Origin of the sequence: Xanthobacter flavus (genome assembly GCF_017875275.1) — a bacterium.
Lineage (GTDB): Bacteria > Pseudomonadota > Alphaproteobacteria > Rhizobiales > Xanthobacteraceae > Xanthobacter > Xanthobacter flavus_A.
This window is the reverse complement of record NZ_JAGGML010000001.1, coordinates 112,868-1,019,816: the sequence shown is the minus strand read 5'-3', so window position 1 is coordinate 1,019,816 and position 906,949 is coordinate 112,868. Positions and strand designations below refer to the sequence as shown.

873 protein-coding genes, 5 tRNA genes, 20 pseudogenes and 3 riboswitches (2 of these 901 cut by a window edge) are annotated in these 906,949 nt (G+C 67.3%); of the genes and pseudogenes, 503 read left to right on the top strand and 395 right to left on the bottom strand.

All coding sequences use genetic code 11. From position 1 onward, the window contains the following. Positions 1–672, top strand: partial view of an ArnT family glycosyltransferase gene (locus tag J2126_RS04965; protein ID WP_209484519.1) — the 3' portion only. The gene continues 957 nt to the left of window position 1, outside the view; 672 of the gene's 1,629 nt are visible here — the last part of the coding sequence; the start codon falls outside the window, past its left edge; the stop codon is at positions 670–672. Positions 673–758: 86 nt separating this feature from the next. Here the strand turns inward: J2126_RS04965 and J2126_RS04960 are convergent, their stop codons facing one another. The 5 genes from J2126_RS04960 to J2126_RS04940 form a co-directional block, all read right to left on the bottom strand. Continuing rightward, positions 759–2,168 carry an esterase-like activity of phytase family protein gene (locus J2126_RS04960; RefSeq protein ID WP_209484517.1) on the bottom strand — a complete coding sequence of 470 codons (1,410 nt, stop codon included), beginning with the start codon at positions 2,166–2,168 and terminating at the stop codon, positions 759–761. Between the two features lie 127 nt (positions 2,169–2,295). Continuing rightward, entirely contained in the window at positions 2,296–3,291 is a 996-nt protein-coding gene (locus J2126_RS04955; protein WP_209484515.1) for a zinc transporter ZntB, read from the bottom strand. A gap of 104 nt (positions 3,292–3,395) precedes the next feature. Continuing rightward, on the bottom strand, positions 3,396–4,811 hold the full coding sequence (locus J2126_RS04950; RefSeq protein WP_209484513.1) for a M20/M25/M40 family metallo-hydrolase: 1,416 nt from the start codon (positions 4,809–4,811) through the stop codon (positions 3,396–3,398). Positions 4,812–4,922: 111 nt separating this feature from the next. Further along, entirely contained in the window at positions 4,923–5,354 is a 432-nt protein-coding gene (locus J2126_RS04945) for a hypothetical protein (protein ID WP_209484511.1), read from the bottom strand. Positions 5,355–5,633: 279 nt separating this feature from the next. After that, positions 5,634–7,457, bottom strand: coding sequence for a helicase HerA-like domain-containing protein (locus tag J2126_RS04940; RefSeq protein ID WP_245327208.1), 1,824 nt, complete (start codon positions 7,455–7,457; stop codon positions 5,634–5,636). A 190-nt stretch (positions 7,458–7,647) separates the two neighbouring features. Between J2126_RS04940 and J2126_RS04935 the strand changes: the two genes are divergently transcribed. The 3 genes from J2126_RS04935 (at position 7,648) to J2126_RS04925 (ending at position 8,754) form a co-directional block, all read left to right on the top strand. Then, positions 7,648–8,028: a hypothetical protein gene (locus J2126_RS04935; protein ID WP_209484509.1), complete on the top strand. Its 381-nt coding sequence runs from the start codon at positions 7,648–7,650 to the stop codon at positions 8,026–8,028. A gap of 89 nt (positions 8,029–8,117) precedes the next feature. Beyond that, positions 8,118–8,525 carry a DUF4332 domain-containing protein gene (locus J2126_RS04930; RefSeq protein WP_209484507.1) on the top strand — a complete coding sequence of 136 codons (408 nt, stop codon included), beginning with the start codon at positions 8,118–8,120 and terminating at the stop codon, positions 8,523–8,525. 153 nt (positions 8,526–8,678) lie between these two features. After that, positions 8,679–8,754 (top strand) — tRNA-Thr (locus J2126_RS04925). Positions 8,755–8,848: 94 nt separating this feature from the next. Here the strand turns inward: J2126_RS04925 and J2126_RS04920 are convergent. Then, positions 8,849–9,604 (bottom strand): SDR family oxidoreductase, encoded by a 756-nt coding sequence (locus J2126_RS04920; protein WP_209484505.1) that lies wholly within the window; start codon positions 9,602–9,604, stop codon positions 8,849–8,851. Between the two features lie 132 nt (positions 9,605–9,736). Here J2126_RS04920 and J2126_RS04915 point away from each other — a divergent pair, with 132 nt between their 5' ends. Next, positions 9,737–10,627 carry an AraC family transcriptional regulator gene (locus J2126_RS04915; RefSeq protein WP_209484503.1) on the top strand — a complete coding sequence of 297 codons (891 nt, stop codon included), beginning with the start codon at positions 9,737–9,739 and terminating at the stop codon, positions 10,625–10,627. A gap of 182 nt (positions 10,628–10,809) precedes the next feature. Here J2126_RS04915 and J2126_RS04910 read toward each other — a convergent pair whose 3' ends face one another. The 3 genes from J2126_RS04910 to mmsB all read right to left on the bottom strand — a co-directional run bounded on the left by J2126_RS04910 (position 10,810) and on the right by mmsB (position 13,564). Continuing rightward, positions 10,810–11,358 (bottom strand): amino acid synthesis family protein, encoded by a 549-nt coding sequence (locus J2126_RS04910; protein WP_209484501.1) that lies wholly within the window; start codon positions 11,356–11,358, stop codon positions 10,810–10,812. A 39-nt stretch (positions 11,359–11,397) separates the two neighbouring features. Continuing rightward, a complete protein-coding gene (locus J2126_RS04905) occupies positions 11,398–12,606 on the bottom strand; it encodes an ABC transporter substrate-binding protein (protein WP_209484499.1) in 1,209 nt (402 codons plus the stop codon). A 79-nt stretch (positions 12,607–12,685) separates the two neighbouring features. Next, positions 12,686–13,564 carry a 3-hydroxyisobutyrate dehydrogenase gene (gene mmsB, locus J2126_RS04900; RefSeq protein ID WP_209484497.1) on the bottom strand — a complete coding sequence of 293 codons (879 nt, stop codon included), beginning with the start codon at positions 13,562–13,564 and terminating at the stop codon, positions 12,686–12,688. 143 nt (positions 13,565–13,707) lie between these two features. Between mmsB and J2126_RS04895 the strand changes: the two genes are divergently transcribed. From J2126_RS04895 to J2126_RS04870, 6 genes are all read left to right on the top strand, one after another. Next, positions 13,708–14,613, top strand: a complete 906-nt coding sequence (locus J2126_RS04895) for a LysR family transcriptional regulator (RefSeq protein WP_209484495.1) — start codon at positions 13,708–13,710, stop codon at positions 14,611–14,613. A 207-nt stretch (positions 14,614–14,820) separates the two neighbouring features. Beyond that, complete coding sequence (locus J2126_RS04890) at positions 14,821–15,039, top strand: hypothetical protein (RefSeq protein WP_209484493.1); 219 nt, start codon at positions 14,821–14,823, stop codon at positions 15,037–15,039. Between the two features lie 373 nt (positions 15,040–15,412). Next, positions 15,413–16,582, top strand: a complete 1,170-nt coding sequence (locus J2126_RS04885; protein ID WP_209484491.1) for a zinc-dependent alcohol dehydrogenase — start codon at positions 15,413–15,415, stop codon at positions 16,580–16,582. 11 nt (positions 16,583–16,593) lie between these two features. Further along, entirely contained in the window at positions 16,594–17,412 is an 819-nt protein-coding gene (locus tag J2126_RS04880) for an SDR family NAD(P)-dependent oxidoreductase (RefSeq protein ID WP_209484489.1), read from the top strand. Positions 17,413–17,575: 163 nt separating this feature from the next. Beyond that, a complete protein-coding gene (locus J2126_RS04875) occupies positions 17,576–18,088 on the top strand; it encodes a ferritin-like domain-containing protein (protein ID WP_209484487.1) in 513 nt (170 codons plus the stop codon). A 28-nt stretch (positions 18,089–18,116) separates the two neighbouring features. Then, a complete protein-coding gene (locus J2126_RS04870; RefSeq protein ID WP_209484485.1) occupies positions 18,117–18,995 on the top strand; it encodes a manganese catalase family protein in 879 nt (292 codons plus the stop codon). A 95-nt stretch (positions 18,996–19,090) separates the two neighbouring features. Here the strand turns inward: J2126_RS04870 and J2126_RS25260 are convergent, their stop codons facing one another. Beyond that, complete coding sequence (locus J2126_RS25260; RefSeq protein ID WP_245327207.1) at positions 19,091–19,261, bottom strand: hypothetical protein; 171 nt, start codon at positions 19,259–19,261, stop codon at positions 19,091–19,093. Between J2126_RS25260 and J2126_RS04865 the strand changes: the two genes are divergently transcribed. From J2126_RS04865 to J2126_RS04830, 8 genes are all read left to right on the top strand, one after another. After that, positions 19,251–19,751 carry an iron-containing alcohol dehydrogenase gene (locus J2126_RS04865; protein ID WP_245327206.1) on the top strand — a complete coding sequence of 167 codons (501 nt, stop codon included), beginning with the start codon at positions 19,251–19,253 and terminating at the stop codon, positions 19,749–19,751. The two genes, J2126_RS25260 and J2126_RS04865, sit on opposite strands and share 11 nt — an antisense overlap. Before the next feature lie 284 nt (positions 19,752–20,035). Further along, positions 20,036–21,130, top strand: a complete 1,095-nt coding sequence (locus tag J2126_RS04860; protein ID WP_209484481.1) for an extracellular solute-binding protein — start codon at positions 20,036–20,038, stop codon at positions 21,128–21,130. 66 nt (positions 21,131–21,196) lie between these two features. Beyond that, the gene (locus J2126_RS04855; RefSeq protein WP_209484479.1) at positions 21,197–22,039 is read left to right on the top strand and encodes an ABC transporter permease; all 843 of its coding nucleotides are present in this window, start codon (positions 21,197–21,199) and stop codon (positions 22,037–22,039) included. Next, entirely contained in the window at positions 22,036–22,890 is an 855-nt protein-coding gene (locus J2126_RS04850; RefSeq protein WP_209484477.1) for an ABC transporter permease, read from the top strand. Before J2126_RS04855 ends, J2126_RS04850 begins: the two co-directional genes overlap by 4 nt. Before the next feature lie 2 nt (positions 22,891–22,892). Beyond that, a complete protein-coding gene (locus J2126_RS04845) occupies positions 22,893–23,969 on the top strand; it encodes an ABC transporter ATP-binding protein (protein ID WP_209484474.1) in 1,077 nt (358 codons plus the stop codon). Continuing rightward, positions 23,966–25,462 carry an amidohydrolase family protein gene (locus tag J2126_RS04840; RefSeq protein WP_209484472.1) on the top strand — a complete coding sequence of 499 codons (1,497 nt, stop codon included), beginning with the start codon at positions 23,966–23,968 and terminating at the stop codon, positions 25,460–25,462. The genes J2126_RS04845 and J2126_RS04840 overlap by 4 nt, the downstream gene beginning before the upstream one ends. After that, a complete protein-coding gene (locus tag J2126_RS04835) occupies positions 25,459–25,941 on the top strand; it encodes a GAF domain-containing protein (protein WP_209484470.1) in 483 nt (160 codons plus the stop codon). The genes J2126_RS04840 and J2126_RS04835 overlap by 4 nt, the downstream gene beginning before the upstream one ends. Positions 25,942–26,103: 162 nt before the next feature. Then, positions 26,104–26,856, top strand: coding sequence for a TetR/AcrR family transcriptional regulator (locus J2126_RS04830; protein ID WP_209484468.1), 753 nt, complete (start codon positions 26,104–26,106; stop codon positions 26,854–26,856). 143 nt (positions 26,857–26,999) lie between these two features. On the opposite strand, the gene J2126_RS04825 is transcribed toward J2126_RS04830, so the two are convergent. The 7 genes and pseudogenes from J2126_RS04825 to J2126_RS04795 all read right to left on the bottom strand — a co-directional run bounded on the left by J2126_RS04825 (position 27,000) and on the right by J2126_RS04795 (position 34,296). Continuing rightward, on the bottom strand, positions 27,000–28,073 hold the full coding sequence (locus tag J2126_RS04825) for a tartrate dehydrogenase (RefSeq protein ID WP_209484466.1): 1,074 nt from the start codon (positions 28,071–28,073) through the stop codon (positions 27,000–27,002). Between the two features lie 34 nt (positions 28,074–28,107). Then, entirely contained in the window at positions 28,108–29,601 is a 1,494-nt protein-coding gene (locus J2126_RS04820) for an NAD-dependent succinate-semialdehyde dehydrogenase (protein ID WP_209484464.1), read from the bottom strand. 11 nt (positions 29,602–29,612) lie between these two features. Then, positions 29,613–30,539, bottom strand: a complete 927-nt coding sequence (locus J2126_RS04815; protein WP_209484462.1) for a 2-hydroxyacid dehydrogenase — start codon at positions 30,537–30,539, stop codon at positions 29,613–29,615. 28 nt (positions 30,540–30,567) lie between these two features. Further along, a pseudogene (locus J2126_RS04810) lies at positions 30,568–30,789 on the bottom strand (cupin domain-containing protein); the annotation flags it as partial. Positions 30,790–30,791: 2 nt separating this feature from the next. Further along, a pseudogene (locus tag J2126_RS25255) lies at positions 30,792–31,466 on the bottom strand (extracellular solute-binding protein); the annotation flags it as partial. A 332-nt stretch (positions 31,467–31,798) separates the two neighbouring features. Next, entirely contained in the window at positions 31,799–33,121 is a 1,323-nt protein-coding gene (locus J2126_RS04800) for an MFS transporter (RefSeq protein WP_245327205.1), read from the bottom strand. 206 nt (positions 33,122–33,327) lie between these two features. Then, on the bottom strand, positions 33,328–34,296 hold the full coding sequence (locus tag J2126_RS04795; protein ID WP_209484460.1) for an ABC transporter substrate-binding protein: 969 nt from the start codon (positions 34,294–34,296) through the stop codon (positions 33,328–33,330). A gap of 358 nt (positions 34,297–34,654) precedes the next feature. On the opposite strand from J2126_RS04795, the gene J2126_RS04790 reads away from it, so the two are divergent. Together J2126_RS04790 and J2126_RS04785 are read left to right on the top strand one after the other, a co-directional pair. Beyond that, entirely contained in the window at positions 34,655–35,320 is a 666-nt protein-coding gene (locus J2126_RS04790) for a response regulator (RefSeq protein WP_209484458.1), read from the top strand. Continuing rightward, positions 35,320–36,732: a sensor histidine kinase gene (locus tag J2126_RS04785; protein WP_209484455.1), complete on the top strand. Its 1,413-nt coding sequence runs from the start codon at positions 35,320–35,322 to the stop codon at positions 36,730–36,732. The genes J2126_RS04790 and J2126_RS04785 overlap by 1 nt, the downstream gene beginning before the upstream one ends. A gap of 2 nt (positions 36,733–36,734) precedes the next feature. Here the strand turns inward: J2126_RS04785 and J2126_RS04780 are convergent, their stop codons facing one another. The 6 genes from J2126_RS04780 to alr form a co-directional block, all read right to left on the bottom strand. After that, positions 36,735–38,273 carry a cryptochrome/photolyase family protein gene (locus tag J2126_RS04780; RefSeq protein ID WP_209484452.1) on the bottom strand — a complete coding sequence of 513 codons (1,539 nt, stop codon included), beginning with the start codon at positions 38,271–38,273 and terminating at the stop codon, positions 36,735–36,737. Beyond that, a complete protein-coding gene (locus J2126_RS04775) occupies positions 38,270–38,437 on the bottom strand; it encodes a DUF2256 domain-containing protein (RefSeq protein ID WP_209484450.1) in 168 nt (55 codons plus the stop codon). The genes J2126_RS04780 and J2126_RS04775 overlap by 4 nt, the downstream gene beginning before the upstream one ends. Positions 38,438–38,465: 28 nt before the next feature. Then, entirely contained in the window at positions 38,466–39,149 is a 684-nt protein-coding gene (locus J2126_RS04770; RefSeq protein WP_348634233.1) for an SDR family NAD(P)-dependent oxidoreductase, read from the bottom strand. Continuing rightward, positions 39,146–39,508: a thiol-disulfide oxidoreductase DCC family protein gene (locus tag J2126_RS04765; RefSeq protein ID WP_209484448.1), complete on the bottom strand. Its 363-nt coding sequence runs from the start codon at positions 39,506–39,508 to the stop codon at positions 39,146–39,148. The genes J2126_RS04770 and J2126_RS04765 overlap by 4 nt, the downstream gene beginning before the upstream one ends. Before the next feature lie 209 nt (positions 39,509–39,717). Beyond that, positions 39,718–41,097 (bottom strand): D-amino acid dehydrogenase, encoded by a 1,380-nt coding sequence (locus J2126_RS04760; protein WP_348634232.1) that lies wholly within the window; start codon positions 41,095–41,097, stop codon positions 39,718–39,720. Next, positions 41,015–42,154 (bottom strand): alanine racemase, encoded by a 1,140-nt coding sequence (gene alr / locus J2126_RS04755; protein WP_209484444.1) that lies wholly within the window; start codon positions 42,152–42,154, stop codon positions 41,015–41,017. Before alr ends, J2126_RS04760 begins: the two co-directional genes overlap by 83 nt. A 128-nt stretch (positions 42,155–42,282) precedes the next feature. Here alr and J2126_RS04750 point away from each other — a divergent pair, with 128 nt between their 5' ends. Next, the gene (locus J2126_RS04750; protein WP_209484442.1) at positions 42,283–42,759 is read left to right on the top strand and encodes an Lrp/AsnC family transcriptional regulator; all 477 of its coding nucleotides are present in this window, start codon (positions 42,283–42,285) and stop codon (positions 42,757–42,759) included. Between the two features lie 192 nt (positions 42,760–42,951). Here the strand turns inward: J2126_RS04750 and J2126_RS04745 are convergent, their stop codons facing one another. Beyond that, complete coding sequence (locus tag J2126_RS04745) at positions 42,952–43,743, bottom strand: N-acyl homoserine lactonase family protein (RefSeq protein ID WP_209484440.1); 792 nt, start codon at positions 43,741–43,743, stop codon at positions 42,952–42,954. A 183-nt stretch (positions 43,744–43,926) separates the two neighbouring features. Here J2126_RS04745 and J2126_RS04740 point away from each other — a divergent pair, with 183 nt between their 5' ends. From J2126_RS04740 to J2126_RS04715, 6 genes are all read left to right on the top strand, one after another. Further along, positions 43,927–44,316 carry a hypothetical protein gene (locus J2126_RS04740; RefSeq protein WP_348634231.1) on the top strand — a complete coding sequence of 130 codons (390 nt, stop codon included), beginning with the start codon at positions 43,927–43,929 and terminating at the stop codon, positions 44,314–44,316. Beyond that, positions 44,313–45,197 (top strand): alpha/beta fold hydrolase, encoded by an 885-nt coding sequence (locus tag J2126_RS04735; RefSeq protein WP_245327204.1) that lies wholly within the window; start codon positions 44,313–44,315, stop codon positions 45,195–45,197. The genes J2126_RS04740 and J2126_RS04735 overlap by 4 nt, the downstream gene beginning before the upstream one ends. A gap of 29 nt (positions 45,198–45,226) precedes the next feature. Beyond that, positions 45,227–46,444, top strand: a complete 1,218-nt coding sequence (locus tag J2126_RS04730) for an ABC transporter substrate-binding protein (protein WP_209484438.1) — start codon at positions 45,227–45,229, stop codon at positions 46,442–46,444. 53 nt (positions 46,445–46,497) lie between these two features. After that, positions 46,498–47,970, top strand: coding sequence for an aldehyde dehydrogenase (locus J2126_RS04725; protein WP_209484437.1), 1,473 nt, complete (start codon positions 46,498–46,500; stop codon positions 47,968–47,970). Beyond that, a complete protein-coding gene (locus J2126_RS04720; protein ID WP_209484435.1) occupies positions 47,967–48,848 on the top strand; it encodes an NAD(P)-dependent oxidoreductase in 882 nt (293 codons plus the stop codon). Before J2126_RS04725 ends, J2126_RS04720 begins: the two co-directional genes overlap by 4 nt. Positions 48,849–48,985: 137 nt before the next feature. Beyond that, positions 48,986–49,744 (top strand): IclR family transcriptional regulator, encoded by a 759-nt coding sequence (locus J2126_RS04715; RefSeq protein WP_348634230.1) that lies wholly within the window; start codon positions 48,986–48,988, stop codon positions 49,742–49,744. A gap of 82 nt (positions 49,745–49,826) precedes the next feature. Here the strand turns inward: J2126_RS04715 and J2126_RS04710 are convergent, their stop codons facing one another. After that, positions 49,827–50,804 (bottom strand): tripartite tricarboxylate transporter substrate binding protein, encoded by a 978-nt coding sequence (locus tag J2126_RS04710; protein WP_209484431.1) that lies wholly within the window; start codon positions 50,802–50,804, stop codon positions 49,827–49,829. A gap of 253 nt (positions 50,805–51,057) precedes the next feature. Here J2126_RS04710 and tcuA point away from each other — a divergent pair, with 253 nt between their 5' ends. Continuing rightward, a complete protein-coding gene (gene tcuA, locus J2126_RS04705) occupies positions 51,058–52,449 on the top strand; it encodes an FAD-dependent tricarballylate dehydrogenase TcuA (RefSeq protein ID WP_245327690.1) in 1,392 nt (463 codons plus the stop codon). Positions 52,450–52,459: 10 nt separating this feature from the next. Here tcuA and J2126_RS04700 read toward each other — a convergent pair whose 3' ends face one another. Next, the gene (locus J2126_RS04700; protein WP_209484427.1) at positions 52,460–53,119 is read right to left on the bottom strand and encodes a GntR family transcriptional regulator; all 660 of its coding nucleotides are present in this window, start codon (positions 53,117–53,119) and stop codon (positions 52,460–52,462) included. A 107-nt stretch (positions 53,120–53,226) separates the two neighbouring features. On the opposite strand from J2126_RS04700, the gene tcuB reads away from it, so the two are divergent. Next, positions 53,227–54,345: a tricarballylate utilization 4Fe-4S protein TcuB gene (gene tcuB, locus J2126_RS04695; protein ID WP_209484425.1), complete on the top strand. Its 1,119-nt coding sequence runs from the start codon at positions 53,227–53,229 to the stop codon at positions 54,343–54,345. A gap of 30 nt (positions 54,346–54,375) precedes the next feature. On the opposite strand, the gene J2126_RS04690 is transcribed toward tcuB, so the two are convergent. Further along, the gene (locus tag J2126_RS04690) at positions 54,376–56,523 is read right to left on the bottom strand and encodes a TonB-dependent siderophore receptor (RefSeq protein WP_245327203.1); all 2,148 of its coding nucleotides are present in this window, start codon (positions 56,521–56,523) and stop codon (positions 54,376–54,378) included. Between the two features lie 463 nt (positions 56,524–56,986). Here J2126_RS04690 and J2126_RS04685 point away from each other — a divergent pair, with 463 nt between their 5' ends. The 6 genes from J2126_RS04685 to J2126_RS04665 all read left to right on the top strand — a co-directional run bounded on the left by J2126_RS04685 (position 56,987) and on the right by J2126_RS04665 (position 61,901). Continuing rightward, entirely contained in the window at positions 56,987–57,826 is an 840-nt protein-coding gene (locus J2126_RS04685) for an ABC transporter ATP-binding protein (protein WP_348634229.1), read from the top strand. Then, positions 57,823–58,881 carry a FecCD family ABC transporter permease gene (locus tag J2126_RS04680; protein ID WP_209484419.1) on the top strand — a complete coding sequence of 353 codons (1,059 nt, stop codon included), beginning with the start codon at positions 57,823–57,825 and terminating at the stop codon, positions 58,879–58,881. The genes J2126_RS04685 and J2126_RS04680 overlap by 4 nt, the downstream gene beginning before the upstream one ends. Then, positions 58,878–59,927, top strand: a complete 1,050-nt coding sequence (locus tag J2126_RS04675) for a FecCD family ABC transporter permease (RefSeq protein WP_348634228.1) — start codon at positions 58,878–58,880, stop codon at positions 59,925–59,927. Before J2126_RS04680 ends, J2126_RS04675 begins: the two co-directional genes overlap by 4 nt. Positions 59,928–59,940: 13 nt before the next feature. Further along, a complete protein-coding gene (locus J2126_RS04670; RefSeq protein ID WP_245327202.1) occupies positions 59,941–60,741 on the top strand; it encodes an ABC transporter substrate-binding protein in 801 nt (266 codons plus the stop codon). After that, entirely contained in the window at positions 60,729–60,896 is a 168-nt protein-coding gene (locus J2126_RS25250) for a hypothetical protein (protein ID WP_245327201.1), read from the top strand. Before J2126_RS04670 ends, J2126_RS25250 begins: the two co-directional genes overlap by 13 nt. A 117-nt stretch (positions 60,897–61,013) precedes the next feature. After that, positions 61,014–61,901 (top strand): MurR/RpiR family transcriptional regulator, encoded by an 888-nt coding sequence (locus J2126_RS04665; protein ID WP_209484417.1) that lies wholly within the window; start codon positions 61,014–61,016, stop codon positions 61,899–61,901. Positions 61,902–61,922: 21 nt separating this feature from the next. Here J2126_RS04665 and J2126_RS04660 read toward each other — a convergent pair whose 3' ends face one another. Beyond that, the gene (locus J2126_RS04660) at positions 61,923–62,810 is read right to left on the bottom strand and encodes a LysR substrate-binding domain-containing protein (RefSeq protein WP_209484416.1); all 888 of its coding nucleotides are present in this window, start codon (positions 62,808–62,810) and stop codon (positions 61,923–61,925) included. 157 nt (positions 62,811–62,967) lie between these two features. Between J2126_RS04660 and J2126_RS04655 the strand changes: the two genes are divergently transcribed. The 7 genes from J2126_RS04655 to J2126_RS04625 all read left to right on the top strand — a co-directional run bounded on the left by J2126_RS04655 (position 62,968) and on the right by J2126_RS04625 (position 69,485). Next, positions 62,968–63,717, top strand: a complete 750-nt coding sequence (locus tag J2126_RS04655; RefSeq protein WP_209484413.1) for an SDR family NAD(P)-dependent oxidoreductase — start codon at positions 62,968–62,970, stop codon at positions 63,715–63,717. 90 nt (positions 63,718–63,807) lie between these two features. Further along, positions 63,808–64,647 carry a transketolase gene (locus J2126_RS04650; protein WP_209484411.1) on the top strand — a complete coding sequence of 280 codons (840 nt, stop codon included), beginning with the start codon at positions 63,808–63,810 and terminating at the stop codon, positions 64,645–64,647. Then, positions 64,644–65,663, top strand: coding sequence for a transketolase family protein (locus J2126_RS04645; protein ID WP_209484409.1), 1,020 nt, complete (start codon positions 64,644–64,646; stop codon positions 65,661–65,663). Before J2126_RS04650 ends, J2126_RS04645 begins: the two co-directional genes overlap by 4 nt. Next, positions 65,660–66,595 (top strand): NAD(P)-dependent oxidoreductase, encoded by a 936-nt coding sequence (locus J2126_RS04640; protein ID WP_348634390.1) that lies wholly within the window; start codon positions 65,660–65,662, stop codon positions 66,593–66,595. The genes J2126_RS04645 and J2126_RS04640 overlap by 4 nt, the downstream gene beginning before the upstream one ends. Positions 66,596–66,638: 43 nt before the next feature. Further along, entirely contained in the window at positions 66,639–67,658 is a 1,020-nt protein-coding gene (locus tag J2126_RS04635; RefSeq protein ID WP_209484405.1) for a TRAP transporter substrate-binding protein, read from the top strand. Positions 67,659–67,662: 4 nt separating this feature from the next. Further along, positions 67,663–68,229, top strand: a complete 567-nt coding sequence (locus tag J2126_RS04630; protein ID WP_209484402.1) for a TRAP transporter small permease — start codon at positions 67,663–67,665, stop codon at positions 68,227–68,229. Next, positions 68,226–69,485: a TRAP transporter large permease gene (locus tag J2126_RS04625; RefSeq protein WP_209484400.1), complete on the top strand. Its 1,260-nt coding sequence runs from the start codon at positions 68,226–68,228 to the stop codon at positions 69,483–69,485. Before J2126_RS04630 ends, J2126_RS04625 begins: the two co-directional genes overlap by 4 nt. A 99-nt stretch (positions 69,486–69,584) precedes the next feature. On the opposite strand, the gene J2126_RS04620 is transcribed toward J2126_RS04625, so the two are convergent. The 3 genes from J2126_RS04620 to J2126_RS04610 form a co-directional block, all read right to left on the bottom strand. Further along, positions 69,585–70,544, bottom strand: coding sequence for a D-2-hydroxyacid dehydrogenase (locus J2126_RS04620; RefSeq protein ID WP_209484398.1), 960 nt, complete (start codon positions 70,542–70,544; stop codon positions 69,585–69,587). A 31-nt stretch (positions 70,545–70,575) separates the two neighbouring features. Further along, entirely contained in the window at positions 70,576–72,531 is a 1,956-nt protein-coding gene (tkt, locus tag J2126_RS04615; RefSeq protein WP_209489847.1) for a transketolase, read from the bottom strand. 237 nt (positions 72,532–72,768) lie between these two features. Further along, positions 72,769–73,686, bottom strand: coding sequence for an SMP-30/gluconolactonase/LRE family protein (locus tag J2126_RS04610; RefSeq protein ID WP_209484396.1), 918 nt, complete (start codon positions 73,684–73,686; stop codon positions 72,769–72,771). 295 nt (positions 73,687–73,981) lie between these two features. On the opposite strand from J2126_RS04610, the gene J2126_RS04605 reads away from it, so the two are divergent. Further along, on the top strand, positions 73,982–74,311 hold the full coding sequence (locus J2126_RS04605; protein ID WP_209484394.1) for a hypothetical protein: 330 nt from the start codon (positions 73,982–73,984) through the stop codon (positions 74,309–74,311). A 121-nt stretch (positions 74,312–74,432) separates the two neighbouring features. Here J2126_RS04605 and J2126_RS04600 read toward each other — a convergent pair whose 3' ends face one another. The 3 genes from J2126_RS04600 to J2126_RS04590 form a co-directional block, all read right to left on the bottom strand. Then, positions 74,433–75,107 carry a L,D-transpeptidase family protein gene (locus tag J2126_RS04600; protein ID WP_209484392.1) on the bottom strand — a complete coding sequence of 225 codons (675 nt, stop codon included), beginning with the start codon at positions 75,105–75,107 and terminating at the stop codon, positions 74,433–74,435. Between the two features lie 297 nt (positions 75,108–75,404). Beyond that, on the bottom strand, positions 75,405–75,635 hold the full coding sequence (locus J2126_RS04595) for a hypothetical protein (protein ID WP_209484390.1): 231 nt from the start codon (positions 75,633–75,635) through the stop codon (positions 75,405–75,407). Between the two features lie 154 nt (positions 75,636–75,789). Further along, positions 75,790–75,999 (bottom strand): cold-shock protein, encoded by a 210-nt coding sequence (locus tag J2126_RS04590; protein ID WP_209484388.1) that lies wholly within the window; start codon positions 75,997–75,999, stop codon positions 75,790–75,792. A 534-nt stretch (positions 76,000–76,533) separates the two neighbouring features. On the opposite strand from J2126_RS04590, the gene J2126_RS04585 reads away from it, so the two are divergent. Next, positions 76,534–76,905 carry a hypothetical protein gene (locus tag J2126_RS04585; protein ID WP_209484386.1) on the top strand — a complete coding sequence of 124 codons (372 nt, stop codon included), beginning with the start codon at positions 76,534–76,536 and terminating at the stop codon, positions 76,903–76,905. Positions 76,906–76,960: 55 nt separating this feature from the next. On the opposite strand, the gene rpsU is transcribed toward J2126_RS04585, so the two are convergent. Next, positions 76,961–77,245, bottom strand: a complete 285-nt coding sequence (gene rpsU / locus J2126_RS04580) for a 30S ribosomal protein S21 (RefSeq protein ID WP_209484384.1) — start codon at positions 77,243–77,245, stop codon at positions 76,961–76,963. A gap of 135 nt (positions 77,246–77,380) precedes the next feature. Beyond that, positions 77,381–78,196: a transglutaminase-like domain-containing protein gene (locus J2126_RS04575; protein WP_209484382.1), complete on the bottom strand. Its 816-nt coding sequence runs from the start codon at positions 78,194–78,196 to the stop codon at positions 77,381–77,383. Positions 78,197–78,270: 74 nt separating this feature from the next. Here J2126_RS04575 and J2126_RS04570 point away from each other — a divergent pair, with 74 nt between their 5' ends. After that, positions 78,271–79,116, top strand: a complete 846-nt coding sequence (locus tag J2126_RS04570) for an N-formylglutamate amidohydrolase (RefSeq protein WP_209489845.1) — start codon at positions 78,271–78,273, stop codon at positions 79,114–79,116. A gap of 32 nt (positions 79,117–79,148) precedes the next feature. Here J2126_RS04570 and J2126_RS04565 read toward each other — a convergent pair whose 3' ends face one another. The 10 genes from J2126_RS04565 to J2126_RS04520 all read right to left on the bottom strand — a co-directional run bounded on the left by J2126_RS04565 (position 79,149) and on the right by J2126_RS04520 (position 90,443). Continuing rightward, positions 79,149–79,853, bottom strand: coding sequence for an ABC transporter ATP-binding protein (locus J2126_RS04565; RefSeq protein ID WP_169123013.1), 705 nt, complete (start codon positions 79,851–79,853; stop codon positions 79,149–79,151). Continuing rightward, positions 79,846–80,670, bottom strand: coding sequence for an ABC transporter ATP-binding protein (locus tag J2126_RS04560; RefSeq protein ID WP_209484380.1), 825 nt, complete (start codon positions 80,668–80,670; stop codon positions 79,846–79,848). Before J2126_RS04560 ends, J2126_RS04565 begins: the two co-directional genes overlap by 8 nt. Further along, positions 80,667–81,716 (bottom strand): branched-chain amino acid ABC transporter permease, encoded by a 1,050-nt coding sequence (locus tag J2126_RS04555; RefSeq protein WP_209484378.1) that lies wholly within the window; start codon positions 81,714–81,716, stop codon positions 80,667–80,669. The genes J2126_RS04560 and J2126_RS04555 overlap by 4 nt, the downstream gene beginning before the upstream one ends. Then, positions 81,713–82,585, bottom strand: coding sequence for a branched-chain amino acid ABC transporter permease (locus J2126_RS04550; protein ID WP_209484376.1), 873 nt, complete (start codon positions 82,583–82,585; stop codon positions 81,713–81,715). The genes J2126_RS04555 and J2126_RS04550 overlap by 4 nt, the downstream gene beginning before the upstream one ends. A gap of 102 nt (positions 82,586–82,687) precedes the next feature. After that, on the bottom strand, positions 82,688–83,842 hold the full coding sequence (locus J2126_RS04545; protein WP_394028248.1) for an ABC transporter substrate-binding protein: 1,155 nt from the start codon (positions 83,840–83,842) through the stop codon (positions 82,688–82,690). Positions 83,843–83,880: 38 nt separating this feature from the next. Beyond that, positions 83,881–85,095, bottom strand: coding sequence for a xanthine dehydrogenase family Fe-S subunit (locus tag J2126_RS04540; RefSeq protein ID WP_209484374.1), 1,215 nt, complete (start codon positions 85,093–85,095; stop codon positions 83,881–83,883). Further along, entirely contained in the window at positions 85,092–85,955 is an 864-nt protein-coding gene (locus J2126_RS04535; protein ID WP_209484372.1) for an FAD binding domain-containing protein, read from the bottom strand. The genes J2126_RS04540 and J2126_RS04535 overlap by 4 nt, the downstream gene beginning before the upstream one ends. Continuing rightward, positions 85,952–88,309 carry a xanthine dehydrogenase family protein molybdopterin-binding subunit gene (locus J2126_RS04530; protein ID WP_209484370.1) on the bottom strand — a complete coding sequence of 786 codons (2,358 nt, stop codon included), beginning with the start codon at positions 88,307–88,309 and terminating at the stop codon, positions 85,952–85,954. Before J2126_RS04530 ends, J2126_RS04535 begins: the two co-directional genes overlap by 4 nt. Further along, positions 88,306–89,169 carry an alpha/beta hydrolase gene (locus tag J2126_RS04525; protein WP_209484368.1) on the bottom strand — a complete coding sequence of 288 codons (864 nt, stop codon included), beginning with the start codon at positions 89,167–89,169 and terminating at the stop codon, positions 88,306–88,308. The genes J2126_RS04530 and J2126_RS04525 overlap by 4 nt, the downstream gene beginning before the upstream one ends. After that, positions 89,166–90,443 carry an amidohydrolase/deacetylase family metallohydrolase gene (locus J2126_RS04520; protein ID WP_209484366.1) on the bottom strand — a complete coding sequence of 426 codons (1,278 nt, stop codon included), beginning with the start codon at positions 90,441–90,443 and terminating at the stop codon, positions 89,166–89,168. The genes J2126_RS04525 and J2126_RS04520 overlap by 4 nt, the downstream gene beginning before the upstream one ends. 206 nt (positions 90,444–90,649) lie before the next feature. Here J2126_RS04520 and J2126_RS04515 point away from each other — a divergent pair, with 206 nt between their 5' ends. Then, entirely contained in the window at positions 90,650–91,102 is a 453-nt protein-coding gene (locus J2126_RS04515) for a MarR family winged helix-turn-helix transcriptional regulator (protein WP_209489841.1), read from the top strand. A gap of 49 nt (positions 91,103–91,151) precedes the next feature. Here J2126_RS04515 and cls read toward each other — a convergent pair whose 3' ends face one another. From cls to J2126_RS04475, 8 genes are all read right to left on the bottom strand, one after another. Further along, entirely contained in the window at positions 91,152–92,597 is a 1,446-nt protein-coding gene (gene cls, locus J2126_RS04510) for a cardiolipin synthase (protein ID WP_209484364.1), read from the bottom strand. Positions 92,598–92,724: 127 nt separating this feature from the next. Next, positions 92,725–93,576 (bottom strand): 3-keto-5-aminohexanoate cleavage protein, encoded by an 852-nt coding sequence (locus tag J2126_RS04505; RefSeq protein WP_209484362.1) that lies wholly within the window; start codon positions 93,574–93,576, stop codon positions 92,725–92,727. A gap of 16 nt (positions 93,577–93,592) precedes the next feature. Continuing rightward, on the bottom strand, positions 93,593–94,966 hold the full coding sequence (locus J2126_RS04500) for a sigma-54-dependent transcriptional regulator (protein WP_209484360.1): 1,374 nt from the start codon (positions 94,964–94,966) through the stop codon (positions 93,593–93,595). Further along, positions 94,956–96,833: a sensor histidine kinase gene (locus tag J2126_RS04495; protein WP_209484358.1), complete on the bottom strand. Its 1,878-nt coding sequence runs from the start codon at positions 96,831–96,833 to the stop codon at positions 94,956–94,958. The genes J2126_RS04500 and J2126_RS04495 overlap by 11 nt, the downstream gene beginning before the upstream one ends. Positions 96,834–96,909: 76 nt before the next feature. Next, positions 96,910–97,749 carry an ABC transporter ATP-binding protein gene (locus J2126_RS04490; protein ID WP_209489839.1) on the bottom strand — a complete coding sequence of 280 codons (840 nt, stop codon included), beginning with the start codon at positions 97,747–97,749 and terminating at the stop codon, positions 96,910–96,912. A gap of 26 nt (positions 97,750–97,775) precedes the next feature. Next, a complete protein-coding gene (locus J2126_RS04485) occupies positions 97,776–98,597 on the bottom strand; it encodes an ABC transporter permease (protein WP_209484356.1) in 822 nt (273 codons plus the stop codon). 10 nt (positions 98,598–98,607) lie between these two features. Then, on the bottom strand, positions 98,608–99,579 hold the full coding sequence (locus tag J2126_RS04480; protein ID WP_209484354.1) for an ABC transporter substrate-binding protein: 972 nt from the start codon (positions 99,577–99,579) through the stop codon (positions 98,608–98,610). 236 nt (positions 99,580–99,815) lie between these two features. Next, positions 99,816–100,988, bottom strand: coding sequence for an MFS transporter (locus tag J2126_RS04475; protein WP_209484352.1), 1,173 nt, complete (start codon positions 100,986–100,988; stop codon positions 99,816–99,818). A 102-nt stretch (positions 100,989–101,090) separates the two neighbouring features. Between J2126_RS04475 and J2126_RS04470 the strand changes: the two genes are divergently transcribed. Both J2126_RS04470 and J2126_RS04465 read left to right on the top strand, forming a co-directional pair. Further along, entirely contained in the window at positions 101,091–102,014 is a 924-nt protein-coding gene (locus tag J2126_RS04470; RefSeq protein ID WP_209484351.1) for a LysR family transcriptional regulator, read from the top strand. A 72-nt stretch (positions 102,015–102,086) separates the two neighbouring features. After that, positions 102,087–103,016, top strand: a complete 930-nt coding sequence (locus J2126_RS04465; RefSeq protein ID WP_209484349.1) for an HpcH/HpaI aldolase/citrate lyase family protein — start codon at positions 102,087–102,089, stop codon at positions 103,014–103,016. On the opposite strand, the gene J2126_RS04460 is transcribed toward J2126_RS04465, so the two are convergent. Beyond that, positions 102,950–104,149, bottom strand: a complete 1,200-nt coding sequence (locus J2126_RS04460) for a GGDEF domain-containing protein (protein WP_209484347.1) — start codon at positions 104,147–104,149, stop codon at positions 102,950–102,952. The genes J2126_RS04465 and J2126_RS04460 overlap by 67 nt on opposite strands. A gap of 400 nt (positions 104,150–104,549) precedes the next feature. On the opposite strand from J2126_RS04460, the gene J2126_RS04455 reads away from it, so the two are divergent. Continuing rightward, positions 104,550–106,034, top strand: coding sequence for a carbohydrate porin (locus J2126_RS04455; protein WP_209484345.1), 1,485 nt, complete (start codon positions 104,550–104,552; stop codon positions 106,032–106,034). Between the two features lie 66 nt (positions 106,035–106,100). Here the strand turns inward: J2126_RS04455 and J2126_RS04450 are convergent, their stop codons facing one another. The 7 genes from J2126_RS04450 to J2126_RS04420 form a co-directional block, all read right to left on the bottom strand. Beyond that, the gene (locus J2126_RS04450) at positions 106,101–106,628 is read right to left on the bottom strand and encodes a 4-vinyl reductase (RefSeq protein ID WP_209484343.1); all 528 of its coding nucleotides are present in this window, start codon (positions 106,626–106,628) and stop codon (positions 106,101–106,103) included. A 182-nt stretch (positions 106,629–106,810) separates the two neighbouring features. Further along, on the bottom strand, positions 106,811–107,785 hold the full coding sequence (locus J2126_RS04445; RefSeq protein WP_209484341.1) for a dipeptidase: 975 nt from the start codon (positions 107,783–107,785) through the stop codon (positions 106,811–106,813). Positions 107,786–107,824: 39 nt separating this feature from the next. After that, complete coding sequence (locus tag J2126_RS04440; protein ID WP_209484339.1) at positions 107,825–108,880, bottom strand: ABC transporter ATP-binding protein; 1,056 nt, start codon at positions 108,878–108,880, stop codon at positions 107,825–107,827. A gap of 12 nt (positions 108,881–108,892) precedes the next feature. Continuing rightward, positions 108,893–109,699: an ABC transporter permease gene (locus J2126_RS04435; protein WP_209484337.1), complete on the bottom strand. Its 807-nt coding sequence runs from the start codon at positions 109,697–109,699 to the stop codon at positions 108,893–108,895. 7 nt (positions 109,700–109,706) lie between these two features. Continuing rightward, on the bottom strand, positions 109,707–110,633 hold the full coding sequence (locus J2126_RS04430) for an ABC transporter permease (RefSeq protein WP_245327200.1): 927 nt from the start codon (positions 110,631–110,633) through the stop codon (positions 109,707–109,709). Positions 110,634–110,644: 11 nt separating this feature from the next. Further along, on the bottom strand, positions 110,645–111,712 hold the full coding sequence (locus J2126_RS04425; protein WP_209484335.1) for an ABC transporter substrate-binding protein: 1,068 nt from the start codon (positions 111,710–111,712) through the stop codon (positions 110,645–110,647). A gap of 91 nt (positions 111,713–111,803) precedes the next feature. Continuing rightward, positions 111,804–112,514 (bottom strand): isochorismatase family protein, encoded by a 711-nt coding sequence (locus J2126_RS04420; protein WP_209484333.1) that lies wholly within the window; start codon positions 112,512–112,514, stop codon positions 111,804–111,806. Positions 112,515–112,640: 126 nt separating this feature from the next. On the opposite strand from J2126_RS04420, the gene J2126_RS04415 reads away from it, so the two are divergent. Next, on the top strand, positions 112,641–113,534 hold the full coding sequence (locus J2126_RS04415; protein ID WP_209484331.1) for a LysR substrate-binding domain-containing protein: 894 nt from the start codon (positions 112,641–112,643) through the stop codon (positions 113,532–113,534). Positions 113,535–113,765: 231 nt separating this feature from the next. Here J2126_RS04415 and J2126_RS04410 read toward each other — a convergent pair whose 3' ends face one another. Genes J2126_RS04410 through J2126_RS04385 form a run of 6 tightly spaced genes read right to left on the bottom strand, consistent with a single transcriptional unit; the run spans position 113,766 to position 121,277 of the window. Beyond that, on the bottom strand, positions 113,766–115,592 hold the full coding sequence (locus J2126_RS04410; protein ID WP_209484329.1) for a BatD family protein: 1,827 nt from the start codon (positions 115,590–115,592) through the stop codon (positions 113,766–113,768). Then, positions 115,589–117,655 (bottom strand): VWA domain-containing protein, encoded by a 2,067-nt coding sequence (locus J2126_RS04405; RefSeq protein WP_209484327.1) that lies wholly within the window; start codon positions 117,653–117,655, stop codon positions 115,589–115,591. The genes J2126_RS04410 and J2126_RS04405 overlap by 4 nt, the downstream gene beginning before the upstream one ends. Then, complete coding sequence (locus J2126_RS04400) at positions 117,655–118,707, bottom strand: vWA domain-containing protein (protein ID WP_209484325.1); 1,053 nt, start codon at positions 118,705–118,707, stop codon at positions 117,655–117,657. Before J2126_RS04400 ends, J2126_RS04405 begins: the two co-directional genes overlap by 1 nt. Further along, a complete protein-coding gene (locus J2126_RS04395; protein WP_209484323.1) occupies positions 118,704–119,327 on the bottom strand; it encodes a DUF4381 domain-containing protein in 624 nt (207 codons plus the stop codon). The genes J2126_RS04400 and J2126_RS04395 overlap by 4 nt, the downstream gene beginning before the upstream one ends. Then, complete coding sequence (locus tag J2126_RS04390) at positions 119,324–120,295, bottom strand: DUF58 domain-containing protein (RefSeq protein ID WP_209484320.1); 972 nt, start codon at positions 120,293–120,295, stop codon at positions 119,324–119,326. The genes J2126_RS04395 and J2126_RS04390 overlap by 4 nt, the downstream gene beginning before the upstream one ends. Positions 120,296–120,308: 13 nt before the next feature. Continuing rightward, positions 120,309–121,277: an AAA family ATPase gene (locus J2126_RS04385; RefSeq protein WP_209489835.1), complete on the bottom strand. Its 969-nt coding sequence runs from the start codon at positions 121,275–121,277 to the stop codon at positions 120,309–120,311. Positions 121,278–121,712: 435 nt separating this feature from the next. Between J2126_RS04385 and J2126_RS04380 the strand changes: the two genes are divergently transcribed. The 4 genes from J2126_RS04380 to J2126_RS04365 are packed head-to-tail and all read left to right on the top strand — an operon-like array spanning position 121,713 to position 126,801. Continuing rightward, entirely contained in the window at positions 121,713–122,966 is a 1,254-nt protein-coding gene (locus J2126_RS04380; protein WP_209484318.1) for a sarcosine oxidase subunit beta family protein, read from the top strand. A gap of 10 nt (positions 122,967–122,976) precedes the next feature. Further along, on the top strand, positions 122,977–123,264 hold the full coding sequence (locus J2126_RS04375; protein WP_209484316.1) for a sarcosine oxidase subunit delta: 288 nt from the start codon (positions 122,977–122,979) through the stop codon (positions 123,262–123,264). Further along, positions 123,264–126,269: a sarcosine oxidase subunit alpha family protein gene (locus tag J2126_RS04370; RefSeq protein WP_209484314.1), complete on the top strand. Its 3,006-nt coding sequence runs from the start codon at positions 123,264–123,266 to the stop codon at positions 126,267–126,269. Before J2126_RS04375 ends, J2126_RS04370 begins: the two co-directional genes overlap by 1 nt. Continuing rightward, entirely contained in the window at positions 126,262–126,801 is a 540-nt protein-coding gene (locus tag J2126_RS04365) for a sarcosine oxidase subunit gamma (RefSeq protein WP_209484312.1), read from the top strand. The genes J2126_RS04370 and J2126_RS04365 overlap by 8 nt, the downstream gene beginning before the upstream one ends. 4 nt (positions 126,802–126,805) lie before the next feature. Here J2126_RS04365 and J2126_RS04360 read toward each other — a convergent pair whose 3' ends face one another. The 4 genes from J2126_RS04360 to J2126_RS04345 form a co-directional block, all read right to left on the bottom strand. Next, positions 126,806–127,513 carry a hypothetical protein gene (locus tag J2126_RS04360; RefSeq protein WP_209484310.1) on the bottom strand — a complete coding sequence of 236 codons (708 nt, stop codon included), beginning with the start codon at positions 127,511–127,513 and terminating at the stop codon, positions 126,806–126,808. Between the two features lie 107 nt (positions 127,514–127,620). Then, positions 127,621–129,327 carry a uracil-xanthine permease family protein gene (locus J2126_RS04355; RefSeq protein WP_348634226.1) on the bottom strand — a complete coding sequence of 569 codons (1,707 nt, stop codon included), beginning with the start codon at positions 129,325–129,327 and terminating at the stop codon, positions 127,621–127,623. 227 nt (positions 129,328–129,554) lie between these two features. Beyond that, the gene (locus tag J2126_RS04350) at positions 129,555–129,869 is read right to left on the bottom strand and encodes a hypothetical protein (RefSeq protein WP_209484308.1); all 315 of its coding nucleotides are present in this window, start codon (positions 129,867–129,869) and stop codon (positions 129,555–129,557) included. 97 nt (positions 129,870–129,966) lie between these two features. After that, entirely contained in the window at positions 129,967–130,164 is a 198-nt protein-coding gene (locus J2126_RS04345) for a DUF2735 domain-containing protein (RefSeq protein ID WP_209484306.1), read from the bottom strand. A 539-nt stretch (positions 130,165–130,703) separates the two neighbouring features. On the opposite strand from J2126_RS04345, the gene J2126_RS04340 reads away from it, so the two are divergent. Then, positions 130,704–131,738: a glutamine synthetase beta-grasp domain-containing protein gene (locus J2126_RS04340; RefSeq protein WP_209484304.1), complete on the top strand. Its 1,035-nt coding sequence runs from the start codon at positions 130,704–130,706 to the stop codon at positions 131,736–131,738. Between the two features lie 334 nt (positions 131,739–132,072). Continuing rightward, positions 132,073–132,846, top strand: coding sequence for a trans-aconitate 2-methyltransferase (tam, locus tag J2126_RS04335; RefSeq protein ID WP_209484302.1), 774 nt, complete (start codon positions 132,073–132,075; stop codon positions 132,844–132,846). Positions 132,847–133,019: 173 nt separating this feature from the next. Here tam and J2126_RS04330 read toward each other — a convergent pair whose 3' ends face one another. The 8 genes from J2126_RS04330 to J2126_RS04295 form a co-directional block, all read right to left on the bottom strand. After that, the gene (locus J2126_RS04330; protein WP_432445303.1) at positions 133,020–133,811 is read right to left on the bottom strand and encodes a MetQ/NlpA family ABC transporter substrate-binding protein; all 792 of its coding nucleotides are present in this window, start codon (positions 133,809–133,811) and stop codon (positions 133,020–133,022) included. A 32-nt stretch (positions 133,812–133,843) separates the two neighbouring features. Further along, positions 133,844–134,530 (bottom strand): methionine ABC transporter permease, encoded by a 687-nt coding sequence (locus J2126_RS04325; protein WP_371744954.1) that lies wholly within the window; start codon positions 134,528–134,530, stop codon positions 133,844–133,846. Next, a complete protein-coding gene (locus J2126_RS04320) occupies positions 134,523–135,665 on the bottom strand; it encodes a methionine ABC transporter ATP-binding protein (RefSeq protein WP_209484298.1) in 1,143 nt (380 codons plus the stop codon). The genes J2126_RS04325 and J2126_RS04320 overlap by 8 nt, the downstream gene beginning before the upstream one ends. Before the next feature lie 290 nt (positions 135,666–135,955). Continuing rightward, on the bottom strand, positions 135,956–136,519 hold the full coding sequence (locus J2126_RS04315; protein ID WP_209484296.1) for a TetR/AcrR family transcriptional regulator: 564 nt from the start codon (positions 136,517–136,519) through the stop codon (positions 135,956–135,958). Next, on the bottom strand, positions 136,519–136,983 hold the full coding sequence (locus J2126_RS04310; RefSeq protein ID WP_209484294.1) for a DUF1348 family protein: 465 nt from the start codon (positions 136,981–136,983) through the stop codon (positions 136,519–136,521). The genes J2126_RS04315 and J2126_RS04310 overlap by 1 nt, the downstream gene beginning before the upstream one ends. Before the next feature lie 120 nt (positions 136,984–137,103). Further along, positions 137,104–140,235 carry an efflux RND transporter permease subunit gene (locus tag J2126_RS04305; protein WP_209484292.1) on the bottom strand — a complete coding sequence of 1,044 codons (3,132 nt, stop codon included), beginning with the start codon at positions 140,233–140,235 and terminating at the stop codon, positions 137,104–137,106. Continuing rightward, on the bottom strand, positions 140,235–141,485 hold the full coding sequence (locus tag J2126_RS04300) for an efflux RND transporter periplasmic adaptor subunit (RefSeq protein WP_245327199.1): 1,251 nt from the start codon (positions 141,483–141,485) through the stop codon (positions 140,235–140,237). Before J2126_RS04300 ends, J2126_RS04305 begins: the two co-directional genes overlap by 1 nt. A 101-nt stretch (positions 141,486–141,586) precedes the next feature. Beyond that, entirely contained in the window at positions 141,587–142,210 is a 624-nt protein-coding gene (locus J2126_RS04295; protein ID WP_209484288.1) for a TetR/AcrR family transcriptional regulator, read from the bottom strand. Between the two features lie 342 nt (positions 142,211–142,552). On the opposite strand from J2126_RS04295, the gene J2126_RS04290 reads away from it, so the two are divergent. Then, positions 142,553–142,876 carry a DUF3574 domain-containing protein gene (locus J2126_RS04290; protein WP_209484285.1) on the top strand — a complete coding sequence of 108 codons (324 nt, stop codon included), beginning with the start codon at positions 142,553–142,555 and terminating at the stop codon, positions 142,874–142,876. A 132-nt stretch (positions 142,877–143,008) separates the two neighbouring features. Beyond that, positions 143,009–143,722 (top strand): sulfate transporter family protein, encoded by a 714-nt coding sequence (locus J2126_RS04285; protein ID WP_209484283.1) that lies wholly within the window; start codon positions 143,009–143,011, stop codon positions 143,720–143,722. A gap of 5 nt (positions 143,723–143,727) precedes the next feature. Here the strand turns inward: J2126_RS04285 and J2126_RS04280 are convergent, their stop codons facing one another. Then, the gene (locus J2126_RS04280) at positions 143,728–145,224 is read right to left on the bottom strand and encodes an alpha/beta hydrolase (RefSeq protein ID WP_209484281.1); all 1,497 of its coding nucleotides are present in this window, start codon (positions 145,222–145,224) and stop codon (positions 143,728–143,730) included. Positions 145,225–145,484: 260 nt separating this feature from the next. Between J2126_RS04280 and J2126_RS04275 the strand changes: the two genes are divergently transcribed. The 12 genes from J2126_RS04275 (at position 145,485) to J2126_RS04220 (ending at position 158,733) form a co-directional block, all read left to right on the top strand. Then, entirely contained in the window at positions 145,485–145,952 is a 468-nt protein-coding gene (locus tag J2126_RS04275) for a DUF2948 family protein (RefSeq protein WP_209484279.1), read from the top strand. 439 nt (positions 145,953–146,391) lie between these two features. Continuing rightward, complete coding sequence (locus J2126_RS04270) at positions 146,392–147,699, top strand: putative bifunctional diguanylate cyclase/phosphodiesterase (protein WP_209484277.1); 1,308 nt, start codon at positions 146,392–146,394, stop codon at positions 147,697–147,699. 98 nt (positions 147,700–147,797) lie between these two features. Beyond that, on the top strand, positions 147,798–149,090 hold the full coding sequence (gene hisD / locus J2126_RS04265; protein WP_209484275.1) for a histidinol dehydrogenase: 1,293 nt from the start codon (positions 147,798–147,800) through the stop codon (positions 149,088–149,090). Positions 149,091–149,103: 13 nt separating this feature from the next. Next, positions 149,104–149,601 (top strand): UPF0262 family protein, encoded by a 498-nt coding sequence (locus J2126_RS04260; RefSeq protein ID WP_209484273.1) that lies wholly within the window; start codon positions 149,104–149,106, stop codon positions 149,599–149,601. 6 nt (positions 149,602–149,607) lie between these two features. Then, on the top strand, positions 149,608–150,069 hold the full coding sequence (locus tag J2126_RS04255; RefSeq protein ID WP_209484272.1) for a low molecular weight phosphatase family protein: 462 nt from the start codon (positions 149,608–149,610) through the stop codon (positions 150,067–150,069). A gap of 126 nt (positions 150,070–150,195) precedes the next feature. Continuing rightward, a riboswitch (cobalamin riboswitch) is annotated at positions 150,196–150,396 on the top strand. Between the two features lie 71 nt (positions 150,397–150,467). Beyond that, on the top strand, positions 150,468–150,938 hold the full coding sequence (locus J2126_RS04250) for a DUF1636 family protein (protein ID WP_348634225.1): 471 nt from the start codon (positions 150,468–150,470) through the stop codon (positions 150,936–150,938). Continuing rightward, positions 150,935–151,969, top strand: coding sequence for a cobalamin biosynthesis protein CobW (gene cobW, locus J2126_RS04245; protein WP_209484269.1), 1,035 nt, complete (start codon positions 150,935–150,937; stop codon positions 151,967–151,969). The genes J2126_RS04250 and cobW overlap by 4 nt, the downstream gene beginning before the upstream one ends. A gap of 3 nt (positions 151,970–151,972) precedes the next feature. Next, the gene (gene cobN / locus J2126_RS04240; protein WP_209484267.1) at positions 151,973–155,308 is read left to right on the top strand and encodes a cobaltochelatase subunit CobN; all 3,336 of its coding nucleotides are present in this window, start codon (positions 151,973–151,975) and stop codon (positions 155,306–155,308) included. Beyond that, positions 155,305–156,606 carry a precorrin-3B synthase gene (gene cobG, locus J2126_RS04235; protein ID WP_209484265.1) on the top strand — a complete coding sequence of 434 codons (1,302 nt, stop codon included), beginning with the start codon at positions 155,305–155,307 and terminating at the stop codon, positions 156,604–156,606. The genes cobN and cobG overlap by 4 nt, the downstream gene beginning before the upstream one ends. After that, positions 156,603–157,238, top strand: coding sequence for a precorrin-8X methylmutase (locus J2126_RS04230; RefSeq protein WP_209484263.1), 636 nt, complete (start codon positions 156,603–156,605; stop codon positions 157,236–157,238). The genes cobG and J2126_RS04230 overlap by 4 nt, the downstream gene beginning before the upstream one ends. Beyond that, on the top strand, positions 157,235–157,960 hold the full coding sequence (locus tag J2126_RS04225) for a precorrin-2 C(20)-methyltransferase (RefSeq protein WP_209484261.1): 726 nt from the start codon (positions 157,235–157,237) through the stop codon (positions 157,958–157,960). The genes J2126_RS04230 and J2126_RS04225 overlap by 4 nt, the downstream gene beginning before the upstream one ends. A 14-nt stretch (positions 157,961–157,974) precedes the next feature. Then, positions 157,975–158,733, top strand: a complete 759-nt coding sequence (locus J2126_RS04220) for a precorrin-3B C(17)-methyltransferase (protein ID WP_209489827.1) — start codon at positions 157,975–157,977, stop codon at positions 158,731–158,733. Here J2126_RS04220 and J2126_RS04215 read toward each other — a convergent pair. Next, positions 158,703–159,476, bottom strand: a complete 774-nt coding sequence (locus J2126_RS04215; RefSeq protein WP_209484259.1) for a cobalt-precorrin-6A reductase — start codon at positions 159,474–159,476, stop codon at positions 158,703–158,705. The two genes, J2126_RS04220 and J2126_RS04215, sit on opposite strands and share 31 nt — an antisense overlap. On the opposite strand from J2126_RS04215, the gene cbiE reads away from it, so the two are divergent. The 3 genes from cbiE to cobM are packed head-to-tail and all read left to right on the top strand — an operon-like array spanning position 159,475 to position 161,881. After that, entirely contained in the window at positions 159,475–160,740 is a 1,266-nt protein-coding gene (cbiE, locus tag J2126_RS04210; protein ID WP_245327198.1) for a precorrin-6y C5,15-methyltransferase (decarboxylating) subunit CbiE, read from the top strand. The genes J2126_RS04215 and cbiE overlap by 2 nt on opposite strands. Then, positions 160,737–161,123 carry a cobalamin biosynthesis protein gene (locus J2126_RS04205; protein ID WP_209484255.1) on the top strand — a complete coding sequence of 129 codons (387 nt, stop codon included), beginning with the start codon at positions 160,737–160,739 and terminating at the stop codon, positions 161,121–161,123. Before cbiE ends, J2126_RS04205 begins: the two co-directional genes overlap by 4 nt. Further along, positions 161,120–161,881, top strand: a complete 762-nt coding sequence (cobM, locus tag J2126_RS04200) for a precorrin-4 C(11)-methyltransferase (protein WP_209484253.1) — start codon at positions 161,120–161,122, stop codon at positions 161,879–161,881. Before J2126_RS04205 ends, cobM begins: the two co-directional genes overlap by 4 nt. An 8-nt stretch (positions 161,882–161,889) precedes the next feature. On the opposite strand, the gene J2126_RS04195 is transcribed toward cobM, so the two are convergent. Next, positions 161,890–163,011, bottom strand: coding sequence for a cobalt-precorrin-5B (C(1))-methyltransferase (locus tag J2126_RS04195; protein WP_209484251.1), 1,122 nt, complete (start codon positions 163,009–163,011; stop codon positions 161,890–161,892). A 47-nt stretch (positions 163,012–163,058) separates the two neighbouring features. On the opposite strand from J2126_RS04195, the gene J2126_RS04190 reads away from it, so the two are divergent. Beyond that, positions 163,059–164,393: a cobyrinate a,c-diamide synthase gene (locus J2126_RS04190; protein WP_209484249.1), complete on the top strand. Its 1,335-nt coding sequence runs from the start codon at positions 163,059–163,061 to the stop codon at positions 164,391–164,393. A 3-nt stretch (positions 164,394–164,396) separates the two neighbouring features. Here the strand turns inward: J2126_RS04190 and J2126_RS04185 are convergent, their stop codons facing one another. Both J2126_RS04185 and J2126_RS04180 read right to left on the bottom strand, forming a co-directional pair. Continuing rightward, positions 164,397–165,023 (bottom strand): LysE family translocator, encoded by a 627-nt coding sequence (locus J2126_RS04185; protein ID WP_209489825.1) that lies wholly within the window; start codon positions 165,021–165,023, stop codon positions 164,397–164,399. Between the two features lie 97 nt (positions 165,024–165,120). Next, positions 165,121–165,327 carry a hypothetical protein gene (locus J2126_RS04180; RefSeq protein WP_209484247.1) on the bottom strand — a complete coding sequence of 69 codons (207 nt, stop codon included), beginning with the start codon at positions 165,325–165,327 and terminating at the stop codon, positions 165,121–165,123. A 200-nt stretch (positions 165,328–165,527) separates the two neighbouring features. Here J2126_RS04180 and J2126_RS04175 point away from each other — a divergent pair, with 200 nt between their 5' ends. Together J2126_RS04175 and J2126_RS04170 are read left to right on the top strand one after the other, a co-directional pair. Continuing rightward, entirely contained in the window at positions 165,528–165,749 is a 222-nt protein-coding gene (locus J2126_RS04175; protein ID WP_209484245.1) for a hypothetical protein, read from the top strand. 121 nt (positions 165,750–165,870) lie between these two features. Beyond that, a complete protein-coding gene (locus J2126_RS04170; protein WP_432445302.1) occupies positions 165,871–167,349 on the top strand; it encodes an NAD-dependent succinate-semialdehyde dehydrogenase in 1,479 nt (492 codons plus the stop codon). Between the two features lie 149 nt (positions 167,350–167,498). On the opposite strand, the gene J2126_RS04165 is transcribed toward J2126_RS04170, so the two are convergent. The 4 genes from J2126_RS04165 to J2126_RS04150 all read right to left on the bottom strand — a co-directional run bounded on the left by J2126_RS04165 (position 167,499) and on the right by J2126_RS04150 (position 170,853). Further along, positions 167,499–167,951, bottom strand: coding sequence for a carboxymuconolactone decarboxylase family protein (locus tag J2126_RS04165; protein WP_209484243.1), 453 nt, complete (start codon positions 167,949–167,951; stop codon positions 167,499–167,501). 20 nt (positions 167,952–167,971) lie between these two features. Next, positions 167,972–168,733 (bottom strand): ABC transporter permease, encoded by a 762-nt coding sequence (locus tag J2126_RS04160; RefSeq protein ID WP_209484241.1) that lies wholly within the window; start codon positions 168,731–168,733, stop codon positions 167,972–167,974. Further along, a complete protein-coding gene (locus J2126_RS04155) occupies positions 168,730–169,686 on the bottom strand; it encodes an ABC transporter ATP-binding protein (protein WP_209484239.1) in 957 nt (318 codons plus the stop codon). Before J2126_RS04155 ends, J2126_RS04160 begins: the two co-directional genes overlap by 4 nt. Positions 169,687–169,770: 84 nt before the next feature. Continuing rightward, complete coding sequence (locus J2126_RS04150; protein WP_209484237.1) at positions 169,771–170,853, bottom strand: Tim44 domain-containing protein; 1,083 nt, start codon at positions 170,851–170,853, stop codon at positions 169,771–169,773. Between the two features lie 276 nt (positions 170,854–171,129). Here J2126_RS04150 and J2126_RS04145 point away from each other — a divergent pair, with 276 nt between their 5' ends. Together J2126_RS04145 and J2126_RS25735 are read left to right on the top strand one after the other, a co-directional pair. Continuing rightward, complete coding sequence (locus J2126_RS04145) at positions 171,130–172,182, top strand: hypothetical protein (RefSeq protein ID WP_209484235.1); 1,053 nt, start codon at positions 171,130–171,132, stop codon at positions 172,180–172,182. 400 nt (positions 172,183–172,582) lie between these two features. Then, positions 172,583–174,517 (top strand): diguanylate cyclase domain-containing protein, encoded by a 1,935-nt coding sequence (locus tag J2126_RS25735; protein WP_209484233.1) that lies wholly within the window; start codon positions 172,583–172,585, stop codon positions 174,515–174,517. A 24-nt stretch (positions 174,518–174,541) separates the two neighbouring features. On the opposite strand, the gene J2126_RS04135 is transcribed toward J2126_RS25735, so the two are convergent. Next, positions 174,542–176,332, bottom strand: a complete 1,791-nt coding sequence (locus J2126_RS04135; protein WP_209484231.1) for an acyl-CoA dehydrogenase — start codon at positions 176,330–176,332, stop codon at positions 174,542–174,544. 152 nt (positions 176,333–176,484) lie between these two features. Here J2126_RS04135 and J2126_RS04130 point away from each other — a divergent pair, with 152 nt between their 5' ends. The 3 genes from J2126_RS04130 (at position 176,485) to J2126_RS04120 (ending at position 179,059) form a co-directional block, all read left to right on the top strand. Further along, positions 176,485–177,504, top strand: coding sequence for an L-threonylcarbamoyladenylate synthase (locus J2126_RS04130; RefSeq protein WP_209484229.1), 1,020 nt, complete (start codon positions 176,485–176,487; stop codon positions 177,502–177,504). After that, positions 177,501–177,968, top strand: a complete 468-nt coding sequence (locus J2126_RS04125) for a GNAT family acetyltransferase (RefSeq protein WP_209484227.1) — start codon at positions 177,501–177,503, stop codon at positions 177,966–177,968. Before J2126_RS04130 ends, J2126_RS04125 begins: the two co-directional genes overlap by 4 nt. Before the next feature lie 161 nt (positions 177,969–178,129). Next, positions 178,130–179,059, top strand: a complete 930-nt coding sequence (locus J2126_RS04120) for a histone deacetylase family protein (protein ID WP_209484225.1) — start codon at positions 178,130–178,132, stop codon at positions 179,057–179,059. A gap of 138 nt (positions 179,060–179,197) precedes the next feature. On the opposite strand, the gene J2126_RS04115 is transcribed toward J2126_RS04120, so the two are convergent. The 8 genes and pseudogenes from J2126_RS04115 to J2126_RS04080 form a co-directional block, all read right to left on the bottom strand. Next, entirely contained in the window at positions 179,198–179,473 is a 276-nt protein-coding gene (locus J2126_RS04115) for a DUF1153 domain-containing protein (RefSeq protein WP_012113328.1), read from the bottom strand. Positions 179,474–180,035: 562 nt separating this feature from the next. Continuing rightward, a pseudogene (locus J2126_RS04110) lies at positions 180,036–180,437 on the bottom strand (allophanate hydrolase-related protein); the annotation flags it as partial. Between the two features lie 62 nt (positions 180,438–180,499). Then, the gene (uca, locus tag J2126_RS04105; protein WP_209484220.1) at positions 180,500–184,042 is read right to left on the bottom strand and encodes an urea carboxylase; all 3,543 of its coding nucleotides are present in this window, start codon (positions 184,040–184,042) and stop codon (positions 180,500–180,502) included. A gap of 5 nt (positions 184,043–184,047) precedes the next feature. Continuing rightward, the gene (locus J2126_RS04100) at positions 184,048–184,695 is read right to left on the bottom strand and encodes an urea amidolyase associated protein UAAP2 (RefSeq protein WP_209484218.1); all 648 of its coding nucleotides are present in this window, start codon (positions 184,693–184,695) and stop codon (positions 184,048–184,050) included. 11 nt (positions 184,696–184,706) lie between these two features. Beyond that, complete coding sequence (locus tag J2126_RS04095; protein WP_209484216.1) at positions 184,707–185,519, bottom strand: urea amidolyase associated protein UAAP1; 813 nt, start codon at positions 185,517–185,519, stop codon at positions 184,707–184,709. Positions 185,520–185,529: 10 nt separating this feature from the next. Beyond that, positions 185,530–186,368, bottom strand: a pseudogene (locus J2126_RS04090) (ABC transporter ATP-binding protein). After that, a complete protein-coding gene (locus J2126_RS04085) occupies positions 186,365–187,177 on the bottom strand; it encodes an ABC transporter permease (RefSeq protein ID WP_209484211.1) in 813 nt (270 codons plus the stop codon). Before J2126_RS04085 ends, J2126_RS04090 begins: the two are co-directional and overlap by 4 nt. Before the next feature lie 247 nt (positions 187,178–187,424). Further along, positions 187,425–188,528, bottom strand: coding sequence for a putative urea ABC transporter substrate-binding protein (locus J2126_RS04080; RefSeq protein WP_209484209.1), 1,104 nt, complete (start codon positions 188,526–188,528; stop codon positions 187,425–187,427). 70 nt (positions 188,529–188,598) lie between these two features. After that, positions 188,599–188,707, bottom strand: a riboswitch (guanidine-I (ykkC/yxkD leader). Positions 188,708–188,983: 276 nt separating this feature from the next. Here J2126_RS04080 and J2126_RS04075 point away from each other — a divergent pair. After that, positions 188,984–190,012 (top strand): AI-2E family transporter, encoded by a 1,029-nt coding sequence (locus tag J2126_RS04075; protein WP_348634224.1) that lies wholly within the window; start codon positions 188,984–188,986, stop codon positions 190,010–190,012. Positions 190,013–190,147: 135 nt separating this feature from the next. On the opposite strand, the gene J2126_RS04070 is transcribed toward J2126_RS04075, so the two are convergent. From J2126_RS04070 to J2126_RS04055, 4 genes are all read right to left on the bottom strand, one after another. Further along, positions 190,148–191,497: an ABC1 kinase family protein gene (locus J2126_RS04070; protein WP_209484207.1), complete on the bottom strand. Its 1,350-nt coding sequence runs from the start codon at positions 191,495–191,497 to the stop codon at positions 190,148–190,150. A 31-nt stretch (positions 191,498–191,528) separates the two neighbouring features. Further along, positions 191,529–192,026, bottom strand: coding sequence for a DUF6790 family protein (locus tag J2126_RS04065; protein ID WP_209484205.1), 498 nt, complete (start codon positions 192,024–192,026; stop codon positions 191,529–191,531). Positions 192,027–192,079: 53 nt separating this feature from the next. After that, a complete protein-coding gene (locus J2126_RS04060) occupies positions 192,080–193,678 on the bottom strand; it encodes a serine hydrolase (protein WP_209484203.1) in 1,599 nt (532 codons plus the stop codon). 262 nt (positions 193,679–193,940) lie between these two features. Continuing rightward, a complete protein-coding gene (locus J2126_RS04055; RefSeq protein ID WP_209484201.1) occupies positions 193,941–196,262 on the bottom strand; it encodes a sensor histidine kinase in 2,322 nt (773 codons plus the stop codon). A gap of 564 nt (positions 196,263–196,826) precedes the next feature. Between J2126_RS04055 and aroB the strand changes: the two genes are divergently transcribed. Then, positions 196,827–198,629: a 3-dehydroquinate synthase gene (gene aroB, locus J2126_RS04050; protein ID WP_348634223.1), complete on the top strand. Its 1,803-nt coding sequence runs from the start codon at positions 196,827–196,829 to the stop codon at positions 198,627–198,629. Positions 198,630–198,988: 359 nt separating this feature from the next. Here aroB and J2126_RS04045 read toward each other — a convergent pair whose 3' ends face one another. The 3 genes from J2126_RS04045 to trxA all read right to left on the bottom strand — a co-directional run bounded on the left by J2126_RS04045 (position 198,989) and on the right by trxA (position 201,182). Further along, the gene (locus J2126_RS04045; protein WP_209484199.1) at positions 198,989–200,212 is read right to left on the bottom strand and encodes an NAD(P)/FAD-dependent oxidoreductase; all 1,224 of its coding nucleotides are present in this window, start codon (positions 200,210–200,212) and stop codon (positions 198,989–198,991) included. 55 nt (positions 200,213–200,267) lie between these two features. Next, a complete protein-coding gene (locus J2126_RS04040) occupies positions 200,268–200,606 on the bottom strand; it encodes a Rieske 2Fe-2S domain-containing protein (protein WP_209484197.1) in 339 nt (112 codons plus the stop codon). Between the two features lie 93 nt (positions 200,607–200,699). After that, a complete protein-coding gene (gene trxA, locus J2126_RS04035; RefSeq protein WP_209484195.1) occupies positions 200,700–201,182 on the bottom strand; it encodes a thioredoxin in 483 nt (160 codons plus the stop codon). 129 nt (positions 201,183–201,311) lie between these two features. On the opposite strand from trxA, the gene J2126_RS04030 reads away from it, so the two are divergent. Beyond that, entirely contained in the window at positions 201,312–201,611 is a 300-nt protein-coding gene (locus tag J2126_RS04030; RefSeq protein ID WP_209484193.1) for a putative quinol monooxygenase, read from the top strand. 166 nt (positions 201,612–201,777) lie between these two features. On the opposite strand, the gene J2126_RS04025 is transcribed toward J2126_RS04030, so the two are convergent. The 6 genes from J2126_RS04025 to J2126_RS04000 form a co-directional block, all read right to left on the bottom strand. Further along, on the bottom strand, positions 201,778–202,608 hold the full coding sequence (locus tag J2126_RS04025; RefSeq protein WP_394028076.1) for an ABC transporter ATP-binding protein: 831 nt from the start codon (positions 202,606–202,608) through the stop codon (positions 201,778–201,780). Beyond that, the gene (locus tag J2126_RS04020) at positions 202,605–203,621 is read right to left on the bottom strand and encodes an ABC transporter substrate-binding protein (protein ID WP_209484191.1); all 1,017 of its coding nucleotides are present in this window, start codon (positions 203,619–203,621) and stop codon (positions 202,605–202,607) included. The genes J2126_RS04025 and J2126_RS04020 overlap by 4 nt, the downstream gene beginning before the upstream one ends. A 152-nt stretch (positions 203,622–203,773) precedes the next feature. Continuing rightward, complete coding sequence (locus tag J2126_RS04015) at positions 203,774–204,598, bottom strand: ABC transporter permease (RefSeq protein WP_209484189.1); 825 nt, start codon at positions 204,596–204,598, stop codon at positions 203,774–203,776. 11 nt (positions 204,599–204,609) lie between these two features. Then, on the bottom strand, positions 204,610–205,449 hold the full coding sequence (locus J2126_RS04010; protein ID WP_209484187.1) for a fumarylacetoacetate hydrolase family protein: 840 nt from the start codon (positions 205,447–205,449) through the stop codon (positions 204,610–204,612). Then, a complete protein-coding gene (locus tag J2126_RS04005; protein ID WP_209484185.1) occupies positions 205,446–206,222 on the bottom strand; it encodes a DUF4286 family protein in 777 nt (258 codons plus the stop codon). The genes J2126_RS04010 and J2126_RS04005 overlap by 4 nt, the downstream gene beginning before the upstream one ends. An 11-nt stretch (positions 206,223–206,233) precedes the next feature. Further along, positions 206,234–207,277, bottom strand: a complete 1,044-nt coding sequence (locus J2126_RS04000) for an NAD-dependent epimerase/dehydratase family protein (protein ID WP_348634222.1) — start codon at positions 207,275–207,277, stop codon at positions 206,234–206,236. Between the two features lie 292 nt (positions 207,278–207,569). Between J2126_RS04000 and J2126_RS03995 the strand changes: the two genes are divergently transcribed. Both J2126_RS03995 and J2126_RS03990 read left to right on the top strand, forming a co-directional pair. Beyond that, positions 207,570–208,424, top strand: coding sequence for an IclR family transcriptional regulator (locus J2126_RS03995; protein ID WP_209484180.1), 855 nt, complete (start codon positions 207,570–207,572; stop codon positions 208,422–208,424). 25 nt (positions 208,425–208,449) lie between these two features. Then, on the top strand, positions 208,450–209,859 hold the full coding sequence (locus tag J2126_RS03990; RefSeq protein ID WP_209484178.1) for a mandelate racemase: 1,410 nt from the start codon (positions 208,450–208,452) through the stop codon (positions 209,857–209,859). On the opposite strand, the gene J2126_RS03985 is transcribed toward J2126_RS03990, so the two are convergent. The 13 genes from J2126_RS03985 to J2126_RS03925 form a co-directional block, all read right to left on the bottom strand. After that, positions 209,849–210,754: an AEC family transporter gene (locus J2126_RS03985; protein ID WP_209484176.1), complete on the bottom strand. Its 906-nt coding sequence runs from the start codon at positions 210,752–210,754 to the stop codon at positions 209,849–209,851. The genes J2126_RS03990 and J2126_RS03985 overlap by 11 nt on opposite strands. Positions 210,755–210,815: 61 nt before the next feature. Beyond that, a complete protein-coding gene (locus J2126_RS03980) occupies positions 210,816–211,748 on the bottom strand; it encodes a YncE family protein (protein ID WP_209484174.1) in 933 nt (310 codons plus the stop codon). Continuing rightward, positions 211,745–212,293, bottom strand: coding sequence for an SRPBCC family protein (locus J2126_RS03975; RefSeq protein WP_209484172.1), 549 nt, complete (start codon positions 212,291–212,293; stop codon positions 211,745–211,747). The genes J2126_RS03980 and J2126_RS03975 overlap by 4 nt, the downstream gene beginning before the upstream one ends. Beyond that, positions 212,290–213,261, bottom strand: a complete 972-nt coding sequence (locus J2126_RS03970; protein ID WP_209484170.1) for a vWA domain-containing protein — start codon at positions 213,259–213,261, stop codon at positions 212,290–212,292. Before J2126_RS03970 ends, J2126_RS03975 begins: the two co-directional genes overlap by 4 nt. Beyond that, positions 213,261–213,839: a hypothetical protein gene (locus tag J2126_RS03965; RefSeq protein ID WP_245327197.1), complete on the bottom strand. Its 579-nt coding sequence runs from the start codon at positions 213,837–213,839 to the stop codon at positions 213,261–213,263. Before J2126_RS03965 ends, J2126_RS03970 begins: the two co-directional genes overlap by 1 nt. Continuing rightward, the gene (locus tag J2126_RS03960) at positions 213,836–214,879 is read right to left on the bottom strand and encodes a vWA domain-containing protein (RefSeq protein ID WP_209484168.1); all 1,044 of its coding nucleotides are present in this window, start codon (positions 214,877–214,879) and stop codon (positions 213,836–213,838) included. The genes J2126_RS03965 and J2126_RS03960 overlap by 4 nt, the downstream gene beginning before the upstream one ends. Next, on the bottom strand, positions 214,879–215,763 hold the full coding sequence (locus tag J2126_RS03955) for a nonribosomal peptide synthetase MxaA (protein WP_209484166.1): 885 nt from the start codon (positions 215,761–215,763) through the stop codon (positions 214,879–214,881). The genes J2126_RS03960 and J2126_RS03955 overlap by 1 nt, the downstream gene beginning before the upstream one ends. A gap of 70 nt (positions 215,764–215,833) precedes the next feature. Further along, a complete protein-coding gene (locus J2126_RS03950) occupies positions 215,834–216,694 on the bottom strand; it encodes a hypothetical protein (protein WP_245327196.1) in 861 nt (286 codons plus the stop codon). Next, entirely contained in the window at positions 216,691–217,722 is a 1,032-nt protein-coding gene (locus J2126_RS03945) for an AAA family ATPase (RefSeq protein ID WP_209484164.1), read from the bottom strand. The genes J2126_RS03950 and J2126_RS03945 overlap by 4 nt, the downstream gene beginning before the upstream one ends. Before the next feature lie 180 nt (positions 217,723–217,902). Further along, complete coding sequence (locus J2126_RS03940) at positions 217,903–218,193, bottom strand: methanol dehydrogenase [cytochrome c] subunit (RefSeq protein WP_245327663.1); 291 nt, start codon at positions 218,191–218,193, stop codon at positions 217,903–217,905. Positions 218,194–218,240: 47 nt separating this feature from the next. Beyond that, positions 218,241–218,843, bottom strand: coding sequence for a cytochrome c(L), periplasmic (gene moxG / locus J2126_RS03935; RefSeq protein ID WP_209484160.1), 603 nt, complete (start codon positions 218,841–218,843; stop codon positions 218,241–218,243). Between the two features lie 45 nt (positions 218,844–218,888). Next, entirely contained in the window at positions 218,889–219,848 is a 960-nt protein-coding gene (gene moxJ, locus J2126_RS03930; RefSeq protein ID WP_245327195.1) for a methanol oxidation system protein MoxJ, read from the bottom strand. Between the two features lie 140 nt (positions 219,849–219,988). Then, positions 219,989–221,875, bottom strand: coding sequence for a methanol/ethanol family PQQ-dependent dehydrogenase (locus tag J2126_RS03925; protein ID WP_209484158.1), 1,887 nt, complete (start codon positions 221,873–221,875; stop codon positions 219,989–219,991). A gap of 652 nt (positions 221,876–222,527) precedes the next feature. Here J2126_RS03925 and J2126_RS03920 point away from each other — a divergent pair. Genes J2126_RS03920 through J2126_RS03910 form a run of 3 tightly spaced genes read left to right on the top strand, consistent with a single transcriptional unit; the run spans position 222,528 to position 225,279 of the window. Beyond that, positions 222,528–223,115 (top strand): hypothetical protein, encoded by a 588-nt coding sequence (locus J2126_RS03920; protein WP_209484156.1) that lies wholly within the window; start codon positions 222,528–222,530, stop codon positions 223,113–223,115. Continuing rightward, a complete protein-coding gene (locus J2126_RS03915) occupies positions 223,112–224,632 on the top strand; it encodes a histidine kinase (protein ID WP_209484154.1) in 1,521 nt (506 codons plus the stop codon). The genes J2126_RS03920 and J2126_RS03915 overlap by 4 nt, the downstream gene beginning before the upstream one ends. After that, positions 224,629–225,279 (top strand): response regulator, encoded by a 651-nt coding sequence (locus tag J2126_RS03910; RefSeq protein ID WP_209484152.1) that lies wholly within the window; start codon positions 224,629–224,631, stop codon positions 225,277–225,279. The genes J2126_RS03915 and J2126_RS03910 overlap by 4 nt, the downstream gene beginning before the upstream one ends. A 7-nt stretch (positions 225,280–225,286) precedes the next feature. On the opposite strand, the gene J2126_RS03905 is transcribed toward J2126_RS03910, so the two are convergent. Further along, positions 225,287–226,456: an amidase gene (locus J2126_RS03905; protein WP_209484150.1), complete on the bottom strand. Its 1,170-nt coding sequence runs from the start codon at positions 226,454–226,456 to the stop codon at positions 225,287–225,289. A gap of 155 nt (positions 226,457–226,611) precedes the next feature. Here J2126_RS03905 and J2126_RS03900 point away from each other — a divergent pair, with 155 nt between their 5' ends. Beyond that, positions 226,612–227,505, top strand: a complete 894-nt coding sequence (locus J2126_RS03900) for a LysR family transcriptional regulator (protein ID WP_209484148.1) — start codon at positions 226,612–226,614, stop codon at positions 227,503–227,505. Between the two features lie 189 nt (positions 227,506–227,694). Here the strand turns inward: J2126_RS03900 and J2126_RS03895 are convergent, their stop codons facing one another. The 7 genes from J2126_RS03895 to J2126_RS03865 form a co-directional block, all read right to left on the bottom strand. Then, a complete protein-coding gene (locus J2126_RS03895; RefSeq protein ID WP_209484146.1) occupies positions 227,695–228,744 on the bottom strand; it encodes a phenylacetaldoxime dehydratase family protein in 1,050 nt (349 codons plus the stop codon). 92 nt (positions 228,745–228,836) lie between these two features. Next, positions 228,837–229,583, bottom strand: a complete 747-nt coding sequence (locus J2126_RS03890) for an ABC transporter ATP-binding protein (protein WP_209484144.1) — start codon at positions 229,581–229,583, stop codon at positions 228,837–228,839. Beyond that, on the bottom strand, positions 229,580–230,356 hold the full coding sequence (locus tag J2126_RS03885) for an ABC transporter ATP-binding protein (protein WP_209484142.1): 777 nt from the start codon (positions 230,354–230,356) through the stop codon (positions 229,580–229,582). The genes J2126_RS03890 and J2126_RS03885 overlap by 4 nt, the downstream gene beginning before the upstream one ends. Beyond that, the gene (locus tag J2126_RS03880) at positions 230,353–231,546 is read right to left on the bottom strand and encodes a branched-chain amino acid ABC transporter permease (RefSeq protein WP_209484140.1); all 1,194 of its coding nucleotides are present in this window, start codon (positions 231,544–231,546) and stop codon (positions 230,353–230,355) included. Before J2126_RS03880 ends, J2126_RS03885 begins: the two co-directional genes overlap by 4 nt. 7 nt (positions 231,547–231,553) lie before the next feature. Further along, positions 231,554–232,474, bottom strand: coding sequence for a branched-chain amino acid ABC transporter permease (locus J2126_RS03875; RefSeq protein ID WP_209484138.1), 921 nt, complete (start codon positions 232,472–232,474; stop codon positions 231,554–231,556). 244 nt (positions 232,475–232,718) lie between these two features. Then, positions 232,719–233,912 (bottom strand): branched-chain amino acid ABC transporter substrate-binding protein, encoded by a 1,194-nt coding sequence (locus J2126_RS03870; protein ID WP_209484135.1) that lies wholly within the window; start codon positions 233,910–233,912, stop codon positions 232,719–232,721. 74 nt (positions 233,913–233,986) lie between these two features. After that, complete coding sequence (locus tag J2126_RS03865; protein ID WP_209484133.1) at positions 233,987–235,045, bottom strand: carbon-nitrogen hydrolase family protein; 1,059 nt, start codon at positions 235,043–235,045, stop codon at positions 233,987–233,989. Positions 235,046–235,483: 438 nt separating this feature from the next. Between J2126_RS03865 and J2126_RS03860 the strand changes: the two genes are divergently transcribed. From J2126_RS03860 to J2126_RS03845, 4 genes are all read left to right on the top strand, one after another. Continuing rightward, a complete protein-coding gene (locus tag J2126_RS03860; protein ID WP_209484131.1) occupies positions 235,484–236,029 on the top strand; it encodes a sigma-70 family RNA polymerase sigma factor in 546 nt (181 codons plus the stop codon). 9 nt (positions 236,030–236,038) lie between these two features. Beyond that, positions 236,039–236,674 (top strand): NrsF family protein, encoded by a 636-nt coding sequence (locus tag J2126_RS03855; RefSeq protein WP_209484129.1) that lies wholly within the window; start codon positions 236,039–236,041, stop codon positions 236,672–236,674. A 178-nt stretch (positions 236,675–236,852) separates the two neighbouring features. Next, positions 236,853–239,741 (top strand): VCBS domain-containing protein, encoded by a 2,889-nt coding sequence (locus tag J2126_RS03850; protein WP_209484127.1) that lies wholly within the window; start codon positions 236,853–236,855, stop codon positions 239,739–239,741. Positions 239,742–239,847: 106 nt separating this feature from the next. Then, positions 239,848–240,792: an amidohydrolase family protein gene (locus tag J2126_RS03845; RefSeq protein ID WP_209484125.1), complete on the top strand. Its 945-nt coding sequence runs from the start codon at positions 239,848–239,850 to the stop codon at positions 240,790–240,792. A 47-nt stretch (positions 240,793–240,839) separates the two neighbouring features. On the opposite strand, the gene J2126_RS03840 is transcribed toward J2126_RS03845, so the two are convergent. From J2126_RS03840 to J2126_RS03795, 11 genes are all read right to left on the bottom strand, one after another. Continuing rightward, the gene (locus tag J2126_RS03840) at positions 240,840–241,529 is read right to left on the bottom strand and encodes a response regulator transcription factor (RefSeq protein ID WP_209484123.1); all 690 of its coding nucleotides are present in this window, start codon (positions 241,527–241,529) and stop codon (positions 240,840–240,842) included. Then, the gene (locus J2126_RS03835; protein WP_209484121.1) at positions 241,526–244,243 is read right to left on the bottom strand and encodes a sensor histidine kinase; all 2,718 of its coding nucleotides are present in this window, start codon (positions 244,241–244,243) and stop codon (positions 241,526–241,528) included. The genes J2126_RS03840 and J2126_RS03835 overlap by 4 nt, the downstream gene beginning before the upstream one ends. Positions 244,244–244,281: 38 nt before the next feature. Then, the gene (locus J2126_RS03830; protein WP_209484119.1) at positions 244,282–244,890 is read right to left on the bottom strand and encodes a K(+)-transporting ATPase subunit C; all 609 of its coding nucleotides are present in this window, start codon (positions 244,888–244,890) and stop codon (positions 244,282–244,284) included. A gap of 11 nt (positions 244,891–244,901) precedes the next feature. Beyond that, positions 244,902–246,965, bottom strand: a complete 2,064-nt coding sequence (gene kdpB / locus J2126_RS03825) for a potassium-transporting ATPase subunit KdpB (protein WP_209484117.1) — start codon at positions 246,963–246,965, stop codon at positions 244,902–244,904. 16 nt (positions 246,966–246,981) lie between these two features. Further along, a complete protein-coding gene (locus J2126_RS25580) occupies positions 246,982–247,113 on the bottom strand; it encodes a hypothetical protein (protein ID WP_281066332.1) in 132 nt (43 codons plus the stop codon). Between the two features lies 1 nt (position 247,114). Next, positions 247,115–248,824 (bottom strand): potassium-transporting ATPase subunit KdpA, encoded by a 1,710-nt coding sequence (kdpA, locus tag J2126_RS03820; RefSeq protein WP_209484115.1) that lies wholly within the window; start codon positions 248,822–248,824, stop codon positions 247,115–247,117. Positions 248,825–248,834: 10 nt separating this feature from the next. Then, complete coding sequence (locus tag J2126_RS03815; RefSeq protein WP_209484113.1) at positions 248,835–248,924, bottom strand: K(+)-transporting ATPase subunit F; 90 nt, start codon at positions 248,922–248,924, stop codon at positions 248,835–248,837. A gap of 539 nt (positions 248,925–249,463) precedes the next feature. Beyond that, positions 249,464–250,186, bottom strand: coding sequence for an ABC transporter ATP-binding protein (locus J2126_RS03810; RefSeq protein WP_209484111.1), 723 nt, complete (start codon positions 250,184–250,186; stop codon positions 249,464–249,466). 10 nt (positions 250,187–250,196) lie between these two features. Continuing rightward, entirely contained in the window at positions 250,197–252,188 is a 1,992-nt protein-coding gene (locus J2126_RS03805; protein ID WP_209484109.1) for a branched-chain amino acid ABC transporter ATP-binding protein/permease, read from the bottom strand. Between the two features lie 5 nt (positions 252,189–252,193). Beyond that, entirely contained in the window at positions 252,194–253,093 is a 900-nt protein-coding gene (locus tag J2126_RS03800) for a branched-chain amino acid ABC transporter permease (RefSeq protein WP_029554861.1), read from the bottom strand. Between the two features lie 306 nt (positions 253,094–253,399). Beyond that, positions 253,400–254,620, bottom strand: coding sequence for an ABC transporter substrate-binding protein (locus tag J2126_RS03795; RefSeq protein ID WP_209484107.1), 1,221 nt, complete (start codon positions 254,618–254,620; stop codon positions 253,400–253,402). A 329-nt stretch (positions 254,621–254,949) separates the two neighbouring features. Next, positions 254,950–255,147: riboswitch (cobalamin riboswitch) on the top strand. Between the two features lie 106 nt (positions 255,148–255,253). Between J2126_RS03795 and J2126_RS03790 the strand changes: the two genes are divergently transcribed. From J2126_RS03790 to J2126_RS25240, 6 genes and pseudogenes are all read left to right on the top strand, one after another. Then, on the top strand, positions 255,254–257,239 hold the full coding sequence (locus J2126_RS03790; RefSeq protein ID WP_209484105.1) for a TonB-dependent receptor plug domain-containing protein: 1,986 nt from the start codon (positions 255,254–255,256) through the stop codon (positions 257,237–257,239). A 16-nt stretch (positions 257,240–257,255) separates the two neighbouring features. After that, the gene (locus tag J2126_RS03785) at positions 257,256–258,173 is read left to right on the top strand and encodes an ABC transporter substrate-binding protein (RefSeq protein ID WP_209484103.1); all 918 of its coding nucleotides are present in this window, start codon (positions 257,256–257,258) and stop codon (positions 258,171–258,173) included. After that, entirely contained in the window at positions 258,173–259,159 is a 987-nt protein-coding gene (locus J2126_RS03780) for a FecCD family ABC transporter permease (RefSeq protein ID WP_209484101.1), read from the top strand. Before J2126_RS03785 ends, J2126_RS03780 begins: the two co-directional genes overlap by 1 nt. Next, positions 259,156–259,911 (top strand): ABC transporter ATP-binding protein, encoded by a 756-nt coding sequence (locus tag J2126_RS03775; protein ID WP_209484099.1) that lies wholly within the window; start codon positions 259,156–259,158, stop codon positions 259,909–259,911. The genes J2126_RS03780 and J2126_RS03775 overlap by 4 nt, the downstream gene beginning before the upstream one ends. 154 nt (positions 259,912–260,065) lie before the next feature. Then, positions 260,066–260,938: an undecaprenyl-diphosphatase UppP gene (uppP, locus tag J2126_RS03770; protein WP_209484096.1), complete on the top strand. Its 873-nt coding sequence runs from the start codon at positions 260,066–260,068 to the stop codon at positions 260,936–260,938. 28 nt (positions 260,939–260,966) lie between these two features. After that, positions 260,967–261,104 (top strand): annotated as a pseudogene (locus J2126_RS25240) (cation transporter); the annotation flags it as partial. An 8-nt stretch (positions 261,105–261,112) separates the two neighbouring features. Here J2126_RS25240 and J2126_RS03765 read toward each other — a convergent pair. Together J2126_RS03765 and J2126_RS03760 are read right to left on the bottom strand one after the other, a co-directional pair. Further along, complete coding sequence (locus tag J2126_RS03765; protein WP_209484094.1) at positions 261,113–262,267, bottom strand: glutathionylspermidine synthase family protein; 1,155 nt, start codon at positions 262,265–262,267, stop codon at positions 261,113–261,115. Continuing rightward, positions 262,267–262,857 (bottom strand): DUF1190 domain-containing protein, encoded by a 591-nt coding sequence (locus tag J2126_RS03760; protein WP_209484092.1) that lies wholly within the window; start codon positions 262,855–262,857, stop codon positions 262,267–262,269. The genes J2126_RS03765 and J2126_RS03760 overlap by 1 nt, the downstream gene beginning before the upstream one ends. 269 nt (positions 262,858–263,126) lie before the next feature. Here J2126_RS03760 and J2126_RS03755 point away from each other — a divergent pair, with 269 nt between their 5' ends. After that, complete coding sequence (locus J2126_RS03755; RefSeq protein ID WP_209484090.1) at positions 263,127–264,446, top strand: MFS transporter; 1,320 nt, start codon at positions 263,127–263,129, stop codon at positions 264,444–264,446. Here the strand turns inward: J2126_RS03755 and J2126_RS03750 are convergent. The 4 genes from J2126_RS03750 to J2126_RS03735 are packed head-to-tail and all read right to left on the bottom strand — an operon-like array spanning position 264,359 to position 266,575. Then, entirely contained in the window at positions 264,359–264,826 is a 468-nt protein-coding gene (locus J2126_RS03750; protein WP_209484088.1) for a nuclear transport factor 2 family protein, read from the bottom strand. The genes J2126_RS03755 and J2126_RS03750 overlap by 88 nt on opposite strands. Next, positions 264,823–265,221, bottom strand: a complete 399-nt coding sequence (locus J2126_RS03745; protein WP_209484086.1) for a VOC family protein — start codon at positions 265,219–265,221, stop codon at positions 264,823–264,825. The genes J2126_RS03750 and J2126_RS03745 overlap by 4 nt, the downstream gene beginning before the upstream one ends. Positions 265,222–265,228: 7 nt before the next feature. Further along, positions 265,229–265,702 (bottom strand): cupin domain-containing protein, encoded by a 474-nt coding sequence (locus tag J2126_RS03740; protein WP_209484084.1) that lies wholly within the window; start codon positions 265,700–265,702, stop codon positions 265,229–265,231. Positions 265,703–265,753: 51 nt separating this feature from the next. Further along, a complete protein-coding gene (locus J2126_RS03735; protein WP_209484082.1) occupies positions 265,754–266,575 on the bottom strand; it encodes a crotonase/enoyl-CoA hydratase family protein in 822 nt (273 codons plus the stop codon). 83 nt (positions 266,576–266,658) lie between these two features. Here J2126_RS03735 and J2126_RS03730 point away from each other — a divergent pair, with 83 nt between their 5' ends. The 3 genes from J2126_RS03730 to J2126_RS03720 all read left to right on the top strand — a co-directional run bounded on the left by J2126_RS03730 (position 266,659) and on the right by J2126_RS03720 (position 268,738). Continuing rightward, positions 266,659–267,369, top strand: coding sequence for a TetR/AcrR family transcriptional regulator (locus J2126_RS03730; RefSeq protein WP_209484080.1), 711 nt, complete (start codon positions 266,659–266,661; stop codon positions 267,367–267,369). A 67-nt stretch (positions 267,370–267,436) separates the two neighbouring features. Further along, a complete protein-coding gene (locus J2126_RS03725) occupies positions 267,437–268,411 on the top strand; it encodes an aldo/keto reductase (RefSeq protein WP_209484078.1) in 975 nt (324 codons plus the stop codon). Positions 268,412–268,579: 168 nt separating this feature from the next. After that, positions 268,580–268,738 (top strand): hypothetical protein, encoded by a 159-nt coding sequence (locus J2126_RS03720; protein WP_209484076.1) that lies wholly within the window; start codon positions 268,580–268,582, stop codon positions 268,736–268,738. Between the two features lie 31 nt (positions 268,739–268,769). On the opposite strand, the gene J2126_RS03715 is transcribed toward J2126_RS03720, so the two are convergent. From J2126_RS03715 to J2126_RS03690, 6 genes and pseudogenes are all read right to left on the bottom strand, one after another. Beyond that, positions 268,770–269,591 (bottom strand): alpha/beta fold hydrolase, encoded by an 822-nt coding sequence (locus J2126_RS03715; RefSeq protein ID WP_209484074.1) that lies wholly within the window; start codon positions 269,589–269,591, stop codon positions 268,770–268,772. Then, the gene (locus J2126_RS03710; protein WP_348634221.1) at positions 269,591–270,307 is read right to left on the bottom strand and encodes an ABC transporter ATP-binding protein; all 717 of its coding nucleotides are present in this window, start codon (positions 270,305–270,307) and stop codon (positions 269,591–269,593) included. The genes J2126_RS03715 and J2126_RS03710 overlap by 1 nt, the downstream gene beginning before the upstream one ends. After that, positions 270,300–270,971, bottom strand: a pseudogene (locus J2126_RS03705) (ABC transporter ATP-binding protein); the annotation flags it as partial. The gene J2126_RS03710 and the pseudogene J2126_RS03705, both read right to left, overlap by 8 nt. 64 nt (positions 270,972–271,035) lie before the next feature. Further along, positions 271,036–272,025, bottom strand: a complete 990-nt coding sequence (locus J2126_RS03700) for a branched-chain amino acid ABC transporter permease (protein ID WP_209484070.1) — start codon at positions 272,023–272,025, stop codon at positions 271,036–271,038. Further along, positions 272,022–272,882 (bottom strand): branched-chain amino acid ABC transporter permease, encoded by an 861-nt coding sequence (locus J2126_RS03695; protein ID WP_209484068.1) that lies wholly within the window; start codon positions 272,880–272,882, stop codon positions 272,022–272,024. Before J2126_RS03695 ends, J2126_RS03700 begins: the two co-directional genes overlap by 4 nt. 271 nt (positions 272,883–273,153) lie before the next feature. Beyond that, positions 273,154–274,401, bottom strand: coding sequence for an ABC transporter substrate-binding protein (locus J2126_RS03690; protein WP_209484065.1), 1,248 nt, complete (start codon positions 274,399–274,401; stop codon positions 273,154–273,156). 147 nt (positions 274,402–274,548) lie between these two features. On the opposite strand from J2126_RS03690, the gene J2126_RS03685 reads away from it, so the two are divergent. Both J2126_RS03685 and J2126_RS03680 read left to right on the top strand, forming a co-directional pair. Continuing rightward, complete coding sequence (locus J2126_RS03685) at positions 274,549–275,232, top strand: GntR family transcriptional regulator (protein ID WP_209484063.1); 684 nt, start codon at positions 274,549–274,551, stop codon at positions 275,230–275,232. Positions 275,233–275,251: 19 nt separating this feature from the next. Further along, complete coding sequence (locus tag J2126_RS03680) at positions 275,252–276,772, top strand: aldehyde dehydrogenase (protein WP_209484061.1); 1,521 nt, start codon at positions 275,252–275,254, stop codon at positions 276,770–276,772. A 59-nt stretch (positions 276,773–276,831) separates the two neighbouring features. Here the strand turns inward: J2126_RS03680 and J2126_RS03675 are convergent, their stop codons facing one another. The 8 genes and pseudogenes from J2126_RS03675 to J2126_RS03645 all read right to left on the bottom strand — a co-directional run bounded on the left by J2126_RS03675 (position 276,832) and on the right by J2126_RS03645 (position 284,946). Next, complete coding sequence (locus tag J2126_RS03675; RefSeq protein WP_209484059.1) at positions 276,832–277,623, bottom strand: DUF4239 domain-containing protein; 792 nt, start codon at positions 277,621–277,623, stop codon at positions 276,832–276,834. A gap of 148 nt (positions 277,624–277,771) precedes the next feature. Continuing rightward, positions 277,772–279,112 (bottom strand): carbohydrate porin, encoded by a 1,341-nt coding sequence (locus J2126_RS03670; RefSeq protein ID WP_348634220.1) that lies wholly within the window; start codon positions 279,110–279,112, stop codon positions 277,772–277,774. Positions 279,113–279,420: 308 nt separating this feature from the next. Continuing rightward, a complete protein-coding gene (locus J2126_RS03665; protein WP_209484055.1) occupies positions 279,421–280,122 on the bottom strand; it encodes an ABC transporter ATP-binding protein in 702 nt (233 codons plus the stop codon). Beyond that, complete coding sequence (locus tag J2126_RS03660; RefSeq protein ID WP_209484053.1) at positions 280,122–280,880, bottom strand: ABC transporter ATP-binding protein; 759 nt, start codon at positions 280,878–280,880, stop codon at positions 280,122–280,124. Before J2126_RS03660 ends, J2126_RS03665 begins: the two co-directional genes overlap by 1 nt. Next, on the bottom strand, positions 280,847–281,749 hold the full coding sequence (locus tag J2126_RS03655; RefSeq protein ID WP_245327653.1) for a branched-chain amino acid ABC transporter permease: 903 nt from the start codon (positions 281,747–281,749) through the stop codon (positions 280,847–280,849). The genes J2126_RS03660 and J2126_RS03655 overlap by 34 nt, the downstream gene beginning before the upstream one ends. Positions 281,750–281,914: 165 nt before the next feature. Then, positions 281,915–282,823, bottom strand: a pseudogene (locus J2126_RS25235) (branched-chain amino acid ABC transporter permease); the annotation flags it as partial. Positions 282,824–282,870: 47 nt separating this feature from the next. Next, a complete protein-coding gene (locus tag J2126_RS03650; RefSeq protein WP_209484051.1) occupies positions 282,871–284,034 on the bottom strand; it encodes an ABC transporter substrate-binding protein in 1,164 nt (387 codons plus the stop codon). Positions 284,035–284,124: 90 nt separating this feature from the next. Next, positions 284,125–284,946, bottom strand: a complete 822-nt coding sequence (locus J2126_RS03645; RefSeq protein WP_209484049.1) for a phytanoyl-CoA dioxygenase family protein — start codon at positions 284,944–284,946, stop codon at positions 284,125–284,127. Between the two features lie 264 nt (positions 284,947–285,210). Here J2126_RS03645 and J2126_RS03640 point away from each other — a divergent pair, with 264 nt between their 5' ends. Then, complete coding sequence (locus J2126_RS03640; protein ID WP_209484047.1) at positions 285,211–285,777, top strand: TetR/AcrR family transcriptional regulator; 567 nt, start codon at positions 285,211–285,213, stop codon at positions 285,775–285,777. A gap of 27 nt (positions 285,778–285,804) precedes the next feature. Here the strand turns inward: J2126_RS03640 and J2126_RS03635 are convergent, their stop codons facing one another. Beyond that, entirely contained in the window at positions 285,805–286,677 is an 873-nt protein-coding gene (locus tag J2126_RS03635) for a LysR substrate-binding domain-containing protein (protein ID WP_209484045.1), read from the bottom strand. Between the two features lie 224 nt (positions 286,678–286,901). Between J2126_RS03635 and J2126_RS03630 the strand changes: the two genes are divergently transcribed. From J2126_RS03630 to J2126_RS25910, 12 genes and pseudogenes are all read left to right on the top strand, one after another. After that, entirely contained in the window at positions 286,902–287,636 is a 735-nt protein-coding gene (locus tag J2126_RS03630; protein ID WP_209484043.1) for an ABC transporter ATP-binding protein, read from the top strand. Beyond that, positions 287,633–288,391, top strand: coding sequence for an ABC transporter ATP-binding protein (locus J2126_RS03625; RefSeq protein ID WP_209484041.1), 759 nt, complete (start codon positions 287,633–287,635; stop codon positions 288,389–288,391). Before J2126_RS03630 ends, J2126_RS03625 begins: the two co-directional genes overlap by 4 nt. Positions 288,392–288,394: 3 nt before the next feature. Continuing rightward, positions 288,395–289,258, top strand: coding sequence for a branched-chain amino acid ABC transporter permease (locus J2126_RS03620; RefSeq protein ID WP_209484038.1), 864 nt, complete (start codon positions 288,395–288,397; stop codon positions 289,256–289,258). Positions 289,259–289,268: 10 nt separating this feature from the next. Then, the gene (locus J2126_RS03615; protein ID WP_209484036.1) at positions 289,269–290,189 is read left to right on the top strand and encodes a branched-chain amino acid ABC transporter permease; all 921 of its coding nucleotides are present in this window, start codon (positions 289,269–289,271) and stop codon (positions 290,187–290,189) included. Continuing rightward, positions 290,189–290,770, top strand: coding sequence for a carboxymuconolactone decarboxylase family protein (locus J2126_RS03610; protein ID WP_209484034.1), 582 nt, complete (start codon positions 290,189–290,191; stop codon positions 290,768–290,770). Before J2126_RS03615 ends, J2126_RS03610 begins: the two co-directional genes overlap by 1 nt. Beyond that, positions 290,767–291,993: an ABC transporter substrate-binding protein gene (locus tag J2126_RS03605; protein WP_209484033.1), complete on the top strand. Its 1,227-nt coding sequence runs from the start codon at positions 290,767–290,769 to the stop codon at positions 291,991–291,993. The genes J2126_RS03610 and J2126_RS03605 overlap by 4 nt, the downstream gene beginning before the upstream one ends. Positions 291,994–292,131: 138 nt before the next feature. Then, entirely contained in the window at positions 292,132–293,451 is a 1,320-nt protein-coding gene (locus J2126_RS03600) for an LLM class flavin-dependent oxidoreductase (protein WP_209484031.1), read from the top strand. Beyond that, complete coding sequence (locus J2126_RS03595) at positions 293,451–293,948, top strand: flavin reductase family protein (RefSeq protein ID WP_209484029.1); 498 nt, start codon at positions 293,451–293,453, stop codon at positions 293,946–293,948. The genes J2126_RS03600 and J2126_RS03595 overlap by 1 nt, the downstream gene beginning before the upstream one ends. Positions 293,949–294,461: 513 nt before the next feature. Next, a pseudogene (locus tag J2126_RS25920) lies at positions 294,462–294,782 on the top strand (GTP-binding protein); the annotation flags it as partial. Further along, positions 294,782–295,243 (top strand): annotated as a pseudogene (gene nthA, locus J2126_RS25915) (nitrile hydratase subunit alpha); the annotation flags it as partial. The pseudogenes J2126_RS25920 and nthA, both read left to right, overlap by 1 nt. Positions 295,244–295,254: 11 nt before the next feature. After that, on the top strand, positions 295,255–295,605 hold the full coding sequence (locus tag J2126_RS03580) for a nitrile hydratase accessory protein (RefSeq protein ID WP_209484027.1): 351 nt from the start codon (positions 295,255–295,257) through the stop codon (positions 295,603–295,605). Positions 295,606–295,633: 28 nt separating this feature from the next. After that, positions 295,634–295,867 (top strand): annotated as a pseudogene (locus tag J2126_RS25910) (helix-turn-helix domain-containing protein); the annotation flags it as partial. A 20-nt stretch (positions 295,868–295,887) separates the two neighbouring features. Here J2126_RS25910 and J2126_RS03570 read toward each other — a convergent pair. Continuing rightward, positions 295,888–296,547, bottom strand: a complete 660-nt coding sequence (locus tag J2126_RS03570) for a DUF1345 domain-containing protein (protein ID WP_209484025.1) — start codon at positions 296,545–296,547, stop codon at positions 295,888–295,890. Positions 296,548–296,792: 245 nt separating this feature from the next. Further along, positions 296,793–296,868, bottom strand: a tRNA-Ile gene (locus J2126_RS03565). Between the two features lie 190 nt (positions 296,869–297,058). Between J2126_RS03565 and J2126_RS03560 the strand changes: the two genes are divergently transcribed. Together J2126_RS03560 and J2126_RS03555 are read left to right on the top strand one after the other, a co-directional pair. Further along, positions 297,059–297,811, top strand: coding sequence for an SIMPL domain-containing protein (locus J2126_RS03560; RefSeq protein WP_209484023.1), 753 nt, complete (start codon positions 297,059–297,061; stop codon positions 297,809–297,811). A 211-nt stretch (positions 297,812–298,022) separates the two neighbouring features. After that, entirely contained in the window at positions 298,023–299,261 is a 1,239-nt protein-coding gene (locus tag J2126_RS03555) for an NUDIX hydrolase (protein ID WP_348634219.1), read from the top strand. 40 nt (positions 299,262–299,301) lie between these two features. On the opposite strand, the gene J2126_RS03550 is transcribed toward J2126_RS03555, so the two are convergent. The 3 genes from J2126_RS03550 to J2126_RS03540 form a co-directional block, all read right to left on the bottom strand. Continuing rightward, a complete protein-coding gene (locus tag J2126_RS03550) occupies positions 299,302–300,099 on the bottom strand; it encodes a DUF2189 domain-containing protein (protein ID WP_245327192.1) in 798 nt (265 codons plus the stop codon). Between the two features lie 154 nt (positions 300,100–300,253). Next, complete coding sequence (gene glsA, locus J2126_RS03545; RefSeq protein WP_209484019.1) at positions 300,254–302,083, bottom strand: glutaminase A; 1,830 nt, start codon at positions 302,081–302,083, stop codon at positions 300,254–300,256. Positions 302,084–302,170: 87 nt separating this feature from the next. Then, positions 302,171–302,641, bottom strand: coding sequence for an Lrp/AsnC family transcriptional regulator (locus tag J2126_RS03540; RefSeq protein ID WP_209489801.1), 471 nt, complete (start codon positions 302,639–302,641; stop codon positions 302,171–302,173). Between the two features lie 141 nt (positions 302,642–302,782). Here J2126_RS03540 and putA point away from each other — a divergent pair, with 141 nt between their 5' ends. Further along, positions 302,783–306,442, top strand: a complete 3,660-nt coding sequence (gene putA, locus J2126_RS03535; protein ID WP_209484016.1) for a bifunctional proline dehydrogenase/L-glutamate gamma-semialdehyde dehydrogenase PutA — start codon at positions 302,783–302,785, stop codon at positions 306,440–306,442. A gap of 13 nt (positions 306,443–306,455) precedes the next feature. Here the strand turns inward: putA and J2126_RS03530 are convergent, their stop codons facing one another. Both J2126_RS03530 and ltnD read right to left on the bottom strand, forming a co-directional pair. After that, complete coding sequence (locus J2126_RS03530) at positions 306,456–306,713, bottom strand: cysteine rich repeat-containing protein (protein WP_209483996.1); 258 nt, start codon at positions 306,711–306,713, stop codon at positions 306,456–306,458. A 137-nt stretch (positions 306,714–306,850) separates the two neighbouring features. Further along, positions 306,851–307,789: an L-threonate dehydrogenase gene (ltnD, locus tag J2126_RS03525; protein WP_432445301.1), complete on the bottom strand. Its 939-nt coding sequence runs from the start codon at positions 307,787–307,789 to the stop codon at positions 306,851–306,853. Positions 307,790–307,965: 176 nt separating this feature from the next. Here ltnD and J2126_RS03520 point away from each other — a divergent pair, with 176 nt between their 5' ends. Continuing rightward, entirely contained in the window at positions 307,966–308,667 is a 702-nt protein-coding gene (locus J2126_RS03520; RefSeq protein ID WP_209483994.1) for an aldolase, read from the top strand. A gap of 66 nt (positions 308,668–308,733) precedes the next feature. Here the strand turns inward: J2126_RS03520 and J2126_RS25575 are convergent, their stop codons facing one another. The 4 genes from J2126_RS25575 to J2126_RS03500 all read right to left on the bottom strand — a co-directional run bounded on the left by J2126_RS25575 (position 308,734) and on the right by J2126_RS03500 (position 315,531). Further along, positions 308,734–309,768, bottom strand: a complete 1,035-nt coding sequence (locus J2126_RS25575) for a polysaccharide deacetylase family protein (protein ID WP_209483992.1) — start codon at positions 309,766–309,768, stop codon at positions 308,734–308,736. A gap of 174 nt (positions 309,769–309,942) precedes the next feature. Further along, positions 309,943–313,242, bottom strand: coding sequence for an error-prone DNA polymerase (locus tag J2126_RS03510; protein WP_209483990.1), 3,300 nt, complete (start codon positions 313,240–313,242; stop codon positions 309,943–309,945). Next, entirely contained in the window at positions 313,239–314,831 is a 1,593-nt protein-coding gene (locus J2126_RS03505; RefSeq protein WP_209483988.1) for a DNA polymerase Y family protein, read from the bottom strand. Before J2126_RS03505 ends, J2126_RS03510 begins: the two co-directional genes overlap by 4 nt. Next, positions 314,713–315,531 (bottom strand): ImuA family protein, encoded by an 819-nt coding sequence (locus tag J2126_RS03500; protein WP_209483986.1) that lies wholly within the window; start codon positions 315,529–315,531, stop codon positions 314,713–314,715. Before J2126_RS03500 ends, J2126_RS03505 begins: the two co-directional genes overlap by 119 nt. 335 nt (positions 315,532–315,866) lie before the next feature. On the opposite strand from J2126_RS03500, the gene J2126_RS25215 reads away from it, so the two are divergent. From J2126_RS25215 to J2126_RS03475, 5 genes are all read left to right on the top strand, one after another. Further along, positions 315,867–318,803, top strand: coding sequence for a DNA translocase FtsK (locus J2126_RS25215; protein ID WP_348634218.1), 2,937 nt, complete (start codon positions 315,867–315,869; stop codon positions 318,801–318,803). 144 nt (positions 318,804–318,947) lie between these two features. Next, positions 318,948–319,760, top strand: a complete 813-nt coding sequence (locus J2126_RS03490) for an ABC transporter ATP-binding protein (protein ID WP_209483984.1) — start codon at positions 318,948–318,950, stop codon at positions 319,758–319,760. 3 nt (positions 319,761–319,763) lie between these two features. Continuing rightward, positions 319,764–320,573: an ABC transporter permease gene (locus tag J2126_RS03485; protein WP_209483982.1), complete on the top strand. Its 810-nt coding sequence runs from the start codon at positions 319,764–319,766 to the stop codon at positions 320,571–320,573. Between the two features lie 20 nt (positions 320,574–320,593). Continuing rightward, positions 320,594–321,610 (top strand): ABC transporter substrate-binding protein, encoded by a 1,017-nt coding sequence (locus tag J2126_RS03480; RefSeq protein ID WP_209483980.1) that lies wholly within the window; start codon positions 320,594–320,596, stop codon positions 321,608–321,610. Positions 321,611–322,104: 494 nt separating this feature from the next. Further along, positions 322,105–322,311, top strand: a complete 207-nt coding sequence (locus J2126_RS03475) for a cold-shock protein (protein WP_209483978.1) — start codon at positions 322,105–322,107, stop codon at positions 322,309–322,311. A 211-nt stretch (positions 322,312–322,522) separates the two neighbouring features. Here J2126_RS03475 and J2126_RS03470 read toward each other — a convergent pair whose 3' ends face one another. Continuing rightward, positions 322,523–323,107: a L,D-transpeptidase gene (locus J2126_RS03470; RefSeq protein WP_209483975.1), complete on the bottom strand. Its 585-nt coding sequence runs from the start codon at positions 323,105–323,107 to the stop codon at positions 322,523–322,525. Between the two features lie 180 nt (positions 323,108–323,287). Next, positions 323,288–324,121, bottom strand: a complete 834-nt coding sequence (locus J2126_RS03465; RefSeq protein ID WP_209483973.1) for an alpha/beta fold hydrolase — start codon at positions 324,119–324,121, stop codon at positions 323,288–323,290. Between the two features lie 375 nt (positions 324,122–324,496). Between J2126_RS03465 and J2126_RS03460 the strand changes: the two genes are divergently transcribed. The 4 genes from J2126_RS03460 (at position 324,497) to J2126_RS03445 (ending at position 327,480) form a co-directional block, all read left to right on the top strand. Further along, complete coding sequence (locus J2126_RS03460; protein WP_209483971.1) at positions 324,497–325,804, top strand: hypothetical protein; 1,308 nt, start codon at positions 324,497–324,499, stop codon at positions 325,802–325,804. A 295-nt stretch (positions 325,805–326,099) separates the two neighbouring features. Beyond that, the gene (locus tag J2126_RS03455; RefSeq protein WP_209483969.1) at positions 326,100–326,420 is read left to right on the top strand and encodes a general stress protein; all 321 of its coding nucleotides are present in this window, start codon (positions 326,100–326,102) and stop codon (positions 326,418–326,420) included. 78 nt (positions 326,421–326,498) lie between these two features. After that, on the top strand, positions 326,499–327,005 hold the full coding sequence (locus J2126_RS03450) for a ferritin-like domain-containing protein (RefSeq protein WP_209483967.1): 507 nt from the start codon (positions 326,499–326,501) through the stop codon (positions 327,003–327,005). Between the two features lie 148 nt (positions 327,006–327,153). Then, the gene (locus tag J2126_RS03445; RefSeq protein WP_209483965.1) at positions 327,154–327,480 is read left to right on the top strand and encodes a hypothetical protein; all 327 of its coding nucleotides are present in this window, start codon (positions 327,154–327,156) and stop codon (positions 327,478–327,480) included. A gap of 143 nt (positions 327,481–327,623) precedes the next feature. Here the strand turns inward: J2126_RS03445 and J2126_RS03440 are convergent, their stop codons facing one another. The 3 genes from J2126_RS03440 to J2126_RS03435 are packed head-to-tail and all read right to left on the bottom strand — an operon-like array spanning position 327,624 to position 329,376. Continuing rightward, entirely contained in the window at positions 327,624–328,541 is a 918-nt protein-coding gene (locus J2126_RS03440) for a tyrosine-type recombinase/integrase (RefSeq protein WP_348634216.1), read from the bottom strand. Continuing rightward, positions 328,538–328,882 carry a helix-turn-helix domain-containing protein gene (locus tag J2126_RS25730; RefSeq protein WP_348634215.1) on the bottom strand — a complete coding sequence of 115 codons (345 nt, stop codon included), beginning with the start codon at positions 328,880–328,882 and terminating at the stop codon, positions 328,538–328,540. The genes J2126_RS03440 and J2126_RS25730 overlap by 4 nt, the downstream gene beginning before the upstream one ends. Further along, a complete protein-coding gene (locus tag J2126_RS03435; protein ID WP_245327191.1) occupies positions 328,882–329,376 on the bottom strand; it encodes a thermonuclease family protein in 495 nt (164 codons plus the stop codon). The genes J2126_RS25730 and J2126_RS03435 overlap by 1 nt, the downstream gene beginning before the upstream one ends. Before the next feature lie 146 nt (positions 329,377–329,522). On the opposite strand from J2126_RS03435, the gene J2126_RS03430 reads away from it, so the two are divergent. Continuing rightward, positions 329,523–330,755, top strand: a complete 1,233-nt coding sequence (locus tag J2126_RS03430; RefSeq protein WP_209483961.1) for a hypothetical protein — start codon at positions 329,523–329,525, stop codon at positions 330,753–330,755. Between the two features lie 198 nt (positions 330,756–330,953). Here J2126_RS03430 and dnaN read toward each other — a convergent pair whose 3' ends face one another. From dnaN to J2126_RS03365, 13 genes are read right to left on the bottom strand one after another with little or no spacing between them, the layout of a single operon-like run. After that, a complete protein-coding gene (gene dnaN, locus J2126_RS03425) occupies positions 330,954–332,078 on the bottom strand; it encodes a DNA polymerase III subunit beta (protein ID WP_209483959.1) in 1,125 nt (374 codons plus the stop codon). Beyond that, complete coding sequence (locus J2126_RS03420) at positions 332,075–332,398, bottom strand: hypothetical protein (protein ID WP_209483957.1); 324 nt, start codon at positions 332,396–332,398, stop codon at positions 332,075–332,077. The genes dnaN and J2126_RS03420 overlap by 4 nt, the downstream gene beginning before the upstream one ends. Further along, a complete protein-coding gene (locus J2126_RS03415; protein ID WP_209483955.1) occupies positions 332,395–332,658 on the bottom strand; it encodes a hypothetical protein in 264 nt (87 codons plus the stop codon). Before J2126_RS03415 ends, J2126_RS03420 begins: the two co-directional genes overlap by 4 nt. Before the next feature lie 29 nt (positions 332,659–332,687). Next, the gene (locus tag J2126_RS03410; protein WP_209483953.1) at positions 332,688–333,641 is read right to left on the bottom strand and encodes a DUF2303 family protein; all 954 of its coding nucleotides are present in this window, start codon (positions 333,639–333,641) and stop codon (positions 332,688–332,690) included. A gap of 45 nt (positions 333,642–333,686) precedes the next feature. After that, positions 333,687–334,034: a hypothetical protein gene (locus tag J2126_RS03405; protein WP_209483951.1), complete on the bottom strand. Its 348-nt coding sequence runs from the start codon at positions 334,032–334,034 to the stop codon at positions 333,687–333,689. Between the two features lie 14 nt (positions 334,035–334,048). Continuing rightward, on the bottom strand, positions 334,049–334,729 hold the full coding sequence (locus J2126_RS03400) for a hypothetical protein (protein ID WP_209483949.1): 681 nt from the start codon (positions 334,727–334,729) through the stop codon (positions 334,049–334,051). Beyond that, a complete protein-coding gene (locus J2126_RS03395; protein WP_209483948.1) occupies positions 334,726–335,070 on the bottom strand; it encodes a hypothetical protein in 345 nt (114 codons plus the stop codon). Before J2126_RS03395 ends, J2126_RS03400 begins: the two co-directional genes overlap by 4 nt. Continuing rightward, a complete protein-coding gene (locus tag J2126_RS03390; protein WP_209483946.1) occupies positions 335,067–335,696 on the bottom strand; it encodes an Nmad5 family putative nucleotide modification protein in 630 nt (209 codons plus the stop codon). The genes J2126_RS03395 and J2126_RS03390 overlap by 4 nt, the downstream gene beginning before the upstream one ends. Then, positions 335,693–336,019, bottom strand: coding sequence for a hypothetical protein (locus tag J2126_RS03385; protein ID WP_209483944.1), 327 nt, complete (start codon positions 336,017–336,019; stop codon positions 335,693–335,695). Before J2126_RS03385 ends, J2126_RS03390 begins: the two co-directional genes overlap by 4 nt. 2 nt (positions 336,020–336,021) lie before the next feature. Then, positions 336,022–336,351: a hypothetical protein gene (locus J2126_RS03380; protein WP_209483942.1), complete on the bottom strand. Its 330-nt coding sequence runs from the start codon at positions 336,349–336,351 to the stop codon at positions 336,022–336,024. After that, positions 336,351–336,695, bottom strand: a complete 345-nt coding sequence (locus tag J2126_RS03375; RefSeq protein WP_209483940.1) for a hypothetical protein — start codon at positions 336,693–336,695, stop codon at positions 336,351–336,353. Before J2126_RS03375 ends, J2126_RS03380 begins: the two co-directional genes overlap by 1 nt. Beyond that, entirely contained in the window at positions 336,695–337,162 is a 468-nt protein-coding gene (locus tag J2126_RS03370) for a hypothetical protein (protein WP_209483938.1), read from the bottom strand. Before J2126_RS03370 ends, J2126_RS03375 begins: the two co-directional genes overlap by 1 nt. Before the next feature lie 10 nt (positions 337,163–337,172). Next, positions 337,173–337,544, bottom strand: a complete 372-nt coding sequence (locus J2126_RS03365) for a hypothetical protein (RefSeq protein ID WP_209483936.1) — start codon at positions 337,542–337,544, stop codon at positions 337,173–337,175. 138 nt (positions 337,545–337,682) lie between these two features. On the opposite strand from J2126_RS03365, the gene J2126_RS03360 reads away from it, so the two are divergent. Next, positions 337,683–338,222, top strand: coding sequence for a hypothetical protein (locus J2126_RS03360; RefSeq protein WP_209483934.1), 540 nt, complete (start codon positions 337,683–337,685; stop codon positions 338,220–338,222). Between the two features lie 7 nt (positions 338,223–338,229). On the opposite strand, the gene J2126_RS03355 is transcribed toward J2126_RS03360, so the two are convergent. Both J2126_RS03355 and J2126_RS03350 read right to left on the bottom strand, forming a co-directional pair. Then, the gene (locus J2126_RS03355; RefSeq protein WP_209483932.1) at positions 338,230–338,577 is read right to left on the bottom strand and encodes a hypothetical protein; all 348 of its coding nucleotides are present in this window, start codon (positions 338,575–338,577) and stop codon (positions 338,230–338,232) included. 8 nt (positions 338,578–338,585) lie between these two features. Then, complete coding sequence (locus J2126_RS03350) at positions 338,586–339,266, bottom strand: LexA family transcriptional regulator (RefSeq protein WP_209483930.1); 681 nt, start codon at positions 339,264–339,266, stop codon at positions 338,586–338,588. A gap of 17 nt (positions 339,267–339,283) precedes the next feature. Here J2126_RS03350 and J2126_RS03345 point away from each other — a divergent pair, with 17 nt between their 5' ends. From J2126_RS03345 to J2126_RS03315, 7 genes are all read left to right on the top strand, one after another. Beyond that, positions 339,284–339,544, top strand: coding sequence for a carph-isopro domain-containing protein (locus J2126_RS03345; RefSeq protein WP_209483928.1), 261 nt, complete (start codon positions 339,284–339,286; stop codon positions 339,542–339,544). Continuing rightward, positions 339,541–340,098, top strand: a complete 558-nt coding sequence (locus J2126_RS03340; RefSeq protein ID WP_209483926.1) for a hypothetical protein — start codon at positions 339,541–339,543, stop codon at positions 340,096–340,098. Before J2126_RS03345 ends, J2126_RS03340 begins: the two co-directional genes overlap by 4 nt. 65 nt (positions 340,099–340,163) lie before the next feature. Next, positions 340,164–340,661: a phage regulatory CII family protein gene (locus J2126_RS03335; RefSeq protein ID WP_209483924.1), complete on the top strand. Its 498-nt coding sequence runs from the start codon at positions 340,164–340,166 to the stop codon at positions 340,659–340,661. A gap of 523 nt (positions 340,662–341,184) precedes the next feature. Beyond that, entirely contained in the window at positions 341,185–341,625 is a 441-nt protein-coding gene (locus J2126_RS03330) for a hypothetical protein (RefSeq protein WP_209483922.1), read from the top strand. A gap of 3 nt (positions 341,626–341,628) precedes the next feature. Beyond that, positions 341,629–342,957, top strand: coding sequence for a DUF7146 domain-containing protein (locus tag J2126_RS03325; protein WP_209483920.1), 1,329 nt, complete (start codon positions 341,629–341,631; stop codon positions 342,955–342,957). Continuing rightward, the gene (locus tag J2126_RS03320) at positions 342,954–343,622 is read left to right on the top strand and encodes a GcrA family cell cycle regulator (RefSeq protein ID WP_209483918.1); all 669 of its coding nucleotides are present in this window, start codon (positions 342,954–342,956) and stop codon (positions 343,620–343,622) included. The genes J2126_RS03325 and J2126_RS03320 overlap by 4 nt, the downstream gene beginning before the upstream one ends. A 59-nt stretch (positions 343,623–343,681) precedes the next feature. Further along, positions 343,682–345,088 carry a DNA methyltransferase gene (locus tag J2126_RS03315; protein ID WP_209483916.1) on the top strand — a complete coding sequence of 469 codons (1,407 nt, stop codon included), beginning with the start codon at positions 343,682–343,684 and terminating at the stop codon, positions 345,086–345,088. On the opposite strand, the gene J2126_RS03310 is transcribed toward J2126_RS03315, so the two are convergent. Together J2126_RS03310 and J2126_RS03305 are read right to left on the bottom strand one after the other, a co-directional pair. After that, the gene (locus J2126_RS03310; RefSeq protein WP_209483914.1) at positions 345,043–345,807 is read right to left on the bottom strand and encodes a hypothetical protein; all 765 of its coding nucleotides are present in this window, start codon (positions 345,805–345,807) and stop codon (positions 345,043–345,045) included. The two genes, J2126_RS03315 and J2126_RS03310, sit on opposite strands and share 46 nt — an antisense overlap. A gap of 86 nt (positions 345,808–345,893) precedes the next feature. Next, positions 345,894–346,151 carry a hypothetical protein gene (locus J2126_RS03305; protein ID WP_209483912.1) on the bottom strand — a complete coding sequence of 86 codons (258 nt, stop codon included), beginning with the start codon at positions 346,149–346,151 and terminating at the stop codon, positions 345,894–345,896. 47 nt (positions 346,152–346,198) lie between these two features. On the opposite strand from J2126_RS03305, the gene J2126_RS03300 reads away from it, so the two are divergent. The 39 genes from J2126_RS03300 (at position 346,199) to J2126_RS03110 (ending at position 381,770) form a co-directional block, all read left to right on the top strand. Beyond that, positions 346,199–348,151 carry a DNA primase family protein gene (locus J2126_RS03300; RefSeq protein WP_209483910.1) on the top strand — a complete coding sequence of 651 codons (1,953 nt, stop codon included), beginning with the start codon at positions 346,199–346,201 and terminating at the stop codon, positions 348,149–348,151. Positions 348,152–348,512: 361 nt separating this feature from the next. Then, complete coding sequence (locus J2126_RS03295) at positions 348,513–349,457, top strand: hypothetical protein (protein WP_209483908.1); 945 nt, start codon at positions 348,513–348,515, stop codon at positions 349,455–349,457. A 127-nt stretch (positions 349,458–349,584) separates the two neighbouring features. Further along, positions 349,585–349,776: a hypothetical protein gene (locus tag J2126_RS03290; protein WP_209483906.1), complete on the top strand. Its 192-nt coding sequence runs from the start codon at positions 349,585–349,587 to the stop codon at positions 349,774–349,776. Next, the gene (locus J2126_RS03285; RefSeq protein WP_209483904.1) at positions 349,776–350,528 is read left to right on the top strand and encodes a phage tail protein; all 753 of its coding nucleotides are present in this window, start codon (positions 349,776–349,778) and stop codon (positions 350,526–350,528) included. Before J2126_RS03290 ends, J2126_RS03285 begins: the two co-directional genes overlap by 1 nt. A gap of 186 nt (positions 350,529–350,714) precedes the next feature. Beyond that, a complete protein-coding gene (locus J2126_RS03280) occupies positions 350,715–351,311 on the top strand; it encodes a hypothetical protein (protein WP_209483902.1) in 597 nt (198 codons plus the stop codon). A 13-nt stretch (positions 351,312–351,324) separates the two neighbouring features. Beyond that, complete coding sequence (locus J2126_RS03275) at positions 351,325–353,427, top strand: phage terminase large subunit family protein (protein WP_209483900.1); 2,103 nt, start codon at positions 351,325–351,327, stop codon at positions 353,425–353,427. Continuing rightward, the gene (locus tag J2126_RS03270; RefSeq protein WP_209483898.1) at positions 353,424–355,046 is read left to right on the top strand and encodes a phage portal protein; all 1,623 of its coding nucleotides are present in this window, start codon (positions 353,424–353,426) and stop codon (positions 355,044–355,046) included. Before J2126_RS03275 ends, J2126_RS03270 begins: the two co-directional genes overlap by 4 nt. Further along, positions 355,043–355,273 (top strand): hypothetical protein, encoded by a 231-nt coding sequence (locus J2126_RS03265; protein ID WP_209483896.1) that lies wholly within the window; start codon positions 355,043–355,045, stop codon positions 355,271–355,273. The genes J2126_RS03270 and J2126_RS03265 overlap by 4 nt, the downstream gene beginning before the upstream one ends. A gap of 457 nt (positions 355,274–355,730) precedes the next feature. Continuing rightward, positions 355,731–356,825 carry a head maturation protease, ClpP-related gene (locus J2126_RS03260; RefSeq protein WP_209483894.1) on the top strand — a complete coding sequence of 365 codons (1,095 nt, stop codon included), beginning with the start codon at positions 355,731–355,733 and terminating at the stop codon, positions 356,823–356,825. A 125-nt stretch (positions 356,826–356,950) separates the two neighbouring features. Beyond that, positions 356,951–357,625: a head decoration protein gene (locus J2126_RS03255; RefSeq protein WP_209483892.1), complete on the top strand. Its 675-nt coding sequence runs from the start codon at positions 356,951–356,953 to the stop codon at positions 357,623–357,625. A gap of 80 nt (positions 357,626–357,705) precedes the next feature. Further along, a complete protein-coding gene (locus tag J2126_RS03250; RefSeq protein WP_209483890.1) occupies positions 357,706–358,734 on the top strand; it encodes a major capsid protein in 1,029 nt (342 codons plus the stop codon). A 93-nt stretch (positions 358,735–358,827) separates the two neighbouring features. Next, positions 358,828–359,142 carry a hypothetical protein gene (locus J2126_RS03245; RefSeq protein WP_209483888.1) on the top strand — a complete coding sequence of 105 codons (315 nt, stop codon included), beginning with the start codon at positions 358,828–358,830 and terminating at the stop codon, positions 359,140–359,142. Positions 359,143–359,161: 19 nt separating this feature from the next. Beyond that, complete coding sequence (locus J2126_RS03240; RefSeq protein WP_209483886.1) at positions 359,162–359,920, top strand: hypothetical protein; 759 nt, start codon at positions 359,162–359,164, stop codon at positions 359,918–359,920. Positions 359,921–359,935: 15 nt separating this feature from the next. Beyond that, on the top strand, positions 359,936–360,163 hold the full coding sequence (locus J2126_RS25905; RefSeq protein WP_209483884.1) for a DUF2635 domain-containing protein: 228 nt from the start codon (positions 359,936–359,938) through the stop codon (positions 360,161–360,163). Positions 360,164–360,193: 30 nt separating this feature from the next. Further along, the gene (locus tag J2126_RS03230) at positions 360,194–361,666 is read left to right on the top strand and encodes a phage tail sheath subtilisin-like domain-containing protein (protein WP_209483882.1); all 1,473 of its coding nucleotides are present in this window, start codon (positions 360,194–360,196) and stop codon (positions 361,664–361,666) included. A gap of 83 nt (positions 361,667–361,749) precedes the next feature. Continuing rightward, the gene (locus tag J2126_RS03225) at positions 361,750–361,950 is read left to right on the top strand and encodes a hypothetical protein (RefSeq protein WP_209483880.1); all 201 of its coding nucleotides are present in this window, start codon (positions 361,750–361,752) and stop codon (positions 361,948–361,950) included. A gap of 92 nt (positions 361,951–362,042) precedes the next feature. Then, positions 362,043–362,426: a phage tail tube protein gene (locus J2126_RS03220; RefSeq protein ID WP_209483879.1), complete on the top strand. Its 384-nt coding sequence runs from the start codon at positions 362,043–362,045 to the stop codon at positions 362,424–362,426. Positions 362,427–362,430: 4 nt separating this feature from the next. Then, positions 362,431–362,817: a phage tail assembly protein gene (locus tag J2126_RS03215; RefSeq protein ID WP_209483877.1), complete on the top strand. Its 387-nt coding sequence runs from the start codon at positions 362,431–362,433 to the stop codon at positions 362,815–362,817. A 72-nt stretch (positions 362,818–362,889) separates the two neighbouring features. Further along, entirely contained in the window at positions 362,890–364,812 is a 1,923-nt protein-coding gene (locus tag J2126_RS03210; protein WP_209483875.1) for a phage tail tape measure protein, read from the top strand. 12 nt (positions 364,813–364,824) lie between these two features. Further along, positions 364,825–366,033, top strand: coding sequence for a DNA circularization N-terminal domain-containing protein (locus J2126_RS03205; protein WP_209483873.1), 1,209 nt, complete (start codon positions 364,825–364,827; stop codon positions 366,031–366,033). Continuing rightward, complete coding sequence (locus J2126_RS03200) at positions 366,033–367,079, top strand: phage baseplate assembly protein (protein WP_209483871.1); 1,047 nt, start codon at positions 366,033–366,035, stop codon at positions 367,077–367,079. The genes J2126_RS03205 and J2126_RS03200 overlap by 1 nt, the downstream gene beginning before the upstream one ends. A gap of 111 nt (positions 367,080–367,190) precedes the next feature. Beyond that, a complete protein-coding gene (locus J2126_RS03195; RefSeq protein ID WP_209483869.1) occupies positions 367,191–367,667 on the top strand; it encodes a phage baseplate assembly protein V in 477 nt (158 codons plus the stop codon). An 81-nt stretch (positions 367,668–367,748) separates the two neighbouring features. Next, on the top strand, positions 367,749–368,321 hold the full coding sequence (locus J2126_RS03190; protein WP_209483867.1) for a phage GP46 family protein: 573 nt from the start codon (positions 367,749–367,751) through the stop codon (positions 368,319–368,321). After that, the gene (locus tag J2126_RS03185) at positions 368,321–369,424 is read left to right on the top strand and encodes a baseplate J/gp47 family protein (RefSeq protein ID WP_209483865.1); all 1,104 of its coding nucleotides are present in this window, start codon (positions 368,321–368,323) and stop codon (positions 369,422–369,424) included. The genes J2126_RS03190 and J2126_RS03185 overlap by 1 nt, the downstream gene beginning before the upstream one ends. Then, a complete protein-coding gene (locus J2126_RS03180; RefSeq protein WP_209483863.1) occupies positions 369,417–370,070 on the top strand; it encodes a hypothetical protein in 654 nt (217 codons plus the stop codon). The genes J2126_RS03185 and J2126_RS03180 overlap by 8 nt, the downstream gene beginning before the upstream one ends. Then, positions 370,071–371,189 (top strand): hypothetical protein, encoded by a 1,119-nt coding sequence (locus J2126_RS03175; RefSeq protein WP_209483861.1) that lies wholly within the window; start codon positions 370,071–370,073, stop codon positions 371,187–371,189. Positions 371,190–371,200: 11 nt separating this feature from the next. Further along, positions 371,201–371,716: a DUF4376 domain-containing protein gene (locus J2126_RS03170; protein ID WP_209483859.1), complete on the top strand. Its 516-nt coding sequence runs from the start codon at positions 371,201–371,203 to the stop codon at positions 371,714–371,716. Between the two features lie 10 nt (positions 371,717–371,726). Beyond that, positions 371,727–372,164: a hypothetical protein gene (locus J2126_RS03165; RefSeq protein ID WP_209483858.1), complete on the top strand. Its 438-nt coding sequence runs from the start codon at positions 371,727–371,729 to the stop codon at positions 372,162–372,164. Beyond that, positions 372,164–374,701, top strand: a complete 2,538-nt coding sequence (locus tag J2126_RS03160) for a hypothetical protein (protein ID WP_209483855.1) — start codon at positions 372,164–372,166, stop codon at positions 374,699–374,701. Before J2126_RS03165 ends, J2126_RS03160 begins: the two co-directional genes overlap by 1 nt. A 130-nt stretch (positions 374,702–374,831) precedes the next feature. Then, positions 374,832–376,103 carry an HNH endonuclease gene (locus J2126_RS03155; protein WP_209483853.1) on the top strand — a complete coding sequence of 424 codons (1,272 nt, stop codon included), beginning with the start codon at positions 374,832–374,834 and terminating at the stop codon, positions 376,101–376,103. A gap of 680 nt (positions 376,104–376,783) precedes the next feature. Then, a complete protein-coding gene (locus J2126_RS03150) occupies positions 376,784–377,275 on the top strand; it encodes a TIGR02594 family protein (protein WP_209483851.1) in 492 nt (163 codons plus the stop codon). Continuing rightward, positions 377,265–377,576 (top strand): hypothetical protein, encoded by a 312-nt coding sequence (locus J2126_RS03145; protein ID WP_209483849.1) that lies wholly within the window; start codon positions 377,265–377,267, stop codon positions 377,574–377,576. The genes J2126_RS03150 and J2126_RS03145 overlap by 11 nt, the downstream gene beginning before the upstream one ends. A gap of 9 nt (positions 377,577–377,585) precedes the next feature. After that, the gene (locus J2126_RS03140; protein WP_209483847.1) at positions 377,586–378,029 is read left to right on the top strand and encodes a hypothetical protein; all 444 of its coding nucleotides are present in this window, start codon (positions 377,586–377,588) and stop codon (positions 378,027–378,029) included. Continuing rightward, the gene (locus tag J2126_RS03135; RefSeq protein ID WP_209483845.1) at positions 378,029–378,331 is read left to right on the top strand and encodes a hypothetical protein; all 303 of its coding nucleotides are present in this window, start codon (positions 378,029–378,031) and stop codon (positions 378,329–378,331) included. The genes J2126_RS03140 and J2126_RS03135 overlap by 1 nt, the downstream gene beginning before the upstream one ends. Next, positions 378,328–378,483, top strand: coding sequence for a hypothetical protein (locus J2126_RS03130; protein WP_209483843.1), 156 nt, complete (start codon positions 378,328–378,330; stop codon positions 378,481–378,483). The genes J2126_RS03135 and J2126_RS03130 overlap by 4 nt, the downstream gene beginning before the upstream one ends. Positions 378,484–378,493: 10 nt before the next feature. After that, positions 378,494–378,880: a hypothetical protein gene (locus J2126_RS03125; protein ID WP_209483841.1), complete on the top strand. Its 387-nt coding sequence runs from the start codon at positions 378,494–378,496 to the stop codon at positions 378,878–378,880. A gap of 153 nt (positions 378,881–379,033) precedes the next feature. Then, positions 379,034–379,885 (top strand): DNA adenine methylase, encoded by an 852-nt coding sequence (locus J2126_RS03120; protein ID WP_209483839.1) that lies wholly within the window; start codon positions 379,034–379,036, stop codon positions 379,883–379,885. Positions 379,886–379,908: 23 nt separating this feature from the next. Then, a complete protein-coding gene (locus J2126_RS03115; protein WP_209483837.1) occupies positions 379,909–381,192 on the top strand; it encodes a helix-turn-helix domain-containing protein in 1,284 nt (427 codons plus the stop codon). After that, entirely contained in the window at positions 381,192–381,770 is a 579-nt protein-coding gene (locus tag J2126_RS03110; protein WP_209483836.1) for a deoxynucleotide monophosphate kinase, read from the top strand. Before J2126_RS03115 ends, J2126_RS03110 begins: the two co-directional genes overlap by 1 nt. Here the strand turns inward: J2126_RS03110 and J2126_RS03105 are convergent. Further along, the gene (locus J2126_RS03105) at positions 381,741–383,312 is read right to left on the bottom strand and encodes an anti-phage dCTP deaminase (protein ID WP_209483834.1); all 1,572 of its coding nucleotides are present in this window, start codon (positions 383,310–383,312) and stop codon (positions 381,741–381,743) included. The genes J2126_RS03110 and J2126_RS03105 overlap by 30 nt on opposite strands. A 263-nt stretch (positions 383,313–383,575) precedes the next feature. After that, the gene (locus tag J2126_RS03100) at positions 383,576–384,337 is read right to left on the bottom strand and encodes an SOS response-associated peptidase (RefSeq protein WP_209483832.1); all 762 of its coding nucleotides are present in this window, start codon (positions 384,335–384,337) and stop codon (positions 383,576–383,578) included. Positions 384,338–384,446: 109 nt separating this feature from the next. On the opposite strand from J2126_RS03100, the gene J2126_RS03095 reads away from it, so the two are divergent. Further along, complete coding sequence (locus J2126_RS03095; RefSeq protein ID WP_209483830.1) at positions 384,447–384,656, top strand: hypothetical protein; 210 nt, start codon at positions 384,447–384,449, stop codon at positions 384,654–384,656. 1 nt (position 384,657) lies between these two features. Then, complete coding sequence (locus J2126_RS03090; RefSeq protein WP_209483828.1) at positions 384,658–384,897, top strand: hypothetical protein; 240 nt, start codon at positions 384,658–384,660, stop codon at positions 384,895–384,897. Positions 384,898–385,050: 153 nt separating this feature from the next. Here J2126_RS03090 and J2126_RS03085 read toward each other — a convergent pair. Continuing rightward, positions 385,051–385,125 (bottom strand) — tRNA-Val (locus tag J2126_RS03085). Between the two features lie 123 nt (positions 385,126–385,248). Beyond that, the gene (gene gph / locus J2126_RS03080) at positions 385,249–385,938 is read right to left on the bottom strand and encodes a phosphoglycolate phosphatase (protein WP_394028250.1); all 690 of its coding nucleotides are present in this window, start codon (positions 385,936–385,938) and stop codon (positions 385,249–385,251) included. Between the two features lie 248 nt (positions 385,939–386,186). On the opposite strand from gph, the gene J2126_RS03075 reads away from it, so the two are divergent. The 3 genes from J2126_RS03075 (at position 386,187) to J2126_RS03065 (ending at position 388,100) form a co-directional block, all read left to right on the top strand. Continuing rightward, complete coding sequence (locus J2126_RS03075) at positions 386,187–386,645, top strand: hypothetical protein (RefSeq protein ID WP_245327189.1); 459 nt, start codon at positions 386,187–386,189, stop codon at positions 386,643–386,645. A 163-nt stretch (positions 386,646–386,808) separates the two neighbouring features. Continuing rightward, a complete protein-coding gene (rpiA, locus tag J2126_RS03070; RefSeq protein WP_209483823.1) occupies positions 386,809–387,516 on the top strand; it encodes a ribose-5-phosphate isomerase RpiA in 708 nt (235 codons plus the stop codon). 23 nt (positions 387,517–387,539) lie between these two features. After that, positions 387,540–388,100: a DUF2059 domain-containing protein gene (locus J2126_RS03065; protein WP_209483821.1), complete on the top strand. Its 561-nt coding sequence runs from the start codon at positions 387,540–387,542 to the stop codon at positions 388,098–388,100. Between the two features lie 237 nt (positions 388,101–388,337). On the opposite strand, the gene J2126_RS03060 is transcribed toward J2126_RS03065, so the two are convergent. Then, a complete protein-coding gene (locus J2126_RS03060; protein WP_209483819.1) occupies positions 388,338–390,434 on the bottom strand; it encodes a glycosyltransferase family 2 protein in 2,097 nt (698 codons plus the stop codon). Positions 390,435–390,575: 141 nt separating this feature from the next. On the opposite strand from J2126_RS03060, the gene gor reads away from it, so the two are divergent. Then, positions 390,576–391,937, top strand: a complete 1,362-nt coding sequence (gene gor, locus J2126_RS03055) for a glutathione-disulfide reductase (RefSeq protein ID WP_209483817.1) — start codon at positions 390,576–390,578, stop codon at positions 391,935–391,937. 111 nt (positions 391,938–392,048) lie between these two features. Here the strand turns inward: gor and J2126_RS03050 are convergent, their stop codons facing one another. The 4 genes from J2126_RS03050 to J2126_RS03035 all read right to left on the bottom strand — a co-directional run bounded on the left by J2126_RS03050 (position 392,049) and on the right by J2126_RS03035 (position 395,362). Next, positions 392,049–392,945: an SHOCT domain-containing protein gene (locus J2126_RS03050; RefSeq protein ID WP_209483815.1), complete on the bottom strand. Its 897-nt coding sequence runs from the start codon at positions 392,943–392,945 to the stop codon at positions 392,049–392,051. 166 nt (positions 392,946–393,111) lie between these two features. Continuing rightward, on the bottom strand, positions 393,112–394,401 hold the full coding sequence (locus tag J2126_RS03045; protein WP_209483813.1) for a multidrug effflux MFS transporter: 1,290 nt from the start codon (positions 394,399–394,401) through the stop codon (positions 393,112–393,114). Positions 394,402–394,472: 71 nt separating this feature from the next. Beyond that, on the bottom strand, positions 394,473–394,940 hold the full coding sequence (locus J2126_RS03040) for a hypothetical protein (RefSeq protein ID WP_209483811.1): 468 nt from the start codon (positions 394,938–394,940) through the stop codon (positions 394,473–394,475). 2 nt (positions 394,941–394,942) lie between these two features. Beyond that, positions 394,943–395,362, bottom strand: coding sequence for a DUF6152 family protein (locus tag J2126_RS03035; protein WP_245327188.1), 420 nt, complete (start codon positions 395,360–395,362; stop codon positions 394,943–394,945). A 278-nt stretch (positions 395,363–395,640) separates the two neighbouring features. Between J2126_RS03035 and J2126_RS03030 the strand changes: the two genes are divergently transcribed. Both J2126_RS03030 and J2126_RS03025 read left to right on the top strand, forming a co-directional pair. Then, the gene (locus tag J2126_RS03030) at positions 395,641–397,077 is read left to right on the top strand and encodes a class II 3-deoxy-7-phosphoheptulonate synthase (RefSeq protein WP_209483809.1); all 1,437 of its coding nucleotides are present in this window, start codon (positions 395,641–395,643) and stop codon (positions 397,075–397,077) included. Between the two features lie 311 nt (positions 397,078–397,388). Further along, positions 397,389–397,835 (top strand): DUF6790 family protein, encoded by a 447-nt coding sequence (locus J2126_RS03025; protein ID WP_209483807.1) that lies wholly within the window; start codon positions 397,389–397,391, stop codon positions 397,833–397,835. A gap of 61 nt (positions 397,836–397,896) precedes the next feature. On the opposite strand, the gene J2126_RS03020 is transcribed toward J2126_RS03025, so the two are convergent. From J2126_RS03020 to J2126_RS03000, 5 genes are all read right to left on the bottom strand, one after another. Further along, positions 397,897–398,982, bottom strand: a complete 1,086-nt coding sequence (locus J2126_RS03020) for a DUF3616 domain-containing protein (RefSeq protein WP_209483805.1) — start codon at positions 398,980–398,982, stop codon at positions 397,897–397,899. Between the two features lie 123 nt (positions 398,983–399,105). Continuing rightward, positions 399,106–400,326, bottom strand: a complete 1,221-nt coding sequence (locus J2126_RS03015) for an ABC transporter substrate-binding protein (RefSeq protein ID WP_245327187.1) — start codon at positions 400,324–400,326, stop codon at positions 399,106–399,108. A gap of 185 nt (positions 400,327–400,511) precedes the next feature. After that, a complete protein-coding gene (locus tag J2126_RS03010) occupies positions 400,512–401,012 on the bottom strand; it encodes a GNAT family N-acetyltransferase (protein WP_209483803.1) in 501 nt (166 codons plus the stop codon). Between the two features lie 817 nt (positions 401,013–401,829). After that, positions 401,830–403,017: an FAD-dependent monooxygenase gene (locus J2126_RS03005; RefSeq protein WP_209483801.1), complete on the bottom strand. Its 1,188-nt coding sequence runs from the start codon at positions 403,015–403,017 to the stop codon at positions 401,830–401,832. A 169-nt stretch (positions 403,018–403,186) separates the two neighbouring features. Continuing rightward, positions 403,187–403,447 (bottom strand): zinc-finger domain-containing protein, encoded by a 261-nt coding sequence (locus tag J2126_RS03000; RefSeq protein ID WP_209489790.1) that lies wholly within the window; start codon positions 403,445–403,447, stop codon positions 403,187–403,189. Between the two features lie 433 nt (positions 403,448–403,880). On the opposite strand from J2126_RS03000, the gene J2126_RS02995 reads away from it, so the two are divergent. Further along, the gene (locus J2126_RS02995; protein WP_209483799.1) at positions 403,881–405,680 is read left to right on the top strand and encodes an ABC transporter ATP-binding protein; all 1,800 of its coding nucleotides are present in this window, start codon (positions 403,881–403,883) and stop codon (positions 405,678–405,680) included. 243 nt (positions 405,681–405,923) lie between these two features. Here J2126_RS02995 and nth read toward each other — a convergent pair whose 3' ends face one another. Continuing rightward, positions 405,924–406,652: an endonuclease III gene (nth, locus tag J2126_RS25210; RefSeq protein WP_432445300.1), complete on the bottom strand. Its 729-nt coding sequence runs from the start codon at positions 406,650–406,652 to the stop codon at positions 405,924–405,926. 316 nt (positions 406,653–406,968) lie between these two features. Between nth and J2126_RS02985 the strand changes: the two genes are divergently transcribed. After that, positions 406,969–407,508, top strand: coding sequence for a DUF2244 domain-containing protein (locus J2126_RS02985; protein WP_209483794.1), 540 nt, complete (start codon positions 406,969–406,971; stop codon positions 407,506–407,508). Positions 407,509–407,912: 404 nt separating this feature from the next. Here the strand turns inward: J2126_RS02985 and J2126_RS02980 are convergent, their stop codons facing one another. From J2126_RS02980 to J2126_RS02960, 5 genes are all read right to left on the bottom strand, one after another. Next, positions 407,913–408,608, bottom strand: a complete 696-nt coding sequence (locus J2126_RS02980) for a ChrR family anti-sigma-E factor (protein WP_209483793.1) — start codon at positions 408,606–408,608, stop codon at positions 407,913–407,915. Next, entirely contained in the window at positions 408,605–409,186 is a 582-nt protein-coding gene (locus J2126_RS02975; RefSeq protein WP_245327186.1) for a sigma-70 family RNA polymerase sigma factor, read from the bottom strand. The genes J2126_RS02980 and J2126_RS02975 overlap by 4 nt, the downstream gene beginning before the upstream one ends. Positions 409,187–409,452: 266 nt before the next feature. Beyond that, positions 409,453–410,550, bottom strand: coding sequence for an alginate O-acetyltransferase AlgX-related protein (locus J2126_RS02970; protein WP_209483789.1), 1,098 nt, complete (start codon positions 410,548–410,550; stop codon positions 409,453–409,455). A gap of 15 nt (positions 410,551–410,565) precedes the next feature. After that, positions 410,566–411,984, bottom strand: a complete 1,419-nt coding sequence (locus J2126_RS02965; RefSeq protein ID WP_209483787.1) for an MBOAT family O-acyltransferase — start codon at positions 411,982–411,984, stop codon at positions 410,566–410,568. A gap of 21 nt (positions 411,985–412,005) precedes the next feature. Then, positions 412,006–412,782: an NAD kinase gene (locus J2126_RS02960; RefSeq protein ID WP_209483785.1), complete on the bottom strand. Its 777-nt coding sequence runs from the start codon at positions 412,780–412,782 to the stop codon at positions 412,006–412,008. A gap of 143 nt (positions 412,783–412,925) precedes the next feature. Here J2126_RS02960 and cutA point away from each other — a divergent pair, with 143 nt between their 5' ends. Then, entirely contained in the window at positions 412,926–413,246 is a 321-nt protein-coding gene (cutA, locus tag J2126_RS02955; RefSeq protein WP_209483783.1) for a divalent-cation tolerance protein CutA, read from the top strand. A gap of 24 nt (positions 413,247–413,270) precedes the next feature. Here the strand turns inward: cutA and J2126_RS02950 are convergent, their stop codons facing one another. The 3 genes from J2126_RS02950 to J2126_RS02940 all read right to left on the bottom strand — a co-directional run bounded on the left by J2126_RS02950 (position 413,271) and on the right by J2126_RS02940 (position 416,176). Beyond that, positions 413,271–414,317, bottom strand: coding sequence for an MBL fold metallo-hydrolase (locus tag J2126_RS02950; protein ID WP_209483781.1), 1,047 nt, complete (start codon positions 414,315–414,317; stop codon positions 413,271–413,273). Positions 414,318–414,489: 172 nt separating this feature from the next. Next, a complete protein-coding gene (locus tag J2126_RS02945; RefSeq protein WP_209483779.1) occupies positions 414,490–415,503 on the bottom strand; it encodes an amino acid ABC transporter substrate-binding protein in 1,014 nt (337 codons plus the stop codon). A gap of 40 nt (positions 415,504–415,543) precedes the next feature. Further along, positions 415,544–416,176, bottom strand: coding sequence for a L,D-transpeptidase (locus J2126_RS02940; protein WP_169122840.1), 633 nt, complete (start codon positions 416,174–416,176; stop codon positions 415,544–415,546). A gap of 455 nt (positions 416,177–416,631) precedes the next feature. Between J2126_RS02940 and thrS the strand changes: the two genes are divergently transcribed. Next, positions 416,632–418,608 (top strand): threonine--tRNA ligase, encoded by a 1,977-nt coding sequence (gene thrS, locus J2126_RS02935; protein ID WP_209483777.1) that lies wholly within the window; start codon positions 416,632–416,634, stop codon positions 418,606–418,608. Between the two features lie 62 nt (positions 418,609–418,670). Here thrS and J2126_RS02930 read toward each other — a convergent pair whose 3' ends face one another. Both J2126_RS02930 and J2126_RS02925 read right to left on the bottom strand, forming a co-directional pair. After that, complete coding sequence (locus tag J2126_RS02930; protein WP_209483775.1) at positions 418,671–419,021, bottom strand: c-type cytochrome; 351 nt, start codon at positions 419,019–419,021, stop codon at positions 418,671–418,673. Positions 419,022–419,053: 32 nt separating this feature from the next. After that, positions 419,054–420,037, bottom strand: a complete 984-nt coding sequence (locus J2126_RS02925) for a hypothetical protein (protein WP_209483773.1) — start codon at positions 420,035–420,037, stop codon at positions 419,054–419,056. 266 nt (positions 420,038–420,303) lie between these two features. On the opposite strand from J2126_RS02925, the gene J2126_RS02920 reads away from it, so the two are divergent. Then, positions 420,304–420,894 carry a nitroreductase family protein gene (locus J2126_RS02920; protein ID WP_209483771.1) on the top strand — a complete coding sequence of 197 codons (591 nt, stop codon included), beginning with the start codon at positions 420,304–420,306 and terminating at the stop codon, positions 420,892–420,894. Between the two features lie 200 nt (positions 420,895–421,094). Here J2126_RS02920 and J2126_RS02915 read toward each other — a convergent pair whose 3' ends face one another. After that, a complete protein-coding gene (locus tag J2126_RS02915) occupies positions 421,095–422,054 on the bottom strand; it encodes a site-specific tyrosine recombinase XerD (protein WP_209483769.1) in 960 nt (319 codons plus the stop codon). After that, on the bottom strand, positions 422,051–422,194 hold the full coding sequence (locus J2126_RS02910; RefSeq protein WP_209483767.1) for a hypothetical protein: 144 nt from the start codon (positions 422,192–422,194) through the stop codon (positions 422,051–422,053). Before J2126_RS02910 ends, J2126_RS02915 begins: the two co-directional genes overlap by 4 nt. A 186-nt stretch (positions 422,195–422,380) precedes the next feature. On the opposite strand from J2126_RS02910, the gene fae reads away from it, so the two are divergent. Next, complete coding sequence (gene fae, locus J2126_RS02905) at positions 422,381–422,920, top strand: formaldehyde-activating enzyme (protein WP_209483765.1); 540 nt, start codon at positions 422,381–422,383, stop codon at positions 422,918–422,920. Between the two features lie 48 nt (positions 422,921–422,968). Here fae and J2126_RS02900 read toward each other — a convergent pair whose 3' ends face one another. The 5 genes from J2126_RS02900 to folE all read right to left on the bottom strand — a co-directional run bounded on the left by J2126_RS02900 (position 422,969) and on the right by folE (position 427,744). Next, on the bottom strand, positions 422,969–423,604 hold the full coding sequence (locus J2126_RS02900; RefSeq protein WP_209483763.1) for a flavin reductase family protein: 636 nt from the start codon (positions 423,602–423,604) through the stop codon (positions 422,969–422,971). Between the two features lie 124 nt (positions 423,605–423,728). Further along, the gene (locus J2126_RS02895) at positions 423,729–424,811 is read right to left on the bottom strand and encodes a patatin-like phospholipase family protein (protein WP_209483761.1); all 1,083 of its coding nucleotides are present in this window, start codon (positions 424,809–424,811) and stop codon (positions 423,729–423,731) included. 155 nt (positions 424,812–424,966) lie between these two features. Next, positions 424,967–426,007 (bottom strand): helix-turn-helix transcriptional regulator, encoded by a 1,041-nt coding sequence (locus J2126_RS02890; RefSeq protein ID WP_209483759.1) that lies wholly within the window; start codon positions 426,005–426,007, stop codon positions 424,967–424,969. A 440-nt stretch (positions 426,008–426,447) separates the two neighbouring features. Next, positions 426,448–426,945, bottom strand: coding sequence for a phosphoribosyl-AMP cyclohydrolase (gene hisI, locus J2126_RS02885; RefSeq protein ID WP_209483757.1), 498 nt, complete (start codon positions 426,943–426,945; stop codon positions 426,448–426,450). A 73-nt stretch (positions 426,946–427,018) separates the two neighbouring features. Next, positions 427,019–427,744 (bottom strand): GTP cyclohydrolase I FolE, encoded by a 726-nt coding sequence (gene folE, locus J2126_RS02880; RefSeq protein WP_209483755.1) that lies wholly within the window; start codon positions 427,742–427,744, stop codon positions 427,019–427,021. A 367-nt stretch (positions 427,745–428,111) separates the two neighbouring features. On the opposite strand from folE, the gene J2126_RS02875 reads away from it, so the two are divergent. Next, positions 428,112–428,555 carry an iron-sulfur cluster assembly scaffold protein gene (locus tag J2126_RS02875; protein ID WP_209483753.1) on the top strand — a complete coding sequence of 148 codons (444 nt, stop codon included), beginning with the start codon at positions 428,112–428,114 and terminating at the stop codon, positions 428,553–428,555. A 68-nt stretch (positions 428,556–428,623) separates the two neighbouring features. Here the strand turns inward: J2126_RS02875 and J2126_RS02870 are convergent, their stop codons facing one another. Further along, positions 428,624–429,223 (bottom strand): HD domain-containing protein, encoded by a 600-nt coding sequence (locus tag J2126_RS02870; protein WP_209483750.1) that lies wholly within the window; start codon positions 429,221–429,223, stop codon positions 428,624–428,626. Between the two features lie 103 nt (positions 429,224–429,326). Between J2126_RS02870 and yidD the strand changes: the two genes are divergently transcribed. Continuing rightward, positions 429,327–429,755: a membrane protein insertion efficiency factor YidD gene (gene yidD, locus J2126_RS25725; RefSeq protein ID WP_348634214.1), complete on the top strand. Its 429-nt coding sequence runs from the start codon at positions 429,327–429,329 to the stop codon at positions 429,753–429,755. A 2-nt stretch (positions 429,756–429,757) separates the two neighbouring features. Here the strand turns inward: yidD and J2126_RS02860 are convergent, their stop codons facing one another. The 5 genes from J2126_RS02860 to gspD form a co-directional block, all read right to left on the bottom strand. Next, entirely contained in the window at positions 429,758–431,950 is a 2,193-nt protein-coding gene (locus tag J2126_RS02860; protein ID WP_209489788.1) for a transglycosylase domain-containing protein, read from the bottom strand. 167 nt (positions 431,951–432,117) lie between these two features. Continuing rightward, a complete protein-coding gene (locus J2126_RS02855) occupies positions 432,118–432,546 on the bottom strand; it encodes a YidB family protein (protein WP_209483748.1) in 429 nt (142 codons plus the stop codon). A gap of 49 nt (positions 432,547–432,595) precedes the next feature. Beyond that, a complete protein-coding gene (locus J2126_RS02850; RefSeq protein ID WP_245327185.1) occupies positions 432,596–433,132 on the bottom strand; it encodes a tetratricopeptide repeat protein in 537 nt (178 codons plus the stop codon). A 53-nt stretch (positions 433,133–433,185) separates the two neighbouring features. Then, positions 433,186–433,830, bottom strand: coding sequence for a prepilin peptidase (locus J2126_RS02845; RefSeq protein WP_209483744.1), 645 nt, complete (start codon positions 433,828–433,830; stop codon positions 433,186–433,188). A gap of 8 nt (positions 433,831–433,838) precedes the next feature. After that, a complete protein-coding gene (gene gspD / locus J2126_RS02840; RefSeq protein WP_432445299.1) occupies positions 433,839–436,070 on the bottom strand; it encodes a type II secretion system secretin GspD in 2,232 nt (743 codons plus the stop codon). Between the two features lie 516 nt (positions 436,071–436,586). Between gspD and J2126_RS02835 the strand changes: the two genes are divergently transcribed. The 12 genes from J2126_RS02835 (at position 436,587) to J2126_RS02780 (ending at position 446,118) form a co-directional block, all read left to right on the top strand. Then, positions 436,587–438,251, top strand: a complete 1,665-nt coding sequence (locus J2126_RS02835) for a GspE/PulE family protein (protein ID WP_209483742.1) — start codon at positions 436,587–436,589, stop codon at positions 438,249–438,251. Between the two features lie 4 nt (positions 438,252–438,255). Then, positions 438,256–439,464 carry a type II secretion system F family protein gene (locus J2126_RS02830; protein ID WP_209483741.1) on the top strand — a complete coding sequence of 403 codons (1,209 nt, stop codon included), beginning with the start codon at positions 438,256–438,258 and terminating at the stop codon, positions 439,462–439,464. A 27-nt stretch (positions 439,465–439,491) separates the two neighbouring features. After that, the gene (gene gspG, locus J2126_RS02825; protein ID WP_209489782.1) at positions 439,492–439,941 is read left to right on the top strand and encodes a type II secretion system major pseudopilin GspG; all 450 of its coding nucleotides are present in this window, start codon (positions 439,492–439,494) and stop codon (positions 439,939–439,941) included. A 14-nt stretch (positions 439,942–439,955) separates the two neighbouring features. Then, positions 439,956–440,432, top strand: coding sequence for a prepilin-type N-terminal cleavage/methylation domain-containing protein (locus J2126_RS02820; protein ID WP_209483739.1), 477 nt, complete (start codon positions 439,956–439,958; stop codon positions 440,430–440,432). Continuing rightward, a complete protein-coding gene (locus J2126_RS02815) occupies positions 440,419–440,820 on the top strand; it encodes a prepilin-type N-terminal cleavage/methylation domain-containing protein (RefSeq protein ID WP_209483737.1) in 402 nt (133 codons plus the stop codon). Before J2126_RS02820 ends, J2126_RS02815 begins: the two co-directional genes overlap by 14 nt. Continuing rightward, positions 440,817–441,542, top strand: coding sequence for a prepilin-type N-terminal cleavage/methylation domain-containing protein (locus J2126_RS02810; RefSeq protein ID WP_209483735.1), 726 nt, complete (start codon positions 440,817–440,819; stop codon positions 441,540–441,542). Before J2126_RS02815 ends, J2126_RS02810 begins: the two co-directional genes overlap by 4 nt. Beyond that, positions 441,539–442,480, top strand: coding sequence for a general secretion pathway protein GspK (locus tag J2126_RS02805; protein ID WP_209483733.1), 942 nt, complete (start codon positions 441,539–441,541; stop codon positions 442,478–442,480). The genes J2126_RS02810 and J2126_RS02805 overlap by 4 nt, the downstream gene beginning before the upstream one ends. Next, positions 442,477–443,556 (top strand): PilN domain-containing protein, encoded by a 1,080-nt coding sequence (locus J2126_RS02800; protein ID WP_209483731.1) that lies wholly within the window; start codon positions 442,477–442,479, stop codon positions 443,554–443,556. Before J2126_RS02805 ends, J2126_RS02800 begins: the two co-directional genes overlap by 4 nt. Next, positions 443,553–444,164: a type II secretion system protein GspM gene (gene gspM / locus J2126_RS02795; RefSeq protein WP_209483729.1), complete on the top strand. Its 612-nt coding sequence runs from the start codon at positions 443,553–443,555 to the stop codon at positions 444,162–444,164. Before J2126_RS02800 ends, gspM begins: the two co-directional genes overlap by 4 nt. Beyond that, a complete protein-coding gene (locus J2126_RS02790; protein ID WP_209483727.1) occupies positions 444,161–444,850 on the top strand; it encodes a general secretion pathway protein GspN in 690 nt (229 codons plus the stop codon). Before gspM ends, J2126_RS02790 begins: the two co-directional genes overlap by 4 nt. A 114-nt stretch (positions 444,851–444,964) precedes the next feature. Continuing rightward, the gene (locus tag J2126_RS02785; RefSeq protein ID WP_348634213.1) at positions 444,965–445,585 is read left to right on the top strand and encodes a TIGR02466 family protein; all 621 of its coding nucleotides are present in this window, start codon (positions 444,965–444,967) and stop codon (positions 445,583–445,585) included. Positions 445,586–445,635: 50 nt separating this feature from the next. Then, on the top strand, positions 445,636–446,118 hold the full coding sequence (locus J2126_RS02780) for a copper resistance CopC family protein (protein ID WP_209483723.1): 483 nt from the start codon (positions 445,636–445,638) through the stop codon (positions 446,116–446,118). On the opposite strand, the gene J2126_RS02775 is transcribed toward J2126_RS02780, so the two are convergent. Both J2126_RS02775 and J2126_RS02770 read right to left on the bottom strand, forming a co-directional pair. Further along, positions 446,015–448,660 carry a fused MFS/spermidine synthase gene (locus tag J2126_RS02775; protein ID WP_209483721.1) on the bottom strand — a complete coding sequence of 882 codons (2,646 nt, stop codon included), beginning with the start codon at positions 448,658–448,660 and terminating at the stop codon, positions 446,015–446,017. The two genes, J2126_RS02780 and J2126_RS02775, sit on opposite strands and share 104 nt — an antisense overlap. A 124-nt stretch (positions 448,661–448,784) precedes the next feature. Further along, positions 448,785–450,719, bottom strand: a complete 1,935-nt coding sequence (locus J2126_RS02770; protein ID WP_209483719.1) for a hypothetical protein — start codon at positions 450,717–450,719, stop codon at positions 448,785–448,787. A gap of 955 nt (positions 450,720–451,674) precedes the next feature. On the opposite strand from J2126_RS02770, the gene J2126_RS02765 reads away from it, so the two are divergent. The 8 genes from J2126_RS02765 (at position 451,675) to J2126_RS02730 (ending at position 462,077) form a co-directional block, all read left to right on the top strand. Beyond that, a complete protein-coding gene (locus tag J2126_RS02765) occupies positions 451,675–452,538 on the top strand; it encodes a peptidyl-prolyl cis-trans isomerase (RefSeq protein WP_209483717.1) in 864 nt (287 codons plus the stop codon). Then, entirely contained in the window at positions 452,535–453,542 is a 1,008-nt protein-coding gene (locus tag J2126_RS02760) for a HupE/UreJ family protein (protein ID WP_209483714.1), read from the top strand. Before J2126_RS02765 ends, J2126_RS02760 begins: the two co-directional genes overlap by 4 nt. 37 nt (positions 453,543–453,579) lie before the next feature. After that, complete coding sequence (locus tag J2126_RS02755) at positions 453,580–454,191, top strand: HupE/UreJ family protein (protein WP_209483712.1); 612 nt, start codon at positions 453,580–453,582, stop codon at positions 454,189–454,191. Continuing rightward, positions 454,188–454,853: a HupE/UreJ family protein gene (locus J2126_RS02750; protein ID WP_209483710.1), complete on the top strand. Its 666-nt coding sequence runs from the start codon at positions 454,188–454,190 to the stop codon at positions 454,851–454,853. The genes J2126_RS02755 and J2126_RS02750 overlap by 4 nt, the downstream gene beginning before the upstream one ends. 141 nt (positions 454,854–454,994) lie before the next feature. After that, a complete protein-coding gene (locus J2126_RS02745; RefSeq protein WP_209483708.1) occupies positions 454,995–456,572 on the top strand; it encodes a Do family serine endopeptidase in 1,578 nt (525 codons plus the stop codon). A gap of 223 nt (positions 456,573–456,795) precedes the next feature. Next, a complete protein-coding gene (locus J2126_RS02740) occupies positions 456,796–457,512 on the top strand; it encodes a winged helix-turn-helix domain-containing protein (protein ID WP_281066330.1) in 717 nt (238 codons plus the stop codon). An 86-nt stretch (positions 457,513–457,598) separates the two neighbouring features. Next, a complete protein-coding gene (locus J2126_RS02735; RefSeq protein WP_348634212.1) occupies positions 457,599–458,957 on the top strand; it encodes an ATP-binding protein in 1,359 nt (452 codons plus the stop codon). 156 nt (positions 458,958–459,113) lie between these two features. Further along, a complete protein-coding gene (locus J2126_RS02730; RefSeq protein WP_209483706.1) occupies positions 459,114–462,077 on the top strand; it encodes a bifunctional [glutamine synthetase] adenylyltransferase/[glutamine synthetase]-adenylyl-L-tyrosine phosphorylase in 2,964 nt (987 codons plus the stop codon). Positions 462,078–462,122: 45 nt separating this feature from the next. On the opposite strand, the gene J2126_RS02725 is transcribed toward J2126_RS02730, so the two are convergent. The 3 genes from J2126_RS02725 to J2126_RS02715 all read right to left on the bottom strand — a co-directional run bounded on the left by J2126_RS02725 (position 462,123) and on the right by J2126_RS02715 (position 469,629). Next, positions 462,123–465,890: a PIG-L family deacetylase gene (locus J2126_RS02725; protein WP_209483704.1), complete on the bottom strand. Its 3,768-nt coding sequence runs from the start codon at positions 465,888–465,890 to the stop codon at positions 462,123–462,125. A 189-nt stretch (positions 465,891–466,079) separates the two neighbouring features. Then, complete coding sequence (gene pepN / locus J2126_RS02720; protein ID WP_209483702.1) at positions 466,080–468,710, bottom strand: aminopeptidase N; 2,631 nt, start codon at positions 468,708–468,710, stop codon at positions 466,080–466,082. A gap of 97 nt (positions 468,711–468,807) precedes the next feature. Then, on the bottom strand, positions 468,808–469,629 hold the full coding sequence (locus tag J2126_RS02715; RefSeq protein WP_209483700.1) for a sulfite exporter TauE/SafE family protein: 822 nt from the start codon (positions 469,627–469,629) through the stop codon (positions 468,808–468,810). A 207-nt stretch (positions 469,630–469,836) separates the two neighbouring features. Here J2126_RS02715 and J2126_RS02710 point away from each other — a divergent pair, with 207 nt between their 5' ends. Then, complete coding sequence (locus J2126_RS02710; protein WP_209483698.1) at positions 469,837–470,109, top strand: hypothetical protein; 273 nt, start codon at positions 469,837–469,839, stop codon at positions 470,107–470,109. A gap of 47 nt (positions 470,110–470,156) precedes the next feature. On the opposite strand, the gene hisG is transcribed toward J2126_RS02710, so the two are convergent. Both hisG and J2126_RS02700 read right to left on the bottom strand, forming a co-directional pair. Continuing rightward, positions 470,157–471,134 carry an ATP phosphoribosyltransferase gene (gene hisG, locus J2126_RS02705; RefSeq protein ID WP_209483696.1) on the bottom strand — a complete coding sequence of 326 codons (978 nt, stop codon included), beginning with the start codon at positions 471,132–471,134 and terminating at the stop codon, positions 470,157–470,159. Next, on the bottom strand, positions 471,131–472,294 hold the full coding sequence (locus J2126_RS02700) for an ATP phosphoribosyltransferase regulatory subunit (RefSeq protein ID WP_209483694.1): 1,164 nt from the start codon (positions 472,292–472,294) through the stop codon (positions 471,131–471,133). The genes hisG and J2126_RS02700 overlap by 4 nt, the downstream gene beginning before the upstream one ends. 156 nt (positions 472,295–472,450) lie before the next feature. Here J2126_RS02700 and J2126_RS02695 point away from each other — a divergent pair, with 156 nt between their 5' ends. Together J2126_RS02695 and J2126_RS02690 are read left to right on the top strand one after the other, a co-directional pair. Further along, complete coding sequence (locus J2126_RS02695) at positions 472,451–472,840, top strand: hypothetical protein (RefSeq protein WP_245327184.1); 390 nt, start codon at positions 472,451–472,453, stop codon at positions 472,838–472,840. A 63-nt stretch (positions 472,841–472,903) separates the two neighbouring features. Next, positions 472,904–473,179: an exodeoxyribonuclease VII small subunit gene (locus J2126_RS02690; RefSeq protein ID WP_209483692.1), complete on the top strand. Its 276-nt coding sequence runs from the start codon at positions 472,904–472,906 to the stop codon at positions 473,177–473,179. 96 nt (positions 473,180–473,275) lie between these two features. Here the strand turns inward: J2126_RS02690 and J2126_RS02685 are convergent, their stop codons facing one another. Both J2126_RS02685 and J2126_RS02680 read right to left on the bottom strand, forming a co-directional pair. Continuing rightward, entirely contained in the window at positions 473,276–473,866 is a 591-nt protein-coding gene (locus J2126_RS02685) for a protein-S-isoprenylcysteine O-methyltransferase (RefSeq protein ID WP_209483690.1), read from the bottom strand. Next, entirely contained in the window at positions 473,863–475,239 is a 1,377-nt protein-coding gene (locus J2126_RS02680; protein ID WP_209483688.1) for a hypothetical protein, read from the bottom strand. Before J2126_RS02680 ends, J2126_RS02685 begins: the two co-directional genes overlap by 4 nt. Positions 475,240–475,389: 150 nt before the next feature. Between J2126_RS02680 and J2126_RS02675 the strand changes: the two genes are divergently transcribed. From J2126_RS02675 to dxs, 3 genes are all read left to right on the top strand, one after another. Further along, positions 475,390–476,658 carry a glycosyltransferase family 9 protein gene (locus tag J2126_RS02675; protein WP_209483686.1) on the top strand — a complete coding sequence of 423 codons (1,269 nt, stop codon included), beginning with the start codon at positions 475,390–475,392 and terminating at the stop codon, positions 476,656–476,658. 7 nt (positions 476,659–476,665) lie between these two features. Continuing rightward, positions 476,666–477,583, top strand: a complete 918-nt coding sequence (locus tag J2126_RS02670) for a glycosyltransferase family 2 protein (protein WP_209483684.1) — start codon at positions 476,666–476,668, stop codon at positions 477,581–477,583. Positions 477,584–477,703: 120 nt separating this feature from the next. Further along, complete coding sequence (gene dxs, locus J2126_RS02665; protein ID WP_209483682.1) at positions 477,704–479,635, top strand: 1-deoxy-D-xylulose-5-phosphate synthase; 1,932 nt, start codon at positions 477,704–477,706, stop codon at positions 479,633–479,635. A gap of 72 nt (positions 479,636–479,707) precedes the next feature. Here the strand turns inward: dxs and J2126_RS02660 are convergent, their stop codons facing one another. From J2126_RS02660 to J2126_RS02615, 10 genes are read right to left on the bottom strand one after another with little or no spacing between them, the layout of a single operon-like run. After that, positions 479,708–481,333 carry a gamma-glutamyltransferase family protein gene (locus J2126_RS02660; protein WP_209483680.1) on the bottom strand — a complete coding sequence of 542 codons (1,626 nt, stop codon included), beginning with the start codon at positions 481,331–481,333 and terminating at the stop codon, positions 479,708–479,710. A 25-nt stretch (positions 481,334–481,358) separates the two neighbouring features. Continuing rightward, a complete protein-coding gene (locus J2126_RS02655) occupies positions 481,359–482,459 on the bottom strand; it encodes a PLP-dependent cysteine synthase family protein (protein WP_209483678.1) in 1,101 nt (366 codons plus the stop codon). Beyond that, complete coding sequence (locus tag J2126_RS02650; RefSeq protein WP_209483676.1) at positions 482,456–483,979, bottom strand: class I adenylate-forming enzyme family protein; 1,524 nt, start codon at positions 483,977–483,979, stop codon at positions 482,456–482,458. The genes J2126_RS02655 and J2126_RS02650 overlap by 4 nt, the downstream gene beginning before the upstream one ends. Then, positions 483,979–484,758 carry a VOC family protein gene (locus tag J2126_RS02645; protein ID WP_348634211.1) on the bottom strand — a complete coding sequence of 260 codons (780 nt, stop codon included), beginning with the start codon at positions 484,756–484,758 and terminating at the stop codon, positions 483,979–483,981. Before J2126_RS02645 ends, J2126_RS02650 begins: the two co-directional genes overlap by 1 nt. A gap of 10 nt (positions 484,759–484,768) precedes the next feature. Then, positions 484,769–485,188 (bottom strand): PaaI family thioesterase, encoded by a 420-nt coding sequence (locus J2126_RS02640; RefSeq protein WP_169122793.1) that lies wholly within the window; start codon positions 485,186–485,188, stop codon positions 484,769–484,771. 9 nt (positions 485,189–485,197) lie between these two features. After that, positions 485,198–486,214, bottom strand: a complete 1,017-nt coding sequence (locus J2126_RS02635) for a zinc-binding dehydrogenase (protein ID WP_245327183.1) — start codon at positions 486,212–486,214, stop codon at positions 485,198–485,200. A 49-nt stretch (positions 486,215–486,263) separates the two neighbouring features. Continuing rightward, positions 486,264–487,241, bottom strand: a complete 978-nt coding sequence (locus J2126_RS02630; protein WP_209483674.1) for an ABC transporter substrate-binding protein — start codon at positions 487,239–487,241, stop codon at positions 486,264–486,266. 49 nt (positions 487,242–487,290) lie between these two features. Continuing rightward, a complete protein-coding gene (locus J2126_RS02625) occupies positions 487,291–488,082 on the bottom strand; it encodes an ABC transporter permease (RefSeq protein ID WP_209483672.1) in 792 nt (263 codons plus the stop codon). Positions 488,083–488,132: 50 nt separating this feature from the next. Next, positions 488,133–488,879 carry an ABC transporter ATP-binding protein gene (locus tag J2126_RS02620; RefSeq protein ID WP_209483671.1) on the bottom strand — a complete coding sequence of 249 codons (747 nt, stop codon included), beginning with the start codon at positions 488,877–488,879 and terminating at the stop codon, positions 488,133–488,135. Continuing rightward, a complete protein-coding gene (locus J2126_RS02615) occupies positions 488,876–489,646 on the bottom strand; it encodes a GntR family transcriptional regulator (protein ID WP_209483669.1) in 771 nt (256 codons plus the stop codon). The genes J2126_RS02620 and J2126_RS02615 overlap by 4 nt, the downstream gene beginning before the upstream one ends. A 350-nt stretch (positions 489,647–489,996) precedes the next feature. Between J2126_RS02615 and J2126_RS02610 the strand changes: the two genes are divergently transcribed. From J2126_RS02610 to J2126_RS02580, 7 genes are all read left to right on the top strand, one after another. Next, a complete protein-coding gene (locus J2126_RS02610) occupies positions 489,997–490,503 on the top strand; it encodes a MarR family winged helix-turn-helix transcriptional regulator (protein ID WP_209483667.1) in 507 nt (168 codons plus the stop codon). A gap of 643 nt (positions 490,504–491,146) precedes the next feature. Beyond that, positions 491,147–492,751, top strand: coding sequence for a UbiD family decarboxylase (locus J2126_RS02605; protein WP_209483665.1), 1,605 nt, complete (start codon positions 491,147–491,149; stop codon positions 492,749–492,751). Between the two features lie 193 nt (positions 492,752–492,944). After that, entirely contained in the window at positions 492,945–493,685 is a 741-nt protein-coding gene (locus tag J2126_RS02600) for an ABC transporter substrate-binding protein (protein ID WP_209483664.1), read from the top strand. A gap of 12 nt (positions 493,686–493,697) precedes the next feature. Next, entirely contained in the window at positions 493,698–493,916 is a 219-nt protein-coding gene (locus tag J2126_RS02595; RefSeq protein ID WP_209483662.1) for a hypothetical protein, read from the top strand. Between the two features lie 8 nt (positions 493,917–493,924). Next, entirely contained in the window at positions 493,925–494,731 is an 807-nt protein-coding gene (locus J2126_RS02590) for an ABC transporter permease (RefSeq protein ID WP_209483660.1), read from the top strand. Continuing rightward, positions 494,722–495,525, top strand: a complete 804-nt coding sequence (locus J2126_RS02585; RefSeq protein ID WP_209483657.1) for an ABC transporter ATP-binding protein — start codon at positions 494,722–494,724, stop codon at positions 495,523–495,525. Before J2126_RS02590 ends, J2126_RS02585 begins: the two co-directional genes overlap by 10 nt. A gap of 4 nt (positions 495,526–495,529) precedes the next feature. After that, positions 495,530–496,102 carry a UbiX family flavin prenyltransferase gene (locus J2126_RS02580; protein WP_209483655.1) on the top strand — a complete coding sequence of 191 codons (573 nt, stop codon included), beginning with the start codon at positions 495,530–495,532 and terminating at the stop codon, positions 496,100–496,102. Positions 496,103–496,111: 9 nt separating this feature from the next. Here J2126_RS02580 and J2126_RS02575 read toward each other — a convergent pair whose 3' ends face one another. The 7 genes from J2126_RS02575 to J2126_RS02545 form a co-directional block, all read right to left on the bottom strand. Continuing rightward, on the bottom strand, positions 496,112–497,017 hold the full coding sequence (locus tag J2126_RS02575) for an MBL fold metallo-hydrolase (RefSeq protein ID WP_348634210.1): 906 nt from the start codon (positions 497,015–497,017) through the stop codon (positions 496,112–496,114). Beyond that, entirely contained in the window at positions 497,014–499,170 is a 2,157-nt protein-coding gene (scpA, locus tag J2126_RS02570) for a methylmalonyl-CoA mutase (protein WP_209483654.1), read from the bottom strand. Before scpA ends, J2126_RS02575 begins: the two co-directional genes overlap by 4 nt. Positions 499,171–499,185: 15 nt before the next feature. Then, positions 499,186–499,569, bottom strand: coding sequence for a hypothetical protein (locus J2126_RS02565; protein WP_209483652.1), 384 nt, complete (start codon positions 499,567–499,569; stop codon positions 499,186–499,188). Positions 499,570–499,605: 36 nt separating this feature from the next. Next, positions 499,606–501,447: a methylmalonyl-CoA mutase subunit beta gene (locus tag J2126_RS02560; protein WP_209483650.1), complete on the bottom strand. Its 1,842-nt coding sequence runs from the start codon at positions 501,445–501,447 to the stop codon at positions 499,606–499,608. A 171-nt stretch (positions 501,448–501,618) separates the two neighbouring features. Continuing rightward, positions 501,619–502,848 carry an SAM-dependent methyltransferase gene (locus J2126_RS02555; RefSeq protein WP_209483648.1) on the bottom strand — a complete coding sequence of 410 codons (1,230 nt, stop codon included), beginning with the start codon at positions 502,846–502,848 and terminating at the stop codon, positions 501,619–501,621. A gap of 344 nt (positions 502,849–503,192) precedes the next feature. Next, a complete protein-coding gene (locus J2126_RS02550) occupies positions 503,193–505,220 on the bottom strand; it encodes an acetyl-CoA carboxylase biotin carboxylase subunit (protein ID WP_209483646.1) in 2,028 nt (675 codons plus the stop codon). A gap of 258 nt (positions 505,221–505,478) precedes the next feature. After that, entirely contained in the window at positions 505,479–507,011 is a 1,533-nt protein-coding gene (locus J2126_RS02545; protein WP_209483644.1) for an acyl-CoA carboxylase subunit beta, read from the bottom strand. A 249-nt stretch (positions 507,012–507,260) separates the two neighbouring features. On the opposite strand from J2126_RS02545, the gene J2126_RS02540 reads away from it, so the two are divergent. The 3 genes from J2126_RS02540 (at position 507,261) to J2126_RS02530 (ending at position 512,050) form a co-directional block, all read left to right on the top strand. Then, a complete protein-coding gene (locus J2126_RS02540) occupies positions 507,261–508,685 on the top strand; it encodes a helix-turn-helix domain-containing protein (protein ID WP_209483642.1) in 1,425 nt (474 codons plus the stop codon). 114 nt (positions 508,686–508,799) lie between these two features. Next, positions 508,800–510,593 carry an SH3 domain-containing protein gene (locus J2126_RS02535; RefSeq protein WP_209483640.1) on the top strand — a complete coding sequence of 598 codons (1,794 nt, stop codon included), beginning with the start codon at positions 508,800–508,802 and terminating at the stop codon, positions 510,591–510,593. 92 nt (positions 510,594–510,685) lie between these two features. Further along, positions 510,686–512,050 carry a glutamate--tRNA ligase gene (locus tag J2126_RS02530; RefSeq protein WP_209483638.1) on the top strand — a complete coding sequence of 455 codons (1,365 nt, stop codon included), beginning with the start codon at positions 510,686–510,688 and terminating at the stop codon, positions 512,048–512,050. A gap of 208 nt (positions 512,051–512,258) precedes the next feature. On the opposite strand, the gene J2126_RS02525 is transcribed toward J2126_RS02530, so the two are convergent. The 6 genes from J2126_RS02525 to J2126_RS02500 all read right to left on the bottom strand — a co-directional run bounded on the left by J2126_RS02525 (position 512,259) and on the right by J2126_RS02500 (position 517,047). Further along, the gene (locus tag J2126_RS02525) at positions 512,259–513,749 is read right to left on the bottom strand and encodes a DegQ family serine endoprotease (protein ID WP_209483637.1); all 1,491 of its coding nucleotides are present in this window, start codon (positions 513,747–513,749) and stop codon (positions 512,259–512,261) included. Positions 513,750–514,049: 300 nt separating this feature from the next. Next, a complete protein-coding gene (locus J2126_RS02520) occupies positions 514,050–514,238 on the bottom strand; it encodes a DUF2065 domain-containing protein (protein ID WP_209483635.1) in 189 nt (62 codons plus the stop codon). Between the two features lie 17 nt (positions 514,239–514,255). Continuing rightward, positions 514,256–515,170, bottom strand: coding sequence for a protease modulator HflC (hflC, locus tag J2126_RS02515; protein ID WP_209483633.1), 915 nt, complete (start codon positions 515,168–515,170; stop codon positions 514,256–514,258). Next, on the bottom strand, positions 515,167–516,303 hold the full coding sequence (gene hflK, locus J2126_RS02510) for an FtsH protease activity modulator HflK (RefSeq protein WP_209483630.1): 1,137 nt from the start codon (positions 516,301–516,303) through the stop codon (positions 515,167–515,169). Before hflK ends, hflC begins: the two co-directional genes overlap by 4 nt. Positions 516,304–516,593: 290 nt before the next feature. Further along, positions 516,594–516,872 (bottom strand): ribbon-helix-helix domain-containing protein, encoded by a 279-nt coding sequence (locus tag J2126_RS02505; RefSeq protein WP_209483628.1) that lies wholly within the window; start codon positions 516,870–516,872, stop codon positions 516,594–516,596. Beyond that, positions 516,853–517,047 carry a DUF4169 family protein gene (locus J2126_RS02500; protein WP_348634387.1) on the bottom strand — a complete coding sequence of 65 codons (195 nt, stop codon included), beginning with the start codon at positions 517,045–517,047 and terminating at the stop codon, positions 516,853–516,855. The genes J2126_RS02505 and J2126_RS02500 overlap by 20 nt, the downstream gene beginning before the upstream one ends. Before the next feature lie 267 nt (positions 517,048–517,314). On the opposite strand from J2126_RS02500, the gene fumC reads away from it, so the two are divergent. From fumC to J2126_RS02250, 50 genes are all read left to right on the top strand, one after another. Further along, a complete protein-coding gene (fumC, locus tag J2126_RS02495; RefSeq protein WP_209483624.1) occupies positions 517,315–518,703 on the top strand; it encodes a class II fumarate hydratase in 1,389 nt (462 codons plus the stop codon). Between the two features lie 120 nt (positions 518,704–518,823). Then, on the top strand, positions 518,824–519,423 hold the full coding sequence (locus tag J2126_RS02490) for a ParB-like protein (protein WP_209483622.1): 600 nt from the start codon (positions 518,824–518,826) through the stop codon (positions 519,421–519,423). A 94-nt stretch (positions 519,424–519,517) separates the two neighbouring features. After that, the gene (locus tag J2126_RS02485) at positions 519,518–520,129 is read left to right on the top strand and encodes a LemA family protein (RefSeq protein WP_209483621.1); all 612 of its coding nucleotides are present in this window, start codon (positions 519,518–519,520) and stop codon (positions 520,127–520,129) included. Between the two features lie 16 nt (positions 520,130–520,145). Further along, positions 520,146–521,009, top strand: coding sequence for a TPM domain-containing protein (locus J2126_RS02480; RefSeq protein WP_209483619.1), 864 nt, complete (start codon positions 520,146–520,148; stop codon positions 521,007–521,009). 79 nt (positions 521,010–521,088) lie between these two features. Further along, entirely contained in the window at positions 521,089–521,751 is a 663-nt protein-coding gene (locus J2126_RS02475; RefSeq protein WP_209483617.1) for a TPM domain-containing protein, read from the top strand. Between the two features lie 116 nt (positions 521,752–521,867). Then, positions 521,868–522,224 carry a hypothetical protein gene (locus J2126_RS02470; RefSeq protein ID WP_209483615.1) on the top strand — a complete coding sequence of 119 codons (357 nt, stop codon included), beginning with the start codon at positions 521,868–521,870 and terminating at the stop codon, positions 522,222–522,224. Positions 522,225–522,388: 164 nt separating this feature from the next. Then, positions 522,389–523,372: a malate dehydrogenase gene (locus J2126_RS02465; RefSeq protein WP_209483613.1), complete on the top strand. Its 984-nt coding sequence runs from the start codon at positions 522,389–522,391 to the stop codon at positions 523,370–523,372. Between the two features lie 538 nt (positions 523,373–523,910). After that, on the top strand, positions 523,911–524,282 hold the full coding sequence (gene rpsL, locus J2126_RS02460) for a 30S ribosomal protein S12 (protein ID WP_012171083.1): 372 nt from the start codon (positions 523,911–523,913) through the stop codon (positions 524,280–524,282). Between the two features lie 17 nt (positions 524,283–524,299). Beyond that, positions 524,300–524,770, top strand: coding sequence for a 30S ribosomal protein S7 (gene rpsG / locus J2126_RS02455; RefSeq protein WP_024278437.1), 471 nt, complete (start codon positions 524,300–524,302; stop codon positions 524,768–524,770). A 17-nt stretch (positions 524,771–524,787) separates the two neighbouring features. After that, positions 524,788–526,863, top strand: a complete 2,076-nt coding sequence (gene fusA, locus J2126_RS02450; protein WP_209483611.1) for an elongation factor G — start codon at positions 524,788–524,790, stop codon at positions 526,861–526,863. 65 nt (positions 526,864–526,928) lie between these two features. After that, complete coding sequence (gene tuf / locus J2126_RS02445) at positions 526,929–528,119, top strand: elongation factor Tu (protein ID WP_029557786.1); 1,191 nt, start codon at positions 526,929–526,931, stop codon at positions 528,117–528,119. 65 nt (positions 528,120–528,184) lie between these two features. Next, the gene (gene rpsJ, locus J2126_RS02440) at positions 528,185–528,493 is read left to right on the top strand and encodes a 30S ribosomal protein S10 (RefSeq protein ID WP_012113701.1); all 309 of its coding nucleotides are present in this window, start codon (positions 528,185–528,187) and stop codon (positions 528,491–528,493) included. A gap of 22 nt (positions 528,494–528,515) precedes the next feature. Next, complete coding sequence (gene rplC / locus J2126_RS02435; RefSeq protein WP_209483609.1) at positions 528,516–529,244, top strand: 50S ribosomal protein L3; 729 nt, start codon at positions 528,516–528,518, stop codon at positions 529,242–529,244. Further along, positions 529,244–529,864: a 50S ribosomal protein L4 gene (gene rplD, locus J2126_RS02430; protein WP_209483608.1), complete on the top strand. Its 621-nt coding sequence runs from the start codon at positions 529,244–529,246 to the stop codon at positions 529,862–529,864. Before rplC ends, rplD begins: the two co-directional genes overlap by 1 nt. Next, a complete protein-coding gene (locus tag J2126_RS02425; protein ID WP_168458253.1) occupies positions 529,861–530,166 on the top strand; it encodes a 50S ribosomal protein L23 in 306 nt (101 codons plus the stop codon). Before rplD ends, J2126_RS02425 begins: the two co-directional genes overlap by 4 nt. Before the next feature lie 25 nt (positions 530,167–530,191). After that, positions 530,192–531,025 carry a 50S ribosomal protein L2 gene (gene rplB, locus J2126_RS02420; protein ID WP_209483606.1) on the top strand — a complete coding sequence of 278 codons (834 nt, stop codon included), beginning with the start codon at positions 530,192–530,194 and terminating at the stop codon, positions 531,023–531,025. Between the two features lie 11 nt (positions 531,026–531,036). Further along, positions 531,037–531,315 (top strand): 30S ribosomal protein S19, encoded by a 279-nt coding sequence (rpsS, locus tag J2126_RS02415; protein WP_024278444.1) that lies wholly within the window; start codon positions 531,037–531,039, stop codon positions 531,313–531,315. Between the two features lie 6 nt (positions 531,316–531,321). After that, positions 531,322–531,702 (top strand): 50S ribosomal protein L22, encoded by a 381-nt coding sequence (rplV, locus tag J2126_RS02410; protein ID WP_038193664.1) that lies wholly within the window; start codon positions 531,322–531,324, stop codon positions 531,700–531,702. Continuing rightward, the gene (gene rpsC / locus J2126_RS02405; protein ID WP_024278446.1) at positions 531,702–532,454 is read left to right on the top strand and encodes a 30S ribosomal protein S3; all 753 of its coding nucleotides are present in this window, start codon (positions 531,702–531,704) and stop codon (positions 532,452–532,454) included. Before rplV ends, rpsC begins: the two co-directional genes overlap by 1 nt. A 29-nt stretch (positions 532,455–532,483) precedes the next feature. After that, entirely contained in the window at positions 532,484–532,897 is a 414-nt protein-coding gene (rplP, locus tag J2126_RS02400) for a 50S ribosomal protein L16 (RefSeq protein WP_169124360.1), read from the top strand. A gap of 10 nt (positions 532,898–532,907) precedes the next feature. Beyond that, on the top strand, positions 532,908–533,120 hold the full coding sequence (gene rpmC, locus J2126_RS02395) for a 50S ribosomal protein L29 (protein ID WP_024278448.1): 213 nt from the start codon (positions 532,908–532,910) through the stop codon (positions 533,118–533,120). A gap of 7 nt (positions 533,121–533,127) precedes the next feature. Then, positions 533,128–533,376, top strand: coding sequence for a 30S ribosomal protein S17 (gene rpsQ, locus J2126_RS02390; protein ID WP_209483604.1), 249 nt, complete (start codon positions 533,128–533,130; stop codon positions 533,374–533,376). 192 nt (positions 533,377–533,568) lie between these two features. After that, positions 533,569–533,937 carry a 50S ribosomal protein L14 gene (gene rplN, locus J2126_RS02385; RefSeq protein ID WP_024278450.1) on the top strand — a complete coding sequence of 123 codons (369 nt, stop codon included), beginning with the start codon at positions 533,569–533,571 and terminating at the stop codon, positions 533,935–533,937. Further along, complete coding sequence (gene rplX / locus J2126_RS02380; protein WP_029558958.1) at positions 533,937–534,254, top strand: 50S ribosomal protein L24; 318 nt, start codon at positions 533,937–533,939, stop codon at positions 534,252–534,254. The genes rplN and rplX overlap by 1 nt, the downstream gene beginning before the upstream one ends. Then, positions 534,247–534,804 (top strand): 50S ribosomal protein L5, encoded by a 558-nt coding sequence (gene rplE / locus J2126_RS02375; protein ID WP_209483602.1) that lies wholly within the window; start codon positions 534,247–534,249, stop codon positions 534,802–534,804. The genes rplX and rplE overlap by 8 nt, the downstream gene beginning before the upstream one ends. A gap of 145 nt (positions 534,805–534,949) precedes the next feature. Continuing rightward, positions 534,950–535,255: a 30S ribosomal protein S14 gene (gene rpsN, locus J2126_RS02370; RefSeq protein WP_024278453.1), complete on the top strand. Its 306-nt coding sequence runs from the start codon at positions 534,950–534,952 to the stop codon at positions 535,253–535,255. 10 nt (positions 535,256–535,265) lie between these two features. Beyond that, positions 535,266–535,664 carry a 30S ribosomal protein S8 gene (gene rpsH, locus J2126_RS02365; RefSeq protein ID WP_024278454.1) on the top strand — a complete coding sequence of 133 codons (399 nt, stop codon included), beginning with the start codon at positions 535,266–535,268 and terminating at the stop codon, positions 535,662–535,664. Between the two features lie 14 nt (positions 535,665–535,678). Further along, complete coding sequence (gene rplF, locus J2126_RS02360) at positions 535,679–536,212, top strand: 50S ribosomal protein L6 (RefSeq protein ID WP_209483600.1); 534 nt, start codon at positions 535,679–535,681, stop codon at positions 536,210–536,212. Positions 536,213–536,224: 12 nt separating this feature from the next. Continuing rightward, entirely contained in the window at positions 536,225–536,587 is a 363-nt protein-coding gene (gene rplR / locus J2126_RS02355; protein WP_209483598.1) for a 50S ribosomal protein L18, read from the top strand. 17 nt (positions 536,588–536,604) lie between these two features. After that, a complete protein-coding gene (gene rpsE / locus J2126_RS02350) occupies positions 536,605–537,162 on the top strand; it encodes a 30S ribosomal protein S5 (RefSeq protein WP_012116752.1) in 558 nt (185 codons plus the stop codon). Positions 537,163–537,191: 29 nt separating this feature from the next. Continuing rightward, complete coding sequence (gene rpmD, locus J2126_RS02345; protein ID WP_209483596.1) at positions 537,192–537,374, top strand: 50S ribosomal protein L30; 183 nt, start codon at positions 537,192–537,194, stop codon at positions 537,372–537,374. 10 nt (positions 537,375–537,384) lie between these two features. Next, positions 537,385–537,861 carry a 50S ribosomal protein L15 gene (rplO, locus tag J2126_RS02340; RefSeq protein ID WP_209483594.1) on the top strand — a complete coding sequence of 159 codons (477 nt, stop codon included), beginning with the start codon at positions 537,385–537,387 and terminating at the stop codon, positions 537,859–537,861. 507 nt (positions 537,862–538,368) lie between these two features. Continuing rightward, positions 538,369–539,703 (top strand): preprotein translocase subunit SecY, encoded by a 1,335-nt coding sequence (gene secY / locus J2126_RS02335; protein ID WP_209483592.1) that lies wholly within the window; start codon positions 538,369–538,371, stop codon positions 539,701–539,703. 1 nt (position 539,704) lies between these two features. Continuing rightward, positions 539,705–540,292 (top strand): adenylate kinase, encoded by a 588-nt coding sequence (locus J2126_RS02330; protein ID WP_209483590.1) that lies wholly within the window; start codon positions 539,705–539,707, stop codon positions 540,290–540,292. A 319-nt stretch (positions 540,293–540,611) separates the two neighbouring features. Beyond that, positions 540,612–540,980, top strand: a complete 369-nt coding sequence (rpsM, locus tag J2126_RS02325) for a 30S ribosomal protein S13 (RefSeq protein WP_024278462.1) — start codon at positions 540,612–540,614, stop codon at positions 540,978–540,980. Between the two features lie 123 nt (positions 540,981–541,103). Beyond that, positions 541,104–541,493, top strand: a complete 390-nt coding sequence (gene rpsK / locus J2126_RS02320) for a 30S ribosomal protein S11 (RefSeq protein ID WP_024278463.1) — start codon at positions 541,104–541,106, stop codon at positions 541,491–541,493. 142 nt (positions 541,494–541,635) lie between these two features. Beyond that, entirely contained in the window at positions 541,636–542,652 is a 1,017-nt protein-coding gene (locus J2126_RS02315) for a DNA-directed RNA polymerase subunit alpha (RefSeq protein ID WP_209489768.1), read from the top strand. Between the two features lie 103 nt (positions 542,653–542,755). Further along, the gene (gene rplQ / locus J2126_RS02310) at positions 542,756–543,175 is read left to right on the top strand and encodes a 50S ribosomal protein L17 (protein ID WP_169124348.1); all 420 of its coding nucleotides are present in this window, start codon (positions 542,756–542,758) and stop codon (positions 543,173–543,175) included. 207 nt (positions 543,176–543,382) lie between these two features. Then, positions 543,383–544,840 (top strand): DegQ family serine endoprotease, encoded by a 1,458-nt coding sequence (locus tag J2126_RS02305; RefSeq protein ID WP_209483587.1) that lies wholly within the window; start codon positions 543,383–543,385, stop codon positions 544,838–544,840. Between the two features lie 17 nt (positions 544,841–544,857). Further along, on the top strand, positions 544,858–546,168 hold the full coding sequence (locus J2126_RS02300; RefSeq protein ID WP_209483586.1) for a replication-associated recombination protein A: 1,311 nt from the start codon (positions 544,858–544,860) through the stop codon (positions 546,166–546,168). Positions 546,169–546,236: 68 nt separating this feature from the next. Next, positions 546,237–546,467: a hypothetical protein gene (locus J2126_RS02295; RefSeq protein ID WP_209483584.1), complete on the top strand. Its 231-nt coding sequence runs from the start codon at positions 546,237–546,239 to the stop codon at positions 546,465–546,467. Further along, the gene (locus J2126_RS02290; RefSeq protein ID WP_209483582.1) at positions 546,464–546,742 is read left to right on the top strand and encodes a type II toxin-antitoxin system RelE/ParE family toxin; all 279 of its coding nucleotides are present in this window, start codon (positions 546,464–546,466) and stop codon (positions 546,740–546,742) included. Before J2126_RS02295 ends, J2126_RS02290 begins: the two co-directional genes overlap by 4 nt. An 18-nt stretch (positions 546,743–546,760) precedes the next feature. Next, the gene (gene crcB, locus J2126_RS02285; RefSeq protein ID WP_209483579.1) at positions 546,761–547,150 is read left to right on the top strand and encodes a fluoride efflux transporter CrcB; all 390 of its coding nucleotides are present in this window, start codon (positions 546,761–546,763) and stop codon (positions 547,148–547,150) included. Positions 547,151–547,319: 169 nt separating this feature from the next. Further along, the gene (locus tag J2126_RS02280; RefSeq protein WP_209483577.1) at positions 547,320–548,414 is read left to right on the top strand and encodes an RluA family pseudouridine synthase; all 1,095 of its coding nucleotides are present in this window, start codon (positions 547,320–547,322) and stop codon (positions 548,412–548,414) included. Between the two features lie 206 nt (positions 548,415–548,620). Beyond that, positions 548,621–549,247, top strand: a complete 627-nt coding sequence (locus tag J2126_RS02275; protein ID WP_209483575.1) for a TRAP transporter small permease subunit — start codon at positions 548,621–548,623, stop codon at positions 549,245–549,247. Positions 549,248–549,354: 107 nt separating this feature from the next. Continuing rightward, positions 549,355–551,211 carry a TRAP transporter large permease gene (locus J2126_RS02270; protein WP_209489766.1) on the top strand — a complete coding sequence of 619 codons (1,857 nt, stop codon included), beginning with the start codon at positions 549,355–549,357 and terminating at the stop codon, positions 551,209–551,211. Positions 551,212–551,459: 248 nt separating this feature from the next. Further along, complete coding sequence (locus tag J2126_RS02265) at positions 551,460–552,116, top strand: zinc ribbon domain-containing protein (RefSeq protein WP_209483573.1); 657 nt, start codon at positions 551,460–551,462, stop codon at positions 552,114–552,116. After that, positions 552,113–552,832 (top strand): HAD-IA family hydrolase, encoded by a 720-nt coding sequence (locus tag J2126_RS02260; protein WP_209483571.1) that lies wholly within the window; start codon positions 552,113–552,115, stop codon positions 552,830–552,832. Before J2126_RS02265 ends, J2126_RS02260 begins: the two co-directional genes overlap by 4 nt. Before the next feature lie 10 nt (positions 552,833–552,842). Next, entirely contained in the window at positions 552,843–553,616 is a 774-nt protein-coding gene (locus J2126_RS02255) for an ATP12 family chaperone protein (RefSeq protein WP_209483569.1), read from the top strand. Between the two features lie 102 nt (positions 553,617–553,718). Then, a complete protein-coding gene (locus J2126_RS02250; RefSeq protein WP_209483567.1) occupies positions 553,719–554,147 on the top strand; it encodes a TfoX/Sxy family protein in 429 nt (142 codons plus the stop codon). 77 nt (positions 554,148–554,224) lie between these two features. Here J2126_RS02250 and J2126_RS02245 read toward each other — a convergent pair whose 3' ends face one another. After that, on the bottom strand, positions 554,225–555,799 hold the full coding sequence (locus J2126_RS02245; protein WP_209483565.1) for a DEAD/DEAH box helicase: 1,575 nt from the start codon (positions 555,797–555,799) through the stop codon (positions 554,225–554,227). A gap of 339 nt (positions 555,800–556,138) precedes the next feature. On the opposite strand from J2126_RS02245, the gene J2126_RS02240 reads away from it, so the two are divergent. Further along, entirely contained in the window at positions 556,139–557,308 is a 1,170-nt protein-coding gene (locus J2126_RS02240; RefSeq protein WP_209483563.1) for an MFS transporter, read from the top strand. A 43-nt stretch (positions 557,309–557,351) separates the two neighbouring features. Here J2126_RS02240 and parE read toward each other — a convergent pair whose 3' ends face one another. Further along, positions 557,352–559,406 carry a DNA topoisomerase IV subunit B gene (gene parE, locus J2126_RS02235; RefSeq protein ID WP_209483561.1) on the bottom strand — a complete coding sequence of 685 codons (2,055 nt, stop codon included), beginning with the start codon at positions 559,404–559,406 and terminating at the stop codon, positions 557,352–557,354. Positions 559,407–559,606: 200 nt separating this feature from the next. On the opposite strand from parE, the gene recJ reads away from it, so the two are divergent. After that, the gene (gene recJ / locus J2126_RS02230; protein ID WP_348634209.1) at positions 559,607–561,394 is read left to right on the top strand and encodes a single-stranded-DNA-specific exonuclease RecJ; all 1,788 of its coding nucleotides are present in this window, start codon (positions 559,607–559,609) and stop codon (positions 561,392–561,394) included. A 10-nt stretch (positions 561,395–561,404) separates the two neighbouring features. Further along, entirely contained in the window at positions 561,405–562,094 is a 690-nt protein-coding gene (locus J2126_RS02225; protein WP_348634208.1) for a YoaK family protein, read from the top strand. A gap of 15 nt (positions 562,095–562,109) precedes the next feature. On the opposite strand, the gene J2126_RS02220 is transcribed toward J2126_RS02225, so the two are convergent. From J2126_RS02220 to J2126_RS02185, 8 genes are all read right to left on the bottom strand, one after another. Continuing rightward, entirely contained in the window at positions 562,110–562,616 is a 507-nt protein-coding gene (locus J2126_RS02220) for a hypothetical protein (RefSeq protein ID WP_209483555.1), read from the bottom strand. Continuing rightward, a complete protein-coding gene (locus J2126_RS02215) occupies positions 562,609–563,532 on the bottom strand; it encodes a ParA family protein (protein ID WP_209483553.1) in 924 nt (307 codons plus the stop codon). Before J2126_RS02215 ends, J2126_RS02220 begins: the two co-directional genes overlap by 8 nt. Before the next feature lie 60 nt (positions 563,533–563,592). Then, a complete protein-coding gene (locus J2126_RS02210) occupies positions 563,593–564,984 on the bottom strand; it encodes a GntP family permease (protein WP_209483551.1) in 1,392 nt (463 codons plus the stop codon). 307 nt (positions 564,985–565,291) lie between these two features. Further along, positions 565,292–566,344, bottom strand: a complete 1,053-nt coding sequence (argC, locus tag J2126_RS02205; RefSeq protein ID WP_209483549.1) for an N-acetyl-gamma-glutamyl-phosphate reductase — start codon at positions 566,342–566,344, stop codon at positions 565,292–565,294. 325 nt (positions 566,345–566,669) lie between these two features. Next, positions 566,670–567,689: a class II fructose-bisphosphatase gene (glpX, locus tag J2126_RS02200; RefSeq protein ID WP_209483548.1), complete on the bottom strand. Its 1,020-nt coding sequence runs from the start codon at positions 567,687–567,689 to the stop codon at positions 566,670–566,672. 35 nt (positions 567,690–567,724) lie between these two features. Continuing rightward, positions 567,725–569,020 carry a homoserine dehydrogenase gene (locus J2126_RS02195; protein WP_209483546.1) on the bottom strand — a complete coding sequence of 432 codons (1,296 nt, stop codon included), beginning with the start codon at positions 569,018–569,020 and terminating at the stop codon, positions 567,725–567,727. A 106-nt stretch (positions 569,021–569,126) separates the two neighbouring features. Next, on the bottom strand, positions 569,127–570,347 hold the full coding sequence (locus J2126_RS02190; protein ID WP_209483544.1) for an LL-diaminopimelate aminotransferase: 1,221 nt from the start codon (positions 570,345–570,347) through the stop codon (positions 569,127–569,129). 159 nt (positions 570,348–570,506) lie between these two features. Then, a complete protein-coding gene (locus tag J2126_RS02185) occupies positions 570,507–570,797 on the bottom strand; it encodes a hypothetical protein (RefSeq protein WP_209483542.1) in 291 nt (96 codons plus the stop codon). A 250-nt stretch (positions 570,798–571,047) separates the two neighbouring features. Here J2126_RS02185 and phaC point away from each other — a divergent pair, with 250 nt between their 5' ends. The 4 genes from phaC (at position 571,048) to J2126_RS02165 (ending at position 576,663) form a co-directional block, all read left to right on the top strand. Beyond that, on the top strand, positions 571,048–573,027 hold the full coding sequence (gene phaC / locus J2126_RS02180) for a class I poly(R)-hydroxyalkanoic acid synthase (RefSeq protein ID WP_245327182.1): 1,980 nt from the start codon (positions 571,048–571,050) through the stop codon (positions 573,025–573,027). 250 nt (positions 573,028–573,277) lie between these two features. Beyond that, the gene (gene thrC, locus J2126_RS02175; RefSeq protein ID WP_209483540.1) at positions 573,278–574,690 is read left to right on the top strand and encodes a threonine synthase; all 1,413 of its coding nucleotides are present in this window, start codon (positions 573,278–573,280) and stop codon (positions 574,688–574,690) included. Beyond that, positions 574,687–575,952: a M16 family metallopeptidase gene (locus J2126_RS02170; protein ID WP_209483537.1), complete on the top strand. Its 1,266-nt coding sequence runs from the start codon at positions 574,687–574,689 to the stop codon at positions 575,950–575,952. Before thrC ends, J2126_RS02170 begins: the two co-directional genes overlap by 4 nt. A gap of 57 nt (positions 575,953–576,009) precedes the next feature. Beyond that, positions 576,010–576,663, top strand: a complete 654-nt coding sequence (locus J2126_RS02165) for a GNAT family N-acetyltransferase (protein WP_209483535.1) — start codon at positions 576,010–576,012, stop codon at positions 576,661–576,663. 265 nt (positions 576,664–576,928) lie between these two features. Here J2126_RS02165 and J2126_RS02160 read toward each other — a convergent pair whose 3' ends face one another. The 4 genes from J2126_RS02160 to J2126_RS02145 form a co-directional block, all read right to left on the bottom strand. Then, positions 576,929–578,731, bottom strand: a complete 1,803-nt coding sequence (locus tag J2126_RS02160; protein WP_209483533.1) for a methanol/ethanol family PQQ-dependent dehydrogenase — start codon at positions 578,729–578,731, stop codon at positions 576,929–576,931. A 127-nt stretch (positions 578,732–578,858) separates the two neighbouring features. After that, positions 578,859–579,842 (bottom strand): Bug family tripartite tricarboxylate transporter substrate binding protein, encoded by a 984-nt coding sequence (locus tag J2126_RS02155; protein ID WP_209483532.1) that lies wholly within the window; start codon positions 579,840–579,842, stop codon positions 578,859–578,861. Between the two features lie 98 nt (positions 579,843–579,940). Continuing rightward, the gene (locus tag J2126_RS02150; RefSeq protein WP_245327181.1) at positions 579,941–581,113 is read right to left on the bottom strand and encodes a DUF2778 domain-containing protein; all 1,173 of its coding nucleotides are present in this window, start codon (positions 581,111–581,113) and stop codon (positions 579,941–579,943) included. A 423-nt stretch (positions 581,114–581,536) separates the two neighbouring features. After that, positions 581,537–582,163 carry a TetR/AcrR family transcriptional regulator gene (locus tag J2126_RS02145; protein WP_209489762.1) on the bottom strand — a complete coding sequence of 209 codons (627 nt, stop codon included), beginning with the start codon at positions 582,161–582,163 and terminating at the stop codon, positions 581,537–581,539. A gap of 398 nt (positions 582,164–582,561) precedes the next feature. On the opposite strand from J2126_RS02145, the gene J2126_RS02140 reads away from it, so the two are divergent. The 9 genes from J2126_RS02140 (at position 582,562) to J2126_RS02100 (ending at position 591,724) form a co-directional block, all read left to right on the top strand. Continuing rightward, the gene (locus tag J2126_RS02140) at positions 582,562–583,419 is read left to right on the top strand and encodes an FAD binding domain-containing protein (RefSeq protein ID WP_209483528.1); all 858 of its coding nucleotides are present in this window, start codon (positions 582,562–582,564) and stop codon (positions 583,417–583,419) included. An 8-nt stretch (positions 583,420–583,427) separates the two neighbouring features. Continuing rightward, positions 583,428–583,916, top strand: a complete 489-nt coding sequence (locus J2126_RS02135; RefSeq protein ID WP_209489760.1) for a (2Fe-2S)-binding protein — start codon at positions 583,428–583,430, stop codon at positions 583,914–583,916. Then, positions 583,913–586,306, top strand: a complete 2,394-nt coding sequence (locus J2126_RS02130) for a xanthine dehydrogenase family protein molybdopterin-binding subunit (RefSeq protein ID WP_209483527.1) — start codon at positions 583,913–583,915, stop codon at positions 586,304–586,306. The genes J2126_RS02135 and J2126_RS02130 overlap by 4 nt, the downstream gene beginning before the upstream one ends. A gap of 43 nt (positions 586,307–586,349) precedes the next feature. Then, positions 586,350–587,597, top strand: coding sequence for an ABC transporter substrate-binding protein (locus tag J2126_RS02125; RefSeq protein ID WP_209483525.1), 1,248 nt, complete (start codon positions 586,350–586,352; stop codon positions 587,595–587,597). Between the two features lie 246 nt (positions 587,598–587,843). After that, complete coding sequence (locus J2126_RS02120) at positions 587,844–588,716, top strand: branched-chain amino acid ABC transporter permease (protein WP_209483523.1); 873 nt, start codon at positions 587,844–587,846, stop codon at positions 588,714–588,716. 30 nt (positions 588,717–588,746) lie between these two features. Then, positions 588,747–589,721 carry a branched-chain amino acid ABC transporter permease gene (locus J2126_RS02115; RefSeq protein ID WP_209483521.1) on the top strand — a complete coding sequence of 325 codons (975 nt, stop codon included), beginning with the start codon at positions 588,747–588,749 and terminating at the stop codon, positions 589,719–589,721. A gap of 28 nt (positions 589,722–589,749) precedes the next feature. Continuing rightward, positions 589,750–590,502: an ABC transporter ATP-binding protein gene (locus tag J2126_RS02110; RefSeq protein ID WP_209483519.1), complete on the top strand. Its 753-nt coding sequence runs from the start codon at positions 589,750–589,752 to the stop codon at positions 590,500–590,502. Then, positions 590,495–591,196, top strand: coding sequence for an ABC transporter ATP-binding protein (locus tag J2126_RS02105; RefSeq protein WP_209489759.1), 702 nt, complete (start codon positions 590,495–590,497; stop codon positions 591,194–591,196). Before J2126_RS02110 ends, J2126_RS02105 begins: the two co-directional genes overlap by 8 nt. Positions 591,197–591,250: 54 nt before the next feature. Continuing rightward, on the top strand, positions 591,251–591,724 hold the full coding sequence (locus J2126_RS02100; RefSeq protein WP_209483517.1) for a CoxG family protein: 474 nt from the start codon (positions 591,251–591,253) through the stop codon (positions 591,722–591,724). Positions 591,725–591,775: 51 nt separating this feature from the next. Here J2126_RS02100 and J2126_RS02095 read toward each other — a convergent pair whose 3' ends face one another. Beyond that, complete coding sequence (locus tag J2126_RS02095; protein ID WP_209483515.1) at positions 591,776–592,123, bottom strand: ArsC family reductase; 348 nt, start codon at positions 592,121–592,123, stop codon at positions 591,776–591,778. Positions 592,124–592,277: 154 nt separating this feature from the next. Here J2126_RS02095 and J2126_RS02090 point away from each other — a divergent pair, with 154 nt between their 5' ends. After that, entirely contained in the window at positions 592,278–592,574 is a 297-nt protein-coding gene (locus tag J2126_RS02090) for a DUF6166 domain-containing protein (RefSeq protein ID WP_209483513.1), read from the top strand. Between the two features lie 79 nt (positions 592,575–592,653). Further along, entirely contained in the window at positions 592,654–593,466 is an 813-nt protein-coding gene (locus J2126_RS02085; protein ID WP_209483511.1) for a GntR family transcriptional regulator, read from the top strand. A 153-nt stretch (positions 593,467–593,619) separates the two neighbouring features. On the opposite strand, the gene J2126_RS02080 is transcribed toward J2126_RS02085, so the two are convergent. Genes J2126_RS02080 through J2126_RS02055 form a run of 6 tightly spaced genes read right to left on the bottom strand, consistent with a single transcriptional unit; the run spans position 593,620 to position 599,453 of the window. Beyond that, complete coding sequence (locus tag J2126_RS02080) at positions 593,620–594,729, bottom strand: zinc-binding dehydrogenase (RefSeq protein WP_209483510.1); 1,110 nt, start codon at positions 594,727–594,729, stop codon at positions 593,620–593,622. Positions 594,730–594,732: 3 nt separating this feature from the next. Continuing rightward, positions 594,733–595,455, bottom strand: a complete 723-nt coding sequence (locus J2126_RS02075) for an ABC transporter ATP-binding protein (RefSeq protein ID WP_209483508.1) — start codon at positions 595,453–595,455, stop codon at positions 594,733–594,735. Further along, positions 595,449–596,255, bottom strand: coding sequence for an ABC transporter ATP-binding protein (locus tag J2126_RS02070; protein ID WP_209483506.1), 807 nt, complete (start codon positions 596,253–596,255; stop codon positions 595,449–595,451). The genes J2126_RS02075 and J2126_RS02070 overlap by 7 nt, the downstream gene beginning before the upstream one ends. A gap of 3 nt (positions 596,256–596,258) precedes the next feature. After that, on the bottom strand, positions 596,259–597,290 hold the full coding sequence (locus J2126_RS02065) for a branched-chain amino acid ABC transporter permease (RefSeq protein WP_245327180.1): 1,032 nt from the start codon (positions 597,288–597,290) through the stop codon (positions 596,259–596,261). Beyond that, the gene (locus tag J2126_RS02060) at positions 597,287–598,168 is read right to left on the bottom strand and encodes a branched-chain amino acid ABC transporter permease (RefSeq protein ID WP_209483504.1); all 882 of its coding nucleotides are present in this window, start codon (positions 598,166–598,168) and stop codon (positions 597,287–597,289) included. Before J2126_RS02060 ends, J2126_RS02065 begins: the two co-directional genes overlap by 4 nt. Positions 598,169–598,178: 10 nt before the next feature. Further along, positions 598,179–599,453: an ABC transporter substrate-binding protein gene (locus tag J2126_RS02055; protein ID WP_209483502.1), complete on the bottom strand. Its 1,275-nt coding sequence runs from the start codon at positions 599,451–599,453 to the stop codon at positions 598,179–598,181. Between the two features lie 383 nt (positions 599,454–599,836). Between J2126_RS02055 and J2126_RS02050 the strand changes: the two genes are divergently transcribed. Genes J2126_RS02050 through J2126_RS02035 form a run of 4 tightly spaced genes read left to right on the top strand, consistent with a single transcriptional unit; the run spans position 599,837 to position 601,669 of the window. Further along, positions 599,837–600,634: a sterol desaturase family protein gene (locus J2126_RS02050; protein WP_209483500.1), complete on the top strand. Its 798-nt coding sequence runs from the start codon at positions 599,837–599,839 to the stop codon at positions 600,632–600,634. 4 nt (positions 600,635–600,638) lie between these two features. Then, a complete protein-coding gene (locus tag J2126_RS02045) occupies positions 600,639–601,034 on the top strand; it encodes a hypothetical protein (RefSeq protein WP_209483498.1) in 396 nt (131 codons plus the stop codon). Between the two features lie 43 nt (positions 601,035–601,077). Further along, entirely contained in the window at positions 601,078–601,263 is a 186-nt protein-coding gene (locus tag J2126_RS02040) for a hypothetical protein (protein WP_209483496.1), read from the top strand. Positions 601,264–601,294: 31 nt separating this feature from the next. Continuing rightward, complete coding sequence (locus J2126_RS02035) at positions 601,295–601,669, top strand: antibiotic biosynthesis monooxygenase family protein (RefSeq protein ID WP_209483494.1); 375 nt, start codon at positions 601,295–601,297, stop codon at positions 601,667–601,669. A 3-nt stretch (positions 601,670–601,672) separates the two neighbouring features. Here J2126_RS02035 and J2126_RS02030 read toward each other — a convergent pair whose 3' ends face one another. Genes J2126_RS02030 through J2126_RS02015 form a run of 4 tightly spaced genes read right to left on the bottom strand, consistent with a single transcriptional unit; the run spans position 601,673 to position 606,004 of the window. Beyond that, complete coding sequence (locus J2126_RS02030; protein WP_209483493.1) at positions 601,673–602,833, bottom strand: CaiB/BaiF CoA transferase family protein; 1,161 nt, start codon at positions 602,831–602,833, stop codon at positions 601,673–601,675. Beyond that, positions 602,833–603,960 carry an acyl-CoA dehydrogenase family protein gene (locus J2126_RS02025; protein ID WP_209483491.1) on the bottom strand — a complete coding sequence of 376 codons (1,128 nt, stop codon included), beginning with the start codon at positions 603,958–603,960 and terminating at the stop codon, positions 602,833–602,835. Before J2126_RS02025 ends, J2126_RS02030 begins: the two co-directional genes overlap by 1 nt. A 48-nt stretch (positions 603,961–604,008) precedes the next feature. Beyond that, positions 604,009–605,199 carry an acetyl-CoA C-acyltransferase gene (locus tag J2126_RS02020; RefSeq protein ID WP_209483489.1) on the bottom strand — a complete coding sequence of 397 codons (1,191 nt, stop codon included), beginning with the start codon at positions 605,197–605,199 and terminating at the stop codon, positions 604,009–604,011. Positions 605,200–605,236: 37 nt separating this feature from the next. Beyond that, entirely contained in the window at positions 605,237–606,004 is a 768-nt protein-coding gene (locus tag J2126_RS02015) for a 3-hydroxyacyl-CoA dehydrogenase (RefSeq protein ID WP_209483487.1), read from the bottom strand. A gap of 130 nt (positions 606,005–606,134) precedes the next feature. On the opposite strand from J2126_RS02015, the gene J2126_RS02010 reads away from it, so the two are divergent. The 11 genes from J2126_RS02010 (at position 606,135) to J2126_RS01960 (ending at position 617,371) form a co-directional block, all read left to right on the top strand. Next, entirely contained in the window at positions 606,135–607,121 is a 987-nt protein-coding gene (locus tag J2126_RS02010; RefSeq protein WP_209483485.1) for an AraC family transcriptional regulator, read from the top strand. A 143-nt stretch (positions 607,122–607,264) separates the two neighbouring features. After that, positions 607,265–607,966, top strand: a complete 702-nt coding sequence (locus J2126_RS02005) for a phosphatidylserine decarboxylase (protein WP_209483483.1) — start codon at positions 607,265–607,267, stop codon at positions 607,964–607,966. Next, positions 607,966–608,814, top strand: coding sequence for a CDP-diacylglycerol--serine O-phosphatidyltransferase (gene pssA / locus J2126_RS02000; protein ID WP_209483481.1), 849 nt, complete (start codon positions 607,966–607,968; stop codon positions 608,812–608,814). The genes J2126_RS02005 and pssA overlap by 1 nt, the downstream gene beginning before the upstream one ends. A 239-nt stretch (positions 608,815–609,053) precedes the next feature. After that, positions 609,054–610,676 carry an ABC transporter substrate-binding protein gene (locus J2126_RS01995; protein WP_209483479.1) on the top strand — a complete coding sequence of 541 codons (1,623 nt, stop codon included), beginning with the start codon at positions 609,054–609,056 and terminating at the stop codon, positions 610,674–610,676. A gap of 192 nt (positions 610,677–610,868) precedes the next feature. Continuing rightward, positions 610,869–611,882 carry an ABC transporter permease gene (locus J2126_RS01990; protein ID WP_209483478.1) on the top strand — a complete coding sequence of 338 codons (1,014 nt, stop codon included), beginning with the start codon at positions 610,869–610,871 and terminating at the stop codon, positions 611,880–611,882. Continuing rightward, complete coding sequence (locus J2126_RS01985) at positions 611,879–612,766, top strand: ABC transporter permease (protein ID WP_209483475.1); 888 nt, start codon at positions 611,879–611,881, stop codon at positions 612,764–612,766. Before J2126_RS01990 ends, J2126_RS01985 begins: the two co-directional genes overlap by 4 nt. 10 nt (positions 612,767–612,776) lie before the next feature. After that, positions 612,777–614,528 carry a dipeptide ABC transporter ATP-binding protein gene (locus J2126_RS01980; protein WP_209483473.1) on the top strand — a complete coding sequence of 584 codons (1,752 nt, stop codon included), beginning with the start codon at positions 612,777–612,779 and terminating at the stop codon, positions 614,526–614,528. Positions 614,529–614,536: 8 nt separating this feature from the next. Further along, positions 614,537–614,746 (top strand): AtzG-like protein, encoded by a 210-nt coding sequence (locus J2126_RS01975; protein WP_209483471.1) that lies wholly within the window; start codon positions 614,537–614,539, stop codon positions 614,744–614,746. A 7-nt stretch (positions 614,747–614,753) separates the two neighbouring features. Continuing rightward, a complete protein-coding gene (locus tag J2126_RS01970) occupies positions 614,754–616,187 on the top strand; it encodes an AtzE family amidohydrolase (protein ID WP_209483469.1) in 1,434 nt (477 codons plus the stop codon). 11 nt (positions 616,188–616,198) lie between these two features. After that, positions 616,199–616,588 carry an oxalurate catabolism protein HpxZ gene (hpxZ, locus tag J2126_RS01965; protein ID WP_209483467.1) on the top strand — a complete coding sequence of 130 codons (390 nt, stop codon included), beginning with the start codon at positions 616,199–616,201 and terminating at the stop codon, positions 616,586–616,588. Positions 616,589–616,654: 66 nt separating this feature from the next. Further along, entirely contained in the window at positions 616,655–617,371 is a 717-nt protein-coding gene (locus J2126_RS01960) for a GntR family transcriptional regulator (protein ID WP_245327179.1), read from the top strand. Between the two features lie 9 nt (positions 617,372–617,380). Here J2126_RS01960 and J2126_RS01955 read toward each other — a convergent pair whose 3' ends face one another. Further along, positions 617,381–618,262: a LysR substrate-binding domain-containing protein gene (locus J2126_RS01955; protein ID WP_209483466.1), complete on the bottom strand. Its 882-nt coding sequence runs from the start codon at positions 618,260–618,262 to the stop codon at positions 617,381–617,383. 283 nt (positions 618,263–618,545) lie between these two features. On the opposite strand from J2126_RS01955, the gene J2126_RS01950 reads away from it, so the two are divergent. Next, complete coding sequence (locus J2126_RS01950; RefSeq protein ID WP_209483464.1) at positions 618,546–618,875, top strand: DUF1127 domain-containing protein; 330 nt, start codon at positions 618,546–618,548, stop codon at positions 618,873–618,875. A 106-nt stretch (positions 618,876–618,981) separates the two neighbouring features. Here J2126_RS01950 and J2126_RS01945 read toward each other — a convergent pair whose 3' ends face one another. The 3 genes from J2126_RS01945 to J2126_RS01935 all read right to left on the bottom strand — a co-directional run bounded on the left by J2126_RS01945 (position 618,982) and on the right by J2126_RS01935 (position 623,040). After that, positions 618,982–620,025, bottom strand: coding sequence for a DUF937 domain-containing protein (locus J2126_RS01945; protein ID WP_209483462.1), 1,044 nt, complete (start codon positions 620,023–620,025; stop codon positions 618,982–618,984). A gap of 397 nt (positions 620,026–620,422) precedes the next feature. Further along, entirely contained in the window at positions 620,423–622,264 is a 1,842-nt protein-coding gene (locus tag J2126_RS01940) for a monovalent cation:proton antiporter-2 (CPA2) family protein (RefSeq protein ID WP_209483460.1), read from the bottom strand. Between the two features lie 194 nt (positions 622,265–622,458). After that, positions 622,459–623,040 carry an invasion associated locus B family protein gene (locus J2126_RS01935; protein WP_209483458.1) on the bottom strand — a complete coding sequence of 194 codons (582 nt, stop codon included), beginning with the start codon at positions 623,038–623,040 and terminating at the stop codon, positions 622,459–622,461. Positions 623,041–623,665: 625 nt separating this feature from the next. On the opposite strand from J2126_RS01935, the gene coxB reads away from it, so the two are divergent. The 9 genes from coxB (at position 623,666) to J2126_RS01890 (ending at position 631,658) form a co-directional block, all read left to right on the top strand. Further along, positions 623,666–624,496 carry a cytochrome c oxidase subunit II gene (gene coxB, locus J2126_RS01930; RefSeq protein ID WP_394030782.1) on the top strand — a complete coding sequence of 277 codons (831 nt, stop codon included), beginning with the start codon at positions 623,666–623,668 and terminating at the stop codon, positions 624,494–624,496. A 124-nt stretch (positions 624,497–624,620) separates the two neighbouring features. Beyond that, positions 624,621–626,267 (top strand): cytochrome c oxidase subunit I, encoded by a 1,647-nt coding sequence (ctaD, locus tag J2126_RS01925; RefSeq protein ID WP_209483455.1) that lies wholly within the window; start codon positions 624,621–624,623, stop codon positions 626,265–626,267. A 112-nt stretch (positions 626,268–626,379) separates the two neighbouring features. Then, positions 626,380–627,342, top strand: a complete 963-nt coding sequence (locus tag J2126_RS01920; protein WP_209483453.1) for a heme o synthase — start codon at positions 626,380–626,382, stop codon at positions 627,340–627,342. Further along, on the top strand, positions 627,339–627,527 hold the full coding sequence (locus tag J2126_RS01915) for a hypothetical protein (RefSeq protein ID WP_209483451.1): 189 nt from the start codon (positions 627,339–627,341) through the stop codon (positions 627,525–627,527). The genes J2126_RS01920 and J2126_RS01915 overlap by 4 nt, the downstream gene beginning before the upstream one ends. Positions 627,528–627,609: 82 nt before the next feature. Then, entirely contained in the window at positions 627,610–628,275 is a 666-nt protein-coding gene (locus tag J2126_RS01910) for a cytochrome c oxidase assembly protein (protein ID WP_209483449.1), read from the top strand. A 128-nt stretch (positions 628,276–628,403) separates the two neighbouring features. After that, complete coding sequence (locus J2126_RS01905; protein WP_209483446.1) at positions 628,404–629,231, top strand: cytochrome c oxidase subunit 3; 828 nt, start codon at positions 628,404–628,406, stop codon at positions 629,229–629,231. A gap of 84 nt (positions 629,232–629,315) precedes the next feature. Continuing rightward, entirely contained in the window at positions 629,316–629,702 is a 387-nt protein-coding gene (locus J2126_RS01900; RefSeq protein ID WP_209483444.1) for a DUF983 domain-containing protein, read from the top strand. A gap of 20 nt (positions 629,703–629,722) precedes the next feature. After that, on the top strand, positions 629,723–630,484 hold the full coding sequence (locus J2126_RS01895; RefSeq protein ID WP_209483442.1) for an SURF1 family protein: 762 nt from the start codon (positions 629,723–629,725) through the stop codon (positions 630,482–630,484). A 319-nt stretch (positions 630,485–630,803) separates the two neighbouring features. Next, positions 630,804–631,658: a MipA/OmpV family protein gene (locus J2126_RS01890; protein ID WP_209483439.1), complete on the top strand. Its 855-nt coding sequence runs from the start codon at positions 630,804–630,806 to the stop codon at positions 631,656–631,658. 32 nt (positions 631,659–631,690) lie between these two features. Here J2126_RS01890 and J2126_RS01885 read toward each other — a convergent pair whose 3' ends face one another. From J2126_RS01885 to J2126_RS01870, 4 genes are all read right to left on the bottom strand, one after another. After that, positions 631,691–632,581, bottom strand: coding sequence for an SRPBCC family protein (locus J2126_RS01885; RefSeq protein WP_209483438.1), 891 nt, complete (start codon positions 632,579–632,581; stop codon positions 631,691–631,693). Continuing rightward, complete coding sequence (locus J2126_RS01880; RefSeq protein ID WP_209483435.1) at positions 632,578–632,919, bottom strand: ArsR/SmtB family transcription factor; 342 nt, start codon at positions 632,917–632,919, stop codon at positions 632,578–632,580. The genes J2126_RS01885 and J2126_RS01880 overlap by 4 nt, the downstream gene beginning before the upstream one ends. 88 nt (positions 632,920–633,007) lie before the next feature. Then, positions 633,008–633,436, bottom strand: a complete 429-nt coding sequence (locus J2126_RS01875; RefSeq protein WP_209483433.1) for a hypothetical protein — start codon at positions 633,434–633,436, stop codon at positions 633,008–633,010. 3 nt (positions 633,437–633,439) lie between these two features. Further along, positions 633,440–634,285, bottom strand: coding sequence for an AAA family ATPase (locus tag J2126_RS01870; RefSeq protein ID WP_209483431.1), 846 nt, complete (start codon positions 634,283–634,285; stop codon positions 633,440–633,442). A 376-nt stretch (positions 634,286–634,661) separates the two neighbouring features. Here J2126_RS01870 and dksA point away from each other — a divergent pair, with 376 nt between their 5' ends. Further along, positions 634,662–635,078, top strand: coding sequence for an RNA polymerase-binding protein DksA (gene dksA, locus J2126_RS01865; RefSeq protein ID WP_209483428.1), 417 nt, complete (start codon positions 634,662–634,664; stop codon positions 635,076–635,078). 106 nt (positions 635,079–635,184) lie between these two features. On the opposite strand, the gene J2126_RS01860 is transcribed toward dksA, so the two are convergent. After that, positions 635,185–636,723 (bottom strand): flagellar biosynthetic protein FliO, encoded by a 1,539-nt coding sequence (locus J2126_RS01860; protein WP_209483426.1) that lies wholly within the window; start codon positions 636,721–636,723, stop codon positions 635,185–635,187. 309 nt (positions 636,724–637,032) lie between these two features. Here J2126_RS01860 and J2126_RS01855 point away from each other — a divergent pair, with 309 nt between their 5' ends. The 20 genes from J2126_RS01855 to J2126_RS01760 all read left to right on the top strand — a co-directional run bounded on the left by J2126_RS01855 (position 637,033) and on the right by J2126_RS01760 (position 660,487). Continuing rightward, on the top strand, positions 637,033–639,732 hold the full coding sequence (locus J2126_RS01855) for a hybrid sensor histidine kinase/response regulator (protein ID WP_245327178.1): 2,700 nt from the start codon (positions 637,033–637,035) through the stop codon (positions 639,730–639,732). Between the two features lie 209 nt (positions 639,733–639,941). Further along, complete coding sequence (locus J2126_RS25570) at positions 639,942–641,504, top strand: DUF3300 domain-containing protein (RefSeq protein WP_281066328.1); 1,563 nt, start codon at positions 639,942–639,944, stop codon at positions 641,502–641,504. A 512-nt stretch (positions 641,505–642,016) separates the two neighbouring features. Beyond that, a complete protein-coding gene (locus J2126_RS01845; protein WP_209483424.1) occupies positions 642,017–642,382 on the top strand; it encodes an NADH-quinone oxidoreductase subunit A in 366 nt (121 codons plus the stop codon). After that, positions 642,373–642,957 carry a NuoB/complex I 20 kDa subunit family protein gene (locus J2126_RS01840; RefSeq protein WP_209483421.1) on the top strand — a complete coding sequence of 195 codons (585 nt, stop codon included), beginning with the start codon at positions 642,373–642,375 and terminating at the stop codon, positions 642,955–642,957. Before J2126_RS01845 ends, J2126_RS01840 begins: the two co-directional genes overlap by 10 nt. Positions 642,958–642,972: 15 nt before the next feature. Then, entirely contained in the window at positions 642,973–643,602 is a 630-nt protein-coding gene (locus J2126_RS01835) for an NADH-quinone oxidoreductase subunit C (RefSeq protein WP_209483420.1), read from the top strand. A 32-nt stretch (positions 643,603–643,634) separates the two neighbouring features. Beyond that, complete coding sequence (locus J2126_RS01830) at positions 643,635–644,822, top strand: NADH-quinone oxidoreductase subunit D (RefSeq protein WP_209489746.1); 1,188 nt, start codon at positions 643,635–643,637, stop codon at positions 644,820–644,822. A 74-nt stretch (positions 644,823–644,896) separates the two neighbouring features. Next, a complete protein-coding gene (gene nuoE, locus J2126_RS01825) occupies positions 644,897–645,799 on the top strand; it encodes an NADH-quinone oxidoreductase subunit NuoE (protein WP_245327177.1) in 903 nt (300 codons plus the stop codon). Positions 645,800–645,804: 5 nt separating this feature from the next. Beyond that, positions 645,805–647,109: an NADH-quinone oxidoreductase subunit NuoF gene (gene nuoF / locus J2126_RS01820; protein ID WP_029558860.1), complete on the top strand. Its 1,305-nt coding sequence runs from the start codon at positions 645,805–645,807 to the stop codon at positions 647,107–647,109. Between the two features lie 117 nt (positions 647,110–647,226). Continuing rightward, positions 647,227–649,305: an NADH-quinone oxidoreductase subunit NuoG gene (gene nuoG / locus J2126_RS01815; protein ID WP_209489744.1), complete on the top strand. Its 2,079-nt coding sequence runs from the start codon at positions 647,227–647,229 to the stop codon at positions 649,303–649,305. Between the two features lie 50 nt (positions 649,306–649,355). After that, complete coding sequence (gene nuoH / locus J2126_RS01810) at positions 649,356–650,375, top strand: NADH-quinone oxidoreductase subunit NuoH (RefSeq protein ID WP_209483418.1); 1,020 nt, start codon at positions 649,356–649,358, stop codon at positions 650,373–650,375. A 43-nt stretch (positions 650,376–650,418) separates the two neighbouring features. After that, positions 650,419–650,907, top strand: coding sequence for an NADH-quinone oxidoreductase subunit NuoI (gene nuoI / locus J2126_RS01805; protein ID WP_024278573.1), 489 nt, complete (start codon positions 650,419–650,421; stop codon positions 650,905–650,907). 198 nt (positions 650,908–651,105) lie between these two features. Beyond that, a complete protein-coding gene (locus J2126_RS01800; protein ID WP_209483416.1) occupies positions 651,106–651,714 on the top strand; it encodes an NADH-quinone oxidoreductase subunit J in 609 nt (202 codons plus the stop codon). Positions 651,715–651,725: 11 nt separating this feature from the next. After that, complete coding sequence (gene nuoK, locus J2126_RS01795; RefSeq protein ID WP_024278575.1) at positions 651,726–652,034, top strand: NADH-quinone oxidoreductase subunit NuoK; 309 nt, start codon at positions 651,726–651,728, stop codon at positions 652,032–652,034. A gap of 4 nt (positions 652,035–652,038) precedes the next feature. Continuing rightward, positions 652,039–653,964, top strand: a complete 1,926-nt coding sequence (gene nuoL / locus J2126_RS01790; RefSeq protein ID WP_209483414.1) for an NADH-quinone oxidoreductase subunit L — start codon at positions 652,039–652,041, stop codon at positions 653,962–653,964. Positions 653,965–653,966: 2 nt separating this feature from the next. Next, complete coding sequence (locus tag J2126_RS01785) at positions 653,967–655,478, top strand: NADH-quinone oxidoreductase subunit M (RefSeq protein WP_209483412.1); 1,512 nt, start codon at positions 653,967–653,969, stop codon at positions 655,476–655,478. A 16-nt stretch (positions 655,479–655,494) separates the two neighbouring features. Further along, on the top strand, positions 655,495–656,925 hold the full coding sequence (gene nuoN / locus J2126_RS01780; RefSeq protein ID WP_209483410.1) for an NADH-quinone oxidoreductase subunit NuoN: 1,431 nt from the start codon (positions 655,495–655,497) through the stop codon (positions 656,923–656,925). 4 nt (positions 656,926–656,929) lie between these two features. Next, a complete protein-coding gene (locus tag J2126_RS01775) occupies positions 656,930–657,697 on the top strand; it encodes a biotin--[acetyl-CoA-carboxylase] ligase (RefSeq protein WP_209483407.1) in 768 nt (255 codons plus the stop codon). Positions 657,698–657,870: 173 nt separating this feature from the next. Next, entirely contained in the window at positions 657,871–659,541 is a 1,671-nt protein-coding gene (locus tag J2126_RS01770) for a ribonuclease J (RefSeq protein WP_209483405.1), read from the top strand. Positions 659,542–659,714: 173 nt separating this feature from the next. After that, the gene (gene mce, locus J2126_RS01765; protein WP_209483403.1) at positions 659,715–660,119 is read left to right on the top strand and encodes a methylmalonyl-CoA epimerase; all 405 of its coding nucleotides are present in this window, start codon (positions 659,715–659,717) and stop codon (positions 660,117–660,119) included. 98 nt (positions 660,120–660,217) lie between these two features. Beyond that, a complete protein-coding gene (locus J2126_RS01760; RefSeq protein ID WP_209483401.1) occupies positions 660,218–660,487 on the top strand; it encodes a DUF1467 family protein in 270 nt (89 codons plus the stop codon). Positions 660,488–660,497: 10 nt separating this feature from the next. Here J2126_RS01760 and J2126_RS01755 read toward each other — a convergent pair whose 3' ends face one another. Then, on the bottom strand, positions 660,498–664,223 hold the full coding sequence (locus tag J2126_RS01755) for a sensor domain-containing protein (RefSeq protein WP_209483399.1): 3,726 nt from the start codon (positions 664,221–664,223) through the stop codon (positions 660,498–660,500). Between the two features lie 315 nt (positions 664,224–664,538). On the opposite strand from J2126_RS01755, the gene J2126_RS01750 reads away from it, so the two are divergent. The 3 genes from J2126_RS01750 (at position 664,539) to J2126_RS01740 (ending at position 665,668) form a co-directional block, all read left to right on the top strand. Next, positions 664,539–664,937 (top strand): HesB/IscA family protein, encoded by a 399-nt coding sequence (locus tag J2126_RS01750; protein WP_209483398.1) that lies wholly within the window; start codon positions 664,539–664,541, stop codon positions 664,935–664,937. 133 nt (positions 664,938–665,070) lie between these two features. Further along, positions 665,071–665,496: a DoxX family protein gene (locus J2126_RS01745; protein ID WP_209483396.1), complete on the top strand. Its 426-nt coding sequence runs from the start codon at positions 665,071–665,073 to the stop codon at positions 665,494–665,496. A gap of 87 nt (positions 665,497–665,583) precedes the next feature. Next, positions 665,584–665,668 (top strand) — tRNA-Leu (locus J2126_RS01740). A 1,184-nt stretch (positions 665,669–666,852) separates the two neighbouring features. On the opposite strand, the gene J2126_RS01735 is transcribed toward J2126_RS01740, so the two are convergent. The 4 genes from J2126_RS01735 to J2126_RS01720 form a co-directional block, all read right to left on the bottom strand. Further along, positions 666,853–667,083 (bottom strand): hypothetical protein, encoded by a 231-nt coding sequence (locus J2126_RS01735; RefSeq protein ID WP_209483394.1) that lies wholly within the window; start codon positions 667,081–667,083, stop codon positions 666,853–666,855. 784 nt (positions 667,084–667,867) lie between these two features. Continuing rightward, the gene (locus J2126_RS01730; RefSeq protein WP_209483392.1) at positions 667,868–668,311 is read right to left on the bottom strand and encodes a hypothetical protein; all 444 of its coding nucleotides are present in this window, start codon (positions 668,309–668,311) and stop codon (positions 667,868–667,870) included. Positions 668,312–668,508: 197 nt separating this feature from the next. Further along, positions 668,509–668,757: a hypothetical protein gene (locus J2126_RS01725; protein WP_209483390.1), complete on the bottom strand. Its 249-nt coding sequence runs from the start codon at positions 668,755–668,757 to the stop codon at positions 668,509–668,511. A gap of 323 nt (positions 668,758–669,080) precedes the next feature. Then, positions 669,081–669,431, bottom strand: a complete 351-nt coding sequence (locus tag J2126_RS01720; RefSeq protein WP_209483387.1) for a hypothetical protein — start codon at positions 669,429–669,431, stop codon at positions 669,081–669,083. Between the two features lie 5 nt (positions 669,432–669,436). Between J2126_RS01720 and J2126_RS01715 the strand changes: the two genes are divergently transcribed. From J2126_RS01715 to J2126_RS01705, 3 genes are all read left to right on the top strand, one after another. Then, complete coding sequence (locus J2126_RS01715; protein WP_209483385.1) at positions 669,437–669,670, top strand: hypothetical protein; 234 nt, start codon at positions 669,437–669,439, stop codon at positions 669,668–669,670. Further along, positions 669,667–670,014 carry an AzlD domain-containing protein gene (locus J2126_RS01710; RefSeq protein WP_209483384.1) on the top strand — a complete coding sequence of 116 codons (348 nt, stop codon included), beginning with the start codon at positions 669,667–669,669 and terminating at the stop codon, positions 670,012–670,014. The genes J2126_RS01715 and J2126_RS01710 overlap by 4 nt, the downstream gene beginning before the upstream one ends. A gap of 192 nt (positions 670,015–670,206) precedes the next feature. Beyond that, positions 670,207–670,283, top strand: a tRNA-Met gene (locus tag J2126_RS01705). On the opposite strand, the gene J2126_RS01700 is transcribed toward J2126_RS01705, so the two are convergent. Beyond that, the gene (locus J2126_RS01700; RefSeq protein WP_348634386.1) at positions 670,240–671,364 is read right to left on the bottom strand and encodes a recombinase family protein; all 1,125 of its coding nucleotides are present in this window, start codon (positions 671,362–671,364) and stop codon (positions 670,240–670,242) included. The genes J2126_RS01705 and J2126_RS01700 overlap by 44 nt on opposite strands. Between J2126_RS01700 and J2126_RS25720 the strand changes: the two genes are divergently transcribed. Next, the gene (locus tag J2126_RS25720; RefSeq protein ID WP_348634207.1) at positions 671,272–671,502 is read left to right on the top strand and encodes a hypothetical protein; all 231 of its coding nucleotides are present in this window, start codon (positions 671,272–671,274) and stop codon (positions 671,500–671,502) included. The genes J2126_RS01700 and J2126_RS25720 overlap by 93 nt on opposite strands. Before the next feature lie 12 nt (positions 671,503–671,514). Here the strand turns inward: J2126_RS25720 and J2126_RS25715 are convergent. From J2126_RS25715 to J2126_RS01690, 3 genes and pseudogenes are all read right to left on the bottom strand, one after another. Then, a pseudogene (locus J2126_RS25715) lies at positions 671,515–671,937 on the bottom strand (recombinase family protein); the annotation flags it as partial. 39 nt (positions 671,938–671,976) lie between these two features. Then, on the bottom strand, positions 671,977–672,177 hold the full coding sequence (locus J2126_RS01695) for a type II toxin-antitoxin system prevent-host-death family antitoxin (RefSeq protein ID WP_209483382.1): 201 nt from the start codon (positions 672,175–672,177) through the stop codon (positions 671,977–671,979). 71 nt (positions 672,178–672,248) lie between these two features. Continuing rightward, complete coding sequence (locus J2126_RS01690; protein WP_209483380.1) at positions 672,249–672,443, bottom strand: hypothetical protein; 195 nt, start codon at positions 672,441–672,443, stop codon at positions 672,249–672,251. A gap of 257 nt (positions 672,444–672,700) precedes the next feature. On the opposite strand from J2126_RS01690, the gene J2126_RS01685 reads away from it, so the two are divergent. Genes J2126_RS01685 through J2126_RS01675 form a run of 3 tightly spaced genes read left to right on the top strand, consistent with a single transcriptional unit; the run spans position 672,701 to position 677,711 of the window. Beyond that, positions 672,701–672,892: a ribbon-helix-helix domain-containing protein gene (locus J2126_RS01685; protein WP_209483378.1), complete on the top strand. Its 192-nt coding sequence runs from the start codon at positions 672,701–672,703 to the stop codon at positions 672,890–672,892. Next, on the top strand, positions 672,889–674,643 hold the full coding sequence (locus J2126_RS01680) for an Eco57I restriction-modification methylase domain-containing protein (protein WP_209483376.1): 1,755 nt from the start codon (positions 672,889–672,891) through the stop codon (positions 674,641–674,643). The genes J2126_RS01685 and J2126_RS01680 overlap by 4 nt, the downstream gene beginning before the upstream one ends. Beyond that, positions 674,640–677,711 carry an Eco57I restriction-modification methylase domain-containing protein gene (locus tag J2126_RS01675; protein WP_209483374.1) on the top strand — a complete coding sequence of 1,024 codons (3,072 nt, stop codon included), beginning with the start codon at positions 674,640–674,642 and terminating at the stop codon, positions 677,709–677,711. The genes J2126_RS01680 and J2126_RS01675 overlap by 4 nt, the downstream gene beginning before the upstream one ends. Before the next feature lie 83 nt (positions 677,712–677,794). Here J2126_RS01675 and J2126_RS01670 read toward each other — a convergent pair whose 3' ends face one another. The 5 genes from J2126_RS01670 to J2126_RS01650 form a co-directional block, all read right to left on the bottom strand. Then, positions 677,795–679,573, bottom strand: coding sequence for a UvrD-helicase domain-containing protein (locus J2126_RS01670; RefSeq protein ID WP_209483372.1), 1,779 nt, complete (start codon positions 679,571–679,573; stop codon positions 677,795–677,797). Beyond that, complete coding sequence (locus tag J2126_RS01665; protein ID WP_209483370.1) at positions 679,566–681,320, bottom strand: ATP-dependent nuclease; 1,755 nt, start codon at positions 681,318–681,320, stop codon at positions 679,566–679,568. Before J2126_RS01665 ends, J2126_RS01670 begins: the two co-directional genes overlap by 8 nt. Positions 681,321–681,323: 3 nt before the next feature. Next, entirely contained in the window at positions 681,324–681,626 is a 303-nt protein-coding gene (locus tag J2126_RS01660) for an AAA family ATPase (RefSeq protein WP_209483368.1), read from the bottom strand. Positions 681,627–681,818: 192 nt separating this feature from the next. Continuing rightward, on the bottom strand, positions 681,819–683,108 hold the full coding sequence (locus tag J2126_RS01655) for an McrC family protein (protein WP_209483366.1): 1,290 nt from the start codon (positions 683,106–683,108) through the stop codon (positions 681,819–681,821). Beyond that, positions 683,108–684,922 (bottom strand): McrB family protein, encoded by a 1,815-nt coding sequence (locus J2126_RS01650; RefSeq protein WP_209483363.1) that lies wholly within the window; start codon positions 684,920–684,922, stop codon positions 683,108–683,110. The genes J2126_RS01655 and J2126_RS01650 overlap by 1 nt, the downstream gene beginning before the upstream one ends. Before the next feature lie 291 nt (positions 684,923–685,213). Here J2126_RS01650 and J2126_RS01645 point away from each other — a divergent pair, with 291 nt between their 5' ends. From J2126_RS01645 to J2126_RS01635, 3 genes and pseudogenes are all read left to right on the top strand, one after another. Continuing rightward, on the top strand, positions 685,214–686,176 hold the full coding sequence (locus tag J2126_RS01645; RefSeq protein WP_209483361.1) for an ArdC family protein: 963 nt from the start codon (positions 685,214–685,216) through the stop codon (positions 686,174–686,176). Next, a pseudogene (locus tag J2126_RS01640) lies at positions 686,173–686,567 on the top strand (DUF2958 domain-containing protein). Before J2126_RS01645 ends, J2126_RS01640 begins: the two are co-directional and overlap by 4 nt. A gap of 123 nt (positions 686,568–686,690) precedes the next feature. Then, positions 686,691–688,829 (top strand): Spo0J and enkurin domain-containing protein, encoded by a 2,139-nt coding sequence (locus J2126_RS01635; RefSeq protein ID WP_209483359.1) that lies wholly within the window; start codon positions 686,691–686,693, stop codon positions 688,827–688,829. Positions 688,830–689,126: 297 nt separating this feature from the next. On the opposite strand, the gene J2126_RS01630 is transcribed toward J2126_RS01635, so the two are convergent. Then, positions 689,127–689,645, bottom strand: coding sequence for a GIY-YIG nuclease family protein (locus J2126_RS01630; protein ID WP_209483358.1), 519 nt, complete (start codon positions 689,643–689,645; stop codon positions 689,127–689,129). Between the two features lie 535 nt (positions 689,646–690,180). Here J2126_RS01630 and J2126_RS01625 point away from each other — a divergent pair. The 9 genes from J2126_RS01625 to J2126_RS01585 all read left to right on the top strand — a co-directional run bounded on the left by J2126_RS01625 (position 690,181) and on the right by J2126_RS01585 (position 700,451). Then, positions 690,181–690,345: a hypothetical protein gene (locus J2126_RS01625; RefSeq protein WP_010335706.1), complete on the top strand. Its 165-nt coding sequence runs from the start codon at positions 690,181–690,183 to the stop codon at positions 690,343–690,345. Between the two features lie 198 nt (positions 690,346–690,543). Then, on the top strand, positions 690,544–691,092 hold the full coding sequence (locus J2126_RS01620; protein WP_209483356.1) for a hypothetical protein: 549 nt from the start codon (positions 690,544–690,546) through the stop codon (positions 691,090–691,092). Positions 691,093–691,156: 64 nt separating this feature from the next. Beyond that, on the top strand, positions 691,157–691,573 hold the full coding sequence (locus J2126_RS01615) for a hypothetical protein (protein ID WP_209483355.1): 417 nt from the start codon (positions 691,157–691,159) through the stop codon (positions 691,571–691,573). Further along, positions 691,566–692,210, top strand: a complete 645-nt coding sequence (locus tag J2126_RS01610; RefSeq protein ID WP_209489741.1) for an antitoxin of toxin-antitoxin stability system — start codon at positions 691,566–691,568, stop codon at positions 692,208–692,210. The genes J2126_RS01615 and J2126_RS01610 overlap by 8 nt, the downstream gene beginning before the upstream one ends. Positions 692,211–692,369: 159 nt before the next feature. Further along, a complete protein-coding gene (locus tag J2126_RS01605; RefSeq protein ID WP_209483353.1) occupies positions 692,370–696,692 on the top strand; it encodes a strawberry notch family protein in 4,323 nt (1,440 codons plus the stop codon). Further along, positions 696,692–697,729, top strand: coding sequence for a DUF7146 domain-containing protein (locus tag J2126_RS01600; protein WP_209483351.1), 1,038 nt, complete (start codon positions 696,692–696,694; stop codon positions 697,727–697,729). Before J2126_RS01605 ends, J2126_RS01600 begins: the two co-directional genes overlap by 1 nt. Before the next feature lie 307 nt (positions 697,730–698,036). Then, positions 698,037–698,963, top strand: coding sequence for a DUF2493 domain-containing protein (locus J2126_RS01595; protein ID WP_209483349.1), 927 nt, complete (start codon positions 698,037–698,039; stop codon positions 698,961–698,963). Positions 698,964–699,114: 151 nt separating this feature from the next. After that, positions 699,115–699,555 (top strand): hypothetical protein, encoded by a 441-nt coding sequence (locus tag J2126_RS01590; RefSeq protein WP_209483347.1) that lies wholly within the window; start codon positions 699,115–699,117, stop codon positions 699,553–699,555. Positions 699,556–700,124: 569 nt separating this feature from the next. After that, on the top strand, positions 700,125–700,451 hold the full coding sequence (locus tag J2126_RS01585; protein WP_209483344.1) for a DUF736 domain-containing protein: 327 nt from the start codon (positions 700,125–700,127) through the stop codon (positions 700,449–700,451). A gap of 79 nt (positions 700,452–700,530) precedes the next feature. Here the strand turns inward: J2126_RS01585 and J2126_RS01580 are convergent. Then, positions 700,531–700,702 (bottom strand): annotated as a pseudogene (locus J2126_RS01580) (type II toxin-antitoxin system VapC family toxin); the annotation flags it as partial. Positions 700,703–700,960: 258 nt separating this feature from the next. On the opposite strand from J2126_RS01580, the gene J2126_RS25185 reads away from it, so the two are divergent. Together J2126_RS25185 and J2126_RS01575 are read left to right on the top strand one after the other, a co-directional pair. Beyond that, positions 700,961–701,176 carry a transcriptional regulator domain-containing protein gene (locus J2126_RS25185; protein WP_122066901.1) on the top strand — a complete coding sequence of 72 codons (216 nt, stop codon included), beginning with the start codon at positions 700,961–700,963 and terminating at the stop codon, positions 701,174–701,176. Beyond that, complete coding sequence (locus tag J2126_RS01575; RefSeq protein ID WP_264665756.1) at positions 701,124–701,756, top strand: DUF2285 domain-containing protein; 633 nt, start codon at positions 701,124–701,126, stop codon at positions 701,754–701,756. Before J2126_RS25185 ends, J2126_RS01575 begins: the two co-directional genes overlap by 53 nt. Before the next feature lie 7 nt (positions 701,757–701,763). Here the strand turns inward: J2126_RS01575 and J2126_RS01570 are convergent, their stop codons facing one another. Further along, a complete protein-coding gene (locus tag J2126_RS01570; RefSeq protein ID WP_122066921.1) occupies positions 701,764–702,054 on the bottom strand; it encodes a DNA -binding domain-containing protein in 291 nt (96 codons plus the stop codon). A 467-nt stretch (positions 702,055–702,521) separates the two neighbouring features. On the opposite strand from J2126_RS01570, the gene J2126_RS01565 reads away from it, so the two are divergent. The 33 genes from J2126_RS01565 (at position 702,522) to J2126_RS01405 (ending at position 733,600) form a co-directional block, all read left to right on the top strand. Beyond that, positions 702,522–702,794 (top strand): helix-turn-helix transcriptional regulator, encoded by a 273-nt coding sequence (locus tag J2126_RS01565; RefSeq protein WP_165457007.1) that lies wholly within the window; start codon positions 702,522–702,524, stop codon positions 702,792–702,794. Beyond that, entirely contained in the window at positions 702,795–703,886 is a 1,092-nt protein-coding gene (locus J2126_RS01560; protein WP_112520471.1) for a replication initiator protein A, read from the top strand. After that, positions 703,883–704,536 (top strand): ParA family partition ATPase, encoded by a 654-nt coding sequence (parA, locus tag J2126_RS01555; protein ID WP_209483342.1) that lies wholly within the window; start codon positions 703,883–703,885, stop codon positions 704,534–704,536. Before J2126_RS01560 ends, parA (J2126_RS01555) begins: the two co-directional genes overlap by 4 nt. Continuing rightward, the gene (locus J2126_RS01550) at positions 704,533–704,787 is read left to right on the top strand and encodes a hypothetical protein (RefSeq protein WP_112520469.1); all 255 of its coding nucleotides are present in this window, start codon (positions 704,533–704,535) and stop codon (positions 704,785–704,787) included. The genes parA (J2126_RS01555) and J2126_RS01550 overlap by 4 nt, the downstream gene beginning before the upstream one ends. Further along, the gene (locus tag J2126_RS01545) at positions 704,784–705,302 is read left to right on the top strand and encodes a DUF2840 domain-containing protein (protein WP_166015880.1); all 519 of its coding nucleotides are present in this window, start codon (positions 704,784–704,786) and stop codon (positions 705,300–705,302) included. The genes J2126_RS01550 and J2126_RS01545 overlap by 4 nt, the downstream gene beginning before the upstream one ends. Continuing rightward, positions 705,299–705,844 (top strand): S26 family signal peptidase, encoded by a 546-nt coding sequence (locus J2126_RS01540; RefSeq protein WP_209483340.1) that lies wholly within the window; start codon positions 705,299–705,301, stop codon positions 705,842–705,844. The genes J2126_RS01545 and J2126_RS01540 overlap by 4 nt, the downstream gene beginning before the upstream one ends. Before the next feature lie 35 nt (positions 705,845–705,879). Beyond that, positions 705,880–706,215, top strand: a complete 336-nt coding sequence (locus tag J2126_RS01535) for a DUF736 domain-containing protein (protein ID WP_112520466.1) — start codon at positions 705,880–705,882, stop codon at positions 706,213–706,215. Positions 706,216–706,219: 4 nt separating this feature from the next. Continuing rightward, positions 706,220–706,930, top strand: a complete 711-nt coding sequence (locus J2126_RS01530; protein WP_209483338.1) for a lytic transglycosylase domain-containing protein — start codon at positions 706,220–706,222, stop codon at positions 706,928–706,930. 313 nt (positions 706,931–707,243) lie between these two features. Continuing rightward, the gene (locus J2126_RS25710) at positions 707,244–709,316 is read left to right on the top strand and encodes a DUF3363 domain-containing protein (RefSeq protein ID WP_209483336.1); all 2,073 of its coding nucleotides are present in this window, start codon (positions 707,244–707,246) and stop codon (positions 709,314–709,316) included. Positions 709,317–709,662: 346 nt separating this feature from the next. Further along, a complete protein-coding gene (locus J2126_RS01520) occupies positions 709,663–711,171 on the top strand; it encodes an MFS transporter (RefSeq protein WP_209483334.1) in 1,509 nt (502 codons plus the stop codon). A 13-nt stretch (positions 711,172–711,184) separates the two neighbouring features. Further along, entirely contained in the window at positions 711,185–711,742 is a 558-nt protein-coding gene (locus tag J2126_RS01515; RefSeq protein ID WP_209483333.1) for a TetR/AcrR family transcriptional regulator, read from the top strand. 4 nt (positions 711,743–711,746) lie between these two features. Next, entirely contained in the window at positions 711,747–712,811 is a 1,065-nt protein-coding gene (locus tag J2126_RS01510; RefSeq protein WP_209483331.1) for a hypothetical protein, read from the top strand. Between the two features lie 29 nt (positions 712,812–712,840). Further along, the gene (locus tag J2126_RS01505) at positions 712,841–713,059 is read left to right on the top strand and encodes a hypothetical protein (protein WP_166015867.1); all 219 of its coding nucleotides are present in this window, start codon (positions 712,841–712,843) and stop codon (positions 713,057–713,059) included. Between the two features lie 43 nt (positions 713,060–713,102). Continuing rightward, entirely contained in the window at positions 713,103–714,014 is a 912-nt protein-coding gene (locus tag J2126_RS01500) for a cation transporter (RefSeq protein WP_209483329.1), read from the top strand. A gap of 55 nt (positions 714,015–714,069) precedes the next feature. Then, positions 714,070–714,366, top strand: coding sequence for a DUF3817 domain-containing protein (locus tag J2126_RS01495; RefSeq protein WP_209483327.1), 297 nt, complete (start codon positions 714,070–714,072; stop codon positions 714,364–714,366). 368 nt (positions 714,367–714,734) lie between these two features. Continuing rightward, the gene (locus J2126_RS01490) at positions 714,735–715,634 is read left to right on the top strand and encodes a LysR family transcriptional regulator (RefSeq protein ID WP_209483325.1); all 900 of its coding nucleotides are present in this window, start codon (positions 714,735–714,737) and stop codon (positions 715,632–715,634) included. A gap of 154 nt (positions 715,635–715,788) precedes the next feature. Further along, the gene (locus tag J2126_RS01485) at positions 715,789–717,777 is read left to right on the top strand and encodes a conjugal transfer protein TraG (protein WP_209483324.1); all 1,989 of its coding nucleotides are present in this window, start codon (positions 715,789–715,791) and stop codon (positions 717,775–717,777) included. A gap of 14 nt (positions 717,778–717,791) precedes the next feature. Next, positions 717,792–718,253 carry a CopG family transcriptional regulator gene (locus tag J2126_RS01480; RefSeq protein ID WP_209483321.1) on the top strand — a complete coding sequence of 154 codons (462 nt, stop codon included), beginning with the start codon at positions 717,792–717,794 and terminating at the stop codon, positions 718,251–718,253. Positions 718,254–718,399: 146 nt separating this feature from the next. After that, on the top strand, positions 718,400–719,392 hold the full coding sequence (gene trbB, locus J2126_RS01475; protein ID WP_166015858.1) for a P-type conjugative transfer ATPase TrbB: 993 nt from the start codon (positions 718,400–718,402) through the stop codon (positions 719,390–719,392). Further along, a complete protein-coding gene (locus tag J2126_RS01470) occupies positions 719,389–719,721 on the top strand; it encodes a TrbC/VirB2 family protein (RefSeq protein WP_166015856.1) in 333 nt (110 codons plus the stop codon). The genes trbB (J2126_RS01475) and J2126_RS01470 overlap by 4 nt, the downstream gene beginning before the upstream one ends. After that, positions 719,721–720,002, top strand: a complete 282-nt coding sequence (locus J2126_RS01465; RefSeq protein WP_209483318.1) for a VirB3 family type IV secretion system protein — start codon at positions 719,721–719,723, stop codon at positions 720,000–720,002. Before J2126_RS01470 ends, J2126_RS01465 begins: the two co-directional genes overlap by 1 nt. A 10-nt stretch (positions 720,003–720,012) precedes the next feature. Beyond that, a complete protein-coding gene (gene trbE / locus J2126_RS01460) occupies positions 720,013–722,463 on the top strand; it encodes a conjugal transfer protein TrbE (RefSeq protein WP_209483316.1) in 2,451 nt (816 codons plus the stop codon). Positions 722,464–722,465: 2 nt separating this feature from the next. Continuing rightward, positions 722,466–723,248 (top strand): P-type conjugative transfer protein TrbJ, encoded by a 783-nt coding sequence (trbJ, locus tag J2126_RS01455; protein WP_209483314.1) that lies wholly within the window; start codon positions 722,466–722,468, stop codon positions 723,246–723,248. A gap of 20 nt (positions 723,249–723,268) precedes the next feature. After that, a complete protein-coding gene (trbK-alt, locus tag J2126_RS01450) occupies positions 723,269–723,556 on the top strand; it encodes a putative entry exclusion protein TrbK-alt (RefSeq protein ID WP_209483311.1) in 288 nt (95 codons plus the stop codon). Positions 723,557–723,559: 3 nt separating this feature from the next. Then, positions 723,560–724,927, top strand: coding sequence for a P-type conjugative transfer protein TrbL (gene trbL / locus J2126_RS01445; RefSeq protein WP_209483309.1), 1,368 nt, complete (start codon positions 723,560–723,562; stop codon positions 724,925–724,927). After that, positions 724,924–725,613 (top strand): conjugal transfer protein TrbF, encoded by a 690-nt coding sequence (trbF, locus tag J2126_RS01440; protein WP_209483307.1) that lies wholly within the window; start codon positions 724,924–724,926, stop codon positions 725,611–725,613. The genes trbL (J2126_RS01445) and trbF (J2126_RS01440) overlap by 4 nt, the downstream gene beginning before the upstream one ends. Next, on the top strand, positions 725,610–726,623 hold the full coding sequence (gene trbG / locus J2126_RS01435; RefSeq protein ID WP_209483305.1) for a P-type conjugative transfer protein TrbG: 1,014 nt from the start codon (positions 725,610–725,612) through the stop codon (positions 726,621–726,623). The genes trbF (J2126_RS01440) and trbG (J2126_RS01435) overlap by 4 nt, the downstream gene beginning before the upstream one ends. Beyond that, positions 726,620–727,753, top strand: coding sequence for a TrbI/VirB10 family protein (locus J2126_RS01430; RefSeq protein ID WP_209483303.1), 1,134 nt, complete (start codon positions 726,620–726,622; stop codon positions 727,751–727,753). The genes trbG (J2126_RS01435) and J2126_RS01430 overlap by 4 nt, the downstream gene beginning before the upstream one ends. A 2-nt stretch (positions 727,754–727,755) precedes the next feature. Next, entirely contained in the window at positions 727,756–727,977 is a 222-nt protein-coding gene (locus tag J2126_RS01425) for a DUF2274 domain-containing protein (RefSeq protein ID WP_209483301.1), read from the top strand. Positions 727,978–728,035: 58 nt separating this feature from the next. Continuing rightward, positions 728,036–729,043 carry a hypothetical protein gene (locus tag J2126_RS01420; RefSeq protein WP_209483299.1) on the top strand — a complete coding sequence of 336 codons (1,008 nt, stop codon included), beginning with the start codon at positions 728,036–728,038 and terminating at the stop codon, positions 729,041–729,043. Beyond that, positions 729,037–729,801, top strand: coding sequence for a hypothetical protein (locus J2126_RS01415; RefSeq protein WP_209483297.1), 765 nt, complete (start codon positions 729,037–729,039; stop codon positions 729,799–729,801). Before J2126_RS01420 ends, J2126_RS01415 begins: the two co-directional genes overlap by 7 nt. Next, a complete protein-coding gene (locus tag J2126_RS01410) occupies positions 729,798–730,922 on the top strand; it encodes a hypothetical protein (RefSeq protein WP_209483295.1) in 1,125 nt (374 codons plus the stop codon). Before J2126_RS01415 ends, J2126_RS01410 begins: the two co-directional genes overlap by 4 nt. A gap of 53 nt (positions 730,923–730,975) precedes the next feature. After that, positions 730,976–733,600, top strand: coding sequence for an AAA family ATPase (locus J2126_RS01405; protein ID WP_209483293.1), 2,625 nt, complete (start codon positions 730,976–730,978; stop codon positions 733,598–733,600). 6 nt (positions 733,601–733,606) lie between these two features. Here the strand turns inward: J2126_RS01405 and J2126_RS01400 are convergent, their stop codons facing one another. Next, entirely contained in the window at positions 733,607–735,373 is a 1,767-nt protein-coding gene (locus J2126_RS01400; protein ID WP_209483292.1) for a recombinase family protein, read from the bottom strand. 19 nt (positions 735,374–735,392) lie between these two features. Then, the gene (locus J2126_RS01395; RefSeq protein WP_245327176.1) at positions 735,393–735,620 is read right to left on the bottom strand and encodes a hypothetical protein; all 228 of its coding nucleotides are present in this window, start codon (positions 735,618–735,620) and stop codon (positions 735,393–735,395) included. 252 nt (positions 735,621–735,872) lie between these two features. Between J2126_RS01395 and J2126_RS01390 the strand changes: the two genes are divergently transcribed. The 11 genes from J2126_RS01390 (at position 735,873) to J2126_RS01340 (ending at position 747,673) form a co-directional block, all read left to right on the top strand. Beyond that, positions 735,873–736,175, top strand: coding sequence for a hypothetical protein (locus tag J2126_RS01390; protein WP_012116544.1), 303 nt, complete (start codon positions 735,873–735,875; stop codon positions 736,173–736,175). Further along, the gene (locus J2126_RS01385; RefSeq protein ID WP_012116545.1) at positions 736,172–736,615 is read left to right on the top strand and encodes a type II toxin-antitoxin system VapC family toxin; all 444 of its coding nucleotides are present in this window, start codon (positions 736,172–736,174) and stop codon (positions 736,613–736,615) included. Before J2126_RS01390 ends, J2126_RS01385 begins: the two co-directional genes overlap by 4 nt. Then, positions 736,612–738,003, top strand: a complete 1,392-nt coding sequence (locus J2126_RS01380) for an SIR2 family protein (RefSeq protein ID WP_188079547.1) — start codon at positions 736,612–736,614, stop codon at positions 738,001–738,003. Before J2126_RS01385 ends, J2126_RS01380 begins: the two co-directional genes overlap by 4 nt. A gap of 2 nt (positions 738,004–738,005) precedes the next feature. Then, positions 738,006–740,000, top strand: coding sequence for an ATP-binding protein (locus J2126_RS01375; RefSeq protein ID WP_012116547.1), 1,995 nt, complete (start codon positions 738,006–738,008; stop codon positions 739,998–740,000). Positions 740,001–740,021: 21 nt separating this feature from the next. After that, positions 740,022–740,543 carry a hypothetical protein gene (locus J2126_RS01370; RefSeq protein WP_012116548.1) on the top strand — a complete coding sequence of 174 codons (522 nt, stop codon included), beginning with the start codon at positions 740,022–740,024 and terminating at the stop codon, positions 740,541–740,543. A gap of 187 nt (positions 740,544–740,730) precedes the next feature. Further along, positions 740,731–741,924, top strand: a complete 1,194-nt coding sequence (locus tag J2126_RS01365; RefSeq protein ID WP_012116549.1) for a hypothetical protein — start codon at positions 740,731–740,733, stop codon at positions 741,922–741,924. Positions 741,925–742,097: 173 nt separating this feature from the next. After that, positions 742,098–744,161 carry a ParB/RepB/Spo0J family partition protein gene (locus J2126_RS01360; RefSeq protein WP_012116550.1) on the top strand — a complete coding sequence of 688 codons (2,064 nt, stop codon included), beginning with the start codon at positions 742,098–742,100 and terminating at the stop codon, positions 744,159–744,161. Positions 744,162–744,253: 92 nt separating this feature from the next. Continuing rightward, entirely contained in the window at positions 744,254–745,291 is a 1,038-nt protein-coding gene (locus J2126_RS01355) for a DUF7146 domain-containing protein (RefSeq protein ID WP_149577259.1), read from the top strand. 339 nt (positions 745,292–745,630) lie between these two features. Then, positions 745,631–746,554, top strand: a complete 924-nt coding sequence (locus J2126_RS01350) for a DUF2493 domain-containing protein (protein ID WP_012116552.1) — start codon at positions 745,631–745,633, stop codon at positions 746,552–746,554. A gap of 385 nt (positions 746,555–746,939) precedes the next feature. Next, positions 746,940–747,107, top strand: a complete 168-nt coding sequence (locus J2126_RS01345; RefSeq protein ID WP_188079546.1) for a hypothetical protein — start codon at positions 746,940–746,942, stop codon at positions 747,105–747,107. 137 nt (positions 747,108–747,244) lie between these two features. Continuing rightward, positions 747,245–747,673, top strand: a complete 429-nt coding sequence (locus J2126_RS01340) for a hypothetical protein (RefSeq protein WP_012116554.1) — start codon at positions 747,245–747,247, stop codon at positions 747,671–747,673. 354 nt (positions 747,674–748,027) lie between these two features. Here the strand turns inward: J2126_RS01340 and J2126_RS01335 are convergent, their stop codons facing one another. Continuing rightward, positions 748,028–748,237 (bottom strand): hypothetical protein, encoded by a 210-nt coding sequence (locus J2126_RS01335; protein ID WP_012116555.1) that lies wholly within the window; start codon positions 748,235–748,237, stop codon positions 748,028–748,030. 128 nt (positions 748,238–748,365) lie between these two features. Between J2126_RS01335 and J2126_RS01330 the strand changes: the two genes are divergently transcribed. The 6 genes and pseudogenes from J2126_RS01330 to J2126_RS01310 all read left to right on the top strand — a co-directional run bounded on the left by J2126_RS01330 (position 748,366) and on the right by J2126_RS01310 (position 754,769). Beyond that, entirely contained in the window at positions 748,366–748,719 is a 354-nt protein-coding gene (locus tag J2126_RS01330; protein WP_232847539.1) for a hypothetical protein, read from the top strand. Between the two features lie 138 nt (positions 748,720–748,857). Further along, positions 748,858–750,756 carry a DUF3141 domain-containing protein gene (locus J2126_RS01325; RefSeq protein WP_149577258.1) on the top strand — a complete coding sequence of 633 codons (1,899 nt, stop codon included), beginning with the start codon at positions 748,858–748,860 and terminating at the stop codon, positions 750,754–750,756. A gap of 2 nt (positions 750,757–750,758) precedes the next feature. Next, positions 750,759–751,358 carry a Spy/CpxP family protein refolding chaperone gene (locus J2126_RS01320; protein ID WP_149577257.1) on the top strand — a complete coding sequence of 200 codons (600 nt, stop codon included), beginning with the start codon at positions 750,759–750,761 and terminating at the stop codon, positions 751,356–751,358. 67 nt (positions 751,359–751,425) lie between these two features. Continuing rightward, positions 751,426–751,719 carry a DUF2933 domain-containing protein gene (locus J2126_RS01315; protein ID WP_188079545.1) on the top strand — a complete coding sequence of 98 codons (294 nt, stop codon included), beginning with the start codon at positions 751,426–751,428 and terminating at the stop codon, positions 751,717–751,719. After that, positions 751,716–752,228 (top strand): annotated as a pseudogene (locus tag J2126_RS25175) (methyltransferase family protein); the annotation flags it as partial. The gene J2126_RS01315 and the pseudogene J2126_RS25175, both read left to right, overlap by 4 nt. Before the next feature lie 153 nt (positions 752,229–752,381). Then, a complete protein-coding gene (locus J2126_RS01310) occupies positions 752,382–754,769 on the top strand; it encodes a heavy metal translocating P-type ATPase (protein WP_232847551.1) in 2,388 nt (795 codons plus the stop codon). Positions 754,770–755,045: 276 nt separating this feature from the next. On the opposite strand, the pseudogene J2126_RS01305 reads toward J2126_RS01310, so the two are convergent. The 9 genes and pseudogenes from J2126_RS01305 to J2126_RS01265 all read right to left on the bottom strand — a co-directional run bounded on the left by J2126_RS01305 (position 755,046) and on the right by J2126_RS01265 (position 766,670). Further along, a pseudogene (locus J2126_RS01305) lies at positions 755,046–756,173 on the bottom strand (MFS transporter). A gap of 98 nt (positions 756,174–756,271) precedes the next feature. Then, positions 756,272–757,792 carry a multicopper oxidase family protein gene (locus J2126_RS01300; RefSeq protein WP_149577255.1) on the bottom strand — a complete coding sequence of 507 codons (1,521 nt, stop codon included), beginning with the start codon at positions 757,790–757,792 and terminating at the stop codon, positions 756,272–756,274. 62 nt (positions 757,793–757,854) lie between these two features. Next, positions 757,855–758,229, bottom strand: coding sequence for a hypothetical protein (locus tag J2126_RS01295; RefSeq protein WP_149577254.1), 375 nt, complete (start codon positions 758,227–758,229; stop codon positions 757,855–757,857). Positions 758,230–758,241: 12 nt separating this feature from the next. Further along, positions 758,242–761,373 (bottom strand): efflux RND transporter permease subunit, encoded by a 3,132-nt coding sequence (locus tag J2126_RS01290; RefSeq protein WP_209483290.1) that lies wholly within the window; start codon positions 761,371–761,373, stop codon positions 758,242–758,244. A 9-nt stretch (positions 761,374–761,382) separates the two neighbouring features. Next, entirely contained in the window at positions 761,383–763,008 is a 1,626-nt protein-coding gene (locus J2126_RS01285; protein ID WP_238513388.1) for an efflux RND transporter periplasmic adaptor subunit, read from the bottom strand. Between the two features lie 93 nt (positions 763,009–763,101). Beyond that, entirely contained in the window at positions 763,102–764,436 is a 1,335-nt protein-coding gene (locus tag J2126_RS25705) for an ATP-binding protein (protein WP_209483288.1), read from the bottom strand. Continuing rightward, on the bottom strand, positions 764,433–765,146 hold the full coding sequence (locus tag J2126_RS01275; RefSeq protein WP_149578547.1) for a response regulator: 714 nt from the start codon (positions 765,144–765,146) through the stop codon (positions 764,433–764,435). The genes J2126_RS25705 and J2126_RS01275 overlap by 4 nt, the downstream gene beginning before the upstream one ends. Before the next feature lie 63 nt (positions 765,147–765,209). Next, positions 765,210–766,379: a nickel/cobalt efflux transporter gene (locus tag J2126_RS01270; RefSeq protein ID WP_149578543.1), complete on the bottom strand. Its 1,170-nt coding sequence runs from the start codon at positions 766,377–766,379 to the stop codon at positions 765,210–765,212. A 12-nt stretch (positions 766,380–766,391) separates the two neighbouring features. Continuing rightward, positions 766,392–766,670, bottom strand: coding sequence for a metal/formaldehyde-sensitive transcriptional repressor (locus J2126_RS01265; protein ID WP_138399103.1), 279 nt, complete (start codon positions 766,668–766,670; stop codon positions 766,392–766,394). 178 nt (positions 766,671–766,848) lie between these two features. Between J2126_RS01265 and J2126_RS01260 the strand changes: the two genes are divergently transcribed. From J2126_RS01260 to J2126_RS01250, 3 genes are read left to right on the top strand one after another with little or no spacing between them, the layout of a single operon-like run. Then, complete coding sequence (locus tag J2126_RS01260; protein ID WP_149578544.1) at positions 766,849–767,058, top strand: SHOCT domain-containing protein; 210 nt, start codon at positions 766,849–766,851, stop codon at positions 767,056–767,058. 32 nt (positions 767,059–767,090) lie between these two features. Further along, positions 767,091–767,780 carry a c-type cytochrome gene (locus J2126_RS01255; RefSeq protein WP_245327175.1) on the top strand — a complete coding sequence of 230 codons (690 nt, stop codon included), beginning with the start codon at positions 767,091–767,093 and terminating at the stop codon, positions 767,778–767,780. A gap of 45 nt (positions 767,781–767,825) precedes the next feature. Next, a complete protein-coding gene (locus tag J2126_RS01250) occupies positions 767,826–768,212 on the top strand; it encodes a DUF302 domain-containing protein (RefSeq protein WP_149578546.1) in 387 nt (128 codons plus the stop codon). Positions 768,213–768,568: 356 nt separating this feature from the next. On the opposite strand, the gene J2126_RS01245 is transcribed toward J2126_RS01250, so the two are convergent. The 3 genes and pseudogenes from J2126_RS01245 to J2126_RS25895 form a co-directional block, all read right to left on the bottom strand. Then, positions 768,569–768,868 carry a DUF736 domain-containing protein gene (locus tag J2126_RS01245; RefSeq protein ID WP_149578558.1) on the bottom strand — a complete coding sequence of 100 codons (300 nt, stop codon included), beginning with the start codon at positions 768,866–768,868 and terminating at the stop codon, positions 768,569–768,571. 436 nt (positions 768,869–769,304) lie between these two features. Beyond that, complete coding sequence (locus tag J2126_RS25900; protein WP_408068511.1) at positions 769,305–769,667, bottom strand: tyrosine-type recombinase/integrase; 363 nt, start codon at positions 769,665–769,667, stop codon at positions 769,305–769,307. 55 nt (positions 769,668–769,722) lie between these two features. Continuing rightward, positions 769,723–770,220 (bottom strand): annotated as a pseudogene (locus J2126_RS25895) (tyrosine-type recombinase/integrase); the annotation flags it as partial. A gap of 143 nt (positions 770,221–770,363) precedes the next feature. Here J2126_RS25895 and J2126_RS01230 point away from each other — a divergent pair. Beyond that, positions 770,364–770,663: a DUF736 domain-containing protein gene (locus J2126_RS01230; RefSeq protein WP_149578558.1), complete on the top strand. Its 300-nt coding sequence runs from the start codon at positions 770,364–770,366 to the stop codon at positions 770,661–770,663. Between the two features lie 161 nt (positions 770,664–770,824). Beyond that, positions 770,825–771,001 (top strand): annotated as a pseudogene (locus J2126_RS01225) (DUF736 domain-containing protein); the annotation flags it as partial. A 71-nt stretch (positions 771,002–771,072) separates the two neighbouring features. Here J2126_RS01225 and J2126_RS01220 read toward each other — a convergent pair. Beyond that, positions 771,073–771,321 carry a helix-turn-helix domain-containing protein gene (locus J2126_RS01220; protein ID WP_209483283.1) on the bottom strand — a complete coding sequence of 83 codons (249 nt, stop codon included), beginning with the start codon at positions 771,319–771,321 and terminating at the stop codon, positions 771,073–771,075. A gap of 134 nt (positions 771,322–771,455) precedes the next feature. Between J2126_RS01220 and J2126_RS01215 the strand changes: the two genes are divergently transcribed. The 14 genes from J2126_RS01215 (at position 771,456) to J2126_RS01155 (ending at position 783,020) form a co-directional block, all read left to right on the top strand. Then, positions 771,456–771,716: a DNA -binding domain-containing protein gene (locus J2126_RS01215; protein WP_209483281.1), complete on the top strand. Its 261-nt coding sequence runs from the start codon at positions 771,456–771,458 to the stop codon at positions 771,714–771,716. 112 nt (positions 771,717–771,828) lie between these two features. Then, positions 771,829–772,188, top strand: a complete 360-nt coding sequence (locus J2126_RS25160; protein ID WP_348634206.1) for a transcriptional regulator domain-containing protein — start codon at positions 771,829–771,831, stop codon at positions 772,186–772,188. Further along, positions 772,154–772,612 (top strand): DUF2285 domain-containing protein, encoded by a 459-nt coding sequence (locus J2126_RS01210; protein WP_245327173.1) that lies wholly within the window; start codon positions 772,154–772,156, stop codon positions 772,610–772,612. Before J2126_RS25160 ends, J2126_RS01210 begins: the two co-directional genes overlap by 35 nt. Positions 772,613–772,752: 140 nt before the next feature. Further along, entirely contained in the window at positions 772,753–773,034 is a 282-nt protein-coding gene (locus J2126_RS01205) for a helix-turn-helix transcriptional regulator (protein WP_149578527.1), read from the top strand. Between the two features lie 15 nt (positions 773,035–773,049). Continuing rightward, positions 773,050–774,204 (top strand): replication initiator protein A, encoded by a 1,155-nt coding sequence (locus J2126_RS01200; protein WP_149578526.1) that lies wholly within the window; start codon positions 773,050–773,052, stop codon positions 774,202–774,204. After that, on the top strand, positions 774,201–774,854 hold the full coding sequence (parA, locus tag J2126_RS01195) for a ParA family partition ATPase (RefSeq protein WP_149578525.1): 654 nt from the start codon (positions 774,201–774,203) through the stop codon (positions 774,852–774,854). The genes J2126_RS01200 and parA (J2126_RS01195) overlap by 4 nt, the downstream gene beginning before the upstream one ends. Further along, positions 774,851–775,102, top strand: coding sequence for a hypothetical protein (locus tag J2126_RS01190; protein ID WP_149578524.1), 252 nt, complete (start codon positions 774,851–774,853; stop codon positions 775,100–775,102). The genes parA (J2126_RS01195) and J2126_RS01190 overlap by 4 nt, the downstream gene beginning before the upstream one ends. Beyond that, on the top strand, positions 775,099–775,629 hold the full coding sequence (locus tag J2126_RS01185) for a DUF2840 domain-containing protein (protein WP_373878253.1): 531 nt from the start codon (positions 775,099–775,101) through the stop codon (positions 775,627–775,629). Before J2126_RS01190 ends, J2126_RS01185 begins: the two co-directional genes overlap by 4 nt. Continuing rightward, positions 775,626–776,171, top strand: coding sequence for a S26 family signal peptidase (locus J2126_RS01180; protein WP_149578523.1), 546 nt, complete (start codon positions 775,626–775,628; stop codon positions 776,169–776,171). Before J2126_RS01185 ends, J2126_RS01180 begins: the two co-directional genes overlap by 4 nt. Before the next feature lie 96 nt (positions 776,172–776,267). Next, positions 776,268–777,002 carry a lytic transglycosylase domain-containing protein gene (locus J2126_RS01175; protein WP_149578529.1) on the top strand — a complete coding sequence of 245 codons (735 nt, stop codon included), beginning with the start codon at positions 776,268–776,270 and terminating at the stop codon, positions 777,000–777,002. Positions 777,003–777,192: 190 nt separating this feature from the next. Beyond that, positions 777,193–778,281: an IS110 family transposase gene (locus J2126_RS01170; RefSeq protein ID WP_012112611.1), complete on the top strand. Its 1,089-nt coding sequence runs from the start codon at positions 777,193–777,195 to the stop codon at positions 778,279–778,281. A 555-nt stretch (positions 778,282–778,836) separates the two neighbouring features. Continuing rightward, positions 778,837–780,576, top strand: a complete 1,740-nt coding sequence (locus J2126_RS01165) for a relaxase/mobilization nuclease domain-containing protein (RefSeq protein WP_149578522.1) — start codon at positions 778,837–778,839, stop codon at positions 780,574–780,576. A 24-nt stretch (positions 780,577–780,600) separates the two neighbouring features. Further along, positions 780,601–782,580 carry a conjugal transfer protein TraG gene (locus tag J2126_RS01160; protein WP_149578521.1) on the top strand — a complete coding sequence of 660 codons (1,980 nt, stop codon included), beginning with the start codon at positions 780,601–780,603 and terminating at the stop codon, positions 782,578–782,580. A 5-nt stretch (positions 782,581–782,585) separates the two neighbouring features. Continuing rightward, on the top strand, positions 782,586–783,020 hold the full coding sequence (locus tag J2126_RS01155; protein ID WP_149578520.1) for a CopG family transcriptional regulator: 435 nt from the start codon (positions 782,586–782,588) through the stop codon (positions 783,018–783,020). Between the two features lie 167 nt (positions 783,021–783,187). On the opposite strand, the pseudogene J2126_RS01150 reads toward J2126_RS01155, so the two are convergent. From J2126_RS01150 to J2126_RS01135, 4 genes and pseudogenes are all read right to left on the bottom strand, one after another. Next, a pseudogene (locus J2126_RS01150) lies at positions 783,188–784,247 on the bottom strand (IS3 family transposase). Between the two features lie 232 nt (positions 784,248–784,479). Then, positions 784,480–785,502 carry an IS110 family transposase gene (locus J2126_RS01145; RefSeq protein ID WP_209483277.1) on the bottom strand — a complete coding sequence of 341 codons (1,023 nt, stop codon included), beginning with the start codon at positions 785,500–785,502 and terminating at the stop codon, positions 784,480–784,482. A 203-nt stretch (positions 785,503–785,705) separates the two neighbouring features. After that, positions 785,706–786,389, bottom strand: coding sequence for an HNH endonuclease signature motif containing protein (locus J2126_RS01140; protein WP_232847564.1), 684 nt, complete (start codon positions 786,387–786,389; stop codon positions 785,706–785,708). A gap of 129 nt (positions 786,390–786,518) precedes the next feature. Then, the gene (locus tag J2126_RS01135) at positions 786,519–787,799 is read right to left on the bottom strand and encodes a DUF6035 family protein (RefSeq protein ID WP_245327172.1); all 1,281 of its coding nucleotides are present in this window, start codon (positions 787,797–787,799) and stop codon (positions 786,519–786,521) included. A 498-nt stretch (positions 787,800–788,297) separates the two neighbouring features. Here J2126_RS01135 and trbB (J2126_RS01130) point away from each other — a divergent pair, with 498 nt between their 5' ends. The 11 genes from trbB (J2126_RS01130) to J2126_RS01080 are packed head-to-tail and all read left to right on the top strand — an operon-like array spanning position 788,298 to position 797,886. Then, positions 788,298–789,284, top strand: a complete 987-nt coding sequence (gene trbB / locus J2126_RS01130; protein ID WP_149577673.1) for a P-type conjugative transfer ATPase TrbB — start codon at positions 788,298–788,300, stop codon at positions 789,282–789,284. Between the two features lie 29 nt (positions 789,285–789,313). Further along, on the top strand, positions 789,314–789,613 hold the full coding sequence (locus J2126_RS01125) for a TrbC/VirB2 family protein (RefSeq protein WP_041577517.1): 300 nt from the start codon (positions 789,314–789,316) through the stop codon (positions 789,611–789,613). Then, complete coding sequence (locus J2126_RS01120; protein WP_012115969.1) at positions 789,613–789,885, top strand: VirB3 family type IV secretion system protein; 273 nt, start codon at positions 789,613–789,615, stop codon at positions 789,883–789,885. The genes J2126_RS01125 and J2126_RS01120 overlap by 1 nt, the downstream gene beginning before the upstream one ends. 10 nt (positions 789,886–789,895) lie before the next feature. Next, entirely contained in the window at positions 789,896–792,334 is a 2,439-nt protein-coding gene (trbE, locus tag J2126_RS01115; protein ID WP_012115968.1) for a conjugal transfer protein TrbE, read from the top strand. Beyond that, positions 792,331–793,065: a P-type conjugative transfer protein TrbJ gene (gene trbJ, locus J2126_RS01110; protein ID WP_149577672.1), complete on the top strand. Its 735-nt coding sequence runs from the start codon at positions 792,331–792,333 to the stop codon at positions 793,063–793,065. The genes trbE (J2126_RS01115) and trbJ (J2126_RS01110) overlap by 4 nt, the downstream gene beginning before the upstream one ends. Before the next feature lie 9 nt (positions 793,066–793,074). Beyond that, entirely contained in the window at positions 793,075–793,338 is a 264-nt protein-coding gene (gene trbK-alt / locus J2126_RS01105) for a putative entry exclusion protein TrbK-alt (RefSeq protein ID WP_012115966.1), read from the top strand. Further along, the gene (trbL, locus tag J2126_RS01100; RefSeq protein WP_012115965.1) at positions 793,335–794,624 is read left to right on the top strand and encodes a P-type conjugative transfer protein TrbL; all 1,290 of its coding nucleotides are present in this window, start codon (positions 793,335–793,337) and stop codon (positions 794,622–794,624) included. The genes trbK-alt (J2126_RS01105) and trbL (J2126_RS01100) overlap by 4 nt, the downstream gene beginning before the upstream one ends. Then, positions 794,621–795,310: a conjugal transfer protein TrbF gene (gene trbF, locus J2126_RS01095; RefSeq protein WP_012115964.1), complete on the top strand. Its 690-nt coding sequence runs from the start codon at positions 794,621–794,623 to the stop codon at positions 795,308–795,310. The genes trbL (J2126_RS01100) and trbF (J2126_RS01095) overlap by 4 nt, the downstream gene beginning before the upstream one ends. Beyond that, positions 795,307–796,359: a P-type conjugative transfer protein TrbG gene (gene trbG, locus J2126_RS01090; RefSeq protein WP_012115963.1), complete on the top strand. Its 1,053-nt coding sequence runs from the start codon at positions 795,307–795,309 to the stop codon at positions 796,357–796,359. Before trbF (J2126_RS01095) ends, trbG (J2126_RS01090) begins: the two co-directional genes overlap by 4 nt. Further along, positions 796,356–797,600 (top strand): TrbI/VirB10 family protein, encoded by a 1,245-nt coding sequence (locus tag J2126_RS01085; RefSeq protein ID WP_209483273.1) that lies wholly within the window; start codon positions 796,356–796,358, stop codon positions 797,598–797,600. Before trbG (J2126_RS01090) ends, J2126_RS01085 begins: the two co-directional genes overlap by 4 nt. Before the next feature lies 1 nt (position 797,601). Then, positions 797,602–797,886 (top strand): DUF2274 domain-containing protein, encoded by a 285-nt coding sequence (locus J2126_RS01080; protein ID WP_138397510.1) that lies wholly within the window; start codon positions 797,602–797,604, stop codon positions 797,884–797,886. On the opposite strand, the gene J2126_RS01075 is transcribed toward J2126_RS01080, so the two are convergent. From J2126_RS01075 to J2126_RS01025, 11 genes and pseudogenes are all read right to left on the bottom strand, one after another. Next, positions 797,774–798,754 (bottom strand): LysR family transcriptional regulator, encoded by a 981-nt coding sequence (locus tag J2126_RS01075; protein ID WP_149577671.1) that lies wholly within the window; start codon positions 798,752–798,754, stop codon positions 797,774–797,776. The two genes, J2126_RS01080 and J2126_RS01075, sit on opposite strands and share 113 nt — an antisense overlap. 582 nt (positions 798,755–799,336) lie before the next feature. Beyond that, positions 799,337–799,813 (bottom strand): hypothetical protein, encoded by a 477-nt coding sequence (locus J2126_RS01070; protein ID WP_188079577.1) that lies wholly within the window; start codon positions 799,811–799,813, stop codon positions 799,337–799,339. A 58-nt stretch (positions 799,814–799,871) separates the two neighbouring features. Then, positions 799,872–802,376: pseudogene (locus tag J2126_RS01065) on the bottom strand (heavy metal translocating P-type ATPase). A 61-nt stretch (positions 802,377–802,437) separates the two neighbouring features. Beyond that, positions 802,438–803,082 (bottom strand): hypothetical protein, encoded by a 645-nt coding sequence (locus tag J2126_RS01060; protein ID WP_149577670.1) that lies wholly within the window; start codon positions 803,080–803,082, stop codon positions 802,438–802,440. Positions 803,083–804,243: 1,161 nt separating this feature from the next. Continuing rightward, positions 804,244–804,621, bottom strand: a complete 378-nt coding sequence (locus J2126_RS01055) for a hypothetical protein (protein ID WP_149577669.1) — start codon at positions 804,619–804,621, stop codon at positions 804,244–804,246. A gap of 22 nt (positions 804,622–804,643) precedes the next feature. Then, positions 804,644–807,853, bottom strand: coding sequence for an efflux RND transporter permease subunit (locus tag J2126_RS01050; protein WP_149577668.1), 3,210 nt, complete (start codon positions 807,851–807,853; stop codon positions 804,644–804,646). After that, complete coding sequence (locus tag J2126_RS01045; RefSeq protein ID WP_149577667.1) at positions 807,850–808,239, bottom strand: P-II family nitrogen regulator; 390 nt, start codon at positions 808,237–808,239, stop codon at positions 807,850–807,852. The genes J2126_RS01050 and J2126_RS01045 overlap by 4 nt, the downstream gene beginning before the upstream one ends. Beyond that, a complete protein-coding gene (gene ihpB, locus J2126_RS01040) occupies positions 808,229–809,218 on the bottom strand; it encodes a divalent metal ion exporter adaptor subunit IhpB (protein ID WP_149577666.1) in 990 nt (329 codons plus the stop codon). Before ihpB ends, J2126_RS01045 begins: the two co-directional genes overlap by 11 nt. After that, on the bottom strand, positions 809,215–810,486 hold the full coding sequence (locus J2126_RS01035; RefSeq protein ID WP_149577665.1) for a TolC family protein: 1,272 nt from the start codon (positions 810,484–810,486) through the stop codon (positions 809,215–809,217). Before J2126_RS01035 ends, ihpB begins: the two co-directional genes overlap by 4 nt. Positions 810,487–810,551: 65 nt before the next feature. Continuing rightward, positions 810,552–810,983 carry a hypothetical protein gene (locus J2126_RS01030; protein ID WP_149577664.1) on the bottom strand — a complete coding sequence of 144 codons (432 nt, stop codon included), beginning with the start codon at positions 810,981–810,983 and terminating at the stop codon, positions 810,552–810,554. 158 nt (positions 810,984–811,141) lie between these two features. Beyond that, positions 811,142–811,576, bottom strand: a pseudogene (locus J2126_RS01025) (MerR family transcriptional regulator); the annotation flags it as partial. 67 nt (positions 811,577–811,643) lie between these two features. Between J2126_RS01025 and J2126_RS01020 the strand changes: the two are divergent. The 9 genes from J2126_RS01020 (at position 811,644) to J2126_RS00980 (ending at position 824,606) form a co-directional block, all read left to right on the top strand. After that, positions 811,644–813,893 carry a heavy metal translocating P-type ATPase gene (locus J2126_RS01020; protein WP_149577662.1) on the top strand — a complete coding sequence of 750 codons (2,250 nt, stop codon included), beginning with the start codon at positions 811,644–811,646 and terminating at the stop codon, positions 813,891–813,893. A 291-nt stretch (positions 813,894–814,184) separates the two neighbouring features. Further along, entirely contained in the window at positions 814,185–814,826 is a 642-nt protein-coding gene (locus J2126_RS01015; protein ID WP_209483271.1) for a hypothetical protein, read from the top strand. Between the two features lie 3 nt (positions 814,827–814,829). After that, on the top strand, positions 814,830–815,897 hold the full coding sequence (locus J2126_RS01010) for a helix-turn-helix domain-containing protein (RefSeq protein WP_209483269.1): 1,068 nt from the start codon (positions 814,830–814,832) through the stop codon (positions 815,895–815,897). 181 nt (positions 815,898–816,078) lie between these two features. Then, on the top strand, positions 816,079–816,555 hold the full coding sequence (locus J2126_RS01005) for a hypothetical protein (protein WP_232847562.1): 477 nt from the start codon (positions 816,079–816,081) through the stop codon (positions 816,553–816,555). 131 nt (positions 816,556–816,686) lie between these two features. Next, complete coding sequence (locus J2126_RS01000) at positions 816,687–817,094, top strand: FixH family protein (RefSeq protein ID WP_149577659.1); 408 nt, start codon at positions 816,687–816,689, stop codon at positions 817,092–817,094. Next, positions 817,091–818,512, top strand: a complete 1,422-nt coding sequence (locus tag J2126_RS00995; protein ID WP_149577658.1) for an efflux RND transporter periplasmic adaptor subunit — start codon at positions 817,091–817,093, stop codon at positions 818,510–818,512. The genes J2126_RS01000 and J2126_RS00995 overlap by 4 nt, the downstream gene beginning before the upstream one ends. Then, entirely contained in the window at positions 818,509–821,685 is a 3,177-nt protein-coding gene (locus tag J2126_RS00990) for an efflux RND transporter permease subunit (protein ID WP_149577657.1), read from the top strand. Before J2126_RS00995 ends, J2126_RS00990 begins: the two co-directional genes overlap by 4 nt. A 582-nt stretch (positions 821,686–822,267) precedes the next feature. Beyond that, positions 822,268–823,398 carry a multicopper oxidase domain-containing protein gene (locus J2126_RS00985; RefSeq protein WP_149577656.1) on the top strand — a complete coding sequence of 377 codons (1,131 nt, stop codon included), beginning with the start codon at positions 822,268–822,270 and terminating at the stop codon, positions 823,396–823,398. Further along, positions 823,395–824,606 carry a ZIP family metal transporter gene (locus J2126_RS00980; RefSeq protein ID WP_149577655.1) on the top strand — a complete coding sequence of 404 codons (1,212 nt, stop codon included), beginning with the start codon at positions 823,395–823,397 and terminating at the stop codon, positions 824,604–824,606. Before J2126_RS00985 ends, J2126_RS00980 begins: the two co-directional genes overlap by 4 nt. 306 nt (positions 824,607–824,912) lie before the next feature. On the opposite strand, the gene J2126_RS00975 is transcribed toward J2126_RS00980, so the two are convergent. The 13 genes from J2126_RS00975 to pstS all read right to left on the bottom strand — a co-directional run bounded on the left by J2126_RS00975 (position 824,913) and on the right by pstS (position 837,692). Continuing rightward, positions 824,913–826,211, bottom strand: coding sequence for an MFS transporter (locus tag J2126_RS00975; protein WP_149577654.1), 1,299 nt, complete (start codon positions 826,209–826,211; stop codon positions 824,913–824,915). Further along, positions 826,208–827,623, bottom strand: a complete 1,416-nt coding sequence (locus J2126_RS00970; RefSeq protein WP_209483264.1) for an FAD-dependent oxidoreductase — start codon at positions 827,621–827,623, stop codon at positions 826,208–826,210. Before J2126_RS00970 ends, J2126_RS00975 begins: the two co-directional genes overlap by 4 nt. A 61-nt stretch (positions 827,624–827,684) precedes the next feature. Then, a complete protein-coding gene (locus J2126_RS00965; protein ID WP_041575984.1) occupies positions 827,685–828,089 on the bottom strand; it encodes a PadR family transcriptional regulator in 405 nt (134 codons plus the stop codon). A 121-nt stretch (positions 828,090–828,210) separates the two neighbouring features. Next, a complete protein-coding gene (arsC, locus tag J2126_RS00960) occupies positions 828,211–828,645 on the bottom strand; it encodes an arsenate reductase (glutaredoxin) (protein WP_012115938.1) in 435 nt (144 codons plus the stop codon). A gap of 17 nt (positions 828,646–828,662) precedes the next feature. Beyond that, positions 828,663–829,481 carry a phosphonate ABC transporter, permease protein PhnE gene (gene phnE / locus J2126_RS00955; protein WP_012115937.1) on the bottom strand — a complete coding sequence of 273 codons (819 nt, stop codon included), beginning with the start codon at positions 829,479–829,481 and terminating at the stop codon, positions 828,663–828,665. Continuing rightward, positions 829,481–830,287 carry a phosphonate ABC transporter, permease protein PhnE gene (gene phnE / locus J2126_RS00950; RefSeq protein ID WP_149577652.1) on the bottom strand — a complete coding sequence of 269 codons (807 nt, stop codon included), beginning with the start codon at positions 830,285–830,287 and terminating at the stop codon, positions 829,481–829,483. Before phnE (J2126_RS00950) ends, phnE (J2126_RS00955) begins: the two co-directional genes overlap by 1 nt. Further along, positions 830,284–831,138 (bottom strand): phosphonate ABC transporter ATP-binding protein, encoded by an 855-nt coding sequence (gene phnC / locus J2126_RS00945; RefSeq protein ID WP_209483263.1) that lies wholly within the window; start codon positions 831,136–831,138, stop codon positions 830,284–830,286. The genes phnE (J2126_RS00950) and phnC overlap by 4 nt, the downstream gene beginning before the upstream one ends. 37 nt (positions 831,139–831,175) lie before the next feature. After that, positions 831,176–832,111, bottom strand: coding sequence for a phosphate/phosphite/phosphonate ABC transporter substrate-binding protein (phnD, locus tag J2126_RS00940; protein ID WP_209489735.1), 936 nt, complete (start codon positions 832,109–832,111; stop codon positions 831,176–831,178). A 104-nt stretch (positions 832,112–832,215) separates the two neighbouring features. Beyond that, on the bottom strand, positions 832,216–833,490 hold the full coding sequence (gene arsJ, locus J2126_RS00935) for an organoarsenical effux MFS transporter ArsJ (RefSeq protein ID WP_209483261.1): 1,275 nt from the start codon (positions 833,488–833,490) through the stop codon (positions 832,216–832,218). A 1-nt stretch (position 833,491) separates the two neighbouring features. Next, complete coding sequence (locus J2126_RS00930; protein ID WP_149577648.1) at positions 833,492–834,535, bottom strand: ArsJ-associated glyceraldehyde-3-phosphate dehydrogenase; 1,044 nt, start codon at positions 834,533–834,535, stop codon at positions 833,492–833,494. A gap of 52 nt (positions 834,536–834,587) precedes the next feature. Further along, positions 834,588–835,649, bottom strand: a complete 1,062-nt coding sequence (gene arsB, locus J2126_RS00925; protein ID WP_149577647.1) for an ACR3 family arsenite efflux transporter — start codon at positions 835,647–835,649, stop codon at positions 834,588–834,590. Positions 835,650–835,730: 81 nt separating this feature from the next. Continuing rightward, complete coding sequence (locus J2126_RS00920) at positions 835,731–836,618, bottom strand: helix-turn-helix domain-containing protein (RefSeq protein WP_149577646.1); 888 nt, start codon at positions 836,616–836,618, stop codon at positions 835,731–835,733. 45 nt (positions 836,619–836,663) lie between these two features. Next, positions 836,664–837,692 (bottom strand): phosphate ABC transporter substrate-binding protein PstS, encoded by a 1,029-nt coding sequence (gene pstS / locus J2126_RS00915; RefSeq protein WP_012115929.1) that lies wholly within the window; start codon positions 837,690–837,692, stop codon positions 836,664–836,666. Between the two features lie 545 nt (positions 837,693–838,237). Here pstS and J2126_RS00910 point away from each other — a divergent pair. The 4 genes from J2126_RS00910 (at position 838,238) to pstB (ending at position 842,038) form a co-directional block, all read left to right on the top strand. After that, complete coding sequence (locus J2126_RS00910; RefSeq protein ID WP_012115928.1) at positions 838,238–839,239, top strand: PstS family phosphate ABC transporter substrate-binding protein; 1,002 nt, start codon at positions 838,238–838,240, stop codon at positions 839,237–839,239. A 162-nt stretch (positions 839,240–839,401) separates the two neighbouring features. Continuing rightward, complete coding sequence (gene pstC / locus J2126_RS00905; protein ID WP_081437185.1) at positions 839,402–840,253, top strand: phosphate ABC transporter permease subunit PstC; 852 nt, start codon at positions 839,402–839,404, stop codon at positions 840,251–840,253. Between the two features lie 10 nt (positions 840,254–840,263). After that, complete coding sequence (pstA, locus tag J2126_RS00900) at positions 840,264–841,199, top strand: phosphate ABC transporter permease PstA (RefSeq protein WP_012115926.1); 936 nt, start codon at positions 840,264–840,266, stop codon at positions 841,197–841,199. 29 nt (positions 841,200–841,228) lie between these two features. Continuing rightward, entirely contained in the window at positions 841,229–842,038 is an 810-nt protein-coding gene (pstB, locus tag J2126_RS00895) for a phosphate ABC transporter ATP-binding protein PstB (protein WP_049776177.1), read from the top strand. Positions 842,039–842,122: 84 nt separating this feature from the next. Here the strand turns inward: pstB and J2126_RS00890 are convergent, their stop codons facing one another. Next, the gene (locus J2126_RS00890; RefSeq protein ID WP_149577645.1) at positions 842,123–843,076 is read right to left on the bottom strand and encodes a substrate-binding domain-containing protein; all 954 of its coding nucleotides are present in this window, start codon (positions 843,074–843,076) and stop codon (positions 842,123–842,125) included. Between the two features lie 227 nt (positions 843,077–843,303). On the opposite strand from J2126_RS00890, the gene J2126_RS00885 reads away from it, so the two are divergent. Further along, positions 843,304–844,152 carry a sulfite exporter TauE/SafE family protein gene (locus J2126_RS00885; protein WP_149577644.1) on the top strand — a complete coding sequence of 283 codons (849 nt, stop codon included), beginning with the start codon at positions 843,304–843,306 and terminating at the stop codon, positions 844,150–844,152. A gap of 48 nt (positions 844,153–844,200) precedes the next feature. Here J2126_RS00885 and J2126_RS00880 read toward each other — a convergent pair whose 3' ends face one another. From J2126_RS00880 to J2126_RS00750, 27 genes are all read right to left on the bottom strand, one after another. Next, positions 844,201–846,663, bottom strand: coding sequence for an arsenate reductase (azurin) large subunit (locus J2126_RS00880; protein ID WP_149577643.1), 2,463 nt, complete (start codon positions 846,661–846,663; stop codon positions 844,201–844,203). 11 nt (positions 846,664–846,674) lie between these two features. Next, positions 846,675–847,196, bottom strand: coding sequence for an arsenate reductase (azurin) small subunit (locus J2126_RS00875; RefSeq protein WP_012115921.1), 522 nt, complete (start codon positions 847,194–847,196; stop codon positions 846,675–846,677). A 171-nt stretch (positions 847,197–847,367) separates the two neighbouring features. After that, positions 847,368–848,690 (bottom strand): sigma-54-dependent transcriptional regulator, encoded by a 1,323-nt coding sequence (locus J2126_RS00870; protein WP_149577642.1) that lies wholly within the window; start codon positions 848,688–848,690, stop codon positions 847,368–847,370. Continuing rightward, complete coding sequence (locus J2126_RS00865) at positions 848,680–850,062, bottom strand: sensor histidine kinase (RefSeq protein WP_245327171.1); 1,383 nt, start codon at positions 850,060–850,062, stop codon at positions 848,680–848,682. Before J2126_RS00865 ends, J2126_RS00870 begins: the two co-directional genes overlap by 11 nt. Before the next feature lie 74 nt (positions 850,063–850,136). Beyond that, entirely contained in the window at positions 850,137–851,012 is an 876-nt protein-coding gene (locus tag J2126_RS00860; RefSeq protein ID WP_149577640.1) for a PhnD/SsuA/transferrin family substrate-binding protein, read from the bottom strand. Positions 851,013–851,244: 232 nt separating this feature from the next. Next, positions 851,245–852,432, bottom strand: a complete 1,188-nt coding sequence (locus tag J2126_RS00855) for a thiolase family protein (RefSeq protein WP_149577639.1) — start codon at positions 852,430–852,432, stop codon at positions 851,245–851,247. A 67-nt stretch (positions 852,433–852,499) separates the two neighbouring features. Further along, on the bottom strand, positions 852,500–852,916 hold the full coding sequence (locus J2126_RS00850) for an OsmC family protein (protein ID WP_432445298.1): 417 nt from the start codon (positions 852,914–852,916) through the stop codon (positions 852,500–852,502). Then, positions 852,913–853,149, bottom strand: a complete 237-nt coding sequence (locus J2126_RS00845; RefSeq protein ID WP_149577637.1) for a thioredoxin family protein — start codon at positions 853,147–853,149, stop codon at positions 852,913–852,915. Before J2126_RS00845 ends, J2126_RS00850 begins: the two co-directional genes overlap by 4 nt. A 19-nt stretch (positions 853,150–853,168) precedes the next feature. Further along, entirely contained in the window at positions 853,169–854,233 is a 1,065-nt protein-coding gene (locus J2126_RS00840) for a permease (RefSeq protein WP_149577636.1), read from the bottom strand. Then, positions 854,230–854,529: an ArsR/SmtB family transcription factor gene (locus tag J2126_RS00835; RefSeq protein ID WP_149577635.1), complete on the bottom strand. Its 300-nt coding sequence runs from the start codon at positions 854,527–854,529 to the stop codon at positions 854,230–854,232. The genes J2126_RS00840 and J2126_RS00835 overlap by 4 nt, the downstream gene beginning before the upstream one ends. Positions 854,530–854,655: 126 nt before the next feature. After that, a complete protein-coding gene (locus tag J2126_RS25700; protein ID WP_209483259.1) occupies positions 854,656–856,263 on the bottom strand; it encodes a recombinase family protein in 1,608 nt (535 codons plus the stop codon). Next, entirely contained in the window at positions 856,260–856,406 is a 147-nt protein-coding gene (locus J2126_RS00825; protein ID WP_209483257.1) for a hypothetical protein, read from the bottom strand. The genes J2126_RS25700 and J2126_RS00825 overlap by 4 nt, the downstream gene beginning before the upstream one ends. Then, positions 856,406–856,615 (bottom strand): hypothetical protein, encoded by a 210-nt coding sequence (locus J2126_RS00820; RefSeq protein ID WP_209483255.1) that lies wholly within the window; start codon positions 856,613–856,615, stop codon positions 856,406–856,408. Before J2126_RS00820 ends, J2126_RS00825 begins: the two co-directional genes overlap by 1 nt. After that, on the bottom strand, positions 856,612–857,193 hold the full coding sequence (locus J2126_RS00815; RefSeq protein WP_209483252.1) for a J domain-containing protein: 582 nt from the start codon (positions 857,191–857,193) through the stop codon (positions 856,612–856,614). Before J2126_RS00815 ends, J2126_RS00820 begins: the two co-directional genes overlap by 4 nt. After that, a complete protein-coding gene (locus J2126_RS00810) occupies positions 857,190–857,609 on the bottom strand; it encodes a DUF968 domain-containing protein (RefSeq protein WP_209483250.1) in 420 nt (139 codons plus the stop codon). The genes J2126_RS00815 and J2126_RS00810 overlap by 4 nt, the downstream gene beginning before the upstream one ends. Continuing rightward, positions 857,606–858,205, bottom strand: a complete 600-nt coding sequence (locus tag J2126_RS00805) for a 3'-5' exonuclease (RefSeq protein WP_209483248.1) — start codon at positions 858,203–858,205, stop codon at positions 857,606–857,608. Before J2126_RS00805 ends, J2126_RS00810 begins: the two co-directional genes overlap by 4 nt. Beyond that, a complete protein-coding gene (locus J2126_RS00800) occupies positions 858,202–859,380 on the bottom strand; it encodes a recombinase RecT (protein ID WP_209483246.1) in 1,179 nt (392 codons plus the stop codon). Before J2126_RS00800 ends, J2126_RS00805 begins: the two co-directional genes overlap by 4 nt. Continuing rightward, entirely contained in the window at positions 859,377–860,303 is a 927-nt protein-coding gene (locus tag J2126_RS00795) for a PD-(D/E)XK nuclease-like domain-containing protein (protein WP_209483244.1), read from the bottom strand. Before J2126_RS00795 ends, J2126_RS00800 begins: the two co-directional genes overlap by 4 nt. Position 860,304: 1 nt before the next feature. Then, entirely contained in the window at positions 860,305–861,069 is a 765-nt protein-coding gene (locus J2126_RS00790; protein ID WP_245327169.1) for an exonuclease domain-containing protein, read from the bottom strand. After that, positions 861,069–861,266 carry a hypothetical protein gene (locus tag J2126_RS00785; RefSeq protein ID WP_209483240.1) on the bottom strand — a complete coding sequence of 66 codons (198 nt, stop codon included), beginning with the start codon at positions 861,264–861,266 and terminating at the stop codon, positions 861,069–861,071. Before J2126_RS00785 ends, J2126_RS00790 begins: the two co-directional genes overlap by 1 nt. Before the next feature lie 10 nt (positions 861,267–861,276). Then, the gene (locus J2126_RS00780) at positions 861,277–862,371 is read right to left on the bottom strand and encodes a hypothetical protein (protein ID WP_209483238.1); all 1,095 of its coding nucleotides are present in this window, start codon (positions 862,369–862,371) and stop codon (positions 861,277–861,279) included. A 12-nt stretch (positions 862,372–862,383) separates the two neighbouring features. Next, positions 862,384–862,803 carry a hypothetical protein gene (locus J2126_RS00775; protein WP_209483237.1) on the bottom strand — a complete coding sequence of 140 codons (420 nt, stop codon included), beginning with the start codon at positions 862,801–862,803 and terminating at the stop codon, positions 862,384–862,386. Between the two features lie 174 nt (positions 862,804–862,977). Beyond that, entirely contained in the window at positions 862,978–863,229 is a 252-nt protein-coding gene (locus tag J2126_RS00770; RefSeq protein ID WP_209483235.1) for a hypothetical protein, read from the bottom strand. A 3-nt stretch (positions 863,230–863,232) separates the two neighbouring features. Next, positions 863,233–863,454 carry a hypothetical protein gene (locus J2126_RS00765; RefSeq protein WP_209483233.1) on the bottom strand — a complete coding sequence of 74 codons (222 nt, stop codon included), beginning with the start codon at positions 863,452–863,454 and terminating at the stop codon, positions 863,233–863,235. Next, positions 863,451–863,843 carry a hypothetical protein gene (locus tag J2126_RS00760; RefSeq protein WP_209483232.1) on the bottom strand — a complete coding sequence of 131 codons (393 nt, stop codon included), beginning with the start codon at positions 863,841–863,843 and terminating at the stop codon, positions 863,451–863,453. The genes J2126_RS00765 and J2126_RS00760 overlap by 4 nt, the downstream gene beginning before the upstream one ends. Before the next feature lies 1 nt (position 863,844). Beyond that, the gene (locus J2126_RS00755) at positions 863,845–864,201 is read right to left on the bottom strand and encodes a hypothetical protein (RefSeq protein WP_209483230.1); all 357 of its coding nucleotides are present in this window, start codon (positions 864,199–864,201) and stop codon (positions 863,845–863,847) included. 625 nt (positions 864,202–864,826) lie between these two features. Next, a complete protein-coding gene (locus tag J2126_RS00750; protein WP_209483228.1) occupies positions 864,827–865,204 on the bottom strand; it encodes a hypothetical protein in 378 nt (125 codons plus the stop codon). A gap of 54 nt (positions 865,205–865,258) precedes the next feature. On the opposite strand from J2126_RS00750, the gene J2126_RS00745 reads away from it, so the two are divergent. Then, a complete protein-coding gene (locus J2126_RS00745) occupies positions 865,259–865,894 on the top strand; it encodes a hypothetical protein (RefSeq protein ID WP_209483226.1) in 636 nt (211 codons plus the stop codon). 19 nt (positions 865,895–865,913) lie between these two features. Here the strand turns inward: J2126_RS00745 and J2126_RS00740 are convergent, their stop codons facing one another. Then, positions 865,914–866,174: a hypothetical protein gene (locus tag J2126_RS00740; protein WP_209483224.1), complete on the bottom strand. Its 261-nt coding sequence runs from the start codon at positions 866,172–866,174 to the stop codon at positions 865,914–865,916. A 333-nt stretch (positions 866,175–866,507) separates the two neighbouring features. Further along, a complete protein-coding gene (locus J2126_RS00735; protein ID WP_209483222.1) occupies positions 866,508–867,227 on the bottom strand; it encodes a LexA family transcriptional regulator in 720 nt (239 codons plus the stop codon). Between the two features lie 75 nt (positions 867,228–867,302). On the opposite strand from J2126_RS00735, the gene J2126_RS00730 reads away from it, so the two are divergent. From J2126_RS00730 to J2126_RS00685, 10 genes are read left to right on the top strand one after another with little or no spacing between them, the layout of a single operon-like run. Beyond that, positions 867,303–867,545 carry a hypothetical protein gene (locus J2126_RS00730; RefSeq protein WP_209483220.1) on the top strand — a complete coding sequence of 81 codons (243 nt, stop codon included), beginning with the start codon at positions 867,303–867,305 and terminating at the stop codon, positions 867,543–867,545. Then, positions 867,545–867,964, top strand: coding sequence for a hypothetical protein (locus J2126_RS00725; protein ID WP_209483218.1), 420 nt, complete (start codon positions 867,545–867,547; stop codon positions 867,962–867,964). Before J2126_RS00730 ends, J2126_RS00725 begins: the two co-directional genes overlap by 1 nt. Beyond that, positions 867,961–868,347 carry a hypothetical protein gene (locus J2126_RS00720; RefSeq protein WP_209483216.1) on the top strand — a complete coding sequence of 129 codons (387 nt, stop codon included), beginning with the start codon at positions 867,961–867,963 and terminating at the stop codon, positions 868,345–868,347. Before J2126_RS00725 ends, J2126_RS00720 begins: the two co-directional genes overlap by 4 nt. Positions 868,348–868,373: 26 nt before the next feature. Further along, positions 868,374–868,541, top strand: coding sequence for a hypothetical protein (locus J2126_RS00715; protein WP_209483214.1), 168 nt, complete (start codon positions 868,374–868,376; stop codon positions 868,539–868,541). After that, positions 868,519–868,767 carry a hypothetical protein gene (locus J2126_RS00710; protein WP_209483212.1) on the top strand — a complete coding sequence of 83 codons (249 nt, stop codon included), beginning with the start codon at positions 868,519–868,521 and terminating at the stop codon, positions 868,765–868,767. Before J2126_RS00715 ends, J2126_RS00710 begins: the two co-directional genes overlap by 23 nt. Beyond that, positions 868,764–869,381: a hypothetical protein gene (locus J2126_RS00705; RefSeq protein WP_209483210.1), complete on the top strand. Its 618-nt coding sequence runs from the start codon at positions 868,764–868,766 to the stop codon at positions 869,379–869,381. Before J2126_RS00710 ends, J2126_RS00705 begins: the two co-directional genes overlap by 4 nt. A gap of 10 nt (positions 869,382–869,391) precedes the next feature. After that, entirely contained in the window at positions 869,392–870,039 is a 648-nt protein-coding gene (locus J2126_RS00700; RefSeq protein ID WP_209483208.1) for a hypothetical protein, read from the top strand. A 1-nt stretch (position 870,040) separates the two neighbouring features. After that, the gene (locus J2126_RS00695; RefSeq protein WP_209483206.1) at positions 870,041–870,664 is read left to right on the top strand and encodes a hypothetical protein; all 624 of its coding nucleotides are present in this window, start codon (positions 870,041–870,043) and stop codon (positions 870,662–870,664) included. 7 nt (positions 870,665–870,671) lie between these two features. Further along, the gene (locus J2126_RS00690; RefSeq protein WP_209483204.1) at positions 870,672–871,034 is read left to right on the top strand and encodes a winged helix-turn-helix domain-containing protein; all 363 of its coding nucleotides are present in this window, start codon (positions 870,672–870,674) and stop codon (positions 871,032–871,034) included. Further along, the gene (locus tag J2126_RS00685; protein ID WP_209483202.1) at positions 871,031–872,125 is read left to right on the top strand and encodes a DUF7146 domain-containing protein; all 1,095 of its coding nucleotides are present in this window, start codon (positions 871,031–871,033) and stop codon (positions 872,123–872,125) included. The genes J2126_RS00690 and J2126_RS00685 overlap by 4 nt, the downstream gene beginning before the upstream one ends. A 26-nt stretch (positions 872,126–872,151) precedes the next feature. On the opposite strand, the gene J2126_RS25145 is transcribed toward J2126_RS00685, so the two are convergent. After that, positions 872,152–873,420, bottom strand: coding sequence for an HNH endonuclease (locus J2126_RS25145; protein ID WP_245327168.1), 1,269 nt, complete (start codon positions 873,418–873,420; stop codon positions 872,152–872,154). 145 nt (positions 873,421–873,565) lie between these two features. Here J2126_RS25145 and J2126_RS00675 point away from each other — a divergent pair, with 145 nt between their 5' ends. Beyond that, positions 873,566–874,921, top strand: a complete 1,356-nt coding sequence (locus tag J2126_RS00675; protein WP_209483200.1) for a replicative DNA helicase — start codon at positions 873,566–873,568, stop codon at positions 874,919–874,921. Further along, positions 874,918–875,688: a hypothetical protein gene (locus tag J2126_RS00670; RefSeq protein WP_209483198.1), complete on the top strand. Its 771-nt coding sequence runs from the start codon at positions 874,918–874,920 to the stop codon at positions 875,686–875,688. The genes J2126_RS00675 and J2126_RS00670 overlap by 4 nt, the downstream gene beginning before the upstream one ends. Before the next feature lie 175 nt (positions 875,689–875,863). Here the strand turns inward: J2126_RS00670 and J2126_RS00665 are convergent, their stop codons facing one another. Then, positions 875,864–876,058 carry a YodC family protein gene (locus J2126_RS00665; RefSeq protein ID WP_209483196.1) on the bottom strand — a complete coding sequence of 65 codons (195 nt, stop codon included), beginning with the start codon at positions 876,056–876,058 and terminating at the stop codon, positions 875,864–875,866. An 81-nt stretch (positions 876,059–876,139) separates the two neighbouring features. On the opposite strand from J2126_RS00665, the gene J2126_RS00660 reads away from it, so the two are divergent. The 25 genes from J2126_RS00660 (at position 876,140) to J2126_RS00540 (ending at position 906,263) form a co-directional block, all read left to right on the top strand. Then, complete coding sequence (locus tag J2126_RS00660; protein WP_209483194.1) at positions 876,140–876,463, top strand: hypothetical protein; 324 nt, start codon at positions 876,140–876,142, stop codon at positions 876,461–876,463. Positions 876,464–876,578: 115 nt separating this feature from the next. Continuing rightward, positions 876,579–877,109: a hypothetical protein gene (locus J2126_RS00655; protein ID WP_209483192.1), complete on the top strand. Its 531-nt coding sequence runs from the start codon at positions 876,579–876,581 to the stop codon at positions 877,107–877,109. Beyond that, positions 877,109–877,558 carry a hypothetical protein gene (locus tag J2126_RS00650; protein ID WP_209483190.1) on the top strand — a complete coding sequence of 150 codons (450 nt, stop codon included), beginning with the start codon at positions 877,109–877,111 and terminating at the stop codon, positions 877,556–877,558. Before J2126_RS00655 ends, J2126_RS00650 begins: the two co-directional genes overlap by 1 nt. Further along, entirely contained in the window at positions 877,551–879,170 is a 1,620-nt protein-coding gene (locus J2126_RS00645) for a terminase (RefSeq protein ID WP_209483189.1), read from the top strand. The genes J2126_RS00650 and J2126_RS00645 overlap by 8 nt, the downstream gene beginning before the upstream one ends. Then, positions 879,170–879,388, top strand: a complete 219-nt coding sequence (locus tag J2126_RS00640) for a hypothetical protein (protein ID WP_209483186.1) — start codon at positions 879,170–879,172, stop codon at positions 879,386–879,388. Before J2126_RS00645 ends, J2126_RS00640 begins: the two co-directional genes overlap by 1 nt. Next, positions 879,388–882,600, top strand: coding sequence for a non-contractile tail sheath protein (locus J2126_RS00635; protein WP_209483180.1), 3,213 nt, complete (start codon positions 879,388–879,390; stop codon positions 882,598–882,600). Before J2126_RS00640 ends, J2126_RS00635 begins: the two co-directional genes overlap by 1 nt. After that, positions 882,597–884,333, top strand: a complete 1,737-nt coding sequence (locus J2126_RS00630; RefSeq protein ID WP_209483178.1) for a portal protein — start codon at positions 882,597–882,599, stop codon at positions 884,331–884,333. Before J2126_RS00635 ends, J2126_RS00630 begins: the two co-directional genes overlap by 4 nt. Then, positions 884,330–884,686 carry a hypothetical protein gene (locus J2126_RS00625; RefSeq protein ID WP_209483176.1) on the top strand — a complete coding sequence of 119 codons (357 nt, stop codon included), beginning with the start codon at positions 884,330–884,332 and terminating at the stop codon, positions 884,684–884,686. The genes J2126_RS00630 and J2126_RS00625 overlap by 4 nt, the downstream gene beginning before the upstream one ends. Beyond that, complete coding sequence (locus J2126_RS00620; RefSeq protein ID WP_209483174.1) at positions 884,683–885,645, top strand: hypothetical protein; 963 nt, start codon at positions 884,683–884,685, stop codon at positions 885,643–885,645. Before J2126_RS00625 ends, J2126_RS00620 begins: the two co-directional genes overlap by 4 nt. Before the next feature lie 194 nt (positions 885,646–885,839). Then, positions 885,840–886,688 (top strand): phage capsid protein, encoded by an 849-nt coding sequence (locus J2126_RS00615; RefSeq protein ID WP_209483172.1) that lies wholly within the window; start codon positions 885,840–885,842, stop codon positions 886,686–886,688. A gap of 4 nt (positions 886,689–886,692) precedes the next feature. After that, positions 886,693–886,953: a hypothetical protein gene (locus J2126_RS00610; protein WP_209483171.1), complete on the top strand. Its 261-nt coding sequence runs from the start codon at positions 886,693–886,695 to the stop codon at positions 886,951–886,953. 69 nt (positions 886,954–887,022) lie between these two features. Further along, positions 887,023–887,496, top strand: coding sequence for a hypothetical protein (locus tag J2126_RS00605; RefSeq protein WP_209483169.1), 474 nt, complete (start codon positions 887,023–887,025; stop codon positions 887,494–887,496). 1 nt (position 887,497) lies between these two features. Beyond that, positions 887,498–888,130, top strand: a complete 633-nt coding sequence (locus J2126_RS00600; protein ID WP_209483167.1) for a hypothetical protein — start codon at positions 887,498–887,500, stop codon at positions 888,128–888,130. Further along, positions 888,130–891,117 (top strand): hypothetical protein, encoded by a 2,988-nt coding sequence (locus tag J2126_RS00595; protein ID WP_209483165.1) that lies wholly within the window; start codon positions 888,130–888,132, stop codon positions 891,115–891,117. Before J2126_RS00600 ends, J2126_RS00595 begins: the two co-directional genes overlap by 1 nt. Then, the gene (locus J2126_RS00590; protein ID WP_209483163.1) at positions 891,107–891,475 is read left to right on the top strand and encodes a hypothetical protein; all 369 of its coding nucleotides are present in this window, start codon (positions 891,107–891,109) and stop codon (positions 891,473–891,475) included. The genes J2126_RS00595 and J2126_RS00590 overlap by 11 nt, the downstream gene beginning before the upstream one ends. A 2-nt stretch (positions 891,476–891,477) precedes the next feature. After that, on the top strand, positions 891,478–891,924 hold the full coding sequence (locus tag J2126_RS00585) for a hypothetical protein (RefSeq protein WP_209483161.1): 447 nt from the start codon (positions 891,478–891,480) through the stop codon (positions 891,922–891,924). After that, positions 891,924–894,812, top strand: a complete 2,889-nt coding sequence (locus tag J2126_RS00580) for a transglycosylase SLT domain-containing protein (RefSeq protein ID WP_209483159.1) — start codon at positions 891,924–891,926, stop codon at positions 894,810–894,812. The genes J2126_RS00585 and J2126_RS00580 overlap by 1 nt, the downstream gene beginning before the upstream one ends. 6 nt (positions 894,813–894,818) lie before the next feature. Next, positions 894,819–901,190: a hypothetical protein gene (locus J2126_RS00575; protein WP_209483157.1), complete on the top strand. Its 6,372-nt coding sequence runs from the start codon at positions 894,819–894,821 to the stop codon at positions 901,188–901,190. Between the two features lie 12 nt (positions 901,191–901,202). After that, positions 901,203–902,384, top strand: a complete 1,182-nt coding sequence (locus J2126_RS00570; RefSeq protein ID WP_209483155.1) for a hypothetical protein — start codon at positions 901,203–901,205, stop codon at positions 902,382–902,384. 8 nt (positions 902,385–902,392) lie between these two features. Then, positions 902,393–902,758, top strand: coding sequence for a hypothetical protein (locus J2126_RS00565; protein ID WP_209483153.1), 366 nt, complete (start codon positions 902,393–902,395; stop codon positions 902,756–902,758). Then, on the top strand, positions 902,758–903,834 hold the full coding sequence (locus tag J2126_RS00560) for an SGNH/GDSL hydrolase family protein (RefSeq protein ID WP_209483151.1): 1,077 nt from the start codon (positions 902,758–902,760) through the stop codon (positions 903,832–903,834). The genes J2126_RS00565 and J2126_RS00560 overlap by 1 nt, the downstream gene beginning before the upstream one ends. Positions 903,835–904,601: 767 nt before the next feature. Beyond that, on the top strand, positions 904,602–905,468 hold the full coding sequence (locus J2126_RS00555) for a lysozyme (protein ID WP_209483149.1): 867 nt from the start codon (positions 904,602–904,604) through the stop codon (positions 905,466–905,468). After that, on the top strand, positions 905,468–905,848 hold the full coding sequence (locus J2126_RS00550) for a hypothetical protein (RefSeq protein WP_209483147.1): 381 nt from the start codon (positions 905,468–905,470) through the stop codon (positions 905,846–905,848). Before J2126_RS00555 ends, J2126_RS00550 begins: the two co-directional genes overlap by 1 nt. Next, positions 905,835–906,029, top strand: coding sequence for a hypothetical protein (locus J2126_RS00545; RefSeq protein WP_209483145.1), 195 nt, complete (start codon positions 905,835–905,837; stop codon positions 906,027–906,029). Before J2126_RS00550 ends, J2126_RS00545 begins: the two co-directional genes overlap by 14 nt. Before the next feature lie 3 nt (positions 906,030–906,032). After that, entirely contained in the window at positions 906,033–906,263 is a 231-nt protein-coding gene (locus J2126_RS00540; RefSeq protein ID WP_209483143.1) for a hypothetical protein, read from the top strand. Between the two features lie 91 nt (positions 906,264–906,354). On the opposite strand, the gene J2126_RS00535 is transcribed toward J2126_RS00540, so the two are convergent. Continuing rightward, positions 906,355–906,949: the 3' portion of a tetratricopeptide repeat protein gene (locus J2126_RS00535; RefSeq protein ID WP_281066354.1), read on the bottom strand. Its footprint extends 2,069 nt past the window's final position; the window shows 595 of its 2,664 coding nt (coding positions 2,070–2,664); its start codon lies beyond the right edge, outside the window; its stop codon occupies positions 906,355–906,357.

The window sequence follows — 906,949 nt, the reverse complement described above, 5'->3', positions numbered from 1 at the left end:
CTCGTGGGCAAGGACACCCCGGCGAAGCGCGCCCGGCTGGTGCTCATCTTCACCGCCGCCGCCTTCCCGGTGCTGCTCACGGTCGTCACCCGGCCCGTGATGTACAACGGCATCCGCCACTTCGTGTTCGTGACGCCGGCGCTGGCGCTGCTGGGCGGCTACGCCGCGTCCTGGCTCTGGCAGAAGGCGCAGGGCCTGCCGCGCCTGGCCCAAGCGGCCGTCGCCGCGACCTTCGCGGTGGGCGTCGCGGTGCCGGCGGTGGATTTCCACAACCTGCACCCTTATGAATACACCTACTACAACCACTTCGTCGGCGGCATCAAGGGTGCGGATGATCAGTTCATGCTCGATTACTGGGGCCTCGCCTTCAAGCAGGCCACGGAGGAGCTGGACGAATACGTGGAGCAGCATCGCCGGACCCTGCCGCAGGGCCGCAAGCTGCGCGTCGCCGTCTGCGGTCCGCACTTCGCCGCCGCCGCCGAACTCGGCCCGCGCTACGAGACGACCTATGACAGCAAGAATGCCGACTTCTACATGCGCCTCGGCGAGTTCTACTGCGCCGACGTGAAGGCGCCGCTGCTGGTGAAGGTGGAGCGGGAGGGCGTCACCTACGCCACCGTGTACGACGTGCGCGGCCGCCCGTTCCCGAGCGTGTTCGCCGCCGGGCAGTAGGGCGATCCGGCATCGGAGCAGCGAAAAGGCCGGGCTCGCGCCCGGCCTTCTGCTTTTCTGCGGCAGGAGAGTGTGCGCCCTTACCCTCACTTGGCGACGAGCAGCTCCGGCACGCTGAGCAGGACGAACTCGTTGTCGTCGTTCTTCTGCGGGGTCCGGCCGGCGGAGTAGGGCAGGTTGTTGTCGTTGCCCACCACGATCTCGGTGGGGCTCACCATCACCACGTCCTCGATGGTGAAGAAGGGCATGTCCAGCACGCCCTCGGTGCCGCCCTGCTTGGCCTTGCCGTTGGGGTCCTTTATGGCAAGCAGGTCGATGTAGCCGACCTTGCGCACCACCTGGCCGGCGGTCTCGGGCGAGAAGGCGATCTTGTAGACGCGCTTGAACTGGGCCGGCTTGTCGAAGCAGGTGGGCTCCGCCTTTCCGGCGGCGCAGGCCTTGAAACGGGAGCCTTCCAGGCTGTCGCGCTCGATGATCAGGCCGTGGGTGTCGTCGATCATGTTGAAGTCGCCGATGGCGTTGCCCGCCACCGCCAGCGGATACTTCCACGAGCGGCCGGTCCACTCGCGCTTGCCGAGATCGAACTCGACGATGCGCAGCACTTCGTTCTCGCCCGCCTTCTCCTTGCCGCCGGTCGCGGCGTCGAAGATCGGGCCTTCCAGCAGAGCGTAGAGCTTGGTCTTGTCCGGGGAAAGCGCCATGCCCTCGAAGCCCTTGGAGCGGTAGACGCTGAACGCGACCTTGCCGTCCGGCGCGCCGGGGGTGGTGACCACCGGATGGTCAGGCGAGCGCACGACCTTGCCGTCCACCTTGGTCTCGAACACCGCCTTCACCTTGCCGTCGAGGTCGGTCTCGATGAGGAAGGGACCGAACTCCTCGCCGAACCACAGGCTGTCGCCGACGCGCTGTATCGATTCGAGATCGAAGTCCGAGCCGGTGAGATAGCGGGTGGCGGTGCCTTCCATTGTGATGGGGTAGGGCACCTTCCGGTCCGGATCGTTGAGGAAGATGGTCTTGACACGCTCGATGGTGCCGGCCTTGAAGTCCATCTTCAGCCGGTGGGCCATCAGCATGGCGTCCGGGGAGTTGGCCTTGGAGCCGAAGCCGTTGTCGGTGAGCACCAGGAAATTGCCGTCGCCCTCCGAGACGATGCCGGAGAAGCCCTGTACCGGCTGGCCCTCGAACGGCAGGGAAAGGCCGGTCTCGCGCGGGGCAGCGGGATTGGACAGGACGCTGACGCCCTTGACGCTGCCGATAACGTCGATGCGCGCGCGGTCGGCGGTGGTGAACTTGCCCGACGTCTTCAGCGCATCCGGCGCGTCAGAGGGGGCGGGGACGAAGGTCGCGGCCGGCAGGACCACATGGCCGGCGAGGACGGCCGGGAAGGCGGTGCCTTCGGCGGGCTTGTCCGGATTGGCGGCGGTCTGGGACAGGGCCGGAGAAACGAAGGCGGCGCCGGCGAGCAGCGCGAGGGCGATGCATTTCAGGGTGCGCATGGGAAACCTCCAAAGGTCCGTGCGCACCGCATCTGCGGCATGGTCGTTGACGCAGCGGCGACAGGGCCGCGAACTTTGCGTGACCTGAGACGGGGCCGTGGCAGCGACCCGGCTGCCCCGGTTCCCGTCAGATCCACTTCATCCGGCGGAAGCTCCACAACAGGATGAAGCCGAGCAGCAGCAGGAACACGCTGAGCGCCCAGAAGGCGGCGGGATCGCCGCTGCCGGGGATGCCGCCCACGTTCATGCCGAACATGCCAGAGATGAGCGTCATGGGGGCGAACACCACCGTCACCACCGCCAGCACCAGCATGGACTTGTTCATCTGCTCCGCGCGGGCGTCCACCATCTGGTCGCGGATGACCGCCGCGCGCTCGCGCACGCTGTCCAGTTCCTCGGAGAAGCGGGCCACCCGGTCGGCCGCGTCGCGCAGGCGGTTCCGGTCCTTCGGCCCCATCCAGGGGTCATCCTCCAGCGCGAAATGGTTGAGCGCCTCGCGCTGGGGCGCGATGTGGCGGCGCAGCTTGATGGCCACCCGGCGCAGCACGGCGAGCTTCGGCAGAAGCTCGGATGTCTCCGTGACGAGGACGGCATCCTCAAGCTCGTCCGCCTCCTCGATCAGCGTCGTCACCACCGCGTCCACCCGCTCGACGAGGCGCATGGAGAGATCGGCCACGAACTCGCCCTGGGTGCGCGGGCAGCGGCCGCGCCCGAGCGCATCCTCGAAGTCGGCGATGGCCGAGAGGAACTCGTGCTGAACCGAGACGATGCGGCGGGCATCCACCCACAGGTGAACGGTGATCAGCTCCTCGGGCAGGGCGTTGCGCTGCAGGTTGATGCCGCGCAGGGAAAGCAGGGCACCGTCCGCGAACATCACGCAGCGCGGCCGGCACTGGTCCTCGGCCATCGTTTCCACCGCGGGTGCATCGAGGCCGATGTCCTGCCGGAGCCAGGTTTGCGGCGCCCGGGGCAGGTGCTTGAAATGCAGCCAGATGAAGCCGCCCTCCGGCGCTGTCGCGGCCACTGCCTCTTCCGGGCGGATGCGGCCGGCCGCGCCTTTGCCGTCGAACCACCACGCCGAGAGGAGACCCTGCGTGTCGATGGTGGGGGCGGGAGCGGCCATGGCAGGTTCCGTCACTGACGTTAAGCGCCTTCCCTCGCACGATTGCACGACGCGAAAAAGTCTGGCGTTACGTGAACGCACCGCAGCGCGTTAGCTGGCGCAACTCACCGCTGCGCCAGTGCATCGAGAATCCGCACCCAGCTGCGCGTGCCCTTGTGGAAGGACGTGAGGTCGTACTTCTCGTTGGGCGAATGAACGCGGTCGTCGTCGAGGGCGAAGCCGATCAGCAGCGTATCCACCCCCAGCCGGTCCTTGAACTGGCCGACCACCGGGATGGAGCCGCCCGAGCCGATGGTGACGGGGGCAACGCCCCATTCCGCCGCGAGCGCGCCGGCGGCGTGGCCGAGGTCCGGGCTTTCCGGCGGCACGAGGAAGGCGCGCGCGCCCTCGCCCCAGTGGAAGACGGCCCGGCAATCCGCCGGCACGCGCGCCGCCACGAAGGTTTCGAAGCCGGCGCGCAGCTTGGCCGGGTCCTGGTCCGCCACGAGGCGGAAGGAGATCTTGGCGGTCGCCCGCGCGGGGATGATGGTCTTGGTGCCGGCACCGGTATAGCCGCCGAAGATGCCGTTGACCTCGAAGGTCGGCCGCGACTGGATCTGCTCGATCACCAGCCTATCGCGCTCGCCGGCGGAGACGGACAGGCCCACGGGCTTCAGGAAGGCTTCGGCGGTGAGGCCCAGCGCCTGCCACCGGGCGCGCACCTCGGCGGGCGGCTCGCGCACATCGTCATAGAAGCCGGGGAGGGTGACGCGGCCCTCGCCGTCATGGGCATCGGCGAGGATGGTCGCCAGCACATGGATGGGATTGCGCGCCGCGCCGCCGAAGAGGCCGGAATGCAGATCGCGGTCGGCGCCCTCGATGGTCAGCTCGGTGTGCAGGATGCCGCGGAGCGAACTGGTGATGGAGGGCGTGCGCTGGTCCCACATGCCGGTGTCGCAGACGAGCGCGAGATCGGCTGAAAGCGCGCTTGCGTGCGCCGCGAGGAAGCCGGGGAGGTTGGGCGAGCCGCACTCCTCCTCGCCTTCGAGCAGCACGGTGACGTCCACGGGCAAGGCACCGCGCGTCGCCCGGAACGCCCGGAGCGCTTCGAGAAAGGTCAGCACCTGCCCCTTGTCGTCGCAGGCCCCGCGCCCGACGATGGTGCGTCGCCCGTCCGGGGTCGTGCCGAGACGCGGCTCGAACGGCGGCGTCTCCCACAGGTCGAGCGGGTCCACCGGCTGGACATCGTAATGGCCGTAGAACAGCACGCGGCGCGGCGCGCCGGTGTCGGTGCGGGCCACCACGACCGGGTGGCCGGCGGTGGGATGCACGGTGGCGGAAAAGCCCAGCGCCTCCAGTTCTCCCGCCACCCATTGCGCGGCGTCTTGGCAGGCACCCGCGTGGGCCGGATCGGTCGAGATGGAGGGGATGCGCAGGAAATCGAAGAGGCGCGCCAGAGCCGCGTCGAGACCGGCGTCCACGGCCTTGAGAACAGGCTCCAGTTCCACCGGCCGCGTTCCCGCGCGATCACCGTCCGCCATGTCGTCCTCCACCAGCGCACCTTGTGTTCCGGGCCACGATGGACCCGGAATCAGGGGAATGCTGGAGGGACGCGGACCGTCTGGCAAGGTGCCAGACGGTTCGGTGCCAGGTCAGCCGGCGGTGACGAGATCGGCGGGCGTGGAGATCACTGCGGAGGCAGGACGCCCTAGACGGCGCGCGCGCTGGAGGACCGAGCCGATGCGGCGATAGAGCAGCCGTGGCGCGATGGGCGTGCCGAGGGCGGCGTCATAGCCGGACCGGCCGGCGGCCCGCACCAGTTGCTGCGCGGGCACTTCAGCCACGAGCACGGCGGGAATGCCGGCACCGAAGCGGAAGGGATTGGCAGGGGCATCCTCCGGATCGTCCACCTGCACCACGAGCACGTCGGCCGTGCCCTGGGCGGCAGGATCGGTTACTTCGTCGATGGAGGCGACTTCGCGCACCGCACCCACCCCGAGGGCGGACAGGGCAAGGCGCGTCGCCTGGCGACGTTCCATATTGGCATCGAGGAGAACGATGCGGGCAGTGGGCAACACCTTCATGAGGCGCTCCAGGTCATGGCGCGCCTCGGTTCCAATCCGCAAGGAATGAAGGCTCGGGCACGCGCGTTGAGCATCTCTGCCGACGCGACCCCGCAATCTCGCCGACACGCTATGACACTACCGCTGCGAGCCTTCTGAAGCAACACTTTCCACCGCTTAGAAGCCGAAGCGTCGCCAGGTTAAAGCCAAGCTGCAGTTAGGTACCTTTGCGCGGTGCGACAACACCTTGAGCCATGCCATGACGAGAGCGGTCCGCCGAGGGCAACCTGGGCGGCTCCGTCAGCGCTTGCTGATGCTTCCTAGGATACCTCTCAAAATGGCTTTTCCCAGTTGGGAGCCCACCTGAGTCGCCACGGATCGGGCCACCTGCCGCACCACCACCTCTGTGGTGGACATGCGCGTGCTCGGCCGGGGCGCGGGCGCGCCGGTGCCGGTGGATCGTCCCGTCGTGGTCGGGACGCGCGGCGTCGTGGACCCCTGCCGGGGCGCGCCACCGCGCGGCGCGGGCTCCACCTTCGGCGCGCCGGTGGCGGTGCCCAGCACCCCGCCGAGAATGCTGTCGAGAATGCTGCTGCCGCCCGAGGACGGCGCGGCCTCCTCCGCCGGCTGGGCCTTCTCCTCGGCCCGGGCCTGGAGCATCTCGAACGCCGATTCGCGATCCACCGCCGTGTCGTAGAGATGCCCGACCGGGCTTTTCGCCATGATGGCCGCCCGCTCGGCCGGCGTGAGCGGCCCGATGCGGCCGGAGGGCGGCCGGATCAGCGTGCGCTCCACCATGGAAGGGATGCCATTGCCCTCCAGCATGGAAACCAGTGCCTCGCCCTTGCCCAGCTCCATGATGGCCTTGGCGGTGTCGAGATCCGGATTGGGCCGGAAGGTCTCCGCGGCGGCCTTCACCGCCTTCTGGTCGCGCGGGGTGAAGGCGCGCAGCGCGTGCTGCACTCGGTTACCGAGCTGGGCCAGCACGGTCTCCGGCACGTCGAGTGGGTTCTGGGTGACGAAATAGACGCCCACGCCCTTGGAGCGGATGAGCCGCACCACCTGCTCCACCTTCTCCAAAAGCGCCTTGGGCGCCTCGTTGAACAGGAGGTGGGCCTCATCGAAGAAGAAGACGAGCTTGGGTTTCTCCGGATCGCCCACCTCCGGCAGCCGCTCGAAGAGTTCGGAGAGCAGCCAGAGCAGGAAGCAGGAGTAAAGCCGGGGCGAGCCCATGAGCTTGTCGGCGGCGAGGATGTTGATGGTGCCGTAGCCCGCGCGGTCCACCCGCATGATGTCGGCGATGTCGAGGGCGGGCTCGCCGAAGAACTTGTCCGCGCCCTGGTTCTCCAGCACGAGCAGCTGGCGCTGGATGGCGCCGACGCTCTGGGCCGAGACGTTGCCATAGGTGGCGGTGAGGGTCGCCGCATTGGCCGAGACGTTGGCCAGCATGGCCCTGAGATCCTTCAGGTCGAGCAGCAGCAGGCCCTGCTCGTCGGCGATGCGGAAGACGATGTTGAGCACGCCCTCCTGCGTCTCGTTCAGCCCCATCAGGCGGGCGAGCAGCAGGGGCCCCATCTCGGAGATGGTGGCGCGCACGGGGTGGCCCTGCTCGCCGAACATGTCCCAGAAGATCACCGGGAAGCTGTCCGGCGTGTAGGCGATGCCCACCTCCTCGGCCCGCTTCAGCAGGAAGTCCTTGGCCTCGCCCTCGGCCGCGACGCCGGAGAGGTCGCCCTTGATGTCGGCCGCGAACACTGGAACGCCGGCCCGCGAGAAGCCTTCCGCCAGCACCTGCAGCGTCACTGTCTTGCCGGTACCGGTCGCGCCGGTGACGAGGCCGTGGCGGTTGGCGAGGCGCAGGGTGAGATATTCGTCCTTGGATTTGGCGTGCGTCGCCGTCGCCTCGACCCGGCCGAGGAAGCTGCGCCCCACGAGGACGCGGCCGTCGCTCTCGGGCGCCGGCGCCCGCCCGCCGGAAGACGCTGCGGAAGACGCTGCGGAGGAGGTGCGCGGCACGGACGTGCGGCTCCACGGGCCGGCCGGCGGCGCGGCCCCGGCCGGGTCGCTCGTCTCAGGGGGTAACCCGGAACCGGTCCCGAAATTCGTCCCTCGGCTCTTGGCCATGGCGGTGTCCTCGCTCGGGGCAGGCGGTCCAGCCGAATCGCGCGTCGGGTCCGGCCGCGTCATCGGGCAGTTTTCGCCCGCCTTCGGGACAGGGGCAAGCCCGTTCCGGCACCGCTCTCGCTTGCGAAAGCGCGCCATGCCCGGCAATGTTCAGGCCAGTCTCGCCTGCGATGCGGCGCAAGGAGATGGCATGGACGAGTTGATTGCGCGTTTGACCGAGCGGGTCGAGGTGGATGCCCCGACCGCCGCGGCCCTGGTGGCCATCGTCATCCAGTTTCTCGCCCGCGAGGCGCCGGCCGAGGCCATGGCGCCCCTCTATCAAACTCACCCCTGGGCCAAGTCTCTCGCCGATGCGGCGCCGCGCGAGGACGCCACCGCCCAGTCCGAGCGGCATTTCGGCGGCATGGCGCGGCTCATGCAGGTCGCGGACCGCATGATGGCCCACGGGCTCACCATGCCGCAGGTCCAGCTCGCCGTGCGAGAAACGGTGGCCTATGCCCGCGAGACTGTCGGCGCGGAACCGGTGAACCTCCTGGTGCGCTCGGTGCCCGGCCTCACCCACGTGGTCTGAGGCGCCGGGAAGCCGGGCAGTTGACTCGGCCCACGGTTGTGGCCTGATCTTGCTGCCGGCATGCACAAGCCGGGTTTGAGGGGGGTCTCATGTCCTATCCCATCATCGAGATCGAAGGCGTCGGCGCGGTCTATGCCGAGAAGCTCAAGGCCGCCGGAATTACCACCACTGAGGGGCTGCTGGAGCGGGCCAAGTCGCCCAAGCTGCGCAAGGAGCTGGCAGCGGCCACCGGCATCGACGAGACGCGCATCCTCAAATGGGCCAACATGGCCGACCTCATGCGCATCAAGGGCGTGGGCGAGGAATATTCCGAGCTGCTCGAGGCGGCGGGCGTCGATACGGTGAAGGAACTCAAGGCCCGCGTGCCCGCCAACCTCACCAAGGCCATGGCCGAGGCGAACGCCAAGCGCAAGCTGGTCCGCGCCCTGCCCACCGAGAGCATGGTGGAGAAGTGGGTGGCGCAGGCCAAGGAACTGCCGCCCGTTCTCACCTACTGAACCCCTCCCGCCCCATTGCCGCCCGCGCCCGCAAGACCTGCCGGAGCGGGCCGCCGCCCAGCCCTCCCGGCTGGCTCGCCGCAACACCTTGCGGGGATGCTTTGCGCCGACCCTTGAAAAGGGCGCGGCCTCCCCGTAATAGAGGGCGCGCGTGCCGCGGTAGCTCAGCTGGTAGAGCAACGCATTCGTAATGCGTGGGTCGGGGGTTCGAATCCCTTCCGCGGCACCATTGCCTCGAAACCGCCGTTCGCTGACGTAACTAAATCCTGCGAACATAAGGCTCGCATGATCGTCACCGGTCCAGAGGTCCCTTGCGCCGGCCGTCAGATGCCCTGGCCGCCAGACACCTCGATGCGCTGCGCGTTGACCCAACGATTGTCCTCGGAGAGGAGGCTGGCGATCATCGGCCCGATGTCGTCAGGCAGGCCGACCCGGCCGAGGGCCGTCATCTCGGCGAAGCTCTTGTTCAGCTCGGGATTGTCCCGCACCGCGCCGCCGCCGAAGTCGGTCTCGATCGCACCGGGCGCGACCGTGTTGACGGCGATCCCGCGGGCCCCGAGTTCTTTCGCCATGTAGCGGGTCAGCACCTCGACCGCGCCCTTCACCGCCGCATAGGCGGCATAGCCCGGATAGGACAGGCGGGTGAGGCCGGAGGAGAGGTTCACGATCCGCCCGCCATCCGCGAGCATCGGCAGCAGAGTCTGGGTGAGGAAATAGACCCCCTTGAAGTGGACATTGACCAGCCGGTCAAATTGCGCCTCGCTGGTCTCGCCGATCAGCGCATAGTCGCCGTGGCCGGCATTGTTCACGAGGTGGTCGAAGATTTGGCGCTGCCACGTCTCGGCGAGGGCGGCGCGCAGGTGCTCGGCGAAGTCCGGGAAGGTCGTCACGTCGCCCGTGTCGAGCTTCAGCGCAACAGCCTTGCGGCCCAGCGCCTCGATCTCGCTGACCACCGCCTGCGCATCTTCGGCGCGGCTCTGATAGGTCACGATCACGTCCCCGCCATGGCGGGCGATGCTGAGCGCGGTGTTGCGGCCCAGGCCGCGGCTGGCTCCAGTGACAAGGGCAATCTTGGTCATGGTCCGTCTCCATCTGTTGGACGAGACGGTTATCGCTCCGACGATGCGGCGGCAGTTGCCGGATGCTCGGCGATCCTTGCCTAATCCTCCGAAAGGGGTGCGTTGGCGGGAAGTCCGGGTTACATTCGATCCATGACCGGCTTGCTCGATGCTGTTCGCCGCTTCTCGGAAGCGCATGCCAATGCCCAAGGAATCGCGGCAACGCCCATTCTAGGGCTTGCCACCGTGCGGGCCACCGCGCCGAGCGACCTTATCGCGGACATCTCGCGCCCCCTGGTCTGCCTCGTGCTGCAGGGAAGCAAGCACGTGGCCCAGGGCAATCAGGGCTTCGCCTTCTCCGCCGGCGAGTCCCTCCTCATCACGGCTGATGTGCCGACGGTGAGCCAGATCACCCGAGCAACGCCGGCTGCGCCCTATCTCTCCCTGGTGCTGGAACTCGACCCCGCCGTGATCTCGGGGCTCGTGGCGGAGATGTCAGCGGCGGAGGAAGTGGACCATGCGCCGGTCCGGATCGATCCCACGGACGCGGAGGTGGCGGATGCGGCGCTTCGGCTGATGCGCCTGCTCGAGCGCCCGGCGTCATTGCCGGTGTTGGGCGCGCAACTGGTGCGGGAGATGCACTATTGGCTCCTGGCAGGGCGCCACGGCTCGGCGATCCGCCGCCTGGGCTGGCCCGAAAGCCATGTGCATCGCGTGGCCCGCGCGGTGGCCGTGTTGCGAACTGAATTCCGGCAGCGGCTCCCGGTAGAGCGTCTGGCCGCTGCGGCAGGGATGAGCACCTCCTCCTTCCACGAGCATTTTCGGGCGGTGACCTCGCTCTCGCCGCTCCAGTTCCAGAAGCAGCTGAGGCTGATCGAGGCGCGGCGCCTCATGCTGTGGGAGGGCATGAGCGCGAGCTCCGCAGCTTTCGACGTCGGCTACGAGAGCGTGCCGCAGTTCACGCGGGAGTATGGTCGCATGTTCGGCGCGCCGCCGGTGCGCGACATCGAGGCCGCGCGGCGCAGGGGCTCGGTGGCGGCCTGAGGGCAAAAGCCTCGGCGGAGCGAGTACGGTCCGCCGCCCACGCTACTGGGCCCCAAAGCAAAAACACGGGCCTGCGCGCGAGCAATTGCGCGCGCAGGCCCGGTTAAGCGGGGGCGCCAGGGACGTCTGGAAGGGTGGGGAACCGCCTCCCCATCGCCGACGCCGCCGCAACCAACGAAGAGCTATTTGCCGATGCGGTGGAGCGGGCGCCCGCCGACGCCGAGGCACAAGGCGATAAGAATTTCGTCCGGCCGCGGCGCGTCGGGGATTGCGATCTCCGCCGAGTCCATGTCGTCAAAGCTCCAGATGTTGTTCTTGTTGGTGAGCGGCATCAGGAGCGGCGACCCCGGCCCGCCAATCTTCTTGGTGCCGGGGATGATGTCCTTGCCCGTGCCGACCGCGGCCCGGACCGGTGCGCCGAACCGCGGATGCAGCAGGGCGGCGGAGTGCTCCAGCTCCCCGTTGACCCCGACCACGGCGCCTTTGCCGTAGCTCACCACCTCGTCCGGCGCGATCCCCAACGCCGCGACGCCGCGGGTCGCCATCAGGCCGCCGACCTCCGCGCCCAGATCGTAGAGCGGGGTCAGATCCTCCACATACGTTCCCGCGTATGGGTTGGCGATGACGGCCGCCACCGTGACCTTGCGGCTGGGCGGGGAAACCTCGCGGCCCATTTCCTCGTGGGTCTCTTCCACCTGCACCACGAGCTTGCGGACTTTCAGCAATGACATGATGTTTCCTTCGGACTTGGATGACGGGCGAAACCGCGGTCAGCTCTTCAGCAGGGCGCACTCGCTCTGGGAGAGCGGGCGGAAGGCCTCTTCGGCTGGAATGGTGGCGCGCAGCTTGTAGTAGTCCCACGGCGCCTTGGATTCGGCGGGCTTTTTCACCTCGAACAGGTACATGTCGTGGATCTTGCGCCCGTCCGCGCGGATGCGGCCCTCGCCGAACAGAGGATCCTTGATGGGCTTGGCCTTCATGGCGTCCACGACCTTGCGGCCATCCTTGGCATCGCCCAGATCCGCCACCGTCTTCAGATAGTTGAGGGTCGCGGAATAGACGCCGGCCTGCACCATGGTGGGCTTGGCGCCCCGCATCTTCTCGGCGAAGCGCTGGGAGAAGGCGCGGGTCTTGTCGTTCATGTCCCAATAGAAGGGCGAGGTGAGGATCAGTCCCTGCGCGACCGGCAGGCCCATCGAGTTCACGTCGGAAATGTAGATGAGCAGCCCGGCGAGGTTCTGGCCGCCGGCCACGATGCCGAATTCAGCTGCCTGCTTGATGGAGTTCGTGGTGTCCGCCCCTGAATTGGCGAGGCCGACGATCTTTGCTTTTGAGCCCTGCGCCTGCACGAGGAAGGACGAGAAGTCGGATGTGCCGAGCGGAACGCGCACGCGGCCGACCACCTTGCCGCCGTTCTTCTCCACCACGTCGGCCGTGTCGCGCTCCAGTGCTTGGCCGAAGGCATAGTCGGCGGTGAGGAAGAACCAGGTGTCGCCGCCCGTCTTCACGATCGCCTGTCCGGTGCCGTGGGCGAAGGCCCAGGTGTCGGAGGTCCAGTGCACGGTGTTGGGCGAGCAGGCCTTGCCGGTGAGATCGGAGGTGGCCGGGCCGGAGGCCAGCATCACCTTGTTCTTGTCCCGCGTGATCTGGTTCACCGCGAGGGCCGCCGCCGAATTCGTCACGTCGGTGATCATGTCGACGCCGTCCACGTCGAACCAGCCGCGGGCGACGTTGGCGGCAATGTCGGCCTTGTTCTGGTGGTCGGCGGAAAGCACGTCGATGGTCCAGCCCTTCTGCTTCAGGCCGGAATCCTCGATGGCGAGCTGCGCGGCGATGACGGAACCGACACCGCCCATGTCGGCATAGGCGCCGGACTGGTCGTTGAGGACGCCGATCTTCACCGTCTTCGGGGCTTGCGCGCTGGCCGCGGTGGTTGCGGCAAGTAGAATGGCAAGTCCAATCAGGATGCGTGATTTCATCTTGTTTCCTCCCATATTTTTTGTTCGTTCTGCTTGCGGGTTCCCCGTTATGTCCCTGAGCGTCGTTTGGCGCCGAAGTTCAGAGGGTTTTCAGGTAGGAGATGACCGCGGAATAGTCCCGGCCGCGCCCGCCATTGGCCGCGTAGCGCCCGAAGATGTCCTCCGCCGCCGCGCCGAGCGGAGTGCGGGAGCCGCTGGCGTCGGCGGCTTCCTGCGAGAGGCGAAGGTCCTTCGCCATCAGCTCGGTGGCGAACCCCGGCGTGTAGCCGCGATTGGCGGAGGCGGTGGGCACCGGGCCAGGCACCGGGCAATGGGTGGTGAGGGCGTAGCACTGGCCCGAGGAGGTGGAAGCCACCTCGAACAGCGCTTGATGGGAGAGGCCGAGGGATTCGGCGAGGTTGAACGCCTCGCTGACGGCGATCATCGAGACGCCGAGGATCATGTTGTTGCAGATCTTCGCGACCTCGCCATTGCCCGGCCCGCCGCAATGCACGATGCGCCGCCCCATGGCCGCGAGCAGCGGCTGGCCGACGGCGAAGGCCTCGTCCGTGCCGCCCGCCATGAAGGTCAGCGTGCCGGCGGTCGCGCCCTCCGTGCCGCCGGAGACCGGCGCGTCGAGGGACAGCAGTCCCGCCGCCGCGGCCAGATCATGGGCGGCGCGGGAGCTGGTGACGTCGATGGTGGAGGAATCGATCATCAGCGCGCCTGGCGCCATCTGCGGCACCGCTCGCGACCACACCGCGCGCACCGCGGCACCGCTCGGCAGCATTGTGATGACCACGTCAGCGCCGTCGAACAGTCCGTCCTCCGACGCAGCGACCTTCAGCCCCGCCGCGGCGGCTGCCGCGCGCGCCTCGGCCGACAGGTCGAAGCCGGTGACCGAATGATTGGCCTTCTGGAGGTTGGCCGCCATGGGGCGGCCCATGTTGCCGAGGCCGATGAAGACGATATGTGCCACGCCGAAAATCCCCTTCTCACGCGACCGACGCCTCTGAAGAGCCGCGCGCGAATGTGCCGCAACGACGATTAGCTGTTCCTCTGCGGTCAGGCGCTGCTTATGTTTCCGCCATAGTTGTGCAGAAATGGGCAGCGGAGCGCGGCATGAACTGGGACTATCTGCGGGCGCTCATTGCGGTGGCGCGCGGCGGCACGCTGTCGGCGGCGGCGAAGATGCTCGGTGTGAAGCATTCCACGGTGAGCCGGCACCTGGCCGGCCTGGAGGCCGAGATCCGGACCCGCCTCGTGGTGCGCGCGCCGGGCGGGCTGACGCTCACCGACGCTGGACTGCGCCTGCTGGAGGCCGCGGAAGCCATGGAGCTTCAGGCCCAGACCGCGCAGGACGAGATATCGGGACGCGACGTATCCATCTCCGGAACGGTGCGCATCGGCGCGCCGGATGCCTTCGGCGCCTATTTCCTGTCGCCGCGCCTCACCCGCCTCCTGGACCAGAACCCGGCGTTGAAGGTGCAGCTCGTGGCCACGCCGCGCTCCTTCAACCTCACCAAGCGCGAGGCCGACATCGCCATTGCCCTGACCATGCCGGAGCGCGGTCGTCTCGTGACCCGCAAGATGGCGACCTATGGGCTCGGCGTGTTCGCCAGCGCCGCCTATCTCGCGGAGAAGCCAGCGATCCGCAGCGTGGACGACCTGCGCCGCCATCGCTTCATCAGCTACATCGACGATCTCATCTTCACCCGCGAGCTCGATTATCTCGGCGAGGTCGCCACCGGCATCGATGCCGCCTTCCAGAGCTCGAACCTCTTTGCCCAGATGCACGCGGCGCGGGCGGGGCTCGGTGTCTGCATCCTGCCCTACTTCCTGGCGTCTGGTTGTCCGGACCTGAGGCTGGTGCTGCCGGATGCCGTGCGCCTCGTGCGGTCATGGTGGATCATCGTCCATGAGGAGCAGAAGAACATCGCGCGGGTGCGCATCACCGCGGATTTCATCACGCAGGAACTTGCCAACGAAGCCACCCTGCTGATGCAGCCGGCCGCGCAGAACCTTTAAGGCGGCGAGGCGCTGCAGATCAGTGTTGACCTTGGCTGATTGCGCGTTTGACCGATGGGATCGGAGCGTCCTGCCTTGCGCATGAGCATTTCATCGGCCGCCTGCGCAGGACGGCGTCCAGCGCGAGAACCCCGAGTTTGACCATGAGCCGCACACTGCAATGGCAGCCCCGATGGCCGCAGGGGTGTCTGCCACTGATCCCCACGAATGGATCCCGCCAACCTCGTATTGTCGGATGGATTGATGGTCTCGATTGCATCCGAGCCCAGCCATTCGCCTCAGATGCGTCCGTGTTTGGTGATGACGACCTGGGAAAAGCCCCGAGGTTTGTTCGTCGAGCGGCTGGCCTGCGATCCTGTCGCTGTCGAGCAGCTCTTGGAGGAGGCCGTCAAGCGCGGCTACGCCCTCTCGGATCGGAAATCCTGAAGACCAACCGGGGTGCCGCAGTTGCCGTGATGCGCGGCGACAACGGCGAACGCGAAGGCTCAGCTTTTCTTGAGCACGCGCCGATTTGATTGCTCTGCGCGCGCTTCTTCGACGTGCGTCTCGCGCAGGTCACTCGGCCGCCGTCTGCCGCAAAGATCTGTTCAAGAAGCTTTGCTTTTTCATCGCAAATTCTATGGCGCCGGTTCAGTTTATTATGTGACACATGGGTCGGCCGCTTGTACAGACAAGCCTTGCCGGAGGAACAAGTGCTTCCTCTCGCCGTTGGCCTCCAGGAGCCGGCCTGAGCGAGCGGCGAGCCGCGACCTCTTTCCGCCATTCATCAAGCTCCGGCCCACGCATCAGGAGATAATTGATGAAGGCACTGACCTTCCACGGCAAAGGCGACATCCGCTGCGAGCAGGTTCCGGACCCGCAGATTCAGCATGCGCGGGACGCAATCATCAAGGTCACGGCCTGCGCCATCTGCGGCTCGGACGTGCACATCTACGATGGTGTCATCCCCTCGATGGAGCATGGCGACGTGCTGGGGCACGAGACCATGGGTGAGGTGGTGGAGGTCGGCAGCGGCGCGTCCAACCTGAAGGTGGGCGACCGCGTGGTGGTCCCCTTCACCATTTCCTGCGGCGAATGCTTCTTCTGCCGGCGCGGCTTCTATTCGGGCTGTGAGCGTTCCAATCCCAACCACAAGATGGCCGAAGAGATGTGGGGATACTCGCCTGCCGGCCTCTTCGGATACTCTCATATGCTGGGCGGATACTCGGGCGGGCAGGCGGAATATCTGCGCGTGCCCTATGCCGATGTCGGCCCCATCAAGGTGCCGGACGGGCTCACCGACGAGCAGGTGCTTTTCCTCTCCGATATTTTCCCGACTGGCTACATGGCCGCCGAATTCTGCGAGCTGAAGGGTGGTGAGACGGTTGCGGTGTGGGGCTGCGGCCCGGTGGGTCAGATGGCCATCCGCAGCGCCTTCCTGCTGGGCGCGGAGCGTGTGATCGCCATCGACACAGTGCCCGAGCGCCTTGCCCTGGCGCGGGCCGGCGGCGCGGAAACGCTGGATTTCCTCGGCGAGGACATCTACGAGCGCATCCGCGACATGACGAACGGCCGTGGCGCCGACGCCTGCATCGATGCCGTGGGCACGGAGGCGGATGCCTCATCGTCCCTCTACGCCCGCATCGACCGCATCAAGGTGGCGGCCTTCATGGGCACCGATCGGCCCCATGTGCTGCGGCAGGCCATCCAATGCTGCCGCAACTTCGGTGTCGTCTCCATCGTCGGCGTCTATGGCGGCTTTCTGGACAAGATCCCGATGGGTTCTGCCATAAATCGCGGCCTCACCTTCCGGATGGCCCAGACCCCGGTCCAGCGTTACCTGCCAATCCTGCTGGAGCGCATCCAGAACGGCGACATCGACCCGTCCTTCGTCATCACCCACCGTGCCGGGCTCGAGGACGGTCCGGATCTTTACGCCCAATTCCGCGACAAGAAGGACGGCTGCATCAAGGTCGTCCTCAAGCCCTGAAAGGACATGCCATGGCCCAGGCCATTCCCCATACCCGAGCTTCTGGGACGCGGCCTCTTGCGGTCGTAACCGGCGCATCGTCGGGCATCGGCTACGAACTGGCGCTGCTGCTGGCGCAGGACGGGTTCGATCTCGTCATCGCCGCCGACCAGCCAGACATCGTGACGGCATCGGAGGCCCTCAGCGCGGCGGGCGCGAAGGTGCATTCCCTCCAGACCGATCTCGCTACCACCGAGGGTGTGGACAAGCTCTGCGCCGAGGTCGGGCGCCTCGGACGGCCTGTGGAGGTGCTCTGTGCCAACGCCGGCCACGGACTCGGGAAGGGCTTTCTCGATCAGGATTTCAATGCCGCGCGGCATGTTGTGGACACCAACGTCACCGGCACGATCTATCTCATCCATCGCATCGGCAACGCCATGCGGCGGGAGGGGACGGGCCGCATCCTCATCACGGGCTCCATCGCGGGCTTCATGCCGGGCAGCTTCCAGGCGGTCTACAACGGCACCAAGGCCTTCATCGATTCCTTCGCCTGGGCCCTGCGCAACGAACTGAAGGACACCGGCATCACTATCACCTGCCTGATGCCGGGCCCGACTGAGACCGAATTCTTCCAGCGTGCGGACCTGATGGACACGCAGGTCGGGCAGGCCGAGAAGGACGACCCCGCCGATGTGGCGCGCGCCGGATACAAGGCGATGATGTCGGGCGAGGGCGATGTGGTCGCCGGCTGGAAGAACCGCATCGAGAGCGCGATCGCCAATGTCACGCCGGCAGCGGTACTGGCCGAGCAGCACCGCAAGATGGCCGAGCCGGGATCAGGTGAGGGCTGAAGCGGAACAATACTTCATAACTGCCGAATAATTCGCAGCATTAGCTGTATTTTCTCACTTCAAACTTGACGTTAGGAACAATAACGGGTCCCAAGCCTTCCCGATGTGGTGGCTGCGGCACGATTAGTCGGCCCCGAAAACCTGAACACAAGTGGAGACGGAAATGGCGACGAGCCCGACCCGAGATCTCTTCGTCGTGGGGCTAAGGAATGCCCACGCCGTGGAGAACGAAGCGCTTTCCATCATGAACCGGCAGATCGACCGGCTGGAAAACTACCCCGAACTTTCCGCGCGGCTGCGGACGCACGTGGAGGAGACCAACGGCCAGCTCAAGCGGCTGGACGATATCCTTGGGAGCCTTGGCGAGGACAACTCCACTTTCAAAGATGTCGCGGCGTCGTTCATGGGAAACATGGCCGCCCTCGGCCATTCGATGGCGGGCGACGAGATCTTAAAGAACTCCTTCGCGGACTACGCCTTCGAGAATTACGAGATCGCGGCTTACCGCTCCCTCATCACCATGGCCGAAACCTGCGGCGCGCTTGCGGCGGTGCCGCTGCTGAAGGCCTCGCTGGAAGAAGAGCAGGCCATGGCCGAATGGCTGGAAATGCACCTGCCGCAGGTCACGCAGCGCTACATCGCGCTGGAGTCCGCCGGCGAGAAGGCGAACCGCTGACGCAGCGATTTCCTAAGGAGACACCGTCATGTTCATCCATCGCAAGCAACTGCAGTATCACGCGAAGCCCGACGCGCCGGATCCTCTGTTCGCCAAGCTTCTTCAGGAGCCGCTCGGCGGGCAGTGGGGCGAGATCAGCGTCATGATGAGCTACCTCTGGCAGGGCTGGTCCTGCCGGGGGCCCCAGAAGTATCGCGACATGATCCTTGACATCGGGACCGAAGAGATCGGCCATGTGGAGATGCTCGCCACCATGATCGCGCGCCTGCTCGAAAGTTCACCGGTGGAGGCACAGGAGAACGCGGCAAAGGATTCCGCCGTGGGCGCCATCCTCGGCGGTGCGCGTATCGAGGACGCGATCATGGCGGGCATGAACCCGCAGCATGCCATAGTCGCCGGCTCCGGCCCGCGTCCGGTGGACAGTGCCGGCAATCCCTGGACCGCGGGCTACATGACCGCGAGCGGCAATCTCCTCGCCGACTTTCGCTTCAATCTCACGGCGGAAAGCCAAGGCCGGCTTCAGGTGGCGCGGCTCTACAATCTCACCAGCGACACCGGCGTGCGCGACATGCTGTCCTTCCTCATCGCGCGGGACACCATGCACCAGAACCAATGGCTCGCCGCCATCAAGGAGCTGGAGGAGGAAGGCTTCGACCGCACGCCGGTGCCGGCCAACTTCCCGCGCGAGATGGAGATGCAGGATGTCTCCTACCTCTACATCGACGCCTCCGAAGGCACCGCGAGCAAGGCCGGGCGCTGGGCCAAGGGGCCTTCGCCGGACGGTCAGGGCGAACTGAGCTATGAGCAGATTCGCCCTCTTGCCGAAGACGATGGAATCCTGGGCGAGGCCGACCCCCGCATGTACGGCACTGCGGCCGTGCCGATGCCGCCGGCCGCCGCCGAGTAACACCTTCTAGAATGAAGCCGGGGTGCCGAACGGCCCCCCGGCCGTGCGGCGCCGCCTTCGGGCGGCGCATGCGGTTTTGCGCCTCGAGTATTGAACTATCCGCCGGCCCGCTCCTGCAGCAGGCGTTGCGCAATGACGGAGGCACTCGCCACGTGCTGGAGGGCGGCAGCATGCGCGTCCTCGGCCTTGCCCGCGCGGATCGCTTCCACGATCCGCTGCATCTGCTTGGGGCCTTCCACCTCACGGCCCGGCGTCTTGATCGTCATCGAGCGCGCCGCCCGCCAGGCCATGATGCTGGGCGCGACCCATGCGGGGCTCGCGGTGTCGAACACGTCCACCGCACTCATCCACGGGCTGAGCCGGCCCATCGGCGCCTTCTTCCATGTGCCGCACGGCCTCTCGAACGCCATGCTCCTGCCGCTGGTGACGGAATACTCACTCTCCGCCGCGCCTGCGGGCTACGCGGCGGCCGCCCGTGCACTCGGCTGGGCGACGGGCGCCACGGGAGACGAAGAGGCCGGGCGAGCCTTGGTGCGGGGATTTCGCGATCTCAATGACCGCTTGAAGGTGCCCACACCCAAGGCCTATGGCCTGGACGAGGACACTTATTTCCGCCTCCGCCCGGAAATGGCCAGCCAGGCCCTCGCCTCTGGCACGCCGGGGAACAACCCGCGCATTCCCACCGAAGACGAGATCATCCGTCTCTACGAGATCGCCTGGGATGGGGGGCAATTGGCGCGTGACAACGTTGCCTGACGGCTCGGACCCCCACGCTCCACCACCTCGTGAGGGATGTTTGCGCGGCAGCCGGCCGCCCGAATGCCCCGCAGACGACGAACGATCGAAATTTGGGCACGGGTCGGAAAGTGACCGCCCAGCACAGCGGCATACCCCATATTTAGTGATTTAAAACAATCATTTAATGGAGTAACGACTGGCCAATCAATCAGCTTTACCGGGCGTGGCGGCCTGCACAAACTAAGTAAGCACTTAATTTGTTTACACGCCCCGCCGCCGCCGTACAGCCGGAGATTTCGGACATGTCGCTGACCCGTCGCGCCTTCGGCCGTAACCTGTTGACCGGCGCCGGCCTCGCAGCCGCCGGCGCCTTTCCCGGCGGGCTGATCACCCCCGCGCGCGCCGCCGACCGGCTGCTCGTGGTGCAGTGGGGCGCGCAGTGGATCGAGGTCTCAAAGCAGATCGCAGCCGATTTCAACAAGACGAACCCCACGCAGATCGCCTGGGAGCTTCACTCCGGCGGCGCGGCGGCTGTCGTCGCCAAGATCAAGGCGGTTTGGCCGAACACCCAATACAATGTACTCTCGGTGTGGGATCCGGTCTTCCGAGCGATGATCAAGGAAGACTGGCTCCTTCCGATCGACGAGAGCATCGTCACCAACCTCGCCACCATCCCCGACCAGTTCATCCAGAAGAACGACAAGGGCCAGAAGATGAGCGTGCCGCTCTCCACGGCCGGCGCGTTCTGGGGCTATCGGGAGGACCTGCTGCCGGGCGGCTTCAATTCGGTTGAAGACCTGCTGCGTCCGGAGTTCAAGGGCAAGCTGTGCGTGCCCTATCCCATCGGGCTGACCGGGCTCTTCATCGTGAGCTGCGCGCTCCAGCGCGGCGGCAATGAGCGGAACGCCGAGCCGGGCTGGGAGCTGGTCAAGGAACTGGCGTCGAAGGGCCAGATCGGCATGATCGCCACCAACAATTCCGAGTATATCAACGCGATGGCAAGCGGCCAGTACTCGGTCGGCTTCTGGAACAACGGCGGCTGGTTCGCCACCGCCAAGAATTTTCCGGTCAAGTTGAAGAACCGAATGCCGGGCAACAAGGTGTTCCTCTACAATGAAGGCTTCTGCGTGCTGAAGGGTTCGCCCGCGAAGGCCGCCTTCGAGTTCGCCAATTTCTTTGCCGAGCCGAAGATGAACGAGCTCTACAACATGAATCTCGGCTCCGGGCCGACCCAGCCCTCCGCCAAGCCCAATCCGATGCTGGCGGACTGGTATTTCGCGCCGAGCGATCTGGAGAAATACGCTTACTTCGCAGACTTCGCCTATCTCGGCTCGGTGGTGAACGAGTGGAACGCCCGATGGGAGCGCGAGATCGTGCCGCTGGTGCGGCGCGGCTGATCGGGAGGCGAGGGGAACGGGGCGAACGGCGACATGGCACGAGCGGGCGGCAAACGGCGCGACGGCTTGACGGCGCTTCTCCTGTGGCCGGCGCTCATCATCGTGGCGCCGCTGCTGCTCGGCCCCCTTCTGGTGCTCGGTCACGAGAGCCTGAAGCCGTTCGTGGGCGGGCGCATCGGCGGCGACGATGCCGGTGCGCTCACCCTCGACAACTACGCCCAGATCGCCGCGCCGGAATACGCGCGCTATTTCCTCGACACGTTCCGCATAAGCTTCATCAGCGCCGGCCTTGCCATGGTGCTGGGCTTCCCCATGGCGCATTTCATCGCCCGGCGGGCTGGGCCGCTCATGCGCCGGGTGCTGATGGGCGGCCTGGTCGGAACGCTCTTCCTCAGCATCATCGTGCGGGTTTACGCCATCGCCGTGAGCTTTGGCCCGCTCGGCCCGCTCTCGGGGTTCGGACGCCTGTTCGGCATCGCCCCTGCCAGCCCGGACGGTGCGGAGCTGATGGTGGTGCTCAGCCTGATGAACACGACGCTGCCGCTGGTCGCCCTCACGCTGGTTGGAACGCTGCAGAACATCAATCCGCGGCTCGAGGAGGCGGCGATGTCGCTCGGGGCGCCGCGCTGGAAAACCTTCTTCCAGGTCACGGTGGCGATGAGCCTGCCCGGCATTCTATCGGCGGGCATCATCGCCTATGCCTTCTGCCTCAGCAATCTGGTGGTGCCGATGCTGGTGGGGCGCGGCTTTATCCTGTTCGTGTCGAACCTCATCTACTCGCGCTTCTCGGAAGTGGCCAATTTCCCCGGCGGCGCCGCGCTGTCGATCGTGATGATGGTGGTCTCCGTCGCCCTGTTCTACGGGCTGCTGCACCTCGTACGCGCCAATTGGCAGGAGGCGGGCAAATGAGCGATTCCCATGTGAACGGACGGTTGCTCAGCAAGCGCATGGCGGATGCCCTGTTCGAGGCCGCCTACCTTTCGCTCGTCACCTTGTTCATCGCCTTCTCGCTGATCCCGGTCCTTGTCGCGATCGTGCTGTCATTCGATGCGCGCAGCTTCATCGGCCCGTTCCCGCCCACCGCATTCTCCCTGCGCTGGTATGAGCGCTTCCTGGCCGACAATTACTATCAGGACGGCCTCGTCAACAGCCTGATCATCGCCACCGTGGCGACGCTGGTGGCGACCGTTGTCGGCACGCTGGCGGCCATCGCGCTCAGCCGTGCCACCTTCCGCGGTCGCGCCTTGCTGCAGGCGGCGCTGCTCTCGCCGCTGGTGGTGCCCAATGTCGTCCTTGGCTTCGGCATGCTGATCTTCGCCAGCCGGCTGGGCATCATCGATGGCATGACACGGCTGATCATGGGGCACATCCTGATCACCTTTCCCTATGTCATGCGCACCACCGCCGCTTCGTTGGTCGGCATCAAGGCGAGCTACTACGAGGCGGCGCTCAGCCTGGGCTCGCCGCCCTGGAAGGCGCTGTGGCAGATCACCTTGCCGCTGGCCCGCACCGGCATCATCGCCGGCGCCGTGTTCGGCTTCGTCACCTCCTTCGACAATGTGGGCATCAGCATCTTCCTGACCGACGCCTTCACCTTCACCCTGCCTGTCGCGCTTCTCGCGCAGATGCGGGCGAACCTCGACCTGACCATCGCGGCACTGTCGGTCATCTTCATCGTCGCCACCGTGTTGCTCATCGTCGTGCTCGACCGCGTCGCGGGGCTCGATGTGGTGGTCGGGCGCGGCGTATACGGGCGCTGAGCATGTCTGTTCTCGACATCCAGAACATCACCAAGCGTTTTGGCACCACTGCGGCCGTCGACAATGTGAGCTTCTCCGTCGATCGCGGCGAAATCGTTGCGCTGCTCGGTCCATCGGGCTGCGGGAAAACGACGACGCTGCGCATGATCGCCGGCTTCGAGTGGCCGGACGAGGGACGCATCGTCATCGGCGGCGCCGACATGGCGACACGCCAGCCCTACGAGCGCAATGTCGGCCTTGTGTTTCAGGACTACGCGCTGTTCCCGCATATGAGCGTCGCGCAGAACATTGCCTATGGCATGAAGAACCGGGGCGTGAAGCGGGCCGAGATCAGCCAACGCATCCGCGAGGTGCTGGAGCAGGTGCAACTGCCCGGCATCGAGGAGCGCCGGCCAAGCGCGCTCAGCGGCGGCCAGCAGCAGCGCGTCGCGCTGGCCCGGGCGCTCGTCACCAGGCCGGATATCATGCTGCTCGACGAGCCATTGTCCAATCTCGACGCCAAGCTGCGGCTCCAGCTCCGCCGGGAGATCCGCACCATCCTCGGCAGGTTCGGCTGTACGTCGATCATCGTGACCCACGATCAGGAAGAGGCGATGGGCCTCGCCGATCGCATCGTGCTGATGAACAAGGGGCGGATCGAGCAGATCGACACGCCGCACGCGCTCTATCAAAGCCCGCGCACGCTGTTTGCCGCCGACTTCATCGGCCATTCCAACTGGATCGGCGGCACGCTTTCCCGCCGCGGCGGCGGTGCGGCGACTGTCGAGACGGCTCTTGGGCTTCTGCCGGTCATTCCGCGTGACGTCGCGGACGGCCCGGTGACACTCTGCATCCGTCCCGAGCGCCTTGCCCTCCTCAACTCCTCCGACCAGGCCGAAATCATGCTCGACGCGCTGGTCGAGCGGCACGATCCCATCGGTGCGGATCTGCGCATCTGGTCGCGGCTCGCCGATGGCACGTCGGTCCAGTCGCTGGAGAAGAATGTCGGACGCGAGCTTCCCGCACCGGGCGCGCGCGTCAGGCTCGGCCTGCGCATCGTCGACGGCATCGTGCTTGCGGGGCGGAGGCAGGAGCCATGATACAGCGCCCGCTCGCCATACGCGGCGGCCTTATGGCGTTTCCCTCGGAGGGGGAGGTACGCGCGGCCGATCTTCTGATCCAGGATGGGCGGATCGCCGCCATCGTCGCGCCCGGTGCCGCGCTGCCCGAGGAGGCTGAGCTGGTCGGCGCGAACGACCGGCTGATCATGCCCGGCCTCGTCAACGCGCACACCCACAGCCATCTCGCCATCGCCAAGGGCGTCTCGCGTGCCTGGACGCTTGAGCTGCATCTCCACAACGGCCCATGGACCGGCGGCGGCCAGAACCTCGCGGATCGCCATCTGCTGGCCCAGGCCTCAGCCGCCGAGATGCTGCTCAAGGGCTGCACCGCCTGTTACGATCTGGTGCTGGAGCTTCCGCACCCCTCGCCGGACGGCATGTTCGCCACCGCCGCCGGCTATATCGACGCCGGCATGCGCGCCGTCGTCGCCCCGATGCTAGCCGATCGCACCTTCTGGCAGGCGATCCCCGGCCTGCGCGATGCGCTGCCGGACCATGCGCGGGCCGAGATCGACACCATCCGCATGGCCGGCGTCGACGCCAACCTTGAAGCCTGCGAGCGCATGTTGAGGGAATGGCCGCACGATCGGTCATGGGTGCGCCTGGGCCTCGCCCCCACCATCCCGCTGCACTGCTCGGACGCGTTCTGGACGGGAGCACGCGCGCTGGCCAATGCCCACGGCGCGCCGATGCATGCTCATCTTGCGGAATCGAAGATCCAGGCCATCGCCGGACGCGCCCGCTATGGCATGAGCCTCACTGCTCACCTCGATGCACTCGGTATCCTCGGCCCCGATTTCACCGCCGCCCACGGCATCTGGCTCGATGACGCCGATCTCGAACTGCTGGCACGGCGCGGCTGCTCGGTCGCGCATAATCCGTCGAGCAATTTCCGGCTCGGCAGCGGCATCGCGAACGTGCCGGCCATGGTGGCGGCCGGCGTGCGCGTCGGCCTCGGCTCGGACGCCTGCAGCTGCTCGGACCACCAGAACCTGTTCGAGGTCATGCGCCTCGCCTGCTATCTCTCCCGCACCGCCTCGTTCGATCCCGACGACTGGCTCTCGCCGCGCGATGTGTTCGAAATGGCGACTTGCGGCAGCGCGCGGGCGCTCGGCCTGCATGAGATCACCGGCGACATCCGGCCGGGTCTCGCGGCGGATCTTGTCTTTCTCGACCTCGGCAGCGTCAACTTCACGCCGCTCAATGATCCGCTCTACCAGCTCGTCTTCGCCGAAGAGGGGCGCAGCATCACCCGCGTCATGGTCGGCGGCCGCACGGTGGTGGAGGACGGACGTTTGACCACCATCGACTATCCGGCGCTGCGCGCACGGCTGAACGACCGCGCGCGCGAGATCTTTGCCGCCAACGCTCCGCGCAAGGAGATGCTGGCCGCCATCGAGCCGTTCGTGAAGCATTTCTGCGTCGGCCTTGCGCAGGGGCGTATTGAACTCGCGGAGAGTGTCGCGCCATGATCGCCACCACCGACGCTGCCGCACTGCGTGCAGCCTTCTCCCCCATCCTCGCCACGCTGATGGAACAGACGGGCGCGATACGCTGCACCGTGCGCCTCGACTATCCCGCGCTCGGCCTCAGCGTGAACGTACCTTGCGCCGAGGTGCTGGCGCCGGGCGCCGCCTCAATGATGGATAATAGCGCCGTCGATCATCGTCGGGCGCGGAGTGTCCGCTGGATCGAGAAGAACCGGCGCGCCCTGATCCAGGGGGACGTCTTCGCCGATCCCGATCTTGCCCCGCCGCCGGCGCTGATCCGCATCTTCGGAACCCGCTCGCAGATGGTGGCGCCGCTGGTCGGGCGCGACGACTATCTGTTCGGCTGGGTATCCGCCCATTTCGCCGAAGGACCCCGCGTGTTCGAGCCCGCCATCATCGCCGCGCTGGAGGCGGCGCGCGATGCCGTGCGCGATACGCCGGGGGTGCCGTTGGACATCTGAACGGAGCGCGCGGCAGGGCTCGCAGGGGGCCGTTCCTCCCATCCGCATCGCCAGTGATGCGCCGAAAGGACTTTCGATCATGGGACAGCGCCGCAAGGATATGGACGTGAGGGATTTCGCCGCGCGGAACGTCTCGGACGGAGCCATTCGGCTGGAGAACCGATGACGACCGCCTCATCCAAGCCAGCCGGAGAACGCCGGAAGAATTCGGCACACGAAGAGCCAGCGGACACGGCCAAGGCGGCGAAAAATGCGCGGCAGCGTTCGCCGGGAAAGCGCAACGCCGCCGCCACGCGCCAGCGCATTCTCGAAGCGGCGATGGCTGAGTTCGCCCAGCACGGCTACAGCGGCAGCCGGATCGAACGCATTACGGCGTCCGCCGATGTCAATGTCGGCATGATCTATCATTACTTCGGCAACAAGGACGATCTCTACCTCGCGGCGCTTGAAGCGTCTTACAAGATCATCCGCGACCGCGAGCAGACGCTCGATGTCACCGGCACCGATCCACGATCGGCGCTGGCGGCCCTGATCGAGCTGACGTTCGATTTCCTCAGTACCGATCCGCATTTCGTGCGTCTGATCATGAATGAGAATCTCATGATGGGCCGAACTGCCCAGCGCTCAGCCACGATCCCTCACATGACGCGGCCCCTGCTCGACTCGCTCAGCAATATTCTCACGCTTGGGCAGGAGCAGGACATATTCAAACAGAATGTCGACGCGGAAAGCCTATACATTTCCATTTTAGGGCTGTGCTTCATCCATGTGTCAAACCGGCATACCCTGAGCAGCATGTTCCAGCATGATTTTTCAGAGCCTCAGTGGCTCGACCAGAGAAAATCGATCGTTGTGCAGACGATACTGTCGTTCGTTTCGGCTATCGAAGGGCAGTCAGGATCGATTTCGCCGTAGCACGAGAAGCCCGCGAAACTCTCGTGGGATCGACGCTTGCCGGCTGCCAGATGAGGCTCCGCGACCTCATTGCCGCGGAGCCTTATGATGAGCTGATAAAGGCACGTCTCTCGCGGCCGGCAGGCGCGGGAGGCGACCAGCGGTCAATCGAGAGCGTCGGCGATGGCCTTGCCGCAGGTCTGCGTGTCGGCTGAACCGCCGATGTCGGCCGTGCGCCCCGCGGGATCGGCCAGCACCCGCTCGATGGCGCGCTCGATGGCAGCGGCGGCGTCCACTTCCCCGAGATGCTCCAGCATCATGGCCGTGGACCAGATCTGGCCCACCGGGTTCGCAATGCCACGGCCGGCGATGTCCGGCGCCGAGCCGTGCACCGGCTCGAACAGGGACGGGAAGGTGCGGTCCGGGTTGATGTTGCCGGAGGGCGCGATGCCGATGGTGCCCGTGCAGGCCGGGCCAAGATCGGAGAGGATGTCGCCGAACAGGTTGGAAGCGACCACCACGTCGAACCGGTCCGGGTGCAGCACGAACTGCGCGGTGAGGATGTCGATGTGGTACTTGTCCGTGCGCACCTCGGGGTAGGTCGCCGCCATCGCCTCCACCCGCTCGTCCCAATAGGGCATGGTGATCGCGATGCCGTTGGACTTGGTGGCGGAGGTGAGGTGCCGGTTCGGCCGCCGCATGGCCAGCTCGAAGGCGAATTTCAAGACGCGGTCGACGCCGTGGCGCGACATCACCGTTTCCTGGATCACCAGTTCGCGGGATGTGCCGGGATACATGCGCCCGCCGATGGAGGTGTATTCGCCCTCCGTGTTCTCGCGCACCACCCAGAAGTCGATGTCGCCCGGCTTGCGGCCGACGAGGGGGCAGGGGACACCGGGCATCAGCCGCACGGGCCGTAGGTTCACATATTGGTCGAACTCCCGCCGGAACTGGAGCAGCGAGCCCCAGAGCGAGATATGGTCCGGCACCGTGTCGGGCCAGCCCACCGCGCCGAACAGGATGGCGTCCGAGGTGCCGACCCGCTCTTTCCAGTCGGCCGGCATCATCTCGCCATGGCGGGCGTAATAGTCGCAGCACGCGAAATCGTGCCAGGTGAGATCGAGGCTGAAACCATAGAGCGCCGCCGCCTTCTCCAGCACGCGCACGCCCTCGGGCATCACTTCCTTGCCGATGCCGTCCCCGGGGATGACGGCGATGCGATGGTGTCTTGCGGCCATGGTCACGTTTCCTGCGATTTGTGTGTGGTTGGGGTCAGACGGGCGCTGTAAGGCGCAGGCCGCCCAGGTGGAAAGCCTTGGGCTCCAGATATTCGGCGATGCCGAGATAGCCGCCCTCGCGGCCGAGCCCGGACTGCTTCACGCCGCCGAAGGGCGCGACTTCCATGGATATGGCGCCGGTGTTCAGCCCGACCATGCCGAATTCCAGCGCCTCTCCCACCCGCCAGGCGCGGTGCATGTCCTCGGTGAAGAAATAGGCGGCGAGGCCATAGGGGGTGCCGTTGGCGATGGCGATCGCCTCCGCCTCGGTCTCGAAGCGGAACACCGGGGCCACCGGGCCGAAGGTCTCCTCATTGGCGAGCCGCATGTCGGTGGTGGCGCCGGTGAGGAGGAGGGGTGCCACGAAGTTTCCGTCTTCGTTGGAGGTCACGCTCTGCTGCACCACGCGCGCGCCCTTCGCCAGCGCGTCGGCGACGTGCGCGTGCACCTTCTCCGCCGCGGCGCGGTTGATGAGCGGACCGATGGCGACGCCGGGCTCTGTGCCGGGGCCGACCTTCTGTGCCGCGATGCGCGCGCCGAGGCGGGCGACGAAGGCGTCATGGATGCCGGCCTGCACCAGAATGCGGTTGGCGCACACGCAGGTCTGTCCGGCATTGCGAAACTTGGAGGCCATGGCCCCCTCCACCGCAAGGTCAAGGTCGGCATCGTCGAAGACGATGAAGGGCGCGTTGCCGCCGAGTTCCAGGCTCAGCTTCTTCAGCGTTCCCGCCGCCGCGCGCATGAGATGGGCGCCGACCCGGGTCGAGCCGGTGAAGGAGATCTTGCGCACCGCGGGGTTGGAGGTGAGTTCATCCCCGATGGCGGCAGGCTGCCCCGTCACCACGGAGATGACGCCCGAGGGGATGCCGGCCCGCTCCGCGAGCTTCACCACCGCCAGAGCGGAAAACGGCGTCAGCTCGGAGGGCTTGATGACCATGGTGCAGCCGGCGGCGAGGGCCGGGGCGCATTTGCGCGCGATCATCGCGATGGGAAAATTCCACGGTGTGACGGCGGCGGTGACGCCGATGGGCTCTTCCAGCATCAGGATGCGCCGGTCGGCGCCCGGCGCCGGGATGGTGCGGCCGTAGATGCGCCGGGCCTCTTCCGCGAACCACTTCACGAAGGACGCGCCATAGCGCACTTCCCCCTCCGCCTCGGCGAGGGGCTTGCCCTGCTCGGCCGTCATGATCCGCGCGAGATCGGCGGCGTTGGCGAGGATCAGATCGTTCCATCGCTCCAGAAGGCGTGCCCGTTCGGCGGCCGGCACCGTGCGCCAGGCGCGATAGACGGCCTCCGCCGCCGCGATGGCGCGCCGGGTCTCGGCCGCACCGCAGGCCGGCACTGTGCCTACGGGCCGGCCGGTTGCCGGGTCCTCGACGACGAGCGTCGCGCCTTCATCGGCGGCGCACCACTGCCCGCCGATGAAGGCCGCCTCGACGAGGAGGCTCGGATCGGCAAGTGCGAGCGGGTTTTCAGCGGCGGGGGACATGGCGAGGTCTTTCAATAGCCGCGGCTGCGATCCACGAGGCCGATCATCGGCTCGCCCGCGGCATGGCGGCGGAGATTTTCGAGGAGGCTGATGACGGCGGTTTCCGGCCGGGTGAGGCTCGCGACGTGGGGCGTCAGCAGGATGCGCGGATGGCTCCAGAACGGATGCTCCGGCGGCAGAGGCTCCGGCTCCGTGACATCGAGCACCGCGCCCGAGAGGGTGCCGGCATCGAGGGCGGCGACCAGATCGTCCGCCACCACATGGCCGCCGCGCCCCGCGTTGACGATGCGCGCGCCCGTCGGCATCCGGGCGAACAGGCGGGCATCGAGAATGCCCCGCGTTTCGGCGGTGAGCGGCAGGAGGCAGACGAGAATGTCCGTGCGGGTGAGGAACGGTCCGAGCCCGGCCTCGCCGGCGAAGGTCTCCACGTTCGGGATGGCCCGCGGCGACCGGCTCCAGCCCGCAAGCGGAAAGCCGAACGGCGCGAGGCCCGCGAGCGACGCCTGCCCCAGCGAGCCGAGCCCCATGATGCCGACGCGCCGTTGCGCCGCCGGCGTTTCATAGTGCTGCGCCCAGACGTGCTTTTTCTGCTGGTCGATGTAGGTCGGCAGGTCGCGGTGGAGGGCGAGCACGGCCATGGTCACATACTCGACCATGCCCTCGACGATCCCCGGCTCCACCATGCGCACCACGGGAATCCGCGCCGGGATGCGCGAGAAATCCAGGTGATCCACGCCGGCGCCGGTGGAGAAGATCACTTCGAGGTTCGGGAACGTGGCGGTGAGGTCCACATGCACGTCCCACACCGCGACCCAGCGGATGTCGGCGGGGTTGCCGATGTTCGGCCAGATGCGCACGTCGATGTCGGGCGCCATTTCGCCGATCAGCCGGCGCCAGACTTCGCCGCGGGCGGGATCGGCCATGTAGAGGAGTGCCATGGGACGGACCTTGCTGGATGGTGAGAGATCAGGAAACGGCGACCCATAGCTTGCGGACGGTTTCGATCGTTTCCCAGGTGCCGACGAAGCCCGGCCGCAGCACGAAGGTGTCGCCCGCGCGGAAGCGGCGCGGGGTGCCGCCATCCTCGGTCAGAACCACGACGCCGGACAGGATCGTGCAATATTCCCAGGTCGCGCCCTTGATGGAGCGCGTGACGCCGGGCGTCGCCTCCCAGATGCCGGTGCGGATGTCCTTGTGGCCGGCCCCCAGAAGTCCGCCCAGGTCTGCGGCGCTTTGGCGGCGAATTTCTTCTTGTTGTAGGCGAGCACCGAGGAATAGAACTCGTAGGCCACCGAATAGTGGGTCTTGTACTGCGCCGGCATGGATGCGGCGTTGGGGATCTTCGAGAAGTCGAGCTTCTCGACCATGCCCTGCTCGCCGCCGCGGATGCAGATGGTGGTTGGTGAATCGATGACGTCCCAGATGGCCTTGCCGGTGGCGGCCTGGGTTTTCAGAACCGGCCACGCATCGGGCGCGCTGTCCTGGTTGATGGTGATGCCGAGCAGCTTGGCCGCCGGATTGAGGATGGCCTTGGTCTGGGCCTCGATGCCAAGGCGCTTGAATAGCTCATTCTCCACATAGACGCCGCTCGCGCTGTCCGAGTAGGCGACGGATTTCGCGTTGAGCAAGGCGGTGCGGAGCGCATCTACGATGGAGATGTCGGGCTTCTGCGTGCCGGCGCGCAAGGCAACGCCGATGGGCGAGCGGACGAGATCGACGCGCGACACCTTGTCCAACTTGCCCTGCTCGGTCAGGCCGGTGAGCGCTTCGCCCACCATGATGAGCACGTCCACCGGCTCCCCCCGGTTGAGACGCACCGGAATCGCGTTCTCGGTGGTGCCGATGGACGGCCCATAAGCGGTCAAAACTTGAGCTCGGTCTCGCGCTCGAACTGCGGCACCAACTGCTTGTAGGCGGCGGAGAGGCCGCCCGAGATCATCACCCGCACCTCATCGGCCTGCGCCGAAGCAGGCAGGGCCAGTGCAAGGCCGACCAGAAGCGTGCAAACCCCGCGTGTCGCGATGTTCTTTCCTCCGATGTGATTTTATCGATTTGATCCGGCCCGTCGACCGGGCCCGAGCCATGTTCAAGGCGCTTGGCGTAACGCAGCCTGAATCGGCATTCGGGGGGCGGGCGGATTGCGGGCGCCTTGAACCGATAGGTGGGCGCGACGCTCGGGAGCGTCGCGTCCTTCCGCTTAATGTCGCACGAGCGGCGTGCTGCGACCGCGATAGATGAGGATGGTGGCGATGAGGCCCGAGGCGGCCGCCGCCATAAGCCAGAAGCCGGGCGCCGCACGGTTGCCGGTCATGTCGATCAGCCAGGTGGAGACCAGGGGCGTGAACGTGCCGAAGAGAGCGGCGGCGAGGGCGAAGGCGAGCGAGAAGCAGGTGGTGCGCACATGCGCTGGCACCTCTTCGGACAATGCCGCCACCATGGCGCCGTTGTACACGCCGAAGCACAGGGAGAACCACAGCTCCACCATCAGCATCTTGTTGAAGGTCGGCTCCACCACCAGCCACGCGAGGGCGGGATAGGCCGTCACCAGCGCCAGGATGGCAATGGCCAGCAGCACCGGACGACGGCCCACGCGGTCCGAGATGGCGCCGCCGATGGGCAGCCAGATGAAGTTGGTGGTGGCCACCAGCAGCGTGACGAGAAGGCTGTCGGTGATGGACAGCTTCAGCACGTTCCTGCCGAAGGTGGGAGTGTAGACGGTGATGAAATAGAAGGTCACCGTGGTCATGGCCGTCAGCATCATGCCCAGCAGCACGATCCGCCAGTTGGCCAGTATCGCGGCGAAGACTTCGCGCTGGGTCGGGTGCTTCTTCTGCTTGAGGAACTCGGGGGTTTCCTCCAGCGTGCGGCGGATGAAGAAGATGAAGGGGATGATCGCGCAGCCGATGAAGAAGGGAATGCGCCAGCCCCAGGCGGAGATGGTCTCGGGCGGCATCAGCTGGCTCAGCGAGAAGCCGATGATGGCGGCGAAGAAGATGGCGACCTGCTGGCTGGCCGACTGAAACGAGGTGTAGAAGCCCTTGTTTCCCGGCGTCGCGATCTCGAACAGGTAGATCGAGACGCCGCCCAGTTCCACGCCCGCCGAGAAGCCCTGCAGCAGGCGGCCGAACAGCACGATGAGCGGCGCCGCGATGCCAATCTGCGCATAAGTGGGGCAAACCGCGATCAGCACCGTGCCGGCGGCCATGATGCCGAGGGTCACGATCAGGCCCTTGCGGCGGCCGATGTGATCGAGATAGGCGCCGAGGACGATGGCGCCGACGGGCCGCATCAGCGCGCCGAGCCAGAAGGTGGTGAAGGTGAGCAGCAGTTCGGTGACTTCATTTCCGGTGGGGAAGAACGCCTTGGAAATGGACGTCGCGTAGAAGCCGAACAGGAAGAAATCGAACTGCTCGAGGAAATTGCCGCTCGTCGAGCGCAGGATGGCTGCGGTCCTCGACTTGATCGCAGGCACGCCTGCGGTCGCGGTGGGTGGAACGGCGGCTGCCGAAGGCCCGACCATGCGTTGTCTCCCATGCCGGCGCAGCCGCTCGCGGCGTTTCTGCGCTGCTTGTTGTTGCTTCGTCCGGCCGCCTGCAGCCCGCCAGTCTCTGGCGGAGACCTAGCGCAGCCCATCGCATGGCGGCATCGGCGGGAGCCTAGGGGGGAGAACCTGTCAAGAACCTGTCACGTCCCGCGCGACGATCGTCCGGCGCGCGCGGCGGTCGATCATTGCCCTTCCAGGGCCTTGCGCCATTCGCGGAAGAAGATGCGGCGCCTCGACTGGTCCTGGTAGGCCAGAAGCTCCGGCCCCACGTGGATGGGACGCAGCCGGGCGGGATCGGCGCCCCCTTCGGCGGGCGGTGGCATGTCGAGCCGCACCGTGCCGAAGGCCCGGCGCGCGAGATCCTCCTGGCCTTCGCGGGACAACAGGAAGTCCAGGAAAAGATGGGCCTGTTCGGGGTGCGGCGCCTGCTTGGGAATGAGCGCGATGCGCGTCATCACCAGCGTGTAGTCCTCGAAGGCCACGACGCCGATGGCGGGCTCCTCCCGTGCCCGTGCCCGCGCATAGGAGGAGATGGTGTTGTAGGCGAACAACTGGTCGCCGTCCGACACGCGATCGAGCATGGTGTGGGCGAAGGAATAGAGTTTCGGCGCGGTCCGGCCCAGCGCCCGCACCAGTTGCCAGGTGTCGGCGGTGATGCGCACGTCGCTGTTCCAGAACAGATAGCCGGTTCCGCTGCGCTCGGGGTCGTAAGCCGCGATCTTCCCCCGGTAGGCGGCGCCCTTCTCGCGCAGGAGGCGGATGAAATCGGCATGGGTGCGCGGCACGTCTTCCGGTGGAACACGCATCTTGTTGTAGACGAGGACGATCGGCTCCGCCGTGACCCCAAAGGCCTCGTTGCGCCATACCGCCCATGGGGGCAGGACGGCCGCGGCGGCGGGTTCGTGGCGGGCGGCGTAGCCGTCGTTGACGAGCTTGATCTGGAGATCCATGGCGGAACTCCAGGCGAGATCGGGACAGGGCCGCGCCTCGTTGCACTCGACCACGTCGGAATAGATGTCCAGCGAGTTCTTGTGCCGGTAGGTCAGCTTGATGTCCGGATAGCGTGCCCGCCAGTGTTCCAGCAGTTCACCCATCTCCACCGGATCGATGGAGGACAGGACGGTGAGCGCGCCGGCGGTTCCGGTACCCACCGAAACCTCGTCCGAGCGCAGGGGTTGTGCTCGGGCCGGGCCGGCCGCCGCTGCAACGAGGGTTGCGGCCAGCAACGCCGCACGGAAAAGTCCCGCCGCGAAGGTCCGGGCCTTACGCCGCCGCGCTGCGGGACTGCGCCGCGCGACAGACATGGCGCTCCGCTCCCCATCGCCGCTCACCGGGGCCATCCACCCGCCTCCCGCACGCACGTCCGCCCCGTCTCTTGAACTTGCTTCCGTTCGCCGGTCTACATTATGCGATGCGACCGGTGTGGTCACGTATGGGGCATCCTTCCCGCTCCGAGACGGGGGCGTTCACGCCTTGCGGCCAGCTGCAATCCGGCCGGGAGACGTCCTGATGCGTATCCTCATCGTAGAAGACGACCGGGCGCTGGCGAGCGGACTGAAGCGCTCCCTCGCATCCCTCGGCTATGCGGTCGATCACGAGGCCGATGCGGCCGATGCGGTCGGGTTGGCGACGCGCGAGGCCTACAATCTGGTGGTGCTCGATCTCGGCCTGCCCAACGGCAGCGGATATGACGTGCTGCGAGCGATTCGCCGCGCGGGCCTCAAGACGCCGGTAATGATCCTCACCGCCCGCGACCATGTGAGCGAGAAGGTGAAGGCGCTGGACCTCGGCGCAGACGATTACGTGAATAAGCCGTTCGCCCTCGCCGAGTTCGAGGCGCGAGTGCGGGCGCTGGTGCGCCGGGGCTTCGGTGTCAGCGACGCCGTTCTGGAATTCGGGCCGCTGCAGTTCGACACCGCGCAGCATGTCGCGCGGCTCGAGGGAAACCCGCTCGATCTGCGCCGCCGCGAGCTTGCGGTGCTGCACCTTCTGCTGTTGCAGGCTGGCAAGCTCGTGCCCAAGGCCAGGCTCATCTCGGAGGTGTTCGGGCTCGACGATGCGGTGGGCCCGAACGCACTGGAGCTGTATATCGCCCGCCTGCGCAAGAAGCTTGGGGAAAGCGGGCTGCGAATCCGCACCGTGCGCGGCCTCGGCTACATGCTGGAGAAGGACTGATGCGCGCCACCCGCCGCTCGCTGAAGCGCGCGGTTCTCCTCAACCTGCTGGCGCCGGTGCTCCTGCTGGCGGTGGCCATCGGGGCTGGCGGCTACCTCACCATCACTTCGGTGGTGGAAAGCTCCCACGATCGCCTGCTCGACGGCTCCTTGATGGCCATCGCCGAGCGGCTCGCGGTGGAGAGCGGCGAGGTGGTGGTGGACATGCCGCAGGTCGCGCTGGGCATGCTCGAAACCAAGACGCAGGACAATGTCTATTACCTCGTCGCGACCGACGCCGGGCCGGTGACGGGCTATCCCGATCTGCCCCTCGGGCGGATGCCGGCGGTGGAGCCCGGCCAGCCCGCCCATTGGGACGAAACCTATCGCGGCAATGCCGTGCGGGTCGCGGCGGTGTCCCGTCACGTCTATGGCGTCGAGGCGCCGGTCATCGTCGCCGTCGCCGAGACCCGGCTTGCCCGCAACCAGCTGCGCAACGAAATGCTGCGGAACCTCGGCCTCGCGGAAGCCGCGCTCATCCTGGCCATCGCGGTGCTGGCGTGGGTATCCGTCGAGCGCGGACTAATGCCGCTCGTCGATCTCAGCCGGCAGATCGACAACCGCGCCGTCAGCGACTGGCGCGACCTGCGGCCGCTCGATCTGTCCGATGTGCCGCAGGAGGCCGTGGCGCCCGCCACCGCCATCAACGCCATGTTCGAGCGCCTGCGCTCGGCGACGGAGCTTCTCCGCCGCTTCACCGCAGATGCCTCTCACCAGATGCGCACGCCGCTTGCGATCGTGCGCGTGCATGTGGATCTCCTGCGCCGGGAGAGTTCCGATCCCGAGCTGCGCGACACGGCCTTGGCCGAGCTGGATCAGGGGGCGGAACGGTTGGAGCGGCTCATCACCCAGTTGCTCACCCTCGCCCGTGCCGACGAAAGCGCCGTGGCGGCGGCGGGCGGCACGCCCTGTGACATGGGCGAGGTGATCGAGCACGTCATCGCCGACCGCATTGCGGGCATTCCGGCCGACACGCAGATTTCCTGCCTCATCCGGCATCGGCCCCTGCCGCTGGTGTCGGACACCGTGCTGCTATCCGAATTGCTGGGCAACCTTCTGGACAATGCGGTGAAGTATTCCGGCGCCGGTGGTCAGGTGGTCCTCTCCGCCCGGCGCGAGGACGACATGGCGCTCGTGACCATCGAGGACAGCGGGCCGGGCATTCCGGAGGCCGAGCGGGAGCGCGTGTTCCAGCGCTTCTATCGCGTGCCCGACCGGCCGGACGTGCCCGGCAGCGGCCTCGGCATGTCCATCGTGAAGGTCATCGCCGAACTGCTTCATATCTCGATCGCCCTCGACCGCAGCCCCGATCTCGGTGGTCTGCGCGTGACCCTGCGCGCGCCGCTGGCACCGCTCTCCCCCATCCCGGTCTGACCTCACCCCCAGTCTGTCGGAAGGCCGTCCAGGAAGACGCGGGCCGCTTGGACGATCTCGGCCCGCTGCGCCGCCGGCATGCGGGCGAGGGTGCGGTAGGGCATCGCCATGCGCGGATTGGGCGAAAGCACGTCCGTGTTCTCGATCAGGAAGTTCCAGTAGAGATAATTGAACGGGCAGGCGCCCGGCCCGAGCTTCACCTTCGGATCGTAGCTGCACCCGGTGCAATAGTCCGACATGCGGTGGATGTAGGCGCCGGAGGCCGCATAGGGCTTGGAGCCGAGGCGCCCGCCGTCCGCGTGCATCACCATGCCGTGGACGTTGGGCAGCTCGACCCATTCATAGGCATCGGCGTAGACGGCGAGGTACCACGCCTCGATCTGTGCGGGCTCGACCCCCGCCAGCAAGGCGAAATTGCCGGTCACCATCAGCCGCTGGATGTGGTGGGCATAGGCATGGCGGCGGGTCGTGCCGATGCATTCCGCCATGCAGCGCATCGGCGTGTCGCCGGTCCAGTAGAGCGCGGGCAGGGGGCGGGTGGCGTTGAGGTGATTGCCGCCGGCATAGCCGGGCATCTCGGCCCAGTAGATGCCGCGCACGAATTCCCGCCAGCCGAGGATCTGGCGGATGAAGCCCTCGACCGCATTGATCGGCGCCGCGCCATCGCCCAAGGCCTCCACCGCCCGGTCGCAGGCCTCGCGGGCGGTGAGGAGGCCGCAGTTCAGATAGGGCGAGATCAGGCTGTGGAAGAGGAAATCCTCGCCCGCCTTCATGGCATCCTGATAGTCGCCGAAGCGGGGCAGGCCGACGGCGATGAAATCGTCCAGCGCCAGCAGGGCATCCGCGCGGGTCACGGCCCATCCGAACGGTTCAAGGTCGCCGAAATGGGTGCCGAAGCGCGATGCGGTGAGCGCCAGCACCTCCCGCGTGATCGCATCCGGCGGGAAGCGCCGGCGCTCCGGCACGCGCGTGCCACGGGGCAGGGCCTTGCGGTTGTCGGGATCGAAGTTCCATTGGCCACCCACCGGCGTGTCGCCGTCCATGAGGTAGCCGGTGCGGCGGCGCATCTCGCGGTAGAAGAACTCCATGCGCCCGGTCTTGCGGGCCCGGACCAGCGCGGTGAAATCGGCGCGGGAGCAGAAGAAGCGGTCGTCAGCGCGGATCTCGACCGGGACGGGCAGGGACTGCGCCCACCCCCGCATCATCTCCTCCACCCGCCATTCCCCGGGCTCAGTGACGATGACGCGCTTCGGCACGTGGCGGGCGACGGCGCGGGCGAGTTCACCGGTAAAGTCCTGCGTGTTGTCCGGATCGTCGAGGCGCACGTAATCCACGCGGATACCCTCGGCGCGCAGGGCCTCGGCGAAATGGCGCATGGCGGACAGGAGGAAGGCGATCTTCTGCCGGTGGTGCGGCACGGCGCGCCCCTCGGCCTCCACCTCCACCATCAGCACCGTGTCGCGGGCGGGGTCGATGTCGACGAGGGCCGAGAGGTCGCGGGTGAGCTGATCGCCCAGCACGAAGCGCAGGTTTCCGCTCATGTTCGCCCCTCAGTCTGCGGCCCGCTCTTGGCAACGCGGCAGCGGTCCGAGCAATAGAGCACCCGGTCCCAGTCGCGCGCCCATTTGCGCCGCCAGGCGAAGGGCCGGCCGCAGGCGCGGCAGGTGCGGGTGGGCAGCTCGGCTTTCTTGCGCATGCGCGGCATGGCGGACCTGTTCGGCGGCGCGGGTGGATCAGAACGGAAGCGGCTGGCCGTGGCGGTCGAAGAAGCCGCCGCTGTCGTCCGGCCGCAGCCGCGCGAGACCCGCGAGGATGTCGCGCGCTGCCGTCTCGGCTGTGAGCGTGTCGAGCCCGGTCTTGGCGAAGGGGCGCGACAGGCGCGTGTCCACGGTTCCAGGATGGAGGGCGACGCAGATGGCCCGGGGATGGGTCCGCGCCAGCTCAATGGCGGCGGTGCGCACCAGCTGGTTCAGCGCCGCCTTTGAGGCGCGGTAGCTGTACCAACCCCCGAGCCGGTTGTCGCCGATGCTGCCGACCTTGGCGGACAGCGTGGCAAACACAGCGGGCGCATCGCGTGGCAGGCGGGGCAGGAAATGTTTCATCAGCAGCGCCGGGCCGATCGCATTGATGGCGAAGGCGCGGGCCATGGCGGCCGGATCGATGGCACGCAGCGATTTTTCCGGCTTGAGGTCGGCATCGGAGAGAAGTCCGGTGGCGTCCAGCACGAGATGGGGTGTGCCAAGCTCGGCCACCTGCGCGGCGGCCGCGGCGATGGACTCTTCCGCGCACAGGTCGAGCGATGGCGACGAGTGCCGCGACAACCCCACCACGGCATCGAACGCGCCGGTCGCGTCTAGCGCCCGCGCCAGCGCGGTGCCGATGCCGCCGCGCGCCCCGATCACCACGGCGAGCCTCACGCGCGGTCTCCCTCAAGGCGCCGGGCAAGGCCCTGGAGGCGCGGGCGGATGCGCAGGAAGGCGATGTAGGTCCGTTCCAGCAGCGCCAGAACGCGCGGGTTGCGCGCCGCCCGGCCAAGCCAGCGCAGCCGGGGGATCTGGCGCCACATGGCGGCGAAGGCCGCCGCGCCGGAGAGAAGCTGGCCATCCTCGCTGGCATGGAAACGCGCCAGCATGGCGCCTTGATCGAGTGGGCAGCCCGTTCCCGAATGCAGATCGACGAAGGTGATCCGCGCGTCCCGGTCCAGTCGCCGCATGAGGGCGATCTCGCGCCGACAGAGCGGACAGGCGGAATCGTACCAGACCGTCACCGCGGACATGGCGTGGCTCCCTCGCGACAGGCAGCGTTCGCCGGGAAGGCGCGGATCATGCGGTCAACTCGATCGGGACGCAGCGTGGACATCGCAAATGGTACGACCGGCTGCGGCGGGCGGATCGTCCGGGCGACGATTTTCGTGCCGCCGTAAGCGACCGAGCCGGCGACAAGCCGGGCATGGCGGCCGTGGTCCCGATGGGACGCTCCCGGCCCTCAGCCGTAGCGCGAGAGGGCGAGGTCGGCGGCCTCAATGGCGGGCCGGCGGCCGTTGACCAGATCCGCCAGCACCGCGCCCGATCCGCAGGCCATGGTCCAGCCGAGCGTGCCGTGGCCGGCATTGATGTAGAGGTTCGGGCAGGAGGTGGCGCCGATGATGGGCGTGCCATCCGGCGTCATCGGCCGAAGGCCGGTCCAGAAATTGACCTCCCGGGTGTCCGCTGCTCCGGCGAACAAGTCGCCCACCGAGTGCAGGAGGGTGCTGCGGCGGGCGTCGTTGAGATCCCGGTTGAAGCCGGCGATTTCCGCCATGCCGCCCACGCGGATGCGCGAGCCGAGGCGGGTGATGGCGACCTTGAAGGTTTCGTCCATCACGGTAGAGACCGGCGCGCGGGCCTCGTCCATCACCGCCATGGTGATGGAATAGCCCTTCACCGGATAGATGGGCAGCCGCAGCCCGAGCGGCGCCAGCAGCGCCGGCGTGTAGCTGCCGAGCGCGGCGATGAAGAGATCGCCGACAATGTCGCCCGTGGCGGTCTCCACCGCCGTGACCCGGCCGGTCCTCTGGCCGCCCGCCTGCTTCAGCCCCCGAATGTCCACGCCGAAGCGGAAGGTGACGCCCATCCCGCGGCACAGCTCCGTCAGCGCCTCGGTGAACTTGAAGCAGTCGCCGGTCTCGTCACCGGGCAGGCGCAGGCCGCCGACGATGCGCTCCGCCGCCTGCGCCAGCCCCGGCTCGGCGGCGACGCAGCCGGCGCGGTCCAGCACTTCGAACGGCACGCCATCGGCGCGCAGCACCTCGATGTCCTTGGCGATGGCGTCGAGCTGCTTCTGCGTGCGGAACACCTGCAAAGTGCCCTGCATCCGCTCGTCATAGGCAATGCCGGTTTCGGCGCGCAGGTCGGCGAGGCGGTCGCGGCTGTATTCCGCAAGGCGCACCATGCGGCCCTTGTTCACCTTGTAGCGCTCGGACGTGCAGTTGCGCAGCAGGGCCAGCATCCAGCGCCAGGTGGCGGGATCCGCCGTGGGATGCAGGATCAGCGGCGCGTGCTTCATGAACAGCCACTTCAGCGCCTTCATCGGAACACCGGGCGCGGCCCAGGGCGAGGAATAGCCGGGCGAGACCTCGCCGGCGTTCGCGAAGCTGGTCTCCAGCGCCGGCCCGGGCTGGCGGTCGATGACGGTGACGGTGTGGCCGGCTTTCGCCAGATAATATGCGGAGGTGACGCCGATGACGCCGGCTCCGAGCACGACGATGTTCATGGGGCTTCTCTTTGCAATGCGGTGGCGCGCCTCAACGGTAGCGGCGGCGGTAGCGGCGGCCGAGCTGGGTGAGCAGTTCGTAGGAAATGGTCCCGGCGGCGGTCGCGAGTTCATCGAGGCTCTGATGGGGCCCGATCAGTTCCACGAGCGCGCCTTCGACGAGCGCGCCTTCGGGCAAAGCGCTGGCATCGACGATGAGGCTGTCCATGGAGACGCGGCCGACCATGGGCAGGCGCACCCCCTCGAACCACGCCGCGCCCCGGTTGCCCAGGCAGCGCGGCAGGCCATCCGCATATCCGACGGCGAGGGTGGCGAGGCGCATCGGGGAGGTCGCCACGAAAGCGCCCCCGTAGCCGATGCGGGCGCCGACCGGCACGCTCCGCGTCTGGATCACCCGCACATCGAGCCGCACCACGGGACGCATGGGGTTCTCGCGGGCCGCCGTCGGTGCGCCGCCATAAAGCGCAATTCCCGGCCGCGCCAGCGCGCCGTGATAGTCCGCGCCGAGGAAAGCACCGCCGGAATTGGCGAAGGATACCAGGGCATCGGGAAACGCCGCCGCGATGGCGCGCAGGACGCGCAGCTGATCGTCGTTCTGGGGATTGTCCGGCTCGTCCGCGCTGGCGAGATGGCTCATGATGGCGCGGATGTCGAGGGTGTCGGCGAGGCCGTCGCGGATGATGGCCTCCGCATCGGTGGGCGCCATGCCGAGCCGGGACATGCCACTGTCGAACTGCAGCACGGCAGGTAGCTTCTCGCCCCGCGCAGCCGCCGTGCCCGCCCAGCGCGCCAACTGGCTAAGGCTGTTGATCACGGGGATGATGCCCGCCGCCGCGCATGTCCCCTCCGAACCGGGCATGAGGCCGTTCAGCACGTAGAGGTGGGGCTCGGCTTCGCCCGGCGAACCATGCGCTTCGCGCAGCGTCGGCAGCAGCTCCAGCGCTTCGCCGAGATGGGCGACGAAGAAATCCCGACAGCCGGCGGCGATCAGCTCGGGCACCACATCCAGCGCACCAAGGCCGTAGGCATTCGCCTTCACCACCGCCGCGGCGCGGGCGGGCGCGACTTGCGCGCGCAGCAGGCGGTAATTATCGGTCAGCGCGCCGCAATCGATGGTGAGCACGCCACCCGCCGCCTCGCCGGTGTCGATATGTGAGATCGTTCCGTGCATCGTCCGCCCTCTCGCGACCGACAGCAAAGCTAGCGCAAAGACCGCGCACAATCCGGGCTTTGTGCGCGCGATAACTTGGTTATGATCGCCCGGATGAAAAAATCAGGCAGAGTTTGAAAGAATCGCGCATGCGCAGCCTGGACGCCATCGACCAAGCCATCCTTCGCCAGCTGCTGCTGAACGCGCGCATCAGCACCACCGATCTCGCGGCCGAGGTCGGCCTGTCCCCATCCTCCTGCCTGCGACGCATACGCATTCTGGAAACCAGTGGGGCCATCAAGGGCTACACGGCCATCGTCGATCGCGGCGCTGCGGAAGCCGGCATGTCGGTGATGGTGGACATCACCCTCGAACGGCAGACCGAGGACTTCCTCCGCCGGTTCGAGAACGCTGTGCGCAAGTATCCGGAAGTCCGCGAGTGCTACCTGATGACGGGCGGCGCGGACTATCGCCTGCGGGTCGAAGTGGAGACCGCCGGCGATTTCGAGCGCGTGCACACGGATATTCTCTCCACCCTGCCGGGGGTGCGGCGCATCCATTCCAGCTTCGCCATCCGCAACGTGCTCGCCACCCGCGCCCGTCCACGGCGCGGCGGAGCCGCCTGAGGAGCCGGCAGGACGCCAGAGGGTCAATGCGGGGCGGCGAAGTCGGCGTCCACGTGCACGCATCTGGTCGGGCATGTTGCCCTGGGCCGTCGGCAAGTTTTCGAAGGCGTGCCGCCTTTTGCGGTCAAGCTTGGGCGCAGATGAATGCCCCGCACGGGCGCCGGCCGTCCGGTGCGCTCTCGAAGCCTGTTTTCAGCCAATCCTCGGCAAGTGGAGCGCGACGGTCTCGCCCGCGCTGCCTTCCACGGCCGGATAGAGCGCGCGGACCCTCGGGTCGTGGCCCGGCACGATCATCTCCTCGTGCCCGTTCGCCAGCACCCGCGCGCGCCCCCAGCCGGCGGCCATGTCGCCGACATTGAAGACGATGGGGAAGGGCAGGCCGTCCTGCATGTTGGCGTAGAAGTGGCTGGCGTCACTGGCGAGCACCAGCGGGCCGCGCGCGGTCTCGACCCGCACCATCTGCAGGCCGTCTGTGTGGCCGCCGACATGGTGGACGCTGACGCCGGGCGCGACCTCCCCGTCACCGGTGTGGAAGTGTACCCGGCCGGCGTAAAGCGCGCGCACCATCTTCACCACATCCTCCACATCGAATGCGTGGCGCATGCAGGCGACGCACATGTGCCGTCCGGTGGCGAAGCCCATCTCGCGTTCCTGAAGGTGGAAGGTGGCCTTCGGAAACAGGTCGAGGTTGCCGGCGTGGTCGTAATGGAGGTGGGTGATGATCACGTCCTCCACCTCGGCAGGATCGCAGCCGAGATCGCCATAGGCCGTCGCCACATCCCGAAGGATTCGGCGTCCCCGTGCGGGCGTGCCGACCTTCGCGAAGCCGGTGTCCACCGCGATCAGCCGGCTGCCGCTGCGCAGGAGCCAGACGTAGAAATCGAGTGGCATCGGCGTATCGTGCGGATCGCCCGCGCCGATGAAATTCATGCCGCGCGTGCGCTGCTGATCGCCATAGCGCAGGGCATAGACCTCCCACTGCATCTCGTTCCCTCCCGATCCCCGGTTCTGTGCCGGGCGGTTTCGTCGTGAGCCTCGGTCACACGGGCGTCTGAGACTTGCTTATCGGACCCGGCGAAGCCGCTTGCCAGCGGATCGTCTCTCTGTATATTCAACTTACAAAAAAGAACAGATGTTCTGTCTAACAGAACAATAGGGAGGGTTCTGGTGGATCCCGATGACCATGTGGCGGCGCGGCTCGCCCGCCTGCCGGCGCTGTTGGAAGGCATGCCCGCCCTTCAGCAGCGCGGCCGCTTTCTGTCCACGGAATGCCTCGTGGGGCTTCCCGGCCGGGCCTTCCGCTTGCGGATCGCGCAGGGCCGCATCGTGCAGATGGACGAGGCGCCGCGCGTGATGGCGAACTGGCGCTTCGCCTACCGCGCCACCCCCGAGGCGTGGAGCGCGTTCTGGCAGCCCATGCCAAAGGCGGGCTGGCACGACCTTCTGGCGCTGACCAAGCGCGGGGCGGCGACGCTGGAGGGAGACCTTCACCCCTTCATCGCCAACCTCCAGTACTTCAAGGACCTTCTGGCGCTGCCGCGGGAGGCACGGGCATGAGCATGACCGTTCCCGCGACCATCGAGCCCCAGATCGAACCCATGGTCGGGCGCTATGTAACCTTCCCCATCGAAGGCCGCCCGCACCGCGTCTATTTCGAGGAGGCCGGTGCCGGCATCCCGCTCGTCTGCCTGCACACGGCGGGTTCGGATGGACGCCAGTGGCGCCACCTTCTGGCCGACGCCGAGATCACGCGGCACTTCCGCGTCATCGCCTTCGATCTGCCGTTCCACGGCAAGTCCAACCCGCCCGAGGACTGGGACGGCACGGAATATCGCCTCACCACGGCGGCCTACACCTCCACCATCCGCGCCTTCTGCGGTGCGCTCGGACTTGAGAAGCCGGTGGTGATGGGCTGCTCCATCGGCGGGCGCATCGTGCTCAACCTCGCCATCGATCACGCGGCGGAGTTTTCCGCGCTGATCGGCCTCGAGGCCGCGGATTTCCAGCAGCCCTGGTACGACACGGAATGGCTCAACCGACCCGACGTGCACGGCGGTGAAGCCTGCGCGGCGCTGGTTTCCGGCCTGATGTCGCCTGATGTGCCCCCGGCGCGGCGCATGGAAACGCTGTGGCATTACAAGCAGAGCGGGCCGGGCGTCTTCAAGGGTGACCTCTATTTCTACCGCGTCGATGGCGATCTGCGTGGCCGCACCGCCGCCATCGACACCAATGTCTGCCCGCTCTACCTGCTCACGGGCGAATACGACTATTCCTGCTCCCCAGACGACACGCTCCGCGCCGCCCGCACTATCGCCGGCGCGCAGGTGACGGTGATGGAGCGCCTCGGCCACTTCCCGATGAGCGAGAACCCCGAGCAGTTCCGCCGCTACATCGCTCCCGTCCTCGACGAGGTGCGGGCGCGTGCCGGTCAATCATGACCAACGATAATTCGCGAGGAGACGCCAGAATGAACACAACGAAAAAGAGGTTCGCCGCCGCCGCGCTCGGTATGGCGCTCGCCGCAGCTCCGGTCGCTGCCCGTGCGGCAGACGACGTGATCCGCATCGGCATCCTGAACGACCAGTCCGGCGTGTTCGCCGACAATGGCGGGCGCGGTTCGGTGGTCGCCGCCAGGCTCGCGGCGGAAGACTTCGCCAACGAGGTCATCGGCCAGCGCATCGAGATCATCGACGCCGACCACCAGAACAAGGCGGACATCGCCTCCGCCACTGCCCGCAAGTGGTTCGATACCCAGGGCGTGGACCTGATCGCGGACGGTGCGGCCTCCTCGGCCGGCTTCGCGATCCTGGAGGCGGCCAAGGAACGCAAGAAGATCTTCATCGTGAACGGCCCGGCCTCGTCGGACTTCACGGGCAAGGCCTGCTCGCCCTATTCCTTCCACTTCACCTACGACACCTACGCCCTCGCCAAGATCACCAGCCAGGCCATCACCAAGGCCGGCGGCAAGAGCTGGTACTTCATCACGGCGGACTACGCCTTCGGCCACGCGCTCCAGCGCGACGCCACCAAGTTCATCGAGGCGGCGGGCGGCAAGGTTGTGGGGCAGGCGGCCCATCCGCTCGGCACCAACGATTTCTCCTCCTTCCTCCTTCAGGCGCAGGCATCGAAGGCCAACGTGGTCGGCCTCGCCACCTCGGGCCGCGACGTGCAGACCGCCATCAAGCAGGCGGGTGAGTTCGGCATCGTCGAGGGCGGGCAGAAGCTCGCCGGCCTCCTCGTCTTCATCACCGACGTGAAGGCGCTGGGCGTGAAGGCGGCGCAGGGCCTTCAGGTGACCACCTCCTTCTACTGGGATCTAACCGACGAGACCCGCGCCTGGACCAAGCGCTTCCAGGCCCAGATGGGCGGGCGCGTCCCCTCCATGATCCATGCCGGCGTCTACAGCGGCGTGAAGCACTATCTCGCGGCGGTGAAGGCGCTCGGCAACAAGGATGGCGAGAAGGTCGCCGCCAAGATGCACGAGATGAAGGTCAACGACATGTACAACAAGGATGTCGTGATCCGTCCGGACGGCCGCGTGCTCCACGACATGTACCTGATGCAGGTGAAGACGCCGGCTGAGTCGAAGTACGAGTTCGACTATTACAAGACGGTCGAGCGCTTCCCCGGCTCCGAATCCTACCGCCCGCTGAGCGAAAGCGAGTGCCCGCTCGTCAAGCGCTGATCCGTATCGCCGGGCCCGCGCACCGCGCGGGCCGGCTCCCCTGCGAGAACCCCATGTCCCCATTGCCCTTCTTCGTGTCCGGAAAGTCCGTCACGGGCACCGGCCCCACCTTCGTCTCGCGCAATCCCGCGACGGGCGAGGTGAATTACGAGCTCTCCGCCGCCTCCGCCGCTGATGTGGACGCGGCCGTCGCATCGGCCCAGCAGGCCGTGCGGTCGGCGGCCTGGCGGAACATGCGGCCCCACGAGCGCGCCCGCATCATCGCCCGCATCGCCGACGGCATGGCCGCCAATGCTGATGAGCTGGCTGCCATCCAGATGCGCGAGAACGGCAAGGTCATCGCCGAGTGCCGCACCCAGGTGGCGAGCGCCATCGCGACCTTCCGCTACTTCGCGGCGGTGTGCGAGACGCTCGGCTCCGAGGTCACGCCGGCGCGCGGCGACTACATGTCCATGACGGTCTATGAGCCCATGGGCGTCATCGCCGCCATCACCCCCTGGAATTCGCCGCTCACCATGGAGGCGCAGAAGGTGGCCCCGGCGCTCGCCGCCGGCAACGCCATCATCGTGAAGCCCTCCGAGGTGACGCCCACCGCTGCCATCCTCGTCGCCCGCATCGCCGCGGAAGCGGGCCTGCCCCCGGGTATCCTGAATGTGGTGACCGGCCTCGGCGGCGACACCGGCGTCGCGCTGGTGCAGCATCCGGGCGTGCGCATGGTGTCCTTCACCGGCGGCACCGGCACCGGGCGCGCAATCGGCCGTATCTGCGCCGACCGGCTCATTCCTGCCGCGCTGGAACTCGGCGGCAAATCGCCGAACATCGTCTTCGAGGATGCCGATCTCGAAGCGGCGGTGGCCGGCGTCATGGGCGGCATCTTCGAGGGCTCCGGCCAGTCCTGCGTCGCCGGCTCGCGCCTGTTCGTGCAGAGGTCGGTCTACAATGCCTTCGTGGATCGCCTGAAGGCGAAAACCGAGGCGCTGGCGGTGGGCATGCCCACGGAGCCGGCCTCGAAGATGGGACCGCTCGCCTCCTTCCCCCACCGTGACCGGGTGGAAAGCATGGTGGACGTGGCCCGCAAGGAGGGCGGCGACATCATCGTCGGCGGTCGCCGTCCCGATGCGGATGCGCTCGCCAACGGCGCCTTCTATCTACCCACCCTCATCGGCGGGCTGACCAATGCGGCGCGGGTGGCTCAGGAGGAAATCTTCGGCCCCGTGCTGGTGATCCTGCCCTTCTCCGACGAAGCGGACCTCGTCGCCCAGGCCAACGACAGCGTCTACGGCCTCGCCTGCGGCATCTGGACGGCCGACTACCGGCGCGCCTGGCGCGTGGCGCGGGCCATCGAGGCCGGCACCATCTGGATCAACACCTACAAGCAGCTTTCCGTGGCGACGCCGTTCGGCGGCTTCAAGGAAAGCGGCATCGGCCGCGAGAAGGGCATTTCCGGCGTCCGCCTCTATCAGCAGGCGAAGGGCATCTATTGGGACATGGGCAAGCTGGTGCCCGAGGAAGGCATGGGACAATGAGCGGCAGCGTCGGTTTCATCGGGCTCGGCGTCATGGGCGAGCCCATGTGCCGCAACCTCGCGCAGAAGAGTGGACGGCCCGTGGTCGGCTTCGACCGGGCGGACGCGCCGCTGGAGCGGCTCGCCGCCTTCGGGGTGACCCGCGCGCAGAGCCTCGCCGATCTGGCAGCGGCGTGCGACGTCATCTTCATGGCCCTGCCCAGCGGCGCCCATGTGGAAGCCGTGACCCTCGGCGCTGATGGCCTCCTCGCCCATGTCCGTCCGGGACAGGTGATCGTCGATCTCGGCACCTCGCCGGTGGAGTTGACGCGGGACATTGCGTCGAAGGTCGTCGCGGCCGGCGCCCGCTATGCCGACGCGCCCATCGCGCGCACCCGGCAGGCGGCCGAGGCGGGCACGCTCTCCATCATGGTGGGCGCGGACGAGCCGACCTTCGACCTCGTGCGACCGCTGCTCGCGACCTTCGCCAGCGACATCACCCATTGCGGGCCGATCGGGGCGGGACAGATCGTCAAGATCCTCAACAACATGGTTCTGGTTGAGACGGTCGTGGCGCTGAGCGAGGCGATGGCCACGGCCACGCGCGCGGGCGTCGATGGCAAGCTCCTGTTCGAGACCCTGATGAAGGGCTCGGCCGACAGCTTCGCCCTGCGCAACCACGGCATGAAGGCCGTGGTGCCGGACACCTTCCCGGAGCGCGCCTTCTCCACCACCTACGCCCGCAAGGACATCAGCTACGCGCTGTCCCTCGCGCAATCGGTGGGGCTCAAGCTGCAAGGGGCGGAACTCGCCGACCGACTGCTGGAGAAGACGCAGGCCGAAGGCTTCGGCGATCTCTACTGGCCCGTGGTGAGCCGCATCGTCGCCAAATCAAGCTGACGGCGGAGGCGGGCGCGTCGGCGCGCCTCTTGCCCGGTGGGGATGGTCCGGCGCGGCGGGAGCGTTCCAATTGCCGGCCGCTTCTGCAATCATCCATCGCCCGCCCGGCGCAGTCGGCGGGCGTACTGGAGATGCGTGTGTCCGAGTCCAAGACCCCCGGTCAGCCCGATGGCGGCGGCGTCGCCGCCGTCGAACGGGCGCTCAGCATCGTCAGCGCGCTGGAGCGCGCGAACGGTCCCGTCAGCCTCGCGGACCTCTCCCGCCTGACGGGGTTCTACAAGAGCACCATCCTCCGCCTCATGGCGTCGCTGGAAGGCAACGGCTATGTCACGCGCCTGCGCGATGGCGGCTATGATCTGGGGCCGGCTGCCTTCCGGCTCGGCATTGCCTATGAGCGGCGCAACGGGCTGCGCGGCCATGTGCTGCCGGTTCTGCAGGAACTGGTGGATCGCGGGACCGAAAGCTCGTCGTTCCATGTCCGGCAGGATGCCGGCCACCGCCTGTGCCTGTTCCGCGTGGATTCGCGCCATGCGACGCTGGACCGGGTGGCGGCGGGCGATGTTTATCCCATTCGGGTGGGAGCGGGCGGACATGTCCTCCTTGCCTTCGACGGCGAGGCCGGTCCGCGTTACGACGCCATCCGCTCCGAAGGCTGGGCGCTCTCGCAGGGCGAGCGCGATCCCGCCTGCGCGGCGGTTGCTGCCCCGGTGTTCGGCCCCACCGGCCTGTTCGGCACCCTCTCCCTGTCCGGCCCGCGCGAGCGCTTCTCGCCCGAGCGGATCGCGGCCATGCGCGCAGAGCTACTGCCGCAGGCGGAGAGACTGACCCGCACCCTCGGCGGCACCTGGCCGGCCTTTCAGCATCCCGCCGGAACGGCCGAGCGCGGCGCCGCCTGAGGGAAAGCGACACCGCGCCCGGTTCACGGCCCGACAATCGCATCCCGGTCCGCGCAGAACGCGGACCGGGAGCGGGAAGACCTCACTTCAGGGACGCGCCGGAAGCCTTCACCGCGGCGGCCCACTTGCCGCTCTCTTCCTGCATGAAGCGCGCAAACTCGGCCGGCGTGCTGTTGACCACATCGCCACCGAGCTGCTCGATGCGGCGGCGCATGTCCGGCTCCGCGACGATCTTCGACACGTCGGTGTAGATTTTCTCGACCAGCTCCGGCTTGATCTTCGCGGGCGCCAGCAGGCCGAACCAGGTGGCGGCCTCGAAATCCTTTACGCCGGCCTCGGCGAAGGTGGGCACCTGCGGCAGCGCGCTGATGCGGCGGTTATGGGCGACGGCGATCGCCTTAACCTTGCCGCTCTCGATGAGCGGAATGACCGCCGTCGCGGTCGCGAGCATCATCTGCACCTGGCCGCCCATGAGATCGGTGAGGGCCGGCGCGTCGCCCTTGTACGGCACGTGGGTGATGCCGCTCTTGGTGGCGATCTTGAACAACTCGGCCGACAGGTGCTGCGCGGTGCCGATGCCGGGGGAGGCGTAGTTCACCTTGTCCCCCTCCTTGGCGAGCCAGGCGAGGAATTCCGACATGTTGGAGGCAGGCACCTGCGGGCTCACCACCAGAACCAGCGGCACCTTGGTGACGAGGGTGATCGGCGCGAAGTCCTTCACCGCGTCGAAGGTCAGGCCGGGATAGAGGTGCCCCGAGATCGTGTGGGCCGAGGTGGTCATGTAGAGGAGGTAGCCGTCCGCCGGCGCCTGCGCGACCGTCCGGGCCGCGATGGTGGTGCCGGCTCCGGCGCGGTTGTCCACGACCACCGCCTGTCCCCAGGCGCCCGTGAGCTTTTCGGCGACCGCCCGGGCCACCACGTCGGTAGCGCCCCCGGCGGCATACGGGACGATCATCGTCACCGGCCGCGCCGGATAGGTCTCGGCCGACGCAGGGCCGGAGAGGGCAATGCAACTCGCGAGGCAACCGGCGAGGGCGGCCATCGTGCTTCGGAACGACATGTTTCCTCCTGAGCCGCACCGCGCGGCAAATCGTTCTGTTAGACAGAACTATTATTCTCTTTTATAACCGTCGCGAATTTGCATCCCCCCGTCAAGGGGGGCGCTTGACGCGAACAATAAACGCGCGCAGATATCTGCGCACGACTGTATACAATAGAATGCAATGCATGGCGCGAAGGCGTCGGGACGGGTGGAGGGGCGGATGACGGGAGTGCGAGCCGAAGCGCAGACGGCGGCTGAAGCCTCCGCTTTGCTGGGCCGCCGCTGGGACGTGCTCGTGGTGGGCGGCGGCAACGCGGCCCTGTGCGCGGCCATCGCGGCGCGGCGGGACGGCGCGTCGGTTCTCGTCCTGGAGATGGCGCCGCGCTTCTATCGCGGCGGCAACACCCGCCACACCCGCAACATGCGCTGCGCCCACGACACCGCCACCGATACGCTCACCGGCCCCTACACCGAGGACGAGTTCTGGGACGACCTGAAGCGCGTCACCCAGGGCCATACGGACGAGGAACTGGCCCGCTTCATGATTGCCCAGTCCAAGGACATGCTGGGCTGGATCACCGAGCAGGGCGTGCGGTTCCAGCCCTCCCTCGGCGGCACGTTGAGCCTCGGGCGCACCAATTCCTTCTTCCTCGGCGGCGGCCGCTCGATGCTGAACGCGCTGTACCAGACCGCCGAGCGGCTCGGCGTGGAGGTGCTGTACGACGCCGAGGTGGTGGACCTCGACATCGACAACGGCTTCTTCCTCGGTGCCCATGTCAAGCATGGTGGCGCGCGCCACACGGTGCGCGCGGGCGCCCTCGTCGCGGCGGCCGGCGGGTTCGAGGCCAATATCGACTGGCTGAAGGAGTATTGGGGGCCGCCGGCGGAGAATTTCCTCATTCGCGGTACGCCCTACAACCGGGGCACCATGCTGCGGATGCTGCTGGACAAGGGCGTGAAGGCGGTGGGCGATCCCACCCAGTGCCACGCGGTGGCCATCGATGCGCGCGCCCCCAAGTTCGATGGCGGCATCATCACCCGGCTCGACTGCGTGGTGTTCGGCATCGTGATGAACAACAAGGCCGAGCGCTTCTATGACGAGGGCGAGGATTTCTGGCCCAAGCGCTACGCCATCTGGGGCCGCCTCGTCGCCCAGCAGCCGGATCAGATCGCCTACATCGTGTTTGACGCCAAGTCGCTCACCTCCTTCATGCCCTCGCTCTATCCGCCCATCAGCGCGGCGACGCCGGAGGAGCTGGCGGGGAAGCTCGGGCTCGACCCGGAGGCTTTCGCCGCCACCATCTCGCGATTCAACGGGTCCATTGTGCCCGGCGGCAGCTTCGACCACACGGTCCTCGACGACTGCCGCACGGAGGGCCTCACCCCGCCCAAGACCCATTGGGCGCGGCCCATCGATACCGCGCCGTTCTATGCCTATCCGGTGCGGCCGGGCATCACCTTTACCTATCTCGGCGTGCGCGTGGACCGCGAGGCGCGGATGCAGATGGCCGACGGCTCCAAGGCGGCCAACATGTTCGCCGCGGGCGAGATCATGGCGGGCAACGTGCTCGGCCGCGGCTATGCCGCGGGCATCGGCATGACCATCGGCAGCGTGTTCGGCCGCTGCGCCGGCACCGGGGCGGCCCGCAGTGTGCGCAATTAGCCGGAGCGGCTCAGTCGAGCTGCATCAGCGCCAGCCGCGCCTCCTGCGCATGCTGGATGTGCAGCCGCGCCGCCCGCTCGGCGGCGTCCGGATCGCGGGCGGCGATGGCGGCCACGATGGCGGCATGCTCACGCACTGCCAGCGGTCCGCGCTCGGCCAGCTGGAAGGTGGTGCCCGGCAGCAGGGCGAGGGCGTCGCTCAGCTCGTCCAGCATGCGGACCAGGTAGCGGTTGTGGGCGGCGTCCACGATGGCGGAATGAAAACGGCGGTTCAGCTCGGCCAGCCGGTCCGCATCGCCGAACGCCGTCTCGAAGGCGGACGAGAGGCGGTCGAGCATGGCGATCTCGCTGGGCGCGGCGTGCTGGGCGGCGAAGCGGGCGGCCGAGCCTTCCAGCACCTCGCGCATGGCGTAGAGCTCAAGGGTCTGGGGGCGGGAGATGGTGGCCACCACCAGTCCGGCCGGCGTCGCCTCGATCAGCCCGCGCGCGGTGAGCCGCGTCAGCGCCTCGCGCACCGGCGTTCGGCTGACGCCCAGCGCCCGCGCCACCTGCTCCTCGCGCACGCGCTCGCCGCGCCGGAGGGCCCCGGCCCGGATATCCTCCTTCAGCCGCTCGTAGACGCGCTGCGCGCGGGAGAGGCCGTCGTCTCCTTGAGCCGTCGCATCCGCCATTGCGCTCCTCCCCGCTGTCCGGTGCGCGCCGCGCGCCGGTCCTTGAAGGGAGTACGGCTGTGCGCAGCTGTATGCAAGACAACTCACACAACAAGGAAGAATTCCAGATGAACGCGCACAGCTCGCCGCTGGAGGAAGCGGCCCGGCTCATGACGGTCTGCAATTCGTGCCGCTATTGCGAGGGCCTGTGCGCCGTGTTTCCGGCCATGGAGATGCGTCGGGCATTCTCGGCTGGCGATCTCAACTATTTGTCGAACCTCTGCCATTCCTGCGGCGCGTGCTATTTTGACTGCCAGTTCTCGCCGCCGCACGAATTCAATGTGAACGTGCCGCGCACGCTCGCCGAGGTGCGCAACGATTCCTATGCCCATTATGCGTGGCCGCGTCCGCTCGCCGGCCTGTTCCGGCGCAACGGCCTCGTCGTGGCCCTCATAACCGCCGCGTCGGTCGCCGCCTTCCTCGGCGGGTTCATGGCCTTCAATGATCCGGCTGTGATGTTCGGCGCGCATGTGGGGCCGGGCGCCTTCTTCCGCCTCATGCCGCACAATGCCATGGTGGCGCTGTTCGGCGGGGTGTTCCTCTACGCCTTGCTGGCCCTGTTCATGGGCCTGCGCGCCTTCTGGCGGGACATGGAAAACGGCAAGCCCCTGCCGCCCGATGCGCCCTCCCTCTGGCAGGCCATGAAGGATGCGGGCCAGCTGCGCTATCTGGATGGCGGCGGCGTGGGCTGCATGAACGAGGACGAGAAGCCCACCGACAATCGTCGGCTGTTCCACCATTTCACCTTCTACGGCTTCGCCTTGTGCTTCGCCGCGACCTCGGTGGCGACCCTCTACCATTATCTGCTGGGCCGCATGTCGCCCTATCCGTGGTGGGACCTGCCGGTGGTGCTCGGCACCCTCGGCGGCATCGGCCTGGTGATCGGGCCGGCCGGGCTGTTTCTGGCGAAGAAGGCGCGTGATCCCATGATGATGGACGACACGCGCCGGGGCATGGACGCGGCCTTTCTCGCCATGCTGTTCGGCACCGCGCTCACCGGCCTCGCGCTTTTGGTGCTGCGCGCGACGCCGGCCATGGGGACGATGCTCGCCATTCACCTCGGCTTCGTCTTTGGCTTCTTCCTGACCATGCCCTACGGCAAGTTCGTCCACGGCCTCTACCGTTTCGCCGCGCTGGTGCGCTACGCCAAGGAGCGGCGGCTGGAGGCACATGCGGCTGGCGAATAATCAGAGGCTCGCTGCCGTCCGGCCGGGGGGTCAGAACTTCAGCCGGGCGGAGAGGGTTGCCTCGAACGGGGCACCGATGGCGACGCCGAGATTGTTGGTGCCGATGGACGAGACGTAATAGGTCGTGTCGAACAGGTTTTTCACATTGAGCTGCACGGTCAGCGGCGTCACCGCCCAGGGCGTGGGCTGGGGGATGGTGTAGGCGACCATGGCGTCGAACACCACATAGCCCGGCAGCCAGAAAGTGTTGGCGGCCGATCCGGGCGCCTCGCTCTGGCCATGGAAGCCGCCGCCCACCTTCAGGGAATTTTCGCCCCAGACCTTGCCGAAATCATAGGTCGCGAACAGCGAGAAGGTGTGTGACGCGACGTTGGCCGGGACGTTGCCCGCATATTGCGGATCCTCGACGATCTTCGCATCCGTGTAGCCGTAGCTGGCGATGACGTTGATCTGCTCGGTCACGGCGCCGGAAATGTCGAACTCGAAGCCCCGCGAGCGCACCTTTCCGGCGGTGCGGGCGAAGGTCTCGCCATTGATGACCTCGTTATAGAGCACGTTCTCCTTCTCGATGTTGAAGACGGCGACGGTGCCCGTCAGCCCCTTAAGCACCTCGAATTTCATGCCCGCCTCGTAGGACACGCCGGTCTCCGGCGGCAGCGAGCCGATCTCGCTGGCGATGGAGATCTGCGGCACGAATGAGGTGGCGTAATTGGCGTAGAAGGAGAGCTTGTCGGTGGCCTTGTAGACCACGCCCGCCCGGGGCATGAACTCGCCGCCTTCGGCATCTGTGTTGAGGTTGAAGGGGCGGCCCTTGCCGGCGGTCTGGGTGTACCAGGCATAGCTGCCGCCGGCGACGACGATCCACTGGTCGGTCAGGTAGACCGCATCCTGCGCATAACCACTGTAGAGGGTCTGGTTGGCCCGCTGGTCGCTGTCGGCGGCGGAGACGGTGGTGCAGGCGGGCAAGGTGCCGTACACCGGGTGGTAGATGTTGAAACCCTTGACGTTCTTGCAGCGGATCATGTCCGTGCGCAGCACGTCGTAGTCGTTCACATTGGCGCCGAACAGCAGCTCGTTCTTCATGCCCGCGATCATGACCGTGCCGGTGAGGTCGGCGCGCAGGTTGTTGTCGTGCTGGGTGGAATCCTGGGTCGCGTCGGCCCGCCGCGTGAGGATGCCGGTGGCTGGATCGTAGGCGATCACGCGGGCCTGGTTGTCCTCATAGACGTCCTGGCTCCAGGCGTAGTTGACCTTCAGCTTCCAGGCGTCGTTGAAGGCATGCTCGACGCCCGCGAGCACGAGGTCGGACGTGCCGTTGGTGACGTTATAGGGCTCGTCGAAGCGGATGCGCCGGTCCACGGGCACGGCCTTGCCGGTGTTGAGATCGAAGATGGTGCCGCGGTCGAACGGCACGGAATATTCGCGGTGGGTGTAGGCGAGGGTCGCCGTGGTGTTCTCGCCGTACCAGGCCAGCGACGGGGCAAGGATGTTCTGCTCGATGTCGCCGAAGTTGCGCCAGTAGTTCTGGTCCTGCCACTCGCCGATGAAGCGGAAGGCGAGGCCCGTGCCGTTGATCGGACCCGTGACGTCGAAATCGCCGGTACCGCCGCCGAAGCTGGAGATCGAGCCGTTGAGATAGGCGTTGAAGGTCTCCTGCGGCTTCTTGGTGATGACGTTGATGATGCCGCCCGGCTCCTGGATGCCGTAGAGGGTGGAGGCCGGCCCCTTCAACACCTCCACCCGGTCGGTGGTGGCGTTGAAGCTGCGGGGCAGCACGGTGCGCAGTCCGTTCGTCAGCACGCCGCCGTCGCGATTGTCGCCGAAGCCGCGGCGGATGAAGGCATCCTGCGTGCCGCCGAGGGTGTTGGCGACGGTCACGTTCGAGATGTTCTGCAGCACCTGTTCGAGGGTGGTGGCGTTCTGGTCCTGGATGACGTCCTGCGTCACCGTGTTGATGGCCGCCGGAATATCCAGCACGGGCATCTGGGTGAGGGTGGCGGTTGAGGTGGTGATGGTCTGGTAGCCCACCACGACGCCGTCGCCGCGCTCGGCATTCACCACGATGGTCGGAAGGTCCGTGTCGGTGGCCGGAAGGTCCCAGGCGGGCGGCGGGGCCGTTTGCGCGGAAGCGCCGTCCGCCGCGAACGGGGCGAGCGCCAGCAGGGAGGCGGAGAGCATCAGGCGTGCGCGCGACGGCAATGAAGAAATCATCTGTCCCAAAATCCCGGTCCGACGCGCGGCCGCATGAACTTCGCCGCGCGGTGTCGGACCGAGTTCCTCAAAATGTGCTGTAGTAGTAAAATCTGGAAAGCGTCCAATGCCTCAGGGTGAAGGGGATGCTTCATCGAAGCCGAATGGCGCAGTGATTGCAAACGGGGTCAATTTCACGACCAAAGCGCATGGAAGTGGCGTGTTGTCAGGCGTTGTCCCCGCTGGGCAGATCACATTCAAATTATTCCAATATTAAAATGACGCTCCGGACGTGATGTGTATTGGCCACATGATTTGCGTCTGTTCAAATATGCGCTGGCTTTTGGCGCCGTCACGGTTTGACTACTACAGGGCCGCGCGGGAGAGGGAAGGGGCCTGAGAGGCACGCGCTTTCCGAATGTGGAGGCTGCGACGGCGTGGGAGCGGAGCGGTGCAGAATTGGGTGCGGGCGGATGCGGTCACGGACCCGGATGCCGTCCGCCTGCGCGTCGCCGACCTGAAGGCCGGCTATGGCCAGCGCCTCGTCGTGGACGGGGTGAGCTTCACTGTCGCCGCCGGCCGCATGACGGCGCTCATCGGCCCCAACGGCTCCGGCAAGTCTACGCTCCTCGCCACCATGGCCCGGCTGCTCCAGCCCATGGGCGGAACGGTTCTGCTCGACGGCCGGGCCGTGCACGGGCAGCCGACGCGGGTGCTGGCGCGGGAGCTGGGCATCCTGCCGCAGAGCCCGCTGGTGCCGGAGGGGCTCACCGCCTACGAACTCGTCTCGCGCGGGCGCCATCCGCATCAGGGCTTCCTCAGCCAGTGGAGCGATAAGGACGCCGCCGCCGTGGATGCCGCCATGGGCCTCACCGGCACCAGCGATTTCGCCGGGACGCCGGTCGCCGCGCTCTCCGGTGGCCAGCGCCAGCGCTGCTGGATCGCCATGGCCATGGCGCAGGAAACCTCGGTGATCCTGCTGGATGAACCCACCACCTTCCTGGACCTGCGCTATCAGGTGGAGGTGCTCGACCTGCTCGCCCGCCTCGCCCATGCGCACGGCCGCACCGTGGTGGTGGTGCTGCACGATCTCAACATGGCCGTCGCTTATGCCGATACGGTGCTCTGCCTGAAGGACGGCCGCATTCGCGCCGTGGCGGGAGAGGGGCGGAGCCTTTCGGCGGCGGATGTGGCCGACATTTTCGGCCTTGAGGTGGAGGCGGTGCCGCATCCGCGCACCGGCAAGCCGGTGTTCGTCCCGCTCGGGCCTTCCGGGGGAGGGCAGCGTTGAGCATTGCCGCCACACCCTCCGCCGTCGCCGGCGTCCGCCTTCGCGCGGCGCGCCCCCTGCTCGTCGCCTGCGGGCTCGGGCTGCTGGTCGCCGGGCTGTCCGTCTCGCATCTCGGCTTCGGGGCGCGGGCGATTCCGGCTTCGACGGTGGTGCGGGCGCTGGTCGCCTTCGATGCGGACAGCTTCGACCATAACGTCATCGTGGAATTGCGGCTGCTGCGCCTGCTGGCTGCGCTCGCGGTGGGCGCGGGCCTCGGCCTTACCGGTGCGCTGATCCAGTCGGTCACGCGCAACCCGCTGGGCGAGCCCCATGTGCTTGGGCTGAACGCCGGTGCGGCCCTGGCGGTGGTCTCGACGCTGACCCTGTCGCCGCTGCTCGGAGGGGGGCTGCCTGCGTCCGCGCTCGCTGCCATCCGCCCGCTGGTGGCGGGGCTCGGCGCAACACTGCTGTGCGCGCTTGTCCTTGCCGCGGCCTCCCTCGGCCGCACAGGGCTGACGCCGTTGAAGGTGACACTCTGCGGCGTCGCGTTCTCCGCCTTCGCCGCCGCGCTCACCTCCGCCCAGCTGCTGCTGGACGACCAGACGCTCGCCACCGTGCGCCTGTGGCTCGCCGGCGACCTCTCCGGCCTCAGCTACGGCGGGCTGTGGGCCGCGCTGCCTCCGGCCGCCGTTGGCCTCGGGCTGGCCCTTGTGCTGGCGCGGCGGCTCGATGCGCTGGCCATGGGCGATCAGGTGGCGGCCGGGCTCGGCATAGATGTGGCGCGCACCCGCCTCGCCGCGCTCGTCTCCGCCGGCCTGCTCTGCGGCGCGGCGGTGTCGCTGGCCGGCCCCATCGGCTTCGTCGGGCTGGTGGTGCCCCATGCGGTCAAGGCGCTGGGCGTGCGCGACATGCGGCTCGTGCTGCCGCTGAGCGCGCTTGCCGGCGCGGCGCTGCTGGTGGCGGCGGACCTTGCCGCGCGCAGCCTGTTCGCGCCCCGCGAACTGGCGACCGGCATCGTCACCGCGCTGGTGGGCGTGCCGGTCTTCATCGCCCTCGCATCGCGGCGGCGGCCGTGAGCGCCCTGGCCCGCGCGGCGGGCTACCGGCAAGTGCGGGTGGGGCCGCTGAGCCTGCGTGTGCGGCCGCGCGCGGCTGCGGCGGCGATGGTTGTTCTCATCCTGATCGCGGGCGGGGCGGCCTTCGCCCTCGCGACCGGCAGCCTGCCCATCCCCCTCGACCGGGTGCTGGCCGCCATTCTTGCTCGCGACGTACCGCCCGACGTGGCCCATGTGGTGACCGGCGTGCGCCTGCCGCGGGTGGTGCTCGCGCTGCTGGCCGGCGCCATGCTGGGCCTGTCCGGCGCCGCCTTGCAGGCGCTGACGCGCAATGGCCTCGCCGATCCCGGCCTCGTGGGCATCAAGGAAGGTGCGAGCCTCGCGGTGCTGGCGCTGATCCTCGCCGCGCCGGCGCTTGGCCCCGGCTGGCGCCTGCCGGCGGGAATGGCGGGTGGGCTCGCCGTCGCGCTGGTGGTGGTGCTCGTCGCCCGCGACTTGTCCGGGGTGCGCTTCGTTCTGGTGGGCATCGGCGTGTCGTGGCTGCTCGCCTCGGCGCTGCTCGTGTTCATCACAACCGCCGACATCAACGATGTCGAGACGGCCCTCGTCTGGCTCGCGGGCAGCCTCCATGCCGCCGAATGGACGCTGATCCCCGCCCTTGCGCTGTGGGGTGTGCTGGGCGCGGTCCTCCTCTTCGCCACCGCCCGCGCCGCCGACGCGATGCTGCTGGGCGATGCGGCCGCAAAAGGTCTCGGGGTGCGTCTGCGGCTCGCGGGTGCGCTTGGGCTCGCGGCGCCGGTGCTGATGACGGCGGCGGCGGTCTCCTGCGTCGGCAGCCTTGGCTTCGTGGGGCTCATCGCGCCGCATATGGCGCGGCTGGTCATCGGAGGCGGACAGGCCGCCGTGCTCGCCGCCAGCGGGCTGATCGGCGCGGCGCTGGTGCTGCTCGCGGATACGGCGGGCCGGCTCGCCTTCGCCCCGCTGCAGATCCCCGCCGGCATCGTGATGACCCTTGCCGGCGTTCCGCTCTTCCTCTTCCTGCTGTGGCGGCGACGGGACCAGATATGACCGGACCGAACCGATGACTGCTCTGCTCCGCTTCGCCGTTCTGGCGCTTGTCATCGCCTGCGTCTCCGCACCGGCCCATGCCCAGACGCGGGCCTTCACAGACGATCTCGGCCGGACGGTGCAGGTGCCGGTCCGCCCCCAGCGCATCGTGTCCCTGCACGATCTCGACATCACCCTGCCGCTGATCGAACTCGGCGTGACGCCGGTGGCGAGCCATGGCCGGGTGCGGCCGGATGGCACGCGCTTTCTCAGGGCGGGCAAGCTGCTCACCGGCGTCGATTTCGACACCGCGCCCATCGCCTTCGTCGGTGCCAATGCAATCGACATCGAGGCAGTGGCGGCGGCGAAGCCCGATCTCATCATCACCTCGCCCACACGCGACACGCCGGTGTCGCAGCTGGAGCGCATCGCACCCACCGTGAGCATCGAGCATCTGAAGGGAGGACCGGCGGCGATCTACGGCAAGCTCGCGGACCTCACCGGCACCGGCGCGCGGCTGGCCGCCCTTCAGGCGCGCTACGCGGCGCAAATCGCCCAGCTGCGCAGCCTCGTGGACACCGGCAGCCTCAGCGTGGTGAGCTTCCAGGCGAACCAGGGCAAGATCACGCTCTTCCACACCGACCGCGCCCTTGGCCGGGTGCTCCGCGATGCCGGATTCCGCTTCCCGAAGATCGTCGAGGCCATGTCGGAGGGCGACCGCATGGATGTCAGCGCGGAGCGCCTGCCGGATCTGGAGGCCGACCTCGCCTTCGGCACCTTCCGCTCCGATCTCGGCCACGGGCCGCGACGGAGATGGCCGACATGGAGAAGGTGATGCCCGGCTGGTGCCGCCTGATGAAGGCCTGTCGCGACGGCCGCTACGTGCTGCTGCCACGGGACGAGACCATCTCCAACACCTATGCCGCCCTCAATCTCGTGGCGGCGGTGGTGGAAGCCGAGGTCATCCGGCTCAAGGTCGCCCGACGCTAGCGGGAAGACGCACTTCGGAGCCGTTCCAAACATCTGCCGCCACATGGAAAACGGGCTGTGGCTGTGCCAGCATGCTCCTCGTTTTCGAGGCATGGGCGGGGCAGGACCGGCAGGGGGATGACGGCACAGGGACGCAAGGCCAGGGTGGATCGCTTCGGCGAGCGCCTGCGCAGCCGGGGCGCCAGCCTCTCCCCGCAGCTGAAGGTGGTGGCCGACTATATCAACGAGAACCGCCGCACGGCGCTTGGCCAGTCGGCGCTGGAGATCGCGGCGGAAACCGGAACGTCCGACGCCACCGTCATCCGCGCCGTGCAGGCACTCGGCTTCGACGGACTGAAGGATCTCAAGCGCACCCTTGCCGGCTTCCTCGGTGGCGTCGTCTCCTCGGCCGACAAGATGACCTCCACCACGGAGCAGCTCGCTCGCGACGTGGATGCTTCCATCGATTTCGTCCGGGCCGGTCATATCGCCGGCATCGAGCAGGTCACGAGCGCGGAAAACCGCCGCGCCATCGCCAATGCCATCGCGCTGATGCGGGAGCGCGCCGGCATCGGCATCTTCGGCATCGGCGCGTCCGCCATCCTCGCCGACTACGCAGCGCGGCTGCTGATGCGCAACGGGCGGCACGCCTATGCGCTCAACCGCACGGGCATCGCGCTTGGCGAGCAGTTGCTCGCCATGCGCCGGGGAGACGTGCTCATCATGATGGGGCAGGCGAGCGCCCACCGCGAGGGCGTCGCCGCGCTGGAGGAGGCGCGCCGGCTGGAGGTGCCGATGATCCTGCTCACCGGCGCCGCCTCGCCCGCCTTCGGCAAGCAGGCGCAGGTGGTGGTGAAGGTTCCGCGGGGCAAGTCGGAGACCGTTCCCCTGCACGGCGTGGTCCTGGCCTGCCTGGAGATGATCGTGTTCGGCCTCGCGGCGGCGGAGCCGGAGCGCTCGCTGCAGTCGCTGGAGCGGCTGCATGTGCTTTACGAGGACATCCGCCGCCCCCCGCGGGGAACCTAGGCCGCTGACCGGCGACGCGCCTCAGATGCGGGGTGTCGGCAGGTCCAGCTCCTGCGTGATCCAGGTGGCGAACATGCGCACCGCGCGGCGGGCCTTGGCTGCGCGGGGAAAGACCAGATAGTGCCCCACATAGGTCACGTCGTTGGCCTTGCCGGCCAGCGGCGCCACCAGTTGGCCGCGCGCGATCTCGCGCTCGGCGAGACGGGTGGATTCAAGCGCGATCCCGAGCCCGTCCACCGCCGCCGCGATGGCCATGAAGGAGCGGTCGAAACGCGAGCCGCGCGGGCCGGGCGGGGTGACGCCGTTGGACTCGAACCAGTGATTCCAGCGCACCCGCTTGTTGTCGCTCTCGATGAGGTCGTGTTCGAGCAGGTCCAGCGGTCCCGCGATGCGCGCGGCCATCTCCGGCGCGCACAGGGGCGTCACCGTCTCCTCGCCGAGGGGCACGACGATCAGCCCCTCCTGCCGTGGCGGGCCGTAGCAGATATCCGCATCGAACGCGTCATGCTCGAAGCGCGGGTAGTCGACGCCGGCCGCCAGCCGCACCTCCAGCCCCGGCTGCTTGGCCAGCAGCGTGCGCAATCGCGGCAGCAGCCATTGGGCGGCGAGGGAGGGCGCGCAGTGCAGCCGCAGCAGGTTCACCGAGCGCGCGCCCACCATCTCGATGCCCTGCCGCATCTCGTCGAAGCCCGCCGAGACGTGGCGCATCAGCGCCTCCCCCGCCGGATTGAGCCGCACCGCGCGGCCTTCCCGCTCGAACAGGGCCGCGCCCATCAGATCCTCCAGCTTGCGCACGGCATGGCTGATGGCGCTGGGCGAGATGCCCAGTTCCTCCCCGGCGACGCGGAAGGAGCCGCGACGCGCGGCTGACTCGAACGCCTGCAAGGCGGACAGCGGAAGGCGCTTCATGGTTGAGCCCTCAAGACGGCGGTCGCTACGGAAGCCCGGCTGCGCCGAGGGGCTAGATGAACATGACTCATCTATTCGCGCAATTTTTGCGTTTTTCAGCCGGGAAAAGGCGAGCCAGTATCACTCTTACAAAAAGAAGCCCCTCGTGGAGGAAACCATGTTGCTTCAGAACAAGACCGCCGCCATTTCCGGCGCGGCCAGCGCCCGCGGTATCGGTCTTGCCACGGCGAAGCTGTTCGCTGCCCACGGCGCGCGTATCGCCATTCTCGACATCGACGAGGCCGCCGCCAAGGCCGCCGCCACCGAACTCGGCCCCGAGCACATGGGCGTCGGCTGCGACGTCGCCAACAAGGCCTCCTGCCAGGCCGCCGCCGATGCGGTGATCGCCGCGTTCGGCCATGTGGACATCCTCGTCAACAATGCCGGAGTGACCCAGCCGGTGAAGACCCTCGACATCGACGAGGCGAGCTGGGACCGCATCCAGGACATCAACTGCAAGGGCGTCCTGTTCCTCAGCCAGGTGTTCATCCCGCACATGCGCGAGCGCAAGTCCGGCTCCATCGCCTGCATGTCGTCGGTGTCCGCGCAGCGCGGCGGCGGCATCTTCGGCGGCCCGCACTATTCCTCCGCCAAGGCCGGCGTGCTCGGCCTCGCCAAGGCGATGGCCCGCGAGTTCGGCGTGGATGGCATCCGCGTGAACTGCGTCACCCCCGGCCTGATCCAGACCGACATCACCGGCGGCAAGCTGACCGACGAGATGCGCAAGGACATCCTGAAGGGCATCCCGCTCAACCGCCTCGGCGACGCGAGCGACGTGGCCGGCATCTATCTGTTCCTCGCCAGCGACCTCTCCGCCTACGTCACCGGCGCGGTGATCGACGTCAACGGCGGCATGCTGATCCACTAATCCCGGTCCGCCACGGCGCGATGAGGACGGCTGGTCGCAGGGCGACCGGGGCCGTTCCGGCGCGGGCGCTCCCCGACAGGAAGAGGGACAATGACCACTTCAACTTCCAACGTCTCGCTGGAGCGGCGCGCCTGGAACATCCGGCGTCATGCCATCCGCATGGGCGAGGTGCAGGGGCAGGGCTATATCGCCCAGGCCCTCGACATCGCGGACGTGCTGGCCACCGCCTATTTCCATGCCATGCGCTACGAGCCTCAGAACCCCGAATGGGAGGGGCGCGACCGCTTCCTGCTCTCCAACGGCCATTATGCGATCGCGCTCTATGCGGCGCTGATCGAGGCCGGCATTGTCCCCGAGGACGAGCTGGAGACCTACGGCTTTGACGACAGCCGCCTGCCCATGTCGGGCATGGCGGCCTACACCCCGGGCATGGAAATGTCCGGCGGCTCGCTGGGCCTCGGCCTGTCCATCGCGGTGGGCAAGTGCCTCGGCCTGAAGCGCAAGGGCTCGGACAGCCGGGTCTACACCCTGTTCTCCGACGGCGAGCTGGACGAAGGCTCGGTGTGGGAGGCCATCCTGTCGGCCGCCCATTACAAGCTCGACAACCTCATCGCCATCGTCGACGTGAACAACCAGCAGGCGGACGGCCCGTCCACCTCCATGCTCGGCTTCGAGCCGCTGGCGGAGAAGCTCGCGGCATTCAACTGGTTCGTACAGCGGGTGGACGGCAACGACCTTAACGCCGTGCGCAACGCCTTCGACGCGGCCAAGGACGCCAACGGCGGCCGGCCCAGCATGATCATCGCCGACACGCTCATGGGCAAGGGCATCCCCTTCCTCGAGGCGCGCGACAAGAACCACTTCATCCGTGTGGATGCCCATGAGTGGCAGCTGGCCCTGGCCGCCCTCGACGAGAGGAAGCCCGCATGAAACCCGCAGCTACCGCCAAGGCTGACGCCCCGGCCAAGCCGCGCCTGACCACCTCCGCCATGATCGCGTCCATCGCGGGCGAGGGGCAGCGCACCAAGCCGGCCCCGTTCGGCCACGCGCTGGTGGAATGCGCGAAGACCGACCCCTCCATCGTCGGCATGACGGCGGACCTCGGCAAGTATACGGACCTGCACATCTTCCAGCAGGCCTTCCCGGACCGCTACTACCAGATGGGAATGGCCGAGCAGCTTCTGTTCGGCGCCGCCTCGGGCCTCGCGGCGGAAGGCTTCACGCCCTTCGCCACCACCTATGCGGTGTTCGCCTCGCGCCGGGCCTACGACTTCATCCACCAGACGATCGCGGAAGAAGACCGCAACGTGAAGATCGTCTGCGCCCTGCCGGGCCTCACCTCCGGTTACGGCCCGTCCCATCAGGCGGCCGAGGATCTGGCGCTGATGCGCGCCATTCCGAACATGACGGTGATCGATCCCTGCGATGCGCACGAGATCGAACAGGCGGTACCGGCCGTCGTCGCCCACAAGGGCCCGGTCTACATGCGCCTGCTGCGCGGGCAGGTTCCGCTGGTGCTCGACGAGTATGGCTACACCTTCGAGCTGGGCAAGGCGAAGCTGCTGCGCGACGGCTACGAGGTGCTGTTCATCTCGTCCGGCATCATGACCATGCGCGCGCTCGAGGCCGCCAAGGCCCTGGAAGCTGACCGCGTGGACGTGGGCGTGCTGCATGTGCCCACCATCAAGCCGCTCGACACGGCGACCATTCTGGAAGCCTGCGCCAAGCCCGGTCGCCTCGTGGTCGTGGTGGAGAACCACACCGTCATCGGTGGCCTCGGCGAGGCGGTGGCAGGGCTGCTGATGCGCGAGGGCGTCCACCCCGCCTTCCGCATGATCGGCCTGCCGGACGAATTCCTGGCCGCCGGCGCGCTGCCCACCCTGCACGATCGCTACGGCATCTCCACCGACGCGCTCTGCGCGCAGGTGAAGGGCTGGCTGAAATAGATCCATACGGCCCCAGCCTCCGGCAAGAGAGGCGGGCCGAACGGGAGGACAAGATGAAGAAGATCGGCTTTGTGGGGCTCGGCTCCATGGGCCTGCCGATGGCCGCCAACCTCGCCCGTGCCGGCTTCGCCGTGACGGGCTTCGATATCCGGCCCGAGGCCGGGACGAAGCTCGCCGAGGCCGGGGGCGCGGCCGCGGCCAGTGTGGCAGACGCTTTCGCCGGCCAGGATGCCGTGGTGCTGATGGTGGTGAATGCCGCCCAGGCCGAGGATATCCTGTTCGGCGCGGGCGCATTGGCGCATATGCCAGAGGGCGGCGCGGTCATCCTCATGGCTACCTGCCCGCCGGCCGCCGTGGCGGCCCTCGCGAAGCGTGTGGAAGCCGAAGGCCGCCGCCTCGTGGACGCCCCCGTCTCGGGTGGCGTGGTCGGGGCGGAAGCCGGCAGCCTCACCATCATGGTCGCGGCGGCGTCCGATCTCTTCGCTCAGGTGAAGCCGGTGCTGGACGCCATGGGCTCCAAGGTGGTTCTGCTAGGCGACAAGGCCGGGCAGGGCGCCACCGCCAAGGCGGTGAACCAGCTCCTGTGCGGCGTGCATCTGGCGGTCGCCGGCGAGGCCCTGTCGCTCGCCGAGACGCTCGGCCTAGACATGAACGCCATGCTCGACATCGTCTCCGGCTCCGCGGCCTCCAGCTGGATGCTGCGGGATCGCGGCCCGCGCATGCTGGAGAGCGCGCCGCGCGTGACCAGCGCGGTGGACATCTTCGTGAAGGATCTCGGCATCGTGCTGGAAGCCGGTGCCGGCGCGAAGACCGCGCTGCCGCTCGCCGCAACCGCCCACCAGATGTTCCTCTCCGTCTCCGGCCGTGGCCGTGGCGCCGAGGACGACAGCCAGGTCATCGCCGCCTACCGCGCCCTGCAGGGCCGGGACTGACCAATCAAAAGCAGCCGAACACGGCATGATGGAGGAAACGAAAATGAACGATACGCCGACCATCCTGAGGCCGAACCGCCGTACCCTGCTGGCGGCCGGTCTGGCCATGCCCGCCATCCTGACCCTGACGCGCGGAGCCTTCGCCCAGGCGCAGATCAACCTCACCCTCGGGCACAATGCCGCTGCCGGCAACCCGCGGTGGGTCGCCGCGGACAAGTTCGGCGAACTCGTCAAGGAGCGCACCAACGGCCGCATCTCGGTGCGCGTCGCCGGCGCCGAGCAGCTCGGCAACGAGCAGTCGCTGCTCACCAGCCTGCGCACCGGCGCCGTGGACATGACGGTGAATTCCCAGGGCTCCACGTCGGCCCTTTTGCCGGAGCTGGCAGCGCTCGGGCTTCCCTTCCTGTTCGCGAATTCCGCAGCCGCCTTCAAGGTGCTGGAAGGCCCCATCGGCACCGAGCTTGACCAGCGTTTCGGCAAGATCGGCATGGTGCCGCTCGGCTGGTGGGACAACGGCATCCGCAACGTCACCAACAGCAAGCGGCCCATTGTGAAGCCGGCGGACCTCAAGGGTCTCAAGATCCGCACCCCGCCGGATCCGATGACCATCGACATTTTCCAGACCCTCGGCGCATCCACCGAGCAGATCTCGTTCGGCGAGTTGTATGTGGCGCTCCAGCAGGGCGTGGTGGACGGTCAGGAGAACCCGCTGGTCAATATCTATTCTTCGAAGCTCTACGAGGTGAACAAGTTCATCTCCCTCACCGGGCACAAGTGGGAATGCTCGCCTTTCCTCATGTCGCAGATCACCTGGATGCGCCTCACCCCGGCCGACCGCGACGTGATCAAGGGAGCGGCCAAGGAGGCGGGCGACCTGCAGCGCAAGCTGTTCGCCGACGCCAATGCCAAGGCGGAGGCGGACTTCCGCGCCAATCCGAAGCTCGAGGTCAACGAGGCGGACAAGCCGGCCTTCCGCGAAGCCTCCGCCAAGGTCTACGAGATCTGGAAGGCGAAGCCCTTCGGCGATTTCGTCACCCGTCTCGTCGCTGCCGCCCGGACCTGATCCCGTGAACAGCGATACCACGACCGCCCCGTCCGGATGGCGCTCAGGCGCCATCCGCGGTGCCGATCGCGTGGATCTCGCCATCGCCTGGTTCTGCCAGGCGGTGGTGATCCTCGTTGGCACGCTGCTACTCGCCCTGCTCGCCGCCAATGTGGCGGCGCGCTATGTCCTCGAATCCGGCGGCTTCCGCTTCGCGCAAGAACTGCCGGAGCGGCTGTTCCCGGTGTTCATCATGGCCGGTGTGGTGCTCGCCGTTCAGAGGGGCGGCCACATGGCGGTGGAGACGGTGCTCTCGAAGCTTGGCCGCACCGGCGCGCGCAACATGCTGGTGTTCGGCCATATCATCGTGATCGCCAGCTACATCGTCCTGTCGCGCGACATCTTCGAGCTGGCCGACATGCTCTGGATCGACAAGTCGCCCGTGATGGGCATTCCCTCGAGCTACGGCTACCTCACCCTCGGCGGCGGGCTTGTGCTCGTCATCCTCGCCACAGCAACCCAGGCCACGCGGGTCGCCCTTCTCGGGCCGGAGGCCATGCCGGTGCCAAGCCCCGAGGAGCTTGTCTCGTGAGCCTTGTTCTCATCTTCGCATTCACCCTCCTGATGCTGCTGGCCATTCCCGTCGGGCACGCCCTCGTCATCTCGGCCGGCGTGGCGCTGCTCGTGCAGGGCCAGATCCCGCTGACCATCATCGGTCAGCAGATGTACCAGCAGACACAGTCCTTCCCCATGCTGGCGCTGCCCTTCTTCATGCTCGCCGGCTCTCTGATGCTGGGCGGGAAGCTCGGCAGCGAACTGCTCGCCTTCGCCTCGAAGGCCATGCAGCGCTGGCGCGGCGGGCCGCTTTCCACCACGGTGGTGGCGTCCGTCGTGTTCGGCGGAGTCTCCGGGAGCGCAGTGGCGAACGCCAGCGCCCTCGGCTCGGTGCTGATCCCCTGGCAGAAGAAGCAGGGCTATCCCGCGCCGTTGTGCGCGGCGAACAACGCGACCTCGGCGATCATCGACATCCTGATCCCACCGTCGATCCCCCTGATCCTGTATTCGCTGGTCTCGAACGTCTCGATCGCCGACCTGTTCACGGCCGGAATCCTGCCGGGTCTCCTCATGGCGGGCGGCTTCATCGTGCTGTGCAGCTACATTGCGCGGCGGCGCGGCTACGTCTCGGCAGAGACGCCGGTGTCGAAGGTGGAGCTGATGCGCCTGGCCTGGCGCAGCATGCCGGCGCTGTTGATGCCCGTTCTCATCCTGCTGGGCCTGCGATTCGGCATCGCGACACCCACCGAGATCGCGGTCCTCGCGGTGCTCTATTCGCTGATCCTGAGCCTTGTGCTTTACCGCGACATGACGTGGGCGCGCTTCCGCGTCTCGATGATCGAGGCCGGCTTGGCCACAGGCGTGGTCATGCTGGTCATCATGGGCTCGGCCATCGTCGGCTGGATCCTGACGTTCGACCAGGTGCCGCAGCGGTTCGCGGAGTGGGTGTCCGCCACCATCTCCAACCCCATGCTCGTCATCCTGGCCATGAACGTGCTGCTGCTGCTCGTGGGCATGCCCATCGACCTGCCGCCGGCGATCCTGCTGCTGGGGCCGATCTTCGTGCCGCTGGCCGCGTCCATCGGGCTCGATCCCGTGCAGCTCGGCATCATCATGGTGCTGAACCTGGGCATCGGTCTCTACACGCCGCCCATAGGAACGACGCTATTCATCTCCACTTCCATCGCGCGAACGACGCTGGGAGAGACGACGCGGGAACTGTGGCCCTTCTTCGGCGTGGCCATGGTTGTGCTGCTACTGATGAGCTATGTCCCGGCCCTGACCATCTACTGACGGGATCGAAGCCCACGCGCAAACAGGGGAAAGGCGGCCGGAACGGCCGCCTTTTCTGTATCGGTCGACGGGAAAGCCGGCGCGGAGGCGCCGGCCGCCTCAGTCCGGCGAAACCACGTTGGTGGGGCGGCCGGCGACGAAGTTCTCGATGTTGTCGATGAGCTGGTCGGCCAGCGCCTGCTGGGCCTCCAGCGAGGCCCATGCGATGTGCGGCGTGCAGATGACGTTGCGCCGCCGCGCGAGGCGCATGAAGGCGCTGTCGGGGGCCGGGGGCTCGGGCAGGGTCACGTCGAGGCCGGCGGCGCTCACCAGTCCCTCGTCGAGGGCGATCTCCAGGTCCTCCTCCACGATCAGCCCGCCGCGGGCGGTGTTAATGAGGATCGGCCGGTTCTTCATGCGCCGGAAGGCGGCCATGTCGAACATGCCGCGCGTCTCGTCGGTGAGCGGGCAGTGCAGGGTGATGGCATGGGAGGTCTCGATCAGCTCGTCGAGGCTCACGACGCCCGCCGTGCCCGGCTTCGCCATGGGATCGTAGAACACCACGTCCATCCCAAACGCCCGCGCGATGCCGGCCACCTGCAAGCCCAGCACGCCCGCGCCGACGATGCCGAGCCTGCGGCCGGCGAGATCCACGATGGGGTTGGTGAAGAAGCAGAATTGCTGCGCCGCCTGCCACGCGCCCTCCAGCACCTCGGCCCGGTAGGGCACGATGGAGCGGGCGAGGGAGAGCAGCAGCGCGAAGGTGTGCTCCGGCACGGTCGCCTTGGCATAGCCACGGATGTTCACCGTGGGGACGCCCTGCTCGGCCGCCGCGGCCTTGTCCACGCAATCGGTGCCGGTGGCGGCGATGGCGATGAGCTTCAGGTGGGGCAGTTGGGCGAGCGTGTCGGCCCGCAGGTCCACCTTGTTGTTGATGATGATGGTGGCGTCCTTCGCCCGTTCGATCACCTCGCTTGCGCTGGTGCGATCATATTCCACCCATTCATGGGGGAAGGACGGGCGGCGGACATTTACCTCAGGCGCGATGGTGTCGCGGTCGAGAACGACGATCCTATGCATGTTCTTGTTCTTTCCGATTGTCGCGACAGGCTCAGAGCCGCACGCGCGCGGCCTCGGCCACGGCCTCGGCGGTGATGCCGAAGTGCCGGTACAACGCATCAGCCGGGCCGGAGGCTCCGAAGCCCGTCATGCCGACGAAGCCGCCCTCCTCGCCGATCCAGCGTTCCCAGCCGAACTTCACCGCCGCCTCGACGGCGACCCGCACGGCGCCCGCGCCAAGCACCGCCTTGCGGTAAGCGGCATCCTGAGCCTCAAAGAGGCTCCAGCAAGGCATGGAGACCACCGCTGTGGGAATGCCCTCGGCCTGCAACTGCGCGCGGGCTTCCACGGCGATCTGAACTTCCGAGCCAGTGGAGATGAGGGTGACGCGGCGCGGGCCGCCCTCGGCCTCCTGAAGGACATAGGCGCCGCGGGCCGAGCGGTTCTCCGCGCCGCCATCGTGACGCAGGGCCGGCAGCGACTGGCGCGCGAACACGAGCGCCACCGGGCCGGTGCGATGCTCCAGCGCGATCTCCCACGCCTCGGCCGCCTCGATGGCGTCGCACGGGCGCAGCACCATCATGTTCGGCATGGCGCGCAGCGAGGCGATGATCTCCACCGGCTGGTGGGTCGGCCCGTTCTTGCCGATGCCGATGGAATCGTGGCTGAACACGAACTTCACCGGCAGACCCATGAGCGCCGCCATGCGCAGGGCCGGGCGCTCGTAATCCGAGAACGGCAGGTAGGTGACCGCCAGCGGGATGACGCCGCCGTGCGCGGCCATGCCGTTGGCGAGGGAGCCCATGGCATGCTCGCGCACGCCGCAATGGATGTAGCGGCCGGCGCGGTCCTTCGCGGTGAAGGCGGCGAGCTGGCGCTTGTGGTTGGTGGGGGCTTCCAGGTCCGCGCAGGCGGTCATGATGTCGGGCAGCACCTCGTAGAGCGAGCCTGCGATGTCGCCGGAGGTGGCGATGGAAAAGTCCGCCTTCGCCTCGGCCGCCGCCTTCGCCTTGTAGGCGTGGATGGCCTCGCGCGCGCCGGCAGGAAGGGTGCCGGCGATGGTGCGGTGGAACTCATCCTGCACCGCATTGCCGGTGGCGGCGAGCCGCTGACGCCAGGCGGCCCGCGCGTCCGCGCCGGGCCTGCTCGTGGCGCGCCAGGCCGCGCCAATGTCGGCGGGAATGTCGAAGCTGCCGCCGGTCCAGCCGAAGCGGGCGGCCATGGCGGCGCGATCCTCGGGGAAGAGCTTGCCGGAATGGCCGCCGCGCTGGCCTTCAAGGCGCGGGATGCCACGGGCGATGGTGGTCTTGCAGGCGATCATGGAGGGCCGGGGATCGGCCTTGGCGGCGCTTATGGCGGCGTCCACCGCCGCGATGTCGTGGCCGTCGATCTCCACCACATGCCAGCCGGCGACGCGGAAGCGTTCAGCCACGTTCTCGGAGATGGAGAGCTCGGTGGAGCCGTCGTCGGTGATGGAATTGTCGTCCCAGAAGAAGGTGAGCTTGCCGAGCTTCAGGTGGCCGGCGAGCTGGATCACCTCCTGCCCCACGCCCTCCTGCAGGCAGCCGTCGCCGACGAAGGCCCAGGTGCGATGGTCGATCAGATCATCGCCGAAGCGGGCGTTGAGATGGGCTTCGGCGATGGCCATGCCCAGCGCATTTGCGATGCCCTGCCCGAGCGGGCCGGTGGTGGTCTCGATACCGGCGGCCGGCTCGTATTCGGGATGGCCGGCGCAGGTTGAACCGAGTTCACGGAAGCTCTTCACTGCATCCAGCGAGATGTGGTGATAGCCAGTGAGGTGCAGCAGCGCATAGAGCAAAGTGGAGCCGTGCCCGTTGGAGAGCACCACGCGGTCCCGGTCCGGCCAGGTGGGGTCGGCGGGATCGAATTTCAGGTGTCGGCTGTAGAGCACCGTCGCGATCTCGGCCATGCCGAGGGGAACGCCCTGATGGCCTTCGCCCGCCGCGAGAATGGCATCCACCGCCAGAAAGCGGATGGCATGCGCCATGAGCGGGAGTGCCGTGGAAAGGGACACGCCATCGGGTCCGGAAAGGACGATATCGCCAGGGATGGCAGGGGCTTGGCCGCTCAACGTTCGTCTCCTCATCGTGCTTTGATCTTTTAAGCGCGCGATGATGCCGAAAGCGGCGCGAGGCCGGTAACGCGAAAAACACAACGATTACTGAATCTGGCTCACCAATGCAGTGGCTTTTAGCAGGGTTGCCGGCGTTTCAGTTCATCCCGTTCACGTGTGGGAATACATCGTCTTGCCGGCCGCCGGCATGTCCACCTTCAGGATCGTGCCCGTGTCGGATTCTGTGATGAACAGGGTTTTGTTGTCCTTGCCGCCAAAGGCGATGTTGGTAAGGGTCCGCCCGACGCGGCCGGTGATGAGGTGCGTGGGCATGCCGAGGGAATCGAAACGCCACACGCCGACGCCGAGCTGGCAGACGATGAGCCCGTCTTCCTCGTCCAGCGCCATGCCGTCCGGGCCGCCATGGCCGCCGGAGAGCTGGATATAGGTGCCGACCTTGGAGAGGGTGCCGTCCGTCATGATGGGGCAGCGCCAGACGGCGTTCTGGCGCGTCACGGCGAGGTAGAGGCGGCTCTCGGTTATGTCGAGCACGAGGCCGTTCGGGCTCGGCACGTTGCCCAGCAGCATGTCGAGCTTCCCGCCGACATCGAGCCGGTAGACGCGGCCGGTGGGGTCGTGCATGCCGGTCTGGCCCTGATCGGTGAAGTAGAGCGTGCCGTCGGCGGCAAAGACGAGGTCGTTCAGGCCCTTCCAGGCCTCGCTGTTGCGCGAGGCGAGGAGCGGCGCGATGGTCCCCGTCCGGGGATCGAGCAGCATCAGGCCCGCTTTGTGGTCGCAGATGAAGATGCGGCCGTCCCTGTGGATCTTCAGCCCATTCGGCCAGCCGTCGTATTCGCAGACCAGATCGCAATCGCCGCCGGGCGTTAACCGGAACACGCGGCCGAAGGGGATGTCGACGAAGAAGAGGTTGCCGTCGCGGTCGAACGAGGGGCCTTCCAGGAAGCTGTCCACCTCGGCATTGGCGCGGTTGGGGTCCGACCAGGCGGTGCGGCCCTTCTTCCGCCACTTCTCGTCGAGCCGGTAGTGAACCTCGGCGACCAGACGCTCGACAGGATTGAGGAACAGCATCGAAACCCCCGATCGACGGACCGACAGCGCCGCGGCCCCGGCCAAGACCTAGAGCGCGATCCGATCAAATTGAACCAATTTGATCGGTTAATCGCCTTCTAACTTAATGATAGAGAACGCGTTATCCGATCTGATTGCGGTGCAATCAGATCGGCGCGTGCTCTCGTCCTGACGGGACGCGCTGTTCAATGCAATTGCGGCTTTGTCCATCGCGCGCATGGGAGGCGGGCTGGAACGTCTGCCGGGGCAGGGCACTTTCCTTTGCGAGACAGGCAAGAGCGAAAGGAGCGCAGCCATGGCACAAGAGGGATCCGACGCCGAGAGAACCCGCCACGCCACCGACACCGGCCAGAACCGCGACAAGGTGCGCGGCCCCGATTTCGCCGCCGCTCCGCTGGGGACGGACGACGAGGCCGGCGGCCACGCGCCGCAGCAGGACTGGCGGCCGCCGGAGACGGGCGACCGGATCGCCGACGGTGACCCCAGCCTCGGCGAGCTGTATCGGCCCCAAAGCGAGGAGGACAACCGCGCCCACGCCAACGCGCCGCCGAACTGGGGCACCTGGGCGCTCGTCGCGGCAGGCCTGCTGGTACTTGGGCTCGCGGCGGCCAGCTTCGCCAGCTGATCGCCGCGCGGGCGGAAAGACGACGGACGGCTGCATCGAGGTCGTCTTCAGGCCTCGAAAAGCCACCTTCACGCGCCGCGGCCGATCCGCACGAACAACGCGAACGGCAACGCCAGCTGGCTCAGGCCGGCAGGACGACGACCTTGGTCTTCACCGGCGTCTTGTCATAAAGATCGATCATGTCCTGGCTGAGCAGGCCGACGCAGCCGCTGGTGATGCCGGAGCCGATCGACTCTGGGTCGCTGCTCGCATAGATGGTGTAGAGCGTGTACTGACCGTTCTGGTAGAGATACAGCGTGCGGGCTCCCAGGGGGTTATCGAGGCCGCCGGGCATGCCGTTGGCCCATTTGCCCGCCTCGGGCTGGCGCTTGATCATCTCCTTGGGGGGCGTCCACACCGCCCACTCGCCCTTGCGCCCGACATAGGCATCGCCGCTCCACAGGAAGCCGGCGCGGCCCACATTCGCGCCGTAGCGGGTGGCCTTGCCCTCGCCCTCGATGCGGTAGACGTAATAATTGCTCGGGTCGACGATGATTGTGCCGGGCGCCTCATTGCTCTCGTAGGCGACGGTGCGGCGGTAGTACTTGGGGTTGACCTTGCTGATGTCCGGCGCGGGGATCGGGAACTTCTCGTTCGGCATTGCCGGGTAGATCTTCTGTGCTTCGGCGAGGCTCATCACGTCGGACGAGCAGCCGGCGAGACCCAGTGCGCCGACGCCGAGGGCCGAGCCGAAGAGGAAGGAGCGGCGGCTAAGGGCGCCGGACCGGGCCCCGGACATGGCAACGTCATCGGTCATGGTAATCTCTAAGTGTCCCTTCTGCCCGTCGCGCGACGCGGATGCCGCGACTGTCGCAACGCTTGAGCACATTTCGGCGGGGACTTTGCCGCCAAGCGGCGTCTCTGGCAAGCGCCAGCCTCAATCCCGCAGGGCAGCCATCCGCCGAAGACGCAGCATTTGCGCCGTTTCGCCTGTGTCTAAGGGGCGGAAACCGGCTATCGCGGCGTGAGGTGTGGCAATTGTGCCATCGCCATGCGGGCGGGCCGCCGGCCGACGCGAACGGCCTTCATCGGGGCACTCATCGCGGCTTCCGGGTCAGGCTTTGATACGGCGCTTTGCAGTCGTCTTTTTGCCGGTCTTGGTGGCGGGAATGGCCGCGGCCTCCCGATCGCGCGCCTCACGCACGGCGCGCAGACGCGCGCTGTTCTCGCGCATCGCCTCGAAGTCGGTCCTGTAGCGATCCATGGCCCGCTCGATGGATTCATCCAGCTGGCGGCGGCTCTCGGCGCTGGAAAGCGTATTCTGATGTGGTGTGATCGGAGTCATGAATCACAATACCACATCCGAGATCAAAGCCGCAGAGATAAGATAAGCGAACTGAAAAATGAAATAAAAAACCCCGCCGGTAAGGGCGGGGCTTTTCAGAGCTGTATGTGCATCAGTCCAGCGGCCAGTACATCCGTGGTCCGCTAGAGTAATGTCACGCGGCCTGGAGGTTTCCGGCCGAGTTCTTTCCGGACTTGTTGTCACGGACGACGTCGAACTGGAGCTTCTGGCCTTCGGCGAGGCCCTGCATTCCGGCGCGCTCGACGGCCGAGATATGCACGAACACATCCGCGCCGCCGTTGTCGGGCTGGATGAAGCCGAAGCCCTTGGTGGCGTTGAACCACTTCACAGTACCGATATTCATGACGATTTCCTTTCAATCGCGCGTGGGTGCACAGCCCGAGTGATCGAGCTGAACAAAAGTTAGAAATTGAAGGGAGGTATCGTCAGGCACTCTGTGGCGCCAGAAAATCAGCCGTCAAATTCAGACAAACACAACATAGGAGGCTATTGTGTTGATAGCAAGGCCCGGTTTTTTTATCCGTGCCGCTCCATATACCGCCTATATTTCGCCGGGTCGGCGCAGTTCGGATTCGCGCGCGATCCGCTCGAACGCCTCGTGCTCGCCTTTTACGCGATAGCTCGGCTCGCCTTTGTCATCGGGCATGATGCGAACGATCCTGAACCGCCCTTGCGGGGATCGGAAGCCTGCGACGAACTCAACGAGGCCGTCAGCGTCAAATTTAGTGTTCATGGGCCCTCTGTAGCACGGTTTTACGCGCGGGCGCGATCAATTCTCGTCGAGACGAAAGAATCAGCCCCGTAGTTTTCGGGCGGTCCCCTCGCCCATCTATGCTAGGATCATTGCGGCTTCGAAGCGGAAGCTGATGGAGCTGTCATGAAAAAGACGTATGCCCTCGCTTGCCTCATCTCAGCAGGCATCTCCTCCGCCGCGGCGAGCGCTCCGGACATGACGCTCGATTTCACCTGGCTCGGAACCACCATGTGCGTGCCGCGGCCGAACAGCCCGGAGTTCCAGTTGGGCAACGTGCCGGCGGGCACCGCCAGACTGCGTTTCGCGCTGCTGGGGCCGAGCGGCCGGGAACTGGGCGGAGCGGATGTGCAACTCCCCAAGCAGGGCGCTGTCCCGCGGGGCGCCGTGTCCTACAGGTCGCCCTGTGTCGGCGGTATCTACACATGGACCGTCGAGGCCCTCGACGCGGATGGCAAACGCCTCGCCTCGGCCAGCCTCGCCCGGCCGTTCTACTGAGCAGCGGTAACTGGTGGCGGGTGGCCGGGGCCCGGGCCCCGACCCACCGCGGGAATCACCGGGCGGTAAAAGAGGGCGCGGCGCCGGTTGCCGGGCCTCGGCCGGCCGTGGGCCTGGCGCGGCGCTTGGGGGCGGCGATCAGGCCTTCATACTGCGCCTTCTTGCGCGCCGCCTTGCGGTGCCGACGCACCGCCTCGTCATGCTCGCGCGCCTTGCGTTCCGAGGGCTTTTCATAGGCCTTGCGCTGCTTCATCTCGCGGAAAATGCCCTCCCGCTGCATGCGCTTCTTGAGAACCTTGAGGGCCTGCTCAACGTTGTTGTCTCTGACGAGAACCTGCAAAAGATATCCAATCTGAAGATCATCCCGGTTCCCCGGCCAGCTGTCTGGCCGTTTGCCCGGAGGCCGGCCTTGGCCGGTGTGGGGTGAGTGTAGAGGGGACGGGCCACCAAAGCGATGGGCTTCGTCCGCCATCACCTATGCGGCCGCCGCAGCCTCGTGCGTAACCACCTTGAACGACGTGAGCGTCGCGGGGCCGAAGGATGTCACGAGCGCGACATCGGTCGCGTCCCGTCCCCGGGCCATCAGGATGCGGCCAATGCGCGGGGTGTTGTGCCGGGCGTCGAACGTATACCACCGTCCGCCGAGATAGACCTCGAACCACGCGCTGAAATCCATCGGCGCCGGATCGGCCGGGACGCCGATGTCGCCGAGATAGCCGGTGCAGTAGCGGGCCGGAATGTTCATGCAGCGGCACAGGGTGATGGCGAGATGGGCAAAGTCGCGGCAGACGCCTTCCTTGCTCGTGAAGGCGTCGAAGGCGGTCTTCAGCGGGCTCGCGTGGGCATAGTCGAACGCGATGTGGTTGTGGACGAAATCGCAGATGGCCTGCACCAGCGGCCAGCCCTTGGGCAAGTGCCCGAACTTCGACCAGGCGAACGCGCTCAGGCGATCCGTCTCGCAATAGCGGCTGCCCAGAAGGAAGAGGAGCACGCCCACGGGCAGTTCGCCGAGGGGATGCTGTGGGGCGGAGGGAGCCACGTCGTCCGGCAGGCCGCTGTCGCGAATCGTGAAGTTCGTGCGCATGGTGAGGCCGCCGGCGGGCGCCTGGATGACATGGCAGAAATTGCCGAAGCTGTCGTGATAGGTGTTGGCGAGAATCGGCGGGTCGAACATCACCCGGTCCGGGTTCACGAGATCGTCGAACCGCGAGGGGTGGACGCTCAGGGTGAGAATCATGGGCGTCGGCTGCGGGCAGCCGTAAGTAATTTCGTAGCCGGCGTGGATCAGCATATGGGCCTCAGCTCTGTGCGGACATGGCCCGCGGATCGGTTATGGTGCGCGCAGCCCCGGGGCTGTCGCGTCAGATGCATGGCCCGTGCCGGAAAGGTTCTGACGTGAGCGCGCCTGTTTCCCTGTTGACGGCCGGCGACATGCCGCCAGTCACGGTATTAAATCCCGAAGGCCGTTCCGCGTTCCTTCTCGTTGCGGATCACGCGGGAAACAGGCTTCCCCGCTCTGTCGGAACGCTTGGCCTCTCGGCGGTGGACCGCGAGCGTCACATCGCCTGGGACATCGGCATCGCCAGCGTCTGCCACGCGCTTTCAGAATTACTCGATGCCACGCTCATTCAACAGAACTATTCTCGCCTGTTGATCGATTGCAACAGGCCGCTGGGCGCCGCGCAGTCCATCCCGGTGGAAAGCGACGCGACGCCCGTTCCCGGCAACCAGGGGGTCGGCGCGGCGGATCGCCTGGTGCGCGAGAGTGAAATCTTCCTGCCGTATCACGCGCGCATCGCCGCTGAACTCGATCGGCGGCAGGCCGCGGGCGCGCCGGTCCTCCTGATCGCCATGCACAGTTTCACGCCGGTCTTCGCCGGCTTCGTGCGGCCGTGGCACGCGGGCCTGCTTCACCACCGCGACAGCCGCCTCGCGCAGGCACTGCTTCCGCTGCTGCGCGCCGATGCCACGCTCACCGTGGGAGACAACGAGCCCTACGCGGTGAGCGAGGAGACGGACTGGACCATTCCGGAGCACGGCGAGCGGCGCGGCATTCCCCATGTGGGCATCGAGATCCGGCAGGATCTGGTCGCCCGCCCGGACGGTCAGCGGCAATGGGCGGAGCGGCTGGCGCCCCTTTTCAGGGCCGCCGCCGCGCGGCTCGAGGACGCCGGCCAGCTGGCTGCGCGAAGCCCGCTGCTCCAGGATTGATCTGCCCGGCCGGCGGGGCCGGGGAAGACGCCTCAGCTGCCGAGGTAGGCCGCCCGCACGTGGGGATCGTCGATGAGGTCCGCGCCCTTGCCGGACATCACGATGCGTCCGGCCTCCAGCAGATAGGCGTAGTCGCACAGTTCCAGCGCGGCGAACGCGTTCTGCTCCACGAGGAGCACGGTGGTGCCGGCATCGCGGATGGAGCCGATGATGGCGAACATCTGCTCCACGATGTTCGGCGCGAGCCCGAGCGAAGGCTCGTCGAACAGGACGAGACGGGGCCTCGACATGAGCGCGCGGCCGATGGCCAGCATCTGCTGCTCGCCGCCGGAAAGGGTGCCGGCCATCTGGTGGCGCCGCTCGGCGAGGCGGGGAAAGCTCGTGTAGATGCGCTCGTAGTCGGCCTTCAGGCCGGCATCGCTGGCGCGCAGATAGGCGCCCATGGCGAGGTTTTCGGAAACGCTCATGTGCGGGAACACCCGCCGGCCTTCCGGGCAGTGGGCGACACCGAGCTTCAGCATCTTCTGCGGCCCGGCCCGGGTCACGTCGTCACCCTGAAGGCGGATGGAGCCGGCGCGGGCCGGGACGAGGCCGGAGATGGTGCGCAGCGTGGTGGACTTGCCCGCGCCGTTGGCGCCGACCAGCGCCACCAACTGTCCTTCGCCCACGGTCAGCGAAATGCCCCGCAGCGCGGCGACCTGCCCATAGCCGCAAACGAGATCGGAAATCTCAAGCATGGGCCACCTCCCGCTGCTCCAGCTTCGCGGCGCTCTTGCCGAGATAGGCTTCGATGACCTTCGGGTCCGTTCGGATGGCCTCGGGTGGGCCTTCCGCGATCAGCCGCCCGTAATTGAGGCAGACGATGCGGTCAGACACCTCCATCACCATGGGCATGTCGTGCTCCACGAGAAGGATGGTGACGCCTTCGTCCCGCACCTTGCGGATGAGGCGCACGAAGCCCTGCGTTTCAGAGGCATTCATCCCGGACACCGGCTCGTCCAGCAGCAGCATCTTCGGCTCCACGGCGAGCGCGAGCGCGAAGCCGACGAGGCGCTGCTCGCCATAGGAGAGGGAGCCCGCCTTGTCGCCGGCGCGGGCGGTGAGGCCCACCATGTCGATGATGGCGTCTGCCCGCTCGCGCACCGTATTCTCTGCCCGCCGCGCGGCGGGGGTGGGGAAGAGACGGTCGAGGAGGATTCCCGAGCGCGTGTCCTCGCCGTGGCGGTGCAGGCCGATGAGCACGTTGTCGCGCACGCTGTCGTCGGCGAACACGCTGGTGCGCTGGAAGGTGCGGGCAAGGCCCAGGCGGGCGATCTCGTTCGGCCGGGTCTGCGAGAGGTCGCGGCCACGGAACAGCACCCGGCCCTGCGTCGGCTTCAGAAAGCCGGTCATGATGTTGAAGGCGGTGGTCTTGCCGGCGCCGTTGGGGCCGATGAGGCTCAGGATCTCGCCTTCATGGACGTCGAAATGCAGGTCGGCGATGGCCGTGAGGCCGCCGAACTTCATGCCCACGTGCTCGACATTCAGGATGGCGTTGCCATGGGTGGTGCTCATGGGTTCGCTCCCATCTTGGCAGGCATCGCGTCGGATGGCTTGTCACTGGCCTTCCTGCGGGCCGCGATGCGCTCGGCAAGGCCTTCCAGCGCCGGCACGATGCCGCGCGGCATCAGGAACAGGATGGCGATGAGGATGGCGCCGTAGACGATCCACTGCGCTTCCGGCGCCATCACCGGGCGCAGCGCCACCGGCAGCAGCCCGAAGATGATGCCGCCCACCAGCGGCCCCGCCAGCGTGCCCTTGCCGCCGGACACCACCATGATGACCATGGTGACGGTGTAGGAGAACAGGAACACGTCCGGATCGATGATGCGGATGTAGTGGGCATAAAGGCTGCCCGCCGCCCCCGCCATGGCGGCCGAGACGGTGGCGGCGATGGTGAGCGTCCGCGTGGCGTTGATGCCGAGGGAGAGCGCGAGGGACTCATTCTCCTTCAGCCCCCGCATGGCCCGGCCGAAGCGCGAGGCCACGAGGCGCGCGATGAGGAGATAGCTCGCCACCCCAACCGCCAGCACCAGATAATAGTTCTGCATCTTGGAGCGCAGCGCCACGTCGCCGAGGCTGGGTACCGGCAGCACCATGTTGGGAATGGCAGTGAGGGCGAGGGGGCCCTGCGTCAGCTCCACCCAGTTCAGCGCCACCAGCCGCACCACCTCGGCGAACGAGATGGTGACGATGACGAAGTAGGCACCGCGCACCCGGAACGACAGCCGCCCGATGAGGTAGCCGCACAGCCCGGTGAGCACGATGGCGAGTACGAAGCCGAGGAGCGGCGAGCCACCCTCGTGGGTGACGCGCATGCCGAAGGGCAGGCTCACGTCGAAGCCAAGCGCCGTGAGCGCGCTGACATAGGCGCCGATGCCGAAGAAGGCCACATGCCCGAGGCTGAGCTGTCCGGTGAAGCCCAGCAGCAGGTTGAGGCTCATGGCGCAGATGGTGAGGATGCCCGTGATGATGAGGGCATTGAGCAGATAGGGGTCGGTGAGGCCCAGCGGCAGCAGGGCGAAGACGACCAGGAACAGGGGGGCGATGAGGCGCGTCATCCGATCCGCTCCGCACGCGCGAACAGGCCGGTGGGCTTCACCAGCAGAACCGCGATGATGATGAGGAAGCCCATGGCGTCGCGATATCCCGAGGAGATGTAGCCGGCGCCCAGCTCCTCCGCGAAGGCGAGGATGAAGCCGCCGATGGTGGCGCCCGAGATGGAGCCGAGGCCGCCGAGGATGACGATGGCGAAGGCCTTCACCGCCGCGAGGTCGCCCATCTGCGGCGTCACCACATAGACCGGCCCGAGCAGCGCGCCCGCCGCCGATGCCAGCGCCGAGCCGATGGCGAAGGTGGCTGTGTAGATGAGCGAGACATTGACGCCCATCAGCGACGCCGTGTCATGGTCCTGGAAGGTGCAGCGCATGGCGCGGCCGAGCTTGGTGCCGTTGATGGTGAAGTAGGTGATGGCGATGAGCGCCACCGCCGCGCACAGCACGAACAAATTCACGTAGGAGAGCGACACCGGGCCGAAGGTGAGCGGCTGCGCCGGGAAGGGCGTGGGCACGGCCTTGGCGACGCCGCCGAAGATCCAGAGCGTGCCGGACTGCATGATGATGCCCGCGCCGATCATCACCAGCATGGTGGTGTCGATGTCCGAGCGGCGCAGTGGCCGCAGCAGGGTGAACTCGATGAGCGCGCCGAGCACGAGACCGGCCACGAGGGCCACCGGCAGCGCCACGAAGAAGTTCAGTCCCAGCGCCACGGCGGCCAGATACATGGCGTAGCCGCCGAAGGTGTAGAGCGCGCCGTGGGTGAAGTTCACCACGTTCATGATGCCGAAGATCAAGGTGAGGCCGATGCCCAGGAGCGCATAGGTGCCGCCGAGCACCAGCGCGTTGAAGATGTGTTGCAGCAATTGGTCCATCTGGCCTGTCCGGTCTGGCGTTCGGGGCAGGGTGGGGGGCGGCCCGAGCCGTCCCCCACCTGAAGCGCCGCCCAAGGGCGGAGGAATTTGAGTAGAACCGGATCAGCCGCCGAGCTGAACCTGGTTCACCTTCCCGCCGGAAATCTCGATGATGTAGACGTTGGGCTTGGACTGGCCGCTTTCCTTGCCCGCCGGGCCGCTCTTCTGGAACTTGATGGGGCCGTTGAGGCCCATGAAGTCCACCTTCCAGAAGCCCTTCTGGATGGAGGCGGGATCGGTGCCGCCGCCGGCAGCGATGGCCGCCGCCACCGTGCGGATGCCGTCATAGCCACGGAAGCTCTCGGTGGCACCGGCGAAGTCGAAGCCGCGCTTCTTCCACTCGTTGAGGAAATAGGCGGTGGCCTCGGGGTTCGGGGTCTTTTCCGGCCACCAGGGCAGGAAGGTCGTGAGGTGCATGGTGCCGTCTGCCGCCGCGCCGGCCTGGGCGATGATCTGGTCCGGATTCTGCGAGCCGCCGGTGGTGATGACGCGCTTCTTCAGGCCCAGCGCCGCCATCTGCTTGAACAGGAGGGTGAGCTGGTCCACCGCGCTCGTCACCATGATGGTGTCGGCGTCGGAGGCCTTCAGCTTGGCGAGCTGGGCGCTCATGTCCTGTGCCGACTGGTCCATGGTCTCCACGAGGCCGACCTCGACGCCGTTGGCCTTCAGCATCTTGGAGAAGTCGACGGCGGCGCCACGGCCCCAGTCGTTGTTGATGACGAGGAAGTCCACCTTCTTCAGGCCGAGCTTCTTGACGCTGGGCTCGAACGCTTCCGCCTCGACCGCCGACGGGGGCGAGATGCGGAAGATGAAGGGGTTGCCGGAGGTGGTGATCTTGCCGGAGGAGGAGGTCTCCACCAGCATCGGCACGGAATATTCCTCCAGCTTCGGCATGGTGGCGAGGGTGAGCGAGGAGCCCCAGGCGCCCATCAGCACCGGCACCTTGTCGGAGGTGATGAGCTTTTCCGCCACCGAGGCGGCTTCGGTCGGGTTGCTCTTGTTGTCTTCGATGACCAGCTCGACCTTCTTGCCGAGGATGCCGCCCTTGGCGTTGATCTCGTCGGCGGCGATCTTGGCGCCGTTCACCACATAGGTGCCGGAGGCCGCGAAGGCGCCGGTGAGGGGCTCGTTGACGCCGATCTTGATGGTGTCGGCGGCGAAGGCCGTGCCGGCCATGAGGCTGAAGGCGAGGGCGGCGAGGGTAGTCCGGCGTGACATCATCATGGATGGTCTCCAGTCTCGAAGGGCAGTCAGGGTCAAGAGGAGGGGCCGCCACGGCGCCACAGGCGGCCGAGGCGATCGGAAACGAGCGAGAAGAGAAGCTTGAGCGGGTCGAGGCCGCGCGCCTCTACGGGCGGCGGCGCGGTGCCGGAAAGGCGGGCTTCGAGGTTCGCCGCGAATTCGGCGATGAGCCGCCCCGCCACCTCGCGCACGAGTCCCGGCCGGCCGAACTGGGCAAGCGGCCCCTTCAGCGTGTAGCCCACATCCAGCGCGACGCGGGAGGAGCCGGGCGCCGCCCCGTCCGTGACGCGATAGCGGATGATGCCTTCCGTGCGCGAACGCCCGTCGGCGCCCGCGCCATGGATGGTGCCGCTCTTCATCGCCTCGTCGCGGCCGATGCGGGCGCCGCCGCGGAAGGTGGTGGCGATGGGGCCGAGCTTCACCCGCATGCCGCCCTGCACGTTGTCCGGCGAGGGCATGGCATCGATGACCGCGCCGGGCAGGCAGGCCGCCACTTCCTCGATGTGGCCGAAGAAAGCGAACACCTCGGCCGGCGGGAAGGGCACCTCGAAGCTCTGCTCGAAGCTGTGGGCGGGGGTGAAATCCTCGGCGAGGGAGGTGGTGACGGAGGACGGCCCCGCCGTGATGGCAACGCTCGCTGGCAGCGCGGCGGAAACCGCGCCGCCCGTCCGCGCGCCCACCGGGCCGAGGCGGCGCTCGGTGGTCATGGGGCCGATGCCCTGCGCCCGCCGGGCGGCGATGACGGAGGCCACCGCCTTCACGATGCCCGCATAGCCGGTGCAGCGGCAGAGATTGCCGGCGAGGCCGAGCCGGATGCGCGTCTCGTCCGCCTCGGGCAGGCGCAGCACGAGGTCGCGCGCGGACACCAGCATGCCCGGCGTGCAGAAGCCGCACTGGAGCGCGTGCTCGCGATTGAAGGCGGCGCGCAGCTCGGCGGTGACGGGATCATCATCCAACCCCTCGATGGTGACGACATCCGCCCCCTGGCAGGCACCGGCGAAGGAAAGGCAGGCGCGGGCCGGCTCGCCATCCACGAGGATGGTGCAGGCGCCGCACACGCCGTGCTCGCAGCCGAGATGGGTGCCGGTGAGGTTCAGCGTGTCGCGCACGAAATCGGCGAGGTTGGTGCGCCCCTCGGCCTCGGCCGTCACGGGGCGGCCGTTGAGGGTCAGCGAGATCATGCGGGACGCGCCCATGGCGAGGGTCTCGGGCCTTGGCGAAGCGGTCATGCGGCGCTCCGCGTGTCGGTGAAGAGGCTGGCGGCCTGGGCGACGGCGCGGCGCAGCACTTCGACGTGGACATGGCGGTCCACCGCGTCCGTCATGCCGGCTGCGGTAAGGGCCGCGTCGGCGGTGGAGGCGTCGAAGCGCGTGGAGAAGCCGGCATCGATGCGGCCGCCAAACAGCGGCGCGGCATCAGCGAAGACGAGAGGCGGCGCGTCGATGGCGCCCATCAGCGCGCGGCCGGTGCCGGCGGCGGAATCGATCAGCACGGCACCGATGGCGTGGGCGAATTCGCCCACCTTGCGGCAGTGCTTCACATAGCCGAAGCGCGCGGTGGCGGGCACCTTGGGCACCCGCACGGAAACGAGGATTTCGCCTGGCGCCAGCGCGGTGGCGAGCGCCCCGGCGAGGAAGGCGCCCATGGCGAGGCGGCGCGTGCCCGCCGGCCCGGCGATCTCCACCTCGGCACCGAGCACGGACAAGGCATTCACCCAGTCGGCGGCGGGATCGGCGTGGGATAGGCTGCCGCCGATGGTGCCGCGATTTCGCACCGCGCGATAGGCGATGCCACCGGCCACGCGGCGCAAGATATTTGGGCCCACGTCCGGGGCGCGGCTGTCCTCCACATCGGCGTGGGTGACGAGGGCGCCATAGACCCTGTGCCCGGCCTCTTCGCGCACGGTGCGAAGGGCGTCGATGCCGGAGAGATCGACGATCAGGTCGGGCGTGGCGAGGCGCAGATTGAGCATGGGGCCGAGGGACTGGCCGCCGGCCATCACCTTCGCGCCGTCCCCGCCGGAGACGAGCAGCGCGACGGCGTCGGCGATGGTGTGCGGGCGCTCGATGCGGAAGGGGGCGGGCTTCATGCCGCGCTCCTTTCGCCGGCGCGCACCGCCAGCACCTGCTCCACGATGCGCCGGGGCGTCACGGGGGAGCGCAGCATTTCGGCGCCGAGGGGCCGGAGCGCGTCGTTGATGGCGTTGGCGATGGCGGCGGGCGGCGCGATGGCCCCGCCCTCGCCGATGCCCTTCACGCCGAACTTGGTATAGGGCGAGGGCGTTTCCATGTGGCCGATGAAGGGCATGGGCACTTCCGGCGCGCCGGGCAGGAGATAATCCGCCAGCGTCGAGGCCAGCGGCTGGCCGGAGGCGTCGAACGCCATCTCCTCATAGAGCGCGGTGCCGATGCCCTGGGCGAGGCCGCCGATGATCTGGCCGTCCACCACCATGGGGTTCACCAGCGTGCCGCCGTCTTCCACGATGGCGTAATCGAGGATCTCCACCTCGCCGAGGTCCGGGTCCACCGCGACGACCACCGCATGGGCCGCGTAGCTGAAGGTGCCGCTGTCGCGCACCGGCTTGTAGCCGGCGGTGACTTCGAGGCCGTGCGGGTCCACGTCCGCCGGCAGGTCCTGCGGGCGGCGATACCAGGTGTGCGCCACCTGCTGGATGGTCACGTCGCCGGACGGACCGACCACGCGGCCGCCTTCGAGCCGCACATCCTCGGGCCGCGCCTGGAGCATGTGCGCGCCGATGCGGCGGATGCGCTCGGCAAGCTCGGTGCAGGCGGTCGCCACGGCGCCGCCGGCCATCACCATCACCCGCGAGCCCCAGCTGCCGGTGGAATAGGGCGTCATGGCCGTGTCGCCATGAACAAGGCGGGTGCGGGCGACGGGCATTCCGAGGATTTCGTGGGCGACCTGCGCCAGCGTCGTCTCCAGCCCCTGGCCGTGGGAATGGGCGCCGATGCGCAGTTCCAGCCCGCCGTCCGGGGTCAGGCGCGCGCCGGCCTGCTCGTGGCCGGGCACCATGGGAATGCCCCAGCCCGAATAAACCGAGGTGCCGTGCGCTGCCTGCTCGCAATAGATGGAGAGGCCAAGGCCGATGCGGCGGCCGTCCGGCTCCCCCGCCTGCTGGCGCGTGCGCACCGCATCGGCCTTGATGGCGTCCAGCGCCTGCCGCAGCGCCTCGGGATAATCGCCGCTGTCGAAATGCTTGTTGGTGATGTTGTCGAACGGCATCTGCTCCGGCCGCACGAGGTTCTTCAGCCGAACCACTTCCGGGGCGAGGCCGAGTTCGGCCGCCAGCGCATCCAGCGCCACTTCCAGCGCGAAGCACACGCCGGTGCGTGCCACGCCGCGATAGGGCAGGATCGGGCACTTGTTGGTGGCCACCGACCAGGTGCGGCAGCGATAGGCGGGGAAGTCGTAGGGGCCGGGCAGGATGCTCGCCACCTGCGCGGCTTCGAGGCACGCAGAGAAGGGATAGGCGGAATAGGCGCCGCTATCCACGCTCGCCTCACAATCGATGCCGCGCAGCGTGCCGTCGCGCTCGGCATAGAGCGTGATCTCGTAATGGTGCTCGCGGCAATTGGCGCTGGCGGTCAAATGCTCGCGGCGATCCTCCAGCCAGCGCACGGGCCGGCCGATCTTGCGTGCGAGCCAGCCAAGGCAGACGTCCTCGCTGAGCAGAATGGCCTTGTAGCCGAAGCCGCCGCCCACGTCCGGGGAGATGATGCGGACCTGCCCCTCTTCCAGCCCGAGGCATTCGGAGAGGCCCGAGCGCACGATGTGCGGCATCTGGCTGGCGGTGTGCACCACCAGCTGGTCGGAGCGGTGATCGAAATGCACCACCGTGCCGCGCCCCTCGATGGGCGCCATGCACTGGCGGGCGGTGGAGATGGTGCGCGAGATCTTGACCGGCGCGTCGAAGGCGGCCTCGATGTTGATGTTCACGAGGCTTTCGAGAAAGACGTTGTCGCCCCAATGCTCGTGCACCAGCGCCGCCCCGGGCTTGCGGGCTTCCAGCATGTCGTGGAGGGCGGGCAGCTCTTCCAGGTCGAGTTCTACCCGCGCGGCCATGTCCTCGGCCTCGGCGCGGGTGTCGGCGACGCACATGGCGATGAGCTCGCCCACCTGCCGCACCTTGCCGGTGGCGAGCACGGGCTGCTCCGACACCTTGAAGCCGGGCAGGCCGGAGACGGCGCGGATGGGCTTCACCCCGTCGAGATCGGCGGCGGTGAAGACGCGGCCCTTCAGATCATCAGGCACATGGATGGCGTGGATGCGCGCATGGGCCAGCGGGCTGCGCACGAAGGCGACATCCTGCATCCCGGCGAGGCGGATATCGGCGATGAACTGGCCGCGCCCGCGCATCAGCCGCTCGTCTTCCTTGCGGGGAAGCCGGGCGCCGACGCCCTCTTTAGTGCCAGGCTCGCTCATGCGTGCGCTCCCGCCATCAGGTCGAGCGCGGCGCGCACCAGAAGGCCGTCGGGGCGGCGCAATTCGTCGAGGATGGAGAAATGGTCGGCGCCGAGGATGGGCAGAAGGGCGCCGGGCGCGTGGGCGGCCACCCGCTTTGCCGCCAGCGCGCGGGAATCATGCACCAGCGCGGGCACTTCCGCCGTGCCGTAGGCGATGGCCAGCGGCTTCGGCGACGGCGCATGGCGCAGCGGCGAGCAGGCCGCGATTTCCGCGTCCGAGAGATCCAGCGCGGCATTCAGGAAGGTGTCGCGCAGCGGCGCCAGCTCATAGACGCCGGAGATGGCGAGGCCGGCGGCGACGGCGGGATGGTCCAGCTGCATCACCGCCAGCTGCGCGCCAGCGGACCAGCCGGAGACAACCACCGGGCCGGTGAGGCCATACAGCGCGCCGTCCTTCGCGATGAGGTCGAGCGCCGCGCCCATCTCGGCGACGATCGCGCCGAGGCGCGCCTCAGGTGCCAGCGTGTAGCTCGGCATCGCCACGGACCAGCCGTGGGCGAGGAGGCCCTCCGCATAATGGGCGAAGACCTCGCGCGTGTTGCGCTGCCAATAGCCGCCATGGATGAAGACGAGGCAGGGCGCGCCCGGCTTTCCGGGATAGATGTCCAGCTTCTGCCGCGCGCCGGAGCCGTAGGGAATGTCCAGATGGGCGGGCGTGGCGGCGCGGAAGAGCGGGGCCGCCTTGTCGCGCGCCTCGACCCATGCCGCGCTGTCCTTCACCGCGGCATTGTTGTTGTAGGCGGCATCCCGCTCGGCCTGGGACAGGGTGTCCCAGACCTCTTGCGGGGCCTGCCGAACGGCTGCGGATGCCGGGCTCACGCCGCCACCGCCCGGGGCAGGATGACGGCGTCGGCGTCGAACTTCTTGCCGGCGCGCAGGCAGAAGGCGGGGGTGAGCAGCCGCTCGGCCACCACCTTGGTGTCCTCGTTGTCGCGCAGCAGGAAGCGGCCGCGATTGTCGTCCAGCACCGAGATGTCGGCGGCGTAGCCCACCGTGAGCGAGCCCACCCGGTCGGTGAGGCCGATCATCTTCGCCGGGTTGATGGTGACCATGGGCACCACGTCCTGCAGCGACAGGCCGAGCGCCATCATGGAGCTCATGGCCTGGGTGAGGCTGAAGCGGGCCTGGCCCTTGAAGGGGTGGTTCTCGTCGTCATAGTGCTCCTCCGGCGTGCCGGCGGGGGCGGGGACATGGGTGTTGTAGCCGTGCATGTCGGCGCCCAGCGTGTGCGGCACGACGCCGGCGGCGATGGCCTTCTTCGCGAGGCGATAGGAGAAGTGGCTGCCATGGCCCACGTCCACCTTCAGGCCACGATCGAGCGCCGCCTGGATGACATGGTGGACTTCGCCCTGCTGGTTCACAAAGCCGCCGGGATGACGGGTGAAGGGATGGGCGAGCACGTCGCCTTCCTTCAGCAGGGGGATGACGCGCTCCAGGATGGTGTCGGCGTCCTCGCCGTTGGCGCCGCTCTCCGGCAGGCCCCAGAGGGTGCCGAAGTGGACGTAAAGCGGCACTTCCGCACGGCGGGCGATCTCCGCCGCCATCTCCATCACCTTGATGCCCCAGCGGGCGAAGCCGCCGATCTCCGCATGCCCCTTGATGCCGCGCACGAGGTCGCGATTGGCGATGGCGGAGCGCACGGTGGCTTCGATGTCCACGCAGTCCGGGCTGTAGAGGTTGGGATAGTAATGGCCTTCGAGGCCGCCCACGAGATAGGCGGAGAGGAACGCGTAGATGCGCGTCTCGGAGGGCTCGGCGATGAACTTGCGGAAGCCCGGCAGCGTCATGCAGGAGGGGCCGCCCTGGTCGATCACGGTGGTGACGCCGGAATGCACGCCCACCATGTCCGGGTTCAGGCCGAAGCGGCCGGTGACATATTGATAGACGTGGCCGTGCGTGTCGATCATGCCCGGCAGCACCAGCTTGCCGGAGACATCGATGGTCTCGGTGGCGCTGGAGGGGAGGATTGTCTCCTCGACGGCCGCGATGCGCCCATCGCGCACCGCCACGTCGCGGATGCCGTCGATGCCGTTGGCGGGGCAGATGACATGTCCGCCCTTGAGGAGGATATCGTAGCCGGCGGGTTCAGCCATCAGGGTCTCCGTCCATGCATGCGCGGCCGTTTGGGCCGGATTGGAAAAGCGAAGCATGCTTCGTATTCCCATTATGCAGGGCGCGTGCCAGAATTTGATCTGGATCAATTTCGACGGGCCGGATTGGCGGTCGGAGGGGCAGGGACGTGACGGGATCGCGTGAAAATTCAAAGGGCTCCAATGTGGAACCCGAAAACGTCGTGGACATGGACTGGCCGCTATCCGACCGCCCCGGCTTCCTCGCGCGGCGGGTGCATCAGATCCATGTCAGCCTGTTTTCTGAGCTGTGTGCCCCGTTCGGCGTAACGCCGGTGCAGTACAGCCTCCTGTCGGCCCTCGCGGATCGGGCGGAGGCGGATCAGACCACGCTCTCGCGCATCGTCGCGCTGGACCGCACCACCACCACCGGAGCCTTGAAGCGCCTTGAGGCGCGGGGACTGGTGCGGCGCGGCACCTCGGCCACCGACCGGCGCTCGCAGAGCTGCTCGCTGACCGATGAGGGCCGCCGCATGCTGGAGGAGATGGAGGCCGCCGCGCGCCGCGCCCACGCGCTGACGGTGGAGATGCTGGCGCCCGAGGAGCAGCGCCAATTCATTGAGGCCATGAAGAAAATCGTCGCGGCTCACGCCGGACGGCAGGCCTCGTCCGATCTGCTTTGAATGCGGTCGTTATGCCCAATAATTGGGCGTCTGCGCCGGCGGCAGCCGTCTACAGCACCGGTCCCAGCATGGCGATGGTGTTGTTCCACAGGCGGCGCGGGGCGCTGAAGGCGTCGGCGTCGTCCCGCGTCACCGGCGTCGCCGCGTCGAGGAAAACCTGCTGGCGCGCCCGCATGGCGCGGGTGAAGGCGGCATCGCACAGGAGGATGTTGTTTTCCGCATTCAGCTCGAAGCTGCGGCGATCGATGTTGGCCGAGCCGATCAGGGTCACTTCGCCGTCGAGGGTCAGGGTCTTGGCGTGCAGCAGGCCGCCGACGTACTCGCGGATATTCACGCCAGCCTCGAGCAGGTCGCTGTAATAGCTGCGGCTGGCGGCGGCGACGATCCAGCTGTCGTTGCGCTTCGGGAACACGATGGTGGTCGAAACCCCGCGCCGGGCCGCGGCGCACAGGGCCGCCTGGAGGGGCTCGTCCGGCACGTAATAGGGCGTGGTGATGACGAGTTCGCCCCGCGCCGCATTCATCAGCGCCACGAACGTCTCCGGCATGGCCGAATAGCGCACCCCGGCACCCGAGCCGATGACCTGCGCCACAAAGCCGGGCTGCGGCGCCGGCAGGGGCTCGGCGAAGAGCGGGGCGAGGTCTTCCTCCACCTGCGCCATCCAGTTGCTGGCGAACAGATGCTGGTTCTGCCGCACCACCGGGCCTTCGAAGCGGGCCATCACATCCACCCAGGGCGCGAACTTCGCCTTCACCGCGAAGGCGGCGTCGGCGCAGTTCTGGCTGCCGCAGTAGGTGATGGCATTGTCGATCACCACGATCTTGCGGTGGTTGCGCATGTCGATGCGCCCCTTGAACGGGCGCAGCAGCGGGTTGCCGATGGGCAGGGCCCTGGCGAGCCGCACGCCCGCCGCTGCCATGTCGCGCCACAGGGGCGAGTGGATGAGCGCGCGGGAGCCGAGATCGTCCGCCATGGCCCGGCAGACGACGCCGCGTCCCGCCGCGCGCTTCAGCGCCTCCATCACGGAGCGCCCGCTGGCGTCGTCGAGCCAGATGTAGAAGAGCACATGGACGCTCGAGCGGGCGGCATCGATGTCCTTGACCATGGAGGCGATGGCGGAGGCGGAATCCGGCAGCAGCTCGGCCCGGTTTCCCCCCACCGGCAGGAAATGGTTCACCGACTGGCCGACGCGGAACAGCGGGACGTGGCGCTCCGCGATATCCGCTTCCGCAGAAGGACCGGCGACGCCCTCGGCCGGCGGCAGCTCCGCCACCGCGGCGCGCAATTGCTCCACCGCCTTTCGCCCGAGGTTCACCTCGCCGAACAGGATGTAGGCGACGACGCCCACCACCGGCGCCAGCGCGATCACCAGCACCCAGGCCATGCGCGAGGAGGGCTCGCGGTGCGGCCGGAGCAGGGCGCGGACGATGAAGATGATCTGAAGGCTCAAATGGGCGGCGAACAGCGCCCAGGTGATCACGGTGGACTCATCCATGTCTGCGGCACGCCCGGCGAGAGAAGCACCGCCGTTCTAAAGCATTTTCCAGCAAAGTGGATTCCGGCTCGCCTGAAGAACATGCGTATCGGGCAAAGCCGGCACCGTCGTCGCCGGCGCGAACGCCTCACGCGCCGGCGTAGAGCCCGCGCAGGGTGTCGGCCGTGGCGAGCGGTCGGTTGAGGAGCCGCGCGCCATCCGCCGCGCGCCGCACTTGCGCGGCATTGTGTTCGGCGCGGGTGCCGTCCGGCGCGAAGAGATTGTTCTCGAAGCCCACGCGCACATGCCCGCCGAGGCCGGCGGCGACGGTGGCGCAAGCATTCTCCTTCGGCCCGAACGCGCACATGGCCCACAGCCGCGGCGGCGTGCCGGCGGCGAGGAAGGGCACAAGGTCGGCCGGCGTGGAGACCTGTCCGCTGGTGTAGCGGCCGAGGACGAAGAGCGGGAAATCCTCGCCCTCGCCCAGCAGGCCGCGCCCCTTCAGCGCCTGATAGCGATGCACCTCCTCCGCCGAATAGAGGATGATCTGCACCAAGATGCGCTCGCGCCGCAGCCAGGCGAAGAACTCGGCGGCGGCGGCTTCGTGCGCGTCGTCCGGGATGATCTCCCGCAAGGCGAGGGAGACCGCCTCCGGCCGCAGGGCGCGCACCACGGCGATCTGCTCCGACGCGGTGTAGCGCCCCGCCCCCTCCGAGGTGGCCTGCACCACCAGCCTGTCGCCCACCTCCCGGCGGATGGCTGCGGTGGCGTCGCGGTAGGCCTCCACATCGAGAAGGTGCCGCCCCTCGCCGTCGCGCACATGGATGTGGATGAGCGCGGCGCCCGCCTCGACGATCTCGGCCGCGTTGCGCGCCAGCTCCGCCGCGGTCATGGGCAAGGCCGGGTGGTCCGCCTTGGTGCGGGTGGCGCCGTTGGGGGCGTTGGCGATGACGAGGGGCGGCCAGAGGAGGGCCTCGGCGGGGGCGGCGGTCAGGGGCATGGAGGGTCCGGAAAGGTCAGTCGGTGGAGGCGAGGCCGAGCCGCTTCATACGGTCGTGCAGGGTCTTACGGGGGATGTTGAGGGCGAGGGCGGCGGCGGAGACGCGGTGGCCGGAGGCTTTCAGCGCGTCTTCGATGACGAGGCGCTCCACCCGGTCCAGCAGTTCGTTGAGGCTCGGCGCGGCGGCCGCGCCGCCGGTGAAATCGGGCGCGAGGAAGCCCAGCATATGGCGCTCGGCGGCATTCTTCAGCTCGCGCACATTGCCCGGCCAGTCGGCCAGCATCAGCGCGCGCCGCAGCGAGGGCGGAACCTCCACCACCGGCCGCTGATACTTCACTGCCGCCTGCACCAGGAATAGCTCGAAGAGAAGCGGGATGTCCTCCCGCCGCTCGCGCAGGGGCGGGAGGGAGAGCTTCACCACGTCGAGGCGGAAGAACAGGTCTTTCCGGAATCGGCCGGCATCGGCGAGCGCGCCGAGGTCTTCCTTGGTGGCGGCGATGACGCGCAGATCCACCGGCACCGGCGTGTTGGAACCGAGGCGCTCGATGCGGCGGTCCTGCAGCACCCGCAGCAGCTTCACCTGCATGGCGAGGGGCATGCTCTCCACCTCGTCGAGGAAGAGCGTGCCGCCGGAGGCGTGCTCGATCTTGCCGATGCGCCGCTTGCCGGCCCCGGTGAAGGCGCCGGCCTCGTGGCCGAACATCTCGCTCTCGAACATGCTCTCGGGAATGGCGCCGCAATTGACCGCCACGAACGGCCTGTCGCGCCGCGCACCGCCCTCGTGCAGGGCGCGGGCGACCTGCTCCTTGCCGGCGCCGGTTTCGCCCAGCACCAGCACGTCGGCGCTGGTGGAGGCGAGCTGTGCGATGTCGTCGCGCAGGCGTCGCATGGCCGCGGACTGCCCCACGAGATGCCGCTCGATGGCATCGCCCCGGTCGAGCGCGGTGCGCAGGCGGCGGTTTTCCAGCACGAGGGCGCGCTTCTCCAGCGCCCGCTTTATGACCTCAACGAAGGCGTCGCTCACGAACGGCTTCTCGATGAAGTCGTAGGCGCCTTCGCGCATGGCGCTGACCGCCATGGCCACGTCGCCATGGCCGGTGATGAGCACCACCGGCAGCTCCGGATCGCGGCGGCGGATATCCGCCAGAAGCTCCAGCCCATCGCGCGCGGGCAGGCGCACGTCGGTGACCACGATGCCGGGATAATCCCGGCCGATGGCGGGCAAGGCGGCCTCCGCGCTGGCGAAGGCGGTCACGTCGATGCCGGCGAGGTCCAGCGTCTGCTCGATGGAGAGGCGGATCATCTCCTCGTCGTCCACCAGCAGCACGCGCGGGCGGCTGGCGTGGCGAGGCGCTTCGGCCTCGGCGGAGATGGCGCGTTCAGGAAACATGGCGCAGCGGCTCCGCAGATACGGTAAGGGGCGCTTCGGCCTCGGCCGCGTCCATCACGAGATCGAACGCGGTGCCGCCTTCCGGACGGGCGCGGGCGGCGAGGGTGGCGCCGAAATCGCGGGCGATGGCGAGCGAGATGGGCAGGCCGAGCCCCAGCCCCTCGCCCGCCGGCTTGGTGGTGAAGAAGGGATCGAAGATGCGCTCCGCCGCGCCGTCCGAAAGCCCCGGCCCGTTGTCCTCCACCGTGAGGACGATGCGGCCGCCTTCGCGATGGGACGAGATGCGGACCAGAGCGCCCGGCCGCCCCTTCACCGCGTCGAGCGCATTGCCCACGAGGTTCACCAGCACCTGGCTGAGGCGGATGGGCTCGAACATCACCTGCGTGGCGTCGGGGTCCAGTGCGCTGACGACGCGCGCGCCCGATGCCCGAAGGCGTGGGGCGAGGATGGCGAGGCTTTCCGCCAGCACGGTGGCGGCATCCACCGGCCCCTTCTCGCTGGAGGTGCGGCGGGCGAAGGCGCGCAACTGGCCGGTGATCTTGCCGAGGCGGTCCACCAGCGCCGCGATGCGGGCGAGGTTCGCCTCCGCATCCTCCTCGCGGCCGTGCTGGAGCAGCTTGGCGGTGTTGTCGGCCAGCGCCCGGAGCGCGGTGAGGGGCTGGTTCAGCTCGTGGGTCACGCCGGCCGCCATCTGGCCGAGGGTCGCCATCTTGGCGGCCTGTACCAGTTCGTCCTGCGCCGCGCGCAGCTCAGTCTCGGCGCGGCGGCGCTCCTCGATCTCGGCGGCAAGGCGGGTGTTGGCGGCGGAAAGGTCCGCAGTGCGTTCCACCACCTTGCCCTCCAGCTCGCGATGGGCGGCGGCCAGCGCCGCCTGGGCGGCGAGACTTTCCCGCGCGCGCTTGAGGTGCTGGCGCCAATAGAGGCCGACAAGGCCGAGGATGACCAAGGCCAGCGTCATGCCGATGCGCGCGGAGCGACCGGCCAGCACCACCGGAGCGGCATCCGTAAACAGCAGCAGCCGCCAGTCGTAGATGGGCAGATCCTTCTCGTCGCGGATGACGCGGCCGGAGGGGCTGATGTCCGAGCCCGACAGCACCCTGAGGCCGCCTTCGTCCTCCCCTTTTCCCATGCGCAGCAGGGGATAAGACTTGTGGCCATACTGGCGGGTGCGGGCCATCTCGGCGGCGGCGGTGGCCTCGATGGGCCGAAGCGCGCGAAACTTGAACTTCGGGTCCGAGGCGAGGAAGACGATGCCGTGCTCGTCCGCCACCAGCACGGTATCGGCCGCCTCGTGCCAGACGGCTTCCAGTGGGTCGAGATTGACCTTGGTGGCCACCACGCCCGCGACCTTGCCGTCCACAATCACCGGAGCGCTGATGAAATAGCCCGGCACGCCGGTGAGCGTGCCCACCGCATAGAAGCGGCCGGTGCGGCCTTCCATGGCCTCGGTGAAATAGGGGCGATAGCTGAAATCGGTTCCCACATAGGTTTCCGGCGTGTTCCAGTTGGAGGCCGCGATGGTCATGCCGCCGGGGGCCAGCAGATAGAGCACCGTGCCGCCGGCAGCGCGGTTCAGCGTTTCGAGATAGGCATTCACCCGCGCTACCTGCTCGGCATCGGCAGGGGCGGCAAGAAGGCGCTTCACGTTGTCATCAAGGGCAGCGGCGGCGGGCAGGTAGCCGAACCGCTCGATGGCGCCTTCGAGGCTCTGGGCATAAATCTCCGCCCGGTGCCGCGCATCCGAGGCGAGGCGCTCGCCCACCCGCGCCTCCGCCATCTCGCCGGCCTCGAAAACGGCGAACACCGCAGCCGCAGCCAGCACAACGGCCAGCACGGCGCCAAGGACCGTGGTGCGGTTGGGGCGCATGGAAATCGCCTGTCCTCAAGGTGGTGTGGCCGGGCCACGCGAGGCCCGGCCACAAGGGCCGGATGCTGGTCCGCCCTCAGTCGGTGGTCAAGCCTTTGACCTCGACCTCCTCGAACCGGTGCTGCTCGGCGGTCACGAGGGCGGAAAGCTCCCGCTTCAGCTCGTTGAACGCGGTGGAGGCGGAATCCCGCGGGCGTGGCAGGTCCACCTTGATGTCCCGCTTGATGGTGCCCGGCCGGTAGGTGAGCACGACGATGCGGTCCGCCAGATAGATGGACTCCTCGATGGAGTGGGTCACGAAGACAATGGTCTTGCCCGTCGCCGACCAGATGCGGATGAGTTCGTCCTGCAGCGAGCGGCGGGTGAGGGCGTCGAGCGCGCCGAACGGCTCGTCCATCAGCATCACCGGGCTGTCGAGCGCCAGAACGCGGGCGATGGCCACGCGCTGGCGCATGCCGCCGGAAAGGTCCTTCGGGAAGCGGTCGCGGAACTCAGTGAGCTTCAGCATGGCGAGCAGCTCGCTCACCTTCGGCTCGATCTCGGCGCGGCTCATGCCCTTGATCTCGAGGCCGAAGGCGATGTTCTGCGCCACCGTCATCCACGGGAACAGGGCGTATTCCTGAAACACCATGCCCCGATCCGGCCCCGGATCCTTCACCGCGCGGCCGTCCACCGTGATCGTGCCGCGGGTCGGGGCCGAGAAGCCGGCGATGGCATTGAGCAAGGTGGACTTGCCGCAGCCCGAGGGGCCGAGCAGGCAGACGAACTCGCCCTCATTGATGGTGAGGTCGATGTCCTTCAGGGCGACGATCTCGCCGCCGGGAACGACGAAGCGCTTGTCGACCCCGGAGACGACAATGTGGGGGGAGGCCGCATGCGCGACGGCAGCGGCAGAGGCGGAAGGCATGACAGCCATTGGCGTTGCGAGGGGCATGGCGTTCCTCAGGATTCCAGGCCGCGATGCCAGCGCAGCAGATGATTGTTCAGGCGGCTGACGAGGAGATCGATGGCGAGGCCGATGAGGCCGATCGTCAGCATTCCCGCGATGATCTTGTCCGACCAGAAGTATTCGCGCGCTTCCAGAATGCGGAAGCCGAGGCCGTTGTTGACCGCGATCATCTCGGCCACGATCACCACGATGAAGGCGGTGCCGATGCCGATGCGCGCGCCGGACAGGATGTAGGGCGTCGCCGCCGGCAGGATCACCCGCCGGAAGATGGTGAGGCGGCTCGCCCCGAGGCTGCGGGCGGCGCGGATGTAGATGCTGTCCACGTGCCGCACGCCGGCGATGGTGTTCATCAGCACCGGGAAGAAGGCACCGATGGCGATGAGGAACACCGCCGGGGCGTTGCCGAGGCCGAACCACAGGATGGAGAGCGGGATGTAGGCGATGGGCGGGATGGGCCGCAGCACCTGCATCAGCGGATTGACGAAGCGATAGACGGAATCGCTCGTGCCCATGAACAGCCCGAGCGGCAGCGCGAGGCCTGCGCCGACCGCAAAGCCCATCACCACCCGCGAGAGGCTGGCGATGGAATCATGCAGCAATTCGCCGGAGAAGATCCAGGCGATCCGGCTTTCGGTCGCCGGGTTGAACGGTTCGAGCGGGGCGAGGTAGCTCCACCAGCGCGCCGCGACGGCGGCGGGGGAGGGGAGCACCATGGGGTTTACCCAGCCCGCCGAGCAGGCAATCTGCCAGATGAGGAGCACACCGACGGGTACGAGCAGCCCCTCGCCGAGCGCCTTGAAGCGCGAGATGTTCATTTTGCCGCCCTCACTTGATGCCGTTGGACGCCTTGGCGGCATTGAGCAGGTCGAGCTTCACCCAGTCCTCGGCCTTGGCGGGCGCGGACATCTTGCCGACGCCGTACTTCGCCATCACGTCCGTGGTCTTCTGGATGTGGTCGGCGCTCATTTCGAGGGAGTAGGGCGAGTTGGCGAGGGCTTCCTGGAATTCCTCGCCGGTGAGCTGGCCCTTGAACACGTCCTGCGTCACGAACTTCTCGGCGGCCTTGGGATCGTTCATGAAGATCTTCTGCGCCTTCACGAAGCAATCCATCAGCTTCTTCGCCGTCTCGGGACGCTCCTTGTAGAACTTCTCGCTCATCACCAGCGTGCGGATGGGCGAGCCGATGGGCGTGTCGTAAGGCTTCAGCACCTCCACGCCGAAGCCGCGGGCGATGGCCTGCGCCGACTGCGGCTCGGTCTGCATGATGGCGTCCACCTGCTTCTGCAAGAGCGCCTGGTTGAGGTCGGGATAGCCGAGATAGACGATGGTGATGTCCTTGGCGGACATGCCGTTCTTGCCGAGTTCGGCAGCCAGCAGCACTTCCTGGATGGAGCCGCGTGTAACGCCGACGCGCTTGCCCTTCATGTCGGGCACGGCCTTGATGCCGCTGTCGGGCGTCGCCAGAAGCCGCGCGCCGCCGCTGGCGAAGCCGCCGACGATATAGATGGGCGCGCCATTGCCACGGCCGGAGATCGCCGCCTCGGAGGCGGTGGCGCCCACGTCCAGCTCGCCGGCGAGGATCGCCTGCATCACGTCCGGCCCCTTGGGAAAGAGCTTGAGATCGATGGCGATGCCGCAGCTCGGCGCGATCTCCTTCATGTAGGAGACGCCGGCGAAATGGGCGAGCTTGAGGTTGCCCACCCGCACGGTTTCCTGCGCCGTGGCCGCGCCCGCCGCAACGGCGGACATCAGAACGGCGGACACAAGGGTGGCGGTGATGCGAAGTCGTTTAAGCATGGCGCTTCTCCCAGGAGCCCGGCATTGGTGCCGGTTCGAATGCGCCATCCATTGCACCGCGCATGCCAGCCATGCGGCCTGCGCCAGACTTCCTTAATGCGTTGTGATGATGCTGGTTTCTTAGGGCATCGAGAAGAGAGGCGGGCGAAAATCCGCCGGTTCACAGGAAGGGGCGGCGGAAATCCGCCACCCCTCGCGCCTTCCAAGTCGACGCCGTGCAGCCGGATCGCGGGCCGTCAGCCGCAGGCCGTCGCGGCCTTCAGGCGCTGGCGGCTGCGCCGCAGCAGGAGCGTGAAGGCGAGGCCGGCGAGGGCGGTGGCCGCTCCGGCGAGGGAGACGGCGGGATAGCCGAGGCCCGCGTCGATCACCGCGCCGCCCAGCGCCGCGCCCAGCGCGTTGCCGAGGTTGAAGGCGCCGATATTCATGGCCGAGGCGAGGTGCGGCGCCTCCGCCGCCTCGTGCACCACCCGCATCTGGAGCGGCGGCACGAGGGCGAAGCTGGCGATGCCCCACAGGAAGACCAGCGGCACCGTGGCGATGTGCGAGCGCATGCCCGGCACGAACAGCACCAGCAGCACCGCCACCGCCGCCAGCGAGCCGATGAGCGTGCCGTCCAGCGAGCGGTCGGCGAAGCGCCCGCCCAGCCAGTTGCCGAGCGCGAGGCCCAGCCCGTAGACCACCAGCATGGCGGTGACGAAGCCGGATGCGGCGCCGGTCTCCACCTGAAGGATCGGCGCGATATAGGTGAAGACGGTGAACATGGCGCTGGAGCTGACCACCGTCAGCAGCAGCGCGGCGAGCACCGGGCCGCGCATCAGCACCTTGAGTTCCGAGCGCATGTCGCTCTCGCCTTGCACCTCCAGCGGCGGCAGGGAGAGGCGCACCGCCAGCATGGCGACGGCGCCGATGACGGCGATGCCGAAGAAGGCCGCGCGCCAGCCGATGGTCTCGCCCACGAAGGCGGCCAGCGGCACGCCGCCGATGGTGGCGATGGTGAGTCCCGAGAACATGGCGGCGACGGCCCCGGCGCGCTTGTCCGCCGGCACCACGCTCGCCGCCACCACCGCGCCGACGCCGAAGAAGGCGCCGTGGTTGAAGGAGGTGACAATGCGGCCGGCGAGCAGCATCCAGTAGCCGTCCGCAAAGGCGGAGATGAGGTTGCCCACGGTGAAGATGCCCATGGAGAGCACCAGCAGCCGGCGGCGTGGCATGCTGGAGAAGGCCAGCGTCATGATGGGCGCCGTCACCAGCACGCCGAAGGCATAGGCGCTCACCAGCAGGCCGGCGGCGGGAATGGAAACGCCGAGATCGGTGGCGATGATCGGCAGCATCCCCATGGGCGAGAATTCTGTGACGCCGATGCCGAAGGCGCCGATGGCCAGCGCCAGCAGCGGCAGGTTAATCTTCATGGGAGGAACTCCGGGGCAAATCGTGTTGCGCCGAATATGGTTGACATTGCAGTGCAGCAATAGAGAGCATCCGAGACCAGCATCTGTGCGCCGGAGTCACGAATGGACCGCCCCGACCGGACCGGAGAGATGGCCGCCTTCCTCAAGGTCGCGTGCGCGGGGAGCCTCTCCGGCGCGGCCCGCGAGCTGGGGCTGACCCCCTCGGCGGTGAGCCGCATCCTCGCCCGCATCGAGGCGCGCCTGGGCGTGCGCCTGATGGTGCGGACGACCCGCCAGCTGCGTCTCACCGAGGAGGGCGAGGCCTATGCCCGCGCCGCCCGGCGCATCCTCGCCGACATCGACGAGACGGAAGCCGCGCTCGCCGACCGGGCCAATCCGCGCGGGCGCATCCGCGTCAGCGCCGCCATGGCCCACGGGCGCCTCGTCATCGTGCCCCTGCTCGGCGAATTCGTCGCACGCTATCCGGACATCGAGGTGGAGATGGAGCTGAGCGACGAGGTGGCCGACGTGCTCGGCGGGCGGGTGGACGTGGCCATCCGCTTCGGCCCCCTCGCCGACAGCCCGCTGACCGCCCGCCGGCTCGGCGAAACGGGGCGCACCGTCCTCGCCGCGCCGTCCTATCTCGCCCGTCACGGCACGCCCCGCGTGCCGGCCGACCTCGCCCACCACAATTGCCTCGATTTCAGCTTCCGCCGCATCGAGCCCGGCTGGCCGTTCCGGGAGGAGGGGCGCGACTACATGCTGGAGGTGAAGGGCAACATCACCGCCAACAACGGCGAGACGCTGGTGCAGCTCGCCGCCCAGGGCGTCGGCATCACCCGCGTCGGCAATTTCCACATCGACGAGGCCCATGCGCGCGGCGAATTTCCGAGCGGCACGCTGGTGCCGCTGCTGGAGGCGTTCAACCCGCAGGACCGGGAGAGCATCCACGCGGTGTTCGTGGGCGGCGCGAACACGCCGGCCCGCGTGCGCGTCTTCGTCGATTTTCTCGCCGCGAAGCTGAAGGGTCCGCATCCCGGGGCGTGACCGCGTGCTCCCCTGCCTCTTGTGCGCCCCCCGCGTTCCGGCTCATCTCGCCGCTTCGGGAGAGGACGAGCGATGTCGGCGACAAAAGAGAAGACCCCCGCCCAGACGGGCGCGCGCCGGCCGCCGGCGCTCCGGCGCAGCTGGCTGTTCGCGCCGGGTGGCGACAAGGGCGCGCTGATGGCGGCGACCACTTGCGGTGCGGATGCGCTGATTCAGGAACTGGAGGATTTCACGCCGCCGGAATTGCGGGCCGAGGCGCGGTCGCTGTCGGCCGGAGTCATGGCGGCGTGGCGCGCGGCCGGCATCGTCGCCTGCGTCCGCATCAACCCCTTGGAGGGCGACGGCCTCGCCGACCTCGCGGGCGTCATCGAGGGAAGGCCGGACGCCGTCCACCTGCCGAAGATCGCCGAGCCCGCTCAGGTCGTGGCGCTGGACGCGGAAATCACCCGCCACGAGGCGAGGCTCGGCCTGCCGCCGGGCGCCATCGAGATCGTGCCCAACATCGAGACCGCGCGCGGCATCATGCAGACCTATGCCATCGCCACCGCCAGCCCACGCGTGACGGCCGTGCTCTGCTCGACGGAGGATCTGGCGGAAGACCTCGACGCGCCGCGCAGCCGGGCAGCCGTGGAACTCGCCTATGCGCGTCAGCGGCTGCATCTGGAGGCGCGGGCGGCGAAGGTGCTCTCTATCGATTGCCCCTACACCTTCGCGGATCCGGAAGGCTGCGAAGCCGATGCCCGCGCCGGCCGGGCGCTCGGCTACAGCGCCAAGAGCGCCGTGGAGCCGGGCCATATCGCGCTCATCAACGCGGTGATGACCCCTTCCGCAACCGACATCACCGAGGCGGACGCGATCGTCGCCGCCTTCGAGGCGGCCCGCGCCGCCGGGCAAGACCGGGCGCGGCTCGGCGACCTGCTCATCGAGGTGCCGTTCTATCTCTCGGCCAAACGGCTCCTCGCCCGCGCGGCGTCGCTGGAGGCGGGGCGCTCCGCCTTGTGATAGCGGTTCCGGCCGCCCGCCTTGGCCTGGTAGAGGGCGACGTCCGCGCGGCGGATGGCGGAGGCGAGGGGCTCGCGGGCCGCGACCAGCGTGCCGCCGAGGCTGGCCGTGATGCGCTGCCCGTCGGGCAGCCAGGGGAAGCGCATCTCCTCCGCTCCGGTCCGCAGCCGCGCGGCGACGCGGGCGAGGGCATCGGCATCGGCGGCGGGCATCAGCAGGCAGAACTCCTCGCCGCCGATGCGGCCGCACAGATCCCGCGGACCCGCGCAGGCGGCGAGCAGCGCGCCGAACCGCCGGATCACCTCATCACCCGCCGGATGGCCGAAGCGATCATTGATCGACTTGAAATGATCGAGGTCGCACATGAGCAGGCCCACGTGCGTTCCGGGTGGTGCGGCATCGACCAGACGCTCCGCGCGCTCGAGGAAAGCGCTGCGGGTGAGGACGCCCGAGAGGCCGTCCCGCTCCAGCCGGCCGGTCGCCTCGGCGATGACCTCCCTCACCACGAGGGCCAGCAGCGCCACCCCGAGCATGAGCGACAGGATGCTGCCGGCGGTCTGCGAATATCGGGCATAGGAGCTGACAAGATAATCGCGGACGCCGTTATCCGCCCCGTGGAGGGGGATGAGCACGGCCTTCGCCGCGAACTGCAGCGCGCAGAGCCCCAGCACGGTGGCCAGCACGAGATCCACCGCGCGTCGCGACCCGTGTCGCAGGACGGTGCCGGCGGCGAGCGCCGTCAGGGCCGCGAACGGCAATTGGTAGGTCAGCGCCTGCGCCCAGCCCCCGCGTGGAAGGTCGACGCCGAAGAGCGCCGTGAACGCCACCGCGGCGAGCGTTGCCAGACTCAGCCAGCGGATCGACGAACCGGGCCGGTAGTGGCGCGCGAGCCCCGCCGCGATGAGGAACAGCGCGGTTAGAAGAGAGCCGAACGACAGGGTCGATGCGAGCCGGACGGAGGGAAGCTCCCGCGCCAGCGCCTCGATGGTTACGGTGGCGGCGGCGCAGACAAAGGCGGCAGCGCACCAGCGGCCGAGCCTGGTGGAGGAGCGCCAGCTCGTGCCCAGAAACGCCGCCGCGAAGGTGAGGCCGATGGCGCAATTGATGATCAGCAGGAATGTGGCGTCGGTCATGGCGCCCCTCTTTCTTGCCCTATCGGCACCGGGCCATCGCGCGTTGCAAACTTACCACATCTTGCGCCGATCCATCGCTGGCAGGTAGCCAGTGACGATGCGCGCGGGCGTGGTCGGCAGCACGATCCGGCGATCTAAGCACAGATTCCGTCGATGTTTTTCTGCCGGGCAGAGGCGCGGGAGGCGTCATTTCCATACCGCTAGTTTAGAGATATTCTATATCAATAAGGGTCCCGGCAGATTGACAAAGCGGGGCCGCATGCCCCCAATCCGGCCTTGTTCGCGGCGATTTGCAGGCTTTTTCAGCCTCAGGCGTCGCGCTGTAAAATGGTAGTCGCACAGTCGCGGTCGGGCCGCTGTTGTGCGTCTGCGCACCACCTGCCTGCTGGGGGATTTCGAGATGTTGGATACCGTGCTTCGGACCGCCGCCCTCCGTAGCCGCGGGAGCCTTCCGGGCACCCGGTCCCTTCTCGCCCGCTATCTTCTCGCCGGTGTCGCGGCTGGTGCGCTGCTCGGCGCCCCCTTGCTGAATGTGGCGCACGCCGCCGACGTCGCCACCAAGGCTCCCGCCGAACCGGCGGCCGAGGAAGAGGAGGCGGAGCCCTCCATCGCCCCGCAACTCGGCTGGCTCGGAGATTGGGGCGGCTACCGTCCCAAGCTGGAGGCGGCCGGCATCAAGGTGGGCGTGAACTATATCGGCGAGCTCTGGCGCAACGTGGACGGCGGCCTCGGCACCGGCACCGCCTACAACGGCCGCTTCCAGTTCTCGCTCGATGCCGATCTCGAAAAGCTGTTCAACTGGAAAGGCGCGACCTTCCACGTCAGCGCGCTGCAGATCCAGGGCTCGGGCTTCTCCGGCCAGTATCTCGGCAACATCATGGGCGTCAGCAATGTGGACGCCCTCTCGAGCACCCGCCTGTTCGAACTCTACATCGAGCAGACCTTCGCCGACGGCAAGTCGAGCGTTCGCTTCGGCCAGCTCTCCGCCGATTCGGAGTTCGCCATCAGCGAGAACGGCGGCCTGTTCCTGAACTCCACCTTCGGCTGGCCGGCCCTGTTCGCCGCCGATCTGCCCAGCAGCGGCCCGGCCTATCCGCTGGCGACCCCCGGCGTGCGGCTGAAGTGGGTGGCGAATGACGAATGGACCGTCATGCTCGGCCTCTTCAACGGCAATCCCGCGCCTTGCTGCGGCGACCCCCAGGAAGAGAACAAGTATGGCCTGAACTTCATCGTCGATGAGGGCGTTTTCCTGATCGGCGAAGTGGCCTACAGCTACAACAGCGCGGACAATGCCCCGTGGCTGCCCGGCACCATCAAGGTCGGCGGCTGGTACAATTCCAACTCGTTCGACGATCAGGTCTACGACATCTTCGGCGTGCCGCTCGTGAACCCGGCGTCCATCGGCCTGCCGAACCAGATCCAGGGTGACTACGCCTTCTACGCCATCATCGACCAGATGATCTGGCGGATGCCCGGCACGAAGGACAAGGGCATCAGCGTGTTCGGCCGCGTCACCGCGGCGCCCAGCGCGCAGAACCAGATCGGCTTCTACTGGGACGGTGGCGTCACCTTCAAGGGCGTGATCCCCGGTCGCGAGGACGATGCCTTCGGCGTCGCCTTCGGCAATGCGCGGGTGACGAATGCCGCCCAGCAGGCCGATTTCTACACCGGCATCTACAACGGCAGCTACTACCCCATCCGCAGCAGCGAGACCGTTCTGGAAGTGACCTATTCGGCGCAGGTGATGCCGGGATGGACCATCCAGCCCGACTTCCAGTACATCTGGAACCCGGGCGGCGGCGTGCTGAACCCGAACGATCCGTTCGGCCTGACCACCGTGAAGAATGCCGCTGTGTTCGGCGTGCGCACCACCATCAACTACTGATCGAGCCAAAGAAAAGCCGGGCGGCCGCAAGATGCGCGCCGCCCGGCTTTTTTGTGCGCGTCCGGCTCAGGGGGCCGGCGTCACCTCGAACAGGCAGTGGTCGAAGCCCTCGGCGGCGCACTGCACCTCGCGCGCCTCAAGCCGGCGCGGCGCGCCCGCCTGTTCGCACACGAATTCCAGCGCCCCGGCCAGCCACGGCGCGAACATGTAGCAGAGCTTGCGGCCCGCGCCCTTCGTCGCATCGGTGACGAAGGAGGAATGATCGAGCCGGATCGTCCCCGTCCCCGCCGCCGGATCGAGGGCGAGGATGGTGAAGCGGCCCCATCCGCGCTGAGACAGCCGCTTCATGTAATGCGCGAACACGTCGGGGCCGGTCAGGCCATAGACCTCCGCCTGCCGCTCGCACCACACGAAGGCCGAGAGCCGCCCGGCAGGCGCCAGCGCCGCGTCGAACGCCTCCGCGCCCAGCGCCGCCTCGATGGCGAAGTGGTTGTTGTTGTAGAAGTGCTGGGGCACCAGAATCATGGGCATCTTGTCCGCGAACCAGCGGCCGGTCGCCTCGTCCACGTCGATCTCGATTTCAGGCTTCGCCATCTGGGGCCTTCCCGGTGAAGTATGAGCCGTCATGCCCCGGCTTGTCCGGGGCATCCACCGTGCCGAGAGGGCGGCGCTTCGTTGCCTGCATCAGGCGGCGGCGAAGTGGATCCCCCGGACGAGTCGGGGGATGACAGCCTTTCAAGGCATTGCTGCGAGCAAAGTCAAAGGGCGACTTCCTCTCACTTCCCCCACACATCCTTGAGCAACTGCAGCCAGTTTCCACCCATCACCTTCTCGATGCGCGCGGTGGACCAGCCGCGCTTTTCCATCGCCGCGGTGAGGTTGGGGAAGTCGCCGATCACACGGAAGCCTTCCGGATTGATGACCTCCCCGAAGTCGGTGAGCTTGCGGCCGGTGCCCTTGTCGTGAGTGATCCAGTCGAAGAAGGGCTTGCCGTAGCCCTGGGTGAAGTCGGTGCCGACGCCCACCATGTCCTCGCCGGCAATGTCGATCACGTATTCCATCGCCTCCACATAATCGGCGACGGTGGAGGCCGGCCCCTTCTTCAGGAAGGGCGGGAACATGGTCACGCCGATGAAGCCGCCCTTGTCGGCGATGAAGCGCAGCTGCTCGTCGGTCTTGTTGCGCGGATGGGCCTTGAGGCCGGCCGGCAGGCAGTGGGAATAGGCGACGCGCTGCTTCGAGGCGAGGATGGTGTCTTCCGACGTCTTCGGGCCAACGTGGGAGAGATCGCACAGGATGCCGAGGCGGTTCATCTCCGCCACCACGTCGCGGCCGAAATCGGAGAGGCCGCTGTCGCGGCTCTCGTAGCAGCCGGAGCCCACCCAGTTCTGGGTATTGTAGGTCATCTGGATGATGCGCACGCCGAGCTCGTGAAACAGCTCGAGATATTCGAGGTGATCTTCGATGGCGGTGGTGTTCTGCCAGCCGAGGATGATACCGGTCTTGCCCTCTTCCTTCGCCTTCAGGATGTCTTGGGTGGTGTAGACCTGAGAGATCAGGTCCGCATTGGCCGCGAAATCCTTCTTCCACTTGGCGATGTTGCGCATCGTCTCGGTGAAGTTGTCCCAGATGGAGCAGGTGCAGTTGGCGGCGGTGAGGCCGCCCTTGCGCATGTCCTCGAACACCGGGCGGGAGAAGTCGGAGATGATGAGCCCGTCGATGACGATGAGCTTGTCGTGAAGGTCGGACACCGGGTTTACCCCTTTATTGGAAACGGATTTCGGGAAGGCTCAGGCTGCCACGAGCGTGCCGGCGTCGGGATGCCAGGAGACGCGGACTGGCTGGCCGGGCTGGAGCGGGGCGGGGCCGCCCACGGCGGGCGAGGGGCGGCGGGCGATGAGGACGATGCCGGAGGCGGTGGCGACGCGATAGTCGATGACGAGGCCGCGATAGGTGGCAAGCTCCACCACGGCTGGAAGGGCGTTATGGTTGTCCTCCGTGCCGTCGAGAATCAGCCGCTCCGGCCGCACCGCGAGGGAAAGATCGCCGGAGACGCCCACCGGATCGACGCGTACCTCCTCCCCGCTCGCCAGCCGGAAGCGGCCGACGCCGACAAGCTCGCCGGGCAGAAGGTTCGTCACGCCCATGAACTCGGCGGCGAAGCGTGAGGCGGGGCGGCCGAAGAGATCGTCCGGCGCGCCCTGCTGCTCGATCCTGCCGTTGCGCATGAGCACCACGCGGTCGGCCACCGACAGCGCCTCGTCCTGGTCGTGGGTGACGAAGATGGTGGTGATGCCGAGCTGCTGCTGCAGGGTGCGGATCTCGGTCTTCATCTCGTGGCGCAACTGGGCGTCGAGGTTGGAGAGCGGCTCGTCCAGCAGCAGCACGTCCGGCTCGATGACGAGCGCGCGGGCCAACGCCACGCGCTGCTGCTGGCCGCCGGAGAGCTGCTTGGGCAGGCGCTCGGCGAGGTGGGAGAGCTTCACCCGGTCCAGCGCCGTCTTCACCTTCGCCGCGATTTCGGCCTTGGGAAGCTTGCGCATCTCCAGACCGAAGGCGACGTTCTCGGCGACGCTCATGTGCGGGAACAGCGCATAGTTCTGGAAGCCGAAGCCCATGTTGCGCTTGTTCGGCGGCAGGTGGGTGAGGTCGCGGCCCCCCACGAGAATTCGCCCCTCGGTGACGGGGATGAAGCCGCCCACCATGCGCAGCGTCGTGGTCTTGCCGCAGCCCGAGGGGCCGAGCAGCGCCACCAGCTCGCCCTCGCCGATGGTGAGGGATACGTGGTCCACGGCGGTCATGGCGTCGTAGCGCTTGACGATGGATTGCAGCACGACATCGGACATGTGGCTCGCTCCTCAGAAGGCGCGGGAGAGGCGGGCGTAGCGGTCCGATACGAGGAGCAGCACGCCGATGATGAGGATCTGCACGGTGGCCACCGCCGCCACCGTCGAATCCAGATTCCATTCGAGATAGGAAACGAGCGCGATCTGCAGCGTGGAGCGCCCCGGCCCCACGAGGAAGATCGACTTCTCCAGATCGATGAAGGAGATGACGAAGGAGAACAATGCCGCCGCCACGATGCCCGGCTTGATGATGGGCAGCGTCACGCGGAAGAAGGTGGTGAGGCGCCCCGCCCCCAAAGACTGCGCCGCTTCTTCGTAGGACGGGCTCATCCCCACCAGCGAGGCGGTGACGAGGCGCACCGTCCACGGCAGCGCGATGAGGCCGTGGGCGACGAACAGGCCCGGCAGGGTACCGGAGATGTCCACGTCCAGCAGGATTTCCAGCTCGATGAAGGCCATGAACAGCGCGGCACCGCCGACGATGCCCGGCACCACCATGGGCGAGAGGAGCAGGGTCTGGATGGCGTCGCGGCCGGGGAAGCGGTAGCGCACCAGCGCGAGGCTGGCCGGCACGCCGAGCACCAGCGAGAGGGCGACCGCCACCAGTGCCGTCTCCACGCTGGTGATGAAGCCGTTGCGGAAGGCGTCGAGCTCCCACGCCCGGGCGTACCAGTCGAGCGTGTAGCCGGTGGCCGGGAAGGAGAGGATGCGGTTGGCGAAGAAGCTGACCCAGATCACCGCGCCCAGCGGCAGCACCACGAAGGCGAGCACGAGGGCGGTGATGGCGGCATAGATGCGGTTGACGGCGAGAAGTCCCATCGGTGCCTCACTCGCTCCAGCGCCGGTAGCGGCGCTGCACCAGGACGTTGGCGGTGGTGGTGAGCACGAGCGTCACCGCCATCAGCACGAAGGCGAGCGCCGCGCCGAACGGCCAGTTCATGGCCTTGGCCACCTGCTGGTAGACGGTGGGCGCCATCATGTGAAACGTCGGGCCGCCGATGAGCACCGGCGTCGCATAGGCATTCATGGAGAGGATGAAGCAGAGCATCGTCCCCGCCAGGATGCCGGGCAGAGCGAGCGGCAGGACCACGCGCCACAGTACGGTGAGATGCGAGGCGCCGAGCGACTGGGCGGCGGATTCAAGATTGGCGTCGATGCCCTCGATGACGCTCTGGAGCGTCACGATCATGAAGGGCAGCAGCACCGAGACGAGGCCGATGACGACGGCGGTTGGCGTGTACATCAGCTTCACCGGCGACAGGCCGACGGTCTCGATCACCGCGTTGAACAGCCCCTTGTCGCCGAGGATGACCATCCACGCCGCCGTGCGCACCGCATTGCCCATGAGCAGCGGCAGCACGATGAGCAGGAGGAGCCGGCCCTTCCACTTGTCGCTCGCCTGCCGCACGAGAAAGTAGGCGACCGGGAAGCCCGCCACCAGGCAGAGGAGGGTGGAGAGGGCGGAGATCCACAGGGTGGTGCCGAGCACCTCCTGATAGAAGCTGTCGGCGAAGAAGCGGGCGTAATTGTCCAGCGTCAGCGCCTCCACCATCATCTGACCCGGCACGAACCGGTTCAGTGAATAGCGGAACATCAGCGCCAAAGGCCCCATCAGCGCCAGCAGCACGAAGATCGTGGCTGGTGCCGTGAGGCCATAGGCGGGGGCGAGGCGCCGCCCCTCCCGCCCGCGTGGGGCGGGCGGGGATGCCGTCGCCGCCGGCGCGGTGGCGCCGGAGCTTGCGGAGGAGGTCATGGGAGCCTCGCTCAGCGGGCGATGTTCTTGTTCCACCACTCCAGCCATTCCGCCGTATTCTTGGCCACGTGCGCGTAATCGGGGAACTTCAGCGCGGCGGCCTCGGCGGCGGTGAAGTCCACCTTCGCCTTGAGTTCGGGGGACAGCTCCGCCTTGCCGTTGGCCGGTGCGTAGAAGCTCGCGCCGGCAAGGCCGGCCATGGCCTTCGGGTCCAGCATGGCGTTGAAATAGATCAAGGACAACTCGGGGCTCGGCGCCTTCTTCGGCAGCGCCGCGCCGAACATCACCGCGATGGCGCCTTCGGACGGGTAGCCGATGGCGAGGGGCGCGCCGTCATTGGCCCATTGCAGGCCGCGCGCCTTGTAGTTCACCGCAATGTCCACTTCGCCATTGACGAGGCCCGCGCCGAGCTGCTGGTGGGCGGCGTAGATGCGCGGCTGGGTCAGTTCCTTCAACTCGATGAGGCGCGCCTTGCCCTCCTCGGTATTGGTGACGCTGCCGCCCTTAATCAGGCCGGCCATCATGATGTAGTTGAAATAAAGCTGGTTGGTGAGGCCGATCTTCCCGGCCCATTTCTTGTCCCACAGCTCGGCATAGGACTTGGGCGGGTTCGGCACCTTGTCCTTGTTGTAGATGATGGTCACGCCGCTGTAGAGCCACGGCACGAAGAAGGGCTTGGACTTCAGCGCCGGCACCACGTTCGCGTAATTGGGGACCTTGGAGAAGTCGATGTTCTCGATCACCTCCTGCCCGTAAAGCTCGACGCTGTCGCCCTCGTTGATGTGGATGACGTCGATGGTGCCGCGACGCAGGCGCTTCTCGGCGATCAGCTTCGCCTTGCGCTCGGGCTCCATGCCGAGGTCGCGGACGATCTTGATGCCCTGGCTCTCCACGAGCGGGGCTTCCACGAACTTGATGGTGCGTTCGTTCCAGTCGCCGCCCCAGTTGGAGACGACGAGGGTCTTGTCCTGCGCGCGGGCAAGGCCGGGCAAAGAGAGAGCGGCGGCGCCCGCGCCGAGGCCGGCGAGGATCGCACGGCGGGAGGGCGCGCCGGTGAGCTGGTCGATGAGCTTGGTCATGTTCGCCTCTGGATTATGATTTGAAGTCGAACGCGTAAAACCGGCGGCGCTGGGGGCGCCACCGGCAGGTGTCTTCAGATGTGTTCCGGCCTCACGCCGCCGCCTTGGACTTGCCGCCCACCTCGTCGAGATAGGCGATGCAGCGCTCCAGCGGCTCCACGTCGGCGAACTTGGCGTCGATGTCGAACAGGTTCCACGCCACCGCGCCGGGCACGCGATCACCGATGCATTCCTTCACCGCGATGGTGCGGAAGCCCTCGGCGAGGCCATCGCACAGCGTGGTGCGCACGCAGGCCGAGGCGGTGACGCCCGTGACGAGGATGGTGTCCACATTGTTGGCGCGCAGGAAGCCGGCGAGATAGGTGCCATGGAAGGCGGAGGCCCGCTTCTTGACGAGCACCTGCTCGCCCGTCACCGGCTCGATACGGCTGTCGATGGCCCACAGCTCGGGCTTGGCCTGGTCCACCACCTCGATCGGGATCTTGTGGTGCCACAGGCCCATGTCGGTGGCGGCCTTGGTCTCGTCCGTCACCTGATAGCAGGTGGTGACATGGACGACTGGATGGCCGTTGCGCCGGCAGGCGGCGAGCAGCGCCTGCACGCCGGGGATGATCTGGTCGTCGATCTTCTCGCAGGTGAAGGGATTGCCCGGGCGGGTCCACGCATTGGCGAGGTCCACATTGATAAGCGCCGGCCGCCGGCCGAAGCCGACCCGCCGCTGGAAGCCGTTGCGCTTGTAAAGCTCGGTTGCCTGCTCGAAGGCGCGCGTCAGCGCTGCGTCGAGGTCTTCCTCGAAGGCCATGTCCTTGATCCCTGATGGTTTTGTGCCCGTTGCCACCGAGCTCGCAGGGACAAGATTGGGGGAGGTCAGCCGGCTTGGGAAATTCTAATTTCGTCGCTATTGATATCCTGTGTGGTATCAATAGCGATGCGCTTCGATCTCCGCCACATCCGCTGCTTCGTCATCCTCGCCGAGGAACTGCATTTCGGCCGTGCCGCTCAGCGTGCCCACATGACCCAGCCGGGCATGAGCCGTCTCATCCGAGATCTGGAGCAGGACGTCGGCGTGCCCCTGTTCGCCCGCACCACGCGCACCGTGGTGCTCACCGAAGCCGGCAAGGCCTTCCTCGCGGAAAGCCGCGAGGCGCTGGCGCGTCTGGAGCGCGCTGTCACCAGCGCACGGCGCACGGCCGGCGGTGAGGTCGGCGTGCTGCGCATCGGCTACATGGATTTCGCCATCAACGGCCGGCTGCCGGAATTTCTCAACGCCTTCAGTCGCTACCGGCCGGAAATCCGGCTGGAGCTGTTGTTCACGCCGACGCTCAAGCAGCAGGAGGCCCTTTATGCCGACCGCATCGACATCGGCTTCATGATCGGTCCGTTCGAGGAGGCGGGCATGGAGAGCTACGCCTTCGACGATCATCGCTATGTGGCGCTGCTCCCCATCACCCATCCACTCTCCAATGTGCGGGTGCTGCGCCTCGCCGACCTTGCCGACCAGCCATTCGTGCTCGGGTCGGGCGAGAACTGGGGCGCCTTCCGCACCGCCTTCTTCGCCGTCTGTCACCGCGCCGGCTTCAGCCCCCGCATCGTGCAGGAGGCGTCGTCCTCCGAAGGCATCTTCGGGCTGGTGGCGGCGGGGGCGGGGGTGTCGGTCTATGCGAGCTGCGTGCGGAATGTACAGCGGCGCGGCATCGTCATCCGCGATCTCGACGACGTGGCCGACAAGCTCATCACCTGCGCCGCCTGGGCCACCCCGGTGCGCGCACCGGCCGTGACCGTCTTCACCGACTACATGCGGCGGGTGTGGGGTGGAAGTTGAGCGGTGCTTCGCTCGGGCGCCGCAGTGGTTTTGGCGCTGCCTTCGCTCAGGCGCCGCGCGGGCTTTATGGGTGGGTGCTTCGCTCAAACGCCGCGCGTGGTTTTGGCGTTGCCTTCGCTCAGGCGCCGCGCGGGCTTTATGGGTGGGTGCTTCGCTCAAACGCCGCGCGTGGCTTTGGCGCTGCCTTCGCTCAAACGCCGCGCGGGCTTAAGGGGGGCGCAGACCGCGCCCTCAGCGCGCCTTGGGATAGAGCGGGGCGAGGGTGCGGGCGGCGCGGGTTTTGGGTGGGGTGTGCGCGGCCTTGCGCTCCGCGGCGAAGGCGGTCCGGAAGCCGGCACCGTCCCACGTATCCCGCTCGCCAGCATAGAGGTGACGGCTGATTTCGTGCAGCGCCGCCGCCATGGCCGGTGTTCGGGCCGAGGCGGTGCCCGCATGGCCCGGCCCTGACGCGCGGTTCCAGTCGAGATAGGCGCGATAGGCGGCGGCGGCCTTGCCGGCCTTGCAGGCGGCCTCCACCGCGACGGCAGCGGTCTTCTCGTCGGGGAGGGATAGACGCGGCCGGCGCACGGCGGGGCGCGTGGGCGCGGGGCGGCCGGGGCGCGCGGGAAGGCCGGCGACGGGCCGTTCCGGCGGCGGGGAGGCGATGCGCGCCTTCCGGGCGGCGCGCCGGCCGGAGAACAGCAGGAAGCCGGCGATCATCACCACCACGAGCGCGATGGCGGCCATGTCGCGCAGGGGCAGCGGCGCGGCCTCGGCGGCCGGGTCCGCCTGCGGCCGGGGGGCGTCCTTCGCTGTCGCCGGAGGCGGAGCGAGGCCGGCGGGATCGGCCGCTCCGGTCACCTGCAGCGTCACCGCCGGCAACTGGGCCATCTCGGCGCGGTTGGTCACGACGTTCCACCACGGGATGGTCACCGCCGGCAGGGTGATCGTTCCGGCGCGGGTGGGCACGACGCTGACGCGGACCTCCGCCACGGCGCCGGGGGCGCCGCCCACGGGTGCGGCCTCGGGGCGCTCCTCGTCGGCATACTGACGCACGCCGTCCGTCTCCACCGGCTTCAGCGGCGGCAATTGGGCGGGGCTGGCGCCCTGAACCTCCAGCCGCAGCGTGCGGGTGAGGGCGACCCCCACCTTCGCCTTGGCCGGCGGACTGCTCCAGGTCTCCTTGAGGCGCACCGCGCGGGCCGGCAGGAACCAGCCGGTGACGCCCGCCGGCCGTGGCTGGACTGTCACCTCCACGGGATTGGAGAACACCGTGACCTTGCGCCCCGCATCGAAATTGCCGCCGAGCCACGGCATGGCAGGCCGCCCCATCGCCCGGGCCTGCTCCTGCGCGCCGGGCGGCGAGGTGGGGATGGTGGCGCGCAGGGCGACGGACGGGATCTGGATGGTGCCGGTGCGCTGCGGCCGCATGATGTAGCGCAGCTCCACCACGCGGAAGCGCCGCCGATCGAATACGCGCGCGTAGCTCTTCGGCTCACCCTCCTGCGAGAAGGTGGCGCCGTCCGCCGTGGGCGGATCGCCGGTCGCCCCGAGGGTCCCGACCCGGTCGTACATGCGCACGACGATGGGAATCTCGCTCTGGAGGAAGAAGGGCGGCGTTCCCAGCACGTCGACGGAGAGGGAGATCGGCCCGTCGTCCGGCGGCTCGGGGATGGCGGCGGCCGAGACGTTCATCTCGATGGGCGCGCTCGTCTCCGCGCCGAGGGTGAGGGGCGGGATGACGAGCCGGCCGGCGCGCTTGGGCGCCAGCAGCAGCACCCACTCGTTCACCTCCGCCATGCGGCCGCCGATAAGCTCCATGCGGCTGCGCTTGCCGCGGTCGAGGATCTCGAAATCCTTGTTGAGGGGCGCGACGTTGGGCGGTTCGAGGCTGTCCCGGCCGATGACGCTGAGCACCAGCTCGAAGGTGTCGCCCTGGTCGGCCGGCGGCTTCTCCACCGTGGCCTTGAAGCCGGCGGCGCCCGCGGCCGTCGCCCACAGCGCGAGGGCGAGGACCGCGATGGACGCGCGGGCGCGCGCCGGCGGGAGCAACAACGAGCGGAAGGCGGCGCCGGTCATCGCGCATCCTCCTCGGACAGAGTCACCGGGCGGCCGGTGTACTGGGCGCGGATGCGCGCGCGCAGCAGCCCGCCGGGGTCGTCCGGCACCTGCCGCAGCGCCTGCTCGCGGCTCTGGTCGTCGTCGCTGATGGACACCTGCGGCGGCGCGCCGGGCGGCGGCTTGGGCGGCGTCGGCTGGGCCACCTGCGACGGCGCGGTGGGTGGTGCCGCGAATTCCGCGTTGGGATCGGGCTTGGCGTCCGTCTCGCCGTCCTTGTCGTCCGGCATGGGCGGGGGCGGCGCCTTGGGCGTCACCGGAGCGGCGGGCACGTCGCCGGCCATCATCTCCGGCGACTGCGGAGGCTGTTGCGCGGGCTGCTGCGGTGGTTCCTGAAGCGGCGGCTGGGCGGGCGGCGGGGCGTCGGGCGGCGCCTGCCGGGCCTGCTCCTTCGAAGGAGGCGATTGCGAGGGCGGCGATTGCGGGGGCTGCTGCTGCGCCAGCTCGGGTGGGCGGCGCGGCGGCAGGGGCGCGGGCGGCGGCGGGGAACCGCCGGGCTGGGGCGTGTTCTGCGCGTCCTGCGGCTTGTCCCCGCCGGGCTTCTGGTCCTGCTTCTGGTCCGATTTGGGGTCGGGCTTGGCGTCCTTGTTCGGGTCCTTCTTCTGATCCTGCCCGCCGCCACCGCCACCGGCCTGGTTCTGCTTCTCGTCCTGCTTCTTCTTGTCTTCCTCTTGCTTCTTTCTGGCGTCGATCAGCTTCTGCACGAGGTCGCGGTTGAACTTGGCGTCGGCATCGTCGGGGGTGGCGGCCAGCGCCTTGTCGTAGGCGGCCACAGCCTCCTCCAGCTGTCCGGCGCGGGCGAGCGCGTTGCCGCGATTGTAGTCGCTGCCCGGCAGGCGGGAGAGGGCGGCCGCGGCGCCGGAATAATCGCCGGCCTTGTAGAGGGCATTGGCCTTCCAGGCGGGATCGTCGAACTTCTGCGCGGCGGCGGCGTAGTCGCCCCGCGCGAAGTCGGCCGCGCCCTGCTGGTCCGGGCGCCACCACAGGTCGGCCCAGCTCTGCGGCAGGGATTGCGGGATCGTCTGCGCCTGCGCGCCATCGGGCGTCGCGAGGCCGCCGAGGGCGGCGACGGCGAGAACGGCGATCCAGCCCCGGCGGAAGGCGAGGGGGGCGAGCAGCACAGCGAGCAGCAGCACGAACGGCCCCATGTCCGCCCACACGTCGGCGGTGAAGCCCTCGCTGTCGGTGACGGCGCCGTTCGATGCGGCGACGGGGGGCAAAGCGGCGGCGATGTCGCGGTCATCGGCGGTGAGCGGCGTGAAGGTCCCCTGACCGGCCGTGGCGATGGCGGTCAGCGCCGCCGTGTCCACCGCCGGCGCGCCGTTGGCGCCCTCCGCGCCGACGCCGATGACATTGACCTTGTAGCCCTCCGCCGCCGCCGTCCTGGCGGCGACCTGCGTCTTGCCTGGCTCCTCGCCCGGCCCGTCGGTCACGAGCAGGATGCGGCCGCTCGCGGCGCCCGCGCCCCTGAGCAGATCGACGGCCATGGCGATGGCGTCCTGCGGGCGGTTCGCATTGCCGCGCATGAGGCGGGTGGAGAGGTCCGGCAGCATCTGCGCCACCACCTGCGCATCCTGCGTCAGCGGCGCGGCGGCGAACGGGATGTCGGAATAGAGCACCAGCGCCACCTCGCTACCGCGCATGCGCTGGAGCACGTCGGCGATCTTGTAGCGGGCGGCGATGAGGCGGGAGGGGCTGGCATCGGGCGCGTTCATGCTCGGCGACAGGCTGAGCGCGATCACCAGCGGGTCGAGCCGCCCCGTCACCGGCTGCGGCAGCTTCTGCCAGGTGGGGCCGGCCATGGCGAACACGGCGGCGACCCAGCCGGCGAACAGCAGCACGGCCGGCCATTGCCCGCTTGCGCGCCGGCCGGGAAGGGCGAGATGGGCGAGAAGATGGGGATCGACCTCGCGCGCCCAGTCATTGCTGCCCGCGCGCAGCCGCCGATGCAGCAGGGCCGCGAGGAGCGCCGCCGGCAGCAGCGCCAGGAGCCATTCGGGGCGTAGGAAATGGAAGCTCGCCATCAGCGCGCCTCCGCGACGGGCAGGGCCTGGGCATCGGCGTCCGGAGCCGCCTGCGGCGCAGGCACGGCGCCTCGGGCCGGCAGGCGCAGCATGAGAGCGGCGGCGAACAGGAAGCTCGCGATCAACGCCGCGCCGAGGGGCCAGAAGAACAGGGTGAGCGCCGGCCGCACATATTGCGGATCGCCGGCCACCGGCTCCAGCTTGTCGATCTCGGCATAGATGCCGGCGAGGCCCTGCTGGTCGCGGGCACGGAAATACTTGCCGCCGGTTAGGCCTGAGATGGCCCTGAGCGTGCCCTCGTCGAGATCGGAGGAGGGGTTGAGAGCGCCGAAGGGCACGAACTCACCCGTGTCGGAGCCGACGCCGATGGTGTGGATGCGCAGATTTTCCTTGGCGGCGATGGCCGCCGCCTGGAGCGGATCGAGCACGCCTGAGGTGTTGGCGCCATCGGTGAGCAGCACCACCACCCGTTCCTTCTCCGGCCCGTCGCGCAGGGTCTTCACCGCAAGGCCGATGGCGTCGCCGATGGAGGTGTTGTTGCCGGTCATGCCGATGGTGGCCTCGGCCAGCAGCGCGCGCACCGCACGGCGGTCGAGGGTGAGGGGTGCCTGCACATAGGCGCGGGTGCTGAAGAGAATGAGGCCCACCCGGTCGCCGGCCCGGCGGGCGATGAAGTCGTCGGCCACCTGCTTCACCACCTGGAGGCGGTCCATGGGCCGGGCGAGGGAGAGGTCGCGCTGCGCCATGGAGGCGGACAGATCGATGACCAGCATGATCTCGCGCCCCTCCACCGGCACCTCCACCGGTCGGCCCACATAGACGGGCTGGGCGGCGGCGATGACGAGGAGCGTCCAGATGAAGGCGAGAACCGCGAGCCGCGTCAGGCGCCACGCCGGGCGGCCGGGCGTCACCAGTCCGGCGCGGGCGAGCTCGGCGAAGAAGGGCAGGCGTAGCGCGCCGGCCTTCTGCTCGCGGGCGCGCGGCACCAGCATGCGGGCGAGGAGGGGGGCCGGCAGCAGCGCCAGCATCCAGGGCCAGGCGAGCGTGATCATCGGCGCGCCCGGATGTGGCGCCGCACGGCGTCGGCGAGGGTGGCCGGGGTGATGCTGCCGGCCGCCACCTGCTCCGCAGTCTCAGGCGGCATGTAGGGCGCGCGGGCGAGGAAGGCCGCCTCGCGTGGGGCGAACGGCGCGCGGCCGGTGACCAGAAGGCGCGCCCAGGCTTCGCCGGTGAGCGTCGCCTTCGCCTCCCCGGACTCCGCACGCACCAGCCGGCGCAGCACATCGGAGGCGGCGACGGCGACGGCGTGGGTGTTGTCGGGCTCGGCCCGGCCGACCTCGGCATCGAACATCTTCAGGGCCTTGTAGGCGAGCGTCTGCCGCCAGCGCCATTCGCGCACGGCGAGAATGGCGAGCACCAGCACCACCAGCCCGGCCAGCATGTACCAGCCCGGTGCCAGCGGGAAGATCGGAACATCCGGTGGCAGATGGATGTCGCGCAGCGCCGCCAGCGGGTCTTCCGCCGAGCCCGGCGCGGGCGGAGGCGGGGGCGTGTTCAGGAAGTCCGGCGTCTGGAAATTCGGCGGTGTCGCCGTGCCGGGCGGGGGAATGAGTGTGGGGCCGGTGGCGGCGGGCGGCACCGTTGTCGCGGGCGCGGGGGCGGGGCTGGTCATCGCGCCCCCGCCCGTGCGGTTCCGGTCGCCCCCGCCCGCGCGGTGATCGCGGCCTGCCGCATCCGCTCGGGATTGAGGACCTCCGCCGGATCGCAGCCGGTCTCAAGGTCCATCAAGGTGAGGCCGCGCTCGCGGCAGAGCCGCTCCAGCGCGCCGCGCCGCTCGGCGAACCGGCGGGCATAGCCCTCGCGCAGCGATGTGCGGGTGCCGTCCAGCCGGGCGACCGCCGCACCGTCGGTGACGGGGAAGACGCCGCCCGACGGCATCTGCGTCTCCAGCCGGTCATAGACGAAGAGGCAGGTGACGTGCCCGTCCAGCGCGATGCGGCCGAGCTCGCGGGCGGCGTGCTCGTCGAGGTCGGCGAAGTCGGAAACGAGGAAGATCAGCGTGCCGGGCTTCACCAGCGGCCGCAGGCGGGCCAGCGCCTCGCCCAATGTCGGCTCGGCGCCGGGCGGGCCGAGGCGTTCGGCGGTGGCGTCGGCGATGGCGCGCACGAACGCGAGGATACGCCGGCGAGTGCGCTCGGCGCGCAGCGCGATGATGCCGGAGGGCGCCAGCACCAGCCCGCCCACCCGGTCGCCGCCGCCGATGCCGATCCAGGCCAGCACCGCCGCCGCCTTGGCCGCCAGCACGGACTTGAAGCAGTCGCGCGTGCCGAAGCGCATGGAGGCGCGCGCATCCACCAGCACCAGCACCGGGCGCTCGCGCTCCTCCTGGAACAGCTTGGTGTGCGGCTTCCCGGTGCGGGCCGTCACCCGCCAGTCGATGGTGCGCACATCATCGCCGGGGTGGTAGACGCGCACCTCGTCGAACTCCATGCCGCGGCCGCGGAAGGAGGAGCTGTGGCCCCCATAGAGCTGGCTGCTGACGCGCTTGCCGCCCGAAAAGCCGCCCTGGACGCGCGGACGCGCCGCTACGAGATCGGCGAGGCGGGCAACGACGCCCCGGAGCGGATCGCGCTCGGCCATGGAGTGTGTCGCCTCAGCCCACCGGTACCCGGGCCAGCAGCAGGTCGATGAAGTCGTCGCTGGTCACGCCGTCGGCCTCGGCCTCGAAGGTCATGAGCACGCGGTGGCGCAAGACCGCCTTGGCGATGGCCTGCACGTCCTCGGGGATCACGTAGTCGCGCTTGCGCCGCCACGCATGGGCGCGGGCGCAGCGGTCGAGGGCGATGGTGCCGCGCGGGCTGGCGCCGAAGCCGACGAGGCCCTGGAGATCCGCGCCGTAAAGCTCGGGACGGCGCGTCGCCTGCACCAACTGGAGCAGATACTCCTCCACCTGCTCCGCCATGTGGACGGCCAGCACCTCGCGCCGGGCGGCGAAGACCACCTCCTGCGGCAGCGGCTGGCCGAAGTCGGGCGCCTCGCCCCGCGCCTCGCCGCGCACGAGGCGCAGGATCTCGCGCTCGGCGTCGATGTCCGGGAAATCGATGCGCACATGCAGCAGGAAGCGGTCGAGCTGCGCCTCGGGCAGGGGATAGGTGCCTTCCTGCTCGATGGGGTTCTGGGTCGCCATCACCATGAACAGCGGCGGCAGGCGGCGGGTGGTGCGCCCCACCGTCACCTGACGCTCGGCCATGGCCTCCAGCAGCGCCGACTGCACCTTGGCGGGGGCGCGGTTGATCTCGTCGGCGAGGATGAAGTTGTGGAACACCGGCCCTTCCTGGAACTGGAAGCTGCCGTCTTCAGGGCGGTAGATGTCGGTGCCGGTAAGGTCGGAGGGCAGAAGGTCCGGCGTGAACTGGATGCGCTGGTCGGTGAGGTCGATGGCATGGGCCAGCGCCTTGATGGCCTTGGTCTTGGCAAGGCCGGGCGCGCCTTCCACCAGCAGGTGGCCGTCCGCCAGAACGGCGATCAGCAGCAGCTCGACGAAGGCCGGCTGCCCGAGGATGCAGGCATTCATGTAGACGGAGAGGTCGTCGAAGGCGCGGGCGAGCCCGGCGCGGTCCATCACCGGCTGGCGCGCGCGGGCGGCGGAGACAGACGCGGGCGGCTCCCGGCGGGCGGCATCGAGGAAGGACGCATCTCGGCTCGTGCTCATCTCTTGCTCGCGCTCGACTCTCAGGTTCGGCCACGGGCAGGGCCGTGACAGGTGCTCGCGCTCCATCCGGCATCGGTGCAGGGGATCGCCTCGTCGGCTCCTTATAGCGCCGCGGCTTCCGCGTCACACCTTATCTTGCGTTCATTTTTCAGGCATGGCGCCACCTTATGGCCGGCCGCGCCGGAGCCGGAGGAGCAGACGTCGCCGTGGCAAACAGTGCGGAAGAGCGAGCGGCGTGTCGTCTTTGTTCCAGATCACTGTCGCATTCCCACGAGAGCGTGACCCCGGCCGGGCGCATTGTCGCGGGCGAACAGGGATCACCCCGGATACCCACCAGGGACACCGATGCGCCGCTTCTCGCTACCCACCCTCCTCGCCGAGGCGCTGAACGCCCATCAGGGCTGGAGCCGCCAGTGGCGCAACCCGGCGCCCAAGCCGGCCTATGATGCCCTCATCATCGGCGGGGGCAGCCACGGGCTCGGCGCCGCCTATTACCTCGCCAAGGAGCATGGCCTCCGCAACATCGCGGTGCTGGAGAAGGGCTGGATCGGCGGCGGCAATTCCGGCCGCAATACCACCATCATCCGCTCCAACTACCTGTTCGACGAGAGCGCCGCTCTCTACGAGCACGCGGTGAAGCTCTGGGAAGGGCTGTCGCAGGAGCTGAACTACAACGTCATGTTCTCCCAGCGCGGCGTTCTGATGCTGGCCCATAACCAGCACGACGTGCAGAGCTTCAAGCGCCACGTCTATGCCAACCGCCTCAACGGCATCGACAATGAGTGGCTGACGCGGGAGGAGGCGAAGGACTTCTGCCCGCCGCTCAATATCTCTCCTGACATCCGCTATCCGGTGCTCGGCGCGGCCCTTCAGCGGCGCGGCGGCACGGCGCGGCATGATGCGGTGGTGTGGGGCTATGCCCGTGGCGCGGACGCGCTCGGTGTCGACATCATCCAGAATTGCGAGGTCACAGCCATCAATCGCGGGCCGGACGGGGCGGTGACCGGGGTGGAGACCACGCGCGGGCCGATCGGGGCGAAGAAGATCGGCGTCTCGGCGGCGGGGCATACCTCCATGGTCATGGCCATGGCCGGGGTGCGGATGCCGCTGGAGAGCTTCCCGCTGCAGGCGCTGGTCTCCGAGCCGGTGAAGCCGTGCTTTCCCTGCGTGCTGATGTCCAACGCGGTGCACGCCTACATCTCCCAGTCCGACAAGGGCGAACTCGTCATCGGCGCGGGCACGGACCAGTACGTTTCCTACAGCCAGCAGGGCGGTCTCCACATCACCACCCACACGCTGGATGCCATCTGCGAGCTGTTCCCCGAGTTCACGCGCATGAAGATGCTGCGCAACTGGGGCGGCATCGTCGACGTGACGCCGGACCGCTCGCCCATCATCGGCAAGACGCCGGTGAAGGGCCTCTATGTGAATTGCGGCTGGGGCACGGGCGGGTTCAAGGCGACGCCGGGCTCGGCCCATGTGTTCGCTTATACCATCGCCCGCGACGAGCCCCACCCCATCAACGCCCCCTTCACCCTCGACCGCTTCCGCACCGGCCGCCTCATCGACGAGGCGGCGGCGGCGGCGGTGGCGCATTGAGGCTGCTCACATGCTCCTAGTACCCTGTCCCTATTGCGGGCCGCGCCCCGAGGTGGAATTCCGCTGCGGCGGCGAGGCGCACATCGCCCGTCCCGCCGATCCCGCCGCCCTCGATGACGCCGCCTGGGCCGAATACCTCTTCGCCCGCACCAGCCCCAAGGGCGTCCACGCCGAGCGCTGGCTGCACGCCCACGGCTGCGGCCGCTGGTTCAATGCCTTGCGCAACACGGTGAGCGACGCCTTCATCACCACCTACGAGATGGGCCAGCCGCGTCCCGACATCGGGGGAGGCCGCTGATGGCGCAGGAATACCGCCTTCCCGGCCGCGGCCGCATCGACCGCGCAAAGCCCGTCGCCTTCACCTTCAACGGTCGCACCGTCGAAGGCTATCGGGGCGACACGCTCGCCTCGGCGCTGCTGGCCAACGGCATCAGGCTGGTGGGCCGCTCGTTCAAATATCACCGCCCGCGCGGGGTGCTGACCCATGGCGCGGACGAGCCCAACGCCCTCTTCCGCGTGGATCGCGGCCCCGGCCGAGCCGATCCCAACAACCGGGCGACGGTGGTGGAGGCGGTCGCGGGGCTCAAGGTGTCCTCGCAGAACCATTGGCCGTCGCTGGAGCACGACATCGGGCAGGTGAACGATCTCGTCGCGCCGGTGCTGACGGCCGGCTTCTACTACAAGACCTTCATGTGGCCGCGCTCCTTCTGGGACAAGCTCTATGAGCCCGCCATCCGCGCCGCCGCCGGCCTCGGCGTCGCGCCGGACGTGCCGGACGCCGACCGCTACGTCCATCGCAATGCCCATTGCGACGTGCTGGTCGTCGGTGCCGGCCCGGCCGGCCTCGCCGCGGCGCTGGCGGCGTCGGAGACGGGAAAGCGCGTGATCCTCGCCGACGAGCAGGCGGAGATGGGCGGCGGCCTGCTGGCCGATGCCACCTCCACCATCGATGGCAAGAGCCCGTCGGCCTTCGTGGCGGATGCGCTGGCGACGCTGGTGGGACGGGAGAACGTCACGCTTCTCAACCGCACCACGGCCTTCGGCTATTACAATCACAACCACGTGGTCCTCACCGAGCGCGTGACCGACCATCTCGCCGCGCCGGATCCCAAGCTGCCGCGCGAGCGGCTGTGGCAGGTGCGGGCGAAGGAGGTGGTGCTCGCCACCGGCGCCCACGAGCGCCCGCTTGCCTTCGCCGACAACGACCGGCCGGGCATCCTGCTGGCCGAGAGCGTGCGCACCTATGTGAACCGCTACGCCGTCGCGCCGGGCCGCCGCATCGTCTTCGCAACCAACGGCGCCTCCGCCTATCGCGCCGCGGCCGATGCCAAGGCGGTGGGGCTGGACGTGACGATCGTGGACCTGCGCCCCGAGGCGGAGATCGGCCCCGAGCGGGGGCTCGCCTCCGGCATCGAGATCCTTGCCGGGCATACGGTGGTCGGCTCCACCGGCGGCAAGGCGGTGACGGGGCTCATCGTGGCACCGCTGTCGGGCGGGCGCGTCGGCGCGCGTCGGACGCTGCCGTGTGATTGCGTGGGCATGTCCGGCGGCTGGACGCCGGCCGTGCATCTCTTCTCCCAGTCGCGCGGCAAGCTCACCTTCCGCACCGAGATCGACGCCTTCGTGCCGAGCACATCCGTGCAGGCGGAGCGCTCGGCCGGCGCGTCCAAGGGCACCTATGACCTTGCCGCCATCCTCGCCGAGGGGTGGGCGGCCGGCGCGGACGCGGCCGGCGTGCCTTCCGCCCGCGCCTTCGCGGCGGCGCCCGCCACGCCCACCGGCTTCAGGCCCGCGCGGGTGCTGCCCACCGATGCGAACCCCAAGAAGGTGCGCGCCTTCCTCGACTTCCAGAACGACGTGACCGCCAAGGACATCGGCCTTGCGGTGCGCGAGGGGTTCGAGAGCGTCGAGCATGTGAAGCGCTACACCACCAACGGCATGGCCACCGACCAGGGCAAGACCTCCAACATGGCCGCCCTCGGCCTTGTTTCGGAGATCCTGGCGAAGGACATCCCGCAGGTGGGCACCACCACCTTCCGCCCGCCCTACACGCCCGTCACCTTCGGCGCCATCGTCGGCACGGCGCGGGGCGAGACCTTCGACCCCATCCGCATCGCGCCGCTGCACGACTGGGCGGTGGAGCAGGGCGCGAAGTTCGAGAACGTCGCCTTGTGGCGCCGCGCCTGGTACTTCCCCAAGGCGGGGGAAGACATGCACGCGGCGGTAGCGCGCGAATGCCGCGCGGTGCGCAATGGCGTCGGCCTGCTCGATGCCTCGACGCTCGGCAAGATCGAGGTGGTGGGGCCGGATGCGGCCGAATTCATGAACCGCATCTATCCCAACGCCTGGACGAAGCTCGAACCCGGCAAGTGCCGCTACGGCCTGATGCTGAAGGAAGACGGCTTCATCCTCGACGACGGCATCGTCGCCCGCATGGCCCCCGACCGCTTCCACGTCACCACCTCCACCGGCGGCGCGCCCCGCGTGCTGGCGCACATGGAGGATTATCTTCAGACGGAATGGCCGGACCTCGACGTCTTCCTCACCTCCATCACCGAGGAGTGGGGCGTCATCGCCGTGCAGGGGCCGCGGGCGCGGGACGTGCTGGCGCCCTTCGTGACCGGCATCGATCTCTCAGGGGAGGCCTTCCCCCACATGGCGGTGCGCGAGGGGGAGATCCTCGGCGTGCCGACACGGCTCATGCGCGTGTCCTTCACCGGCGAGCTCGGCTTCGAGATCAATGTGCCGGCGGACTATACGCGGGCCGTGTGGGAGGCGCTGTTCGCCTACGGCGAGCGCTTCGGAATCACCGCCTATGGCACCGAGACGATGCATGTGCTGCGCGCCGAGCGCGGCTTCATCATCGTCGGGCAGGAGACGGACGGCACCGTGACGGCGGACGACCTCGGCCTCGGCGGCATGGTCTCCAAGGTGAAGAAGGATTTCGTCGGCAAGCGCTCGCTGGCCCGGCCGGACATGGCGCGGGCGGATCGCAAGCAACTGGTCGGCCTTCTCTCCGTGGACGGCCGCACGGTCTTGGATGAAGGGGCGCAGATCGTCGCCGACACCGCCCAGCCCGTTCCGATGAAGATGCTGGGGCACGTCACGTCGTCCTATTTCAGCCCGACCGTCGGGAACCCGATCGCCCTCGCGCTCGTTTCTGCGGGCAGAACACGACTGGGCGAAACGCTTCACGCGACAACCCCCGGCGGCTTCACGCCGGTGAAAGTGGTGGCGCCCGTCTTCTTCGATGCAGAAGGCATTCGCGTGAACGGCAGCATCGAAGGTTCGACCCATGCGTGAGTCCCCCGTTACGGCCTTTCGCGCCCCCGTCCTTCCCCCTGTCTCCACCGGCTTCGTGCGCGCGCTCCCGTCCGCCGACCGCTTCGCATTGCGCCTCAAGGGCGAGCGGGTGGTCGCCGGCGGCTTCGACCTTACCGGGCCGCTCAACAGCGTGCGCGGCACGCCCGAGCGCTTCGCTGCCCGGATCGGGCCGGACGAATGGCTGCTCGCCTGTCCGGCGGGCGAGGGGAGGGCGGCGGAAGCGGCCCTCGACGCCGATCTCGCCGGGCGCTTCTTCTCGCTGGTGGCGGTGGGGCACCGGAATGCGGCGATCGCCGTTTGCGGCCCGCATGCGGCGGAGATCCTGAACGCCGGCATCGCGCTCGACCTCTCCGCCACCGCTTTCCCACCCGGTTCGGCCACCCGCACGCTGTTGGGAAAGGCCGAGGTGGTGGTGGTGCGCACCGGCGACGACTTGCGGGTGGAGTGCTGGCGCTCCTTCGCGCCCTATGTCCACGCCTTCCTTCAGGAGGCGGCGCGGGAATTCGGCTGAGGTCTCACTTCTTCAGCTCGCGCACCTCGGCAGGCCTCTGGTTGATGGTGGTGCCCGTGGCGTCCGGGATGAATTCCAGCGGAACCGCCAGCATCCGGCCGCAGGCGGCGACCGTCCATGTCTCGCGCCATGGCCCGGTCTCCGGCGCCTTCTTGTCGCCGGAGGAAAGGCCGAACCCGTCGAAGGCGGTATCCGCCACCTCCATGTCCTTGCAGTCGCGCACCTTGGTGCCGGCGCCGATGAAGGCATAGGTGAGCCCGTCGCGCTGGAGCACCACATTGGCGCGGGTGCGGCCCGGCAGCGTGACGAGGAAGCGCACGCCCGACGGCTCGGCCCGGAACAGGATGTTGATGATCCGCTCCGCGCCGCAGCCGGAGACGGGATAATGCCCCCACCATGCGCCGGATTTCGGCAGGCCCTTGGCATCGAAGGCCACATCCTGTTGCAGCGTCACCGACACGTTGCCGTCGGTCAGCGAGCCGCAGGCGGGCAGCGAGACGGGGGGCACCTTCTTCCAGGCTGCGGCCAGTGCGGCCCGGTAGGCGTCCGAATAGAGATAGCTCTGGAATTTCTTCGGATCGGTTGCCTCCGGAGCTGTCGCCGCCCATCCGGTTCCCACCTGGAGGAGGAGCAGGCCGAGCATGAGGCCGGCGGGGCCCGGCCCAGTGCGGCGCGCGGCCCGGGTCCGGCCGTTGGTGTGGAAGATCGGCATGGTCCTGCCCCCAACGGTCTTGCCCCCAATGGTCCTGCCCCTGGGTCGCGCGATCGGAATTCAGCAGGCATACCACCGGTGTCAGGCCCCCGCCATGCAGGGCTGCGCTACTGGTCCACTTCGCAGCGCAATTCCTGCCGCCCGTCCGGCAGCGTGCGGCGGTGGGTGCGGTCGGACAGACGGGTGATGAGGAGGAAGGTGACGCCATTGAGCATCGCCTCCTCATCCACCTCGACATCGAATGTCGGCTTCGGCCCCGGCTGAAGTGCGCGTCCGGCCCAGGTGAAGGACACGTCCAGCACGAACTCGTCGAACCGCGTCGTCACCTCCACCGGTCCCTCCACCAGAGACGGGGCGGCGGTGGCGAATTCCTCCGCGATCTGGGCGATGCGCCCCACCTCGTCGGTGCGCGCGCCATCGGCGGCGGCGCTGTCCATGAGGAACTGGCGCAGCACCGCATGCCCCTCCGCGGTAGACCAGACGAGGCGGCGGCTCTTCACCGCGCCGATGCGGAACAGGGCATTGAGCGCAAGCGCCGTGAATAGCCCCAGCACCAGCGACGAGGTGACGATCTCGTGCACCGTCTCGGAAAGCGCCCGCGCGTAGAAATCCGGAATCTCGTCGAAGGAAATGCCGATGAGGAAGCCGAGGCCCACCACGATGGTGCGGCGCGCATCCAGCAGCCGCTGGCCGAGGATGGAGATGCCAGACAGCACGATGAAGGCGGAGGCGAACAGCAGCGCCGCCCCCAGCACCGGGCGGGGGATCGCCATCACCGCCACCGAGGAGCCGGGGATGAAGGCGAGCGCGATCCAGCCGATGCCGACGCCGAGCCCCACACGGCGCGCCTTCACCTCGGTGGCGACGGAGAGGCCCACACTGGCCGAATAGGTATTGAGGCCCATGGTGCCGATGAGCCCAGCGCACAGGGTGCCCAGGCCGTCGGCCATCACGCCGGCCTCGATGTTGGTATAATCCGGCCGGCGCCAATTGGGATCATTGGCGCGCTGGCTCGCCACCATGTCGCCGAAGCTGCGCAGGATGCAGGCGAGCGCCCCGGCGAGGAAGCCGGGCAGCAGCCCGATGCTGAAGCTCGGCACCACGATCGGCCAGCGGATGAGCTCCAGCATGGGCTTCACGCTAACCTGCGGCAGCGGTGCGCCGATGCCGAGGGCGAAATGCACCGCCGTGCCCACGGCGAGCCCCACCAGCACCGCCATGGCGCGCCACGGCGGACTGCCCCAGGCGGCGAGGGCGATCATCACCACGAGGCCGGCTGCCGCGCCGCCGCTGCCGGTGAGGGTGACGCTGGCCATGGACTGGCTGTAGCCCACCATCAGCTTGATGGCGACGATGCCGAGGATGATGCCGATGAGCATCACCACCAGCCCGACGATCTCGACGGGCAGGAAGGGGCGCACGCGGTGCATGATCCGGCTGAACAGCACCTCGGCGAGCCCGGCCGCAATCGTCATGCCCGCCACCGCCTCCAGCCCGCCCGCGCGGGCGGTAAAGAGGGCGGCGGGCAGATAGGCGGCGGTGAACACGGCGGGCAGGAGATAGCCGCAGCCGACTCGGGGCAGGAACAGGAGTGGCCGGCCCCAGCATTGGAACAGGGTCGCCACCCCCATGGCCAGCATGGCGAGGTCCAGATAGCGCCGCTGCATCTCGGCATCGGCGCCGGCCGCCTGCGCCACCAGCAGCGGGAACACCAGCGTCACCGCCATCAGGCCCATGTGCTGGGCCACGGAGCCCAAAAGCACCGCGAGCGGCGGGTGAGAATCGTGATCGTAACGCAGCCTGCCGCTTCCCACGCGCCTCTCCCCCAAACCGGCCGCTTGGCGGCTCTTCGTCTGCTCTGCCGAGACCCCGCTCAGGGCGGCCCGCGCGACTCATCTCGAATGGCGCGTGACCGCATGAGGCGATCCGGCGGAAACCGGCCGGGCCAGCCTAAAGGGTTTGGGAAAAAGGGGAAAGCGCTCTGGAGGCCCTGTCCCGCGCGCCGTGCGCGGGACCCTTGCCAGCAGGGCAGGCCGCGCGGCTACAGCGCCACGTAGATGAACTTGTCGGCCTTGAGGGCGGGGTAGTTGGCGCGCAGCGCGGTGGCGATCTTGCCCACCAGATCCTTGTCGCCAGCTGCGGAGGGGCCGACGAAATCGGTGCCGGCCATCCAGGTCTCGAAGAAGCCGTGGAGGCCCTCGTCATAATCCGCGCCGGTGGGATTGGCGGTCTTGTCGGCGAGGGTGGCGATGCCGTCCTTGCTCACTTCCAGTCGCCAGTCGCGGTCATCGACCACGGAGCCGATGAGGGCAGCAAGCTCCGCGTTCGTCCAGTCTGTCTTGAGGTCGAGGGCCATTGTCGCAAGTCCTACCCGAAAAGGTCTCGGGCAGGGCTCACGCAAGAAGCGGTCCAGCGCGGGCGAGGCGGCGAGGCGCCCCGCTCCCCGACGCGGATCAGCGACGGTTGGGGAGGTCGGCGGCCTTTACCGCCTCTTCGTGATACCAGCTGCTTCCGATCACGGCCTGCGCGGCTCCCATGGCGGCGATCTCGGCGGCCCATTTCGCCTCTTTGGCGGGCATGCCGTTCTTCGCGCCATTCTTCACTGGGAAGACATAGATTTTCGCCGTCTCGCGCTCGTGGTTCGCAGTCATCACTCCGGTCTCCTGTCCGATGAGCCTCCTAGGCGCCATCACTTGCAGACTTCATAACATGATTTGCCCCGTACATATACATCAATACGGGCAAATTTTAGTTTAATGCCTAAATTTTAGGCACAACTAAATTGACATCAGTCCGCCGATTTATTTGGGCGTTTGCTGCATGGCCCGCGCGCGTCTTTCGCAGTGCAGCGTGGTGCCTCTTCCTAAGCGTGGGTGCCGCGGTTTTGTTCCCGCGCTTCTGCCGATTGTACCCCGGCGCAAGGTCAGTGATCGGCAGATGCACAGGTCTTGGGCTGTGCGCCTAACGCTTCGGCCGATTCATGATGCATCGATGAGCGGCTTACGCAGCGGACGCGTGCAGAAAGCCCTTGTCCGGCTACGGGATCCCGGCTGGCACGCGGATTGCTAGATAAGCGCCGGCCCCCGCGGCCGGTGGATCCTTCACGGCCGGACGCTTCAAAGAGTTCCTGAAACAAAGAGTTCGAGAAGCAAAGTTCCGAATTTCACGTCATCGGCTCAGAGAGACTGCAATGCCAAAGTTTAAGCTCGAGTATATCTGGCTCGACGGCTACACCCCGGTTCCCAATCTCCGGGGCAAGACCCAGATCAAGGAATATGACGTGTTCCCGAGCCTCGAAGAGCTGCCGCTCTGGGGCTTCGACGGTTCGTCCACCCAGCAGGCCGAGGGCCGCAGCTCGGACTGCGTGCTGAAGCCGGTCGCCATCTATCCCGACCCGGCCCGCACCAACGGTGCCCTGGTGATGTGCGAAGTGATGATGCCGGATGGCGTCACCCCGCACCCCACCAACAAGCGCGCCACCATCCTCGATGATGCCGGCGCCTGGTTCGGCTTCGAGCAGGAATACTTCTTCTACAAGAACGGCCGTCCGCTCGGCTTCCCCGAGGCCGGCTACCCCGCGCCGCAGGGCCCCTATTACACGGGCGTCGGCTTCAAGAACGTGGGCGACGTCGCCCGCACCATCGTCGAGGAGCATCTCGACCTCTGCCTCGCCGCCGGGATCAACCACGAGGGCATCAACGCGGAAGTCGCGAAGGGCCAGTGGGAATTCCAGGTGTTCGGCAAGGGCTCCAAGAAGGCCGCCGACGAAGTGTGGATGGCCCGCTACCTGCTCCTGCGTCTCACCGAGAAGTATGGCGTGGACATCGAGTTCCACTGCAAGCCGCTCGGCGACACCGACTGGAACGGCTCGGGCATGCACGCCAACTTCTCCACGTCCTACATGCGTGAAGTGGGCGGCAAGGCGTATTTCGAGAACCTGATGGCGGCTTTCGAGGCCAACCTCGACGACCACATCGCCGTCTATGGCCCGGACAACCACATGCGCCTCACCGGCAAGCATGAGACCGCGCCGTGGAACAAGTTCTCCTACGGCGTCGCGGACCGTGGCGCGTCCATCCGCGTCCCCCACTCCTTCGTGAAGAACGACTACAAGGGCTATCTCGAGGATCGCCGCCCGAACTCCATGGGCGACCCCTACCAGATCGCCTCCCAGATCCTGAAGACCATTGCGTCGGTTCCCACCGACGTTTCGGCTGCGGCCTGACCACTTCGCCACGGCGCCCTCCGCGCGCCGTGGCGTTTTTTTGGGGGCCGAGACGGCCATTGCGTTCCGCTGCGGCCCGACCTTTCCGGCGCATGCTCTGCGGGCATTCCATCCAGAGCGCCTTGGGCGCCTTTCCTCCGGCCTTCGCCGTCGAGATCTCGCCGTCCGCACCCGATATTTTTCACGCCCCCACTGGCCCGCTCCCGCGGCGCGCGCCGCCGCCCGCAGAGAACTGCGCCATGCCCGTCGCCCCAGCGGCGAAGCTGGTATAAGCAGGGATATTCCTTGCGGCGCCGCGCCGTGGCGCCTCAGTCCCTCGCGCCGGGAGTCGCTGATGTCCGCCGACTGGAACGCCAGCCAGTATCTGAAGTTCGAGGACCAGCGCACCCGCCCGGCGCGCGATCTCCTCGCGGCGGTGCCGCTTGATGATGCGGCGTTCGTGGTGGATCTGGGGTGCGGACCCGGCAACTCCACCGAAATCCTCGCGCAGCGCTTCCCCCGCGCGGAACTCCTCGGCCTCGACACCTCGCCGGCCATGCTGGAGGCCGCCCGCGCCCGCCTGCCCGGCGTCGCCTTCGATCTCGCCGACGCCTCCACCTTCACCCTGCCGAAGCCGGCGGACCTGATCTACGCCAATGCCGTACTGCAATGGGTGCCGGACCACGCGGCGCTGCTGCCGCGGCTCATGTCCCTGCTGGCACCCGGCGGCGTGCTGGCGGTGCAGATGCCGGACAATCTGGAGGAGCCGTCCCATGTGGCCATGCGCGAGACCGCCATGTCCGGCCCTTGGGCGGACACGCTCCACGCTGCCACCCGCGCCCGCGCCGTTCTGCCCGAACCAGGCGCCTATTACGACATGCTGAAGCCCCACGCGGGGGCGGTGGACGTGTGGCACACCATCTACAACCACCCGCTCGATGGCATCCCGGCCATCGTGGAATGGGTGAAGGGCACGGGCCTGCGGCCCTTCATCGATCCGCTGGAGGGCGACGAACGCACGCAATTCCTGGAGGAATACGCCGCCCGCCTCGCGGATTCCTATCTGCCGCGGGTGGACGGCAAGGTGCTCCTCGCCTTCCCCCGCTTCTTCATCGTGGCGGTGAAGTAAGGGCCCGCGCGGCGCCTAAGTGAAGCTCCCGCCCGCTGTTCTGTCATCGCCCGCCTTGTACGGGCGATCCACGGTGCCGTTGGAGGGATCTAGGACCGGCGAGCGCAGGACGCGCGGCGAGGTGGATCCCCCGGACAAACCGGGGGATGACCGGGTGGTGGGGGCGCGCACCCTCACCAGCTCGGCAGCACCGCGCCCTTGAAGGTCTCAAGGATGAACGTGCGCGTCTCCGGCGAGTGGTAGGTCTCGACGAAGGTCTTCACCCACGGCTTGTCCTTGTCCTGCGCGCGCACGGCGATGACGTTGACGTAAGGCCCCTTGGGATCCTCGCGCAGGATGGGGTCCTTCACCGGGTCGAGCCCGGCCTCCTTCGCATAATTGGTGTTGATGCCCGCCGCCGCGAGGTCGGGGAGGGAGCGCGGCAATTGCGCCGCGTCGATCTCCACGAACTTCAGCTTCTTCGGGTTCTCCACCACGTCGATCACGGACGCCTTCACGCCAACGCCGTCCTTGAGCTTGATGATGCCCTTGTCGGCGAGCAGCAGCAGCACGCGCCCTCCGTTGGTGGGATCGTTGGGAATGCCGATGGAGGAGCCCGCCGGGATGTCCGCGAAGGTCTTGTACTTGGTGGAATAGATTCCGATGGGAAAGTTCACCGTGGTACCCACGGAGACGATCTTGTAGCCGCGATCGGCGATCTGGTTGTCGAGATAGGGCTGGTGCTGGAAGGAATTGGCCTCGATGTCGCCGGACGACAAAGCGGCATTGGGCACCACATAGTCGGAGAACTCGATTACCTTGATGTCGAGCCCCTTCTTGGCCGCCTCTTCCTTCACCTTCTCCAGGATCTGGGCGTGCGGGCCGGGGGTGACGCCGACCTTGATGGTCTCGGCGGCGGCGGAAAACGCGACGAGGGAAATGCCGGCGGCAAGCGCCAGCGCCAGGGCCTTCATGGAAACCTCCATCTGAATCTGAACGGGTCTGTGCGCGCCGGGGCTCAGCCGCGGCTGCGCTTGTCGAGGCGGCGGGCGAGGAGATCGCCGAGCGTCTGCACCGCCTGCACGAGGAGAATGAGCACGATCACCACCGCCGCCATCACCTCGGGCATGAAGCGCTGGTAGCCGAAGCGGATGCCGAGATCGCCGAGGCCGCCGCCGCCCACCGCGCCCACCATGGCCGAGTAGCCGAGCAGCGACACGGCGGCGAGGGTGAGGGCCAGCGTGATGGCGGGCAGCGCCTCGGGCAGCAGCACCTTGGCGACGATCTGGATGGGGCTCGCGCCCATGGCCCGCGCGGCTTCCACCAGCCCCTGGTCCACCTCGCGGATGGCCGCCTCGATGAGGCGCGCGATGAAGGGCGCCGCCGCCACGGTCAGCGGCACGATGGCCGCGCTGGTGCCGATGGAAGTGCCCGCCACGAGGCGGGTGAAGGGGATGATGGCGACCACGAGGATGATGAAGGGCGTGGAGCGCGCCGCATTCACCACGAGGCCGAGGGTCTGGTTGAGCCACGGCGCGGCGAACAACTCGCCCGCCCGGCTGGTGGCGAGGAACACGCCCAGCGGCAGGCCGATGAGCGTGCCGAGCGCGCCGGAGACGGCCACCATGTAGAGCGTCTGCTGGGTGGCGTCGATGATGAGGTCGACGATGGTCGGCGGCAGCAGGCCGAAGGTGATGTCAAACATAGCCGAGGACCTCCGCCGTCAGGTTGAGCCGCTCCACGGCATTGATGACGGCGCTCAGGGTGGGGGCGTCGCCGGGCACCGAGACCACGATGACGCCGAAGGGCGTGCCGGCGATTTCGTCCACCTGGGCCTGGATGATGTTCACGTCCACCGAGAGCAGGCGCGACACCCGCGACAGCACCGGGTCCTGTGCGTGCTCGCCAGTGAAGACGATGCGCAGCACGGCCTGGTCGCGTCCCTCGCGCGGCTCGGCGGACAGGCGCTCGGCGACGCGGCGCGGCAGGCTCTTGGCAGTGAGCGCGGCGAGGAAGGAGCGGGTGGTGGAATGGCGCGGGCGGGCGAACACCTCGTAGGTGGCGCCGTCCTCCACGATGCGGCCACCGTCGATCACCGCCACCTTGTCGGCCACCGCCTTGATGACCGCCATCTCGTGGGTGATGAGCAGCACGGTGAGATTCAGCTCCGCATTCACCCGGCGCAGCAGCGCGAGGATCTGCTCGGTGGTTTCGGGATCGAGCGCCGAGGTGGCCTCGTCTGAGAGCAGCACGCGGGGGCGGGTGGCGAGCGCGCGGGCGATGCCGACGCGCTGCTTCTGGCCGCCGGAAAGTTCTGCGGGGTAGCGGTCGCGCTTGTCGGAGAGGCCGACGAGATCGAGCAGCGGCTCCACCCGCGCCTTGATTTCAGCGCGCGGGACGCCGGCGATCTCCAGCGGCAGGGCCACATTGTCGAAGGCGGTGCGGCGCGCCAGCAGGTTGAAGTGCTGGAAGATCATGCCGATGGAGCGGCGCTCCTTGCGCAGCGCGGCCTCATCGAGGGCGCCGATGTCCACGTCGTCCACCAGCACGCGCCCGCCGGTGGGCTTCTCCAGCCCGTTGACGAGGCGGATGAGGGTGGACTTGCCCGCCCCCGACCGGCCGATGACGCCGAGGATCGCGCCCTCCGGCACGTCCAGCGTGATGTCGGAGAGGGCATGCACCGCCGCATGGCCGCGGCGCGCCGGAAAGGTCTTCGCCACCCGCTCGAAGCGGATGATGGAGCGCGCGGGAGCCGGGATGGCGGCGGGAGAAACGACAGGCGAAACGGACGGTTCGGGGAGGGTAGGCACGGCGGCCGCCAAAGTCAGGGGGGCGTTCATGAAAGGCTCCGGCATCACCGGCTGTTCGTCAATCCGGTCCTTCGCCCGGCGCAGTTAAGCGGCGGCAGGGGGGCGGAGGCGGGAACAGGCGGCTTGGGAAAGGATGGGTGTCGGCGCAACCGGGACTGGGCCGCGCCTGGCGCGGCATTCGGCGGTTTCACGCCGCTCCAGCGGCTGTCAGCGACACATCATCATGGCAGGGCCCATCCGTTCCGGGGCGAACATGGCGGCAATATCGTTCGGTTTATCGAACGCGTCAAGTCTGAATAAAGTTGATTATATTGGTCGGATTATAGCCCGTCCAGCAGCCGCCGGCCCAGCCGCTCCAGCGCCCGGCCGAACACGGCGGGATCATTCAGCGCGCGGGCCAGCACCAGCGCGCCCTGGATGGCGAGCACCGCCTCCTCCGCCCGGTCGTCCGCTTCAGCGGAAGGCAGGCCGGCGCGGGCGAGGGCGGCGGCGAGGGCATCGCGCCAGCGGGCGAAGTAGGATGCGACCGCTTCACCGAACCGGTCCCGCACCTCGCCGAGGGCGAACACGCCCACGAGGCACACCCGCCGGCCGGAGCGGAAATAGGCATCGGTGCGCGCCAGCATGTCCCGCACCGCGGCGGCCGGGTCGTCGTCCGCGCGCAGGGGGGCGTAGACGTTGGCCTCGAACCAGCCATCGATCTCCCGGAGCACGGCGGCCGCCATCTCCTCCTTCCCGCCGGGGAAGAAGTGATAGAGGCTGCCCTTGCCGAGCCCGGTGCGGGCGGTGATGTGGGCGAGGCTCGCCCCCTCGTATCCGTGCTCGCGGAACACCTCGCCCAGGAGGGGCAGGATGTCCGCGCGCTCGGCCACCGTTCGTGCCATCACATCCCCAGTTCGGTGAGGCCCGGATGGTCCGCCGGACGCGGGCCGAGGGGCCACAGGAAGCGGCGGTCGCTTTCGGCGATCGCCACGTCGTTGATGGAGGCTTCGCGCCGGCGCATCAGGCCCTCGGCGTCGAACTCCCACTGCTCGTTGCCATAGGAGCGGTACCACGCGCCATCGGCATCGTGCCACTCATACTGGAAGCGCACCGCGATGCGGTTGTCGTTCAGCCCCCACAGCTCCTTGATGAGGCGATAGTCCAGCTCCCGCCGCCACTTGGCGGTGAGGAAGGTGACGATCTCGGTGCGGCCGGCGAGGAAGTCGGAGCGGTTCCGCCAGCGGCTGTCCGGCGTGTAGGCGAGGGAGACGCGCTCCGGGTCGCGGGTGTTCCAAGCATCCTCCGCCATGCGCACCTTCTGCGCGGCGGTCTCGACGGTGAAGGGCGGCAGCGGCGGGCGGGCCATGGGTCTCTCCTGTACCGATCAGTCAATAATGTACTGAATGGTACACATGGCGACACGAGTCAAGCGGCCCTCCCGTCCGGAGGGAGGGGAGGGCCGCTGGATGGGCAGATGAAGGGCGGGCTACTCGCCGGCCGGATGGTTCAGGGCCGGAGGCAGGTCGCGGCCGTCCGGCTCGTCCTTGCCGCCGATGAAGCGGCCGAAGATGCGGCCGAGGAAGTGGCTCAGATCGTCCATCACCGTGAACACCGCCGGCACGAACACCAGCGACAGCACGGTGGAGGTGATGAGGCCGCCGATGACCGCGATGGCCATGGGTGCGCGGAAGGCGCCGCCTTCGCCCAGCGCCAGCGCCGAGGGCACCATGCCGGCCACCATGGCGATGGTGGTCATTACGATGGGCTGCGCCCGCTTGCGGCCGGCCTCGATGAGGGAGGTGAAGCGGTCGACGCCCTGGTGCATGGACTCGATGGCGAAATCCACAAGCAGGATGGCGTTCTTGGTCACGATGCCCATCAGCATCAGGAAGCCGATGACCACGGGCATGGACACCGAGTTGCCGGTGATGAGCAGCGCGATGAAGGCGCCGCCCACGCTCAGCGGCAGCGAGACGAGGATGGTGATGGGCTGCAGGATGTCGTGGAACAGCAGCACCAGCACCGCCAGCACCAGCATCAGCCCCGCCGCCATGGCCATGGCGAAGCCGGAGAACACCTCGGCCATGATCTCCGCGTCGCCGGCCTCCTTCAGCGTCACGCCGGCGGGCAGGTTCTGCGCCGCGGGCAGGGCCTTCACCTTGGCGAGGGCGTCGCCCAAAGGCGTATCGCCCACGAGGTCCGCCTCCACCGCCACGCGGCGGGCGCGGTCGTAGCGGTCGAGGGCGGTCGGTCCCTTGCCGAACTGGACGTCCGCCACGGCGGAAAGCGGCACCGCGCCGCCGGAGGCGGTGGGCACCTTCAGCGCATCGAAGGTGGACAGCCGGGTTCGCGCGTTCTCGGCGAGCTGCACGCGGATGTCGATCTGCCGGTCCTTGGCGGAGAACTTGGCGAGGTTGGCGGAGATGTCGCCGATGGTGGCGATGCGCACCGTCTCGGCGATGGTGTCCACCGAGACGCCCAGTTCGGCCGCCTCGTCGAGCTTGGGCACGATGCGGATCTCCGGCCGGTCGAGGGCGGCGGAGGAAACCACGTTGGCGAGCTCCGGCACGTCGGCGCGCACCGCCTTCTCCACCGCCACCGCGGCCTCGGCCACCGCCGCGCCGTCGCTGCCGGAGAGGATGACCTCGAAGCCGCGCTGGGTGTTCTGTCCGTTCTGGCTCCAGGAGACGCGCAGGTCGGGCATGGTGGCCAGCGTCTTCGAGAATTGGGTCTCGAAGGTCTTCTGGTCGATCTTGCGCGCGCTGCGGGGCTTCAGGTTGATGACGATCTGCGCCTTGCGCACCTCGCCGGAGGACAGCGCGAGGCCGCCGGAGCCGCCGGAGCCGGCGGTGGCGTAGACACTCTTCACCTCGGGCAGGCTGAGCGCCGCGCGGGCGATCTCGTCCGACACCTTCTGCGTCTCCGCCAGCGTGCTGCCGGGCGGCAACTCCACCGAGAGGAGGGCGCGCGAGATGTCGTTGGTGGGCAGGAAGCCCGAGGGCAGCAGGGTCGAGAGCCAGATGGAGCCGGCGAAGATGGCGATGCCCATGCCGATGGTGGCGAAGCGGTGCCGCACCGACCAGCCGAGCAGGCGCACATAGCCGCGCATGACGGCGCCGTCCCGGCCCTCGCGGTGGCCGGTGTCCTTCATGAAATAGGCCGCCACCAGTGGCGTGATGAGCCGGGCCACGGCCAGCGAGAACAGCACGGCGATGGCGACCGTCAGGCCGAACTGCTTGAAATACTGGCCCGCGATGCCGCCCATGAAGGACACGGGCGCGAACACCGCGGCGATGGTGAGGGTGGTCGCCACCACCGCGAGGCCGATCTCGTCCGCCGCCTCGATGGCCGCGCGATAGGGCGATTTGCCCATGCGCATGTGGCGGACGATGTTTTCGATCTCCACGATGGCGTCGTCCACCAGGATGCCGGTGACGAGGGTGATTGCGAGCAGGCTCACCGCGTTCAGCGAGAAGCCCAGCATGTCCATGACCCAGAAGGTGGGCAGGATGGACAAGGGGATGGCGAGGGCGGTGATGAGGGTCGCGCGGATGTCGCGCAGGAACAGGAACACCACGATGACCGCGAGGATCGCGCCCTCGATCAGCGTGTGCATGGCGCTTTCATAGTCCGACTTGGTGAAGCGGACCGTGGTGTCGATCTCGGTGACGGTGACGTCGGGATGGGCAGCGCGCAGCTTGTCAAGCTCTTCGGTCACGCGGTCATAGACCGTCACGTCCGAGAAGCCCTTGGCGCGGTAGACGCCAAAGGCCACCACGCTCTTGCCGTCGAGGCGGGCGAACACGCGTTGCTCGGCCGCGCCATCCACCACGGTGCCAAGTTCGCCGAGGCGCACCGAGCGGCCATTGGAGAGCACGATGCGGGTGTCGGCGAGCGCTTCCACGGAGGAGGCGCCGGCGAGTGTGCGGATGGGCTGCTCCTGCGTGCCCACCTCGCCCCGGCCGCCGGAAACGTCGAGATTGGTGGCACGCAACTGGCGGCTCACCTCGGCGGCGGTGATGCCGAGCGACATGAGCCGGTCGGGATCGAGCGCGATGCGGATCTCGCGGTCGACGCCGCCCTGCCGCTTCACCTGCGCCACGCCGCGCACGCCCTGCAGGGCGCGGGCGAGGGTATCGTCGATGAACCAGCTCACCTGCTCCGTCGTCATGTTGGGCGCGGAGACCGCGTAGGTGACGATGGGCAGGCCTTCGATGTCGATGCGCTGGATCTGCGGCTCGTCGATGGAGCGGGGCAGGTCCATGCGGATCTTGGTGATGGCGTCGCGCGTGTCGTTCACGGCGCGGTCCACCAGCGTTTCCAGATGGAATTCCACCAGCGTGACGCTCGCCCCCTCGCTGATTGAGGAGGTGATGTGCTTGACGCCGGAGATGCCGGCGATGGCGTTCTCCACCTTCTTCGTCACCTGCGTCTCCAGCTCGCTCGGCGCGGCGCCGGACTGGGTGACGGTGACCATGACGATGGGCAGGTCGATGTTCGGCATCTGCGTCACCGGGAGTTCCCGGAAATGCACGATGCCGAGCGCCGTCAGGATGAAGAAGAAGACGAGGGCGGGGACGGGCTTGCGGATCGCCCAGGCGGAGACGTTGAGAGCCATCAGCGCGCCTCGCCAAGGGAGAGCGGCGCGCGCGCCGGTGTCACCCGGTCGCCGTCCCGCAGGAAGCTGCCGGCCCGCGCCACCACGTCCGCGTCGGCGGAGAGCCCCTCGGTGACGAGGATGCGCCCATCCTTCTTGAGGCCGGGGGTGACGCGCTGGATGCCGACGATGCCGTCGGTGACGGTGAGCACATAGGCGCCCTCCGCATCGAACATGACGGCGGACTGGGGCAGGCTGAGACCCTTCACCTCGCCGAGCGCGATCACCGCGCGGCCATAGGCGCCGGACTTCAGGCGCGGGTCGTCGGGCAAGGCGATCTTCACCTTGCCGAGGCGCGAGGCGCGGTCCACCTCGGCGGAAACGAGGCGCACCTTGCCGCCGATGGGCTCGTCGAAGCCGGCCGGCACGACCTGGACGGAAAGCCCGTCCTTCATGCGCGGCATGGCGCCTTCGGGCACGTCGGCGTCGAGGTCCATGGCGCCGTCCTCGGCGATGCGGAACAACGGCGCGGCGCGGGTGGACAAGGCGATGGCGCCAAGCTTCGCCTCGCGCGAAAGCACGAGGCCGGAGGCGGGGGCGCGCACGTCGGTGCGCTTCAGCTTCACGTCCAGCTCGTCGCGCTGCGCCTTCACGAACACTGCTTCCGCCTGGGCGGCGATCAGCGTCTCGCGGGCGGCGGCGACCTGGGCGGTGGCGACCTTGGCCGCGCGCTCGCGCTGCTCCAGCTGCTCCTGAGAGGAGGTGCCGGTCTTGCTGAGCTGGCGGGTGCGCTCCACCGCCGAATTGGCCTCGGTCTCCTGCGCGATGGCCTGGTCAAGGGCGGCCTGCTGCTGGGCGATGGCGGCGCGGGCCTTGGCGGCGGAGGCGGTGTTCTGGGCGAGCTGGGTCTCCAGCACGTCGCGCGACAGGCGGGCGAGCACCTGGCCCTTCTGGACCCGGTCTCCGGCCTCCACCAGAATCTCCATGAGGCGATAGCCCTCGATCTCCGGCCCCACCTCGATCTCCTCGCGCGGCTTGATGGAGCCGGTGACGAGCAGCGTGTCGGTCAGGGTATCGGGCCGGGGCTTCACCACCGTCACCGAGAGCGCGGCCGCGCGGGCCGCCTCGGCCGCCTTGGCCGGATCGGCTGCGACGGCGGGAGGCGCGGCAAGGGCTCCGGCGGCAAGGGCTCCGGCGGCGAAAGCCGAGACGGCAAGGCGGGAAGCCGCAGAGCGGGCGGGACGGAGCGCCGGACGGACGGACGCAGACATGGTGGACAGAACCTCGTTCCGGATGGGCGCGGGACCGTGCGGCTGAACCGCGGCATTCCCGTGACGCAAGACAAGGGCGATGCAGTTCTTGAGTGTGCGTGTCATTCCGGCACCGCTTTCGGTTGGGCCGGGGATAGCATCCGGCGCACCATCGCCTCGATCTCGGGCAGCCGGTCCTCCAGCTGCCATTCGGGATGCAACTGGTGATGCAGGAGCAGGCCGTCGCCGACGACCTGCAGCATCATGGCGACCAGGTCCGGGTCGAGCGCGGGGTCGATCTCACCCTGCCTTTCGGCGGCAGCGAGGGCGTCGGCCAGAAGGATGCTGGTTTCCGCCTCGCAAGGTTCGATCGCCTTGCGCAGGTCAGCGTTGCGGATCGCCTCTGCCTGAATCTCCGGTCCGAGCCGTGCTGTGGCGATATTGCGCTCTGTGAACAGGATGCGCAGGCACGCGACCATCCCGCCCAGCACCGACGGCGCCTTGGTGATCATGTCGAACATGCCGAGCCGTTCGGCCCGCTCGCCCTCGACGATGGCGGCGATGAGCGATTCCTTGGAGGGGAAATAGCGGTAGAGCGCCCCCGGGCTCATGCCCGCCTCGGCGCAGATCTTCTGCATGGACGCGCCATGGAAGCCGTCGCGGCCGAAGCAGACCACGGCGGCATCGAGGATGCGCTTGCGCTGTTCCTGCTTGTGGTCCGGACGCGAGGCGGCAGCGTCGCGCATCGCGGTCTCTGGGAAGGAACGTGACATCTGGGCGGGTCGACACCTTGCAGGATGGCTGAGAGCGAATGTTCGTTCGCAATAATCCAACCAAGTCCCCGACGCAAGAGTGAACGTTCGTTCGCAGCGCTTGAGCCGCCGCCGCTTGCGGCATTGCGCCGGGCCGCCAATGCTCGCATTTCCAGCGGAGCCCCGATTCCCGATGCCGCTTCCAATGCCCGTTTCCGTCAGAACCCGCCAAGCGCGGCTTTGTGCCGCGGTCCTTTTGGCCGGCCTGCTTCTTTCCACCACCGCACACGCCGAGGAGGCCGCCCCGCGACGCTCCAGCCGGGCATGAGCGTGGTGATGATCGAGACCAAGCTCCTCTTCGGCCTCGCTAGCGCCGACGGCAGCGGGGTGAGCGAGCAGGAATGGGAGGGCTTCCTCGCCCGCGAGGTGACGCCCCGCTTCCCGGACGGACTCACCGTGATCGCCGCCTACGGCCAGGTGAAGGGCGAGGCGCATGGTTCGGCGCAGGTGGTGCGCGAGGGCATGCGCCTCGTACTGATCTACCACCCCGACACGCCCGAGGCGGCGGCGAAGCTGGCGGAGATCCGCAGGCTCTTTTCCGAGCGGTTTCATCAGTGGGGCGTGCTGCAGGTGACCAATGCGGTCCGCGTCACGCTGTGAGGCTCCTGCATCGCTCGGCCGCCGCGCGGGTTCATCTTGCTTGGCGCACTTGAGCCGTGAGGCCCCACACCCTACCTCTCGCCCACACCTCCGGCCTTTGCGCCTGAGGGGCCGCGCTCACCGGGAGAGACCATGCTCGCCGCCGCCATCCTCGCCCTGCGCCAGACCTTCTCGCCGCTGCTGCGCGGCGTGCTCCTGAAATCCATGGGGCTGGCGCTGGCGCTGCTCATCGGCCTCGCGGTGGGGCTGGAGGCGGCGCTGACGCACTTCGTCGAGATCTCGTCCTATCCGTGGATCGAGACCACGCTGGCCGTGATCGCGGGGCTGGGGCTGGTGTTCGGCGTGGTCTATCTGATGCCGGCGGTGTCCTCGCTGGTGGCCGGCCTCTTCCTCGACGAGGTGGCCGAGCGGGTGGAGGCCGCGACCTATCCCAACGATCCGCCCGGCCAGCCGCAGCCCTTCCTGCGCGCGCTGCTCTATTCCCTGCGCTTCTTCGGGCTGGTGCTGCTCGTCAACCTCGCGGCCCTGTTGCTGCTGCTGGTGCCGGGGGTGAACGTCATCATCTTCTACGTGGCCAACGCCTATCTCATCAGCCGGGAATATTTCGAGCTGGCGGCCATGCGCTACCGCTCGCCCGAGGAGGCGCGGGCGCTCCGGCGGGCGAACGGGGTGAAGGTGTTCGTCGCCGGCCTTTTGATCGCGCCCATCCTGTTCGTGCCGATCCTCAACCTCATCCTGCCGGTGTTCGGCACCGCCTTCATGGTGCATTTCCACCGCCGCCTCGCCCCGCTGCCGGCAGCACGCGGCGCCGATGGCACGCTGGTAATTGAAGGCCGCCGGGTCTGACGCTATCAGGGCGCCCGCGCCGGCGGCAGTCCCGCGGCGACGCGTTCTTCCAGATAGGGAAAGAAGGGATTCGACGACATGCGGACCAGCATGTCCACGCCCACGACCAGCGCGCCATATTCCCCCCGCGCCGCGATATCGCCGAGGCGGATGCCGAACTTTTCCGCCGGGTCCGGATCGAGCCCGTAGAGCCCGTCCGACAGCGGGAAGGGCACCGCGACATGGGAGAGCGAATAGACATCGTCCGGATAGGGGGCGCTGAGCGGCCGCACGGTTTCCTCGCGCGCGCCGGCCGGCGTCTCGCGCACCACGGTTGTGGCGGCGCCGGGCGCCGCATTGCCGATGACGGCGGTGCGGAAGCGGCGCGGCGCCGGGGGCAGCAGGGTTGCGATGGCGGTATCGGAGCGCCGTGTCAGCAGGTCCTCGAACTGGCCAGAGCGGTTGATGTCGAACAGCACCAGCTCGCTGCCATTGTCCTCCAGCCGCGCGTGCAACTGTTCGATCACCGCCCGCGCGCTCACCGTGTGGTCGAGCACCGACTGGAAGGTGAGCACCGGCGCGAGGCCCGTAAGGCGGCCGGAGCGGGCGTGGCGCTCGATATTGGCTTGCAGGAGCTGGGTCAGCGCGAAGGATTCGCGCGCGGCATGCACCGGGAAGGAATTGTACTTGAAGGGGTTGAATTCCGGCACGATGTTCAGCCACGCCGCCTTGGCGAAGGCCGGGAAGATGGCCGGAAGCCCCGCGAGGCCGGCGAAGCGGGCGAATTCCGTCACCCCCACCATGGGCGACATCAGCACGATGCGGGCCGGCCGCACCAGCGCGGGATCGTCCAGCGCGTCGAGCGCATGCATCAGCGCCAGCGCGCCGCCGTTGGAATAGCCGACGATATGCACCGGCCGGTCCGGCCCCACGCGCCTGCGGGCCTCGCGCATGGCGAGGCGTGTGGCGGCGATCCACTCCTCGTGGCCGATTTCCGTCAGCGATCCGGGCACGGTGCCGTGTCCGGGCAGGCGCAGCACGATGGCGATGAAGCCATGGTCCGCATAAAGCTGCGCCAGATGCCGGTGGCTGTAGGGGGAATCGGTCAGGCCGTGCAGGAATACCGCCGCCCCCGCCGGCTCGCCCCCATCTTCCCGCGCCTTGGGCTGAAGCACGTAGGTGCGGTTGAAGTCCTGCGCGAAGCCGGGCGGGTAGATGGGGCTGGAGGCGAAGTAGCGGTTGAAGCGGACGCGATCCTCCGGGTCCACCTTGTCGGTCACATTGGCCTTCACGCCAGCGAAGGCCTTGTCCTCGGCGGCCATGTAGGCGGCGAGGTCGGCGCGCGCGAGTTCGCTGCGGCTCAGCTCCGGCGGGTGGTAGGTGTGCCAGCGGTCAAGGGGCGGGCCGCGCTGGGAATCCACCGCCCGCACCACGAAGACCGTGGCGATGACCGCGAAGATCAGCAGCGCCGCGATTTTCACCGTGCGCTTCGTTCCCCGCCACATGAACCCGACCGCCCCCATCCGTGCCTCCCCCGTCGCGGGGCGAACCTACAGGGCGCAGCCTTGCCGGCAAAGCACGCCGACGCGACCGCCCGTGCGCCCTGATCGAGCGTGGCCGGATGCGCGCCGGCGCCCGGTGAAGGCACCGGCCGCGCCCCCTCTCCCCTTGCGGGAGAGGGGAGAACAGCCGGCAGCGGGACCACCTTCCCCCCCCCCAGCCCCTTGCGGGCGGCGGGTGGCGTCGCTATCTGCGGTTCACGCCCCCAAGAGGCTGCATCGCAATGGAAAACCTGAAGCTCATCGCCCTCGACGAGGAAGACCTCGCCATTTTTTCCGCCCATCTGCAGGATGCGGTGGTGAAGAAGGTGGACATGGGCTTCCTGCCCCGGCTGCAGCGTTTTGCCCTGGTGCTGAACCGCTTCGACTGGGACCAGAAGGTCGCCGCCAACGAGACGGTGCGCCGCCGCACCGGCCTGCATTTCGAGCGGGTGCGGGACGTGAAGTGCCGCGGCATGGAGGAGGCGCAGCGGACCGGCGTGCTCAATCTTCTCGCCGTCACCTTCATGCCGGGCGATCAGCCCTCGGGCTTCGTCTATCTCACCTTCTCCGGCGGTGCCGAGGTGCGGCTCGAGGTGGAGTGCATCGAGGCCGGCCTCAGGGATCTCGGCCCGGCTTGGGGCTGCACCCATGCGCCCAGGCATCCGGAAGTTGCCGATCCCGCCGCCAGTCCAGGCGGTAGCGCAGGATAGGGTCCTCGCCCAAAACCCAAGAATTCGAACCGCGTATGATCCGTGCGTATCGCAGGGTCGTAACGTTCTGGCGATGATTGATGATGACGCTGACACAGGCGGTCAGCGTCACTCTGGAATCGTCGCTATGAAATGTGTCATGAATGCACGTAGTTAATGGTGGCCAGGGGCTGCCAAGGACAAAACACCTATACTTATGTCGCGCGGCACTTCAAATAATGCGACCAGTCGTCGTTCGATCCTGACTTATGGCAGCATAATTCTCGTATCCATCGCCTCTTATTTTGCTCTCCTCCATTTGGACATTTTTCATCCTTTGTTTTCGCTGGGGTCTAGGCATGAAGTCTGGTATCTCGATGAAGTATTCGCCGGATGGGCTGTCGCGACACTCGCTCTCATCACGATCCTGATCGTCCGCGAACGCCGGCTGCGCAGGCTCGTGGTCCGGCAGCGGGCGACGCAGAAGGAGGCGGACGATGCCTCCGCATTCGACAGTCTCACCGGCATCGCCAACCGCATGCAGTTCGAGCAGGAATTCAGCCGGGAGCTGAAGGCGGCCTGGGGCAAGGGCACGCGTCTCGCGCTCCTTGTGGTGGACGTGGACATGATGCGCGGGGTGAACGAGCAGCACGGACACGTCGCCGGTGACGATCTCCTGCGCCAGGTGGCGGCGCGCCTCGTTTCCACCCCGCGTCGCGATGGCATGGTCGCCCGGCTGGGAAGCGCCGAGTTCGCCATCCTGTTCCCGATGGGGGCTGATGAGACCGATGCGCTCTTTCGAATGGCGAGCCGTCTGCTGTCGCGCCTGCGCGAGCCGTTCGATTGCCATGGCGCCGAGGTTGAGATCACCGCCAGCATCGGCATCAGCAAATACCCCCGCGACGGGTCGTCGCCGTCCGTGCTCCTGCAATCCGCCGAAAAGGCCCTTCGCCAGGCCAAGGCCGCGGGCAAGGACCGCTATGCGCTCTATGATTCCGACCTCGACGCCCGCGGACGGGCGCGACGCGAAATCGAGGCCGAGCTCAGGGCCGGCCTGGAATCCGGCGAGATCGTCGCTCAGTACCAGCCGGTGGTCAGGCTCGCGACGGGCGAGACGGCGGGATTCGAGGCGCTGGCGCGCTGGCGGCATCCCGAGCGTGGCCTCCTTGGTCCGGTGGACTTCATCCCCATCGCGGAGGATGAGGGCCTGATCGATGCGCTGTTCACCGCCATGCTGCGCCGGGTGGGGAATGACCTCGCCACCTGGCCGACACAGCTGCCGGTGGCCGTGAACCTCTCCCCGGTCCAACTGGCGGATCCACGCCTTCCGTTTCGCACCCTTGCGCTCTTCGCGCAGATGAACATTCCGCCCCACCAGATCGAGCTGGAAATCACCGAGACTGGCCTTCTGGCCGATTTCGAAACCGCGCGCAGCACCCTTGCGGCCTTCAAGCAGGCCGGAGTGCGCATCTCCCTCGACGATTTCGGCACCGGCTTTTCCAGCCTGCGCCATCTCAACGAGCTGCCCATCGACAAGATCAAGATCGACCGATCCTTCACGCGGCGCATCGCCACAGAGGCGCAGAGCAGCAAGATCATCACCTCCATGCTCAGCCTCGGCCGGGCGCTGGATCTGACCACCGTGGCGGAGGGTGTCGAGACCCGCGACGAGGCCGACTTTCTCCTGAGCCAGGGCTGCGAGCTCGCGCAGGGCTACCTGTTCGCCCGGCCGCTCTGGCCCCAGGAGGCCTTCCGCGCCGCCCGTTGACCCTCCGCACCGCGCCCGGTTGCGCGGCGAGGGCCGATGCACGGCGGCTGCACCGCTTGGGGCTTCCCTCGCGCGCGAACCTGCTCTAGCAAGGCGGCATGCCGATCCGCCTCACTCTTTCCCAGCCCGACTTTCCCGAGCGCTTCATCGACTTCCTCGGCTCCAAGCGCGAGGCGTCCGTGGACGTGCAGGACAAGGTGTCCGCCATCATCGCCGATGTCCGCGCCCGCGGCGACCGGGCGCTGGTGGACCTGTCGCGCACCTTCGACCGGGTGGACCTCGACGCCCTCGGCATCAAGGTGAGCGACGCCGAGCTGGACGCGGCCCTCGCCTCCATCCCCGAAGAGACCCGCGCGGCGCTGGACTTCGCCAAGGCCCGCATCGAGGCGCACCACGCCCGCCAGAAGCCGACGGACGAGACCTATGTGGACGCCGCCGGCGTCACCCTCGGCCATCGCTGGACCAGCGTGGATGCCGTGGGCCTCTACGTGCCCGGCGGTACCGCCGCCTATCCGTCATCCGTGCTGATGAATGCGGTGCCGGCGCAGGTGGCTGGCGTGCCGCGCATCGTCATGGTGGTGCCGGCGCCGGACGGCGTGATCGCGCCGCTGGTGCTCGCGGCCGCCCGGCTCGCCGGGGTGCACGAGGTCTATCGCGTGGGCGGGGCGCAGGCGGTGGCGGCGCTCGCCTACGGGACGGAGACCATCCGCCCGGTGGACAAGATCGTCGGCCCCGGCAACGCCTTCGTGGCGGCGGCCAAGCGGCAGGTGTTCGGCAAGGTCGGCATCGACATGGTGGCCGGCCCCTCCGAGGTGCTGATCCTCGCCGACGGCGACGCGAGCGCGGATTTCATCGCCGCCGACCTCCTTGCCCAGGCGGAGCATGACACCGCCGCCCAGTCCATCCTCATCACCAATTCGCCGGAGCTGGCGGACCGGGTGGAACAGGCGGTGGAGGGCATGCTCGCCACCCTGCCGCGCGCCGCGATCGCCTCCGCCTCCTGGCGCGACCATGGCGCCATCTTCCTGGTGGACAGCCTCGCCGACGCCATCCCGCTGGTGGACCGCATCGCGCCGGAGCATCTGGAGATCCACGCGGTGGACGCCGACGCGCTGGCCGCCAGGGTGCGGCACGCCGGCGCCATCTTCATCGGCGCCTGGACCCCGGAGGCCATCGGCGACTATGTGGGCGGCACCAACCACGTGCTCCCCACCGCCCGCTCGGCCCGCTTTTCCTCCGGGCTCGGCGTGCTGGACTTCATGAAGCGAACGTCCATCCTCAAGCTCGATGCCGACGCGCTGGAAAAGCTCGGCCCGGCCGCCGTGCGCCTCGCCGCCGTGGAGCGGTTGGACGCGCACGGGCGGTCCGTCTCCATCCGCAGCAACAGATGACGGGGGAATAGCGATGAGCGACAAGCCGGAGAGGAGCCCCACGGCCCGCCTCTGCGCCGTGACCCTCGACGACGCCTCCATCGGCCACGCCGGCAGCCCGGACATCGAGCACGAGCGCGCGACCGCCATCTGGGACCTCATCGAGGACAACAGCTTCATGCCCTGCGGCGATCCGGGGGAGGGGCCTTACCGCCTCGTCATCTCGCTCGCCGACAACCGCCTCGTGCTGGACGTCAAGCGCGAGAGCGGCGATCAGGTGGTGCAGCACCACCTCTCTCTCACCCCCTTCCGCAAGGTGGTGAAGGACTATTTCCTGGTCTGCGAGAGCTATTACAACGCCATCCGCACCGCCTCGCCGAGCCAGATCGAGGCCATCGACATGGGCCGGCGGGGCCTGCACAACGAGGGATCTACGCTGTTGCAGGAGCGCCTGGACGGCAAGGTGGTGGTGGATTTCGACACCGCCCGCCGCCTGTTCACGCTCATCTGCGCCCTGCACTGGAAAGGCTGAGCGACGATGGAGCCCCCTGCGGCGCCCCAGCGCTCAGCGCGGCCGCAATCGGTTCTCTTCATGTGCGGACAGAACGTGGTGCGCTCGGTGATGGCGTCCGCGCTCGCCCGGCATCTGTTCGGCAAATCCGTCTATGTGGGCTCGGCCGGGGTGATCGCCGGCGATGCCGATCCCTTCGTCACAGCGGTGATGGAGGAGATCGGCCTCGATGTGAAGAAGCACCGGCCGCAGAGCGTCGAGGATCTGGAGGAGTATGAGGGGCTGAATTTCGACCTCGCCATCTCCCTCTCCCCCGACGCCCACCACCGCGCGCTGGAGCTGACCCGCACCAACGCCCTCAAGGTGGAATACTGGCCCACCCCCGACCCCACCGGCGAAGGCGGCAACCGCGAGCAGCGCCTCGACGCCTACCGGCAGGTGCGCGACGAGCTGGAACGGCGAATCCGGGCGCGGTTCCGGCAGATCTAGAGGCGCGGAACCCGGCCGATGAACCGCCGCGTGCCCGGTGCACGGCTGCCGCTCCGGCTGCGCCGTTGCTGTCCGACGTGCGAACGTGGTTCCCGTCCCTCATTTGACAATCCCGCCCGCCCTGCCTTTAGTGGCGGCGTCGAAGGTCCCGTGTTCCCACACGGGCGAAAAAGGGAATGCGGTGCGGAGGTGAATACCCTCCAATGCCGCGGCTGCCCCCGCAACTGTCGGCGGTGAGCCCCTGCCAGACGCCACTGGATTCATCCGGGAAGGCGGCAGGGGCGGTGATCCGCGAGCCAGGAGACCTGCCTTCGACGAGGTCCGCGCCGGGCGGGGTGCTCCGGTTCTGCGTCCCTTCGAGCCCGCACGCGTGGGCGCTCGCACCCGTGGACCGGCCGGTGGAGCGCAGCGCGATTCCCGACAGCACGTCACCCGAGCCGGGCGCTGAAAGCCTGGAATCCGGCTGCGCGCCTGAAGCCGCGCGCGATACCGCTCCCGCCGTCACCCTCCTCATCTGCACGACCTGCCGCGCCCCCGGCAACGACGCCCCGCCCGACGCCGAGCGCGACGGCGCGCGCCTCCTCGCCTCCGCCTGTGCGGCCACCGTCTCCGACGGCGTCGCGGTCGTGGGCGTCTCTTGCCTCGCCAATTGCAAGCGCGCGCTGTCCGCCGCCATGGTCCGCCGCGACGGCTGGACCTATGTGTTCGGCGACCTTTCCCCCGACAGCGCCGCCGACCTTCTCGCCGGCGCCGCGCTTCTCGCCGGCTCGCAGGACGGCCTGATGCCATGGCGCGGCCGGCCGGACGCGCTCAAGCGCGGCATGGTCGCGCGCATTCCCCCGCTTTCCCTTCCCAAGGAGACCCGATGACCTCGCTCGCCCGCGTGCCCTGCACCATCGTCACCGGCTTCCTCGGCGCCGGGAAGACGACGCTGATCCGCCATGTGCTCGAGAATGCCGGCGGCAAGCGCCTCGCGGTCATCGTCAACGAGTTCGGCGACGTGGGCATCGACGGCGAAATCCTGAAGGGCTGCGGCATCGAGAGCTGCGACGAGACCAGCATCGTGGAACTCGCCAACGGCTGCCTGTGCTGCACCGTGGCGGATGATTTCGTGCCGGCGCTGGACCAGATCCTCGCCCGCGCGCCGAGAGTGGACCACATCCTCATCGAGACCTCCGGCCTCGCGCTGCCCAAGCCCCTGGTCCAGGCCTTCCAGTGGCCGGCCATCAAGGGCCGGGTGACGGTGGATGGCGTGATCGCCGTGGTGGATGGCCCGGCGCTGGCCGAAGGCCGCGTCGCGCCCGATCTCGCCGCGCTCGATGCGCAAAGGGCCGGGGATGAGAGCCTCGACCATGACGACCCGGTGGAAGAGGTGTTCGAGGACCAGATCGCCTGCGCCGATCTCGTCGTGCTCTCCAAGTCCGACCTCTTGGACGCGGCCGGTTTCGCCGCCGCCGAGAAGGCCGTGGCCGGCGCCCTGCCGCGCGCGGTGAAGCTGGTGCGCGCTTCCGGTGGCAAGGTGGATCTGGCGGTGCTGCTCGGCCTCGGCGTCGGCGCGGAGGATGTTATCGATGCCCGCCGCACCCACCACGACGACGAGGAAGACCACGATCACGACGAGTTCGAGAGCATCGTGCTGGCGCTGCCCGAAATCGCCGATCCCGCCGCTTTGGCCGCCCGCGTGGTGAAGGCGGCGGAGACGCCGGACGTGCTGCGTGTGAAGGGCTTCGCCGCCGTGGAAGGCAAGCCGCTGCGCCTGCTGGTGCAGGGCGTCGGCCCGCGCGTGTCGCACCATTTCGATCGCGCATGGAATGCGGGCGAGGCACGGCGCGGGGCGCTGGTGGTGATCGGCCTCAAGGGCTTCGATCGCGCGGCCGTGGAACAGGCCATCCTCGGCTAGGCCATGCACATCCTCGCCACCACATCGACGAGCCTGGAGGAGTTGGCCGAGCCGGTCGACCTCGCCCAGCCGCCCGGCGACATGGTGGCCCTCTCCTTCACCGACAGCGATCTCATCGGCCTGTCCGCCGCCTGGCGGGCGCGCGGCGCTGCGGTTCCGAGCCTGCGCCTCGCGCGGCTGAAGGATCTGCGCCACCCCATGTCCGTGGATTTGTGGGTTCAGAAGGTCGCGGCCAAGGCGAAGGTGGTGCTGGTGCGCCAGCTCGGCGGGCTGGACTGGTGGCGCTATGGCGCCGAGCAATTGGCCGCCATGGCCCGCGCGCGCGGCATCGCCCTCGCGCTCCTGCCGGGGGAGGACCAGGACGATCCGCGCCTCGCCGCGCTCTCCACGCTGCCGCAGGACACGCTCGCCCTTTGGCTTGGTTATTTCCGCGCCGGCGGGCCGGACAATATGGCGGCCCTGCTCGCCGCCATGGGTGAGGCGGCGGGCTTCGCCGCGCCCGGCCCCATCCCCGCGCCGCGCCCGGTTCCGGGCACCGCCTTCCATCGCCCCGGCGCGGGTCTCGCGACGCTGGAGGACGTGCGCGGAGCCCGCGAAGGGCGGCCGAACGCGCTCATCCTCTTCTATCGGTCGCAATGGCTCGCCGCCGACACCGCCGCCGTGGATGCGCTGGCGGAGGCGCTGGAGGCGCGGGGCATCGCGGCGCACTGCCTGTTCGTGCCCAGCCTGAAGGCGCCGGAGGCCCGCGCCGCCGTGCGGGAAGCTTGCGCGGCGCTCGATCCGGCGGTCATCCTCACCACCACCGCCTTCGCGGCAGGAGACGCGGCTGAGCTGTTCCCGGAAGGTGGCCCCCCGGTGCTTCAGGCCGCGCCCGCGACCACGGCGCGGGAGGCGTGGGCGGGGAGCCCGCGCGGCTTCTCGGCGGCGGACCTCGCCATGCACGTGGTGCTGCCGGAGCTGGACGGGCGTGTGCTGGCCGGCGCCCTCTCCTTCAAGGATTTCGCCCCGCCCGACGCCGACCTCGCCTTCACCGCCGCCATCAACCGGCCGGAGCCGCAGGCGGTGGCCCATGTGGCGGACCGCGCGGCGGCGCTGGTCCGCCTCGCCGCCACGCCGCACGCAGAGCGGCGCCTCGCGCTGATCCTGCCGGATTATCCCGGCGCCGAGGGCCGCTCGGGCTATGCGGTGGGCCTCGACGTGCCCGAGAGCGCGCGGCGGATGCTTGGGACACTCGCGGCGGCTGGATATGGCGCGGGCCCCGTGCCCGACGATGCAAAGGCGCTCCTCGCCGCCATCCGGCCGGAACCGGCACTGGCGCTGGACGACTATCGCCGCCTGTTCGCCGTTTTGCCCGAGCCCGTGCAGGCCGCCGTGACCGCCGCCTGGGGCGCGCCTGAGGACGATGCAGACGTTGCCGGCGGTGCCTTCCGCTTTCGCCTCGCCCGCTCTGGAAACATCACGCTCGCCTTCGCCCCCGATCGCGGCGCGAGCCTCGACCGGCGGGCGGATTATCACGACGCGAGCCTGCCGCCGCGCCACGGGCTCCTCGCCTTCGGCCTGTGGCTGCGCGCGGGGCTCGATGCCCATGCGGTGGTCCATCTCGGCGCCCATGGCACGCTGGAGTGGCTGCCGGGCAAGGCGGTGGCGCTCACGCCGGCCTGTTTCCCGCAGGTGGTGATGGGCGCGCTGCCGGTGGTCTATCCCTTCATCGTCTCCAATCCCGGCGAGGCGGCACAGGCCAAGCGCCGGCTCGCCGCCGTCACCATCGGCCATCTGCCGCCGCCCCTCACGAGTGCGGGCCTCAGCGAGGCCGAGCAGCGGCTGGAGCGGCTGGTGGACGAATATGCGCAGGCGGACGGCCTCGACCGCCGCCGCCGCGAACGTCTGGCCACGCTCATCGTCGAGACCGCCGCCGAGACCGGCCTTGCCGCCACCGCTGGCGTTTCCGCCGCCACCGATCCCGACGAGGCGCTGCGCCGCATCGATGCCTGGCTGTGTGACCTGAAGGATCTGGCGGTGAAGGACGGCCTCCACATCTTCGGCGCCATGGCCGAGGGCGAGGCCGACCCGCTGCGCGCCGCCTCGGCGGGCGCGGAAACCTGCGCGCTGCTCACGGCCCTCGACGGCCGCTTCGTGCCGGCCGGCCCGGCCGGCGCCCCGGCGCGGGGGCGGCGGGATGTGCTGCCCACCGGGCGCAATCTCTTCACCGCCGATCCGCGCACGCTGCCCACCCCCACCGCCTGCGACCTCGCCCGCAAGGCGGCGGACGAGGCGCTGCGCCTCATCCTGCAAGAGCAGGGCGACTGGCCCCGCGCGCTGGTGCTGGACCTGTGGGGCAGCGCCAGCCTGCGCACGGGGGGCGAGGAGATCGCCCAGGGGCTCGCCTTCCTCGGTTGCCGGCCGGTGTGGGAGGCGGCGACCGGCCGCGTGACGGGCGTGGAGGTGCTGCCGCCCGCCGTGCTCGGCCGCCCGCGCATCGACGTGACCTTCCGCATCTCCGGCCTGTTCCGCGACATCTTCCCCACCCAGATCGCTTTGCTCGATGCCGCCGTCCGCGCGGTGGCCGCGCGCGACGAGGAGGAGAGCGAAAACCCCCTCGCCGCGGCCCGGCGCAAGGGCGAGGACCTCGCCCGCCTGTTCGGCTCCGCCCCCGGCGCCTATGGCGCGGGCATCGAGGCGCAATTGCAGCGCGGCGCGTTCGAGACGCGGGAGGAATTGGGCGCCGCCTATCTCGCCGCCGCCTCCCATGCCTATGGCGGGGCGGATGGAACGGCGCGCCCGGCGCCCGGCCTGTTCGCGGCGCGCCTCGCGGAGGCGGATGCGCTCGTGCATGGCGCGGACGATGCGGCCCGCGACCTGCTCGACGGCAGCGAGGACGCTGCCTTCATGGGCGGCTTCGCGGCGGCGGGTGCGGCGCTCGGGCGCTCGGCCCATCTGGTCGTGCTCGACACCACGGACCCCGACCGTCCCCGCGCCCGGCCGCTGAAGGAGGCGCTGACGCGGCTGGTGCACGGGCGCGTCTCAGTCCGTTTCATCGCCGGCCAGATGCGCCATGGCCCGCGCGGCGCGGCGGAACTGGCGGAGACGGTGGACCGCCTCGTCGCCTTCGCCGAGACGACGGAGCAGGTGCCCTCAGCGCTGCTGGATCGGCTGCATTCCGCCTATGTGATGGACCCGGCAGTGCGGGCTTTCCTCCTCGCGCAGAACCCCGATGCCGCCCGCGCCATCGCCCGCCGCTTCGCCGATGCCCGCCGCCGCGGCCTGTGGCATGCCCGGCGCAACGATCTCGACGCCGATCTCGAAGCGCTCCGCGACGCGGGCCGGGAGGCTGCGGAATGACGCCCATCCCACCTACCCGCCGCGGCGCCTGCCCTGCCTTTCTCGCGCCCATGGAGACTGGCGACGGCCTCATCCTGCGGCTCGTGCCTGCCGATGGCCGGCTCGCCCCGGCGCAATTGCGCGGGCTGGCGGACGCCGCCCGCCGCTTCGGCAATGGCATGATGGAGGTGACGGCGCGCGGCAGCCTTCAGGTGCGTGGGCTCGCACCGGAGACGGTCGGACCCTTGCAGGTGGCAGTGGCCGCCCTCGGCATCACCCCGCGCATCGGGCTGGCGGTGGATGTCTCGCCATTGGGGGGGCTCGACCCCAGCGAGGTGTCGGATGGCCATCCGCTGGCCGCCGCCATCCTCGCCGGGGCGGAGCATTTGGCGGGGCAACTGGGGCCGAAGGTGTCCGTGGTGGTGGAGGGGGGCGGCGCCGTCAGCCTCGCGGGCCAGAAGGCCGATGTGCGGCTGGTGGCCACCGGGCCGGGGCAATGGGCACTCACCATCGGCAATGGACCGGCCCGCGTGCTCCCCGAGGCGGAAGCGGCGGCCGAGGCGCTGGCCGCGCTCTCCGCCATCGCCGCCTTGGGCCGCGCCGCGCGCGCCACTGATCTGCCCGGCTGCGACGGCCGGGCGCGCCTTGCCGAGGTCGCGCCGCCGCTGGGGCTCATGCCTCTTGCGGACGGGACGCTGGCGTTCGGCTTCGGCCTGCCGTTCGGGGCCGGCGATGCCGGGCAGTTCGCGGCCATCGCCGATGCGGCGGAAGCGGCCGGCGTGCGGGATCTTCGCCCCGCGCCCGAACGCACGCTCATCGCCACCGGGCTGTCGGAAGGCGCCGCCGACACCTTCGCCGCGCGCCTCGCCGCGCTCGGCTGCGTCACCGCCCCGGGCGATCCGCGTGCCTCCATCGCCGCCTGCGCCGGGGCGCCGGCCTGCGCCTCCGCGCATGTCTCCGCCCGCGCGCTGGGCCCGGTTCTGGCGGAGGCCTTCGCGCCGCTGCTGGATGGAACGGTTTCCCTGCACCTCTCGGCCTGCACCAAGGGCTGCGCCCATCCGGCGCCCGCCACCCTCGCCTTCGTGGGCATGGACGGCGGCGTCGCGCTGGTGCATGACGGCCCGGCCTCCGGCGCGGCGCGCCCGGTGCGGCCTGAGGCAGACTTTCCCGCCGCCGTCGCATCCCTCGCCGCGACGCTGGCGGCCCGGCGCGCGCCGGGCGAAACCACCCGCGCGCTCCTCGCCCGCCTCGATCCGGTGGGCCTGTGGGCGGGCGCGGCGACGAAAAGAAATGATGACGTGACGAGCCGCGCAGAATGACCCTTCCCCTTGATTACGTGCGCGACGGCACGGCCATCTACGAACGCTCCTTCGCCATCATCCGCGCGGAAGCCGACCTCTCCCGCTTCGCGCCGGAGGAGGAGGACGTGGCGGTGCGCATGATCCACGCCTGCGGCCTCGTGGAGGCGGCGCGGGACTTCGTGTTCGGCCCCGGCTCAGTTGCCGCCGCGCGCGCCGCGCTTCAAGCCGGCGCGCCGATCCTGTGCGACGCGCAGATGGTGGCCCACGGTATCACCCGCGCGCGCCTGCCCGCCGGCAATGAGGTGATCTGCACCCTGCGCGATCCGGCGGTGCCGGCGCTGGCGGAAAAGCTGGGCACCACCCGCTCCGCCGCCGCGCTGGAATTGTGGGGCGATCGCCTCGCCGGCGCGGTGGTGGCCATCGGCAATGCGCCGACCGCGCTCTTTCACCTGCTGGAAATGCTGGATCGCGGCGCGCCCAAGCCGGCGGCCATCCTCGGCATGCCGGTGGGCTTCGTGGGCGCGGCGGAATCGAAGGATGCGCTGGCGGACGATCCGCGCGGCGTGCCCTTCGCCATCGTGCGCGGGCGGCTCGGCGGCAGCGCCATCACCTCCGCCGCTGTCAACGCGCTTGCGAGGGCCGGGCTGTGAAGGGGCATCTCATCGGCGTGGGCGTCGGCCCGGGCGATCCCGACCTTCTCACCCTCAAGGCGGTGAAGGCGCTGCAAAGCGCGGACGTGGTGGGCTATTTCGCCAAGGCCGGCAACGTGAGCCACGCGCGCACGGTGGCCGCCGCCCACTTCCCGCCGGGTGCGGTGGAGCTGCCGCTGCTCTATCCCGTCACCACCGAGATCCACCGGCATGACGACGCCTACCGCACGGCCATCGGCGCCTTCTACGACGCCTCCGCGGCCGCGGTGGCCGAGCATCTCATGGCCGGGCGCACGGTGGCGGTGCTGAGCGAGGGCGACCCGCTCTTCTACGGCTCCTACATGCACATCCATGTGCGCCTCGCGGGGCGGTTCCAGACGCAGGTGATCCCCGGCGTCACCGGCATGTCCGGCTGCTGGTCGGAGGCCGGCGCGCCCATCGCACAGGGCGACGACGTGCTGATGGTGCTGCCCGGCACGCTGGACGAAGACGAGCTGGCGCGGCGCCTCGCGGAGGCGGACGCGGCGGTCATCATGAAGGTGGGGCGCAACCTGCCGAAGATCCGCCGCGCGCTCGCCGCCGCCGGCCGGCTCGACCGCGCGGTCTATGTGGAGCGCGGCACCATGGCCGATTGCGCGCTCATTCCGCTCGCCGAACGGGCGGAGGGGCCGGCGCCCTATTTCGCCATCGTGCTGGTGCCCGGCTGGGAGCGCGCGGCGTGAACGGGCGGCTGACGGTGGCGGGTCGTCTTACGGTGGTCGGCCTCGGCCCGGGTTCGGCGCGGCAGATGACGCCGGAGGCGGCCGAGGCGGTGGCGGCGGCGGATGTCCTCTTCGGCTATATGCCCTATCTCGCCCGCCTGCCGGAGCGGCCGGGGCAGGAGCGGCGCGCCTCGGACAATCGCGAGGAGATCGCCCGTGCGTCCGCAGCCCTTGAGGCGGCCGTGGCCGGGGCGAAGGTGGCGATGGTCTCGGGCGGTGATCCCGGCGTGTTCGCCATGGCGGCTGCGGTGTGCGAGGCCATCGAGCATGGCCCGGCGGAATGGCGGGCGCTGGATGTCGAGATCGTGCCCGGCGTCACCGCGATGCTGGCGGTGGCCGCCCGCTGCGGCGCGCCCTTGGGGCACGATTTCTGCGCCATCTCCCTTTCGGACAATCTGAAGCCCTGGCCGCTGGTGGAAAAGCGCCTCGCGCTCGCCGCCGAGGCCGGCTTCGTGATCGCCCTCTATAATCCCATCAGCAAGGCGCGGCCCTGGCAGCTCGGCCGCGCGTTCGAGCTGCTGCGCGAAAAGCTGCCGGGCTCCGTGCCCGTGGTGTTCGGCCGCGCGGCGGGGCGGGACGACGAGCGCATCGCGCTGGCGACGCTGGCGGACGCCGATCCCGCGCGGGCGGATATGGCGACCTGCGTCCTCATCGGCACCGCCGAGACGCGGATCGTGCCGCGCGACGGCAAGTCGCCTCTCGTCTATGCGCCGCGCTCGGCGCCCGCGCCGTGAGCGAGGATGCCGTCGAGCCACGCTTCGGCCTCGGCCGGGCGTTCCACGGCGGTGACGTCCGGCGTCGGGGGGCGGGCGATCAGGAGCACCTCGATGGCGAGCGCCCGCGCCGCCGCCATCTTGCCATAGGTGGCGCTGCCGCCGCTGTTCTTGGCGACGATGGTGTCGATGCCATGGGCCTTGAGCAAAGCATGATCCTCTGCCTCGCCGAACGGCCCGCGCCCGAGCACATAATCCGCCTGCGGCACGGCGAGCGGCGGCGCGACGGGATCGACGCTGCGGACGAGATAGGTGTGCTGGGGCGCCGCCTCGAAGGCGCGCACCTCATTGCGGCCGAGGGCGAGGAAGACGCGGCGGGGTTGCTCCCCCAGCGCCGCCACGGCGGCCGGCACGTCCGCCACTTCGCGCCAGCGGTCGCCCGGCTGGGGCTGCCACGGCGCGCGGCGCAGCGCGAGGAGCGGCACGCTCGCCGCCGCGCAGGCCAGCGCCGCGTTGAAGGACATGCGCGCCGCATAGGGATGCGTCGCATCGATGACGGCGGCGATGCCTTCCGCCTTGAGATAGTCTTCCAGCCCGGCCGGCCCGCCGAAGCCGCCGACGCGCACCGGCACGGGCTGCGGCGCCGGATTTTCCGTGCGGCCGGCGAGCGAGAGCGTGACGCGGATGTCCGTTCGCGGCGCAAGCCGGGTCGCGAGCGCGCGGGCATCGCCGGTGCCGCCGAGGAGAAGGATGTGGGGTTTCATGGCTGAGGCAGGGGTTTCCATCGCCGCCGACACTGCCCCGGCTGGGCGCTGGCTGTCCATCGTCGGCATTGGCGAGGATGGGGCTGAAGGACTCTCTCCCGCCGCCCGCGCCGCCATTGCTGCCGCCGAGATCGTATTCGGCGGGGCGCGGCATCTGGCGCTGGCCGGCGACCTGGTGACGGGTGAGGGGCGGGTGTGGCCGAGCCCCTTTAGCCTGGACGGCGTGCTGGTCGCGCGCGGGCGCAGCGTATGCGTGCTGGCCTCGGGCGATCCGTTTCTCTACGGCGTCGGCGCGAGCCTTGCCCGCCATGTGCCGGCGGCGGAGATGGCCGCCTTTCCCGCCCCCTCCGCCTTCGCGCTGGCTGCTGCGCGGCTGGGCTGGGCGCAGCAGGAGGTGGACATGGTCTCCCTCCATGGCCGCCCGCTGGCGCGGCTGCGGCCCTTCCTGCAGGACGGCGCGCGGCTGCTGCTGCTGACCTCGGACGGCGACGGCCCGGCGCAGGTGGCGGCCTTCGCCACCGCCCACGGCTGCGGCGCCGCGCGCCTCACGGTGCTGGAGGCGCTGGGCGGCCCGGCGGAGCGCATCCGCAGCGCCACGGCCGAAGCGTTCGATCTGAAAGACGTGGCCGCCCTCAATTTGGTGGCGCTGGAGGTGCGGGCGGCCCCCGACGCCCCCATCCTGCCGCTGGCAGCCGGCCTCGCGGACGATCTGTTCGAGCATGACGGGCAGATCACCAAGCGCGAGGTGCGCGCGCTCACGCTCTCCTCCCTCGCGCCGCGACGGGGCGAATTGCTGTGGGACATCGGCGCGGGGGCGGGCTCCATCGCCATCGAATGGCTGCTGGCGCATCCCTCGCTTTCCGCCATCGCCATCGAGGGGCATGGGGAACGCGCCGCCCGCATCGGCCGCAATGCCCATAAGCTCGGCGTGCCGCACCTCAAGATCGTCGAGGGTGCGGCACCGGGCGCCCTTGCCGGATTGCCCACGCCGGATGTGATCTTCATCGGCGGCGGCGCCAGCGAGCCCGGCGTGTTCGATACGGCTCTGGCAGCGCTGAAGCCGGGCGGGCGGATGGTGGCCAATGCGGTGACGCTGGAGACCGAGGCGCTCCTGATCGCCTCCCATGCCCGCCTCGGCGGCACGCTCACGCGCATTTCGCTGGCGCGGTCGGTGGCGGTGAAGGGCATGACCGGCTGGCGGCCGGCCATGCCGGTGACGCAATGGCGCTGGGTGAAGCCCGGTGCGATGGGAGAGGGCGCATGATCGTCGCCGGGATCGGCTCGAAGCGGGGCGTGTCGGTGGAGGAGGTGATCGCCGCCTTCGACGCTGCCCTCGCGCGCGCCGAACTGGAGAGGGACGACGTGTCCCTCGTCGCCACCCCGGCGATCAAAGGCGGGGAGGCGGGCATCAGCGAGGCGGCGGCGCTGCTCGGCCTGCCTTTGGTGCTGGTGCCGCAGAGCCAGCTCGAGGCCGCGTCCAGCCGGGCCAAGACCCATTCCGAGCGGGTGGTTGCGCTGCTGCGCGTGCCTTCGGCCGCCGAGACGGCAGCGCTGGCGGCGGCGGGGGCGCACGGCCGCCTCATCGGTCCGCGCCTCGCGCTCGGCCCCGTCACCTGCGCGCTGGCGCGGCGGGAGGGCGTGGTGTGACCGTCCATTTCATTGGCGCCGGCCCCGGCGCGGCAGACCTCATCACCGTGCGCGGACGCGATCTCATCGCCCGCTGCCCGGTGTGCCTCTATGCCGGCTCCATCGTGCCGGCGGAGATGCTGGGCTGGTGCCCGCCGGGCGCGCGTATCGTCGATACGGCGCCGCTGGACCTTGACCGGATCGAAGCGGAATACGTCCGCGCCTTCGAGGCCGGGGAGGACGTGGCGCGTCTCCATTCGGGCGACCTCTCGGTCTACAGCGCGGTGGCCGAGCAGATGCGGCGCCTCGAGCGGCGGGGCATTCCCTATACGCTCACACCCGGCGTGCCGGCCTTCGCGGCGGCGGCGTCCGTGCTCGGGCGGGAATTGACCGTGCCGGAAGTGGCGCAGAGCCTCGTCATCACCCGCGTCTCCGGCCGCGCCTCGGCCATGCCGGAGGCGGAAAAGCTGGCGGCCTTCGCCCAGACGGGGGCGACGCTCGCCATCCATCTCGCCATCCATGCGCTGGATCAGGTGGTGGCGGAACTGGTGCCCGTGCTGGGCGCCGACTGCCCGGTGGCGGTGGTGGCGCGCGCGACGTGGCCGAACGAACGGGTGGTGCGCGGCACGCTCGGCGATATCGCCGGGAAGCTCGCCGCAGATCCCATCCCGCGCACGGCGCTGATTCTCGTGGGGCGGGCGCTCGCGGCCGAGGATTTCCGCGAGAGCGCGCTGTACGACACGGCCTATGTCCGCCGCTTCCGCGGGGGCGGGGAATGAAGCGCGGTTCAGCGCTTCGCGGCAGACAGCGGCGCGCGGCCCATGAGGGTGCCGTCGCGGTCGAACACGGTGATTTCCAGCAGCACATCCGCCCGGTCGAGGGCGCGGGCGGCGGTGGCCCAGGCGGCGCGCGCGACGCAATCGCCCAGCGGGAAACCGGCCGCGTTGGCGATCTGGAAGGCTTCCGCCACCATGTTCGCCCCGGCGATGCGGGCGCAGAGATCGGCCTCCGCGCCCGCTTCGGCGGCGAGGCGGGCGAGGGCGGGAAGATCGGCGCTGCCGCGCTTGGAGTGCAGATCGAGGAAGCCCTGCGCGAGCTTGGTCATCTTGGCGACGCCGCCGGCCACCGTCACCTTGGGCACGGGGTGGGCGTGAAGATATTTCAGCATGCCGCCGACGAAATCGCCCATGTCGATGAGCGCCACCTCGTCGAGGGCGTGCAGCTTCGCCACCGCCGCCTCGGAGGCCGAACCGGTGGCGCCGGCCACGTGATCGAGCCCCATGGCGCGCGCGACGTCGATGCCGCGATGGATGGAGTGGATCCACGCCGCGCAGGAATAGGGCACGACGATGCCCGTCGTCCCCAGCACCGACAGGCCGCCGACGATGCCGAGGCGCGGGTTGAGCGTCTTCAGCGCCAGCGCCGCGCCGTCCTCGATGGAAATCTCCACCTCCGCGTCGGGCGCGACGCCATGGGCGGCGGCCACCTCCGCGATGCCGGCGGCGATCATGCGGCGGGGCACGGGATTGATGGCCGGCTCGCCGGGCGGGATGGGCAGGCCCGGCCGCGTCACGGTGCCGACGCCCGCGCCGGCCTTGAAGGTGATGCCCGCGCCCGCCGCGCCGCGCCGCACGGTGGCGCGGACAAGGGCGCCGTGGGTCACGTCCGGATCATCGCCCGCATCCTTCACAATGCCGGCGGTGGCCATCTCCGCCGCGCGCTCGTGCGTGGCGAGAGCGAAGGCCGGGCGGGCGCCGGAGGGCAGCTCCACCTCGACCGGATCGGGAAAGTCGCCAGTGACCAGCGCCGCGAACGCCGCCTTGGCCGCGCCGGCCGCGCAGGTGCCGGTGGTCCAGCCGCGTTTCAGCGGCCTGTCGGGTGCGTCGTCGGCGGTGTCGCCCGTGCTCATGATGTTGGTGATAGCGGGCCGGACGCGGGCAAGGAAGGGTGCGCGTCATGAGCGATACGCCCCGCGGCCTCCTCGTCGCCGCCCCGCGCTCGGGCTCGGGCAAGACGACGGTGACGCTCGCCCTCCTCGCCGCGCTCAAGCGGCGCGGCACGGCGGTGCGGGCCATCAAGTCCGGGCCGGACTATATCGACCCCGCCTTCCATGCCGCCGCCACGGGCCGGCCGGGGTTGAACCTCGACAGCTGGGCCATGCCCCCGGCGCTGCTGGATTATCTCGCCGCGCTGGCGGGGGAGGGGGCACAGATCGTCATCGGCGAGGGGGCCATGGGCCTGTTCGACGGCGTGGCGGTGGAAAAGGGCCGCACCGGCGCGGGGGCGGATGTGGCGGCCCGGCTGGGCCTGCCGGTGCTGCTGGTGCTGGATGTCTCCGGCCAGTCGCAGACGGCGGCGGCGGTGCTGCGCGGCTTCATCGGGCATGATCCGGCGGTGCGCATCGCCGGGGTTGTGCTGAACAAATTGGGCAGCGAGCGGCACGAGCGGATGATCCGCGAGGCGGTCGCCCCTCTCGGTGTGCCGGTGCTCGGCACGCTGCCGCGCACGGCCGACATCGTGCTGCCGGAGCGCCATCTCGGCCTCGTGCAGGCGGGGGAGACGGACGATCTTCCGGCCCGCCTCGCGGCGCTGGCCGATCTTGCCGAGGCCCATCTGGACCTCGACGGCATCCTCGCCGCCGCCGCGCCATTTCGGGCGGTTGAAGGGGCGGGGCAGGGAAACAACACGGCGCTGCTGCCGCCGCCGGGCCAGCGGATCGCGCTGGCGCAGGATGCCGCCTTCGGCTTCGTCTATGCCCACATGCTCGCGGGCTGGCGCGGGCAGGGGGCGGAGATCGTGCCCTTCTCGCCGCTCGCCGACGCGGCGCCGGATGCGTCCTGCGACGCGCTCTGGCTGCCCGGCGGCTATCCCGAACTGCACGCAGGCCGGCTCGCGGCGGCGGAACGCTTCCGCGCCGGGGTCCATGCCTTCGCCGCGGCGGGAAAGCCGGTGCATGGGGAGTGCGGGGGCTACATGGCGCTGGGCGCCGGCCTCGTGGATGCCAAGGGCGTGCGCCATGCCATGCTCGGCCTCATCGAGCTGGAAACCAGCTTCGCCAAGCGCCGGATGAATCTCGGCTACCGCCAGGCGCGCCTCATCGCACCCTCGCCGCTGGGGCCGGAGGGGGCGTGGGTGCGCGGCCACGAATTCCATTACGCGACCGTGCTCTCGCGCGGGGCCGACCAGCCGCTGGCCGATCTTTCGGATGCCGAAGGCCGCCCCCTCGGGCCGGCGGGCAGCCGCCGGGGCAGCGTCACCGGCAGCTTCTTCCACGCCATCGCGCGGGGGTGAGGATCAGGAATTGCCCGTGCGCACCGCGACCGTGGCGATGCCCGCCCCGATGAGCAGCGAGCCGCCCGCCTTGTTGATGACGCCGATGACGCGGGGGCTGCGCACGGCCCGGCGGGCGCGGGCGGCGGCGAGCGCATAGCCGAGCGCGTTCAGGAAGGCGAGGGTGAGGAAGGTCGCCTGGAACACCAGCAATTGCGGCAGGAAGTCCGCCTTCGGATCGAGAAACTGGGGCAGGAAGGCCACGAAGAAGGTGATGCTCTTGGGGTTCAGCGCCGTCACCAGCCAGGCATGGGCCATCATCTTCACGGGCGCGGAGCGTTCGGTGCGCGGGGCCGCATCCATCGTCCCGCCGGCGCGCCACAGCTTGATGCCGAGATAGACGAGATATGCCGCGCCGGCCCATTTGACCGCAAGGAACAGGCTCGCGGAGGCGGACAGCAGCGCACCCACCCCCAGCATGGAGAGGGTCATGGCCGTGAAATCGCCGAGCGCGACGCCGACCGCCATGGGCAGAGCCGTCCGCCATCCCTGCCCGAGGGCGTAGGACACCACCAAGAGCACGGTGGGGCCGGGGATGACGAGGAGAACGGCGGAGGCCGCCGCGAATGCGGCCCAGGTCTGCAGCCCCATTTCAAGGCCCATGAAACCACCCCTCCATCCACGACGTGGACCGAGGATGCTCGCCGTCCTCCGGCGCCGTCAACCGCGCCTCAGGCTTCCTTCGCCATCAGGCATTCTTGCCGGTGATCGTCATGATGCGCTTGGCGATGTAGAGCGCAAACGGAATGGCGACCACCGCGCCGATGCCGGCAGCGATGGGAATAAGGCGCATGTCCTGACCAGACAGCGAGGGGATGGACAGCACGGTCATCACCGCTACGCCCGCAAGGGTAGTGCCGAGAACGATCCAGACGAGAATCGCGATTTTGAGCATGACAAGGCTCCCGCAGGCAGACCTGTTCTAGATACGCCTTTCCCCAACGGCGCCTTTTGATGCCGATCAACAGGAGATGGCTGCCCGATGTCGCATGTGTTCTACGCATGACCATAGGCGCCCCTTCGGCGTTATAGTTGCTGCAGACGCGCCGGCCCGCCGGGCCGCAAGCGCGCCCGGCTTCCCGCGGGAGGGACGCGATGCAGTGCCAGAACAAGGAAGACGATTTCCGCCAGGCCGTCCTCGACATCGTCGGCCACAAGGAAGGCCAGGCCATCATCATCCAGGTGGTGGGCGGCAACACCATCACCGGCTTTGCGCCCCTGAGCATCGGCAAGGACTATCTGCGCTGCCAGGTGGCGGCGGGGGCCGGGCAGAAGGAGCAGATCGTGCCCTTCCACTCCATCACCTGCGTGCGTTGATACCGACCCACTGGTCCGGGCCGGGCTGATCGTATATCCCACGGACGCCGCCGCGCCCGGCACGAGCGCGCGCCCTCCGGCAGCCCACGGCTGGAGGAAGCAAGATCCAAGGAGCACGTCCATGGCCGCCACCCAGCCCGCCTTCACGTCCGAGGCCCACCGCTTCACCCTGCTGCGCGACAAGATGCTCATCGGCGGCGCCTGGGTGGATGCCGACGGCGGCGAGACCATCGCGGTCAACAATCCGGCCACGGGCGAGATCATCGGCACCATCCCCAAGGCCGGTGCCGCCGAGACGCGTCGCGCCATCGAGGCTGCCGCCGCCGCCTTCAAGACCTGGCGCGCCACCACCGCCGCCGAGCGCGCGGGCAAGCTGCACAAGCTCGCCGACCTCATCACCCAGAATGCCGACGAGCTGGCCCTCATCCTCACCACCGAGCAGGGCAAGCCGCTGGCCGAGGCCAAGGGCGAGATCGGCGCTTCCGCCGCCTATGTGCGCTGGTTCGCCGAGGAGGCGCGCCGCCTCTATGGCGACGTGATCCCCTCGCCGTGGCCCAACCGCCGCATCCTCGTGACCAAGGAGCCGGTGGGCGTGTGCGCGGCGGTGACGCCGTGGAACTTTCCCTCCTCCATGCTCTCGCGCAAGATCGGCGCGGCGCTGGCGGCCGGCTGCACCGTGGTGTGCAAGCCCTCGGAGCTGACCCCCTATTCCGGCCTCGCCTGGGGCGTGCTGGCGGAGATGGCCGGCATTCCGGCCGGCGTCGTCAACATCGTGGTGGGCGATGCCCCGGCCATCGGCGGGGAGATGACCTCAAACCCGGCGGTCAAGAAGGTGACGTTCACCGGCTCGACCCCCGTCGGCAAGCTGCTGATGAAGCAGTCCGCCGACACCATGAAGAAAGTGTCGCTGGAGCTGGGCGGCAACGCGCCCTTCCTCGTCTTCGACGATGCCGACCTCGACCTCGCCGTGGAGCAGGCCATCGCCTCCAAGTATCGCAACGTGGGCCAGACCTGCGTCTGCGCCAACCGCTTCTATGTGCAGGCGGGCATCTATGACGCCTTCGCCGCCAAGTTCGCCGAGGCCTCCAAGACGCTGAAGGTGGGCAATGGCGTGGACGCGGGCGTGGTCGCCGGTCCCCTCATCGACACGCGGGCGCTGGCCAAGGTGGAGCGGCTGCTGAAGGACGCGCTCGACAAGGGCGCCACCGTGCTCACCGGCGGCAAGCAGCCGGCGCTGGGCGGCACCTTCTTCGAGCCCACCGTGCTCGCCAACGCCACGCAGGACATGGCCTTCGCCCGCGACGAGATCTTCGGCCCGCTGGCGCCGCTGTTCAAGTTCGAGACGGAGGAGGAGGCCGTCTCCTACGCCAACGACACCGAATACGGCCTCGCCTGTTACTTCTTCACCAAGGACCTCGGCCGCGCCTTCCGCGTCTCCGAGCAGCTGCAGTACGGGCAGGTGGGCGTGAATGCCGGCGTCATCACCACCGAGGTGGCGCCCTTCGGCGGCGTCAAGGAGAGCGGCGTCGGCCGCGAGGGCTCCAAGTACGGCTGCGACGACTATCTGAACATCAAGTACGTCTGCATGGGCGGGATGTGAGGCGGTAGAGCCGGAAGCTAGAAACCGTCATCCCCCGGCTTGTCCGGGGGATCCACGGTGCGGCCGGGTCGGTGTCGGTGCTCCAACGCACCTCGTTCGGCGGGGTGGATGCCCCGGACAAGCCGGGGCATGACGACCCTTAAGAGCCCTCACGCCTCGAAATTGAAGGCGATGCCGATCCGGTTCCAGGCGTTGATGGTGGCGATGGCGACGGTGAGGAACAGCGCCTCGTCCGCCGAGAATTCCTCCAGCACCGCCTCCCAGGCGTCCTGTGAGGCCGCGCCGGTGCCGAGCAGCGTCAGCTCCTCGGTCCAGGCCAGCGCCGCCTTTTCCCGTTCGGAGAAGGCGGAGGCCTCTTCCCAGGCCGCCAGCAGGTCCAGCTTCTCCTGTGCGACGCCGGCCTTGCGGGCGACGCCGAGATGGAACTTCAGGCAGAAGGCGCAGCCATTGAGCTGCGAGGCGCGCACCTTCACCAGCTCGGTCAGGCCCTTGTCGAGGCCGGTGGCGTCCACGCCCTTGGTGAGGGCGGCAAGGCCGGCATAGATATCCGGCGCACGCTCGGTGAACGCCTTGTAGGTGGGGCGGGAAAAGTCTTCGGACATGATGGGCCTTTCGGGGCGGTTCAGCTCTTCAGCCGGTAGCCGGTGCGGAACATCCAGCGCACGATGAGGAGGCAGGCGATGAGGAAGGCCAGCGTCATCGCCGCGCTAACCTCCACCCGCACGTCCGAGGTGCCGAAGAAGCTCCAGCGGAAGCCGGCGACGAGATAGACGACCGGGTTGAACAGGGTGATGGTGCGCCACACCGGCGGCAGCATATCCAGCGAATAGAAGGTGCCGCCCAGGAAGGTGAGGGGCGTGATCACCAGCATGGGGATGAGCTGCAATCGCTCGAACCCGTCCGCCCAGATGCCGATGATGAAGCCGAACAGCGAGAAGGTGACGGCGGTGAGCACCAGGAAGGTGAGCATCCAGAAGGGATGCCGCACTTCCATGGGCACGAACAAAGCGGCCGTGGCGAGGATGATGAGGCCGAGCAGCACCGATTTCGTCGCCGCCGCCCCCACATAGCCGGCGACGATCTCGAATGGCGAGACCGGCGCCGAGAGCAGCTCGTAGATGGTGCCGGTGAAGCGCGGGAAGTAGATGGCGAAGGCCGCGTTGCTGATGGATTGGGTCAGCAGCGTCAGCATCATCAGGCCGGGCACGATGAAGGCGCCGTAGGGCACGCCCCCCACCTCCGACATGCGCGAGCCGATGGCCGAGCCGAACACGACGAAATAGAGCGAGGTGGACAGCACGGGCGAGACGATGCTCTGGCCGATGGTGCGGCGCGTGCGGTTCATCTCGTAGGTGTAAATGGCGCGGATGGCTTGGAAATTCACGAGCGCCTCACCAGGCTGACGAAGATGTCCTCGAGCGAGCTTTGCTCCGTATGCAGGTCGCGGAAGGCGATGCCCTCGGCGGCCAGCGCCTCCAGGAGGTCGGCGATGCCGTGGTCGCGACCCTCGGTCCCCTCGACGGTCGCCGCATAGCTGTAGGTCAGGCAGGCGCCGCCGTCGGAGAGGGTGAGGTCGAACGGGGCGAGGCGCGCCGGGATGGTGGCCAGCGGCGCGTTGAGCTCCACGGAGAGCTTCTTCTTGCCCAGCGTCTTCATCAGCGCGGCCTTCTCCTCCACGAGGATCAGCTCGCCCCGGCTGATGACGCCCACCCTGTCGGCCATCTCCTCGGCCTCTTCCAGATAATGGGTGGTTAGGATGATGGTGACGCCGGAATCGCGCAGCTCGCGCACCAGGCGCCACATGTCGCGGCGCAGCTCCACGTCCACGCCCGCGGAAGGCTCATCCAGGAACAGCACCTCCGGTTCGTGGGCCAGCGCCTTGGCGATGAGCACGCGCCGCTTCATGCCGCCCGAGAGCGTCATGATGCGCGAATCGCGCTTCTCCCAGAGGGAGAGGCTGCGGATGACCTTCTCCACATAGGCGGGATCGGGCTTCTTGCCGAACAGGCCGCGGGAGAAGCTCACCGTGGCGAACACGCTCTCGAAGGCTTCGGCGGTCAGCTCCTGCGGAACGAGGCCGATGCGCGAGCGGGTCTCGCGATATTGGGAGACGATGTCGAAGCCGGACACCGTGACAGTGCCCGCCGTGGGCTTCACGAGGCCGCAGATGATGGAGATGAGCGTGGTCTTGCCCGCCCCGTTGGGACCGAGAAGGGCGAAGATCTCGCCCCGCCGGATGTCCAGCGAGACATTGTTCAGGGCCGTGTGGCCGGTGGCGTAGGTCTTGCTCAGCCCTGAGACGCTGATGACGTCTGAGGCGGTGATGGCGTTCGGCATGCGCGCCTTATAACGCGTTCCGCCCGGGGGTGGACCCGGGCGGATGGAAATTCTGAATTCGTCGGGAGGACGGAACCGCGCCCCTCAGGTTTCCTGAATGGCGCTGAGCAGCCACGGCCCGGTGCCGAAGGGGCCGCGCTCGCGCACGAAGGTCCACAGCTCCGTGGTCTCGCCCACGCCGGTGTTGCCGGAGACGACGCGGCCGGTGGCGCGGTCCACCATCTGGTCCTTGATTGCGTAGCGGATGGCCACGGTGGCGTAGTCGCGCGAGCCCTCGCGCCAGGCTTCGGCCACGTCGCCCTGCAGCAGCTGCACATCGGAGACCTGGTTGCGCAGGCCCTTCTCCGCATTGTCGCGCAGCTCGTCGGCGAGGAAGCCGAACATCTCCGGCGTGGTGTTGGCCTTCAGCTCGCCCTGGTCCTCGCGGGAGAAGGCGGTCTGGACGGTGGCGAGCAGGCGCTCGAACGTGTCGAGGTCGGCGGGCAGGATGCCAATCTCGTCGGTCTTGCCGCCCCGGGCCGGGGATGCGGGCGAGGGCTGGGGCGGCACCGGGCCGCCGGCCATTCCGCCACCCAATCCTCCACCCAACCCGAGGCCGGACAGGGGGCCGCCGGACATCGGGCGGCCGGACATCGGACCCCCCGACATGGACCCGTTGTTCGCCGGGCCGCCATTGGGGCCGCCGGGAACCGGGCCGCCCATCATGGAGCGGCCATAGCCGGCGGCGGCGGGGGTGGTGCTGCGGCCGCGCAGCAGGCGCATCACCAGATAGATGACGCCACCGACGAGGGCCACCTGCAGCAGCAGCCCCAGAATACCGGCCATGCCGCCGAGGCCGCCGCCGAACAGCATGCCCACGAGGCCGCCGATGAGCAGGCCGCGCATCAGCGCGCCGCCGAAGCCGTTGCCGAACATGGAGGGGCGCGCCGCCGCCTGCGCGCCGGCACCGGGATTGGCGGCCTGCGGGCCGGGCTGCGGCGTGGTGGAGCGCTGGATGGGCGCCGCCGTGCTGGGCGCGGTCTGGGTGGGGGCCGGCGTCGTATAGGTGCGGGTGCCCCGGCTGCCGAAGGAGCCGCCCTGGCGCGCGTCAGCCTGATCGGCGACGACGAGGCTCAGCGCCATCGCCACGGCCACTGCCGCAATCCCCGAAACCTTGCGCGAACCCATGCTGGACCCCTTGCTCGACCCCTTGCTCGACCCTTGGCCAAATCTGGACATCTGTTCCCTCGATCCTCCGCGCGGCGACTGCCGCACCGCTGCGTTTTCCGAAGGTCATATGGGGGTGTGCCCTGCGATTTGCGAGGGGCAGGCGCTTGATAATTTCCCTAACGTCATGTCCTGCGGAGGAACCTGAGACGTGACAGTGCCGGAGGTGCGTTCGCGCATTCCCCGCCGTGTACCGCGCTGCTAAGGTCCGGCGCCCCCGGCCGACCGGAGATCGTGATGCCTGCCTTCGATTCGCGCGCCCCGCGCGTCAAAGCCCTGCTTGCCGGCCTCGCCGGCGCAGTTCTCGCCATCACCGCCGCCGGGGCGGAGCCGGTCGGCGTCACGGTGCGCAACGAGAGTATCAACGCAACCTGCGCCGAGACAGACAATGTGACGCTCAAGCTGGTGTCCGACCAGGTGCGGAAGTTCAACATCTCCGTCCGCCACCCGGCCTATCTCGGCATGCTGATGATGGACAACACCGCGCCCGATTGGGAAACCTGCGACATGTCCGGCGACCCGGTCGTGCCGGCCGATCCCAAGGCGCTCCAGCCCGCCGCCGCGACTCCGCCCGCCGGGACCCCGCCGGCCGCCACGCCCGCCGCCGCGACGACTGCCAAGCGCGTCACCATCTTCGAGACGCCGGACATGTGGCTCACCGGCTTCGTCTTCCCCAGCTTCTGGCGGGCGGCGACCGTGCCCGTCCGCATCGGCGGGGAGGTGACGCAGGGGCTGCACATGATCCAGCTGTGGATGCGCGTGGACGGAAAGGCCGAGGAGGTGCTGGTGGTCTACCCGCCGGACGGCTACTGGCGCGCCCGCCCCATGTCGCCGGCGCACCTGCGCGATACCGCCTACGGCTCCTCCTTCCTGGTCGGCCCGGTGGAGCAGGCGGAACGCCCCATCGTGCGGCTGAAGGAACTGGATTTCGCACCGCAGACCCGCACCTTCACCCTGCATTTCGCGGCCGGCGGCAAGGCGCGCATGCAAGTGGTGAAGGCCGCGTCCGATGAGGTGCGCCTCGAGGTCCAGCTGGACGGCACGCCGCCCGGCACGTTCGCCGCGCTGCGCTCCATGTATGTGACGGAAGGCAATGCCGATGTCGCCCGCGTCACATGGCGCAGCCTCGGCAGCGGCAAGGGCGGGGCCGGCGGCATCATGGGCGAGGCCCCGGTGCTGACCTTCGCCGATGCCCAGAACGTCGCCATGCTGTGGGCCGGGCGGCTCGTGCCCTCCCGCCACAACACCAGCGCACCGGATTTCATCTTCGACGGCTTCGCGGGGCGCTGATTTCTTCAGGCGCTAAATCTACCCTATAATACCGCGATTTGTTGCATTTTGCGATTCGTGCGAGAAATACGAGCCGCGATGCAATGGAACTGCATTGAGGCTCGCGTGTCTTTGTTGTTCGCGGTGGGACGGGAGGGGTCTTGCCGCGATCCAGAGCGCTGGTCCCGGGAGGCCGGCTGTCCCTCATGCAGGTTCAATGCGCCCGCACACGATGCAGCCCGTAGGGCCGCCGACGGTGAGCCCGCCGGTGCCACAGCCACAGAACTCCGCCGAAGCGGCCGCCGCCGTTCCGGCGCCGCAGGGCATGGCTGCGCCGCGCGGGACGGATGCGGGGCAAAAGACGGAGGCGGGGCAAAAGACGGATGCGGGGCAAGCGACGGACGGGGCGCAGCAAAATCCCGTGCCGCCGAAACGGGACGCGCCGGGCAGCTCCGTCATCGCCTTTCTCACCGACCTCGTGCTGTTCGCGGTGTTCTACGGCGGGCTGGTGATTGCCTTCACCGAGGTGGGGCGCCGCCTCGAGATCTATCCGGCGGTCTGGCCTACCGATGCGCTGGCGGTGGGTGCCTATTTCCTCATGTTCCGGGATGCGCTGGGGCGGCTTGCCGCCGCGGTCACCCTTGTCTCCATCGGCGTCCACCTCACGGTGCTGGGGCACGACCTCGGCTCGGCGCTCGCCGTCGGCTGCGCCAACGGGCTCACCTTCGCATTGGTGGGCTGGGGCTGCGTGCGCGCGGGTATGGAGCATGGCGCGCTGCGCAGCGTGCCCATGGTGGTGAGCCTGGGCGTGGTGGCGGTGGCCGGAACGCTACCGGGGGCGGTCATCACCGCCTTCGTCCAGTACCTTTCGACGGACGCCGCGTTTGCGCCCCTGCTGCTGCGGTGGTGGATTCCCGAGATGGCGGCCGTGGTGCTGCTGTTGCCGCCGTTCCTGCTGTGGCACGGACGCGAGGATGACGTGGGCCTGCGCGGGCAGGGGGGCACGCGCCCCAAGCTGTCCCGCGAGGAGGAACTGGCCTTCGCCAGCCTCACGCTCGCCACCGCGCTGGTTGCGAGCGCCTATTACGGCGAGCCGCTGCTGCGCGACCTTGGCGGCGTCATCCTGCTGTGGTTCGCCTTCCGCCTCGGCCTGTTCGCCACGGCCGTGGCCGCCAGCCTCTATGCGCTGGCGGTGCTGGGGCTGGGCATGGCGAGCGTGTGGCCCCACCTGACCTGGTCAACCCCGGTCAAGACCGATCTCGTGGACGTCATGCTGCGCCTGGAGGCGCGCCTCGTCCTCATCATGCTGCCGGCGCTGCTCATCGCCGCCATCATGTCCCAGCGCGGTCGCCAGCAGCGCGAGGTGCAGGAAGACCGCCGCCGCCTCGCCTATGCGCTGGAAGGCGCCAACGATGGCATCTGGGACTGGCATTTGCCATCCGACGCGGTGTTCTTCAGCGTCCGCGCGCTCAGGATGCTCGGCATGGAGCCCGACGAGGCGAACCGGCGCCTCTCCGACTATGGCCAGCTGATCCATCCCGACGATCTGCCGGACGTGGCCAAGGCGCTGAAGGACCATGCGGGCGGCCGTCGCCTGCTGTTCCAGGCGGAGATGCGCGCGCGCCAGGGCGGCGACAACTGGGTGTGGGTGCTGGTGCGCGGCAAGATCGTCGAGCGCGATCCCGTGGGCCGGCCCACCCGCGCGGTGGGCACCATCACCGACATTTCCCAGCGCAAGCATCTGGAAGCCGCGCTGGAGCACGCCGCCTCGCATGATCCGCTCACCGGCCTCGCCAACCGCGGCGGCTTCGATCGCGCGCTGGAGCTGGCGCGCCGCCGCCTCGTGCGCGACGGCGCGCTATTCGCGGTGGTGCTCATCGACATCGATTATTTCAAGTCGGTCAATGACCAGCACGGCCATATCGCCGGCGATCTGCTGCTGACCACCGCCGCGCGGCGGCTGCAATCGGCCATCCGCGCCGGCGACCTCGTGGCCCGCTATGGCGGCGACGAGTTCGCCATCATCGCCGCCGGCAAGCACCGGGAGGAGTTCGCCGCCATGGCCGAGCGCCTGCATCGGCACCTGTCGCGTCCGGTGGAGGTGGAGGGGCTGGTGCTGCCCGCCTCCTTCTCCCTCGGCATGGCGGTGGCGGACGACCGCACGCTGGATGCCGCCGCCCTCATCGCCGAGGCCGACGCTGCCCTCTACGCGGCCAAGGATGCCGGGCGCGGCACCTGGCGCGCGGTGGGCATCGCCGCCCGCACCGCCGAGGAGGCCGCCCACGAAACCCCGCGCCGGCAATCGCTTCCGCGCGCCGGCCTGCGCCCCGAAGGCCGGCCGCCGGCCTCGGCCTAGCCGGGCCGGCCAGCCGGGTTCGCCTCACCCGATCGCCATCACCGCCTCGGCATCCAGCACGCCGCCAGCGCCGCCGGTGACGGCCTCTTCCAGCCCCTTCGCCTCCACCGCGATATTCTCCGCGAAAAAGCGGGCCACCGCGATACGGGCGGCAAGCCGGGGGTCCGTGGCCCCGCCCGCGCGCTCGGCATAAGCGGCGAGCGCGGTGCGGGCGAGGAAGGCGCCGCCGGCCGCGCGGGCGTAGAGACGCAGATAGGGGGTGGCCGTGGCGAGCGCCTTGGCCGGTTCGTCGGCGACGCGATCCAGCATCACGCGGGTCGCCCGGGCGAGGGCGTCCACCGCCTCCCCGAGGCGTGCGCCGGCATGGCCGAAGTCCGGTGCGTTGAGGGCGGAGACTTCCTCCGCCGTCTCGCGATAGTCGGCGATCAGCGCGGTCACCACGTCGCCGCCCTCCTGCGGCAGCTTGCGGGTGACGAGATCGATGGCCTGGATGCCGTTGGTGCCTTCATAGATGGCGAAGATGCGGGCATCGCGCAGGTGCTGGGCGGCGCCCGTCTCCTCCACATAGCCCATGCCGCCGTGGACCTGCACGCCGATGGAGGACACCTCGATGCCGGCATCGGAGGAGAAGGCCTTCGCCACCGGCGTCAGCAGGCTGGCCTCGGCCAGCGCCGCCGCGCGGGCGATGGGGTCGGGCAAGAGGCGCGAGCGGTCGAGCGCGTCGGCGGTCTTCAGGCACAGCGCGCGGGCGGCGTCGGTTTCGGCGCGCATGGTGAGCAGCATGCGCTTCACGTCCGGATGGGCGATGATGGGGGCTGAGCCCTCCACCCCCGGCGCCTTGCCCTGCTTGCGATCCCTTGCAAAGGCGAAAGCGCGCTGGGTGGCGCGCTCGGCCACCGCCACGCCCTGCACGCCCACCGCGAGGCGGGCGTTATTCATCATGGTGAACATGCAGGCGAGGCCCCGGTTCTCCTCGCCGACGAGGTAGCCGATGGCGCCCTCGCCCTTTTCGCCGAACACCATCGTGCAGGTGGGCGAGCCGTGCAGGCCCAGCTTGTGCTCGATGCCGGCGCAGACCACGTCATTGCGGGCGCCGAGGCTGCCGTCCTCGTTCACGAGGAACTTCGGCACCACAAACAGGGAGATGCCCCTGGTGCCGGCCGGCGCGTCCGGCAGGCGGGCAAGCACGAGGTGGATGATGTTGTCGGCGATGTCGTGCTCGCCGTAGGTGATGAAGATCTTGGTGCCGAAGATGCGGTAGGTGCCGTCCGCCTGCTTCACCGCCTTGGAGCGCAGGGCGGCGAGGTCCGAGCCGGCCTGCGGCTCGGTGAGGTTCATGGTGCCCGTCCAGGTGCCGGCCACCATCTTCGGCAGGAAGGTGTGCTGCAGCTCGGCCGTGCCGTGGGCGGTGAGCGCCTCGACGGCGCCGAGGGTGAGCACCCCGCAGATGCCGAAGGCGGGGGAGGCGGAATTCCAGAATTCGGTCAGCGCCGAGGTGACGGAGGTGGGCAGGTTCTGGCCGCCGAACTCCTCCTCCGCCGCGACCCCGCTCCAGCCGGCCTCGCTCCACGCCTCATAGGTGGCGCGCATGCCATCCGGCGTCGTCACGGCGCCGTCCTTGATGGTGCAGCCCTGCCGGTCCGCCGCGTGGTCGAAGGGCGCGACGACGGAGGCGGCGAACTTGCCGGCCTCCTCCAAAACGGCGTCCACCACGTCGAAGGACAGGTCCACGAGGCCCTGGGCCATCAGCTCGGGGAGCGAGGTGGAGGTCTTCAGGAAATAGGAAATCTCTTCCACCGGCGCGCGATAGCTCACGGAACCCTCCCTCACGGTTATGGGCGCCGGCTTGACCGCTCCCGGCGGGCGCGCTCTAAGCACGGCGATTGCCGGTCTCCCACATCGCGGTGCCGGCCGCTGACGTCAAGAGGCGCGCCCTGACCCTTTGGTCGGGGGGCGGGTTCCAAGCCATGGCCGTGTCCGCTCCCGAACGCTCCACCCGGCTCCTCGCCGCCCACGCGCCGGGCGCGGTGGAGGAGGCCGCGCGGCTGCTGGCGGCGGGCGGGCTGGTGGCCTTTCCGACCGAGACGGTCTACGGCCTCGGCGCCGATGCCGCGAACCCGGATGCGGTCGCCGCCCTTTATGCCGCCAAGGGCCGCCCGGCCTTCAACCCGCTCATCGCCCACACCGCCGATGCCGCCGCCGCCCGCCGCCTCGGCGCCTTCAACGCGGACGCGGCGCGGCTCGCCGAACGCTTCTGGCCGGGGCCGCTGACGCTGATCGTGCCGTTCACCGGCGGCGAAGGCGTCTGCGACCTCGCCCGCGCGGGGCTCGACACGGTGGGCCTGCGCGTGCCGTCCCATCCCGACGCGCGGGCGCTGCTCGCGGCGTTCGGTGGCGCTGTGGTGGCGCCCAGCGCCAACCGCTCGGGCCATGTCTCGCCCACTGAGGCCGGCCATGTGATGGACGACCTCGCCGGCCGCATCCATGCGGTGCTGGATGGCGGGCCGACGCCGGTGGGCGTCGAATCGACCATCGTGGACTGCACCGGCGCCGATCCCGTGCTGCTGCGTCCCGGTGGGCTCGCGCGCGAGGACATCGAGGCGGCGCTGGGCCGGCCTTTGCGGCTCCCCATGTCCGAGAGCGATGCCGCGCCGCTGTCGCCCGGCCGCCTCGCCTCCCACTACGCCCCGCGCGCCGCGCTGCGGCTCGATGTGGACGCGGTGGAGCCCGGCGAGGCGCTTGTGACCTTCGCCGGCGCCCGTCCCCCGGGCATCGAGGCCGCTGCGACCGTGCTGGACCTCAGCCCCGCCGGCAGCCTCACCGAAGCCGCGGCGCGCCTCTATGGCGCCCTGCGCGGCCTCGATGCGGCGGGCGTTTCCGCCATCGCAATCGTTCCCCTGCCGCGGGACGGGCTCGGCGAAGCCATCGCCGACCGCCTCGCCCGCGCCGCCGCCCCCCGTCCCTCTGATCCCGAGATGCCGCAATGACCAGCCAGACGATTGATGTCGACGGCCTCCAGATCGCCATCGGCCATGCCACAGACGCCGACACCGAGGCGCTGGCCGCGCTCTGGGAGCGGGCGGGCCTGACCCGGCCGTGGAACGATCCCCACGCCGACATCGCGCTGGCCCGGCGCGGGCCGCATTCCACCATCCTCGTGGCGCGGGACGGCGGACGCACGGGTGACGAGAAAATCTTGGGCTCCGCCATGGTGGGGCACGACGGGCACCGGGGCTGGGTCTATTACCTCGCGGTGGAGCCGGACCTGCAGGGCCGGGGCCTCGGCCGGGCGCTGCTGCGGGCGGTGGAGGACTGGCTGCGCGCCCGCGCCATCCCCAAGCTCATGCTGCTCGTGCGCCCGGACAACGAGAAGGTGCGCGGCTTCTATGCCTCCGAGGGCTATGTGGAGGAGCCGCGCATCGTCTTTTCCCGCCGCCTCGACGGGAATTGAGGGAAGGTGTTTTTGAGGCTGCCGCACCCAAAGGGATGAGGCCATTTGGGCCTCCCGCGGCAATAGTCTTGATCCGGCGCAACATCCTCCCGGTGTCGCTGGAATATGGTATGGCACAAGAAAGAACGGAAAGATTGCGCCAAGGGAGGGCGTTCCGGTCCATGTCCACGCTGCTCGTCACCCATCCCGCTGGTCTCAGCCACGCAACGCCTGCCGGTCACCCCGAGCGCGCCGACCGGCTCCGCGTGCTGGATCGCATCTTCGAGCAGGAGAAGTTCGCCCATCTGGTGCGCGATCTCGCGCCGCGCGGCGAGCGGGAGGACATCATCCGGGTGCATCCCGCCGACTTCGTGGACGCCATGGGCGAGGCCGTGCCGCAGGAGGGGCTGGTCCGCATCGATTCCGACACCATCCTCTCGCCCGGCAGCTGGGAAGCCGCGCTGCGCGCGGTGGGCGGCGCCTGCTTCGCGGTGGACGAGGTGATGGAAGGCAAGGTCACCAACGCCTTCGTCGCCATGCGCCCGCCGGGCCACCATTGCGAGACACGCAAGCCCATGGGCTTCTGCCTGATGAACCAGGTGGCCATCGCGGCGCGCCACGCGCAGGCGAAATACGGCCTCCAGCGCGTGGCCATCGTGGATTTCGACGTCCACCACGGCAACGGCACGCAGGAAATCTTCTGGGCCGACGACAGCGTGCTCTATTGCTCCACCCACGAGATGCCGCTCTATCCCGGCACCGGGGCGCAGGGCGAGACGGGGGCGGTGAACACCATCGTCAACGCCCCGCTGCGCTCGGGCGACGACGGCGCGGTGTTCAAGGAGGCGATGGAGACACGCATCCTGCCGCGCATCACCTCGTTCGCGCCCGACCTGATCCTGATCTCGGCCGGCTTCGACGCGCACGTGCGCGATCCGCTCGCCTCGCTGCGCCTCGTGGACACGGATTTCGGCTGGATCACGCGCCGGCTGATGGAGATCGCCGACAAGAAGTGCGAGGGCCGCGTGGTCTCGCTGCTGGAAGGCGGCTACGACCTGGAAGGCCTCGCCACCTCCGCCGCCGCCCACGTCACCGCGCTGATGCACGGCTGAGGCGGGGGATTCTTCTCGCGGGCGCGCCACCAAGCCCGCGCGGCGCCTGAGCGAAGGCAACGCAAAAATCCCGCGCGGCGCCTGAGCGAAAGCAACGCAAAACTCAACGGCGCCTGTCATTGACCGGCGCCGTTGGTTCTACTGCCGGTAGTGCTGGATGCGCGTGGTGCGCAAGCCGGGCAGGCCGTGGCGGTCGATGGAGGCCTGCCACGAGAGGAATTCGTCCACGGTGAGGGTGTAGCGCTTGCAGGCTTCCTCGAGCGAGAGAAGCCCGCCGCGCACGGCGGCCACCACCTCCGCCTTGCGGCGGATGACCCAGCGCCGCGTATCCGGCGGCGGCAGGTCGGCGATGGTCAGGGGTCCCCCGTCCGGCCCGATCACATATTTGACCCTCGGCCGATAGGCATCGGTCATGTCTACGCACCTGCTACTCAAACCAACTCCGATGAAGATGGCAGGTGGCGATGAAGACTTTGCTAAAGCACGGAAATAAAAGGATTTTTACTTGTCTTAATGGGGGCTGAACAGGTTCTTCCCGAAGCGTAAACATGCGGCCACGCTTTCGCATTTTGCGAAGGGGCCAAGTTTTCGGCGCATGATGTTGAAAAGAAAGGCGGCTTGGGCGGCGCCGTGGTGCTGCGCGGGCGCGCGGAGCGGCCGGGGATTCAGCACTTGTTCAGCTGTCTTAATGGATCACGAAGTAATGATTGAGGGCGGGGAAGGGTGCTGCGTGCGCCGCAGCACGGATTTTCTCACCTTCACGGGGAACGGGCCGTAGGCGCCCCGGACAAGCGACACCGCAGGTGGAGCGCCGATCCGGGGCCCAGCGCAAGACTCCCGCGCAAGTGGGCAATGCCTGAGAGCGTTGTGGTTCGGAAGCGCCTTCGGCGACCCCTTGCGCTGGGTCCCGGCTCGCATTCCGCTTTCGCTGCATGCGTCCGGGACGCGAGTGTGGTGGGGGCCGCCCCCACGGTGCTCAGGCCGGCGACACGCCCTTCCCGCCGCTCACATAGGCGCGCCAGCCGCCCAGCGCGGTGATTTCCTCCGCCTGCGCGACCGCATGGGCCTCGCAGAGGAAGCCGGAGACTTCCGAGCCGTCCTCCAGCTTGAGCTTGCCCACCCCCAGCGGCGCGGGGATGGCGGCGACGAAGCGGCCGAAGGCGGCGGGCGCGAGCGCCCACACCTCCACCTCCAGCCCCGGCCCGGAAAAGCCGGGGGCGCGCACCACGCCGGGCTTGCGCGGCGTGGTGTCGGGCAGCACGAACAGGCGATAGTCCGGCGCCGTGCGGCAGCTTTTCACCAGCACGCCACCGGCGCCGGTGAGCTCGCCGTTGAGGGGCATGCCCGTGAGATGCGCGCCCACCACGGCGATGGGCACGGCATCCGGTGGGAGAGAGGCGCGAGGGCCGCTGAGCGGGGTCTCGTTGGTCATCTTTGTCCTCACACGGTTTCGAGCACGGCCACCACATCGCCCGAGCGGACGGTGCGGCCCGGCGCGGCGCGGATCTCGCGGACGCGGCCGGCGGCATGGGCAATGATGGAAATCTCCATCTTCATGCTCTCGATGATGGCGATGGTGTCGCCTGCGGCGACCATCGCTTCCGCCTCCACCAACACCTTCCAGACATTGCCCGGCACGTTGGCGGCGACGCCGAAGCAGCCGTCCGGCATCTCGCCATCGCTGAAGGGACCGGCGCCGTCCTCGACGACGAAAGAGTCCAGCCCCTCCGCCTTCCAGCGCGCCCGCTCGGCCTCGAAGGCGGCCTGCTGGCGCGCCTTGCCGGCCGTGATGGCGCGGGAATTGGCGGCAAGGTTCGCCGCATAGTCCGCATAGGAGAAGCGGCTCTCTTCGATGCGGACGGGATAGGCCCCGTGCGGGAAGGCTTCGCGCGCCTCCATCAGCTCCTGATGGGAGACCGGGACGAAGCGGATCTCGTCGAAGAAGCGCAGCAGCCAGGGCGTGTCGCGGAATTCCGGCGTGCGGTGCCAGGTGTTCCACATCTGGATGGTGCGGCCGAAGAGCTGGTAGCCGCCCGGCCCCTCCATGCCATAGATGCACATATAGGCGCCGCCGATGCCCACCGCGTTTTCCGGCGTCCAGGTGCGGGCCGGGTTGTACTTGGTGGTGACGAGGCGGTGGCGCGGATCGATGGGGGTGGCCACCGGCGCGCCGAGATAGACATCGCCCAGCCCGAGCACCTGATAGCTCGCGCCGAAGATGATGTCCTTCACCGCCTGCTCGTCCGCGAGGCCATTGATGCGGCGGATGAACTCGATGTTGTCGGGGCACCAGGGCGCGTTGGCCCGCACCAGCTCCTGATACTTGCGCATGGCGAGCTCCGCCTGCGGGTCGTTCCAGGAAAGCGGCAGATGGACGATGCGGCTCGGCACCACCACGTCCTCAGCCGCCGGCAGGCCCTTCTCGATCTCCGCGAGGGCGTCGAGCAGCTTCACGCGGGGCAGGCTCGCGCCGTCATAATGGATCTGGAGCGAGCGGATGCCGGGGGTGAGGTCGATGAGGCCGGGGAGCTGCGCCTGTTGCACGGCCTCCGCCATGAGATGCGCGCGCAGGCGCAGGGCGACGTCGAGGTGCATGTCGCCGAACTCGACGAGAAGGTTGTCGTCGCCCTGCCGGCGGTAGACCACGCGCACCGGCCCATCCTCATGGATGGCGAGGACGGGGGAGGAGGTCTCCTCCGGCGCGCCGAGAATGGCGGGGCCGGCGATGGGGTCTTGCGGCCGGGGTAGGGGCACGAAGCGCACGCGGTCACCGGGCTTCAACTGGCCCATCTTCCACTGCTCGTCCCGGGCGATCACCGCCGGGCAGACGAAGCCGCCCAGCGAGGGGCCATCCGGGCCGAGGATGATGGGCATGTCGCCGGTGAAGTCGATGGCGCCGATGGCATAGGCGTTGTCGTGCAAATTGGAGGGGTGCAGCCCCGCCTCGCCGCCGTCCGTGCGCGCCCAGCGGGGCGTCGGCCCCATCAGGCGCACGCCGGTCCGGGCGCTGTTGAAATGCACCTCGTAGGTGGCGCAGAACAGGTCCGCGATATCCTCCGGCTGGAAGAAGTCCGGCGCGCCGTGGGGGCCGTAGAGCACGCCGATCTGCCAGTCTCGGGTGAGCGGGGCGGGGGCGGGGATTTCGGCCGCCGGGCCGGTGGGGCGGGCGGAGGCGGGGGCGAGGTGGAGGGCATCGCCCGCCTTCAGCGTGCCGGTGGCATGGCCGCCGAACTGGCCGAGCGCGAAGGTCGCCCGCGAGCCCAGCACCTCCGGTGCCTGGAAGGCCCCGGACACCGCCAGATAGGCCCGCTGGCCCGCACCCTCGATGGTGCCGATGGCGAGCATCTGCCCGGCCTTCACCGGGAAGGCCGCATCATGCGGCACGACGGCGCCGTCCAGCCGCGCCGGCATATGCGCGCCGGAGATCGCGACCACCGCATCGTCATGGAAGCGCAGGGTGGGGCCGTTGACGGTCATCTCCAGCGCGCAGGCGGTTTCCTGATTTCCCACCAGGGCGTTGGCGCGGCGGAAGGAGTGTTCGTCCATGGGGCCGGACGGCGGCACGCCCACGTGCCACAAATTCAGCCGCCCCGGTAGCTCCTGAAGGCTGGACTGGGCGCCGGGCACGACCACTTCCACGCTGGCGGGCCGGAAGGCGAAATCCTTCAGCGCGGTGGTCGACACCTGGCCGGACGCCAGCAGGTCGGACGCGGCGATGGCGCAGAGATATTGCAGGTTGGTCTCGATGCCGCAGATGGAGGTCTCGCTGAGCGCCTTCTGCAGCGCCGCGATGGCGCCGGGGCGGTCGTCGGCTTTCACGATCACCTTGGCGAGCATGGGATCGTAATAAGGCGTCACCTCCGTGCCGGTCTCGATCCAGCCGTCGATGCGCGCCCACGCCGGGAATTTCACCTCGGTGAGCAGGCCGGCGGAGGGCTGGAAATTGGCGTGGGGGATTTCCGCATAGACGCGCACCTCCATGGCGGCGCCCTTCGGCGAGAGCGGGCCGGCGGCGGCGATGGGGTCTTCGCCCGCCGCCTGCCGGATCATCCACTCCACGAGATCGATGCCGAACACCGCCTCGGTGACGGGATGTTCCACTTGCAGGCGGGTGTTCACCTCAAGGAAATAGAATTCCTGCCGCGCCGGGTCGTAGATGAATTCCACCGTGCCGGCGCTCTCGTATTTCACGCTCTCGCCGAGCTGGACGGCGGCGGCGTGGAGGCGGGCGCGCACGGCGTCGGAGAGGAGGGGGGCGGGGGTCTCCTCCACCACCTTCTGGTTCCGCCGCTGGAGCGAGCAGTCGCGCTCGCCCAGCGCCACGACCTTGCCCTTGCCGTCGCCGAAGATCTGCACCTCCACATGGCGCGCTTCCGAGACGAAGCGCTCCAGATAGACGCGGGCATCGCCGAAGGAGGCGCGGGCCGTGCGCTGGACGCGCTCGAACACGTCGCGCAAGTCTTCCGGCGTGTGGCAGAGCTGCATGCCGATGCCGCCGCCGCCGGCGGTGGACTTCAGCATCACCGGATAGGTGATGGCTTCCGCCGCCTTCAGCGCCTCTTCGGCGCTGTCGAGGAGGTCGGTGCCGGGCAGCAGGGGCACGCCCGATGCCTTGGCCAGCGCGCGCGCGGTGTGCTTCAGGCCGAAGGCTTCCAGATGCTCCGGCTTCGGGCCGATGAAGGCGATGCCCTCCTCCGCGAGGCGCCGCGCGAAGCGCACGTTCTCGGACAGGAAGCCATAGCCGGGATGCACGGCCTCAGCCCCCGTCGCCTTGCAGGCGGCGATGACGGCATCGACATTGAGATAGCTCTCGGCGGCCGGCGCCGGGCCGAGGCGCACGGCCTCGTCCGCCTCCAGCACGCCGCGCGTGAAGCGGTCGGCATCCGAATGCACGGCCACGGACTTGATGCCCATGGCACGGGCGCTGCGGATCACCCGCCGCGCGATCTCGCCGCGGTTGGCGATGAGGATTTTCGAGAACATCGCCCTCAATCCTCCGCGCCGAACACGAGCACCTGGATGGGCGTCGGGTTGAAGCCGTTGCAGGGATTGTTGATCTGCGGGCAATTGGAGATCACGAGGAGCACATCCATCTCCGCGCGCAGCTCCACATAGTCGCCGGGGCCGGAAATGCCGTCCACGATGGCGAGTTCGCCCGTGGGCTCCACCGGCACGTTCATGAAGAAGTTGATGTTGGGCACGATGTCCCGCTTCGTCATGCCGTGCTTCGACACCTCGATGACGAAATTCTCGCGGCAGGCGTGCAGATACTTCACCTGATGGCCGAAGCGCACCGTATTCGCCTCGCACGAGCAGGCGCCCGCCGAGGTGTCGTGCCGCCCGCAGGTGTCGGCGATCACGGTCGCCATCACATTGCCCTCGGACGAAATCAGTTTCGTGCCGGTGGAGACATAGGCCGAGCCCTGCACGCGCAGGGTATCCTGCGAGGAATAGCGCTCGGTGAAGTCGTCGGCCTTGTAGAAGAGCGTATCGACGGCCTGCTGGCCTTCGAGATCGACGATGCGCACGCTCTCGCCCTTCTTCACGAGGCAGGAGAAGGGGGCGTTGGCGGGCACGAAGTAATCGCGCAGCGCGGAGGACGCATCGCGGACGGGAGAAGCAAAGAACTGGGTCATGTCGTCCTCCCTCAGCGCGCATTGTTCTCGAAGCCGCGGACGGCCTCGATGGTGGCGGTGCGGCAGAGATCGTCTGCGGCGGGAGCGGGCGGCTGGTGGCGGATGGCCTCCACCGGGGGCGGGGCGTAGTCCGGGGCCGGGTCCATGGGGTGCGGGCAGTTGGAGAGGGCGACGACGAGGTCCAGCTCCGCGCGCAGGTCCACGAAATCGCCGGTCTGGCGGGCGTCCTCGATCCAGCGGAAATTGCCGTCCGCGTCCGTGCGCACGGGGGCGAAGAAGGTCAAGGCGGGGGGGATGTCCCGCTTGTCGAGGCCGCGCTTCAGCGCCTCCAGAATGAAGTTGTCGCGCGTGTTACGCAGCACCTTGTCGCCATAGCGGGCGCGGTTGGAGGCGGGAGTGGAGCCGCCGACCAGCGCGTCGTGCATGCCGGTGGTGTCCTCGACCATGGAGAACATCACCCGCCCCATGTCGGAGAACAGCACGCGGCCCTTTCCGAGCGCGGATGTCCACTGCACCTTCACCGTGTCGGCATAGTTCAGCCGCTCGGAGGCGTCGGTGGCCGACCACGCGATCATGGAGACGGCGGCCGGCCCGTGCGCCAGATGGATGCGCAGGGCCTCGCCCGCCTTCAGCGGCGTGGACCAGTACCAGCCGCCGGGAATGGTCTCGGTGTGCAGCACCGCGCCGGGCATGATGGAAGCCGAGCCGCGCAGGGTGGGGCCGGGCAGGGCCTTGGGCGCATGCTGCTGGCCGGCCGCCTTCAATTCCTCGTAGCGGCGCTTGTTCTCTTCGATGAAGGTCTGGGTTTCGACGCTGATGGTCATGGCTGTCTCCTCAAGCCGTCTTCAGCGCCGGGTCGTCCCGGCCGGTGCCCGAGGGAATGGCCGGGTCGTCCCGGCCGGGGCGGTGGATTTGAGCTTCAACTGGCCGGCGATTCGCGTTCCCGCGATTCTCTTGGGCCAGACCTCGATGTCCTTGGCGATGGTGGCGCCGTAGCGGGCCTTTTCCTCCGGCCGGTTGCGGCGGCGCTCGAAGGCGATGATGCGGGTGGCCAGCGTGAAGGCCTCCTTGAGGTCGTGGGTCACCATCACCACGGTCATCTCGCACTCGTTCCACAGCTTCAGCATGAGCTGGTGGATGTCGGCGCGGATGCCGGGATCGAGCGCGCCGAACGGCTCGTCCAAGAGCAGGATCTTGGGCTTCCTCATGATGGCCTGCGCCAGCGCAAGGCGCTGCTGCATGCCGCCGGAGAGGGCGGCGGGATATTTGTCTTCCGCGCCCTTGAGGCCGACCTCCTCGATGAGGGCGCGGGCCTCGTCCTGTGCCTGCCGGCGGCGGGCGCCGAACAGCCGGCCGGTCAGGGGCGCCTCCGCCATCTCGGCGGAGAGCAGCACGTTGCCGAGCACGGTCAGATGCGGAAACACCGAATAGCGCTGGAAGACGACGCCCCGGTCGGCGCCCGGCTCGCGGGCGATGGGCTGGCCCTCGATGAGCACCTCGCCGCGCGTCGTGGTTTCCTCGGAGAGGAGGATGCGCAGGAAGGTGGTCTTGCCGCAGCCGGAGGGGCCGACAAGGGCGATGAAGGAGCGTGGCGCGAAGTCGAGGTTGATGTCCTCGAGCACGATCTGCTCGCCATATTCCTTCCAGAGATGTCGCACGGAAATGGCGGTCATTTCGCGGCTCCGAACCAGGGGAAGAGGGCGCGGCGGGCGCGGGCGAGGCCGAAGTCCATGGCCACCGCGATGAGGGTGATCCAGGCCACGTAGGGCAGGATCACATCCATGGCGAGATAGCGCCGCACCAGGAAGATGCGGTAGCCGAGGCCAGAGTCCGAGGCGATGGCTTCCGCCGCGATGAGGAAGAGGAAAGCCGGGCCAAGGGAGAGGCGCAGCCCGTCCATCAGGCGCGGCAATATCTGCGGCAGCACCACGCGCAGGCCCATCTGCCAGGTGGAGGCGCCCAGCGTCTGCGCCTTGATCATCTGCTCGCGCGGCAATTCCTCCACCCGCATGGCGAGGTCGCGCACCAGATAGGGCGTGATGCCGATGGTGATGAGGGCGATCTTGGATTCCTCGCCCAGCCCCATGACGATGAACAGGATGGGCAGGAGCGCCAGCGGCGGCACCATGGACACCATGCCGACAAACGGCGCCAGCAGCGCCCGCACGACGGGCAGCATCCCCACCAGCACGCCGATGACGAGGGCGATGAGTGTGGCGATCGCCAGTGCCGAGAGCAGCCGCTCCATGCTGGCGAGGGTGTCGGTCCACAGCAGGTAGTCGCCGGTGCGTGCATCGGCGGTGAAGGCCATCTTGACGATGGCGTTGCCGAGGGAGGGCAGGCTCGGCAGCAGCTTGTCGTCCGGGTTCTCCGCAAGGCGCTCCGCCGAGCCGAGGATGTAGGCGAGAACGACCAGTGCGAACGGGAGGACGGCAAGGAACAGCGCCGTTCCCCGATCCGGCCTGACATTGATGAGGCGCATCAGCGCTGCTCCTGAAGGGTGGGAAGGGCGTGGAGCGGGTCGTCATCCGACCGCGCCGTCAGGCCCCGGCTTGTCCGGGGCATCCACTTCTCCGCTGGATGGCTCTACTGTGCCGACGAGCGGACTTGCGGGACCGTGGATCCCCCGGACAAGCCGGGGGATGACAATCCTGAGGACTGCGCCCCGGCGGGCTGTTTGAAGTCGGCAAAAGCCGACTTCAAGGGGAGAGGGGGGAGGAACTACCCCCTCACAGCTTCCCGTCGGCGACCATCGCCATCCAGGTGTCGGTGAAGCGCAGCTTCACGTTCTTGGCGTCGCCCAGCACCTTGCCGCCGGGCAGCTCGATGCCGACGGCGTCGGCGGACTTGGCGCCGGAGCCGAGCAGCTCCTTCTCGAACAGGAACTTGCGCACGCGGTCCATGGTGGTGCCCACATCCGGCGAGCGGACGAAGGCCACCGCGTCGGGCGCCTTGGCGAACAGCTTGGTGGCGGCGAGCTGGCTGTCGAAGCCGGCGAGATCGGTACCGGAGGCCTTGCCCATGGCCTCGCGCGCCGCCTTGCCTTCCGGCGTGTCGGCGGTGAAGAGGGTGGTCGTGTCGTACCAGATGCCCACAAGCGCCTTGGCGAAGTCCGGGTTGTCCTTCACCACGGCGGTGTTGGCGACGAGGAGGTCCATGATCTCGCCGGGGATCTTGGACGAATCGAACACCGCGTGGGCGTTCTTGTCGGTGAGGATTTCCGACACCAGCGGGTTCCAGGTGACGACCGCGGTGACCGCCTTGGTCTTGTAGGCGGCGACCATGTCGGCGTCCGAGGTGTTCACAACCTTCACGTCGCGCTCCTTGAGCTTGATGCTCTCAAGCGCGCGGGCGAGCAGATAGTGGGAGACGGAGAACTCGACGAGGTTGACCTTCTGGCCCTTGATGCTGGCGAGGTCCTTCTTGCCCTTCAGGATCACGGCGTCATTGCCGTTGGAGAAGTCGCCGACGATGACGGCGGTGGTGTCCACGCCGCCGGCGGCGGGCACGGAGAGGGCATCCATATTGGTCACGGTGAGGGCGTCGAACGCGCCGGCCGTGTACTGGTTGATGCTCTCCACATAATCGTTGAACTGCACCACATCGATCTTGATGCCGTACTTGTCGGCCCACTTCTTCACGATGCCGGTGTCGTTGGCGTAGCCCCAGGGCATCCAGCCCACATAGATCGACCAGGCGACCTTGAATTCCTTCTTCGGCGCGGCTTCGGCCGGGCCGGTGCCGAGCGCGAGGCCGGCGACCGCCGCGAGGCCGAAGGCCCCGGCGAGGGCGGATTTCAGACGGTGAAGTTTGGACGAAACCGGAGTGCGCATTCAAATTCCCCTTCGCTTCAACGAATTGGGAATTGGCGAGACCAGTGCCGCCAATTCCTTGGCCACTGAGGTCTCCCGGGCTTTTATCCCGCCGTGCACCCGCGCCGGATGTCTCCCGTCGCGGTGGCAGCTCTCGGACCAGCGCATCGTTCGATGCCGGAACCCTAGCCACCAACTCGACATCGTTAAAAGCAACGGGCGTGCCAAGAGGCGGCCTGTTGTTTTCCAATGACTTGGCGGATCCGCTGGCACCGTGGCTGCGCTTCGGCTGGGCAATGGTCGGTTATTAATTGTGCAAAAGCGAAGAATTGCGTGCGCATTGCATACATTCGCGCGGTTGAGCCGGCCTGGATCGGGCGGCGCATCCGGGTTCGGGAGGCTGGCCCGGGCGGACGGCGACAGCGCTCGCCAATCTTCTCCGGCTCAGGTATCGCCATCGGGAAACCGGAGGCGGGATGATGCGGGGATTGGTGGGGCTGGCGGCGGCGGTGGTCGTGTTCGCGGCGCTCTACGTGACGGACGCGCTGCTGGCGCCGGTGGTGTTCGCGCTGTTCGTGATCGCCGTGGTGCATCCGCTGCTCGCACGGCTGGAGGCGAAGCTGCCGAAGATGGTCGCCGTGCTCGGCACGCTCCTCATCACGCTGGCGGTGGTGGGGGCGGTGTCCTCGGTGGTGGTGTGGGGCTTCAGCCATGTGGCCACCTGGGTGTTCCAGAACGCCTCCCGCTTCCAGCGCCTCTATGGCGAGGCGGCGATCTGGCTGGAGGGTCATGGCTTCGTGCTCGCCGGCCTGTGGGCCGAGCATTTCGACGTGCGCTGGCTGCTGCGCCTGTTTCAGGATCTCTCCGGCCGGCTGCAGGGCATGGCAAGCTTCCTCGTCTTCACCTTCATCTATGTGCTGCTGGGATTGCTGGAAGTGGATGCGATGAAGAGCCAGGTCAAGCGCCTCTCCCGCTCCGGCCGCGCGCCCTTTCTCGCCCCCGCGCTCGCCGACATCGCCCGCAAGATGCAGACCTACATGGCGGTGCGCACGCTCATGAGCATCGCCACCGGCGCGGTGGTGTGGGCCTTCACCCTCACCGCCGGGCTGGAGCTGGCGCTCGCCTGGGGCGCCATCGCCTTCGCGCTGAACTACATCCCCTTCATCGGCCCGTTCGTGGCGACGCTGCTGCCGACGCTCTTCGCTTTGGCCCAGTTCGAGAGCTGGGAGATGGCGGTGTTCGTTTTCGTGAGCCTGAACATCATCCAGTTCCTGTCGGGCAGCTATCTGGAGCCGCGCCTCGCCGGCAAGGCGCTCTCGGTTTCGCCGGTGCTGGTGCTGTTCGCGGTGTTCTTCTTCGCCTTCCTGTGGGGCATCGCCGGCGCCTTCATCGGCGTGCCGATCCTGATCGCGGCACTCACCCTGTGCGCCCACCACCCCGACACGCGCTTCGTGGCGGAGCTGTTCTCCGGCCGGGTGGCGGCGGAGGAGGGGGAAAAGGCGTGAACGCTTAAGCCACCGTCGCCCTCCGGCCTGACCGGAGGGCCCATCGCTGCTATTGAGCAGGTGGTCGCGCGGGGGACAAACGGCGACATGGGTCCTCCGATCAAGTCGGAGGACGACGGCATGGAGAGGCCGGGCTTAAGCGAGCCCCGCCACCTTGAGCCCCTCCGCCTGCCGGGCTGCCACGCCCTCTTCGGAGAAGTCGGCGATGGCCTCCTCGAACAGGCGGTGGAAGTTGAGTTCCGCCTTGAGATGCAGGAACACGCCGCCGAGGCCGATGGCGGCGCGGTCCATGAACACGAACTCGCGCGGCACCGTCACCGGCCCGAGCTGCTTCAGCGCGGTGTGGACGGTGAACGCTTCCTTGCGGCCATAGGATGCGGGCGACACGCCATCCGCGATGGTGCGCACCCGGTCGTCCATCAGCGGGCCGTAGATGAAGCGCGCCCAGATGTTCAGGACATCGATCAGCTCGCGCTTCAGGCCCTTGAAGCCCCACGTCTCGTAGGCATGGACCACGCGCGCGTCGTCCCCGGCCATCAGCCCGCGATAGAGGTCCACCACGCCGGCCACGAAGGCCGGCGGGAAGATGCGGATGCAGCCATAGTCCAGGAGGTTGATGCCGGCCGGCCGCCCGTCCACCGAGAAGACGGTGTAGTTGCCGAGGTGGGGATCGCCATGGATCACCCCGAACCGCGAGAAGGGCTGCCACCAGGCGGCGAACATGGCCTGCGCCAGCGCATTGCGCTCGGCCAGCGGATGCTCGGTGAAGCCGAGGATCTTCTCGCCGTCCAGCCAGTCCATGGTGAGGAGCCGGCCGGTGGAGAGGTCGGCATGGGTGCCGGGCACGCGGACCTTGGGCTCGTCCTTCAGGATATGGGCATAGAGCGCGGCGTGCTTGGCCTCGCGCCGATAGTCCAGCTCCTCGCGCACCCGCTCGCCGATCTCGCGGGCGATCTCGCGGGTGTCGATGGCGCCGTCCATGCGGCGATGGATGGAGAAGAGCACGTCGAGCTGGGAGAGGTCCGCCTCCACCGCCGCCTGCATGTCCGGATACTGGAGCTTGCAGGCGACGCGCGCGCCCGCCAGCGTCACCGCCTTGTGGACCTGCCCGAGGGAGGCGGCGGCGGAGGGGGCGTGCTCGAAGCTCGCGAACTTCTGCTCCCAGTCGCGGCCCAGCTCCGCCATCATGCGCCGGCGCACGAAGGCCCAGCCCATGGGCGTGGCATCGCTCTGCAGCTTCTGAAGCTCGGCGGCATATTCGGGGGGCAGCACGTCCGGGATGGTGGCCATGAGTTGGGCCACCTTCATCAGAGGCCCTTTCAGCCCACCCAAGGCAGAGGCGAGGGCGGCCGCGTTGTTGCCGTCGCGGTCGAGCCCCATGAGGCGGGCACCGGCGATGCGCGCGGCGACCCCGCCCACATTGGCGCCCACCCGGGCATAGCGCGCGGCGCGCGCGGAGAAGCGGTTTCTTTCCTCGTCCACCATGCCCGTCCAGGCGCTCCAGCTATCTCCAGTCCTACGGGCGCGCGGCCCGGTCGGATCGGTAGGTCAGGGCGAGGAGGATGACTAGCAAAAGCGGCGTGAGGAGGTCCGTGTAGAGAATGGGGCCGGCATTGCCTGCGGCCAAATTGCCGGTCTTTTCGATCTCGATGATGTGGTTGAGGCCCGCCCCGCCGAGGAAGCCGGCCGTCATCACCGCCACCGCGGCGCGGAAGCCCCAGTCGCGCCAGAAGGCGGCGATGACGCCCGCAAGGCCGATGCCGAGATTGGCGAGGCCCACCTCGGTCTGGAACGGGCTGGTCGCCCAGCCGATGGAAGCGGCGGACTGCGCCGGGAATACGAGATGCCCCAGCGCGCCCCACAGGCCCATAAGGCCCACGGGGAAGAGGTTCAGGTAGCGCAGCAGCGCCCGCGCCAGATCAAGCGGCCGGCGCGGCGCCGGCTTTCGCGCGACGGAGAGCGCGGCCAGCAGGACGGCCGCCGCATAGGCGATGAGCGGAACCCAGAAGACCATGGCGCTCTCCCTGTCAGCCCGTCACTTGTGGGCGCACTCATTTGCGCACACGCTCATTTGCGCGCAAACGTGCCGAGCCCGTTCTCGTTGAAGATCTCCACCGTCATCCGCCCGTCGGCGAATGTCACCTGCGAGACGGTGCCCGGCGGGAACGTCTCCTCGCCCTCCGGGCGGAAGGTGAAGGTGTCGCCGCTCCAGTGGGCGAGGGTGTAGCGGCGGGGCAGGGGGCCGATGATGAGCACGAGGCCGCCGGTCTCCTCCGCCACCGTGGCGTCGCCGAAATAGGCGTTGGCATAGGTGCCGGTATAATTCGCCAGCGGCTTGGCCGGCTCCGGCTTTGTCGGCCGCGCCTTGCCGGCCAGCGCCCCGGCCGGCTTGTACATGGGCATGATGAGCGGCTGATAGGCGGCGTACCAGTCGCGCGTCAGCCCGCCGAACTGCACGATGTCCATGAAGCTCATGGCGAGCGCCTCGGGGGCGCCGGTGGGCTGGGCATTGGTGAGCACCACGATGCCGAGCTTCTCCGAGGGCAGCAGCACGAAATTCGTTGCCGCGCCGAGGATGAACGCGCCGGAATGGTCGAGCGTCACCCGTCCGGCCGGCGAGACGCCGACGCCGAAGCCATAGCCATAGGTGCCGGGGCGGGCATCCACCGCATAAGCGGGGGAGGAGATGGTCTCGCCCCGCATGGCCGGCAGCAGCGCGGCGGCGGGCACGATCTCGCGGCCCTCAACGGAGCCGTTGCCGAGCACGAAGGCGAGCCATTTCCCCATGTCCCGCGCGGACGAGGACACCCCGCCCGCCGGCGCCTGCGCATCCGGGTCGCGCTGGTATTTCGCGACGAAGTGGCCGTTCTCCTTCACATGGGGGATGGCGCGGTTGGGGCGGGCCATGAAATCGGCGAAGCGGGAGGACGTCGCCCCCATGCCGAGGGGCTTGTAGAGCGCCTCCTGCGAGAGGTCCGCCCACTCCTTGCCAGCGGCGGTGGCGACGGCCTCGGCGGCGGCGGTGAGGCCGAAATTGGTATAGGCATAGCTTGCGCGGAACGGCGCCAGTGGCAGCAGCCTGATGCGCTCCAGCACCTGCCGGCGGTCGAAGCCGATGCTCTCCAGCTCGTCGCCCGCATGGTCCGGCAGGCCGGAGCGGTGGCTGTAGAGATCGCCGAGGGTGACGTGGTCGCTCACCCACGGGTCCTTGAGGGCGAACCAGGGCAAGAAGGTGCGCACCGGCGCGTCCCACTGCACCCGGCCCTTCCCCGCTTGGCCTTGGCCCACCTCATGCGCCACGACGCCCGCCCCCACCGCCTTGGAGAGGGAGGCGAGCTGGAACACCGTGTCCGCATCGATGGGCGCGCTCTCGCCCGCCTTGCGCACGCCGTAGCCCTTGAGCGCCAGCACCTTGCCGTCCTGAACCACCACCACGGCGAGGCCGGGCACGCCGGAGCGCGCCATCATCTCCTGCGCCAGAGCGTCGATCTCCTTCACCGCCCGCCCGATCTGGCCTGGCGCGATGGATACGCCGGAGGTCTGCGGCGGCGGCTTCGAGCCGTCGATGGGGTCGTGGGCGAGGGCGGGGAGCGGGGTCGCGGCGAGGAGGGCGGCGAGGCCGAGGAGCGGGCGGAGGAGAGGGCGGGCGAGGCGGTGCGGCGTCATCGTGGGCGGCCTCCGGTGGCGGGCATCGTGCCGTGCGCCCGCAGCCGACAGGCTTAATGGCTGGGCGCGGTCGCGCGCAAGGGCAGGGTGCCATTGCGGCAGCACCGGGCGGGGCGCTAGCCACCAATCCGGGCAGCCCTCTGGCCCCGAAGTGGATCGCCCGCACAAGGCGGGCGATGACGGCAGATTGGGCGGATGCAACGGTGTCGGACGCGGCATGACGACGAGGCCGGCGTGAGGCAGGGATCCTCCCCCGCCCGCCTCACATCACCGCCAGCAGCCTCGGCGTCTCGTTGGAGTTTGCCGCCCGGCCGTCCAGCGGGAGGCGGACGAAGACGGTGGTGCCGGAGCCTTCGATGGAGCGGATGCGCATGGCGCCGCCGTGCAGCTCCACCAGCGACTTGGCGATGGCGAGGCCGAGGCCGGACCCCTTGTGGGTCTTGGTGAACTGGCTCTCCACCTGCTCGAACGGCCGGCCGATGCGGGCGAGCGCGCCCTTGGCGATGCCGATGCCGGTGTCCTCGATGGCGATCACCGCCGCCGCCCCGTTCACCCGCGCCTTCACCGCGATGCGGCCGCCCTCGGGGGTGAACTTCACGGCGTTGGAGAGGAGGTTGAGCAGGATCTGCTTCAGCGCGCGGCGGTCGCCCTTGATGACGAGGTTGTCGGCGGCCTCCATGGTCATGGCCACGCCCTTCTCGTCGCCGTTCACCGCGGTGACGCGCATGGCGTCGGCGATGATGTCGCCGAGGGCCACGTCCTCAGCCTCCAGCTGCATGCGGCCCGCCTCGATCTTCGACATGTCGAGGATGTCGTTGATGACGTCGAGGAGATAGGTGCCGGAGCCTTTGATGTCGGAGCAGTATTCCGCGTACTTCTCCGAGCCGAGCGGGCCGAACATGCCGCTCTCCATGATCTCCGAGAAGCCGATGATGGCGTTGAGCGGCGTGCGCAGCTCGTGGGACATGTTGGCGAGGAACTCGCTCTTGGCGCGGTTGGCGTCCTCGGCCTTGTTGCGCTCTTCCGAATATTTCTCGGCGAGTTCGGCGAGCTGCTGGGCCTGATGCTCCAGCGTCTGCTGGGATTTGCGCAGGTCGGCCACCAGCGCCATCAGGCGCTTCTCATTGTCCATGAGGCGCTCTTCGTGGCGCTTCATGGTGGTGATGTCGGTGCCCACCGAGACGTAGCCGCCATCCTTGGTGCGGCGCTCGGCGATCTTGAGCCAGCGGCCGTTGGAAAGCTGCGCCTCGAACGCGCGGGAGCCTTCCTCCGGCTTGTCCTCGGGCTTCAGCGGGGTGCGCGTCACCGGGTGGCGGCCGACGGAGGCGATGGTGTCGAAGGGGGTGCCGGCGACGATGGTCTCGTCGGGCAGCTCGTGCAGCGACTGGAACTTGGAATTGCAGAGCACGAGGCGGTTCTGGCTGTCCCACAGCACGAACGCCTCGGAGATGCTCTCGATGGCGTCGCGCAGGCGCATGTCGGCGGTGACGGTGCGTTCCGCCATGCGCTGTGCCTCGGTCACGTCCATGGCGATGCCGATGAGGTGGGGTCCGTCCTCGCCCGCCTGCTGCACCACTTCGGCGCGCATGCGCAGCCACACGAAGTCGCCCTTGGCGGTGCGCATGCGGAACACCCGGTCCACCGGGGTGCCGGGCCGCTCGGCGAGTTCCTGCGCCAGCTCGTAGAGGTCGCCGTCGTCGGGGTGCACGAGGCGGGAGATCTCGCCGAAGGAGACCAGATCGTCCCGATGCTCCAGCCCGAGGATCTCGAACATGGTGTCGGACCAGTACATGCGCCCGCGCGCCATGTCCCAGTCCCACATGCCGCAGCGGCCGCGGTTGAGGGCGGTGTCGATGCGCCGGCGCACCGTCTCGTAGATCACGTCCGCCTCGCGCGCCCGGCTCGCCTGCCAGTGGAAGGAGAAGCCGAGGATGAGGAGGACCGCGCCGGTGGTGGTGAACAGCGTCACCGTGAGCGTGGTGGTGTCCGACCAGGAGGCGAGCGCCTTCTCGGTGGGCTGGAGATAGACGATCTGGCCCAGCGGCGCCTGGAGGTTGCGCACGGTGGCGAGGGCCGTGCCGGTGCCGTAGGGCACTTCGAGCACGCCCGCCCGCTCGGCGAAGATCACCAGCGGCTGGGAGGGATCGAGGATGTCGGAGAGGTTGGCCGGCGCCTCGCCAGGTGCGGATTGGGGAGCGGCGGCGATGACGTGGCCCTGCCCGTCGGTGACGAATACGCGCCGTCCGCCCTCGGTGGCGCGGGGCGGCAGGCTCTCGGTGAGCGCGCCGGGCACCTTGGCGAGGGCATTGCCCGCATGCAGCGTCAGCGCATCGGCGGTGGCGAGGGCGAGGAGGGCGATATCGTCCTTGGCGTTGTTCAGCTCGGCCACGCGGTGCGCATGCACCTGCACGACCGCGCCGACGCCGATGACGCCGAGAAAGGTCACGATGAGGGCCGGGACGATCCGGCGCAGGACCGGCTCCGCATCCAGCAGGCGCTGGTACGCTGGGCGCGCGATCGACCTTGCCAGGCCTCGCATGGCTTGGTCGCGCGCGCCTACGCTCGCAGCGTTGGCGCGTGCCATCGCCGGTCTCCTCCGGGTCTCCGGGGGCACCGGACGGCCTAAGTCCCACGCCCCCACGTCCTCGATCTGGAGGGACGTGCCGCATCTCTCCGAATCATGGCCATTGGAATCGAATCGGAGGGCTGTTGTCTAGAGTCCGCGTGAGTCAAGAGGCACAAAACTGCGGCCACGCCTTGGTTTGTGATGTGTGGAAAGCGGTGCGGCTGTAGGGCGGCGGGGGCGGCGCGGTTTTCTCCCGGGACTTGTCGCGCCGACATCCTCCCTCGCTGTCGTCCTCCGACTTGATCGGAGGACCGATGGCGCCGCTTGTCCGGTGCCCGCCGGCCATCTCCCTCTCCCCTTGCGGGAGAGGGCTGGGGTGAGGGGGCGGGGCGCCTCCAGCCCGAAGCGGCCTCGGGGATGCACACCCCTCACCCCCGACCCCTCTCCCGCAAGGGGAGAGGGGAGGCCCGCGCCCCCTCATTGCCGGCTCGCGCGGCGGATGCTAGAGCCGCAGGGCTCGGCCAGCGGCGGACATCCCGTGGCCCGCCCCATCACCCGAGAGCTGTCAACGAGGACCAGCCGGTGCACACGCAGAAGTTCCCCGAGCCCCGCACCGGCGAGACCGAGACGGCGGGGCCGCTCTCCTCCGCCGAGGTGCTGAAAAGGCTCGGACGGCGCTCCATCGTGCTGGTTGGCATGCCCGGCGCGGGCAAGTCCTCCGTGGGGCGGCGGCTGGCGAAGCGGCTGGGGCTCACCTTCGTCGATGCCGACGAGGAGATCGAGCGCGCCGCCTGCATGAGCATTCCCGAGATCTTCGCCCGCCATGGCGAGGCCGAGTTCCGCGAGGGCGAGAAGCGCGTGGTCGCGCGCCTGCTGCAATCCGGCCCCTGCGTGCTCGCCACCGGCGGCGGCGCCTTCATGAATGCGGAGACGCGGGCCGCGGTCGCGCGCCACGGCGTCTCCGTCTGGCTGCGCGCCGATCTCAACACCCTCCTGCGGCGCGTGAAGAAGCGGACCGACCGCCCCCTCCTCGCCCAGGGCGACCCGGCGCAGAAGCTCGCCGCGCTGCACGCCCAGCGGGCCGACACCTATGCCCTCGCCGACGTGACCGTGGACAGCCGCGACGTGGTCCATGAGCTGGTGGTGGAAGAGGTGATCGGCGCCGTCCATGCCCATCTTTTGGCCCGTCTCGTCGCGCATCCCGAAGGCATCGCCATGGCGCCCCTCTCCTCCGCCACCGCCATCTCCGCCGAGGCCGAAAGCCTCCCACTGGGCGAGATCACCCGCAGCACCGTGCGCGTGGACGTGGCCGGCAAGCCCTATGACATCTATATCGGTCCCGGCCTGCTGGCGGAGGCCGGCACCCATGTGACGGCGCTGCGCAAGGGCGCGCGCGTCGCCATCGTCACCGACGAGAACGTGGTGGCCGCCGGCCATCTCGCCACCGTTGCCGCCTCGCTCGATGCCGCCGGCATCGCCCACACCGCGATCGTCGTGCCGCCCGGGGAGAAGACCAAGGGCTGGCCGGGGCTGGAGCAGGTGGTGGAAGGGCTGATCGCCGCCCGCATCGAGCGCCGCGACCTTGTGCTCGCGCTCGGCGGCGGCGTGGTGGGCGACCTCGCCGGCTTCGCGGCTTCCGTGCTGCGCCGGGGCGTGGACGTGGTGCAGGCGCCGACGACGCTGCTTTCTCAGGTCGATTCTTCCGTGGGCGGCAAGACCGGCATCAACTCGCCCCAGGGGAAGAATCTCATCGGCGCCTTCCACCAGCCGGTTCTGGTGCTGGCCGACACGGCCGCGCTCAACACCCTGCCCGTGCGCGAGGTGAAGGCCGGCTATGCGGAGGTGGTGAAATACGGCCTCCTCGGCGACCGCGACCTGTTCGACACGCTGGAGCGCGACTGGCCGGGCGTGATCGGTGGCGGACCGGAGCGGATCACCGCCGTGGCCGCGAGCTGCATGGCCAAGGCCGCCATCGTCGCCCGCGACGAGAAGGAAACCGGCGACCGGGCGCTGCTCAATCTCGGCCACACCTTCGGCCATGCGCTGGAGGCCGGCGCCGGCTATTCCCAGCGCCTCCTCCACGGCGAAGGCGTCGCCATCGGCATGGCCTTGGCCTTTGCGTTTTCCGCGAAGCTCGGCCTGTGCCCGGGGCAGGACGTGACGCGGGTGGTCCGGCATCTGGAGGCCGTGGGCCTGCCCACGAAGATCTCCGACGTGCCCGGCGAGCTGCCCGACACGGACGGGCTGATGGACCTCATCGCCCAGGACAAGAAGGTGAGCCGCGGCGCGCTCACCTTCATCCTCGTGCGGGGCATCGGCGAAGCCTTCATCGCGAAAGACGTGAACCCGCAAGAGGTCCGCGCCTTCCTCGCCGAGATGCGGTGAGGGGACGAACACCCCAGTGCCGTCATTGCCCGGCTCGTCCGGGCAATCCACTCATCCGTTAGCGAGATATTCCGGCACCCGATCCGGCCCAACCGTGGATCGCCCGGACGAGCCGGGCGATGACAAGCCGCATGGATCGTTCGCTGTCGGTGGCGCAAGAGCGGACCCGGTTCCCCGGACAAGCGACACCGCAGGTGGAGCGCCGATCCGGGGGCCAGCGCAAGACTCCCGCGCAGCGGGCCGTTCTCCCTCTCCCACAGGGGGAGAGGGAGCTGAAGCAGCGCCTTCGGCGAAATGTTGCGCTGGGCGCCGGCTCGCATTCCGCTATCGCTGCATGCGTCCGGGGCGCGAAGGAGCGCTCACTTCGCCGCAGGCCGCGCCTGCAGCACCGGCGCGGCGGCGGCGAACATGGCCTCTTTCGTCGCGGGCACGGGCGGGTAGATGCGGCTGCAATTGATGGTCTGCTTCACCGTCTTGGCTTCCGCGCCCGACGCCACCAGCGTGCCGCGATCCCAGCCGGAGGTGTAGACGGCGCCGGCCGGCCCCAGGTCCATCACCGTCACATAATCCGGCGCGGAGAAGGCCACCCGGTCCTGACGCCGGCCGGCGAGGTCGCACACCGCATTGTGGCCGGCGAGGCGGCCCATGGGCCGGGCGTGCTGGCAGGACATGACGGTGACGTGGCCGAGATCGTCCGCCGCCGCCACCGCGCAATCGCCCGCCGCATAGACATCGCTGACGCCCTCCACCTTCATAAAGGCATCCACCGCCACCCGGCCCAGGTGGTCGAGCGGGACGCCGAGCTGACCGGCAAGCGGGCTCGCATGGGCGCCGGTGGTGAAGATGACGGTACGGGACGGGATGTGCGTGCCGTCGGTCAACTGCACGCCATCCGCTTCCACGGTCGCGATGCCGGAATGATCGTGGACCTCCACGCCGGCCGCCGCGAGGGCGGCGCGCACGGTGGCCGCGCCGGCCCGCATGGCGGCACCGATCTCGTGGCGATCCACCAGCACGACGCGCACAGGAGCGCCCTCGCCCAACAGCGCGCGCAGCCGGCCCGGCAACTCGCAGGCGATCTCCACGCCCGCCAGCCCGCCGCCGATGACCACGGCGGTTTCGGCGGCGCCGTCGCGCGGGCCGGAGGCCAGCGCGGCAAGGTGCGCGGCGAGGCGCTCGGCTCCGGCATAGCTGTCCACGTCGAACGTGGGCTGCGCGCAGGGCACGGCCGGCATCGTCAGCGCGCTGCCGGCGGCGAGGATCAGACGATCATAGGAGATCGGCCCGGCATCGGTGGCAAGGGAGCGGCCGGCGGGATCGATGGCGCTCACCGCCGCCGCGATGCGCGCGACGCCGATGGGGGCGAGGAGATCGTCCAGCGGCAGGCGGATGGCCGCGAGGTCGTCCTCATAGCAGCGCACGCGGATGGTATGGAACGCCTCCGGCGCCACGAGCGCGATCTCCAGCGCGGCGGGATCGATGCCGAACAGCTCCCGCGCCCGCGCCGCCGCCGCTGCTCCCCAGAGCCCGGCGAACCCGCCGCCCACCACAATGATACGTCGTTTGCCCGCGTCTTGTGTCATTGCCGGCGCCTCCCGATGCCAGCATAGGGCAGGCGGGGCGAGCCGGCGATGAGGATCAGGCGGGCGCGCGGGCGGGCTTCACCGGGCCGACATCCACCTGGATCTCGTCGCCCTCGATCTTGATCTCATAGGGGTGCAGCGCATTGCGCACGAGGTGGGTGGAGCATTTTCCGGTGTTGCAGTCGAAGCCCCACATGTGGTGTGTGCACATGAGGGTCTTGCCGTCGAAGGTGGACTCGGTCAGCGGCATGTCGGCGTGGGGGCATCGGCCGCGATAGGCCTTGATCTCCCCGCCCGTGGGCCACACCAGCAGCACGCTCTTCTTGCCCACCTGAAAGAGGCCCATGGCGCCCTCGGCGAGGGCATCTTTGTTGCAGATGACGGTAAAGGCCATGGCGCGTGCGTCCTGTCCGGTGAGGCTCCGGCAGGGCGCTTCGCAAGATCAGGGCCAGCCTGGAACCCTCCCAATTGTCGGAAATCCGACGCTCTATTTCGCCTCGTCGGCGCGGGAGAGGGCATCATAGAGCCAGCGACGGAGGTCGCCCGCGAACATGGCGCCCGCCACCCGCGCCACCTCATTGCGGTTGGCGATGAAGCTCAGGGTGGGAATGGAGCTGATGCGGAAATAGTCGGCCAGTTCCCGCTCCTTGTCGGTGTCCACCTTGGCGAAGCGGACATGGGGCTCGAACTCCGCCGCAAGGGCCTCGAACACCGGGGCCATGCTCTTGCAGGGGCCGCACCAGTCCGCCCAGAAGTCGATGACGAGGGGCAGGTCGCTCTGCGACGTGTGGGCGGTGAAGCTCTCGGCGGTGAGCGTCATGGGCTTGCCGATGAAGAGCGGCCCGCCGCAGGCCGGGCAGGAAAGCGCGCGGGCGTCCGCGCCATCCGGAACGGAGGTCACGGCATGGCAGGCGGGGCAGGCAATGGTGCGCGCACGGGCGGCGGTCGCAGTGGTGTCGGCTTTTGTCATCACGGCTCCTCGGGGCGCGGGCGTGCGGGACGAGCGGAGCAAGAACGGGGCCGGAGTGGGGATGCGTCGCGTGCGGCTTGCGCTATGGTGGCCCCGGCCGCGCCGGGCGGCCGTTCCGGGAGCAGAAGAATGAGCGCAGCGCCCCTCACCGTCATCGCCATCATCACCGCGAAGGAAGGGCAGGAGGCGGCCCTGCGCGCGCTTCAGGAAAAGCTGGTGGTCGAGACGCGCGCGGAGGACGGCTGCCTGCGCTACGAGCTGAACCAGTCGCTGGACGACGGGCGCATCCTGATCTTCGTCGAGATCTGGGAGACGGAGGAGAAGTGGCGTGCGCACATCGACGGCGGCGCCCTTGCCAATTTCGCCGCGGCCGGCGGGCGGGAGCTGATCGCGGAGCGGGTGATCCACCGCATGGCTCTGGTCGCGTAACAAAAAACGCCCGCCGGGCGAGAGCACGCGCCGATCTGATTGCATCGCAATCAGATCGGATAACGCGTTCTCTTTCTTGGAGTCAGAGGGCGATTCACCGATCAAGTTGATTCAACTTGATCGGATCGCGCTCTGGGCGGGCGCCGTCTGGTGTTGCGCGGACGGCTCAGTGATCGAGATCGCCCTGCGCGAAGAAGTGCTTGCGGATCTCCTGCGTGTAGCGGACGAACCGGGGCTCGCCCATCACGGTGAGGTCGCGCGGGCGGGGCAAATCGATGTCGTAGATGGCCTCGATGCTGCCCGGCCGGCTGGACATGACCACCACCCGGTCGGCCAGGAACACCGCCTCCGGGATGGAGTGGGTGATGAGCAGCACGGTCTTGCGCGTCTCGTACCAGATGCGCTGCAACTCGGCGTTCATCTTCTCCCGCGTCATGGCGTCGAGCGCGCCGAAGGGCTCGTCCATGAGCAGCACTTCGGGGTCATGCACCAGCGCCCGGCAGATGGCGGCGCGCTGCTGCATGCCGCCGGACAGCTCCCACGGGAAGCGCTCCTCGAAGCCGTCGAGGCCGGCGGTATGGAGGAGGCGCGCGGCCGCCTCGCGATAGGCGCTGACGGGTCGCCCCCGCATCTCCACCTGCAGCAGCACGTTGTCGCGCACCGTGCGCCAGGGCAGCAGGACGGGGCTCTGGAACACCATGCCCACGCCATCCGGCGGCTGCGTCACCTTCACGCCGCCGATGGTGATGCTGCCGCTGGTGGCCGGCAACAGCCCGGCGACCAGCTTCAAGAGTGTGCTCTTCCCGCAGCCCGAGGGGCCGACGATGGCCACGAACTCGCCCTTCGAGATGTCGAGATCGATGGGCTTGAGCGAGGGCACCGCGCCGCCGCGCGTCTTGTAGGTCTTGGTGAGGCCGGCGATGGCGATATGCGTGCCGGCGGCCTCGGCGCGGGGGGCGGGAGGGTGCGTTTCGATCCTGTGCAGAACTGCGCTCACGGAAGGAACTCCAGCGTGAAGTAATCCTGCGCCTTGCTGCGCGCGGAGGGGTCGAGGCCGCCGTACTGGGTGAGGATCTCGAGGCTCTCGTCCATCAGCGCCGGGTTCATGCGGAAGGGGCGCGTGCTCTTGTCGTCGGAGGCGCGGTAGAGCGCCTGCGAGTATTGCAGGCTGCGCAGCTGCGCGTCCGGCAGGCCGATCTTGGGATAGGCCTCCATGAGGATGTCGATGGCGGCCTTGGGGTTCTTCTCCGCCTCTTCCACCGCGCGGGTGGTGGCGCGCATGAAGCGCTTCACCATGTCGGCGCGCTTGGCGAGGGTGTCGGTGTTGGCGACGATGCCCAGCGACACGAGGTTCACCCCCGCATCGGTGTAGCGCAGCATGGTCACCGGCTTGTTCATGATGTCCGGCAGGCGGGCGCCCTGCTCGGTGGTGAAGCCGATGAGGCCGTCGGCCTGGTTGTTCACCACGGCGTTCAGCTTGGCCTGCGCATCCGCCGCCACCATCTTCACCGCACCTTCGGGGATGCCGAGCTTCTTGAGATACAGCGGCCAGATGGGCGTCACGGCATCGCCGGGCGTGAACATGATGGTCTTGCCGGGCAGGTCCTTGGGGCCGTTGATCTTGCCCTCGGGCGCCACCACCGCGCCGGGGGTGCGCTGGAGCAGGACGCCGATGGTCTTCACCGGTGCGCCCTTGGCCACCGCCTTGATCATCACGCCGATGTCGGCGAGGCCGAAGGTGGCCGTGCCGGCGCCCACCGCCTGGATGGTCACCGCCGAGCCGCGGCCTTCCTGGATTTCGAGGTCGATGCCTTCTTCCGCGTAATAGCCCTTCTTGAGGCCGAGGATGAAGGGCGCGTGCTCGCCATAGACGTACCAGTTGAGCATCAGCACCGCCTTGTCCGGCGTCTTTGCCGCCTGCGCGGCCGCCGGCAGCGCGGATGCGGCGGCAAGGCCGAGGGCGAATGCGCCGGATAACAGGTGCGTGGCGAGTGTCCTTCGAGAGATCATGGTTTCCTCCACCGGTTTTTCTGGTTTTGCTTTGGTTCTTGTTGCTCTGCTCTGATCGGGACGTCCTGGTTCGGAACTTCCTTCTCTGCCGCGTCATCCCCCCGCCTTGTGCGGGGGGCCACGGACGCGCCGGGGCATGACGGCGGGAGCCCTCACGCCCCGCTGTTGGGGTCCGGCCGGCGCGAGGCGTGCCAGGGGATGAGGAAGTGCTCGATGGCGTCCAGCGCCATGAACAGGATCACCCCCATCATGGAGAGCACGAACAGCGCGGCGAACATGAGCGGCAAATCGAAATTGCCGTTCGCCACCTGCAGCACGTAGCCGATGCCTGAGTTGGAGCCGACGAACTCGCCCACCACCGCGCCCACCACGGCGAGCGTGATGGCCACCTTCAGCCCCGAGAAGATGCCGGGCAGCGCGTGGGGCAGGCGGATGCGGATGAAGGTGCGCAGGCCCCCGGCGCGCATGGAGCGGGCAAGGTCGATCATCTCCTTGTCCACGCTCTTGAAGGCGAGCACGGTGGAGACCACCACCGGGAACACCCCGAGCAGGAAGGCGGAGATGATCTTCGGCAATACGCCGAAGCCGAACCACACCACGAACAGCGGCGCCACCGCGATCTTCGGCACCGACTGGGAGAAGACGAGGAGGGGATAGAGATAGCTCTCCACCGTCTTCGAGGAGGCGATCAGCATGGCGAGCGGGATGCCCACCAGCGCGCTCAGGGCGAAGCCGCCGAGCGTGGCGTAGAGGGTGGGCATCGTCTCCCGCAGCAGCATGGGCCACTGGGCGATGACCTGCTCGATCACCAGCGTCGGCGCCGGGATGAGATAGGGCGGAATGCGCAGCAGGCGCACCGCGAGGTCCCACCCCACCAGGATCACCGCGACGAGGATGAGCGGGCGGATGGCATCCATGCTCATGAGCTTGGAGAGCACGTTGGCGCGCGTGGACTGGACGAGAAGGGTGTCGGTCATGGCATGCCTCCTCAGACCACGGATTGGCGCTGCTCGCCGAGGCGGGCGATGCCGAGGCGCACCTCCTGCCCGCGGGCGAGATAGACCTGCGGCTTCAGCCCCAGCCCCACCCCCGCCGGCGTGCCGGTGATGATGAGGTCGCCGGGCTCCAGCGTCATGAAGCGGCTGACATAGGAGACGATCTCCGCCACCTTGAAGATCATGTCGCCGGTGGAACTGTTCTGGCGCATCTCGCCATCCACCGAGCACCACAGATCAAGGGCCTGCGGGTCGCCCACCTCGTCCGCCGTCACCAGCCAGGGGCCGAGGGGGCAGAAGGTGTCGTGGCTCTTGCCCTTGGTCCACTGCCCGCCGTGCTCCAATTGGTGGGCGCGCTCGGACACGTCATGGGCGATGCAATAGCCGAAGACATGGTCGAGGGCCTCCGCCTCGGACACCTTGCGAGCGGTGGTGCCGATGACGACGCCCAGCTCCACCTCCCAGTCGGTCTTTTCCGAGCCTTCCGGCAGGCGGATGGCGTCATAGGGGCCGCACAGAGAAGTGGTGGCCTTCATGAAGAGGATGGGCTCTTCGGGAATGGGCAGGCCGCATTCGCGGGCGTGGTCGTGATAATTGAGGCCCACCCCCACAATCTTGCCGATGCCGGTGAAGGGCGGCGCGAGGCGCACCTCCCCCTCCACCACCGGCAGGGAGAGCGGGTCCACCGCCTTCAGCGCGGCAAGGCGGGCGGGATCGGCTATGAAGGCGGCGTCGATGTCCGGCACGATGTCGGACAGGTCGCGCACCGTGCCGTCGGCGGCGAGGAGGCCGGGCCGTTCGGCACCGGCCGCGCCATGGCGCAGGAGCTTCATGGGGTGAGCCTTTCGGGAATGCGGGTGTCCGCCGGGGTGGCGGCTTGCGCGTCCTGCTGCGCGGCGGCGGGCCGGCGCAGCTGGGCGGACTGGATGCGGTTTTCCAGCCAGTAGAGGCCGGGATTGATCTCGCTGGCGCCTTCGGCCACCAGGGCGTCCAGACGGCGCCCGGCCGCCTCCGCCTGGTCGCGGTCGAGGGCCTCGATGGTGAAGAGATATTGCTGGCGCCCGGGCCCGCCGGAATAGATGCGGCGCTCCGCCGTCATGATGCCGGAGATGGCCTCGTCCACCTCATAGAGGCCGCCCGAAAGGGTGCCCGAAAGAACGCCTGAGGTGTCCTGCGCCACCGCCGCCCGGACCATCTCCGCCAGGGTTGCGGCGTCGGCCTTATGGTCGAACCGGCGCTGGAGGATGTAGGGGGCATAGCCCCCCGCGAAGCCGACCCGGCAATGGTTGCGGTAGAGCGAGCGCACCGGATTGCGGAAGTGGGTGAGCGCCTCGCTGGTCCAGGGCGTTGGCCGGTTCAGCGCGGCGAGATAGGCCGCGCTGCCCAGCACCTCGGGGCCTTCCGTGACATAGCACATGAAGAAGCGCGGGCTGCCGTGGACGGCGCGATAGCGCCGCCCCTCGATGAAGCCGGGAATCCCCACCCGCTCCGGCATGTGCTCGCAATTGTGCCATTCCTGATAGCGGAGTTCGTACTCCGCATCGATGTCGGCCCAGAAGCCCATAAAGCCGAGGGCGGGGCCGGGATGGGGCTCTTCGCGGGTCATGGCGGCGGCGCTCAGAAGAGGCCGTCGCGGACTTCGTACCGCGTGGGCTTGCCATAGATGGCGCCGCCCTTCTCCACCCAATGGGCCACCCAGTCGATCATCCGGGCGAGCGGCACGTTGGGATAGCCGAACAGGCGCTGGGCCTGGAACGTGCTGTTGGCCCAGCCGGTGGGCTCTTCCTCGCCCTCGAAGATGGGCGCCTTGCCGAACTTCTCGCCGAACGCATGGGCGATGGCCCGCACGCTCGCCTGCTCCGGCCCGCCGATGTTGATGGGGGTGGTGGGCACCGTGCAGTGCTTCAGGCAGCGCAGGATCTGCGCGTTGGAATCCCCCTGCCAGATCACGCTCGCATGGCCGGTGCGGATGGGGATCGGCTCGCCGCGATGCACCCAGCTGGCGATGTCGTGCAGCACGCCGTAGCGCAGGTCGATGGCATAGTTCAGCCGGGCGAGGCGGCCGGGCGTGCCATGCACGTGGGAGCCATATTCGAACGCGCGCTCGCGGCCGACGCAGGAGTTCGCATAGTCCCCCACCGGGCGCGGCTGCACCCGCTCGTCCCAGCCGTTATGGGCGAAGACGCCGAACGGATAGACGCACAGGGTGGAGAAGGCGACGATGCGGCTGTCGCGGAAGTGGGAGGCGACGGTGGCGGGCACCATGGTGTTCATGGCCCAGGCGAAGGAGGGGTCGTCATTGGTGCCGAACTTCTTGCCAGCCATGTAGACGACGTTCTTCACCTTGGGCAGCTGCGCGACGGCCTCGGCATCCAGGAGGTCGCAGCGGATGGTCTCGATGCCGAAACCCTCCAGCTCCTCCTTGGACCCGGCTTCAGAGAAGCGCGCCACCCCGATCACCCTCTTGTCCGGCGCAGCCCTCTTGGCCATGCGGGCGAGGGAGGGGCCGACCTTGCCCGCGACACCCAGAACGATGATGTCCCCGTCCAAAGTGGCGAAGTCGTCCACCAGCCCCTGGGTGGGCCGGGAGACCAGCTCCTCGAGCTGCTCCTCGGTCTCGATCAGGTCCGGCACGGTGTCGAAGGTCAGGCGTTCACTCACGAATCCGCTCCCATTTTTCCTGACAGGCCTCGAATGGCACCCGAAAAGGCGGTTCAACCGCCCCGAACCGGGGCCTGAACCGTCTCGAACCTTGACGGGTTCGGGTGCCGGCCTGCTCATTTATTGGGTAACGCCGTTACCCATATCTATAGGGCTAGATTCGTCCAAAGTCGGAGTCAAGCGGGTATTTTCGGTTCAGCTTCGCAGTTTGCGCGCCGATCTGGCCTTGTCAGGCTCAAAATGATAGATAACATCGTTATCAGTGATGCGCGTGCGTCGAAGGGTTGATGAGATGGCGAAAGTTGCGGCCGGGGTCCGTCCCGAGAAGATCGACGAGACAATCGTCTCGGTGGAGCGCGCCTTCGACATCATCGGGATGCTGGCCGATTCCGTGGACGGCTTCCCTCTGGCCGAGATTGCCCGTCGCCTCGACCTGAACAAGGCCATCGTCTCCAAGCTGTTGAATACGCTGGAGTCCCAGATGCTGGTGTGGCGCGACGAGCGGGCCCAGCGCTATTACCTCACCTACCGCATCAGCAACCTCGGCCTGCGCCACCTGCAGACCAGCCGGCTGCTGGACCAGTGCTCGGCGGCGCTGCGGCAGCTGGCGGAAGAGACGGGCGAGCTGGTGCGGCTCGCCATCGTCGAGCCGGGCGGGCAGAGAATCGTTTGGGTGCAATCCTTTGCGGGCAGCAAGAGGTCGCTGCGCATCGATCCCAACTATACGCTGGAGATCGGCCTCCACACCCACGCCACCGGCAAGGCGTGGCTCTCGACGCTGCCGTTCGCCGATGCCCTCAAGCTGTTGATGCATCAGGGCATCGAGGCGTCCACCGCGCATTCCAAGACCTCCATCTCCGACATTCGTGCGGAGCTGGAGGAGGTGGCGCGGCGCGGCTTCGCGCTGAGCTATGAGGAGAATGAGCTGGGCGTGGGCGCCGTCGCCGCCCCCATCCTCGCCTCGACGCTGGGCGGCGCACCGGAATGCGTGGGCGTGGTGAGCCTTGCCGCCCCGACCAACCGCATGAGCCGGGCGGACCTCGAAAGCTGCGGCTCCTTCGTGATGGCGACCACCCGCCGGCTGGGCGAGACCTGGCCGCTGGAGGCCCGCGCCCGCAGCGGCGCCTTCCCGCGCATGGTGGAATAACCAGCGCAAATACAAGGATAAAATCATGGGAGAAGACGCGGCGCCGCGCGTGCGGCTGGCCGAGGCGAACCTGCGCGAGCGCGCGGCGAAGCTGCGCATGCCCTTCCGCTTCGGCGTCGCGACGCTGCGGGAGGTGCGGCAGGCGGAATTGACCGTGCGGATCGCGGCGGCGGACGGGCGCGGTGCCGTTGGCATCGCCGCCGAATGCCTTCTGCCCAAATGGTTCGACAAGAATCCCGCGCTCTCCGACGACGACAATGTGGAGCAGTTGCGGACGTCCCTGGCGATCGCGCTGGAGCTGTACGCTGCCCTCCCGGCGGACACGCCGTTCGGCCTTTCCGCAAGCGTTTACAAGGAGCAGCAGGCCCGCTGCGCCGCGCAGGGTCTCAACCCGCTGGTCGCCTCCTACGGCCCGGCGCTGGTGGACCGAGCCATTCTGGATGCCACCGGGCGGATGCTGAGGCTGTCCTTCGCGGCGATGATGCGGGGCAATGTGGCAGGTATCACCGTTAGCTCCGGCTTGACCGCGGACCTTGATGGCTTCGATATCGCCCAGTTTCTGGGCAGTTTGCAGCCCCAGGATACCATCGGCGTGCGCCACACCGTGGGCATGGTGGACGCGCTGACCGCCGGCGATCCCCTCGAAGGCCCCCCGGACGGCCTGCCGCAAACCCTTGAGGATGTTGTCAAAACTTACGGCTGCCGCTTCTACAAGCTGAAGGCCGGCGGCGACATGGCCGCCGATCTGGACCGCCTCACCCGCATTGCCGCGGTGCTGGATGCCGGGACTGCCCAGTATCACATCACTCTGGATGGCAACGAGCAGTATTCGGACGTGGAGGGCATCGTCGAACTGTGGCGGCGCATGTCGGAAATGCCTGCGCTTTCAAGGCTTTGCGCCTCCACCCTCTACATCGAACAGCCCATCCGCCGCGCCGTCGCCCTGGAGCGGGAGGTGGGGGCATTGGCATCCCTGAAGCCCGTGATGATCGACGAATCGGACGCCACCCTGGATGCCTTCCCCAAGGCTATCTCTGTGGGATATCAGGGTGTTTCCAGCAAGACCTGCAAGGGCTTCTACAAATCCACCCTCAACGCCGCCCGCATCGCCAAGGCCAATTCGGAGCTGGGCGAAAGCCGATTTTTCCTTTCCGCAGAAGACCTTTGCACCTGGTCCGGCATCAGCACCCAGCAGGACCTCGCCCTCGTCTCCCTCCTGGGCCTGACCCATGTCGAGCGCAACGGCCACCATTATCTGGACGGCATGTCGTTTGCCCCCGACGACGAGCAGGCGACCTTCCTCGCCGCCCATCCGGACCTCTATCACCGGCCCCCAGGAGGGCCGGTTCGCCTCGCCGTCGCGGATGGGGAGGTGAGGCTGAAATCGCTTCAATACCAGGGATTTGCGGTGGGCGTCATCCCCGTCATGGACTGATGACGAGCCCCCACCACATCCAGGCGGTGAGCATGGAAAGCGGCACGCCGATGCCGATGACGAGGGCCACGAGGTCCGGCTCCAGATCGTGGTCGAGCGCGATGATGCTGGCCCCGAGCATGGGCGGCATGGCCATCTCCAGCATCGCCACCTGCGCCACCGGATCACTGGTTCGTCCAAGCGCCGCATACATCAGGAAGATGGCCAGCGGCGCCAGCAGCAGGCGATAGCCGAGCCCCACCGCCAGCGCCCCCAGGCGGCCGGAAATGCGATCAAAACGAAGGGCATAGCCCACGGCCGCGAGGGCGATGGGGGTGAGCGTCCGGGCCAGCGCTTCGACCAGTTGGTCGAGCCAATCCGGGCGCGGCAGATCGTTGGTGGCGAAGGCGATTAGGATGGCCCAGAAGGGGGGGAAGGTGGCGATCCGCTTCGCCACGGCCCGCCAGTCGAAATGCCCCGCGCTTGCGACAGCCGCAATGGCCAGGCCCAGCGTGGAGAGGGCGAGGTAGGAGCCGAACAGGTCGATGACGATGCCGAGCCCCAGCCACTGGCTGCCGGCGAAGGCCGCGATCATGGGCAGGCCCACGAAGGATGTGTTGCCCCAGCCGCCCACCAGCAGCAGCGCGCCGGCTCGCCGGTGCGACCAGCCGAAGGCCCGGCACAGCGGCACGATGACAAGGATTGCAAGGATGGCGCCGATCCACGGCGTCGCCGCCGCGAGCCACCACCCGTCATCCATCTTCAGGCCATGGACGCTGTGCAGCGCGGTCGCCGGCAACGCCACATTGATCACCCATCCGCCGAAAGCCTTGGTGGCGGTGTCGGGCAGCCGGCCAGACCAGCGCAATACGACGCCGATCAAGAGGCAGGTGAAGATCAGTGAAATCTCGTGCATGGCCCCATTCCGCATTCCGGTCCAACCGGAACGCGGCGGGAGCTTGGGCGCAAGCGGAATTTCAGGGAATCAATGCCATCACCCGTGGACCGTCGCAGACCGGGATGCGGGCGGCGATGGTGAAATCATCGAGGGTCACGACGGTGACGCGGTTGGAGAACCACTCGGCCACGTAGGCGCGGCCGGTCGTCCCATCCACAAGTACGCTTTCCGGCGATCCGCCGAGGCGCAGGCGCTTGGTGATGGTGCCCGCCGAGAGATCGATCAAGTCGAGCGTTCCGCCCTGCTGGTCCGTGACGAGCAGCAGATCGTGGCCGGGCACGAAGGCGACGCCATAGGGCATTTTCATGCCGCCGATACGCGTAACCTCATGATTTTCCTTGGTGATCAACGCCACATCCCCGCCGCGCACATCCGCCGCCGCCACCCGCGTGGGTGAGGTGGCGTCGAGGGCGTAGGGAGCGCGGCCGACGGGGATTGAGGCCATGCGGGTGAAGGCGGACAAGGCGATTACGCTCACGGCGTCGCTCTCCCGGTCGGCGCTGTAGAGGGTGCGGCCCTCAGGATCGATGGCGAGGTGAGCCGGCGCCCGGCCCACCGCGAGCGTTCCGGTGACGGCAAGGGTGCGCGGATCGACGCGCAGGATCCTGTCGCCGGACCAGTCACCGACGTAGAGGGCCTCCCCGTCCGGGGCCGCCGCGATGCCGAATGGCTGCCCGCCGATCCGGGCGGTGGCGACCACCGTCCGTGTCTTCACGTCGAGGTGGGTCAGCAGGCCGATGTCCGGATGGGTGATGAAGGCGGACGCGCCGTCGGGGGACAGCGTGATGCCGGCCGGCACCTTGTCCACCTTCACCCGCGCCGAGACGGTGCGGGCTGCCGTGTCGATGACGTCCACCTCCGCCGCACTCTGGCACACCGCCAAGAGCGTGCCGGCGGCGGCGGTTCCGCTCCAGCCCAAGGCCAGAATGGCGAGCGCGGCGCGCCAGCTCATTTGCCCTCCGCCTTCGCCTTCAGCCCGTTGACCCCCGCCTCGAAGAAGGCGGTCATTGCCGCGACGGCGGCCTCGTCGTTGAGCTCGTCGGGCGGGAAGTTCGAGGTATCGCCGCGATAGAAGCGGCCGGCCATCACCACCTCGCTCTTGCCCCCGCCGGCGTCGCTCACGCTGAGGGTGATGGTGTAGAAGCTCACCGGCATGGCCTCCACATTCTCGGTGTTGAGGCGCCACGACAGGCTGCGCTGGGCGGTGTCCACGTCATCGAGCCCGTCGGTGATCTCGCCCTTCTCCAGCACCAGCACGCGCTCCGCACCGGCGGCATTGCCGCCCTTGGCCTTCACCGCCTTCACCATGGGATGCCAGGCGCCGATGCCGGCGAAATCCCCAGCGATCTTCCACACCGCGTCGGGAGCGGCCGCCACGGCGGCCTTGGCCTCGGCCTTCTGCGGGGTCGGCCCGTGCGCCTGCGCGGGAGCGGCGAGCGCGAGCAGGAGGCCGAGGGCAGGCAGCACCGCGTGGCGGCAGAGAGCGGCAAAGATCATGACGGGGAAATCCTTCGGTTACGCGGAAAATCGGGGCGTCGGTGCCACAGCTGCGCCAGATAAAGGGCTGCGAGCAGAAGCAGGGCGAGGGTGGCCGGCAGCGGGGCGGTGTCGAGCGTGCCTTCGACCGGCCGGGGGCGGGCCGATGCCTTAATTGCTGCGGAGAGGCGCGCGGCATCGGCCAGCGGCGCGTAGGTAAGGCCCGTTGCGGCGGCGAGGTCCTTGAGATGGTCGGTGCGCACCGCGCTGAGATGCTCCTGCCCTGTGGCGTCCTCCGCGCCCCAGGGGGCGTTGCGCGGGTGCCAGCCCTCGCGCTGCTCGGAGCCGGTGGGCGGCAGGCCGTGGCGGTTCTCCTGCGGCACGTCGGTCATGGCGTAGAAGCCGATTTCCCGACCATCCCGGTCGAACTTGGGGATGGGCGCGGGCGTCTCGCCGCCGACCCCGACGATAAGGCCGCGCACCTTACCCGGCGCACCGGAAAAGGCTGGCGCGCCCGAGGCCGGCAGCGGCGGTGCCTCCTGTCCGTCGGTGAAGAAGAGGAGATCGGCGTCAAGCGGCCCGGCGAGGTCGATGGCGGAATAGAGGCCGGACGCGATATAGCTGTCGCCCTCCCACGCCATCCGCCAGTCGAGTGCGCCGATGGCGCCGTCCAGCGGGGCGAAATCGGCGCAGACCTCCACCGGCTCGAACAGCAGAAAGGTGCGCCGCTCGGTGAACATGCCAAGCCCCATGCGCGAGCCGCAGGGCAGCCGGGCCGCCAGCGCGCCAAGGGCGCGCTTCACCGTGTCGAGCCGCGACGACGGGCGGCCCTCGAAGCTGTAGTCCCGCACGTTCATGGATCCGGTGATGTCTACGACCGCCAGCAGCCGGTAAGCGTCGGTCGTCTTGGAGAGGTGCGGCGCGATGGTGGCCGCAAGGGCCAGCACGCAGGTCGCTGCGAGGGCGAGGGTACGCAGGTTCGGCCGCATCAGGGCAGGCCCTTCGGCAGGCCGGGCAGATCGGTCCACAGGCGTTTCGGCGTCTCCTGCGCCTCGTCCTGCTGGTCCTGCTCGATCTGCGGGAAATCGCGCACGAGGCGCATGGCGATGTCGAGATTGTACTTGGCGTCCCAGAAATCCGGCGCGCGCACGAGGGACGCGCGATAGCCGGCCTTGGCGAGGCGCACCTGCGGCACGGCGGGGTCGATCTCGGTCTTCTCCAGAAACGAGACGGCGACGGCGAGACGGGCGTTGGCAAGGTCGTAGAGGCCGGCGACCGCGAGCGGGCTGCCGCTCGCCGCCAGCCGGTCCACCAGCGGCTGCGCCTCGTCCAGCCGGTCGCGGATCATGAGGAAATGGGCGCGGGCCAGGAGCAGGCGATCCGGCGCATCGGGCGCCACCGGCACGTCGCGGCCGGAGGCGAGCGCGGCGATCGTTCGGTTGGCGTTGGCATTCAGGGCCATGCGGATGCCGGTGACGGCGATCACCGCCAGCGCAAGGATCAGCACCGCGAGGGACACCAGCGCGGTGAGCCGGCGCAGGCGGATGGGGGGCGTGCGCAGGCTCATGCCGCCCTCCGGGTTTCGATGCCGGGGAGGCCGGAGGCAGTGTTCCGTCGGGCACCAAGGCCGCGCTCGGCGAGGCGCGCGGCCAAGAGGAGCGCGGAGGCAGCCGCGGCGATGGCGTAGCAGAGGCGGGCGAAGTCGCGGCGCGGAATGCGCTCCAGATAGGCGATGGGCTGGCTCTCCTGCCGGTCGATCTCGGCAATGGCGTTCGCCACGGCTTCCGGACTTCCGGCCTCGAAAGCGCGGTAGGGCACGCCGAGGCTGGCGAGGAACAGGTTGAGGTGGCGCTCCGGCATGGCCTGCGGCGTGTCCTCGCCGGGCACGCGCGGCTTGTCGAAGATGCCGGGCGAGCCGACCGTGCGCAGGAACAGCCAGTACAGCCGGACCGGCGCGCGCTTCAGGGAATCGCGCAGCGCGGCCTGGACGCGTGGATCGATGACGGCGGCGCCGTCCGACACCAGCAGCACCGCGCGTGCGCCGCCCAAACCGGCCGTCGCGTCGAAGCTGTCGAGGGCGAGAGCGAGGCCCCGCCCCACGTCGGTCAGGGCAAGGCCCGGCCGGTCGATGGCCGCCACCGCCGCGGCGACCGCCTCGTGATGGTCGGTCAGCGGCATCACCGGGATGGGCGATGTGGAGAAGGCGGCGATGCCGATGCGGTCGCGCGGGCGGCGGACCAGAAATTCCGTGAGCAGGCGCTTGGCGGCGGCGGATTTCGATTCCTCGCCGGCACCGGGCGCCCGGTCGGCGAAGGTGTTGTCCATGCTGGCGGAGCGATCGATGAGCAGCATCAGATTGGCGCCGGAGCCGATGCGCTCGATCTCCCGCGCCTTCAGGTTCAGGCCGGCGAGGCCCAGCACCAGCGCGGCGATGGCCAGCGCTCCCGCGAGCCGGATGCCGAGGGAGACGGCGATGGAAAGCCCGTCGGCCGGCACCAGCGCCACCGCCGGCAGCACAGAGCCGCGCAGGGGGAGGGCCGCGAGCGGGAGGAGGGCCAGCGCCAGCAGGAAGAGGAGCGCGGGATGGTCCACGTCGAGGCTGAACATCACGCCGCTTCCTCTCGCGCGCCGCTCGGCCGCGTGCCGCCGCGCCGCTCGATGGCAGAGAGCCGCCGGGCGAGGTCCAGCAATGCTGCGGGCGGGAACAGGGCCATGGCTCCTTCCGGATCATCGCCGAAGAAGGCGATGCGGGAGGCGGTGAAGAAGCGGTCGATTTCCCGGGCCTCGCCACCGAGGGCGGGCCGCTCGGCGAGGAACGCGGACACATCCTCGCCAAACAGCCGGTGTCCGGCCGCCGCGTCGAAAGCGCGGTGGAGGAGTTGCAGGGCATCTTCGTAGCCGAGCGGCGCGTCGAGGTCGGGAAGCCGACGCATGTGGCGCAGGGCGGCGGCGAAGGGGCGGCTGTGGCCGGCGAACGGTCCCCATCCCGAGGCCGCCGCGAACACGATGAGGCTCGCGGCCGCGACGATGGCCGCCGCCCCTGCGAGCCGTGCATCGGGCGCGAGGGGGTAGGGGCGCGGGCGGATGTCCGGCTGGAGCGCCATGGGATTTCCCCGCTGGCTGGCGACCAGCTCGCGCAGGGGCGAGGAGACGAAGGTCCAGGCGGGAATGGTCAGCGTCTGGCGCGCGTCGCCCGTGCCTGCGTCTTCCCTGCGCGCGGCGAGCAGCACGGCGGGAATGGTCAGCGCGCGCGGCTCCAGCGGAGAATAGAAGGTCTGGTAGGTGAGGGTGAGGCGATAGCGCGGGGTGCCGTCCGGCGCGGTCTCCGGTTTCATGTCGAGGCGCTTGAGGTCCAGCCAGTAGGTGACCGAGCGCGGGCGGGGCAGGGCGCTTTCATCCAGATGCCAGCCGGCATCGAGGGTGACGACCGCCTCCAGCGAGATGGTATCGCCGATGTAATAGCCGAAGGCGCGCGGCGCATAGAGATCCACGCCCGCTGCGCGGATCGGGGTGGCCGCCAGCAGGAGGCCGGCAAACGCGAGTACCGCCCTTCGGCAGGGCCTAGCGGCGGGCAAGAAAGGCGACCAGCGCATCGGGGTCAAACCTGTCCACGAGGTGGAAGGGCGTGTATCCACGCGCGGCGAAGCTGGACTCGAGCGCGGAAAGCCGCGCGTGCGCCGCCGCCTGCCAGCGGGCGCGAAGGCGCGGTCGCATGAATACAAGCCGGCGCCCGCCCGTCTCGGCATCGGCGACTTCCATGAGCCCCCATGCCGGAACATCGCCCTCGGCGCGGCTGTCGCGCACCACCACTGGCACCACGTCGTGCCGCCACAGGGCATCGAGGGTGAGGTCGAGATCGGCCTGCGGCATGAGAAAGTCGGAGACGAGGAAGACGAGGCAGCGCCGCCGCGGCAGGCGCTCGGCTGCGGTCGCGAGTCCTTGCGCGCTCATGCCCGCGGGCTCTGCGCCGGCGAGGGTGGCCGCCACCTGCGCGCCCAGCCCCCGGCGCCGTGAGGCGGGAATGAACGCATCGGCGCGAACGCCGTCCCCGGCGCCGATGAGGGTGAATTCATCCCCCGTCGCCCCGGCGGATGCGGCGAGTGTCGCGGCGAGGCGCGCGACTTCCGCGCCCGTGCCGTCGAAGCCCATGGAGCCCGAAAGGTCGGTGAGCACGGCGACCGTCGTGGCGCGTCGCGGGGCGAAGGTGCGCACGTGCACGCCCTCGAATGGATCGCGCAGCGAGGCGCGCAGGTCGATGCGGCGCGGATCGGGCCGGGCGACCAGCGGAACGAGGGCGCGGAAGGTGCCGTCGCCGCCGTCGCCCTGCCCGGGATGCGCGCCGGGATGCACGCCGCGCGGGCGCCATCTGAGGCGGTAGGGCACGACGGTGCGATCGAAATCGCCTTCCATACCCCCGCTCATGGCGCGGGCACCGTGGCGAAGGCGGCGCGGCAGAGATCGGCGGCGATCTCCTCGCGCCGCATCTCATAGACCGGATCGAAGAAGATGCGATGCGCCATCACCTCCGGGAAGACGGCGCGCAAATCCTCCGGCACGATGATCTCCCGTCCTTCCAGCCATGCGCGCACGCGGGCAGCGCGGATGAGGAAGGACATCCCCCGCGGGCTCGCACCGCCCTGCACCAGGCGGTCCATGCGCACGCCGGGCAGCGTGATGCCGGCGCGGTCTGGCGTGCGGATCGCGTCCCACAGCGCGATGGTATAGGCGACGATGGCGTCGCTCGCGGGAATGGCGTTCTGGATCTCGCGGGCGACCTGATCGAGGTTGCGGTGGTCGATGACCGCCTCGGGCACCTCCGCGATGAGGCGGTCGGTGTCGTGAAAGCGCGGCTCGAACACCAGCGCGCGACGCGCGGCGAAATCCTCCGGCGCCTTCACCTGCACTTCCATGAAGAAGCGGTCGCGGGCGGCGGCTGGCAGCTCGAACGTCTCCTCCCGCTCCACGCGGTTGCGGTCCGCGAACACCTGCAGGAAAGGGAAGACATATTCGCGCCCAAAGGCGGCAACCGTGCGTTCCGCCATCAGCCGCAGCAGCATGGCGTGGACCTGCGGCCGCGCGCGGTTGATCTCGTTGAAAAAGAAGACCGAAAGCTCCGGCCCCCGGCGCAGGAGCGGTCCGGGATCGACCCGCGGGCGGCCGTCCTCGCCGACGCGCGCGTCGTAGACGAGATCCGCCGGCATGAGGTCGATAGTGCCCTCCACCCGCTCATAGGCACCGCCGATGGCGCGGGCGAGCGCGCGCAGCAGCGTTGTCTTGCCGACGCCGACGTCGCCCTCCAGCAGCACGTGGCCGCGGGCGAACACCGCGATGGTCAGAAGGCGGATCACCCGCTCCTGCCCCAGCACGATGCGGCCGACCGCGTTCTCGAAATCGAGGGCGCGGGCGCGCCACTGGGCGAGCGCGCCGTCCGTGTCGGCGATGGCGTGCATAGGGCTTCCCCTTGGCCGGTAGGTCGAGGCCTCAGCGGCAAGAAAGGCGCAGCCGACGGGCGGGGGCGGCTCTCCCGCACGCAGGCCCGAGCGGCTGCGCCAGTTGCCCACCATCCATCGGAGGATTGCCCGGCTTTGCTGAAGGCTCAGCCTTGCTGGTGGGGGTCGGAAAAAGCTGCGTCAGTTTGCCGGAATCTTGCTTACGTCGTAGACGAACTGCCCGGTCTTCTGAAAATACTCGACGCGCTTCTTGTTGCGCGCTTCCATCTGGGTGATGGATTCGGCTTGCTTGGCGATCTCTGCCGGATTGTGCTTGGGGTCGTACTTGCTGCCGGCCACCTTGTCGGGATAGCCGGGCTTCGGCTCCCAGCAATTGCCGGGCGCCTTGCAATTGGTGCCGTCATAGGCGGCGGCGCCGCCGGCGGCGAGGGCCGTCACCGCGAACGCGGCGGCAGCGGCGAGCACGGGCATGCGAACCTGATGCTTCATCTTGTCGTCCTCCCTTCTCTCTTGCCTTCTCACTTGCTCCCAGCCGCGGTCGCGGCCGTCGCCTTGCACACCGGGGCCTTGTCGAGATCCGGCGTCTTGTCTTCCTTGTCGTCGAAGCGCTTGAAGGCCGCGCGCTGCGCCGGGGTCAGCCAAACCGCATCGTTGGGGTCGTCCTTGTAGATGTGGCGCACCCAGGCCATCACCAGCAGCATCTCGTCGAGATTGAGCGCGCCGTACATCGGCCCCATCTGTCCCTGCGCGCCGCCGAAGATGGTCTCGAACAGGCCCTGGTCGGTCATGTTCTTCGGATACGTCCAGTAGCTGTCGTTGAGGCCGGGGCCGATCTTGCCCTCGCCGTAATGGCCGTGGCAGCCCGAGCACATGGACAGGAACAGATCCTTGCCCTTGGGCAGGCAGGATGAATTTTCCAGGTACATGTTGACGCCGGTGGCGAGGAATTTCTTCACCGCTTCCGTATCTCGCCCTTCCTCCGGCGCATCTGACAGGTCGAGGGGCTGGCCCGTTACCGTATTGGTGAAGTTGAGCGTGGCCTGCGCGGCAAGCGCGAAGCCGGACACGAAGGCGACGGCGAGGAGGGCCTTGACGCCCCGCGACAGAAATCGGCTGTGCATTGGACCTTCCAGAAAATCAGATTGAAAAGGCGGCGCCGCGTCGGCTCATGAATTGGGCTTCAGCAGGGGGATGCCCTCTTCCGCCAGGATCTCGTCGATCTGCGGCCGCGCCTTCACCAGCGCCGCGTCGATCTGGGCGAGGAGCGCGGTGTCGCCGAGCCGCACGGCGACCGACTGGTCATAGTGGAGGGGCAATTCGGTGCCGTCGAACTTGGTGAGCGAGGTGCCGGCGAGGTTCATGCGCAGCGGCACCTGCGAGGACTTCACATAGCGCGCCACCTCCGGCGCGAAGGCGAAGGCGATGTCGGCCTCGCCATTGGCGACCTCCGAGACGACGCGCTCGCCCGGCACCTGCACATACTGGTTCCGGGGCGAGCGGAAGTTGACCAGACCGTAGAGATAGGCGGCGTTATCCTCATACTTGCCGAGGCGCTTCAGCACGGTCTCGCCGGGCGAATAGAAGCGGATGACGAAGCGGTTGAGCGCCTTCACCTGCGGGTCGTTCCAGTCGGTCGCCGTGATGTTGCGGTCGGTCTTCGTCACCAGCACGTAGGACGTGCGGTAGTAAGGCTTGGAGCTGAGGACCCGCGTATCTCCGGTGTCGACGCCCATCACCACGTCGCAGAGCTTGGCGTCGAGCTGGTCGCGGACCTGGTAGATGGCGGGCTTGGAAGTCCATACAAAGACCGCCTTGCGGCCCATGGCCTGCGCCAGCACGCCGGCGATGCGGTTCTCGAAGCCCTTGCCGTCCTTCTGCGAGAAGGGGGCTTCCACCTCGGAGGCGCAGACGCGCAGTATCGAGGGATCGGGCGGCGTCGCGGCCTGCGCCGGTGCCGCCGAGCCCTGGTTGGCGGTCTGTGGCGACATCTTGCCGGATTCCGCCGTCTGCGCGAGGGCCGGCGCGGCGAAGAGGGTCAGCGTCCCGGCGAGAAGGGCTCCGGCGACGAGATGGCCGGGGGCGGGCGTCGCGGCGTGGCGCGCGGATGTGCTCGCAGAACAGGTCATCGGTTGGGCCTCCGTCTGGTTCGCGTCCGGTCGCGCCGCCTTGCGGCAGGCGATCTGGATTGCGATTGATGCGCTCGTTTCGAAAGAAGAAACCGGCCGCCGCCCGGGAGCGGCGGCCGGCAAGGGGCGGTTGTCGGAGGTCAGCCGCCGGAAGCGTATTCACCCACCTTCGGGTCGTCGTAGGGGCCCTTGCCGTCGAGCGAGAACACCATCACGCCGCCACCCATCTGGGTGTAGTTCTGCAACTGCTTGAACGCGCCCACGGAGCCGAGGCCGGCGGTGGGGTCGTTGAGGTCGAACACCAGGCCCACGCCCGGCCAGCCGCCGACGCCGTAATAGATGGCGACGTACTGCACGCCCTTGTGGGTGTAGGTCATGGGATGGCCGATGACGCCGGACGGCAGCTTGAACTTCCACAGCAGCTCGCCGGTGTCGCTGTCGCGGGCCTTGATGAAGCCGTCCAGCGTTCCGTAGAACATCACGCCGCCGGCAGTGGCGAGCGTGCCGCCCCAGGCCGCGAAGCGCTCCATCACTTCCCACTTGTACTTGTTGTTGATGGCGTCGTACGCCTTCACCTGGCCGAGACCTTCATAGGTCTGCTTGTTGCCCTTGGGGCCGGGATACATCCACAGCGTGGCACCGACGAAGAACTGGCCCGCGCGGTAGGGGAGCATGAAGGGCTCCCAATCCATGCAGATGTGGTTGATGCCCATGAAAAAGGACTGCCGCTCCGGGTCGTAGCTGTCGTGACCCTGGTTGTGGTAGCCCATCGCCGAGGGGCAGATGTCGCGGCCCTTGTGGTCCATGCGCGTCGCGTATTCGGGATCGCGCTGGGGCAGGCCGGTCTTAAGGTCCACCTGCTTCACCCAGTTCACCGTGTCGTCGATCTTGTCGGCGGACACGAGCGAGCCGTCGGTGCGGTCGAGGGTGTAGACGATGCCGTTGCGGTCCGGATGCGTCAGGAGCTTGCGCATCTTGCCGGTCTTGTCCTTCTGCTCGGAGAGCATCATGACGTTGACGCCGGCATAGTCCCATTCGTCGTGCGGGGTCTTCTGGTAGCCGAAGTGCGCCTCGCCGGTGTCGATGTCGCGGCCCCAGATGGTCATGGTCCACTTGTTGTCGCCGGGACGCATGGTCTCGTTCCACGGCGCGGGGTTGCCGGAGCCGTAGTAGATCATGTTCGTGGAGGGATCGAAGGCGTACCAACCCCAGTTTGTGCCGCCGCCGATCTTCCAGGCGTCGCCTTCCCAGGTGCCGGTGCCGAGGCCCTTCTGGCCATACTGGGGATTGGCCTTGTTGAAGTCGTCGGCGAGCTTCACCTGCTCATCCGGACCGGTGGCATAGGCCCGCCACTTCTGCGCGCCGGTCTTCACGTCATAGGCGGTGACGTAGCCGCGCACGCCCAGCTCGGCGCCGGAGGAGCCCACCAGCACCGTGTCCTTCACCACATAGGGCGCGATGGTGAGGGTGGAGCCGACCTTGATGTCGGAATTCTCCAGCTTCCAGAACTCCGCGCCGGTCTCGGCATTGAGCGCCACGATGTGGCCGTCGAGCTGGGTCTTGAGAATGAGCGGCGGGGTCTTGCCGTCGCCGGGCCAATAGGCGAGGCCGCGGTTCACCACGTCGCAGCAGGCGACCGCGCGGGCGGTGGGGTTCTGCTTTGGCTTGTGCTGCCACAGGATGTGGCCGGGATCGTCCAGGCCCACCGCGAACGTCGTGTTCGGATACGGCGAGTGTATGTACATCACGTTGTTGACGACGAGCGGGGTGCCCTCGTGGCCCGACAGCACGCCGGTGGAGAACGACCAGGCGGCGCGAAGCTGCTTCACGTTCGTCTTGTTGATCTGTTTTTGCGGGCTGTAGTTGTTGGCGTCGTAATTCTTGCCGGTCATCGGCCAGTTCTCGTCGCTCTTGGCGATTTCGACGAGCTTGTCGTTGGCGAGCGCCTGCGTATTGACGGCCGCCGAGCCCGCCGCCAGGGCGAGGGTCACGGCGCAGAGGGAGACGGAAGAAAACAATCTCGTCATTTGGCGTTTCCTTGGGTGGTTCCTCACTCGGTTGGACTTGTCCCTCCGCGCTCCCGCGTATCCCGCGCGGCCGGAAAGGGCAGCGCAGGGGGCGCGGGAGCCGGAGCTTCCCCTCCGCCGGCGCGCGCAGGCTCGACCAGCTCTCCCGGGACCGGGACAGCGGGAATCGCACCTTGCGGGACAGCAGAGATGGTGGTGGCCAGGGTGGCGGTCGTCCTCCGATTGCGACCTGAGACCCGCTTCTTCTTTTTCTTATTGAATTCTTATGGTTCTTAATCTTGTGTGATGACACTTGAAGCCGTATCGGAACCTTTGTCTGCCGATCATTCGGCAATTCAATATGGGAACACTTGGCAAACACGGTTGCCGGAATTCCATAAGTAGCTGATAAGTATGCGGTTTGTCCGGTCGTTCCGTGGCGTTCCCGCCGCCGCGACTTTCGCGCTATTTGTGCCTCCGCCAAGGATGTTATGCTTTATATCCATGGGGTTTTCGCGAAGATGGATTCTGGATGCATCTTGTTCCAAGAAAATATTCAGGGATCCTTGCGGTGCGAGGCTGTGCGTGGGCGATGAAATTATCCGCACGTCCAGCAGAATCCGCACGTGGGATTGCTTTGGCGGAGCTGCATCGCCGTGCGCCTTGCCTTGGGATGGCGCGCGCCCAACGCCGCGCCATTTGCTTTTGCGCGGCGTTGGGCGCGCTCGCGCTGGCCTCCTGTGGCGAAGAGGACGAGCGGCGGCCGGTCGCCTCCAGCCAGGCACCCTCTTCGCAGGAATCCACTCAGCAGGCACCCACTCAGGCCATGTCGCCGTCAGGTGCCTCGATCGCCAGCCCGAGAGGCGCCGGGGCGGGGCGCGAATGGCTGGATGTGGGCGACGCCACCGCGCCCGAGGTGTTTCTCGCCACGCGGTCCACACCGAAGGGAGCGCCCCCTGCGTCGCCGGAGGCGGTGGCCGAGATCGCCGCGCTGCTCGGCGAGGCCGACGTGGTCTTCGACGAGAACCGGCGCATGCTTGCGAACCGCACGCTCCAGCTTGAGCGGATGCTCGGCGAGATCTCCGTGGTCGAGACCCCGCAGGCGCTGCTCGCGGGCTTCATCGCGGTCGGTCGCGCGGTGGGGCGGATCGGCTATAGTGATCTGTGCCAGCACTATTTCAATCTGCGCGCCGCCGGAGCGCGCCGCGCGGAGGCCCTCGCCGTGCTTGCCACGCCGGCGGCCGAACGGAGGAAACCATGAGCGTCCACCCCGCCCCGGGGACTGCGCTGCCGCAGGGCATCGCGCGCGCAGGGCAAACGGGCGCCAGTGAGGCGGAAGCGGCGCAGGCCGGTTCGCGCCGGGTCTCGCTGCGCACCCGCGTGCTCGGCGCCGTCCTTGCCATCAATCTGGTCGCCGCCGTGGTGGCGGGTGCCGTGGTGGTGGTGAATGCGCGGGTCGCTGCGGGGCGCGAGATGGTGGCGTCCATCGAGATGGCCGAGAACATGGTCCGCGAGGTGGCAGAGCGAGTCGCCGCGGAGCCCGTTACAAGCCTTGCCGCGGCCTTCCCGCCGCACCTGCGCCACCTGCGTCATGTGAGGATCTCCCTCGAGGGGCCGGACGGGCGCCCGGCCGTGCTGCCGGCCGATGGCGCGCCGGCCCCCAGTGACGCCGCGCCCTCATGGTTCGCCCGGCTCATCGGCGTATCGCAGGTGACCCGTCGCATCGACGTGGTGGCCGATGGCATGCTCATCGGTCGCGTGCGCATTGAGGGCGTGCCGGACGACGAGGTGGCCGAGGTCTGGGACGACGTGTTCGATTTCGCCAGCGTCGCCCTCGCGGTGAATTTCGCGATTCTCACGGCCCTGTTCGTGGCGTTGGGACAGGTGCGGCGCGATCTCTCCCGGTTTCGCGACGGGCTGGACGAACTCGAGCATAACGAGTTCGCCTGCCGCGTCGAGCCGCCCCGCACCCGGGAGCTCGCCGAGGTGGCGGAGCGTTTCAACACCTTCGCCGAGACCCTCGGCGCTGCCCGCGAGGAGAATGCCCACCTCTATGCCCGCCTTGTGAGCCTGCAGGAGGACGAGCGGCGCCAGATCGCCGGAGACCTGCACGACGAACTGGGGCCGCTCATGTTCGGCCTGAAGGCCAGCGCCGATTCGCTCGCCCGCCTTGCCGCCACGGCGCCGGCCGAGAATGCCGAACGCATGGTGGCGCGGGCGAGGAGCCTCATCGAGATCGTGGAGCGGATGCAGGTGGCCAACCGCCGCCTCCTTACCCGCATCCGCCCCGCGGCGCTTGGCCATGTGCCGCTCAAGGACGTGCTTTCCAGTCTCGTCGGCGATTTTCGCCAGCACGATCCCGACCGGCGATTCGCGCTGGAGGCGGGCGTGCTGGCCGATCACTACGAGCCGTCCTTCGACGCCACCGTCTATCGCTGCGCGCAGGAAGGCATCACCAATGCCCTCAAGCACGGCAATGCCCGCTCGGTGCGCATCACCGTGGGTGAGGAGGGGCGGCGCGGCGGGGGGGCGCTGCTGCGTCTGGTCGTCGCGGACGACGGGGAGGGGCCGCCGGCCCTTCCGAAGGTCAGCCACGGCCTTTCGGGCATGACGGAACGGGTCCGCGCGCTGGGCGGCACGTGCCGGCTGGAGCGGGGCGCGCAGGGCGGCGCGCGCCTTTTGGTGGAGCTTCCGATCCCGTTGGGGCATGCTGCACCGGTATCCCCGGCCTCCGCCGGGGGCGGGCGTGTGCGTTCAGGGCCAGGGCATCCGGTATGACCAGCGTTCTCCTTATCGACGACCACCCCATCGTGCTGCAGGGCTGCCGGCACCTGCTGGAAGACGCGGGCGTCAGCGACCTGATGGAGGCGCAGACGGCGCTCGCCGGCTATCGCCTGTTCCGGCGCAAGCGGCCGGATGTGGTGATCGTGGACCTCGCCCTCAACGGCAGCGGCCTCGCCGGCCTCGCGCTGGTGCGGCGGCTGCGGGCGCATGCGGCGCGCATGCCCATCCTCGTCTTTTCCATGCACGCCGACCCGGTGATTGCCAGCCGCGCGCTGGAGGCGGGGGCGACCGGCTATCTCCTGAAGGACACCTCGCCCGACGACCTCATCGAAGCCTTCGAGAAGGTGCGGCGCGGCCAGCCCTACATCAGCCATGACCTGGCGCTGGAGGTGGCCCTGCTGGGAACGCGCGGGCGCAGCGGCGTGATGGCCGATCTCACCCCGCGCGAACTGCAGGCGCTGGCGCTGCTGGCCGAAGGCAAGGCCTATGGCCAGATCGCCGACGAACTGGGCGTCAGCTACAAGACGGTGGCCAACACCTGCTCCCAGCTGAAGGCCAAGCTCGGCGCGACCAACCTCGCCGAGCTCATCCACCGCGCCATACAGTATGTGGCCGGCGCCCCCGCCGGACGGAAGAACTAGTTCTGTTTCAGCCGAGCGCGCGGGCGAGGGCGAGCAGCATCTCGTCCTTGCCGCGCGGCGCCATGGCAGAAAGGCCGAGCGGGCAGCCGTCCAGCGTCGCCAGCGGCAGCGAGATCTGGGGCGTCCCGGCATGGCCGGAGAGGCATAGAAGCTCGATGGCGCGGGCGCGGAAGGCCTCCAGATCAGCCAGCGGCGTGCCGCGTAGCGGTGCGATGCCGGGTGCGGTGGGCAGGAGGAGAATGCCGTCCCCGCCCAAGAGCGCATCGATGCGGGCCCGCACCTCGTCCCGCAGGGCGCGCGCCTCGGCCACATCGGTGGGATCGAGGGTGGCCGCGGCGGCAAAGCGCTCCTTCACGCCCGGGCCGAAGTCCGGCTGGGCCGTGCGCACCCAATCGGCGTGGGCCGCCCAGGCGTCGGCCGACTGGAGGACGCGGAAGGCGTTGCGCCAGTGGGGCAGAGCGCCATGGGCGACATCCACCTCCTCCGCCGCCCCATAGAGCGCCGTGATCCGCGCCAGGGCCGGCGCCAGCGCCGCCGTCACCTGCGGCCCCGCCGCCTCGAACAGATCGCGGGCGAGGAGCAGGCGCGGCGCGGGCATCGACTGAACGCCGCCGAGCAGCACGGCGCCGACCTTTGCGAACGTCTCCCCGTCGCGGGCGAACCAGCCCACCGTGTCATAGGAGGGCGCCAGCGGCACGGCGCCATCGATGGGGATGCGCCCGTGGGTCGGCCGCAGGCCGATCAGGCCGCAATAGCTCGCCGGCAGGCGCACGGAACCGCCGGTGTCCGAGCCAATGGCGAAATCCACCAGCCCGCCGGCCGTCGCCGCCGCCGAGCCGGAGGAGGACCCGCCGGGAATGCGCTCCCGCGCGGCGGGGTTGATGGGCGTGCCGTAATGGTGGTTCTCGCCGTTGAGGCTCCAGGCCATTTCGTCCGTATGCGTCTTGCCGACGAGGCGGGCGCCGGCGCCGCGCAGCATGTCCACAACCGGCGCAGTCTCGGACGGCACGGGGTGGCTCGCCACCCACGCCGGGCTTCCCGCTGCGGTGGGCACGCCGGCGACGTGGAACAGGTCCTTCAGCGCGAATGAAAGGCCGTCGAGCGGCCCGGCGTTCGTGGGGGCAAGCTCGAAATGGCCATGGGAGACGAAGGCGTCGAGCGTGTCATTCACCGGCATGAGCGATCCGTGGGGCGACGGGAGGGGCGGGGCGCAAGGCTTAGCCGATCCGCGCGGCCATGTCTTCGCCAGACCGTTCCCCTGCAACCGGGGCGGGGTTGGGCGGCGCGCCGGCTGCTGCTATCACCGGGACCGGGGCGCGCGGACCTTCAGCCATGTTCAACTGGAACGACCTGATCTTCTTCCTCGAACTGGCGCGGCAGGGCCGGCTGATGCCCGCCGCGCGGCGGCTGAAGGTGGACCACACGACGGTCTCCCGCCGCATCAGCGAGCTGGAGAAGGACCTTTCCCTCAAGCTGTTCGACCGCAAGCCCGACGGCTTCGTGCTGACCGAGCCGGGCCATCGCCTGTTCGCGGTGGCCGAGCGCATCGAGCAGGAGGCGGTGGGTGTCGAGGAGACGCTGCAGGCGGCCCCGAGCGCGCCGCGCGGGCATGTGCGCGTCGCCTCCATGGAGGGCATCGGCGCCTTCTACCTCGCCGAGCGCTTCGCGGAGCTGGCGGAGAAGGAGCCGGGGCTGGTGGTGGAGCTGGTCACCGAGCGCCATCTCATCAATCTCACCAAGCGCGAGGCGGACATCTCCATCTCCTTCGTGCCGCCGCAGGGCCAGCGCCTCGCCGTCCGCAAGATCGGTGCGTTCCGCCTCGCGCTCTATGCGGCGCCCGACTATGTGCGGCGCTTCGGCATGCCGAGGGCGCGGGCGGAGCTGCCCTCCCACACCTTCGTGGATTATGTGGAGGATCTGGTCGCCATCCAGCCGGTGCATTGGCTTTTGGATGTGCTGGAGCCCTTGAAGGTGTCGTTCCGCTCCACCTCCATGCACGCCCAGCAGAATGCGGTGGCGCGCGGCGCCGGCATCGGGCTGTTGCCGCTGTTCTCGGCCAAGAGCAATCCGCGCCTCATCCCCATCCTCACTGACGAGGTGGTGGTGATGCGCGACATCTATGTGAGCGTCCACGAGGACCTCGAGTTCATGGGCCGCTTCCGCGCCGTGCTCCAGCATCTCGCCGAGGTGGTGCAGCGGGACGCGGCCTATCTGACGGAATTCTGAGCCGATCGGCGGCCGCCGGGCGCCCGAACAGCCGTCATCCCCCGGCTTGTCCGGGGGATCCACGGAACGGCCGGGCCGGCGCTCTGCCCTATGCAGCGGCCGAGCGGCCGGGTGGATGCCCCGGACAAGCCGGGGCATGACGGCTTCAGGCAGGGCGCGTCGGGTATGACGGCGCCCGCGCGAGCGCCCCTAGACCCGCTCCCCAGGCAGGAAGCCCAGCAGGCCCGTTCCGGGTGCGCAGTTCACGTATTCGAACTGGTGCTTGTCGCCCTCCGGCAGCACGAACACCTCGTGCCAGGTGCGCAGCTGGTTGGCCTTGCCGTATTTGCGATACCGGGCGATGGCGGCGGAAAAGATGGCCTCGTGGGTGGGGTGGTGCTCGGCCCAGTTCTCCAGATGGCCGAGGGAGAGGAAATAGCCCAGCGCATGGGTCTCCAGCACCGGCACGCCCTGGGCATCGCAGGTCTGCTGGAACCGCAGGGAGGCGCAGCCGGACGCTTCGCCGTTCTCTTTCAGGAAATCCATGCCCTTGAGCAGCGGCTCCCGCAGCTCGCGCATATAGTTGTCCGCCTGCTCGGGGTCGCAGCGGCCCCAGAAAGCGGCGGAGCGGATGACCGCGAAATTGTGCGGCACCGTCAGCCGCCAGCGCGCGCCCTTCGTCTCGCGCGCCACCGGGGCCAGGGCGGCGAGGGGGCTTTCCAGCGCATCGGCGGCGGCGAGGGGAATGCGGTCGCGCATGGCGCCGTAATAGCCGCACCACGGGGTGGGATAGAGCGCCACGTCCGGCGCGGCGGAAAGGCCGCCGGCATAGTCCTGCCAGTAGATGCTCTCCTGCCGCTCCACCGGCACGGTCATGCTCTCGCGGAAATAGCCGGTGGGCTCGGTGAGGCGGGCGGCGTCGTCCCACCAGCCGGCGACGATGGGGTGGGCGAGGAAGCGGTCGCGCTTCGCCTCATCCAGCCAGTAGGCGGCGACGATGTGCGTGTAGAGCCCGTTCGGGTCCACGAAGGCGGCGTGATCGCTCACGGTGGGGCCATCGGGCAGGGCCAGCGCCGCCTCGATCCAGCCAAAGAAGGGCGAGGCGTGGACCTCCTCCGCGCCCTTGCCCTGCACGCCGTGGAAGGCGACGCAGAGCGCGCGGCAGTTGTTGGCGAAGGCGGTGGACCAGCGCTGCACCACCGGCTCGAAGCCCTTCGGCTTGCGCAGGGGATGGACGCGGTCATAGACGGGCATGGCCATGGGGTGTCGTCCTTGTTTTGCCATCGGCCTCGGTCTTCGACCGATGCCAAGTGGGCCCGCTCATGCGCCGCGCGGGCTATTGGTGATTTTCGTCAGTGAACGCCGAAATAGGCCTTGTGCAGCTCGCCATCGGCAGCGAGCGCGGCGCTGGTGCCCGAGGCAACGACGCGGCCCTGCGCCAGCACATAGCCGTCGTCCGCCACGTCCAGCGTCTGGCGCACGTTCTGCTCCACGAGGAGGATGGTGTAGCCCTCCTCCTTCAGCCGCCGCACGATGCGGAACACCTCGGCGACGAACAAGGGCGAGAGGCCGAGGGAGGGCTCGTCGAACACGATCAGCTCCGGATCGGTCATCAGCCCGCGGGCGATGGAGAGCATGGAGCGCTCGCCGCCCGAGAGCGTCCCGGCCAGCTGGTTGCGGCGTTCCCTGAGGCGCGGGAAGGTCTCGAACATCCGGTCCATCCGCGCCGCCAGGCGGTGCCGGTCCTTCTCCAGGAGGCCACCGACCTTGAGGTTCTCCAGCACGGTCATGCGCGGTAGCACGCGGTTGCCCTCCGGCACGGTGGCGATGCCGAGCGCGGCGATGCGGTGGGTGGCGAGGTTGGTGATGGTGTAGCCGCCGAATGCCACCGATCCGCGCCGCACCGGCGTCAGTCCCAGGATGGAGCGGATGAGGGTGGACTTGCCCGCCCCGTTGGCGCCGAGGATGCAGGTGATGCGGCCGGGCTTCGCCTCGATGGAGACATCGTGCAGCACGTCCGCCCGGTCATAGCCGGTGGTGACGCCGGAGACGGAGAGGCGGCGGGAGGCTTCCGGGCGGGCGGTTTCGGGCCGGTTCATTGGGCGCCTCCGAGATAGGCGGTCTGCACCTCGCGGTCGGCGATGAGGGCGTCGAACGGCCCCTCGAAGATCTTCTTGCCGAAGTTCAGCACGACGCAGCGGTCGGAGATGCGGCGGATGACATCCATCTCGTGCTCCACCAGGACGATGGCGAGGTCGGGCATCTCCTCCCGGTAGGCGAGGAGATCGTCCATCAGCGCCCGCGTCTCCTCATGGGTCATGCCGGCCGAGGGCTCGTCGAGCAGCAGGAGGCGCGGGGCGCCGACCAGCGCCCGGCAGATTTCGATGCGGCGCCGGTCGATCATGGTGAAGCTGCCCGCCGGCTTGAACAGGTTCGCGGCGATCTGCGGATTGAAGCGGCGCGTGAGGGCGGTCGCCCGCTCCACCAGCTCGGACAGCTGGCGGCGGAAGCGGCCGCGCAGCACGAGGGCGGAGAGGAGGCTGAGGTCAAGCCGCCCGAGCGCACCCAGGGCGATGTTGTCGAACACCGTCTGGTCCAGCATGAGGCGCGAGCGCTGGAAGGTGCGGGCGACGCCCGCCCTGCCGATCTCCTGCGCCGAGCGGGCGAAGAGGTCCTGCGCCTCCAGCCGCACCGCCCCGGCCGAGGGCTTGTAGAGGCCGGTGAGCACGTTGAAGAAGGTGGTCTTGCCCGAGCCGTTCGGCCCGACGAGGCCGATGGTCTCCCCCTTGCCGACGCTGATGTCGAGGGCGTCCAGCGCGGTCAGGCCGCCGAAGCGCATGGTGAGGCCGGAGCAGGCGAGCAGCGGGCTCATCGGGAGCCTCCCTTCACGAGGGCGGAAAAGTCGCGCACCGCGCGCGGCATCAGGCCGGAGGGGCGGAAGCGCAGGATGGCGATGACCAGCAGGGCGAAGATGACGAGCCGGAATTCCTGGATCGCCTGCAATTTCTCCGGGATGACGAGGATGACCACCGCCGCCACCACCGCGCCCCACAGATTGCCGAGCCCGCCCAGAACGAGGATGGACAGCATGATGAGGCTGTCTCCGAAATTGGCGCTGTTGGGGTTCACGAAGCCGTTCATCATGCCGTAGAGCGCGCCGGCGACGCCGATCATGGCATTGCCGAGCAGGAAGGCGGTGGCCTTCCAGCGGGCGATGGAGAGGCCGAACACGCTGGCGGCCACCTCGTCCGAGCGCACCGCATCGAGCGCCACGCCGACGAACGAGGTCTCCAGCCGCCGCACCAGGAAGAAGGCGAGGGCGAAGAGGGCGCAGGAGGCGAGCGCATAGGGCAGGTAGAAGGAGACGTCGTAAGGCCCGATCTCGGTCGTCCGGCTGAAGTCGAGGCCGAACAGCGAGAAGGATTTCACCTTCATGCCCTGCGGGCCGCCCAGCACGTCGTTCACCTCCAGGAAGGCGCGCAGCAGCAGGCCGAAGGCGATGGTGACGAGGGCGGCATAATGGCCCCGCGTGCGCAGCACCGGCAGCAGCAGGACGAGCCCCAGCACCGCCGCCGCAAGGCCGGCGATGACGAGGACGAGCAGATGGGGGATGCCGGAATTGCCCAGCAGCGCCGCCACATAGGCGCCCACCGCGAAGAAGGCGGCGCCGGCGAAATTGGGCACGCCGGCGAAGGCCATCTGCAGGGTGAGCCCCGCCGCGGCGGTGGCGAACAGGGCGACGGTCGCCATCATCAGCAGCGTGTAGTGCTCTTCCCGCAGCACGGCGGCTATGGCGAGGATGCTGAGGGCCGCCGTGAGGTTCACCGTGCCGGGATGGGCGCGACACAAGGCGGCGATGCGGCGCCCGGCGGGCACCTTCTCCGCCAGTGCGAACACCGCGACGAAGGCGGCGAGCAGAGCGATCACCTGGCCCTGCTGTTCGACATGGAGCAGGAAGCCGCCGCCGGCGAACAGGAGGGCCACGGTGGCGGCGACGAGGAGGCGCGCGAGGCCGCCGCTGCGGTCAGTCTGCGCAGACAGGGAGGGGGCAATTTCCGCCATGCTCATCTCACACCCGCTCGCTGGATTTCTCGGCGATGAGGCCGGTGGGGAAGAGGCCGATGAGGGCGATGATGACGGCGAACGCCACCACGTCCTTGTAGGCGCTGGTGAAGGGCAGGAGGACGGTGACGAGCGTCTGCACGCCGGCGAACAGGAAGCCGCCGATGATCGGCCCGATGAGGCTGCCGAGCCCCCCCACCACGGCACAGGCAAAGCCGATGATGCCGAGCATCACGCCCATGTTGAAATTGATCTCCCGATAGTAGAGCCCAAGCATCAGCCCGGCGAGGCCGGCCAGCATCGACCCTAAAGCAAAGGTGCCGAGCACCGTGCGGTTGAAGCTGACGCCCGCGAGCTGCGCCACCTCCTCGTCCTGCGCCACAGCGCGGATGGAGAGGCCGAGGCGTGTGCGGGTGATGACGAGATGGGTCGCCACCACCACGCCGAGGCCGGCGAGGAGGATGATGACGCTGTCCACGCCGACGCTGAACGATCCGGCCTTCAGCACGCCGTCCGGCAGCAGGGCCGGGAAGGGCTTGGGATTGCCGCCGTTGGGCACGCCGAGGCGGATCGCCTCGCGCAATACGGTGCCGGCCATCAGGGTCGCCAGCAGGACGTTGACGCCGGGCGCGTTCTTGAGCGGCAGCACCAGGAGGCGGCCGATGATGACGCCGGAAAGCGCCCCCGCGCCCAGCGCCGCGATGAGCCCCACCGCCAGCGCCAGCGGGCCGGAGAGGCTGACAAGCGCGGCCATGAGCCCCGCCGCCCCGAAGGCGGAGAAGGCGCCCACGCTCACCACGTCGCCGTGGGAAAACTTGATCACGTCCAGCACCCCGAAGAACAGGGAGAAGCCGACCGCGACGATGGCGTAGATGGTGCCGAGCATCAGCCCGTTGAACAGGTATTGGGCGAGAAGTCCGGGGTCCATGGCGGGTCTCTCAAGGGAAGCATGGTCCGGCGCGCTGCAAGAAGGGCGCCGGGGGCGTGTTCAGATTTTTCCCGGCCGTCATGCCCCGGCTCGTCCGGGGCATCCACTTCGCCGAAAACGCCGCGTCTGCGCAGGATGCGCCGGCCCCGGCTTCCGGGTGGATCCCCCGGACAAGCCGGGGGATGACGGCGCGGGACGACGGGGAGCGGCCGTTATCCCTGGGCGGGGGTATCCGCGAGGCCCCTCAGTTGCCCGCAACCTTCCCCGGCAGCTTCTTGCTGCCCGTCGCATAGGCACTGTCCGGCCAGTAAACCCACTTGCCGTCCTGCGAGACATAGACGTTGGCGGAGACGATGTTCTGCCGGTGGTCGTCGAAGTTGATCTCGCCCACCAGCGCCTTGTAGCCCTTGGTGGTGTTGAGCACGTCGCGCACCTTCTTGCGGTCCGGGCCGACCTTCTCGATGGCGTCCATGATGAGGTTGGCGGCGGAGAAGGCGAACGGGCCGTAGGCGTCCGGGTCCTCGCGGTAGCCGGCCTTGGCATAGGCGTCCATGAAGGCCTTGCCGTCGGCATATTTGGTGAGCGGCGCGCCATTGTGGAAGGAGACGGTGCCCTCGGCGGCGGGGCCGGCGCCTTCGATGAAGCCGGCGCTCATGATGCCGGAGACACCGGCGAGCTGGGCGGGAATGCCGAGGCGGTCCATCTGAGAGCGCACGCGCACGCCGAGCGGCGTGAGGCCGCCGATGAACACCACGTCCGGCTTCAGCTCCTTCACCTTGGTCAGTTCGGCGGTGAAGTCCTGCTGGTCCGGCGGCACCGGGAAGGTGGCGAGGATCTCGCCGCCCTTCGGCTTCAGATTCTCGGCGAAATACTTGTTCTGGCCCTTGCCGTAGTCGGTGGTGTCGTGGATCACGACGAAGGTCTTGAAGCCCTGCTTGGTGAGGAACTCCGCGGCCATCCTGCCTTCGTTGATCATCGTGCCGTTGACGCGGTGGATTTCCTTGTAGTCGTTGCCGTAGGTGATTTCCGGCAGCACCGCGCCCCACACCACCACCGGCAGGCCGAAGCGATTGTAGGTGTCCACCGTGGCGATGGCCACCGCCGAGCAATAATGGGTGATGCCGGCGATGATGGACTTGTCGGACGCCGCCTTGGTGGCCACCTGCACGCCCACGTTGGGCTTGCACTCGTCGTCGAAGGGCACCAGCTCGTAGGTGTATTTGGCACCCGGCTTGGCATTGTGCAGGTCCACGGCGAGCGCCGCGGAATTGCGGCCGCCGAGGCCGGTGGCGGAATTGCCGCCGGTGAGCGGGCCGATGAAGGCGATCTTCACCGTGTCGCGGGCGAGCGCGGGGGCTGTCGCCAGCGACAGCGCGGCGAGCGCCATACCCGCAAGGTTGAACAGCTTTCGAGCCGGGAGCTTTCGATCCGTTGCCATGTGATGATCCTCTGGAAGGTGATTTTTTCAGGTGATGCGGCGCCGGTCGTTGCCGGCCCCGGTGGAGGGAAAATTCAGGCCGCGCCGTTGGCGAAGAGCACGTCCGCCGCGGGGTCGAGCGCCCCGTCCTCGGCCGCGCGGGCGATGGCCGCGCCCTCGGAGAAATAGGCCGGCTCGCGGGCGGAGCGGTCCACCTCCAGGTGGAACACGTCGAAGCGGTTGTAATAGCCCACCACGTCGTGGAACTGCTTGGGCTCCACGCAGCGGGCGGTGTCGATCTCGGCGTAGAGGATGCCCTCGTGCTCGCCCAGCACCTCGCCCACCACCTGCGAGGTGGGATCGAGCACCATGGAGATGCCGCGGGGGGACTTGTCCATCACCTCGAGGCTCGCCTTGCCCATGGAGCCCATGGCCTCGCGCATGGCGGCATCGACGAAGCCCGAGGCGACGATGTTGAACACCTTGGCCTCGAAGGCGTGGGCGCCGGCGCGGATCTCGATGGCGCGCTTCAGGTCATAGGCGCCGGCCTCTTCCGGCGGACGGGTCGGCCAGATCGGCGGATAGGAGGAGATGTGCACCTGCTCCCCCTGCGCCATCAGGGCATAGCGCGCGAGGGGATTGGTGTTCTCTCCGCAGATCAGCATGCCGACCCGGCCGATCTCGGTGGACGTGACACGCAGGCCGCGCGCATCGCCGTTCGCCCACACCAGCTTCTCGTAGAAGGTGGGGACGAGCTTCCTGTGGTGATTGAGGATCGCGCCGTCCGGCCCGATCAGCACGTTGGAATTCCAGATGCAGCCGACGCTCGCATCGGTGCCCTCGGTGAAGCCGAGGGAGACGTGGACGCCATGCCGGCGCGCCGCCATGCGGATGGTGCGGATGGCACCGTCCGACAGCTTCTGCGCCTCGGCCACCAGCGCGCGGAAGAAGCCGTGATTGTAGATGGGGGCCTGCAGCGCCGCCCACACCGGAAAGCCGGGCAGGAAAGATTCCGGGAACACCACCAGCGACGCGCCGTTGGCGGCGGCCTCGGCGATGAGGTCGCAGGCCTTCTCCGCGGTCTTGTCCGCGTCGAGGAAGACGGACGAGGCGTGGCAGGCGGCGGCCTTGAAGCGGGGATATTGGACGGTCATCGGGCTCTTCTGCCAATCAGGCGGCGTTGGTTGCGCCGGCTCATGATGGCGCAGCGAGCCGGGCGCGGAAGGGCGCAAATGTGCAGGGGGTCTTGCGCATATTCCCATGCGGCAGGCGGTCCTCTCGCCACCGCGCCGGCATGGGGTCCGGTCTGCCTCGTTCCAGCGCAATTGCCTTGGTTTGCGGCGCCTTGCGAAGAGGCGATGTGCGCGATTGATGCCCATCCGGCCGAATGCCGCCGCCTTTCCGCACCGCGCCGTGCAGGATTTCCAATGCCGGATGCCGGGCGCGTCCAATCGCTCCGCCCCTGCCGCGGCCCATTCGCCCATTGCCTTGCGAAACGCGGCGAAGAATGATCCTTGCGCATTCCGGCGCGGCCTCGGCCGCGCTGTAACGTTCGGCGTGTCGCCTGCGAACTGGGTTTCGGGAACGTGGAGATGGACGACCGCGAACAGCGGTGGGCGCAATTGATGCGGCGCGCGCTTGCCGGCGAGGGCGTGGCCTATGAGCAGTTGCTACGCGAGCTCGCGCCCGCGTTGCGCACCGTGGTGCAGCGTCGTCTCATCCGCCTCGGCGCGCCCACGGCGGAGACGGAGGACGTGGTGCAGGAGACGCTGCTGGCGGTGCATCTGAAGCGGCACACCTGGCGTGCCGAGGATCTCCTCGGCCCCTGGCTTTGGACCATCGCCCGCAACAAGATGGTGGATCATCTGCGCCGGCGCGGGCGGCGGGTGGAGGTACCGGTGGAGGATTTCGCCGAGTTCCTTCCCGCGCCGGAGGAGCGGCCGGATGCCGGCGCGGCGGATGTGGAGCGCCACCTCGCCCTGCTGCCGCAGAAGCAGCAGGCGGTCCTGCGATCGGTGGCGGTGGAGGGCGCGTCCGTCGCCGAGACGGCGGAGCGGATGCGGATGACCCCCGGGGCGGTGCGGGTGGCGCTGCACCGGGCCTTTGCGAGCCTTTCGGCCCGCCTGAGGGAGGAGTGAAGGAGAATCGTGAAGACGGATGACCTCATACGCGCTTTGGCCGCCGATGCGCGACCGGTGCGCAGCTTCGCTAGCACGCTCGCCCTGGCGCTTGTCTTCGGCGTCGTGGCGGCGGCGTGCGTGTTCGCCTGGCGTCTCTCGCCGCGTCCCGGGCTTCTCGCGCTGCTGGGAGAATGGCGCCTCCTCCTCAAGTTCGCGGTGACGCTCTCCCTTGCTGCGTCCGCCGTGGTGTTGGCGCTGCGGCTGTCGCAGCCCGGGGCGACGGTGGGGCGCGCCGCTCGGGCGCTTCTGCTGCCGGTGCTGCTGCTCGCGGCGGGGGTCGCGGCCGAGCTGGCGACGACACCTGCGGCCGCGTGGGGGGCCGAACTCGTCGGGCGCTATGCCATCTATTGCGCCACGCTGATCCCGATGATCGCCGCGCCGGCCCTCGGCGCGCTCCTCCTGGCTTTGCGTCGCGGCGCGCCGACCCGTCCGACCCTCGCCGGCGCCACCGCGGGCCTCGCAGCGGGGGGCATTGGCGCCGCGCTCTACGCGCTGCATTGCGTGGATGATTCCCCGCTGTTCCTGCTCGCCTGGTACAGCATCGCGGTGGCGGTGGTGACGGCGGCGGGCGCGCTCGTGGGTAGCCGGCTGCTGCGCTGGTAGAGCGAGAGCTCTGGCATGGCGTTGTTTCGGGCGATGGCGGCTGAACCGGCCGCGCCGCACTGTGGCCCATTGGTCGCTTGCCCGTGCCATCTTCGGCCTGCCGTTCCGTCACCGCCTAGACCGGGCCATCGCGTCTCGCTACCCCTAATTGCAACTCTGGTCAGGGAGAGTTGCGGTCATGGCGGCAAAGGCAAAAACCGGCTTCAGCGGGCTCGACAGGAGCAAGACGCTGGCCGAGAACACGGTGAATGCGGGTCCGGTGGTGCTGGATTCGAATGTGACGTTTGCGGCCCCACCGAATGGTTTTGCTTCGAACGCATTTTTCGATGTGAGAATGGCCAATTCGACCACGCTCGATCACTTTAGTATATCGCAAGTCGGCGGCATCACTCTGGTCGATACGACAGCTCAAACAGCTTCGATATTCTACAATGGAAAACATATCGGCTGGGAGACGTCGGCCGGAACGGATCAATATTTAAGTATAATACTTGAGTCCGGTGTAACGAATGAGGAAGTCACCGCGCTCGCGCGGGCGATCGCATACTCTTATTCGGGCGACGCGCCATCGGGTGCTGCGCGAGCGGTGACATTTTCGCTTTCCTTCTCTGAGGGGCCAGCCTCCTCCGCCAGTATGCGGCTTAAGCTCAAGCCGGAAGGGGACGCTCCGAAATTCTCCGATCTTGGTCCGACGCAGGAATTCCGGCCTTCGGCAGCCGAGGCGGGTGTTGTCATCGACTCTGATGCCCACGTGGCCAATCCTGATGGTACCGGGTTCAAGAAGGGCAAGCTGAGCGTGCACCTGGCGGGCGGAACATCGACGGATGAGTTTTATCTGTCGAGCGGGGCATTCAGCATCACCGGCACGAAGTTGTATCTCGATGGCAAGCAGGTTGGCACTGTTTCCGCCAATGGCCTGTCCGGCCACGACCTCGCTTTCACCTTGAAGTCCGCCATATCCGATGCCCAGATGAGCGCTCTGCTCGATCAGGTGTCCTATCGTTCGACATCTTCGACGGCACCAACGAACGCCCGCGACGTGACCTTTACCGTCACCGATGCCGACAAGGGTGTGGCAAGCGCGCATGTCTCGCTGTCGTTCGAGACCCATGCGCCAACGATCGGGGTAACCAGTTGGGCGGGCGATCCCGTGCTGCTTTCGGCGACGGCAGCGGGCCAGCCGGGAAGCGGAGCGAGCTCGATGCCGGCCATTTCGCCGGATGGCAGCAAGGTGGCCTTTCTGTCCGGCGCCGGGAATCTTGTATCGGTGCCGGCCGGAGGTTTCTTTCCGTCTGGCACCAATCAGCAGGTCATGGTCAAGGACCGGGTGACGGGCGACGTCGTGATCGTTTCCTCCGATGCTCAAGGGCGGGTCGGCAACGACATGAGCACCGGCGATATCGCGTTCTCGCCGGATGGCCGCAAGGTCGCATTTGTGTCGCTGGCGAACAATCTCGTCCAAGGCGATACCAACGGTGCCGCCGATGTCTTCATTAAGGATCTTGATACGGGTGCCATCACGCGCGTTTCCACAGGCGCGAACGGTGGTCAGGGAACTTCATCAAGCGATCGACCGGTTTTTTCGCCGGATGGAACGAAGATTGCTTTTCAATCCAATTCCCAATTCGTCGCCGGCGACACCGGCCACACTGATCTTTTCGTGAAGGATTTGTCGACGGGTGCGATTACTCTGGTTTCGACCAACGCCGGCGGCAAGGCCTTCGAAACCGACAGCTATGATCCCGTGTTTTCTCCGGACGGGTCCAAGATCGCCTTTGCTGCAACGGGGTCCGAGGCGGGGCCGGGGGTGGCCGGCCCTTATGCTTACTACATCAAGGACCTTGCAACGGGTGAAGTTACGTTCGTTTCGTATGCCGCCGGCTCCCGACCGATTGCCCCGGTATTTTCCCCGGACGGTTCCAAACTGGCATTCCTTTCGTCTAGAAATCCGAATTCCGATTCGCAGTATGATAAAGTTCAGGTGCTGGTCAAAGATCTGGTCACAAATGACGTGACGGTGGCGAGTGCCAATTTACAAGGTGATGTCGCCAATAATCCAAGCTATGGAAAAATTGCGTTTTCGCCGGATGGCACGAAGGTGGCTTTCGGTTCGAGTGGGAGCAACCTTGTTGTCGGGGACGACAATGGCTGGACTGATATTTTCGTGAAGGATCTGGCGACGGGTGTCATCACGCGGGTTGCGGGCGATGGCAGCAGCATCAGTCCGGTCTTTACGCCCGATGGCCAGCAGATCGTCTTTCAGTCAGATGCCTCAAATCTGGTGGCCGGCGACACGAACGGCGCAAGTGACATCTTCATCGCATCGATCGGCGCGCCCAATGTCCATGGGCCGGTCATCATCGACCAGAGCGGTCTGAAGAGCCTCGCGACAACGGGCACCATCCAGTTCGCCGACGCTGACACCTCGGATACTCACACCGCCAGTGTCACCAGTCCCACCGATGCGCTGGGCACGCTTACGGCCAGGGTCGTGAGCGACGTGAACGGTGCCGGCATCATCCAGTGGTCCTATGCGGTGGACGAGGCCAAGGTGGCGCCGCTGGCCGAGGGCGAGACGCGGGCTGAGACGTTCGTGGTCAGGGTGACGGATACATCCGGAGCGGCCGCGACCCAGGATGTCACGATCACGCTGGTCGGCACCGGCGGCGGAACGGCCTCGCGGGTTTCCGCTTTTTCTGTTTCGGGCGAGCCTGCGTCCGGGACGGACGGGATCACATCCGACCCCTTCGCGACCCTGAAGGCGGCCGCTTCGGGCGTGCCGGACGATCTGTCCGCCGTGTTCGCGGCGCTGGAAGCGCGGGCCGAGGGGCTGATCGATGCCGCAGCGCATGCCCATGGCGCCCTCGCGACGGCCCATATGCCGGAGCTTCATCTGCCGGCAGCGGTGGCGGACTATCTGGATGCCATCGGTTCCGCCATTCTCGATCACGCTCAGGCCGAGCACCCTGCGCTGGTGCACGAACTGGCAAGCCGGGCGGAGGCGCTGGCGGCTCATGTGCATGAGGTGCTTCATCCCGTGCACGGGAGCGCGGACGCGCTGGTCTGAGCCGGCTGGCACCGCCCGCCGCCGCCCGGCGCCGCCCGGCGCTCTTGCCAGAACGGGCCACGCCATGCCCATCTAGGGCGCGGCTGTTCCGGGCGCGAGGCAGGCGATGACGCACAGTGACGGATGGGCAAGCGGCAGCCTTGATCGCCGCCGCCTGCTGGCGGGAGCGGCGGCGCTGGCGCTGGCCGGAGGCGCCGTGTCCCGCGCGATGGCGGCTGGCGGGCTCATTGATGCGCACAGCCATAGCTGGGGCGGCGATCTCACCCGCTACCCCATGGTCCACGACCAGACCGCGCGCGATCGCGATCCGCCCGATTACGACATCGAAACCCTGCTGGCGCGCGAGACGGCCATCGGCGTGGCGCGGGTCGTGCTGGTGCAGCACATCGGCTATTTCGGCACTGACAGCTCCTACCTGACCGACGCGGCGCGGGCGCATCCCGGCACATTCGCCGTGGTGGGCGCGGTGGACGACCGGCGGGTGGATGCGCCCGACGCGATGCGGACGGCCAAGGCGGCCGGCGTGAAGGGCTTCCGCCTGAGGGGCGTCGATACGGCCGCCTGGCTGACCTCTCCGGTGATGGCGAGCATCTGGGCGACGGCGGCGGAGGAAAACCTCGTGCTGTGTCCCCTTCTGCGCGACAGCCCGGACATGAGCGACGACGCGCTGCTCCACGTGGCCGAGCTGTGCCGGCGCTACCCCGCGACGAATGTCTGCCTCGACCACATGGCCCATGTGATGCCCGGCGACGCGCGCCAGTTGGACCGGCTCATGGCCCTTGCCGCCTTTCCCGGCGTGAGCGTGAAAATCTCCGGCCTCAACAAGTTCGACACGCCGCCTTATGACCGGGTGATCCCGCAGCTCGCCGCGCTCCTCGCCGCGTTCGGCGCGGGCCGGTTGATGTGGGGTAGCGACATGCCGGTGCTGGAACGCGAGCCGCCGAACACCCTGCGCGCCGCCTTCGACTTCATCGCCCGCCGCGCGCCCCTCGACGACACGCAGCGGGACTTCCTGCTGAGGGGAACGGCCGAGCGCGTGTTCTTCGGCTGAACCTCCGGGGCCGGAGCAGGGCGGGCAGCTTCAGCGGCGGGTGACGCTCACTCCGGCTCGGTGAGGCGATAGCCGACGCCGGTCTCGGTGCGGATGTAGCGGGGCTTCTCGGGATTATCCTCCAGCTTCTGCCGCAGCTGGCGGACATAGACGCGCAGATATTGCAGATCCTGACTGCCGCCCCACACTTGCGAGAGCAGGTAATGATGGGTGAGGACCTTGCCCGCATGCTGCACCAGCACGCGCAGGATGGCGTATTCCTTGGGCGAGAGCTTCACCTCCCTGTCCTTCACCTTCACGATCCGACGCACCAGATCGACCGAAAGGTCGCCCACCACGAACAGCGGCTTCTCGCCCTGCTGCTGGAGGCGGTGGCGCAGGGCGACGCGGATGCGCGCGACCAGCTCGTTCATGCCGAAGGGCTTGGTGACGTAATCGTCCGCCCCCGCTTCCAGCGCCTCCACGATGCCCGGCTCGTCGGTGCGGCTGGAGAGGATGATGATGGGGCAGGTCTGCCCCTCCTCGCGCCAGCGGCGCAGCAGGTCGCGGCCGGGAATGTCGGGCAGGCCGAGGTCGAGGAGCACGAGATCGGGCGCGCCGGCGCCCATCAGCGCCAGCGCCTCGGCGCCGGTGGCGGCGCTCTCCACGCCATAGCCCTGTGTCGGCAGGCCGGTGGCGAGCAGGCGGCGGATGGCCGGCTCGTCATCCACCACGAGGAGCTTGACGGGCGCGCTCATGGCGCGGCCTCCAGCACCGGGGCGAGCGCGCCTGCCGGCAGATCGACGGTGAAGACCGCGCCCGCCCGGTCGGCCCGGTTGGCGACCGTGATGGTGCCGCCCATGGCCTCGATGAAGCCGCGGCAGATCGCAAGGCCGAGGCCCGTGCCCGCCCGTACCTGATCCTGCTTGCGGGCGCGGAAAAACTTGTCGAACACCTTCTCCACATCCTCCGCCGGAATGCCCGGCCCCTCGTCCAGCACCTGCAACGTCACGTGCGCGCCCTCCTGCCCGACCTCGGCCCAGCCGTGGAGGGAGACGAGGGAGCCGGCCGGCGCATATTTCGCGGCATTGTCGAGGAGGTTGAACAGCGCCTGCTCGAACAGCACCGGGTCGACATTCACCATGGGCAGGTCCGGCGCAAGGTCGATCTCCACCTTGTGGTCCTTCAGGATGGAGGCGGCCCGCCGCAAGGCGCTGCCGACGATCTCGGCGAGGTCGTTGGGCGAGGCATTGGGCACGATGGCGCCGGATTCCAGCCGCGTCATGTCCAGCAGGTTGGCGATGAAGCGGTTGAGCCGCAGCGCCTCCTCCTCGATGGTCGCCAGCATCTCGCCGCGCTGGTCCTCGCTGAGGGCGGCGGCAAAACTCCTGAGCGTGCCCGCCGCGCCGAGGATGGAGGCGAGCGGCGTCTTCAGATCGTGCGAGATGGAGGTGAGAAGGGCGGAGCGCAGCCGGTCGGTCTCCGCATCGAGCCGCGCCTTCTCCACGTCGGAGACGAGGTTCGCCCGCTCCACGGCGAGGGCGGCCTGATCGGCGAGGGCGTCGAGCAGGCGGCGCTCCTCGGGCGAGAGGGGCGGGCCCTCCTTGTCCTTGTCGATGCCCACCACGCCCACCGCCCCGCGCCCCGTGTGCATGGGCAGGAACAGGCGGCGCGCGCCGGGCAGCGTATCGGCGCCGCGGCCGGCGGGGCGGTTGTTCTCGTAGGTCCAGTTGGCGGCGGCGAGGTCCGCCGCGTCGATGGCATCTTCCGGCGGATAGCCGGCCTTCACGGTGAGCGCGCCATCCTCCGGCAGCAGCATCACCACGCGCACCTTCAGCATGGAGGCGATCTGGAAGGCGGTGGCCCAGAGCAGGTCGTCGAGGCTCACCGCGCTCGCGAGCTTCTTGGAGAAGAGATAGAGGTCTTCCGTGGTCTTCGCCCGCGCCCGCGCGGCCAGCGCCTGCCCGCGCACCCGCGCCGTGAGATTGCTGGCGATGGCCGCCACCACCAGGAAGAAGAACAGCGCGATCACGTTCTCCGGATCGGCGATGGTGAAGGTGTAGAGCGGCGGGATGAAGAAGAAATTGAACGCCAGCATGGCGGCGACCGAAGTGGCCAGCGCCGGCCACAGGCCCGAGCGCACCGCGCTGACCAGTACGGCGGTGAGGAAGACGAGGGCGACATTCTGCAGCCCCAAAAGGCGTTGCAGGGCGAGGCCGATGAGCGTCGCGGCGGCGACGAGGAATGCGCCCTCCGCATAGGCCCGCACCTCCCTTCGCACCGGCATCGGCGCGGCGGCACGGGCCTCGCCCGAAGGGGGCTCGCCGATATCGCCGGCGATCACATGCACCGAGATGTTGCCGGAGCGGCGCACAAGGTCATGCACCACCGAGCCGTACAGAATCTCGAACCAGCGCGAGCGGTCCGACTTGCCGATGACGATCTGGGTCACGTTGGCCGCGCGCGCGTAGGCGAGCACGTCGTCGGCGATGTGCGCGCCGCCGGGCACGGTGACGGCCTCGGCGCCCAGCCGCTCGGCGAGGCGCAGCACTTCGGCGATGCGGTCGCGCTCCACGTCGCCGAGCTGGAAGCTGCGCTGCGTCTCCACATAGAGCGCCACCCACGGCGCCCTCAGCCGGTCGGCGAGGCGCTTGGCATAGCGCACCAAAGCGGCGCAGCGTTTGTCCTCGCTGATGCAGACCAGCACCCGCTCGCCCGCCGCCCAGGGGCCGGAGATGGCATGGGCGCGCATGTGGCTGAGCAATTGCTCGTCCACCCTTTGGGCGGTGCGGCGCAGGGCCAGCTCGCGCAGGGCGGTGAGGTTGCCGGGGGAGAAGTAATTATCCACCGCGCGCCGGGCGGTGTCGGGGACATACACCTTGCCGTCGTGCAGGCGCTGGATGAGATCGGAGGGGGTGATGTCGATCACCTCGATCTCGTCCGCCCGGTCGATGATGGCGTCGGGCACCGTCTCGCGCACGCGGATGCGGGTGATCTGCGCCACCACGTCGTTCAGGCTCTCCACATGCTGGATGTTCAGCGTGGAATAGACGTTTATGCCGGCGGCGAGCAGTTCCTCCACGTCCATGTAGCGCTTGGCGTGGCGGCTGTCGGGGGCGTTGGTGTGGGCCAGCTCGTCCACCAGCACCAGATCGGGCTTGCGGGCGAGGATGGCGTCGAGGTCCATCTCCTCGAGCTGCCGGCCCTTGTAGGAGACGGTGCGGCGGGGGACGATCTCGAAGCCCTCCACCAGCGCCTGGGTTTCCTTGCGGCCGTGGGTCTCCACCACGCCGATCACCACATCGGCACCGTCCTTCAGGCGGGTGCGGCCGGAGGCGAGCATCTCGTAGGTCTTCCCGACGCCGGGGGCGGCGCCGAGGAAGATCTTCAACTGGCCACGGCTCTCCCGCTGCGCCTCCTTCAGGAGGGCGTCCGGCGAGGGGCGGTGATCGCTCTCGCGCTCTTCGGGCATTGCCGTCTCCGGGCCGGGCCGCTGCGGTCCCGCTTTTTCTATTTTGCGCCGGCGAAGCGGTCCAGCGCGAGATTGAGGGCGAGCACATTCACCCTGGGCTCGCCGAGGAGGCCGAAGGTCGGCTCCTGCGTGGTCTGCGCCACCAGCCGGTGCAGCACGTCCTCATTGACGCCGCGCGCCTTGGCGATGCGCGGCACCTGGAACAGGGCGGCCTCCGGCGAGATGTCCGGATCGAGCCCCGAGGCGGAGGTGGTGACGAGGTCCACCGGCACCGCCGCGCCGGGATTCTCGGCCTTCAGCGCCGCCATGTCGCCCTTCACCCGCTCGAACAGCGCGGGGTTGGTGGGGCCGAGGTTCGAGCCCATGGAATTGGAGGCATTGTAGGGCTGGGGAACGGTCTTGGACGCATCCGCCGGATCGGCGCCGGTGGTGGCGGAGGGCCGGCCGTGGAAGTAGCGCTCCGAGGTGAAGGCCTGCCCGATGAGGGCCGAGCCCACCACGGTGCCGTTCTTCTCGATGAGGCTGCCATTGGCTTGCGCGGGAAAGATGAGCTGCGCGGCGCCGGTCATGGCGAGGGGGTAGGCGAGGCCCGTCAGCGCCGTCAGAAGGACGACGAGGACGAAGGCGGGACGGAGGGTGTTGAGCATGGGGGCTCTCCTCAGACGAGGTGGAGGGCGGTGACGGCCACGTCGATCAGCTTGATGCCGGCGAAGGGCACCACGATCCCGCCGAGACCGTAGATGAGAAGGTTCCGCTTCAGCAGCGCCGCCGCCCCGATGGGCCGGAAGGTGACGCCCTTCAGCGCCAACGGAATGAGGGCGATGATGATGAGGGCGTTGAAGATGATGGCCGAGAGGATGGCGCTCTGCGGCGAGGCGAGGCCCATCACGTTCAAGGCGCCGAGCTGCGGGTAGAAGGCCACGAACATGGCCGGGATGATGGCGAAATACTTCGCGACATCATTGGCGATGGAGAAGGTGGTGAGCGAGCCGCGCGTCATCAGCAGCGCCTTGCCGATCTCCACGATCTCGATGAGCTTGGTCGGGTCGCTGTCGAGGTCCACCATGTTGCCGGCCTCGCGGGCGGCCACCGTGCCGGTGTTCATGGCGACGCCCACATCCGCCTGGGCGAGGGCCGGGGCGTCGTTGGTGCCGTCGCCGCACATGGCGACCAGCTTGCCCTTGGCCTGTTCGTCGCGGATGAGCTTCAGCTTCGCCTCGGGGGTGGCCTCGGCGAGGAAGTCGTCCACGCCCGCCTCGGCGGCGATGGCGGCAGCGGTCAGCGGGTTGTCGCCGGTGATCATCACCGTGCGGATGCCCATGCGGCGCAATTCGGCGAAGCGCTCGCGGATGCCGCCCTTCACGATGTCCTTAAGATAGACGACGCCCAGCACCCGACCATCCCGCGCGACGGCCAAAGGGGTGCCGCCGGCCTTGCCGATCTCCTCGGCGATGGCCTGCACCTCGCGCAGCGTCTCCGGCGAGAGCGGGCGCGCGCCCGCACCGGACGCCTGGAGATCCTTCAGGATGGCATCCACCGCGCCCTTGCGGATCACGCTTCCGTCCACATCCACGCCGCTCATGCGGGTCTGGGCGGTGAAGGGCACGAAATGGGCGTTCAGGGTCGCCATGTCGCGGCCGCGGATGGCGTATTTCTCCTTCGCCAGCACGACGATGGAGCGGCCCTCCGGCGTCTCGTCGGCGAGGGAGGCGAGCTGCGCCGCGTCCGCCAGATCCTGCGCGGTCACCCCGCGAACGGGGCGGAACTCCGCCGCCTGCCGGTTGCCGAGCGTGATGGTGCCGGTCTTGTCGAGGAGCAGCGTGTCCACGTCGCCCGCCGCCTCCACCGCGCGGCCGGACATGGCGAGCACGTTGAAGCGCACCAGGCGATCCATGCCGGCGATGCCGATGGCGGAGAGCAGCGCGCCGATGGTGGTGGGGATGAGCGTCACGAACAGCGCCACCAGCACCACCACGGAGATGGTGCCCCCCGCATAGGCGGCGAAGCTCGGGATGGAGGCGGTGGCGAAGACGAAGATCAGCGTCATGCCGGCGAGCAGGATATTGAGGGCGATCTCGTTCGGCGTCTTCTGCCGCTCCGCCCCTTCCACCAGGTGGATCATGCGGTCGAGGAAGGTGGAGCCGGCCGCCGCGGTGATGCGCACCTTGATGTGGTCGGAGATGACCGTGGTGCCGCCGGTGACGGCGGAGCGGTCGCCGCCGCTCTCGCGGATCACCGGCGCGCTCTCGCCGGTGATGGCCGCCTCGTTGACCGAGGCGACGCCCTCCACCACCTCGCCGTCGGAGGGGATCACGTCGCCCGCCTCCACCAGCACCACGTCGCCGACCTTGAGCGAGGTGCCGGCCACCTCTCGCCAGTCATTGCCGGCACCGGTGAGGAGCTTCGCCTGCGTCTCCGCTCGGGTGCGGCGGAGCGAATCCGCCTGCGCCTTTCCGCGCCCTTCCGCCACCGCTTCCGCGAAATTGGCGAACAGCACGGTGAACCACAGCCACAGGATGATCTGGAAGGAGAAGCCGAGGCCGCTCCCTCCCGCCACGACGTCGCGGACGAAGAGAATTGTGGTGAGGAGGGCGACCACCTCCACCACGAACATCACCGGGTTCTTCACCATCGCGCGCGGATCGAGCTTCTTGAACGACGCGCCGATGGCCGGCACCAGGATGGCCGGGTCGAGGATGCTGCTGGAACGGGGCTTGGCCATGGATGGCTCCCGGAAATCAGGGTTTGCCGACAACGAGCGCCACCATCTGGATGGCGGCGACGAGGACGAAGGCGGCGAGGGTCAAAAGGAGGATGAGTTCGGAGGTGCGCAGGGCCGGAGCCCGCGCGGGAGGGGTGCTGCGTGCCATCTCAGCCCCCGAAGGTCTGGCCGGCCACCGCCGCGAGGTGCTCCACGATCGGCCCGAGCGCGAGCGCCGGGAAGAAGGTGAGGCCGCCGACGATGAGGATGACGCCCACCAGCAGGCCGACGAAGAGCCCGCCACGGGTGGGAAAGGTGCCCGCCGACGCCGGCACGGTCTTCTTCGCCGCGAGCGATCCCGCCAGCGCCATGGCCGGCACGATCATCATGAAGCGGCCGATAAACATGGAGATGGCAAGCGTCACATTGTAGAAGGGCGTGTTGCCGGTGAGCCCGCCGAAGGCCGAGCCGTTGTTCGCCGTCGCCGAGGTGAAGGCGTAGAGGATCTCGGAGAAGCCGTGCGGCCCGGGATTGGCGATGGAGGCCACCGCCGAGGGCAGCACGGTGGCGACCGCGGTCCAGCCGAGCATCATCAAGGGCAGGACGAGGATGGCGAGCATCGCCATCTTCACTTCCTTGGCCTCGATCTTCTTGCCGGCATATTCGGGCGTGCGACCCACCATGAGGCCGGCCACGAACATGGCCACCACCACGAACAGCAGCATGCCGTACATGCCCGCGCCCACGCCGCCGACGATGATCTCGCCCAGCTCCATGTTGATGAGCGGGATCATGCCGCCGAGCGCGGTGAAGCTGTCATGCATCGCGTTCACCGCGCCGCAGGAGGCGGCGGTGGTGATGACGGCGAAGAGAGCCGAGGCGACGATGCCGAAGCGCACCTCCTTGCCTTCCATGTTGCCGCCCGTCAGCCCCAGCGCGTTCAGCCCCGGCGTGCCGGCGGACTCGGCCCAATAGGTGACGGCCACACCCGCGACGAAGATGACGCCCATGGCGGCGAGGATCGCCCAGCCCTTGCGCACGTCGCCCACCATGCGGCCGAACACGTTGGTAAGGCCCGCGCCCAGCGCGAAGATGGAGAGCATCTGCACGAAATTGGAGAGCGCGGTGGGGTTCTCGAACGGGTGCGAGGCATTGGCGTTGAAGAAGCCGCCGCCATTGGTGCCGAGCATCTTGATCGCCACCTGCGAGGCCACGGGGCCGACCGCGATGGTCTGCTTCGCGCCGTCCAGCGTGGTCGCATCCACATAGGGCCCGAGCGTCTGCGGGATGCCCTGCCAGACGAGGAACAGGGTGTAGGGAATGCAGAGCGGCAGCAGCACGTAGAGGGTGCAGCGGGTCACATCCACCCAGAAATTGCCCACCGTCTGCGCCGAGGCGCGGGAGAAGCCGCGGATCAGCGCCACCGCCAGCGCGATGCCGGTGGCGGCGGAGAGGAAGTTCTGGTGGGTCAGCCCCAGCATCTGCGCGAGATAGCTGAGCGTGCTCTCGCCACCGTAATTCTGCCAGTTGGTGTTGGTGAGGAAGCTGACGGCGGTGTTCAGCGACAGGTCCGGCGGCATCGCCGCCATCTCCTGCGGGTTCAGCGGCAGCAGGTCCTGCAGGCGCAGGATCGCATAGAGGATGAGGAAGCCGCCTACGTGGAACACCAGCATGGCGAGGGTGTAGCCGAGCCACGTCTGCTCGCGCTTGGCGTCCACGCCGGCGAGGGCGTAGAGGGCGCCTTCCACCGGGCGCAGGACCGGGGAGAGGAATGTGCGCTCGCCCGCGAACACGCGGGTCATGTAGCCGCCGAGGAGCGGGGTGAGCGCGAGAATGATCGCGCAGAACAGGGCGATCTGGATCCAGCCGTTGAGGGTCATCGGTGCCTCCTCAGAACCGCTCGGGCTTCAGCAACGCGAGGGTGAGGTAGAAGAGGAGGCCTATCGTGATGAGGCCTCCCAATGCGAAGTCTAGGGTCATGGATTTTTCCTTCGAATACTATGAAGGTTGGTCATCCCCCGGCTTGTCCGGGGATCCACTTCGCGGCTAGCCGGGTGCGAGGTCTTGTGGCGCGCAGAGGGCGACGCAGTGAATGCCCCGGACAAGCCAGGGCATGACGGCTTGGGTGGCCGAAGAGCTTTCTTGCCGTAAGCCGGCGCTAGAGCCGCTCGCAGGCGTAGCCGTAGCCGATGGCGAGAGCGAAAAGCCCGCCGGTCAGGGCGAGCATCAGAATGTCGAGCATGGGACGTCCGTCCTCGCAGAAGTGTCGGGCCGCAATGACGCGGGAGGACCTGCGTCGCGACCGGCCGCAGCGCCGGAACCTTTTCGCCCGGCCGCTGCTCAGCGATCGAAAGGTGTCACCTTGCGCATAAAGATTCGAGACGGGCCGCGATGGGCCGAAATAAAAATCCCATAAAGAAAAGCGCTGGGATGGAGCACTTCCGGACCAACAAAAAAGGCGCCCACTGGGGCGCCCTTCGTGTTGCAATCAGGCGTTCGCCCTCAGTGGGCGGCTCCACTCAGTGGGCGTGTCCGAGATAGGCGGCGCGCACCGCGCTGTCGTTGCGCAGCGCTTCCGCCGGACCCTTGGCGGCGACGCGACCGTTCTCCAGCACATAGCCGAAATCGGCCACCTCCAGCGCGGCGGCGGCGAACTGCTCCACCAGCAGCATGGTGATCTTCTGCTCCTTGAGCCGCGCGATGGTGGCGAACACCTCCGCCACGAGGCGCGGGGCGAGGCCCATGGAGGGCTCGTCCAGGAGCAGCACGCGCGGGTTCAGCATCAGCGCGCGGGCCATGGCGAGCATCTGCTGCTCGCCGCCGGAGAGGGTGCCGGCAAGCTGGGCGCGGCGCTCGGCGAGGCGCGGGAAGAGCGTGAACATGCGGTCGAGGTCGCCCTCCACGTCGCCGCGCTCCCGCGCCCCCGTGAGGCGGGGGAAGGCGCCGAGCAGAAGGTTGTCCTTCACGCTCTGGGTGGGGAACACGCGCCGCCCCTCGGGCGAGTGGGCGAGGCCCTTCTTGGTGATCTTGAAGGAGGGCTGGCCGGTGAGGTCTTCGCCCCCTAGCCGCACCGTGCCCGATTCCGGCACGATCATGCCGGAGATGGCGCGCAGCGTCGTCGTCTTGCCGGCGCCGTTGGAGCCGATGAGGGTGACGAGCCGGCCTTCCTCCACCTTGAGGGAGAGGCCGTGCAGCACCTTCACCTTGCCGTAGCCGGCGACGAGATCGTTCACTTCGAGCATGGCGATCTCCTCATTCCGCCGCAGCGGCGGCGCCGCCGAGATAGGCCTCGATGACGCGCTCGTTGGCCTGCACCTCGGCTGGCTTGCCCTCGGCGATCTTCTGGCCGAAGTCCAGCACCGTCACCGTGTCGCACAGGCCCATCACCACATCCATGTGATGCTCGATGAGCACGATGGTGAGCCCCGCGTGGCGCACCTTCTTGATGATCTCCACGAGGTGCTTGATGTCCGGCGCGGTGAGGCCGGCGGCGGGCTCGTCGAGCAGCAGGAGGGCGGGATCGAGGGCCAGTGCGCGGGCGATCTCCAGCAGGCGCTGCTTACCATACGGCAGGTTGCGCGCCTCCTCGTTGGCGAGGTCCGAGAGGCCGACGAAGGCGAGGAGGCTCATGGCCCGCTCGCGCGCCGCCTTCTCCTCCCGCCTTATGCGCGGCAGGCCCAGCGCCACCTCGGCGAAGGTCGCCTGATAGGTGTGGTGGAGGCCCACCAGCACGTTCTCGATCAGGGTCAGCTCGGCGAAGAGCTGCACGTTCTGGAAGGTGCGGGCGATGCCCTCGCTGGCGATGTCGGAAGAGGTCTTGCCGGCCATGTCCTGCCCCTTGAACCGGACGGCGCCGGCCGTGGGCACATAGATGCCGGTGAGCACGTTCATCATGGTGCTCTTGCCCGAGCCGTTCGGCCCGATGAGGCCGTGGATGGTGCCGGGCTTCACCTCGATGGAGACCTGATCCAGCGCCCGCAGGCCGCCGAACTGCATCACCACATTGTCCACGTGGAGCAGCACGCCCGAATGGCCTTCGTGGGAGGCGGTGACCGCCTTGCCGTGGGTGTCGGCGTGGATGACGGCGTGGGACTGCACGAGGCTCGGCCAGAGCTGTGCGGCGGCGCGCTTCAGGAAGCCGACGATGCCGTCCGGCAGATAATAGACCACGAACAGGATCATCACGCCGAAGACGGCGAGCTTGTAGTCGGTGATCTTCTGCAGCAGCATCGAGAAGACGAAGAAGGCGAGGCACAGCACCACGGGAATGGCGTTGCGCACGCGGTTCTCCGGATCCTTCACGAAGACCCGCGCGCCGGCGATGACGGCGATGAGCGCGATGGTGCCGGCGATGTAGCGGAACAGCTCGATGTCGGACAGCAGGTTCGGCAGGAACACGATGATGACCGCGCCGAGGATCGGCCCCAGCCGAGACTTGCGCCCGCCCACCGTGACCGCCAGCAGGAACTGCACCGACAGCTCAAAGCCGAAATTGTTCGGCGCGATATACTGCTCCGAATAGGCGAACAGCGCCCCCGCGAGGCCGGCGAGGCCGGCGGAGATCACGAAGGCCAGCACCTTGTGCTTGTAGACCGACACGCCCATGCAATCGGACGCGATGGGGCTGTCGCGCAGCGCCTCGAACGCCCGGCCGAGGTGGGAGGCGAGGATGCGGTTGATGATGATGAGGGTGAGCACCAGCGCGATGGCGGCGATGTAGTAATATTCCACTTCCTTCATGCGCTTCAGCGACATGTCGAACAGCGGAATGGTGTCGCCGAGCCACCTGAGGTCGATGAAGAGGGGCGTCGTCAGCTTGATGCCGAGGGGACCGTTGGTGAGGTCCGTCATCTCGTTGATGAGGATCTGCACGATGGTGCCGAAGGCCAGCGTCACCATGGCGAGATAGGGGCCGGTGACGCGCAGCGCCGGCAGCGCCAGCACCACGCCGAACAGGCAGGCGACGACGATGGCCAAGGGCAGCGCCGGCCAGAAGCCGATGCCGAAATGCATGGCGAGGCAGCCGGCCGTGTAGGCGCCGATGCCGAACAGCGCGGCATGGCCGATGGACACCTCGCCCGTATAGCCGAACACCACGTCGAGCCCGAGCAGCAGGATCGAGAAGATGGCGATGGTCACCAGCAGGTGGAGATAATAGGGGCTCGTCACCACGAACGGCAGCACGACGAGCACCGCGAGGCCGAGGAGCGACCCCGTGGAGGAGAGGAGGCGGCGCGCGAGCATGGGGCTCAGACCTTCTTGATGGTGGCGCGGCCGAACAGGCCCGAGGGCTTCAGCGAGAGCACCAGCAGCAGCAGCACGAGGCCCGGCACGTCCTTGTAGCCGGTGGAGATGTAGTAGCCGGTCAGCGTCTCGGTGATGCCGAGGATGAGGCCGCCGACGATGACGCCCATGCCGCTCGACAGGCCGCCGATGATGGCCACCGCGAACGCCTTCAGCCCCAGTACCGCGCCCATGGTGGCGCCGGTGAGGGTGACGGGGGCGATGAGCACGCCGGCGAACGCCGCGGTCATGGAGGAGAGCGCGTAGGAGAAGGTGATGACGCGCCGCGTGTCGATGCCCATCAGGCCCGCCGCGTCGCGGTCATTGGCGGTGGCCACCACGGCCTTGCCGAAGATGGAGCGCCGGTTGAAGATTTCCACCGCCAGCATGATGGCGAGCGCGCCGATGACGATGGCGATCTCCATGGGCTGGATGCGCACCGGGCCGATGGTGAGCGCCGCCTCCGGCAGCGGGGAGGGGAAGCGCAGCGCGTCGCGGCCCCAGATGTTCTCGGCGAGATTGCGGAAGATGATGCCCAGCGCGATGGTCGCCATGATCCAGCCGGCTTCCGACTTCGCCTTCACCGCCTGCCGCACGCCGAGCCATTCCACCACCGCGCCCTGCGCGAGGCCGAAGGCGAAGACGATGGGCAGCATGAGCAGGTAGGCCCACAGGGTGCCGAGCGCCTGGCCGATGAGGAAATTGATGGTGGTGAGGCCCACCAGCGCCCCCAGCATCAGGGCCTCGCCCTGGCCGAAGTTCAGGGTCTTCGAGGTGGCGAAGGTGAGCTGATAGCTGAAGGCGATGACGCCGTAGATCATGCCCACGGCGATGCCGCTCACGATGAGCTGCGAGAGGACGTTCATGACGATCTCCGGAAGGGGGCGCGGCCCCCGCGTCACGGCAGGGTTCCGGCGAACCGGCCGCCGCGCTCGATGGCGCGGCGATCCGAATGGTGTGGGGTGAAGGGGGCTGATCGCGGGGCGGGTTATGAACCGACACCCCACCCAGTTCCGTCATGCCCCGGCTCGTCCGGGGCATCCACTTCGCCGCCTGGTCAGCTCTTTGTTACTTCGCAGGCCGCCAGGTCACCCCGTGGATCCCCCGGACAAGCCGGGGGATGACGGCGCACAAAAGGGCCGGGTCAGCTAGTGGACGCGGCCCGGTCAGCCTCAGTTCTTCGCCTTCACCCGCACCGCCTTGTCGCCGGCGATGTCCTCGGGGTGGGCGGCGACCACGCGGCCGTCCTTCACGAGGCCGAACACCGGGATGTTGGCGGTGATGGCCTCGTGGTCGGTGGCGGAGAAGGGCTTGTCGTAGACGGTGACCACGCCCTCGACCTTGGTGCTGAGGTTTTCCAGCGCCTCGCGGACCTTGCGGCCGTCGGTGGAGCCCGCCTGCTTGATGGCGGCGGCGAGCAGCAGCACCGAATCATAGCCCTGCGCGGCGGAGACCGGCGAGGGCATGCGGTCGATCTTGTAGGCGGCCTGATAGGCCTCGATGAAGGCCTTGCGCTTGGGGGTGTCCGGCAGCTGGATGAAGGTCTGCGGCATCATCGCGCCGTTGCCGTTGGCACCGGCGGTGTCGATGAAATTGGCCATGGAGAGCGTCCACGAGCCGATCATGGGCACCTTCCAGCCGAGCTTGGCCATGCCGTTGGCGATCTGCGCCAGTTCGGGGCCGATGGCGTAGGTCAGCACCACGTCGGCGCCGGCCTCCTTGGCGCGCAGCAGCTGCGCGGTCATGTCGGTGTCGCCGATGTTGAACTTTTCTTCGGCAACCGGCTTCACGCCCATGGTGGCGAGGGCCTTCACCAGATCGGCGCGGCCGAGCTGGCCGTAATTGGTCGAGTCGGCGAGGATGGCCGGCTTCTTGAAACCCTGCCGCTTCACCGCCTCGTCGGCGATCATGGCGCTCTGGATGGCGTCGTTGGCGGAGGTGCGGAAGATGTAGTTGTTCTTGTTGTCCGGCGGCACGAACTGCTTGGAGATGAGGGTGCCGGTGGCCACGTTGTTGATCACTGGAATCTCGGCTTCCTGATAGAAGCGCTGGGAGGCCAGCGCCACGCCGGTGTTGATGTAGCCGAGGGTAGCGACGACGCCTTCCTTGTTGATGAGCTCCTGGGCGATCTGCACGCCCACCTCGTTCTTGGCCTCGTCGTCACGCTCGACGAGCTGGAGGGGACGGCCCAGTACGCCCCCGGCCTTGTTCACCTCATCCACGGCGAGCTTCACGCCGTCGCGCATGCTCACGCCCATGGAGGACGAGCCGCCGGTGAAGGGGCCGGTGAGTCCGATTTTGATGGGGTCGGCGGCGTAGGCTGCGCCGGAAAAGGCAAGCCCGAAAACGGCAACGCCTGCGGCCAAAGCCGCGACCATGCTCCTCAGTCGCATCTTCTACTCCCTGTGTGTCCGATTATTCGGTTATTATACTTTAGTAGTGCCCACCCTCCCGCAGGACGGGGCGGCTCTCAATCGTTTAAGCGAATTGAGAACCGTGCGCTACCATAACCTAGCGGAAGGAGGGTCGAGCCTTTGCTGGTGCCGTTTTTGCAGGCAGTCGCATGCAGAATTTACGGCGCGGTGGTGGTTTCGGACCACGCGTTTGGTGAAGCAAAGCGCAAGATGTGATCGCTACGCTCGCGGTTACGCGAGGTCTTTCCGCAGTTGCGTTCAAGTTTTTGCAGATGCGAAGGATTCGTTGACGCGAGGGACCGCCCCCGCCTATGGTCGTGGCGACGGTTCCCGCAAGGGATCAAAAGGGAACGCGGTGCTCCGGCCTTGCCGGATATGCCGCGGCTGCCCCCGCAACTGTAAGCGGCGAGTCCTCTGCCATCAGCCACTGGGTCGCAAGGCCTGGGAAGGCGGCACAAGGGCGGCGACCCGCGAGCCAGGAGACCTGCCGTCAGCCGTGGTCACGCGCGAGCACATCGGGCGGGGTTCTCCTGATGGCGGTTTTGTCCCGGTCCGATAGGGCCGGGCATGCCTCGTTCGCGGTGACGGACCACCCGTGCCGTCGAGTTCCTCATGCCGTCCCTTTTCCCGTTCCGATCCCGCCGCGCGCTGCCGGCCGCGGCCCTGCTGGCTCTTGCCTGCGTTCCCTCCGCGCTCGCCCAGACCCAAAATCTGAATGCAGACGACCAGAATGCCGGCGACCTGCCGGAACTGGTGGTCAGCGCCACCGGCATCCCCACCCCCGAGACCGAGGTGGCGAGTTCGGTCAGCATCGTCACCGAGCAGGACATCGCCCGCAACCAGCAGCGCACCTTGCCGGACGTTCTGCAATCGCTGCCCGGCCTCAACGTGGTGCAGACCGGCGGGCCGGGGGGCACCACCTCGGTGTTCATCCGGGGCACCAATTCCAACCATGTGAAGGTGCTGATCGACGGCATCGACGCCGGCAATCCCGCCGCCACCAACGGCGCGTTCGATTTCGGCAAGCTGCTCGCCTCCGATCTCGAACGCGTGGAGGTGCTGCGTGGCCCGCAATCCGGCCTCTACGGCTCGGACGCCATCGGCGGCGTCATCTCCATCACCACCAGGAAGGGCGAGGGGCCGCCCAAGGTGTCGGCCTATGTGGAGGGCGGCGCGCTCGGCACCTTCAACCAGTATGCGAGCCTCACAGGCTCCACCGAGAAGCTGGCCTATTCGTTCAACGTCACCCACTTCTCCTCCACCGATATTCCGGTGACGCCGCAGAACATTGCCCCGCCCTTCTGGCCGCGCAATCCCAATGCCTATGACAACTGGACCTACTCCACCCGGCTCGACTGGCAGGCCACCGAGACGCTCGCGGTGAATTTCGTCGCGCGCTACATCGACACCAGCCTCGCCTTCACGCCGGACACGTTTCCCCCGCCCACCTATGCCGGCCTTCCAGCGGCGCTGCGCTCCACATCCTATACGGGCATGTTCTTCACCAAGGGGGAGGGCGTGTGGACCGCGCTCGATGGCGCCCTCGTCACCACATTCGGCGCGAGCGAGATGACCTCGTCGAGCCCCACCGTGGGGCCGAACCCGGACGTGAACGGCACCTATGACGGCGACCGGCAGGTCTATTACGTCCGCTCCAACTATCTTGTCGCACCGGGCCAGAACCTGCTGGTGGGCGCGGAGCGGCGGAACGAGGCCATGACCTCTTCCACGGCCTACACCACGGTTGACGCCTCCACCGGCGACACGGGCGTCTATGCCGAATACCAGGGCAATCTCTGGAACCGGCTCTTCTTCGCCGCCAACGTGCGCTACGACAGCGACGACAGCTTCGGCGACCACACCACCTACCGCCTCGCCCCCGCGCTGCTGTTCGACGAGACGGGCACCAAGCTGAAGGCGAGCTACGGCACCGGCTTCAAGGCGCCCACGCTCTACCAGCTCTACGCGCCCTATTATGGCAATGCGAGCCTCCAGCCGGAGGAGAGCGAGGGCTGGGATTTAGGCTTCGAACAGAAGGCGTTCGCGGAGCGGGTGCTGTTCGGGGTGACGTACTTCCACAACACCATCACCAACCTCATCAGCTACGATCCGGTGACGTACCAGAACGTCAACATCTCCAGCGCCGTCTCGCAGGGCGTGGAGGCGTTCGTGGCGGTGAAGGTGACGGACCGGATCGACGCGCGGGTGGACTACACCTACACCGACGTGGTGGGTTCTGTGCCGCCCGGCCAGCCCTTCGGCGCCGCCTGCGCGCCCATCGATGCCACCTCCTGCTATCCCCTGCGCCGGCCCAACAACAAGGTGAGCCTGACGCTTGGCTGGCGGCCCACCGATGAGCTCGATCTGGCGGCGAGCCTCGTCTATGCCTCCTCCTGGTGGGACATCGTGCGCCTCACGTCGAACTACATCGACCAGCCCGGCTACACGGTGGTGAACCTGGCGGCGAACTACCGGCTCAATGCCGCCACCAGCGTGTTCGGGCGCATCGACAATCTGTTCAACCAGACCTACGAGAACCCCAACGGCTTCCTCGCCCCCGGCTTCGGCGCCTATGGCGGGGTGAGGCTCACATGGTGAAGCGCATGGTGAGGCGGTGAGGTTCGCGGCGGCCGGGCTTTTCCCGGCGGGTCTCTTGGCCGCTCTTCTCGCCTGCGCCCCGGCGCGGGCGGAGGAAGCCCCTGTTCCGCCACATGCCCGGCCCCGCGTTGTCTCGCTCAACCTGTGCACGGACGAAATGGCCCTCCGGCTCGCCGATGCCGGGCAGGTGCTCTCCGTCACCCATCTCGCGCGCGATCCGCTCTCGTCCAACGTGGCGGACCTTGCGCGCGCGGTCCCCGTCAATCGTGGGCTGGCGGAAGAGGTGGTGCCGCTGAAGCCGGACCTGGTGCTGGCCGGCGCCTACACCACGCGCACCGCCACCGCCATGCTGCGCCGACTCGGCTTCGAGGTGCTTGAACTGGCCGAGCCGCAGACCCTCGACGAGGCCTACGCCCAGATCCGCATGGTGGCCGAACGCCTCGGCGTGCCGGAGCGAGGCGCGGCCATGGTGCGGGAGATGGAAGCGGCCTTCGCGCGCCTGCCGCCGGTCGCGGGCGAGCGCCCCTCCGCCGTTGTTCTGCGCCCCAACGGCTTCACCACCGGCCGCGGCTCGCTGGCGGATGAATTGATGGCGAAGGCCGGGCTTGCCAACCTCGCGGCACGCCTGCCCACGGACAAGATGGGCCAGCTGGCGCTGGAGGAGATCGTGCGCGCCGCGCCCGACCTCGTGGTGGTGAATGCTGATGAGGCGGCGCCGCCCTCCCTCGCCGACGCCTTGCTGCATCACCCCGCGCTCGCCCCCTTCAAGGATCGCACGCTGGCTTTGCCGCTCAGGCTGTGGACCTGCGCCGGGCCGGACCTTGCCGAGGCGGCAGCCCTTTTGGCTGCGGCCCGTGCCCGTTTGTCCGGCCCGGAAGCCGGGCGGCCGGCAGCGGGGGGCGTCCACCACGCCGCCGCCGAGGGGACGCGCTGATGCCCTCGCGCGTTGTCCTCGGCCTCGGCCTTCTGGTCGCGGTGTTGTTCTGCGCCTCGGTGGCGGTGGGCTATGCCCCGCTCGACCTTGGCACTGCCTTCGGTGATCTCCTCGCCGGCCGGCCGAGCGTTGCCGCGCTGGTGCTGTCGGAGCTGCGCCTGCCGCGCGCCATCCTCGGCGCGGCGGTGGGCTTCAGCCTCGGCCTCACCGGGGCGGCCTTGCAGGGGCTGATGCGCAATCCTTTGGCCGATCCCGGCGTGGTGGGCGTCTCCGGCGCGGCGGCGCTGGGGGCGGTGATCGCCTTCTATTTCGGCTTCTCCACCTCCTTCGCGCTGGCCCTGCCACTGGGTGGTCTGATGGGTGCCGCTGCGGCCACCGCCGTGCTGCTCGCCCTCGCCGCGCGGGGCGCGGGGACGGTGATGCTGATCCTCGCCGGCGTCGCGCTCTCCAGCCTCGCCGGCGCGCTTACCGCGCTGGCGCTGAATCTGGCGCCGAGCCCCTATGCGGCGCTGGAGCTGGTGTTCTGGCTCATGGGCTCGCTGGCCGACCGCAGCCTTGTGCATGTGGCGCTGGCGCTGCCCTTCATGGCGGTGGGCTGGGTATTGGTGCTCGCCACCGGCCCGGCGCTCGATGCGCTGACATTGGGCGAGGACGCCGCTGAAAGCCTCGGCTTCCCGCTGCGCCGGGTGCGCCTCCTCGTCATCGGCGGCACGGCGGCTGCGGTGGGGGCGAGCGTGGCGGTGGCGGGAGCCATCGGCTTCGTCGGCCTCGTGGTGCCCCATCTGGTGCGCCCGCTGGTCGGGCACCGGCCGGGCCGGCTGCTGGCCGCGAGCGGGCTCGCGGGCGCGGCGCTCACCCTCGGCGCGGACATCGCGGTGCGCCTCGTGCCCACCCGGCCGGAGCTGCAGCTCGGCGTGGTGACGGCGCTCATCGGCGCGCCCTTCTTCCTCGTGCTCCTCGCGCGGCTCAGGGGGAGGGAGGCATGAGGCTTGACGCCCGTTCCGTCACCGTCACGCGCGGCGCCGCGACGCTGGTGCGGGACCTCAGTCTGGAGGTTGAAGGCGGCATCTTCCTCGGCCTCCTCGGCCCCAACGGCGCCGGCAAGACCAGCCTGATGCGGGTGCTCGCGGGCCTCGAGACGCCGGCCTCCGGCCGCGTGCTCTATGACGGCCGCAGCGGTGCCGAGATTGGCCGGCGGGGGCTCGGGCGGACCATCGCCTATCTCCCGCAGGATGGCCGCATCCACTGGCCTCTGCCGGTGGAGGAGGTGGTGGCGCTGGGGCGCCTGCCCCATGGCGCGGCGGTCGTGGACGATGCCGCGCGCCGGGCCATGGCGGCGGCCGGGGTGGAAGGGCTTGCCCGCCGCTCGGCCGATACCCTCTCCGGCGGCGAGCGGGCACGGGTGCTGCTCGCCCGCGCGCTGGCGGTGGAGGCGCCGATCCTCCTCGCCGACGAGCCCTCCGCCGCGCTCGATCCGCTGCACCAGCTGGAAGTGATGGCCCTGCTGCGCGACACCGCCCGGCGCGGTGCCGTGGTGGTGGCGGTGTTGCACGATCTCACCCTCGCCGGCCGCTTCTGCGATCGGCTCGCCTTGATGAAGGACGGCCGCCTCCTCGCCGAGGGGACGCCGACAGAGGTGCTCGACGACGCTTATCTCGCGGACGCCTTTGGCGTGGATGCCGTGCGCCTCACCCATGCCGGCGAGACGGTGGTGCTGCCGTGGGCGCGGCGGGAGTAGGGCCGCGGCAGGACATCCGTCGCCCTTCCGCAACGGGACTGCGGTGACAACGCGCACCCTGTCCGGTTTCGTCCCCGGCGCGAAGCGGATAGCAACGAAGGCCTTCAGTTTTTCCCGTCCCCCGCCGTTCTCACAGCAAGCGGAAACCGACACCATGGCCAGCGTCTGCACCAGCGGGGTGGACACCGGGTTCGTCGCCCTCGGCACCGGCAAGGTCGCCATCCTCGGCGTCGTGCAGGGCATCACCGAGCTTCTGCCCATCTCCTCCACGGCGCACATGCGCCTCGTGCCGGCGCTGCTCGGCTGGCCCGATCCCGGCTCCGCCTTCTCGGCGGCCATGCAGCTCGCCGCTCTGTTCGCGGTGGTCACCTATTTCTGGAGCGATCTGCGCGCGCTCGCCTGCGGCTCCCTCTCCGCCGTGCGGGCCGGAGATTTCACCGCCCACGCGCCGAAGACGGTGCTCGGCATCATCCTCGGCACCATCCCCATCGTCATCGGCGGCGTGCTGCTGAAGGACAAGCTCAATGCCTGCGGCTCGCCCCTGCGCGAACTGTGGGTCATCGGCGCGGCGAGCCTTGTCATGGGCCTGCTGCTGGGCATCGCGGAAATGACCAGCCGCCACACCCGCACCTTCGCGCAGATCAGGCTCCCCGACGCGCTTGGGGTGGGCCTCGCGCAGGTGGGCGCGCTCATTCCCGGCGTGTCGCGCTCGGGCTCGACGCTGACGGCGGCCATGTTCCTCGGCCTGCGCCGGGAGGATGCCGCGCGCTTCTCCTTCCTGCTCGGCCTGCCGGCCATCTTCGCGGCGGGCGTGAAGGAATTGCTGGAGCTGCACCACGCCGGCCTCGACATGCAGGGCTGGGAGGTGCTTGGCGTCGGCCTCCTCACCGCCTCGCTCTCCGCCTTCGTCGCCATCTGGACGCTGATGCGGGTGATGGAGCGCCTCTCCTCCTGGCCCTTCGTGTTCTACCGCGTCGGCATGGGCGTGTTCCTGCTGGTGGCGGTGTGGCGGGGCGTGCTCTCCTGAGCCTGTCGCGGGGCTCTCGACACGTCGCGCGCCTCGGGTCACCGCCTTCCTCTGGCGCTCGGCCTGGCCGGACCTCATCGTCGGCCTCGCCATCGCCGCCCTCAACCTCGATGCCGCACGGGACGTGGGGGAGGCCGCCCGCGAGGAGCACCGCGCCGAGCCGTGAGGGCGGGCTCAGCCGTCGATGATGTGCGGCACGAAGCGGGAGAGGTTGGCGGTGATGGGGGAGGCGTCCTCCCTGATGCCGATGCCGCAGGCGGTGTCGCCGACGATCCAGCTGCCGATCACCGCATATCCGTGGGCGGATTCAAAGAGCGGGGCGGCCGCCTGCACCACATGGCCCTCTTCGCCGTAGGGTCCGGGCGTCGTCTGGGCTCGGCCGCCGCGCACCAGCGTCACGTTCTCGCCTTCGCGGGAGAACAGCGGCTTCACCACGTGATCGCCCAGCGCGTCGGCGCGGGGGTCTCCGGCGAAATAGGCCGGCAGCAGGTTGGGGTGGCCGGGGAACATCTCCCACAGCAAGGGCAGGATGGCCTTGGTGGAGAGCATCGCCTTCCACGGGGGCTCAATGAAGGCGCAGCGGGCGCCGGCGAGGTGTACGGCGAAAGCCTCGTCGAACATCCATTCCCACGGATAGAGCTTGAACATCCACGAGATGACGAGATTGTCGAGATCGATGAAGCGTCCGCGCACATCGACACCGATGTCGGCCATGTTGATGAGCTGCACCCGGTTGCCGGCCTGCTGCGCGCAATCTGCGAGATAGGCCAGCGTGCCGCCGTCCTCCACATCGTCCAGCATGCCGGCGAGGTGGAGGCGCGGCGCGGTGCCCATGGCGGCGAACTGCGCCACGAGGCGTTCGTGCACCGAATTGAACTGGTCGGCGCCGGAAGGAACGATGCCGAGGCCGCGCGCCTCCTCCAGCCAGATCCACTGGAAGACGGCGGCTTCATAAAGGCCGGTGGGGGTGTCGGCGTTGTATTCCAATAGCTTGGCCGGCCCCGTGCCGTCGTAGGCGAGATCGAAGCGGCCGTAGAGCGTGGGGTCGGCGGCGTGCCACGAGGCAGCCACCAGATCGCGATGAGCCTCCGGCACGCCAAGCCGGGCCATGACGCGCGGGTCCGCCACCGCCCGTTCGGCGAGGGCGAGGCACATCTGGTGGAGGTCGCGGCTGGGGTCCTCAATGGCGTCCTCGATCTCGGCGAGGGAGAACGAGAACATGGCGCTCTCATCCCAATAGGGCGCGCCATACATGTTGGCGAAGTGGAAGCCGAGCCGTTGCGCCGTCGCCCGCCAGTCCGGGCGCGGGGAGATGGAATGGCGCCGCATCAGGAGCCGCCGCCTTTTCCCCCGCCGCCCTTGCCGCCGCTGCCATGGGCACCGAACCCGCCGCGTCCCCCCGCGCCGATGCCCTTGCCGCCGCCCACCGTCGTCGGGCCGAGGGCCATGCCGCCGCCGCCTGCGGGACCGACGCCGGCACTGACGCGAGTGAAGGCGGAGAGCTGCCGGTAGGAGGTCGGATCCTTCAGGGAGCGATAGAGCGGCGTGCCCACATTCGCCTCGCGGCCGGGCAGCGCCTGGCTGAGAAGAAAGCCGGTCATGAGCGGCACCACCACGTCCGCGAGGGTGCCGTCGAACCGTTTCACCACCGTGAAGTCGCAGGCGCTGTCGGTGGCGCGCTCGCACTCGGCGCGGGAGGTGAAGCGCGGCGCGGTCTGCGCATGGGCGCGCTGCGCCTCGGCATAGGCGGTTGCGCAGGTCTGCGCCGGCACGTCGTCGGCGACGCACTGGCGCACCGCGTCCGCGTGATTGCCTTCATAGACGAGTTCGGCGGTCTCATCGGGGCCGCTGCAGGCGTAGAAGGTCAGCACCGTCCCGCCGAGGAGCAGGCCAAGGCTGATCTGAGTAGACCGCTTCATCGCGCCGCGTCCCTCCGAACTCCCCCCGCGCGCCAGCCCCCGCACAAAGGTCCCCCGCACGGCGGAGGGGGAACCTAAGGTTGTCTCCTCCCAACGTAAAGCGGAATCGGATGACGCGGCGTCCGCTACGCCGGCGAAATTGGCTGCGCGGCGAGCTGGATCTGGAGCGTATCCGGCGGCGTTGTCACGCTGCCGCTGCGTCGTGCCCTGATGGCGGGACGATTCGGCCGCTTTTCCGCGTAGGGGTTGGACGAGTTGGGGGGCTGCCGATGGTCGCGGGTGATGTTCAGGCGGTGGGGCAGGGTGGCGGCGCAGCGGCCCATCAAGGGCCATCGCGCCGCGCCATGCTGGGGCTCGACGCGCTCAACTTCTTTCTCGCCGACGTGCGCGACGGGCTCGGGCCCTATCTCGCCATCTATCTCCTCGCCGTGCGCGGGCCGGAGCAGGGCTGGACGGAGGCCACCGTCGGCTTCGTGATGACCATCGCCGGCCTCACCGGCCTCCTCGCCCAGACCCCGGCCGGCGCGCTCATCGATAGCAGCCGCAACAAGCCGGCCATCGTGATCGCCGGCGCGCTGGCGGTGACGCTCGCCTGCCTCTCGCTGCCCTTCCTCTCCAATTTCTATCTGGTGGCGGGCAGCCAGTCGCTGGCGGCCATGGCGGGGGCCATCTTCCCGCCCGCGCTCTCGGGCATCACGCTGGGCCTCGTGGGGCCGAAGGCGTTCGCGCGGCGCATCGGGCGCAACGAGGCGTTCAACCATCTCGGCAACGCCGTCTCCGCCGCCATCGCCGCCGGAACCGCCGTGCTGTTCGGTCCCATCGTGGTGTTCTGGCTCATGGCGGTGCTGGCCGCGCTCAGCATCGGCGCCATGCTGGTGGTGCCGCGCCGCGAGATCGACGACACGCTGGCCCGCGGCCTCGCCCACGATGCCGCCCACCACGAACATCCGTCGGGCCTGAAGACTCTCCTGTCGAGCCGGCCGCTGCTGATCTTCGCGCTCACCTGCTTCCTCTTCCACCTCTCCAATGCGGCCATGCTGCCCACCACCGGGCAGTTGCTCACCTATGTGGTGGGCAAGGAGCAGGCGACCTCGCTCATCGCCCTGTGCATCGTGGCGGCGCAGTGCGTGATGGTGCCCATGGCGATCATGGTCGGCGCGAAGGCGGATGCGTGGGGACGAAAGCCCATCTTCCTCGTCGCCTTCGCCGTGCTGGCGCTGCGCGGTGCGCTCTACACCCTCTCCAGCGATCCGTTCTGGCTGTTCACCGTGCAGTGCCTCGACGGTGTGGGCGCCGGCATCTTCGGCGCGCTCTTCCCGGTGGTGGTGGCGGACCTGACGCGCGGCACCGGGCGCTTCAACGTGAGCCAGGGCGCGGTGGCCACGGCGCAGGGGCTGGGCGCGGCCTTCTCCGCCTCCATCGCCGGCGTGACCATCGTCGCCGCCGGCTACAGCGCCGCCTTCCTCACCCTCTCCGCCATCGCGGCAGCCGGCTTCCTGCTCTATCTCTTCGCCATGCCGGAGACGGGCGCCGCGGCCTCGGAGGCGCCCGCCGCGCCGCCGCCCGGCAGCGCGACCGTATCGCCATAGAGCGCTTCGGCCTCGACCTTCAACCCGCCGCGGAAGACGAAGATCTCGCATGCGCGGCGGGTGGCGTCGCCCAGCGTCGCCTCATAGTGGACCACCATGCGCTGGCCCGGCTCGTCGCAGATGGCGGCGAGGAGACGGAACTCCAGCCGCTCGATCCGCCCCAGCGCCTCTTGCCAATAAGCTTCGATAGCCGGGCGGCCTTCCAGTGTCGCGCATCCCGTGACTTGCAGGGCGATGGGGCTGCGGAAGCGGGCGTGGTCGGCGAAGGCGGAGAGGACCGCCTCCACGTCGCGCCGGTTCCAGGCGGCGATCCAGGCCTGTGCGTGGGCATGCATCTGCTCACGGGTGAGCGTCACGTCGGGAGCCTCCGGTTGGCTCATGCGCCCTGCGCCGCATGGCAGCACACGCAGATCTTGTTGCCGTCGCGGTCGCGGAAATAGGCGCCATAATAGTTGGGGTGATAGTGGGGCCTGAGGCCCGGGGCGCCTTCGTCCGTTCCGCCAGCGGCGAGCGCCATGCGGTGGATGTCGTCCACGCTCGCCCGGTCCGGTGCGAGCAGGGCGACCATGGCGCCGTTGCCGGGCGTGGCGGGACCGCCATCGAACGGCCGGCTCAGCAGGAACAGGGGAAACCGCTCCGGCCCCGGCTGCCATCCGGCCTTCCCGTCGGCGGCATCGAAGAAGCGCAGGCGCCAGCCGAGGCGCGCCATCAAAGGATCGTAGAAGGCTTTCGCGGCAACGATGTCGTTGGTGCCGACATTGACGTGGGAAATCATGCGGGCCTCACCATGGCGTGCCGTCCTTGCGGGTGAAGGACCAGCCGGTGGCGGAGAATTGCGCCACGAGATCGTCCTCGGGATAGGTGCCGGCATCCTCGGGATCGCGGTCGCCGATTTCCAGATAGCGGACGTCCGCCGCGCTTTGATTGACGAGGTGATGGGCGAGGCCGTTGGCCGGAAAGCCGATGCACATGCCGGGCGAGAGCGGGAACTCGCCCTCGTCCGTGCGCAGGGTGGGCGTGCCTTCGAGGATGTAGACGAACTCCTCCGACCGGCTGTGCCGATGGAGCAGCGCGGACTGTGCCCCCGGCGCCAGCGTGGTGAGGTTCACACCGAACCGGGAGAGGCCGAAGGCGTCGCCCAGCTGCCGCTTCTCTCGCCCCGCCATGCGCGCCGCGAAGGGGGCGGGGTAGTTGGAAGGCTTGGTGCGCGGCGGCACGTCCTTGGCGACGAGCGGCGTGCGTGCGGGCTCTGTCATTGAATTCTCCTCACGGATGATGGGACGGGACGGCGGCGGGGGCGACATGATTCAGCCGGCCGCCGTTGCTGTCCAGACGCCGGGATAGGTCGGCGCGCGGCGGGCGATCCAGGCGTCGAGGCCCGCGCGCAGGTCGGCGGTGGGGGCCATGCGGGCGAATTGCTCGGCCTCCACCAGCAGGCCCTCGGCGATGGGCACATTGATGCCCCGCGTCACCGCCGTGAGGATGGTCGAAACCGCGAGCGGCGAGTGGACGAGGATGCGCTCCAGAAGGTCGCGGGCGCGGGGCATCAGTTCGTCGTGCGGCACCACGGCATTCACGAGGCCCAGCTCCAGTGCGCGCCGGGGCGTGAAGGGTTCGCCGGTGAGCAGCAGTTCCATGGCCCGCTTGCGGCCGGCGAGGCGGGGCAGGCGCTGGGTGCCGCCGAAGGTGGGCGGCATGCCGAGCAAGATCTCGGGCTTGGCGAACACCGCCCGGTCGCTGGCGATGGCGAGCGGCGCCGCCTCCGTCACCTCGCATCCGCCGCCATAGGCGAGGCCGTTGACGGCGACCACCAGCGGCTTGCGGAAGGCTTCCACCCGCGCCGTCAGCCGTTGGCCGCGCGCCACGAAATCCCGCAGCGCGGCATCGGGGCTCTCCGCCACCGAGCGGGAGAATTCCGGAATGTCGCCGCCCGCCGAGAAGGCGCGTCCGGTGCCGGTGAGGATGACGCCGCGGATGCCGGCGTCGCCCTCGATGGCGTCGAGGTGGCGCAGGAGGGTGTCGATGGTGTCGTAGCTCAGGGCGTTGAGCTTTTCCGGACGGTTGAGGGTGAGGGTGGCGATGGCGCCGTCCACCGTCTTCAGCACAAGCGCCGTCTCGTTCGCGTTCATGGATGGCTCCTCGTTCAGCGAGGCGCCGACCATGCGCGCGGCGGCCGGTTGAGTATACTCACTGTACGGTATACCTTGCGGCCATGCCGAAGCCCCCGAATGCCCGCGTTCAAGACAAGCGCGCCCAGGAAAAGCGCGCCCACGATGCCCGTTCTCAGGACCGACGCGCCCAGGACGGACGCGCCCAGGACATCCGCGCCCAGAACATCCGCGCCAAGGACACACGGGCGAACATCGTCCAGGCCGCCTCGAAGCTGTTCTATGCGGAGGGGATCGGCCGCGTGAGCATGGATGCGGTGGCGGAGAAGGCGGGCGTCACCAAGCGCACGCTCTATTATCATTTCGACAGCAAGGACGACCTCGTCGCCGCCTATCTCGATGCCCGCGACCAGCCCAACCTGACGCAGATGGCGGGGTGGTTCGCCGCCGCCGAGGGCGGGGCGGACGAGAAGGTCGCGGCCATCTTCGCGGCCCTCGCCAAGAGCGCGCGGCATCCCAAGTGGAAGGGCTGCGGCTTCCTGCGCACCACGGCCGAACTCGCCGCCCTGCCCGGACATCCGGCGGTGAAGATCGGCGCCCGCCACAAGGCGGCTTTCGCGACGTGGCTGGCGTGCGAGCTGGAATCCGCCGGCTTCGATGCGCCCATGGCGCTGGCGCGGCAGATCCTGCTGCTGCTGGATGGCGCCTTCTCCGCCTCGCTGGTGCACCGCGATGCGAGCTGGTTCGAGGAGGCGGGCGCCGCGGCCGGCGCCCTGGTGCGCGCCCATCCGCGCGCGAAGAGCGCGGTATCGTGATGCATTGAGCGCTTGCATGTCCCGCCGCGGCGGCCATGGTGGGCGCCTTCATCGCGGGAGACAGGCAGTGGACTACGTGAAATTCGGCGCGACCGGCCTTGAGGTCTCGAAGCTGTGCCTCGGCTGCATGACGTTCGGCGAGCCGAACCGCGGCTCCCACGCCTGGACCCTGAAGGAAGAGGAGAGCCGCCCGCTCATCCGGCAGGCGCTCGACCTCGGCATCAATTTCCTCGACACCGCCAACGTCTATTCGGATGGTACGTCGGAAGAGATCGTCGGCCGCGCGCTGAAGGATTTCGTGCGGCGCGAGGAGGTGGTGCTCGCCACCAAGGTGTTCAACCGCATGCGCCCCGGCCCCAACGGCGCAGGCCTCTCGCGCAAGGCCATCATGGCCGAGATCGACGCCAGCCTGCGCCGGCTCGGCACCGACTATGTAGACCTCTACCAGATCCATCGCTTCGACCACGCCACCCCCATCGAGGAGACGCTGGAGGCGCTGCACGACGTGGTGAAGGCGGGCAAGGCGCGCTACATCGGCGCCTCCTCCATGCCGGCGTGGCGCTTCGCCAAGGCGATCTACATCTCGCGCCTCAACGGCTGGACCCGCTTCGTGAGCATGCAGAACCACATGAACCTCCTCTATCGCGAGGAGGAGCGGGAAATGCTGCCCTTGTGCATCGAGGAGGGCGTGGCTGTCATCCCCTGGAGCCCGCTGGCGCGCGGCCGGCTGGCGCGGGCGTGGGACGAGGCGACCTATCGGCTTGAAAGCGACGAGTTCGGCAAGACGCTCTATGTGGCGGGCGACCGGGAGGTGGTGGACGCGGTGGGCGCCATCGCCGCCGCGCGGGGCGTGCCGCGCGCGCAGGTGGCCCTCGCCTGGATGCTGCGGAAGAAGGGCGTCACCGCGCCCATCATCGGCGCCTCCAAGCCCGGCCATCTCACGGACGCGGTGGCCGCCCTCTCGCTGGTGCTGACGGGCGAGGAAGTCGCGGCGCTGGAAGCGCCCTACGTGCCGCACGGCGTCGCCGGCTTCACCGACTGAGCCGCCGCGCCCGCCGTGGCGAAAAGATCACGTTTCGTCGATCTGTGGGCGGCGACCCCGCCCGCAGCAAAGACGCCGCTTTCCTGTCGAAATTCCGCCCGGGGTCCGGAGCATCACCACGACACGGCGAGGGGGCTCGCGGCAGTATCTTGATCCTGGACCAGACCCATGAAGGGCATCGCTTTCGGCATAATCCTCACCGCCGTCGCCGCGCTCCTGAGCGTGTGCGTCACCTTGCTGTTCGGTGGCAGCGGCGGCCTCAACTTCCTGCTCGCGCTCGGCTTCACGCTGGTGGCCCTGGCCATCGACGTTCCCACCGTCGCCTGAGGATCGGCCGCGCGGATCAGTGCGCCGCCGATCAGTGTGCCCTTGCGGCGACGGCCCCGGTCCTGGGGGCCTCCAGCGCGCGGGCAAATCCGGTGAGCAGCACCGCCACCTCGGTCGGCGCCTGAAGCGTCGGCACATGGGCGCAGTCGGCGATCTCGTGGAACGTGCCGCGCGGTACGAGATCGGCCAGTTCCCGCGCCATCAGCGGCGGCGTCGCCGCATCGTGCGTCCCGGCGCAGGCGAACACCGGCACGGCGAGCCCCCCGGCCGCCTCCCTCAGATCAAGCGTCGCCAGAATTCCGCAGGCCTCGCGGAAGACCTCCGGATCGGTGGCGACGAAAGCCGCCCGGCGTTCCGCCAGCGTCTGCGGCACCCGTGCCGCCATGGCGGCCGGGAAAAGGCGCAGCATGGCGGTCTGCGCGATGGATTCGAGGCCCTCGCCGGCCGCCTTGGCGGCCATGAAGCGGAAGGCGCCGCGCCCCTCCTCGGTGAAGCCGGCGCCGCAGCCGGCGAGAAACAGCCCGCTGGACAGGTGCGGATGGCGAAGCGCCGTGGCGAGGGCGAGGAACGAGCCATAGCCGTTGCCGAACAGGATGGGCGTCTCGCCGGGGCAGGCCGCCGCCACCGCCGCCGCGACCGCATCCGCCTGACCGTCCAGTCCTCCCTCGACACGCGGCGAGCCGCCGAAGCCGGGCAGATCGAGCAGCACCAGCCGGAAGCTGTCCGACAGCAGCGGCACCATGGGTTCCAGGCTGCCGCGATCGGACAGGAGGGAGTGCAGGAACACGATGCTGGGGCCGGTGCCGGTGACGTGCGCGGAGAGGCCGGCGGCGCTTGTGTTGGCGGTGAGCATCAGTGCACTCCCAGATGTTGGGCCATGAGGGCGGGGTCATCGGCGAGGACCTGAGGCGGCCCGCGCCAGACCACCTCCCCGGATGAGAGGACCACGCAGGTGTCGGCGAGCCGCAGCGCCAGCGGCAGATTGTGTTCCACGAGGAGGATGGAGAGCCCCGCCTGCTTCAGCGCGGCGATGGCATCCGCCACCTCGGCGACGATCTGCGGCGCGAGGCCTTCCGCCGGCTCGTCCAGCAGCAGCACGCGCGGATTGGTGACCAGCGCCCGGGCGATGGCCAGCATCTGCTGCTCGCCGCCGGACATGGAGCCGGCGAGCTGCCGGCGCCGCTCCTTCAGGCGGGGAAACAGCGTCTCCACCGAGGCGATGTCGAACACCCGCGCCGCCTTGTGGCGCGGCGGCCGGTAGGCGATGGCGAGATGCTCCTGCACGGTCAGCGACGGGAAGATGCGCCGCCCCTGCGGCACCAGCCCCACGCCGAGCCGGCAGATGACCTCGGGCTTGCGGTTCTCCAGCGACGTGCCGAACAGATCGATGCGCCCCTGCCGGGCGTCCAGAAGCCCGGCGATGGCGGAGAGGGTCGTGGACTTGCCCGCGCCGTTGCGGCCGAGCAGGGCGGTGACCGCGCCTTCCGCGCAGACGATGTCGAGCCCGCGCACGGCGCAGATCTCGCCGTGATAGACGTGGAGATTGGACAAAGTGAGGGCTTCAGGCACCGAGATACACCTCCCGTGTGCGGGGATCGGCGGCGATGTCGGCGCGCGATCCGGTGGTCACGACACGGCCGTGATGGAGCAAGGTGATGCGCTCGGCGAAGGCGAGGGCGACATCCATGTCGTGCTCGATGAGCACCACGGTCATCTCCTCCGGCAAATTGGCGAGCAGGTCCTGCACCATCACCCGCTCGTCGCGGGAGAGGCCGGCGAGGGGCTCGTCCAGCAGCAGCACGCGCGGGGCCAGCGCCAGCGCCATGGCGATCTCCAGCCGGCGGCGGTCGCCATAGGCGGTCTGGGACACGGGCCGGTCGGCGAGATCGGCGAGCTTCACCCGGTCGAGGATGGCGAGCGCCTCCGACCGCAGCGACGCATCGGCATTGAAGGGCGCCCAGGCGCGCCACTTCTCGCGGCGCAGACCGTTCAGGGCCAGCATCACGTTCCGGCAGATGGTCTCGTGCGGGAAGAGCGTGAGGATCTGGTAGGTGCGCGCGAGGCCATGGCCGGTGCGCTTGCGGGGCGGCAGGCCCACCAGCTCCGATCCGAACAGGCGGATGGAGCCGCCGGTGGGGGTGAGGTCGCCGCAGATCAGGTTGAACAGCGTGGTCTTGCCCGCGCCGTTGGGGCCGAGCAGCAGATGCCGCTCGCCGGGCATGATGTCGAGGCTGACATCGGCGACGGCGGGCAGGCCGCCGAACTGCTTGGTCAGGCCGTCGATGCGCAGTGCGGGCTCAGCCATCGGCGCGCTCCCTCGGCACGAGCTTGGGGGCGGGGGCCGCCGGCTTCATGCGCTTCAGCCATGCGGTGAGGCGGTTGAAGCCGGGCACGATGCCGTCGGGCATTAGCAGGACGATGACGACGAAGGTGAAGCCGAGCAGCATCACCCAGCGGTCGATCCAGATGGAGGCGAGGTTCTTCAGCAGCACCACGAGCGCCGCGCCGATGAGCGGGCCGGCCAGCGTGCCGGCACCGCCCGCCACCACCATCAGCAGCACCTCGGCGGAGGCGGTCACCGCCATCATGTGCGGGCTGACGAACTGGTGGTACCAGGCATAGAGCAGCCCGGCGGCCGCGCCCCAGGCGGCGGCGAGCATCCAGGCGACGAAGCGGATGCGCCACACGTCATAGCCCACCGCCCCCATGCGGCGCGGCTGGTCCCGCGTGCCGCGCAGCGCCACACCGAGCGGGCTGTCGAAGAAGCGGCCGAGCTGGATGAGCGCCAGCGCCAGCACTGCGAGGCACAGCCACAGGAAGTATTCCGGCTTTTCCAGCGGCAGCCACGCGCCGCCGGGGCGCGGCACGCCGGACAGGCCGTTGTCGCCGCCCGTCACCGAGGTCCAGCGATAGGCCGCGCCCCAGACGATCTGGCACAGCGCCATGGTGATCATCACGAAGCCGAGGCCGGTGGTGCGCAAGGCGACGAGGGCGAACAGCGCGGACACCGCCAGCGTCCCGCCCAGCGCCAGCAGCGCCGCCGCCACCGGATCGATACCGCCCACGGTAGAGAGCCACGCCACCAGATAGGCGGTGAGGCCGGGAAACACCGCGAAGCCGAGCGAGTTCAGCCCCGCGTGGCCCACCAGCACGTTGAGCCCCAGCGCGCCGATGGCGGCGATGGCCACCTGGCTGGTGAGGTTCACATAGAAGGGGGAGGTGGAGAACAGCGGCACCATGGCCATGGCGGCCAGCGCCACCGCGAAGGGGAGGACGCGCGCACTCATCCGAGCCTCCGGCCGAACAGGCCCTGCGGCGCCACGGAGAGCACCAGAATCATGGGCAGGAACAGGATCACATAGGCAAGGTCGGGCACGAGCACCTGTCCGAACGTGTAGATGAAGCCGATGGCGTAGGCGCCGACGAACGCCCCGGCGAGGCTCCCGGCGCCGCCGAGGATGACGACCAGCAGGGCCAGCGGCAGCATGTCCTGGTCGAGGCTGGGATAGACTGAGAGGATGGGGCCGCCGATGACCCCGCCGAGGCCCGCCAGCGCCGTGCCGAGGCAGAAGACGGCGGTGAAGAGGGTGGAGGCGGAGACGCCGATGGCGCGGGCCATGCCCACGTCGTCCACCGCCGCGCGGATCATGGCGCCGGCGCGGGTGCGCTCCACCAGCAGCCACAGCCCCAGCGCCACCGCCGCCGAGGCACCGATGACGAACAGCCGGTAGCGCGGGAACACCGCGTCGCCGATGCGCACCGCGCCGGAGAGTTCGGGCGGCGGCGGCAGGCGCATGGGGTCCCCGCCCCACATCATCAGGCAGGCGTCGGCGATGATGAAGGCGAGGCCCAGCGTCAGCAGCACCTGGGGCAGGGTGCGCCCGGCGAGGCGCCGCAGCAGCGTGCGCTCCAGAATGCCGCCGAGCAGCCCCACCGCCACCGCGGCCGAAGCCGCCGCCGCCCAGAAGCCGAAGCCGGCCTTCACGGCGGCAAGGCCGAGATACGCGCCCAGCATGAACAGCGCGCCATGGGCGAGGTTCGCCACCCGCATCAGCCCGAAGATGAGGCTGAAGCCCGACGCCAGCATGAACAGGAGCCCGCCGAGCGCGAGGGCATTGAGGCTTTGGCTGACCCAGAAGGTCATGATTGGTCCTCGGAAAAATGCGGAAATGGAGACTGGTCGGTGCTTATCGAGCCGTCATCCCCCGGCTTGTCCGGGGGATCCACGGTGCGGCTGGGCTGGCTACCGGGCTTCATGCACCCCGCTGGCGGCGGAGTGGATGCCCCGGAACTCGGCTGTTGCCGAGTTCCGACTCTGCGAACGGAAGTCGGCAACAGCCGACTTCCGGACCGGCCGGGGCATGACGGCTTTGAACGGGGCCATGACGGCCCCTGGCCGAGGTCAGTTCCTGAGACTACTTCCCGAGATTCTTCGCCGGCGGGTAGTCGCGGCTGTAGACCGGCTCGGCGAGGAAGGCTTTCGGATCGTAGATCCAGAACTGCGTCACCTTCGGATAGGTCTTGACGACCACGTTCTGCAGCCGCCCGTCCTTCTCCTCGGTCTTGCGGATGGTGACGTTCATGATGGGGTTGCCGTATGCGTCGAGGGTGACCTCGCCATACGGGCCCTTCTCCAGCTTCACGGAGCGGAGCGCCTTCATCAGCGCCTGCTTGTCCTCCACCTTGCCGTCCACGGCCTTCACGGCCGCATCGAGGAAGGCGCAGGCGGCGTAGGCGCCGGCGGTGTAGTAGCCGGGATCGGCGCCGTATTTGGCGCGGATGCCGGCGGCGAATTCCTTGTTTCCGGGCACGTCCTGCGTCGCCGTGTACCAGCCGGAAGAGATGACGCCCACCGCCTCCTTGCCCATGGACTTGAGGATGCCTTCGTCCACGGTGGTCATCTGCGCGATGACCTTCACCGGCGCGCCGTATTCGGCGTATTGCTGCAGGAAGCGCAGGCCGTTGCCCCCGGCGAAGGCGGCGTAGACGGCATCCACGTCGGTGCGGATCTGGCTGATGTAGCTGCCGTAATCGGCGACGTTGAGCGGCGGCCAGAGCTTCTGCACCACCTGTCCGCCATTGTCCTCGAAGGCGCGCTGGAAGCCGGCGGTGGCCTCGTGGCCGAAGGCGAAGTCGTCGCCGATGGTGACGACGCGCTTCAGCTTCATGTCCTTGGCGGCATATTCGCCGAGCGCGTGGTTGGCCTGGGCCGAGGTGCCCACGGCGCGCACGAACCACGGGTTTACCTTGCGCTGGGTGAGGTCTTCCGCCGCCGCCGAGGGCGAGATGACGGGCACGCCCACCTGCCGGATGTAGTCGTCGATGGCCAGCGCCTCGAAGGCGGCGAGCGGGCCGATGATGGCGTTGACGCGCTCACGCTCCACCAGTTCCTGGGCGCGGGTCTTGGTGGTGGCCGGCTGGCCGGCGGTGTCCACCGTGATGAGCTCGACCTTGCGGCCGCCCATCATGCCGTTCCGCTCGGCAAGGCAATATTCCATGCCCTGCTCCATCTGCTTGCCGCCGGCCGCCAGCGCGCCGGAGCGCACCGTCATGAAGCCGACCTTGATGGGCGGCTGCTGCGCCGCGGCGGGCACGGCCATCAGCGCGGACAGCGCCGTCGCGGCCAGCCACGCGGCCGTGGTGCGCTTGGTGAGTGTGGGCATTTTCGCTCTCCCTGAGATGCTCTTGACGGCTAAAATTTTTGTCGTGATATTTCAGACAGAACCGAAAACCGCCGTCAAGGGCCATTTTTCCGTTGTTCTGTCGTTATCGCTCCTCCAGAATGCCTCCAGTTTGTCAGGGCATGAAATATGTTATTCGATCATGACTCCGCCTCTGATAAGGCCATCGGCGGCTCCGGCCTGCTGCGGGACGCGGTCTATGCGCGGCTGAAGGACGAGATTCTCGGCTGCCATCTCCAGCCCGGCGAGGAACTGCGCGAGCAGGAGCTGGCCGGCCGTTTCGAGGTGAGCAAGCAGCCCGTGCGCGAGGCTCTGCTGCGGCTGGAGCAGGAACGCCTCATCACCGTGCTGCCGCGTCAGGGCTACCGGGTGAATCCGGTGTCGCTGGCCGATGCGCGCGACATCTTCCGCTTCCGCGAGGTGATGGAGCCGGCCTGCGCGGCCGATGCCGCCCGCCACGCCACCGACGCGGCGCTGGCCGCTCTTGATTCCTTCCGCACCTTCGATGCGTCGAAGTCGGATTTCATCCGCTACAACCGCGCCTTCCACGTCGCGGTTGCCATGTGCTCGCCCCATCGTCGCATGCGGGAAGAGGTGGTGGATCTGGTCGCGCAGGCCGACCGGCTGGTGCTGGTCAGCATCGGCACCATGCAGGGGCGCGACCCTGACCGGCTGATTGCCGAGCACGTCGCCATCATCGAGGCGCTCCAGTCCCGCGACGGCCGCAAGGCCGCCCGCCTGCTGCGGGACCATATCGCCGATGCCGAAAAACGGGTGGTCGCGGCCTTGTCGCGGCACGCCGTCGTCCTGTGAGAAAAACCGGAGAAACGCCATGAACGCCAAAGCCGAGATCGCCATCGCGGCGCGCGGCAATTTCATCGATGGCCGCGAGGTGGAAAGCATCGGCGGCGGCACGGTGGAGGTGAAGAACCCCGCCACCGGCGCCGTCATCGCCACCATTCCCGACAGCACCCGCGAGGACGTGGACGCGGCGGTGAAAAGCGCCCGCGCCGCCTTCAACGGCGACGCCTGGGGCGGCATGGCCATCCGCGAGCGGGTGAAGCTCATCAACCGCATCGCCGACGCCTTCGAGGCCGCGCTGCCGGAGCTGTACCAGCTCGAGACCCAGAACAACGGCCGGCCGGTGAACGAGACCCGCGCCCAGCTCGGCCGCCTGCCGGACTTCCTGCGCTATTTCGGCGGCCTCGCGCTCGCCCGCCGCGACGACGTGATCCCGGTGGAAGGCAATTATCTCAACTACACCCGCCGCACGCCCATCGGCGTGGTGGCCAATTGCACGCCCTTCAACCACCCGCTGATGATCCTGTGCAAGTCGCTGGCGGCGGTGCTCGCCTCCGGCTGCACCACGGTGGTGAAGCCCTCCGAATATACCCCCCTCACCACGCTGCGCCTCGCGAAGCTGATGAGCGACAACGGCCTGCCGCCCGGCGTGTTCAACGTGGTGAACGGCATCGGCGGCAATTCCGGCCGCTTCCTCGCCGAGCATCACGACATCAACAAGCTGGTGCTCACCGGCGGCACCGAGGCCGGCCGCATCGCCGGCTCGGCGGCGGCGAAGGTCTTCGCCCACCAGACGCTGGAGCTGGGCGGCAAGACGCCGGTGATGGTGTTCGACGATTACGACGTGGAGCAGGCGGTGAACTATGCCGCCTTCGGCGCCTTCGTCGGCGCCGGCCAGACCTGCGTCTGCGCCGCCCGGCATATCGTGCAGAAGACCATCTATGACGAGTTCGTGGAGCGCCTGGCCGCCAAGACCAAGGCCATCCGCATCGGCGATCCGCGCGATCCCGAGACCCAGCTCGGCCCGGTGGTCTCCCAGCGCCAGCTCGACCGCGTGCTCTCCTTCGTGCAGGCGGGCCATGACGATGGCGCGCGTCTCGTGGCCGGCGGCCAGCGGCGCATCGTGCCGGGGCACGAGAACGGCTTCTTCGTGGAGCCCACCGTGTTCGCCGATGTGGCGCCCCACATGCGCATCGCCCGCGAGGAGGTGTTCGGCCCGTTCACGGTGGTGATCCCCTTCGAGACGGAGGAGGAGGCCCTCGCCATCGCCAACGACAGCCCGTTCGGCCTCGCCGCCGCGATCCGCACCCGCGACGTGCACCGCGCCCATCGCGTGGCGGCGAAGGTGAAGGCCGGCATCGTCTGGATCAACGACCATCACCGCCTCGATCCCGCCTCGCCGTGGGGCGGGGTGGATGACAGCGGCATCGGCCGGGAATTCGGCATCGAGAGCTTCAACGACCATTTCGACGTGAAGTCGGTGATGCTCTCCACCGAGGGCAAGGCCTTCGACTGGTACAAGGGCACGTCGCAGCAGCCGCGCCTGAACTGATCGGCTTCGTCCGGGGCATTCGGCGGCCGGGTCGCATCCGCGATCCGGCCGTCGCCGTTTCAGCGCTGCGGCGCCACCGTGGGGCAGGGCTCGGCCTGCATGCGCGCGAGCAGGCGCTCCACCGGGGCGGGGGACACCTTGATCGGCCCGGTGAAGGGCTGGCCCATCTCCATGACGAGGAAGATGGCGGCGGAAATGCCCACCATGCCCAGCCCATGGCCGATGAGGACCAGCGCGTTCCGCGGCGCGAACACGCCGGAATAGAGGAAGATCAGCGCGAACCAGCAGATCACCACGAAGATGAAGGTGACGGGCGTGGCCGTGCGGGCGACGCCCGTGACCTTCCATCGATACTCCACCAACTGCCGCGACAGGCCGAGCAGGGTGCCCCGCACGTCCTGCTGGTCGGGGGTCTCGCTCTTCAGGCTGCGGACCCCTGCATCAAAGCGGAGGAGGGCGGCAAGCGCCGTCACCTGCGCGGCCCCGGAGGCGTCATCCTCGCCGGCGGTCCACGTCTCCGCCACCAGCTGGCGGGCATAGGCCTGAAGGTCGCCGCGCAGCGGGCAGGCCGGGGCGCCGAAGCTGAGCAGGTTGAGATCGGTGATCTGTAGAACAGCGGCGTATTTCTGCACGTCGGAATAGGCATCGCTGAAATTGTAGCGGGCCGAGTTGACCATGAGGCCAAGCAACAGCGAAGACATGGTCGCGATGATGGCGACGCTTGTGCGCAAATTCTTGACCGACCCGTCCTCATAGCGGGAGTCGGATAGCCGGCTGCCGATGGCCATGCCCACCGCCATCGTGACGGCCATGGTGACGAATGCAACCCCCGCTGCAACCCATGCGTTCATCTGATCGACTCGTCCTGCGTGTCAGGCGGGATATGCGCGGTCCGACCTGAACCGCGCGCTGACTCCGCGCCGAATGCCACCCGAACGATACCGATTCCCCCACTGAATCGCACCCGAACCGTGGTGTTCGGCGCCGTGTCGATATGGCTCAGAAGGCCACGGTCGTCCGCAGGCCGACCACCCAGGCGTTCTCGTTGAGGGGCGAAGAATAGCCGCCGGGGTCGATGACGTATTGCAGCGAAGACTTCAGGTTGAGCCAGCCCGTGGCCTGAAGCCCGTAATAGGCTTCCATCACATACTCATTATGCTGCACATATCCCGGCCCGAGACCCAGCCAGTTGGCCTGGGCCTGGGCGTCCGCAAGGCGCGGGTTGATGCCGGTGGTGCCGATGGCGAAGCCGATCTCGTCGTCCGGCCGTCCCGCGAATGTTCCATGCTGCTGAAGGCCCCACGACACCTGATAGAGGGTGGTAGAGGTGCGCGGGTCGGAATAGGTGACGTTCAGGAAGCTCCACAGCCCCTGCTTGGGGCTCGGGCCGCTGGCATTGCCGGTCAGCTGCTGAATGAAGGAAATATAGAAGCCGTACCGCGCATAATCCTGCGCATAGGGCAGCCCCGAGATGAGCGCGGGCAGCCCGTTGATGCTCGTGACGGCGTTATCGGCAGTCGCGGTATCGAACCAGCCGCCGATCCTGTAGGTGCCCGAGAGGTCTCCGAGCGTCGGCGTCCATTTCAGCTCCATGGGCACCAGCGCCCCCTCCGACCCCGACGGCCAGGTGGGGAGCAGCGCCCATTTCGCCTGCACCGACAGATAGGTCGGGTTCTCATCGTACACGGCGGCGGAAAAGGTGAGATCATCGGCGAGATGGAGCTTCAGGACCCCGCCCCACTGGCTGACCGGCCAGTTGAAAATATAGTTTCCAGCTATATTTCCGGGGACGGACCCGCAGAAGGTCAAGTTGATGAAATCGCAGCGGTCGAAGCCGAAGTCGGCACCGACGGCGAGGCGTCCGAACTTGACGTCCACTGCCCCGTCCCACAGGGATTGATTATAGTGGAAGTCCACGAGGCGGACGATGTTGCCGCGGCCGTAGACTTCATTGAGCAGCATCAGCGCGGGGATGTCCGCCACTTCGGCCAGGTTGTCGCCCCAGCGGCCCACCAGCGTGATGCCGAACGTGCCGCCGGTAATGTGGGCAAGCTTCTCCATGTCGAAGATGCCTTGGACGAAGGCCTGACCGGCGTTCGCCCCCGCCTGATGGGTGCCGCCCGTCAGGTTTCCGACCGTTTCGTTGACCAGCCCGCCCGAGATGTCGATGCCCTGGTCCTTCAGACGGGCTCGGCCGAGATCCCCGAACAGATAGGGGCGGGTCCAGAAATCATCCTGTGCGCTGGCGGGCTGGGCTGGAGTGCCACTACGTGCAAGATCCGACGCGACAACGGGGGCCGTGCAGGCAACCAGGATCGCTGCGATGAGATCGAGCCGCACCTTCACCCCCCGGCCGCCGTCTTGGCGCCGATCTTCTGATCGCCTGGGCAGCCTCATGTGCCTGTTTCCACCCCGAAAGCCCATTGAGCGATATGTGGCAGGCCATCGGTGATCGCGCGAGCGCTGCCTATCGCGCGATCTCGTGACCGAGAATCGCCCTCTTAGAATGCACTTTTTTGAGGCGGATAAGATCTGTCAACGCAAAGAATATTTGAATACCAATCAAGTCGTCGTCCCGTTACCGCCGGCGCCGTCGGGTGGTGCCCGGTGACGGATCTTTGTCCGGCAACGACGGCTGCTTGGGGCGATCAGGCGCTCAGAAAGCGCATCCGGACATCTTCGTCGGCCATCAACGCCGGCGAGCTGCCGCTCCAGACGATGCGCCCCTTCTCCAGGATGTGGTGGCGGTCAGCGAAGCGGCACAGCATGTCGATGTTCTTGTCGATCACCAGCACCGACTGGCCGCGTTCCCGGATGCGCACCAGCGCATCCCAGATCTCGCGGCGGATGCGGGGGGCGAGGCCTTCCGTCGCCTCGTCGAGGATCAGCAGGCGAGGATTGGTCATCAGCGCCCGGCCGATGGAGAGCATCTGCTGCTCGCCGCCGGAGAGCAGGCCGGCACCGCGGCGGGCGAGGGGGGCGAGGGCCGGGAACAAGCCATAGACGGCCTCCAGCGTCCACGGCGCGGGGGCGTGGATGCGGTTCGCCGCCGTGGCGACGAGGTTTTCCTCCACGGTCAGGTTGGGAAACACCTGCCGCCCTTCCGGCACCAGCGCGAGGCCGTTGCGGGCCACCTTGTAGGCCGGCAGCCCGGAAATACGTGCGCCACGGAAGTTGATATCGCCCTGGGTGAGGGAGACGAGGCCCATGATGGCATTGACCGTCGTGGTCTTGCCCATGCCGTTGCGGCCCAGCAGCGTCACCACCTCGCCCTCCGCAATGGCAAGGTCTACGCCGAACAGGACACGGCTCGAGCCATAGGCCGCGCTCACCTGCCGCAGCTCCAGCATCACAGGTCCTCCCCTTCGCCGCCGAGATAGGCGAGCTGCACGCGTGGATCGGCGCGCACCACCTCCGGTGGCCCGTCCGCCACCCGCGCGCCCGAGGCGAGGACGAAGACGCGATCGGCGAGGGTGAAGACCGCCTCCATATCGTGCTCCACCAGTAGTATGCTGAAACGCCCTTTCAATCCGGCGATGAAGTCGATCATCCGACGCGCCTCGGCGATGCCGAGACCGGCCATGGGCTCGTCCAGCAGCAGCACCCGTGGCTCGACCACGAGGGCCATGGCGATCTCCAGCAGCCGCTTTTCGCCGTGGGAGAGCTGGGACGCGGGCCGGTCTGCGCAGTCCGAAAGCCCGAGGTCGGCGAGCTGCGCCTGCGCCTTCCGGCGCAGCGGGGCCTCGTCCGCCACCTCCCGCCAGAAATGGAAGCTGTGGCCGGCGTGGGCCTGGGCGGCGAGCGCCACGTTTTCGACCACGCTCAGCTCGGGGAAGATGCTGGCGATCTGGAAGGAGCGGGCAATGCCAAGCCGGGCGCGCGCATCCATCGGCAGGCGGGAAATGTCCCGCCCCTCGAATGTCACGGTGCCCGCATCGGGCCTGAGCGCGCCGGAGAGGAGATTGACGAAGGTGGTCTTGCCCGCGCCGTTGGGCCCGATGACCGCCACCAGTTCGCCCGTGCGAAGCTCGAAATCCACCCCGTCGACGGCATTGAGCCCGCCGAACCGGCGGGTCACGCCCGCGGTCTGAAGAAGGGTCTTGCCCATCGGAATGATCCCTTGTGCGCCGGAGCCGCCTGCCGCGCCGCGCCCGGCGCGAACAGTGCGCTGAGCCCGCCCCGGCCGAGGAAGACGAGGAGGATGAGCAGCGCGCCGAAGGCGAGCCGCCAGTGGATGGTGAGATCGGAGAGGTATTTCTCGATGCCGAGATAGGCCAGCGCGCCGATGATGGCGCCGAAGGGCGTCGCCAGCCCGCCGGCCACGACCATGATCATCAGCTCGGCCGAGCGGGTCCAGTCCATATATTGCGGGCCGACGAACTCCGCCGCATTGGCGAGCATTGCGCCCGCGAGCCCGCACACCGCTGCCGAAATGATGCAGGCGACAAGCTTGTAACGGAATGTGGGAAAGCCGGCCGCCGCCATGCGTCGCTCATTGATGCGGATGCCCTTCAGCACCATGCCGAAGCGCGCCCGTGTGAGGCGTATGTTGAGAGCCGCGAGCACCACCAGCAGGCCGAGGGCGACATAGTAGAACTGACGGGAATCATAGAGGTCCACCAGCCCGCCGAAGGTGCTGCGCACGGCGAGGTGCATGCCGTCGTCGCCGCCATATTCGTAGAGGCTGGAGGCGCCGTAGAACATCATCTGCGCGAAGGCGAGGGTGATCATGATGAAGAAGGTGCCGGAGGTGCGCAGCGCCACCACCGACAGCGCCGCGGCCAGCAGAGCAGAGATCGCCATGGCCAGTGGCCACTGGACGAAGCCGCTCTCGACCCCGGCATCCGCCAGGATGCCCACCACATAGGCGCCGATGCCGAGATAGAGCGCGTGCCCGAAGCTCACCAGCCCGGTCTGGCCGAGGATGAGGTCGAGGCTCAGGGCGGCGATGGCGAAGATGATGACCCGCAGCCCCATGTCCACCCAGAACGGCTGGTCGGCGATACCGGCGACCAGCGGCAACAGCAGGAAGCCGCCGCCGAGAAGCCCGATGGCCGGCACGCGCCAGCGCGCCAGTAGGCCGGGGCCTGTCGGGCCGAGGTCGGATGCCTCCGGCGGCGCCTCAGGCCGGCGCAGGCCGGCGGCCGGGATGAGCCCCTGCGGCCGGAAGAACAGGATCACCGCCATCAGAATGTAGATGAGCATGGAGGCGAGAGCCGGCGCCACCGTGTTCGCCGCCACCGGCGAGAGGACCAGCGCCATGAGGTCCTTCAGATAGGCCCGGCCGATGGTGTCGATGACGCCCACCAGCAGGGCCGCCACGAAGGCCCCCTTCACCGATCCCATGCCGCCGACGACCAGCACCACCAGCGCCAGGATGAGCACGTTGTCGCCCATGCCCGGATAGACGGTGAGGATGGGCGCGGCGATGTAGCCCGCAAAGCCCGCCAGCGCCGCGCCGATGCCGAAGACCACGGCATAGATCGCGCCGATATTCACGCCCAGAACGCTCGTCATCACTCGGTTGCTGGCGCCGGCGCGGATGAGCATGCCCATCCGCGTCCGGCCGATGAGGACATAAAGCAGGCCTGCGATGACAAGCCCGGCCCCGATCATCGCCAGCCGGTAGGCGGGATAGGGCGCGCCGGGAATGAGCTCCACCGAGCCGGCGAGAAAGGCCGGGATGGGCGCGTGCAGCGGCTCCGGCCCAAACACCATCCGCGTCGCCTCGTTGAGCACGTAGACGAGGCCCACGGTGCACATCACCTGATCGAGGTGACTGCGGGCATAGAGATGCCGGATCACCAGCCTCTCAAGTATGAGGCCGATGACGAAGGTGGCGATGCCGGCCGCGACGAACCCCGCGACGAACGAGCCCGTGACCAGCGCGAAGGCGACGCCCAGATAGGCGCCGAGCATGAACAGGGAGCCGTGCGCGAGGTTCACGAGGTTCATGATGCCGAAGGTGAGCGTGAGCCCCGCCGCCATCAGGAACAGGATGACCCCGAGCTGGACCCCGTTCAGGAGTTGCTCGACGAACAGGAGTTGCATGATCGACGTCCCGCTGTGTCAGGAGTTCTCTTCAAGATGATCCGCGATCACTTCAGCGGGCAGTCCTGGTAATAGGCATCCTTCGCGTCCGTCATCACCTTCTCGACGGTCTTCGTCACGAGCGTGCCATCCTCGCCCTTCACCACCTCGCGGACATAATAGTCTTCGATGGGGAAGTGGTTGGTATTGAATGCAAATTTTCCGCGGTTCGAGGCGAAGTCCGCCTTCTGCAGCGCCTTGCGGATGTCGTCCTTCCGGCTCATGTCGCCATTCACCGCCTTGACCGCGCTGGAGACAAGCAGAATGGAATCGTATGCGTGGGCTGCGTAGTCGTTGGGCAGGAAGCCGTTCTTTTGCTTGAAGTCGGCAACGAACCGGGCGTTCGCGGCGTTGGGCAGGTCCACACTCCACACATTGCCGGAGCGCACGCCGATGGCGTCGTCGCCCACGGCCGGCAGCGTCGCTTGGTCCACCGTCCACACGGTGTAGAGCGGCGTCGACTTTGCCAGGCCGGCCTGGGCGTACTGCTTCACGTATTGGACGCCCATGTCGCCGGGATAGAAGATGAAGGTGGCTTCCGGCGCGCCGGTGCGCAGGGCGCTCAGCTCGGCGGCGAAGTCCACCTGCCCGAACCGCGTGTAGACCTCGCCGACGAGCTCGCCCTTGAAGTTGCGCTTGAAGCCGGAAACCATGTCCTTGCCGGCCTGGTTGTTGACCGTCATGACATAGACGCGCTTGACGCCGAGCTTCTCCAGATAGGCGCCGAGCGCCTCGGCCTGCTGGTCGTTCTGCGACGACACGTTGAAGAAATTCGCCGAGCAGGACTTGCCGGCGATGGGCGCCGGCCCGGAAATGGGCGAGATCACGAAGGCGTCGGTACGGGCGAGGCCGCCATGCACCGCCATCATCTCCGAGGAGAAGACGGGGCCGACGAGGAAGTCCACGCGCTTCGACTTCACCATCTCGTCGGCGAGCTGCTTGGCCACGTCCGCCTTGCCCTGGCTGTCGCTCCAGATGAATTCCACCGGCTGTCCGCCAAGTTTGCCGCCCTCGTGGGCGACGGCGAGTTCGATAGCCGCCTGCATCTGCTTGGCGAGCACGGCACCGACACCGGTCTGGGGCAGGATGACGCCGACCTTCACCGGGTCGGCAAAGGCGGGGGCGGCGCAAAGGAGAGACAGGGCTGCGCTGAAAAGGATGCTGGCTTTCATGGAATGCGCTCTCGGTTTCAAAGGGGGCAGGCGGGCGGCTTCCAGATGGCTGTGCTCCGGCCGAAGCATGTGCCCGGCCGGAGCAATGGGTCAGGCGAGGCGGGCGGCCTGAACGGTCGTCGCGTCGTCGCGGTAGCTCGCCCAGACCTCTTCCATGAAGGCGAGGCTCTCGGGGTCGAGGTCGAAGCGCGGCTCGGGATCGCGATCCCAATGGCCGTGGCGATCTTCGCCGGCGATGAGCAGGGCGGAACGGCGCCCCAGCATCGAACGGCAATGAGCGGGCATGTAGAAGAAGGCGATGCCGATGCGCCGGTCGTCCGACATGTTGGCGGGCGATCCATGCACCGTGCGCTCGTGATGCAGGGAGAACTCGCCCGGTTCGAGGGGCATGTCGACGGCGAGGCTCTCGTCCACCGTCACCTTCTGGCCGCGGGCGAGCAGGTTGTCGGCATCGAAGGTCTCCTCGTGGACGAGGTCCGGGCCAAGGTGGCTCTTCGGGATGACCTTCATGCAGCCGCTCTCGGTGCTGGCGCGCGACAGAGCGAGCCAGACGGTGACTTCCTGGTGCGGGTTCAGGCCGTAGTAAGCGGAGTCCTGGTGCCAGGAAACGAAGCGGGGGTCTCGCGCATTCTTGGCGAAGGCGGACGAGCCGAAGAGCAGTATGTCTGGCCCCAGAATATCCTGGACGGCCGACACGATGCGCGGATGGCGCGCCAGTTCGATCAGCCAGGGAAAGGCCAGATGGGCCTTGATCTTGAGGCGCTTGTTCACCTCCTCGCCGGAGCTGGCCTCGAAGTCTTCGATTTTATTGCGATAGGCGCGGGCCTCTTCGGCGCTGATGGCCCGGACCGGACAGAGAAATCCCTCGGAATTGAAATGCGCGATCTGTTCGGGGCTGAGCACGCCAGTCATTGCGCTTCCTCGCTGTGTTTGCGTATGCCTGCGCGTGTGCAGGCGGTTTCGGGGCTTCACAGGAAGGCGGCGCCGGCCGACGCACACCGTGGGCTTCGCTCCATGGATCCGGATAAAAGCGACAGTGTGTAGTTTTAATCAGGCCGGCTGATTGTCAAGTTAAGGGCCGGGCGATAATCTGGGCAAAATCTCGATGATGGGCGTTAAATTTTGAGCACGGACAATAAAACCGTTCGCCGCCGCGGTCGCCCGCAAGGTGATGAAGTGAAGATCGCAATCCTCAAGGCAGCGAACGAGCTGCTCGAAGAGCGCGGACTTTCGGGCTTTACGATCGATGCCGTTGCAACCCGCTCGGGTACGGCGCGCTCATCCATCTACCGCTGGTGGCCGAACCGTGGGGCATTGGCGATGGCAGGCTTCCTCGCGGAGACTGCTCAAAAGATCAGCTATCCGACGACGTCCTCGGCGGTTGCCGACGTGAAGAGCCAGATGATGCGGGTCGCCGAGGTCTATGGCCAGAAGGTGGGGCGCACCATTTCCGCGCTGGTCGCCCAGGGCCAGAGCGACCCGGAGACGTTGCGCGCGCTCCTCGAGGGCTATGTCCTGCCGCGCCGGGAAGAGGCGAAGAAGGCCCTCCTGCGGGGGATCGCGAACAGGGAGCTGCGCGCCGACATCGATCTCGATGTGGTGATCGATGCGCTCTACGGGCCGATCTGGTATCGCATCCTCGTTCCGCACGCACCCCTGACCCCAGCGTGGGCCGGGAGCCTCGCCGACTGCGTTTTTGATGGCCTCCGTCCGCCCGCGGCCGTTTCGGTACGCATGGCGTGAGTCCTTGCGGTCGCGGACGCGGGCGGATCACGCCCCTTCCGACACGGACCGGCGAATGTGAGCGGCAAGATGGTCCGCTGCCGACGAGCCGCCGGGATGGCGCTCCCACAGGATGAGGTCCACGCCTTCAAGCGCCGGCAGGCCCTCCGCGCTGCCGAGGCGGACCAGCCCCGGCGTGCGCACCGACTGGGCCAGGACGCAGACCGCCGAATCCGCGAGAGCCATGGACTGAAGCCCGGCAATGCTTTCCGATACGCAGGCGATGCGCCAGCGCCGGCCGATACGGTCGAGCGCCGCCAGCGCATAGTCCCGATAGAGATTGCCGTCCGGCAGCATGGCGAGCGGGACAGGGTCGGCGAGGTGCGCGCTGCCGCCTTCCGCCCCCAGCCAGATCAACGGCTCGGGCCGCAGGAGTGTGCCGGTGCCCACGCGCGGCGAGACGCCGGGCATCCGTGTGGCGATAGCAATGTCCAGAAGGCCTTCGCTCATGTCCTGCGCGAGTTGTCGCGACAGAGCGCAACGCACAGTCACCTCCACCCCCGGATAGGTGTCGCGAAAGCGCGCCAGGGTGTCCGGCAGCAGGAAGGCGGCATAAAGATCCGGACAGCCCAGCGTGACGCGCCCCGCCACATCGTCCGCAGAGAGCCGCAGCCGGGCCTCCTCGTCGAGCCGCAGCATGGTGCGCGCATGCGGCAGAAGCATCTCCCCGTGGCGCGACAGCTTGAGATGCCGCAGGTCCGGCTCGAACAAAGGAAAGCCGGCAGCCGCCTCCAGCCTCCGGATCTGCAGGCTAACGGCGGGCTGCGTGCGGTTCAGGCGCCGGGCCACGCGGGTCACGCTCTTCTCCTCCACCAGGAGGACGAAGGTGCGCAGCAGGGCGATCTCCAACGGGTGCGACATCGGCCTCATTAAAAATACTTGGCCAAGTGCAAAGCAATATAAATTTGATTTGAGCGGAATGTCTCGGTCTAATCTGTGCGTGGTCGTGATCGACTGTCCAACGACTGTTCAAAATCTCTGATTTTGATGCACATCAAAAAGGCATTTGCGCAACAGCGAGGCACTCTCGCCTGCGCCGTGGAGACGACGTGAATCCGAGCCCCTTCCTTCAGGTTGATGGTCTGATGCGTCGCTATGGCGGCGTCGCCGCCCTCGATGGCGTGACCCTCGATATCGCCCGCGGTCAGGTCACCGGCCTCATCGGTCCCAACGGCGCGGGCAAGACCACGCTGCTCAACGCACTGACCGGCCTCGCCTGGCCCGAAGGCGGCACGGTGCGTCTGGAGGGCGAGGACGTCACCGGCCTGCCGGCCCACGTGATGGCAGGCAAGGGCGTGGTCCGGTCCTTCCAGATCGTGCGCGAGCTCTCCAGCCTGACCGTATTCGAGACGCTTCTCGCCGCGCCGCCAGCCCAAAGCGGTGAGAGCGTGGCGGGCGCCCTGTTCGGCCGCCGCAAATGGTGGGCGCAGGAGTGCGCCAATGCCGACCTCGCCCGTGCGCTGCTGGAGCGGGTGGGGCTCGTCAAGCTCGCCGACCAACCGTCCGCGATGCTTTCCGGTGGCCAGAAGAAACTGCTGGAAATGGCGCGCGCGCTGCTGATGAAGCCCAAGCTGATCCTGCTCGACGAGCCGGGTGCGGGCGTCTCGCCGCCGCTGCGTCTCGAGATCGTGCGGCTGGTTCGGGAGCTGAAGGCGGAAGGCCTCACCTTCGGTATCGTCGAGCATGACATGCATCTGGTGGAGGAGGTGTGCGACCGCGTCCACGTGCTCGCCCTGGGGCGCGTGCTCGTCTCCGGCACGTTCGCCGAAGCGACCTCGGATCCGCGCGTGGTCTCCGCCTATCTCGGGGTGGCGGCATGACGGCGGCCCCCCTCGATTCCAAGACGGCCGAGCTGTCCCTCGCTTTGTCCGTATCGGGTCTGCGCGCAGGCTACGGCAGGGGCGGGGACATCGTGTGCGGCATCGACCTCGCGCAGCAGGCCGAGAGCATCGTCGCCGTCATCGGTCCGAACGGCTCGGGCAAGTCGTCCTTCATCAAGACAATCGCCGGCCTGGTGCCGACGCGGGCCGGGACCGTGGCCGTGACCGGCCGGGACATCACCACGCTGTCGCCGGCGCGCCGGGTGGCGGCGGGGCTCGCCTATGTGCCGCAGGAAGCCAACATCTTCGCCACCCTCACCATCGCCGAGAATCTGAAGCTCGCCACCGAATTCCTGCGCGGCCGGGCCGGCGTGGGGCCGGAGCAGCGGGAGAAGGTGCTGGACCTCTTCCCGGAGCTTCGCCAGCGGCCGCGCACGCTCGCGGGCAACCTCTCCGGCGGCCAGCGGCAGATGCTGGCCTTCGCCTGTGCGCTCCTAGCAAACCCAGAGGTATTGCTGCTGGACGAGCCCTCCGCAGGCCTCTCGCCCAAGATCGTCGGTGAGACGATGGAGGCGGTGGTCCGCGTGCGGGAGGCGGGCGTCACAGTGCTGCTGGTGGAGCAGAATGTCGCCGCGGCGCTCGGTATCGCCGATGAGGTGGTGGTGCTGGTCGCCGGCCGGCTGACCCTGCGCGCCACTGCCGGCGACATCCGGCAGGCGGACCTCGCCGGCCTGTTCTTCGGAAAGGCGGCCTAAGCCATGGCGCTTCAGCTTTTCCTCAACGGCCTCGTCACCGGCCTTCTGCTCGCCCTGCCGGCGCTGGCGCTGACTCTGGTGTTCGGCATCCTGCGCTTCGCAAACTTCGCCGTGGGCGCTTTCCTCACGCTGGGGGCCTATGCGGCCTATACGGCGAACGTGGTGCTCGGGCTGCCCCTGCCGATTGCGGCGGCCTTTGCTGCGGCGACGGTGGCGCTCGCCTCCCTCATCGCCGATGCGCTGGTATTCGAGCGGCTGCGCGCCCGCGGCTCCATCACGTTGCTGGTCGCCTCCATGGGCGTCTCGCTCGTGGTGGAGAACATCTGCCGCTTCATCTTCGGCAATGCCGCGCGCAGCTTCGATCTCGCGGTTGCGCGACCGATCCGCTGGAACGGCCTGCGCATCAATCACGAGCAGATCATCACCGCCGGCGTGGTTGTCATCGCGCTTGTGCTGCTGCACCTGCTCATTACCGCCTCGCCGCTCGGCCGCGCCATGCGGGCGGTGGCGGACAACGCCGCGCTCGCGGCCGTGCGCGGGGTGGAGCGGCGGACCATCGCGCGCATCACCTTCGCCCTCACTGGCGCGCTGATCGGGCTTGCGGGCGTGCTGGCGGGGCTCGATCGCGCCATCGATCCGCTGATGGGCTGGAACTATCAGATTCCCATCTTCGCCGCCGCCATCCTCGGTGGGCTGGGCAGTCCCATCGGCGCGGTGGCAGGCGCGCTTCTCATCGGCGTGGCGGAGGAGATGTCCGCCCTCGTCCTGCCCGTCTCGTTCCGGCAGATCGTGAGCTTCGGCGTCATCCTGCTGCTCCTCCTGTTCCGCGCCAATGGCCTGTTCGGGGCCAAGGCCATCAGAAAGTGAGGGTGCGGCAATGATCTCCTACCTCGTCACCGTCGTCATCCTCGTCGCCATCGCGGCCCTCGTGGGGCTGGCGCTGAACCTGCAATGGGGCCTAGCGGGTCTGGTCAATTTCGGCGTCGCCGGCTTCGTCGCGCTCGGCGCATACACCCTCGCCATCAGCGCGCCGTATGTGGGCTGGTTCGCCGGTCTCGCACTGGCCGCGGCGGTCTGCGCCGGGCTGTCCATGCTGCTGTCGCTGCTCACCATCCGGCTGGAGGAGAACTATCTCGCCATCGTCACCATCGGCTTCGCGGAGATCGTGCGCATCCTGCTGCTCAATCTCGGCGGCCTGACCGGTGGTGCCCTCGGCATCGCCGACATACCGCGACCCTTCGCGAGCATCACGCCGGCCGGGTGGGGCGATGCGGTGATCCTCGCCTTCGCGGTTGGGCTGGTGGCGGTCGCCTTCGTCTTCAGCGAGGCGCTGGTCCGCTCGCCCTTCGGCCGCGCCCTGCGCGCGGTCCGCGACGATGCGACGGCGGCGGCGGCGCTGGGCAAGCCGGTGCTCGCCCTGCGGGTGCGCGCCTTCGCCATCGGCGGGGCGATCATGGGCGTGGCTGGGGCGCTGCACGCCTTCTTCCTGACCTATATCGACCCGAGCCAGTTCACGCCCATCATCACCGCCTATGCCTTCATGGCGGTGATCGCCGGCGGGCGCGGCTCCAACCTCGGCCTGGTGCTTGGCGCCGGCTCCATCATGCTGATCCTGGAGGCGACGCGCTTCCTCAAGGACCTCATCCCCGGCATCGACGGCGCCCAGCTGTCCGCGCTGCGGCTCGGGATGATCGGGGTCGGCATCGTGCTCCTGCTCATCCTGCGGCCGGAGGGCCTCGTCTCCGAGCCGAAGCGCCGCTTCGCCGAATTCTTCCCGCCCGAAAGCGAGAAAGCCTGATGCCCCGCGTCGCACCCCTCACCGCGGCCGATCTGCCGCCGGCCTATGCGGAGGTCTTCGCGGCCTTCGCCGGCGGCTACGCCGATTTCCGCGATCAGGCGGCGGTGCTCGCCCATGTGCCGCCCGCACTCGACCATCTCTACCGGATGCTGATGGAGCTGCGGGCGCGCGAGGGCGTGGCGTTCCGCTACATCGAGCTGGCGGTCGTCACGGTCTCCAAGCTCAATGCCTGCCCCTATTGCGTCTCCCACCACACTCCTCTGCTCGAAGTGGAAGGCGTCCCGGCGGAGGCGGTCGCGGCGCTGCCCGCGAGCGGCCATCCCGCCTTCGACGCGGCCGACCGCGCGGTGATCGACTATGCCCGCCTCGTCACCCAGCGCGCCTGGGGCATCCGCGATCAGGTGTTCGCCGACCTCAGGCGGCATTTCACCGAGGCGCAGATCGTCGAGCTGACCCTTCGCTCGGCGCTCGCCGGCTTCTTCAACCGCTTCAACGACGCGCTCCAGATCGACGACGGCGCCGCAGAAGCGCTGCTCCACCTCCATCCCGAACCCGACATAGCAGCAGGAGAACAGCCGTGACGCGCAGTCTGCCCCTCACTCGCCGGCATGTGGTCGCCGGCCTCGCTTCGCTCCCGGCGGCTGCCCTGCTTGGGCGGCCAGCCGCAGCGCAGGCGGCCGAGATCCCTATCGGCATGGTGCTGCCCTTCTCCGGCGCGACCGGCCCCTACGGCCCGGACATGAAGAAGGCCGCCGAGATGGCGGTGAAATGGGTGAATGATGCCGGCGGCATCCTCGGCGGGCGCCCGCTGAAGCTGTTCATCGAGGATTCCGAGACCAATCCCACGGTCGGTGTCACCGCCACCAAGAAGCTCCTTGAGGTGAACAAGGTGGAATTGGTGGGCGGCTTCTGGGGCAGCCCCATCGCGCTGGCGGCCAAGCCCATCATCCTCGCCGCCGACAAGGTGCAGATGGTCTCGTGCGCCGCAAACGCGGTGACCGAGGGCGACACCAAGGGCATGGTCTTCCGCTTCCAGGCAAAGAGCACCTCCTGGGGCCCCGCCGGCGCCAAGGTGATGAAGACCATCGGCGCCAAGACGGCGGTGGTGCTGGCCCAGCAGAACCCCTTCGTCGTGGCCATGATCGAGCCCTTCAAGGCCGAATTCGCCAAGCTCGGCGGCAAGGTGCTCGAAGTGGTGATGTACAACCCGGACCAGCCGTCCTACCGCTCGGAAGTCGAGAAGGCGTTCGGCGGCGATCCGGACGCGGTGTTCTGCCTCTCGCTGCTCACCGATTTCGTCTCCATCGCCAAGGAGGCCTATCGCGGCGGCTTCAAGTCCAAGATCGTCGCGCTGTCCATCGGTGCCGATGCGGAGGGCAAGTTCCTCCAGGCAGCGGGACCGGAGGTGGCCAACGGCATCTACCATCTCCAGCCCGCGCCGCCGCTGGACTCGCCCTCCTACAAGAAATTCGTGAAGGAGATGGGCGCGGCGCCCGGCACGGTGTTCCTCTTCGCGGGCAATGCCCACGACCAGATGTGCGTGACAGCCCTCGCCATGGAGCACGCCAAATCATCCGACGCAAAGGTGTGGGCGAAGTCGGTGTTCGAGGTCTGCAACCCGCCCGGCGAGGAAGTGGACGACGTGGTGAAGGGGCTGGAGCTGATCCGCGCCGGCAAGAAGATCAAGTTCATCGGCGCCGGCGCCACCTGCGATTTTGACGCCCGTGGCGATCAGATCAACCGCTCCTTCCTCGTCCAGGAAATCAAGGGCGGGAAGAACGTGACCCTCGGCGTCATTACCTGAGGCCTTCCTGACCCGCCGTTCCCCGGCCCGGCCGGGGAACGGCCGTCGAGGCTGAGCATCTAGGTCCATCATCACCATGCGCGCGGCACCCGGCGCATGAACGCAGAGCCTTGCCCAACGGGACAGGGAGGAAAAATCATGCCCAAACCCATGCATCTGTGCGGCTTCCTGATCGCCGGGCCGGTGGTCCACAGCCACGCCATCTGGCGCAATCCGGCCCACGAGACGCCGTTTCTCAGCCTCGACCATTATGTGCGCATCGCGCGTCTGCTGGAGCAGGGGTGTTTCGACTTCCTGTTCTTCGCCGACCGCCTCGCCATCGCCGATCGCTACGGCGACAGCCATGCCGCCGGCCTCGCGCGGGGCGATCAGGACGCGACCCGCATGGACCCCATGCCCATCCTCGGCGCCATGGCGGCGGTGACCCGCCACATCGGCCTCGGCGCCACGCGCTCCACCACCTATGACGCGCCCTACAACATCGCCCGCGAGTTCGCGACGCTGGACCACATCTCCGCCGGGCGCGCCGCGTGGAACGTCGTCACCTCCATGAATGACGGCGAGGCGCTGAACTTCGGCACCGTGCCCCATCTCGGCCATGACGAGCGCTACGACCGGGCCGACGAATTCATGGAGCTGGCCTTCCGCCTGTGGGACAGCTGGGATGAGGACGCCCTCGTCCTCGACCGGGCGGCGGGCATCTATGCCGATCCCGCCAAGGTGCATTACGTGAACCATCGCGGGCCGTGGTTCCAGTCGCGCGGGCCGCTCAACATCCCGCGCAGCCCGCAGGGGCGGCCGGTGATCGTGCAGGCCGGCTCCTCCGGTCGCGGCAAGGCGTTCGCGGCGCGCTGGTCGGATGTCATCTTCGCGCTGCAGCCCAATCTGGAGCGCATGCATGCCTTCAAGGCCGACGTCGCTGGCGCGCTGGAAGCCGCGGGCCGGCCGCCGGGCGCCAGCAAGGTGCTGATGGCCATCATGCCCTTCATCGGCGCCACCCGCGCCGAGGCGCAGGAGAAGGAGGCGCTGCACGATTCCCTCGCCGACCCGGTGGCCGGCCTGTCCACGCTGGCGGCCCACGCCAACACCGATTTCTCCGGCCTGCCCATGGAGGCCACGGTGAAGGAGATCGCCGCCTCGGGCAGCCAGGGGAATATGGCGGCGCTGCGCAGCATCACGCCCGATGGCGGCATGACCATCGCCGAGGCAGGGGGGGTCTATGCGCGCGGCGTCATGTGCCCGCGCGCCGTGGGCACGGCCGAGGAGGTGGCGGACCAGCTCATCGCCATCATCGACAGCGGGGCGGCGGACGGCTTCGTCGTGTCGCCCGCCTTCCTGCCGGACACGTTCGAGGATTTCGTCGGCGCGGTGGTGCCGCTCCTGCAGGCCCGCGGATATCTTCGGCGGGGGTATGGCGGCGGGCATCTGCGCGATCTCCTCGCCGAAGGGGCGGCCTGATGCGCCCTTCCGCCAGCATCGAGAAACCGCCGGTGGACGCGGCGGATTTCAAGGCGGCCATGCGCGTGCTCGCGGCCAGCGTCACCGTCATCACCTCGCGCCGGGGCGACCAGCTCAACGGCATGACGGCGACGGCCGTGTGCAGTGTCAGCACCGCCCCGCCGCAGATCCTCGCCGTGGTGAACCGCGAGACCACCTCCCATGGACTGATCGCCGACAGCGGTGCCTTCGCCGTCAACATCCTTGCCGCGCACCAGCAGGATCTGGCCGGGCGGTTCGCCCGCCGGCTCGATCAGCCGTTCGAGGGTATCGCCCACGGGTGGGGCGAGACCGGCTGTCCCCTCCTTGCCGAAGCCGTGGCTGTGCTCGAATGCCGGCTGCGCGAGCGCCACCACGCCGGCACGCACACCATCTTCGTCGGAGAGGTCATCGGCGTCAGCTGTCGCGGCGCCGAGCCGCTGCTTTACTTCGATGGTGCGTTTCGTCAGCTGGCCTGAGGGCGATGATTTGTCACCCTGTCTGCGCGCGCCTTTTTACCCCGCCTGAGCCAGTGAGGGCGGCGGCCACGGCGCAGCGACGGCCGCGTGGACCCCGTTGCGCCGGGCATCGTCGCCCGGAGCCTGGGCGAGATAGGAGGCAATGGCGAGCGGCTGCCGTCCTCGCGCGATGCGGCGCTCAGGGCGGTTGCGTCTGAGGGGGCGGAGCGGCGGGACGGTGGAAGGCCAGAGCGAGCCCTGCCACGCAGCTTTGCTTGACGTGTCGGAACGGTAAGCACGGCTTCCGCCGACTGTGCGCCGGCAGCGGAGTTGGTCTGCATTCGTGTTGCGCCTTTTCCGATTAAATAGTAAGTATAATGACAATAATTAAATCATCTCTGCCGAACTTTTCGGGCTTGTCCGTTTTTGCAGCCCCTTTGGCAGAATCTGACGCTTCCAGCATATTGCCCGCAAGCCGAGCGTCGCCTTCAATTCTGTCGACTTCGACACGATTAGTTGAAGCTGGGCGGCACGATGGACAAGATGCCGGCGACGATTCTCACCGGATTCCTGGGCGCAGGCAAGACCACGCTCCTCAACCGTCTGCTGGAGGCATCGCCCGGCGAACCCGGCCCCGTCATCCAATCCTTCATGCTGGATGAGGTCCTGCGCGCGCGGATCGCGCTCGATGCCATCGTCACCGTGGTGGACGCCCGCCACGTCGCCGACCATCTCGCCCTCGACGAAGCACGCGAACAGATCTGCTTCGCCGATATGATCCTGCTCAACAAGGTGGATCTGGTGGACGAGGCGGCCCTGGCCGCGACCCAGGAGATGCTGAGCCGTCTCAACCCGGGGCCAAGATCGTGGCCCGCGCCTGGGTCGATCCCGGCTTCAAGGACCGTCTCGTCGCCGACACGCCCTCTGCCATCGCCGAGCTGGCGCTGCCGGACGGCATGGCGGGGGCCGAGGGCGAGCACATGCGGGCGGTCGCCAATGCGCCGGGCGTCCATAACCTCATCATCTGCACGCTCTGCTCCTGCTATCCCTGGCCGGTTCTGGGCCTGCCGCCCTACTGGTACAAGGACCCCACCTTCCGCAGCCGGGCGGCACGCGAGCCGAGGGTGGTCTTGAAGGAATTCGGCCTCGCGGTGCCCGAGAGCACGCAGGTGAAGGTGTGGGATTCGAGCGCGCAGATCCGCTGGTTCGTGGTGCCTGAGCGGCCCGCCGGTACGGAGGGCCTGAGCGAGGCGGAGCTGGAAGCTCTCGTCACGCCCGAGGCGATGATGGGCGTCGCCGTCGCTCGCGCGGCGTAGGGGAGGGCGCGATGCTCACCCGCTTCGAGCAGTTCGCCGTCACCGAGATGATGGGCCAGCCGGACACCCCGGCCCGGGCAAACGGCACGCTGTGCTTCGGCAGCGAATGGGAGCGGACGGCCTTCGGTGTCGCCCTGACCCTCGCGCGCAACGGCTATTTCGAATGGGATGATTTCCGCGACGAACTCATCGCGGAAATCGGCCGATGGGAGGCAGCGCACCCCGCCGACCGCTCGTCCTGGAACTATTACGAGCGCTGGCTCGCCGCGCTGGAAACGGCCGTGGTGAAGACCGGCCTCCTCGACCCGGCGGAGCTGTCCGCCGCGCTGTCCACCGCCTTGGCCGAACCGCACGCCGCCTGACGCCGGCCGCGGCCTTTCCGACCCGGGTGCCGCCCGCCGCCTGCTGGAGGACACCGCCCAGCCGCTCCAGCGCATCGCCACGAACTGCGGCTTCGCTGACATGAACACCATGCGGCGCATCTTGGCCAAAACCATCGGCGTGACCCCGGCCGCCTATCGCAGCCGCTTCCATCCCGGCCTGCATGTCGTTTCGGCTGTCATGTCCCCGGGGCATCGCGGCACGCCCGTCGCGGAAGGCGCGACGGGTCGCGGCATGGCCTGACGGGTGCCGGTACGATCAATTCAGCCGCCCAGAGAATTGATGCTGAATGCAAGAATGCCGATGTTGAAAATAAAGGCGGCGAGGCAATGGAACGTCACCGCGCGGCGTATGTACGTGCTTGTCACCTCCACGTCCGAAGTCTGGAACGTCATGCCAAGGCAAAAGGAAAAATAGATGAAATCCCAATAATTGGGTTCACGTGTCTGGGGAAACGCCAGGCCGCCCACATCCGTGTCGTCTTCTGAATTCGTATAGAATAAATGGGCGTAGTGGATCGTATAGACCGTATTGCTGAAGATCCACGCCAAAACCAACGTTAGCACGATCAACGCGATCGTGCCGGGGCCGGCGCTGCCCTTTTCCATCAGCTCGCTGGCCACGATCGTGAGGATCAGCAGCCCCATGACGAATGTCAGCGCCAACAGCGCCGGCCGGTTGGCATCATTGCGCTTGGCATTCGCGCGCATGTCGCTGGGCGCATCGTCCAGCAGGCCGTAGCAGGACAGGAGAAAGATGGCCGATGCGACATCGAACCCGGTCATGAAGCCAAGGCGCCAGCCCAAGAGCCATACGGATACGCCGCCAACAAGAACCAGCAGGACCGCGAACGCGATGAAGCGCGCCGGGGCAATCACGTTGCCGATGCTGCGCCTTGTCGCTTTCGATGGGAGTAAAGGCATCCGTCCCTGACCTCCGGCCCAAGGGGATGGGCTGCAAGACCAAGATACCAGTATCGGAGACCGCCTCGCAGCAAATCCCGATGAACCGGATCCTTCGGAGGCGCCGAGCCTTGCCGCCACTGCGGAACGCCAGCGGCACCGGACCGAGAACGGCGGGAATCTACGCCCAGACCGTGTGCCATTGGCGATTAGTTGGCCAAAGCACAGGTTGGTGAGCGGCCCTCGGCGTAAGCCTTTGACAAAAATGGTGGGCCCGGAGGGACTTGAACCCCCAACCTAACCGTTATGAGCGGTCAGCTCTAACCATTGAGCTACAGGCCCCAACGCGCAGCGTCTGGTTGCTGCTCTAGCAATCCTGCCTGCCGGGAACAACAGATTCCCGCCGGCGGGTGCCGTCGGGTCGCCAGGGTGGGGATGGCGGGTGGCTTCGCCGCAATGGTGCCGCGTTCGCGCTGTCGTCTCCCGTTCCGTGTCCCCCGGACATCGGCCGGGACCGAACGAGGATACCGTCATGCGTCATGCGCCGCCCCGCACCGTTTCCATCCCGCGCGTCGCCACTCGCGCGGCGGTTGTGTTCGCGGCGGCTCTGGCTGCGACATTGGCCGTTGCCGGACCGGCCGCGGCGGCAGCGACCATCACCGTGGTCGGCGAGGCGAAGCGCACCGCGCCGCCGGACATGGCGGTCCTCACCACCGGCGTCGTCAGCAACGCCAAGACGGCGGACGAGGCGCTGGCCGCCAATTCCAAGTCGGTTTCGGATGTGATTGCGGCGCTGAAGGCGGCCGGCATCGCGCCGAACGACATCTCCACCTCGTCTTTCTCGATCCAGCCCCAGCAGTCCTATCCGCAGCCGCCGTCCAGGGAGGCGCCGAAGCTGATCGGGTTCGAAGTGCGCAATTCGGTGCGGATCACGGTGCGCGATCTCGGCAAGCTCGGCGCGCTGCTGGACAAGGTGGTGCAATCCGGCGCCAATCAGGCCTCTGGCCTTTCTTTCGCGCTCGCCGACAGCGAGCGGCTTGAAGGCGAGGCGCGCGCCGCCTCCGTGAAGGACGCCATTGACCAGGCGAAAGGCGTCGCCGCGGCGGCGGGGCTTCGGCTGACCCGCATCATGTCGATCCAGCCCGAGGGACAGAGCGGTGGACCCATCATGCCGGCGCCCATGATGATGAAGGCCGATGCGGCCCGCATGGCGGTGCCCGTGGAAGCCGGTGAGATCGAGGTTCGGGCGCGCACCGTGCTGGTTTACGAGGCCGAGCCCCAGTGACGGGCCAGCCGTGCCGTCCGGCGCGGTTCTTGGTTGCAAGGCTTTATGATAGATCAGGTTTGATGACCGATTCTGCCGTCGGCGGGCGGAGAAGGGAATCCGCGCTTCCTGAGTTCGTCTTTCACGTTCCGCCGCTCCTGGAACGCCCATGGCGCCTTGGTCGGATTGGCCACATGTTCGGGTTGCCACCGGTGTTCCGGGCGGGCGCAGGGTGCAGTATGCCGCCCTGCCATATCGTGTCCGGCGAGATGGCGAAGTACAGATCCGCCTGATCACCTCGCGCGAGACGCGCCGCTGGGTGATTCCCAAAGGGTGGCCCATCAAGGGCCTCACCCCGCCCAAGACAGCGGCGCGCGAGTGTTATGAGGAAGCCGGGCTCGTCGGCGTAGTCTCCCGCGAGCCGCTCGGCGCCTACACTTATGAGAAGCGCCTCGGCACCCGCTCGGTGCTCTGCGACGTGCTGGTGTTTCCCCTCAAGGTGAAGCGGCTGTTGCAGAAATGGCCGGAGCGCTTCCAGCGCTACGGCTTCTGGTTCTCCGTCGAGACGGCGGCTGCGGCGGTTCAGGAGGAGGATCTCTCCGAATTGATCCTGTCGTTTGGAGCCATCATGGCGCGGCGCTGGGCGGAGAAGAACGCCGAAACGGCGGGAGCGGAAGAGCAGCCTGAAGCCAAGGCGAAGCCGGCGAAAGTGAAGGCGGCGAAGGCTCAGGACGACAGGGCTTCGGGCAGCAAGGCCAAGGTCGCCAAAGGCAAGGACCCTGCGACGGCTCAGGCGGAGCCTGAGGCGCCCAAGGTCAAGGCGCTTAAAGAGGCGAAGCCGGCCAAGGCCGATGCCAAACCCTCGAAGGCCAAACCCCCAAAGGCCAAAACGCCCAAGGCGAAGGCAGGGAAGGCGAAGGCCGCAAAGGACGGTGAGACGGCGGCCATCGAGCCGGAGAGCCGTTATCCCGGCGAGGCAGGGGACAAAGAGACCGCGCCGATTGCCGTGGCCAAGACAGCCAAGACAGCCAAGAAAAAGGTGTCGAAAGCGCCTCCGGCGAAGGCGAAGACCGAGTCGGTTGAGCCCATCCCGGCTGAAGCGGTCGAAAAGACAAAAGACGCCGCGAAAAAGGCGGTCGCCAAGCCAGCCAAGACGGCAACGCCAGCCAAGGCGGCAGCGCCGGCCAAGATGGTGACACCCGCCAAGGTCGTGCGTCCCAAGGCGACGAAGGGCAATGGAACGAAGGCCAAGGTTGCTGTGAAGGCTGTGCCGGCGAAGGGTGCTCCGGCAAAATCCGCGGCCAAAGCCGCGATTACCAAGAAGCCGGCTGTGAAGGCCAAGGTGCTGAAAGCCGCCCAGTCCCCTCTCGCGTCCGTCGCCGAAGCGGCCGGCGCGATCAAGAAAGGTCGGCCACGGAACGCGGCTGCACCCAAATCCACGACCAAACCCGCACCCAAGCCGAAGCGTTAGGCCAGCCGCGCCGCGCCGCGCAGGGCGCCGGCGGCGCCTCTTACGGCAGTGGCGCCACGGCCCGGCGGTAAAGGTGCCACGTGGCGTGGCCCAGAACCGGCAGAACGAAGATGAGCCCGAGGAAGCCCGGCGCGGCGCCGATGGCGATGAGCGCCACCACGCAGATGCCCCACAGGATCATCGGTCCGGGGCTGGTGAGCACGGCCTGCACGCTGGTGATCATGGCGGTGACCACGTCCAGGTCCCGGTCCATGAGCAGCGGGAAGGATACGACGGTGATGGAGAACAGTCCCAGCGCCAGCGCCGCCCCGATCACATGGCCCACGGCCAGGAAGGCGATGCCGTCGGAGGTCGTGAACAGTACGCGCAGGAAGTCGCTGAGCGTGGCGAACGAGGCAAAGCCGAGGAACAGCGCCAGCAGCAGCCGCACCTGGTACATCCAGATGATGAAGGCGAAGATGGTGACGAAGGCCATCCAGCCGAGTTCGCGCTGGCGCTGGGCGAAGATGGTGGACATGACGCCATGCCAGGTGGGCTGCCGGCCCGCCTCGAGTTCGCGGCTCACGTCATAGAGGCCGGCTGCCACGAACGGGCCGATCAGCACCGAGCCGGCGAACAGGGGATAAGCAAGGTAACCGAGGTCGAAGAAGAAGACGCAGCCGACGATGGCAAGGCCGCCTGCCGCATAAAGAGCGCCGAACGCCAGCCCGAACGCCGGTGCCCGCGCGAAGTCCGAAAGTCCCTCGATGAGCGCGGCCTTCACATCCGCGAACGTCACCGCCCGGACCGCCGGCATTGCCTGCACGGTCTGTGGCCGGTTCTCGACCGTATCCACCATCTTTACCTCCCGAATTTCTTCTCTTTGAGAGAAGACTGGGAGGGGAAAAGGGGGTTGTAAAGGGCTTCGCTCAAGGCTGGCCGAAAGTGCTAGGCCGGAGGGTCGACAAAGCCTGCGCGCGCCCGCAGTTTTGCAATCCGCGATGCGGCTGGTCTCAGCCGGTCAGCATCTCGATGCGGGCTGTGGCCATGCGGATGCGCCCGGCGAGCAGGACCGCGAGATTGCGCATGATCCGGTCCGCGGCGCGGGCGTGGGTCTCCTGGAAGGCGCGGAACTGGTCCGCCGTCACCTCCACGCACACCGCCTCCGTGTCGGCCCAGACATCCGTGCTGCGCGGCTGCTCGATGAGGGCCATCTCCCCGAAGACCATGCCGGGGATCATGGTGGAGAGCCGCACGTCGCCCGCCGAGCGCGCGTTCACCATGCCCCGAAGGAGGAAATAGACCCTGGCCGGCGGCTCGTTGGCGGAGATGATGCGCGTGCCGGCCGGGAACACGACTCGGGTGCCGAGCCGGGATAGATCGGCCAGTTCCTGGGGCGAGAGGCCGGCGAGAAGCGCCTGGCGGCTGAGATCCGCCTCCACCTCGATCCGCGAGAAGCCGCCATGGCGGTACACGACCTGATCCTCGGCCCATTCCACCGCCGCGTCGTAGGTCGGGAAGATGCGCACGCGCACGCCCTGTTCCCGCAGCGCCTTCAGCTGCGGCGCCACGGGCGATGTGGCCTCTACACCGGCGATCACGGCCGTGGTCCCTGCCGGCAGCTGGTTCTTGATGAGGCCGGTGAGGAGCTTCAGGCCCGCGTCGGTGATGGTGGCCACGCGGTGGAGGTTGAGAATGAGGAATTCCGGCACGTCCGCAGGGGCCGTGAGCCGGCGGGTCACGTAGTCCATGGAGGCGAAGGAGAGTTTGCCGGCCAACTCGATGGCCCGTATGGCGCCGGAACGGGCGGACAGGATATCCTGCTCGTGCGGCTGCCGGCCGGGCTTGGAGGGCACGGTGCGGAAATCGTAATCGGCGACGACGCATGTGCGCACATCGTCCCGACGCGACAGCATGTGCAGGTCGAAGGCCTCGGAAATCGCCTCGCAGGTACGGATGCCGCGCACGCTGTTGCCGTGCATGTCGAGCCGGGGCGAGAAGGTGCCGAGGCCAAGCTGGGAGGGCAGGGCCGCCAGAATCCCGCCGCCTACGCCGCTCTTGGCCGGCACGCCCACGCGATAGATCCACTCGCCGGCGAAGTCGTACATGCCGGAGGAACTCATGACCGCCAGCGTGCGCGCCACGGCATAGTTCGACGACACCGTATCGCCGGTGAGCGGATTGACGCCGTGGTTGGCGAAGGTCGCCCCCATGACCGCGAGGTCACGGGCGGTGACCAGCACGGAGCACTGGCGGAAATAGACGTCGAGCAGCCGGTCCACGTCTCCCACGACGCCGCCGTAGGTGCGCAGGAGGTATGCGATGGCGCGGTTGCGGTCGCCGGTGGAGCGTTCGCTCTCGAACACGGCCTCGTCGACGCCGAGATCCCGCCCGGCGAAGCGGCCGAGGGCGGTGCGGATCAGCTCGAACGCCTCGTCCCCCGCGCTCTCCGCAATCAGGCCGGAACAGGCAATGGCGCCGGCATTCACCATGGCGTTGAACGGCTTGTTGTCGGCCCTCAGGCGGATGGAGTTGAACGCCTCGCCGCTCGGCTCCACGCCGATGGCCGCCTCCACCCGCTCGGCTCCCAGCAGGTCCAGCGCCAAAGCGAACACCATCGCCTTCGACACGGATTGGATCGTGAAGGGCACCTGCGTGTCGCCCGCCTCGTAGACGTGCCCGTCCGTGGTGGCGACGGCGATGCCGAAATGGTCCGGATTGGCCTTGCCCAGCTCCGGGATGTAGGAGGCGACCTCACCCGCATCGATGCGGGAGAACTCCGTGTGGGTCTCCTTGATGAACCGCAGCAGCGGCGTCTCTAGGGTCGGCAGGGGATGGGGCAAGGTCGGGCTCCGGAAATCGCCTCCAGTGAAACGCCACCTGAGCCATGATGCAATGCCGCAAAACCAGAAGACCGGCGGTTGCGCGCCTTACGCACCGTCGTCTTTCACCGGCTCCATCACCACGTAGGTGGAGGTGCTCGCGACGTGCGGCAGGCTGGAGATCCTTTCCCCCAGCACTTCGCGATAGCGCCGGATGTCGCGGGTGCGGACCTTGAGCAGGTAGTCGAACGAGCCCGCGATCATGTGGCACGCCTCCACCTCCCGGATCTTCATCACCGCCCTGTTGAACGCCGTGAGCGCCGCCTCGGTGGTCTCCGAGAGCTTCACCTCGGTGAAGGCGATGTGGTCGAGTCCGAGCTTGGCCGGATCGAGCACGGCCCGAAAGCCGCGGATATAGCCCTCGTCCAACAGCCGCTTCAGCCGCGCCTGGCACGGACTGCGCGACAGCCCGACCTTGGCGGCGAGATCCGTGACGGAGATGCGCCCGTCCTCCACCAAGGCGGCGATGATGCGCGCATCGAAAGAGTCAATTTGATCAGAAATATAGTCATTCTGCATAAATTCGATTTTCGATTTGAGGCAAAAAAAGTCAATTCCTAAACTATGCGCTTCGCATTCGGTCAGATCGCCTCCGGCCGTCCGGGTTAGCATCAAAGCCTGTTCGAGATCGCCCGAACGGCGCGACGAAAGGTGCCTCCGATGCCAAGCCCCGCATTGCTCAGCCCGCCTCGGGAGACACTTCGCCCGCCGCTGTTCGCAAACTTTGCGCCCCCGCTCGCGCCCCGCGGCGACCTGCGGCGGGCGATCACCGCCATGACACGCGCGCCCGAAGCGGCGTGTGTCGCCGCGCTACTGCCGCAGGCGCAGCTCTCACCTGCGCAGCGCGAGAGGGTCGCCGCCCATGCCCGGGCCCTCGTCACGCGGCTCAGGGAAAAGCCGCGCGGCTCGGCGGTGGAGGAGCTGGTGCAGGAATACGACCTCTCCAGCCGCGAGGGCATCGCCCTCATGTGCCTTGCCGAGGCGCTTCTGCGCATTCCGGACGCGGCCACACGCGATGCGCTCATCCGCGACAAGATCGGTCCCGGCGACTGGCGGGCGCACGTGGGTGGCGGCCATTCCATGTTCGTGAACGCGGCCAGCTGGGGCCTTCTCTTCACCGGCCGGTTGGCCACGGCGGAGGATGCCCAGGGCCTGTCCGGCGTGCTCACGCGGCTCATCGCCCGCTGCGGCGCGCCGGTGATCCGCCGGGCGGTCGATGTGGCCATCGGCATCATGGGCGAGCAGTTCGTCATGGGCCGCAGCATCGAGGAAGCACTGGCGCGCGTCGGCAAGGGCGAGCACGCGGGTTTCCTCTATTCCTTCGACATGCTGGGCGAGGCGGCCATGACGGCGGCGGATGCCGCGCGCTATTTCGAGGCCTACCGTCATGCCATCGCCGCCATCGGCGCGGCTTCAGGCGGGCGCGGCATCTTCGGCGGGCCGGGGCTGTCAGTGAAGCTCTCGGCGCTGCATCCGCGCTACGCCCGCGCCAAGGCGGAGCGGGTGATGGGCGAACTGTTCCCGCGCCTGCTCGCCCTCGCCGTCGAGGCGCGGCGCTGGAATATCGGCCTCAACATCGATGCCGAGGAGCAGGACCGGCTCGAACTCTCCCTCGATCTGCTGGAGGCGCTTTGCGCCGCGCCGGAGCTGGCCGGCTGGGACGGCATCGGCTTCGTGGTGCAGGCCTATGGCCGGCGCTGCCCGGCGGTGCTGGATTTCATCATCGACCTCGCGCGCCGCACCGGGCGCCGGATCGCGGTGCGCCTGGTGAAGGGCGCCTATTGGGATGCCGAGATCAAGCGCGCGCAGGTGGACGGGATGCCGGATTTCCCCGTCTTCACCCGTAAGGTCCACACCGACATCTCCTACATCGCCTGCGCCCGCAAGCTGCTCGCGGCGAAGGATGCGGTCTTCCCCCAGTTTGCCACCCACAACGCCCAGACGCTCGCCGCCATCCACGAAATGGCCGGCCCCGACTTCCGAACCGGCGACTATGAATTCCAGTGCCTCCACGGCATGGGCGAGCCACTGTACGAGGAGGTCGTCGGTCCGCACGGGCGGCCCTGCCGGATCTATGCGCCGGTGGGGACCCACGAGACGCTGCTCGCCTATCTGGTGCGGCGGCTGCTGGAGAACGGCGCGAATTCCTCCTTCGTCAACCGCATCCGTGACCCCGCCGTCCCGGTGGAGGACCTCATCGCCGATCCCGCAGAGGTCATCGCCGCAATGCCGGTGCCCGGCGCGCCCCATCCCGCCATCGCCGCCCCGCGCGCCCTCTATGGGAAGCGGGTGAATTCGGCCGGGCTCGATCTTGCGGACGACGCGACGCTCGCCGTGCTCTCGTCGCAGCTCGCGGCACAGGCGGGCAAGTGGACAATAGCGGCGCCCGCATCCGGCGGCGCGGCCGCACGGCTGGTGCTGAACCCCGGCGACCATCGCGATGCGGTCGGCGAGGTGCGCGACGCGACTGTTGCGGATGTGACGCGCGCTGCCGCCCGCGCCGCCTCGGTCGCAGCCGACTGGGCCGCCCGCCCGCCGGCCGAACGGGCGGGGATGCTTCGGCGCGCGGCGGACGCCATGGAAGCGCAGATGATGGGGCTGATGGGCCTCATCATGCGCGAGGCCGGCAAGTCCGCCGCCAATGCGGTGGCCGAGGTGCGCGAGGCCGTGGATTTCCTGCGCTATTACGCGGGTGAAGCGGAGGCGCGGCTCACGCCCGCCCATCGCCCTCTCGGCCCCATCGCCTGCATCAGCCCGTGGAACTTCCCGCTTGCCATCTTCACCGGGCAGGTGGCGGCTGCCCTTGCCGCCGGCAATCCGGTGCTGGCCAAGCCGGCGGAGGAGACTCCCCTCGTCGCGGCAGAGGCGGTGCGCCTTCTGCACGACGCCGGCGTTCCGGCCGAAGTGCTCCAGCTTCTGCCGGGAGATGGCCGCGTGGGCGCGGCGCTGGTGTCGGCGCCTGTGGCTGGGGTGATGTTCACTGGCTCCACCGAAGTCGCGCGGCTGATCGCCCGCACGCTGGCGGACCGGCAGGGGCTGGATGGCCGACCGGTGCCGTTCATCGCCGAGACCGGCGGTCAGAACGCCATGATCGTCGATTCCTCCGCTCTGCCGGAGCAGGTCGTGGCGGACGTGATCGCCTCCGCCTTTGACAGCGCGGGCCAGCGCTGCTCAGCCCTTCGGGTCCTGTGCCTTCAGGAGGAGGTGGCCGACAGCATGCTCGCCATGCTGAAGGGCGCCATGGCTGAACTGGAGGTGGCGCGCACGGATCGCCTTTCGGTGGATGTCGGGCCGGTGATCCATGCCGAGGCCCGCGAGACCATCGAGGCGCATGTCGCCGCCATGGCGCGGAAGGGCTTTCCGGTTCATCGCCTGCCGCTGCCGTCCGGCACGGCGCATGGCACCTTCGTGGCGCCGACGCTGATCGAAGTGGAGTCCATCGCCGATCTTGGCCGCGAGGTGTTCGGGCCGGTGCTGCATGTGGTGCGCTGGCGGCGCGCCGATCTCGGGCGGCTCATCGCGGCCATCAACGCCACCGGCTATGGCCTCACCTTCGGCCTGCACACCCGGCTGGATGCGACCGTCGCCGAGGTCACCAAGCGGGTCGAGGCCGGCAACCTCTATGTGAACCGCAACATCATCGGCGCCGTGGTGGGGGTGCAGCCGTTCGGCGGGCGCGGACTCTCCGGCACGGGGCCGAAGGCAGGCGGGCCGCTCTACCTCTCGCGGCTCGTGCACGGGCCGGATTTCGACCTTCCCGGCGGGACGGCCGATCCGGCGGCGCTGGCTTTCGCCAACTGGCTGGAGGGATCCGGCCGGCGGTTGGACGCGGACGCCGTCCGGGCACTGGTGGCGCGGGTGCCGCTCGGCCTGTCTCTGGAGCTTCCCGGTCCGGTGGGGGAGCGCAATACCTACGCCCTCCACCCGCGCGGCACGGTTCTGCTGATGCCGGAGACGGAAACGGGCCTGATCCGGCAGCTGGGCGTCACCCTCGCCACTGGCAACCGTGCGCTGCTGGACGCGCCGGCTGGCCTGGCGGGGATGCTCGCAACGGTGCCGGAGGACGTCCGCGCCCGCCTCGCCGCTGGTCCCGAGCCGGTCGCCGTGGCGCTTGTGGAGGGGGAAGGGGAACGCTACCGCGTCGCCGCCCAGGATCTGGTGGAGCGGGAGGGCGCGATAGTGCCCCTTCATGCGGCGACGGCGTCGGAGATCGCGGCGTCGCCCTTCGCCTATCCTGCGAATTTGCTTCTGGAGGAGCGCGCGGTGTCGGTGAACACCGCCGCTGCGGGGGGCAATGCCAGCCTCATGACCCTCGCCTGAGGCAGGCCGGGGCTTACTTCTTGCTCAGGGCGCCGAGGGCGGCCTGGCAGGGCGGGGTGGTCTGTTCCTTCTTGGCCTGCATGCACTGGACCACGCGGCCACCGCCCGGCTGCACATCGCCGCACAGCTTCTTCACGTCAGCGGAACAGGCGGTGCGCAGGGCCTGGGCCTGATCCGCGGTGAGGGTGGCGGCCGTCTGGGCCGAGGCCGGGCCGGCGCACAGCGCGAGAAGAGGCAGCGCGAGGAAGGCGGCGCGGAGCGGGAGGGTCATCGGCGGGATCCTCTTTGGATGCGTCGGGTCGACAACTACCCTCGCGGCGCGAGGTTGCAGGGGCGTTCCCCGAACGTGACGAATCGCGACGGAGTGTAACGCCGTCCACGCGGCGGAAAAGCGACAAGTGCCGTGCCTCAGCCCGCCTCGCCGGGCAGTTTCGTGCCGGTGATCCGGGCATAAAGCCGGGCCACGGACGCATCGTCGTCACGGCCCATGCCGGCGGCGGAGGTGGCGAGGAACATCTGCAGGGCGGCGGCGGACACCGGCACCGGGAACTTCGCGCTGCGCGCCATATCCTGGATGATGCCGAGATCCTTCACGAAGATGTCCACCGCGCTCTTCGGCGTGTAGTCGCCGTCGAGCACGTGGGGCATGCGGTTCTCGAACATCCAGCTGTTGCCGGCGGACGCGGTGATGACATCGTAGACCTTCTTAAGGTCGAGCCCCTGCCGCGCCGCGAACGCCATGGCCTCCGAGGCGGCGGCGATATGCACGCCTGCGAGGAGCTGGTTGATCATCTTGAAGGCCGCGCCCTGGCCCGCCGCGTCGCCCAGTGCGTAGAGCTTGGCGGCCATGGCATCTAGCGCGGGCTTCGCCTTGGCGAAGGCGGCGGGGCTGCCGGAGGCGAGGATGGTCAGCGCCCCTTCCGCCGCCCGCTGGGCGCCGCCGGAGATGGGGGCATCGAGATAATGCCGGCCGGTGGCTTCCAGCCGCGCGGCGAGGCTGCGGGCGACGTCCGGGTCCATGGTGGCGGAGGAGATGAAGACCGCGCCCTCGGGCAAGGTTTCGGCGACACCGGACGGGCCGAACAGGATCGCCTCGGTCTGCGCGGCGTTGACCACCACGCTGACCACCATGTCCGCGCCTTCGGCCGCCTGTGCCGGCGAGGCCGCGCCGCGTCCGCCCGCGGCGACGAAGCGCTCCACCGCCGCCGCGCCCACGTCGCATCCCGCGACATCCAGGCCGGCCCGCAGCAGCGACTGCGCCATGCCGAAGCCCATGGAGCCGAGGCCGATCACGGCCGCGCGTCCGGCGCCCATTTTGCCCGCTGTCCCTTCCGCCTGATCGGCCATGGCCGTTTCCCCGTCTTGTTCTGGTGTTTCGGCCGCTTTTTAGCGCAGCGGCATCCTGCGCATGTTGTAGGAGCCTCGCGGAAGCTGATCAAATCGTTTTAGCCCGGCGGCGTTCACGCTTGCCAAGGCGGTTGCGCTTCGCTTTGGTGCGACGGCGGAACAAGCGGAGGTTGCCCATGGACGAGACCAGACTGCGGGAGGAGATCTGCCGCTTCGGGCGCTCTCTGTTCGAGCGGGGGCTGACGCCCGGTTCGTCCGGCAATATCAGCCTCAGGCTCGATGACGGCGGGTGGCTGGTGACACCCACCAACGCCTCTCTCGGCTTCCTCGATCCCGCGCGCATCTCGAGGCTCGATGCAGAAGGGCGGCTCCTCACCGGCGACAAGCCTACGAAGGAGATCCCGCTGCATTCTGCACTCTACGAGACCCGCGGCACGGCGCGGGCCATCGTGCATCTGCATTCGACACATTCGGTGGCGCTCACCATGCTGCCGGAGATCGACCCGCGCGCGGCCTTGCCGCCCATGACGCCCTATTACGTCATGCGCGCCGGCCAGACGGCGCTCCTGCCCTATTACCGGCCGGGTGACCCCGCCGTCGCCGATGCCATCCGGGGCCTCGCGGGCCGCTATTCCTCCGTACTGCTGGCCAACCATGGGCCGGTGGTGGCGGGCGACACGCTGGAGGCGGCCGTATTCGCCACCGAGGAGCTGGAGGAGACCGCGAAGCTCTATCTGCTGCTGCGCGGCCTCAACCCGCGCTATCTGTCGCCGGCGCAGGTGGACGATCTGGTGAAGACCTTCGGCCTCACGCTTCCCGCGCCGGATGCCCATCACGACCACGCGCACCATGGGCATCGCCATCCGGCCGAGGACTGATCGCCGCGAAACGCAAAAGGCGCCCCGGAGGACCGGAGCGCCTTCTGTTAGGGATCGACCTGCGTGTCAGTAGACGCCGGCGCTGCGGGCCGGGGCCGGGGACGCGGCGGGCTTCGGCGCCGAGGTGGCGGCCGGCTTAGGCGCACCAGCGGGCTTCGCCGCGTCGGGTTTTGCGCCAGCGGGCTTCGGCTTCTGCTGCGGCTTGGCTGCGCCGGGAGTCGCGAGCGCGACCTTCAGCGGCTTGTCCATGGCCACCATCTGCGACAGCGTGGCGAACTTGTAGCCCTTGGCGATCAGCTCATCGAGGATGCGCGGCATGGCGTCCACGGTGGTGGCGTAGATGTCGTGCGAGAGCACGATGGCGCCCGGCTTCACCTGCGCCATGATGGCGTCATGCACCGCCTGGCTGTTGCGGTTCTTCCAGTCGTTGGGGTCCACAGACCAGTTGACGATGGTGAGGCCGTACTTTTCCTCGATGGTGGTGCGTAGTGTCGGCTTCATGGTGCCGTAGGGCGGACGCAGGAAGATCGGGCGCTTTCCGGTGACCTGGAAGATCGCCTCGGTCGTGTTGCCGAGTTCCTTGTCCAGCGCCGCGGCGCTGATGCGGGTGAGCTGCGGATGGCTCCAGGAATGGCTGCCGATCTCGTGCCCCTCGTCGGCAATCATCTTCAGCACTTCAGGATGCTTGGCGACCATGTTGCCGAGCACGAAGAAGGTCACCTTGATGTTGCGCTGGCGCAGCATCTCCAGCAGCCGGGGGGTGGTCTCCGGGCTCGGGCCGTCGTCGAACGTGAGGGCGATGTAGGAGCCGTCCACGTCGAACGACTTGTAGGTGTAGTTCTTGCGCGGCGTCACCGGCGGCGGCGCGGCGGGTTCCGGCGCGGGGGCCGGCGTCGGCTGGGCAGCGGCCGCCGCCGTCTTCTGCGCGGCGGTTGCGCCCTTGCCCTGGGCCGCCTGTCCAGAAGCCGGTGTCGCGGCCTGTGAGATGGACTGGGTGGTTGCCGGGCCGTCGTCCTTGGCCGACAGGAACGGGCTGATGGCCATGCCTGCGCCAACGGCGGCGGCGGCCACAAATCCGGTAACGATGAGGAGCGGCTTCACGGCGGCGGTATCCCGGCCTTAGTTCCATATGCCCTGAAGCCTCACGGGTTTTTGTGGATAAATCGTGAAGCGTGCAGGGCTGTCGTGCCTTTTTTGCCTGAATTATCGGGTTTTCGCCTCCTCGCCGACGGACTTGGGCTGCTGGATACCTCTTCGGCAATTTCGGCGCGGCGATCAGTGAAAGTCCCGCGACTTGGGCAGTACCCTTACGTCACGCGGATGCTTGCGCGGATGCTGGGGGTGGGCGAACTCATCGGCCCGCGCCACCTCCATGCGCGGCTGCCGCACCCGGGAGAGCAAAGTGAGGTCGGCGGTGCGGTCGGTAAGCCGCTGGGCCATGAGGTGGACGACCCCTTCCGGGCTCTTCTGGATGCGTCCCTCCACCAGCAGCAGGCGCGCGCCCATCACCTCGCGGCGGAAGCGCTCCAGCGTGCGCTCCCATAGGACGATGTTGGTGATGCCGGTCTCATCCTCGATGGTGATGAAGATGGCCTTGCCGTTGCCCGGCCGCTGGCGCACCAGCACGACGCCGGCATTGCGGGCGAACGCGCCGTCCTTCAGCGCGGCCGTCTCGGCGCAGGTGAGGATGCGCTCCTTGCGGAAATGGTCGCGCAGCTCGCCCATGGGGTGCCCCTTCAGGGAGAGGCGCACGGTCTGGTAGTCCGCGACGATGTGCTCCGAGCGCGCCATGCGCGGCAGCGTCACCTCCTCCTCCACGCCCAGCTCGCGGGCGTCCGCCGCGGCGAACAGGGGGAGGGCGTCGTCATCCGGCAGGCGGCGGGCGTGCCAGAGCGCGGCGCGCCGGTCGAGGGCCATGGAGCGGAAGGCGTCCGCATCGGCCAGCAGCTTTACCGCGCGGGTGGGCAGCCGGGCGCGGCGGGCCAATTCCTCGATGCTCGCGAAAGACCCGGATCGTGCCGCCGCGAGGCGCCCGCCCCAGTCGGCATGGAAGCCGTCCACCTGCCGGAAGCCGAGGCGCAGGGCCAGCGTGCCGTCCTCCCGTCGCTCCAGCGTGTTGTCCTGATGGCTGAAATTGATGTCCACGGGCCGCACCTCCACGCCGTGCTCGCGCGCGTCGCGCACGATCTGCGCCGGGGCGTAGAAGCCCATGGGCTGGGCGTTGAGCAGGGCGCAGGCGAAGGCCGCCGGGTGGCGGCACTTGATGAAGGAGGAGATGTACACGAGCTTGGCGAAGGAGGCGGCATGGCTCTCGGGGAAGCCGTAGCTGCCGAAGCCCTTGATCTGCTCAAAGCAGCGCTGAGCGAAGTCGCGCTTGTAGCCGCGCCCCACCATGCGCTCCACCATCAAGCTCTCGAACTCCTGGATAGTGCCGAGGTTGCGGAAGGTGGCCATGGCCCGGCGCAGGCGGTTCGCCTCCTTGTCGGAGAAGCAGGCGGCGACCATGGCGAGCTTCATGGCCTGCTCCTGGAACAGCGGCACCCCCATGGTCTTGCCCAGCACCACCCGAAGCTCGTCCTTGTCGCCGAAGTCCGGGGCGGGGGAAGGGTAGTCCACCGCCTCCAGTCCGTTGCGGCGCCTGAGATAGGGGTGAACCATGTCGCCCTGGATCGGCCCCGGCCGCACGATGGCGACCTGGATGACGAGATCGTAGAATTCCTTCGGCCTGAGGCGCGGCAGCATGTTGATCTGCGCCCGGCTTTCCACCTGGAATACGCCGATGGAATCCCCGCGCTGGAGCATGGCGTAGACGTCCTGTTGCTCGCGCGGCACGTCGGCGAGGCCCCAGTCGATGCCCTCGTGCGCGCGCATCAGGTCGAGCGCCTTGCGGATGCAGGTGAGCATGCCGAGCGCCAGCACATCCACCTTCATCAGGCCGAGCACGTCGATGTCGTCCTTGTCCCATTCGATGAAGGTGCGGTCCGCCATGGCGGCGTTGCCGATGGGCACGGTGTCGTCGAGCCGGCCGCGGGCCAGCACGAAGCCACCGACGTGCTGGGAGAGGTGGCGGGGTGCGCCCATCAGCCGGCCGGCCAGTTCCACCGCCCGGCGGATGAAGGGATTTGAGGGGTCGAGCCCCGCCTCGCGGATGTGCGCGTCGGAAATGTCGCGGCCCCAACTGCCCCACTGGGTGGAGGCGAGGCGCGCCGTGACGTCCTCAGTCAGCCCGAGGGCCTTGCCCACGTCGCGGATGGCGCTGCGCGGGCGGTAGTGGATGACGGTGGCGACGATGCCGGCGCGGTGGCGGCCGTATTTCTCGTAAATGTGCTGGATCACCTCCTCGCGCCGCTCGTGCTCGAAGTCCACGTCGATGTCGGGCGGTTCGCGCCGCTCGGCCGAGATGAAGCGGGCGAAGAGGAGATCGTTGTCGGCGGGGTCAACGGCAGTGATGCCGAGCACGTAACAAACGGCGGAATTGGCTGCCGAGCCGCGCCCCTGGCAGAGGATGCCGCGGCTCTCGGCGAAGCGCACGATGTCGTGGATGGTGAGGAAATAGGGGGCGTATTCGAGCTGGCGGATGAGGGCCAGCTCGTCCTTGAGCAGCTTTTCCACCTTCTCGGGGATGCCGGGGGGATAGCGCACGGCGGCGCAGCGCCAGGTCAATTCCTCCAGCCAGGCCTGCGGCGTCCAGCCGGGAGGCACGGGCTCCTCGGGATAGTCGTACTTCAGCTCCTTCAGTGTGAAGTCGATGCGGGCGAGGAATGCCGCGCTCTCCGCCACCGCCTCCGGGGCGTCGCGGAACAGGCGGGTCATCTCGGCGGGGGGCTTAAGATGGCGCTCGGCGTTCGCCATCAGCCGTCGTCCGGCCTCGGCGATGGTTGTGCCCTCGCGCACGCAGGTAAGGATGTCCTGTAGGTCCCGCTCCTGCGGCGTCGCATAGAGCACCTCGTTCACCGCCAGCAGCGGCACATCCGCGGCACCGGCGATGGCCTTCAGCGCGGCGAGGCGGCGGCGGTCGGCGCCGGAGAAGGGCATGTCGACGCCGAGCCACACTGCCCCGGCGGCCGCTTCGCCAAGGCGGGAGAGGAGGGTCGGAAGAGCGTTCCCGCCTTCGCCCGGCAGCACGATGAGCATCAGGTCGCGGGCATCGGCGACGAGATCGGGAAGGGACAGGTGGCAGTCGCCCTTCTTCGCCCGCCGGTTGCCGGTGGTCAGCAGGCGGCAGAGCCGGGCCCAGCCGGCGCGGGTGGAGGGATAGGCGATGATGTCCGCCGTGCCGTCGCAGAAGACGAGCCGCGCGCCCGTCACCAGCCGGAAGGCACGGGCGCGGGCGGCGACGGCGCGCTTTGCCTCCGCCTCGGGGTCGTCTGCCTCCAGATCCTCGTCGAGACTGCGCAGATCCTCCAGCGCGCTATAGGCCCGCACCACGCCCGCCACCGTGTTGCGGTCGGCGATGCCGAGCCCGTCGAGGCCGAGGGCGACGGCGGTGCGCACCAGATGGGTCGGCGCGCTCGCCCCGCGCAGGAAGGAGAAATGCGAGGCCGCCGCCAGCTCCGCATAGAAGGGGCCGCTCACGGGAACAGGCCGTGCAGGAACCAGCGCGGCGCCGACGTCTCGCGTCCGTAGGTGCCTTCGCGATAGAGCCAGAAGCGGCGTCCTTCGGTGTCCTCCACGCGGAAATAGTCCCGCGTCAGGCCCGGCCGGTTGCCATCGAGGGCGGTCCACCATTCGGGGGCGATGCGCTCCGGCCCCTCGGCCCGCGCCACCTCGTGCAGCACGCGCCGCCAGCGGAACCGCAGGGGCGGGCCGTCCGGCACCTCGGCCAGCGTTTCCACCGGCTCGGGCACGGGCAAGAGGGCCGGCGGGCGGGCAAGGGGCGCATCTGCGGCAGCCGGCTCGGCCCAATCATGAGCAAGCATGTCCCGGCTGCGCCAGGCCTTCTGCGCCGGCATCCGCACGGCGGCGCGCTCGGGTACATGGCTGTCCTGCGCGGCAAGGCAGGTGACGCGGCGCGGACCCAGCCGGGCGGAGAGGGTATCCACCAACTGGTCCAGCCCCGCGCCGGCCGGCTCGGCGCCGAAACCGGACTGGGTGGCGGCCAGCGGCTCGGCTGTGGTCACCGAGAGGCGGATCACGTCATAGCCGAAGCCGGGATCGAGTGGATCGGCCAGCGCGGCCAGCCGCTCGCGGAACAGGCCGGCGAGGCGGGCGCCGTCGCGCAGGGGGGCCGCCGTGCCCGCCGCCACCCGCCGCACCGCGCCATCGCTGCGGAAGAAGGCGGCCTCGAAGCGTCGTCCGCCCTCGCCATGCCGCTCCAGCACACCGGCGAGATCGCGGGCGAGGTCGGCGAGCACGGCGCGGGCGGTCACCTCATCGCCCATGGGCTCGGCGAAGCGCCGCTCCGCCACGTAGACGGGCAGGGGATTGAGCGGGGAGATGGGCGGCGAAGCCGCGCCGCACAGCTCGTCCAGCCGGTCCACAAGGGCGCTGCCGAAGCGGGCGGCCAGCGCCGCGCGGGGCTTGCCGGCGATGTCGCCGATCCGCACGAGACCGAGATAGGCGAGGCTGCGCGCCGCCTCCGCATCGAGGTCGAGGGCCTCCACCGGCAGGGGCGCGACGGCCTCCCGCTCGCCCCCCGCCCGCACCACCTGCCCCGGCCGCCAGCGGGCGAGGGCGAGGGCGGCCCGGGCGGTCCCGGCCACCGCGCCCTGGGCGGCCAGTCCGGTGGCGGCGAGCCGCTCGGTCATGGCCGCCAGCATGGCCCCCTCCCCGCCGAACAGATGGGCGCAGCCGGTGATGTCGAGCACGATCCCGTCCGGCCCGGAAACGGCGACGAACGGCGTCCAGCGCTCGCACCACGATGCGATGGCCGCAAGCAGCGCGGCATCCGCCGCCGCATCCGCCTCCACCGCCTCCATCTGCGGCACGCGGGCCTGCGCGTCGGCGAGGGTAAGGCCGGGATGAAGCCCGAGGCGGGCGGCGGCTGCGTCCACCGCGGCGAGGCGGCGGGCGTTCGCCTTCACCTCCACCGTGACCAGCGGCAGGTCAGCCGGTGCGGCGCCAGCCGACGACATGCGACGTCCCCGCCGGCTGCGGTGCAGCCGGTCGGTCGGCAGGTGCGGCAGGAAGAGCGCGGCGAGGCGCCGGGGTGAAGCGTCGGGCATGGGCATTCCATTCCACGGTGAAGCGGCCGGTGGGTCCGAGGCGGTTGCGCTCGATCTCCAGCGCGAAGGCGGGCGGCCCGAGGCAGAAGGCCGGCACGTCCCTCGCCACGCGGGAGGGGACGGCGGCGACCCGCCAGCGGGTGGCGGCGGCGGAAGGGCCGGGATCTGCCCCCGGTCGCAGCAGGAGGGATGGGACGCCGGAGCGCTCGCTGCGCAAGGCGAGCCGGCGGGTAGCCGTGAGGTCGATGAGGCGCGGGGATCCCCAAGGCTCCGCCACCACCAGCCCGAGCGCGCCGTGGCCAAGGGCCTCCTCCGCGGCGCCCAGCGTGTCGGCGGCGTCGGCGGCGGCCACCAGGATCAGGCGGGAGGGATCAAGCCCGAAGGCGGCGCAACCGGGGCCGTAGATGTCGCCGCCCTCCAGCGCCGCCATATCCTGCCGCACCCACAGCACCGGCTTGCGGGTGCCGGCCGCGAGCGCGAGGGCGAAGCCGAGCACGGCGGCGGCATTGCCCTTCTCCGCCGGGAAGGCCTCGTGCAGCGCATCGCGGGCGAGGCCGCCGCCCAGGGCATCATCCAGTGGGGCCCCCAGGGACAGGCGCGGCCGGGCAGCCCCGTCCGGAAGTCCGGACAGCCGTTCCATTTCGACGATGCGGCGGCGAAGGGCCGCCAGATCCTCGCGCGGAGCCTGCTGGGGGGGCATGGAGGAAGACCAATGTTCCTATTTTGTTCTCTTTAGAAAGGACTCCGTGAGCGCGGAATGTCAACCGTATGGAGGTCCGGCAGCAGGGGTTGCGGGGGCTGGACCGAACCGGGTTCAGGCGAGGGGAGGCCGTGTCGGCTTGTCCCCATGATTCACAGACAAGGTATTCAGAAACCGTTGTTTGGAGGTGCAAACCTCCCCTTAACGCCCCCGCCCTAGTGTCTGCGAAACGGCGCCGGTGCTGCGGATTTCGGATTCCCATGTCTTCCTTCAACCGTCCTCCCAGACCTTTTGCGTACCCCTCGTTCGCTCCTGACGAAACGTTCGAAGCGCCCGTGGCCGATTCTGGTTCCGAACGCGGCTTGCCCTCGTTCTACGAGCGGATTCCGGAATACGACCCGAGCCTCCATGACGGCGCCTTCGAGACTGCGGAGCCCACCCACAGCTGGATCGACCTGGAACTGGTCCCGAGCTGGCTCCGGCCCTTCACCCTCGACGCCAACACCCGCTTCACCCGCACCCCGGACCATCTGCTGCGGCCCCGCGAGCCGGGCGCGCCCCCGCTGCCGAGCATGCCGCCCGTCCTGCCGCAGGTGCCCACCCCGGTCACGACCCAGGGGTCGAGCCGCGGCTGGCACTTCCTGTTCGAGCCGGCGGATGACGTGGTCCAGCCGCTGGCACAGCCCGTCGCTAAGCTCGCGGATATCCCCACGGAGACCGCCTTCGCCGCGCCCGCCGCCGTGCCGGAAGAGGTGACGGCGGCCCCCGTCGTCCTGCCGCCCGTTGCGGAAGAAGCGACTGCGCTGGTTTGCGAGCCCCCTGCCTCCGAGGTCGCGCTTGTGGAGACAGTCCCGGGCGAGGAGATCCTGACCGAAACGGCAGCTCCTGCGCTCCTTGAGGCCGACACCGCGCCACAGGCTGTGGCCGAGGCGGCTTCGGAGGTCGACACGGCTGACGTCCCCGATCACCTGTGGAGCCTGCTCCGCCTCGTCGTCCTCGGCCGCGCCGCCACCCCGCCCGCTCCGGCCGGGGAGCAGGACCTCGATCCTGCGCCCGCAGAGACGGCCGATGCGGAAGACGACCTGGTGGAGAGCGAGGACCCGGCGTTCGAGGTCCTGTCCGACGCCGAGGAGGCTGTCGACTTCGACGAAGACGAGGTTTTCAAGGCGGACGCCTCCGAGGAGGATGAACTCGAGGACGACGAGATCGAGGAGGAAGACTCCGAGGACGATGAGGTCGCTGAACTGGAGGGCGACACGGACGACGCCGAGGAGGAGGGAGAGGAGATCGACCTTTCCGAGGACGACGACGAACTGGACGAGGACGACGGGGCACTCTCCTCGGAGTTGGAGGACGATGAACTTGAAGACGACGAACTCGCAGACGATGCCTTCGAGGAAACGGACCTGACGGACGAGGAAGACGAGGAACTCGACACCGAACTCGACGAGGATGAGCCGGAAGACACCGCCGTGCTCGAAGACGAGGATCAGGACGAGGCCGAAGCCGAGGATGAATCCCTACCCCTCGCGGCCGGGTCGATCCTGTCGGGCGAAGCGTTCGCGTCCTGGCGGCCCTACCAGCAGAGCATCAGCGCCCAGTTCTTCGGCGCCCTGCATTCGGCTGCCACGTCCGCTCCCGCGGCCTCGGCAGCAGCGCCTGCAGCGTCGGGTGCCGTCGCCCCTGTTCCGGTGCCGTCCGTTGCAACCCTCCCGCCCGAGGCTGTTCCCGCAGTGGCGGAGGGGGACAGCGGCCCCTATTTCCTCCCGCCCCTCGATCTCTTGCGCGAGCCGCCGGTAGTCGAGCCGGACTATGAACTTTCCGAGGAATTCCTCGACCAGTCGTCAACCATGCTCCAGCAGGTGCTGCGCGATTTCGGCGTGCGCGGCGAGATCATCGACGCCAATCCCGGCCCGGTCGTCACCCTCTATGAGTTCGAGCCCGCACCGGGGGTGAAGTCCTCCCGCGTCATCGGCCTGTCGCCGGACATCGCCCGCTCCATGAGCGCGGTCTCCGCCCGCGTCGCGGTGGTGGAGGGGCGCAACGTCATCGGCATCGAGCTGCCCAACCGGCGGCGCGAGACCGTGTGGCTGCGCGAGCTTCTGGCGAGCCACGAATTCGCCGAGGCCCATCCCAAGCTCGGCCTGTGCCTGGGCAAGACCATCGGCGGCGTGCCGGTGATTGCCGACCTGGCGCGGATGCCGCATCTGCTGGTCGCCGGCACCACCGGATCGGGCAAGTCGGTGGCCATCAACACCATGATCCTGAGCCTGCTCTACCGGCACACGCCGGAAGCCTGCCGGCTCATCATGATCGACCCCAAGATGCTGGAGCTCTCCGTCTACGAGGGCATCCCGCACCTGCTCACGCCCGTCGTCACCGACCCCAAGAAGGCGATCATCGCGCTGAAATGGGCGGTGAAGGAGATGGAGGAGCGCTACCGCAAGATGAGCCGTCTCGCGGTGCGCAATATCGATGGCTACAACGCCCGCGTCCGCGAGGCATCGGCCAGGGGCGAGATCATCACCCGCAACGTGCAGGTGGGGTTCGATCGCGAGACCGGGGAGGCCCTGTTCGAGGAACAGGAGATGGACCTGACCGCGCTGCCCTACATCGTCGTCATCGTGGACGAGATGGCCGACCTGATGATGGTGGCAGGCAAGGAGATCGAGGGCGCCATCCAGCGCCTCGCCCAGATGGCCCGCGCCGCCGGCATTCATCTCGTGATGGCGACGCAGCGGCCTTCCGTGGATGTCATCACCGGCACCATCAAGGCCAATTTCCCCACCCGCATCTCCTTCCAGGTGACCAGCAAGATCGACAGCCGCACCATCCTCGGCGAGATGGGCGCAGAGACGCTGCTGGGGCAGGGCGACATGCTGTTCATGGCCGGCGGCGGCCGCATCAGCCGCGTCCACGGCCCGTTCGTCTCGGACGGCGAGGTGGAGAAGGTCGTCGCCTTCCTCAAGGCCCAGGGCGGGCCGGACTATATCGACGAGGTGGTGCTGGACGAGGACGCCGTGGCCGAGGACGACGACGAGGCGGTGTTCGACCGCTCCGGCATCGCGGACGCCGGCGGTGACCTTTACGAGCAGGCCGTGGCCATCGTCATGCGTGACCGCAAGGCCTCAACCTCCTACATCCAGCGCCGGCTGCAGGTGGGCTACAACAAGGCTGCTTCTCTCATGGAGCGCATGGAGAACGAGGGCATCGTCGGCCCGGCCAACCACGCCGGCAAGCGGGAGATCCTGACCTTTTCCCGGCCGGGGTGAGGGGGCGCCCGACCTCACGCCTCCGCCCTTGCCTCCCGCGCGCCCTCGGCTACCTTGTCCGCTTGATCCGGGCCAACCGGACGCGCGGGCGGGATCGGGAGACGTTCAGTGGTGCAACCCTTCAGCGTGGTCCAGGGAGGCCGCATGGCTCAGGCATGCGCGGTCGGGCTGCGCGACATCACCATCGCCTTCCCGGGCGCCAGCCGCGCCGCCTCGCCCTTTGTGGCCGTGCAGGGTGTCGATCTCGAAGTCGCGGATGGTGAGTTCGTCGCCATCGTCGGCCCCACCGGCTGCGGCAAGTCCACCCTTCTCAACGCAACGGCCGGCCTCCTGAAGCCGGCCTCCGGCACGGTCACAATCCACGGGACCCCGCTTGCCGGCCTCAATAGCGCGGCGGGCTATCTCTTCCAGGCCGAGGCCCTGTTTCCCTGGAAGACCGCGCTCGACAACGTGGCCATCGGCCTTGAGGTCGCCGGCACCGACACCGAAGAGGCGCGCAGCCGCGCCCGCAAGTGGCTGGCCCGAGTGGGGCTCGCGGCCTTCGCGGATCGCTATCCGCACCAATTGTCCGGCGGACAGAGGAAGCGCGTGGGTCTCGCCCAGGTGCTGATCCGCGACCCCAAGATCCTGCTCATGGACGAGCCGTTCGGTCCGCTCGATGCCCAAACCCGCCAGATCATGGGCAACCTGCTGCTCGACCTATGGAGCCAGGACCGCAAGGCGGTGATGTTCGTGACCCATGATCTGGAGGAGGCCATCTCGCTGGCCGATCGTGTGGTGATCATGGGTGCCGGGCCGGCCTCGCGCATCATCGGCCAATGGCGGGTGCCCATACCCCGCCCCCGCGACATCGACGTGCGGCTGGAGCCCGCCTTCCACCACCTTCACCGCGAGATCTGGGCGGCGCTGAAGGACGAGGTGGTGAAGGGGTATCGCCAGTCCGAGGTCGCGAGCTGAACCATGCGCAACCGCTTCGTCCTTTTCGCCCTTCAGGTGCTGGTGGCGGTGGTGCTGATCGCCATCTGGCATTTCGGCTCCACGGTGAAGGTCTCGATACCGGCGCTTTCGCCGAAGCCCTTCTACCCGCTGGACCCCTTCTTCTTCTCCACGCCGATCGCCGTTTTCGAGCGCACTTTCAAGGACTTCTACACGGGGGTGATCTGGTATCACCTTGGCATCACGCTCCTTGAAACCCTGCTCGCCTTCGCCATCGGCGCCCTTGGCGGGGTGCTGGTGGGCTTCTGGTTCGCCCGCAAGGCGCTGATCGCAGCGGTGTTCGATCCCTATGTGAAGATGGCCAATGCCCTGCCGCGCGTGGTGCTGGCGCCGATCTTCGCCCTGTGGCTGGGGCTCGGCATCTGGTCCAAGGTGGCACTGGGGGTGACGCTGGTCTTCTTCATCGTTTTTTTCAATGTTTACCAAGGCGTTAAGGAGGTCAGCCCGACGCTGCTCGCCAACGCCCGCATGCTGGGCATGAGCGAGCGCCAGCTGATGCGGAACGTGTTCTGGCCCTCCGCGCTGACCTGGATGTTCTCCTCGCTCCACACCGCCGTTGGCTTTGCGCTGGTTGGTGCGGTGGTGGGGGAATATCTCGGGTCGGCGGCGGGGCTGGGCTATCGCATCCATCAGGCGGAAGGGGTGTTCGATGTCACCGGCGTGTTCTCGGGCATGCTGGTGCTGGCCATCTTCGTCATCATCATCGACACGGTGGTGAGCGCCATCGAGAACCGCCTCCTCATCTGGCGCCCCGCGCCGGCGACGCAGGCCTAAAGAAAAACGGGAGGAAAATCATGAGGATGCTCAAGCTCGCAGCGGCCGTGCTCGCGCTCGCTGTCGCCACTCCGGCCGTCGCGCAACAGGCCACCAAGATCGAGAAGCCGAAACTCACGCTCGGGGTCGGCGGCAAGCCACTGCTGTATTATCTGCCGCTGACGATCGCCGAGCGGAAGGGCTTCTTCAAGGAGGAGGGGCTGGATGTCGCCATCAATGATTTCGGCGGCGGAGCCAAGTCTTTGCAAGCCCTTATCGGCGGGTCGATCGATGTGGTGACGGGGGCCTACGAGCACACCATCCGCATGCAGGCCAAGGGCCAGGACATTGTTTCCGTTATCGAATTGGGCCGCTTCCCGGGGATCGTGCTGGTGGCGCGGAAGGACCGGCCGATCAAGTCGGTAAAGGACCTCAAGGGCGCGAAGATCGGTGTGACGGCGCCGGGGTCCTCCACGAATTTCTTCGTCAATTTCCTGATGGCGAAAGATGGCCTGAAGCCGGATGATGCCTCCTACGTCGGTGTCGGCGGCGGAGCTTCTGCCGTGGCGCAGATGAAGCGCGGCGAGATTGACGCGATGTCCAATCTGGACCCCGTGATTACCAAGCTGGTGGATGACGGAGACGTCATTATTCTGGCGGACAGCCGGACGGAAGCTGGAAACGACAAGATCTTCGGCGGCGAGAATCCGGCCGCCGTGCTCTATATGAAGCGCGACTTCGTGGAGCAGAATCCGGTCACCACGCAGAAGCTGGTGAATGCTTTTTACAAGGCCCTTCAATGGCTTAAGACCGCCACCCCCGAGGACGTGGCGGCGGTGGTGCCGGAGGAATATCTGCTTGGGGACAAGGCCTTGTACCTCAACGCGGTCAAGAACTCCCTGCCGATCTATTCGCGCAACGGCCTGATCCCCGAGCGGGGCATGAAGAATGCCCTTAACATGTTGGTGGAGTTTGATTCCGAGCTGAAAGCCGCGAAGATCGACCTCGCCAAGACCTTCGACGGCACCTTCGTGGCGAAGGCGGCGGCGGCGAAATAATCCGGCTCCGGTTCGGGTGTGTTTCACCACCTTGCCGGGGGGCGTTCACCCCCGGTATCGGGTGGGTTCGGGAGTGGTTCGGAAACGGTTCGGGAGCGGCAGATGAAAAACTTGGCCTCCCGCCCTTGAACCGCCGCGATTGATCCCTATCTTCCCATCAACCCCAGCCGATGGATGCGGCGCGCTTTTGAGCGCAGACGCTTCCGGGAGACGGACGGATGTACTCCGATCCCGCCTGAGCAGATCGGTCCACGGCACGGGGTGTTCGTTCCTCCGCTTTCCATTTTATGGATGTGCGGAGGGGCGAGCCGAGCGGACAAGTTCGTCGACGGCCTCTTCTTCGTTTCCTTCGGGCCGCGACGCAAAAGCCTTCCCCAAGTACGAACCTGTCCTGAACTGCGTCCCGTTGCGCCGCGACCTTCGTGTGTTGCGCGTCGCCGGGACGATCGGCGCCTTCGGGGAACCCCCGGAGAGCGTTTCTACAGGAGGCCTCCATGGCCACGGGTACCGTAAAGTTTTTCAACGCCCAGAAGGGTTTCGGCTTCATCGTTCAGGATGAGGGTGGACCCGACGTGTTCGTCCACATCTCCGACGTGGAGCGTTCTGGCATGTACAGCCTGAACGATGGCCAGAAGGTCTCGTTCGACGTCGTCGCGGACAACCGCGGCAAGAGCAAGGCTGCGAACCTCGCCGCTCTCTGAGTGCTTGAAGCCGAAGGCGCGTGAGCTTGCTCACCAGCTTTTGGCCAAGCCGCCTTTGGATGCTGCGCCGTGCCTGAGCGAACCCGCTCGGCGCCGGTCGCGGTTCAGGGGCCACGCAGAGCAGGGCTAAAGGTCCAGGCGTTGACAAGAAAAGGCCCGGTCGTCGCAAGACGGCCGGGCCTTTTTCGTTGAGCCCTTTTGGGGCGCGCGCTCAGCGCAGGACGTAGACGGTCGCGCCCACGCGCACGCGATTGTAGAGGTCGATCACGTCGTCATTGGTCATCCGGAAGCAGCCGGACGACACCGCCTGCCCGATGGTCTCCGGCTCGTTGGAGCCGTGGATGCGGTAGAGGCTTGAGCCGAGATACATGGCGCGGGCGCCGAGCGGGTTGTCGAGGCCGCCGGGCATGTAGCGGGGCAGGTCGGGCCGGCGCCGCAGCATCTGGGCCGGGGGCGTCCAGGAGGGCCATTCCTTCTTGGCGCTCACCGTCTTCACGCCCGACCAGCGGAAGCCGTCGCGGCCGACGCCGATGCCGTAGCGGATGGCCTGGCCACGGGAGGTCACGAAATAAAGGCGCCGCTCCGACGTGTTCACGACGATGTTGCCGGGCGCATATTTCGGATCGATGGAGACCATCTGCCGGCCGATGGGCGAGGAGCCGCCCACCACGCCGACATTCCCGCCGCCGAAGAACTTGTTGAAATTGAAGATGTCGTAGCGATCATCGGCCTTGGCCGAGCCTGTCGCCACCAGCGCGGCGACGGCCGCGAAAACAAGCGATTTCAGCTTCATCATGGCTCTGCGTCTCGGATGGTCCGGAGCGCGAACGACCATCGAGCACGCCCGGATACGTCGGCAACACCGCTTTGTCGCCACAAAACGGACAAGACTGCAACCGCTTTGTGGCGACATGGTTCCCGGCCCACGGGAGTGTGAAGCTTCGTCCAGCTATCATGCTACCGTTCTGGAAATCCCTCACTTCGCGGCGGCAAAGGCCGCGAGCGCGGCGTTGAAGCGATCAGCCGCCTCGATGAAGGGGGCGTGGCCGATGCCGGCGTAGAGGTCCAGCCGGGCGCCCGGAACGGTCGCGGCGATATGCTCCGCCATGGCCGGGGCCACCACCTCGTCCAGCGCGCCCTGCGCCACCAGCACCGGCACGTCGAGGCGCTTCAGCAGGCCCTCATAGTCGGCCGTCCGGCCGAACAGGGCGACGCGCACTTCGGGCGGCACCATCATGTTCACCGCCAGCAATTGCTCGAACAGCGGCTGTGCGATGGGGGCGGCGAAGCAGCGGCGCAGGAAGGTGCGGGTGGCGGCGATGTTCTCTTCCACGTCCGTGCTGCACATTAGCCGCATCAGCCGGTTGCAGCTGCCGTAGAAGCGCCGTTCGTTGGCGGTCACGGCATCGACGAAGACGATGCCGCCGATGCCAGCCGTGCCTTTCACCGCCAGATAGTCGCAGATGATGCGCCCGGCATAGGACCAGCCCACCAGCACCGGCCGCTCCAGCCCCCAGCCGCGGATGACCGCATCGAGCTCCCCGGCCCAGATCTCCGCTGACTGATAAGCGGCGGGATCGGTCGGACGGTCGGAGGCGCCGTGGCCGCGAAAGTCGTAGGTCACGAGCCGATGGCCGGCCAGCGCCGGGCTCGCCGTCTGCCGGTTCCAGCACAGGCCGGATTGCGAGAAGCCGTGGATGAACACCACCGGCGCCCCGTCGGCCGGCCCGAAGGCGGCGCTGGCGATGCCGACGCCATCGGGGGTGAGGATGCGGCGGACCTCGCGGTCGGTGGGGGCGGGGATGGTCATGGGGCGGGTTCCGAAGCGAGGGTGTCCGGCCCGCTTTAGCATTGCGGGGGCGCGGGCTTAAGGGGGAGGGCAGTCCGGAGCGAGGCGCGGACGTGCCCCGTCTCCCCGCCGTCATGCCCCGGCTTGTCCGGGGCATCCACACCCCCATTTGCTCGGTGCCCCAAAACCGAAAGCGGACCCAGCCAAACCGTGGATCCCCCGGACGAGCCGGGGGATGACAGTGCAAACGGTGGGGAGCGCTTACTTGTCCTGATCCTGATGAGCCCCCCCCGCCTTTGGGGCGCCATGGGGCGGTGCTATAGATCAGCTTGCACAGCACCGCCCGAATCGAAGACCTGCATCGCAAAGACCTGCATCGCAAAGAGAGGCGACGGAATGCGCACCGTGACACGCACCGCCCACCGCCGGACGGTTCTTTCCGTCCTCTCGGCCCTCGCGCTCGTGCCCGCCTTGATCGCGCCCACGGCGGCGAGCGCCGCCTCGGAGCGGTTCATGGTGCTGGGGCTGCCCTTCTTCAAGCCGTATCGGGCGGCGATCGCGACGCTCGATGTGGATGGCGCCGGCAAGGTCACCGGCACCCTCGCGCCGCCGGCGGGCGATGCCCGCGCGCCGCTGCCGGTGTCCGGCACGCTGGCCAACGGCGCGCTGAAGCTCACCATCGGGCAGGGGGATGACAGCTACGCCCTCGCCTTCACCGAGAACCAGCGCGGCCTGCATCACATCTATGAGGAGACGGCGTCCGTCCCCGGCCTCACGGCGGTCACGGTGTTCCGGCCCGAGGCCGGCTTCTCCGAGCCGGCGCTGGTGCTCCAGCATGACGAGGACAATTGGTGCGGCCTCGTCACCGGCGGCCTCGCCGTGAGCCTCAAGGCCGCCGACCTCGCCCGCACGCCGGTCGCGCCCGCCGGGCTCGCCGAGATCGATCTCGTGGTCACGCCCCAGCAGGGCGGCACCGCGACGGTGAAGATGAAGGACTACTGGAGCCGCCTGCGCCTCGCCGCCCGCGACGACGACGACGTTTCGGTGGACGTGGCCGTGCCGCTGGGCGCGGAGGCGAAGATCGCGCAGGACCTGCGCAAGGTGCCGCTGGTGGCCACCGTCACGCTGCCCTCCGTGTGCGGGGAGATGGCGTTCGCCGCCGTGCCGCGCGCCAAGCTGATGGACGCGGACAAGGTCTCCGAGGCGAAGCTCAAGGCCTATGGCGACGCCATGCTGGCGCGCCTCCTCTCCGGCGCGGCGCCCGAAGGCGGCACGGGCTCGCGCAAGTTCAAGAGCACCGGCACCGTGGTGCCGGGAGAGGCGGGGCCGGCCTACAAGGCCACCGTCTCCGCCGAATCCGAGGCGAGCCGCCTCGCCAAGGGCACCTGGGACCAGTTCACCGTACTGCTCCAGCCGGTGGTGACGCCGGCCGACACCGCCGCGTCGGTGTCGCTGGTGCCCGTCGTCACCGATCTCAAGGTGGCGAAGAAATCCGGCCCGCAGGCGCCGGCCGATGCCGCCTTCAAGCCGGCGGACGATTCCTCGCAGGTGGCGGCCATCAGCCACCGCCTCGTCTCCTACATCGCCGCCGCCGAAGGCACCCGGTGCAGCTTCCTGACCCAGACCGCGTTCGACGAGCCGGACGGCAGCCTCTCCTGCACCAACCTCGCCATCGACGACGTGAGCCCCGCCGAGGATAACTGAGGCAGGGTGGGGACTGAACCTTCACCGTTTCCTGATGTCGCGTGATGCCCGGCCCTTTGCCGGGCATTTTCGTTATGGGCGGACCAGTTGAGCTTGGCCGCAGTACGGTTCAGGTCAAGATATCGTCGGCCAAGCCTCACGGTATACGAAATTGATTACTTTGCGTAAGGCTTTCAGACAGGCCAAAGCCTGCACATTCCGGCCATGATTGCTTCGGTTTTGTAATGCTCTGCGCCGGAACCATCCTCCCTGCCTCCCGTTCTCTGAGCGGGGGCACAAGAGAGGATACCAACCGATGAACAATCGTCAGCAGGGCGGATCCGGAAACTTCGAGAATGATCGCGAGCGCGCCTCCGAGGCCGGTCGCAAGGGCGGCGAGCAGAGCGCCCAGAACCGCCAGCAGGGCGGTCAGCCGGGCGGCGACAACCGCCAGCAGAGCCAGCAGGACGCCGGCAACCGCGGCCAGCAGGGCGGCTCCGGCAACTTTTCCCAGGATCGGGAGCGCGCCTCCGAGGCGGGCCGCAAAGGCGGCCAGAGCGTGCCGGACGAGAAGCGCTCCTTCTCGCAGGATCAGGATCTCGCCTCCGAAGCCGGCCGCAAGGGCGGTCAGCGCTGATCGCAGGCTGAGCGGGGCGCGGTCTGAAGGGCCGCGCCCGCTCCCCCTCTCTCCATTCATTTTTCCGGGAGGTGCCACATGGGCCTTTTCTCCAAGGACATCCACTCCATGGACGACCTGTTCGTCCACACCCTGCGCGACATCTATTATGCCGAGAAGCGCATCCTGAAAGCGCTGCCGACCATGATCGAGAAGGCGCAGAATTCTACCCTCCGCCAGGCTTTCCAGACCCATCTCGGCGAGACCGAGGGGCATGTGAAGCGGCTTGAGGAAGTGTTCCGCATGCACGGCGTCGAGGCCAAGACGGTGAAGTGCCAGGCCATCGACGGCATCATCGAGGAGGCCGAGGACGTCGCCTCCGAGGTCGCCGATCCCGAGGTGATGGACGCGGCGCTGGCCGCCGCCGCGCAGGCGGTGGAGCATTACGAGATCACCCGCTACGGCACCCTCATCGCCTGGGCCAAGCAGCTCGGCCGCAACGACTGCGCCTCCGTGCTCCAGCGCAACCTGGACGAGGAGAAGGCGGCCGACGCCAAGCTCACCGGCCTCGCCGAGGCCAGGCTGAACATGCGCGCGGCCGAATAGGCCAGCCGCGGCCCAAGCACAAAACCCCGCCGGTCCGCCGGCGGGGTTTTTTATTGGCCCGGTCGCGGTGGCGAATTGTCCACGGCCAAGCCTGATGCAATATGCGGGCTCCCTGCGGGAGGGCAGGGGCGATCCATTTGGGGGACCGATGAAAATCCTAAAGGCTCTTGGTGTCGTGGCCGCGCTCGCCGCGCCGATGCTGCCCACCGCCGGCGTCGCGGCCGACATTCAGTGGAAGCCGGCGAATGGCGGCTCCTGCGATCAGGTGTGCAGCGCCGCCCGCCTCACGGCGCTCTATTCCGGCGTCCACACGCCCGGCAATCAGGTGACGCAGGACAAATTCTACATCTGCGCCACCAACATGAACGGCTACCGCCCCGGCTACAATCTGAAGCCCAAATGGGCCAGCGCCTGCTGGGTGGGATATGGCGGCAAGGAAGTGGCCGCGAAGAATTACGAGTGCGCCTGCCAGTGACGGGGGGGCGGGCGCTGCGCGGACTGCGTGGCGCCGGTTCGGATAAAAGAAAATTTGAGAAGTCTCGCCAGCGCGGAATGGTGGGCGATGCAGGGATTGAACCTGCGACCCCTCCCGTGTGAAGGGTAAGCCTGATTGAGCGTTTACAACGCTTTTCGGCGCTTCTTAACTGCGCTTCCCGGATTTTCCCCGGATTTCGCTTTCCGGACGCGCGGCGGCGTGGGTAGGAGGTCGGCCTTGCGGCTCTCCTCTGAAACCACGACGTGCTCGTAACGCGCGGCGGATTTCGGATCGCGCCAAGCGCCAGTACCCACCAGCCCGCGGGTGTCGAGCCCGGCATAGCGGCGCATCCATGTCGCCCATGTGTGGCGGAAGGTGTGGAAGCTGCAGAATGCGACATCCGCGCCGGCCTCGGCCTTGACCTCAGCAAGCCAGGTATACAGCCGTCCGCACTTGCGGAAGCGGAACACTTTTTTCTTGCCCCGCGCCAGCCCGCGTGGGTGATTCGCAAGCGCCGCCACCACCACCGGCGGCAGGTGGACGCCCCGTGGGTCGTCGTTCTTCGTCTGCGTCACATAGGCGAAGGCCTCGTGCAACATCAGCTTGTCGCACGTGAGGGCCAAAGCCTCGCCCAGGCGCATGCCGGTGTAGCAGAGGAGTCGCAGGAACGCGCCGAACTCGGCGTCCTTCCTGTCGGCTGCGGCGAAAATGCGGAACGCCTGCTCGGGCTGAAGCCAGTCCACGCGCGCGGATCCACGCCAGCCCTTCGGCCGGCGCAGCTGCATCTCGATGCCCGCATGCTTCAGCACCGCCGAAACGGGCGTGTAGACTTGACGGTTGCGGGTCGGCGCGCCGGCGTCGGGGTAAAGCGTCGCGGCGGCGCGGTCGATGTCCTGCTGTGTGATGTCGGCGATGGGCTTCTCGCCAAGGAGGGCGATCAGGCCGCTATGCCACTCCTCGCGCACAGGGTCATATTTGCCGAAGAACCGGTCGTCCCCGCCGCCTTCGGCGTAAGCAGCGGCGGCAATTTCGAATGTGACGACGGGCTCGCCGGATTTCACTCGCGGGAGAAGCCCACCACGTTCGATTTCCGCTTTGCGGGCTGCGAGGATCCGCCGCGCGACGGCTTCGACAGGCGTTCGCGTAGTCTCCTCAACGTACTGTCCGAGGTAGGTTCCACGGATGTACCAGTTCGGCGTTTTGCCCGGCTTGGGCGGGACGAGCTTGAGTGGCACCTCATGGCCTCCCAGAGGGCGCGGATGTCCGATTCGCTGAACAGCTTGCGATGTCCGTTCTGCGCATAGTGGGGGTGATCCTTCACCAAATCCTGCAACGCGCGGCGGCTGATGCGCAACTCGGCCGCGGCCTCTTCCATGGTGAAGATCTTGCCGAGCGTGCCCATCACTGCCTCCCGCACCAGCTGGCCGGCGGGCGCGGGGCGTCCGGATCGTACGCGTAGGGCTGGGCGTAGCCTTCGGCGAGGAGGGTATCGCCCACGTCCTGGCCGTTGGCGGTGAGCCGGCCGCAGAGGCGCCCGTGGTTGCAGCGCTTGGTGCCGGCGGTGCCGGGGCGGCAGCGGCAATCCACTTCCTCAAGGTCCAGCCCGCCGGCGACCACGATCTGCCGCAGGCGCCGCGTCGCGAGGGCGGAGAGCATGCGCTCGGCCGGGCAGCGGGCGCGCTCGCCGGCCTCGGGCGTGTCGAATCCCACGAGGCGATAATGCGCCGGGCCGACGGCGATGGTGTCGCCATCGATGACATGGATGGAGCCGGGCGCGATGGGCTCGGCACGGGCCTGTGCCAGCAGGATGACCAAGACAAGGAACAGGCCGAGCACGATGGCACCCGCCACGATCAGGGCGTTGCGGGCCCTTTCATAGTCAGAAGGGGATTCCATTGTCCATCGTCCGGCTTGGCGGCCGACGGCCGCTGATGATGACCTGATTAGCGCTGCCAGCCATACGTTACCGCTCCCGAAGATTGAAGACGGGCACAGTTCATCTGTGATAGATCCCTTTCGTATCTTCAACGGCAGTCTCCGTTATGTTCAGCCATCTCCGATTGACGATGATAGCGTTCGTGTTCGCGGCGAAGACCATTTCGGCCATTGCGGCGACGCCAGCGGGCGCCGGATCCCCGTTCACTGCAGTTGACGCGCAGAGCGACGTCCAAAATGAGTCACCTGCAGCGAACGAGATTCACCAGGCCACTACGACAACGACGGTCACGGATGGCGCTGCGGGCGCTTCGTCGGCCGGTACCGAACGACTCGCCGACGAGCACGCGGCGCCGACGAGTGATCCAACCTCCGCCCGGCGCGCCGATATCGAGGACACACATGCGGATGTACGCGCTGACTCCGAACTCAAGGCTCAGTGGGAGGCCGCTCACGCGGCGCGGGACCAAGCGACCTATGCCTGGTGGCAAATCTGGATAGCTGTCCTTGGCACGGTTGTCGCCACGGCAGGCACTGGCCTGCTCATCTACACAATACGGCTCACCCACAGATCGCTTGCGATTGCCGAGGAATCTTCCAGGACAGCACTCAATGCCGCAAAAGCGACAGAGGCGGGAGTAGCAGTTGCGATGGAGTCGAGCCGAACGCAACTCCGAGCTTACGCTCACAATGAAGCCATTGCATCTAGGGCAGAATATCGTCCGGATGGAACGCTCGCGGGTGAGCAAATCTACGTTGTATGGAAGAACTGTGGCGCAACGCCGGCCCTTCGCGTGAGATCGGCGGCGTCCGCTATGGCATGGACGACAGGTGTTCTTCCGCCTTGGTTCCCATTTCCAGACATGCCAAGACTGTGGGGCTATGAAACCGGTGATCCCAGCGTTCTCGCCGCTGGCACTCAAATAACTCACAATATTGCGACTGTTCCGGAGCAACAGATTGAAGAAATTATACGTAATTGGAGGATAATTTTTTGTTGGGGATGGATGTCGTACGAAGACATATATGGGCAATACCATATAACGAAATTCTGTTTCAGAAGTCGTGGGGCATCTAGGCGAGACGACGGTACGTTTGCGATAGAGTTCGCATATTATTCTGGAAATAATTGTATTGATGATATTTGTGTACGAGAAGATGAGGCTCGGCCGGCGCCGCCCAATGAATTTTTGCAATACGAACAGAAATTTGGTCGAATGGGAATTTACATGTGGATGGATGAGCAAGCTCCTACGACGTATGAAAGGTCTCCTGACTGGCATCCTCATGACGACCGTCCACGGGACCAATACGGCGTCAGAGCTCCGGACCCATCGTGAGGCGGCTGCTGCAATGAGGTCATTGCGCCACCCGAAGCAGGCTTGAGCATTAGAGCTTGCCCCCGTCGGATGGGCGTCGGCGGTGCTGCTGGGTAGCCACCGACTTTCATTCTCGACGAGCTCTGTATACAGGCGAGCCAAATTGCCGAAGGTGGCAGTTTGGCTCATGAGCCGGCTGATACCGGGGGTGTGCATCGCTCACACCCGCATCGGCATGAGGACGAAGAGGGAGCCGGTGCCCTCCGCCTCGGGGATGATGAGGCACGGCGAGCCGGGGTCGGCCATGGCCATCGTCACCTTCGCGCCGGGCACGGCGGCGAGGATGTCGGCCACATAGGAGGCGTTGAAGCCGATATCGAGCGGCTCGGCGTCATATGTGGCTTCGAGCTCGTCGGTCGCGTCGCCTGTGTCGGGATTGGTGACGGAGAGCGTCAGCATGCCGCCATCGAAACGGAACCGCACCGCCCGCCCGCGCTCGCTGGAAACAGTGGAGACGCGGGCGACGGCCTCGCCGAGCGCCTCCTTGTCGAGCGTCGCCAGCTTGTCGTTGCCGGAGGGCACGACGCGGCCATAGTCCGGGAAGGTGCCGTCGATGAGCTTGGTGGTGAGCGTGGTGACGCCCGCCGTCAGCCGCAGCTTGGTGGTGCTCACTTCCAGCCGCACGCTCTCCTCGCCCAACGGCTTGAGCAGGCGGCCGATCTCGCTTACCGCCTTGCGCGGCACGATGACGCCCGGCAGGTCCTCGCTGCCCTGCGGCGCCTGCACCTGGTGCTGCGCCAGCCGGTGGCCGTCGGTGGCCACGACGCGTAGGGCCGGGCCGTCCTCGGCCTGGGCGAGGTGCAGGTAAATCCCGTTGAGATAATACCGCGTCTCCTCGCTGGAGATGGCAAAGTCCACGCGGTCCAGCATGTTCAAGAGGGCGGACGCCGGGAGCGCGAAGCTGTTGGAGAATTCGCCGGTCGACAGATTCGGGAAGTCGCCGGAGGGCAGGGTGTTCACGCTGATGCGGCTGCGCCCGCTCCTGATGGTGAGCTTGCCGCGCTCGCCGTCGTCCGAAAGCTCCACCTTGGCGCCGGCCGGCAGCTTGCGCACGAAGTCCGACGCCATCTTCGCCGGAAGCGTGGTCGCGCCGGCGGCGGCCACCTCCGCCTCGGCCGTGCTGATGGCCTCCATATCGAGGTCCGTGCCGGTGACGGCAACCGTGCCGTTATGGGCGGAAAGCCGGACGTTGGAGAGGATCGCGACGGTGTTCCGGGTCTCGACCACGCGGCCGACGCGGTCCAGGGCGGCGGCCAGCGCGTCGCGGCTGATGGTGAGTTTCATCGGACGGTCCTTAGGCGGGAGAAGAGATCGGGTTCCGGCGCCAGCGGCTCCGGCAGCGGCGGCACCTCCTCCGCAGGCGGTTGCGCCACATGCATCGGGTCACCGGCATAGGGGTCGGCGGGCGGCACGAGGTGTGCCGGCATCTGCCGCCGGTAGCGCCAGGCGAGATACGTCACGTGGCGCACCTGAGCCGGCGTGATGGTCGCGGGCTGGGCATAGTCCATCTGCCATGCGAACCGCTTGTGTGGATGGGCCACCGGAAAGGTGACGCTCTGGAGCGCGCGAATCCGCTCGAAGGCGAGGCCGATGTCGTCGGTCATGCCGCAGCCTTTCGTTCGTCAGCGCTTGCCTCGTCGGGCGCGGCGAATAGGTCCGGCATGCCCGGCGCAAGCCGCGCCTTGGCCGCCACACGCTCGTCGCGGATTTCCGCGCGCAGCGCGTCGCAGGTGGCGCGCACCAGCTTCTGGGCGAGGGCGGCGCGCGGGGCATGCCGGCGCGTCGCCTTCACATAGGCCGCCGCCATCTCCCGGCGGCGCCGTTCAAGATGTGCGATCCGGGAGATGCCGGCGGCGCGGGTCATGGCGTCAGGCCGCCATCTCGGGCGCGCCCTCAAAGGCGGGCAGGCTGGTTTCCTGCCGCACCTTGTCGAGGTCGTCGCGCACACCGCTCGGTCACGAAGAAGTCGGGCCGGAATATCTGGTAGAACCAGGTGATCTTGCCGGAGACGCGATAGCGCAGGCGCACGGGAATGCGCACCGGCTCGCCCATGAAGAATGGCGCGATGTTGAGGAGGAAGATGCCGGGCACGGTGAGCGGCTTGCCGTCCGCCGTCTGGTGCTCCTCCTGCCATTGGATCTGGCCGGCGCCCGTCTGGAGCGTGTGGGCGTTCTTCACCTGGCTCGCAATATGCACCTGCAGGCCGCGGGAGAGCTGCACCACCTCCGCCGGCGTCGCGACCGTGGTGACGAAATCGCGCTCCAGCGTGTTCTTCTCGGCCTCCGTGGGGCTGCACAGCTCCTGGATGTGATCTTCGAGGAAAGCCGCGAAATCCACCTGGCTCATGGGTTCGCCATCCAGCTTCACCCACGCCTTCCACTCCTCGGAGAGCGGGAAGTCGTATTGGATGCGGTGCTTGCCGTTGTCGGCCGGGCCGCCCGAGGTGTTGTCGTGATAGTCGATGACGGCGGTGAAGCCGGGCTTGTGCCACGAGGTATCGGCGAACACGGCCGTGTGCTCGGTCTTGTGCCGGTTGGCGAGGGCGATGAAGCTTTCCAGCGTGAGCGCCTTGGCCGTGCCGACCTTGCGGGCGGGCTTGAGGCGGAACTGCTCCGCGTAGCTCTTGACCGCCATGAACTCACCCTTGCGCGGGTCCCACACAATGGGGAGTTCCGGCGGAAGGCCGACATGGATCTTGGGGTCGAGGGTGATGATGCCGGAGGTGGGCTCGGCGACCTTGGCGCCCAGCTCGGCGATGTACTTGGCATCGAAGCCGGGGGCGACGGGCGGCATGCCGATGCTTTCGGCGAGCAGCGTCGCGGGCGGCGGGGTGGTTTTCTCGGCCATGGTCTAACCTTTCTTCGGAGGGGAGAGGGCGAGCCGCGCGGCGGCTCAGGCGTTGATGGCCGAGCTGGCGACCGGCTTCGGGCCGCCGAACATGTCCATCTGCTTGGGGTGCTCGGTGGAGAGGGAGCCGTCTTCGAGCACCCACAGGAAGGTCGATGCGCGGGGCGGCTTCGGCACCTTGGCCGCCACCTCGCAGTCGATGGTGACCGACCCATCCTGCACTTCGAGGTTGATGGTGAGCGTCACCTTGCCCTTGGCCTTCACCTTCGGGCGGTTGCCGCACTGCTCCTTGAGCTGGCGCAGCGAGTCGGTGATCTGAAACGACAGTTCCTTGGCCAGTTCGCCGTCTTCCAGCGTGCCGAGGATGGTCTGCGCATCGCGGATGCGTTGCATGGGTTCGGGCTCCTTCAGGCCGCGTTGGCGGCGAGGTGGGGGAACAGCGTGTGAAGGCGGGCGCGCCATTCGTCGGCGGCCTTAGGCCACGGCCACACCGTGATGCGGCCGAGACGGCGGGGCGGGGGCACGCGTTCGACGCTGGCGTGCCAGGGCTTGGGCGGCTTGCAGAGCATGTCGCGCCGCTCGGCGGCGAGCATGGCGAGATCCCAGAGGTGGACGCGCGCGGCAATGTCGGGCGGGAGGGGCCACGGGTGGCCGGCGGCGGCGTGGATGGCCGCGTCGATCTTGAATTCCAACTCCGCCAGGGCGCGGCGGAAGATGAGTTCGCCCGTGAGCTGGGCATTCTCCTTCGCCGCCTTGCCGCCGCCGATCTCCGACGCAAAAACAAGCCCGACATGCGCCGCGAACGCCTGCTTGAGCGGCGTCATCTGGTCCTTGATGTAGGCTTCCTTCGCGTCGTGCAGCAGGAAGGCGCGGGCCGTCTCGATGGAGCCGGTCTCGGCGATGATGGCGTCGGCGCCGAGCACGCAGTGCTGCGCCACGCTGTAGGGGCCGGAGCGCACATGCCCGCCGAAACGCGGCTCGCGGGCGAGGGCCTCGGCCACGTCGTGCTCCAGATCCACCATCTCCGCCGCGGGCGCCATGAGGTCGAACGCGCGGCCGGTGCCCGTCTGCATCCAGATGTCGCTCATTGCGCCGCTCCCGTGGTGGGGGCGTTGGTCTGGATGATGTCGCCTGCCGCTTCGGCCTGCGCCCAGGCAAGGCTGCGCCCGTGCTGGAAGGCGCCCGAGCAGAGCGTGACCACATCCTTCCGGCTGCAGCCCGCGTTCGTGGCGATGAACTCTGCGCGGGCGGCCAAGCCGCCGGCCATGCTGGACACGAAATCGGCGATGGACGCTTGCATCATGAGGCTTGGATGCATCTCGGTCGCAGTGCGAATGCTCTGCATCGCCACGTTCATGGCGCGGATCACATCGATGCCCATGCTTTTCAGGGCGTCGGCTTCTTCCGGGGTGAGATCGGGCGCGCTCATGGCCGCACCTCCGCCGGCGGCAGGCCGAGGCTGGCGTTCAGGCTCGACAGAGGCACCGACGGCAGGCGCGGCGGCACGTCCCGCTCAAGGCGGGCAACGAAAGCGGAGGCCTCCGGCCAGCGATCGCGCAGCATCTTGGTGGAGGAGACCGCATAGACCACGGCCTTGATCTGCGTGCGGGAGTCCCGCACCCGCTCGGCCAGATCTTTCTTGCGCTCTTCGATGCTCCGGAACGTGGCGGTGAAGCGATGCTCCGGCGCATAAACCTTGGCGCAGCCTGTCGTGTGCTTATGCGCCATGCGCATCGTCGCGGGCTTGGCATCCGACTTCTTGCGCAAGCCGCTCCATTCGCCGTGATAGGTGTGCGTGCCGTCGAACGACAGGCGGGTGTAGCCGCTGCTGTCGCCGAACTGGATGGCAACACTGGTGACTTCGGGCATCCAGCCGGCGGGTAGGTCCGCCATGGCCGCGCGCTGCGCGGACTTGTAGATGTCGTTGTAGATGGCGAGGGCGAAGGCAGCGGCCTCGCCTTCCAGTGCCGCGATCTCGTCGGCATAGCGATGGCCGAGCAAGTCGGTGATGAACCGGTCGCGCATCATGTTGGTGAGCGGGATGGACTTGCTCATGCCACCTCTCCGTCGTCGGGCTGGATGGGTTCAAAGCGCCAGCGGCGCAGGGGGATCACAGGCGCAGCCGGGGTTTCGGCCTCTGGCGCAGCGTCGAGGCGGCGGTTTGCGGCGGCGAGCGCGTGGTCGATGACGCGATCCATCGCCGGGGTGCAGCGCGGCTCACCGACGCGCATGTTGATGAGGGCCATGCCCAGATTGCCGGCCACTTCGCGATGACCCAGCGTTGCGGCCTCGAGTAGCCCCTGCGAGATGCCCCACACCACCTTGGCAATCGCGCCGGGGCCGGTGCCGCCCGGGCACCAGGTGATGAGTGTGCCCATCGTCACCTCCCCTTTGGCTGGCGCCCCACCCGCACCATGAAGGCGAGGGCGAGGCTGGCGGGCAGACAGGCGGCGGTGAGCGTGAGCACACTTGCCGCCGTGGCGAGGGCGCCGGCCGCGCCGATGAGGTCGGAGCCGGTGCGGGCGCGGGCCGGGGCCATGCGCGCGGCGCGCTCGGCCTTCAGCTCAAAATAAGTGGCGGCACCGGCCGGACCGGGGGCGATGGCTTCGGCCGGCGCCGCCACGGCATCGGCGTGCGTTTCCGCCGATGCCTCCCGCGCGCGGCCCCGCGACCGCCGCTTGGGAAGGGAGAAGGGGAGGAGGCGGCCCATCAGGCGCCCGCCTTGTGACTGGTGTGGGCGGCGCGCAGATCAGCCTCCGCGCGAAGCTCCGCCAGCATCTCGCGCCTGGCCCGCCGGGCGGCGAGCACCTTGGGCGGGCGGCCGCAGCCGCGCTCGGCGCGGATGGCGCGCAGCATGGCGCCGGTGTAGCGGGAGCGGTCGTGATAGACCGCCCGGCGCATCTTGGGGCCGCCACCGCCTGCGCCGCCGCCGCGCAAAACCGTTGTGCGCGTGCGGCTCTCGGCGGCGGCCCGCACCATGGCCTTCACTTCGGGCCCGGAGAGCCCGTTGAAGCGCGCGGCGAGCGCGGAAAGGGCGGAGCCGATGCCGAGCATCACGCCACCTCGCCGCAGTCGGGGTCGACGGGGCCGGCGATGCGGCGGGCCTCGTCGGCATATTCGGTGATCTGCGCGGCGGTGAAGCCGGCGCGGGCGAGGTCGTGCACGTCGCAGGCGCCGTGGGCCTCGAAGCATTCGCGGAACACCCGCGCCATGCGGGCGGGAATGGCGACGGCCTCGCACGGCTGGTCATTGGCCGGGGCCTTGATGACGAGCTCGAAGCGCACCGCGAGGAACGACCGTTCGTAACCGCGGAGATAGACGAGCGGCGCTTCCTGCCCGAGGGCGGCGTCGAGGCTTTCGGCCTCCTTGACGGCGGCGACGGTGTAGATGTTGCCGACGGTAAGCGGCAGCGGCGCGCCGGAGCCGGCGAGGTTCACGCAGCGCACGATGTCGCCGGGCCCGAAGGGGCAGGGCGCCGGGAAGACGGCGCGGGGGTTGGAATTGGAGAGGGGCGCGGTCATTGCGCGGACTTCAAGAGTCAAAGCCGGCGGCAATGGCCGCGGCCTTCTGCGCTTCGAACTCGGCTTCCTCGGCCGCATCGAGCACCTGATGGAGCGCCGGGCCGGCCTTGGCCAGACGGGCGGTCAGCAACTCGATAGCGGCGCAGATCTCGGCGGCCCTGTCAGCGGCCTCCACCTGAACGCGTGCGAGGGCGATGGTGGCCGCTTCGCTCTGCGGCTCCTCCACTAAGGCCTGTGCGACGCCGGGCAAGCGAAACTCGACAAGCTGGGCGATGCGCTGGATTTGGTGGGAGAGCTTGGTGGCGAGCTCGTCGACGCCGGCAAGGGTGCCGAGCGCGTCTGCGGCCTCCTTGAGGTTCAACTGGTCCGGGTGGGGGATCATGGGTGGCTCCCGTGAAGGTGAGCCAACGTCTACACGATACGTGTTGATGCTGTCAACATGGTTCGTGTTGATCTCATTCGGCGTCTACATGACGGGCGTAGAAACTGCGGCCTAGCTTGCCCGAAAAGGGGGCTGGCCGTGGATGGGGGTGGTGTTGTCCTCGTTATCGTGGGGCTGCTTTTCGCCGCGATTCTGATCGCTCGGCGATGGATGTCTCGTGGTTCGCGGGTTGCCGCCCCGCAGGCATCGGCGCAGGAATGGCCGCGGTTGAGGTCGCCCGATGATGAGGTGGCGGACTTCCTGAACGAATTGCAGGACGATATCAGGCGGCGCCAGAACGCCGCTGGGCGCAGGGCCGTCTCAGCCTTCATGCGGGTGCCGCTCACCAAGCAGCAACGGGAGTTCGCGACCGCCGCCCACGAGTTCCTGCGCCGGGATGACCCCTTGATGGCGCAAAGGTTTGCGGTCGAGCCGGGCGGATTGCGCGCGCCGTGCGATGCCGAGATGTTGGACATCTTCAAACATCGGGGTCTATGGCTGGTGGAAACGTCCCTTGAGACGATGCTGCGGGACGGCGAGATTACGAAAGCAGAAAAGCTATCCTATCACCGCTCGCTGCGCAGCCTTGAGAACAAGATGCACGCATGTCTTGATGAGAAAAAATACAGACTGTCGTAATGCCGCGTTACTGCTTGAGCCGAACCAAGCCTTTTACATTTTCTCCATTCGGCCCGTAGAGCAGGAGCCCTGCAACGCAGGCGGCATCGGGATTTACGCCTTTCCAAGGCGCAATCTGTTCCTTGTATTTCTCAAGGAAAGCAGCCTTGACCGTCGCGTCGGAAAAATCCAGCCCGAACCCCTGCATGATCACGGCCATCACGAGGTCGTTGGTCTCCAGCTTCGGACAGATGTCCGCCGCCGCCTGGGCCTGGGCGATGTGGCCAAGGGCGTTCTTCTGCTTCTGCGTCAGGCTCGCCGCCGCTGCGGTGCCGCCGAGCGCCACGAGGGCAAGGAGAGTGGCAAGCATCCGCATGGCTGGTCCTATCCCGAATAGCGCCAGTCAACCGGCGCAGCCCATTTCAGGCGCACGTCGGTCATAGGCATGGCGTTGTAGCTCCACAGGGTCCAGAAGCCCGCCCGCGAACCGGGCTGCAGCCGCTTCACGAAGATGCGTCCGTCTTCCAGTGCCACGACGCATTCGCGCTGGCCGAGCTGGCGGATGCTGTCCGGCGTGTTGTAGATCCGGTCGTAATAGAGGATCTCGCCCTCATAGAACCGGGGCTCCATGGAATCGCCCTTGACCTTGACCGCGACGCAATCGCGGCTCACGGCCGGCGGGGCGGGGACCTCGTCCAAGCCCGCGCCTTTCGCATGGTCGTCGATGAGGTGAACCTCAGTGCCGGCGCCTACATAGCCGACCACATTTACCATGCGCGCGGACGGCGGTTCGTCACCTTTGTCGTCGACGCCGAGGAGCCACGCGGCCTTGACCTTGAACTTGCGCGCATATTCGCGGGCGCGCTCGTCGTCGAAATCGTTCTGGCCGTTCTCGTGGGCGGCGTAGGTCGATTCCTTCCAGCCGAAGCGCAGCGCCGCCTGGCGCGCCGAGGGAAACCCGGCGTCGGCCCTGGCCTTGCGGAGACGTTCGTTCTTTGATTCGCGCATAAGCGGATCATCACGAAACGTGTAAACACATGTCATGTTGACGGCATCAACATACATCGTGTAGATACTCCCTCATGATGACCATTGCCGACCTCATGGATGCATTCGGCGGGGTCACGGCCTTCGGGCGCGTGATCGGCAAGAGCCAGTCCGCCGCGAGCGAGATGAAGCGCCGGGGCGCGATCCACGTGCGCTATTGGCCTGCCGTGATCGCAGCGGCGGCGGCGCGGGGCATTCCCGGCATTACGGCCGAACGCCTGATGACGCTGCATGCCGGCGAAGTGCCCACCCCCGCCAACGACACCGGCCCCTCGGCCTCGGAGGATGCGGCATGAATGTGCGCAATCTCTCGATGGGTGGCATGGAGCGTCTGATGGACGATCTGCCCCGGCCGGATCGTGGCGGTCTGGTCTGCGACCTCGCCGCGTTGGTCGGGCGGCAGGACATTTCCATCAGCGAGGGGCGTTTGACGCTGAGCGTGCCGATCTCGGTTGCGCTGTCTCATGTCACGTCCTCCGCCCTCATCACCGCCGCGAGCCTGATCCGGGCCAATGCGGAAGCCGTTGTTCGCGCCGCCGCCGTGCTCGATGCCGCCTCATTTGAAGTCTGGGTGCTCAAGGCCGGCCACCTTCCCGATCCGTCGGGACAGGGCTTCGAGCTCGCCGCGCATGGGGCTGCCGGACGGCATGGTGGTGTAGGCCTCGGGCAGGAAGTGCAGGGCGATGGGACGGAGGAAATCCCGCGCCCCGCGATCCGTGTCGACGATGCGCTGGGCCAGCAGCCCGACCAGGTTCTGCACCATGTTGCAGAAAACGACCTCGTCGCCGGAAAAACCGTGCCTCGACATCCCGAACCCCTCGTGCCCCGGAGGTCAACGCCTCCGCCGTGATCTGACCGGCTGACCATCCCACCAGAACACCGTTTTCGGAACGAAAAAGCACAGGAGCTTTTTTCGTGGACACTACCGCTTTGCCCGATGGGCTGATCCCGATCATCAAGAGCACGACGCGCGCGGCCGTCACCGCCATGGTGGCGCCGGGCTCCACCGGTCCGCAGCGGGTGGAGCAGCTGACGGGCTATTCGCCCGGCCAGATCAGCCGCTGGGGCGGCGACGCCCACAAGGATCTGATCCCGCTAGAGGTCGTATTCCTGCTGGAATACACCTCGCAGAAGCCGATCTTCGCCCGCGCCCTGGCGGTGATGACGGGCCACAAGCTGGTGCCCATCGAGGAGGGCGAGGGCGGCGACACCACCGACCTCACCCGCGACATGGTGGACTTGATGGCGGCGGCGAGCGCGCTCGGCGTCTCCTACGGCTCGGCCCTCGCCGACGGAAAGGTGACGCCCCGCGAGCGCGAGGACATCCGCAAGGCCAAGGAACGGCTGCAGGACATCCTCGTCCGCGCCCGCCGCAACCTCGCCGACCTGCCCGTCGCCGACGGGGAGGGCTGAGGCGATGGCGCGGTTGGTGACGGTTGATGTTGATACGATCAAGGGTGCGATACTTGATGGCGTCAAAGATGTCGGCGGAGATGTGCGCGATCTAGTTGCCCCGGGCGATTTCGGAAATCTGTTGTCGGTTGAGCTATCTGACTCAAAGACATCTGTACGATCCGCGATTTCGTCCGCGACGCACTGCGCATATCTGGAATTAATACATAAATCTCCCCCAGCCGACGTATCTGCGGACAGTCTCTTTGCAGAGATATCTCCGGAGGGACTCATGCAAGACCACTTTCCCGTCGTCACCCGCGCCCGCGCACCGGGACTGGCATCCCGCAAGGTGCAGGAAATCCGGTGCAGCCAGTGTCCCGCGGTCGATGAGCGCTCCGCTTCGGCCAACCCGTATCCGCCTCACACCATGGCGGCGTGGTGCGCCAAACGTGGTTGGAAGGTCGTGGGCGTAGGTCGCCATGTCTGCCCAGCCTGCCGCACCAAGGCGAGTGCCCACTCATCACCAAATAAGGCCTTCACCATGGCTCCCAAGCTTCCCGCATCGCAGACTGCGCCTACGCCCGCAAACGAGAATGCCGGCCATGCCTCGCCGGCGGCGAGCGATGCCATCGTCAACCTCTATCTCCTGCTCTCCGACCATTACGACAAGGCCCGCAAGGCCTATGCCGAAGGCTGGGATGACGAGCGGGTGGCGAAGGAAGCGGGCCTGTCGCCCGTCCTCGTCGCCGAGCGCCGCGAGAAGGATTTCGGCCCGCTGGTGAAGGACACCACGCTGGAGGATATCGCGGCGGCGACGTTGGCCCTCGCGCAGGAGGTCGCAGGGCTCGAAGGGGAGATCGACGCCCTCCAGCGTGCCACGGCCTCGGCGATCACGACCTGCGGGCGGCTCAAGGTGAGCCTCAATGCCCTGCGCAAGGCCCAGGGCCGTCTCTCGGCGCCGGCCGTGGTCAAGGCGGCCTGAGCCATGACCCCCTCCGATCCCGCCTTCTCTGATTGGGTGGCGCAGGCGCGGGGCGTCGGCGTGCTGGATGAGCTCGGCCGGCGCGGCGTCGCGCTCAAGCGGGCGGGCTCGGAGATGGTGGGGCCGTGCCCGGTGTGCGGCGGGCGGGACCGGTTCTCCGTCCATATGCGCAAGGGGGTCTGGCACTGCCGGCATGCCGCGCGCGGGGGTGATGTCATCGACCTTGTGCAATATCTCGACGGGGCGGACTTCCTCGCCGCCTGCGAGACGCTCACCGGCCGCCCGCCGCCGCGCGGCGAGGGCACCCGCGCCACGCCGGAAGAGCTTGCCGCCCGCGAGGAGCAGCGCCGCGCCCGGGCCGCGAGGCAGGAAGCCGAAAACAACCGCTACCGCGAGGCCGAGCGGCGCAAGGTCTATGCCTTGTGGGGCGCCTCCATGCCCATCGCCGGCACGCCGGCCGAAGCCTATCTCGCTCGCCGCGGCATTCCCGACCCGCGCTCGCGCGATCTGCGCTTCAAGGCGGATTTCGCCTTCTGCCACGGCCATGAGGAGGTGGATGGGCGCTCCTATTCGCGCGTGCTGCATCGCGGGCCGGCGCTGGTGGCCGCCATCACCGGGCCGGATGGGCGGTTTCGCGGGCTGCACATGACGTGGATCGATCTCGCCCGCCGCAAGGGCAAGGCGGAGATCGTCGATCCCGACACAGGCGAGGTGCTGCCGGCGAAGAAGATGCGCGGCTCGAAGCTCGGCGGCGCCATCGTGCTGGTGCCGGCCTGGAGCGGGGTCGCGCGCAAGGTCTATGCGGGCGAGGGCATCGAGACGCTGCTCTCGGTGTGGGCGGCGCTGGTGGCGGCGGGCGAAGACCTGCGCGACACCGCCTTCCTGTGCGCCGCCGATCTCGGCAACCTCGCCGGCAAGGCGCGGGAAACCATCGTTCATCCCACCGACACCGTGGCGGACAAGCGCGGCCATATGCGGCGCGTGCATGTGCCCGGCCCGGTGCCGGATTTCGAGAGCCTGGCCATGCCCATCCCGGCCGAATGCACCGAGCTGGTGCTGCTGGCGGATGGCGACAGCGATCCCTTCTTCACCCGCATGGCGATGGAGCGGGCATGCGCCCGCCACGCCGCGCCGGGCCGCATCGTCCGCACCGCCTGGGCGCCGCCGGGGAAGGATTTCAACGACGTGCTCATGGAAGATCTGGGGCTCTTCCCCGAGCAGGCAGGCGGAACGCCTGCCGTGGCGAGCGGGGCACGCGAAGCCCTCGCGCCCGAGCAGGCCGCGCAAGCGGCCGTGGCGAACGGCGCCAACGAACACGGAGCGGCGGCATGAGCGCGTGGACGCAAAAGCAGGATGCGGAATTGCTCCGGCTGCGGGCGGACGGCCTGAGCTGCGGCGACATCGCCGCCACATTGTCCGAGCGAGTGCGCCCCGGCACGTCCCGCAATGCCTGCATTGGCCGTCTGTCGCGGCTCGGCCTGGATGGCGTGCAGGCCGTGCGCGCCTCAAGCGAAGCGGCGCGGCGGGCGCGCGAGGAGGCGCGGGCCGAGGCTGAAAAGGACCGCCGGCGGCGGGTGGAAACCCGCAAGATCGCTCGCGAGAAGGAGCGGGCGGCCCGGCGGGCCGCAGCCTTGCCCGTGCCCGCTCCGAAGCCAGCCACCGGACGCACGCGCCTGCCGGATGGCGCCCTGCCGCCCATGCCCATGCTGGCGGATGTGCCCGCCGAGGCGGCGCTCGGCCTCCTCTTTGCCTCGCCGGATCTGCGCCACGATTCCTGCCGCTGGCCGTTGCGCGGCGATGGGCTGGGGCTGGTCGTCTGCGGCGACAGGACGGGCGAGGGCGCCAGCTACTGCGCGGCGCACCATCGCATGGCCTATGTGCGCGGCACCGCCCGCGAGCCACGGCCTGCCTATGACGTTCACGTCATGCCCGCCCGCAGCAGCAAGCGCCGCGAGGTCGACCTGGTGGACGCCTTCGCCGGCGGAAAGGCCGCGTGATGAGCCCGGAAACATTCCTCGGCGGGCGGGTGACGCTCCATTGCGGCGATAGCCGCGAGGTGCTGCGCACGCTGCCGGACGCGAGCATCCATGCCATCGTGACCGATCCGCCTTATGCGCTCGTCTCTATCCGCAAAAGGTTCGGCGGGGCCAACGCCGCGCCGGCGCAGCACGGGCGGGATGGGCTCTATGCGCGCGCCTCGGCCGGCTTCATGGGCCAGAAATGGGACACGGGCGAAGCTGCGTTCGCGGCGGAGTTCTGGGCCGAGGCGCTGCGCGTGCTCAAGCCGGGCGGGCATGTGGTCGCGTTCGGCGGTACGCGGACGGATCACCGGCTCAAGTGCGCGATTGAAGACGCCGGCTTTGAGGTGCGCGACACGCTGCTCGAATTGATGAGCCTCGACCCGATCCTGTGCGACTTCGTGCATTCGCTCTCCGACACGCAGCTTGCCGCCTTCCTGCGCGTAGTCGACCTGATGGGCTTCGAGGGGCTGCGCGCCTGGGTCTATGGCACTGGCTTCCCGAAGAGCCACGACGCGGCCAAGGGCATCGACAAGGCGTTGGGCGCCGAGCGTGAAGTCATTGGCCGAACCAAAACCCACAAAGGTGAATCCGGCGCGCAGGTCTACGCGGCGCTCGGAGAGTTTCGACAGTCTCGTTTCGTAGATGTTACGGCGCCAGGGTCTCCGGAGGCTGCAGAGTGGCAGGGCTGGGGCACGGCGGTGAAGCCGGCGTGGGAGCCTATCATCCTCGCCCGCAAGCCGCTCGAAGGCACTGTCGCCGCCAATGTGCTGGCGCATGGCACGGGCGCTTTGAATATCGATGGGTGCCGGATTGAGGCCGGGGACAAGACGCCGGCGCCAGTTGGCCGGTTCGGCGGCAGCGAGATCGGCCCGACCGGTTTGCGCGGCGTGCGCGATGGCAGAGCGAATGACCTAGGCCGCTTCCCCGCAAACGTCTTGCATGACGGCTCGCCGGACGTTTTGGCGGCGTTTCCCGAGACCTCCAGCGGCACCGGCACCATCAAGCGCGCGAGCGCGGCGGGCTATCAGGGCAACGCCCTCGGGCGGGAGAGCCGGGCCGCCGATACGCCCATGATCGCCCATGGCGACTCCGGCTCGGCCGCCCGCTTCTTCTATTCCGCCAAGGCGGACGCCGACGACCGGCTGGGCTCCAAGCACCCGACCGTGAAGCCGGTGGACCTCATGCAGTGGCTCTGCCGGCTGGTGACGCCGCCCGGCGGCACGGTGCTTGATCCCTTCGCAGGCACCGGCACCACGGGCGAGGCAGCATGGCGCGAGGGCTTTTCCGCCGTGCTAGTGGAGCGCGAGGCCGAGTATCAGGCCGACATCCGACGCCGCATGGCCCTCTGCCTCGCCGGCCCCGCCGAACGCAAGCGCGAGGCGGCCAAGGCCCGCGGTTACGTTGAAGCGGCATTACCGTTGTTCGATGGGCCAGCGGCGTGAGGTCCGATATGCCCCGAAATATTATCAATGGCTGCATCAATACGAGAGCTTGCAAGCTCGATCACACGGAGTATCTGCTTGCGGCGCGCAACGAGCTCTTTGAAAAGGTCGTCAGACTTTTGTCTGGCCGAGGCCATGTTATTAATATGTTTCGAAAGTGCTTCAGTGCGAGAAGACCCCCATTTCTGAGGATGATACTCAGTCATTATACTAAATATTTCGGCAAGCCTTATGCAATAGTATACTTCGGATCGTGGTATGCATTGCGATACGAGTTTAACATAGTTAACATTAAAGTCAGAAATTGGGAAATCTACGTTGTATTTACGCTTAATAGAGTCGCATATTGCGTCAGCAGCAGCATCGTCCTCCTCAAGCCAGAATTCTACCGTAATAATGCTACAAAAGTCGATCGCATCAAGTGTTCCAGAGAAATTTATCTCAAATCTCTGTCTGGATTTGTCGAGAATCTCAAGACTAGAAAAGCTCTGCTGAATAGAAATTTGCTTTTGTATGGAAATCCACGCCGATATGGCGGCAATCAAGGTGATTGCGCCGCCGAAAATGGCCCCGGAAAATTGGAGCCAGTCTCCGGCGTCTGGCTTTGTTTCCTTAATCAAAATGGCCGCGACCGGTGTCCCCAAAAGGGCACAAAGGAGGATACCAGATGCTGCGCCGACTACTAACAGCAGCCCTGAATTCCAGTTGCTCGCGGTCATCAATCGATCCTCCCCAGCGCAACCTTAACAGCTATGTGCCGGGGTATTCAAAGAGCAGAAATCTATCGCGTCTTAGCCGGTGTTCCCTACATCTCCCGCCGGCTCACGAGCGTGTGCTCCATCTGTGCCGTGGCCGCCGCGATGTCAGCCGCGTCTCCGGTCTCGGCCGCCGCCATGAGCAATTCGACGGTGTGCTGGATGGCCGCCGACTGCCGCACCCGGCCCCAGCGGTCGTTCGCGAACTCTCCGGCATCGCGCAGCGTCACCAGCACCCCGCCCGACTTCAGGGGCAGGCGCTTCGCGAGGGGTTTGGTCCAATCGGGCGGCGATGGGGCGGGTTTCATGGCGATTCGCAACGCGGTGCCCGGCGAATCAGTTCCGGAGCTCTGGCATGACCGAACCTGCCGGACAGCGCCCGCCCGCTCCCCAATCGGCCCCTGTCGTGCCGCCCGAGGCCGCCGCGCGCATCGCCGCGCTGGTGCAGGGGGGAGCGCCCATTCCTTCTCCCGCCAATGACGACTTGCGAGAGGAAAGCTGGGATGACAGGCCCCCGGCTTCCCCCTCGGCTGCAGCGCCGCAGATGGGGAGGGAAGGGGAGCACGCCGGCGGTGATGACGGTGATTTCGAGGGCTTGGAGCCGGCACCGGATGGCTTCGACCCGTCCGATGCCATCCTCAACGCCTGCGCCCGAGAGCCCCTGAACGACATCGGCAATTCCCGGCGCCTGCGTGCGCGGTTCGGGCCGGACATCCTGTTCGTGCCGAATCTCGGCTGGCATTATTGGGACCGACGGCGCTGGCTGCGTCCCGAGAACGATGAGGACGTGGTACGCCGCTTCGCGCACCCGACCGCCGAAGCCATCGCGCTCGAGGCCTTCGTGCTCCAGCCCACGCCGCGCGAGCGGGAGGCCATGGAAGCCGCCGAAGTGGCGCTGGAGCGGTTGCGGGAGATCCCCCACGACATCATCGCCCTCGATGACGAGGACATCGCCAAAACCGAGAAAAAGCAGCGCACGCGGGTGCTGCGCGATGAGGCCGAGAAGGTCAAGGCCATCGTGAACCGCGGCGCCGTCGCGATGAAAGCCCTTCAGGCGCGCCAGGCGCAGCGCCGGCGCTTCGCCACATCGAGCGGCAATTCCGGCAAGCTTGATGGCATGCTGACCGAGGCGCGGCCCTATCTCGGCCGCCCGCTGGCGGCACTCGACGCCGATCCCCTCGCTCTCAACGTGGCCAACGGCACGATCCGCTTTATCAAGGTCGAGGAGCTGGACCTGGAGTGCCCCGATCCGGACACCGTGCGCACCCGCGTGACATGGCACTTTTCCATGCTGCCCCATGCCCGGGCCGATTTCATCACGAAGGTGGCGCCGGCCTATCACTGTCCCGAGGCGCAGGCGCCCGTGTTCGAGGCCTTCCTCAACCGGATCATGCCGGACCATGAGGTGCGGGCCTTCCTGCAGCGCTGGTCCGGCTATTGCCTCACGGCGCTCACGGTGGAACAGGCCTTCTGCATCTTCTACGGCGGGGGAAAGAACGGCAAATCCACCCTCGTGGACATCATCTCGCGCGTCATGGGCGACTATGCCACCACGGTTCCGGTGATGAGCCTGGTGACGGACCAGAACCGCAAGGGCTCCGAGGCCACGCCCGATCTCATCCGTCTGCCGGCCGCGCGCTTCGTGCGTTCGGCGGAGCCGAAGGAAGGGCTGCCACTCGATGAGAGCTTCATCAAGGATGCCACCGGCAGCGAGCCCATCAACGTGCGGCGGCTGCACCACGAATTCATCGAGGTCTATCCGTTCTTCAAGCTTGTGATCTCCTGCAACAACAAGCCGCGCATTTATGGCAATGACGACGGCATCTGGCGCCGCGTGATGCTGGTGCCGTTCGAGGTGCAGATTCCCGAAGGCGAGCGCGACAAGAACCTGCCGCTCAAGCTGCAACGCGAGCTTCCCGGCATCCTCAACTGGATGATCGCCGGCGCCATCGACTATCTGAACCGCGGCGGGCTGCATCCGCCCGACAAGATCATGGCGGCCACGCAAGAATACCGGGACGAAAGCGACATCGTCGGCGCCTTCATCCGCGCCGCCGTCGACGTGACGCGCAACCCTGCGGACACGGTGGAGGCGGGCGACCTCTATGGCGCCTTCACGGCCTACTGCACCAAGAGCAACCTCACACCGCTCGGCCGCAACACCTTCAACAGGCGCATGCCGAAGGCGGCCGAGTCCTACGGCTTCGAAAAGGGCAAGGCTTCCGTCTCGCTCTACACGGGCATCCGCATCCGTCGCGAATTCGATCCCTCTCACACCCCTTACACTTATGGCGCGGCGAGGGAGTGAAGCGCGACCATGGGAGGCTAGGGAGCCTAGGGAGGCTAGCGCGCCGGCGGCGGTTCTGTGCCGGGGGTGCGGGGGATCAATGGGTTAGCTGGTGCTGTGGGAGGCTAGGGAGCCTAGGGAGGGTAATCCGCAGGTACGCGTGAGGAGTGTTGCGCAATATTTTTCGACGGCGTGGAAAAATCTTCGCTTCTCTCTCTATGCGTAACACAAGATCTAGCCTCCCTAGGCTCCCTAGCCTCCCATAGAGTTTTGAATATTGTTTTTTATCAATTGGTTAGTCTTGTGGCTGGGATTTGGTCAGATGTGGAGCTAGCCTCCCTTTGCCTCCCTAGCCTCCCATAACGGGCGAGGAGGATGTCGGATGGGTCGGAAAACCGTTGATATCGAAGCACTTCTGCGCTGGGCCTATCGCGACGAACTGCCGAAGGCTGCGGCGGAGGGGGATGAGACGTTCGTGTTCCGCCTCCGCACCGGGTGGGGCGGGGTCGAAAAGATGGGCGAGCTTTTGGCTCTCGTGCAGGAGCCAGACATGTGCAACCGCTTCGGTCTTTTCCCTGACGCGATGGAACGCGAGCCGCACCCGGATGCGGTCGCGGTCTTCGACGCGGTCGAGCGGCTGGGCGAGCTCGTTTATGCCATGCCGGAAGAGTGGAACCCGCTTGAGGATCTCGGGGATTTGGGCGCGGATGGCCCGGCCGCGATCGCGCGCGGCATCGGCTTGCTCACCACGACCAAGGCCTTTGACGCGGCAGGCGCCGAGGTGAGTGCCCATGCGATGCCCGGGGAAAGCGGCGCGGTGCGCAAGGTGCAGCAAATGCGACGTTCGCCGGCCCGAATCGTCATCCGCCACGCCTTGCTTGGTGGGTGCCCGCCCTGGGAAGCGGAGCGGCCGGAGCGTGCCGTGGTGATGCATCCGATGGGCCGTGGCCCGGCGTGGTTCCGCAAGATCACCGTGACATCCGACGGTGCCTTTGCCCCGGCGCGCTATGAGGTGGAGGTTGACGGGTTCGACTACAGCCGTCGGCGCCCTTATGCCGATGCCTACCAGAAGACTTTTCTCGATCCGGACCCGGTCGATATCGTGGTGAGCCGTGCCGAATATGAGATCTGGCATGCTTGCCTTGCCAGCCTGGTTTCCGACTTGCAGGGGCTATCGGCCCACCACGTGCTGCCGTCGCTCCGCGCCGCCCGACCGTGGGAGGACCGTGAGCAGGGCAACCGGATTCTTCCGTCGTTGCTTCGGGCTGCTGGGCCTCTGCCCGAGTCGCGCGCGGTCCGTCGCGAAAAGAAGCGTGCTGCGACTTGACTTGCGACGCAAATTTGGTGCATCACTTGTCACGGATAAAAGGAAACCCCGGAGCGCATCGCTTCCGGGGTTTTTCTTTGGCTGCGTTCTTCGGGAGGCGGTCATGTGAATTCTGCGGGAGGCGCGCATGGGTTGCCGGTGCAGCGAGCGCGCCCGCCAGATCCGCACCGCCGCCGGCGCCGCCGTGCGCGGGGATTTCTCCACCACGCGCCGCGAGCTTGCCGCCGCAAGCCGGACCTTCGCCGAGGATGCGCGCTCCGGCGCCCTCGCCAAGGAAGCGCGACGCCTCGCCGCCGCCAAGCTGACCCGGCGACGCTGATGGCGGGCCGTCCGCTCAAAGGCTGGGCGAGGCATAACGCTCGGCAAAACGAGGTGTTGCGCGGCGAACTTGGCGACAAGGGCTGGGTTGAAGGGCGCGTCGTCAATCCGAACGGTACCCTTGGGGGATATCGATCGTCTGTTGGCAAGGCCGCGATCCTGCGCGGAAACGGGGTCGACGGCCAATACGGGTGGGGTGGCCAATACGGTGCCCTGACCGGCACCGTTGCGATCTCGGTGCGGATGGAGGGGCTGCCCCGCATCCGCGCCATGCTGGAGCGCGCCGAGAAGCTGTCGCCTGCGGCCGTCGCGCGCGCCCTGAACCGCACCGCCGAGCGCGCACGCACCGACATCACGCGGGCGCTGGTCAAGCAGACGGGCCTGAAGTTCGGGCGCATCCGTTCCGCCACGTCCCTGTGGCGCGCCAGCGCAGGCAGCCTGCAGGCCGAGATCAAGGCCAAGGGCGGTTACACTTCGCTCAAGGAATTCAGTGCGCGACGGACGGCAAAGGGCGTCAGCGCCGCGCCATGGGGCCGCCGCCAGGTCTTCGACGGGACTTTCATCGTCCGGCGCTACGGCGGCCACGTCTACAAGCGCGAGGGCGCACGGCGCTTCCCCATCCAGAAGCTCTATGGTCCTGCCATCCCGGTGGAGATGGTGAAGGGTCAGTCCCTCGCTGCGTTCAACCGCGCGGTGGAGGCCGAACTCCCGAAGCGGCTGGAGCACGAACTCGGCCGGATCTTCGGCCGCTGACCGAGGCAGGGCGGGGCAGGGCAGGGGCGTGGCCCTCATGCCACACCCCCCCCTCCCCCGGTAGGGACCGTTCCGCCACACCCGCCCTCCACGGGGCCGCAGCCTCCCGAGATGTTGCCAGTAGGGCGGGGAAAAACCGGTACACGCGACACACGTGAACGCGTGCGTTCTGCACGGGTGCTGCACATGAGCGAGGAGTGGATTTCCATCACCGAGGCCGCCCAGCGCCTCTCGGACGCGGGCGATCCGGTCGATAGGTCCACCCTGTCGCGCTACCTGAAGCAGCATGCGGAGGCGCTGCCGCTGCGCCGGGCCGGCAAGTCCAACCTCGTGGACTTCCTTGCGCTGGTCGCGCACCGCGGCGAGAACATCCGCCTGCGGACTCCGCCGCCCTCTGCCCCGGCCCCCGCCACGACCGCCGCACCTCAATCCCGCCGCTTCGTCGGGACGCAGACGGACGGCGCGGCCCGCAAGATGATGGCCGACGCGGAGCTCCGCGAGATCGCCCTGGCTAAGGAGCGCAAGCAGCTGGCGCCCGTGGGCGAGGTGGACCGCGCAGGCCGCGACGCCGTCGCCCTGATGCAGAGCGCCTTCGAGCAGGCCGTCGAGACTGACGCCGCCGCCTTCGCCCTCAAGTACGGATGGGACGAGCGCCAGGTGCGGCTCGCCCTCAAGCAATTCGCCCGCCGCGGGCTCGACCGCTTCAACGCCGAGCTGCGCGACCGCCTCGAGGAGATGCGCCGGGCCGACCAGGAGGAGCCGGCCGAACCCGCGCCGGCATGACGCCGTGGGAGACATGAGCGACGAGATCCGCGCCCAGTTCCCCGCGCTCCCGGACGGCGCCGCCGTGCTCTTCCGCGCGCTGGAGGCGGCCAGCCGCCCGGTGGACGATCTCACGATCAGCGAGTGGGCCGACCGCCACCGGATGGTATCGGCGGAATCGGGCTCGCCCTGGCCGGGCAAGTTCCGCACCTCCCGCGTGCCCTACCTGCGCGAGCCGCAGGACTGCCTGCACCCGGACCATCCGGCCCGCCGTGTCACCGCCCGCTGGGCCGCCCAGCTCGGCAAGTCCACGGCCATCGAGAACTGGTTCTGCTACATCGTCGACCAGTCCCCGGGCTCGATGATGATCGTCCTCCCCACGCTGGAGGAGGCCACGAAGTTCAACCGGGTGAAGCTGCAGCCCACCATCGAGGCGACGCCGCGGGTCGAGCACAAGGTGCTCCCCGTGAACAGCCGCGACGAGCAGGGCTCCACCACGGCATTCAAGAAGTTCGCCGGCGGCTTCGCCCAGATCGTCAATGCGGGCTCCTCCAAGGGCCTGCAGATGGTCTCCATCAAGTACCTCGCAATGGACGAGGTGACCGGCTATCCGCGCGACGTGGACGGTCGCGGCTCCCCGCGCGATCAGGCCCGGGCCCGCCAGAAGATGTACGGCGACCTCGCCAAGGAATGGCAGGGCTCGACCCCCGGCCTTGCCGGCGAATGCGCCATCACCGCCGATTATGAGGCCGGCGACCGCCGCCTGTTCTACGTGCCGTGCCCCCATTGCGGCACCTTCCAGCCTTTGACTCCGGACGCCCTGCGCGGCCCGGACGCAGAGGCGGGCCTCGCCCCGCACCTGCGCTGCCTCGCCTGCGACGGTGCCATCCTCGACGGCCACAAGGCCCCGATGCTGGAGGGTGGCGTCTGGATCGCGACCCGCGTGCCCGATGACGAGGCGCCGGTGCCGGAGACGCTCAAGCCGGAGGAGGTGGCCGCCTGGGCCTGCCCCCCGTGCGAGGGCCGCTGCCGCGACTGGCAGCCGAGTTATCACCTCTGGGCGGCCTACGCCCCGCGCGAGCGGTTCGGCGAGATCTGGACCCGCTGGCAGGAAGCCGAGGGCGACACCACCAAGCTGCGGGTGTTCTACCAGCAGGATCTGGCGCTGCCCTACGACCCGGGCGGCGTGACCATCGAGTGGGAACGCATCGTCGAGGCGGCCCGCGCCCGCGAAATGCCCGCCCGCGTGGTTCCGCCCGGCGCCGGGTTGCTGGTCTCCACCGCCGACGTGCAGAGCTACGGCATCAAGTGGGTGGTGTATGCCATCGGCCCGCTCGGGCAGCGCTGGCTCATCGACCGCGAGGTGTTCGAAGGTTCGCCCACCGAGACCGACGAGCCGTGGATCGCGCTCGCCGATGCGCTGGGGCGGACCTATCCGACCGCCGGCGGCGCGCACAAGGGCATCGACCTGTCGGGCATCGATTCCGGCTTCGCCACGCACCGCGTCTATCTGTTCTGCGCCGGGCGGCCGAACCTCTACGCGCTAGATGGCCGCCCCAGCTCCGGCCTGCCGTGGCTCGGCACGCCCGTGAAGCGGGATGTGAAGGATTCACGCGGACGGGTGCTCACGAAGGTGATGCTGTACCCCGTCGGCGCCTATGACGTGAAGACCGAGGTGATGGCCGGCCTCGCCAACTTCGTGCAGGGGAGCGACGCCAACGGCGCGTGGCCGCGCAACACGCTGCACCTTCCCGCCGATCTCACCGACGAGGCGCTGGCCAAGGAATTGACCGCCGAGCGACTCACCGAGCCGGACGAGGAGGCCCTCAAGTCCGCCGGACGCGCCGGCCGCAAGCTCATCAGCCCCCGGGCGAAGCGCGAATGGAAGCGCCTTCCGGGCCGTGCCAACGATTTCTTCGACGCCACGGTCTACGCCTTCGCCCTCGCCTGGCACCTGGAGCGGCGCCGCCGTCTCACCACGCAGGGCTGGGCGGACCTCATCACGCAGGTGCATGGCGCCCCGCCGGCACCGGACCTGTTCACTGCCGCCGACGAGGGGCCGTTCAAGCCGAAGCCCCGCCCCGCGCCCTCGCTCTCCCGCGAGGACCGCAAAGCCAAGTGGAAGAACCGGACATGACCAAGCCGCGGGTGCGGGTGAAGGCGGGAAGCATCGCTTTCCCCGCCGCCACCCCTGCGCCTGCGGTTTCGCGCGTCCGCCATGTTCCGCAAGCCCGCTGGATGCGCGATGCGTCCACGGGCGTGCTCTCGGCCCGCCGCTCCAGCCTCATCGACAACCGCGACGACGTGCGCCGCGTGTGGGACCGGATCTCCGGCCTCGCCCTCGACTTCATCCAGAATTCCGGACGCCTCAAGGGCGCCGTGGACCAGGTGCTCGCCGACACTGTCGGCACGGAGCTCAAGCTCTTCGCCCGGCCCGACCTCGCCCGCCTCGGCTATACCGAGAAGGAAGCGGCGGATTGGGCGCGCATGGTGGAGAAGCGTTGGCGCCGCTGGGCGTGGAACCCGGCGGAATGCGACCTCAAGGGCAAATGGACGCTGCCGCAGCAGGTGGACGTGGCGCTGCGCCACCACGTCGCCTATGGCGAGGCGGTGGGCGTCATCGACTATCTCACGCCCGCCCAGCGCGCGGCCTATGGCGCCACCACCGGCACCAAGTTCCTGCTCGTCGCGCCGCACCGGCTGGTGCGCGACACGTCGGAGATGGACCGCCTGCACTCCGGCGTCCTGCACGACGTGAACGGCCGGCCCGTCGCCTATCGCCTGCTCGAGCGGGTGAACGGCATGGACGTGAAGGTCGACCATGCCGCGCGCGATGCCGACGGCCGTCCGCAGGTGGTGCACGTCTTCGATCCGTGGGATGCCGGCGACGTGCGCGGCATCTCCGTCATCGCCTCGGTCCTGCGCACCCACGCCAGCGCCGAGCAGCTCGGCGACGCGACGCTTGCGACCGCCATCCTGCAGACGCTCTTCGCCGCGTCGTTGACGTCTGACCTCAAGGATTCGGCGGAGGCTTTCCAGGCCATCGAAGCCTTGGAGAACGCCGATCTCACGTCGGAGTTCGGGGCCTATTTTTCCGCCCGCATGGATGCGGCGTCCGCAAATTCGCTGGTGCTGAATTCGGCAAGCCAGGTCAATCAGTTGGCGCCGGGCGAGAAACTGGAGTTTCACACGGCCTCCACGCCGGGCTCGAACTACATCCCCTTCGCGGCGGACCTGCGCCGCGAGATCGCCCGCGCCATCGGGGTGAGCTATTCCAGCTTCTCCTTCGACTTCAACGGCGCCACGTATTCCTCCACCCGGATGGAAGGCTCTTCCATCTGGCCCGTGGTGCTCCGCCGCCGCGAGCGCATCGCCGCCCCCATCCACCAGGCCGTGTATGAGGCCTGGCTCGATGAGGAGATCGGCGAGGGCCGCATCCCCATCAAGGGCGGCTATCGCGCTTTCCGGGCGAACCGGGATGCGGTGTGCTGGGCTGATTGGCAGGGGCCGGCGAAGCCCACGGCCGACGACGGCAAGTCCGCCAAGGCCGCGAGCGAGCGCCTCGTCAATGGGACCTCCTCGCTCGCCATCGAATGCGCGGAGCTCGGCCTCGATGTGAACGACGTGCTCGCCCAGCGCGCGGCCGAACTGGAGCGGATCGAGGCCCTCGGCCTGCCGAACCCCTTCGTCCGTTCCCCAGGCACCGGCGCGCCGGACCAGACCGACCCAGCCGATCCCGTAGGAGCCGCCGCATGAGCGTGGACCCCTGCGCCGAGGCCGCTCGCCTGCGCGCCTTGCGCACGCAGATCGTCACCGAGGGCGCCGTCGTGCGCATCAAGGAAGGCGAGCGCGAGATGCAGTCTACCGGCCCGGACCTCGCGAAGCTGGATGCCCTCATCGCCGAGCAGGACGCCGCCTGTGCCGCTGCAACCGGCCAGCGCCGCACGCGCTTCGCCAAGCGCATGCGTTTCGGCTGCTCGTGATGACTGCCGCCAGCTTCGTCCCGTGGGTGGGTTTCGCCCTCCTGTGGATGGCCGTCGGCTGGATCTGCGGCGCCGCCTGCCGCGACTGACGGCACGAGGACACAGAATACCTGAGAGGGGGCCGCCCTGCGCAAGTCGGACGGCCCCCTCACCACGCGCCTCCTCCCGTCCTGAGGCCGTCACAGACCGACCGCACGTGTTGCCCAACGGGAGCGTGCGCCGTGGTGACGATGGACAGCCCCTTGGGCAAGGGCACTTTTTGGCCTGCTCATGCCAGCGTGGAGAGCAGGGACGCGCCGGAAGCTCGGGAGAGCGGTCAGCCCTATCAGTGTCGTGAATAAAGCTTCGGCTGAGGTCACGGATGGCGAAAAGCAAACTGCATCAGGGGACACGGAATAACGCGGGCGGAGGCACGGCTGGCACGCCTTTTGGCGAGCATCAAATTCAAGGACTCCCCATGGCCCGTGATCTCATCGTCGACGGCGAGCTGGTGCTCTATGGCCCTGTCGGCGGCGACTGGTGGGACGATTCCGGCTTCACCGCCATGGATGTCATCCAGTCGCTGGCGCAGATGGACGGCGACATCACCGTCCGCCTCAATTCCGGCGGCGGCGTCGCCTGGGATGGCGTCGCCATCTACAACGCGCTGAAGGCCTATTCAGGTGCCGTCACCGTCGTGGTGGAAGGCGTCGCCGCCTCCGCCGCCTCCATCATCGCCATGGCCGGCGACGATGTGGAGATGCGGGCCGGCGCCCTCATGATGATCCATAACGCCTCCACCATCACGTGGGGCACGGCGGAGGATCACGAGAAGAGCCGCGAACTCCTCGCCAAGCTCGATGGCCAGCTCGCCGCCATCTATGCCGAGCGCACCGGCCTCGACCTGGCCGAGATCCGCGCCCTCATGGACGCCGAGACCTGGATGGATGCCGCCGAGGCCATCGACAAGGGCTTCGCCGGCGCCGCCGACGACGAGAAGGCGGCCAAGGCTTCGGCCTTCGATTACCGCCTCTATGCCAAGGCGCCCAAGGCCCTGCAGAGCCAGTCGAAGAAGCTCAAGGCGCCCGCCGCCGCCCAGCCCTGGGGCGTGCCGATGAATACGGCCGCCCCTGCGGCGGCCCCCCGCAAGCCCGCCAAGATCACCCCTTCCGCGGCCCCCGCCGCCAAACCGGAGGCTTCCATGCCCGAGACCAAGGCCGCCCCCGAGGCGGCGAACGACAATGCCAAGGCCGTTGCCGAGGCCACGAAGGCCGCCACCGCCCGCATCGGCGGCATCCTGAACCATGCCGAGGCCGCCGGCCGCGAGGCGCTGGCCAAGCACCTCGCCTTCGAGACCGAACTCGACGTGGAGGCCGCCGCGAAGCTCCTCGCCACCGCCGAGAAGGGGGGCGAGCCGACCCCGCAGCAGGAAGAGTGCCCCGCCGCCCACGCCGACCGCCGCGCCAAGGCCTCCGGCCTCACCGCGCCGGTGGCTGGCGATACCAAGCCGAAGGGCAAGGGCGACCTGTCCATTCTCGCCTCCTGCGTGGCGAAGGCCAACAAGCGCCGCTGAATCATCACTCGCCACGCGGGCACAGGTGCCGCCCGCCAACCCACCTGTGCCCGCGTGGTGCAGCCATCGGCTGATGCGGGTTGGCGGGCGGCGCCTCAGCCGATGGCTTCGAAAGGAATCCATTCATGGTCACGCTCACCGAAGACCTGAAGTCCGGCGCCGGGCACTACATCGTGTCCGAGGCGTCCGGCTATCGCTCGCGCGAGGTCGGCACCATCGTGTCCGGCGCCGGCGTGCTCAAGCCCGGCACCGTGCTCGGCAAGATCACCGACGGCGGCGTCGTCACCGTGACGAAGACCGATGTCGGCGGCGGCAAGGGCGCCCTCACCCTCGCGGATCCCGCCTATGGGGCCGGCGTCAAGGAAGGCGTCTATAAGGTCATCCTCATCGAGCCGGCGGCGAATGCCGGCACCTTCGAGGTGGAAGACCCCGATGGCGTCGTGATCGGCACCGGCACCGTCGGCGTCGCCTTCACCGGCGTGGTGAAGTTCACCCTGGCCGATGGCGGCACCGATTTCGCCGCGGGCGATATCGCGCTGGTCACCGTGGCCATCGCCGATCCCGCGAACGTCGGCAAGTACGCCGTCCACGACCCTGCCGCGACCAACGGCGCGCAGGTGCCCGCCGCCATCCTCTACCAGGGCTGCGACGCCACGTCCGAGGATGTGAAGCGCACCCTGACCGCCCGCGACACCGAGGTTCATGCGGCGGTGCTCACCTGGAAGTCCGGCATGACCGACGACCAGAAGGCCGCCGCCCTCGCGGTCCTCTCCGCCAGTCACGGCATCGTCGCGCGCTGAAGCGCGGCGCCGTTCCTCCCCATCACCTGCGCTGACGAGGGCTGCTGCCCAAGAGCGCCTATCACTCAAGGGGTTTCCACATGGGCCTCGTCACCGACGTGTTTTCCCAGAACGCCTGGGGCGTGATCGAGTATCAGGAAGAGATCGTCGAGAAGGTGGAGTTCAAGCCCCAGCTGCTCGGCTCCCTCGGCCTGTTCCAGCCGATCTATTCCCGCTCGCGCACCATCGCCATCGCCTATCGCGAGCGCACCATCGCCCTCATTCCCACCTCTCCCGACGGTTCGCCGCCGGCCGAGCTGGTGCCGCAGGACGCCAAGGTGAAGCCCTTCAATACCGTGCGTCTCGCCAAGGGCTCCACCATCTATGCGGCCGAACTGGCCGGCGTCGCGGCGCTGCCCTTCGACATTCAGACGAAGGAGGTGGCCGCCGAGGTCACCAGCCGCACCGCGCAGATCATGGACGATCTGGAGCTGACTTGGGAGCACATGCGCCTCGGCGCCATCCAGGGCAAGGTGATGGACGCCGACGGCACCACGGTCCTCAAGGACTGGTATGCCGAATGGGGCGTGGCCGAGCCGGCGGAGCTCGACTTTGAGCTCGACGACGCTGCCACCGACGTGCGCAAGAAATGCCGCGACGTGAAGCGCGCCATGCAGAAGGCGGCCAAGGGCGTGTGGACTCCCACCACCCGCGTCGGCTCGCTGACGGGCGACGAGTTTTTCGACAAGCTCGTCAACCATCCGCAGATCAAGGAGACGAAGCTCGGCACCGAGCGGGCGGCGACCATCGAGAACATCGAAGGTTATTCGTCCATCGAGATTGAAGGCATCGTCTTCATCAACTATCGCGGCACCGATGACGGCGCTCGCCTCGCCATCGGCTCCACCAAGGCGCGCTTCTTCCCCATCGGGGCGCGCGGCGCCTTCCAGGTCGGCTTCGGCCCGGCCAACGAGTTCAAGCCCTACCTCAACCAGGCCGGGCGCGAATATTACGGCCTGCTCCTCGCCGACACCTCCGGCCGCGATGCGTGGGACCGGACGGAGATCTACTCCTATCCGCTCTTCATCTGCACCCGCCCGGAGATGCTGCTCCGCGCCAAAATGCAGTGATGGGTCGGCGCAACGATGCCCTCGCCCTTCGACGCCCTTGCCGTCCGATTGAATGGGGCAGTGAATGGCCTCAGGGGTGAGGGCTTCAGGCTGATGCCCATGGCCAAGGCGGACGTGAACGGCCGCCCCGCGCCCGATGGCACCCGCACAGAGGTGGCGTTCACCGCCACCTTCGACGATCAGGGCAACCGCGCCGGTTCCGGCGTGGAGGACTGGCGGGCGGCCAGCATCCGCAAGGACAAGCCCGGTCACACCACGGACCGGCCGGAAGTCCACGCGGAGCGCAGCCTCTTCGCCGAGCGCCCCCGCCAGGGCGACCGCCTGCGCCGCACCGCGACGGGCGAAACCTTCGAGATCGCCGAGATCGTGCCGGCCGGCTCGCTCTTCATCTTCCAGCTCAATCGATAGCGCCCGAGCAGGACATCACATGTCGTTCTCCCGGATGGCCCTTTCCCTTGCCGTCCTCGAGGCGCTGTGCCCGAAGGCCGCGAACGGGAATTACCCGACCCCGGCCGGCGGCAACGTCTACCGCGAGCGGATCGGGCCTCTCGACGATCTGGCGGAGGACGCCAAGCGGCAGCTCGTGGTCGTCGTCGGAACGGGCCGGGACGATGGCACCGCCAACAGCCCCGCCGGCCCGCCTTATCTGCGCGTGATCGAGGTGGAGATCGCCATCTTCGTGCGGGTGTTCACCACCTTTGAGGACGATGCCGGCGAGGAAACACCCTTTTGGACCGTGCCCGTCACGGACGCGGAAGCCGACGATGCCTTGAGCGTGCTGGAGCACCGCATCCGGGACGCCCTCCTGTTCGGCGAGTCCGGCCGCATCTTCCGCAGCCTGCGGCAGAAGCTGCCAAGCATCGTCTCCACGCAGGAGCGGGAGCCGGAGGAGGGCGTGAAGCTCGCCGCGCGGCGCGTCGTCCTGAATGTGCAGGTGCCCGACGAATGCCCCCTCATTCAAGCGGATGCGGAGGGGGTCGACCGGCTGCCGACGCCTTTGCGCGGCGTGGCCGAAGCCCTCATCGCCGCCGGCTACGCGCCCGAGATCTTCGCGGCGCTAGGCACCGCTTTGCCGGTGCAGCCCGCGCCGGTGCCGTTCACCGGCATCACCCTCGACATCGATATCTCGCAGCCCTCCGACGGCACGGCGGACATCACCGCCGATGTGGCCATTCCGCAGGGTTAAAGAAGGGTTTTCCCTATGCCCCGCCTTCGCGCGCGTCCGGTGCTTCTGGATGGCAAGCTGGTCCCGTCGGCCCTGAAAGACCGGCGCACCAACCGATGTCTGCCGCCTGAAGGCCGGAACGTACCGCTAGACGATTTCTGGGTTCGTCGCCTCAGCGCGGGCGAAGTTGAGATCGTTCCCGATCCTCAGCCTGCAGAGCCCGAGCCGGCTGCGGAAGCGCCCTCCGGCGATCAGCCCGCCTGACACCAATTTTCATAGAATCTGGAGCGCCCCATGGTCGCCTTCAACACCATCCCCGGCAACATCCTGGTGCCGTTCTGGTACGCCGAGATCAATTCCGGCGGCACTCCCTATCAGGGGCAGTCGCGCTTGCTCCTCGCCGGGCAGAAGCTGGCCGGGGGCCTCGCGTCCGCCGGCACGCCCATCGGCCCCATCCAGTCCAAGCGCGAGGCGGAAAGCCTGTTCGGCGCCGGCTCCATGCTGGCCCACATGTATGTGGCCGCGCGCAAGGCCGCGCCGCTCCAGCCCATCTGGGCGCTTCCGCTGGCCGATCCGGCCGGCGCCAAGGCGGCGGGCACCATCACCATCGGCACCGCGCCGGGCGTGACGGGCGTGGGCGTGCTGCATGTGCTCGGCCGCCGCCTGACGGTGCAGGTTTGGGCGGGTGACGCTGTCGCGGATGTGGCCGAGGCTATCGCCGCCGCCATCAATGCCGAGGGGCTTCCCGTCATCGCCACCTTCGCGGCTGGGGTCGTTACCGTCACCGCCCGGCATTACGGCACCCTCTTCAATGGCCTTGAACTGGCGAATGCCATCGAGGGTGGGAACGTGCTGACCGCCAGCAACACCACCATCGTCGCCATGTCCGGCGGCACCGGCGTGCCAGACCTCGCCGCCGCCTTCGCCAATCTCGGTGACGATGCGTTCGACTGGATCGCCGGCCCCTATGCCGATTCCACCTCGCTGAATGCGGCGCGCGATCTTCTCAGCTCCGTCACCGGCCGCTGGTCGCCCATGGATCAGCTCTACGGCCACTACCTTACCGCCTTCTTCGGCACGCTCTCCGCCTGCGTCACCCTGGGCGACGGGCGCAATGACCCGCACGTCTCCATCATGGCGAGCCAGGTGTCGCCCTCGCCGCAATGGGAATGGGCAGCGGTGCTCGGGGCCGTCGTCTCCTCGCACCTCACCGATGCGCCGGAGCTCTCCCGCCCGCTGCAGACGCTCCTCCTGCCCGGCATCCTGCCGCCCCGCGACCGCGCCGTGTGGTGGAACAAGGCCGACCGCCAGGCGCTCTATACCGACGGCATGAGCGCCTACACCGTCACTGAGGACGGGCTCGTGGCCATCGACCGCGTGCGCACCACCTATCAGGTGACGGGCGCGGGCGTGGCGGATGGCACCTTCGGCGACATCGAGACGATGGCGCAGGGCGTCTTCGCCGTGCGCTGGTTCCGCACCGAGGTCTCCAACACCCATGCCCGGCAGGCGCTGGCGGACGACAACCCGCACAACGTCGCCGAGATCACGACGCCGAAGGACATCCGCAACACCCTCATCCACGCCTATCAGGGCCTGGTGGAGATCGGCGTGGCGGAAAAGCCCGAGCTGTTCGCCGAATATGTGGTGGTGGAGCGCGACCAGAACGACGCCAGCCGGGTCAACGCCTACATCCCCATGGACGTGGTAAACCAGCTGCGCGTGTTCGCGGCCAACGTCACCATCAACCTGCAATACGAGGGCTGAGGGTGGAGCGTGTCGTCACGATCCTCCTCATCGGGGTGGTCGTGATGCTCCTCATCGCCGCGCTCCACCAGCCGGAGGCGTGAATGGGCCACGTTCTCGTGCTCCTCGCCTGCCTCGCCGCCGATCCCGCGACCTGCCGGGAGGAACGCGTGCCGCTCGACCTCGCCGCCTCCCGCGCACCCCTCCCCATGGAGTGCGCCGGCGCAGCCATGGAATGGGCCGCAGCCCATCCCGCCTTCATCGTTCGCCGCTTCGCCTGCCGCCCGTTCGACCGGGAAGCTTGAGTTCTTTCGCGGCAGTCGCAATGCCGCCCGCCAACCCATTGCGCCTGCCGCGTGGCGGCTGCGCCGCCTGACTCTCACCACGGAGAAACGCCGTGTCCGACTGCTGCAACCAATTCGGCGGCACCATCTATCTCACCGTCGACGGCGAGCGCTTCGTGCTCTCCGAGGCCGACATCACCCTCATGCCCACCAATGCCGAGGTGGAGGGCATGGCGAACCAGGACGGTTCGGCCGCCTATCGCGTCTCGCCCCGCCTGCCGCGCGCGGAAATCTCGTTCCGCCAGGGCTGCGGCTTCAAGTGGGCGGCCTGGATGGCCAAGTGCAAGGTCAACGCCACCATCGTGGAAGAGACCAACGGCCGCCAGCACTTCTACACCGGCGCCCGCTTCGTCGGCCGCCCCTCCATCAACCTCTCCTCCGGCGAGGTGACGGGCGTCGCCATCGAGGGCGGCACCTATCAATACGTGGCGGGCTGAGGCGATGGCGAAGATCGTGGACAATCCGGACGGTACCAAGACCGTCCGGCTCGAGGCGCCCGTCACTACCCACGACGGGCAGGTGCGCGAGGTGGTGCTGCGCGCGCCCACCTATTCCGATTTCATGGCGCTGGGCGATCCCACGTCGCTCATCATCGCCGCCGGCTCGGCCCTGCCGCAGGACGACATGGTGGTGATCCGCCAATATGTGGAGCGTCTCTCCTCCGTCCCGCCCGAGCACCTCACGCAGATTCACGCGCTGGTGGACGCCATGGCGTTGGCCGAGGCGGTGAAGCGTTTTTTTCGGGAGGCGTCGGCCGGCATCTCGACGCCCTCGCCGACGCCTTCCTCTTCGACCTCCGCTGGCCTCTCGGAGATGTCCGCCGCCTGACGCTGGCGGAGATGTGGACCCTCGGCGCGCGCTGGGCGGCCTGGCTGAAGCCGCGAAAGGTGAGGTAAGTCAATGCGCACCATGGAAGCCCGGGCGGTCATCTCGGCGCAGGATAAGACGGGCGGCGTCTTTCGCCAGGTGGCGGCCAAGATCCGCGGGCTGGAGCGCGCCTCCGCCATGCAGTCCCGTGCCGCCCCGTTGCTGGAACGCGGCGCCCGCGCCGCGTCCGGCTGGGGCGCCGGCCTCGCCGTGGCGGCGGGCGGCCTCGCGGCCATGGGCGGCGCGGCCGTCGGCGGCAAGATCAAGGATGCCGTGGTCGACTATGCCGCGCTTGAGCGGCAGATGAACCGCATCGGATTGACGGGCGGGGCATCGGCGGCAGAGACGACGCGCGCCACGGAGGCCATCAAAGTGATGGCCGAGAGTATGAAAATGCCACTTGACCAGGCCGTCAGTGGGCTGGATGCACTTGTCGCCTCTGGCAAATCCATGGGCGAGGCCCTCGATTTTCTCCCGTCTGTCTTGGCAACTGCGCAGGCTTCGGGTGCCGCGACTGCGGACATGGCTAAGACGGCCATGACTGTGTCCAAGGCAATGAAGGTTCCAGCATCGGAAATGCAGGCTGCCTTCGATTCACTCGTTGTCGCAGGTAACCTCGGGAATTTCGAACTCGATGCGATGGCACAGCATCTGCCCAAGATAGCTGCGTCTGCTCAAAAGCTCGGGCTCGTCGGCGTGGATGGAGTGCAGCGGCTGGGAGCAATGTTGCAGGTCGTCCGCGAATCCTCTGGTACTGAGGAGCAGGCCGCGACGGGCATGACCGATGCCTTCGAAAAACTATTGTCCCCGACTGTGCTCAAGGCTGCGCAAAAACAAGGGCATGATTTCGAAAAAATCATGCTCAAGGCCGAAAAGCAGGGAAAAAACTCTTTTGAAGCGATCATCGAGTATCTGAAAGATAAGACAAAAGGTACCGACCTTGAGAAAAACCTTTTGCTGTCTTCCATATTTTCCGAAGCAGATAGTCGTAGGGCAATTGTCGGTCTTATGAAAGACTGGGACTTGTATCAAAGCAAACTTGCGGAAGTAAAGAAAAGCCAAGGTGCGGTTTCCCAGCAGTTGGTACGTATATTGAATGATGCTCAAGCGCAGTTGACCGTAGCGCAAACGAAATTCAACAACGCGGCCCTTGCGGTGGGCCAGCAGGCCATGCCAGCGGTGACGCAGTTCCTGGAGCGCGCCGATCTTGAGGTGCAGCTGTTCAAGGAGCAGATGCAGGACCTTGACGGCTGGATGAAGCGGAACCTCGGTTTCGGCCTTGCCGACGTGCAGAAGGCCACGAACTTCGGCGGCCCGAGCAACGACGATATCAGGGCTGATATCAAGCGGCGGCAGGAGGAGCGCGATAATCCGGCGCGCGCCCGCCTCAATGCGCTGGAGGATGAGAAGCGGCGCCACCAGGCCAGCCTCGCCGGCGACCAGCAGCATGTGGATACGCTGCGCGGATACGGCTACACCCCGGCGCAGATCGCCGCCGAGGTGCCGACCTATGCGGCCACGCAGAACAAGCTCGAGGAGCTCGACCGTCTGATCGCGGCTGCGCGCCTCAATGTCCTGATCGCCTCCGGTGGGCGTTTCCCCGCCGATCAGGGCGACCGCATGAAGGTCCGCGCCAACATGGGCCGCCGGCCCGCCGACATGGGCGACTGGGAGGCCGCGCGCGATGCCTATCAGCCGCCTTTCCCGGTACCGGTCGACCGCAGCGTCCCGTTCCCGACCCCGGTGGATCGCGGTGCCATCACCGCCGTGGTGCAGGATCCCGTGCCCGTCACCGGCACCGCCGAGGTGAAGGTCACCGTGACGGTGGACCCGTCCAATTACCTCATCGCCACCCTCAAGGAGGCGAGGGGGGCCATGAAGATCCAGAACGGCCCCTCGGTGGGCCGCTCTATGCCGGAGGCCGAACCCTCCTCGGGAACGTCCTCCGGCCCATAAGGAGCCAGCCCCATGCCCTGCCGCGACTGGCTCAACACGCTCTGGCCGGCCTCCTTCCGGGGCGTGCCCTTCTATGTGCAGCATGACGAGGAGTTGCCGGGCCGGCGTCTCGTCGTCCATGAGTTCCCGAACCGCGACCAGCCCTTCATCGAGGATCTCGGCGAGGCCGCGCGACACTTCACGGTGGAGGCCTATCTCGCCTCCGATACGGCGGACGCGCAGGCGGCAGCGCTCTCGAACGCCATCGCCACCAGCGGCGCCGGCGTGCTGGTGCTGCCGACCCACGGCCCGCTCAACGTCCGCGCCCTCAATGGCGCCCGCTCGCGCGACAAGGATGCGCACGGCTACATCGCCTTCCGCATCGAATTCGTGCGCGAGGGCTTCGGCTTCGCCCTCGCCTCGGTGGGCATGGCCGCGTCGCAGGTGCTCGCCGCCGCCTCCGGCCTCGCCGGCATCGCGGGGGCCGCCTTCGCGCGCATGGATGTCGCCGGCCGGCCGGAGCGGGTGGCGGTGGCCGCATCCTCCACTTTGGTGGAGGCCGCGAGCGCGCTGGAAAGCGTGCGCGCCACCTATCCGGTGGAGGCCTCCGCCTCCGCCACGGCGCGCGATGCCATCGCCGCGCTCGCCGACGAGGCCTCCGCGCTGGTGAGCCGGGCGGGCGGCGCCGACGGCAGCGCCGCGACCCGGCTTTACGACATCGCCTCCGGCCTTGCCGCCGGCATGGATGCCACGGACGCCCGCGCCGCCTTCGCCGATTTGGTGGATTTCGGCGTCGCCGACGCGCCGGTCTTCCGCAGTGCCACCTCCCGGGCGGCCTTCGCCGCGGCAGGGGAGGCGGCCCGCGCCTTGCGCCTCGCCGTGCTCGCCGCTTATGCCGAGGCGCTGATGGCCGCCACCTTCGCCGACCGTCCGTCCGGCATCGCCGCCCGCGCCGAGGCCTCCGAGCGCTTCGGCGCCGAGATGGCCCGCTGCACCGGCGGGCTCGACGCCGAACTCTTCGTCGCCCTCTCCGAGCTGCGCGGCCTCGTCTGCGCCTATCTCACCCGCCTCATCACCGACCTCGCCCCCGTGGCGCAGGTGGAGGCGCCGCGCGCCATGCCCTCGCTCTGGTGGGCCTGGCGGCTCTATGGCGACCCCGCGCGTTGTGAGGAGATCACGGCCCGCAACCGACTGCCGCACCCGTCTTTCGTGCCGCGCACGTTTGAAGCCTTGGTGAGCTGATGGGCGAGGAAATCGTTAGGGTCGCCGTCGGCGGGCGCAGCTACACATCGTTTGAACGCTTCGAGCTTTCGGCCGCGCTGAACGAGGCGGCGCGGACCTTCGAGATTGAATGCGCCCATGAGGGCGGGCCGGGCGTCACCGCCTGGACCTTCTCGGCCGGCGCGCAGGTGACGATCGCCTTCAACGGCACCACGGCCCTCATCGGCTATGTGGACAGCTACAAGCCCCGCGTCTCCGCCACGGCCCGCACCGCCATCGTCGCGGGGCGCTCCAAGGGCGCGGACTACATCGATTCCTCCGCCGAGCACGAAACCGGCGAGATGCGCGACAAGACCGTCGAGGATCTCGCCAAGGCGCTCGACAAGTACGGCGTCGGCATCCAGCTCGACGTGTCGGAGACCTTGAAGACGATCAAGGTCATGCGCATCACGCCCGGCGAGACGGCGTTTCGCACGGTCGAGCGCTATTGCCGCTCCCAGGGGCTCACCCTGTGCGGGCAGGCGGACGGCTCCATCGCCATCACCAAGGGCGGCCGGAAGCGGCATGCGGGCGGGCTGATCGAGGGGCAGAACCTCCTCGAGGCCGAGGCCGATCACAATTGGTCCAACCGGCACAGCGAATATCGCGTGCGCGGCCAACGGCCGGAGGGCCACGGCGCCTCCGCCATGGAGATCGAGCGCATCGCCCGCGACAGTGTAGTCAAGCGCCATCGCCCGGTGATCGTGGTGGTGGAGGAAGACACCGACGACGAACGCGCCGAGACCCGCGCGAAGAACCGCAAGGACCGCTCCGCCGGCGCCGCGCTGCGCGCCACGGTCCACACGCAGGGCTTCCGCGATCAAGGCGGCACGGTGTGGGAGCCGGGCCGCCTGATCTATGTGGAGAGCCCGAGCCTGTCCATCCAGCAGGACATGCTGGTGGAGAAGGTGAGCTTTCGCCAGGACGATGGCGGCTCCATCGCCGAGGTCGGCGTGGTCGACCCCCGCGCCTACGGGAACAAGGCCGGCAAGGGGAACAAGTCCGGCAAGGCCTGGGGGGTCGATTGAAGCCCGCCGCAGGCGCCCCGCGACGGCAGGCTGGGTTGCAAGGTCCGTTCGCGAGCCGAACCCGGAAACATCCGGGTTCGGGCGGCAGCCTGACGGCGCGGGAGACCAACAGTGACTTATGACCCTGCCAGTTCGGACAACATCCGCGCCATGCTGCGCCGCGCGACCGTGGAAGAGGTGGACGATTCCGGCTCGCAGCAGCTCGTGCGCATGCGCGGCCTGAAGGGCGAGACCTTCACCAAGGTGTACCGGGCCCAGCCGCACGGCTTTTCCTCCGTGCCGCCCGAGGGCTCCGAGGCGCTGCTGCTCGCCCTTGGCGGGCGCTCCGACCGGGTCATCATGATCGGCGCGGAGCACCGCGACCATCGCCCGCGAAACCTGCCGGGCGGTGCCCAGGCGCTCTACGGCGTCAACGGCGAGCTCATCTCCCTCATCGGCGGCGTCGTCCGCATCGTCGGGGCGACCCTGATGGTGGAGGCCGATACGAAAATCGTCCTCAAGGCCCCCCGCGTCGACCTCGGCGAGGAGGGCGGCGACAAGGTCGTCACCGAGGCCGGCCCCTCTTCGAAAGTCTACGCGAAAGTCTGATCTTCACACGCTTGCCCGAAGGGCCCCCGCCGCGGTGCGACGGGTTGGCTGGCGGCGGCGCGCCGCGGCGGGCACCAAAAAATGCAAGTCTTCATCCGCGTCAACGAGGGCTGCGCCGAGCAGCCGCTCCTCCTGTGGGATTCCCTCTGGGACCCGCAAGCCGGCGGGGCCGACTGGGCGCTCGCGGGGCCGGACGAACGCCTGAACCGCGGCGGCCTCTCGGCCACGTCGCCGCTGGCGACGGCGGTCGCGCTCTGCCTGTTCACCGACAAGCGCGCGCCGCGCGAGCTGGAGGACGGCAGCCCCGGCCCGGCCGGCTTCCCGCCGCGCCTCGATGACGGCGACCCGCGCGGCTGGTGGGGCGACGGCATCGACGTGCGCAGCGAGGAGGGCGAGGCGGCGCTGGGCTCCCACCTCTGGCTACTGGAGCGCGCGCCGCTTACCGAGCGCACGGCCGAGCTCGCCACGCTCTACGCCAAAGAAGCCCTCGCGCCGCTGATCGCCCAGCAGGCCTGCGCGCGGGTCGATGTATCCGCCGATTTCGACGCCATCGCCGGCCGCCTCGACCTCACCGTCGACCTCTACGGGCGCGACGGCGCCAACGTCTATGCCCAGAAATTCGCCGTGTACTGGCGCAGCATTGGGAACACCTGATGGCCTGGCAGACCCCCACGCTCGCCGCCCTCATCGACCGCATGCGGGGCGCCTTCCGCGCCGAGATGCCCGGTTCCGATGCGTGGATCTGGCCCAACAACATCACCCCGACCGCAAAGGTGGTGGCGGGCGGCATCTTCGAATTGTTCGGCCGTCTCGATTGGCGCATGCGCCAGATGTTCGCGTCGAAGGCCGAGGGCAAGTATCTCGACCGGCACGCCTATGAGCTGGGCCTGTCCCGCCGCCCGGCCGCGCCGGCCTATGGCACCGTCACCATCACCGCCACGGCGGCGAGCGCGGTGGCCAGCGGCGCGCGCTTTTCGGCGGCGTCGGGGCAGGAATACCGGGCGCTCTCGGGCGCCGCCATCGGCGGGGCCGGCACCTTCGACGTGTCGGTGGTGGCGATGGCGGACGGCGCGGCGGCCAATGCGGTCGGCGGCACGCCCCTCGCCGCGGTTTCCGGCTTCACCGGCGCCGGCACGCTGGCGGTGGCGGCCGTCGGCATCACCGGCGGCAGCGATATGGAGGGCGACGAGAGCCTCCGCGCCCGCATCCTCTTCCGCAAGCGCAACCCGCCCCATGGCGGCGCGCCGGCCGATTATGTGGGCTGGGCCATGGAGGTCTCGGGCGTCACCCGTGTCTTCGTCGAGCGGCTCCATGCCGGCGCGGGCACGGTGCGCGTCTTCTTCCTGATGGATGAGATCTATGCCGATGGCATCCCGCCCTCCGGCGAGGTGGCGCGGGTGCGCGACCATCTGGAGACGGTCATCCCGGCCAGCGCCGGCCTCACCGTCGCGGCGCCCGTGGCGGTGCCGGTGGATGTCACCGTCTCCGGCCTCTCGCCCGATTCCACGGCGGTGCGCGAGGCCATCCGCGCCGAATTGAAGGAGATGCTGCTGCGCCGGGCCATCGTCAGCGGCACGGATTCGACCCACCCGGCCATGCCCTACCTCGCCAGCCCCTTCACGCTCTCGCGCTCGTGGGTGTCGCAGGCGGTCTCCGAGGCCGCCGACGAGGCCCGCCACGTGCTGGCGGCGCCGACTTCCGACCTGGCTTTCGACCCCGGCGAGATTCCCGTGCTCGGAGATCTGAACTTTGTCTGAGCAACCGCTGGCTTGCGGCCCCGGGCGCGGGGCCGACATCTGCCCGACACTCGACGAATGCCACGGCGCGCTGCGCGATCTCTTGCCGCGCGGCCGGGCGTGGGATGCGGCGCGGCGGGAAGGCACCACGCTGTGGCGCTTCTGGCGGGCGCTGGCCCATCTGTTCGAATTCATCAACGCCCGCATCTGCGCCGCGAGCGAGGAATTCTTCTGCTCCACGGCCAATGAGACGCGCGACGGCTGGCTGATCGAATACGGCCTGCCCGACGCCTGCGACCCGTTTCCGGACCTCTGCACCAAGGTCGCGGCCATCGGCGGCACCCGCTGCGACTATTACGCCGCCGTCGCCGCGCAGGCCGGATGGTCCGTCACCTGCGACGAGGGCTCCGACGGCTGCGGCACCATGGCCGGCTGCGGCAAGGCCGGCGCGGCCGTGGCCGGCCGCCGGCCCGGCCCCTCGCAACTGCGCATCATGATCCATCTGGCGGACAGCCCTGCCTATCAGGCGCCCACCGTGCCGCGCGCCCAGGCCGGCTGCATCAAGGCCGGCCAGCGCCTCTCCTGCGGGCCGAATGTGGCGCCCGTCATCTGCCTCATCGAGCGCGTCGTCCACGCGCATCTCAATGTCACCTATGAGGTTGCCTGAATGACCGACATCATCGGCCCGTCCACGTCCGCCGCCGGCGCGGTGACGGTCCGCCCCTCCGATTCGCGCGTCTTCGGCCCCGACGATTCGTGGTTCAAGGATTGCACCTCCGCCGAGGCGGCCGACGGCACCGATCTCATCGCCTCGTGGTTCAACGGCGTCACCGCCATGCTCCGCGTGGCGGTGCGCGGCATGGGCATTGCCGAGGGCACCACGCCGGACAATTTCCTGCGCGACGCCATCCGCGCCGGCATGGTGCGGCTCGCCGTCGCGTCCGGCGCCGACGATGACCTGACGGCGGCCTTCACGCCGCCCTTCACGTCCTTCGGGCAGATGACCTTCATCGTCACCGCGCCGAACGAGAATACCGGCGGCGCCATGACGCTGACGGTGGACGGCCTCGCCACCAAGGCGCTGAAGTATCGCGACGGCGATGTGCCCGCCGGCACCTTCGGCGCCGGGCGCTACGTGCTCGTCACCTATGACGGCACCGCCTTCCAGGTGGTCTCGGGCGGTGCGTCCTCCACGCCGAAATTCACCGCCTTCACCACGTCCGGCACCTGGACGAAGGAATCGGGCAACAAATGGGCCTTCATGCTGGCCCACGGCCCCGGCGGCGCGGGCGGCGGGGCCTCGGGCTTTTCGCCCAACGCGGCGGGCGAGGGCGGCGGGGCCGGCGAATGCCGCCTCGGCCTGTTCGATGTCAGCGCGCTCGCCTCGGCCACCGTGACCATCGCCGCCGGCGGCGCCGCATCGGTCAACGCCAACGGCGGCGACGGCGCGGGGGCGACCTCCATCGGCGCGCTTCTCTCGGCCAATCCCGGCAAGGGCGGCGCGCGCAACAATGGCGGCACCGCGAGCACCGGCATCGGCGGCACGGGCGGCTCGGGCGGCTCGGGCGGCTTCGGCATCAACGGCTCGGGTGGCGGCTCCTCCTCCGCCGGCACCGGCGGCACCGGCGGCTCGGGCGCGCTGGGCGGCGGCGGCACGGCCGGCAACGGCTCCAACAGCAAGGCGACCGGCGGCAACGGCCATCGCGGCTCGGGCGGCGGCGGCGCGGACGGCAACGCGGCCGGCGGCACCGGCGGCGACGGCTTCGCCCTCATCTTCGAATTCTGAACGGAGCGGACATGCGCATCGCCATCATCGAGAACGGCACCGTCGCCCGCGTCATCCTCGCCGGGGCGGACTGGCAGGAGGTCTTTCCCGGCGCCGTGGGCGTCGAGAGCGACACCGCCAATGTGGGCGACACCTATGAGAGCGGGCTGTTCCGTCCGCCCGCCGCGCCGTCGCCCACGTCGGCGGACCTCCTCGCCTATGCCGCCGATCTGCGCTGGCGCATCGAGACCGGCGGCATCACCGTCGGCGGCACCTCGGTGCGCACCGATGAGAAGAGCCAGGCCAAGATTTCCGGCGCGGTCATCCTGCTGACGGCCGACCAGACCATCGCCGCCATCGACTGGGAAGCCCAGCCCGGCGTGTGGGTGAGCCTGGACGCGGCCACCATGCAGGCCATCGGCATCGCCGTCGGCCGCCACGTGCAGGCGTGCTTCACCGCGCTCAAGGCGGTGCAGGAAGCCATCGCGGCGGGCGACATCGTCAACTTCGAACAGATCGACGCGGCCGACTGGCCGGCGAACGGCTGAGGAGAATCGCATGGCGCCCCGCCTCGGGTCCGTCCGGGACAGCTTCGCCCTCGCCTCGGCCGCGAGCCGGCTCAAGGCGAGCCTTGACCCGGTGGTGCCGCCAGCGCCGGGACTTCCGGGCTTCCGGCGCCTGACGCTCTGGCGGGGCTCGCCGCTGCAGGTGATGTTCCGCCTCCGCACGTCGGACGGCGCGCTCTTCGACCTCGCGGGCTCGGAGATGGTTTACAGCTTCGCGTGGGACGGCGGTGAGCTGTCCCTGTCTTCTGCGGCGGACGAGGTTGATGTCGACGAAGCCGGGGGGTTGGTCACTCTCGTGCTCTCGCCCGAACAAACCGCGCCGTTCCCGCCCGGTGGGAGTGCGGTGCAGTACCAGCTCACCCGGGTTATCGCCGCAACGCCCTATCCCATCGTCCACGGACCCGTGGACGTCTATCAATGGATGCCGTGATGTCCGATATCGAGGTCATCGAGGTTCTGGTTCCGGGACAGCCCGGAGCCAAGGGCGACACGGGCGACAAGGGTGACAAGGGCGATACCGGCGATGTGACGCCGGCGGCCCTGACGGCCGTAGAGAATGCCGAAGCGGCGGCTGAGGCTGCTGAAAACGCGGCATTGTCCGCCCAGGAGGCATCAGCTCGCACGGCTGTTGTCGCGGCGTCGTGGACCGATCTCGCAGCCATAGCTGGTCTTTGGGCCGGACAAAAGGCCGAGGTCTATGGAGACGCTGGCACCCATACCGATCCGGTGGTTGGTGGCACCGTGGCGAACTCCGGTGTCTTCGCCTGGAGCGTGTCTCCCGCCGGCTGGCGGTGGGTGTCGGCTTACTTGAACGACAGCACTTTGTCGTTCGGGCCGACCGCTGTGATGGCGGCTGCGTCGGGAACCTATGACACCCTTACGGCCCGTGGCCTCACGTCGCTTCTGCTCCAGGCCGGCACGGCCGCCTATCGGTACGTGAAGCAGCCGCTCTCCCGGAGCATTCCTCCGGGCGGGAAGGTGACGGTGTTCTTCGTGGTGGGCGATGGCACGACCATTTCGAGCCGCTTTGGCCTGTTTCGAAATGGCACGGGCTTCGTCTCCAATATGGGGTCGATCCTCTCCACGACGCCGGGCGTGATCCAGTCCGTGGTTCTGACCAACACCCACGCGACCCTCTCGGCGCCCGATCTCGGGCTCGACACCAATGGCGCGACTTATCTCGACATCAACTATGTCGTGATGCCCGGAGCCGTCGCCGACCTGTCGCCTGCCGACAGCGCGCTCATTTCGGCTTTGCTCGGGCTTGGCACTCTGGTCGCAAACCCGCCGCGTGACACGACTGTCCGCAATATCGGTCTGGTCAACGGCCCGTCTACCAACACGTCCATGGACACCCTCACGGTGAATGGGTTGGGTGACTTGTCGATCGTGGAAGCGAGCGGTGCGGCTTCCTACGCCCGCACTCCGATCGTCGGAGCGGCGAGCGGCTCTAAGGTCACGATGTTCTATCGCGTCATCCCGATTGATGACGCAGCGCCGGTAAAGGGCAGCATTAAGGTCTCGCTTGAATGGGGTGGTGGCTCGGCCTCCTCGGAGGTGCAGCTTGTCGCCGATGGCCGGTTGCGCTCTTTGACCATGACGGCGACGGCCGCCGCCACCCGGATGCTCTGGAACGCCTCCACGGCATCCATGCGCATCATCTTCGTGTTGCTTCCCGGAGATGCCGCAGACAGTGCCGCGCCGACCACCGGCCTCCATGGACTGTTCGCGGCCCTCTCCAATCTCCTTGCACCGCCGCCGGCCTATGAGACCTGGACCAAGGACGACACCCTCATCCTGTGGCCGACGCCCGTGGCCTTCGTGACCGGCCGCGACACGCGCATCTTTACCCGTCAGGTGTTGAAGGGGCGCCAGCGGCAAGCCAACCTTGATGTCTCTCTGATTTCCCCGGCTGCCGAAGGCGACAATAACCCCGGCTTCAACGAGCTGCTCGGACCGACGCTTCGGCTGAAGGGCGAGCAGCTCAAGGGGTCGGTCTGCTTCTTCGATGTGCGGGGCGGGAATATCCCGATCGGACAGGTGCGCCGGAGGACGTTCACCTGCTACCTCGCAAGCTCCATCCAAACCGGCACCATCCAGTTCTGCATGTTGGGTGACAGTACCGCCGCATTGGCGCTGAACGCGTTGCGCCAAAGGGTGAATGCGTCGGGCGCTACGCTTCAAGGGGTCGGCACTCTGTCCTCGGGCGGCATCGCCTATGAGGGGCGGGCCGGCTGGTCGGCCTTGAACTACCTCGGAAAATCCCGGCCTGCCGCCAATCCCTTTCTGCGGTCGCTGGCCGTCGCGACGCCGGCTGACCTGACGATCATCCAGGCCCATCCCACGCTGTGTTTCGCCAACGATGATCCGGCCCTCAGCTATGCGCCGGGCACGGGAACGCGCACCAGCTACGCCGAGGATCTCGTCTCGGGCCAGGTGAAGGCGAGTTATAGCCTGTTCGACTGGTCCTATTGGCGGACGAACGGGGCTGTGAACCTCGCTGGTACCGAGAAGCTTCGGGTTGGCTTCCAGCTGGGGCGGAACGGCACGACCTCAGCCACCTGGGTGGCCGACAACGAAGTGGCCCAGACGTGGATCGTGGAGAACTTCCGCTCGACCTTCCCGAACGGGACGATCTTCGTTGCCTCCGAGGCCGTCGGCGAGGCGTCCGACACGGCCAACTTCGCGTCGGCACCCAGCCATTACCGGGACCGCACGTCCGACCTCATCAAGATGAAGCTTAAGAACTTCAGCAATCGAGAGGCGGATCGCGTGTGGCTCGTGCCGGCGTGGGCGATGCAGAACGCCTTCGGCGGCTTCAAGGCGAGTGTTGCTGCCGAGACTGATACGGACACGGGAACCGTGACGTACAATGTGGAGGACGTGGTTCACTATAATGGAGAACTGGCGATCCAGTGGGCTGAGGCCATGCTCGGGCCGTTGCTCTACGTGCATCAGGCGAACTGAACGTGCTTAGGGAGTGTGGATCAGCGCTAGAGATTTGTAGTTTACCCGCCTCGTGCGGTCGGTGATTGATTATGCCATCTGTTTGCGTCACATTTGAAAGCTCGCCTCCCAGCTCAGTTAGGGTGCGCAAATGCAGTTTGGTGAGCCCCGTCCTGCCATACCGGAAGCCATAAAACGTGCCGTTCGTCAGCGATATCGCTTTGGATGCGCGGCATGCGGCCTGCCAGTCTTTGATTATGATCACATAGACAAATTTTCAGATGTTAAGGTCCATGAGGAGAGTAATTTAATACTGCTTTGCCCAAATCATCACGCTGCGAAAACAAGAGGTCGACTTTCTGACGAAATGATTCGACATTATGCAAAAGATCCATTCAATAAAGAACGAATTTTTACGTCTGGATATGATATAGATAAAACGCAAGAAATAAAGATCCAGATAGCGACTAATACATTGTTTTGGAAGCCAGTTTCGTGCGACGCAACATGTCACGTTATTTGGATTTCTGGGAACGATTATTTTGTCCTTCATCGCGACGATGGGTGGATTACATTCTCGATTCTAGTGACAGATATTGACGGAAAGATTTTACTTTCCGTTAATCGCGGAGAATTACAGGTTGCGACAAGTGCGTGGGACTACGAATACGTCGGTTCACGGCTTATAATTCGCGACGCTCTAAGAAGTCTACTGGTCGATCTAGAGTTGTCTAATGATCGGGTAACGTTGCACGCCGCCTGCTTCGTCTCCGGTGGCTTGGGTTGGAAGGTGGCCGATGGATGGATGCATACAATTGGGGCAAAAGGTGGTATGGCTTCCATCGGCGGGACTGCTCACATCGAAAGCACAGAAGCGGGAATGTTCGGGCTGACGAACGATGCAGTATATCGAGTTTACCGACGACCTAGTTTTTGTTGGCATATGTCAACAACTAAACTTCAGCCTGGATATATTTGGTCCGAGAATTTAGACCGGCTTCGGCAAGGTGATGTTTATTTAGTATCACTTTTGCAGCATTGGCGCGAGCAGGCTCACCCCCGTGAGCTCTCCCGCGATCTGGAAGATGTATCGCGTGGATTTTATTTCACTAATATTACCACTAACGAGCATTGGTACGGACCCGCCGGCTCAAGCTGTATAATAGTTCATAATATCTCTGCATTTTTTGGAGATATAGTTAGGGCCTTTCCGGATAAAAATGGCTTTGATATACAGGCAGAGGCATATGTTCCTGCCGAATTGGTCGATAAATTTAGATTATCCGACTTTGGTAAATTCGTTGAACCGGACAAATATGCGTCCGATCGCAATATTCGTCTTATTATACACGCTCCGAAACACGGCGAATCTGATTTACATATAAAATCCAATGAAATCGCCCGCTTGATGGAGCGTGTCTAGGGGTGGATAATTTAGGGGTTCGTGACGCGAAATGCGTCCACCCGGCTCGTGTTTGCCGCCCGTAGTCAGCAGAAAACGAACGCCGTAATTTCAACATTTAGTAAGGCGAGCCGGGCGACCTATGGGGATCGGCCGCCCGGCTTCCGTCCACCCCAGTGTCAGGGCTAGGGCGGACGCACCCTTTTACCACGGCCGCCTTAGGGCAAACATCGGCTTTTGCAGTGATCATCAACGAGGAAATCAGTGCAGCACTAGCCACAGCGCGGCGAAAACGAAAACGGTGGCGTTTATCGCAATCCAGTCCAAGCGCATGTTGCCCCCCTGACACCAGCTCAATGACTGCGAGCATGTTGCCGCTAGGTGGCAGGGCGAGCATCCTCCAATTGAGGTAGCGGTGAGCCGGTCGCAGGCGCGAAACGCTGCTGAGGCAGCTGGCGAGCCGGACGGCCATGGTTTAGGGGCCTTGCCGCCCGGCTCTGACCGGCTCCACGTGGCGCGTGAAAGCCGGCTGGAGCCTCCTTATCAGGAAATTGCTGCACCGCGAAGGTGAGCCGGGCGGGTGTGGGTGGAACCGCCCGGCTCCCGTCCACCCAAGTTTGCAGCCTTGAGGCGAACGCCTCCTTTTACCACGGCCGCCTTCGGGCGGCCTTTTCTTTTTCAGCACCTGAAGGATATCCCCCATGGACACTCCGTGGATCGCCCACGCGCGCACGTTTCTCGGACTGCGCGAGGTGCCCGGCTCCCGGCACAACGCCACCATCCTCGGCTGGTGGCAGAAGATCTTCGCCGATTTCCGCGATGACGAGACCCCGTGGTGCGCGGCCTTCGTCGGTGGCGTGCTCGAGGAGGTCGGCATCAAGTCCACTCGCTCGGCGGCGGCGCGCTCCTATCTCAAGTGGGGCCGGGCCCTGTCGCAGCCGGTGCCGGGCTGCGTCGTCGTCTTCTGGCGCGGCTCGCCGTCCGGCTGGTCCGGCCATGTGGGCTTCGTCGTCGGCAAGGATGCCTTCGGTAATCTCATGGTGCTCGGCGGCAACCAGGGTGATGCCGTCAACATCAAGCCCTTCGGTCGCGACCGCGTGCTCGGCTATCGCTGGCCGGACGGCGTGCCGGTTCCCGAAGGCGGCCTGCCGCTGGTGAAGAGCGATGGCCGCGTCTCCACCAATGAGGCGTAGGCGGGCAGCGGGGGAGCCGCAATGGTTCTTCCGCCGGCTCGTCGCCATGGGCGTCATCGGCTTTGCCGCTTGGCGCCTCATGATGCTGGAATCGGCGCCCGACACGCGGGTCAACGAAACCATCGCCTGGGGCTGGATACTGCTGCTGGCAACCGTGGTGCTGGGCTATCTCGGTTTCGCCTCCGCGCAGGACATCGCCGCCATCTTCGCCACCCGCTCCGGCACGCCCTATGCGCCGACGCCGGAGCCTCCCGACCCCCCCGAACGCTCGCCCGAGCCGCCCCGCAATTTCGCGGGGTGAGGAGGCTCCATGCTCCCTGACTTCTCCGGGATGTTCGCCGCGCTCATCTCGTGGCTGCCGTCCGGCTTCACGCTCGCGACCTCCGGCCTCCTGTTCCTCGCCGGCATCGGCGGGCTCGTCTACCAGCGCTTCCCGCTGCTGCCCCATCGCACGCTGGTGCTGGTGGCGGCCGTCGCCGCCATTTATGCCTCGGCATGGGCGGCCGGCGCCGGCAACATGCGGGCCGAGCAGGAGCGGCAGGCGCTGCTCGCCGCCAACCGCACGCTGGTCAAGGAAGTCACCTCCGAGCGGCTGAAGGTGGAGGGCCTGCAGGCGGACGCCCGCAAGGCAGCCGAGAACCTGAAAGCCGCCACGGCCCGTGCCGAGGCGGCCGAAGGGGTGGCGGCGACACTGCCGTCCGATGCCCTCGATGCCGCCACCAGCGAGGCTATCCGAAACCTGTGGAGGCAGTAATGCGGCTCATCCTCATCCCGATCGCCGGGGCGGCGCTGGTCCTGGCGGGCTGCTCCGCGACGCCGCCGGCGCCGAAGCCCCATATCACGCTGACCGAGGTGCCGGCCGACATCGTCGCCTGCGCCCGCAAGATCGTGGGGGCACCCAAGGGGACGGGGCCGATCCCGAAGCGCGAGCTTTATCTCAAGATCGATGAACTCAAGGGCTCCGAGGCGGACAAGTCCGCCTGCCTCTGGCGCCTCATCGCCCTGCACGAGGCCGACACGGCGCGCCTGGCGCTGATCCTCGACGGTGCTTTGTGAGGGCGGCGCTCCTGCTTCTCATCGCTCTCGCCCTCGTCGGCTGCGCCAGCCAGGGCAACGGCCTCATCGGTTCCGGCGGCGGCGTGTCCCGCGGCTCCTATGTCGACATCGCACCCGACGGAACCCGCCGGGTGGCTCACGTCTCGCCCTGAGGGGACACAGATGGCCGCCCGCCCCTCTATGACGACCGAAGTCCATCGCCAGCTTGGCGAGCTTGCCGCCACGCAGGAGGCGCAAGGCGCCCAGCTGGAGCGGATTGACGAGACCCTGCGGGAGGACCGCCGGGCCGCCAGCGAGGACCGGCGCCTGATGCTGACGAAGCTCGACGCCATGGCCGAGCGCCTCGGCAAGCTGGATACCGTGCCGGCTCGGCTGGAGAGCGTGGAGACCGAAGCCTCGGCGTCCAAACTGTTCCGCTCACGAGTTGGGGCCGTCGTTGGCCTCATGGGCGTGGCCGCTTCCGGGCTCGCCGCCGGCGCTTGGTATCTGGTGACGACCTTCTGGGCCGACTTCATCGGCGCCCTAGCCCGCTTCTTCGCGCGGCCCTGAAGAGAGACGACGGGGCATTCGGACGCGTCAACGTCCGTCCGCCGCGGGCCATTCCTGGCAGAAGCCCCGCGCAGCCCGACCACTTCCGTGAAGGCCACCCGCCGTGCGCACCGGCGCGCTCGCGAAGCCTATAATGTTCGCGGAATGTTCTCAATGGATGATGATGGATTCCGGACCGTTCGGGCCGCCGTTCCGGCGGCGCCCTACATTGGCGGCAAAAAGCAGCTGGCGGCGCGACTGGTCGCTCTGATCCAGAGGGTCCCTCACGTGACCTATGCCGAGCCCTTTGTCGGCATGGGGGGTATTTTCCTGCGCCGGACCCGCGCGCCGCGCTGCGAGGTCATCAACGATATTTCGGGCGACGTAGCCACCTTCTACCGCATCCTGCAGCGGCACTATCAGCCGTTCATGGATCTGCTGAAATGGCGCATCACCGCGCGAGAGGAGTTCGAGCGCCTTCTGGCCACCCCGCCTGAAACCCTGACGGATCTGGAGCGGGCCGCGCGCTTTCTTTACCTGCAGCGGGCGGCCTATGGCGGCAAGGTTGCTGGCCGGAGTTTCGGTGTTTCAGTCGGCACTTCCGGGCGCTTCGACATCACCCGTCTGGCCGCGCTGCTCGATGATCTCCATTCGCGTCTGTCTGGCGTCGTCATCGAGCGACTGCCCTATGGCGAATTCATTGATCGCTATGATTCACCGGAAACGCTGTTCTACCTCGACCCGCCCTACGCGGGCAGTGAGGAGGACTATGGCGCCGGGGTCTTCGCGCCGGATGATTTCCCGGCCCTTGCTGCCCAGCTTTCCACTCTGAAGGGCCGGTTCATCCTGACCCTCAATGATACCGCAGCCGTCCGCGCTACGTTCGATGCTTTCGAGCGGTCGGAAGTGACGCTGACCTATACCATCGCATCGGGGGCCGCGAAGTCGGTCCGTGAGCTGATCATCAGCTCCGAAGGCCTCGCCAGCCTTGGTGCCACGCAGCCCGACATGTTCGGCGAGTTCTGACCTCCACATAAGAAAGATCGCTCATGCCGCGTCCTGTCGGCGTCCACCTCGGCGAGGCCGAGGCGGAGCGCATTCGCCTGGCCCTTGCCCGCAATCCGAACATCTCGCAGGTCGCCCGCGAACTGGGCGTCGAGCGCTCCACCGTCCGCCGCGTGCGGGACCGTGTGGCGCAGGGCGCCGGGGAGGAGCCGCCGGCTCAGCCGGCCTCCGCCTTCCGCCTTGGCGGCTCGCCGGAGAGCCGGCGCATCGTGCAGCTCGAGGACGAGGTGCGCCGCCTGCGGGGCGAGCTGAAGGCCGCGCACCGGGACGCCCTCAATGAGGAGGCCGTGCGCGAGATCCTCGGCAGCCTCGCCCGCGCCCCGGTCGAGCCGCCCAACTGGCTGCTGCGGCCCGCCACGAAGCGCAAGGGTGAGAGCACCGCCGAGGTGCCTGTCTGCACCTGGTCCGACTGGCACTTGGACGAGGTGGTGGCCCTCGCCGAGACCAACGGCATCAACGCCTATAACCTCGACATCGCCGAGCGTCGCATCCGCACGCTGGTCGAGAACGTCATCAGCATCTGCACGCGCCACGGGCCGGGGCGCTATCCCGGCATCGTCGTCAACCTCCTCGGCGACATCGTGAGCGGCGGCCTGCACCCCGAGCTCGCCAAGACCGACCAGGAAGGCGTGCTGCCGGCGGTGCTGCGCGCCGTGGATATCCTCGCCTGGGCCTTCGAGCGCATGATCTCCGCCTTCGGCCAGGTCTATGTGCCCTGCGCGGCCGGCAACCACGGGCGGAACACGCTCAAGCCGGAGTTCAAGCGCTACATCTTCAAGAATTACGACTGGCTGATTTACGAGCTGCTGACGCGCCACTTCGCCGGCCGGCCGCAGATACGCTTCGATATCCGCCCCTCCAACGAGGTGCGCTATCGCGTCTTCGGCCAGCGCTACCTCGCCATGCATGGCGACATGCTGGGCGTGAAGGGCGGCGACGGCATCATCGGCGCCATCGGGCCCATCATGCGCGGCGAGGTGAAGACGCGCGGGCAGGCGGCGTCCAGCGGGCGCGATTACGACGTGCTCGTCATCGGCCACTGGCACCAGGAGCTCTGGCTGCCGCGCGCTATCGTCGCCAATGCCCTCAAGGGCTTCGACGAGTACGCCCGGCTTGCCTTGCGGGCAATTCCCTCCGAGCCCTCGCAGCCTTTGTGGTTCGTCCACCCCCGCCGCGGCATCACCAGCCGCTGGAACGTGCGCGTGGAGGCGCCGCCCGAGCGGGCGGAAGGCGAGGGCTGGGTGAGCTGGGAAGGAGAGGCGGCGTGATGGAACGGCAGATCATCATCGGCTTCGCCGGACGCGCCGGCGCCGGCAAGACCACGGCCGCGCAGCACCTCGTGCAGCACCACCGATTCGAGCGTGTCCGCATCGCCGGGCCGCTCAAGGCGATGATGCGGGCGCTCGGCTGCACGGAAGAGGAGGTGGACGGCGCCCGCAAGGAACTGCCCTGCGACCTCCTCGGCGGCCGGACGCCCCGCCAGGCCATGCAGTGGCTCGGCACCGAATGGGGCCGCGACATGATCGCACCCGACCTGTGGACCCGCGCATGGGAATACGCCGCCGCCGGCAAGCCCCGCGTGGTGGTCGACGACGTGCGCTTCCCGAATGAGGTGGAGGCCGTGCGCCGGCTGGGCGGGGTGGTTATCCGGCTTGTGGCGCCGGGCGAAGTTGCGCTGGAAGCGGCATCGGCCGGCCACGTCTCCGAGCTTGGCGGCCTAGAAGTGGATGCCGAACTAATAAACAGCATGGAGCACGCGTTTTTTGGCAAACTAGATCAATCGGTTGGTTCGGTTTCCATGCTTGCTGCGGCAGGACTAACCATCCATCGGTTTTTGAGTGTCTAGTTTAGCGTTGTCGATCTCGCCTGCAGTTGTTTCTCCAAGGAGTGGGTAAATAGCCCATGGCTCTGTAGTCCCGACGTAAGCTGGAAATTCAATATCGAGCATCGGTTTTGGTTTATCAAAAATCCAATCTTTTACAGAGCCATCACTATTTTTGCGTCGGCCCCTCTGAAATATATCGCGGTACCGAAGGGGAGATATTCCGATAAAAGGAACAAAACATACTTTTGAAGGGTCGCTTTCACTATCAAGCTGAATCTCATGGTCGTGCAGTTGCTTGGCCTTACTCTTTGGGTACGGCTCGATATATACAACGCGTTTAATTCCAGATGCGATTATGTGTTTTGTGCAATTGTGGCATGGAAATGTTGTGCAGTACAACGTGCAGCCACGTACAGAACGACCAAAACGAGCTGCGTCACAGATGGCGCCCATTTCCGCATGAACCACTCGGCCATATTCCGTAAGGTCCATCAGATACGAGTTGGCAAGCGCGCCCGCTTTTTCACCTGGACCTTTCCCGATTAGGGCACTGACGATGTCTGAATCGCTTCCAAATTGTAGCGCCTTTTCAGAGAGAAGGCTCTCTAAGCGTAGTCTTTCAATCGCATCTCGAACCACTTCACGCTTTTGGCGATCATTGGGATCATATCCGATTTTCATGTCTCGATAGTCGGGGATGTCGTTATCCCAGTACGTTCCACCATGGGGCTTTGGGACTTCGTTGCAGCCTTGCGTAATGAGCGCTGTGTCGTCAGAAAAAATCGCGGCTCCGACTTGACGGGAAAGATCGCTCGATCTCAGAGACGCAGATTTAGCTGCGTACATCGCATACTCATCTCGGCTAGGAGTAATATCTGTCTTTCCGAAGAATGCGTTGAAAAACCGTTCGATTCCATTATGTATTTTAACTTTATCAATTCCATCAATAAAAACATCGCCAAGATGAAATGCGTCGCGCAGCTGTTGACCAAGTCTTTCGCCCAACTCGCTTGCGTCGCGTTCCATCAATTTATCAACTTTATATGAAATGTCGGCCTCAGAAGAGCTTGTGGACTCTCCAAGTTTTATTGATTCACGCAATAAATCTCTTCGATCGCTAGCCGTTCCATAGGCTGAGACTAATATAAATTGCTTTCCGTATACGCGTCGAAGTAGATCGACCTCGGAAGGGTGTTTAATCTGGCGAATAATATATGCAGTTTGCTCGATATTAGCATTCGATTTTAATAGCTTATTTCTCTCATCTCTAATTGCTGAGATTGCTATTCGAGCTAGAGCGTCGGGGAGATCGTATTCACGTCTTATGCTGTTGGCGAAGTCCATTTTCCCCATGAACTCATCGTACTTATTGTCAGTTTTGGGTGGTGGATCATCGCCGAATGCAATCATCTCGCTCGTAAGCTTGATTATCGAGCTTTTATATTCAAGGGTATCTAGCTGTTTTTTGATGGTGGTTGTGATGTGTTCGATGTCAACCCCAATTGGACCCGCAATCGCGACGAAAAGCTCTGGATAAGTTGCCGGTGTGGCGATTTGGGACATGGCTCCCGCCCTCAGCAATCGTTAACGAGACGCCCAACACAATGGTTGCGCAGGGCCTCGATATGAGGTGTCCTAATGAAGTGAGAGTCGTGCGGGGAGGGCTCGATGGTCGACAGGCATGTTTCTACCCCCAAATTAATCGAAGAGCGTGCGGCCGAGCTTACGATTGCGTTGCAGGCTCTTGCAACTATCCTCGGCTTAAAGTTCGAGCCCAACCAAAAAAAAGCGGATCGCTTCGACCGATTTCAGAAGGGTCGCGGCTCTCAGGGTGACGAATCTGGGCCTGACTCCGAGCGGGACAGCAAAGCTGCATAATCGCTTCGGATTCCGCGCGCGACAATTTCAAGGGTCCAGGGCGGTATAGGCCGTTGCAATCCTTTTGCCTCTTCCCATGGTGCGCGCAACCATGAGTCGATTTCCCCCCGCTCCGTCAGGATCACAGGCATCGCCTTGGGGTGGATGCTGGCGACGGGCTCTGTCGGCTCCGTGGTGAGGAATCCGAAAAGGTCCATGGTCTCGACGCCCGTCTTCATCTTGCGGACGCAGGTCCAACTGGGCGTCCAGATTCCGGCGAAGAAGGCGAGCGGACGTTCCTCCGAGAACGCAAACCAAATATCCCCGCCGGCGGCCTTGTTGAATTCGCTGAAGCTGGTGAACGGCACGAGGCAGCGGTTCTCGGGCCCGAGCCAGCGCTGCCAGTGCCTGCTCGAGGTGTTGCGGATGTTCGTGGTGCCGCTGTCCGGCTCCAGACGCAGCAGCTCCTTGAAGTCGACTGGCTGCCCTTTGGCCTCCAGCTTCGCCGCGCGCTTCTTCGCCGCCTCCATCAGCGCCAGCTGCGACGACGGCATGCCCCATCGAGCCACCGCGATCTCGCGCGCGCCGTCGGCACCGGTCCGCACGATGGGCGCCTCATAGTCCGGGAAGATGCCGGGCTGTGGGGGCAGGTTGCCCGCCAGATTCCGCGTCGCGCGCGCCAGGTCGATGATCGCCTGCACGTTCGAGGTGTGGCTGTAGAGATTGCACATGACCCGACGCTACGGCCCGCTGCGGCCGAACGCCAGCCCCTACATATAGCGGCTTGTTCTCTTTTCGTTCCCGTGGCAACGATAGAGCAGATCAGTACTGGAGACGGCCATGTCGAGCGAGCCCGCGCCCGCCGAGCTAACCCCTTTTGATGTGAGCGATGCGGAGATCGACGAGGCCCTCGCGGCCTGCGACGGGGATGCTCGGGCGACCATCCGCGCGCTCCTGGTGGGCCAAGCCTACCTTGAGCGCGAGATGTCGCAGATCAAGGCCGACGCCTCCTTCGGCTTCCGCCGCCGCCGCCACGCGCTGGGGGACTGACATGGGCGGCAAGGTGGAGGGTGGGTTCAACGTCGAGGAATGGGACGACGCCGGCATGCGGGTCGTGGATGTTGTCGCTTCATGCGGAAACGTCGTTGTGGCCCTGGCCGCGTTCGATGCCGCACTCACGCAGCGCCAGGTTCGCTATCTGCTTCTTCGGCACGGAACCCGCGTCCTCAGACGGTCGCCGTTCGCGGATAAGGTTGACGCGGAGGAGCGGGCGCGAAATCTGATCCGCTGATGCCGCAGCCGGGGAGGGCGGGACCGAAGGCGGAACAGACTCCCCGGATTTTCCCCGGATATCTCCGCCATGTTCCGCAAGCGTTCGCCGGCCTGCGCCAGACCGCGCAACGCGCCGGCTCCTCGAAAAACCTTGCGGAGACTTAGGTTGGAATGGTGGGCGATACAGGGATTGAACCTGTGACCCCTCCCGTGTGAAGGGAGTGCTCTCCCGCTGAGCTAATCGCCCGCGCCATTGCGAGGAGGGCCGTTTAGAGCCGCAGGGCCTCCCCTGTCAAGGGCGGACGCGACGAGGGCCGCGCCTGCCTGTGGATCATTCGGGCCGGCGCCCGCGCCGACGCCGGGCCGGAACCTAGGCCGAAGCCTTGGCCAGCAAGGCGTCCACGGCCTCTTCCAGCTGGTCGAAATGGTGGATCAGAAGGTCGGCGCCGAGTTCGCCGGGGGGCGTTTCCGTATAGCCGAAGGAGACGGCCACCACGGGCACGCCGGTGGCGCGGGCGGTCAGCACGTCGGTGATGCTGTCGCCCACCATGATGGAGCGCGCCACGTCCGCCCCCGCCGCCGAGATGGTGGAGATGAGGGGGAGGGGATCGGGCTTGGAGCGGGGATAGGTGTCGGCCCCCGTGATGACGGCGAAGCGCGGCGTCAGCTCCAGCGCGTCGAGCAGCAGGCGGGCGAGGTGCTCCAGCTTGTTGGTGCACACGGCGAGGGCCACGCCCTTCGCCTCCAGCCGGTCCAGCGCCTCCAGAAGGCCGGGAAAGGGGCGGGAGCCCACGGCGATGTTCTCGGCATAATGGGCGATGAAGCGCTGCGTCATGGCGGCGATCTCCTCGTCCGGCAGGTCGATGCCCTCGCTCTTCAGCGCCCGCACGATGAGGAGCCGGGCCCCGCCGCCGATCATGTTGCGCGCCTCGGCGCGGTCCACGGGGGGGATCCTGTGAGCGGAGAGCACGAGGTCGAGGGCGTCCAGCAGGTCGGGCGCGGTGTCCACCAGCGTCCCGTCGAGATCGAAGGCGACGAGGGGACGGGGCTGTGCGGTCAAGGTCATGGCGCGGTCCTTCAGCGTGGCGGTATCGGGGCAGACGATGGCCGCCGGGATCGGTTGGCCGCCCCTTCCGGGCGCTGGCGCCGGCAGCGGGGAAAGGGTCGGCAAGGAGCATATCCTCGCCTTCTGCCTTAAATCCTGCCGCTTTTTCGCGCCAGCGTCGCGGGGATTCGAGGGCTGCGGCCCCGGCGCGCAGTCCACGGCTGCGCCCAAGCCGTGGCGTGTGGGCTTTCCAGGAGGCATGAATGCGGACCACTCCCCTTCGCAACGCGCGCGCGGCGCGCCGCACTCCGGCGATGCTGCTCGCGGTGGCCCTCGCCGCCGGTCTCGGCGGCATCGGTGGCGCCGTTGCCCAGCCCGCCGCCGCGCCGGGGGGAGCCGGCTTCGACTTCGCCGCGCCGCCCTCCGCGCAGGCCAACCGGGTCTACGGCATCAACCGCCAGACCGGGGAGATGAACGTCTGCCAGTTCGAGCGGCCGAACGCGGCCGGCGTGGGCGTCACCTTCTGCTTCGCGCAGGGCGAGGGGGCGGGGGCGCAGAAGGCGGGCAATTACGCGCTGGTGCCCACCCGCTACGAGGGGGAAACCGGCATCTTCCGCGTCAATCGCGACACCGGCGAGATGAGCATCTGCTACGTGCGCGAGACGGCGCGCGCGGCCGGCGGCACGGATTCGAGCCTCGTCTGCACCCCGGCGGCCCGCTAGGGCACCCGGTGGGGCGTCGCGCCGGCTTGTCCGGCGGCCCGATCGGGGCTAGAGCCGGAGCAGGGCGGTCCCGCCGTTCCGCCAGAACAGAAGCGCCGTCGCGGCGTGGCCCATCCGGGCCGGGTCGCGCCGACGTTTCAAGGACATCGAGGCAGGAAACACAATGGTCCACGCCGAAGACCTGAAGCGCCGCGCCGCCGCCCACGCCCTCACCTATGTGACCGACGGCATGCGCCTCGGCCTCGGCACCGGCTCCACGGCCCGGCATTTCGTCGAGCTTCTGGCCGAGAAGGTCCACGGCGGCCTCACCGTGCTCTGCGTCCCCACTTCTGAGCAGACCCTGGCGCAGGCGGTGTCCCTCGGCGTGCCGATCGCGACGCTGGACGAGGCCGGCCCGCTCGATTTGTGCATCGACGGCGCGGACGAGATCGGCCCCGGCCTCGCCCTCATCAAGGGCGGCGGCGGCGCGCTGCTGCGCGAGAAGATCGTCGCCAGCGCCGCCCGCGAGATGATCGTCATCGCCGATGCCTCGAAGAAGGTGGAGATGCTCGGCCGCTTCCCGCTGCCCATCGAGGTGGTGGATTTCGGCGTTAACGCCATCACCCGGCAGGTGGCGGAGGCGATCCGCAGCGCCGGCTGCGCCGGTGACATCACCGTGCGCCGCGACGGCGACGGTCATCCTTTCGTCACCGATCAGGGGCACCTGATCCTCGACGCCCATCTCGGCCGCATCCCCGACCCCGCCGCGCTTGCCGCAGCGGTCGCGCAGGTGGCCGGTGTCGTCGAGCACGGACTGTTCATCGGCCTCGCCCGGCGCGCCGTGCTCGCCGGCAAGGACGGCATCACCGAGCTGGAGCCCGGCAGCTTCTAGCTTTCCCCTTTCCGGAGATTTTCATGCGTCATCCCCTTTCCGGCCGCCTCGCCCGGCAGCTTTTCGTCGCCGCGGCGCTGTCGGTTCCGGCCGCCGCGCTTCTCGCGCCGGTGGCCGGCGCCCAGACCCGTCCGGCGGCCCCCGCCGCCGCGCCCGCGGCCAAGCCTTCGCCGGCGCTGCTCCAGCTCGCCCGCGACCTGGTGACCGCCAACGGCGAAAGCCGGGCCTTCGAGGGCGTGATCCCGAACATCGTGGACGGCGCGGCCCTCTCCTTCCTCCAGACCAACCCCGACCTCGCCAAGCAGCTGCGCGAAGTGGCGGTGCTGGTGCGGCCGGAGTTCGAGAAGCGTCAGGCCGAGGTCATCGACATCCTCGCCACCTCCTACGCCACCCGCTTCACCGAGACCGAGCTGAAGGAGGCCATCGCCTTCTTCCGCAGCCCCACCGGCATCAAGCTGGTGCAGGACCGTCCGGTGATCGTGCAGGAGGCGGTGCAGGGCATCCAGGCGTGGGGCGCGCAGATCAACGCCCAGGCCATGGAGCGCGTGCGCGCCGAGATGAAGAAGCGCGGCGTCGATCTCTGATCGCGCTGGCAGTTTCAAAGATACGAAACAGGCCGGTCCCGCTGGGGCCGGCCTTTTTATTGGCGCAAGTCATCCCTTTGCACCGTCATGCCCCGGCGCGTCCGGGGCATCCACCCCGCCGCTGGAGCAGTGTGCGATAACGGAAAGCCGGCCCGGCCACCCCGTGGATCCCCCGGATGAACCGGGGGATGACGGCCCGCTCTCCGGTCACTCGCTCCCGGCCTTTCGCCGCAGCCCCTAGACCTCGCCCGTGCGCGGCCCGCGCGGCCCTTCCGGCGCCTCGGCCTGCGCGGCGAACAGGCTCTTGCGGTCGAGGTTGGGGCTGTAGTGCGGGTCCACCAGCGTGGACGTGTGCCAGATGGCCTCCATCCGCGCCCGCTGCGCTTTCAGGCGCGCCCGGTGCTCGCGCGAGCGCTTCTTGCCGCGGGAGGCGGATTCGTAGTGGAGGAGGGTGGCGAAGGGCGTCCACACCACGTCATAGCCCGCCCGCCGCGCCCTCAGGCACAAATCGATGTCGTTGCAATCCTCGGCGAAACGCTCGGCGTCCAGCGGGCCGATGGCGTCCCACACGTCGCGGCGGATGAGCAGGCAGGCTGCGGTGACGGCCGAGAGGTTCTGCCGCACGAGGAGGCGATCCTCATAGCCCGGCGCATCCGCGGGGCTGTGGGCAAACCAGTGGTCGGCATAGCGGAACAGCCCGGCGATGACGCCCGCGTGCTGGATGGTGCGGTCCGGAAACAGCAGCTTCGCCCCCACGACGCCCGCGCCGGGGAGGGATGCGAGGGCCACCATCTCGCCGAGCCAGCCCGCCTCGATCACCTCCACGTCGTTGTTGAGGAGGAGGATCATGTCGCCTTGCGCCGCATCGACGCCGAGGTTGCAGATGCGGGGGAAGTTGAAGTCCCCGTCATCCCGCACCACCCGTGTCGCCGGCCACAGGGCCTTGATCTCGTCGAACAGCGCGAAGGTCGCGGGCTCCACCGAGCCGTTGTCCACGATGATGATCTCGAACGCGCGATAGCTCGTGACTGCGATGAGCGAGCGCAGCGCCACGGAGAGCAGCGCGGCGCGGTCGCGGGTGGGCACGACGATGGAGACGAGCGGAGCCGGCGCGGGGGTGGGATAGAGCGGCCGCAGGTGGCGGCCGATGGTTTCGACCTCCACGCCGCGCAGGCGGGAGAGTGCGTCCGCCGCCGCTGCGATCTCCTCCGGCGCGAAGCCGGGCGGGTGGCCCTTCAGCCCCACCGCAACGCGCGGCACATGGCGGATGCTGCTTTCGGGCAGCGCCGAAGCATGGCGCAGCAGCAGGTCGAACACGGCGGCGGCGCCGGCGGCGGGATCGAGGCCGAGGCGCAGCGCATCGGCGCGGGGGAGGGCGGCGAAGCGCCTGAGATAGCCCGACGCCTCCATGAGGTGCCGGTTGAAGGCGGGGTGGTAGACGGCATGGAGCGGCGCGCCCTCGTCGTCCAGCCGCTCCTCGTCGGCGGAGGCGAGGGCGCAGTCGGGATGCTGCGCGAAGGCATCGCGGATCAGCGCCACCGCATCGCGGGTAGGGCGGGCTGCGGCGTCGAGAAACAGCACCAGCCCGCCCTCGGTGGCGGTGAGCGCGGCGGCGAGGCGCGCGGCGGGGCCGCCTTCGGCCGTCACCACGCGCGCGCCGGTGGCGGCCTCTGCGAGCGCGGGCGGCGCATTGGAGGGAAGGGCCACCACCCACTCGAAATTCCGGTCGGTCTGCACGGCGAGGGCGGCGGCGCAGGCGGCAAGATCGGCCGGGCTCGCGCTGCCGCCATCGGTCAGCAGGCTCAGCCGGGGGGCGGCGCCAGGCGCGGCCACCTCGGCGAAATCGCCGACGAATCGGGTGCGGAAGGCGCGGTAGCGCGCCGCTTCGGCCTGCCGGCGCGCGGGGGCGGCGGAGACGAGGGCATGAAGCGCCCCGCGCAGGGTGCGGGCGGCGACGCCGGCCGCCCTCCAGCGGCGCGGCAGGCCGAGATTTTCAAACCGGCCATTGGCGAAGGCGTGCAGCTTCAGCGCCACCTTGTGGACCGGGTAATAGCCGAGCCGGAAGCCCGGCGGCGCGCCCGCGACGGCGATGCGCGTCGCCCCCGCCGGCACCAGCGCCACGGTGGGCACGCCGGGCAGCAAGGTCTCGCCCGCGCCTGTCCCCGCATCGAACGCGATGGAGAGGGGGCCGTCGGCGCCCGCGCCCGCCAGCACGATGGCGAGCGCCCCGCGCCGGGCGCGCAGCCGCAGCACGGGGGGCAAGGCGAAGCCCGTCCCGCCCGTCGCGGTGGACGCGCTCTTCAGCCAGAGCGGAGGGATCTCGGTTTCGTGCATCGGCGTCCGTATTCAATGCCGCGTTGAAGCACCTATGTGCAGAAGCGGCAAGCGGGCCGGCCCACGGCGAGTTTGCTTGACGCCCCGGCGCGGCTCCTTCAAGCCACCCGCCACGCATCGGGATCTGGCGGGAGCCGACATATGACACAGCGCGAGGTGGACCTGTTCGTGATCGGCGGCGGTTCGGGGGGCGTGCGCGCCGGCCGCATCGCCGCCCAGCATGGCGCCAAGGTGATGATGGCCGAGGAGTACCGCATGGGCGGCACCTGCGTCATCCGCGGCTGCGTGCCCAAGAAGCTGTTCGTCTATGCCGGCCGCTACGCCCACGACATCGACGACATGGCCGGCTTCGGCTGGCGGGTGAGCGCGCCCGAGTTCGACTGGCTGACCCTCGTCGCCAACAAGGACAAGGAGATCGCCCGGCTCGAGGGCATCTACAAGCGCAATGCCGAGGCCGCCGGGGTGGAGGTCGTCGCCTCCCGCGCGGTGGTGGCGGGGCCGAATCTCGTGCGCATCCTCGCGACGGGCGAGGAGGTGGCGGCGCGCCACATCCTGCTCGCCACCGGCGCCCATCCCGCGCTCGGGCCGCAGATTCCCGGCTGCGAGCTGGCCATCACCTCCAACGAGGCGTTCAACCTCAGGAGCTTCCCCGACCGCATCCTGATCCAGGGCGCGGGCTATATCGCGGTCGAGTTCGCCGGCCTGTTCCGCTCGCTGGGCGCCGAGGTGACGCTGGTCTATCGCGGTGACAAGGTGCTGCGCGGCTTCGACATGGAGGTGCGCGAGCATCTGGAGATGGAGATGGCCCGCGCCGGCATCAAGCTCGTCAGCGGCAAGACCCTCGCCTCCATCGAGGCCGTCTCCGGCGGCAAGCGCGTGGTGCTCTCGGATGGCTCGGAGGTGGAGGTGGACGAGGTGATGCTCGCCATCGGCCGCATTCCCAGCACCCGCAATCTCGGCCTCGAGGCCGTGGGCGTCGCGCTGGACGAGCTTGGCGCGGTGGTGGTGGATGCGCACAGCCGCACCAATGTGCCCTCCATCTACGCGGTGGGCGACATCACCAACCGGGTCAACCTCACCCCCGTCGCCATCCGCGAGGGCCACGCCTTCGCCGACACCGTGTTCGGCAACAAGCCGTGGACGGTGGACCATTCGCTCATCGCCACCGCCGTCTTCTCGGAGCCGGAGATCGGCACCGTGGGCTGCACGGAAGAGGCGGCGCGGGCCGCCGGCCGGCCGGTGGACATCTACAAGACCAGCTTCCGCCCGCTGAAGGCGACCCTCTCCGGCCGCGAGACGCGCGATTTCATGAAGCTGATCGTGGATGGCGAGACCGACCAGGTGCTCGGCGTGCACATCATGGGCGATGCCGCCGCCGAGATGATCCAGCTCGCCGCCGTGGCGCTGGGGCTGAAGGCGACCAAGGCCGATTTCGACCGCACCATCGCCGTGCATCCCACCGCGGCGGAAGAACTGGTGACGCTGCGCACGAAGGCGCCGTGACCGAAGAAGACTGTTGTCACCGTCGTCCTCCGGCTCGACCGGAGGACCCATGGCGCCGTTTGTCCCTGGACTTCGCGGGCTGGTGACGGCGGAGCGGAGGGCCCCGCCCCCTCACAGCCGGCTGAGCAGCTCGGCCTTCTTGGTGCTGAATTCCTGGTCGCTGAGGATGCCCTTGGCGTGGAGGTCGGCCAGCTTCTCGATGGCCGAGATCACCTCGTTCTGGCCCAGCGGCGGGGCATTGCCGAACGACTGCGGCTGCTGCTGCGGCGGATCGTAGGCGGGCGGCGGCGGGGCATAGGTCGGGGCCTGCGGCGCGTAAGCGGGGGCCTGCGGCGCGCCGCTCACGATGGGCAGGCTGGAGACGAACACCGTGCCGTACTGGCTGGTGAAGGTGAGGCTGCCCGATCCGCCCTGCTGCTGGGAGAAGCCGCCGATCTGGTGGTCGAGGCTGTCGTAGACCGTCACCTGCCCATTGAGATCGATGGCGAGGCGGCGCGCGCCTGGGAAGTAGGCGTAGCGCACGCCATTCTGCGCGCCGGTGCTGGCCGGCTGGCCGAGATCGGCCGGCCACCAGTTGAAGCCGCCGGAGGCCTGCGGCACGAACAGGCTGGGCTGGTTGCCGCCCGTGCTCCCGCCCATGTTGCCGCCGAAGCCGCCGCCGCCGTTCGTCTGCCACTGGCCGCTGCCGGAATATCCGCCCCCCTGGCTCTGCGACTGGAAGCTGCCGCTCTGGGTGAGGCCGGGCTGGCTGGCGACGAGGTTCGACAATTCGCTGCACAGGCCGTCCACGCGGCCCTTGAGGTAATTGTTGAACATGTCGGAGACCATCGTCATCCCGCCCGCCATCCACTGGCCGGAGCCGCCGAATTCGGGATGGTTGAACTGGGCCATGGTGCCGTTGCCGGCGATGACCGAGAACAGCATGGAGGTCACCGCATCCGGGCTGAAGCCGGTGCGCTGGGAAATGGCGTTGATGGCCGCCTGGCCTTCGGGCGAGAGCTGAGGCATCGGGGCTCCTGTGGGCTCCTGATCGGTCGATCCCGCAGGCGCGGAATGGCGCAAGCGTGTCGGTGTCGGCGCCTCTTTTACCACGCCTTGCGGACAGTTCGCCGACGCACGTCGCCCTGGCGGCGCAGGGCAGCCATGCCGCAGGGCAGCCCTATCCCAGCCGGCGCTAATGCTGGTGGCTGAACAGCTTGCCCTTCTCCGCCCACAGCACGAACACCAGCGCGATGGCGCCCAGCACCATGTAGCCGAGGCTCAGCGGCATCACGGTGCCGTCGAAATGGCTTCCCACGATGAAGCCCAGCACGGCGGCCAGCAGCGTCGTGAACCCACCGATGAAGGACGAGGCGGTGCCTGCGACCGCGCCGAGCGGCTCCATGGCCATGGAATTGAAGTTGGGCACCGTGAGCGCGAACAGGAACTGCCCCGCCGCCACGAGGCCGCAGAACAGGATCAGCGGCGGCTTGCCGTCCCAGATGAGGCTCGAGGCCACCATCAGCGCCCCGGCGGCGATGAAGCCGAGGATGCCGGCGTGGGAGAGGCGCCGCATGCCGATGCGATGCACGAGGCTGGCATTGAGGAAGGACGCCACCGCCATGATGCCCGCCACCGCCGCGAAGGCGATGGGGAACAGGTTGCCGAGGCGGTAGACGTCGGTCTGGAACACCTGCGAGGCCGAGCCCACATAGGCCATCAGCGAGCCCATCATGAGCCCGATGGCCACCGCATAGCCCACCGAGCGGCGCGTGGTGAGCGTGAGCTTCGCCGCCTTGCCGATGGAGCGCAGCGAGAAGGGGATGCGATATTCCGGATGCAGCGTCTCCGGCATGCGCAGGCCGAACCAGGCGAACAGCGCCACCGCCAGCAGCAGCATGGCGACGAAGATGAGGTGCCAAGAGCCGAGGAGCAGGATGAGGCCGCCCAGAGCCGGCGCGATGATGGGCACGGTGAGGAACACCATCATGCTCAGCGACATGATGCGCGCCATGTCGCGCCCCTCGAAGCGGTCGCGCACGATGGCGACGGCCAGCACCCGCCCCGCCGCCGCGCCCATGCCCTGGATCAGCCGGGCGATGATGAGCACGTTGAAATCGCGGGTGTACAAAGCGAGCAGGCTGCCCAGCGCATAGATCGCGAGGCCCGCGAACAGGATGGGGCGGCGGCCCAGCACGTCCGAGATGGGGCCGTAGAAGAATTGCGCGCCGCCGATGCCGATGAGATAGGCATAGACCATCACCTGCACGTGATTGGGATTCTCCAGCCCGAAGTCGGCCTGGATCGCGCCGAAGGCGGGCAGGAGATTGTCGATGGAGAAGGCGGTCATGCCCATGAGCAGGGCGATGAGCGCCACGAACTCCACGAAACCGGGACCGACCGAGCCGGGCTGTCCGGGGGCGGGAGCGCGCGGACGCGCGGCGGAAGCGGAGGCCGGCGCCGGCGCGCGATGGGGCTGTGACATGACAGGCTCGGGCGTTGGCGTGTCCCGCAACAGACACGTTCGGACGGTATGGCGGGGGACGCCACGGGCCGTCACACATAGGCGATGGCGCGTCCGAGGAGAAGGGCACCGGCCCACGCGAGGAGTGACACCGCCGCCGCGACCCGCGCCCCTTTCGGCAAAGGCCGCTGCGCGCGCGGGTTCAGAACGGCGTGAAAGACCGCGATGTTGGCGATGCCGACGGCGATGAAGGCGAGCTTGGCGAGAAAGGCCGGGTTGCGCATGAGCGGTCCGGCTTCCGCCGCGAACAGCGCGACGCCGGTGACGATCTGGAGCGCGAGCCCGAGCGCGGCCAGCGGAATGCCCGCCCGCAGCACGAAGCGCGAGGCGCGGTCGCCCCGCAGCACCGCCACGTCGAAGGTGGCGGACGCGCCGACGACCAAGGCGGCGCCGAGCACATGCAGGAGGTTCGCCAGCGGATAGAGCCAAATGCTCGCCCGCATCGCCTGCCCGAAGGCCGAGGCCTCGACGGCGGCCGCGAGGGAAAAAGCCGCGTCCACGCCTATCTCAGCTCCACCGTCTTGCCGTCCACGGTGATGCGCTCCGCCCGCATCTCATTGGGGGTGCGGGTGGAGGGATAGCCGTAGACGCTCACGGTGGTGCCGGCCTTGATCATCTCCGCGCTCAGGCCGCGCGCGGTCATGCGCGAGACCGGGGCGAGGGTCGCCTCCCAGGTGGCGCCGTCGTGGCTGATGGTGAGGTGGGCATGGGGATTGGCCCATTCCAGGTGCTGCACCGGGCCGGTCATGGTGAAGGCCTTGGCCGTGTCGTAGCTGCCCCAGCCGTGATGGGCGAAGGCGAGGCCGGCCGGCAGCGAGAGGGCGAGCGCCGCCGCAAGGGTGCGGCGGACGGCACGCGCACCGCCGGCGGCACGCGCAGGGGTTCGAACGGTTCGCGGTGTCGGTGTCCGCGCGAGTGTCATGGAAGGCTCCTTCGCCGTGAGACCGGGAACGCAGGACGGCCGGGGCCGATCCTTGCGCCATTGCGCTAGGGAAAGAAGTCGGCCGAGGGCCTCGATCCATCACGGTCGCGTCAGCGGGCAGGGGCGTCAGCTGTGTTGCGTCGCATCCTTTCGGTGCGGACGGGCTTCGTGTATAAGCCCGCCTTCCGATCCCGCGAACACAAGAGGAACGCCGGAGGCGCACCAGCGGGACGGACCGGACCGGAGAACCGGCCGGCCTTATGCAAATGGAGAGTCAAATGGTGACCCGCCCGCAGTCCGCTCCCGTCCCTGGCGCCGAGGCTTCCCGCCGCGCCGAAGGCTGGCGTCCGGATAGCTGGCGATTTTATCCCGGCCTCCAGATGCCCAATTATCCGGACAAGGCGCAGCTGGAAGAGGTGGAGCAGAAGCTCGCCTCCTACCCCCCGCTCGTTTTTGCAGGTGAGGCGCGCCGCCTGAAGGCCGAGATCGCCAAGGTCGCCCGCGGCGAAGCCTTCCTCCTGCAGGGCGGCGACTGCGCCGAGAGCTTCGACGAGCATTCGGCCGACAACATCCGCGATTTCTTCCGCGTCTTCCTGCAGATGGCGGTGGTGCTGACGTTCGCCGGCGGCTCGCCGGTGGTGAAGGTCGGCCGCATCGCCGGGCAGTTCGCCAAGCCCCGGTCCTCGGACACCGAGACCGAGAACGGCGTGACCCTGCCCAGCTACCGCGGCGACATCGTCAACGACATCGCCTTCACGGAAGCTGCCCGCGTGCCCGACGCGCGCCGCCAGATCGAGGCCTACCGCCAGTCGGCGGCGACGCTCAACCTGCTGCGCGCCTTCGCCACCGGCGGCTATGCCAATCTGGAGAACGCCCACCAGTGGATGCTGGGCTTCGTGAAGGATTCACCCCAGTCCTCGCGCTACCAGGAACTCGCGGATCGCATCACCGAGGCGCTCGACTTCATGCGCGCCTGCGGGATCAATCCGCAGAGCCACCCGGAAATGCGGACGACGGATTTCTTCACCAGCCACGAGGCGCTGCTGCTGGGCTATGAGCAGGCCCTCACCCGCGTCGATTCCACCTCGGGCGACTGGTACGCGACCTCCGGCCACCTCCTGTGGATCGGCGACCGCACCCGCCAGCCGGACCATGCGCATGTCGAGTACTTCCGCGGCATCCGCAACCCGATCGGCATCAAGTGCGGGCCGTCCATCTCCCCGGAAGGCCTCATCCGCCTCCTGGACATCCTCCAGCCGGACAATGAGGCGGGCCGCATCACGCTGATCTGCCGCTTCGGCGCCGACAAGGTGGGCGACTACCTGCCGGGCCTCATCCGCGCGGTGGAGAAGGAAGGCCGCACCGTGGCGTGGTCGTGCGATCCCATGCACGGCAACACCATCAAGGCCGCCTCCGGCTACAAGACCCGCCCGTTCGAGCGGGTGCAGTCGGAGATCCGCTCCTTCTTCGACATCCATGCGGCCGAGGGCACGTTTGCCGGCGGCGTGCATCTGGAGATGACGGGCAAGAACGTCACCGAATGCACCGGCGGTGCCCGCGCCATCTCGGACGAGGACCTGCGCGACCGCTACCACACCTTCTGCGACCCGCGCCTCAACGCCGAGCAGGCCATCGAAACCGCCTTCCTGGTCGCCGAACTGCTCAAGCGCGAGCGCCTCGCCCGCGGCCGCCCGCAGGTCGAAGCGGCGGAGTGATCCGCGGGTTCGACGAGACGCCACAAGGTCGAAGCCGCGGAGTGATCCGCGGTTCTTCCAGGGACGAGACTGAACGGACGGCGGGCCTCGGCCCGCCGTTCTTCGTTTTGGGCTGAGGCAGTCGCTTTCTGCCGTCATGGCCCGGCTCGTCCGGGCCATCCACTTCGCCGTTTGCCGGCGCTACCATACCGTGGAGCCTGCCCGGCCGCAGGGTGGATCCCCCGCACGAGGCGGGGGATGACGCAGCAAATCAGGGCGGCGTTCGCTACTGTGGAGAAACGCCATTTGGCTTTTCCGGAGGAGCCCACCCCATGTATCTCGCCGCCATCCTCGTGCTGATGCTGATCGCTCCGCTCGCGAGTATCCTCGTCGAGGCGCTGGTGGCGGGCGGGGCGCTGGCGCCTCTGGTGCTGAAGTGGTTCGTGGTCTGGGGCGTCGGTGTGCGGCTGGGGCTCGCAGGCGTGAAGCAGGTGACGCAGCCGGCCTTCACGGCTGAGACCATTTTCGAGATTTCCGATCCGAAAGCGCAGGTGATCGTGCAGGAGCTGGGCTTCGCCAACATCACCTTCGGCGCCCTCGGCCTGCTTTCCCTCGCCTTTCCGTCCTTCCTCGTGCCGGCGGCGGTAGGCGGCGGGCTGTTCTATCTCCTCGCCGGCGTGAAGCACGCCCTGCGGCCGGAGAAGAACCGCACCGAGACCATCGCCATGGTCTCCGACCTCGCCATGGCATTTGTGCTGGCGGCGGCCGCGCTGCTGTAGGGGTGAGGGGGCACGGGCGCGCCTGCGGGAGGCGCGCTCGAAGCCGGATCGCCGGCGTCACCTACTTGCCGGCCGCAGGGCGGGTCACGGTGAATTCCAGGGGCCCGCCGTCCGGCGGGCCATCGAACCAGACGAGAATGCGATAGCCGGCCGCGTCTTCCGCGAGCACCAGAAGGCCCTCGGCCTTCATCCCGGTGGACACGCCGGGCAAGGCGCCGAGCAGAAGGGGCGCGTCTGCGTCTTTGCCGCTCCACAACCAGACCTTGGCGTCCGGCACGCCGGCCATGGCGTCGTTTGCCGTGTCGGAGACGGGGCGCTCGCAGGAATAGGTCTTTCCGCGCCGCGCATCATTGCTCCGGCCGGTGAGGATCAGGACGCCGCCTTGCACGGCTGCGAGGTCGCGGATGCCGGTGTTGTCGCCCATCGCAAGGCTGCTCGTCCGGGCGGTGACCGGCGCGCCCGAGAACAGCGGATCGAGCGGGGCGCGCACCACGAAGGCCCGACCGCCGATGCACGGCGCACGCAGCCCGAAAAGGGCTTCGCCGTCGAGGATGGCGAAGCCTTCCACGGTGAGGCCGTTCTCATCCAGCGGCTTTTTGGCATAGGTCCCGATCTCCGGCAGGCGGGCGAGCGCCGCCCGTAGCGCGGAGGTCTGCTGGATCTCGCGCGGCGGGTCGCCGGGACCGAAGGCGAAGGTGGGCAGGCCGGTGGCGGCATCCACGGGAAAGCGGAGCAGGAAGAAACGCGACGGCTGCACGCCGTTCTCGCGCGAGGCGCCATGGGAGCCGGTGACGTAGAAATGGCCGGGCGCGCCCGGCGTGCTCGGCGGCACATAGGCGGCGCCTTCGGCGTCAAGCTCCTTCATCCGGGCGCCGTCGACCTTCTTCGGCAGCAGTCCTATGACCGCGCCGGGCGAAATGGTGCCGGTCCCGAGGGTGAAGAACTGGGCGAAGCGCGTCTCGTCGTTTACCACGAGGCAGGTGGACGTGCCGGTGGCGCAGGCGGCGCCGCTGATGCTGGTGTTCGCGTCCTTGTCGGTGCGGAACGGAGCCGGGTCCACCCGCCAGTTGGTGGGGGAGCGGACGATCTCGGCTCGCGCGATCCCGGTGGAGATCAGCAGGAGCGCGAGCGAGGCAATCATGCGCATGGTCGCTCCCGCCCGGCGTGTTGTTGCTTGAAGATACAGCTTCACATGGCGGTGGCAAAGAAAAAGGCCCTCCCGCGAGGGAGAGCCTTTCCGGTCGGGATTGGCGGCGGGGCCGCCTTGGGCTTACTTGACCAGCGGGCAGTTGCCGTCCTTGAGGGGGCGGAAGGCCTCGTTGGCGGGGATGGTGGAGACGACCTCGAACAGATCCCACTCGCCCTTGCTGTCGGCGGGCTTCTTCACCTTGAGCAGGTACATGGGGTGGATGGCGCGGCCGTCGATGCGGATCTCGCCCTTGCCGAACAGCGGGTCATTGATGGGGGTGGCGCGCATCTGCTCCATCACCTTGGGCGCGTCCTTGGTCTTGGCGTCCTTGATGGCGTTCAGATAGTGCATGGCGCTGGAATAGACGCCGGCCTGGGCGCTGGTGGGCATCTTGCCGTTGAACTTGGCCCCGAAGCGCTTGGAGAAGGCGCGGGTGTCGTCGTTCAGGTCCCAGTAGAAGGCGTCGGTGAGCACCAGGCCCTGCGCCGCCTGCAGGCCGAGGGCCTTCACGTCGGACGAGAAGATGAGCAGGCCGGCGAGCTGCTGGCCGCCCTGGGTGATGCCGAATTCGGACGCCTGCTTCACCGCGGTGATGAGGTCGTTGCCGGCATTGGCGAGGCCGATGACCTTCGCGCCGGAGGACTGCGCCTGCAGCAGGAAGGAGGAGAAGTCGGTGTTGGAGAGCGGGTGCTTCACGCTGCCCGCCACCTTGCCGCCGGCCGCCTTCACCGCCGCCGAGGCATCGCGCTCCAGCGCCGCGCCGAAGGCGTAGTCGGCGGTGATGAAGAACCACGGCGAGCCGCCCTGCTTGGTGAGCGCCGATCCGGTGCCGTTGGCCAGCGCCCAGGTGTCGTAGGTCCAGTGGACCGTGTTGGGCGAGCACTTGGCGCCGGTGAGGTCGGACGTGCCGCCGCCGGAGACGAGGAAGATCCTGTTCTTCTCCTTGGTGATGTCGCTCACCGCCAGCGCCACCGAGGAGGTGGTGACGTCCATGACGGCGTCCACATTCTCCTGGTCGTACCACTTGCGGGCGATGGAGGCGCCCACGTCCGGCTTGTTCTGGTGGTCGGCGCCGACCACCTCGACCTTGAAGCCCTTGTTCTTGGCCATGAAGTCTTCGGCCGCCATCTGCGCCGCGACCACCGAGCCGGGGCCGGAGATGTCGGCATAGACGCCGGACATGTCGTTGAGCACGCCGAGCTTCACCGTGGTGTCGTCGGCCCGGGCCGCGCCCGTCAGCAGCGCGCCGATCGCCGCCGCCGCCAGCAAGGCGCGCGAATGCCGCATGATCGAAGACGTCATCGTCCTTCCTCCCTCTTCCATCGCGGATGCGGCGCGCGGGAACGCATTGGCCGGCACCGTGGCGGCGCCGTCCTCCCCTGGCTGTTCAGAAACCTGACGAACCGTTTCGCATCTCGTGACCACGCTACCGGAGCGAGAGCCGCCCCGCCAGTTGTGCCTTAGACCAAGGGCGTAACCGTCGCGTGTCAGCGCGCACCGCTCACCATGCCGGCGACGCCGGCGAAGGCGCCGTCTGCCAGCTCGCAGACGAGGAGGCGGCCGGGGTCCACGGGGCCGGGCAGCGTCACCTGGCCGAAGGGCACGCGGCGGAAGCCGAAGCGGGCGTAATAGGGCTCGTCCCCCACCAGAACCACGAGCCGGTGGCCCTGCTGGCGCGCCACGTCGAGCGCGTGCTCCATCAGCCGCGCGCCGATGCCCACCGACTGGAACGGCGGCTCCACGGTGAGCGGGCCGAGCAGCAAAGCGGGCGTGCCGCCGATGGTGATGCGCGTGAGCCGCACCGATCCCACCAGCATGGTGCCGACGCGCGCGGTGAAGGAGAGCGCGCGCTCGTGTCCGGTCTGCTCGCGGATGCGGAAGGCGGTGCGGGCGAACCGGCCGGGGCCGAAGGTGCGCTCATGCAGCCGGTCGATAGCCGCATCGTCGGCCGCCGTCTCGACGGCGATGGAGAGGGGAAGCTCGGTCATAAGGAGAAACTCGCAGGGCAGGGCGGAAGGCCCGCAAGTTCGGCGGGCCGGCTTCAGGCAGGCGTGACGGCGCGTGCGCGGATGCGCACCGTGCCCTGTCGTCGTCGCTGAAGCCGAAGGCCCATAAGTCCCTCACGAGAAAGGCGGGCGGATAGCATGGCCCGCGCGGAAGGTCCAGCGGGGGGGGATGCCTCCCCTCTCCCCGCGAAGTCGGCTGTTGCCGACTTCGCCCTTCACGAACTGAACTCGGCAACAGCCGAGTTCGGGCGGGAGAGGGGGCACGGCCGGTTCGGGGGGAGAGGGGCTGTTCCCCCAAAGCGCCGTCATCGCCCGGCGTGTCCGGGCGATCCACGGATGGGCTGGGGTAATCCCCACGGACAGCGCGCAGGCGGCGGGGTGGATCGCCCGGATGAACCGGGCGATGACACGCGAAAAGGGAGAGCATCACCGCGTGAGGGCGCCGCTTGGCCTTCCCTCTTCCCTCTTCCCTCTTCCCTCGCAGGAGAGGGGCCGGGGGTGAGCGGGCTGGCTAGGCTTGGGAGGCGCCGGGACAAAGGACGCCACACCTCTCACCCCAGCCCTCTCCCGCAAGGGGAGAGGGGGCACGGGCGGTTCGGGGGGAGAGGGGCTGTTCCCCCAAATCGCCGTCATCGCCCGGCGTGTCCGGGCGATCCACGGATGGGCTGGGGTAATCCCCAGGGACAGCGCGCAAGGCGGCGGGGTGGATCGCCCGGACACGCCGGGCGATGACAGGCGAAAAGATGACACGCAAAATCAGAGAAGGTGGTTCGACGATTTCGCAGTGCGCGAGCTTAGGTCACGCCCGATAAATCCACCCATACCGATCGAGCAGCGCGGCGCCTTGCCGGCGCAGCACCAGATCGCGGGCGAGGCGGGGGGCGCCGGAGAGGTGGTAGACCATGCCGTTGCGCCGCGCTTCCGACTGGATGCGCGCGGTGCGGCCCAGCCGCTCGGTCTCGTAGGCCTTGAGGGCGGTGGCGGCGTCGGTCTCCTTCTGGAGCGCGCGGGCGAGGGCTGCCGCATCCTCGATGCCCTGCGCGGCGCCCTGGGCGAGGAAGGGCAGCATGGCGTGGGCGGCATCGCCCAGAAGCGTCACGCGCCCGGTGCTCCAGCGGGGCAGGGGATCGATGTCGTAGAGGCCCCAGCACAGGAAATGCGGCGCGGCCTTGAGCAGTTCGCGCACCTCCGGCGCCCAATCGGCGAAGGCGGCGTGGACGGCGGCGCCGTCGCCCGGCGCGCTCCAGCGGGCCACCGGCTCGGTGTGCTTGACGATGGCGACGAGGTTCAGCGTCGCCCCGCCCTTCACCGGATAGACCACGAGATGCGCGTCCCGCCCCATGTAGAGCCGCACGTCCGGCGGATGGCGGGCCGGCACGGGAATGGTGGCGCGATACGCGAGCCGCTGGGCGAACACCGGGGGCTTGGCAACGCCGAGATGCGCCCGCACCGCCGAGCGCACGCCGTCGGCGCCGACGAGGATGTCCGCGCCGTGGGCGATGAGGTTCTCGCCCTGCTTCACCACCGCGCGCACGCCGCCGAAGGCGGGCTCGACGGCGGTGAGTTCGGAGCCGAGCGCGATCAGCACGCCCTCGGCCTGCGCCGCCTCGGCGAGGAGATTCTGCAGGTCCGCCCGGTGCACCACGAGGAAGGGCGCGCCATAGCGCGAGGCGGCCGGGCCGTAATGGGCGCGGGTGATGGTGGCGCCGCTGGCGCCGCTGCGCACGTCGAGGGAGCGCGGCGTGACCGCCACCTGTTCGAGGCGCGTCAGCAGGCCGAAGTCGCGGATGATGCGGGTGGCGTTGGGGGTGAGCTGGAGGCCGGCGCCCACCTCGCGCAGTTTGCGCGCCTGTTCCACCACCTGGACAGTGAGGCCGGCGCGGCGCAGGGCGATGGCGCAGGCGAGCCCGCCGATACCCGCGCCGACCACCACGGCGCTGCGCGCGGCGGTGCGGGGTTTCGCCCGGAAGGGGATGGGATCGGCCATGGCTGGACCCGGCTCCAATGAGGAGCCGGCCGGATAGTCTTTCTTTGCGGCGGCGATCAGGCCGCCTCGGTCAGGCCCAAGATGCGTCTAAAGGAGCATCAGGCCGGGGAGGTGTTCTGCGGCGGTCAGGCCGCTTGTCTTGTGAGCAGGCCGTTACCGGGCCGGCGCGTCACGCGGCGGACTTGGCCACCGGCTCGTCGTGCCACACGCACTCCTCCGGCTTCGCCGCGCCGGGGGCGAGCGCCGGGGTGTAGCGGTAGAGCGTGGAGCAGTAGGGGCAGACGTGCTCGTCGTCATCGCCGAGGTCGATGAAGATGTGCGGATGGTCGAAGGGCGGCTTCGCACCGATGCACATGAATTCCTTGCTGCCCACCTCGATGACGGTGACGCCGAGGTCGTTGCAGAAGTGGGGAATGCCGGTGTCCGCCATGGTTCCGCCCATGCTTGTCCAAAAAAGCGCCGCGACCTTAGCGTCTGATGGCCGCCTGCGAAAGGGTCTGGTCCGCGGCAGATCGGCCGGCCATACTGCAGGCGCCGCCCCGCTCCGGGGCCGCGCGGGATCAACATTCCGGCAGGGAGGGGTTATGTCCATGAGCAACACCATGTCCTCAGCCCCGTCCGTGCCGCGCGGCATTCTGCGCCGCGCCCACTGCACGGATGTGATTCCCCGCCAGCCCGGCTCCCGCCGCTAGCTTTTCGGACATCCAGGGGTCCGCAGTCCGCCACCCGCCTGCGCCGATGCGCGGGGCGGGGGGCTGCTGACGCGCCCCGTCCTCTTCCCTTCGCGGCGTCGCGCGCCGCGCGTTCCCGTTCCAATCAGGGACCGGCTTTTGGCGCCCCATGCGGCGCGGCCGGATCGTGTCATGTCGTTGTTCCAGACCCACAAGGGCGGGCTGTCGTTCCGCGCCATCTTCGGTTTCCTCTTTGCCCACTGGGCAAAGCGGAAGGGCATCATCGCGGCCACCATGGCGGCGATTCTCGTCTCCACCCTCGCGGAAGTGCTGGTGCCGCTGTTCGCCGGCCGGCTGATCGACGCTTTGTCGCTCGCCGACCGGGAGACGGCCTGGCATCTCGCGACCGTGGCCTTCCTCGCCATCGTCGGCCTCGGCGTGACGATGGTGAGCGCGCGGCATGTCACCTACTTCATCATCGTGCGGCTCACGCTGCGCATGATGGCGGACCTGGCGGCGGATGCCTTCGCGCGGGTGCAGCGCTTCTCGTCCGACTGGCACGCCTCCACCTTCGCCGGCTCCACCGTGCGCAAGATCTCGCGCGGCATGTGGTCCCTCGACGTGCTGCACGACACCCTGCTGGTGGCGTTGTTCCCCTCCGTGGTGGCGCTGGGCGGCACGGCGCTGCTGCTCGGCTGGAACTGGCCGGTGCTGGGCGCCGTGGTGGCGGTGGGGGCGGTGGCCTTCATCGGGCTCACGCTGGCCCTGTCGGTCCACTACGTCGCCCCGGCGGCGCGCCTCTCCAATGCGTGGGACACCCGCGTCGGCGGCGTGCTGGCGGATGCGGTGGGCTGCAACGCCGTGGTGAAGGGCTATGGCGCGGAGGCCCGCGAGGAGGAGCGGCTCACGCGGGTGCTCGGCAAGTGGAACGCCCGCACCTACCGCACCTGGATGGCGGCCACCTGGGCCGGAACGGCGCAGCTTCTGGCGCTGGTGGCGCTTCAGGCGTCCATCATCGGCACGGCGCTGGTGCTGTGGCATCGGGGGCAGGCGAGCGCGGGCGATGTCGCCTATGTGCTCACCTCCTACCTCGTCATCCACTCCTACCTGCGTGACATCGGCATGCACGTCCACAATCTCCAGCGCTCCCTGAACGAGCTGGAGGAGCTGGTGGAGATCCACCACCAGACCGTCGGCGTCTCCGATGCCCCGCAGGCTGTGCCGGCGAAGGTGACGGACGGCACGATCGCGTTCGAGAACGTGACGTTCCACTATGGCGGACACGCCAAGCCGCTCTACGAGAACCTCTCCGTCACCATTCCGGCGGGGGAGCGGGTGGGCCTCGTGGGGCATTCGGGCTCGGGCAAGACCACGTTCGTGAAGCTCATCCAGCGCATGCACGACGTGACCGCCGGCCGCGTCACCGTGGACGGGCAGGACGTGCGGGACGTGACGCAGGGCTCCCTGCGCCGCGCCATCGCCGTGGTGCAGCAGGAGCCGGTGCTGTTCCATCGCTCGCTGATGGAGAACATCGCCTATGCCCGGCCGGATGCCTCGTTCGAGGAAATCCGGCGGGCGGCGGAGCTGGCCAATGCGGCCGACTTCATCGACCGTCTGCCGCGCGGCTACGGCACCTTGGTGGGCGAGCGGGGCGTGAAGCTCTCCGGCGGCGAGCGTCAGCGCATCGCCATCGCCCGGGCCTTCCTCGCGGATGCGCCCATCCTGATCCTGGACGAGGCCACCTCCAGCCTTGATTCGGAATCGGAAGCGGCGATCCAGGATGCCATGGAGCGGCTGATGGTGGGGCGCACCACCCTCGTCATCGCTCACCGGCTCTCCACCGTGCGCTCGCTCGACCGCCTGATGGTGTTCGACAAGGGCCGCATCGTGGAGGAGGGCGACCACGACGCGCTGGTCCGCCGGGAAGGCGGCCTCTACCGCCGCCTGTTCGAGCGGCAGGCCATGGAGCTGGCCAAGGGACTGGCGGCGTGAGTTGACTGGCGGCGTGAGTTGGCTGGCGGCGTGATGCGGCTGGTGGCGTGATGAATGGGCCTCTCCGCTTTCGGGCGGGGAGGCCTTTTCGCACCGTCATGTCCCGGCTTGTCCGGGGCATCCACCGGGCCGCATGTGGGGGGCAGGAAACCTGAGACCCAGCCGGCGGAGGAGTGGATCCCCCGGACGAGCCGGAGGATGACGCCGCGACACAGGACAGGGCCAATGTCGGCAGCGCGGCCCTCAGAAATTCTTGTCCGGCCAGCGGCACAGATCGGTGATGAGGCAGCGGCCGCAGGCGGGCTTCGTCGCCTTGCAGATGTAGCGGCCGTGCAGGATCAGCCAGTGGTGGGCGTGCAGCTTGAAGCGGTCGGGGATGCGTGCCTCCAGCCCCAGCTCCACCGCCAGCGGCGTCGCGCCGGGGGCAAGGCCGGTGCGGTTGGCGACGCGGAAGAGGTGGGTGTCCACCGCGATGGTCGGCACGCCGAAGGCGATGTTGAGCACCACGTTCGCCGTCTTGCGCCCGACGCCCGGCAGCGCCTCCAGCGCCTCCCGGTCCTGAGGTACCACGCCGCCATGGCGCTCCAGCAGCAGGCGGGACAGCTCCACCACATTCTTCGCCTTGCCGCGGAACAGGCCGAGGGTGCGGATGTGGTGGGCCACCTGATCCTCCCCCAGCGCCACCATGGCGGCCGGGGTGGAGGCGGCAGCGAACAGGCCCTTGGTCGCCTTGTTCACGCCGGTGTCGGTGGCTTGCGCGGAGAGCACCACGGCGACGAGCAAAGTGAAGGCGTCGGTGTGGTCCAGCTCGCCCTTGGGCTCCGGGTCCTGCGCCTCGAAGCGGGAGAAGGCCTCGGTGATCTCGGCCTCCGACCACGGCGAGACGGTGCGCCCATGCACCGCGGCCGCCGCATTGGCCACCGCCTTGTTGCGGCGGGGGAGCGGGGGCGGAGCTGGGGCCGGAGCATGCACGACGCGGCCTCGCCTCGTCGGGGGACCACCCCCTCCGTTATCATGGCCCGGCTTGTCCGGGCCATCCACGCTTCCGCCCGAGCGCTTCCGGGCCTTCGGGTGGGCCGATCGAGCCGCGGTGGATCCCCCGGACGAGTCGGGGGATGACGGCCGCTGAGGGAGGCGTTTAACGCCGCCGACCGGGCCGGAGGGGGCTTTCCCTGCGCTCTTCGCCGGGCGCGGCGCGCGTGGCTGCGTAGCGGCGTCAGCCTCTGGGAGGGGAGCGGGTTTCGGCGGGGTGATCCTGCGCGGCATTTTTCGGGTATAGTACCGGGCAATGCCCCAGACCAGCGACCGAGACATCGCACCCGAGACGCACGCGCAGGCTCTAGACGAGCCCGTCGTCTATGCGGTCACGCTCGCGCCGCACCGTTCCCTCTCCCGGCGCGGCTTCTTCTGGGTGATGGCGGTCATCGGGGCGGTGAGCTTGGTGTCCGGCGCGGCGTTCCTGGCCATGGGGGCGTGGCCCATTTTCGGCTTCTTCGGGCTCGATGTGCTTCTGATCTATATCGCCTTCCGCGCCAGCTTCCGCTCGGCGCGGGCGCGCGAGCACATCCGCGTCACGCCCAGCATCGTGGAAATCCGCCGCGAGCCGGCGGCGGGGCGGCCCTCCACCACGCGCCTCAACCCCTTCTGGACCCGCCTGTGGCGCGAGGACGATGACGAGCATGGGACGCTGGACGTCGCGCTCATCAGCGGCAAGCGCACGGTGCCTGTGGGGCGCTTCCTCGGCCCCGTCCAGAAGGCGGCGCTGGCGAGCGATCTCTCCGAGGCGCTGGCGGTGGTGAAGAAGGGCGTCACCCGCACGCAGTTCTGAGGAGCTGTCATTAAAAGCCAGCGCGGCGCCTGAGCGCAGGCAACGATAAAGCCCGCGCGGCTCTCCTCCCCGTCATCGCCCGCCTTGTGCGGGCGATCCACTTTTGGGCCCGAGCGGTTCCCGGACGACGGAAGACGGATGGGCGCTGGGGTGGATCCCCCGGACGAGCCGGGGGATGACGGCTCTGGAACGGACCCGAGCGCCCGGCGCGTGGGAGCCCGCGCGGCGCCTGAGCGAAACCACCTTAAAAGCCCGCGCGGCGCCTGAGCGAAACCACCTTAAAAGCCCGCGCGGCGCCTGAGCGAAAGCAACGCAAAAAGCCCGCGCGGCGCCTGAGCGATAGCAACGCAGAAAGCCCGCGCGGCGCCTGAGCGGAAGCAACGCAAAACCTGAGGCCGGAGGCCTCAGAGGAACGGCCGGGTCACCATGCCGAGCAGGCCGCGGAAGCGGATGCGGCCGTCGAAGGCGGCGAGGCAGATGCATTCGCCGTCGTCGTCCACGCGGGGAGAGTGGTCGATGTCCGCGTCGCACTCCACGAGATCGCCGGGGCCGTAGTGGCCGTTGGGATCGCTGAAGCCGCCGCAGATCACATGGGTGAATTCCAGGCCCGCATGGGTGTGCTGGGGAATGGCGCGACCGGGCGCGATGCGGAACAGCAGCACCTGCGCGTCCGGGTCTTCCTCCAGATGCACCAGGCCGAGCCGCACGCCCGGAGACACCGGCACCATCCGGCCGATGCGGCGCGACGCGATGGCGGGGGGAAGCACGACGCCGGGCGGCAGCTTCAGCCCTTCCGGCAGCGGGTGCCGTTTCTGCGGCATCGCGCCCGCGGCTTCCGCGTGGTGGAGCAGGCCGGGATTGCGGCGCGCGGGCGGGCCGTCGAGCCGCGCAAGGACCCGGTCGAGCGCATCGGGGGCGAGGGCGAGCGGTTCGCTGGCATCGAGCAGCGCGCCGCCGACGGCGGTGAACCGCCGCACCGCCGCCCGGCATTCGGGGCAACCGTCGAGATGCACGTCCACCAGCAGGCGGGGACCGGCCGGCAGAGTTCCCGCCGCATAGCGCAGCAGGGTTTCCGTGCCGGGGTGGGTCGAAACACTCATTTCAGGTCTTCCAGCAAGGCGCGCAGACGGTTGAGCGCAAGGCGCACGCGCGACTTGGCGGTGCCCAGCGGAATGCCCAGCTCCTGCGCGATCTGCGAATGGGGCTTCTCCTGAAAGAAGGAGAGGCGGACGATGGTGGCCTGTTCCTCCGACAGCTTGGCGAGGGCGGCACGGACGCGCGCCTCCCGCTCGGCGGTCATGAGGATGGTCTCGCCCGAGGTCTCGTCCACCTCGTCCTCGTGGGTCTCGGCATGATAGGTATCACCATAGCGCTCGCGGCGCTTGAGGTCGATGGAGAGGTTGCGGGCGATCGTGAAGATCCAGGTGGAGGCGGCGGCGCGGGTGGGGTCGAAATAGGTTGCCTTGCGCCACACCGTCAGCAGGGTTTCCTGCGCCAGCTCCTCGGCGGCATTGGCGGAGAGGCCGCTGCGCACGAGGTAGGATTTCACGCGCGGCGCGAAATGGCGGAACAGCCGGGCGAAGGCCTCGCGGTCGGCGCGGCTGGCGATGGCGACGATCATCGCGCTCAGCTCGGCACCGGAGGATGCCACCCGTGGCTCGGCGGGCTGGACGCTCAAGGCCGTCCCTCCCGCCAAACGAAGGCCGGCCTCCGCCAGCTGTCGAGGGCGACGCTGCTGCGGCGGATCACGGAGGAGACGGGGCTCGGCGACATTCATGCCCTCGATACGCGGCGCCCCACCGGGTGGATGAGTGGCCCCGCTTCGAAAAAATGAGCGGCTCCGACCCCTCCCGACGCGGAGGCTGGAACCGGAGCCTATCCGAGCGGCGCCTTTGGCTCCAGCAACGTCACCGTGACCTTTAGGCTAGGTCGCCCACCCGGCTCTCACTCCGCCGGCGTACCCTTGCAGGGCATGGCGCGCTCCGTCGGGGCGTAGATGAGGATGTCAGGCTTGAACTTCTCGATGGCGCTCATCTCGAAGCGGCAATAGCGGTGGTGCATCCACGCATAGGCGGAGGCCTGCGACTGGCCGAGGCCGCGCCAGGAGCCCTGGGAGAAGCTGTCGCCGATGACCATGATGCGCGGGCCGGCATGGCCCGTGTCGATGGCATAGGGCTGGAACGGGTCGTTGTCCGGCACCGGCTTGAAGATGCCGGGGATGAGCTTCGGGTCCTTCGGCGCCACCATCGGCCCCTTGGGCGGGAACATCACGTCCGGCGGGTTGGGCACGGGTGAGCCGGTCGCCCGCAGCAGGTCGCCGGTGAGGCGGGGCTCGGGCGGGCCGAGGGCGTCCTCCGGCTTCACCTCCAGATCGGGCCGGCCGGCGGCGGCCATGGCGGCGTTGAAGCCGAGAAGCTGGCCGCGCTGGTTCCAGTGGGTGTCGTAGCGCCAGTGGACCGGCCCCGTCTTCTTCGCCTCGGCGAGAATGGGGCGCATGTCCACGAAGGTGATGCCGGCCGCCTTCATCTGCTCCGCCACGAGGTCATACTCGGTGGGCGATGTCTTCAGGCGCCGGGCATAGGCGGGCAGATATTCGAAATTGGTGGTGTGGCCGTTGGGCGGGATGAGCACCACGAAGCGCCCGCCATGGGCCTTCATGTAGGCGTTCATGCGCTCGGCGAGGGCGACGATGCCGCTGACCGCCTCCGGCCGCACCAATTGGCCGAGGGACTGCTCCAGCGCGTGCTCGTCCTTGAGGAAGAGCGAGCCGTTCTCCCCCTTCAGCGCGAGGTCGCCCTGGGTGTCGCCGATGAAGCGCACGTAGGAGCGGTGGGCGGAAAGCACCGCGCCGCGGAAGCCGAAGGCGTTGTTGATGTAGGGATCGAGCCGGCGCGCCGCATCCTCCCACCAGCGCGCCTCGGGCGCGGCGACGGTGCGCAGCGGCGCCGGCAGGTCCGGGGCGACGAGGCCGATGGTGGGCAGGGTGAGGATGGCGAAGAAGATCACCGCCCACCAGCGGCGGAAGGACATCAGAAGCGGCATGGCGTCCCTCCGAAACTAGAAGCGGAAGTAGAGGAACGGCGAGTAGGTCGCCGCGCCCACCGAGAGCACGCAGAGCAAGAACAGGCCCCACACCACGAGACTGTCCACCGCGCCGAATACGGCGAGGCGCGTCTTCGGCGCCATGCTCCGCCCGCCGGGGCGGGGCAGGCCGAACATGGCGAGGGGCCACGCCAGGACGAGGATGGCCAGCGTCACCGGCTTCAGCTCCACCTCCAGCTGGGCGGAAAGATAGCCAGCGCCGTTCATGCCCGCGAGGCCCTGGAACAGCTCCAGCGCCTGCGGCAGGCTGTCGGCGCGGAACCACACCCAGCCGGTGAGCACCACCAGCAGCACGTAGAGGTGGGAGAGCACGCGCGGCGCCGTCTTCAGCCACGCGCCGAAGCGGGTGCGCTCCAGGACCAGGAAGGTGCCGTGATGGGCGCCCCAGATCACGAAGGTCCAGCTCGCCCCGTGCCACAGGCCGCACAGAAGGAAGACGGTCCACAGGTTCGCCGCGGTGTGCCAGTGGCCGTGCCGGTTGCCGCCCAGCGGGATGTAGAGATAGTCGCGGAACCAGCTCGACAGGCTCATGTGCCAGCGGCGCCAGAAATCCGAGATGGAGCGCGCGCCATAGGGCAGGTTGAAGTTGCGCGGGAACTTCAGCCCCATGGCGATGGCGAGGCCGATGGCCATGTTGGAATAGCCGCCGAAGTCGAAATAGATCTGCAGCGCATAGGCGGTGACGCCGAGCCACGCCTCGCCGAGATTGGGCGTGGCGGTGTTGTCGAACACCGCCGCCACCACGGGGGCCACCTCGTCGGCGATCAGCACCTTCCAGGACAGGCCGATGACGAAGATGCGCAGTCCCGCCGAGACCCGCCCCAGCGTCGTGCGGCGGTCGCGGATGCGCCGATGGATGGTGGAGTAGCGGACGATGGGTCCCGCCACCAGCTGCGGGAACATGGTGATGTAGACCGCGATCTCCTCGAACCGCCCGTTGGCCGAGGCTTTCCGGCGGTACACGTCCACGAGGTAGGAGATGGCGTGGAAGGTGAAGAAGGAGATGCCCAGCGGCAGCGCCGGATGCACCACCGGCAGCGCGAGGCCGGTCGGCGCCAGCAGCACGTTGATGTTCTGCGCCAGGAAGCCGGAATATTTGAAGGCGATCAGCCCGGCGAGGTTCGCCGCCACCGCGAGGCCCAGCACGCGCAACCGCCAGCGTTCGCTGCGGCGGTCGATGGCGAGGGCGAGGACATAATTGGCGACGATGGACACCGCCAGCACCGCCACGTTGGCGATGCCGCCCCAGGCGTAGAACACCAGCGAGAAGGCCAGCAGCACCATGTTCTTCGCGCGCACGCCGGGGGTCGCGAAGTAGCACAGCAGAAAGGCCGGCAGGAAATAGAACAGGAAGGTGACGGAGGAGAAGACCATGGCTCGCCGGCGCCCGGGGCGTCAGTAGACGAACTGCTCGCGCAGGATGCGTTCGTCGAGACCGTGGTCGGGGTCGAACAGCATGTCCACGGAGGAGGTGGGGTCGAGCCGCGCGGAAACGGCGATGATGTCGCGCACCTCGAAATGGTCGGCCGCCGCGCTCACCGGGCGCTTGTCGGCCTCCATCACGGCGATGTCGATGCGCGCGCGGTCCGGCACCAGCGCACCGCGCCAGCGGCGGGGGCGGAAGGGCGAGATGGGGGTGAGCGCCAGGAGCGCCGTTCCGAGGGGCAGGATCGGCCCGTGGGCGGAGAGATTGTAGGCGGTGGAGCCGGCCGGGGTGGCGACGATGATGCCGTCGCAGATCAGCTCCTCCAGCCGCATCTTGCCGTCGATGGAGATGCGCAGCTTCGCCGCCTGATAGGACTGGCGCAGCAGCGACACCTCGTTGAAGGCCGGGGCGCGGTGGCGCATGCCGTTGGAGGTGACGGCTTCCATCATCAGCGGATGGATGGTCACCTGCTGGGCGGCGGTGAGGCGCTCCACCAGCCCCTCCTCGCGGAAGGTGTTCATCAGGAAGCCCACAGAGCCGCGATGCATGCCGTAGATGGGCAGGGTACGCTCGCGGAAGCGGTGCAGCGTCTGCAGCATCAGGCCGTCGCCGCCGAGGGCGACCACCACGTCGGCGTCCTCCTCCTCGACCAGGCCGTAGCGGGCGATGAGGCGCTCGCGCGCGGCCTCGGCCTCGGGCGTCTGGCTGGCAACGAAGGCAATGCGCTGAAAACGGGGTTCGCTCATCGGTGCGTCGGTCAGGAGGATCGTCCGGTCGGCGGGCCGGGAGCGGAAGGGGCCGGGAACGGTCTAGCGGTCCCGCCGCAATCTGTCGAGGCGCCGGGCGGGATGGTAGGGTCGCGGGTGAAGCCCATCGCCCGGAGGAACTCATGCCCGCGCGCATCGTCTACGCCACCTTCCCCAGCGTCGCGGCGGCCGAGGAGATGGCGCGCGCGCTGGTGGAGGCGCGTCTCGTCGCCTGCGCCAACATCTTGCCGGAGATGGTCTCCATCTACCGCTGGGAGGGACGGATCGAGCGCGGCACCGAGGCGGTGATGATGCTGAAGACCACCTCCGAGCGCGCCGCCGAGGTGGTGGAGGCGGTGCGCGCCGCCCATCCCTACGACGTGCCGGCCATCGTCGTGCTGCCGCTGGACGGCGGGCTCCCCGCCTATCTCGCCTGGATCGCCGGCGAGGTGGCGGCGGGGTGAACCCGCCGCCTTGCCCTCAATGCCTCACAGCACCGGGCGCCAGTAGATGGGCTGGTAGCGGTAGCCGTCGCCCTGCTTTTCCAGATAGGCCGCGCCGGGGAAGGGGAAGTGATAGCCCGCCACCAGGATGCGCTCCGCCGCGAGCCGGTCGTAGGTCTTGCGCCGCACCGCCTCGGCCGCCGCCGCGTCCATGTCGAACATGGCGTGCCAGCCCGGATTGGCCACGAACAGCGCCGGCAGGTTGGTGATGTCCGACTGGATGAACAGGGTATCGAAGCCCGACTCCAGCTCGAAGGAGGTATGCCCGGGCGTATGGCCCGGCGTGCCGACGGCCTTGAGGCCCGGCGCGACCTCCTTGTCCCAGGCGTAGCGCTCCACCTTGCCCTCGAACGGCTTGAACACCCGTCGCACGTTCTGGAAGCCGGCCTTGAGGCCGTCCGGGGCGCGGCTCATCTGGCCGTCATCCATCCAGAAGGCCCATTCCTTCTCGGGGACCATCAGCTGCGCCTTGGGAAAGACCGGCGTGCCGTCGGCGGCGAGGAGGCCGTTGATGTGGTCCTGATGGAAATGGGAAATCACGATCTGGTCGATGGAGGCGGGGTCGATCTCCAGATCCTCCAGGGTGCCGCGCACGAGGCCGACCGGCCCCGCCTGCCCGCCGTTGCCGGTGTCGATCAGCACCTTGCGCCCGCCGATGTCGAGCAGCAGGACGGTGAAGGAAATGGGCACCTGGTTTTCCGGCAGATAGGCCTTCTTCAGCGCCGCGTTCACCGCGTCCTTCGGCTGGTTGCGCACGAAGGTGTCGGAGAGCGGGATCGTGCGCATGCCGTCGGAGATGGCCGTCACCACCACGTCGCCGACCTTGTAGCGATAGGCGCTCGGCACCTGAGCCGGGCCGGCCGCCTTGGCCGGATTGGCTTTTGCCGCGTCGGGATTGGGGGCGGGGGTGGACTGGGTGCCGGCGACCGGCTGGGTCGGGTTCTGGGCGGCGGCGGAACCGAGTCCGCCGGCGATGGCACCGGCGATGCCGGCCGTGCCGGCCAGAAGGGTCCGGCGGGAAACCTCGGTCATCCAATTCTCCTCGGGGCGTGAAGCGCCGGGAGATTAGGACAAGGCTTCAAGACAAATCGATGCCGATACGGAAGCGCCGCGCTCACATCCCTGCGAGCGCGGCGCTTCGATACACAAACTTGACCAGTAGCTTAACCGTAAGGATCGGCGCACCGCCGATCCCGGTACCGTATCAACGCACCGGCGGGGCGTACTGGATGCCGCCCATGCTCCACAGCTGGTTGATGCCGCGCGGGATGCCGAGCTTGGAGGCGGCGCCCACGTTGCGCTCGAAGCTTTCGCCGTAATTGCCCACCGCCTTCACGATGCGCACGACGAAGTCCTTCGTCACGCCCAGCTCCTCGCCGTAATTGCCCTCGTTGCCGACGAGGCGCTTCACCTCGGGCTTCTGGGACTTCAGCGCGGCGTCGAGGGTGGTGGTCGCGACGCCCAGTTCCTCGGCGTTGATCATGGCGAACACGGTCCACTTCACCAGGTTCGCCCACTGGTCGTCGCCCTGGCGGACGACGGGGCCGAGGGGCTCCTTGGAGATCACGTCCGGCAGGACAATGTGGTCGCCGGGCTTCGTCATGGTCAGACGCAGGGCGTAGAGCTGCGACACGTCGGTGGTGAGCGTGTCGCACTTGCCTTCGTCATAGGCCTTCACCAGCTCGCCGGAGGTGGGCAGCGTGACCAGCTCAAGCGTCATGCCGTTGGCGGCGAAATAGTCCTTGGTGTTGCTCTCGGCGGTGGTGCCCGCCTGCACGCAGACCTTGGACTTGTCGAGCTCGAGGGCGGACGTGACCTTGCGGGCGTCGCGCACCAGGAAGCCCTGGCCGTCGTAATAATTGATCGCGGTGAACAGCAGGCCGAGCTTGGCCTCGCGTTCCAGCGTCCAGGTGGAATTGCGCGAGAGCACGTCGATCTCGCCCTTGGAGAGGGCGGGGAAGCGCTCGTCCGCGGTCAGCGGCACGTACTTCACCTTGTTCGCGTCATTGAAGATGGCCGCCGCCAGCGCCTTGCAGACGTCGACGTCGAAGCCCATCCATTTGCCGGAGGCGTCCTGGGCGGAGAAGCCGGGGAGCCCCTTGGAGACGCCGCAGACCAGTTCGCCGCGGTCCTTCACGGTCTTGAGGGTCTGCGCCGTTGCCCCCGTCGCGCCGAGCGCAACGGCCGCGCCGGCCAGTAGGGCCAGGATCGTCTTCATGAAGTCCCCCAGTGAGGAAGTATCGGAGAAAGAGCCGCCCTCAGAGGGCGGCTTGCTGGCGCACCACGACCTTGGTGCCAACCGGAACGCGGCTGTAGAGGTCGATGATCTCGCTGTTCACGAGGCGGAAGCAGCCGGAGGACACGGCATAGCCGATGGTCTGCGGCTGGTTGGTGCCGTGGATGCGGTAGACGGTGCCGCCGATGTAGAGCGCGCGGGCGCCCATGGGATTGCCGGGGCCGCCGGCCATGAAGCGCGGCAGATAGGGCTGGCGCTGGATCATCTCGGACGGCGGAGTCCAGTCCGGCCACTCGGCCTTGCGCTCGATGGTCTTGAGGCCCGACCACTGGAAGCCGTCGCGGCCCACGCCGATGCCGTAGCGCATGGCGCGGTTGTCGCCCTGCACCAGGTACAGGAAGCGCTCGTTGGTGTGGATGACGATGGTGCCGGGCTTTTCCGTGGTGCGGAAATACACCGGCTGGTGGCGGAACTGGGGATCGAGCTGGGCGATGTCGTCGTCCGGGGCGGTGAGGCCCGGCTGCTCGTCGATGTCCATCACCGCGCCGGGGCCACCGCGCGGGCCGACCTGCGCGCTGGCGCCGGTCGCGAAGGCAAAAACGCCCACCTGAAGCAGGGCGGCGAAGGTCAAGGTCTTGATCGTCACAGGCATCATGCCGGCCTCTTCTAGACGCATACCGGGCGATAAGCCCGGTCGAGCGGTGTCCTCGCCGGCCGTGCAGCTTTGAAAAGCGCGCGTCCGGTTTCCCACCCCGCGTGAACCGCCCTGCCTTCCAGAAAAGGCCCTCCCTGGACCTTTCCGGAACGACGCCAGCATGGCGAACACTCACGACCCCGCTTCCCGATTAGCCGAGGCCGCGCGCGAGGGAAAGGGGGGACGCGGCCGAAGCAGTGCAGCATTTTGGCCCTGAACGGTTTCTGAACGGTATCCAGAGCGCGGAAGCCGCCGGTTTCACGGACCGGGGCTGTCGCGAACCTTGCTTCGCCGCCGTTCGAGCCGCCTCGCTCCGCCCGCGCTTTACGCGGCGCCATGGCCTCGCCTAAAAGGGCGCGCTTAACGAAAAGGCCTACCTGCGAGGTGCGCAGGAGTGGGCCGCAAGGAGCCGAGACATGATTTCCCTGACCTTCCCCGATGGCGCCAAGCGCGACTATGCCGAGGGGACGTCCGGCGCGGACATCGCCGCCGCCATCTCCAAATCCCTCGCCAAGAAGGCCGTTGCCGTCACCCTCGACGGGGAACTGGCCGACCTCTCCCAGCCCATCACCCGCGACGCGAAGCTGGAGATCGTCACCCGCGACGACCCGCGCGCGCTGGAGCTGATCCGCCACGACTGTTCCCACGTGATGGCGGAAGCGGTGCAGGAGCTGTGGCCGGGCACCCAGGTGACCATCGGGCCGGTGATCGAGAACGGCTTCTATTACGACTTCGCCCGCAACGCCCCCTTCACCTCGGAAGACCTGCCGGTCATCGAGGCGAAGATGCGCGAGATCATCGCCCGCGACCGCCCCTTCACCAGGGAAGTGTGGACGCGCGATGAGGCCAAGCGCGTGTTCGCCGCCAAGGGCGAGAACTACAAGGTCGAGCTGGTCGACGCGATCCCCGAAGACCAGGACGTGAAGATCTACAAGCAGGGCGAGTGGTTCGACCTCTGCCGCGGCCCGCACATGCCCTCCACGGGCAAGATCGGCAACGCCTTCAAGCTGATGAAGGTGGCGGGCGCCTACTGGCGCGGCGATTCGAACAACCCCATGCTCACCCGCATCTATGGCACCGCCTGGCAGGATGAGAAGGAGCTTGCCGCCTATCTCCACCGGCTGGAGGAGGCCGAGAAGCGCGACCACCGCCGCCTCGGCCGGGAGATGGACCTCTTCCACTTCCAGGAGGAAGGCCCCGGCACGGTGTTCTGGCATCCCAAGGGCTGGACCCTGTTCCAGGAGCTGGTGGCCTACATGCGCCGCCGGCTGAAGGCCGACTACAGCGAGGTCAACGCCCCGCAGGTGCTCGACCATTCGCTCTGGGAAACCTCCGGCCACTGGGGCTGGTACAAGGAGAACATGTTCAAGGTCCAGTCGGCCGGCGACGAGACCAAGGACGAGCGCGTGTTCGCGCTCAAGCCCATGAACTGCCCCGGCCATGTGCAGATCTTCAAGCACGGGCTGAAGAGCTATCGCGACCTGCCCATGCGCCTCGCCGAGTTCGGCGCGGTCCACCGCTACGAGCCTTCGGGCGCGCTGCATGGGCTGATGCGCGTGCGCGGCTTCACCCAGGACGACGCGCACATCTTCTGCACCGAGGAGCAGATGGCGGCGGAGTGCCTGAAGATCAACGATCTCATCCTCTCCACCTATGCCGATTTCGGCTTCGAGGAGATCGTGGTGAAGCTCTCCACCCGGCCGGAGAAGCGCGTCGGCTCGGACGCCGTGTGGGATCATGCCGAAGAGGTGATGACCCGCGTGCTGGCCGAGATCGAGGCCCAGTCGGGCGGGCGCATCAAGACCGGCATCCTGCCGGGCGAGGGCGCGTTCTACGGCCCGAAGTTCGAATACACGCTGAAGGACGCCATCGGCCGCGAATGGCAATGCGGAACCACGCAGGTGGACTTCAACCTGCCGGAGCGCTTCGGCGCCTTCTATGTGGATGCGGACGGCCAGAAGAAGACGCCGGTGATGATCCACCGCGCCATCTGCGGCTCCATGGAGCGCTTCACCGGCATCCTCATCGAGCACTTCGCCGGCCACTTCCCGCTGTGGCTGGCGCCGACGCAGGTGGTGGTCGCCACCATCACCTCGGATGCGGACGATTATGCCGCCGAGGTGGTCGCCCAGCTGAAGGCGGCGGGGCTGCGCGCGGAACTCGACCTGCGCAACGAGAAGATCAACCTCAAGGTGCGCGAGCACTCGCTGGCCAAGGTGCCGGTGCTGCTGGTGGCGGGCAAGAAGGAGGCGGCCGAACGCACCCTCTCCATCCGCCGCCTCGGCTCCAACGCCCAGACCTCGGGGGCTCTGGACGAGGTGATAGCCGCGCTGGTCGACGAGGCCGTGCCGCCGGACCTCAAGCGCAAGGCGCTGGCCGCGAAGGCGGCGTGAGGCGCGCGGGCCGGTGAGAATGAGACAGGCGGGGCGCTTCGGCGCCCCGTTCCTTTTGGCGCCTACTTCCGCAGCGTCGCGAGATAGGCCGCGAGGTCCGCCGCCTCGGCGCGGGTGAGGGAGACCTGCGGCATCTGCGGGTGCGGGTTCAAGAGGCGGAAGGCGAGCCAGGGGCCGGAAATGTCGCCGTCGCGCGCGGCGATGCTGGCGAAGGTGGGGGCGTCGCTGGCGGCGCTCTGGGGCGCGGTCCCGACCACATGGCAGCTGGCGCACCAGCGCTGGGCAATCGCCTGCCCGGCCGAGGCGTCGGCGGCAAGAGACGGCGTGGCGGCGAGAGGCAGGGCCACGAGGCCGGCGGCAACGAGGACCGCGCGCGTGGCGATACCGGCCAAGCGCGGAAGAAGACGCACCATGGGGACCCTCCGGACGAGGCGGCGGACGGGCGTCACTTCGCCAGAACCTCCACCTCCTGATTCTTGCCGGCCTCGACCTTGATGTCGCGGCTGAAATTCTTGCCCTCCCGGCGGGCGATGACCGAATAGTCGCCTTCGGACAGCACGAAGGTCGGGAAGGCGCCGATCGATTCCTTGATGGTGTCGCCGCCGGGGGTGATGACCGTCCACTGGGTGTCGGCCTGCGCCTCGCCGTGCGCCACCTTCACCAGCTTCAGGCTGATCTGCGCCGCCCGGTGGTGGACGGTCGCATCGGTGAGCTTGCCGGGCTGGACGATCACGTCGGCGCGCACCACGGCGTTGGCGTCGCCATAGGTGGAGACCACGTGATAGGTGCCCTCCGGCAGCAGCACCACGTCCCCCGCGGCGGCGCCGCGATAATAGGGCTGGCTGGAGGTGCGCCCCTGCAGGAACGAGCCCTCGAAGATGTCGAAGGTGAGCTTCTGCGCGGGGATCGGCTTGTCGTCCACGTCGGCGGCGAGGCGCAGGGCGCCGGCCGGCACGTCGAACGCCTGCCGGCGCGACACCGGCCCCATCTGCACCCGCTGCGCGGACGTCGCGAAGCCGTAGGCGACGTGGATGATGTAACCGCCGGGATTGAGGAAGAAGACGGGCGCCGGCTCCGAGCTTTCCGCCACCAGCGGGAAGGCGCCGGTGGAGGCCTCGGGCTGGTCGGCGAAGACGCGCCAGACGAGGCCGCGCGGAATGGCGCCGCCTTCCGCACCGAAACGCGCATAGACGCCCAGCGCCGCCTTGCCGGGAGGCGCCGGCGGCAGCACCGCGTGGGGCTCGCGTCCCGGCTGGCCCGAGGGGGCGGGCTGTCCGGGCGGCGGCGGCAGCCCCGGCGGCAGGCCGGTGGGCCGCGCGGCGGGCGGCGTGCCGAACGGGCCGGGCGGCGGAGGCGCGGCGGGCGGACCGAGGAACTGCATCGACTGCGCCCCGGCCGGCGTTGCGGCGAGGACCAGAACGGGCGCCATCAGAACGGCCCGGAGCGCCGGCGCGAGCCGGTTCGCCCACCAGCTGGCCGCCGGCCTCCGCCGGGCCGCTGTGAACGGCTGGAGGCGAGCAAACCGGGAGAAGGCGCGGGCGAAGCGGATCATGCCCTTGACGTGCACAAAATTCAGGGCGGATTCAAGTCACTCCCCATTCCCCCATGCGGCCGGTTGCCGCCGCGCCCCAGCGGTTCCTTACCGGGCGACCGCTCTGTAGATTGCCCGGAGACATTCATCGGAAGCCATTGCCCATGACCGACAGCGCCGTTTTCAAGTCGAGCCCCGAGACCATCGCGCTCCTCTCCACCCGCCGCTCCTCGCGCGTGCTCGATCTGGTGGAACCCGGCCCCTCGGCAGAGGAACTGGACACCATCCTCACCATCGGCGCGCGAGTGCCGGACCATGGCAAGCTCGCCCCCTGGCGTTTCATCGTGATCGAGGGCGAGGGGCGCGCCCGGGCCGGCGAACTGCTGGCCGAGGCGCGGGCGCTCTCCGATCCCGGCGTCGCCGACACGCATCTCGACGACGAGCGTCGCCGCTTCCTGCGCGCTCCCCTCGTGGTGGCGGTGGTCTCGCGGGCGGCGCCGCACGTGAAGATCCCGGAGTACGAGCAGCTCCTGTCGGCGGCGGCGAGCTGCCAGAACATCCTGGTCGCCTGCGCGGCGCTCGGCTACGGCGCCACCTGGCTCACCGAATGGACGACCTACGACGCCAACGCCCGCGCGGCGCTGGGCCTCGACGAGTTCGAGCGCTTCGTCGGCTTCATCTATATCGGTACCGCCACCCAGAAGCTCGAAGACCGCCCGCGACCATCGCTGGCGACGGTGGTGACGCGGTTCTGAGGGGGCGCGGTCTTCGTCCCTTGCTCCACCGTCATCGCCCGGCTCGTCCGGGCGATCCACGGTTGGGCTGGACCAAGATTTCGGACAAGGCCCAAGGCGGATGGGTGGATCCCCCCGGACGAGCCGGGGGATGACTGTGGCGGGGGCGGGACGAGGGATGGCTCGGTCCAGTCGAAGCCCGAGCATGCTTGCGTTGCAGATCACTCATCACCCAGCGGGTGCAGGTCGCGCACCATGCTCTTGAGGCGCTCGTCCAGAACGTGGGTGTAGATCTGGGTGGTGGAGACGTCGGCATGGCCGAGCAGGGTCTGCACCACGCGCAGGTCCGCGCCGTGGGCCAGGAGATGGCTGGCGAAGGCGTGGCGCAGCACGTGGGGGGAGAGCTTGGCGGGATCGAGGCCGGCGGCCTGCGCCAGTTCCTTCAGGTCGCGCGCCGCCTGCTGGCGGGTCACGTAGCCGCTTTCGCCGGACGACGGAAACAGCCAGCGCGAGGCTTCCAGCCCCGCCGCCTTGCGGGCATCGAGATAGGCCGCCATGGCCGCCCGCGCGGGATCGGAGAGCGGCACCAGCCGCTCCTTGCGCCCCTTGCCGGTGACGAGGATGGCATCGCCCTTCGCCCGCGCGGCGGCGGCCGGCAGGGAGACCAGTTCCGAGATGCGCAGGCCGCTGGCGTAGAGCAGCTCCACCATTGCGGCGGTGCGGCGGCGCTTGAGCAGCTCCGCGCGCGCCTTGCCGGCGGCCTCGCCCTCCGCCGCTGGCGCCTCGGCCGCACGGACGTGGGCCGTCTCGATCAGGGTCGAGACCTCCTCCACCGTGAGCACCTTGGGCAGGGGCCGCCCGCGCCTCGGGCCTTCCAGCACGGCGGCGGGATCGTCGCCCCGGTGCCCTTCGGCATAGAGGAAGCGGAAGAACTGGCGCACGGCCGAGAGGCGCCGCGCCACGGTGGTCGCCTTGTAGCCACGGGCGGAGAGATCGGCGAGCCAGTCGCGGATGGCGCCGGTGTCCGCCGCGGCGAGGGCGCGGGGGGCCAGAAACTCGGCGAGGTCGGTGAGGTCGCGCCGGTAGGCGTCGAGCGTGTTGGCGCCGGCCCCGCGCTCTACCGCCTGCATGTCGAGGAAGAGCGCGAGCGGACCCTGGGACGCCGGGCCCGCGCCGGTCATTTGCCGATCTTTTCGGGGGCGACGGTGAAGGAGAGTTCCCGCTCCTGCGGCTCCACCTTGGTGGCGAGCGCCCAGAGCGCGGCGTAGCCGAGGCCGCCGAGCACGGCCAGCACCACCAGAATGCGGAAGAGCGTGGGCATCGCTGCCTCCCTCGAACCGGGGCGCGAATCGCCCGCACGGCGCCCCTCGCGCCAGAGGTGCCACGGCCCGCGCCCGCGTTCAAGGCGAGGCGCGGCCCGCGTGCCCTTTGGCACCAGCGACGCACGGTCGCCTTGGACGTGCGGGGCGGCGGGTGCTTACCTGCGCCCTCCAACGAGGAGGAAACGATGAGCGACATCTGGTTCAAGGCGGGCGAGGCGACGGTGCTGGCGGCGGACGGGCAGGTGACGGACGCCATGCCCGAAGTGCTCATCGGCTCGGTGCGCGGCCCGGTGGGTCAGGCCTTCGCCTCCATGATGGGGCAGGTGCAGGGCCACACCCGCATGTTCGTGGTGCGCGACCTGAACCAGATGGTGCGCCCGGCGACCATGATGACCACCAAGGCCACCATCCACACCGCCGAATATGTGGAACTGCTGGGCGGCGTGGTGCAGGCGGCCATGGGCGACGCCATCGTCGATTGCGTCAGCGAGGGCATCATCCCGAAGGATCAGGTGGACGAGCTGGCCATGATCATCATGGTGTGGCTGGACCCGCGCTGCACCGAGGACCCCAACCTCGACAAGGCCGACCTCTACCGCACCAATTACGAGGCGACGAAGCTCGCCATCTCCCGCGCGCTGAAGGGCGAGCCCTCCATCGACGAGCTGATCGCCAACCGCAAGAGCGTGAAGCACTACGCGCTGGATGGCGTGATCGACTATTGAGCCCTTCCGCCCACCGCTCATCCCCCGGCCAGGCCGGGGGATGACGGGTCAGGCCTTGGTGCGCGCCTTCAGGTCCATCCCGCCGCCCGGCGGACGCTCGCGCTCGGTCAGCTCCTCCACCCAGGCGTAGTCAAGATAGCCGCAGCGGGCGAGGGACTTCATGACCCGCATGTCCACCCGCCCGTCAACGATGGCGGCGTCGTCCACATAGACCCCGACGATCTCGCCGATGATCATGTGCTGGTCGGGCTGCGTGCCGTCCTTCCCCTTGGGGCGGAAGGTTTCCACATAGACGCATTCGAGCGCGCAGGGGCTCGCCGCCACGCGGGGCGGCTTCACCAGGCGCGAGGGGGCGCGCTCGAGGCCGACGAGGTCGAACTCGCTGACATCGCGGGGAGCGGGGGCGGACGTGAGGTTCACCGCGTCCACCAGGTCGAGGGTGGCGAGGTTGCAGACGAACTCGCCCGTGGCCTCGATGTTGGCCGCGCTGTCCTTGTGGCCGGCGGACGAGAACATCACCAGCGGCGGCGCCTCGCAGATCAGGTTGAAGAAGGAATAGGGCGCGAGATTCGCGACGCCTTCCGGCGTCAGCGAGGAGATCCAGCCGATGGGGCGGGGCGCGACGATGGCTTTGAGCGGCGAGAAGGGCAGGCCGTGGTTGCGCTTGGACGGCTCATAGAACATGGCGGGGCAGATCCTGATCCGGAAGATGCCGGACCATAGCCGCTCCGCCCGCCGCGCGGCACCTATACTCACGCATGGGGCGGGCCTCAGCCCAGCGCCACCCGTGCCCGCGCTTGGCGCGGGCCTACCCCAGCGCGACCATCGTGGAGGAAATGTCCTCCAGCGCCCGCTCGGCGGCCTCCGTGCCGGCGGCGATGGCCTCCTTGGCCCGCTGGAACTCGAACAGGCCGATTCGGCCGAGCTTGGGGGAGAGCATCACGTCCGGCGGGTCGCCCGCGAGGCGGGAGCGGGCGATGCGGTCCTGGGTGATGTTGAAGGCGTCGATCATCACCGTGGTGAGCCCGCGCGGCCCGTCGCCCGAGGGGCCGGCAAAGAACTGCCGCCGCAGCCGTTCGGGGCTGAGCATGCCGGCGAGCCCCTCCTTCTTCTCGGCCACCGCCATCTCGGCGACGCGCTCCACCACCCCGCCATGGTCCTGGATGACCGTGCCGCGGCCGAACACGTCGGCATTGAGGTTCACCGCGATCACCATGCGCGCGCCCATGGCGCGGGCGGCGGAGACCGGCACCGGGTTCACCAGCGCGCCGTCCATCAGCCAGCGGCCGCCCACCTTCACGGGGGTGAAGATGCCGGGCAGGGCATAGGAGGCCCGGATGGCGTCCACGAAATCGCCGCGCGTCAGCCATATCTCGTGGCCGGTGCCCAGCTCCGTCGCGATGGCGGCGAAGACGATGGGCAGGTCCTCGATGGCGATGCCGCCCACGTTGCGGCGCATCAGCTCCACGAGGCGTCGACCGCCGATGAGGCCGGCGGCGCCGAGATTGAAATCCAGCAGGCCGAGCACGTTGCGCTTGGTGAGGCTGAGCGCCCAGTCCTCCAGGGTGTCGAGCTTGCCGGCGGCCCAGATGCCGCCCACCACCGCGCCGATGGACGTGCCCGCCACCACCGAGGGGCGGATGCCGGCGCGGTCCAGCGCCTTCAGCACGCCGATATGGGCAAAGCCGCGCGCCGCGCCGCCGCCCAGCGCAAGGCCGATGGCCGGGCCGTTGGGCGCGGACGTGCGCGGTGCCGGGTGGGCGGGCGTGCCGAGATCGGGCGTGCCGGCATCGGCCGGCGTCGGCGCGGGGCTGGTCGAGGAAGACGTCGCAGCTTTGGGGGCGGCCGCTGCGGCGGTGGGGCCGGATCGCCAGTGGAGGGACTGAAACATCGACGCCTCCCGTCGCGCCGCGAGGCTGGTGCCGTGGGACGTCTCACTCCCACCTGCACTGACCCGATCCCGGCGCACCGCTACAGTGCCGACTCGTTTACTAAAGTCTGGTGACCGAAGCGTGGCGCCCTGGCGCACGCGCCGAGCGCATGGGTTCATTCCGCTCGGATCGCGCTCCAGGGCGCCCGCTGGCGCCGCGTCGCCGAGGGCGCCTCGCCGAAATGGCGGCGGAACTGGCGGTTGAAGGTGGAGAGATCGCGGAAGCCGGCCTCGAAGGCGAGGTCGGAGATGCGCCGGTGGGTCTGGCGCGGATCGCCGAGCATCCGGCGCAGCCATTCCATCCTGAGCCGGGTGACATAAGCGGAAAAAGTCTCGCCGTTTTCCTCGAACAGAAGCTGCACATAGCGCGCGCTGATGCCGAGCTGGGCGCCGATGGTGGCCGCCGACAGCTCGGGCCGGTGAAGGGCCGCCTGAATGGCCGTCTTCGCCGCGACGAGGCGCGCCGCCCGCACGCTGCTGCGGCCCAGCCCCTCGCGCAGGCCGGCGGCGCCCTTGAGTGCCAAAGCGGCGAGGTCGGCAATGTGGGCGGCCACGATCCTGCCGCCTTCCTCCGAGCCGATGGGGTGTTCGGCGACGAGGTCCGCATAGGCGAACATAAGGTCGAGCATCGGGTCGCCGGGCGCGATGTGAACCATGTCGATGTCGTCCACGTTCGGCACCATGGCGCGCAGCAGCGACCGGGAGATCTGCACGCTGCGAAACGCCGTGTCGGGCTGGAGCAGCGCCGACGACCGCTGGCCGAGGCTCCACACGCCGGTTTGCCCGGCTCCGATTTCGAGCGAGTGGCCCTCCGGGGTGGTCACCCGATAGGCGCGAGCGGGCCGGCAGATGATGAGGTCATCCACGCCATCGGCCAGCAGGGCGGTCGTCCGCGTCGAGACCAGGGCGCTGGCGTGTCCCTGCGCGACCATCGCGCCGGGGAGCTGGAGGAAGCAGGCCGAGATGGAGAAGGGGTCGTCGGGATCGGGGGCGAGTTCGAGACCGACCAGGACGGGGCCATAGAACTCCAGGGCGAACGCCATGCGATCGGCTTCCGGAACGTCGGAAGTGCTGAACCTTACGGGCGCGAGCGCGCCGGCGAGGCCGGCGGCCTGCGGCACGGACGTGTCGGCTGTTGGCGTCGGAACCTGGGGCATCTGATCGGCGCTTGGCTTGCGGCCCGGCGGCGGCTGGAGCCGCCGGTTCCGCACGTCGTCGTAATGCGGCGGAGCCCGCCTGAAGCCGGGAGAGATGCCGCGCGCCAAGGATCGCAAGGGAAGCTTTGCCACGTCAACGACCGAAGCGATGTCGGTTGGCCGTGTCGGGCTTTTTTCCGGAAGGGAAGCCGGATGATTCGTCCCCTGCATAGGGCGGGTGCGCGCAATGCCGAGAAACTTGCCGGGCAATGTCCGATAACGAGATGCGGACTAGGGTTTCAGGCGATTCCGTCAGGGCGATCGCCTGCAATCTCCGCTGCCGGTGCAGTGCCCTCGTCCCGTTCGTCTCGCCCCCGCAAGCGACGGGTCGGCACTGTACCGGCCTCCCCACGACATGGGACAGCGGCCGCCGGTGCGTCACGCCATACGGGCCGCCGGTGTCAGTGGTCGTGGCCGTGACCGTCCGTGTGCCCCTTGCCGTAGACGGCGGCGGGATCGAAGCGCGGGGTGTCGCCGGTGAAGGCGAGGCGGGTCGCCTCGGAGGGCGCGGCGCCGATGGGAACCGAGCGATAGAAGCAGGAACGGCGGCCGGTGTGGCAGGCGGCACCCGTGCCGCCCATTTCCACCTTGATGACCACCGCATCCTGATCGCAATCGATCAGCATCTGCCGCACCTTCTGGGTGTGGCCGGAGGTCTCGCCCTTCTTCCAGAGCTTGCCGCGCGAGCGGGAGAAATAATGCGCCTCGCCGGTCGCCATGGTCAGGGCGAGGGCTTCCGCATTCATGTGGGCGAGCATCAGCACCTCGCCCGTCTCCGCATCCACGGCGACGCAGGTGACGAGGCCGTTGGCGTCGAAGCGCGGGGAGAGGAGGGTGTCCTCCTCCAGCGCGGCGCCCTTGCCGGCGGCGGGGAAGGTGAAGGCGGTGTCGGCGCTCATTCGCTGGACTCTTTCGCTCGCGTGTCGGGCGCTCCCGCCTCGGCAGGAACGCCCTTCGACGGCGGTCCCTGCGTCAGCCCTTGGAGCGCACCAAAGTGATGAAGCGCACCTGCTCGGCCGGATCATCCCGGAAGACGCCGGTGAACTGGGTGGTGAGGGTGGACACCCCCTGCTTGGTGATGCCGCGCATGGACATGCACATATGCTCGGCCTCGATCATCACCGCCACGCCGCGCGGGCGCAGGCTCTCGTCGAGGGCATTGGTGATCTGCGAGGTCAGGTGCTCCTGCGTCTGCAGCCGGCGGGCGAAGATGTCCACCACCCGCGCGATCTTGGAGAGGCCCACCACCCGCTCCACCGGGAAATAGGCGACATGCGCCTTGCCCACGAACGGCACCATGTGGTGCTCGCAATGGGAGTGGAACGGGATGTCGCGCACCAGCACGAAGTCGTCGAAGGTGCCGATCTCGCCGAAGGTGCGGTCGAGCAGTTCGTCGGCATCCTCGCCGTAGCCGGAGAACAGCTCGTCATAGGCCTTCACCACGCGCTTCGGCGTGTCGAGCAGGCCTTCGCGCGCCGGGTCCTCGCCGATGTAGGCGAGCAGCGTCTTCACCGCCGCTTCCGCTTCCGCGCGGGAGGGACGGGGGCTGCCGTCCGAGAGGGGGGGATGCACCTTGGGGAGGGCAGGGGCACCATCGGGCGCGGGCGCGCGCAGAGCCGCCGCGGCCTTGGCTTTTAGCTGACGCTCCCGCTCCTCGTTCTCGGCCTGCGCCTTGAACAACTTGACTACCGCGTCCATGACCAACTCCGTTCGACCCGCCATCCCAGGGGGCCGGGAAAAGGCGGGAGTGTCACCGGTTGTCGGCTCGCTTGCGCGGTGTCGCTCAAACCGCGCCCCGCCGGACCTGCCGGCGGCGGCTTTGCCGTCCGTGTCAAAAATGAAGGCCCAAAGCTGGGCCCAAGTTCCATGATGGGGCCGAAGGGCCATTTTCGCAAGGGTGAGGCGGCTCAAGTTGCCACGCAAAGGTTTGATGGCACCATCCGATTGGCCGGGACCGCCTACCTTTGCGTCCGTTCCTCCCGTCTCTATATAAGAAGGCAAAGCCCGCGCGGCAGGGTCCGGCAAGGTCTTCCGGCCCGTGCCACGCCGCCTGATCGGTTCGCCCATGATCAATGATGTCTACAACGCCCGCATCCTCGCCCTCGCCGCCGACATTCCGCGTCTCGGTCGTCTCCCTGCGCCGCAGGCGAGCGCGCGGGCGCATTCCCGGCTGTGCGGCTCCACCGTCACCATCGATCTGGTGATGGACGGGGATACCGTGACCGATTTCGCTCACGAGGTGCGCGCCTGCGCCCTGGGGCAGGCCTCCTCCTCCCTCATGGCCAGCCACATCATCGGCGCCAGCGCGCAGGACTTGCGCGAGGCGCGCGACACCATGTGGAAGATGCTGCGGGAGAACGGCCCGCCGCCCGCCGGCCGCTGGGAGGATTTCAAGGTTCTGGAGCCGGTGCGCGACTACAAGGCGCGCCACGCCTCCACCATGCTCACCTTCGACGCAGTGGTGGACGCCATCGGCCAGATCGAGGCCGCCCGCGCCGCCGCGGAATAGGCCTCCGGCGTCAGCGCGGAGACGCATTTTCTTCACGCGAACCGGTGCCCCCTTCGCTTGAGAATGCTTTAGCCCGCCGCCCATTCCTCGGCCCGCCGCGTCTCGATGGCGGCGATGGCTTCCTCGGCCGCCTGATCGAACGCCGCTTCCAGCGCCGGGTTGATGCCGCGCAGCCCCGCCGCCACCGCCCGCGACCATTCCACATAGGCCCGGGCGCGCGCCTGCGGCCAGTCCTCCGGCGGGTCCTCGGCGAGGGAGCGCAGGTTGCAAGTCTTGTCGGCGAGCTTCAGCAGCTTGCCGCGCGGGGACAGGTGGGGCGCGTGCTCCACCTGCAGGCGCTTGCGCTCGGGCGATGTCAGCCCCTTGTCGTCCGTCACCTCCATCACGAGGGTGGCGATGTCCGGGCCGAAGGTGGTGGCGATCTCCTCCGGCGTGACGCCCTGGTCCTCCACCACATCGTGCAGCAGCGCGGCGGCGATGAGGTTGGGATCGGCGCCGCCGGTCGTCTCGCTCACCAGCAAGGCGACTTCCACGAGGTGGTTCACATAAGGCTGCGCCCGCCGCCCCTTCCGCCGCTGGTCGGTGTGGCGCAGCGTCGCGAAGGCGAGGGCGCGCATCACCACGGACAAAGGCGGGACGGAAGAACCGGGCGGGAAGACATCAGGCATCGTCGATCACCTCGCGCGTCAGCATAGCCCCCAAGAGCAGGGGCCGCGCGGGTCATCGGGACCAGCACGGCCCCGACTTCGACATGAAGGCTGGATAGACGCATTGCGTCCCCGAAGCGTGGCGATTGTGGGGCGGCGGGGCATCGAGGCAAAGACCGAGGCGCATATGGCGGCGGATGACAGCGGGACAAAGGAGACGGCAGGGCCGGTGCGGGGGATTGCCGCGCAGGTCGCCCAAGCCCCGCGCCTCGCCCTGCGTGGGCTCATCCTCGTCTATCGCTACACCTTCTCCGCCTTCATGGGCCGGCAGTGCCGCTATCTGCCCACCTGCTCGGAATATGCGGAGGAGGCGGTGATGCGGCACGGCGCGCTTCCCGGCGCGGTGATGGCCACCGCCCGCATCTGCCGCTGCAATCCCTGGGGCGGGCACGGTTATGACCCGGTGCCCCAATGCCTGCCCACGGGCGGGCGCTGGTACAGGCCCTGGGCCTATGGCATCTGGCGGACGCCGAAGGCGCCGGACGAGGGTTGATCTCAGTTCCGGCGCACGGCGGTCGGCATCGGGGTCGCGGGCGCCGCAGGGGCGCCGGCGGGGGCGGGCGCGGCGTTCGGCGCGGGCGTTGCCTGCGCTGCGGCCGGAACGGGGGCTGCTGCGGCACCGGCGTCGGTCATCTTCACCTCCGCCTCCTTGAACATGCGCTCCAGCGCCGCCAGCCGCTCCGCCGAGCGGGGCGAGAGGGTGACGGGTCGCTCGCTGTCGGCGAGGCCGGGCACGTTCATGGCGGCGGGCGGCTCGTCCAGCTTCGGAATGGGCGTGGTGACGCCGGGGATCGGCTTGATCTCGATGCCCTGGTGGGCATAGGCCATCACCTTCTGCCAGGTCATGGCGGGCAGCGAGCCGCCGGTCATCTTGTTCATCATGGCGTAGTCGTCATTGCCGAACCACACGCCGCAGACGTAATTGCCGGTGAAGCCCATGAACCAGGCGTCGCGATAGGCATTGGTGGTGCCGGTCTTGCCCGCGACCTTGGCATTGACGAGGCGGGCGCGGCGGCCGGTGCCGTTCTCCACCACGTTGTTCAGCATGTCGTTGATGTCATAGAGCTGCTGCTGCGGGATGATCTGGATGGGCTTGGGCGCGTCGCGGTCGAAGCGCCACACCACGTCGCCGTTGCCGATGCGCATCTCGATGACCGCGTGGGGGTAGACGCTCTTGCCGCCGTTGGCGAACACCGAATAGGCGGTGGTCATGTCGAACAGCGTCACCTCGGCGGCGCCCAGCGGCAGCGGCGCGCTGATGGGCAGCGGGGTCTTGATGCCCATCTGGTGGGCGAGATCCACGATCTTCTTACGGGTGAAACGTTCCGCGAGGCGCACCGCCACCGTGTTCAGCGAATGCTGGAGCGCGGTCTTCAGCGTGATGGAGCCCATGTAGGAGCGCCCGTAGTTCTGCGGGCACCAGTTGCCGAGGCAGATGGGGGCGTCCTGCACGATGGTGGAGGGCTTCATGCCGCCCATCAGCGCCACGGTGTAGACGAAGGGCTTGAAGGAGGAGCCGGGCTGGCGCAGGGCGTCGGTGGCGCGGTTGAACTGGCTCTCGCCATAGTCGCGCCCGCCCACCATGGCGCGCAGGGTGCCGTTTGGCTCCATCACCACGACGCCGCCCTGCTTCACCTTGTAGTCGCGGCCGAACTCGTTGAGCGAGGTCTCCAGCGCCGCGTCCGCGACCTTCTGGATGTTGGGGTCGAGGCCGGTGCGGACGATGAAGTTGCGCTCGACCACGGATTGGGGAAGCTGGTCCACCAGCTTCTTCACCTCGCCGAAGGCGTAGTCGAGATAGAAGTCCGGCACCTCGTCGTCGCGGCGGTCCACCGGCGTCGCGGGATTACGCCGGGCGCCGAACACCTGACCTTCCGTCATGAAGCCGGCCTCGACCAGATTGTCGAGCACGGTGGAGGCGCGGGCGCGGGCGGCCGGCAGGTTGATGTGCGGGGCGTATTTGGACGGCGCCTTGAACAGGCCGGCCAGCATGGCGGCCTCGGAAAGGCTGACCTCCTTCACCGACTTGCCGAAATAATAGCGTGCCGCCGCATCCACGCCGTAGGCGCCGCCGCCGAGATACGCGCGGTCGAGGTACAGCTTCAGGATCTGGCTCTTGGAGAGGCGCGACTCCAGCCAGATGGCGAGGAAGGCTTCCTTGATCTTGCGCTCGATGGTGCGCTCGTTGGACAGGAACAGGTTCTTGGCGAGCTGCTGGGTAAGCGAGGAGCCGCCCTGCCGCACGCCGCCCGCCCGCGCATTGGTGACGAGGGCGCGCGCCGTGCCGGCGACATCGATGCCCCAGTGCTCGTAGAAGCGCCGGTCCTCGGTGGCGAGGGTCGCCTTGATGAGGTTGTCGGGGATGTCTTCCAGCGGGATGGTGTCGTTCTGCTTGACGCCGCGCTCGCCGATGGAATTGCCGTAGCGGTCGAGGAAGGTGACGGCGAGCTCGGTGCGCTTCAGCCAGTCGTCGGAGGTCTCGCGGAAGGCCGGCATGGCCAGCGCCAGCATCACCATGGCCCCGGCCACGCCCAGCGTGAAGCCTTCCGAGGCCGCGCCGATGGCCCAGCGCCCGACGCCGGTGACGTTGAACCGCTCGGTGAAGGCGGAATAGGCGGACAGGATGTTGCGCGTGCGGGCGCCGAGGCTGAACAGGGAGCTGTCCAGCAGCGCGTCGAAATCGAGCATCAGCCCGCGCAGGCGCTCGAGAAGGGAAGGACGCTTGCGCTCGGTCACGGTGCGGGCTCTGGTCTTTCTCAAGGATGGCCCGATGGCGCCCCCGCGCCGCGACCGGACCTGCCTCTATATAGCGGTCCCGCGCGGCGCGCGCGAGCCTCCCGCCGCACACGCTGACGTCAGGCGGCGGACCGCTCGGGCAGCTCGAACGTGCCGTCCGGGCTCAGCCGGTCCACGATCACCGGCAGGAAGCGGGCCATCAGGCCCGGCAAAGGCGCGGCCGGCAAGTTGAAGGCGGCGGCGAGTTCCGCGATGCGTGCCTCGCCCAGCGCCGCGACGATGGCGTCCGCGTCCACCGGCAGGTTCGGACCGTCGGCGATCCAGCTGTCCAGCGCCTCCGAAAGGCCGCCCGCGCGCAGGGCCTCGGCGAATCCCTCGATGCCGCCGAAGCTGGTGCCGGCCATGGTCCGGTCGATCCAGCCGGGCAAAGCGGCGACGGCTGGGCTGTTCAGGAGGCTATCGAGCAGGCCGCCCACGGCGCCGCTCTTCTTGATCTGGCCGACGACGCTCGAAACGAGCCCGCCGATCATCTGGTCGAACAGGGCCATGCCGCCTCCGCAATCCGGGATCACGGACGGCATCAAACACCCGCCCCGGTTAGAAGGGCGTGAACGAGCGCGGCCGGTTCAGCCAGAGGGGCTGGGGCACATAGGGCGGGGCCGGCATCCACAGGATGGCCTGCTCCTGCGCGGCGGCGATCTGCGCCCGGCTCATCTTGGAGGCCACCGCATCGCGGATGCGGGTGAAGGTGTCGCGCTCCTGCTTGCCGGCGCGGGCGGCGGCGAGGATCAGCCATTTCTGCGAGAGCACCACGTCGATGGGCACGCCCCGGCCCTTGTCGTAGGCGAGGCCGAGAAGGTATTGCGCGGTGGGGTCGCCCTGCTCGGCGGCGCAGCCGTACCATTGGGCCGAAACAACGAAATCCTGCGGCACGCCCTTTCCGGTCTCGTAGAGGTAGCCGACCATCCCCTGCGCCTTCGCATCCCCTTCCCATGCGAGGGGAATGAGCAGCGCGGCGGCGGTCACGTAGTCACCCTTGGCATAGGCGGCGTAGGCGCGGGACTGGGGACCGTCCCGGCTGCCGGCCATCACCGGCCCGGCGGCGAGCGCCAGCGCCAGAATCAGAGCCAGCATCGCGGCACAGCGGCGTAAGGCCTGTGTGGGAAAATTCTCGTCCGGGCGCATGGTCAGCTCGCCTTGAGGAGGAGGGCGTCGATCATGAAGGCGATCCACACCGCCGGCGCGAGAAAAAGGCCGAACGGCAGCCGTCCGTCGAGGCGCAGCGCCCGGCCCGCCGCGCGGCGGCGCAGGGCGTAGGCGAGGAGGGCGGACAGGGCCGCGATCTCGATGGCGAGGGGAATGGCCGTCACCTCCAGCCAGACGCCGGCCAGCACCGCGAGCTTTACGTCGCCGAGCCCCAGCCCGTCGCGTCCGCGCAGCACGCGATAGCCCGTCCGCAGGCCGAGGAAGAGCAGGCCCAGGAGAATGCCGCGCACGCCGGAAACGATCAGCCCTTCCGCAACGTCGTCGGCGGCGAGCACCACATGGACAAGCCCAAGGGCGATGCCGGCGGCGTTCAGGGTATCGGGAATGAGGAAGTGCCGCGCGTCGATGACGGCGATGGCCGCCAGCACCGGCACCAGAGCGGCAAGCGGCAGGCCGGTGGGAAGCCCCGCCACCGCGAGGCTCGCGCCCATGGCGGCGAGGCAGACGGCGGCGAGGGCCGCGACCTCGCCCCGGCTGGCCACGCGCGGATGGGCGCCGAGGCTTCCGGGAAGTCCGTCGCCAAGGGAAGGCTGGTGCACGGCATCACCCGTTGCGGCTTCGGCCATGGCGGGCCTCACCGGTTGATGAGCGGCTGCGGGCCGCCCGGCAGCACGCCCACCGTGCCCTTGAGCTTGGCGCGCAATTCCTCCGCCACCGTGTGGGCATCCATATTGTCGCGGATGATCTGGGGGCGGATGAAGATGATGAGCTCGGTGCGCTTCACCGTGGTGTCCTTATGGGCGAAGGCATCGCCCAAGCCCGGGATCTGGTCGAGCACCGGCACGCCCTGCCGCACGCCGTCGCTGCGCTCGCTGATGAGGCCGGCGAGCAGCACCGTCTGCCCGCTCGTCACCGCGATGGTGCTCTTCACCCGGCGCTGGGAGACGGTGGGGGTGAGGGTCGAGCTCTCGGACGAGCTGCCGTTGGCGGTGGGCTGCTTGGTGACGTTGCTGATCTCCTGCTCGATATCGAGCCGCACCTGCCCGTTCACGTTCACCCGCGGCGTCACGTGCAGGATGATGCCGGTGTTCTTGTACTCGATGGTGTTCACCACCGTGTTCGAGGAGGTGAGCACGGTGGCGCTGCCGGTGGAGACCGGCACCTCGTCGCCCACCTGAAGTGTCGCCTTCTGGTTGTCCACCACCACCACGGAGGGGTTGGACAGCACCTTCACGTCGGTCACGGTGTGCAAGGCGTCGAGGATCATCCGCGGCTGGTTCTCGCGCCCGACCAGCAGGTTGAAGCCGGGCAGCACGCGGTTGATCGCCTGGTCGGTGACGCTTGAGGACAGCGTGTTCATCACGGAGCCGTTGTTCTTGCCGAGGCCCAGATTGTTGCTGGTGAGATAGAACTGCACGCCATAGGCGAGCTGGTCGTTGAGCGTCACCTCCGCCACCGTCGCCTCGATGGCCACCTGCAACTGCGGCTGGTCGAGCTGGAGCAGGGTGCGCTCGATGATGCGGTAGTTCTCCTGGCTCGCGTAGATGAGCAGGGAGTTGTTCACCTGATCGGCGGTGATGCGGACGCCCGAGAGCAGCGCCCCGCCGCCACCGGACGGCCCGGAGCCGGGACCGCCCTGCAGTTCGTTGTCGGTCTCGCCCCGGTTCACCGGCTGGGCGTTCTGGCCCTGGCTCTGGTTCTGGGGCGGCGTCTGGCCGAGGCGCTGCTGCACGGACATGGGGCCGTTCGAGCCACCGCCATTGGATGAAAGCGAGGTGCCCGAGCCCGGCGCGATCTGGTTGGAGGCCTGGTCCAGCCCCTGGGAGGACGTGCCGTTGAACAGCTCGTTCAAAACCCGCGCGGTCTGCCGCGCCTCGCCGTAGCGCAGGCGATAGACGCGCACGCCCACCGAGCTGTCGGAGCGGTCGAGGCGCTCGATCCAGGTGGCGGCGGTGCGCAGCAGGTCCGGCTTCTTGGCCACCACCATCACCGAATTCATCCGGTTGATGGCCTGGAACTTCACCATCTTGTGGCTGAGCCCGCCCTCGCCGGCATCGAGCAGCGTCTCCAGCTCGGTGATGAGCGGTTCCGGCGCGCTGTTGCGCAGGGGGTAGATGCCCACCGACTGGCCGCGCATCCAGTCGGCATCGAAGGAGAGGGCGGTGTTGATGGCCGCCTGTCGCTCCTGCGCCGTGCCCTGGATGAGCAGGACGTTCCGGCCGGGGTCCACCCGCACCATGCCGGCCCGCGTGGCGAAGCTGTCGATGACCGGCATCAGCGTCTCCGCCGAGACATACCGCAGCGGCACCACGGAGACGCCGTAGCCCGGCTCCGGCCGCGATGTGCCGACATCGGTGGCGCCAGAGCCGGCCGCCTCGGTCAGCGGCATCAGCTGGTAGCCGGAGGAATCCCGGACGAGGGCGATGCCGTTGGCGCGCAAGGCGCTCTCCAGCACATAGGCCAGATCGGTGCGGGCGACGGGGCGGGCCGAGGACAGGCTGATGGTGCCCTGCACCCGCGGATCGATGATGACGTTGGCGCCGAGGATATCGGTGAGCACCACCTTGGCGACGGTGGTGACGGGGGTGTTCTCGAAATTGAGATCGTACCCGCCATCCGCCCCGCGCTGCGCCGCGCCCGCCGCCCCGACCGCCGCCGGATCGGTCACGGGCTGCGCGCCGGGGGTGGCAAAATATTCGATGGGCTGGCGATTGTCGGTCGACTGTTGCGGCTGGGCCACAGGCTGCATGGGCTTCGGCGACAGATCGATGTTGCGGACCTGGTCGAATGTGCTCTGGGGCTTCGTATCGTCCATGATGCCCGAGCAGCCGGAGAGGACCGCGGCGAAGAGGATCGCGCACGCCAATACAAGAGTGCCCGGTCGTGGGCTCGACCGGCCGCGCCAATCCTCAATCACGCATCACCCGCTACTTCCGAACGCAAGAGCCGCGCGGCCAGAAGAGCCGTGGGATCCGATAGCCGCATGCAAGGGCCACAGGTCGCAGGCGCGCGCCGAACGACCCTTGGCGCGCATCCTTTAGCGACTGCATGTGACGGATATATAAGGGTTGACCGGAGCCGCTGCCAAGCTTCAGTTAGCTGGCTATCGCCGCTCCGGGGTGGTGTCCGAATGTCGTGACATTGTCATCACGGTGACGCGCGAGCGTCACGGGAGCCGGGAATACCAAGCTGGCGGCTTCGGTGCCCCGCGCGGGCAACAGGCGGCTACCGCAAATGGGCCGGCACTGCGCCTGGAATTGCTTTCCGGCCGCAACCTTCGCCGGTGATGCGGTCCATGTTAATAGCAGTCAAGGTCCAGCTTCAGAAGAGTGCCGCTGCATGACGCGGCGGGATCCGGACTCTGGCTTTCGGGGACGTGGGCATGAGCGGGGAGGGGAGCGCCGATTTTCTGAGCTTCCTCGCCGCGCGCGTCTCGGGTCAGGCGGCCGGGGGCGGAACGGACACCCGTCCGCTGCGTCAGGTGTGGGAGGCGAGTGAGCTCACCGCTGGCGATTTCGCCGATGAGGTGGCCCGCTTCTACCGGCTGCCCCGCATCGCCCTGCCGGAGCTGATGGCGGCTCCCTCCCTCGTGTCCAGTTTCACCCCGCGCTTTCTGCGCGAGATGACCGTGCTGCCCTTCCGCGCGGCGGACGGCACGGCCTGGCTCGCGGTGGGCGATCCCACCGACGAGACGGTGGTCCGGGCGGCGGAGATCGTGCTGGGGAGCAAGGTCACGCTCGCCGTCGCCTCCTTCGAGGATATCGCCACCGCCTTGGCCGAACGGCTCGGCGCCGACGAGGCGGCCGCCCGCGAGGCCGCCGGTCCCGCCACGGCGCGGGCCGAGGACGACATCGACAGTTTGCGCGACCTCGCCTCCGGCGCGCCGGTGGTGCGGGCGGTGAACGATCTGTTCGACAAGGCCATGGAGCTGCGCGCCAGCGACATCCATATCGGCCCGTTCCGCACCGGCCTCGAGGTGCGGCTGCGCATCGACGGCATGCTGCGCCCCATCCATGCGCTCGCCGACGTGCTGCCGCAGGCGGTCATCTCGCGCATCAAGATTCTTGCCGGCCTCGACATCGCCGAGCGCCGCCTGCCGCAGGACGGCGCGGCGCGCCTCAAGCTCGGGCGCGACGAAATCGACGTGCGCGTCGCCATCATGCCCACCCAGCACGGGGAAAGCGCCGTCATCCGCCTGCTGGCGCGCGACCGGGGCGTGCTCACCGTGGACAAGCTGGGCCTCGCCCCGCACGACCGCGAGACGCTGATGAAGCTGCTCGCGCTGCCCCACGGCATGGTGGTGGTCACCGGCCCCACCGGCTCGGGCAAGACGACCACGCTCGCCACCATCCTCTCGGTTCTCAACGAGCCGACCCGCAAGATCCTCACCATCGAGGACCCGGTGGAGTACGAGATCCGGGGCGTGTTCCAGTCGCAGGTGCGCCCGCAGATCGGGCTTACCTTCGCGGCGGCTCTGCGCTCCTTCCTGCGCCAGGACCCGGACGTCATCATGGTGGGCGAGGTGCGCGACCCGGAGACGGCGCACATCGCCGTCCACGCCGCGCTCACCGGCCATCTGGTGCTCACCACCCTGCACACGGACACCGCCGCCGCCTCGGTGCCGCGCATGCTGGACCTCGGCGTGGAGGGCTTCCTCCTCAAGTCCACCTTGCGCGCGGTGATCGCCCAGCGCCTCGTCCGCCAGCTGTGCGAGCGCTGCAAGCGGCCGCACACCCTTTCGGTCTCGGATGTGCGGGACGACCCGCGCTATGCCGCCCTCGGCCTCGCGGCGGGGGAGACGGTGTACGAGCCGGTCGGCTGCGAGCGCTGCGGCGGAGCCGGCTATCGCGGGCGTATCGGCGTGTTCGAGGTGCTGACCCTCTCGGACGACATCCGCGAGATGATCGACCGCCATGCCGGCGCCGCCGCCCTCGACCGCGCCGCCATCGCCGGCGGCATGACCACCATGCTGGACGATGGCGTCGCCAAGTGCCGCGCCGGCCTCACCTCGGCCGCCGAGGTGCTGCGCGTGACCACGGTGCGCTGAGCCCATGGCCACTTTCTCCTACCGCGCGCTCACCCAGGCCGGGCAGATCGTGAGCGGCGAGATCGCCGCGCCGACCGAGGCGGAGGTGCGCCGCCGCATCGAATTCCTCGGCCTCGTGCCGGTGGAGACGACGCCGCTCAAGGAGAAGAAGGAGAGCGCCTTCGGCTTCACCTTCGGCGCGCCCAAGGCGGAGGACGTGACCCTCTTCACCCGCGACCTCGCTCTGCTGCTGCGCGCGGGCGCGCGGCTGGACGAGGCGCTGGAACTGCTCACCGGCGACACCGACCTCGGCCGCATGCGCGCCGTCGCCCGCAAGATCCGCGCGGACGTGCTGGCCGGCGAAAGTCTGGCGGAGGCATTGGCGTCCCATCCCAAGCTTTTCCCGCCGGTCTATGTGGCGCTGGTGAAGGTTGGCGAGGCCTCCGGCACCGTGGACCGGATGCTGGAACTGGTCGCCGCCGAGCGCCAGCGGGCCGAGGAGCTGCGCCGCAAGGTGGTGTCGGCGCTGCAATATCCCGCCTTCGTGCTGGTGGCGGCAGGCGGCGTGCTCGTCTTCTTCCTCATGTTCGTGATGCCGCAATTCTCCTCCGTGCTGCGCGACATGGGGGCGAAGCTGGACCCCATGGTGCAGGTGCTGCTCGATCTGTCGGACGGATTGCAGGCCCACGCCATGGAGGTGGGCATCGCGGCCGTGGTGCTTCCGGCCCTCACCTTCCTCGCGCTTCGGCGGAAGGAAGTGCGCGGGGCGGTGACGGGCGTGCTCTCCAAGCTGCCTCTGGTGCGCACGGTGCTTCTGTTCCGCCGTTCGGCCGTGTTCTGCCGCAACCTCTCCATCCTGCTCGGCAACGGCGTGACGCTGACCGCCGCGCTGCGCATCATCGTGGACGTGATGGCGGCGGGCGAAGAGGCCTCCGTCTGGGCCAAGGCGGCGGACCGGGTGCGCCACGGCGGGCGGCTGTCGGATGCCTTCGCCGAGGGCGACGTGCTGCCGCCCATGGCCATCCGCATGCTGCGCCTTGGCGAGGAGACCGGCCAACTGGCCCTGCTCTCCGGCCGCATCGCCGATTTCTACGAGGAAAAGCTCCAGCGCGCCCTCGCCAGGGTGGTCGCGGTCATCGGCCCGGCGGCCATCGTCACCATTTCGGTGGTGGTGGGCGGGCTCATCGTCTCGGTCATGACCGCGTTGCTGTCGGTCAGCCAAAGCATCGGGTGACGAAACGTGAATCAAGGTCCCGCCCCCATGATGGCCCATATCCCGTCCCGCTCTCGTCGCCGGAAGAGCGAAGGCGGCTACACGCTGGTGGAACTGCTGGTGGTCATCACCATCATCGGCCTCATCGTCGCCCTCGTGGGGCCGCGCGTGCTCGGCTATCTCGGCGACAGCAAGGTGAAGACGGCGAAGATCCAGATCCAGGGCTTCTCCAGCGCCCTCGATCTCTTCTATCTGGATGCCGGCCGCTATCCCTCCTCGTCGGAAGGGCTGAACGCGCTGGTGCAGCGGCCGGGCAATGTCTCGACCTGGAACGGGCCGTACCTGAAGGGCGGCACCGTGCCGCTCGATCCCTGGGGCAAGGCCTACGCCTATCGCGCGCCGGGCCAGCATGGGCCGTTCGACATCGTCTCCCTCGGCTCCGACGGGCAGGAGGGCGGCACGGGCAATGCCGCCGACGTCACGAGCTGGGCGCGGTAGGCCGGAGACGTCGCATGTCGCGCGGGCGCGCAAAGGCGGGGGGCGGCGAGGCGGGGTTCACCCTGCTGGAGGTCGTGTGCGCCCTCGCCATCGTCGCCGCGCTGGCGACCCTCGCGCTGCCGCGTCTCGCGCCGGGCACCTCGCGGGCGAAGCTCGAATCCCTCGCTGTGGAGGCCGCCGCGCTTTTGAAGGCCGACCGCGCCGCCGCCATCCGCCGGGGCGTACCGGTGGCGACGGCGGTGGATGCCACCGGCCGACGCATGACCTCCGGCTCAGCCGGCCGGGTGGTGCGCGTGCCCGGCGACGTGCAGATGGACACCGTGCTGCCCGCGACCTGCGACGGCCGGCCGGCGCGCGCCTCGGTGCAATTCTTCCCCTCCGGCCTCTCCTGCGGCGGCGTGGTGGCCATGCTCAAGGGCGGGACGGGCTATGAGGTGCGGGTGAACTGGCTCACCGGCGGCGTCGAGATTGTGCCCCGTGGCCGCTCCTGATCTGCGCCTCCGGCGCCGCACCGCCGGTTTCACCCTGATCGAGGTGCTGGTGGCGCTGGCGGTGGTCGCGGCCTCTCTCGGCGCCATCGCCATGGTGGCGGGCTCCAGCCTGCGCGGCACCAGGATCCTGGAGCGGCGGGTGGCGCTGCTGCAGACCGCCCGCGCCGTGGAGACGGGCATTCCGAGCCGCGATCTCATCCAGATCGGCCGCACCGAAGGCGAGATCGCCGGTCATCGCTGGCAGATGGACGTGCAGCCTATGACGCTCGCCGGCCTGCCGGACACTGCGCCCTGGACGCCCCTCGACATCCGCATCCGCGTGCGCGGCCCCGGCGGCGAGATGGTGGCGCTGGAGACGGTGCGCCTTGTGCGGAGCCGGCCGCAATGAGCACCATCGCCTCGCGCCGCCGCCGCGCCGGCTTCGGCCTCATCGAGATCCTGGTGGCGATGACGCTCACCGGGCTGGTGCTCGCCGCCATCGCCATGGTGACGGCGAAATGGCTCCCCGCCTGGCAGCGCGGGCTGGGGCGGGTGCAGCAGAGCGAACTTGTCGCCCTCGCCCTCGACCGCATGGCGGCGGACCTCGCCGCCGCCGCTTTCCTGCCTGCCGTGCAGGGTGGGGCGGAGACCCTGTTCCAGGGATCGTCCGAGCGCGTGGTCTTCGTGCGCGAAGTGCTCGCGCCCGGCGCGGCGCGGGGCTTGGAGGTTGTCGAATTGGCGCCCGTGCCGGACGGGCGCGGCTCCGCCATGGTCCGCCGCGCCGCGCCCTATGCGCCGCCGGCCGAGGCCGGGGGGCTTCCGTCGTTCGGCGCGCCGGTGCGGCTGCTGCGCCCGCCGGTCAGCGTCTCCTTCTCCTATGCCGGCCGCGACGGGGCATGGCACGCCGAATGGCGCGGCGAGGAGGAACTGCCGCGCGCGGTGCGCATGGTGGTGCGCGAGGGGGGGCGGGCCACCGGCGCCTCCACCTCCGTCACCATCCGCTCGGACGCGCCCGCCTTCTGCGCCGCCGACGCCACCAAGCCCATCTGCGGGACCGCCATCGGCTTCAGCGGATCGCGCGCGAAAGCGGTCTCCGGCGCGGGCGGCAACGGCGGGGGAGCGACGCAATGAGCGCGATCCGACTCAGGCGCGCCCCGGCAGGGACGGAGCGCGGCTTCATCCTCGTGACCGTGCTGTGGATTCTCGCCGCCCTGGCCGCCTTCACCGCCGTCTATGCGGTCTATGTGGCGGACACGGCGTCGGCCTCCGCGGTGCGCACGCAGACGCTGCGCGCGGATGGGCTGGCGATGGCGGGGGTGGAACTGGCGGCGCTGCGTCTCCTCTCCGTGCCGGCGCAGGAGCGGGCGACCAGCGGCGAGGTGCGCTTTCGCATGGGCGAGGCCAACGTCTCCGCCCGCTTCGCCGACGAGGCGGCCCGCATCGATCTCAACGCCGCCGCGCCGCCCGTGCTGTCCGGCCTGTTCCAGGCGTTGGGCGTGCCGGAACCGGCGGCAAAGGCCTATGCCGCCAGCATCGCCGCCTGGCGCGCGCCCGCCTCGGGCGACAAGTCTTCTGCGGTCGGCGATGCCGAGGCGGGACATGGGCAGGGCGCCTTCGCCCATGCGGCGGAACTGGCCCGCGTGCCGGGCCTGCCGGCCGACGTGGTCGCCGCCGCGCTGCCTCACCTCACGGTCTATGCCGGACGGCGGGAAGTGAATCCGGACATCGCGGGGCCGATGGTGCGCGCGGCGCTGGCCAAGGCGGGGCAGGGGATGGACGACATCGACACCGCCACCTTCGCGACCTCCGGCGAGGACAAGGCGGGCGGCGAAGGCAGCGTCGTCGCGGGCGCCTCGGGCATCGCCACCACGGCCGGGGACACGGCGCGCGTGACCGTGCGCGTCGCGTTCGACGACGGACGGCGGCTGGGTACGGAGGCGGTGATCCTTTTGCGGGACTTCGGTGTCGATCCTTATCGCGTGCTCCTGTGGCGCGATCTCTCGTGGCGGGAGCTTGCCGACGACGCGCCTCCCGCCGCCCGCCGGAAGACGACGGGAGGACGGCCATGAGCCTGGTTCCGGGCGCACCCGACGCCTCGCTGTTGACCCGCGCCATCGATGGCTTCTCGGCCTTCGTCGACCTGACGGCGACGGCCCTCGCCACGGCCCTCGCCGCCGGCCGGGCGCGGCTCGGCCGGATGCGTGCGGTGCGGATCGAGGAGCGGGAAGACGGCGCCTTCGTCCTTCCCGGCGCCGTACCGTTCCCCCTTGCGGCCGCCGCATCGCATGGCGTGCCGCCCGAGGTCGCAGCGTCGCTGAAGGGCCGGGAGGTGGAACTGGCGCTTGACCCCGCCCGCTTCCTGTTCCGTCCGCTCGATCTGCCGGAGGGGGCGAGGCCCTATCTCGACGGCATCGTGCGGGCGCAGATCGACCGGCTCACGCCCTGGAGCGCGGCAGAGGCCGCCTTCGGCTGGACGGCGCCCGAACCGCTGGGCGACGGCCGCATCCGCGTGATGGTCGCCGCCACCCCGCGCGCTCGTCTCGCCCCCGCCCTCGATGCGCTGAAGGCGCTCGGCGTCGGCCATCTGGTGCTGACGACCCGTCAAGGCGATGGCGCGTCCATCACCGTTCATGCCGGCGCGTCCGGCGAAGGGGCCGGCACGGCACGCCTCAGGCAAGTGTTGCTCGGCGTGCTTGCGGCGGCGGCCCTCGCGGCGACATTCGCGTCCGGCGTGTCCGGCTTCTTGGGCGGCAGCCTCGACGAGGAGCAGCAGACGCTGGACCAGGCCATCGCCGCCCGCCGCCGCGCCATCGCCGCCGCCCGCGACGGACTGGGCGCGGAGGGCGCGGCCCTGCGCGGTCTGGAGAAGGCCAAGCGCGCGCAGGCGCCGACCGTGCTCGTGCTGGAGGCGCTCTCCCAGGTGCTGCCCGACCACACCTATCTCTCGGCCCTGACCATCCAGAACGGCAAGGTGGAGCTGACCGGCGTCTCCCGCGAGGCGCCCTCCCTCGTCCGGCTGCTGGAGGAATCGAAGCACTTCTCCGCCGCCACCTTCGTCGCCCCCACCACCCGGCAGCCGGGGGATGCGGGGGAGCGCTTCCAGATCCAGGCCGACATTACCGTGCCGTTCGAGGTGACCCAGTGACCGCCGCCGCGCCCGCCCGTTCCCGCCGCACGCTGGCGCTGGCCGCGCTGGGCTATGGCGTGCTCGTCGCCGTGCTTCTGGCCGTCGCGTTCGGCGAGGTGGCGGACGTGCTGGCCAAGCGCGCGGCGGTGGCGGAGGCGCAGGATCTGCTGGACCGGCTGGAAGGGCGAAGGCCCCCCCGGCCCGGCGCCGCCGGGGCCGAAGAGCGCGGCTCCCCCTTCCTCGAGGGCGCGACGGTGACGGTGGCTGGCGCATCGCTGGCCGAGCGCGTCGCCGCCGCCGCCGATGCGGCGGGCGGGCATCTCGTCTCTTCCAGCGTGGAGCTTGGCGCCTCGCCGCTGGGTCCTGGCTTCGTGGCGGTGGCCGCGACCATCGATATCGGGCAGGAGGATCTGCAGAACCTGCTATATGATATCGAGACGGGGCAGCCCTTCCTGTTCGTGGATCCCCTTGTGGTCCAGGCCCAGGGGCAGGGCGCTGCTCTGGGGCAGCTGGACGCGGATGGAGCCGAGGGACGGATGCAGGGCGATGGCGCCGAAGCACGGGGGCAGGAGGGACGCATCCAGGTGATGCTGACCGTCCATGGCCGCTGGCGGGGGGCGCGATGATCCGCCTCGTCCCCCCATCCGCGCGCCGTCGGCGCTTGCTTGCGCTCGCCCTTGCCCTTCCGGTTGCCGTCGCGGGGATCGCCACCGCTGTTTCCGCGGCCTCGACCGAGGTGGAGGCGCCCCCGCCGCAGATCGAATTTCTCGCGCCCGGCCAGCCGCCCGCCCGCCCCCCCACGGCCAGCGCCGACCCCGAGCGCGGAAATCCCCTGTGGGCGGTCCCCATCGAAAGCCTGTCGGCGACCCGCGACCGCCCCCTGTTCACGCCCTCGCGCCGCCCGCCCGATCAGCCGGTGGCGCTGGCGCCTCCGCCGCCCTCCGCACCGCCCGCCGCCGTCGCCGCGCCGCGTCCGCAACTCGCGCTGATGGGCACGGTGGTGAGCACGGCCGGCAGCATCGGCATCTTCACCGATCAGGCCAGCGGCCAGATCGTGCGCCTCAAGGTCGGCGATGCCCATGGCGGTTGGACGCTGCGCAGCGTCGGCCCGCGCGATGTGGTCATGCACGGCAGTGCCGACACCGTGACCCTCGCCTTGCCCGCCCCCGGCAAGGGCGGCCCCCAGCCGCCGCGCGGCTCCGAAGGCCCGTTCGCCGCGGCGCAGGTCGGCAATGCGAAGCCGGTGGCCGGGCAGGTGCTGGTGCCGCGCCGCACGAAGCCCTCTCCGGCGGATCTCGATTCGAGCCATTGACGGTTGGCTTCGGGCGTTTGCCGGCCGCGCGTCACCTCAGGTCGTCATCGTGGGGTCATGGGCCATAGGGAAAGTGCGCCGTCTCCCCGTCTCGCGCACATCGGCCGGCCTGTCGTGACCCAGCTCATCGGACTTTTCCCCACCCCCGTGATGCGCGTCGAGGGCCTCGTCGGCCCCGCCGACGTGGCGGCGCTCGCGGCCGAGGTGGCGGACCGCACCTCGCTCACCAACGCCTATTCGGACCTGCTCTCCCACACGCCCGTGGCGGGCGACCAGTCGGACACCCTGCTGTCGCGGCTCGGCGCGCTGGTGCTGCCCAAGGTGACGGAGTTCGGCGAGGTGCTGTTCGGCGAGGCGCTGCGCTGGCAGATCAAGGAAATCTGGGTGAACGTGCTGGAACCGGGCGGGCACCAGGCCATCCACACCCATGCCAACAGCTTCATCTCCGGCGTCGTCTATCTGACGGAAGCGCACCCCTCCGCCAACATCGTCTTCCACAAGGCCATCGGCGGCAGCGGCTTCATCTTCGGCAACACCAATCCCAATGCCCGCATCAACGCCTTCAACGGCGGCAAGTTCGCCATGCCGCAGACGGGCGCGGGCGATCTTGTGATGTTCCCGAGCTACCTGCTGCACGAGGTGCCGGTGAACAAGGGCGGGCGGCGCATCTCGGTGGCGTTCAACGCCATTCCCGACCGCCTCGACAATTTCGGCTACGCCATCCACTTCACTTGAACGCAAGAGCACGCCTTTTCAGGGAGAGGCCCATGTTCAGGGAGAGCCCCATGCGCCTTCATGCAGCAATCGCGGTCGTTTTAGGTGTCGGCCTCGCGGCGACAGGGGCGCAGGCCCAGTGCGCGTTCGACCAGTCCGTTCCGAACGCCAACGCGGTGCTGATCGAGACGCAGCCGGAAGTCACCATCGACTTCACCGACGAGTTCCGGCTCGACGACGTGCGGGTGGTGAGCCTCGACGACAAGGCCGTGTGGCCGACCGATTGGGCGCGTCCGTCGCAGGAGGTGCGCCAGACCGCGTTCCGCATGACCCAGCCCCTGCCGCCCGGCAAGTATCTGGTGGAATGGAACGGCTATCTGCGCCGCCACCACCATGCGGACGGCGGCTCCATCGCCTTCACCGTGGCAAAGGCGGGGGAAATCCCGCCCGTCACGCCGGCGGCAGCCGGGACAGCAGCCGCCGCGCCTCGGGCCGGCTCGGGTTCGCCCTATCCAATGCTTCTAGGAGCCGCCGGGCGCCCGAAGGATCAGTGACGGCGAGCTGTCGCGCCATGGCGAGCACGGGCGCGTAGGCGGCATCGAAATCCGGGCTGATGCGCACCAGCTCGATGAGCTGCGGCGCCAGCGTGCCGATGACGTCGCGCGGACCCTTCGCCGCCAGCGCCCGGGCGCCCATGCCGATATAGCCGTCCCGCGCGGTCCAGTAGGCGGCGAGCCGCGCCTGCGTGGCGGGATCGGCCCCGGCCAGCAGCGCCTCCGGCGCCGGATGAAGCGCCGCGAGGAGCGCCACCAGACGGTCGGCCGGCCGCTCGCTGGCGGCATAGGCGGTGCCCGGGGCGGCGGCCGTCACCACCGGCCGGTCGTCGGTGTTGAGCGGGGCATCGCCGGCGAAGCGGGCCAGCTCCGCCGGGCCGGCGAGGTGGAGGCCGAAGAGGGCGAAGCTGCCGTCCATATCCACCGCCTTCAGCCCCGCCGCGAGTGCGCGGTCGCGCACGCGGCGCTCCACCCAGTCGGCCGGGTAGGCGGCGGGCGTGCGGCGGCCCACCAGCGCCACGAGCGGCGTCTCCACGCTGAATTGGGCGAGCCATGCCGTCGTGTCCGGAAACACGTCGAGGAAGGTGCGCACGATCACCCGCAGCGTCGCGATGTCGAGCTGGTGCAGCGGCAGCCACTGGCAGAACAGCCCGTCCGGCGCGAGGCGGTCGCGGATGGCGGCGAAATGCTCGCGGGCATAGAGCGCGCCGGAGCCGTCCACGGAGGGGTGGTAGAGGTCCGCGACGATCACGTCATAGGGCGTCGTCCCGGCGCGCACGAAGCGGCGGGCATCGGCCACATGGATGCGGATGTCCGGATTGCCGGCGAGGCGTGGCGGCGTGCGCTCGAAATAGGGGAAGCTCTCCACCACCTCGGGCACCAGTTCCACGCCCTCCACCTTGAGGCCGGGATGGTCGCCGGCGGCGGAGAGGGTCGCGCCAGTGCCGAGGCCGAGGAACAGGGCGCTGTGCGGATTCGGATGCAGCAGCAAAGGGATGTGCGCCTGCCGGTGGTCCGAGCGCATGGAGGCGCTGCCGCCCATGCGGAAATGGTTGTTCACCTGCAGGTGGCGGTCGCCGGCGGAATTGCGCACCACGCTCACCGCCGCCATCACGCCGTCGCGGTGCCATTCCAGCGCGCCGCCTTCCGGGACCTGCACGAAGCGCAGGGAGATGGGCGCGAGCACCAGCGCCAGCGTCGCCGTCAGCGTCAGCCCGCCGCCGGCCAGCGCCGCGCGGCTCCGGAGCGGCAGCGCCAGCACATAGGCGGCGGCAAGCAGCGCGAAGGCGTATTTGGCCCCCATCAGGGGCAGCAGGACGGGGCCGAACAGCATGGGCGCCAGCGCAGCGCCCAGCGTATTGGCCGCGAGCCCCGGTCCGACGCCGCCGAGCCGGTCGGATGCGCGCTGGGCAAGGGCGGTGAACAGCGCGCCCATGGCGAGGGTGGGTGGCAGGAAGGCCAGCGCGGCGATGGCGACCTCGGCCGAGAGCCGGCCGGCCACTGTGACGGGCAACACGGCCTTGAGGCCCGAGAGAATCACCCCGGAGGCGCCGAGCAGCGCCGCTCCGGCGAGGCAGGCGAGGGCGGTGAGTGTGACGAGCCAGCCGATCGTGCCCTCTCCACCCGGCCCGCGATTCGCCTCCCACCGGGCATAGAACGCCGCCCCGAGCGCGGTGCCGGCAAGGTAGCAGGCGAGCAGGATGGCGAAGGTGTAGATGGTGTTTTCGAGAATCTGGCTCAGCACCCGCACTGTCAGCACCTCATAGCCGATGCCGAGAAGGCCGGTGAGGAACAGGGGGACCAGAACGGGTAGCGCGGCGGATGCGGTCTCAGGCGCGCGAATCGGGCGAGTGACCGGCGCCGCTGCGGAGTTCCGGGCTACGGCCAGCATCGCTGCCGCGCACAGCGCATTCAGGACGGCGCACAGAACCAGCGTCGCATTGAGGCCGAGGGCGGGGATGATGAGGAAGGCGGTGGCCAGCGTGCCCGCCACCGCGCCGAAGGTGTTGGCGGCATAGACGTGCCCCACCGCCGCCCCGGAGGCGAGTCGCGGCGCGAGCACGGCTTCAAGCGCCGGCAGGGTGGCGCCCATGGCGAGGGTCGCCGGCAGCAGCAGCACGAAGGGCAAAGCGAAGGCGACGGACCATTGCCGCAGCGCCGAGGCATCCACCGGCACCAGCGTGGGCACGAGATCGCCGAAGTGCGGCGTCGCGACGATGAGAACCAGCGCCCAGGCGCCGATCACCAGCTCAAGGCCGGCATACCAGACGGCGGGCCGCCGGCTCGCGGCGATGGCTCGGCCCAGCAGCAGGCTGCCCAATGCGAGGCCGCCGAACAGGGCGGAAATCACCCCCAGCACCGCCACCAGCTCATGGCCGAGGCTGACGGCGAGCATGCGGGTCCAGACGATCTCGTAACCGAGGCCCGCGAAGCCCGAGAGGGTCGCGACCAGCGTTATGGCGATGCCGGTGCGCGCGTTTCGGCCGAGCGTCAGGTCCTGCGACGCGGCGGATCGGGACTGCGAAGCCTGAACCTGGGACATGAACGAGACGATCCCTGAAAGCGAAAGAAGCCGGAGGCCCGAAGGCCCCCGGCATCCGAAGGTCTCGCGCCGGCCGTGGCCGGCGCTTGTCTTCTGTCGTCAGCTGCCCATCACTGAGCAGGCGTCACTTGGCCAGGGAGACCGCGAGCTTCTCGTTGGTCTCGACGAGGAGTTCCGGCTGGTCGGAGACGCGGATGAAGATGGGGTTCGCGTAGAACCACAGGTCCGACCACGCGGCCACGTCGTAGCTGGAGATCTTCTGGCCGTCGCGCACCACGAGGTGCGAGGGGCAGGCGGCGTCGTTGCAGGGCACGAACGGGCCCTGCGCGGCGTTTTCCGGATCCCAGTCGTTGAGCGGGTTGCCCTGGGCGTCGGTCTCGGCCGGCACGGAGGCCGGCAGGTTGGAGCCACGCACGCGGACGTACATGTTGTTCTGCACGTTCGGGATGGTGACGGTCATGGTGCGCTTGGTGCCGCGCGCCTTCCAGGTGGACGGGCCGAAGGTGGCGATGATCGCCGCCGAGGCATTGGTGCCGGCGGTGTAGTTGGCGCTGGTGGGCGCCACGACGCCGGTCACGTCACCCTTGATGAACTGCACCTGACGCAGCGTCGGCTTGTTGAGCGGCTCCTGGATGCCGATCTGGGCCAGCGACGGGTTGTTGAAGGTGTAGGGCGAGTAGTTGGTGCCGGTGGGCACGTTGACCTCGAGGGTCAGCGTCACCGACTTGCCGCGCTTCACGACCAGCGTTTCGCCCATGCCCGCCTTGGCGCCGAGGCCGGCCTTGGCGGAATAGGTGAGCTCGCCGGAGATGAGATCGCCCTGCACCGAGTAGGAGTTGCCCGAGCGCACGCCGTCGACCACCACCTGCGGGCGGAGCGCCACATTGCGCTTGGGGCGCGGGATGTAGAGCTTCTGGTACTCGCCGGGGTAGAAGTCGTTGGTGGTGCCCTTCTCGTAGATGGAGAAGGCGCCGCGGTTGTGCCAGTCGGAGCTGGCGTAGAAGAACCAGTTGCGGCCTTCACCCAGCAGCGCGTCCCACACGCCGCCGATCTTGGCGGCATAGATGCCGGTGCCGCCGAACGTGGTCACGCCCACCGAGTCGCAGCCGGTGCCGCAGAAGCCGGCGCGGTATTCGCCGCGATTGTTCGAGGCCTGGTGGCCCGGCTGGCTCTCGAAGCCCACGGCGACGGTCGGACCCGCGTTGTTGAAGTCGCGCAGGTGCTCGATGTTGAAGCCGTTGTTCTTGTCCGGGTTGAACACGCCGGCGCGCTCGAGATGCGCAGGCACGTAGTAGCTGTCGAGCGGATAGTACTTCTGCAGCCACTGGACGGAGGGAACCGCCTTGTTCCGGTGGTTCGCCGTGCCCGAGCCGACGCCGGACGCATTGGCGACCTTGCCTTCCCAATTGTGGGTCGGCGCGCCCTTGCCGAAGTCGGCGTCGGAGCGGTCGAAGCGGTATTCGAACTCGGCCACCGCGCTGGCGTCTCCGGTGTCCTTGTCCTTGTTCTTCTTGCCGAACAGACCCTTCTTCTCGATGGCGTTCTGCGGCTTCTGATTGCCGATGACCGTCATGGAGGTGTGCTCGTGGCCGGGCACGTTGGTTTCGATGCCGGCATAGAGCATCGGCACGCCGGTCTCCTTGGCGAGGCGCACGAGCTCGGGGAAGATGATCTCTTCCGCGCTCTGCCAACGCCACATGGAGCGGTGGCCCTGCGAGGTGGCCGTGTCGCCCTTGATCACCAGGCCCTGGACCTGATCGAAGAAGCGGCCGGTACCGGTGGTGGAACCGTCACCCTCCGGGTCGTCCACGCGGCAGTCGCGGGGGCTGGAGCCGCCGTGATCGGCCGCGCCGAGCCATTCCAGGCCGTAGCTCTGGACCGCCTTCTTCACCATGGTCTCGACCGACGAGCGGCCGTCCGAGCACGGTGTGTGATTGTGGAAGTCGCCGGCCATGTAGCTGTCGGCGAACGCCTGCGTCGGCATCAACGCCGCCCCGCCGGCAACAGCGAGGACCGACGCCCCCGCGATGAGCTGCTGTGTCAGCACCCCGCCCTTCATGCTCCAACCCCTGATTTTCCCACGGACGCCAGTCCGCCCGTGAGGGCCTCCTAGCGGTGTTCTGTGACCGGGTGCTGAAGGTTCTGTGACGCCATGGAAGGTGAGCCGGGAAACCAACGGGCGGAGGCGTTTGGCGCGACGACGGGCAATGCCGGGACTGCAGATATTGGAATGCGGTGGCAGCCGGCACGCGGGGCGCCGATCTGCCACCGGAAGAAAGTCCGTTCTTGTCCGCAAAGCGTCAGCGATCGAGGCGCCCTGTGGGCCGCGGTTTCGATCGTTCTATCAATTGAACCGCGAAAAGGTGGTCGTGGCGTCGGGCGAGCGTGCCGGGGGCTTCATGTCGATCCAAAACCTTGCCTTGATCTGAGAGCCGACGACGTTCATTTCAAAGTAGTTTTTCTTGTCGAACGAAAAAATATCCCCGCCGACGCCTTTGTTGATGGTGACGTTCCAGCAGATCTTATCATAGAAGTAGACGGCCTGGGTTGGCGTATTGAATTGGATTCGGCTCGTATTGTTGGGCGAAGCTCTCGCCTTGTGGACGCCATACCACGTCCAGCGTCCTTGATAATATTCGCGCTACATATCGATTTTCTGCGCGAAGGCAGGACCCGAAGCGGCAAAGAGCGGGATGGCTCCCGCGACCGCAAAAAGCACTATTCGTCCCGTCAATGACATGGTGATCGCTCCGTCTGGCCTGGTCTGTTACGGCTTTAGCTTGGCATTAAAAAGGCTGGTTTTTCGTTATTTTGCAATAGAGTAAGGGAAAATTGGCTCGCCAGGCGAAGCTGGCGGCGCCTCCGTCCGCGATGCACGCTCGTGCCCGATGTGGTGCCGGCGCTGTCATCAAGCCGACACCGGTTGCCCGCTAGGGGATGCGCCGCCAGCAGTCGCGGAAGCACGAAGTGGCAGGGATGCGCTTTTCCGCATCCCTGTGGGCGGGGGATGAGTCTTGACGGCATCGGGTTTGAATGCGGGCGCGAATGGCCCGGCCGGCACGGGGAAGAAGAGTCTTCTGAGGCGGCTCATCGGCGAGCCGCTGCTCCAGTTCATGGTGCTCGGCGCCATGATCTTCGCGGCCCATGCGGCCGTGACGCCCGCGGTGCCAAAGGAAAAGCTCATCGAGGTCACCCCCGAGGTGCGCCAGAGCATCGTCGACGCCTTCAAGTCCACCCACGAGGGCCGCGAGCCGGGGGCGGACGAGTATCGCAAGCTGGTCGACGTGTGGATCCTGAACGAGATCACCTTCCGCGAGGCCATGGCGCAGGGCCTCGACAAGGGCGACGAGATGATCCGCGACCGCATCGTCCACAAGATGCGCCTGCTCATCTTCAACGGCGTCGAGGTGAAGGAGCCGACCCGCGCCGAGCTCGAAGCCTGGTACGAGAAGCGGCGCGCGCAATATGACGTGCCGGAGACCATCAGCTTCATTTCCGTGCCCTTCACCGGCCCGAACGCCGAGGCGGAGGCACGCCAGACGCTGGAGCAGATCCTCGTCGGCGAGGAACCCGAGGAGATCCAGAACCGCGCCCTCATCTTCGGCGAGCGCCCCCGCAAGTCGCTGGAGCCGTCGTTCGGCGCGCCGTTCGTGGAAACGCTGGTGGCGCTGCCGCAGGGCGAGTGGCGCGTGCTGCCCTCCAGGGACGGCTGGAACGTGGTGCGGCTCGATGCCTATGCGCCCGGCCATCCGACAGACCTCGACGACGTGTCCGCCCAGGTGGCCCTCGCCTGGAAGGACGAGCGCCGGCGCATCCTCGGCATCGCCGCGACCAGGGATCTCGGCAATGCCTACGTCATCCGGCGCGGTGAGCCATGATCGCCCGCTGCGCGACAGTCCTCCTGCGTCGCGGCGCGGCGGCCCTGCGCCGTCCGCTGGCCGGGCTTCTGGCGATGCTCGCCGTGGCGTCCGCCGTGCTGCTGCCCTCGGCGGTGGCGCGGGCGCATGAGGCGACCATGGCGGTCATCACCCTGCGCGAGATCGCGCCGGGCCGCTTCATCGGCCAGTGGACCATGCCGCCGGTGGACGTGACGCTCCAGCCCATCTTTCCAGCCCATTGCACCTGGACTCCGCCGGAGCTGTATTGCGGCGAGCGGGGCCTGACCGGCCGCCTGAGCTTCATGGGCCTCGGCAGCAAGCAGTCGGTGGCGACCATCCGCGTGGTTCCGCGCGACGGGTCGCCCGTCGCCTACACTGTGAGCGCCGCCAAGCCCTCCATGATGGTGGCCAGCGAGCCCGGCACCAATCTCGCGGTGTGGGCCGATCTTGCGGACACCTATGTCAACCTCGGCATCGACCACATCCTGCGCGGCATCGACCACCTCTTGTTCGTGCTCGGCCTGATCTGGATCGTGAAGGGCGGCTGGCGGCTGGTGAAGACCATCACCGCCTTCACCGTCGGCCATTCCATCTCGCTCGCCGCCGCCACCTTCGGCTGGGTCGGCGTGCCGGAACGGCCGCTGAATGCCGCCATCGCCTTGTCCATCGTCTTCGTCGGCGTCGAGATCGTGAAGCTGCAGCGGGGCGAGCCGGGACTCACCGCGCGCTATCCCTGGGTCGTCGCCTTTGCCTTTGGCCTCCTGCATGGGCTTGGCTTCGCCACGGCGCTCACGGCGCTCGGCATTCCGCAGGCGACGCTGCCCATCGCCCTCCTGTTCTTCAACGTGGGCGTGGAGATCGGCCAGCTGATGTTCGTCATGGCCGTGCTCGCCCTCATGTGGGCGCACCGGCAGGCGCAGGCGCTGCTGCCCCGCTGGGGTGCGGCCGTTCCGGCCTATGTCATCGGCTCCGTCGCCTCGTTCTGGTTCCTCACCCGCATCTGAGCCTGCTCGGGGCAAACTCCTTGGAAGGGCATTCGTCATGAAGTCCCATCGTCCGAATCCGGCGCTCGTCCTCGCCGGTCTGCTCGCCATGATCCCGCTGTCGCCTGCCCTCGCCCATACGGGCTCGGGCGTGCAGATCGGCCTTCAGAGCGGGTTCCTGCATCCGCTCACCGGCGCGGACCACATCATCGCCATGGTGGCGGTGGGCCTGTGGGGCGCGCAACTCGGCAATCCGGCCATCTGGGTGCTGCCCATCACCTTCCCGCTGGTAATGGCCGTGGGCGGCCTCATCGGCGTCATGGGCATCGACCTGCCTTTCGTCGAGCTGATGATCGCGCTGTCCGGCATCGCGCTGGGTGCCATGGTGGCCCTGAACATCCGCCCGCCGCTGTGGGTGGCGGCGACCATCGTCGGCGTGTTCGCCATCTTCCACGGCTATGCGCACGGCAAGGAACTGCCGGATGCGGCCGATGCCGTGGCGTTCGCGGTGGGCTTCGTGGTGGCCACCGGCATGCTCCACCTGCTCGGCATCCTCATCGGCGTGGCGGTGCGCTGGGAGGCGGGGGCCAAGGCGGTGCGGGCCTGCGGCGCCGCCATCGGCTGCCTCGGTGTCTACTTCCTGCTCGGTGCCATCGGGATCATCGAATGACACGCCTTGTCCAGCGCGCCGGCCTTGCCGGCGCGGTTGCCCTGGTTCGGCGCGCCGGGTTGGCCGGCGCGCTCGCTCTCGTCTTCGCGCTCACGCCCGGCCTTGCCCATGCGCACCTCGTGGACACGCGGCTCGGCGATTTCTATTCCGGCGCGCTGCACCCGCTGACCGATTTCGAGCAGGTGCTGCCCTGGCTCGCGCTGGCGGTGCTCGCCGCCTTCCAGGGTCCGCGCACGGCGCGCTGGGTGGTTCTCGTCTTCCCGCTGGCGCTGGCCGCCGGCGGAGCCTTCTCGCTGGTCCTGCCGCCGCCGCCCTTCGCGCCGGTCGCGGGTGTCACGCTGGTGGCGCTCACCGGCCTCGCGGTCGCCGCGCAGCTGAGGCTGCCGCTGGCCGCGCTCCTGGTGCTGGCGGTGGGGCTCGGCCTGCTGGATGGCTATCAGAACGGCGCCGCCATGGTGGCGACCACGGACCGCTTCCTGTTCCTTTCCGGCGTGACGGTGATCGGCTACGCCTTCGTCACCCTCGCGCTCGGCTGCGCCATCGCCTTCCTCTCCGGAGTCGGCGGCTGGCGGCCCATCGCGCTCAGGGCGGCGGGCAGCTGGGTCGCGGCGGTGGGAATCATGGTGCTCGGCCTGCATCTGGTGTCGCGCGGGGCCGGCTGAGCCCGCGCAGGCGTGGACCTCACGGCATCGCGAGCGACATTACGGAAGCTTAATCCGGCCGCCAGATTGCCGTAACGATCCAAGCCTTAGCTTGCCTCTCGAACCTGCCGGGCATGGCAGGCAACAGAGAGAACGCGACGCATGACCCGCTCCCCCTCCACCCCTTCCGTGATGAAGCGCAACCGCCGCGCCATGCTCGCGGGCGTTTTCGGTCTCGCGCTCGCCGGCGTGGTGGCCGGCCAGTTCGTCCCGCCCGCCAATTCTCCCGCCCTCGCCCAGATCACCACCAGCCAGCCGGCCGGTACCTTCTCCTTCGCCGACATCGTCGAGAAGGTCTCGCCCGCCGTCGTCTCGGTGAAGGTGAAGAAGGACATCGGCGACCAGCAGATGGCCATGGGCGGCGACGGCCTCGGCGGCAATGTCCCGCCCCAGATCGAGGAATTCCTGAAGCGCTTCGGCTTCGGCGAAGGCCGCGGCCCCGGCATGGGTCCGGGCGGCCCGGGCATGGGTCCGCGTGGCGGCATGGGCCCCAGGGGCGAGCGCCCGGTGGTGGGCCAGGGCTCCGGCTTCATCATCTCGGCTGACGGCTACGTCGTCACCAACAACCACGTGGTGGACGGCGCCGACGAGGTGGACGTGACCACCACCGACGGCAAGGAATACGTCGCCAAGGTGATCGGCACCGATCCGCGTACCGACGTGGCCCTGCTGAAGATCGCGGACGTCACCAACCTGCCGTGGGTGAAGCTGGCGGACGGCGCCCCGCGCGTCGGCGACTGGGTGATCGCGGTCGGCAACCCGTTCGGCCTCGGCGGCACGGTGACCGCCGGCATCGTCTCGGCCCGCGGCCGCGACATCGGCTCCGGCCCCTATGACGACTTCATCCAGATCGACGCTCCCATCAACCGGGGCAATTCCGGCGGCCCGACCTTCTCGCTGAACGGCGAGGTGATCGGCATGAACACCGCCATCGTCTCCCCCTCGGGCGGCAACGTGGGCATCGCCTTCGCCATCCCCTCCGAGACGGTGAAGACCGTGGTGACGCAGCTGCGCGACAAGGGCTCGGTGGCCCGCGGCTACATCGGCGTGCAGATCCAGCCGGTGACGGATGACCTCGCCTCGGGTCTCGGCATCAAGGCTGCGGAGGGTGCGCTGGTTGCTCAGGTGCAGCCCAACACCCCCGGTGCCAAGGCGGGCCTCAAGGCCGGCGACGTGATCGTCAAGGTCAACAACGAGCCGATCAAGGAAGCCCGCGAGCTGACCCGCAAGGTGGGCATGATGAAGCCGGGCACCGAGATCCAGCTCTCCGTGATCCGCGACACCAAGCCCATGGACATCAAGCTGGTGCTGGATCAGCTGCCGAACGATCAGGTGGCCTCGCGCACCGACGCCCCCAAGGGCGAGGATGACAGCGCCGGCAACAAGGACCTGCCGCGCCTCGGCCTCCAGCTCGCGCCCTCCAAGAGCGTGCAGGGTGCCGGCGGCGAGGGTGTCGTGGTCACCGGCGTCGAGCCCAACGGCCCGGCGGCCCAGCGCGGCATGAAGACCGGCGACGTCATCCTGAAGGTCGGCGACAAGACCGTCGCCACCCCGAAGGACGTGCGCGACGGCCTCGCCGCCGCCAAGGCCGAGAACCGCAAGGCGGTGCTCATCCAGGTGAAGAGTGGCGAGGGCGTTCGCTTCGTCGCCATCTCGCTGGAAGGCAAGGCCAAGGGCTGAGCCAAAATCGGCTGGCCTCTGGCCCGAGCCTGAGACAAGGCCCGACCGCATGACACGCCGGGGTTCATCCCCCGGCGACGGGCCTCCGGACCGAGGTGGATATCGCCATCGCCCCTGATGCCGCTTCGGCTCCGCAGGCGCGGGAAGCTCCAGAGGGCTTCCCGCGCCACTTTTTTGGTGCGCACCCGCTCGCATGGACCTGCCTGAAAGGTGAGCTAGAGTGATGACAACGAATCTCGATCCGGGTCCGCTCTCCGCCATGCGCCTTCTCCTGGTCGAGGACGACCGCGACGCCGCCGAATATCTGCGCAAGGCCTTCCGCGAGGCCGGTCACGTGGTGGACCACGCCGCAGACGGCGAGGAGGGGCTCGCCCTCGCGCTCGACGGCAAATACGACGTGATGGTGGTGGACCGCATGCTCCCGGCCCGCGATGGCCTCTCCCTCGTCACCGAACTGCGCGGGCGCGGGCATACGACGCCGGTGCTCATCCTCTCCGCGCTCGGGCAAGTGGACGACCGGGTGCAGGGCCTGCGCGCCGGCGGCGACGATTATCTGCCCAAGCCCTATGCCTTCACCGAGCTTCTGGCGCGCGTCGAGGCCCTGTCGCGGCGCGGTGTCAGCCAGGGGGCCGAAACCGTCTACAAGGTGGCGGACCTCGAACTCGACCGCCTCGCCCATCGCGTCACCCGCTCCGGCAAGGAAATCCAGCTTCAGCCGCGCGAATTCCGCCTGCTGGAATACCTCATGCGCCATGCCGGACAGGTGGTGACGCGCACCATGCTGCTCGAAAACGTCTGGGACTATCATTTCGACCCCCAGACCAACGTCATCGACGTTCATGTCTCGCGCCTGCGCGCCAAGATCGACAAGGGCTTCGACGTGACGCTCATCCACACCGTCCGCGGCGCCGGCTACATGGTGCGGGCGGGGCTGGCGTGAAGGGGGAGGGCGCCCCGGCCGCCGGCGCGGGCGCGTCCGGCAACGGGGGGAGGGGGCACGGTCCCATTGCCCAGGCGGTTCGGCTCGTGCGCACCACGGCGTTCAAGCTGCTCGCCGCCTATCTCGTCGTCTTCGCGCTGTTCGCGGTGTCGGTCATCATCTACACCGCCTGGCATACCCGCTCCCTGATCCAGGGACAGGTGGCGGACGACCTCGACCGCGAGGTGAACGGCCTCGCCGACCAGTACCGTATCGGCGGCATCCAGCGGCTGGTCTACGTCATCGACCGGCGCACGCGGCGGCCGGGCTCGTCCATCTACGTGCTCTCCAATTTCCAGGGCGAGGTGCTGGCCGCCAACGTGACGGACCTGCCCATCGGCCTGCTCGACAAGGAGGGCACCCGCTTCACCACCTACAACCGGCCGGACGATCCCGTCGCCAAGAGCCATGTGGCCTTCGTGCAGACGATGTTTCTGCCCGGCGGCTACCGGCTGCTGGTCGGCCGCGACATCGAGGAACGCGACACGCTGCGCGATCTCGTGGCGCGGCCCGCCCAATGGGCGGTGTTGCTCATCGTCGTGCTCGGCCTTGCCGGCGGCGTGTTCGTGACACGACGGGTGCTGAAGCGCATCGATTCCATGACCGCCACGGCGGAAACCATCATGGCCGGCAACCTCTCCGGCCGCCTTGCGCTGATGGGGACGGAGGACGAGTTCGACCGCCTCGCCCACTCCCTCAACGCCATGCTGGAGCGGATCGAGGGGCTGATGATCGGGCTGAAGGAAGTCTCCGACAACATCGCCCACGATCTGAAGACCCCGCTCACCCGCCTGCGCAACCGCGCCGAGGAGGCGCTGCGCACCGCCCGCACCGAGGAGGACTGGCGCGCCGCGCTGGAGACCACCATCGAGGAGAGCGCCGGCCTCATCCGCACCTTCGACGCCCTCCTGATGATCGCCCGCGCCGAGGCCGGGCAGGGGCGGGCGACCATGGGCGACGTGGACCTCGCCGAGATCGCCGAGGCGGTGTCCGAGCTTTACGAGCCGCTGGCGGACGAGCAGGGGCTCGACCTCACCGTCAGCGCCGTGCCGATGACCGTGCACGGGGTGAAGGAACTGCTGGCGCAGGCGCTCTCCAACCTCATCGACAATGCCATCAAATACGGTCGCCCGGCCGACGGGGGGCGGGGGCGCATCACCGTGACGCTGACGCGCGAGGGCGCGGAGGCGGTGCTCGCGGTGGCCGATACCGGGCCGGGTATCCCGGCCGCCGACCGCGAGCGGGTGGTGGAGCGGTTCGTGCGGCTGGAGGCGAGCCGCACCCGCCCGGGCTCCGGCCTCGGCCTGTCGCTGGTGGGCGCGGTGGCGCGGCTGCATGGCGGTACGCTCGCCTTTTCGGACAACGGGCCGGGCTTGGTGGCCACTTTCCGTTTGCCGACGAAATGACATCCAAGCGTGAACCAAGCCGTCGGCGCGGGCGTTAACCCCTCCGATGACCATTTCATTCTTCCCCAACCATGATGCGCGCCGCCCCGGCCCGAGTTCCCTTTGGATGAAAGAAGGCTTGCGCGCGGCAAGTCGCTGGTGCCTTTAGGCCTGACCATGCGTTGGCCCACGGAACCAGATTCGGCGGACCAGCCGCCCCTCGCCCTGCGGATGCGGGAAACGCCCGTAGTGGCGGATCCGGAGGCGGCAAAGATTAAGCTTTCCCACGCCATCGAACGGCTGGCGCCGGACGCGCGCGCCGCCCTCGACGCGCTGTTGGCTGACGCGCCGCTGGCCGAACAGGTCTGCCTCGGGATCGTCGAAAGCTCGCCCTTCCTCACCGAGGTCATCCGCTCCGAGCCGGAGCGCCTGCTGCGCGTGCTCGGCCGTCCGCCCCACGCCCATCTCCATGCGCTCATCGCCGAATGTGCCGCGGTGGAGGGGAGCGAGGCCGATGTGATGCGCGCGCTGCGGCGGATGCGCAGCGAGGCGGCCCTGCTCATCGCCGTGGCCGACATGGGGGGCGTATTCGGCCTCGTGGAGGTGACGGCGGCCCTGACCGACGTGGCCGACGCGGCGGTGCGCAAGGCGCTGTCCTTCCTCCTCGGCGAGGCGGTGAAGGCCGGGCGGCTCACCGTGCCCGATGCCGCCGATCCCGAGGCCGGCTCCGGTCTCGCGGCCATCGCCATGGGCAAGCACGGCGCGCGGGAACTCAACTATTCCAGCGATATCGACCTCGTGGTGGTCTACGACCGGGAGAAGGCGCAGCTCTCCGACAGCGTCTCCGCCTCGCCCTTCTTCGTGAAGATCACACAGGGACTGGTGCGCCTGCTGCAGGAGCGCTCCGCCGACGGCTACGTGCTGCGCGTGGACCTGCGCCTGCGCCCCGATCCCGGCTCGACGCAGGTCGCCCTCTCCACCGTCTCGGCCCTTGATTATTACGAGCGCGAGGGCGCCACCTGGGAGCGCGCGGCCTATATCAAGGCGCGCCCCGTGGCGGGCGATGCCGAGGTGGGCCGGCAGTTCCTCGCCGATCTCTCGCCCTTCGTGTGGCGCCGGGTGCTGGACTTCCAGGCCATCGCCGACGTCCACGCCATGAAGCGCGAGATCCACGCCTTCCGGGGCCACGACGTGGTGGCGGTGGAGGGCCACAATGTGAAGCTCGGGCGCGGCGGCATCCGCGAGATCGAGTTCTTCGTCCAGACCCAGCAGCTCATCGCCGGCGGTCGCGATCCGCTGCTGCGCACCAGCCGCACGCTCGACGCCCTCGATGCGCTCACCGCCCATCGCTGGATCGAGCCGAAGGTGCGCGACGATCTCGCCGAGGCCTATCACTTCCTGCGCCGGGTCGAGCACCGCATCCAGATGGTGGCGGATGCGCAGACCCATTCGCTGCCCGAGAGCCGCGAGGCCATGGAGGGCTTCGCCCGCTTCATGGGCTATCGCGACCGCGACGCCTTCGCCGCCGCCCTCGTGCAGCGCCTGACCACCGTGCAGGGGCACTACGCCCATCTTTTCGAGGATGCGCCGCCCCCCGCCGTGCTCGACGCCGACCTGCTCTTTCCCCCGGATGAGAACGACCGCCCGACACTGGCCGCCCTCGCACGCCTCGGCTTCAAGGATCCGGCGGCGGCGAGCGCCATCGTGCGGCGCTGGCTCGCGGGCGTGCCGCGCGCGCTGAAGACCGAGCCGGCCCGCGCCCATCTCGCCCGCATCGTGCCGCTGATGCTGGAGGCGCTGTCGCGCGGCGGCGATCCGGACGGCGCGCTGATCGCCGCCGATCGCTTTTTCACCGAACTGCCGGGACCGCATCTTCTCACCGCTTTGGACCGGCATCCGGACCTGGTGCGGCTGCTCGCGACCATCCTCACCGCCGCCCCGCGCCTCGGCGAGACATTGGCGCGGCGGCCCTCGCTCGCCGACGCGCTGCTCGATCCCGCCTTCTTCGACGTACTGCCCGACGAGGCGAGCCTGTCCGAGCACCTCGAATTGTTGCTCGACACCGCCGGGACCGACGAGGAGCAGCTCGACCGCGCCCGTCGCTTCCGGCAGGAGCAGCATGTGCTCATCGGCGTGCGCATCGCCTCCGGCACGCTGCCGGCGGCGCGGGCGGGCGAGGCCTATGCGACGCTGGCGGAGGTCATCATCCGCGCCCTGCACCGGCGCGTCTGGGAGCGCTTCCGCGAGGCACATGGCAGCATCCCCGGCGCCGAGACGGCCGTGCTCGCCATGGGCAAGCTCGGCGGACGGGAAATGACGGCGGGGTCCGACCTCGACCTCATCGTGCTCTACGATTTCGATCCCGAGGCCGATCCCACATCGGACGGTCCCCGCCCGCTCACCGGCGCCCAATATTTCGCCCGCTTCACCCAGCGCCTCGTCACGGCGCTCACCTCGCTGACCAATGCCGGCAAGCTCTATGACGTGGACCTGCGGCTGAGGCCCTCCGGCCGCTCCGGCCCACTCGCGACGCGGCTTTCGTCCTTTGCCGCCTACCAGCAGGCGGAAGCCTGGACCTGGGAGCACATGGCGCTCACCCGCGCCCGCGTGATTGCCGCCACGCCCGAGTTCGGCGCCATCGTGCGCGATGTCATCGGCGGCATCATGGGACAGCCGCGGGATCCGCGCCGGCTGTCGGGTGACATCCTCGACATGCGCCGGGCCATCGCCGCCGAGAAGGGCGAGGATGATCGCTGGAACCTGAAGCATGCCGCCGGCGGGCAGGTGGATGTGGAGTTCCTGGCCCAATACCTCGTGCTGGCCCATGCCCATGACCATCCGGAGATCGTGGACACCGCCACCGCCCGGGTGCTCGCCACCACCGAGCGGCTGGCGCTGCTGGCGCCTGAAGATTCGCATGTGCTGCTGCGCGCCTGCCGGCTCTACCAGAACCTGACACAGGTGCTGCGCCTGTCCGTGGACGCGCATGTGGTGCCGCAGGATGCAAGCCCCGCGCTCCGGGCCCTGCTCGCCCGCGCGGGCGAGATGCCGGACTTCACCACGCTGGAGGCCGATCTCTTCGAGACGCAGCAGAAGGTGCGCGCCATCTTCGAGCGCGTGCTGGAGACGGCGGCGGAGTAGGGCAATGGTGCCCCGTCCGCATGATCGCGGGGCGAGGCACCGGCTTCAGTGGAAGTCGGCATCCCCGCCCGTCAGCCAGACACGCCCGCGCATCTCCTCTGCCGGAATGCCAGGCCGCCAGGCGGTGGTGGGCGTTTCGACCTGGATGTCGCGCATCTCGCATTCCGGGCCAGCGATCCGCGCCGCGACGCAGGCCTCCGCGAACCATCCCCAGAGGTCGCGCGCGCCGGCGGCCCCTGCGATGCGCCGTGCTGCGTCCACCAGGGCCGGCATGGCGGCGAGCGGACCGACGAGATCGAGCAGCTCCATGGCGTCTTCGGCAGTTCGCCGCAGGACGACGAGGCCGAGTCCGTCGCCCTCCGCCGGGCCGGTCACGAGGTACAGCTCGTAGACCTTGTCGGGATGGCGCAGGAAGCGCTGGATCAGGCTGCCCCAGTCCCGGATCGCGACCACCTCGGCGCTCAGATCGGCCGCCATCTGCCCCCACAGCGCATCCACCTGCCGCCGCGCGTCGGCATCATCCGGATCAGCGAGCCGGCGGGCCGCCGGGGAGGAGCCGTCGGCGATGGCGGGCCAGTGCAACTCCATCACCCGGTCGGTGGCCTCGGTGTACAGGCCGAGCAGGCGCGGCCCCCGCATGGCCTTGGCATTGGGGAAGCCGGCGGCTACGAGATGGTCCGTTCCGAACCCGCTGTAGATTTCCTGCATGGTGGCGGCCGAAGCGAAGAACGGACCCTGACGCCCGAGGATGCGCTGGCTGCCCTTGCGGGCCATCAGGTCGCCCGAGAGCGACATGCGCGTCGGATGCCCGAACGCCAGCGTGGGCCGGCTGATGCCGCCATAATGGATGGCGAGCTGGCCGTCGATCCAGATGCCGAGGCCGTGGCCCCGGTTGTCACCGTACTTCCAGATCCAGTGCTCGCGCGACATGTCGTGGCCGAATGTCTCGCGGAACAGTTCGGCGAATGCTGGAAACCGTTCCGGCGTGATCCGGCGCATACGCCAGCCCTTTTCGACGCTGCGCCGCAGGACGAGCAGCCGGTAGCCGAAGCGTCCTTCCGCGTAGGCCGATTGATAGGCACGGTTCGAGGCATCGAGGGCGTCGAGCATGGCCCCGGATACGCCGAGTTCGCGTTCGAGCGTTGCCCGGTGGCGCCGGGTCATCTCCAGCATGGCGTCAACCGTGTGCGCCGCCATGGCGGAGAAGTCCTGCTCCACCTCCTTCGTAAAGCCCAGCCGTTCCGCCAGCGCGACGATGTGGCCGTAAAGGTGCAGCGGTTCCGGCGTCAAAAGAGTGCGCCGGATGGCGAACTCGTCGAGGATGACAAGGGCTCCCCCAGGCTTCAGAAGGTCGAGCGCGCGGTCGAAGATCTCAAGAGAGTCGACATATTGTGCGCTCTCCTGGAACAGGATCACGTCGAAGGGCGCGGCATCGGGCGGCGGGGTCCAGCCCTCGTAGGTGGCCTCGACCAGGGGCAGGTCGGGGCCGAAGCGCGCGCGGGCCACTGCGACCTGGGCCGGGTCCGGATTGATGCCCGTCACGTCGTAGCCCTTGGCCACAAGCTCGGCGAGCAAGGTGCCGAGGCCGGTGCCGACCTCCAGAATGCGGGCCGGCGGCGGGGGGAGTTGCGCCAGCAGGAGGTCCGTGGACCGCCGCTGGGCGGTGACCATGGGTTCCCCGGGATGATCGAACAGGGCGAAGTGCAGCCACGCCACCTCGCCCACCTCGATCTGCAACAACGCCCCATAGACATTGAGCGGAAATGGCAGGGATTTGAACGCGGACAGGTCGGGCTGCCCGTCCGCGCCGGCCTGGCTCGTGTGCTCCGCGGTCTCGGTGGCGAAGGCGGGCGTTTCAACGGCATCGTTAGGCCCCGTCTCCGCCGGAGCGTCCGGTGACGGGGCGTCGGCCTCCGGAGACGCCCCGTGTCCGAGTTCCTGAGCGTCGTCCGGCTTATCGTGATCGATGCCTGTCTCGTCAGTCGGCCCGGCGGGTGCACCCGGCAGTGTCCCGGCCGGCTCTCCCGTCTCTGGCTGCTCGGTCGGGGCATCGGCCACCGGCGGCTCCTCGCCCTCGCTCTTGTCCTCTCCTTGGCTTGAAAGGGGCGGGGCATCGCAGAGGGGCTGCACCTCGGCGGTCTGCGCGTCCGTCGGCTGCGCTTCAGGCGGGGACACCGCCGCTTCACCGGACGCCTCGGCGGCCTTCGCCAGCTCGGCCTCAAGAGCCGCGATCCGGTTCTGAAGCGCGGTGGCCTCGCCGCGAAGCTTGCCATTCTCCGCCTGCGCGTGACGCAGGTGGTGCTCGGTGGAGCGGTGGACGCCGAGAACGCGGTTGATGTCCTCCGGCTGCCACAGTCCCAACCATTTGCGGTAGACGGCGAGGCGGGCGCCGTGGGCGACCACCGGATCGAACGCCCCGGTGCCCGCGCCCGAGCCGCCCGTGCTCACATAGGTCGCGCTCACTCCATCCGACCTCAGGAAGCGGCCGTGGCGCGATACCTGGAGCCAGAAATCCCAATCCTCATAGAGGACAAGGCTCTCGTCGAAGCGGCAGCCGGCGTCGAGCGCGCGGCGGCGGAACAGCACCGCGTGGACCGGCAGGTAATTGTCGTAGGCGAGGCGGTCGGCGTCGAAATGCTCGTGGAAGATGGCGACAGGGGCATGCCCCGGCTCCCGGCTCGCCACCACGCGCACGCCGGAATAGGCCGCGACGGCATCATCCGCGCCGCGTAGAAGGGCGGCGAGCGTCGCCACATGGTCCGGGTCGATGTAGTCGTCGTCATCCAGGAGCAGGATCATCTCGCCGCGCGCATGCGCAAGGCCGAGATTGGCTGCCGCGGGACGGTCGAGCGGTGCCGCGCCGCCGACAGCGCGCAGGGGATAGCGCCAGCAGCCCTCGCCGGAACGGCCGGCCTGGGCGGGATCCGCCTCCACCAGCACGATTTCGATATGGGGATAGGTCTGGGCGCAGATGGAATCGAGCGTCTCCGCAAGGCTGGCGCGCCCGATGGTGCGGGTGACGATGGAGACGAGGGGCGCGACAGTCGCAGCCGGCGCGCCCATGGTCGGGGGCACTTCCGCGTCGGCCCAGGCGCCCATGAGGGCGCGGTAGAGCCCCGGCGGGCGGGTCCTCAACGCCTCGCCGGTCGCCATCCAGTAGGCCTCGGCAGCGTCCACGCCCGGCCCGAGCGTATAGGCGCGGAATCGGTTCAGGCCGTCGAGGACATAAGTGTCATAGGGTCGCTCGGCGAGCTGGGAGGGAAAGCACCGCATGGCCGCCTTCAGCGTGTCGGTCAGGTCGGTCACGTCGAGGAGACGGTTCGGCAATTGGGGATTGCCGATTTCGTAGCATGCGATGGCGAGCGGCCCGCCGCGCCGGCGCACCGCCTCTATGGCGGCGAAGGCCAGCGCGCGGTGGTCGGGATGCACCTCGTAAATGGAAGGCGCATAGACGATGGCCGGCCGGTGAATGGCGATGAGGGAAGCGACACGGGCGACGAGGTCTTCGTCGTAGACGAGCCCGCGGTCGGGATAGTCCAGAAAGTGGGGCGCGCCATAGCCCAGCACCTGTGCCGCGGCGCGGGACTCCGCCTGGCGCATGGCCACGTAGTCGCCGGCATGGTCCGCCGCCCCCGAGGCGGCCGCGCCATCGGTGAAGATCACCACCGTGATCGGTTCGCCGGCCTCCACATGGCGCAAAATGGCGCCGCCGCATCCGAGAATCTCGTCGTCAGGATGGGGCGCGAGGACGAGGGCGGCACCCTCGATCAGCCGCCGCACGCAGCTATAGGGGATTATGCTTGCTTCGTTCATTGGACCCCGACCGCCGGCTGGAGCACGCCCTCGCTTTGAGAAGAGGCGGGCTCACCATGTGTCCCGCATCGCTTGGCGGTACAGGACACATGGTTCGGCTTTAGCACAGCCGAAAGGATATGCGAACGAAACCCGATACACCCTGCGTTGCCCGCAGGTTGAACGGTCAGGGCGCCCCGTCCGCTACCCTTACCCCAGCGCGCGGGTGGCGATGTCGGCCACGTCCGGCGAGAGGCCGGGCGTCTCGGCCACCTTGCGCAAGGCCCGCTCCGCGCTGGCGCGGCGCACCGGCTCCAGCTGGCGGAAGGTCTTGAAGGAGGCGAGAAGGCGGGCCGCCACCTGCGGGTTCTTGCCGTCCAGCGTCAGCACCACATCGGTGACGAAGTCGTGCCCCGCGCCGTCCGCCCGGTTGAACTGGGTCGTGTTGGTGGCGGCGAAGGCGCCCACCAGCGAGCGCACCCGGTTGGGATTGCCCAGCGAGAAGGCGGGATGCAGCATCAAATCCTTGATGCGGTCGAGGGTTCCGGGCGCGGCGATCTGCGCCTGCAGGGTGAACCACTTGTCGATCACCAGCGCATCCCGCTCGAAGCGCTCGTAGAAGGCCTTCAGCGCGGCCTCGCGCTCCGGCACCTCGTGCTGGGTCAGAACGGCCAGCGCCGTGATGCGGTCCGTCATGTTGTCCGCCGCCTCGAACTGCGCCTTGGCGCGGGCGATGCCCTCCGCCGAGCCGGTGACGGCGAGGAAATCCAGCGAGAGGTTGCGCAGCGCCCGCCGCCCGGCGGAGGCCGCATCCGGCGAGAAGGGGCCGGTCGCGGCCATGGCCGAATAGGTGGTGGCGAAGGCGCCTTCCAGCGCCGTGCCCACCGCTATGCGCAGCGCCTTGCGGGCGGTGAACACGGCATCCGGGTCCACGTCCTTCGCCAGCTCGCGCGCCACCTCGCCCTCACCCGGCAGGGCGAGCGCCTGCGCCTTGAAGGCGGCGTCGAGCGTGGTGTCGGCGAGGATGGCGCGGGCGGCCGTCACCAACGCCTCCGTCGCCGGCAGGCTGCCGGTGCGCGCGCCGGTCTTCAGCATTTCCAGCGCAATCCGCTGGATGGCGTCGAAGCGGTTGAAGGGGTCCGCGTCATGGGCGGCGAGGAACACGCGGTCCTGCTCGGTGAGGTCGCTCACCAAGTTCACCGGGGCGGAGAAACCGCGGTTCAGCGAGGGCACGGGCCGCGCGTCGAGGCCGGTGAAGAGGAAGCTCTGGCGGGCCTCGCTCACCTCCACCACGCCGTTCTCCACCGGCACGTTGCCAAGCGTCAGCGGCTGATCGCGCCCATCCGGGCCGACGAGGCCGAGGGCGAGGGGGATGAGCATGGGCTTCTTGGTGGGTTGGCCGGGGGTGGGCGGCACCTCCTGCGCCACGTCGAGGCGATAGGTGCCGGCCTCGGCATCCCACGCGCCGCTCACGGTGAGCACGGGCGTGCCCGACTGCGCATACCACAAGGCGAACTGGGAGAGGTCGCGCCCGGTGGCATCGGCGAAGGACGCCACGAAATCCTCGATGGTCGCCGCATCCCCGTCGTGGCGCTCGAAATAGAGGTCCATGCCCGCCCGGAATCCGGCCTCGCCGAGCAGGGTTTTCAGCATGCGGACGACCTCGGCGCCCTTCTCATAGACGGTCGCCGTGTAGAAGTTGTTGATCTCGCGATAGGTTTCCGGCCGCACGGGATGCGCCAGCGGGCCCTGGTCCTCGGTGAACTGGGCCGCCTTCAGCGCCCGCACGTCGGCGATGCGCTTCACCGGGCGGGACCGCTCGTCGGAGGAGAATTCCTGGTCGCGGAAGACGGTGAGGCCTTCCTTCAGGCACAGCTGGAACCAGTCGCGGCAGGTGATGCGGTTGCCGGTCCAGTTGTGGAAGTATTCGTGGGCGATGACGCCCTCGATGCCGGTGTAGTCCGCGTCGGTGGCAGTTTCAGGCGTGGCGAGGACATACTTGTCGTTGAAGACATTGAGGCCCTTGTTCTCCATGGCCCCCATGTTGAAGTCCGACACGGCGACGATGTTGAACACGTCGAGGTCGTACTCGCGGCCGAAGGCCTCTTCGTCCCAGCGCATGGAGCGCTTCAGCGCGTCCATGGCATAGCCGGCGCGGGCTTCCTTGCCGTGCTCCACATAGATGCCCAGCTCCACCTCGCGCCCGGAGCGAGTGAGGAAGCTGTCCGAGATCTTGGCGAGGCGCCCGCCCACGAGGGCGAACAGGTAGGAGGGCTTGGGCCACGGGTCGTGCCACACGGCATAATGGCGGCTGGTGCCGTCCACCTTGCCGCTCTCCACCAGATTGCCGTTGCCGAGCAGCACCGGCGCCTCGGCTTCATCCGCCTCCACGCGGGTGGTGAAGACGGACAGCACATCCGGACGGTCGGGATAATAGGTGATGCGGCGGAAGCCTTCTGGCTCGCACTGGGTGCAGTAATTGCTGGAGGTGCGGTAGAGCCCCATCAACTGGGTGTTGGCGGTGGGGTCCACCAGCGTCTCCACCTCCAGCACGAAGGCGTCTGCCGGAGGGTGGGCGAGGGTCAGGCGGTCTGGCGTCGCCTCGAAGCTCGGGCCGGCGAGCGGCTTGCCGTCGATGGCGAGGCGCACCAGCGTGAGCCCGTCGCCCTCCAGCACCACCGGCGCGCCGGGGGCGCCTGCCGGGTTGCGGCGCAGGGACAGCTTCGAGGTGACGCGAGTCTGCGAGGGGTGCAGGGAGAAATCGAGGTCCACCTTGTCCACCAGCCAGTCCGGCGCACGGTAGTCGGAGAGGTGGATCGCCTTGGGCTCGGCATCACGCATGAACATGAACTCCCCGGGCGCCGCCGCATCGGGCGACGCTCAATGTGATGTAGTCGGGCCGGAGAGTAAGGCCCGGCGCGCCGGGAGGGAAGCGCGCCTATTGCCCGGACGCCGAGCCGTGCCGCCAGATCTTCCAGGCTGACATGAGCAGGGTGGCGCCGAGCAGCGGCAGCAGCGTCGCGGCCGGCACGATGCCCAGCAATTGCCCGCCGAGGAACGCGCCCAGCATGGAGGCGGCGGTCACCACGCCAAGGAACGTCAGGTTTTCGCGCACCACCGTGATGGTATTGTCGCGCCCGAACCGGGCGAAGCCGAGGAGCAGGGTGGGCAGGCTCACCGCCAGCGCGACGCTGCCCGCCAGCTTCACCGGCAGGCCGAACAGCAGCACAAGCGTCGGCACCAGCAATTCCCCGCCCGAGACGCCCATGAGCGCCACCGCGAGGCCGATGATGAAGCCGGCGAGAACCCCCGCCACCAGCCGCACCGTGCCGTCTATGGCCATGTGCTTGAGGTCAGGATCATCCCCCAGCGCCAGCATCACGGCGGTGAAGACGAGCATGGCCGCGATGGTGCGGTACAGGGTACGGGAAGCGATGCGGGTGGCGTAGGTCGCCCCCGTCCAGACGCCGACGAGGCTGCCCGCCAGCAGGGTCACGATGACCCGCCAATGCTCCGCCACCTCGGCGAAGGGAATGGTCTCTGCCCGCGCGGGCAGAGCGAAGGCCACCACCGCGAGGCTCAGCACGCGGTTGATGATGATGGCCGGCAGCGCCTCGAACCCCAGCGCGATCAGCACCGGCAGCCGGATTTCGGCGCCGCCGAGTCCGATGAGCCCACCGATGGTACCGATCGCCAGACCGGCCAGCGATCCGTGCAGCAGCCGACGCCGCATGGACATTGCGGAAGGCTCGAACGACATGCCGATCACGCTCCCTTGAACGGGCCGCTTCCCACCGTCAGCTCGGCCTCATAATAGGGCGCGAACCATTGATATCAAAGAGATCTCATCGATTGTCCAGAAATCCCCACTGATTGTTTCGCTAAGGGCGCCTTATCGAATTTGGCGGCGCGCCATAGCTGTCCCTCATCAAAGGGCGTGGTGGGGTTGGTATTTCAGGAGATCAACATGCGTAATCTGACTTTTGGCGCCGTCGCGCTTGCAGCCCTTCTCACCTCCGGCGCGGCTTTTGCCGGTGACGAGGCTTCCCTCGCCGCCGCCGATGCCGAGGCGCAGGCCGCCGCGACCATCCATGCGCAGACCCAGCCGCTCGGCTATGCGGCGCCCCGCGCGACCCCGCCGGCCTTCGTGGCGCTCTCCGCCGGACAGGAGCAGAGCCCGATCTCGGAAGGCGATCGCCTCTTCCTGAAGCAGGGTGACCGGGGTCTCGGCACCAACTGAGGATACGCCCCGGCCGGCCTCACGCGCCGGCCGGGGCCTTGCCTCCGTTACTGACCGAGGCGCGCGTCCAGCGCCTCATAAAGCGGGTTGTCGGCGGCGAAGACGTATTCGATGGGCCCCACCGTCACCATGCTGGCGCCGCGCTGGCGCAGGAAGGTGGCGAGGGCGTGCAGCGTATCCGGCGGGCAGTGCAGCGTCAGCATGCCGGAGGATGTCGGACCACCGAACGGCGCCACGCAGCGATAGGCTGCCACCGCCTCGTCCACCAGCGAGGCATCGCAATCGGCGAAGCGCGTGCGCACCTCCCGCATGGTCCGCGCCCGCTTCTCGGCCCCCAGCCGGTCGAACATGGCGCGCGCCGCCGACAGCGCCCCCGGGCTCCAGGTGGCGGTGAGAGAGGCGACGAGATTGGCCTCGGATTTCAGGATGATGCCGTCATCCACCACCTTCAGCGCATTGGCGGCCAGCGTCGCGCCCGTGGAGGTGATGTCCACGATCAGCTCGGCCGTACCCGAGGCCGGCGTGCCCTCGGTGGCGCCCGCGCTTTCCACGATGCGGTAGTCGATGATGCCGTGGCGGGCGAAGAAGCCTCGCGTCAGGTTGACGTATTTGGTGGCGACGCGGATGCGCCGGCCGGTGCGGCCGTGGAAGTGGCTCGCCACATCGTCGAGATCGTCCATGGTGCGCACGTCGATCCACGCCTGCGGCACCGCGACCACCACATTGGCGTGGCCGAAGCCGAGCTTCTCCAGCAGCGCGACGCGGCTGTCGGCCTCATGGATGTTCTCGCGCACGAGATCCTCTCCGGTCACGCCCAGATGGGCGGCCCCGGAGGCCAGCGCCGCTGCGATCTCGGAGGCGGAGAGATAGGCGACCTCCACCCCCTCCACGCCGCCAAGCGCCCCGCGATACTCGCGGGCGCCCCGGGCCTGCGTCAGCGGCATGCCGGCGCGGGAGAAGAAGGCGTGGACATTGTCCTGCAGCCGGCCCTTGGACGGTACGGCGAGGATGAGCGGCGCGGTCATCGGGCATCCTCCGCGGCACCGGGGAGGGCGGCGAGGCGCTCGACCCAGGCGGCAAGGCCGACCCCAGGAATGGCGCTGTCCGCGCCCAGCCGCGACAGCAGCCGGTCATAGCGACCGCCCGCGACCAGAGGGCCAGAGCCGGACCGGCCCGGATCGTGCAGCTCGAACACCATGCCGCTGTAATAATCGAGCGGCCGCCCGAAGGCGGTGGAAAAGCGCACGTGGGCGAGGTTCACCGCATAGGCGGTGAAGAAGCCGGTGCGACGGTCGAACAGGTCGAGCGCGGCGGAAAGGTCGATCCCCGCATCCGCTGCCAGCGCCCGCATCCGGGCCGAGGCATCGTCGGGCGTGCCGGAAATGGCGAGGTAGCGCGACAGGATCTCGGCCGTCTCCGCCGAGAGTCCGCCGCCCGCATCGAGCGAGGACTGCTCCAGGAACCGCTCGGCGATCTCCGACACGCTGCGCCCGCCCACCGTCGAGATGCCGGCGATGGAGAGAAGGTCAGTGATCAGCGCGCGCGCCGCCGCAGGGTCCGCGCCGTCCAGCGCCGCCAGCACGCCGGCATGGGCGGGCGCGCCCTCGCGGTTCGCATCGGCGGTAGCCGCGAAATCGAGATTGACCCGCCCCTGCCCGAAATCCTTCAGCAGGCGGCGGCGCAGCGCCGGAGCCAGCGGCAGGGCGTCCAGCAACGCCGTGAACAGGCCCACGTCGCCCAGCCGGATCTCCGGCTCGGGCAGCCCATAGAGCGCGCAGGCGTTGAGGCCGAGGGAGAGAATCTCCGCGTCCGCCGCCTCGATGTCGGTGCGGCCGAAGGATTCCACGCCGGCCTGCCGGAACTCGCCGGGGCCTTCGCCGCGGAACCGGAACACCGGGCCGAGGTAGCTCACCCGCGCCGGCATCGCCATGCCCTGCGCCAGCACTGCGCGGGCCACCGGGATGGTGAGGTCCGGCCGCAGGCACAGCTCGTGGCCATCGGCGTCGGCCGTCAGATACATGCGGCGGCGGATGGATTCGCCCGACAGGTCGAGGAACACGTCGGCCGGCTGGAGGATCGGCGGATCGAGGCGCGCGAAGCCCGCGGCCGCGAAGGTGGCGACCAGCGCCTCCTCGAGGCTCGGGGACGTGCGGAAGGTGAGGGGCGCGGACGCCGCGGGCGACATGGGTGCAAGGTTTCCGTGAATGCTGGCCGGCTTCTAGCAAAGCCGGCGCCCCGCGACCACCCCGGCGCAGACCAGGCCGGGTTGGCAACATGCGTGGCTTTGCCGTTAAGCTGTAGCCGCCGGCGTCGGGCCGGCTCAGCGAAGGGTTGGGTTCGCATGGCGGAGAGGCCGGCGGCAGACGAGGACGAGGGGCGCGAGGGAAGCCTTCCGGGCGCGCCGGGCCATCTTCTGGACCCAACCTTCCGAAACGGTTCGGTTACCGCCATCGGCGTCATCGGCGGCTTTTCACTTGCCTTTCTCGCCAACTGGACGCTGATGCCGGGCCGCTGGGGCGGATCGGCGCTGGTGGCGTTTGCCCTGCTGGCGCTGGGCATCGCCTTCCAGCTCCGCGCCCTCGCCGGCATGCTGGAGACGAGTTCGCTGCGGCGTGTGCGCTACAACCGGCTGGTGAAGATCTTCGTCATCGGCCTCTATCTCACCGCCAGCGGGGTGCTGATGGCGCTGGTCGCGGAGGTTCCGGCGGTTTCGCGCTATCTGCATTTTTGAGACGCGCTTCGGGCGGCGGCGGGGGTCGTCTATGGTGTCGCCGGATCGAATCAGGAGGCGGCCATGGCAGGCGCGAGCGGAGCAAAGGCCGGAACGGTGGTGGTCGGCGTCGAAAATCTCTCGTTCGAGCAGGCACTTGCCGAGCTGGAGGCGATCGTCGCCAATCTGGAGCGGGGCAATGTGCCGCTGGAGGAATCCATCGCCATCTATGAGCGCGGCGAAGCCCTGAAGCAGCGGTGCGAGGCCCTCCTGAAGGCCGCCGAGGCGCGGGTGGAGACCATCACCCGCGACGCCGCCGGTCGGCCGGCCGGTACCCAGCCGCTCGATCCGGACGCCTGAGAACCGTCTCAAAATGGGACGGCTGAAGGGTTTGCGCGGGACAGCGTGGGAACGCAGCGGGACCGAATCGCTGCCGCGCCCGTTTTCCCGGTTCGTTCAGTAGACGCCCGGAATGACGCGCTTGGTGTGCCGGGCGTAGGCGTCATACTCGGCGCCGAAGGCTTCCCGCATCATCTGCTCCTCGCGGCCGACGCGAAAGAAGAAGAGGATGCCGAAGCCGATCAATCCCGCCGGGCCGGCGATGAAATTCGGTAGCAGCAGAAGCTGTGCCAAGCCCCACAGGAAGAATGCCGAGTACATGGGGTGCCGCACCTTCTCGTATACCCCCGATATGATCAGCTCGTGCTTGTCCTTGATCTCCAGCGTCACCGACCAATACTTGCCCAGCTGCCGGTGCGTGCGCCAGAAGAGCAGAAGGGAACCGGCGAACACCAGAATGCCCACCACCACCTGCAGCATGCTCGGCGGGTAGGAGGCGAACTTGGGAAAGCCTGTCGCGGCGTAGATCGCCGGAACGATTCCGAGCCCCAGCGTGGAGATGGACAGAAGGATCATCTCGCGCAGATTGCGGTGCCGCGCATCCGCAACGCGCTGGCGTTTCGCTTTTCTTTCGAAGGGGATGCGCAGGACGTACCAGGATACGACGCCCAACGCCCAGGCGATCTTGGCAAAGGTCAGAAGCGTCATGCGGGGGTCTCGGATTCGGGGAGGGGAAGGATGCAGCCGGCCGCGTCGAACACGAGGGGGCGCAGGGTTCCATCGGGCCGCACATAGGCCCGTAAGCTGTTGGTATGTGATGCTAAAACGTCGAAGGACAAGGGCCCGCACACGTAAGCGTAAAAGTCATGGGTCGAGCGGATGTCGCCCGCCAGGAAGCACTGGCAGTGCAGGCGCATGACGTCGAACCAGTGGCGGCGGTAGATGGCCGGGGAGATCATCTGGCGGATTTCCACATGCCGGATCAATGGCTTGAGGGAATAATCGCCGGGCGGGAGCAGCACAGGGGCGAAGCTGGCGGGGCCGAGGGTGACGGGATCGACCTTGTAGAAGGAGACGATGTCGTCGCGCGACTGCACCTCTACCCAGCCGATCGCCTCGGCGGCCGCAACCCGTTCTGCCGCCTCACGAAATCGCCCGCCGGCCGGGTGCAGGGCGAACTTGGCGGTGGTGGAGCCGAGGGTCAGGATGCGGACGCGGGCACGGGTGCCGAAGGCGGGGTCGGCAGCCAGCGCCCCGGCCACGGCGCTGACCGCGAGCATCGCGCCAAGGCTATGGCCTGCAATGATAATTTCTTCAACGCCCTGCGCTTCCGCCTCGGCCTCGACCGCCCTCAGGCGATCGGCGAAGGCGACAACCCGTGCCTCCACTTCCGGATGCCGCCCGCGCACGAAATTCACTGAGAATTCAGCAAGATCCAGCGACTGCTTGAGCCGGAAGCGGCGCCCCGGCCAGCGCATCAGGAAGAGGCCCACGGCGACGGTCGTGCCCCCCGCGGCCGCCAGCGCCGCCGCCCTGCCGAGAGGCTCAACCCATTGATAAACAAAAAAACCCGCTGCCGCCGCGAGCCCCCAGAACAGCGCCAGCAGCATATAGGTGAAGAGGAAGAACAGGCCGTAGCGCCGGCTGGAGCGGAAATAATTGGCGATGGTGCCGCTCGTCACCATGTCCGCCAGCGCCCGCACCGAGCCCTTCATGTGGCTCCAGACCGAACGGCCCATGTCTGCGCGAGTCAGGTCGTGCCAGCCCAGGTTTTCGAACGTGGTTTCGGTATGCCAGTTGGGGGTGTCAGCTTCGGTTCGCCAGAATCCGCCCGTCGGGGTCGGCACGGGCGCCGCGTCGCGGCAGTGCGTGCGCACATTCCACACGCTGCCGAAGCGTTTTAGCTCGCGGACGAAGATCCGGTGGTGTCCATCCACCGCCATCGGGTCGAACCCGGCGATGAAGAAGACATGGCGGCGGCGGACGCGGGCACGCGCCTCCGCGTCACCCGGGGGGAGGCCGCGCGCTTCGGCGTCGGTCCCGGCGGTGGGGCCTGCGAGCGTGTCCTCGGCATCCTGCATGGGGCGCCTTCTAGCGAAGATGGCCGGGCGTGGCTAGGCCGGGCGGGCTGGGGGCCGGGTCGCGTCCGCCCGGCCGGCATTGCCTAAACGGCAGCGCCCAAGGATAAAGGGGCGGTTACGGGCGGGTCGCGGGTTGGCGGGACATCAGGCATGGCGTGGTTCCGCGATCTTCTCGGTGTCTGGCGGCAGCGGCCGCCGGAGCTTTCCGCCGAGCCGCCGCCCGTGGAACAGGCAGCCGATCCCGCAGCAACCCTTCCATTCCCTGCGCCACCCGCGCCCGCGCCGGAGCCGACCTTCGCGCCCGGCCCGTGGCGGGGGCCTTTGGCGCGGCTCGCGGAGCTGGGGCCGGCGCCGTCGCTAATGGTGGTGAAGCTCGATCACGTTGGGGATTTCGTGACCGCTCTTCCGGCGATCCGCCGGCTGCGGGAGGCGTTTCCCGCCTCGCGCCTGACGCTGCTGTGCGCGCCCTTCGTCCGCGATTTCGCCGCCGCCACCGGTCTCTTCGATGCGGTGCGGGCGTTCGATTATTATCCGGCGCGGGGTCATCCGCCCTCTGCCGTCCCGCCCGAGGCGCTGGCCGCGCTGGCGGTGCTCGATCTGCCCCCTGCCGATATCGCCATCGACCTGCGCCACGCCGACGATGCCCGCCCGCTGCTCGCCGCGCTGCCGGTGCGGTTCCGCGTCGGGTTCGCGGGGCTCCATGCCGGCCATGGCCTGGACCTCGCCTTGCCGGAAATGGAGGCGTCGGCCCGGACGGGCGGCCTGTTTGCGCCGTTGCCGGCGGGGGTGCGCCTGTCCGCCCTCGCCGAAGTGCTGGTGAGCGCCTTCCGCGCGGGGCAGTCCCACCCGCCCGCGCCGATCCCCCTCGGTGCGCTACCGGCGCTGCCGGATGTCCCCGATGGCTATGGCGTGCTCGCCCCCGGCGCCCGGCTCGCCATCAAGCTCTGGCCGGTGGAATACTGGCGGGCGCTGGCGGCGCGGATGCTTGCGGAAAGTCCTCTCGGCCTCGTGCTCACGGGAACGGCCGAGGATGCGCCCCTGTGCGCGGCCATCGCCGAGGGCCTGCCGGCGGATCGCGTCGCCAATCTCGCCGGGCGGCAGGATCTCGCCGGGCTCGCCGCCGTCATCGGCGGGGCGCGGGTGGTGGTGGCGCTGGATTCCGCGCCTGCCCATCTCGCGGCGGCGCTGGGGCGTCCCACCCTTTGCCTCTTCTCCGGCCTTGCCGATATCCACAGCTGGGCACCAGCCGGGCCGCGCGTGGCGGTGGTGAGCGCCCATGCGAGCTGCGCGCCGTGCTTTCTGAGCGATGTGGCGGACTGCGCCCACGGCCACGGCTGCATGACGCGGCTGACGCCGGACCACGCGCTGGCGGGCCTTGCGGCCCTCGGCCTTGAGTTTGCCGGCGTTCGGCTGCACTAACGCGCCCATGACGCGCTCTTTTCCGACCGTGGCGGAAGCGCCCTCCGCACAGGATGGCGAACGGCCCGACCCCGCCGCCGTGACGGTGGTCTTCGTCACCTACAACAGCTCGTCCGTCATCGGCCGGGCGGTGGCGAGCGTTCCGTCGGAATGTCCGGTGGTGGTGGTGGACAATGCGAGCCCGGAGGGCACGGCCTGGGCCGCGACGCTCTCCCGCCCCGCCGATCTCCTCGCCATGCCGGTGAATGCCGGCTTCGGCACCGCCTGCAATGCGGGCGCGCGCCGCGCCCGAACGCCTTACGTGCTCTTCCTCAATCCCGATGCAGTGCTGGAGCCGGACACCATTCCCCGCCTTCTGGCGGCAGCACGGCTCTATGGCGAGCCGTCCATCCTCATGCCGGCCATCGTCGGCGAGAACGGCCGGCTCATGCGCAAGGAAGGCTCCATTCTGGAGAAGGTGCCGCGCAGCGCCCGCCTCGCGCCTGGGGAGATCGCGGGGGATTACTGCACCCGTTTCGTCCACGGCGCGGCCTTCATGGTGCCCCGCGCCGCCTTCCTCGATCTCGGCGGCTTCGACGAATCCATATTCCTCTACCATGAGGACGACGACCTCTCGCTTCGCGCGCTCGCCCGTCGCATCCCCATCGTGGTGGTGACGGAGGCGCGGGTGACTCATGCGGGCGGGCGTTCCAGCACGCCCTCCTTCAGCCAGACCTTCCGCATCAACCGCGCCAAGATGCATTCGGAACTCTATGTGCGGGAGAAGTACGGCCACGCCGGCGGGCGGGCGTCGCGGCTGCTGTGGCTCGGCGCCGGCTGCGCGCTGGCGCTGGCGGTTTTCGACCTGCACCGGGTCGCCATCCGGGCGGGAAAGTTCGCCGGCCTGATCGATGGAGTGCGCCGGAACGCTCCGCCGCACGTATAGGTTTCGGGAGTAGACGAAGGTCGTCCGCATGCCGCCGCGGCGTTAACCTTTGTACGTTGCATACCAGCGGGCCCCTGTGTAAGGCTCGCTTTTCCCGGTTCGTTCCGGTCGGAGTGGTCCGTGACCTTGCTGAAGACCCCGTTGCTCGACACCATCCGCGAGCCCGCAGATGTGCGCCGCCTGCCCCAGGAAAAGCTCACCCAGCTTGCGGCCGAACTGCGCGCCGAGACCATCGATGCGGTGTCCGTCACCGGCGGGCATCTGGGCGCGGGCCTCGGCGTGGTTGAGCTGACGGTGGCATTGCACCACGTCTTCAACACCCCCCACGACCGGCTGATCTGGGACGTGGGCCACCAGTGCTATCCCCACAAGATTCTCACCGGGCGGCGCGAGCGCATCCGCACGCTGCGCACCGGTGGCGGCCTCTCCGGCTTCACCAACCGGGCGGAGAGCGAATACGACCCCTTCGGCGCGGGCCATTCCTCCACCTCCATCTCCGCCGGCCTCGGCATGGCGGTGGCGCGCGACCTCGGCGGGGCGGAGCGCAACGTGGTGGCGGTGATCGGCGACGGCGCCATGTCGGCGGGCATGGCCTATGAGGCGATGAACAATGCCGGCGCCATGGATTCGCGCCTCATCGTCATCCTCAACGACAACGACATGTCCATCGCCCCGCCCACGGGCGCCATGTCGGCCTATCTGGCGCGGCTCATCTCGGGGCAGACGTATCGGTCCCTGCGTGAAATCGGCAAGCAGATCGCCGGCCACCTGCCCAAGTTCGTGGAGCGCGGCGCCCAGCGGGCCGAGGAATTCGCGCGCGGCTTCTGGACCGGCGGCACGCTGTTCGAGGAGCTGGGCTTCTATTATGTCGGCCCCATCGACGGGCACAATCTCGACCACCTGCTCCCCGTTCTGAAGAACGTGCGGGACGCCAAGACGGGGCCGATCCTCGTCCATGTGGTCACCCAGAAGGGCAAGGGCTACGGCCCGGCCGAGCAGAGCGCGGACAAGTACCACGGCGTGGTGAAGTTCGACGTGGTGACGGGCGCGCAGGTGAAGGCCAAGTCCAACGCCCCCTCCTACACCCGCGTGTTCGCCGAGAGCCTGATCTCCGAGGCGCGGCGCGATCCCAAGATCGTCGCCATCACCGCTGCCATGCCCTCAGGCACCGGCATCGACCTGTTCGGGCAGGCCTATCCGGACCGCACCTTCGACGTGGGCATCGCCGAGCAGCATGCGGTGACGTTCGCGGGCGGCCTCGCGACGGAAGGCTTCAAGCCGTTCTGCGCGCTCTATTCCACCTTCCTCCAGCGGGCCTATGACCAGGTGATCCACGACGTGGCGCTTCAAGGCCTGCCCGTGCGCTTCATCGTGGACCGCGCCGGCCTCGTGGGGGCGGACGGGGCGACCCATGCGGGCGCCTACGACCTCGCCTATCTCGGCTGCCTGCCCGGCATGGTGCTGATGTCGCCGTCCGACGAGGCGGAGCTGATGCACATGATCGCCACGGCGGTCGCCTATGACGACGGCCCCTCCGCCGTGCGCTTCCCGCGCGGCGAGGGCGTGGGCGTGGAGCGGCCTGACCGGGCCGAGGCGCTGCCCATCGGCAAGGGCCGCATTGTGCGTGGCTCCGGCGAAGGCGATGTCGCCATCCTCTCGCTGGGCACGCGCCTTGCCGCCGCGCTGGAGGCCGCCGAGCGTCTGGAGGCGGCCGGCTTTGCTGTGACCGTGGCGGACGCCCGCTTCGCCAAGCCCATCGACAGCGACCTCGCGCTGAAGCTGGCGGCCGGCCATGCCGCGCTGGTGACGGTGGAGGAGGGCTCCATCGGCGGCTTCGGCAGCCAGGTGCTCCAGCTTCTCACCGATGCGGGGGCGCTGGATCGCGGCACCGTCAAGGTGCGCTCCATGGTGCTGCCGGACATCTACATCGACCACGACACGCAGGCCCGCCAGCTCGCCGAGGCCGGCCTCGACGCCAACGCCATCGTGGCGAAGGTGGAAGGGCTGCTGGGTAAGGCGAAGGCGGGGCGGGAGCTGTCGCGGGCGGGGTGAGGGTCGGGGGCTATGGCTTCGGAGTATGCGGGCGCCTGAAGCGCCCGCACTGTTCAACCTACAATTGGCCCCTCAGCTCACCGCCGCCTGCCCATCCCGGCGCGGGTCGCTCGCCGCCGCGTAGCCTTCCACCGCCGGATCGCCCATGCGCCAGATGAACTGGCCGGCGCCGAAATCCTGATAGGTGTCGTTGAGCACCGCCACCTCGTGGCCGAGCGCGGCGAGGCCGTCCAGCAGCTCCGGCGAATTGCCGGGTTCCAGGTTGATGGAGAGCCCCTCGTCGAAGCGCCAGCGCGGCGCGTCGCAGGCGGCCTGGGGGTTCTGGGCGAAGTCGAGCATGCGGACCAGCGTCTGAACGTGGCCCTGCGGCTGCATGTTGCCGCCCATCACGCCGAAGCTCATCACCGGCTGGCCGCCCTTGGTCAGGAAGCCGGGGATGATGGTCTGGAACGGCCGCTTGCGCGGCGCCACCACGTTGGCGCGCTCCGGGTTCAGGCTGAAACCGAAGCCGCGGTTCTGCAGCGAGACGCCCCACTCCGGCAGCACCACGCCGGAGCCGAAGCCCTGATAATTGCTCTGTATGAAGCTCACCATCATCCCCGAGGCATCCGCCGCCGTGAGATATATGGTGCCGCCCCGCACCGGATTGCCCGGCGCGAAGCGTTGCGCTCGGCGCGGATCGATGAGGCGGGCGCGGGAGGCGAGATAGTCGGCATCCAGCATGTCCGCCGGGCTGATCTCCATGGCCCGGGGGTCCGCCACGTAGCGATAGACATCGGCGAAGGCGAGCTTGATGGCTTCGATCTGGAGGTGCTGCGCCTCCACGCCATCCGCCGAGAACCCCTGAAGGTCGAAATGGGAGAGGATGCCCAGCGCCATCAGCGCGGTGATGCCCTGCCCGTTGGGCGGGATCTCGTGGACGGTGTAGCCGCGATAGTCCTGCGCCACGGGCGTCACCCAGTCCGGCGCATAGGCGGCCATGTCGGCGGCGGTAAGGGCGCCGCCATTGGCCTTGGCGTTGGCCTCCAGCGCATCGGCGATCTCGCCGCGATAGAAGGCCTCGCCCTTGGTCTCGCCGATCAGCCGCAGCGCGCGGGCGGCGCCCGGCATGGTCACATGCTCGCCCACGAAGGGCGCGCGGCCCTTGGGCAGGAACACCTCCCTGAAGCCGGGCTGGCTGGTGAGCTGGGGCAGGGTCGCGGCGGCGGCCCATTTGTGCTGCACGTTGGTGGAGACGAGGAAGCCGCGCTCGGCGATGGCGATGGCCGGCTCCATGAGGTCCGCGAAGGGCAGCTTGCCGAAGCGCTCGGAGAGCGCCACCCAGCTCGCCACCGCGCCGGGCACCGTCACCGCGTCCCAGCCGCGCTGGGGGAGGGTCTTGGCGTCGGCGCCGTACTTGGCGCGGAAGTAGTCGGGCGTCCAGGCGGCCGGTGAGAAGCCCGAGGCATTGAGGCCGTGCAGGCCCTTGCCATCCCAGAGGATGCAGAAGGCGTCCGAGCCGAGGCCGTTGCTGCACGGCTCCACGATGGCCATGACGGCGGCGGCGGCGATGGCGGCGTCCACCGCATTGCCGCCCTTGGCGATCATGGACAGCCCTGCCTGCGCCGCGCGCGGATGGGAGGTGGAGACCACATTGTTGCCGAACACGGGCAGGCGCCGCGAGGGATAGCCGGCGGACCAATCGAACGACGCAGTCATGGTGCGGTCCCGAAGAAGAGGAAGCTTAGCAAGAAACAGGGGTGGATGGCTGAGGGCCGAACACGGCATCGAGCCGCGCGATGTGGGGCTTGAGGTCGATGCCGTGCTCGGCGAGCCAGGCATCGTCATACAGGGTGGAACGGTAGCGCGCGCCGGAATCGCACAGAAGGGTCACGATGGACCCGCCTTTCCCCTCCGCCGCCATCTCCTCGATGAGGTCCACGCAGGCGGAGATGTTGGTGCCGGTGGAGCCGCCGCAGGCGCGGCCGATGACGGCGCTGATCCGCCGGGCGGCGGCGATGCTCGCCGCGTCCGAGATCACCGCCATCCGGTCCACCACGGACGGGATGAAGGAGGGCTCCACCACCGTGCGGCCGATGCCCTCGATGACGCTCTTGCAGGCATCCACCTGCATCACCGAGCGGTCGGCATAGTGGCGGTGGAAGACGGAGGCCTCAGGGTCCGCCACGCATAGCCGCGTGGGGAATTTGCGGTAGCGGATGAAGCGGCCGATGGTCGCCGCCGTGCCGCCGGTTCCGGCGCTGCACACCACCCAGTCGGGAATCGGGTGCGGCTCGAACGCCATCTGCGAGAAGATGCTCTCGGCGATGTTGTTGTTGCCGCGCCAGTCGGTGGCGCGCTCGGCGAAGGTGAACTGGTCCATGTAATGGCCGTCCAGCTCCTCGGCGAGGCGGCGCGCTTCTTCCGAGGTATTCCAGCCGTCGATGAGGTGGGGCTCGCCGCCCTCGAAGGCGATGGCTGCCACCTTCTCCGCCGAGGTCCGCCGGGGCATCACCGCGATGAAGCGCAGGCCCAGCAGCCGGGCGAAATAGGCTTCCGAAATGGCGGTGGAGCCGGACGAGGATTCGATGATCGTCGTGTCCGGCCCGATCCAGCCGTTGCACAGGGCATAGAGGAAGAGCGAGCGCGCCAGCCGGTGCTTGAGGCTGCCGGTGGGGTGGCTCGATTCGTCCTTCAGATAGAGCGTGATGCCCGGCACGCGCGGCAGCGGGATGCGGATGAGATGGGTGTCGGCCGAGCGGTTGATGTCGGCCTCGATGCGAGCGATGGCCTCGGCCACCCACGCCTGGTCCGGCACCGCGCGGGGCGGGGCGATGACGTTCATGCCGGGCTCCCCGCGCTGATTTCGGACATGGCGCGCCGCTTGAGCGCGCTACGGTCGATCTTGTTGGTGGTGGCGAGCGGCATCTGCTCCAGGAACCAGATGCGGCGCGGATGCTGGTAGGCGGGGGCGTTGGCGAGCATGAACTGCTTGAGCGCCTCCTCTGCGATATCGGCGCCCGGACGGCGCACCACGAAGGCCACCGGCTTCTCGCCCTTGATCTCGTCCGGCACCGGCACGACGCAGGACTGAAGCACCTGCGGGTGCTTGTCGAGCACCGCCTCCACCTCGCCAGGGAAGATGTTCTCGCCGCCGCAGACGAACATGTCGTCGGTGCGGCCGAGGAAGTAATAGAAGCCGTCCGCGTCGCGGCGGAACACGTCGCCGGTGCGGTAGAAGCCATCCGCCGTGAGGGGCGAGCGCACGTCCGGCCGGTTGTGATAGCCGAGCATCACCGCCGGGCTTTTCATCTCCAGCTCCCCGCTCTCCGGCGCCTCCGGCCCGACGAGCCGCACGGCGACCTGCGGGTGGGGATAGCCCACCGAGCCCATGGGCACGGGCCGCCCGTCCGGATGGCCGGAGAACACGATGGGGCCACCTTCCGTGGTGCCATAGGCGTTGATGATGGCGGCGTTGGGCAGGAGCTGGCGGATCTGCTGGGCCAGCGAATCCGTCACCGGCGCCGAGCCCATGCGCAGCAGGCGCACGCCGGAAAGGTCGGCCTCAGCCAGCGCCGCCTTCTCCCGCAGCATCATGGCGATCATGGGCGGCACGGCGGTGAGGAAGGTGCAGCCGTGGCTGGCGATGGCGTCGATATAGGGCACCGCGCGGAACTGGGGCAGCAGCACCGCCGTGCTCCCGGATGCGCAGGCGAGGAAGGCGAGGGCCAGCGCGTTCATGTGGTAGAGCGGCGCGGCAATCAGCATCCGCTCGCGGGAGAGGTCGATCTCGGCGCGGCGCGTGTCCGCCACCCAGCGGTGCGCGGCGTGGGAGAGCAGCACGCCCTTCGGCCGCCCGGTGGAGCCGGAGGTGTAGAGGCTGAGCGCCGGCTCATCGGGCGCGGGCACCACCGGCTCGAACGGGCCGGGATCGAGCAAAGCGGCGAGCGTGCCCGGCCCGGTGCCGTCGAAATCCACAAAGGCCACGCCCTCGGGCGCCTCGGCGGGCAGGAGGGCGCGGCGCTCGCCGTCGTGGACCACGAGGCGTGCGCCGCAATCGGCGATCACGTCGGCGATGGTGGCGGCCGGGAACTTGAAGTTCACCGGCACCGGCACGATGCCGGCGCGCATGGCACCCATCACCACCGCCACATAGTCCGGCCGGTTCGCGGCGAGGAGGGCGACGCGGTCGCCGCGCACGAGGCCGTGCTTGAGAAGACCGCGCGCCACGGCATCGGCGAGGGCGTCGAAGCCGGCGCGGGTGAGCACGGTGGTGGTGCCGTCGAAATCGAGGCCGATGAACAGGGGGTGGTCCGGCGCGGTGGTGCGGCAGACGAAATCCCCGAGATTCGCGGGCAGGCTCATCAACTGCTCCTGCAGGTCAGGTTCAGGTCAAAGGCGGGCAGGCTGAGCACACCCGCGTCGGGGTCGAGCGCCTCCCAGCGGGCGTCCCTCAGCGCGTTGGCGCGGGCCGCGATGTCGTCGAGGGATGAGAAGCGCAACGTCGCCGTGCGGAAGGCGGCTTTGTCGCCTGGCACCACGCGCACGTCGGCATCGTCCAGCGGCACACGCCAGCCCGCGCCATCGGGCTGGGCTGCGCTGGCGAAGGCGCTGGCGAGGCGACGCGCCTCGGCTTCCGGGTGGGGTGAGGCGATGGTGAAGGCGTCGATGGCGCAGAAGCCGTTGGGATGCGTCATCCACTCATCCCGCCAGACCAGCTCCGGCGTCAGGTGCTCGCAGAAATAGACGCGCCCGGCCGGGAAGGTCTCCGGCGGCAGGCGCACGGTGCGGAAGCGGGCATCGTGCTCCACCCCGTCCACCTCCACCGGCCGCGAGAAGGCCACCGGCCCGGTCGGGGCGAAGCCGGCGGCCGCGAGCGTGTCGCGGGTGGCGTCGGCGTCGAAGGTGCGCAGCACGAGGCCGTTGAGGCCGAACGGGCTGTCCAGAACCTCCTGGCGCTGGCGGCCGGTGTCCGGCACCCCCACCAGCTCCAGATAGGCGCCGGACGTCATCATCAGATGGTTGATGGACCCGAGCGAATGGGTCCCCCGCGGCGTGAGCGTGAAGCCCAGCGCCGCAAAGAGGTCCGCGGCCGCGTCCATGGACTTGAGGGTGTTGATCACCACATGGTCGAGCGCGGCCACGGGCGCCTCCTCAGGCCTTGGGCGGGATCATGTAGACCCCGCGCCCGGAGGCCAGCAGCTTGCCGTCCTCGTCCAGGATCTGCGCCTCGGAGACGCAGAGCTGGCCGCCGAACTTGATGACCTTGCCCACGCAGATCAGGTCGTGCTGCATGGCCGCGCGGTGGTAGTCCACGCGAAGATCGACGGTGGGTACGCCGCGGCCGGTCTTCGACACCAGCGCCCAGTCGGCGGTGAGGTCCACCAGCGTGGCGAGGATGCCGCCGTGGGCGTAGCCCCGGTCAGCATTCACCACCCATTCCGGGCGCCACTTGGCGCGCAGGCGGATGGTGCCCTCGCCCACGTCCTCGACGGTGAGGCCGAGCCACTGGTGGAAGGGGCCCTTCAGCAGGAGGGCTTCGACCTGTTCCTTGGTCAGGGGAGCGTCAGACATGGCGGCCTCTCAGGGGGTGACGACGATCTTGCCCATGACCTCGCGGTCGCGGATCATGCGCAGGCCCTCGGCGGCCTCTTCGAGGGGGAGAACCTTGTCCACCACCGGCTTCAGCTCGCCCTTCTGGATCATGTCCATGAGGGCGGAGAGGTTCTCGTGGTAGAAGCTGTTGGAGCCGATGACCTTCAGCTCGAAGCTCCAGATGTAGCGAAGATCTTCCTTGGGATCGTGGCCGGCGGTGGCGCCGCAGACCAGGATGGTGCCGCCGCGCTTCACGCAGCGCAGCGAGGGCACCCAGGTGTCGCCGCCGGTGAAGTTCACCACCACGTCCACGCCGCCCTCATAGGTGCGGCGCTGGGGCTTGCCGTACTTCTCGACCGCCCACTTGGAGAAGTCGGTGGTGCGGTAGTTGACGACGTGGTCCGCGCCCAGTTCCTTCAGGCGGGCCATCTTGTCGTCGGAGCCGGCGCAGGCGATCACCTCGCAGCCCATCTGCTTGGCGAGCATGACGCAGCCGGTGCCCACGCCGCCCGAGGCGCCGAGGATGAGCACCTTGTCGCCCGCCTTCACCGTGTTGTGGGTGACCAGCATGCGGTGCGCCGTGCCGTAGGCCACCGGCAAAGAGGCGGCGTCGGTGAAGCTCACGCCGTCGGGCATCTTGATGAGCTGGCCGGCGGTGACGGCGCAGTATTCCGCCATGCCGCCGTCCATCATCTCGCCCATCAGCCCCACCTTGGGGTTGAGCGGGTTCACGAGCACCCGGTCGCCCACCGCCCAGCCGGTGACGCCCTCGCCCAGCTCCACGATCTCGCCGGCCATGTCGAGGCCGATGATGACGGGCAGCGGCACCTTGATGCCGGGCATGCCCTTCACCGTGAACACGTCGTGATAGTTGAAGGACGACGCGCCGACCCGGATCACCACCTCACCCGGCTTGGCGCTGGGGACCGGATAGTCGGTGACGACCTGAAGGTCGCTCACGTCGCCATGTTGCTTCAGCAGCAGGGCCTTCATGGTTTTTGTCATTTCACTTCTCTCTGCTTGGACCGTTTCGGCGGCTTGCGCGCCAGGGCGACTACTTGATGGCCTTGGAAGCCTCATAGGGAGCGGGGTCCAGGGCCGCGTCGGGCAGGTCGCCCTTTACTGCGCCGACGCTTTTGAAGACTTCGAACTCGGCCTTCATCGAGGCGATGTCGGCGGGTTCCATGGAGACGGTGTAGATGCCGTCCCACAGGGCGGCGTAGGCCTTGGCGTCATCCTCGGGGATGTTGCCGGCGGCCATGAGCGCCTTGGCGACGGCGGCCTTGTCCGCGTTGCCGGCCTCGTAGGCGCCCCGCATGCCCGCGATGACCTTGGCGGCGGCGCCCGGATTTTCCTTCATCCAGGCGTTGCGCATGAGGCCGACGCCGAGCACGGGCGGGGCCGCCTTGCCGGTGACCTTCGCCCACTCGGCGCGGAAGGAGGCGAGCTTGCGCAGCTTCACGTCCGGCAGAAGGGCGATGGTGACGGTGCGCAGCGCGGCGGCGTCGATGTTCTTCTGCACCAGGAACTGCGCGAGGCGGGGATCGGCGCCCGGAACGGCCTCGAAGTCCGAGGCTGCCATGCCGTAATTCTTGATGAGAATGGCCGCGCTGATGGCCGCCGTCGCGCTGCCGGCCGGCGACATGCCGATCTTCTTGCCCTTCAGCTCCTCCATCTTGGTGATGGGCGAGTCCGCCATCACCACGAAGTCGAGATCGGCCACCTGCGTGGCGAGAACGATGCTCACGGGCAGGCCGTCGGCGGCAACCGAGAAGGCGCTGCCGGCGCTCGCGCCGATGGCGAAGTCGATGGCACCGGCGGCCATGGCCTTGGTGGGCGCATTGACATCCGGAAACTTCACGAACTCGGCTTCGAGCCCCTGCTTCTCCATGAACTTGCCGGCTTCCAGGAAGGAGCCGAAGCCGAGGCTGACGCCCGAGCTCCAGTAGCCGATCCGCACCTTCGCGGCTTCGGCAGGAAGAGACGACAGGCCGATTGCGACTGCGGCGGCCAGTAAAGCAAGACGCTTCATATCGAAATCCCCGTGTTGGAAGGTTGTATTGTTTTTTGTTTTATCGGTGTCAGTCCGGGCGCGGCTTGCGCCAGGCGAAGAGACGACTTTCGAGCGGCTTCAGCAGCATCGCCTCGACGAAGATCATCAGGATGACGAGCGTCGCGGTCCACGCGAACACCTGATCCGTCTGCACGAGGTCCGCCGCCTGCCGCAGCCGGTAGCCGATGCCGCTCGACGCCCCGAGCGCTTCCGCCACGATGGAGACGCGGGCCCCGAAGCCGAAGGCAAGGCGGGCACCGGCGAAAAACTGGGGCAGGATGGTGGGCAAATAGATCTTCAGCAGAACCTGCAGCCGCGACATGCGGAACGTCTGCGCCAGCTCGATGAATTCGCGGTTCACCGTGCTCGTGCCCTGCCACACATTGGTGAGGATGAGCGGCATCGCCGTCATGAACACCACGAAGATGGTGGACCAGTTGGACAGGCCGAACCAGATGAGCGCGAAAATCGCCCAGATGGAGGATGACACCGTGTTGATGACCACCAGCAAAGGCTGGAAGAAATCGCCCAGCAGGCGGCTCGCCCCCAGCAGGAGACCGAGCACCACGCCCACCACGGTGGCGAAGGCGAAGCCCATGGCGATGCGGTAGAAGGTGATGCCGAAATCGGCCCAGAAGCCCGGCGTCACCACCAGCTTCGTCCACACGCCGAAGACCCGCGCCGGGCTCGGCAGGATGAAGGCGGGCGCCCCCAGCGAGCCGATGCCCCAGACGCCGACCACGACGACGATGAGCAGCAGCCTGAGGCCGATCAGGCGCAGCCGGCGGTCCTGGGTCATCTGGAGGGGAGAGCGCTTCATCGGGCTCGGCTTCTGCGAAGGGGGACGGACGCGGCGGAAAGCGTTGGGGCTCAAAGGCTCAGGCGCAGCAGGCGCACTTCCTCGGCGACCTCGGGCGACAGCGGATTGCGGGGGTAGGGCAGGGCGATCTCGCGGGTTTCCTTCACCCGCCCGGGGCGCGGCATCAGCACCACGATCTTGTTGGCGAGCACCACTGCCTCCTCGACATCGTGGGTGACGAACAGCACCGACATCTGCCGGAGCGCGGCGATGCGCAGCACCTCGTCGTGCATCTGCGTGCGGATGGAGGGGTCGAGCTTGGAGAACGGTTCGTCCATGAGCAGGATCGACGGCTCGGTGACGAGGCTGCGGCCCAATGCGGCGCGTGAGCGCATGCCGCCGGACAGCTCGTGGGGGAAGGAATCGGCGAACTTTTCCAGCCCCACCAGCTCCAGCACCTGCATCACCCGCTCGCGCCGTTCCTTGCGCGGCAGGCCGGCCGCTTCGAGGCCGAGGGCGACGTTCTGGGCCGTGGTGCGCCAGGGGAACAGACGGTCCTCCTGGAACATGTAGGTCATCGTGCGCCAGTCCTTGAAGGCGCTCGATTTCTGGCCGTTCAGGAAGACCGCGCCCTGATCCGGCGGGATGAGGCCGGCGACGATGTTGAGCAGGGTGCTCTTGCCGCAGCCCGAGGCGCCGACAAGGGCGACGATGGAGCGCTCCGGCACGTCGAGATCGATGTTGCGCAGCACTTCGAGCTGCTCGCCGTCGCGGCGCATGAAGCTCTTGCCGACGCTCTCCAGCTGGACGACGCTCACCGCACCCTCCCGCCGAGGCTGGAGAGGGGGGAGACCGGGACCACCGCCGCGGAATCCTTCAGCGAGGCGATGACCTTTTCCATGGTCATCTCGCGGAACGTCTCCACATGGCGCCGCGCCACTTCGGCGGCGGCGGCCGCATCGCCGGCGGAGAGATATTCGATGAGCAGGACGTGATCGTTGGCGATATTGGGGCGCACGCCCTGCACGCCGAAGCCCAGCGCCACGAGGCGGGTCATCTCGTCGAGCAAGCCGGAGAGCGTGCGGCACAGGCGCTGGTTTCCGGCCGCCTCGGCGATGGCCATGTGGAAGCTGCGGTTGGCTTCGAGAAAGAAGTCGATCTGGTTGCCCACGTCGGTGGGCAGCTTCACCCGGCAAGCCTGTTCGAGGCGCTCCAGATGGGCGCGGTTGACCCGCCCGGCGGCGCCGCGCGCGGCCAGCGGCTCCAGCACGAGCCGGAGCGCGAAGACCTCTTCCACATCCTTCACGGTGATGGGCGTGACCCGGTAGCCGTGGCGCGGCATGGAGGCGACGACGCCGTCCTGGATGAGCCGTTGGAGGGCGATGCGGCAGCTCGCCTTGCCGATCTCCAGCCGCTCCATCAGCTCCGCCTCGGTGAAGCGCGTGCCCGGCAGGATGCGGCAGGAGACGATCTCGCGCCGGAGCAGGTCGTAGGCCTGCCGGCCCTTCAGGGTCGCGCTCGGAATTTCGAGGACATGCCCCGTTTCCGATCCCCGGTCGCTGTCGCGCTCCTCGGCCACGCTCATCACCTCTCGGCTGACTGGTGAGAAGCCTACAGCGCGCCTCCGGAACGGAGAAGACTAAATAGATAGCACGCTATTAAAAAATTTATCCATTTAAAACAATTCACTAATCCGATGCTGTCGCAAAAGCAGGCGGTTCCGGTGGGAAGCTCACGGTGCGCTGCCCAAGAATGGACCATCCGGTGCCTTGGGCGGCGGCCGGGCTCTTGCTCTGTCCGGGCGTATCGCGCGAGACCTTGGAAATTCAGCCGCTCTGCCTCTAAAACCAAAAAGGGGGCCGCGCCCGAGACGGGGCGCAGGCCGGGTCGCGCGCCCGGCCGGGTGGATCTGTGATGCGAGCGGAGGGGGCGGGGATGGCGGCCAGGGGGAAGCATCAGGCGCAGGAGACGGCGGCGCCGGACGGCTTCGAGGTCGCCCCGCTGCACCAGATGACGCTCGGCTACCTCATCAGCCTGCTTGCCCGGCTGCTCGCCCAGTCGCTGAAGGTGCGCAACGGGGCGGATGGAATCCTGCCCGGCCAGTATCCGATCGCCGTCGAGTTGCTCGCTCGCGACGGCATCAGCCAGCGCGACCTGTGCGAGGTGGTGCGCATCGAGCAGGCAACCATGGCCAATACTTTGAAGCGGATGGAACGGGACGGGCTCATCACCCGCCGGCAGAGCGCCGAGGACGGCCGGCTCGCCACCATCCATCTTACCGAGGATGGCGCGCGCCTCGCCCGCGCGGCGGTGCGCAACGCCGCTGACGTCAACAGCGTGGCGCTGGAAGGGCTCGATCCGGCGGCTCAGGCGGCGCTGCGCGACATGCTCATCCACCTCACGGACCGGCTGGAAGCCGACCTGCGCCGTCGCGACGAGTAGGGCGCGCAGGACTGACTGGATCGCATCACATCGAATAACGCTCGCTCTTTCATGGAGTTAGAGGGCGATCGACCGTTCGCGCTCATTCCTTTTGATCGGATCGCGCCCGACGATTGCCCAATATTCGGGCATGGCGAATAGATGGACTTGCATACCAAGCTATGTATTATGTCTTCCGTGGTGGCTGGTTTCCGGCCGACCGCGCGCGGCGGATGGAGATCTCGCCTCCCGGCGTGACGACCGTTCATCCGCGTCCGCGGCCTGCCCGAAACCGGGCTGTGTAGCACCACGCGTATCTCATCTGCCGGAGCATGACGGTGCGCTCACGCGCGCCCCGGCGGCCTGTTGATTGTACATCGCGCAGTATTCCGCCGGTGCCGGAAGCATCGGCCAAGTGAATGTCTGCAAGTGGCGTGCGTTCGAGAGGTGTTTCCCATCATGGTCGATGCGACGACAGCCCAACCTTCCCGTTTCAGCCATCCCGGCCGGCGCGCCGTGCCGGGCGCACCCCATCGCGGGTTCCGCGTGGCGCGGGCCGGCGCGCGGGTGTCCGGGCGGACCGTCAGGTGATCCAGGGCTCGGCCGCAGGCCGGGCCTTTTTTGTGGCGCGGCCACGGCACGTGGCGCGCGTGGAGCGTGACAGATGCGGCATGATACCGAGACGTTTCGGGAGTTTCTGGCCCGGCTTCGCGATCAGGGCGAACTGATCGACCTGCATCAGCCGATCGACATCCGCCACATCGCGACGCTGGTGGACCAGTCCGACAAGGCGTTGTTCTTCCACAATGTCATCGGCTACGACGTGCCCGTCGTCTCCGGCATCATCCGCTCGCAGAAGCGGGCCATCATGTCGCTCGGCTGCACCGCCTATCCCGAAATCGAGATGAAGCTGAGGGCGGCCATCGACCGGCCGGTGAACCCCAACATCGTCAACACCTCCCCCACGCAGGAGGTGGTGATGGAGGGCGATGCCGTCGATCTCTACAAGCTGCCCATCCCCATGAGCTCGATCTATGACGGCGGGCCGATGATCACGGCCGGCGTCGTGATCGCGCGCGATCCGGAATTCGGGCTGAACGCGGGCATCTATCGCTTCATCGTCAAGGAAAAGAACCTCACCGGCATCGATATCGTCACGCCGAACAACATGCGCCTGTTCGCGCAGCGGGCGTATGAGGCGGGCCGGCCCTGTCCGATCTCCATCTCCATCGGCACCCACCCCTACGAGATCATGGGCTCGGGCTTCCGCGCGCCCCTCGGCGTGGATGAGATGGCCATCTCCGGCGGCCTGCGCGGCGGTCCGGTGGACCTCGCCCCTTGCCGCACCATCGACGTGCCTTATATCGCCGACGCCGAGATCGTGCTGGAGGCGGAGATCCTGCCCCACGGCTGGATCTACCCCGAGGGCCGCTTCGGCGAGTTCACCCGCCTCATGGGCGGGTTGCACTGGAACCCCATCGTGCGCATCAAGTCCGTCTCCATGCGCAAGGATGCGGTCTATTACGCGCTCCACATGCCGTGGGAGAACACCTGGCTCGCCGCGCCCACCCGCTACGCGGCCATCCGGCAGGCGCTGAAGACGGCCGGCGTGCAGGTGAAGGACATCAACGTCACCCTCGGCGGCTGCGCCTTCTGGCACGCGGTCATCTCCATCAAGAAGCAGCCGGGGGAGGGCAAGAATGCCCTTCTCGCCGCCCTCTCGGTGATGGACCTGAAGCATGTGGTGGTGGTGGACGACGATATCGACGTCTTCAATCCCATGGACGTGGAATGGGCCATCGCCACGCGCGTGCAGGGCGACAAGGACATCATGATCGTCACCGGCGCGCGCGGAAAGCCGCTGGACCCGAGCCTGCCGCCCACCCCGCCCGGCGTGGTGCCCACCACGGCGAAGGTCGGCATCGATGCCACCATCTCGGAGGGCATTCCGAAGGAGCGCTACGAGCGCATCGCCTATGCCTACGCCGACACGGCGAAGATCGGCGATTACGTCTCCGGCAAGGCGGATGAGCCGGGCGCCTCCGCGACCGATGAAGATGTCGCGGCGCTGGCCGAGAAGATCGCGCAGATGATCGGCGAGGCGCCGCGCTATTACACGGATATCGCCGAAGCATTCAGCGACTACAACTTCGCCATTGTCGCCCGTGCCCTCGGCCATCTGCACGCCACCGAACGGCTGTGGCAGGACGCGAAGGGCGCCATGTGCCTGCGCGGCTCTGCCTTCGCCGCCAAGCCGCCCGGCCGCTGAGCCGGTTGGCTGAGGGCCGGGACGAGGGGCGTGGCGGCTGCGGGGACGCCGCGCCCCTCGTCTCCAAACCAGAAGAATCTTCGGGGCTATCCCGGTTGAATAACAAGAAAAGCATAGATCGCCTGAAGCACAGAAGAGGCCAGGGCGTCTGAAGTTGGTGAAGCATCCTTCCACTCTTCCAGAGGGTGAACACATGCGTCGCAGGTTTAAGTCTCTTCTCTTCGCCGCGGCGCTGCTGCCGCTGGCCGGCCTTTCGTCCATCGCCGCCTCCGCCGAGACGCTGCTCAAGATCGGCGTCGCCCAGCTCTCGGCCGGCGGCCTGCCCATTCTCGTCGCCGACCAGAAAGGCTTCTTCGCCGAAGAGGGCCTCAAATATGAGCGCCTCGACTTCAAGGGCGGCGGCCCGGTGGCGCAGGCGCTCGCCTCCGGCAGCATCGATCTGTGCATCTGCGCCGCCGACCATGCGGTCCATCTGCAGGATCGCGGGCTCGGCGGAAAGGTGCTGGTGGCGCTCGCCGAGCAGCACAGCTACGCGCTGATCGGCAAGGTGGATTCCACCGCCAAGAGCATCGCCGACCTCAAGGGCGAGAAGATCGGCATCACCACCGCCGGCAGCCTCACCGACACCACGGTGCGCTATGCCATCCGCAAGGCCGGGCTCGATCCGGACAAGGACTTCATCCTCCTCTCGGTGGGCCGCGCGGGCGCTCAGAAGGCGGCGCTGCAGGCCGGCGCCATCGCCGGCGGCATGTTCTCCACGCCCGACATCCAGATCGTGATGGCCGAGAAGGGCACCTACCGGATCATCGAGGATTTCCGCAAGCTGCCCTATCCGGCGCAGGACCTCATCGCCACCGATACCTGGCTGAAGGCGCATCCGGAAGACGCGCGCAAGGTGGCGCGGGCCGTGGTGAAGGCGCTGCGCCTCATCTAGCAGGACAAGACCGTGCTCTACCCGGCCATCAAGGCCCTGTTTCCCGAGATGAAGGACGACGCCATGGTCGCCCAGCTCGCCGATGACCTGGCCGCGGGCTATCTCTCCAAGGACGGCATCATGTCCCCCGAGAGCTTCAACTTCCTGATGGCCATGATGACCATCGCCGAGCCGAAGCTGAAGCCGATGCCCTACGCCGACATCGTGGCTCTCTCCTATCTGCCCAAATGAGGCGCCGCATGAGCGACACCATCACCACGCGCGGGCCGGCGCTGGCGCGGCCGGCCCGGCGCCTCTCTCTGGGCATCGGCGCCACCGGGTTGCGGCAGATCGGTCTTATCGCCGTCCTGCTCGGCCTGTGGGAGCTGGCCTCCCACACCCTGTTCAACCCGTTCTGGAGCAGTCGGCCGAGCCTGATCGCGGCGCGGCTGTGGGAGCTGGCGCTGAGCGGCGAATTGTGGCTGCACACCAGCACCACGCTGCAGGAGGCGGGGGCGGGTCTGCTGCTCGCCGCCGTGGTCGGCATCCCGCTCGGCATCGTGCTGGCGCGGGCGCCGGAAGTCGCCCGCACGCTCGATCCGGTCATCATGGGGCTTTATGGGCTGCCGCGCGTGGCGCTCGCGCCGCTTTTCATCCTCTGGTTCGGCATCGGCCTGTTCTCCAAGATCATGATGGCCTTCACCATGGTGGTGTTCATCTTCCTGATGAACGTGATGGAGGGTATCCGCACCATCGATCCCGACCATCTGGACCTCATGAAGTCCATGCGGGCCGGACGGTTCTATCTGGTGCGGCGGGTGTTGCTGCCGGCGGTGACGCCGTGGATCCTCGCCTCCTTCCGCATCGGCATCGGCCTTGCGCTCATCGGCGCTGTGGTGGGCGAGCTGATCGGCGCCAATCGCGGCCTCGGCTGGTACGTGGAAAGCCGGGGCGGGCAGCTCGACACCACCGGCGTGTTCACCGGCCTCATCGTGCTGATGGTTCTGGCCATGCTGGCCAACCAGCTTGTCGGCTTCATCGAGCGGAGGGTGATCACATGGCGCTGACACAATTGGCGCTTTCCGCCGAAACGACGAGGCCGCGCGCCGCGCTGAAAGACCTCTGCATCTCCTTCCCCCGGCCGGACATGCCGCCGCTGGAGGTGGTCTCCGGCATCTCGCTCGATGTGGCGGAGGGCGAATTCGTCGCCGTGGTGGGGCCGTCGGGCTCGGGCAAGTCCACCATCCTGCGTGCCATCAGCGGGCTGCTGAAGCCCTCCGGCGGGCAGGTGGAGGTGGATGGCAAGGCCGTCACCGGGCCGCCGCCCAAGGTGGGCTTCATGTTCCAGAAGGATGCGCTGCTGCCGTGGCGCACGGTGGCGCAGAACATCCGCGTCGGCGCCGAGCTGGGCGGCACGCCCGCCGGCGAACAGGCGGCGCAGGTGGCGCGGCTCATCAAGCTGCTGCGGCTCGACGGCTTCGAGAATGCCTGGCCGAAGCAGCTTTCGGGCGGCATGCGCCAGCGCGTGTCGCTGGGACGCCTGCTCGCCTATCGCCCGTCCCTGATGCTGATGGACGAGCCTTTCGGCGCGCTCGACTACCAGACCAAGATCGCCATGGGCCTCGAACTTTTGAGGGTGTGGGAGGCGGAGCGCCGCTCCATCATCTTCGTCACCCATGACATCGAGGAGGCGGTGGCGCTGGCCGACCGCGTGGTGGTGTTCAGCGCCCGGCCCGCGCGCATCCTCGCCGAATACAAGGTCGAGCTGCCGCGTCCCCGGCACATGCGCTCCATGCGCAGCGATCCCGCCTTCACGGACCTGACCGAGGCCATCTGGTCGGATCTGGCGCTGCCGGATTGATGACATGAAACGTCTCGTGGTGGCCATCACCGGCGCGTCGGGCGCCATCTACGGCATCCGCGCGCTCCAGCTTCTGCGCGAGCGGGGCGGGGTCGAGACCCATCTCGTGCTCTCGCCCTCCGGCGCCCGCACCATCGTCGCCGAAACCGACTTCACGCCGGACGCGGTGCGCGCGCTCGCCCACCACGTCCACAATCCGAAGGACATCGGCGCGTCCGTCTCCTCCGGCTCGTTCGTGACGGAGGGCATGCTGGTCGCGCCCTGCTCCATCAAGACGCTGAGCGGCATTGCCCATTGCTATAATGACGAACTGGTGGTGCGCGCCGCCGACGTGTGCCTGAAGGAGCGGCGACGCGTGGTGCTGCTGCTGCGCGAAACCCCGCTCCATGCCGGCCATGTGGAGCTGATGGCGCAGGCGACCCGCAACGGCGCCATCCTCATGCCCCCGGTGCCGGCCTTCTACCACCGGCCGACCTCCATACTGGAGATCGTGGACCAGACCGTCGCCCGCGCCCTCGACCTGTTCGGCCTCGATTTGCCGACGACCAAGCGGTGGAACGGGAAGGGCGTGGATTGAGGGGGGCGCTCAGTCGAGCGCCATCACCGCCTCAACATTGCGCCGGTGGACCGCCTCGTAGGGCTCGAAGTACGAAATCGCCCCGGTGGCGAACGCTTCCGCCGCGAACGCGCGCAGGTCGAGCCCTGCCAGCGCCGGCTCGGCCTTCAGCCGCTGGAGCTTCTCCACATAGAGCCGCGTCGCCTCGATCAGCGCCGGCCCGTAGCCGCCGGCGGCGATCACCTCAGGCGAGCCGTGGCAGGGCAGGATGCGTGTCGCGCCCAGCGCCGCGAGGCGCTCAAGGCCAATCAGGTGCGCGGCGAGGCGGTCGGGCTCGTCCACATAGGTGATGGGGTCTTCCAAAGTGTCGCCGGCCAGAAGGGTGCTGCCGGGCAGCTGCGCGACGGTGCCGTCGCGGCTGTGGATGTCTATCTGGATGAGTTCGACGGGCAGGGCGCCCACCCTCAGCGAGAGCCGCTCATCGAACAGAAGGTTGGGCAGCACGAGAGGATTGATGGGCGGGTCCGCCGCCTCCAGCCGGGCGCGGTTGGCGCGGAGAAGGGCGTCGGTCTCGCGATTGGCGATGATCTCGCAATCGGCGAAGGCTTCGTTGCCCGCCACATGGTCGTCGTGCCAGTGGCTCAGCACCACGCGGATGCGCCGCGCGCCCCGCTCCTCCAGCGTGCGGCGGATGTAGCGGGCATGGGCGAGGGTGATGTGGGTGTCGTAGACGAGCGCGTCGTCACCATCGATCACCGCATAGGAGGCGATGCCGAGAGCGAAGGCGCCATCGTCCAGCCAGTTCTCCTCAAGCCCGTGCAGCCGCACACCGGGGATGCGCCCGTCATAGAAGGCGAGCACGCCCGGCGCCGGCTCGAGGAGGCGCAAGGTGGCGCCGGGCGCCATCGTGGGCGCCCCGCTCGCGGCTGCGGTCACTCCGCCGCTTCGAGGTTATGCCCGAGCCGGTGGGAAAGCGTGTGCAGCAGCTCCTTGGCCGCGTCGGCGATCACGGTGCCGGGCGGGAAGATGGCTTCGGCGCCGAAGGCCTTCAGCGCGTCGTAGTCCTGCGGGGGCACCACGCCGCCCACCACCACCATGATGTCGCCGCGCCCTTCCGCCTCCAGCGCCGCCTTCAGCGCCGGCACGAGGGTGAGGTGGCCGGCGGCGAGGGAGGAGATGCCCACCACGTGGACGTCGTTCTCCACCGCCTGCCGGGCGGCTTCCTCGGGGGTGGCGAACAGGGGGCCGATGTCCACGTCGAAGCCCAGGTCGGCGAAGGCGGAGGCGATCACCTTCTGGCCGCGGTCGTGGCCGTCCTGGCCCACCTTGGCGACGAGGATGCGCGGGCGGCGGCCTTCGGCGGTCTCGAACGCCTCCACCAGCTTCTGCACCTTGCCCACCTTGTCCGTCATGGCGGAAGCCTCGCGCTTGTAGACGCCGGAGATGGCGCGGATCTCGGCGCGGTGGCGGCCGAACACCTTCTCCAGCGCGTCCGAAATCTCGCCCACGGTGGCCTTGGCCCGCGCCGCCTCGATGGCCAGCGCCAGCAAATTGCCGTTGCCTGCGGCGCCGTTGGTGAGGGCTTCCAGCTTAGACGCCACCTCGGCCGGATTGCGCTCGGCCTTGAGGCGATTGAGCTTCTCGATCTGCGCGGCGCGCACGGCGGCGTTCTCCACCTTGAGAACGTCGATGAGGCGGTCCTTCTGCGGCTTGAACTTGTTGACGCCCACCACGGTCTGGGCGCCGCCGTCGATGCGGGCCTGGGTGGTGGCGGCAGCCTCCTCGATGCGCAGCTTGGGAATGCCAGCCTCGATGGCCTTGGCCATGCCGCCCAGCGCTTCCACCTCCTGGATGTGCGCCCACGCCTTGGCGGCGAGGTCGGCGGTGAGCTTCTCCACGAAATAGGAGCCGCCCCACAAATCGATCTGCCGTGTGGTGCCGCTCTCCTGCTGGAGCAGGATCTGGGTGTTGCGGGCGATGCGGGCGGAGAAGTCCGTGGGCAGCGCCAGTGCCTCGTCGAGGGCGTTGGTGTGCAGCGACTGGGTCTGGCCCTGCGTCGCCGCCATGGCCTCGATGGCCGTGCGCATGACGTTGTTGAACACGTCCTGCGCGGTCAGCGACCAGCCGGAGGTCTGGGAATGGGTGCGCAGGGGCAGCGACTTGGGGTTCTTTGCCCCGAGGTCGGTCATCAGGCGCGTCCACAGGAGGCGGGCGGCGCGCAGCTTCGCCACCTCCATGTAGAAGTTCATGCCGATGGCCCAGAAGAAGGAGAGGCGCGGCGCGAACACGTCGATGGGAAGGCCGGCGGCGGCACCGGCGCGGCCGTATTCCACGCCGTCCGCCAGCGTATAGGCGAGTTCGAGATCCTGCGTCGCGCCGGCTTCCTGCATGTGGTAGCCGGAAATGGAGATGGAGTTGTAGCGCGGCATCTCCTTCGAGGTGAAGGCGAAGATGTCGGAGATGATGCGCATGGAAGACGCGGGCGGATAGATATAGGTGTTCCGCACCATGAATTCTTTGAGAATGTCGTTCTGGATGGTGCCCGAAAGCTTGGAGGCCGCCACCCCCTGTTCTTCCGCCGCCACCACATAGAGGGCCAGGATCGGCAGCACAGCGCCGTTCATGGTCATGGACACGCTCATCTGGTCCAGCGGGATGCCGGAGAACAGCGTGCGCATGTCGTAGATGCTGTCGATGGCGACGCCCGCCATGCCCACGTCGCCGGCGACGCGGGGGTGATCGGAGTCATAACCGCGGTGGGTGGCAAGGTCGAAGGCCACCGACAGGCCCTTCTGGCCGGCGGCGAGGTTGCGCCGGTAGAAGGCGTTGGAATCCTCCGCCGTGGAGAAGCCCGCATATTGGCGGATCGTCCAGGGCTGGGTGGCGTACATGGGCGCATAGGGCCCGCGCAGGAAGGGCGCGATGCCGGGGTAGGTATCGATATAGCCGAGGCCCTCGATGTCCGCCGGGCCGTAGAGCGGCTTCACCGGAATGCCCTCGGGCGTCGTCCAGGCCTCCGCGGCGGCGGAAGGGACGGCGGGGGCGGCGGCGCGCCAGTCGATCTCGGCGAAATTGGGGATCGGGCTCATGGCATCCATCCTAGCTCAAATGGACTCGGGTCGCGACGGCGCAGGCCTGAGCGGCGACCGGGTCCGGGATTTCATCTCGTCCAGAATGTCCTGCATCTCGCACAGCGCCAGATGCAGCCGGATGCGCGGCAGGCGCGACACCACATCCGCCAGCGCGGTGCCGGAGACGAAGGCGGAGAGCAGGATGTCCAGCTCCGACGCGCTGCCGCTGCCCGCCATGGCGAAAAACAGATAGGCGCGCGGATGGCGTATCGGGCCGCGCCAGCGCGGCGAGGTGTGCAGGGCGCCCCGGTCGTGCTCCAGCGCATCCATGTCGGCCCAGATGGCGTCGCAGCGCGCCGCCAGTTCGGCATCGGTGAGCCGAGCCAGATCGAACCTGAGATTCACGGCCAGTGTCATCGCGTCCCTGCCCCAAGGGGATGAATGCCAATGGCGTCATTGTATGCCCGCCGCAACCTGAGCGCGAGTCAGAGTCTCCAGCGCATCGCAGCCGGCGAAGATGAAATCGGCGACGCCCGCCGGAGCGAGCGTCGCCTGAAGCTCGGCGGGGGGCTTGCCGGCGAGCCAGACGGCGGTGGCGCCGGCCGCCTTCAGGGCGGTAGCGGCCGCCGCGCCCTCGGCGCCGTACACCTCATCGGAGGAGACGAGGCAGGCGAAGGGCGTGCCCGACGCCTTGAAGGCGGCGACGAGCGCGTCCAGGTCGGCGAAGCCGTCCGGCACCGGCGCGGCAATGCCGCCGGCCTCGAAGAAGTTCTTGGCGAAGGTGGCGCGGGCGGTGAAGGCCGCCACCGGGCCGAGTGCGGCGAGGAACACCATCGGCGCCTTGGGCGCAGCCTCGGCGGCATCGCGCAGGGCCTCGAAGGCTTCCGCGATGCGGGAGGGCGTGAGCGCGCCGTCCGCCACCGGGGCGGCGGGCGGCAGCGGCGCCAGCACCTCCGGCACCTCCTGCACGAGGATGGGGAATTCCGACGTGCCGGTGATGGGGGCCTTGCGGGTGGCCACATCCGCGTCGCGCTTGGCCTTCACCTCGGCGATCTCGGCCTTGAACCAGCGGTCTTCCAGCACATCGGCCATGCCACCGCGCTTCTCGATGGTGCGGAAGAGGTCCCACGCCTTGGCCGCGAGGCCATCCGTGTGCGCCTCCATGGCGCCGGCACCGGCGGCGGGATCGGCGACGCGGTGGACGTTGCTCTCCTCCAGCAGCATCACCTGCGTGTTGCGGGCGAGGCGGCGGGCGAAGGCGTCCGGCAGGCCCAGCGCCTGGGTGAAGGGCAGAACGGTGACGCTGTCCGCCCCGCCCACGCCGGCCGCGAAGGCGGCGATCGTGGTGCGCAGCAGGTTCACATAAGGATCGCGGCGGGTGAGGGAGCGCCACGCGGTGGTGGCGTGCAGCTTCAGGGGCTTTTCCGGCAGGCCGCACTCGCGCAGCACGGCGGCCCACAGCAGGCGGAGCGCGCGGAACTTGGCGATGGTGGCCGTCTGGTTCACGTCGGCGACGAGGGCCGCCTCGATACGGCTGGCGGCCTCCTCCAGCGCTATGCCGGCCTCGGCATAGGCCTTGAGGTAGGCGACCATGGTGGCGAGAACCGCCGCCAGCTCCTGCGCGTCGGAGGCGCCGGCCGCGTGATAGACGCCGCCATCGGCGCGGGCGAAGGGGCCGGCGAAGCCGCGCGCGGCGAGGATGGCCGAGGTCTCGGCGAAACGCTTCGCCAGAAGCGGCCACGCCATGGGCAGCGTGCCGTGGGCGGCGAAATCGCCGAGCGGATCGAGGCCGAAGGAGACGGAAACGCCCTCCGGCTTGAAGCCGCGCGCCTCCACCAGATCGGCGAAGGCGAGGGCATCCTCGCGGCCCTGGAAATTGCCGCTCTCGATGCGCACGTCGATGAGATCGAGCAGCACGTCCTTGAGCACCACCGCCAGGTCCACGCCCTCCGGCAGGCCGAAGCCGTAGGCCGAGGGCGCGGCGGCGAAGACGAGGGAGAGGCCCGAGGCGCCGCCGTCGAGGTCTTCCAGCGCCTGCGCATTGGCCTCGGCGGCGTCGGTCTGGTCCACCCGCATGGAGATGACCCACGGCGCGCCCGCCGGGCGTCCGGCGACGAGGGGCGCATCCGCCTTGCGCTCGGGCAAAGCGTCCAGCGCCAGCCCCTCATAGGTGCGGGTCACGAGGCGCTTGTCGTAGGGCGCGCCCTTCAGCACGCCTTCCACCAGCTTCAGCCAGTCCGCGCGGGTGACGGGAGCGATGTCCGTTGCGAAGGGGAGGGCGGTGGCGTCGGTCATGTCAGGACCTCGGAAGGGAAAGGGGCGGCCACGACGCGGACAGCCGCGGCATGGGTGCTCCGGTCAAGCCGGAGCACGACGGCAGTTCAGATGGCAGGTGTCGCCCTCCGGCTTGACCGGAGGGTCCATGGCGCCACAGGCACCGGCGAGCGAAGGGCAGGATCTCCCCCATCACCGCCCCTCCCGCGCCGCCAGCGCGCGCTCGGCATCCACGATGTAGTCGCGGATCACCGGCACGTCGTCGCGCTTCTCGGAGAGGAGGAGCTGGAACACCATGTTGGAGCCGTGCAGGAAGCCCAGCTCCACGGCGGCGAGGTAGAATTCCCACATGCGGCCGAAGCGCTCGCCCATCATGGCGTCGGCTTCCGCGCGGCGGGCCATGAAGTTCCTCCGCCAGGCGCGGATGGTCCAGTAGTAATGCAGCCGCAGCACCTCGCAATCATCCACCCACAGGTGTGTGCGCTCGGTGGAGGCGAACACCTCGGAGAGCGCCGGCACATAGCCGCCGGGGAAGATATACTTGCGGATGAAGGGCGCCGTGGTGCCGGGGGGCGACATGCGGCCGATGGCGTGGATGAGCGCGAAGCCGCCCGCGTCCAGCAGGTTGCGGATGGTGGTGAAATATTCGTCGAAATGGGCGACGCCCACATGCTCCATCATGCCGATGGAGACCACGCGGTCATATTTGCCGGTGAGGTTGCGGTAATCCACCTCGCGGAAGTCGATGGAGCCCGCCACGCCGGCCGCTTCCGCCAGACGCCGGCTCTCGGCCAGCTGCTCGGGCGAGACGTTGATGGCGGTGACCTGCGCCCCGCATTCCTTCGCCATGTAGATGGCGAGCCCGCCCCAGCCGGAGCCGATCTCCGCCACCCGCATGCCGGGGGAGATGTTCAGCTTCGCCGCGATGTGGCGGAACTTGTTACGCTGCGCGTCCGCCAAAGGTTGGTCGGGATGGGTGAAGTAGGCGCAGGAATAGGCCATCGTCTCATCCAGCCACAGCCGGTAGAAATCGGCCGGGTGGTCGTAGTGGGAGGAGACGTTCTCCTTGGCCTTGCCCACCGGGTTCGCCTGCTGGAACCGCCGTACCGAGCGCCACGCCTTGCGCAGGGCCTGCTGCACCGGGTGGGAGCCGAGGCCCTTGCGGTTCACCGAGAAGAGATTGAGCAGTTCGAACGCGCCGGCCCCGTCCTCGAAGGAGAGGCGGCCGTCCATATAGGCCTCCGCCGCCACCAGCTCCGGATTGAAGAACAGGTCGCGCTCCAGCTTCTTGTCGTGCATCCGCACCGTGACGGAGGGGCCGTCCTTGCCCGAGCCGAACACGTGGCGCTTGCCATCGGCCGTGATGACCGTGAGCTGGCCCTTTTCCACGAAGCGGCTGAGGAGGTGGGAGAGGAGGCGCATTCAGAAGGCTCCGGCAGGCGCCCGGACCCGCGCAGGCGGGAGGGACGGGGAGGGGTCGAATGTGCCGGACATTTTCACATGACGAGGCGCGAGGCCACCCTCGCGCCCCGGCCAAACCAAACCGAACGGACTCCCTCTCCCCTTGCGGGAGAGGGTTGGGGTGAGGGGTGTGGCGCCGTTCGTCCCTGCATCCGGAATGCGGCAAGGCACCCCCCTCACCCCCGGCCCCTCTCCCGAGCGAACTCGGCTTTTGCCGAGTTCGCTTCGTGAAATTCGAAGTCGGCAACAGCCGACTTCGAGGGGAGAGGGGAGGAGCGTGGTGAAAAGAGGGCGCGCCGCACCCATCACGCGAATTCCAGGATCACCGCATCCACCGCGAGGCTGTCGCCGGCCTTGGCGTGGACGGCCTTGACCGTGCCGTCGCGCTCGGCGCGGAGCACGTTCTCCATCTTCATGGCTTCGACGATGGCGAGGATCTCGCCGTTCTTCACCTCCTGGCCGGGCACCACGGCGACGGAGACCACGAGGCCGGGCATGGGGCAAAGCAGCTCCTTGCCGCCGCCGGCATTCTCCTTCTTCGGCATCAGCGCGGCGAGCGAGGCGGACAGCTCGGTATAGACCCGCGCCTTGGTGGAGATGCCGCGATGGGCGAGCAAATAGCCGTTGGGGATGGGGCGCACCTGCACCGCCACCTGATCGGCATCGATGGTGCCGGACCACACCACATCGCCGGGCTTCCAGCTGGAGCGCAGCAGGTGGATGTGGCCGGGCGTGCCGTCCGCCTCGAAGATCTGCACCTTGAAGCCGCCGTCCACCGCCTCGACCTCGCAGGGGGTGGCGAGCGTCGCCTCGCCGGCCGAGAGGTTGACGATGCGGCGCCTGGCGATGCGCCACGTCACGCCCGAGGTCTGGCCGGAGATCTGCCGCTTGCGGGTGTTCTGGATGTGGTCGATCACCGCCGCGACGGCCGAGAGCGTGTGCACCAGCTCGCCCTCGGGGGCGCGGGCGACGAAGCCCTCGGGATATTCCTCGGCGATGAAGCCGGTGGAGAGGTTGCCCGACTGCCAGCGCGGATGCGCCATCAGCGCGGAGAGGAAGGGGATGTTGTGGCCGATGCCGTCGATGGCGAAGGCATCCAGCGCATCCGCCTGCGCCTCGATGGCGATGGCGCGGGTGGGGGCGTGGGTGACGAGCTTCGCGATCATGGGATCGTAGAAGATGGAGATCTCCCCGCCCTCATAGACGCCCGTGTCGTTGCGGACCGTGATGGGGCCGTCCTTGCCTTCCGCCGGGGGCCGGTAGCGCACGAGGCGGCCGGTGGAGGGCAGGAAGTTGCGGTAGGGGTCTTCCGCATAGATGCGGCTTTCCACCGCCCAGCCGGTGAGCTTCACGTCGTCCTGGGTGATGGTGAGCGGCTCGCCGGCGGCGACGCGGATCATCTGCTCCACGAGGTCGATGCCGGTGATGAGTTCCGTGACCGGGTGTTCCACCTGCAGACGGGTGTTCATCTCCAGGAAGAAGAAGCTCTTGTCCTGCCCGGCGACGAATTCCACCGTGCCGGCGCTGTCGTAGCCCACCGCCTTGGCGAGGGCGACGGCCTGCTCGCCCATCTTCCTGCGGGTGGCTTCGTCCAGCAGCGGGGAGGGGGCTTCCTCGACGACCTTCTGGTTGCGGCGCTGGATGGAGCACTCGCGCTCGCCGAGATAGATGACGTTGCCGTGCTTGTCGCCCAGCACCTGGATCTCGATGTGGCGCGGATCGACGATGAACTTCTCCACGAACACGCGGTCGTCGCCGAAGGAGGATTTGGCCTCCGAGCGGGCGCGGTCGAAGCCGTCCTGCACCTCGTCGCGGCTGTAGGCGATGCGCATGCCCTTGCCGCCGCCGCCGGCGGAGGCCTTGATCATCACCGGATAGCCGATCTCGTCGGCGATCTTGGCCGCCTCCGCGCCGGAGGCGATCTCGCCGAGATAGCCGGGCACGGTGGAGACGTTGGCCGCCGCCGCCGCCTTCTTGGACTCGATCTTGTCGCCCATGGCCTCGATGGCATGGGGGTTCGGGCCGATGAAGACGATGCCGTGCTCGGCGAGCATCTTCGGGAAGGAGGCGCGCTCGGAGAGGAAGCCGTAGCCGGGATGCACCGCCTCGGCCCCGGTCTTCTTGCAGGCTTCCACGATCTTCTCGGCGATGAGGTAGGACTGGGCGGCCTGCGGCGGGCCGATATGCACCGCCTCGTCCGCCATCTCCACATGGAGGGCGTCCTTGTCGGCGTCGGAATAGACGGCAACCGTCTTGATGCCCATCTTGCGCGCCGTCTTGATGACGCGGCAGGCGATCTCACCCCGGTTCGCGATCAGGATCTTCGAGAACATGGCGTTCGTTCCTTTGCGCCAGTGGCGCGAATAAGCTCGGGTCGGGTTCCCTGTTCCTGTGTCTGCGCGCGACAACCGTGTTCCCTTGCCGTCATCCCCCGGCTTGTCCGGGGGATCCACCCCAACACCCGATCCGGCGGATGGGTGGATGCCCCGGACGAGCCGGGGCATGACGGCGGTTCAAGAACGGTCGGCGGCTTCAGACGCCCAGCTTCAGGTTCCCAGTTTCAACTCGCAGGCGGCCTTCTCGCCGCCCGCTCACACCGGCATGTTGTCGTGCTTGCGCGGGGGCTGCTCCAGCTTCTTGGTGCGGAGCATCGCGAGCGCGCGGGCGAGGCGGCGGCGGGTGGAGCGCGGCGTGATGACCTCGTCGATATAGCCCCGCTCGGCGGCGACGAAGGGCGAGAGGAAGCGCTCTTCGTAATTCTTGGTCTGGGCGGCGATCTTCTCCGGGTCGCCCATGTCCTGGCGGAAGATGATCTCCACCGCGCCCTTGGCGCCCATCACCGCGATCTGGGCGGTGGGCCAGGCATAGTTCACGTCCGCGCCCACATGCTTGGAGGCCATGACGTCATAGGCGCCGCCGAAGGCCTTGCGGGTGATGACGGTAACGAGCGGCACGGTCGCCTGCGAATAGGCGAACAGGAGCTTGGCGCCGTGCTTGATGAGGCCGCCGTATTCCTGCGCCGTACCGGGCAGGAAGCCGGGCACGTCCACGAAGGTGACGATCGGGATCTCGAAGGCGTCGCAGAAGCGCACGAAGCGGGCCGCCTTGCGGGAGGCGTCACTGTCGAGCACACCCGCCAGCACCATGGGCTGGTTGGCGACGAAGCCCACCGTGCGCCCCTCGATGCGGCCGAAGCCGGTGAGGATGTTCTTGGCGTAGGCCGCCTGGATCTCGAAGAAGTCGCCCTCGTCCACGACCTTCAGGATCAGCTCCTTCATGTCGTAGGGCTTGTTGGGATTGTCCGGCACCAAAGTGTCGAGGCTGGCGTCGGTGCGGCCGGGATCATCGAAGGAGGGCCATTCGGGCACGCCGTCGATGTTGTTGGCGGGCAGGAAGTCGATGAGGCGCCGGGTCTCCAGCAGCATCTCCACGTCGTTCTCGAAGGCGCCGTCGGCCACCGAGGACTTGGAGGTATGCACCTTGGCGCCGCCCAGCTCCTCCGAGGTGACGGTCTCGTTGGTCACCGTCTTCACCACCTCGGGGCCGGTCACGAACATGTAGGACGTGTCCCGCACCATGAAGATGAAATCGGTCATGGCAGGGGAGTAGACGTCGCCGCCGGCGCACGGCCCCATGATGAGCGAGATCTGCGGAATGACCCCGGAGGAGATCACATTTCGCTTGAAGACTTCACCGTAACCCCCGAGCGCAGCAACGCCTTCCTGGATGCGGGCGCCGCCGGCGTCGAACAGGCCGATGATCGGGGCGCGGGTCTTCAGGGCCAGGTCCTGGATCTTGGTGATCTTGCGCGCGTGCTCCTCGGAGAGGGAGCCGCCGAACACCGTGAAGTCCTTGGCGAAGACGAAGACCTTGCGGCCGTTGACGGTGCCCCAGCCGGTGACCACGCCGTCGCCGGGGATCTTCTGATCCTCCATGCCGAAGTCGACGCAGCGGTGCTGCACGAAGGTGTCGTATTCCTCGAACGTGCCGCGATCGAGCAGCAGGCTGATGCGCTCGCGGGCGGTGAGCTTGCCGCGCGCGTGTTGCGCCTCGATGCGCTTGATGCCGCCACCGAGGCGGGCAACGCCCCGCCGGCTCTCGAGCTCCTCAAGGATGTCCTTCATGCCGAGCGCCTTTCATTGAGGCCAGAGATGGATTGAGACTAGCGGGTTCCTGCTGCCGAGCCAGAGCTTTCAGGCTTGGCCCGCAGCCAGTTCCCGCAGCTGCGTCCCAATTCGGCTAACAGGAGTTGCGGCGCATTGGAATATGTGAAAAATTGACATAGCGAATTGTAAATCATTCACAATCCTGAACTCGAAGCTCTGGCGGTACAGGACGTTGGGTCAGGTGCGTCGCAAAGCCCTGGAGCGGCCATGCGTCAGAAAGTGTTTGCCGGCCATGCGGTACGCCGGCTGCGCGAGAAGCTGGGGCTGAAGCAGGGCGAACTCGCCCAGCGGCTCGCCGTCTCACCCTCCTATATCAACCAGATCGAGAGCAACCAGCGCCCGCTCACGGCCTCGGTGCTGATCGCCATCTCGCGCACCTTCGCCGTGGACATCACCTCCTTCGGCGCGGAAGACCTCGACCGGCTGGTGGCCGACCTGCGCGAGACGGCGGCGGACCCCCTGTTCAAGGATCTCGACCTTGGCCTTCAGGACATGAAGGCGGTGGCGAACCTCTCCCCGGCCTTCGCGCACGCCTTCCTGCGGATGCACGTCGCGCTTCGGCGCACGGCGGAGTGGCGCGCATCCCTCGACGACATGATCACGGCCGGCGTCACGCCGGGTGCGGACGAGGCGAAGCTGATCCCCTATGAGGAGGTCCGCGACTTCTTCCATTACATTGACAATTACGTGGATAGCCTTGATCGTGCTGCGGAAAATGCCGCAATAGCCCTCGGCATCATGGACGGCGGCGAACCCGGCGCAGCCATCGCCGCCCACCTCGCCCGGCGCCACCAGGTGCAGGTGGAGATTGGCCCGGCGGACCCCGACGCCCCCCTCTCCCGCTACGATCCACGGGCGCGGCGCCTCGTGCTCTCCGGCGTTCTGCCGGCGGCGACGCGGGCCTTCCGCATGGCCGTCACCATGGCCCAGCTGGAGCATGGGGCGCTGGTGGAGCACACCGTCTCCTCCGGCGCCTTCCGCAGCCAGACGGCGGCGGAGATCTGCCGGCTGGCGCTGCAGAACTATTTCGCAGGTGCGTTGATACTTCCTTACCGCCGCTTCCTCGACCTCGCCCGCCGCCTGCGGCACGATCTCGACCGCATGGTGCTGGAGACGGGCGCGAGCCTGGAGCAGGTGTGCCACCGCCTCTCCACCCTCCAGCGTCCGGGGGCCAAGGGCGTGCCCTTCTATTTCGCCAAGGTGGACCGGGCCGGCAACATCACCAAGCGGCACTCGGCGACGCGCTTCCAGTTCGCCCGCCATGGCGGGGCCTGCGCGGCGTGGAACGTCCACGAGGCGTTCGAGGTCGCCGGCCGCACGCTGGTGCAGGTGGGCGAGATGCCGGACGGCGCCCGCTACATCTGCCTTGCCCGCGCGGTGTCGAGCCCGGCGCTGCGCCATGGCCAGCCGGCGCGGGCCTATGCCTTCGGCCTCGGCTGCGAGGTCTCGTTCGCGCACGACATCGTCTATGCGGATGGGCTGGACCTGAAGGCCGCGCCGGTGGCGAAGCTCGGCGTCTCCTGCCGCATCTGCCCGCGCCGGGACTGCGACCTCAGAGCCTTCCCGCCCCTCGATCGCGACATCCGCATCGACGAGAACGTGCGCGACATCGTCCCGTTCACCATCTCCTGACGCAATTCGGCCGTGCCTGCGCTTGCGAAAGGCCTTGCCTGCGCACACGAAACGCCATGAGGGCCGGTTTAAAGTATGGTCATCGGCTCGATGCGAGTCGCATGGGAGTGAACCATGAGGGTGCTGAAGCTGGCCGGCTGGGTTACCGGCTTGGCCATGGCGGGGATCGTTTCGGCGCAGGCAGCGCCGGCCTTCTCCACGGCAAACGTCAACATCCGGACGGGGCCGGATACGGAATTCCCCAGCCTCGGTGTCATTCCCGATGGCTCGCCCATCGAGGTGGAGGGCTGCCTCCAGGATGAGTCGTGGTGCGACGTCATCTGGCAGGATTTCCGCGGCTGGGTGTACAGCGAATACATCGGCTACGAGCAGCAGGGCCGCACCGCGGTGCTGCCGGACTGGGGCCTCGCGGCTGTCGGCGTGCCGGTGGTGGCCTTCGCGGCCTCGCAGTATTGGAACACCTATTACGTCAACCGGCCGATCTATGTGAACCAGCCCTGGTATGCCGATCGCTGGCGCTGGGAAGCCTATAATCCGCGGCCGCGTCCCGGCTGGGGCCCGCCGCCTCCCGGCCCGCGTCCGCCCGGCTGGTGGCGCAGCAATTACGTCCCGCCTCCGGGCATGCGCCCGCCGCCGGACGCCCCGCGCCCGCCGCCCAACTGGGGCCAGCCCGGCTATCCCGGCAGCCCCGGCTATCCTCCGGGCCGTCCCGGCTATCCCGGCGGACCGGGTGGTCCTGGTGGCCCCGGCTATCCGGGCGGTCCCGGCTATCCCGGCGGACCCGGTGGTCCGGGTGGTCCTGGTGGTCCTGGCTATCCCGGCGGTCCCGGTCGTCCGGGCGGTCCCGGCGGCCCCGGTCAGGTGCAGCCCGGCCAGCCGGGTGGTCCCGGTGGACCGGGTGGTCCGGGTCAGCCCGGCGGTCCTGGTCGTCCCGGCGGCCCGGGTGGTCCCGGACAGGTGCAGCCCGGCCAGCCGGGTGGTCCCGGTGGACCGGGTGGTCCGGGTCAGCCCGGCGGTCCCGGTCGTCCGGGCGGTCCCGGCGGCCCCGGTCAGGTGCAGCCCGGCCAGCCGGGTGGTCCCGGTGGACCGGGAGGCCCGGGTCAGCCCGGCGGTCCCGGTCGTCCGGGCGGTCCCGGCGGCCCCGGTCAGGTGCAGCCCGGCCAGCCGGGCGGTCCTGGTGGCCCGGGTGGTCCGGGGCAGCCCGGCGGTCCCGGTCGTCCGGGTGGTCCCGGACAGGTTCAGCCCGGCCAGCCGGGAGGCCCCGGTGGACCGGGTGGTCCGGGTCAGCCCGGCGGTCCTGGTCGTCCCGGCGGCCCGGGTGGTCCTGGGCAGGTTCAGCCCGGTCAGCCGGGCGGTCCGGGTCAGCCCGGCGGTCCCGGTCGTCCGGGCGGCCCCGGTGGTCCCGGACAGGTGCAGCCCGGCCAGCCGGGCGGTCCTGGTGGCCCGGGTCAGCCCGGTGCCCGACCGGGGCAGGTGTCGCCGGCCGAGCGCCAGCAACAGCTGCGCCAGCAGCAGCAGGAGCTGAACCAGCAGCGCCAGCAGCAGCAACAGCAGATGCGCCAGCAGCAACAGCAGATGCAGCAACGTCAGCAGGAGCAGATCCAGCAGCGTCAACAGCAGCAACAGCAGATGCAGCAGCGTCAGCAGGAGCAGATCCAGCAGCGCCAGCAGCAGCAACAGCAGCAGCGTCAGCAGCAACAGCAGCAGATCCAGCAGATGAACCAGCAGCGTCAGCAGGAGATGCAGCAGCAGCGCCAGCAGTACCAGCAGCAGCGTCAGCAGCTGATCCAGCAGCAACAGCAACAGCGTCAGCCCCCGCAGCAGCAGGCGCCGCAACAGCGCCAGCAGCCGCAGGGTGGCGGCGGCGGCAACCGCTGCCAGGGGCCGGACTGCCCCCAGCCCCGCTGAACGAACAGGAGAGCCCGGCCGCAACGCCGGGCTCTTCGCTTTCCGGGGGCCGCCCATCGACGCGGGATGAAAGGCGGGCTATGGGGCTGCCCATGTCCGATTTTCCCCGCAACGCCGCGCCCGTGCTGCGCTTCGCCCCGTCGCCCACCGGCCTGATCCATGTGGGCAACGCCCGCACCGCGCTCCTTAATGCGTTGATCGCCCGGCGCTCCGGCGGCACCTTCATCCTGCGCTTCGACGACACGGACGCCGCCCGCTCCCGCGCCGAATATGCGGATGCCATCGCCGCCGACCTCGGCTGGCTCGGGATTGCGCCCGACATCACCGTCCGCCAGTCCGACCGGATCGCCGATTACGCGGCGGCGGCGGAGCGGCTCAAGGCCATGGGCCGCCTCTATCCGGCCTATGAGAGCGAGGAGGAGCTGGACCTCAAGCGCGGCCTGCAGCGCGCCCGCGGCCTGCCGCCGGTCTATGACCGTGCCGCCCTCGCGCTTACCGCCGAAGACCGTGCCCGGCTCGAGGCCGAGGGCCGCCGTCCGCACTGGCGCTTTCGGCTGGAGCATCGCGTGGTGGCATGGGACGACGGCGTGCGCGGCCCGCAGCAGGTGGACACCAGCACCCTCTCGGACCCCGTGCTGGTGCGCGCCGACGGCAGCTTCCTCTACACGCTGCCTTCGGTGGTGGACGATCTGGCGCTCGGCGTCACGCAGGTGATCCGCGGCGAGGACCACGTCACCAATACGGCGGTGCAGATCGAGATCTTCGCGGCGCTGGGCGGGCCGGTGCCGGGCTTCGCTCACCACAATCTGCTGACGCTGCCTTCAGGGGAAGGCCTCTCCAAGCGGCTCGGCCATCTCTCCCTTTCGGCGCTGCGCGAGGCGGGGCAGGAGGCGCTGGCGGTGGCCGCGCTGTCCGTGCTGGTGGGCACCTCCCATGCGGTGGAGCCGGTCGCCGACCTCGACGCGCTCGCGGCCATGGTGGACCTTGCCGCCATCTCCCGGGCGCCCGCCCGGTTCGATCCGGCGGACCTCGACGCGCTCACCGCCCGCACCCTGCACATCATGCCCTTCTCCGCCGCCGCCGCGCGGCTAGAGGCGGCCGGCATCGGGGGCGGCGAGGCGTTCTGGCTGGCTGTGCGCGCGAACCTCTCCCGCTTCGATGACGCGCGCGGATGGTGGGAGATCGTCGCCGCCCCTCAGGCGGGCGTGATCGCCGAAGACGACCGCGCCTTCCTCACCGAGGCCGCCAACCTGCTGCCGGCGGAGCCGTGGGATGGCGCGACGTGGAAGGCGTGGACGAGCGCGGTGAAGGCCGCCACCGGGCGCTCGGGGCGTGGCCTGTTCCACCCGCTGCGCCTCGCGCTGACTGGACGGGAGACCGGGCCGGAACTCGCCGCGCTGCTACCGCTGATGGGCTGCGCGCGGGCGGAGGAGCGGCTGAGGGGCGGGGTGGGGTAGGGGGTAGGTGTCGCCCGCCCGCCGGGGCGCGGTCCGCCCATCGGCGGCAGGGGCCGGATGAGATTGTCCGCGCCACACCTCCCGCCGTCGCCCTCCGGCTTGACCGGAGGGCCGATCCCGCCGGTACGGAAGCCTCCGGGGCGGGACGAGCGTCTCCATGGGGCCTCCGGACAAGCCGGAGGACGACGGTATCAATCCTGTCCTATTCTCAGTTCAGCGGGACCGTCACGAACTCCTGCTTGCCCTCGCCGTCGGAGACGAGGAACAGGGCCGAGCGCTTGCCGGCCTTGCGCAGGGCGTCGATCTGCTTCTCCACGTCGGCGGGGCTTGCCACCGCTTCCTGGCCCACCTGCACGATGACCTGACCCGCCTTCAGCCCCTTGTCGGAGGCGGGGGAGGAGCGGTCCACGTCGGTGATGACCACGCCGGAAATCTCGCTCTTGATGCGGTAGCGCTTGCGCAGGTCGTCGCTCATGGCGGAGAGCTCGATGCCGAGGGCCTTCTTCGGCGGCACCTTCTGCGCCTCGGGGGCCGGCTTGGAGGCGTCCGGCTTGTCGTCCTCGGGCATGCGGGCGACCTTGACGCGCAGGGTCTCCTCCTTGCCCTTGCGGATGACCACCACCTCCACCTCGGTGTCGGCCATGGTGTCGGCGACGGTCCGGGTGAGGTCGCGCACTTCCTTGATGTCGCGGCCGTTGAATTTGACGATCACATCGCCGGCCTTGACGCCGCCCTGGGCGGCCGGGCTGTTCTCCGTCACCACGCCGATGAGCGCGCCGCGCGGCTTGCCGAGGCCGAGGCTCTCGGCGATGTCTTCGGTGACGGGCTGGATGCGCACGCCGATCCAGCCGCGCCGCACTTCCTTGAACTGCTCGATCTGGGCCAGCACCGGCTGGGCGGTGGCGGAAGGCACGGCGAAGCCGATGCCGATGGAGCCGCCCGAGGGGGAGATGATGGCGGTGTTGATGCCGATCACCTCGCCTTCCATGTTGAACAGCGGGCCACCGGAATTGCCCCGGTTGATGGCCGCGTCGGTCTGGATGAAGTTGTCATAGGGGCCGGAATTGATGTCGCGGTTGCGGGCGGAGACGACGCCCACCGTGAGCGTGCCGCCGAGGCCGAACGGGTTGCCGATGGCCATCACCCAGTCGCCCACGCGCAGCTTCTCGCTGTCGCCGAACTTTACCGCCACGAGGGGTCTGGGCGGGTTCACCTTGAGCAGCGCGAGGTCGGTTTTGGCGTCGCGGCCGACCACCTCGGCCTTCAGCTTCGAACCGTCGTTGAAATTGGCGAAGACCTCGTCGGCGTCCGAGATGACGTGGTTGTTGGTGACGATGAAGCCGGACGGATCGATGACGAAGCCGGATCCGAGCGAGGAGACGCGCCGCGAGCGCTGCTCGCCGCCATCGTCCGGGCGGCGCTTGAAGAATTCGTCGAAGAAGTCCTCGTAGGGCGAGCCCGGCGGCAGTTGCGGCGCGGGCACCGAGCGGGAGGGGGCGACGTTCTGCGAGGTGGAGATGTTCACCACCGCGTCCATCACTTTCTCGGCCACGTCCGCCACCGTGTCCGGTCCCTTGCCGGGCGCGGCATGAAGCGGCGCGCTGCCAATGCCGGCGAGGGCCACCGCCGCCGCCAGAAGCAGCGCGGGCAGCCGGGACCGGCGGGGAAGGCGGCGGGAAGGCACGAACGGTGCGGGCATGGCTGTCCTCGAGATCATCCGCAGAGGCTGCGACGCCGGCGCGCCGGGCGCAAGCCCCGCGCCGCTCACGATCCGGCGGGTTGGGAGGCAAGCTTCGGGGACGATTGCGGCGATCTTTTCGCAATCGTCATCACACGCCTTGTGCGGGTGATCCACTGCGCCGCCAGACGGCTTCCGGGATACCGGGCATCCCGGCGGCCCAAAAGTGGATCGCCCGGACGAGCCGGGCGATGACACGGGGACAAATCGGTGCGGGAGAGAAGGTGTGGGAAGGTGGGGCCGATCCGACCGGCCCCGCATTCAGAAGCTGCGCACGAGGAACACCAGAAGCACCCCCAGTGCGCCGACGCCGAGGCCGGCGAGGCGCATGGGGGTTTCCGGGGCGTGCAAGACCGCCTTCATGGCCTTGCGCCACGCCACCGGGAAGGCGGCGAGGCACAGGCCCTCGATGGCCAGCATGAGGCCAAGGGCAGCCAGAAGGTCCTTCATGCCGCCCGCCGGGCCGGTCAGTTGCCGGCCGAAGGCAGCGCGACGGGCGCGCCCGCTACGGGGCCTCCCGTCGGGCTCTGGAAGAAGCGGAAGAAGTTCGAATCCGGCGCCAGCAGCATGCGGGTGTCGGACGACTTCATGCTCGCCTCATAGGCCTGCATGGAGCGGTAGAAGGCGAAGAAGTCCGGGTCGCGCTGGTAGGCATCGGCGAAGATGCGGTTTCGCTCCGCATCGCCTTCACCGCGCAGCTGCTCGCCCTTGGAGTTCGCCTCCGCGACCACGATGGTGACCTCGCGGTCGGCGCGGGCGCGCAGGCGCTGGGCGGCCTCGTTGCCCTGGGCGCGGATTTCCGCCGCTTCCCGCTGGCGCTCGGTCTGCATGCGCTGGAACACCGCCTGGCTGTTGGCCTCCGGCAGGTCGGCGCGGCGGATGCGCACATCCACCACGGTGATGCCGAAGTTGGCGGCCTCGCGGTTCACCTGCTCGTTGATCTGCCGCATCAGCCCCTCGCGCTGGTCGCGCACGACGCTGGTGAAGGTGTTCTCGCCGAGCACGCGGCGCAGGGCCGAGTTGAGCACCGTGGAGAGGCGGGAGTTGGCGCCCTGCACCGTGCCCACCGCCTGGTAGAAGCGCAGCGGGTTGGTGATGCGGTAGCGCGCGAAGGCGTCCACCACGAGGCGCTTCTGGTCCGCCGCGATCACTTCCTGGGAGGGGTTCTCCAGGTCGAGGATGCGGTTGTCGATATAGACCACGCTGTCGATGAACGGCACCTTCCAGTGCAATCCGGGCGCGGTCACGGGCGCCAGCGGATCGCCGAGGCGCAGCACCAGCGCCTGCTGGGTCTGGCTGACGATGTAGGCGGACGAATAGATCAGGATGAGGGCGACGACGCCAATGACGGCGATGACGCCGCCGAGGACCGGGTTTCTCATCGGGCGGCTCCCTGGGGCTGCGTGGCGGGCGCCGGGGTGCGGCGGAACTGATCGGCAAGGGGCAGGACCGGCACGACCCCGCCACCGCCGCTCTGGCGGCTCGCGGAGGGATCGATCAGCACCTTGTCCACGCTGCCGAGCACGCGCTCCATGGTTTCGAGGTACATGCGCTGACGCGTGACCTCCTTGGCCTTCTGGTATTCGTCGAACACCTTGAGGAAGCGGGCGGCCTGGCCGCGGGCCTCCACCACGGTCCGCTCGCGATAGGCCTGGGCCGCATTCTCGATGCGGGAGGCCTCGCCGCGGGCTTCGGGCAGCACGCGGTTGGCGTAGGTCTGCGCCTCGTTCTGGGAGCGCTCGGCGTCGGCGCGGGCGGCCTGCACGTCGCGGAAGGCGTCGATGACCTGGCTGGGCGGATCGACCTTCTGCATCTGCACCTGGGTGATCTGCACGCCGGCCTTGTAGCTGTTGAGCACCTGCTGCATCAGCTCCTGCACGCCGGTCTCGATGCCCTGGCGGGCGCCGGTGAGGATGGGCTGGATATTGGTGCGGCCGATGACCTCGCGCATGGCGCTCTCGGCCACCGCCTTGATGGTGCCCTCGGGGTTCTGCACGTTGAAGAGGTATTCTTCGGCGTTGTTGATCACCCAGAACACCGAGAAGTCCACGTCGACGATGTTCTCGTCACCCGTGAGCATCAGGCTCTCCTCGGCCACGTCCGTCATGCGGGTGCCGGTGCGGCGGGTGTCCTCGCTGACCCGCATGCCGATGTCGATGCGGTTGACGAAGGTCACCTTGGGGGTGAGCACGGTCTCGATGGGGTAGGGCCAGTGATAATTGAGGCCCGGCTGGGTGATGCCGACGAACTTGCCGAAGCGCAGCACCACGCCCTGCTCGTCGGGCAGCACGCGATAGAAGCCGGAGAGGAACCAGCCGGCCACCACGAGCGCGATGACGAGGATGATGCCATTGGTGCCGAACGAGCCCGGCATGATGGAGCGCAGGCGATCCTGGCTGCGGCGGATCAGGTCTTCAAGGTCTGGCGGCGTCGGTCCCGATGAAGAGGGCCCCGAACCCCAGGGACCCCGCGGCCCATTACCCCATGGGCCGCCACTCTGATTCTTCCACGACATCCGTCGTCTCCCGTGGGCGGTGCCGCCACCGGCACCCGCGTCGCTGATCCTGCCACCGGCGCGGCTGCGGACAGGCCGCAGGCTAGCACGCCGCCCGCAGCGGGTCGTCCGAGGCGATCAAGCTCCGCAGGGAGCGCGTCGACCGGGAAGACCCGTTCGGCGGGAGGGACCTCGACGTGGCATGCCGCGTCTGGCCTGCCCCGCCGGGCCAGGTGGTTATAGGAAACCGCGCACCGCCTTTCAACGCGATGCGCGGTCAGCTCGAACCGCAGATAAGGTTGACCTCGCGCTTACGCAACGGGAGGGCTGGAGACCTGGAGACGTTCTCCTGCGGCCTGGGCGCGCGCCTGGGTGGCCGCGCCACGAAAATGGTCGAGCACGAACAGGCGGATGGCGGAGGAAAGATTCCCCTGCGAACGGCCAGAATCGATGGTCGCCACGAGATCGGACAGGGTGAGCCGGCGGCCGCTGGCAATCTCCTTCAGAGCCTCCCAGAAGGCATCCTCGAGACTGACGCTGGTCTTGTGCCCGGCTATGACGATGGATCTTTTAACCACGGGGCTTTTCATGTTCATCCCTCTCGGTCAGGGCGTGGCCCTCAAGGTGGCGCTCTTGCCGCACGAGCTCGTCCGCCTGCTGCTGACGCTCAGCCTTGGTCCGACCGAATCGGATCCGGTTCTGGCTGGCTGCCGCATCAGCCGCCTGACGGGCCCGCGCCTTGCGCGCCCGGTGAAGATTGACCACGTCGCCCAACGCTTGCCTCACCTTGCCGTCGGATTCCTCCGCGCCGACGGCAGATGATCTTCTGTACGGCCGGCGTCACGCGTCAGGCCACTTAGCCCGCCGAAGAATTTTACCTCATCGGGCACGGTCAAGATATGGCTAAATTCCAAGGAGGTAACATCCCTCTGATACCTCTCTGGAACTATTTTAGGGTGGAACTGCGCCTCCCCCAGCGGGCGCGAGCTGTGCTAAGGACCGGCCCGCCCGCGTCTTAAGGAAAGGCCCGCCATGACCACCCGCACAGAGACCGACACATTCGGTCCCATCGAAGTTGAATCCGACCGCTACTGGGGCGCGCAGGCGCAGCGCTCGCTCGGCAACTTCAAGATCGGCTGGGAGAAGCAGCCGCTGCCGGTGGTGCGCGCGCTCGGCATCGTCAAGCGGGCCGCGGCGGAAGTGAACCGCGACCTCGGCCGCCTCGATCCCAAGATCGCTGACGCCATCGTCGCCGCGGCGCAGGAAGTGATCGAGGGCAAGCTCGACGCCCACTTCCCGCTCGCCGTCTGGCAGACCGGCTCCGGCACCCAGTCCAACATGAACGCCAACGAGGTGATCTCGAACCGGGCCATTGAGATGCTCGGCGGGGAAATGGGCTCCAAGAAGCCCGTGCATCCCAACGATCACGTCAATATGAGCCAGTCGTCCAACGACACCTACCCGACCGCCATGCACATCGCCTGCGCGGAGGAGATCGTCCACCGCCTGCTGCCGGCGCTGAAGCACCTGCATGGCGCGCTCGCCGCCAAGTCGGCGGAGTGGAAGGACATCATCAAGATCGGCCGCACCCACACCCAGGATGCGACGCCCCTGACGCTGGGCCAGGAATTCTCCGGCTATACCCAGCAGGTCGAGAACGGCATCAAGCGCATCGAGATGACCCTGCCGGCGCTGATGGAGCTGGCGCAGGGCGGCACCGCCGTGGGCACCGGCCTCAACGCCCCGGTCGGCTTCGCCGAGCAGGTGGCGGCGAAGATCGCCGGCATCACCGGCCTCGCATTCACCTCGGCGCCCAACAAGTTCGAGGCGCTCGCCGCCCACGACGCCATGGTGTTCTCGCACAGCGCCATCAACACGGTGGCGGCCTCGCTGTTCAAGATCGCCAACGACATCCGCCTGCTCGGCTCCGGCCCGCGCTCCGGCCTCGGCGAATTGTCGCTGCCCGAGAACGAGCCCGGCTCCTCCATCATGCCGGGCAAGGTGAACCCCACCCAGTGCGAGGCGCTGACCCAAGTCTGCGTGCAGATCTTCGGCAACAACGCCGCGCTCACCTTCGCCGGCAGCCAGGGCCATTTCGAGCTGAACGTCTACAATCCGGTGATGGCCTACAACTTCCTCCAGTCCGTGCGCCTGATGGCGGACGCGGCCATCAGCTTCACCGACAATTGCGTGGTCGGCATCGAGGCGCGCGAGGACAACATCAAGGCGGCGCTGGAGCGCTCGCTGATGCTGGTCACCGCGCTCGCCCCGAAGATCGGCTACGACAACGCCGCCAAGATCGCCAAGACCGCGCACAAGAAGGGCACGACCCTGCGCGATGAGGCCGTGGGCGGCGGCTATGTCACCAACGAAGAGTTCGACGAGGTGGTGCGGCCGGAGAAGATGATCTCTCCCGGCTGATCGCAGTCCGCAGCGTAGAGGGTTCGGCGGCGGCACCCCGGCACGGGTTGCCGCCGCCTTCGTTTTCGGGCCTGCTCCGCCGGCGCGGACGAGGGCAGGGGACTGGAGCAGGGGACTGGAATGGCGGACTTCACCGAAATCGACATCGCGGCGCTGAACCCCACCCAGCTCACGCTGGGGCTGCAGGAGGTGGAGCGGCGCGCCGCGCAGATGCGCAAGCTCTCCCAGCGCGAGTTGAGGGCGCTGAAGGAAGACAAGGCTGTGCCCTATGTGATCGGGCCGAAACGCCGGCTCTACATCATCGACCATCACCATCTGTGCCGGGCGCTGCTTGCTGTCGGCGAAGAGACGGTGTTCCTCGGTGAGGCGCGGGCCGACTGGTCGGACCTCGACCTCAAGGCCTTCTGGCACCGCATGGAGACCGAGGGCCTGTGCTGGCCCATCGACGTGGACGGCAATCGCCGCCCCTGCGTCAAGATTCCGGCCCACGTGAGCGCGCTCACCGACAATCCTTGGCGCACGCTCGCCCGCGGGGTGCGCGGGACGGCCTATGCCAACGAGGACACGCCGTTCCAGGAATTCATGTGGGGCAATTACTACCGCTCCTTCATGACCACCCGTCTGCTTGAGACTGACATCGTTCTGGCGGAGAAGCTCGCCATCAAGGTGTCTCTGCTGGATGAGGCGCAGGATCTGCCGGGCTATCTCGGCAAGGCGTGAGGATGGGGGATCCGGATTGTCCCGGAACCTTTCTCGACCTTCGCCGTGTTATAAGCACGCCGCTGCCACGCTGCGGCGACAGGGGAGGGGCCACATGTCCATCGTTCTTCGTGAATTCGCCCGCCTCCGGGCGCCGCTCTTCGCCGTGCTGGCCGCGCTCATGCTGGCGGGATGCGGCATCAATGTGATTCCCACCGAGGAGGAGCGCGCCAAGGCGGCGTGGAGCGAGGTGCTGAACCAGTACCAGCGCCGCTCGGACCTCATTCCCAATCTGGTGGAGACGGTGAAGGGCTATGCCGCCCAGGAGAAGGACGTGCTGACCTCGGTGATCGAGGCGCGCGCCAAGGCCACCTCCATCAGGGTGGATGCCTCCACCATCACCAATCCCGAGCAGTTCAAGCAGTTCCAGGACGCGCAGGCGGGCCTCTCCTCCGCGCTGGGGCGGCTGATCGCGGTGTCGGAGGCCTATCCGGACCTGAAATCCAATGCCAACTTCCTCGCCCTCCAGTCTCAGATCGAGGGCACCGAGAACCGCATCGCCGTGGCGCGGCGCGACTATATCGAGGCGGTGCGCGTCTATAACACCGAGCTGAAGACCTTCCCCGGCGCGCTGTGGGCCGCCACCCTCTATCGCGCCTACAAGCCCATGGAGACCTTCACCATCTCCGAGCAGCAGATGCAGGTGCCCAAGGTGAAGTTCAACTGAGGCCGGAGTGACGGCGATGGGCGAGGAGAATGCCCGCCGGGTGGCCCGGCCACGCGCCTTTGCGATCCCGGCCCGGCGCTTTGTGCCCGTGCTGGCCGGCCTGGTGGCGCTGTGCCTCGCCATCGCGGCCGGAGCCGTCGCGCCCGCCCGCGCGGAGCTGACCTTCCCGCCCCTCACCGGGCGGGTGGTGGACGCCGCCCATGTGCTCGACGCCGCCACCCTCGCCGCGCTGGATGCCAAGCTCGCGGCGCAGGAGGCGCGGGCCACCGACCAATTGGTGGTGGCCACCATTCCCTCGCTGCAGGGCACCTCCATCGAGGACTACGCCAACCGCCTGTTCCGCACCTGGCAGATCGGGCAGGCGAAGAAGAACAATGGCGTCCTCCTTCTCGTCGCCCCCAACGAGCGCAAAGTGCGCATCGAGGTGGGTTACGGGCTGGAAGGCATCCTCACCGATGCGGTCGCCTCCACCATCATCCGCAACGCCATCGTGCCGGCGTTCAAGTCCGGCGACATGGCGGCCGGGATCGTCAAGGGCACGGACGCGATCATAGAAATCCTGAACCTCGATCCGGACGAGGCGAAGGCGCGGGCGAAGACGCTGGAATCTTCCGACTGGACCGAGGAGGAGGTGGACAACCTCATCTTTCTCGCGGTGATGGTCATCTTCATGGGGTTCATCATCTGGCGCGTCATGCGCGGGGGCGGGCCGGGCGGTCCGGCCGCCCGCAGGCGGCGCGACGGGGCGGTGGCCGGCGGACCGATCGCGTGGGAATGGGGCACGGGCAGCAGCTCCGGCTGGTCCGGCGGGTCTTCGGGCGGCGGCTGGTCGGGCGGCGGAGGCTCCTCCGGCGGGGGCGGCGCTTCGGGGGACTGGTAGGTCGCGCCGGCTCCGCCCTTGCGATTTTACCGCGCGCCTGCAAACTGCCGATCCCGCCGTCGCGGGGGGAGAGCTTTGGATGGACCCGCAATCCGCCACGACGACCACCACCCAGGATGCCGGCCGCTACGGCCTGCCGCAGCACGCGCTCCAGCGCATCGCCGAGGCGGTGACGCTGGCGGAGGCCAAGACCTCCGCTGAAATCCGCGTGGTGGTGACCCGGGCGCCGCTGGTGCAGCACTCATTCTTCTCCATCCTGTGGGCCTCGCTGGCGGCGCTGGTGCTGCCGTGGCTCGTCGTGCTCGCCTATCCCATGCCGGCGCTGTCGGCTCTGGCGCTGCAGTCGGTGCTGTTCGTGCTACTCGCTGCCGCGCTGCTGATGCCGGGCGTCGCGGAGAAAGCCATCCCCCGCCTCGCGCTCAAGGCGGCCGCGCGCAACGCGGCCATCGAGACCTTCCTGAGCTACGGCATTCCCCAGACCAAGGGCCGCACCGGCATCCTGATCTTCGCCGCCGCGCGCGAGCGCCTCGTGGAAGTGGTGGCGGACGACGCGGCCCATGGCCCGCTGGGCGCCGCCGCGTGGCGCGACATCTGCGACACGGTCGCCGCCCGCGCCCGGCAGGGCAGCCTTGCCGAAGGGCTCGTGGCGGGGGTGGAGAAGGCGGGCGAACTCCTCGCCGGCCCCCTGCCGCGCCGGCCGGGCGACAGCAATGAGATGCCCAACCATGTGGTGGTGCTCTGATCCGCCTGGGTGTGGTGTCAGGTAGATGCACCTATTGATTGTATATCTCAATTGATGCAGCCTTCGGATGATCGGGCCGCGCCTCCGGGCCGCCCGATCACAATGGGGAGGCGCGGATGATCCAGGTGCAGGCCAAGGACCCGAGCGGCGTCGCGAAATGGATCCGACTAGACCGGGCAGGGAAAGACAAGGGCCACATCGCCATTCTAGGCCTCGCTGGCGGAACGCCAGAAATCTCCTATGACCTGTTCGACATCCGCAGCGCATCCCGGACGGAGTTTCTCTGCAAGGCCGACGGACCGCTTTGGATCGATCCGCCAGTCTCTTGCCGGATCCTGCCGGGGCCCACGCCCAACACCTTCGTGGTCGAGGTGGATGCCGGGACCCACTTCAAGGGCAGCTTTGCAATCTCGGCGGCCGACTGCTCGACCCTGGTCCATTTCATGAACAGCCCGCCTTTCCCCCACGCCTGACGGGCCGGGACGGGGGCGAAGCGGGGAGCCGGGCTGCGGGTTAGACCAAGTGCCCACGGCGTCGCCGATTCTGAGGGGCGCGAGCGCCTTTCCATCGGCCGCGCCGCAGCATAGATTGCGCGCCCGAGCCTTCGGGGCTCATCCAAGGCAAAGGGCTTCCTCTCATGACCAAACCCGCCGTTCGCGTCGCAGTCACGGGCGCCGCCGGTCAGATTTGCTATTCTCTTCTTTTCCGCATCGCCAACGGCGACCTGTTCGGCAAGGACCAGCCGGTCATCCTCCAGCTTCTCGACCTTCCCCAGGCGCAGGGTGCCGTGAAGGGCGTGGTGATGGAGATCGAGGATTGCGCCTTCCCGAATTTCGCGGGCGTGGTCATCACCGATGATCCGAAGGTCGCCTTCAAGGACATCGACGCAGCGATTCTCGTCGGCGCCCGTCCCCGCTCGAAGGGCATGGAGCGCGCCGACCTCCTCTCCGCCAACGCCGAGATCTTCAAGGTCCAGGGCGCGGCGCTGAACGAGGTGGCCAAGCGCGACGTGAAGGTGCTGGTGGTCGGCAACCCGGCCAACACCAATGCCTACATCACCGCCAAGAGCGCCCCGGACCTGCCGGCCCGCAACATCACCGCCATGCTCCGCCTCGACCACAACCGCGCTTTGTCGCAGTTCGCGGCGAAGGCCGGCGTCGAGAGCAAGGACATCGAGAAGGTGGCGGTGTGGGGCAACCACTCCCCGACCATGTATGCCGACTACCGCTTCGCCACCGTGAAGGGCAAGCCGCTGCCGGAGCTCATCAACGACGAGACCTGGTATCGCGAGACCCTGCTGCCGACCGTCGGCAAGCGCGGCGCCGCCATCATCGAGGCCCGTGGCCTGTCGTCTGCGGCCTCCGCCGCAAACGCCGCCATCGACCACATGCATGACTGGATCCACGGCACCGCCGGTAAGTGGGTGTCCATGGGCGTCGCGTCCGATGGCTCCTACGGCGTGCCCGAGGGCATCGTTTTCGGCATGCCTGCCATCTGCACCGCGGGCGAGTACGAAGTGGTCCAGGGCCTGCCCATGGACGACTTCTCCAAGACCCAGTTCGACAAGACCCTCAAGGAACTGCTGGAAGAGCGCGACGGCGTCGCCGCCCTTCTCGCCTGATTCCCTTAAAATCGCCCCCTCCCGCGCCGCGGGCGGGGGCATTTGTTAAAAAAGTATGAATTACCGGCAGGGTGGGGGCGATTTGTGACTGCGGTCACGCCTTCGCAAGCCTCAAAGCCGCGTATTTGCGGGAAAGTCGGCGCGATCCTTATTGACGTTCGGCGACTCTCCGGTTAGAAGCAGCCCACTTTCGCGGCAGGCGGTCGGCGTCTGAGTGATTGGTCCCTTCGAAATCAGCGCTTCCAAGTGCTTGAAGGGGCGATCTTGAAGCCGAAACGCTGCCAGGAACAGCACTGCGATAACTTCAGGTGCATGATCGCGGCGCCGGCCGGGAAAAAAGCCCCGGTATAGCGCGCTGTGATCCTCTGTCGCGAGAAAGGCGTGTCTGCCCCCTTTTGGGCGGTGGACGGCGCCTTTCGTGTTCGTTGGTGCGAAGGGAATTCGGGCCCCGTCGGGGCCGGTCGTGGCGATCCCAAAAGGGTCGTCGAAATGAAGGAATGCGGCCAAGGCCGCAGATCAGGACGAGGCGAAGGCGTACATGCCGACGATCAACCAGCTGATCCGTAAGCCGCGCGAAGCGCAGAAGGCGCGCGACAAGGCGCCGGCGCTTCAGTCGAGCCCGCAGAAGCGCGGCGTTTGCACGCGAGTTTACACGACGACCCCGAAGAAGCCGAACTCGGCCCTTCGTAAGGTTGCCAAGGTGCGGCTCACCAACAGCTACGAAGTGATCGGCTACATCCCCGGTGAAGGTCACAACCTTCAGGAACACTCCGTGGTGATGATCCGTGGCGGCCGCGTGAAGGATCTTCCCGGCGTGCGCTACCACATCCTGCGTGGCGTTCTGGATACCCAGGGCGTGAAGAACCGCAAGCAGCGCCGTTCGAAGTACGGCGCGAAGCGGCCGAAGTGATAGTGAGGATCTGAACGATGTCCCGTCGTCACAAGGCCGAGCGCCGCGAAGTCATCCCGGACGCCAAGTATGGCTCGACCACCCTGTCGCGCTTCATGAATTCCGTCATGCGCGACGGCAAGAAGTCGGTTGCCGAAGGCATCGTCTATGGCGCCCTCGACGTGGTCGAGGCCAAGGCGAAGCATGATCCGGTCGAGGTCTTCATTCAGGCGCTCGAGAACGTGGCCCCTGCGGTGGAAGTTCGCTCCCGCCGCGTCGGTGGCGCCACCTACCAGGTCCCGGTCGAGGTGCGCACCGAGCGTCGCCAGACCCTCGCGATCCGCTGGCTCATCGCCTCGGCCCGCGCCCGCAACGAGAAGACCATGGTGGAGCGTCTCTCCGCCGAGCTGCTCGATGCTGCCAACAATCGCGGCTCCGCCGTGAAGAAGCGCGAAGACACGCACCGGATGGCCGAAGCCAACCGCGCGTTCTCGCATTACCGCTGGTGATCGGAGAGGACTGAGCAATGCCCCGGACTCACGCGATCGAGGACTACCGCAACTTCGGCATCATGGCCCACATTGATGCCGGCAAGACCACGACCACCGAGCGGATCCTCTATTACACCGGCAAGAGCCACAAGATCGGCGAAGTCCATGATGGCGCTGCCACCATGGACTGGATGACCCAGGAGCAGGAACGCGGCATCACCATCACGTCTGCCGCGACGACTGCGATCTGGCAGGGCAAGCGCCTGAACATCATCGACACCCCCGGCCACGTGGACTTCACCATCGAGGTGGAGCGCTCGCTCCGCGTGCTCGACGGCGCCGTGTGCGTGCTGGACGGCAACCAGGGCGTCGAGCCGCAGACCGAGACCGTGTGGCGCCAGGCGGACAAGTACAACGTGCCGCGCGTCGTGTTCGTCAACAAGATGGACAAGATCGGCGCCGACTTCTACCGCTGCGTCGAGATGATCGTGGACCGCGTCGCCGGCAACCCGGTGTGCTGCCAGCTCCCGATCGGCTCGGAGAACAACTTCAAGGGCATCATCGACCTCGTCCGCATGAAGGCGGTCGTGTGGGAAGATGAAGCCCTCGGCGCCAAGTACCATGACGAGGAGATCCCCGCGGATCTCGCCGACAAGGCTGCCGAATACCGCAACAAGCTGGTGGAAGCCGCCGTCGAACTCGACGACGACGCCATGGCTGCTTATCTCGACGGCACCGAGCCGGACGAGGCGACCCTCAAGCGCCTGATCCGTCTCGCCGTCATCGGCCGCAAGTTCAACCCGGTGTTCTGCGGCTCGGCCTTCAAGAACAAGGGCGTGCAGCCCCTGCTCGACGCGGTGGTGGACTATCTGCCGTCGCCGATCGATCGCGGCGCGATCAAGGGCATCGACTTCAAGACCGAGGAAGACACCGTGCGTCTTCCCTCGGACGAGGAGCCGACCTCCGTGCTCGCGTTCAAGATCATGGACGATCCCTTCGTCGGCACCATCACCTTCTGCCGTGTCTACGCCGGCAAGATGGAAACCGGCATGGGCCTGCTCAACTCCACCCGCGACAAGCGCGAGCGCGTCGGGCGGATGCTGCTGATGCACGCCAACAACCGCGAAGACATCAAGGAAGCCTATGCGGGCGACATCGTCGCCCTCGCCGGCCTCAAGGATGTGCGCACGGGCGATACCCTCTGCGATCCGGCCAAGGCCGTGATCCTGGAGAAGATGGAATTCCCCGAGCCGGTCATCGAGATCGCGATCGAGCCGAAGTCCAAGGCTGACCAGGAGAAGCTGGGCATCGCCCTCTCCAAGCTGGCTGCCGAGGACCCGTCCTTCCGCGTGTCGACCGACTTCGAGAGCGGCCAGACCATCCTCAAGGGGATGGGCGAACTGCACCTCGACATCAAGGTCGACATCCTGAAGCGCACCTACAAGGTGGACGCCAACATCGGCGCTCCTCAGGTCGCCTATCGTGAGACCCTCACGAAGAAGACCGAGGTGGACTACACCCACAAGAAGCAGACCGGTGGTACCGGCCAGTTCGCGCGGGTGAAGTTCACGGTGGAGCCGAACGAGGCCGGCAAGGGCTTCGCTTTCGAGAGCGCCATCGTCGGCGGCGCGGTGCCGAAGGAGTACATCCCGGGCGTCCAGAAGGGCCTCGAGAGCGTGCTTGGCGCCGGCGTGCTGGCGGGCTTCCCCGTGGTGGACGTCAAGGTGACGCTCACCGACGGCGCGTTCCACGAAGTGGACTCGTCGGCCCTGGCGTTCGAGATCGCGTCCCGCGCGGCGTTCCGCGAGGCCCTGCAGAAGGGCACCTCGGTGCTGCTTGAGCCGATCATGAAGGTCGAGGTGGTGACCCCGGAAGACTACACCGGCTCGGTCATCGGCGACCTGAACTCGCGTCGTGGCCAGATCCAGGGCCAGGACATGCGTGGCAATGCGAACGTCATCAACGCGATGGTGCCGCTGGCCAACATGTTCGGCTACGTGAACACCCTGCGCTCCTTCAGCCAGGGCCGCGCCACCTTCACCATGCAGTTCGACCACTACGAGCAGGTGCCGTCGAACGTCGCTCAGGAGGTCCAGGCCAAGTACGCGTGATCGCGTTGGCCTGAACCCCACTTCACCCTTTCGGATCACGCCAGAGAGACCCAACGGAGAGTCCCATGGCCAAAGAGAAGTTCAACCGCTCGAAGCCGCACTGCAACATCGGCACGATCGGTCACGTTGATCACGGCAAGACGTCTCTGACGGCTGCGATCACGAAGATTCTTGCGGAGTCCGGCGGCGCGACGTTCACGGCGTACGACCAGATCGACAAGGCGCCGGAAGAGAAGGCGCGCGGCATCACGATCTCGACCGCTCACGTTGAGTACGAGACCAACAACCGCCACTACGCGCACGTCGACTGCCCCGGGCATGCCGACTATGTGAAGAACATGATCACCGGCGCGGCGCAGATGGACGGCGCGATCCTGGTGGTGTCGGCGGCCGACGGCCCCATGCCGCAGACCCGCGAGCACATCCTGCTCGCCCGTCAGGTCGGCGTGCCGGCGCTGGTGGTGTTCCTGAACAAGTGCGACATGGTCGACGATCCGGAGCTCCTGGAGCTGGTGGAGATGGAGGTGCGCGAGCTCCTCTCGAAGTACGACTTCCCCGGCGACGACATCCCGATCATCCGCGGCTCGGCGCTTGTTGCGCTCGAGAACGGCGATCCGGAGCTGGGCAAGAACGCGGTGCTGAAGCTGATGGAGGCGGTCGACGCCTACATCCCGCAGCCCGAGCGTCCCATCGACCTGCCGTTCCTGATGCCGATCGAGGACGTGTTCTCGATCTCCGGCCGCGGCACCGTGGTGACCGGCCGCGTCGAGCGCGGCATCATCAAGGTGGGCGAGGAAGTCGAGATCGTCGGCATCCGTCCGACGGTGAAGACGACGGTGACCGGCGTCGAGATGTTCCGCAAGCTGCTCGATCAGGGCCAGGCTGGCGACAACGTCGGCATCCTGCTGCGCGGCACCAAGCGCGAGGACGTGGAGCGCGGCCAGGTGGTGTGCAAGCCGGGTTCGGTGAAGCCGCACACGAAGTTCAAGGCCGAGGCCTACATCCTGACGAAGGAAGAGGGTGGTCGTCACACCCCCTTCTTCACCAACTACCGCCCGCAGTTCTACTTCCGCACGACGGACGTGACCGGCGTGTGCACGCTGCCCGAAGGCACCGAGATGGTGATGCCGGGCGACAACGTGTCGATGGACGTGCACCTGATCGTTCCGATCGCCATGGAGGAGAAGCTGCGCTTCGCCATCCGTGAAGGCGGCCGTACGGTTGGCGCCGGCGTCGTCGCTGCCATCATCGAGTGATCAACGCGAACGAAACGCGCTGCGCATCGGCGTGCGCGTTTCCTCTTCCTGGAGTCAATTGAGCCATGAACGGCCAGAACATTCGAATTCGCCTGAAGGCGTTCGATCACCGCATCCTCGATGCGTCGACGCGCGAGATCGTCGCCACGGCCAAGCGCACGGGCGCGCAGGTGCGCGGCCCGATCCCGCTGCCCACGCGGATCGAGAAGTTCACCGTTAACCGTTCCCCTCACATCGACAAGAAGTCGCGTGAGCAGTTCGAGATGCGCACCCACAAGCGCCTGCTCGATATCGTCGATCCGACGCCCCAGACGGTGGACGCGCTGATGAAGCTCGACCTCGCCGCCGGCGTTGACGTCGAAATCAAGCTCTGACGTGGTGCGAGGAGACACGACCATGCGGTCAGGCGTCATCGCCCAGAAGGTCGGCATGACCCGCATCTTCACCGATGCTGGCGAGCACGTGCCGGTCACTGTGCTGAAGGTTGAGAGCTGCCAGGTGGTTGCCCACCGCACGCTCGACAAGAATGGCTATGTCGCGGTCCAGCTCGGTGCTGGCCGGCGCAAGCCGAAGAACGTGACCCGCGCCGAGCGCGGCCACTTCGCCGTGGCTCAGGTTGAGCCCAAGCGGAAGATGGCCGAGTTCCGCGTGCCGGAAGACGGGCTCATCCCCGTCGGTGCCGAGATCACCGCTGACCACTTCGTCGTGGGCCAGTATGTGGACGTCACCGGCACCACCATCGGCAAGGGCTTCGCCGGCGGCATGAAGCGCCACAATTTCGGTGGTCTTCGCGCCTCGCACGGCGTCTCCATCTCGCATCGTTCGATCGGTTCGACCGGCGGCCGTCAGGACCCCGGCAAGACCTTCAAGAACAAGAAGATGCCCGGCCACATGGGTGACGTCACCGTCACCACCCAGAACCTGAAGGTCGTGATGACCGACGTCGAGCGCGGCCTCATCGCCGTCGAAGGCGCCGTTCCCGGCCATGCGGGTGGCTGGATCACCGTGCGCGACGCCGTGAAGAAGAGGTTGCCCGCCGAGGCCCCCAAGCCCGGCGCGTTCAAGCTCGGCAACGGTTCGGACGCGGCCCCCGCCGCTGAAGCCGCCAATGAGGAGGGCGCGTGATGGAACTCACCGTCAAGACGCTCGACGGCTCCGAAGCCGGCTCCGTGACCCTGTCCGACGCGATCTTCGGCCTTGAGCCGCGCGCGGACATCCTGCACCGTTGCGTGACCTGGCAGCTCTCCCGCCGCCAGGCCGGCACGCACCGCACCAAGGGCCGTTCGGAGATCAACCGCACGTCCAAGAAGCTGTACAAGCAGAAGGGCACCGGCAACGCCCGTCACGGCGCCGCGTCCGCTCCGCAGTTCCGCGGCGGCGGTCGTGCCTTCGGCCCGGTGGTGCGCTCGCACGCCATCGACCTGCCGAAGAAGGTCCGTGCCCTCGCGCTGAAGCATGCGCTCTCGTCGAAGGCGAAGGCCGAGCAGATCATCGTGCTCGACACCGCCAACCTCGCCGATCCGAAGACCAAGGCGCTCAAGGATCGGCTTGAGAAGCTCGGCATCTCGTCCGTTCTCTTCGTGGACGGCGCCCAGGTGGAGCAGAACATCGCGCTCGCGGCGCGCAACCTGCCCTACGTGGACGTGCTGCCCATCCAGGGCATCAACGTCTATGACATCCTGCGCCGCGACACCCTGGTCCTGACCAAGGCCGCCGTGGACGCGCTGGAGGCGCGCTTCAAATGAGCACGCGCAACATCGAACCGCGTCATTACGACGTGATCGTCTCGCCCGTCATCACCGAGAAGGCGACGACCGCGAGCGAGCAGAACAAGGTTGTCTTCAACGTCGCGAAGACCGCTTCCAAGCCTTCCATCAAGGAAGCCGTGGAGAAGCTTTTCGACGTGAAGGTCAAGAGCGTGAACACGCTGGTCCGCAAGGGCAAGACGAAGATCTTCAAAGGCCGCAAGGGCGTCCAGAGCGACGTCAAGAAAGCGGTCGTGACCCTCGAAGAGGGCCAGAAGATCGACATCACCACGGGCCTCTGAGAGCCGAGGGGAACGGGATAAGACCATGGCGCTGAAGCATTTCAAGCCGGTCACGCCGAGCCTTCGCCAGCTCGTGATCGTGGACCGCTCCGGCCTCTACAAGGGCAAGCCGGTGAAGACCCTGACCGAGGGCAAGAGCTCCTCGGGCGGACGCAACAACAATGGCCGCATCACCGTCCGCTTCCGCGGCGGCGGCCACAAGCAGACCTACCGTCTGGTCGATTTCAAGCGCCTCAAGCGCGGCATGTCGGCGACGGTGGAGCGGCTGGAGTACGATCCGAACCGCACCTCGTTCATCGCCCTCCTCAAGTATGAGGACGGTGAGCTGGCCTACATCTTGGCGCCGCAGCGCCTGGCCGTTGGCGACCAGGTGATCGCCGGGGACAACGTGGACGTGAAGCCCGGCAATGCCGGTCCTCTCTCCTCGCTCCCGGTCGGCACGATCGTGCACAACGTCGAGCTGAAGATCGGCAAGGGTGGCCAGATCGCCCGCTCCGCCGGCACCTACGCGCAGATCGTGGGTCGCGACGAGGGCTACGTGATCGTCCGCCTGAACTCTGGCGAGCAGCGCCTCGTGCACGGGGCGTGCTACGCCACCGTGGGCGCGGTCTCCAACCCGGACCACATGAACATCTCGCTGGGCAAGGCGGGACGCAGCCGCTGGCTCGGGCGTATGCCGCACAACCGCGGCGTGGTCATGAACCCGGTGGATCACCCGCACGGCGGCGGTGAAGGCCGCACCTCGGGCGGCCGTCATCCGGTCACGCCCTGGGGCATCCCCACCAAGGGCAAGAAGACCCGCAGCAACAAGGCGACGGACAAGTTCATCGTGTCCAGCCGCCACAAGCGCAAGAAGTGAGGGCCTGAGCTATGTCTCGCTCTGTCTGGAAGGGCCCGTTCGTCGACGGCTACATGCTGAAGAAGGCTGAAGCTGCCGCGGGTTCGGGTCGTCGCGACGTCATCAAGATCTGGAGCCGGCGCTCCACCATTCTGCCCCAGTTCGTGGGCTTAACCTTCGGCGTCTACAACGGCCACAAGCATGTGCCCGTCAACGTCACCGAGGACATGATCGGCCAGAAGTTCGGCGAGTTCGCTCCGACGCGGACTTACTACGGGCACGCGGCCGACAAGAAGTCGAAGCGGCGGTGATCGGTCATGGGTAAGCAGGCAAAGCCCCGCGCGCTCGCGGACAACGAAGCCAAGGCTGTGGCGCGCAACCTGCGCGTCTCGCCCCAGAAGCTCAACCTCGTCGCGGGCCTGATCCGCGGCAAGAAGGTGGCGACGGCGCTCGCCGATCTCGAGTTCTCTCACAAGCGGATCGCCCGCGACGTGAAGAAGTGCCTCGAGAGCGCGATCGCCAACGCCGAGAACAACCACGAGCTCGATGTCGACGATCTCATCGTCGCCGAGGCGCACGTGGGCAAGGGTCTGGTCATGAAGCGGTTCTCGCCGCGGGCGCGCGGTCGCGCCTCGCGCATCGAGAAGCCCTTCGCCCACATCACCATCGTGGTGCGGGAAGTCGAGGAGCGGGCCTGATGGGTCAAAAGGTCAATCCGGTCGGGCTCCGGCTCGGCATCAACCGCACGTGGGATTCGCGCTGGTTCGCCAACAAGGGCGAATACGGCAAGCTCCTGCACGAGGACATCAAGATCCGCGAGATGCTGATGAAGCAGCTCAAGCAGGCGGCGGTGTCCAAGGTGGTGATCGAGCGCCCGCACAAGAAGTGCCGCGTGACCATCTACTCGGGTCGTCCGGGCGTGGTCATCGGCAAGAAGGGCGCGGACATCGACAAGCTGCGCAAGAAGGTCTCCGAGATGACCAACTCGGAAGTCTTCATCAACATCGTCGAGATCCGGAAGCCGGAAATCGACGCGCGCCTCGTCGCCGAGTCCATCGCCCAGCAGCTGGAGCGCCGCGTGGCCTTCCGTCGCGCCATGAAGCGCGCCGTGCAGTCCGCCATGCGCCTCGGCGCCGAGGGCATCCGTATCAATTGCTCGGGCCGTCTCGGCGGCGCTGAGATCGCGCGCCTGGAATGGTACCGCGAAGGCCGCGTGCCGCTGCACACCCTGCGTGCGGACGTGGACTACGGCACCGCCACGGCCTTCACCACCTACGGCACCTGCGGTGTGAAGGTGTGGGTCTTCAAGGGCGAGATCCTCGAGCACGATCCCATGGCGCAGGACAAGCGCCAGGCCGAGCAGGAAGCTGGCCCGTCGTCGCGTCCCCAGCGGCGCGAGCGCGGTGACCGCGATCGCGGTGACCGCGGCGACCGCGGCTCCCGGGCTTGATGGCCGGCTAGAGAGAAGGCGATCAAGCCATGCTGCAACCCAAGCGCACCAAGTTCCGCAAGCAGTTCAAGGGACGCATCCACGGCGTCGCCAAGGGCGGCACGGAATTGAACTTCGGCGAGTTCGGCCTCAAGGCCGTCGAGCCGGAGCGCGTGACTGCCCGCCAGATCGAGGCGGCCCGGCGCGCGCTCACCCGCCACATGAAGCGCGCCGGACGCGTCTGGATCCGGGTGTTCCCCGACGTCCCGGTGTCGGCCAAGCCCACGGAAGTCCGTATGGGCAAGGGCAAGGGCGCGCCCGAATATTGGGCGGCCCGCGTCAAGCCCGGCCGCATCATGTTCGAGATCGACGGGGTCAGCGTCGAGACCGCTCGCGAGGCGTTGACCCTCGCGGCGGCGAAGCTGCCCATCAAGACGCGCTTCATCCAGCGCATCGCCGAGTGAGGAGAGGCTCATGAAAGCCGAGGACGTTCGGGCCCTCAGCCCCGATCAGCTCGCCGATGAGCTGCTGAAGCTGAAGAAGGAGCAGTTCAACCTGCGCTTCCAGAAGGCGACGGGACAGCTCGAGAATACCGCCCGGTCCAAGCAGATTCGCCGCGACATCGCGCGGATCAAGACCGTGCAGACCGACAAGCGCACCGGTTCGCCGGTGCAGAAGGCGAAGTGAGGAAGCGATGCCGAAGCGCGTGCTCCAGGGCGTCGTGGTGAGCGACAAGACCGACAAGACCGTGGTGGTTCGGGTGGAGCGCCGCTTCACCCATCCGCTGCTCAAGAAGACCGTTCGCCGGTCCAAGAAGTATCATGCCCATGACGAGGCCAATTCCTGGCACGTGGGCGATACGGTGTGGATCGAGGAGCACCGTCCGATCTCGAAGCTGAAGAACTGGATCGTGATCCAGGGCGAAAAGCGCGCCGAGGTCTGATAAGAGAGTTTCCCGTCCGGATGGATCGTCCGGCCGGGAGGGCTCCGGTGCCGGGTCCGTCGATCGCCCCAAGGGAAGATCGAGTGGAGACCGCACCGCGGCAACACCGTGTTCCGATGAGCGGGCACGGCGAACAAGGGTTAAGGCAATGCCGGTGCGCCGGCGGCGCTGGATGACGAGAACAGGTGCGTCATGATCCAGATGCAGACCAATCTCGACGTGGCGGACAATTCCGGCGCCCGTCGCGTCATGTGCATCAAGGTACTTGGCGGCTCTAAGCGGAAGTATGCCCACGTCGGCGACATCATCGTGGTGTCCGTCAAGGAGGCAATTCCGCGCGGCCGCGTGAAGAAGGGCGACGTGATGAAGGCCGTGGTGGTTCGCACCGCCAAGGACATCCGTCGCGTCGATGGCTCGGTCATCCGCTTCGACAAGAACGCGGCCGTGCTGATCAACAACAACAAGGAGCCGGTGGGCACCCGCATCTTCGGACCGGTTCCGCGCGAGCTGCGCTCCAAGAACCACATGAAGATCATCTCGCTGGCGCCGGAGGTGCTGTGATGGCCGCGAAGATCAAGAAGGGCGACAAGGTCGTCGTCCTCGCCGGCCGCGACAAGGGCCGCACCGGCGAGGTCATCCAGGTGATGCCGAAGGACGAGAAGGCTCTCGTGCGCGGCGTGAATATCGTGAAGCGTCACCAGCGCCAGTCGGCGAACCAGGAAGGCGGGATCATCTCCAAGGAGGCTCCCATCCACCTGTCGAACGTCGCCATTGCCGACCCCAAGGACGGCAAGCCGACCCGCGTCGGCTTCGAGGTGCTGGATGACGGACGCAAGGTCCGCGTGGCCAAGCGTTCCGGGGAGAGGATCGATGGCTGAGGCGACCTACAACGCGCGGCTGCGCACCTTCTATGACGAGGTGGTGCGGCCGAAGATGATCGAGCAGTTCGGCTACAAGAACCCCATGGAAGTGCCGGTCATCGAGAAGATCGTCATCAACATGGGCGTTGGCGAAGCCACCGCCGACACCAAGAAGGTGACGACCGCCGCCGCGGACCTCGCCCAGATCGCCGGCCAGAAGCCGGTCATCACCCGGGCCCGCAAGGCGATCTCGAACTTCAAGCTGCGAGAGAACCAGCCGGTCGGCGCGAAGGTCACCCTTCGCAAGACCCGGATGTACGAGTTCATGGACCGCCTCGTGACCGTGGCCCTGCCCCGCGTCCGCGACTTCCGCGGCCTGAACCCGAAGAGCTTCGACGGCCGTGGCAACTACGCCATGGGCATGAAGGAGCACATCGTGTTCCCCGAGATCAACTACGACCGCGTCGAGCAGATCTGGGGCATGGACATCATCGTGTGCACCACGGCGAAGACCGACGAGGAAGCCCGCGCGCTTCTGAAGGCCTTCAACTTCCCCTTCCGCCAGTGAGCGGGTATGAGGGGCGCTTCGCTCGAAGCGCCTCTTCGGTTCCGGCCTCTGGCCGCAGCCGGAAGACGAGACGAGTGAGGACATGATTTTCCGGCCGTGAGGGGCTCAGGTCGAGCTGCTCAGACGCGGAGAACAGGAGCTTAAGATGGCGAAGAAGAGCGCGATCGAGACGAACGAGCGCCGCCGCAAGCTGGCCACTGGCCAGGCGGCGAAGCGCGCGCGTCTGAAGGCGATCGTGAATGACAAGACCCTGCCGATCGAGGAGCGCTTCCAGGCGACCCTCAAGCTGGCGGAAATGCCGCGCAACGGCGCGAAGATCCGGATCCGCAACCGCTGCGAGGTGACTGGCCGTCCGCGTGCCTTCTACCGCAAGCTCAAGATGAGCCGTATCGCGCTGCGCGAGCTGGGCAACCAGGGCATGGTGCCCGGCCTCGTGAAGTCGAGCTGGTGAGGAGGGAACGATGGCTGTAACTGATCCCATCGGCGATCTGATCACCCGCATCCGCAACGCCCAGATGCGCCGCAAGGACAAGACCTCGACTCCCGGCTCGCGTCTGCGCGCCTCGGTTCTCGATGTCCTGCGCGACGAGGGCTACATCCGCGGCTACACCTCGACCGATCACGGCAACGGCCGGACCGAGTTCGAGATCGAGCTGAAGTATTTCGACGGGACGCCGGTGATCCGTGAGATCTCCCGCGTGTCGAAGCCCGGCCGCCGCGTGTATGCGGCTGTCAAGAACCTGCCCCGCGTCGCCAACGGTCTCGGCATCGCCGTCGTCTCCACGCCCCAGGGCGTGATGGCCGACCACGAAGCCCGCGACAAGAACGTCGGCGGCGAAGTGCTCTTCACCGTGTTCTGACGACGGAGGACAAGATGTCGAAGATCGGCAAGCTGCCCGTCGCCATTCCGGCCGGCGTCACCGCCAGCCTGGACGGACAGACGGTGAAGGTAAAGGGCCCCAAGGGCGCCCTGGAAGTGACCCTGGTGGAAGAAATCGCCGCCAAGATCGAGGGCTCGGAGATCAAGCTCGCCATGAATGGCGAGACCTCCCGGCACAAGGCCATGTGGGGCATGTCCCGCACGCTGGTCTCCAACCTGGTCGAAGGCGTGACCAAGGGCTTCGAGAAGAAGCTCGAGATCACCGGCGTCGGCTACAAGGCGGCGGTGCAGGGCAAGAACCTCAACCTGTCGCTCGGCTACAGCCACGACGTGATCTACGCGATTCCCGAGGGCATCCAGATCGTCACCCCCAAGCCCACCGAAGTGGTGATCTCGGGCATCGACCGGCAGAAGGTCGGCCAGGTGGCGGCGGAGATCCGCGAGTTCCGTGGCCCCGAGCCCTACAAGGGCAAGGGCGTCAAGTATGCCGGCGAATTCATCTTCCGCAAGGAAGGCAAGAAGAAGTGACGGAGGCGAACCATGGCTAAGGATTTGGAGGCGCACGCGCGCCGCAAGGCCAAGGTGCGCCGTGCGATCCGCGTTGCGGCGAACGGGCGTCCCCGCCTGTCGGTGCACCGGACCTCGCAGCACATCTATGCGCAGATCATCGACGATGCGAAGGGCGAGACCCTCGCCGCCGCGTCGAGCCTCGAGAAGGATCTGCGCGGGTCGCTGAAGACCGGTGCGGACACCGAGGCCGCCAAGACGATCGGCAAGCTTGTGGCCGAGCGCGCTGTGGCCAAGGGCGTGACCGCGGTCGTCTTCGACCGTGGCGCATACATTTATCATGGGCGCGTCAAGGCGCTCGCTGAGGGCGCCCGCGAAGGCGGCCTTCAGTTCTGACGCAAGGACGAGCGAACATGGCCCGTGAACGGGAACAGCGCCACGAGCGCGAGGACCGCGACAATACGTTCGTGGACAAGCTGGTCCACATCAACCGCGTCGCCAAGGTTGTGAAGGGCGGCCGTCGCTTCGGCTTCGCTGCCCTGGTGGTGGTCGGTGACCAGAAGGGCCGCGTCGGCTTCGGCCATGGCAAGGCCCGTGAGGTGCCGGAGGCGATCCGCAAGGCAACGGAGAGCGCCAAGCGCGCCCTCATCCGCGTGCCGCTGCGCGAAGGCCGCACCCTGCACCACGACGTGCATGGTCATCACGGCGCCGGCAAGGTGATCCTGCGCGCCGCTCCGGCGGGTACCGGCATCATCGCCGGCGGCCCGATGCGCGCGGTGTTCGAGACCCTCGGCATGCACGATGTGGTGGCGAAGTCCTTCGGGTCTTCCAACCCCTACAACATGGTGCGCGCCACCTTCGACGCCCTGAAGAACCAGGACTCGCCGCGCTCCGTCGCTGCGCGTCGCGGCATCAAGGTCTCCCAGCTCCAGTCCCGCCGCCGCGTCGAAGACGCGGAAGCGACCGACTGAGCGGCGCGACCGAAGGATAGGATTGCGCCATGAGCGACAAGACCATCACCGTGGAGCAGGTCGGTTCGCCGATCCGCCGCCCGTTCGACCAGGAGGCCACCCTCGTCGGTCTCGGGCTGAACAAGCGGCACCGCCGCTCCACTCTCAAGGATACCCCGGCCGTCCGCGGCATGATCGCCAAGGTCGCCCACCTCGTCCGTGTGGTCGAGTGAGGAGCGGGACATGAAGCTCGACGAAATCAGGGACAATCCCGGCGCCCGCAAGAAGCGGATGCGCGTGGGCCGGGGCATCGGCTCCGGCAAGGGCAAGACCGCTGGCCGCGGCGTGAAGGGTCAGAAGGCCCGGACCGGCGTCGCCATCAAGGGCTTCGAGGGCGGCCAGATGCCGCTGCATCGTCGCCTGCCGAAGCGCGGCTTCCACAACATCTTCCGCCTGGATTACAACGAGGTCTCCCTCGCCAAGATCCAGGCCGCGGTCGATGCCGGCCGTCTCGACGCGGGTCAGCCCGTGACCGAGGCCGCCCTCGTCACCGCCGGCGTGCTGCGCCGGGTGAAGGATGGCGTGCGCGTGCTCGGCACCGGTGAGCTTTCCGCCAAGGTGACGCTGGAAGTGGCCTACGCCACCAAATCCGCCATCGCCGCCGTGGAGAAGGCCGGCGGCTCGGTGACCATGCTCGCGGCGGCCGTCGAGGCCGAGTGAGCAGAGGCTGATCGGAACAGGGGACGGCGCGGGGCTTCATGCCGCCGCGCCGAACCCATGTTCGGACCAACCTCCTGCGGATTCCCGGCTCATGGCCGGGTCTTCGTGTTTCGGGCCGCGCGTGTCTCGCGCGCCCGGTTTCAGGTGACGCTCCGGTGCCGCCATTGGTTTGACGGGTGCGACGGTCCTTTCGGCCCGAGCATCCGAGTCGGGATCGGCCCCGCATGCCGCAGGCGGCACGCCTTTGGCCGGATACCGGCTCTTCCTGCCGGCCTGCGGCCATCCGTCGCGCCGGCCCCAGTTTGCCCCAACGCTCCGTCCGGGACCTCCTGTCCAGGACGCGCCCGGGCACCGGCCCCATGGCACTCCCGCCAGGGACCAGCGCCGCGGCAAGGGAGCCTGGTACCGGACCGTGGGCGGGGAGCTCCGGTCCTTCTGCCTTGGCACCCGAGCGTTGCGCCCTCATATAAGGGCCGCCCACCAGGGTGGCGTCCATCGGAGCAAGGCATGGTCTCGGCGGCGGAACAACTCGCGGCGAACCTCAATTTCGGTGCCCTCGGCAAGGCCGAGGAGCTGAAGAAGCGCATCTGGTTCACCCTCGGCGCGCTTCTCGTCTATCGGCTCGGCACCTACATCCCCATGCCCGGCATCAATCCGGACGCGCTGGCGGACGTTTTCAAGAACGCCCAGCAGGGAATCATCGGCCTCTTCAACATGTTCTCGGGCGGCGCCGTCGAGCGCATGGCCATCTTTGCCCTGAACATCATGCCGTACATCTCGGCCTCCATCATCATCCAGCTCCTCACCAGCGTCTCGCCGACGCTGGAGGCGCTGAAGAAGGAGGGCGAGGCGGGCCGCAAGCAGCTGAACCAGTACACGCGCTACCTCACCGTGGTGCTCGCCCTGTTCCAGGCCTATGGCATCGCCGTCGGCCTCGAGGGCTCGGGGAGCCTGGTGGCGGAGCCCGGCTGGTTCTTCCGCATCTCGACGGTCATCACGCTGACCGGCGGCACCATGTTCCTGATGTGGCTGGGCGAGCAGATCACCTCGCGCGGCATCGGCAACGGCACCTCGCTCATCATCTTTGCCGGCATTGTCGCCGAGCTGCCGGGCGCCTTCGTGCGCACGTTGGAGCTCGGTCGCGAGGGCGCCATCTCCACGGTGGTGATTCTCGGCATGATCCTGATGGCCATCGTGGTCATCGCCTTCATCGTGTTCATGGAGCGCGCCCAGCGCCGGCTGCTGATCCAGTATCCCAAGCGCCAGGTGGGCAACCGGATCTACGAGGGCCAATCCTCGCATCTGCCGCTGAAGCTCAACACGTCGGGTGTCATCCCGCCGATCTTCGCCTCCTCGCTGCTGCTCATTCCCACCACGATCGCCAGCTTCATGCAGGGCTCGGGTCCGGAATGGCTGCAGACCATCACCACCCACATCGGCCACGGGCGCCCGCTCTACATGGTGCTGTATGTGGCGCTGATCGTGTTCTTCTGCTTCTTCTACACCGCGATCGTGTTCAATCCGGTGGAGACGGCGGACAATCTGAAGAAGCACGGCGGCTTCATTCCGGGCATCCGCCCGGGTGAGCGGACGGCCGAGTACATCGACTATGTGCTCACCCGCATCACCGTCGTGGGCGCCGCCTACATTGCGGCGGTTTGCCTCTTCCCCGAACTGCTGATTTCCTACGCCTCTCTTCCGTTCTATTTCGGAGGAACGTCGCTTCTGATCGTGGTCAGCGTGACCATGGACACCGTGTCCCAGATCCAGGGGCATCTGTTGGCCCACCAGTACGAAGGACTGGTCAAGAAGGCCAAGTTGCGCGGGGGGAGGAGGAAGTAATATGAGGCTGGTGCTGTTGGGCCCGCCCGGGGCAGGCAAGGGAACTCAGGCACAGCGGCTGGTGGCCCGTCACGGCATCGTCCAGCTTTCCACCGGAGACATGCTGCGCGCGGCGGTTGCCGCGGGTACGCCGGTGGGGCTGAAGGCGAAGGCGGTGATGGATGCCGGCGGGCTGGTCTCGGATGAGATCGTCATCGGCATCATCGCCGAACGCATCGGCGAGGCGGATGCCCGAAACGGCTTCATCCTCGACGGCTTCCCGCGCACGGTTGCGCAGGCCGAGGCGCTGGACCATCTGCTCACCGAGAAGGGCCTCAAGCTCGACGCGGTGATCGAGCTGGTGGTGGACCAGGAGAAGCTGGTCAACCGCATCCTCAACCGCGCCGCCGAAGCCGCTGCCAAGGGCGAGCCGGTGCGCAAGGATGATGATCCGGTGGTCTTCAAGACCCGCCTGGAAGCCTATAACCGCGACACTGCGGTGGTGGCGCCCTATTACAAGGCGCGCGGCCAGCTGAAGCAGATCGACGGCATGGCGCCCATCGATCAGGTCACCGCCGCCATTGACGGGGTCCTCGCCGAGGCGGCGTGAGGGCAGGGGGCTTCGGCATCCAACCCGAGATCAAGGCCCTTTCGTCGGGTGGCGGAAGGGCCTTTTCGTTGCGGATCTTGCCCTGGGCGGGCTGAAGGGCGGGGCCTGACGCCCTTGACCCATCGGGGAATCTCCGCTATGGGCACTCCCTCGCTTCGGAAAAGGTGCCGTTCGGTCCACCCGAAAGGGTCGGGCAGGGCGGTCGTTTTGTCGTATCCGGGGCAGATTTCGTCAAGATCCCGCATGGGCCGGCCTCCACCGGACGCGGGGACAACAACCGGCCAGCTGCCTTTGGGCGCAGGCCCGCATGGAGAGCGCAGTGGCTCGTATCGCAGGCGTCAACATCCCGACCAACAAGCGCGTCGTCATCGCGCTCCAGTACATCCACGGCATCGGCCCCAAGAAGGCTGAAGAGATCGTCGAGAAGGTGGGTATTCCCGCCGAGCGTCGCGTGAACCAGCTGACCGACCAGGAAGTGCTGCAGATCCGCGAGACCATCGACCGCGACTACATCGTGGAAGGCGACCTGCGCCGCGAAGTGGCGATGAACATCAAGCGCCTCATGGACCTCGGCTGCTACCGCGGCCTGCGCCATCGCCGCGGCCTGCCTGTGCGCGGCCAGCGCACCCACACCAACGCCCGCACCCGCAAGGGGCCGGCGAAGCCGATCGCCGGCAAGAAGAAGTGATCGGCCGCAAGGCTTGAGATTTGGGGAGGCCGGCCAAGCCGGCCTTTTCCCCGTTGACCGGCCCGTCAAGGGCCATCCCGAGCGCCTGGAGCTACGGGCGCGCCTGAAGGATCTGAGAAACAGATGGCAAAAGAAGCAACACGCGTGAAGCGCCGCGAGCGCAAGAACATCGCCTCCGGCGTGGCGCATGTGAACGCCTCGTTCAACAACACCATGATCACCATCACCGACGCCCAGGGCAACACCATCTCCTGGTCCTCGGCCGGTGCCATGGGTTTCAAGGGCTCGCGCAAGTCCACCCCGTACGCCGCGCAGGTCGCGGCCGAGGACGCGGCCCGCAAGGCGGCCGAGCACGGCATGCGCACCCTGGAAGTGGAAGTCTGCGGTCCGGGTTCGGGTCGTGAGTCCGCTCTTCGCGCGCTTCAGGCGGCGGGCTTCCTCGTCACCTCCATCCGCGACGTGACGCCGATCCCGCACAACGGCTGCCGTCCACGCAAGCGCCGCCGCGTCTGATCCGCTCTTCGTTCCTCCGCGGGTCGGTCCCGCGGGGATCAAGCCCGGTTTCTCCTCCCCCGAGCGGGACGGGCCAGGCCTCCGGACGAGGTCGATCACCCCGGCAGCTGCCGTGGCCCGGCGAGAAAGCAAGGTGAAGCAAGTGATTCAGAAGAACTGGCAAGAGCTGATCAAGCCCGAGAAGCTGCAGGTCAATCCGGGCCACGATCCCAAGCGCTTCGCGACCGTCGTCGCCGAGCCGCTGGAGCGTGGCTTCGGCATGACCCTCGGCAACGCCCTGCGCCGCATCCTCCTGTCGTCGCTCCAGGGCGCGGCGGTGACCTCGATCCACATCGACGGCGTGCTGCACGAGTTCTCGTCCATCCCGGGCGTGCGTGAGGACGTGACGGACATCATCCTCAACGTGAAGGATGTGGCCATCCGCATGCAGGGCGATGGCCCGAAGCGCATGGTGGCCAAGAAGACCGGCCCCGGCGTGCTGGTGGCCGGCGACATCCAGACCGTCGGTGACGTCGCCATCCTGAACCCGAACCTGCCCATCTGCACCCTCGACGAGGGCGCGGAGCTGCGCATTGAGTTCACGGTGGACACCGGCAAGGGCTACGTGGCCGCCGACCGCAACCGTCCCGAGGATGCCCCGATCGGCCTGATCCCGATCGACAGCCTCTACTCGCCGGTGCGCAAGGTCTCCTACAAGGTCGAGAACACCCGTGAGGGCCAGATTCTCGACTATGACAAGCTGACGCTCCAGATCGAGACCAATGGCTCGATCACGGCCGAGGACGCGCTGGCCTATGCCGCCCGCATCCTGCAGGACCAGCTGGAGATCTTCGTCAACTTCGAGGAGCCCAAGCGCGAGAGCGAGGCGACGGCGATCCAGACGCTGCCGTTCTCTCCGGCGCTGCTGAAGAAGGTGGACGAGCTCGAGCTCTCCGTCCGTTCGGCCAACTGCCTGAAGAACGACAACATCGTCTACATCGGCGACCTGATCCAGAAGAGCGAGACGGAGATGCTCCGCACGCCGAACTTCGGCCGCAAGTCGCTCAACGAGATCAAGGAAGTGCTTGCTTCCCTCGGCCTGCATCTCGGCATGGAAGTGCCCGGCTGGCCGCCCGAGAACATCGAAGAGCTGGCCAAGCGCTTCGAGGAGCACTACTGATCCGCAATCCGGGGCGGCACGCTGCCCTGATCCCTTTTGAGCGGCCCGAGCCGCGCAACCCATCGACCGGCTCGTCCGTCGCCATCTTCAGGAGTTCGCCGTCATGCGTCACGGCAAGGTACACCGCAAGTTCAACCGCACCTGGGAGCACCGCAAGGCGATGTTCTCCAACCTCGCGGGCGCCCTCATCACCCACGAGCAGATCGTGACCACCCTCCCCAAGGCGAAGGATCTTCGCCCGGTGGTGGAGAAGCTCGTGACCCTCGCCCGTCGCGGCGACCTGCACGCCCGCCGCCAGGCGATCGCCGAGCTGAAGGACCAGGCCGTGGTCAAGAAGCTGTTCGACGTTCTGGCGCCCCGGTATGCAGCCCGTCCGGGCGGCTACACCCGCATCGTCAAGGCCGGCTTCCGCTATGGCGACAACACCGCCGTCGCGGTGATCGAGTTCGTGGATCGTGACGTGGACGCCAAGGGCGCCGCCGACCACGCCCGCACCGCCGCTGCCGCTGCCGAGGCGGCGTGAGGCCGGGCTGCGCGAGATCGGGCCGCGTGAGCGTCTGCTGATTTGAGCGTATGAAAAGGGGCGGTCCTTGGGACCGCCCTTTTTTCGTTCGAGAGAACGTCTTTCGTTGCGAAGATCGGCTGCTCCGCGCGAATCGGCCGGCCCCGCGCCTGGAACGAGGCGCTCCGCCGGTCATTGAGCGCGGATCAGGCTTCAAGGGTGGCGGGTATGTTCGAACGATTTTCCCAGGTGGCGGCAGCGGCCGCCCTCGCTCTTGTCCTCGGCGCGCCCGCTTTCGCCCAGCCGGCGGCGCAGCAGCGGGTTCCGGCGTCGCAGGCTGAGGTGACGCTCTCCTTCGCGCCGGTGGTGGCGAAGACGGCGCCGGCGGTGGTGAACGTCTATGCGCTGAAGACGGCGCAGCAGCGCGTCAATCCGATCTTCGACGACCCCTTCTTCCGCCGCTTCTTCGGCATGCCCGGCCCCGGCGGGCCGGGTGGTCCCGGCGATGGGCCGGGCCTGCGGGCGCCGGAGCGGGTGCAGCGCTCGCTCGGCTCGGGGGTGATCGTCGATCCCTCGGGGCTGGTGCTCACCAATTACCATGTCATCGAGGGGGCGGATGAAATCCGCATCGCGCTCAATGATCGCCGCGAATACGAGGCCGAAGTGCTGCTGCGCGACCAGCGCACCGATCTCGCCGTGCTGCGCATCAAGAGCGAGGCGAAGGAGCGGTTCCCCTTCCTGGAGCTGGGCGATTCGGATGGCCTCGCCGTCGGCGACCTCGTGCTGGCCATCGGCGATCCCTTCGGCGTCGGCCAGACGGTGACGCAGGGCATCGTCTCCGCGCTGGCCCGCACCCAGGTGGGCGTCTCCGACTACCAGTTCTTCATCCAGACCGACGCGGCCATCAATCCCGGCAATTCCGGCGGTCCGCTGGTGGACATGGCCGGGCGCGTGGTGGGCATCAATTCCGCCATCTATTCGCGCTCCGGCGGCTCCCACGGCATCGGTTTCGCCATTCCCGCCAATATGGGCCGGGTTGTGGTGGAGCAGGCGAAAAGCGGGTCGAAGACGGTCCGCCGGCCGTGGCTCGGCGCCCGGCTCCAGCGGGTGACGCCGGACATCGCCGAGAGCCTCGGCCTGCCGCGTCCAACCGGCGTTCTGGTGCAGAGCGTCACCGCCGGCAGCCCCGCCGCCAAGGCCGGGCTCAAGACCGGCGACCTCGTGGTGTCGGTGGAGGGGCTGGGGATCGACGATCCCGAATCCCTCAACTACCGCCTCGCGACCCGCCCCATTGGCGGCAAGGCGGCGCTGCTGGTGAACCGCTCCGGCAAGGAGCAGACGCTGGTTGTGGTGCTGGAGGTGGCGCCGGAGACGGTCCCGCGTGAGGAATTGCTGCTGCGCGGCCGCACGCCCTTCGCCGGCGCGACCATTGTTAATCTCTCACCCGCCGTCGCCGAGGAGCTGAAGGTGGATGCCAACGCCACCGGCGTCGTCGTTTATGACGTGCAGGACAATTCCCCCGCCGCGGTGGCCGGCTTCCGGCCGGGAGACGTCATCGTCGAGGTGAATAATGAGAAGGTCGGCCGCACGCGCGATCTCGACCAGCTGTCCTCGGTGCCCCAGCGTGGCTGGCGCGTAACCGTGCTGCGCGGCGGGCGCAGCATCACCGCCGTCCTGCGCGGCTGACCCCGGCAGAGGCACCCATGAGCGATCTGTTCGAGGCCGCGGGACTGGGGGAAGGGGTGGCCCGGCCGCTTGCCGACCGGCTGCGCCCGTCGCGCCTCTCGGAGGTGGTGGGGCAGGACCATCTGGTGGGGCCGGACGGCGTGCTCTCGCGCATGCTGGAGACGCGCTCCCTCGGCTCGCTCATCCTGTGGGGGCCGCCCGGCACCGGGAAGACCACGTTGGCGCGCCTGCTGGCCTCGGCCACGGACCTGCATTTCGAGCAGATCTCCGCCATCTTCTCCGGCGTCGCAGACCTCAAGAAGGTGTTCGAGCAGGCCCGCGGCCGTCGCCTCTCCGGCACCGCGACGCTCTTGTTCGTGGACGAAATCCACCGCTTCAACCGCGCCCAGCAGGACTCATTCCTGCCCGTCATGGAGGACGGCACGGTGACGCTGGTGGGCGCCACCACGGAAAACCCCTCCTTCGAGCTGAACGCGGCGCTTCTCTCCCGCGCCCGCGTGCTGGTGTTCCGCTCCCTCGATGCCGAGGCCATCGCGAAGCTACTTGCCCGCGCCGAGGAGGTGGAGGGCCGCGAACTCCCGCTCACCGAAGACGCGCGCGTGGCGCTGGTGAACATGGCCGATGGCGACGGCCGCGCCTCCCTCACCTTGGCGGAGGAGGTCTGGCGCGCCGCGCGTCCGGGCGAGGTGTTCGATGTGGCGGGCCTGAGCGAAGTGGTGCAGCGCCGCGCGCCCATCTACGACAAGAGCGAGGACGGCCACTACAACCTCATCTCCGCTTTGCACAAGGCGGTGCGGGGCTCGGACCCCGACGCGGCGCTCTATTATCTCGCGCGGATGCTGGATGCGGGGGAGAGCCCGCTGTTCCTCGCCCGCCGCATCGTGCGCATGGCCATCGAGGACATCGGCAATGCCGATCCGCAGGCCCTCGTGATCGCCAATGCGGCGAAGGAGGCCTATGACTTCCTTGGTTCTCCGGAGGGCGAACTGGCATTGGCGCAGGCGGTCGTCTATGTGGCCACCGCGCCGAAATCCAATGCCGTCTACACCGCCTTCAAGGCGGCGAAGCGCGTGGCCAAGGAGGGCGGCTCGCTGGTGCCGCCCAAGGTTATCCTGAACGCGCCCACCAAGCTGATGAAGGCCGAGGGCTACGGCACCGGCTATCGCTATGACCACGACGAGCCGGATGCCTTCTCCGGCCAGGACTATTTCCCCGAGGCGCTGGGCCGCCAGAGCTTCTACCATCCGGTGGAGCGCGGCTTCGAGCGCGAGATCAGGAAGCGCCTCGACTACTGGGCGCGCCTGCGGGCCGAACGCGGCGGGAAATAGCGGGGCAAATGGCGGGGGCTCGGGCCTTCGTATATGATCCGCCCCGAGGCTGGACCCTGAAGGCGACCATGACCCGGCTGATGCGCGAACTCATCGAGAAGCTTGAAGCCCTGCCCGAGGCCGAGCAGGACGCACTCGCCCGCGAGTTCCTCCACGTGATCGAGGCTGGCGCCGGGGAAAGCGCCGTCTATGTCCTCACCCCGGAGCAGGAGGAGGAGGTCCGCCGCGCGCTGGAGGATGGGGAGCCGAACGCGTCCCCCGAGGAGGTCGAAGCCTTTTTTGCCCGCTTTCGGGGATGAAGGTCACCTTCCGTGCCCGCGCCCTCGGCCACCTCAGGCAGATCGAGCGCTACGTCGCCGCCGACAGCCCCACGGCCGCCGGCCGTCTTGTCGCTCGCATCGAGTGGGCCATCCTCAATCTCGCAGACCACCCTCTATCCGCTCCGGCGGGCACCGTGCCGGGTACGCGGCAACTCGCCATCGCCGATACGCCCTACCTTGTCATCTATCGTGCGGATGCGGATGGCATCACCATCCTCGCCGTTCTCCATGCCGCGCGCCGCGCGCGCTCCTGATCTGTTCCGGGACCCGCCATGACCCTGCCCCCCGCCCTCATCGTCTTCCTCGGCGCCGGCCTCGGCGGCATGATCCGGCATTTCGTGAACATGGCCGTGCCGCGGCTGCTGGGCACCGGCTTTCCCTTCGCCACCTTCCTCATCAACGTGTCGGGCAGCCTCATCATGGGGCTCATGGCGGGCTATCTCGCCTTCAAGGACGGCGAGACGTGGACGCAGCCGGTGCGGCTGTTCCTCACCACCGGGATGCTGGGCGGCTACACCACCTTCTCCACCTTCTCGCTGGATTTCCTCTATCTCGCCGAACGCGGCGAACTGGGATTGGCCTTCGCCTATGCCCTCGGCTCTGTGCTGCTGGGCTTTGGCGGCGTCTGGGCCGGCATCATGCTGGTGCGCAGCCTGACGTGATTGTCGCGTTGCCACGCTCAGGCGCCGCGCGGGCTTTTGGGCGTTGCCGACGCTCAGGTGCCGCGCGGGCTTTTAGGGTGCGCAGGACTTTTGGCGAGACGGTGGCCATGGCGCGGTGAAAGCTCTATTGCTGCGGCATCAAAGGGTTTGCGCGAGGAACAGGGCGAAGATGGCTGTCGTGACCAGAACCGTGGCCGAGGACGAGGCGGGCATGCGCCTCGACCGCTGGTTCAAGGTGCATTATCCGGACCTCTCCTTCGGCCACCTGCAGAAGCTGGTGCGCACAGGACAGGTGCGGGTGGACGGCGGCCGGGTGAAGACCTCCTCCCGCGTCGAGCCCGGCCAGAGCGTGCGCATCCCCCCGCTCGGCGCCGATGAGCCCGAGGCGGCGCCCGCGCCGGCAAAGGGCGCGCGCAACGGCGAGGCCGGCAAGGAGGGCGCCCGTGAGTCCGGCGCGACCCCGCCGGCCAATCCATCGGCCAAGCCCCGCGCGGCCAAGGACCCCGCCCTCCGCAAACTGGAAGAGGACCGGGCCTTCCTCAAATCCATCACCCTGTTCGAGGACAAGGACGTGATGGTGCTGAACAAGCCATTCGGCCTTGCCGTGCAGGGCGGCTCGGGCACCTACCGCCATGTGGACGGCTTGCTGGAGGCCCTGAAGGACCGGGACGGGCAGAAGCCGCGCCTCGTCCACCGCATCGACAAGGACACCTCCGGCTGCCTGCTCATCGCCAAGTCGCGGCTTGCCGCCTCGGTGCTGGCCAAGAGCTTTCGCTCGCGCGAGGCGCGCAAGGTCTATTGGGCGGTGGTGCCCGGCGTGCCGAAGCCCCGGCAGGGGCGCATCTCCACCTATCTCGCCCGCGACGAGGACGAGGAGAAGATGCGCGTCGCCCGCCATGGCGAGGACGAGGCGAGCCACGCCATCACCTATTACGCCGTGGTGGACCAGGCCGCGCAGAAGATGAGCTGGCTGTCATTGAAGCCGGTGACGGGCCGCACCCACCAGCTGCGCGCCCACCTCGCCCATATCCACCACCCGATCCTGGGCGACCCGAAATACTTCGACATCGAAAATTGGGAACTGCCACGCGGCCTGCAGAACCGCCTGCACCTGCTGGCGCGGCGGCTCGTCATCCCGCATCCGCGCGGGCAGGGGGTGATCGACGTATCCGCGCCCCTGCCGCAGCACATGGCGCAGACTTTCGCCGTGCTGGGCTTTGACGCCTCGCAGTACGATCCGATCCTCGAAGCGCCTGAGGCTTGAAACTCGCCAATATCGGGGACCTTCGGCGCGCCACGCTGAAGCTGACGCCTTCGACCTTGGTCTAAGCCTTGTCACGTAAGGGATTCTGGTAACCGCCTCCGGCTTGAAGTCGCGGCATCTTCCCCTATGGTGCGGGCCAAGGCCTGAAGGCCAAAGAAGAAGCACTCCGGAGTCGTCTCCGGTCGCGCCCGAGGGAATTGATCTCAATGACAGCCCTTCTCGCCCTCTCGCGAGGGATCGATGCCGTCAACACCCGCATCGGCAAGGCCGCCGCGTGGCTGATCCTTGTCTCCATCCTGGTGTCGGCGCTCAACGCCATCATCCGCAAGCTGTTCGACATGAGCTCGAACTCGTGGCTGGAACTGCAATGGGTGCTGTTCGCGGCGGTGTTCCTGCTGTGCGCCTCGTGGACGCTCATCGATAACGAGCACATCCGCATCGACATCGTGAATTCCCGCCTGCCCAAGCGCTGGCGCGACGGCATCGACATCTTCGGCCACATCTTCTTCCTGCTGCCCTTCTCCATCCTGCTCCTGTGGACCTCCTGGCCCTTCTTCCTGGCGTCCTACGGGATCAACGAGCAGTCCCTCAATGCCGGTGGTCTGCCCCAGTGGCCGGCCAAGCTGCTGGTACCAGTGGGCTTTTTCTTCCTGACGCTGCAGGGGATCTCCGAACTCATCAAGCGCATCGCCATCTTCACCGGAAAGATGGAGGACCCCCACGAGGGCGCGGGCGGCAGCCATGCGGCGCTCGCAGCCGAGGCGGAGCGCCTGCTCGCCGAGGCCGAACTCCCCGAAGGGGCGCCCGGCGCCGCTGCGGCAACCAAGAAGTAGGGGCGCGCGCCATGTCCTTTGTCCGCACGCTCCTGAAGCGTCGTCCCGTCGCCGCGCTCGCCGTCGCGCTGCTCGCCGTCCTGCTCATCGCCCTGCCAGACGTGGCGATGGCGGCGGAGCCCGGCTTCCGGGGCTGGTTCGTCCACAACATGGCGCCGATCATGTTCGGCGCGCTGGTGCTGTTCCTGCTGCTCGGCTACCCGGTCGCCTTCTCGCTGGCCGCCAACGGGCTCATCTTCGGGCTCATCGGCATCTATCTCGGCCTGTTCGAGCCCAAGTTCCTGCAGGCATTGCCGGAACGCGTCTATGGCACGATGAACAATGAAGTGCTCCTCGCGGTGCCCTTCTTCACCTTCATGGGCCTCATCCTCGAACGCTCCGGCATGGCCGAGGACCTGCTCGACACCATCGGCCAGGTGTTCGGCTCCATCCGCGGCGGCCTTGCCTATGCGGTGATCTTCGTCGGCGCGCTGCTGGCGGCGACCACCGGCGTGGTGGCGGCCTCGGTGATCTCCATGGGCCTCATCTCGCTGCCCATCATGCTGCGCTACGGCTACGACCGGCGCGTGGCATCCGGTGTCATCGCTGCGTCCGGCACGCTGGCGCAGATCATCCCGCCCTCCCTCGTGCTCATCGTGATGGCCGACCAGCTGAACCGCTCGGTGGGCGACATGTATGAGGGCGCGTTCCTGCCGGGCCTGCTGCTCGCCAGCCTCTATGCCGGCTACATCTTCCTGGTCTCATCGATCTTCCCCAGCGCCGCGCCCGGCCTGCCGCTGGAGGCGCAGACCCTGCGCGATCCGGACCAGAAGACGATGCCCTCGCGCATCCTCGGCGCGGTGGCGGCGGCGGGCTTCGCCTTCCTCATCGCCCGGGGCTCCCTGCCGGGCCTCACGGCGGGGGCCATTCCCGGCGTCGCCAACATGGCGGTGTGGGGCGTCGCGTCGTTCGTGGTGCTCTATTTCGTCATGTCGGGCACGGCGAAGCTGCTCACGCCCTCGCTCTTCATCGCGCTCTCCCTGTCCATCGCCGGCGCCATCGAACTGATGGAGATGAGCCATGTGAAGTTCGGCGCGGACTATGTGGTGCTCACCATGTCGGCCACGGTGGGCATCGCCTTCGTGGTGGCGGTGGTGAACCGCGTGTTCCGACTCGGGCTCCTGTCCAAGCTCGCCGAGCAGGTGGTGTTCGTGATGGTGCCGCCGCTGGCGCTCATCTTCCTCGTGCTCGGCACCATCTTCATCGGCGTCGCGACGCCGACCGAGGGCGGCGCCATGGGCTCGCTGGGCGCGGTCATCCTCGCCTTTGCCCGCGGGCGGCTGAAGTTCGACCTGATGCGGCAGGCGACCTATTCCACCGCCAAGCTCTCCGCCTTCGTGCTGTTCATCCTGCTTGGCGCCCGCGTGTTCTCGCTCACCTTCTACGGGGTGGACGGGCACAAATGGGTGGAGGAACTGCTGGTGTCGCTGCCCGGCGGGCAGACCGGCTTCCTCATCGCGGTGAACGCGCTGGTGTTCGTGCTGGCCTTCTTCCTCGATTATTTCGAGCTGGCCTTCATCATCATCCCGCTGCTCGGACCGGCGGCCGACAAGATGGGCATCGACCTCATCTGGTTCGGCGTGATGCTGGCGGTGAACATGCAGACCTCCTTCATGCATCCGCCCTTCGGCTTCGCCCTGTTCTTCCTGCGTTCGGTGGCGGCCAAGGTGCCCTATGTGGACCGTGTGACCGGCAAGACGATGCAACCCGTGACCACCGGGCAAATCTACTGGGGCGCAGTGCCGTTCGTGTGCATCCAGCTCGTCATGGTGGCGCTCATCATCCTCTTCCCCGGCATGGTGACTCACTACAAGAGCGGCGGCGTGCAGCTCGACCAGCAGCAGATCCAGCAGCAGTTCGAGAACCTTTCGCCCGGCCTCGACGCGGCGCCCCCGCCGCCCCTCGATCTCGGCTTCGGGAAGTAGCGGGGCCCGGCCGGCCGGCTTTGCCCTCCTAAGGGCGCATTCGGAAGTGAGATGACGGGGTGGAGGGCTTCTGTTCCTCCGCCCCGTCGTGCATTCGTGGTGACGGGGAAGACCCTGCGATTCGCGGCCTGCCGCATGATCCAGGGTCCATCGATCGATCAAGGTGCTGGACGGGCCGGGGCGACCGCCAGCGTGGCGGAGCCAGGCCGACCGGAACGGGCTCGGCCGAGCGTGCGGAGGTGATTGCGATGAACCCGAGGCCCGACTTCTGTCCCGGCTGCGGGGCGCAGGTCTATCCCGAGGAGGCCCATTGCCCCTTCTGCGGCCGCAAGCTCCACACCAGTTTCGTCATGCCCTTCCTCGTCGGCCTCGGCGGCACCGTGGTGGCGCTGATCTCCGGCGGCCTCGTCTGGTGGGTCATGTCCGACGAGCCGGGCGACGCGCCCGACGCCCAGCCGCAGGTTCAGGCCGCGGCGCCGGCTCCCGCAGCGCCGGCCCCGCCTGCTCCCACGCCCGCGCCGCCTCCGGCCCAGGCCGCAGCGCCGCCTCCGGCAACCCCGCCCGCCGCCGCGCCGGGACAGGACGCCTCCCTCCCGCTGCCCACGGTGAACAGTCCCGTCGCGGCTCCAGCTGCGGACGCTGCCGCGCGCCGCGCCTTCGCCAAGAGCAAGCAGGACAGCTTCGCCCAGAACGGCCTCGACCTCACCGTCACGGCCGGCGGAGACGATGCGACGCTGCTCACGATCAAGTTCAACTTCCCGGCCAAGACGGCGGCCGAGCTGATCGTCGCCGGGCCGTTCCCCAAGCAGTGTGAGCAGCGCGGCTTCCGGCAGGTCTTGTTCGTCGATCCGTCCGGCATCACATGGACCTACGATATCGCCACCCAGCAGATGACCCAGAAATGAGCGCAGCAGGCGACACCGATCCTTCCTCCGCCGCCGGCCTCAAGCTGGTGCTGTTCGATTGCGACGGCACGCTGGTGGACAGCCAGCACCTCATCGTCTCCGCCATGCACGATGTCCACGCCGCCCACGGCGTGCCCCTGCCCGACCGGGAGAAACTGCTCTCGCTGGTGGGGCTCTCTTTGCCGCAGGCATTCGCGGTGCTGTCGCAGGGGGATGCGTCCTATCCCATCGAGGCGATGGTCGATGCCTACAAGCTCGCCTTCAACCGCCTGCTCAATGCCGATGCGCCCGAGCCCATGTTCGACGGCGCCCGCGAGGTGCTGGAGGGGCTGCGCCAGCGCGAGGACGTGGTGCTCGGCATCGTCACCGGCAAGTCGCGGCGGGGGGTGAACCGCATCCTTTCCGTGCAAGGCATGGAGGGCTGGTTCTCCACCATCCAGACCGCCGACGACGCGCCTTCCAAGCCCCATCCGGCCATGGTGTTCCAGGCCATGGGGGAGACCGGGGCGCGGCCGGAGGATACGGTGGTGATCGGCGATACCACCTATGACATCTCCATGGCCCTGCAGGCCGGGGCCTCGGCGCTTGGCGTCGCCTGGGGTTATCATGAGACGCCGGCGCTGGAGCGGGCGGGCGCGGACCGGATCGTCCAGCACTTCCGCGAGGTGCCCGAGGCCATCGCCGAGCTTCTGGCCCGCCGCCGCGTCGTGATCTGAGGACAGCGAGATGCGTGAGTTCCTGGAAGATGTGGAGAGCGGCGATCCGGGCGATCCCGTCGCCCGCGCTCGCGCCGCCCAGAAGGCGCCCCTGCCCAAGCGCTTCTACACCGAGGTGAGCGTGGGCGAAGGGGAGGGCGGCTTCACCATCCTCCTCGACGGGCGGCCCGTGCGCACCCCCGCGCGCGGCCTGCTCAAGGCGCCGACCCGTGCCCTCGCCGAGGCCATGGCGGCGGAGTGGGCGGCGCAGCAGACCGAGATCGACCCCTTCACCATGCCGCTGACCCGCCTCGTCAACGTCGCCCTCGACCGGGTGGCGCCCGAGGCGCAGGCCGTTACGGACGAGGTGGTGAACTACGCCGGCACCGACATGCTCTTCTATCGCGCCGATGGACCGCAGAAGCTGTTGGACCGGCAGGCGAAGCACTGGGACGCGGTGCTGGACTGGATGAAGGCGACCCACGGCGCGCGCTTCTACCTCGCCGAGGGCATCACCCATGTGGCGCAGCCGGAGGAGTCGCTGGCGAAGGTGCGGGCGCTGGTGCCGGCCGACCCGCTGCGCCTCGCGGCCGTGCATTCCATGACCACCCTCACGGGCTCCGCCCTCCTCGCCCTCGCGGTGGCGGAAGGTGCGCTCTCCGCCGATGAGGCCTGGACGGCGGCTCATGTGGATGAGGATTTCAACCGCGAGCAGTGGGGTGAGGACGAACTCGCCAGTCTCCGCCGCGCCGCCCGCCGCACCGAGATGGACGCCGCCGCGCAGGTGCTGGCGCTGGTGGGCTGATCCGCTCCCCCTTCAAGCCCGCGCGGCGCTTGAGCGTGGGAGGGCCATAAGCCCGCGCGGCGCTGAGCGGGGAAGGGCCACACGCCGGGGCAGGGAGGGGGAATGGACGAGGACGCGATTGCCGATCTCTTCGCCGCCTTCGGCCCGGTGGCGGTCCGGCGCATGTTCGGCGGGGCCGGGCTCTATGCGGATGGGCTGATGTTCGCGCTGTGGGCCGGCGACACCTTCTATCTCAAGGCCGATGCGGCATTGGCCGAGGATCTGAAGGGGCGGGGCTCCGTGCCCTTCAGCTATGTGGCCAAGGGCGTCACCCGCACCATGGGCGGCTTCTGGTCCGTGCCCGAAGAGGCGCTGGACGATGCCGAGGACCTCGCGGCCCTCGCCCGCCGCGCCCTCTTCGTGGCACATGCGGCCAATGAGGCCAAAGCGAAGCCCGTAGGCGGAGCATCCCCGAAGAAGGCGAAGCCGGCGGGTGGCGCGGCCGGGAAGAAGCCCGCCGCCAAAAAGAAAAGCGCGCCGGCCCAAGGCTGAGCGGCGCGCTGATCCATCAGAACATTTGAAAGGATGCGCCGGCCCGGAGGTCGGCGCAGGCCTTCACGCAGCTACCTTCACGCGCCGGCCTTGACCCGCACCGGGCGCAGGAGGAAGGCGGGGAGGTGGGACATGTCCGCCGGCTCGTTGGCAGGCGCCCGCTCGCGGCGCGGGGGACGTGCGTCGCCCTCCTCGCGGGTGGGACGACGGTTGCGCTCGGGGCGGTCGCCACGCTCGGCCGACCGTTCCGGACGCGTGGCGCGTTCCCGCTCCTGACGCTCGGGACGTTCGGTGCGCTCGGGACGCTCCGCCCGTTCAGCCCGCGGCTGACGCTCGGGCCGCTCGGCACGCTCGACGCCTTCGGCCCGGGGCTCGCGCTCGCGGCGCGGCTCGCGCTCGCCGCGACCTTCGCGATCGCCACGAGCCTCTCGGGGCTGACCCTCGCGCGGCTCCTTGTCCATGCGGCGCTTGCCGCGCAGACGGCCATCCTCGCGCCCGCGGCGCTCGGAGGCCGGCGGCGCATCGCCGAGGGCCGGGCCGTGCCAGGGAATCGGGTTGCCGATCAGCTTTTCGATGGCCGAGAGGGACTTGGCATCGAGGTGCGTGACCATGGTGTAGGCCGTGCCGGCGCGGCCGGCGCGGCCGGTGCGGCCAATGCGGTGGACGTAATCCTCGGAATGGTGCGGCACGTCATAATTGAAGACGTGGCTCACCGCCGGGATGTCGAGGCCGCGCGCGGCCACGTCGGAGGCCACCAGCAGGGTCGCCTCGCCGTTGCGGAACTCGTCCAGCGCCTTGATGCGGGCGTGCTGGTCCATGTCGCCGTGCAGGGCGACGGCATTGAAGCCGTGCTTCTGCAGCGAGCGGTGGAGCACCGCCACGTCGCGCTTGCGATTGCAGAAGATGATGCCGTTCTGCAGGTTCTCGCAGCTGCGGATCAGCTCCCGCAGCACGTCGCGCTTCTCATAGTCCTCGCGGCCGGAGGCAACCAGTTCCTGCGTCACCGTGGTGGCGGTGGACGCGGGCTTGGAGACTTCCACCCGCACGGGGTTGGAGAGGAATTGCGAGACGAGGCGCTGGATCTCCGGCGGCATGGTGGCCGAGAAGAACAGCGTCTGGCGGGTGAAGGGCACGAGCTTGCAGATGCGCTCGATGTCCGGGATGAAGCCCATGTCCAGCATGCGGTCGGCCTCGTCGATGACGAGAACGTCGATGCCGGAGAGAAGCAGGCGGCCGCGCTCCACATGGTCGAGCAGGCGGCCCGGGGTGGCGATCAGCACGTCCACGCCGCGAGCGAGCTTGGAGTCCTGGTCACCGAAGGAAACGCCGCCAATGAGCAGGGCGACGTTCAGCTTGCTGTACTTGCCGTAGCGCGTGAAATTCTCTTCCACCTGGGCCGCCAACTCGCGGGTGGGCTCCAGGATGAGAGTGCGCGGCATGCGGGCACGGGCGCGGCCCTGCTCCAGCAGCGTCAGCATGGGGAGCGTGAAGGCGGCGGTCTTGCCGGTACCTGTCTGCGCGAGGCCGAGAACATCCCGGCGCGCGAGAACATGGGGGATGGCCTGGGCCTGGATCGGGGTCGGGATCGTGTAGCCGGTGTCGGCGACCGCCGCGAGGACCTTGTCGCTCAGGCCGAGTTCGGAAAATGACATTGCATCTTTTGGATGCGGCGGCGCGCCGCTGATCGAACGTCCCGTGCCGTACGGGGTCAGACGAGTGGTCGTCGGTCGGCGCGCTTGGATTCGACATATCTCGGACGACGCATAGCAACATAAGAAAATGATGCGCCGTGTCAATGTTTTCCGGCCGGGGTCGCCGATTCGGGGGCCAAAACGGCCGAGCGTGTCGTCCAGGCGGCCCAAATGCACGCTTTCCGAGCACCCGCCATGCGTTGAGTGAATGTGTGTGCGCTGCACCCATGCGGCCTCGTCGGGTTGACCCATCCCGCCCGACGCCGCAGGGATGGCGTCCCTGTCGCCGTCCCGGATCCCATGCCCTTTCTTCTCGTCCTCGGTCTTGCGGCGTTCGCGAGCGCGTTTTCCATGCGCGTCGTCGATCCCATGCTGAACATTCTGGCGAGCGACCTTCAGGTGACGCTGCAGCAGGTGGCCATGCTCGCCAGCGCCTTCACCTTTCCCTATGCGGTGATGCAGCTGGTGTTCGGCCCCATCGGCGATGCGGTGGGCAAGGTGCGGCTCATCCGCGTGAACCTCGTCATGCTCTCCATCGGCCTCGCGGTGTCGGCCACCGCGACCAGCCACGAGATGCTGCTCGCCTCCCGCGTCTTCTCCGGGGCCTTCGCCGGCGGCATCATCCCGGTGGTCCTGGCGACGGTGGGCGACAGGGTGGCGTACGAGCGCCGGCCGGTGGCGCTCAGCCGGGTGCTGCTCGCGCTGGTGCTGGGGCAGCTCTCCGGCTCGGCTTTGGCCGGCTTCATCGCCGAGATGGCGGGGTGGCGCGAGGTGTTCTGGTCCGCCTTCGGCGTCGCCGCCCTCGCCGCGCTCGCCACCATCTTCGGGCTCACGGAGGAGGGGCAGCGTCAGCCCCTGTCGTTCGCCGCCTCCATCGCCCGCTACGGCATCGTGCTGCGCAACCCCTTGTCCATAAAGGTCTATGGCGTTGTCGCCATCGAGGGCGCGCTGAGCTTCGGCGTGTTCCCGCTGGTGGCGCCGCTGATGGTCCACCAGGGCATCGGCGATGCCAAGGAGGCGGGCATCGCGCTCGGCGCCTTCGCCATCGGCGGTGCATTCTATACCTTCGCCGTGCCGCTGCTGGTGCGCTATCTCGGGCTCGGCGGCATGGTGCGGTGGGGCGCCGCCGGGGTGGGGGTGCTGCTTATACTCGCCACCCGCGCCCACGGGCTCCTGCTGATGGCGGCGATCTTCGGCGCCGCCGGCTTTGCCTTCTACATGATCCACAACGTGCTGCAGATCCTCGCCACCGAGCTTGCCCCGGAGGCGCGCGGATCGGCGCTGGCGCTGTTCGCCTCCTTCTTCTTCATCGGCCAGGCGGTGGGTGCGCTGGCGCTGACGCAGGCGGCGGGCTTCGCCGGGGTGGTGGCCATGTTCATCGCCGCCGGCATCGGCATGCTGGTGCTCGCCGGCCCCGCCGGGCTGCTCCAGCCGCGCAAGGGGCACATCTCGCCGTCAGAGACGCTGTAGCAAGGTGCCGCCCGAGCCCCCTGCGAGGACGGATAGCGCCGGCTCAGATGTCCAGCATCTCCTCGCCCGCGAAAGCGGCGCGCTCGGAGATGAAGGCGAAGCGCGCTTCCGGCTTGTTGCCCATGAGCCGTTCCACGAGATCCACGGTGGCGGCGCGCTCTGCATCCTCCACGGAGACGCGCTGCAGGGTGCGCGTCTTCGGGTCCATGGTGGTTTCCTTGAGCTGCGCCGGCATCATCTCGCCGAGGCCCTTGAAGCGGCCCACATCCACCTTGCCCTTGGCGGAAAACTCCTTCTTCAGCAGCCGCTCGCGGTGGGCGTCGTCCCGCGCATAGAGGGTCTTGGCCCCCTGCGTGATGCGGTAGAGCGGCGGCACGGCGAGGAAGAGGTGGCCCTCCTCGATCAGCTTCGGCATCTGGCGGAAGAAAAAGGTGACGAGGAGGGAGGCGATGTGCGCGCCGTCCACGTCCGCGTCGGTCATGATGATGACCTTCTCGTACCTGAGGTCCGTCTCGCGGTAATGGGTGAGCGTGCCGCAGCCCAGCGCCTGGCCGAGGTCGGCGAGCTGCTGGTTGGCGGCAAGCTTGTCGCGGGTGGCGTTGGCAACGTTCAGGATCTTGCCGCGTAGGGGCAGCACTGCCTGCGTCTTGCGGTCCCGCGCCTGCTTGGCCGAGCCGCCGGCCGAGTCACCCTCGACGATGAAGATCTCGGAGCCGGCCGCCTCGGTGTTGGAGCAGTCGGCGAGCTTTCCGGGCAGGCGCAGCTTGCGCACGGCGGTCTTGCGGGAGACCTCCTTCTCCTGCTTGCGGCGCAGCCGCTCCTCGGCCCTGTCGATCACATGGTCGAGCAGGCGGCTCGCCTGCACCGGGTTGGCGGCGAGCCAGTGGTCGAAGGGGTCGCGCAGCGCCTGCTCGACGATGCGGGCGGCCTCGGCGGTGGCGAGGCGGTCCTTGGTCTGGCCCTGGAATTCCGGCTCGCGCACGAACACCGAGAGCATGGCGGCGCAGCCGGCGATCACGTCGTCGCCAGTGATGACGGAGCCGCGCTTGCCCTGGCCGGCGCGCTCCGCATAGTCCTTCAGGCCCTTGAGCAGCACAGCCTTGAGACCGTTCTCGTGGGTGCCGCCATCGGGCGTCGGAATGGTGTTGCAGTAGGAGGAGATGCCGCCGTCGGCATCCGCCACCCAAGCCACCGCCCATTCCACCGAGCCGTGACCGCCGGTCTTCTGGATGCGGCCGGCGAAGATGTCCGGATGGACGAGCGTGTTGCCTTCGAGATCGGCCGCCAGATAGTCCTTGAGGCCGCCGGGGAAGCGGAAGACCGTCTTCTCCGGGATGTTCTCGCCGGCCTTCAGCAGCTCGGGATCGCACGACCAGCGGATTTCCACGCCGCCGAAGAGGTACGCCTTGGAGCGGGCCATGCGAAACACGCGGGCCGGCTCGAAGTGCGCGCCGGCGCCGAAGATCTCCGGATCGGGATGGAAGCGCACGCGGGTGCCGCGCCGGTTGGTGATGCGGCCGACTTCCTTGAGCGGCCCTTGGGGCAGGCCCTTGGAGAAGCTCTGGCGATAGAGGGTCTGGTTGCGCGAGACCTCCACTTCGAGGTCGTCGGAGAGCGCGTTCACCACCGAGACGCCGACGCCGTGCAGGCCGCCGGAGGTCTCGTAGACCTTGCTGTCGAACTTACCGCCGGCATGCAGCGTGGTCATGATGACCTCGAGCGCCGACTTGCCGGGGAACTTCGGGTGCTCCTCCACCGGGATGCCGCGGCCATTGTCCGAGACGGTGAGATAGCCGTCGGCACCCAGCTGCACCTCGATGAAGGTGGCATGGCCGGCCACCGCCTCGTCCATCGAATTATCGATCACCTCGGCAAAGAGGTGGTGCAGCGCCTTGGAATCGGTGCCGCCGATATACATGCCCGGCCGGCGCCGCACCGGCTCCAGCCCTTCCAGCACCTCGATATGGGCGGCGGTATAATCGCCGGCCATCTGAGGCACGACTGCGGCCTTGCCGCGCGCGCTTTCCTTCGCCGGCGCCTTGCTGGAGCCGCGCGGCCGGGCGGCGAAGAGATCGTCGGAATTATCGCTGTCGGACATGGCACTCTGAGGTCGGAGGTTTGGGCGCCAGATAGCAGAACGGCAGGGCCGGCGCGAATCGGGACGGCGCCGCGGCCCCTGATTTCCCCAGTGTGGCAGACCCGGCGCCGAAGGGGAACGGAATGGCAACAAAACCCCCATAATCCCCCGCGCTCGACGCCGCGCCTCTCCTCTGGCTTCATGCGCGCGTGAACATCGCCGTGCCGAATCGCCTCTTCCTCGACGTCGCCCGCTCCGCCACCGGCCGCACCTGGCGGGAGCGGCTGGACGTGCGCGGCGGGCAGACGGCGCTCGCCATGGCCCAGCGCTTCGGCATCAGCGAGCTGCTCGCCCGCGTGCTCGCGGCCCGCAACGTGCCGCTGGACGAGGTGGAGCGCTATCTCGACCCCTCCATCCGCACCCTTCTGCCCGATCCCGACACGCTCACCGACATGCCCGCCGCCGTGGCCCGTCTCGCCCGCGCGGTCACGACCGGCGAGCAGGTGGCGGTGTTCGGTGACTATGACGTGGACGGCGCCTGCTCCACCGCCCTCATGGTGGGCGTGCTCCAGGCCGGCGGGCTCGACCCGTTCTTCCACATTCCGGATCGCATCTTCGAGGGCTACGGGCCGAACGTGCCGGCCATCGAGCAATTGGCCGCGCGGGGCGTGACCCTGCTGGTGACGGTGGATTGCGGCACGACCTCCCTCGAACCGCTGGCGGCCGCGAAACGGCTCGGGATGGATGTGGTGGTCATCGACCACCATCAGGCGGGGGAGACCCTGCCCCCCGCCACCGCCATCGTGAACCCCAACCGGGAGGACGACCTCTCCGGCCTTGGCCATGTCTGCGCGGCGGGGCTCGCCTTCGTGGTGGCGGTCGGCTTCGTGCGGGCGCTGCGCCAGAGCGGGCACTTCAATGCCGAGCGCCCGGCGCCGGACCTGCTGGACGCCCTCGACATCGTGGCGCTGGCGACGGTGGCGGACGTGGTGCCGCTCATCGGCCTCAACCGGGCCTTTGTGGCGAAGGGCCTCATCGCCATGCGCCGGCGCTCCCGCATCGGCCTCACGGCGCTGATGGACGCGGCGCGGCTCGATGGGCCGCCCCGGCCGTTCCATCTCGGCTTCCTCATCGGCCCGCGCATCAATGCCGGCGGGCGCATCGGCGAGGCGACGCTGGGTGCGCGCCTGCTGCTGACGCAGGACCCCGCCGAGGCGCGCGGGATCGCCGCCGAACTGGACCGCCTCAATGCCGAGCGGCAGGAGGTGGAGCGCGCCATCCTCGCCGCCGCCGAGGCCGAGGCGCATGCGGCGCTGGGCATCTCGGAGGAGGGCGCGGTGGTGGTGGTGAGCGGTGAGGGCTGGCACCCCGGCGTCGTCGGCCTCGTCGCCGCGCGGCTGAAGGAGCGCTTCCAACGCCCGGCCTTCGCCATCGCCTTCAATGGTGAGACCGGCACCGGCTCCGGCCGCTCCATTCCCGGCGTGGATATCGGCCGGGCGGTGCGCGGCGCGGTGGAGAGCGGGCTATTGGTGAAGGGCGGCGGCCATGCCATGGCGGCCGGCCTGACGGTGGAGCGCCGCCAGCTCGGCGCCCTGCGCGCGGAGCTGGAGCAGCGCCTCGCCCCGGATGTGGAGCGTGCCCGCGCCGAGGGCACCCTTTCCATCGACGGCGCGATGACCGCGCGCGGGGCGACGGTGGACCTCGTGGAGACCGTCGCCCGTGCCGGCCCGTTCGGCGCCGGCAATCCGGAGCCGGTGTTCGCCTTTCCCGGCCACCGCATCAGCTATGTGGAGAGCTTCGGCGCCGGCCATGTGCGCGCCCGCATCTCCTCGCCGGACGGCACGACGCTGAAGGCCACCGCCTTCCGCTGCGCCGAGGAGCCGCTGGGCCGGGCGCTCTTGGCTGCGCGCGGGCGCAATCTGCATGTGGCCGGATGCCTCGACATCGACACCTGGCAGGGCGAGACGCGGGTGGCGCTGCGCATCCGCGACGTGGCGGAGGCGGGATGAGGGCTCTGCCGTGAAAGTGCTGCTCGCCGTCCTCCTCTGCTTCAACGCCGGCTTCGTGGATGCGGCGGGCTTCGTCGCGCTCGGCGGGCTGTTCGCGGCCCATGTGACCGGCAATTTCGTCACCATCGCCGCCTCGCTGGCCCATGGGGATGCGCCATCGCTGGCGAAGGTCCTGGCGCTGCCGGTGTTCGCCTTCGTGGTGCTGTGCGCGCGGGAATTGAGTCTCGCCCTCGCCCGGCGCGGGCGGGACGATTTCCGCGTGCTGATGGCGGCGAAGCTCGTGCTGCTGGCGCATGCGGCGCTGGTTGCCGTGCAGTCCGGCCCCTTCTACGACCACAATTCCCCCGCCGCCGTGATGATGGGCATGACCCTGGTGGCGGCCATGGCGCTGCAGAACGCGCTCCACCGCACCCACCTCACCGATTCACCGCCTTCCACCGTGATGACGGGCACGTTCACGCAGGTGCTGGTGGACATCGCCAATCTCTGGCGGCCGCTGGAGGGCACCAACATTGCCGCGAACCGCGCCCGCCTCGGGCGGATGAGTGCGTACCTCGCCGCCTTCCTCTTCGGCTGCCTCTCGGCCGCGCTGCTCTATCGCGCGGTGGGCATGTGGTGCCTGTTCGTGCCCACCTTGGTGGCGGTGGCGGAAATCTTCACGCTGGGGCCGGACCCCGCGCCGGAGAAGGACAAGGCGTGATCGCGCGCGGCGGAATCACCGCTCCTCGGACACCCGGAGCGCCGTGCGCCCGGTGATCTTGCGCTTGCGCGGCGCGGGCTTGCCGTCGGGGGCAACCTCGGCCGCAGGGGCAGCCGGGGCCGTGGCGGGCGCAGCAGGAGCGGCCGCGGGCGCCTTGCGGGACGACGCCTTCTTCGCCGGCTTGGCAACGGGCGCGGACGGATCGCGGCTGGCATCGGCAAGGGCGAGGAGCGCCTTCACCCGGTCGCCGGGCTGGGCGAGGGCAGGGGCGTGGGGATCGATGCGGGCCAGCAGCGCCTTGGTCTTGGGCGCCGGCACCCCGTCCAGCGCCTCGGCGAAGGCGGCGGGGCCGAGCACGGCTCGGATGGCGCGCAGCGCTTCGAGGTCGGTCCCGTCGGCCACGAGCTGGGCGCGGACGATCTCGTTCACCGCCTTGCGCGCGAGATTGCCGCCCGCCGCGAAGAGGGCGGCCCGGCCGCCGATGGCCGCGAGGAGGGCGAAGAATTCCGAAGTCTCAGCCATTGAGCCGCCTCCGCGTCTCGTTCACGAGGTCGCGCACCGCGTCCACGGCGTTGTACCATTTCTGCTCGAAGGAGGGTGCGTAGGGAAAGTTCTCGGGGTCCATGGCCCGCTCGATGGCGGCGAGGTTGCGGACCTCGGTGTCGAAGATCTCATAGACCGCGCCGTCCTCGGCCGCCTCCTCCCGCAGGCTGATGAGCGTGTCGCGATGCTGGACCTTCTGCGCGTGCACCCGGCTCGCCAGCACCAGCGGGCGGCGCCTGGGCTGGGGCAGGGTGGATCGCGTGACGTGGGCATTCTCCCACACCGAGGCGCGGAAGGCGTCGAAGCCCAGCGTGGAGAGATAATCCGGAATGGTGGGCACGATCACCATGTCGGCGAGGCGGATGGCCACCTCGGTGAAGGCGGAGATGCCGGGGGCGCAATCGAACAGCACCACGTCGTAATGCGCGCGCAGGCATTTGAGCGCTTCGTCCAGCACCTTCAGCGACTGGCCTTCCAGCGAGCGCAGCCCGTAATTCTTCTCCGCCAGCCGCAGCACGATCTCGCGCTCCAGCAGGCGCAGGCGGGGGCTCGCCACCACCATGTCGATGGCCAGTTCCTCGCCCGCCTTCATCACATGGCAGATGCTCGGTGTGATGTACTGGGCGATGGAGGTCCGGTCGCCATAGAGCAGCCGGTCGGCAAGGAAGGATGTCACCGACTGGCGGCGCTCGAGGATCGCCTTCAGCTCGTCGTCATGGGCGAAGCAGTAGGAGGCGTTGGCCTGCGCGTCGAGATCGACCACGACCACCCGCGCGCCCTGCTCCGCAAAGCCTTCCGCCAGCATGACCACTGTGGTGGTCTTGCCCACCCCGCCCTTCATGTTGGCGACGGCGATCACCTGCCCCCCGGCAGCGGCCTCCCCGGCATCGGCCATGTCCGCACCACCCCTCGCAGCCCATGTTGCGCCGCAACCTAAAGGCGATGCTGCACCTGCTCAATAGAGGCCGGTCAAATAATAGAAGCCGATCACGAAGAAGGCCGCGGTGGTCTTTATGATGGTAACGGCGAAGATGTCGCCATAGGACTGACGATGCGTTAGCCCGGTAACGGTGAGCAGCGTGATAACCGCGCCGTTGTGCGGCAACGTGTCCATGCCGCCGGCTGCCATGGAAGCGACGCGGTGCATCACCTCCAGCGGGATGCCGTAGGTCTGTGCCTCGGCGATGAATTGCTGCGCCATGGCCCCAAGGGCGATGGAGAGGCCGCCCGAGGCCGAGCCGGTGATGCCGGCCAGCGTCGTCACCGTGATCGCCTCGTTGATGAGGGGATTGGGGATGGAGGTGAGGGCCGCCTTGATGACGAGAAAGCCCGGCAGCGCCGCGATCACCGCGCCGAAGCCGTATTCCGTCGCCGTATTGAGGCCGGCAAGGAGCGCGCCGCCCACCGCCTCCTTCGAGCCGCCGGCGAAATGCCCGGCAATGGCCCTGTAGCCGAACGCCACCACCGTGAGGATGCCCAGCAGCAGGGCCGCCTCCACCGCCCAGATGCCGGCCCAGACGTGGGTGTCGAGGCTCACAGCCGGCCCGCCTTCCACCAGCGTCGCGCTCGCCTGCGGCCCGAACCAGCCGGGGATGTGCCAGGCGAAGAACAGGTTGGCGACGCCGACCACAACCAGCGGCAGCACAGCGAGCAGCGGCGGGACGGGCGGGACGCTGTCGTCCGGCAGGCTCTCGTTGAGGTGGCCGGTGCCGTAGCCTTCGCCCGCGCGGTGGGCCTGCATCCGGCGGAATTCCAGATAGGCGATGCCCGTCACGAAGATGAAGATGGAGCCGACGATGCCGAGGATGGGCGCCGCATAGGCCGTGGTGCCGAAGAAGGCGGTGGGGATGATGTTCTGCAGCTGCGGCGTGCCGGGCAGCGTATCCGCCGTGAAGGAGAAGGCGCCGAGCGCGATCACCGCCGGCAGCAGGCGCTTGGGAATGCCCACCTGCCGGAACATCTCGGCGCCGAAGGGATAGAGCGCGAACACCACCACGAACAGCGAGACGCCGCCATAGGTGAGCACCGCCCCCACCAGCACAATGGAGACGATGGCCCGCGTCGGCCCCAGCAGGTTCACCACCGCCGAGACGATGGAGCGCGAGAAGCCGGCCAGCTCGATGAGCTTGCCGAAGATGGCGCCCAGCAGGAACACCGGGAAGTAGAGCTTGATGAAGCCCACCATCTTTTCCATGAACAGGCCGGAAAAGATCACCGGCACCGCCGCCGGATCGGTGATCAGCACCGCGCCGATGGCGGCGACGGGCGCGAACAGGATCACGCTGAAGCCGCGATAGGCCACGAGCATCAGGAAGAAGAGCGCGGCGAGGCAGACGACGAAGCTCATGGCGGTGCATCCGGCGACGGTAGGGCGGTCCCTCAGGCGGGACAGTAATGCGCCCTACGGCCGAGCACCAGCTTCGGAAATCATAAGAAGTGTTGCGGCGCAATAGTTTCCGAGGGGTGGAGGCAGCCAGCCCACGCCGCCCGCCGTCATCGCCCGCCGTGTGCGGGCGATCCACCTTGCCGCCGCAGGGGTGACGGGTGACGCTGAGCGGACAAGCCGCCCGGCGGATCCCCCGCACGAGGCGGGGGATGACAGTCGTGCAAAGCGGTGACGGTTCGGCGGGACGCCTCGGCGAGCAGCCCCCGCCTCAGGGCATCAGCGCGATCTGCTCCAGGCCCTCGGTCTCTGGGAAGCCCATGACGAGATTCATGTTCTGCACCGCTGAGCCGGACGCGCCCTTCACGAGGTTGTCCAGCGTGGAGACGATGACGGCCCGGCCGGGCAGGCGGTCCGCCACCACGCCGAGGAACACCATGTTGGAGCCGCGCACGTGGCGCGACTGGGGCACCTGGCCGAAGGGCAGGACATGGACGAACGGCGCGCCCTTGTAGAAGTCGGTCAGGATGCGGTGCAGGTCCTCGGCGGTGGCGCCGGTGGTGCGCACATAGATGGTGGCGTAGATGCCCCGGTTCATGGGCGCGAGCACCGGCACGAACATGGGCTTCACCGGCCGGCCGGCGGCCTTGGAGAATTCCTGGTCCAGTTCGCCCATGTGCCGGTGGCCCGAGACGGCATAGGCGTGGATGCCCTCCGACACCTCGGAGAACAGCATCGCCTCCTTGGCCGCGCGCCCGGCACCGGACATGCCGGTCTTGGAATCGATGACGATGCTCTCCGGCTCCAGCGCCCCGGCCTCCAGCAGCGGCACGATGGGCAGGATGGCGGTGGAGGAATGACAGCCCGGATTGGCGACGAGCCGCGCCTTCCTGATTTCGTCGCGATAGATCTCGGCGATGCCGTAGACCGCCTCCTTCTGGAGCTCCAGCACCTGATGGGGATGGCCGTACCATTCCTCATAGGCGCCGGGATCGGAGAGGCGGAAGTCGGCGGAAAGGTCCACCACCTTCACGTTCGGCGCCGCGTCGAAGACTTTCTTTATGACGAGCTGCGTCGTGGCATGCGGCAGGGCGCAGAACACCACGTCCACGGCGGTGAAATCCACCTCGTCGATGGTCACGAGCTTCGGCAGCGGGAAGGGCGCGAACTGGGGGAACACCTCGGCCATGGACTGGCCGGCCTTCCGATCCGCGGTGAGCGCGACGATCTCGGCGCGCGGATGGCGCAGCAGCAGGCGCACAAGCTCGGAGCCGGTGTAGCCCGAGGCGCCCAATACCGCGATCCTTGCCTTAGCGTCAGACATCTTGCTCTCCCGAGGGTCTCCGCCGCCCGGCCGGAGCCGGCGAACGGGGCCAAGGTGCTTACACCCAATCCCACGTCAGGGAAAAGACAGACGGGCGCATGGCCGTTCCGCTTTTCGTGGGAAGAGCTTGCGTGCGATCCCTCTGCTGCACGGGGAGAGGGGAGAAATGTGACCGTCATTGCCCGGCTCGTCCGGGCAATCCACGGCTGGACCGGGACTGGTCTTCGTACATCCAGCCTGCGGAGAGGTGGATCGCCCGGACGAGTCGGGCGATGACACCGATAACCAGCACCGGCCTCTCTTCCGCAAGGGGAGACGGGTGCGCTCAAGCCAGACGGAACTTGGAGAAGTCGCGGTGCTCGGTGGCGATGCGGCGCACCGTGCCGGTGGCGGCGCGCATCACGATGGTGTCGGTCAGGATCACGTCACGGCCGAAGCGCACGCCCTTCAGCAGCGCGCCGTCGGTGACCCCGGTGGCGGCGAACAGGCAGTCGCCGCGCACCATCTCGTCGAGCCTGTAGACCTTGGAGAAGTCGGTGATGCCCAGCGCCTTGGCCTGGGTGCGCTTCTTCTCCGTGTCGAGCACGAGGCGGCCTTCCATCTGCCCGCCGATGCAGCGCAGAGCGGCGGCGGCGAGCACGCCCTCGGCGGCGCCGCCGAGGCCGAGATAGATGTCGATGCCGCTCTCATGCGGGTTGGTGGTGTGCACCACGCCCGCCACGTCGCCGTCGGTGATGAGCTTGATGGCCGCGCCGGTCTTGCGCACGGCGTCGATCAGGCCGGCATGGCGGGGCCGGTCGAGGATGAGCGCGGTGACGTCGGAGGGCGGCACGCCCTTGGCCTCGGCCAGCGCGCGGATGTTGTCCTGCGGGCTCTGGGAGAGGGAGACGATGCCCTCCGGATAGCCCGGCCCGATGGCGATCTTCTCCATGTAGCAGGGCGGCATCTGGAGCAGGGAGTGGCGCTCGGCCAGCACGAGGACGCAGAGCGAGCCCTCCATGTTCTTGGCGCAGAGCGTGGTGCCCTCCAGCGCGTCCACGGCGAGGTCCACCTCGGCCCCGCCGCGCCCGAGCGTTTCGCCGACGAACAGCTGGTCGCACTCGCCCTGCAGCCCCTCGCCGATCACCAGCATGCCCGAGACCGGAATCTCGTTCACCTCGCGATGGCAGGCGGCCATGGCGGCGATGTCCGCGGCCTGCTCGTCGCCCCGGCCGCGCAGCCGGGCGGCGGCGACGGCGGTGCGCTCCGTGGCCTGCGCCATGTCCAGGGCGAGGCGGCGATCGAGCACCTGCTGGGCTCGCGGGGCAGACTTCTCAGGCGTCCTCTGGGTCCGGGCACCGCTCATGACGTCGGTCCTTCTGGTTTTGTCGCCGCGCCGGATCAGTCCTTCTCGATCCGGATGACCTGAGGCAGGGAGGCGACGACGCCATCCGCCTCGATGGCGGCGATGGCGCGGCGCACGGCGGCCTCGGTGGTGGCATAGGTGATGAGGATCACATGGGCCGTCTCGGACGGCGCCGCGCCGCCCGGCTGCCGCTGGACGATGGATTCGAGCGAGATCTGCTCGTCCGCCATGCGACGGGTGATGGTGGCGGCGGTGCCCGGCTTGTTCGTCACGGCGAGGCGGATGTAATAGCCGCCCTCGTGGCGCTGCATGGCGGCGCGCTCGGCCTTGGCGAGGCGCTCCACCGGCAGGCCGAAGGCATAGCCCTTGGCGCCGCGCGCCACATCGAAGATGTCGCCCACCACTGCCGAGGCGGTCGCGTCGCCGCCCGCGCCGGGGCCGACCAGCGTCAGCGTCACGGCGTCGCCGTCCACCGCCACCGCATTGGTGACGCCGGACACCTGCGCGATGGGCCAGTGCTTGGGCACCATGGTGGGATGCACCCGCTGCTCGATGCCGGTGTCGGTCTTCACCGCCACGCCGAGCAGCTTCACCCGGTAGCCGAGATCGTCCGCCGCCTCGAGATCGGCGAGGGTCAGCTGGCGGATGCCCTCCACATAGATCGCCTCCGCATCCACCTGCGTGCCGAAGGCCAGCGAGGTGAGGATGGCGAGCTTGTGGGCGGTGTCGAAGCCGTCGATGTCGAAGGTCGGGTCCGCCTCCGCATAGCCGAGCCGCTGCGCCTCGGTGAGGCAGACGTGGAAGGAGAGCTTCTCGTCCGCCATGCGGGTGAGGATGTAGTTGCAGGTGCCGTTGAGGATGCCCGAAACGCGCTCGATGGCGTTGCCGGCCAGCGCCTCGCGCAGCGTCTTCACGATGGGGATGCCGCCCGCCACCGCCGCCTCGAAGTGCAGGCCCGCGCCCGAGGCCTCGGCCCGGCGGGCGAGGTCCACGCCGCACTTGGCGAGCAGCGCCTTGTTGGCGGTGACGACGGGAATGCCACGGTCGAGCGCGGCGGCCACCGCCGCCTTGGCGGGGTCGCCGTCGCCGCCCATCAGCTCCACGAACACGTCGATGTCGCCCTCGCGGGCGAGCGCCGCCGGATCCTCGAACCAGGTCACGCTTGATAGATCGAGGCCGCGGTCGCGGCTGCGGTCGCGGGCTGCCACCGCGGTCACCTTCACGGCGCGGCCGGTGCGCGCCTCCAGCTCGCCGGCGCGGCGCTCGAGCATGCGGAAGACCGCGGCCCCGACGGTGCCGAGGCCGGCGAGGCCCACTTTCAGTTCGCTCATCTGTCCGTCCGGTTTCTGTCCTCGGCCGGCGTCATACCACAGCCCGCGCTGCGCCTGGGTGCCGGCCCGACCGGCCCCGCCGGAAGACGGGGCCGATGGCGAAGGTTCAGCGCGCGGCGCTGAGTGGAACCACGTTGTGCAGCGTGGTGCCGGCCTGCTCGAAGAAGCGGCGCACGTTGCGCGCCGCCTGGCGGATGCGCTGCTCGTTCTCCACCACGGCGATGCGGACGTATTCGTCGCCGTGCTCGCCGAAGCCGACGCCCGGCGACACCGCCACCTCCGCCTTCTCGATGAGGAGCTTGGCGAATTCCACCGAGCCCATGGCCCGGAAGGGCTCCGGGATGGGCGACCAGGCGAACATGGTGGCGCGAGGCACGGGGATGTTCCAGCCGGCGCGGCCGAAGCTCTCCACCAGCGCGTCGCGGCGCTTCTTGTACGTCTCGCGCATCTCGGCGATGCATTCCTGCGGGCCGTTGAGCGCAGCCGTCGCCGCCACCTGGATGGGGGTGTAGGCGCCGTAGTCCAGATAGGACTTCACCCGCGAGAGGGCGGCGATGAGGCGCTCGTTGCCCACCGCGAAGCCCATGCGCCAGCCGGCCATGGAATAGGTCTTGGACATGGAGGTGAACTCCACCGTCACGTCCATGGCACCGGGCACCTCCAGCACGGAGGGGGGCGGGTTGCCATCGAAATACAGCTCGGCATAGGCGAGGTCGGAGAGGACGATGAGGTCGTTCTTCTTCGCGAAGGCCACCACGTCCTTGTAGAACTCAAGGTCCGCCACGCAGGCCGTGGGGTTCGAGGGATAGCACAGCACCACCGCGATGGGCTTGGGGATGGAGTGCTGGACTGCCCGCTCCATCGCGTGGAAGAACTCCGGCCCCGGCTCGGACGGCACCGAGCGGATGACGCCGCCGGCCATCAGGAAGCCGAAGGCGTGGATGGGGTAGGAGGGATTGGGGGTCAGGATCACGTCGCCCGGCGCGGTGATGGCCTGCGCCATGTTGGCGAAGCCTTCCTTCGAGCCCAGCGTCGCCACCACCTGCCGATCGGGATCCAGCTTCACGCCGAATCGCCGCTCGTAATAGGCCGCCTGCGCCTTGCGCAGACCGGGGATGCCCTTGGAGGCGGAATAGCGGTCGGTGCGCGGCTTGCCGATGGTCTCTTTGAGCTTCTCATAGACATGCGCCGGCGCATCGAGGTCCGGATTGCCCATGCCGAGGTCGACGATGTCCACCCCGGCATTGCGGGCGGCGGCCTTCACACGGTTCACTTGCTCGAACACGTAGGGCGGCAGCCGGCGAATGCGGTGGAAATCGGTCGTCATCTCAATGGCTCCAGAAGCCGCGCATGTCTCTCCCGGCGCGGCAGTCGGGCTTTGTAGCACTGTTCGGTGAATGAAAAAGCCTTGATTGCGGTCGCGATGGGGCAGGGCGCCGATATCGCACCGCACAACAGGCAGAGACGCCCGGCGGCCGGGCGGCGATCACTGGGCTTGCGGGACCTGTTTCGCCTGCTGCTGGCGGGCGAGGCGCTCCAGGTCGCGCTGCAGCTTCTGCTGCTGCTCTGCGGTGAGCGGGTCCCGCCGGTCCGGGGTTGGGCCGCCGAGGGTGGGGAATTGGGCGGCGTCCACCTCCGGCACCGCGGTCTGCGGCGGCGAAAGCCCGGGAATGTTGGCGCCCGCGCAGGCGCAGAGGCTGCCGGCCAGCGCGAGAAGAAGTGCGGCGCGCAGCGAGGGGACGGCCCGGCCACGGGCCGTCGGAGAGAAGAGGTCCATTATCCGTTCCGGCTGAATCCCGGTCCCGGCCGTGACGATGCCGGGGCGAGATACCTCCTGTGGGGCCGCCGCCGTGCGGGCGTACCGCAGGTTCGACCAAGGAGATGTGTCTAGAGGCGCCTCGGGCGCGGCCGTGAGGCTCGATCCTGTCACTTTCACACTCTAGAGTATGAAGGAAGCGCAGGCAGCGATAAAGATGGGCTACGTTTCGCAACGGCCCGCGAGCAAGACCCGCGAGAAGGAAACGCGAATGTCCCGTGTTGAGGAAACGCCGAACGTATCCGCCACCGCTCCCGTGATGCCGGTGGAGGCGCCCCCGCATCTCAGCGTCGTCCCTCCCGCGACCCAGCACAGCCCGTCTCCCGCGTCCACGCCGACGGCCAAGCCTGAGGCAGCGAGCCAGAAGGCCGAGAGCAAGGGCAAGGCGGACGGGTCCTCCGGCGGCAAGTCCGAAGGCGCGCGCCCCGGTCTCGACATCGAGGCCTTCTCCCAGAATCTCGCGCAGATGGTGGACGAGGGCGGCAAGGCGCTTGCCGCCTATCTCGGGCCCCGCACGCAGGCGAAGACCGACGATCTCGCCGAAGACATCGCCGACGCCCTCAAGACCGTCGGCCAGGTCGCGGAATACTGGATGACCGATCCCCAGCGCACGCTGGAGGCGCAGACCCGCCTCATGGCCGGCTATCTCTCGGTGTGGACCAATACCCTGAAGCGCCTCGGCGGCGAGCAGGTGGAGCCGGTGACGGCGCCGGACGCCCGGGATGCCCGCTTCAAGGACGAAGGCTGGCGCGAGAGCCCCATCTTCGACGCGCTCAAGCAGGCCTATCTCGTCACCACGCGCTGGGCGGAGGACATGGTGGAGGAGGCCGAGGGCCTTGATCCCCATATCAAGCACAAGGCCGGCTTCCTGGTGAAGCAGGTGACGAACGCCATCTCGCCTTCCAACTTCGTGATGACCAATCCGGAGCTGATCCGCGAGACCTTCTCGTCGTCCGGCGAGAATCTCGTGAAGGGGATGAAAAATCTCAAGGAGGACCTCGTCGCCGGCAAGGGCTCGCTCAAGATTCGCCAGTCGGACCTGAGTGCCTTCGAGGTGGGCCGCAACCTCGCCACCACGCCGGGCAAGGTGATCTACGAAAACGACCTGATGCAGCTCATCCAGTACGAGGCCACGACCGGCAGCGTGAAGAAGATGCCGCTGCTGATCGTGCCGCCGTGGATCAACAAGTTCTACATTCTCGACCTGACGGCGGAGAAGTCCTTCATCAAGTGGCTGGTGGACCAGGGCATCAGCGTCTTCGTGATTTCCTGGGTCAATCCCGATGCCCGCCTCGCCGAGAAGGGCTTCGACGACTACATGCGCGAGGGCATCATGGCCGCCCTCGACAAGGTGGCCGTCGCCACCGGCGAGCGGCAGGCGCACGCCATGGGCTATTGCGTCGGCGGCACCCTGCTCGCCACGACGCTCGCCTACATGGCCCAGACGGGCGACGACCGCATCGCCTCCGCCACCTTCCTCACCACCCAGATCGACTTCACCCACGCGGGCGATCTGAAGGTGTTCGTGGACGAGGACCAGCTCGCCGCCATCGAGCGGAAGATGAAGCAGACGGGATATCTCGAAGGCAGCAAGATGGCTTCGGCCTTCAACATGCTGCGCTCGAACGACCTGATCTGGCCCTATGTCGTCAACAACTACATGAAGGGCAAGGCGCCGTTCCCGTTCGACCTTCTGTTCTGGAACGCCGATTCCACCCGAATGCCGGCGGCGAACCACTCCTATTATCTGCGCAACTGCTACCTCACCAACAACATCGCCCGCGGCCTCGCCGAGCTGTCCGGTGTGCGCATCGACATGACCAAGGTGAACGTGCCGGTCTATTCGCTGGCGACGCGGGAAGACCACATCGCCCCGCCCAATTCGGTGTTCATCGGCGCGAACATGCTGTCCGGCCCGGTGCGCTACGTTCTCGCCGGCTCGGGGCACATCGCCGGCGTGGTGAACCCCCCGGCCAAGATGAAGTACCAGTATTGGGCGGACGGCCCCACCGGCCCCAGCTACGATCTGTGGCTCCAGGGCGCCCAGGAGCACAAGGGCTCCTGGTGGCCGGACTGGCTGAACTGGTTCTCCAGCTATTATCCAGCGGAGGTTCCCGCCCGCGCCATCGGCGGCGGCCACTTCGCCGCCATCGAGGACGCCCCCGGCCGCTACGTGCGCGAGAAAAGCTGAGGGTTAAGAACCGTCGCCCTCCGGCTCGACCGGAGGGCCCATCCCCCCGCTTGAGCCCTCGCGCGGACACCGGGACAAACGCCACCATTGGTCCTCCGGTCGAGCCGGAGGACGACGGCGCGGGCGGCCAGCGCTCACCGCCCAAGCGCCCTTCCTCCCACCCCTCGCGACCCCGCCTTTCCCGCGAGCGCGCTTGCGGGTAGTTTGGCGGCAGGCCCGCTTTGGGCCTCTCAAGACCTGTCGAGGGCCCGTGCGTTACGTTTCCACCCGGGGCGAAGCTCCTGTCCTGTCGTTTTCCGATGCGCTGCTGGCTGGCCTGGCGCGCGACGGCGGCCTCTATGTGCCGGAGGCGTTCCCCACTTTGAGCGCGGACCAGATCGCCGCGCTGGCGGGAAAACCCTATCCGGCGGTGGCCAAGGCGGTGATTTCCCCCTTCGTCGGCGATGCGCTGCCCGAGCGCGTGCTCGATCTGATGATCGCCGACGCCTACGCCTCCTTCCGCCATCCGGCGGTGACGCCGCTGACGCAGATCGGCCCCAACCGCTTCCTGCTGGAGCTGTTCCACGGCCCGACCTTGGCCTTCAAGGACGTGGCGATGCAGTTGCTCGCCCGCATGATGGACCATGTGCTCGCCGCCCGCGGCGCCCGCGCCACCATCGTCGGCGCCACCTCCGGCGACACCGGCAGCGCGGCCATCGAGGCGTTCCGGCACTCCGATGCCGTGGACGTATTCATCCTCTACCCGCACAAGCGCGTGTCCGAGGTGCAGCGCCGGCAGATGACCACCGTGAACGCGCACAACGTCCACGCCATCGCCGTGGAAGGCACGTTCGACGATTGCCAGGCCCATGTGAAGGCCATGTTCAATCACCACGCCTTCCGCGATTCCCTCGCGCTTGCTGGGGTAAATTCCATCAACTGGGCGCGCATCGTCGCGCAGGTGGTCTATTATTTCTATGCCGCCACGGCGCTGGGCGCGCCGCACCGCGAGGTGTCGTTCGTGGTGCCCACCGGCAATTTCGGTGACATCTTCGCCGGCTATGTGGCCAAGCGCATGGGCCTGCCCATCCGCGATCTCTCCATCGCCACCAACGTCAACGACATCCTGGTGCGCACGCTGGAGACCGGCCGCTATGAGGTGAAGGGGGTGCATCCCTCCTCCTCGCCGTCCATGGACATCCAGGTGTCGTCGAACTTCGAGCGCCTGCTGTTCGAGGCGCTGGACCGCGACAGTGGTGAGGTGCGCCAGCTCATGGCCTCGCTGGGCCAGTCCGGCGCCTTCACCGTGCCGCACGACGCGCTCGCCACCATCTGCGGCGATTTCTCCGCCGGCCGCGCCGACGAGCCGGAGACGGCGAAGACGATCGCCAGGCTCTACCAGTCCGCCGGTTATCTCGCCGATCCGCACACGGCGGTGGCGCTGGCGGTGGCGGACAAGGTGGAGCATGCCGCCAAGGTGCCGCAGGTGATCCTCTCCACCGCCCATCCCGCCAAATTCCCCGATGCGGTGGAAGCCGCCACCGGCATCCGCCCCGGCCTGCCGCCGCACATGGCGGACCTTCTGACCCGCAAGGAAAGCGTGAGCGTGCTGCCCAACGACCTCGTGGCCATCGAGACCTTCATCCGCACCCATGCCCGCGTCGGCCGGGGCGCCGCGGCATGAGCGTGAAGATCTCGACACTCGACAACGGCATCACCGTCATCACCGACGAGATGAGCCATCTCGGCACCGCGTCCCTCGGCATCTGGGTGGGTGCCGGCGCGCGCGACGAGAAGGGCGACGAGCACGGCATCTCGCACCTTCTGGAGCACATGGCGTTCAAGGGCACCCGCCGCCGCTCCGCCCGGCGCATCGCCGAGGAGATCGAGCAGGTGGGCGGCGACATCAACGCCGCGACCTCGGTGGAGCAGACCACCTACAACGTCCGCGTGCTGGGCGAGGACGTGGGCCTCGGCATCGACATCCTCGCCGACATCCTCACCGAGCCGGCCTTCGCCCCCGACGAGCTGGAGCGGGAGAAGAACGTGATCGTGCAGGAGATCGGCGCGGTGATGGACACGCCCGACGACCTGGTGTTCGACCTCTTCCAGGAGCAGGCCTTCCCCGGCCAGAGCGTCGGCCGCTCCATCCTCGGCACGCCGGAGACGGTGCGCGGCTTCAGCCGCGACCAGCTCGGCGCCTATCTCGGGCGCACCTATCGGGGGCCGCGCATGGTGGTGTCCGCCGCCGGTGCGGTGGAGCATGAGCGGCTGGTGGACGAGGCCGCCAAGCGCCTCTCCGGCGTCGGCAACGGCGCGGCGCCCGAGCTTTCGCCCGCCACCTACGCCGGCGGCACGCGGCTGACCGCGCGCGACCTCGAGCAGGTGCATGTGCTGATGGGGTTGGAGGGCTGCTCCTACAAGGATGCGGACTACCACGCCCTTCAGGTGCTCTCGAACGTGCTGGGCGGGGGCATGTCCTCCCGCCTGTTCCAGGATGTGCGGGAGGAGCGGGGGCTCTGCTATTCCATCTACGCCTTCCATTGGACCTATCAGGATACCGGTCTGTTCGGCATCTATGCCGGCACCGACACCGGCGACGTGGAGGAGCTCTCCAACGCGGTGGTGGACCAGATCTTCGACACGGCGGAGACCGTGACCGAGCTGGAGGTGGCCCGCGCCAAGGCGCAGATGAAGGTGGGGCTGCTGGCTGCGCTTGAAAGCTCCGGCGCCCGTGCCGACCAGCTCGCTCGGCAGATCCTCGGCTTCGGCCGGGTGATTCCGGTGGAGGAAATCGTCGCCAAGGTGGAGGCTGTGGACGTGGCCGCCGTGCGCGCTGCGGCGACGCGGCTCATCGGCCGGGGGCGGCCAACGCTCAGCGTCATTGGACCGAAGGGCGGGCTTGAACCGGCTGCGCGGGTGGTGCAGCGTCTCGAAACGCATTAGCCGGCTTGCCCGGCTGAGCATCCTGCCCCGCATGGAGATTGGCTCGGGCGCAACCTGATGTGGCTGTCCGCACTCTTCCCCTTCCCGGCCGAGCCCCTCCCCGCCATCGAGGGGAAGGGGGTCTATCTGCGCGTGCCGCAGATGCGGGATTTCATGGCTTGGCGGAACCTGCGCGACATCAGCCGCGGCTTCCTCACGCCGTGGGAGCCCCTGTGGCCGGCCGATGACCTCACCCGCGGCGCCTATCGCCGCCGCCTGCGGCGCTACGCCCGCGACATGGTGACGGACGAGGCCTATCCGCTCTTCATCTTCCGCCGGGTGGACGACGAACTCGTCGGCGGCCTCACCCTCTCCAACGTGCGGCGCGGCGTGTGCCAGGCGGCGAGCCTCGGCTACTGGATGGGGGCGCCCTATGCCGGGCAGGGCTATATGCGCGCGGCGGTGACGGCGCTGCTGCCGGTGGCCCACGACGTGCTGCACCTGCGTCGGGTGGAGGCGGCCTGCATGCCATCCAATCAGGCCTCCATCCGCCTGCTGGAAAGCTGCGGCTTCACCCGCGAGGGCTATTCGCGGGAATATCTCTGCATCAACGGCTCATGGGAGGACCATATCCTCTTCGCCCGCCTGAAGAGCGATCCCATCAGCCGGCTCCTGCCGCGCGGAGAAGCCCTCGCCACCCGCTTGAGCAGGGTGCCGCCCGCCGCGCAGTAGGGCGGCGCGGGCGGGCATGACGGTTGTTTGATGGGATGGACGGCTTTTGCATCCGCGCGCCGAAGGAACTCCCTCTCCCCTTGCGGGAGAAGGGAAACTGGGAGCTGTCATCGCCCGGCTCGTCCGGGCGATCCACTGTTGGGCGGGTTCGGGTTTCCGGTCAGCGCTCCGGCGGAGGGGTGGATCGCCCGGACGAGCCGGGCGATGACGGGCGGATGATCCGGGGCGAGACGCCCTGCGGCGATGCTTTCAGACCGCGCCGCCCTCACTCCCCCCTCGGCAGGGCGAACACAGTCAGCTGGCCGCCCAGCGCCGTATACTGGTTCAGCGCCGCATAGGCCTCGTTGGCGCCGGAGCCGTCGCCGGGGTCGCTGAGGCCGGCAGCGAGGCCGATGCCGGCCCAGCCGCCGACGCCCGAGAGCACGGCCACATATTGCCGGCCGCCCTGCATGAAGGTGGTGACGTTGCCGACGATGCCGGAGGGCGTCTTGAAGCGGTAGAGCTCCTGCCCCGTCTTCGCATCCACCGCCTTCAGCCAACCTTCGAGCGTGCCGTAGAAGACAACACCCCCCGCCGTCGCCAGCGCCCCCGACCAGACCGAGAACAGCTCCGGCTTCGACCACACAGCCGCGCCCTTCAGCGCATCCCACGCCACAAAGGCGCCCGTGCTGCCGTCCGTGCCGGGGGCGGGGTGCATGGCGAGGGTGGCGCCCACATAGGGCTGGCCGGGCACGTAATCCACGTGGAACGGCTCGTAATCCATGCACATGCGGGTGACGGGCACGTAGAACAGGCGGGTCTGCGGCGAGAAGGCCGCCGGCTGCTGGTTCTTGGCGCCGAGCGAGGAGGGGCAGATGCCGGTGTAGGTGACATCCTCGCCGTCTCGCTCGGTGGAAAAAGCGGGATCGCGCTTCGGCCGGCCATAGGCGGGGCTGGCGGGGTCGAGATCGATGCCGGTCGCCCAGTTGGCCGTCGTCTCGTATTTCCCGGCGCGAATCAGGGCGCCCGTTTCCCGGTTCAGGGTGTAGGCGAAGCCGTTGCGGTCGAAATGGGTGAGGAGCGGCGTGGGCTTCCCGTCCACCTCCTGCTCGGTCAGGATCATCTCGTTGACGCCGTCATAGTCCCACTCGTCGTGGGGGGTCATCTGATAGACCCAGCGGGCGACACCGGTGTCCGCGTCGCGGGCGATGATGGTGTCGGACCATTTGTTGTCGCCCGGCCGCTGGGTGGGGTTCCAGGTGGCGGGATTCGCTGTGCCGTAATAGACGAGGTTCAGCTTCGGATCGTAGGCGAACCAGCCCCAGGTGGCGCCGCCACCGATCTTCCACTGCTCGCCGGACCAACTCTTCAGTGATGAGTCTCGGCCCACAGGCCGGCCCAGCTCCGTGGTCTTCTCCGGATCGAACAGCATGTCCGCATCCGGCCCGGTGCTGTAGGCGCGCCAGACGAGGTGGCCGTCCTTCAGATCATAAGCGGAGAGATGTCCGCGCACGCCGGCCTCGGCGCCGGAGATGCCGACGATGAGCTTGTCCTTCACCGGCATCACGGTGGCGGTGTTGGAGGCGCCGAGCGCCGGGTCGCCGTTCGCCACCGACCAGCGCTTCGTGCCCGTCTTCGCATCGAGCGCCACGATGGTGGTGTCGGCCTGATGCAGGAAGATAAGGCCGTCCGCATAGGCGAGGCCGCGATTGACGAGATCGCAGCACATCACCGCCGCCACGTCCTTCTTCTGGCGTGGCTCGTATTTCCACAGGATGCGGCCGTCGTTCTTCAGGTCGAGGGCGTAGACCACATTGGGAAAGGGGGTGTGGACATACATCACGTCCCCCACCACCAAGGGCGCGCCCTCATGGCCCCGAAGCACGCCGGTGGAGAAGGTCCAAGCCACCTGGAGGCGGCCGACATTGGCGGTATCGATCTGCTTCAGCGGGGAATAGCGCGTGTTGGCGTAGTCCACCGTCTGCAACACCTGCTCCGCGCCGGCGGCGGTGCGCCTGAGCACGTCGTCGTTGGCGTGGCCGGCGGTCGGCAGAAGGGCGAGGAGGAGGGCGGGCAGCAGGCGTGGCATCGGCAATGGATGGGTCCGGGTGTCGTGACGCAAAACAGGCGCGGAGGTGCCCCCCGCGCCTGCAGCATCCTCATCCCCGCCCGAAGGCGCAACCGCGCCGCAGGGGCAGGCTGGCCCTTCGGTTCGACTACTCGTTCACCGACGCGCCGGACGCCTTGACCACCGGGCCCCATTTGGCGATTTCGGCCTTCACATGGTCGGCGAGCTGGGCCGGGGTGGAGCCGACCGCAACGGCCGACAGGTCGGCGAGGCGCGCCTTCACCGCGGGGTCCGCCACCGCTTCCGCGCCGGCCTTGGCGAGAATGTCGATATAGGCCTGCGGGGTACCGGCGGGCGCGAAGATCGCGTTCCAGCTGTAGGTCTCGTATCCGGGCAGGCCCGATTCCGCGACGGTCGGAATCTCCGGCGCGGCCGGCGAACGCTCCTTGGTGGTCACCGCGAGCCCGATGACGCCACCCTTGCGGATCTGGCCGATGGACGACGGCAGATTGTCGAACATGATCTTCACCTGACCGCCCACCACGTCGAGCAGCGCCGGCCCGGCGCCCTTGTAGGGCACATGCACCATCTTGGTGCCGGACATGCTCTCGAACAGGGCGCCCGACAGGTGCAGCGGCGTCCCGATGCCGGACGAGGCGTAGTCGTACTTGTCGGGGTTGGCCTTCAGCAGGTCGATCAGCTCCTTCACCGTCTTCACGTTCAGCGACGGATTGACGACGATGACGTTGGGCACGTTGACCAGCAGGGACACCGGCGCGAAGTCCTTCACCGGGTCGTAGGGCATCTTCACATAGAGGGCGGGATTGATGGCATGGGTCGCGACCGTGCCCATCAGCACGGTGTAGCCGTCCGGTGCAGACCGGGCCACCGCCGCAGCGCCCGCATTGCCGCCCGCGCCCGCGCGATTCTCGACGATCACCTGCTGCTTCAGGATCTCGCTCATCTTGGCGGCGATGATGCGGGCAACGATGTCGGTGGAGCCGCCGGCGGCGAAGGGCACGACAAGGCGGACGGGCCGGTCCGGATAAGTCTGCGCCGAGGCGGTCGCGGTCATGGCGGCGAAGCCGATGGCCGCGGCAGATACCAGTCTCGTCAGGAATTTAAAGCTCATAGGTGCGTTCCTCCGCACCCCTTATAGCCCGAGATGGGCTCGGCCTTAAGTCCTCTTGACCCAAGGTGATACCCTTGGTGAAGGCACCCGCGCCGCCGTCAGTCCTTCGGCTTCAGGAAGGACAGGAGGAAATTCTCTTCGCGCTTCGGACCGTTCTTCAGCTCGGCCACCACGACCATTTTCTTGACCTCGCCCCGCTTAAAGGCGGCGAGGAAGCGGCCGTAGTCCTTGATGGAGACGCAGCCGTTGGAATCGCCACGCGGACCAAGGAGATAGGGATGCGCGAGGATGCCCGTGCGGCCATACATCCTGCCCGTTCCGACCGGGTTGAGGCGCACCGCCTCTGTTCCATGGAACAGCGATTCGCGCATGGTCAGCTGGTAGGTGTTGGGCGGGGTGGGGCCCACCATGCGCTTGTTGACGGCACGGATGTCGTCGAAGGTATCGCCGTAGCCCGAATGGGCCTCCAGCCGATCCCCGTTCGGCATGTAGACCACCTTGGCCTTGATATCGTAGATGGCATAGCCGCTGCCGGCGGAGGGCAGGGCCGGCTCATCCTCGGACAACGGGGTCGGGGTATCCGGCGTCGGAGCCTGGCTGCCTGGGACTGCGGAGGGCGCGTCCGTGAGCGAGGCGTCGGGAAGAGAGGCGTACGCTAGGCGCTGGGTCGGCATGGCCGGCTTGCGCAGGGGCAGGGGCACCGCACCCTGATCGAACTGTTCCAGGGCCTTTATTCCGTCCGCCGCCGCGACCTGGTTGCGGTTCAGCGGATTGGCCATGGGCAGCGGCACGACGCGGCCGGTGAGGCGCTGGGAATTGTCGGAAGGCTCTGCCGTGGCGGCGAAGGACCGGCCATCGGCGGCGACGTTGGTGAGGTAGATGCTTGAGGCATCGACGCCCAGAGACCCGGAGCCGACGACGAGGGAAATCTCCGTCACGGTCGCGCCGGCGGCCGCCATGCTCAGCTCGCGCACCACGGGGCGCTGCGATACCTGAGGCGGCGGCGCGGAGACGCCGAATGCGAACGAGCCCTGCGAATACCAGACCGCTCCAGCGGCAACCAGCAGCCCGGCGACAATCCCGGTGCCGATGCCGACGAGCGTGCCGCGGCGGGAGAGCCCTTCGGGACGCGGATCGCCAGCGTGGGGATCGTAGTCCGAGGCGTCGACCTCTTCCTCGTGAATATGGGGCGTCCAGTGCCAGTCGGCCCGGTCATGCCAGTCGGCGTGGGGATCGGCCTCGTCGCGGTCCCACTCACCGTGTTCACGCAAACCGGCATCATGGTCCCCGCGTGCGTGCTGGTCGCCCGCGTGGTCCTGCCAAGCCGCGAATTCCTGACGGTCCGAGTGCCTCATGGTCCCCGCTATCAGCGCTGCCGGTCGCTGCCGGCTCCGTTCGTCCATCCCAGGGTCCTTCGGTCTACCGCACCGCACAAGCCATACCCGGTTCGGATCATCTCCGACCGACCACCGCCCGGAACGCCGCGCCCGCGCGGCCCCGCCGCACAGTCCCTCCAGCCCTGCAAACCTGCCGAAATTCGGTTTCTTTTCCCTTTACGCCCCTCGCTAGACCAGATCACGACGGCGAGAACAAGGCCGATCGCACGGAAACTTTACCAAGCGACGCCCGCTTTGGCGAGGGGGCCAGATGACCTTGCGTGAGCCAGCGTTGCCTAAGGCCGCGCTTGCAATCATTCAGGAATCGGCTTGCGCGAGGATGTCCGTCAGCACGGGCGCGACGCCGGCCCGGAAGGCGCGTACGGCGTCTCTCACCACGGGATCGAGATTCTCCGGGGTTGTGGTCCCGTACACATAGCGGCGGATGGCGAGATAGAAGATGCGCCCGTGCAGCCCCCAGAACAGCTCCGCCTCGCGCTCGCTCACGGGAGTCTCGCTCGGGGGCGGCAGCTTCAGCTCTGCGCGCAACTCGGCGCAGGCCGGTAAAATGATCTGGTCACGGACGATGGTGAGATAGCGGCTGGTGATGTCGAACGACTTCAGGCCCGAGAACGCGAAGATCCGCACCCAGTGGTAATCGAAAACCTTCTCGACATATTCGAGATAGAATTGGGTGAGCCGGGCTTCCAGCGGCATCGATCGGTCCGTCACCAGCGCCGCCCAGTCCGCCTTCCAGCGGCTGAGATAGACGTGCTCGTACACCCGCTCGATGAGCGCTTCCTTGGAAGGGATGTAGCGATAGATGGCGGAATGGGTAATTCCCATCCGCTTCGCCAGTTCGCGGGTCTGACCCTCGAACCCGTGCTCGGCGAAGAAGCGGACGGCTTCCTCGATGATCGCCTGCTCGCGATCCGCCGCGCGCATGTGCTGGCGGCGGCGGGCGGGCGGAGTCGGCTTCGGGTCGGGAGGGGGCTTCAAGGCTCGTCCGTTCGGCGCATGGGCCGGGCGCCCACCATTCCTGCGATAGCGCAAGCGCTCCGTGTCACCAAGGGCTTCCGATCACAGGAGGGAGTCGGCGGCGGTTGGCCGCGCTGCACGGGCCGGGCGAGAAGGTGCAAGTCGAGGAAAAGAAGAGAGGTATGTTTAATCCTATATACATATGGGAATAGCGTTGTGATGCATTGCAAAATCGGCATCGCGGCGGGCACGCCCCAAGTTCACCGACATTCGCGCGGCAGCACTATTGACAGGAAGATGGGCCTGAGATCATGTTGTGACCAAGTGGTCACAAAAATGAAGCCACGAGAACCGGGAGGACTGCCTTGAAAGCCCGCGCTTTCGCCTATGCGCGTCCCTCATCCCTTGCCGAAGCGCATGCCGCCTTCGACGGGGCCGATGGGGACGCGAGCTATATCTCCGGCGGCCAGAGCCTCGTGCCGGCGCTGGCGATGCGGCTTCAGGCGCCGCAGGTTCTCATCGACCTCTCCGCGATTCCCGAGATGCGCGGCATCCAGCTTGAGGGGGAGAGCCTGCGCATAGGTGGCCTCACCCGCCACGCCGAAACGCTGACCGAGCCGCTCATCCGCGCCCATGCGCCGTTGCTGGCGGCCGCTGCGCCCTTCGTCGCCCATCCCGCCATCCGCAATCGCGGCACGGTCGGCGGCAGCGTGGCGCTGGCCGATCCGGCGTCAGAATTCCCCGCGATGATGCTGGCCATGGGCGCGGAGATGGAGATTTCCGGCGCGTCCGGGCTTCGGCGCGTCCCGGCGGACGATTACTTCCAGGATCTCTACCAGACGGCGATGGTGCCCGGTGAAATCCTCGTGGCGCTGCATGTGCCGGCTGCCGGTCCGCGCCATGTCTGGGCCTTCGATGAGATGGCACGCCGGCGCGGCGATTACGCCATGGTCGGTGGCGGCGTTCTCGCCGAGCGCGACGGGGCAGTGATCGCGAACCCGCGCATCGCTCTTTTCTCGGTTGGTCCGACGCCGGTGCGCGCCCGCAATGCTGAGGCCGAGATCGCCGGCAAGGCGCTCGACGCCGACGCCATCGCCGCGGCCCAGCGCGCGCTTGATGCGGACATCGACCCGCTCGACGACGCCGAAATCCCCGCCGCCATGCGCCGGCACCTCGCCCGCGTGCTGCTGGGCCGTCTGCTGCGCAAGCTGGAGACCTGCTGATGAACATGATGGCGGGCGCCGTCCCCCTCACGCTCACCGTCAACGGCGTGGAAACCGCGCGCATGGTCGCGCCGCGCACGACGCTGGCGGACTTCCTGCGCACGGACCTCGAACTCACCGCCACCCATGTGGGCTGCGAGATGGGCGCGTGCGGTGCCTGCCTCGTGCTGCTGGACGGCGTTCCCGTCCATTCCTGCCTCGTCTTCGCCGTTCAGGCGCAGGGCCAGCGCGTCGAGACGGTGGAGGGGCTGGTGGCCAGCGGCGCGCTGGCGCCGCTCCAGCAGGCGTTTCACGAGCGCAACGCGCTGCAATGCGGCTTCTGCACGCCGGGCATGCTGGTGAACGCCCATGCCCTGATCACGAAAGGCACGGTGCCGGATCGCGAGGAAATTCGCGACGCCATTTCCGGCAATTACTGCCGCTGCACCGGCTATGAGGCTATCGTGGACGCCATTGAGGCCGCCGCCCGCAAGCTGAACGGGGAGGGCGCGGAATGAACGCGCCGTTCGATCGTCCCCTCGGCGCCGCGCCCCATCTCCAGCCGGGCGTCCATGTGGGCCGTCCGCTGCCGCGCCCCAATGCCAAGAGGCTCGTGGCCGGGCGGGGCAATTACGTCACCGACATGAAGCTGCCGCGCATGCTCCATGCGGCCTTCGTGCGCTCGCCTTTCGCCCATGCGCGCATTCTGCGCATCGATGTGGAGGCCGCGCGCGCGGCGCCCGGTGTCGCGCTGGTGGCGACGGGCGAGGACCTTGCGAAGCTCTGCACGCCATGGGTCGGCACGCTCGATCATTTCAAGGGCATGAAGTCCGAGCCCCAGCTCCCGCTGCCGCTCGATCGCGTGACCTGGAGCGGGCAGGCGGTGGTGGCCGTGGTGGCGGAAAGCCGTGCCGCTGCCGAGGATGCCTGCGAGCTGGTGGAGATCGAATTCGAGGATCTTCCCATCCTCGCCGATCTCGACACCGCGCTCGCGCCCGATGCGCCGCGTCTCGTCGAGGGCTTCGCCGACAATCTGTGCTTCCGTTCTTCGCTGGAAAGCGGCGCGGTCGACGATCTTTTCGCCTCTGCCGCGCATGTCGTGGAGGCGGATCTCGCCTTCGGCCGCCATACCGGCGTGACGCTGGAGCCGCGCGCGCTCATCGCCGATTACGATGCCAGCGTGCACGCGCTCACCGTCCACCACGGCACCCAGACGCCGTTCCAGTTCCAGGATCTCTATTCGCGGCACTACGGCATTCCGGAGGGCCGGGTGCGCGTTGCGGCCCCGGATGTCGGCGGCTCCTTCGGTGTGAAGCTGCACGTCTATCACGAGGACATGGCGGTTATCGGCCTGTCCATGCTGGCTCGCCGGCCGGTGAAATATGTGGCCGACCGGCTGGAGGCCTTCGTCTCCGACATCCATGCCCGCGACCATCGCGTGAAGGCGAAGGCGGCAGTGGGGGCGGACGGCCGGATCCTCGCCATGGCGGTGGAGGACGAGACCGCCATCGGCCCCTTCTCCACCTATCCCCGCACCAGCGCGGTGGAGGGCAACCAGGTCATCCGCCTCATCGGCGCGCCCTATCGGCTGGAGGCCTATCGCGCCGACCTGAAGGTGGTGTTCCAGAACAAGACGCAGACCAGCCAGTATCGCGCCGTCGGCCATCCCATCGCCTGCGCCGTGACCGAGCATCTGATGGAGAAGGCGGCGGCCGCGACTGGCCTCGACCCGTTCGAGGTGCGCGCGCGCAACCTCATTCCGGACGATGCCTATCCCTGCCAATCGCTCACAGGCTACAAGTTCGAGCAACTCTCCCACGAGGCCTGCCTCGCCAAGCTCAAGACGCTGATGGATTACGATCGCCTGCGCGCCGAGCAGGCGGAGCTGCGCGCCCGCGGCATCCATCGTGGCATCGGCATCGCGGCTTTCGTGGAGATCACCAATCCCACGCCCGCCTTCTACGGCATCGGCGGCGCGCGCATCTCGGCGCAGGATGGGGCGGTCATCCAGATCACCCCCTCCGGCGAGGTGCGCTGCCTCATCTCGGTGACGGAGCAGGGGCAGGGGACGGAGGCCATCATCGGCCAGATCGTCGCCGATTATCTCGGCGTCTCGCGCGACATCGTGCGCGTCATCACCGGCGACACCGAGGTAACGCCCCATGGCGGTGCGACCTGGGCCTGCCGTGGTGCCGGCATCGGCGGCGAGACGGCGTTGCAGGCGGCGCGGAAGCTCAAGGCCAACGTGCTGAACGTTGCCGCCGCCATCCTCCAGGCGCAGCCGGACGACCTCGATCTCGTCGATGCCGAGGTGGTGGACAGGGCCGGCGGCACCGCGCGCCTCAGCCTCGCCGAGGTGGCGCGCATCGCCTATTTCCGCTCCGACACGCTGCCCCCGGGCACCGATGCCCAGCTCACGGTGGCGCATCATTTCGCTCCGTCCGGCTATCCCTTCGCTTTCACCAACGGCATCCACGGCTGCCATGTGGAGGTGGATACGGAGACGGGGCTCGTCAAAATCCTGAAGCACTTCGTGGTGGAGGATTGCGGCCGTATCATCAACCCGCTCCTGGTGGAGGAGCAGGTGCGCGGCGGCGTCGTGCAAGGGCTTGGCGCCGCCTTCTTCGAGGAATGCCGCTACGACGATGCGGGCCAGCTCGTGAACGGCTCGCTGGCCGATTATCTCGTGCCGATGTCCTGCGAGATGCCGGACATCGTCATCGCCCACATGGAAACGCCGACCCGCGACACCGAGCTCGGCGCCAAGGGCTGCGGGGAGGCGGGCACCGCCGCTTCGTCCGCCGCCGCGCTCAATGCCGTCAACGACGCGCTCGCGCCGCTCAACGCCGAGCTGACCCAGATTCCCATGACCCCCGCGCGCATCCTGAAAGCGCTCGGCGCCTACTGACGACCGCCCACAGCCAAAAAACAAGACTCACCGGGAGGATTTCATGACCAAGCGCACCGACCATCCCCTCTCCAGCGTATCCCGCCGCACCGTGCTCGCCGGCCTCGGCGCCGCGGGCGTCGGCCTCATCGCCTCGCCGGCCATCGTGCGCGCGCAGGCCGAAGCCATCCGCATCGGCTTCCCCACCCCGCTCACCGGACCTTTCGGCGCTGAGGCGAAGGACCAGGTGAAGAGCGCGGAACTCGCCGTGAAGCTCGTCAACGACAAGGGCGGCATCGCCGGCCGCAAGGTCGAGCTGCTGGTCCGCGACGACAAGCTGAACGCCGGCGAGGCCGCCACCCGCACCCTTGAGCTGATCGAGAAGGACAAGGTGCATGCGGTGGTCGGCGCGCTCTCCAGCGCCGTCCAGCTTGCGGTGAACGAGGTGACGCGCGCCCGTGGCGTCATCTACGTCTCCATCAGCCAGTCCGACACCATCAACGAGGTGAAGGACTTCTCGAAATACACCTTCCACGAGGCGCTGAACCCGCACATGACCACGGCCGCGGTGGCGCGGGCGACCTTCAAGAAGGGCTCGAAGGTGGTCCTGCTGGGCGCCGACTACGCCTATGGCCATGAGATGATGCGCGGCTTCAAGCGCGCGGCCGGCGAATTGGGCGCCGAGATCGTCGGCGAGATCCTGCATCCGTTCGGCGCGGCGGATTATTCCACGCTGATGCCGCGCATCCGCGCCCTCAAGCCGGACATCCTGGCCATCTGCAACTTCGGTCGCGATCAGGCCAACTCGATCAAGCAGGCCAACGACTTCGGCATGAAGAAGCAGATGCAGATCGTGGTGCCCGTGCTGCTGCACAACCAGCGCATCGCGGTGGCGCCCGACGTGTTCGAGGGCATCATCGGCGGCGCCAACTATTATTGGGCGCTGGAGAGCACCATTCCCTCCGCCAAGGCCTTCAACGACGCCTACAAGGCGGCCTATGGCTCCCTGCCCACGGACTACGGTGCCTATGGCTTCACTGGTGTTTCGGCCCTGCTGCTGGCCATGGCGAAAGCCGGCGGCACAGACACGGACAAGGTGATCGAGGCGCTGGAAGGCCTGAAGTATGACGTGGCCAAGGGTCCGCAATACTTCCGCAAGTGCGATCACCAGTCGGTGCAGTCGGTGCTGGTGCTGAAGTCCAAGGCCAAGGCCGACATGAAGAGCGAGCAGGACCTGTTCGACATCGTGGAGAACGTCCCCGGCTCGGAGCAGATGCTGCGCTCCTGCGGCGAGCTGGGCTTCCCGACCTGAGGATTTTTTCCTTCTCCCCGCCATCAAACTCCCTCTCCCCTTGCGGGAGAGGGTCGGGGTGAGGGGTGTGCCGCCGTCGGGCCGGATACTGGCGTTGGCGAAAGCACTCCTGCCCCCTCAACCTCCAGCCCCTCTCCCGCCCGACCTCGGCTGTTGCCGAGTTCGGCTCGCGAAAGTCGAAGTCGGCAACAGCCGACTTCGAAGGGAGAGGGGAGAAGATGCCCCGTCCGCCCCGAGAGACGCCCGATGGACCTTGAACTCATCCTCATGCAGCTGTTCTCCGGGCTCGCCCTCGGGGCGATCCTGGTGATGGTCGCCCTCGGGCTCACCATCGTGTTCGGCATGCTCGGCATCGTGAATTTCGCCCATGGTGCCCTATTCATGGTGGGTGCCTATGCGGGGCTGTGGATCGCCGCGCAGACGGGAAGCTTCTGGTGGGCGCTCATCGTCGCGCCCATCGCCGTGGGCGTGCTCGGCATGCTCATCGAGCGCTTCCTGATCCGGCCGCTCTATGGCCGCACGCCGGATGACCCGCTGCTCCTCACCTTCGGCCTCGGCTACGTGCTGGTGGAGACCGTGCGCATCACCTTCGGCACGGACGGCATCCCGTTCTCCGCGCCCGACGCCCTGCAGGGCGTGGTGGACCTCGGGGTCGGCTATTTCCCCATCTACCGGCTGTTCGTGGTCGGCGTGGTGGCGGTCATCCTGCTGCTGCTCTGGGTGGCGCTGGAGAAGACGCGCTTCGGCCTCATCGTACGGGCCGGCGCGCGCGATCCGCTCATCATGAAGGTGCTGGGGGTGGACGTGAGCCGGCTTTGGCTGCTCGTGTTCGGCCTCGGAGTGGGCCTCACCGCGCTCGGCGGCGTCCTGGCGGCCCCCATGCGCAACGTGAGCCCGGAGATGGGCACGCTGGTGCTGGCGGAGGCCTTCGTCGTCACCGTCATCGGCGGCATGGGCTCGCTGCTCGGCGCGGTGGTGGCCGGGCTGCTGGTGGGTGTCGCGGTGAGCATGACCGCGCTGTTCGCTCCCGAGATGGCGACCATCGTCATGTTCGGCCTGATGGCCCTCATCCTCCTCGTCCGACCGCAGGGCCTGTTCGGCCGGCCGGCGGGCGCCTGACGGAACCGGCGCGTGAACGGAGACGACCCCATGACCACAACCGACCTCGCCGCCGGGCAGGCCGTGGCGCCGCGCACGCTGCCGAAGGCCGGCGCCGCGCTGGACCGCTGGCGCGTGCCGCTCACCATCGCCGTGCTGGCGGTGCTGCCCTTCGTGCTGCCCTCCCAGGCGCTGGCGGTGAACGTGCTGATCTACGGCCTGTTCACCGTGGGCTTCAACCTGCTGTTCGGCTACACGGGCCTGCTCTCGTTCGGCCATGCGGCTTTTTTCGGTGCGGGCGCCTATCTCACCGGAATGTCGATCGCGCATTTCGGCTTCGGCTGGTTCCCCGCCATGCTCACGGGCATCGTCGGCGCGAGCCTGCTCTCGGCGGTGATCGGCGCGCTCTCCATCCGCACCCGCGGCATCTATTTCTGCATGGTGACCTTGGCGCTGGCGCAACTCGTCTATTACGTCGCGCTCCAGGCCTCCGGCTGGACCGGCGGCGAGAACGGTCTGCGCGGCTTCACCGTGGCGAAGGCCGACCTGATCGGCGGCTTCTCGGTGAACCTCCTGAACCCGCTGGCGAAGTACTATTTCATCATGTTCTTCGCCGCGCTGGCGCTGTGGTTCGTCTCGCGGGTGCTGAACTCACCCTTCGGCGCGGCCATCGAGGCGGTGCGCGAGAACGAGACCCGCGCCCGCGCCTGCGGCTTCGATGTGGAGCGCACCAAGCTCCTGTCCTTCGTCCTCTCCGGCGGCCTGTGCGGCCTCGCCGGCACGCTCTCGGCGCTGCACCTTTCCATCGTGCCGCTCGATGCCTTGAGCGTCCACACCTCGTCCATCGTGGTGATGATGACGATGCTGGGCGGCGCCGGCTCCTTCTTCGGGCCGTTCGTGGGGGCGCTGGTGTTCCTGCTGATCGAGGATGTCGCCTCGCTGTGGACCTCCCACTGGCAGCTCATCGTCGGCATCGTCTTCATCCTGTTCGTGCTGTTCCTGCCCAAGGGCATCTGGGCAGCCTGATCCAGATCGTGCGCCGCAGGAGGGCGTCATGAGCGCGCTGATGGAAGTGACGGACGTGGGCCGCTCCTTCGGCGGCTTCGTCGCCCTTGCCGGCATCTCGGCCAGCTTCGAGCGGAACAAGGTCACGGCCGTGATTGGCCCGAACGGTGCCGGCAAGAGCACGTTCTTCAATGTGCTGTCCGGCGTGCTTCAGCCGTCCACGGGCTCCATCCGCTTCAAGGGACAGGAGCTGAAAGGGCTGAAGCAGCACCGCTTCGCCCACCTCGGCATCGCGCGCTCCTACCAGATCACCAACCTCTTCCCCGAGTTGTCGGTAGAGGAGAACGTGCGGGTGGCCGCGCAGGCGCTGAAGACGCGCTATGACGTGTTCAGCCATCGCGACCGCTACCCGGAGCTGGTGCAGAAGGCGGATGCGGCCCTTGCCGAAGTCGGCCTCACCCATCGCCGCGCCCGTCGCGCCCGCGACCTCGCCCATGGCGAGCAGAGGGCGCTGGAGATCGCCATCGCGCTGGTCGCGGACCCCGAGCTGCTGCTGCTGGACGAGCCGACCGCCGGCATGGGCCCGGAAGAGACCAAGGACATGGTGGCGCTCATCGAGCGCCTCGCGGCGGACCGCACCATTCTCCTCGTCGAGCACAAGATGAAGATGATCCTCGGCCTGTCGGACCGGATCCTCGTGCTGCATCACGGCCGGCTCATCGCCGACGGCACGCCGGCCGCCGTGCAGGCCGATCCGGAAGTCCGCCGCGTCTATCTGGGGCAGAACGATGGCTATGCTTGAGGTCCAGAAGCTCAACGCCTGGTACGGGCCGAGCCATGTCGTCCACGACCTGACGTTCAAGATCGAACAGGGCGAGATCGTTGCCCTCGTCGGCCGCAACGGCGCGGGCAAGACCTCCACCCTGCGCGCCATCATGGGGCTGATGCCGCGCGCGGAAGGGCGGGTGACGTTCGACGGCACGGACTTGCTCCCGCTCGGCGCCCACGCCCGGTTCCGCCTCGGCCTCGGCTATGTGCCGGAGGAGCGGCGCATCGTTCCCGGCCTCAGCGTGCGGGAGAACCTGCAACTCGGCCTCGTCGCCGCCGCCCGCACGGATGAGCGGGAGGCGATCGACGAGATCGCCAAGAGCTTTCCGCGCCTCAAGGAGCGGCTGGAGCAGCAGGGAACCACCATGTCCGGCGGCGAGCAGCAGATGCTCGCCATCGCACGCGCCATCATCTCGAAGCCAAAGATGGTGCTGCTTGATGAGCCATCGGAAGGCATCATGCCGGTTCTGGTGGAGGAGATGGGCGTGCTCTTCCGGCGCCTGAGGGATCAGGGCACGACCCTGCTGCTGGTCGAGCAGAACGTCGAGTGGGCGCTCAATCTGGCGAGCCGCGCCATCATCATCGACCAGGGCGAGCTGGTGCATCAGTCGAGCGCTGCTGAACTCCTCGCCGACAAGGACATCCAGGACCGCTATTGTGCGGTCTGAGCGGCGCCGCCTCAGACCGGCACGCGCGAACGAGAACAAGGGGAGGACCATCCCGTGGAACTGACCGGCGAGTATCGCATCAGCGCCCCGCGCGAGACCGTGTGGAAAGCCATCCTCGATCCGGAGGTGCTCAAGCGCTGCATCCCGGGCTGCAAGGAGCTGGAGCAGACCGGTGACAATGCCTATGCCGCCAAGGTGCAGGTGAAGGTGGGGCCGGTATCCGCCACCTTTTCCGGCTCGGTGGAGCTGACCGATATGGAGGCGCCCGCCGGCTGCCGCATCGTCGGGCAGGGCAATGGGGGCATCGCCGGCTTCGCCAAGGGCGAGGCCAAGGTGTCGCTGGCGGAGGATGGCGCCGACACCATCCTCACCTACGTCGCTGATGCGCAGATCGGCGGCAAGCTCGCCTCCCTCGGCGGACGCCTCGTGCAGGCGACCGCGAAGAAGCTGTCCGACCAGTTCTTCACCAGCTTCGCCGATGCGCTGAATGCGCCGGTGGAGACGCCTCCGGCGGCAGAGGCATCCTGAGGGCGGGAGCGATCGGGAGGCCGGCGCCGACCGGCCTCATCTCGCCGCGCGTCACTTTATGTGCGCCGCATACTCCTCCGGCTTGAAGCCGACGATCAGGTCGCGCCCGTGCTCGAGCACCGGGCGCTTGATCATGGACGGATGCGCCAGCATCAGCGCCAGCGCCTTGGCCTCGTCGATGTCCGCCTTGTCGGCATCCGGCAGCTTTCTGAAGGTAGTGCCGGCCCGGTTGAGCAGCTTCTCCCAGCCGACCTTCTTCGCCCATCCCTGTAGAGTCTTCGCATCAATGCCCGCCGACTTGTAGTCGTGGAAGGCATAGGCGACGCCCTGATCGTCCAGCCAGGATCGGGCCTTCTTCATGGTGTCGCAGGCCTTGATGCCATAGATCGTCGTCGTCATCGCAATCCCCCGTCTGAAAGCGCCGACCTTACCCCAGTGCGTGCCGCCGCGCGTGCAGCTTTCGCGTCGCAGGGTCGTTGAATGCCGTCTGCTGCTCATGTAACATATCAGTGCAATCCCAATTGGACGGGCAATGACAGGCAGGGCAGGACGCATGAAGACCTATCGGGGAGATCGCACCATCGACGGCATCGCGGTGACGGTGGACGGCAAGCCGCTGCCCCAGCGCACCGACATCGCCAAATTGAGCAGCGACGGCTTCGAATGGAGCTATGAGGGGCAGGCCCCCGCGCAACTCGCGCTTGCGCTTCTCGCCGACCATCTCGGCGACGACAGGCGCGCCTATGCGCTGCATGACCAGTTCATGCGCGACGTGGTGGCGAATTTCGCCAACGAATGGGAGATGACCTCCGACGACATCGCCGCCGCCATCCATCGCGTCGCAGCCTGAGCCAAAGGACGCCCCAACGCTTGACGGCGGTGAGCGAATCCGTCGTCACATTTTTATTGACGGCACAGGAGCGGGCGGCATGGCGAAGGCGGTGTCCAAGGTGGTGTCCAGGGCGCCGGTCAAGCGCCAGAAGCGGCAGGCGGCTCTGGGCGACGCCGATGCGGGACTGGACCTCCTGCTCGAGCCGCTGCGCGAGACCCGCAAGGAGCCCCGGGCCCCGGCCCGGCGGTCTCGTCGCGAGGAGGCGCCGGCGGAAGATGCAAGCCTCACCGACCGGGCCTATCGCATCCTTGAGGAATTGATCGCGACCCTCCAGCTTCCCCCCGGCGCGGTGCTTTCCGAACTCACCCTGTCGGATCGCCTGAAGATCGGCCGAACGCCCATCCGTGAGGCACTGCAACGGCTTGCACGGGATGGGCTGGTGGTGGTGCTGCCGCGCCGCGGCGTGCTCGTATCGGACATCAATCTGCGCACCCAGCTCCGCCTGCTGGAGGTGCGGCGGGTGCTGGAGGTGCTGATGGCGGGCCTCGCCGCCGAGCGCGCTACGTCCGAGGAACGGGACGCCTTCGCCGAGATCGCCGGCTCCATGCGGCAGGCGGCCGAAGTGGAGGACGACCTCGCCTTCATGCGCCTCGACCGGCGCTTCAATCTCCTCATGGCGCAGGCCTCGCGCAATGAGTTCGCGGTGCGCTCCATGGGCCTCATGAACGCCCTGTCGCGCCGCTTCTGGTATCAGCACTATAGGGAAGTGGCGGACCTGCCGCTCGCGGCCCGGCTGCACGCCGAGGTGGCCGAGGCGGTGGCCCGCCGCGACCGCAAGGGGGCCGAGACGGCGGCCTCCAACCTCGTGGATTACATCGAGGACTTCGCCCGCAAGACGCTGGATGCGTGAGGGGGCTCCCCTCTCCCCTTGCGGGAGAGGGGCCGGGGGTGAGGGGTGGTGCTGACGCATTCCGTGCATCGGGGCGAAGGGAGAGATACCCCTCACCCCAGCCCTCTCCCGCAAGGGGAGAGGGAGTCTCAAGGGGTGGGGCGGCCGCCCGCCTCAGAACAGCACCACGCTGCGGATGGTCTCGCCCGCTTTCAGCGCGGCGAAGCCCCCATTGATCTCCTCCAGCGCGATGCGGCGGGAGATGAGCCTCTTGAGATCCAGCCGGCCCGCGAGCGCGGCGCGCGCCAGGAACGGGAAGTCGCGGGCGGGCCGGGCGCCGCCGTAGGAGACGCGGCGGATGCGCTTTTCCGCCATCAGCGAACCCCAGCGGAACGACACGTCCTTCGTCACGTCGATCTTGCCCAGCCAGATCACCTCGCCGCCCGGCCGCACCGCCTCCACCGTCGTGCGGAAGGCGATGGGGCTGCCGGCGGATTCCAGCACCACGTCCGCCCCGCGACCACCCGTGAGGGCGCGGGCGGCCTCCACCACGTCGCCGGTGCGGGCATTCACCGTGTGGGTGGCACCCATGGTGCGGGCGAGGGCGAGCTTGGCGTCGTCGAGATCTGCCGCAAGGATCGTCTCAGCACCTGCCAACCTCGCACCTTGTACGGCAGCCAGCCCCACGGCACCGCAGCCGATGACAAGCGCTGTGTCGCCCGGCCCGATATGGGCGACGTTCAGCGCCGCGCCGACGCCGGTCATGATCCCGCAGCCGATGAGGCAGGCCTCCTCGAACGGCAGATCCTTCGGCACGGGAACGGCCTGCTGGTCGGCGACGATGCAGTATTCCCCGAAGGCGCCGAGAAACATGAGGTTGCCCAGCTCACGCCCGTCCGCGAGCCGCGCTTTGGCGGCGCCGTCGAAGGCGCGCGCCTTCGGGCCTTCGGCGAGATAGCCCTCGCACAGGATGGGCAGGGAGCGGTCGCAATAGAAGCAGTGGCCGCAATGGGGATTCCAGGAGAGCACCACATGGTCGCCCTTGCGGACGCCCTTGGCCTCACGCCCGACGTCTTCCACGATGCCCGCCGCCTCATGGCCGAGCACGATGGGCATGGGATAGACCAGCCCGCCCTCGATCACCTCCAGATCAGTGTGGCAGAGCCCGGCCGCCTTGATGCGGACGAGCACGTCCGACGGGCCGAGCGGGGCCGCCGCCACCGTCTCGATGGCGAGCGGCGTTTGCGGCGCGTGAAGCACCGCGGCACGATAGGTGAGGGGCATGGCTCAGGCGTGCTCCAGCTCCACCTCGCCGGCGATGACGCGCATGACCGCCTTGTCGCGGTGCGCCTCCGCCAGCGTGCCGGAGAAGATCATCTCGCCGCGCTCAAGCACGTAGAGGCGATCCACATAGTCCGGCAGGTGGTGGACGTTGGATTCCGCCATCAGCACCGCCTGCCCCATGGCGCGGATGGAGGCGATGCCTTCCGAGATCACCGGGATGATCGCCGGGGACAAACCCTCGAACGGTTCGTCCAGCAGGAGGAGGCTCGGATCGAGGGCGAGCGCGCGCGCCACCGAGACCATCTTGCGCTCGCCGCCCGAGAGCTGCGCGCCGCCCCGGTGCAGATACTGCCGCAGCTTCGGGAAGACGGTGAGGGAGCGCTCCACGCGATCCTTCTCCGACATCTTGGAGCGCCGCGTCCAGGTCGGCAGCTCCAGATTTTCCGCCACGGTGAGGTCGGCATAGACCTCCGATTCCTCCGGCGAGAAGCCCACGCCCATCTGCGCGATCTCGTGCGGCGCGCGGCCGACCAGCTCCTTGCCCGCGAAGCGGATGGAGCCGGCGGCGGGCTTGCGATAGCCCATGATGGAGCGGAACGTGGTGGTCTTGCCCGCGCCGTTGCGGCCGATGAGGCAGACGAGTTCGCCCGGCTCCACGGCAAGGTCGATGCCGGACAGGATGCGGCTGCCGGCGATATCAACCTTGAGGCCCGAAATGCTCAGCATGGGCGGATCTCCTGAACGGCCGGCTTCTGGGTCATCTTCGGCGGGCGCGTGCCCACCACGGCAGCGATGAGGGCGGGATCCTTGAAGAAGGTCTCCGGCTTTTCGTCCGCCAGCACCGTGCCCGCCTGGAGCGCGACAATGCGGTCCGAGTAGCGGGCGACGAGATCCATGTCGTGCTCCACCTGGATGATGCCGCGCACGCCCGCCTTCCGCGAGGCAGCCACCAGCAGTTCCATGATGGCGTGCTTGTCGCCGGTGGAGACGCCGGAGGTGGGCTCGTCGATGAGGATCAGTTCGGGCTTGAGGGCGAAGGCGCTCGCCACGTCCAGCAGTTTTTTCTCGCCCTGGGAGAGGGCGCTCGCCTGCTGGTCCAGACGGTGGCGCAGGTTGAAGATGTCGGCCACCTCCTCCACGGCGTCACGCACCTCCCGGTCAGCGCCGAGGCTGCGGAAGGGGTTGCCGATGCGCCTGAGGCGGGAGGCGGCGGCGACCCCCAGCGTCTCGCGAACGGTGAGGGCGGGAAAGATGTTCACCAGCTGGAACCCCCGCGCCATGCCGCGGCGGGACAGCTCCACCGGGCCGATGCCGGCGATGTCCTGCCCGCGGAAATGGACGTGCCCGGTTGTGGGCTTCAGGAGGCCAGTGAGCACGTTGACGAGGGTGGATTTGCCGGCCCCATTGGGGCCGACGATCGAGATGAACTCGCCGTCGTCCACATGCACCGAGACATTCCGGAGCGCGTGGAAGTCGCCGTAGCTCTTGGAGACCTGGTGGGCGGAGAGAAGGGCGTGAGATGCCATGGGTCAGCTCCCGCGCTTGAGGCGGGCGAAGGCGTCGCCGAACAGGCCGGCGATGCCTCGCGGGAAGAAGATGACGATGAGCACGAGAATTCCGCCCATCACGAACCGCCAGTACTGGGTGGCGGACATCACCGTGTCCTGCAGCAGCACAAAGGCGAGGCCGCCGACCACGGGACCGGCAAACGCGCTGGAGCCGCCCAGAACCGCCATGAAGACGAGGTTGCCGGACTGCGTCCAATAGACGATCTCTGGGTCTGCGAGGCCGATGGTGACGGCCAGGATCACCCCGCCGATGGCGCCGTAGACACCTGAGATGACATAGGCCGCGAGCCGCATCCGCGAGACCGTGACGCCGAGATAGGCCGCCTTCTGCGCATTCTCGCGGATGGCCGTGAGGTGCAGCCCGAAGGGCGAACGCACGATCCGCCACATGGCGTAGCCGAGCAGCGTGAGGAGGCCGAGGGCGTAGTAATAGAACGGGCCGGTGATGAAGGCCGTCTTGCCGCCCTCGAACTCCATGCCGAACAGGAGCGGGCGCATCACCCGCATGCCCTGATCGCCACCGGTGAGGCCGTAGAACTTGAACAGGATGGAGTGAAACAGCATGCCGAAGGCGAGGGTCAGCATGCCGAAGAAGATGCGCGTGTAGCGCACGCACAGGAAGCCCACCGGCACCGCGATGACCACCGCCGCCGCCACCGCAACGAGAAGAGTCAGCTCCAGCGAGCGGACGCCCAGCTTGGAGGTCATCACCGCCGCCGCATAGGCGCCGATGCCGAGGAACATGGCATGGCCGAAGGAGAGAAGGCCCGTGTATCCGAACAGGAGGTTGAAGCCGAGCAGCGCGATGGCGAAACCGAAGAAGGGCACCATCAGGGTGAGCATGTAGGTGGAGGCGACGAGGGGCAGGCCCGCCATCGCCACCACGATCACGAGGAAGGCAGCAAGGCCGCTGGGCCATCGCATGCCGGCGGCGGGGGCCGCCGCGGCGGCCGCGCGGGCGGCCGTGGGGGTGCCGAGGGTGGGCGTGCTCATGCCATTGCCTTTCCGAAGAGCCCGGCCGGCCGCAGGATGAGCACGGCGATGACGACCAGATAGATGGAGAGAATCTCGGCCTCGGGCAGAACCATGATGGCCGCTGCCCGGATCAGGCCGACGATGAGCGCCCCGGCGAGCGCGCCGCGCATGGAGCCGAGGCCGCCGATGACCACCACGGCGAAGGCTTCCACCACAAGCTCCACCGCCATGTCCAGCGAGGAGGCCGATGCCGGCACCACCAGCGCGCCGCCCACGGTGCCGAGCATGCAGCCCACCGTGAACACCGCGGCGAAGACGCGGGAGGAATTCACGCCGAGACCCTCGGTCATGTCCCGGTTCTCTGCCGTGGCGCGGATGATGCGGCCCGTGCGCGTCTTCTGGAGGAAGGCGCCGAGCGCCACCGCGATGGCGATGGAGGCGGCGATCACGAGGAGATTGTAGGTGGGCACCCTGAGGCCGAGGAACTCGGCCGTGCCGTAGGCGAGATAGGCGTTGTCCAGCGTCCGGGGCGTCGCGCCCCAGAAGAAGCGGAACACGTCCTGGAACATCAGGAGCAGGCCGAAGGTGAGGAGCAGCTGATAGCTCTCGTCCCGGCGATAGACGGTGCGCAGGATGCGTTCCACCGGCAGGCCGACAAGGCCGATGAGGAGCCCCGCGAGGATGAGCACCGGGAGAACGGTCCAGGCCGGAAAGCCCACGGCCGAGGCAAGGCCCACGGCCGTTATGCCGAAATAGGCGCCCAGCGCGTAGAACGAGCCGCAGGCGAGGTTGACGATCTTCTGCACGCCGAACACCAGCTGGAGCCCGGCGGCGACGAGGAAGAGAATGGCGGCGTGAAACACGCCGCCGAGGAGGACGTCGAGAAAGACGGTCACGCGGCGCTCCTCAGACGGGAAGCTTGGAGGTCTTGAGCCATTCCCAGAAGTCCACGCCCGGCGGCTTCTGGAGCTGGTCGGCGGTGAAGCTGTCCACCGTCCTCAGCGTCGGGAAGTCGTAGGAATTCTGGTTGGTGGACAGGCCCTGGTAGAAGGTCTGCTCGGCGATCTTGTCGGTGCGGAACTGGCCCGGACCGCCGAGGCTCTCGACCTTCTGCTTGGGGATCGAATCGATGATTTCATCGAGCTTCGGCCAGCGCCCGGTGGCCTTGGCCGCGGCCTCAACGCCGGCCTTGTAGGCGGCGAGCGCGAAATAGGCCCGGTCGGCCTCCCAGTGCGGGGCTTCCTTGTAGCGGCCCATATAGTCTTCGACGAACGCCTTCTGCAGCGCGGAAGCGTTCGGCAGCGCGAAGTAGAGCGTGTTGTGCCCGAACACGATGTTCTCGGGCATGAACTCCTTCTTCAGCTGGTTGATCTGCCAGCCGGCGGCGGGAAGGGCGAGGTTCACGCCCTCGAACAGGCCCGCGGCCGAGCCCTGCTTCATGAACACCGGCAGATCGGCGAACAGCATGGAGGAGAAGATGAAGTCCGGCTTGGCGGCCTTCAGCGCGGCGACATGGGAGGTGAGGTCCATGGTGCCGACCTTGGGCCACTGCTCGGCCACCACCTCCACCTCGACCCCGGCGCGCGCGAGGATCTGCCGGAAGGCCTCCCAGTTGTTGCGGCCGTAGGAATAGTCCGGATTGATGCCGGCGATCCGCTTGATCTTGCCCTTGAAGTATTTGATGGCGAGAAGCGAGGCCATCACCGCCTCGCATTCGTTGTCGGTGGAGCGGAAGACATAGCGCGACTTGGGCATGGCCTCCTTCACGCCGTCCTGCGTGGTGCCGTCCCACATCATGAGCAGCGCCTGCTCCTCCTCCGCCACCGGGGCGACGCCGAGCGACACGCCGGTGGAGATGAGGCCCTGGACGCAGTCCACCTTTTCCTGCAGGGCGAGGCGGCGGAAGCGCTCGATGGTGTCCTTCGGCGAGGTCTCCTCCTCGAACACCAGCTCGATGGGGCGGCCGGCGATGCCGCCGTCCTTGTTCATGCGCTCCGCCGCCCACTGCACCGCGCGGATGCCGCATTCGCCGACCGTGCCCATGGCGCCTGAGCGCGGCGCGAGAATGCCGATGCGCACCGGCTTCGACTGGGCGATGGCGGGGGAGAAAACCCCCGGAGCGGCGGCGGCGAGACCGGCAGCACCGATCCCCCGCATCAATGTGCGGCGAGAAATGTTCATTGGCGTCCTCCCCTAGGCGGGTCTCATGCCCGCCTTTGTGAACTGACATATCATAGATATGCCAAAAGAATGTCTGCAAGAAGCTTTTTTGATCTGGATCATTTTAAAAGGAGATGGATGGATCGATGCCAATGAAATCAATGTGTTGATGCCTCCGGCTTGGCTGTTCGGGCGCGTGGCGAGGCGGTTTGAGCGAGAGATTCTCCGTCTTGCATATGATGTGTGACTGACATATTAGTTCTTCACGCGCTGTCGCGAAGCGCCCCTCGGCCGTCCGGCGGGGGCATCGCAAGGGGTGCCGGCCCTCAAGCCGTGGCACTCCAGTTCAAGCGCGGGGGAATCAAGAGAATGGCGCGCACCGACAGCGCGCAAGGGAGAGAGCGATGGAACTCACCTCGAGCCCCATGACGGATCGCCAGCGCAAATACCGCGCAACCTATCGCGAGCGCGTCACCGGCTGGTATAACGGCTGGCTGCACATCGCCATCATCTATGCGATCGGCTTTACGGCGCTCTACATCTACATCTCGAACATGCACGATGTCCGGTGGTGGGAGTGGCTCACCATTCCGGTCGTGTTCCTGTTCTGTAATTTCTTCGAATGGTGGCTGCACCGCTATGTGATGCACCGGCCGTCCAGCTTTCCGCTGTTCCGCGCGGTCTATAACCGCCACACGCTCATGCATCACCAGTTCTTCACCGAGGAGGAGATGCGCTTCGCCGGTCACCACGACTGGCGCGTCACCTTCTTCCCGCCCTATGCGCTGGTGACCTTCACGCTCATGTCCATTCCCGGCGCCATCGTGTTCGGCTGGCTGATCTCGCCGAATGTGGGCTGGCTGTTCATCACCACCACGACCTCGGTCTATCTGCTCTACGAATTCATGCACTTCACCACGCACATCGACGAGAACTGGTTCGTGCGGAACGTGCCCTTCATCAACACCAACCGACGCCACCACGCCGCGCACCACAACCAGTCGCTCATGATGGAGCGCAACATGAACCTGACCTTCCCCATCATGGACTGGGCGTTCGGCACGTCGGACCTCAATCGCGGGCTCTTCGGCCATCTCTTCAACGGCTATGACACGCGCCACCTGAAGACCGACATGCGCCGCACCGCGCGCACCCCGAAGGGCAAGACGGCGCCTTCCGGCCACGTCGCCCCGGCGGAGTGAGGCCATGGCCTCCATCGAACCCAATGTCGCCGGCCTGTTGATCTTCACCGGTCTGTGGACGGCGGCGTGCCTCGGCTTTCTCGTGCTCTCCGGCATGTTCCCGGCGAGCACGCGGCCGGCGGGGGCGCGGCAGGCGGGGGGCCGCGCCCTCGTCCTGGTCAACAGTCTGCTCTGGCTCGTGCTCGCCGCCGCGGCGCTGGCTTACGGCTATGCGAACCTGCGCCTCACCAGCCTGATCGTCGTCGGCGGCCTCGTCCTGCTGTTCGCCCCGGCGCCGTTCGAGCTGCTGCCCACATCTTTCCGCGACGGCCGGCGCGGCCTTGCCGCTCTGGTGGCGCTCCAGGGCGCGGCGCTGGCCGTCTGGGCCGCGCTTCCCGGCGGCGGCGCCGCGCTCATCTGAAGCTCAGCGCCGGCCTTGTCCGGCCTTCAAGAGGGGACATTCCATGCCCACCCACATCAAGCTCATCCTCTCCCTCATCGTCCTCGCCGTCGCGGCGGCGGGCTATGCCTTCCAGTCCGCGCTTGGGCAGGAGGGACCGAAATATGCGGTCGCCTTCCTGGGTGTTTTCATGGTCATCGCCATGTGGGTCTTCCCCGAGGTGCAGCGCCGGCCCGGCGACAAGGTTTAGTCTCGTCGAACACCGGACAGGGGGTCGGGTCTTGATCGCGATCATATTCGAGGTGTGGCCGGCTGAAGGTCAGCGCGACACCTATCTCGATCTCGCCGCGCGCCTGCGCTTGGAGCTGGAGAAAATGGACGGCTTCATCTCGGTGGAGCGGTTCGAGAGCCTCACCAATCCTGGCAAGATGCTTTCGCTCTCCTTCTGGCGCGATGAGGAAGCGGTGAAGGCCTGGCGCAACCTCACCTCCCATCGCAAGACGCAGGCGGCGGGGCGGGCAGGCGTGTTCCGCGACTATCGCCTGAGGGTCGCCGCCGTGGTGCGCGACTATGGCATGTTCGAGCGCGACGAGGCGCCGGACGACAGCCGGAGCCTCCACAAGCCGAAGGCCGCGGTTGCCGATCCCGCCTTCTGACGTTCAGCGCAGCTCCGGCGGCCAGTCGAGGCCTGAGCGGCCGGCTGTGTCGGGTGGCATGACGGCGGCGGCGATGTCCGCGTCGCTGAGGCCGGCCTCGCGCAGCACGTCGGTCGTGCAATCGGCGAGATCGAGCGGGTGGGCCTGCGCGGGCGTGCGCGAGAGGCGTGGCACCGCAGGCACCCGGTTCGGCCCGCTGTCGGGATGGCGGGCGGCAATGTGGGGATCGCTCCACACCTCGTCGGGCGCCAGAACCGGCGCGACACAGGCGTCCGTACCGGCGAACAGGGCGGTCCAGTGGTCGCGCGTTTGGCCGGCGAAGGTCGCTTCCAGCGTGCGCTCGATGTGAGGCCACAGGTCCCGCCGCATATGGTCCGGCGGTTCGCCTAGCGCGAGGCGCCGCCACAGTGCATCAAAGAAGCCCCGCTCCAGCGCGCCAACCGCGATGAACCCGCCGTCCGCACAGCGGTAGGAGCGATAGAAAGGCGCGCCGCCGCCGAGCAGCCCGTCGCCGCGCGCGGGCCAATGGGGTGTCTTCCAGAGCGGCCAGTGCATGGCCATCAGGGAGAGCGCGCCATCCACCATGGCGGCGTCGATCTTCTGACCCTGTCCGGTGGTCTTCGCCTCGATCACCGCGGCGAGGATGCCCAGGGCGGCGATCAGGCTGCCGCCGGCGAAATCGGCGACAAGGTTGAGCGGCGCCTCGGGCGGTCCGTCCTTCGGGCCCATGGAACCGAGCACCCCGGCGAGCGCGAGATAGGTGATGTCGTGACCCGCTTCCAGCGCGCGCGGGCCGTCCTGCCCGAAGCCGGTCAGCGAGCAATAGACGAGGCGCGGATTGAGCGCCGCCAGTGTCTCGTATCCGGCGCCGATGCGATCGGCGACGCCGGGGCGGAAGCCCTCCACCAGCACGTCGGCGGTCTGCACCAGAGCGTGGAGCGCGGCCCGGCCGGCGGGGGCTTTCAGGTCCAGAGAGATATGCCGCTTGCCGCGAGAGAATTCCGGAATGGCGACGCCGGCCCGGCCGCCGCCCACCACGATCACCTCCGCCCCGAAATCCGCGAGGAGCATGGTGCAATAGGGGCCGGGGGCAAGCCGGGAGAGATCGACCACGCGGATGCCGGCGAGGGGACCGCGCGGGGCCGGGGAGGGGGCCTCCACCATCACAGCCCCCGCGCGATGACGATGCGCTGCACGTCGCTCGTGCCCTCGTAGATCTGGCAGACACGCACGTCGCGATAGATGCGCTCGACGGGGAAGTCCGCCAGATAGCCGTAGCCGCCGAAGGTCTGGATGGCGGCGGAGCACACCTGCTCGGCCATCTCGGACGCGAAAAGCTTCGCCATGGAGGCTTCGGCAAGGCAGGGCAGGCCGGCCTCGCGCAGCGATGCGGCATGCAGCACCATCAGGCGGGCCGCCTCGATGCGGGTTGCCATGTCGGCGAGGCGGAAGGCGACCGCCTGATGCTCCATGATGGGCTTGCCGAAGGTCACGCGCTCCTTTGCATAGGCGCGAGCCGCCTCGAACGCCGCGCGCGCCATGCCCACGCACTGGGAGGCGATGCCGATGCGCCCGCCCTCCAGGTTGGCGAGGGCGATCTTCAGCCCCTCGCCCTCCGCGCCGAGCCTGAGGTCCGCGGGCAGGCGCATATCGTTGAAGGCGAGCTGGCAGGTGTCGGACGAGTGCTGGCCAAGCTTCTCCTCCACCCGCACGACCTCGTATCCGGGCGTATCGGTGGGAACGATGAAGGCGGAGATACCCTTCTTGCCCGCATCCGGATCGGTGACCGCGAAGACGATGATGAGGTTGCCGTTCTTGCCGGACGTGATGAATTGCTTGGCGCCAGAGAGCACGTAATGGTCGCCGTCCCGCCGCGCTCGGGTGCGCAGCGCCGCCGCGTCCGATCCCGCCTGGGGCTCTGTCAGGGCGAAGCCGCCGATCCATTCGCCGGAGGCGAGCTTGGGCAGGAAGCGCTCTTTCTGCGCATCTGTGCCGAACTTCACGATGGGCATGCAGCCCACCGAGGAATGCACGCTGACGATGGTGGAGCACGCGCCGTCCGCCGCCGCGATCTCCTCCAGCGCGAGGGCGTAGGAGACGAGATCGGTGGCCGAGCCGCCAAGCTCCTCCGGCACCAGCATGCCGAGGAAGCCGAGAGCGCCCAGCTCCTTCAGTTCATCTCCCGGGAAGCGGTGTTCCCTGTCCCGCGCGGCGGCGCCGGGCGCGAGGCGCTCGGAGGCGAAGGCGCGCACGGCGTCGCGGATGGCGACCTGGGTCTCGGTGAGGATCATGGGCTCCCTCCGGTTCTTATTGCTTGCTGCCGAGCGGTGGACGCGGCCTCAGCTCAGCCGCTCGATGGCGACCGCCGTCGCCTCGCCGCCGCCGATGCACAGGGACGCGATGCCGCGCTTGAGATCGTAGCGCTCCAGTGCCGCCAGCAGCGTCACCATCACCCGCGCGCCCGAGGCACCGATGGGATGGCCCAGCGCACAGGCGCCGCCATGGACGTTCACCTTGTCCTCCGGCAGGCCGAGATCGCGCATGGCGGCCATGGGCACCACGGCGAACGCCTCGTTGATCTCGAACAGGTCCACGTCCTTCAGGTCCCAGCCGGTCTTCCCGGCGAGCTTCTGCACTGCGCCAATGGGGGCCGTCGTGAACAGGTTCGGCGCCTGCGCGTGGGTGGCATGGCCGACGATGGCGGCGAGGGGGGTGAGCCCGCGCTTTTCCGCCTCCGATCGGCGCATGAGCACGAGCGCGGCCGCGCCATCGGAGATTGAGGAGGAGTTCGCCGCCGTCACCGTGCCGCCGTCGCGGAAGGCGGGCTTCAGCGTCGGGATCTTGTCCAGCTTCGCCTTGGGCGGCTGCTCGTCCGCCGCCACCACGCGCTCCGCCTTGCCGGCCTTCACGGTGACGGGGGTGATCTCCCTGTCGAAGGCGCCATCGGCCATGGCCTTCTGCGCCTTGGTGAGCGAGGCGATGGCGAAGGCGTCCTGCGCCTCGCGGGTGAACTGATAGGCCTCCGCGCACTCCTCCGCGAAGGTGCCCATGAGGCGGCCCTTGTCATAGGCGTCCTCGAGCCCGTCGAAGAACATGTGGTCGATGACCCGTCCATGCCCCATGCGGTACCCGCCACGGGCGCGGTCCAGCAGGTAGGGGGCATTGGTCATGCTCTCCATGCCGCCCGCCACGGCGACGGAGGCGGAGCCAGCGGCGAGGAGGTCATGGGCGAACATGGCCGCCTTCATGCCGGAGCCGCACATCTTGTTGACCGTGGTGGCGCCGGTCGCGAGCGGAAGGCCCGCGCCCAGAGCCGCCTGCCGGGCCGGCGCCTGGCCGAGGCCCGCCGGCAGCACGCAGCCGAACACCACTTCCTCCACCTGATCCGGCGCGAGGCCGGCGCGGGAGAGGGCGGCACCGATGGCCGCAGAGCCGAGCGCGGTTGCGGCGACATCCTTGAGGTCGCCCTGAAAACCGCCCATGGGCGTGCGGGCGGTGCCGACGATGACGATGGGGTCGGAAGCCGTCATGGGTCTTGTCTCCGGAGGAGGGAGGAGAGTGCCAGGGTCAGCGCGGCGCCATGCGCAGCGCGCCGTCGAGGCGGATGACCTCGCCGTTCAGCATGGAATTCTCGCAGATGTGCTTGACCAGCGCGGCGTATTCGGACGGCCGCCCGAGGCGCGAGGGGAAGGGAACGCTCTTGCCGAGGCTGTCCTGAACATCCTGCGGCAGACCGGCCATCATCGGCGTCTCGAAGATGCCGGGCGCAATGGTGAGGACGCGGATGCCGAAGCGCGCAAGCTCGCGGGCCACCGGCAGCGTGAGGGCCGCGACGCCGCCCTTGGAGGCGGCATAGGCGGCCTGCCCGATCTGCCCGTCGAAGGCGGCGATGGAGGCCGTGTTGATGATGACGCCGCGTTCGCCGTCCGCGTCCGGCTGCTCCTTCACCATGGCGTCGGCCGCGAGCCGAAGCATGTTGAAGGTGCCGATGAGGTTGACGGTGATGCCGCGCACGAAGCTGTCCAGCCGGTGCGGGCCCTCGCGTCCGATCACCTTCTCGCCGGGAGCGACGCCCGCGCAGTTCACGAGGCCGTGAACGTGGCCGAAGCTGTCGAGGGCGAGCTGCACGGCCGCCTTGCCGTCGGCCTCGCTGCTCACGTCGGCGCGCTGGAAGCGGGCGGCGTCGCCGAGTTCGGCGGCCATGGCGGCGCCAGCGTCGGCGTTGATGTCGACGAGGACGACGCGGCCGCCATTGTCCACCACCATCCGCGCCACCGCAGCGCCAAGGCCCGAGCCGCCGCCGGTGACGAGAAAGACGCGCCCTTCGATCTTCATGGTGCCCCTCCCAGGGAGACATGCCGCCGCTTGAGCGGCCGTTGACTCACGTCTAGCAGAAAAGCCGAGTGACATTCGATGACACTAGCGATCTATTGATGTGAGCGTTTTTGCCATACGGGAGCACGCCGTGGAACGGCGCATGATCTCCGGCACCTTTGTGGACGATGCCTTGGGCTGCCTCGCGGCGCAGGGGATCGAGACCGGTCCGGTGCTCGCACGGGCGGGGCTCGCGCTGCCGGTGACCGAGGCGGTCTCGGCCGAACAATACGGCGCGCTGTGGACGGCGGCGGCCGAGGCGCTGGACGATGAATTCTTCGGCCTCGCCGCCCGCCCCATGCGCTGCGGCAGCTTTACCCTGCTCTGTCATGCCCTCATGGGCGCGGGAACGCTGGAGCAGGCCCTGCGGCGGGCGCTGCGCTTTCTGCGTGTGGTGCTGGAGGACCCGAGCGGCGAACTCGTCGTCGGCGATGGTCTTGCGTCGGTGGTGCTGGTGGACAGAGGTGCGGCGCGCTCGGCCTTCGCCTATCGCACCTACTGGATCATCCTCCACGGCATCACCTGCTGGCTGGTAGGCCGGCGCATCCCGCTTCGGCAGGTGGATTTCCGCTGCGGACCGCCGGAGCACGGTGCCGACTACCGCCTGTTCTTCGGAGCGCCGGTCCGGTTCGATGCGCCGGAAAGCCGGCTCGCCTTCGATGCCGCCTTCCTGAAGCTGCCGGCCCACCGCAGCGAGCGGGCGCTGCGCGATTTCCTGCGCGGCGCGCCGGCCAACATCCTGGTGCGCTACCGGCACGACGAGGGGCTGGCGGCGCGGGTCCGTGCGCGCCTGCGGGAGCAGCCGGCCGCGGCGTGGCCGTCCTTCGAGGACCTCGCCCGCCAACTGCGCCTGCCGGCCTCGACATTCCGGCGGCGGCTGGCGGAGGAGGGGGCCGCCTATCGCGACATCAAGGACGACCTGCGCCGGATGAAGGCCGAGGATCTGCTGCGTGGCACCGACCGGCCGGTCGGGGAGATCGCCGCGGATCTGGGTTTTTCCGAGCCGAGCGCCTTCCACCGGGCTTTCCGCAAATGGACAGGCGCGAGCCCCGGCGCCTTCCGACGTGCGGGGCGTTGAGGAAGAGCGGCGTTCCGCCATTTGACGGCGGGCCGGCGGCTGACTACCTGTGCGCAAACCCCGGCGTCCCGGCGCCGGTGGAAACCTGACTTCTGGCGCCGCGGCGCCGGCCGGCGCCGACCGGTGCGCCCTGGAGTAAGCTGTTGTCGATCATTGCCAGCATCCGCAAGACGCTCGTTCCCGTCCATCGCGAGGGCTATCCCTTCATCGCGATCGCGGTGGTGATCGCGCTCGTGCTGTTCGCCTTCTCCACCTTCTTCGGCATGATCGGCTTCGGCCTCGCCCTCTGGACGGCGCTGTTCTTCCGCGATCCCGAGCGCGTGACGCCGGTGCGCGAGGGCCTCGTGATCGCGCCGGCGGATGGGCGGGTCTCGCAGGTGGGGCTGGCGCGGCCGCCGCGGGAGCTGGACCTTTCGGACGAGCCGCTGCTGCGCGTGTCGATTTTCATGAACGTGTTCAACGTCCACGTGAACCGCGCACCGGTGACCGGACGCATCGAGCGCATCGCCTATAAGCCGGGCCTCTTCCTGAATGCCGACCTCGACAAGGCGAGCGAGGACAATGAGCGCAACGGCCTCATCATCTCCACCCCCTACTGCCGGGTGGGATGCGTGCAGATCGCCGGCCTCGTGGCGCGCCGCATCGTCTCGTTCGTACGCGAGGGCGAATCCATCGGTGCCGGCGAGCGCTTCGGCCTGATCCGCTTCGGATCGCGCGTGGACGTCTATCTGCCCGTGGGCTCGCGCGTGCTGGTCAGCGAGGGCCAGTTGACGGTGGCGGGCGAGACCGTCCTGTGCGATCTCTCCCAGCCGCAGCAGCGCGAGACCGCCTACCGGGTGAGCTGATGGAAACGCCCTTTCCCCCGTTCGATCCCGAAGGCCGGCCCCGGCCGCGCCTTGGCGGCAGCATCGGCAAGGTGCCGATCCGGGTTCTGCTGCCCAATCTCGTGACACTGCTGGCCCTGTGCTCCGGCCTCACCGCCGTGCGCCTCGCCATCGAGGAGCGGATCGAGCTGGCACTGGCGGCCATCGTCTTCGCCGCCATCCTCGACGGCGTGGACGGGCGGCTGGCGCGGGCGTTGAAAGGCACCTCCCGCTTCGGAGCGGAGCTGGACAGCCTTGCCGACTTCGTGAACTTCGGCTGCGTGCCGGCGCTGATGCTCTATTTCTGGGGCCTCAACGAAGCCGGCTCGTTCGGCTGGATCGCCGCGCTGGCCTATGCCATCTGCGCCGCGCTTCGCCTCGCGCGGTTCAACGTGATGCTGGACGACCCGAACAAGCCGCCCTTCGCGGGCGACTATTTCACCGGCATCCCGGCCCCGGCCGGCGCCATCACCGTGCTGCTGCCGGTTTACCTGGAGCTGATCGGCCTTCCCCACGGGCGGGTGAGCGCGTTGATCGCGCTGGTCTACTGCCTGGCCATTGCCTTCCTGATGATCTCCACGGTGCCCGCCTGGTCCGGCAAGACGCTGGGGCGGCGGGTGCGGCGGGACATGGTGCTGCCGCTGTTCGTGGCGGTGGCCATCTATTTCGCGCTGCTGGCGAGCTATCCCTGGATCGTGCTTTCCGTCTGCACCATCCTCTATCTGGCTCTGCTGCCGGTCTCCACCATGCGCTATCGGCGCCAGATGAAGGCCTGGAAAGCCGAGCGCGCCGCCGCGCCGTCCGCCGCCCCAGACGTCCTGCCCTCCTGATCTTCCCCAAGCGGCTGCTGGCCACGCGCTGGGCAAGCGTTGCCGCAGTGATGCGCATCTAATTGCATACAATGCGCACATAGCTGCACATATTGTAGTCATTTTCCGCCCTGCGTCGCGGCGTAATCTGCGGTGCGGCGGATGTATATGATTGATTTTACGATTAAAATAAAAAACTGTATGCAATTGGCACGCGGCTTGAATGGCATTAGGCGACCACCACCACAGGGACGTCGCTGATGAACCGCCGCGAATTCATGAAATCCGCCTCCGCCACAGCCGTCGCGACCGGCACCAGCGTCGCCGCTCCAGCGGTGTTCTCGCCGGCGAAGGCGCAGGCCCGCAACGAGACGCTGTTGATCGTTTCGGAGAGCGGCCCGAACAATCTCGACATCCATGGCGTCGGCACCAACGTGCCCGGCTATGAGGCGAGCTGGAACACCTACGATCGGCTCATCACCCACGAGATGACCGAGAAGGAGGGCGTTCGCTACTATGACCGCGACAAGCTCAAGGGCGAGCTGGCCGAGGACATGAACATCGGCGACATGTCCGTCACCTTCAAGCTGAAGAAGAACGCGACTTTCCAGGACGGCACGCCGGTGACCGCCAAGGACGTGAAGTGGTCGCTGGACCGCGCCGTCTCCGTGGGCGGGTTTCCCACCTTCCAGATGAAAGCCGGCTCGCTGGAGAAGCCCGAGCAGTTCGTTGTGGTTGACGACCACACGGTGCGCGTGGACTTCCTGCGCAAGGATCGCCTGACCATCCCGGATCTCGCGGTCATCGTGCCGTGCGTCATCAATTCGGAGCTGGTGAAGAAGAACGCCACCGAGAAGGACCCCTGGGGTCTCGAATACACCAAGCAGAACACCGCCGGCTCCGGCGCCTATCGCGTCACCAAGTGGACGCCCGGCACGGAAGTCATCTTCGAGCGCTTCGACGACTGGAAGGGCGGCCCGCTGCCCAAGATCAAGCGCGTGATCTGGCGCATGGTGCCGTCCGCCGGCAACCGCCGGGCGCTGCTGGAGCGCGGCGACGCGGACATCTCCTACGATCTGCCCAACAAGGACTTCGTGGAGCTGAAGCAGGCGGGCAAGCTCAACATCACGTCGGTGCCGTATTCCAACGGCGTGCAGTACATCGGCATGAACGTGAAGAACCCGCCCTTCGACAATCCGAAGGTGCGCGAGGCCATCGCCTACGCCATTCCCTATGAGAAGATCATGGAGGCCGTGCTCTACGGTCTGGGCCGCCCCATGTTCGGCGCGCCGGCGGATGCCGCCACCAAGGTGGCCTGGCCGCAGCCCACCAAGTTCAAGACCGACCTCGCCAAGGCCAAGCAGCTGATGGCCGAAGCAGGCCTTGCGGGCGGCATCGACACCACGCTCTCCTTCGACCTCGGCTTCGCCGGCGTCAACGAGCCCATCTGCGTGCTGCTCCAGGAAAATCTGGCGCAGATCGGCATCAAGACCACCATCAACAAGATCCCCGGCGCCAACTGGCGCACGGAGCTGAACAAGAAGGTTCTGCCGCTCTACACCAACGTATTCTCGGGTTGGCTGGACTATCCGGAATACTTTTTCTTCTGGTGCTACCACGGCTCGAATTCCGTCTTCAACACCATGAGCTACCAGTCGGCGGCCATGGACACCTTCATCGACGGCGCGCGTGCTGCGGCGGCGAGCGGCGACAAGGCGGCCTATGATACGGACGTGAAGGGCATGGTGGACCTCGCCTTCGCCGACGTGCCGCGCATTCCGCTCTACCAGCCGTTCGTCAACGTCGCGATGCAGAAGAACATCACCGGCTACGAATACTGGTTCCACCGCCGCCTCGACTATCGCGCCTTCCAGAAGGGCTGAGGCATCCCTCTTCCTCTTGAGGGAGGAAGCGGCGTGAGGGGTGGCGCCGGGGGGCGGAAGCCGGCGCTTTGGGTTCGCCCGGGTGCCGGCATCGGCGCCGCCCCTCACCCCACACCCGGCGCCCCGCCGGAGACGAGAAACGGTTGCGGTGCCCGATGCCCCGCAGCCCGATTTGCACACAGGGATATCGCCATGCTGAAGCTCCTAGGCAGTCGTCTCGCCACAGCCGTGCCCAGCCTGATCGGCGTGGTGATCGTGACCTTCCTGCTCACCCGCGTGCTGCCCGGCGACACGGCGGCCTATTTCGCGGGCCCCGCCGCGACGCCGCAGGCCATCGCCGAAATCCGCACCAAGCTCGGCCTCGACAAGTCTTTGCCGGCCCAGTTCGCCGATTATGTTTCGGCCCTCGCTCAGGGCGACCTCGGCTCTTCGCTCTCTACCGGCCAGCCGGTCGCCACCGAGATCGCGGCCCGCCTGCCGGCTTCCGCCGAACTGACGCTGGCGGGGCTGGTGCTGGCGCTGCTCATCGCGGTGCCCTTCGGCATCATTGCGGCGGTACGGCAAGGGTCGTGGATCGACCACGCCTGCCGCATCATCACCACGGCCGGCGTCTCGCTGCCGGTGTTCTTCACCGGGCTGCTGCTGGTCTATGTCTTCTACTTCAAGCTGGGGTGGGCGCCGGCGCCGCTGGGGCGGCTCGACGTGTTCTTCTCCGCGCCCGAGACGGTGACGGGCTTCTATGTCATCGACAGCCTGATCGCCCGCGACTTCGAGACCTTCCGCGCCGCGCTGGCGCAACTGGCGGTGCCTGCGATCACGCTGGCTATCTTCGCCCTTGCGCCCATCGCCCGCATGACCCGCGCCTCCATGCTGGCGGTGCTCTCCTCCGAGTTCGTGCGCACGGCGAAGGCGGCGGGTCTGACGGATTACACGGTCATCATCACCTACGCCTTCCGCAATGCCATGCTGCCCGTGGTGACGACGCTGGGCATGGTGTTTTCCTTCCTGCTGGGCGCCAACGTGCTGGTGGAGAAGGTGTTCGCCTGGCCGGGCATCGGCTCCTACGCGGTCGAGGCGCTGATTACCTCGGACTACGCGCCGGTGCAGGGCTTCGTGCTCGCCATGGCGATCCTCTACGTGATCCTCAACCTCCTGATCGACCTTGCCTACGGCATCATCGATCCCCGCGCGCGGAGCGAAGCATGACCCTCGCCACGGCCGACACCCAGAAGGCGCCCGGCGGCCTTGCCGCCACGCTCGCCCACGCCCGCTATGTGATCTCGGACAATCCCGTCACCGGCATCGCCTTCGGCATGTTCCTGGTGCTGGTGGTGTGCGCCACGATCGGGCCGTTCATCGTCCCTTATGATCCGCTGGCCTCGGACACGGCGGCGGCGTTGCAGCCGCCCTCGGCCGCGCACTGGTTCGGCACCGACAATCTCGGCCGCGACATCTTCTCCCGCGTGGTGGTGGCGAGCCGGCTGGACATGGCCATCGCCATCTTCTCGGTGGCGCTCGTGTTCGCCGTGGGCGGCGTCGCGGGCATCGCCTCCGGCTTCTTCGGCGGCTGGACGGACCGGATCATCGGCCGCATCTCCGATACCATCATGGCCTTCCCGTTGTTCGTGCTGGCCATGGGCATCGTGGCGGCGCTGGGCAATACCGTGACGAACATCGTCATCGCCACCGCCATCATCAACTTCCCGCTCTATGTGCGCGTGGCGAAGTCCGAAGCCGCCATCCGCCGCAATGCCGGCTACGTGCAGGCGGCGCGGCTGACCGGCAATTCCGAATGGCGCATCCTTCTGACGACCATCCTGCCCAACATCATGCCCATCATGATGGTGCAGATGTCGCTCACCATGGGCTACGCCATCCTGAACGCGGCCGGCCTCTCGTTCATCGGCCTCGGCGTGCGTCCGCCGACGCCCGAGTGGGGCATCATGGTGGCTGAGGGCTCGGCCTATATCGTCTCCGGCGAATGGTGGATCGCGCTGTTCCCCGGCCTCGCGCTCATGTTCGCGGTCTTCTGCTTCAACCTCCTGGGCGACGGTCTGCGCGACATCGTCGATCCCCAGCGCCGCACCTGAGGAGGCCGCCATGCATGGAGTTGTGGACGTGAAGGAACACGCCGCCAAGTCCTCCGAAACGCCGAGCGGCCCGCTGCTGGAGGTGCGCGACCTCACCGTCGAGTTCGCCACCCGCCGCGGCATCGTCACGGCGGTGAGCCAGGTGAATCTCACCCTCGGCAAGGGCGAGACGCTGGGCATCGTGGGCGAATCGGGCTCGGGCAAATCCGTCACCTCCTACACCGTGATGCGCATCCTCGACCGCGCCGGCCGCATCGCGGAAGGCACCATCACGTTCTCGGGCATCGATGTTGCCCACGCCCCCGAGAGCGAGATGCGCGACCTGCGCGGTCGCGAAATGTCGATGATCTTCCAGAACCCGCGCGCGGCGCTGAACCCCATCCGCACCGTGGGTGCGCAGATCGGCGACGTGCTGCTCCAGCATGTCCAGGCCGACCCGCGCAACGTGAAGCACAAGGTCATCGACATCCTCAAGCAGGTGCGCATCGCCCGGCCGGAGGACCGCTACCACGCCTATCCGTTCGAGCTGTCCGGCGGCATGTGCCAGCGCATCGTCATCGCGCTCGCGCTCGCCTGCCGGCCGCAGCTGATGATCGCGGATGAGCCCACCACCGGCCTCGACGTGACGACCCAGAAGGCGGTGATGGACCTGGTGACCGAGCTGACGCGCGAGCGCGGCATGTCCACCATCCTCATCACCCACGATCTCGGCCTCGCCGCCACCTATTGCGACACGGTGATGGTGATGGAGAAGGGCAAGGTGGTGGAGACGGCCCCCGCCGAGCGCATCTTCCGCGATCCCCAGCACCCCTACACCAAGAAGCTCATGCGGGCGACGCCGCGCCCGGGCATCACGCTGAAGGATCTTCTGCCGGAAGGCGAGGCCGCAGCCGCTCCGGCCGCGACGCCCGCGCCTGCGACCGGGACCGGGGAAACGCTTCTCACCGTCGAAAACCTCGTCCGTGAATATCCTCGCCAGGGCGCGCCCTCGGCCTTCCTCGCCAAGCTCAAAGGCAAGCCCCTGACGCCGGAGGAGACCATTTTCCGCGCCGTGGACGGCATCTCCTTCGAGGTGAAGCGCGGCGAGAGCGTCGGCCTCGTGGGCGAGAGCGGCTGCGGCAAGTCCACCACCTCCACCATGGTGATGCGCCTCATCGATCCCACGGCGGGCAAGATCACCTTCGCGGGCGAGGATATCGGCGCGATCCCAGCCAAGGACTTCGCCCACCATCCCATGCGCAAGCGCATCCAGATGGTGTTCCAGGATCCGACCGAGAGCCTCAATCCGCGCTACACCGCCGCCCGCGCGATTGCCGATCCCTTGCTGCGCATGGGGGGCTATTCCGGAGGCACGAAGCTCGATGCCCGCGTGTCAGAGCTGGCCGAAATGGTCGGCCTGCCGCAGAACCTGCTGGAGCGCTTCCCGCATCAGCTCTCCGGCGGCCAGAAGGCCCGCGTCGGCATCGCCCGCGCCATCGCGCTCGACCCCGATCTCGTCATCCTCGACGAGCCGACGGCGGCGCTGGACGTCTCGGTGCAGGCCGTGGTCCTGAACCTGCTGGAGGAGCTGAAGCAGCGGCTCGGCATGAGCTATCTCTTCGTCTCCCACGACCTCCACGTCGTCGGCCTTCTGTGTGACCGGGTGATCGTGATGCGGCAAGGCCGGATCGTGGAGGAGGGCACCGCGCAACAGGTGCTGGAGGCGCCCAAGGACGCCTATACCCGCGAACTCATCGCCGCCATTCCCCATCCCCCGGTCTGAGGCACGCCATGGCCACCGAAACCACCCTGCCCAAGGTCGAGGACGCCGCCCTCGCGCAGCTTCTCGACGGCGCGCTCTCCGCCCATGGCATCACCGCGCGCCCCGAATGGCGCACGGAGGCGCTCGCCTATCTGCGCAGCATCGCCGATGCGGCGACCCTCGTCCGCAGCCTGGACCTCGGCGATGCCGAGGAGCCGGCCCCCGTCTATCGTCCGTGAGGTGGTCATGAACGCGCCCGTCCCCGTTCCCGACGCCACCCGCCTCGTCGGTGCGACAGCGGCCGAGATCGCCGCCGCGGTAGCCTCCGGCGCCGTCACCGCCCGCGCCGTCATCGAGGCGACGCTGGCGCGCATCGCGGCTGTCGATCCGTCGATCAACGCCTTCACCGACGTGATCGCCGAGCGCGCCCGCGCCCGTGCGGACCGTATCGACGCTGCCCGTGCGGCCGGTGCGCCGCTGGGGCCGCTGGCTGGTGTACCGTTCGCGGTGAAGAACCTGTTCGACATCGCGGGCCTGCCGACCCGCGCCGGTTCGAAGATCAATCGGGAGCGTCACCCGTCCACGCAGGACGCCTTTTTGGTGGAGCGGCTGGAGACGGCGGGCGCCATCCTCGTCGGCGGTCTGAACATGGGCGAATATGCCTATGACTTCACTGGTGAGAACGTCCATGACGGTGCCTCCCGCAATCCGCACGATCTGACCCGCATGTCCGGCGGCTCCTCCGGCGGCACCGGGGCGGCGGTGGCTGCGGCCATGGTGCCCCTTGCGCTGGGCTCCGACACCAACGGCTCCATCCGCGTGCCGTCCTCCCTGTGCGGCACGTTCGGGCTGAAGCCCACCTATGGCCGGCTGGGGCGGGGCGGCAGCTTTCCCTTCGTGACGGCGCTGGACCATCTCGGCCCGCTCGCCCGCTCCGTTGCGGACCTCGCGCTCTCCTATGACGCCATGCAGGGCGAGGACGTCCGCGATCCGGGCCAGACGCCGCGTCCGTTCGAGCCCGTTGCCGGGCTGATCGGTGAGGGAATCGACGGTCTGCGCATCGCCATCGCCGGCGGTTGGTTCCGCGCCAAGGCGCAGCCCGAGGTTTTCGCGGCGGTGGATGCGGTTGCCGCCGCGCTCGGCGCGCGCGACATGGTGGACATCCCGGATGCCGCCCGCGCCCGCGCCTCCGCCTACATCATCACGGCAGCCGAAGGCGCGAGCCTGCACGCGCGGCGCCTCGCCGTGCGGCCGGAGGATTTCGATCCCGCCGTGCGCGACCGGCTGCTGGCCGGCCTCGCCATCCCCGCCTCGTGGGTCGATGCGGCGCAGCGCTTCCGCCGGCACTTCCGGGACGAGATGCTGAAGCTGTTCGAGACCCACGACGTGCTCCTCGCCCCGGCGACCCCCTGCCGGGCGCCGAAGCTGGGGCAGAAGACGTTCGTGCTCGATGGCGAGGAGATGCTGGTGCGGCCGAATCTCGGCCTGTTCACCCAGCCCATTTCGTTTATCGGTCTGCCCGTCGTGGCCGTGCCGGTGCGGGTGGCGGTGGGCGAGGCGCCGGACCTGCCCATCGCCGTGCAGGTCATCGCCCCGCCGTGGCGCGAGGATATGGCCCTGCGTGTTGCGGCGGAGCTGGAGCGGCTGGGCGTGGCCGCAGCCCCAGCCGCAACCCTGTGAAGGAGGACCCGTTGGAGATCGACATTCCCGAGGTGAAGGCCGAGGTTGAGGCCGCGTTCGCGCGCTATGAGGCCGCGCTCGTCGGCAACGACGTGGAGACGCTGGAAGCGCTGTTCCATGACGATCCGCGCACCATTCGCTTTGGCGGCGGCGAGAACCTCTATGGCATGGACGCCATCCGCGCCTTTCGTCGCGGCCGCTCGCCGGCTGGCCTTGCGCGCGATCTCGCGCAGACGGTGATCACCACCTACGGGCGGGACTTCGCCGTCGCCTCCACCCTGTTCTATCGCGACAACGCGCCGGGCAAGGTCGGGCGCCAGCAGCAGACCTGGGTGCGACAGCCGGACGGCTGGCGCGTGGTGGGCGCCCATGTCTCCGTTATCGACGAGCCGACGGCATAGAGCGCCGCCGGCCTACGACGTTTCACGGATTTCGCCTCAGGCGGGAATCCCGGTAAAATCCTGCACATGACCCTGTTCGCGCCATCTCCCCTGAAGACATCGGACCCCGCCCCGCGCGTGCGCAAGCGCCGCACGGTGGGGCGCCCGGTGACGCGCACGGAGGAACTGCGCCTGCAGATCGCCGACGACATCGTGCGCGGACGCCTCGCCCCCGGCACCGCGCTGGAAGAGGTCGATATCGCAAAGCGTTACGGCGTCTCCCGTACACCGGTGCGGGAGGCATTGCGCGATCTTGCCGCCTCCGGCCTGGTCGAAGCGCGGCCCCATCGCAGCGCGCTCGTGGCCCAGCCCTCTCTGGAGCGGCTGCGCGGCATGTTTGATGTGATGGCGGAGCTGGAAGCCCTGTGCGCCGGGCTGAGCGCGGTGAACATGACGCCGGCCGAGCGGGCGGGGCTCGAGTCCATCCATGCCGAGCTGGCCGATCTCACCCGCAGGGGCGACGAGAGCAGCTACACGCTGCTGAACGAGCGGTTCCACACCACGCTCTATGCCGGCAGCCACAATGAGTATCTGACGGAACTGACGCTGGCGACCCGCGCCCGCCTGCAACCGTTCCGCCGCGCGCAGTTCCGCACCCTTGGGCGCCTCGCCCGCTCCTATGAGGAGCACGACAGGGTGGTTCGGGCCATCCTGCGCGCTGACAAGGGGGAGGCGGCGCAGGCCATGCGCGCGCACATCCTGACCGTCGAGGATGCCTACGAGCGCTACGCCGAGACGCTCTGAGGACTGCGCCTATTCCGCCGCGTCTGCGTCCGTGAGATTGTCGAGGCCCTGGACGATGTGCTGCGCCAGCGCATCCGCCAGCGGTGACGGCTCATGCCGGTTGCGCAAAAGTCCGATATCGCAAGGGGGTAGGGGCGGGTACCCGTCCGCCGCGCCGAGCACGCGCATGCCCGTCCGCAGGGCGGATTCCGGCAGCACCGACACTGCCAGGCCGGAGAGAACCGCCGCCACCACGGCGCCGCAATTGGGGCTGGTGTAGAGGATGCGGTGCCCCCGCCCGGCCCCGGCCAGGCGCGAGACGGCGATCTCCCGCCATTGGCAGGTGGTTCGTCCCAAAGCCAGCGGCACCGGGGTTTCCAGATGCGCCGCATGGCGGGCGGAGGAGACCCACAGCAGCCGCTCCCGGCGGATCACATGGGCATTGCGTGAGGTGATCTCGGTGGCGGTGATGATGGCGAGATCGATGGTGCCGGCGGCAATGTATTGCACCAGTTCGGCGGTGGGCTCGCAGATCACGGTGAGCTCGACGGACGGATGGGTGCGGGAAAATCGCGCCATGATATCAGGCAGATAGCGATCCGCGTAATCGTCCGGCACACCAAGGCATACGCGCCCCGAAAGCTCCGCGTCGGCGAAGCTGGAGACGGCTTCCATGTTCAGCTTCACGATGCGCCGGGCGTAGTCCAGCAGGCGTTCGCCGTCCTCGGTGAGGCGGGAGGCGCGGCCGTCGCGGACGAAGACGGGCCGGCCGACCCGCTCCTCCAGCCGCTTCATCTGCATGGAGACCGCCGACTGGGTCTTGTGGACCACCTCCGCAGCCTTGGTGAAACTGCCCGTTTCCGCAATGGCCACAAAGGTTCTCAGCTGGTCGGGGTCGAGCATGGCTGTCATTGTCGCGCTCCTGAGGGGCAGCCCTGCGCCGGCCGCATGGGCCGGCCGCCCCGTCGCCGCAATCATCACGCAAAACGATACGAGAGATGAAAAACATTCGCTAGCGTGATTTGTGCGAAGCATCCAGAAAGGTCCTGCCGATCGGATGCGGCGCGAAATCGGGTGGTTTCACCGGGGTGTTCGGGGGCTTATCGGGCCCGTTCGGCACATGCCGGGTGTGTTCAGACCATCACGGCCCCGGAAAGGAGGGTCGGCGGAGCGCATCCAGGCAACGGAGATGAAGATGACGTACCATGGTGAAACCCGCAGGACCCCCTTCGCCCCCGCCGGCGAACTCGTCGCCGCTTTGTGCCTCTCGGCCGTCGGCGTCGCGGCCAAGGGCTTGCAGTCGGTGAAGACCATCGGCCGCGTCATGGAGCGACGGCAGATGATGGCCGAGCTTTCCCATCTCGACGACCACATGCTGCGCGACATCGGTGTGACGCGGGCGGACCTGCGCGATGCCGCCGCCACCCCGCTGTTCGAAGATCCGACCCAGACGCTGGTGACCCGCGTGCGGGAGCGCCGGGCGGCGGCGCGGCTCGCCGCGTGGCGGGGCAGCCCGGCTGACTGATTGAACCTGATCCGGCGGAAGCGCCCCTCGATTCCGCCGTTCCTCGACCCGCGCCGTCCGCAACCGGCGCGGGTCGATTTTTGTCTGCGCTCTATGCGCCTCCGCTTTACTTGCCGCCGCCCGATGACTTGTCGCTGTCGGCCCGGCCGAGGCGGGGGCGGTCCGGCGGGAGGGTCTCCGCCTCCTGCACATTCTGCACGTTCTGCGTGGCCGCGCTCATGCTCTGGGTGGCGGCGGCCATGGAGGAGGCGGCGGAGCGCATGATGTCGAGCCAGAAGTCGGGCACGCTGTAGGCCTGCCGGCCCGCATCCGCCGCGCCTGGCTGCGTGGGGGGCGGGAAGGGCGGCGGGAAGCCCTGGGCGAACATCTGGGCGAAGAAGTTCTGGAACGGCAGCAGCGGTGCCGGCGGAGGCTCCGGCGGCTTCTCGCGGGTGGGCGGCACGCCGGCCTGGGTCATGGTCTTGGTCATGGCGTTCACCACGTCCTGCCATGCGTTCGCCGGGTTGCGCTGGGGCGCGGGCGCCGGGGCGGCGCGCTGGAACATCATCTGGGCATAGGAATCGGCCCAAGGATTGCCGGTGGAATAGGGTCGCCCGCCCTGCTCGGTGGCGGTGCTGGTGAAGGCCAGGAAGGCGTCGATCCAGGGATTGCCGGAGGAGATGGGGGCAATCTTCTGTTCGGTCTGCCCGGGCATGCGGCTCAGCATGGCGGCCAGCATCTGCTGCAGGGCGCCGGAGGCGGCCAGCGACTTGGCGAGCCCGCCCACCACCAGGGTGGCGTAGGTGGGCATCACCTGCTTCACCAGGGTCATGCCGAGGCCGGTCGAGGAAGCGACATGGGCCGCCACCGCGCGGCTCACGTCCGACGAACCGAAGACGGTATCGAGCGCCTCGGATCCGGCGCGAGTCAGCTCGGCCGGGGCGGCGGGCTGGGAATAGAAGGCGCCGTAGGGGCCGCTGGTCATCAACGTCATCAGCGCGGCGAGGGAATCGGGAGATTGCGAGGCCTGGTTGAACGCCGCTGCGAAGGCGGGCATCACCGCCTCGGCGACCTGCTGGGCCTGCTGCGCGGAAAGGCCGTACATGCGGCCGATATTGTCCATCGCCTGCCCGCCCTGGGCCGCGCGCAGCATCTCCACAAACTGATCCATCCACCGACTCCGTCCGATTCCGGACCTGCGCGGGCGAAGGCGTCCGCTCCGGCTTCTGCCCGAAATCTTGGCAGGAGCTTACGCCATCGTCCCGCCGAAATCACGACATGCTTCGGTTGGATCAGGGGAATTGACGGGGATGGGCGAGCATGTGTCCGCCGTCGCCCTCCGGCCTGACCGGAGGGCCCATCGCTGGGCTGGAGCGGGCGTGGGGGCGAACGGCGAAATGGGTCCTCCGATCAAGTCGGAGGACGACGGCGGCGGCAAGCGGCGGCGGTAAGTGGTGGCGGCAAGTGGTGGCGGCGGCGGCAAGCGGCGGTGCCGGGCGGAGCGCTGATCCGGGGGCCGGCACGGGACTTCCGCGCAGCGGGCAAAATACCGGGAGCCGCGCTCCCGCTCACCCCGAGAATTCGGTCTCGTGGCTGAGGATGTCCTGGGCTTCCGGGTTGAGCGGGCGGGCGCGGCGCTCCGGCTCGGTGAGGGGCTCCGGCTCCACCTTGGGGCGGGCAAAGGCGTCGCCGCCGGCGAACAGTCCGTCCTGCATCTGCCGCTCCAGCCGGGCGCGGTCGCGTTCGCGCACGTCGGTGATGCGGGCCTCCGCGGCGCTCTCGCTCACCCCCAGCGCCTCCAGCGTGCGGGCGCCGAAGGAGAGGGCCGATTCGAGCGTCTCGCGCAGCTCGAAATCGACGCCGAGCCGCACCAGCTCCATCGAGTGCACGCGATCGAAGCTGCGCACGAACAGGCGCGGCCCCAGAATGGAAGCGCGCACGATCTCCACGATGCGGTTGGCGTCTTCCTTGTTGTCCACGCAGACGCAGATCACTTCCATCGTCTCCGCGCCAGCGGCGCGAAGAACGTCGAGCCGGGTGCCGTCGCCATAATAGATGTGAACGCCGAACCGGCCGGCGCTCTGGATCATCTCCACGTCCTTGTCGATGATGGTGACGCTCACATCCTGCGCCAGAAGGCACTGGGAGACGATCTGCCCGAAGCGGCCGAAGCCGATGACCAGCACCGAGCCATCGGCATCGGTGAAATCGTCGGCGGGCGGCTCGGGCACGGCCGGGGCGAAGCGCGGCAGGAAGCGCGAGATGCCGGCGAACAGCAGCGGGCCGAGCACCATGGTGAGCGCGGCCAGGGCGATGAGCAGATCCGCCTGCTCGGTGCGCAGGATGCCGTTGGCGAGGCCGAGCGGGAACAGCACGAAGGCGAACTCGCCCGCCGCCATCAGCGCCACCGCGGCGCGCAGGGAATCGCCGGGGGCGATGTTGTCGGCGCGGAACACCAGATAGACCACCACCGACTTGATGACCGCCACCGCCAGCGCGCCCACCACGAGGCGCGGGATGTGGTGGAGGATCACGTCGATGTTCAGCGTCATGCCGATGCTCATGAAGAAGATGGCGAGCAGCAGGCCGCGGAAGGCATCCACATTGGCTTCGAGTTCGTGCCGGAAGGTGCTTTCCGACAGCAGCAGGCCGGCGAGGAACGCGCCCATGGCGGCCGACATGCCGGCGATCTCCATGAGGCCGGCGGCGCCCAGCACCACCATCAGCGCCGCCGCCGTCATCGCCTCGCGCGCGCCGGAGCGGGCCAGCACCCGGAACAGGGGATTGAGGAGATAGCGGCCGGCGACCACGATCACCGCGATGGCGCCCACCGCCATGGCCGCCTGGACCAGCGTGCCCTTGGGATCGTGAATCTCGCTCTCCCCGCCGGGGGCGAGCAGCGGCACCAGCGCCAGCAGCGGCACCACCGCGATGTCCTGGAACAGCAGGATGGAGAAGGTGCGCTGGCCGTAGGGACTGCCGAGGTCGCCTCGCTCGCCCAGCAACTGGAGCGCGATGGCCGTGCCCGACACCGACAGCGCCAGGCCCGAGACCACCGCCGCCGCGACGCCGAAGCCGAGGCCGAAATAGGCGAGCAGCGCGAAGGCGAGGGAGGTGAGCACCAGCTGCGCCGTGCCGAGCCCGAAGATGTAATGCCCCATGGAGAGCAGGTGCGAGGGCTTCAGCTCCAGTCCCACGAGGAACAGGAGCATGACCACGCCCAGCTCGGCGACGGTATGCACCACCGCCGGGTCGGCCACGTTGATGCCGATGGGGCCGATGGCGATGCCGACGAGCAGGTAGCCGACTATGGGCGAGAAGCCGATGCGCTTGGCGACGACGACGGCGAGTACGGCGGCGCACATGAAGGCCAGCGCTGCACCGAACAAGGCGTGTTCATCGACTGGCATGCGCGACGTCCTCCCCCCACCGCTGCGATCCTTGGCGGATCGGAATGGCTTCCGCAACGGCTGGTTTCAAGCAAGTTCAACGCCACCCGTCCCCCGGTGGCGCCCCCAAACCGCTCATGACGGGCGAGCGTGTCGAAACCATGCCGCCCGGACGGCGCCGGGATGGCCGTCCGCAGGTCAGCGCCGCGCGGCGGTCACTTGAGGGCGTCGAAGCCGGGGCCGAATCCATTGAGGCTGAGCGGCACGCCGATGCCTTCCTCGGGGGTCTGGAAAATGATGAAGGTGGCGAGCTTGCCGGTCTTGAGGCGGCCGACCAGGGTCTCGTCCATCACCACCTCGGCGACGCAGCCGTTGGGCAGGCAGCGCACGAATCCGGCGCGGCCGATGTCCTGGTCGTCGATCTTGAGGCCGAGGCCGGCGGGCAGCAGCACGCCGAGCGGCGCCAGCACGCGCAGAAGGCGGCTCTTCTGGTCCGAGGTCTTCAGCACGATCACGGTGAGGCCGACGTTGGGCCGGTCCTCCGCCTGCACCGACTGGAGCAGCACGCACTGCTCGCTCTGCGCGCCGGGCGGGGTGTCGCAGCGGATCTGCCATTCGCCGAACACCGACTTCACCACGCCCTGCGCCGCCGCCGGCGCCGCCGCCGAGATCAGCGCGACCACGAAGGCGCCGACGAACAGCACGAGCGCGCGCCCCCCGGCGCGGCGGGTCGCGGGGCCGGGCGTCTTGGCGCGATCGGTCTCAATGGCGGGAAAAGGTCGGAACGACAGGACCATCGCAAGCTCCGGCAGTGTCCGGCGGGGGAGGCCGGGCGATCCTGCCTTATCTGATTTCGTGAACCAATGCCTTAATGCCCAAGGCATCGCGTCAACAATGGGGCAGGATCGCTTCTGCGGGGGATGGCGGGGAGATTCTCCGCGGCCCTCATTCCGCTGGGTCAGGCAGAGCTGCCGCTGCGGCCGGACGCGCGCCATATTGTCCCCCGTGGCGTCATCCACCGCCCCGCGCGGGGTATGCGCCGGTGCCCACGCAAGGCCCCAAAATCGAGGCGGGGCGGGGGCTCGCGGCGGGGGGGCGAAAGACCCGTCCGGGTGCCTTCCGGACCGTTCGACTTAATGTCGCATCGGCGACCAACCCGGGGCGATTGCAAGGCGAACCCAATTGTGTTTGATGGATTCTAGGGAGAGTGCCTGCCCAAAAACAGCGCAGTTGCACGCGACTGCCAAAATGGGTCTCGCACTCGGACAGGGCCTCGTGACGCGCCCCCACGGCGCGCCGGCGGCAGGGAAATTCCGGCGGGTCTCCGCCGGCCAGGGAGATGGGTAGAAGATGATGTCGCTCATTCGCACCGCGGCCCGTATGCGCGATGCAGCCCTCGCCGCCGGCGTGTTCGCCACGGCGATGCTCGCGAGCGCGGGGGCGAACGCCCAGATGGGCCAGCCCGCCCCGTGGCAGATCAACCTTCAGGATGCCGTCACGCCGGTGATGGAGAACATCCACAGTTTCAACTTCCTGCTCATCACCATCATCACCGCGATCACGCTGTTCGTGCTGGTGCTGCTGGTGATCGTCGCGGTGCGGTTCAACGAGCGCGCCAATCCGGTGCCCTCCAAGACCAGCCACAACACGATGATCGAGGTGGCCTGGACGGTCATCCCCGTGCTGATCCTGGTGCTGATCGCCATCCCTTCGTTCCGGCTGCTGCACCTTGAGCTGAACATCCCCAAGCCCGACCTCACCGTGAAGGTGACGGGCCACCAGTGGTACTGGTCCTACGAATATCCGGACAACGGCGGCTTCGGCTTCGATTCCTACATGGTCGCCGAGAAGGACCTGAAGCCCGGCCAGCCCCGCCTCCTCGCGGTGGATAACGAGGTGGTGGTCCCGATCAACAAGAACATCCGCATCCAGGTGACGGCGGCGGACGTGATCCACTCCTTCGCGGTGCCCTCCTTCGGCGTGAAGATCGACGCCATGCCGGGCCGCCTGAACGAGAGCTGGTTCAAGATCACCCGCGAGGGCGTGTACTATGGCCAGTGCTCCGAGCTGTGCGGCCGCGACCATGCCTTCATGCCCATCGCCGTGCGCGCCGTGAGCGAGGCCGACTTCAACGCCTGGGTCGCCCAGGCCAAGGCCAAGTTCGCCTCTGCCAAGGATGCCGAGGGCAAGTTCGCTGACGCGGGAAATCTCGCTGACGCGGGCAGCCTCGAGGGCGCCGCGACCGCGCGCTGATTTCAAAGGGTCCGCCCCGCGCGGACCCGCGATGTTTCTCCGCGCGGCGGACGGCCGGGCGGTTTCCAGGGTAGATGCGGCGCGGCGGGACGGGGCCGGCGCCGGGAACACGAGGAAAGCGGGAATGGCCACCGAGGCAGTCACCCACAGCCATCACGACGAAAGCGCCCACGGCCACGGCTACGGCGACACCCACGATTCGCACATCCCCACGGGTTGGAAGCGGTGGGTCTTCTCGACCAATCACAAGGACATCGGCGTGATGTACCTGATCTTCGCCATCGTGGCGGGGATCGTGGGCGGCGCCCTGTCCATCGGCATCCGCATGGAACTGCAGGAGCCGGGCCTTCAGATCTTCAAGGATCCGCAGACCTTCAACGTGTTCACCACCGGCCACGGCCTCATCATGATCTTCTTCATGGTGATGCCCGCGCTCATCGGTGGCTACGGCAACTACTTCGCCCCGCTGATGATCGGCGCGCCGGACACGGCGTTCCCGCGCATCAACAACATCGCCTTCTGGCTGCTGCCGCCCGCCTTCATCCTGGCGCTGGCTTCTCTGTTCGTGGAAGGCGCGCCCGGCACCAACGGCTTCGGCGGCGGCTGGACCATCTATCCCCCGCTCTCGTCCAAGCTCGGCCACCCCGGCCCGGCCATGGACCTCCTGATCTTCTCGCTGCACATCGCCGGCGCGTCCTCGCTGCTCGGCGCCATCAACCTCATCACCACCATCTTCAACATGCGCGCCCCGGGCATGACGCTGCACAAGATGCCGCTGTTCGCCTGGTCGCAGCTCATCACCGGCTTCCTGCTGCTGCTGTCGCTGCCCGTCCTCGCCGGCGCCATCACCATGCTGCTGACGGACCGCAACTTCGGCACCACCTTCTTCGATCCGGCCGGCGGCGGTGACCCGATCCTGTTCCAGCACCTCTTCTGGTTCTTCGGCCACCCCGAGGTGTACATCCTGATCCTGCCCGGCTTCGGGCTGATCTCCCACATCGTGTCCACCTTCTCCCGCAAGCCCGTGTTCGGCTATCTCGGCATGGCCTATGCCATGGTCGCCATCGGCGTGGTGGGCTTCGTGGTGTGGGCGCACCACATGTACACGGTGGGCCTCTCCTCCGGCACGCAGTCCTACTTCGTGGCCGCCACCATGATCATCGCGGTGCCCACGGGCGTGAAGATCTTCTCGTGGATCGCCACCATGTGGGGCGGCTCCATCCAGTTCCGCACGCCCATGCTGTGGGCGATCGGCTTCATCTTCCTGTTCACCGTGGGCGGCGTCACCGGCGTGGTGCTCTCCAACGCCGGCATCGACCGCTCGCTGCACGACACCTATTACGTGGTGGCGCACTTCCACTACGTGCTGTCGCTCGGCGCCGTGTTCGCCATCTTCGCGGGCTGGTACTACTGGTTCCCGAAGATGTTCGGCTACATGATCCCCGAGTTCTGGGGCAAGCTGCACTTCTGGGTCACCTTCGTCGGCGTGAACCTGGTGTTCTTCCCGCAGCACTTCCTCGGCCTCGCCGGCATGCCCCGCCGCTATGCGGACTATCCGGACGCGTTCGCCCACTGGAACTTCATCTCGTCGATCGGTTCCTACATCTCGGGCATCGCCGTGCTGATCTTCCTCACCGGCACAGCGCTCGCCTTCCTGCGCAAGGAGAAGGCGGCCGACAATCCGTGGGGCGAGGGCGCGACCACGCTGGAATGGACCCTGTCCTCTCCGCCGCCCTACCACCAGTTCGAGGTCCTGCCCCGCATCAAGTGAGGCAGTCGCAAAGCTCCGGAGCCGCGGGACACCGCGGCTCTTCGGGGCCGCCACCGTTGAAATCTGAAACGCGCCTTTCAGTCCCGCGTACCAGGACGTCCGGAGTAACCGAATGAGTGACGAGCGTGCCAGCCTGACCGGAACCGACCCCTACGCTTTGGCGTCGGGCACGGTCGCGTCGGCCGGCGAGGGGCTGGCGGCTCCGCGCGATTATTTCGAGCTCCTGAAGCCGCGCGTGATGTCGCTGGTGATCTTCACGGCGCTGGTCGGCCTCGTGCGCGCACCGGGCGATGTGCACCCCGTCATCGCCTTCACGGCCCTGCTCTGCATCGCCGTCGGCGCGGGCGCTTCCGGCGCCCTCAACATGTGGTGGGATGCCGACATCGACGCCGTGATGACCCGCACGCGCGGCCGTCCGGTGCCGTCCGGCCGCGTCACCGGGCACGAGGCCCTGGCCTTTGGCCTCACCCTCTCCGCCTTCTCGGTGGTGGTGCTCGGCCTGCTGGTCAATGCGCTCGCCGGGGCGCTGCTCGCCTTCACTATCTTCTTCTACGTGGTGATCTACACCATGTGGCTGAAGCGCTCGACCTCGCAGAACATCGTCATCGGCGGCGCCGCTGGCGCCTTCCCGCCGCTGGTCGCCTGGGCCGCCGCGTCCGGCACGGTGTCGCTGGAGCCGGTGCTGCTGTTCGCCATCATCTTCTTCTGGACGCCGCCGCACTTCTGGGCGCTGGCGCTCTACCGGGCCGACGACTATGCCCGCGCCGGCGTGCCCATGCTGCCGGTGACGGCAGGGCCGGACGAGACCCGCCTCCAGATCCTGCTCTACACCCTGTTCCTGGTGCCGCTCGCCGCCAGCCCCGCCTTCCTTGGCTACGCCGGCCTCGCCTATGGCGCGGTCTCGGTGCTGGCCGGGGCATGGATGATCGTCCTCGCCGTGCGCGTCTTCCGCGTGCGTGAGGGCGAGGCGGCGGTGAAGGCGGCCAAGGGCCTGTTCGGATTTTCCATCGTGTATCTGTTTGCATTGTTCGCGACGCTGCTCGGCGAGGCGGTCATCGGCGGCCTGCTGCGATGAGCGGTGAAAAGAAGGAAAAGCCGCGCCCTCCCAAGGAGGAAGGCGTGGTGCTGACGCCGGAGCAGCTGAAGCGGCGGCGGGCGCGCAACATCGCCATCGCCTCCGTGCTGGGGTTCCTGGCGCTGCTGTTCTACGTGGTGACGATCGTGAAGCTCGGTCCCAACGTGCTCAACCGCCCGCTGTAGGGCAGGGGCATTCGGGGACAGGCAGAGGATGGGGTCCGGGGGCGACTTCTCTCGCAGGAGAGACCGGACGCGAGGACGAGGAATGGACAAGGCGAACGACAAGATGGCCGAGAACGCCCCCCGCGCCGCCCGACATTGGGTGGTGGCGGCCGCGTGCGTCGGCTTCATTGCCGCCATGGTGGGCGTGACCTACGCCTCCGTGCCGCTCTACGCCATGTTCTGCTCGCTCACCGGCTTCGGCGGCGCCACCCGCGTCGGCGCGACACCCACCGCCGCGCCGCTTGAGCGCGAGATCACAATCCGCTTCGACGCCAACGTCTCGCCCGGCCTGCCGTGGACCTTCGCGCCCGTCGAGCGCGAGATGAATGTGAAGATCGGCGCCACGAGCCTCGCCCATTACACGGCGCTGAACCGCTCCGCCGACGACACCCGCGCCAACGCCACCTACAACGTGTCGCCGCCCCAGGCCGGCGCCTATTTCGTGAAGCTGCAATGCTTCTGCTTCGAGGAGCAGACGCTGGCCGGCCGCGAGAAGATGGACATGCCGGTGGTATTCTACGTGGACCCCGCCATTGCCGACGACCCCGACCTGAAGACGCTGAAGGACATCACCTTATCCTACACGTTCTTCCCCGCGAAGCCGGACAGGCCGCAGGTCCGCGCCGACGCGGACGCGCTGAGCAAAGTCCGCGCGGACAAGCCGGGCAAGGTCGGCGTCGACGCGGACGGCACGCGCAAGCCCCTCTAGGGCGCGAACGATCACCGCCCCACGGGGCATGACATCAGGGCGGCGTCGCCGTTCTGGACAGCAATAGGCTCCCCGGCGTGACGCCGGGCGGGCGGGACGAGACAGGGAAAAGGGGAGGCCGGTTCGCCATGGCCGACGTACATATCAAGAAGCACGATTACCACGTCGTGGACCCGAGCCCGTGGCCGATCATCGGCTCGGTCGCGGCGCTGATCCTCACCTCGGGCGCCGTGGTGTGGATGCATGGCGGCACCTCGCTCGTCATGATCGTCGGCTTCCTCGGCGTGCTCTACACCATGTTCGGCTGGTGGCGGGACGTGATCCGCGAGAGCCGCGCGGGCTTCCACACCCGCGTCGTGGTGCTCGGCCTGCGCTACGGCGTGATCCTGTTCATCGCCTCCGAGGTGATGTTCTTCGTCGCCTGGTTCTGGGCCTTCTTCGATGCGTCGCTGTTCGCCGGCGAGGCCATCAACTTCCAGCGCATGGAATTCACCGGCGGCATGTGGCCGCCCAAGGGCATCGAGAGCCTCGATCCCTGGCACCTGCCGCTGCTCAACACGCTGATCCTGCTGACCTCGGGCACGACGGTGACCTGGGCGCACCACGCGCTGGTGCATGGCGACCGCCAGGGCCTCAAGTGGGGCCTGTGGTGCACGGTGATCCTCGGCGTCCTGTTCTCCATGTGCCAGGCCTACGAGTATTACCACGCCCATTTCCACTTCTCGGGCAACATCTATGGCGCGACCTTCTTCATGGCGACCGGCTTCCACGGCTTCCATGTGATCGTCGGCACCATCTTCCTCGCCGTCTGCCTGATGCGCACCTACATGGGCGACTTCACCCCCCAGAAGCATTTCGGCTTCGAGGCGGCCGCCTGGTATTGGCACTTCGTGGACGTGGTGTGGCTGTTCCTGTTCACCTTCATCTACGTGTGGGCGCAGGGCGGACACGCCTGATCCGAAGGCCCTTCGCGCCAGAGACAAGCACCAGGCCGGCGCACCCATGCGCCGGCCTTCGCATTTCGGCACCGGAGGTGCCCCATGACGCTCGATCCCTATCACGCGCCGGTTTCCCCCTTGGCGGCGGGGCTCTCCTGCCGCTGCCCGCGCTGCGGCCGTGGACCCCTGTTCAAGGGCTTCCTGGACCTCGCGCCCGCCTGCACTTCGTGCGGCCTCGATTATGACTTCGCCGATGCCGGCGACGGCCCGGCGGTGTTCGTCATCCTGTTCGCCGGCTTCATCGTGGTGGGGCTGGCCTTCTGGGTGGAGGTGAAGTTCGAGCCGCCCCTGTGGGTGCATGCCCTGCTGTGGATCCCGGCCATCCTCGTCGTCACCCTCGGCCTGCTGCGGCCGCTGAAGGCGCTGATGGTGGCGCTGCAGTATCGCAACAAGGCCTCCGAGGGCCGGCTGGATCAGTCCGGCCAGTGACCGGCACGCCGACTTCCCCCGTGCCTTCGCCGACATCGTCGCCTGCACCGCGCGGGCGGGGCCTCGTTCTCTTCGTCCTCGCCTGCGCCGCCTTTGCCGTGCTCATCGGCCTCGGCACGTGGCAGCTCAATCGCCTCGCCTGGAAGGAGGCGCTGCTCACCCGCGTCGAGGCGCGCGTCAACGCCGCCCCGACGGACGTGCCGCCCCCCGCCCAATGGCAGGCGCTGACTCGCGAGGCAGACGAATACCGCCGGGTCAAGGTGCGGGGCACTTTCGATCATGCCAGGGAAGCGCTCGTCTACACGGTGCGCGGCGATGAGGCGTCCGGCCCGGTGAAGGGGCAGGGCTTCCTGGTGGTGACGCCTCTGATTCGCCGCGACGGCCCGCCCATCCTCGTCAATCGCGGCTTCGTCCCGGCCGACCGGCGCGATCCGGCGACGCGCGCGGAAGGGCAGGTGACCGGAGAGGTGGAGGTGATCGGCCTGCTGCGCTTCCCGGAGGAGGCGAGCTGGTTCGTGCCGGCCAATGATCCGGCGCGCGGCAGCTTCTACCGCATGGAGCCGGCCGAGATCGCCGCAGCCCGGGGCGTCGCGGGCGCCGCGCCGTTCCTGATCGATGCCGATGCGACGCCGGTGCCCGGCGGCCTGCCCATGGGCGGGGGCACGCGCATCGCCTTTCCCAACCGGCATCTGGAATATGCGCTCACCTGGTACGGCCTCGCGGCCTCGCTGGTGGGCGTCGCCATCGCCGTCTTCATCAGCCGGCGGCGCCGCGCATCCTGACGTGAGCCGGGCTTGACGGCAGAGCACGCGCCGGTCTGATTACATCGCTATCAGATCGGATAATGCGTTCTCTGACTTGGAATGAGAGGGCGATTCACCGATCAAATTGATTCAATTTGATCGGATCGCGCTCTGGGCGTGGCCGATCTGCAACGCGCGGCAGGGATCGTTCCGCCGGCCTTGACCCAACGCTTGGTTAACCCTCACTTTGCACAGGCGGATTTGCCGGCTTTATTGCCGTGCGCCGTTGCCCCGGTTTTGGCAATTCGTAAAGCCGCACGGCCGCAGGGTGGCCGCAGGTTCTTTCAGAGGTCGCCCGATGGTCGTTTTCCCGCAGCTGCGTTCCCTCCTCCTCGCCACGGTGCTCGCCGGGGGAGCGTGCGGCCTCGCGCATGCGGGCGACCTGTTCACGCCGCCGCCGGCCACGCCCGTCCCGCCCTCGGCCAATGAGGACTGGTACCTGACCATCGGCGGGTCCGTCTCGGCGGACCCGAGCTACCCGGGTGCCGACAATTATTCCTTCCGGCCCGGCCTCATCTTCTCCATCCGCAAGGCGAGCCAGCTCAACGTCTTCCGCAGCGTGGACGACAACCCGTCCTTCGCGCTCTTCGACACCGGCAATTTCCGCATCGGTGCCGTGGGCCGCATCGACTGGGGCCGGGATTCCGACGATTCGTATCGTCTCACCGGCCTTGGCAACATCGATGCCTCGCTGGAAGCGGGCGCCTTCGCCGAGTGGTACATCACCGACTGGCTGCGCACCCGCGCCGAGCTGCGCTACGGCGTTGGCGGCTTCGACGGCATCCGCGGCCTGCTGGGCGCGGACGTGATCCTGCCCTACGGCCAGTGGCGCTTCGCCGTCGGCCCCCGCCTCACCTATGGCGGCGCGGGCTACATGAGCGCCTATTTCGGCGTCACGCCGGTGCAGTCGGTGCTGGCCACGGCGCTCAACAATCCGCTGCCCATCTACAACGCCTCGGCGGGCTTCGACATGGTGGGCGCGGTGGCGCAGCTCACCTACAATTTCCGCAACGGCTTCGAGACAGGCGTGTTCGGCGGCTACGGCCGCCTGATCGGCGACGCCGGCTCCTCGCCGCTGACCAGCGACGCCAACCAGTTCACCGCTGGCGTCTCCCTCAGCTACACCTTCAACATCGGCAAGGCCTGGTGGTGACGGATTTCGCCGCGAAGGTTGCGGGCTGATCCTCAGCCCGACGTTACGCGCCGTTCCAGCTTCGCCAGCGTCTGCTGGCCCAGCGCCTCGGCGCCGAAGCCCCTGGCGGTCTGGAACTCGGCCGCCGTGCTGAACACCATGCCCAGCGTGACCTTGGTCGCTCCGTCCTGCTCCTCGAAAGTGGCCCAGGCATCGGCATGCTTCGGGCCGTTCTCGCCCCAGAGCAGGGCATAGGCGATCCGCTCCTGCGCCCGCACCTCCCGGTAGAGATGGTGGTTGGGAAAGACGGTGCCGTCCGGCCCGATCATGTCGAACACCCACTCGCCGCCCTGCCGGAGATCGATGCGCGTGGTGCGGCAGGAGAAGCCTTCCGGCCCCCACCATTGCGGCAGCGAGGCGGGGTCCATCCACGCGCCCCAGACAGCCGAGCGGGGTGCCTTGATGACCCGCTCCAGCACCATGGTGCGGGTGGCTACGGCAGCGAGATGGCCGAGGCCGGCGTCAAAGCCCTCCCGGTATCCCGCCTCCATGTCGGCGGCGAGGGCTGAGAGCTGGACGGTCACCACCAGCCGGCTGCGTTCGCCGTCGCCGGAGAAATCGGCCGTCACCAGCGCCGCCGATTGCGGGACGCCCTCGGTGGAGACCACCTCATAGTTCACGCTGCGTGCCGAGGGCGCCAGCGCCAGCCAGCCGCACTCGCACCGGATGTCCGGCTGGCCCTCGACCTTGCAGAGCGACACCTCGCGGCTGCCCACGCGCGTGTCCGCCTCCAAGAATTCCACCGTGACGGCGGGCGTGGGCGCGGCCCACACCGCCCGCGCGGCCGGGGCGGTCCAGGCCTGCCAGAGGGTCGCGAGCGGCGCGGCGACCTCGCGGGTGAAGGTCAACGTGGCGAAACGGCCGGGCTGGTCCGTCGGGGTCATTCTTTTCCTCCCTTCATCGCGTTGGTCACGAAGGCATCCAGCCGGTCCAGCCGGGCCTCCCAGAGCGCGCGCTGTGCGTCGAGCCAGGTGCGGGCGGGCTCCAGCGCCTCCGGACGGATGGCGCAGGTGCGCACCCGCCCGTCCTTGGTGGTGGCGATCAGCCCGGCTTCCTCCAGCACGGACAGATGTCGCATCACGGTCGGCAGGCGCAGCCCGGTGGGGCCGGCAAGATCCGTCACCGCCGCCGGCCCCTCGGCAAGGCGCGTCAGGATCGACCGGCGGGTCGGATCGGCCAGCGCGTGGAAGAGCAGGGAGAGATCGGGATCATGCTTAGCCATGTGGCTAAGCATAGAGGTGCAGAACAGGGCTGCAAGGAAAACTTCGTAATTTAGCTAAGTATCGTCTCCGATGAGGCGCAGGAAGACGCTATTCGCCGCCACCGCCGTCTCCCCCACCCCCGTCGCCCGAGCCGCCGCCGTCGCCGGAATCAGGCCCACCGCCGCTGTGGCCCACATGGGGAGATTCGCCCCCCGCCTCGCCTGAATGGTGATGGGCGGAATAACCAGCCGCGATGATGAGCGCGCCACCGACTGCCGCAGCCGCAGCGGCCCGCTGCGCATTGGCACTGTCCGGCTCGGTGTTCGCAGCCGATGCCGCGGGGGCAGGGGAGTCCTCGCGGCCGAGGCCGTAATCGGCCGGCGGCTTCGCCCGGTTCAGCGTGGGGTCCGGCTTGGCATTCGGCCTGACGGAATCCGCCTTCCCGGCTGCCGCCTTGCCGCCGCCGCGCAGGCTGAGGAACAGCGCCAGCGGCGCGCCGATGACGAGGAGGGCGACGAGGATCTGCGTCGCATCCATGGGTCAGCGCTGCTCCCGCCGGGCGAGAAAGGCGAGGCGCTCGAACATATGCACGTCCTGCTCGTTCTTCAGCAGAGCCCCGGCGAGCGGGGGAATGGCCTTGCGCACGTCCCTCTCGCGCAGGGTCTCAAGCTCGATGTCCTCGGCCATCAGCAGCTTGAGCCAGTCGATCAGCTCGGAGGTGGATGGCTTCTTCTTCAGCCCCGGCACGTCGCGCAACTCATAGAAGATGCGCAGGGCCTCGCCCACCAGCCGCTGCTTGATGCCGGGGAAGTGGACCTCGACGATGGCCCGCATGGTCTCGGGATCGGGAAAGCGGATGTAGTGGAAGAAGCAGCGGCGCAGGAAGGCGTCCGGCAGCTCCTTCTCGTTGTTGGAGGTGATGATGACGAGGGGGCGCTGCGCCGCCTTCACCTGCTCGCCCGTCTCGTAGACGTGGAACTCCATGCGGTCGAGTTCCTGCAGCAAATCGTTGGGAAACTCGATATCCGCCTTGTCCACCTCGTCGATCAGCAGCACCGGCCGCTGGTCCGAGGAGAAGGCGGTCCACAGCTTGCCCTTGCGGATGTAATTGGCGATGTCGTGGACCTTGGGGTCGCCGAGCTGGCTGTCGCGCAGGCGCGCCACGGCGTCGTATTCGTAGAGGCCTTGCTGCGCCTTGGTGGTGGACTTGACGTGCCACTCGATCAAGGGCGCCCCGAGCGCCGCCGCAACCTCCTGCGCCAGAACGGTTTTTCCCGTACCCGGTTCACCTTTGATGAGCAGCGGTCGTTCGAGGACGAGGGCCGCGTTGACGGCGACCTTCAGGTCGTCGGTGGCCACATAGCTCTTCGTGCCCTCGAACCGCATGAGACGTGTTCCTTCCCGCGCTCTCTCGCGCCGCAGCAAGGTCGGCACCCCGCGACCATCCGTCAAGGGGCGCGCCGGAACGGGGGGCGCGCGCGAGGGTGCATCCGGGCCGCGTCGAAACCGGTGCGCGCAGGCGGACGGGATCGGATATGCCGGTTGTCGTAACCCCAAGGCGTCGATATAAGCGCGGCGACCAAGGGGCGTCCTCCTGGCCGAAAGGTCGGCTCCGCCGGCCCGCACGCTGGGGCGGCAGCCCTTAAGTTCCGTGACGGGGAGTTCGCCATCGGGACTCGGCGCCACGCAAGGCCGGATGGGCACGATCCGCCTTTCGCGTCGGGCTTCGACGGCAGAGCGACGCATATCGAGGACCTTGCTGATGTCGATCCAAATCGACGAGGACTATCGGCCCCGTGAGGACGAGCCCTTCATGAACGACCGGCAGCGCGAATATTTTCGCATCAAGCTGCTGCGTTGGAAGGACGACATCCTGAAGGAGGCCCGCGAGACCCTGCAGCACCTTCAGGACGAGAACCAGAATCACCCGGATCTTGCGGACCGGGCCTCGTCCGAAACCGATCGCTCCATCGAGCTGCGCGCCCGCGACCGCCAGCGCAAGCTGATCGCCAAGATCGACGCGGCGCTCCTGCGGATCGAGGACGGCTCCTACGGCTATTGCGAGGACACCGGCGAGCCCATCTCGCTGAAGCGCCTCGAGGCCCGGCCCATCGCCACCCTCTCGGTGGAGGCCCAGGAGCGTCATGAGCGGCGCGAGCGGGTCTATCGCGACGACTGATCCAATGTTCCGGCCGCCCCTTCCGGCGGCGCGTTCGCACCTATGAAGAAGGCCGGCGGAGCCATCGCTCCGCCGGCCTTCTTGCGTCTGGTACCCTGCGAAGGGGTCAGCGGCTGCGCGCGTTGGTGCGGCCGAGCAGGCTCGCCATCTCGGCGTCGAAATCGTCCAGCGGATCGCGCGGCGTCTCCGGCTCGACGTTCGGCGCGTCCCCGGCGGAGGGGGCGGCGACGGCAGGAGCCGGCTGGACCGGGGCGGTGATGGACGGCGCCGGCGCGTGGATCACGGGCGCAGCGATGTCCGTGGAGACCGGAGTCGCAGTCGGGGAGGGCGCGCGCAGCAGCGGGCTGGCGGCGTCCGGACGGGGGGCTCCCTCCTCGCGGTTCACGTCGCGCAGGGCGAGGGGCTCGCGGCGGGGCTGTGCCGGCGGCGGCAGCGGACGGCCCTCGCCGGCCGGGCGGAAGGAAAATTCCCGGGGGCGCAGCGGAGCTTCCGGGCGCGGCGTCTCGGTGCGCAGCGGCGCATCCACGCGGGCGCGGGGCTCGGTGGGACGCACATCGGTCGGGCGCGGCTCGGGGCGCGGCTCCGTTCCGCGCGTTTCCGCGGCGCGCGTGCGCGACTGGTAGAGAAAGCGCGACAGCGGGCCTTCGCCGCGCGGCGGGGGCGGGGGCTCGATCACCGGCTCGGCGCGCGGCGCGGGGGCCGGCTCGGCGGCGGCAGCGGGCTCATCGCCGAGGAGGTCGGACAGGCTGATCTGCGGCGCGGCAGCGGCCGGCTCGGGATGGACGAGCGCGGCATCGAGGCGATGGGAGAGGTCCTCGAGCTTCGCCGAGGCCTCGCTGACGGCGGGTGGCGCGTCCTCAGGCTCGGCCTTCAGCGCCTCCACCTTGGGGGCGTCGGCAGGGGCGGTCTCGATCCGGGGGGCGTCGATCTTGGGCGAGTCGACCTTGGGCGAGTCGATCTTGGGCGTGCTGGCGGCGAACTCGGCCTTGAGGGCTTGGAGGCGGGCCTGGTCGGGGCGCGGCGCCTCGGCGCGGGCGGGCTCCCGGGCCGCAGGCTCGGGCGCGGCATCGGCGGCGCGCGCGGCGGGGCGGCCGGACAGGGTGCCGTCGCCGCGCATCAGCGGACGGCGCGACAGGCCGGCGCGGCGCTCCTCGCGGGGCTCGGCCGGCGCGGGTGCAGCTTCCGTTACGGCAGGCTCGGGGGCGGGAAGGCCGGCGGCGGCGGGCTCGGCGGTCAGCGTCGCGGGGACGGGCGCAGCCGAGAGGGCGCGGCGCGGGGTCGGGCGCTGGAGGGTCGGCGCCTCACGGGGCGGGGCGACGGCGGCGGGCTGGCCTTCAGCGGCCTCCACGGCGTCGGCGGCGCCGATGTTCTGTTCGATCACGAGATCGCTGTTGCCGCCGATCAGCAGCAGATGCTCCACCTCGTCGCGACGGATGAGCACGAGGCGGCGGCGCTGGTCCACGGAGATGCTGTCGAGCACGGAAAGACGCGGCCCGGGCCGGCCGCGACGATCGCCTCCGGTGCCACGGGCGGCGAGGCGGCGCATCACCAGCACCGTCAACCCCAGCAGCGCTGCGATCACGATGGCCGCGACGGCCACCCGAATCGGGAACGCGAGCTGGGTACCGAACATCTGCTGTAGCATTATGCCTCCGCTTACCTCGAACAGGGCGCATCCCCGGGCGCAGGCCCGTCGGCGGCCTCCTGCAGCACCCATATTGGAATGCGCGATGCCCTTGGGCGATCACGCCGTCATTATCACGAAACGCCAAAGCACCCGGACGCGCCATTCGCCGCGTCGGGACCGCATCGTGAGCCTCAGGGCCTAAGGTTTTGTTGATAATCGTGGCAGGATTTAAGTCACCAGCGATTCTCTCCCTTAAATCCGTGCGAATGCCGCACGCATCTGGGCGGCGGATCGCCTGAACGGGTCGCCGGAATGGGTAAAGAGCGCATGCGGGGTCGCCAGACGAAGGACCAGGGCACCGCCGGGCGGCGCCGCAGGGGGCGCGGAGCAGGGGCGCTGGGCACCCGGCTGTTCATCATCGTCTTCGCGCTCGCGGGCGGCTTCGCGGGCGCCACCATCCTCGGGCGGGACGGGGGTGGCGTGCCCTCCGCCATCATAGGCGCACTGGCCGTGGTGGGGGTGGTGGAACTCTTCTTCGCCGCCCGGCGGGCTCTCAAGGGCGCCGAGCCGGATGATCCGCTGGGCGGCATTGCCCTTGCGGCAACCGGAGATGCCATGGCGGTGGTGGAGGATGGCGAACGCATCGTCGAGGCCAATGCCGCCTATCTGCGCATGTGCCGCTCAGGCACCGCCGAGCCGCCGCTGCCCGAGCGCTTCCTTTCCCGCATTCCCGGCAGCCAGGCGACCGTGGGCGAACTGCTGAATGCCGTCGCCGGCGCCAGCGCCCATCTGAGTACCATGCCGTTCGGCGGCGGCCAGACCGCGCGGCAACTTGAGGTGTCCGTGCATCCCGTGGGCGGCGCGCGGCGCGTGCTGTGGACCCTGCGCATGGTCGACATGGCGGAGGCCGAACCGGCGCCGGCCCTCTCTCCGGCGCTTCCTGCGGCCCTCCCTGCCGCGCCGCTTCCTGCCGCGCCCCTTTCCGCGCCCACTGTCGCGAAGCCTTTGCCGGCCGCCCCGGCGGTGCGCCCGCCGGAGCCTTCCATCGTGGAGCCTGTTCCCGTAGCCGGGCCGGTTGCCGCTCCCGAGCCCAAGCTACAAGTGGCGAGCCCCGCTCCAGCCGCCGCGCCCGAAGGCTACGCGGGGCCGGATCTGGTGGCGGCGTGGGAGGAATTGCCGGCCGGGCTGCTGCGCATCGTCGGCGGCCGCGTGGTGGACCCCAACCTCACCTTCTGCCGGATGCTCGGCTACGCGCTGGCTGACTGGGGGCCGGACGGCATGCCGCTCGCCCGCATCCTTGCCGCCGAGAGCGTGCCCGCGCTCGCCGCCGCGCAGGCGAACGGCGGTCGCGCCGCGCTGGTGGCGTCGCTCCGCCGCAAGGACGGGACCGCGCTGCCGGTGCTGCTGCGCATCGCCGCCTCGGCCGATGGCACCGGCGCCGTGGCCCTTCCGCTCGATGCCGTCGAGGGCGCGCTCGGGGCCTCGGCCGGCATGGGCGCGACAGGTCGCGCGTCCAACGCCTCCGCGCCGGAAACGTCTACCGACGTCCTCGGCGACCTGTTCTTCCGCCGGGCGCCGCTGGCCATGGCGCTGGTGGACCGCTCCGGCGGGGTGCGCGCCGCCAATGCGGCCTTCGAGCGGCTGTTCGGCCGCGACGCCGCCGGCCGGCCGCTCACCGCTCTGGTGGCCGATGCCTCCGGCACCGAGGCGCTGCTCGCCGCCGCGGCCGGCGCGGGCGAGCCGCCCGCGCCCTGCGACGTGACGCTGGCCGGCGCCAACGCCCGCTCCGCCCGCTTCTATGCGGCGCCGCTGGGCGCCAGCGGCGACATCGCCTTGTGCGCCATCGACATGACGGAGCAGCGCGCGCTGGAGGTGCAGTTCGCCCAGTCGCAGAAGCTGCAGGCCGTGGGGCACCTCGCGGGCGGCGTGGCGCACGATTTCAACAATGTGCTGACCGCTATCATCGGCTATTGCGACCTGCTGCTCGCCAAGCACCGGCCGAGCGATCCGTCCTTCCCGGACATCATGCAGATCAAGCAGAATGCGAACCGCGCCGCCGGCCTCGTGCGGCAACTGCTCGCCTTCTCCCGTCGCCAGACCCTGCGGCCGCAGGTGATCGAGCTGGCCGACGTGATATCCGACGCCGCCGCCTTGCTGCGCCGCCTCATCGGCGAGCGCATCACGCTCGATGTGGAGCACGCGCGCGACCTGTGGCCGGTGAAGGTGGACGTGAACCAGTTCGAGCAGGTGATCGTGAACCTCGCGGTGAACGCGCGCGATGCCATGCCCGATGGCGGCACCCTCACCATCCGCACCGGCAACGTGCCGGCCGCCGGCTGCGCCGCCTATGGGCAGGGCCTGCCGGAGGGCGACTATGTGATGGTGGAGGTGGCCGACACCGGCACCGGCATTCCGCCCGACATCATGGACAAGATCTTCGAGCCCTTCTTCTCCACCAAGGAGGTGGGCAAGGGCACGGGGCTCGGCCTGTCCACGGTCTATGGCATCGTGCAGCAGACCGGCGGCACCATCCTCGCCGACAGCGAGATCGGCCACGGCACCACCTTCCGCGTGTTCCTGCCCCGCCACATGGCGGGCGCCGAGGAAGAGGAGGCACCGAAGCCCGCCGAGCCGGAGCCGAAGGCCGGCGACACCACGGGGCAGGGGCGCCGCGTGCTGCTGGTGGAGGATGAGGACGCCGTGCGCGCCTTCGCCAGCCGGGCGCTGGCCAATCGCGGCTATGAGGTGCTGGCGGCCGCCAGCGGCGTCGAGGCGCTGGAGCTGATGAAGCGCGAGGGCAGCGTCGATCTCGTCATCTCCGACGTGGTGATGCCGGAGATGGACGGCCCAACCCTGCTGCGGGAACTGAGGAGCCGCGAGCCGGGGCTGAAGGTGATCTTCATCTCCGGCTATGCCGAGGAGGCGTTCGCCCGCAACCTGCCGCCGAGCGAGCATTTTTCCTTCCTGCCCAAGCCCTTCTCCCTGAAGCAGCTGGTCGCGGCCGTGAGCGAGACGCTGCGCGCCTGATACCGCCCGCCGGGGACGCTGCCTTTCTCTAACGTAATGAGAGAGAGGGGTTATCGGCCCTCGCGATGGCGTTTCGTCAGGCGCCCCGCGCTCTAGACGGGCGGGCCGCGTTTGCGCATTGTCAAGGCGCGGCTTGTCCGGCGGTCGCCAGATCTGGCCACCTCGCCCGATCTGCGGTCGGGCTGGCCGGCGAGGGGGAGGACCCTGACTTGACATCAACACGCACGAACATGCGGCGCCGGGAACTGGCGGGCTGGTCCCGCATCGCCGTGGCGCTGGCCTTCGGCTGGACCACGAGCCTCTATCCGGCCTTCGCCCAGCAAAGCGCGCCGGACGCGGGGGCTCCCGCCGCTCAGTCGCCGGCCGCTCAGTCGCCTGCGGCCCAACCGCCCGCCGTGCCGCCGGCCCCGCCGCCGGATGCCGCGGCCCAGACGGCTCCGCCGGCCGCACCTCCCGCCGCCCCGCCCCCCGCAGCTGCCGCCGCGCCGCCCGCCAACGCGCCGCCTCCGACCGGTGCGCCTGCGTCCGCCGCGACGCCGGCGTCCGCGCTCTACAGCCTCGCCGAGCTGGAAACCCTGCTGGCGCCCTATGCGCTCTATCCCGACACGCTGCTCGCGCAGATGCTGCCGGCCACCGCCTATCCGCTGGAACTGGTGCAACTTCAGCGCTGGCTGGATGCCAATCCGAGCGCGGTGAAGAAGGGCAGTTTCGCGGGCGTGGACGCGAAGACATGGGATCCCTCGGTGAAGGCGCTGGCGCGCTTCCCCACCGTCGTCGCCAAGCTGAATGAAAACCTCGATGCCACCCAGTCCATCGGCTACGCCTTCGTCAGCCAGCCGGAAGATGTCTCGGTCGCCATCCAGACCCTGCGCGCCAAGGCCGATGCGGCGGGCACGCTGAAGACCAACGACAAGCAGGTGGTGACGACGAAGCAGGAGGACGGACGCAGCGTCGTCTACATCACCTCGGCCGACCCGACGACGGTGTATGTGCCGACCTACGACCCGACCACCATCTACACCGCGGCCGGCGTCGGCCTGCTGGCTTTCGGGGCGGGCGTGCTGGTGGGCAATGCCTGGAACAATCCCTGGAACTGGAATCGCGGCTGGGTCTATCCCCCGCCGTGGCCGGGCTATCCCGGCTGGCGTCCGCCGCCGCCCCGCCCGCCGGGCGGCTGGCCGGGCGGTCCCGGCCATCCCGGCTGGCCGCCGCCTCCCGGTGGTCCGGGTGGTCCCGGTGGTCCAGGTGGTCCGGGTGGGCCGGGTGGTCCGGGTGGGCCGGGTGGTCCGGGTGGGCCGGGTGGCCCCGTTGGTCCGTGGAAGCCAAATCCGGGCAAGCCGCTGGCCGGCAAGCCGGGTGGCCCCGGCAAGCCCGGCGGCCCCGGTGGTCCCGGCGGTCCCGGTAGTATCGGCGGTCCGGGCGGTCCCGGTGGTGTCGGTGGTCCCGGCGGTCCGGGGAAGCCCGGCGGACCGGGGAAGCCCGGCGGACCGGGCGGAGCCGGCCAGCCGGGTGGTCTTGGTGGCGCCGGCAAGCCCGGCGGCGCGGGCGGTGCCGGCAAGCCGGGCGGTCCGGCCGGAGGCGCCGCGGCCAAACCCGCCAAGCCCGCCAAGCCGGGCGGCGGCGGCGCCCAGCAGATCAAGCGGGGCGGCGGCGGCGGAAAGCCCGCCGTGATGCCGCGACAGGGCGGCGGCGCCAAGCTCCAGGGCGGCGGCGCGCGCGTCGGCGGCGGCGGGAAGGCTCGCGGCGGGGGCGGTGGCCGCGGCCACCGCTGAGACGGTGCCGGGCTCGGTCCCGGCATCCCGATCTTCCGAGGGCCGGCGCGACTCGCCTCGCGCCGGTCGTTCCGTCCGGAGCGCTCCGGCGCGCGGCGAATGCGGCAGATGCCGGAATTGCGCACGGCATTGTGTCGCATGATTGCAACAGGGGGCCCGCAACCGCGTCTTGCACAGAATTGCGGCCCTCCCCATCTACCTCCCGTCCGATGCGGCCAATCCCGCTTCGGCCCAGCTTTCGCCGCGCCGCGGGAGGAGCGGGGCAGCGCCCGCCGCCACAGGCCCGGGGGCGTACCCGCGATCCTCCACCAATGGCATGACACCTTGGCCGAACCGCGCACTTGCCTCCCTTCTGGCGCTGCGATAAGGCTCACGCGTCGTTTCGAACTTCTCTAGCCGGGCGGCGCGGTAACGCTTCAGGCGATCAGCCGTTTCTAGCTCCTTAAGACCCGATTGGGTGACCCCAGCGCGGCGCCCATGGCACCGACCGAGCGCTCCGAGGTGCGAGCAAGATGAACGCGTTGCTCATGGACTATCTGCCGGTGGTGATCTTCATCGGCGTTTCGGCGGTGATCGGCCTGGCCCTGCTGGTGTCGCCCTTCATCGTCGCCTACCAGAATCCGGACCCGGAAAAGCTGTCCGCCTATGAGTGCGGCTTCAACGCCTTCGACGACGCCCGCATGACGTTCGATGCGCGTTTCTATCTGGTGGCCATCCTCTTCATCATCTTCGACCTCGAGGTCGCCTTCCTCTTCCCGTGGGCGATCAGCTTCGGTGGCCTTGGCGATCTCGGCTTCTGGTCGATGATGATCTTCCTCGGCGTGCTCACCGTCGGGTTCATCTACGAATGGCGCAAGGGAGCTCTGGAATGGGACTGACCCCTTCGGCCACAAAGCCCGAGGTCGCGCGCGCGGCCACCGGCATCGTCGATCCCTCCACCGGCCGTCCGGTCGGCGCGGATGATCCCTTCTTCAAGGAGATCAACAGCGAGCTGGCGGACAAGGGCTTCATCCTCACCACGGCGGATGACCTCATCACCTGGGCGCGCACCGGCTCGCTCATGTGGATGACCTTCGGCCTCGCGTGCTGCGCGGTGGAGATGATGCAGGTGTCCATGCCGCGCTACGACGTGGAGCGCTTCGGCTTCGCGCCGCGCGCCTCGCCGCGCCAGTCGGACGTGATGATCGTCGCCGGCACGCTGACCAACAAGATGGCCCCCGCGCTCCGCAAGGTCTACGACCAGATGCCGGAGCCGCGCTACGTCATCTCCATGGGCTCCTGCGCCAATGGCGGCGGCTACTACCACTTCTCCTATTCGGTGGTGCGCGGCTGCGACCGCATCGTGCCGGTGGACATCTACGTGCCGGGCTGCCCGCCCACGGCGGAGGCGCTGCTCTATGGCGTGCTGCTGCTGCAGAAGAAGATCCGCCGCATCGGCACCATCGAGCGCTGATCGGGAGCCGGTGTGATGGACGAGACCCTCAACGACCTCGCCGCCCACGTCTCCGGCGCCCTGCCGGGCGTGGTGACCGGCACCGAGATCGCCTATGGCGAGCTGGCGCTCTTCATCGAGCCGTCGCAGATCGTCAAGGCCGTGACCTTCCTGCGGGATGACCCCGCCTGCCTGTTCACCTGCATCGTGGACGTGTGCGGCGTGGACTATCCGGCCCGCGAGAAGCGGTTCGACGTGGTGTATCACCTGCTCTCCGTGAAGCAGAACGCCCGCATCCGCCTCAAGGTCGCCACCGACGAGGACACCCCGGTGCCCTCCATCACCGGCGTCTTCCCCGGTGCCAACTGGTTCGAGCGGGAGGCCTACGACATGTACGGCATCCTGTTCACCGGCCACCCGGAGCTGCGCCGCCTTTTGACGGACTACGGCTTCGACGGCCACCCCCTGCGCAAGGACTTCCCGACCACGGGCTTCGTGGAGGTGCGCTACGACGACGCCCAGAAGCGCGTGGTCTACGAGCCGGTCCGCCTGCCGCAGGAGTTCCGGAACTTCGACTTCCTCTCGCCGTGGGAGGGCGTCGAATACGTCCTGCCCGGTGACGAGAAGGCCTCGGGCCAGCCGCCCGCGCCGCCCAAGGCCGGGTGAGGGAGCGTCTCATGGTTGATGTCGCCGACGAGATGAAGCCCGCGGACAAGGTCCGCAACTTCCAGATCAATTTCGGCCCGCAGCATCCTGCGGCGCACGGCGTGCTGCGCCTCGTGCTGGAGCTGGATGGCGAGGTGGTGGAGCGGGTGGACCCGCACATCGGCCTCCTGCACCGCGGCACCGAGAAGCTGATCGAGGCCAAGACCTACCTTCAGGCCGTGCCCTATTTCGACCGGCTCGACTATTGCGCGCCGATGAACCAGGAGCACGCTTTCTGCCTCGCGGTGGAGAAGCTGCTGGGCATCGAGGTGCCCCGGCGCGGCCAGCTCATCCGCGTGCTCTATTCCGAGATCGGGCGTCTGCTCTCCCACCTCCTCAATGTCACCACGTTCGCCATGGACGTGGGCGCGCTGACCCCGCCTTTGTGGGGCTTCGAGGAGCGCGAGAAGCTCATGATCTTCTATGAGCGCGCCTCCGGCAGCCGCATGCATGCCGCCTACTTCCGGCCGGGCGGCGTCCATCAGGACCTGCCCCGCGCGCTGGTGGAAGACATCGGCGCCTTCTGCGACCCGTTCCTGAAGCTGGTGGCGGACCTCGACGCCCTCGTCACCAACAACCGCATCTTCAAGCAGCGCACCGTGGACATCGGCGTGGTGTCGGTGGAAGAGGCGCTGTCCTGGGGCTTCTCCGGCCCGGTGCTGCGCGGCTCCGGCGCGGCGTGGGACCTGCGCCGTTCGCAGCCCTACGAGTGCTATTCGGAACTCGATTTCGACATTCCGGTGGGCAAGCACGGCGATTGCTACGACCGCTATCTCGTCCGCATGGAAGAGATGCGCCAGTCCACCTACATCATGAAGCAGTGCGTCGAGCGCCTGCTGAAGGAATCCGGTCCGGTCCACACCCAGGACCACAAGATCGCGCCGCCGAAGCGGGCCGAGATGAAGCGTTCCATGGAGGCGCTCATCCACCACTTCAAGCTCTACACCGAGGGCTTCCACGTGCCGGAAGGCGACGTGTATGCCGCGGTGGAAGCGCCCAAGGGCGAGTTCGGCGTCTATCTTGTCTCGGACGGCACCAACAAGCCGTATCGCTGCAAGATCCGCGCTCCCGGCTTCGCGCATCTGCAGGCCATGGACTTCCTCAATCGCGGCCACATGCTGGCCGACGTCTCCGCGGTGCTCGGCTCGCTCGACATCGTGTTCGGGGAGGTGGACCGCTGATGGCCCGCCTTCCGCTCGCCCTTTGCCCGATGCTCGCGTGCGGCCTGCGCGCGGCTTCTTCCGGGATCTGAACCATGTCCGTCCGCCGCCTCGCCGCCGAGCAGCCCGAGAGCTTCAGCTTCCCGCCGGAGCTGGAGGCCATCGCGCAGAAGCTGATCGCCAAGTATCCGGAAGGCCGGCAGGCCAGCGCCGTGGTGCCCCTTCTGTGGGAAACCCAGAAGGCCGCCGGCGGCTGGCTGCCCGAGCCCGCCATTCGCGCGGTCGCCGAGCGCCTCGGCATGGCGAACATCCGCGTGCTGGAGATTGCCACCTTCTACACCATGTTCAACCTTGAGCCGGTGGGGAAGTATTTCGTGCAGCTGTGCGGCACCACGCCCTGCATGCTGCGCGGCGCGGAAGCCATCAAGCACGTCTGCGAGAAGAAGATCGGCCATGAGCGGCACGTGTCCGCCGACGGCACCTTCTCATGGCTTGAGGTGGAGTGCCTCGGCGCCTGCACCAATGCGCCCATGGTGCAGATCAACGACGATTATTACGAAGACCTGACCCCCGAGACTTTCGAGAAGCTGCTCGACGATCTCGCCGCCGGCCGCCCGGTGAAGGTGGGGCCGCAGAATTCCCGCAGGGGCTCCGAGCCCGAGGGCGGCCCGCGCGTGCTGCTCGATCCCGCGCTCTATGCCTTCGCCACCACCGTGCCCGGCACCGAGCCGTCCGCGCCCGACGCGCCGGCTCCGGCTGCGGCCACCGCCGAGACGCCCGATCTCCTCTCCGCCGGCCGTCACCGTGCCGCCGAGGGAAGCCCGGCCGATCCCATGGGCGCCGTCGCGGCGGCCCAGGAGAAGGCGGCCGACGGCGCCGACACCCGCGAGAAGCGCGAGGCCGTCGCCGCGGAGGCGCAGGCCTCCAGCCCGTCCGTTACAGGTTCCGACCGTGAGCCGGTGAAGACCGGCACCGGCGTGCGCGATCCGGAGGAGTGAGGCCCATGCTCGCCGACAAGGACCGCATCTTCACCAATCTCTACGGCTTCCACGACTTCGGTCTTCAGGGCGCCCTCAAGCGTGGCAACTGGGACGGCACCAAGGCCATCCTGGAGAAGGGCCGCGACTGGATCATCAACGAGATGAAGGCGTCGGGCCTGCGCGGCCGCGGCGGCGCCGGCTTCTCCACGGGCATGAAGTGGTCCTTCATGCCCAAGCAGTCCGATGGCCGCCCCCACTATCTCGTGGTGAACGCCGACGAATCCGAGCCCGGCACCTGCAAGGACCGGGAGATCATGCGCAACGATCCGCACACGCTGATCGAGGGCTGCCTGATCGCCTCCTTCGCCATGGGCGCCCACGCCGCCTACATCTACATCCGCGGCGAATACATCTTCGAGCGCGAGCGCCTGCAGGCGGCGGTGGACCAGGCCTATGAGGCGCGCCTCATCGGCAAGGACAACGTCCACGGCTATCCCTTCGATCTCTACGTGCATCACGGCGCCGGCGCCTATATCTGCGGCGAGGAGACCGCGCTGCTGGAGAGCCTCGAGGGCAAGAAGGGCATGCCGCGCCTGAAGCCCCCGTTCCCCGCGAACATGGGCCTCTATGGCTGCCCCACCACGGTGAACAACGTGGAGAGCATCGCGGTCGCCCCCACCATCCTGCGGCGCGGCGCGGCCTGGTTCTCCTCCATCGGCCGGCCGAACAACGTGGGCACCAAGCTGTTCAGCCTCGCCGGCCACGTCAACACGCCCTGCGTGATCGAGGAGGCCATGAGCATCCCCTTCAAGGAGCTCGTGGAGAAGCATGGCGGCGGCATCCGTGGCGGATGGGACAATCTGCTCGGCATCATCCCCGGCGGCGCGTCCTGCCCGGTGATCCCCGGCGAGCAGTGCGAAGACCTCATCATGGACTTCGACGGCACCCGCGCGGTGAAGTCGTCCTTCGGCACCGCCGGCGTGCTGGTGATGGACAAGTCCACCGACATCATCAAGGCCATCGCCCGCATCTCCGCCTTCTTCAAGCATGAGAGCTGCGGCCAGTGCACGCCCTGCCGCGAGGGCACCGGCTGGATGTGGCGGGTGGTCAACCGCATGGCCGAGGGCCGCGCCCAGAAGCGCGAGATCGACCTGCTGCTGGAAGTCACCACCCAGATCGAGGGCCACACCATCTGCGCGCTTGGCGATGCCGCCGCGTGGCCGGTGCAGGGCCTCATCCGGCACTATCGTCATGTGATCGAGGCGCGCATCGACCAGTATGCCGCCAACCCGCATCCGGAACCGGTGGTTCCGGTGGCGGCGGAGTGAAGAGCACCCCGCCGGGCGCGCCGACGCGACGGGCGGGGAGGGGAGTTGTCTCAGGGAGCGGACGCCGTGCGTCCGGCTCCGGCCGCGCCCGGCGCGGTTCAAGGTGAGGTGGAAGTGATGGCGAAGATCGTCGTCGACGGAACCGAGGTCGATGTACCTGCCGAATACACGCTGCTCCAGGCGTGCGAGGCGGCGGGCGTCGAGATTCCGCGCTTCTGCTTCCATGAGCGGCTGTCCATCGCGGGCAACTGCCGCATGTGCCTGGTGGAAGTGAAGGGCGGTCCGCCCAAGCCCACGGCGTCCTGCGCCATGGCGGTGAAGGACCTGCGCCCCGGCCCCAACGGCGAGCCGCCCGTGGTGCTCACCAAGAGCCCCATGGTGAAGAAGGCCCGCGAAGGGGTGATGGAGTTCCTGCTCATCAACCACCCGCTGGATTGCCCGATCTGCGATCAGGGCGGCGAGTGCGACCTGCAGGACCAGGCGATGGCCTACGGCGCGGACACCTCGCGCTTCGCCGAGAACAAGCGGGCGGTGGAAGACAAATACATCGGCCCGCTGGTCAAGACCTCCATGAACCGGTGCATCCAGTGCACCCGCTGCGTGCGTTTCTCCACCGAAGTTGCCGGCGTGCCGGACCTCGGCGCCATCGGCCGCGGCGAGGACATGGAGATCACCACCTATCTCGAGCACGCCATGCGCTCCGAGATGCAGGGCAACGTGGCGGACCTCTGCCCGGTGGGCGCGCTGACCCACAAGCCCTACCAGTTTCATGCCCGGCCGTGGGAACTGGTGAAGACCGAGTCCATCGACGTCATGGATGCGGTCGGCTCCAATATCCGCATCGACACCCGTGGCCGCGAGGTCATGCGCATCCTGCCGCGCAACAACGACCTCGTGAACGAGGAGTGGATCTCCGACAAGTCCCGCTATGTGTGGGACGGCCTGAAGGTCCAGCGGCTCGATCGCCCCTATGTACGCAAGGATGGACGTCTCGTGGCCGCCTCCTGGGGCGAGGCGTTCGCCGCCATCGCCGCCAAGGTGAAGGCCACCACCTCCGCGAAGGTCGGTGCCATCGTCGGCGATCTCGCCAGCGTGGAAGAGGTGTTCGCCCTCAAGACGCTGATGGGCAAGCTCAGCTCCGCCAACATCGACGCGCGCCAGGACGGCGCGAAGCTCGATCCGGCGCTGGGTCGCGCGACCTATGTGTTCAACCCCACCATCGCCGGCATCGAGCAGGCGGACGCCATCCTTCTCGTGGGCACCGACCCGCGTCATGAGGCCTCCGTCATCAATGCGCGCATCCGCAAGCGCTGGCGCCAGGGCGGGCTGAAGGTGGGCCTCATCGGCGCCAAGGTGGACCTCACCTACGCCTATGATTATCTCGGCGCCGGCCCCGACAGCCTTGCCGATCTCGCCGGCTCGTCCGCCTTCGGCGACGTGCTGCGCAAGGCCGAGCGGCCGCTGGTCATCGTCGGCCAGGGCGCGCTGGCGCGGCCGGATGGCGCGGCGGTGCTCTCGCTGGCCGCCCGCGTGGCGGTTGCGGTGGGCGCGGTGAAGGACGGCTGGAACGGCTTCGGCGTGCTGCACACCGCGGCTTCCCGCGTCGGCGCGCTCGATGTGGGCGCGGTGCCCGGGCCCGGCGGGCTGGACGTTGCGGCCATGACCGCCCCCGGCGCGCTGGACGTGGCCTTCCTGATGGGCGCGGACGAGGTGGAGGTCGCCCCCGGCGCCTTCGTCGTCTATCTCGGCACCCATGGCGATCGCGGCGCCCACCGGGCGGACGTGATCCTGCCCGGCGCCGCCTATCCCGAGAAGTCGGGCATCTATGTGAACACGGAAGGCCGGGTGCAGTTCGCCAACCGCGCCGCCTTCCCGCCCGGCGAGGCGCGCGAGGACTGGGCGATCCTGCGGGCGCTGTCCGAGGTGCTGGGCCAGACGCTGCCCTTCGACAACATGCAGGCACTGCGCGCGCAGCTCGTTTCGGCCTATCCCCACCTCGGCCATATCGACGAGGCGGCGGTGGCGGACGCGGGCGCGGTGGCGACCCTTGCGGGCGCCGGCGGCAGCGTGGACAAGGCGGCGTTCGCGCCGGTGATCGAGGACTTCTTCCTCACCAACCCCATCGCGCGGGCTTCCGCCGTGATGGCCGAATGCTCCGCGCTGCGCCTTGCGGCGGCGGCGGAAGCGGCGGAGTAGGCGATGGGCACGGTGAACCGGACGGCTGCGAGCTTCACGGAAACGCGGACATGAACTGGCAGGACACCCTCATCCAGGTGCTCATCATCCTCGGGCAGAGCCTCGCGCTGCTCGTGGCGCTCCTGATCTTCATCGCCTTCATCCTGCTGGCGGACCGCAAGATCTGGGCGGCGGTGCAACTGCGCCGCGGTCCCAACGTGGTGGGGCCGTTCGGCCTCCTGCAATCCTTCGCCGACCTTCTGAAGTTCGTGCTGAAGGAGCCGACCATCCCGTCGGGCTCCAACAAGGCGATCTTCCTGCTCGCCCCGCTCGTCACCTGCGTGCTCGCGCTCGCCGCCTGGGCGGTGGTGCCCATCGCGCCGGGCTGGGTGATCGCGGACCTCAACGTCGGCGTGCTCTACATCTTCGCCATCTCGTCGCTCGGCGTGTACGGCATCATCATGGGCGGCTGGGCTTCGAACTCGAAGTACCCCTTCCTCGCCGCGCTCCGCTCGGCGGCGCAGATGGTGTCCTACGAGGTCTCCATCGGCTTCGTCATCATCACCGTGCTGATGTGCGCCGGCTCGCTGAACCTCTCCGAGATTGTCGAGGCGCAGAACGGCCGCTTCGGCTTCCTCGGCTGGTACTGGCTGCCGCTGCTGCCCATGTTCGTCATCTTCTTCGTGTCGGCGCTGGCCGAGACGAACCGCCCGCCCTTCGACCTCGTGGAAGCGGAATCGGAGCTGGTGGCGGGCTTCATGACGGAATACGGCTCGACCCCCTACCTGCTGTTCATGCTGGGCGAGTACGTGGCCATCATGACCATGTGCGCCATGGGGACCATCCTGTTCCTCGGCGGCTGGCTCTCGCCCATCCCGTTCGCGCCCTTCACCTGGGTGCCGGGGCTGGTGTGGTTCGTCATCAAGCTCTGCTTCATGTTCTTCCTGTTCGCGATGGCCAAGGCCATGGTGCCCCGCTATCGCTACGACCAGCTCATGCGGCTCGGCTGGAAGGTGTTCCTGCCGATCTCCCTCGTCGCCGTGGTGGTGGTCGCGGGCGTGCTGCACTTCACTGGGACGGCACCGCGATGAACCGTCCCTCCACCCTTCCGCACAGCCTTCGGGGAGAGCGCCTGTGAAGCTCGATCAGGCCGCGCGCGCCATCTTTCTCACGGAGCTCGTCTCGGGCTTCTTCCTCGCCATGCGCTATTTCTTCAAGCCCAAGGCGACGCTGAACTATCCCTTCGAGAAGGGCCCGCTCTCGCCGCGTTTCCGCGGCGAGCATGCCCTGCGCCGCTATCCCAACGGGGAAGAGCGCTGCATCGCCTGCAAGCTGTGCGAGGCCATCTGCCCGGCGCAGGCCATCACCATCGAGGCCGGCCCGCGCCGCAACGACGGGACGCGCCGCACGACGCGTTACGACATCGACATGGTGAAGTGCATCTATTGCGGCTTCTGCCAGGAGGCATGCCCGGTGGATGCGATCGTCGAGGGACCGAACTTCGAGTTCGCCACCGAGACGCGCGAGGAACTTTACTACGACAAGGAAAAGCTGCTCGCGAACGGCGACCGGTGGGAGCGCGAGATCGCGCGGTCCATCGCACTCGATGCGCCCTACCGCTGAGCGGCGAGACGAACACGGCCGGCATCCTGCCGGTCTTCTGGAACGGGACCGGCGACGTGCGGCAACGCGCGGCGCCACAGATTGGACTTTCGGGATGCGTCGGGTTTTCGGGATGCGTCAGCACATCACAGGGGCCGGCCGCCTTGCGGGGCCGGACATGACCGGCGCTGGCGCGCCGCGGGCAGGGGGGCTACGCGCATGAGCGTCGCGGCAGCGTTTTTCTATCTCTTCGCCTTCGTGCTGGTGGCGTCCGCCTTCATGGTGATCTCCTCCCGCAACCCGGTGCAGTCGGTTCTGTTCCTCATCCTCGCGTTCGTGAACGCGGCGGGCCTCTTCATCCTCATCGGCGCCGAGTTCCTCGCGCTGATCCTGGTGGTGGTCTATGTGGGCGCGGTGGCGGTGCTCTTCCTCTTCGTCGTGATGATGCTCGACGTGGATTTCGTGGAGCTGCGCCAGGGCTTCCTGCAGTACCTGCCGGTTGGCGTGGTGGTGGGCCTCATCTTCCTCGCCGAGCTGGTGCTGGTGGTGGGCGCCTGGGCGACCGGGCCGGGGGTCGCCTCCGCGGTCCAGTCCGCGCCGGGCGGCATCGCCACCGAGAGCAACGTGCGCGCCATCGCGGCCGTGCTCTACACGGATTACATCTACTTCTTCCAGGCCGCCGGCTTCGTGCTGCTCGTCGCCATGATCGGCGCCATCGTGCTCACGCTGCGCCACAAGGTGAACGTGCGCCGGCAGAACATCACGGCTCAGGTGACGCGCTCCTCCACCATCGAGGTGGTGAAGGTGCGTCCCGGCCAGGGCCTCTGAGGGGGATGGGCATGGACATCGGTCTCTCCCACTATCTGACCGTCGCGGCGATCCTGTTCACGCTCGGGACGCTCGGCATCTTCCTCAACCGGAAGAACGTCATCGTCATCCTTATGTCGGTGGAGCTGATCCTGCTCGCCGTGAACATCAACCTCGTCTCGTTCTCCGCCTTCCTCGGGAATCTGACGGGCCAGGTGTTCGCGCTGCTCGTGCTCACCGTCGCCGCAGCCGAGGCGGCCATCGGCCTCGCCATCCTCGTGGTGTTCTACCGCAACCGCGGTTCGATCGCCGTCGAGGACATCAACGCCATGAAGGGCTGAGGCCATGTATCAGGCGATTGTCTTCCTCCCCCTTCTCGGCTTCCTCATCGCCGGCCTGTTCGGCAAGAAGATCGGTGACCGCGCCAGCGAGGTGGTGACCACCTCGTTCCTGTTCGTCGCGTGCCTGCTCGCCTGGATCGCCTTCTTCGCGGTCGGCTTCGGCGACCACGACACCCGCGTGCAGGTGATGAAGTGGATCTACGTGGGCGACCTCAAGGTCGACTGGGCGTTCCGCATCGACACCATGACGGTGATCATGCTGATCGTCGTCACCACCGTGTCCTCGCTCGTCCACCTCTACTCCATCGGCTACATGCACGAGGACCCGAGCCGGCCGCGCTTCTTCGCCTATCTGTCGCTGTTCACCTTCGCCATGCTCATGCTGGTGACGGCGGACAACCTGCTCCAGCTGTTCTTCGGCTGGGAGGGCGTGGGCCTCGCCTCCTATCTGCTCATCGGCTTCTGGTACGAGAAGCCCTCGGCCAACGCGGCGGCCATGAAGGCCTTCGTGGTGAACCGCGTGGGCGACTTCGGCTTCATGCTGGGCATCTTCGCCATCTTCGTGATGACCGGCTCCATCGCCTTCGAGGAGGTGTTCGCCGCCGCCCCGGGCCTTGCGGGCAAGACCATCTCCTTCCTCGGCCACAATTGGGATGCGCCGACCGTCATCGCGCTGCTGCTGTTCGTCGGCGCGTGCGGCAAGTCGGCCCAGTTCCTGCTGCACACCTGGCTGCCGGACGCGATGGAAGGACCGACCCCGGTCTCCGCCCTCATCCACGCCGCCACCATGGTGACGGCCGGCGTGTTCATGGTGGCGCGCATGTCGCCCATCTTCGAATTGTCGCAGACCGCGCTCAACGTGGTGATGCTGGTGGGCGCGACCACCGCCTTCTTCGCCGCCACGGTCGGCCTGGTGCAGAACGACATCAAGAAGGTGATCGCCTATTCCACCTGCTCCCAGCTCGGCTACATGTTCGTGGCCATGGGCGCGGGCGCCTATTCCATCGGAATGTTCCACCTGCTCACGCACGCCTTCTTCAAGGCGCTGCTCTTCCTCGGTGCCGGCTCGGTCATCCACGCCATGCACCATGAGCAGGACATGCGGCACATGGGCGGCCTGAGGAAGAAGATCCCCTTCACCTACTGGACGATGGTGATCGGCACGCTGGCCATCACCGGCTTCCCGTTCCTCGCCGGCTATTACTCCAAGGACGCCATCATCGAGGCGGCCTATGCGAGCCACAACTATTTCCACGTCTACGGCTACTGGATGACCGTGATCGCCGCGGCGCTCACCGCCTTCTACTCGTGGCGTCTCATCTTCCTCACCTTCTGGGGTCACCCGCACGACCATCATCATTATGAGGCCGCGCACGAGAGCCCGCTGGTGATGACCATTCCGCTCGGCGTGCTCTCGCTGGGCGCGCTGTTCGCCGGCATCGCCTTCAAGAACATCTTCGTGGGCGAGGGCGTGGAGCACTTCTTCCGCCACTCCATCTTCATGGGCGCGGAGAACCATATCCTGCACGCCATGCACGACATCCCCGGCTGGGCGGCCTTCGCTCCCACGGTGATGATGGTGGTGGGCTCGCTGTTCGCCATCTGGTTCTACATCGTGAACCCGAAGGTGCCGGCGCAGCTCGCGAAGTCGCAGGACGCGCTGTACCAGTTCCTGCTGAACAAGTGGTACTTCGACGAGATCTACAACTTCCTCTTTGTGCGTCCGACGCTCTGGCTCGGCCGCACCCTGTGGAAGCGCGGTGACGGCACCATCATCGACGGGCTGGGCCCGGATGGCGTCTCCGCCCGCGTGCTCGACATCACCCGCGGGGTGGTGCGGTTGCAGACCGGCTACCTCTACCATTACGCCTTCGTGATGCTGATCGGCGTCGCGGCCCTCATCACCTGGTTCATGTTCGCCGGAGTGTGACGATGACCGACTGGCCCATCCTCTCCGTCGTCACCTTCCTGCCTTTGGTCGGGGCGCTCTTCATCTTCGTGGTGCGGGGCGACGACGAGGTGTCCGCGCGCAACGCCCGCTGGGTGGCGCTGTGGACCACGCTCGTCACCTTCCTGGTGTCGCTGCTGCTGCTGCCGGGCTTCGACGCTTCGGCGCCCGGTTTCCAGTTCGTGGAAAAGAAGGCGTGGCTCGGCGATCTCGCGTCCTATCACATGGGCGTGGACGGCATCTCGCTGCCCTTCGTCATCCTCACCACCTTCCTCATGCCCTTCTGCATCCTCGCCTCCTGGGAGAGCGTGCATAAGCGCGTGAAGGAATACATGATCGCCTTCCTGGTGCTCGAGACCATGATGCTCGGCACCTTCACGGCCCTCGACCTTGTCCTCTTCTACTTCTTCTTCGAGGGCGGCCTCATCCCGATGTTCCTCATCATCGGCGTGTGGGGCGGGCCGCGCCGCATCTACGCGGCCTTCAAGTTCTTCCTCTACACGCTGGCCGGCTCGGTGCTGATGATGCTCGCCATCATGGCCATGTACTGGAAGGCCGGCACGACGGACGTGCCCACCCTGATGCAGTTCGGCTTCCCGTCGGGCATGCAGTTCTGGCTCTGGCTCGCCTTCTTCGCCTCCTTCGCGGTGAAGATGCCCATGTGGCCGGTGCACACCTGGCTGCCCGACGCCCACGTGGAGGCGCCCACCGCCGGCTCTGTCATCCTGGCGGGCGTGCTGCTGAAGATGGGCGGCTACGGCTTCCTGCGCTTCTCGCTGCCCATGTTCCCGGAGGCGAGCCATTATTTCGCGCCTATGGTGTTCACCCTGTCGGTGGTGGCCATCATCTACACCTCGCTCGTCGCGCTGGTGCAGGAGGACATCAAGAAGCTGATCGCCTATTCGTCCATCGCCCACATGGGCTTCGTGACGATGGGCATCTTCGCCATGAACGAGCAGGGCCTGCAGGGCGCCATGTTCCTCATGATCTCCCACGGCTTCGTCTCGGGCGCGCTGTTCCTGTGCGTCGGCGTGATCTACGACCGGCTGCACACCCGCGAGATCGCCGCCTATGGCGGCCTCGTGAAGCGCATGCCGCTCTACGCGACGGTGCTGATGGTGTTCACCATGGCGAACGTGGGCCTGCCGGGCACCTCGGGCTTCGTCGGCGAATTCCTCACCATGCTCGCCGCCTTCGAGCGCAACACCTGGGTCGCCTTCTTCGCGGCCACCGGCGTCATCTTCTCGGCGGCCTACGCGCTCTGGCTCTACTGGCGCGTGGTGTTTGGCCCGCTGGAGAAGGAGAAGCTGAAGTCCATGGCCGACCTCTCGCCCCGCGAGATCGTCATCATGGTCCCGCTGGTGATCCTCACCATCCTGTTCGGCGTGTGGCCCGCGCCCATCCTCAACATGACATCCCATGCGGTGAACGCGGTCGTCGCGCGCACCGATTCCGTGGCGGGCGCGGTGAAGACCGCCCTGCTGCTGAGCTTCTGATTTTCGAGGACGCCTCATGTCGCAGCTCCTGCCTCCCCTCGGCGCGGTCCTGCCGGAACTGGTGCTCGCCGTCTCGGCCATCGTGCTGATCCTCATCGGCGCGTTCCGCGGGGAGGGCTCGGCCAATCTGGTCACCGGGCTTGCCATCGCGGTGCTCGCCGCGGCGGGCGTGCTGGTGCTGCTGCAGCCGGGCACCGAAGTCTCCGCCTTCAACGGCTCGCTGGTGATCGACGCCTTCGGCCGCTTCATGAAGGTGCTGGTCTCCATCGGCGCGCTGGTCTCCCTCATCATGTCGGTGGACTGGCAGGCCCGGGAGAAGCAGGCGAAGTTCGAATATGCGGTGCTGGTGGTGATCGCCACGCTCGGCATGTTCATGCTGGTCTCGGCCGGCGACCTCATCGCCCTCTATCTCGGCCTCGAACTGATGAGCCTCTCGCTCTACGTGGTGGCCGCCATCAATCGCGACTCGGTGCGCTCCACCGAGGCGGGCCTCAAGTATTTCGTCCTCGGCGCGCTCTCCTCGGGCATGCTGCTCTACGGGGCCTCGCTGATCTACGGCTTCACCGGCTCGGTGAACTTCCTGCAGATCGCCGCCGTGGCGAAGGAGCCGAGCATCGGCCTCATCTTCGGCCTCGTGTTCCTGGTGGCGGGCCTGTGCTTCAAGGTGTCGGCCGTGCCGTTCCACATGTGGACGCCGGATGTCTATGAAGGCGCGCCCACCCCGGTCACCGCCTTCTTCGCCTCCGCCCCGAAGGTCGCCGGCATGGCCATCTTCGTGCGCGTGCTCATCGAGGCCTTCCCCCACGTCTCCCACCAGTGGCAGCAGATCGTCGCCTTCGTCTCGCTCGCCTCCATGGTGCTCGGTGCCTTCGCCGCCATCGGCCAGCGCAACATCAAGCGACTGCTCGCCTATTCGTCCATTGGCCACATGGGCTTCGCCCTCGTCGGCCTCGCCGCCGGCACCACCGAGGGGGTGCGCGGCGTGCTGGTCTACATGGCGATCTATCTGATGATGACGCTCGGCACCTTCGCCTGCGTGCTCACCATGCGCCGCAAGGGCCAGGCCGTGGAGACGGTGGAAGACCTCGCCGGTCTTGCCCGCCGCAATCCGCTGATGGCGCTGATGCTGGGCGCGCTGATGTTCTCGCTGGCCGGCATCCCGCCGCTCGCGGGCTTCCTCGCCAAATATTACGTGTTCGTCGCCGCCATCCAGGCCGGCCTCTACGGCCTCGCCGTGGTGGGCGTGCTCGCGTCGGTGGTGGGCGCCTTCTATTACCTGCGGGTCGTCAAGATCATGTATTTCGACGAGCCGGTGGACGCCTTCGACCCCATGCCGACCGAGCTGAAGGCGGTTCTGGGGGTGAGCGGCCTTTTCACGATCTTCTATTTCGTCTATCCCGCTCCTCTCATTGAGGCTGCGAGTGCCGCTGCCCGTTCGCTCTTCTGAGACGATGGCTCATTACGAATTCCAGGGTTCCACGGTTCCCATCGTCCGCTTCACCCAGATCGGCTCCACCAACGCCGAGGGGATGGCGCGCCTGCAGCGCGGCGAGACCTTCCCGGTCTGGCTGGTGTCTGACATCCAGACGGCCGGGCGGGGACGCCGCGGCCGGCCGTGGACGTCCGAGCTGGGCAATCTCTTCGCCACTTTGGTGCTGCCCAATCCGGCGCCGGTGGCGAATCTCGCCCAGCTGTGTTTCGTCGCCGGCCTCGCGCTGCGGGATGCGGTCGTCTCCGCCGCGCCGCAGATCGCGGCCGAGCAGATGAAGCTCAAATGGCCGAACGACCTTCTGATCGATGGCGGCAAGGTGGCCGGCATTCTGGTGGAGGGCGGCACCGACCCGAACGGCCGCCCGGCGGCGGTGATCGGCTTCGGCGTCAACTGCCTGCACCATCCCGAGGACCTGCCCTACAAGGCGACCAGCCTCGAAGCCCTCGGCGCGCCCACCGCGCCCGACCGGATGCTGGAGGCCCTCGACCTGGCCATGGCGGTCCGCCTCAACCAGTGGAACGCCGGCGCCGGCTTCCCCGCCATCCGCTCGGACTGGATGCGTCATGCGCTTGGCATGGGTGACCAGGTAAGCGTGAAGATCGGCGAGCGCGAGGTGGTCGGGCGTTTCGAGAATATCGACACCCGCGGCGCCATGATGCTGCGGCGTCGGGACGGCGTGGCCGAGATCATCACCGCGGGCGATGTCTCCCTCGGCAAGCCCGACTGATCGTCGCGGCCGGGCCCGGAAGGCTTGCATTGCGGGGGCGGGACCCCATCATACGACCGCCCGCCTTTTCCTGAGCCTCGCGTCGCGGGGCTGTTTCTGTTTGGCGCGTCACGCGCTCGCCGGCACGCGCTCGCGCCGGCGCGCCGGGCGCCGCGTTTGGAAGTGACCCCCTGATGGCACCCACGGATGAACTGGTCTTCGCGCCCCTCGGCGGCGTGGGCGAGATCGGAATGAACCTCGGCCTCTATGGCTTCGGCCCGAAGAAGGCGCGGGAATGGCTCGTGGTCGATCTCGGCATGAGCTTCGCGGGGGAGGAGGCGCCGGGCGTGGACCTCGTGCTGCCCGACATCCGCTTCCTCGAAACCGAGCGCAAGAGGATCGCCGGCCTCGTGCTGACCCATGGTCATGAGGACCATATCGGCGCGGTGCTGGACCTATGGCCGCGCCTGAAGTGCCCCATCTACACCACCCGCTTCACTGCCGGCCTTCTGGAAGCGAAGCGGGCCGGCGAGCCGGGCGCGCCCTCCGAACTGCCCATCGAGGTCGTGCGCGCGCGCCAGCCGGTACAGATCGGGCCGTTCAGCGTCGAATTCGTGCCGGTGTCGCACTCCATCCCGGACAGCCACGCCCTCGCCATCCGCACCAAGGCGGGTCTGGTGGTCCATACGGGCGACTGGAAGCTCGACCCGACGCCCCTCGTCGGCGAGGCCACCGACATTGCTCGGCTGAAGGCGCTGGGCGACGAGGGCGTGCGCGCCATCATCTGCGATTCCACCAATGCCATCCGCGACGGCATCTCCCCGTCCGAGGCGGATGTGGGAGCCTCGCTGAAGGCCATCGTCGCCAAGGCGAAGCACCGCATCGCCTTCACCACCTTCTCCTCCAACGTGGCCCGCATCCGCGGCATCGCCGAGGCAGCTTATGCCAACGGGCGCGAGGTGGTGCTGGTGGGCCGGGCGCTGGAGCGCGTCGTCGGCGTCGCCCGTGAGCAGGGGCTGCTGGACGGCATTCCCGCCTTCCGGGGCGCGGATGCCTATGGATACCTGCCGCGCGAGCGCGTGGTGGCCATCCTCACCGGCAGCCAGGGCGAGCCGCGCGCCGCGCTGCGCCGCATCGCCGACGATGATCATCCCGAGATCGCGCTGTCGCCGGGCGACCAGGTGGTGTTTTCCTCGCGCACCATTCCCGGCAACGAGAAGGTGGTGAACCACATCGTCAACGCGCTCATCAAGCGCGGGGTGGAGGTCATCACCGATCGCACCGCCCTCGTCCACGTCTCCGGTCATCCCCGGCGGGGCGAACTGGAGGAGATGTACCGCATGATCCGCCCTGAGGTGGCGATCCCGGTGCATGGCGAGGCGCTGCACCTGCACGAGCACGCGCTGCTCGCCCGCCGCATGGGCGTGCCGGAGGTGGTGAATTGCTATGACGGCAACGTCATCCGCCTCGCCCCCGGCCCGGCCGAGCGGGTGGACGACGTGCCCTTCGGCCGCCTCTACAAGGACGGTCGCCTGCTGCTGGCCGAGGGGGCGCGCGCCATCCCCGAGCGGCGCAAGCTCAGCTATGTGGGCGCCATCTCCATCGCCGTGGCGGTGAACAAGCAGGGCGGCCTCGCGGGCGATCCTTCCGTGGAGATCACCGGCGTGCCGGAGCGCGGGGAGGGCGGTTTGGACATGCTCGATCACGTGCTCGACACGGTGGTCGCCACCCTCGACAACCTTCCCAAGGCCCGCCGCCGCGATCCCGAGGCGCTGGCCGAGAGCCTGGAGCGGGCGGTGCGCTCGGCCGTCAACGCGGCCTGGGGCAAGAAGCCGGTCTGCCACGTCCACGTGCTTGAGGTGTGAGCCTGTCCGGAGGTGCAACCTCCGGACCAAGCCCGCGCGGCGCCTGAGCGGAGCACGCCCAAACAGCCTGCGCGGTGATCGCCTCGCCGCGTGCTGAGCCGAGGCCGCCCAATGGCCGTATTTCTCCGTGCCGCGCCTTGCGCTATGGATCGGTGACGAACCGGAGGGGAAACATGATCGGACGGCTCAATCACGTGGCCATCGCGGTGCGCGACATCGCGGCCGCCTCGGCGCTCTATCGCGACACCCTGGGCGCGGAGGTCTCCGCCGCCGTGCCGCAGGTGGAGCATGGGGTGACCACGGTGTTCGTGACCCTGCCCAACACCAAGATCGAGTTCCTGGAGCCCCTCGGCGCGGATTCGCCGATCGCCAAGTTCCTCGAGCGCAATCCGGACGGCGGCATCCACCACCTGTGCTACGAGGTCGACGACATCATCGTCGCCCGCGACCAGCTCAAGGCCAGCGGTGCCCGCGTGCTCGGCTCGGGCGAGCCGAAGATCGGCGCCCACGGCAAGCCGGTGCTGTTCCTTCACCCCAAGGACTTCAACGGCACGCTGGTGGAACTGGAGCAGGCCTGAGGAACGGCCCGCGCGGCGCCGGTCGCAGACCGGGGCCGATGGCATGAAATTCCCTTCGCGGCGCCGGGACCCTGGCGCCGCCAATCAAGGAAGACGCCGTGTCGGTCGGTGCCGTCGTCGCCATCTATTTCATCGTGTGGTGGGTGAGCCTGTTCGCCGTGCTGCCGTGGGGCGTGCGCTCCCAGGCGGAGAGCGCGGACGTCGTCCCCGGGACCGATCCCGGCGCGCCGGTGCGTCCGCTGATGCTCTACAAGGTGATCGCCACCAGCCTGATCGCGCTCGTCGTCACGGCCGGCATCATCTACCTCATGACCAGCGGCATCATCTCGCTGGAAGATATCCCGATGCCCTTCAAGGTCGGGGAATAGCAGCGTCTCCTCAGTGCAGGGAGGTGCTGCCCGGCGTATTGGTCCGGGGCGCCGGGCCGCGGGGCGCGCCGGGTGTCGGCACCGGCGCCAGAGGGCCGCTGAGCGCGAGGCGCAGCAGGCGCTCCCCGGACACCGCGCGGCTGAACAGGTGACCCTGGCCGAAGTCGCAGCCCCGCGCTTTCAGGAAGTCGTGCTGGCGCGGATCCTCGATGCCTTCCGCCACCACCGAGAAGCCGAGCGCCCGGGCGATGGAGATGATGGCGGTGGCGATCTCCGCGTCTGCCGTGCGCGGCAGGTCGCGCACGAAGCTGCGGTCGATCTTCAGCTTGGAGATGGGGAAACGCTTGAGGTAGGCGAGCGAGGAATAGCCGGTGCCGAAATCGTCGAGGGCGATGCGCACGCCGGTCTCCTTCAGCTGGCGCAGCTTGCGCTCCGCCGCGGCGCGCGCATCGAACAGAAGGTTTTCGGTAATCTCCACCTCCAGCTTGTGCGGCGGCAGGCCGGTGCGGCGCAGCACGTCGTCCACGAACTCGCACAGGGCGCCGCGCTGGAACTGGCGCGGTGACAGGTTCACCGCGATGAAGTCGAGGTCGGCGCCCTTGTCCAGCCATTCGGCCATCTGACGGCAGGCGGCCTCCATCACCCAATTGCCCAGCGGCTCGATCAGGCCGGTTTCCTCGGCGAGGGGAATGAAGCGGTTGGGGGTGACGAGGCCATGGGTGGGACTCTGCCAGCGCACCAGCGCCTCGGTGCCGGCGATGCGGCCAGTGGCGAGGTTCACCACCGGCTGAAAGTTCAGGACGAATTCCTCGCGGGCGAGGGCGCGGCGCAGGTCCGCCTCCATCTCCATGCGCACGCGGGCGCCGCGGGTGAGTGCCTGGGTGTAGAAGGCATAGCCGCCGCGGCCGTGGGACTTGGCTTCCGCGAGCGCCGAATCCGCGTGCTGGAGCAGGGTCGCCGGGGTGTCCGCGTCCTCGGGGAACAGGCTGATGCCGACGCTGGCGCCGAGATAGATTTCGCCGCCCCCTGGCATGGCGAAGGGCCGGCCCATCTCCTGGATGATCCGGTTGGCGACGGTGGCGGCGTCCTCCGGCCCGGCGATGCCCTCCAGGATGATGACGAATTCGTCGCCGCCGTGCCGGCCGAGGGTGGCGCCGCTCTCCAGCCCGTCCTGGATACGCCGGGCGGCCATCTGCAGCACCGCGTCGCCGGCCATGTGGCCGAGGCTGTCGTTGACGGTCTTGAAGCGGTCGAGGTCCAAGAACAGCACGGCGCAGCGCGATCCCGGCCGGCTCAGGGCGAGGTCGAGCAGCGAGGCGATGAGCGTGCGGTTCGGCAGGTCGGTCAGCGGATCGTAATGGGCGAGCCGGTCCAGCTCGAATTCCGAATGCTTGCTCTGGGTGATGTCCTGGAAGGCGCCCACAAAGTTCTGCGCCGCGCCGCTCTCGTCATAGACCGTGGTGATGTTGAGCTGCTGGAGGAAGATTTCCCCATTCTTGCGGCGATTCCAGATCTCGCCCCGCCAGACGCCGGCGGTGGTCAGCTCGCTCCACAGGGCCCGGTAGAAGTCGCGGTCGTGCCGGCCGGAATGGAGCAGGCGCATGTTCTGGCCGAGGATCTCCTCCTCGGCGTAGCCGGTGATGCGCGAGAAGGCGGGATTGACGGCGGATACCTCGGACCTGAGGTTCGTCACCACCAGCCCGTCGTGGGAATTGGCGAACACGGCCGCCGCGAGCCGGAGGTGGCGCTCGGTCTGCTTGGAGCCGGTGATGTCGGCGAGAAGACCCACCGTCCGGCTGATGGCGCCGGCGGCATCGCGGGCGGCGAGACCATGCCAGCGGAAATCGTGATAGGCGCCGTCCGGCCGGCGCAGGCGGATGTCGAGTTCCAGGGTCGGCGACCCGCCCCTGAGGAAGGCCTTCCACGCGGCCGCCACCTTGCGCCGGTCGTCGGCGTGCAGCATCTCGTGCCACGGACGCCGCACGTCCACCGCTTCATCGGGGCCGACGCCGAGCATCTCCCGCGCCCGCTGCGACAGGTAGAGCCGGCCGGTGCGGACGTCGAGATCCCAGACGCCCTGGTCCGAGCCCTTCACCGCGAGGCCGAAGCGCTCCTCGCTCTCGCGCAGGGCCGCCTCGGCGGCGCGCCGGGCGGAGATGTCCTGCGCGACCAGCAGCAGGTGGTCCGCCGCGCCATCCGCATTGCGGACCAGCGAGAAGGTGAAGCCAAGCCAGATCGCCGAGCCGTCCGGGCGCACCACGCTTTCCTCGGTCTCGATCTCGGCGGCCCGTCCGTCGAGGAGGGGGCGGATCACGTCGGCACCCTTGGCTGCGTGGGTCGCCTCCCGCAGCTGCCACAGGCTCAAGCCCGCAAGCGCGTCCGCCGGCCGGCCCAGCATGCGGCAGGCCTTGTCGTTGGCGCGCAGGATGGTGCCGTCGAGGTCGAGGTGGAGGATGCCGGTGGCGGCCTGGTCGAAGGCGGCGCGGAAGCGCGCCTCGGCCTCGCCCACCGCGCGGGCGGCGGTGAGCTCGCGCGCCGCATCGCGCATCCGGGTTTTCTGCAGGAGCCCACGCCCCACCGCCACCGCCAGCAGAAGCAGCGCGCAGGCGAGCGCCGCCGAGAAGAAGGCCGAGGTGCGGGCCCCGCCGAGGATCTCGTCGCGATCCACCTTGAGGACCAGCGCGGACTGTTCGCCGGGAATCGGTACGCGCACCGCCAGAACGGCGCGGCCGGACGGATCGGTGCCCGTCCCGGCACCGACCGCGTTGCCGGTGCCGGCCGCGAAGCTGAAGGGGTCGGCGGCGAATGTCCGGGGCATCGGCGCCGCCTGATCGCGCGAGACCGCCGTGGTGACGCGCACGCCGCCGCGCGGATCCGGCCCCACCAGCAGCGCTTCAGCCGTGCGGGCGGTGCGGAACACCGCCGAGAGCATGGGGTGGGCATCGGGCCGCGCCGGCGATTGCAGGAGCAGCACGCAGCAAGGCTCGTTCGCGGCGTTGCGCACCGGCACGTTCACCAGGAAGGCGAAGCCGCCGGCGCGGCCGGAATCGCGGGGCGGGGGGGCCTCCGCCAACTGGCCTGTGGCCGCCACCTGCCGCACCATCTCCGCCATGTCGGGCCGGCCGGGCTCCGGGCCGGACGACATCACGAAGGCGCCCTTGTTGGTCCACAGCTCGGCACCGACGAAGCCGAAGGCCCGCGCGCTGTCGCCGAGCAGAAGGCGCAGGCGCTCACGCCGTTCGGAGGACGGCTCGGCGTGCCAGCCGGCCACATCGTCGGCGAGGAAGCGGCTCGATCCCAACGCCAGCGCTCCCGTCTCCAGCCGCTGGCGCTCCTGGGCGAGGCTGCGCACCTGAACCTCGGCGAGGGTGGCGAGGAGGCGCCGCGTATCGGTGATCGCCGATTGCACGCTGGCCTGGTAGACGAGCACGGTCACCACGAGAAGAATGGCGCCGAGCCCGAGCAGCAGGAGCACGGCGCGCATGGCGCCTCCGGCGCCCGTGGGCACCGGCAGCGCATGTGCCGTGCCGTTCGCGCTGAACGGGCCTGCGGCCGCGTCGCTCGCCGCGTTTCGCCGGGCGACCAGTCGCGCGGCCATGAAGGCTGCGGCGCCAATGGCGGCGGCGACCACGAGGGCAATGAGGGTGGTCTTGAGCGTCGGCGCGCTGCCGAAACTGCCGGTGGCGATGGCCGGCTGGGCTTCGGCCGCACGGCTCCACATCGCGGCAACCGCCATGATCGCGGTCGCCGCGCGGAACCGCCTGCTGGCCGGTTTCGCCCTCATGCTTCGTCTGCCCCCTCGAGCCGGCGTCAGGCCGCCGTGTCGAGACCTATATCTTGACCGTCGCTGCGAAAAAGAGAAATCGCGGAAATTCCCCATGTCATGGTTGCGGTGTCATGGTTGCAAAATACCGGCTCACCAGGCTCACGGCCATCCTTGCAGGGGGGCGGCATCCCGGATGCATCCTGAGACTTGCTCCTGCCGCGATCATCCACCATTTGTAGGAGGCTGGCCCGCCGACCTTGAACCGGCAGGGTCTGGAGGTTTGCCATGAGTGTTACTGAAACGCCCCCCGTCCGCCCCGCCCGGCGCAGCCTGCCGCCGGTGATCCGCATCACCGATGTCGCCGCCGAGCGCCTGCGCGAGATTCTCGCCGATGCCGAGCCGGGGACCGCCGTGCGCGTGGGCATCGAGAACGGCGGGTGCGCCGGCATGTCCTACAAGCTCGACTTCACCACCGAGGTGGCACCGCTCGATTCGGTGGTCGAGGACAAGGGCGTGAAGGTTGTGGTGGATTCCAAGGCGGTGCTCTTCCTGATCGGCACCGAGATGGATTTCAAGACGGACAGGGTGTCGTCCCAGTTCGTCTTCAACAATCCCAACCAGACGTCCTCCTGCGGCTGCGGCGAATCCGTCGCCATCACCCCGGTTGCCGCCGACGCCTCCTGAGGACGGCGCGCCGGCGGGTGGCGCACATCGGTTCAGCTGCCGTTCAGAGAGCGGGCGGCAAGAGAGGCAGGCGCGCGGGTGCCGGCCGCCGGCTATCAGGCGCGCGCCGTCTCAACTGCCCACAGGTGCCATCTTGACCCCACGTCCCATCGCCGCCCTGTTGTCGAGCCCCGCATTCGGCATCTTCGCCCGTGCGCTGCTCACCTTCATCTTCTGGGGCGCCGGCCTGGACAAATTGTTCAACTTCGGTGGCGCGTTGACGCTGTTCGAATTCTTCGGCGTGAAGCCGGCCGTGGTGTTCGTGCCGCTCGCCATCGTGGTGCTGCTGGCCGGCTCGGCCATGGTCATCGCCAACCGCATGGCCTGGCTCGGCTTCGGCATGCTGGCGGTGTTCACCGCGCTCACCATCCCCATCGCCCACCCCTTCTGGACCATGCAGGGCGAGCAGCGGCTGTTCGAGTTCCATGTGGTGGTCGAGCACCTCAGCCTCATCGGCGGCCTGATGATGGGCGCCATCCTGTGCTGGCGTCTCGAGGCCGAACGCACCGGCCGGCGCTGAGCCGGCGTCGCGACGCGCGGCGAGGAGGTACACTCCCGCCGCGAAACATGCTCTAAGACACGTCCGCCGGGTCGTGCGCCCGGCCCCGCGGACGTGGCGAAACCGGTAGACGCACGAGACTTAAAATCTTGCGCCGCAAGGCGTGCGGGTTCGAGTCCCGCCGTCCGCACCAGAAAATAAAATCATTTAATTTCAATAACTTATTGTGGGTTCGTGGAAAATTCCGGGACGAATTCGGGGAAGAATTCCGGGAAATCACAGTCGCGATGCGTGTGAATATCTGGGGACGGTGTCTCATTAGAACGACACCTGACGGCGTCAGTTGCGATTATCGCAACAGGCGGCTTGTGTAGAGATATGCGTACGCGCATATTTTGACGAACACTCAGGCGTCAGCGGATTCTGTCTAGCGTCGGTTGACAGCTTCAGGCCGTTCCGTCGGGTGTCAAAAGAAAGGGCGCCGACTTCCATCGGCGCCCTAGGTGGCAAGCGCTAGGTCAGGATGGCAATCGCGATCCTAGCTCTGCCTCACTCAGCGGACTGTTACCGTCAGCGACGGGGCAGTCCGCGACAGTGCTCCTGAATCGGTCGCCACTCGCCGTGGTGATCGCGGCGCCAGTGGCGGCGGACGCGAACCGACTTCGGGAACTTGCATTTCGTCATAGGAATCATCCTCTACAGTTTACCTCGGGTCTTCCGAGGCTCCGGCGCCCGGCCGGAGTGGGTTGGTCTTATTGTGAGACCTTGCGGTCTTCCGGGCGCCTGCTGTCGAAGTAAGATTCGCTCTGACGTCTGAAGAATACTCACGGAAAGGGAGCACGGCTAGGGTTACGAGGACGTCCGTCCTCGGTGGGCCATTTCGCCTTGCTCCAACGGCTGCCCGGCGACGCTTCGGCTTCAAAGCTCTACGGTTGTTGAATTCTTGCGACTAATTCATGGAATTCCGCTAGCCCCCTTCGGTTTGGCGGCATCACCGTCATCCACAGGTTGCAGGGCATTATGTTTACTGACGATCGGTCTCCGCGCCGCCGACGAATCGTGCAGCCTCTGCCATGTCGCGGGGAATCACCTTCTGAATGCGCCGGCTCCCGCACTCGCCGCAGCGGAGGCGCAGGGAGCTAATGGCGGTCATTTTGCCTCGGAGTAGGCGCCGGCTGGCAAGTTGGTGGCCGGAAAGGAGCGTGCGATGGCCGCAGTCCTCGCACGCGGCGCATAGCGGGACATTCAACATAATAAGGGTGTGAATGTTCGGGCTCTCGACCATGGGTGAGAATGAGAACAAAAAAAGAACATATTCAAGCTGCAAAGGGCGGCACCGGGTGAGGGTGCCGCCGTAATGGTCGCGAGCGTCCTATGTCAGGCCAGCACCCAAGCCACCTTGTCCCCTTTGGCGCACGGGATGGTCACGGCCTCGCCAGCCCTAATCAGCATCCGAGGATCGACAGCCGCGTTCGGCGACGGGCCGATGGCGGCGAAGATGTCTGAGGTCGGCTGGATCAGGTAGCAGTCGGCCGTGGTGTCGAGCGTCGCCGCCTTGGCAGTCGTTCCCGGGGTGGCCATCGTCTCGGTCCAGTCGGGGGCGCCCATTAGAGCGACGCCGGGGGAAACTGCCTTTACTCGTCCATAGGAAATGTGGGTTCCAGATACTGCCATCGCTGTCCCCTTTGTTAAAGATCGGCGAATTATACATTGGCGGGCGTGAATTGAATGCACGAAAAAAGGCGGCACTGGTGAGGTGCCGCCTTGTGGGTGCTGGGAACGCTACTTTCCTTGTTCCCGTTTCAGAGCGGCGGCCAGACTGTCCGCCACCATGTCGGCCGGGAGGCCTCCGCGTCCGGTACACCGGGTACCGTGCTCGGTGTGGACGCGCACCATGTCGTGAGGTTCCTTACCTTCCAAGGTATAGCTGGTGCCCTTGGCGGTCTTGAGCATGGGGCCAGTCATGCGGCCACCCGCGACGGCGCCCTGACGCGAACGATCGGTTTCGTCGGCATGTCGAGGAATGCCGCCATCCGATCGAGTTCGTCGTCGGAAATGGGAGGAGCCGGAAGGGGCGGAGAAAAATGGCTCCGCAGGCGCGCAAGCCGGGCGGCGCGCGCGCGGTTGCTCTTGAGCAAGGATCGCCTGCTGGTCTTTCCAGACGGACATACGGTGCCGTCAATAATGCCGGCGCGTTCGTCCTGAAGTTCGCGCTCCCAACAGTCCAGAATTAAGATCCGATTTAAGGGCGAGCACTGTTCCAGTTGAGATACTGGCGGAAGTCGATTGATGCACATTGCCTTTGCCTCATGATTAGTGAGGCTCCCTATCATTCACACAGAAACATGGCTTTCAATAGGATTCTGCTCATTTCTATAGGCAGTTTTTCATCCTATCCGAGCATGTCCATAAAAACATTTACTTCAGATTGTACCCGTTCCTTCTCTGCCTTGGCGTCGAAGGTGTCGAGCCTGACGGCGCGCTGTTCGGCGAGTGCGTCCGCTACGATGGATTCGAGGCCGGCGATCAGGTCGTGTTCGTCGGGCTCCGATACTTGGGCATCGGCTTCCGGTTCGGCCGGAGACTCTTCGTTGTCGAGGTCGGCCAAGAGAAGGCCGATCTCATCGTCGGGAAGGGGAGGCGGGGGCGGTAGGTGGGCGTGCGTGAGGGACATGGTGTCCTCGATCTGTTCAGTCGGGGAGAGCTTCCGGCGAGCGCGGTGCGCAGCTTGGTACGCTCGCCATTCGGCGCGGCGCTGTTCGTCGGAGAGCCGCGCACGGCGCCGGGCCTGCCGCTCGCGCGCTTTGGCTCGCTGGTGCTCGACACTCACAACCATGGAGGGCTCCCCCTCGCGCCGCAGGGTCGCGGCGCGTTCATGCGATATGAATAGCGAGCGAGGGGTTGGGCGCTGGGCTAAAGCGAAAAAAATCAGTCACGCGTCAGTAACGCTGTCAGTCACGGCGTTACTGACGGTCGAAAGGGGGCGTTACTGACTGTCAGTCACGGCGCTACTGACAGTCAGTAACGTGTCAGTCACACCACCTCGGGAGTGCTCTTCACGCTGTCACTCCACCTCTGACCACAAGCCGGGGGCGGGTTCTCGTCCTCCCAATGGGCGCGGATTTCGTGCGGCAGGATGCACTTGGGCCAAATATCCGCGACTTCGCCAAGGGCCATGGCTACGTCGCTGTAGTCAACGCGGCCGGAGAAGTGCGTGGGCTTCAGGTGAAGGAGGGCATAGATCAGTTCGGAATACGTCCGGTCGTCAAGATAAGTGCGCATGGGTTCCCTCGTTGGATGCCGGGTGAACCTTTCATGAGTCGAAACTATAGTCAAGTTTTTGAAGTTTAAATCAAAATTGACTTAAGCGGGCCGGAAGTCCCTAGGGTTCGCCGCAGGTGCATCGGAAGCCGGAGAGTTCTAACCGGTGAATTTTTGTAACGCTGTCCAGGAATCTAGAAGAATCTTAGAATCTAAAGAGTCTTTATATACTTGAGAAACGCGTTACAGAATTTCACCGGTTAGAACCCGAAGCATCCTCCGGCTTGTGGCTAACCGACTGTGATTCAATGGAAATACCCTCCCGGCTAGGTTCACCGGTTAGCCTAACCGGTGAAATCCTGTAACGCTCCCCACACTCCGGCTTCCTCCAACGCCTTCAGCCATTCGAGCGCGGTTTGGCCTTGCCGGACGGTCCAAGGCTTCCCGGTTCGTGCGGCCATGGCTTCGGCCATTTCCCGGTGCGTCGGAGCCTTCCCGGTCTCCGCAAGGTGCGCGGCGTAGAGGGCGCGCGCGGCGCCGATCTCTTTTGCCCGCTTGCGCAATTTCCGCTGCGGCCTGCCGTCCTGTGCCAGCCACAAGCGAAGCGCCTGCATCTCGCATCGCAGTCGGTCTAGGTCCACCGGCTGGGGCGTCCAGATCGATTTCAGCGCCGCACGGTGGCGTTCAACGCGCACGCGGGTTGCTTCCTTCCGGCGATCTGCCGAAAGGCGCTGGCGGGCTCACGCCATTATCTTTCACCGTGCTGATGGTGCGCAACGCAACGCTGCCGACGGACTGGCTGGCCCTCGCCGCGGGCTTCATCCTGATGCCGCTGACGCTGAACCTTGCGGGCGGGCTTGATCTGATGATTGCCGGCATCGGCGGCGGCACGCTGGCTTTCATAGCCGGTCGCCTGCTGGAGCGGCGGCGATGATCGCGCCGATGAGCGAAGGCGCGGCCCTGCTGCTGGTGATCCTCCTCGGCTTCCTGCCGACGGAGGTGTGGCGCACCCTTGCCGTCATCGCGGGCCGCCGGGTGGAGGAGGGCAGCGCCGTCTTCCACTGGGTGCGGGCGGTGGCGACCGCGCTTCTGGCCGCCGTGGTGGCGCGGCTCCTCTTCGCGCCCACCGGGGCGCTGGCCGAGATACCGCTTATGCTGCGCCTCGGCTCGGTGGTGGCGGGCGTCGCCGGCTTCCTTCTGGTGCGCCGTTCGGTGTTCGCCGGGGTGGTGGTGGGCGAAATCGTGCTCATGGCCGGCGCTTACTGGCTCCACGGCTGAAGCCTGTCCTTTCCGTTCAGCCTATTGCGAATAAAGGAATTTCAGGCAATCGCGGAGGGCGCGTAGACATGCGTCGTCCACAGGGCAGGGGTGCCCGGCCACAAATAATGCTCCGTGGCCTTTCCATCGGGAGCGGGGATTGCTACATACGCCTCGCCGACAGCCGGTTCGCCGGCAAACTCTCGGTTCTGACGCGGGGTGGAGCAGCCCGGTAGCTCGTCAGGCTCATAACCTGAAGGTCGCAGGTTCAAATCCTGCCCCCGCAACCACTGATAACGACAAACCCGTAGCATCTGCTGCGGGTTTTGTTGTTTTTGCAGCCTTTCCAATAGCTTGCTGCTCTGTCCAGTTGAGGATCGTGCCCAGTTCGCCGTGCAGCGTTGCGTAAATCTCACCGCGTTCCGGCCCCGGAGTCAGCGAAATCTTCTCGATCAGGCCGCGCAATGTCTCTGCCGCTTCCTGCCGCTCTTCCTTGCGATTGAGCGCCTTCGTCAGGGCAGAAACCTTCTTCGCATAGATCGCCGAGGCGCTTGGCAGAATGTCCGGCGTGTCCTCTGGCGCGTCGGCCAGCAGAGTGTTCAGTTCGGTCTTGCGCGCCTCCAGCGTGTCCATCTCTGCCTTCATGCTCTCGTGGAACATGCCGGCCTTGATCGCCTCGATGATGCCGCGGATCTGCTTCTCGATCTTTACCAGTTCTGCTTTCCAGGCATCGCCGCTGGAGCGGCGTTCCCGGTTCAGCCGGTTGGTTTCCTCGGCATAGGCGCGCATCGCCTCCTCAACGATCTCAGGCGCCATCATCCGGTCCTTCAGGCCGCAAAGCACGCGGGCTTCCAATTCCTCACGCGGGATCGTACGGCTGTTGGAACAAGCGCCCTTGCTGATGTGGTTCGAGCAGGCAAACCGATCAGCGCCGCGAAGCGAGTAGGGGCCTCCGCAGCAGCCACAGAACACCAGGCCGGACAGAAGGGACTTCGGCCGACGTGTGCCGTTCAGGCGGTTCTTTTTGTGGTGCTTGCGCACGGCTTCGGTGACGTTGGCAAACTTCTCGGCGATCTCGCCCTGCCGGACACGGACCGAATGCCAGAGTTCGTCATTGACGATGCGCAGCTCCGGCACGTCTTTGATGATCCATTCCGATTCCGGGTTCAGGCGTGAGACGCGCTTTCCGGTCGATGGATCTTTGATGTAGCGAAGCCGGTTCCAGATCAGACGACCGATATAGAGTTCATTATTCACCAGCCCCGTGCCGCGCTTCACATGGCCACGGATCGTGGTGTCGCTCCAGAGCTTGCCAGCCGGACCGGGGACCCCTTCCTCGTTCAATGTGCGGGCGATTGTGCGTGGACCCACGCCGGCGGCGAACTCGCGGAAAATGCGCCGGACAACATTCGCTTCGGCTTCGTTGATTTCCCGGTCGCCGCGAATGGGATCGCCGCGCGCGTCAAGCTGCTTGACGACATTGTAGCCAAAGCACAGTCCGCCGCCTGACTTGCCGTCCTCGACGCGGCCACGGATGCCGCGATGGGTTTTGGCGGCAAGGTCTTTCAGGAACAGCGCGTTCATCGTGCCCTTGAGGCCGACATGAAGCTCGCTGATCTCGCCCTCGGATAGCGTGACAATCGGAACGCCGGCGAACTTGAGGTGCTTGTAGAAGGTGGCGACGTCAGCCTGGTCACGACTGATGCGATCGAGCGCTTCTGCCAGCACGATGTCGAACTGTCCTGCCTGTGCGTCCTGCAGGAGCGCCTGGATGCCGGGGCGGAGGATCATGCTCGCGCCGGAGATGCCCGCATCCTTGTAGGTTCCGACGATCTTCCACTTCTCGCGCTTCGCCTGTTCGCGGCAGATACGGAGTTGGTCCTCGATCGACGCTTCGCGCTGATTGTCGGAGGAATATCGGGCATAAAGCGCAACGCGGGTCATATCGGCAGTCCTTTCAAGCTCCGTGTCGGGGGAGGTATCTTAATTCCGTTTAGGTTCGGAGGCGGCTTCGACGGCCTTGCCGCTGCGCTTCGCCGCTGCCAGCAGCTCGTCATATTGGGCGGCCGACATCAGCACAAACTCGCGCCGTCCATGTCGCGTGATCTCTACCGGCTCACGGTGAGACTCGTTCAGATAGTGTCCGAACTTGCGCTGAAATTCGAGGGAGGTTGTGGTTGGCATCGCAGACTCCAGGAAAATAGGTCTGCCTATATAATGCGTGTTACACGTATAAATGCAAAGGAATTTGCAGGTCAGCAGCGTGGGTGGCGTTGTGGTTTGCGCTCCGCTGCCAGCTTGCGCTCAAATTGCTCGCGGGCGATCTGGCGACCAATCAGGCGAGCCAGTGACATCACGGCAGCGTCTTTGCGTGCGCGATCATTCCGGTCCGTTTCCGGTCCGGTCGAGGGTGTAACCTCGATATTGATCCTGTTCCGCTTGACCGCCATTGTCTCCGATATCCCATGCCCGGAAAGGGACTGGGGCAATAGAAGCGCGGAATGTTAACGCAGGGGAAGGCCTCGGGCACCGCTGTGCGGTGAATAGGATACCGTGGCGTAGAAAAGGGATTGGCTAGGCACCGACAGACTTGCCGTGTTCGATTCCGGATGCTCCGCTATTTGTATCTCTATGACTGGCGGGCCGTGTTGCGCCTTGCACCGATGTGGTGCATGGTGGTGCAAAGGCAAATCACTTTAGAGCCGCTATGCAGAACTCACCACATGTCCACGATGACAAATCGGCCCATCGCCTGTCAGTCAGCCTGACAGCGGAGCAGCATAGGGAGCTAAACGAGATTGCCCGCAAGAATCGAGTATCAGTAGCATGGGTCGTCCGCGAAGCGGTTGACCGTCTCCTCAAGGAAGACATGCCTCTGCTTCATATGGGGAAAGAATGACTTCCGCTCACACTACCAAACCTCGCGCTCCTAAGTCAAAGGTTGCCGCTTCTACAGTTTCACCGCGCGGTCGCTTTGCTGACCTAGACAAAGACAAGTTGCGAGGTGGGTACTACACGTCTGCACAGGTCGCAGCGTGGCTTTGTGAATGGGCGATCCAGTCTGCTGATGACACCGTACTGGAGCCTAGCTGTGGTGACGGCGCTTTCTTGGAAGCAGCCGCCCAGCGACTTTTGTCGTTGGGCGTGACACCTACGAACATTCCACATCACCTCACCGGTGTTGAGATCGTCACCGCAGAAGCGCGCGCGGCGACGGAACGCCTGCGCCCCGATCTCGGAAAAGCCGCGGACAAAATCGTTTGCAACTCGGATTTCTTCGGTTGGTGGCAGGGAACCGATCAACCCGCTTTCGACGTGATCGTGGGCAACCCTCCCTTTATTCGCTATCAGTCTTTCCCCGAACCGCACCGCGCTCGCGCCATGGCGATCATGGGCGACCAGGGGCTGAAACCGAACCGTCTGACCAACATCTGGGTGCCCTTCGTCGTTGCGGCGACGGCCAGCCTGAAACCAGGTGGCCGCTTGGCGCTCGTCCTGCCGGCCGAAATTCTACAAGTCACCTATGCTGCTCAACTCCGGTCGTACCTGACAGATCATTTCGAACGTATCGACGTTATCGCCTGCAACGAGCTGTTCTTTGAGAACGCTGAACAGGAGGTCGTGCTGCTGTTGGCGGATGGCGCACTGGCCGCCGCAACCGAAGACAACACCTGCCGGGTCGCGCTGACGGCGGCGGAGACTGTGGCCGACATCACCGACATCAGGCCCGCCCTGCTGCTCGAGCGGGCCGAACCGAAGATCATGCGCCATGACAGCGAGAAGTGGCTGAAATACTTCCTAGACAACCGGCAGATTTCTTTCATGCGTGCGCTACGCGATGCGGAAATCACCTCCTCCATGTCCACACACGCAAGTATCGACGTGGGCGTGGTCACGGGTAAGAATGAGTTTTTCGTACTTTCAACTGATCAGGTCGAAGACTTCGGCCTTGAAGGCTACACGACACCCTTAGTGTCGCGTTCCGTACAGCTCAAAGGAAGCCAGCTGGGCAAGGCCGATTGGAGATCCCTCGCCGCCGATGGAAACCGCGTGCATCTGCTCAATATCAGCGCGGCCCAGGCCAGCGAATTGAGTGCGAAGTTACGGCAATACATTGAGGATGGCGAACGGAAGGAGTTCCACAAAGGATACAAATGCTCAATCCGCAAACCGTGGTATCTGGTGCCTTCTGTTTGGGTGCCGGATGGCTTCGCCTTCCGGCAAATTTACGACTTTCCGCGCATGGTGTTGAATGCTTCAGGGGCGACCTCCACCGACACAATCCACCGGATGCGCAGCCATGGTGCGAAGCCGGAGCGGGTGATCGCCAATACCTATACATGGCTTACAGCCGCTTCGGCCGAGATCGAGGGGCGTAGCTATGGCGGCGGCGTATTAGAGCTGGAACCGACCGAAGCCGAGCGGCTATTGATGCCGGCGAAGCTCAACGGCGCCATGCCGCTTAAAGACGTCGATCAACTTGTCCGGGCCGGACGTTTGGACGCGGTGCTTGAGGAAAATGCGAAAATTATTTTGCGCGAGCATATGGGTCTGAGCGCCGCAGACTGCGACCTTTTGAAAAGCGTTTGGACACAGATGAGGGACCGTCGCAATTCTCGCCGGCGCGGTACGCGGAAACAGGCGACATGACTAGTCCAGACCTGAAGGCAGCCGCGCGCGCTCGGGTCGGCGAGCTGGTTCAGAGCTTCAGGCGCAACGAAGCAGACTATCTGCGCGCCGTCTATAACGAGACGCAGGCCCGCACCGACTTCATCACGCCATTACTCGCGGCGTTCGGATGGGACGTGCACAATGCAGCTGGCCAGCCTCTTGGCCTGCGGGAAGTAATTGAAGAGGCCACGGTTGAGGTTGGCGAAGAGCGGCTCTCCAAGAAGCCGGACTATGAACTGCGCCTTGCTCGCCAACGCAAGCTGTTCGTCGAAGCCAAAAAGCCGAGCATCCATATCGACCGCAACCGGGACGCGGCGTTTCAGACGCGGCGTTACGGATATTCCGCCAGCCTGCCGATCGCGGTGCTGACCAACTTCCATCAACTTGCGGTCTATGACTGTAAGCCCAAGCCCGACCTGACCGACGAAGCGAATGTCGCGCGCATTCTGCTGGTGCGCTACGACGAGTTCGAGGCTCGCTTTGACGAGCTGTGGCCGCTGCTCTCCCGCGCGGCAATCTATTCGGGTGATTTCGACCGGCGTTTCTCTGTCGATGTGACGCGCCATGGGGCGGAACAGTTCGACGATTTCTTCCTCCGCCAAGTGCGTTCGTGGCGCGAACGGCTGGCGCAGGACATTCACCGCAACACGCCCGGCCTCTCGCCGGAAGAGCTTACGTATGCGGTGCAGCTTTTTCTTTTGCGGATCGTATTCCTGCGCATCTGTGAAGACCGCGACATTGAACGCTATGAAACCCTACGCGACCTCGCCGCCGGCGACGGCAGTTTCAATGCCTTACTGGCGGAGCTGCGGCGAGCGGATGCCTTCTATGATTCCGGCCTGTTCCGGCTTCTCGACGACGCCCGGCTAGGCGTCCGCATCAGCGATGATGTGCTGAGTGGGATCATTAACGAGTTATATTATCCGCAGAGTCCATACACCTTCGCCGTCGTCGAAACCGAAGTGCTTGGTGAAATTTACGAGCAGTTCCTGGGCGAGATCATCACGATCGACGCTGCCGGCGCAGTCGATATCACCAGCAAGCCGGAAGTCCGGGAAAGCGGCGGCGTGGTGCCGACGCCCCGTTATATCGTTGATGCCATCGTTCAGCGCACGCTTGGCCCGCACCTCGCCGGCAAGGCCCCGACCGATCTCGCGGTGTTCACGGTTGCCGACATTTGCTGCGGCTCCGGCATCTTCCTGCTCTCGGTGTTCGAGTTCCTGAACGACCATTATCTGGCTTGGTATCAGGCCAACGACCGCGCGGCGCATGTCGGACGGACGATCTACGAAGCCGGGGCAGGACTGTGGCGGCTCACCTTCGAGGAAAAGCGCCGCATTCTGCTGGCCCATGTCCGAGGCGTGGACATTGATGCAAATGCCGTAGAGGTGGCCCGATTCAGCCTCCTTCTGAAGCTGATCGAGGACGAAGGCGCGGCCGGCTTGCGCGATTACGTCGAGCGCACCGGCACGCCGGCCCTGCCGGAGCTGGAAGGAACGCTGCGGGTGGGCAACAGCCTCGTCAGTCAAGCGGAATGGACGGCCGCGCGGGGAGCGCTGCCCGCCCGGCTGCTGGAGAAGGTCAATCCGTTCTCGTGGGCCGACGAGTTCCCCGTGGAAACGGCACGGGACGGATTCGACGTGATCGTAGGGAACCCGCCCTATATCCGCATCCAAAACATGCAGGCGTATTCCCCGGAAGAGGCCGCTTTCTACCAGAACGCGGCCTCGCCCTACACGACGGCGCGGCAGGACAATTTCGACAAGTATGCGCTGTTTATAGAGCGGTCGTTGTCTCTTGTCCGGCCGGATGGGCGGCTTGGCTTCATCATCCCGCACAAGTTCATGACGATTCATGCTGGGCGGGCGCTCCGCCGCCTGGTGACGGCCGGTCACGTCCTTGAGGAAATCGTGCATTTCGGCGTGCAGCAGGTCTTCGGGCGGCAGGCGGCTAATTACACCTGCCTGCTAATCCTCGACCGGCAGGGCAAGGCGGATGTGACGGTGGAGCGCGTCGACGCTCTGGAGCCGTGGCGCTACGGGACGCCCGGCCCCAGGAATGTGCTGCCGGCGGTCGAGCTGACGGATGATCCTTGGCAGTTCGCGGACGACGACACGCGCGCGCTATTTGCGCGCGTGCGGGCGGCCTGCGGCCGCGAGCTGGGGAACGCGGCGGAAATCTTCGTAGGCGTCCAGACCAGCGCCGACCCGATCTATATTTTCCGCGCGGCGGCTGAGACGGCCGACACAGTGACGCTGCGGTGGGACGGCCGGGATTGGCCGATCGAGCGCGGCATTCTCCGGCCCTGCCTGCATGATGCCAGGCTCCACCCCTACACGCGTGCCGAAGCGAACGCATGGATGATCTTCCCTTATGAGATCGCCCACAACGGCACTCGCACCATGGCCCGGTTGATCCAACCGGCAGACATGGCGCGGCTTTTTCCGGTATGCTTCGCATATCTGACGGCCCGACAAGCCGAGCTGGAACGCCGCAATGTCGTCGGCGGCACCGCCGCCGATCGGCAATTCTACCAATTTGGCCGCTCCCAAAGCCTGACAAAGTTCGACAGCCCGAAGATCATCCTGCCCATTCTCTCGCTCGAAGCCCGATATGCTTACGACGAGAGCAACATCATGATGACTGGCGGCGGGAACGGCCCGTATTACCTGATCCGCCCACAGGACGGCGCACCGGAAAGCAATTTCTTCCTGCTGGCGGTGCTGCATCATCCCCTGAGCGAAGCGATGGTCAGGACGCACACAAGCCCCTTCCGGGGCGGTTACTATTCTCACGGCAAGCAGTTCATCGAGCATCTGCCGATTCCGCCGGCGACTCCGATTCAGCGCACCGAGATTGAAACGCTGGTTCGCCAGTTGATCGACGCCAACGATGCCGTGCTAGCGGCGCGAACGCCCCGCCAAAAAACGATTTACGAGCGCAATGCGACCGCATTACGCGAGCAGATTGAACACCGTGTCAGCACATTGTATGGACTGTCTGCCGCAGATGTTATCCTAGCGAAAGCAGTTCCGATCCCTGCGTGAATTTTACTTCTGCAACTTGTTAAACAGGGAGGATTACCCATGAATCTCCCAGATCATTTCAAGTATTTCGTGTCGACGTCAGTTCAGTCCACTCCTGCTACTTCCGCGACCTGTGGATTCGGCGGCAAGGGGACGACATTATCTTCTCCAAACAAATCAGTGATTTTCACCATCGCAGCGGGGCTCACGAGTTGAGTAAAAAGCAAAGCTAGGCGCACCTTGGGGCGTGAACATGCAACATAGAACAAATTCCGATTGTTCTCGAAGAACTCCTGTTTGTCAGCAGGAGGCGCTGCATCCATCCACTCTAGGGTCTGTACAAAGTTGTATTTGTTCCAGCCACGTCCCACGATCACCAGAACATTCTCGAACTCCGCGCCCTTCACGCCGTGCTTCGTAGCAAATGGCGTGTGCCCGTCGATGAAACGATCCAACGCTATCAATTCCGTATAGTGAACCGTCCGTAGCTTTCTAAGCTGGGTGATCCGGCGGGATTCCCCTTCTACGGGTTCATCTCCGACCTCAGCGAGCTTCGCTTCGCGTTGCTCCACAGCGGCCGGCAGCCGCATGTGCGGCTGGGCGGCGATGAAGTCGATTATCTCGCCAATCGTCCCGGTCTGCCGCAACGCAATGAGGACGTTCATACCATTGGTCCAGGCGATCTTGTCTTCATGACGACGGATGCGCGGCATGCCCGACCCGAACGCCTCGAACATTTCCCCATACCGGTTGGCCTCGAATGCAGCGCAGGCGGGTTCAAGCTGGTCCGCAAGAAACTTGATGTGAGGATCATCCTTCTTCAACCAAGGATCGTTGAACTGGCCATAGATGCTCCGAATGTTCTCGTATCCTTGCTCCCGAGCAAGGATACTGTGGCTGAGCATCAGTATTTTTGTTTTCTCTACCGATAGATCCCAGCCGTCTGCTGCCAGCCGATCCTTCACATGCTGAAAGTAAGCACGAGCTGCCTCGGGACTGGTATCATCTTTCCAGTGGCCGCCTCCCTGTCCGGTTCGTCGCTGTCCCGGCCAGTTATTTGTATGAAATACACGGGTCTCACCCTGTGCAGCGGGATCGCTAACCATCTGCGGCAAGTCTGGACGCATACGGTTGAGGACCTGCACAATCGCATCGACGGACCGGAAGTTCGCTTGCTTGTCTATAACCTCCAGTGCCTGGTGTTCCACCAGCCCACATCCCTCGCCGTAAATCTTCTGCCAGTGGTCCCCGAAAAGACCGATCAAGGGGCCTTCACCTCGATCAAGAAACCACGCTTTCAACGCATCAACGAATCCGGCATCCGTGTCCTGATATTCGTCGATAAGCAGAATGGGATATCGTGAAGTCAGAACCCGACGAAACTTGGGGCGACTCATCGCCTGAATCATCAGCGACAATACATCTTCATGGCGAAGTGAAACCTGATCGTCTGTCACGCCGGGGTAGCCAAGTTCATAATGAATACGACGATGACCGACGCCGCCGGCTTCCGCAAGCCGCTCTTCCCATGTCGGCAACCCGGGAACCAGTTCACGAAGCGTAGGCTGAAAATCCTGAAGGATTGACCAGCAAAAACCGTGCACGGTTTCGGGTCTCACCGCAGGGTGCGCGTTCGTTCTGGCAATGATCTCGTCCTTGGCGACGTTGGTGTAGGTGATGCAGCCGATCTGTTGGCGCTGCCGCAGCAACGCGGAGCCTTGCTTTTCAATCAATCTGCGAAGTGCTCTCTCAAGAGAATAGGTTTTCCCAGCTCCGGCGCCCGCCTCTAGACGAAAGCTGCGTCCTTCATCCAGGCAAGCGAACATGCGTTCCAGAGCAATGCGACCAGCGGCATCTGCGGGGCTTTCTTGTCCCTCAGCCATGTTCGCCTCCCTGGATCGGGGCGATCTCGACCCCGGCAGCTTCGGCGAGAATTTCGACCGCTACGGCCCCCGGGGGAGGCACAGGGGCCGGATTACCCTGTGCCAACCATCTCAAACCTTCAGAGATGTAACGGGGAACACTCCACTCGGTGTTTGTGATCGCGTATTGCAGAGCAAAGGCGGACTTTTTCTGTTCCGCAGCGAGTTCATACGCCGCCGTTGCAACATCTTCCTCTCCAAGCGCGAAAAGGCCAGGGTTCGCGATTATGAACGCATCTTCGAAGCTCCGCCCGCACGCTCCACCATCCTGCTCTGGAATCTGGTACGCGATGCGTCTGCCATTGGTAATCTTCTCGTCTGGTGTTTTGATGAGCAAGGCAGCCGGAGATATATCGGCACCGTACAATGCCTTTAGACAACCGTTGCTCGTGAATTGCCCTTGGGCGACAGGTACGGCCTCGCGCTTGTTGTTTGCATTGGGACGAACCGCATCTATGTCCGTAATTATCAATGTGCGGAGTTCGAGGAACGTCAGCAAATCGAAGAAGCGGTGAGCATAGGCTCCGCCTACTTCCATGACGGTGAGGTATTGACTGCCGAGCTGCGGTGCTCCAGGTGCCGCATTGTCCGTTTTTCGAATCATTGTCGGAAGGAGGAGGCGTTCCGACGTTCCCTCGATCAGGACGGCCTTATCGGCAAAGAACAGATCGCAACGGGTGAGCGTCAGATACTGATGTAGAAACTCCCGATCAGGCTCGGGCGCAGCTCCCATGCCCCGGCGAAGATCTTTGATGATGGTCCGCCGGACGCCATTTTCGTCCGCTTTCGACAGGAAATAGCGCATGGATTCAAAGCGGGCCTCGTTAGCCATGTGCGGCGAATGCGTCGTAACGACAAACTGGACGGGCCAAGGGTGATTATCGTTCAATTGAGTGACGAAAGCATTCGTGATCTGATCGAGTTGCCGAATGAATACCTCCTGCATCTGGGGATGAAGGTGCGCTTCCGGCTCTTCGATGAATATTAGATGCACTCCAGCCGCCGTCGGTGTTGCCTGATACTCGCGAAAGAAGCGCAAGAGTTGCAGCAGCATGAAGACGAGATTACGCACGCCGAGACCATTGTAGGTTTCTGGAAGTGTTATCCCGTTCTTCCCGACATAACGGACCTTGGTGTGATCGCTTAGCAATCTCTCGACGTCAAAGCTCGTCTCAGTGATGAGTCCTGGATCAGCCAGTCCGGGGTAGCCGAACAGTTCGAAGGTTGGCAGCAGCGATGTAAGCTTGACATTGAAGTCGCTGTGCAGATCGCTTTGAATGTCTTCGACAGCGATTTTCAACTGCTCGGCGGTAGTCCGTTTTTCAGGGTCGATCGGATCGCTTAGTGCCGACTGAAAAAGTATTTCTACGACTTTTCCAAGAACATCTCGTTCGCGTTTCGTGTCATCACCCAATCCACGTTGCGCATTGATGAAGCCGCCTTGTATTATAGAAGTGAGCACTTTCGTTTCGAGAGGCTTCCTATTCGTGGGATCGTTAGGATCAATCGCTTCTAAAATCGAGATGTAGGCGGCAGAAACCCGCGCTCCCAGAGCACGGAAAAGCGCACTTCTGGCAACCTCTGCATCTTCTTCTGATGCAGGGAGATCGGCGAAGAGAAATGTAGTTGCGTCGGGTCGAGGGCCAAAAGTCAAGACAAGACGCGCATATGTACAATCTGGATTTAGGTCGATGATGCAGTCGCCCAATGCTCAAAGGTCCGGCATGTCAACGTCGTACGAAACATCAATTATTATACGAATGACGGGAAGTGTATCCAGTACGTCTGAAACCTCCGCTCCGGCGCTGAACGCCTCAAAAGCGTTCCAGAACTTCTCGTGACAGCCGAGAGAAAAATCTTCGAGACGGAAGGTGAGAGTCTTTTCTGAGAGGAGTCGGCGGAAAAGCTCTGCAATAGATGTTTTACCGCTATTGTTTCGCCCCACGATCAGCGTGGTTCTATCTTCGAAACCAATCTCGACATCCTGCAGCAATCGGAAGTTTTCTATCTTCACATTGTGTAGCTTCAATTTTCACGCCCCCAAATATAATGCCGTCGTATAATCGTTGGTGCTGTTTTTATATTTCATCAAAAGCCCGACGCGGGTGGATGCAAATAGTGTGTTTACATAGCCCTAACTTCTTCTGAAGTGATGAATTGTCAGTGTCTATCAACTTCTGTCAAAATGCTCGTGCCGCCTGCAGGCTTATCGCAAAACTGATCTCATCATCGGAATATCTGCCATGGGAGGATTACTGTCTTCCTTAAAATAGATCATGGCGTAAGTGATGATCTTCCAATCCTGTCTTTGTCTTGCCTGTGCCAAATCGACTTGCCAAATTTCCACCCTGCGGTCTGTGGCGGTATAGTGCCATGTCGTTGGCGGCGTGCGCTTCCGTCCAGGATAAAGAAGTATGACGCGGCTTGCGTTATAGACCGCCCCATAGGACGCGAGTTGGTAAAGATCGGCTTGGCTCACATTTGGCGCGGAGCCTGAATGTTCGCCGAGATCCTTCCATTTCGTATCAATGACCAGTGGACCTTCAGGCGTGTCAATGACGATATCCGGGATCAGAGGGTAGGCACCATGCTGCAACAGGGTGTGCTGTCGGCGCTGAACCGACACTGATCCGGGCGGAAGAACCCGTTGCAGCCAGCGGGCAACATACCGTTCAAACAGCAGGTTCATCGGAAAGAGCAACGAAATGCCCGTGCCGTGTCCGGAACTCGTGTTTTGCCACTCTGCTTCCAGCAACATGCGCGCAAGCATATGCGCCTGACGAAAGCGCTCATTCATCCGGTTCCAGACGATCCGCTCCCTCAGAGGGACGGGGCTGGCGGGGATGTCGATGAAGCGCTCTGTCAGGTTAGCGATCCGGCGACGCAGAGGCTCGGAGCGCACAAAGGGGATGACGCGCAACAGGCTGGCCTTGAACAGCCGGTTGAGCGGCGTGTTCTCGGAAAACTCGTCAAACCGGCAATGCAGGCGGGAAGGATCAACCGAGCGGCGAACGATCTGCTGCCGCACATCGAGCGCTCCTCGCAGCTTAGGCAGAATATCCTCTTCAGGCACATAGTCGCGCGTCAGACCGGATTTCGCTTGTTCTGCCAGGCGTTTGACAAACAGATTGATAAAGGCTTCGAGAAGGTCGCTGTCCTGTGCGCCCATCTGCGCGATCTGCCCTTCTGAAAGCGGTATGTCAAAGGCGACCGCAATCATCCGCACAAGGGTCGCTCGCAATGCACCGTCCTCGTCGGCGAGCTTGGGCAGGATTTCCAAACTTATCCCTGGAACGGAAATAATGCCGCAAACCTGCTTGGTTTCCAGCTTCCGAAAACCGCGCGCCAGCACGCCGTTCTCTGCCACGCCAAGCCTGCGGGCAGCCGTGATTGCGGCAAGATACAGTTGCTCGGCTTGTCCTTCGCTGATGCCGTCGGGTCCAATGGGCAGAGAGGACCATTCCGGCAGCGAGCAATGGCTTTTCTGTTTGGGCATTATTCCTGTCCCAGAAGAGCCATGTAAGCTGCTTCAGGGTATGCGCCTTCTTCCCGAAAAACATCGGAATAGCGATACCGATCCTCAGCAAATCCCTCAGCCCCCTTGGGAACCGGAATAGGGGTTCGATTCAGGAAGCCGTCGCCGCCGCCCAGAACAATGCGAACCCGTTCAATGTCGTCATGGAAATACTCACGCAGCAGCGGGATGACCTTGAATGCCATGACGCGATCGAGTTCGGCTTTCGTCTTGACGCCCATAAACCAGGCGTGGCCGATCTGGGCATCCTCTCCCAGAAAATAGATAAGGCGTAGATTGAGGTTGTCCAGAATTGCTGCAAGATCGAGCGCACTATCATCGAGCTCGATGCCTGCGAGTTCTGCGGAATCGGGTGGCAGTTCCTCAAACACGAAACGCCGACGCAGTGCTGTATCCAGCAGCGAGATGGATCTGTCGGCCGTGTTCATCGTGCCAAGGATGTACAGATTGGCCGGAAGAGAGAATGAGGTCTTGGAATAAGGAAGTGTGACGGTGATCGCCGCAGGCGCTCCCCGTCTCTTGTCCGCCTCAAGAAGCGTGATGAGTTCGCCCAGAACCTTAGAGATGTTGGCGCGATTGATCTCGTCAATGATGAGGACATGGTTGCCGGCCTGCTTCGAAGCCCGCTCTGCCATCACTTTCAGCACACCTGCTTCGGGTTCGAGCGTGAAGCCTGCGCCCGATGCCATCGGCTTGGGTCGCAGTCCCTCGACGAAATCTTCGTAGGTATAGCTTTGGTGGAAGGTGACGAAGCCGATGCGCCCGTCCTTGACCAGTTGCTCATAGGACGCGCGCACTGCACCCGGATCGTACGCCACCTGGCCTAGACATATCTCGACGGCGCGTTGTGCGGTGCTGAACGTCTTGCCCGTACCCGGAGGGCCATAGAAGATCGTATTCAGTTCAAAACCGGATGGAGCTGGCACGACGGCTTCTTCATCCAGTTTATCTGTCGAGTGCGCCTTCTTTTCTTTCGACTTCTGCCAGACGGGCCTGAAGTCACCTTCGTAGAAATCGACGTGTGAACCATGCTTGGCTTCAAGGCTCTTGCGCAAAGTCAGAAGTGCGTCATCGAGCTTGGCTATGCTCATAGCACCGACATCGGCTGCGGTTGTGGCCCCGAAGCAAGCCAGAATATCCCGTTTATGCTGGCCGGCGCTGATGCGCTCGAAGCTGTCAGGAAAAAGCAGGAAGGGCAGGATATGACGCAGTTGCCGATTTTCGCCGTTCAGCTGTATCTCGAACCAACTGGCAAATGCGCCGCCGTCCCCGAGCAGGCGTCGACGTTCATCAACAGGCCTGGATTTGAGATCCTGCATGGCGGTAATCAACAGAACGAGCTCGCGCCATTTATTGTTGTTATATCCTTGGCCAGCCCGGCCGACACCGTAAAGAACCTGTTCGGTCAGAGCCGCCACATCTTGCGGCAAATCCTGGCCCGACCAGGACCAAACCTCGCGGACTTTCCGATCCTTGGTCGGGGGAGAGACATCGCGGCGCTGGAAGGCATAAAGTAGCCAGATCAGCTCGGCCATCAGGCAGTGCGCTTCAGCGGTTGCGTCAGACAGCTGGACTTTCAGCTTTTCGAAGAACTTGCCTTCGCCCTCATCGAGGTTCTGCACGTAGGTACGCTGCAACTCCGCAAAGTGTTCAGCGGTCCAGAGTGAGCGTCCAGGTGAAAGCAGGGAACCATCGCCGATCAGGCAATCAGTGCGAAGACGATCCATCGTCTCGTAAAGGGGAGAAAGATCAGCATCTGGGTTATAACGGGCCACGAAAATTCCTCGTAAATACTTAGATAATCATTGCGGCATGCAATATTCGTCTTCCGACCGGCACGAGTCGGGTTAGCCTGCATAAGAAACCAGCAAAGCTCTTTTTGTCCAGTATACAGAAGCATTTGGGGGAAAGCTTTCCCCCTGGTCGGCACTAGCGTTGCCGACGCCCCCCCCATCAGCGGGGAGGCCCCGCAACGCCCCCTTCAGAGTGAGAGTGCGGACGGGTTTTCCGTGACGGGTTGAGGGCTGGAAGAGAGGCTTCCGACGCCCGTCGTGGAGATCATCCCGATGGCCAGACACAATCGCAACCCCGTAGACGGTGGCGCGCGCAGCAACCTTTACGACGACATCACCAACAAGATCATCGCCGAGCTGGAGCAAGGGCGTCTGCCCTGGGTCCAGCCCTGGGGGGCGTCACCCGATAGCGCCCCGCTGGGCCTGCCGAGAAATGCTTCAACCGGCCGGTCCTATTCAGGCATCAATATTCTCATCCTCTGGGGCGCTGTCATCCAGCATGGTTTTCCCGGTCAGGCGTGGCTCACCTTTCGCCAGGCGCTTTCGCTTGGCGGCAATGTCCGCAAGGGCGAGCGCGGCACCACCGTCGTTTATGCCGACCGCTTCACCCCCGAGGACGAAAAGCGCCGGGCCAGCGAGACGGGTGAGGATGCGCATGCCATTCCATTCCTGAAGCGGTTCACGGTCTTCAATGCCGCACAATGCGATGGCCTGCCCGATGACATCACGGCAGTCGCGCCGCCACCCCCGCCGGGCACGATCGAACCTCGGGTCGAGGCGCTGATCCGGGCCACCGGCATCGACTTCCGTATCGGTGGCAATCGCGCCTTCTATATGCCGTCCCTCGACTATGTGCAGGTGCCGCCTCCGCAAGCCTATTTCGAGCCGATCAACTGGCATCGGACGGCCCTGCACGAGCTGGGTCACGCCAGCGGCCATCACAGCCGTCGCAATCGCGATCTGACCGGATCTTTCGGCTCGAAGAAATACGCCTTCGAGGAAATGATTGCGGAACAGACCGCGGCCTTCAGCTGCGCCGCGCTCGGAATCGTGCCGACCGTGCGCCATGCCGATTACATCGGGTCGTGGCTGGAGGTCATGCGCGAGGATTCCCGCGCCATTGTCCGTGCGGCCTCGCAGGCCAGCAAGGCGGCGGACTGGTTGCTGTCGCATCTGCCGGGCGAGAACACCGTGGAGCTGGATGCCAGTGTAACCGACCGGAGGGCTGCGGCATGATCCTTCTGACCGGCACACAGCGCGACCGCCTGCTGGCAAATGGTCGCCAGCGCGATCAGGATCACATCCCGGTCGTGAAGTTCTTCAACCCCCTCGGCGAGGGCGTCTGGCTCGCCACCGAACTCGATGAGGAAGGCGACATCATGTTCGGCTTGGCCGTCTCGGTTCTCCCGAACTGGGCTCGTGGAGCCTGAGCGAGATGCAGTCAGTCCGGTTTCCCTTCGGCATGGGCATCGAGCGTGATCTGCTGTTCACCGGGGAATTCCCGATCTCGGTCTGGGCCGAGGCCGCCCGTGAGACCGGCAGCATCCGCGCCGCCGAGCGTCTGCTCTACCGCGTCGGCGCGGCCTTTTCCCGTACATCCGCCGATACAGAAAACCGGAGTGCCTGATTTTCGGGGTCAGGTTCTGCGGCTGGCGTCGCTCTCTTCAGAGGAAGAGGGCGGCGCTTCGCTTCGTGACGGGCTGATAGCCGGAGAGAGAGGCTCACCGGCGTCCGTCATGGAGTAACTGACATGGCCACTGCCGTTCAGAAGATCACCCTGTCGTCCTCGCGCGACATTCCCTTCAACAAGCTGGTTCTCAGCCAGTCCAACGTCCGGCGCGTCAAAGCCGGGATCTCGGTCGAGGAACTGGCCGAGTCCATCGCCCGCCGCGGCCTGATCCAGTCTCTGCATGTTCGCCCGGTGGTGGATGCCGAGGGCAAGGAAACCGGCATGTTCGAGGTGCCCGCTGGCGGTCGCCGTTTCCGCGCGCTGGAACTGCTGGTCAAGCAGAAGCGCCTCGCCAAGGTCGCGCCGGTCCCCTGCGTCGTGTCGGAGGCCAGCGCCGATGTCCTGATCGACGAGGTATCGCTCGCCGAGAATATCGAGCGCGCACCGTTGCATCCGCTCGACCAGTTCCGCGCCTTCCAGGCCATGCGCGAGAAGGGCATGACCGAGGAGGCCATCGCCGCCGCCTTCTTCGTGGATGCCAAGGTAGTGAAGCAGCGCTTGCGTCTGGTTTCCGTCTCACCGGCCTTGCTCGACGTCTATGCCGAGGACGGCATGACGCTGGAACAGCTCATGGCCTTCAGCGTCAGTTCTGACCATGCCCGTCAGGAGCAGGTCTGGGACGCGATCAAGGATGGCTGGCAGAAGGAACCCTACCACATCCGCCGCCTGCTGACCGAAACCACGGTCCGCGCCGCCGACAAGCGGGCAGTGTTTGTCGGCATTGCTCCCTATGAGGAAGCTGGTGGCTGCGTCTTGCGCGATCTCTTCCAGCAGGACGATGGCGGCTGGCTGCAAGATCCGGTGCTGCTCGACCGGCTGGTGGGCGAAAAGCTGAAGGCCGAGGCCGAAGCTATCGCCGCCGAGGGCTGGAAGTGGATCGAGGTCGCCATCACCTTTCCTTACGGTCACGATCATGGCCTTCGCCAGATTGTCGGCACCACGGTCGATCTGAGCGACGAGGAACGCGCCACCCGCGAGGCTCTGCGCGACGAATATGATCGGCTTGAAGCCGAATATGGCGAGGCGGACGAACTGCCTGACGAGATCGACGCCCGCCTCGGTGAGATCGAACAGGCACTGGAAACCTTCGAGCGCCGTCCAATGACCTTCGGCCCGGATCAGATCGGCATTGCCGGTGTGTTCATCAGCATCGACGCCGATGGCGCATTGCTGATCGAACGCGGCTATGTTCGCGCCGAGGATGAGACGCCTGCGGAACCGGAAGCTGAGATTGTTGACCCGGAAACCGGCGAGGTAATCCAGCGGGCAGAACCGGCAGTCAACCATCAGCGCGCTGTCATTACGCTGGGCGGCCAGGCAGTCGAAACTGAGGAGGACGAAGAGGCCAATACCATCAAGCCGCTGCCCGATCGTCTGGTTGGCGAACTGACCGCGCATCGCACACTGGCGTTGCGGGATGCGGTGGCAGTGAACCCGCATGTTGCCATGACGGCACTGTTGCACAGGTTGGTCATGGATTGCTTCGTGCCGCATTCCAGTCGCGGGTGCCTGGAAGCACAGGTTCGGGAGGTTCATCTGCCTGCACAGGCCGAGGATCTGCGCGATAGCGCGTCAGCCAAGGCCATCGCTGACCGCCACGAACGCTGGGGCGATCATGTCCCGGCAGACGATGCTGCCCTCTGGGATTGGCTGACCGATCTGGACGAGGGTTTGCGCATGGATCTGCTCGCCCATTGCGTCAGTTTCGGTGTCAACGCGCTCTATGAGAAGCCGAATCCCTACAGCAGCACGGGCGTCAGCCAGCACGGGTTGGGCATCCGCCTGTCGCAGGCTGACCGGCTCGCCCGTTCGACCGGCCTCGACATGGTGGCCGTGGGCTGGCGGCCGACGATTGGCAATTATCTCGGCCGCGTGACCAAGCCGCGTATCCTTGAAGCCGTGCGCGAAGGGGCCGGAGACCGGGCTGCCGATCTGATCGGGCACCTCAAGAAGGGCGACATGGCCAAGGAAGCTGAGCGTCTGCTCGCCGATACCGGCTGGCTGCCTGAGCCGCTGCGCATGGTGGACGAAGGTATCGGAGTTGATCCGGCATCGGATGCCACGGCAGAAGCCGACGATCTGCCCGATTTCCTCTCCGGCGATGGTGAGGACGACCCGGCTGACGATGAGGAAGAACAGCATATGATCGCTGCCGAATAGCGCTCATGCGGGGCGGCTTCGGTCGCCCCGTTTATCACCCTGCGTTTTCGCAACTCGCGCGGTCCTCGTGATCGGGCTTTTTCTTTGCGTAGCTGTGCGGACGAAGTAGTCGTTTTCTGCACTGGCAGCATGGTCAGGGCTCAATGTCTGCTATGCGCAGAAAGCAGAATTTGCGAAGTCATGCCCACGCCGCATCTAGAATATTGCGGCGTAACATTGCAGTTCGCACCTGCGCGGCAGCAGCAACCTATCGCCGCGCGCGACACCGCTTCATCTCATCTCAACGCGTCCAGTGCCTCAGTCCCAGTCAGGCTCGTCACCCCTATCCTCGTAGTGTGCTTCGTGCGCGCCACATTCTAGGCACATCATTCCACCTGCGGTCTCAACCTCTGTCCAACCGCAAGCCCAGCCACAGCTCGGGCAGAATTCGTCTACCTCGAACTCGCCCCAATGCCAGGGGCTGGCGTACACCGGGATGGCATCGCTATCGAGACCAATGATTTCGAAAGGATCGCCCTCGGTTGCAAGGAATGCGTTGGTGGAATGGCTATGGAGTGCGTCGAAGATTTGCTCTGGATCCACACTGAACCATTCGCCACGCACCGCATCGTTTTTGAGGCGCTTGTGCAGATCGGCCTCAACTCGCCGATCCTCTGCACGGTCCTTTGTGCGAATGAACCCCATGACAGCGATCTCCCGAGGGTTACCTGTCTGAAGGTTTCGCAATCTTCTTGGGATATCATTCGAATAGCCAACCTTGACCGAATAACGCCAGTCGCCACCGGGGTCCCGCTCAGCGAAAAAATATACTGCCACCTAGTCATCCAATAATGTGTAGAATTGTTTTTTAAACAGTGGATGAAAGTGTGCGGCGGTCAAGAGGGCTCAAGCATCAGTATCTGCAAAGGGCTGGTAGCGGACCACTGCACCAGCCATAATTGGGTAGGTATGAGGGGCCAGTGTGGGCTCTTTGCGTCGATCTATTATCAAAGTTCCAGCTTCACTATAAACCCGACCGTCTTTGCACATGGGCAACGGGGGCATTTCCGGCCTGAAGGGAACACGGTCTTATTGCCAGCATGGTGGCAAGGCTGGCGCGGCAGAGCACCTGCGACGGGTATCCGGCATCCTGTTAGACGCGAAGAACCACCCCCGCTTCCATTCGCAAACCTTGGTCCGATCCGTCTCTTTGACATTCAACCCCAAAGGGGTCGGCTTACGCGCGCGTGCCGCCCTCGGGGATTCGGAAAAAATCCGAACACCCTCGGGTGATTGCAGATCCGGTCAGACACTTCGGGCGCCTGTCGCGCGGGGGATGGTCCCCCGCCTCCAAAGACAGGAGCCGGAACCCATGTCCTATGCAGATGCTACTGCCTTCGCCGCCAGCCTCGCCACCACGCTGATGGTTTCAATCGTTGTGTTCCAGGCCGGAGACGGCACCCACGCCGCTTGCCCCGCCGCCGAGTTCGACGGCGACGACGACATGGTGAAGCTGGAGCTGGACCCGTGGGAGTAAGGCGCGAAAGCGCCTCATCCCCGACGGCCCGAGCGCGGCAGCCCGCGCTTCGGGCCTTCAGCGCCTCACGATGGTCTCCCATCGTCGGCAGCGGAACCGGGAACAAGCCCGGTCAGAGAGGAAGAGTGCGGGCCGGTCGGCCGTGACGGGTTGAGGGCTGGAGAGAGGCTCACCGGCGCCCGTCATGGAGTGATCCCGATGACCTTTGCCCGTAACGAAACCTATCGTTCCATCGGTCAGATTCTGGCAGCCGATGTTCTGCCCGCGCTTTATCGAGCGCAAAAGCTGCCGCTGCGCATCTCGTGCCTCGGCGTGGCCAGCTATGACGCCAGTGACGCGGCGAACAGCTTTGACCGTGTGATCCCGCTTGGCGAATGCCCGTCACCGGAAGAGGCCATCCAGGCCACAGCCTTGCGCGTGGCGCGCGGTGATATTTGCACGGGGCCGGACAGCTTCCCGTATTTTCAGCCGCGCATCATGCTCATTCAGGACCGGGATCAGCGCCTGGTCCTCGCCGGCGAAATCCGCGCCGGCATTATCCTCTGGGAACAGCCAGTCGCATCCGATGCCGAGGCACGCAGGATCGTGACCGAGGCGAGCCACCTGCGCGGTATGGCAATTGGGGCAGCGGCTTCAACCGAGGCCCGCGCCTTGCGTTACCGCGCCGCTGCATTGGAAGCCCGACTGGTCGATCCCTTCTGGCGCGAAACATCCACCGATCTGCTCCGCCTGCCGCAGGCCGCGTGACCGTTACCCATCCCCGTCATTTCGCCCGGTGCCATGCCGGGCTTTCTTGTTTCAGGAGCCTGATATGGCCGATTACCACACGCACTTTTCCTGCCTGCTCGATGTCGGGATGCATGAGAATGCCGTCCGTGCCGTCGATCTCTATAATGCCTTGCCGGATGGAAGCAGTGCCGAACATGAACCCGCCAACAACTTCCTGCTCTCGATCCAGCCTGAACATGACGGCACGCAGCTCTGGATACGCGACGATGACACCGGCGACCCCGAGCATGTCATCCGGTTCGTCATGCGCTGCGCGGTCACCTTCGGCCTGACCGGCTTATGGGGACTGCAATGGGCAAGCAGTTGCTCTCGACCCCGCCTGGATGGCTTCGGCGGCGGCGCGCATGTCCTCGATCTTGCCACTGGCGAGACGGTGGATTGGATTGACACCGATGGCTGGCTTTCCTCGGTTCTCGAAGGGAGAGATCCCTATGCCTGAGGTTATAGAAACCATCGTCTATCGCCTCAACGAATTGTCCGATGCTGCGAAGGACAAGGCCCGTGCCTGGTATCGTGAGGGCGGCTTCGATTATGACTGGTACGATGCCGTCTATGATGATTTCCAGCGCATCGCGGAAATCCTCGGGCTGAGCCTCAAGACTCGCACCGTCCGGTTGATGGGCGGCGGCACACGGCAAGACCCCTGCATCTGGTTCCGGGGTTTCTGCTCGCAGGGTGACGGCGCGTGCTTTGAATCCTGGTATTCCTACCGGAAACATGCGCCACGCCTGATCCGGGAATACGCCCCGCAGGACACCGAACTGCACCGCATCGCCGACGCCCTTCTGGCGATCCAGCACCGCAACTTCTATCAGCTTCGCGCCGATGCCAGTCATCGCGGCCATTATTATCACGAATACTGCATGGCGATCTCGGTGGAGCGAGACAGCCCGACCTGGCAGGACATGACCGCCGATGCCGAGGAGACGATCATCGAGGCGCTGCGCGATCTGGCCCGCTGGCTCTACCGCCAGCTTGAGCGCGAATATGATTATCTGTCTTCGGACGCAGTGGTCGATGAAACCATCGCCGCCAATGAATACACCTTCACCGAAGCCGGTCGCCGCTTCGGATGATCCCGGGAAGACACTGACAAGCGCCCCGCCGTCCGGTCGGGGCGCTTTTTTCATGCTGCGCTTTGAGAGTGAGAGGTGGGCCGGAAAGGGTCAGGTCGGGGCGGTCGAGAGAGAGCGCTGTCCGGGCTTTTCCGTTCCCGCTCTCCTGAGGTTCCCGACATGAACATGGTATTCCCCGTGGCCGATCCGGTTACGCCGCTGGCGGCAGCGCCCGCAATCCTGGCTGCGGCCAATCTTCTGCTCCTACATCTCGAACGCGGCCAGCGCGTCGATGCTGCTACCTTGCGCGGTGCGATGGAAGCGGCCTTCGGCGCATCCGATGCGACCGGCGCCTGGGACTGGAAGCTGGCCTATGAGGCCTGCGAAGTCGCTACCGTTCGCTTCCTGCGCAAATACGGCAAAGCACTGTTCCGTAAAGCCGTGTCTCCGGCTTCACGGCTTTCCGTGCTGGCGAAGATCGCGGGGCTGTTGCCCACGCAGACCCGGCGTTCCGAGGAGAGCCAGAACTTCCAGCAATTTTCGACGCCGATCCCGCTCGGCCTTGCCGCTCTGACAGCTGCTGCGATTACACCTGATGACAGGGTGCTGGAACCGTCCGCTGGCACCGGCCTCATGGCGGTCCTGGCGCAGACCATCGGCGGTTCGCTGATCCTCAATGAACTGGCCGAGACCCGCGCCGATCTGCTCGCCTCGCTCTTTCCAGCCTTTGCCGTCACGCGGTTCGACGCCGCCCAGATCGACGATCATCTGACCCCGGATGCCGTCCCGTCCGTGGTGCTGATGAACCCGCCATTCTCGGTCATGGCCAATGTCAGCGGCCGCGTGTCCGATGCCGCATACCGCCATGTTGCCTCTGCGCTGGCCCGTCTGGCTCCCGGCGGTCGGCTGGTGGCGATCACCGGCGCAGGCTTTTGTCCCGAAGCTCCGGCATGGCGGGACGCTTTTATCCGCCTGCAGGCGCGTGGCCGTGTGGTGTTCAGCGCCGCCGTCGATGGCGCGGTCTATGCAAAGCACGGCACCACGATCGATACGCGGCTGACCGTGATCGACAAACTGCCCGCCGAGGATTCGGCCAGTTTTCCAGCCTCGGCAGGGATCGCGCCCGGTGTCGCCACGCTGATCGGATGGATCGAGGCGCAGGTCCCACCGCGCCTGTCAGTGTCATTGCCGAAGATCGTGGTGCCCGGTTCAACCGCCGCGCCGAAGACCGTGCGAGGCTATCTGGCCCGCGCGACAGCTGCGCGGCCTGCCGCGGCTCCCGCCAACGATCCCGAGGGCGTCGAACTTGCCTATGAGACCGTGGACTGGACGCCACCGGAAGGCGCTCGCCTGTCCGACGCGATCTATGAGGAATATGCGCTGCAATCGCTACGCATTGCTGGCGCGCAGCCGCATCCGACCAAGCTGGTGCAGTCTGCCGCCATGGCCTCGGTCGCACCGCCGAAGCCGTCCTACCGGCCCATACTGCCCGCTGACATCTGCGCGCGTCTGTCGAACGCCCAGCTCGAAACGGTGATCTATGCCGGGGAAGCCCATGCCGATCATCTCGCCGGCGCATGGACCGTGGATGAGCATTTCGACAATGTGAGCGCCGCGCCCGAGGATGCTGCCGGATCGATCCGCTTCCGCCGCGGCTTCATGCTCGGTGACGGAACCGGCGCTGGCAAGGGCCGCCAGTCCGCCGCCATCATTCTCGACAACTGGCTGCGCGGACGCCGCAAGGCGATCTGGATTTCCAAATCCGACAAGCTGATCGAGGACGCGCAGCGCGACTGGTCGGCGCTGGGCATGGAACGGTTGCTTGTCACGCCTCTGTCACGCTTTCCGCAGGGCGCAAAGATCACGCTGTCGGAAGGCATCCTTTTTACCACCTATGCCACGCTACGCTCCGACGACCGGGGCGAGAAGGTTTCCCGCGTCAAGCAGATCGTCGAATGGTTGGGGTCCGATTTCGATGGAGCCATTATATTCGACGAGAGCCATTCCATGCAGAATGCCGGTGGTGGAAAAGGCGAACGCGGCGATGTCGCCGCCTCGCAGCAGGGACGTGCGGGCCTGCGGCTCCAGCACGCGCTGCCCGATGCCCGCGTGGTTTATGTCTCGGCAACCGGGGCCACCACAGTACACAACCTTGCTTATGCACAGCGCCTCGGTCTCTGGGGCGGTGAGGATTTTCCGTTCCAGACCCGTGCCGAGTTCGTCGAGGCGATCGAAGCCGGTGGCGTGGCGGCCATGGAAGTGCTGGCCCGCGATCTGCGATCTCTCGGCCTCTATACCGCCCGCTCGCTTTCCTATGATGGCGTCGAATATGAACTGATCGAGCACCAGCTCACGGACGAACAGCGGCACATCTACGATTCATATGCTGCCGCCTTCGCCGTGATTCACGGGAACCTGGACGCGGCGATGGAAGCCGCCAATATCACCGGCAGCGAGGGCACGCTGAACCGGCAGGCGAAATCCGCCGCCCGCTCGGCCTTTGAAAGCACCAAGCAGCGCTTCTTCGGCCATCTGCTGACCTCCATGAAAACCCCGACCCTGATCCGGTCCATTGATGCCGATCTGGAAGCGGGCCATGCCGCCGTCATCCAGATCGTCTCGACCGGCGAAGCCCTGATGGAACGCCGGCTGTCCGAAATCCCGACCGAGGAATGGAACGATATTTCCGTCGATGTCACGCCCAGGGAGTATGTCGGCTCGTATTTGCAGCATTCCTTTCCGGTGCAGCTCTATGAGCCGTTCAGCGATGGCGAGGGCAATCTGTCGTCACGCCCTGTCTTCCGCGATGGTCAGCCGGTGGAATGCCGCGAAGCTGTAGCGCGGCGCGACGAGATGCTGGAGCAGCTGGGGTCGCTTCCACCTGTCCCCGGTGCGCTCGACCAGATCGTCCAGCGTTTCGGCACGGATATGGTGGCCGAGGTCACGGGCCGTTCGCGCCGGATCGTGCGCAAGGGCGAAGGAGCATCGGCACGTCTTGCGGTCGAGAACCGTGCGGCTTCTGCCAACCTTGCCGAGACGTCGGCCTTCATGGATGACCAGAAGCGCATTCTGGTCTTCTCGGACGCGGGTGGCACCGGACGCAGCTATCACGCCGAACTCTCGGCGAGAAACCAGCGCCTGCGCGTGCATTATCTGCTGGAACCGGGCTGGAAGGCCGATGCCGCCATTCAGGGGCTTGGGCGCACCAACCGGACCAATCAGGCGCAGCCGCCGCTGTTCCGACCCATCGCCACGGATGTCAAAGCCGAGAAGCGCTTCCTTTCAACCATCGCCCGCCGCCTCGACACGCTGGGCGCGATCACACGCGGCCAGCGCCAGACCGGCGGCCAGGGGCTGTTCCGTCCCGAGGATAATCTGGAATCCGCCTATGCTCGCGATGCGTTGCGCCAGCTCTATCTGCTGATCGTGCGCGGCAAGGTCGAGGGTTGCTCGCTCGAACGGTTTGAATCCGCCACCGGGCTGAAGCTGATGGACAGCAATGGTGTGAAGGACGAACTTCCGCCGATCACCACCTTCCTCAACCGCCTGCTGGCGCTGACCATCGAGTTGCAGGGCATCCTGTTCTCGGCCTTCGAGCAGCTTCTGCAGGCGCGGATCGACGGTGCGATTGCATCCGGCACCTATGATATGGGGCTGGAGACGCTGAAGGCCGAAAGCTTCATCGTCACCGACCGGCAGGTGATCCACACCCATCCGGGCACCGGCGCAGAAACGCGGCTCCTGACGCTCACAGAGCGCAAACGCAATCAGCCGGTCACGCTCGATGCAGCCCTGGCGGAACTGGATGATCCCCGCGCAAGATTGCTCATCAACGAGCGATCGGGACGTGCCGCCGTTCAGATCCCGACCACCAGCGTCATGCTGGATGATGGCGAGATCGAACGGCGCGTGCGGCTGATCCGGCCCATGGAGGCGATGAACATTCCGGTTCGGGCGATGAGTGAGACCCATTGGATCGAGGCCGATCGTTCCGCCTTCACCGTGGCCTGGAAGGCGGAACTGGCCGAGGTGCCGGAGTTCACCGACAGCATCCTGCATATGGTGACAGGGCTGCTTCTGCCAATCTGGAAACGCCTGCCGCAGGACTCCTCCCGCGTCTATCGGCTCCAGACCGACGAGGGCGAACGCATCATCGGTCGCCGGGTATCGCCGGCATGGGCTGCCAATGCCTCGACCAGTGGCGTCACCAGCAACCTGACACCGGATGCCGCCTATGCCGCGCTGATCGAAGGTCGCACGATCCTTGATCTCGCCGAAGGGCTGCAACTGCGCCGCGTCCGGGTCATGGGCGCCAGCCGGATCGAACTGACCGGCTTTACTGACGCAATGCGCGACCGGCTGCGGGCCTATGGCCTCTTCAGCGAGATCATCTCGTGGAAACTGCGCTTCTTCGTGCCGGTCGGCGCGATGGGACCGGAGATCATCGGCAAACTGCTTGACCGCTTCCCGGTCCTGCGCATCGGTGAGAGGGAGGCCGCATAATGGCGCGTCTCAACGCTTCCGAACTGGCGCAGCGTCTCGGCCGACAGGCCGAGGCGGTGTGCCGCCACTATCTGTCGAATGGGCGCAAACAGGGCAATTACTGGCAGGTTGGCGATGTCCGAAACACGGCTGGCCGGTCCATGTTCGTCCGGCTGCACGACAGCGTGAAAGGCATTGCCGGTAAATGGCAGGACTCGGCCACGGGTGAATATGGCGATCTGCTGGACGTGATCCAGGACTCGCTCGGTCTGATCGACTTCGCGGACGTTGCCGAAGAAGCCCGGCGCTTCCTCAGCCTGCCGCATCCTGAACCGCAGCCACCATTCCGTCCGTCCCGAACGCCAGCACCATCCGGATCATCCGAGGCCGCACGCCGCCTCTGGCGCATGACGCAGCCGCTGATCGGCAGTACCGCAGAAGCGTATTTACGCGGACGCGGCATTACGGATTTACGCCAGACCGCAAATCTGCGCTTTCACCCCAACTGTTACTGGCGGCCCGAGGACGATGGCCCGACCGAAGCTTGGCCCGCGATGATCGCCGCCGTCACCGACCTCGATGGCAGGATTACCGGCGCACACCGCACATGGCTGGCACCGGACGGTTCCGGCAAGGCACCCGTCGATCCGCCGAGGAAGGCAATGGGCGACCTGCTCGGACATGCAGTGCGTTTCGGTGATGTGCAGAATGTCATGGCGGCGGGGGAAGGTATCGAAACCATCCTGTCGCTGCGTCAGGCTCTGCCCACCATGCCGATGGTTTCCGCGCTCTCGGCCGGACACCTCGCGGCCATCCTGTTCCCGCCGCACCTGCGCAGGCTCTATATCGTCCGCGACAACGATCCGGCAGGTGACAGCGCCCGTGATAGCCTGGTGGACCGGGCGCACGAGGCCGGGATCGAGGCCATCACGCTCTCGCCCATGATGGGGGACTTCAACGAAGATCTCGCAACTCACGGGCTGGATGCCGTTCGGGCAGAGATCCGGGTGCAAATCGCTCCCGAGGACGTCAGCCGCTTCATGGCTTCAATCGCATAGCCGGCACGGGGCCGTGATCGGGGCGTTCCGATGCTGTCATGCGCACAGGCTGCATCCTGTCATCAGCAGAGGACCGCGCCTTGGCCTTCCGAGAGGGCGATCGGCCCACAAACGCTCCGGTCAGGCAATGGCGGCGCCCGACTGATTTCCGTCGGCGGGCAAGCCCGCCTTTACAGCGCGAAACAAATCAGCCGGGCTTTGCCATCAAGGCCCTCGCCAGAGGCTCGCGCTGCCAGACCGGAGCGCCCGTGGGCTTGTCTCGCCATGAAGGCCGCGACGGTCGCGGTCCAACTGACGGAAGCATCCCATGTACGCGCACGACGATTTCGAACCCGATCACAGCACGTCCCCGACCGGCCACGCCATCGAAGAACTTGAACTCTACGGCTACCGTCCCTCCGAAGACGAGGCCGATCCCCGGATCACACCCGAAGATCACGTCATCCAGGGCGCAGTCTCCGACATCTTCGACGCCCTGATTTCCACCATGGCCGACACCAGCCTCGATTTCGACCTCGACGAGATCCTGTGGTCCACCGTCAACACCTTCCACCGCGCTGTCGAGCGGATCGAGACCAAACTCGACGATAACGAGCAGGCACAGAAGCGTCTTCAGCGTGAACAGGACGGCAGCGAGGTCAAATCCGTCCAGCTCGAAACCCTGATCGGCGCGGGCCAAAGCCTGATCGAGCGCCGCGACAGCATGGAAACCTTCCGCGATACCGCCGCCGACATCTATCTGCGCACCACCGGCACGCCCTGGTCGCAACGCTCCGGCTCACGGGTCAACCATCGCCAGATGACCTCGGCCATGATCGACAGCCGCGACTTCATCGCCGCAAAACGCCGGGCCGACAATGAGGTGCTGCTGCCCGCCGGACCAAAGATCGCCTTCTCGGGCGGTGACACCACCGATCACCGGACGATCTGGGCCAAGCTCGATCAGGTCCACGCCAAGCACCCGGACATGGTCCTGATGCACGGCGGATCGCCCAAGGGCGCGGAACGCATCGCGGCCACCTGGGCCAATAACCGCAAGGTCGCACAGGTCGCCTTCAAGCCCGACTGGACGAAACATGCCAAGGCAGCACCGTTCAAGCGCAACGATCAGATGCTCGCCACGATGCCGATCGGGGTCATCATCTTCCCCGGCACGGGTATTCAGGACAACCTGGCCGACAAGGCCCGCAAGATGGGCATCCCGGTCTATCGCTTCGGGACCGGCAGCGCGTGAGCGCTGCCTTCCCACGTCATCATGAGCATGACGATAGCGCCCGCCGATCATTCCATGTCGCCTGGACAGGCATATTTATGCTATATGTCGCAGCGCGCCGTGGTGGTGGTGGAAGGCGCAACCGTCCAACCTTTTGCACGGAGACACCACCATGATCGTTCTCGGAATCCTCGTTTCCATCGCAGCCATCGGCACCATGTGCTGGCTGCTGTTCAATCTCGCCGTATTCGCCCTGCCGTTCTTTTTCGGCCTGAATGCAGGCACCTGGTCCTATGGCACGGGGGCTGGCTGGCTCGGCAGCATCGCTGTCGGTCTTCTCACCGCTGGTCTGACACTGGCAGTCGGTCAGGGCCTGCTCATGCTGGTCCGCCCGATCTGGGCCCGTCTGCTGATTGCTCTGGCCTTCGTCGCTCCGGCGGGGATGGCCGGGTTTTATGCCACGCTTGGTATCGTCAAGCATATGATGCCGTCTGAAAAATGGCAGCTCATCTTCTCGGTGATCGGGGCCATTGCGGTGGGCGTAACAGCGTTCCTGCGCGTTGCGGGCATGGCGGCGGCCGGTCCAGCGGACGGGAACCTTGCACGCACCTGAACCGCAATGATCCGTTGATGGCGACCAGAAGCGAGTGCGGATCATCTTCCATCTTCGTCAGGAAAATGGTGGCAGACAGCGACCAGGCATCGGATCAGCTTGAGGCACAGATGCGGCTGATAGGAGCGCAGAACGGGGAGCACCAGTGTTTGTGGTCTTTCCAGTACCCGGTTGGGGGCAATGCCGGTAGAACAGGCCGGAAAGAGAGATGCGCATGGCCTGAGACGCAGGGCGACCGGCAAGGCCGGTGTTGCCCGTCTGGTCATCGTGATGGGGCCTCAAGATTGCCACGTCTCCGTTCAGCCCCCGTGTCTCGACCGCTCCAAACGGCCTCTTCAATGGCCTGATCTGGCCGAAGAACAGCGCGATGCGCTTCGACCGCTTTAGCGCAACAGCGTCGTCACAACTTTCTTCCCCTGACGGCAGAGCCGCCATTCCGCGCGGAACAAGAAAGTTTCTCCTGTGCTGTCCAGCCCCCAAAGGGGGTGCGCCAGCGTTCGTCTCCGGCCGGTCGATAGCCATAGAGGCCGCAATGGTGCGGGCTCGGAAACGGAAAACGGAGACTTAAAATGGCAACCATCGGCACCTTCAAGAAGACCGGCTCGAACGACTTCACCGGCGAAATCGTCACCCTGAGCGTCAAGGCCAAAGGCGTGCGCATCGTTCCCGACCTGCGCGCCACCGGCGAGAACGCCCCCAGCCACCGGGTTCTGGTCGGCCGCGCCGAAATCGGCGCCGCCTGGTCCAAGCGCTCCAACGAGGGCCGCGACTATCTGGGCCTCAAGCTGGATGATCCGAGCTTCAACGCCCCGATCTACGCCAACCTCTTCGATGACGAAGAAGGCGACACCTTCTCCCTCATCTGGTCCCGCCCCAACGGTCGCCGCGGCGACTGAGGCGCGGAACAAAGGCCCCGACCGGAAGGTCGGGGCCTTTCTCATACCCGCAGGAAAGCCGTCACGCCCACCGCAACCGCTACACCCGGTTCTCCACCCGCACGCCGGGCATGCGGACGAATTCCTTTTACCACGATCAGCCACTCGCTGCGGGCGTGTGCGCCGATCTGCATGTCGTGCGGCCCGCAAGGCGTGCCCGCACGCTCCAACTCGGCGCGGACCTGCGCAAAATGGGCGGCCGCCTTGTTGCCCTGCGGGCCGCGCTCTCGTCTGCGCCGGAACCGCGTAATCGCGCGTTTCCGCCATTCGGCTTCGATCACTGACACGGGAATGTCGTCAGGGTATCTCCCATGTGATGCGCAACAGTGCTAACGAGAGATTCTTTAATGGATTGATCGGGTTAGGCGATCCACTTATCGCGCTAGCCACGCTACCGAAAAACCAATCAATACCGCAGCCTTTTCAAGTCGGGCGTGGCCTTGTGCCGTCCGGCTTTGGGAGGACGCGCCATGCAGAGCATAGATTGGCGTATTCCGGCGGCTTATAAACGCATTAAAGACCTTCCGCCCGCCGGTTTCGCCTGGGAATATCTTCGTCGCAACGAAGACTATCGCCGTGACGTCGAGAGACTCACGCAGAGGAGAGAACCCGCGGGAGAAGAGGTTAACGCCTTTGCTTCCCGCTGGGGGGTGCGATTTCGCACACGACCCCGACGCGCAGCCTGACGGCGCACCGCCTTTCTGGTCGCCGCATTTCAATCCGCAGGCCATTATTCTGTCTCCGGTCGAGCAGAACGATCCGGATGGCGGGCGGCTTGTCGCTCTCGCACATCTCGATGGCCTGATCCTGCGCCGCGCACCGGATGGCTGGCACGCAATCTGGCGTGTCGGTGGGATGGAGCATCAATTCTGGCTGCCACAGGGCGCAATCGATGCAGCAGCTTTCTATGCTGCAATCCTGCCCATGGACGAGTTCATGGAATTACGCGCCCACGCGGCCCGCCGCCTCTGGAGGTGCCTGACAGGCCGCTCTCCGGGGCCGGATATTCGCGCCATGCCAGCGCAGCTTCGGCAATGGCACCTTCTGTCGCTGCGGGCGCTGGACGCACGGCTGCACGGCGAAAGCTATCGCGCCGTTGCCGAAGTCCTGCTCGGCTTCCGTGGCGACAAGGAAGATTTCGAGACTGATCCGCGCAAGAACAAGGCACGTCGTCTTGTTGCCCACGGCATCAGGATGATGCGCGGAGGCTATCGGCTGCTTTTGCATTATCCGGTCAAGCCGATTCCACGATCAAAAGGCGACTGAGGCAATCTCACCGATTCCTGTTTGCCGCAGCCTGTTCCAGTATTTGCCTGTAACCTTCCCGCGACAGCCATTGAGCGCGTTCCAGATGGCTCTGCCAGCATCGCCGGGTGCGCATCTCATCTGATGCCGGATCGCGGTGCAGAACAATTCGCGCCACTTCCTTCCAGTCGGCTTCCTCGGACTTGGCGTCCAGAAGGCGCAGATAGGTCACAAAGTGCTGCTCGTCATAGGCGGTGATGACATGGCCGGATGGAGCCAGATCATCCACATGGGGGTCAAGTTCGACGGGCGCTTTCACGGTCATTCCCCTTCTTTCAGAAGAGTTTCTGCGGTTCGCCCCCGCAATAAAACTCTCTGACTCCTGGTGATCGGGGAGTTAGTAACCGTGTTGAACGGCCCCATGGCCTTTAGCTGGAAAGCCTGTTGCATACGCCACAGGCTCCCCGACCATAGGGTCAAGGAGTGTGGTGCCGTCACGGCCGACACCAACCGTCAACAGGGGTTACTAAGCCCCGGAGCAGTGCGTCTGCCCCATCTGCATCCATAGCCGAACTGCGCGCGGATGTCTTGAGCGAATCCGCATCGGGCTCACTGAGTTGCTGAAATCTCACGTCTTTTCGTGCTGACATAGCCCCTTTCGGGGGTGCCGTCTGCGTATGTACGCAAATGCGGCACGCTACACGCCGCCGATCACTTCCCATGGTTCGCCATAGCGCGCCGCCGTCTCCGGCAGCCGCATCAACCTGACGAACCGGAGGTGATCTCATGGCCGAGCGCCGAAACGCGGACCTGCCACCGCGCATGCTGCGTACTCAGGAAGCTGCACGTTTCCTTGGCATTTCTCTTCGCACGCTGGAAAAACACCGGACCTACGGGACCGGTCCGACCTATCGCAAAATCGGTGGCCGGGTTCTCTACACGGTCGAGGATCTTCAGGCCTGGGCCGACATCGGCGCACGCAAATCCACCAGTGACAAGGACGTCGGCACGGTCTTTCCGGCTCGCCCCCTGACGCCTGAAGAGCGGAGCAAGCTCTGAATGCGGCGCGTCGATCACCCTGACGCCCTGCGACGAGAAGGCGGTAGCGAGCGCAGCCACCTCGATCCCTTCGTGGTCGCAACCGGCGATGCCAGTCCGCGCGACCAGCGCGATCTGATGGAGCGGCCTTTCTTCTCGCTGGCGAAGACGCCGCGCACGAAGCCCATCCTCTACAAGACCGCCGATGTCGAGGTGCAGGTGTTCGGGATGCCCGAACATGGCATGGCGACGATCTGGGATGCCGATGTGCTGATCTGGGCTGCAAGCCAAATCGTTGCCGCCGAAAACAACGGCATCAAGACATCCCGCTTCTTCCGCTTCACGCCCTATCATCTGCTGCGCGCCATCGGCCGCGACACCGGAAACCGCCAATATCTGCTGCTGAAGGCAGCGCTTGCCCGGCTGCAATCCACGGTCGTCGCCACGACGATCCGTAACGGCAAGCATTGGCGCCGCCGCCAGTTCTCCTGGATCAACGAATGGGAAGAGATGACCACGCGCGACGGTCGCGTTGAGGGCATGGAGTTTGTCCTGCCCGAGTGGTTCTACAACAGTGTCCTTGACCGTTCGCTGGTCCTGACCATCGACCCGGATTATTTCCGGCTGACCGGTGGTATCGAGCGCTGGCTCTACCGTGTTGCCCGCAAACACGCCGGACATCAGCCGCATGGCTGGCTGTTCGAGGTTGCGCACCTTTACCAGAAATCCGGCAGCATGGCCCGACCATCGGACTTTGCACTGGACTTGCGCCGCATTGCTGCCCGCCAGCCGCTGCCCGGCTACCAGCTTAAGATCCTGCGCGAGGATCGCCGCGAACTGCTGCGAATCCGCCCTGAAAATCTATCCACAGTGCCTGTGGATAACATTGTGGATGCCGTCGGTACATCAGGCGCAAAGGGTATCGGTACATCAGGCGCAGCACTATCGGCACATCAGGCGCACGAGCCCCAGTTAAGCCTCTGGAACGAAAAGAAGAATCCGACTGCTAACTTAGAATCTAACATAGAATCTAACTTTTCTTCTTTGACGCGCGCGCATGAAAGGCACGGTGCCAGTGCCACTTCCCGCCGACCTGGGCGGGGTACGCCATGATCGTCGCGCTCCTCAATCAGAAAGGCGGCGTGGGCAAGACCACGCTGGCGCTGCATCTTGCCGGAGCCTGGGCTGCGCAAGGCAAGCGGGTCATCCTGATCGACGCCGACCCGCAAGGCTCCGCACTGGACTGGTCAGAGCGGCGCAGCCATGAAGGGCTGCCAAGGCTGTTCACCGTCATCGGCCTTGCCCGCGATACCCTGCATAGGGAAGCGCCGGAACTGGCGCGTGACGCCGATCATATCGTCATTGATGGTCCGCCCCGTGTCGCTGGTCTGATGCGCTCAGCACTGCTTGCAGCCGACCTGGTGCTGATCCCGGTGCAGCCATCCCCCTTTGACGGCTGGGCCTCGGCCGAGATGCTGGCGCTTCTGAACGAAGCGCGCATCTATCGACCGGAGCTGTCCGCCCGCTTTCTGCTGAACCGATGCGGTGCGCGCACGATCATCACCCGCGAAACGGCCGAGACACTGGCTGACCATGATCCGCCCTTGCTGGCCACGACGGTTGGCCAGCGTGTCGCCTTCGCCGAAGCCGCACAGACCGGACGACTGGTCTCCGAGACTGATGGCGGCGAACGGGCCGCACAGGAGGTCACAGCGCTGGCGGCCGAAATCGATGGCCTCGGTATCGGGAGGATCGTGCCATGACACGTCCGCCTGTCAAATCCGGCTTCGCATCACGTCCGGGCAATCCCGATAGCTGGGTCAGAGCCGCCGATGCGCCGCCAACCGGCAAGACGGCGACGGAGGCGTTTACCGCCCGCCTGACCATCGACATCACGCCCGAACTGCGCGGGCGCATCAAGGTTGCCGCTTTCCGGCGTGGCGTCACCGTCGCCGTGATGCTGCGCGAGCTGCTGGTCCGCGAGTTTCCACCCATCGAAGGAGATCAGCCATGACCGGCAAAACCGTGCGCGCTGCGCATGAACATCCGCAGGCGGACGGGCCTGCACCGTTCACCACATTGGTCGAACTGACCTTCCAGAAGAAGAAGGTCGAGCGGTGGATACGCTTCGGCCGCAAGAGCTTTGAGCAGATCATCGACCGCCGCCGCAGTCTGATCGGTTTTGCGCCCGAAAGCATCTTCGCACTCAATCGCTGGGCTTCCAACGATTACGGCACCATCGTCTCGCGGCTCGACATCCTGCGCGCTGTCGGGCGTGGCGAACCGTACCAGACCGTGCCCTTCGTTCGTCCTGGCGGCGAGATCCTGCTGCGTATCGATGGCTGGCGACAAGTCCAGCGGGTGTTGGCCCTGATCGATGCCGTGGACGCGCTAGGCGTCGATCCGGCCGATGTTGCGCCGGAGCATTGGCGGCACGTCCACAACCGTTTGAGTGCTGGTCAGGAACCCAATCCCTACACCCCGGAGCGCCATGCCGCATGGGTCAGCCGCCGGAGGATCGCACCATGAGCCGTCGTCATATCCTTGCCGTGTCCATGCTGGCCGTCGGCACGCTTGTCGTCACGGCGGTTGCCGATCTGCCAACCCGGCTGATCTGGAATGCGACTGCCAGCGCGCCCATCGGCTTCTACACAGTTGCTCCCGCCGATGCGCTCGAAGTGCCCGAACTGGTCGCCATCATGCCGTCTGAGCCGCTGGAGCGGTTCATGGTCGATCGCGGCTATATCGGACGCGGCGTGCCGCTGCTGAAGCGTGTCCTCGGCCTGCCGGGACAGCGCGTTTGCCGCAACGGTGCGACCATTACCGTCGATCATGTCGAGATGGGGGACGCGCTGGAGCGCGACCGCATGGGCCGCGATCTGCCGGTCTGGCAGGGCTGCCGCATTATCGGCGACGGTGAACTCTTCCTCATGAATTGGGACATCCGGGACAGCCTCGATGGCCGTTACTTCGGACCTGTTCCCGCCAGTTCCGTCATCGGCCGGGCGCTGCCGCTCTGGACCGATGGGGAAGGTGATGGACGCTACGAATGGCGGGCGGCCACGCATTGAACCCACGCCGAAACCTCGACGACAGGAGATTTTTCATGCCACAGATCGGATTGTTCACGCGCGATGAAACGGGCTTTTCCGGGCGCGTTCACACGCTCACGCTCTTCCGTGAGCTTACCATCATGCCAGCCGAGCATTCGGACGCCGAAAACGCGCCGGACTACCGTGTCCATCACGGAGCTGATGACGGCCCCGAGGTCGGCGCTGCATGGAAACGCACCGGCGAAAAGGCTGGCGAATATCTCTCGGTGCTGCTCGACGATCCCGCCTTGCCGCAGCCGATCCGCGCCAACCTGTTCCGCGACGACGATGCAGGCTCGTCATGGTCGCTGCACTGGAGCCGCCCGCGGCCCCGCGAAGATCGGGACTGAGATCATGCGATCCCGCGCCCTTCTTCTCTTCACGGCCCTTCTGTCGGCTGGCAGCGGATTGACGCCAGCGCTTGCGCAGGTCACGCAGCAACCCGCGCCTGTCACTGCGCATCCCCATGCTGCTTTCATTGCCGAGGCGTCACAGCGTTTCGGCATTCCAGAGCACTGGATTCGGGCCGTGCTGCGTGTGGAAAGCGCGGGCGATGTGCGCGCCATCTCATCGGCGGGTGCAATGGGACTGATGCAGGTCATGCCCGATACCTGGGTGGGCCTGCGCAGCCGCCATGGCCTCGGACGCGATCCTTACGATCCGCGCGACAACATCCTCGCAGGTACGGCGTATCTGCGCGAGATGTGGGACCGGTATGGCAATGTCGCGGCCATGCTTGCCGCCTACAATGCCGGTCCCGGTCGCTATGATGAGCATCTGGCGACAGGTCGCACTTTGCCCGCAGAAACACGCGCCTATGTCGCCACGCTCGCACCTGTTCTTGGGCTTGCGACTGCGCCTGATGTGCCGACGATCGTGCCGCCGCCACCGCCAGATTGGCGCGAAGCTCCGCTTTTCGTGGCGCAATCCAGCGGCAATTCGGTTGCAGCCAATCAGCCGTCGAACGACGTCCGCGCAACCGTTCCTATGCGCGTTTCCGTCGATCAGGAGCCGCAGGACGGCGGCATATTCGTGGCCCGTGCGAGCAATGGAGATGCGCCATGACCATGACGTCTCCACGCGCTTTCGGTCCGCTTCCGGTGTGCAGTCAGGCAAGGGGTCGCCTGGCTGCATTCCCGGCAGGAAGGGCAAAAAGGGCAGGGAAGGCGGAGGGCAAGATAAAGGAAACCGGCACCCTGTCGGGCCGGTTTCTGGGCAAGCCCTTGTCTGCACACTGTTTTGGGGCGCGGCGCACGGCACCCTGCTTTTGGGTCTCGCGTGCCGCGATATGGCGCAAAGCCTTGGCTTTGCTGGATTTTGACCGGCACTATAGCCGAATATCTGCCGTTTGCGTGCTTAAACGGCATGGGATGCGCTCATGAGTGCCGAGGACGAGAACCGCTTTCGCCCCAGGTCAGGTCGGATCAAATCCGACGCGCCGAAGGTGGGCAAGGCGAAGAGCTTTCTGACGCAGGCGAAGAAGCTGGCGCGTCAGCATAGCAACGGCCCCGGCAGATCATCATCATTCGCATCACGGACGTCCTCGTCGCCTTCATCTGGTTCGGCCGGAAAGAGCGGGAAGGCATCGCGGACTGGCAAAGGTCCGGGCGTCAAGCGTGGCCGCGGCGCGGCCTTTGTCCGCGCACGCGCCCTGTCGGGCGGCTGGCGGCACAGTGCGGCCGGCGTGCGCCGCGTCGTCGTCAAAACCCGGTACGTTCAGAACGCGGGGAAGAATGGCAAAGGGGCTGCTCATCTGCGCTATATCCAGCGCGATGGAACCTCGCGTGATGGCGAACGTGGCCAGCTCTATTCCGCCACCGACGATCGCGCTGATGGAGATGCGTTCCTTGACCGAGGCAAGGATGATCGCCACCAGTTCCGCTTTATCGTTTCGCCCGAAGATGCCGCCGATCTTACCGATCTCACCGAGCACACCCGCGATCTGATGAGCCGCATCGAGGCTGACCTTGGCACGAAACTCGACTGGGTGGCGGTCAATCACCACAATACCGGCCACCCCCATGTCCATGTCATCGTTCGGGGCAAGGACGATCTAGGCGAGAACCTGGTCATCAATGGCGATTATCTCGCCAATGGCATTCGTGAGCGGGCGAGCGAACTGACCACGCTGGAACTGGGCCCAGTGACCGAGATCGAGCAGAGCCGCAAGCTGTCTGCCGAAATCGATCAGGACCGCTTTACGCGCATCGACAGCACCATGACCGAGGAGGCCGACGAACGGTTCCTTGATCTGCGCCATGAACCGGCCGATGCACGCCGCCAGTTCAACCGCACGCTTCGCCTGCGCCGCCTCGCCAAACTGGAAAAGATGGGGCTCGCCACCGAACACGCGCCGGGCGTCTGGGAGCTCGGCGCGAAGATGGAACCGGCGCTTCGTGAACTTGGTGAACGCGGCGACATCATCCGCAACATGCACAAGGCGCTGAAGGCCGATGGGCAGGAACGTGATCCAATGACCTTCCAGCTTCACGATGCAGCACCCGCGGTGCCCATCACCGGACGCGTCGTGGACAAATATCTCACCGACGAGATGGGCGAGAACCTGACGCTCGTGGTGGACGGCATCGACGGGCGAACACACCATCTTCCCGGCATTGATCCGGCCCGCGTCGAAGATGCCCGGATCGGCAGCATCGTCGAAGTTGGCCCCGCCGATACGGCGCAGCGGCCGTCCGATCACACCATCGCTGCGATCTCGGAGAATGGTATTTACCGACCGAGCCGCCACCTCGAACAGGCGAAGTTCGAGGGACGTGTACCGGGCGGGGATTACGAGGGCTATGTAGATGCCCATGTCCGGCGACTGGAGGCGCTGCGCCGCGCCGGGATCGCTGAGCGGATCGACGCTGACCAGTGGCGCATCCCCGATGACTTCGAGAGTCGCGCCACCGCCTATGATGCCGGTCGCAACCGGCAGGCCAGCATTCGTGTCGTCTCTACCTTCGATCTGGAAAAGCAGATCGGCGCTGATGGTGCGACCTGGCTGGACCGGCGACTGGTTACGCCGGACGCTTCGGATATTACCCCGGCCGGGTTCGGTCAGCAGGTGCGCGAGGCTATGGACCAGCGGCGAGAGCATCATATTGCACAGGGCGATGCCACACGGCAGCAGAATGGACGCATCCTCTATCGGCGCAACCTGCTCGCCAATCTGCGCGAACGGGAAGTGGCCCGCGTCGGTGCGGAAATGGCCGGGAGCAAGGGCTTGCCGTTTCGTGCGGCTACCGATGGCGAGACCGTCAGCGGCAAGTTCACCGGGACCGCACATATATCGAGCGGCAAGTTCGCCATTATCGAAAAGAGTCACGAGTTCACTCTCGTCCCATGGCGGCCAGTAATCGACCGCCAGATCGGCCGCGAGGTTGCGGGCATCGTGCAGGGCGGATCGGTTTCGTGGCAGCTTGGGAGGCAGCGGGCATTGGGGTTGTAGTCACTGCTAGCCGGGCGCCATCATCGCGAAGACCAGCAGCAACCGGCCCGATCTTAACATGCTCAACTACGCCATTCGCTGAAGGGAATGTCGTGCAGGAAGATAAGGTGATTTTCTGAGCAGGAGTAGCCGTTGGGGTATTCACCGCGACGGCGTGGAGAGCCCTTATACTTAAAACCCGTCACGAAAATCCCGTCTCCCCTCTCGCTACTTTTGCTGCGGAACACTCAGTCCGAAAGGCGCCATTTGCATCATTCAGGGCGAGGTAGCGCACAAAACAAATTGGGCTTGAAACCTTACAAACATGTTTGTATAGTTATGGCCATTCAAACAGGATGGCTAACCCATGACCACCTCGCATTCGAACAGGTGGGTGCTGCTTGTGACCGTCGCCGCCGGTCTGCTGCTGATCACCCTCGATAACTCGGTTCTCTATACGGCGCTGCCGACGCTGACACGCGAACTCGGCGCCTCGCAGACGCAGGGGCTGTGGATCATCAACGCCTATCCGCTGGTGATGGCGGGCCTGCTGCTCGGCACAGGGACACTGGGCGACCGCATCGGCCATCGGCAGATGTTCCTGATTGGCCTGGTGCTGTTCGGCATCGCTTCGCTGGTCGCGGCCTTCTCGCCGTCGGCCAACATCCTGATTGCGGCCCGGGCGTTTCTTGCCGTCGGCGCGGCGGCGATGATGCCGGCGACGCTGGCCTTGATCCGGGTGACCTTCCTCGATGAGCGCGAGCGCAACATCGCCATTGCGATCTGGGGATCGCTGTCGGTCGTCGGCAGCGCGCTCGGCCCGATCGTCGGCGGCTTCCTGCTGGAGCATTTCTGGTGGGGATCGGTGTTCCTGATCAACGTGCCGGTGGTCATCGTTGCGTTCCTCTCGACACTGGTCGTCGCGCCGAAGGGTGAGACCGACCATAGCAAGCCATGGGACCTGGTCTCCTCGCTGCAAGCGCTCGTGGCATTGTCGGCGCTGGTGATCGCGATCAAGGAATCGGCGCATGTCGGTCAATCCTGGCTGGTGCCGGCCGGTGCGTTTGTCGTGGCCGTGGTGGCGAGCATCCTCTTCGTGCGCCGCCAGTCGCGCCTGACCTTCCCGCTGCTCGACTTCTCGATCTTCCGCAACGCCGCCTTCTCGTCGGGCGTGATGGCGGCGGCCTTCGCCATGTTCGCGATCGGCGGCATTCAGCTCGTCACCACGCAGCGCTTCCAGCTCGTTGCCGGTTTCTCGCCGCTCGAGGCGGGGCTGCTGGTTTCGGCGGCTGCGCTCGGCTCGCTGCCGACCGCGATGCTCGGCGGTGCGTTTCTGCACAAGATCGGCCTGCGCATTCTGATCGCGGGTGGTCTTGCCGCCGCATCGCTGGCTGTCGTGCTGGCGACCTGGGGCGTCACCCATGGCCTTGGCTGGCTGATCGCCGGCATGGTGTTGAGCGGGGCCGGCGTGGGCGCGGCCATGTCGGTGGCTTCGACCGCCATTGTCGGGAATGCGCCTGTGCATCGTGCGGGCATGGCCTCGTCGGTCGAGGAGGTGTCCTACGAGTTCGGGAGCCTGCTGGCCGTGGCCTTCCTCGGCAGCCTGCTGTCGGCGATCTACACGGCTTCGGTCATGCTTCCGGCGGGAGCGCCAGAGGCGATGCGTGACAGCATGGGCGGCGCGCTCGCGCTGGCTGCGCAAGCCGGAGCCGATGGTCAGGCGATCATCGATGCGGCGAGCCAGGCCTTCGATCGCGGCTATCTGACCGTGATGTATGTGGTCGCGGCGGTGCTGGCAGTGGGCGCGGTCATCACCGCAGTACTGCTGCGCAACTACGGTCCGGGTTCGCAATCCTCGATCTATTCCTCGCACTGAGAGGAATGATCCGATGCGAACGAGCAAGCGCACGCAGATCGTCGATGCGGTCGTCGCCATCATCCAGCGTGACGGCGTCACCGCCGTCACCTTCGATGCTGTTGCGGAAGAGGCGAAGCTGACGCGGGGCGGGCTGATCTACCACTTCCCGTCGCGGGAAGAGCTGATCTTTTCGACCCACAAGCATCTGGCCGAAGGCTGGGAAAAGGCGATGGCGAAGGCGGCGGGCAAGAAAGCCGCCGCCGCAACGCCAGCGCAGCGATACGCGGCCTATGTGCAGACCTGCGCGCAGGCCGCCGATCGGGCGGAACTCCTGCTGATGCTTGAAAGCGCGGGCGAGGCCCGGCTGGGCGAACTCTGGCAGGATGTGATCGACCGCTGGGCGCCGCCTGTTCCCGAGACCGAAGACGAAGCTGCGCTGTCGCGGTTCATCGCGCGTCTGGCGGCCGACGGTCTGTGGGCGCATGAGGCGCTGTCATCGCGGCCGCTTCCCAAAAAACTCAAGGACCGCATCTGCCGCCGCCTCGTGGCGATGGCCGAGCAGGAATCGAACCCCGTCGAAGGAGAGTGATGCAATGACCGACCGCACCCACAAAACGCTTACGGCAGTCGTCTTCGGGCTGGGCGTCACCGGACGCAAGATCGTCGAAATCCTTCTGGACCGGGAGGTCCGGATCGTCGCGGCGGTCGATGCCTTCCAGTTCCACGGTCTGGACGTCGGCGCCGTGCTTGGCTGGCCCGATATCGGTGTGAGCGTCATACCCGACGCTGAAGCGGCGTTTGCTGGCGGGGCGGCGGATATCGCGATCGTCTCCACCCAGAACGGCATCAGGGACATCTACCCGACGGTGAAGCTGTGCCTTGAGAACGATACCGACGTCATCACCATCGCCGGGGATGCCTACTTTCCGTGGGTCGACCAGGCGTCGAGCGAGGCGCGCGCCTTGCACGACCTCGCCGTGGCGCGGGGCAAAACGATATTGGGGACCGGCGTCCAGGATGTGTTCTGGGACAATATGCCGGTGCTGCTGTCCGGTGCGGCCGAGAGCATCACAGGCATTCATGGCCGAAGCGTCGCGCTCGTGGACAGTTATGGCGACTGGATCGCCGAGGGCCTGTGCATCGGCAAAGCGACGGAAGAACTCGATCGGGGCTTCGCATCGCCCTTCGCCGGGGTCTTCATCGGGCCTCTGCACGACATGGCCGACAGGTTCGGTCTGACCGTCATCGACGCCGTCACGACTGTGGAGCCTGTCATCGCGCGCAAGGCCTTCCGGTCGGAAGAAGCCGGGATCGAGGTCAGTGCGGGGCATCTTTCGGGTCTCGATACCTGCCTGCGCCTCAACACCGTGGAAGGCGTGACGCTTTCGGCCCGTTTCATCAGCAAGCTGCGCGAAGACGGCGATTCAAATCACGCGACATGGGACATCGAGGGTAGCCCGGGCCTGAGCGTCTTCATGCAGGACCGGCACGATATCGTCACCACCAGCGCGACCGTGGTGAACCGCATCCCCGATGTCATCAACGCCGCACCGGGCTTCACCACTGTGTCAGCGCTTCCCGCGCCGGTGTTCCGGTTCCGGCCTCTCGGGGCCTATGCGCGCGAAGGTGGGCCGTCAGATGCGGCAATCTCTGAATAGGACGAGGCGAGGCCTCAAGGACAAGGAAGATGGAACGAAGCAAGCGACCGGACGAGAAGCAGCGCAAGCAGGAAGGCATACCGCTGGCCTTGAATTGGGCTGGCTGTGGCTTGGTTCTGCTGGCTTTCGCCCAACTGTTCAAATGGCGAACCAGTGGCTTCGACGGCTTCTATCCGGTCCTTGTCGCCTTCGGCTGCCTGATGATTGCGATCGGCGCGGTCATCTGGTGGCGCAGCAGGAAACGATGAACAGCCCTCAACGGACGAGGACGCCAACAATAACGGGGTAGGAATGACGGATAGTGAACTTGAACTGAAGGTGCTTCGGCTCCCGATCATCACAGGCGTAATCGTGTCAGCGCTGGCGTTGATCGCAGCGCCGCTGACCGGCTCACAGGCGATCCTGCTCGATGGATTCTTCGGGCTGATCTATCTCGTTACCGGGGTTTTTACCTATAGCGTCGGACGGCTCGTGCATCAGGGCGCGAGCCGGCGGTTCCCGTTCGGCTATGCGCCGCTCGAACCCCTGGTCAACCTGATCAAGAGCCTGCTGATCGCCGGCGTCTCCATGTTGTCGGTCTGGTATGCGGCCTCGAACCTCTTTGCCGGCGGCACGGACATCGAGTTCGGCGGCGCGGTCCTGTTCGCGTTTCTCTCGGCCTCGATCACCATCGGCATGGCGGCCTATGTCTGGATCCGTTATCGCCACGTCGACAGCCCATTGGTCCAGGGCGACCTGGCCGCGCGCATGATCGACGCCTTGACCGCCCTCGGCGCGTTGCTGGCGTTCCTGGTCGCCTATGGGCTTCACGCGAATGGCTATCAGGCCGCGGCCCGCTACGTCGACCCGGTGCTGACGCTGGCGCTGGTCGTTCTGACGGTCGGCATTCCGTATTCGCTCGGCAAGGGCGCCCTGTCGGAACTCATCTATGTTTCGCCGCCGGCGGCCGAGGTCGAGCCGCTGGAGGGCAAGGTTCGCGCCGTTCTTGCCGATCTGCCGCTGACTGCCCTGGACATCCGCACGGTCCGGATCGGCCGAACCTGGGAGATCATGGCGCAGGCGCAACTCAGACCCGATATCGATCTGGATGCCCACGCGGCGGACGATTACCGGGAGAAGCTGGCCGGGCAGTTCGCGCATGAGCGGCAGGCGGTCCGGGCGGTTCTCATCTTCACCTATCTGCCGACAGAGCCGCTAACCTGAGGGAGACGGCAATGGCCCCAACGACCCAATTTAAGAACAGGATTTCGAGACAAACATGCGACTTCAACTATTCCGCGGCATTGCCGTCATCGAAGGTATCACCACGCTCATCTTGTTCCTAATCGCAATGCCGCTCAAATATCTCGCCGGGAACGAAGCGATCATGCCGCTTGCCGGCTGGGGGCATGGCTATGCTTTCCTTGCCTATATGCTCTTCCTCGTGCCGGGCATGTGGGGAAAGGGCTTCACCGCGTGGGAGTGGACGCGAACTTTCCTCGCATCGCTGATCCCGTTCGGTACCTTCCTCAATGACCCCATGCTGAAGCGCAAAGCGCTCTCGGCACATGCGTGATCGCTGATGGGGTTTCCCGCCCATCATACTACCGGCACTGATGCCGCTGCGCCAGCCATCGGTCCGGGGCTGGTCGCGCGGGTGATGCGAGCAGTTCCAGCCGGACCGCTGGTCAACGCCGTCCATGTCTCGGTCATCAATATCGGTCGCGCATTCGGCGCTTGGGCAGGAGGTCTCGGGATTCAAGCCGGATATGGGCTTATCTCTCCTCTCTGGATCGGTCTCGTTCTGGCTATAGCGGGCATTCTCAGTCTCGCGCCACCCGCAGCGAGGCAGTTTGAAACAGTAAAGAGGTAGGAATGCGGAGGCGTCAGCAACGATATCGGCCACCGGATGCCCCGCTGACGCTTTCCAGCGTACGCATACCGATGGTAGCCCTCGTCCAAGCCCTCGCTGTCGCGGAATATCTCAGCTTCCATCGTGCGGCGCAGGCGCTCGGGACCAGTCAATCGAGTGTGAGCGCGCGGATCAAGGCGCTGGAGGCTGAACTCGGCGTCATCCTCTTCGACCGCAACACGCGCGGCGTCCGCCTGACCGAAGCCGGACGCCGCTTCGTCGATCAGGTCGATGACGCCATGGGCATCTTGGACCGGGCAATCAAGACCGCCGGGATGCCGGCACGTGGCGAGGAAGGCGAGCTTCACATCGGACTCCATGCCCTGACGCAAGGCTGTTTCCTAGACCAGCTGCTAGGGCGGTTCCGCAGCGAGCATCCGTGCGTCCGCCTGCGCATCACCGAAGGAACGGCGCGAGACGCGCAACTCATGATCCGCGAAGGCCGGCTCGATACCGCCTTTATGGCCTGCACTCACGAAATCCCCGACCTGCATTCCCGTGTAGTCTGGCGAGACTACCTCATGGCGGCGCTGCCAGTCGGTCATCACTTAGCGACACAAGCCGATGTCGAATGGCGACAGCTTTCGGCGGAAATCTTCCTTGTCCGTTATGGTGGCACCGGCCCGCAGGTCCATGATCTGATCGTGACGCGCGCAGCCGGGAAGTGGCCGGTGCCGACAATACTCCGCTTCGATGTCGGTCGCAGCGCGCTGCTCTCCATGGTCGCTGCCGGAAACGGTATTTCGCTCTTCGTCGCGGACGGTGCGACATCCAGCATGGCGAATGTTGCTTTCCTGCCGATCCGCGATGAGCCCGAAACTATCCCGTTTTCGGCCGTTTGGTCGCCCCGAAACCGAAACCCTACACTTTTGAGCCTGCTCACCCTAGCAACGGAAATGGGCCGCTTACGCCCGAAATCTGATTCGCGATAGCCCACTGTTAACGGTACCGGAATAGTGCCGCCGTCACCCATCCGATTTGCCGCCGATTGTATTCTGCAGGCCGACGGCCACACCTTTGCTATTGCACCACGCGAAAACGACCATTCTCTGATCGGCTCCGTCTCTCTTGCCGATTGGAGCCTGTATGCGTGGAGGCCGAATACTCTGGGGCCAGATCATTGTCGTGCTCACCATCGTCGTGGTGATGGTCTGGGCTGCAACGCAATGGGTGGCTTTCCGGCTCGGCTTCCAGCCCCAGCTCGGCAACCCTTGGTTCGATATTGCCGGATGGCCATTCTATTATCCACCTGCCTTCTTCTGGTGGTGGTTTTCCTATGACGCCTATGCGCCCGGCATCTTTACCGAAGGCGCGTTCATCGCCACGGCAGGCGCGGTTCTTGCCATAGCTGCCGCTTTCCTCATGTCGATCATCCGGGCACGGGAAGCCCGCAATGTCGCCACCTATGGTTCGGCGCGATGGGCCGAGGACAAGGAAATCCATGCTGCCGGCCTGCTTGGTCCAGATGGCGTCGTGCTGGGGCAGCACCGCAAGGATTATCTGCGTCATGACGGCCCCGAGCATGTGCTGTGTTTTGCGCCAACCCGATCAGGCAAGGGCGTGGGCCTAGTCGTGCCGACGCTGCTGACCTGGCCAGGCAGTTGCATCGTCCATGATATCAAGGGCGAGAACTGGAACCTGACAGCGGGCTTCCGGTCAAGGCATGGTCGTGTCCTGCTGTTCGATCCGACCAATGTGCAGTCGGCAGCTTACAATCCGCTTCTGGAAGTAAGGCAGGGTGAATGGGAAGTCCGCGATGTCCAGAACATCGCGGACATCCTGGTTGATCCCGAAGGTTCGCTCGACAAGCGCAACCATTGGGAAAAAACCAGCCACAGCCTGCTCGTCGGCGCGATCCTGCATGTTCTCTATGCCGAGAAGGAAAAGACACTGGCGGGCGTCGCCAATTTCCTGTCCGATCCTCGCCGTCCCGTCGAGGCGACCTTACGCGCGATGATGGACACGCCGCATCTGGGCGAAGCCGGTGTGCATCCCGTCATTGCCTCGTCTGCGCGGGAGCTTTTGAACAAATCAGAGAACGAACGGTCTGGGGTGCTGTCCACTGCTATGTCGTTTCTCGGTCTTTACCGAGACCCGGTTGTGGCCCGCGTGACTCAACGCTGCGACTGGCGCATCGCCGATCTGGTCGGTGAGAAGGAACCGGTCAGCCTCTATCTCGTCGTGCCACCCTCGGACATCAACCGCACCAAGCCGCTGATCCGCCTCATCCTCAATCAGGTCGGGCGGCGGCTTACCGAGGAACTGGAAACCTCCGGCAAGCGGCATCGCCTCCTGTTGATGCTCGATGAGTTTCCGGCACTGGGGCGGCTGGATTTCTTTGAATCGGCGTTGGCCTTTATGGCCGGCTACGGCCTGAAAGCGTTCCTGATCGCCCAATCGCTCAACCAGATCGAGCGCGCCTATGGGCAAAACAACGCCATTCTCGATAATTGCCATGTGCGCGTGGCCTTTGCGGCCAACGATGAACGCACCGCCAAACGGATCAGTGATGCGCTCGGCACGGCTACGGAAATGCGCGATTCCACCAACTATGCCGGCCATCGCCTCGCGCCATGGCTGGGGCATCTCATGGTGTCGCGGCAGGAAACGGCGCGGCCATTGCTGACGCCCGGCGAAATCATGCAGCTTCCGCCCACCGACGAGATCGTCATGGTGGCGGGGGTGCCGCCGATCCGTGCTGCCAAGGCACGCTACTATGCTGATGCGCGGTTTCAGGAGAGGGTGATGTCACCGCCCGATCTGCGCAAGCAGCTGGTGAAAATCACCACATCGGCGCCAGATGACTGGACGAGCCGCATTGTCGCGGCTGCGAGCGGCAATGGACCCGCCTCAGATACATCCGATGACGATCCGGCCAATGCCGGTATCCGTCGTGAACCGGAACTGCCGGAGCATGAGGAAATCATCCCGCCACCTCCGCCACCATCGCAGGAGTTCGATTTTCTTGATGATGAGCCAGATGTCGATGCCGCCAAGGCCCGTGCCATGCGCCAACGGATGCGCATGGTCGCGCGGCAGGCGTCGCTTGACCCAAATGACGGCATCGAGCTTTGAGAACGGAGACAGGCATGACGACGCGCACCCGCATGAATGTCTATTTCGATCCCGCTCTGCTGAAACAGATCGAAGCGCTGGCCTTGCGCCGCAATGTCTCGAAATCCGCAGTGATCGAGGCTGCCGTGGCATCCTTCATGTCAGGCGATACGACTGAGCGGCTGGAAGCCGCCATGTCTCGCCGCCTCGACAAACTCGGTCGCCAGTTCGACATGCTTGACGAAGATGTCGCCGTGCTGGGCGAAACCCTTTCGCTATTTGTACAATTCTGGCTGACCCTCACGCCGCCGCTGCCCGACAGTGCAAAACAATCTGCGCGCATCAAGGGAAACGAGCGCTTTGAGGGCTTCATGCAGTCCCTTGGTAAGCGTCTCGCTACCGGTGACAGGTTCCTCAAAGAAATATCGCACGACATCGCTGCGCTACACGACACCCCATTGGGCGGTAAAACCGAAGGTGACGGCGATGGGATCTAGGATTGCAACCCGTCCTATTCACTGCCATGCCCCGCCGATGGCCGCACGCGCGTAAACATCTGTTGAATCAGCCTAAAATCAGGTTCTTTTAATCGACCCCGATCCGGGGTCCGTCTTTTGCGCTCCCCGTCATGAACGGGGCCGCTATGACTGCATCACATCAGAAGCCGGAAACGATTGCCCGTGGCGCGCGGATGCTGCGCACCGCGCTTGGGGCGTCCATCGCCCGGTTTCTGGAAGATCCCGGTGTGGTCGAGGTGATGCTGAACCCGGATGGCCGTATCTGGGTCGACCGGCTGTCCGAAGGGTTGGCCGATACGGGGGAGAAGCTGTCTGCCGCCGATGGCGAGCGGATCGTGCGCCTCGTCGCCCATCATGTCGGCGCGGAGGTTCACGCCCGCGCACCTCGCGTCTCGGCAGAGCTTCCCGAAACCGGCGAACGGTTCGAGGGGCTTCTGCCGCCCGTTGTCGCGGCCCCCGCTTTCGCTATCCGCAAGCCTGCTGTCGCGGTGTTCACGCTCGATGACTATGTGACCGCCGGGATCATGACCAGTCTTCAGGCCGAGGTGCTGCGCCTGAACGTCGCCACGCGCGCCAACATCCTCGTCGCAGGCGGCACCTCCACCGGCAAAACCACACTGACCAACGCTTTGCTGGCCGAGGTGGCGAAGACCTCGGATCGCGTGGTCATCATCGAAGACACGCGCGAACTGCAATGCGCCGCCCCGAATCTCGTGGCCATGCGGACCAAGGATGGTGTTGCCACGCTCTCCGATCTGGTGCGCTCCTCGCTGCGCCTTCGCCCTGATCGCATTCCGGTCGGGGAGGTGCGCGGGTCCGAAGCCCTTGACCTGCTCAAAGCCTGGGGGACGGGACATCCCGGCGGGATCGGCACCATCCATGCCGGTTCCGGCATCGGTGCGCTGCGCCGCCTCGAACAGCTCATCCAGGAAGCCGTCATCACAGTCCCGCGTGCGCTGATCGCCGAGACCATCGACCTCGTTGCTGTCCTTGCCGGGCGCGGATCGTCGCGCCGGCTGGTCGAACTCGCCCGCGTCGAGGGGCTGGGATCGGACGGCGACTACCGCATCACGCATCCCATCACTTTGGCAACCACCTCAAAAGGAGACCCATCATGATCCCCACACTTTCCCGCGCCTGCCGTGTCATGGCGACATCGGCAACGGCTGTTTCCATCAGCCTTATGCTGGCGCCGGCCGCACACGCATCCGGCTCGTCGATGCCCTGGGAAGCGCCCCTGCAATCCATCCTTCAGTCGATCGAGGGGCCGGTCGCCAAGATCATCGCGGTGATCGTGATTATCGCCACCGGCCTCGCGCTCGCGTTCGGCGACACGTCGGGCGGTTTCCGCCGCCTGATCCAGATCGTCTTCGGCCTTAGCATCGCCTTCGCTGCAAGTTCGTTCTTCCTGTCGTTTTTCTCGTTCGGCGGCGGGGCGCTCATCTGATGGCGGGCGGCCTCGAACAGCTCGACGCGGTGCCGGGGTTTTCGATCCCGGTCCATCGGGCGCTGACCGAGCATATCCTGCTCGGCGGAGCACCGCGCTCCATCGCCATCGTCAACGGCACGCTGGCCGGGGCCGTCGGCCTCGGCCTCCGTCTCTGGCTGGTTGGCATCGCCATCTGGGCGATCGCACACTTCCTCGCGGTATGGGCAGCCAAACGCGATCCGCTCTTCGTTGAGGTCGGACGCCGCCATCTGCGCATCCCCGGTCATCTGTCGGTTTGAGGGTACGAGCATGATGAACCTCACCGAATATCGCCGCACCGCCAGCCGTCTCGCGGATTTCCTGCCTTGGGCAGCGCTTGTCGGTTCCGGCGTAGTGCTGAACAAGGACGGCAGCTTCCAGAGGACGGCGAAATTTCGCGGTCCCGACCTGGATTCTGCCGTTGCAGCCGAACTGGTCGCGGTCGCCGGTCGCATCAACAACGCCGTGCGCCGTCTTGGCTCCGGCTGGTCGATCTTCGTCGAGGCGCAGCGTTCCGAGGCCGCAACCTATCCCGACAGCAGGTTTCCAGATGCGGCTTCCGCACTGGTCGATGCCGAGCGCAAGGCCGGCTTCGAGGAAGCGGGTACGCATTTCGTGTCGGGCTATTTCCTCACCTTCCTCTGGCTACCGCCCGCCGAAGATGCCGCACGCGCTGAAACCTGGCTCTATGAGGGCCGCGAACAATCCGGCGTCAATCCATGGGAGTTGATGCGTGGTTTCATCGACCGCACTGACCGCGTACTGGCGCTGCTCGACGGCTTCATGCCGGAATGCCGCTGGCTCGATGATGCTGGCACGCTCACCTATCTCCATTCCGCGATTTCCACCAACCGTCATCGCGTGCGCGTGCCCGAAGTGCCGATGCACCTCGATGCGCTGCTGGCCGACCAGCCCCTGACCGGCGGAATTGAGCCGCGCCTGGGCGATCAGCATCTGCGGATCCTGACCATTATCGGCTTCCCGACCGCGACCACGCCTGGCCTGCTCGACGAGATGAACCGGCTCGCGTTCCCCTATCGCTGGTCCACCCGCGCCATCCTGATGGACAAGACGGACGCGACGAAGCTCCTCACCAAAATCCGCCGCCAGTGGTTCGCCAAGCGCAAGTCGATCGCCGCGATCCTCAAGGAGGTGATGACCAACGAACAGTCGGCGCTGGTGGACACCGATGCGTCCAACAAGGCGCTCGATGCCGACATGGCCTTGCAGGAACTGGGCGCTGACGTCGCCGGCATGGCCTATGTCACAGCCACCGTCACCGTCTGGGACATTGATCCGCGGATCGCCGACGAGAAGCTGCGTCTGGTCGAGAAGATCATTCAGGGCCGAGACTTCACGGCCATGCCGGAAACCGTCAATGCCGTCGATGCCTGGCTCGGCTCGATCCCCGGACATGCCTACGCCAATGTCCGGCAGCCACCAATCTCGACGCTAAACCTTGCCCACATGATCCCGCTATCGGCCGTGTGGGCGGGCGCGGCGTGGAATGAACACCTCGGAGCGCCTCCCTTGCTGTATGGCAAGACCGAAGGTTCGACGCCGTTCCGGCTTTCCCTCCATGTCGGCGACGTGGGCCATACCCTCGTCGTCGGCCCGACCGGCGCAGGCAAGTCCGTGCTGCTGGCGCTGATGGCGCTGCAATTCCGCCGCTATGAACGGAGCCAGATCTTCGCCTTCGATTTCGGGGGATCGATCCGCGCATCCGCGCTCGCCATGGGTGGCGACTGGCATGACCTCGGCGGCGGGTTGACCGAGGGATCGGAGGTTTCTGTCTCCCTTCAACCGCTAGCGCGAATTGATGACGCTTATGAGCGGTCATGGGCGGCTGACTGGATCGCCGCCATTCTGATGCGTGAAGGCATGACCATCACGCCGGAGGTGAAGGAGCATATCTGGACGGCGCTGACCTCGCTGGCATCTGCACCCGTCAGCGAGCGCACGATCACCGGCCTTGCGGTCCTGCTGCAATCCAATGATTTGAAACAGGCGCTCCGACCCTATTGCATCGGCGGTGCCTATGGCCGGTTGCTCGATGCCGAGGCTGAACATCTTGGCCACGCCGATGTTCAAGCCTTCGAGATCGAGGGACTGGTGGGCACGGGCGCTGCGCCGGCTGTACTGGCCTATCTGTTTCATCGCATCGGCGACCGGCTCGACGGTCGGCCGACGCTGCTTATCATCGACGAAGGCTGGTTGGCGCTGGATGACGAAGGCTTCGCCAACCAGCTCCGCGAATGGCTGAAGACGCTCAGGAAGAAGAACGCCAGCGTCATCTTTGCCACGCAGTCTCTCTCGGACATTGACGGCAGCAACATCGCGCCTGCCATCATCGAAAGCTGCCCGACACGGCTGCTGCTGCCGAACGAACGCGGGATCGAGCCACAGATCACCGCAATCTATCGGCGGTTCGGGCTGAACGACCGGCAGATTGAGATCCTCGCACGGGCCACGCCCAAACGGGATTATTACTGCCAGTCGCGCCGCGGCAATCGGCTGTTCGAGCTGGGTCTTTCCGAAGTCGGCCTCGCGCTCTGCGCCGCGTCATCCAAAACCGATCAGACCCGCATCGCCGATCTTGTCGCCGAGCATGGGCAGGAGGGCTTCCTCGCCGCCTGGCTGCGCGAGCGCGGCGTCGAATGGGCGGCGGAGCTGATCCCCGATCTCACCAATCTCATCCCTCAGACCGAAAAGGAGTCCTGACCATGACGATCCGTCTTTCCCGTTCGCGGGCCATCCTTATGGCGGCAACACTGCTAGCCGCGCCACTTGCGCTCTCGCCCATGCTGACCAGTCCGGCCCATGCGCAATTCGGTTTCGGCCGCATCGTCTATGACCCGACCAACTATGCGCAGAACCTGCTCACGGCCGCGCGCACGCTGGAGCAGATCAACAATCAGATCACCTCGCTTCAGAACGAAGCGCAGATGCTCATCAATCAGGCGCGTAACCTGACCAGCCTGCCATATTCATCGCTCCAGACCTTGCAGCAGAACGTCCAGCGCACGCAGCAGCTTCTGGCCCAGGCACAAAACATCGCCTTCGACGTGCAGAACGTCGATCAGATGTTCAGCCAAAAATACGGCAATGTCTCGCTGTCGGCCACCGACACCCAGCTTGTCGAAGATGCCCGTTCGCGCTGGCAGAATACAGTTGGCGGTTTGCAGGATGCCATGCGCGTGCAGGCCGGTGTGGTCGGTAATATCGACACCAACCGCGCCGAGATGTCCGCCCTTGTCGGCCAGAGCCAAAATGCCACTGGCGCATTGCAGGCAACGCAGGCGGGCAATCAGCTTCTCGCTCTCCAGTCGCAGCAACTTTCCGACCTGATCGCGCTGATGTCGGCCAATGGCCGCTCGGAGGCGCTGATCGAGGCCGAGCGTGCCACCGCCGCCGAACAGGGTCGTGTCCAGCGTGAACGCTTCCTGACGCCGGGGTCGGGCTACCAGCCCGGCAATGCACGGATGTTCGGCAACGGCAACAACTGACCGGACAGGAGGGGCGCGACATGGACGGCAAGATGCTGGCCCGGCTGGGCGCGATCATATTCGTGGCTATCTCCATCACCGCCACGGTGATCGAAATGACCCGCGAGGATGAACCGGCGCAAAACCGCCCGGCTCCATCGCTTCAGCCCTCTGCCGATCCGCTGCGCCAGAGCTTGCGCCGTTGCCAGCAGTTAGGCGAGGCCGCCGTGAGTGATCCCGGCTGCCTCGCCACCTGGGCCGAGAACCGCGACCGCTTTCTCGGCCGGACGCCGGTGCCCACCGCCCCGCATCAGAACGGGGGAGAGTGAACCATGGGGGGCACCGGCGTCATCGACAATTTCCTCGGCGTATTCACCAGCTATATCGACAGTGGCTTCGGTCTGCTCGGCGGTGAAGTCGCTTTCATCGCCACCACGTTGATCGTCATCGACGTAACGCTGGCGGCGCTATTCTGGAGCTGGGGCGCAGATGACGACATCATCGCCCGGCTGGTCAAGAAAACGCTGTTCGTCGGCGTCTTCGCCTATCTGATCGGCAACTGGAACAGTCTCGCCCAGATTATCTTCGACAGCTTCGCCGGTCTGGGCCTCAAGGGATCAGGCACCAGCTTTTCCGCCGCCGATCTGCTGCGCCCCGGCAAGGTGGCGCAGACCGGGCTTGATGCTGGCCGCCCGCTACTCGAATCCATCTCAGACATGATGGGCTACTGGTCGTTCTTCGAGAACTTCATCCAGATCGCCTGCCTGATGTTTGCCTGGGTGCTGGTGCTGCTTGCCTTCTTCATTCTCGCCGTGCAGCTCTTCGTCACGCTGATCGAGTTCAAGCTGACCACGCTGGCCGGTTTTGTGCTGATCCCCTTCGGCCTCTTTGGTAAGACCGCCTTCATGGCCGAGCGCGTTCTCGGCAATGTCGTGTCCTCCGGCATCAAGGTGCTGGTTCTGGCCGTCATCATCGGTATCGGCTCGACGCTGTTTTCACAGTTCACGGCAGGTTTCGGCGGTGTGACGCCGACCATCGACGATGCCATGGCGATCGTGCTGGCCGCGCTTTCCCTTCTCGGCCTTGGCATATTTGGTCCAGGCATCGCTTCCGGTCTGGTGTCTGGCGGCCCGCAGCTTGGCGCCGGTGCCGCCGTTGGAACCGGCCTAGCCGCAGGCGGTATGATGCTTGCCGGGGGTGCCGCCGCTGGCATGGCCGCGAAGGGAGGAGCCGCTGCGCTCTCTGGTGGAGCGGCTGCCGTGCGGGGTGGTGCCGCCGCCGCAGGTGCGGCGAGCGCCGCCTACAGCGTCGGCTCGCTTGGCCAGTCCGGCGCTGCCGGTGTCGCCTCCGGTCTGGGCGGTGTTGCCCGTGCCGCAGGCTCCGCCGCCGCATCACCCCTGAAACGTGCGGCTTCCAAAGCCTCCGAAAGCATCAAGTCCAGCTTTTCTGATGGAGCGCGCGCCGGCTTCGGCGTCAGCGGCGGCTCCTCCACGGCTGGAACAGTCGGAGGCGCCAGCGAAGCGGCAAGCGCTGCTCCTTCACCCGCCACACAGGCTGGCGGCTCTCCGGCATGGGCAAAGCAGATGCAGCGCAAGCAGACACTCAGCCACGGCACGTCGATGGCCGCCCATGCCGTGCGCTCCGGCGACAGCCATGGCGGCGGCTCCTCCATCAATCTTTCTGAAAGTGACCGCTCATGAACATCTTTAAACGTCCATCGGCCCATTACTGCAAATCGCCCGAACCCGAGACGCCCTATCAGAAAGCAGCTCAAGCCTGGGACGAACGTATCGGTTCGGCTCGCGTGCAGGCAAAGAACTGGCGCATCATGGCCTTCGGCTCACTGATCCTCTCGGCCGGTTTCGCCTCCGCCCTTGTCTGGCAATCGGCGCGCGGGACGGTCGTACCCTGGGTGGTGCAGGTCGACAATCTCGGCCAGTCGCAGGCCGTCGCGCCTGCCGTGGCTGACTATCGCCCGACCGATCCGCAGATCGCCTTCCATCTCGGCCGTTTCATCGAGCAGACGCGTTCGATCCCGTCCGACGCCATCATCGTGCGGCAGAACTGGCTGCGCGCCTATGAGTTCACCACGGATCGGGGTGCGGCAACCCTCAATGATTATGCTCGCGCCAATGACCCCTTCACCAAGGTCGGGCGTCAGCAGATCGCGGTCGAGGTGTCGTCGGTGATCCGCGCTTCGAATGACAGCTTCCGTGTCGCCTGGACGGAGCGCCATTACGAAAACGGCCAGCTCTCCACGACCGAACGCTGGACGGCGATCCTGACCATCGTGATCCAGACGCCGCGCGACGCTGAACGCCTGCGCGCCAATCCGCTCGGCATTTACGTCAATGCAATTTCATGGTCGCGGGAGATGAGCCAATGACCCGCACAATGGTCCGCAAAGCCGCGTTTCCGGCTTTCCGTAAACCCGCTTTCGCGGCTTTGATGCTGTCCGCCACCATGCTGGCCGGCTGCGCAACCAACCGCACCGCGCAGTTCAGCTATGATGCCGATGTGCCAGCGCTTCCTGTCGTGCAGGCTGCCGTCACCGATGACCGGCCTCGGCCTTTGCACACACCGCCTACATGGACTGTGGCGCGCGGCGGAACCGCTGCCGGAACACCGACTGGCCGCGTCGAGAACGCCAATGCCGCCGCCCGTGTCGAACCACGCCGAGAAGGGTATTACAACGCCATCCAGATCTACCCCTGGTCGGAAGGGGCACTGTTTCAGGTCTATGCCGCACCGGGACAGATCACGACAATCGCGCTTGAACCCGGCGAAAGCCTGACCGGCGCGGGGCCGATTGCGGCAGGCGACACCGCCCGCTGGATCATTGGCGATACCGAAAGCGGATCGGGTACAAGCCGCCGCGTCCATATCCTCGTAAAACCGACCCGTGAGGATATTTCCACCAATCTTGTCATCAGCACGGATCGCCGCGTCTATCTCATTGAGCTTCGCGCCCGCGCGGCGCTCTATATGCCCGCTGTGGCCTGGGCCTATCCCGCGCTACCTGCCGGTCAGCGTGTGACCGTTCCCGCCGCGCCCATCATCCCTGTCGAGACGGCACGCAACTATCGCTATGGACTGACGGGCGATAGTCCGCCGTGGCGGCCCATCTCCGTCTTCGACGATGGCCGCCGTGTCTATGTCGTCTTCCCGCGCGGCATCGTGCAGGGCGAGATGCCGCCAATCTTCGTCATCGGTTCCGAGGGCGAGACGCAGATCGTCAACAGCCGCATTCACCAGAACATCCTGATCGTGGATCGCCTGTTCGGTGCTGCCGAGCTGCGCCTTGGCAGCGGCGATCGCCAGCAGACCGTCAGGATTGTTCGCGTTGAACAACGGCAGGCGGCCCAGCCCGCGAAGACCGGGGAGAATCCGTCATGAGCGAAGAGACGACCACCAACGCCCCTCCTATGCGCCTGCGCGCCGAGCCGCCGCGCGTCACCCGCCTGTCGCGCAAGATGCTGGCCGGTGTGGGCGCTGTCGCGCTCCTCGGCATCGGCGGCGCATTGATCTATGCGCTCCAGACTCGCGACATGGGTGGAAGTGGCGAGGAACTCTATTCAACCGAGAACCGCCCCACAGCGGACGGGCTGGCCGGTCTGCCGCGTGATTATACCGGCCCTGTTCTGGGACCAGCTTTGCCGGGGGACCTCGGTGGCCCGATCCTCGACGCGCAGAACAGGGGGCAACCCGTTACGCCGCCGGTTATGTCAACACCAGCCCGAGACCCCGCCGAGGAACGTCGTCTTGCCGAAGAGGAAGCTGCACGTCTTAGCACAGTGTTCTTCCAGTCAGGCCAAAGGACGGCGACGATACCAGGCTCTAATATGCCGGGCCTAGCGGGGCTTGACCTTGGCGGTCAGCCCGCCACGCAAGACCGGCACACGGCATTTCTCAATGGTCCGGTGGATCGCCAGACCGTTGCCATCGATCGGATCATGGCGCCAGCATCGCCCTATATCCTTCAGGCAGGCGCCGTGATCCCGGCTGCAATGATTACCGGCATCCGTTCGGATCTGCCTGGCCAGATCACCGCGCAGGTCACGGAAAATGTCTATGATAGCCCGACCGGCGCGCTGCTCCTGATCCCGCAGGGAACGCGCATCATCGGCCAGTATGACGCCGGTGTGCAGTTCGGCCAGCGCCGTGTGCTGCTGGTCTGGAACCGCCTGATCCTGCCCAATGGCCGCTCGATCGTGCTGGAGCGCCAGCCCGGCGCGGACGTTTCCGGCTATGCCGGTCTGGAGGATGGCGTCGATTACCACTGGTGGGATCTGATGAAAGCAGCGGGCCTGTCCACGCTGCTCGGCATTGGCACGGAACTGGCGACCGACGACGAAGACCGTCTGATCCGCGCCATCCGCGACGGCGCACAGGACACCATCAATCAGGCCGGGCAGCAAATCGTCCAGCGTCAGTTACAGGTCGCGCCGACCTTGACCGTCCGACCGGGCTATCCCGTCAGGGTCATCGTCACCCGCGACCTGGTACTCGAACCCTATAGGAACTGACCATGACAAAGCTGAAACTCGGCCCACTCGTTGAAGACAAACCCGTCAAAGTGACGGTTGAACTGCCGGGCACGCTCCACCGTGATCTGATCGCCTATGCAGAGGTGCTGGCCCGCGAAAGTGGCCAGCCCGCTGCTGATCCCGTCCGGCTTATCGTGCCGATGCTGGAGCGTTTCATTGCCACGGACCGTGGCTTCGCGAAGGCTCGAAGGGGCAGAGGATAAGAAGATACGATAACGGCGACATTGAACGGTAACGTCATCAATGTTAGTGTGCGTTATCATGTTAGGAAAAGATCTCGATATAAGTGATTCGCAGTTTCTGGAAGCGCTGGAGCGCTATCTGGAAGAACTGCTTCATGCTCGCATCGTTGTTCGTGCATTCGAGGGTACGCGCAGCTTGCCGTCGTTTGTCGGGCGAGCTTACAGGCTTTATGAAACATATATTCTCGGGCACCACTGCATCATCGTTGCCAAGCTCGGAGATACAGGTACACCGGCAGATATCGCTAAGCACATCGACATCGTCCGCAATGTCACCGACGCCACGGTGGTTTTCGCGACCATGAGCATTACCGCGCACAACAGGTCGCGGCTAATCGGTCAAGGTGTTCCCTTCATAGTTCCTGGCAACCAGCTTTATATCCCGGATCTGGCGATAGACCTACGCGAACACTTTCGTGCACCACGTCGCCGGCAAGCAGCGGGACTATCGCCAGCTGCTCAAACGGTTCTTTTCCATCACATTTTGCACCTCGACAGGAATGTGACAACGCCGTCGGCCCTAGCCGAACGGCTGCATTATTCGGCAATGTCAATCGGCAGAGCGTTCGATGACCTGGTGGCCGCCCGTCTAGCTGAAACCGTCAGACATGGGAAAGAGAGGCACATTAGCTTCAAGGCGGAAGGGCGACGCCTCCTGGAGGAAGCGACACCACATCTCCGCAGTCCGGTTCGTGCCATGAAATTCGTGCGTGGGAGCGCCTTCAGCGCACACCTGAAGTTGGCCGGGGAAACGGCGCTATCCCACCTCACGGAGCTGGCTAGCCCCCGTATCGACACTTTCGCCGTCGCCGCCAGCGACTGGAAAGCGATTTCGCAGGCGGCTGACCTTATCGAAACTGACCGCGAAGAAGCCGACTGCATCATCGAGACATGGTCCTACGATCCGGCCGCCTTGTCCGACACAAATACCGTGGACGTCCTGTCCTTGTACGCACAATTCCGGGATCATCGCGACGAGCGTGTCGCCATGGCTGCGGATCGACTTTTGGAGAACCTGCCTTGGTAACTGGCATCGATAAATTTCAGAAATACTTCGCTGGCCATGAGGACCACTACGCCATCATCGGCGGCGCGGCATGCGACCTCCTGTTCGATGAAGCTGGTCTTGATTTCAGGGCCACCAAGGACATCGATATGGTGCTCTGCGTTGAGGTGGTCGATGCCGCCTTCGGCACCGCTTTCAAAGCGTTTCTGGATGCAGGCGGCTATCAGGCACGCGAACGCAGTACCGGCGAAAAGGAATTCTACCGCTTCCACAAGCCGTCGGACCAGAGCTTCCCTTTCATGATCGAGCTGTTTTTCCGCAAGCCGGGCACCCTCGATCTTCCGGAAAATGCAGAACTCACCCCCATCCCGGTTGAGGAAGACATCGTCAGCCTGTCGGCCATTCTGCTCGACGATGGATACTATGAAGCGTTGCAGTCTGCGAAGCGGAAGGTCGAGGGTGTAACCGTCATCGACGAAACACTTCTCATCCCCTTTAAAGCGCGGGCGTTCCTCGATCTGTCCGCGCGCGCCGAGGCCGGGGAAAAGATCGACAGCAAAAATATCAAGAAGCACCGCAATGATGTGCTCCGCCTGACCCAGCTTCTGCCCGGTGATGCATCGATCACCTTGCCCGATCAAATTCGCGAGGACATGCGACGCTTCCTTGATCTGGCTGAGGCCGACGAAACGCTCGACCCCAAAGCGCTCAACGTGCCGTTTACGCGCGGCGAGGCGATTGCACTTCTCAGGTCAGCCTACAAGCTGGCCGATGCATGAGCCGAACCTTCATCTACAGCTTTACTCCGCCATCGCTGGACCCAGCCCCCGGCGCGACCATCGAGTTGGACGTATCCGAGATCGAGGATGCCGGCATTCGGGAGGTGCTTCAGACGCCGGGCGCCGCTTACGGCGCATGGTCGATCCTCGATGCGCTGCTGTCGCCAACCGGCATGGGCACGCCCTTCATCTTCAAACAGCCGCTCGGGCAGGCCCGTGAAGTGAAGGTCGCTTTGTCGGGTCTGTTCGGCAGGTTCGTCGCCCGCGCCTATCTCGAACGCTACTTCGATCTGTCCATCTTCGCCCATCTCGGTAATCGTGTGGTCGATCTGGATCGTCGCAAACGCGCCAAGATCGAGCGCCTCGCACGAGGCGACCTTCCCGACTGGATCGCGTGCAAATCCGATCTGACTTCGCTCACGATCGCAGAGGCCAAAGGCTGCCACGACCCAAGCGGAACGGCGAAGGCGCTTTCCCGCGCCTGGGCACAAGCCGGACGCATCGACGTCACGGTCAAAGGCCGGAAGGTTACGGTGAAGCGGATCGCCGTCGCCACGCGCTGGGGCGTGGCCAGTCCCAGCCCCGCAGACGCGTATCTTTCCGTTCACGATCCGGTCGACATAGGTGAGGCCATCGACCCGCAAGACAAGGATGCTCCTTTCATCGGCCTGCTTCGCCTGCATATCGCCAGCATGATCGAGCACCTCGGCCACGCCGAACTCGCTCAAGCGCTGCGTGATCTGATACGGCAGGCCCGCCCGCGTGCTTCGCAAAACGCCTCGACCCGAGCGCGCGCCATCCTGAACAATGCGGTGATTAGCGAAGTCGAGAAGGACGGCGATATAGGCAGCCTGATAGGCGGGATCGTCACGCGCGCTGGTCCGATCATCGATGCAAGCGCCAGCGCCGTCGATCAGGAGGCGCTGGCCCGGCTCAACCTTCGTCCGGTTTTCGTCGGCATCGATCGGGATCTGGTCCGCGCGGCAATCGATGGCGAAGCGGACACCATTCGCGGTCGTTTGGCCGCGAAGGTCAGTCCCGATGACTTTGCGCGCCGGGACGGCGCGGGCGGCTGGATCATTCCGCTTGGCGCGGAAAGACGGATTGTCGGCGGCGTGTGACGGGGTAGCGACAATAGAAACATCAGATGGCCGAGCCAGGGGGGAACCGAACGATGGAGCAACAGAATACTGACCTCTCGAACGAGGCCGCGGCGCTTGCCGACATACTGAAATGGTCTGTCGATCTGCCCGGCTGGCAGCGCGACGCCTTGCGTCGGTTGTGCAGCCAGACCAAGCTTGAACCTGCCGATATTGCGGCGCTCGTTGCTGTCTGCAAGGGCGGCAATCCCGCAGCTCCGCTGGATGCCAGCCACATCCGCGACCCTGCCGCAAGCCATGCGGTCGTCAGCCTCGGCGCCTTGCATGGATTGTCGAATGTGAACGCGCTCGCGTCAGGCGAGCGGCTGTCCTTCGGCAAAGCCGGTCTTACCGTGATCTATGGTGACAATGGGGCTGGCAAATCCGGATACGCCCGCGTCCTCAAACAGCTTTGCCGGGCACGCTCACCGAAGGGTGATGCCATCCTTCCGAATATCTATGCCGGTTCAGGCGGCGTACCGACTGCCAGTATCGACTTCTTCATCGGCGGTCAGAAGCGAAACGCGACGTGGAATCAGGGCGGAGCGGTCGATCCTATGCTGTCCGCCGTCAGCGTCTTCGACTCCCGGACCGCCAATGTCCATGTCGAAAACACCAACGATCTCGCCTATACGCCCCTTCCTCTCCGCATTCTCGCCGGCCTCGCGCAGGCGTGCCAGGATGTGAAAGCCGAACTTTCGGCCGAAATCCATAAGCTTCAACAGCAGACACCCGTCGTCCTTTCGAAACCCGAATGCAAGCCGGATACGGCGGTCGGCAAGATGATCGCCGAATTGTCCGGAAAGACCAAACCCGAAGCCATTGAGAAGCTGGCGGGACTGAACGCGCAGGAAGACGCTCGGCTTCAAACCCTTATTTCCGACCTCGCCAGCGATCCCGCCCGGACAGTCCGTCAGCTCCAGGCTCAGGAAACCCGTATCAATGCGGTGATCGAACAGATCAGCAAATTGACCGCCGCCGCCTCTGAGCAGAACCGGACCGCGCTCCGCGAGGCTCATGGGCGTCTTGCGACTGCGCGAGCGGCGGCATTGGCCGCATCCATCGATCTTTTCGCTGCGGAACCTCTGCCCGACATTGGTTCGGACATCTGGAGAGCCCTGTGGGAAGCGGCTCGAACCTATTCACGCGAAGCGGCCTATCCCGAAAAGCCTTTTCCCGTGACGGACCCCGATGCCCATTGCGTCCTGTGCCAGCAGCCGCTCAGCGAGGAAGCCGCTAACCGACTGAGCAGCTTCGAAGCCTTCGTCCAGGACGAAAGCAAACGTCGTGAAGAGGAAGCCGCCGCAGCTTATGACGAGCTGCTGGAGCAGTTATCCTCGCATAGCTTTCCCATTAAAGATCTGCCCTCGTTCGTCACTCTGATCCGCGACGATATCGGCCAGGACGAGTTGGCGACGACCCTTCGCCGCCAGATCGTCCAACTGTCCTGGCGACTACGGGCGGTGCTTCGAACCCACGCTGACGAGGTTTTGCATGCATTGCCGCCGGACGTGCCCCCCACACCATTGGGAATACGTGATGTGCTGGACGGGATCGCCAGGCGGATCGAAGGCCTGGAATCGGAGGCAGGCTCTCCCCAACGTGCCGCCCTTCTCATCGAGCGCGACGGCCTGGCCGACCGGAAGTGGCTCGGCGTCGTGCAAGCCGACGTTCTTGCCCAGATGGAGCGCCGCAAGGCCATCGAGGCCCTGGAAAGGGCCAGCAAGGACACGACCACAAACAAGATCACGACCCAGAGCGCCCGGATCGCCCAGGCTCTTGTCACCAATCGCCTGCGCGGCCGCTTCGCGATCGAAGTCGATAAGCTCGGCGTAGCCGGCCTCGCCATCGAGCTTCAACAGGCTAAGACCTCAGCGGGGGTGCCCTTCTTCCAGGTGCGCCTCATCAACAAGCCCAGTGAACCCGTCGGCAAGGTTTTGAGCGAAGGCGAGCATCGCTGCGTGGCGCTCGCCGCCTTCCTCGCCGAGCTGTCGACCATCGACGCGCAGTCGGCCATCGTTTTCGACGATCCCGTGTCCTCTCTTGACCACCTGCACCGTGATCGGGTCGCCGCACGCCTGGCCGAAGCAGGCGAAACGCGACAGGTGATCGTGTTCACACACGACATGGCCTTTCTTCTGCTCCTCGACGAGGCCTGCCGCGCAACCAAGGACCGTGAAGCAACGCCGGTCGCCTATCGGCTCATCAGTCGTGGTGCCGATAATTCCGGCTTCTGCCATCAAGACCCGCCGGCCAGCGTCATGCCGCTCGACAAGGTGATCGACGGCATGAAGGCCCACCTTGCGAATGTAAAAATCCACCACGAGCGCGGCGATCAGGCGAAATGGTTGCGGGAGGTGACATCCTTCCAAGACCAGCTTCGCAATTGTTGGGAGCGTGCAGTGGAAGAAGTGGTCGGACCTGTGATCCGTCGTTTATCGCGCAAGGTCGATACAACCGGCTTAATAAAGCTCACCATTCTGACTGACGCGGACTGCCTCACGATGCGTGAGGCATTTGGTCGTTGCTCCGCACTCCTGCATAGTCAGCCGGGCGAAATTAATCCCCGGCTGCCTTCAGCGGCGGTGATCGAAAGCGAAATTGCTGTGCTAGCGAACTGGATCACTGACATTCGCACCCGCCAGGAGAGGGCCGCATGATGTCCATCAAACCGCTATCTCTAATGAGTGTCGGTATCGGTAGTTGCGTGCCCCCGCAACCATCTCAAATTGCGATACCAAATCGCGCAAATCAGCCGCCCCCACCGGGCGGCTTTTTTGCGTTCGCAAGTTCTGATCAGAGCAGGTCCCCGCAACCATCTCGACTTGCGATCGGCCCGCCCCTCTGGCGGGCCGTTTGCTTTTGAGCGAAATCGCAAGAATTCCAGCCAGATCACCTCGCACGTCGACCCGAAGCTCGCCTCCTGCCGGCGTCAGGATGATCTCCTTCACCAGCGAGCGAATCAGGTCGGCCGCCGTCATCCGCTTTTCCTCCGAATCCTCCTGAAGCGCCGCATACAGCTCATCCACCTGGGCGTGGTAGTGATGCGCCATGTTTGGATGCAGGAGGGGCGGCGGCTCCTGGGCGTCCTGCAGGAACGCTTTTAGCTCCTTCTGGCGAGCCTCCAGCTCCTTCATCTGCTTCATCATCCGGGTGGGGGCGTCGTCGCTGTCGGACGCGAGGATGAGCTTCATCAACTTGTCGAGTTCCCGGTCGATTCGCTTGATCTCGGCCTCGGCCGCATCGATCGACGCTCGGCCTTCCATGCGCAGCCGATTCATCTCGCGGGTGAATTCCTCGCAGAATTCTTTGAACAGCGCTGGGTCCATCAGGTGATGGCGCAGCGCGTTCAGGACGCGCGCCTCGAACTGATCGCGCCGGATGTTCCTGCGATTGTCGCAAGTGCCCTTATTCCGGGCTGTCGAGCAGCCAACCAGGTCAGCCGAGATCATCGAATAGCCACCGCCACAGCAGGCGCACTTGGTCAGGCCCGAGAAAAGGTATTTGGGGCGCCGACGTTCCCGGAAGTGGTTCTCGGTCTCGCCGTTGTCGCTACGGTTCAGTTTGACCGCTTTCTGGCGATCCTTGACCGCCCGCCACAGCTCGTCGTCAAGGATGCGCAACTCGGGCACATCCTGGGTGATCCAGTCCTCCTCCGGGTTTATGCGCGCCTGGCGCTTGCCAGTGTCCGGGTCTTTGATGAAGCGCTGACGGTTCCAGACCAGCTTGCCAACGTACATCTCGTTGTTGAGGATTCCGTTGCCGCGCTTCGGATTGCCGTTGATCGTGCTGAAGCCCCATTCTCCACCGCCCGGCGCGGAGATGCCCTCCTTGTTCAGCTCGAAGGCAATTCGCTTCGCCGACTTTCCGGCCGAATAGTCACGGAAGATGCGGCGGATGACCCCCGCCTGAAACTCGTTGATGGTCCGGTCGCCGCGTATGGGCTCGCCGCCGGCGTCGAACTTCTTCACCACATCATAGCCATAGGCGTTGCCGCCGCCGGACTTGCCCATCTCGACGCGCCCGCGCTGGCCTCGGCGCGTCTTGTCGGCGAGATCCTTGAGGAACAGGGCGTTCATCGTGCCCTTCAGACCGACATGCAGATGCGTGACTTCGCCCTCGGAGAGCGTGACGATCTTCACGTCCGCATAGGCCATGCGCTTGTAGAGGCCGGCAATGTCCTCCTGATCGCGCGAAAGACGATCCATCGCCTCGGCCAGCACGTACTGGAAACGGCCGCGCGCTGCGTCCGAGATCAGGGCTTGGATACCGGGACGAAGAAGGGAGGCGCCGGAAATGGCGTGGTCGGTATATTCCTCGACCACCTGCCAACCCTGCTTCTCGGCATGGAGGCGGCAGATGCGGAGCTGGTCGGCGATGGAGGCGTCGCGCTGATTGTCGGACGAATAGCGGGCGTAGATCGCGACTTTCAAAGCGCACTCTCCTGAGGTGTCAGGAGCGCGTCGTGCTGCGTTCCTTCATCTGCTCTTCGAACACCTCCCGCGCAGCACGACGGGCGAGCAGGCGAGCCAACTCGCTCAGGCGCGGGTCGGGACCGTCGCCGCGGCGCACGAGCGACAGTTCCGGCTCGACGAGCCGAAGCGCGCACCTTTGCTGCTGGCGTTTGTCCTGGTCCATCGTTGCGCCGTTCGATAGCGATTGCAAGTTGATCGGCTTCACGATTGTTGTGAATCGAAGTATAAGCAACGCAAATCAACGGAGAGTATTCGACGGCATTCGGCATATTGTTGCTGGTGCTGGCGCCATCCGGCGTAGAAAAGCGCATCACAGCAGACGGAAAATACCGGCATCGGATGGCGCGGCGATCCGCTCTCTGGCCAAGCCTGTCTGAAACGCGTTTCGCCATCGCGTCCTCACTTGTCTGCACAACAAATCTGGGCTATATATCCAGATATAGCATGGAGGGTGGCCATGGGCAATGCTGCACAGAAGAGAGCGATCCAGAATTACCGCGCCCGTCTGACGCAGCGCGGCTTCACGCGCTTCGAGATCATGGCGCTCGAATCCGATCGCGAGCTGATACGCGCTCTTGCCCGTCGTCTGGCTGAGGAAGGGCCGGAAGCGGAGCAGGTTCGCGCGGCCGTGAAGACAGTCGTCGCTGGCGAACCACCCAAGCCCGGCGGCATCCTCACCGCTTTACGCCGCTCGCCGCTGGTGGGCGCGGAGCTTGATCTTTCCCGCCCGCGTGAAGAGGGGCGTAAGGTCGATCTGTGACGCGCTATCTCCTCGATACCAACATCATCAGCAATATCGTCAAGCCGCAGCCGTCGGCGTCGTTGCTGGCTTGGATGGCAACACAGCGCGACGAGGACCTGTTTATTGCGTCATTGACCGTCGCTGAAATTCGACGTGGCATTCTGGAAAAGCCCCGCGGCAAGAAACGCGATGCGCTCGACGCCTGGTTTGTCGGGCCGGAGGGGCCGCAGGCCCTGTTCACGGGCCGCATTTTATCCTTCGACGCCAAGGCCGGCCTGATCTGGGCGCGGCTGATGGCGGAGGGCAAGGTGGCGGGTCGTCCCCGTAGCGGACTCGACATGATCATCGCCGCCGTCGCCGGTGCGAATGAATGCGTCGTGGTGACTGACAACGAGAAGGACTTCGCCGGGCTCCAGATCATCAATCCGTTGCGTGGCGGCCTGGAGGGGGAAAAATGAAGATGGCGCCGCCGCCTGTACCCATCGAGTACCAGCTCATCGGTCTGACCGAAGACGGCAATGCTGGAGATCTCCTGCTTGGGCTTGACCAGAAACAGGGGCGAGTTCGCCTCCAAGCTCTGATCTCCGAATGGCTACGCATGGAAAACCTCGTGGTTTTGACGGGTTCCGGTACGTCGGTTTCAGCCGGCGGGAAGACCATGGCGAATCTTGAAACCGCTGTCTTCGAAACGATCGAGGCCCTCCCGGATGTGCCTGCCTCAATCGGCCCCATCATCAAGGCGCGGAGGGACGCCGTCTGGCTGGCTAATTTTATCGATGAACCGACGCTAGGTTTCGAAGCTTGGCTATCCTTCGTCGCCAACGCCTTGGTCATTGGCCAGTCGAAAGACGCACCATTCTCCGGTGTCACCTGGCCGAGCACACCCGCACCAAGCTTTGACGATCTCCAGTGGTTCGTAAACCATCTGCGCATGTCGATTTTCGCAGAATGCGCGCTGTCCTTGCCCGATAAGGCCATGGCGAAGTCGATAAGAGAGACCCCGCCGCAGCTCGCATTTCTCTCCAAGCTCGTCGCCCGAGATAGCAATCTCGGGCGAACTCATCTTTTCACGTTGAACTACGACACCCTGTTCGAGCAGGCGCTGGAGTTGCTCGGCATCCAGTATTTCGATGGGTTCACCGGCCGCGCCGCAGCGCGGTTCGATCCCTCCGTCTACGGCCTTGACGTCTATTATCCGGGGGAAGTCGCCGAAGGCCGAGTCCGGCGCTTCGACAAGTTCCTGCATTTTTACAAGCTGCATGGGTCAATTCACTGGTTCGAGCAAGATGGCGAGATGCGGGCGCGGCACCCCGACCTCGCGCCGTTCCGAGCCTATGTGGACTTGAAGCCGGAGGAGAAGGCAGCCGCACTCGTTGATCTTGCCGAGGGAACCGCATCGATCGGTATTCTGCCGACCGCGAATAAGTTCACGCAGACGCTGACGATGCCGTATGCGCATCTCTTCCGATCATTCCAAGTGCGCCTCGGCATCCCTCAGACGTTCCTGCTCGTCCTCGGCTACGGCTTCGGCGACGATCATGTCAGCCGAATCATCGAGAGTGCCTTGATCAACCCGTCGCTGGTTATGCTGGTGGTGGAGCCCAATCCGGAGAGCCCGGTCGTCGAGCGCATCCGGCGGTACAAGGACCTTGGCAAGCGCGCTTTCGTGTTGTGCCCGACCGACGCAGCCTTTGCGGCTGCCACGTTCAAGCACGCGACCTTTGATGATTTTGCGCGGTCAGCGATGCCCGACGTCCAATGGCTCGACGATTTCTTGCGTCTGCGTCGTTTTGAAAAGCAGATCGCCTCGTCTGCAATGCCCGCCGAACCCGATACGGGGGCTTGACCATGGATAATCCTAGACTTGTCGGCCACATCGTCGCTGTTCAGGGGTTTCGGGTGAAAGTCGAGCTTTTGCCCGAAACCCGCTCGGCGCTTCGCGCGACCCTTGACGGCGTCCAGGTCGCGATCGCCATCAACGCCTACCTGACATTTTCATTGGGGGCGGGCGAAACCGTCATCGGCATCATTACCGACCTCGAGGCGCGCGAGAGCTTCGACCCTGCAAGTGGCGACGACCTCAGCCTTGAGTTGATGAAGTCTCGCCGGATCGCCAGCGTGCAGTTGCTGGGCACGATCGAGAACATTGATGACGACGCCTCCTTCAGCCCGGGCATATCCGTTCTGCCAACCCTCGATACCCCTGCTGAGATCGGATCGCCGGCCGTGCTGCGCGCTGTGTTCGAGCTTCCGCCGCGGCGCAATAGGCCAGAAGGCTATGATGACAAGGACTTCGACTACGACCTGAAAATCGGGTTTCCAACGGGCCAGACGCGCAATGTCGTGCGCGCCTCCTACAACGATCTGTTTTCGCGCCCTCTGGCGATCGTCGGCAACACCGGCTCGGGCAAGTCCTTTTCCGTTTCCAGCCTGATCCAGAAGGCGATGAAGGCGCTCGATGGTGCCGCCGAGGAGCCGCATGTCTTTATCCTCGACATTAATGGCGAGTATGAAAAGGCATTCCCAACAGGCAAGACCGTCACACGATTGCCCGATCGCATCTACCTCAACGGTGAAGAATTCGGCCTTCCACTCTGGTTTCTCAATGCTGAAGAGATCTGCGCTTGGTTGAGCGCTGCCGAACAAACGCAGGAGCCGGTCCTGAAGGATTGGTGGGCGATCGCGAAGGGCGGGAATGCTGATGAGGTTTCGAATCTTAATACATTCCAGAGTGCTTTAAGCTCAATCGAAAAGCTGCTTTCCGATCTCCAAAAGATACAACGGAAGTCGGCTGGTTCATATTGCGATCTGATTGTAGGCTATCTGGCGAATTCCGACATCGATACAGCCTCATTTGAAACTCTGTTCGCATCGCACAAAGCGATCACCGGTTTCAATCAAGAGGTCCTCGCGAATGCTGCTCAGATCGAAGCCGAGGCTCGAAAGCTCCAGGATGAAATCCGCGCAAAGATCATCGGCGGCAGCCATGTCGCCGAGACTGCCGTTCGGACAGCCGATTCACCGTTGCGCATCTCCCGTTCGACGTTGACAGATCCATCCCTGATCAATCGAGCGGTGTCCAAGGAAGATACCATAAGGGTCGATGCACACCTCACGACGTTGAAACTGAGGTTGAAGACGCGCCTCGACGATAAACGCTGGCATTCGTTTCTCAATTATGAGAACGCCGAAACTAGCATCCCGGATCTGGCATCGTGGTTTTCCCGTTTTGGTCTCGGAAATGCGGGCGGGCCTAAGGTGTCGGTGCTCGACTTATCCATGTTGGGAAACGAGATTCTCCCTTATGCTTGCGCCGTCATCGGGCGCGTACTCCTCGAGGCAAGGGAGCGATTGCCGGCGGCATCACGCTATAAGCATCCTTGGGTGCTCGTCCTGGAGGAGGCGCACAACTACGCGCGGCCGGCGCGATCGGACGAAGACCGCGGCCATCGCCTCGCACGTCTCGCCTATGAGCGTATCGCCAAGGAGGGACGGAAGTTTGGCCTCTCACTGATCATCGCCAGCCAGCGACCGAGCGAGATCAGCCAGACAATTATCAGCCAGTGTGCCAACTTCATCAGCCATCGTCTGCAGAACCCGGACGACATCGACCATTTCCGACGCATCATCCCGATGCAGGCGCGGCGTTTGCTCGATCAGGTGACGATTTTGTCGTCGGGCGAGGCGATCGTTTTCGGAAGCGCGTTCCATATCCCGGCGCGGGTTCAGTTCGATCGACCGGAGCCTGGCCCCTATAGCCAGACGGCAGCGCCGTACCACGAATGGTCGAAGGAAAGAGCTCCGTTTCCTCTGCGCCAAATCATTGACGCTTGGGGCGCATAGCTCAGAGGAGCCATCTGCCCCATGTCTCTCAAGCCATTCGACTCCCTTCTCGAGCCCGATCCCCGGTTCGCTGACCTCTATGTTATTGAGCAAGATGTCGCGCGTCGAATGACGCTTCGAGACCATCATGCCGGAATAGTTGATGTCGGCTTGAAGGGTGCGGCACCCGTAGAGGTTCAAAAGGCCTTCGACAGAGCGCGTAGCATCATGCTTTACGCCTTTTTTGACTACGATCTCTTCGTGGTGGGAGAAATCCAAGCATTCGGAGCTTTCGAGCTAGCGCTCAAATTTCGTTTGAGTGGGCATGGTGGAGACGCACGCGGCACGCTGCGCAATCTGGTCGATCGAGCACGCAAAACGGGCGCGTTGCCGCCAATGGTCGAGGGCAGCATGCTGATGGCCGATCCTGTCGAGGCGCTTATCGCATTACGTAATGGTCTGTCCCACGGCAGCGCTGAAATTCATTCCCCCGGCATGGCGCTGAAGATCCTGGCGGCTTGCGCCGACTGGATCTATCTCCTGTTCCCGAGCCGGCCTGAATGAATCCGGCTCTTCTGATGTGACGCTGCTAGGGGAAAGCCTTCCCCTGCGGCCGAGCCAGGTCTCGGCCGACCCCATCGAGCGGGGAGCCCCCGCAACGCCCCTCAAGAGTCAGAGGGTGGACCGGTTTTCCGTGACGGGTTGACTGCCGGGAGAGAGGCTGCCGGCGCCCGTCATGGAGAACGATCCCATGAACGAACAGGTTCTGGACGCCCGCGGTGATCCGAGCGGCGGGTATAAGGTGGATGTCAATCGCGGCGAGCGCGTCGGCCGCGTGTCGTCGGAGTGGTTCTCCCGGCCGGCGGACGAACGCTATCTGTCCCTGTCGGAGCTGTATGGCGCGGTGCGCGGCCGGTCCGACCGGAGCCGGACCCGGACGGTGGAGAGCGCGGCTATCCGCGTCAAAGCGAGCCGAGAGGCGCCGGACCGGCTGACGCTCGCGCTGCCGGGGACGGAGGCTCCTGTTGCGCCGACCCACTGGAGCTTCGGCCAGCTTGCAAGCCTCATCGGCGCGCCGGCGGCCTACCTGCGGCAACTCCCGGCTCCGCTCGCCGGCATCAATCTGCAGCACGGCCTGCTGACGCACCGCGCTGAGCAGGTGAAGACGCTGGAGGTGGAGGACGGCCGCGTCGAGCTACGGGCCGTGACCGGTCCCGACTACGGCCGCATCTACGACCACGAGCTGGTGGATGCCGTGCGCCGCATCGCCGGCAATGGCACCGGCGACACCCGCTGGAAGGTGCCGGGTGTGCTCGACTGGTCGACAGGCATCTACAATCCCCGCGTCGACATCACCAAGGACACCACCACGCTCTACGCCTCGGATCGGGACGTCTTCCTGTTCCTGGTGGATGATCTCAATCCCATCGAGGCTGGCCGGCTGCCGGACGGCTCTCCGGACCTGTTTTTTCGGGGCTTCTATTGCTGGAACTCGGAGGTGGGCGCCAAGACGCTGGGGATCGCCAGCTTCTACCTGCGGGCCGTCTGCCAGAACCGCAACCTGTGGGGCGTCGAGGATTTCGAGGAGATCACCATCCGGCACTCCAAGTATGCCGCATCTCGGTTCGCCCATCAGGCGGCGCCGGCTTTGGAGCGCTTTGCTAACTCCTCCCCCATGCCCTTCGTCAACGGCATCAAGGCGGCACGCGAGCGCATCGTGGCGCGCACCGACGAGGACCGCACCGAGTTCCTGCGCCGCAAGGGCTTCTCCAAGGCGGAGACGCAGAAGGTGATCGAGACCGTGCTGGCCGAAGAAGGTCGCAAGCCGGAGAGCATCTTCGACTTCGTGCAGGGCATCACGGCCGTGGCCCGGGACAAGCCCCACCAGGATGCCCGCCTCGATCTGGAGGCGCGGGCGAAGAAACTCCTCGACCGCGCCGTCTGAGATCCGCGAAGCCGGAGATGCGGAATGTCGTGTCTCCGGCTTCGTGTTGTTCCGGATTTCCGGATCATCGGTTCTGCGGCGCTGCCCTCAGAGGAAGAGGGCGGCGCCGTCCTTCGTGACGGGTTGGAGGCCAGAGAGAGGTTCTCTGGCCGCCCGTCGCGGAGAAATATCCCATGGCCACGGCCGTTCAGAAGATCACCCTTTCGTCCTCCCGCGACATCCCTTTCAACAAGCTGGTGCTGAGTCAGGCCAACGTCCGCCGGGTGAAGGCGGGCGTCTCCATCGAGGAACTCGCCGAGGACATCGCCCGGCGCGGCCTGCTCCAGGGCCTCAATGTCCGAGCCGTGGTCGATCCCGACGGCGTCGAGACCGGCATGTATGAGATCCCGGCCGGCGGGCGGCGCTATCGGGCGCTGGAGCTGCTGGTGAAGCGCAAGCGCCTCGCCAGGACGGCCCCGGTGCCATGCATTGTCCGTGAGGGCGGCATCGCCGAGGAGGATTCCCTCGCCGAGAATGTCCAGCGCGCGCCGCTCCATCCCCTCGACCAGTTCCGTGCCTTTCTCGCTCTGCGGGAGAAGGGCCAGTCCGAGGAGGAGATCGCCGCCGCCTTCTTCGTCTCGGTCGCGGTGGTGAAGCAGCGGCTGAAGCTCGCCTCGCTCTCTCCGACGCTCCTCGACACCTATGCCGAGGATGGCCTCACCCTCGACCAGCTCATGGCCTTCACCGTATCGGGCGACCATGAACGGCAGGAGCAGGTGCTGGAGCGTCTCGCCCAAGCTTACGACAAGCAGCCCTATGTCATCCGGCGCATGCTGACGGAGGGCGCGGTGCGGGCATCCGACAAGCGGGCCCGCTTCATCGGCATCGAGGCCTACGAGATGGCCGGCGGCACGGTGCTGCGCGACCTGTTCCAGGGCGATGACGGTGGCTGGCTGCAGGATGTGCCCCTCGTCGACCGGATGGTGGCCGAGAAGCTCGTCGCCGAGGCCGACGTGATCCGGAGCGAGGGTTGGAAGTGGATCGAGGTCGCGCCGGACTTCGCCTATGGCCACACCTATGGCCTACGCCAATTGCGGGGCGAGCCCATGCATTTGACCGAAGCGGAGGAGGCTGCGCGGGAGGCAGCCCAGGGGGAATACGATCGTCTGTCCGAAGAACATGCCGATGTCGACGAGCTTCCCGAAGAGGTCGACGCGCGGCTCGGGGCACTCGAGGCGATGCTGGAGGCCTTCGAAGCGCGTCCTCTCGCGTTCGATCCGGCGGAGGTCGCCCGGGCCGGCGCCTTCGTCAGCATCGCACAGGATGGAAAGCTCCGGGTGGAACGGGGTTTCGTCCGCCCGGAGGACGAGGTGCCGGTCGAGGAGGACCATGACCCTTCCATCGAGACCGACGGTGCCAACCTCGTGGCCTCATCCCCTCGGCAGGAGGCGGCAGCAGGCGATGCTCCTGGCGAGCCCGAGGAGGAGGACGGCCTCACCCCCATCTCCGACCGGCTGCTCACGGAGCTGACCACCCACCGCACCCTCGGCCTGCGCCATTCGCTGGGCGAGCAGCCTGACGTCGCCTTCCTTGCCGCGGTCCATGCCCTGACGCTGAAAGCTTTCTACGCCTATGGCTCGGACAGCTGCCTTGAGCTCGATCTCAAGAGCGTCTCGTTCAATGCCCAGGCGCCGGGCCTCAATGACAGCGTCTCCGCCGAGTCCATTCGTGTCCGGCATGAGAGCTGGGCCAAGGCTCTGCCGAAGGAGCCGGGCACGCTCTGGGACACCTTGAGCGGGTGGGACCACGACAGCCGGGCCGCACTGTTCGCCCATGTGGTGAGCCTCTCGGTCAATGCGGTGCATGAGGCCTGGAACCGCCGTCCCCGCGCCTTCGCCCATGCCGATAGGCTGGCGCAGGCGGTGTCGCTCGACATGGCAGCCGTCGGATGGAAGCCCACGGTGGACACCTTCCTCGGCAGGGTCACCAAGGCCCGCATCCTGCAGGCGGTGACCGAGGCCAAGGGGGAGCGCCCGGCCGAGCGGATCGCCCACCTCAAGAAGGGCGACATGGCCCGGGAGGCCGAGACCCTCCTCGCCGACAGCGGCTGGCTCCCGGAGGCGCTGCGGACCCAGCCCTTGGACACCGTCGGCGAGGAAACGGCGGAGACCGACGGCGAAACGGCCATGGCCGACAGCGAAGACCTCGCCGACACTGAGGAGCCCGAAGCGATCTCCTCCTCGATCGCTGCCGAATAATCCTCCCCGGGCAACCTGGCCCGCCGTCTGTGGCTCCGCGATCCCCCCTATCGCGTGGCCCGGACGGCGGGCCATTTTCTTGGAGCGTCCCCATGACGGATGTGACCCATGATCTGGCCCGGCAGTTGGGGCGGCAGGCGGAGGCAGTCTGCCGCCATTATCTCTCCGCGGGCCGACGGCAGGGGCACTATTGGCAGGTCGGCGATGTTCGCAACTCTCCCGGCCGCTCCATGTTCGTGCGGCTGACGGACACCGCGAAGGGCCCAGCCGGAAAATGGACCGACGCTGCCACGGGCGAGCACGGCGACCTCCTCGACGTGATCCGCGAAAGCCGGGGCCTGCTCAACTTCACCGATGTGGTCGCAGAGGCTCAAGCATTTCTGCGCCTTCCACCAATCTCACCAGACGCGGAAGCTCCTCATGGCGGAAAGCAATGTTCCTCACGTGATCCGGTCATCTCGGCACGACGGCTGTTCGCCGCTGCAGAGCCGATTTCGGGCACAATCGTAGAGGCGTATCTGCGGACCCGCGGCATCTCGGCTTTGCACGAAACCGGAAGCTTGCGCTTTCATCCTCGCTGCTTCTATCGCCCGGCTGCGCACGGGCCCATTCAACCCCTGCCGGCCATGATCGCTGCCGTCACCGACCTCAGGGGACGGATCATGGGCATCCACCGGACGTGGCTCGCTCCGGACGGATCGGACAAGGCGGCAATCGCCACGCCCCGGCGGGCCATAGGTCACCTGCTGGAGCATGCCGTTCGCTTCGGCCGAGTTGATGACGTGATGGCTGCCGGAGAGGGCATCGAGACGATCCTTTCCCTCCGCGGCGTGTTGCCAAGCCTCCCGACGGCAGCGGCGCTCTCGGCCGCCCACCTTTCCGCCATCGCCTTTCCACCCGGGCTACGGCGGCTCTACATCGCCCGCGACACCGATCCGGCCGGCAACAGGGCACGGGACAGCCTCATTGCACGAGCGAACTCCACCGGGATCGAGGCCATCGTGCTCTCGCCGACGCTTGGCGACTTCAACGAAGATCTGCGCGCCTTTGGCGTTGACGCCTTGCGGGCGCAACTCCGATGTCAGCTTGCTCCCGAGGACGTCGCCCGCTTGTCCGTGACGAGCCCATGATCTGGAGTGGCTGCGAGCGGGAATGCTCTTCCGCCACGCTCTGATACCCACCGCCGACAGAGAACCCGCAGCCAGGCCTTCCAGAGGGCGATCGGCCGGCAGTCGTCCCGGACCGGCAATGGCTCCGGCCGGTGATTTTCCGTCGCCGGTGTTTCCCCACGACGCAGGCGTCGCAGGGCCCCGACACGCGGCGTTCCATCGCGAAGCAAAATCCCCGGCCTTCGCCATCCTCCGCTCACGCTCCGGCCCCGCGCTTCCCGCGGGGTGCAGGTCCGTCCCGCCCGCCGGCTTCGTCGCCATGAAGGCCGCAAGGCTGCGGTCCAACCGACGGAGCCTCCCATGAGCACCGAGCACGACGGACCCCGCCACGCTTCCTCTCCCACCGATCACCTGCTGCAGGAACTTCAGCTCTATGGCTACCGTCCCTCGGACGACGAAACGGATCCGCGGCCGCTTCCCGATGCCGACCGCATCACCGGCGCAATTGCCGACATCTTCGATGCCCTCATCGCGACGCTGCAAGACACTCGCCTCGAGCCGGACCTTCCCGATCTCCTGTGGTCGACCGTCCATCTCTTCCACCGTGCCGCCGGCCGTATCTCGGGCACCCTTGACGACAACGAGCAAGGCCAGCGCCGCAGCCAGCAGGAACAGGACGGCAGCGAGGTGCGCTCGGCGGAGCTGGAGCGACTCATCGCCGAGGGCCAGAGCCTCATGGAACGCCGCAACACCTTCGAGCTGATGCGCGACGAGGCTGCCGATGCCTTCGAACGGCACACCGGCTCAGCCTGGCGCCCGCGCTCCGGATCCCTGGTGAACCATCGGCACCTCACCGCAGCCCTCATCGACAGCCGCGATTTCCTCGCCGCCCGCAGGCGGGCTGAGACCGAGGTGATGATGCCCACAGGTCCGAAGATCGCCTTTTCCGGCGGCGACACGATGGACCACACGCACATCTGGGCGAAGCTCGATCAGGTCCGCGCGAAGCACCCTGACATGGTGCTGCTGCACGGTGGCTCGCCCAAGGGTGCCGAGAGGATCGCCGCCTGCTGGGCCGATGCCCGTAAGGTGCCGCAGGTCGCGTTCAAGCCCGACTGGACACGGCACGCCAAGGCCGCCCCCTTCAAGCGCAACGACCAGATGCTCTCGGTCATGCCCATCGGGGTCATTATCTTCCCCGGCACGGGCATCCAGGACAACCTCGCCGACAAGGCCCGCAAGCTCGGCATCCCGGTCTATCGGTTCGGGTCAGGCGGCGCATGAGCGCTGCCCCCTTCTCGACCATCGGAATCGAATTTCACGAGCCCTGAACGTTTCTCATGAAAGTGCTGGCTCCATTATCGATTTTCACCGGACTGACGAGCAGGACCTGTACTCATCAGACGTGTAGCTGAACAAAGCCTCCAGAGTCAGCTTATGCAGGGAGACGGCCGCACCTGCCGATCTTCGAGCGACCATCCACCCCCGCTTTTTTTGCGCTGATCCTTGGTCCGGCCGAGGGCCTGACGCCATCAACCCGCAAGGGGTCGGCTACGCACCGCGTGCCGCCGCTCCGCTTCGCCGTCGCGGTGATTGCGGCCATCGGCCGGACCAATCGGGCGCCTGTCAGCGGGGGATGGTCCTCCGCTTCGAGCAGGAGCCGGACCCCATGTCCTCTACCGATGCGCAGGCCTTCGCCCTCAGCCTTGCCAAGACCCTGATGGTCGTCATCGTGATCTTTCGCGCCGGCGACGGCAGCCTCTCGGTCGTGCCGGCCGACGAATTCGACGGCGATGCCTCCCAGATCGTCTGGGAGATTGATCCCTTCGCCAGATAGCGGAGGGAGCGCGGAAGTCCCGAGCATCCCCATTGCAGGGATTCCGGCGGCTTTTTCCCTTGCTATGCTGGTGATCGCGCCGCGGTGGTGGTGGTGGAAGGCGCAACCGTCAGAGCTTTCCTTATGGAGATACCACCATGATTTTCCTCGGCATCCTGCTTGGTCTCGCCGCCATCGCGTTATTCTGCTGGCTGCTGTTTACGCTCGCGGTCTTCGCGCTGCCGTTCTTCGCCGCTGTCAGCGCCGGCACTTGGGCACACCAAACCGGCGCGGGCTGGCTCGGTGCGATCGTCGTTGGCCTGATCGCCGGGGGCATCACGCTCGGCATCGGCCAGGTTCTGTTCGCGGTCGTTCGTCCGATGTGGGCGCGGCTCCTCTTTGCGCTCGCCTTCGTCATCCCGGCCGTCATCGTCGGCTATCACGCCACGCATGGCATCGCGAAGCTCGCCATGCCGTCCGAGACGTGGCAGATCGTCTTCTCGATCATCGGCGCTATTGCCATCGGCGTCACGACGCTGTTGCGGGTCGCGGCCAGCGCGTCCAGTTGGGACCTTGCGCAGATCTGAGCACGCTCCATGTCATTCGGCAGGGCCGGAGCCGAAAGAGCCTTGCCATCCATGCTGTCCGAGGATGCGGATCGGTGGCGCCGTCCGGATTGTGGCAGAGGCCCAAGCGGCGGTCGATCGCGATTACTTGAGACGAGACGACGCCACGTGGTCGGTCGCGGACCAGCGCATGATGGGAGCTATCTTATCTGGTCCTACCCGTCGCGGCGGAAGTGCACGGAGCCGGCCCGGAACGGGGGACGTGAAGCCGAAGAGGATCGGGCCGGTCTTCTGTGAGGTTGCGGAGGCCGCCATCATCCCCGTTCGGCATCCGTCCGTCGACGCGCCAAGTCGAACAGAGCCATTATTCATGGCTCACCCGATACCGCCCGCAAGCCCATAGAGCAGTCCGAGCACTGAACAGCCTGCCAAAATCGTCATCACGCCGAGGTGGAAGCGGAACACGGCGTTGAGCGCGGCAAGGGTGAGGATCAGGGACGCTGGCCGGATCGACGCCAACATCGGCACCTCCAGGCCCAGTCCCAGCGTGTTCAGCGTGATGATCTCGCCGAACAGCACGTGCAACAGGTGACCTCGTCGGCGCCCGCGTTGATCCTGCTCAAGGCGGTCCTTTCATGCGCACCTATGATGAGGCATAGTTCGCCGGTGAGGCGATGAGGCATATGATCAGGCTCAGGTCGGCAGCGGGGTGGGTGAAGGTGCTGCCAGCGATCCTGGTGGCAATGGCCATGCTGTTCGGACCCATCGCGAGCGCCTATTCCGCGCCGTGCCATGACGAGGATTCGGCATACGCAGCTGCGGCGGATCATCCGTACCAGATCGCCTCGCTTGATCCCGCAGATCATCATCCGGACGAGCCGACCCAACCCGCTGAACACGGAAAGTGCTGCAGCGTCTCCTGCAGTGTCTATGTGCCCGTGGCCGACGGCGCGAGCCTGCACGTTCTGGATCTGACCTTTGTTCGAGAGCCCTTTGATCTCGCCAACCAGGCCGCGGACGGCTTGGCGGTCTTGCCCGGCCTCGATCCCCCGCGTTTCCAGAGCTGATACCGGTCTCAACGCATTTCAGGCGTGAGGCGGACGCGCGAAGCAGCGCCCGTTGAGGGCGCCGGCGCGTCGACGTGCCGCAAGATGCCCCCGAAATCAGCGTCGGCCTCGTGCCGATGGCGAAACGAGGACCTTTCCATGTATGGTCGCGACACGCTTGCCGAGCCTATGGCCGGCACGGCTGCGCTTGGACAATCCGGACCGACTGGCACCGGAACCCCGCGGCAAACCCGAAATGCCCAAGGGAGCGCCTTCTCCAGCGATCCCGGAACGTTCGCTCGCGATTTCTTGTCCTATGGCAGGGACGTGGCCGAGCGCTGGATCCTGTTCTGGGACACGCTGCGCCAGCGGGCCGACAACATGCTGGCGCACGAGCGCGCCGGTAAGCCGGCTCTGCTCGACTTCGACTATGAGGTCCTGCTCGATGCCCGCCGGCTCGAGCGTCCGGCAAACTATGCCCTCCTGCGCGTGACCCGCGTGGGGGACGAGTGCCTGGAAGATTGTCTGGACGCGGCCAAGCCGCCCGTGGTGATCCTCGACCCGCGCGCCGGCCACGGCCCCGGCATCGGTGGCTTCAAGCAGGACTCCGAGGTCGGCATCGCCCTGCACCAGGGGCACCCCGTCTATTTCGTCACCTTCTATCCAGAGCCCGCCGCGGGGCAGACGCTCGCCGACGTGCTTCACGTGCTGCGGCGGTTCGTCGAGGAGGTGTCATGGCGACATTCCGGCGCCGCGCCTGTGCTCTATGGGAACTGCCAGGCCGGCTGGGCGGTGACGCTGCTCGCCGCGAACTGCGCGGGGCTGGCCGGACCGGCCGTGCTGAACGGGACCCCTCTGTCCTACTGGGCCGGCGAGACCGGCATCAACCCCATGCGCATCGCCGCCGGCTTCGAGGGCGGGGCGTGGTTGACACACCTTCTCGCCGACCTCGGGGACGGACGCTTCGACGGCGCCTTTCTGGTGCAGAACTTCGAGGGGCTGAAGCCCGAGGCGGTATGGGAGAAGTACGCGAACCTCTATGCCCACATGGATACTGAGCGGGAGCGGTTCCTCGCCTTCGAGCGCTGGTGGGGCGGCTATTACTTCCTGAGCCGCGAGGAGATCCTCGCCATCGTGGAGAACTTCTTCGTCGGCAACAGGCTGGAGCAGGGCCGCGTCCGGATCTGCGAAGGGTGCCATGCGGATCTCAGGCGCATCCGCAACCCGCTCGTGATCTTCGCATCCTATGGCGACAACATCACGCCGCCCCATCAGGCGCTCGGCTGGTTACCGATCGTGTACCAGGATACGGAAGATCTCAAGGCGGCGGGCCAGCGCATCGTCTATCTCATCAACCGCCATGTGGGTCACCTCGGCATCTTCGTTTCCGCAAAGGTTGCGCGGCTGGAGCATCGGGCCATCCTCGAGAGCCTGCCGCGGATCGAGACGCTCCCGCCCGGCCTCTACGAGATGAAGATCGACAATCCGTCCGGCGATCCCGATTGCCGTGAGGGCGCCTATCAGGTCCGCTTCGAGGCGCGCGAGGTGTCCGACATCCGCTTCGCCCGGCAGGACCCTGCCTTCGAGCGCGTGCGCGACCTGTCGGAGCGCAACGAAGCCTTCTACCGCACGTTCGTCAGCCCCTGGGTACGGGCGCTGACGACGCCCTGGTCGGCGGCGATGCTTGAGACGCTGCACCCAATGCGCACCAGCCGCTACCTGTTGTCGGAAGGCTTTATGCCCTGGATGCGCGATGTCCGATGGCTCGCGGAGCAGGTCGCCGCCGACCGGCATCCGGCCGCAGCGGACAACCCCTTCAAGGTCGAGGAGGAGCACGTCGTCTCGCGCGTCGCCGAGGGGATCGAGCAGGGCCGGCGCCTGCGGGACGCCCTGTGGGAGCGCCTCTTCGACAGTCTCTATGACGGCGTGGGCAGTGCCCACCCAGCCGGTGCGGACCCACAGCACAGGAGTGAGGGCACAGGGCCACAGGATACACGGAGCGGTTTGGATTTCCAGGCGGCCGGCATCAGCCGGACCGCAGCGATAGGAGAGAACTGACTATGACGACGTTTCGCAATCTGATGCTCGCCGGCGCGCTGCTGCTCTCGACGCCGGGCTTCGCCGAGGACGCGCACCATCCGCCGGAGGCCCAGCCTGCTGCGCCCCAGGCTGCCGCGCCGGCACCGCAGCCATCTCAGGCCACGCCGACGCCAGGTGGCCCTCAAGGCATGATGGGGCCGGGCATGATGGGGATGATGGGCCAGGGTGGCATGGGCATGATGGGCGGCGGAAACGCAGGGGCCGGCATGGGGATGAGCCAGATGATGGACCCCGACCGCATCGCAGGGCGCATCGCCTTCCTGAAGGCCGAACTGAAGATCACTGAGGCGCAGCAGCCCCTGTGGAGCGCATTCACGGAAGCGCTCAAGGCCAATCGCGCCATGATGGGTGACATGCAGGAGATGATGATGGCCGCGCAGGGCGGCTCGGCGCCGACCCTGCCGCAGCGGATCGACGGTCACGAGCGCATGCTCGTCGCCCGCCTCGAAGCGGTGCGCCGCCTCAAGGCCGCGCTCGGGCCGCTCTACGCGTCGTTCGACGAAGCGCAGAAGCGCACGGCGGACCAGCTCATGATGCCGGGTGGAATGGGCCCCATGTGAGCGTCGAACCTCGCTGGCGGGTCGGCGATCGCAGCCGGCCTGCTTCGCTCAGGTGGAGGAGGACCAAATGTCCTTGCATGACGACACCGGCCATATGCCGCGGCCCGGCAATGACACCGGCACGCGCGCCCCGCACCGAAGCTTCTGGCGCTCGCCCGGCGGCATCGTCGCCATCGGCTTTCTTCTCGCGGTGGCCTTTCTTTTGTTCTCGGAGCACCGCGTCCATGCGCTGGGGTATCTGCCCTTCCTCCTGCTGCTCGCCTGCCCGCTGATGCACATGTTCATGCATCACGGCCACGGCCATCATGCGGGACACCAGCCAGGCGAACGGCCGCCGGGTCCCGATGGGGGCAACCGATGACCGAGACCTCCGCTTATGGCCTGTGGGGCCTCGTGATCATCAACTCGGCGGTCTTCATCCTGTTTGCGGCAAGCTTCACCCGGCTGCAGACACCGCGGGACTGGCGCACGCTCGGGGCGTTCTCGGCCTTCATCCTTGCCCTGTTCACCGAGATGTACGGCTTTCCGCTGACCATCTATCTCCTGTCGGGATGGCTCGGCCGGCAGTTTCCCGGTGTCGATTTCTGGTCCCACGACGCCGGCCATCTGCTGGAGACCCTGTTCGGATGGCGCGTGAACCCCCATTTCGGGCCGTTCCACATCTTCAGCAATATTCTGATCTTCGGCGGCTTCTGGCTGCTCGTCGCGAGCTGGAACGTGCTTTATGCGGCCCAGCGCGATCACCGCCTCGCGACCGAAGGTCCCTATTCCCGCGTGCGGCATCCCCAGTACGCCGCTTTCGTCGTCATCATGTTCGGCTTCCTGCTGCAATGGCCGACGCTGGTCACGCTCGCCATGTTCCCCATTCTCGTCTCGGTCTATGTGCGGCTCGCACGGCAGGAAGAAGCCGCAGCCCGCACTGAGTTCGGGCCGACGTGGGATGATTATGCCAGCCGCGTCCCCGCCTTTTTCCCCGTATCGGAATTTCATCCGCGACAGCCCCTCGCTCCGGAGACCGCCCTCATGACTGAGCACGACACGCACGCCGGCCACCATCACCACCACGACCATGCAGTTCACCCGCCCGAAGGCGCCGGGATCGCGCCCACGGAAATGGTCAAGGATCCCGTCTGCGGCATGGAGGTGAACCCGGCCACCGCCGGGTTCCGGTCGGACTACGGCGGCAAGAGCTATTTCTTCTGCTCGGCAAAATGCCACGACAAATTCGACGCAAACCCTTCTGCCTATACCGCCGGTGCGGCGGAAACGCCGCCCGCAGCGAAGGGTCAGCCTCAAGGCGTGATCTACACCTGCCCCATGCACCCGCAGATCCGTCAGCTGGGACCGGGCAACTGCCCCATCTGCGGCATGACGCTGGAGCCCGAGGTGGCGACAGGCAAAACCGGTCCCAGCGCCGAGCTCGTGGACATGACGCGCCGCTTCTGGATCGGCCTTGCGCTGGCGCTGCCGGTGCTGGCCCTGGAGATGGGCGGGCACCTCACCAATCTCCACATGCTGCTCGGCGCGCAAGCGTCCAACTGGACCCAGCTCGTGTTGGCAACACCGGTGGTGCTGTGGGCGGGATGGCCGTTCTTCACCCGCGCCTGGCAGTCGCTGGTCACCCGCCGCCTCAACATGTTCACGCTGATCGCCATGGGCACGGGCGTGGCGTGGGCCTACAGCGTGGTGGCGACCTTCGCGCCGCAGATCTTCCCCGCGACCTTCCGCGCCGCCGACGGATCGGTTGCCATCTATTTCGAGGCCGCTGCCGTCATCACAGTGCTGGTCCTGCTCGGCCAGGTGCTGGAGCTGCGCGCCCGCGAGCAGACCGGCGGCGCCATCCGCGCCTTGCTCGACCTCGCCCCCAAGAGCGCCCGGCGCGTGCGTGACGACGGCAGCGACGAGGACGTGGCGCTGGAGGCGGTCGTGGTGGGCGACCGCCTGCGCGTGCGGCCAGGCGAGAAGGTGCCGGTGGATGGCAAGCTGGTCGAGGGCCGCTCCTCGGTGGACGAATCCATGATCACCGGCGAATCCATGCCAGTCACCAAGGACGTCGGCGCGAAGGTCATCGGCGGCACGCTCAACCAGAGCGGCGGCTTCGTCATGCGCGCCGGCAAGGTGGGGCGGGACACCATGCTGGCGCAGATCGTCCACATGGTGGCCGAGGCGCAACGCTCGCGCGCGCCGATCCAGCGCCTCGCCGACGAGGTATCCGGCTGGTTCGTGCCGGTGGTGATCGCCATCGCGGTCCTTGCCTTTGCGGCGTGGGGCATCTTTGGGCCGGAGCCGCGCTTCGCCCACGGGCTGATCGCCGCCGTGGCGGTGCTCATCATCGCCTGCCCCTGTGCGCTCGGGCTGGCGACGCCCATGTCCATCATGGTGGGCGTCGGTCGCGGCGCATCCATGGGCGTGCTCATCAAGAATGCCGAGGCGCTGGAGCGGTTCGAGAAGGTGGACACGCTGGTGGTGGACAAGACCGGCACCCTGACGGAAGGCAAGCCGAAGGTGGTCGCGCTGAAGACGGCCGGCGCCTTGGAAGAGGACGCGCTCCTGCGGCTTGCGGCGACGCTCGAGCGGGCGAGCGAGCACCCGCTCGCGGCGGCCATCGTCGCCGCGGCGGAGGAGCGCGCCCTGCCTCTCGGCGAGGCCCAGGATTTCGACAGCCCGGTGGGCAAGGGCGTGACTGGCACGGTGGACGGCCAAAAGCTCGTCATCGGCAGCCACCGCATCATGGGCGAGGAAGGCGTGGACCTCTCCCCCCTGTCGGCCGAGGCCGAGGCGCTACGCGCCGATGGTGCCACCGTGATCTTCGTTGCAATGGACGGGCGCATCGGCGGCCTCATCGCCATCGCCGACCCGGTCAAGGCGACCACCCCCGTGGCCTTGGCGGCGCTCCGGGCCGCCGGGGTCCGCGTCGTCATGCTCACCGGCGACAATCGGACGACCGCCGAGGCGGTGGCCCGGCGCCTGGGCATCGACGAGGTGGAAGCAGAGGTGCTGCCGGAGAACAAGGCGCAGGTGGTGACGCGGCTGCGCCAGGAAGGGCGGATCGTCGCCATGGCCGGCGACGGCGTGAACGATGCGCCCGCCCTCGCCGCGGCGGACGTCGGCGTCGCCATGGGTACCGGGACGGACGTCGCCATCGAGAGCGCCGGCGTGACGCTGCTGAAGGGCGATCTCCAGGGCATCGCCCGCGCCCGGCAGCTGAGCCACGCCACCATGAGCAACATCCGCCAGAACCTGTTCTTCGCTTTCATCTACAATGCGGCCGGCATACCGGTGGCGGCGGGCGTGCTCTATCCCCTGTTCGGGCTTCTGCTGTCGCCCATCATCGCCGCCGCGGCCATGGCGCTGTCATCGGTCAGCGTCATCGCCAATGCCCTGCGCCTGCGGCGCACGCCGCTTGGCTAAGGCGTCCTCGTTCTTGGACTGCAGAGACGGATCCGGCTCCAGGGAGGGAACCATGCTGAATTTCGACGGAATGATGGGCTCCGGCATGTGGGGGATGTGGCTGTTCGGCCTCCTGATCCTGGTCCTGGTCGTCCTCGGGATCGCGGCGCTCCTCAAGTATCTCGGCCGATGAGAGTGCGTCCCGGGGACGAAAGGGGTGGGCAGGCCAAGCCTGTCCACCGCCCCCTGTCGGACAGGACCAGCGCGCCTCCCGCGACGATGGTCGGCGGGACCGCCTCAGGACTTCCGGCTGGGATCGAAGGTGATCACGAGCGCGGATGCGAGGAGGGCGAAGACGGCGCCGACGATGAACGTCGCCCGGGCGCCACTGATGTCCCACAGCAGCCCGGCGGCAAGGCTCGCCGCCAGCGTCGCGAGGCCAGTGGCGAGGTTGAACAGGCCGAAGGCTGATCCGCGCAGCGCCGCCGGGGCGTTCTGGGCCACGAGCTTGGCGAGAAGGCCCTGGGTGAGCGCCATGAGCGCGCCCCACAAGCCGATGCCGAGGAACGCCCCCCACAGGCCCGGGACGAAGGCGAGGGAGAGGTCGGCCGCCACCAGCACGGCAAGGCCGCTGAGCAAAAGCCGCTCCGGCGGCGCCTGATCCGACCAGGCGCCGGCGGGTTAGGCGCCGAGGGAATAGACGACATTCATCGCGACGAGCACGAACGGAGCGAGCGCCAGCGGCAGTCCCTCGTCGTAGGCATTCAGGACGAGGAAGGCCTCGCTGAAGCGCGCGAGCGTGAAGACGACACCGATGGCCACGACGACAAGGAAGGGACGTTCGAGGCGCCTGAGATCCGCGATCCGCACCGGTGGAGGCCGGCCTGTTCCAACCGTGCCCACGGACCTGTCCTCGACGCCGAGGACGACGCAGAGCACGGCAAGAGCGCCGGGAACGAGGGCGACCCAGAAGACGGCCCGCATGTCGTCGGCGAACAGCGCCATCAGCGCGACGGCAAGCAGCGGCCCGACGAAGGCGCCCACCGTGTCGAGGGCCTGGCGCAGGCCATAGGCGCGTCCGCGGATCTCGGGCGGGGTGACGTCGGCCGCAAGCGCATCGCAGGGCGCGCCCCGGATGCCCTTGCCGACGCGGTCGGCGAAGCGCGCGGCGAACACCATCGCCGGAGCGCCGGCCAGGGCAAAGAACGGCTTGGATGCGGCGCCGAACCCGTAGCCGAGCAGGATCAGCGGCTTGCGCCGACCGAAGTGGTCCGACAAATAGCCCGAGAAGACCTTCGCGATCTGCGCGCTGGATTCCCCCACGCCCTCGATCATGCCCATCATGGCGACGCTCGCACCGAGGGTGCCGGCGAGGAAGAGCGGCAGCAGCGCGTGGATCATCTCGGACGAGATTTCCATGAACATGCTGACGAAGCCGAGGGCCCAGACGGTCCTCGGGATGGCGGGGCGCGGACCTGCAGCCTCCCGCCAGGCTTCCTGCTGCTTCCTGTCCACCTCGATCGTCAAGCCACCTTCACCACCGCCATCATCCCGGTGGCCATGTGATAGAGGTGGTGGCAGTGCAGGAACCACTCGCCCCTCTGCCCGGCATCGAAGGCGATGGTCACGGGCGTGTGCGGCGGCACCATCACCGTGTCGCGCAGGGCGCCTGCAAAGCGGCGCCCGCCGATGCCCACCACCTGGAAATGGTGGCCGTGCAGGTGCATGGGATGGCTCATGCCGGTGGGGTTCAGGAAGGTCATCTCCACCCGCTCGCCCTGCTGCACGCTGAAGGGCACGTCCTCCCCGTGGATGCGGCCGTTGATGGTCCAGCGATAGCCCGGCTCCTCGCCCAGCATGATGGGGAAGACCTTGTCCGCCCGCCGCGCCGGGAGAGGATTTAAGGCGGAAAGCCGCCCCTCGAAGGCGAGGTCGAGAAGCCCCTGCGGTCTGTCGGCCGTCTCCCCGAGGCGGGCGATGGCAGCACCGGCCGTCGCCAGCACGAAGCCGGTGCGACGGGGCGAGGCCTCCACCTGCGCCAGCACCGGAAAGGCACCGCCCCCTGCCGGGATCTCCACGAGGAGGTCGATGCGCTGTCCCTGGGCGAGCGGAAAGGCATCCGCCACCAGCGGGGCGCAAGGCGTGCCATCGACCGCGATGCAGGTCGCCTTCAGGCCCGGCACGGTTATGAAGAAGGCGGTGGCGGTGCCGCCATTGATGATGCGGAGCCGCACCCGACCGCCCTTCTCCACCTGCACCACCTCGGGATCGGCGAGGGTGCGGCGGTTGGCAAGGAAGGCGTCGTAGGCAACATCGTTGGCGTGCACCATCATGCCGCCGCCTTGCATACCTCCCCCCTGCATCGCGGCGCCCATTCCAGCGCCCGGCCCGGCACCCATTCCCCCCATGCCGTGGCCGGAGTGGTCCATTCCCGGCATCGCCATTCCCGGCATGCCTTGCATCTGCTGGCCCATGCCGTGACCACCGTGGCCGCCGTGTGCGTTCGCTCCGCCGAGTTCGGCCAGGATCTCCTCCGGGCTGCGGAAGGAGAAGTCGTGCAGCATCACCACCACGTCCTGGACATCGCCCGCGTCCGCCTCCCGGGTGACGAGGGGCGCGGCGAGCAATTGCTGCTCGCTCAAGGTGTGGGAGTGCATCCAGTGGGTGCCCGGGGTAAGGCGGAAATCCACCTGATCGATGCCCCCGGGGGCAAGTTCGCCGCCATTGGGACGGGCGAGGTCCTGGTCCGGCGGGGCGAAGATCTGGCCGTGCCAGTGCATCACCGCAGGGCTCTGCGAGGCGTTGAGCACCGCGCCGGTGAGCCGGTCTCCCTCCTTGGCGAAGAGGCCCTCGCCGGAAGGGCCCTTAACGGCGAACACCTTCGCCGCCTTGCCGTTCACGTCGAGGGTGAGGCTTTCCACCGTGAGAAGCGGAGCCGCAAGGGCGCGCTGCCAGCCGCTGGAGAAGGCGAGGGCGCCGAGCGCCGCGCCACCGGTCAGGACGGCGCGGCGGGAGAGGGCGGATTGGAACACGGGTCGGGTCATGATCGGCCTCTTTGGCTCGTCGCCGGGCAGACGAGGCGAAGCGAAGGGGTTTCGGGCGGTCTTCAATATTTGGCCTGAGCGGAGGCGCCGTCGGGCGCGGAGATCTGGACCACGCCCTTCACGCCCTTTGGGATGGCAACCGCCGCCGTCCCGGCGAGCCGGTTGCCGCCGGCGGGCGAGAGGGGAAAGCGCTGGGCCTTGCCGTCCACCACGAGGATGGCGTTGGCCTTGAAGCCCTCGGCCGCCACCGGCTTGTCGGCGCCGTCGCTCAGATAAAGCGCGACATTGGGCGTGCCGTCGGCCACCAGCTCCGCGTGGTAATGGCCGGCATCCACCCGCACCCCGCCGTTCGCCCCCGCGCCGGGCTCGTGGGCCAGGACGGGCAAGGCGACCAGCGGGAGACTGAGGACGGCCGGCAAAAGGCGGCGAAAGATCATGACAGGCTCCGGTCAGAAGGCGTCCGCGCGGGCGGCGGCGGTGGAGGGGGCGGTCTCCCACGCCGCTGCCACCAGCCGCTCCAGCGGGCGTCGGCCATGGCGCAGGACGAGGACGGGGGTGAGAACGGCGTCGAGCAGCGTGGCACTGACCAGGCCGCCGAAAATGGTGATGGCGACGGGGTGGAGGATCTCCTTGCCCGGAACCTCGGCCCCGCTCATGAGCGGCAGCAAAGCGATGCCGGCGGACGCGGCGGTCATCAGCACCGGCGTCAGCCGCTCCAGGCTGCCGCGCATCACCAGAGCGGGGCCGAACGCCATGCCCTCGGCGATGGCGAGATTGATGATGTGACTGATCTTCAGGATGCCGTTGCGCGCGGCGATGCCGGTGAGCGTCACGAAGCCGATCATGCTCGCCACCGACAGGGGCTGCCCGGCGATCCACAGCGCCACCACCGCGCCGATGAGCGCCAGCGGCACGCTCCCCATGATGATGGCGGCGAACAGCGCCGAGCGGTAGCGGCTGTAGAGGAGCGCGAAAACGAGTAGCGCCGACACTGCGGACAGGCCGCCGATGGTGCGCATGGATTGCTCCTGCGCGGCGAAGGTGCCCTCAAGGCTCGCGGAGATGCCGGCCGGCAGTGCGGTCGCCGCGATCACTTCACGCATGTCGGCCACCACCACCGCCACGTCGCGCCCGCCGGAGGTGTTGGCCAGCACGACGATGCGCCGGCGCCCGCCCTCGCGCAGGATCTGGTTCGGCCCGTCCGTCTCCGTCACCTCGGCGACCTGCGAGAGCGGCACCCAGCCAGAGGGCGTCTCGATCAGCAGGCCCGAAAGTCCCTCCGTGGTGCGCGCCGCATCGGGCAGGCGGACCACCACGTCGAAGCGCCGCGCGCCGTCCACGAGGCGGGAGACCACGCGGCCGTTGGAAAGCCGCTCCAGCGCGTCCGTCACCTGCGCGGGCTGGAGGCCGTAGAGGGCGGCGCGGCCATAATCCACGCGCACCGTCACTTCCGGCACGCGCACCTGCCGCTCCACCTGCAGGTCCGCAAGGCCGGGAATGCCGGCGAGGCGCCCCCGCAGGTCTTCCGCCGTAGTTCGCAGGGTATCGAGGTCGTCGCCGAACAGCTTCAGGGCGATCTCGGCCCGCACGCCGGAGAGCATGTGGTCCAGCCGGTGGGAGATGGGCTGGCCCAGGTTGAAGGCGGCCGGCAGCACCGCGAGGCGGTCGCGGATGTCGGCGGTGATCTCGGCGCGGCTGCGGGCGGAGGGTCCTAGATCCACCTCGATCTCGGAGGCATGGACGCCCTCGGCGTGTTCGTCGAGCTCGGCCCGGCCGGTGCGCCGACCCACCGCCTTCACCTCCGGCACGTCCAGGATGAGCTTTTCGGCGACAAGGCCCATGCGATGGCTCTCGGCGAGGGAAAGGCCCGGCCGGAAGGACATGGAGATGGTGAGCGAGCCCTCGTTGAACGGCGGCAGGAAGGCGCGCGGCAGGCCCACGGCGGCCGCCACCGCCGCGAGGAAGAGAAGCGCGGCTGCGCACATCACGAGGCGCTGGTGGCGGAAGGCGGCGGCGAGCAGGCCGGCGTATCCGCGCTTCAGACCCCGCACCAGCACGCTCTCCCGCTCCACATGGCGGCTGAGTGCGGGGAGCAGGTAAAAGGCGAGCACCGGCGTGAGCGTGACGGAGGTGACAAGGCTCGCGAGGATCGAGACGATATAGGCCTGCCCCAGCGGCGCGAACAGTCGCCCCTCGATGCCCGGCAGCGCGAACAAGGGCACGAACACCAGCACGATGATGAGCGTGGCGTAGACGATGCCGGAGCGCACCTCCCGGCTCGCCGCCACCACCACGTCGAATACCGGCCGCGGCGCCGCGGCGGCGGCATTCTCGCGCAGGCGGCGGAAGATGTTCTCCACGTCCACCACCGCGTCATCCACCAGCTCGCCGATGGCGATGGCGAGGCCGCCCAGCGTCATGGTGTTGATGGAGAGGCCGAAGGCGTGGAACACGATGGCCGTGGCGAGGATCGACACGGGTATAGCGGTGAGCGAGATGAAGGTGGTGCGCCAGTTGACGAGGAAAAGGAACAGCACCACGGCCACCACCGCCATGGCCTCCATCAGCACCTTTTCCACGTTGCCGATGGAGGCGGCGATGAAGTCGGCCTGCCGGAACACCGGCGGCGAAATGCGGATGCCGTTGGGCAGCGTGCGGTTCAGGTCGTTGACCGCGTCCTCCACCGCGCGGGTGAGGGCGATCGTGTCCACCTCCGGCTGCTTCTCCACCGAGACGATCACCGCCGGCCGGCCCATGTAGCCGGCATCGCCCCGCTTCATGCGGGCCGCGTAATCCACCTGCGCCACCTGGTGCAGGAAGACGGTGCCGCCGGCGGGGCGGGGCAGCACCAGCCCCTTCAGGTCGTCGAGGCTGAGGGTGCGGCCGATGTTGCGGATCAGGAACTCGCGCCCGCCATGGTCAGCAAAGCCACCGCCCGAATTGGTGCCGAACTGCGCCACCGCCTTTTCCAGCGCATCGAGGGAGATGCCATGGGCGCGCATGGCCGCAGGGTCCGGCGAAACGCGGAACTGCCGCACTTCCCCGCCCATGGGGATGACCTGCGCGATGCCGGGAATGGCGAGCAGGCGCGGGCGGATGATGAAGTCCGCCGCCTCGCGCACCGCCATGGGGGACGCAGTGTCGCTCGTCACCGCGAACATCAGGATCTGCCCCATGATGGAGCTGATGGGCCCCATCTGCGGGGCAACGTTCGCCGGCAGCCGGTCCCGCACCAAAGCGATGCGCTCGGCGATCTGCTGGCGGTCGCGGAAGATGTCGGTGCCGAAATCGAACTCCACATAGAGGACGGAGAGCCCCACCCCCGAGACCGAACGCAGGCGGATGAGGCCCGGCAGGCCGTTCATCGCCGTCTCCAACGGGAAGGTGACAAGCTGTTCCACCTCGGCCGGGGCAAGGCCCTCCGCCTCGGTCATGATGGTGACGGTGGGCCGGTTGAGGTCGGGCAGCACATCCACCGGCAGGCGGGTGACCGCAAAGGCGCCGGTGACCACCAGCACGAGGGACAGCGCCAGCACCAGCAGGCGGTTTTTGAGGGACTGGGTGACGAGGAAGCTGAACATCGGCCGGCCTCAGCGGATCTGGTCGATGAGTTCGGCGCCCTCGGTAACCACGCGGCGATCGGGCGGCAGGCCGGCCACCACCAGCACGCGGCCGGCATCGAGGGGCTCCGTCTTTACCTCGCGCGCAACGAAGCGCTCGGCTGCGACATGTTCATAGACGATGGCCTGACCGTTCGCCCCGCGCACCACCGCCGTGCGGGGGATGGCGATGCCCATGCGCGGGGCGCCGGCCTCCGCGAGGACCGTGAGAAACTGGCCTGGACGCAGCCCCTCGGCACCCGCGGTGACGGAAAACTGCAGCGGAACGGCCTGGCTGCGGTCGGACATCCCCGCGCCCAGAAAGGTGAGCGCGACGGAGCGGCCATCGGGCAATCGCCCGGAAGCCCCGGAGCGGCCCATGTCCGGCGAGAAACCCAGCGCCTCCACCCACAGCCGATCCGGATCGATGATGCGGAACACCACAGTGTTCGGGTCCGCCATCTGTCCCGCCACCGCGTCCGAGGTGGCGATGATGCCGGCAACGGGCGCGCGCAGCGCCTCCGGCTCGCGCTGCACCCGCTCCAGCGTGGCGCGGCGAGTCTGTAGACCCTTCAGCTCAATCTCCGTCTCCTCCACCTCGCGGCGGGTGACCGCGTTCTGGATAGCCGACAGGCGCTCATAGCGGCGCTTCACGATGGCGATCTGCTGGTCCAGCTCAAAGCCCTGCTGCTCCAGGTCCTTGAGGTCCGAGGCGCCGATGGGCGGGTGCACGAACGCGAGGATGTCGCCCGCCGCGACCTTGGTGCCGAGCGGCTTGAAGCCGCCCTGCGGCGGTGCCAGCCGCCCACCCACCGCCGTCTGCACGAGCCCGCTGGCATTGGCATCCGGCACCACCCGCCCCGGCAGTTCCACCGCGCGGGCATGGCTGGCGGAAGCCGTGACGATGGTGCGCACGCCGAGGATGCGCTGGCTGGGCTTCGGCACGATCACCGAGCCGTCGGGCAGGCGCTGGGCCGCATCGCGTGCGGAAGGCTTCGGCGTATCCGCGGCCTGCGCATCCGGCGGGAGCGCGGCGGAGGCAAGCCCCAGACCGGCAGCGAGAACGAGTGCCGCCGTGCGCCGCCGCAGCGACATCAAGAGCACGGCCGCGAGAAAGCCGATAACGACGCCGGCACCCAAGCCCAATTGCGATCCGCCCAGCAGCGCCAGCGCCGCCGGCGCAGTGGCTCTGGGGTCGGCCGTCACCGAAGCCGCAGGCACCGTGAGAGTGGTTGCGAGCACGTCCACCGTGCCGCCGGCCGTGACCGTGAAAGCGAGGTCGTGCGTGCCCGGCTTCGCGGCGAACGGAGCGGCAACCACATAGGTGCCGGGCTCCTCGGGCTTTGCGGTCTGCGCGCCTTCGGGCGTGTCCATTTCGATGGTCGCGCGGTCCACCGGCGCGTTGTCGGTGAAGCGGTCGAGGTGGATGGCGAGGATGCCGTCGCGCAGCACTGCCACCAGCTCGAAATCGGCGGAGGCGGCCTCGGCACGGGGGGCGAGAGACGTTACCTGAGGCGCGGCAGGCGCGCCGTGGTCGTGGCCTTCGTGCGCCATCGCGCCCGTCGCCAGCACCAGGCCGGCGAGAAGGGCCCACGACCCAAGGCCAACTCTCCGCATGAAATGACGCACCATCCTTCAACCCGTCCGATCCTCAATCCGGTACGGGAGCCAGATAGCGCACGGGCTGTCACGCCGCGTATCGCTTCTGTATCAGTTTGTTTCAGTCTGGAGCTTGGGCAGGCGCACTGTCGCGACGAGGCCGCCGCCGGCGCCGTTGGCGAGGGTCAGCGTGCCGCCATGGGCCTCGGCCACCGCACGGGCGATGGGAAGGCCGAGCCCCACCCCGCCGGTGGACCGGCTGCGCGAGGTGTCGAGCCGGACGAAGGGTTCGAGCACGGCGGCGAACTGGTCCTGCGGAATGCCTGGGCCTTCGTCCTTCACCGTCAGCACCGCCTCGGCGCCCTCCTCCGCGAGCACGACATGCGCGGCGCCGCCATAGAGAAGCGCGTTCTCCAGCAGGTTCGACACCATCCGCTTCAGGCTGACGAGGCGGCCTGCCACCACCAGGCGCGGCGGGGCTGCAAGATCGGCGGCAAGGCCCCGGTCGCGGGCATTGTCCACCAGCGTCTCCACCAGCGCCACGAGGTCGAGCGGGCGTACCGGCTCCTCGCTGGCCTCGCCGCGCAGGTAGGACAGGGTGGCGTCCACCATCTGCTCCATCTCCGCCACGTCCGCCGCCATGGCCTCGCGCAGGGCGGGGTCGCCCACGTCCTCCATGCGGAAGCGCAGGCGTGTCATGGGCGTGCGCAGATCGTGGGAGACGGCGGCGAGGGCCTGGGTGCGCCGCTCCATCAGCTCCGCGATGCGAGCCTGCATGCCGTTGAAGGCGTGGGCCAGCTCCCGCACCTCCGTCGGGCCGGTCTCCGGGAGCCGCACCAGAGGGGCGTCCGGAGGCAGGGCCGCGACGGTCCGCGCCATGGCCCTGAGCGGCCGCGTCAGCCAGGCGGCGATGGCGAGCGACAGCAGCAGCACGCCCGTCGCCATGAGGGTCGTGGAGAGCACCGATCCGTGCGTCCCGGCCGCCTGCGGCATGGAGGCGAACAGGCGGGCGTTCAGCCAGCTGCCGTCCGGAAGGCGCACGGCGACCAGGCTGAGGTGCGGATCGGTGCCCGCGCCCACCAGCACATCCTGCGGTCCGAGGTCAGGCGCCAGCGTGCGCACGTCGTCGGCGAGGCGCTGCCATCCCTCCGCGGCATGGGGGCCGGGTGCGGCCATGGCTTCCCGGCTCCAGTGCGCGTCGATGGCGCCGCCGGACAAGTCATGGGCCACATCCTCGCGGCTTTCCGGCGGCGCTGCTGCCAGCGACCGGCGCAGCGCGACGATCTGGTCGGCGAGGCGGATGGCATGGGCCGCATGGCGCTCGCGCTCCATGGCGTGCTCGTAGGTCCACAGGCTCAGCACATGCACGACGACGATGCCCAGCACCGCCACCACGGCGGTGCGGACGGCGAGGCTGTCCGATGCGCGGATCAGGGCGCGGATCACGAGCGTTCCACCTCCGGGACGAAGAAATAGCCGGCGCCGCGCACGGTCTTCACCATCTCCGGTCCGCCATGGGACTCAAGCTTCTTGCGCAGCCGGCTGACCTGGATGTCGATGGCGCGGTCGAAGCCTGTGGCGGTGCGGTTCTTGGCAGCGTCCATCAGCTGGTCGCGCGTCAGCACCCTTTGGGGATGTTCGAGGAAGGTCAGGAGCAGGTCATATTCGCCAGTCGACAGATCCACCACCACGGCTTCGGGATTGGTCAGCTCGCGCCGGCGGGTGTCGAGGGTCCAGCCGGAAAAGGCGAGCAGGGTGCCCCCGGAAGCCGTGGCGTCGCCCGAAGGCCGCATGCGCCGCAGCACCGCATGGATGCGCGCGAGCAGCTCGCGCGGATTGAAGGGCTTCGACAGATAGTCGTCCGCACCGAGCTCCAGCCCCACGATCCGGTCCACGTCGCTGCCGCGCGCGGTGAGCATGATGATGGGCACGTCCGACGTGCGGCGGATGTCCCGGCATAGGTCGAGCCCGCTCGTGCCGGGCAGCATGATGTCGAGGATGATGAGATCCACCGCCCCCGCCTTCATTGCCTCGCGCATCTCGCGCGCATCCTGTGCCGCGGTGACCTTGTGCCCGTGCTCGCGCAGGAACTTGCCGGCGAGGCGTCGGATCTCGGCATCATCATCGACGATCAGGATATGGCATTCGGGAGACACGGGGTGACGCACTCCTGCGAGGCCGTCCTGCGGGCGCGACGGCTGCTCTGCGGACAAGCCCTTTTATCCCAGCCGGCGTGCTTCGCCATACGAAGTTGGCGCAGGCAAGAAATCGCCTTGCACCGCGCCCGCGCTGATGCCGGCCGACGGAGCGTGCTCCCGTGAAAGACCATGCCAGCCGAGCCAGCCGGTGTAGAGGCCGACCATCAGGATCAGCGCGGCCGAGGCATAGGGCGCGCGCCGGGCGAAGGCGCTGAAGCCCGACCAACGTTGCGAGACGTGCCGGACGCTGAGGGCCGCGAGCACGCCGGCCGACACCAGCGTGAGCGCCAGGCCGATGCTGAAGCACAGGACCAGCACGAAGCCGAGGCTGAAGACCTTCAGCTGCATGCAGATCAGCAGCACGGTGATCGCCGCCGGGCACGGGATCAACCCGCCCGTCAGTCCGAAGACGATGATCTGCCAGGTGGTCACCGGGCGGCCGGCAAAGCGATTGCGGATATCGGCGGCGTGGGCGCGGGCGTGGGCGTCGTCCTCGTCGCCGAGATTCATGTGGGCATGGTCATGCTCCTCGAACACGAGGGCATGGACCTCCTCCCCGCCGTCGGCGAGGCGCATGCGAAGCTCCACTGAAAAGGCATGGGGCTCGGGAATATCGTGCGTGCTCTCGAGGAATTCACCCCGGTGCACGAACGGGAAGACCTGACGGCCGCCGCCGGGCCGCAGGGTTTCGAGAAAGACGCGCTCGGCGTCAGGAAGCATGCGCCCGCCGGGGCTGGAGATGCGCCACCGCGGCGGCACGCCATCCTCGAAGATGTCGAGCGCCAGTTCCCCTTCTGCGGTCGAGAGGAGACGGGTCTTGTCCTCATGGTGGTGATGCGCGTCGCTCTGCTCGCGCCACGTCCGCCAGGCCATCCAGGCGGCGATGGTGATGATCGCCACGGCTGAAGCGAGCTGAAAATAGGGTTCGCTGGCCTCGCCACCCCATTGCTGCCCGAAATACAGCCCCCCGAGGGCAATGAGCCAGACCACCGCCGTGTGCGAGGCCGTTGCGGCGAGGCCCAGCAGGACGGCCTGGGTGAGCGTGCCGCGGATGGCGATGATGAAGGCGGCCATCATCGTCTTGGAATGGCCCGGCTCAAGCCCGTGCAGGGCACCGAGCAGGATGGCCGAGGGGATGAACAGCCAGGCGTGCGCGGCCCCCTGCTGGAGCAGGTCTGTAAACGCAGTCATCTTGCTCTCAGATCACTTGAGGTAGGTGCGGACGACCTCGATCAGGTCGGCGGCGCCTTTGGCACGCTCGGGGTCCGGCTCGGCGTCCGGGTTCACCACGTGATGGCGGATGTGGTCCTCCATCAGCTCCGCCGTCAGTCCGTTGATGGCGCCGCGCATGGAGGCGACCAGCATCAACACGTCGGTGCAGCCGATCTCGGCTTCCAGCGCGCGCTCCACGGCTTCGGCCTGCCCCTTGATTCGGCGGATGCGGGCGAGAAGCTTGGTCTTGTGCTTGATCGTGTGTGCCATCACGGGTTTATAATATAGGGGGGTACCCTATATAAATCGTTCCTTTCGCTCGGCGGCAGGGCCAAATACGGGAACTTGCGGAACCGGCCGCGGACATCGGGGCGGACGGGCTTTTGGCAATCTGCGCAATGACCCCGATGTGGTGGAACGGCCCTCGGGCTGATAGACATAGCTGGGGATGGATGCCGACGGCATCCTCTCCTTTTTGTTGCTGGTGCTTCTGACAGTTGGGATCGTTGCGCTTGTCCTCTCCTTCTTTGGAGGCGCCGTGCGGATCGGTAACGATCGAAGCCTTTCGCGAGGCCTCGACATTCTCGGTGAGTACTGCGCGAAGGGAGAAATCCAGCGCGACGAATACCTCCAGGAAAAGCGCGACCTCAGCGCCTGATCCGGACCGGGTGACGTCGCGGAGCCATGACAATGAGCAAGATGGCGATCTCATTAGCGGGTGCGATCATTCTCATCGCTGGAGCAGGTTTACTCGCCATGACGGGAGCCTCACGGGGACAATCGGATGGCGCGCGCGCAGGCGACCCGGCGCTAGGAAGCCATGTGGCCGATGCCAAATGCGCCGAGTGCCACGGCGCGGATTGCAATAGCAGCGAATCGCAATTTCCGAAACTGGCGGGTCAAAGTCCGGCTTACCTTTATCGCCAACTCTGGGCCTTCAGGAATGGGACTCGCAGGTCGGACATCATGGCGCCAATCGCGGCAGACCTCGGCGACGCCGACATGGCGAATGCGTCGAGCTTTTATGGCAAGCAGTCGCGCAAGGCGGACGCGGTCAAGGACCAACGCTTGGCGGCGATTGGAGAGCGCATCTTCTTCGCGGGAATGCCCGCTTGCGCCATGTGTCACCGTGCGTCCGGCCAACGCGGCATGCCCGTGACGGGCATGATGGGAGGCGGCATGATGGAGCGGATGCCGATGATGGGCATGATGGCCGACGCTCCCTATCTGAATGGACAGCATGCGGCATATATCGTCGATCAATTGGATCGCTTCGCGAGTGGCGCGCGTCCGTCGTCGACAATGATGGGCCGTATCGCGGCGGCGCTGAGCGAAGCCGATAAGAGGGCCGTGGCCGAATATCTCTCCGGCCTGCGTTGAACTTTCCTATATTCGCGTCTTGCAAGAACGCCTTGGGAGTGAACCATGAGCTATTATTTCGCCAAAACGCTTGCGCTCGGCTTCGATGACGCCGTGCGGCTGACGACTGAGGCGCTCAAGCGCGAGGGTTTCGGCATCATCACCGAGATCGACGTCAGGGACACTCTCAAGAAGAAGATCAATGTCGATTTCCGTCCCTACCGCATTCTCGGCGCCTGCAACCCGGCGCTTGCCCACGAGGCGCTTGAGATTGAGGACAAGGTAGGCACGATGCTGCCGTGCAACGTCATCGTGCAGGACAAGGGGGACGGCAACACCGAAGTGGCGGCGATCGATCCCGTCGCCTCAATGCAAGCGATCGACAATCCGCGGCTCAAGCAGGCGGCCGAACACGTCCAGGCGAAGCTCAAGAGCGTGATCGGTTCGCTCTGACACGGTTTCGGGCGCATTGCATCCTCATGGGTCGCTCCCGGCGCCTGGATTTATTTAGGCTTACTGGAAAGGGCGCGTCGCCGCATTATCACGTTGAATGCGCGGACTATTCCGCGCAAATGGATGATAGCATCTCGGTTCCAGAGAGATCTTCCTTGCTTCGATTTTCTGCCTTCGGCTTGGCTCTGGTCGCGGCGGATCGTGCAGCGGCGCAGGATTCGGGCAAGAAGACGCCGATCGATACGGCACTGATCGTATAGGTCAATCTGTCGGGCTCGGTCGGCGGGGGTTCTGCTCCGCATAATTGCGAGGGTGGAAGGCGGGCGCCCCGCGGGAAGCGGAGCGCCCGTGGCCGGTCATCGCGACCAGATGAGCTTGTGCTCGCCCTTGTCGCCCTGGACCAGGGAGGCGTAGACCGGCGCCGTGAAGGACGGATCGTCGAGCTTGAGCGAGAGGTATTCGGTGCCCGTCTCGCGGGCGGTCCGGCTCCAGCCGGCGCCGAACTCGACGCCGTTGGCGGTGACGCGATAGTCGGGCGCCTTGTCGGTGTCGCGGTCGCAGGGCTTGATGGTGGCCTTGACGTTGAGGGTGAGGGTCTTGATCGTCCCGGCATAGGCGCCGTTCTCGTCGCGGGTGAAGGTGCCGATCTGAGCCATTGTCATATCTCCTGAGAGTTGCCCGAAGCCGCCCGATGAGGCCTCGATGGCGGTCGAGAGGCGACGGACCGGACGGCTGCACCCCTTGTGGGCCGCAGCGGCAGCGGAGGACGGTGGCAGCCGAGCTTGTTGTCCCGCGAGGAATGACCGCTTGCGGTCAGGGGAAGAAGGTCGGCGGAGCCGTTGCAGGCCAAGGCCGAACCGGCGCCAGACCAGCCCGGAAGAGAGGCCGCCTGGGGGCTTCGCCGCATGATCGGCAGAGATCGACGCAGGCGGTCGGCACCTCATCAGCACGTCGGCGACGCCAGCGCGTCATCCTCCCGCGGTCACCGACGCCAGCCTCCGAGCCAACGACACATGCCCCGCCCGATACGGCACAGACCGTGTCGAACACGATGCCGGTGCAGGACCGGGGCGATTGGGCGAGAGAGCCGCTTCAGGTGCGGACCCGTTCCGATCCGGCCGGTGCCTCCAGGTCCGAGAGCAAGGAAGCGATCAGCGCATCCGGTGCCTTGAACCGGCCGCGCCTGAGCTCCGGCGGGATGACCGCCTCGATCGCTTCCAGCTTTTCAGAGGGGTCCATGCGGAGATAGGCCTCCGTCGTGCGGATGTCGGCATGACCAAGCCACAGGGCAACCTTCCGGATGTCGTGGGTGGCCTGCAGCATGACGACCGCGCAGCTGTGCCGGAGCTGATGTGGCGAGACGCTCCGACCACGCAGCGATGAGCAGGTCTCGGCCGCTGCGCAGCATGGACGTCGCGGCGGAGTGGCGCAGAACGTGGGCGCCGCGATGGACACTTTTGACGCCGGCCCGGTCGAGGGCGCGGCGCACGATGCACTTCACGGCGATCCGGCTCAGCTGGCGGACAGGCGCCGTGTCCGTCAGGAACACCCGCGTCGTCGCGATCCGTGGCCGCGCCCGCTCGATATAGGCGAGGATGGCGTCCCCGATCTCCTGGGTCAGCGGCAGGCGCTCCTCACGCCGCGCCTTGCCAGCAAGGGTTATGCGGCCTGTCACCCAGTCGATCTCATCGAAGTCGAGGTTGGCGACTTCGCTGGCCCTGAGGCCCAGTCGGGCCAGGAGCAGGATGGCCGGTCCGAACGCGGCCACGGTCTGTGCCGTATCGGGCGGGGCATGTGTCGTTGGCTCGGAGGCTGGCGTCGGTGACCGCGGGAGGATGACGCGCTGGCGTCGCCGACGTGCTGATGAGGTGCCGACCGCCTGCGTCGATCTCTGCCGATCATGCGGCGAAGCCCCCAGGCGGCCTCTCTTCCGGGCTGGTCTGGCGCCGGTTCGGCCTTGGCCTGCAACGGCTCCGCCGACCTTCTTCCCCTGACCGCAAGCGGTCATTCCTCGCGGGACAACAAGCTCGGCTGCCACCGTCCTCCGCTGCCGCTGCGGCCCACAAGGGGTGCAGCCGTCCGGTCCGTCGCCTCTCGACCGCCATCGAGGCCTCATCGGGCGGCTTCGGGCAACTCTCAGGAGATATGACAATGGCTCAGATCGGCACCTTCACCCGCGACGAGAACGGCGCCTATGCCGGGACGATCAAGACCCTCACCCTCAACGTCAAGGCCACCATCAAGCCCTGCGACCGCGACACCGACAAGGCGCCCGACTATCGCGTCACCGCCAACGGCGTCGAGTTCGGCGCCGGCTGGAGCCGGACCGCCCGCGAGACGGGCACCGAATACCTCTCGCTCAAGCTCGACGATCCGTCCTTCACGGCGCCGGTCTACGCCTCCCTGGTCCAGGGCGACAAGGGCGAGCACAAGCTCATCTGGTCGCGATGACCGGCCACGGGCGCTCCGCTTCCCGCGGGGCGCCCGCCTTCCACCCTCGCAATTATGCGGAGCAGAACCCCCGCCGAAACCGGCGGCAACACAGACCTCACAGGCCAGCGCTCCGCATAATCCCGCTCTCCGCATAATCGACGTTATGTGGAGCTCCACATAAGATCGAGATCGGCGCCGCCTGGTCCAAGCGCTCCGGCAAAGGCCGCGACTATCTGGGCCTCAAGCTCGACGATCCGAGCTTCAACGCCCCGATCTACGCCAACCTCTTCGACGACGAGGATAGCGACACCTTCTCGCTGATCTGGTCTCGCCCGAGCGGGCGCCGCGGCGAGTGAGCCGCACAAGGCCCCGGCCGGTTCCGGCCGGGGCTTCCACACCCAGGTGGATCAGCTCGATCGAGGGTGCTTCACACTTCCGGATCTTCCAGATCGGCAGGCGATTCAGCCGCGGGTCTCTTCAGCAGTTCAGCAGCATCGAGATCGAGGGCAGAGGCCAGCCGGTCCAAGACGTCAATGCTGGCGTGATACACGCAGCGCTCCAACGAACTGATGTAGGTGCGATCGATCCCGGCGCGGTGGGCGAGCTCTTCCTGCGACAGGCCTTTGGCGCGCCTTGCAGCCCTCAAATTCCGGGCGAACACCTCTCTGATCTCCATGATCGAGAGAGCATCGCCTTGATGAGTATTTGACCACGGAGTATTCTCGACAAAAACTGGCGCAGCAGCGGCGTCATTGAAAGGCGTGTAGGGTTGGGGAAAGAACCTGATATCGGGAAGGGCAGCAGGAAGACATGGTGACCGACGCGTTTGCAGACACCGTCCCAATCGCTCCCGAGCTCACCGACTACGACCGGGCGCACATCAAGCTCTATGCGCGCCTTTTGGACGCCACGGCGGATGGCGCCGGCTGGGAGGAGATCGCCTCGGTGCTGTTCGGCATCGACGCGGCTCGGGAGCCCGAACGCGCCCGTCATGTCCATGACAGCCATCTGGCCCGGGCCCGATGGGTGGCCTCCAGCGGCTACAAGGACCTCCTCAGCCGTGCTGTCTGACGTTGCGGCCCGTTCGCAGGGGTGATGCCGCGGCCGCATCACGCGATGCTCCCCAGCCGGCTTCCCCCAATACCCTCAATCCCTGATTGTCCTCACTCGACACGCACCCTTGATGCGGAGACGAGTGATGAAGCCCGATACATCGCGCTGGCGAGAGGATGCCAGCTACGTCTATTTCGACACGCTATCGGTGGAGGGCCTCGCCTGGGAATGCCTACGCCGAGACGAGACCTACCAGGACCACTACCACTCCCTCGTAGAGGCCGGCTCAGACGCCGACCCGCTCCCCCGGGAGGTGGAGCAGCGCTGGGGGCTGCGATTTCGCCGCGCGGCCATCTCTCTCCGCTGTGGAACAGAACGTCCCGTGGTCGCCGGTTGTCGATCCGGCCATCGTGCTTCTGGCCCAGCAGCCCGCGTTTCTTCCGGGCGCGCCCAGCATGTCGTTCGATGGCATGGTTGCGCCGCGCGATAGCACCGAGGGACGATACTGGGTCCATGGTCCGGCACGCCACGCCGCGCAGGTGCTGCTGCTAGCTGGGACTCGCCCCGATGCGCCGCTGGCGGCATTGGTTCCGCTGGATGCGGACACGATAGGGCGGATGGAAGCGCTGACCCGCTTCTGGCGTGCTGTCGAGGGTCGGCCGGCGATCCCCGACACCCGCATCACCGCGCAGCAGCGTGGCCGGCTGCGCACCATGATGCTGGCGGCCGATGGTCGGGCGAACGGCGCCAGCTATCGCGACATCGCCATCTTCCTTTACAGCCACAAGCGCGTGGCATCCGAGCCCTGGAAAACCTCGGCGCTGCGCGACAAGGTCATCGGCCTCGTCAAAGGCGGCCTCGCCATGATCGGCGGCGGCTATCTCAGGCTCCTGCGTCATCGCAGAAGACCATAGCCGCATCGTCGGCATCCTGAGGGTGGGGATTTTCGCCCCCCTCAACTTCCCCATCCCCCTCGACGGCTGCCCTTCGCCACCGTGATCGCCATCCGCCGCTGATGACCAGCGGCCCGAGATCGCCCACGGAGGTTCGATCCATGCGACCCGACGCTGTCCCGCTGCCGCCACGCTACTTGCGCACCAAGGAAGCCGCCGTCTTCCTCAGCCTCTCGCCCCGCACGCTCGAGAAGCACCGCACCTACGGAACCGGACCCGGCTATCGCAAGCTCGGCGGACGCGTCGTCTATGCCATCGAGGACCTGCAGGCCTGGGTCGCCCGTGGCGCCGTCACCTCCACCTCCGATCCGCGCGGCTGCGTGCTGCCGGCCAAGCGCCACGCCCTGCCCGGCGTTGTCGAGCCCCACCGTTTCGCACGCTGATCGGAACCCTTCTCCATGGCGGCGCGGCATCGCTCCCAGCCGGAGCGCGGACAGCTCGATCTGTTCCGCGCGCTTCCCGGCGCGTTCGCGCCACGGGATGCGCAGGATCTCATGGCCTATCCCTTCTTCTCCCTCTCCAAGACCCATCGTATCGCGCCCATCGATTTTGCCGCCGGCGATGTCTCCATCCGGGTCGAGGCCGTGCCTGACCACGGCATGGCGACCATCTGGGACGCCGACATCCTGATCTGGGCGGCGAGCCAGATCGTGGAGGCCCGCGACGCTGGCCTGCGCACGTCGCGCTTCATGGTCGCCACCCCCTATGAGATCCTCAGGTTCGTGGGGCGCGGCACCTCGCTGCGGGACTACCAGCGCCTGAAGGCGGCGCTCGACCGGCTGCAATCCACAACCGTGTCCACCTCGATCCGCCAGCGGGCCGAGGGACGGCGCCATCGCTTCTCCTGGATCAACGAGTGGAAGGAGCGCACCGACCGGGATGGCAGACCCGCGGGAATCGAGCTCATCGTTCCTGACTGGTTCTATTGCGCCATTCTCGAAGATGCCCTCGTTCTCACCATCGACCGGGCCTATTTCGACCTGACGGGCGGGCTCGACCGCTGGCTCTACCGGCTGGTGCGCAAGCACGGCGGCCGCCAGCACAACGGCTGGCGCTTCGACTTCCGCCACCTGCACCTCAAGTCCGGTAGCCTCTCGCCGTTCAAGCGCTTCGCCTTCGAGCTGCGGGACATCATCCGCCGCCAGCCGCTGCCCGGCTACACCCTGTTTCTGGAGTGTGACGCGGGTGCGCGCACGCTGCTCGCCTTCGAGCCGGCCTGTGGACAACCTGTGAATCCCTTCGTGCCATCGGGAACCCGGTGCCACGTGCCATCAGGAACCGGCCCCTCGTGCTTTCAGGAACCGAAACAGGGGTTAACCCTAAGCCCGAAAACGCAAAATCGCGCTCTTAACTTAGACTCTAACATAGAGTCTAACTTTAAAAGGCGCGCGGGCGATGTGGATAACCGCGCTCAGCCGGCCCAAAAAGCTGCCCATCTGCGCACCTCTAAGGATGAGGGTCTTCCGTCTTTCCGTAAAGACGGATTTCAGGCGCCAGAACCTCTTCCCGTAGCCGATCTGCCTCCCGCGAACGCATCGGGAGGCCGTCGATGATCGTCGCGCTGCTCAATCAGAAGGGCGGAGTCGGCAAGACGACGCTTGCCCTGCACCTTGCCGGCGCCTGGGCGAGCCGCGGCCGGCGCGTGACCCTCATCGATGCGGACCCTCAGGGCTCGGCCCTCGACTGGTCGCAGCAGCGCAGCCGCGAGGGCTTGCCGCGCCTGTTCGGCGTCGTCGGCCTCGCCCGTGACACGCTGCACCGGGAGGCCCCCGAGCTGGCGCGGGATGCCGACCATGTGGTCATCGACGGGCCGCCCCGCGTCGCCGGCCTCATGCGCTCGGCGCTCCTCGCCGCCGACCTCGTGCTGATCCCGGCGCAGCCATCGCCGCTCGATGGCTGGGCCTCCGCGGAGATGCTCGCGCTCCTCAATGAGGCGCGCATTTACCGACCGGCGCTTGCTGCGCGGTTCGTGCTGAACCGCTGCGGTGCCCGCACCGTGCTCGCCCGTGAGACGGCCGAGACGCTGGCGGATCACGATCCGCCCGTGCTCGCGACCACCATTGGCCAGCGCGTCGCCTTCGCCATGTCGGCACAGTCCGGGCGGCTCGTCAGCGAGCTGGACGAACGTGGCCCGGCTGCGCGCGAGATCACGGCGCTGGCGGCGGAGATCGTCGGTCTCGCCGGTTATGGACGCCTACCATGAGCGCACCGCCGACCCGCAAGGGCTTCGCCGCGCGGCCGGCTGATCCGGAGCAGTGGATCAAGGCTGCGGAGGCGAAGACGTCAAATGACGTCACCGGCGGCTTTACCGCGCGGCTCACCATCGACGTCACGCCCGACCTGCGCGGGCGCATCAAGATCGCCGCCTTCGGTCGCGGCCAGACCGTCGCGGACATGCTCCGCGATCTCCTCGCCCGAGAATTTCCCCCGACATCAGGAGAGGCCTCATGATGAGCCCGCCGGTGCCATCCTCTGTTCCCAAACCCATCGCCCCATCACCCGCCGCGCCGACCCCAGACCCGCTCACCCATGTGGAGCTGACCTGGATCGAGAAGCGGATCGAGAACTGGATCCGCTTCGGCCGGCCTGCGCAGGCACAAACTCTCGACCGTAGCCGCCGCATCGTATCGTTTGCGCCGAACTCCATCTTCGCCTTCGTCCGCTGGGCTGCAAACGACTTCGGCACCGTGGTGTCGCGCATCGACATCGTGCGCGCCGTCGCACCCGGCGAGGCCTACCAGACGCTGCCCTTCGTGCGTCCCGGCGGAGAGATCCTGCTGCGCGCCGACGGCTGGCCGAAGGTCGAGAAAGTGCTCCAGCACGTGGATGCCGTCGAGGCCATCGGCGTCAACGGCGCGGATGTCGCCCCCGACCACTGGCGGCACGTCCACAACCGCCTGATCGCCGGCCACATGCCCCGCGCCTACACGACTGAGCGCCATCACGCGTGGCTCAAGCGGCGGGAGTGCGAAGAATGACCCGCTTCGGCTATGTCATGGTGACGTATTTCTCGGTGATGGGGGCGGCGGCGGCCGCCTTTGTTCCGACACCGCTCAAGCTGGTGTGGAACGTCTCCGCCAGCGCGCCCGTCGGGCTCTACGAAATCGAGCCCGCGCGCAGGCTCGATGTCATGGACCTCCTCGCCATCACGCCGCCGGCAGCGCTCGCCCGCTTCCTGGTGGAGCGCGCCTATGTGGGCGCCGGCGTCCCATTGATGAAGCGCGTGGCGGCGCTTCCCGGGCAGGAGGTCTGCCGCAAAGACGGCACCATCACCGTCGATGGCGTGGCTTACGGTGAGGCGCTGGAGCGCGACCGCATGGGACGTCCCCTGCCGGTCTGGCGCGGATGCCGTCGCATCGCCCACGGCGAGCTCTTCCTCATGAACTTCGATGTGCCCGACAGTCTCGATGGGCGGTATTTCGGGCCACTGCCCGCCAGCACCGTGATCGGCCGCGCCGTGCCGCTCTACACCGATGAGGCCGGCGATGGGCACTTCGTCTGGCGTGCGCCGACGCGCTGAGGGCGACCGACCATCTTCACCTTCATCACACGTCGAGAGGCCGTCATGCCGCGGACGAGACTGTTTTTGCGCGCCTGTGATGGCGCGTGCGGACCGATGCGCGTGCTCATTTGCCCTCGTGCGCTGGTCCTTCTTCTCCTTTCCGGAGTGCTCTGCGGCTGGTCAATGACAGCCATGGCGGCGGAAACACGAGGGCCACAAAACCCGCCGTCGTCAAGCGATCGCTACGCCGACTTCATCGCGGAAGCGGTGGAGCGTTTCGACATTCCCGCAGCCTGGATCCGGGCCGTCATGCGCGCCGAAAGCGACGGCGACGCGCGCTCTACCTCGCCAAAAGGCGCCATGGGGCTGATGCAGATCATGCCGCAGACCTGGGCTGAACTGCGTGTCCACTATGGCCTCGGCGACGACCCCTACGACCCGCACGACAACATCATGGCGGGTGCGGCCTACCTGCGGGAGTTGTTCGATCGCTACGGCAATCCTGGCTTCCTCGCCGCCTACAATGCGGGGCCGGGCCGCTACGAGGCCTCTCGGAAGGGACGCCCGCTGCCCCCGGAGACGCGCGCTTACGTCGACAAGTTGGCGCCGGACATCGCGCGCGGCGAAGCCGAACCTTCCGCGCCGAAATCACCCTCTCCGCCGGCGGTCGAGACACCCTCCTGGGCTCAAGCTCCGATCTTCGCCGTGCAGCCAGTGCGCACGTCAGCGGCAGATCCAATGTCAACGGATCATGCTCAGCCGACACCTGACGTGCGCGATATCTCGGCCATCGTTCCGCAGTCTGCTGGCCTGTTCGTCGCCCGTGGCGGCTCTGGAGGCGTGCAATGACCACGACCGGGCTCATTCGCAGATTGGCGGGGCCTCTCGTGTTCAGGCGAGGGGCGGGATGGGAGACGCAGGACACAACCGTCCGATTGCCGCCCGTAATCGGCAGGACGGTTCCCCGCCGAAGAGCGCGCCACCAACAGCTTCGCCGCCCGGTAAAATCTCCCGCGTTACGCAACGCAGGAGGCGGGTGATGGACTTCTTTTGCGGGCTGGACGTGGCCATCGAGGAGACGGCGGTGTGCGTCGTCGATGATCGCGGTGAAGTACATCTGACGGTGAAGGTGGCGACCGAGCCGGAGGCGTTGCTGGCGGTGCTGAAGCCCTTCGTTGGGCGATTGAAGCGTGTCGGCCACGAGGCCGGCTCGCTGTCGCCCTGGCTCCATCCCGAGCTCAAGAAGCTCGGCCTGCCGGCGATCTGCCTGGAGACGCAGCATGTGCGGGCCGCGATGTCGGCCCAGCGCAACAAGACCGACGCAGCGGACGCCCTCGGGATCGCCCACATCATGCGCACAGGCTGGTTCCGCCAGGCGCACGTGAAGACGGAAAGCTGCTACCGGATGCGCCTGCTGCTGACGCATCGACGCAACCTGAAGCGCAAGTTCCTCGATCTCGAGAACGCCATCCGCCACTCGCTGAAGAGCTTCGGGATCAAGCTCGGTGGCACCTCGCGCGGCAAGTTCGACCAGGCGGTGCGGGAGGCGGTGGCCGACGATCCGCTGTCCTGCGAGCTCATGGACGCCATGCTGTCGGCGCGCGCCGCGCTGTGGAAGGAGTATTGCCGGCTGCACGATCTCGTCGTGAAGCTGGTGGCGCAAAGCGAGCTGTGCCGGCGCTTCATGGCGATCCCAGGCGTCGGGCCGGTGACGGCGCTCAGCTTCATGACGGCGATCGACGACCCGTCCCGCTTCCGCCGCTCGCGCGACGTTGCCGCCTATTTCGGGCTGACGTCCAGGCGATGGCAGTCGGGCACATCGATCGACGTGCAGGGGCGTATCTCAAAGGCTGGGGACTCTGATGTGCGCCGCGCGCTCTACGAGGCGGCATCGGGACTGCTGACCCGCTTCAAGGGCAAGGACAAGGTGAAGGCCTGGGGCCAGGAGATCGCCAAGCGCTCCTGCCATCGCAAGGCGTGCGTCGCCGTGGCCCGCAAACTGGCCGTCATCATGCACGCCATGTGGAGCGACGGCACCTTCTATCTCGGCGATCCGGCAGCGAGCACTGCCGACGCCGCGCAGCGGGCGCACACCAAGGATCGCAAGCTCCTGGGAGCCCACCGATGAGCAACTTGCTGACACGAGACATGCAGCGCGCCCGCAACTGACGGACGCCATTCTGAACATGGAGATCCGCCCTCGGCGGATGAGGACCGATGCAGACCAGGACCGACGGAACGCACGTTATCTTGCCTGCGGCTGTGCCGATCGGAAGACGGCCGGACCGCGCTCGATTGCCTGTGACGATGCTCCGTCAATCCGATGGAAAAGTGCGCCGCGACGGTTCGAGCGCTGCCGACGTGCAGCCGGAACACCCCGTCGCAGAGCGCGGAGGAGTGCAAGGCGCATCGGAACTCGAAGCCCGCGAGCGGAGGCGTGCCGTGGCGAACAGCATAGTATATTCTCGCATCGGGAAGGATGAACGACGATGTCCGCAAGAGCAGTGGAAATACGACCGATTAGGAGGGCGAGATAAAAGGGCGCAAGGTGCGCTGAGGTCGGGCGGTTGTTTTTGCTTGGGAATTTTGAGCCAAACGCACATTGCGCTGCTGCTCGACAATGTGCATCGAGTACTCAAGTCACTGATCCTGTTGGCCTTCCCCCACCTTGCAGGGGCGCGTCATGACCGATGACCGGGAATTCCGCGTCCGGCCCGGCCGCATCCGCTCGTCCCGTGCCCAGAGGGCCCGTCCCTTCATCGCCCAGGCCCTCGCCGCGGCCCAGAAGGCCGGTGGCCACGTCTCCCGATCCGGCCGCCTCACCTCCGGCACCCGCTCGCACTTCGGCCGCGGGCGGACGGCGAGCATCCAGGCCAACCGCCTGCTCACGGGTCGCTCGCGCGTCGTCGTCATCAAGACCCGCGTGGTGCGCCACACCGCCCGCGCCACACCGCTGATCGCGCATCTCTCCTACCTGCGCCGGGAGGGCGCGACCCAGGACGGGGAGAAGGCCCGCCTGTTCGGGCCGGGCGCCGAGGAGGAAGATGGCCGCGCCTTTGCGGAGCGATGCGCTGACGACCGGCACCATTTCCGCTTGATCGTGTCGCCCGAGGACGCGGCGGATATGGCCGACCTGAGGTCCTTCGCCCGCGACCTCGTGGGCCAGATGGAGACGGACCTCGGCACGAAGCTGGATTGGGTCGGCGTCGACCACTGGAACACGGACAACCCCCACCTGCACATCCTGGTGCGTGGCCAGACCGACGACGGCCAGGACCTCGTCATCTCCCGCGATTACATCAAGGAGGGCATGCGCGCCCGCGCACAGGATCTGGTCACCCAGGAGCTGGGGCCGCACACCGACCTCGACATCCGCCGCGCCATCGAGCGGCAAGTGGAGGCGGAGAGGTGGACGCAGCTCGACCGTCAACTGGTCCGGGACCAGCACGAGACCGGCGTGATCGACGTCGCGCCCCATGCCGATCGCCAGCCGGACGCGTTCCATGCCCTGAAGGTCGGACGACTGCGCAAGCTCGAAACCATCGGACTCGCCGATCAGGTCGGCCCCGGCCAGTGGGTGATCGACGAGAAGGCCGAGGCCACGCTCCGCGCGCTGGGCGAGCGCGGCGACATCATCAAGCGTATGCACCGGGCTCTGACCTCGCAGGGCATCGAGCGCGGTACCGCAAGCTATGTGCTTTCTGGTGAGCACCTCGATGCACCCATCATCGGCCGCCTGGTCGACCGCGGCCTCGACGACGAGCTGAAGGGCACGGCCTATGCCGTGGTCGACGGCGTCGACGGGCGCACCCACCACATCAGGCTGCCCGACCTCGATGCGGCAGGCGATGGCGCTCCCGGCTCCATCGTCGAGCTGAGGAGGTTCGAGGATGCCCACGGCCAACAACGGGCCGCGCTCGCGGTCCGCTCGGACCTCGACATCGAGCGACAGGTCACGGCGGCGGGCGCGACCTGGCTCGACCGGCAGGCGCTCGCCCGCGAGCCCGCCTCCCTCTCCGACAACGGCTTCGGCGGCGATGTGCGGGATGCCATGGACCGCCGTGCCGTACATCTGGTCGCCGAAGGCCTCGCCCAGCGTCAGGGCCAACACATCGTCTTCGCTCGCGACCTCATCGAGACGTTGCGCCGGCAGGAGATAAGCGCACTGGGCGAGCGGCTCGCCGCCGGGAACGGGCAGCCTTTCAAACGTGCCGGGACTGGTGAGTACGTCACCGGCACCTATCGCCAGCGCTTCGCCCTGGCCTCAGGCCGCTTCGCCATGATCGACGACGGCCTCGGCTTCCAGCTCGTGCCCTGGACGCCCTCGCTCGAGAAGCAGCTCGGCAAGCACGTCTCCGGTGTCGCCCGGTCCGATGGTGGCATCGACTGGTCCTTCGGCCGCAAGCGCGGCCTCGGCCTCTGACCTCAAGCGCAAAAGGACCGCCGGATGTCCGCGACCAAGATCCTCTGGGGCCAGATCCTCGCAGTCTTCTCCATCGTGCTCGCCACCACCTGGGGGGCGACGGAATATGTCGCCTGGCGGCTGGGCTTCCAGGACCAACTCGGCTCACCCTGGTTCGTGCTGGGGTACTGGCCCGTCTATCACCCGCCGGCCTTCTTCTGGTGGTGGTATTTCTACGATGCCTATGCGCCGGAGATTTTCACAGAAGGCGCCTTCATCGCGGCCTCGGGCGGGTTCCTGTCCATTGCGATCGCCATCGGCCTGTCGGTCTGGCGGGCCCGGGAGGCGAAGCGGGTCGAGACCTACGGTTCCGCCCGCTGGGCCGAGCCGGACGAGATCCGTTCAGCCGGTCTTCTCGGATCCGACGGGGTAGTGCTCGGCCGCCATGGAGGGGACTATCTGCGCCATGACGGGCCCGAGCACGTCCTGTGCTTCGCGCCCACCCGGTCGGGCAAGGGCGTGGGCCTCGTCGTCCCATCGCTCCTCACCTGGCCAGGCTCTGCCATCGTCCACGACATCAAGGGCGAGAACTGGCAGCTCACCGCCGGCTTCCGGGCACGGCACGGGCGCGTGTTGCTGTTCGACCCCACCAATGTGAAATCGGCCGCTTACAATCCGCTGCTGGAGGTTCGTCGCGGGGAGTGGGAGGTCCGCGACGTCCAGAACATCGCCGATATCCTGGTGGACCCCGAGGGCTCACTGGAAAAGCGCAACCACTGGGAAAAGACCAGCCACGCTCTGCTCGTCGGCGCCATTCTCCATGTGCTCTATGCCGAGCGCGACAAGACCCTCGCCGGCGTCGCCGTCTTCCTCTCCGACCCCAGGCGCCCCATCGAGGCGACGCTCGCCGCCATGATGACGACGCCGCACCTCGGCGAGGCGGGTCCCCATCCGGTGATCGCCAGCGCGGCACGGGAGCTTCTCAACAAGTCCGAGAATGAGCGCTCCGGCGTGCTCTCCACCGCCATGTCCTTCCTCGGGCTCTACCGCGATCCCGTGGTCGCCGAGGTGACCCGGCGCTGCGACTGGCGCATCACCGACCTCGTAGCACGCCGGCAGCCGACCACCCTTTATCTCGTCGTGCCGCCCTCGGACATCAACCGCACCAAGCCGCTCATTCGCCTGATCCTCAACCAGGTCGGGCGCCGCCTCACCGAGGACCTTCAGGCCAAAGCCGGTCGCCACAGGCTCCTCCTGATGCTGGACGAGTTTCCGGCGCTGGGGCGGCTCGACTTCTTCGAGAGCGCCCTCGCGTTCATGGCGGGCTACGAGCTCAAGAGCTTCCTGATCGCTCAGTCGCTGAACCAGATCGAGAAGGCCTATGGCCCGAACAACTCCATCCTCGACAACTGCCATGTGCGGGTGAGCTTTGCCACCAATGACGAGCGCACCGCCAAGCGCGTCTCCGACGCCCTCGGCACCGCCACCGAGATGAAGGCCATGAAGAACTATGCCGGCCACCGGCTGTCGCCCTGGCTCGGTCACCTCATGGTGTCGCGCTCGGAGACGGCACGCCCGCTCCTCACGCCGGGCGAGGTGATGCAGCTTCCGCCCTCCGACGAGATCGTCATGGTCGCAGGCACGCCCCCGATCCGGGCAAAGAAGGCGCGGTACTATGAGGATGAGCGGTTCAAGGAGCGGATCCTCCCGCCGCCGGAGTTTTCGGAACCAAGGGAGCGGAGGGCCGACGACTGGACGATCCTGCCGCTGCCGGTGCCCTCGCAACTGAGCCTCATGGTTGAGGGGACTGACGATGATGACACCACCGGGTCAGAGCGTCGGCGCCAGCCGGAGCTGGCGCGGGTGGCGCCGGTCGAGACCCCTGCGCAACCCCGAAACGAGTTCGAGATCGATCTCGCGGACGAGGGTGAGGACGACGTCGCCCGAAACAGCCGCATGACGCGCGTCATGCAGGGGGTGGCACGTCAGGTCTCGCTCGACCCCCGCGACGGCATGGAGCTGTGACGGCGATGGCCCCACGCAAGAAGAAGGCGCAGATCACTGTCTATCTCGATCCGGACACCATGGCGTTGCTCGCAGATTACGCTGCGCGCCGGGACCAGCCTCAGTCGCTGGTCGCCGAGGCTGCCATCGCGTCGTTCCTGTCCCCGGACGCCACCGAACGACGCGAGGCCGCGATCGCCAAGCGCCTGGATCTACTGGACAGACGGATGACGCGGATGGAGCGCGACGTCGGCATCTCGGTCGAGACGTTGGCCGTGTTCATCCGTTTCTGGCTCACCACGACGCCGGCCCTGCCCGAACCCGCGGCCCAGGCAGCCAGGGCAAAAGCGGGGGAGCGGTATGAAGCGTTTGTCGCGGCACTGGGACGGCGGCTCGCGAAGGGACCGAAGCTCATTCAAGAGGTCACGGAGGACAAGGCCGCTCCCACACCGCGACTATGAGCACAGTGCGCCAGAAGCTGGCCGCATGGTTCTACATATTCCTGCCCCTTTGCTATCCCGCCACTACGCGGAATCCGCCAAAGCCATACGGTATTATGTTACAGGAGCTGACCTGAGCCCCTTTTCTCCTCCGGCTTAGGAGAGAGTCCTAGGTTTCATTTTTGGCCTCAGGCGGCCTGGATTTCCAGTGCGATTGTTGCGGCGAACTCGGCAGGGGATCGATGGCCGAGGGCGGAATGGGGCCTGTTCATATTGTAGTCCTCCTTCCATGCGGCGATGGCGGCACGGGCCTGCGCCAGGCTCGAGAACAGGGTCTCGTTCAGGCATTCGTCCCGGAAGCGGCCGTTGAAGCTCTCGACGAAGCCGTTCTGCATGGGCTTGCCGGGAGCGATGTAGTGCCATTCGACGCCGGTCTGCTGGCACCATTTGAGAATTGCCATCGAAGTCAGCTCCGTGCCGTTGTCGGAAACGATGGTTGCAGGCCTGCCTCGAATGGCGAGCAGCGCGTCGAGCTCGCGCGTCACCCGAAGGCCCGAGAGCGAGGTGTCGGCCACCAGCGCCAGACACTCCCGGCTGAAGTCGTCGACGACGGCCAGCACCCGGAAGCGCCGACCGTCCGTGAAGGCATCCGACACGAAATCGAGGCTCCAGCGGACGTTGACCCGATCCGGCACCAGGATGGGACGCCTCGTGCCGAGCGCTCGCTTGCGTCCCCCACGCCGGCGAACCTGAAGCTTCTCTTCCCGATACAGCCGGCGCAGCTTCTTCTGGTTCATGACGATGCCCTGGCGCCTCAGCATGATGTGGATGCGCCTATAGCCGAAGCGGCGGCGTTCGCCGGCCACGGCCCGCATGGCCTCCCTCAGGGGTGCATCGTCGGGACGCACACTTCGGTAGCGCACGCTGGTGCGATCGACGCCCAGCGCCTGGCACGCCCGACGCTGGCTCACCCCGTGCGCCGCACAGGCATGAGCCACGGCTTTGCGCCTCGCATCGGGCGTCACCATTTTTTGAGCTGACATCCCTCAGGATCGCGTTGTCGAGCATTTGCTCGGCCAGCAGCTTCTTCAGCCGCGTATTCTCCTCCTCAAGCGCCTTCAGCCGCCGGGCATCGGACACGTCCATGCCGCCGTACTTGGCCTTGAACTTGTAAAAGGTCGCCGAGGAGATGCCGTGCTTGCGGCAGACGTCAGCGGTCTTCGCGCCCGCCTCCTGCTCCTTCAGCATCCCGATGATCTGTTTCTGTATTCGGTCCGGTGTCGTCAACCCCGATGATGGCACGTCGCGGGTTCTTTGCTTCTGTCCGTGGTCGAGGATCGCCACATGATGGTGTTCGATGGAATGACCGGTTCAAGCTCTTCGGCGTGCTCGGCCGCGTCAGCGGCTGCGACGACAGATCATGCGAACTCAATCATCCCGCGCCCCGCGACGGGCGTTCAGGGAACCACAGCCGGGTCGATCACGCCGCGGCCGCAGTCCATCGGAATTCCGTGCCGTTCCGCCACATGCTGTGAAGAACGACCGCCATCTTGCGAGCCAGAGCGACCTTCGCCCGCTTACTTCCCTGACGCTGAGCAATGCGCACCGCCCAGGCCTTCATCGGTGACCAGCGTGTGCTCGGTCGCAGGATGACGTTGGCGGCCTCGAACAGCGCAGTTCGCGTCTCCCCGTCGCCCACTTTGGTGATCCGTCCGGTCCGATCGATCTCGCCCGATTGATACCGCCGAGGTGTGAGCCCGAGATAAGCCCCGACGGACCGGGAGCGGGCGAAACGCTCGGGCGCATCGATCGTTGCTCTGAACGTCAGAGCGGAAACCGGCCCGATTCCGGGCATGGTCGTCAACAGGCGGCAGACCGGATCATTCCGGACAGCCTGGACGACCAGGCGATGAAGGCGCTGGTACTCCTGCATCAGTGCGTCCCGGGCTGCCAATAGGGGAGCCATCACCTCAGCCAGGATGGCGTTGTTGCCAACCAGATCTCGGACACGAGAGGCAAATCCGGCCCGCGACACGATGCCGACCTTCAAGCCGAAGGGACGGAGCAATCCGCGAAGTGTCTGCTCCGACGCGGCAATGGAGCGGATCAGGTGCTTGCGCGCCGCCACCAACGTTCGCGCGTGCTGGCTGCCGATGCTCTTCACGTGCACGACCTTGTACCAACCAGCCCTGACCACCTGGGCAATGCCGCGCGCGTCGTTCCGATCGGTCTTGACGGGCATTGCCGACAACGCCGCCTTCACCTGCCGCGCCTCCAGGCTGATGGCGGGAAAACCAAGCTCCGCCAAACCCGCAGTCAGCCATTCCGACATCGGCCCAGCCTCAAGCCCAATCTTCGCAATCCGATCCCGCCAAGGCTGGAGACACTGCGAGATGGCGGACGCCTCCGACGCCACGCTCGCCTCCTTCAGGATTTGACCTTCCCGGTCGATGACACAGACGGCTACGGAGTTCAAAGAGACATCAAGGCCGACGTACACCATGGGGACCTCCCGGCGCTGGGTTCAGGCCCCGATCGTCCTCTTCGCCGCCGAACGCCGCAAACGGCTCAAGAGATCAGGACCGAATACCCCATCTCCTCTGTGAACCGTGAGGCTCGCATCGTCCGTCTCCGTGATCGACGGACTCTACCCAAATCTGGAGGAGGTTCTGGGGCTCAGGTCAGAGCCAAGCTTGGAAAGCCCTCCTATGGCGCGCGCTTGGTCTCTCGTGTGTAATCTTCGAATGTTGAGAATGATCGGTGCCCTTTCACCGAGTTTGACTTGGCGACTCGAGTCTTCCTGATCCGCTCCTGGAGATACACGCAGACCTCGGCGAACCTCTCCATCGCCGTGTCCCGCCAGGAGGAGCGGAACCTGGACTCGATATTCTTCGAAATCACGGCATGGTTGAATTTCGTCGCCCGCGAGGTGTCGGCCGAGGCGAATTGATTGTATTGCCTGATCAGATATTGGACATATCGGCTTGCTTCCTGATCGGCACCGATTGTCCCGGCCGCGGTCTGGAACCTAGGAGCTTTTCCCGAACCCTTGAAATTCAGGGTTCCGGCCACGATTGCGCCAAGGCTACCGATGACCACATTGCCCGTATTGTTTCTGGTCTCAATACGCGACATCGCATTAAGCAGAACCTTGGCAAAGAAACCATCCGTTTCCTGCTTGGGGCGGCCGAGATGTTCTTCCTGGATCGTCTTGATCTCCTCCAAAGTGTCGACCGAATAGAGTCCGGGCTCCGCGTCAATGATCTTATGGTGCCGGCGGCATAGCAGGATCAAATTCGCGAAGGCGTGCCGTGCGTCCTCTGTCTGCGTGCTATCAAACCGAGGGCCACCTGAGCTTTGAGCCCGAATATGGCAGACCTCGCCGGTCACTGTTCCCGTCGCTTCGAATATTCGGGATGAGCATCCCGGAAATGTGCACATGTTTCCCGACATTGCGAACAGTCGTCGGATCGTCTTCTCTGATGGTCCCGGCAATATGCTCTCCCATTCATGCTGTGTTCAAGACGCCGACGCGTTGTCCGCGTCGATGGCGCGTCGCGCAAAAATGTCGGGAAACAGCCTCAGCACGATACGGCCGGTGAGACTTGCCGGATCGTCCTGAGGGGCTGCCAACGCCGTTCTAAGTTTGGTCTGGACACTCCTAGTGCTGAGTGCCTCTTGTCGTCCGCAAAGCTCGGCGAACCGCCGGACAACGCGGGCGAAACGATACCGGGGCTCGACACCGAGGAACGTGTTCAGCAACTCGACGATGTTCTTCTGCTGAGATCCCACTGGCCGGCCGTCCAGCAACGAAAGAAGGCAGTTGATCAGATCGTCAGTGTCCTTAAGCTCACGGCTATCTATATCCGGGGACGTCAGTTGGGCGGCGAGTTCGGCAAGAAGCACCCCGCGCTCGGGCCATTGGGTTCCATGCCCGCCGGTCGCCGCGCGCCATCTCACGAGAAAATCCTCGTTCCAGTGTGGCACTGGCGCGACCGCGAATGCCCGGCCGCTAGATAGCCAGTTTAGCTCCGACAGCTTGACGAGCCTGGAAAGCCATCCGTCGCCGCCTTTCCAAAACACTCGAAGGATTACCTCGCCTATCTGTCGCGACAAACTGACGGTCTCGTCATCCATCGAAAACAGATTCTTATTGTGCGAGTAGAAAATATCCTCGAACGAACTTAGAAGGCGCCCCTCAGTCAACGGAGGCTGGAAATTCCACGTCAGCCACAATAGCCGATAGGCTAGTTCATCGTAGAAATCTTCGCGCTGAACGATGATTGGAATCTGGGTGGCCGCGAGTTGCACCTCCACGACAAGTGGTACACCGCCATAAATGGCTCGAATGTCGGGACGACGTTTCCCGTCCTTCATGATTAAATATTCATCGATGACCACGCTGTCGGGCGCGGTGCGGATATCCAGACGCAGCAGTTCTCCGACAACGGTTTTTATCGCGACCTGGAGCGGGCTCTCCTGCGCACCCTGAAACTGCCTGCGACTGACTTCGTCCACTCCCAATGGGGTGCCAGTCCACCACGGACAATCCTCAGGGGCGCCGGGATGATGCTTCCAGTATGGCTGGCCGGTACGCCCTTCCCTCGGCGCATAGACCGCATATCCGCATTGCCCGCACACATATCGGGACTTTCGATCCAAACGTGCCCGGGTCGCCGATCTCCGGATGACCTGATAGTCGTCCGGATGCAGGCTCAAGAGCTGATCACTCGAGATCGTTTGCATCGAGTCCAGATCGACGACATTTCTAAGCGTTCTCTTCGGTTCGATCTTCCCCATCGCACGGGACCATCTCATTCAAGTTCATGATTTATAAGTGCAATAATCATACGTTAGATGCCAGCCAACCTTCACGTCCACGCCTCGCCCAGGCGAATTGGTTGCTATAAACTTGGAGAATGCGCGAGCCAGGCTCCCTGCAATGTTACGCGAAGCGTTCCGGCTATTGGAGACAATGGGCAGCATTTAGCAACCCGGATGACTTACCAGAATCCCTGCGAGCGGACATGTGCGACAGGTCAATTCCGACCCCCGGCTAGAAACTGGCGGGGGGCATTTTGAACCGCTCCACGTGAATGCCGATTAGGCTCCAACAGCAGCATGCTGCGCTCTCGTCGTCTGCGATGTCCTCTGCTCCGAGTCTTCGGTCCTCAGGTACAATAGCAGCATCCCGCCGTTCTTAAGTATCTGCACGCCAGACCGCGACGGCCGCATTGGCTTGTTGAAACCTCCCAATTTCCGGCTCTTTTAATCATCCCCGGCATGGGCGGGGATGAGATGGCGACTTCACCTCACAGTTCGGAAGGCCTGACACGCGGCGAACGCATGTTGCGCACCGCGCTTGGCCCGATGATCACCCGCCTTCTTGAAGACCCGGCCGTCGTCGAGGTCATGCTCAATCCGGACGGGCGCCTGTGGGTCGACCGGCTGTCCGAGGGGCTTCGCGATACAGGCGAGCGATTAGCCGCCGCCGATGGCGAACGCATCGTCCGCCTCGTTGCGCACCATATCGGCGCCGAGGTCCATGCCGGCGCCCCGCGGGTGTCAGCCGAACTGCCGGGAACGGGAGAGCGGTTCGAAGGCCTGCTCCCGCCCGTCGTGGCCTCCCCGACCTTCGCCATCCGCAAACCGGCCGCCGCCGTCTTCACGCTCGACGACTATGTCGCCGCCGGCATCATGTCTGCGCCGCAGGCCGAAGCCCTGCGCCATGGCGTCGCCTCCCGCGCCAACATCCTGGTCGCCGGCGGCACCTCCACCGGCAAGACCACGCTCACCAACGCGCTGCTCGCCGAGGTGACCAAGACCTCCGAACGCGTCGTCCTCATCGAGGACACACGAGAACTCCAATGCGCAGCCCCCAACCTTGTAGCGATGCGCACCAAGGACGGCGTCGCCTCGCTCTCGGACCTCGTCCGCTCATCGCTGCGCCTGCGGCCGGATCGCATCCCCATCGGCGAGGTCCGAGGTGCCGAAGCCCTTGACCTCCTGAAGGCCTGGGGCACAGGCCACCCTGGGGGCATCGGCACCATCCACGCCGGCAGCGCCATCGGGGCCTTGAGGCGTCTCGAGCAACTCATCCAGGAAGCCGTCGTCACCGTACCTCGGGCCCTGATCGCCGAGACCATCGACCTCATCGCCGTGCTGTCGGGCCGCGGCTCCGCGCCCCGCCTTTCCGAGCTCTCTCACGTCGAAGGTCTCGGGCCCGACGGCGACTACCGCGTCATCCCCATCACCGCTCCATCCGAAGAAGGAACCTCCCTGTGACTTTCACGCTCCCTCCATTCTACCGCCGATTGCTGCAGGCCGTGGCCGGTGCCACCGCCTGCGTGTGTGTTGTCTCCGCGGCCCACGCCTCCGGCTCCTCCATGCCGTGGGAAACGCCGCTGCAGTCGATCCTGGATTCGATCCAGGGGCCAGTCGCCAAGATCATCGCGGTGATCGTCATTATCTCCACCGGCCTCGCGCTCGCCTTCGGCGACACCTCTGGCGGATTCCGGCGGCTGATCCAGATCGTATTCGGCCTCTCCATCGCCTTCGCCGCTTCGAGCTTCTTCCTCTCCTTCTTCTCCTTCAGCGGCGGAGCGCTGGTCTGATGCCGGGCGATATTGGCGGGGTGCCGGGCTTCTCCGTCCCGGTCCATCGGGCCTTGAGCGAGCCGATCCTGCTCGGCGGCGCGCCGCGGGCAATCGCCATCTTCAACGGTACCCTCGCCGGTGCTGTCGGGCTGGGGCTGAGGCTCTGGCTTGTGGGGCTCGCGGTCGGGGCCGTGGGCCATCTCGCCGCCGTCTGGGCCGCCAAGCGCGATCCGCTCTTCGTCGATGTGGTGCGCCGCCATCTGCGCATCCCCGGTCATCTGTCGGTCTGAGGGGCGCACCATGATGAACCTCGCGGAATACCGGCGTCACGCCAGCCGGCTCGCCGACTACCTGCCCTGGGCGGCACTGGTCGGCTCTGGCGTCGTCCTCAACAAGGATGGCAGCGTCCAGCGGACGGCACGCTTCCGTGGGCCGGACCTTGATTCCGCGGTGCCGGCCGAACTGGTGGCGGCGGCGGGTCGCCTCAACAGCGCCTTTCGCCGCCTCGGCTCCGGCTGGGCACTCTTTGTGGAGGCCCAGCGACACCCGGCGGGTGCCTATCCGGCGAGTGTCTTTCCCGATCCCGCCTCCGCGCTGGTCGAAGCCGAGCGCAAGGCCGACTTCGCGGAAGCCGGCAGCCATTTCGAATCCAGCTATTTCCTCACCTTCACCTGGCTGCCGCCGGCGGAGGACGCTGCACGGGCGGAGAGCTGGCTCTATGAAGGCCGCGCGCGTGGTGGCGTCGATCCCTATGAGGCGCTCGGCGCCTTCGTCGACCGCACGGACCGAGTCCTGCGGCTCGTCGAGGCCTTCATGCCCGAGTGCCGCTGGCTCGACGATGCCGAGACCCTCACATATCTGCACGGTTGCGTCTCGACCAAGCGCCAGCGGGTCCGCGTTCCCGAGACGCCCATGTATCTCGACGCCCTGCTGGCAGACCAGCCGCTCACCGGCGGGCTCGAGCCGATGCTGGGGTCCGAGCATCTACGCGTCCTCACCATCGTCGGCTTCCCGACGGCGACGACGCCGGGGATCCTCGACGACCTCAACCGGCTCGCCTTTCCCTATCGCTGGTCCACCCGCGCCATTCTCCTCGACAAAACCGACGCCACCCGGCTCCTCACCAGGATCCGCCGGCAGTGGTTCGCCAAGCGCAAGTCCATCGCCGCCATCCTGAAGGAGGTGATGACCAACGAGGCCTCGGTACTGGTGGATTCAGATGCCGCCAACAAGGCGGTGGATGCCGACCTCGCTTTGCAGGAGCTCGGCGCCGACCATGCCGGCATCGCCTATCTTACCGCGACGGTGACCGTCTGGGACGCCGATCCCCGCATCGCTGACGAGAAGCTCCGGCTGGTGGAGAAGGCAATCCAGGGCCGGGACTTCACGGCCATGGTCGAGACGATCAATGCCGTGGATGCCTGGCTCGGCAGCTTGCCGGGGCACGTCTACGCCAATGTCCGCCAACCGCCCATTTCCACCCTCAACCTCGCCCATATGATCCCGCTGTCGGCGGTGTGGGCGGGCGAGGCACAGGACGCGCATTTCGGCGGGCCGCCGTTGTTCTACGGCAAGACCGAGGGGGCGACCCCGTTCCGTTTTTCCCTCCACGTTGGCGATGTGGGCCACACCCTCGTGATCGGGCCGACGGGCGCCGGCAAGTCGGTGCTGCTGGCGCTGATGGCATTGCAGTTCCGGCGCTACGCTGGATCCCAGGTGTTCGCTTTCGACTTCGGCGGCAGCATCCGGGCGGCCGCCCTCGCCATGGGCGGCGACTGGCACGACCTCGGCGGGAGCCTGTCCGATGGGAGCGAGGACAGCGTCGCGCTCCAGCCTCTTTCCCGTGTGGATGATCTCGCCGAACGCTCATGGGCCGCCGACTGGATCACGGCGATCCTCTCCCGCGAGGGCGTTTCCATCGCCCCGGAGGTGAAGGAGCACATCTGGTCGACCCTCACCTCCCTTGCCTCCGCTCCCGTCGAGGAACGGACCCTCACCGGCCTCGCCGTCCTGCTCCAGTCCAACGATCTCAAACAGGCGCTACGCCCCTATTGTATCGGTGGCGCCCATGGCCGGCTGCTCGATGCCGAGGCGGAGCACCTGGGGCAGGCCTTCGTCCAGGCCTTCGAGACCGAAGGGCTGATCGGCACCACCGCGGCACCGGCCGTGCTGTCCTATCTGTTCCACCGCATCGAGGACCGGCTCAACGGGTCTCCGACCCTCATCATCATCGATGAGGGATGGCTCGCCCTTGATGACCAGGGCTTTGCCGGCCAGCTCCGCGAGTGGCTTAAGACGCTGCGGAAGAAGAACGCCAGCGTCGTCTTCGCCACGCAGTCCCTCTCCGACATCGACGGCTCGGCCATCGCCCCGGCCATCATCGAGAGCTGCCAGACGCGGCTGCTGCTCCCCAACGAGCGGGCCGTCGAGCCCCAGATCACCGCCATCTACCGGCGCTTCGGCCTCAACGACCGGCAGATCGAGATCCTCGCACGGGCCACCCCGAAGCGGGACTATTACTGCCAGTCCCGACGCGGCAGCCGCCTGTTCGAGCTCGGGCTGTCGCAGGTGGCGCTCGCCTTGTGCGCCGCCGGGTCCAAGACCGATCAGGCTGCGCTCTCGCTGATCCTCGCCGAGCATGGGCGCGATGGTTTCCTCGCCGCCTGGCTACGGCATCGGGGCCTCGGCTGGGCCGCCGACCTCATCCCCACCCTCGACCTTCTGGAGACACGCTCATGATCCGCCTGATGCTGCGGGCGGCGCTCGTCGCTGCGCCGCTCCTCATGTGCCCTCTCGCGCCGGCCGCGGCACAGGCCGTGGTCTTTGACCCCTCCAACTATGCCCAGAACGTCCTCCAGGCGGCGCGGGCCTTGCAGCAGGTCACCAACCAGATCACCTCGCTTCAGAATGAAGCACAGATGCTGATCAACCAGGCCCGCAACCTCGCAAGCCTGCCGTATTCCTCCCTCAGCGCGCTCCAGCAATCCGCCCAGCAGACCCAGCAGTTGCTCGGGCAGGCGCAGAAGATCGCTTATGACGTCGGCGCCATCGACCGGGCGTTCCAAGGTCAGTACGGCTCGGTTTCCCTGAGCACCTCGGACGCTGCTCTTGTCACCCAGGCTAAGACCCGCTGGGAGACCACGGTCGCCGGTCTTCAGGATGCGCTGCGGGTGCAGGCGGGCGTCGTCGGCAATCTCGACATTGGCCGGACCCAGGCCTCAACACTGGTCGGCCAGAGCCAGGCGGCGACCGGCGCGTTGCAGGCCATGCAGGCAGGGAACCAGCTCCAGGCGCTCCAGGCGCAGCAGCTCTCCGATCTCACCGCGGTGGTGGTCGCCAATGGCCGGGCGCAGGCGCTGTCCGAAGCTGAGCGTGCCACGGCGGTGTCTGAGGGGCAGGAGCACTACCGGCGCTTCTCCACCCGGTCGAGCTACCAGTCCTCCGCCGTCACCATGTTCCGCGGCAATTGAGGGGCGGCCATGGATCAGGGCACTGCACTCAGGACCCTCGTCGTCGCCGGCCTTGTGGGCGCGGTGATCGCAGCCCTCGCCATCGCCTCAGGCAGGCCTCACGAGCCGACTGTCACTATCAGCAGCGTGAAGGCAGGGAACGTCTCCTCGGCCGACCTCAAGAGCTGCGCCACGCTGGAGATGGCCAATCCCATCGATCCGCGCTGCGCCGCGCTCTGGGAGGCGAACCGCCGCCGCTTCTTCGGCAAGCCCGTGGAAGGAGCAACGCCATGAACGACGTGGGCGTCATCGACACCTTCCTCAACACCTTCACCAGCTACATCGATTCCGGCTTCGGCCTGATCAAGGGCGAGGTGACGGGCCTCTCCTCCATCCTGATCGCACTCGACATCACGCTCGCCGGCCTGTTCTGGGCCTGGGGCGCCGACGAGGACGTGATGCGCCGGCTGGTGCGCAAAACCCTCGCCATCGGCTTCTTCGCCTGGATCATCGGCAACTTCAACTCGCTCTCGAAGATCGTGTTCGAGAGCTTCGCCGGGCTCGGCCTCAAGGCCGGCGGCTCCGCCATCAGCACGGCGGAATTCCTGCGGCCGGGGCGACTTGCGGAAGTGGGGCTCACCGCCGCCCAGCCGCTGCTCGACGCCGCAAGCCAGCTCGCCGGGCCGGTGGCGATCTTCGTCAATGCCGTGCAGATCGCCGTGCTGCTGGTCTCCTGGCTGCTGATCCTGATCGCCTTCTTCATCCTGGCGGTGCAGCTCTTCGTCACCCTCATCGAGTTCAAGCTGACGACGCTCGCCGGCTTTGTGCTCATCCCCTTCGCTTTCTTCGGCAAGACCGCGTTCCTCGCCGAGAAGGTGCTCGGCAACATCGTGGCGTCGGGCGTGAAGGTGATGGTGCTCGCTGTCATCATCGGCATCGGCTCGGGGCTCTTCTCCCAGTTCACCACCTCCTACGGCGATGCCCAGCCCACCATCAGCCAGGCGCTAGCCGCGGTGCTGGCCGCGCTCGCGCTCCTCGGGCTCGGCATCTTCGGGCCGGGAATCGCCACGGGACTGATCACGGGCGCGCCGCAGCTCGGCGCCGGAGCCGCCGTGGGTACGGGCCTTGCCGCCGGCGGCATGGCACTCGCCGGAGCCGGCGCCGCGGGCCTTGCCGTGCGTGGAGCCGGTGCCGTGTTCTCGGGAGCCGCCGCTGCGGCGCGTGCGGGCGCGAGCCTCGCCGGGGGTGCTGCATCCGCCTACAGCGCGGGAGCCGCTGGCCAGTCCGGCCTTTCCGGTGTCGGGAGCGGTTTGGGTGGCGTGGCGAGAGCAGCCGGCGCGGCCGCGACATCTCCCTTGCAGCGCTCGGCCGACACATCAGGCGAAGCGGCGGCCAGCAGCTCCGGCCCAGCCCCGTCGAGCAACCCGGCCTCCTCCGGCGATGCCCCCGATTGGGCCCGGCGCATGCGCCGCTCCCAGCAGGTCGCCCACGGCATCCAGACCGCGACCCATGCCGTCCGATCCGGCGACAGCCATGGCGGCGGGTCGTCCATCTCCCTCTCCGAAAGCGATCGCCCATGACCCCCTTCAAGCGCCCGTCGGTCCATTACGGCCGCTCCCCCGAGCCTGAGACGCCGTATCAGCGCGCGGCCCAGGTCTGGGATGACCGCATCGGCTCGGCCCGGGTCCAGGCGAAGAACTGGCGCCTCATGGCCTTCGGCTGCCTCGCCCTGTCGGCCGGCCTCTCCTGCGCCCTGGCGTGGCAGGCCCTGAGCGGCTCGGTGGTTCCGTGGGTGGTTCAGGTGGACAAGCTCGGTCAGGCGCAGGCGGTCGCGCCGGCCGCCTCGGACTATCGCCCCTCCGATCCCCAGATCGCCTTCCACCTCGCCCGCTTCATTGAAGAGGTCCGCAGCATCTCTGCCGATCCCGTGATCGTCCGCCAGAACTGGCTCAGGGCCTACGCCTACACGACCCTGGCCGGAGCAATCGCCCTCAACGACTATGCCCGCGCCAATGATCCTTTCGCCCGGGTCGGCAAGCAGCAGGTGGCGGTGGAGGTCTCCAGCGTGATCCGGGCCTCGCCGGACTCCTTCCGCATCGCCTGGACCGAGCGCCGCTTCCAGGACGGCAGCCTCGCCGACACCTCCCGCTGGAGCGCCATCCTCACCGTCGCGGTGCAGGCGCCGCGGGATGCGGATCGGCTCCGGGCCAATCCGCTGGGGATCTACGTCAACGCCATCAACTGGTCGAAGGAACTCGCACAATGATGCCTGCCATCCGCACATCCGGGAGGCCGGCTTTCCGCGTCCTCTCCTTTCCGTCTTTCCGGAAGTCCGGCTTGCCGCTTCTCCTGCTTTGCACATCGGCCCTGGCGGGCTGCGCCACCTTCGAGAAGCCCCCGGAGATCGAATATGACGATGCCCCGCCCGCCGTCTTCAAGGCTGAGCCGCCGGGGCCGGTGCGCATCGTTGAGCTGCCGAAGCCCTTGCCGCTGCCCGGCCAGCTGAAGCCGGTGGGCAAGGACGGCAAGGCCGAGCCCGAGTCCGCGGACCCGACGGCCCGAGTGAACCAGGCCAATGCTGCCGCGCGCGTTCAGCCGGTGCGCAACGGCTTCATCAACTCCATGCAGGTCTATCCCTTCGTGGATGGCGCGCTCTATCAGGTCTACGCTTCGCCCGGTCAGATCACCGACGTCGCCCTGCAACCCGGCGAGCAACTGGTGGGCACGGGGCCGGTCGCTGCCGGCGACACGGTGCGCTGGATCATCGGCGACACCGAGAGCGGGGCGGGCGGGGCAAAGCAAGTCCACATCCTGGTGAAACCGACACGGCCGGACCTCACCACCAACCTCGTCATCAACACCAATTTGCGCACCTACCACATGGAGCTGCGCTCCACCGAGAAGACCTACATGGCCTCGGTCTCCTGGCAATATCCCCAAGACCAGCTCATCGCCCTCAGGCGCCAGAACGCGGAAGCGCAGGCGGTGCAGCCCGTCGCCACGGGCATCGACCTGGCAAAGGTGAACTTCCGCTACGAGGTGAGCGGCGACCGGGCACCGTGGCGGCCGCTGCGCGCCTTCGATGATGGGCAGCAGGTCTTCATCGAGTTTCCCCGCGGGATCGCCCATGGCGAGATGCCGCCGCTGTTCGTGGTCGGGCCGCAAGGCGACACCTCCGAACTCGTGAACTATCGCGTGCGCGGCACCTATATGATCGTGGACCGGCTCTTCGCAGCCGCCGAGCTGCGCTTCGGCGCCGACAAGGACCAGAAGCGCGTGCGCATCTCCCGCACCGACGGGAGGCCGGTCCTATGAGCGGCATCGAACCCGGGAAGGAGACAGGGCCGGAGCTGAGCGGTGATGACGGCGCTCGGCCACTGACGGGGGAGACTGTGTCGGCCATGCGGCTGCGGCCGGAACCGCCGCGGGTGACCCGCCTGTCCCGAAAGGTATTAGCCGGGCTGGGGCTCGTTGCCGGCCTTGGGATCGGCGGGGCGCTGATCTACGCCCTGCAAGCGCGAAAGGACCACGGACACGGCCAGGAACTCTACGCCACCGACGTCAATGCGACGCCGGACGGGCTCGCCGGCCTACCCAAGGATTACACCGGCATCCCCAAGCTCGGGCCTCCGCTGCCCGGCGACCTCGGCCGGCCGATCCTCAATGCGCAGACGGCAGTGCAGCCGACGGTGCCGACAATGGGAGGCATGCCAAATCCCGCCTTGAGCCCCGAGGAGCAACGCCAGCAGCGGGAAAGCGAAGACGCCCGGACCGGACGGCTGTTCGCTCAGACCAATACCCGGTCGGCAAGCCCGGCGGTGACCCAGCAGGCGGGAGTCACTTCAGCGTCAGCGGCGCCGGCCGCCGATCTCACCAGCCTCGGCCTTGCGCCGCAGGCGGCGACGCCGACGGCCCAGGAGCGCCAGCTTGCCTTCCTGAGCCAGGCCGTGGACCGGCGCACCGTGTCGCCCGACCGCGTGGCGGCTCCTGCCTCCGCCAACATCCTGCAGGCCGGCGCCGTCATCCCCGCGGCGCTGATCACCGGCATCCGCTCGGACCTGCCGGGCCAGATCACCGCCCAGGTGACCGAGAATGTCCACGATAGCCCGACCGGGCGGATCCTCCTGATCCCCCAGGGCACCCGCATCATTGGCCAGTATGACAATGGCGTCGGCTTCGGGCAGCGCCGGGTGCTCCTCGTCTGGAACCGCCTGATCTTCCCCAATGGCCGGTCCATCGTGCTGGAGCGCCAGACCGGAGCCGACGCGGAAGGCTACGCTGGCCTTGAGGATGGCATCGACTACCATTGGGGCGAGCTGTTCAAGGCGGCGGTGCTCTCGACCATCCTCAGCGTCGGGGCGAGCGCAGGAACGTCCGGCAGCGATAGCGACCTCGTGAGTGCTTTGCGGGAAGGCGCATCCGACAGCATCAGCCAGACCGGCCGGCAGCTCGTCCAGCGCCAGCTCAACATTGCGCCGACCCTCACGATCCGGCCGGGATTCCCGGTGCGGATCATCGTCACGCGCGACCTCGTTCTTGAATCCTATGGAGGTTGAAATGCCGAAGCTGAAGCTCAGCGAGATCCTCGACGACAAGCCGGTGAAGGTGACCGTGGAACTGCCAGCGAAGCTGCACCGCGATCTTGTCGCCTATGCGCAGGTGCTGGGTGGCGAGACGGGGAATCCGATCACCGATCCCGTCAGGCTGATCGCGCCCATGCTGGAGCGCTTCATCGCGACAGATCGCGTTTTCGCGAAGGCTCGGCAAGCACCCCATCCAGATCCTGCACGGGGGATGACGTCTGGGGTGCTGAAGAGCGAGCCATCGATCGAGCAAGGCTGAGCAATGTCCGAAACGCGGGATTGTCGTTTTTCGGCGACCATGCAGCATAGAACTGGAGCACCTCGCCGCGCAGAGAACGATAGATAACGCCGGGGACCTTGACCAAATTTTCGGATTCTATGACCAACGTTATTCCGCGGCCGGACGCGACGAGATTGAGAAGCTTATATCGCCCAACCCGCTGAGCCTCGACACGGGGCTCGCATTCGACTTCCCGGATTTTGCGAATGACATAGTCTTGGATTCTCATCCCAGCCGCAGTGTCTCGGATAAGAATTTTTTCAGAACTGAGATCTCGCCATGTCAACGCGTCCTCGGTGGAAAGCGGATGGCCTTCGGGCAATGCCACAAGAACCTGTTCCGACCAAAGATAAGTTGTATCGCATTCCGGCCAATCGCCCAATCCGATGACAAAAGCAATATCAAGCTGAAATTTCCGAATGGAGTTGATGTGATCGTGTGCTTCGCCGTCGACGAAATCGATATGAACAGATCCATATTTTGCGTCATATTCTCGAAATAAGTCCGACAAAAAACCCGATGAAAGTGAAGAAAATAGTCCCACTTTGACGTATCCGTCCTCGGCACGACCAATGGCGGCCACCTCCGCCGCCGCGTCGCGAATGTGGTCCAACGCATGGCGGACCCGATGCAGGAAGCGTTGTCCGGCTATGGTCAGGTTGATCCCCCCGGGGTGTCGCAAGAACAGGGAGGCCCCGACCTGATCCTCGATGTCCCGGATCCGCCGACTAACGGAGGACTCCTGCACACCGAGTGCCGCTGCTGCCTTCCGAAAGCTTCCATATTCGGAAGCAGCGATTAAATACCTGAGGTAGCGGATTTCAATTTCCGTACTGTTATTCGACATTGGAAACGTTCTCCATTTCAATAACGGCATATAATTCAGTATGAATTACATGATATCACAAATATTACGCATCAAATGTTTGTATTTTATGTGCAAGTATGCGAAATATTAAAATTATATCGTCGGATTATAACGTACATTAATGCATAACTTTTACATAATACATCATATTTTTGAGATATTTTACCATCAGTAACTTGGACATTAGAGATTAGATCGAGAGAGGGCGCGGCCATTTCATAAAATAGATGATTTAGACCAAACCATGCTAATGAAAGTCTCCTTCTAAGTAAGCTCGTTGTCTGTTCGCGCCCAACGACCTTCTTCCGCTATTCCAAGCGACGGAATTGTCACCATTAAGCTGGATTCACATCGCCCGCCTCAAATTTCATGCCACACTTATGAAATGTTAGATAGAAATTGATAGTATAATTTTTGATAATATAAACGACATAGGAATGAAAATTTAGGAACCGTGATTTGTGCCATCTGCTGCGCCAAGTCGAATTTGTTATCACTAAAATTAGCTATATATTTCAACAAATCAGATAAATTTATGTTATTTATGAAGAATTATACATATCAAAAATCCTTTCTTATTATAGGAATATTTCCATCTAATTTACGAATTGTCATCTGAAGGCGAGATGTAACTGTGCGGAAAAACATTCCACTTTGTTGACATTTTTTAAAATTATCGTCTGTCTTAATTTTAAGCGCTTCTCCCGCTGCTTGTCCAATGGAGCTCATTTCAAGCCATGCCTTGTCAACATCGATGCCGACTGATCTAGCAGCAGCATCCGCCGCACGCAGAACCTGCTGCGCCTCGGATAAAGTAACTGTCGGCTTGAAATTAGGTTCAGATTGATCATTATATGCTTCTAAACATCCCCTAATCGCGAAATACATACCATACATAAACTTCAAATGACTAACGGCTTGCCCTCTCAAATCGGAAATAGTAGAATTAGTTGACTGTTCAACCTCTGAAAAGGCAGAGTCTGTAAAAGACACACAAATTATAATCCAAGCAAATATTGCAATTGACGTTTTCTTCATGTCATATTCCCGCACCGAGCTGTTTTTGATAGGTTGCGATTCTACATTCACTATCACGTCATGCCTGCCCATCGCGGTAGCCAAGCAAACGTAGTGCATTGAACACTACCACCAGCGTGGACCCCTCGTGCGCCGCCACGGCCGGGCCGATGCCGAGGCCAAATATCGTCGCCGGAACCAGCAACGCCACCACACCCAAGCTTATGAACACGTTCTGAAGGATGATGAAGCGCGTGCGGCGGCTTAGTCCGACCGCGAACGGCAAATGTCGCAGGTCATCCGCCATGAGTGCGACGTCTGCGGTCTCTAGCGCCACATCGGAACCCGCGGCTCCCATAGCGATGCCGACCGTGGCGTTCGCCATGGCCGGCGCATCATTGACCCCATCGCCGACCATCGCAACCTTGGCTTCCTTCCTCAGCTTTTGAATCGCCGCAACTTTGTCCTCGGGGAGCAGGTCGCCCCAAGCTTCGTCTAGTCCTAAATCTTTGGCGATGGCGTCGGCCACCTTCTGGTGATCGCCCGAGATCATGAGCATCCGAGTGATGCCAAGATCGCGCAGCCGCTTGAGCGCGTCGCGAGCGGCAGCCCGCGGAGTGTCCATAAGGCCGATGGCTCCGAGATCTCGCTCACCAATCCGCACAGCCATCGTAGTGCGCCCGGCGTCCCGCAGCTTCGCGATCGACGCCTTCACAGCTGGATTCAGCTGGGTAATGCCGTCTTGCCCAAACATCTCGGCCTTCCCGAGCCAGACCGGCTGCCCGGCAAATGTAGCGACCACGCCTCGCCCGGTGAGGCTTTTGAGTTCAGTCGCCTCCTCTATTTCTCGTCCTCCCAGCCGGGCTCGCCCGTCGCGAACGATTGCGGCGGCTAGCGGGTGATCGCTGAGCGCCTCTACCGCAACCGCTACTGAGAGGAGCTCATGTTCCGGAACCCCGTCGGCCGGCAAGACGTCGGTGATACGCGGTTTGCCCTCCGTCAGCGTTCCCGTCTTGTCGAATGCGATAGCGCTCAGCGAGCCCAGATTCTCCAGTGGCGCGCCGCCCTTCACCAGCACGCCGCCACGTGCCGCTCGCGCGACGCCTGACAACACCGCGCTCGGTGTAGCGATGGCTAAAGCGCACGGGCTTGCGGCGACCAGTACCGCCATGGCGCGATAGAAGCTTGAGCTGAATGGCTCGTCCACCACCACCCAGGCGAACAGAAGGAGGATCGCGAGCGCCAGTACCACGGGCACGAAGATACGTTCGAACGTCTCAGTGAACCGCTGGGTCGGTGATTTCTGCGTTTCCGCCTCGCTCACCATTTTCACGACCTTTGCCAGCGCCGTGTCGCTCGACAAGCGCGTCGCCTCCACCTCAATGGCGCCGGCACCGTTGATTGTTCCCGCAAAGACCCGCGAGGCAGAGCCAACCGTGTCGGGCCGCGCCCGTGCCTCAGCAACGTCGTCAACCGGGCGCTTGTCCACCGGGATACTCTCGCCGGTGACAGGAGCCTGATCGATGGCGGAGGAGCCCTTCACCAGGAAGCCGTCGGCAGGTAGACGCTCGTTAGGGCGGACCAGCACCACGTCGCCGATCACAAGTTCCTCCACGGGAACCTCCAAGGTGCCATCAGCGCGGCGCACCGTGGCCGTGCGTGGAGCGAGCTTGGCCAGGGCCTCGATCGCCTGCTTGGCGCGGCCCATGGCATAGTGTTCCAATGCGTGGCCTAGGCTGAACAGGAAGAGCAGCAGCGCGCCTTCCGCCCATGCGCCAAGCGAAGCCGCGCCCGCAGCCGCTACCAGCATCAGCGTATCGATCTCGAACCTGCGCAGGCGCAGATTGTCTATCGCTTCGCGGACCGTGTAGAAGCCGCCAAAGAAATATGCTCCAACGAAACACACGATAGGCAGCCAGCCGGGTGCGGCCGGTAATAGCTTCTCGATGGCAAAACCGACGACGAGCAGCGCGCCGCAGGCAAGAGAGAAGATTAGCTCAGTGTTCGGTCCGAGGATCCTGCCATGGGCATGATCGTGCTCCCCTTTTCCGTCCTTATGTTCTGACCTGGCATGCGTAAACATGACTGACCGATGATCATATCAAGCGTGAGAGGGCAGCCTATCCAGCCGTAGCGCGGCCGCATCCCTCGCGGCGATAGCCCCCATTTGAACGAGGGCGTTTCGGATTTCCTGCTCTGTTACCGCCTCGCGGTCGAATTCGACGCGTACGAGACCAGATGCACTGGCTTCGGCCTCCAATACCCCGGAAAGCTTACGCAGTTTCTCGGCAACGGTGCGCGCACGCCGTTCATGGGTGATCCCTTCCACCTGCCAAATCGCGTGACCGAACCGCTCGGTAATCTGCGCGCCAACGCTTTGGGCAAGTTCCCGGATGCGAGGTAAGCCGATTACCGTCGGGTCATAGTGGAGGCAGAGCTGCGCCGACTCGCCGCCAGCGACGTGCACATACTCAATGCCCGCGCGCTCCTGAAGCTCCGAAACGAGCCGACTCACACAGGAGTCTACAGCGTCGGGCACGTTTGGCAGAAGGATTGGAATGTCCAGTCGAAGCTTCTCGATCATCTTTGTAAGCTCCCCAGATTCACCAGCATCGCCCAACCCGACATCTGACAATAAAGACACCTTAGGGTTTTAATTCTGACTTGGATCTATCGCCGCCCTTCTTGGCTGCAGCAATGATTGCAACGAATTCATCGTGTCTTCCATCATGGTCGCGGACGTATTCGGCAATCTCGACTGCCGCGGACTGTTCGCACCACTCTACGATACGTGCTTGCTCACGATCTCGGTCGAATTCATAAAGTTGCCGAATTGCCTGCAGCGCACCCGCTCGCGCCATGTCAGCTGAACGGCGGACTACAAAGATCGATTGGTCAGCGGGCAACTCACCAACCACCTCTTGGCGTATATGATAGGTCAATCGAGATATATCACCATATTTTCCTGACGACCTCTCGGTTACATCTGGTATAAACTGAGAGCAATATATTGTAATATTCTGTATAAAAAAAGATCTAGTCAATATTGTTTCCAATATTTCGTTTCCATTAGCGAATCTGATATCGATGCATAACATATAAATACATGCGACAAATGCACATATAGATAATTTTTCTTTCACTATTTGTATCATTGCGTTAGTCCCAAGCTCGCATGCATTGATCATATTGAATTTTGCAATGAGTAAGCTCGTGCGGCCTGAAAGACCTATTTTTGTCGTAACATGAAGATTTATTCTTTGCACAAAACAATTTATGCTCTCCGACATTTGAATGTTCACAGCCTATTGCCGACGTTTGTGAAGTTTGCGCAGGCAGATAAAATGGGGTGAATTGCGTGCCCGCGGCGAAAGCCGCTCCGATGCAAATGCTATTTAACGCGATGCAAATGCACGCTGTAAAAATCGCCTTATTCATGATTTTACCTCCAAAAATTGGAATTTAAATGGATGAAGAGGGGCGAATATTCGTCCCTCTTCCTTCTTAATGACTCGGCTTAGCGCACCGCGCGATCGTTAAGCCACGGCGAGGGCGAGGGAATGAAGGTCCCTGGGGTAGGCGCCTGAGGGCGGCTCATCTGCACCTTAGGCGAGCCGCTCGTTGTCCCAGAAAGACGGCCGCCGGGATAACTTTCCTGCTGCACGTCAAGGAATTCATGTCGCTCTTGCTCCTCCACGCCGAGCGTCGACGGATACGGCTCTGCGAAAGCCGTAAGCGGAGGGAGGATGAAACTAAGAGCAACGACATAAATCTTCATGATTTAACCTCGAATGTCGAATTAAACTTGATTTATTTCATTTGTTTTCAACATTCGCGTAGCGAGGAGGGGGGATTTCTACGCCTAGGCCGACACCACTACGGGTCTCGTTCGCCCATTGCCCGCACACTCTCCACCCTGGGGGCCCCGACGACGCACCTTCATCGAAGGGGGAGACGTGCGGGCAAGCGTGGCACTCGCACCGCACCGCAGCGCAGGCCGGATTGCGGGTGTCTTCGTCACTCTGATGGTGGTTTTCATCCGTTAATGCGCTCGCTTCTAATGACATCGCGCTCGCGTTCCAGGAATACCCCGGAATACACAAGACTACGATCAGCATGAGACTTAGCAAAATGCTTCGGAGAAAGCCTCTCACACCGCCTCTCCCTCTTGATCGAAACGACCGAATATTGAATTCACCGGCTGGATTCCATAGTGCGTTGCTCGGACGGAACATCGCGCGTCTGGCCGGAACGGATAGATGTGCTGCGACCATGGGGCAACGGGTGAGTAACCCCGAGTTGGACGTCTCGAAAATCGTGCCTCTGCTTCTCACGATATGTCTTCGGTCGCGGATCGAGTGCCAGTGCCGGCGACGCGATGCCGAACACGAGCACGCACAAGGTGCCGCGGGCAACGTAGTTCCACACAGTACTTTTCATGACACACTTCCTTATGGGGTGGTGAACTTGGCCTGACCGGACTTGCCGGCCGGGGTTTTAATGAGCAGCGTGACCGCCGTGCCCTTGACGATGGTTGAGGGCGCCTTGCCGGCCAGGGTCTGACCGCCTGCGGTAAGCTGGATAGTCTTGCGATCGGCGCCGGAGGCCAGCATGGCAGAACCGGTAAAGCCGGCGGTATCGACCGGCTTGCCTGCCTCATCGACTACGTGGAAGGTCAAGGTCTCGCCCGAGACGACAAGTTCGGCATGGACGCCGGCGACGTCTTCCAAGGGGCCGCCATTGGGACCCTTCTGCGCACCATGGGCATGCTGGGCGAGGGCGGGCCCAGCGGCAAGCAGGCTGAAAGCGACGATCAGGCTCTTAAGCACGGGTCTTTCTCCGATTTTGGGGCTAGGGGGATGGGGCTTCGGCCTGCGCCTCGGGGGAGGCCGCTGGCCTGGTCTCGCGCCGGAACAGCACGTAGAGCGCTGGCAGCACGAGCAAGGTGAGGATGGTGGAGGAGATGATGCCGCCGATGACCACGGTGGCGAGCGGCCGCTGCACCTCCGCGCCCGGGCCGGTGGCGATGGCCATTGGCACGAAGCCGAGCGAAGCGACCAGCGCCGTCATCAGCACCGGGCGCAGGCGTGTCAGGGCGCCGTCGCGCACCGCCGTCACCACGTCCCGCCCTTCCGCCCGCAGGCGCTGGATGAAGGCGATAATGACGAGGCCGTTCAGCACCGCCACGCCCGAGAGCGCGATGAAGCCGATGCCGGCGCTGATGGAGAGCGGCAGGTCGCGCAAGATTAGCGCCGCGATGCCCCCCGTGAGCGCCAGCGGCACGCCGGAGAACACCAGCAGCGCATCCGCTACCGAGCCGAAGCTCATGAACAGCAGCAGGAAGATGAGCAACAGCGCGATGGGCACCACGATGGCAAGGCGCTGTGTGGCCGAAACCAGCTGTTCGAACTGGCCGCCCCAGCCGATCCAGTAGCCTTCGGGCAGCTTCACCTTATCTGCCACCTGGCGCTGGGCGTCGGTGACGAAGGAGCCGAGGTCGCGGTCGCGCACGTTGGCGCTCACCACGATGCGCCTTTTGCCGTTCTCCCGGCTGATCTGGTTCGGGCCAGGGGAGACCGTGAGGTTGGCGATGGCGGACAGCGGCACGTAGCGGATCTGCCCGCCAGATCCGGGGACCCAAGCGGCCTGGACTGGCTTGGCCTCATCGCTCGCCGCAGGGGGAAGCGGCACCGGCAGCGCGCGCAGGGCCTCGATGTCGGTGCGCAATTCCTCCGGCAGGCGCACCACGATGTCGAAGCGGCGATCGCCCTCGAACAGGGCGCCGGCCTCGCGGCCGCCCACCGCGATCTCCACCAGTTCCTGCACGTCGGCGACGCTTACCCCGTAACGGGCCATGGCCGCTCTATTGAGGGCGACCGTCAGCATGGGCAGGCCGGAGACCTGCTCGGTCTTCACGTCGGCGGCGCCCGGCACCGCCTGGAGCACGCTCTGCACCTGCCCGGCCACCTGCAGCAGCATGTCGAGGTCGTCGCCGAAGATCTTGACGCCCACATCGCTGCGGATGCCGGAGATCAGCTCGTTGAAGCGCAGCTGGATCGGCTGGGAGAGTTCGTAATTACTCCCCGCCACGCCCTCCGCCGCCTTCTCGATGTCGGTCATCACCGCGCTCTTGGACTTGCCGGGGTCCGGCCATTCGGCGCGTGGCTTCAGCATCACGTAACCGTCGGAGATGGAGGGCGGCATTGGGTCGGTGGCAACTTCCGCCGTACCGGTGCGGGCGAACACCTCCTTCACTTCCGGCACCTTCAGCAGGCTCTTCTCCAGCGCCTGCTGCATCTCCAGCGACTGGGTAAGGCTGGTGCCCGGCACCCTGAGCGCCTGGATCGCCGCATCGCCCTCGTCGAGGCTCGGAATGAACTCGCCGCCCATGCGGGAGGCGGCAAGGCCACTCGCAACCACGAGGCCGGCCGCGGCCACCGCCACCACGGCGCGGTAGTTGATGGCGGCATCGAGCAACGGCGTATAGAAGCGCCGCGCCCCGCGCATGATGACGTTCTCGTGCTCGGAGACCTTGCCCGTTACCAGCAGCGCGATGGCCGCCGGGATGAAGGTCATGGAGAACAGAGCCGCGCCGGCCAGCGCCATCAGGACGGTGATGGCCATGGGCGTGAACATCTTGCCCTCCACCCCCGTTAGGGTGAGCACCGGCAGGTAGACCACGGCAATGATCATGGTGCCGAACAGGCTCGGCCGGATCACCTCCTTGGAGCCGGCGAGGATGGTCTCGAACCGCTCGGCGCGGGTCAGGAGCCGGCCGCGCCGATGCTGCTCTTCCGCCAGCAGGCGTAGGCAGTTCTCGACGATGATGACCGCCCCGTCGATGATGATTCCGAAGTCGATGGCACCAAGGCTCATGAGGTTGGCGCTGACACGGTTCTCCACCATGCCGGTGATGGTGAAGAGCATGGCGAGCGGAATGACGAAGGCCGTCACCAGCGCCGCGCGGAAATTGCCGAGCAGCACGAACAGCACCACCACCACCAGCAGCGCGCCTTCCAGAAGGTTCTTCTCCACCGTGGCGATGGTGGCTTCCACCAGGTGTGAGCGGTCGTAGACGGCACGGGCGATGACGCCTTCCGGCAGCGAGCGGGAAATCTCCTCCAATCGCGCGGCGACACGCTGGGCCACGGTGCGACTGTTCTCGCCGATGAGGAGCATGGTGGTGCCCAGCACCACCTCTTCTCCGTTCAGGGTCGCCGCGCCGGTGCGCAGCTCACGCCCCTCGCGCACCTCGGCAATATCGCCTATCCGCAGCGGCGTGCCGCCCCGGCTGCCGATGACGATCTCGCGGATCTCGGCGGCGTCCGCCACCTGGCCCGGCGTGCGCACCAGATACTGCTCGCCGTTGCGCTCGATATAGCCGGCGCCCACGTTGGCGTTGTTGGCGGCCAGCGCCGTCATCACCTCGCGGAACGAAATGCGATTGGCCATCAACCGCGCCGGATCGGGCAGCACATGGAACTGCCGCTCGAAACCTCCGATGGTGTTCACCTCCACCACCCCCGGCACGGTGCGCAACTGCGGCTTGATGATCCAGTCCTGGATGGTGCGTAGGTCGGTGGGGCTGAAGGGCTGGCCGTCAGGCTTCTTCGCCCCGTCCCTGGCCTCCACCGTGTACATGTAGATCTCGCCAAGGCCCGTGGACACCGGCCCCATGGCGGTCTCCACCCCCAGCGGAAGCTGGTCCTTCGCCTGCTGGATGCGCTCGTTCACCAACTGGCGGGCGAAGTAGATGTCGGTGCCATCGCGGAACACGACCGTCACCTGGCTGAGGCCATAGCGGGACAGCGAGCGGGTGTATTGCAGGCCGGGCAGGCCGCCCATGGAGGTCTCGATGGGAAAGGTGATGCGCTGCTCGGTCTCCAGCGGCGAGAAGCCGGGCGCCGAGGTGTTGATCTGCACCTGCACGTTGGTGATGTCGGGCACCGCGTCGATGGGGAGGCGCGTGAAGTTCCAGGCCCCGAAGGCGCCGATGGCGAGGCAGAACATGACCACCAGCCAACGCTGGCGGATGGAGAAGGCGAGGATGGCGTCGATCATCGCGCCCCCTCCTGAGCCTGAGCTTTGCCTGCCTCACGGATGCGGGCGAAGCGCTCCACCGGCGTAACGAAAACCACTCCGTCACCGCGGTGTCCGGTCCACCCAGCGCGCGTGAGGGTCGAGATCACTGCCTCCACGACGCCGGCACGGCAGACGATCTGCAACTGGAGATGGCGCTGGTAGGTGAGGTCGTATTCGCTCGCCACATAGGTGCCGCCGGCACCGCGGCCGCGACCTTGGCCGCGCGCTTCGGTGAAGGTAAATCCCGGGAATTCAGGTAGCTCGTGCAGGGCTCGCACCACGCGCCCTTCAAGATGAGGATGAATGAAGGCAGTGACGAGCCGCAGGCCGTCGTCCATCGCGCCGGGGGACGCCTCAGTGCTCATGGCTAGCGCTCCCTTTGGCGAGTTCCGCCTTCACCACGAAGCTGTTTCGCGCGGCGTAGACATCACCGGGCATGAGCCCGAACAGCACCTCGGCCCATTCCGCATCGCGATCACCGATCTCCACATCGCGGGGGGCGAACGCGTCACCGTCGCGCACGAACACGACGGTGCGGTTGTCGATGGTCTGAAGCGCGCTGGTTCGGACCGCGAGATCCACCGGCTTCTCAGTCAGGGTGATGGTGCCCACGGCGAACAGGCCGGGCCGCAGCCGCATGCCGTCGTTGGGAATGACCGCCCGCGCCAGCGCGGTCTGGGTGTCGGCTGATCCGATGGGCGAGACATAAGCCACTCGGCCGTCGATGACCTGCCCACCGTCCTCCGGATCGATGGCGACCTTATCGCCGGCACGCACCCGTGGAAAATCGCGGCGATAGACGGAGAGATCCACCCATAGAGTCGAAAGGTCGGCCACCACGAAAGCCGGCTTCTGTTCGGAGGCGTATTCGCCAAGCCCGACTTGCCGGTCCACCACCGTGCCGGAGATCGGCGCCTTCATGTCGTAGGTGGTGAGGCTCTGGTTGCTTTCGACGACCGCGAGAACGTCGCCCTTGGCCACCTTGTCGCCGATCCGCTTGCGGATCTCCCGGACGATGCCGGGAAAGCGCGGGGTTACCTGGACCACGTTTTCCTGATTGGGCTGGACCAAGCCATTTAGGCGTAGCTTCTGGCGAAGCGTCCCGGGGCTGGCCGTCTCCAGGCCGATGCCGGCAGCAGCAAGCCTGGTGTCGTCCAGTTCCACCCCGCCCTCGGCATGTCCGCCTCCCTCTTCTCCATGCCCACCCTCCGCACCATGTCCGCGCTCAGCGGCTAGGCTGCCCGAAACGGGAGCGTTGCGGTCCTGGAATGCGTACAGCGCCCCCGCGCCGGCCAGCAGGCCGATGAGGAGCATCGCCACGTCGCGTCGCGCCGTGCGGCTCATTTGGCTTTTCCTTTGTTGAGATTCACCGGCCGACCCGTCAGCCCTTCGAGGGTGGCGAGTGCGGTGTGGAACGAAACCAGCGCATCGAGCTCGCGCAGGGCGGCGTCGGTGAGGGTGGACTGGGCGTCAAGCAGTTCCAGGAGCGTGTAGCGGCCTTCGGAATAGCCGGTCTCTACCCCCTCGAAGGCAGTCCGCGCGCCTGGAATGGTGCTGCCGCGCAATAGCGCTATTTCGTCGAAGGCCGCCCTCATCCCGTCATGGGCCCGGCCAAGCTGGGAGATGAGGGCATTGCGGGCGATGGCTTCCTCCGCTTCGGCCCGCAGCATCTGTTCGTTCGCCTCGGCGATGCCGCCGTCATTGCGGTCGAACAGGGGGATCGGCATGGACAATGAGAAGCGCATGCCGCTGTCAGCGGTCTCGTTGTAATGCCGGTAGCCGACCCCCAGGGTCACGTCCGGCACCGACTTGGCCTGTGCCGAGCGCAGGTCCGCCTGCCGCTGGGCGCGCAGGGCGGTGAAGCGGGTGAGCTGCGGATTGCCCAGCGCCTGCTTGACAAGCCCCGGCAGTGGCGGGGGGGCGCTGACCTTCAGCAGGTTGCCGGTCGCCCGCCCGAACCTTGCCTCCTGAAGGCCCATGAGCAGCGCGAGTTCCCGCCGCGCGGTGCCGAGCGCAGCGCGGGCTCGGTCCAGCTCCACCCGGGCGAAATCGGCGGCGACACGGGCGCGGGAAATCTCGGCCGGGGAGGAAGCGCCGGCCTGGACGCGGTTCTGCAGCAAGGGAGCGAGCCGCTGGATCGCCGCCACCTGCGTCTCAAGAATCTGGGCGCGCTGCTGCGCCCCGAGCACGGCGGCGAAGGCGGCGGCGGTATCCGCCAGCACCTGCAGGCGGATCGCCTCCCGCTCCCAGCGCGCCACGCCGACCCCGGCGCCGGCGGCCGCCAGCCGCGCCTCGCGCTTGCCGCCCAGCTCTACCAGTTGGCTGATCTGGATCGTCTGCTCGGCAAGGTCCAGCCCCTGGTAGGAGCCCGAGCCCGCCGCATTGTCCACCTCTAGGGAGAGGTTGGGGTTGGGCAGGGCCCCGGCCTGGGTATTGCGGCCGGCTGCGATGCCGATGTCGCGTTCCGCCGCCGTGAGGCGCGGATTGGCGGCAAGGGCGCTGGCGAGGGCGCTTGTGAGGGTCAGCGGACGGGCGGTTTCGGCGCGCGTCTGCGACGCGTGAAGCAGCGCGAGCGCTGCCCCAAGCGCAAGCGCGAGGGCACGAGGCGACATGATCTGATCCAAAGTCTGATGGCGGATCGCCGACGCGGGGCGTCAGCGCGCGAGCAGAAGTCGGATCAGGCGCGCGGGGGGCGGATGTCTGCGGGAACGGAGCGGCCGGCGCTCAGGCGCGTGGGCGCTACCTCCGACGTGGATGGCAGACGCAGGGCCTCGCTTGCTGCCGGAGTATATGGCACCACCATGGAGCAGCCATGGCAGTCATGGTCCGAGGCAGGCTGGGGCTGGGCCGGGTCATGCGCGGCGCCGAACACCTTGGCATCCGTAGCGGCGAGGGAGGGGTCCGCAACGGATGCCTCGACGGGCGACAGGTCGGTGCTCGACACACCGACGCCCGTCAGCGTAACTGAGGTCCCAGCCAACTCTCCCAGAGCGCCGTCCACATCAAAGATGTGATGCGCTGCCAGTGCGCTTGCGAACGGCCCGGCCACAAGGCATGCCACCACGACGACCGACACGGCGCGGCGGAACGCCGGACCGGTGATCGACATGAGGACTTTTGCCAAGACGCGAAGCATGGACCATGAGAGACCCCAAGAGCCGCGATGTGTCAAGTCTTTCGGAAGCGCTGCGTCAGCGTACCCGAAAAGCTTGGGAGATCGCTTGAATTTCGGCCGATCCCAAGGTTTTCGCCCTGGCCGTTATGAAATTGACATTGTCCGTGATCGGAAAGCGTCTCGATCACCCTGCACTGTGCCACGTGGCCGTGGGCGCAGCCGTCGACCATGCGTTGAAGCTCCGCCTCCAGCGCCCTTAGCGCGGCGATGCGGCTGCGCACCTCGATCAGCCGCGCGCTGGCGATCTCGTCCGCCGCCGCGCACGACTGCTCGGGCCGGTCCTGCAGCGTCAGCAGGGTGCGGATAGCCTCGATGTCAAAGCCCAGCTCGCACGCATGGCGGATGAAGGCCAGCCGCTGCAGGTGGGTGGCGCTGTAGAGGCGGCGGTTGCCCTCGGTGCGCGGCAGCGCCGGCATCAGGCCGATCTCCTCATAGAAGCGGATGGTGGGCACCTTCACCCCGCTTAAGCGCGCCGCCGCGCCGATGGGCAGGAGGTCGGGAAAATTTTCGGACGACGGGCCGGACATTGGGGCTTGCTCCTCTAGTGACTAGAGCATCTAGGATCCGCAGCGTGACGCAAAGAAAGGCCGCATCATGACCGCTCCTCTCGTTCAAAGCCGGTTCCGGGTGACCGGGATGGACTGCGCCTCCTGCGCCGCGAAGATCGAGGGCACCACGCTGCGCATCGCCGGCGTGGCGGAAGCCGAGGTCTCGGTGGCGGCCGGCACGCTGGTGATCCGCCACGCCCCGGACGCCGACCTTGCGCCCCTCGCCGGGCGCCTTTCCCCCATGGGCTACGCCCTCGCTCCGCTCGCGGCCGGCGGCGGGCAGCGCAAGGCACACGACCATGGAGAGAGCTGCGCGGGGCACGATCATTCCGACCACGACCATGCGGGCCACGACCACACCGGCCACGATCACGCAAAGCACGACCACGCCGAAACCGGCGGCCACGACCATGGTGCTGTCCCCGCCGCCGAAGGCAGATGGTGGTCCACCGGCAAGGCGCGCCTCACCCTCCTGAGCGGCCTCGCTTTGGTTGCGGCCTCCGGCATCGGGACCTTCGTCCCGGCGGTGCAATCGTGGCTGTTCCTCGCCGCCATGCTGGTGGGCCTCGTGCCCATCGCCCGGCGCGCCATCGCGGCCGCCGCGAACGGCATGCCCTTCACCATCGAGATGCTGATGACCATCGCAGCGGCGGGCGCCGTGGTCATCGGCGCGGCCGAGGAGGCGGCGGCGGTGGTGTTCCTGTTCCTGGTGGGCGAATTGCTGGAAGGCGTCGCCGCCGGCCGGGCGCGCGCCAGCATCCGCGCGCTCACCGCGCTGGTGCCAAAGACCGCATTGGTGGAGCGCGACGGCGCCACGGTCGAGGTGCCCGCCGCCAGCCTCGTCGTGGGCGAGGTGATCCTGGTGCGGCCCGGCGACCGGATTTCCGCTGACGGCCTCATCGTCGCCGGCGAGAGCGGCATCGACGAGAGCCCGGTGACCGGCGAGAGCGTGCCGGTGCGCAAGGGGCCCGACGCCACCGTCTTCGCCGGCACCGTGAACGGGGAGGCGGCGCTGCGCGTGCGCGTCACCGCCACCGCCGAGGACAACACCATCGCCCGGGTGGTGAAGCTGGTGGAGGAGGCGCAGGAAAAGCGCGCGCCCACCGAGCGGCTCATCGATCGCTTCTCGCGCTACTACACCCCCGGCGTGGTGGTGGTGGCGGCGCTGGTGGCGGTCATCCCGCCGCTGCTGTTCGGCGGGGCGTGGGATGCCTGGATCTACAAGGGCCTTGCCATCCTCCTCATCGGCTGCCCCTGCGCGCTGGTGATCTCGACCCCGGCCGCCATCGCAGCCGGCCTCTCCGCCGGGGCGCGGCGCGGGCTGCTGCTGAAGGGCGGCGCCGTGCTGGAGACGGCGGGCAAGGTCACCACCGTCTGCTTCGACAAGACCGGCACCCTCACCGCAGGAAAGCCGCAAGTGACGGACGTGATCGCCTTCGCCCTGCCGGACGCCGAGGTGCTGCGCCTCGCGGCAGCGCTGGAGACCGGTTCGAGCCACCCCCTCGCCAAGGCCATCCTTGATCGCGCGGCAGCGGACGCCATCGCCATTCCCGTGGCGGAAGCCGCGCAGGCGCTGGGCGGCAAGGGCGTGTCGGCGCAGGTGGAAGGACGCGAGGTGTTCCTCGGCTCGCCCCAGGCCGCCGCCGCGCGCGCGGCCCTGTCGCAAGAGCAGGCCGACCGGATCGCGGCATTGAACGACGCCGGCAAGACCGTGTCCCTGCTGGTGGCCGACGGCGCCATCGCCGGGGCCATCGCCATGCGCGACGAGCCCCGCCCCGACGCCCCCGAGGGCCTTGCCGCGCTGAAGCGGGAGGGCATCCGCACGCTGATGCTCACCGGCGACAACCGGCGCACGGCGGAGGCTATCGGCCGGCAGCTGGGCATCGAGGTGCGTGCCGAGCTGCTGCCGCAGGACAAGCTGCGCATCGTCGGCGAGCTGCAGCAAGAAGGCGCGGTGGTGGCCAAGGTGGGCGACGGCATCAACGACGCCCCGGCGCTGGCCGCCGCCGACATCGGCATCGCCATGGGCGGCGGCACCGACGTGGCGCTGGAAACGGCGGATGCCGCCGCCCTCCATGGCCGGGTGAAGGACGTTGCCTCCATGATCGCCCTGTCCCGGCGCACCATGGGCAACATTCACCAGAACATCGCCATCTCGCTGGGGCTGAAGGCGGTATTCCTCGTCACCACCATTGCCGGCATCACCGGGCTGTGGCCCGCGATTTTGGCCGACACCGGCGCCACCGTGCTGGTGACCCTGAACGCGCTGCGGCTCCTCTCCTGGGGGCGTGGGTGACAGGGCGGGCAATTCGCAGCGAAGCCCGGCTCTTCATTCCAGACCTTGATAGCTCAACGCGCGCGAGTCTCTTGCTTCAGATCTTTTTGAGCACGGCGGTTACGAATATGAGGCTGCCCGCGAAGATCAGGCCCGCTATTGCGCTCGGTGGCCGGCGATGGCGGAGTATACCTTCACACTAGAACTCTTCTTCGATCCTTCGCCGCCCCCGACCACCCAACCAAGACAGTTGCTCGCGATAATTTTTTCCTCCACAAATGAGGGTAAGAAAATTATCGTGGGAGCGATTCGATGGCTGCGGTTCGCGTGCTTGCCGATCATCCTGAAGTTGACGCTCGCCTCGCCGAGTTCGGCGTCACGCGTCAGGAACTGCTTGAGGTCGTGCGCGGCGTGGTCGCTGCTCGCTCGGACGCGACGTTGGACGATCCCGCCTCGGCCGAAGGGCTGCTAGCGTATATCTATGGCACCCGCTATGTGCGGCAGGTCTTCCTGGCCCACGAATGGGTCCGCTACCGCGAGAACAACGTCGAATCGGTCAAACATCCCGACCGGCCGCTGAAGGTCGTGTACCAGAGCGTCGATCTCGCGGCCGACACGCTGCACAAGCCGCAGGCAGTGTCCGGAAAAGGTTCCGGTGCTGACCGCATCATTGCGGTGGGACAGGCGGGACTGTTCCCGGAGGAGGAGATGTCAGCGGCGCGGGATCAGAGCCTCGCGGAGCTCCAGACCGGCGTATGGTTCTTCTGCGTGTCGGTTCAAGGTGGTGATGTCCGTGCCGAGCTGTCGCTGCCTTCGGGCATTTCCGGCGGCAATTTCGAGGGCTTTATCGAGCGCATCTTCATCCTCGGTGGTGGTGAATGGCCGGCGGATGTCATCGTTGATAGCGATCGTCCGGATGGCATCGAGTTCGAGCCTGCTGTTTTGCGTCGCTAGGCCATGTTCAACATTGGCAGAATGGAGCTCGCGCGAAAGCGGCAACGGTTGACCGCCAAGGCTCTCGCCGAGCGGGCTGGCATATCGCCGGTCACCTTGTCGCGTGTCGTCAACGGGCAGCAGATTCCGGATGAAGACACGGTCGACGGCTTGGTGCGCGCGCTGGGATTCCCGCGGGAGTTCTTCTTCCGGGACGACGCGGCTCCGATCAGCGCTGATGCCGCCAGCTTCCGGAGCCTCACGGCGATGTCGGCGCGAGAGCGCGATGCGGCGCTCGCCGCCGGCTCACTGGCCTTCGAGATGTCAGCCTGGGTGCGGGAAAGGTTCGTTCTGCCTCAGCCAGACCTGCTCGACCTCAGCCATGAACGCGATCCCGCTGGAGCCGCACGTGCGCTGCGCCAGCATTGGGCGATCGGCGAGCGGCCGATCTCGCATATGATCAAGCTGCTTGAGACGAAGGGCGTTCGCGTCTTCTCGCTGGCCGAGAACACGAAGAATGTGGATGCCTTTTCCTGTTGGCATGATGGCGAGCCGTATGTCTTCCTCAACACCTTCAAGACCACAGAGCGCAGCCGGTTCGACGCCGCTCATGAGCTGGCTCACCTCGTCCTGCACAAGCACGGCGGTCCCAATCAAGGGCGCGCTGCCGAGCTCGAGGCACATGCGTTTGCATCGTCGTTCCTGATGCCTCACGACGACGTCGTGGCGACGATCCCATTCGTCCGAAGTCTCGATCAATTGGTGCTCGCAAAGAAGCGGTGGGGCGTGTCCGTAGCGGCACTCGCGCACCGGCTTCACCGGATCGGCCGGATCTCCGATTGGAACTACCGGACCTTCTGCATCCAGATAAACAAGCGGTTCGGCACAAACGAACCTGACGGTCTCCCGTCGGAGCGATCTGCAATATGGCACCGTGTCCTCACGGAGCTTTGGCGGGAAGGCGTGACACGCCGGCACGTTGCGGCCCGCCTGGATATCCCCGAGGCAGAACTCGACAATCTGCTGTTCGGGCTTACCGGCGATGTGAATCCGCCATCCGTCGGTGGTTCATCTCTCCGGCTAGTTCCGTGATTGAGCCCGGAAGTGTCGCGGATTCCATCGAGCGGCCACGCCCCGAGCTCTCTTCGTATGGCGTGGTCTCTTTGCGCTTGAGGCTACCGCTGGAGGTGATCCTGCTTGGCGCCGCGTGACCATCCCCGAGATGTGATCCGGCGACGGCAGTTCCGATGCCTTTCCTTCGCCGGGTGCGTGCGTGCGCGACGCACTCACTCATCCTGAGAAGGGCAGCGACGTCCATTTGCCACGAACCTGTGACAGCTTCGTACCGCTGCTCGCATTCCCAGAACGCCTCGCCTATGACATGTTGCGCTGCATGAAGGTCGCCACTTGGCTCCACAGGCTGCTCCCGATCCTTGCGATCGTAGGGCTTGTTGCCGGATCGTTCACCGCACCGGTGAACGGGGCCGCCATGGCGGCCGCCGTTGATATGTCCATGCCCGAAATGGCGGACGACATGCCGTGTTGTCCGCATGAGACGCCGGCGATTCCCGACTGCCAGAAGACCTGCCCATTGATGGCATTGTGCATGGCCAAGTGCTTCTCGGTGGCACCAATGCTTTCACGCCTGGCCTTCGTTCTGCGGGCCGAGGGCGATGCCCTCCGCCCGGGCAGTGACGTCATGGGCGACGCGCTCGCGATAGAGCCCCCAGCCCGACCTCCGCGAACCTAGAACATCGCCGGCGTTTGCGCGCCGGTTCGTGCCGCCCCCGCGAGGCTCGGGCGGCCGAGAGCGCGTGGCCGTAGGCCGCGCAACGCCGGGCCATGCGCACGGCGCTCCGATGAATCTAGGATTTTCAAACTATGACGACCTCTTCTATGAAGCGCGCCGCTGCGGCGGCGCTCGTGGCCGCGCTTTCCGTCGCGGCTCTCTCATCGGCGCGTGCCGACATCACGGACTACGAGTTCCGGCTCGTTCAGACGGACATCAAGCAGGGCAACGGCGCCATCGTCGCAGTCCGACTCGTCGACAAGCGATCCGGCAAGGCGGTCCCCGACGCCGTCATCTTCGCGACCCGGATCGACATGGCGCCTGACGGCATGGAGACGATGGCAGCGCCGATCGAGGCTCTGCCGTCGACCGAGCCGGGTGTCTATCGCTTCAAGACCAATCTGATGATGGCTGGCGGCTGGCGGCTTTCGCTCGGTGCCAAGATCCAGGGTGAGACCGGCACGATCGAGAACAAGCTGGTCCTGAAGGCCGTACCGTGAAACGGGTCGCCCTTACGGGCCTCGCCCTCGCCGCCGTTGTGGCGGCGGGGGCCGGAGGCTACTGGGCTGGCATCCGGGGTCTTCCGGTGGCCGGCCTGCGCGAATGGCTTGGTGTCGAGGCGACCCTTGCGGCGGCTGAGCCGACCGGCACCGGAGCGGTGATCTATTATCAGGATCCCGACCGCGAGCCCGCCTATTCGGCAACGCCACGCCGGACCGGGGATGGCCGGGCTTTCCGTGCCGTCCGCGCCGGCGAGGATGTCAGCTTCGAGGACAGGCCGCCGGCGACGGCCGAGGCGACCGGGCAGGCAGGCCCGCGACGCATCCTCTACTACCGCAATCCGATGGGTCTGCCGGACACCTCGCCGGTGCCGAAGAAGGATTCGATGGGGATGGACTACATCCCCGTCTATGAAGGCGAGGATGATGGCGGCTCGGTCGTGCGGGTGTCGCTTGGAAAACTCCAGCGGACCGGCGTGCGATCCGAGCTGGCAGCGCAGCGTGTCGTCGGCAGGCTGGTGCGGGTGCCGGGAACCGTCCAGCTCGACGAGCGGCGCATCTCCGTGGTCGCCACCCGGAGCGACGCTTTCATCAACGAGGTGGCGAACGTCACCACGGGCGACCGGGTGACGAAGGGCCAGATGCTGCTCCGGCTCTATGCGCCGGACATTGCCACCGCCGGCGCCCAGCTCCTCACCGATCTCAACATTGGCGGCCGCGACAGTGCTCTCGGAGGCGCCCGCCAGCGCCTGGAGAATCTTGGCCTGCCACCCGAGGCGATCGCCGAGATCGAGCGGACGCGCAAGGTGCCGCTGTCGATGACGTGGCGTGCGCCGCGCGATGGCGTCGTGCTCGAACGCAATGTCGTCGACGGCATGAAGGCAGCGCCGGGTGATGTGCTGTTCCGCCTCGCGGACATTTCGACCATCTGGGTACTGGCAGATGTGCCGGAGTTCGATCTTGGGGCCGTCCGGCTCGGCGCGCCGGTGACGATCCGGGCTCGAAGCCTGCCGGGACGCACCTTCGAAGGACGTGTGTCGCTGATCTATCCGCAGGTCGGTGAAGCAACGCGGGCCACGCGAGTGCGGATTGAGATCGCCAATCCCGGCGGTGTTCTGCTTCCCAATATGTATGCCGAAGTGGAGATCGGCACAGGCGATGCCGCGCCGGTGGTTGCTGTCCCCGATAGCGCGGTGATCGACACCGGCACGCGGCAGGTCGTGATCATTGATCGTGGAGAGGGCCGGTTCGAACCGCGCGAGGTGAAGATCGGCCTGTGCGGCGAAGGCTTCACCGAGATCCGCGAGGGCATTGCGGAAGGCGACCGTGTCGTCGTCGCGGCGAACTTCCTGATCGACGCCGAAAGCAATCTGAAGGCGGCATTGCGCGGCCTGACACCGCCGCAGGTGCAGCCATGATCGCCCGCCTCATCGGCTGGTCCGCCCGCAACCTCGTGCTGGTCTTTGTCGGTACGGTGTTCGCCGTCGCCGCCGGGCTTTATGCGCTGAAGACGCTGCCGCTCGACGCCATTCCCGACCTCTCGGACGTGCAGGTGATCGTCTACACCGACTATCCCGGCCAGGCGCCGCAGGTGGTCGAGGACCAGGTCACCTATCCGCTCACCACGGCGATGCTGACGGTGCCGAAATCGAAGGTGGTGCGCGGCTTCTCCTTCTTCGGCGTCTCCTTCGTCTATGTGATCTTCGAGGACGGCACCGATCCCTATTGGGCGCGCTCGCGCGTGCTGGAATATCTCAATGCCGCCGCGCAGCGCCTGCCGGCGGGGGTGACGCCGACGCTGGGGCCGGATGCGACCGGCGTCGGCTGGGTCTACCAATACGCCGTCGTCGCCAAGGAGATGACGCTCGCCGAGCTGCGCTCGCTGCAGGACTGGGTGGTCCGCTTCGGTGCCTCCAAGGCGGAGGGCGTCGCCGAGGTCGCCAGCGTCGGCGGCTTCGTCAAGCAGTATGCGATCGTGGTCGATCCGAACCGGTTGCGGGCGCTGGGCATCCCGCTCGACCGGGTGCGCGACGCCGTCAAGGCGAGCAACAACGATGTCGGCGGCCGCACCGTCGAGCTCTCCGAGTTCGAGTTCATGGTGCGCGGCCGCGGTTATCTCCGAGGCATTGCCGACATCGAGAATGTGGTGCTGAAGACCGATCGTGGCGTGCCGCTGCGGATAAAGGATGTGGCCCGCGTAGAGATCGGGCCGGATGAGCGACGCGGCATCACCGAGCTCAATGGCGAGGGCGAAGTCACCAGCGGCATCGTGCTGCAGCGCTTCGGTGCCAATGCGCTGACCGTGATCGAGAACGTCAAGGCGCGGCTTGCCGAGATCGCCTCCAGCCTCCCCAAGGGCGCCGAAATCGTGCCGGTCTATGACCGATCCGAGCTGATCGGCCGGGCGATCGAGACGCTGAAGGGCACGCTGATCGAGGAAAGCATCATCGTCGCGCTGGTCTGCGTGGTGTTCCTGCTGCATCTGCGCAGCGCGCTGGTCGCCATATTGATGCTGCCGGTCGGCATCCTGATGGCGTTCGCGGCGATGAAGGCGATCGGGCTCGGCTCCAACATCATGAGCCTGGGGGGCATCGCCATCGCGGTGGGCGCCATGATCGACGCCGCCATCGTGATGATCGAGAACGCCCACAAGCATCTGGAGCGCGCGCCACCGGACAAGCCGCGGGTCGAGATCCTGATCGAGGCGGCGAGCCAGGTCGGTCCGGCGCTGTTCTTCAGCCTGCTGGTCATCACCGTCTCCTTCCTGCCGATCTTCACGCTGGAATCGCAGGAAGGCCGGATGTTCGGCCCGCTCGCCTTCACCAAGACCTTCGCCATGGCGGCCGCGGCCCTTCTATCGGTGACGCTGGTGCCCGCGCTCATGGTGGTCTTCGTGCGCGGCCGGATCATTCCGGAGCACCGGAACCCGATCAACCGGTTCCTGATCTGGGTCTACCGCCCGGTCATCCGCGGCGTCCTGAAGGCCAAGACGCTCACCATCCTCGTCGCGCTTGTCGTGCTCGGGGTGACGCTCTGGCCGGCACGCCAGCTCGGTTCGGAGTTCATGCCGAGCCTCGACGAGGGCACGTTGATGTACATGCCGACCACCTTGCCGGGCATCTCCATCACCAAGGCCGCCGAGCTGCTGCAGGTGCAGGACCGCATCATCAAGAGCTTCCCGGAGGTGGCTTCGGTCTATGGCAAGGCCGGGCGAGCACTGACCGCGACCGATCCGGCGCCGACTGAGATGTTCGAGACCATCATCAATCTGAAGCCGAAGGGCGAATGGCGGCCGGGCGTCACCATCGACAGCCTGAAGGCCGAGATGGACCAGGCGCTGCAATTCCCCGGCGTGTCGAACGCCTGGACCATGCCGATCCGCGCCCGCATCGACATGCTGGCGACCGGCATCCGCACTCCGGTCGGGGTCAAGGTGTTCGGCACCGATCTCGCCCAGATGGAGCAGAGCGCCCGCGAGATCGAGCGGGTGCTGCGGTCCGTGCCGGGCACGTCCAGCGCCTATGCCGAGCGCGTGATCGGCGGCTACTATCTCGACATCGTGCCGGACCGGGAAACGCTCGGCCGCTACGGCCTGGCCGTCGGCGACGTCCAGAGCGTGATCGCGACCGCGCTCGGGGCCGAGACGGTGACGACCACGGTGGAGGGGCGCGAGCGCTATGGCGTCACCATCCGCTATCCGCGCGACTTCCGGAGCGATCCGCAATCAATCGCCCGCGACGTGCAGGTGCCGCTGCCGGGCGGCGGCACGGTGCCGCTCGGCGAAGTCGCCAAGGTCGAGCTCACGCGCGGCGCGACCTCGATCCGTACCGAGAACGGCCAGCTCGCGGTCTATGTCTTCGTCGACATCGCCGGCCGCGACCTTGGCGGCTATGTCGCGGAGGCTCAAGCGGCGGTGGCGAACGAGGTGAAGCTGCCGCAAGGCACCTACGTCTCGTGGAGCGGCCAGTTCGAATATCTGCAGCGCGCCGAAGCGCGGCTGAAGATCGTCGTGCCGGTGACGTTGCTGGTCATTTTCCTGCTCCTCTACCTCAACTTCCGGGCCCTGACGGAAACGCTCATCGTCATGCTGTCGCTGCCCTTCGCACTGGTGGGCGGCATCTGGCTGATGTGGTGGCTTGGCTTCAACATGTCGGTTGCCGTGGCGGTCGGCTTCATCGCGCTCGCCGGCGTCGCCGCCGAGACCGGCGTCATCATGCTGATCTATCTCGAGCAGGCGATGGCGGAACTGAAGGCCGAGCGGGAGGCGGAAGGGCGGCCTTTCACTCGGATCGACCTCCACCAGGCGATCATGCTCGGTGCCGTCGAGCGGGTGCGGCCGAAGATGATGACGGTCATCGCCATCACGGCCGGCCTCGTCCCAATCCTGTGGAGCACCGGCACCGGTTCGGAGGTGATGCAGCGCATCGCGGTGCCGATGATCGGCGGCATGGTCTCGTCGACGGTGCTGACGCTGGTCGTGATCCCCGCTGTCTATGGACTGATCAAAGGCTGGCGGTTGCCGCGGACCGTCACCGCCGACGAGAGGGCAATCGAACAGGGGCCAGCCGGCCTCAAGGCTGCCGCCAAATGAGAGGAGGTTCCAATGATGCACGACATGATCGGATCCATGGGATGGGGCATGGGCCTTGCCGGCCTGATCGGCATCCTCGTCTTGGTGCTGGTGATCGCCGCCCTCACGAAATACGTCTTCTTTCGGTGAGGAGCGTCATGCGCAGCTTCGATCGGAAGCCGGACGCGAGGAAACAGCCAGCGAAAGGAGAAGCGCCGTGACAGCCGAGCTTTTCGCAGCACACCGTGAGTTGGTGATCGGCGCCACATAGGCGACTTCTATGCTCGTGCTATCGCGCCTCTGGGCGGCCGAGACATCGCACAAGATGACCGTGACCCGCGATCCGAACTGTGGCCATCGTAGCGGTTGGCTTGCCTATGTGAGGGCAGTCGGATTTCCGGACCTGATCGAGGCAGCCAACCTCGCGCCCCTCAAGGCTAGACTCGGCATGCCCCGATTGCCTGATCTTCTGCGATATGGCGGAAGTTGGCGCCCATGTTGCGGAGAGGAGGAAGCCCTTCTCGACGTCAATTGGCAATGGCCACCAATTGTAGCTTATGCTATTTATATGCGACTAATTCGCATTTGCAGAAAGCGATGCATATGATCAAAGTGCCAGCTTGGTTACGTAAACGGCTGAGCCGGCGCGTGGTGCTGGGAGGCGGGCTAGCGGCTGCCAGCGGCGCAGCGATAGGTATGACTGGTGCTCTAGCGCAGTCAGGACACGCTTCGCATGCAGGAACTGTCGGCGCTGAAGCAAAGCTGGCCTCAGCCCACAGCGGACCCCATGGTGCGATGATCACGGTGGGCGAGGTCGACGAAGCTCGTAATGGCTTCGATCCGACCAAGCTTCTGACCGACTGGGATAGAGGCACTGTGTCCCAGCTTCCGGATGGGCGGACGCTAAGAACCTTCGAGATCACCGCCGAGGACAAGGAGATCGAGATCGCCCCCGGCATCATGTTTCTGGCCTGGACCTATAATGGCCGGGTGCCCGGCCCGTCACTGCGCGCGACCGAAGGTGAGCGGCTGAGGATCGTCTTCAAAAACTACGGCTCGCATCCTCATTCGATGCATTTTCATGGCATCCATGCGGCGCGGATGGATGGCGTTCCAGGCGCAGGGCTAGTCGCTCCGGGCGAGGAGTTTGTCTACGAGTTTGATGCACTGCCTTTCGGATGTCACCTCTATCACTGTCACGCTCTGCCGCTGAAGCGGCATATTCACAAGGGCATGTACGGAGCCTTCGTCATCGACCCGGATCCCACTCGCCATCCCGAATATGAGGCAGTTGCCCGCTCACGCCTGCTCGGCACGGCGGAGAATGCCGAGTGGCAAGAACTCGTAATGGTTATGAATGCATTCGATACCAATTTCGACGGCAAGAACGAGGTCTATGCTGTCAATACGGTAGCCCATGCCTATGCAAAAAAACCCATCAAGATCCTTAGAGACAAACCGGTTCGCGTCTACCTTATCAATGTGATCGAGTTCGATCCGATAAATTCTTTTCATTTGCATGCTAATTTCTTTGAATACTTCAATCAAGGCACGACCTTGACCCCGACCCTGAAGACCGTCGACCTCATCACCCAATGCCAAGCCGAGCGCGGCATCCTTGAGTTCCATTTCACGGAGCACGAGCCCGGTCTCTACATGTTCCACCCGCATCAGTCGGAGTTCACCGAACTCGGTTGGGTGGGCATGTTCGATGTCGTGGAGACCGTATCATGAACCAAGCTGGGCGGCCCCCTTCCAATGCTGCGACAACACTTCCAGTCGGGCGTCCGGGTCGAGCCTCGTTGTTCTGGATCGCTATCCCGTTTACCGTGCTTGGTCTCGCGATGGCGTGGTTGATTGGGACCGATCCGTTATCGAGCTTTCGCAACGGCGCACCGCCGGTCGAGAAGCTGACCTTCGAGCGGACGATCCTAGGTTCCGATGGAGTTCGCCTACTGGTCCGTGCCGGCGGCTCGCAACCCATGACGATCGCCCAGGTCCAGGTCGATGACGCCTATTGGCAGTTTACGCAGACACCGCCGGGTCCGATCGCCCGCGGCGCGACCGCCTGGGTTCAGTTGCCGTTCCCTTGGGTGGTCGGCGAGGCGCACGGCGTGAAAATCCTCACCAACACCGGCGCCACGTTCAAGCGTGAGATCCCCGTCGCGGTTGCGACACCGACCGTGGATTCGATGAGCTTCGTATCCCAGGCTGCCCTTGGCGTCTTTGTCGGCATCCTTCCCGTCGCTATCGGCCTCATGTTCTACCCAGTTCTCCGTGGCGTTGGCCGCAACGGCATGGACTTCCTACTCGCATTGACGGTGGGGCTTCTCGCTTTCCTCGTGATTGATGCAGTTGCTGAAGCGCTCGAACTTGCCGGCGAGGCCGCCGCCTTGTTCCAGGGACCGGTGATGGTCATCCTCACCACTATGGGGAGTTTCCTCTTGCTGATGGCTGTCGGCCGCAGCCGTGGCACACCGACCGGGCTGGCCCTATCGACCTTCATTGCGCTGGGGATAGGATTGCACAATCTCGGCGAAGGCCTTGCCATCGGCGCTTCTTTCGCCTCCGGAGCGGCGGATCTCGGTATTTTTCTGGTGCTCGGCTTTACGTTGCACAACATCACGGAAGGCATCGGCATTGCCGCGCCGATACTGAAAGTACGCCCACCACTTTGGACCTTCGCCGGGTTGACGCTGCTTGCGGGCGGACCAGCCGTCGCAGGTCTGTGGATCGGCAGCCTTGCCTACGCGCCGCAGTGGTCGGCGCTAGCGCTGGCGGTCGGTGCCGGGGCTATCCTTCAGGTGATTGCGGAAGTCGGATCGCTACTAGTGCGCAGAAGCGGCGAGACTCATGTTTCGTTCTTCACGCCAGCCGCAATGACGGGGCTCGCCACCGGCGCGGGCCTGATGTACGTGACCGCGATGCTCGTAAAGATCTGAACGCTTCAAACATCCTCACTTGTAGAGGTGAGGCGGATCATCGAGGCTCGGGCAATCGACTACAATATCGTCAGACTTCACATGAGCCTCGGTGGCCTCCCATCGTCGACGTTCGCCAACCAGTCCCACGAGGACCCAAACCCCGCCAGACCTAAACTTGTAACTGGCAGGGGAAATGAGGAGCACATCAGTTTCCTGCAGCTTTAGCGCGTATGCAGTGAGCCGCCGAGCGCTGATAAGCCGGATGGTGTTGGATGCGTTGTTCCGCTTTAATTCTTTTCAGGAAGGGTGTGTTGCGGCGGGGGCTTAGCGGCGGTCCGGCATAGAAGGAGCCCTCTCGTGGCGCTCCATGTCCTCGTTCCGCGAAAAGGCTGCTGCGGCCCAGAAGGCGCCCGCCAGCAGGACGCCTCCCGCAGCCATGGCAGAGAGGACCGCGCCGTAAGACTGGGATTGCGCCCAGAGGAGCGCGGCACCGGCGGGTGCCAAAGCGCGGGCGAGCATCGAGGGCGCCGCCAGCGCGCCGTTCACGGCGCCATAGGCCTGCCGGGTCAGCATCTCCGGCACGGCGAGCCCACGCACGATGGTCATGATGCCGTTGGCGCTGCCGTAGAGCGCCACGATGGCCGCCACCAGGGCAAAGCTGGGTGGCAGCCACGCCAAGGCGAGTATGGCGACCGGAAAGGCTAGCACGGCACAGCTGCCGATGAGTCGCACCGGAGCGCGCGGCGCGAACACCGAGACGGCGATCCGACCCGCCACCTGGGTTGGGCCGATGATGGCCATGGCCAGCACCACGCTGCCCGCCGTGAAGCCGCGCTCCAGCAGCAGGGGATAGAGGTGGAAGGTGAAGGCGGAGAAGGTGGCGGCATAGGCGGTGAACGCCACCGCCAGGGCCCAGAAGGTGGGCCGGCGGGCAACGCGCCCCATGACCTGCCGCAGGGTGCCCGCTCCCGACAGTGCAAGAGCGTGGACCGGCGATGCCGCGTGGTCGGCCGCGGGCCGGATCACCGCGGCATAGAGCGGCGCGCACACCACGAGGTTCACGGCGCCGAGCGCCACCAGTGCGCCACGCCAGCCCGCCAGATCCAGCAGGATCTGGATCAGCGGAATGAAGACCGTGGAGGCAAATCCGCCCCATAGGGTGAGCGCGGTAATGCCGGCCCGGGCGCCGGCCGCTCCGGTCCTGCGCGCCACCACCGCGAACGCCGGCTCATAAAGGGTTGCCGCCTGGAGGACGCCGATGGCGGCCATCAGGCTATAGAACAGCCAGAGCTGCTGCACCTGCGACCAGGCAAGGAGGCAGAGGCCGGCGAGGCCGGCTCCCGCCGCCATCACCCACCTGCCGTGGCCTTTGTCGACGGCGGCGCCCACGGGGAAGGCGGCCATGCCCCCGAGGGCGAGGCCGAGCGTCGCGGCGCCGAACAGATCCGGCTTCGACCAGCCGAGGTCGCGCTCCATGGCCTCCGCTATCAGGGGAAAGCTGTAGTAGAGCGATCCCCAGGAGCAGATCTGGCCAATGCCGAGGCCGGTGATGAACAGGCTGCGGCCGGAAAGCGGGCGCGCTGGCGCCGGTTGCGCGAGTTCGCCGCTCAGGCCGCTGGTCACGCGGCCGTCCCGCGGCGGGGTGGCGCCTCGGCCTGCGGCGCGGCGGTATCGCAGCCGCAGCCGTCCTTGCCTTCCGCCTTGGCCTGGGCATCGTCCGCGCAGCAGGCATCGGCGTCCCGAGGCGCAGGCCCACCACAACAGCCGGATGCCCCTGCCGTCGCCGGTGCGGCGCTGCAGACGCCGGTCTCCGGCAGCACCAGATGGACACTGCGCGCCGCGTCGTGATCGCCGGCGATCTCCGCCGCGATGGAGCGGACCTGCTCATAGCCCGTGGCCATCAGGAAGGTGGGGGCGCGGCCGTAGGACTTGGAGCCGACGATGTAGAAGCCCGGCTCGGGGTGGGCCAGCTCCGCCGCGCCATGGGGCGGGACGGTGCCGCACGAATGCAGGTTCGGGTCGATCAGCGGCGCGAGGGCCGGCGGTGCCTCGACGGCGGGATCGAGGGCGACGCGCACCTCGCGCAGCACGGCAAGGTCGGGGCGAAAGCCGGTGGCCACCACGATCCGGTCCACGGTCCTGGTCCAGGGCTCCGTGCCGAGACGGCCGGACACGTCCAGCCCCGCCGCGCCGCCGACAATCCGCTCCGCCGCGAACGGCGCGAGGACATCGAGCCGGCCGGCGGCGATGGCCTGCGTCGCCGCAAGGCCGAGGGCACCGCGGGCGGGCAGCGCGTCGTTGAGGCCGCCGCCCAGCAGCTTCTCCATGCGGTTGCGCCGAAGCGCCCAGGTGACGCGGGTCGTTGGCGCCGCCTCCTGCAGGCGGAGAAGATCGAGCACCACATTGATGGCCGAATGGCCGGAGCCCACCACCAGCACGCGCCGGCCGGAATAGGTCTCGCGCTCAGCGCCGGACACGTCGGGAATGCCATAGGCGACATGCGCGGCTGCCTCTTCCTCGCCGGGCACCGGCAGGCCGTCCGCGCCCATGGGGTTGGGCTGGCTCCAGGTGCCGGAGGCGTCGATGACGGCACGGGCGAGCGAACGGTGCTCAGCGCCGTTCGCGTCGCGCCAGCAGATCGCGAACGGCGTGTCCGCGCGCCCCTCGGATGACATCTTGTCGAGGCCGTGGCGGGCGATGGCGCTCACCTGTGCCCCGAACCGCAGGTGGGGCGCAAGGGCGGGATGAGCCGCCAGCGGCTCGAGATAGTGCCGCACGATCTCCCCGCCGAGCGGCAGGGCCTTGGGGTTCGGCGCGCTCCAGCCGGTTTCCTCCAGCAGCGTGCGGGCGGCCGCGTCGATGTTGTAGCCCCAGGGCGAGAACACCCGCACGTGGCCCCAGGCCTTGAGCGAGGTGCCGACGCCGGCGCCGCGCTCGAAGACGAGAGGCGCGAGGCCGCGGGCCAGCAGATGCGCCGCGGCGGCAAGCCCCACGGGGCCGGCTCCGATGATAGCGACGGGTAGCGATCCGGTCATGACGGGAGACTCCGATGGTCGATCCATTGACGAGCGATGCTTAAGGGCAAATGAATGCGGGTCAGGGGCAGCATCCCGGAGTGCTCCCGACTTTGTCCGGCGCGCCGGCGATCATCTTCTCCGCGTCGACCAGACAGCGCGTTACGTCCATCCAGGCCTCCACCGCCACCTTGAAGGCGGCGCGGCCCTTGTCCGTGAGGGTGTAGACCTTGCGCTCGCGGCCCGAGACCACCTCGCTTGCAGCGGTGACGTATCCGCCCTCCTCGAACTCCCGCAGCACCGGATAGATGGTGCCCTCTGCAGGGGAACAGCAGCCGTTCGTCGTTGCCTCGACTGCCCTTGCCACGTCGTATCCGTGCATGGGCCGCTGATGCAGCACGCACAGAATGAAGAATTTGGACAGGCTCATCTTGATGGTGCCGTTCCAGTAGGCACGGCTCAGGAAATCGGGCCCGGGCTTCGGCACCGGGGCGGGCGACGGCGGAACGGATGGGGTGGCCGATGGAGAGGTTCGAGACATGCAGGAAGGCTATACATCGATCATCAATGTGTCAATCATCAAGGCATACTTGAAAGCGCTCCCCGCGTCAGCAAACGCGCCGTCCCTCGGCATCGATCACCACCTCTCCATCCTCCTTCGTAAACGGCCCTTTCTGCGGCGCGGGCAGGATGTCCAGGACCCTTTCCGACGGCCGGCACAGCCGCGCCCCGAGCGGGGTGAAGACGAACGGCCGGTTAATGAGGATGGGGTGGGCCATCATGGCATCGAGCAGAGTGTCGTCGGTGAGGGCGGGATCGTCGAGGCCGAGTTCGGCATAGGGTGTGCCCTTCTGGCGGGTCGCGGCGCGCACCGTGAGGCCCGCCGCGGCGATGGCGGCGGCGACCTCTTCCCGCGCGGGCGGGGTCTTGAGATATTCGACGATCGTCGGCTCGATACCGGCGTTGCGGATCAGGGCGAGCGTGTTGCGCGATGTGCCGCAGGCCGGATTGTGCCAGATGGTGACAAGGGAATGCTCAGTCATCGTTCAGGCTCCGAAGATCAGATGATGGCGTGGCGGACCTTGGCGGACACCCATTCGCTCACCACCACGGTGGCGAGGATCACCATGAGGATCAGCGTCACCTGCGGCCACGCCAGCGTATTGAGCGAGCTTTCCAGGTTGAGTCCTATCCCGCCCGCGCCAACCAGGCCGAGCACCGTGGATTCGCGGATGTTGATGTCCCAGCGAAACACGCTGATGCCGGCGAAGGCGGGCATGATCTGCGGCACGATCCCGTAGGCGAGGGTCTGGGCGCCCGAGGCGCCGGTAGCGCGGATCGCCTCCACCTGGCTCTCGTCGATTTCCTCGATGGCCTCGTAGAGCAGCTTGCCGATGAAGCCGATGGACCTGAGCGCGATGGCGATGATGCCGGCCAGCACGCCCGGACCCAGGATCGCCACCAGCAGCAGCGCCCAGATGATGGAATTAATGGAGCGCGAGGCGACGATGACGAACAGCGCCAGCGGCCGCACGAAGGCGGCGCTAGGCGTGGTGTTGCGTGCCGCGAGGAAGGCCACCGGCACCGACAGCACGATGGCGATGAGCGTGCCGAGGGTGGCAATGTTGAGCGTGTCCCAAAGCGGCTTGAGCAGTGCCGGGAAATAGGACCAGCGCGGCGGGACCATGCGCGCGCCGATGTCGGCGGCCTGGGTGGGGGCATCCCAGACGAAGGCCCAGATGGTGCCTTCCGTCATCACCCGCCAGCAGAACACGGTGAAGGCCACGGCGAGAAGCCAGCCGAACCACACGGCGATCTGGCCGCGCGAAGTGCGCCGTTGCCAGGACCGGCGGCCTTCGGGGAGGGCTATGACCGGCATTATTTCACCGGCCCGCGCACGAGGCCGGAGACATATTCGCTCGCCATCACGATGGCGATGATGAGGATGAGGATGGCGGCGGCGCTGTCGAACTCGTAACGATCGATAGCGGTGTTGAGCGTGGCACCGATGCCGCCCGCGCCGACGATGCCCACCACCGCGGATTCGCGGAAATTGATGTCGAGCCGGTAGAGCGAAAGCCCGAGGAGGCGCGGCGCCACCTGCGGCAGCACCCCAAAGGCGATCAGCGATGGCCAGGGCGCCCCGGTGGCGCGGATCGCCTCCACAGGGGCGGGGTCGATGTCCTCGATGTCCTCGGCCAGCAGCTTGGAGAGGAAGCCGATGGTGGCGAACGACAGGGTGAGGAAGCCCGCGAACGGCCCGAAGCCCACCATGGCCACCAGCAATATGGCGACGATGATCTCCTGCAGGGACCGCGACACGGCGATGATGGCCCGGCAAGCGAAATAGACCCCGCGCGGCACCACGTTGCGGGCGGCGCCGATGCCGATGGGAACCGAGATGGCGATGCCCACCACGGTGGAGGTCACCGTCATGGTCAGGCTCTCGATCATGCCCTGGATGATGTCGTCCCAGCGCCGGGAGAAGTTCGGCTCCAGGAAGCCGGAGATGAAGCGCAACCCGCGCGCCCAGCCGTCCGACAGGCGTGCCCAGTTGACCTCGACGCTGCCGAGGGCGAGCGCCAGATAGAGCGCCGCGCCGCCGATGAGTGCATAGCGCAGCCAGGGATTGGCGACGAGCGGCGGCGGCCGCCAGCGGTGCGCCGGAACGGACACAGCGCTCACAGCGTCCTCGCCACGGCGGATGGCGTGGCCTGGACCCGCAGGACACGGACCGCATCCTCGGCGGCGGCTTCTTCCACCGCATCATCCTCCGCCTCGCGGATGGTGCGCGACCAGTCCTCCTCGCCATAGATGGCGGTGAGCACATCGGTGTCGAGTGCCTCCGGAGGGCCGTCGAACACGGTGCGCCCGGCCTTGAGGCCGATGATGCGCTGGACGAACATCTGCGCCAGCGCCACGTCGTGGATGTTGACGATGGCGGCGAGCCGGCGCTCGGCGCACACCTCGACGATGAGGCGCATGATCTGGCGCGAGGTCTTGGGGTCGAGGCTGGCGGTGGGCTCGTCCACTAGCATGATGTCCGGCTCCTGCACCAGAGCGCGGGCGATGCCGACGCGCTGGCGCTGGCCGCCGGACAGCTCGTCCGCCCTCTTGTCCACGTGATCCATCAGGCCAACGCGGTCGAGCACGGCGAAGGCCCGGTCAACGTCGGCCTGGGGAAACCGGCGCAGGAAGGCGCGCCAGAAGCCCACGTATCCGAGCCGGCCGGAGAGCACGTTCTCCATCACCGTGAGGCGCTCCACCAGGGCATATTCCTGGAAGATCATGCCCATGCGCCGCCGCGCGCGCCGCAGGCCCATGCCTCCGAGGCGGGTGATCTCGGTGTCGCCGAGGCGGATGGAGCCGGACGTGGGCTCCACCAGCCGGTTCATGCAGCGGATGAGGGTGGACTTGCCTGCCCCCGACGGACCGATCAGGCCCACCACCTGGCCGGCGGGGATGCCGAGCGAGACATCGTCGAGGGCCTTGTCCCCCTTGGCATAACGCTTCGACAGGCCGGCGATGGTCAGCATCCCGCAGTCTCACTCATGCCGGGCCTACCGCCGGAGCCTATTTGCAGGTGTAGCTGACGCCCATGGCGTCGTCGATCTGCCGCACCACCGCCCAGGTGTCCTTGAAGGTGATGGGGATGAACTTCTCCTGCGGCGGCTCGGCGGACTTGAACTCCTTCTGCAGGCCGGTGCCATCCCAATTGAAGCTGAAGAACGCCTCTTTCACCTTGGCGGCGAGCTCGGGCTTCAGATTGTAGGCATAGCCATAGCCGGTGGTGGGGAAGGTCTGCGACTTGTAGATCGTCACCACCTGCTCGGGTTTGATCACGCCGCGGGCGATCATGCGCTTCATCACCGAATTGGCGACGGCCGCTGCCGGATAATCCTCGTTGGCGACGCCGATGATGGAATTGTCGTGCTTGCCGGAGAAGGCGGGTTCGTAATCCTTGCCCGCCTCCATGCCGAACTGCGAGCGCAGCAGCGCGGACGGCGCCTTGTAGCCGGAATTGGAGGTCTCCGAGGTGAAGGCCATCTTCTTCCCCTTGATGTCCTCGACCTTGGTGATGCCGGAGCCGGGATAGGTGATGATCTCCATCTCGTAGCCGTAGGCACCGTCCTTGGAGGCCATCATGGCGAACGGCACGAAGCCGGAGCAGGCGACGGCGATGGGATTGGAGCCGGTGTTGAAGCCGGCCACATGCAGGCGCCCGGCGCGCATGGCTTCCAGCTGCGCGGCATTGGACTGCACGGGGAAGAACTGCACCTTCTTGCCCGTCACCTTGGCGAGATGGTCGAGGAATTCGGCCCACACCTTCGCATAGACTGCGGGGTCCTCCACCGGGGTATAGGCGAAGATGAGGGTGTCGGGGTCGAGCTGCTTCGCCGGGTCCGACGGGGTATCGGCCACCATGTCGCCATTGGTGTCGGAAAAGCGCGGGTCGAGCTTGAATTCGGCCTGGGCAAAGGACGGCGCCAGCATGGTCGCCGCGAGCATGGCGGCACAGGTCAGGGAGCGCAGGAGCGACATGGCTTCATCTCCGATTGGATCGCATCTTCAGTACGACTGTTGTGTGACGCACCGACTACGATGCGGCCGGCTCAACTGCTCGGCAGGGCACTGCCGGGCCTGGCCTTCTCCAGGGCGCTGGCGTGGGTCGGCAGCAGCAGGGTGGTGAGCCAGCAGATGCCGAGCATGACGGCGGAGCCGGCGAGGCAGGTCGTGATGCCCCCCACCTGGTAGAGCAGGCCGCTGAGGAGGGTTCCGGCGAAGCGCCCGGCGGCGTTCGCGGCATAATAGAAGCCGACGTCCTCGGCTGCCTTCTCCGATCCGGCATAGGCCAGGATCAGGTAGGAATGCAGGGAGGAGTTCACGGCGAAGGCGGCGCCGAAGATGGCGAGCCCGATCACGACGATGATGTCCGGCCGCAGGGGTGTCACGGCGAGGAGCACGGCGATGGCCACCGGCACCAGAGCGAGGCCGAGCGCCCACCAGCGCGCCGCTGGCACTTCCTTGGACAGGCCGTCCGGGCTGCGGCTCACCACGGCGGGCGCGGATGCCTGCACGATGCCGTAGCCGATGGTCCACAGCGCGAGGAAGCCGCCCACCATGGGAAAGGTCCAGCCCATCCCATAGAGGAAGACCGGCACGCCCACCACGAACCACACGTCCCGCGCGCCGAACAAGGCGACGCGGGCAGCAGCGAGCAGGTTCACACCCCGGCTCTTGCCGAACAATTCTCTTGCCGAACTACTCGCCTTGGCCTTGCCCATCATAGGCGGCAGGGACAGCAGCACGCCGAGAAGCACCAGCGCCAGCACGGCAGCCATGAGCCACAGCGACAAGCGAAAGCCGAACGCCTCCAGGAGCACGCCGCCAAGAAAGAAGCCGAAGCCCTTCATGGCATTCTTGGAACCGGTGAACCACGCCACCCAGCGAAACAGGCGCCCCTCGGCGTTACCCTTGGCCTCGGCCTCCGTCACCTTGATGGCGGACTTGGAGGCGGTCTTGGTGAGGTCCTTCGCCACGCCGCACACGCCCTGCGCCGCCACCACCCAGGCAACAAGAACGGCCGTTTCCCAGGTGGGCGACATGGCGGAGAGCAGCAGGAAGCCGGCGATCTGGGTCGTGAGCCCGACTGTCAGCATACGGGTGATGCCGAAGCGGGCGGCGAGCCAGCCGCCGATGAAGTTCGCCCCGATGCCCGCCGCCTCGTAGAGCAAGAACAGGAAGGCGAGGGTGAAGGGCGAGTAGCCGAGCTTGAAGAAGGTGAACAGCACCAGCATGCGCAAGGCGCCGTCGGTCAGCGTGAAGCCCCAATAGGCCGCGGTGACGATGGCGTAGTTGCGCAGGCCCGCGGAGGATGACGCCGCCATCTCACAGCCCCACGCGTTCGAGGTGGCAGGCAAGGTCCACCATGCGGCAGGCATAGCCCATCTCGTTATCGTACCAGGCATAGACCTTGAGCAAGGTGCCGTCGGTGACGAGGGTGGACGGCCCATCAACGATTGCGGAGCGGGTGTCGCGGGCGTAGTCCGCCGACACCAAAGGGCGCGGCTCGAAGCCGAGGATACCGTTGAGCGCACCCGCGGCGGCCTTGGCGAACAACGCGTTCACCTCGTCCGCCGTGGTCTCGCGGTTGAGCTCGAACACGCAGTCGGTGAGCGAGGCGTTGAGCACCGGGGCGCGCACCGCATGGCCGTTCAGCTTGCCCTTCAGCTCGGGATAGATGAGGGCGATGGCGGTGGCGCTGCCGGTGGTAGTAGGCTGCAGCGAGAGCATGGCCGAGCGGGCGCGGCGCAGGTCCTTGTGGGGCGCGTCCACCACCACGTTGGTGTTGGTGGGATCGTGGATGGTGGTGATCTGGCCGTGGCGGATGCCGATGGCCTCGTGCACCACCTTCACCACCGGGGCGAGGCAGTTGGTGGTGCAGGAGGCAGCGGTGACGATGGGATGCGTCTCTCGGTCGTAGAGCTGCTCGTTCACCCCCACCACAACGTTCAGCACGGACGGGTCTTTCACCGGCGCGGCGACGATTACGCGCTTGGCGCCGCGCTTCAGGTGACCTTCGAGCACGGCGGGGGTGAGAAACTTGCCGGTGGACTCCAGTACGAGGTCCACGCCGAGATCGCCCCAGGGGATATCGCCCGGCGTCGCGTGAGAGGAGAAAGACAAGCTCTTCTCGCCGATGCGCACACTATCCGCGCCCTCGGCTGCGATGGGCGCACGCCAGCGCCCCTGTACGCTGTCGAATTCGAGGAGATGGGCGATGGCTTCCGCCCCACCCTTGATCTCGTTGAGATGAACGATCTCGAGCCGGTTGTTGCCGCGCGGATCATTGTCCGGGCGGTAGGCCGCCCCCATGGCCGCGCGAAGCGAAAGCCGTCCAATGCGGCCGAGGCCGTTGATCCCTACTCTCATGGCACCGTCATCCTCGCAAACTTTGAAAAGGTGCGGCGTTGCCGCGATGATCTCAGGCTTTGGTGCGGTCGCCGGCGTCCGTCACCCTCACGCCGCCGGCTTCGTACCAGTCCTTGGTATGGTTCACGATCCACACCACCGAGAGCATCACCGGAACCTCGATGAGCACACCCACCACGGTGGCGAGAGCCGCACCCGACTTGAATCCGAACAGGCTGATGGCGGCAGCCACCGCCAGCTCGAAGAAATTGGAGGCCCCAATGAGGGCAGAGGGGCCGGCCACGCAGTGGGCTTCGCCGGACAGCCGGTTCAGGAGATAGGCAAGGCCCGAGTTGAAATAGACCTGGATCAAGATCGGCACGGCCAGCAGCGCAATCACCAGCGGCTGGGCGAGGATCTGCTCGCCCTGGAAGGCGAACAGCAGCACCAGGGTGGCGAGCAGCGCCACCAGGGAGAGCGGCTGGAGCACGCCGAGCAGGCGATCGAGCCCGGCCTGTCCACCGGTCGCCAGGATGCGCCCGCGGAGGAGCTGCGCCGCGATCACCGGGACGACGATGTAGAGCATCACCGACAGGAAGAGTGTGTCCCACGGCACGGTGATGGAGGAGAGCCCGAGCAACAGCCCCACGACGGGCGCGAAGGCGACGATCATGATGGCGTCGTTCAGCGCCACCTGGGACAAGGTAAAGTGGGGCTCACCCTTGGTGAGATTTGACCAGACGAACACCATGGCCGTGCAGGGCGCCGCCGCCAGAAGGATGAGGCCGGCGATATAGCTATCGATCTGGTCGGCTGGCAGGTAGGGTCGGAACAGATAGCCGATGAACAGCCAGCCGAGGAACGCCATGGAGAACGGCTTCACCGCCCAGTTCACCAGCAGCGTCACCGAGATTCCGCGCCAGTGCCGGCCGACCTCCTTGAGCGCGGCAAAGTCGATCTTGACCAGCATGGGCACGATCATCAGCCATATGAGGATGGCTACCGGCAGGTTGACCCGCGCCACTTCCAGCGCCCCGATGGTCTGGAACACGGACGGCGCCAGCGCGCCAAGCGCGACGCCGGCGATGATGCACAGGAACACCCAGAGAGTGAGATAGCGTTCAAACACGGACACGGTGCGGGATCTCCCAAGGCCGCCAGCTGCGGCCGATTGCGGCGAGAGCGTGGGCGCGGTCTGTTTCAGGACGACGACAGTTCACGCGGCCTGTCCCGAGAGTGTGAGGTCCGTCGCTCCCTCCATTTTCCCGATCTCGCCGATGCGCTCCTTGAGCGAAGCAAGATCGAGCTGCTCAAATGGCAGGTTGACGAAGGCGGAGATACGCCCGGCGAGCCGACGGTAGGTGGCAACGAAGGCAGCCTTCTGCTCAGCTTCGGTTCCCTTCACCCGGATCGGGTCGGGCAGACCCCAATGGGCCTGTAGCGGATGACCGGGGAAGGCAGGGCAGATTTCCCCAGCTGCGGCGTCGCAGGTAGTGATGACGAAATCCATCTGGGGCGCATCCGGCCTGGCGAACCCATCCCAGCTCTTGGAGGCGAGGTTCGTCGTGTCGTAGCCGAGCGAGTCGAGCAGATCGATAGCCATCGAGTGCGGCTTGAGCTTCGGCCGACTGCCGGCCGAGTAGGCCTTGAAGCGGCCTCGCCCCTCGCGGTTGAGCAACGCCTCCGCGATCAGCGACCGTGCCGAGTTGGCCGAGCAGACCAGCAGAACATTGTAGACGCGATCATTCCCAGCGGCAGGACGCAGCTGTGGAAAGGCCGCGGGGCCGGTCCCGCACCGGGGGGAGACGGCAAAACCCATCTCCGCCATCAGTTGGCTCAGCACAGGGCCCGCTGTGGACAAGCTGACGGCATAGATGATGGACCGTCCCTCGCGCCGCGACGTGACAAGGCCGGCACGCTCCAGCACGCCGAGGTGCACCGACATGGTATTGTGCGCTACCGCCAGCAGGCGGGCGATGTCGCCCGCCTGAAGGCCATAGGGCACATAGCGCAGCAGAAGACGATAAGTCTCGAAGCGCGTGCCTTGGGACAGCGCATCGAAGATCCGCGTGGCGTCTTCCCCATTCAGCTTCGTCTCGTCCATCTTGTCTCACCGTTCGAATGCTGCTCACGCGTCAGCCCAAGTGCCTCAGGCGCCGCCCTTGAAGGTCCTGGCCCAATAGTCCTTGACCTGCTGGACCAGAGCCGGCGGCAAGGGAACATAGCCGAGCTCGGACGCAAATTTCTCGCCCTCGCCCAGGGCGAAACGCCAGAACTCGAAGGCGGCTTGGCTGTTCGCCGGCACCTTCGGCTCGCGGTACATGAGAGCGAAGGTGGTCGCCGCAATAGGATAGGCATCCTCGGCGGGGGAATCGGTGATGACGACGAAAAAGTCCTTGGCGCCGGCCCAATCGAAGCTCAGCGCCGCCGCCTGGAACGCCGCCGCGCTGGGTGCGATGAACTTGCCAGCACGGTTCTGGACGAGGCCATAGGCCAGCTTCACCTGCACCACATAGGTGTATTCGACATAGCCGATGGCATTCGGGACCCGCTTGACCTCGGTCGAGACCCCTTCGTTACCGCGCGCGCCATACCCCACCGGCCAGGCGACTGCGCTGCCTTCGCCGACCTGCTGCTTCCACTCCGGGCTCGCCTTGGCAAGGTAGGACACCCAGTTGAACGTGGTTCCAGATCCATCGGAACGGTGCACCACCACGATCTTCGCGTTGGGCAGCTTGACGTCGGGATTGAGGGCCCTGATGGCGGGATCGGACCAGGTCGTGACCTTGCCGAGATAGATGTCAGCGAGAAGGGCGCCGGTGAAGCGGAGCTGGCCGGGCCCCACGCCGTCCACGTTGAACACCGGAACGACGCCACCGAACACGATGGGGAACTGGCCGAGGCCATATTTCTCCAGTTCTTCCGGCTTCAGCGGCTTGTCGGACGCGCCGAAATCCACCACCCCGTCCTTAATACGGTTGACGCCGGCCGACGAACCCACCGACTGGTATCCTACGATGTGGCCTGTGCGCTCACGAAACGCCTCCGCCCATTTCCAGATGATCGGATAGGCGAAGGTGGAGCCGGCACCCCGCACCTCCGCGGCGCGCGCCGGAGGCGCGAACATCGACAGGGCCGCGAGCGTCGCCGCAGCTGTCCAGACAAGAATGCGATTCACGGCTGGCCTCCCTTGGGTCCTAGCGACATATCGCTGGAAACAGATAGCTCCATACGAGTCATTATGTCGATAGGAGTGGACAGATCGCTATATGGCCTTCATGTCACTCTTGTGACGCCATTTACGTCGCGCCAATCGCAGCGATAGTATAAATTATCGATATGTCGATACAAATGGAAATGATGTAATGTAGAGACGGAATGCTCGCGAGGTTGAGAGGCAAATTTGTTCGGGAGGAGAAATGAATAATAGGCGCTTCATATGGACTTTATATAAGTAATATACGTCAATCGAAGTCGGATAGCCTCTCAAAAATTGCAATCAACCATGGACAATTGCCACGATGTCCATATGATTTACATGAAATAAAGCCAACCATAGCCTAGAACTACGTTGCGTCATATTCGATAAAATCTCTGTTGATTCAGGAATATCGCTCGATATACACAAATTGTCATGAATTTGTTACATAACATGCTTAGAGCCCGTGAGGCTAGGTGAGCATCAGAAGCCCTAGCGGCACTGTCCAGGGAGACGGCATCCTCATGAAGATCATCACTCTCGCGAGCGCCCTCGCGCTGCTCGCTACCGGCGCGGCCTTCAACGGCGCCGCTGCCCAGGCACTGGTCAAGGTCGACGGGTCGTCCACGGTATTCCCCGTGACCGAAGCCATGGCGGAGGAATTCCAGAAGGCGAACAAGGATATCAAGGTGACGGTCGGCATCTCCGGTACCGGCGGCGGCTTCAAGAAGTTCTGCCGCGGAGAGATCGACATCTCTGACGCCTCGCGCCCCATCACCTCCGCCGAGCAGAAGGCCTGCAAGGAAGCCGGCATCGAGTATATCGAATTGCCGGTCGCCCTTGATGCGCTCACGGTCATCGTCCACCCGTCCAACACCTGGGCGAGCGAGATGACGGTTGCGGATCTGAAGAAGATCTGGGAGCCCGAGGCCCAGGGCAAGATCACCAACTGGAAGCAGGTCCGCGACAGCTACCCGGATCGGCCGCTGGTGCTCTACGGCGCGGGCGTCGACTCAGGCACTTACGACTATTTCACCGCCGCCATCGTCGGCAAGGAGCATTCCAGCCGCGGCGACTTCACCGCATCGGAGGATGACAACGTGCTGGTCCAGGGCGTGGCGGGCGATCCCAACGCCCTCGGCTTTTTCGGCCTTGCTTACTATGAAGAGAACACCGGCAAGCTGAAGGCGGTGAAGATCAAGGTCGATGACGCCGCGCCCGCCGTGGAGCCGTCGGTCGAGAACGCCCGCACCGGCAAGTACCAGCCTCTGTCGCGGCCGATCTTCATCTACGTGAACAAGAAGGCGGCCGAAACCCGTCCGGAGGTGGCGAAGTTCGTTGAGTTCTACCAGGACCCGAAGCACGCGGTCGAGCTGGTCAAGGAAGTCGGCTATGTGCCGCTGCCCGAGGCCGCCCTGAAGGTGTTCCAGGAGCGCTTCAAGAAGCGTGAGATCGGCACCGGCTTCACCGGGTCCAAGGTCGGCGTCTCCGTCGAGGATCTCGTCAAGGAAAAGCTCGTCTACTGACAGGTGATCTTGAGGGACCTGAGGGAGGTGCTCCGGCGCCTCCCTCCATTCAGGTGAGGGTTGGACGTGGTCGCACCGGTGTCTCCAGACTCAAGAACAGGCCGGTTGCGCCTGACGGTTTCTCCGGTCTTCCTGGCGCGACGCCGGGTGGTGGACCGCATCATGCGCGTTGTCCTGTTTCTCAGTGCCGCACTCTCTGTCCTGGTCACGGCGGGCATCGTCTACGTCCTCCTGTCCGAAAGCCTGAAATTCTTCGCACAGGTGTCGATCATCTCCTTCCTGACCGACACACAATGGACGCCGGTGTTTCAGGACAAGCACTTCGGCATCATGACTCTGGTATCCGGTACTTTGGTGAGTTCGCTCATCGCCCTGCTCGTCGCGATTCCAGCCGGTACCGTGCTCGCAATCTATCTGTCGGAGTTCGCGCGGCCACAGGTGCGCGAGACCATCAAGCCGTTTCTGGAGCTTATCGCAGGCGTGCCCACTGTGGCATTCGGCTATTTCGCTCTTTTGTTCCTCACGCCCATCTTCCAGATCTTCATTCCCGGGCTGGCGGGCTTCAACCTGCTCGTGCCGGGCATCGTCATGGGCATCATGATCCTGCCCTACATCGTTTCCGTGAGCGAGGACGCCATGCGCGCGGTCCCTGCGGAACTGAGGGAGGGGGCCTATGCGCTGGGCTTCACGCGGCTCCAGACGGCGACGCGGGTGGTGATCCCCGGCGCCTTCTCCGGGGTGACGGCGGCCTACATCCTCGGCATGTCGCGGGCGGTGGGCGAGACCATGGTGGTGGCCATTGCTGCGGGCCAGCAGGCGAAGCTCGCCCTGAACCCTCTGGAGGGCGCAGCCACGATCACCTCCTATATCGTCCAGATCAGCCTCGGCGACGTGCCACATGGCTCCATCGCTTATCTCACCATCTTCGCGGCGGGCATGACGCTGTTCCTCATGACTTTCGCCTTCAACATTCTCGCCTTCTGGCTCCGCCAGAAATACCGTGAAGTCTATTGAGGGGATGGCCGTGAAGCCGCTCGCCGCTCAACCCTCCCGCCGCCTCTCCGACGCGGAAATCGTCGCTCGGGCGCATCGGTCCGACCGCAATTTCGCGATCCTGGGCCTCAGCGTGCTCGTCATTTCCATGATCGTTCTGCTGTCGCTCATCGTGGACTTCATGGTGGACGGGCTTGGCCGCATTGATCTTGATTTCCTGACGAGCTTCCCCTCCCGACGCGCTTCGGAGGCCGGCATTCTGTCCGCCTGGGTCGGCACCACGCTGGTGATGCTGGTGACGACGGCGCTGGCGGTGCCGCTCGGCGTCGCAGCAGGCCTCTATCTTGAGGAATATGCGCCGCGGAACTGGATCACCCATCTCATCGAAATCAATGTGACCAATCTCGCGGGCGTGCCCTCCATCATCTATGGGCTGCTCGCCCTCGGCCTGTTCGTGCAGAGCTTCGCCATGGGCCAGACGATTCTAGTTGCGGGCATCACGCTGGCGCTTCTCATCCTGCCCATCATCATAGTCGCCACACGCGAGGCGGTGCGCTCCATCCCGCTCGAGATCCGCGAGGGCGCCTATGCGCTTGGCGCCGACAAATGGCAGACGGTGAGCGGCTACATCCTGCCCACCGCGCGTCCCGGCATCCTCACGGGTGCCATCGTCGGTATGTCACGGGCCATCGGCGAGACCGCGCCCATCATCACCATCGGCGCGCTCACCTTCATCGCCTTCCTGCCGCCTTCACCGGTCCAGGACACCTTTCCGTTCATCAATTTCAACTGGCTCAACTCGCCGTTCACGGTGATGCCGATCCAGATGTTCAACTGGGTTTCACGTCCCCAGGCGGCGTTCCACGTGAACGCAGCAGCAACCGGTCTCATTCTGCTGCTTATGACGCTGCTGATGAATGCGATCGCCATCTGGCTGCGCTACAAGATCCGCCGGAGCATGCGCTGATGCTGCAGCCCGGCCTTTCGGAGAACGAGATGACCGCCGTGACCCCAGCATTGGACGCCGTGGCCAGCAAGGAGCCCGCCCCCCTGCGCGCTTCTGTTCGCAACCTCAATTTCTTCTACGGCGACAACCAGGCGCTCAAGGGGGTGGAGCTTCCGATCGTCGAGGGTAAGGTCACCGCCCTCATTGGGCCGTCGGGATGTGGAAAGTCCACGCTCCTGCGCTGCTTCAACCGCATGCATGACCTATATCCGGGCAACCGGTATCAGGGCGAGATCATCCTCTATCCGGAGGGGATCAACATCGTGGCGCCGGAAGTAGATCCAATGCTCGCGCGTTTGCGCATCGGCATGGTGTTCCAGAAGCCCAACCCGTTTCCGAAATCGGTCTATGAGAATGTGGCATCCGGCCTCCACATCCGGGGCATCCGGAATCGCTCCGAAGTGGATGGGCGCGTGGAAGCCGCGCTACGCCAAGCCGCCCTATGGGACGAGGTGAAGGACCGCCTCCAGGAATCCGCCTATGGATTGTCGGGCGGCCAGCAGCAGCGCCTGTGCATCGCCCGCACCCTCGCCCCAGATCCGGAGCTCATCCTGCTCGACGAACCCACTTCGGCCCTCGACCCCATCGCCACGGCGAAGATCGAGGAACTGATGGACGAGTTGCGGGGCGCCTACACCATCGTGATCGTCACCCACAACATGCAGCAGGCGGCGCGCATCTCGGATTTCACCGCCTTCATGCATCTCGGCCACATGGTGGAATACGACGTGGCCAGCCTGATCTTCACCAACCCAACCGAGGAGCGCACGCGCTCCTATATCACCGGCCGGTTCGGCTGAGGCGTTCGGCTCGGTGGGAGGCGGCGGGAAGTTCGCTCGTGGACTTGGCATTCGGGCGCTTCAGCGACGGCAGTAGATTCGGCCTCACGTCTCAGCCACGATCTTCCCGATGTCGGTGATGTCATATCCGCCGATGCTCTTGAACTCGTTCTGGAACCGCTCCGAGCGCAGGATCTTGAGCATCGTCGCGACCTCCGGTGTGTCGAGATGCTCTTTACGGACCACAAGGTCGTAGCGTTCCCTCTTCAGTGGGACGAAGTCCACATTATCTACTTGGCGGGCGACCTTTTCCATCCCCACCGCCACGTCGGCGTCGCCACGGCCCACTGCGCTCGCCACGGCGAGATGGGATTGGTTCTCGCTATCGTAGCCCTTAATCCGGCTGGCGTAGAGATCGAGGAGCTTCAGGTTCTCGTCGAGCAGCACCCGCGATCCCGCCCCCTTCTCGCGGTTGATCATGGTGATGTCGTCGCGGGCGAAGTCCTGCCATGTTCGGATGGCCTTCGGGTTGCCTTTGGCGACGTAGAGGCCCTGCATGCGGTAGGTGACGTTGACCACCGCGCAGCGCACGCCAGGCAGTAAGGCACGGACATAGGGCACGTTGTAGTCGTCGCCGGCGCTGTCCCACAGATGTGCGCTCGCGACGGAGACCTTGCCGTAATAGAGCGAGACGAGGCTGTCGTAGCTGCCGATATAGGCCCTGAGCGCCATGACGCCGTGCATGCGCATGAAGTTGGACAGGATGTCGAGGATGAGGTCCTGGCCGCAGATGATGAAGCCGTCCCCGGCCCGACGCTCCGCCTTCAGGTCAAAATACCGGTTCTCGTCGAATGCCGGGCGGCCTGCCAGCTCGGGCGCGCGCGCGGCCCTGCCGGAGCGCTCGATATAGTCGCGCACGTTCGCCTCGGTGAAGCGGATCTTACGGCCGACCTTGTAGAAGCCGATCCCGCCTGCCTTGATCAGAGCATAAATGCCGCTCCGGCTGACGTGCAGCCGCTCGGCCACATCTTCGACAGTCAGGGCGTTAGGCGTATCCATGGCATGTCCGGCATCTCAATTCATCTAATTTCATATCATTTGGCATATAGCTCGGCCTTCGGCCAGCCGTCCTGACCATTCTATCTTTACAAAACAACATCTATTCGCCACGCTCGGCTCATTAAACCAGCAATATACCCGTCAAATCGTTTGTTTTCGTATCAATTCATATCATTTCATACCATGATGGCGGCTCCGTCCGAACGATCATGGCCGGAGGCTCATCCATGTCCCAGCAGTCCATTCCACTGTCGTCCGAGCGTGCCAACACACGGGACGAGCGGGGGTCCAACCCTGGCCCCCCGCCGGTGCCGGCCTTCGCCGGGGGCGCCCTCATCGGCATGCTCGGCGGTCTCATCGGGCTTGGTGGCGCAGAGTTCCGCCTGCCGCTGCTGATCGGCCCATTCCGCTTCCGGGCGCTCGAAGCGGTCATCCTCAACAAGGCCATGAGCCTGGTCGTCGTCGCTAGCGCGCTGCCGTTCAGGGCGGCGACGGTGCCCTTCAGCGCGATCGCGACCAACTGGCCGATCATCCTCAACCTGTTGGCGGGTAGCCTCGTTGGCGCCTGGTTCGGCGCCGGCTGGGCCACCCGGCTCAGCTCCCGCACCCTCTACCGGGTCTTGGCAGTCCTGCTGGTGCTGATCGCCGTCGCCCTCCTGTTCGGACACGGATCGACCGCAGCGTCCGCGCTGCTTTCGGGACCCTGGCTGATCGTGGCCGGCGTCATTGCGGGATTCGCCATTGGCGTGGTCGCCTCGCTGATGGGCGTGGCCGGCGGTGAGCTGCTGATTCCGACGCTGGTGCTTCTCTTCGGCGCGGACATCAAGCTCGCCGGCAGCCTGTCGCTGGCGGTGAGCCTGCCCACCATGATCGTCGGCTTCACCCGCTACAGCCGCGACAACGCCTTCGCCACCGTCGCGCAGAACAAGGTGTTCGTGGCCGTGATGGCGGTGGGCTCCATCGTGGGCGCCTTCATCGGCGGGCACCTCCTTGGGCTTGTGCCCGAGCAGGTCTTGCTTCCCATCCTGGCGCTGATCCTCGTCGTGTCATCGGTGAAAGTGTGGCGCCACGGATGAGGGTGCGGTCTCGGCCGGCGCCAGAACGCCGGCCGATGGTGCCCGCCGTCAGGCCGGATACTCCTTCGACTTGAAGGTCAGGTGCCGCACGCCTTCCGGCGCGTCGGCGATCTTGCGGATGTTGCCCCACGTCTGCTTGTAGTTGGGGATGATGTCCTCGTTGACCCCCGCGGACACCACATTGCCCTGCACGCCGGTCGGGAAGCCGAACAGCATGAAAGTCTCCTTCCGCTTCGCCGTGGGGGTGGGATAGGCCATGGCCTGGGTGGAGCCGTTCTCGTTGTAGACCTCCACGAGATCGCCGCTCTTGAGGCCAAGCTCGCCCATGTCCTGCGGGTTCATCTCGATGAAGGGATAGGGCCAGCGATCCATGACCAGCTCATTCTCCACGTCAAGATAGGCGCTCTGCCAGACGAGGTTCGCCCGCCCGTTATTGATGAGGAAGGCGAACTTGTCCTTCTCCGCCTGTTTGCCGGGGGCCTGGAGGCCGCGCCACCGGGTTTCGGCGAACACCGCCTTGCCGTCCGGCTTGTTGAACTTGCCATCGGCGAACAGCCGCTTGGTGCCGACGATCTTGCCGTCTGCGAAGGCCGTGGCGGGCTCCTGGAAGCCGTTAGTGCCCATGGTCCGCAGGCGATCGTAGGTGACGAACGCGCCGCCCTTTTCGTTCTTGGCGTAGCCGTCCATGAAGGCGTCTTCCTCGCTCTTCCAGTCGAAGCCCTTGAACTTGTCCGCCACCTCCGTTTTGCCCATGGCGCGCAGCACCCGCTCCATGTGATTGGCGATCCGCGCGGCGATGAGGCAATCGGGCATGGCCTGGCCCGGCGGGTCCATGTAGCGCTCGGTAAGGCGCATGCGCCGCTCGCCGTTCATGGAGGTGAGGTTCATCTCGCCGGATGTCGCGGCGGGCAGCATCACATGGGCGGCCTCGCCGATATGGGTCGGCACGATGTCCACGTCGACGCTGAACAGCCCACCCTTGCGGATGGCGCCCAAGATGGCGGCCACCATGGCATCGCGGTCGCCGTAGGGCACGCTGGCCATGGCGTCCTTCACGAGGTCCGTGCGCATCTTGTAGGCGCGCTTGAAAGCCATGGCGTTGAGCGTGGTCTTGTAGTGGTCGCAGCCCCAGATGTGGTGCACGCCGCCCTTGCCCTCGATCAGCAGCTTGTCCACATAGGCTGCGGGCCGGCCCACATGGGCGTCGGACGGGCGGCAATAACCCTCCTGGTGGCCGCCCATGCGCACGCAGCCGCCGCCCGGACGGCCGATATTGCCGGTAGCGAGGGCGAGATTCACCAGCGCCTGGTTGGTGCGGTAGTTGTCATTGCCCCAGATGAGGCCCTTCTCATAGGCGAACATGGTCCGCCGACGTGCCCCGCCGGCCTTGGGCTCGCCGATCCAGGTGACCGCCTTGACGATGTCCGCCTCGCTGAGGCCGGTGGCGCGAGCGGCTTCCGCCACGCTCACCTTGTTGGCCGCCAGGGCCTTGTCGAAGTCCTTCGTGGAGGCCGCGATGAAACCCTTGTCGATCCACCCCTTCTCCGCCGCGTAGGTGAGCCAGGCGTTGAACAGGATCAGGTCGGTGCCGGAATTGAGGGCGAGATGGAGCACGTTCTCCTTGCCCGCCTCCACCTCGCTGGCATTCACGGTGACGGTGCGGCGCGGATCGACGATGACGATGCGCGCCTTGGCCACCGGCTCGCTGCCGAACTCCGCCTTCTTCTTGTCGAGGGAGGTTCCGCGCAGGTTGGGCACCCAGTGGTTCAGGAAATAGTTGGTCTGGGTTTCCAGCGCGTTCGTGCCCACCGCTACGAGGGTGTCGGCGAGCTCCGCGTCCTCGTAGCAATTGTTGAGCTCGCCCACCCCCATGTCGCGCGAGCCGTGGACCTCCGAATTGTAGGCCGGGCGATTGTGGATGCGGATGTTCTTTACCTTCATGGCGCCGAAATAGAGCTTTCCGGTGCCCCAGGTGTTCTCGTATCCGCCGCCCGCGCCGCCGTGGTCGAAGGCGGACACGAACAGGCCGTCCTCGCCCTGCTCAGCGATCACCGCTGCGGTGACGCGGGCGACGAGGTCGAGGGCGTCGTCCCAGCTCGTGGGCTGGAGCTGTCCGTAGCGCCAGACCTGGGGATCGGTGAGGCGCTGGAGCTGGGTGTTGCGCTGGCGCGAATAGCTCATCTCGGCGATCCGCGCGCCGCGCACGGAGCCGAGGCCGGAATTCACCACGCACGCCTTGTCGGGCTTGATGACGATGTGCACGTCTCGCCCGTTCTGCCTGACGATGTTGTACATGGACGGCGCATACCAGGCTGCGGTCTCTGCCGGCTGTTGCCTGGAGAGATCGACGCCGAAGGCGTTCTCGCCCGGCGCCGTGCCGCCCTCGTATCGGGCGTCCCAACTATAGGCCTTGTAGCCGCAGCCGACGATGCAATAGTGGCAGACGACGTTGTGGACGGTCGCATTGGCGGGAATGATGGGCAATTGGCCGATCTGGCGCTTGTAAGCCATGGTGTCCTCCCTCAGAGCACGTTGGAGAGGCGGCCGTAGAGCAGCTCATCCACGCCTTCGGCATAGATGTCGCCCTTCGCGTCCACACGCAGCGCGTATTGCGGCAGGTTCTGCGTCGCCTGGCCCCAGATCTGCTGGCCGCCTTTCTCGCAATCGAAGCGGGAATAATGGCCGGGGCAGTTCAGCGTCTTGTCCGTCGTGCTGTAAGAAAGGGGAAATCCCTTGTGCGGGCAGACGGTGGTGAAGCCGACGATGTCGCCGTCGGGTCCGGCGCCTCCGGCCACGCGTGTCCCGAGCTTCAGAAGGACGCCGGGCGCGTCGTCATCGGGATAGGCCACGTCCAGCGGCTCATTAACTTTCAGGTCCTTCACATTGGCGAGGCGGTTCGCTGGATATCTCACCAACGCGACCGCAGGGGCCGCCTTGGCTTGGGCCGGCAGAACGGAGGCGACGGCGGCGCCTGCGGTCGCAAGGCCGGCGCCGGTCAGGAAGCTGCGGCGGCCGGCATCGACGAGGCTGGGACATCTTTTCATGAAAGCTCCTCCCAGAGCGTATTGGTCCTTTCGGACGCAAGACGTCCTGCAGAAGCTGCGCCATGCGGAGCTGAGTAGAGAATTCAATGATTTAACGAGCGAGATGAGGCGAGCACGTCCGCCGTCCCGAACATGCTGCGGCGCCGTCTGTCCGGAAACCCGAACGCGCCGTCAGCCGTCGCTACCCAAACCGAGGCGGCGCATCTTCTCCCACAGGGTGGTGCGCCCAACGCCGAGGAGCCGGGCGGCGGCGGAGAGTTCGCCCGCGGTCGCGGACAGCGCCCGGAGGATGTGACGCTTCTCCGCCTCCTGGCGCGCGGATTCCAGTGAGCCGATCCGTAGGCCGGCGTCAGCGCCTTCGCGAACGATCTCGGGAAAGAGATCCCCGGGCATCAGCCAGGGGCCCAAGGCAAGAGCGACCGCACGCTCCATCCGGTTCCGCAGCTCCCGCACATTCCCGGGCCAAGGATGCTGCATCGCGGCCTCCTCGGCGAGGGCGCTGATCCCTTTCAGGTTGGTCTCGGTGTCCGCGCTATATTCCGTAAAGAAGCGCTCCATGAGCCATGGGATGTCATCGGGGCGCTCCCGCAGAGATGGCAGGCGAATGCTGACCGCGTTGATGCGGTAAAGGAGATCCTCGCGGAATTGTCGCTCGACAACTCGCAGCGCCAGATCGGCGTTGGTGGCCGTCACGATACGGCCGCCGAAGGCGATCTCGCGCTCACCGCCGACCCTCTGAAACGTCTTGCTCTCGATCAGCCGCAGGAGTTTTGCCTGCAACTCCGGACGCAATTCCCCGATCTCGTCGAGAAACAGCGTGCCGTCGCCGGCGCGCTCCACATAGCCGAGATGGCGCTGCGCGGCACCGGTGAACGCGCCTCGCTCGTGGCCGAACAGCTCGCTTTCCATCAAGTCGGCGGGAATGGCGGCGCAGTTGACCGCGATAAACGGCGCGGTCGCGTGCCGCGATTGCGCATGGATGAAGCGGGCGGCTACATCCTTACCTGTCCCTGTCTCCCCCGTGATGAGCAGATTGGAGGACAGGCGAGCCATCCTGCACAACAGAGCCTCCACCTGCCGGATGGCGGGTGAGACGCCCAACGTGCCGCCTTCCGTGGTTCCATGCGGCATCAGCAAGTCGGTGAGCCGCGCCAGGAAGTCCTCCATCTCGAAGGGCTTGGTGACGTAGTCCGCCGCGCCGGACCGCATCAGGCGCACCGCTTGGTCGATGTCGCCATGGCCGGTCACGAACAGGAAAGGCGGCGTCCGAGGCACGTGCGCCGCTTCCCGGAACACAGCCTCCCCATCGAGATCCGGAAGGCGGATGTCGCATACGATAGCCTCGAAGCGAATCTTCCGGATATCCGCCACCGCTGCGCAGCCGGTCCGCCACCAATGCACCCTCATTCCCTCCAGGCCGAGCCGCTGCGCGAGGCTCTCGCCCATGATGGGATCGTCCTCCACGAGGCCGATGACGGGAGGCTCATGCGACATGGGCGAGCTCCATTGGGGCGATGAAAGGGAAGAGAAGACGGATCCGCGTTCCCCCCGTTTCAGGCCGCTCGACCTCGGCCGAGGCACCGAGGTCGTCCAGGATGCGCCGGGTGGTCCACAAGCCGAGGCCGCCGCCCCAGGGTGGGCCACCCGTTTCCCCGCCAGCCGCAAGAAGGCACCCCGCAGGCTCGGGCAGGCCGCTGCCTCGATCCGACACGATTACATGCAGGGCCGTCGGCGTGAGCGACGCATCCACCGCCACTTCGCTTCCCGGCGGGGCGGCGGAAACCGCATTCAGCAGCAGGTTCAGCACGGCCTGGCGCACCGGGGTGCTGGGCAGAGGAAGCAACACGTCGACGGGACCGGAGAACCTCAGATCGACACCCTTCCGGCGCGCCGCGGGGGCAATCAGTAGCTGCAGGTCCTCGAAATCGGCCATGGCGAGGGGTCGCGGCGCCTGCTCCGGCCGATACAAAGCGAGGGTGGTGCGCACCACGTCGCGGATACCGACGAGGCCTCGTTCGAGAAGGCCGAGGGACGATTTTCGGACCGCCGCATGGTGTCCATGGGTCTTCAGCGTCGCCAGCGCGTTAAAAAGGCCGCCCAGCGGGTTGTTGATCTCGTGGGCGAGCGCCGAGGTGAGCCGCCCGAGGCTGCCGAGCCGATGCTCGTCCGCCAATTGTCGGGCTAGGTCCTCCCGCTCGTACATGGACCGGACCAGCGCATTGTAGGCTAGGAACAGGCGGGCGAATTCAGCGCCGTTGCGCGCGACCGCCTCCGGGGGAACGGGCGTCGCCCGCCCTTCGCTCGCAGCGCCCAGATAGCGCGAGAGCGTGCGCACCGGCGCCATCATGCGGGCGACGAGCAACCAGCCGGCCACGGCGAGCAGCAGCGTGACCATCCCGTTCGTGGCCGCGAGCGCGAGGACGACGTCGCGCCGCTCCAAAGCCAGATGGCTGGTGTCGAAAGTGGCGTGGATGATTCCGACGATGCGTCCAGGATAGGAAAGCACGCGCGTCGCGGTGGCGGATCTGGCGCCCGCCTCGAATCTGAAATCCCGGCCGGTTGCGAGCGGAGCGAGATCGGACGGGAGACGCACCCCAATGGGGAAGCGACGGGGATCGGACGCCGCGATCACGAGGCCCTCCGCGTCGGTGATCACGGCGCTCAACGGATGCAGGCTCTTGTTGAGGGCCTGTGCCCGCATGATGGCGTCATAAACTTCCCAGACATCGTCTCTTAGGATCGCGGGTGCGACCGCGGAGGAGAGGCTGTCCAGATAGGTCTGCGCCAAGGCGCGCAACTGGCGCTCCTGCGTCTCCCCCAGCCGGCTCAGCACGCGCTCGGAGAGTGCAAGCCCCACCAGCACCATGAGCGCCGCAACCGCTAGGGGCACCTTGAGGGTGACGGGCCACTGGCGGGGGTCAAGGCGCGCGATCATGGGCGTCACCCGGTGCCCGCGACGAGCGCCGCCTTTGCGGCGATGGGGTCGAAGAGGCTCGCCTCCTGCGGCGCGAAACCATCGAGCCGCAGCATGGCGAGCACCGCCTTGCCATCCTCGTCCTCGTTCATGCGCGCAAGCGCCTCCGTCAGCGCGGCGAGCGCCTGCGGGTCTGGCGGATGGCGCGGGGCAGCGATGGGCGGGAAGCCGAGCCATTCGGACCGGCGCAGGATGGCGACGCGCGACGTCAGCTCCGGCTCGATCTCCCGCATAACGTCCAGGACGTAGCCGTCCACGGAACCGGATTGGGCGAGGCCCGAGGCCACGGCACGGATCACGTTGCGATGGCCGTAGGTGAAGAAGGTGCGGGCGAAGAAGGACGGGGGCTTCAGGCCGTGCTCCGCGAGAAGCGCGCGGGTGACGAGGAAGCCGGAATTGGAATCGGGGTCCGAGAAGGCGTGGATATCGCCCTTGAGGTCCTGGAAGTCCCGTGCGTCACGGTCCCGGTCGACGATGAGGCAGGACTGATAGAGCGGCTGCCCGCGCCACAGCGGAACCGCGACCAGCTGGAGCGCGTCACGATGGGCGACGAACGGATAGCCGCAGATCCACGCGGCATCGAGCTGACCCGAGACCAGCAGCGCGGTGATCTCCTGATAGGTCCGCCGGCTGACGAGTTCGACCGGTAAGCCGGTGGCCCGCCGCAGGTAAATCTGAAGCCGGCCGAGCAGTTCGAGGTCGGAGGTCAGGAAGACGGGGGTCAGGCCAAAACGGATGATGCCGGCCGAGGCGCGCGCCAACAGGGGCACGAGCGTCGCGCCGACCATGGAAGCAGCGGCAGCAAGGACCGCCCTGCGGTCGATGCGCGAACCGGCGCCCATTTGCTAGGGCCTCCCGCTTTGTAATTCTTCTTAAATCGAAGAATAACGCGGATGGCCTGAAAGGCAAACGGGCATCCGTGTCAGCGTGAGAAACGACAATTTGCGCAGTGCCCCCGCCAGGAGGCTTGTTCTTCTGCCGTGGAATCAATTGGCGGCGCGAGGGCCACTTTCAAAGAACCCGCGCGGGATCGCGGCCGAAGCCGGCAGCCCGCACGGGCGTCTGACCTGCCTGTCAGGCCAGTGTTTCGATCGCCAGCGCGATGCCCTGGCCGCCGCCGATGCAGAGGGTAACGATGCCACGCTTGAGGCCGTCGCGCCGCATCGAATGGATGAGCCGCGTGGTCAGGATCGCCCCGCTCGCGCCGATGGGATGGCCATGGGCGATGGCCCCGCCTTCAACATTGACGACCTCTTCGGCAAGGCCGAGCTCGCGGGTAACGGCGAGGGCGATCGCCGCGAAGGCCTCGTTGATTTCCACCCGCTCGACCTCCGCGATCGTCCAGCCCGCACGCCCCAGCGCCTGGCGCACGGCTGGTACCGGACCGATGCCGAACATGCCTGGCTCCACCGCGCCGACGCCGAAGGCGACGAGCCGCGCCAGCGGCTCAAGGCCGTTCGCCGCGGCGAAATCGCGTTCGGCGAGGATCATCGCCGCGGCGCCGGTATTGAGACCGGGCGCGTTTCCGGCGGTGATGGTGCCGTCCTTACGGAAGGCCGGCTTCAGCTTGGTGAGGGATTCGATCGTGGTGTCCGGCCGATTGTGCTCGTCGCGAGCGAAGATCTCCGGCCCCTTGCGGCCCTTGATTTCGACACCGACGATCTCGGCATCGAATTTTCCGGCGGCCTGCGCCTGGGAAAAGCGCTGTTGCGAGCGCGCCGCCCAACGGTCCTGATCCTCGCGGGAGACACCACATTTGGTCACGAGGTCTTCGGTGTGCCAACCGGAATGCTCGCCCGAGAAGGCGTCGTTCAAGCCGTCGCGCAGCATGGAATCGTAGATCTGCGCATCGCCCATGCGATAGCCCCAGCGCCCGCCGCTCATGAGGTAGGGCGCGGCGTCCATGTTCTCCATGCCGCCGGCGATCGCCGCATCGGCGAAGCCCAGCCAGATCTCCTGGGCGACCGAGGCAACGGCCTGGGCGCCGGAGCCGCAGACCCGGTTCACAGTCATGGCCGGCACCTCCACCGGTACGCCGCCATGGACGGCCGCCTGGCGGGCGGGGTTCATCTTGTTGCCGGCCTGGACCACATTGCCCATGATGAGGCTCGACAGCTTGGCTGCATCGAGGCCCGAGCGACGGAGCGTCTCGCGCACGACTGTCGCACCCAGCTCGGTCGCGGGGACCGCCTTCAGAGCGCCATTATAAGTGCCGATCGCCGTGCGCACCGGCGCGCAGATGACCACGTCTCGTTTCGTCATGGACTTGGCCTTTCATGGATAACGACAGATCGCATTCGCGCGGGTGCGCGCAGCGCCTTGATGCGCCTCATGCCTTCCTTCGGATCGTCCCGTCCAATCGGGTCGCTTCCGCCACGGTGTTCGAAATCGTGCCGTACTTGCGGACGTTGGTGTGGAGCAAAGCCAGGCGCTGCTCCGTCTCGTCCGTATCGATGATCAGCTCGTAATCCACCGAGATGATCTTCGGCGGCGCGTCCTGCCGAACGGCGTGGAGCGTGACATCCACCCCGCGCAGCTCGAAATTCAGCATCGGGGTCACCCGCTCGATGCCCTTGATCATGCAGGCCGCGATGGCGGCAAGGAACAGTTCCGCCGGGTTGAAAGCATCGGCGCGCCCGCCAATGTCGGTGTCGAGGGTGATCTCGGCCTCTTTGGTGCGGGCGAGGCTGCCGTGTACGTCGATGCGCGACGCGTGAACCTTGTATTCCAGCATGGCGGCGCTCACGCCGCGAGCCAGCGGGCGAGATCGTCCGGCTTCGGCAGGCCGCCGGCGTGCACCACCTTGCCGTCGATGACGATGCCCGGCGTCGAGGCGATGCCGTATCCGGCGATCACCGCATAGTCGGTGACCTTTTCCACCGTGACGTCGAGCCCGAGCTTGGCCGCCTCATCCCGCACCATCTGCGCCGTTGCCTCGCAGCGAGAGCAGCCGGGGCCCAGCACCTTCACGTCTTTCATGGCTTTTGCCTTTCTTGTTTTAAGAAAACAGCGCGTTGAACAGGAAGCCCACGGCGAGGATGCCGATGCCGACCACGCCCACAAACACGGCAATCAGCTTGAGGCTTAGGACTTTGCGCAGGATGATCATTTCCGGCAGCGACAGGGCGATGACCGCCATCATGAAGGCGAGCACGGTGCCCAGCGCTGCCCCCTTCGCCAGCAGGGCCTCGACCACCGGGATGATGCCCGCGGCATTGGAATACATGGGAATGCCCAGCAGCACCGCAGCCGGAACCGACCACCACGCATCCCGCCCCATGATGGAGGCGAGGAGATCTTCCGGCACATAGCCGTGGATGAAGGCGCCCGCTGCGATGCCGGCGATGATCCACATCCAGACCTTGCCGACGATGTCGCGCACCGCGTCGAGGCCGGCCCTGATGCGATCCACCAGCGTCATACCGTTTGGCGGCAGCTCGACCGGACTGGCACGCACGTTGCGCACCCAGTCTTCCAGCCAGCCCTCCAGGTGCAGGCGTCCGATGACCCAGCCGGCGATAATGGCGATGGAGAGGCCGAATGCCAGATAGGTGAGCGCCACCTTCCAGCCGACCAGCGCGAACAGGAGGCCCAGCGCCACCTCGTTGACCATGGGCGCGGCGATGAGGAAGGAGAAGGTGACGCCCAGGGGCACCCCGGCGGAGACGAAGCCGACGAACAGCGGCACCGCCGAGCAGGAGCAGAAGGGCGTGACGATGCCGAGGCCGGCGGCCGCAATGTTGCCGAGCCCCTCGCGTTTTCCAGCGAGCAGGGCGCGGGTGCGCTCGGCGGAGAAGAAGCTGCGCACCACGCCCATGGCGAAGACCACCAGCGTCAGCAGCATCAGCACCTTGGGCGTGTCGTAGATGAAGAACGCGACCGCTTCAGCGAGATGGCTGCCTTGCTCCACCGGCAGGCGGGCCACTAGCCATTGGGAGAACGGCGCGAGCTGGGCATAGACCACGAACCAGAGGGCGATCGCCGCGGCCGTCACCGCCGCCCAGGTCAGTGACGATGCATCCCTCGGTGGCTTGCGCCCGGTCAATGACAGGTCGGCGCTCATGCGGCTCTCCTGTTCGATGAAGCGTCCAGGGTGGTGAGGACAGCATTGATGATGGTTGCCTGCTCGGCCGGCAGTTCGGGATTGCGACGGTAGCGCACCCATTGGGCGTCCCGCCGATCCACCACGACGCCAGCCTGCTTGAGCACCGCCATATGGCGCGACATGCGGGATTGGGTGACGCCGAGGACGCGCACGAGTTCGCAGACGCAATGCTCGTGCCCATCCCACAGGAGGTGGACCGCCGCGAGGCGGGTGGGTTCGGCCAGGGCCGACAGAAGGGTGAGGGCGGACTGCATACGCTTCTTTTACTTTAATGCGCATATGCGTTCAAGCGCATTTTATAATTAGCTTGTCACTGGGAACGCAGGGCTTCTCGAAATCAGGGGGAATTGAACCCTCACCCTCGACCTCGGAGCGGATATCTATGCTGCGGCTCGAAATAGCAATTTGAGATGGTTGCGTGCCCCCGCAACCATTCGACCCATACTATCTCGGTCTCCCTCTGTCGCGCCTAACAGCGCGGCGAGGGTGCCGTGTAGTTCCAGGTCCCTTCCCTGCACATCATCGTTTGGAAAGATCACGACGCGCTCGATGAGCCGGCGTGCCATCTCTATGACGGGTGCCCGTTCCTCGGCCGGCCGGCTTTCGATCTCGGCCCGCAGCTTGCGCACAATTTCCGAATAGCGGCTGACGATGGCCGGGTGGAACTCGATCACCTCCGGCTCGGCCCCCTCCGGCTTCCCCTGCAGCGCCTTCGCCTCTGCCGTGAGGGCATTGAGGCGCGCCACCAGGGCGGTGGGGTCCGGAAGGTCTGTCTTCGCGATGGTGTCCACAATTCGCGTAGTCTCGCGCTCGATCTCGCCCAGCCGCTTCAGGCGCTGCGCTTCCGCCCTGGTTGAGTTGGCGCGGAGCCGTCGGCGCTCGGCGAGATAGGCCGCTGTCACCCGCTCCAGCACCTCGGGGTGGAGGAGGTGCTCCTGCAGGGCGCCGAGGATCCGCTGCTCGAGCATCTTGAGGGAGATGAGCCGGCGGTTGTCGCAGGTTCCCTTCTCGCGCCGCGTGGAGCAGCCCAGCTTGTTCGGAGCGGCCACGATGAAGGAGCCGCCGCAGGCGCCGCATCGGCAGAGGCCGGACAGCAAGTGGCGGGGCTTGCGCTGCATGGGTGCGTTGGGCCCGCGGCCGGTGAGCCGGCGCTGCACCTGGTCCCACAGCTCGGGCGGGACGATCCGCAGCTCAGGCAACTCAACCACATGCCGCGCGCCGGCGGCGTTCGGGCGCGACACCCGCTTGCCTGTATCGGGATCCTTCACGAACCGCTGCCGATTCCAGACCAGCCGGCCGGCGTAGAGCTCGTTGCGAATGATGCCGTTCGCGCGCTCCCGAGAGCCGTTGATGGTGGAGGCGTTCCACTGCCCCCCTCGGGGGCCGGTCACGCCCTCCGCATTCAGGCGGGCGACGATCTCGCGCGGGGAGCTGCCGTCGGCGAATTCCGTGAAGATGCGGCGGACCACCTCGGCCTCGCCGTCGTGGATCTCGCGCACGCCCGTCCCCGCCACCCGATAGCCGAAGCAACGGCCGCCGGCGCTCTTGCCTTCGCGGATCCGCCCTTGGAGGCCGCGGTGGGTCTTCAAGGCGAGGTTCCGAAGGAAGAGGGCTGACATGGTGCCCTTGAGGCCCACGTGCATCTCCGACACCCGGCCGTCGGCGACGGTCCAGATTTCCACTCCGGCGAAGGTCATGCGCTCGTAGAGGGCGGCGATGTCCGCCTGATTGCGGGAAAGGCGATCAAGGTCCTCGGTGAGGATGACGTCGAAGGCCCCGCGCCGGGCATCCTGCACCAGCCTCTCGAAGGCAAATCGGCCATGCACGCTGGCGCCCGACACGGCGAAGCCCGAATAGACTTCAGCGACCACCCAGCCCTGCCGCTCGGCATAGGCGGCGCATAGGGCGGCCTGATCCTCGATGGAGCGCCCGTCCTGTTTGTCGGATGAGAAGCGGGCATAGACGCCCGCGCGCCGCTGCTGGTTCACTTTTCGTTCCCCACGCCATTTTCCCGCTCATGATCCCGCCGGGCCATCATCCGGGCAATGGCCTCGGCGAGCGCGATCACGTCCGGATGGGGCGGGCGAGCTGGGGATAGCGGGGGCAGCAGCTCTTGCCTGCGGCGCGCCATCAGCGCCAGGTCTCCTCGATGGCGGGGAAAATGGGCCCGGCGGGTGCGGCGCGCGTCTGCGCCAGCAGGATGACAAAGACGAGGAAGATGCCGACGACGATCAGCACCGCGACGATCAGGGCGTCACGGGCCCGCTCGAAATCGGAAGGAAGCTTCATCGCCGTTCCCGCGTCATGGTTGATCATAACCTCGGCCCGGGCCCAGCTCATCGCGAAATCTCCTTCAGGGCGGCGTCGCGCGCAGCGGTGAGCTCGGCCATGGCGTCGTGCGTGCCGCCATGGTCAGGGTGGTGCTCCTTCGCGAGGCCGCGATAGGCCGTCTCGACCATCTCGGCGGTGATCGGCTTGCCACCAGCGTCGAAGCCCAACACCTCGCGCCACGGCCGCCGGCCCGGCGCCGGCAGTGCGGGGATGAACCCCTTGAAGGTCGCGCGCACGAGCGAGAGCGTCCCATGCCGCAGCTCGGTGCGCCGGGCTTCGAGCACGTGGTGGATCGCCTGCAGGTTCGCGGCGGGCGTGTCGTATCGGTCCACCGGGATGCAGCGCTGCTCGCCGTCCCAGGTGAACCACACGGCGACGCCTGGGTCCGCCGGCCGGCTTTCACCAAGCGACACGTTGGACGACAGGACGATTCCCGCGACTGGACTCCCGCTATCGCGCCCGAAGGCCAGGAGCGAAGAGCGCACATTCTCCAGCGCGCCGGCGAGCGTCGTGCGGAACTGGCCTTTCTCGCGGGTTCGCGCCCGGGGAAAGCTCTCGGGCCAGGAAAGCGGGTAGGCGGCGGTCATCGGGCAGCCCTCGCCCTGGTCTCGGCGATAACCGCCTCAGCCCGGTCCTCGTCTCCGGTGGCGCACCACAGGGCGAGCGCCAGCACAAACGGGTCGATGCCGTGAAGCTGCCAGAACGCCTCCTCGCCGATCCGGTGTTGCGCCTTCGGATCATCTTGGTGGTGGTGCCGGCACAGCGGCACGGTCCATTCGTCGCTCGGGCGCTCGGCGCCGCCGGTCTCACGCTTCCCATGAAGCGCGGATGCCATGCGCACGTGGGCGCCCTCCACCTGCTTCCGGGAGCCACAGACGCAGCAGGGCAGGGAGCGGATGAACTTGACGTGCTGCTGGTGCAGCCGGCGCGGCCGGCGCTTGCCTTTAGGCGGCGCGGCGGCGAAGGCGGTGGCGGGACGCACGATGCGCATGGGGCGGCTCATGCTGCGCACTCCCAGGCACCGCGCTCCTGCAACCATGCATGAAGCCGGCGGCAGCGCTGGAGATCGTCCCACGCCCCATGCGCGCCGGCGCGGGGCTCTTCCCCCAGCAGGATGGAGCAGGCCTCATCCAGGCTCGGCCATTTGAAGGAGCCGTCCTCCCGGTCTGCCTCAATTCGGCAGAAGGGCGTGGCCGCCTTCATCGTGTCCACGAACTCTAACCCAGGACGGGTCCAGAGCTTCGTCTCCTTGCCCCGACGCAGCAGCATGCCCTCGATGATCTGCCGGTCGAAGTCGATCCCGTGGCCCACAACCATCTCGGACTGCGCCGCGAGGCCGCAGAGCACCCCAAGCGCGGCCACCTCGGAGAGACCCCGTTTGGCGGCGAGCCGTGTGGAGATGCCGTGCACGGCCTCGGCGCCGGCGCGCACCTGACGCCCCTCTGCCTTGATGTGCAGGTGGAAGAAGTCGCTCTCGGATTCGTCGATCACGAGCTGGGCGGCGATGCTCACCGCCCAGGGCTGGGAGGGATCGTCGAGCGGGCGGTCCCGCTTCAGGAGGTCGGACGTCTCGGCGTCCATGAACAGCACGGCGCTCATGCTCCTGCGAGCTCCCTGACCTGGAGGGTGACGTCCTCGGCGGAGATCTCGCCCTTCAAGCGGCGCACGTGCAGTGCGTAAATCTCCCGGAGGATGGCGGTGTCTTCATCGGGCGGGGCTCCAACGGCTTTGCCCACGAAGGCTTCGTGCAGCCCTTTGAGGCTGGCGGGCTGCACCGCGCGAGCGAGCGCTTGGTGGTAGGCCGTGAACTGTGCGGAGGACAGGCCGGGCTGGGGTTGGGGGGCGGACGCACCCGGCCTGTCCTCCTGCTCGCCGGGCGACACCGGCGAGGTCTCGGTGGGCGTGTCGAGCACCTGCTCTTCACCGCCTTGTTCTTCATCCCGCTGCTCGCCGGCCGTCTCACGCTCGACGTGCTCAAGCGAAAAGCCGGGCGCGGTCGTGCCCGCTTTCAGACGGGACGCGAGCGTCGGGCGCTCCGGCGTCACGTCGCGGAAGTCGCGATAATCGGCTTCGTCTTCGATGCGCAGTGCGTCGGCGAGCTCGGGGGACGCGGGCATGCGCTTCATGAGCCGGCGGATGACGGTCTTCTTCGCCATCTCGCCTTCGTCGGTGGCCCACGGCGTGGACTTGATCTTCTTCTCCTGGAAGGCTTTCCATCCGTCAGATCGGTCGCGGATGCGGTGGACCTCCCGGATGGACATCACCTCGAAGTCGGTTTCGCCGCCCGCCAGTTTCACCACGGCGTAGTAGGCGTAGGCCTCGCCTCGGTCCTGGGCGAGGTTCGGTTTGTGGTGCAGGCGCTTGTTGTCGCCCAGCACGCACTCGAACTCGTCGCGCTCGCACACCTCGTGGGCATAGGAGGCTGCGATCTCGCCGGACTGGCGGCCGAGCTTGATGAGGCCGCGATAGCCCACGCGAAGCTGGGGCGCGAGGCGGCGTTCCTGGTTGTTCCAGCCGGTGATGAGGTAGGCCTCGCCGAGCTGGGGATCCAGCAGCAGCCCCAGCGCCGCCGCCTTCGACACCTCGTTGAACACGGCCTCGGGGTCGCACTTCAGGAGGTTCGGATGCTGGCGCAGCGCGATGGCGAGGTTGCGCTCGAAGCGCTCGGGCTTCACGTGGGCGGGGAGGGAGGCGAACAGCCCGCTCGCCCGCTCCGGCGGCAGCACCTGCGCCCTGAAAGCTTCGAAGGGGCCGATGGTGGCGACCTGGTTCACGCCGCATCCTCCTGCGGGAGGAGGCCCACGTCGGTCTCGGCATCGAGGCGCTTGCGCAGCCATTCGGGAATGAACAGCTTGGCCTCGCCCTCGAAGGCCGGCCATTCGCCGCTCTCCATGCAGCGCGCGAAGGTGTCGATGGCGCGGCGCACCCGCCGGCGGGCGTAGCCGATCCAGCTTGCGTCCACCTCCACGATGCTCACCGCGTAGGGCGGCACCTTCTCGACGCACACCAGCACGAAGGCGGTCATGTCGATGTTGCACACGGCCTTCAGGCCCATGCCGGTGAGGGCGCCGGCCATGTCATAGCCGCGTTCAAGGATGGCACGCTCCATGGCCCGCGGCGCGGCGTCGGCGGCCGTCTTGAGGTCCACCACCACCCCGTCGCTCACCGGAAGAACGTCCGGCCGGATCTTCAGCCAGATGCCGGTGACGGGGTCGCGGTAGATGATGGAGCGCTCGACCTCGCCCTGAAGGAGGCCCTGGCGCACGAGCGGGTGGCGCGCCAGCGAGGCCGCGATCCCCTTGATGTGCTGGACCTGGTCGGGCGTCAGGACAGTCTTGCCCGCCTCCCGCTGGAAGTCGCGCCATTCCCTCGCAGCCTTGGTGCGGTAGTCCGGGTACTCGTCCGGCCGCACCACGAAGTGCTGGCGGAAGCCGGCCTCGCCCAAGAGCAGGGTGTGCGCCGCTTGCCCGAAGTCGAGGGCGTCGGACTGCTCCTGCTCGATCCGCTGCGGGTTCAGATAGCTGGTGGCCCAATAGTGGGCTGGGCTGCGCAGCTCGATCGTGCGCAGGCCAGAGGAGGACACACCGGGACCGTCGGTGCAGTCGCCGTGGTAGCGCTCGACGTCGAGGGCATAGACGCCGGGCTCCTTCACGCGCTCGAACGGAAGGAGAGGGTGGATGGGGAACTGAGCGGTCATGTCAGAACGCCTCCTCGCTGTCCGGAGCGCTGGCCGCGGCGTAAGCCTTCCGGCGCTGTTCCATCTCGTGGTTCACGGTGAAAAGGACGTCCTCGTCGAAGTCCCGCGCGGCGATCCATTCGAGGAAGCCGAAATCGACCTCCGACCAGAGGTGGCCGCGCCATTTGCCGATGTGGCAGCGCACCTGGAGCGCGGGCTCGTCGGTCCAGCGGATCAGGTCCTCCAGCGGGGCGAGGGCCAGCAGGTCCCGCAGGTGGAAGGCGGTCACGTAGGCATCGGGGAAGGCGCGGTGGGAGAGCGCCGCCATCCCGCGGTCGAGGTCCGCCGGCCGGCGCCAGTAGCGCAGCGCCTGGTTGGAATGAGCCGGAGCGTCGCGCCAGAGCCGCAGGGCGGCCTTATAGGTGCAGATCCACGGCAGGCCGCCGGTCAGTTCATCGGTACACCACTGGCGCTCCATCTTCGCGCTGTGCGCTGCGAAGGCGACGGGTGTTCCCCTGGATGGACGAAGCACCCCGGCAGCGGCGATGTCCCACGTTGGGGCTCCACTGACGTCCTCATCGGTGATGTGGTGGATGGCGGACGTCTCGGGCGGGATGGGCCGGCCGGGGTTCACCAGACCACCATCGCCGCCGGCAACGCGCCAATAGGTCAAACCGGTGGCGGGATTGGCAACGACACCGACAACGTCGCACCAGCCGATCTCGCAGACGGCGTGCTCGGGCGGCTCGAAGCCGGTGGTCTCCAAGTCGATGACGCGGATGAACATCACACCAGCTCCTTCTCGATTGCCAACCATTCGGGGAGATCGACCACCCAGCCCTGTTCGTCCTCGGCGGCGCGGGTGAGTTCGATCTGGGACAGCGGGAGCCACACGGTCTTCCCGGTGTTGTGGTCGCGGACCTGGATGGCGCGGTCGGTGCGCACCATGAGGTCCACGTTGATCTCCACGAGGTCGGACTTCATGGCCGGGCCCTCAGTAGGTGATCGCGACGTGCGGGACTTGCCCGGTCGCAATGAGGTCCACCACCTGCGCGGCCAGCTCGGAGGGAATGCCAATGCCCTCTATGGCGCGGGCCGCGTCGCGGTGGACCTTGTCCCGGTGCCGCTTGTTCGCCTCGCGCTTCGCTGCAGCGGCGGCTTCTGCCGCCTTGGCCTGCTCCGCCTCGCGCTTCACGCGCGCCTCGGTCTCGCGGGCGCGCTGCTCGGCCGCCTCCGCCTGCCGCTTCAGCTCCTGCTCGCGCGCCTCGGCTGCTTCCCGCTCGCGCCGGGCGGCTTCCTCTGCGCGCCGGGCGTCGGCAGCGGCTTTCTCCTCGGCGTCGCGCTTGGCCTTCTCCGCAGCCTCGCGAGCGATCCGCTCTTCGCGGTCCTTCTTGTCCCGCTCTTCCTTCAACCGGCGCAGCTCGGCGAGCTCGGCCTGTTCAGCCTCGTAGCGCTCCCGCGCCTCGATGCCGGCGCCGAGCTGGAAGACGGCAATCTCCTTGGCCCGGCCATAGGCGGCTTCGTACTCCTCGCAGTCCGGGCCGATGACGATGGAGTTCAGCTCGTCCAAGGCGGCGCGCATATCGGCCGCGGAAATCTGGAGCTGGCTCTTGGCGCCGAGCTGCTCAATGCGGGCGATAGCGGACTTGTGGGCGGCGACGCGCTGCTCCTCGGCCTGCTCCCACTCCGTGAGGGGCTTGCGCACCTCGTCGGCCCAGGCGTCGAGGGTATCGCGGGCGTGCTTGCGCGCCGCGTCGATCTTCTTCGGAATCTCCTTCTGGGCGTCGTTCAGCGCCTTGCCGGTGCCGTCGAGATAGGTCTTCACCTTCGTGATCTTGAAGGCGAAGGACTTGACCTCCGCCCGGCCCTTGGCGGTGGAGATGTCGGCGTCAAAGGCGTCGATCTCCTTGCGCACCATGGCGAGGTAGGGATCGAGCGCTTTCGGAGTGGTGAAGACCGCGAGCGCGTTCTGCGGCTCGATCTTGATGAGTTCGACGTCCATGGGTGGCGCTTTCTTGAGGTTGGCGACGACGCCGACCGCGACCTCTCCCAGGGTGCGGAAGGTGGGCGGCAGCGGCCGGCGGCTCATGGGGCGTAGGCCTCAGGCGGCCGCAGATTCGGGGGCGGCGGCCGGGGGCTGCTCAGGGGCCACGTAGGGCTCGAACTGCCAGCTCTCGCCCCACCAGGCGCACACCACGCCGTCATCGGCGACGGAGGCCGTGCGCATATCGAGACGGGCGCCGAAGGCCGGGTTGCCGTAATCGGACGGCTTCGTGGAGCCGGCGACCGGAGCATCCAGCGGATCGTCGATCACCTCGAGGACAACATGCGGTCGGCCGACGCCGATGAGGTTGTGATGAGGGCGGGGTGTCACGAGGTCCCCCGGCTGGAACGGACAGCCCGCGGCGTAGCGCTGCGCAACCTCCTTCAAGGTGGCCGCCTGCTCCTCGGCAGATGCCAGTCGGAAGGGCCGTGGGCTGCCTTCGGTGATCACCGCAACAAGTGCTTCAGCAAGTCCCATCTTTCACTCCATGGATGGCCCTTGGGCCGTTGAAGCGGCGGGCATGGCGCCGGCCGCGGGTTGGTCAGAGGCGGTTGCGCCGCCGGCTCCTGATCCACATCGATGCGTCCGCCAGCAGCACACCGAACGCGATGGCGAGACCGAGCGCTGCGGCCGAGGTGGCGAGGACAGCGATCATCGGGCGCTCCAGCCGGAGGCGGCCGCGACGAAGAGCTGGCCCGGCAGCAGGGAGAGGGTGAGCCCCGCCGCCACCGCCTGGTTCGCGATGACGGCACCGGCGAGCACAGCCTCGGCGAAGGGGGAAAGGGTTGGAGCCGCCGCGCCCGGATCAGGGCATGCGGAAAGGCGCGGCGGCTCAGGCGCGGCCACGATGGCGGCGCTTGTCTTGGACCTGCGACGACGCAGGAAGGGCAGGGGAAGGCGCATTGGTCAGCCCGCCCGCCGAATGGGGGTGCGGGCGCGGTGGCCCTCCAGCACCGTGTTGATCGCGTCGGCCAGCTCCTGAGCCAGAACCGGGCTTTCAACGCGCATGCTGATGCCGTGGAAATTGAATCGGTCCATGCGGATGGTCAGGCTGTCGTCGATCGCCCGCGCCTCTTCGGGAATTCCGAGGACTCGGAACTCGCACTGGATCTCGTCGTGCTTGCTCATGCGGCGCTCCTGTCGGCGGCAAGGGCGGAAAGGCGCGCATCAACCCGCGCCAGTTCGGTGTTCACGCGCTCGCTGCCACAGGCCTGAAAGAGGCTGTCCGGGCAGGTGAGTGGGTTGCTGATCCGGGCGCGCCAGTCGAGGAGATCCTCGATCTCACGCTGCGCCTCGGTGAGCCGGGCGCGGCGGTCGCGCTCCACGGCAAGGGATTGGGCCGCCTCAGCGGTCGCACGCGCCCAGGTGCCGGCCTGACGGAGCAGATCCTTGTCGCTCGGGCGGCACTCGGGAGAGCGCTTCTGCCAGGAGGCGCGCCAAGCGAGGTACTGCTCGTTGGCCAGCGCCGCGACGGCTTCCTGGTCGATCTCAAGGCGGGGGGCGAGGTGGGACCGCATCTCAGCGCCCCTTCGCTTTGGCGGCGGTCATTTCCGCGCGTTGGGCAGCGGCGTCATAGATGCCGGCAACGCCCGGTAAGCGGTCGCGAATGAGCTTGGCAGCCTCGCGCAGCTCCACGGAGCATTGGATGACTTCCCTCAGCAGCTCCGGCGCGGCGACGAGGAGGAGAGCTGTCGCTCGTTCGCGTTTGCCGAGATGTGGCCGGTCTTCGGAATAATCAGGGACCACCTCCGCGATGCAGCCGCGGTCAGCCGCGATGATCGGAATGAAAGGGCACCCGTTGAGTTCGTCGTCCTCTCCGACCTCGTATGGGCCGGGTGCCGGTTTCGCCTCGGCAACATCGGTCTGGCTGGTCATCGTGTCCGCTCCCCTTTCGATGTAGTGACGCTACGCCGTGTAGCGATATTCGTCAATACAGGGTGTAGCGTTTTTTTGTGTCGAGACGTATGTTCGCCTGTGTCGATGGCTCGACGTGCCGTGCGAGGAGCGGGCAGAGACGAGCGGTGGCAACGATTCCCTGAGAAGGGTCCCGGCTGAGTAGGCGGGGAATCGTCTGGCGGATTACCGAGGCGCCGGGTGAAAGAGGGAGCGGGTCACAGTCCACGCCGAACCAAAGCGGCGGACCCCGACGCAGGGCACTGCGGACGAATACGGCGGCAGGCTGCGGCGAAGCGCCCGATAGGGCCGCAGCTCGCATGCGAGACGTGGGGGTGTCCAAAGCCTCCCCTCGGCCAGCATGCAGCGGAACCTGGTTCGTGCGACGTCCGGCCGGCCCACGATGGCCCGCCGGCGGAAGGCCGCAGCGCCGCGCACGCGCCGGGAGACGCTGCATGTTCTAACGAGCTGGTATGGTTGGGAGGTTGGAGCGTAAAGTCGATAATAAGATAGGGTTTATAGAGTGATATACCTTAAACAGATTCAATATTTTGTTATTGTTGCAGGACTTATGGAATGAGATATGCGGGCGCGAGGTACCAATAGTTCACTTCTCAGTCGTTGAACCAGAGATAGATTTGATGGCGTGACGGCGTTCGCTTTCAAACACCGCAGTGGTGTCACGGATTTTTTCCCGTAGAAACTTTAGCGTTTCATGATTGGAAAAAGCGAACGCCAAAAAGAATAGTCCGAGGGTGCCGCAGAGGGTGCCGTAGGTTATCATCCCGTCTCGCACCGGCCCGCACTTCTGGGCCGGGTAAATAATGTCTGCAATCCCAAGTAATAGAAAAATCACTCCCGCCGCCCATTGGAAATTAACATACTTGCGGCGCTGTTCTAATTGTCCATGAAGTTGTCCGATTTCAGAAGCCTTATTGATGAGGTAGGTCAGATCCCCTTCGTTCAGTCCAAGCCTTGAGTGCATTGATTCCCCCTGTCGCGGTTCGGTAGTATACGGGTCTCCAATTGGCGCGGGACAATGCGGATCGTTGCGGCAATCGTAGCATTAATTGTTGGCACCACTTCCGCCCTTGCGCTGGAGTTTTCCCGGCACGAGAACGATAGCGCGACGCTGGCGGCCGTGATGGCCAGAGGGAAGATTGAGCCGGGCGATGCGGCCCGCTTTCGGAAATATCTCGCTTCGGTCCCGACCAGAAAGCGGGTGGCCATCTATCTGGATTCCCCGGGTGGCCGGCTCTACGAAGGAATGCGCCTGGGCCTTGCATTCCACGAACTCGGAGTGCGAACCGTCATTGAGGGAAACGGGGCGATTTGCCTAAGCGCTTGCGCCCTGGCGTTCCTGGCAGGGCAGGATGGCGCGGGAAAGCCTTGGCGGACGAAGTCGTCCACCAGCCTTTTGGGCTTCCATTCTTGGGAAAGCCAAATCCCAGATGGCAAAGCGTACACCGCGGCCGACATGAGGGAGCTGGAGCGCGACACCCAAAAGACCGTTCTCGATGTCGCCGACTATCTGAAAACGATAGGGACCGATCTCGAATTTCTAAGGGTGATGTTCCGCGCTTCCGCATCGGACATGAATTTCGTGTCGAATCCCGAAGCGATCAAAATTGGAATCAAGGTCTGGGATGAAAAATCCAATTCATTCCAGCAGTAGTTAATTCTCGTTTCAGTGGTCAGTCCACGCCTCCTCCGGTCTCAAATTCCTCTGGAATCTTGCCATATCTCGCGAGAACCACCGGAGCGCTCCACTCTCCCAGAGAGGGATCGGCGGAAGTTCGGGACCACGCGATGATACCCGCCTTCTTGTCCTTCAGCGCGCGGGCTTTCGCGCGGGCGTCCGAGGCGGATACGCACTGGATCGGCTCCTCAGCGCAGGCAAAGCCGTCCACCTCGATGAACGCTTGAAGGACGTGAATGGTTGTCGGTTCGGTCATGCCACAGCTCCTTCGGGGGCAGGGAACGCCTCCACGGTCATCCTTTTGCCGGGCAGTCCCTTGTCGCGGCACGAGCGGCAGAACAGGCGGTCCCGCAGATGGGTTGTGGTTGCGTCCAGGGGAAGCTGCCATCGACCCAGCTCACGGGCGAACAAGACGCCTCCGCGGCCGCAGTCGCGGCACAAAACCAGCGTTGAGAAAACCTTTGATAGCAACACTTCTCCCGGCTCGCCGCTCATGCTGCGCCCCAATAAGTTCACGTTATGTTCCCATTTTTGCCGAAGCTGTAGCGCGAGTCGAATCGAATCTGCGGTTGTGGAATGTGGGGAGAAGTCAACCAATCCCAGATGAGAAAATCCGGTGCACCGTCAGGACGCGATCCGCCGGGAATCGGAGGGTGTGGCTATGGCCATCCGGCGGGTTTAGCTGCTCGAGGACCAGCTCCTTGGCGTTCTTGGTGACGAACCGCTTCACGTAGCCATAGGGCGGGTCACCGTCCTCGCCGCGGATCTGAACCAAGACATAGTCGCCCTTCTTGACGGGCAGCCCGGGGTGGATGGTGAGTAGGTCTCCCGGCTCATACCGGGGGAGCATCGAATCGCCCGTGTGATAAACCGCATAGGCGCCCACGACATTTTCGAGGGCGGGCGGGCAGAGCACGTCAGCGATTTTCTGCCCGTTGAGAATGAACTTGCCGTCGTCGTCCATGCCGCCTGCCGCGTGGCCATAAACCGGCAGCTTCTTATGCGAGAAGGTCACTGGCAACGGGTAGGTTGCATTCGGCTCGGGCATAGCGGACTTCGCCGGTGGTGCTGCCGCGTCGATGCCTCCTGAACCGAAAAGGATATGTTCAGCGGTGGTGTTCCCGAATCGCTTTGCATACCGCTCGGCGTCGTTCTGGCCGATGGTTCTGGTGCCCCCCTCGTGGGCGCGGTATGAGCTTTCCGGCCAGTTGTTCTCCAGCGCCGCCTCTCGCGCGGAGCGATAGCCCGCGAGTTTCCTGGCTTCTGCCAGCCGCTTGCCCTGAGCGATTTTCACCGGATCCTTTTCCATCGCCTCAGAATGTAGCGCCTAAAGCGCCACATGCTGTATTGACTGATATCGCCACGCCATGTAGCGATAGATGTCATGAGCGGCTTTGATCAGATCTTCTCCGATTTTGGCGGCGTGTCCGTGATCTCCGCAATCCTGGAGATTCCCGACAGCCACGCCCGGACCATGAAAGCCAGAGGGTCGATCCCGATTGAATATTGGGATCGGCTCATAAAAGCCGCCAGCGAGAGGAGCATCCAGGGTGTGACCTGGGAAAGCCTCCAAGCAGCACGCCGCGCTACTCGCAAGGTCCGCGCATCCACCTCCGAGGTGGCGTGATGCTCGCCATTCGGATCGAGCTCTGGCCCAGCGGCGACAAGAGCCGGGCCCGCACAATCGCAGAAGCGACGGTCACCAACATCTCGGGCCTCGATGAAGTCTCCGATTATCAGGTTGCCGCCTTGGAGACAGCCAGCGATGTGACCGGGCTTCCGGCGCGAGCCGGCGGCTTCGTCATTCCTGGCCATCCGCGTAAGTCCACCGTGTGGATGCTCGTCGCCAAGGTCGCCATGGCGGCGGCCCGTCGCTTCACGCCCGATCCTGTTCCCGCGTCCCGCGACCCCGGCGCCCGCCTGGAAGCACCGCGCCGTGTCGCTCCCGTCCTCACCGATCCATCTCCTGTGTCCATCTCCTCGCTTGGCCCATCCAAGCACGGAGAAATTGGGAGATGTCCCAAAAGTCTTGGGAGCAGCACATGAGTGCCCTCGCCGAGGAAATGCAGGACGGCCTTCGCGCCGTCGCTGGCCCAGGCGGCAGCGTGAAGGAACGCATTTCCCGAGCGGCGCGCCGCACTGGCCTCGCCTATTGGCGGGTGTTCGACCTCTGGTACGGCAAGGCCCGCCGCATCGACGCCCACGAAATCGAGACCGTCAGGTCGAAGCAAGAGCAAGAGGAGGCGCTTCGTGCCGAAACTGATGAGCTACTCGCCCAGGTTCTTGAGCGTGTGGCTGCTCTTGAGGCGGCTCTTGCCGATCAGCGCGCGAGCGCGGCTTCGGGACCGGGCGCTAAGGCGATCGATCAAGGCGGCTTGGTGGGGCGCCTTCTGGGGCGGCCTTCGGGACCGCTGATCGGCGGGCCCTGATGCTGACCTCCGACGAACTCCGGCGAATGCATTCCGCCCTCGGCACGGTGCTGAAGACCTGCATCCGGGATCGCCGCGCGCTCGCCCGCAAGGATGCGGAGCACCTGCTTCCCGACCTGGAGAAGCTCCACCAGCACCTCGGCGACGCCGCGAACAAGAGGGGAAAGAGCCATGACGCCGCAAAGGCCGGCTGAAGGCCACGAGGTCCACAAGGTGGCGAGCCGGTTCGATGCCCAGCCCGGCCTCGCCACGCCCGAGGACTTCCGGCGCGCAGCGTACGCCGACCAATACGAGCTGCTGCGCACGGATGTCTTCGACACCGAGGATCGGGAGCGCATCGAGCGGCGCATCGCCCGGTTCAACTCGATGGCGCGGCGCCTGGAGTGGATGGGCGTCCAGCGGGGGAGGGCGGGCGCATGACCGCGGCCGTCGAAAAGAAAGCCCACGTCTGGGAGCGTGACCAACTGGACTGGTATGTCGAGCCGCCCGCCGCGACCGAGGCGCTCCTCACTGTCGAGCGCTTTGCCGGGCGTGTGTTCGATCCCTGCTGTGGTCAGGGCAACATCGTGCGCACGCTCATTGATTGCGGCGTGCAGGCCTATGGCTCGGATATCCGCCAGCGAGTCTGGCCGCAGCCCACCTGGTTCGTCGCAGAAGCGGACTTTCTGGCGGGCGATGCCAATGGGCCTCATCCGAACATCGTGATGAACCCGCCGTTCTTCCGCGCGAAGGGCGCTGAGGCCTTCATCCGCCATGCCATAGGGCAAGCGAGCGCCAAGGTCGCGGCTTTCGTGGATGTGCGCTTCCTCGCTGGTGCTGATCGGGCGAACGGGCTGTTCGCCGAACACCCGCCGCACCGCATCTGGGTCATCACGCCCCGCGTGTCCTGCCCGCCGGGCTCCTTCCTCGCCGATGGCGGGAAGGCCGGTAACGGCTCATCCGACTGGTGTTGGTTGGTGTGGGACCTGACCGCGCCGGCGCCCGCTCGCTCCGAATTCGGCTGGCTCCGCCGGCCCACCACCAAGGCAATGTGAGGAGCACACCATGGCACGTCCTAAAGGGTCGAAGAACAAGCCGAAGATCGTCCCCGCGAACGCGAACGCATCGCCTCCGCCCCCGGCGAACCACAACCAGCTCACGGACGAGCAGGAGCAGGCGCTCTTTGAGCAGCACAAGACGAAGTACGAGCACTTCCTCGCGCTGAAAAAGAAGGCCGACGCGGACTTCAAGAACGCCTGTAAGCTCGCGAAATCCGAGCTGGGCGACGGCGCCTTGGATGACATCAAGCTGTCGATCCAGTTGGAGACGCCTGAAGGCGAGGCCAAGTTCAAAGAGGAGATGGACCGGAAAGCCCGCGTCGCGAGGTGGAAGGGCCTCCCGATCGGCATGCAGGCGAGCCTCTTTGATGAGGACCGCACCCCGGGGGATGAGCGTGCCTTCGGCGAGGGGAAGCGCGCCGGCATGGCCGGCAAGGAGCGCCGGGCGCCCTATGACGCCGCCACCTCCCAGTTCCGCAAGTGGCTGGAGGGCTATGACGCCGGTCAGGAGGTGAACCGCTCCTTGATGAAGGACGCCATCAAGCCCCCCAAGGCAAAGGCGGACGTTCCGGCCACCGATCCCTTCGACGATGCGCTGCCCGCGGGCCAGTCGGACAAGGATTGGGAAGCTGCGGCCCCGGAATCGGTCGCCTGACATGCGCATCGCCGGCCTTGATATCGCGACTAACACCGGCGTGGGCCTCATCCTCGGCGAGGAGGTCCGAGCGCTGAGCTTCCGCCCCAAGGAGAAGCGGCCGTTCGGCCTCGGCCCCGGCGAGGTGGACTTCGCCTATGAGGGCCGGCTCGCGCGCGAGTTCCGGGACTGGCTGCGGCCGTTGCTGGTCGCCGAGGGCATTGAGGCGGTGGGGATCGAGAAGCCGCTCCCCCCGAACGTCACCTATCGCAAGCCCATCGTGGACCGGAACACCGAATGGGCCGGCACCGCGATCCGCTACGAGGAGAAGGGCGGCACCACCATGGCCACCATCTTCCGCATCTACAGCTTCGTGGGAGAGGCGTGCGAGCTGTGCGCCCGCCTCAACATTCCCGTGCACGTCTTCTCGCAGGACGCATGGCGAAAGAGCTTCCTCGGCTTCTCCAAGGCGCCCAAGGGCACCACGGACGGCTCTGCGTGGCTCAAGGCCCAGGCGAAAGCCCAGTGCGGCCGCATCGGGGTGGAGGTGAAGAACGCCGACGCCGCCGACGCGGTGGGTGTGGTCTGGCACCTGCGCGGCATCGTGGATCCGCTGAAGCACGGGCTCTTCGCGGCGGCCGAATGAGCGGGCCATGGCCACAGAGTTGGAACGGCTGCGAGAGGAAAACGAGTTCCTCAGGCTGAGGGTGCAGGAGCTGGAGGGTTTGCTCCTGAACGCCGACTTGCCGCCGAGCCTGGGCTTGTCGCGGACGGTGGGCAGAGTGCTCTCGCTCCTCCTCGCCCGGACCATCGTGACGAAGGAGGCGGTCATGACGGCGCTCTACAGCGTCGCGGTGGAGGACCCGCCGGACGACAAGATCGTGGCCGCCTTCATCTTCAGCCTCCGGCGCAAGCTCGCGCCCCATGGCGTGGCCATTCACAGCAAGGTCGGGCGCGGCGCGCCCGGCTACTGGATCACCAACGAAGACAAGGCAAAGGTGAGGGCGTTGTCATGAGGGAAGACGACTCCGACCACATCGCCGGCGAGCTGACGAAGCAGATCGAGCAAGTGCTCGACACCTATGCGCCCGGCTGGATCGAGCACCGCGGCAAGGCCTACCTGACATCGAAGGGCCCGAAGAAGCTGGGCAGCTTCCAGGTGAACCTTCAGGGCCAGCACCGGGGCCAGTTCTACCGCTTCTCCCAGCAGATCGGCGGCGGCCCGGTGAAGCTGCTCGCCTACCTCCTGAACGGCACGGTGGGCGAGCCCGGCCGCGACGACTTCCGTCGCGCCTTCGAGGAGGCCCGGGCCTTTCTCGGCATTCGGGGGCAGGTAGACCACGAGGCCGCCGCTCGCGCGCGCCGTGAGAGCGAGGAGCGCCGGGCGCAGGCGGTGCGGAAGGAAGAGCAGCGCCGCGCCCGCCGCGCCGACACCGCCGGCGAGATGTGGGCCCAGTGCATGCCCATCGCCGGCACGCTGGCAGAGCGCTACCTGCACGGACGCGGCATCCCCACGCCGCCTGTGGGCTGGCCGGACGTGCTCGGCTTCCACACCGGGCTCGAGTACGAGCTCGAAGCGGAGTGGCAGGACGGCCGCAAGGTGCGCGATGGCCGCGTGTTCCCTTGCCTCGTCGCCCGGGTGCAGGACATGGCCGGCAACACCATCGCGGTGTGGCGCATCTTCCTGAACCCCGAGACCGCCGGGAAGGCGCCGGTCGAGAACCCGAAGGTGGGCTTCGGCCCGGCCCGCGGCGGTGCGGTGCGCATTGGCGGGCTCGCCGAGATGATCGGAGGCGGGGAGGGGCTGGAGACCGCACTGGCCGCCTGGAGCCTTGAGGGCTACCGGCACCCGGTGTGGGCGATGCTCTCCACCTCCGGAATGATGACCTTTGAGCCGCCCATCGAGGTGCAGCGCCTGCGGCTCTATCCCGACGGCGACCTTCCGCGCAGGCTGGATGACGGCTCCATCGGCACGGCGCCGGGCATCGCCGCGGCGCGGAAGCTACGGGACCGGCTCGCGCCGGCCGGCATCCCGACGGTGATCAACCAACCGCCGTTCAACAGCGATTTCCTGGACGTGTGGAACGCGGCGAGGGGGGCGGCCTGACGATGCTTGCCACTACGATAGAGCCGTCAGGATGGCTCTATGCTGCCCATCCTGGCCCGAAGCTGCTCGTTATAGCTCTGGCCGTCCGCGCCTACGTGAACACGCCGGTGGCAGTTTGGGCACAGGGCAATGACAAAGCGAATGTCGTCGGGCCCACCGTCACTGAGGCGGCGGATATGATGAGGTTCGAGGTACGGGCTACCGTCGGCTCTCAAAAAGGGGGCCGGGCTTCCGCACCCCTCGCAGTGTCCACCCGCGCGGCGAAGCACATAGGAATGTACGGCGCGGCTGCGGGCGAAGACGTTCCGCGGGCTCGTGCCGACGACTCGGCCGATGCTAGCTGCCGCAATTGCTTCAAGCCTGAGCTCTTCGATGGAAGTCGTATCGCTTGCAGGCGCGGCGTCTTCCTCCACCTCCGAGACGGTCTCGATGGAGCGGAGCTCAAAGACCAAAGCGGTGCGGACCGCGCCGTCCCTATCTGGTCCGGGGCGCCTCAGCACATCCTCGCAGATCCATTCGCCTTCGAAGCGCAGGCTTCCGTCTCGCGCGACCTTTCGAAACATGAGGAGGGCCTTCCCCTCCTTCGAATGCTCCGCAATCGCGCGGTTTCCGCGGATCAGCTGCATGTCTCCGATCTGCCCTTCGCCAAAATATTCGAAGACGCCGTCCTCCCGGATGTTGTCGGTGTAACCGTGCTGGCCGCCTTCTTCGCCGGTGATGATGATGACCACCGGATGCTCGGCCGGAGTGATGATGCCGCCTTGCTGCTGGCCGCCGAAGCGCGCGTGAATATCGCGCCGTCGATTGTAGGTGCGGCCGCGCTCGAAGCCCCAAGTCATTTGGCATCTTCTCCCGACTGGCGTTCCGGACAGCTTGGGGTAGCCATCGTCGCCCTTGAGCGCAACCAGCGCGCAGTCGGGGGCCACATGCTCCTCGTTCGTACTAGGATCAACGGGGAGTTCATTGAGAGCACCGCGATCGGTCACATCACAGCCAACTTGCCGGAGCTTCCATATCGCAACTTCGAGGGTTGCCTTATCAAACAGGCCGGTGTTGGAAAATTTCAGGGCGATCGCCTCAAACGTCATTTCCCAATGGCCAGCCCTCACGAGTTTGACCATCGCCGATGTCAACTCAGGGTTCCTGATGATGTCGGTCATAAGCTTTACGTAATCGCCACCGCGGCGCTGGAGCATGGTTTCTACTCGGCGCGGATTGCATCCGAGTTGCGTGGCGAGTGCGTCGGCCTCTTTGATGCTGATGATGAGGGACCGAAGCCCTTGATCTGCGGACATTTGGAATGCTCCATTCGCGAAAGGAGCCTTCCAAGTAAAGCGAATTATTTTCGCCTCATAACGGGTCTTTGTTTTCCCATATTACAAAGTCGTGATGTCGTGTTCCTGAGATTGCCGCGGTCGGCTTTTTGGAAGAGGCACGCCCATGTCTCGGCGTGAGCTCCCCCACAACCTAGCCGCCGAACGCGCGGTCTTGGGCGCCTGCCTGAAGAGCGACACCGCTTTCTGGGGCGTCGCGGATCGGCTGCGCGCGGATCAGTTCTTCCACCCGCTCCACCAGCAGGTGTTCTCCGTCATCAGGGACATCTGCACGGAGGGACGGCTGTCCCTGTCCCTCGTCGCCTCCCGCCTGCCAGCGGAGGACGAGGAGGGCCGCTCCATGATGAGCTACCTCGCGGTGCTTCTGAAGGACGCGGAGGACGTGGGCTCGGTCGAGGACTTCGTGCCTGACATCGCCGAGGCGGCGGCGCGCCGGCAGCTCATCCACCTCGCCGAGAGCGTGCTGAAGGGGGTGAAGGCCGGAGAGAAGGGCGCGATGGACCTCGCCGCCGACGCGAGCGCGGCCATCCTGGACGTCATGCAGGTGGCGAGCCCCAAGCGCCCCCAGCGGATCGGCGACCTCGCCCGGAGCGTTGCCGGCGCCTCCCGGATGGCCAATGAGCGGGACGTGATGCCCGGCTTCGGCACGGGCATTCCCAGCCTCGACGAAATCGTCGGCCGCATGCTCGCCGGCGATCTCGTCTTCCTCGTCGGCTCGCAGGGCGACGGCAAGTCGGCGCTCGCCATGCAGGTGGGGATGCACGTGGCCATGTCCCGCCCGGTCCTCCTCTGCCAGATGGAAATGACCGCGGAGCAGGTGGCCGCGCGCGAGCTTGCCGCCGCCTCCGGGATCACGGTGGGAGACATTCAGGAGGGGGCGTTCAGCTTCGCCGACCGCGATGCCATGCTGCAGGCTCAGCAGTGGCTCGCCGGCCCGGACATGATGGTGCTGGACGATTCCCGCATGACAATCCGCCAGATCAGGGCCCACTGCATCGCCCTGAAGCGCACCCGCGGGCTGGGCATGCTCATCATCGACCAGCTCGACAAGATCAAGTCCGAGGCCCGGCATAAGGACCGCTTCGAGCGCCTGGCGGAGATCACCGGCGACCTCAAGGTCCTAGCGAAGGATCTCATGGTGCCCGTGCTGGTGCTCGCCCAGCGCACCCGCGGCGCCCAGCGGCGGGACGATCCTACGCCGCAGATCAACGATGCCGACGCGCCATCTATCGAGCGGGACGGGGACATCGTGCTCGCCGTCTGGCGCAAGGAGAGCTGGCTGCGCCAGAACCGGCCGCACAAGGACGCCGGCGCCGAGAAACACGGCAACTGGGAGACCCAGCTCGCCCTCTGCGCCGGCAAGGCCCAGGTGATCTCGCTCAAGCACAGACGTCGCAAGCCATTTGAGGAGCGAACCCTGAAATGGATTGGCAAGCTCACCCGCTTCGAGGAGCTGACATGACCCGCGCAGAGAAGCTCATCGCCGCCGCCCGCATCGCCCGCGCCCGCAAGGGCTATGAGCGCTCGCTCGCCCATGACCTGGAGCGGGAGCACGCGCGCGCCATGATGTACGGCGCCCAGGACTGGGACGCCGGCCGGGATACCGAGTGGGCGCGGGCGTTCGTCGCCCTGCGCACCAAGGTGGAGGGCGCCGAGACGACCAAGCGCAAGGCCAGCGACCCGCTTAACCTCACCGGCCACACCAGGCCCACCAAGCCGAGCAAGGTGGAGCGGAAGGCTCGGGCGAAGGCCCGGCCGAAGCAGGAGACGGTCCTGGACGGCGATGGCCTTCTCCGGAAGGTCGAAGTGAAGGGTGTATCTCTCCGCGGCCTGGAGGTGCAGCAGCAGCGCGCGGCGCAGGATTTCGCGCGGGATTGGGAATCGGCCTATCGCTCGCTCCGGTGCCGTGGATTCGAACCGACCGTGTCCGGTGGCGGCCATGGGAGCCGCGAGCATCTCGCGCGTGTCGAGGCGCAGGACCGGCTTCGTTTTGTTGAGGCTCGCTTGGGCCGTCGTGATTGGACCGTGCTCGTGTCCGTGGTGATCGGCGGTGCGGGTCCCCACGAGCTGACCAGTCGCGGCGCGCCGCAGCACCGAGTTGTGAGCGCGGAGATCAAGCGCGTCCTGAACATCGTGGCCGGCTTCTACCGGCCCGGCACCCGCCACCGGGACCCACTGCTGGACGCCTGCAACTCGGTCATCGAGGAAATGCAGCGCAAGGCCGGCTGATATCAGCGTCATGAATATCGCGAGCGAAACGCATCACAGACGTTGACCTCGGAATCAGTTCGTGATTCGTTCTAGGCATTCTCCATGAATCGCTCTTGCGTCGACCTCCGGGGACGGACCCGACGCATTACCCCGCCGCCGAGTTTGTTCCCTCTTTCGCGGCGGCGGGGTTCAATCAAGCGATTACAGGGCCTCCGTCGTCAGGCTCGAGCGTTTCCACTGGGAAATCGCCAGACTTCTTTTCGACCCCATCAAACCAGATGCATTCAGCAATCACTTTTCCGCCTGCGGCCGAATAGAAGCGGCTGATTGTCATGAGCGGTGATCCCGATTTGAGCCTGACGGTGTCGCCTGTTTTGAAGTCGGACATGGGCATTTCCCCTAAGGTCAATTGACGCCCGGAGCTTGGCACTACCGTGCGTTGAAAATCAAACGGAATTCAAATAATCAAATGGCTGCCCCCCGTGGTGGAAAGCGCCCCGGCGCCGGCCGGCCGAAAGGCTGTAAGACCAAGCGCCGGCGGGAAGTCGCGCAGCGCGCAGTGGCGGAGGGCATCACACCCATCGAGGTCATGCTCTTGGCGATGCGTGAGGCCGCGGAGCGCAACGAAATGGTCGAAGCCGCGAAGTTCGCGCAGATGGCCGCGCCCTACATCCACCCGCGGCTCCAGGCGATCCAGCACACCGGCCGGGAAGGCGGGCCCATTGAGGTGGCGGACATGAGCCGCAACGACCTTGCCCGGCGCATCCTGCACATGCTGCGGGGAGAGCAGTAACCCACACCACAGGTTGAAAGTCCGGCGCGAGGTGCGGCCGGAACCGGGGTTTTTACCGACCTCCGGTTGAATTCGCGCGCCCAGCCCACAGCAACCAGCAACAAGCGAGGGTCCGATGTCCTACGACGATTATCTCTCCATCCACGGGCGCAAGCTCGGTGTCACCCGCTCGGCCCCCACCAAGATCGTTCTCGACGGGGTAGAGCAGCCGCCGGTGACCGGAGCGGGGGAGGTGGTCACCACCGGCGGCAACCAGTTGCTGGATGGTGCCTTCACCTTCATCGCCATGCAGCCGACCGTGGGCGCCACGTATGCCGCCACGGCGGACGGCACCGGCACCGGGCAGGTGGCGGGCGCGGTCAGCATGGCCCAGGTGACCTCCGATGACGTGAACAAGATCATCACGCTCCCCAACCCGCTCACGGGCACCAAGTTTCTCGTGCTGCTCCCGGCCGCCACGGGATACGAGCTGCGCTCCCACAGTCCGGCGACTGTCTCGATCAACGGCGGCTCCGGGGCGAATGCTGAATCGGCGATCCCGGCCGGAGCGCTGGTGGTGATCTGGTGCACCGGCGCGGCCAAGTGGCAGGGCTTCACCATCGCCGCCAACGGCACGGTGGCCGGCATCGAAGCGGCGGCGGCGTAATGACGGTCATCGCCTATCGAGCCGGGGTGATGGCGGCCGACCGCGCCGTCACCTCCACCCACGGCATGCTGGCCGGCGGGGTCGCCAAGATCACGCGCACCTCCGCCGGCTGGCTGGTGGGCGCGTGCGGGCACCTGTCGGCGATGGCGGGTGTCCGCGAATGGGCCGAGGCGCTCCTGCACATGGGCGACGAGTTCGTGCCGCCGCGGGGCAACCTCGCCGACATGGATGCGATCTTCGTCTCGCCGACGGGGCGGGTGCACTATTTCGACGGCCATGGCTTCCCGGTCGAAGTGACCGGAGAGTATTTCGCCGTCGGCGGGGGCGAGTCCTACGCCATGGGCGCCATGGCCGTGGGAGCGGACGCCATCCAGGCGGTGCAGGCGGCATGCATGCTCGGCGCGGGCCTCGGCGGCGGCATTGATGTGGTGAGGCTTACGGGTGCCTGATCTCGCCGAGGTGCGGCACATGCTCGATGGGCTCCCGCCCGAAGAGCTCGCCCGCCTGAAGGCGCAGGTGCGCGCCGCGGTGCCGGACCTGTGGGTGCCAAACTTCGGGCCCCAGCTCGCCGCCCAGAACAGCCCTGCGGACGAACTGTTCTACGGCGGTGCCGCCGGCGGCGGAAAGAGCGACCTCCTGCTGGGCCTCGCGCTGACGCAGCACGAGCGGTCCATCATCTACCGCCGCCAGTACACGGACCTGGGCGCCCTCGTGGACCGCTCCGGCCAGATCGTCGGCCACACCAACGGCCTCAACCGCTCCCCGCCGCCCATCTTCCGCCTGCCCGAGCGCATCGTGCAGTTCGCGGCCATGGCGCGCGAGGAGGACAAGCAGGCATTCAAGGGCCGGCCCTTCGACCTGATCGGCTTCGATGAGCTGCCCGACTTCACGGAGAGCCAGTACACCTTCGTGACCGGCTGGAACCGCACCTCCAAGGTGGGTCAGCGCTGCCGCGTCGTCTCCGCAGGCAATCCGCCCACCACCGTGGAGGGCTACTGGATCATCCGCCGGTGGGGGCCGTGGCTCGATCCGCGCCACCCTCGGCCCGCCAAGCCCGGCGAGCTGCGCTGGTACGCCATCATCGACGGCGAGGACACGGAGGTGTGGGGGCCGGGGCCGGTCTACCACCCGAATACGGGACAGCCGGTCATCAACCCCGCGACGGGCGAGCCGGTGTTGGCGCGCTCGCGAACCTTCATCCGCTCCGGGGTGGCCGACAACCCGGACATGATCGACGCGGGCTATCAGAACACGCTCGCCGCCATGCCGGAGCCCTACCGCTCCGCCTATCTTGAAGGCCGGTTCGACGTCTCCCTGAAGGACGACGAGAACCAGGTGATCCCCACGCGCTGGGTCATGGAGGCGCAGCAGCGGTGGACGGCGGAGACCCCGTTCGGGCTGATCCCCATGACGGTGATCGCCTGTGATCCCAACGGCGGCGGGCGTGATCGCTGCATCCTCTCGCCCCGGTATGGCGGCTATTACCAGCCGCTGGTGGAGGTGAAGGGCATCCGAGTGGACGACGCCTCGGCGGTGGTGCGCGAGGTGGCGGCCGTGATGCGCGACCGCTGCCCCGTCGTGATGGACATGGGCGGCGGCTACGGCGGCCTGCCAACCAACATGCTCAAGAGCAACGGCTTCACCGTCGTGGGCTTCAACGGCGCGGCCCCCAGCACCGCGCGCACCAAGGACGCCGCCAACCTCGCCTTTTTCAACAAGCGCGCCGAGGCCATCTGGCGGCTGCGCGAGGCGCTCGATCCCGCCCAGCCCGGCGGCTCCCACGTGGTGCTGCCGCCGGACGATGAGCTGAGGGTCGACCTATGCGCCGCCCGCTTCGAGCTCACCCGCTCCGGCATCAAGGTCGAGCCGAAGGAAGACATCAAGGAGCGCATCGGCCGCTCGCCGGACAAGGGCGACGCCGTCGTCATGGCCTGGTCCGAGGGCGAGCGCGCCTCCGCCGAGGCCGTCGCCGCCCGCAACCGCGAATGGGGCATCACGCCCCGCGGTCAGGAGACCACCGCCAACCGGGGCTATGCCCACATCAAGAGGAAACACGGCTGATGGCCCGCTTCTGCTTTGACACCAAGGTGCCCGATCCGCCGCCGCCCCAGCGCATGCCGGACAGCGAGGATCCCTCTATCGTGGAGGCGCGCCGGCGCCGGGTGCAGGACACCCTCGCCACCTCGTCCTCGCGCCGGTCGAAGACGCTCTCGCAGGGCACGATCGCCCAGCCGGGCACTGGGCCCTACACCGCCACCAAGGCTTCGGGCACCTCCTAATGAGCCTGCTCGCCAAGGCACCGGGACCGCAGGACGGCAGCATCCTGCGCTTCGACCCGGCCTATTGGCAGATCGACTTCAACATCCAGTGCGCTGCCTCGCTGGTGACCGCCGGCGACCGGGCGCTGAATCTGTCCTGCACCTTCAGGACCGACAAGGACCTGGTGGGGCTGATCTGGCACAGCGTGGATGCGGAGAGCCACCAGCTCTATCGCTACGCCACCGACACCGACTATCGCGGCTGCGTCCTCAGGTTCGATTTCCGGCTGAAGAACCTCCTGCCGCTCGACCACGACCGCGGGCTGGTCCTCACCGCCATCGAGAACAACGAGGCGGAGACGCCCTATTACGTCCGCCTGGAGAATTACCGGATCGCCGGCACGCCGCTGAACGGGCGCGTGCTCCTCGACTTCTCCAGCGTCGAGGGCGGCTTCAATCTGCCCGCCGAGGCGGTGACGATCCCCTGGCACAACATCAAGCGGTTCTTCATCGGCGTCATCCCGCCGGCCTATGTGCCGCTGGAGGACAATACGGCGCGGCTCCCCATTGAGGAGGTGGAGGCGACGCTGGAGCTCTACAACATCTTTTGCACCGGCTCCCGGACCAGCCTCAGCGTGTGCACCGCGCCCCAGGCCGCCCATAGCCTCCGCATCGCCGATGGTCTGGACGATGCCTATCACCTGACGCCGCAGCGGATCGTGGATGGCGTGCGGCGCCTCGGATACCGCGGCTGGTATGTGCTCTATCTGGGCATCACCCACATGCACCAGGTGACTTGGGACGCGGGGGAGGGGCGTTTCATCGTCGATCCGGGCAAGCCCGTGCTCAACGCGCCTACCCGGACGTGGCTCACCGATCTGTTCATGCGGCTCGCCGGCACGGGCTTTCGCATCGTGGTCTCGCTCTCCTATGAGATCCTCAAGAGCGTGTGCCCCTCGGCCTGGATGCAGCGGGCATGGAACGATGCCCCGGCCCAGACCGGCTGGGAACCGCCCTCGACGCTGATCGCGCCCACGAACACTGCGGGCCTCGACTATCTCAGCGCCATCTTCGGCTGGTGCATGGACACGCTGAAGGCCATGGGCGCCCCGCTGTTCTTCCAGGTGGGCGAGCCCTGGTGGTGGGACGGGACCTATACCGACGGCTCGCCGTGCATCTACGACGCGGGCACGCGAGCGCTCTTCACCACCGAGACCGGGTTCGCGGTGCCGACACCCTTCCTCCAGTCGTCTTTCGATCCGGTCGGCCCGCACGGGCCCTATCTCTCATGGCTCCGGGACAAGCTCGGCGCCTCGACGCTCTACCTGCGGGACCACGTGAAGGCTGCGCATCCCGACGCCACGAGCCTGATCCTGATCTTCACTCCGCAGGTGCTGAACCCGGCTGCGCCGATCCTCGAGGTGCTGAACTTCCCCTATCGGGCGTGGCGCTCGCCGGCCTGGGACATCGTCCAGCTCGAGGATTACGACTGGATCATCACCGGGGAGTGGACGCTCCATTCCGGCACGCTGGCCGCCGGGATCGGCAAGCTCGGCTACAGCCTCGACCGCCTCCACTTCTTCGGCGGCTTCAACCTCCTGCCCGACACCGCCGACACGATCTGGCCCCGCATCGACCAGGCGCTGAACGACGGATTCCAGTGGGGCGTGGCCGAGACCTATGTGTGGGCCCGGCCGCAGGTGTGGCGGGACGGCTTCGTGTGGCAGGCATCCGCCGAGACCGAGGCCTGCTCCTGCGGATGCGCCGATTATGAGGGCGGGCCGATCCGTTCGGGCGGCTTCTCATTCATTCCGGCGCCGGGCACGGGCGGCAATCCCGTCCCGCCCTATGAGGATCCCGGCGACTTCGACGATGTCCGCAAGCCGCCGGCGGACCTCCAGATGGTGGGCAACAGCTTCGGCGACGTGCGCTTCTCCTGGAGCCCGAATGGCGAGGACCCCGGGGAGGTGAGCTACACCCTCACGATCTACGACCCCTCCACGCGCGCGGCGGTGCGCACGGTGGAGATCGACACCCCGACGGTGGTCGAGGGGCGGGTGCGGTTCGATTATCCGGTTGAGCTCTCCGCCGACGACTTCGGCTTCGCCCCCACCTTCCTGGTGTGGCGGGTTGCCACCGACGGCGAGGCGGCGGCGGCCCTTTCGGGAGCCGTGCCCGTCAACAACGCCGCCATCGTGAAGCGGGCGGTTATGTTCTGCGGGCAGTCGAACGCCCTCGGCCACTTCACCACGCTCTCGGGCGCGACGCTGGCGCAGGGCTCGGCGGCGGCATTCCGGCGGGCACTCGCCGCAGCGCTGGGCCTGAGCAACGTGGAGGTGATCCCGGTGCAGGCCGCCTGGGGCTCCTCCGCGGCGGATCGCTGGGCCGACGACAATCCGTCGTCCGGGACCAATTATTGGTGGGACCTCGACGCGGGCATCAGCGGGCCGCGCCTGTCGCAGGCGATTGCCATCGGCACGGGGCTCGGGGTGCCCGTCTCCGCCATCATCTGGGCGCAGGGCGAGAACGACGCCTCCGCCACCTCCGAGTTCGAGACCACCCGCCATTCGGATGCAACGCGCTTCCGCACCGCCATGGAGCGGATCTTCACGGACCTCAGGGCGGGGCTGGGGAACGCAGCGCTGCCGATCTGGACCCAGACGCTCGGCCGCGCCTTCTACGGGGCAGGGGAACCGCCGCCGGAGCCGATCGGGGCCACCTACAAGGCCTATCGCGACGTCCAGCTTGCCGTCGCCGCGGCGGACGCGAACATCCGGATTGGGTCCTGGGTGCCCGGCGCCGAGGACTGGCACAATTACGTGGTGGAGATGCCGGGTCCCGGCCGCATCCACTATCTCGCGCCGGTCTACCAGACGACGGCCGCCGAGCTGGCGGAGGCTGTGGCGGAAATGCTGGACCGCGCCGGTTCGGCGCCCGCCTGGACGGTGATGGGGCCGCCGACGGGCGTCGGTGCCACGCGCGAGGCGAACGACGACATCACGGTGAGCTGGGACGGCGGCGCCGGCGAGGGCTTTGCGGTCATCAACATCTCCGTCACCACCGGGGCGCGCCTCTCCTACACGGAGGTCACCGGCCCGGCCTTCACCTTCTCCGAGGCCGCGCAGCAGGCGGCTTACGGCCAGCTCGCCGGCTATGTCGCAGTCTACGTGATGCGGCGCGCCGGCGGCGTGCTCGGCCCCTCCACCTATTCCGTGATCGAGGTGCCGGCATGAGGCAGCGCTGGAAGGACGAACGCACCCCCTCGGATAAGGCGAAGGTGGTGATCGAGCTTGGAGACCGGCTGTTCTCGAACCGCGCCACCATGGAGAGCCTGTGGCAGCAGATCGCGGACCAGTTCTATCCGGAGCGCGCGGAGTTCACGCTCCAGCGCACGCCGGGCGCCGAGTTCGCCGACCACCTCATGACCTCCTATCCGGTGAAGCTGCGGGAGGAGCTGGCCTCGTCCATCCAGGCGATGCTCCGCCCGCCGGGCCAGAAGTGGTTCGGCATGTCCTCCGGCCGGGAGGAGATCGATCAGCACGACTCCGCCGCGCCGTGGCTGGAGCGCAGCGGCCTGAGGCTCTGGCGGGCGCTGGAGGATCCCAAGGCGCTGTTCATGCGCGCCACCACGGCGGCGGACCATGACTTCGTGGCGTTCGGCAACGCAGTGCTCACGGTGGAGCGCCATCCGGCGGGCATCGGCTTCCTGCTCCAGAACTGGCACCTCAGGGATGTGGCCTGGGCGGAGAACGCCCTGCGCGAGGTGGACACGGTGGCGCGCCGCTTCAAGGGCACGGCGCGCGGCCTCTTGCAGGAGTTCGGCCGGCAGCACGTCTGCGACAAGGTGGTGGAGATGATGGAGAAGAACCCCTACGGCGACGTGCCGTGCTTCTCCGTCGTGGTGCCGGTGGAGGTGTGGGACTACGCCTATACCGGGGAGAGCGAGAACGCGAAGGCGAGGCGGCGCGAGGCGTTCCCCTTCATGCAGATCGTCGTGGACAAGGCCCACGAGCACGTCATGCGGGAGACCCCGCTGCGCATCAATCCCTATGTGATCGTGCGCTGGCGGCTCTCGACGTTGTCCCCCTACGCCTTCGCGCCGCCGACCATCATCGGCCTGCCCGACGCCCGGCTTCTCCAGCGCATGACGCTCTCCATGCTGGAATCGGCGGAGAAGGGAGTGGACCCGCCGCTGATCGCTCGCGGGGAGAAGCTGAGGGGCGGGGTCAACGTCTATGCCGGAGGCGTCACCTATGTGGACCCGGACTATGACGACCGGACCGGCAAGGTGGTGGAGGCGTTGTTCGAGACCCAGGCGTTCGAGCCGGCCAAGGAGTTCTACGACCGCCACATGGCGATGATGAAGGACCTCTTCTACCTCAACAAGCTGACGCTGCCCGAGTTCAAGGACATGACGGCCTTCGAGGTGCAGAAGCGGATGGAGGAGTTCGCGCGCGCTGCGACCCCGCTCTTCGGCCCGCTGGAGACCGAGTACAACGGGCGGGTGCTGGAGAAGTCCATCGCCATCGGCTTCCAGACCGATCTCTTCGGGCCGCGCGAGGAAATCCCCGCGGTCCTGCGCGGGCGGGAACTGGCCTTCACGTACAAGTCCCCGCTGCGGCAGGCGGCAGAAGAGGTGAAGGCCCAGCAGCTCGGCACCGGCCTCCAGCTCATGCAGGGCGCCGCGGCGTTCGACCCGACCGTTCCGCAGAACGTGGACCTCAACAAAGCCACCCGGGAATCCCTGCGCGGCCTCGGCTGGCCGTCCGGCTGGATCAAGCCCGAGGACCAGGTGCAGCAGGAGCGTGAAGCCCAGGCGAAGCAGCAGCAGGCCGAAGCGGCCATGCAACAGGTGCAGCAGGGCGGTGAGGCCGCCGGCGCGGTCGCCGGTGCCGCGAAGGACGCCGCCGCTGCCGGCATCAACATTCCGAGCCTGCTTCAGGGCCTCGGCGGAGCCGCAGCATGAAGAAGCCGACCCCTGATCCCGCTGGGGAGCGCGTCGTCGCTCCGAAGGCCAAGCCCTTCACCCTGCGCGCCGATGCTCCGCACCTTCCGGCCGCGTTCTCCGTCGCCGAGCACGCCGCCGTCCAGGCGCTGGCTGCTGGCGCGGCGAGCCCGGAGCAGCAGCAGCTTGCCCTCGACTGGATCATCCACAAGGCCTGCCGGACCTATGACCTATCCTTCCGCTGGCCTGACGATCCAACGGGCCTCGGCATGGCCTTCGCCCAGGGGCGGACCTTCGCCGGCCAGCAGATCGTCCGAATGCTCAACACCCGCCTCGTGCTGGAGACGAGGCCCGCCACAAAGGAACCGAAATGAGCGATCAGCAGCAGGCCCCTGCACAGCAGCAGGGCAACGATGCGCAGGCCGCCGCCGCGCAGCAGCAGGCCGCGGCCCAGCAGCAGGATGGCGCCAAGCCCGCCGGGAAGACCATCGGCGAGGGCGGCGCGCCACAGGGGCAGCAGGATGCCGGCAAGAGCGCGCCCGCCGCCGACTGGGCCACCCTGCGCTCGGACTGGGCGGGCGGGGACGATGCCACCTCCAAGGTCCTGGACCGCTATTCCGACGGCAAGGCCTTCGTGAAGGCGCACAAGGAGCTGGTGGACAAGCTCGCGTCCGGCGAGCTGAAGACGGTCAAGAAGCTGCCGGAGAACCCCACCCCGGAGCAGATCGCCGACTATCGCAAGGCCAACGGGATCCCGGAGAAGCCGGACGGCTATGACATCCAGTTTCCGGTGGGCTTCACCCCGGACGAGGCGACCAAGGCGACGCTGGAGGAATACCGGGCGTTCGCCCACGCCAACCACATCCCGCCAAATCTCGTTAAGGGGCAGGTGAACTGGTATCTCGCGGCCCAGCAGAAGGCCGCCGAGGCACGCCTGGTGCAGGATGATAAGGACCAGAGCGACGGCGCCGAGCTGCTGCGCAAGGACTGGGGCCACGAGTTCGGCCGCAACATCCAGACGGTGCAGGCCATCTTTGAAGGCAACGAGGAGCTCTTCGGCGCCATCATGGGCGCGCGCGGCGCCGACGGGAAGAAGCTCGGCAACAACCCTGACGTCTTGCGCTTCCTGGTGAACGTCGGGGTCAACGCGAACCCCTCCATCCGCGAATATGCCGGAGACGGCTCCGTCACCCCGGCCAGCGCCGCCGAGCGCATCAAGGAAATCGAGGACCTGCGCACCAAGGACTGGTCGAAGTACCGCTCGCCCGCCATCCAGGAGGAGTATTCCCGCCTCCTCTCCTACATGGAGGCGCGCGGCCAGAAGGTTGCGTGATGGTCGTTCGTGATGAGTCTTGCCTGAATTATCAATATTCGTTACATAGAGTTCGCTTTTCGTTCCTGATCGGGGCCACCCCGGCATTGCCGGCCGCCTGAGACGGAACACCCGCACAAGAGCGGCAGCGGCGACAGCCGGCCACCCCGCATCGAGCGGCTGACCCCCTACATCGTCAGATCTGGAGAACAGTCATGGCCGATACGGCTCCCATGACCGTTTACCGCCGCGAGTGGGTGAAGGTGTTCGAACAGCGCAATGCGCTGCTGCGCGACACCTGCATCACCGAGGGCATGATCGCCGGCAACCAGGTGGTGTTCCCCCTGGGCGGCTCCGGCGGCGCCTCGGCGACCACGCGCGGCATGAACGGTCGCATTCCCGCCCGCAAGAACAACGTCCAGCAGATCACCGCTCCGCTGGTCGAGGCCCACGACAAGGTGGAGCAGACCCGCTTCAACTTCTTCACCGCCCAGGCCGACATGCGCCAGCTCCAGCAGGTGGAGTCGGTGGGCGTCATCAATCGCGAGATCGACGACGTCATCATCGCCGAACTCCAGCAGGGCACGCAGGACACGGGCGCCGCCAAGAAGGCGAGCCTCAGCAACACCCTGCGGGCGCGCACCATCCTGCTGAACAACAAGATCGATCTGGATGGCAACATCCACTTCGTCATCTCTCCGGCCTATGAAGCCTACATGCTCCAGGTGCCGGAGTTCGCGTCGTCCCTCTATCGGGGCGCCACCCCGCTCACCGCCGGCGGGGCCTCCCCGCAGGAGGGCAACCGCTACATGTACGCGGGCCTGAAGTGGATCGTGCACAACCGCCTTCCGGGCGTGGGCACGGCCAACGAGACCTGCTTCATGTACCACAAGAACGCCCTCGGCCATGCCATCGACACGGCCGGGATGAGCACGGCCGCCGGCTACAACGAGGAAGACGACTTCTACTTCTTCCGGGCCTCCGTGTTCCACGGCGCGAAGCTGCTGCAGAACAGCGCTCTCGTGCTGGTGGCGCACGACGGCTCCGAATACGTGGCGGAGTGAGCCCATGGCCTACAATCGGGACAACCTCGTCACCGTCTCCTTCGAGCCCCTCGGCGGCGACTTCAAGATGTGGCGCTACGCCAGCACGGACGCGACCGCGACCGTGGCCGGCGCCGGCTACATCGCGGATGCGCTGAAGATGGGCATGAAGGTGGGGGACATCGTCATCGTGTCGAAGACCGACACCAACGCCATCACCTTCCATCGCGTGACCGCGGTGTCGGGCGCTGGCGCCACCCTCTCGGCGGGCCTCTCCATCACCTGACGGCCCGACCATCGCTGAAACACACGCCCCGCCGGGCCCGCTCGGCGGGGCTTTTCTTTGGAGCCCAGCATGTACAAGCCGTTCGTGAACGACCTGAAGGAGACGCCCTTCGCCTGCGTCTCCTACACCATCAAGGTGCCGGCGGGCGTCCATATCGACGATCTGTCGAACCCGTCCTGGTGGACCCACATCCGGGCGCTCCTGAAGCCCGGCGACCTCGTGAACATCTTCGCGCTGGACCAGTCGCTCGACGTGGAGTTGCGGGTGCTCGCCGTGGATATCTCCGGCCCGAAGCTGCGCGTGCTGCGCGCCTATGTCGATCCCGTCGCCATGGAGCGACTGGTGGAGCAACGCGAGGCCTCCGCCGAGGAGCGCGCCCAGCGGCCGGCCTTCTTCGCCAAGTGGCAGGGTCCGACGGCCAAGTGGTGCGTCATCCGTACCGAAACGCTGGAGGTGGTGGCCCGCGAGCTGGCGACGCGCGAGGACGCGGTGGCAGAGGTGGAGCGTCTCCTGGCCGAGCAGGCCATGGCGGTGGTGGCCTGACATGGCCTCGGTCCTGTCGATCTACAACTCCGCTTTGACGGAGCTGGGCCAGCGCACGCTCGCCGACATGCAGGACACCGGGGGCGGGGAGGCGAAGCGCCTCCTCGACCGGAACTGGTGCGACGTGCGGGACCGGTGCCTGGAGGCCGGCTCGTGGTCCTTCGCCCTGCGCGCCGTGATGATCGACCCGGATGAGGGGTTCACCCCCGCTTTCGGCTATGACCACGCCTTCTCCAAGCCCTGCGACTGGAAGCGCACGCACGTGATCGCCGCCAGTGAGCAGATGCGGGCCGGCCTCGTGCCCTTCCTCGATCAGGGCGGGCACTGGTACGCCAACATCAGCCCGCTCTACGTGCGCTATGTGTCCTGCCACGACCAGTTCGGCGGGGACGTCGGGCAGTGGTCCGCCCACTTCGCGCACGCCATGAGCCTGATGCTCGCCGCCAAGATCGCGCCCAAGGCCATCGGCAGCAAAGAGGCGGCGGTCACGCTGGAGAAGGCGGCCGACAAGGCCCTGGTGGAGGCCCTGGCGCTCGATGCCGGCAACCTCGGCTCACAGCCGCTCCCGACGTCCTCCTGGGTGAACAGCCGGCGTGGCCGCTGGCCCAACGCCTACGGCTCTGCGAGGCCCTGATGGCAACGCTGCGTCCCGAAGTCGTCACCTTCAACAGGGGCGAGGTGGCGAAGACGGCGCTCGCCCGCGTCGATCTCGCCCAGATGCGCCTCGCCGCCGAGCTCCAGCGCAACTTCGTGCCGAAGACCTATGGGCCCATGCTCATGCGCCCGCCGCTGGAGTTCCTGGAGCCCATCGCCGAGCATGGCGCGCGCTCCCGGATGGTGCCCTTTGTCTTCAGCATGGAGGATATGGCGCTGGTGGAGTTCTGCCGGCTGGGCCTGCGCTTCTGGCGGCAGCGGGACGAGGTCACGGTGGGCGAGCACCCGGGAGAGCTCATCGAGCGCCTGGAGCCCATTCAGCGGAGTGATGCCGGCGCCGCCTTCGTCAACGGCAACTGGCTCAACGGCCTCACCGGCTGGTCCTCGTGGGTGTCGGGAACCCCCGCAGACGCGCCGGCGCCGGAGGACGACGACAAGCCGTCCTTCGATATCGGCGACCTCTCCGACTGGCTGAACAACTTGCTGAACGGCCTTGGTGCGGCGCAGACGGGCGGCGGTTCCTCGGCGAGCACCATCACGCCGATCTATCCCACGGCGGTGGCCGATGGCCGCGGCCTCGTCCTGAACGTGATCCCCCGCGGCGGATCGGTCCGGGTGTGGCAGACCATTCCCATCAGCGCCGGGCGCGCCGCGGTGGGCGTGCGCATCAACGTGACCCGGGGGCCGGTCATCTTCCGGGTGAACACGCCGTCCGGGCCCGCCGTCTTCGATACCGAGCTGGACACCGGCTACCACTCGATCGTGCTCCCGCCGGACCTCGGGGACTACACGTTTGAGTTCGAGAGCCGGCTCCAGCGGGAGATCATCGTCAAGTCCATCGCCTTCGAGCCGGCCGGGCCGCTGCTGCTGCCCTACTATGCCGACGGCGGCTACAACGCGGACTATTATTCGGGCGACTTCGCCAACCTGAAGCGGCTGCGCTGGTACCAGTCGGGTGACCAGATGTTCATGGCCCGGGAGAAGCGCGCACCGAGCATCCTCGAGCGCCGCTCGCCGGTCTCCTTCTCCCATGTGATCTACCGGCCGGAGGACGGGCCGTTCTCGGCAGACGTCACGGTGAAGCAGGTAAAGCTCCGGGTCGATGTGACCGAGGGCAACGGCCGCATCTTCGCCGATCGCCCCTTCTTCCGCGCCGGGCACCTCAACGCCCTCTTCGAGGTGTTCAACCAGAACTACAACCAGACCTTCACCCTCGGGGCCTCCAACGCCTACACGGACCCGATGCGGGTGACGGGGACCTGCTTCATCCAGAACGACCAGCTCTTCTCCGAGCGCTGGATCGTGACGAATTATCAAGGGTTTTACGACGGGTCCGCCTACCACATGGTTTCGCGGGACGATCCGGACGGCGGCTACAAGATCAAGGGTGATCCCTACGCCGCGAACATGTCGAAGAACACCTTCACGAAGAACAACGCCTCGATCAACAAGAGCGAGAAGACCACCGACTTCATCACCGACAACAACGCGATCAATTTCCACAAGTTCGGCTTTCGGGATGGCACCTACCGGTCCGGCTCCCTCACCGTGAACCAGCAATACCCCTGGGGCGGCGGCAAGGGGCGGTGCCGTATCACGCGGGTGGTCTCCTCTACCGAGTGCGAAATTGAGGTGCTGAAGCCCTTCTTCAATTCCACCTTTTCGGACTTCTGGAAGGAGGGGGAATGGTCGGACTACCGGGGCTGGCCGACGGCCGTGGGCATCACGGAAAGCCGGCTGTTCTGGGCCAAGGGCGACCAGATGTACGGCTCGGTCTCGGACAATTACGTGTCCCATGACATCGAGGCGAACGACAGCGGCGATAGCGCGGCGATCTCGCGCTCGGTCTCCACCACCGGCACCGTGGACAACATCCGCTTCATCCTGCCCATGTCCCGCCTGGTGGTGGGGACCGAGGGCAGCATCTCGTCTATCCGCTCGTCCTCCTTCGACGAGCCGCTGACCGGGGGAGCTTTCACGCCGCGGCCGGCGACCACCCATGGCACCTCGCCCGATATACAGCCCTGCCGCCTCGACGCGCGGGCGATCTATGCGCATCGCTCCGAGACGCGGCTCATGGAGTTCAGCTACAGCCCGCAGGTGCAGGACTATCAGGCGCGCGATCTGAACCTCTTGAACGACGAAATCCTGGAGGGCGTGGACGCCATCGCCATCCAGCGCCAGCCGGACACGCGGGTGCATGCCATCCGCCCGGATGGCACGGTCGCCATGTTCATGACGGACTTCCTCGAAGAGGTGGACTGCTGGTCCACGGTGGAGACGGACGGCGTCATCGAGGACGTGGCGGTCCTGCCGGCCAAGGGCGAGGATGCGGTCTATTACATCGTCCGGCGCACCACAGCCGACGGCACGCGCCGCTATCTGGAGAAGTGGGCGCGGGAGAAGGAGGGCAGGGGAGGGCTCGTCGGCGGCGACTCCTTCGTGCGCAGCCCATCCGCGGCGGACGCCTTCCGCCACCTGGAAGGCAAGCAGGTGGTGGCGCTGCGCGGGGACGAGGTGCTCGCCGACGGCAGCGAATACAAGCCCTATGGGACCATCAGCAACGGCCGCCTCGTGCTGGACGGCGCGGCGGTGGTGGTCTCGGCGGACCTGAAAGTCGGGCTCCCCTACCGCGCCCGGTACAAGTCGCCAAAGCTCGCCTATGGCGGGCGGGTGGGCACCGCGCTGTTGCAGAAGAAGGCGGTGAAGTCGTTCGGCTTCGCCCTTGCCCATGCGCACAGGAAGGCGCTGCGCTACGGGCCGGACTTCGGCCTCATGGACCCCATGCCTACCATCGAGGGGGATGAGATCCAGGCGGAGGATGCGGTCTACACGGTCTATGACGCGCCCATGGGCATGTGGGGCGGCGGCTTCGACACGGATTCCCGCATCTGCCTCGAATGCGCGGCGCCTTATTCCGCGGCGGTGCTGGGCACCATCTTCGGGATCACCACCAATGAATCCTGAAATTCGCCCCCTGGTCCCTGAGGACCTGCCGCGGCACTGTGGCCGCGCGGCCGGCGAGCGGACCGTGGGCCTGATCGGCTTCGTGGACGGGCGGTTTGTCGCCGCCGGCGGCCTCGATTACTGCGAGAGCGGCGAGGTCATCGCCTGGTGCAAGGTCACGCGCGAGGCGCGCCACCATCGGCTCGCCTTCTGGCGGGAGTGCCGCCGGGTGCTCGAGGCTGCGCGCGACGCCGGCCACGAGCGGGTGCTCGCCGTCGCCTCGCCGATCATCCCGACCGCGCCCGCCTTTCTCGCTCGCCTCGGCTTCCGGGAGGTGGGGACCCGCTTCGGCATGCGCCTCTTCGCCTGGGAGCCCTGACGATGTTCGCCCCCTTGATCGGCCTACTCGGATCGGCGGTCTCCGCCGTCGGCACCATCGCGGCCGGCAATGCACAGGCGGCCGCGGCCGAGTACCAGAAGAAGCAGGACCTCATCAACGCCAGTCAGGAGCAGGCTGCGGCCCAGCGCAAGGCTGAGGGCGAGCGGATCAAGACGAACCGCTTCATCTCCTCGCAGAAGGCGGTGGCCGGGCTCTCCGGCGGTGGCACGGCCGATCCATCCACTTTGAACCAAATCGGTGTGACCCAGCAGGAGGGGTCATTGCGAGAGGCGACCTCGCTCTACGAGGGGCAGGAGAAGAAGCGCATGTGGCTGACGGAGGCCCAGGCGGCCGAGATGGAAGCGAAGAACGCGAAGCAGGCGGCGATGATCGGCGCCGGTAGCTCCATCGTCAGCGGTCTTGGCTCTTGGGCGAAGGCATACGGCTGATGGTCAAAATTCCCGATATCGAAGATTTCAGCCCGCGCCGGGACTTCGGCGTGGACCGCGATGTGCGCGTCACCCCGACGCGCGCGAACATCTCCAATGCTGGCGCGCCGGGTGCGGCAGTCGCAGGGCTCGGGCGCGCGATTTCCGGGGTTGGCTCTGACCTCCAGGGCATCGCCGACAAGCAGAAGGCGGAACAGGAGCAACTCAACGCTTTCAACGCCACGACCGGCTTCTACAACACCACGGGGGCGGTAAACCGCGAATTGGACGAGCGCATGAAAAGCGCTCCCGCGGATGGATCCGGCGTGGACAAGATGTTCGGCGAGGTGTTCGACAAGAACTTCGGCGCTTACCTCGCGGGCATCACGGACCCGAAGCTTCGCGCTCGGAAAGAGGCGGACGTTGCCCAGGCCCGTGCGCAGTATGAGGCGCGGGGCCGCTCCACCATGGAGGGGCTACGCACCAACCACTACACGGGCGAGATCAACCGCTTTGGTACTTCTGCGGTCAATGGGCTCCAGCAAAACCCTGAAGCGTGGGATCCCACCAATGCGGGGCTAGGCCAGCTCATCGCTCAGTCTGGGCTTCCCCCTGAGGCAAAGAGCCGGATCATCGAGCAGTGGGAGCCGAAGCTCATCCAAGGCCGAATTGACGGCTACCATAGGCTTGCTGACCAAGCGGAGCGAGAAGGGCGGATCGACGAAGCCAAGGCGCTGCGCGCGAAGGCGAGCACATTCGCCACCGAGATGGATCGGCAGCAGGCGGCACGGGCAGGGGTCACGCCGGCCATGCCGGGCGGCGGTGGAACGGCGCGCCGTGCAGAAGGGCTCAGCCGACGGGCGCCGCAGGTGTCCGCAATCCTGGATGACCTCGCCGCCAAGCACGGCCTCGACCCCAATCTGCTCAAGGCATATGCCGACATTGAAAGCTCGGGCGATCCCCGCAACGTCACCGGCTCCTACAAGGGGCTGTTCCAGCTCTCCGACGAGGAGATGGCGAAGTATGGCGGGGGCGGGGACATCTTCGATGCGCGCGCCAATGCGGAGGCTGGAATCCGGATCCTGAAGGAGCGGGCGGCTGACTTCCAGAAGGAGTTCGGTCGCCCCCCGACGGCCACCCAGCTCTATCTGATGCACCAGCAAGGCGCCGCCGGCCTCGCGGCGCATATGCGCAACCCAAATCAGCCTGCATGGCAGTCCATGCTCTCGACGGCCGAAGGGCGCCAGAAGGGCGAGAAGTGGGCGAAGCTGGCGATCTGGGGCAACATCCCGAGCGACATGAAGGCCCAATTCGGCAGCGTGGAGAACGTCACCTCGGCGCAGTTTATGGACGTCTGGCAGCGGAAAGTGGAAGGGTCTGGGGGCACGGGCACATACGCCACCTACAGCAGCGCGATGGACCAGCAGTCGGAGGCGCGCCTGCGACAGGAACAGGTCCGCATTCGCGCAGCAGACAAGGAGCGCCACGACTCCTACGTCAACCAGATCGAGTTCGGCATCCACGACGGCACTTACGGCATCGCGAACCTTGTCCAGGACCGGCAGAACGGGGTCATCACCGACGCCGGCGAATATGTGAAGCTGGAGAAGCTGATCGAGGATCGCCAGGGCGAGACGAATATCCTTGCCGACGCCATCGACAAGATCGACGGCCAGAACAAGGCCTATGCGTTCGACCCGCTGGACAAGGACGACAAGAAGGCCGTCGAGCTGTATTCGGGCGCGCTAAGTGTCGGCAAGAACTTGGGAAAGCAGGACACCCAAGCTGTCGCGCAGGCTGCGGCAATCTTGGACCGCACCGGTATGATCCCAAAGGACGTGCAGGGGCCACTTTCGGCGCTCTACGGGTCGCGCGACTTGGGCGCGTTCACCTTCAGCATGGGCGCCCTCAGCGCGCTGTACAAGCGCAGTCCCGACGTGTTCACCAGAACATTCGGGACGAAGATGGCGACCGCGGCATCCATTTTCGCAGAGGGCTCGAACGTTCGAACAGCGCAGGAGCTTTTCGACCTCATCAAAAAGGACTCGGACCCTGCGGCCGCAGCCGGGCGGGAGCGCCTTTTGAAAGAGGCGGACAAGACCCTGAAGGACACGAACAACGGGCTCGGACTCACCGTCGCGGACTTGCCGGCCATCTTCGCCACCAACGTGAAGACAACCGAGGGGGCCGGCGATGAACTGACCCAGGCGGACAAGGATGGGTATGCCGGCACACCTCCGCTCAGCCCGCCCCAATCCCAGAAGCTCCAATACGATTACACCAAGCTCTATCGTGAAATGTATGTCGCCGCGAATGGCGATGCCGACCTCGCGAAGAAGCTGACCATCGAGCGGCTCCAGCGGCAGTGGGGAGAGACCGACATTCATGGCGGCGGGGACCGCTCATGGTGGAACAGCCTTCCGCTGATGGGCAAGGGCGGCCGCGTCATGAACTATCCCCCGGAGCGCTACTACCAGCCGGTGAACAACTCCTTCGACTGGATGAAGACCTCTGTTGAGGGGGTGATGAAGAAGGCGGGGGTGAAGGCGCAGGACTGGGAGCTGATTTCGACGCCCGAAACCGCCGCAGATGTGAAGGCGCTGGAGTCCGGCGCTGAGAACGCGCGGCCGCCTCGCTACGGCGTCTGGTTCAAGGACGAAACCGGCAAATGGGATGAATTGCGCGGGGCAGACAATTTGCCGGTGCGGGTCCGCTTCGATGGCAAGGCCGCGAAGAAAGCGGACGATCAGGCGCAGCTTCAGAAGTCCAATGAAGACGAGCGGGTGAAGGACACGATCTCCCAAGCGTACACGGGCTATCCGCTCCGCCGGACCCGCGCCGCCCAGGAAGCCCAACCCTATTCCGACGCGCCAAAGGGCGCAGTCGGCGGTGTGACAATTCCGGAGTGACATCCGATGGTCGATGAAACCACCTTGCCGGTGTCCACCAGCGAGGCGAGCCCGGCTGTGCCCGCGAAGGCGACAGAACCTTGGGAAAGCTGGGTGGAAGTCACACCCCGCGAGCCCGACGTGTTCACCATCCCCCGCCCGATGGAGCCGTTGCGCGAACGCCAGGGCCCCAACCTTCCTGATCGCGGGGTGCTCGGCACAATTCGGGATGTGGGCGGCGCCCTCCTATATGACAACGAAGTCGTGTCCACGATCCGCTCCACCTACGAGACCTGGGGGCTGAAGCGGGACGAGAGCTACAACCCCTATCCCGACATGGAAGGCTACGAGTTCGAGTTCGATCCAGCCTTCCGCGGACGCGCGGCCTATGTGGGGTCCGCCCCGGAGATGAATCTGCTCAAGCAGAATTTTCAGGACGAGAAAGAGAACGAGATGATCAAGGCCCAGCATCCCTACTGGGCAATCGGTCTCGGCTTGCCGCTCGGCTTTGCAAACCCCACCACCTTTCTCCCCGCCGGCGCGGTCTACCGGGTCGGCAGGCTCGGAGCTGGGCTCGCGAAGAGCATCGGAGCTGGCGCCCTGGCGGGTGCGGCGGGAGGCTTTGCAAACGAAGCGATCATGCAGGGCACCCACGTCGCCCGCACGCCCGGGGATTATCTCTCCAGCACGGCAGTGGGCGCGGCGTTCGGTGGTGGCGTCGGGGGCCTCTTCAGTGTCGGTTCGACCATCCTTGGCGAAGTGCTCGGCCGGTCCGCCTCCCAGCTCTCCAAGGCGGAATTTGACCGCCTGGCCCAGAACATCGAGGTGGGTCCGCGCCCGGTCTTCGACGATGTGCGACGCCAGCTTGTGGAAGCCGGACTGGCGGAGGAGGAAGCCGCAGCGAATGCAGCCATCTTGGAGGCACACTATGCGGCACGCGCGGAGCGGCGCGGCCTCGGCGAGAGCGCTTTCGACCTCTATCGGAAGGAGGGGATCGATGTACGGGCGGGCGAGGCCCCCGAGGCGCTGGGCGACGATGTGCTGGCCCAGGCGGCGCGATGGAAGGAAATCCCGGTCGGAGACGACATGGTGGTGCGCGGCTCGGTGCGCCGGGGCGCCGGTGGGCACGACGTGGTGGCCTTCGACCTGTTTCCGAAGCCCTCGGAGGGGCAGCGCCTGCCGGAGGGTATCGAGGGCATTCTTGGCCGTGTGGAGCTGGTGCGCCGGGATGATGGCCGCTGGGAGGTCGATTGGACGAACGTGCCGTCCCGCGAGCGCGGCAAGGGCTACGCGAGCAAGCTCTATGACGTGGTGGAGAAGGAGATGGGCACGGCCATGGTGCCCTCCGGCACCCTCCTGCCCGACGGTCATGCCTTCTGGGCGAAGCGGAACCCTGAAGCGGTCCAGTGGCACCGGAAGGTGGACGGGGCCTTCTATTCGCCCCGGCGTATGGAGGAGGAGCTGGCAGGCCTGCGCGCGGAGGAGGCGGCCGATCCCGGCGCCACGGGCACGCGCATCCAGGCGTTCGAGCATGCCCTCGCCAGCGTGCCGCCGGAGGGCCGGACGCCCGAGGCGATGGCGCGGATGTTCCAGTCGGAAAAGAACACGGGATCCCGACAGTTGCCCATCGAGATCGATCCCAACACGCCGGTCCCGCCGCTCTATCTGAACGATCTTCCGGCTCGCACGCCACACGAGGCCTTGCAAGACCTGATGTCCGTTCGGGGGACCTATACGGCGACCACGGGTCAGGCCATCGGCATCAGTCGCGACGTGACGAAGAAGGTCTTGTCCGGTTTCACCAACGATATCAAGAGACGGCTCATCCAGAACCTGCCGGATATCATCCAGAGCTCGGTGATCTACAACGGAAGCCTTCCGGACTACAGCTACGGTGTTGTCCATATCATCCTGGACGGACGCGATTTCACGGCCCGGCTGGTGATCAAGAAATTTCCCAAGGATGGAAGCCGCCTCTATCACATGGAGGGCTTCGACCTTGCGCCGAGTCCGAAGGAGGAAGGGCGGCAGGCTATTTCGGCGTCTGTGGGCAAAGCCCAGCAAAGCGACCCGTCAGCGCGGCCTGCCAGCGCAACGCCTCGTAATGTATCCGAAGTGGTGGCCGCCTTCAAGAATCTGCCTCCCCACGCCTTCTCGGTCTTCCAGCCCGGCGAGGGCGTGCCCCGCGGTGCCATCACGATGGAGAGCAACCGCGCTCTGATCGAGATGTTCAAGGGCCGGGACCAGTCCACCTTCATGCACGAGTCCTCCCACCTCTGGCTTTCCGAGCTGATCCGGGACGCCGAGGTGAGCCCCGCCATGAAGGAGGACCTCGATCAGGTGCTCTCCTGGCTGGGCGTGGACGACGCCTCCAAGATCGGCCGGGCGGAGCATGAGAAGTGGGCGGAGGGATTCGAGCAATACCTGCGGGACGGCAAGGCCCCGTCCTCGGCGCTCCAGCGGGCCTTCGACCAGTTCAAGGCGTGGCTCACCGCCATCTACAAGAGCTTGAGCGACCTCGGCGAGCCGATCCCGGATGAGATTCGCGGCGTCATGGACCGGATGCTGGCCGCGGAAGAGCGTCCGGACAGCGTCGGCGGGCTCGGTGCCTCTGGCGGCGCCGCATACCGGTGGGAGGAGGGCAACCGGCTGAAGTCCTCCCTCGGCGCCGCGGAGGTGGCGGGGAAGACGCCCATGTACGGCTCGCCCATCGCCTTCGTGCAGACATCGCCCATCGCCGCCACCCGGCGCGCCGCGGAATGGATCGGCGACGGGCGCCTCTCCTACGCTAAGAACGCCGAGGGCATTCCCACCGCCGCGGATGAGGCCATCGGCCTGCGCGGCAACCTCGATGATGTGAGGCGCCTCGCCCGGGCGAAATTTGCCGGCTTCACCCGCACGCTGGAGGACCTCTACAGCGAATATCGTTTCGGCCGGCACAAGCGGTTCGGCGACAACGTGCGGCAGATGTTCCCTGACCAGCAGCATCTCGACTTTGCCGACTTCAAGTCCGAGGTGTTCCACGCCGCCAACATGGGCGACAAGCACGCCATCCCTGAGGTCGCGAAAGCGGCCGGCGAGTTCCGCAAGATCGCCGACGCGCTGGCCGACAAGGCGGTGGAGATCGGCATCTGGAACGAGAAGCCGAGCCCGGTGGGCACGCTCTCCTATGCCACGCACCTGTTCAACACCCGCCTGGTCGGAAAGCGGAAGCAGGCGTTCGTGCAGGACACCGCCGGCTTCTACGCGGCCGACCAGCAGGTGAAGGCCCGCCTTCAGTCCCGCATGCAGGAGCTTGCCCAGCAGCGGGACGAGATGGACGTGCGCGCGCGCAAGCTCCAGAGCCGCATGGACACCGTGGACCGGCAGGAGCAGGAGCTGGCGGCGCGCACCAGCGAGCGGGGCATGGAGGCCCGGCGGGCCGGCCGGCGCGCGGATCAGCTCGAGGGACAGGCCGCGGGCGCGGCGGAGCAGGCCACCTCGCTCGACGAGTTCGTCGGCGCGGTGAAAGCGGACCTCAACAGCCCCGAGGCACGGGCGGAGATCGATGACCTTCGCGCCCAGGCGCGGGAGATGAGCCGCCTCGCCAAGCCCCGGACCCAGACGGATATCGCGCGGGCGGCGCGGTTCGAGCGGGATGCGGTGCTCTCTGGTGTTCGCCTTGCTGCGGAGATCGTGATCGGGCGCAAGCGGAGCTATGAGCCCCCCTCCTTCCTGCGGTGGGTCTCTCGGCGGGGAGGTGTCGCCGACCCCGAAGGCATCCTGAAAGGGCATGACCTGCCGCGCGGCGTCGTCACAAAACAGGGCCGCTCCCTGGACGAGCTTGGCGAAGCCATAGCGGAGGAGGCCGGCGGGCTGCTCCCGGAGCGTCCGACGCCGCAGCAGGTCGAAGACTGGATCGCGGCCGCGGCGCGGGGCGAAGAGCCTGGCTGGTGGGAGGCGCGCCAGCTCGATGCGGAATATGCCGGGCAATCACGGGTTGCTCAGGAGATCCAGCAGATGGCGGCCGAGCGCGGCACCACGCTGCGCACGCTGGATGACGTCGCCACCTTCCTGCGCGGCGAGGAGGGCCGGCCTCAGACTCTGGAGGACCTGGAGCGCCGACTCTCCGGCGAGGAGGACCTGCGCTCGGAAGGCATGACCGGCGGCGCGCTCGCGGAGGAGGCGCGGCAGGCGTTGGAAGGGGCTCTCGGGGAACGCACCTCGGCGCGGGCCGCGGTGCGCGACGCGATGGTGGCGCTTGCCGGCGTGCGTCGGCGCATGGGACGTGCCGAGACGAAAGCGGAGGAGGCGCTCCGTGCGCTCACCGCCAACAAGGACCGGATGGAGACGCTCTCGGATCGCGCCATCGACCTGTCCGTGCGCCGGCAGATGCTGGAAGCCGCCATGGCGAACCATGACGCGGAGGCCGCCGCCTTGCGGACCAAGATGGAAGAGGTGGTGGGGGCCTGGAACGGCAACAGCTCGAAGGGGGCCAAGCGCGCGCTGGAAAAGAGGGAGGCCGCGACCGAGGGCGCGCCCGCCGATGCGCCGCGGCTCAAGACCGCTGATAGCGCCGTGGATGATGCCGCGGAGGCCATCCTGAAGGCGCGGACCGACCTGACCCCGGACGAACTGCGCGCCCGCGCGGAGGAAACCTGGCAGCGGGTGGTGGGCACGCCTGCGGGACGCTTCCCCTATGACGATCAGGCCCCAACCGGCGCGGCCATTCGCTCGGGCAAGGAGGAACTGGGGAGGACCTTCCAGGGGCGCACCTTCGCCATGCCGTTCGACACCAAGGCGAAATGGCTGGAGACGGACATCGAGCACGTCGCCCGCGTGATGATTGAGCAGATGGAGATGGACATGGCCATCGTCCAGCGCTTCGGCTCCGTCACGGACATGGGAGGCCTGAAGCACATCAGCGCCGACGGCTCCCTGGTGTTCAGGGAGATCGTGGACGAAGCCCAGCGGCAGATGGACCAGTTCGCCTCGGACTATCAGGCCAGGACCGGCCGGGAGCCAACGGCGAAGGAGATCGAGGCGGCGAACGAGCGCATCAAGAAGCGGGCCGACGACGACATCGAGACGCTCATGAAGCTGCTGGAGAGGCAGCGCGGGTTGTTCGGGATGCCGGACAACCCGCAGGGTGTCGGCCATCAGGCGGCGCGCGTCGCCCGCGGCTTCAACATCCTCACCTCTCTCGGCTCGGTTGTGATCTCGGCCATGTCCGACCTCGCCACGCCGCTGGTGCGCCACGGAATGATCGAGCTGCTGGGCAATGGCTGGGCGCCCTTCGTCACCTCCATCGGCCGGGAGGTTGGGGGGCGTGCCAAGGAGGAGCTGAAGCTGATGGGCGTGGGGCTCGACCTGGAGCTGAACGCCCGCATGGCGGCATTCTCGGATGTTCTCGACGATTACGGCCGGGGCTCGCCGCTGGAGCGCGCGGTGGGCGCGAGCGTCAACAAGTTCATGGCTCTTACCATGCTGCCGCAGTGGACCGACATGGGGGAGCGCGTCGTCGGCTACACGGTGATGAGCAAGACGCTCAAGGCGGCACAGGCGGCGACGGATGGCCGGCTGTCGGGGCGCCAGCGGGAGATGCTCGCCGACCTCGGCATTTCCGAGCCCATGGCGGCTCGCATCTGGAAGGAATTCAGCGCCGACAATGGCGGCGAGCGGTTCGATGGACTCTGGCTCACGAACACCAGCGCCTGGCAGGACCAGGGCGCCGCCGAGGCCATGAGCATCGCGGTGGGCCGCGGGGTGGAGCGCTCCATCGTCCGGCCAGGCATGGAGCGGCCGTTCTGGTCGCAGGGCAATGAGGTGGGCCGGCTGGTTTTCCAGTTCCAAAGCTTCATGACCGCCACGGCGCAGACGGTGACTCTGGCTGGCATCCAACAGCGCGATGCCCGCGCCATCATGGGTTTCGCCGCCATGATTGGGCTGGGCGCAATGAGCTATGCCGCGCGGCAGGCGGTGCAGGGGCGGGAGATTCCGACCGATCCGGTGAAGCTGGTGGTGGAGGGCCTGAGCACGTCGGGGCTTCTGGGGTGGCTGGATCAAGCCAACACGATAGCGGAAAAAGCCACGTCCGGTCGGGTAGGGCTGTCTGCTCTCACCGGCGAATACACATCGCGCTACTCCAACGTCAACGAGATGGGGACACTTCTTGGCCCCGTCGCCGGCAAGGTGCAGGACGCTGTCTTTTCGGGAGGTCGCTTCATTGGCGACATGGCCCGTCCTCGAGGACAGGCGCCTTACGCTCACCGCGCAGACCTCGCGGCGCTCCGCCGCTCCTTCCTGCCGGGCCAGAACTTCTGGTTCCTCAGACGAGCAATCGACAACCTCGAAGATGGGCTAGGCGATGCGCTCGGCATGAAGCCGCGCAAGCGCACCCTCAAGGTTGGCGCGCAGTAAGGGATCACCACCATGGGAATGACCGACCTTGCCGCCGGCTTCATCACGGCCGCGGCGATCAAGGGGCCGTGCCGCGTGGCCACCCCCGGCGTCAACATTGCGCTCAATGGGCTCGACGTACTCGACGCCATCACGCTGATCGATGGTGACCGGGTGCTGGTGAAGGACCAGACCGCGAAGCACGAGAACGGCATCTGGATCGCACGGGCCGGGAACTGGGAACGGGCGTCGGACTTCGATAGCAAAAAGGAGGTGACCCGGGGCACGCGCGTGTTCGTGACCGACGGCTTCGCAGGCGCGAACACCGAGTGGTGGGTCTCCTCCCTCAACCCCGTGCCGGTGGGCACCGGCTCCATTACCTTCGCCCAGGCCTCGACTGCCGGCGCGGCGGTGTCCCCGGCGCGGAAGGTGGAGGCGGGGGAGGGGCTCTCCGGCGGCGGCGACCTGACCGAGAACCGTATCCTCAGGCTCGATATTGCCGGCCTTGATGTGCTCGCAGAGGTGGACCCGGTGGCCGACTATGTGGCGGTGGTTGATGCCAGCGATTCCGGGAAGCAGAAGAAGGCGCTCGCCGGAGCGATTGCCGCGGCTGGCAGCGTTCCCTCGTCTCGCGTGATTACCGCCGGCACCGGGCTTTCCGGCGGCGGCGCCCTGGCCGATGACGTCGGTCTCGCCCTCGACCTGTCCGAGGTGACGGCGAAGGCGAACATCAGCTTCGCCACGGATCAGATCGCGCTCCACGATCCCGCGGCGCCTGGCCCGGCGCGGTCTCCCGTCCCTACCTTTGTCACTGACATGGCCAAGCGCCGAGCTGCGGGCTTGGACGCTCTTGCTCTTGCAGCGGCTGGCGCGCGGGCGGACATCCTGGTGCAGGAAGAGGCAGTGGCCTTGGCCGGTGCGACCTCCGACTCCACCATCACAATCCCAGCCGGAGCCATTCTCCTCGCCGTCTCGACGCGCGTGACAGCGGCGGTCACCGGCGCCGGGTCCTTTGACGTCGGCACGGCCGACGATGGCGACACCTTCGCCGCCGCGCTGCCCACGGGAGCCGGCTCGACGAACATCGGCTCGGTCGGGACCGGTGTCTTCAATGTCGGCCGCGCCGTGAGGTTCACGGCCAACGGCGGCAACTTCACGGGCGGCGTGGTGCGCGTCGCCCTCGTCTTCATCCGCATCACCCCGCCCACCTCCTGAGGTGCACCATGACCTCCCCAGTTCGATACGAAATCCAGAAGGTCGCCATCGTCGGCCTGCCGGGGGCTGCCGACGACGGGCGCCCGGCTCCCGTCGAGGGCACCTTCATTGCCGACGGATTGAGCGGCCCCTTCCGGCCGAATGCCGGCCAGGTGTTCAACGTCACCATCTCCGGGGACTTCGTGGCGACGCTGACCCTCAAGCGCTCCTTCGACGGCGGCGTGACCAAGCACGAGCTGACCGCCGGCGGCGAAACCATCTACGTCTGGACGGCACCGGCCTCCGAGCGGGCGGAGGAGGGCGAGCCGGGCGTGGACTATTACCTCGAGTGCTCCGACTTCACTTCCGGCCCAGTCAGCTATCGGATCTCCTGATGAGCATGGACACCACTGCGCAGCAGCTCGCCGGCAGCGCGCTGCGCTCCCTCCGCCGGCTCAACCCCCTCGGTCGCGCGAAGGTCGCTCCCCAGCGCCATGTGCGCGTGCTGGCCGGCATCGATAGCCTCACGGCCGGCGGCGGGAATCCTGTGTCGTCCTATATCCCGTCGCTCACAAGCCGGCTCAAGCGGCGCCTCGGCGATGGCGGGCCGGGCCTCGTGTGGTTCGACGCGCTCCAGCCCGGCTTCTACAATGGGGCCACCAGCGGCACCGTGACCCCCTTCCTTGTCGGGAACCCCGCCTGGGACAGTGGGCCGCGATCCCATTCCCTGTGTGGGTTGGGAACCTCCTATGTCGGCGTCGCCGGTGGATATGCAGGCTTGGACCCCGGCGTTGCCTGGGACCGATGCCGCATCTACTTCGAGCTCGGTGCCGGCGGCTCGTTTGGTGTGGTCTCCGCCGGCGACGGCGCAACTGGTGCAAGCGTGGATGGCGCGCGCTATCCGACCGGAGAGCTATGCGCCGTGGACATCTATCAAGACGGCGTGGCCGCGACTGGGATCGCGGTCTTCTCGATCACGGGAAATGTCGTGCTGTTCGGTGCCGACTTCCTGAGGGATAGCGGCGGGGCGACGCTCTCCAACTGCGGCATCTCCGGGACTTATCTCTCGCAGCACGCCAGCCTCGATGATGCCTGGGGCCGCAAGTGGATGGAGATGCTGCGGCCTGACGTCTACCTACTCAACGGCGGGATGAACGACCGGGTGACGCTCGATGACGGGGGCTACGGCCACCTGATCGACAAGCTCGTGGGCCGCTGGCAGAGCGGGGGCACCCAGGTCATGCTGGTGCGTCCGAACGATAGCTCCGACGCGGGCAGCACCTTCCTTGCAAGGTATGACCGCGTCTTGAAGGGCGTCGCTATCGCCCGCGGGTGCGGCTACCTGGATGACCGGGACACTCTCGGCGCCTATGCGGCGGCGGTGGCGGCGGGCTTCATGGCAGACACGGTGCACCCCAACGCCGCCGGCAACGGGCGACGGGCGGCGGCCTATGACAAGGCGCTGTTCTGATCGCTCGCTTCTCTTCCTGACCGCCATGGCCAGCTCATGTGAGACTTGGAAACGAGGCACGAAGCCAAGGCAGGCGTAGCCTCAAATTGGCAGTATCGCACCGTCAGCGGCGGCTCAACCATGCGGCCATAATGGCAGCTATCACGAGCGCGACCACGACGAGCTCGAGCAGCCCCGGCATTCGAGCCCTCCAATTTTGGCGGTTGGCGATGCTTATTGCAGAACCAGCCAGAGCGCGCCGAAGACAAATGCTGCAGTGCAGATAACAATCCAGTCAACGCGCATGGTTGCCCCCCTGACACCAGCTCAATGAATGCGAGCATGGTGCCGCAGGGCGGCAGGGCGTGCATCCTCCAATTGAGGTAGCGGTGAGCCGGTTGCACGCGCAGGAGGTAGGGCCGCTTTTACCCAGAGCTCGTGTTTAAGCCGGGAGCCTGAGCACCAGCACCACAAGGGCTGCGAATGCGATGGTGACAGCGATCATCGCGAATTCCTGAAGCTCGGCTTACGACCATGGGCAGGACGAGCCGGGAGGCCATGGTTTAGGGGCCTTGCCGCCCGGCTCTGACCGGCTCCACGTGGCGCGTGAAGGCGGCTGCTCGTCCTTAGCGGAAAATTGGTGCACTGCGAAAGTGAGCCGGGTGACCTATGGGGGTAGGTCACCCGGCTCCCGTCCGCCCAAGTGTCAGGGCTTGAGGCGAACGCTCCCATTCTAACACGGCCGCCTCCGGGCGGCTTTTTCATTTCCAGCACATCATAGGTGAACCATGGCACGACGCGACATCAACGCGGCGGGGCTGGCGCTCGTGAAGTCCTACGAGAGCTTCGTCCCCTTCGTCTACGACGACCTGCGCCCGGTGAAGGGCGTCCCTTATGGCTACCGCGAATGGGACGGTAGCAAGCCCAAGGGCACGCTGACCATCGGCTACGGCCACACGGACGATGCCCAGCACCCGCTCAAGATCAGGAAGGGCCTGCGCATCACCGAGCCGGAGGCGTGCGCGATCCTCGACGCGGACCTCGACGAGTGCGAGGACCGCGTGGCCCGGACGGTGAAGGTGCCGCTGACGGACAACCAGTTCGCGGCGCTCGTGTCCTTCGACTTCAATACCGGCGCGATCGGCCGCGCCAGCTTCGTCAAGGCCCTCAACCGCGGCGACTATGGCGCGGTGCGCCCTGGCCTCATGCAGTGGGTCAAGTCCAAGGGGCAGACCCTGCGCGGGCTGGAACGGCGTCGCGAGGCGGAAGGCGCCCTGTTCACCCGCAAGGCCGTGGCCCGGGTCGTGGAGCCCATCGCCGCCGGCGCGGGCGTCCCCACCGGCACCGTCGTGCCGGACGCTCCGGTAGAGGAGCAGCCGCTTTCCCAGTCCGGCGTCATCCAGGGCACCGCCGCGGCGTCCGTGCCCGCCGGCGGCTTCACCGCCGACAAGGCGCTGGAGGTGATCGACCAGGCGCAGGGCGGCATTGACCGCATCCAGGCCGGGACCGTGCTCGGGCTCATTGCCGGCCTCGTGATTCTCGGAGGCCTCGCCTATGCCGCCTATTCCCGCGCCAAGGCGGCAGGGAAGCTCCCCCGGTGGTGGCCGACGTGGCTCGGCGGAGAAGCTGCGCGGGCGGCAGAGGCAGCGGCCTGATGCAGTGGCTTCTCTCCATCATCCCTTGGTGGCTCTATGCCATCGGCGCCGTGGCCGCCTATCTCGCGGCCCGGCGCTACCTCGGGGAGAAGATCGCCCTCGTCTATGCCATCGCCGCCGCCGGCTGGGTGGCGATGGACTATGGCGGCGACGCTCGGGAGGCGTGGCTGCGGGAGAGCGGCCAAGCGGCGGTCTCGAAGGCCGACGCCGCTGCGGCCACCGCCGCCGGCGCCCACGCCTCCACCCTTCAATCCCAGCTCGACGAACAGGCGCGCAAGCTCAAGGAGGCGACCGATGCGCTGGAATCTCTTGCCGGCCGTCCCGGCTGCTCTGCTGATGATGTCCTTGACCGGCTGCCAGGATGGGGTGGCCGGCCTTAAGCGGTCCCTCCCCCCGCTTCCGCCCGCCTGCAAGCCCGTCGATCCGCCGGCCATCCCGCGCGGGACAGACGCACGGGTGGCCCTCGCCAAGGTGGGAGCGGCCTTCCTTCAGGCCAATGGCCATCTCGCCGCGTGCCGCGACTGGTACGAGGCGGTGCGCGCTCAGTTCGCGAAGGGGTAGTCCATGAGCGACGTCGAAACCGACACGCGCGACCGGGTGATCCGCCTGGAGACCCAGATGGAGCACATGGAAAAAACCTTGGCGAACATGTCCACCAAGGTTGATTCCATGCACGCCCTCCTTCAGCAGGCGCGTGGCGCGCGCTGGTTTTTGGTCGGGATCGCAATGGTGATCGGCGCGGCCGGCGGCTTCCTCGTGAAGCTCGGCACGATTGTCGGGTGGCCAGTGAGATAGCCGGCCATCACATTTAATTGGCACGCTCAACGTCCGACATAATTGTGTAACCAGAGGGGGCTTTGAGAATTAGCGCGGCGGTGTATAATAATTATGGTCTCCGTCTCATGTCGTAAAACGACTGCGCTACTTCAATATTTTTAATTTCCCTATCTCGTTCAGCCTTTGAAAAATATGACGTATCCTCGAACAAATCCTTCGCTTCAGAAAACTGTCCGATATCAGTAAGGTAGTGTGCCTTTGTCTCCAGAAAAAATCTGTAATTTGATCGGCCTTCAGATATACTGTTCCCGTGAACCATCTTGTCCATGGCTTGAAGGGCTTCGTATGCTTTATTTTTATTTCCAGCCTTCAAAAAAATCTCCGCCTGCAGTCGCCTAACTTCAAATATCGTAGGAGTTTTCGATGCGGCGATCGAAATCAGTGATGCTGCGGCATTGTTGTCGCCTCTCAAATGCTCAAATTCGGCCCGTCGCGTCGTGTAAAATGAACGGCCGTTTTCTTCACCGACTCGCTCGAGCTTTGAAAAAAGGTCGGACATCTCGTTGGACATAGTCTTTGAATTTGACTTCCTTATGAGAATTGTTAGCAACATGTCTATCATATAGACGTTGTTTTGCGAAAATCCGTATGCTTTGCGAGCTAACGTCTCAGCCTGTTCTAGATCTCCTCTATAAAGAGCTATC

Coding starts and splice junctions, on each gene's coding strand:
- J2126_RS04960 (WP_209484517.1), bottom strand. CDS start 2,168: ATGCGCACCCTGAAATGCATCGCCCTCGCGCTGCTCGCCGGCGCCGCC.
- J2126_RS04955 (WP_209484515.1), bottom strand. CDS start 3,291: ATGGCCGCTCCCGCCCCCACCATCGACACGCAGGGTCTCCTCTCGGCG.
- J2126_RS04950 (WP_209484513.1), bottom strand. CDS start 4,811: ATGGCGGACGGTGATCGCGCGGGAACGCGGCCGGTGGAACTGGAGCCT.
- J2126_RS04945 (WP_209484511.1), bottom strand. CDS start 5,354: ATGAAGGTGTTGCCCACTGCCCGCATCGTTCTCCTCGATGCCAATATG.
- J2126_RS04940 (WP_245327208.1), bottom strand. CDS start 7,457: ATGGCCAAGAGCCGAGGGACGAATTTCGGGACCGGTTCCGGGTTACCC.
- J2126_RS04935 (WP_209484509.1), top strand. CDS start 7,648: ATGGACGAGTTGATTGCGCGTTTGACCGAGCGGGTCGAGGTGGATGCC.
- J2126_RS04930 (WP_209484507.1), top strand. CDS start 8,118: ATGTCCTATCCCATCATCGAGATCGAAGGCGTCGGCGCGGTCTATGCC.
- J2126_RS04920 (WP_209484505.1), bottom strand. CDS start 9,604: ATGACCAAGATTGCCCTTGTCACTGGAGCCAGCCGCGGCCTGGGCCGC.
- J2126_RS04915 (WP_209484503.1), top strand. CDS start 9,737: ATGACCGGCTTGCTCGATGCTGTTCGCCGCTTCTCGGAAGCGCATGCC.
- J2126_RS04910 (WP_209484501.1), bottom strand. CDS start 11,358: ATGTCATTGCTGAAAGTCCGCAAGCTCGTGGTGCAGGTGGAAGAGACC.
- J2126_RS04905 (WP_209484499.1), bottom strand. CDS start 12,606: ATGAAATCACGCATCCTGATTGGACTTGCCATTCTACTTGCCGCAACC.
- J2126_RS04895 (WP_209484495.1), top strand. CDS start 13,708: ATGAACTGGGACTATCTGCGGGCGCTCATTGCGGTGGCGCGCGGCGGC.
- J2126_RS04890 (WP_209484493.1), top strand. CDS start 14,821: ATGGATCCCGCCAACCTCGTATTGTCGGATGGATTGATGGTCTCGATT.
- J2126_RS04885 (WP_209484491.1), top strand. CDS start 15,413: ATGAAGGCACTGACCTTCCACGGCAAAGGCGACATCCGCTGCGAGCAG.
- J2126_RS04880 (WP_209484489.1), top strand. CDS start 16,594: ATGGCCCAGGCCATTCCCCATACCCGAGCTTCTGGGACGCGGCCTCTT.
- J2126_RS04875 (WP_209484487.1), top strand. CDS start 17,576: ATGGCGACGAGCCCGACCCGAGATCTCTTCGTCGTGGGGCTAAGGAAT.
- J2126_RS04870 (WP_209484485.1), top strand. CDS start 18,117: ATGTTCATCCATCGCAAGCAACTGCAGTATCACGCGAAGCCCGACGCG.
- J2126_RS25260 (WP_245327207.1), bottom strand. CDS start 19,261: ATGACGATCAAGACGCCGGGCCGTGAGGTGGAAGGCCCCAAGCAGATG.
- J2126_RS04860 (WP_209484481.1), top strand. CDS start 20,036: ATGTCGCTGACCCGTCGCGCCTTCGGCCGTAACCTGTTGACCGGCGCC.
- J2126_RS04850 (WP_209484477.1), top strand. CDS start 22,036: ATGAGCGATTCCCATGTGAACGGACGGTTGCTCAGCAAGCGCATGGCG.
- J2126_RS04845 (WP_209484474.1), top strand. CDS start 22,893: ATGTCTGTTCTCGACATCCAGAACATCACCAAGCGTTTTGGCACCACT.
- J2126_RS04840 (WP_209484472.1), top strand. CDS start 23,966: ATGATACAGCGCCCGCTCGCCATACGCGGCGGCCTTATGGCGTTTCCC.
- J2126_RS04835 (WP_209484470.1), top strand. CDS start 25,459: ATGATCGCCACCACCGACGCTGCCGCACTGCGTGCAGCCTTCTCCCCC.
- J2126_RS04830 (WP_209484468.1), top strand. CDS start 26,104: ATGACGACCGCCTCATCCAAGCCAGCCGGAGAACGCCGGAAGAATTCG.
- J2126_RS04825 (WP_209484466.1), bottom strand. CDS start 28,073: ATGGCCGCAAGACACCATCGCATCGCCGTCATCCCCGGGGACGGCATC.
- J2126_RS04820 (WP_209484464.1), bottom strand. CDS start 29,601: ATGTCCCCCGCCGCTGAAAACCCGCTCGCACTTGCCGATCCGAGCCTC.
- J2126_RS04815 (WP_209484462.1), bottom strand. CDS start 30,539: ATGGCACTCCTCTACATGGCCGATCCCGCCCGCGGCGAAGTCTGGCGC.
- J2126_RS04800 (WP_245327205.1), bottom strand. CDS start 33,121: ATGGTCGGGCCTTCGGCAGCCGCCGTTCCACCCACCGCGACCGCAGGC.
- J2126_RS04790 (WP_209484458.1), top strand. CDS start 34,655: ATGCGTATCCTCATCGTAGAAGACGACCGGGCGCTGGCGAGCGGACTG.
- J2126_RS04785 (WP_209484455.1), top strand. CDS start 35,320: ATGCGCGCCACCCGCCGCTCGCTGAAGCGCGCGGTTCTCCTCAACCTG.
- J2126_RS04780 (WP_209484452.1), bottom strand. CDS start 38,273: ATGAGCGGAAACCTGCGCTTCGTGCTGGGCGATCAGCTCACCCGCGAC.
- J2126_RS04775 (WP_209484450.1), bottom strand. CDS start 38,437: ATGCCGCGCATGCGCAAGAAAGCCGAGCTGCCCACCCGCACCTGCCGC.
- J2126_RS04765 (WP_209484448.1), bottom strand. CDS start 39,508: ATGTCCGCGGTGACGGTCTGGTACGATTCCGCCTGTCCGCTCTGTCGG.
- J2126_RS04760 (WP_348634232.1), bottom strand. CDS start 41,097: ATGAACTCGCGACCGCCGCCGGGACCATTTCCTACGAACTGCTCACCC.
- alr (WP_209484444.1), bottom strand. CDS start 42,154: ATGCACGGAACGATCTCACATATCGACACCGGCGAGGCGGCGGGTGGC.
- J2126_RS04750 (WP_209484442.1), top strand. CDS start 42,283: ATGCGCAGCCTGGACGCCATCGACCAAGCCATCCTTCGCCAGCTGCTG.
- J2126_RS04745 (WP_209484440.1), bottom strand. CDS start 43,743: ATGCAGTGGGAGGTCTATGCCCTGCGCTATGGCGATCAGCAGCGCACG.
- J2126_RS04735 (WP_245327204.1), top strand. CDS start 44,313: ATGAGCATGACCGTTCCCGCGACCATCGAGCCCCAGATCGAACCCATG.
- J2126_RS04730 (WP_209484438.1), top strand. CDS start 45,227: ATGAACACAACGAAAAAGAGGTTCGCCGCCGCCGCGCTCGGTATGGCG.
- J2126_RS04725 (WP_209484437.1), top strand. CDS start 46,498: ATGTCCCCATTGCCCTTCTTCGTGTCCGGAAAGTCCGTCACGGGCACC.
- J2126_RS04720 (WP_209484435.1), top strand. CDS start 47,967: ATGAGCGGCAGCGTCGGTTTCATCGGGCTCGGCGTCATGGGCGAGCCC.
- J2126_RS04710 (WP_209484431.1), bottom strand. CDS start 50,804: ATGTCGTTCCGAAGCACGATGGCCGCCCTCGCCGGTTGCCTCGCGAGT.
- J2126_RS04700 (WP_209484427.1), bottom strand. CDS start 53,119: ATGGCGGATGCGACGGCTCAAGGAGACGACGGCCTCTCCCGCGCGCAG.
- tcuB (WP_209484425.1), top strand. CDS start 53,227: ATGAACGCGCACAGCTCGCCGCTGGAGGAAGCGGCCCGGCTCATGACG.
- J2126_RS04690 (WP_245327203.1), bottom strand. CDS start 56,523: ATGCTCTCCGCCTCCCTGCTGGCGCTCGCCCCGTTCGCGGCGGACGGC.
- J2126_RS04670 (WP_245327202.1), top strand. CDS start 59,941: ATGACTGCTCTGCTCCGCTTCGCCGTTCTGGCGCTTGTCATCGCCTGC.
- J2126_RS25250 (WP_245327201.1), top strand. CDS start 60,729: ATGGAGAAGGTGATGCCCGGCTGGTGCCGCCTGATGAAGGCCTGTCGC.
- J2126_RS04665 (WP_209484417.1), top strand. CDS start 61,014: ATGACGGCACAGGGACGCAAGGCCAGGGTGGATCGCTTCGGCGAGCGC.
- J2126_RS04660 (WP_209484416.1), bottom strand. CDS start 62,810: ATGAAGCGCCTTCCGCTGTCCGCCTTGCAGGCGTTCGAGTCAGCCGCG.
- J2126_RS04655 (WP_209484413.1), top strand. CDS start 62,968: ATGTTGCTTCAGAACAAGACCGCCGCCATTTCCGGCGCGGCCAGCGCC.
- J2126_RS04650 (WP_209484411.1), top strand. CDS start 63,808: ATGACCACTTCAACTTCCAACGTCTCGCTGGAGCGGCGCGCCTGGAAC.
- J2126_RS04645 (WP_209484409.1), top strand. CDS start 64,644: ATGAAACCCGCAGCTACCGCCAAGGCTGACGCCCCGGCCAAGCCGCGC.
- J2126_RS04635 (WP_209484405.1), top strand. CDS start 66,639: ATGAACGATACGCCGACCATCCTGAGGCCGAACCGCCGTACCCTGCTG.
- J2126_RS04620 (WP_209484398.1), bottom strand. CDS start 70,544: ATGCATAGGATCGTCGTTCTCGACCGCGACACCATCGCGCCTGAGGTA.
- tkt (WP_209489847.1), bottom strand. CDS start 72,531: ATGGCGCATGCCATCCGCTTTCTGGCGGTGGATGCCATTCTCGCGGCG.
- J2126_RS04610 (WP_209484396.1), bottom strand. CDS start 73,686: ATGCTGTTCCTCAATCCTGTCGAGCGTCTGGTCGCCGAGGTTCACTAC.
- J2126_RS04605 (WP_209484394.1), top strand. CDS start 73,982: ATGGCACAAGAGGGATCCGACGCCGAGAGAACCCGCCACGCCACCGAC.
- J2126_RS04600 (WP_209484392.1), bottom strand. CDS start 75,107: ATGACCGATGACGTTGCCATGTCCGGGGCCCGGTCCGGCGCCCTTAGC.
- J2126_RS04595 (WP_209484390.1), bottom strand. CDS start 75,635: ATGACTCCGATCACACCACATCAGAATACGCTTTCCAGCGCCGAGAGC.
- J2126_RS04590 (WP_209484388.1), bottom strand. CDS start 75,999: ATGAATATCGGTACTGTGAAGTGGTTCAACGCCACCAAGGGCTTCGGC.
- J2126_RS04585 (WP_209484386.1), top strand. CDS start 76,534: ATGAAAAAGACGTATGCCCTCGCTTGCCTCATCTCAGCAGGCATCTCC.
- J2126_RS04575 (WP_209484382.1), bottom strand. CDS start 78,196: ATGCTGATCCACGCCGGCTACGAAATTACTTACGGCTGCCCGCAGCCG.
- J2126_RS04570 (WP_209489845.1), top strand. CDS start 78,271: ATGCATGGCCCGTGCCGGAAAGGTTCTGACGTGAGCGCGCCTGTTTCC.
- J2126_RS04565 (WP_169123013.1), bottom strand. CDS start 79,853: ATGCTTGAGATTTCCGATCTCGTTTGCGGCTATGGGCAGGTCGCCGCG.
- J2126_RS04560 (WP_209484380.1), bottom strand. CDS start 80,670: ATGAGCACCACCCATGGCAACGCCATCCTGAATGTCGAGCACGTGGGC.
- J2126_RS04555 (WP_209484378.1), bottom strand. CDS start 81,716: ATGACGCGCCTCATCGCCCCCCTGTTCCTGGTCGTCTTCGCCCTGCTG.
- J2126_RS04550 (WP_209484376.1), bottom strand. CDS start 82,585: ATGGACCAATTGCTGCAACACATCTTCAACGCGCTGGTGCTCGGCGGC.
- J2126_RS04545 (WP_394028248.1), bottom strand. CDS start 83,842: ATGTCACGCCGGACTACCCTCGCCGCCCTCGCCTTCAGCCTCATGGCC.
- J2126_RS04540 (WP_209484374.1), bottom strand. CDS start 85,095: ATGACCGCTTCGCCAAGGCCCGAGACCCTCGCCATGGGCGCGTCCCGC.
- J2126_RS04535 (WP_209484372.1), bottom strand. CDS start 85,955: ATGAAGCCCGCCCCCTTCCGCATCGAGCGCCCGCACACCATCGCCGAC.
- J2126_RS04530 (WP_209484370.1), bottom strand. CDS start 88,309: ATGAGCGAGCCTGGCACTAAAGAGGGCGTCGGCGCCCGGCTTCCCCGC.
- J2126_RS04520 (WP_209484366.1), bottom strand. CDS start 90,443: ATGGCTGAACCCGCCGGCTACGATATCCTCCTCAAGGGCGGACATGTC.
- J2126_RS04515 (WP_209489841.1), top strand. CDS start 90,650: ATGGACTGGCCGCTATCCGACCGCCCCGGCTTCCTCGCGCGGCGGGTG.
- cls (WP_209484364.1), bottom strand. CDS start 92,597: ATGGATGAGTCCACCGTGATCACCTGGGCGCTGTTCGCCGCCCATTTG.
- J2126_RS04505 (WP_209484362.1), bottom strand. CDS start 93,576: ATGCCCCTGACCGCCGCCCCCGCCGAGGCCCTCCTCTGGCCGCCCCTC.
- J2126_RS04500 (WP_209484360.1), bottom strand. CDS start 94,966: ATGTTTCCTGAACGCGCCATCTCCGCCGAGGCCGAAGCGCCTCGCCAC.
- J2126_RS04495 (WP_209484358.1), bottom strand. CDS start 96,833: ATGCGCCCCAACCGCACCACGGTCCTTGGCGCCGTGCTGGCCGTTGTG.
- J2126_RS04490 (WP_209489839.1), bottom strand. CDS start 97,749: ATGGCTGTCATGCCTTCCGCCTCTGCCGCTGCCGTCGCGCATGCGGCC.
- J2126_RS04485 (WP_209484356.1), bottom strand. CDS start 98,597: ATGAACATCTCGCGCTTCAAGGCGCTCGGCGAGGGGCTGCTCGTACCC.
- J2126_RS04480 (WP_209484354.1), bottom strand. CDS start 99,579: ATGCTTAAACGACTTCGCATCACCGCCACCCTTGTGTCCGCCGTTCTG.
- J2126_RS04475 (WP_209484352.1), bottom strand. CDS start 100,988: ATGAAGATTAACCTGCCGCTGCTGGCGCTGGCCATCGGCGCCTTCGGC.
- J2126_RS04470 (WP_209484351.1), top strand. CDS start 101,091: ATGGACCGCCCCGACCGGACCGGAGAGATGGCCGCCTTCCTCAAGGTC.
- J2126_RS04465 (WP_209484349.1), top strand. CDS start 102,087: ATGTCGGCGACAAAAGAGAAGACCCCCGCCCAGACGGGCGCGCGCCGG.
- J2126_RS04460 (WP_209484347.1), bottom strand. CDS start 104,149: ATGACCGACGCCACATTCCTGCTGATCATCAATTGCGCCATCGGCCTC.
- J2126_RS04455 (WP_209484345.1), top strand. CDS start 104,550: ATGTTGGATACCGTGCTTCGGACCGCCGCCCTCCGTAGCCGCGGGAGC.
- J2126_RS04450 (WP_209484343.1), bottom strand. CDS start 106,628: ATGGCGAAGCCTGAAATCGAGATCGACGTGGACGAGGCGACCGGCCGC.
- J2126_RS04440 (WP_209484339.1), bottom strand. CDS start 108,880: ATGTCCGATGTCGTGCTGCAATCCATCGTCAAGCGCTACGACGCCATG.
- J2126_RS04435 (WP_209484337.1), bottom strand. CDS start 109,699: ATGGGACTTCTCGCCGTCAACCGCATCTATGCCGCCATCACCGCCCTC.
- J2126_RS04430 (WP_245327200.1), bottom strand. CDS start 110,633: ATGACCTCCTCCGCAAGCTCCGGCGCCACCGCGCCGGCGGCGACGGCA.
- J2126_RS04425 (WP_209484335.1), bottom strand. CDS start 111,712: ATGACCAAGCTCATCGACCAGCTCACCGGCGCGCCCTCCCGCCGTGCG.
- J2126_RS04420 (WP_209484333.1), bottom strand. CDS start 112,514: ATGGCCTTCGAGGAAGACCTCGACGCAGCGCTGACGCGCGCCTTCGAG.
- J2126_RS04415 (WP_209484331.1), top strand. CDS start 112,641: ATGCGCTTCGATCTCCGCCACATCCGCTGCTTCGTCATCCTCGCCGAG.
- J2126_RS04410 (WP_209484329.1), bottom strand. CDS start 115,592: ATGACCGGCGCCGCCTTCCGCTCGTTGTTGCTCCCGCCGGCGCGCGCC.
- J2126_RS04405 (WP_209484327.1), bottom strand. CDS start 117,655: ATGGCGAGCTTCCATTTCCTACGCCCCGAATGGCTCCTGGCGCTGCTG.
- J2126_RS04400 (WP_209484325.1), bottom strand. CDS start 118,707: ATGATCACGCTCGCCTGGCCCTGGATGCTGGCGCTGCTGCCGGCCCCC.
- J2126_RS04395 (WP_209484323.1), bottom strand. CDS start 119,327: ATGACCAGCCCCGCCCCCGCGCCCGCGACAACGGTGCCGCCCGCCGCC.
- J2126_RS04390 (WP_209484320.1), bottom strand. CDS start 120,295: ATGGCCGAGCGCGATCCGCTCCGGGGCGTCGTTGCCCGCCTCGCCGAT.
- J2126_RS04385 (WP_209489835.1), bottom strand. CDS start 121,277: ATGGACCGCGCCGGGCTCGCCCGCGCCTTCGACGACCTCTCCGTCTAC.
- J2126_RS04380 (WP_209484318.1), top strand. CDS start 121,713: ATGCGCCGCTTCTCGCTACCCACCCTCCTCGCCGAGGCGCTGAACGCC.
- J2126_RS04375 (WP_209484316.1), top strand. CDS start 122,977: ATGCTCCTAGTACCCTGTCCCTATTGCGGGCCGCGCCCCGAGGTGGAA.
- J2126_RS04370 (WP_209484314.1), top strand. CDS start 123,264: ATGGCGCAGGAATACCGCCTTCCCGGCCGCGGCCGCATCGACCGCGCA.
- J2126_RS04365 (WP_209484312.1), top strand. CDS start 126,262: ATGCGTGAGTCCCCCGTTACGGCCTTTCGCGCCCCCGTCCTTCCCCCT.
- J2126_RS04360 (WP_209484310.1), bottom strand. CDS start 127,513: ATGCCGATCTTCCACACCAACGGCCGGACCCGGGCCGCGCGCCGCACT.
- J2126_RS04350 (WP_209484308.1), bottom strand. CDS start 129,869: ATGGCCCTCGACCTCAAGACAGACTGGACGAACGCGGAGCTTGCTGCC.
- J2126_RS04345 (WP_209484306.1), bottom strand. CDS start 130,164: ATGACTGCGAACCACGAGCGCGAGACGGCGAAAATCTATGTCTTCCCA.
- J2126_RS04340 (WP_209484304.1), top strand. CDS start 130,704: ATGCCAAAGTTTAAGCTCGAGTATATCTGGCTCGACGGCTACACCCCG.
- tam (WP_209484302.1), top strand. CDS start 132,073: ATGTCCGCCGACTGGAACGCCAGCCAGTATCTGAAGTTCGAGGACCAG.
- J2126_RS04330 (WP_432445303.1), bottom strand. CDS start 133,811: ATGGAGGTTTCCATGAAGGCCCTGGCGCTGGCGCTTGCCGCCGGCATT.
- J2126_RS04325 (WP_371744954.1), bottom strand. CDS start 134,530: ATGTTTGACATCACCTTCGGCCTGCTGCCGCCGACCATCGTCGACCTC.
- J2126_RS04320 (WP_209484298.1), bottom strand. CDS start 135,665: ATGAACGCCCCCCTGACTTTGGCGGCCGCCGTGCCTACCCTCCCCGAA.
- J2126_RS04315 (WP_209484296.1), bottom strand. CDS start 136,519: ATGGCACGAACGGTGGCCGAGCGCGCGGACATCCTGCCCCTCCTGGGC.
- J2126_RS04310 (WP_209484294.1), bottom strand. CDS start 136,983: ATGGCCCGCCCGCCGCTGCCGCCCTTCACCGTCGAGACCGCCGCGCAG.
- J2126_RS04305 (WP_209484292.1), bottom strand. CDS start 140,235: ATGGCTCTCAACGTCTCCGCCTGGGCGATCCGCAAGCCCGTCCCCGCC.
- J2126_RS04300 (WP_245327199.1), bottom strand. CDS start 141,485: ATGTCTGCGTCCGTCCGTCCGGCGCTCCGTCCCGCCCGCTCTGCGGCT.
- J2126_RS04295 (WP_209484288.1), bottom strand. CDS start 142,210: ATGCGCGACGCTGCCGCCTCGCGTCCGGACCACAAGCAGGAACAGCGC.
- J2126_RS04290 (WP_209484285.1), top strand. CDS start 142,553: ATGATCGAGACCAAGCTCCTCTTCGGCCTCGCTAGCGCCGACGGCAGC.
- J2126_RS04285 (WP_209484283.1), top strand. CDS start 143,009: ATGCTCGCCGCCGCCATCCTCGCCCTGCGCCAGACCTTCTCGCCGCTG.
- J2126_RS04280 (WP_209484281.1), bottom strand. CDS start 145,224: ATGGGGGCGGTCGGGTTCATGTGGCGGGGAACGAAGCGCACGGTGAAA.
- J2126_RS04275 (WP_209484279.1), top strand. CDS start 145,485: ATGGAAAACCTGAAGCTCATCGCCCTCGACGAGGAAGACCTCGCCATT.
- hisD (WP_209484275.1), top strand. CDS start 147,798: ATGCCGATCCGCCTCACTCTTTCCCAGCCCGACTTTCCCGAGCGCTTC.
- J2126_RS04260 (WP_209484273.1), top strand. CDS start 149,104: ATGAGCGACAAGCCGGAGAGGAGCCCCACGGCCCGCCTCTGCGCCGTG.
- J2126_RS04255 (WP_209484272.1), top strand. CDS start 149,608: ATGGAGCCCCCTGCGGCGCCCCAGCGCTCAGCGCGGCCGCAATCGGTT.
- cobW (WP_209484269.1), top strand. CDS start 150,935: ATGACCTCGCTCGCCCGCGTGCCCTGCACCATCGTCACCGGCTTCCTC.
- cobN (WP_209484267.1), top strand. CDS start 151,973: ATGCACATCCTCGCCACCACATCGACGAGCCTGGAGGAGTTGGCCGAG.
- cobG (WP_209484265.1), top strand. CDS start 155,305: ATGACGCCCATCCCACCTACCCGCCGCGGCGCCTGCCCTGCCTTTCTC.
- J2126_RS04230 (WP_209484263.1), top strand. CDS start 156,603: ATGACCCTTCCCCTTGATTACGTGCGCGACGGCACGGCCATCTACGAA.
- cbiE (WP_245327198.1), top strand. CDS start 159,475: ATGGCTGAGGCAGGGGTTTCCATCGCCGCCGACACTGCCCCGGCTGGG.
- J2126_RS04215 (WP_209484259.1), bottom strand. CDS start 159,476: ATGAAACCCCACATCCTTCTCCTCGGCGGCACCGGCGATGCCCGCGCG.
- J2126_RS04205 (WP_209484255.1), top strand. CDS start 160,737: ATGATCGTCGCCGGGATCGGCTCGAAGCGGGGCGTGTCGGTGGAGGAG.
- J2126_RS04195 (WP_209484251.1), bottom strand. CDS start 163,011: ATGAGCACGGGCGACACCGCCGACGACGCACCCGACAGGCCGCTGAAA.
- J2126_RS04190 (WP_209484249.1), top strand. CDS start 163,059: ATGAGCGATACGCCCCGCGGCCTCCTCGTCGCCGCCCCGCGCTCGGGC.
- J2126_RS04185 (WP_209489825.1), bottom strand. CDS start 165,023: ATGGGGCTGCAGACCTGGGCCGCATTCGCGGCGGCCTCCGCCGTTCTC.
- J2126_RS04180 (WP_209484247.1), bottom strand. CDS start 165,327: ATGCTCAAAATCGCGATTCTCGTCTGGATCGTTCTCGGCACTACCCTT.
- J2126_RS04175 (WP_209484245.1), top strand. CDS start 165,528: ATGCAGTGCCAGAACAAGGAAGACGATTTCCGCCAGGCCGTCCTCGAC.
- J2126_RS04170 (WP_432445302.1), top strand. CDS start 165,871: ATGGCCGCCACCCAGCCCGCCTTCACGTCCGAGGCCCACCGCTTCACC.
- J2126_RS04165 (WP_209484243.1), bottom strand. CDS start 167,951: ATGTCCGAAGACTTTTCCCGCCCCACCTACAAGGCGTTCACCGAGCGT.
- J2126_RS04155 (WP_209484239.1), bottom strand. CDS start 169,686: ATGCCGAACGCCATCACCGCCTCAGACGTCATCAGCGTCTCAGGGCTG.
- J2126_RS04150 (WP_209484237.1), bottom strand. CDS start 170,853: ATGGGTTCGCGCAAGGTTTCGGGGATTGCGGCAGTGGCCGTGGCGATG.
- J2126_RS04145 (WP_209484235.1), top strand. CDS start 171,130: ATGCCTGCCTTCGATTCGCGCGCCCCGCGCGTCAAAGCCCTGCTTGCC.
- J2126_RS04130 (WP_209484229.1), top strand. CDS start 176,485: ATGGCCGTGTCCGCTCCCGAACGCTCCACCCGGCTCCTCGCCGCCCAC.
- J2126_RS04125 (WP_209484227.1), top strand. CDS start 177,501: ATGACCAGCCAGACGATTGATGTCGACGGCCTCCAGATCGCCATCGGC.
- J2126_RS04120 (WP_209484225.1), top strand. CDS start 178,130: ATGTCCACGCTGCTCGTCACCCATCCCGCTGGTCTCAGCCACGCAACG.
- J2126_RS04115 (WP_012113328.1), bottom strand. CDS start 179,473: ATGACCGATGCCTATCGGCCGAGGGTCAAATATGTGATCGGGCCGGAC.
- uca (WP_209484220.1), bottom strand. CDS start 184,042: ATGTTCTCGAAAATCCTCATCGCCAACCGCGGCGAGATCGCGCGGCGG.
- J2126_RS04100 (WP_209484218.1), bottom strand. CDS start 184,695: ATGACCCAGTTCTTTGCTTCTCCCGTCCGCGATGCGTCCTCCGCGCTG.
- J2126_RS04095 (WP_209484216.1), bottom strand. CDS start 185,519: ATGACCATCAGCGTCGAAACCCAGACCTTCATCGAAGAGAACAAGCGC.
- J2126_RS04085 (WP_209484211.1), bottom strand. CDS start 187,177: ATGCGCCTCATCAATGTCAGGCCGGATCGGGGAACGGCGCTGTTCCTT.
- J2126_RS04080 (WP_209484209.1), bottom strand. CDS start 188,528: ATGCGCACTCCGGTTTCGTCCAAACTTCACCGTCTGAAATCCGCCCTC.
- J2126_RS04075 (WP_348634224.1), top strand. CDS start 188,984: ATGATGCGGGGATTGGTGGGGCTGGCGGCGGCGGTGGTCGTGTTCGCG.
- J2126_RS04070 (WP_209484207.1), bottom strand. CDS start 191,497: ATGGTGGACGAGGAAAGAAACCGCTTCTCCGCGCGCGCCGCGCGCTAT.
- J2126_RS04065 (WP_209484205.1), bottom strand. CDS start 192,026: ATGGTCTTCTGGGTTCCGCTCATCGCCTATGCGGCGGCCGTCCTGCTG.
- J2126_RS04060 (WP_209484203.1), bottom strand. CDS start 193,678: ATGACGCCGCACCGCCTCGCCCGCCCTCTCCTCCGCCCGCTCCTCGGC.
- J2126_RS04055 (WP_209484201.1), bottom strand. CDS start 196,262: ATGGCACGCGCCAACGCTGCGAGCGTAGGCGCGCGCGACCAAGCCATG.
- J2126_RS04045 (WP_209484199.1), bottom strand. CDS start 200,212: ATGACACAAGACGCGGGCAAACGACGTATCATTGTGGTGGGCGGCGGG.
- J2126_RS04040 (WP_209484197.1), bottom strand. CDS start 200,606: ATGGCCTTTACCGTCATCTGCAACAAAGATGCCCTCGCCGAGGGCGCC.
- trxA (WP_209484195.1), bottom strand. CDS start 201,182: ATGACAAAAGCCGACACCACTGCGACCGCCGCCCGTGCGCGCACCATT.
- J2126_RS04030 (WP_209484193.1), top strand. CDS start 201,312: ATGAGCGCAGCGCCCCTCACCGTCATCGCCATCATCACCGCGAAGGAA.
- J2126_RS04020 (WP_209484191.1), bottom strand. CDS start 203,621: ATGATCTCTCGAAGGACACTCGCCACGCACCTGTTATCCGGCGCATTC.
- J2126_RS04015 (WP_209484189.1), bottom strand. CDS start 204,598: ATGACCGACACCCTTCTCGTCCAGTCCACGCGCGCCAACGTGCTCTCC.
- J2126_RS04010 (WP_209484187.1), bottom strand. CDS start 205,449: ATGAAGCTCCTGCGCCATGGCGCGGCCGGTGCCGAACGGCCCGGCCTC.
- J2126_RS04005 (WP_209484185.1), bottom strand. CDS start 206,222: ATGACCCGCGAAGAGCCCCATCCCGGCCCCGCCCTCGGCTTTATGGGC.
- J2126_RS03995 (WP_209484180.1), top strand. CDS start 207,570: ATGGCGAAAGTTGCGGCCGGGGTCCGTCCCGAGAAGATCGACGAGACA.
- J2126_RS03990 (WP_209484178.1), top strand. CDS start 208,450: ATGGGAGAAGACGCGGCGCCGCGCGTGCGGCTGGCCGAGGCGAACCTG.
- J2126_RS03985 (WP_209484176.1), bottom strand. CDS start 210,754: ATGCACGAGATTTCACTGATCTTCACCTGCCTCTTGATCGGCGTCGTA.
- J2126_RS03980 (WP_209484174.1), bottom strand. CDS start 211,748: ATGAGCTGGCGCGCCGCGCTCGCCATTCTGGCCTTGGGCTGGAGCGGA.
- J2126_RS03975 (WP_209484172.1), bottom strand. CDS start 212,293: ATGATCTTTGCCGCTCTCTGCCGCCACGCGGTGCTGCCTGCCCTCGGC.
- J2126_RS03970 (WP_209484170.1), bottom strand. CDS start 213,261: ATGCGGCCGAACCTGCGTACCCTCGCCCTCGCAGCGACCTGCGTGCTG.
- J2126_RS03965 (WP_245327197.1), bottom strand. CDS start 213,839: ATGAGCCTGCGCACGCCCCCCATCCGCCTGCGCCGGCTCACCGCGCTG.
- J2126_RS03960 (WP_209484168.1), bottom strand. CDS start 214,879: ATGTTCAGCCTCGACGTGGACCATCCCGCGCTCCTCTTCCTGCTGGCG.
- J2126_RS03950 (WP_245327196.1), bottom strand. CDS start 216,694: ATGAGCGGGGGTATGGAAGGCGATTTCGATCGCACCGTCGTGCCCTAC.
- J2126_RS03945 (WP_209484164.1), bottom strand. CDS start 217,722: ATGCACGCCATCGCCGACACGGACGGCGCGCTCGCCCAGTGGCGCGCC.
- J2126_RS03940 (WP_245327663.1), bottom strand. CDS start 218,193: ATGCCCGTGCTCGCCGCTGCCGCCGCGTTCGCGGTGACGGCCCTCGCC.
- moxG (WP_209484160.1), bottom strand. CDS start 218,843: ATGCACAGCCGATTTCTGTCGCGGGGCGTCAAGGCCCTCCTCGCCGTC.
- moxJ (WP_245327195.1), bottom strand. CDS start 219,848: ATGACCTGTTCTGCGAGCACATCCGCGCGCCACGCCGCGACGCCCGCC.
- J2126_RS03925 (WP_209484158.1), bottom strand. CDS start 221,875: ATGACGAGATTGTTTTCTTCCGTCTCCCTCTGCGCCGTGACCCTCGCC.
- J2126_RS03920 (WP_209484156.1), top strand. CDS start 222,528: ATGGCGCGCGCCCAACGCCGCGCCATTTGCTTTTGCGCGGCGTTGGGC.
- J2126_RS03915 (WP_209484154.1), top strand. CDS start 223,112: ATGAGCGTCCACCCCGCCCCGGGGACTGCGCTGCCGCAGGGCATCGCG.
- J2126_RS03910 (WP_209484152.1), top strand. CDS start 224,629: ATGACCAGCGTTCTCCTTATCGACGACCACCCCATCGTGCTGCAGGGC.
- J2126_RS03905 (WP_209484150.1), bottom strand. CDS start 226,456: ATGCCGGTGAATGACACGCTCGACGCCTTCGTCTCCCATGGCCATTTC.
- J2126_RS03900 (WP_209484148.1), top strand. CDS start 226,612: ATGTTCAACTGGAACGACCTGATCTTCTTCCTCGAACTGGCGCGGCAG.
- J2126_RS03895 (WP_209484146.1), bottom strand. CDS start 228,744: ATGGCCATGCCCGTCTATGACCGCGTCCATCCCCTGCGCAAGCCGAAG.
- J2126_RS03890 (WP_209484144.1), bottom strand. CDS start 229,583: ATGAACCGGCCCGAAACCGCCCGCCCGGAAGCCTCCCGCCGCCTCTCC.
- J2126_RS03885 (WP_209484142.1), bottom strand. CDS start 230,356: ATGAGCCCGCTGCTCGCCTGCTCCGGCCTCACCATGCGCTTCGGCGGC.
- J2126_RS03880 (WP_209484140.1), bottom strand. CDS start 231,546: ATGGCGGAAATTGCCCCCTCCCTGTCTGCGCAGACTGACCGCAGCGGC.
- J2126_RS03875 (WP_209484138.1), bottom strand. CDS start 232,474: ATGGACCCCGGACTTCTCGCCCAATACCTGTTCAACGGGCTGATGCTC.
- J2126_RS03870 (WP_209484135.1), bottom strand. CDS start 233,912: ATGGCAACGGATCGAAAGCTCCCGGCTCGAAAGCTGTTCAACCTTGCG.
- J2126_RS03865 (WP_209484133.1), bottom strand. CDS start 235,045: ATGACCGTCCAATATCCCCGCTTCAAGGCCGCCGCCTGCCACGCCTCG.
- J2126_RS03860 (WP_209484131.1), top strand. CDS start 235,484: ATGGACGACCGCGAACAGCGGTGGGCGCAATTGATGCGGCGCGCGCTT.
- J2126_RS03850 (WP_209484127.1), top strand. CDS start 236,853: ATGGCGGCAAAGGCAAAAACCGGCTTCAGCGGGCTCGACAGGAGCAAG.
- J2126_RS03845 (WP_209484125.1), top strand. CDS start 239,848: ATGACGCACAGTGACGGATGGGCAAGCGGCAGCCTTGATCGCCGCCGC.
- J2126_RS03840 (WP_209484123.1), bottom strand. CDS start 241,529: ATGAGCGCGCCCGTCAAGCTCCTCGTGGTGGATGACGAGCCGGCCATC.
- J2126_RS03835 (WP_209484121.1), bottom strand. CDS start 244,243: ATGCCCGAAGAGCGCGAGAGCGATCACCGCCCCTCGCCGGACGCCCTC.
- J2126_RS03830 (WP_209484119.1), bottom strand. CDS start 244,890: ATGCTCAACACCCTCCGTCCCGCCTTCGTCCTCGTCGTCCTTCTGACG.
- kdpB (WP_209484117.1), bottom strand. CDS start 246,965: ATGGCCAAGCCCCGTTCCAGCAGCATCCTCGACCCGGCCATCCTGGTG.
- J2126_RS25580 (WP_281066332.1), bottom strand. CDS start 247,113: ATGGCACGCAGCACCCCTCCCGCGCGGGCTCCGGCCCTGCGCACCTCC.
- kdpA (WP_209484115.1), bottom strand. CDS start 248,824: ATGACCCTCAACGGCTGGATCCAGATCGCCCTGTTCTGCGCGATCATT.
- J2126_RS03815 (WP_209484113.1), bottom strand. CDS start 248,924: ATGACCCTAGACTTCGCATTGGGAGGCCTCATCACGATAGGCCTCCTC.
- J2126_RS03810 (WP_209484111.1), bottom strand. CDS start 250,186: ATGCTCGAAGTGAACGATCTCGTCGCCGGCTACGGCAAGGTGAAGGTG.
- J2126_RS03805 (WP_209484109.1), bottom strand. CDS start 252,188: ATGCTCGCGCGCCGCCTCCTCTCCTCCACGGGGTCGCTCCTCGGCCTC.
- J2126_RS03800 (WP_029554861.1), bottom strand. CDS start 253,093: ATGAACGTCCTCTCGCAGCTCATCGTGAGCGGCATCGCCGTGGGCATG.
- J2126_RS03795 (WP_209484107.1), bottom strand. CDS start 254,620: ATGCGACTGAGGAGCATGGTCGCGGCTTTGGCCGCAGGCGTTGCCGTT.
- J2126_RS03790 (WP_209484105.1), top strand. CDS start 255,254: ATGCCGTCCCTTTTCCCGTTCCGATCCCGCCGCGCGCTGCCGGCCGCG.
- J2126_RS03780 (WP_209484101.1), top strand. CDS start 258,173: ATGCCCTCGCGCGTTGTCCTCGGCCTCGGCCTTCTGGTCGCGGTGTTG.
- J2126_RS03775 (WP_209484099.1), top strand. CDS start 259,156: ATGAGGCTTGACGCCCGTTCCGTCACCGTCACGCGCGGCGCCGCGACG.
- uppP (WP_209484096.1), top strand. CDS start 260,066: ATGGCCAGCGTCTGCACCAGCGGGGTGGACACCGGGTTCGTCGCCCTC.
- J2126_RS03765 (WP_209484094.1), bottom strand. CDS start 262,267: ATGCGGCGCCATTCCATCTCCCCGCGCCCGGACTGGCGGGCGACGGCG.
- J2126_RS03760 (WP_209484092.1), bottom strand. CDS start 262,857: ATGAAGCGGTCTACTCAGATCAGCCTTGGCCTGCTCCTCGGCGGGACG.
- J2126_RS03755 (WP_209484090.1), top strand. CDS start 263,127: ATGGTCGCGGGTGATGTTCAGGCGGTGGGGCAGGGTGGCGGCGCAGCG.
- J2126_RS03750 (WP_209484088.1), bottom strand. CDS start 264,826: ATGAGCCAACCGGAGGCTCCCGACGTGACGCTCACCCGTGAGCAGATG.
- J2126_RS03745 (WP_209484086.1), bottom strand. CDS start 265,221: ATGATTTCCCACGTCAATGTCGGCACCAACGACATCGTTGCCGCGAAA.
- J2126_RS03740 (WP_209484084.1), bottom strand. CDS start 265,702: ATGACAGAGCCCGCACGCACGCCGCTCGTCGCCAAGGACGTGCCGCCG.
- J2126_RS03735 (WP_209484082.1), bottom strand. CDS start 266,575: ATGAACGCGAACGAGACGGCGCTTGTGCTGAAGACGGTGGACGGCGCC.
- J2126_RS03730 (WP_209484080.1), top strand. CDS start 266,659: ATGCCGAAGCCCCCGAATGCCCGCGTTCAAGACAAGCGCGCCCAGGAA.
- J2126_RS03720 (WP_209484076.1), top strand. CDS start 268,580: ATGAAGGGCATCGCTTTCGGCATAATCCTCACCGCCGTCGCCGCGCTC.
- J2126_RS03715 (WP_209484074.1), bottom strand. CDS start 269,591: ATGCTCACCGCCAACACAAGCGCCGCCGGCCTCTCCGCGCACGTCACC.
- J2126_RS03700 (WP_209484070.1), bottom strand. CDS start 272,025: ATGAGTGCGCGCGTCCTCCCCTTCGCGGTGGCGCTGGCCGCCATGGCC.
- J2126_RS03695 (WP_209484068.1), bottom strand. CDS start 272,882: ATGACCTTCTGGGTCAGCCAAAGCCTCAATGCCCTCGCGCTCGGCGGG.
- J2126_RS03690 (WP_209484065.1), bottom strand. CDS start 274,401: ATGCCCACACTCACCAAGCGCACCACGGCCGCGTGGCTGGCCGCGACG.
- J2126_RS03685 (WP_209484063.1), top strand. CDS start 274,549: ATGTTATTCGATCATGACTCCGCCTCTGATAAGGCCATCGGCGGCTCC.
- J2126_RS03680 (WP_209484061.1), top strand. CDS start 275,252: ATGAACGCCAAAGCCGAGATCGCCATCGCGGCGCGCGGCAATTTCATC.
- J2126_RS03675 (WP_209484059.1), bottom strand. CDS start 277,623: ATGAACGCATGGGTTGCAGCGGGGGTTGCATTCGTCACCATGGCCGTC.
- J2126_RS03665 (WP_209484055.1), bottom strand. CDS start 280,122: ATGCTGGAGCTGCGGCAGGTGAGCGCGGCCTATGGCTCGAGCCGTGTC.
- J2126_RS03660 (WP_209484053.1), bottom strand. CDS start 280,880: ATGGGCAAGACCCTTCTTCAGACCGCGGGCGTGACCCGCCGGTTCGGC.
- J2126_RS03655 (WP_245327653.1), bottom strand. CDS start 281,749: ATGGGGCTGCGGGTCATCATCTTCGCCATCGCCGCCCTGAGCCTCGAC.
- J2126_RS03650 (WP_209484051.1), bottom strand. CDS start 284,034: ATGAAAGCCAGCATCCTTTTCAGCGCAGCCCTGTCTCTCCTTTGCGCC.
- J2126_RS03645 (WP_209484049.1), bottom strand. CDS start 284,946: ATGACTGGCGTGCTCAGCCCCGAACAGATCGCGCATTTCAATTCCGAG.
- J2126_RS03635 (WP_209484045.1), bottom strand. CDS start 286,677: ATGTCGCACCCGTTGGAGATCGCCCTGCTGCGCACCTTCGTCCTCCTG.
- J2126_RS03630 (WP_209484043.1), top strand. CDS start 286,902: ATGCGTCGCTATGGCGGCGTCGCCGCCCTCGATGGCGTGACCCTCGAT.
- J2126_RS03625 (WP_209484041.1), top strand. CDS start 287,633: ATGACGGCGGCCCCCCTCGATTCCAAGACGGCCGAGCTGTCCCTCGCT.
- J2126_RS03620 (WP_209484038.1), top strand. CDS start 288,395: ATGGCGCTTCAGCTTTTCCTCAACGGCCTCGTCACCGGCCTTCTGCTC.
- J2126_RS03615 (WP_209484036.1), top strand. CDS start 289,269: ATGATCTCCTACCTCGTCACCGTCGTCATCCTCGTCGCCATCGCGGCC.
- J2126_RS03610 (WP_209484034.1), top strand. CDS start 290,189: ATGCCCCGCGTCGCACCCCTCACCGCGGCCGATCTGCCGCCGGCCTAT.
- J2126_RS03600 (WP_209484031.1), top strand. CDS start 292,132: ATGCCCAAACCCATGCATCTGTGCGGCTTCCTGATCGCCGGGCCGGTG.
- J2126_RS03595 (WP_209484029.1), top strand. CDS start 293,451: ATGCGCCCTTCCGCCAGCATCGAGAAACCGCCGGTGGACGCGGCGGAT.
- J2126_RS03580 (WP_209484027.1), top strand. CDS start 295,255: ATGCTCACCCGCTTCGAGCAGTTCGCCGTCACCGAGATGATGGGCCAG.
- J2126_RS03570 (WP_209484025.1), bottom strand. CDS start 296,547: ATGCCTTTACTCCCATCGAAAGCGACAAGGCGCAGCATCGGCAACGTG.
- J2126_RS03560 (WP_209484023.1), top strand. CDS start 297,059: ATGCGTCATGCGCCGCCCCGCACCGTTTCCATCCCGCGCGTCGCCACT.
- J2126_RS03550 (WP_245327192.1), bottom strand. CDS start 300,099: ATGGTGGATACGGTCGAGAACCGGCCACAGACCGTGCAGGCAATGCCG.
- J2126_RS03540 (WP_209489801.1), bottom strand. CDS start 302,641: ATGCAGAATGACTATATTTCTGATCAAATTGACTCTTTCGATGCGCGC.
- putA (WP_209484016.1), top strand. CDS start 302,783: ATGCCAAGCCCCGCATTGCTCAGCCCGCCTCGGGAGACACTTCGCCCG.
- J2126_RS03530 (WP_209483996.1), bottom strand. CDS start 306,713: ATGACCCTCCCGCTCCGCGCCGCCTTCCTCGCGCTGCCTCTTCTCGCG.
- ltnD (WP_432445301.1), bottom strand. CDS start 307,789: ATGGCCGATCAGGCGGAAGGGACAGCGGGCAAAATGGGCGCCGGACGC.
- J2126_RS03520 (WP_209483994.1), top strand. CDS start 307,966: ATGGACGAGACCAGACTGCGGGAGGAGATCTGCCGCTTCGGGCGCTCT.
- J2126_RS03505 (WP_209483988.1), bottom strand. CDS start 314,831: ATGCCCGACGCTTCACCCCGGCGCCTCGCCGCGCTCTTCCTGCCGCAC.
- J2126_RS03500 (WP_209483986.1), bottom strand. CDS start 315,531: ATGCCCCCCCAGCAGGCTCCGCGCGAGGATCTGGCGGCCCTTCGCCGC.
- J2126_RS03490 (WP_209483984.1), top strand. CDS start 318,948: ATGGCTCAGGCATGCGCGGTCGGGCTGCGCGACATCACCATCGCCTTC.
- J2126_RS03485 (WP_209483982.1), top strand. CDS start 319,764: ATGCGCAACCGCTTCGTCCTTTTCGCCCTTCAGGTGCTGGTGGCGGTG.
- J2126_RS03480 (WP_209483980.1), top strand. CDS start 320,594: ATGAGGATGCTCAAGCTCGCAGCGGCCGTGCTCGCGCTCGCTGTCGCC.
- J2126_RS03475 (WP_209483978.1), top strand. CDS start 322,105: ATGGCCACGGGTACCGTAAAGTTTTTCAACGCCCAGAAGGGTTTCGGC.
- J2126_RS03470 (WP_209483975.1), bottom strand. CDS start 323,107: ATGATGAAGCTGAAATCGCTTGTTTTCGCGGCCGTCGCCGCGCTGGTG.
- J2126_RS03465 (WP_209483973.1), bottom strand. CDS start 324,121: ATGACCATCCCCGCCCCCACCGACCGCGAGGTCCGCCGCATCCTCACC.
- J2126_RS03460 (WP_209483971.1), top strand. CDS start 324,497: ATGCGCACCGTGACACGCACCGCCCACCGCCGGACGGTTCTTTCCGTC.
- J2126_RS03455 (WP_209483969.1), top strand. CDS start 326,100: ATGAACAATCGTCAGCAGGGCGGATCCGGAAACTTCGAGAATGATCGC.
- J2126_RS03450 (WP_209483967.1), top strand. CDS start 326,499: ATGGGCCTTTTCTCCAAGGACATCCACTCCATGGACGACCTGTTCGTC.
- J2126_RS03445 (WP_209483965.1), top strand. CDS start 327,154: ATGAAAATCCTAAAGGCTCTTGGTGTCGTGGCCGCGCTCGCCGCGCCG.
- J2126_RS25730 (WP_348634215.1), bottom strand. CDS start 328,882: ATGGGCACGCTCGGCAAGATCTTCACCATGGAAGAGGCCGCGGCCGAG.
- J2126_RS03435 (WP_245327191.1), bottom strand. CDS start 329,376: ATGGAATCCCCTTCTGACTATGAAAGGGCCCGCAACGCCCTGATCGTG.
- J2126_RS03430 (WP_209483961.1), top strand. CDS start 329,523: ATGTTCAGCCATCTCCGATTGACGATGATAGCGTTCGTGTTCGCGGCG.
- dnaN (WP_209483959.1), bottom strand. CDS start 332,078: ATGAAACTCACCATCAGCCGCGACGCGCTGGCCGCCGCCCTGGACCGC.
- J2126_RS03420 (WP_209483957.1), bottom strand. CDS start 332,398: ATGACCGACGACATCGGCCTCGCCTTCGAGCGGATTCGCGCGCTCCAG.
- J2126_RS03415 (WP_209483955.1), bottom strand. CDS start 332,658: ATGACCCGCGCCGCCGGCATCTCCCGGATCGCACATCTTGAACGGCGC.
- J2126_RS03410 (WP_209483953.1), bottom strand. CDS start 333,641: ATGGCCGAGAAAACCACCCCGCCGCCCGCGACGCTGCTCGCCGAAAGC.
- J2126_RS03405 (WP_209483951.1), bottom strand. CDS start 334,034: ATGCAACGCATCCGCGATGCGCAGACCATCCTCGGCACGCTGGAAGAC.
- J2126_RS03400 (WP_209483949.1), bottom strand. CDS start 334,729: ATGAGCGACATCTGGATGCAGACGGGCACCGGCCGCGCGTTCGACCTC.
- J2126_RS03395 (WP_209483948.1), bottom strand. CDS start 335,070: ATGAGCGCGCCCGATCTCACCCCGGAAGAAGCCGACGCCCTGAAAAGC.
- J2126_RS03390 (WP_209483946.1), bottom strand. CDS start 335,696: ATGAGCAAGTCCATCCCGCTCACCAACATGATGCGCGACCGGTTCATC.
- J2126_RS03385 (WP_209483944.1), bottom strand. CDS start 336,019: ATGGGCACACTCATCACCTGGTGCCCGGGCGGCACCGGCCCCGGCGCG.
- J2126_RS03380 (WP_209483942.1), bottom strand. CDS start 336,351: ATGGGCCGCCTCCTCCCCTTCTCCCTTCCCAAGCGGCGGTCGCGGGGC.
- J2126_RS03375 (WP_209483940.1), bottom strand. CDS start 336,695: ATGCTCGGCATCGGCTCCGCCCTTTCCGCGCTCGCCGCGCGCTTCAAC.
- J2126_RS03370 (WP_209483938.1), bottom strand. CDS start 337,162: ATGACCGCGCCCCTCTCCAATTCCAACCCCCGCGCCGTCTTCCCGGCG.
- J2126_RS03365 (WP_209483936.1), bottom strand. CDS start 337,544: ATGATCCCCCACCCGGACCAGTTGAACCTCAAGGAGGCCGCAGACGCG.
- J2126_RS03355 (WP_209483932.1), bottom strand. CDS start 338,577: ATGCGGATGCTTGCCACTCTCCTTGCCCTCGTGGCGCTCGGCGGCACC.
- J2126_RS03350 (WP_209483930.1), bottom strand. CDS start 339,266: ATGTATGTTGATGCCGTCAACATGACATGTGTTTACACGTTTCGTGAT.
- J2126_RS03345 (WP_209483928.1), top strand. CDS start 339,284: ATGATGACCATTGCCGACCTCATGGATGCATTCGGCGGGGTCACGGCC.
- J2126_RS03340 (WP_209483926.1), top strand. CDS start 339,541: ATGAATGTGCGCAATCTCTCGATGGGTGGCATGGAGCGTCTGATGGAC.
- J2126_RS03330 (WP_209483922.1), top strand. CDS start 341,185: ATGGCTCCCAAGCTTCCCGCATCGCAGACTGCGCCTACGCCCGCAAAC.
- J2126_RS03325 (WP_209483920.1), top strand. CDS start 341,629: ATGACCCCCTCCGATCCCGCCTTCTCTGATTGGGTGGCGCAGGCGCGG.
- J2126_RS03320 (WP_209483918.1), top strand. CDS start 342,954: ATGAGCGCGTGGACGCAAAAGCAGGATGCGGAATTGCTCCGGCTGCGG.
- J2126_RS03310 (WP_209483914.1), bottom strand. CDS start 345,807: ATGACCGCGAGCAACTGGAATTCAGGGCTGCTGTTAGTAGTCGGCGCA.
- J2126_RS03305 (WP_209483912.1), bottom strand. CDS start 346,151: ATGAAACCCGCCCCATCGCCGCCCGATTGGACCAAACCCCTCGCGAAG.
- J2126_RS03300 (WP_209483910.1), top strand. CDS start 346,199: ATGACCGAACCTGCCGGACAGCGCCCGCCCGCTCCCCAATCGGCCCCT.
- J2126_RS03295 (WP_209483908.1), top strand. CDS start 348,513: ATGGGTCGGAAAACCGTTGATATCGAAGCACTTCTGCGCTGGGCCTAT.
- J2126_RS03290 (WP_209483906.1), top strand. CDS start 349,585: ATGGGTTGCCGGTGCAGCGAGCGCGCCCGCCAGATCCGCACCGCCGCC.
- J2126_RS03285 (WP_209483904.1), top strand. CDS start 349,776: ATGGCGGGCCGTCCGCTCAAAGGCTGGGCGAGGCATAACGCTCGGCAA.
- J2126_RS03280 (WP_209483902.1), top strand. CDS start 350,715: ATGAGCGAGGAGTGGATTTCCATCACCGAGGCCGCCCAGCGCCTCTCG.
- J2126_RS03275 (WP_209483900.1), top strand. CDS start 351,325: ATGAGCGACGAGATCCGCGCCCAGTTCCCCGCGCTCCCGGACGGCGCC.
- J2126_RS03270 (WP_209483898.1), top strand. CDS start 353,424: ATGACCAAGCCGCGGGTGCGGGTGAAGGCGGGAAGCATCGCTTTCCCC.
- J2126_RS03265 (WP_209483896.1), top strand. CDS start 355,043: ATGAGCGTGGACCCCTGCGCCGAGGCCGCTCGCCTGCGCGCCTTGCGC.
- J2126_RS03260 (WP_209483894.1), top strand. CDS start 355,731: ATGGCCCGTGATCTCATCGTCGACGGCGAGCTGGTGCTCTATGGCCCT.
- J2126_RS03255 (WP_209483892.1), top strand. CDS start 356,951: ATGGTCACGCTCACCGAAGACCTGAAGTCCGGCGCCGGGCACTACATC.
- J2126_RS03250 (WP_209483890.1), top strand. CDS start 357,706: ATGGGCCTCGTCACCGACGTGTTTTCCCAGAACGCCTGGGGCGTGATC.
- J2126_RS03245 (WP_209483888.1), top strand. CDS start 358,828: ATGCCCATGGCCAAGGCGGACGTGAACGGCCGCCCCGCGCCCGATGGC.
- J2126_RS03240 (WP_209483886.1), top strand. CDS start 359,162: ATGTCGTTCTCCCGGATGGCCCTTTCCCTTGCCGTCCTCGAGGCGCTG.
- J2126_RS25905 (WP_209483884.1), top strand. CDS start 359,936: ATGCCCCGCCTTCGCGCGCGTCCGGTGCTTCTGGATGGCAAGCTGGTC.
- J2126_RS03230 (WP_209483882.1), top strand. CDS start 360,194: ATGGTCGCCTTCAACACCATCCCCGGCAACATCCTGGTGCCGTTCTGG.
- J2126_RS03225 (WP_209483880.1), top strand. CDS start 361,750: ATGGGCCACGTTCTCGTGCTCCTCGCCTGCCTCGCCGCCGATCCCGCG.
- J2126_RS03215 (WP_209483877.1), top strand. CDS start 362,431: ATGGCGAAGATCGTGGACAATCCGGACGGTACCAAGACCGTCCGGCTC.
- J2126_RS03210 (WP_209483875.1), top strand. CDS start 362,890: ATGCGCACCATGGAAGCCCGGGCGGTCATCTCGGCGCAGGATAAGACG.
- J2126_RS03205 (WP_209483873.1), top strand. CDS start 364,825: ATGCCCTGCCGCGACTGGCTCAACACGCTCTGGCCGGCCTCCTTCCGG.
- J2126_RS03200 (WP_209483871.1), top strand. CDS start 366,033: ATGGGCGAGGAAATCGTTAGGGTCGCCGTCGGCGGGCGCAGCTACACA.
- J2126_RS03190 (WP_209483867.1), top strand. CDS start 367,749: ATGCAAGTCTTCATCCGCGTCAACGAGGGCTGCGCCGAGCAGCCGCTC.
- J2126_RS03185 (WP_209483865.1), top strand. CDS start 368,321: ATGGCCTGGCAGACCCCCACGCTCGCCGCCCTCATCGACCGCATGCGG.
- J2126_RS03175 (WP_209483861.1), top strand. CDS start 370,071: ATGACCGACATCATCGGCCCGTCCACGTCCGCCGCCGGCGCGGTGACG.
- J2126_RS03170 (WP_209483859.1), top strand. CDS start 371,201: ATGCGCATCGCCATCATCGAGAACGGCACCGTCGCCCGCGTCATCCTC.
- J2126_RS03165 (WP_209483858.1), top strand. CDS start 371,727: ATGGCGCCCCGCCTCGGGTCCGTCCGGGACAGCTTCGCCCTCGCCTCG.
- J2126_RS03160 (WP_209483855.1), top strand. CDS start 372,164: ATGTCCGATATCGAGGTCATCGAGGTTCTGGTTCCGGGACAGCCCGGA.
- J2126_RS03155 (WP_209483853.1), top strand. CDS start 374,832: ATGCAGTTTGGTGAGCCCCGTCCTGCCATACCGGAAGCCATAAAACGT.
- J2126_RS03150 (WP_209483851.1), top strand. CDS start 376,784: ATGGACACTCCGTGGATCGCCCACGCGCGCACGTTTCTCGGACTGCGC.
- J2126_RS03145 (WP_209483849.1), top strand. CDS start 377,265: ATGAGGCGTAGGCGGGCAGCGGGGGAGCCGCAATGGTTCTTCCGCCGG.
- J2126_RS03140 (WP_209483847.1), top strand. CDS start 377,586: ATGCTCCCTGACTTCTCCGGGATGTTCGCCGCGCTCATCTCGTGGCTG.
- J2126_RS03135 (WP_209483845.1), top strand. CDS start 378,029: ATGCGGCTCATCCTCATCCCGATCGCCGGGGCGGCGCTGGTCCTGGCG.
- J2126_RS03125 (WP_209483841.1), top strand. CDS start 378,494: ATGGCCGCCCGCCCCTCTATGACGACCGAAGTCCATCGCCAGCTTGGC.
- J2126_RS03120 (WP_209483839.1), top strand. CDS start 379,034: ATGGATGATGATGGATTCCGGACCGTTCGGGCCGCCGTTCCGGCGGCG.
- J2126_RS03115 (WP_209483837.1), top strand. CDS start 379,909: ATGCCGCGTCCTGTCGGCGTCCACCTCGGCGAGGCCGAGGCGGAGCGC.
- J2126_RS03110 (WP_209483836.1), top strand. CDS start 381,192: ATGGAACGGCAGATCATCATCGGCTTCGCCGGACGCGCCGGCGCCGGC.
- J2126_RS03105 (WP_209483834.1), bottom strand. CDS start 383,312: ATGTCCCAAATCGCCACACCGGCAACTTATCCAGAGCTTTTCGTCGCG.
- J2126_RS03100 (WP_209483832.1), bottom strand. CDS start 384,337: ATGTGCAATCTCTACAGCCACACCTCGAACGTGCAGGCGATCATCGAC.
- J2126_RS03095 (WP_209483830.1), top strand. CDS start 384,447: ATGTCGAGCGAGCCCGCGCCCGCCGAGCTAACCCCTTTTGATGTGAGC.
- J2126_RS03090 (WP_209483828.1), top strand. CDS start 384,658: ATGGGCGGCAAGGTGGAGGGTGGGTTCAACGTCGAGGAATGGGACGAC.
- J2126_RS03075 (WP_245327189.1), top strand. CDS start 386,187: ATGCGGACCACTCCCCTTCGCAACGCGCGCGCGGCGCGCCGCACTCCG.
- rpiA (WP_209483823.1), top strand. CDS start 386,809: ATGGTCCACGCCGAAGACCTGAAGCGCCGCGCCGCCGCCCACGCCCTC.
- J2126_RS03065 (WP_209483821.1), top strand. CDS start 387,540: ATGCGTCATCCCCTTTCCGGCCGCCTCGCCCGGCAGCTTTTCGTCGCC.
- J2126_RS03060 (WP_209483819.1), bottom strand. CDS start 390,434: ATGCACGAAACCGAGATCCCTCCGCTCTGGCTGAAGAGCGCGTCCACC.
- gor (WP_209483817.1), top strand. CDS start 390,576: ATGACACAGCGCGAGGTGGACCTGTTCGTGATCGGCGGCGGTTCGGGG.
- J2126_RS03050 (WP_209483815.1), bottom strand. CDS start 392,945: ATGCCTCAGCTCTCGCCCGAAGGCCAGGCGGCCATCAACGCCATTTCC.
- J2126_RS03045 (WP_209483813.1), bottom strand. CDS start 394,401: ATGTCACAGCCCCATCGCGCGCCGGCGCCGGCCTCCGCTTCCGCCGCG.
- J2126_RS03035 (WP_245327188.1), bottom strand. CDS start 395,362: ATGACACTCGCGCGGACACCGACACCGCGAACCGTTCGAACCCCTGCG.
- J2126_RS03030 (WP_209483809.1), top strand. CDS start 395,641: ATGGTGACCCGCCCGCAGTCCGCTCCCGTCCCTGGCGCCGAGGCTTCC.
- J2126_RS03025 (WP_209483807.1), top strand. CDS start 397,389: ATGTATCTCGCCGCCATCCTCGTGCTGATGCTGATCGCTCCGCTCGCG.
- J2126_RS03020 (WP_209483805.1), bottom strand. CDS start 398,982: ATGCGCATGATTGCCTCGCTCGCGCTCCTGCTGATCTCCACCGGGATC.
- J2126_RS03015 (WP_245327187.1), bottom strand. CDS start 400,326: ATGACGTCTTCGATCATGCGGCATTCGCGCGCCTTGCTGGCGGCGGCG.
- J2126_RS03010 (WP_209483803.1), bottom strand. CDS start 401,012: ATGACCGAGCTTCCCCTCTCCATCGCCGTCGAGACGGCGGCCGACGAT.
- J2126_RS03005 (WP_209483801.1), bottom strand. CDS start 403,017: ATGGCCGATCCCATCCCCTTCCGGGCGAAACCCCGCACCGCCGCGCGC.
- J2126_RS03000 (WP_209489790.1), bottom strand. CDS start 403,447: ATGGCGGACACCGGCATTCCCCACTTCTGCAACGACCTCGGCGTCACC.
- J2126_RS02995 (WP_209483799.1), top strand. CDS start 403,881: ATGTCGTTGTTCCAGACCCACAAGGGCGGGCTGTCGTTCCGCGCCATC.
- J2126_RS02985 (WP_209483794.1), top strand. CDS start 406,969: ATGCCCCAGACCAGCGACCGAGACATCGCACCCGAGACGCACGCGCAG.
- J2126_RS02980 (WP_209483793.1), bottom strand. CDS start 408,608: ATGAGTGTTTCGACCCACCCCGGCACGGAAACCCTGCTGCGCTATGCG.
- J2126_RS02970 (WP_209483789.1), bottom strand. CDS start 410,550: ATGCCGCTTCTGATGTCCTTCCGCCGCTGGTGGGCGGTGATCTTCTTC.
- J2126_RS02965 (WP_209483787.1), bottom strand. CDS start 411,984: ATGGTCTTCTCCTCCGTCACCTTCCTGTTCTATTTCCTGCCGGCCTTT.
- J2126_RS02960 (WP_209483785.1), bottom strand. CDS start 412,782: ATGAGCGAACCCCGTTTTCAGCGCATTGCCTTCGTTGCCAGCCAGACG.
- cutA (WP_209483783.1), top strand. CDS start 412,926: ATGCCCGCGCGCATCGTCTACGCCACCTTCCCCAGCGTCGCGGCGGCC.
- J2126_RS02950 (WP_209483781.1), bottom strand. CDS start 414,317: ATGACCGAGGTTTCCCGCCGGACCCTTCTGGCCGGCACGGCCGGCATC.
- J2126_RS02945 (WP_209483779.1), bottom strand. CDS start 415,503: ATGAAGACGATCCTGGCCCTACTGGCCGGCGCGGCCGTTGCGCTCGGC.
- J2126_RS02940 (WP_169122840.1), bottom strand. CDS start 416,176: ATGATGCCTGTGACGATCAAGACCTTGACCTTCGCCGCCCTGCTTCAG.
- thrS (WP_209483777.1), top strand. CDS start 416,632: ATGATTTCCCTGACCTTCCCCGATGGCGCCAAGCGCGACTATGCCGAG.
- J2126_RS02930 (WP_209483775.1), bottom strand. CDS start 419,021: ATGGTGCGTCTTCTTCCGCGCTTGGCCGGTATCGCCACGCGCGCGGTC.
- J2126_RS02925 (WP_209483773.1), bottom strand. CDS start 420,037: ATGGCGCCCGTTCTGGTCCTCGCCGCAACGCCGGCCGGGGCGCAGTCG.
- J2126_RS02920 (WP_209483771.1), top strand. CDS start 420,304: ATGACCGACAGCGCCGTTTTCAAGTCGAGCCCCGAGACCATCGCGCTC.
- J2126_RS02915 (WP_209483769.1), bottom strand. CDS start 422,054: ATGACCGGCGCGGGCCCGGCGTCCCAGGGTCCGCTCGCGCTCTTCCTC.
- J2126_RS02910 (WP_209483767.1), bottom strand. CDS start 422,194: ATGCCCACGCTCTTCCGCATTCTGGTGGTGCTGGCCGTGCTCGGCGGC.
- fae (WP_209483765.1), top strand. CDS start 422,381: ATGAGCGACATCTGGTTCAAGGCGGGCGAGGCGACGGTGCTGGCGGCG.
- J2126_RS02900 (WP_209483763.1), bottom strand. CDS start 423,604: ATGTTCTATGAGCCGTCCAAGCGCAACCACGGCCTGCCCTTCTCGCCG.
- J2126_RS02895 (WP_209483761.1), bottom strand. CDS start 424,811: ATGTTTCAGTCCCTCCACTGGCGATCCGGCCCCACCGCCGCAGCGGCC.
- J2126_RS02890 (WP_209483759.1), bottom strand. CDS start 426,007: ATGCCCCAGGTTCCGACGCCAACAGCCGACACGTCCGTGCCGCAGGCC.
- hisI (WP_209483757.1), bottom strand. CDS start 426,945: ATGAGCGCCGACACCGCCTTCACCTTCCCCGCCGCCGGCAAGGGCGCC.
- folE (WP_209483755.1), bottom strand. CDS start 427,744: ATGGACGCGGTAGTCAAGTTGTTCAAGGCGCAGGCCGAGAACGAGGAG.
- J2126_RS02875 (WP_209483753.1), top strand. CDS start 428,112: ATGATCAATGATGTCTACAACGCCCGCATCCTCGCCCTCGCCGCCGAC.
- J2126_RS02870 (WP_209483750.1), bottom strand. CDS start 429,223: ATGCCTGATGTCTTCCCGCCCGGTTCTTCCGTCCCGCCTTTGTCCGTG.
- J2126_RS02860 (WP_209489788.1), bottom strand. CDS start 431,950: ATGCTCGATTTCGACGCGCTGCTGGACAGCTCCCTGTTCAGCCTCGGC.
- J2126_RS02855 (WP_209483748.1), bottom strand. CDS start 432,546: ATGGCCCTGTTCGACCAGATGATCGGCGGGCTCGTTTCGAGCGTCGTC.
- J2126_RS02850 (WP_245327185.1), bottom strand. CDS start 433,132: ATGCTGGCTCTGATTCTGGCGCTGGCGCTCGCCGCCGGGCCGGTGATG.
- J2126_RS02845 (WP_209483744.1), bottom strand. CDS start 433,830: ATGGCCGAAGCCGCAACGGGTGATGCCGTGCACCAGCCTTCCCTTGGC.
- J2126_RS02835 (WP_209483742.1), top strand. CDS start 436,587: ATGAGCGGGGAGGGGAGCGCCGATTTTCTGAGCTTCCTCGCCGCGCGC.
- J2126_RS02830 (WP_209483741.1), top strand. CDS start 438,256: ATGGCCACTTTCTCCTACCGCGCGCTCACCCAGGCCGGGCAGATCGTG.
- gspG (WP_209489782.1), top strand. CDS start 439,492: ATGATGGCCCATATCCCGTCCCGCTCTCGTCGCCGGAAGAGCGAAGGC.
- J2126_RS02820 (WP_209483739.1), top strand. CDS start 439,956: ATGTCGCGCGGGCGCGCAAAGGCGGGGGGCGGCGAGGCGGGGTTCACC.
- J2126_RS02810 (WP_209483735.1), top strand. CDS start 440,817: ATGAGCACCATCGCCTCGCGCCGCCGCCGCGCCGGCTTCGGCCTCATC.
- J2126_RS02805 (WP_209483733.1), top strand. CDS start 441,539: ATGAGCGCGATCCGACTCAGGCGCGCCCCGGCAGGGACGGAGCGCGGC.
- J2126_RS02800 (WP_209483731.1), top strand. CDS start 442,477: ATGAGCCTGGTTCCGGGCGCACCCGACGCCTCGCTGTTGACCCGCGCC.
- J2126_RS02790 (WP_209483727.1), top strand. CDS start 444,161: ATGATCCGCCTCGTCCCCCCATCCGCGCGCCGTCGGCGCTTGCTTGCG.
- J2126_RS02780 (WP_209483723.1), top strand. CDS start 445,636: ATGCGCCTTCATGCAGCAATCGCGGTCGTTTTAGGTGTCGGCCTCGCG.
- J2126_RS02775 (WP_209483721.1), bottom strand. CDS start 448,660: ATGTCCCAGGTTCAGGCTTCGCAGTCCCGATCCGCCGCGTCGCAGGAC.
- J2126_RS02770 (WP_209483719.1), bottom strand. CDS start 450,719: ATGAAGGGCGGGGTGCTGACACAGCAGCTCATCGCGGGGGCGTCGGTC.
- J2126_RS02760 (WP_209483714.1), top strand. CDS start 452,535: ATGATCGCCCGCTGCGCGACAGTCCTCCTGCGTCGCGGCGCGGCGGCC.
- J2126_RS02755 (WP_209483712.1), top strand. CDS start 453,580: ATGAAGTCCCATCGTCCGAATCCGGCGCTCGTCCTCGCCGGTCTGCTC.
- J2126_RS02750 (WP_209483710.1), top strand. CDS start 454,188: ATGACACGCCTTGTCCAGCGCGCCGGCCTTGCCGGCGCGGTTGCCCTG.
- J2126_RS02745 (WP_209483708.1), top strand. CDS start 454,995: ATGACCCGCTCCCCCTCCACCCCTTCCGTGATGAAGCGCAACCGCCGC.
- J2126_RS02740 (WP_281066330.1), top strand. CDS start 456,796: ATGACAACGAATCTCGATCCGGGTCCGCTCTCCGCCATGCGCCTTCTC.
- J2126_RS02730 (WP_209483706.1), top strand. CDS start 459,114: ATGCGTTGGCCCACGGAACCAGATTCGGCGGACCAGCCGCCCCTCGCC.
- J2126_RS02725 (WP_209483704.1), bottom strand. CDS start 465,890: ATGAACGAAGCAAGCATAATCCCCTATAGCTGCGTGCGGCGGCTGATC.
- pepN (WP_209483702.1), bottom strand. CDS start 468,710: ATGCGTGATGCCGAGCCCAAGGCGATCCACCTCTCCGACTACCGTGCG.
- J2126_RS02715 (WP_209483700.1), bottom strand. CDS start 469,629: ATGTCGTTCGAGCCTTCCGCAATGTCCATGCGGCGTCGGCTGCTGCAC.
- J2126_RS02710 (WP_209483698.1), top strand. CDS start 469,837: ATGCGTAATCTGACTTTTGGCGCCGTCGCGCTTGCAGCCCTTCTCACC.
- hisG (WP_209483696.1), bottom strand. CDS start 471,134: ATGACCGCGCCGCTCATCCTCGCCGTACCGTCCAAGGGCCGGCTGCAG.
- J2126_RS02700 (WP_209483694.1), bottom strand. CDS start 472,294: ATGTCGCCCGCGGCGTCCGCGCCCCTCACCTTCCGCACGTCCCCGAGC.
- J2126_RS02695 (WP_245327184.1), top strand. CDS start 472,451: ATGGCGGAGAGGCCGGCGGCAGACGAGGACGAGGGGCGCGAGGGAAGC.
- J2126_RS02690 (WP_209483692.1), top strand. CDS start 472,904: ATGGCAGGCGCGAGCGGAGCAAAGGCCGGAACGGTGGTGGTCGGCGTC.
- J2126_RS02685 (WP_209483690.1), bottom strand. CDS start 473,866: ATGACGCTTCTGACCTTTGCCAAGATCGCCTGGGCGTTGGGCGTCGTA.
- J2126_RS02680 (WP_209483688.1), bottom strand. CDS start 475,239: ATGCAGGATGCCGAGGACACGCTCGCAGGCCCCACCGCCGGGACCGAC.
- J2126_RS02675 (WP_209483686.1), top strand. CDS start 475,390: ATGGCGTGGTTCCGCGATCTTCTCGGTGTCTGGCGGCAGCGGCCGCCG.
- J2126_RS02670 (WP_209483684.1), top strand. CDS start 476,666: ATGACGCGCTCTTTTCCGACCGTGGCGGAAGCGCCCTCCGCACAGGAT.
- J2126_RS02660 (WP_209483680.1), bottom strand. CDS start 481,333: ATGACTGCGTCGTTCGATTGGTCCGCCGGCTATCCCTCGCGGCGCCTG.
- J2126_RS02655 (WP_209483678.1), bottom strand. CDS start 482,459: ATGAACGTCATCGCCCCGCCCCGCGCGGTGCCGGACCAGGCGTGGGTG.
- J2126_RS02650 (WP_209483676.1), bottom strand. CDS start 483,979: ATGAGCCTGCCCGCGAATCTCGGGGATTTCGTCTGCCGCACCACCGCG.
- J2126_RS02640 (WP_169122793.1), bottom strand. CDS start 485,188: ATGTCTGACGCTCCCCTGACCAAGGAACAGGTCGAAGCCCTCCTGCTG.
- J2126_RS02635 (WP_245327183.1), bottom strand. CDS start 486,214: ATGACAAAAACCATGAAGGCCCTGCTGCTGAAGCAACATGGCGACGTG.
- J2126_RS02630 (WP_209483674.1), bottom strand. CDS start 487,241: ATGAAGCGTCTTGCTTTACTGGCCGCCGCAGTCGCAATCGGCCTGTCG.
- J2126_RS02625 (WP_209483672.1), bottom strand. CDS start 488,082: ATGAAGCGCTCTCCCCTCCAGATGACCCAGGACCGCCGGCTGCGCCTG.
- J2126_RS02615 (WP_209483669.1), bottom strand. CDS start 489,646: ATGAGCGTGGCCGAGGAGCGCGACAGCGACCGGGGATCGGAAACGGGG.
- J2126_RS02610 (WP_209483667.1), top strand. CDS start 489,997: ATGGCGGCCAGGGGGAAGCATCAGGCGCAGGAGACGGCGGCGCCGGAC.
- J2126_RS02605 (WP_209483665.1), top strand. CDS start 491,147: ATGCGGCATGATACCGAGACGTTTCGGGAGTTTCTGGCCCGGCTTCGC.
- J2126_RS02600 (WP_209483664.1), top strand. CDS start 492,945: ATGCGTCGCAGGTTTAAGTCTCTTCTCTTCGCCGCGGCGCTGCTGCCG.
- J2126_RS02590 (WP_209483660.1), top strand. CDS start 493,925: ATGAGCGACACCATCACCACGCGCGGGCCGGCGCTGGCGCGGCCGGCC.
- J2126_RS02585 (WP_209483657.1), top strand. CDS start 494,722: ATGGCGCTGACACAATTGGCGCTTTCCGCCGAAACGACGAGGCCGCGC.
- J2126_RS02580 (WP_209483655.1), top strand. CDS start 495,530: ATGAAACGTCTCGTGGTGGCCATCACCGGCGCGTCGGGCGCCATCTAC.
- scpA (WP_209483654.1), bottom strand. CDS start 499,170: ATGAGCCCGATCCCCAATTTCGCCGAGATCGACTGGCGCGCCGCCGCC.
- J2126_RS02565 (WP_209483652.1), bottom strand. CDS start 499,569: ATGACACTGGCCGTGAATCTCAGGTTCGATCTGGCTCGGCTCACCGAT.
- J2126_RS02560 (WP_209483650.1), bottom strand. CDS start 501,447: ATGACCGACGCCACCGCCCTCCCCTTCGCAACGGACATCGCTCCCGTC.
- J2126_RS02555 (WP_209483648.1), bottom strand. CDS start 502,848: ATGCGCCTCCTCTCCCACCTCCTCAGCCGCTTCGTGGAAAAGGGCCAG.
- J2126_RS02550 (WP_209483646.1), bottom strand. CDS start 505,220: ATGTTCTCGAAGATCCTGATCGCGAACCGGGGTGAGATCGCCTGCCGC.
- J2126_RS02545 (WP_209483644.1), bottom strand. CDS start 507,011: ATGAAGGACATCCTTGAGGAGCTCGAGAGCCGGCGGGGCGTTGCCCGC.
- J2126_RS02540 (WP_209483642.1), top strand. CDS start 507,261: ATGCGTCAGAAAGTGTTTGCCGGCCATGCGGTACGCCGGCTGCGCGAG.
- J2126_RS02535 (WP_209483640.1), top strand. CDS start 508,800: ATGAGGGTGCTGAAGCTGGCCGGCTGGGTTACCGGCTTGGCCATGGCG.
- J2126_RS02530 (WP_209483638.1), top strand. CDS start 510,686: ATGTCCGATTTTCCCCGCAACGCCGCGCCCGTGCTGCGCTTCGCCCCG.
- J2126_RS02525 (WP_209483637.1), bottom strand. CDS start 513,749: ATGCCCGCACCGTTCGTGCCTTCCCGCCGCCTTCCCCGCCGGTCCCGG.
- J2126_RS02520 (WP_209483635.1), bottom strand. CDS start 514,238: ATGAAGGACCTTCTGGCTGCCCTTGGCCTCATGCTGGCCATCGAGGGC.
- hflC (WP_209483633.1), bottom strand. CDS start 515,170: ATGAGAAACCCGGTCCTCGGCGGCGTCATCGCCGTCATTGGCGTCGTC.
- hflK (WP_209483630.1), bottom strand. CDS start 516,303: ATGTCGTGGAAGAATCAGAGTGGCGGCCCATGGGGTAATGGGCCGCGG.
- J2126_RS02505 (WP_209483628.1), bottom strand. CDS start 516,872: ATGAAAAGCCCCGTGGTTAAAAGATCCATCGTCATAGCCGGGCACAAG.
- fumC (WP_209483624.1), top strand. CDS start 517,315: ATGACCACCCGCACAGAGACCGACACATTCGGTCCCATCGAAGTTGAA.
- J2126_RS02490 (WP_209483622.1), top strand. CDS start 518,824: ATGGCGGACTTCACCGAAATCGACATCGCGGCGCTGAACCCCACCCAG.
- J2126_RS02485 (WP_209483621.1), top strand. CDS start 519,518: ATGTCCATCGTTCTTCGTGAATTCGCCCGCCTCCGGGCGCCGCTCTTC.
- J2126_RS02480 (WP_209483619.1), top strand. CDS start 520,146: ATGGGCGAGGAGAATGCCCGCCGGGTGGCCCGGCCACGCGCCTTTGCG.
- J2126_RS02475 (WP_209483617.1), top strand. CDS start 521,089: ATGGACCCGCAATCCGCCACGACGACCACCACCCAGGATGCCGGCCGC.
- J2126_RS02470 (WP_209483615.1), top strand. CDS start 521,868: ATGATCCAGGTGCAGGCCAAGGACCCGAGCGGCGTCGCGAAATGGATC.
- J2126_RS02465 (WP_209483613.1), top strand. CDS start 522,389: ATGACCAAACCCGCCGTTCGCGTCGCAGTCACGGGCGCCGCCGGTCAG.
- rpsL (WP_012171083.1), top strand. CDS start 523,911: ATGCCGACGATCAACCAGCTGATCCGTAAGCCGCGCGAAGCGCAGAAG.
- rpsG (WP_024278437.1), top strand. CDS start 524,300: ATGTCCCGTCGTCACAAGGCCGAGCGCCGCGAAGTCATCCCGGACGCC.
- fusA (WP_209483611.1), top strand. CDS start 524,788: ATGCCCCGGACTCACGCGATCGAGGACTACCGCAACTTCGGCATCATG.
- tuf (WP_029557786.1), top strand. CDS start 526,929: ATGGCCAAAGAGAAGTTCAACCGCTCGAAGCCGCACTGCAACATCGGC.
- rpsJ (WP_012113701.1), top strand. CDS start 528,185: ATGAACGGCCAGAACATTCGAATTCGCCTGAAGGCGTTCGATCACCGC.
- rplC (WP_209483609.1), top strand. CDS start 528,516: ATGCGGTCAGGCGTCATCGCCCAGAAGGTCGGCATGACCCGCATCTTC.
- rplD (WP_209483608.1), top strand. CDS start 529,244: ATGGAACTCACCGTCAAGACGCTCGACGGCTCCGAAGCCGGCTCCGTG.
- J2126_RS02425 (WP_168458253.1), top strand. CDS start 529,861: ATGAGCACGCGCAACATCGAACCGCGTCATTACGACGTGATCGTCTCG.
- rplB (WP_209483606.1), top strand. CDS start 530,192: ATGGCGCTGAAGCATTTCAAGCCGGTCACGCCGAGCCTTCGCCAGCTC.
- rpsS (WP_024278444.1), top strand. CDS start 531,037: ATGTCTCGCTCTGTCTGGAAGGGCCCGTTCGTCGACGGCTACATGCTG.
- rplV (WP_038193664.1), top strand. CDS start 531,322: ATGGGTAAGCAGGCAAAGCCCCGCGCGCTCGCGGACAACGAAGCCAAG.
- rpsC (WP_024278446.1), top strand. CDS start 531,702: ATGGGTCAAAAGGTCAATCCGGTCGGGCTCCGGCTCGGCATCAACCGC.
- rplP (WP_169124360.1), top strand. CDS start 532,484: ATGCTGCAACCCAAGCGCACCAAGTTCCGCAAGCAGTTCAAGGGACGC.
- rpmC (WP_024278448.1), top strand. CDS start 532,908: ATGAAAGCCGAGGACGTTCGGGCCCTCAGCCCCGATCAGCTCGCCGAT.
- rpsQ (WP_209483604.1), top strand. CDS start 533,128: ATGCCGAAGCGCGTGCTCCAGGGCGTCGTGGTGAGCGACAAGACCGAC.
- rplN (WP_024278450.1), top strand. CDS start 533,569: ATGATCCAGATGCAGACCAATCTCGACGTGGCGGACAATTCCGGCGCC.
- rplX (WP_029558958.1), top strand. CDS start 533,937: ATGGCCGCGAAGATCAAGAAGGGCGACAAGGTCGTCGTCCTCGCCGGC.
- rplE (WP_209483602.1), top strand. CDS start 534,247: ATGGCTGAGGCGACCTACAACGCGCGGCTGCGCACCTTCTATGACGAG.
- rpsN (WP_024278453.1), top strand. CDS start 534,950: ATGGCGAAGAAGAGCGCGATCGAGACGAACGAGCGCCGCCGCAAGCTG.
- rpsH (WP_024278454.1), top strand. CDS start 535,266: ATGGCTGTAACTGATCCCATCGGCGATCTGATCACCCGCATCCGCAAC.
- rplF (WP_209483600.1), top strand. CDS start 535,679: ATGTCGAAGATCGGCAAGCTGCCCGTCGCCATTCCGGCCGGCGTCACC.
- rplR (WP_209483598.1), top strand. CDS start 536,225: ATGGCTAAGGATTTGGAGGCGCACGCGCGCCGCAAGGCCAAGGTGCGC.
- rpsE (WP_012116752.1), top strand. CDS start 536,605: ATGGCCCGTGAACGGGAACAGCGCCACGAGCGCGAGGACCGCGACAAT.
- rpmD (WP_209483596.1), top strand. CDS start 537,192: ATGAGCGACAAGACCATCACCGTGGAGCAGGTCGGTTCGCCGATCCGC.
- rplO (WP_209483594.1), top strand. CDS start 537,385: ATGAAGCTCGACGAAATCAGGGACAATCCCGGCGCCCGCAAGAAGCGG.
- secY (WP_209483592.1), top strand. CDS start 538,369: ATGGTCTCGGCGGCGGAACAACTCGCGGCGAACCTCAATTTCGGTGCC.
- J2126_RS02330 (WP_209483590.1), top strand. CDS start 539,705: ATGAGGCTGGTGCTGTTGGGCCCGCCCGGGGCAGGCAAGGGAACTCAG.
- rpsK (WP_024278463.1), top strand. CDS start 541,104: ATGGCAAAAGAAGCAACACGCGTGAAGCGCCGCGAGCGCAAGAACATC.
- rplQ (WP_169124348.1), top strand. CDS start 542,756: ATGCGTCACGGCAAGGTACACCGCAAGTTCAACCGCACCTGGGAGCAC.
- J2126_RS02305 (WP_209483587.1), top strand. CDS start 543,383: ATGTTCGAACGATTTTCCCAGGTGGCGGCAGCGGCCGCCCTCGCTCTT.
- J2126_RS02300 (WP_209483586.1), top strand. CDS start 544,858: ATGAGCGATCTGTTCGAGGCCGCGGGACTGGGGGAAGGGGTGGCCCGG.
- J2126_RS02295 (WP_209483584.1), top strand. CDS start 546,237: ATGACCCGGCTGATGCGCGAACTCATCGAGAAGCTTGAAGCCCTGCCC.
- J2126_RS02290 (WP_209483582.1), top strand. CDS start 546,464: ATGAAGGTCACCTTCCGTGCCCGCGCCCTCGGCCACCTCAGGCAGATC.
- crcB (WP_209483579.1), top strand. CDS start 546,761: ATGACCCTGCCCCCCGCCCTCATCGTCTTCCTCGGCGCCGGCCTCGGC.
- J2126_RS02280 (WP_209483577.1), top strand. CDS start 547,320: ATGGCTGTCGTGACCAGAACCGTGGCCGAGGACGAGGCGGGCATGCGC.
- J2126_RS02275 (WP_209483575.1), top strand. CDS start 548,621: ATGACAGCCCTTCTCGCCCTCTCGCGAGGGATCGATGCCGTCAACACC.
- J2126_RS02270 (WP_209489766.1), top strand. CDS start 549,355: ATGGCGGCGGAGCCCGGCTTCCGGGGCTGGTTCGTCCACAACATGGCG.
- J2126_RS02265 (WP_209483573.1), top strand. CDS start 551,460: ATGAACCCGAGGCCCGACTTCTGTCCCGGCTGCGGGGCGCAGGTCTAT.
- J2126_RS02260 (WP_209483571.1), top strand. CDS start 552,113: ATGAGCGCAGCAGGCGACACCGATCCTTCCTCCGCCGCCGGCCTCAAG.
- J2126_RS02255 (WP_209483569.1), top strand. CDS start 552,843: ATGCGTGAGTTCCTGGAAGATGTGGAGAGCGGCGATCCGGGCGATCCC.
- J2126_RS02250 (WP_209483567.1), top strand. CDS start 553,719: ATGGACGAGGACGCGATTGCCGATCTCTTCGCCGCCTTCGGCCCGGTG.
- J2126_RS02245 (WP_209483565.1), bottom strand. CDS start 555,799: ATGTCATTTTCCGAACTCGGCCTGAGCGACAAGGTCCTCGCGGCGGTC.
- J2126_RS02240 (WP_209483563.1), top strand. CDS start 556,139: ATGCCCTTTCTTCTCGTCCTCGGTCTTGCGGCGTTCGCGAGCGCGTTT.
- parE (WP_209483561.1), bottom strand. CDS start 559,406: ATGTCCGACAGCGATAATTCCGACGATCTCTTCGCCGCCCGGCCGCGC.
- J2126_RS02220 (WP_209483555.1), bottom strand. CDS start 562,616: ATGGCTGAGACTTCGGAATTCTTCGCCCTCCTCGCGGCCATCGGCGGC.
- J2126_RS02215 (WP_209483553.1), bottom strand. CDS start 563,532: ATGGCCGATGCCGGGGAGGCCGCTGCCGGGGGGCAGGTGATCGCCGTC.
- J2126_RS02210 (WP_209483551.1), bottom strand. CDS start 564,984: ATGAGCTTCGTCGTCTGCCTCGCCGCGCTCTTCTTCCTGATGCTCGTG.
- argC (WP_209483549.1), bottom strand. CDS start 566,344: ATGTCTGACGCTAAGGCAAGGATCGCGGTATTGGGCGCCTCGGGCTAC.
- glpX (WP_209483548.1), bottom strand. CDS start 567,689: ATGAGCGGTGCCCGGACCCAGAGGACGCCTGAGAAGTCTGCCCCGCGA.
- J2126_RS02195 (WP_209483546.1), bottom strand. CDS start 569,020: ATGAGCGAACTGAAAGTGGGCCTCGCCGGCCTCGGCACCGTCGGGGCC.
- J2126_RS02190 (WP_209483544.1), bottom strand. CDS start 570,347: ATGACGACCGATTTCCACCGCATTCGCCGGCTGCCGCCCTACGTGTTC.
- J2126_RS02185 (WP_209483542.1), bottom strand. CDS start 570,797: ATGGACCTCTTCTCTCCGACGGCCCGTGGCCGGGCCGTCCCCTCGCTG.
- phaC (WP_245327182.1), top strand. CDS start 571,048: ATGTCCCGTGTTGAGGAAACGCCGAACGTATCCGCCACCGCTCCCGTG.
- J2126_RS02170 (WP_209483537.1), top strand. CDS start 574,687: ATGAGCGTGAAGATCTCGACACTCGACAACGGCATCACCGTCATCACC.
- J2126_RS02165 (WP_209483535.1), top strand. CDS start 576,010: ATGTGGCTGTCCGCACTCTTCCCCTTCCCGGCCGAGCCCCTCCCCGCC.
- J2126_RS02160 (WP_209483533.1), bottom strand. CDS start 578,731: ATGCCACGCCTGCTGCCCGCCCTCCTCCTCGCCCTTCTGCCGACCGCC.
- J2126_RS02155 (WP_209483532.1), bottom strand. CDS start 579,842: ATGAGCTTTAAATTCCTGACGAGACTGGTATCTGCCGCGGCCATCGGC.
- J2126_RS02145 (WP_209489762.1), bottom strand. CDS start 582,163: ATGCGCGCGGCGGATCGCGAGCAGGCGATCATCGAGGAAGCCGTCCGC.
- J2126_RS02135 (WP_209489760.1), top strand. CDS start 583,428: ATGGCGGGCGCCGTCCCCCTCACGCTCACCGTCAACGGCGTGGAAACC.
- J2126_RS02130 (WP_209483527.1), top strand. CDS start 583,913: ATGAACGCGCCGTTCGATCGTCCCCTCGGCGCCGCGCCCCATCTCCAG.
- J2126_RS02125 (WP_209483525.1), top strand. CDS start 586,350: ATGACCAAGCGCACCGACCATCCCCTCTCCAGCGTATCCCGCCGCACC.
- J2126_RS02120 (WP_209483523.1), top strand. CDS start 587,844: ATGGACCTTGAACTCATCCTCATGCAGCTGTTCTCCGGGCTCGCCCTC.
- J2126_RS02115 (WP_209483521.1), top strand. CDS start 588,747: ATGACCACAACCGACCTCGCCGCCGGGCAGGCCGTGGCGCCGCGCACG.
- J2126_RS02110 (WP_209483519.1), top strand. CDS start 589,750: ATGAGCGCGCTGATGGAAGTGACGGACGTGGGCCGCTCCTTCGGCGGC.
- J2126_RS02105 (WP_209489759.1), top strand. CDS start 590,495: ATGCTTGAGGTCCAGAAGCTCAACGCCTGGTACGGGCCGAGCCATGTC.
- J2126_RS02095 (WP_209483515.1), bottom strand. CDS start 592,123: ATGACGACGACGATCTATGGCATCAAGGCCTGCGACACCATGAAGAAG.
- J2126_RS02090 (WP_209483513.1), top strand. CDS start 592,278: ATGAAGACCTATCGGGGAGATCGCACCATCGACGGCATCGCGGTGACG.
- J2126_RS02085 (WP_209483511.1), top strand. CDS start 592,654: ATGGCGAAGGCGGTGTCCAAGGTGGTGTCCAGGGCGCCGGTCAAGCGC.
- J2126_RS02080 (WP_209483510.1), bottom strand. CDS start 594,729: ATGCCCCTCACCTATCGTGCCGCGGTGCTTCACGCGCCGCAAACGCCG.
- J2126_RS02075 (WP_209483508.1), bottom strand. CDS start 595,455: ATGCTGAGCATTTCGGGCCTCAAGGTTGATATCGCCGGCAGCCGCATC.
- J2126_RS02070 (WP_209483506.1), bottom strand. CDS start 596,255: ATGGCATCTCACGCCCTTCTCTCCGCCCACCAGGTCTCCAAGAGCTAC.
- J2126_RS02065 (WP_245327180.1), bottom strand. CDS start 597,290: ATGAGCACGCCCACCCTCGGCACCCCCACGGCCGCCCGCGCGGCCGCC.
- J2126_RS02055 (WP_209483502.1), bottom strand. CDS start 599,453: ATGAACATTTCTCGCCGCACATTGATGCGGGGGATCGGTGCTGCCGGT.
- J2126_RS02050 (WP_209483500.1), top strand. CDS start 599,837: ATGGAACTCACCTCGAGCCCCATGACGGATCGCCAGCGCAAATACCGC.
- J2126_RS02045 (WP_209483498.1), top strand. CDS start 600,639: ATGGCCTCCATCGAACCCAATGTCGCCGGCCTGTTGATCTTCACCGGT.
- J2126_RS02040 (WP_209483496.1), top strand. CDS start 601,078: ATGCCCACCCACATCAAGCTCATCCTCTCCCTCATCGTCCTCGCCGTC.
- J2126_RS02030 (WP_209483493.1), bottom strand. CDS start 602,833: ATGGTGGAGGCCCCCTCCCCGGCCCCGCGCGGTCCCCTCGCCGGCATC.
- J2126_RS02025 (WP_209483491.1), bottom strand. CDS start 603,960: ATGATCCTCACCGAGACCCAGGTCGCCATCCGCGACGCCGTGCGCGCC.
- J2126_RS02020 (WP_209483489.1), bottom strand. CDS start 605,199: ATGACGGCTTCCGACCCCATCGTCATCGTCGGCACCGCCCGCACGCCC.
- J2126_RS02015 (WP_209483487.1), bottom strand. CDS start 606,004: ATGAAGATCGAAGGGCGCGTCTTTCTCGTCACCGGCGGCGGCTCGGGC.
- pssA (WP_209483481.1), top strand. CDS start 607,966: ATGGAAACGCCCTTTCCCCCGTTCGATCCCGAAGGCCGGCCCCGGCCG.
- J2126_RS01995 (WP_209483479.1), top strand. CDS start 609,054: ATGAACCGCCGCGAATTCATGAAATCCGCCTCCGCCACAGCCGTCGCG.
- J2126_RS01990 (WP_209483478.1), top strand. CDS start 610,869: ATGCTGAAGCTCCTAGGCAGTCGTCTCGCCACAGCCGTGCCCAGCCTG.
- J2126_RS01985 (WP_209483475.1), top strand. CDS start 611,879: ATGACCCTCGCCACGGCCGACACCCAGAAGGCGCCCGGCGGCCTTGCC.
- J2126_RS01980 (WP_209483473.1), top strand. CDS start 612,777: ATGCATGGAGTTGTGGACGTGAAGGAACACGCCGCCAAGTCCTCCGAA.
- J2126_RS01975 (WP_209483471.1), top strand. CDS start 614,537: ATGGCCACCGAAACCACCCTGCCCAAGGTCGAGGACGCCGCCCTCGCG.
- J2126_RS01970 (WP_209483469.1), top strand. CDS start 614,754: ATGAACGCGCCCGTCCCCGTTCCCGACGCCACCCGCCTCGTCGGTGCG.
- J2126_RS01960 (WP_245327179.1), top strand. CDS start 616,655: ATGACCCTGTTCGCGCCATCTCCCCTGAAGACATCGGACCCCGCCCCG.
- J2126_RS01955 (WP_209483466.1), bottom strand. CDS start 618,262: ATGACAGCCATGCTCGACCCCGACCAGCTGAGAACCTTTGTGGCCATT.
- J2126_RS01950 (WP_209483464.1), top strand. CDS start 618,546: ATGACGTACCATGGTGAAACCCGCAGGACCCCCTTCGCCCCCGCCGGC.
- J2126_RS01945 (WP_209483462.1), bottom strand. CDS start 620,025: ATGGATCAGTTTGTGGAGATGCTGCGCGCGGCCCAGGGCGGGCAGGCG.
- J2126_RS01940 (WP_209483460.1), bottom strand. CDS start 622,264: ATGCCAGTCGATGAACACGCCTTGTTCGGTGCAGCGCTGGCCTTCATG.
- J2126_RS01935 (WP_209483458.1), bottom strand. CDS start 623,040: ATGGTCCTGTCGTTCCGACCTTTTCCCGCCATTGAGACCGATCGCGCC.
- coxB (WP_394030782.1), top strand. CDS start 623,666: ATGCTCGCGAGCGCGGGGGCGAACGCCCAGATGGGCCAGCCCGCCCCG.
- ctaD (WP_209483455.1), top strand. CDS start 624,621: ATGGCCACCGAGGCAGTCACCCACAGCCATCACGACGAAAGCGCCCAC.
- J2126_RS01920 (WP_209483453.1), top strand. CDS start 626,380: ATGAGTGACGAGCGTGCCAGCCTGACCGGAACCGACCCCTACGCTTTG.
- J2126_RS01915 (WP_209483451.1), top strand. CDS start 627,339: ATGAGCGGTGAAAAGAAGGAAAAGCCGCGCCCTCCCAAGGAGGAAGGC.
- J2126_RS01910 (WP_209483449.1), top strand. CDS start 627,610: ATGGACAAGGCGAACGACAAGATGGCCGAGAACGCCCCCCGCGCCGCC.
- J2126_RS01905 (WP_209483446.1), top strand. CDS start 628,404: ATGGCCGACGTACATATCAAGAAGCACGATTACCACGTCGTGGACCCG.
- J2126_RS01900 (WP_209483444.1), top strand. CDS start 629,316: ATGACGCTCGATCCCTATCACGCGCCGGTTTCCCCCTTGGCGGCGGGG.
- J2126_RS01890 (WP_209483439.1), top strand. CDS start 630,804: ATGGTCGTTTTCCCGCAGCTGCGTTCCCTCCTCCTCGCCACGGTGCTC.
- J2126_RS01885 (WP_209483438.1), bottom strand. CDS start 632,581: ATGACCCCGACGGACCAGCCCGGCCGTTTCGCCACGTTGACCTTCACC.
- J2126_RS01880 (WP_209483435.1), bottom strand. CDS start 632,919: ATGGCTAAGCATGATCCCGATCTCTCCCTGCTCTTCCACGCGCTGGCC.
- J2126_RS01875 (WP_209483433.1), bottom strand. CDS start 633,436: ATGGATGCGACGCAGATCCTCGTCGCCCTCCTCGTCATCGGCGCGCCG.
- J2126_RS01870 (WP_209483431.1), bottom strand. CDS start 634,285: ATGCGGTTCGAGGGCACGAAGAGCTATGTGGCCACCGACGACCTGAAG.
- dksA (WP_209483428.1), top strand. CDS start 634,662: ATGTCGATCCAAATCGACGAGGACTATCGGCCCCGTGAGGACGAGCCC.
- J2126_RS01860 (WP_209483426.1), bottom strand. CDS start 636,723: ATGCTACAGCAGATGTTCGGTACCCAGCTCGCGTTCCCGATTCGGGTG.
- J2126_RS01855 (WP_245327178.1), top strand. CDS start 637,033: ATGCGGGGTCGCCAGACGAAGGACCAGGGCACCGCCGGGCGGCGCCGC.
- J2126_RS01845 (WP_209483424.1), top strand. CDS start 642,017: ATGAACGCGTTGCTCATGGACTATCTGCCGGTGGTGATCTTCATCGGC.
- J2126_RS01840 (WP_209483421.1), top strand. CDS start 642,373: ATGGGACTGACCCCTTCGGCCACAAAGCCCGAGGTCGCGCGCGCGGCC.
- J2126_RS01835 (WP_209483420.1), top strand. CDS start 642,973: ATGGACGAGACCCTCAACGACCTCGCCGCCCACGTCTCCGGCGCCCTG.
- J2126_RS01830 (WP_209489746.1), top strand. CDS start 643,635: ATGAAGCCCGCGGACAAGGTCCGCAACTTCCAGATCAATTTCGGCCCG.
- nuoE (WP_245327177.1), top strand. CDS start 644,897: ATGTCCGTCCGCCGCCTCGCCGCCGAGCAGCCCGAGAGCTTCAGCTTC.
- nuoF (WP_029558860.1), top strand. CDS start 645,805: ATGCTCGCCGACAAGGACCGCATCTTCACCAATCTCTACGGCTTCCAC.
- nuoG (WP_209489744.1), top strand. CDS start 647,227: ATGGCGAAGATCGTCGTCGACGGAACCGAGGTCGATGTACCTGCCGAA.
- nuoH (WP_209483418.1), top strand. CDS start 649,356: ATGAACTGGCAGGACACCCTCATCCAGGTGCTCATCATCCTCGGGCAG.
- J2126_RS01800 (WP_209483416.1), top strand. CDS start 651,106: ATGAGCGTCGCGGCAGCGTTTTTCTATCTCTTCGCCTTCGTGCTGGTG.
- nuoK (WP_024278575.1), top strand. CDS start 651,726: ATGGACATCGGTCTCTCCCACTATCTGACCGTCGCGGCGATCCTGTTC.
- nuoL (WP_209483414.1), top strand. CDS start 652,039: ATGTATCAGGCGATTGTCTTCCTCCCCCTTCTCGGCTTCCTCATCGCC.
- J2126_RS01785 (WP_209483412.1), top strand. CDS start 653,967: ATGACCGACTGGCCCATCCTCTCCGTCGTCACCTTCCTGCCTTTGGTC.
- nuoN (WP_209483410.1), top strand. CDS start 655,495: ATGTCGCAGCTCCTGCCTCCCCTCGGCGCGGTCCTGCCGGAACTGGTG.
- J2126_RS01775 (WP_209483407.1), top strand. CDS start 656,930: ATGGCTCATTACGAATTCCAGGGTTCCACGGTTCCCATCGTCCGCTTC.
- J2126_RS01770 (WP_209483405.1), top strand. CDS start 657,871: ATGGCACCCACGGATGAACTGGTCTTCGCGCCCCTCGGCGGCGTGGGC.
- mce (WP_209483403.1), top strand. CDS start 659,715: ATGATCGGACGGCTCAATCACGTGGCCATCGCGGTGCGCGACATCGCG.
- J2126_RS01755 (WP_209483399.1), bottom strand. CDS start 664,223: ATGGCGGTTGCCGCGATGTGGAGCCGTGCGGCCGAAGCCCAGCCGGCC.
- J2126_RS01750 (WP_209483398.1), top strand. CDS start 664,539: ATGAGTGTTACTGAAACGCCCCCCGTCCGCCCCGCCCGGCGCAGCCTG.
- J2126_RS01735 (WP_209483394.1), bottom strand. CDS start 667,083: ATGGGCGCCCCCGACTGGACCGAGACGATGGCCACCCCGGGAACGACT.
- J2126_RS01730 (WP_209483392.1), bottom strand. CDS start 668,311: ATGGTTGTGAGTGTCGAGCACCAGCGAGCCAAAGCGCGCGAGCGGCAG.
- J2126_RS01725 (WP_209483390.1), bottom strand. CDS start 668,757: ATGCGCACTTATCTTGACGACCGGACGTATTCCGAACTGATCTATGCC.
- J2126_RS01710 (WP_209483384.1), top strand. CDS start 669,667: ATGATCGCGCCGATGAGCGAAGGCGCGGCCCTGCTGCTGGTGATCCTC.
- J2126_RS25720 (WP_348634207.1), top strand. CDS start 671,272: ATGGCCACGGATCGTGGTGTCGCTCCAGAGCTTGCCAGCCGGACCGGG.
- J2126_RS01695 (WP_209483382.1), bottom strand. CDS start 672,177: ATGCCAACCACAACCTCCCTCGAATTTCAGCGCAAGTTCGGACACTAT.
- J2126_RS01690 (WP_209483380.1), bottom strand. CDS start 672,443: ATGGCGGTCAAGCGGAACAGGATCAATATCGAGGTTACACCCTCGACC.
- J2126_RS01685 (WP_209483378.1), top strand. CDS start 672,701: ATGCAGAACTCACCACATGTCCACGATGACAAATCGGCCCATCGCCTG.
- J2126_RS01680 (WP_209483376.1), top strand. CDS start 672,889: ATGACTTCCGCTCACACTACCAAACCTCGCGCTCCTAAGTCAAAGGTT.
- J2126_RS01675 (WP_209483374.1), top strand. CDS start 674,640: ATGACTAGTCCAGACCTGAAGGCAGCCGCGCGCGCTCGGGTCGGCGAG.
- J2126_RS01670 (WP_209483372.1), bottom strand. CDS start 679,573: ATGGCTGAGGGACAAGAAAGCCCCGCAGATGCCGCTGGTCGCATTGCT.
- J2126_RS01655 (WP_209483366.1), bottom strand. CDS start 683,108: ATGCCCAAACAGAAAAGCCATTGCTCGCTGCCGGAATGGTCCTCTCTG.
- J2126_RS01645 (WP_209483361.1), top strand. CDS start 685,214: ATGGCCAGACACAATCGCAACCCCGTAGACGGTGGCGCGCGCAGCAAC.
- J2126_RS01635 (WP_209483359.1), top strand. CDS start 686,691: ATGGCCACTGCCGTTCAGAAGATCACCCTGTCGTCCTCGCGCGACATT.
- J2126_RS01625 (WP_010335706.1), top strand. CDS start 690,181: ATGTCCTATGCAGATGCTACTGCCTTCGCCGCCAGCCTCGCCACCACG.
- J2126_RS01620 (WP_209483356.1), top strand. CDS start 690,544: ATGACCTTTGCCCGTAACGAAACCTATCGTTCCATCGGTCAGATTCTG.
- J2126_RS01615 (WP_209483355.1), top strand. CDS start 691,157: ATGGCCGATTACCACACGCACTTTTCCTGCCTGCTCGATGTCGGGATG.
- J2126_RS01610 (WP_209489741.1), top strand. CDS start 691,566: ATGCCTGAGGTTATAGAAACCATCGTCTATCGCCTCAACGAATTGTCC.
- J2126_RS01605 (WP_209483353.1), top strand. CDS start 692,370: ATGAACATGGTATTCCCCGTGGCCGATCCGGTTACGCCGCTGGCGGCA.
- J2126_RS01600 (WP_209483351.1), top strand. CDS start 696,692: ATGGCGCGTCTCAACGCTTCCGAACTGGCGCAGCGTCTCGGCCGACAG.
- J2126_RS01595 (WP_209483349.1), top strand. CDS start 698,037: ATGTACGCGCACGACGATTTCGAACCCGATCACAGCACGTCCCCGACC.
- J2126_RS01590 (WP_209483347.1), top strand. CDS start 699,115: ATGATCGTTCTCGGAATCCTCGTTTCCATCGCAGCCATCGGCACCATG.
- J2126_RS01585 (WP_209483344.1), top strand. CDS start 700,125: ATGGCAACCATCGGCACCTTCAAGAAGACCGGCTCGAACGACTTCACC.
- J2126_RS25185 (WP_122066901.1), top strand. CDS start 700,961: ATGCAGAGCATAGATTGGCGTATTCCGGCGGCTTATAAACGCATTAAA.
- J2126_RS01565 (WP_165457007.1), top strand. CDS start 702,522: ATGGCCGAGCGCCGAAACGCGGACCTGCCACCGCGCATGCTGCGTACT.
- J2126_RS01560 (WP_112520471.1), top strand. CDS start 702,795: ATGCGGCGCGTCGATCACCCTGACGCCCTGCGACGAGAAGGCGGTAGC.
- parA (WP_209483342.1), top strand. CDS start 703,883: ATGATCGTCGCGCTCCTCAATCAGAAAGGCGGCGTGGGCAAGACCACG.
- J2126_RS01550 (WP_112520469.1), top strand. CDS start 704,533: ATGACACGTCCGCCTGTCAAATCCGGCTTCGCATCACGTCCGGGCAAT.
- J2126_RS01545 (WP_166015880.1), top strand. CDS start 704,784: ATGACCGGCAAAACCGTGCGCGCTGCGCATGAACATCCGCAGGCGGAC.
- J2126_RS01540 (WP_209483340.1), top strand. CDS start 705,299: ATGAGCCGTCGTCATATCCTTGCCGTGTCCATGCTGGCCGTCGGCACG.
- J2126_RS01535 (WP_112520466.1), top strand. CDS start 705,880: ATGCCACAGATCGGATTGTTCACGCGCGATGAAACGGGCTTTTCCGGG.
- J2126_RS01530 (WP_209483338.1), top strand. CDS start 706,220: ATGCGATCCCGCGCCCTTCTTCTCTTCACGGCCCTTCTGTCGGCTGGC.
- J2126_RS25710 (WP_209483336.1), top strand. CDS start 707,244: ATGAGTGCCGAGGACGAGAACCGCTTTCGCCCCAGGTCAGGTCGGATC.
- J2126_RS01520 (WP_209483334.1), top strand. CDS start 709,663: ATGACCACCTCGCATTCGAACAGGTGGGTGCTGCTTGTGACCGTCGCC.
- J2126_RS01515 (WP_209483333.1), top strand. CDS start 711,185: ATGCGAACGAGCAAGCGCACGCAGATCGTCGATGCGGTCGTCGCCATC.
- J2126_RS01510 (WP_209483331.1), top strand. CDS start 711,747: ATGACCGACCGCACCCACAAAACGCTTACGGCAGTCGTCTTCGGGCTG.
- J2126_RS01505 (WP_166015867.1), top strand. CDS start 712,841: ATGGAACGAAGCAAGCGACCGGACGAGAAGCAGCGCAAGCAGGAAGGC.
- J2126_RS01500 (WP_209483329.1), top strand. CDS start 713,103: ATGACGGATAGTGAACTTGAACTGAAGGTGCTTCGGCTCCCGATCATC.
- J2126_RS01495 (WP_209483327.1), top strand. CDS start 714,070: ATGCGACTTCAACTATTCCGCGGCATTGCCGTCATCGAAGGTATCACC.
- J2126_RS01490 (WP_209483325.1), top strand. CDS start 714,735: ATGGTAGCCCTCGTCCAAGCCCTCGCTGTCGCGGAATATCTCAGCTTC.
- J2126_RS01485 (WP_209483324.1), top strand. CDS start 715,789: ATGCGTGGAGGCCGAATACTCTGGGGCCAGATCATTGTCGTGCTCACC.
- J2126_RS01480 (WP_209483321.1), top strand. CDS start 717,792: ATGACGACGCGCACCCGCATGAATGTCTATTTCGATCCCGCTCTGCTG.
- trbB (WP_166015858.1), top strand. CDS start 718,400: ATGACTGCATCACATCAGAAGCCGGAAACGATTGCCCGTGGCGCGCGG.
- J2126_RS01470 (WP_166015856.1), top strand. CDS start 719,389: ATGATCCCCACACTTTCCCGCGCCTGCCGTGTCATGGCGACATCGGCA.
- J2126_RS01465 (WP_209483318.1), top strand. CDS start 719,721: ATGGCGGGCGGCCTCGAACAGCTCGACGCGGTGCCGGGGTTTTCGATC.
- trbE (WP_209483316.1), top strand. CDS start 720,013: ATGATGAACCTCACCGAATATCGCCGCACCGCCAGCCGTCTCGCGGAT.
- trbJ (WP_209483314.1), top strand. CDS start 722,466: ATGACGATCCGTCTTTCCCGTTCGCGGGCCATCCTTATGGCGGCAACA.
- trbK-alt (WP_209483311.1), top strand. CDS start 723,269: ATGGACGGCAAGATGCTGGCCCGGCTGGGCGCGATCATATTCGTGGCT.
- trbL (WP_209483309.1), top strand. CDS start 723,560: ATGGGGGGCACCGGCGTCATCGACAATTTCCTCGGCGTATTCACCAGC.
- trbF (WP_209483307.1), top strand. CDS start 724,924: ATGAACATCTTTAAACGTCCATCGGCCCATTACTGCAAATCGCCCGAA.
- trbG (WP_209483305.1), top strand. CDS start 725,610: ATGACCCGCACAATGGTCCGCAAAGCCGCGTTTCCGGCTTTCCGTAAA.
- J2126_RS01430 (WP_209483303.1), top strand. CDS start 726,620: ATGAGCGAAGAGACGACCACCAACGCCCCTCCTATGCGCCTGCGCGCC.
- J2126_RS01425 (WP_209483301.1), top strand. CDS start 727,756: ATGACAAAGCTGAAACTCGGCCCACTCGTTGAAGACAAACCCGTCAAA.
- J2126_RS01420 (WP_209483299.1), top strand. CDS start 728,036: ATGTTAGGAAAAGATCTCGATATAAGTGATTCGCAGTTTCTGGAAGCG.
- J2126_RS01410 (WP_209483295.1), top strand. CDS start 729,798: ATGAGCCGAACCTTCATCTACAGCTTTACTCCGCCATCGCTGGACCCA.
- J2126_RS01405 (WP_209483293.1), top strand. CDS start 730,976: ATGGAGCAACAGAATACTGACCTCTCGAACGAGGCCGCGGCGCTTGCC.
- J2126_RS01390 (WP_012116544.1), top strand. CDS start 735,873: ATGGGCAATGCTGCACAGAAGAGAGCGATCCAGAATTACCGCGCCCGT.
- J2126_RS01380 (WP_188079547.1), top strand. CDS start 736,612: ATGAAGATGGCGCCGCCGCCTGTACCCATCGAGTACCAGCTCATCGGT.
- J2126_RS01375 (WP_012116547.1), top strand. CDS start 738,006: ATGGATAATCCTAGACTTGTCGGCCACATCGTCGCTGTTCAGGGGTTT.
- J2126_RS01370 (WP_012116548.1), top strand. CDS start 740,022: ATGTCTCTCAAGCCATTCGACTCCCTTCTCGAGCCCGATCCCCGGTTC.
- J2126_RS01365 (WP_012116549.1), top strand. CDS start 740,731: ATGAACGAACAGGTTCTGGACGCCCGCGGTGATCCGAGCGGCGGGTAT.
- J2126_RS01360 (WP_012116550.1), top strand. CDS start 742,098: ATGGCCACGGCCGTTCAGAAGATCACCCTTTCGTCCTCCCGCGACATC.
- J2126_RS01355 (WP_149577259.1), top strand. CDS start 744,254: ATGACGGATGTGACCCATGATCTGGCCCGGCAGTTGGGGCGGCAGGCG.
- J2126_RS01350 (WP_012116552.1), top strand. CDS start 745,631: ATGAGCACCGAGCACGACGGACCCCGCCACGCTTCCTCTCCCACCGAT.
- J2126_RS01345 (WP_188079546.1), top strand. CDS start 746,940: ATGTCCTCTACCGATGCGCAGGCCTTCGCCCTCAGCCTTGCCAAGACC.
- J2126_RS01340 (WP_012116554.1), top strand. CDS start 747,245: ATGATTTTCCTCGGCATCCTGCTTGGTCTCGCCGCCATCGCGTTATTC.
- J2126_RS01325 (WP_149577258.1), top strand. CDS start 748,858: ATGTATGGTCGCGACACGCTTGCCGAGCCTATGGCCGGCACGGCTGCG.
- J2126_RS01320 (WP_149577257.1), top strand. CDS start 750,759: ATGACGACGTTTCGCAATCTGATGCTCGCCGGCGCGCTGCTGCTCTCG.
- J2126_RS01315 (WP_188079545.1), top strand. CDS start 751,426: ATGTCCTTGCATGACGACACCGGCCATATGCCGCGGCCCGGCAATGAC.
- J2126_RS01310 (WP_232847551.1), top strand. CDS start 752,382: ATGACTGAGCACGACACGCACGCCGGCCACCATCACCACCACGACCAT.
- J2126_RS01300 (WP_149577255.1), bottom strand. CDS start 757,792: ATGACCCGACCCGTGTTCCAATCCGCCCTCTCCCGCCGCGCCGTCCTG.
- J2126_RS01295 (WP_149577254.1), bottom strand. CDS start 758,229: ATGATCTTTCGCCGCCTTTTGCCGGCCGTCCTCAGTCTCCCGCTGGTC.
- J2126_RS01290 (WP_209483290.1), bottom strand. CDS start 761,373: ATGTTCAGCTTCCTCGTCACCCAGTCCCTCAAAAACCGCCTGCTGGTG.
- J2126_RS01285 (WP_238513388.1), bottom strand. CDS start 763,008: ATGCGGAGAGTTGGCCTTGGGTCGTGGGCCCTTCTCGCCGGCCTGGTG.
- J2126_RS01270 (WP_149578543.1), bottom strand. CDS start 766,379: ATGACTGCGTTTACAGACCTGCTCCAGCAGGGGGCCGCGCACGCCTGG.
- J2126_RS01265 (WP_138399103.1), bottom strand. CDS start 766,670: ATGGCACACACGATCAAGCACAAGACCAAGCTTCTCGCCCGCATCCGC.
- J2126_RS01260 (WP_149578544.1), top strand. CDS start 766,849: ATGGATGCCGACGGCATCCTCTCCTTTTTGTTGCTGGTGCTTCTGACA.
- J2126_RS01255 (WP_245327175.1), top strand. CDS start 767,091: ATGAGCAAGATGGCGATCTCATTAGCGGGTGCGATCATTCTCATCGCT.
- J2126_RS01250 (WP_149578546.1), top strand. CDS start 767,826: ATGAGCTATTATTTCGCCAAAACGCTTGCGCTCGGCTTCGATGACGCC.
- J2126_RS01245 (WP_149578558.1), bottom strand. CDS start 768,868: ATGGCTCAGATCGGCACCTTCACCCGCGACGAGAACGGCGCCTATGCC.
- J2126_RS01230 (WP_149578558.1), top strand. CDS start 770,364: ATGGCTCAGATCGGCACCTTCACCCGCGACGAGAACGGCGCCTATGCC.
- J2126_RS01220 (WP_209483283.1), bottom strand. CDS start 771,321: ATGGAGATCAGAGAGGTGTTCGCCCGGAATTTGAGGGCTGCAAGGCGC.
- J2126_RS01215 (WP_209483281.1), top strand. CDS start 771,456: ATGGTGACCGACGCGTTTGCAGACACCGTCCCAATCGCTCCCGAGCTC.
- J2126_RS25160 (WP_348634206.1), top strand. CDS start 771,829: ATGCGGAGACGAGTGATGAAGCCCGATACATCGCGCTGGCGAGAGGAT.
- J2126_RS01210 (WP_245327173.1), top strand. CDS start 772,154: ATGTCGTTCGATGGCATGGTTGCGCCGCGCGATAGCACCGAGGGACGA.
- J2126_RS01205 (WP_149578527.1), top strand. CDS start 772,753: ATGCGACCCGACGCTGTCCCGCTGCCGCCACGCTACTTGCGCACCAAG.
- J2126_RS01200 (WP_149578526.1), top strand. CDS start 773,050: ATGGCGGCGCGGCATCGCTCCCAGCCGGAGCGCGGACAGCTCGATCTG.
- parA (WP_149578525.1), top strand. CDS start 774,201: ATGATCGTCGCGCTGCTCAATCAGAAGGGCGGAGTCGGCAAGACGACG.
- J2126_RS01190 (WP_149578524.1), top strand. CDS start 774,851: ATGAGCGCACCGCCGACCCGCAAGGGCTTCGCCGCGCGGCCGGCTGAT.
- J2126_RS01185 (WP_373878253.1), top strand. CDS start 775,099: ATGATGAGCCCGCCGGTGCCATCCTCTGTTCCCAAACCCATCGCCCCA.
- J2126_RS01180 (WP_149578523.1), top strand. CDS start 775,626: ATGACCCGCTTCGGCTATGTCATGGTGACGTATTTCTCGGTGATGGGG.
- J2126_RS01175 (WP_149578529.1), top strand. CDS start 776,268: ATGCGCGTGCTCATTTGCCCTCGTGCGCTGGTCCTTCTTCTCCTTTCC.
- J2126_RS01170 (WP_012112611.1), top strand. CDS start 777,193: ATGGACTTCTTTTGCGGGCTGGACGTGGCCATCGAGGAGACGGCGGTG.
- J2126_RS01165 (WP_149578522.1), top strand. CDS start 778,837: ATGACCGATGACCGGGAATTCCGCGTCCGGCCCGGCCGCATCCGCTCG.
- J2126_RS01160 (WP_149578521.1), top strand. CDS start 780,601: ATGTCCGCGACCAAGATCCTCTGGGGCCAGATCCTCGCAGTCTTCTCC.
- J2126_RS01155 (WP_149578520.1), top strand. CDS start 782,586: ATGGCCCCACGCAAGAAGAAGGCGCAGATCACTGTCTATCTCGATCCG.
- J2126_RS01145 (WP_209483277.1), bottom strand. CDS start 785,502: ATGGTGTACGTCGGCCTTGATGTCTCTTTGAACTCCGTAGCCGTCTGT.
- J2126_RS01135 (WP_245327172.1), bottom strand. CDS start 787,799: ATGGGGAAGATCGAACCGAAGAGAACGCTTAGAAATGTCGTCGATCTG.
- trbB (WP_149577673.1), top strand. CDS start 788,298: ATGGCGACTTCACCTCACAGTTCGGAAGGCCTGACACGCGGCGAACGC.
- J2126_RS01120 (WP_012115969.1), top strand. CDS start 789,613: ATGCCGGGCGATATTGGCGGGGTGCCGGGCTTCTCCGTCCCGGTCCAT.
- trbE (WP_012115968.1), top strand. CDS start 789,896: ATGATGAACCTCGCGGAATACCGGCGTCACGCCAGCCGGCTCGCCGAC.
- trbJ (WP_149577672.1), top strand. CDS start 792,331: ATGATCCGCCTGATGCTGCGGGCGGCGCTCGTCGCTGCGCCGCTCCTC.
- trbK-alt (WP_012115966.1), top strand. CDS start 793,075: ATGGATCAGGGCACTGCACTCAGGACCCTCGTCGTCGCCGGCCTTGTG.
- trbL (WP_012115965.1), top strand. CDS start 793,335: ATGAACGACGTGGGCGTCATCGACACCTTCCTCAACACCTTCACCAGC.
- trbF (WP_012115964.1), top strand. CDS start 794,621: ATGACCCCCTTCAAGCGCCCGTCGGTCCATTACGGCCGCTCCCCCGAG.
- trbG (WP_012115963.1), top strand. CDS start 795,307: ATGATGCCTGCCATCCGCACATCCGGGAGGCCGGCTTTCCGCGTCCTC.
- J2126_RS01085 (WP_209483273.1), top strand. CDS start 796,356: ATGAGCGGCATCGAACCCGGGAAGGAGACAGGGCCGGAGCTGAGCGGT.
- J2126_RS01080 (WP_138397510.1), top strand. CDS start 797,602: ATGCCGAAGCTGAAGCTCAGCGAGATCCTCGACGACAAGCCGGTGAAG.
- J2126_RS01075 (WP_149577671.1), bottom strand. CDS start 798,754: ATGTCGAATAACAGTACGGAAATTGAAATCCGCTACCTCAGGTATTTA.
- J2126_RS01070 (WP_188079577.1), bottom strand. CDS start 799,813: ATGAAGAAAACGTCAATTGCAATATTTGCTTGGATTATAATTTGTGTG.
- J2126_RS01060 (WP_149577670.1), bottom strand. CDS start 803,082: ATGTCGGAGAGCATAAATTGTTTTGTGCAAAGAATAAATCTTCATGTT.
- J2126_RS01050 (WP_149577668.1), bottom strand. CDS start 807,853: ATGATCGACGCCATCCTCGCCTTCTCCATCCGCCAGCGTTGGCTGGTG.
- J2126_RS01045 (WP_149577667.1), bottom strand. CDS start 808,239: ATGAGCACTGAGGCGTCCCCCGGCGCGATGGACGACGGCCTGCGGCTC.
- ihpB (WP_149577666.1), bottom strand. CDS start 809,218: ATGAGCCGCACGGCGCGACGCGACGTGGCGATGCTCCTCATCGGCCTG.
- J2126_RS01035 (WP_149577665.1), bottom strand. CDS start 810,486: ATGTCGCCTCGTGCCCTCGCGCTTGCGCTTGGGGCAGCGCTCGCGCTG.
- J2126_RS01030 (WP_149577664.1), bottom strand. CDS start 810,983: ATGTCGATCACCGGTCCGGCGTTCCGCCGCGCCGTGTCGGTCGTCGTG.
- J2126_RS01020 (WP_149577662.1), top strand. CDS start 811,644: ATGACCGCTCCTCTCGTTCAAAGCCGGTTCCGGGTGACCGGGATGGAC.
- J2126_RS01015 (WP_209483271.1), top strand. CDS start 814,185: ATGGCTGCGGTTCGCGTGCTTGCCGATCATCCTGAAGTTGACGCTCGC.
- J2126_RS01010 (WP_209483269.1), top strand. CDS start 814,830: ATGTTCAACATTGGCAGAATGGAGCTCGCGCGAAAGCGGCAACGGTTG.
- J2126_RS01000 (WP_149577659.1), top strand. CDS start 816,687: ATGACGACCTCTTCTATGAAGCGCGCCGCTGCGGCGGCGCTCGTGGCC.
- J2126_RS00990 (WP_149577657.1), top strand. CDS start 818,509: ATGATCGCCCGCCTCATCGGCTGGTCCGCCCGCAACCTCGTGCTGGTC.
- J2126_RS00985 (WP_149577656.1), top strand. CDS start 822,268: ATGATCAAAGTGCCAGCTTGGTTACGTAAACGGCTGAGCCGGCGCGTG.
- J2126_RS00980 (WP_149577655.1), top strand. CDS start 823,395: ATGAACCAAGCTGGGCGGCCCCCTTCCAATGCTGCGACAACACTTCCA.
- J2126_RS00970 (WP_209483264.1), bottom strand. CDS start 827,623: ATGACCGGATCGCTACCCGTCGCTATCATCGGAGCCGGCCCCGTGGGG.
- arsC (WP_012115938.1), bottom strand. CDS start 828,645: ATGACTGAGCATTCCCTTGTCACCATCTGGCACAATCCGGCCTGCGGC.
- phnE (WP_012115937.1), bottom strand. CDS start 829,481: ATGCCGGTCATAGCCCTCCCCGAAGGCCGCCGGTCCTGGCAACGGCGC.
- phnC (WP_209483263.1), bottom strand. CDS start 831,138: ATGCTGACCATCGCCGGCCTGTCGAAGCGTTATGCCAAGGGGGACAAG.
- phnD (WP_209489735.1), bottom strand. CDS start 832,111: ATGCTCGCGGCGACCATGCTGGCGCCGTCCTTTGCCCAGGCCGAATTC.
- arsJ (WP_209483261.1), bottom strand. CDS start 833,490: ATGGCGGCGTCATCCTCCGCGGGCCTGCGCAACTACGCCATCGTCACC.
- J2126_RS00930 (WP_149577648.1), bottom strand. CDS start 834,535: ATGAGAGTAGGGATCAACGGCCTCGGCCGCATTGGACGGCTTTCGCTT.
- J2126_RS00920 (WP_149577646.1), bottom strand. CDS start 836,618: ATGGACGAGACGAAGCTGAATGGGGAAGACGCCACGCGGATCTTCGAT.
- J2126_RS00910 (WP_012115928.1), top strand. CDS start 838,238: ATGAAGATCATCACTCTCGCGAGCGCCCTCGCGCTGCTCGCTACCGGC.
- pstC (WP_081437185.1), top strand. CDS start 839,402: ATGCGCGTTGTCCTGTTTCTCAGTGCCGCACTCTCTGTCCTGGTCACG.
- pstB (WP_049776177.1), top strand. CDS start 841,229: ATGACCGCCGTGACCCCAGCATTGGACGCCGTGGCCAGCAAGGAGCCC.
- J2126_RS00890 (WP_149577645.1), bottom strand. CDS start 843,076: ATGGATACGCCTAACGCCCTGACTGTCGAAGATGTGGCCGAGCGGCTG.
- J2126_RS00885 (WP_149577644.1), top strand. CDS start 843,304: ATGTCCCAGCAGTCCATTCCACTGTCGTCCGAGCGTGCCAACACACGG.
- J2126_RS00880 (WP_149577643.1), bottom strand. CDS start 846,663: ATGGCTTACAAGCGCCAGATCGGCCAATTGCCCATCATTCCCGCCAAT.
- J2126_RS00875 (WP_012115921.1), bottom strand. CDS start 847,196: ATGAAAAGATGTCCCAGCCTCGTCGATGCCGGCCGCCGCAGCTTCCTG.
- J2126_RS00870 (WP_149577642.1), bottom strand. CDS start 848,690: ATGTCGCATGAGCCTCCCGTCATCGGCCTCGTGGAGGACGATCCCATC.
- J2126_RS00865 (WP_245327171.1), bottom strand. CDS start 850,062: ATGGTGCTGGTGGGGCTTGCACTCTCCGAGCGCGTGCTGAGCCGGCTG.
- J2126_RS00860 (WP_149577640.1), bottom strand. CDS start 851,012: ATGGGCGCCGGTTCGCGCATCGACCGCAGGGCGGTCCTTGCTGCCGCT.
- J2126_RS00855 (WP_149577639.1), bottom strand. CDS start 852,432: ATGACGAAACGAGACGTGGTCATCTGCGCGCCGGTGCGCACGGCGATC.
- J2126_RS00845 (WP_149577637.1), bottom strand. CDS start 853,149: ATGAAAGACGTGAAGGTGCTGGGCCCCGGCTGCTCTCGCTGCGAGGCA.
- J2126_RS00840 (WP_149577636.1), bottom strand. CDS start 854,233: ATGAGCGCCGACCTGTCATTGACCGGGCGCAAGCCACCGAGGGATGCA.
- J2126_RS00835 (WP_149577635.1), bottom strand. CDS start 854,529: ATGCAGTCCGCCCTCACCCTTCTGTCGGCCCTGGCCGAACCCACCCGC.
- J2126_RS00825 (WP_209483257.1), bottom strand. CDS start 856,406: ATGGCGCGCCGCAGGCAAGAGCTGCTGCCCCCGCTATCCCCAGCTCGC.
- J2126_RS00820 (WP_209483255.1), bottom strand. CDS start 856,615: ATGAGCTGGGCCCGGGCCGAGGTTATGATCAACCATGACGCGGGAACG.
- J2126_RS00815 (WP_209483252.1), bottom strand. CDS start 857,193: ATGACCGCCGCCTACCCGCTTTCCTGGCCCGAGAGCTTTCCCCGGGCG.
- J2126_RS00810 (WP_209483250.1), bottom strand. CDS start 857,609: ATGAGCCGCCCCATGCGCATCGTGCGTCCCGCCACCGCCTTCGCCGCC.
- J2126_RS00805 (WP_209483248.1), bottom strand. CDS start 858,205: ATGAGCGCCGTGCTGTTCATGGACGCCGAGACGTCCGACCTCCTGAAG.
- J2126_RS00795 (WP_209483244.1), bottom strand. CDS start 860,303: ATGACCGCTCAGTTCCCCATCCACCCTCTCCTTCCGTTCGAGCGCGTG.
- J2126_RS00790 (WP_245327169.1), bottom strand. CDS start 861,069: ATGTTCATCCGCGTCATCGACTTGGAGACCACCGGCTTCGAGCCGCCC.
- J2126_RS00785 (WP_209483240.1), bottom strand. CDS start 861,266: ATGAAGTCCGACCTCGTGGAGATCAACGTGGACCTCATGGTGCGCACC.
- J2126_RS00780 (WP_209483238.1), bottom strand. CDS start 862,371: ATGAGCCGCCGGCCGCTGCCGCCCACCTTCCGCACCCTGGGAGAGGTC.
- J2126_RS00775 (WP_209483237.1), bottom strand. CDS start 862,803: ATGGGACTTGCTGAAGCACTTGTTGCGGTGATCACCGAAGGCAGCCCA.
- J2126_RS00770 (WP_209483235.1), bottom strand. CDS start 863,229: ATGCGCCTTCCCCTGCCCTTCCTGCGTCGTCGCAGGTCCAAGACAAGC.
- J2126_RS00765 (WP_209483233.1), bottom strand. CDS start 863,454: ATGAGCAAGCACGACGAGATCCAGTGCGAGTTCCGAGTCCTCGGAATT.
- J2126_RS00760 (WP_209483232.1), bottom strand. CDS start 863,843: ATGCGGTCCCACCTCGCCCCCCGCCTTGAGATCGACCAGGAAGCCGTC.
- J2126_RS00755 (WP_209483230.1), bottom strand. CDS start 864,201: ATGACCAGCCAGACCGATGTTGCCGAGGCGAAACCGGCACCCGGCCCA.
- J2126_RS00750 (WP_209483228.1), bottom strand. CDS start 865,204: ATGCACTCAAGGCTTGGACTGAACGAAGGGGATCTGACCTACCTCATC.
- J2126_RS00745 (WP_209483226.1), top strand. CDS start 865,259: ATGCGGATCGTTGCGGCAATCGTAGCATTAATTGTTGGCACCACTTCC.
- J2126_RS00740 (WP_209483224.1), bottom strand. CDS start 866,174: ATGACCGAACCGACAACCATTCACGTCCTTCAAGCGTTCATCGAGGTG.
- J2126_RS00735 (WP_209483222.1), bottom strand. CDS start 867,227: ATGGAAAAGGATCCGGTGAAAATCGCTCAGGGCAAGCGGCTGGCAGAA.
- J2126_RS00730 (WP_209483220.1), top strand. CDS start 867,303: ATGAGCGGCTTTGATCAGATCTTCTCCGATTTTGGCGGCGTGTCCGTG.
- J2126_RS00725 (WP_209483218.1), top strand. CDS start 867,545: ATGCTCGCCATTCGGATCGAGCTCTGGCCCAGCGGCGACAAGAGCCGG.
- J2126_RS00720 (WP_209483216.1), top strand. CDS start 867,961: ATGAGTGCCCTCGCCGAGGAAATGCAGGACGGCCTTCGCGCCGTCGCT.
- J2126_RS00715 (WP_209483214.1), top strand. CDS start 868,374: ATGCATTCCGCCCTCGGCACGGTGCTGAAGACCTGCATCCGGGATCGC.
- J2126_RS00710 (WP_209483212.1), top strand. CDS start 868,519: ATGACGCCGCAAAGGCCGGCTGAAGGCCACGAGGTCCACAAGGTGGCG.
- J2126_RS00705 (WP_209483210.1), top strand. CDS start 868,764: ATGACCGCGGCCGTCGAAAAGAAAGCCCACGTCTGGGAGCGTGACCAA.
- J2126_RS00700 (WP_209483208.1), top strand. CDS start 869,392: ATGGCACGTCCTAAAGGGTCGAAGAACAAGCCGAAGATCGTCCCCGCG.
- J2126_RS00695 (WP_209483206.1), top strand. CDS start 870,041: ATGCGCATCGCCGGCCTTGATATCGCGACTAACACCGGCGTGGGCCTC.
- J2126_RS00690 (WP_209483204.1), top strand. CDS start 870,672: ATGGCCACAGAGTTGGAACGGCTGCGAGAGGAAAACGAGTTCCTCAGG.
- J2126_RS00685 (WP_209483202.1), top strand. CDS start 871,031: ATGAGGGAAGACGACTCCGACCACATCGCCGGCGAGCTGACGAAGCAG.
- J2126_RS25145 (WP_245327168.1), bottom strand. CDS start 873,420: ATGTCCGCAGATCAAGGGCTTCGGTCCCTCATCATCAGCATCAAAGAG.
- J2126_RS00675 (WP_209483200.1), top strand. CDS start 873,566: ATGTCTCGGCGTGAGCTCCCCCACAACCTAGCCGCCGAACGCGCGGTC.
- J2126_RS00670 (WP_209483198.1), top strand. CDS start 874,918: ATGACCCGCGCAGAGAAGCTCATCGCCGCCGCCCGCATCGCCCGCGCC.
- J2126_RS00665 (WP_209483196.1), bottom strand. CDS start 876,058: ATGTCCGACTTCAAAACAGGCGACACCGTCAGGCTCAAATCGGGATCA.
- J2126_RS00660 (WP_209483194.1), top strand. CDS start 876,140: ATGGCTGCCCCCCGTGGTGGAAAGCGCCCCGGCGCCGGCCGGCCGAAA.
- J2126_RS00655 (WP_209483192.1), top strand. CDS start 876,579: ATGTCCTACGACGATTATCTCTCCATCCACGGGCGCAAGCTCGGTGTC.
- J2126_RS00650 (WP_209483190.1), top strand. CDS start 877,109: ATGACGGTCATCGCCTATCGAGCCGGGGTGATGGCGGCCGACCGCGCC.
- J2126_RS00640 (WP_209483186.1), top strand. CDS start 879,170: ATGGCCCGCTTCTGCTTTGACACCAAGGTGCCCGATCCGCCGCCGCCC.
- J2126_RS00635 (WP_209483180.1), top strand. CDS start 879,388: ATGAGCCTGCTCGCCAAGGCACCGGGACCGCAGGACGGCAGCATCCTG.
- J2126_RS00630 (WP_209483178.1), top strand. CDS start 882,597: ATGAGGCAGCGCTGGAAGGACGAACGCACCCCCTCGGATAAGGCGAAG.
- J2126_RS00625 (WP_209483176.1), top strand. CDS start 884,330: ATGAAGAAGCCGACCCCTGATCCCGCTGGGGAGCGCGTCGTCGCTCCG.
- J2126_RS00620 (WP_209483174.1), top strand. CDS start 884,683: ATGAGCGATCAGCAGCAGGCCCCTGCACAGCAGCAGGGCAACGATGCG.
- J2126_RS00615 (WP_209483172.1), top strand. CDS start 885,840: ATGGCCGATACGGCTCCCATGACCGTTTACCGCCGCGAGTGGGTGAAG.
- J2126_RS00610 (WP_209483171.1), top strand. CDS start 886,693: ATGGCCTACAATCGGGACAACCTCGTCACCGTCTCCTTCGAGCCCCTC.
- J2126_RS00605 (WP_209483169.1), top strand. CDS start 887,023: ATGTACAAGCCGTTCGTGAACGACCTGAAGGAGACGCCCTTCGCCTGC.
- J2126_RS00600 (WP_209483167.1), top strand. CDS start 887,498: ATGGCCTCGGTCCTGTCGATCTACAACTCCGCTTTGACGGAGCTGGGC.
- J2126_RS00595 (WP_209483165.1), top strand. CDS start 888,130: ATGGCAACGCTGCGTCCCGAAGTCGTCACCTTCAACAGGGGCGAGGTG.
- J2126_RS00590 (WP_209483163.1), top strand. CDS start 891,107: ATGAATCCTGAAATTCGCCCCCTGGTCCCTGAGGACCTGCCGCGGCAC.
- J2126_RS00585 (WP_209483161.1), top strand. CDS start 891,478: ATGTTCGCCCCCTTGATCGGCCTACTCGGATCGGCGGTCTCCGCCGTC.
- J2126_RS00580 (WP_209483159.1), top strand. CDS start 891,924: ATGGTCAAAATTCCCGATATCGAAGATTTCAGCCCGCGCCGGGACTTC.
- J2126_RS00575 (WP_209483157.1), top strand. CDS start 894,819: ATGGTCGATGAAACCACCTTGCCGGTGTCCACCAGCGAGGCGAGCCCG.
- J2126_RS00570 (WP_209483155.1), top strand. CDS start 901,203: ATGGGAATGACCGACCTTGCCGCCGGCTTCATCACGGCCGCGGCGATC.
- J2126_RS00565 (WP_209483153.1), top strand. CDS start 902,393: ATGACCTCCCCAGTTCGATACGAAATCCAGAAGGTCGCCATCGTCGGC.
- J2126_RS00560 (WP_209483151.1), top strand. CDS start 902,758: ATGAGCATGGACACCACTGCGCAGCAGCTCGCCGGCAGCGCGCTGCGC.
- J2126_RS00555 (WP_209483149.1), top strand. CDS start 904,602: ATGGCACGACGCGACATCAACGCGGCGGGGCTGGCGCTCGTGAAGTCC.
- J2126_RS00550 (WP_209483147.1), top strand. CDS start 905,468: ATGCAGTGGCTTCTCTCCATCATCCCTTGGTGGCTCTATGCCATCGGC.
- J2126_RS00540 (WP_209483143.1), top strand. CDS start 906,033: ATGAGCGACGTCGAAACCGACACGCGCGACCGGGTGATCCGCCTGGAG.